The 922,746-nt window shown below is 34.8% G+C and carries 809 protein-coding genes, 11 tRNA genes, 3 rRNA genes, 2 other RNA genes, 23 pseudogenes, 2 CRISPR repeat arrays, 1 riboswitch and 1 other annotated feature (2 of these 852 cut by a window edge); of the genes and pseudogenes, 449 read left to right on the plus strand and 399 right to left on the minus strand.

What is annotated here, in order from left to right; translation table 11 throughout:
- The 3 genes from Dongsha4_RS13110 to Dongsha4_RS13120 form a co-directional block, all read left to right on the plus strand.
- A protein-coding gene (locus Dongsha4_RS13110) for a CatB-related O-acetyltransferase (protein ID WP_330202809.1) crosses the window boundary here: on the plus strand, nucleotides 1-291 show its 3' portion. It extends 342 nt beyond the left edge of the window; the window shows 291 of its 633 coding nt (coding positions 343-633); its start codon lies beyond the left edge, outside the window; it ends in the stop codon at nucleotides 289-291.
- Between the two features lie 294 nt (nucleotides 292-585).
- Nucleotides 586-4,725 carry a PAS domain S-box protein gene (locus tag Dongsha4_RS13115; RefSeq protein WP_330202810.1) on the plus strand — a complete coding sequence of 1,380 codons (4,140 nt, stop codon included), beginning with the start codon at nucleotides 586-588 and terminating at the stop codon, nucleotides 4,723-4,725.
- Between the two features lie 142 nt (nucleotides 4,726-4,867).
- On the plus strand, nucleotides 4,868-5,413 hold the full coding sequence (locus tag Dongsha4_RS13120; RefSeq protein ID WP_330202811.1) for a DUF2854 domain-containing protein: 546 nt from the start codon (nucleotides 4,868-4,870) through the stop codon (nucleotides 5,411-5,413).
- A gap of 304 nt (nucleotides 5,414-5,717) precedes the next feature.
- On the opposite strand, the gene surE is transcribed toward Dongsha4_RS13120, so the two are convergent.
- The 5 genes from surE to Dongsha4_RS13145 all read right to left on the minus strand — a co-directional run bounded on the left by surE (nucleotide 5,718) and on the right by Dongsha4_RS13145 (nucleotide 10,678).
- Nucleotides 5,718-6,425, minus strand: a complete 708-nt coding sequence (surE, locus tag Dongsha4_RS13125; RefSeq protein WP_330202812.1) for a 5'/3'-nucleotidase SurE — start codon at nucleotides 6,423-6,425, stop codon at nucleotides 5,718-5,720.
- Between the two features lie 189 nt (nucleotides 6,426-6,614).
- Nucleotides 6,615-7,727, minus strand: coding sequence for a geranylgeranyl reductase family protein (locus tag Dongsha4_RS13130; protein ID WP_330202813.1), 1,113 nt, complete (start codon nucleotides 7,725-7,727; stop codon nucleotides 6,615-6,617).
- Between the two features lie 248 nt (nucleotides 7,728-7,975).
- The gene (locus tag Dongsha4_RS13135; RefSeq protein ID WP_330202814.1) at nucleotides 7,976-9,301 is read right to left on the minus strand and encodes a dihydrolipoamide acetyltransferase family protein; all 1,326 of its coding nucleotides are present in this window, start codon (nucleotides 9,299-9,301) and stop codon (nucleotides 7,976-7,978) included.
- A gap of 55 nt (nucleotides 9,302-9,356) precedes the next feature.
- A complete protein-coding gene (locus Dongsha4_RS13140; RefSeq protein ID WP_330202815.1) occupies nucleotides 9,357-9,548 on the minus strand; it encodes a DUF2949 domain-containing protein in 192 nt (63 codons plus the stop codon).
- A 578-nt stretch (nucleotides 9,549-10,126) separates the two neighbouring features.
- On the minus strand, nucleotides 10,127-10,678 hold the full coding sequence (locus Dongsha4_RS13145) for a DUF192 domain-containing protein (RefSeq protein WP_330202816.1): 552 nt from the start codon (nucleotides 10,676-10,678) through the stop codon (nucleotides 10,127-10,129).
- Between the two features lie 159 nt (nucleotides 10,679-10,837).
- Here Dongsha4_RS13145 and Dongsha4_RS13150 point away from each other — a divergent pair, with 159 nt between their 5' ends.
- On the plus strand, nucleotides 10,838-11,122 hold the full coding sequence (locus Dongsha4_RS13150) for a hypothetical protein (protein WP_330202817.1): 285 nt from the start codon (nucleotides 10,838-10,840) through the stop codon (nucleotides 11,120-11,122).
- Nucleotides 11,123-11,329: 207 nt separating this feature from the next.
- Here Dongsha4_RS13150 and Dongsha4_RS13155 read toward each other — a convergent pair whose 3' ends face one another.
- Both Dongsha4_RS13155 and Dongsha4_RS13160 read right to left on the minus strand, forming a co-directional pair.
- The gene (locus Dongsha4_RS13155) at nucleotides 11,330-12,733 is read right to left on the minus strand and encodes a DUF1822 family protein (RefSeq protein WP_330202818.1); all 1,404 of its coding nucleotides are present in this window, start codon (nucleotides 12,731-12,733) and stop codon (nucleotides 11,330-11,332) included.
- A gap of 51 nt (nucleotides 12,734-12,784) precedes the next feature.
- Nucleotides 12,785-14,233 (minus strand): sigma-70 family RNA polymerase sigma factor, encoded by a 1,449-nt coding sequence (locus Dongsha4_RS13160; protein WP_330202819.1) that lies wholly within the window; start codon nucleotides 14,231-14,233, stop codon nucleotides 12,785-12,787.
- A gap of 360 nt (nucleotides 14,234-14,593) precedes the next feature.
- Between Dongsha4_RS13160 and Dongsha4_RS13165 the strand changes: the two genes are divergently transcribed.
- Nucleotides 14,594-15,427, plus strand: coding sequence for a DUF4326 domain-containing protein (locus Dongsha4_RS13165; protein WP_330202820.1), 834 nt, complete (start codon nucleotides 14,594-14,596; stop codon nucleotides 15,425-15,427).
- Nucleotides 15,428-15,947: 520 nt separating this feature from the next.
- On the opposite strand, the gene Dongsha4_RS13170 is transcribed toward Dongsha4_RS13165, so the two are convergent.
- The 7 genes from Dongsha4_RS13170 to Dongsha4_RS13200 form a co-directional block, all read right to left on the minus strand.
- Nucleotides 15,948-16,571 (minus strand): biotin transporter BioY, encoded by a 624-nt coding sequence (locus Dongsha4_RS13170; protein WP_330202821.1) that lies wholly within the window; start codon nucleotides 16,569-16,571, stop codon nucleotides 15,948-15,950.
- Between the two features lie 222 nt (nucleotides 16,572-16,793).
- Nucleotides 16,794-17,771, minus strand: a complete 978-nt coding sequence (gene bioB / locus Dongsha4_RS13175; protein WP_425590799.1) for a biotin synthase BioB — start codon at nucleotides 17,769-17,771, stop codon at nucleotides 16,794-16,796.
- A gap of 230 nt (nucleotides 17,772-18,001) precedes the next feature.
- Nucleotides 18,002-18,718 carry a prepilin-type N-terminal cleavage/methylation domain-containing protein gene (locus Dongsha4_RS13180; RefSeq protein WP_330202822.1) on the minus strand — a complete coding sequence of 239 codons (717 nt, stop codon included), beginning with the start codon at nucleotides 18,716-18,718 and terminating at the stop codon, nucleotides 18,002-18,004.
- A gap of 247 nt (nucleotides 18,719-18,965) precedes the next feature.
- Nucleotides 18,966-19,523, minus strand: coding sequence for a pilus assembly FimT family protein (locus Dongsha4_RS13185; RefSeq protein ID WP_330202823.1), 558 nt, complete (start codon nucleotides 19,521-19,523; stop codon nucleotides 18,966-18,968).
- Nucleotides 19,501-20,061 (minus strand): hypothetical protein, encoded by a 561-nt coding sequence (locus Dongsha4_RS13190; protein WP_330202824.1) that lies wholly within the window; start codon nucleotides 20,059-20,061, stop codon nucleotides 19,501-19,503. The genes Dongsha4_RS13185 and Dongsha4_RS13190 overlap by 23 nt, the downstream gene beginning before the upstream one ends.
- Before the next feature lie 3 nt (nucleotides 20,062-20,064).
- A complete protein-coding gene (locus tag Dongsha4_RS13195; protein ID WP_330202825.1) occupies nucleotides 20,065-21,606 on the minus strand; it encodes a hypothetical protein in 1,542 nt (513 codons plus the stop codon).
- 813 nt (nucleotides 21,607-22,419) lie between these two features.
- A complete protein-coding gene (locus Dongsha4_RS13200) occupies nucleotides 22,420-23,625 on the minus strand; it encodes an argininosuccinate synthase (RefSeq protein WP_330202826.1) in 1,206 nt (401 codons plus the stop codon).
- A 167-nt stretch (nucleotides 23,626-23,792) separates the two neighbouring features.
- Between Dongsha4_RS13200 and Dongsha4_RS13205 the strand changes: the two genes are divergently transcribed.
- A tRNA-Asp gene (locus Dongsha4_RS13205) sits at nucleotides 23,793-23,866 on the plus strand.
- Nucleotides 23,867-24,086: 220 nt separating this feature from the next.
- Here the strand turns inward: Dongsha4_RS13205 and Dongsha4_RS13210 are convergent.
- The 5 genes from Dongsha4_RS13210 to Dongsha4_RS13230 all read right to left on the minus strand — a co-directional run bounded on the left by Dongsha4_RS13210 (nucleotide 24,087) and on the right by Dongsha4_RS13230 (nucleotide 32,368).
- Nucleotides 24,087-25,535 (minus strand): hypothetical protein, encoded by a 1,449-nt coding sequence (locus tag Dongsha4_RS13210; protein ID WP_330202827.1) that lies wholly within the window; start codon nucleotides 25,533-25,535, stop codon nucleotides 24,087-24,089.
- A gap of 23 nt (nucleotides 25,536-25,558) precedes the next feature.
- Nucleotides 25,559-26,473 carry a hypothetical protein gene (locus Dongsha4_RS13215; RefSeq protein ID WP_330202828.1) on the minus strand — a complete coding sequence of 305 codons (915 nt, stop codon included), beginning with the start codon at nucleotides 26,471-26,473 and terminating at the stop codon, nucleotides 25,559-25,561.
- Nucleotides 26,474-26,714: 241 nt separating this feature from the next.
- Nucleotides 26,715-30,023, minus strand: coding sequence for a hypothetical protein (locus Dongsha4_RS13220; protein WP_330202829.1), 3,309 nt, complete (start codon nucleotides 30,021-30,023; stop codon nucleotides 26,715-26,717).
- 331 nt (nucleotides 30,024-30,354) lie between these two features.
- Nucleotides 30,355-31,857: a tubulin-like doman-containing protein gene (locus tag Dongsha4_RS13225; RefSeq protein WP_330202830.1), complete on the minus strand. Its 1,503-nt coding sequence runs from the start codon at nucleotides 31,855-31,857 to the stop codon at nucleotides 30,355-30,357.
- A 22-nt stretch (nucleotides 31,858-31,879) separates the two neighbouring features.
- A complete protein-coding gene (locus Dongsha4_RS13230; protein WP_330202831.1) occupies nucleotides 31,880-32,368 on the minus strand; it encodes a hypothetical protein in 489 nt (162 codons plus the stop codon).
- A 213-nt stretch (nucleotides 32,369-32,581) separates the two neighbouring features.
- Between Dongsha4_RS13230 and Dongsha4_RS13235 the strand changes: the two genes are divergently transcribed.
- From Dongsha4_RS13235 to Dongsha4_RS13255, 5 genes are all read left to right on the plus strand, one after another.
- Entirely contained in the window at nucleotides 32,582-34,153 is a 1,572-nt protein-coding gene (locus tag Dongsha4_RS13235; RefSeq protein WP_330202832.1) for a hypothetical protein, read from the plus strand.
- Nucleotides 34,154-34,216: 63 nt separating this feature from the next.
- Complete coding sequence (locus tag Dongsha4_RS13240; RefSeq protein ID WP_330202833.1) at nucleotides 34,217-35,299, plus strand: hypothetical protein; 1,083 nt, start codon at nucleotides 34,217-34,219, stop codon at nucleotides 35,297-35,299.
- Nucleotides 35,300-35,474: 175 nt separating this feature from the next.
- Nucleotides 35,475-35,708, plus strand: a complete 234-nt coding sequence (locus tag Dongsha4_RS13245; protein WP_330202834.1) for a hypothetical protein — start codon at nucleotides 35,475-35,477, stop codon at nucleotides 35,706-35,708.
- A gap of 190 nt (nucleotides 35,709-35,898) precedes the next feature.
- Nucleotides 35,899-36,141, plus strand: a complete 243-nt coding sequence (vapB, locus tag Dongsha4_RS13250; RefSeq protein ID WP_330202835.1) for a type II toxin-antitoxin system VapB family antitoxin — start codon at nucleotides 35,899-35,901, stop codon at nucleotides 36,139-36,141.
- On the plus strand, nucleotides 36,138-36,524 hold the full coding sequence (locus tag Dongsha4_RS13255) for a type II toxin-antitoxin system VapC family toxin (RefSeq protein WP_330202836.1): 387 nt from the start codon (nucleotides 36,138-36,140) through the stop codon (nucleotides 36,522-36,524). The genes vapB and Dongsha4_RS13255 overlap by 4 nt, the downstream gene beginning before the upstream one ends.
- A 214-nt stretch (nucleotides 36,525-36,738) precedes the next feature.
- On the opposite strand, the gene Dongsha4_RS13260 is transcribed toward Dongsha4_RS13255, so the two are convergent.
- The 4 genes from Dongsha4_RS13260 to fumC form a co-directional block, all read right to left on the minus strand.
- A complete protein-coding gene (locus Dongsha4_RS13260; RefSeq protein ID WP_330202837.1) occupies nucleotides 36,739-38,364 on the minus strand; it encodes a protein kinase domain-containing protein in 1,626 nt (541 codons plus the stop codon).
- 85 nt (nucleotides 38,365-38,449) lie between these two features.
- Nucleotides 38,450-39,109 carry a cobalt transporter CbiM gene (gene cbiM, locus Dongsha4_RS13265; protein ID WP_330202838.1) on the minus strand — a complete coding sequence of 220 codons (660 nt, stop codon included), beginning with the start codon at nucleotides 39,107-39,109 and terminating at the stop codon, nucleotides 38,450-38,452.
- Between the two features lie 91 nt (nucleotides 39,110-39,200).
- Nucleotides 39,201-39,740: a carboxypeptidase-like regulatory domain-containing protein gene (locus Dongsha4_RS13270; protein WP_330202839.1), complete on the minus strand. Its 540-nt coding sequence runs from the start codon at nucleotides 39,738-39,740 to the stop codon at nucleotides 39,201-39,203.
- A 226-nt stretch (nucleotides 39,741-39,966) separates the two neighbouring features.
- Nucleotides 39,967-41,358 carry a class II fumarate hydratase gene (gene fumC, locus Dongsha4_RS13275; protein WP_330202840.1) on the minus strand — a complete coding sequence of 464 codons (1,392 nt, stop codon included), beginning with the start codon at nucleotides 41,356-41,358 and terminating at the stop codon, nucleotides 39,967-39,969.
- 329 nt (nucleotides 41,359-41,687) lie between these two features.
- On the opposite strand from fumC, the gene Dongsha4_RS13280 reads away from it, so the two are divergent.
- Nucleotides 41,688-42,473 (plus strand): glycerophosphodiester phosphodiesterase, encoded by a 786-nt coding sequence (locus Dongsha4_RS13280; RefSeq protein WP_330202841.1) that lies wholly within the window; start codon nucleotides 41,688-41,690, stop codon nucleotides 42,471-42,473.
- 3 nt (nucleotides 42,474-42,476) lie between these two features.
- On the opposite strand, the gene purU is transcribed toward Dongsha4_RS13280, so the two are convergent.
- On the minus strand, nucleotides 42,477-43,331 hold the full coding sequence (gene purU, locus Dongsha4_RS13285) for a formyltetrahydrofolate deformylase (protein WP_330202842.1): 855 nt from the start codon (nucleotides 43,329-43,331) through the stop codon (nucleotides 42,477-42,479).
- A gap of 752 nt (nucleotides 43,332-44,083) precedes the next feature.
- Between purU and Dongsha4_RS13290 the strand changes: the two genes are divergently transcribed.
- The 5 genes from Dongsha4_RS13290 (at nucleotide 44,084) to Dongsha4_RS13310 (ending at nucleotide 47,695) form a co-directional block, all read left to right on the plus strand.
- On the plus strand, nucleotides 44,084-44,602 hold the full coding sequence (locus Dongsha4_RS13290) for a phycocyanin subunit beta (protein ID WP_015220925.1): 519 nt from the start codon (nucleotides 44,084-44,086) through the stop codon (nucleotides 44,600-44,602).
- Between the two features lie 67 nt (nucleotides 44,603-44,669).
- Nucleotides 44,670-45,158 (plus strand): phycocyanin subunit alpha, encoded by a 489-nt coding sequence (gene cpcA, locus Dongsha4_RS13295; RefSeq protein WP_330202843.1) that lies wholly within the window; start codon nucleotides 44,670-44,672, stop codon nucleotides 45,156-45,158.
- A gap of 239 nt (nucleotides 45,159-45,397) precedes the next feature.
- Nucleotides 45,398-45,964: a Uma2 family endonuclease gene (locus tag Dongsha4_RS13300; RefSeq protein WP_330202844.1), complete on the plus strand. Its 567-nt coding sequence runs from the start codon at nucleotides 45,398-45,400 to the stop codon at nucleotides 45,962-45,964.
- Between the two features lie 12 nt (nucleotides 45,965-45,976).
- Nucleotides 45,977-46,453 (plus strand): M67 family metallopeptidase, encoded by a 477-nt coding sequence (locus Dongsha4_RS13305; protein WP_330202845.1) that lies wholly within the window; start codon nucleotides 45,977-45,979, stop codon nucleotides 46,451-46,453.
- A gap of 363 nt (nucleotides 46,454-46,816) precedes the next feature.
- Nucleotides 46,817-47,695 (plus strand): IS982 family transposase, encoded by an 879-nt coding sequence (locus tag Dongsha4_RS13310; protein WP_217983190.1) that lies wholly within the window; start codon nucleotides 46,817-46,819, stop codon nucleotides 47,693-47,695.
- A 17-nt stretch (nucleotides 47,696-47,712) separates the two neighbouring features.
- Here the strand turns inward: Dongsha4_RS13310 and Dongsha4_RS13315 are convergent, their stop codons facing one another.
- The 4 genes from Dongsha4_RS13315 to Dongsha4_RS13330 all read right to left on the minus strand — a co-directional run bounded on the left by Dongsha4_RS13315 (nucleotide 47,713) and on the right by Dongsha4_RS13330 (nucleotide 54,785).
- On the minus strand, nucleotides 47,713-49,704 hold the full coding sequence (locus Dongsha4_RS13315) for a hypothetical protein (protein WP_330202846.1): 1,992 nt from the start codon (nucleotides 49,702-49,704) through the stop codon (nucleotides 47,713-47,715).
- A 260-nt stretch (nucleotides 49,705-49,964) separates the two neighbouring features.
- Nucleotides 49,965-52,493, minus strand: coding sequence for a plasma-membrane proton-efflux P-type ATPase (locus Dongsha4_RS13320; RefSeq protein ID WP_330202847.1), 2,529 nt, complete (start codon nucleotides 52,491-52,493; stop codon nucleotides 49,965-49,967).
- Nucleotides 52,494-52,893: 400 nt separating this feature from the next.
- Nucleotides 52,894-54,249: a tRNA (N6-isopentenyl adenosine(37)-C2)-methylthiotransferase MiaB gene (gene miaB, locus Dongsha4_RS13325; protein ID WP_330202848.1), complete on the minus strand. Its 1,356-nt coding sequence runs from the start codon at nucleotides 54,247-54,249 to the stop codon at nucleotides 52,894-52,896.
- Between the two features lie 125 nt (nucleotides 54,250-54,374).
- Nucleotides 54,375-54,785, minus strand: coding sequence for a hypothetical protein (locus Dongsha4_RS13330; RefSeq protein WP_330202849.1), 411 nt, complete (start codon nucleotides 54,783-54,785; stop codon nucleotides 54,375-54,377).
- 89 nt (nucleotides 54,786-54,874) lie between these two features.
- Here Dongsha4_RS13330 and Dongsha4_RS13335 point away from each other — a divergent pair, with 89 nt between their 5' ends.
- Nucleotides 54,875-55,303 carry a SufE family protein gene (locus tag Dongsha4_RS13335; protein WP_330202850.1) on the plus strand — a complete coding sequence of 143 codons (429 nt, stop codon included), beginning with the start codon at nucleotides 54,875-54,877 and terminating at the stop codon, nucleotides 55,301-55,303.
- Nucleotides 55,304-55,655: 352 nt separating this feature from the next.
- Here Dongsha4_RS13335 and lepB read toward each other — a convergent pair whose 3' ends face one another.
- A complete protein-coding gene (lepB, locus tag Dongsha4_RS13340) occupies nucleotides 55,656-56,264 on the minus strand; it encodes a signal peptidase I (RefSeq protein WP_330202851.1) in 609 nt (202 codons plus the stop codon).
- 156 nt (nucleotides 56,265-56,420) lie between these two features.
- Between lepB and Dongsha4_RS13345 the strand changes: the two genes are divergently transcribed.
- Nucleotides 56,421-58,217 carry a serine/threonine-protein kinase gene (locus Dongsha4_RS13345; protein ID WP_330202852.1) on the plus strand — a complete coding sequence of 599 codons (1,797 nt, stop codon included), beginning with the start codon at nucleotides 56,421-56,423 and terminating at the stop codon, nucleotides 58,215-58,217.
- Nucleotides 58,218-58,485: 268 nt separating this feature from the next.
- On the opposite strand, the gene Dongsha4_RS13350 is transcribed toward Dongsha4_RS13345, so the two are convergent.
- The 3 genes from Dongsha4_RS13350 to Dongsha4_RS13360 all read right to left on the minus strand — a co-directional run bounded on the left by Dongsha4_RS13350 (nucleotide 58,486) and on the right by Dongsha4_RS13360 (nucleotide 63,125).
- Nucleotides 58,486-59,210, minus strand: a protein-coding gene (locus Dongsha4_RS13350; protein ID WP_330202302.1) for an IS1 family transposase whose coding sequence is annotated in 2 segments (ribosomal slippage) — nucleotides 58,486-58,886 and nucleotides 58,886-59,210 — 726 coding nt in all. Because the reading frame shifts where the segments join, the coding sequence is not laid out codon by codon here.
- 229 nt (nucleotides 59,211-59,439) lie between these two features.
- Complete coding sequence (cphA, locus tag Dongsha4_RS13355) at nucleotides 59,440-62,052, minus strand: cyanophycin synthetase (RefSeq protein ID WP_330202853.1); 2,613 nt, start codon at nucleotides 62,050-62,052, stop codon at nucleotides 59,440-59,442.
- 251 nt (nucleotides 62,053-62,303) lie between these two features.
- Nucleotides 62,304-63,125: a cyanophycinase gene (locus Dongsha4_RS13360; protein WP_330202854.1), complete on the minus strand. Its 822-nt coding sequence runs from the start codon at nucleotides 63,123-63,125 to the stop codon at nucleotides 62,304-62,306.
- A 388-nt stretch (nucleotides 63,126-63,513) separates the two neighbouring features.
- Here Dongsha4_RS13360 and trmD point away from each other — a divergent pair, with 388 nt between their 5' ends.
- The gene (gene trmD, locus Dongsha4_RS13365; RefSeq protein ID WP_330202855.1) at nucleotides 63,514-64,227 is read left to right on the plus strand and encodes a tRNA (guanosine(37)-N1)-methyltransferase TrmD; all 714 of its coding nucleotides are present in this window, start codon (nucleotides 63,514-63,516) and stop codon (nucleotides 64,225-64,227) included.
- 22 nt (nucleotides 64,228-64,249) lie between these two features.
- Here trmD and Dongsha4_RS13370 read toward each other — a convergent pair whose 3' ends face one another.
- Both Dongsha4_RS13370 and Dongsha4_RS13375 read right to left on the minus strand, forming a co-directional pair.
- Nucleotides 64,250-65,245, minus strand: coding sequence for an NAD(P)/FAD-dependent oxidoreductase (locus tag Dongsha4_RS13370; RefSeq protein WP_330202856.1), 996 nt, complete (start codon nucleotides 65,243-65,245; stop codon nucleotides 64,250-64,252).
- A 205-nt stretch (nucleotides 65,246-65,450) separates the two neighbouring features.
- Nucleotides 65,451-66,020: a peroxiredoxin gene (locus Dongsha4_RS13375; protein WP_330202857.1), complete on the minus strand. Its 570-nt coding sequence runs from the start codon at nucleotides 66,018-66,020 to the stop codon at nucleotides 65,451-65,453.
- A gap of 181 nt (nucleotides 66,021-66,201) precedes the next feature.
- Between Dongsha4_RS13375 and Dongsha4_RS13380 the strand changes: the two genes are divergently transcribed.
- Nucleotides 66,202-66,627, plus strand: a complete 426-nt coding sequence (locus Dongsha4_RS13380; RefSeq protein WP_330202858.1) for a Fur family transcriptional regulator — start codon at nucleotides 66,202-66,204, stop codon at nucleotides 66,625-66,627.
- A gap of 40 nt (nucleotides 66,628-66,667) precedes the next feature.
- An RNA gene (gene rnpB / locus Dongsha4_RS13385) (RNase P RNA component class A) lies at nucleotides 66,668-67,052 on the plus strand.
- A gap of 13 nt (nucleotides 67,053-67,065) precedes the next feature.
- Here the strand turns inward: rnpB and Dongsha4_RS13390 are convergent.
- Nucleotides 67,066-67,461 carry a gamma-glutamylcyclotransferase family protein gene (locus tag Dongsha4_RS13390; protein WP_330202859.1) on the minus strand — a complete coding sequence of 132 codons (396 nt, stop codon included), beginning with the start codon at nucleotides 67,459-67,461 and terminating at the stop codon, nucleotides 67,066-67,068.
- 31 nt (nucleotides 67,462-67,492) lie between these two features.
- Here Dongsha4_RS13390 and Dongsha4_RS13395 point away from each other — a divergent pair, with 31 nt between their 5' ends.
- Nucleotides 67,493-68,470 carry an ABC transporter permease gene (locus Dongsha4_RS13395; RefSeq protein ID WP_330202860.1) on the plus strand — a complete coding sequence of 326 codons (978 nt, stop codon included), beginning with the start codon at nucleotides 67,493-67,495 and terminating at the stop codon, nucleotides 68,468-68,470.
- Nucleotides 68,471-68,600: 130 nt separating this feature from the next.
- Here the strand turns inward: Dongsha4_RS13395 and Dongsha4_RS13400 are convergent, their stop codons facing one another.
- Nucleotides 68,601-70,043, minus strand: coding sequence for a collagen-like protein (locus Dongsha4_RS13400; protein WP_330202861.1), 1,443 nt, complete (start codon nucleotides 70,041-70,043; stop codon nucleotides 68,601-68,603).
- A gap of 115 nt (nucleotides 70,044-70,158) precedes the next feature.
- Between Dongsha4_RS13400 and kaiC the strand changes: the two genes are divergently transcribed.
- From kaiC to Dongsha4_RS13415, 3 genes are all read left to right on the plus strand, one after another.
- Complete coding sequence (kaiC, locus tag Dongsha4_RS13405; protein WP_099436698.1) at nucleotides 70,159-71,679, plus strand: circadian clock protein KaiC; 1,521 nt, start codon at nucleotides 70,159-70,161, stop codon at nucleotides 71,677-71,679.
- A 237-nt stretch (nucleotides 71,680-71,916) separates the two neighbouring features.
- A complete protein-coding gene (locus tag Dongsha4_RS13410) occupies nucleotides 71,917-72,528 on the plus strand; it encodes an alpha/beta hydrolase (RefSeq protein ID WP_330202862.1) in 612 nt (203 codons plus the stop codon).
- A 138-nt stretch (nucleotides 72,529-72,666) separates the two neighbouring features.
- Nucleotides 72,667-73,398, plus strand: coding sequence for a heme oxygenase (biliverdin-producing) (locus Dongsha4_RS13415; RefSeq protein WP_330202863.1), 732 nt, complete (start codon nucleotides 72,667-72,669; stop codon nucleotides 73,396-73,398).
- Nucleotides 73,399-73,637: 239 nt separating this feature from the next.
- On the opposite strand, the gene Dongsha4_RS13420 is transcribed toward Dongsha4_RS13415, so the two are convergent.
- Nucleotides 73,638-73,937, minus strand: coding sequence for a hypothetical protein (locus Dongsha4_RS13420; protein WP_330202864.1), 300 nt, complete (start codon nucleotides 73,935-73,937; stop codon nucleotides 73,638-73,640).
- Nucleotides 73,938-74,195: 258 nt separating this feature from the next.
- Between Dongsha4_RS13420 and psb35 the strand changes: the two genes are divergently transcribed.
- The 3 genes from psb35 (at nucleotide 74,196) to crtB (ending at nucleotide 77,473) form a co-directional block, all read left to right on the plus strand.
- Nucleotides 74,196-74,669, plus strand: coding sequence for a photosystem II assembly protein Psb35 (psb35, locus tag Dongsha4_RS13425; protein WP_330202865.1), 474 nt, complete (start codon nucleotides 74,196-74,198; stop codon nucleotides 74,667-74,669).
- A gap of 155 nt (nucleotides 74,670-74,824) precedes the next feature.
- Nucleotides 74,825-76,240 carry a 15-cis-phytoene desaturase gene (gene pds / locus Dongsha4_RS13430; RefSeq protein WP_330202866.1) on the plus strand — a complete coding sequence of 472 codons (1,416 nt, stop codon included), beginning with the start codon at nucleotides 74,825-74,827 and terminating at the stop codon, nucleotides 76,238-76,240.
- A 303-nt stretch (nucleotides 76,241-76,543) separates the two neighbouring features.
- Nucleotides 76,544-77,473, plus strand: coding sequence for a 15-cis-phytoene synthase CrtB (gene crtB / locus Dongsha4_RS13435; RefSeq protein WP_330202867.1), 930 nt, complete (start codon nucleotides 76,544-76,546; stop codon nucleotides 77,471-77,473).
- Between the two features lie 176 nt (nucleotides 77,474-77,649).
- Here the strand turns inward: crtB and Dongsha4_RS13440 are convergent, their stop codons facing one another.
- The 7 genes from Dongsha4_RS13440 to gltB form a co-directional block, all read right to left on the minus strand.
- Nucleotides 77,650-78,003 carry a metal-sensitive transcriptional regulator gene (locus tag Dongsha4_RS13440; RefSeq protein WP_330202868.1) on the minus strand — a complete coding sequence of 118 codons (354 nt, stop codon included), beginning with the start codon at nucleotides 78,001-78,003 and terminating at the stop codon, nucleotides 77,650-77,652.
- Between the two features lie 241 nt (nucleotides 78,004-78,244).
- Nucleotides 78,245-78,562 (minus strand): transposase family protein, encoded by a 318-nt coding sequence (locus tag Dongsha4_RS13445; RefSeq protein WP_330202869.1) that lies wholly within the window; start codon nucleotides 78,560-78,562, stop codon nucleotides 78,245-78,247.
- On the minus strand, nucleotides 78,523-78,921 hold the full coding sequence (locus tag Dongsha4_RS13450; protein ID WP_330202870.1) for a type II toxin-antitoxin system VapC family toxin: 399 nt from the start codon (nucleotides 78,919-78,921) through the stop codon (nucleotides 78,523-78,525). The genes Dongsha4_RS13445 and Dongsha4_RS13450 overlap by 40 nt, the downstream gene beginning before the upstream one ends.
- Nucleotides 78,906-79,034, minus strand: coding sequence for a hypothetical protein (locus Dongsha4_RS13455; RefSeq protein ID WP_330202871.1), 129 nt, complete (start codon nucleotides 79,032-79,034; stop codon nucleotides 78,906-78,908). The genes Dongsha4_RS13450 and Dongsha4_RS13455 overlap by 16 nt, the downstream gene beginning before the upstream one ends.
- 118 nt (nucleotides 79,035-79,152) lie before the next feature.
- Nucleotides 79,153-79,284, minus strand: coding sequence for a hypothetical protein (locus Dongsha4_RS13460; RefSeq protein ID WP_330202872.1), 132 nt, complete (start codon nucleotides 79,282-79,284; stop codon nucleotides 79,153-79,155).
- Nucleotides 79,285-79,352: 68 nt separating this feature from the next.
- Nucleotides 79,353-79,775, minus strand: a complete 423-nt coding sequence (locus tag Dongsha4_RS13465; protein WP_330202873.1) for a hypothetical protein — start codon at nucleotides 79,773-79,775, stop codon at nucleotides 79,353-79,355.
- 65 nt (nucleotides 79,776-79,840) lie between these two features.
- Nucleotides 79,841-84,589, minus strand: a complete 4,749-nt coding sequence (gltB, locus tag Dongsha4_RS13470) for a glutamate synthase large subunit (protein WP_425590764.1) — start codon at nucleotides 84,587-84,589, stop codon at nucleotides 79,841-79,843.
- 902 nt (nucleotides 84,590-85,491) lie between these two features.
- On the opposite strand from gltB, the gene Dongsha4_RS13475 reads away from it, so the two are divergent.
- Nucleotides 85,492-85,719, plus strand: a complete 228-nt coding sequence (locus Dongsha4_RS13475; RefSeq protein WP_015218119.1) for a photosystem I reaction center subunit IV — start codon at nucleotides 85,492-85,494, stop codon at nucleotides 85,717-85,719.
- Nucleotides 85,720-85,759: 40 nt separating this feature from the next.
- Nucleotides 85,760-86,593 carry a DNA-formamidopyrimidine glycosylase gene (locus tag Dongsha4_RS13480; RefSeq protein WP_330202874.1) on the plus strand — a complete coding sequence of 278 codons (834 nt, stop codon included), beginning with the start codon at nucleotides 85,760-85,762 and terminating at the stop codon, nucleotides 86,591-86,593.
- A gap of 208 nt (nucleotides 86,594-86,801) precedes the next feature.
- Here the strand turns inward: Dongsha4_RS13480 and rpsD are convergent, their stop codons facing one another.
- Complete coding sequence (gene rpsD, locus Dongsha4_RS13485; protein ID WP_330202875.1) at nucleotides 86,802-87,410, minus strand: 30S ribosomal protein S4; 609 nt, start codon at nucleotides 87,408-87,410, stop codon at nucleotides 86,802-86,804.
- A 405-nt stretch (nucleotides 87,411-87,815) separates the two neighbouring features.
- Between rpsD and Dongsha4_RS13490 the strand changes: the two genes are divergently transcribed.
- Complete coding sequence (locus Dongsha4_RS13490; RefSeq protein ID WP_330202876.1) at nucleotides 87,816-88,679, plus strand: bacteriohemerythrin; 864 nt, start codon at nucleotides 87,816-87,818, stop codon at nucleotides 88,677-88,679.
- A gap of 150 nt (nucleotides 88,680-88,829) precedes the next feature.
- Here the strand turns inward: Dongsha4_RS13490 and Dongsha4_RS13495 are convergent, their stop codons facing one another.
- Nucleotides 88,830-89,885 (minus strand): pentapeptide repeat-containing protein, encoded by a 1,056-nt coding sequence (locus tag Dongsha4_RS13495; RefSeq protein ID WP_330202877.1) that lies wholly within the window; start codon nucleotides 89,883-89,885, stop codon nucleotides 88,830-88,832.
- Nucleotides 89,776-90,510, minus strand: coding sequence for a dienelactone hydrolase family protein (locus tag Dongsha4_RS13500; RefSeq protein WP_330202878.1), 735 nt, complete (start codon nucleotides 90,508-90,510; stop codon nucleotides 89,776-89,778). The genes Dongsha4_RS13495 and Dongsha4_RS13500 overlap by 110 nt, the downstream gene beginning before the upstream one ends.
- 356 nt (nucleotides 90,511-90,866) lie before the next feature.
- On the opposite strand from Dongsha4_RS13500, the gene Dongsha4_RS13505 reads away from it, so the two are divergent.
- The 5 genes and pseudogenes from Dongsha4_RS13505 to Dongsha4_RS13525 all read left to right on the plus strand — a co-directional run bounded on the left by Dongsha4_RS13505 (nucleotide 90,867) and on the right by Dongsha4_RS13525 (nucleotide 96,897).
- Nucleotides 90,867-91,997 carry a CO2 hydration protein gene (locus Dongsha4_RS13505; protein WP_330202879.1) on the plus strand — a complete coding sequence of 377 codons (1,131 nt, stop codon included), beginning with the start codon at nucleotides 90,867-90,869 and terminating at the stop codon, nucleotides 91,995-91,997.
- 165 nt (nucleotides 91,998-92,162) lie between these two features.
- Entirely contained in the window at nucleotides 92,163-93,584 is a 1,422-nt protein-coding gene (locus Dongsha4_RS13510; RefSeq protein WP_330202880.1) for a folate/biopterin family MFS transporter, read from the plus strand.
- Between the two features lie 310 nt (nucleotides 93,585-93,894).
- Nucleotides 93,895-94,400 (plus strand): annotated as a pseudogene (locus Dongsha4_RS13515) (IS1 family transposase); the annotation flags it as partial.
- A 408-nt stretch (nucleotides 94,401-94,808) separates the two neighbouring features.
- Nucleotides 94,809-95,036 (plus strand): annotated as a pseudogene (locus Dongsha4_RS13520) (IS1 family transposase); the annotation flags it as partial.
- A 133-nt stretch (nucleotides 95,037-95,169) separates the two neighbouring features.
- On the plus strand, nucleotides 95,170-96,897 hold the full coding sequence (locus Dongsha4_RS13525; protein WP_330202881.1) for an ABC transporter ATP-binding protein: 1,728 nt from the start codon (nucleotides 95,170-95,172) through the stop codon (nucleotides 96,895-96,897).
- Nucleotides 96,898-97,224: 327 nt separating this feature from the next.
- Here Dongsha4_RS13525 and Dongsha4_RS13530 read toward each other — a convergent pair.
- The 9 genes from Dongsha4_RS13530 to pgsA form a co-directional block, all read right to left on the minus strand.
- Nucleotides 97,225-97,311: transfer RNA gene (locus Dongsha4_RS13530), tRNA-Ser, on the minus strand.
- Nucleotides 97,312-97,532: 221 nt separating this feature from the next.
- On the minus strand, nucleotides 97,533-98,297 hold the full coding sequence (locus Dongsha4_RS13535; protein ID WP_330202882.1) for an MlaE family lipid ABC transporter permease subunit: 765 nt from the start codon (nucleotides 98,295-98,297) through the stop codon (nucleotides 97,533-97,535).
- An 87-nt stretch (nucleotides 98,298-98,384) separates the two neighbouring features.
- On the minus strand, nucleotides 98,385-101,141 hold the full coding sequence (locus tag Dongsha4_RS13540) for a methyl-accepting chemotaxis protein (protein WP_330202883.1): 2,757 nt from the start codon (nucleotides 101,139-101,141) through the stop codon (nucleotides 98,385-98,387).
- A gap of 65 nt (nucleotides 101,142-101,206) precedes the next feature.
- Nucleotides 101,207-101,743: a chemotaxis protein CheW gene (locus tag Dongsha4_RS13545; RefSeq protein ID WP_330202884.1), complete on the minus strand. Its 537-nt coding sequence runs from the start codon at nucleotides 101,741-101,743 to the stop codon at nucleotides 101,207-101,209.
- Nucleotides 101,744-101,989: 246 nt separating this feature from the next.
- Nucleotides 101,990-102,355, minus strand: a complete 366-nt coding sequence (locus tag Dongsha4_RS13550) for a response regulator transcription factor (RefSeq protein WP_330202885.1) — start codon at nucleotides 102,353-102,355, stop codon at nucleotides 101,990-101,992.
- Nucleotides 102,356-102,545: 190 nt separating this feature from the next.
- On the minus strand, nucleotides 102,546-103,559 hold the full coding sequence (hpnH, locus tag Dongsha4_RS13555; RefSeq protein WP_330202886.1) for an adenosyl-hopene transferase HpnH: 1,014 nt from the start codon (nucleotides 103,557-103,559) through the stop codon (nucleotides 102,546-102,548).
- An 85-nt stretch (nucleotides 103,560-103,644) separates the two neighbouring features.
- Entirely contained in the window at nucleotides 103,645-104,961 is a 1,317-nt protein-coding gene (gene murA, locus Dongsha4_RS13560; RefSeq protein ID WP_425590800.1) for a UDP-N-acetylglucosamine 1-carboxyvinyltransferase, read from the minus strand.
- A 700-nt stretch (nucleotides 104,962-105,661) separates the two neighbouring features.
- Nucleotides 105,662-106,093, minus strand: a complete 432-nt coding sequence (gene ruvX / locus Dongsha4_RS13565; RefSeq protein WP_330202887.1) for a Holliday junction resolvase RuvX — start codon at nucleotides 106,091-106,093, stop codon at nucleotides 105,662-105,664.
- Between the two features lie 37 nt (nucleotides 106,094-106,130).
- A complete protein-coding gene (gene pgsA, locus Dongsha4_RS13570) occupies nucleotides 106,131-106,673 on the minus strand; it encodes a CDP-diacylglycerol--glycerol-3-phosphate 3-phosphatidyltransferase (protein ID WP_330202888.1) in 543 nt (180 codons plus the stop codon).
- A 223-nt stretch (nucleotides 106,674-106,896) separates the two neighbouring features.
- Here pgsA and Dongsha4_RS13575 point away from each other — a divergent pair, with 223 nt between their 5' ends.
- From Dongsha4_RS13575 to pdxA, 4 genes are all read left to right on the plus strand, one after another.
- On the plus strand, nucleotides 106,897-107,805 hold the full coding sequence (locus Dongsha4_RS13575) for an alpha/beta fold hydrolase (RefSeq protein ID WP_330202889.1): 909 nt from the start codon (nucleotides 106,897-106,899) through the stop codon (nucleotides 107,803-107,805).
- Between the two features lie 152 nt (nucleotides 107,806-107,957).
- The gene (ilvD, locus tag Dongsha4_RS13580) at nucleotides 107,958-109,643 is read left to right on the plus strand and encodes a dihydroxy-acid dehydratase (protein ID WP_330205442.1); all 1,686 of its coding nucleotides are present in this window, start codon (nucleotides 107,958-107,960) and stop codon (nucleotides 109,641-109,643) included.
- Nucleotides 109,644-109,856: 213 nt separating this feature from the next.
- Nucleotides 109,857-111,218, plus strand: a complete 1,362-nt coding sequence (der, locus tag Dongsha4_RS13585) for a ribosome biogenesis GTPase Der (RefSeq protein ID WP_330202890.1) — start codon at nucleotides 109,857-109,859, stop codon at nucleotides 111,216-111,218.
- A 194-nt stretch (nucleotides 111,219-111,412) separates the two neighbouring features.
- Nucleotides 111,413-112,450: a 4-hydroxythreonine-4-phosphate dehydrogenase PdxA gene (gene pdxA / locus Dongsha4_RS13590; protein ID WP_330202891.1), complete on the plus strand. Its 1,038-nt coding sequence runs from the start codon at nucleotides 111,413-111,415 to the stop codon at nucleotides 112,448-112,450.
- Nucleotides 112,451-112,530: 80 nt separating this feature from the next.
- On the opposite strand, the gene Dongsha4_RS13595 is transcribed toward pdxA, so the two are convergent.
- Nucleotides 112,531-113,412, minus strand: coding sequence for a Tab2/Atab2 family RNA-binding protein (locus tag Dongsha4_RS13595; protein WP_330202892.1), 882 nt, complete (start codon nucleotides 113,410-113,412; stop codon nucleotides 112,531-112,533).
- 185 nt (nucleotides 113,413-113,597) lie between these two features.
- Nucleotides 113,598-114,242: a phosphate signaling complex protein PhoU gene (gene phoU, locus Dongsha4_RS13600; protein ID WP_425590801.1), complete on the minus strand. Its 645-nt coding sequence runs from the start codon at nucleotides 114,240-114,242 to the stop codon at nucleotides 113,598-113,600.
- Nucleotides 114,243-114,390: 148 nt separating this feature from the next.
- On the opposite strand from phoU, the gene Dongsha4_RS13605 reads away from it, so the two are divergent.
- A complete protein-coding gene (locus Dongsha4_RS13605) occupies nucleotides 114,391-115,179 on the plus strand; it encodes a creatininase family protein (RefSeq protein ID WP_330202894.1) in 789 nt (262 codons plus the stop codon).
- A 34-nt stretch (nucleotides 115,180-115,213) separates the two neighbouring features.
- Here Dongsha4_RS13605 and Dongsha4_RS13610 read toward each other — a convergent pair whose 3' ends face one another.
- The 3 genes from Dongsha4_RS13610 to Dongsha4_RS13620 form a co-directional block, all read right to left on the minus strand.
- A complete protein-coding gene (locus Dongsha4_RS13610) occupies nucleotides 115,214-116,923 on the minus strand; it encodes an ABC-ATPase domain-containing protein (RefSeq protein WP_330202895.1) in 1,710 nt (569 codons plus the stop codon).
- Nucleotides 116,924-117,014: 91 nt separating this feature from the next.
- Nucleotides 117,015-118,652, minus strand: a complete 1,638-nt coding sequence (locus Dongsha4_RS13615; RefSeq protein ID WP_330202896.1) for an ABC transporter ATP-binding protein — start codon at nucleotides 118,650-118,652, stop codon at nucleotides 117,015-117,017.
- A 38-nt stretch (nucleotides 118,653-118,690) separates the two neighbouring features.
- A complete protein-coding gene (locus Dongsha4_RS13620; protein ID WP_015219341.1) occupies nucleotides 118,691-119,128 on the minus strand; it encodes a cupin domain-containing protein in 438 nt (145 codons plus the stop codon).
- Nucleotides 119,129-119,348: 220 nt separating this feature from the next.
- On the opposite strand from Dongsha4_RS13620, the gene Dongsha4_RS13625 reads away from it, so the two are divergent.
- Both Dongsha4_RS13625 and Dongsha4_RS13630 read left to right on the plus strand, forming a co-directional pair.
- A complete protein-coding gene (locus Dongsha4_RS13625) occupies nucleotides 119,349-119,798 on the plus strand; it encodes a protein-lysine palmitoyltransferase (protein ID WP_330202897.1) in 450 nt (149 codons plus the stop codon).
- A gap of 66 nt (nucleotides 119,799-119,864) precedes the next feature.
- Nucleotides 119,865-123,887: a calcium-binding protein gene (locus Dongsha4_RS13630; RefSeq protein WP_330202898.1), complete on the plus strand. Its 4,023-nt coding sequence runs from the start codon at nucleotides 119,865-119,867 to the stop codon at nucleotides 123,885-123,887.
- 244 nt (nucleotides 123,888-124,131) lie between these two features.
- On the opposite strand, the gene Dongsha4_RS13635 is transcribed toward Dongsha4_RS13630, so the two are convergent.
- A complete protein-coding gene (locus Dongsha4_RS13635; RefSeq protein ID WP_330202899.1) occupies nucleotides 124,132-127,035 on the minus strand; it encodes an Ig-like domain-containing protein in 2,904 nt (967 codons plus the stop codon).
- A gap of 604 nt (nucleotides 127,036-127,639) precedes the next feature.
- Between Dongsha4_RS13635 and Dongsha4_RS13640 the strand changes: the two genes are divergently transcribed.
- The 8 genes and pseudogenes from Dongsha4_RS13640 (at nucleotide 127,640) to Dongsha4_RS13675 (ending at nucleotide 136,506) form a co-directional block, all read left to right on the plus strand.
- Nucleotides 127,640-128,977 (plus strand): oligosaccharide flippase family protein, encoded by a 1,338-nt coding sequence (locus Dongsha4_RS13640; RefSeq protein ID WP_330202900.1) that lies wholly within the window; start codon nucleotides 127,640-127,642, stop codon nucleotides 128,975-128,977.
- Nucleotides 128,978-129,044: 67 nt separating this feature from the next.
- The gene (locus tag Dongsha4_RS13645) at nucleotides 129,045-130,040 is read left to right on the plus strand and encodes a glycosyltransferase family 61 protein (RefSeq protein ID WP_330202901.1); all 996 of its coding nucleotides are present in this window, start codon (nucleotides 129,045-129,047) and stop codon (nucleotides 130,038-130,040) included.
- A gap of 173 nt (nucleotides 130,041-130,213) precedes the next feature.
- On the plus strand, nucleotides 130,214-131,611 hold the full coding sequence (locus tag Dongsha4_RS13650; RefSeq protein ID WP_330202902.1) for an O-antigen ligase domain-containing protein: 1,398 nt from the start codon (nucleotides 130,214-130,216) through the stop codon (nucleotides 131,609-131,611).
- 75 nt (nucleotides 131,612-131,686) lie between these two features.
- The gene (locus Dongsha4_RS13655) at nucleotides 131,687-131,815 is read left to right on the plus strand and encodes a hypothetical protein (protein ID WP_330202903.1); all 129 of its coding nucleotides are present in this window, start codon (nucleotides 131,687-131,689) and stop codon (nucleotides 131,813-131,815) included.
- A gap of 38 nt (nucleotides 131,816-131,853) precedes the next feature.
- Nucleotides 131,854-134,508: an AMP-binding protein gene (locus Dongsha4_RS13660; protein WP_330202904.1), complete on the plus strand. Its 2,655-nt coding sequence runs from the start codon at nucleotides 131,854-131,856 to the stop codon at nucleotides 134,506-134,508.
- A gap of 239 nt (nucleotides 134,509-134,747) precedes the next feature.
- A pseudogene (locus Dongsha4_RS13665) lies at nucleotides 134,748-135,005 on the plus strand (IS982 family transposase); the annotation flags it as partial.
- A 199-nt stretch (nucleotides 135,006-135,204) separates the two neighbouring features.
- Nucleotides 135,205-135,513: pseudogene (locus tag Dongsha4_RS13670) on the plus strand (transposase); the annotation flags it as partial.
- A 54-nt stretch (nucleotides 135,514-135,567) separates the two neighbouring features.
- Nucleotides 135,568-136,506 carry a sulfotransferase gene (locus tag Dongsha4_RS13675; protein ID WP_330202905.1) on the plus strand — a complete coding sequence of 313 codons (939 nt, stop codon included), beginning with the start codon at nucleotides 135,568-135,570 and terminating at the stop codon, nucleotides 136,504-136,506.
- A 118-nt stretch (nucleotides 136,507-136,624) separates the two neighbouring features.
- On the opposite strand, the gene Dongsha4_RS13680 is transcribed toward Dongsha4_RS13675, so the two are convergent.
- The gene (locus tag Dongsha4_RS13680; RefSeq protein ID WP_330202906.1) at nucleotides 136,625-138,769 is read right to left on the minus strand and encodes a Tex family protein; all 2,145 of its coding nucleotides are present in this window, start codon (nucleotides 138,767-138,769) and stop codon (nucleotides 136,625-136,627) included.
- Nucleotides 138,770-139,561: 792 nt separating this feature from the next.
- Between Dongsha4_RS13680 and Dongsha4_RS13685 the strand changes: the two genes are divergently transcribed.
- From Dongsha4_RS13685 to Dongsha4_RS13700, 4 genes are all read left to right on the plus strand, one after another.
- Entirely contained in the window at nucleotides 139,562-140,713 is a 1,152-nt protein-coding gene (locus Dongsha4_RS13685) for a hypothetical protein (protein ID WP_330202907.1), read from the plus strand.
- Nucleotides 140,714-141,267: 554 nt separating this feature from the next.
- Nucleotides 141,268-141,951: a response regulator transcription factor gene (locus Dongsha4_RS13690; protein ID WP_330202908.1), complete on the plus strand. Its 684-nt coding sequence runs from the start codon at nucleotides 141,268-141,270 to the stop codon at nucleotides 141,949-141,951.
- 25 nt (nucleotides 141,952-141,976) lie between these two features.
- Complete coding sequence (locus Dongsha4_RS13695) at nucleotides 141,977-143,287, plus strand: HAMP domain-containing sensor histidine kinase (RefSeq protein WP_330202909.1); 1,311 nt, start codon at nucleotides 141,977-141,979, stop codon at nucleotides 143,285-143,287.
- Nucleotides 143,288-143,347: 60 nt separating this feature from the next.
- The gene (locus tag Dongsha4_RS13700) at nucleotides 143,348-145,075 is read left to right on the plus strand and encodes a peptide ABC transporter substrate-binding protein (protein ID WP_330202910.1); all 1,728 of its coding nucleotides are present in this window, start codon (nucleotides 143,348-143,350) and stop codon (nucleotides 145,073-145,075) included.
- 165 nt (nucleotides 145,076-145,240) lie between these two features.
- Here Dongsha4_RS13700 and Dongsha4_RS13705 read toward each other — a convergent pair whose 3' ends face one another.
- The gene (locus Dongsha4_RS13705; RefSeq protein WP_330202911.1) at nucleotides 145,241-147,259 is read right to left on the minus strand and encodes an elongation factor G; all 2,019 of its coding nucleotides are present in this window, start codon (nucleotides 147,257-147,259) and stop codon (nucleotides 145,241-145,243) included.
- A 577-nt stretch (nucleotides 147,260-147,836) separates the two neighbouring features.
- Here Dongsha4_RS13705 and Dongsha4_RS13710 point away from each other — a divergent pair.
- The 3 genes from Dongsha4_RS13710 (at nucleotide 147,837) to Dongsha4_RS13720 (ending at nucleotide 149,350) form a co-directional block, all read left to right on the plus strand.
- Nucleotides 147,837-148,241 carry a hypothetical protein gene (locus tag Dongsha4_RS13710; RefSeq protein ID WP_330202912.1) on the plus strand — a complete coding sequence of 135 codons (405 nt, stop codon included), beginning with the start codon at nucleotides 147,837-147,839 and terminating at the stop codon, nucleotides 148,239-148,241.
- Nucleotides 148,242-148,345: 104 nt separating this feature from the next.
- Nucleotides 148,346-148,891, plus strand: a complete 546-nt coding sequence (locus Dongsha4_RS13715; protein ID WP_330202913.1) for a hypothetical protein — start codon at nucleotides 148,346-148,348, stop codon at nucleotides 148,889-148,891.
- Between the two features lie 42 nt (nucleotides 148,892-148,933).
- Nucleotides 148,934-149,350 carry a hypothetical protein gene (locus tag Dongsha4_RS13720; protein ID WP_330202914.1) on the plus strand — a complete coding sequence of 139 codons (417 nt, stop codon included), beginning with the start codon at nucleotides 148,934-148,936 and terminating at the stop codon, nucleotides 149,348-149,350.
- 145 nt (nucleotides 149,351-149,495) lie between these two features.
- On the opposite strand, the gene Dongsha4_RS13725 is transcribed toward Dongsha4_RS13720, so the two are convergent.
- From Dongsha4_RS13725 to Dongsha4_RS13735, 3 genes are all read right to left on the minus strand, one after another.
- The gene (locus Dongsha4_RS13725) at nucleotides 149,496-150,503 is read right to left on the minus strand and encodes a TIGR00341 family protein (protein WP_330202915.1); all 1,008 of its coding nucleotides are present in this window, start codon (nucleotides 150,501-150,503) and stop codon (nucleotides 149,496-149,498) included.
- A gap of 367 nt (nucleotides 150,504-150,870) precedes the next feature.
- Nucleotides 150,871-151,329 (minus strand): hypothetical protein, encoded by a 459-nt coding sequence (locus Dongsha4_RS13730; protein WP_330202916.1) that lies wholly within the window; start codon nucleotides 151,327-151,329, stop codon nucleotides 150,871-150,873.
- Between the two features lie 45 nt (nucleotides 151,330-151,374).
- Complete coding sequence (locus tag Dongsha4_RS13735; protein ID WP_330202917.1) at nucleotides 151,375-151,842, minus strand: hypothetical protein; 468 nt, start codon at nucleotides 151,840-151,842, stop codon at nucleotides 151,375-151,377.
- Nucleotides 151,843-152,015: 173 nt separating this feature from the next.
- Between Dongsha4_RS13735 and Dongsha4_RS13740 the strand changes: the two genes are divergently transcribed.
- On the plus strand, nucleotides 152,016-153,077 hold the full coding sequence (locus tag Dongsha4_RS13740; protein ID WP_330202918.1) for a DUF362 domain-containing protein: 1,062 nt from the start codon (nucleotides 152,016-152,018) through the stop codon (nucleotides 153,075-153,077).
- A gap of 140 nt (nucleotides 153,078-153,217) precedes the next feature.
- On the opposite strand, the gene ftsH2 is transcribed toward Dongsha4_RS13740, so the two are convergent.
- Entirely contained in the window at nucleotides 153,218-155,098 is a 1,881-nt protein-coding gene (ftsH2, locus tag Dongsha4_RS13745) for an ATP-dependent zinc metalloprotease FtsH2 (RefSeq protein ID WP_330202919.1), read from the minus strand.
- 367 nt (nucleotides 155,099-155,465) lie between these two features.
- Here ftsH2 and Dongsha4_RS13750 point away from each other — a divergent pair, with 367 nt between their 5' ends.
- The 3 genes from Dongsha4_RS13750 (at nucleotide 155,466) to Dongsha4_RS13760 (ending at nucleotide 161,478) form a co-directional block, all read left to right on the plus strand.
- Nucleotides 155,466-159,185, plus strand: coding sequence for a DUF7149 domain-containing protein (locus tag Dongsha4_RS13750; protein ID WP_330202920.1), 3,720 nt, complete (start codon nucleotides 155,466-155,468; stop codon nucleotides 159,183-159,185).
- A gap of 148 nt (nucleotides 159,186-159,333) precedes the next feature.
- Entirely contained in the window at nucleotides 159,334-160,107 is a 774-nt protein-coding gene (locus Dongsha4_RS13755; RefSeq protein ID WP_330202921.1) for an ABC transporter permease, read from the plus strand.
- 111 nt (nucleotides 160,108-160,218) lie between these two features.
- A complete protein-coding gene (locus Dongsha4_RS13760; RefSeq protein ID WP_330202922.1) occupies nucleotides 160,219-161,478 on the plus strand; it encodes a sensor histidine kinase in 1,260 nt (419 codons plus the stop codon).
- Between the two features lie 117 nt (nucleotides 161,479-161,595).
- Here Dongsha4_RS13760 and Dongsha4_RS13765 read toward each other — a convergent pair whose 3' ends face one another.
- Both Dongsha4_RS13765 and Dongsha4_RS13770 read right to left on the minus strand, forming a co-directional pair.
- Nucleotides 161,596-161,940 carry an ArsR/SmtB family transcription factor gene (locus Dongsha4_RS13765; RefSeq protein WP_015220246.1) on the minus strand — a complete coding sequence of 115 codons (345 nt, stop codon included), beginning with the start codon at nucleotides 161,938-161,940 and terminating at the stop codon, nucleotides 161,596-161,598.
- A 322-nt stretch (nucleotides 161,941-162,262) separates the two neighbouring features.
- Nucleotides 162,263-162,517: a DUF3134 domain-containing protein gene (locus Dongsha4_RS13770; RefSeq protein ID WP_330202923.1), complete on the minus strand. Its 255-nt coding sequence runs from the start codon at nucleotides 162,515-162,517 to the stop codon at nucleotides 162,263-162,265.
- A 65-nt stretch (nucleotides 162,518-162,582) separates the two neighbouring features.
- On the opposite strand from Dongsha4_RS13770, the gene Dongsha4_RS13775 reads away from it, so the two are divergent.
- Entirely contained in the window at nucleotides 162,583-163,206 is a 624-nt protein-coding gene (locus tag Dongsha4_RS13775) for a PAP/fibrillin family protein (RefSeq protein WP_425590802.1), read from the plus strand.
- A 128-nt stretch (nucleotides 163,207-163,334) separates the two neighbouring features.
- On the opposite strand, the gene Dongsha4_RS13780 is transcribed toward Dongsha4_RS13775, so the two are convergent.
- A complete protein-coding gene (locus tag Dongsha4_RS13780) occupies nucleotides 163,335-163,628 on the minus strand; it encodes a ferredoxin (RefSeq protein ID WP_330202925.1) in 294 nt (97 codons plus the stop codon).
- Between the two features lie 563 nt (nucleotides 163,629-164,191).
- On the opposite strand from Dongsha4_RS13780, the gene Dongsha4_RS13785 reads away from it, so the two are divergent.
- The 3 genes from Dongsha4_RS13785 to Dongsha4_RS13795 all read left to right on the plus strand — a co-directional run bounded on the left by Dongsha4_RS13785 (nucleotide 164,192) and on the right by Dongsha4_RS13795 (nucleotide 167,649).
- On the plus strand, nucleotides 164,192-164,617 hold the full coding sequence (locus tag Dongsha4_RS13785; protein ID WP_330202926.1) for a DUF2996 domain-containing protein: 426 nt from the start codon (nucleotides 164,192-164,194) through the stop codon (nucleotides 164,615-164,617).
- A gap of 686 nt (nucleotides 164,618-165,303) precedes the next feature.
- A complete protein-coding gene (hisD, locus tag Dongsha4_RS13790) occupies nucleotides 165,304-166,596 on the plus strand; it encodes a histidinol dehydrogenase (RefSeq protein ID WP_330202927.1) in 1,293 nt (430 codons plus the stop codon).
- A 303-nt stretch (nucleotides 166,597-166,899) separates the two neighbouring features.
- Entirely contained in the window at nucleotides 166,900-167,649 is a 750-nt protein-coding gene (locus Dongsha4_RS13795) for an SDR family NAD(P)-dependent oxidoreductase (RefSeq protein ID WP_330202928.1), read from the plus strand.
- Between the two features lie 129 nt (nucleotides 167,650-167,778).
- On the opposite strand, the gene Dongsha4_RS13800 is transcribed toward Dongsha4_RS13795, so the two are convergent.
- A complete protein-coding gene (locus Dongsha4_RS13800) occupies nucleotides 167,779-167,958 on the minus strand; it encodes a transposase family protein (RefSeq protein ID WP_330202929.1) in 180 nt (59 codons plus the stop codon).
- Between the two features lie 78 nt (nucleotides 167,959-168,036).
- Here Dongsha4_RS13800 and Dongsha4_RS13805 point away from each other — a divergent pair, with 78 nt between their 5' ends.
- Complete coding sequence (locus Dongsha4_RS13805) at nucleotides 168,037-168,228, plus strand: hypothetical protein (RefSeq protein ID WP_330202930.1); 192 nt, start codon at nucleotides 168,037-168,039, stop codon at nucleotides 168,226-168,228.
- Between the two features lie 50 nt (nucleotides 168,229-168,278).
- Here Dongsha4_RS13805 and Dongsha4_RS13810 read toward each other — a convergent pair whose 3' ends face one another.
- From Dongsha4_RS13810 to Dongsha4_RS13830, 5 genes are all read right to left on the minus strand, one after another.
- Complete coding sequence (locus Dongsha4_RS13810) at nucleotides 168,279-170,507, minus strand: PBP1A family penicillin-binding protein (RefSeq protein ID WP_330202931.1); 2,229 nt, start codon at nucleotides 170,505-170,507, stop codon at nucleotides 168,279-168,281.
- Nucleotides 170,508-170,697: 190 nt separating this feature from the next.
- On the minus strand, nucleotides 170,698-171,063 hold the full coding sequence (locus Dongsha4_RS13815; RefSeq protein ID WP_330202932.1) for a type II toxin-antitoxin system HicB family antitoxin: 366 nt from the start codon (nucleotides 171,061-171,063) through the stop codon (nucleotides 170,698-170,700).
- 4 nt (nucleotides 171,064-171,067) lie between these two features.
- Nucleotides 171,068-171,292, minus strand: a complete 225-nt coding sequence (locus tag Dongsha4_RS13820) for a hypothetical protein (RefSeq protein ID WP_330202933.1) — start codon at nucleotides 171,290-171,292, stop codon at nucleotides 171,068-171,070.
- A 191-nt stretch (nucleotides 171,293-171,483) separates the two neighbouring features.
- Nucleotides 171,484-172,449 (minus strand): adenosylcobinamide-phosphate synthase CbiB, encoded by a 966-nt coding sequence (gene cbiB, locus Dongsha4_RS13825; protein WP_330202934.1) that lies wholly within the window; start codon nucleotides 172,447-172,449, stop codon nucleotides 171,484-171,486.
- 122 nt (nucleotides 172,450-172,571) lie between these two features.
- Nucleotides 172,572-173,708 (minus strand): quinone-dependent dihydroorotate dehydrogenase, encoded by a 1,137-nt coding sequence (locus tag Dongsha4_RS13830; protein ID WP_330205443.1) that lies wholly within the window; start codon nucleotides 173,706-173,708, stop codon nucleotides 172,572-172,574.
- Nucleotides 173,709-173,923: 215 nt separating this feature from the next.
- Here Dongsha4_RS13830 and Dongsha4_RS13835 point away from each other — a divergent pair, with 215 nt between their 5' ends.
- Complete coding sequence (locus tag Dongsha4_RS13835; protein ID WP_330202935.1) at nucleotides 173,924-174,217, plus strand: hypothetical protein; 294 nt, start codon at nucleotides 173,924-173,926, stop codon at nucleotides 174,215-174,217.
- Nucleotides 174,218-174,439: 222 nt separating this feature from the next.
- Here the strand turns inward: Dongsha4_RS13835 and Dongsha4_RS13840 are convergent, their stop codons facing one another.
- The 3 genes from Dongsha4_RS13840 to menB all read right to left on the minus strand — a co-directional run bounded on the left by Dongsha4_RS13840 (nucleotide 174,440) and on the right by menB (nucleotide 176,313).
- Nucleotides 174,440-174,550: a hypothetical protein gene (locus Dongsha4_RS13840; protein ID WP_015219177.1), complete on the minus strand. Its 111-nt coding sequence runs from the start codon at nucleotides 174,548-174,550 to the stop codon at nucleotides 174,440-174,442.
- A gap of 69 nt (nucleotides 174,551-174,619) precedes the next feature.
- Nucleotides 174,620-175,344, minus strand: a protein-coding gene (locus Dongsha4_RS13845) for an IS1 family transposase (protein ID WP_330202302.1) whose coding sequence is annotated in 2 segments (ribosomal slippage) — nucleotides 174,620-175,020 and nucleotides 175,020-175,344 — 726 coding nt in all. Because the reading frame shifts where the segments join, the coding sequence is not laid out codon by codon here.
- A gap of 135 nt (nucleotides 175,345-175,479) precedes the next feature.
- Entirely contained in the window at nucleotides 175,480-176,313 is an 834-nt protein-coding gene (gene menB / locus Dongsha4_RS13850) for a 1,4-dihydroxy-2-naphthoyl-CoA synthase (protein ID WP_330202936.1), read from the minus strand.
- A 197-nt stretch (nucleotides 176,314-176,510) separates the two neighbouring features.
- Between menB and Dongsha4_RS13855 the strand changes: the two genes are divergently transcribed.
- Entirely contained in the window at nucleotides 176,511-177,194 is a 684-nt protein-coding gene (locus Dongsha4_RS13855; RefSeq protein ID WP_330202937.1) for a salt stress protein, Slr1339 family, read from the plus strand.
- Nucleotides 177,195-177,219: 25 nt separating this feature from the next.
- Complete coding sequence (locus Dongsha4_RS13860; protein WP_330202938.1) at nucleotides 177,220-178,599, plus strand: mechanosensitive ion channel domain-containing protein; 1,380 nt, start codon at nucleotides 177,220-177,222, stop codon at nucleotides 178,597-178,599.
- A 20-nt stretch (nucleotides 178,600-178,619) separates the two neighbouring features.
- Here the strand turns inward: Dongsha4_RS13860 and Dongsha4_RS13865 are convergent, their stop codons facing one another.
- From Dongsha4_RS13865 to Dongsha4_RS13880, 4 genes are all read right to left on the minus strand, one after another.
- Nucleotides 178,620-182,285, minus strand: coding sequence for a UvrD-helicase domain-containing protein (locus Dongsha4_RS13865; RefSeq protein ID WP_330202939.1), 3,666 nt, complete (start codon nucleotides 182,283-182,285; stop codon nucleotides 178,620-178,622).
- A gap of 204 nt (nucleotides 182,286-182,489) precedes the next feature.
- The gene (groL, locus tag Dongsha4_RS13870) at nucleotides 182,490-184,157 is read right to left on the minus strand and encodes a chaperonin GroEL (RefSeq protein WP_330202940.1); all 1,668 of its coding nucleotides are present in this window, start codon (nucleotides 184,155-184,157) and stop codon (nucleotides 182,490-182,492) included.
- Nucleotides 184,158-184,423: 266 nt separating this feature from the next.
- Nucleotides 184,424-185,935 (minus strand): NADH-quinone oxidoreductase subunit M, encoded by a 1,512-nt coding sequence (locus Dongsha4_RS13875; RefSeq protein ID WP_330202941.1) that lies wholly within the window; start codon nucleotides 185,933-185,935, stop codon nucleotides 184,424-184,426.
- A 150-nt stretch (nucleotides 185,936-186,085) separates the two neighbouring features.
- A complete protein-coding gene (locus tag Dongsha4_RS13880) occupies nucleotides 186,086-187,975 on the minus strand; it encodes an NAD(P)H-quinone oxidoreductase subunit F (protein WP_330202942.1) in 1,890 nt (629 codons plus the stop codon).
- A 305-nt stretch (nucleotides 187,976-188,280) separates the two neighbouring features.
- Between Dongsha4_RS13880 and Dongsha4_RS13885 the strand changes: the two genes are divergently transcribed.
- The 4 genes from Dongsha4_RS13885 to Dongsha4_RS13900 all read left to right on the plus strand — a co-directional run bounded on the left by Dongsha4_RS13885 (nucleotide 188,281) and on the right by Dongsha4_RS13900 (nucleotide 192,692).
- A complete protein-coding gene (locus Dongsha4_RS13885) occupies nucleotides 188,281-189,531 on the plus strand; it encodes a folylpolyglutamate synthase/dihydrofolate synthase family protein (RefSeq protein ID WP_330202943.1) in 1,251 nt (416 codons plus the stop codon).
- Between the two features lie 475 nt (nucleotides 189,532-190,006).
- The gene (locus Dongsha4_RS13890; RefSeq protein WP_330202944.1) at nucleotides 190,007-191,929 is read left to right on the plus strand and encodes a heavy metal translocating P-type ATPase; all 1,923 of its coding nucleotides are present in this window, start codon (nucleotides 190,007-190,009) and stop codon (nucleotides 191,927-191,929) included.
- 242 nt (nucleotides 191,930-192,171) lie between these two features.
- Nucleotides 192,172-192,459: a Mo-dependent nitrogenase C-terminal domain-containing protein gene (locus Dongsha4_RS13895; protein WP_330202945.1), complete on the plus strand. Its 288-nt coding sequence runs from the start codon at nucleotides 192,172-192,174 to the stop codon at nucleotides 192,457-192,459.
- 62 nt (nucleotides 192,460-192,521) lie between these two features.
- The gene (locus Dongsha4_RS13900; RefSeq protein ID WP_330202946.1) at nucleotides 192,522-192,692 is read left to right on the plus strand and encodes a hypothetical protein; all 171 of its coding nucleotides are present in this window, start codon (nucleotides 192,522-192,524) and stop codon (nucleotides 192,690-192,692) included.
- Here the strand turns inward: Dongsha4_RS13900 and Dongsha4_RS13905 are convergent.
- Together Dongsha4_RS13905 and Dongsha4_RS13910 are read right to left on the minus strand one after the other, a co-directional pair.
- Nucleotides 192,675-194,144 carry a multicopper oxidase family protein gene (locus Dongsha4_RS13905; protein ID WP_330202947.1) on the minus strand — a complete coding sequence of 490 codons (1,470 nt, stop codon included), beginning with the start codon at nucleotides 194,142-194,144 and terminating at the stop codon, nucleotides 192,675-192,677. The genes Dongsha4_RS13900 and Dongsha4_RS13905 overlap by 18 nt on opposite strands.
- Before the next feature lie 39 nt (nucleotides 194,145-194,183).
- Nucleotides 194,184-194,741, minus strand: coding sequence for a DUF411 domain-containing protein (locus tag Dongsha4_RS13910; protein ID WP_330202948.1), 558 nt, complete (start codon nucleotides 194,739-194,741; stop codon nucleotides 194,184-194,186).
- A 206-nt stretch (nucleotides 194,742-194,947) separates the two neighbouring features.
- Here Dongsha4_RS13910 and dmeF point away from each other — a divergent pair, with 206 nt between their 5' ends.
- Nucleotides 194,948-195,901, plus strand: a complete 954-nt coding sequence (gene dmeF, locus Dongsha4_RS13915; RefSeq protein WP_330202949.1) for a CDF family Co(II)/Ni(II) efflux transporter DmeF — start codon at nucleotides 194,948-194,950, stop codon at nucleotides 195,899-195,901.
- A gap of 961 nt (nucleotides 195,902-196,862) precedes the next feature.
- Nucleotides 196,863-197,345 (plus strand): crossover junction endodeoxyribonuclease RuvC, encoded by a 483-nt coding sequence (locus Dongsha4_RS13920; protein ID WP_330202950.1) that lies wholly within the window; start codon nucleotides 196,863-196,865, stop codon nucleotides 197,343-197,345.
- Between the two features lie 178 nt (nucleotides 197,346-197,523).
- On the opposite strand, the gene psb27 is transcribed toward Dongsha4_RS13920, so the two are convergent.
- Together psb27 and Dongsha4_RS13930 are read right to left on the minus strand one after the other, a co-directional pair.
- Nucleotides 197,524-197,931 (minus strand): photosystem II protein Psb27, encoded by a 408-nt coding sequence (psb27, locus tag Dongsha4_RS13925; RefSeq protein WP_330202951.1) that lies wholly within the window; start codon nucleotides 197,929-197,931, stop codon nucleotides 197,524-197,526.
- Nucleotides 197,932-198,162: 231 nt separating this feature from the next.
- A pseudogene (locus Dongsha4_RS13930) lies at nucleotides 198,163-198,345 on the minus strand (IS1/IS1595 family N-terminal zinc-binding domain-containing protein); the annotation flags it as partial.
- Nucleotides 198,346-198,472: 127 nt separating this feature from the next.
- On the opposite strand from Dongsha4_RS13930, the gene Dongsha4_RS13935 reads away from it, so the two are divergent.
- From Dongsha4_RS13935 to Dongsha4_RS13955, 5 genes are all read left to right on the plus strand, one after another.
- Nucleotides 198,473-198,625, plus strand: a complete 153-nt coding sequence (locus tag Dongsha4_RS13935) for a hypothetical protein (RefSeq protein WP_330202952.1) — start codon at nucleotides 198,473-198,475, stop codon at nucleotides 198,623-198,625.
- Between the two features lie 10 nt (nucleotides 198,626-198,635).
- A complete protein-coding gene (lhgO, locus tag Dongsha4_RS13940) occupies nucleotides 198,636-199,823 on the plus strand; it encodes an L-2-hydroxyglutarate oxidase (RefSeq protein WP_330202953.1) in 1,188 nt (395 codons plus the stop codon).
- Nucleotides 199,824-200,062: 239 nt separating this feature from the next.
- Nucleotides 200,063-200,905 carry a universal stress protein gene (locus Dongsha4_RS13945; protein ID WP_330202954.1) on the plus strand — a complete coding sequence of 281 codons (843 nt, stop codon included), beginning with the start codon at nucleotides 200,063-200,065 and terminating at the stop codon, nucleotides 200,903-200,905.
- Between the two features lie 108 nt (nucleotides 200,906-201,013).
- Nucleotides 201,014-201,613, plus strand: coding sequence for a DUF1517 domain-containing protein (locus Dongsha4_RS13950; RefSeq protein ID WP_330205444.1), 600 nt, complete (start codon nucleotides 201,014-201,016; stop codon nucleotides 201,611-201,613).
- Between the two features lie 28 nt (nucleotides 201,614-201,641).
- The gene (locus Dongsha4_RS13955; RefSeq protein ID WP_330202955.1) at nucleotides 201,642-202,523 is read left to right on the plus strand and encodes a hypothetical protein; all 882 of its coding nucleotides are present in this window, start codon (nucleotides 201,642-201,644) and stop codon (nucleotides 202,521-202,523) included.
- Nucleotides 202,524-202,626: 103 nt separating this feature from the next.
- Here Dongsha4_RS13955 and Dongsha4_RS13960 read toward each other — a convergent pair whose 3' ends face one another.
- Nucleotides 202,627-203,514 (minus strand): AEC family transporter, encoded by an 888-nt coding sequence (locus Dongsha4_RS13960; RefSeq protein WP_330202956.1) that lies wholly within the window; start codon nucleotides 203,512-203,514, stop codon nucleotides 202,627-202,629.
- 439 nt (nucleotides 203,515-203,953) lie between these two features.
- Between Dongsha4_RS13960 and Dongsha4_RS13965 the strand changes: the two genes are divergently transcribed.
- Nucleotides 203,954-204,439, plus strand: a complete 486-nt coding sequence (locus Dongsha4_RS13965; RefSeq protein ID WP_330202957.1) for a GNAT family N-acetyltransferase — start codon at nucleotides 203,954-203,956, stop codon at nucleotides 204,437-204,439.
- A gap of 144 nt (nucleotides 204,440-204,583) precedes the next feature.
- On the opposite strand, the gene Dongsha4_RS13970 is transcribed toward Dongsha4_RS13965, so the two are convergent.
- Nucleotides 204,584-205,183: a pseudouridine synthase gene (locus Dongsha4_RS13970; RefSeq protein ID WP_330202958.1), complete on the minus strand. Its 600-nt coding sequence runs from the start codon at nucleotides 205,181-205,183 to the stop codon at nucleotides 204,584-204,586.
- A 42-nt stretch (nucleotides 205,184-205,225) separates the two neighbouring features.
- Between Dongsha4_RS13970 and Dongsha4_RS13975 the strand changes: the two genes are divergently transcribed.
- The 3 genes from Dongsha4_RS13975 (at nucleotide 205,226) to pstS (Dongsha4_RS13985) (ending at nucleotide 209,153) form a co-directional block, all read left to right on the plus strand.
- Nucleotides 205,226-206,623: a DUF2079 domain-containing protein gene (locus Dongsha4_RS13975; RefSeq protein ID WP_330202959.1), complete on the plus strand. Its 1,398-nt coding sequence runs from the start codon at nucleotides 205,226-205,228 to the stop codon at nucleotides 206,621-206,623.
- Nucleotides 206,624-206,773: 150 nt separating this feature from the next.
- A complete protein-coding gene (gene speB, locus Dongsha4_RS13980) occupies nucleotides 206,774-207,661 on the plus strand; it encodes an agmatinase (protein ID WP_330202960.1) in 888 nt (295 codons plus the stop codon).
- 463 nt (nucleotides 207,662-208,124) lie between these two features.
- A complete protein-coding gene (pstS, locus tag Dongsha4_RS13985; protein WP_330202961.1) occupies nucleotides 208,125-209,153 on the plus strand; it encodes a phosphate ABC transporter substrate-binding protein PstS in 1,029 nt (342 codons plus the stop codon).
- Nucleotides 209,154-209,325: 172 nt separating this feature from the next.
- Here pstS (Dongsha4_RS13985) and Dongsha4_RS13990 read toward each other — a convergent pair.
- Nucleotides 209,326-210,218: pseudogene (locus tag Dongsha4_RS13990) on the minus strand (IS701 family transposase).
- A gap of 131 nt (nucleotides 210,219-210,349) precedes the next feature.
- On the opposite strand from Dongsha4_RS13990, the gene Dongsha4_RS13995 reads away from it, so the two are divergent.
- Nucleotides 210,350-210,829 (plus strand): aminotransferase class V-fold PLP-dependent enzyme, encoded by a 480-nt coding sequence (locus Dongsha4_RS13995; RefSeq protein ID WP_330205445.1) that lies wholly within the window; start codon nucleotides 210,350-210,352, stop codon nucleotides 210,827-210,829.
- 111 nt (nucleotides 210,830-210,940) lie between these two features.
- Here the strand turns inward: Dongsha4_RS13995 and aroA are convergent, their stop codons facing one another.
- The 4 genes from aroA to pyrH all read right to left on the minus strand — a co-directional run bounded on the left by aroA (nucleotide 210,941) and on the right by pyrH (nucleotide 214,084).
- Nucleotides 210,941-212,269, minus strand: coding sequence for a 3-phosphoshikimate 1-carboxyvinyltransferase (gene aroA / locus Dongsha4_RS14000; RefSeq protein ID WP_425590765.1), 1,329 nt, complete (start codon nucleotides 212,267-212,269; stop codon nucleotides 210,941-210,943).
- Between the two features lie 125 nt (nucleotides 212,270-212,394).
- Nucleotides 212,395-212,736, minus strand: a complete 342-nt coding sequence (locus tag Dongsha4_RS14005) for a hypothetical protein (RefSeq protein ID WP_330202962.1) — start codon at nucleotides 212,734-212,736, stop codon at nucleotides 212,395-212,397.
- An 87-nt stretch (nucleotides 212,737-212,823) separates the two neighbouring features.
- Nucleotides 212,824-213,345: a ribosome recycling factor gene (gene frr / locus Dongsha4_RS14010; protein WP_330205447.1), complete on the minus strand. Its 522-nt coding sequence runs from the start codon at nucleotides 213,343-213,345 to the stop codon at nucleotides 212,824-212,826.
- A gap of 16 nt (nucleotides 213,346-213,361) precedes the next feature.
- Nucleotides 213,362-214,084: a UMP kinase gene (gene pyrH, locus Dongsha4_RS14015; protein WP_330202963.1), complete on the minus strand. Its 723-nt coding sequence runs from the start codon at nucleotides 214,082-214,084 to the stop codon at nucleotides 213,362-213,364.
- 326 nt (nucleotides 214,085-214,410) lie between these two features.
- Between pyrH and cpcA (Dongsha4_RS14020) the strand changes: the two genes are divergently transcribed.
- The 3 genes from cpcA (Dongsha4_RS14020) to Dongsha4_RS14030 all read left to right on the plus strand — a co-directional run bounded on the left by cpcA (Dongsha4_RS14020) (nucleotide 214,411) and on the right by Dongsha4_RS14030 (nucleotide 216,131).
- Nucleotides 214,411-214,899, plus strand: coding sequence for a phycocyanin subunit alpha (gene cpcA, locus Dongsha4_RS14020; RefSeq protein WP_330202964.1), 489 nt, complete (start codon nucleotides 214,411-214,413; stop codon nucleotides 214,897-214,899).
- 72 nt (nucleotides 214,900-214,971) lie between these two features.
- Nucleotides 214,972-215,832, plus strand: coding sequence for a phycobilisome linker polypeptide (locus tag Dongsha4_RS14025; RefSeq protein WP_330202965.1), 861 nt, complete (start codon nucleotides 214,972-214,974; stop codon nucleotides 215,830-215,832).
- A 29-nt stretch (nucleotides 215,833-215,861) separates the two neighbouring features.
- The gene (locus tag Dongsha4_RS14030) at nucleotides 215,862-216,131 is read left to right on the plus strand and encodes a phycobilisome linker polypeptide (RefSeq protein ID WP_330202966.1); all 270 of its coding nucleotides are present in this window, start codon (nucleotides 215,862-215,864) and stop codon (nucleotides 216,129-216,131) included.
- Nucleotides 216,132-216,262: 131 nt separating this feature from the next.
- On the opposite strand, the gene cobN is transcribed toward Dongsha4_RS14030, so the two are convergent.
- Nucleotides 216,263-219,514, minus strand: a complete 3,252-nt coding sequence (gene cobN, locus Dongsha4_RS14035; RefSeq protein ID WP_330202967.1) for a cobaltochelatase subunit CobN — start codon at nucleotides 219,512-219,514, stop codon at nucleotides 216,263-216,265.
- Between the two features lie 114 nt (nucleotides 219,515-219,628).
- On the opposite strand from cobN, the gene Dongsha4_RS14040 reads away from it, so the two are divergent.
- From Dongsha4_RS14040 to Dongsha4_RS14060, 5 genes are all read left to right on the plus strand, one after another.
- The gene (locus Dongsha4_RS14040) at nucleotides 219,629-220,924 is read left to right on the plus strand and encodes a competence/damage-inducible protein A (protein WP_330202968.1); all 1,296 of its coding nucleotides are present in this window, start codon (nucleotides 219,629-219,631) and stop codon (nucleotides 220,922-220,924) included.
- Between the two features lie 518 nt (nucleotides 220,925-221,442).
- A complete protein-coding gene (locus Dongsha4_RS14045; RefSeq protein WP_330202969.1) occupies nucleotides 221,443-221,802 on the plus strand; it encodes a hypothetical protein in 360 nt (119 codons plus the stop codon).
- A 10-nt stretch (nucleotides 221,803-221,812) separates the two neighbouring features.
- Nucleotides 221,813-222,856, plus strand: coding sequence for a polysaccharide pyruvyl transferase CsaB (csaB, locus tag Dongsha4_RS14050; protein ID WP_330202970.1), 1,044 nt, complete (start codon nucleotides 221,813-221,815; stop codon nucleotides 222,854-222,856).
- A gap of 202 nt (nucleotides 222,857-223,058) precedes the next feature.
- On the plus strand, nucleotides 223,059-223,766 hold the full coding sequence (locus Dongsha4_RS14055; RefSeq protein WP_330202971.1) for a WecB/TagA/CpsF family glycosyltransferase: 708 nt from the start codon (nucleotides 223,059-223,061) through the stop codon (nucleotides 223,764-223,766).
- A gap of 79 nt (nucleotides 223,767-223,845) precedes the next feature.
- On the plus strand, nucleotides 223,846-224,670 hold the full coding sequence (locus Dongsha4_RS14060) for a 1-acyl-sn-glycerol-3-phosphate acyltransferase (RefSeq protein ID WP_330202972.1): 825 nt from the start codon (nucleotides 223,846-223,848) through the stop codon (nucleotides 224,668-224,670).
- 61 nt (nucleotides 224,671-224,731) lie between these two features.
- Here Dongsha4_RS14060 and Dongsha4_RS14065 read toward each other — a convergent pair whose 3' ends face one another.
- From Dongsha4_RS14065 to Dongsha4_RS14075, 3 genes are all read right to left on the minus strand, one after another.
- Nucleotides 224,732-226,333, minus strand: a complete 1,602-nt coding sequence (locus Dongsha4_RS14065; RefSeq protein WP_330202973.1) for a radical SAM protein — start codon at nucleotides 226,331-226,333, stop codon at nucleotides 224,732-224,734.
- Between the two features lie 281 nt (nucleotides 226,334-226,614).
- Nucleotides 226,615-226,866: a hypothetical protein gene (locus Dongsha4_RS14070; protein ID WP_330202974.1), complete on the minus strand. Its 252-nt coding sequence runs from the start codon at nucleotides 226,864-226,866 to the stop codon at nucleotides 226,615-226,617.
- A 154-nt stretch (nucleotides 226,867-227,020) separates the two neighbouring features.
- Nucleotides 227,021-228,640 (minus strand): B12-binding domain-containing radical SAM protein, encoded by a 1,620-nt coding sequence (locus Dongsha4_RS14075; protein ID WP_330202975.1) that lies wholly within the window; start codon nucleotides 228,638-228,640, stop codon nucleotides 227,021-227,023.
- Between the two features lie 166 nt (nucleotides 228,641-228,806).
- On the opposite strand from Dongsha4_RS14075, the gene Dongsha4_RS14080 reads away from it, so the two are divergent.
- The gene (locus tag Dongsha4_RS14080) at nucleotides 228,807-228,944 is read left to right on the plus strand and encodes a hypothetical protein (protein WP_015220000.1); all 138 of its coding nucleotides are present in this window, start codon (nucleotides 228,807-228,809) and stop codon (nucleotides 228,942-228,944) included.
- Between the two features lie 58 nt (nucleotides 228,945-229,002).
- Nucleotides 229,003-229,449: a type II 3-dehydroquinate dehydratase gene (aroQ, locus tag Dongsha4_RS14085; protein WP_330202976.1), complete on the plus strand. Its 447-nt coding sequence runs from the start codon at nucleotides 229,003-229,005 to the stop codon at nucleotides 229,447-229,449.
- A gap of 157 nt (nucleotides 229,450-229,606) precedes the next feature.
- Here the strand turns inward: aroQ and Dongsha4_RS14090 are convergent, their stop codons facing one another.
- The 6 genes from Dongsha4_RS14090 to Dongsha4_RS14115 all read right to left on the minus strand — a co-directional run bounded on the left by Dongsha4_RS14090 (nucleotide 229,607) and on the right by Dongsha4_RS14115 (nucleotide 236,426).
- On the minus strand, nucleotides 229,607-230,410 hold the full coding sequence (locus tag Dongsha4_RS14090; RefSeq protein WP_330202977.1) for a tetratricopeptide repeat protein: 804 nt from the start codon (nucleotides 230,408-230,410) through the stop codon (nucleotides 229,607-229,609).
- Nucleotides 230,411-230,461: 51 nt separating this feature from the next.
- Nucleotides 230,462-231,319 (minus strand): inositol monophosphatase family protein, encoded by an 858-nt coding sequence (locus tag Dongsha4_RS14095; RefSeq protein WP_330202978.1) that lies wholly within the window; start codon nucleotides 231,317-231,319, stop codon nucleotides 230,462-230,464.
- 52 nt (nucleotides 231,320-231,371) lie between these two features.
- A complete protein-coding gene (gene glcD / locus Dongsha4_RS14100; RefSeq protein ID WP_330202979.1) occupies nucleotides 231,372-232,838 on the minus strand; it encodes a glycolate oxidase subunit GlcD in 1,467 nt (488 codons plus the stop codon).
- Nucleotides 232,839-233,130: 292 nt separating this feature from the next.
- The gene (locus Dongsha4_RS14105; protein ID WP_330202980.1) at nucleotides 233,131-233,547 is read right to left on the minus strand and encodes a hypothetical protein; all 417 of its coding nucleotides are present in this window, start codon (nucleotides 233,545-233,547) and stop codon (nucleotides 233,131-233,133) included.
- A gap of 104 nt (nucleotides 233,548-233,651) precedes the next feature.
- Entirely contained in the window at nucleotides 233,652-233,855 is a 204-nt protein-coding gene (locus Dongsha4_RS14110) for a hypothetical protein (RefSeq protein ID WP_330202981.1), read from the minus strand.
- A gap of 900 nt (nucleotides 233,856-234,755) precedes the next feature.
- Nucleotides 234,756-236,426 (minus strand): DUF2779 domain-containing protein, encoded by a 1,671-nt coding sequence (locus Dongsha4_RS14115; RefSeq protein WP_330202982.1) that lies wholly within the window; start codon nucleotides 236,424-236,426, stop codon nucleotides 234,756-234,758.
- Between the two features lie 77 nt (nucleotides 236,427-236,503).
- Between Dongsha4_RS14115 and Dongsha4_RS14120 the strand changes: the two genes are divergently transcribed.
- Both Dongsha4_RS14120 and Dongsha4_RS14125 read left to right on the plus strand, forming a co-directional pair.
- Nucleotides 236,504-236,686: a BrnT family toxin gene (locus Dongsha4_RS14120; protein ID WP_330202983.1), complete on the plus strand. Its 183-nt coding sequence runs from the start codon at nucleotides 236,504-236,506 to the stop codon at nucleotides 236,684-236,686.
- 108 nt (nucleotides 236,687-236,794) lie between these two features.
- Nucleotides 236,795-237,001: a CopG family antitoxin gene (locus tag Dongsha4_RS14125; RefSeq protein WP_330202984.1), complete on the plus strand. Its 207-nt coding sequence runs from the start codon at nucleotides 236,795-236,797 to the stop codon at nucleotides 236,999-237,001.
- 27 nt (nucleotides 237,002-237,028) lie between these two features.
- Here the strand turns inward: Dongsha4_RS14125 and Dongsha4_RS14130 are convergent.
- The 4 genes and pseudogenes from Dongsha4_RS14130 to Dongsha4_RS14145 all read right to left on the minus strand — a co-directional run bounded on the left by Dongsha4_RS14130 (nucleotide 237,029) and on the right by Dongsha4_RS14145 (nucleotide 239,492).
- Nucleotides 237,029-237,742: pseudogene (locus Dongsha4_RS14130) on the minus strand (IS1 family transposase).
- A 44-nt stretch (nucleotides 237,743-237,786) separates the two neighbouring features.
- Nucleotides 237,787-238,017, minus strand: a complete 231-nt coding sequence (locus Dongsha4_RS14135) for a DUF4007 family protein (RefSeq protein ID WP_330202985.1) — start codon at nucleotides 238,015-238,017, stop codon at nucleotides 237,787-237,789.
- A 162-nt stretch (nucleotides 238,018-238,179) separates the two neighbouring features.
- The gene (locus Dongsha4_RS14140) at nucleotides 238,180-238,812 is read right to left on the minus strand and encodes a DedA family protein (RefSeq protein ID WP_330202986.1); all 633 of its coding nucleotides are present in this window, start codon (nucleotides 238,810-238,812) and stop codon (nucleotides 238,180-238,182) included.
- Nucleotides 238,813-238,916: 104 nt separating this feature from the next.
- Entirely contained in the window at nucleotides 238,917-239,492 is a 576-nt protein-coding gene (locus tag Dongsha4_RS14145) for a TerD family protein (protein ID WP_330202987.1), read from the minus strand.
- Nucleotides 239,493-239,503: 11 nt separating this feature from the next.
- On the opposite strand from Dongsha4_RS14145, the gene lpxD reads away from it, so the two are divergent.
- The gene (gene lpxD / locus Dongsha4_RS14150; RefSeq protein ID WP_330202988.1) at nucleotides 239,504-240,538 is read left to right on the plus strand and encodes a UDP-3-O-(3-hydroxymyristoyl)glucosamine N-acyltransferase; all 1,035 of its coding nucleotides are present in this window, start codon (nucleotides 239,504-239,506) and stop codon (nucleotides 240,536-240,538) included.
- Between the two features lie 175 nt (nucleotides 240,539-240,713).
- The gene (locus tag Dongsha4_RS14155; RefSeq protein WP_330205448.1) at nucleotides 240,714-242,171 is read left to right on the plus strand and encodes a DNA phosphorothioation system restriction enzyme; all 1,458 of its coding nucleotides are present in this window, start codon (nucleotides 240,714-240,716) and stop codon (nucleotides 242,169-242,171) included.
- A gap of 376 nt (nucleotides 242,172-242,547) precedes the next feature.
- Here the strand turns inward: Dongsha4_RS14155 and Dongsha4_RS14160 are convergent, their stop codons facing one another.
- The gene (locus Dongsha4_RS14160) at nucleotides 242,548-243,657 is read right to left on the minus strand and encodes an ABC transporter permease (protein ID WP_015221170.1); all 1,110 of its coding nucleotides are present in this window, start codon (nucleotides 243,655-243,657) and stop codon (nucleotides 242,548-242,550) included.
- 144 nt (nucleotides 243,658-243,801) lie between these two features.
- On the opposite strand from Dongsha4_RS14160, the gene Dongsha4_RS14165 reads away from it, so the two are divergent.
- From Dongsha4_RS14165 to gatC, 4 genes are all read left to right on the plus strand, one after another.
- Nucleotides 243,802-244,191 carry a hypothetical protein gene (locus tag Dongsha4_RS14165; RefSeq protein WP_330202989.1) on the plus strand — a complete coding sequence of 130 codons (390 nt, stop codon included), beginning with the start codon at nucleotides 243,802-243,804 and terminating at the stop codon, nucleotides 244,189-244,191.
- A 134-nt stretch (nucleotides 244,192-244,325) separates the two neighbouring features.
- A complete protein-coding gene (locus tag Dongsha4_RS14170) occupies nucleotides 244,326-245,441 on the plus strand; it encodes an iron-containing alcohol dehydrogenase family protein (RefSeq protein ID WP_330202990.1) in 1,116 nt (371 codons plus the stop codon).
- A 65-nt stretch (nucleotides 245,442-245,506) separates the two neighbouring features.
- Nucleotides 245,507-246,028, plus strand: coding sequence for a photosystem I assembly protein Ycf3 (locus Dongsha4_RS14175; RefSeq protein WP_015221167.1), 522 nt, complete (start codon nucleotides 245,507-245,509; stop codon nucleotides 246,026-246,028).
- A gap of 72 nt (nucleotides 246,029-246,100) precedes the next feature.
- A complete protein-coding gene (gatC, locus tag Dongsha4_RS14180) occupies nucleotides 246,101-246,388 on the plus strand; it encodes an Asp-tRNA(Asn)/Glu-tRNA(Gln) amidotransferase subunit GatC (protein WP_330202991.1) in 288 nt (95 codons plus the stop codon).
- A 227-nt stretch (nucleotides 246,389-246,615) separates the two neighbouring features.
- Here the strand turns inward: gatC and Dongsha4_RS14185 are convergent, their stop codons facing one another.
- Nucleotides 246,616-247,986: a (Fe-S)-binding protein gene (locus tag Dongsha4_RS14185; RefSeq protein ID WP_330202992.1), complete on the minus strand. Its 1,371-nt coding sequence runs from the start codon at nucleotides 247,984-247,986 to the stop codon at nucleotides 246,616-246,618.
- A gap of 342 nt (nucleotides 247,987-248,328) precedes the next feature.
- Between Dongsha4_RS14185 and nuoH the strand changes: the two genes are divergently transcribed.
- Together nuoH and Dongsha4_RS14195 are read left to right on the plus strand one after the other, a co-directional pair.
- Nucleotides 248,329-249,447, plus strand: coding sequence for an NADH-quinone oxidoreductase subunit NuoH (nuoH, locus tag Dongsha4_RS14190; protein WP_330202993.1), 1,119 nt, complete (start codon nucleotides 248,329-248,331; stop codon nucleotides 249,445-249,447).
- Between the two features lie 471 nt (nucleotides 249,448-249,918).
- The gene (locus Dongsha4_RS14195; protein ID WP_330202994.1) at nucleotides 249,919-250,425 is read left to right on the plus strand and encodes an NAD(P)H-dependent oxidoreductase; all 507 of its coding nucleotides are present in this window, start codon (nucleotides 249,919-249,921) and stop codon (nucleotides 250,423-250,425) included.
- Between the two features lie 144 nt (nucleotides 250,426-250,569).
- Here the strand turns inward: Dongsha4_RS14195 and hemW are convergent, their stop codons facing one another.
- Nucleotides 250,570-251,760, minus strand: coding sequence for a radical SAM family heme chaperone HemW (gene hemW / locus Dongsha4_RS14200; RefSeq protein WP_330202995.1), 1,191 nt, complete (start codon nucleotides 251,758-251,760; stop codon nucleotides 250,570-250,572).
- Between the two features lie 317 nt (nucleotides 251,761-252,077).
- On the opposite strand from hemW, the gene Dongsha4_RS14205 reads away from it, so the two are divergent.
- The 7 genes and pseudogenes from Dongsha4_RS14205 to Dongsha4_RS19005 all read left to right on the plus strand — a co-directional run.
- Nucleotides 252,078-254,492 (plus strand): glycosyltransferase, encoded by a 2,415-nt coding sequence (locus Dongsha4_RS14205; protein ID WP_330202996.1) that lies wholly within the window; start codon nucleotides 252,078-252,080, stop codon nucleotides 254,490-254,492.
- Nucleotides 254,493-254,532: 40 nt separating this feature from the next.
- Nucleotides 254,533-255,753 carry an FkbM family methyltransferase gene (locus Dongsha4_RS14210; protein ID WP_330202997.1) on the plus strand — a complete coding sequence of 407 codons (1,221 nt, stop codon included), beginning with the start codon at nucleotides 254,533-254,535 and terminating at the stop codon, nucleotides 255,751-255,753.
- 542 nt (nucleotides 255,754-256,295) lie between these two features.
- On the plus strand, nucleotides 256,296-257,726 hold the full coding sequence (gene hpnJ / locus Dongsha4_RS14215) for a hopanoid biosynthesis associated radical SAM protein HpnJ (protein WP_330202998.1): 1,431 nt from the start codon (nucleotides 256,296-256,298) through the stop codon (nucleotides 257,724-257,726).
- A 322-nt stretch (nucleotides 257,727-258,048) separates the two neighbouring features.
- Nucleotides 258,049-260,460 (plus strand): endonuclease MutS2, encoded by a 2,412-nt coding sequence (locus Dongsha4_RS14220; RefSeq protein ID WP_330202999.1) that lies wholly within the window; start codon nucleotides 258,049-258,051, stop codon nucleotides 260,458-260,460.
- 133 nt (nucleotides 260,461-260,593) lie between these two features.
- Nucleotides 260,594-262,018 (plus strand): annotated as a pseudogene (locus tag Dongsha4_RS18995) (type IIL restriction-modification enzyme MmeI); the annotation flags it as partial.
- Between the two features lie 126 nt (nucleotides 262,019-262,144).
- Nucleotides 262,145-262,444: pseudogene (locus Dongsha4_RS19000) on the plus strand (endonuclease domain-containing protein); the annotation flags it as partial.
- A 171-nt stretch (nucleotides 262,445-262,615) separates the two neighbouring features.
- Nucleotides 262,616-263,947 (plus strand): annotated as a pseudogene (locus tag Dongsha4_RS19005) (type IIL restriction-modification enzyme MmeI); the annotation flags it as partial.
- A gap of 258 nt (nucleotides 263,948-264,205) precedes the next feature.
- On the opposite strand, the gene tyrS reads toward Dongsha4_RS19005, so the two are convergent.
- On the minus strand, nucleotides 264,206-265,417 hold the full coding sequence (gene tyrS, locus Dongsha4_RS14230) for a tyrosine--tRNA ligase (RefSeq protein ID WP_330203001.1): 1,212 nt from the start codon (nucleotides 265,415-265,417) through the stop codon (nucleotides 264,206-264,208).
- A 293-nt stretch (nucleotides 265,418-265,710) separates the two neighbouring features.
- Entirely contained in the window at nucleotides 265,711-267,888 is a 2,178-nt protein-coding gene (gene dnaK, locus Dongsha4_RS14235) for a molecular chaperone DnaK (protein ID WP_330203002.1), read from the minus strand.
- Between the two features lie 321 nt (nucleotides 267,889-268,209).
- Between dnaK and proA the strand changes: the two genes are divergently transcribed.
- From proA to Dongsha4_RS14255, 4 genes are all read left to right on the plus strand, one after another.
- Nucleotides 268,210-269,496, plus strand: a complete 1,287-nt coding sequence (gene proA, locus Dongsha4_RS14240) for a glutamate-5-semialdehyde dehydrogenase (RefSeq protein ID WP_330203003.1) — start codon at nucleotides 268,210-268,212, stop codon at nucleotides 269,494-269,496.
- A gap of 740 nt (nucleotides 269,497-270,236) precedes the next feature.
- A complete protein-coding gene (gene ilvB / locus Dongsha4_RS14245) occupies nucleotides 270,237-272,105 on the plus strand; it encodes a biosynthetic-type acetolactate synthase large subunit (RefSeq protein ID WP_330203004.1) in 1,869 nt (622 codons plus the stop codon).
- A gap of 107 nt (nucleotides 272,106-272,212) precedes the next feature.
- Complete coding sequence (locus tag Dongsha4_RS14250; RefSeq protein WP_330203005.1) at nucleotides 272,213-272,917, plus strand: SIMPL domain-containing protein; 705 nt, start codon at nucleotides 272,213-272,215, stop codon at nucleotides 272,915-272,917.
- 228 nt (nucleotides 272,918-273,145) lie between these two features.
- On the plus strand, nucleotides 273,146-274,651 hold the full coding sequence (locus Dongsha4_RS14255) for a dicarboxylate/amino acid:cation symporter (protein ID WP_330203006.1): 1,506 nt from the start codon (nucleotides 273,146-273,148) through the stop codon (nucleotides 274,649-274,651).
- 80 nt (nucleotides 274,652-274,731) lie between these two features.
- On the opposite strand, the pseudogene Dongsha4_RS14260 reads toward Dongsha4_RS14255, so the two are convergent.
- The 7 genes and pseudogenes from Dongsha4_RS14260 to Dongsha4_RS14290 all read right to left on the minus strand — a co-directional run.
- Nucleotides 274,732-275,060, minus strand: a pseudogene (locus tag Dongsha4_RS14260) (transposase); the annotation flags it as partial.
- A gap of 33 nt (nucleotides 275,061-275,093) precedes the next feature.
- Nucleotides 275,094-275,167: transfer RNA gene (locus tag Dongsha4_RS14265), tRNA-Arg, on the minus strand.
- A 291-nt stretch (nucleotides 275,168-275,458) separates the two neighbouring features.
- Nucleotides 275,459-275,674, minus strand: a complete 216-nt coding sequence (gene rpsR, locus Dongsha4_RS14270; protein ID WP_330203007.1) for a 30S ribosomal protein S18 — start codon at nucleotides 275,672-275,674, stop codon at nucleotides 275,459-275,461.
- 52 nt (nucleotides 275,675-275,726) lie between these two features.
- Nucleotides 275,727-275,921, minus strand: a complete 195-nt coding sequence (rpmG, locus tag Dongsha4_RS14275; protein ID WP_330203008.1) for a 50S ribosomal protein L33 — start codon at nucleotides 275,919-275,921, stop codon at nucleotides 275,727-275,729.
- 190 nt (nucleotides 275,922-276,111) lie between these two features.
- A complete protein-coding gene (gene fmt / locus Dongsha4_RS14280; protein WP_330203009.1) occupies nucleotides 276,112-277,119 on the minus strand; it encodes a methionyl-tRNA formyltransferase in 1,008 nt (335 codons plus the stop codon).
- 26 nt (nucleotides 277,120-277,145) lie between these two features.
- Complete coding sequence (locus tag Dongsha4_RS14285) at nucleotides 277,146-277,517, minus strand: phosphomannose isomerase type II C-terminal cupin domain (RefSeq protein WP_015219767.1); 372 nt, start codon at nucleotides 277,515-277,517, stop codon at nucleotides 277,146-277,148.
- A gap of 187 nt (nucleotides 277,518-277,704) precedes the next feature.
- Nucleotides 277,705-278,580 carry a mechanosensitive ion channel family protein gene (locus Dongsha4_RS14290; RefSeq protein ID WP_330203010.1) on the minus strand — a complete coding sequence of 292 codons (876 nt, stop codon included), beginning with the start codon at nucleotides 278,578-278,580 and terminating at the stop codon, nucleotides 277,705-277,707.
- Between the two features lie 468 nt (nucleotides 278,581-279,048).
- On the opposite strand from Dongsha4_RS14290, the gene hpnI reads away from it, so the two are divergent.
- A complete protein-coding gene (hpnI, locus tag Dongsha4_RS14295; protein WP_330205449.1) occupies nucleotides 279,049-280,143 on the plus strand; it encodes a bacteriohopanetetrol glucosamine biosynthesis glycosyltransferase HpnI in 1,095 nt (364 codons plus the stop codon).
- A 76-nt stretch (nucleotides 280,144-280,219) separates the two neighbouring features.
- On the opposite strand, the gene Dongsha4_RS14300 is transcribed toward hpnI, so the two are convergent.
- On the minus strand, nucleotides 280,220-281,296 hold the full coding sequence (locus Dongsha4_RS14300; RefSeq protein ID WP_330203011.1) for a RuBisCO accumulation factor 1: 1,077 nt from the start codon (nucleotides 281,294-281,296) through the stop codon (nucleotides 280,220-280,222).
- A 180-nt stretch (nucleotides 281,297-281,476) separates the two neighbouring features.
- On the opposite strand from Dongsha4_RS14300, the gene Dongsha4_RS14305 reads away from it, so the two are divergent.
- The 4 genes from Dongsha4_RS14305 to Dongsha4_RS14320 all read left to right on the plus strand — a co-directional run bounded on the left by Dongsha4_RS14305 (nucleotide 281,477) and on the right by Dongsha4_RS14320 (nucleotide 284,824).
- On the plus strand, nucleotides 281,477-282,469 hold the full coding sequence (locus Dongsha4_RS14305) for a CsgG/HfaB family protein (RefSeq protein ID WP_330203012.1): 993 nt from the start codon (nucleotides 281,477-281,479) through the stop codon (nucleotides 282,467-282,469).
- Between the two features lie 628 nt (nucleotides 282,470-283,097).
- Nucleotides 283,098-283,463, plus strand: coding sequence for a hypothetical protein (locus Dongsha4_RS14310; RefSeq protein ID WP_330203013.1), 366 nt, complete (start codon nucleotides 283,098-283,100; stop codon nucleotides 283,461-283,463).
- Nucleotides 283,464-283,468: 5 nt separating this feature from the next.
- The gene (locus tag Dongsha4_RS14315) at nucleotides 283,469-284,242 is read left to right on the plus strand and encodes an ABC transporter permease (RefSeq protein ID WP_330203014.1); all 774 of its coding nucleotides are present in this window, start codon (nucleotides 283,469-283,471) and stop codon (nucleotides 284,240-284,242) included.
- A gap of 324 nt (nucleotides 284,243-284,566) precedes the next feature.
- Complete coding sequence (locus tag Dongsha4_RS14320; protein ID WP_015220838.1) at nucleotides 284,567-284,824, plus strand: hypothetical protein; 258 nt, start codon at nucleotides 284,567-284,569, stop codon at nucleotides 284,822-284,824.
- A gap of 56 nt (nucleotides 284,825-284,880) precedes the next feature.
- On the opposite strand, the gene rpmB is transcribed toward Dongsha4_RS14320, so the two are convergent.
- Entirely contained in the window at nucleotides 284,881-285,129 is a 249-nt protein-coding gene (gene rpmB / locus Dongsha4_RS14325) for a 50S ribosomal protein L28 (RefSeq protein WP_015220837.1), read from the minus strand.
- Between the two features lie 280 nt (nucleotides 285,130-285,409).
- On the opposite strand from rpmB, the gene rsmI reads away from it, so the two are divergent.
- The 3 genes from rsmI (at nucleotide 285,410) to hpnK (ending at nucleotide 287,247) form a co-directional block, all read left to right on the plus strand.
- Nucleotides 285,410-286,234 (plus strand): 16S rRNA (cytidine(1402)-2'-O)-methyltransferase, encoded by an 825-nt coding sequence (rsmI, locus tag Dongsha4_RS14330; protein ID WP_330203015.1) that lies wholly within the window; start codon nucleotides 285,410-285,412, stop codon nucleotides 286,232-286,234.
- 87 nt (nucleotides 286,235-286,321) lie between these two features.
- Nucleotides 286,322-286,393 (plus strand) — tRNA-Gln (locus Dongsha4_RS14335).
- 26 nt (nucleotides 286,394-286,419) lie between these two features.
- Nucleotides 286,420-287,247 carry a hopanoid biosynthesis-associated protein HpnK gene (gene hpnK, locus Dongsha4_RS14340; protein WP_330203016.1) on the plus strand — a complete coding sequence of 276 codons (828 nt, stop codon included), beginning with the start codon at nucleotides 286,420-286,422 and terminating at the stop codon, nucleotides 287,245-287,247.
- An 86-nt stretch (nucleotides 287,248-287,333) separates the two neighbouring features.
- On the opposite strand, the gene Dongsha4_RS14345 is transcribed toward hpnK, so the two are convergent.
- Nucleotides 287,334-288,530: an NAD(P)/FAD-dependent oxidoreductase gene (locus tag Dongsha4_RS14345; protein ID WP_330203017.1), complete on the minus strand. Its 1,197-nt coding sequence runs from the start codon at nucleotides 288,528-288,530 to the stop codon at nucleotides 287,334-287,336.
- Nucleotides 288,531-288,717: 187 nt separating this feature from the next.
- Here Dongsha4_RS14345 and Dongsha4_RS14350 point away from each other — a divergent pair, with 187 nt between their 5' ends.
- Nucleotides 288,718-289,104, plus strand: coding sequence for a c-type cytochrome (locus tag Dongsha4_RS14350; protein WP_015220833.1), 387 nt, complete (start codon nucleotides 288,718-288,720; stop codon nucleotides 289,102-289,104).
- A 34-nt stretch (nucleotides 289,105-289,138) separates the two neighbouring features.
- Here the strand turns inward: Dongsha4_RS14350 and rimI are convergent, their stop codons facing one another.
- The 9 genes from rimI to Dongsha4_RS14395 all read right to left on the minus strand — a co-directional run bounded on the left by rimI (nucleotide 289,139) and on the right by Dongsha4_RS14395 (nucleotide 296,769).
- Complete coding sequence (rimI, locus tag Dongsha4_RS14355; protein ID WP_330203018.1) at nucleotides 289,139-289,612, minus strand: ribosomal protein S18-alanine N-acetyltransferase; 474 nt, start codon at nucleotides 289,610-289,612, stop codon at nucleotides 289,139-289,141.
- A 112-nt stretch (nucleotides 289,613-289,724) separates the two neighbouring features.
- A non-coding RNA gene (gene ssrS, locus Dongsha4_RS14360) (6S RNA) lies at nucleotides 289,725-289,909 on the minus strand.
- A 218-nt stretch (nucleotides 289,910-290,127) separates the two neighbouring features.
- Complete coding sequence (locus Dongsha4_RS14365) at nucleotides 290,128-292,539, minus strand: exonuclease domain-containing protein (RefSeq protein WP_330203019.1); 2,412 nt, start codon at nucleotides 292,537-292,539, stop codon at nucleotides 290,128-290,130.
- A gap of 104 nt (nucleotides 292,540-292,643) precedes the next feature.
- On the minus strand, nucleotides 292,644-292,862 hold the full coding sequence (locus Dongsha4_RS14370) for a CopG family transcriptional regulator (protein ID WP_330203020.1): 219 nt from the start codon (nucleotides 292,860-292,862) through the stop codon (nucleotides 292,644-292,646).
- A 59-nt stretch (nucleotides 292,863-292,921) separates the two neighbouring features.
- Nucleotides 292,922-294,295, minus strand: a complete 1,374-nt coding sequence (locus Dongsha4_RS14375; protein WP_330203021.1) for a vWA domain-containing protein — start codon at nucleotides 294,293-294,295, stop codon at nucleotides 292,922-292,924.
- 18 nt (nucleotides 294,296-294,313) lie between these two features.
- Nucleotides 294,314-295,039, minus strand: coding sequence for an ATPase (locus Dongsha4_RS14380; RefSeq protein WP_330203022.1), 726 nt, complete (start codon nucleotides 295,037-295,039; stop codon nucleotides 294,314-294,316).
- A 407-nt stretch (nucleotides 295,040-295,446) separates the two neighbouring features.
- Entirely contained in the window at nucleotides 295,447-295,650 is a 204-nt protein-coding gene (locus Dongsha4_RS14385; protein ID WP_015220422.1) for a hypothetical protein, read from the minus strand.
- Between the two features lie 3 nt (nucleotides 295,651-295,653).
- On the minus strand, nucleotides 295,654-296,112 hold the full coding sequence (locus Dongsha4_RS14390) for a PIN domain-containing protein (protein ID WP_015220421.1): 459 nt from the start codon (nucleotides 296,110-296,112) through the stop codon (nucleotides 295,654-295,656).
- A 90-nt stretch (nucleotides 296,113-296,202) separates the two neighbouring features.
- Complete coding sequence (locus Dongsha4_RS14395) at nucleotides 296,203-296,769, minus strand: hypothetical protein (protein WP_330203023.1); 567 nt, start codon at nucleotides 296,767-296,769, stop codon at nucleotides 296,203-296,205.
- A 307-nt stretch (nucleotides 296,770-297,076) separates the two neighbouring features.
- Here Dongsha4_RS14395 and Dongsha4_RS14400 point away from each other — a divergent pair, with 307 nt between their 5' ends.
- Nucleotides 297,077-297,955, plus strand: a complete 879-nt coding sequence (locus Dongsha4_RS14400) for an IS982 family transposase (protein WP_330203024.1) — start codon at nucleotides 297,077-297,079, stop codon at nucleotides 297,953-297,955.
- Between the two features lie 347 nt (nucleotides 297,956-298,302).
- On the opposite strand, the gene Dongsha4_RS14405 is transcribed toward Dongsha4_RS14400, so the two are convergent.
- Together Dongsha4_RS14405 and Dongsha4_RS14410 are read right to left on the minus strand one after the other, a co-directional pair.
- Complete coding sequence (locus Dongsha4_RS14405) at nucleotides 298,303-298,779, minus strand: hypothetical protein (RefSeq protein WP_330203025.1); 477 nt, start codon at nucleotides 298,777-298,779, stop codon at nucleotides 298,303-298,305.
- A 123-nt stretch (nucleotides 298,780-298,902) separates the two neighbouring features.
- Complete coding sequence (locus Dongsha4_RS14410; protein ID WP_330203026.1) at nucleotides 298,903-301,032, minus strand: hypothetical protein; 2,130 nt, start codon at nucleotides 301,030-301,032, stop codon at nucleotides 298,903-298,905.
- Between the two features lie 216 nt (nucleotides 301,033-301,248).
- Between Dongsha4_RS14410 and Dongsha4_RS14415 the strand changes: the two genes are divergently transcribed.
- On the plus strand, nucleotides 301,249-302,280 hold the full coding sequence (locus Dongsha4_RS14415) for a rod shape-determining protein (protein ID WP_330203027.1): 1,032 nt from the start codon (nucleotides 301,249-301,251) through the stop codon (nucleotides 302,278-302,280).
- Between the two features lie 227 nt (nucleotides 302,281-302,507).
- Here Dongsha4_RS14415 and Dongsha4_RS14420 read toward each other — a convergent pair whose 3' ends face one another.
- Complete coding sequence (locus Dongsha4_RS14420; RefSeq protein ID WP_330203028.1) at nucleotides 302,508-303,764, minus strand: FIST signal transduction protein; 1,257 nt, start codon at nucleotides 303,762-303,764, stop codon at nucleotides 302,508-302,510.
- A 97-nt stretch (nucleotides 303,765-303,861) separates the two neighbouring features.
- Between Dongsha4_RS14420 and Dongsha4_RS14425 the strand changes: the two genes are divergently transcribed.
- The gene (locus Dongsha4_RS14425; protein ID WP_330203029.1) at nucleotides 303,862-304,536 is read left to right on the plus strand and encodes a YqiA/YcfP family alpha/beta fold hydrolase; all 675 of its coding nucleotides are present in this window, start codon (nucleotides 303,862-303,864) and stop codon (nucleotides 304,534-304,536) included.
- A gap of 95 nt (nucleotides 304,537-304,631) precedes the next feature.
- On the opposite strand, the gene Dongsha4_RS14430 is transcribed toward Dongsha4_RS14425, so the two are convergent.
- On the minus strand, nucleotides 304,632-304,811 hold the full coding sequence (locus tag Dongsha4_RS14430; protein ID WP_015221144.1) for a (2Fe-2S)-binding protein: 180 nt from the start codon (nucleotides 304,809-304,811) through the stop codon (nucleotides 304,632-304,634).
- Nucleotides 304,812-304,897: 86 nt separating this feature from the next.
- Between Dongsha4_RS14430 and Dongsha4_RS14435 the strand changes: the two are divergent.
- The 12 genes and pseudogenes from Dongsha4_RS14435 to Dongsha4_RS14490 all read left to right on the plus strand — a co-directional run bounded on the left by Dongsha4_RS14435 (nucleotide 304,898) and on the right by Dongsha4_RS14490 (nucleotide 314,051).
- Nucleotides 304,898-305,629, plus strand: a pseudogene (locus Dongsha4_RS14435) (IS1 family transposase).
- Between the two features lie 93 nt (nucleotides 305,630-305,722).
- Complete coding sequence (locus tag Dongsha4_RS14440) at nucleotides 305,723-305,935, plus strand: hypothetical protein (protein ID WP_330203030.1); 213 nt, start codon at nucleotides 305,723-305,725, stop codon at nucleotides 305,933-305,935.
- The gene (locus Dongsha4_RS14445) at nucleotides 305,936-306,271 is read left to right on the plus strand and encodes a type II toxin-antitoxin system PemK/MazF family toxin (RefSeq protein ID WP_330203031.1); all 336 of its coding nucleotides are present in this window, start codon (nucleotides 305,936-305,938) and stop codon (nucleotides 306,269-306,271) included.
- A gap of 77 nt (nucleotides 306,272-306,348) precedes the next feature.
- Nucleotides 306,349-309,900, plus strand: a complete 3,552-nt coding sequence (metH, locus tag Dongsha4_RS14450; RefSeq protein ID WP_330203032.1) for a methionine synthase — start codon at nucleotides 306,349-306,351, stop codon at nucleotides 309,898-309,900.
- Between the two features lie 87 nt (nucleotides 309,901-309,987).
- Nucleotides 309,988-310,221 carry a hypothetical protein gene (locus tag Dongsha4_RS14455; RefSeq protein ID WP_330203033.1) on the plus strand — a complete coding sequence of 78 codons (234 nt, stop codon included), beginning with the start codon at nucleotides 309,988-309,990 and terminating at the stop codon, nucleotides 310,219-310,221.
- Between the two features lie 171 nt (nucleotides 310,222-310,392).
- The gene (locus Dongsha4_RS14460; protein WP_330203034.1) at nucleotides 310,393-310,680 is read left to right on the plus strand and encodes a BrnT family toxin; all 288 of its coding nucleotides are present in this window, start codon (nucleotides 310,393-310,395) and stop codon (nucleotides 310,678-310,680) included.
- A 2-nt stretch (nucleotides 310,681-310,682) separates the two neighbouring features.
- The gene (locus Dongsha4_RS14465) at nucleotides 310,683-310,871 is read left to right on the plus strand and encodes a hypothetical protein (protein WP_330203035.1); all 189 of its coding nucleotides are present in this window, start codon (nucleotides 310,683-310,685) and stop codon (nucleotides 310,869-310,871) included.
- Nucleotides 310,872-311,003: 132 nt separating this feature from the next.
- A complete protein-coding gene (locus Dongsha4_RS14470; RefSeq protein ID WP_330203036.1) occupies nucleotides 311,004-311,786 on the plus strand; it encodes a hypothetical protein in 783 nt (260 codons plus the stop codon).
- Between the two features lie 36 nt (nucleotides 311,787-311,822).
- Nucleotides 311,823-312,056, plus strand: a complete 234-nt coding sequence (locus tag Dongsha4_RS14475) for a papain fold toxin domain-containing protein (protein WP_330203037.1) — start codon at nucleotides 311,823-311,825, stop codon at nucleotides 312,054-312,056.
- A 37-nt stretch (nucleotides 312,057-312,093) separates the two neighbouring features.
- Nucleotides 312,094-312,270 carry a hypothetical protein gene (locus Dongsha4_RS14480; RefSeq protein ID WP_330203038.1) on the plus strand — a complete coding sequence of 59 codons (177 nt, stop codon included), beginning with the start codon at nucleotides 312,094-312,096 and terminating at the stop codon, nucleotides 312,268-312,270.
- Between the two features lie 227 nt (nucleotides 312,271-312,497).
- Entirely contained in the window at nucleotides 312,498-312,674 is a 177-nt protein-coding gene (locus Dongsha4_RS14485) for a hypothetical protein (protein WP_330203039.1), read from the plus strand.
- Nucleotides 312,675-312,923: 249 nt separating this feature from the next.
- Nucleotides 312,924-314,051 carry a glycosyltransferase family 2 protein gene (locus tag Dongsha4_RS14490; protein ID WP_330203040.1) on the plus strand — a complete coding sequence of 376 codons (1,128 nt, stop codon included), beginning with the start codon at nucleotides 312,924-312,926 and terminating at the stop codon, nucleotides 314,049-314,051.
- A 160-nt stretch (nucleotides 314,052-314,211) separates the two neighbouring features.
- Here the strand turns inward: Dongsha4_RS14490 and Dongsha4_RS14495 are convergent, their stop codons facing one another.
- Nucleotides 314,212-314,964, minus strand: a complete 753-nt coding sequence (locus Dongsha4_RS14495; protein ID WP_330203041.1) for a hypothetical protein — start codon at nucleotides 314,962-314,964, stop codon at nucleotides 314,212-314,214.
- Nucleotides 314,965-315,423: 459 nt separating this feature from the next.
- Between Dongsha4_RS14495 and Dongsha4_RS14500 the strand changes: the two genes are divergently transcribed.
- Complete coding sequence (locus Dongsha4_RS14500; RefSeq protein WP_330203042.1) at nucleotides 315,424-317,673, plus strand: ribonuclease R family protein; 2,250 nt, start codon at nucleotides 315,424-315,426, stop codon at nucleotides 317,671-317,673.
- 158 nt (nucleotides 317,674-317,831) lie between these two features.
- Here Dongsha4_RS14500 and Dongsha4_RS14505 read toward each other — a convergent pair whose 3' ends face one another.
- The 14 genes from Dongsha4_RS14505 to rplJ form a co-directional block, all read right to left on the minus strand.
- The gene (locus tag Dongsha4_RS14505; RefSeq protein WP_330203043.1) at nucleotides 317,832-318,788 is read right to left on the minus strand and encodes an ABC transporter permease; all 957 of its coding nucleotides are present in this window, start codon (nucleotides 318,786-318,788) and stop codon (nucleotides 317,832-317,834) included.
- A gap of 186 nt (nucleotides 318,789-318,974) precedes the next feature.
- Complete coding sequence (locus tag Dongsha4_RS14510; RefSeq protein ID WP_330203044.1) at nucleotides 318,975-319,700, minus strand: hypothetical protein; 726 nt, start codon at nucleotides 319,698-319,700, stop codon at nucleotides 318,975-318,977.
- A gap of 150 nt (nucleotides 319,701-319,850) precedes the next feature.
- On the minus strand, nucleotides 319,851-321,089 hold the full coding sequence (locus tag Dongsha4_RS14515; RefSeq protein ID WP_330203045.1) for a caspase family protein: 1,239 nt from the start codon (nucleotides 321,087-321,089) through the stop codon (nucleotides 319,851-319,853).
- Between the two features lie 217 nt (nucleotides 321,090-321,306).
- The gene (locus Dongsha4_RS14520; protein WP_330203046.1) at nucleotides 321,307-321,945 is read right to left on the minus strand and encodes a COP23 domain-containing protein; all 639 of its coding nucleotides are present in this window, start codon (nucleotides 321,943-321,945) and stop codon (nucleotides 321,307-321,309) included.
- A gap of 57 nt (nucleotides 321,946-322,002) precedes the next feature.
- Nucleotides 322,003-323,799: a serine/threonine-protein kinase gene (locus Dongsha4_RS14525; protein ID WP_330203047.1), complete on the minus strand. Its 1,797-nt coding sequence runs from the start codon at nucleotides 323,797-323,799 to the stop codon at nucleotides 322,003-322,005.
- A 155-nt stretch (nucleotides 323,800-323,954) separates the two neighbouring features.
- Nucleotides 323,955-324,587 carry a COP23 domain-containing protein gene (locus Dongsha4_RS14530; RefSeq protein ID WP_330203048.1) on the minus strand — a complete coding sequence of 211 codons (633 nt, stop codon included), beginning with the start codon at nucleotides 324,585-324,587 and terminating at the stop codon, nucleotides 323,955-323,957.
- A gap of 28 nt (nucleotides 324,588-324,615) precedes the next feature.
- Nucleotides 324,616-325,257 carry a COP23 domain-containing protein gene (locus Dongsha4_RS14535; protein ID WP_330203049.1) on the minus strand — a complete coding sequence of 214 codons (642 nt, stop codon included), beginning with the start codon at nucleotides 325,255-325,257 and terminating at the stop codon, nucleotides 324,616-324,618.
- A 201-nt stretch (nucleotides 325,258-325,458) separates the two neighbouring features.
- On the minus strand, nucleotides 325,459-327,612 hold the full coding sequence (locus Dongsha4_RS14540) for a PhoX family protein (RefSeq protein ID WP_330203050.1): 2,154 nt from the start codon (nucleotides 327,610-327,612) through the stop codon (nucleotides 325,459-325,461).
- A gap of 270 nt (nucleotides 327,613-327,882) precedes the next feature.
- Nucleotides 327,883-328,473, minus strand: a complete 591-nt coding sequence (locus Dongsha4_RS14545) for a potassium channel family protein (protein ID WP_330203051.1) — start codon at nucleotides 328,471-328,473, stop codon at nucleotides 327,883-327,885.
- 319 nt (nucleotides 328,474-328,792) lie between these two features.
- Nucleotides 328,793-329,488, minus strand: a complete 696-nt coding sequence (gene rpe / locus Dongsha4_RS14550) for a ribulose-phosphate 3-epimerase (protein WP_330203052.1) — start codon at nucleotides 329,486-329,488, stop codon at nucleotides 328,793-328,795.
- A 68-nt stretch (nucleotides 329,489-329,556) separates the two neighbouring features.
- Nucleotides 329,557-330,444 (minus strand): alpha/beta hydrolase, encoded by an 888-nt coding sequence (locus Dongsha4_RS14555; RefSeq protein ID WP_330203053.1) that lies wholly within the window; start codon nucleotides 330,442-330,444, stop codon nucleotides 329,557-329,559.
- A 58-nt stretch (nucleotides 330,445-330,502) separates the two neighbouring features.
- Nucleotides 330,503-332,449 (minus strand): diguanylate cyclase domain-containing protein, encoded by a 1,947-nt coding sequence (locus tag Dongsha4_RS14560; RefSeq protein WP_330203054.1) that lies wholly within the window; start codon nucleotides 332,447-332,449, stop codon nucleotides 330,503-330,505.
- 492 nt (nucleotides 332,450-332,941) lie between these two features.
- Complete coding sequence (gene rplL, locus Dongsha4_RS14565; RefSeq protein WP_015218046.1) at nucleotides 332,942-333,328, minus strand: 50S ribosomal protein L7/L12; 387 nt, start codon at nucleotides 333,326-333,328, stop codon at nucleotides 332,942-332,944.
- Between the two features lie 60 nt (nucleotides 333,329-333,388).
- Complete coding sequence (rplJ, locus tag Dongsha4_RS14570) at nucleotides 333,389-333,928, minus strand: 50S ribosomal protein L10 (protein WP_330205450.1); 540 nt, start codon at nucleotides 333,926-333,928, stop codon at nucleotides 333,389-333,391.
- An 87-nt stretch (nucleotides 333,929-334,015) separates the two neighbouring features.
- Nucleotides 334,016-334,197: a sequence feature (ribosomal protein L10 leader region), on the minus strand.
- 194 nt (nucleotides 334,198-334,391) lie between these two features.
- Between rplJ and Dongsha4_RS14575 the strand changes: the two genes are divergently transcribed.
- Nucleotides 334,392-334,868, plus strand: a complete 477-nt coding sequence (locus Dongsha4_RS14575) for a hypothetical protein (RefSeq protein WP_330203055.1) — start codon at nucleotides 334,392-334,394, stop codon at nucleotides 334,866-334,868.
- Nucleotides 334,869-334,976: 108 nt separating this feature from the next.
- Here Dongsha4_RS14575 and glyA read toward each other — a convergent pair whose 3' ends face one another.
- Nucleotides 334,977-336,260 carry a serine hydroxymethyltransferase gene (glyA, locus tag Dongsha4_RS14580; RefSeq protein WP_330203056.1) on the minus strand — a complete coding sequence of 428 codons (1,284 nt, stop codon included), beginning with the start codon at nucleotides 336,258-336,260 and terminating at the stop codon, nucleotides 334,977-334,979.
- A 179-nt stretch (nucleotides 336,261-336,439) separates the two neighbouring features.
- On the opposite strand from glyA, the gene ybeY reads away from it, so the two are divergent.
- Entirely contained in the window at nucleotides 336,440-336,952 is a 513-nt protein-coding gene (gene ybeY, locus Dongsha4_RS14585) for an rRNA maturation RNase YbeY (RefSeq protein WP_330203057.1), read from the plus strand.
- A 176-nt stretch (nucleotides 336,953-337,128) separates the two neighbouring features.
- Here ybeY and ilvC read toward each other — a convergent pair whose 3' ends face one another.
- Nucleotides 337,129-338,121 carry a ketol-acid reductoisomerase gene (gene ilvC, locus Dongsha4_RS14590; protein WP_330203058.1) on the minus strand — a complete coding sequence of 331 codons (993 nt, stop codon included), beginning with the start codon at nucleotides 338,119-338,121 and terminating at the stop codon, nucleotides 337,129-337,131.
- A 220-nt stretch (nucleotides 338,122-338,341) separates the two neighbouring features.
- On the opposite strand from ilvC, the gene rlmB reads away from it, so the two are divergent.
- On the plus strand, nucleotides 338,342-339,172 hold the full coding sequence (rlmB, locus tag Dongsha4_RS14595; protein ID WP_330203059.1) for a 23S rRNA (guanosine(2251)-2'-O)-methyltransferase RlmB: 831 nt from the start codon (nucleotides 338,342-338,344) through the stop codon (nucleotides 339,170-339,172).
- A 101-nt stretch (nucleotides 339,173-339,273) separates the two neighbouring features.
- On the opposite strand, the gene Dongsha4_RS14600 is transcribed toward rlmB, so the two are convergent.
- Both Dongsha4_RS14600 and Dongsha4_RS14605 read right to left on the minus strand, forming a co-directional pair.
- Nucleotides 339,274-340,455, minus strand: coding sequence for a TRC40/GET3/ArsA family transport-energizing ATPase (locus Dongsha4_RS14600; RefSeq protein ID WP_330203060.1), 1,182 nt, complete (start codon nucleotides 340,453-340,455; stop codon nucleotides 339,274-339,276).
- A gap of 403 nt (nucleotides 340,456-340,858) precedes the next feature.
- The gene (locus tag Dongsha4_RS14605) at nucleotides 340,859-343,243 is read right to left on the minus strand and encodes an HD family phosphohydrolase (RefSeq protein ID WP_330203061.1); all 2,385 of its coding nucleotides are present in this window, start codon (nucleotides 343,241-343,243) and stop codon (nucleotides 340,859-340,861) included.
- A 145-nt stretch (nucleotides 343,244-343,388) separates the two neighbouring features.
- Between Dongsha4_RS14605 and Dongsha4_RS14610 the strand changes: the two genes are divergently transcribed.
- Together Dongsha4_RS14610 and Dongsha4_RS14615 are read left to right on the plus strand one after the other, a co-directional pair.
- Entirely contained in the window at nucleotides 343,389-346,361 is a 2,973-nt protein-coding gene (locus Dongsha4_RS14610; RefSeq protein WP_330203062.1) for a glycosyltransferase, read from the plus strand.
- Nucleotides 346,362-346,406: 45 nt separating this feature from the next.
- Nucleotides 346,407-346,793 (plus strand): hypothetical protein, encoded by a 387-nt coding sequence (locus Dongsha4_RS14615; RefSeq protein ID WP_330203063.1) that lies wholly within the window; start codon nucleotides 346,407-346,409, stop codon nucleotides 346,791-346,793.
- A 40-nt stretch (nucleotides 346,794-346,833) separates the two neighbouring features.
- On the opposite strand, the gene Dongsha4_RS14620 is transcribed toward Dongsha4_RS14615, so the two are convergent.
- Both Dongsha4_RS14620 and Dongsha4_RS14625 read right to left on the minus strand, forming a co-directional pair.
- Nucleotides 346,834-347,103, minus strand: coding sequence for a MoaD/ThiS family protein (locus Dongsha4_RS14620; protein WP_330203064.1), 270 nt, complete (start codon nucleotides 347,101-347,103; stop codon nucleotides 346,834-346,836).
- Nucleotides 347,104-347,199: 96 nt separating this feature from the next.
- Nucleotides 347,200-347,907 carry a C40 family peptidase gene (locus tag Dongsha4_RS14625; protein WP_330203065.1) on the minus strand — a complete coding sequence of 236 codons (708 nt, stop codon included), beginning with the start codon at nucleotides 347,905-347,907 and terminating at the stop codon, nucleotides 347,200-347,202.
- A gap of 436 nt (nucleotides 347,908-348,343) precedes the next feature.
- Here Dongsha4_RS14625 and Dongsha4_RS14630 point away from each other — a divergent pair, with 436 nt between their 5' ends.
- Together Dongsha4_RS14630 and Dongsha4_RS14635 are read left to right on the plus strand one after the other, a co-directional pair.
- Nucleotides 348,344-348,472 carry a hypothetical protein gene (locus tag Dongsha4_RS14630; RefSeq protein WP_330205475.1) on the plus strand — a complete coding sequence of 43 codons (129 nt, stop codon included), beginning with the start codon at nucleotides 348,344-348,346 and terminating at the stop codon, nucleotides 348,470-348,472.
- A 156-nt stretch (nucleotides 348,473-348,628) separates the two neighbouring features.
- Complete coding sequence (locus Dongsha4_RS14635) at nucleotides 348,629-349,282, plus strand: TetR/AcrR family transcriptional regulator (protein ID WP_330203066.1); 654 nt, start codon at nucleotides 348,629-348,631, stop codon at nucleotides 349,280-349,282.
- A 134-nt stretch (nucleotides 349,283-349,416) separates the two neighbouring features.
- On the opposite strand, the gene Dongsha4_RS14640 is transcribed toward Dongsha4_RS14635, so the two are convergent.
- The 3 genes from Dongsha4_RS14640 to cbiD all read right to left on the minus strand — a co-directional run bounded on the left by Dongsha4_RS14640 (nucleotide 349,417) and on the right by cbiD (nucleotide 354,073).
- Nucleotides 349,417-351,099, minus strand: a complete 1,683-nt coding sequence (locus tag Dongsha4_RS14640) for an NAD(P)H-hydrate dehydratase (protein ID WP_330203067.1) — start codon at nucleotides 351,097-351,099, stop codon at nucleotides 349,417-349,419.
- Nucleotides 351,100-351,265: 166 nt separating this feature from the next.
- Entirely contained in the window at nucleotides 351,266-352,750 is a 1,485-nt protein-coding gene (locus tag Dongsha4_RS14645) for a CPBP family intramembrane glutamic endopeptidase (protein WP_330203068.1), read from the minus strand.
- 231 nt (nucleotides 352,751-352,981) lie between these two features.
- The gene (cbiD, locus tag Dongsha4_RS14650; protein ID WP_330203069.1) at nucleotides 352,982-354,073 is read right to left on the minus strand and encodes a cobalt-precorrin-5B (C(1))-methyltransferase CbiD; all 1,092 of its coding nucleotides are present in this window, start codon (nucleotides 354,071-354,073) and stop codon (nucleotides 352,982-352,984) included.
- 132 nt (nucleotides 354,074-354,205) lie between these two features.
- Here cbiD and Dongsha4_RS14655 point away from each other — a divergent pair.
- Nucleotides 354,206-354,290 (plus strand) — tRNA-Ser (locus tag Dongsha4_RS14655).
- Nucleotides 354,291-354,356: 66 nt separating this feature from the next.
- Here the strand turns inward: Dongsha4_RS14655 and Dongsha4_RS14660 are convergent.
- Nucleotides 354,357-355,775: a GTP-binding protein gene (locus tag Dongsha4_RS14660; RefSeq protein WP_330203070.1), complete on the minus strand. Its 1,419-nt coding sequence runs from the start codon at nucleotides 355,773-355,775 to the stop codon at nucleotides 354,357-354,359.
- Between the two features lie 201 nt (nucleotides 355,776-355,976).
- Here Dongsha4_RS14660 and Dongsha4_RS14665 point away from each other — a divergent pair, with 201 nt between their 5' ends.
- On the plus strand, nucleotides 355,977-356,243 hold the full coding sequence (locus tag Dongsha4_RS14665) for a type II toxin-antitoxin system Phd/YefM family antitoxin (RefSeq protein ID WP_330203071.1): 267 nt from the start codon (nucleotides 355,977-355,979) through the stop codon (nucleotides 356,241-356,243).
- Entirely contained in the window at nucleotides 356,239-356,484 is a 246-nt protein-coding gene (locus Dongsha4_RS14670; RefSeq protein WP_330205451.1) for a Txe/YoeB family addiction module toxin, read from the plus strand. The genes Dongsha4_RS14665 and Dongsha4_RS14670 overlap by 5 nt, the downstream gene beginning before the upstream one ends.
- Before the next feature lie 3 nt (nucleotides 356,485-356,487).
- On the opposite strand, the gene Dongsha4_RS14675 is transcribed toward Dongsha4_RS14670, so the two are convergent.
- On the minus strand, nucleotides 356,488-357,177 hold the full coding sequence (locus Dongsha4_RS14675) for a glycoside hydrolase family 24 protein (protein ID WP_330203072.1): 690 nt from the start codon (nucleotides 357,175-357,177) through the stop codon (nucleotides 356,488-356,490).
- A gap of 68 nt (nucleotides 357,178-357,245) precedes the next feature.
- Complete coding sequence (locus Dongsha4_RS14680) at nucleotides 357,246-357,938, minus strand: sugar transferase (RefSeq protein WP_330203073.1); 693 nt, start codon at nucleotides 357,936-357,938, stop codon at nucleotides 357,246-357,248.
- 359 nt (nucleotides 357,939-358,297) lie between these two features.
- Between Dongsha4_RS14680 and Dongsha4_RS14685 the strand changes: the two genes are divergently transcribed.
- Both Dongsha4_RS14685 and Dongsha4_RS14690 read left to right on the plus strand, forming a co-directional pair.
- A complete protein-coding gene (locus Dongsha4_RS14685) occupies nucleotides 358,298-358,984 on the plus strand; it encodes a PEP-CTERM sorting domain-containing protein (protein WP_330203074.1) in 687 nt (228 codons plus the stop codon).
- An 831-nt stretch (nucleotides 358,985-359,815) separates the two neighbouring features.
- Nucleotides 359,816-360,421: a PEP-CTERM sorting domain-containing protein gene (locus tag Dongsha4_RS14690; protein ID WP_330203075.1), complete on the plus strand. Its 606-nt coding sequence runs from the start codon at nucleotides 359,816-359,818 to the stop codon at nucleotides 360,419-360,421.
- A gap of 251 nt (nucleotides 360,422-360,672) precedes the next feature.
- Here Dongsha4_RS14690 and Dongsha4_RS14695 read toward each other — a convergent pair whose 3' ends face one another.
- Together Dongsha4_RS14695 and petG are read right to left on the minus strand one after the other, a co-directional pair.
- Complete coding sequence (locus tag Dongsha4_RS14695; RefSeq protein ID WP_330203076.1) at nucleotides 360,673-362,094, minus strand: FAD-binding domain-containing protein; 1,422 nt, start codon at nucleotides 362,092-362,094, stop codon at nucleotides 360,673-360,675.
- 70 nt (nucleotides 362,095-362,164) lie between these two features.
- Entirely contained in the window at nucleotides 362,165-362,281 is a 117-nt protein-coding gene (gene petG / locus Dongsha4_RS14700) for a cytochrome b6-f complex subunit V (RefSeq protein ID WP_015220136.1), read from the minus strand.
- 172 nt (nucleotides 362,282-362,453) lie between these two features.
- Here petG and Dongsha4_RS14705 point away from each other — a divergent pair, with 172 nt between their 5' ends.
- The 5 genes from Dongsha4_RS14705 (at nucleotide 362,454) to Dongsha4_RS14725 (ending at nucleotide 367,771) form a co-directional block, all read left to right on the plus strand.
- On the plus strand, nucleotides 362,454-362,951 hold the full coding sequence (locus Dongsha4_RS14705) for an HNH endonuclease (protein WP_015220135.1): 498 nt from the start codon (nucleotides 362,454-362,456) through the stop codon (nucleotides 362,949-362,951).
- A gap of 196 nt (nucleotides 362,952-363,147) precedes the next feature.
- Nucleotides 363,148-363,849 (plus strand): response regulator transcription factor, encoded by a 702-nt coding sequence (locus Dongsha4_RS14710; RefSeq protein WP_330203077.1) that lies wholly within the window; start codon nucleotides 363,148-363,150, stop codon nucleotides 363,847-363,849.
- Nucleotides 363,850-363,917: 68 nt separating this feature from the next.
- Complete coding sequence (locus tag Dongsha4_RS14715; RefSeq protein WP_330203078.1) at nucleotides 363,918-365,624, plus strand: NFACT family protein; 1,707 nt, start codon at nucleotides 363,918-363,920, stop codon at nucleotides 365,622-365,624.
- Between the two features lie 174 nt (nucleotides 365,625-365,798).
- Nucleotides 365,799-367,076, plus strand: coding sequence for an adenosylhomocysteinase (gene ahcY, locus Dongsha4_RS14720; protein ID WP_330203079.1), 1,278 nt, complete (start codon nucleotides 365,799-365,801; stop codon nucleotides 367,074-367,076).
- 197 nt (nucleotides 367,077-367,273) lie between these two features.
- Entirely contained in the window at nucleotides 367,274-367,771 is a 498-nt protein-coding gene (locus Dongsha4_RS14725; protein ID WP_330203080.1) for a pentapeptide repeat-containing protein, read from the plus strand.
- Nucleotides 367,772-368,217: 446 nt separating this feature from the next.
- Here the strand turns inward: Dongsha4_RS14725 and Dongsha4_RS14730 are convergent, their stop codons facing one another.
- Nucleotides 368,218-368,514, minus strand: a complete 297-nt coding sequence (locus tag Dongsha4_RS14730) for a four helix bundle protein (RefSeq protein ID WP_330205452.1) — start codon at nucleotides 368,512-368,514, stop codon at nucleotides 368,218-368,220.
- Between the two features lie 342 nt (nucleotides 368,515-368,856).
- On the opposite strand from Dongsha4_RS14730, the gene Dongsha4_RS14735 reads away from it, so the two are divergent.
- Nucleotides 368,857-372,591 (plus strand): ATP-binding protein, encoded by a 3,735-nt coding sequence (locus Dongsha4_RS14735; RefSeq protein WP_330203081.1) that lies wholly within the window; start codon nucleotides 368,857-368,859, stop codon nucleotides 372,589-372,591.
- Here Dongsha4_RS14735 and Dongsha4_RS14740 read toward each other — a convergent pair.
- Complete coding sequence (locus Dongsha4_RS14740; RefSeq protein WP_330203082.1) at nucleotides 372,546-372,962, minus strand: DUF4332 domain-containing protein; 417 nt, start codon at nucleotides 372,960-372,962, stop codon at nucleotides 372,546-372,548. The two genes, Dongsha4_RS14735 and Dongsha4_RS14740, sit on opposite strands and share 46 nt — an antisense overlap.
- Nucleotides 372,963-373,327: 365 nt before the next feature.
- Between Dongsha4_RS14740 and psbB the strand changes: the two genes are divergently transcribed.
- The 7 genes from psbB to mutT all read left to right on the plus strand — a co-directional run bounded on the left by psbB (nucleotide 373,328) and on the right by mutT (nucleotide 381,020).
- The gene (gene psbB / locus Dongsha4_RS14745; RefSeq protein ID WP_330203083.1) at nucleotides 373,328-374,860 is read left to right on the plus strand and encodes a photosystem II chlorophyll-binding protein CP47; all 1,533 of its coding nucleotides are present in this window, start codon (nucleotides 373,328-373,330) and stop codon (nucleotides 374,858-374,860) included.
- Between the two features lie 126 nt (nucleotides 374,861-374,986).
- Nucleotides 374,987-375,082, plus strand: coding sequence for a photosystem II reaction center protein T (locus tag Dongsha4_RS14750; RefSeq protein ID WP_015220127.1), 96 nt, complete (start codon nucleotides 374,987-374,989; stop codon nucleotides 375,080-375,082).
- Nucleotides 375,083-375,743: 661 nt separating this feature from the next.
- Nucleotides 375,744-376,280, plus strand: coding sequence for a transcriptional regulator NrdR (gene nrdR, locus Dongsha4_RS14755; RefSeq protein ID WP_330203084.1), 537 nt, complete (start codon nucleotides 375,744-375,746; stop codon nucleotides 376,278-376,280).
- Nucleotides 376,281-376,710: 430 nt separating this feature from the next.
- A complete protein-coding gene (locus tag Dongsha4_RS14760; RefSeq protein WP_330203085.1) occupies nucleotides 376,711-377,751 on the plus strand; it encodes a 30S ribosomal protein S1 in 1,041 nt (346 codons plus the stop codon).
- A 203-nt stretch (nucleotides 377,752-377,954) separates the two neighbouring features.
- Nucleotides 377,955-378,314 (plus strand): hypothetical protein, encoded by a 360-nt coding sequence (locus tag Dongsha4_RS14765; RefSeq protein WP_330203086.1) that lies wholly within the window; start codon nucleotides 377,955-377,957, stop codon nucleotides 378,312-378,314.
- 698 nt (nucleotides 378,315-379,012) lie between these two features.
- On the plus strand, nucleotides 379,013-380,455 hold the full coding sequence (gene ffh / locus Dongsha4_RS14770; RefSeq protein ID WP_330203087.1) for a signal recognition particle protein: 1,443 nt from the start codon (nucleotides 379,013-379,015) through the stop codon (nucleotides 380,453-380,455).
- Nucleotides 380,456-380,618: 163 nt separating this feature from the next.
- Entirely contained in the window at nucleotides 380,619-381,020 is a 402-nt protein-coding gene (gene mutT, locus Dongsha4_RS14775) for an 8-oxo-dGTP diphosphatase MutT (RefSeq protein ID WP_330203088.1), read from the plus strand.
- Between the two features lie 34 nt (nucleotides 381,021-381,054).
- On the opposite strand, the gene Dongsha4_RS14780 is transcribed toward mutT, so the two are convergent.
- The 4 genes from Dongsha4_RS14780 to Dongsha4_RS14795 form a co-directional block, all read right to left on the minus strand.
- The gene (locus Dongsha4_RS14780) at nucleotides 381,055-381,306 is read right to left on the minus strand and encodes an HNH endonuclease (RefSeq protein ID WP_330203089.1); all 252 of its coding nucleotides are present in this window, start codon (nucleotides 381,304-381,306) and stop codon (nucleotides 381,055-381,057) included.
- 65 nt (nucleotides 381,307-381,371) lie between these two features.
- Nucleotides 381,372-381,656: a KGK domain-containing protein gene (locus Dongsha4_RS14785; RefSeq protein WP_330203090.1), complete on the minus strand. Its 285-nt coding sequence runs from the start codon at nucleotides 381,654-381,656 to the stop codon at nucleotides 381,372-381,374.
- A 64-nt stretch (nucleotides 381,657-381,720) separates the two neighbouring features.
- Nucleotides 381,721-384,108 (minus strand): dynamin family protein, encoded by a 2,388-nt coding sequence (locus Dongsha4_RS14790; protein ID WP_330203091.1) that lies wholly within the window; start codon nucleotides 384,106-384,108, stop codon nucleotides 381,721-381,723.
- Nucleotides 384,109-384,422: 314 nt separating this feature from the next.
- On the minus strand, nucleotides 384,423-384,947 hold the full coding sequence (locus tag Dongsha4_RS14795) for an AAA family ATPase (protein WP_330203092.1): 525 nt from the start codon (nucleotides 384,945-384,947) through the stop codon (nucleotides 384,423-384,425).
- A gap of 533 nt (nucleotides 384,948-385,480) precedes the next feature.
- Between Dongsha4_RS14795 and Dongsha4_RS14800 the strand changes: the two genes are divergently transcribed.
- Nucleotides 385,481-387,478 (plus strand): NAD-binding protein, encoded by a 1,998-nt coding sequence (locus Dongsha4_RS14800; protein WP_330203093.1) that lies wholly within the window; start codon nucleotides 385,481-385,483, stop codon nucleotides 387,476-387,478.
- A 298-nt stretch (nucleotides 387,479-387,776) separates the two neighbouring features.
- On the opposite strand, the gene accB is transcribed toward Dongsha4_RS14800, so the two are convergent.
- A complete protein-coding gene (gene accB, locus Dongsha4_RS14805; RefSeq protein ID WP_330203094.1) occupies nucleotides 387,777-388,283 on the minus strand; it encodes an acetyl-CoA carboxylase biotin carboxyl carrier protein in 507 nt (168 codons plus the stop codon).
- 205 nt (nucleotides 388,284-388,488) lie between these two features.
- On the minus strand, nucleotides 388,489-389,046 hold the full coding sequence (gene efp, locus Dongsha4_RS14810) for an elongation factor P (protein ID WP_330203095.1): 558 nt from the start codon (nucleotides 389,044-389,046) through the stop codon (nucleotides 388,489-388,491).
- 319 nt (nucleotides 389,047-389,365) lie between these two features.
- Between efp and Dongsha4_RS14815 the strand changes: the two genes are divergently transcribed.
- Together Dongsha4_RS14815 and Dongsha4_RS14820 are read left to right on the plus strand one after the other, a co-directional pair.
- Nucleotides 389,366-391,267: a cation:proton antiporter gene (locus Dongsha4_RS14815; protein ID WP_330203096.1), complete on the plus strand. Its 1,902-nt coding sequence runs from the start codon at nucleotides 389,366-389,368 to the stop codon at nucleotides 391,265-391,267.
- A 229-nt stretch (nucleotides 391,268-391,496) separates the two neighbouring features.
- On the plus strand, nucleotides 391,497-394,541 hold the full coding sequence (locus Dongsha4_RS14820) for a peptidase domain-containing ABC transporter (protein WP_330203097.1): 3,045 nt from the start codon (nucleotides 391,497-391,499) through the stop codon (nucleotides 394,539-394,541).
- A gap of 306 nt (nucleotides 394,542-394,847) precedes the next feature.
- Here Dongsha4_RS14820 and Dongsha4_RS14825 read toward each other — a convergent pair whose 3' ends face one another.
- Nucleotides 394,848-395,021 carry a hypothetical protein gene (locus Dongsha4_RS14825; RefSeq protein WP_330203098.1) on the minus strand — a complete coding sequence of 58 codons (174 nt, stop codon included), beginning with the start codon at nucleotides 395,019-395,021 and terminating at the stop codon, nucleotides 394,848-394,850.
- Nucleotides 395,022-395,356: 335 nt separating this feature from the next.
- Here Dongsha4_RS14825 and Dongsha4_RS14830 point away from each other — a divergent pair, with 335 nt between their 5' ends.
- Nucleotides 395,357-397,102, plus strand: a complete 1,746-nt coding sequence (locus tag Dongsha4_RS14830; protein WP_330203099.1) for a diflavin flavoprotein — start codon at nucleotides 395,357-395,359, stop codon at nucleotides 397,100-397,102.
- 111 nt (nucleotides 397,103-397,213) lie between these two features.
- Here Dongsha4_RS14830 and Dongsha4_RS14835 read toward each other — a convergent pair whose 3' ends face one another.
- On the minus strand, nucleotides 397,214-398,017 hold the full coding sequence (locus Dongsha4_RS14835) for a carbohydrate ABC transporter permease (RefSeq protein ID WP_330203100.1): 804 nt from the start codon (nucleotides 398,015-398,017) through the stop codon (nucleotides 397,214-397,216).
- A 178-nt stretch (nucleotides 398,018-398,195) separates the two neighbouring features.
- Entirely contained in the window at nucleotides 398,196-399,221 is a 1,026-nt protein-coding gene (locus tag Dongsha4_RS14840; RefSeq protein WP_330203101.1) for a long-chain acyl-[acyl-carrier-protein] reductase, read from the minus strand.
- Nucleotides 399,222-399,459: 238 nt separating this feature from the next.
- On the opposite strand from Dongsha4_RS14840, the gene Dongsha4_RS14845 reads away from it, so the two are divergent.
- Nucleotides 399,460-400,239, plus strand: coding sequence for a photosystem II S4 domain protein (locus tag Dongsha4_RS14845; RefSeq protein ID WP_330203102.1), 780 nt, complete (start codon nucleotides 399,460-399,462; stop codon nucleotides 400,237-400,239).
- Nucleotides 400,240-400,248: 9 nt separating this feature from the next.
- Complete coding sequence (locus Dongsha4_RS14850; RefSeq protein ID WP_330203103.1) at nucleotides 400,249-400,806, plus strand: manganese efflux pump MntP family protein; 558 nt, start codon at nucleotides 400,249-400,251, stop codon at nucleotides 400,804-400,806.
- 53 nt (nucleotides 400,807-400,859) lie between these two features.
- Here Dongsha4_RS14850 and Dongsha4_RS14855 read toward each other — a convergent pair whose 3' ends face one another.
- Both Dongsha4_RS14855 and Dongsha4_RS14860 read right to left on the minus strand, forming a co-directional pair.
- A complete protein-coding gene (locus tag Dongsha4_RS14855; protein WP_330203104.1) occupies nucleotides 400,860-401,750 on the minus strand; it encodes a DUF2887 domain-containing protein in 891 nt (296 codons plus the stop codon).
- A complete protein-coding gene (locus Dongsha4_RS14860; RefSeq protein ID WP_330203105.1) occupies nucleotides 401,737-402,696 on the minus strand; it encodes an SDR family oxidoreductase in 960 nt (319 codons plus the stop codon). The genes Dongsha4_RS14855 and Dongsha4_RS14860 overlap by 14 nt, the downstream gene beginning before the upstream one ends.
- A 309-nt stretch (nucleotides 402,697-403,005) precedes the next feature.
- Here Dongsha4_RS14860 and Dongsha4_RS14865 point away from each other — a divergent pair.
- The 3 genes and pseudogenes from Dongsha4_RS14865 to Dongsha4_RS14875 form a co-directional block, all read left to right on the plus strand.
- Nucleotides 403,006-403,668, plus strand: a pseudogene (locus Dongsha4_RS14865) (Photosystem Q(B) protein 1); the annotation flags it as partial.
- 64 nt (nucleotides 403,669-403,732) lie between these two features.
- Nucleotides 403,733-404,611, plus strand: a complete 879-nt coding sequence (locus tag Dongsha4_RS14870; RefSeq protein ID WP_217983190.1) for an IS982 family transposase — start codon at nucleotides 403,733-403,735, stop codon at nucleotides 404,609-404,611.
- A gap of 136 nt (nucleotides 404,612-404,747) precedes the next feature.
- Nucleotides 404,748-405,071, plus strand: coding sequence for a transposase (locus Dongsha4_RS14875; protein ID WP_330205453.1), 324 nt, complete (start codon nucleotides 404,748-404,750; stop codon nucleotides 405,069-405,071).
- Nucleotides 405,072-405,657: 586 nt separating this feature from the next.
- Here Dongsha4_RS14875 and Dongsha4_RS14880 read toward each other — a convergent pair.
- The 13 genes from Dongsha4_RS14880 to Dongsha4_RS14940 form a co-directional block, all read right to left on the minus strand.
- Nucleotides 405,658-406,827: a glycosyltransferase family 4 protein gene (locus tag Dongsha4_RS14880; protein ID WP_330203106.1), complete on the minus strand. Its 1,170-nt coding sequence runs from the start codon at nucleotides 406,825-406,827 to the stop codon at nucleotides 405,658-405,660.
- Nucleotides 406,820-407,668: a sulfotransferase domain-containing protein gene (locus Dongsha4_RS14885; RefSeq protein WP_330203107.1), complete on the minus strand. Its 849-nt coding sequence runs from the start codon at nucleotides 407,666-407,668 to the stop codon at nucleotides 406,820-406,822. The genes Dongsha4_RS14880 and Dongsha4_RS14885 overlap by 8 nt, the downstream gene beginning before the upstream one ends.
- 115 nt (nucleotides 407,669-407,783) lie before the next feature.
- A complete protein-coding gene (locus Dongsha4_RS14890) occupies nucleotides 407,784-408,980 on the minus strand; it encodes a glycosyltransferase (RefSeq protein WP_330203108.1) in 1,197 nt (398 codons plus the stop codon).
- A 154-nt stretch (nucleotides 408,981-409,134) separates the two neighbouring features.
- Nucleotides 409,135-410,253, minus strand: a complete 1,119-nt coding sequence (locus Dongsha4_RS14895; RefSeq protein ID WP_330203109.1) for a glycosyltransferase — start codon at nucleotides 410,251-410,253, stop codon at nucleotides 409,135-409,137.
- The gene (locus Dongsha4_RS14900) at nucleotides 410,237-411,784 is read right to left on the minus strand and encodes an O-antigen polymerase (protein WP_330203110.1); all 1,548 of its coding nucleotides are present in this window, start codon (nucleotides 411,782-411,784) and stop codon (nucleotides 410,237-410,239) included. The genes Dongsha4_RS14895 and Dongsha4_RS14900 overlap by 17 nt, the downstream gene beginning before the upstream one ends.
- A 28-nt stretch (nucleotides 411,785-411,812) precedes the next feature.
- Entirely contained in the window at nucleotides 411,813-412,745 is a 933-nt protein-coding gene (locus Dongsha4_RS14905; protein WP_330203111.1) for a hypothetical protein, read from the minus strand.
- Nucleotides 412,746-412,921: 176 nt separating this feature from the next.
- The gene (locus Dongsha4_RS14910; protein ID WP_330203112.1) at nucleotides 412,922-414,331 is read right to left on the minus strand and encodes an MBOAT family O-acyltransferase; all 1,410 of its coding nucleotides are present in this window, start codon (nucleotides 414,329-414,331) and stop codon (nucleotides 412,922-412,924) included.
- Between the two features lie 79 nt (nucleotides 414,332-414,410).
- Nucleotides 414,411-415,319 carry a sulfotransferase domain-containing protein gene (locus Dongsha4_RS14915; protein ID WP_330203113.1) on the minus strand — a complete coding sequence of 303 codons (909 nt, stop codon included), beginning with the start codon at nucleotides 415,317-415,319 and terminating at the stop codon, nucleotides 414,411-414,413.
- A gap of 15 nt (nucleotides 415,320-415,334) precedes the next feature.
- Entirely contained in the window at nucleotides 415,335-416,135 is an 801-nt protein-coding gene (locus tag Dongsha4_RS14920; RefSeq protein WP_330203114.1) for a class I SAM-dependent methyltransferase, read from the minus strand.
- A 108-nt stretch (nucleotides 416,136-416,243) separates the two neighbouring features.
- Entirely contained in the window at nucleotides 416,244-417,446 is a 1,203-nt protein-coding gene (locus Dongsha4_RS14925) for a glycosyltransferase (RefSeq protein WP_330203115.1), read from the minus strand.
- A 54-nt stretch (nucleotides 417,447-417,500) separates the two neighbouring features.
- Nucleotides 417,501-418,229 carry a class I SAM-dependent methyltransferase gene (locus Dongsha4_RS14930; RefSeq protein WP_330203116.1) on the minus strand — a complete coding sequence of 243 codons (729 nt, stop codon included), beginning with the start codon at nucleotides 418,227-418,229 and terminating at the stop codon, nucleotides 417,501-417,503.
- A gap of 118 nt (nucleotides 418,230-418,347) precedes the next feature.
- The gene (locus Dongsha4_RS14935; protein ID WP_330203117.1) at nucleotides 418,348-419,295 is read right to left on the minus strand and encodes a sulfotransferase; all 948 of its coding nucleotides are present in this window, start codon (nucleotides 419,293-419,295) and stop codon (nucleotides 418,348-418,350) included.
- A 197-nt stretch (nucleotides 419,296-419,492) separates the two neighbouring features.
- Nucleotides 419,493-421,319, minus strand: a complete 1,827-nt coding sequence (locus Dongsha4_RS14940) for an ABC transporter ATP-binding protein (RefSeq protein ID WP_330203118.1) — start codon at nucleotides 421,317-421,319, stop codon at nucleotides 419,493-419,495.
- Nucleotides 421,320-422,001: 682 nt separating this feature from the next.
- Between Dongsha4_RS14940 and Dongsha4_RS14945 the strand changes: the two genes are divergently transcribed.
- Both Dongsha4_RS14945 and Dongsha4_RS14950 read left to right on the plus strand, forming a co-directional pair.
- Nucleotides 422,002-423,630 carry a nucleoside-diphosphate sugar epimerase/dehydratase gene (locus tag Dongsha4_RS14945; RefSeq protein WP_330203119.1) on the plus strand — a complete coding sequence of 543 codons (1,629 nt, stop codon included), beginning with the start codon at nucleotides 422,002-422,004 and terminating at the stop codon, nucleotides 423,628-423,630.
- A gap of 224 nt (nucleotides 423,631-423,854) precedes the next feature.
- Nucleotides 423,855-426,122 (plus strand): GumC family protein, encoded by a 2,268-nt coding sequence (locus Dongsha4_RS14950; RefSeq protein WP_330203120.1) that lies wholly within the window; start codon nucleotides 423,855-423,857, stop codon nucleotides 426,120-426,122.
- A gap of 29 nt (nucleotides 426,123-426,151) precedes the next feature.
- Here Dongsha4_RS14950 and Dongsha4_RS14955 read toward each other — a convergent pair whose 3' ends face one another.
- The 3 genes from Dongsha4_RS14955 to Dongsha4_RS14965 form a co-directional block, all read right to left on the minus strand.
- Nucleotides 426,152-426,799, minus strand: a complete 648-nt coding sequence (locus Dongsha4_RS14955) for a hypothetical protein (protein ID WP_330203121.1) — start codon at nucleotides 426,797-426,799, stop codon at nucleotides 426,152-426,154.
- 194 nt (nucleotides 426,800-426,993) lie between these two features.
- Entirely contained in the window at nucleotides 426,994-428,274 is a 1,281-nt protein-coding gene (locus tag Dongsha4_RS14960; RefSeq protein ID WP_330203122.1) for a Glu/Leu/Phe/Val dehydrogenase, read from the minus strand.
- Nucleotides 428,275-428,432: 158 nt separating this feature from the next.
- On the minus strand, nucleotides 428,433-429,416 hold the full coding sequence (locus Dongsha4_RS14965) for a succinate dehydrogenase/fumarate reductase iron-sulfur subunit (RefSeq protein WP_425590803.1): 984 nt from the start codon (nucleotides 429,414-429,416) through the stop codon (nucleotides 428,433-428,435).
- 324 nt (nucleotides 429,417-429,740) lie between these two features.
- Here Dongsha4_RS14965 and Dongsha4_RS14970 point away from each other — a divergent pair, with 324 nt between their 5' ends.
- The 5 genes from Dongsha4_RS14970 (at nucleotide 429,741) to Dongsha4_RS14990 (ending at nucleotide 434,978) form a co-directional block, all read left to right on the plus strand.
- Complete coding sequence (locus tag Dongsha4_RS14970) at nucleotides 429,741-430,118, plus strand: AbrB family transcriptional regulator (RefSeq protein WP_015218626.1); 378 nt, start codon at nucleotides 429,741-429,743, stop codon at nucleotides 430,116-430,118.
- Nucleotides 430,119-430,217: 99 nt separating this feature from the next.
- A complete protein-coding gene (locus tag Dongsha4_RS14975; RefSeq protein WP_330203124.1) occupies nucleotides 430,218-431,048 on the plus strand; it encodes a type II CAAX endopeptidase family protein in 831 nt (276 codons plus the stop codon).
- Between the two features lie 319 nt (nucleotides 431,049-431,367).
- Nucleotides 431,368-433,245 (plus strand): hypothetical protein, encoded by a 1,878-nt coding sequence (locus Dongsha4_RS14980; RefSeq protein WP_330203125.1) that lies wholly within the window; start codon nucleotides 431,368-431,370, stop codon nucleotides 433,243-433,245.
- A gap of 300 nt (nucleotides 433,246-433,545) precedes the next feature.
- The gene (ylqF, locus tag Dongsha4_RS14985) at nucleotides 433,546-434,388 is read left to right on the plus strand and encodes a ribosome biogenesis GTPase YlqF (RefSeq protein ID WP_330203126.1); all 843 of its coding nucleotides are present in this window, start codon (nucleotides 433,546-433,548) and stop codon (nucleotides 434,386-434,388) included.
- Between the two features lie 5 nt (nucleotides 434,389-434,393).
- Nucleotides 434,394-434,978: a nicotinate-nucleotide adenylyltransferase gene (locus Dongsha4_RS14990; protein WP_330203127.1), complete on the plus strand. Its 585-nt coding sequence runs from the start codon at nucleotides 434,394-434,396 to the stop codon at nucleotides 434,976-434,978.
- Between the two features lie 71 nt (nucleotides 434,979-435,049).
- Here Dongsha4_RS14990 and Dongsha4_RS14995 read toward each other — a convergent pair whose 3' ends face one another.
- Both Dongsha4_RS14995 and Dongsha4_RS19010 read right to left on the minus strand, forming a co-directional pair.
- A complete protein-coding gene (locus tag Dongsha4_RS14995; protein WP_330203128.1) occupies nucleotides 435,050-437,089 on the minus strand; it encodes a hypothetical protein in 2,040 nt (679 codons plus the stop codon).
- A gap of 121 nt (nucleotides 437,090-437,210) precedes the next feature.
- Nucleotides 437,211-437,330: pseudogene (locus Dongsha4_RS19010) on the minus strand (hypothetical protein); the annotation flags it as partial.
- 831 nt (nucleotides 437,331-438,161) lie between these two features.
- On the opposite strand from Dongsha4_RS19010, the gene ltrA (Dongsha4_RS15000) reads away from it, so the two are divergent.
- On the plus strand, nucleotides 438,162-439,949 hold the full coding sequence (gene ltrA / locus Dongsha4_RS15000) for a group II intron reverse transcriptase/maturase (RefSeq protein ID WP_330203129.1): 1,788 nt from the start codon (nucleotides 438,162-438,164) through the stop codon (nucleotides 439,947-439,949).
- 133 nt (nucleotides 439,950-440,082) lie between these two features.
- Here ltrA (Dongsha4_RS15000) and Dongsha4_RS15005 read toward each other — a convergent pair whose 3' ends face one another.
- Together Dongsha4_RS15005 and Dongsha4_RS15010 are read right to left on the minus strand one after the other, a co-directional pair.
- A complete protein-coding gene (locus Dongsha4_RS15005; protein ID WP_330203130.1) occupies nucleotides 440,083-441,402 on the minus strand; it encodes a DUF1254 domain-containing protein in 1,320 nt (439 codons plus the stop codon).
- A 40-nt stretch (nucleotides 441,403-441,442) separates the two neighbouring features.
- A complete protein-coding gene (locus tag Dongsha4_RS15010; protein ID WP_330203131.1) occupies nucleotides 441,443-442,069 on the minus strand; it encodes a hypothetical protein in 627 nt (208 codons plus the stop codon).
- A 272-nt stretch (nucleotides 442,070-442,341) separates the two neighbouring features.
- Between Dongsha4_RS15010 and purD the strand changes: the two genes are divergently transcribed.
- On the plus strand, nucleotides 442,342-443,604 hold the full coding sequence (purD, locus tag Dongsha4_RS15015; protein WP_330205454.1) for a phosphoribosylamine--glycine ligase: 1,263 nt from the start codon (nucleotides 442,342-442,344) through the stop codon (nucleotides 443,602-443,604).
- A 156-nt stretch (nucleotides 443,605-443,760) separates the two neighbouring features.
- Here purD and queF read toward each other — a convergent pair whose 3' ends face one another.
- Both queF and tig read right to left on the minus strand, forming a co-directional pair.
- Nucleotides 443,761-444,150 (minus strand): preQ(1) synthase, encoded by a 390-nt coding sequence (gene queF, locus Dongsha4_RS15020; RefSeq protein WP_330203132.1) that lies wholly within the window; start codon nucleotides 444,148-444,150, stop codon nucleotides 443,761-443,763.
- A 100-nt stretch (nucleotides 444,151-444,250) separates the two neighbouring features.
- Nucleotides 444,251-445,612 (minus strand): trigger factor, encoded by a 1,362-nt coding sequence (tig, locus tag Dongsha4_RS15025; RefSeq protein WP_330203133.1) that lies wholly within the window; start codon nucleotides 445,610-445,612, stop codon nucleotides 444,251-444,253.
- 659 nt (nucleotides 445,613-446,271) lie between these two features.
- Here tig and bchB point away from each other — a divergent pair.
- A complete protein-coding gene (gene bchB / locus Dongsha4_RS15030) occupies nucleotides 446,272-447,804 on the plus strand; it encodes a ferredoxin:protochlorophyllide reductase (ATP-dependent) subunit B (RefSeq protein WP_330203134.1) in 1,533 nt (510 codons plus the stop codon).
- 170 nt (nucleotides 447,805-447,974) lie between these two features.
- Here the strand turns inward: bchB and Dongsha4_RS15035 are convergent, their stop codons facing one another.
- Entirely contained in the window at nucleotides 447,975-448,751 is a 777-nt protein-coding gene (locus Dongsha4_RS15035; protein ID WP_330203135.1) for an ABC transporter permease, read from the minus strand.
- A gap of 153 nt (nucleotides 448,752-448,904) precedes the next feature.
- Here Dongsha4_RS15035 and menD point away from each other — a divergent pair, with 153 nt between their 5' ends.
- Together menD and Dongsha4_RS15045 are read left to right on the plus strand one after the other, a co-directional pair.
- The gene (gene menD, locus Dongsha4_RS15040) at nucleotides 448,905-450,650 is read left to right on the plus strand and encodes a 2-succinyl-5-enolpyruvyl-6-hydroxy-3-cyclohexene-1-carboxylic-acid synthase (protein ID WP_330203136.1); all 1,746 of its coding nucleotides are present in this window, start codon (nucleotides 448,905-448,907) and stop codon (nucleotides 450,648-450,650) included.
- A gap of 328 nt (nucleotides 450,651-450,978) precedes the next feature.
- Complete coding sequence (locus tag Dongsha4_RS15045; RefSeq protein ID WP_330203137.1) at nucleotides 450,979-452,502, plus strand: peptide ligase PGM1-related protein; 1,524 nt, start codon at nucleotides 450,979-450,981, stop codon at nucleotides 452,500-452,502.
- Between the two features lie 88 nt (nucleotides 452,503-452,590).
- Here the strand turns inward: Dongsha4_RS15045 and Dongsha4_RS15050 are convergent, their stop codons facing one another.
- On the minus strand, nucleotides 452,591-453,469 hold the full coding sequence (locus tag Dongsha4_RS15050; RefSeq protein WP_217983190.1) for an IS982 family transposase: 879 nt from the start codon (nucleotides 453,467-453,469) through the stop codon (nucleotides 452,591-452,593).
- Between the two features lie 125 nt (nucleotides 453,470-453,594).
- Nucleotides 453,595-455,574: a DNA sulfur modification protein DndD gene (dndD, locus tag Dongsha4_RS15055; RefSeq protein ID WP_330203138.1), complete on the minus strand. Its 1,980-nt coding sequence runs from the start codon at nucleotides 455,572-455,574 to the stop codon at nucleotides 453,595-453,597.
- A gap of 959 nt (nucleotides 455,575-456,533) precedes the next feature.
- Here dndD and Dongsha4_RS15060 point away from each other — a divergent pair.
- Both Dongsha4_RS15060 and Dongsha4_RS15065 read left to right on the plus strand, forming a co-directional pair.
- A complete protein-coding gene (locus Dongsha4_RS15060) occupies nucleotides 456,534-456,857 on the plus strand; it encodes a thioredoxin family protein (RefSeq protein ID WP_015218279.1) in 324 nt (107 codons plus the stop codon).
- Nucleotides 456,858-456,922: 65 nt separating this feature from the next.
- Nucleotides 456,923-458,101 carry an LL-diaminopimelate aminotransferase gene (locus Dongsha4_RS15065; protein ID WP_330203139.1) on the plus strand — a complete coding sequence of 393 codons (1,179 nt, stop codon included), beginning with the start codon at nucleotides 456,923-456,925 and terminating at the stop codon, nucleotides 458,099-458,101.
- A gap of 90 nt (nucleotides 458,102-458,191) precedes the next feature.
- On the opposite strand, the gene Dongsha4_RS15070 is transcribed toward Dongsha4_RS15065, so the two are convergent.
- On the minus strand, nucleotides 458,192-458,458 hold the full coding sequence (locus Dongsha4_RS15070) for a DUF2283 domain-containing protein (protein ID WP_041922404.1): 267 nt from the start codon (nucleotides 458,456-458,458) through the stop codon (nucleotides 458,192-458,194).
- A complete protein-coding gene (locus tag Dongsha4_RS15075; RefSeq protein ID WP_330203140.1) occupies nucleotides 458,451-458,717 on the minus strand; it encodes a DUF4258 domain-containing protein in 267 nt (88 codons plus the stop codon). The genes Dongsha4_RS15070 and Dongsha4_RS15075 overlap by 8 nt, the downstream gene beginning before the upstream one ends.
- A 108-nt stretch (nucleotides 458,718-458,825) precedes the next feature.
- Here Dongsha4_RS15075 and nadC point away from each other — a divergent pair, with 108 nt between their 5' ends.
- Nucleotides 458,826-459,668 carry a carboxylating nicotinate-nucleotide diphosphorylase gene (gene nadC / locus Dongsha4_RS15080; protein WP_330203141.1) on the plus strand — a complete coding sequence of 281 codons (843 nt, stop codon included), beginning with the start codon at nucleotides 458,826-458,828 and terminating at the stop codon, nucleotides 459,666-459,668.
- Nucleotides 459,669-459,769: 101 nt separating this feature from the next.
- On the opposite strand, the gene lipA is transcribed toward nadC, so the two are convergent.
- On the minus strand, nucleotides 459,770-460,663 hold the full coding sequence (gene lipA / locus Dongsha4_RS15085; protein ID WP_330203142.1) for a lipoyl synthase: 894 nt from the start codon (nucleotides 460,661-460,663) through the stop codon (nucleotides 459,770-459,772).
- Nucleotides 460,664-460,762: 99 nt separating this feature from the next.
- On the opposite strand from lipA, the gene Dongsha4_RS15090 reads away from it, so the two are divergent.
- From Dongsha4_RS15090 to Dongsha4_RS15100, 3 genes are all read left to right on the plus strand, one after another.
- Complete coding sequence (locus Dongsha4_RS15090) at nucleotides 460,763-461,317, plus strand: response regulator (protein ID WP_330203143.1); 555 nt, start codon at nucleotides 460,763-460,765, stop codon at nucleotides 461,315-461,317.
- 3 nt (nucleotides 461,318-461,320) lie between these two features.
- A complete protein-coding gene (locus tag Dongsha4_RS15095; protein ID WP_330203144.1) occupies nucleotides 461,321-461,527 on the plus strand; it encodes a hypothetical protein in 207 nt (68 codons plus the stop codon).
- 270 nt (nucleotides 461,528-461,797) lie between these two features.
- Complete coding sequence (locus Dongsha4_RS15100; RefSeq protein ID WP_330203145.1) at nucleotides 461,798-462,826, plus strand: AI-2E family transporter; 1,029 nt, start codon at nucleotides 461,798-461,800, stop codon at nucleotides 462,824-462,826.
- Nucleotides 462,827-462,975: 149 nt separating this feature from the next.
- Here the strand turns inward: Dongsha4_RS15100 and Dongsha4_RS15105 are convergent, their stop codons facing one another.
- From Dongsha4_RS15105 to pgl, 4 genes are all read right to left on the minus strand, one after another.
- The gene (locus Dongsha4_RS15105) at nucleotides 462,976-464,976 is read right to left on the minus strand and encodes a mechanosensitive ion channel family protein (RefSeq protein WP_330203146.1); all 2,001 of its coding nucleotides are present in this window, start codon (nucleotides 464,974-464,976) and stop codon (nucleotides 462,976-462,978) included.
- Between the two features lie 72 nt (nucleotides 464,977-465,048).
- Nucleotides 465,049-466,305, minus strand: coding sequence for an MgtC/SapB family protein (locus Dongsha4_RS15110; RefSeq protein WP_330203147.1), 1,257 nt, complete (start codon nucleotides 466,303-466,305; stop codon nucleotides 465,049-465,051).
- Nucleotides 466,306-466,774: 469 nt separating this feature from the next.
- On the minus strand, nucleotides 466,775-467,296 hold the full coding sequence (locus Dongsha4_RS15115) for an FHA domain-containing protein (RefSeq protein ID WP_330203148.1): 522 nt from the start codon (nucleotides 467,294-467,296) through the stop codon (nucleotides 466,775-466,777).
- Nucleotides 467,297-467,329: 33 nt separating this feature from the next.
- Entirely contained in the window at nucleotides 467,330-468,043 is a 714-nt protein-coding gene (gene pgl, locus Dongsha4_RS15120; RefSeq protein ID WP_330203149.1) for a 6-phosphogluconolactonase, read from the minus strand.
- Between the two features lie 339 nt (nucleotides 468,044-468,382).
- Between pgl and Dongsha4_RS15125 the strand changes: the two genes are divergently transcribed.
- The 6 genes from Dongsha4_RS15125 to Dongsha4_RS15150 all read left to right on the plus strand — a co-directional run bounded on the left by Dongsha4_RS15125 (nucleotide 468,383) and on the right by Dongsha4_RS15150 (nucleotide 475,077).
- Nucleotides 468,383-469,885, plus strand: a complete 1,503-nt coding sequence (locus Dongsha4_RS15125) for a helicase C-terminal domain-containing protein (protein WP_330203150.1) — start codon at nucleotides 468,383-468,385, stop codon at nucleotides 469,883-469,885.
- Between the two features lie 77 nt (nucleotides 469,886-469,962).
- The gene (gene cbiE, locus Dongsha4_RS15130) at nucleotides 469,963-471,207 is read left to right on the plus strand and encodes a precorrin-6y C5,15-methyltransferase (decarboxylating) subunit CbiE (RefSeq protein ID WP_330203151.1); all 1,245 of its coding nucleotides are present in this window, start codon (nucleotides 469,963-469,965) and stop codon (nucleotides 471,205-471,207) included.
- A 132-nt stretch (nucleotides 471,208-471,339) separates the two neighbouring features.
- Nucleotides 471,340-471,885: an NUDIX hydrolase gene (locus Dongsha4_RS15135; protein ID WP_330203152.1), complete on the plus strand. Its 546-nt coding sequence runs from the start codon at nucleotides 471,340-471,342 to the stop codon at nucleotides 471,883-471,885.
- Between the two features lie 261 nt (nucleotides 471,886-472,146).
- Entirely contained in the window at nucleotides 472,147-472,314 is a 168-nt protein-coding gene (locus Dongsha4_RS15140; protein ID WP_015219317.1) for an NblA/ycf18 family protein, read from the plus strand.
- 101 nt (nucleotides 472,315-472,415) lie between these two features.
- Nucleotides 472,416-472,898, plus strand: a complete 483-nt coding sequence (locus Dongsha4_RS15145; protein WP_330203153.1) for a hypothetical protein — start codon at nucleotides 472,416-472,418, stop codon at nucleotides 472,896-472,898.
- Nucleotides 472,899-473,223: 325 nt separating this feature from the next.
- A complete protein-coding gene (locus Dongsha4_RS15150) occupies nucleotides 473,224-475,077 on the plus strand; it encodes a DNA polymerase III subunit gamma/tau (protein WP_330205455.1) in 1,854 nt (617 codons plus the stop codon).
- Nucleotides 475,078-475,458: 381 nt separating this feature from the next.
- On the opposite strand, the gene Dongsha4_RS15155 is transcribed toward Dongsha4_RS15150, so the two are convergent.
- Nucleotides 475,459-475,656 carry a hypothetical protein gene (locus tag Dongsha4_RS15155; RefSeq protein WP_330203154.1) on the minus strand — a complete coding sequence of 66 codons (198 nt, stop codon included), beginning with the start codon at nucleotides 475,654-475,656 and terminating at the stop codon, nucleotides 475,459-475,461.
- A gap of 89 nt (nucleotides 475,657-475,745) precedes the next feature.
- Here Dongsha4_RS15155 and Dongsha4_RS15160 point away from each other — a divergent pair, with 89 nt between their 5' ends.
- Complete coding sequence (locus Dongsha4_RS15160) at nucleotides 475,746-476,837, plus strand: hypothetical protein (protein ID WP_330203155.1); 1,092 nt, start codon at nucleotides 475,746-475,748, stop codon at nucleotides 476,835-476,837.
- 83 nt (nucleotides 476,838-476,920) lie between these two features.
- The gene (locus tag Dongsha4_RS15165; protein ID WP_041922431.1) at nucleotides 476,921-477,244 is read left to right on the plus strand and encodes a DUF3593 domain-containing protein; all 324 of its coding nucleotides are present in this window, start codon (nucleotides 476,921-476,923) and stop codon (nucleotides 477,242-477,244) included.
- A 278-nt stretch (nucleotides 477,245-477,522) separates the two neighbouring features.
- Here the strand turns inward: Dongsha4_RS15165 and Dongsha4_RS15170 are convergent, their stop codons facing one another.
- Nucleotides 477,523-478,350: an urease accessory protein UreD gene (locus tag Dongsha4_RS15170; protein ID WP_330203156.1), complete on the minus strand. Its 828-nt coding sequence runs from the start codon at nucleotides 478,348-478,350 to the stop codon at nucleotides 477,523-477,525.
- A 208-nt stretch (nucleotides 478,351-478,558) separates the two neighbouring features.
- Entirely contained in the window at nucleotides 478,559-479,023 is a 465-nt protein-coding gene (locus Dongsha4_RS15175; RefSeq protein WP_330203157.1) for a CYTH domain-containing protein, read from the minus strand.
- 53 nt (nucleotides 479,024-479,076) lie between these two features.
- Here Dongsha4_RS15175 and Dongsha4_RS15180 point away from each other — a divergent pair.
- From Dongsha4_RS15180 to rpmA, 5 genes are all read left to right on the plus strand, one after another.
- Nucleotides 479,077-479,148 (plus strand) — tRNA-Cys (locus Dongsha4_RS15180).
- Between the two features lie 150 nt (nucleotides 479,149-479,298).
- Nucleotides 479,299-480,411: a type IV pilus twitching motility protein PilT gene (locus Dongsha4_RS15185; protein ID WP_330203158.1), complete on the plus strand. Its 1,113-nt coding sequence runs from the start codon at nucleotides 479,299-479,301 to the stop codon at nucleotides 480,409-480,411.
- A 31-nt stretch (nucleotides 480,412-480,442) separates the two neighbouring features.
- Entirely contained in the window at nucleotides 480,443-481,657 is a 1,215-nt protein-coding gene (locus Dongsha4_RS15190) for a type II secretion system F family protein (protein ID WP_330203159.1), read from the plus strand.
- 190 nt (nucleotides 481,658-481,847) lie between these two features.
- Nucleotides 481,848-482,231: a 50S ribosomal protein L21 gene (gene rplU, locus Dongsha4_RS15195; protein WP_330203160.1), complete on the plus strand. Its 384-nt coding sequence runs from the start codon at nucleotides 481,848-481,850 to the stop codon at nucleotides 482,229-482,231.
- A 65-nt stretch (nucleotides 482,232-482,296) separates the two neighbouring features.
- Nucleotides 482,297-482,551 (plus strand): 50S ribosomal protein L27, encoded by a 255-nt coding sequence (gene rpmA / locus Dongsha4_RS15200; protein ID WP_099434755.1) that lies wholly within the window; start codon nucleotides 482,297-482,299, stop codon nucleotides 482,549-482,551.
- Nucleotides 482,552-482,708: 157 nt separating this feature from the next.
- Here rpmA and Dongsha4_RS15205 read toward each other — a convergent pair whose 3' ends face one another.
- Nucleotides 482,709-483,437: a Bax inhibitor-1 family protein gene (locus Dongsha4_RS15205; RefSeq protein WP_330203161.1), complete on the minus strand. Its 729-nt coding sequence runs from the start codon at nucleotides 483,435-483,437 to the stop codon at nucleotides 482,709-482,711.
- A gap of 30 nt (nucleotides 483,438-483,467) precedes the next feature.
- Nucleotides 483,468-484,376, minus strand: a complete 909-nt coding sequence (locus Dongsha4_RS15210; protein WP_330203162.1) for a PhzF family phenazine biosynthesis protein — start codon at nucleotides 484,374-484,376, stop codon at nucleotides 483,468-483,470.
- A gap of 211 nt (nucleotides 484,377-484,587) precedes the next feature.
- Here Dongsha4_RS15210 and Dongsha4_RS15215 point away from each other — a divergent pair, with 211 nt between their 5' ends.
- A complete protein-coding gene (locus Dongsha4_RS15215; protein WP_330203163.1) occupies nucleotides 484,588-485,163 on the plus strand; it encodes a Uma2 family endonuclease in 576 nt (191 codons plus the stop codon).
- A 178-nt stretch (nucleotides 485,164-485,341) separates the two neighbouring features.
- Here Dongsha4_RS15215 and clpB read toward each other — a convergent pair whose 3' ends face one another.
- Complete coding sequence (gene clpB / locus Dongsha4_RS15220) at nucleotides 485,342-487,963, minus strand: ATP-dependent chaperone ClpB (RefSeq protein WP_330203164.1); 2,622 nt, start codon at nucleotides 487,961-487,963, stop codon at nucleotides 485,342-485,344.
- Nucleotides 487,964-488,300: 337 nt separating this feature from the next.
- On the opposite strand from clpB, the pseudogene Dongsha4_RS15225 reads away from it, so the two are divergent.
- Nucleotides 488,301-488,810 (plus strand): annotated as a pseudogene (locus tag Dongsha4_RS15225) (Uma2 family endonuclease); the annotation flags it as partial.
- An 18-nt stretch (nucleotides 488,811-488,828) separates the two neighbouring features.
- A complete protein-coding gene (locus tag Dongsha4_RS15230) occupies nucleotides 488,829-489,197 on the plus strand; it encodes a hypothetical protein (protein ID WP_330203165.1) in 369 nt (122 codons plus the stop codon).
- Between the two features lie 14 nt (nucleotides 489,198-489,211).
- On the opposite strand, the gene pth is transcribed toward Dongsha4_RS15230, so the two are convergent.
- The 4 genes from pth to rpsB form a co-directional block, all read right to left on the minus strand.
- On the minus strand, nucleotides 489,212-489,814 hold the full coding sequence (gene pth / locus Dongsha4_RS15235) for an aminoacyl-tRNA hydrolase (protein WP_330203166.1): 603 nt from the start codon (nucleotides 489,812-489,814) through the stop codon (nucleotides 489,212-489,214).
- 102 nt (nucleotides 489,815-489,916) lie between these two features.
- Entirely contained in the window at nucleotides 489,917-490,825 is a 909-nt protein-coding gene (locus Dongsha4_RS15240) for a hypothetical protein (RefSeq protein ID WP_330203167.1), read from the minus strand.
- Between the two features lie 174 nt (nucleotides 490,826-490,999).
- Entirely contained in the window at nucleotides 491,000-491,659 is a 660-nt protein-coding gene (gene tsf, locus Dongsha4_RS15245; protein WP_330203168.1) for a translation elongation factor Ts, read from the minus strand.
- Nucleotides 491,660-491,853: 194 nt separating this feature from the next.
- Nucleotides 491,854-492,672, minus strand: a complete 819-nt coding sequence (gene rpsB, locus Dongsha4_RS15250; RefSeq protein ID WP_015218960.1) for a 30S ribosomal protein S2 — start codon at nucleotides 492,670-492,672, stop codon at nucleotides 491,854-491,856.
- 470 nt (nucleotides 492,673-493,142) lie between these two features.
- Between rpsB and Dongsha4_RS15255 the strand changes: the two genes are divergently transcribed.
- From Dongsha4_RS15255 to Dongsha4_RS15295, 9 genes are all read left to right on the plus strand, one after another.
- Nucleotides 493,143-493,430, plus strand: a complete 288-nt coding sequence (locus tag Dongsha4_RS15255; protein ID WP_330203169.1) for a hypothetical protein — start codon at nucleotides 493,143-493,145, stop codon at nucleotides 493,428-493,430.
- Nucleotides 493,431-493,452: 22 nt separating this feature from the next.
- Complete coding sequence (locus Dongsha4_RS15260; protein ID WP_330203170.1) at nucleotides 493,453-494,886, plus strand: hypothetical protein; 1,434 nt, start codon at nucleotides 493,453-493,455, stop codon at nucleotides 494,884-494,886.
- 2 nt (nucleotides 494,887-494,888) lie between these two features.
- Entirely contained in the window at nucleotides 494,889-496,274 is a 1,386-nt protein-coding gene (locus Dongsha4_RS15265) for a DUF1822 family protein (RefSeq protein ID WP_330203171.1), read from the plus strand.
- 155 nt (nucleotides 496,275-496,429) lie between these two features.
- Nucleotides 496,430-496,741: a co-chaperone GroES gene (gene groES / locus Dongsha4_RS15270; protein WP_015218964.1), complete on the plus strand. Its 312-nt coding sequence runs from the start codon at nucleotides 496,430-496,432 to the stop codon at nucleotides 496,739-496,741.
- A gap of 163 nt (nucleotides 496,742-496,904) precedes the next feature.
- Nucleotides 496,905-498,530, plus strand: a complete 1,626-nt coding sequence (groL, locus tag Dongsha4_RS15275) for a chaperonin GroEL (protein ID WP_330203172.1) — start codon at nucleotides 496,905-496,907, stop codon at nucleotides 498,528-498,530.
- Between the two features lie 65 nt (nucleotides 498,531-498,595).
- Complete coding sequence (locus Dongsha4_RS15280) at nucleotides 498,596-498,898, plus strand: hypothetical protein (RefSeq protein WP_330203173.1); 303 nt, start codon at nucleotides 498,596-498,598, stop codon at nucleotides 498,896-498,898.
- A complete protein-coding gene (locus tag Dongsha4_RS15285) occupies nucleotides 498,886-499,101 on the plus strand; it encodes a hypothetical protein (RefSeq protein ID WP_330203174.1) in 216 nt (71 codons plus the stop codon). Before Dongsha4_RS15280 ends, Dongsha4_RS15285 begins: the two co-directional genes overlap by 13 nt.
- A gap of 80 nt (nucleotides 499,102-499,181) precedes the next feature.
- A complete protein-coding gene (locus Dongsha4_RS15290; protein ID WP_330203175.1) occupies nucleotides 499,182-499,820 on the plus strand; it encodes a histidine phosphatase family protein in 639 nt (212 codons plus the stop codon).
- Between the two features lie 152 nt (nucleotides 499,821-499,972).
- Nucleotides 499,973-501,154 (plus strand): RtcB family protein, encoded by a 1,182-nt coding sequence (locus tag Dongsha4_RS15295; RefSeq protein ID WP_330203176.1) that lies wholly within the window; start codon nucleotides 499,973-499,975, stop codon nucleotides 501,152-501,154.
- Nucleotides 501,155-501,331: 177 nt separating this feature from the next.
- On the opposite strand, the gene recA is transcribed toward Dongsha4_RS15295, so the two are convergent.
- Both recA and Dongsha4_RS15305 read right to left on the minus strand, forming a co-directional pair.
- A complete protein-coding gene (gene recA / locus Dongsha4_RS15300; protein WP_330203177.1) occupies nucleotides 501,332-502,408 on the minus strand; it encodes a recombinase RecA in 1,077 nt (358 codons plus the stop codon).
- Nucleotides 502,409-502,816: 408 nt separating this feature from the next.
- The gene (locus Dongsha4_RS15305) at nucleotides 502,817-507,268 is read right to left on the minus strand and encodes a PAS domain S-box protein (RefSeq protein ID WP_330203178.1); all 4,452 of its coding nucleotides are present in this window, start codon (nucleotides 507,266-507,268) and stop codon (nucleotides 502,817-502,819) included.
- A gap of 427 nt (nucleotides 507,269-507,695) precedes the next feature.
- Here Dongsha4_RS15305 and petH point away from each other — a divergent pair, with 427 nt between their 5' ends.
- On the plus strand, nucleotides 507,696-508,904 hold the full coding sequence (petH, locus tag Dongsha4_RS15310; RefSeq protein ID WP_330203179.1) for a ferredoxin--NADP reductase: 1,209 nt from the start codon (nucleotides 507,696-507,698) through the stop codon (nucleotides 508,902-508,904).
- A 420-nt stretch (nucleotides 508,905-509,324) separates the two neighbouring features.
- Nucleotides 509,325-510,863, plus strand: coding sequence for a bifunctional phosphoribosylaminoimidazolecarboxamide formyltransferase/IMP cyclohydrolase (purH, locus tag Dongsha4_RS15315; protein ID WP_330203180.1), 1,539 nt, complete (start codon nucleotides 509,325-509,327; stop codon nucleotides 510,861-510,863).
- 260 nt (nucleotides 510,864-511,123) lie between these two features.
- On the opposite strand, the gene psbA is transcribed toward purH, so the two are convergent.
- The 4 genes from psbA to Dongsha4_RS15335 all read right to left on the minus strand — a co-directional run bounded on the left by psbA (nucleotide 511,124) and on the right by Dongsha4_RS15335 (nucleotide 513,875).
- A complete protein-coding gene (gene psbA, locus Dongsha4_RS15320) occupies nucleotides 511,124-512,191 on the minus strand; it encodes a photosystem II q(b) protein (protein ID WP_330203181.1) in 1,068 nt (355 codons plus the stop codon).
- A gap of 316 nt (nucleotides 512,192-512,507) precedes the next feature.
- Nucleotides 512,508-512,663: a hypothetical protein gene (locus Dongsha4_RS15325; RefSeq protein ID WP_330203182.1), complete on the minus strand. Its 156-nt coding sequence runs from the start codon at nucleotides 512,661-512,663 to the stop codon at nucleotides 512,508-512,510.
- A gap of 123 nt (nucleotides 512,664-512,786) precedes the next feature.
- Nucleotides 512,787-513,026, minus strand: a complete 240-nt coding sequence (locus Dongsha4_RS15330; RefSeq protein ID WP_330203183.1) for a hypothetical protein — start codon at nucleotides 513,024-513,026, stop codon at nucleotides 512,787-512,789.
- Nucleotides 513,027-513,095: 69 nt separating this feature from the next.
- Nucleotides 513,096-513,875 carry a segregation/condensation protein A gene (locus Dongsha4_RS15335; protein ID WP_330203184.1) on the minus strand — a complete coding sequence of 260 codons (780 nt, stop codon included), beginning with the start codon at nucleotides 513,873-513,875 and terminating at the stop codon, nucleotides 513,096-513,098.
- Nucleotides 513,876-514,012: 137 nt separating this feature from the next.
- Here Dongsha4_RS15335 and Dongsha4_RS15340 point away from each other — a divergent pair, with 137 nt between their 5' ends.
- Both Dongsha4_RS15340 and Dongsha4_RS15345 read left to right on the plus strand, forming a co-directional pair.
- On the plus strand, nucleotides 514,013-514,522 hold the full coding sequence (locus Dongsha4_RS15340) for an inorganic diphosphatase (protein WP_015220372.1): 510 nt from the start codon (nucleotides 514,013-514,015) through the stop codon (nucleotides 514,520-514,522).
- Nucleotides 514,523-515,034: 512 nt separating this feature from the next.
- Nucleotides 515,035-516,435 (plus strand): mechanosensitive ion channel domain-containing protein, encoded by a 1,401-nt coding sequence (locus tag Dongsha4_RS15345; RefSeq protein ID WP_330203185.1) that lies wholly within the window; start codon nucleotides 515,035-515,037, stop codon nucleotides 516,433-516,435.
- Between the two features lie 215 nt (nucleotides 516,436-516,650).
- On the opposite strand, the gene Dongsha4_RS15350 is transcribed toward Dongsha4_RS15345, so the two are convergent.
- Nucleotides 516,651-518,042 carry an NAD-dependent malic enzyme gene (locus Dongsha4_RS15350; RefSeq protein ID WP_330203186.1) on the minus strand — a complete coding sequence of 464 codons (1,392 nt, stop codon included), beginning with the start codon at nucleotides 518,040-518,042 and terminating at the stop codon, nucleotides 516,651-516,653.
- Between the two features lie 354 nt (nucleotides 518,043-518,396).
- Here Dongsha4_RS15350 and zwf point away from each other — a divergent pair, with 354 nt between their 5' ends.
- The 3 genes from zwf to Dongsha4_RS15365 all read left to right on the plus strand — a co-directional run bounded on the left by zwf (nucleotide 518,397) and on the right by Dongsha4_RS15365 (nucleotide 521,595).
- A complete protein-coding gene (zwf, locus tag Dongsha4_RS15355; RefSeq protein WP_330203187.1) occupies nucleotides 518,397-519,926 on the plus strand; it encodes a glucose-6-phosphate dehydrogenase in 1,530 nt (509 codons plus the stop codon).
- Nucleotides 519,927-520,070: 144 nt separating this feature from the next.
- Complete coding sequence (opcA, locus tag Dongsha4_RS15360) at nucleotides 520,071-521,420, plus strand: glucose-6-phosphate dehydrogenase assembly protein OpcA (protein ID WP_330203188.1); 1,350 nt, start codon at nucleotides 520,071-520,073, stop codon at nucleotides 521,418-521,420.
- Between the two features lie 101 nt (nucleotides 521,421-521,521).
- Nucleotides 521,522-521,595, plus strand: a tRNA-Met gene (locus Dongsha4_RS15365).
- Between the two features lie 238 nt (nucleotides 521,596-521,833).
- On the opposite strand, the pseudogene cas12k reads toward Dongsha4_RS15365, so the two are convergent.
- Nucleotides 521,834-522,385, minus strand: a pseudogene (cas12k, locus tag Dongsha4_RS15370) (type V CRISPR-associated protein Cas12k); the annotation flags it as partial.
- Nucleotides 522,386-522,402: 17 nt separating this feature from the next.
- On the opposite strand from cas12k, the gene Dongsha4_RS15375 reads away from it, so the two are divergent.
- The 4 genes from Dongsha4_RS15375 to Dongsha4_RS15390 all read left to right on the plus strand — a co-directional run bounded on the left by Dongsha4_RS15375 (nucleotide 522,403) and on the right by Dongsha4_RS15390 (nucleotide 525,437).
- Nucleotides 522,403-523,914: a type I restriction-modification enzyme R subunit C-terminal domain-containing protein gene (locus tag Dongsha4_RS15375; RefSeq protein WP_330205456.1), complete on the plus strand. Its 1,512-nt coding sequence runs from the start codon at nucleotides 522,403-522,405 to the stop codon at nucleotides 523,912-523,914.
- Between the two features lie 105 nt (nucleotides 523,915-524,019).
- Nucleotides 524,020-524,385, plus strand: coding sequence for a DUF433 domain-containing protein (locus tag Dongsha4_RS15380; RefSeq protein ID WP_330203189.1), 366 nt, complete (start codon nucleotides 524,020-524,022; stop codon nucleotides 524,383-524,385).
- A gap of 114 nt (nucleotides 524,386-524,499) precedes the next feature.
- Nucleotides 524,500-525,219 (plus strand): restriction endonuclease subunit S, encoded by a 720-nt coding sequence (locus Dongsha4_RS15385; RefSeq protein WP_330203190.1) that lies wholly within the window; start codon nucleotides 524,500-524,502, stop codon nucleotides 525,217-525,219.
- 17 nt (nucleotides 525,220-525,236) lie between these two features.
- Complete coding sequence (locus Dongsha4_RS15390) at nucleotides 525,237-525,437, plus strand: YgiT-type zinc finger protein (RefSeq protein WP_330203191.1); 201 nt, start codon at nucleotides 525,237-525,239, stop codon at nucleotides 525,435-525,437.
- A 33-nt stretch (nucleotides 525,438-525,470) separates the two neighbouring features.
- Here the strand turns inward: Dongsha4_RS15390 and Dongsha4_RS15395 are convergent, their stop codons facing one another.
- Together Dongsha4_RS15395 and Dongsha4_RS15400 are read right to left on the minus strand one after the other, a co-directional pair.
- Complete coding sequence (locus Dongsha4_RS15395; RefSeq protein ID WP_330203192.1) at nucleotides 525,471-525,842, minus strand: DUF5615 family PIN-like protein; 372 nt, start codon at nucleotides 525,840-525,842, stop codon at nucleotides 525,471-525,473.
- Nucleotides 525,820-526,062, minus strand: a complete 243-nt coding sequence (locus Dongsha4_RS15400) for a DUF433 domain-containing protein (RefSeq protein WP_330203193.1) — start codon at nucleotides 526,060-526,062, stop codon at nucleotides 525,820-525,822. Before Dongsha4_RS15400 ends, Dongsha4_RS15395 begins: the two co-directional genes overlap by 23 nt.
- 170 nt (nucleotides 526,063-526,232) lie before the next feature.
- On the opposite strand from Dongsha4_RS15400, the gene Dongsha4_RS15405 reads away from it, so the two are divergent.
- Together Dongsha4_RS15405 and Dongsha4_RS15410 are read left to right on the plus strand one after the other, a co-directional pair.
- A complete protein-coding gene (locus Dongsha4_RS15405; protein WP_330203194.1) occupies nucleotides 526,233-527,768 on the plus strand; it encodes an N-6 DNA methylase in 1,536 nt (511 codons plus the stop codon).
- Entirely contained in the window at nucleotides 527,768-528,139 is a 372-nt protein-coding gene (locus tag Dongsha4_RS15410; protein ID WP_330203195.1) for a winged helix-turn-helix domain-containing protein, read from the plus strand. Before Dongsha4_RS15405 ends, Dongsha4_RS15410 begins: the two co-directional genes overlap by 1 nt.
- Nucleotides 528,140-528,167: 28 nt before the next feature.
- On the opposite strand, the gene Dongsha4_RS15415 is transcribed toward Dongsha4_RS15410, so the two are convergent.
- On the minus strand, nucleotides 528,168-528,725 hold the full coding sequence (locus tag Dongsha4_RS15415) for a thioredoxin family protein (RefSeq protein ID WP_330203196.1): 558 nt from the start codon (nucleotides 528,723-528,725) through the stop codon (nucleotides 528,168-528,170).
- Between the two features lie 121 nt (nucleotides 528,726-528,846).
- Between Dongsha4_RS15415 and Dongsha4_RS15420 the strand changes: the two genes are divergently transcribed.
- From Dongsha4_RS15420 to Dongsha4_RS15430, 3 genes are all read left to right on the plus strand, one after another.
- Complete coding sequence (locus Dongsha4_RS15420; RefSeq protein ID WP_330203197.1) at nucleotides 528,847-529,956, plus strand: HAMP domain-containing sensor histidine kinase; 1,110 nt, start codon at nucleotides 528,847-528,849, stop codon at nucleotides 529,954-529,956.
- A gap of 83 nt (nucleotides 529,957-530,039) precedes the next feature.
- On the plus strand, nucleotides 530,040-530,444 hold the full coding sequence (locus Dongsha4_RS15425; RefSeq protein WP_330203198.1) for a DUF1824 family protein: 405 nt from the start codon (nucleotides 530,040-530,042) through the stop codon (nucleotides 530,442-530,444).
- 121 nt (nucleotides 530,445-530,565) lie between these two features.
- Nucleotides 530,566-530,916 carry a phenylpyruvate tautomerase MIF-related protein gene (locus Dongsha4_RS15430; protein ID WP_330203199.1) on the plus strand — a complete coding sequence of 117 codons (351 nt, stop codon included), beginning with the start codon at nucleotides 530,566-530,568 and terminating at the stop codon, nucleotides 530,914-530,916.
- On the opposite strand, the gene Dongsha4_RS15435 is transcribed toward Dongsha4_RS15430, so the two are convergent.
- The 3 genes from Dongsha4_RS15435 to Dongsha4_RS15445 all read right to left on the minus strand — a co-directional run bounded on the left by Dongsha4_RS15435 (nucleotide 530,913) and on the right by Dongsha4_RS15445 (nucleotide 533,458).
- Complete coding sequence (locus Dongsha4_RS15435; RefSeq protein ID WP_330203200.1) at nucleotides 530,913-531,992, minus strand: FAD-dependent oxidoreductase; 1,080 nt, start codon at nucleotides 531,990-531,992, stop codon at nucleotides 530,913-530,915. The two genes, Dongsha4_RS15430 and Dongsha4_RS15435, sit on opposite strands and share 4 nt — an antisense overlap.
- Before the next feature lie 255 nt (nucleotides 531,993-532,247).
- The gene (locus Dongsha4_RS15440) at nucleotides 532,248-532,640 is read right to left on the minus strand and encodes a hypothetical protein (RefSeq protein WP_330203201.1); all 393 of its coding nucleotides are present in this window, start codon (nucleotides 532,638-532,640) and stop codon (nucleotides 532,248-532,250) included.
- A 134-nt stretch (nucleotides 532,641-532,774) separates the two neighbouring features.
- Entirely contained in the window at nucleotides 532,775-533,458 is a 684-nt protein-coding gene (locus tag Dongsha4_RS15445; protein ID WP_425590804.1) for a M28 family peptidase, read from the minus strand.
- A gap of 332 nt (nucleotides 533,459-533,790) precedes the next feature.
- On the opposite strand from Dongsha4_RS15445, the gene Dongsha4_RS15450 reads away from it, so the two are divergent.
- The 4 genes from Dongsha4_RS15450 to Dongsha4_RS15465 all read left to right on the plus strand — a co-directional run bounded on the left by Dongsha4_RS15450 (nucleotide 533,791) and on the right by Dongsha4_RS15465 (nucleotide 536,721).
- Nucleotides 533,791-534,393: a hypothetical protein gene (locus tag Dongsha4_RS15450; protein WP_330203203.1), complete on the plus strand. Its 603-nt coding sequence runs from the start codon at nucleotides 533,791-533,793 to the stop codon at nucleotides 534,391-534,393.
- Between the two features lie 92 nt (nucleotides 534,394-534,485).
- Nucleotides 534,486-536,303 (plus strand): serine/threonine protein kinase, encoded by a 1,818-nt coding sequence (locus Dongsha4_RS15455; protein ID WP_330203204.1) that lies wholly within the window; start codon nucleotides 534,486-534,488, stop codon nucleotides 536,301-536,303.
- Nucleotides 536,304-536,374: 71 nt separating this feature from the next.
- Nucleotides 536,375-536,575, plus strand: a complete 201-nt coding sequence (locus tag Dongsha4_RS15460; RefSeq protein ID WP_330203205.1) for a hypothetical protein — start codon at nucleotides 536,375-536,377, stop codon at nucleotides 536,573-536,575.
- Nucleotides 536,575-536,721, plus strand: a complete 147-nt coding sequence (locus Dongsha4_RS15465) for a LuxR C-terminal-related transcriptional regulator (RefSeq protein WP_330203206.1) — start codon at nucleotides 536,575-536,577, stop codon at nucleotides 536,719-536,721. Before Dongsha4_RS15460 ends, Dongsha4_RS15465 begins: the two co-directional genes overlap by 1 nt.
- A gap of 65 nt (nucleotides 536,722-536,786) precedes the next feature.
- Here the strand turns inward: Dongsha4_RS15465 and Dongsha4_RS15470 are convergent, their stop codons facing one another.
- From Dongsha4_RS15470 to Dongsha4_RS15485, 4 genes are all read right to left on the minus strand, one after another.
- Entirely contained in the window at nucleotides 536,787-539,942 is a 3,156-nt protein-coding gene (locus Dongsha4_RS15470; protein WP_330203207.1) for an efflux RND transporter permease subunit, read from the minus strand.
- 93 nt (nucleotides 539,943-540,035) lie between these two features.
- Nucleotides 540,036-540,752, minus strand: coding sequence for a cobalt transporter (locus Dongsha4_RS15475; protein ID WP_330203208.1), 717 nt, complete (start codon nucleotides 540,750-540,752; stop codon nucleotides 540,036-540,038).
- 84 nt (nucleotides 540,753-540,836) lie between these two features.
- On the minus strand, nucleotides 540,837-541,253 hold the full coding sequence (locus Dongsha4_RS15480; protein ID WP_330203209.1) for a PIN domain-containing protein: 417 nt from the start codon (nucleotides 541,251-541,253) through the stop codon (nucleotides 540,837-540,839).
- A 2-nt stretch (nucleotides 541,254-541,255) separates the two neighbouring features.
- A complete protein-coding gene (locus Dongsha4_RS15485; RefSeq protein WP_330203210.1) occupies nucleotides 541,256-541,537 on the minus strand; it encodes a DUF2281 domain-containing protein in 282 nt (93 codons plus the stop codon).
- 187 nt (nucleotides 541,538-541,724) lie between these two features.
- Between Dongsha4_RS15485 and Dongsha4_RS15490 the strand changes: the two genes are divergently transcribed.
- The gene (locus Dongsha4_RS15490; protein ID WP_330203211.1) at nucleotides 541,725-542,027 is read left to right on the plus strand and encodes a hypothetical protein; all 303 of its coding nucleotides are present in this window, start codon (nucleotides 541,725-541,727) and stop codon (nucleotides 542,025-542,027) included.
- Nucleotides 542,028-542,049: 22 nt separating this feature from the next.
- On the opposite strand, the gene Dongsha4_RS15495 is transcribed toward Dongsha4_RS15490, so the two are convergent.
- The 3 genes from Dongsha4_RS15495 to Dongsha4_RS15505 form a co-directional block, all read right to left on the minus strand.
- A complete protein-coding gene (locus Dongsha4_RS15495) occupies nucleotides 542,050-542,739 on the minus strand; it encodes a glycoside hydrolase family 24 protein (RefSeq protein WP_330203212.1) in 690 nt (229 codons plus the stop codon).
- A gap of 82 nt (nucleotides 542,740-542,821) precedes the next feature.
- A complete protein-coding gene (locus tag Dongsha4_RS15500) occupies nucleotides 542,822-543,250 on the minus strand; it encodes an HNH endonuclease (protein ID WP_330203213.1) in 429 nt (142 codons plus the stop codon).
- Complete coding sequence (locus Dongsha4_RS15505; protein WP_330203214.1) at nucleotides 543,243-543,644, minus strand: STAS/SEC14 domain-containing protein; 402 nt, start codon at nucleotides 543,642-543,644, stop codon at nucleotides 543,243-543,245. Before Dongsha4_RS15505 ends, Dongsha4_RS15500 begins: the two co-directional genes overlap by 8 nt.
- 110 nt (nucleotides 543,645-543,754) lie before the next feature.
- Here Dongsha4_RS15505 and rppA point away from each other — a divergent pair, with 110 nt between their 5' ends.
- The 5 genes from rppA (at nucleotide 543,755) to Dongsha4_RS15530 (ending at nucleotide 547,934) form a co-directional block, all read left to right on the plus strand.
- Nucleotides 543,755-544,468, plus strand: coding sequence for a two-component system response regulator RppA (gene rppA / locus Dongsha4_RS15510; RefSeq protein WP_330203215.1), 714 nt, complete (start codon nucleotides 543,755-543,757; stop codon nucleotides 544,466-544,468).
- Nucleotides 544,469-544,554: 86 nt separating this feature from the next.
- Entirely contained in the window at nucleotides 544,555-544,785 is a 231-nt protein-coding gene (locus Dongsha4_RS15515) for a type II toxin-antitoxin system HicB family antitoxin (protein ID WP_330203216.1), read from the plus strand.
- Nucleotides 544,786-544,795: 10 nt separating this feature from the next.
- On the plus strand, nucleotides 544,796-546,160 hold the full coding sequence (rppB, locus tag Dongsha4_RS15520) for a two-component system sensor histidine kinase RppB (RefSeq protein WP_330203217.1): 1,365 nt from the start codon (nucleotides 544,796-544,798) through the stop codon (nucleotides 546,158-546,160).
- Nucleotides 546,161-546,203: 43 nt separating this feature from the next.
- Nucleotides 546,204-546,929 (plus strand): 16S rRNA (guanine(527)-N(7))-methyltransferase RsmG, encoded by a 726-nt coding sequence (rsmG, locus tag Dongsha4_RS15525; protein ID WP_330203218.1) that lies wholly within the window; start codon nucleotides 546,204-546,206, stop codon nucleotides 546,927-546,929.
- 132 nt (nucleotides 546,930-547,061) lie between these two features.
- On the plus strand, nucleotides 547,062-547,934 hold the full coding sequence (locus Dongsha4_RS15530; protein ID WP_330203219.1) for an S-methyl-5'-thioadenosine phosphorylase: 873 nt from the start codon (nucleotides 547,062-547,064) through the stop codon (nucleotides 547,932-547,934).
- 122 nt (nucleotides 547,935-548,056) lie between these two features.
- Here Dongsha4_RS15530 and Dongsha4_RS15535 read toward each other — a convergent pair whose 3' ends face one another.
- Nucleotides 548,057-548,437, minus strand: a complete 381-nt coding sequence (locus Dongsha4_RS15535) for a DUF7682 family zinc-binding protein (protein ID WP_015218197.1) — start codon at nucleotides 548,435-548,437, stop codon at nucleotides 548,057-548,059.
- A gap of 807 nt (nucleotides 548,438-549,244) precedes the next feature.
- Here Dongsha4_RS15535 and Dongsha4_RS15540 point away from each other — a divergent pair.
- Both Dongsha4_RS15540 and Dongsha4_RS15545 read left to right on the plus strand, forming a co-directional pair.
- On the plus strand, nucleotides 549,245-550,963 hold the full coding sequence (locus tag Dongsha4_RS15540; protein ID WP_330203220.1) for a choice-of-anchor Q domain-containing protein: 1,719 nt from the start codon (nucleotides 549,245-549,247) through the stop codon (nucleotides 550,961-550,963).
- Between the two features lie 57 nt (nucleotides 550,964-551,020).
- Entirely contained in the window at nucleotides 551,021-553,843 is a 2,823-nt protein-coding gene (locus Dongsha4_RS15545; RefSeq protein ID WP_330203221.1) for a choice-of-anchor Q domain-containing protein, read from the plus strand.
- A 335-nt stretch (nucleotides 553,844-554,178) separates the two neighbouring features.
- Here Dongsha4_RS15545 and Dongsha4_RS15550 read toward each other — a convergent pair.
- Nucleotides 554,179-554,250: transfer RNA gene (locus Dongsha4_RS15550), tRNA-Val, on the minus strand.
- Between the two features lie 45 nt (nucleotides 554,251-554,295).
- On the opposite strand from Dongsha4_RS15550, the gene Dongsha4_RS15555 reads away from it, so the two are divergent.
- Nucleotides 554,296-554,862, plus strand: a complete 567-nt coding sequence (locus Dongsha4_RS15555) for a metal-binding protein (protein WP_330203222.1) — start codon at nucleotides 554,296-554,298, stop codon at nucleotides 554,860-554,862.
- Between the two features lie 71 nt (nucleotides 554,863-554,933).
- On the plus strand, nucleotides 554,934-556,763 hold the full coding sequence (gene feoB / locus Dongsha4_RS15560) for a ferrous iron transport protein B (protein WP_330203223.1): 1,830 nt from the start codon (nucleotides 554,934-554,936) through the stop codon (nucleotides 556,761-556,763).
- Nucleotides 556,764-556,996: 233 nt separating this feature from the next.
- On the opposite strand, the gene rlmN is transcribed toward feoB, so the two are convergent.
- Nucleotides 556,997-558,025, minus strand: a complete 1,029-nt coding sequence (gene rlmN, locus Dongsha4_RS15565; protein WP_330203224.1) for a 23S rRNA (adenine(2503)-C(2))-methyltransferase RlmN — start codon at nucleotides 558,023-558,025, stop codon at nucleotides 556,997-556,999.
- Between the two features lie 247 nt (nucleotides 558,026-558,272).
- Here rlmN and Dongsha4_RS15570 point away from each other — a divergent pair, with 247 nt between their 5' ends.
- The 3 genes from Dongsha4_RS15570 (at nucleotide 558,273) to Dongsha4_RS15580 (ending at nucleotide 560,477) form a co-directional block, all read left to right on the plus strand.
- On the plus strand, nucleotides 558,273-559,253 hold the full coding sequence (locus tag Dongsha4_RS15570) for a DnaJ C-terminal domain-containing protein (protein WP_425590766.1): 981 nt from the start codon (nucleotides 558,273-558,275) through the stop codon (nucleotides 559,251-559,253).
- 270 nt (nucleotides 559,254-559,523) lie between these two features.
- The gene (locus tag Dongsha4_RS15575; RefSeq protein WP_330203226.1) at nucleotides 559,524-559,778 is read left to right on the plus strand and encodes a SemiSWEET transporter; all 255 of its coding nucleotides are present in this window, start codon (nucleotides 559,524-559,526) and stop codon (nucleotides 559,776-559,778) included.
- Nucleotides 559,779-560,111: 333 nt separating this feature from the next.
- Nucleotides 560,112-560,477 (plus strand): hypothetical protein, encoded by a 366-nt coding sequence (locus tag Dongsha4_RS15580; RefSeq protein ID WP_330203227.1) that lies wholly within the window; start codon nucleotides 560,112-560,114, stop codon nucleotides 560,475-560,477.
- Here Dongsha4_RS15580 and Dongsha4_RS15585 read toward each other — a convergent pair.
- Together Dongsha4_RS15585 and Dongsha4_RS15590 are read right to left on the minus strand one after the other, a co-directional pair.
- A complete protein-coding gene (locus Dongsha4_RS15585) occupies nucleotides 560,474-562,873 on the minus strand; it encodes a DHH family phosphoesterase (protein WP_330203228.1) in 2,400 nt (799 codons plus the stop codon). The two genes, Dongsha4_RS15580 and Dongsha4_RS15585, sit on opposite strands and share 4 nt — an antisense overlap.
- Nucleotides 562,874-562,944: 71 nt before the next feature.
- Nucleotides 562,945-564,870 (minus strand): sugar phosphorylase, encoded by a 1,926-nt coding sequence (locus tag Dongsha4_RS15590; protein ID WP_330203229.1) that lies wholly within the window; start codon nucleotides 564,868-564,870, stop codon nucleotides 562,945-562,947.
- 162 nt (nucleotides 564,871-565,032) lie between these two features.
- On the opposite strand from Dongsha4_RS15590, the gene Dongsha4_RS15595 reads away from it, so the two are divergent.
- Entirely contained in the window at nucleotides 565,033-565,887 is an 855-nt protein-coding gene (locus tag Dongsha4_RS15595; RefSeq protein WP_330203230.1) for a carbonic anhydrase, read from the plus strand.
- 53 nt (nucleotides 565,888-565,940) lie between these two features.
- Here Dongsha4_RS15595 and Dongsha4_RS15600 read toward each other — a convergent pair whose 3' ends face one another.
- Both Dongsha4_RS15600 and Dongsha4_RS15605 read right to left on the minus strand, forming a co-directional pair.
- Nucleotides 565,941-566,189: a Ycf34 family protein gene (locus tag Dongsha4_RS15600; protein WP_330203231.1), complete on the minus strand. Its 249-nt coding sequence runs from the start codon at nucleotides 566,187-566,189 to the stop codon at nucleotides 565,941-565,943.
- Nucleotides 566,190-566,286: 97 nt separating this feature from the next.
- Complete coding sequence (locus Dongsha4_RS15605) at nucleotides 566,287-566,505, minus strand: hypothetical protein (RefSeq protein ID WP_330203232.1); 219 nt, start codon at nucleotides 566,503-566,505, stop codon at nucleotides 566,287-566,289.
- A 123-nt stretch (nucleotides 566,506-566,628) separates the two neighbouring features.
- Between Dongsha4_RS15605 and Dongsha4_RS15610 the strand changes: the two genes are divergently transcribed.
- The 6 genes from Dongsha4_RS15610 (at nucleotide 566,629) to Dongsha4_RS15635 (ending at nucleotide 579,703) form a co-directional block, all read left to right on the plus strand.
- Nucleotides 566,629-567,969 (plus strand): DUF3370 domain-containing protein, encoded by a 1,341-nt coding sequence (locus tag Dongsha4_RS15610; RefSeq protein ID WP_330203233.1) that lies wholly within the window; start codon nucleotides 566,629-566,631, stop codon nucleotides 567,967-567,969.
- A gap of 205 nt (nucleotides 567,970-568,174) precedes the next feature.
- A riboswitch (cyclic di-AMP (ydaO/yuaA leader) is annotated at nucleotides 568,175-568,308 on the plus strand.
- A gap of 520 nt (nucleotides 568,309-568,828) precedes the next feature.
- Nucleotides 568,829-570,169, plus strand: a complete 1,341-nt coding sequence (locus Dongsha4_RS15615) for an ArsB/NhaD family transporter (RefSeq protein ID WP_330203234.1) — start codon at nucleotides 568,829-568,831, stop codon at nucleotides 570,167-570,169.
- Nucleotides 570,170-570,474: 305 nt separating this feature from the next.
- Nucleotides 570,475-571,215 carry a DUF3120 domain-containing protein gene (locus tag Dongsha4_RS15620; RefSeq protein ID WP_330203235.1) on the plus strand — a complete coding sequence of 247 codons (741 nt, stop codon included), beginning with the start codon at nucleotides 570,475-570,477 and terminating at the stop codon, nucleotides 571,213-571,215.
- Nucleotides 571,216-571,758: 543 nt separating this feature from the next.
- Nucleotides 571,759-575,118 carry a methyl-accepting chemotaxis protein gene (locus tag Dongsha4_RS15625; RefSeq protein ID WP_330203236.1) on the plus strand — a complete coding sequence of 1,120 codons (3,360 nt, stop codon included), beginning with the start codon at nucleotides 571,759-571,761 and terminating at the stop codon, nucleotides 575,116-575,118.
- Between the two features lie 301 nt (nucleotides 575,119-575,419).
- The gene (locus Dongsha4_RS15630) at nucleotides 575,420-578,791 is read left to right on the plus strand and encodes a methyl-accepting chemotaxis protein (protein ID WP_330203237.1); all 3,372 of its coding nucleotides are present in this window, start codon (nucleotides 575,420-575,422) and stop codon (nucleotides 578,789-578,791) included.
- Between the two features lie 144 nt (nucleotides 578,792-578,935).
- Nucleotides 578,936-579,703 carry a cobalt-precorrin-6A reductase gene (locus Dongsha4_RS15635; RefSeq protein WP_330203238.1) on the plus strand — a complete coding sequence of 256 codons (768 nt, stop codon included), beginning with the start codon at nucleotides 578,936-578,938 and terminating at the stop codon, nucleotides 579,701-579,703.
- Here Dongsha4_RS15635 and Dongsha4_RS15640 read toward each other — a convergent pair.
- A complete protein-coding gene (locus Dongsha4_RS15640; protein WP_330203239.1) occupies nucleotides 579,660-580,568 on the minus strand; it encodes a LysR family transcriptional regulator in 909 nt (302 codons plus the stop codon). The genes Dongsha4_RS15635 and Dongsha4_RS15640 overlap by 44 nt on opposite strands.
- Before the next feature lie 110 nt (nucleotides 580,569-580,678).
- Between Dongsha4_RS15640 and Dongsha4_RS15645 the strand changes: the two genes are divergently transcribed.
- Both Dongsha4_RS15645 and Dongsha4_RS15650 read left to right on the plus strand, forming a co-directional pair.
- Nucleotides 580,679-581,380, plus strand: a complete 702-nt coding sequence (locus tag Dongsha4_RS15645) for a pirin family protein (RefSeq protein ID WP_330203240.1) — start codon at nucleotides 580,679-580,681, stop codon at nucleotides 581,378-581,380.
- Between the two features lie 45 nt (nucleotides 581,381-581,425).
- On the plus strand, nucleotides 581,426-582,031 hold the full coding sequence (locus Dongsha4_RS15650) for a nitroreductase family protein (RefSeq protein ID WP_330203241.1): 606 nt from the start codon (nucleotides 581,426-581,428) through the stop codon (nucleotides 582,029-582,031).
- Between the two features lie 52 nt (nucleotides 582,032-582,083).
- Here the strand turns inward: Dongsha4_RS15650 and Dongsha4_RS15655 are convergent, their stop codons facing one another.
- The 4 genes from Dongsha4_RS15655 to kdpB form a co-directional block, all read right to left on the minus strand.
- Nucleotides 582,084-583,163: a universal stress protein gene (locus Dongsha4_RS15655; protein WP_330203242.1), complete on the minus strand. Its 1,080-nt coding sequence runs from the start codon at nucleotides 583,161-583,163 to the stop codon at nucleotides 582,084-582,086.
- A 36-nt stretch (nucleotides 583,164-583,199) separates the two neighbouring features.
- Nucleotides 583,200-583,778 (minus strand): K(+)-transporting ATPase subunit C, encoded by a 579-nt coding sequence (gene kdpC, locus Dongsha4_RS15660; protein WP_330203243.1) that lies wholly within the window; start codon nucleotides 583,776-583,778, stop codon nucleotides 583,200-583,202.
- 75 nt (nucleotides 583,779-583,853) lie between these two features.
- Nucleotides 583,854-584,060, minus strand: coding sequence for a K(+)-transporting ATPase subunit F (gene kdpF, locus Dongsha4_RS15665; RefSeq protein WP_330203244.1), 207 nt, complete (start codon nucleotides 584,058-584,060; stop codon nucleotides 583,854-583,856).
- 96 nt (nucleotides 584,061-584,156) lie between these two features.
- Nucleotides 584,157-586,220 (minus strand): potassium-transporting ATPase subunit KdpB, encoded by a 2,064-nt coding sequence (kdpB, locus tag Dongsha4_RS15670; protein WP_330203245.1) that lies wholly within the window; start codon nucleotides 586,218-586,220, stop codon nucleotides 584,157-584,159.
- Between the two features lie 37 nt (nucleotides 586,221-586,257).
- Here kdpB and Dongsha4_RS15675 point away from each other — a divergent pair, with 37 nt between their 5' ends.
- Complete coding sequence (locus Dongsha4_RS15675; RefSeq protein ID WP_330203246.1) at nucleotides 586,258-586,455, plus strand: type II toxin-antitoxin system HicB family antitoxin; 198 nt, start codon at nucleotides 586,258-586,260, stop codon at nucleotides 586,453-586,455.
- Nucleotides 586,452-586,655, plus strand: coding sequence for a type II toxin-antitoxin system HicA family toxin (locus Dongsha4_RS15680; protein WP_330203247.1), 204 nt, complete (start codon nucleotides 586,452-586,454; stop codon nucleotides 586,653-586,655). The genes Dongsha4_RS15675 and Dongsha4_RS15680 overlap by 4 nt, the downstream gene beginning before the upstream one ends.
- 9 nt (nucleotides 586,656-586,664) lie before the next feature.
- On the opposite strand, the gene kdpA is transcribed toward Dongsha4_RS15680, so the two are convergent.
- Nucleotides 586,665-588,347, minus strand: coding sequence for a potassium-transporting ATPase subunit KdpA (kdpA, locus tag Dongsha4_RS15685; protein ID WP_330203248.1), 1,683 nt, complete (start codon nucleotides 588,345-588,347; stop codon nucleotides 586,665-586,667).
- A 226-nt stretch (nucleotides 588,348-588,573) separates the two neighbouring features.
- Here kdpA and Dongsha4_RS15690 point away from each other — a divergent pair, with 226 nt between their 5' ends.
- Genes Dongsha4_RS15690 through Dongsha4_RS15700 form a run of 3 tightly spaced genes read left to right on the plus strand, consistent with a single transcriptional unit; the run spans nucleotide 588,574 to nucleotide 590,936 of the window.
- A complete protein-coding gene (locus Dongsha4_RS15690; protein WP_330203249.1) occupies nucleotides 588,574-589,173 on the plus strand; it encodes a DedA family protein in 600 nt (199 codons plus the stop codon).
- 22 nt (nucleotides 589,174-589,195) lie between these two features.
- Complete coding sequence (locus Dongsha4_RS15695; RefSeq protein ID WP_330203250.1) at nucleotides 589,196-590,266, plus strand: sensor histidine kinase; 1,071 nt, start codon at nucleotides 589,196-589,198, stop codon at nucleotides 590,264-590,266.
- Between the two features lie 49 nt (nucleotides 590,267-590,315).
- On the plus strand, nucleotides 590,316-590,936 hold the full coding sequence (locus tag Dongsha4_RS15700; RefSeq protein WP_330203251.1) for a response regulator transcription factor: 621 nt from the start codon (nucleotides 590,316-590,318) through the stop codon (nucleotides 590,934-590,936).
- 65 nt (nucleotides 590,937-591,001) lie between these two features.
- Here the strand turns inward: Dongsha4_RS15700 and Dongsha4_RS15705 are convergent, their stop codons facing one another.
- Nucleotides 591,002-591,274: an efflux RND transporter permease subunit gene (locus tag Dongsha4_RS15705; protein WP_425590767.1), complete on the minus strand. Its 273-nt coding sequence runs from the start codon at nucleotides 591,272-591,274 to the stop codon at nucleotides 591,002-591,004.
- Between the two features lie 321 nt (nucleotides 591,275-591,595).
- On the opposite strand from Dongsha4_RS15705, the gene rodA reads away from it, so the two are divergent.
- The 4 genes from rodA (at nucleotide 591,596) to Dongsha4_RS15725 (ending at nucleotide 597,301) form a co-directional block, all read left to right on the plus strand.
- A complete protein-coding gene (gene rodA, locus Dongsha4_RS15710) occupies nucleotides 591,596-592,819 on the plus strand; it encodes a rod shape-determining protein RodA (protein ID WP_330203252.1) in 1,224 nt (407 codons plus the stop codon).
- Between the two features lie 418 nt (nucleotides 592,820-593,237).
- A complete protein-coding gene (gene ppsA, locus Dongsha4_RS15715; RefSeq protein ID WP_330203253.1) occupies nucleotides 593,238-595,748 on the plus strand; it encodes a phosphoenolpyruvate synthase in 2,511 nt (836 codons plus the stop codon).
- A gap of 210 nt (nucleotides 595,749-595,958) precedes the next feature.
- The gene (locus Dongsha4_RS15720; protein WP_330203254.1) at nucleotides 595,959-596,795 is read left to right on the plus strand and encodes a hypothetical protein; all 837 of its coding nucleotides are present in this window, start codon (nucleotides 595,959-595,961) and stop codon (nucleotides 596,793-596,795) included.
- Nucleotides 596,796-596,842: 47 nt separating this feature from the next.
- Nucleotides 596,843-597,301: a nitrate reductase associated protein gene (locus Dongsha4_RS15725; protein WP_330203255.1), complete on the plus strand. Its 459-nt coding sequence runs from the start codon at nucleotides 596,843-596,845 to the stop codon at nucleotides 597,299-597,301.
- Nucleotides 597,302-597,465: 164 nt separating this feature from the next.
- On the opposite strand, the gene Dongsha4_RS15730 is transcribed toward Dongsha4_RS15725, so the two are convergent.
- The gene (locus tag Dongsha4_RS15730; RefSeq protein WP_330203256.1) at nucleotides 597,466-598,371 is read right to left on the minus strand and encodes a serine hydrolase; all 906 of its coding nucleotides are present in this window, start codon (nucleotides 598,369-598,371) and stop codon (nucleotides 597,466-597,468) included.
- Between the two features lie 124 nt (nucleotides 598,372-598,495).
- Here Dongsha4_RS15730 and Dongsha4_RS15735 point away from each other — a divergent pair, with 124 nt between their 5' ends.
- Both Dongsha4_RS15735 and prmC read left to right on the plus strand, forming a co-directional pair.
- On the plus strand, nucleotides 598,496-599,308 hold the full coding sequence (locus tag Dongsha4_RS15735; RefSeq protein ID WP_330203257.1) for a glutathione S-transferase family protein: 813 nt from the start codon (nucleotides 598,496-598,498) through the stop codon (nucleotides 599,306-599,308).
- 172 nt (nucleotides 599,309-599,480) lie between these two features.
- A complete protein-coding gene (gene prmC, locus Dongsha4_RS15740; protein WP_330203258.1) occupies nucleotides 599,481-600,389 on the plus strand; it encodes a peptide chain release factor N(5)-glutamine methyltransferase in 909 nt (302 codons plus the stop codon).
- A gap of 84 nt (nucleotides 600,390-600,473) precedes the next feature.
- On the opposite strand, the gene Dongsha4_RS15745 is transcribed toward prmC, so the two are convergent.
- On the minus strand, nucleotides 600,474-600,875 hold the full coding sequence (locus Dongsha4_RS15745; protein ID WP_330203259.1) for a DUF309 domain-containing protein: 402 nt from the start codon (nucleotides 600,873-600,875) through the stop codon (nucleotides 600,474-600,476).
- 92 nt (nucleotides 600,876-600,967) lie between these two features.
- Between Dongsha4_RS15745 and Dongsha4_RS15750 the strand changes: the two genes are divergently transcribed.
- On the plus strand, nucleotides 600,968-603,616 hold the full coding sequence (locus tag Dongsha4_RS15750) for a chloride channel protein (RefSeq protein WP_330203260.1): 2,649 nt from the start codon (nucleotides 600,968-600,970) through the stop codon (nucleotides 603,614-603,616).
- 98 nt (nucleotides 603,617-603,714) lie between these two features.
- Here Dongsha4_RS15750 and Dongsha4_RS15755 read toward each other — a convergent pair whose 3' ends face one another.
- Nucleotides 603,715-607,563, minus strand: coding sequence for a DUF4114 domain-containing protein (locus Dongsha4_RS15755; RefSeq protein ID WP_330203261.1), 3,849 nt, complete (start codon nucleotides 607,561-607,563; stop codon nucleotides 603,715-603,717).
- 164 nt (nucleotides 607,564-607,727) lie between these two features.
- Here Dongsha4_RS15755 and Dongsha4_RS15760 point away from each other — a divergent pair.
- Nucleotides 607,728-607,934 (plus strand): annotated as a pseudogene (locus Dongsha4_RS15760) (transposase); the annotation flags it as partial.
- A 26-nt stretch (nucleotides 607,935-607,960) separates the two neighbouring features.
- Nucleotides 607,961-608,685 (plus strand): IS1 family transposase gene (locus Dongsha4_RS15765; protein ID WP_330202302.1). Its coding sequence is split into 2 segments (ribosomal slippage): nucleotides 607,961-608,285 and nucleotides 608,285-608,685, totalling 726 coding nucleotides; the frame shifts between segments, so codons are not numbered across the junction.
- 94 nt (nucleotides 608,686-608,779) lie between these two features.
- Here the strand turns inward: Dongsha4_RS15765 and rrf are convergent.
- The 10 genes from rrf to Dongsha4_RS15815 all read right to left on the minus strand — a co-directional run bounded on the left by rrf (nucleotide 608,780) and on the right by Dongsha4_RS15815 (nucleotide 617,739).
- Nucleotides 608,780-608,896: ribosomal RNA gene (rrf, locus tag Dongsha4_RS15770) — 5S ribosomal RNA — on the minus strand.
- 51 nt (nucleotides 608,897-608,947) lie between these two features.
- Nucleotides 608,948-611,724 (minus strand): 23S ribosomal RNA (locus Dongsha4_RS15775).
- Nucleotides 611,725-611,818: 94 nt separating this feature from the next.
- A tRNA-Ala gene (locus tag Dongsha4_RS15780) sits at nucleotides 611,819-611,891 on the minus strand.
- 2 nt (nucleotides 611,892-611,893) lie between these two features.
- Nucleotides 611,894-611,967, minus strand: a tRNA-Ile gene (locus Dongsha4_RS15785).
- 69 nt (nucleotides 611,968-612,036) lie between these two features.
- Nucleotides 612,037-613,522: ribosomal RNA gene (locus Dongsha4_RS15790) — 16S ribosomal RNA — on the minus strand.
- Together the 16S, 23S and 5S rRNA genes with 2 tRNA genes alongside form the textbook arrangement of a ribosomal RNA operon.
- A gap of 489 nt (nucleotides 613,523-614,011) precedes the next feature.
- On the minus strand, nucleotides 614,012-615,436 hold the full coding sequence (locus Dongsha4_RS15795; RefSeq protein WP_330203262.1) for an efflux RND transporter periplasmic adaptor subunit: 1,425 nt from the start codon (nucleotides 615,434-615,436) through the stop codon (nucleotides 614,012-614,014).
- A gap of 156 nt (nucleotides 615,437-615,592) precedes the next feature.
- The gene (locus tag Dongsha4_RS15800; RefSeq protein WP_330203263.1) at nucleotides 615,593-615,730 is read right to left on the minus strand and encodes a hypothetical protein; all 138 of its coding nucleotides are present in this window, start codon (nucleotides 615,728-615,730) and stop codon (nucleotides 615,593-615,595) included.
- A gap of 3 nt (nucleotides 615,731-615,733) precedes the next feature.
- The gene (gene petN, locus Dongsha4_RS15805; RefSeq protein WP_330203264.1) at nucleotides 615,734-615,823 is read right to left on the minus strand and encodes a cytochrome b6-f complex subunit PetN; all 90 of its coding nucleotides are present in this window, start codon (nucleotides 615,821-615,823) and stop codon (nucleotides 615,734-615,736) included.
- A 203-nt stretch (nucleotides 615,824-616,026) separates the two neighbouring features.
- Complete coding sequence (locus Dongsha4_RS15810; protein WP_330203265.1) at nucleotides 616,027-617,298, minus strand: J domain-containing protein; 1,272 nt, start codon at nucleotides 617,296-617,298, stop codon at nucleotides 616,027-616,029.
- An 84-nt stretch (nucleotides 617,299-617,382) separates the two neighbouring features.
- Nucleotides 617,383-617,739: a Spx/MgsR family RNA polymerase-binding regulatory protein gene (locus Dongsha4_RS15815; protein ID WP_330203266.1), complete on the minus strand. Its 357-nt coding sequence runs from the start codon at nucleotides 617,737-617,739 to the stop codon at nucleotides 617,383-617,385.
- 198 nt (nucleotides 617,740-617,937) lie between these two features.
- On the opposite strand from Dongsha4_RS15815, the gene moaA reads away from it, so the two are divergent.
- On the plus strand, nucleotides 617,938-618,927 hold the full coding sequence (gene moaA / locus Dongsha4_RS15820) for a GTP 3',8-cyclase MoaA (protein WP_330203267.1): 990 nt from the start codon (nucleotides 617,938-617,940) through the stop codon (nucleotides 618,925-618,927).
- A gap of 490 nt (nucleotides 618,928-619,417) precedes the next feature.
- Here moaA and purB read toward each other — a convergent pair whose 3' ends face one another.
- Complete coding sequence (purB, locus tag Dongsha4_RS15825) at nucleotides 619,418-620,713, minus strand: adenylosuccinate lyase (RefSeq protein ID WP_041922812.1); 1,296 nt, start codon at nucleotides 620,711-620,713, stop codon at nucleotides 619,418-619,420.
- A gap of 211 nt (nucleotides 620,714-620,924) precedes the next feature.
- Here purB and Dongsha4_RS15830 point away from each other — a divergent pair, with 211 nt between their 5' ends.
- On the plus strand, nucleotides 620,925-622,727 hold the full coding sequence (locus Dongsha4_RS15830; protein WP_330205457.1) for an ABC transporter ATP-binding protein: 1,803 nt from the start codon (nucleotides 620,925-620,927) through the stop codon (nucleotides 622,725-622,727).
- A gap of 100 nt (nucleotides 622,728-622,827) precedes the next feature.
- Here the strand turns inward: Dongsha4_RS15830 and mrdA are convergent, their stop codons facing one another.
- The 3 genes from mrdA to Dongsha4_RS15845 form a co-directional block, all read right to left on the minus strand.
- On the minus strand, nucleotides 622,828-624,648 hold the full coding sequence (gene mrdA, locus Dongsha4_RS15835) for a penicillin-binding protein 2 (protein ID WP_330203268.1): 1,821 nt from the start codon (nucleotides 624,646-624,648) through the stop codon (nucleotides 622,828-622,830).
- Between the two features lie 213 nt (nucleotides 624,649-624,861).
- Nucleotides 624,862-625,587: a RadC family protein gene (gene radC / locus Dongsha4_RS15840; protein ID WP_330203269.1), complete on the minus strand. Its 726-nt coding sequence runs from the start codon at nucleotides 625,585-625,587 to the stop codon at nucleotides 624,862-624,864.
- A gap of 121 nt (nucleotides 625,588-625,708) precedes the next feature.
- Nucleotides 625,709-626,938, minus strand: coding sequence for a methionine gamma-lyase family protein (locus tag Dongsha4_RS15845; protein WP_330203270.1), 1,230 nt, complete (start codon nucleotides 626,936-626,938; stop codon nucleotides 625,709-625,711).
- A gap of 128 nt (nucleotides 626,939-627,066) precedes the next feature.
- Here Dongsha4_RS15845 and nadA point away from each other — a divergent pair, with 128 nt between their 5' ends.
- From nadA to Dongsha4_RS15865, 4 genes and pseudogenes are all read left to right on the plus strand, one after another.
- The gene (nadA, locus tag Dongsha4_RS15850) at nucleotides 627,067-628,023 is read left to right on the plus strand and encodes a quinolinate synthase NadA (protein ID WP_330203271.1); all 957 of its coding nucleotides are present in this window, start codon (nucleotides 627,067-627,069) and stop codon (nucleotides 628,021-628,023) included.
- A gap of 308 nt (nucleotides 628,024-628,331) precedes the next feature.
- The gene (locus tag Dongsha4_RS15855) at nucleotides 628,332-629,168 is read left to right on the plus strand and encodes an FkbM family methyltransferase (protein ID WP_330203272.1); all 837 of its coding nucleotides are present in this window, start codon (nucleotides 628,332-628,334) and stop codon (nucleotides 629,166-629,168) included.
- Nucleotides 629,169-629,278: 110 nt separating this feature from the next.
- Nucleotides 629,279-629,632: pseudogene (locus Dongsha4_RS15860) on the plus strand (quinolinate synthase NadA); the annotation flags it as partial.
- 158 nt (nucleotides 629,633-629,790) lie between these two features.
- Entirely contained in the window at nucleotides 629,791-631,368 is a 1,578-nt protein-coding gene (locus Dongsha4_RS15865; protein WP_330203273.1) for an NAD(P)H-quinone oxidoreductase subunit 4, read from the plus strand.
- Between the two features lie 126 nt (nucleotides 631,369-631,494).
- Here the strand turns inward: Dongsha4_RS15865 and Dongsha4_RS15870 are convergent, their stop codons facing one another.
- Nucleotides 631,495-632,976 carry a hypothetical protein gene (locus Dongsha4_RS15870; protein WP_330203274.1) on the minus strand — a complete coding sequence of 494 codons (1,482 nt, stop codon included), beginning with the start codon at nucleotides 632,974-632,976 and terminating at the stop codon, nucleotides 631,495-631,497.
- Between the two features lie 200 nt (nucleotides 632,977-633,176).
- On the opposite strand from Dongsha4_RS15870, the gene Dongsha4_RS15875 reads away from it, so the two are divergent.
- On the plus strand, nucleotides 633,177-633,947 hold the full coding sequence (locus Dongsha4_RS15875; protein WP_330203275.1) for a sensor histidine kinase: 771 nt from the start codon (nucleotides 633,177-633,179) through the stop codon (nucleotides 633,945-633,947).
- Here Dongsha4_RS15875 and Dongsha4_RS15880 read toward each other — a convergent pair.
- Entirely contained in the window at nucleotides 633,907-634,380 is a 474-nt protein-coding gene (locus Dongsha4_RS15880; protein WP_099434659.1) for a GNAT family N-acetyltransferase, read from the minus strand. The genes Dongsha4_RS15875 and Dongsha4_RS15880 overlap by 41 nt on opposite strands.
- 556 nt (nucleotides 634,381-634,936) lie before the next feature.
- Entirely contained in the window at nucleotides 634,937-635,644 is a 708-nt protein-coding gene (locus tag Dongsha4_RS15885) for a response regulator transcription factor (RefSeq protein WP_015218600.1), read from the minus strand.
- Nucleotides 635,645-636,007: 363 nt separating this feature from the next.
- Between Dongsha4_RS15885 and Dongsha4_RS15890 the strand changes: the two genes are divergently transcribed.
- Both Dongsha4_RS15890 and Dongsha4_RS15895 read left to right on the plus strand, forming a co-directional pair.
- Nucleotides 636,008-636,751: a peptidylprolyl isomerase gene (locus tag Dongsha4_RS15890; RefSeq protein WP_330203276.1), complete on the plus strand. Its 744-nt coding sequence runs from the start codon at nucleotides 636,008-636,010 to the stop codon at nucleotides 636,749-636,751.
- Between the two features lie 102 nt (nucleotides 636,752-636,853).
- The gene (locus Dongsha4_RS15895; protein WP_330203277.1) at nucleotides 636,854-639,430 is read left to right on the plus strand and encodes a M1 family metallopeptidase; all 2,577 of its coding nucleotides are present in this window, start codon (nucleotides 636,854-636,856) and stop codon (nucleotides 639,428-639,430) included.
- Nucleotides 639,431-639,667: 237 nt separating this feature from the next.
- On the opposite strand, the gene Dongsha4_RS15900 is transcribed toward Dongsha4_RS15895, so the two are convergent.
- From Dongsha4_RS15900 to rsfS, 6 genes are all read right to left on the minus strand, one after another.
- Nucleotides 639,668-639,901: a YgiT-type zinc finger protein gene (locus Dongsha4_RS15900; RefSeq protein WP_330203278.1), complete on the minus strand. Its 234-nt coding sequence runs from the start codon at nucleotides 639,899-639,901 to the stop codon at nucleotides 639,668-639,670.
- Between the two features lie 2 nt (nucleotides 639,902-639,903).
- Nucleotides 639,904-640,212, minus strand: coding sequence for a DUF4258 domain-containing protein (locus tag Dongsha4_RS15905; RefSeq protein ID WP_330203279.1), 309 nt, complete (start codon nucleotides 640,210-640,212; stop codon nucleotides 639,904-639,906).
- Between the two features lie 38 nt (nucleotides 640,213-640,250).
- A complete protein-coding gene (gene thiS, locus Dongsha4_RS15910; RefSeq protein ID WP_015218605.1) occupies nucleotides 640,251-640,466 on the minus strand; it encodes a sulfur carrier protein ThiS in 216 nt (71 codons plus the stop codon).
- Nucleotides 640,467-640,586: 120 nt separating this feature from the next.
- Complete coding sequence (locus Dongsha4_RS15915) at nucleotides 640,587-640,928, minus strand: ferredoxin-thioredoxin reductase catalytic domain-containing protein (protein ID WP_015218606.1); 342 nt, start codon at nucleotides 640,926-640,928, stop codon at nucleotides 640,587-640,589.
- Between the two features lie 226 nt (nucleotides 640,929-641,154).
- The gene (locus Dongsha4_RS15920) at nucleotides 641,155-641,667 is read right to left on the minus strand and encodes a CGLD27 family protein (protein WP_330203280.1); all 513 of its coding nucleotides are present in this window, start codon (nucleotides 641,665-641,667) and stop codon (nucleotides 641,155-641,157) included.
- A 30-nt stretch (nucleotides 641,668-641,697) separates the two neighbouring features.
- Nucleotides 641,698-642,141 carry a ribosome silencing factor gene (gene rsfS / locus Dongsha4_RS15925; RefSeq protein WP_330203281.1) on the minus strand — a complete coding sequence of 148 codons (444 nt, stop codon included), beginning with the start codon at nucleotides 642,139-642,141 and terminating at the stop codon, nucleotides 641,698-641,700.
- Between the two features lie 184 nt (nucleotides 642,142-642,325).
- Between rsfS and Dongsha4_RS15930 the strand changes: the two genes are divergently transcribed.
- Entirely contained in the window at nucleotides 642,326-643,669 is a 1,344-nt protein-coding gene (locus Dongsha4_RS15930; protein WP_330203282.1) for a TldD/PmbA family protein, read from the plus strand.
- A gap of 156 nt (nucleotides 643,670-643,825) precedes the next feature.
- On the opposite strand, the gene Dongsha4_RS15935 is transcribed toward Dongsha4_RS15930, so the two are convergent.
- Complete coding sequence (locus Dongsha4_RS15935; protein ID WP_330203283.1) at nucleotides 643,826-645,214, minus strand: CHAT domain-containing protein; 1,389 nt, start codon at nucleotides 645,212-645,214, stop codon at nucleotides 643,826-643,828.
- Nucleotides 645,215-645,666: 452 nt separating this feature from the next.
- Between Dongsha4_RS15935 and Dongsha4_RS15940 the strand changes: the two genes are divergently transcribed.
- Complete coding sequence (locus tag Dongsha4_RS15940; RefSeq protein ID WP_330203284.1) at nucleotides 645,667-646,437, plus strand: ABC transporter ATP-binding protein; 771 nt, start codon at nucleotides 645,667-645,669, stop codon at nucleotides 646,435-646,437.
- Between the two features lie 175 nt (nucleotides 646,438-646,612).
- Nucleotides 646,613-647,374 carry a uroporphyrinogen-III C-methyltransferase gene (cobA, locus tag Dongsha4_RS15945; RefSeq protein ID WP_330203285.1) on the plus strand — a complete coding sequence of 254 codons (762 nt, stop codon included), beginning with the start codon at nucleotides 646,613-646,615 and terminating at the stop codon, nucleotides 647,372-647,374.
- Between the two features lie 28 nt (nucleotides 647,375-647,402).
- Here cobA and Dongsha4_RS15950 read toward each other — a convergent pair whose 3' ends face one another.
- Together Dongsha4_RS15950 and Dongsha4_RS15955 are read right to left on the minus strand one after the other, a co-directional pair.
- Entirely contained in the window at nucleotides 647,403-647,903 is a 501-nt protein-coding gene (locus tag Dongsha4_RS15950) for a molybdenum cofactor biosynthesis protein B (protein WP_330203286.1), read from the minus strand.
- A gap of 99 nt (nucleotides 647,904-648,002) precedes the next feature.
- Nucleotides 648,003-648,851, minus strand: coding sequence for a GNAT family N-acetyltransferase (locus Dongsha4_RS15955; protein WP_330203287.1), 849 nt, complete (start codon nucleotides 648,849-648,851; stop codon nucleotides 648,003-648,005).
- A 172-nt stretch (nucleotides 648,852-649,023) separates the two neighbouring features.
- Here Dongsha4_RS15955 and Dongsha4_RS15960 point away from each other — a divergent pair, with 172 nt between their 5' ends.
- The 4 genes from Dongsha4_RS15960 to Dongsha4_RS15975 all read left to right on the plus strand — a co-directional run bounded on the left by Dongsha4_RS15960 (nucleotide 649,024) and on the right by Dongsha4_RS15975 (nucleotide 651,425).
- Entirely contained in the window at nucleotides 649,024-649,539 is a 516-nt protein-coding gene (locus tag Dongsha4_RS15960) for a hypothetical protein (protein ID WP_330203288.1), read from the plus strand.
- A 228-nt stretch (nucleotides 649,540-649,767) separates the two neighbouring features.
- Nucleotides 649,768-650,046 carry a hypothetical protein gene (locus Dongsha4_RS15965; protein ID WP_330203289.1) on the plus strand — a complete coding sequence of 93 codons (279 nt, stop codon included), beginning with the start codon at nucleotides 649,768-649,770 and terminating at the stop codon, nucleotides 650,044-650,046.
- Between the two features lie 328 nt (nucleotides 650,047-650,374).
- Complete coding sequence (locus tag Dongsha4_RS15970; protein WP_330203290.1) at nucleotides 650,375-650,824, plus strand: hypothetical protein; 450 nt, start codon at nucleotides 650,375-650,377, stop codon at nucleotides 650,822-650,824.
- Between the two features lie 37 nt (nucleotides 650,825-650,861).
- Nucleotides 650,862-651,425, plus strand: coding sequence for a hypothetical protein (locus Dongsha4_RS15975; protein WP_330203291.1), 564 nt, complete (start codon nucleotides 650,862-650,864; stop codon nucleotides 651,423-651,425).
- Here Dongsha4_RS15975 and Dongsha4_RS15980 read toward each other — a convergent pair.
- Nucleotides 651,420-651,980: a DUF2062 domain-containing protein gene (locus Dongsha4_RS15980; RefSeq protein ID WP_330203292.1), complete on the minus strand. Its 561-nt coding sequence runs from the start codon at nucleotides 651,978-651,980 to the stop codon at nucleotides 651,420-651,422. The two genes, Dongsha4_RS15975 and Dongsha4_RS15980, sit on opposite strands and share 6 nt — an antisense overlap.
- Before the next feature lie 439 nt (nucleotides 651,981-652,419).
- Here Dongsha4_RS15980 and Dongsha4_RS15985 point away from each other — a divergent pair, with 439 nt between their 5' ends.
- Nucleotides 652,420-653,919 carry an acyl-CoA synthetase gene (locus Dongsha4_RS15985; protein ID WP_330203293.1) on the plus strand — a complete coding sequence of 500 codons (1,500 nt, stop codon included), beginning with the start codon at nucleotides 652,420-652,422 and terminating at the stop codon, nucleotides 653,917-653,919.
- 414 nt (nucleotides 653,920-654,333) lie between these two features.
- Nucleotides 654,334-655,764: a TldD/PmbA family protein gene (locus Dongsha4_RS15990; protein ID WP_330203294.1), complete on the plus strand. Its 1,431-nt coding sequence runs from the start codon at nucleotides 654,334-654,336 to the stop codon at nucleotides 655,762-655,764.
- A 118-nt stretch (nucleotides 655,765-655,882) separates the two neighbouring features.
- Here Dongsha4_RS15990 and leuB read toward each other — a convergent pair whose 3' ends face one another.
- The 7 genes from leuB to Dongsha4_RS16025 form a co-directional block, all read right to left on the minus strand.
- Entirely contained in the window at nucleotides 655,883-656,962 is a 1,080-nt protein-coding gene (gene leuB / locus Dongsha4_RS15995; protein WP_330203295.1) for a 3-isopropylmalate dehydrogenase, read from the minus strand.
- 200 nt (nucleotides 656,963-657,162) lie between these two features.
- Nucleotides 657,163-657,441, minus strand: coding sequence for a YiaA/YiaB family inner membrane protein (locus Dongsha4_RS16000; protein WP_330203296.1), 279 nt, complete (start codon nucleotides 657,439-657,441; stop codon nucleotides 657,163-657,165).
- A 484-nt stretch (nucleotides 657,442-657,925) separates the two neighbouring features.
- Nucleotides 657,926-658,054, minus strand: coding sequence for a hypothetical protein (locus tag Dongsha4_RS16005; RefSeq protein WP_330203297.1), 129 nt, complete (start codon nucleotides 658,052-658,054; stop codon nucleotides 657,926-657,928).
- Nucleotides 658,041-658,250, minus strand: a complete 210-nt coding sequence (locus Dongsha4_RS16010; RefSeq protein ID WP_330203298.1) for a hypothetical protein — start codon at nucleotides 658,248-658,250, stop codon at nucleotides 658,041-658,043. The genes Dongsha4_RS16005 and Dongsha4_RS16010 overlap by 14 nt, the downstream gene beginning before the upstream one ends.
- A gap of 60 nt (nucleotides 658,251-658,310) precedes the next feature.
- Nucleotides 658,311-658,454 carry a hypothetical protein gene (locus Dongsha4_RS16015; RefSeq protein ID WP_330203299.1) on the minus strand — a complete coding sequence of 48 codons (144 nt, stop codon included), beginning with the start codon at nucleotides 658,452-658,454 and terminating at the stop codon, nucleotides 658,311-658,313.
- 149 nt (nucleotides 658,455-658,603) lie between these two features.
- Nucleotides 658,604-658,867: a Txe/YoeB family addiction module toxin gene (locus Dongsha4_RS16020; RefSeq protein WP_330203300.1), complete on the minus strand. Its 264-nt coding sequence runs from the start codon at nucleotides 658,865-658,867 to the stop codon at nucleotides 658,604-658,606.
- On the minus strand, nucleotides 658,860-659,114 hold the full coding sequence (locus Dongsha4_RS16025; protein WP_330203301.1) for a type II toxin-antitoxin system prevent-host-death family antitoxin: 255 nt from the start codon (nucleotides 659,112-659,114) through the stop codon (nucleotides 658,860-658,862). Before Dongsha4_RS16025 ends, Dongsha4_RS16020 begins: the two co-directional genes overlap by 8 nt.
- A gap of 227 nt (nucleotides 659,115-659,341) precedes the next feature.
- Between Dongsha4_RS16025 and Dongsha4_RS16030 the strand changes: the two genes are divergently transcribed.
- The 5 genes from Dongsha4_RS16030 to tatC all read left to right on the plus strand — a co-directional run bounded on the left by Dongsha4_RS16030 (nucleotide 659,342) and on the right by tatC (nucleotide 663,468).
- Nucleotides 659,342-659,548: a hypothetical protein gene (locus Dongsha4_RS16030; protein ID WP_330203302.1), complete on the plus strand. Its 207-nt coding sequence runs from the start codon at nucleotides 659,342-659,344 to the stop codon at nucleotides 659,546-659,548.
- The gene (locus Dongsha4_RS16035) at nucleotides 659,548-659,817 is read left to right on the plus strand and encodes a type II toxin-antitoxin system mRNA interferase toxin, RelE/StbE family (protein ID WP_330203303.1); all 270 of its coding nucleotides are present in this window, start codon (nucleotides 659,548-659,550) and stop codon (nucleotides 659,815-659,817) included. The genes Dongsha4_RS16030 and Dongsha4_RS16035 overlap by 1 nt, the downstream gene beginning before the upstream one ends.
- Nucleotides 659,818-660,078: 261 nt before the next feature.
- Complete coding sequence (proS, locus tag Dongsha4_RS16040; protein ID WP_330203304.1) at nucleotides 660,079-661,881, plus strand: proline--tRNA ligase; 1,803 nt, start codon at nucleotides 660,079-660,081, stop codon at nucleotides 661,879-661,881.
- Nucleotides 661,882-661,952: 71 nt separating this feature from the next.
- Complete coding sequence (locus Dongsha4_RS16045) at nucleotides 661,953-662,456, plus strand: late competence development ComFB family protein (protein WP_330203305.1); 504 nt, start codon at nucleotides 661,953-661,955, stop codon at nucleotides 662,454-662,456.
- A gap of 244 nt (nucleotides 662,457-662,700) precedes the next feature.
- The gene (tatC, locus tag Dongsha4_RS16050) at nucleotides 662,701-663,468 is read left to right on the plus strand and encodes a twin-arginine translocase subunit TatC (RefSeq protein ID WP_330203306.1); all 768 of its coding nucleotides are present in this window, start codon (nucleotides 662,701-662,703) and stop codon (nucleotides 663,466-663,468) included.
- 172 nt (nucleotides 663,469-663,640) lie between these two features.
- Here tatC and Dongsha4_RS16055 read toward each other — a convergent pair whose 3' ends face one another.
- The gene (locus tag Dongsha4_RS16055) at nucleotides 663,641-664,309 is read right to left on the minus strand and encodes a DUF4335 domain-containing protein (protein WP_330203307.1); all 669 of its coding nucleotides are present in this window, start codon (nucleotides 664,307-664,309) and stop codon (nucleotides 663,641-663,643) included.
- Nucleotides 664,310-664,321: 12 nt separating this feature from the next.
- Nucleotides 664,322-664,900, minus strand: a complete 579-nt coding sequence (locus tag Dongsha4_RS16060; protein ID WP_330203308.1) for a hypothetical protein — start codon at nucleotides 664,898-664,900, stop codon at nucleotides 664,322-664,324.
- A gap of 240 nt (nucleotides 664,901-665,140) precedes the next feature.
- Here Dongsha4_RS16060 and glgA point away from each other — a divergent pair, with 240 nt between their 5' ends.
- Both glgA and dapB read left to right on the plus strand, forming a co-directional pair.
- Nucleotides 665,141-666,640 carry a glycogen synthase GlgA gene (gene glgA, locus Dongsha4_RS16065; protein ID WP_330203309.1) on the plus strand — a complete coding sequence of 500 codons (1,500 nt, stop codon included), beginning with the start codon at nucleotides 665,141-665,143 and terminating at the stop codon, nucleotides 666,638-666,640.
- A gap of 151 nt (nucleotides 666,641-666,791) precedes the next feature.
- Nucleotides 666,792-667,619, plus strand: coding sequence for a 4-hydroxy-tetrahydrodipicolinate reductase (dapB, locus tag Dongsha4_RS16070; protein WP_330205458.1), 828 nt, complete (start codon nucleotides 666,792-666,794; stop codon nucleotides 667,617-667,619).
- Between the two features lie 58 nt (nucleotides 667,620-667,677).
- On the opposite strand, the gene Dongsha4_RS16075 is transcribed toward dapB, so the two are convergent.
- Nucleotides 667,678-668,661 (minus strand): aspartate carbamoyltransferase catalytic subunit, encoded by a 984-nt coding sequence (locus Dongsha4_RS16075; protein ID WP_330203310.1) that lies wholly within the window; start codon nucleotides 668,659-668,661, stop codon nucleotides 667,678-667,680.
- 132 nt (nucleotides 668,662-668,793) lie between these two features.
- Between Dongsha4_RS16075 and Dongsha4_RS16080 the strand changes: the two genes are divergently transcribed.
- Complete coding sequence (locus tag Dongsha4_RS16080; RefSeq protein WP_330203311.1) at nucleotides 668,794-669,795, plus strand: hypothetical protein; 1,002 nt, start codon at nucleotides 668,794-668,796, stop codon at nucleotides 669,793-669,795.
- 65 nt (nucleotides 669,796-669,860) lie between these two features.
- On the opposite strand, the gene Dongsha4_RS16085 is transcribed toward Dongsha4_RS16080, so the two are convergent.
- On the minus strand, nucleotides 669,861-670,235 hold the full coding sequence (locus tag Dongsha4_RS16085) for an AbrB family transcriptional regulator (RefSeq protein WP_015219908.1): 375 nt from the start codon (nucleotides 670,233-670,235) through the stop codon (nucleotides 669,861-669,863).
- Nucleotides 670,236-670,812: 577 nt separating this feature from the next.
- On the opposite strand from Dongsha4_RS16085, the gene Dongsha4_RS16090 reads away from it, so the two are divergent.
- Complete coding sequence (locus Dongsha4_RS16090) at nucleotides 670,813-671,751, plus strand: bifunctional riboflavin kinase/FAD synthetase (RefSeq protein ID WP_330205459.1); 939 nt, start codon at nucleotides 670,813-670,815, stop codon at nucleotides 671,749-671,751.
- Between the two features lie 51 nt (nucleotides 671,752-671,802).
- On the plus strand, nucleotides 671,803-673,359 hold the full coding sequence (locus Dongsha4_RS16095) for a GldG family protein (RefSeq protein ID WP_330203312.1): 1,557 nt from the start codon (nucleotides 671,803-671,805) through the stop codon (nucleotides 673,357-673,359).
- 40 nt (nucleotides 673,360-673,399) lie between these two features.
- Here the strand turns inward: Dongsha4_RS16095 and Dongsha4_RS16100 are convergent, their stop codons facing one another.
- The 3 genes from Dongsha4_RS16100 to Dongsha4_RS16110 all read right to left on the minus strand — a co-directional run bounded on the left by Dongsha4_RS16100 (nucleotide 673,400) and on the right by Dongsha4_RS16110 (nucleotide 675,629).
- Nucleotides 673,400-673,693 (minus strand): YggT family protein, encoded by a 294-nt coding sequence (locus Dongsha4_RS16100; RefSeq protein WP_015219903.1) that lies wholly within the window; start codon nucleotides 673,691-673,693, stop codon nucleotides 673,400-673,402.
- A 67-nt stretch (nucleotides 673,694-673,760) separates the two neighbouring features.
- Nucleotides 673,761-674,807 (minus strand): circadian clock protein LdpA, encoded by a 1,047-nt coding sequence (ldpA, locus tag Dongsha4_RS16105; RefSeq protein WP_330203313.1) that lies wholly within the window; start codon nucleotides 674,805-674,807, stop codon nucleotides 673,761-673,763.
- A gap of 246 nt (nucleotides 674,808-675,053) precedes the next feature.
- Entirely contained in the window at nucleotides 675,054-675,629 is a 576-nt protein-coding gene (locus tag Dongsha4_RS16110; RefSeq protein ID WP_330203314.1) for a glyoxalase-like domain protein, read from the minus strand.
- A gap of 273 nt (nucleotides 675,630-675,902) precedes the next feature.
- Between Dongsha4_RS16110 and Dongsha4_RS16115 the strand changes: the two genes are divergently transcribed.
- The 5 genes from Dongsha4_RS16115 (at nucleotide 675,903) to Dongsha4_RS16135 (ending at nucleotide 679,415) form a co-directional block, all read left to right on the plus strand.
- A complete protein-coding gene (locus tag Dongsha4_RS16115; protein WP_330203315.1) occupies nucleotides 675,903-676,520 on the plus strand; it encodes a hypothetical protein in 618 nt (205 codons plus the stop codon).
- Nucleotides 676,521-676,609: 89 nt separating this feature from the next.
- Nucleotides 676,610-676,861 (plus strand): NAD(P)H-quinone oxidoreductase subunit L, encoded by a 252-nt coding sequence (gene ndhL, locus Dongsha4_RS16120; RefSeq protein WP_330203316.1) that lies wholly within the window; start codon nucleotides 676,610-676,612, stop codon nucleotides 676,859-676,861.
- 18 nt (nucleotides 676,862-676,879) lie between these two features.
- The gene (locus tag Dongsha4_RS16125) at nucleotides 676,880-677,173 is read left to right on the plus strand and encodes a DUF3007 family protein (RefSeq protein WP_330203317.1); all 294 of its coding nucleotides are present in this window, start codon (nucleotides 676,880-676,882) and stop codon (nucleotides 677,171-677,173) included.
- Between the two features lie 200 nt (nucleotides 677,174-677,373).
- Nucleotides 677,374-678,168 (plus strand): tryptophan synthase subunit alpha, encoded by a 795-nt coding sequence (gene trpA, locus Dongsha4_RS16130; RefSeq protein WP_330203318.1) that lies wholly within the window; start codon nucleotides 677,374-677,376, stop codon nucleotides 678,166-678,168.
- Between the two features lie 122 nt (nucleotides 678,169-678,290).
- Nucleotides 678,291-679,415, plus strand: coding sequence for a peptidylprolyl isomerase (locus Dongsha4_RS16135; RefSeq protein WP_330203319.1), 1,125 nt, complete (start codon nucleotides 678,291-678,293; stop codon nucleotides 679,413-679,415).
- A 290-nt stretch (nucleotides 679,416-679,705) separates the two neighbouring features.
- Here the strand turns inward: Dongsha4_RS16135 and Dongsha4_RS16140 are convergent, their stop codons facing one another.
- On the minus strand, nucleotides 679,706-680,284 hold the full coding sequence (locus Dongsha4_RS16140) for an L-threonylcarbamoyladenylate synthase (protein WP_330203320.1): 579 nt from the start codon (nucleotides 680,282-680,284) through the stop codon (nucleotides 679,706-679,708).
- 136 nt (nucleotides 680,285-680,420) lie between these two features.
- Between Dongsha4_RS16140 and ndk the strand changes: the two genes are divergently transcribed.
- From ndk to Dongsha4_RS16155, 3 genes are all read left to right on the plus strand, one after another.
- Nucleotides 680,421-680,870: a nucleoside-diphosphate kinase gene (ndk, locus tag Dongsha4_RS16145; RefSeq protein ID WP_330203321.1), complete on the plus strand. Its 450-nt coding sequence runs from the start codon at nucleotides 680,421-680,423 to the stop codon at nucleotides 680,868-680,870.
- A 160-nt stretch (nucleotides 680,871-681,030) separates the two neighbouring features.
- Nucleotides 681,031-681,339, plus strand: coding sequence for a hypothetical protein (locus Dongsha4_RS16150; protein WP_330203322.1), 309 nt, complete (start codon nucleotides 681,031-681,033; stop codon nucleotides 681,337-681,339).
- A gap of 63 nt (nucleotides 681,340-681,402) precedes the next feature.
- Complete coding sequence (locus Dongsha4_RS16155) at nucleotides 681,403-682,332, plus strand: hypothetical protein (protein ID WP_330203323.1); 930 nt, start codon at nucleotides 681,403-681,405, stop codon at nucleotides 682,330-682,332.
- 127 nt (nucleotides 682,333-682,459) lie between these two features.
- Here Dongsha4_RS16155 and dndC read toward each other — a convergent pair whose 3' ends face one another.
- Both dndC and Dongsha4_RS16165 read right to left on the minus strand, forming a co-directional pair.
- A complete protein-coding gene (dndC, locus tag Dongsha4_RS16160) occupies nucleotides 682,460-684,001 on the minus strand; it encodes a DNA phosphorothioation system sulfurtransferase DndC (RefSeq protein ID WP_330203324.1) in 1,542 nt (513 codons plus the stop codon).
- A 160-nt stretch (nucleotides 684,002-684,161) separates the two neighbouring features.
- Nucleotides 684,162-684,413 (minus strand): acyl carrier protein, encoded by a 252-nt coding sequence (locus Dongsha4_RS16165; RefSeq protein ID WP_330203325.1) that lies wholly within the window; start codon nucleotides 684,411-684,413, stop codon nucleotides 684,162-684,164.
- Between the two features lie 132 nt (nucleotides 684,414-684,545).
- On the opposite strand from Dongsha4_RS16165, the gene Dongsha4_RS16170 reads away from it, so the two are divergent.
- The gene (locus tag Dongsha4_RS16170; RefSeq protein ID WP_330203326.1) at nucleotides 684,546-685,583 is read left to right on the plus strand and encodes a sulfotransferase; all 1,038 of its coding nucleotides are present in this window, start codon (nucleotides 684,546-684,548) and stop codon (nucleotides 685,581-685,583) included.
- A 513-nt stretch (nucleotides 685,584-686,096) separates the two neighbouring features.
- Here Dongsha4_RS16170 and Dongsha4_RS16175 read toward each other — a convergent pair.
- Nucleotides 686,097-686,228 carry a hypothetical protein gene (locus Dongsha4_RS16175; RefSeq protein ID WP_330203327.1) on the minus strand — a complete coding sequence of 44 codons (132 nt, stop codon included), beginning with the start codon at nucleotides 686,226-686,228 and terminating at the stop codon, nucleotides 686,097-686,099.
- On the opposite strand from Dongsha4_RS16175, the gene Dongsha4_RS16180 reads away from it, so the two are divergent.
- From Dongsha4_RS16180 to Dongsha4_RS16210, 7 genes are all read left to right on the plus strand, one after another.
- Nucleotides 686,227-687,000 carry a hypothetical protein gene (locus tag Dongsha4_RS16180; RefSeq protein WP_330203328.1) on the plus strand — a complete coding sequence of 258 codons (774 nt, stop codon included), beginning with the start codon at nucleotides 686,227-686,229 and terminating at the stop codon, nucleotides 686,998-687,000. The genes Dongsha4_RS16175 and Dongsha4_RS16180 overlap by 2 nt on opposite strands.
- A 34-nt stretch (nucleotides 687,001-687,034) precedes the next feature.
- The gene (locus Dongsha4_RS16185) at nucleotides 687,035-688,744 is read left to right on the plus strand and encodes a fatty acyl-AMP ligase (protein WP_330203329.1); all 1,710 of its coding nucleotides are present in this window, start codon (nucleotides 687,035-687,037) and stop codon (nucleotides 688,742-688,744) included.
- A gap of 11 nt (nucleotides 688,745-688,755) precedes the next feature.
- Nucleotides 688,756-689,022 carry an acyl carrier protein gene (locus tag Dongsha4_RS16190; protein ID WP_330203330.1) on the plus strand — a complete coding sequence of 89 codons (267 nt, stop codon included), beginning with the start codon at nucleotides 688,756-688,758 and terminating at the stop codon, nucleotides 689,020-689,022.
- Between the two features lie 7 nt (nucleotides 689,023-689,029).
- A complete protein-coding gene (locus Dongsha4_RS16195; protein ID WP_330203331.1) occupies nucleotides 689,030-690,307 on the plus strand; it encodes a cytochrome P450 in 1,278 nt (425 codons plus the stop codon).
- Nucleotides 690,308-690,326: 19 nt separating this feature from the next.
- A complete protein-coding gene (locus Dongsha4_RS16200; RefSeq protein WP_330203332.1) occupies nucleotides 690,327-692,084 on the plus strand; it encodes a fatty acyl-AMP ligase in 1,758 nt (585 codons plus the stop codon).
- Nucleotides 692,085-693,638 carry an MBOAT family O-acyltransferase gene (locus tag Dongsha4_RS16205; protein ID WP_330203333.1) on the plus strand — a complete coding sequence of 518 codons (1,554 nt, stop codon included), beginning with the start codon at nucleotides 692,085-692,087 and terminating at the stop codon, nucleotides 693,636-693,638.
- Nucleotides 693,639-693,933: 295 nt separating this feature from the next.
- Entirely contained in the window at nucleotides 693,934-694,569 is a 636-nt protein-coding gene (locus tag Dongsha4_RS16210; protein ID WP_330203334.1) for a hypothetical protein, read from the plus strand.
- Between the two features lie 165 nt (nucleotides 694,570-694,734).
- Here Dongsha4_RS16210 and Dongsha4_RS16215 read toward each other — a convergent pair whose 3' ends face one another.
- The 9 genes from Dongsha4_RS16215 to cysE all read right to left on the minus strand — a co-directional run bounded on the left by Dongsha4_RS16215 (nucleotide 694,735) and on the right by cysE (nucleotide 701,837).
- Nucleotides 694,735-696,342: a helix-turn-helix domain-containing protein gene (locus Dongsha4_RS16215; protein WP_330203335.1), complete on the minus strand. Its 1,608-nt coding sequence runs from the start codon at nucleotides 696,340-696,342 to the stop codon at nucleotides 694,735-694,737.
- Between the two features lie 289 nt (nucleotides 696,343-696,631).
- Nucleotides 696,632-697,216: a hypothetical protein gene (locus tag Dongsha4_RS16220; RefSeq protein ID WP_330203336.1), complete on the minus strand. Its 585-nt coding sequence runs from the start codon at nucleotides 697,214-697,216 to the stop codon at nucleotides 696,632-696,634.
- Nucleotides 697,217-697,364: 148 nt separating this feature from the next.
- Nucleotides 697,365-698,126, minus strand: coding sequence for a dinitrogenase iron-molybdenum cofactor biosynthesis protein (locus Dongsha4_RS16225; RefSeq protein WP_330203337.1), 762 nt, complete (start codon nucleotides 698,124-698,126; stop codon nucleotides 697,365-697,367).
- A 105-nt stretch (nucleotides 698,127-698,231) separates the two neighbouring features.
- The gene (locus Dongsha4_RS16230) at nucleotides 698,232-698,489 is read right to left on the minus strand and encodes a hypothetical protein (RefSeq protein WP_330203338.1); all 258 of its coding nucleotides are present in this window, start codon (nucleotides 698,487-698,489) and stop codon (nucleotides 698,232-698,234) included.
- A gap of 26 nt (nucleotides 698,490-698,515) precedes the next feature.
- Nucleotides 698,516-698,812 (minus strand): ferredoxin III, nif-specific, encoded by a 297-nt coding sequence (gene fdxB, locus Dongsha4_RS16235; RefSeq protein WP_330203339.1) that lies wholly within the window; start codon nucleotides 698,810-698,812, stop codon nucleotides 698,516-698,518.
- A 70-nt stretch (nucleotides 698,813-698,882) separates the two neighbouring features.
- Nucleotides 698,883-699,536, minus strand: coding sequence for a CBS domain-containing protein (locus Dongsha4_RS16240; protein ID WP_330203340.1), 654 nt, complete (start codon nucleotides 699,534-699,536; stop codon nucleotides 698,883-698,885).
- Nucleotides 699,537-699,628: 92 nt separating this feature from the next.
- Complete coding sequence (nifT, locus tag Dongsha4_RS16245) at nucleotides 699,629-699,829, minus strand: putative nitrogen fixation protein NifT (protein ID WP_330203341.1); 201 nt, start codon at nucleotides 699,827-699,829, stop codon at nucleotides 699,629-699,631.
- 142 nt (nucleotides 699,830-699,971) lie between these two features.
- Nucleotides 699,972-701,084: a homocitrate synthase gene (gene nifV, locus Dongsha4_RS16250; protein WP_330203342.1), complete on the minus strand. Its 1,113-nt coding sequence runs from the start codon at nucleotides 701,082-701,084 to the stop codon at nucleotides 699,972-699,974.
- Nucleotides 701,085-701,105: 21 nt separating this feature from the next.
- The gene (gene cysE / locus Dongsha4_RS16255; RefSeq protein WP_330203343.1) at nucleotides 701,106-701,837 is read right to left on the minus strand and encodes a serine O-acetyltransferase; all 732 of its coding nucleotides are present in this window, start codon (nucleotides 701,835-701,837) and stop codon (nucleotides 701,106-701,108) included.
- Nucleotides 701,838-703,380: 1,543 nt separating this feature from the next.
- Here cysE and nifB point away from each other — a divergent pair.
- From nifB to Dongsha4_RS16350, 19 genes are all read left to right on the plus strand, one after another.
- Entirely contained in the window at nucleotides 703,381-704,763 is a 1,383-nt protein-coding gene (gene nifB, locus Dongsha4_RS16260; protein WP_425590805.1) for a nitrogenase cofactor biosynthesis protein NifB, read from the plus strand.
- A gap of 19 nt (nucleotides 704,764-704,782) precedes the next feature.
- The gene (gene nifS, locus Dongsha4_RS16265; RefSeq protein ID WP_330203344.1) at nucleotides 704,783-705,985 is read left to right on the plus strand and encodes a cysteine desulfurase NifS; all 1,203 of its coding nucleotides are present in this window, start codon (nucleotides 704,783-704,785) and stop codon (nucleotides 705,983-705,985) included.
- Between the two features lie 90 nt (nucleotides 705,986-706,075).
- A complete protein-coding gene (gene nifU, locus Dongsha4_RS16270) occupies nucleotides 706,076-706,984 on the plus strand; it encodes a Fe-S cluster assembly protein NifU (RefSeq protein ID WP_330203345.1) in 909 nt (302 codons plus the stop codon).
- A gap of 327 nt (nucleotides 706,985-707,311) precedes the next feature.
- A complete protein-coding gene (gene nifH / locus Dongsha4_RS16275) occupies nucleotides 707,312-708,184 on the plus strand; it encodes a nitrogenase iron protein (protein WP_330203346.1) in 873 nt (290 codons plus the stop codon).
- Between the two features lie 161 nt (nucleotides 708,185-708,345).
- On the plus strand, nucleotides 708,346-709,794 hold the full coding sequence (gene nifD / locus Dongsha4_RS16280; RefSeq protein ID WP_330203347.1) for a nitrogenase molybdenum-iron protein alpha chain: 1,449 nt from the start codon (nucleotides 708,346-708,348) through the stop codon (nucleotides 709,792-709,794).
- A 294-nt stretch (nucleotides 709,795-710,088) separates the two neighbouring features.
- Nucleotides 710,089-711,657, plus strand: coding sequence for a nitrogenase molybdenum-iron protein subunit beta (gene nifK, locus Dongsha4_RS16285; RefSeq protein WP_330203348.1), 1,569 nt, complete (start codon nucleotides 710,089-710,091; stop codon nucleotides 711,655-711,657).
- A gap of 173 nt (nucleotides 711,658-711,830) precedes the next feature.
- Nucleotides 711,831-712,094, plus strand: coding sequence for a nitrogen fixation protein NifZ (locus Dongsha4_RS16290; protein ID WP_330203349.1), 264 nt, complete (start codon nucleotides 711,831-711,833; stop codon nucleotides 712,092-712,094).
- Between the two features lie 5 nt (nucleotides 712,095-712,099).
- On the plus strand, nucleotides 712,100-712,393 hold the full coding sequence (locus Dongsha4_RS16295) for a Mo-dependent nitrogenase C-terminal domain-containing protein (protein WP_330203350.1): 294 nt from the start codon (nucleotides 712,100-712,102) through the stop codon (nucleotides 712,391-712,393).
- Nucleotides 712,394-712,439: 46 nt separating this feature from the next.
- Entirely contained in the window at nucleotides 712,440-715,220 is a 2,781-nt protein-coding gene (locus Dongsha4_RS16300; protein WP_330203351.1) for a bifunctional nitrogenase iron-molybdenum cofactor biosynthesis protein NifEN, read from the plus strand.
- 64 nt (nucleotides 715,221-715,284) lie between these two features.
- Nucleotides 715,285-715,722, plus strand: a complete 438-nt coding sequence (locus Dongsha4_RS16305) for a DUF269 domain-containing protein (protein ID WP_330203352.1) — start codon at nucleotides 715,285-715,287, stop codon at nucleotides 715,720-715,722.
- Between the two features lie 43 nt (nucleotides 715,723-715,765).
- Entirely contained in the window at nucleotides 715,766-716,161 is a 396-nt protein-coding gene (gene nifX, locus Dongsha4_RS16310) for a nitrogen fixation protein NifX (RefSeq protein WP_330203353.1), read from the plus strand.
- Between the two features lie 67 nt (nucleotides 716,162-716,228).
- Nucleotides 716,229-716,705 carry a NifX-associated nitrogen fixation protein gene (locus Dongsha4_RS16315; RefSeq protein WP_330203354.1) on the plus strand — a complete coding sequence of 159 codons (477 nt, stop codon included), beginning with the start codon at nucleotides 716,229-716,231 and terminating at the stop codon, nucleotides 716,703-716,705.
- Between the two features lie 22 nt (nucleotides 716,706-716,727).
- Complete coding sequence (locus tag Dongsha4_RS16320; RefSeq protein ID WP_330205461.1) at nucleotides 716,728-716,967, plus strand: CCE_0567 family metalloprotein; 240 nt, start codon at nucleotides 716,728-716,730, stop codon at nucleotides 716,965-716,967.
- A gap of 6 nt (nucleotides 716,968-716,973) precedes the next feature.
- The gene (nifW, locus tag Dongsha4_RS16325) at nucleotides 716,974-717,324 is read left to right on the plus strand and encodes a nitrogenase-stabilizing/protective protein NifW (protein WP_330203355.1); all 351 of its coding nucleotides are present in this window, start codon (nucleotides 716,974-716,976) and stop codon (nucleotides 717,322-717,324) included.
- Between the two features lie 108 nt (nucleotides 717,325-717,432).
- On the plus strand, nucleotides 717,433-718,170 hold the full coding sequence (locus Dongsha4_RS16330) for a HesA/MoeB/ThiF family protein (protein ID WP_330203356.1): 738 nt from the start codon (nucleotides 717,433-717,435) through the stop codon (nucleotides 718,168-718,170).
- A 169-nt stretch (nucleotides 718,171-718,339) separates the two neighbouring features.
- A complete protein-coding gene (locus Dongsha4_RS16335) occupies nucleotides 718,340-718,702 on the plus strand; it encodes an iron-sulfur cluster assembly accessory protein (RefSeq protein ID WP_330203357.1) in 363 nt (120 codons plus the stop codon).
- A 105-nt stretch (nucleotides 718,703-718,807) separates the two neighbouring features.
- Nucleotides 718,808-719,122, plus strand: a complete 315-nt coding sequence (locus Dongsha4_RS16340) for a 2Fe-2S iron-sulfur cluster-binding protein (RefSeq protein ID WP_330203358.1) — start codon at nucleotides 718,808-718,810, stop codon at nucleotides 719,120-719,122.
- Between the two features lie 117 nt (nucleotides 719,123-719,239).
- The gene (locus tag Dongsha4_RS16345) at nucleotides 719,240-719,581 is read left to right on the plus strand and encodes a hypothetical protein (protein WP_330203359.1); all 342 of its coding nucleotides are present in this window, start codon (nucleotides 719,240-719,242) and stop codon (nucleotides 719,579-719,581) included.
- Nucleotides 719,582-719,600: 19 nt separating this feature from the next.
- Entirely contained in the window at nucleotides 719,601-719,816 is a 216-nt protein-coding gene (locus tag Dongsha4_RS16350; protein WP_330203360.1) for a hypothetical protein, read from the plus strand.
- A 151-nt stretch (nucleotides 719,817-719,967) separates the two neighbouring features.
- Here the strand turns inward: Dongsha4_RS16350 and Dongsha4_RS16355 are convergent, their stop codons facing one another.
- Complete coding sequence (locus Dongsha4_RS16355; protein ID WP_330203361.1) at nucleotides 719,968-720,177, minus strand: molybdopterin-binding protein; 210 nt, start codon at nucleotides 720,175-720,177, stop codon at nucleotides 719,968-719,970.
- Nucleotides 720,178-720,264: 87 nt separating this feature from the next.
- Here Dongsha4_RS16355 and modA point away from each other — a divergent pair, with 87 nt between their 5' ends.
- The 10 genes from modA (at nucleotide 720,265) to Dongsha4_RS16405 (ending at nucleotide 733,250) form a co-directional block, all read left to right on the plus strand.
- Nucleotides 720,265-721,080 carry a molybdate ABC transporter substrate-binding protein gene (modA, locus tag Dongsha4_RS16360; RefSeq protein ID WP_330203362.1) on the plus strand — a complete coding sequence of 272 codons (816 nt, stop codon included), beginning with the start codon at nucleotides 720,265-720,267 and terminating at the stop codon, nucleotides 721,078-721,080.
- 51 nt (nucleotides 721,081-721,131) lie between these two features.
- Complete coding sequence (locus Dongsha4_RS16365; protein WP_330203363.1) at nucleotides 721,132-721,740, plus strand: class I SAM-dependent methyltransferase; 609 nt, start codon at nucleotides 721,132-721,134, stop codon at nucleotides 721,738-721,740.
- 384 nt (nucleotides 721,741-722,124) lie between these two features.
- Nucleotides 722,125-723,960 (plus strand): molybdate ABC transporter permease subunit, encoded by a 1,836-nt coding sequence (gene modB, locus Dongsha4_RS16370; protein ID WP_330203364.1) that lies wholly within the window; start codon nucleotides 722,125-722,127, stop codon nucleotides 723,958-723,960.
- Nucleotides 723,961-724,191: 231 nt separating this feature from the next.
- Nucleotides 724,192-725,823, plus strand: coding sequence for a citramalate synthase (gene cimA, locus Dongsha4_RS16375; RefSeq protein ID WP_330205462.1), 1,632 nt, complete (start codon nucleotides 724,192-724,194; stop codon nucleotides 725,821-725,823).
- Between the two features lie 161 nt (nucleotides 725,824-725,984).
- Nucleotides 725,985-727,643: a DUF6930 domain-containing protein gene (locus tag Dongsha4_RS16380; RefSeq protein WP_330203365.1), complete on the plus strand. Its 1,659-nt coding sequence runs from the start codon at nucleotides 725,985-725,987 to the stop codon at nucleotides 727,641-727,643.
- A gap of 103 nt (nucleotides 727,644-727,746) precedes the next feature.
- Nucleotides 727,747-729,480 (plus strand): gamma-glutamyltransferase, encoded by a 1,734-nt coding sequence (gene ggt, locus Dongsha4_RS16385; protein WP_330203366.1) that lies wholly within the window; start codon nucleotides 727,747-727,749, stop codon nucleotides 729,478-729,480.
- A gap of 60 nt (nucleotides 729,481-729,540) precedes the next feature.
- Entirely contained in the window at nucleotides 729,541-730,683 is a 1,143-nt protein-coding gene (locus tag Dongsha4_RS16390; RefSeq protein WP_330203367.1) for an ATP-binding protein, read from the plus strand.
- Between the two features lie 4 nt (nucleotides 730,684-730,687).
- Nucleotides 730,688-731,461 carry a DUF3226 domain-containing protein gene (locus tag Dongsha4_RS16395; protein ID WP_330203368.1) on the plus strand — a complete coding sequence of 258 codons (774 nt, stop codon included), beginning with the start codon at nucleotides 730,688-730,690 and terminating at the stop codon, nucleotides 731,459-731,461.
- Nucleotides 731,462-731,624: 163 nt separating this feature from the next.
- Nucleotides 731,625-732,821 (plus strand): 4-hydroxy-3-methylbut-2-enyl diphosphate reductase, encoded by a 1,197-nt coding sequence (locus tag Dongsha4_RS16400; RefSeq protein ID WP_330203369.1) that lies wholly within the window; start codon nucleotides 731,625-731,627, stop codon nucleotides 732,819-732,821.
- A 144-nt stretch (nucleotides 732,822-732,965) separates the two neighbouring features.
- The gene (locus Dongsha4_RS16405) at nucleotides 732,966-733,250 is read left to right on the plus strand and encodes a metalloregulator ArsR/SmtB family transcription factor (RefSeq protein WP_330205463.1); all 285 of its coding nucleotides are present in this window, start codon (nucleotides 732,966-732,968) and stop codon (nucleotides 733,248-733,250) included.
- Nucleotides 733,251-733,264: 14 nt separating this feature from the next.
- On the opposite strand, the gene recN is transcribed toward Dongsha4_RS16405, so the two are convergent.
- The 3 genes from recN to Dongsha4_RS16420 form a co-directional block, all read right to left on the minus strand.
- Nucleotides 733,265-735,010: a DNA repair protein RecN gene (recN, locus tag Dongsha4_RS16410; protein ID WP_330203370.1), complete on the minus strand. Its 1,746-nt coding sequence runs from the start codon at nucleotides 735,008-735,010 to the stop codon at nucleotides 733,265-733,267.
- A 159-nt stretch (nucleotides 735,011-735,169) separates the two neighbouring features.
- Nucleotides 735,170-736,471 carry an MlaD family protein gene (locus Dongsha4_RS16415; protein WP_330203371.1) on the minus strand — a complete coding sequence of 434 codons (1,302 nt, stop codon included), beginning with the start codon at nucleotides 736,469-736,471 and terminating at the stop codon, nucleotides 735,170-735,172.
- Between the two features lie 14 nt (nucleotides 736,472-736,485).
- Nucleotides 736,486-737,280, minus strand: a complete 795-nt coding sequence (locus Dongsha4_RS16420; protein ID WP_330203372.1) for an ABC transporter ATP-binding protein — start codon at nucleotides 737,278-737,280, stop codon at nucleotides 736,486-736,488.
- A 222-nt stretch (nucleotides 737,281-737,502) separates the two neighbouring features.
- Between Dongsha4_RS16420 and Dongsha4_RS16425 the strand changes: the two genes are divergently transcribed.
- From Dongsha4_RS16425 to Dongsha4_RS16435, 3 genes are all read left to right on the plus strand, one after another.
- On the plus strand, nucleotides 737,503-738,054 hold the full coding sequence (locus Dongsha4_RS16425) for a DUF3172 domain-containing protein (RefSeq protein ID WP_330203373.1): 552 nt from the start codon (nucleotides 737,503-737,505) through the stop codon (nucleotides 738,052-738,054).
- 183 nt (nucleotides 738,055-738,237) lie between these two features.
- Nucleotides 738,238-740,115 carry a glutamine--fructose-6-phosphate transaminase (isomerizing) gene (glmS, locus tag Dongsha4_RS16430; protein WP_330203374.1) on the plus strand — a complete coding sequence of 626 codons (1,878 nt, stop codon included), beginning with the start codon at nucleotides 738,238-738,240 and terminating at the stop codon, nucleotides 740,113-740,115.
- 209 nt (nucleotides 740,116-740,324) lie between these two features.
- Nucleotides 740,325-741,239, plus strand: a complete 915-nt coding sequence (locus Dongsha4_RS16435) for an N-acetylmuramoyl-L-alanine amidase-like domain-containing protein (RefSeq protein WP_330203375.1) — start codon at nucleotides 740,325-740,327, stop codon at nucleotides 741,237-741,239.
- A gap of 132 nt (nucleotides 741,240-741,371) precedes the next feature.
- On the opposite strand, the gene Dongsha4_RS16440 is transcribed toward Dongsha4_RS16435, so the two are convergent.
- Complete coding sequence (locus Dongsha4_RS16440) at nucleotides 741,372-741,761, minus strand: hypothetical protein (protein WP_330203376.1); 390 nt, start codon at nucleotides 741,759-741,761, stop codon at nucleotides 741,372-741,374.
- Nucleotides 741,762-741,837: 76 nt separating this feature from the next.
- Nucleotides 741,838-742,206: a hypothetical protein gene (locus tag Dongsha4_RS16445; RefSeq protein ID WP_330203377.1), complete on the minus strand. Its 369-nt coding sequence runs from the start codon at nucleotides 742,204-742,206 to the stop codon at nucleotides 741,838-741,840.
- 169 nt (nucleotides 742,207-742,375) lie between these two features.
- Between Dongsha4_RS16445 and Dongsha4_RS16450 the strand changes: the two genes are divergently transcribed.
- On the plus strand, nucleotides 742,376-742,768 hold the full coding sequence (locus Dongsha4_RS16450) for a hypothetical protein (protein WP_330203378.1): 393 nt from the start codon (nucleotides 742,376-742,378) through the stop codon (nucleotides 742,766-742,768).
- A gap of 50 nt (nucleotides 742,769-742,818) precedes the next feature.
- Here Dongsha4_RS16450 and Dongsha4_RS16455 read toward each other — a convergent pair whose 3' ends face one another.
- On the minus strand, nucleotides 742,819-743,424 hold the full coding sequence (locus Dongsha4_RS16455; protein WP_330203379.1) for a hypothetical protein: 606 nt from the start codon (nucleotides 743,422-743,424) through the stop codon (nucleotides 742,819-742,821).
- Between the two features lie 108 nt (nucleotides 743,425-743,532).
- The gene (locus Dongsha4_RS16460) at nucleotides 743,533-744,261 is read right to left on the minus strand and encodes a hypothetical protein (protein ID WP_330203380.1); all 729 of its coding nucleotides are present in this window, start codon (nucleotides 744,259-744,261) and stop codon (nucleotides 743,533-743,535) included.
- Here Dongsha4_RS16460 and cas6 (Dongsha4_RS16465) point away from each other — a divergent pair.
- From cas6 (Dongsha4_RS16465) to Dongsha4_RS16475, 3 genes are all read left to right on the plus strand, one after another.
- Nucleotides 744,251-744,895 (plus strand): type I-MYXAN CRISPR-associated protein Cas6/Cmx6, encoded by a 645-nt coding sequence (gene cas6 / locus Dongsha4_RS16465; protein WP_330203381.1) that lies wholly within the window; start codon nucleotides 744,251-744,253, stop codon nucleotides 744,893-744,895. The genes Dongsha4_RS16460 and cas6 (Dongsha4_RS16465) overlap by 11 nt on opposite strands.
- Nucleotides 744,896-744,904: 9 nt before the next feature.
- Nucleotides 744,905-745,648, plus strand: coding sequence for a type I-MYXAN CRISPR-associated Cas8a1/Cmx1 (gene cas8a1, locus Dongsha4_RS16470; RefSeq protein WP_330203382.1), 744 nt, complete (start codon nucleotides 744,905-744,907; stop codon nucleotides 745,646-745,648).
- A gap of 73 nt (nucleotides 745,649-745,721) precedes the next feature.
- On the plus strand, nucleotides 745,722-746,558 hold the full coding sequence (locus Dongsha4_RS16475; protein ID WP_330203383.1) for a site-specific DNA-methyltransferase: 837 nt from the start codon (nucleotides 745,722-745,724) through the stop codon (nucleotides 746,556-746,558).
- On the opposite strand, the gene Dongsha4_RS16480 is transcribed toward Dongsha4_RS16475, so the two are convergent.
- Nucleotides 746,553-747,458 (minus strand): ScaI family restriction endonuclease, encoded by a 906-nt coding sequence (locus Dongsha4_RS16480; RefSeq protein WP_330203384.1) that lies wholly within the window; start codon nucleotides 747,456-747,458, stop codon nucleotides 746,553-746,555. The genes Dongsha4_RS16475 and Dongsha4_RS16480 overlap by 6 nt on opposite strands.
- The gene (locus tag Dongsha4_RS16485; protein WP_330203385.1) at nucleotides 747,455-747,676 is read right to left on the minus strand and encodes a helix-turn-helix transcriptional regulator; all 222 of its coding nucleotides are present in this window, start codon (nucleotides 747,674-747,676) and stop codon (nucleotides 747,455-747,457) included. The genes Dongsha4_RS16480 and Dongsha4_RS16485 overlap by 4 nt, the downstream gene beginning before the upstream one ends.
- A 19-nt stretch (nucleotides 747,677-747,695) precedes the next feature.
- Here Dongsha4_RS16485 and Dongsha4_RS16490 point away from each other — a divergent pair, with 19 nt between their 5' ends.
- Nucleotides 747,696-749,108, plus strand: coding sequence for a TnsD family Tn7-like transposition protein (locus tag Dongsha4_RS16490; protein WP_330203386.1), 1,413 nt, complete (start codon nucleotides 747,696-747,698; stop codon nucleotides 749,106-749,108).
- Here Dongsha4_RS16490 and Dongsha4_RS16495 read toward each other — a convergent pair.
- Nucleotides 749,099-749,221: a hypothetical protein gene (locus Dongsha4_RS16495; protein WP_330203387.1), complete on the minus strand. Its 123-nt coding sequence runs from the start codon at nucleotides 749,219-749,221 to the stop codon at nucleotides 749,099-749,101. The genes Dongsha4_RS16490 and Dongsha4_RS16495 overlap by 10 nt on opposite strands.
- A 73-nt stretch (nucleotides 749,222-749,294) precedes the next feature.
- Between Dongsha4_RS16495 and Dongsha4_RS16500 the strand changes: the two genes are divergently transcribed.
- The 3 genes from Dongsha4_RS16500 to Dongsha4_RS16510 are packed head-to-tail and all read left to right on the plus strand — an operon-like array spanning nucleotide 749,295 to nucleotide 751,529.
- Nucleotides 749,295-750,830 carry a class I SAM-dependent DNA methyltransferase gene (locus Dongsha4_RS16500; RefSeq protein ID WP_330203388.1) on the plus strand — a complete coding sequence of 512 codons (1,536 nt, stop codon included), beginning with the start codon at nucleotides 749,295-749,297 and terminating at the stop codon, nucleotides 750,828-750,830.
- Nucleotides 750,831-750,877: 47 nt separating this feature from the next.
- Nucleotides 750,878-751,108, plus strand: a complete 231-nt coding sequence (locus Dongsha4_RS16505) for a hypothetical protein (protein ID WP_330203389.1) — start codon at nucleotides 750,878-750,880, stop codon at nucleotides 751,106-751,108.
- The gene (locus Dongsha4_RS16510) at nucleotides 751,101-751,529 is read left to right on the plus strand and encodes a putative toxin-antitoxin system toxin component, PIN family (protein ID WP_330203390.1); all 429 of its coding nucleotides are present in this window, start codon (nucleotides 751,101-751,103) and stop codon (nucleotides 751,527-751,529) included. The genes Dongsha4_RS16505 and Dongsha4_RS16510 overlap by 8 nt, the downstream gene beginning before the upstream one ends.
- Nucleotides 751,530-751,580: 51 nt before the next feature.
- On the opposite strand, the gene Dongsha4_RS16515 is transcribed toward Dongsha4_RS16510, so the two are convergent.
- Both Dongsha4_RS16515 and Dongsha4_RS16520 read right to left on the minus strand, forming a co-directional pair.
- Nucleotides 751,581-751,898, minus strand: coding sequence for a Txe/YoeB family addiction module toxin (locus Dongsha4_RS16515; protein WP_330203391.1), 318 nt, complete (start codon nucleotides 751,896-751,898; stop codon nucleotides 751,581-751,583).
- Nucleotides 751,888-752,184, minus strand: a complete 297-nt coding sequence (locus Dongsha4_RS16520; protein ID WP_330203392.1) for a type II toxin-antitoxin system Phd/YefM family antitoxin — start codon at nucleotides 752,182-752,184, stop codon at nucleotides 751,888-751,890. The genes Dongsha4_RS16515 and Dongsha4_RS16520 overlap by 11 nt, the downstream gene beginning before the upstream one ends.
- A gap of 166 nt (nucleotides 752,185-752,350) precedes the next feature.
- Here Dongsha4_RS16520 and Dongsha4_RS16525 point away from each other — a divergent pair, with 166 nt between their 5' ends.
- From Dongsha4_RS16525 to Dongsha4_RS16600, 16 genes are all read left to right on the plus strand, one after another.
- A complete protein-coding gene (locus Dongsha4_RS16525; protein WP_330203393.1) occupies nucleotides 752,351-753,457 on the plus strand; it encodes a hypothetical protein in 1,107 nt (368 codons plus the stop codon).
- Nucleotides 753,450-754,778, plus strand: coding sequence for a restriction endonuclease subunit S (locus tag Dongsha4_RS16530; protein WP_330203394.1), 1,329 nt, complete (start codon nucleotides 753,450-753,452; stop codon nucleotides 754,776-754,778). The genes Dongsha4_RS16525 and Dongsha4_RS16530 overlap by 8 nt, the downstream gene beginning before the upstream one ends.
- 14 nt (nucleotides 754,779-754,792) lie before the next feature.
- Nucleotides 754,793-755,029, plus strand: a complete 237-nt coding sequence (locus Dongsha4_RS16535) for a hypothetical protein (protein ID WP_330203395.1) — start codon at nucleotides 754,793-754,795, stop codon at nucleotides 755,027-755,029.
- A gap of 3 nt (nucleotides 755,030-755,032) precedes the next feature.
- Complete coding sequence (locus Dongsha4_RS16540; RefSeq protein WP_330203396.1) at nucleotides 755,033-755,368, plus strand: type II toxin-antitoxin system RelE/ParE family toxin; 336 nt, start codon at nucleotides 755,033-755,035, stop codon at nucleotides 755,366-755,368.
- Nucleotides 755,369-755,469: 101 nt separating this feature from the next.
- Nucleotides 755,470-756,054 (plus strand): hypothetical protein, encoded by a 585-nt coding sequence (locus Dongsha4_RS16545; RefSeq protein WP_330203397.1) that lies wholly within the window; start codon nucleotides 755,470-755,472, stop codon nucleotides 756,052-756,054.
- A 22-nt stretch (nucleotides 756,055-756,076) separates the two neighbouring features.
- Nucleotides 756,077-756,709 carry a hypothetical protein gene (locus tag Dongsha4_RS16550; protein ID WP_330203398.1) on the plus strand — a complete coding sequence of 211 codons (633 nt, stop codon included), beginning with the start codon at nucleotides 756,077-756,079 and terminating at the stop codon, nucleotides 756,707-756,709.
- Nucleotides 756,690-757,694 (plus strand): DUF262 domain-containing protein, encoded by a 1,005-nt coding sequence (locus Dongsha4_RS16555; RefSeq protein ID WP_330203399.1) that lies wholly within the window; start codon nucleotides 756,690-756,692, stop codon nucleotides 757,692-757,694. The genes Dongsha4_RS16550 and Dongsha4_RS16555 overlap by 20 nt, the downstream gene beginning before the upstream one ends.
- A gap of 174 nt (nucleotides 757,695-757,868) precedes the next feature.
- Complete coding sequence (locus tag Dongsha4_RS16560; protein ID WP_330203400.1) at nucleotides 757,869-761,042, plus strand: HsdR family type I site-specific deoxyribonuclease; 3,174 nt, start codon at nucleotides 757,869-757,871, stop codon at nucleotides 761,040-761,042.
- A 41-nt stretch (nucleotides 761,043-761,083) separates the two neighbouring features.
- Nucleotides 761,084-761,782: a SprT family zinc-dependent metalloprotease gene (locus Dongsha4_RS16565; protein ID WP_330203401.1), complete on the plus strand. Its 699-nt coding sequence runs from the start codon at nucleotides 761,084-761,086 to the stop codon at nucleotides 761,780-761,782.
- Nucleotides 761,783-762,295: 513 nt separating this feature from the next.
- Nucleotides 762,296-763,600: a hypothetical protein gene (locus tag Dongsha4_RS16570; protein ID WP_330203402.1), complete on the plus strand. Its 1,305-nt coding sequence runs from the start codon at nucleotides 762,296-762,298 to the stop codon at nucleotides 763,598-763,600.
- A 42-nt stretch (nucleotides 763,601-763,642) separates the two neighbouring features.
- On the plus strand, nucleotides 763,643-763,945 hold the full coding sequence (locus Dongsha4_RS16575; protein WP_330203403.1) for a hypothetical protein: 303 nt from the start codon (nucleotides 763,643-763,645) through the stop codon (nucleotides 763,943-763,945).
- Between the two features lie 25 nt (nucleotides 763,946-763,970).
- Entirely contained in the window at nucleotides 763,971-765,854 is a 1,884-nt protein-coding gene (locus Dongsha4_RS16580) for a hypothetical protein (protein WP_330203404.1), read from the plus strand.
- A 125-nt stretch (nucleotides 765,855-765,979) separates the two neighbouring features.
- A complete protein-coding gene (locus Dongsha4_RS16585) occupies nucleotides 765,980-766,303 on the plus strand; it encodes a type I-MYXAN CRISPR-associated protein Cas6/Cmx6 (RefSeq protein WP_330205464.1) in 324 nt (107 codons plus the stop codon).
- Nucleotides 766,252-766,518 carry a type I-MYXAN CRISPR-associated protein Cas6/Cmx6 gene (locus Dongsha4_RS16590; RefSeq protein WP_330203405.1) on the plus strand — a complete coding sequence of 89 codons (267 nt, stop codon included), beginning with the start codon at nucleotides 766,252-766,254 and terminating at the stop codon, nucleotides 766,516-766,518. The genes Dongsha4_RS16585 and Dongsha4_RS16590 overlap by 52 nt, the downstream gene beginning before the upstream one ends.
- 9 nt (nucleotides 766,519-766,527) lie before the next feature.
- Complete coding sequence (gene cas8a1 / locus Dongsha4_RS16595) at nucleotides 766,528-767,367, plus strand: type I-MYXAN CRISPR-associated Cas8a1/Cmx1 (RefSeq protein WP_330203406.1); 840 nt, start codon at nucleotides 766,528-766,530, stop codon at nucleotides 767,365-767,367.
- 13 nt (nucleotides 767,368-767,380) lie between these two features.
- Nucleotides 767,381-768,490: a DNA cytosine methyltransferase gene (locus Dongsha4_RS16600; RefSeq protein ID WP_330203407.1), complete on the plus strand. Its 1,110-nt coding sequence runs from the start codon at nucleotides 767,381-767,383 to the stop codon at nucleotides 768,488-768,490.
- A gap of 2 nt (nucleotides 768,491-768,492) precedes the next feature.
- Here Dongsha4_RS16600 and Dongsha4_RS16605 read toward each other — a convergent pair whose 3' ends face one another.
- A complete protein-coding gene (locus tag Dongsha4_RS16605) occupies nucleotides 768,493-769,392 on the minus strand; it encodes a hypothetical protein (RefSeq protein WP_330203408.1) in 900 nt (299 codons plus the stop codon).
- Nucleotides 769,379-769,630, minus strand: coding sequence for a helix-turn-helix transcriptional regulator (locus Dongsha4_RS16610; RefSeq protein ID WP_330205465.1), 252 nt, complete (start codon nucleotides 769,628-769,630; stop codon nucleotides 769,379-769,381). Before Dongsha4_RS16610 ends, Dongsha4_RS16605 begins: the two co-directional genes overlap by 14 nt.
- A gap of 112 nt (nucleotides 769,631-769,742) precedes the next feature.
- Here Dongsha4_RS16610 and Dongsha4_RS16615 point away from each other — a divergent pair, with 112 nt between their 5' ends.
- The gene (locus tag Dongsha4_RS16615; RefSeq protein WP_330203409.1) at nucleotides 769,743-770,759 is read left to right on the plus strand and encodes a TnsD family Tn7-like transposition protein; all 1,017 of its coding nucleotides are present in this window, start codon (nucleotides 769,743-769,745) and stop codon (nucleotides 770,757-770,759) included.
- A 22-nt stretch (nucleotides 770,760-770,781) separates the two neighbouring features.
- Here the strand turns inward: Dongsha4_RS16615 and Dongsha4_RS16620 are convergent, their stop codons facing one another.
- The 3 genes from Dongsha4_RS16620 to Dongsha4_RS16630 form a co-directional block, all read right to left on the minus strand.
- Nucleotides 770,782-771,957: a hypothetical protein gene (locus tag Dongsha4_RS16620; protein WP_330203410.1), complete on the minus strand. Its 1,176-nt coding sequence runs from the start codon at nucleotides 771,955-771,957 to the stop codon at nucleotides 770,782-770,784.
- Between the two features lie 170 nt (nucleotides 771,958-772,127).
- A complete protein-coding gene (locus Dongsha4_RS16625) occupies nucleotides 772,128-772,508 on the minus strand; it encodes a DUF5615 family PIN-like protein (protein ID WP_330203411.1) in 381 nt (126 codons plus the stop codon).
- Nucleotides 772,492-773,040: a DUF433 domain-containing protein gene (locus Dongsha4_RS16630; protein ID WP_330203412.1), complete on the minus strand. Its 549-nt coding sequence runs from the start codon at nucleotides 773,038-773,040 to the stop codon at nucleotides 772,492-772,494. The genes Dongsha4_RS16625 and Dongsha4_RS16630 overlap by 17 nt, the downstream gene beginning before the upstream one ends.
- A 236-nt stretch (nucleotides 773,041-773,276) precedes the next feature.
- Between Dongsha4_RS16630 and Dongsha4_RS16635 the strand changes: the two genes are divergently transcribed.
- Nucleotides 773,277-773,516, plus strand: coding sequence for a ribbon-helix-helix domain-containing protein (locus tag Dongsha4_RS16635; protein ID WP_330203413.1), 240 nt, complete (start codon nucleotides 773,277-773,279; stop codon nucleotides 773,514-773,516).
- Entirely contained in the window at nucleotides 773,497-773,922 is a 426-nt protein-coding gene (locus Dongsha4_RS16640) for a putative toxin-antitoxin system toxin component, PIN family (RefSeq protein WP_330203414.1), read from the plus strand. Before Dongsha4_RS16635 ends, Dongsha4_RS16640 begins: the two co-directional genes overlap by 20 nt.
- 405 nt (nucleotides 773,923-774,327) lie before the next feature.
- Here the strand turns inward: Dongsha4_RS16640 and Dongsha4_RS16645 are convergent, their stop codons facing one another.
- Together Dongsha4_RS16645 and Dongsha4_RS16650 are read right to left on the minus strand one after the other, a co-directional pair.
- On the minus strand, nucleotides 774,328-775,854 hold the full coding sequence (locus tag Dongsha4_RS16645; protein ID WP_330203415.1) for a hypothetical protein: 1,527 nt from the start codon (nucleotides 775,852-775,854) through the stop codon (nucleotides 774,328-774,330).
- 85 nt (nucleotides 775,855-775,939) lie between these two features.
- Nucleotides 775,940-777,115 (minus strand): hypothetical protein, encoded by a 1,176-nt coding sequence (locus tag Dongsha4_RS16650; RefSeq protein WP_330203416.1) that lies wholly within the window; start codon nucleotides 777,113-777,115, stop codon nucleotides 775,940-775,942.
- Between the two features lie 742 nt (nucleotides 777,116-777,857).
- Between Dongsha4_RS16650 and Dongsha4_RS16655 the strand changes: the two genes are divergently transcribed.
- The 7 genes from Dongsha4_RS16655 (at nucleotide 777,858) to Dongsha4_RS16685 (ending at nucleotide 786,377) form a co-directional block, all read left to right on the plus strand.
- Nucleotides 777,858-778,166 carry a WYL domain-containing protein gene (locus tag Dongsha4_RS16655; protein ID WP_330203417.1) on the plus strand — a complete coding sequence of 103 codons (309 nt, stop codon included), beginning with the start codon at nucleotides 777,858-777,860 and terminating at the stop codon, nucleotides 778,164-778,166.
- 321 nt (nucleotides 778,167-778,487) lie between these two features.
- A complete protein-coding gene (cas6, locus tag Dongsha4_RS16660; protein WP_330203418.1) occupies nucleotides 778,488-779,156 on the plus strand; it encodes a type I-MYXAN CRISPR-associated protein Cas6/Cmx6 in 669 nt (222 codons plus the stop codon).
- Nucleotides 779,134-781,452 (plus strand): CRISPR-associated helicase Cas3', encoded by a 2,319-nt coding sequence (cas3, locus tag Dongsha4_RS16665; RefSeq protein WP_330203419.1) that lies wholly within the window; start codon nucleotides 779,134-779,136, stop codon nucleotides 781,450-781,452. Before cas6 (Dongsha4_RS16660) ends, cas3 begins: the two co-directional genes overlap by 23 nt.
- Complete coding sequence (gene cmx8, locus Dongsha4_RS16670; protein WP_330203420.1) at nucleotides 781,452-783,167, plus strand: type I-MYXAN CRISPR-associated protein Cmx8; 1,716 nt, start codon at nucleotides 781,452-781,454, stop codon at nucleotides 783,165-783,167. The genes cas3 and cmx8 overlap by 1 nt, the downstream gene beginning before the upstream one ends.
- A gap of 66 nt (nucleotides 783,168-783,233) precedes the next feature.
- Complete coding sequence (gene cas7i / locus Dongsha4_RS16675) at nucleotides 783,234-784,169, plus strand: type I-B CRISPR-associated protein Cas7/Cst2/DevR (protein WP_330203421.1); 936 nt, start codon at nucleotides 783,234-783,236, stop codon at nucleotides 784,167-784,169.
- A 63-nt stretch (nucleotides 784,170-784,232) separates the two neighbouring features.
- Nucleotides 784,233-784,913, plus strand: a complete 681-nt coding sequence (cas5, locus tag Dongsha4_RS16680; protein ID WP_330203422.1) for a CRISPR-associated protein Cas5 — start codon at nucleotides 784,233-784,235, stop codon at nucleotides 784,911-784,913.
- A gap of 261 nt (nucleotides 784,914-785,174) precedes the next feature.
- Nucleotides 785,175-785,937: direct repeats of the CRISPR family, unit length 36 nt; unit sequence CTGTTAAACCTTCGATCGCCATTAGGCGTTGATCAC.
- Between the two features lie 32 nt (nucleotides 785,938-785,969).
- Nucleotides 785,970-786,377, plus strand: coding sequence for a hypothetical protein (locus Dongsha4_RS16685; RefSeq protein ID WP_330203423.1), 408 nt, complete (start codon nucleotides 785,970-785,972; stop codon nucleotides 786,375-786,377).
- 186 nt (nucleotides 786,378-786,563) lie between these two features.
- On the opposite strand, the pseudogene Dongsha4_RS16690 reads toward Dongsha4_RS16685, so the two are convergent.
- A pseudogene (locus Dongsha4_RS16690) lies at nucleotides 786,564-787,667 on the minus strand (RNA-guided endonuclease InsQ/TnpB family protein); the annotation flags it as partial.
- A gap of 5 nt (nucleotides 787,668-787,672) precedes the next feature.
- Nucleotides 787,673-789,496, minus strand: a complete 1,824-nt coding sequence (ltrA, locus tag Dongsha4_RS16695; protein WP_330203424.1) for a group II intron reverse transcriptase/maturase — start codon at nucleotides 789,494-789,496, stop codon at nucleotides 787,673-787,675.
- 749 nt (nucleotides 789,497-790,245) lie between these two features.
- Here ltrA (Dongsha4_RS16695) and Dongsha4_RS16700 point away from each other — a divergent pair.
- The 3 genes from Dongsha4_RS16700 (at nucleotide 790,246) to Dongsha4_RS16710 (ending at nucleotide 791,900) form a co-directional block, all read left to right on the plus strand.
- The gene (locus tag Dongsha4_RS16700; RefSeq protein WP_330203425.1) at nucleotides 790,246-791,154 is read left to right on the plus strand and encodes a WYL domain-containing protein; all 909 of its coding nucleotides are present in this window, start codon (nucleotides 790,246-790,248) and stop codon (nucleotides 791,152-791,154) included.
- Nucleotides 791,155-791,227: 73 nt separating this feature from the next.
- On the plus strand, nucleotides 791,228-791,476 hold the full coding sequence (locus Dongsha4_RS16705) for a type II toxin-antitoxin system Phd/YefM family antitoxin (protein WP_099435509.1): 249 nt from the start codon (nucleotides 791,228-791,230) through the stop codon (nucleotides 791,474-791,476).
- Nucleotides 791,469-791,900 carry a putative toxin-antitoxin system toxin component, PIN family gene (locus tag Dongsha4_RS16710; protein ID WP_330203426.1) on the plus strand — a complete coding sequence of 144 codons (432 nt, stop codon included), beginning with the start codon at nucleotides 791,469-791,471 and terminating at the stop codon, nucleotides 791,898-791,900. The genes Dongsha4_RS16705 and Dongsha4_RS16710 overlap by 8 nt, the downstream gene beginning before the upstream one ends.
- Nucleotides 791,901-791,964: 64 nt before the next feature.
- Here the strand turns inward: Dongsha4_RS16710 and Dongsha4_RS16715 are convergent, their stop codons facing one another.
- The 11 genes from Dongsha4_RS16715 to cmr4 all read right to left on the minus strand — a co-directional run bounded on the left by Dongsha4_RS16715 (nucleotide 791,965) and on the right by cmr4 (nucleotide 799,813).
- On the minus strand, nucleotides 791,965-792,285 hold the full coding sequence (locus tag Dongsha4_RS16715; RefSeq protein WP_330203427.1) for a toxin-antitoxin system HicB family antitoxin: 321 nt from the start codon (nucleotides 792,283-792,285) through the stop codon (nucleotides 791,965-791,967).
- Nucleotides 792,286-792,307: 22 nt separating this feature from the next.
- Nucleotides 792,308-792,589: a hypothetical protein gene (locus Dongsha4_RS16720; protein ID WP_330203428.1), complete on the minus strand. Its 282-nt coding sequence runs from the start codon at nucleotides 792,587-792,589 to the stop codon at nucleotides 792,308-792,310.
- On the minus strand, nucleotides 792,582-792,863 hold the full coding sequence (locus Dongsha4_RS16725; protein ID WP_330203429.1) for a BrnT family toxin: 282 nt from the start codon (nucleotides 792,861-792,863) through the stop codon (nucleotides 792,582-792,584). Before Dongsha4_RS16725 ends, Dongsha4_RS16720 begins: the two co-directional genes overlap by 8 nt.
- Nucleotides 792,864-792,869: 6 nt before the next feature.
- A CRISPR array of direct repeats spans nucleotides 792,870-793,676; the repeat unit is 36 nt; unit sequence GTTTCCATTCAATTAGTTTCCCCCATTAAGGGAGAG.
- A 206-nt stretch (nucleotides 793,677-793,882) separates the two neighbouring features.
- Nucleotides 793,883-795,349, minus strand: a complete 1,467-nt coding sequence (locus tag Dongsha4_RS16730) for a hypothetical protein (protein ID WP_330203430.1) — start codon at nucleotides 795,347-795,349, stop codon at nucleotides 793,883-793,885.
- 15 nt (nucleotides 795,350-795,364) lie between these two features.
- A complete protein-coding gene (locus Dongsha4_RS16735) occupies nucleotides 795,365-795,700 on the minus strand; it encodes a DUF5615 family PIN-like protein (protein WP_330203431.1) in 336 nt (111 codons plus the stop codon).
- Nucleotides 795,684-795,908, minus strand: a complete 225-nt coding sequence (locus tag Dongsha4_RS16740) for a DUF433 domain-containing protein (protein ID WP_330203432.1) — start codon at nucleotides 795,906-795,908, stop codon at nucleotides 795,684-795,686. The genes Dongsha4_RS16735 and Dongsha4_RS16740 overlap by 17 nt, the downstream gene beginning before the upstream one ends.
- 33 nt (nucleotides 795,909-795,941) lie before the next feature.
- Entirely contained in the window at nucleotides 795,942-797,855 is a 1,914-nt protein-coding gene (locus tag Dongsha4_RS16745; RefSeq protein ID WP_330203433.1) for an RAMP superfamily CRISPR-associated protein, read from the minus strand.
- Between the two features lie 72 nt (nucleotides 797,856-797,927).
- Nucleotides 797,928-798,194 carry an AbrB/MazE/SpoVT family DNA-binding domain-containing protein gene (locus tag Dongsha4_RS16750; RefSeq protein ID WP_330203434.1) on the minus strand — a complete coding sequence of 89 codons (267 nt, stop codon included), beginning with the start codon at nucleotides 798,192-798,194 and terminating at the stop codon, nucleotides 797,928-797,930.
- A gap of 59 nt (nucleotides 798,195-798,253) precedes the next feature.
- On the minus strand, nucleotides 798,254-798,661 hold the full coding sequence (locus Dongsha4_RS16755; protein WP_330203435.1) for a hypothetical protein: 408 nt from the start codon (nucleotides 798,659-798,661) through the stop codon (nucleotides 798,254-798,256).
- A 75-nt stretch (nucleotides 798,662-798,736) separates the two neighbouring features.
- Complete coding sequence (locus Dongsha4_RS16760) at nucleotides 798,737-798,961, minus strand: type II toxin-antitoxin system HicB family antitoxin (protein ID WP_330203436.1); 225 nt, start codon at nucleotides 798,959-798,961, stop codon at nucleotides 798,737-798,739.
- A 51-nt stretch (nucleotides 798,962-799,012) separates the two neighbouring features.
- Nucleotides 799,013-799,813, minus strand: coding sequence for a type III-B CRISPR module RAMP protein Cmr4 (gene cmr4 / locus Dongsha4_RS16765; protein ID WP_330203437.1), 801 nt, complete (start codon nucleotides 799,811-799,813; stop codon nucleotides 799,013-799,015).
- Between the two features lie 50 nt (nucleotides 799,814-799,863).
- Between cmr4 and Dongsha4_RS16770 the strand changes: the two genes are divergently transcribed.
- Nucleotides 799,864-800,244 carry a clan AA aspartic protease gene (locus Dongsha4_RS16770; RefSeq protein ID WP_330203438.1) on the plus strand — a complete coding sequence of 127 codons (381 nt, stop codon included), beginning with the start codon at nucleotides 799,864-799,866 and terminating at the stop codon, nucleotides 800,242-800,244.
- A gap of 33 nt (nucleotides 800,245-800,277) precedes the next feature.
- On the opposite strand, the gene Dongsha4_RS16775 is transcribed toward Dongsha4_RS16770, so the two are convergent.
- From Dongsha4_RS16775 to Dongsha4_RS16800, 6 genes are all read right to left on the minus strand, one after another.
- Nucleotides 800,278-801,426 carry a type III-B CRISPR module-associated Cmr3 family protein gene (locus tag Dongsha4_RS16775; protein WP_330203439.1) on the minus strand — a complete coding sequence of 383 codons (1,149 nt, stop codon included), beginning with the start codon at nucleotides 801,424-801,426 and terminating at the stop codon, nucleotides 800,278-800,280.
- 29 nt (nucleotides 801,427-801,455) lie between these two features.
- A complete protein-coding gene (locus Dongsha4_RS16780; protein ID WP_330203440.1) occupies nucleotides 801,456-802,004 on the minus strand; it encodes a hypothetical protein in 549 nt (182 codons plus the stop codon).
- Nucleotides 802,005-802,252: 248 nt separating this feature from the next.
- Nucleotides 802,253-805,201, minus strand: coding sequence for a type III-B CRISPR-associated protein Cas10/Cmr2 (gene cas10, locus Dongsha4_RS16785; protein WP_330203441.1), 2,949 nt, complete (start codon nucleotides 805,199-805,201; stop codon nucleotides 802,253-802,255).
- A 352-nt stretch (nucleotides 805,202-805,553) separates the two neighbouring features.
- Nucleotides 805,554-806,711: a glycosyltransferase gene (locus tag Dongsha4_RS16790; protein ID WP_330203442.1), complete on the minus strand. Its 1,158-nt coding sequence runs from the start codon at nucleotides 806,709-806,711 to the stop codon at nucleotides 805,554-805,556.
- A 107-nt stretch (nucleotides 806,712-806,818) separates the two neighbouring features.
- Nucleotides 806,819-807,706, minus strand: a complete 888-nt coding sequence (locus tag Dongsha4_RS16795; RefSeq protein ID WP_330203443.1) for an NAD(P)-dependent oxidoreductase — start codon at nucleotides 807,704-807,706, stop codon at nucleotides 806,819-806,821.
- Between the two features lie 49 nt (nucleotides 807,707-807,755).
- Nucleotides 807,756-808,337 carry a hypothetical protein gene (locus Dongsha4_RS16800; RefSeq protein ID WP_330203444.1) on the minus strand — a complete coding sequence of 194 codons (582 nt, stop codon included), beginning with the start codon at nucleotides 808,335-808,337 and terminating at the stop codon, nucleotides 807,756-807,758.
- 83 nt (nucleotides 808,338-808,420) lie between these two features.
- Between Dongsha4_RS16800 and purE the strand changes: the two genes are divergently transcribed.
- From purE to Dongsha4_RS16815, 3 genes are all read left to right on the plus strand, one after another.
- Entirely contained in the window at nucleotides 808,421-808,969 is a 549-nt protein-coding gene (gene purE, locus Dongsha4_RS16805) for a 5-(carboxyamino)imidazole ribonucleotide mutase (protein WP_330203445.1), read from the plus strand.
- A gap of 230 nt (nucleotides 808,970-809,199) precedes the next feature.
- A complete protein-coding gene (locus Dongsha4_RS16810) occupies nucleotides 809,200-809,901 on the plus strand; it encodes a DUF1997 domain-containing protein (protein WP_330203446.1) in 702 nt (233 codons plus the stop codon).
- Nucleotides 809,902-809,969: 68 nt separating this feature from the next.
- The gene (locus tag Dongsha4_RS16815) at nucleotides 809,970-810,857 is read left to right on the plus strand and encodes a phosphorylase (protein ID WP_330203447.1); all 888 of its coding nucleotides are present in this window, start codon (nucleotides 809,970-809,972) and stop codon (nucleotides 810,855-810,857) included.
- Between the two features lie 325 nt (nucleotides 810,858-811,182).
- Here Dongsha4_RS16815 and Dongsha4_RS16820 read toward each other — a convergent pair whose 3' ends face one another.
- On the minus strand, nucleotides 811,183-812,859 hold the full coding sequence (locus tag Dongsha4_RS16820; protein WP_330203448.1) for an iron ABC transporter permease: 1,677 nt from the start codon (nucleotides 812,857-812,859) through the stop codon (nucleotides 811,183-811,185).
- A 217-nt stretch (nucleotides 812,860-813,076) separates the two neighbouring features.
- On the opposite strand from Dongsha4_RS16820, the gene Dongsha4_RS16825 reads away from it, so the two are divergent.
- On the plus strand, nucleotides 813,077-813,229 hold the full coding sequence (locus tag Dongsha4_RS16825; protein WP_330203449.1) for a hypothetical protein: 153 nt from the start codon (nucleotides 813,077-813,079) through the stop codon (nucleotides 813,227-813,229).
- A 183-nt stretch (nucleotides 813,230-813,412) separates the two neighbouring features.
- Here the strand turns inward: Dongsha4_RS16825 and Dongsha4_RS16830 are convergent, their stop codons facing one another.
- Nucleotides 813,413-813,922, minus strand: a complete 510-nt coding sequence (locus tag Dongsha4_RS16830; RefSeq protein ID WP_330203450.1) for a Tol biopolymer transporter periplasmic protein — start codon at nucleotides 813,920-813,922, stop codon at nucleotides 813,413-813,415.
- Between the two features lie 163 nt (nucleotides 813,923-814,085).
- Here Dongsha4_RS16830 and pstS (Dongsha4_RS16835) point away from each other — a divergent pair, with 163 nt between their 5' ends.
- The 6 genes from pstS (Dongsha4_RS16835) (at nucleotide 814,086) to Dongsha4_RS16860 (ending at nucleotide 823,292) form a co-directional block, all read left to right on the plus strand.
- On the plus strand, nucleotides 814,086-815,171 hold the full coding sequence (pstS, locus tag Dongsha4_RS16835; protein WP_330203451.1) for a phosphate ABC transporter substrate-binding protein PstS: 1,086 nt from the start codon (nucleotides 814,086-814,088) through the stop codon (nucleotides 815,169-815,171).
- Nucleotides 815,172-815,661: 490 nt separating this feature from the next.
- Nucleotides 815,662-816,786 carry a response regulator gene (locus Dongsha4_RS16840; protein ID WP_330203452.1) on the plus strand — a complete coding sequence of 375 codons (1,125 nt, stop codon included), beginning with the start codon at nucleotides 815,662-815,664 and terminating at the stop codon, nucleotides 816,784-816,786.
- 27 nt (nucleotides 816,787-816,813) lie between these two features.
- Nucleotides 816,814-817,176, plus strand: a complete 363-nt coding sequence (locus Dongsha4_RS16845; RefSeq protein WP_330203453.1) for a response regulator — start codon at nucleotides 816,814-816,816, stop codon at nucleotides 817,174-817,176.
- Nucleotides 817,177-817,301: 125 nt separating this feature from the next.
- Nucleotides 817,302-817,751 (plus strand): chemotaxis protein CheW, encoded by a 450-nt coding sequence (locus tag Dongsha4_RS16850; RefSeq protein ID WP_330203454.1) that lies wholly within the window; start codon nucleotides 817,302-817,304, stop codon nucleotides 817,749-817,751.
- Between the two features lie 66 nt (nucleotides 817,752-817,817).
- A complete protein-coding gene (locus Dongsha4_RS16855; RefSeq protein ID WP_330203455.1) occupies nucleotides 817,818-820,376 on the plus strand; it encodes a methyl-accepting chemotaxis protein in 2,559 nt (852 codons plus the stop codon).
- A 132-nt stretch (nucleotides 820,377-820,508) separates the two neighbouring features.
- Entirely contained in the window at nucleotides 820,509-823,292 is a 2,784-nt protein-coding gene (locus Dongsha4_RS16860) for a response regulator (protein WP_330203456.1), read from the plus strand.
- Between the two features lie 15 nt (nucleotides 823,293-823,307).
- Here the strand turns inward: Dongsha4_RS16860 and Dongsha4_RS16865 are convergent, their stop codons facing one another.
- The 11 genes from Dongsha4_RS16865 to Dongsha4_RS16915 form a co-directional block, all read right to left on the minus strand.
- Nucleotides 823,308-824,720 (minus strand): peptidylprolyl isomerase, encoded by a 1,413-nt coding sequence (locus Dongsha4_RS16865; RefSeq protein WP_330203457.1) that lies wholly within the window; start codon nucleotides 824,718-824,720, stop codon nucleotides 823,308-823,310.
- Nucleotides 824,721-824,787: 67 nt separating this feature from the next.
- Entirely contained in the window at nucleotides 824,788-826,152 is a 1,365-nt protein-coding gene (locus Dongsha4_RS16870) for a peptidylprolyl isomerase (RefSeq protein ID WP_330203458.1), read from the minus strand.
- Nucleotides 826,153-826,503: 351 nt separating this feature from the next.
- The gene (locus Dongsha4_RS16875) at nucleotides 826,504-827,283 is read right to left on the minus strand and encodes a hypothetical protein (RefSeq protein WP_330203459.1); all 780 of its coding nucleotides are present in this window, start codon (nucleotides 827,281-827,283) and stop codon (nucleotides 826,504-826,506) included.
- A gap of 118 nt (nucleotides 827,284-827,401) precedes the next feature.
- Nucleotides 827,402-827,854: a hypothetical protein gene (locus tag Dongsha4_RS16880; RefSeq protein WP_330203460.1), complete on the minus strand. Its 453-nt coding sequence runs from the start codon at nucleotides 827,852-827,854 to the stop codon at nucleotides 827,402-827,404.
- A 27-nt stretch (nucleotides 827,855-827,881) separates the two neighbouring features.
- The gene (locus Dongsha4_RS16885; RefSeq protein ID WP_330203461.1) at nucleotides 827,882-828,367 is read right to left on the minus strand and encodes a 2Fe-2S iron-sulfur cluster-binding protein; all 486 of its coding nucleotides are present in this window, start codon (nucleotides 828,365-828,367) and stop codon (nucleotides 827,882-827,884) included.
- Nucleotides 828,368-828,448: 81 nt separating this feature from the next.
- Complete coding sequence (locus Dongsha4_RS16890; RefSeq protein WP_330203462.1) at nucleotides 828,449-829,120, minus strand: V4R domain-containing protein; 672 nt, start codon at nucleotides 829,118-829,120, stop codon at nucleotides 828,449-828,451.
- Between the two features lie 114 nt (nucleotides 829,121-829,234).
- Complete coding sequence (locus Dongsha4_RS16895; protein ID WP_330203463.1) at nucleotides 829,235-829,705, minus strand: phycobilisome protein; 471 nt, start codon at nucleotides 829,703-829,705, stop codon at nucleotides 829,235-829,237.
- Between the two features lie 9 nt (nucleotides 829,706-829,714).
- Complete coding sequence (locus Dongsha4_RS16900) at nucleotides 829,715-830,143, minus strand: hypothetical protein (protein WP_330203464.1); 429 nt, start codon at nucleotides 830,141-830,143, stop codon at nucleotides 829,715-829,717.
- Complete coding sequence (locus Dongsha4_RS16905) at nucleotides 830,140-830,856, minus strand: V4R domain-containing protein (protein ID WP_330203465.1); 717 nt, start codon at nucleotides 830,854-830,856, stop codon at nucleotides 830,140-830,142. The genes Dongsha4_RS16900 and Dongsha4_RS16905 overlap by 4 nt, the downstream gene beginning before the upstream one ends.
- A gap of 284 nt (nucleotides 830,857-831,140) precedes the next feature.
- A complete protein-coding gene (locus Dongsha4_RS16910; protein ID WP_330203466.1) occupies nucleotides 831,141-831,977 on the minus strand; it encodes a pentapeptide repeat-containing protein in 837 nt (278 codons plus the stop codon).
- Nucleotides 831,978-832,231: 254 nt separating this feature from the next.
- A complete protein-coding gene (locus Dongsha4_RS16915) occupies nucleotides 832,232-833,848 on the minus strand; it encodes a mechanosensitive ion channel family protein (protein ID WP_330203467.1) in 1,617 nt (538 codons plus the stop codon).
- Between the two features lie 143 nt (nucleotides 833,849-833,991).
- Here Dongsha4_RS16915 and Dongsha4_RS16920 point away from each other — a divergent pair, with 143 nt between their 5' ends.
- The 12 genes from Dongsha4_RS16920 (at nucleotide 833,992) to Dongsha4_RS16975 (ending at nucleotide 850,760) form a co-directional block, all read left to right on the plus strand.
- On the plus strand, nucleotides 833,992-835,485 hold the full coding sequence (locus Dongsha4_RS16920) for an ammonium transporter (RefSeq protein WP_330203468.1): 1,494 nt from the start codon (nucleotides 833,992-833,994) through the stop codon (nucleotides 835,483-835,485).
- Between the two features lie 227 nt (nucleotides 835,486-835,712).
- Entirely contained in the window at nucleotides 835,713-836,204 is a 492-nt protein-coding gene (psbV, locus tag Dongsha4_RS16925; protein WP_330203469.1) for a cytochrome c-550, read from the plus strand.
- 149 nt (nucleotides 836,205-836,353) lie between these two features.
- Complete coding sequence (locus tag Dongsha4_RS16930; protein ID WP_330203470.1) at nucleotides 836,354-837,454, plus strand: sn-glycerol-3-phosphate ABC transporter ATP-binding protein UgpC; 1,101 nt, start codon at nucleotides 836,354-836,356, stop codon at nucleotides 837,452-837,454.
- 101 nt (nucleotides 837,455-837,555) lie between these two features.
- Nucleotides 837,556-838,071 carry a YqeG family HAD IIIA-type phosphatase gene (locus tag Dongsha4_RS16935; RefSeq protein ID WP_330203471.1) on the plus strand — a complete coding sequence of 172 codons (516 nt, stop codon included), beginning with the start codon at nucleotides 837,556-837,558 and terminating at the stop codon, nucleotides 838,069-838,071.
- Between the two features lie 1,375 nt (nucleotides 838,072-839,446).
- Complete coding sequence (gene sds, locus Dongsha4_RS16940) at nucleotides 839,447-840,418, plus strand: solanesyl diphosphate synthase (RefSeq protein ID WP_330203472.1); 972 nt, start codon at nucleotides 839,447-839,449, stop codon at nucleotides 840,416-840,418.
- Nucleotides 840,419-840,687: 269 nt separating this feature from the next.
- Nucleotides 840,688-841,518 carry a thermonuclease family protein gene (locus Dongsha4_RS16945; RefSeq protein ID WP_330203473.1) on the plus strand — a complete coding sequence of 277 codons (831 nt, stop codon included), beginning with the start codon at nucleotides 840,688-840,690 and terminating at the stop codon, nucleotides 841,516-841,518.
- Between the two features lie 1,039 nt (nucleotides 841,519-842,557).
- Entirely contained in the window at nucleotides 842,558-843,862 is a 1,305-nt protein-coding gene (locus tag Dongsha4_RS16950) for an ABC transporter substrate-binding protein (RefSeq protein WP_330203474.1), read from the plus strand.
- 383 nt (nucleotides 843,863-844,245) lie between these two features.
- Nucleotides 844,246-847,335, plus strand: a complete 3,090-nt coding sequence (locus Dongsha4_RS16955; RefSeq protein WP_330203475.1) for an alpha-mannosidase — start codon at nucleotides 844,246-844,248, stop codon at nucleotides 847,333-847,335.
- 243 nt (nucleotides 847,336-847,578) lie between these two features.
- On the plus strand, nucleotides 847,579-848,124 hold the full coding sequence (locus tag Dongsha4_RS16960; RefSeq protein WP_330203476.1) for a pentapeptide repeat-containing protein: 546 nt from the start codon (nucleotides 847,579-847,581) through the stop codon (nucleotides 848,122-848,124).
- Nucleotides 848,125-848,206: 82 nt separating this feature from the next.
- Nucleotides 848,207-848,554: a hypothetical protein gene (locus Dongsha4_RS16965; protein ID WP_330203477.1), complete on the plus strand. Its 348-nt coding sequence runs from the start codon at nucleotides 848,207-848,209 to the stop codon at nucleotides 848,552-848,554.
- A 604-nt stretch (nucleotides 848,555-849,158) separates the two neighbouring features.
- Nucleotides 849,159-849,536 (plus strand): cyclic nucleotide-binding domain-containing protein, encoded by a 378-nt coding sequence (locus Dongsha4_RS16970; protein WP_330203478.1) that lies wholly within the window; start codon nucleotides 849,159-849,161, stop codon nucleotides 849,534-849,536.
- A 3-nt stretch (nucleotides 849,537-849,539) separates the two neighbouring features.
- Entirely contained in the window at nucleotides 849,540-850,760 is a 1,221-nt protein-coding gene (locus Dongsha4_RS16975) for an acetate kinase (protein ID WP_330203479.1), read from the plus strand.
- A gap of 138 nt (nucleotides 850,761-850,898) precedes the next feature.
- Here the strand turns inward: Dongsha4_RS16975 and Dongsha4_RS16980 are convergent, their stop codons facing one another.
- Nucleotides 850,899-852,380: a DEAD/DEAH box helicase gene (locus Dongsha4_RS16980; RefSeq protein ID WP_330203480.1), complete on the minus strand. Its 1,482-nt coding sequence runs from the start codon at nucleotides 852,378-852,380 to the stop codon at nucleotides 850,899-850,901.
- 248 nt (nucleotides 852,381-852,628) lie between these two features.
- Between Dongsha4_RS16980 and Dongsha4_RS16985 the strand changes: the two are divergent.
- Both Dongsha4_RS16985 and Dongsha4_RS16990 read left to right on the plus strand, forming a co-directional pair.
- Nucleotides 852,629-853,081 (plus strand): annotated as a pseudogene (locus tag Dongsha4_RS16985) (DUF1810 domain-containing protein).
- 306 nt (nucleotides 853,082-853,387) lie between these two features.
- Nucleotides 853,388-854,707 carry an FAD-binding oxidoreductase gene (locus Dongsha4_RS16990; RefSeq protein ID WP_330203481.1) on the plus strand — a complete coding sequence of 440 codons (1,320 nt, stop codon included), beginning with the start codon at nucleotides 853,388-853,390 and terminating at the stop codon, nucleotides 854,705-854,707.
- A gap of 29 nt (nucleotides 854,708-854,736) precedes the next feature.
- Here the strand turns inward: Dongsha4_RS16990 and Dongsha4_RS16995 are convergent, their stop codons facing one another.
- From Dongsha4_RS16995 to Dongsha4_RS17010, 4 genes are all read right to left on the minus strand, one after another.
- The gene (locus Dongsha4_RS16995; RefSeq protein ID WP_330203482.1) at nucleotides 854,737-855,819 is read right to left on the minus strand and encodes a glycosyl transferase; all 1,083 of its coding nucleotides are present in this window, start codon (nucleotides 855,817-855,819) and stop codon (nucleotides 854,737-854,739) included.
- A gap of 247 nt (nucleotides 855,820-856,066) precedes the next feature.
- Nucleotides 856,067-857,434: an HD domain-containing phosphohydrolase gene (locus tag Dongsha4_RS17000; protein ID WP_330203483.1), complete on the minus strand. Its 1,368-nt coding sequence runs from the start codon at nucleotides 857,432-857,434 to the stop codon at nucleotides 856,067-856,069.
- 302 nt (nucleotides 857,435-857,736) lie between these two features.
- Nucleotides 857,737-858,855 carry a mechanosensitive ion channel family protein gene (locus Dongsha4_RS17005; protein WP_330203484.1) on the minus strand — a complete coding sequence of 373 codons (1,119 nt, stop codon included), beginning with the start codon at nucleotides 858,853-858,855 and terminating at the stop codon, nucleotides 857,737-857,739.
- A gap of 75 nt (nucleotides 858,856-858,930) precedes the next feature.
- Nucleotides 858,931-860,016, minus strand: coding sequence for a mechanosensitive ion channel family protein (locus tag Dongsha4_RS17010; RefSeq protein ID WP_330203485.1), 1,086 nt, complete (start codon nucleotides 860,014-860,016; stop codon nucleotides 858,931-858,933).
- A 253-nt stretch (nucleotides 860,017-860,269) separates the two neighbouring features.
- On the opposite strand from Dongsha4_RS17010, the gene msrB reads away from it, so the two are divergent.
- From msrB to Dongsha4_RS17035, 5 genes are all read left to right on the plus strand, one after another.
- A complete protein-coding gene (gene msrB / locus Dongsha4_RS17015; RefSeq protein ID WP_330203486.1) occupies nucleotides 860,270-860,776 on the plus strand; it encodes a peptide-methionine (R)-S-oxide reductase MsrB in 507 nt (168 codons plus the stop codon).
- 2 nt (nucleotides 860,777-860,778) lie between these two features.
- On the plus strand, nucleotides 860,779-861,366 hold the full coding sequence (gene msrA, locus Dongsha4_RS17020; RefSeq protein ID WP_330203487.1) for a peptide-methionine (S)-S-oxide reductase MsrA: 588 nt from the start codon (nucleotides 860,779-860,781) through the stop codon (nucleotides 861,364-861,366).
- A gap of 422 nt (nucleotides 861,367-861,788) precedes the next feature.
- Nucleotides 861,789-862,844, plus strand: a complete 1,056-nt coding sequence (gene psbD / locus Dongsha4_RS17025; RefSeq protein ID WP_015221015.1) for a photosystem II D2 protein (photosystem q(a) protein) — start codon at nucleotides 861,789-861,791, stop codon at nucleotides 862,842-862,844.
- Nucleotides 862,828-864,204, plus strand: a complete 1,377-nt coding sequence (psbC, locus tag Dongsha4_RS17030; RefSeq protein WP_330203488.1) for a photosystem II reaction center protein CP43 — start codon at nucleotides 862,828-862,830, stop codon at nucleotides 864,202-864,204. The genes psbD and psbC overlap by 17 nt, the downstream gene beginning before the upstream one ends.
- 80 nt (nucleotides 864,205-864,284) lie before the next feature.
- A complete protein-coding gene (locus Dongsha4_RS17035) occupies nucleotides 864,285-866,381 on the plus strand; it encodes a ComEC/Rec2 family competence protein (protein ID WP_330203489.1) in 2,097 nt (698 codons plus the stop codon).
- 130 nt (nucleotides 866,382-866,511) lie between these two features.
- Here the strand turns inward: Dongsha4_RS17035 and Dongsha4_RS17040 are convergent, their stop codons facing one another.
- Complete coding sequence (locus tag Dongsha4_RS17040) at nucleotides 866,512-867,597, minus strand: chemotaxis protein CheW (protein WP_330203490.1); 1,086 nt, start codon at nucleotides 867,595-867,597, stop codon at nucleotides 866,512-866,514.
- 324 nt (nucleotides 867,598-867,921) lie between these two features.
- Nucleotides 867,922-869,511 carry a CheR family methyltransferase gene (locus Dongsha4_RS17045; protein ID WP_330203491.1) on the minus strand — a complete coding sequence of 530 codons (1,590 nt, stop codon included), beginning with the start codon at nucleotides 869,509-869,511 and terminating at the stop codon, nucleotides 867,922-867,924.
- Nucleotides 869,512-869,583: 72 nt separating this feature from the next.
- On the opposite strand from Dongsha4_RS17045, the gene Dongsha4_RS17050 reads away from it, so the two are divergent.
- A complete protein-coding gene (locus Dongsha4_RS17050; RefSeq protein WP_330203492.1) occupies nucleotides 869,584-870,027 on the plus strand; it encodes a DUF29 domain-containing protein in 444 nt (147 codons plus the stop codon).
- Between the two features lie 84 nt (nucleotides 870,028-870,111).
- Here Dongsha4_RS17050 and cheB read toward each other — a convergent pair whose 3' ends face one another.
- The 6 genes and pseudogenes from cheB to Dongsha4_RS17080 form a co-directional block, all read right to left on the minus strand.
- The gene (gene cheB / locus Dongsha4_RS17055; RefSeq protein WP_330203493.1) at nucleotides 870,112-871,197 is read right to left on the minus strand and encodes a chemotaxis-specific protein-glutamate methyltransferase CheB; all 1,086 of its coding nucleotides are present in this window, start codon (nucleotides 871,195-871,197) and stop codon (nucleotides 870,112-870,114) included.
- A 237-nt stretch (nucleotides 871,198-871,434) separates the two neighbouring features.
- Complete coding sequence (locus tag Dongsha4_RS17060) at nucleotides 871,435-872,883, minus strand: methyl-accepting chemotaxis protein (protein WP_330203494.1); 1,449 nt, start codon at nucleotides 872,881-872,883, stop codon at nucleotides 871,435-871,437.
- A gap of 130 nt (nucleotides 872,884-873,013) precedes the next feature.
- Nucleotides 873,014-875,626, minus strand: a complete 2,613-nt coding sequence (locus tag Dongsha4_RS17065; RefSeq protein WP_330203495.1) for a hybrid sensor histidine kinase/response regulator — start codon at nucleotides 875,624-875,626, stop codon at nucleotides 873,014-873,016.
- A 482-nt stretch (nucleotides 875,627-876,108) separates the two neighbouring features.
- A complete protein-coding gene (locus tag Dongsha4_RS17070; RefSeq protein ID WP_330203496.1) occupies nucleotides 876,109-877,365 on the minus strand; it encodes a response regulator in 1,257 nt (418 codons plus the stop codon).
- Nucleotides 877,366-877,756: 391 nt separating this feature from the next.
- Nucleotides 877,757-877,978, minus strand: a pseudogene (locus Dongsha4_RS17075) (IS1 family transposase); the annotation flags it as partial.
- 54 nt (nucleotides 877,979-878,032) lie between these two features.
- Nucleotides 878,033-878,263: pseudogene (locus tag Dongsha4_RS17080) on the minus strand (transposase); the annotation flags it as partial.
- Between the two features lie 122 nt (nucleotides 878,264-878,385).
- Here Dongsha4_RS17080 and Dongsha4_RS17085 point away from each other — a divergent pair.
- Complete coding sequence (locus Dongsha4_RS17085) at nucleotides 878,386-879,438, plus strand: anthranilate phosphoribosyltransferase family protein (RefSeq protein ID WP_330203497.1); 1,053 nt, start codon at nucleotides 878,386-878,388, stop codon at nucleotides 879,436-879,438.
- An 84-nt stretch (nucleotides 879,439-879,522) separates the two neighbouring features.
- Nucleotides 879,523-880,260, plus strand: coding sequence for a hypothetical protein (locus tag Dongsha4_RS17090; RefSeq protein ID WP_330203498.1), 738 nt, complete (start codon nucleotides 879,523-879,525; stop codon nucleotides 880,258-880,260).
- Between the two features lie 107 nt (nucleotides 880,261-880,367).
- Here Dongsha4_RS17090 and glpX read toward each other — a convergent pair whose 3' ends face one another.
- Nucleotides 880,368-881,408 carry a class II fructose-bisphosphatase gene (gene glpX / locus Dongsha4_RS17095; RefSeq protein WP_330203499.1) on the minus strand — a complete coding sequence of 347 codons (1,041 nt, stop codon included), beginning with the start codon at nucleotides 881,406-881,408 and terminating at the stop codon, nucleotides 880,368-880,370.
- Nucleotides 881,409-881,684: 276 nt separating this feature from the next.
- Here glpX and Dongsha4_RS17100 point away from each other — a divergent pair, with 276 nt between their 5' ends.
- The 3 genes from Dongsha4_RS17100 to Dongsha4_RS17110 all read left to right on the plus strand — a co-directional run bounded on the left by Dongsha4_RS17100 (nucleotide 881,685) and on the right by Dongsha4_RS17110 (nucleotide 883,219).
- The gene (locus Dongsha4_RS17100) at nucleotides 881,685-882,053 is read left to right on the plus strand and encodes a 2Fe-2S iron-sulfur cluster-binding protein (protein ID WP_099434646.1); all 369 of its coding nucleotides are present in this window, start codon (nucleotides 881,685-881,687) and stop codon (nucleotides 882,051-882,053) included.
- Between the two features lie 549 nt (nucleotides 882,054-882,602).
- Entirely contained in the window at nucleotides 882,603-882,821 is a 219-nt protein-coding gene (locus Dongsha4_RS17105) for a CopG family transcriptional regulator (protein ID WP_190360301.1), read from the plus strand.
- On the plus strand, nucleotides 882,806-883,219 hold the full coding sequence (locus Dongsha4_RS17110) for a type II toxin-antitoxin system VapC family toxin (RefSeq protein ID WP_190360302.1): 414 nt from the start codon (nucleotides 882,806-882,808) through the stop codon (nucleotides 883,217-883,219). Before Dongsha4_RS17105 ends, Dongsha4_RS17110 begins: the two co-directional genes overlap by 16 nt.
- A gap of 152 nt (nucleotides 883,220-883,371) precedes the next feature.
- Here the strand turns inward: Dongsha4_RS17110 and bchH are convergent, their stop codons facing one another.
- Nucleotides 883,372-887,235 (minus strand): magnesium chelatase subunit H, encoded by a 3,864-nt coding sequence (gene bchH / locus Dongsha4_RS17115; RefSeq protein ID WP_330203500.1) that lies wholly within the window; start codon nucleotides 887,233-887,235, stop codon nucleotides 883,372-883,374.
- A gap of 132 nt (nucleotides 887,236-887,367) precedes the next feature.
- Here bchH and Dongsha4_RS17120 point away from each other — a divergent pair, with 132 nt between their 5' ends.
- Nucleotides 887,368-887,607: a type II toxin-antitoxin system VapB family antitoxin gene (locus tag Dongsha4_RS17120; RefSeq protein ID WP_330203501.1), complete on the plus strand. Its 240-nt coding sequence runs from the start codon at nucleotides 887,368-887,370 to the stop codon at nucleotides 887,605-887,607.
- Nucleotides 887,608-887,691: 84 nt separating this feature from the next.
- Complete coding sequence (locus tag Dongsha4_RS17125; protein WP_330203502.1) at nucleotides 887,692-889,077, plus strand: flavin monoamine oxidase family protein; 1,386 nt, start codon at nucleotides 887,692-887,694, stop codon at nucleotides 889,075-889,077.
- Nucleotides 889,078-889,110: 33 nt separating this feature from the next.
- Here the strand turns inward: Dongsha4_RS17125 and Dongsha4_RS17130 are convergent, their stop codons facing one another.
- From Dongsha4_RS17130 to fabZ, 9 genes are all read right to left on the minus strand, one after another.
- Nucleotides 889,111-889,506 carry a response regulator gene (locus tag Dongsha4_RS17130; RefSeq protein WP_330203503.1) on the minus strand — a complete coding sequence of 132 codons (396 nt, stop codon included), beginning with the start codon at nucleotides 889,504-889,506 and terminating at the stop codon, nucleotides 889,111-889,113.
- A complete protein-coding gene (locus Dongsha4_RS17135; RefSeq protein WP_330203504.1) occupies nucleotides 889,503-890,960 on the minus strand; it encodes a DASH family cryptochrome in 1,458 nt (485 codons plus the stop codon). The genes Dongsha4_RS17130 and Dongsha4_RS17135 overlap by 4 nt, the downstream gene beginning before the upstream one ends.
- Before the next feature lie 26 nt (nucleotides 890,961-890,986).
- Nucleotides 890,987-891,679 carry an orotidine-5'-phosphate decarboxylase gene (gene pyrF / locus Dongsha4_RS17140; RefSeq protein ID WP_330205466.1) on the minus strand — a complete coding sequence of 231 codons (693 nt, stop codon included), beginning with the start codon at nucleotides 891,677-891,679 and terminating at the stop codon, nucleotides 890,987-890,989.
- A gap of 9 nt (nucleotides 891,680-891,688) precedes the next feature.
- Complete coding sequence (locus Dongsha4_RS17145; protein ID WP_330203505.1) at nucleotides 891,689-892,102, minus strand: type II toxin-antitoxin system VapC family toxin; 414 nt, start codon at nucleotides 892,100-892,102, stop codon at nucleotides 891,689-891,691.
- A complete protein-coding gene (locus Dongsha4_RS17150) occupies nucleotides 892,092-892,322 on the minus strand; it encodes a hypothetical protein (RefSeq protein ID WP_330203506.1) in 231 nt (76 codons plus the stop codon). Before Dongsha4_RS17150 ends, Dongsha4_RS17145 begins: the two co-directional genes overlap by 11 nt.
- 8 nt (nucleotides 892,323-892,330) lie before the next feature.
- Entirely contained in the window at nucleotides 892,331-892,651 is a 321-nt protein-coding gene (locus tag Dongsha4_RS17155; RefSeq protein WP_330203507.1) for a HepT-like ribonuclease domain-containing protein, read from the minus strand.
- Between the two features lie 29 nt (nucleotides 892,652-892,680).
- Nucleotides 892,681-893,034 carry a nucleotidyltransferase family protein gene (locus Dongsha4_RS17160; RefSeq protein WP_330203508.1) on the minus strand — a complete coding sequence of 118 codons (354 nt, stop codon included), beginning with the start codon at nucleotides 893,032-893,034 and terminating at the stop codon, nucleotides 892,681-892,683.
- 64 nt (nucleotides 893,035-893,098) lie between these two features.
- Nucleotides 893,099-893,884, minus strand: coding sequence for an acyl-ACP--UDP-N-acetylglucosamine O-acyltransferase (gene lpxA / locus Dongsha4_RS17165; protein WP_015218595.1), 786 nt, complete (start codon nucleotides 893,882-893,884; stop codon nucleotides 893,099-893,101).
- 35 nt (nucleotides 893,885-893,919) lie between these two features.
- Nucleotides 893,920-894,396, minus strand: coding sequence for a 3-hydroxyacyl-ACP dehydratase FabZ (gene fabZ, locus Dongsha4_RS17170; RefSeq protein ID WP_330203509.1), 477 nt, complete (start codon nucleotides 894,394-894,396; stop codon nucleotides 893,920-893,922).
- Between the two features lie 421 nt (nucleotides 894,397-894,817).
- Here fabZ and Dongsha4_RS17175 point away from each other — a divergent pair, with 421 nt between their 5' ends.
- The 6 genes from Dongsha4_RS17175 (at nucleotide 894,818) to Dongsha4_RS17200 (ending at nucleotide 900,030) form a co-directional block, all read left to right on the plus strand.
- Nucleotides 894,818-896,305, plus strand: a complete 1,488-nt coding sequence (locus tag Dongsha4_RS17175) for a SulP family inorganic anion transporter (protein WP_330203510.1) — start codon at nucleotides 894,818-894,820, stop codon at nucleotides 896,303-896,305.
- 271 nt (nucleotides 896,306-896,576) lie between these two features.
- The gene (locus Dongsha4_RS17180) at nucleotides 896,577-897,422 is read left to right on the plus strand and encodes a peptidylprolyl isomerase (RefSeq protein WP_330203511.1); all 846 of its coding nucleotides are present in this window, start codon (nucleotides 896,577-896,579) and stop codon (nucleotides 897,420-897,422) included.
- A 149-nt stretch (nucleotides 897,423-897,571) separates the two neighbouring features.
- Nucleotides 897,572-898,699 carry a beta-ketoacyl-ACP synthase gene (locus tag Dongsha4_RS17185; RefSeq protein ID WP_330203512.1) on the plus strand — a complete coding sequence of 376 codons (1,128 nt, stop codon included), beginning with the start codon at nucleotides 897,572-897,574 and terminating at the stop codon, nucleotides 898,697-898,699.
- 128 nt (nucleotides 898,700-898,827) lie between these two features.
- Nucleotides 898,828-899,001: a twin-arginine translocase TatA/TatE family subunit gene (gene tatA, locus Dongsha4_RS17190; protein WP_330203513.1), complete on the plus strand. Its 174-nt coding sequence runs from the start codon at nucleotides 898,828-898,830 to the stop codon at nucleotides 898,999-899,001.
- Nucleotides 899,002-899,137: 136 nt separating this feature from the next.
- A complete protein-coding gene (locus tag Dongsha4_RS17195) occupies nucleotides 899,138-899,362 on the plus strand; it encodes a Calvin cycle protein CP12 (protein WP_330203514.1) in 225 nt (74 codons plus the stop codon).
- 74 nt (nucleotides 899,363-899,436) lie between these two features.
- Nucleotides 899,437-900,030, plus strand: a complete 594-nt coding sequence (locus Dongsha4_RS17200) for a DUF3177 family protein (protein ID WP_330203515.1) — start codon at nucleotides 899,437-899,439, stop codon at nucleotides 900,028-900,030.
- 146 nt (nucleotides 900,031-900,176) lie between these two features.
- Here the strand turns inward: Dongsha4_RS17200 and rfbD are convergent, their stop codons facing one another.
- On the minus strand, nucleotides 900,177-901,049 hold the full coding sequence (gene rfbD, locus Dongsha4_RS17205) for a dTDP-4-dehydrorhamnose reductase (protein WP_330203516.1): 873 nt from the start codon (nucleotides 901,047-901,049) through the stop codon (nucleotides 900,177-900,179).
- Nucleotides 901,050-901,098: 49 nt separating this feature from the next.
- Here rfbD and Dongsha4_RS17210 point away from each other — a divergent pair, with 49 nt between their 5' ends.
- The 4 genes from Dongsha4_RS17210 to Dongsha4_RS17225 all read left to right on the plus strand — a co-directional run bounded on the left by Dongsha4_RS17210 (nucleotide 901,099) and on the right by Dongsha4_RS17225 (nucleotide 905,112).
- Entirely contained in the window at nucleotides 901,099-902,010 is a 912-nt protein-coding gene (locus Dongsha4_RS17210) for an alpha/beta fold hydrolase (RefSeq protein ID WP_330203517.1), read from the plus strand.
- A 64-nt stretch (nucleotides 902,011-902,074) separates the two neighbouring features.
- On the plus strand, nucleotides 902,075-903,454 hold the full coding sequence (locus Dongsha4_RS17215) for an IctB family putative bicarbonate transporter (protein WP_330203518.1): 1,380 nt from the start codon (nucleotides 902,075-902,077) through the stop codon (nucleotides 903,452-903,454).
- Nucleotides 903,444-904,133, plus strand: a complete 690-nt coding sequence (locus tag Dongsha4_RS17220; RefSeq protein WP_330203519.1) for a diacylglycerol/polyprenol kinase family protein — start codon at nucleotides 903,444-903,446, stop codon at nucleotides 904,131-904,133. Before Dongsha4_RS17215 ends, Dongsha4_RS17220 begins: the two co-directional genes overlap by 11 nt.
- Before the next feature lie 115 nt (nucleotides 904,134-904,248).
- Nucleotides 904,249-905,112 (plus strand): aldose epimerase, encoded by an 864-nt coding sequence (locus Dongsha4_RS17225; protein ID WP_330203520.1) that lies wholly within the window; start codon nucleotides 904,249-904,251, stop codon nucleotides 905,110-905,112.
- Nucleotides 905,113-905,229: 117 nt separating this feature from the next.
- Here Dongsha4_RS17225 and Dongsha4_RS17230 read toward each other — a convergent pair whose 3' ends face one another.
- A complete protein-coding gene (locus Dongsha4_RS17230) occupies nucleotides 905,230-906,030 on the minus strand; it encodes a hypothetical protein (protein ID WP_330203521.1) in 801 nt (266 codons plus the stop codon).
- A 98-nt stretch (nucleotides 906,031-906,128) separates the two neighbouring features.
- On the opposite strand from Dongsha4_RS17230, the gene Dongsha4_RS17235 reads away from it, so the two are divergent.
- Nucleotides 906,129-907,058 (plus strand): hypothetical protein, encoded by a 930-nt coding sequence (locus Dongsha4_RS17235; RefSeq protein WP_330203522.1) that lies wholly within the window; start codon nucleotides 906,129-906,131, stop codon nucleotides 907,056-907,058.
- 123 nt (nucleotides 907,059-907,181) lie between these two features.
- Here Dongsha4_RS17235 and Dongsha4_RS17240 read toward each other — a convergent pair whose 3' ends face one another.
- The gene (locus tag Dongsha4_RS17240) at nucleotides 907,182-907,499 is read right to left on the minus strand and encodes a 2Fe-2S iron-sulfur cluster-binding protein (protein ID WP_330203523.1); all 318 of its coding nucleotides are present in this window, start codon (nucleotides 907,497-907,499) and stop codon (nucleotides 907,182-907,184) included.
- Nucleotides 907,500-907,789: 290 nt separating this feature from the next.
- Between Dongsha4_RS17240 and Dongsha4_RS17245 the strand changes: the two genes are divergently transcribed.
- The 3 genes from Dongsha4_RS17245 to Dongsha4_RS17255 all read left to right on the plus strand — a co-directional run bounded on the left by Dongsha4_RS17245 (nucleotide 907,790) and on the right by Dongsha4_RS17255 (nucleotide 909,373).
- Nucleotides 907,790-907,984 (plus strand): hypothetical protein, encoded by a 195-nt coding sequence (locus tag Dongsha4_RS17245; RefSeq protein WP_041922422.1) that lies wholly within the window; start codon nucleotides 907,790-907,792, stop codon nucleotides 907,982-907,984.
- A 130-nt stretch (nucleotides 907,985-908,114) separates the two neighbouring features.
- Nucleotides 908,115-908,444 carry a divalent-cation tolerance protein CutA gene (gene cutA / locus Dongsha4_RS17250; protein ID WP_425590768.1) on the plus strand — a complete coding sequence of 110 codons (330 nt, stop codon included), beginning with the start codon at nucleotides 908,115-908,117 and terminating at the stop codon, nucleotides 908,442-908,444.
- A gap of 20 nt (nucleotides 908,445-908,464) precedes the next feature.
- The gene (locus tag Dongsha4_RS17255; RefSeq protein WP_330203524.1) at nucleotides 908,465-909,373 is read left to right on the plus strand and encodes a ParA family protein; all 909 of its coding nucleotides are present in this window, start codon (nucleotides 908,465-908,467) and stop codon (nucleotides 909,371-909,373) included.
- 164 nt (nucleotides 909,374-909,537) lie between these two features.
- On the opposite strand, the gene Dongsha4_RS17260 is transcribed toward Dongsha4_RS17255, so the two are convergent.
- A complete protein-coding gene (locus tag Dongsha4_RS17260; protein WP_330203525.1) occupies nucleotides 909,538-909,915 on the minus strand; it encodes a hypothetical protein in 378 nt (125 codons plus the stop codon).
- 316 nt (nucleotides 909,916-910,231) lie between these two features.
- On the opposite strand from Dongsha4_RS17260, the gene Dongsha4_RS17265 reads away from it, so the two are divergent.
- The 5 genes from Dongsha4_RS17265 (at nucleotide 910,232) to rsmD (ending at nucleotide 914,474) form a co-directional block, all read left to right on the plus strand.
- Entirely contained in the window at nucleotides 910,232-911,497 is a 1,266-nt protein-coding gene (locus Dongsha4_RS17265) for a glycosyltransferase family 4 protein (protein ID WP_330203526.1), read from the plus strand.
- A 103-nt stretch (nucleotides 911,498-911,600) separates the two neighbouring features.
- Nucleotides 911,601-912,107 (plus strand): cupin domain-containing protein, encoded by a 507-nt coding sequence (locus tag Dongsha4_RS17270; RefSeq protein WP_330203527.1) that lies wholly within the window; start codon nucleotides 911,601-911,603, stop codon nucleotides 912,105-912,107.
- A gap of 404 nt (nucleotides 912,108-912,511) precedes the next feature.
- On the plus strand, nucleotides 912,512-913,288 hold the full coding sequence (locus Dongsha4_RS17275) for a DUF1868 domain-containing protein (protein WP_330203528.1): 777 nt from the start codon (nucleotides 912,512-912,514) through the stop codon (nucleotides 913,286-913,288).
- A gap of 7 nt (nucleotides 913,289-913,295) precedes the next feature.
- Complete coding sequence (locus Dongsha4_RS17280; protein WP_330203529.1) at nucleotides 913,296-913,922, plus strand: precorrin-8X methylmutase; 627 nt, start codon at nucleotides 913,296-913,298, stop codon at nucleotides 913,920-913,922.
- A gap of 3 nt (nucleotides 913,923-913,925) precedes the next feature.
- Nucleotides 913,926-914,474, plus strand: a complete 549-nt coding sequence (gene rsmD / locus Dongsha4_RS17285) for a 16S rRNA (guanine(966)-N(2))-methyltransferase RsmD (RefSeq protein ID WP_330203530.1) — start codon at nucleotides 913,926-913,928, stop codon at nucleotides 914,472-914,474.
- Nucleotides 914,475-914,513: 39 nt separating this feature from the next.
- Here the strand turns inward: rsmD and Dongsha4_RS17290 are convergent, their stop codons facing one another.
- From Dongsha4_RS17290 to Dongsha4_RS17300, 3 genes are all read right to left on the minus strand, one after another.
- Nucleotides 914,514-915,659, minus strand: coding sequence for a PP2C family protein-serine/threonine phosphatase (locus Dongsha4_RS17290; RefSeq protein WP_330203531.1), 1,146 nt, complete (start codon nucleotides 915,657-915,659; stop codon nucleotides 914,514-914,516).
- 296 nt (nucleotides 915,660-915,955) lie between these two features.
- A complete protein-coding gene (locus tag Dongsha4_RS17295; RefSeq protein ID WP_425590769.1) occupies nucleotides 915,956-917,992 on the minus strand; it encodes a GspE/PulE family protein in 2,037 nt (678 codons plus the stop codon).
- A gap of 195 nt (nucleotides 917,993-918,187) precedes the next feature.
- Nucleotides 918,188-918,260, minus strand: a tRNA-Ala gene (locus tag Dongsha4_RS17300).
- 200 nt (nucleotides 918,261-918,460) lie between these two features.
- Here Dongsha4_RS17300 and Dongsha4_RS17305 point away from each other — a divergent pair.
- Nucleotides 918,461-919,864 (plus strand): CAP domain-containing protein, encoded by a 1,404-nt coding sequence (locus tag Dongsha4_RS17305; protein ID WP_330203532.1) that lies wholly within the window; start codon nucleotides 918,461-918,463, stop codon nucleotides 919,862-919,864.
- Between the two features lie 14 nt (nucleotides 919,865-919,878).
- Nucleotides 919,879-920,307 (plus strand): VOC family protein, encoded by a 429-nt coding sequence (locus tag Dongsha4_RS17310; protein ID WP_330203533.1) that lies wholly within the window; start codon nucleotides 919,879-919,881, stop codon nucleotides 920,305-920,307.
- On the opposite strand, the gene Dongsha4_RS17315 is transcribed toward Dongsha4_RS17310, so the two are convergent.
- Both Dongsha4_RS17315 and Dongsha4_RS17320 read right to left on the minus strand, forming a co-directional pair.
- Complete coding sequence (locus tag Dongsha4_RS17315; RefSeq protein WP_330203534.1) at nucleotides 920,287-920,421, minus strand: hypothetical protein; 135 nt, start codon at nucleotides 920,419-920,421, stop codon at nucleotides 920,287-920,289. The two genes, Dongsha4_RS17310 and Dongsha4_RS17315, sit on opposite strands and share 21 nt — an antisense overlap.
- Nucleotides 920,422-920,597: 176 nt before the next feature.
- Nucleotides 920,598-921,284: a hypothetical protein gene (locus tag Dongsha4_RS17320; RefSeq protein ID WP_330203535.1), complete on the minus strand. Its 687-nt coding sequence runs from the start codon at nucleotides 921,282-921,284 to the stop codon at nucleotides 920,598-920,600.
- 404 nt (nucleotides 921,285-921,688) lie between these two features.
- On the opposite strand from Dongsha4_RS17320, the pseudogene Dongsha4_RS17325 reads away from it, so the two are divergent.
- Nucleotides 921,689-922,184: pseudogene (locus Dongsha4_RS17325) on the plus strand (hypothetical protein); the annotation flags it as partial.
- 115 nt (nucleotides 922,185-922,299) lie between these two features.
- Here the strand turns inward: Dongsha4_RS17325 and Dongsha4_RS17330 are convergent.
- Nucleotides 922,300-922,746, minus strand: partial view of a ribonuclease R family protein gene (locus Dongsha4_RS17330; RefSeq protein ID WP_330203536.1) — the final stretch only. 1,560 nt of this gene lie beyond the right edge of the window; 447 of the gene's 2,007 nt are visible here — the last part of the coding sequence; the start codon falls outside the window, past its right edge; the stop codon is at nucleotides 922,300-922,302.

Below are 922,746 nucleotides of genomic sequence, written 5' to 3' on the forward strand. Positions count from 1 at the left end.
ATCATTGGAAATGATGTGTGGCTAGGTTACAATGCAACAATTATGCCTGGTGTTAAAATCGGGGATGGTGCTATTGTGGCTACTAATTCTGTGGTGACAAGAGATATTCCTGCTTATCATATTGTTGGCGGTAATCCTGCTCAAATTATTAGAAAACGTTTTGATGATGACATAATTAGTTTTTTATTAAAGTTAAAATGGTGGGATTGGTCTTTGGAAAAACTTACAAAATATATCCCTGTATTGTGTAGCAATAATCTTCAAGAACTCAAAAAAATTGTTGAGGAATAATTTTCTGAAAAAGATATTATTTTTGTTAGATAATCATGATATTTCTTGCAGAAGTCAGAGAAAGAGGAAAAATGAGTAAAACTCCTTCTAAATTATTCAAGTTTTATATAATTTTAAATTTTGCATTCATGTATATTTTTATTGATTAATCCTAAATAGATTTATATATAATTTATTTGTTGACGAGTCATAACAAATTATTGAGAGGTGTTATGTACTTCCAAATAATCGTGTAAACTAGAAATATAAAAGCAGTGATAGATTCTCTTGATAAAAATCTTCATGCTTGTGCTTATGAATCATGAAACTCATATAAATAGTATCATTATTGATTATTGTCCTTTTCTCATTTCTCCTGAGACTTCTTTTGTTGATGTCTTAAAAAAGTTGTTAATGGGTCATGATTTTTTAATTGTTGCTAACAACTCATTTCCTCTCGGTTATATTTCTCCTCATATAATTATTAAAATTGTGGCAGAGAATATTAATCTTTATTCTCTGAGGGCTAAAAATTTTTGTCAATCTTTTCCTTATATTTCTATTGATAATCTTCCTGATATTTTTACTATTGCGAATAACCTTTACTTGAATAAATATCAACTTTATGGATGTTTAAATGAGCATGGTGTTTTAAAGGGAATTATTACTCCTAAGAGTATATGTCAATATTTTAATACCGAATATGTTTATCAAAAAATTTCTGTTAATGAAATTATAAAGCCCAATTTAACCACTGTTCATCCTCATCAATCATTAACTCATATAATCAAGATTTTAAATGAAGATTTATCTAACGATGGACTTATTATAGAGGGGGATTCAAGGTGTGATATTTTCAGTTATCGTACTATTTTACAAGCTATTTTAGAGCCTGATTGGAAAGTTAAAAAAGTTGAAGATTTAGAGCCAGAAGATTTATCTTGTTTTATTAGTACTGAAAAAATAAGCATTATTAGTAACTTAATTATCAATGATTCTCTCTTATTAGTAAGTAATAATTTCCAAGGAAAATCAAGTAATTATACTTGTGATTTAGTTGATAATTTATCATCAGAAGATGTTAAAAATTTTTCTTGTGGAGTTTGTAGTCGTCTTTTTTTAGTAACTTCTAAACAGTTATTAAAAGTGTTAACTCCTTCTTGGCAATTTCAATATTTAAAACGGAAACAACAGGAAATAGATACTGTCAAAACTGCTTTTAAAATAGAACAAAAACAGGTTGAGCAGGAAAAAATTCTTTCCCAACTTAGTTATCGTATTCGTAAATCTCTACAATTAGACACTATTTTACATAGTACTGTTAATGAGGTTAGACAATTTTTAGATTGCGATCGCGTCATAGTTTATCAACTTTATCCTGATGGGGATGGAGTAATTATTGCGGAGTCTGTGGTAGAAGGAGTAATGTCTATTTATGGAAGAGTAGTACAAGATCACTGTTTTGCTAAGGATTTTATTCAACCCTATATCAATGGTAGAATTCAGGCGGTTGATGATGTTTTTCAGGGAAATTTGTCTCCTTGTCACCTAGATTTGCTCTTAGGCATTCAAATACGGGCGAATTTAGTTGTACCAATTATCTATCATGATGGTTTATGGGGTTTATTAGCGGCTCAAAATTGTTGCCAACCTCGGCACTGGCTAGAAGAAGAAATTATTTTATTGCAAAAATTGGGTTCTCAAGTAGCTATTGCTATTCAACAGTCAGAATATGCCCAAAAAGCCCTAGAAATTGCTAAATATCAAACTGCGATCGCATCTTTGGGTAATACGGCTTTACTGAATAATGATATTCAAACCCTGATTGATGACACGGTAGAAATTGTGAGCGATACCTTGAAGGTGGAATATTGCGATATTTTGGAATTACAAGCTAATCAAGCCTCATTTTTAGTCAAAGCAGGAAAAGGATGGTCATCGGAATGGATTGGTAGCGCCCAAGTAGGTTCATCTCCCCGTTGGATGCCGGGCTATACTCTGAAGGTAATGCAACCAGTCGTTACAGATGATTTATTAGTGGAAACTCGTTTTAGTCCATCCCCATTTTTACACAATACAGGAATTTTAAGCGGTGCAACGGTGAATATTGGTGGAGAGGATAATTATTTTGGAGTGATGGGAGTTTATAGTAAGGTATCTCGTAAATTTACCAAGGTGGAAATCAATTTTTTACAAACTCTTGCTAATGTTTTAGCTACTGCTATTGATAAGAATAAGACTCAAATGCAGTTAGATTACTTTTTTAATCTTTCTTTAGATATGTTTTGTATTACGGGAGTTGATGGTTCTTTTAAACGGATTAATTCTAGTTTTTTAACCACATTAGGCTATGAAGAGAAAGAAATTATTAAAGGTAATATCCTATCTTTTATTCATCCTGATGATTTAGATATTACTAAAGCAGAATTAGAAAAATTAAGTAGGGGTTTTAAAAGTGTTAATTTTGAAAATCGTTGGTTAACTAAAGACGGGCAGTATCGTTGGTTAGCATGGAAAAGTTTACCCTATGAAGAAGGCTTAATTTATGCAGTAGCTAGAGATATAACCCTTGCAAAACAAGCAGAATCTCAACTTCGTAGTCTTAATGAAGAATTAGAAATTAGAGTTAGGGATCGCACGGAAGAATTAGAACAAACTACAACAAGATTAAGGACTTTTGTTCAAACTGCGGGGACAATTTTAGTGGTCTTAAATCAAGAATATCGTATTGTGGAATGGAATGAAGAAGCGGAAAAAATATTTGGATGGCAAAGAGACTCTGTTTTAGGGGAAGATTATTTATTACTTTTTGTAGCACCCAGTAATCGGGAAGACTTAAAAGATATATTCAATCAAACCCTAAATCAAGGGCAAGTGCAAAGAAATTTGGAAACTAAAATACTAACAGCCGATGGTAATGAAAGAACATTATTATGGAATATTAATCGTTTTACAGATAATCATGGGCAAGGTATTGGTATTATTGCCTGTGGGCAAGACATCGAAGAGGTAAGACTGGCACAACTGAGATGGAAATTAAGTGAGGAAAGATTCCGCAGTATTTTCAATCAGGCCGCCGTTGGTATTGTGCAGGTTAGTTTACCTGGTAAATTAGTCTTAGCTAATGATAAGTTTATCCAACTATTAGGATTCGATCGCAACGATTTAGTGGATGTGGATTTTCATTCTTTGATTCATCCCGATGATGTTTCTGCTACCCTCACAGATTTATCCCATCTTTTAAATGCTAATCAAGCCACCTTTGAAAGAGAAGTGCGTATTCGTTGCAACAGTAACAGTCATGATTGTTTTCTCTGGATTAACTTAAATATGTCAGTGGTGTGGGTTGCCGTTGAACCATCTTACTTTATTGCTGTAATCAATGATATTAGCGATCGCAAAAAAGCAGAGGAATCCCTACAGGAAAGCGAAGCCCGTTTAAACAGTGTGTTAAGTTCACTGCAAGATGTAGTTTGGTCAATGTCTTTACCAGACTTAAAACTGAGATATATTAACCCTGCTTGTCAGATACTATATGGGCATTCTCCTGCAGACATATTAGCAAATCGGGGGATTCTCTTAGAAATGGTTATACCCGAATATCGTCAGGAAGTAGAGTCAACATGGAAAAATATTATGGAAAACTATCATCTCGGAGTCTTACAAAATCAAAAAGAGATGAATTGGGAAATCGAGTATAAAATTCAATTATCAAATGGACTTCATCGTTGGATAAGAGAACGATCGCACATTGTGTATGACCAATATGGTAGAGCAGTAAGCATTGATGGTATTTCCACCGATGTCACAGAAAGACATGAGGCTGAAGAAAAACTGTTTAAATCCTTACAAGAAAAAGAAATTCTCCTCAAAGAAATTCACCATCGAGTTAAAAATAATCTTTACGTCATTTCAGGTTTATTAAACCTACAATCTAGCTATATAGAAGATGAACAAGTGCGAAGTTTATTCGATGATAGCCAAAACCGTATTCAAACTATGGCAGTTATCCATGAGCAATTATATCAATCTGATGACTTATCACAAATCAACTTTGCCGACTATATCAATCGTCTTGTTTCCAATCTTTTCCTTTCCTACAACCACTATCATACAGGTATTAAACCCGTCACCTATTTACAAGAATGTCGTCTAAATATTGAAACAGCTATCCCCGCAGGATTATTAATCAATGAGTTAGTAACCAATGCTTTTAAACACGCTTTTCCCAAAGGAGAAGGGGAAGTAACCATTAACTTAATTGCCAAAGAAAAAGACATTGAATTAGAAGTCAAAGATAATGGTATTGGTTTACCCGATAACCTAAATATAGAACAGACAAACTCATTAGGTTTACGCCTTGTCAGACTTTTAGCCCAACAATTAGATGCAGAAATAGTAGTTGAAAGCGAAAAAAATCAGGGTAGTTGTTTCCGTCTCTGCTTCAAACCCTAATCCCCCAATACCCCTAATCCCCTAAAACCTGAAACCCACCCTTACCCGATATTCTTGAATCGAATGGAGATTAAACTAAAGGGACGTATTTTGATACATTATCTATATCTACTCGAAATAATAGAAATTATTTTTATTGATCATGTTGCGAAAAATTCCCTTAGCATTAGTTGGTTTAACGGTTGGTTCAATTCTCACTGTCATGGGTTTTATTGCTTATGGCACGGGAAACTCTACCCTTAATTTAGCTGGTTTTTTCTATGGTATTCCCCTTTTGTTGGGAGGATTAGCATTAAAAGCCGCCGAATTAAAACCGATTCCCTTCCTGAAAGAGACTACCCCTGAAGTTTTAGCTTTAAGAAAAGAAAAAGCCACTGCCACTCAAAATCAGTTAAGATTAGATGTTACTCGTTATCGTTATGGACAAGAAGCCCATTTAGATGAAGCCTTACAACGTTTAGGTTTAAGTCCCACCGATGATGAAAGACCTATTTTAACAAAAATTCAAGAAGATAAAATCAATGATCATTATGCTTTGATTTTGTATTTTGATTCACCTTTAATTAAACTAGAAACTTGGCAAGAAAAACAGGAAAAAATCACGAAATTTTTTGGACCCGGAATTGATGCAAAAATTTCCTTAGCAGGAGAAAATGAAATTGAATTAGCCTTAATCACAAATTCATAGCTTATTGCTTAGTTTTTTTGTGTAAAGATGTCAGGTATTAAACTGAATTAGGAGTTAGGAGTTAAAATTAACAGATTCTCATAAGAAAAGTATAGTCATTTTAATTAAGATTGAGACAAATTTAAAAATTTTGTAGGGTAGGCAATGCTCACCATTAAAGGCTTTGGATTAATTATTTTTAATGCAAAACTGTATCATTGCTATTTTAAATAACTATAAGTAAATAAATTGATGTTCTTATTTTCAATTCTTTTCTCTACTAATTAATTTTCTGAAAATTCAACCTAAAACCTGACACCTTTTTTCAGGAATAATTTATCATATCCAAAGTAGGAGAGCCATTAATGCTGATTAAACTGACGGCGATATTACCTGAAAAACAAACATCTACATCTGTGTCTATAGCTCTTTTTCTTTGCCAATATTCTCCTCGATAAAAATATTGATTTCCTTCTTGTTTGAAGTTTAAAGGTAAGGGATCAACACTAGGACTACAAAATACTATATCTGGATTGGACACAGAATCAAGGGGGGGTAAATTTACATTCCAAAAGCAACCTTTAGGTAACTCTTTATTTAATAATTCCCTTAGCACTTTTTTGCTTAATTTTTTGGCAATATCCCAATTAATGGGTTGAGGATATTTAATAACATGGGAAATTGCGATCGCACTTAAACCATGAATAGCGGCTTCTCTGACGGCGGCGACAGTGCCAGAAATATGAATATCACTCCCTAAATTTCCTCCTGCATTGATTCCAGAAAGCACCCATGTGGCGGAGGGGAAAATCTTACTGATACCGAGCCTAACACAATCGGCAGGTGTACCACTAATAGCATATTCTTGAGGTTTTGTTTCTGTGACGGTAATTCCGTCTTTTGTCGTCACCTGATGTCCACAACCAGATAAAGCGCGATCGGGTGCTATAATTACCTTATCTTCAGTAATAATTTCTTTTAAAGCCTTAATTCCTTCAGCGTTAATGCCGTCATCGTTAGTGATAATAAACATGAAAATAATAGGTAATGAGTGAAAGTCAGATGTTAGGGTATTGAGGTGTTGAGGTATTAGGGGGAAGTAATGAGTAATAGGTAGAAGTGAGAAATCAGAAGTTTTTTATAGTTTATTATCAAATATTCTCTACTGACAATACCTTCGCCCAATGAGAAATAGCCTACCCTCGGCAACACCACTTTTTCATTAACCCCTAGTTAATAATTTAATCCCCCTTTGCGCCACCTGAGAATAAGTTTTTTCCCCTGCAAATATTTTCATCATAGTTTTTCCCCCAGAAGGATGTTTAACCCCTAATTGGTAACTAAGACGAGGAAAACGATAAAAAATAGAAGCCAATCTTTGCGCCCATAACATCTCTTTTCCCCATTCTTCAGCCATAATGTCACTATATTTTGCTAAAGCATTTACCTCTCCTGCTAAAGCATTAGCCACCGCTTCAGATGCCTTTAAACCGCTATAGATAGAAGGGCGGATTCCCTCGGCAGTGAAAGGATCAACTACACAAGCTGATTCCCCTGCTAAAACGGCATTTTCCGTATGTAATTTTTGTACTCCATTCCAAAGAGCAAGGGGGTGTCCATGTTCGCAACCATCTTTAGCATTAAGATTGAACAAACCTGTATAATTTTCGATAATTTTGTGAAAACTTTGAGCTTTTCTATTTTTAGCAAAACCTCCAGCACCAATAGAATAACCATCAGCTTTGGGAAAATTCCAAGCATAGCCATGTTGTACTAAGCCAAATTCTAAATAGGTTTCTTTATTCTCTACCTTCTGTGCAGGAATTTCTAACTCCAATGCACCCACTACAGATTTTTTCTGCTTTCCAAAGCCTAACCATTTAGCCATTGAGCCTTTTGCCCCATCTGCACCAATGAGATAACGTCCTTTAAATGACTCATTTTCGGTTTTCACTATCCAACCATTACTAGCAAATTCAACCCCTTTTACTTCCGTTGTATCTTTTAGGGTTGCTCCTTGTTTAACTGCTTGTGTTACCAAAAAATAGTCAAAAATATCTCTTCTTACCATCCAAATGGGGTTATTTCCTAAATCAACTGCGATCGCATCTTTATGCTCCCAAGTACAATAAACGGTATGACTTTTAAGAGAAATAGCAGGAGATAAATCAAAATCAAACCATGATTGAATCAAAGGAGAAACTCCCCCCCCACAAGGCTTATAACGAGGTAAACTAGCCTTTTCCAGAATCAATACGGAATATCCTTTTTTTGCTAAATGATAAGCAGAAGTAGCCCCTGCAGGACCAGCACCAACAACTATACAATCATACATAATTTAACTTAATAATAAAGGGCAATGGGCAATGGGTAATGGGCAATAGGCAATGAGCAAACCCCCCTTTATCCCCCCTCAAGAGGGGGGAGGGCAAAGGTAAATAGTTGATAATTAAGAATTAAAAACTCTGAACACTCATTAATCATTACTTGTTTCTCCCTCTCCCCTCATCCCCCCATCCCCTAAACACCCTGACACCTGAAACCTAACCCCGAACTCCGAACTCCTAACCCATTATTCATTACCTACAATGTCAAAGAATGGGGATCATTTTCAATTAAATTAGCTAAATCTTTGAGGAATGATGCCGCATCTGCACCATAGATGATACGGTGATCACAGGTGATAGTAACTGTCATTTGATTTTTAACCCCAAATAAACCGTCTTTACTAGCTACTACGGCAGGGCGAGTACCACCAATAGCTAATATTGAACCTTGTCCGGGAGGTAAAATAGCGGTAAAGCTACTTACACCAAACATCCCTAAATTAGAAAGGGTAAATGTACCTGTACTGTACTCATCAGGTTGTAGTTGTTTTGCTCTAGCACGATCTACTAAATCTTTCCAGCTACGGGCAAGGGAATAAATATCTATTTGAGCCGCATTTTTAATCACAGGGGTAATTAAACCGCCATCGGGCATAGCAACAGCAACAGCGATGTTGATAGAGTCGTTGTATTTAATGCCACCTTCTGTATAAGTAGCACTCATGACGGGATGTTTTTGTAGGGTAACTGCAACAGCTTTGGCTAATAATGCAGTCATAGTAACGCCTTTAGTTTTGATCTTACGATATAAACCATCTAAAGCATCAGTGGTAATATCATAGCTAACTTGGAAAGTCGGAACGTGTAAACTAGCCACCATATTACGAACAACTGCTTGTTGTAAGGTGTTAAAGGGTACGGTTTCCCCTACTAAGTTATTAATAGGAGCGGCATTACCGAGGGCAGGAGTGGGAGTAATTTGAGGAGGTGTAGAGGAGGTAATAGTAGGCAATGAAGGAGTAGATGCGGTTACGCTAGGTGCTTTTCCGACTGATTTTTCTACATCTTCGGCGGTAATTCTACCGTTGACACCGCTACCCTTAATAGTGGCTAAATCAACTTTAAATTCTTTGGCTAATTTTTTCGCTCTGGGGGAGGCGATAATTCTACCGTTACTTTCAGAGGTATTTGAGGGAGTGGTTTCTGTGTTAGCAGTTGTTGCCACAGGTTGAGGGGCAGTTGCTACCTCTTTTTTGACTTCAGGAGTAGTTGCAGGGGTTGAAGTGACATTATTTCCCCCTTGTGCTTTACTTGCTTTTTTCTTGGCTTCTTCGATTTCTGCTTCGGTTTCAGCAATATATGCGATCGCATCTCCTACGGGGGCTTGAGAACCAGCAGGGACAAGAATAGTAGCTAAATAACCAGAGTAGAAAGATTCTACATCCATATCAGCCTTGTCGGATTCAACGACAACAACAGTTTCTCCTTTTTCAACTTTATCGCCGGGTTGTTTTTCCCATGAAACTATCTTCCCTTCTGTCATCGTAGAACTGAGGGCTGGCATAAATATATCGTAAATCATTTAGTTTATAAACTTCTTATAGACTGTTCAAACCAACAATTATACCAGTTTTGTGTTAGGCGGTTTCTAACCATTCATAGATTTTATTGAGTTGATCTAAATCCACTAATCCATATTGCCATAGCACTACGGGCATAAGTCCCAAATTTTGATCTACTGTTTTTTGAGCCATAGCAATGGAATCTTGAGATAAATTTATTTCATCTTGCAAAAATTTAATAAAACGTGTGTAAGTAATAGTAGGCATAATATTTATTTCTTAAAAATTCAAAAAGATTAAAAAATTTAGACTAAAAATATATAGATAGAAGTGGTTAAAAACAAAAACTCATGGTTGGATTTGTTTAGAAATGGAAGAATCACTTTATATGCTGAAAAATTGCTGAATTTATTTATTATCACTCTCACAAAAAATTAAGCCATTTTGCTTAGATAGCTACCAATATTCCATCGATTATTCATCATTAACAGATTATATTGATATAAAAACATTCTTGATATTTTGCCAATTAAAATAGTCTAATAAAAAAATTTCCAGTTAGGCTGAAAAAGTTTGTGTAATTAATAATAATGAGTCTGCCCATAGCCATCATTCTGAATAGTGAGGTACATGGACTCTTTGTTGATAGAGGGCTTCAACTCTTCTGCTCGTACCTGACAAATGGAAAAATGGTATATGGACTAAATTAGAACTTTTCCCTTCAGATTATTTATTTTATTTTTCTTCTAAATAAATTCTCTTTATTGAGCTTAGTCTAAAAGGTTGAGTATGAGATTAACATTTGAGTAAATGATTATACACCATTAAAAAAAAATTTGCACTACTTATTTTTGAACAGAGTTTTCTGAAGATAAAAATTCCACTGAGATGCGATCGCCTTTTTGTATATTTAATTCTTTTGCTCTTCCTCCAGCTAACTCTATCACTTGATCAATTTCTACCTCAGAGTTATATAAAGGACAAGGCTCTTTCGTACAAGGGGGGACATTATGAGCGATATTTTGCACAACTCCATCTCGGATAAATAGCATATCTAAAGAGATAAAAACATTTTTCATCCAAAAATTGACAATCATTGGCGGCTCAAAAGGAAAAAGCATTCCCCTATCAGCAGGTAAGTCTGTGCGAAACATTAAGCCTAACTGTTGTTGTTCGGGAGTTTGTGCCACTTCCAACTCTATTTGTTGATCATTGATGGATAAAATGGCATTAACGGGAAGATTTTGGGATGAGGAAACATCGGCGATGGAAAGAGTTGATATATTTTCCTCATTTTGTGCTTGAGATAAAGAATTTTCTCCCGTATCACAACTAGAGATGAAAAAACAAAGAGAAATAGCTAAAGGATAAGATAAGACTTTAGGAAAATTAACCATGCTATACAAATAAAAAAGAGCGGTGAAAAGAGATGATAACCTAAAAAAGACTATTTTGATCAGTTATTTTTTTTGTAGTGTAAAATTAAGTTTACGGTGTATTTTCTTGAGTTAAAGATAATTACTGATTTTCTTAACAAAGGTATTTGATTATTTATTATGAGTAACAAAGATAATTTCGGTAGTGGATTTATTATCGGTACAATTGTCGGAGGATTAGTAGGCGGTGTTGTGGGTAGTTTAGTAGCAAGTAAAAGTCAACAAAGCAAGGATTCTGATAATTTAAACCAGAAAAAAACTTCTTATTCTAGCCTCGAAGATGAATTTGCTATGGAGAATGCAAGATTAAGTTTGGAAGAAAAAATTAATCAACTCAACCACGCTATTGATGAAGTCAAATTTGGTTTAATGACAAAGCAAGAAAAAGAGAAGGAAGAAAATTAAGTATTAAATGCAGTTCAAAGGGCAAAGGGCAAAGTTAAAAGGGCAAAGGTAAATAGTTGATAATTAATAACTTCTAACACAATACCCCTAACTCATTACTTGCTTCTCCTTCTCCCCTCATCCTCCCATCCCCCAACTTCTTGACACCTGCAACCTGATACCTGACACCTCTTTCCTAATACCCCAAACTATAAAAACCCCTAACGTTTAAATAATAAAGGCTTCACTAAGTTGGGTAGAGTGATAATTAATTTGTATCCAGAAAAACTCTCCCTTATTACCCCAGAATTTATATTGTAAGATGCGATCGTCTTCTCTGGAAGTTAATTGTTTAAACACCTTAGTCTCCTCATCCATAATTTGTACTTTCAAATTAGCAGGTAATAAATGATTATTAGTAGGATAAAGACGGAAAAAGATACTATTTTGACTGTTAGATTTTGGCAATACTCCTATCACTAAAGCCAAAGATAAATCCCCCATTTCCACACCCAAATTTAAACGTTTTCCACACCATAAACCCGCATTAGGGTTATTCGGTTCTAAACGCCAAATCCCTTCGGCGGCGTGCCATCTTGTTTCATCATCGTGGGAGCGACTCATAATATAATTCAGAGCCTGTAAAACTTGATTTTTATGCACACTATTAGTAGGTAAAACACTTAATTTTTGTGCCGCAACCTTCAACTGCTTCTCATCATTTATTTGATAGATATATTCTAAATTGACATTACCAGAACGCATTACAATCCCGTTACTACTAACAGAAGGAGGAGAAGTAATAAAATTTAAGCTATCCACCAAATCAGTCAAATTTTGCCATCCTTGACTATAAGCCTCATAAAAATTATGCTCTAACCAAGATCCCAAACTAATTGGTTGATATTTTTTATAAAGAGATAAACGACAAGATTTATCTGCAAATAAAGCCGCCCAGTGGACAAAATTCAAATGATGACGAACGCTTGAAGCATCAATATTATTCAATTGTTCCATAAACTGCCCTTTTTCCGCACTGGAAAATTGTGGTAGAGCTTGATATTCAGCGTGATTAAATAATTGATATTTCTCAAAAAGAAATAGTAAGTTAAGATCATCCTCTAAAAAATTTTCAGGCAAAATATAGTAAGAAAAATAACTATTGTAATAACTATATTTTTTTATATATTCATAGGTTGTAAAACCATAAAATCTTAACCAACCAGTCTCCAAATTAACTTGTACTGGCAAAAAATAATCCCCTCTAAATTGAGGAATATCTAACCATTCTTGAGGGATATTAAATTCGCTAAAATCTTCACATTCTTCAGGCAATATAATTAAACGACGAGATAAATTATTAATAATCAGAGGTGTTCCATTAACAAATTGCCAGATACTAAATAATTCTTTTTCCTCAAACTCGAAATTAACTTGACTGATCAAATCACCGTAGGTCATGTTTAACCATTTAATCAGACAATTACTAGCAAGAAAATTGATTAAAGCCTGATGTTGCTCCGCTAAAGATGCAAATTTTTTGGCTTTTTCCATGGCTATATCATATTCTTTATCAGAAAATTTCAGCCACAAATCTTCAGAATTAAAAGCAGTAAATAGGTCTAAAGACATGATATTTATTGAATTTATATTGGTAAAAATCATTGCAAAAGTAAAAAATAATTAGATAAAAGTAGAATAATTATTAATCAACCAATCTTCTACTATATGAATAAAGCAAAGGTTAATATGATTAGTTTCTGGGAAAAATAATTGGTAATCTTCCGTTAATTTTGTTTTCAATTTTTTCGCTAAAAGATGCAAATCATGGTTCAATGTATCACTATCAGTGAAATTTTTTTCTTGAAAATTATCCATAATTGTTGACTTTTCATCATCAGATAATAATTGATAAATTTCCGTAATTTTTTGAGATAAAACCTCTTTACAATATTCCTGTAGCCATTGATCTAAGGGATTTTTCAGCTCTTTAAATTTTTGCTTGGTTATAGTGGTTTGAGAATCTGGTAAAATTTCTCCGATCAATTTTTCCAATAATTCTTGTCGAGTAGAATTAATTTGACGGGTAACTTGATATTGTTCTCTAACAAACTCACCATAATTAACTCCCATAATTTCAGCTACTTCTGTTTGAGTTAACTGTAAACCTTTCCATAATTCAAATAGGATTTTCTGGCTTAAATCTAGTTCAGAAAAGGCATTAGTTAAGATGGTATCCACCTGATTATATTCTTCTTTTTGAAGTTCTTTTTCTTCTTGAACATTGACACCAACTTCATCAACTAAATTTTCTGTGTATTCTCCACTATTTAAAATTTTAGGATTACAATATTGCCGAGCAAACTCAACACAATTATTAATAATTAAATTACATTCTTCTTGATTAATATTGGGTAAATTAGCTCCTTTATTTTTTACAATAAAATTGTACTCTTGAGTTATTTTCAAAAAATGATTAGCAGAAGGAGGTGGCAGTTTTTGATTCTTTTTAAGAGTTGTCGATGAATAAACCACATTAAAACATTCCCACACCAATAGGTATTTTTCTAAATCATTATCTTTTAAACCTCCCATTATCTGTAAACATTTTTTCCGAGTCCCAGATTTTAATTGTCTTAACAGTCCCCAATCAGAAGCTCTTTCCCACCCCATATATTGATATGCTCTATCTATTAATTGGGATTCTATTTTGCTTCGTGCGTAGGTAGTTAACTTATACCGAAGACTTTGATTATATTTAGCTAATAATTTTGTGGGAGATGCCAACAGTAAATTAGCCCATTGGAAGTAATCCTGCCAAGTAAATATATTCCAACAATTTTTAAATCGTTGATAAACTTTTTTTGTGGCAAAGAAACAAGATTCTTGTAAATAAGCAATCAAATGCTTTTTCTTTAAATTATCTTGGTTATCTCGTAGCCACTCCAAGAATTCTTGGGCAATGAGGTCATCTTCCTCAGCTAAAATTTGTTGCTGATCTAATAATTGCCTCATATTTTGCTCTAATTCTGGGGTAATTTTCCAGTAGGTAATCAGAGAAGATGATTCTTCTTTCAAACAGAGAAAGGAAGAAAACTGCATCACAAGGTTAGTGCGTTTTTGCATTTTCATAAAAGTAGATTTCCAATGGTTTTTCACCATAAGGGTTTCCTTATCTACTTATCAGTATCTTTTTTCCGATTTATGCAATTTCAGCAAAATTTTTTTGACTAATTTGACTCTGTTGACAATTTTTTTTGGGAATGGCTATTTTAAGAGACTTTTACTGAGTTTCTACAACTCGCTCTTATCCGATATTTTTATACCCAACTGAGAAGTTGTTTGAAAAGTTTTAGCTCCCCATAAATCCCACTTATTAAGGCTGTTGGGAATAATTAAAACCCTTCATCTCAAAATTTACAGAAAAAATGGCTTGTGATAATTATGAATTTAGGTATTAATATTGTTATTAACTATTAAAGACTGAAATTTATGCCCTCAAAATTAGCTAGATATTCTGGACTTTTAGAGCCACATCAAGAGAAAATTCTCAAAAAGTTTCTCAATGATCATTCAATAAGTAAAGCAAGGGTTTTTGGGTTATTACTGGAAATGTGGGATAAACATAATAATCCTCTATTAGAAACAGAAGATAGATTAATTAAACTCAGTGAGTTAGAAACTTTTGTTGATAAATTAGTGGAGAACAAAATTAAGACATTAATGGAAGATAAGCCAGAAAAGCAGGGTAATAATAAAAACAACATTTATAGCTCGGTTAATCTTGGAGAGAATAGTAATATCGAAATAAATAAAGATAGTTTTTATGGAGATATATTAGCTAAAAATATGGGGTCAATGGTTATTGAAAGTGATATAGAAGAGAGAATATTAACAGAAGATGAGAGAATATCATTACTTAAACAGGGTAAGGCAGTAGTTTTTAATTGCACTGGCGGTATAGATGAAAAAATAAAAGAGTATATTCAATTTAATCCCGAGAAAAGTATTAGTAATGATAAGTGGGTTTATGTTAATAAAAAAACTGATTTTGAGTGGACAGAAAATAGCATTTACGGTGACTATACGGGTGAAAAGAATAATAAAGTAGCCTGTGAAAAGTTTGCTAAGGATTTTTTCAAGAGTAAGAAGTTACAGATAGAAGCCCTAAAAGAGTTGACAGGTAAGGCTTTAGGATGTTGGTGTTATCCTAATCCTTGTCATGGTCAAGTATTGGCAGATTTTGTTAACAGTGTTTATGCTTCTAATAGCGATAATAGATTTGTTGGGGAAATACGGACAAAAAGCAAGAGCGAAGAAAAATAAATCTTTAAGTTTCACTGAAGCACCAAGCAATAAAACCAATGATAATAAGTAATAAGGCAAAGGATAAATAGTGGGCAATGGAGAGAAAAAAGTTTGTAATCACCGAGATAAGTAAGAAATAGCCTATCTGATTAAGTAGAAATACAATCAAAACAAATAGAAATAGAATCATTGATATACCTGAGTTCGGAGTTCGGAGTTCGGAGTTCGGAGTTATAGTCGTTTCGATTAAGATTGAGACCATTCAATAAAATTTGTAGGGTGGGCATTGCCCACCAATAAGCATTTTGGGATAAACATTTAGATTATTAAACTGTTTCATTCTTATTCTAAATAACTATAAAAGTAATAATTATTGACAAAAAAGCTGAATAAATTGATTTTAAATGAGTTTTTCCTAAATTTAATAATTTTTTATTCCAAAATTGGCTCGATGATAACTCTCAACGCTTTATTTTTCGATACTTTTTTCATCGAACTCAAGTTTGATATAAGCCCGACACTATCAATAAAGTAAAAATCAATAAAGTAAAATTAAACGAATTATAAAGGCTATAACTGAAATCGCACAAATTAAGGCTAGTTGTGAAGGAAAGGGAGTGATGGTATATAAGTTAATGGCATCCCACAAGTAAGTAGGGGTTAATTGATTACCAAGAAAAGGTGTTAGATATGTATATAAGATTAAATAAAGAATGCCGAACAGATGAATAACTAATAAGCCTAAAAATGCACTTATGGTAAATAATTCAAGGCGACGCTTACCGGGCAAAACTAAAAAACCACATAACCATGCACCAGGAATAAAACCTAAAATATAACCAAAACTAGGATATTGGATATAGTCAAAACTTCCTCCTTGATAAAATATGGGTAGTTTGAATAATCCCATAATTACATAAGCAATTTGGGCATAGGCGGCGGCATTTCTCCCTCCTACCATTCCAGTTAAAAATACTCCAGCTAGTTGATAAGTGATTCCTAAAGATGTGGTGTCTATATTTTCTAGGTTTGTTGCGTTAGTAGGGATAACAAAAAAAACTTCGACAAAAGTACCAAAAATAGTGAGCATTAAGCCAATTAATGCCCAAAAAAACTCGTTGACTGGGGATATAGGTTGTGGAGGTAAGCCGTTATTATTCACAAATTAAATTAAGGAGGAATGTTTCATTTAATTAAGAATTGTTAGGATAAGGGGCTTAAGCCCCTCTGGAAACACAGAAAAATTGTCGAGCTTTGACTAAGTATTTGTCTTTTAGCTTATGACATAGCATTGGGCAAGTTATTTAAGACTTACTGAGATTTTTGACTATCGTTCAGAATTACAATGAAAGATGTAAAATGTCTTAATTTGCTATACTTTGGTTTATTTAACAGGAGTTTCTCCGCCTTCTAAGCCCAATTCTGCTAACATGGCGTGATCTTGTTCTGGGGATTGCCCTAAAGTGGTAAGATAATTTCCGATTAGCATGGCATTAATTCCAGATTTTAGACCTTGTTTTTGCCATTCTCCTAATACTGCCTCTCTACCCCCTGCATAACGAAGTATTTGGGTTGGTAGGATAAATCTAAAAATTGCGATCGCTTTTACTGCTTCAAGGGGAGTTAATTTAATTTGTTCTCCTAATGGTGTGCCTTCACGGGGATTAAGAAAGTTAATTGGTACGGATTCAACTTCTAATTCTCTTAAGGATAAAGCGAGGTCAATTCTATCTGTCCATGATTCGCCCATTCCCATAATACCACCTGTACAGGCCTGAATTCCTACTGCTTTAAGATTTTTGACGGTATCTACTCTATCTTGCCATGTGTGAGTAGTAACGATGCGATCGTAGAAATTAGCGGAAGATTCTAAATTATGATTGTAGCGAGTAACACCTGCTTCTTTCAATGCTTGAGCTTGTTCAAGGGTAATTTCACCTAATGCACAACAAGGTTTAACATTTGTTTCAGCGATAATTTGTTTAACAGTGGCTAAAATTTCTTCAAATTCGCTATTTTTCGGGCTATTATACTTAATACCTCTTCCTTGGGACACTAAACAAAATCTTTTTGCTCCTGCCTCATCGGCGGCTTTGGCATATTCTAAAATTTCTTCTCTGGTTTTTAAGCCATAAATGGGGGAGTCTTTTCCCTGATGATGAACAGATTGAGAACAAAAACTGCAATTTTCTGAACAGTTACCAGATTTAATATTAATAATACTACACAAATCGACTACGTTACCACAACATTCTTGACGGATGCGATCGGCTCTTTCACACAACAATAATATATTCTCTTCTCCTTCTATTTCCGTTAATTTGAGGGCTTCTTCTTTTGTAATACGATACCCTGCAACAATTTTATTGCTTAAATCCGTTAACCATTGCTCTAAACTTACGTTGGTTTTTGGTTTACTAACTGTATTTACCACCAATATTATCCCCTTGTTTTCAAGAACTCTATTCACGGCTCATTATATCTGATTGTCTCACCCTCAACAATGAAATTTTCTAAACCCTCAAAGTGATATATCCATCAAAACTCAATAAATTAAGGTTTACAAACAGAGATAATCAGGAAAATCTTAATTTACTCAGATCTAGCAAAAGTAATCACACTAATAGGAATATTGGTATTATTATCTATGTGACCATACAAAAAGATTTGTGCTAAACGATTATTCGGGGCAGTGGTGGGGTCTGTATCATCGGTGTCGAGACAAAATCTAAATCCTCCTTTACCATTGCTATCTGTACCATAAACTGTTGCGTTAAGTTCTGCATGACAATTCGTGGTAGGCTGATTAGTTTCATTTCCGCTTACCAAACCATCTGCAATAACTTGCCAGTTTCCACCACTGGTGCTATCACAAAAAACTTTTCTTTTTAAAAGACCTGGTTTTAACCACTGAGTAGCAGTGGAAGCCGAAATATCTTCATAACCGTATTCAATACGTGGATTTGTTATGGTACACGTCGTACCATCAATGGTTGAACCATCAGGATAGGTTAAAACTAAACAACTGGCAGAATCTGAACCTGCGCAACTGGTAGATGTTCTGGTAATCGCTCTCGCACTTTTCATCTCATCTTGTATAAAGGCTAAGGTTTTTTGTAGATTGGAACTCCTGACGGTTTTTGATTCTACATCTTGATTTGCTCTTAATATATTGACGAAACCACTTGCCGCCATTGCTAAGACGATACCACTAATAACAAGGGCAACAATTAATTCAATTAAAGAAATACCTTTCTCTTGAGATTTTTTAAGGCTTAAAAATAGTTTTAATAATTGATATTGATTCATAGTTTTTTATCATATTCAATAATATTTAATATCACTGGGTGCGATCGCAGGAAACCTTTTAAACTATCTGAAAGAAAAACTCCATAAATTCTTTTTGCTAATTGTTTTAATTCCTGAGAGCAAAATTAATGTTCTTAAACCAAATTTTTAGATAAATTTAGTAAAGCAAAGAGAGTTTCAAACAAATTAGTAAATAATTAAGAGAAAATAGAGTCCGTTTTCATTTTTTGAGATAAATTCCATAAATCTAAGGATTATTCAAGTCATATCGCTTATTTTCCACATTGTTACAGTTGCTAGAGGTCACAGTACTATCATAAATTCCAGTACGAATCATGCCTAACTGATTAGCAATCACTATACATTTACCAGTTTCATTTGCCCCATTTTTTCTTTTTATGTGTATGGTTTGCAAAAGTGTACCCGTTAAACTCCCGTCATACTCAAATGCAATAGTTTGTGGTAACGTTCCCGCAGTAGAGCGAACTTCAACAATATTATTATCATAAGTGATATTTTCTAAAACACATCCTGATGGAGAACCAGTAACACCTGTCTCTGAAATAGTTACTGTACAATTCTGGCTTTTACGATTAGCATTAATCTGTGCTTCTACTAATGCCCCCCTAATTTTACTAAAAGCCTCATTAACTCTTTGCTGTCTTTGTTCTTCTAAAAGATTCGGAACACTTATAGCCGCCATTATGCCTACAATGACAGTAACTACAACAACCTCAAATAAGCTAAACCCTTTATCTTTACTGTATTTATTAAACAATAAGTTAATTACAACTAAGTGCCGCATTGGGTAAAACCTCCGTTGATAAAGTTGTCACGACGTTATCCCCAGTACTCGTATATCGAGGGTGAGGTTGATTGTCATCATAGGAAACGCTATAGCTAATTTGCAATATATTTTCAGAAGGATTATAAGTGCGATCTATATCATAAGATCTGCCATTCACGCTAATGGTTTGCACTGCATCAGTATATCCTTTTCCCTCTAAATCAGCTTGGAGTGTTGTTCCATAACTTCCACAATTAGCTGGTGTTGAAGTCAGCATAAAAGCGTGATAGCGTATAAGCTCTAAATCCTCTTGTACTAAGTTTGTTGCTTCTTGTTTATCCTGTGCTTGAACTCTAAGTAAAGTTGCTAAGACAGTAGCTTGGAGAGAAGCTAAAATAAAACCAGTAATCACGAGAATGGTTACTAATACTTCAAGAATGGAAAAACCTTCTTCCCACTTCTCATTTTTGGGGCAAACAGTATAATCTTGAGATAATTTATGGGAATGGATATTTTTCAGATTTTTTATCAATGTAAAAATGAATGAACTTGACATTAATTAACCTCCTATTCTTTGCCATTGAGTGATTGAACCAATTTGTGGAGGTATATTTGTCGGAACTAATCCGATCGCATCCCAATCAGTAATATCTTGAACCACAACTACCTGACCAGTATTAGAGCCACAAGTGCTAGGAGGATTGAACATTCTTGCCCAAACTGCCCCAGTAAAACCATTACCGCCACCAGTACCAGCCGCTCCAACCGCATAATCGGGAGCAAAGACAAAACCAAATACCTCAGCACCTCCTGCTAGACAAATATGAGGTTCTTGGCTAGTTACCCCTCCTGTATTGACACCATATCCAAATATATTCAAGTTTTCCCGTCTAAAAATACTCGGATTACCAGAAGGATAAGTTACAACCTTAGTAGTCGTATTGCAAGTATATTTATTAGTAACGGAAGTGCAACTGTTGTCTATAACTTGACTACCTCCAATATCTATATTACCGTATAGATTCAACACTACTTTTCTGCCCGGAACTATAGTTATTTTCTCTCCTCCATTCAAATTGATATTATTGACTTTATATTTATATACCTGCACATCATAGGTAGTACCATTATCAGTAATTTGTTGAATCTCGATCGGTAAATCTGTGGTTCTTGGGAGAGTAATAGAGTTAGTAATATTTCCTAGATTGTAATATTTCGGATTTGTGTCGGCAGGTGGTGTTGGTAATGAGGGGAATCCCATAGTAGAGATAATAACATTATTACCCGGAGCAATATTTAAGTCCATATTGTCGCAATCAGGAACAAGGAGCGTTGCATCAATGATACTATTAGTAGGAGAACCTATTTGCTGATCACTAATCCAAACTCCGGGAAATGGAGTTGATACAGTTGCTCTTCTTAAGGGTATAGTTACTTGCACATTGCTTTGCGAACTATTTGTGCTTGTAAATAAATCACTAGCAGAATTAGCACTAGGGTTAATTTCACTTTCTATAGTTAAAATACCATGACCATAAATTTGTCCTACAGCCACAGAATTAGCATCAACACTAGATACAGGATTCAAACTAGCATCTGCTAATTGATAGTCAACGACTTTAAAAGCACCCTGACGAAAATCAGTGGCACTAGCGGGACTTTCGATAACAGTATCTCCATTAGTTTTAAATTTGCCAACAATCGTACTAACCGTTGTACCACCACCCCCAGCACCAGTCAAAGCAGAGCAAGTTGAATTAGTGCTAGAAGTATTAGTAAATGTTCCTTGTTGTTGTGTTGTCCCTGCTTGGGAATCCCAGTCCGCAAGGGGATATTCTGCTAATTTGGAATTTTTAGCTAAAAAATTATGCACCCTTGTAACACCTAATTCAGCAACCGCCATGGTTTTTTTGGAGAACTCACCTGCCTGAACATTTGTTTTATCTTTGGAAGAGTTAAATAAAGCTAGGCTAGTGGTAATAATCAGAACTAAACCGATGCCGATGGCAAGAATTAATGTATTTCCCTTTTCTTGGTTATTTTTATTTATTTTATTAACCCAAAGCCACAAATTTAATAATTCTTGTTTTGAGTTTTTCATTTTGATACTTCACCCCTTTTATTCATGTTTTGTATCAATTCTTAATGTATTTTTATATAGTTACAATAATAGTAAATCTATTTTTATAATAACTTTATTTTTTCTATTAAATCTTAGTATTTATACGGAACTTTATTAAAAATTTTTTTACTAATGCTTGAGGATGAAGAAATTGATACTCATTTTTTTAGAGTTTTATCTTTTAACATTGACCAATAGTCAATCAACTAAATTCAGATTAAGTAATAGAGCAATTAAAAAAAGGTAATTAATGGTTGCGTAAAAAATATTGACTTAAGAGAATTATATGAGGTGATGATTCTTTGTGGTTAGATGAAACTATTGTACTGCTCAAAAAATATGATTAGTTAGATTGAGAGAATTTGATTACAGAGTTAGAGGATTTAGGTAGAGAAGGAAAACATCAAATGGCGAGTGTTGGAGCAAATTATTCGCCATCTTTTTCTATTACAACCTGAGTTTGATCTAAAATTATCAATTAAGTTAGGCAACAGGTGAACCTCAGTTCGATTTAAAAATTACTGCTATGGTTAGGTTTCAGGGTGCAGGTTGCAGGTTTTAGGTTTAATTTTCTAATCAAATTGTTTAGTTAATCTAAAGATTGAAAATAATAAAATCAATAAAGATGTGTTTTTTGTCAATTCTTTAACCTGATACCTGATACCTTTCCAAAACCGAAAATTCTATATCGAACTCAGGTGAGGTGAAGGGCAATGGGTGAGAGTTTTACACATTTTGTGGAATTAATAAAAATTGAAATTAATGCGTCTTGGCTTATTTAACAACTCTAATTTAAAGTCTAGTTTTTTCCGCCCAAACACGGGAGGATAATCCCCAAATATAAATGAATCCCTCGGCGGCTTTATGGTCAAATTTGTCGTCACTGCCATAAGTTGACAAATCAGAACTATAAAGAGAGTTATGAGATTTTCTGCCCACAATGGTGGCATTACCCTTGAAAAATTTAATTCTGACAACGCCGCTTACTCTATCTTGAGTTTGATCAATAAAAGCATCTAAAGCCGATTTAAGAGGGTTATACCATAAACCTTCATAAACCAAACGGGTGTACATTAAATCAACTTGAGAACGTTTATAATGGGTAACATCGCTGGTTAAAGTGAGGCTTTCTAAATCTTCATGGGCTTTAATTAACACCAACAGTGCAGGGGCCTCATAAATTTCTCTCGACTTGATGCCTACAACTCTATTTTCAATCATATCTAATCTGCCAACCCCGTGATTACCAGCAATTTCATTTAATTTAGTAATCAGTGCCACAGGGGATAAGGCTTCTCCATCTACAGCAACAGGAGTACCTTTTTCAAAAGTAATTTCTACGTATTGAGGCTCATTGGGGGCATCCATAATGGATTTGGTTAAGGCATAGATTTCTTCTGGAGGTTCTGTCATCGGATCTTCTAAAGGTCCTGCTTCTATACTACGTCCTAATAAGTTGCGATCGATGCTATAGGGAGAAGATTTTTTAACAGGAGACTCAATGCCGAATTTTTCTCCATAGGCAATAGTTTCTTCTCTACTCATTCCCCACTCCCTAGCGGGGGCTAAAATTTTCAAATTAGGATTTAAAGCAGTAATTCCTAAGTCAAATCTAACTTGATCATTTCCTTTACCAGTACAACCATGAGCAACGGCATCTGCTCCATATTTTTCAGCCGCTTCAACTAATAATTTTGCAATTAAAGGACGAGCTAAAGCAGTAGATAGAGGATAACGGTTTTCATACAACGCATTAGCTTTAATAGCAGGGAAAGCATAATTAGTAACAAACTCTTCCGTTGCGTTTTCAACTAAAGATTCAACAGCACCACACTTAAGAGCTTTTTCTTGAATAGGAGCTAATTCTTCTCCTTGCCCTAAATCCGCCGCTAGGGTGATAACTTCTTTTACACCCCATTCATTTTTGAGGTAAGGAATACAAACGGAGGTGTCAACGCCCCCAGAATAAGCTAAAACTACTTTATTGGCACGACTCATATTTTTTATATATAACCCAACATAGGACTAAGTGCTTATTGTACCAATAAGAGCATCCCAACCCCAATTGCAAGTCAAGATTTGTCTATTTTTGTCTCAAAATTTTTTTGTTATTTAGCCTTGACTTTTTTTTTTTCTTTCGTTAACATTGAATATGTCAATCAAATGGGATTGTAGCTCAGTTGGTTAGAGTACCTGCCTGTCACGCAGGGTGTCGCGGGTTCGAGTCCCGTCAGTCCCGTTCTTTTTAAACGATTACTATATTGGCAACATTTGTCTTGAGGATAAAAAACTAATGTTGTCTAATTGATAACTAATGATATTTGTTTTTAATTCTCAAAGGGGATTTTTTCTTTTTCCTTGATAGAAAGTGATTTCCTAATCGCTATTGCGGTACATCAGCGACCTTAATTATATCCTCCTTTTATGTAACATCAAATTATGCCCCTGATGAGTATAGTTTAACCTATTTGAATTTCTCCTGATTCTACTAAGCGCCAATTGTTATTATTTCCTTGAACAACCGCAGGTTTAATAATATGAATTTCATTACCCTTAAAACCTTGAGACATATTTCCTTTACAAATAAATAATTGAGATTTATTAATATTCTGTAAAGTAGGTACATTAAACTTAGTATCTGGGTCTAAAAATAGATAAAATTGACCACTATTATTATTAACAATATAAAATTCCCCTTGACGATTATTTTCTTCTAATTCAACAATACCTTCCCATGTACCTGCTAAGATTTTGTTTAAGGTTTCCTTCGTCATGCTTACTCTAATGGCATTTTGAACTAAATTATGGGGATTTTCTTGATAAGATCGAGCTAATCGGACATATTCAGGTTCGGGCTTGGGTTTTTCTTCTATTTTAGGCTTTAATTCTTTATTTTCATCAGTAAAAATCTCATTGTGCGATCGAGTCTGATTACTGCTATACTGCTTTTCAAGAGGATTAACTTTTAATAAAATGTTATTTATTTGAGATGTTAAATTTTCTATTTCTTTTTGCAAAGAATCATTCTTATTTTTTAAATTTTTAATCTGAGCATCTTGCTTAGTAACTTGTTTACTTTGATTCTGATTTCTCTCAGATAATTCTTCTATTTTATTTTCTGCTTTTTCAATATGATTATATAATTTGTGATTTTCTTTTTCTATTTTTTTGTTTAGCAAGTAAATCCCAATAAACGCTCCAATTAATCCGAAAGTAAGAATAGAATTAATAATCCAAAAAATTAAAAATTTACTATTATCTTCTTGGGATGAATTATTTTGTCCTGAAGTTTCCCCTGAATCATTAATAAAACGAGGTAGCTTTTCTATGGTTTGTATTTGTTTATCAATCGCTTTTATTTGAGTATTAATAAATCCTGATAATTTGCCATAGGTTTCATCATTAAAATTGCCACAATTAGCCTCACTATTAGAAGAAAAAAGCCCTAGAGGTATTTGTATGCTTTCACAAATTTCTGTTTTATCTAATCTTCCATCTTCCAATAATTTGGTCAATGCTTCTACACTTAATCCCTTTTCTTCTTCTGTTTGTAGTAATGATAATAAATTGTCTAATTCTGTTTTTTCTTCTTCTGATAATTGATTTTTTAAATTGCTAACACTGGTGACTAATTTATCATAGTTTTCTTTGATTTTAGTATCTATTCCTTCAATATCTGTAGTAGGTGGGTCTTTTTTACTTTCTTCCTCCAATTTATTTAAGAGGGATTTATTACTATTTTTAAAATTATCATAACTATTTTTTATATCTATTAATAAGCCTTGAAAATTAGGAGATGATGGAGAATTGTTAGATTCACTTTGAGCAAAAATGGGGTAGCTAAAATTAGTGATAATAGTAGGAATAAGAGACGATAAAATTATTGATTTAAGGATTTGATTTTTCATGGTTCACCTCTTGATTATAATAATTAAAATTGTAAGACTCCTTTTTCTGTTAACTGCCATTGGTTGTTAATTTCCATTACTTTAGCAGTTTTTAATACTCGAAAATTTTTTGAGACATTATCCTGATAATTATTTAATTCAAAAATAGTTTTAATTGCTTTTAAGTTAGTGTTAATTTTAAGGTTTAAGTCTGGTAGCAAACAATATCCCCCATTTTTTAATTCCACTATCCAATAGTCACTTTGGTGAGACTCTTGAAAAACTATTTGATTAGCTTTGTTAAGATAAATGTCTTCTAAGGTTTTTTTCGTGGCATTTACTTTATAAGCATATTGTTCTAAAAATTCAGGATTATTATAATATTGTTCGAGAATATATTGTTCATATTGATTAATTTCTATACTGGGTATTTTTTCTAAATTAGGAGATTTTTCTGGGTAGTTTTCTTTATTTTCGATAAATTCTGTTTCAATAGTATAGGAAGAATTGTCAAATTGATTGTTTTGATTGCTGGTATTATTTATAGGTAATTTCTTCGATGATTCTTGGATAATTTCTCTAATCTCTGCTTTTACTTCGGAAATTATTTCTTGTTTTAATTCCTCTTTTATGTCTGTTGATAAAAATTGTTCTTGGGATAGATTTTCTAGTTTTCTTTCTATGTCTGAAAGTCTTAATTTTATCTCAAATAATTCTTGTGTAAAGTTGGGTGACTCTTCCATTTTTTTTCTTAACTCATTTCTCTCTTTACGGTATTTTTTAATTTTACTAAAAGCTATTCTTGACCATTGTTCTGCCGTTTTAATTAGTTTCTCTGGTGATTGTTTTTTATAGTTTAAGTAAACTCCTAAATCCCAATGACATATAGAACACTTTTCCTGATTTGTTTGATATTTTGTGCCACAGACGGGACATTTATTTTCGTGTTTGGAAAACATGGTTACATAGTGATTTTGATAATTTTGAACTAGGAAAATTTTGTTTGCCTTTGCCTCTAAACTTGTCTTTAATTTTTTATCTAAAATTTGTCTAAATCGGATATTTAGGTTTCACTTAATTTTTAAGTTTCTTTTCATAAGTTGATTTTTTCAATTCCTTTAATCTCTCTTTCCCTTGAATAAAGTATTTTGATCCCCCCTAACCCCCTTAATAAGGGGGGAATTTAATGATTTGAGGTGATTAGTCTCGGTATGCGTCTGCCCATCTTCTGCCCAAGACGTGGAGTAAGGATTTTAAGCCCATGATAAAGGGGGTTTTTTCCCGTATCATTTTGGCGTCTCCTTTGATGTCTAGGAGTTCGTTTTCTAGGTGATATTTGACTTCCTTCCAGAGTTGGGCGTTTTTGTCTTCGCTTTCTTCTGAGTTTTCTCCGTTGGAATAGTCGGGTTTTTGAGGCTTATAATCGGATTTGGGTAGGGGTTGGATGGTTTGAATTTTGAGAGACTGTAATCCTGCATTAAATTCATAGAGGAACTTTTCGAGGTGGGTTAATTCGGGGATGTCGAATTTGGTGATTGTACCTTCAAGGTGAAGTCTTGATTGCCAGTCTTTTTCTTCTTTGAATATTTGGTCGTCGTCTTGGTATTCAACGTAATATTTTTCCCCTGCGATCGGATCTATTTCGGTATTGTCTGTAAGCCCTGTTAATTCAGTACCATTGAGAACTAAACCACAGGCTACTTCATGTTTTGGTCTTTCACTCAGAACGGTTTTTTCTTGGGTGTCATTAAATTCAGAGGCTTTACTTAGGATATAACTTAAGAGTTTATTAAAGTCAGCATTTTTGTCGTATTTTCCTGTAGGGGATAACCAATGGAAGAAACGAGAGGCATTACCGCCAACATAAACGGGAGTAATTTGGGCTTGGCTGTATTTACCTTCTTGGTGAAGGGTTTTGAGAATTAAGCCAACATAGTAATAAAGTCCTGCAACACCGATCGCAGTTATGGTTATTAGCCTTTGGAAATAGGGATCTTCGTTTTTGTAAACTCGTTTATTATTAAGCCATTCTTGGGCTTTGTGACGAAGACAAACATCGATTTTTGTCATGATAGACATTTCGCTCGTGCTTCCCCAATTACCACTGATAAATTCCTGCATCAATTTTTCGGCATAGCGAGGATTTTGTGCTAAAACTTCGCTGAAAATGTTTCTTCCTGCTAATAAAACAGAACATTGATAAACAATGCGACGATTTTCCCAGATGGATATATCAGAAGTACCGCCACCAATATCAATACAAGTAGTGCGCACAAGGGGATGTTTTTCTTTGTCGTTGAAATATTGGGCTAAAGCGACACTTTCGGTGCAAAAACGTTGGTTATCGTCTATTTGGGGAGTGGAATAGTCAATGCCTGTTTTCGGTTGTAGCTCGGTGGCGATGTCTTGCCAGTTACGATGAAAGGTCATTTTATTGATGTAAGAAAAGGCACTGGGATAAGAAACACACCATTGAATTGCGTCCATCCCTTCAGAAGCTGCGATCGCGCTTATGTGTAGAGCAAGATGACGTAAAAATGCCTTAGAATCTTTGATATTAGACCATTTTAAATCTAAGCGAATCCATTGTTTATTGGGGTCAAATTCCGCAGGATCGGGAATGTATATACGTCCGTCTAAAATTGGTTGTAATTCATCAACGTTGCGATCGCTATTTTTGGTAGTTAATACCGTGCATAAGGGCAAAGGATCTTCTGATGGTAAAAATGTATCAGGGACAAAATTTTCGATGAGGGCAGGTAAACGAGTACCGAGAGGACTTTCAGTCACATTAAGCTGTAAATCCCTGTTGATGTCTAATAATGAATCTCCTGTATTATCGCCTCTGACATAAACATTGGTAAAGGAAGTACCAAAGTCAACCCCTACTCGCCATGTGCCTCTGGAATTTATTTCAGGTACAGTCGGCAGTAAAATTAAGCCCATATCATGGCCATAGGAATTTTTACAAATCACATGGGTGGGCATTTCCTCTAGGGTAGAGAGTTGGTAAGCCCCTGTACCGTTAGGATCTTTGAAACTGCGTGGTTGTTGGGTAGGATTGGGAAAATAGACTTGGAAAGTTTCGTCTCCATAGTCGCCATCGTAATAAAATGTATAATAATTTTTCCAGTTTTTCGCACGGAAATTAGGCCATACCGTTAATACTGGAACATATTTAATGGCATTTTCTTCCTTGAGGATATAATCTTTTTGCAGACGGAGACTGTTAAATTGCCTCTGATTACCCTCTCCGATGCCCGATAAGGGGATAGTTAGAGTTAAGCGAATCCCCTGCCCGTTAACATTCACAAATGGCTCTAATTCGATGTTTTTGAGTAAATCTTCAGGAGTAAAATATTCTAATAAAATTTCATTAAGAGGTAACAGAGGAGAGACTTTATTTCCGTTAAAAGTAATCGGTAACTGAGATTTAGGTGAGATCGCACCGGGGAAAGCCCCTTCTAAATCCACAAAGGCTAATTCCTCTAAAAATAAATCTTGAGATGCGATCCAGTTCACATCATCCCAAACCAAAGTACCATTTTTGAGATCATTGATATTGAGAGAAGCAAGGGTTTTGTCACGGTGTATCCAGATATTTTGTGGTGCAACCCCCCAATATTCAGAAATGTTTTGATCAATTATGATTAAAGGTTTTTGAGCAGTTTTAACGGCACTGGGAATCACTCTGACGTTAGAAGGTTTCGGAGGAATTTTTAGAGGTTGATTGAGTAAAATTAACGCTCCTCGGTTGATGGGTTCACCAAAATAAGTCGGATTACTGCTTAATTGTAAAGGGTTTAAGCCTTGTTCATCTAATTGTAAATCGTTGCGAAATTGAGTAATTAGACGAATCATGCTATTTAAAGCAGTGGGCGAACCTTGATAGTTAACTATTTGTGCCTGTAAATTCTCTAACCAACGCCACAATAACTCTTTTGATTCTTGGTTTAAATAAGGTTCAGGGCTAACTAACATCCCATTTTGATACCATCGTAATCCATTCCAGTTACCTTCTTCCGAAGGACAAACAAGAGTGCTAGGGCTGCTCATACCAACGGGTTTACCCTTCCACAAAAATACATAAATTTCTTCCCAAGGGTTTTTATTATCTCTGGTGTAGAGGGCGTTAACAGGTTCAGGCATCAGTTGATATAAGGCATCCCCAAAGGGTTGATAGCGATATTGAGATAAGTCTAAAAACTGGGCTTTTAAATCAAATCCCTCTACCTCCGCCAGTGCGATCGCAGCTATCATTCCCCGCCATTGATCCACCATTACCTTATGGATAGGGTGCTTAGTATCATAGAGAGCCATTTCTGTAATTAGAGGTCTAGCCCAGATAGTGGGAACGGAACTGACGCTTTTCATCGCCCCCGGTGCTTGATAATCAAGGCTATCAGCAACATCACGGAAAGCCACATCGCCTTTACTATCCCATTGTCCGGGTTGTCCTCTGGTGATGGTAGTATCTTCTTTTAGTTTGGATAAAAGTAAATCAGCCATAGTTGTTAGTTAATAATTTCTGAATAATTGGGTTAGGGGAGTTCGGAGTTCGGGGTTCGGGGTTCGGAAAGAGGTTTCAGGTTTCAGGTATTTAGGGAATAATCAGATGAGGGGGAGGTTAATTAAAAACTTTTGCCCTCCCCCCTCGAGAGGGGGGATAAAGGGGGGTTTCTTTTAAGGGGCGACACAGAGGGATTTCCCTCTTGCCTTGTCTTAATTACTTATTACCAATTACTAATTTATTAATTGCTCTTTTCGCTATCACTTATGGATGAAAATTTATCCCGAACTTAGGTTAATTCTTCATTCTTCACTTTGATTTTTAATTCATTCACACTTTGCAACAGACATAAACCGCTTTTGCTAATCCTGCCACTCCCTGATTCGGTTCGCCAAAATCACGGGTATCTAATTCCCCTATTTTATTTTTGAGAGTGATAGCGTTATCATCTTGCAATAGTTCTTTGGAGCGAGAATCATCCCACAATAAATCTGAGAATTTTTCCCCTTTCAAACTCTTGGGATTACCGAAATATTCTCTTGCCTTGAACAGTTGTACCCTTTCGTTATCGCAGTAGTGAATATCTCTTAACCATCGTAAAAAGTCCTCACACCAAGCGGTAACATTTTTAATGGCATCCTGTTGATCTGATTCGCTTAAATCGGGTAGGTGTTTTCTCGTTTTTACCCCAAACATTCCTACTCCCTGAAAGAATTTATCGAACCATGCTAAACCGTTTAATTCTTTAATACCAGCAGTTTTCGCTTTCTGTAATTGGTCTTCAAAATCTGCTAACCAGATAAAGGCGAAACGGGCGGCGTTGACTAGCTTGGCTTTCACTTCTTCTACTTGGGGTATATCATCCCACTGTAAAATCCCCGCTTCATTGCGACTCATAACATGGACACCTTCAGGGGGATTGTCACAAAAGAAATGACGGGCGGCTAAACCAGCGTAAAATTCCACAAAGTGAGGGCGATTGACTTGGGTGTCTTTGCCAACGCTAAAATCCCCTAGTTTTTCCATACTCTGATTGCCGATGAGATATTTGGTGTCAAATTGGTGGGCTTGTTCTTTGTAATATCTTAAAGCGGCTTCAGTATTTAGTAAAAAGAGATCGGAACTGGCGTAAACCTGTTCATTTGTATTACTATTTTTAGGAAAATTAAAGTAGGGTAAGCCAAAGATACAGCCGATTTTGACGCTATCTCTAACTCCGTCTTTTTCCAGTTTATTGGCAATTAACCTTCCAATGGTGGGTAAGCCTGATGCACCTGTACCGCCAAAAATTGACCCACAGAGTAAGACTTTCGTTTGAGAACCTCCCCCTGCATTGTTTTCGATTTCGTTGATTAAGCTACGCCAAGGCTCTTGTTCTAGGCTTTCGAGGTTAATTTGGGTCATAATACTAGATCCGATCGCAGGTCTGCCCCTAAAGCCCACTTCTAGGGAAACTTGTCTTTCATCTTCGGTGTAAAGTACATCGAATAAGTTACCCAATGGGGGAGAAGTCTGTTTTAAGGTTTCGTAGGAAAAAAATGACCCTAATTTGCGATCGGCGTTATTGTTAGTAAAAGGCGACCAAACTCCATAAGAATCAAGGTTTGTAGTCATCCATGCACATTCTTGATGTTTCCCTTTAAGTAGCTGAAAACATCTTTGATAGGTACTAACCGTACGTTGCGATCGCTGTAAATTACCGTTAGTTTCATCTGCATCTATATATAAAACTTTTAACATATTGGTAGGAATTAAACCCACAGAAGCCAAGTGCGCGATCGCCTCTATACATTTAGCCCCCGTGCCACCAATACCGATAACATAAAAACTCATAAAATTTTCCTCAATATCAATATCAATTCCGATTCATTAAATCATTTACAGGAATGGCAAAAGGTACTGTTTTACGCTTTAATAATCCGGGAGTACTCGTAACTGTGGGCAACCAATATAAAAGGAAAAGAGAGTCAAACAAGAATAAACCCGTCATAGAAACTACTGTTTCTTGGATTAACTCTCCATTCTCATCTTGATTATTAAAGTACATCGCCAAAAATACTACCACCGTCAAAATAAATAACCCAATATACCAAAGTAGCTTAAATGAACTAGCACTTCCTCCCTGATTTTTCAGTAAAATGACGTACCATAAAACTGTAAATAGGACAGAAAAACCAAACACAATCCAAGCGGCGACATAATATTGTTGAATCCAATCACGGATAGGGATACTTTTAATTACTCCAAAAAATCTCTGCTCATATAAGAAGGGTTGCAACCACATCATGATGATGAAACCCACTAAAGTAAATACAATAATCCTAATAATTTCTCCGACTTTCATCGATTAACAAACCATTAATTAAGTGAATGTAAATATCAAAACTCATTAGGTGTATTTTACACTCATTCAATATATAAGACTTATTAAGTTTTCTTTCATATCTAAGCAAAAATCTACGGTAATCCAAAAACTTGATCCTAATTTTTTCCAAATTCAAATCGGATTGGTATGGCTTATACTTAAAATTGACATCGACAATAGAACAAAGAATTCATGGGCAACCTGCGTGTAAAAACTATCAAATATCTTATCCCCCTGACTCTATCTCTATCTTTTCTCATTGGTTGTCAAAAAAAACCTGTAGAAGAAATCTCCTGTGCAATGCCAGAATGGGCGAGTGAAACTTCTAACTATGCGAGTAACTCCACACTAGACATAGCTGTCCATGTTGACGGTAGTGATTCTATGTTAGGTTATGTCACGATTCCCAATAGCAACTATACCAGAACCATTGAAGTTTTATCAAACAGTATTATCGGTACTAGCAATGTAAATGTAACATATCATCGCATCGGGGACGAAAAAAATATCACCAGAGATGATTTTCGTAAAATTGCGAAGTCAACCACTTTCTATGATAGCAATGACGGTACTTATAAACCCGTATCTAGTCCTATTCAATCCGCTATTACTCCCCCCCCACAGGGTAAAGAAAAATTAACGGTTATTGTTACAGATTTAGAAGGGGATGACGCTGGTAGAATCGCCGAAGCCTTAAGTAAGAACTATCTCAATGAAGGAAGAAAAAACTACACCATTGGAGTCTGGGCGGTAAAAAGTCAGTTTAATGGTACAGTCTTTAATCCCAATACGGGCAGTGCCAAATTTATTTATAATACTCAGGGTAAATCCTCCGAAGCCTATCGACCTTTTTATGTTTTGTTCATAGGAGAATATGATAAAATAACCGACTCTTTTAATGAGATAAAAAAGCTAGATTCTCAACTTCAAAGCTATAGTGAAATGTTTATTTTTCCTAGTCAAAATATTCTCAAGGAAGCAGTCAATTTAGGGAATTTTTCAACCATAGAACGCAATTCTGTTTTGCCAGAAACAGGCGATTTACAAAGAATTTATAGCCTTACTGATGATAATGTGGTAGTGATTCCTAAAGATCAAAATCAAGATACTTATGACTTAATTGAAGTGATTAACCCCACTGAAATGCAACCTAAAATTAATTACTCTGTTGCTTTTCCCCAGTTAGCTACGAATGATAATAATAACTATTCTTTATTTATTAATGAAAATAATTTGATCACTCAAACTAAAGTCTTTACCTATGGTAAAAACAATCAGAATATAGAAGAACCTGAATTAGAAGAAAAAGAAGAAGAAACCGACACAGAATCAACACAAGCTAAAGAAGAATCCCAAAAATCAACAGCTAATAATCAAGAAAATAATACTCCTTTAGAAAATACCCAAGAAAAACAAAACTTTATTGAAAACTCTAGTAATACTTTGCGTCAAGCTTTAATCATTGATAATCTGAAACTGGATGAACAAAAACAAAATTTAGAATTTGTTACTAATCTCAATCTTAATAATTTATCTAATCCACAAATTTATTTATTTGAAGTTGATTTAATATTAGATGATGTAACAAGTTTGGACTGGTGGAATGATTGGAGTGTAAATGCTGGAGAAGTCGGTGATGGTTCAAAAACTCAGAATTTATCTATTTTTATGAATAAGTTAAAAAGTTTGAGTCTGGAAACACTAGAAAATGAAAATGGTGATGCAGTAATTGGACGTTTTTGTATTGGAATTCAAAAAAATTAAAATTAGATTAGTTCGGAGTTCGGATTTTTTAAATTCTTCATTTTCACTGAAGTAAATAAGATTATGAGCAATTCAGAATCAGACATTCAACAAATAATTAAATATGTACAAAAATTAGAAAAAAGAGTAAAAAAACTTGAATCAAAAGATGCAATTATCTTAAAGTCTGTTCCCAAGGATATACAACCAAAACCGTTAAAAATTTCTCCTGAAAAATTAATTGATATTTATAATGATGTTCCTTCCATTTTAGAAGAATATGTGGCAGAAGTTTCTATCACCGCACAAAGTTGGCGATCGCACTCTGAGGATAAGACAAGAGTAGAAAAGAGTATTGGTGGTAATTATTGGGTAATTTTATTAGAAAATTTCAATGAGAAAAAATATTATTTGTTACCTAATCAGAGCAAAAAATTAAGAATAAGTAGATTAAGAAGTCTGCAAAATATGTTTAAAATACAAGGAGAAAAAGACACAAATAATGATAACTACATAATAACTAAACCAGCCCTATTAAATATGATTCCCAGTGGAAAAGAATGGGAAATAGTCGAAAAAGGAATACTTTATTTAGGCAAAACATCACCCACTCAAAAGTTAACGGAAGAATTAGAAAAGTTAACAGAAAATCAAGAAACAATGCCTTCAAGTCTTCAAGGCTTATTAAATGTGTTGGAAAAGCTAAATAAAAATAATAATGATTTAAAAATAAAACTAAATTCTTTAGAAAAACGTATTCAAAAATTAGAACCAGAAGAAATAAAATGGGTAGAATTATATCATCTTGAACCAGAAAAATTTGCTACTTTGGCTGGAGGAAATACTAAACTAAAACTCACTGAAACAACTGTTAATAAATTGCTACAAAGCTCTACTAAAGATATTTATTTAGAGGCTAATTCTCTCGGTCAATATTTATTAAAGCAAGGAGAAAAAGGATTATATTTATTTCCTGATCCTTTAGGAATATTTGATAAAAATAGTTTAATTTTAACCCGTTTAGCTAATCTATTTATAACTCATGGAGAAATTCCGATCGCATCTTTAGGGAAAGATTTAAAAGTAATAAAACCCGCAAAATTAACTAAAATTAATAATAATCAATGGAGTTTATTAGAGTCGGGAGAAATGAATTTTGAAAATTAAGTTAAATTGATTTAACGAGCCACAAAGCAGATCACAGCGCGATCGCACTAGAAGTAATGAAATTCATTACGCTAACAGTTTTCGTTCAATAAATTGAACTAATAAAATATGTAATAGTAATTAAATTTTATCTAACTTTATGTTGCAAACTGAAATTATTAAATCACTTCAAAAAATGACCAATAGTGAAAGATTAGAAGTGATCGAAATAGCATCTCAATTAATCAGAAAAGAAATAAATTCTCACGGTGATCATTTATCGCCTGAAGTAAAGGCATGGCAAAAAATAAACTCTAATACAGAAGATAATCAATGGATTGTTGTTGATAATTTAGATGAGGAAATAGATTTAGAAAAAATAAAAAACGAGTTTAATAAACGTGGGTATAAAAGCAAAATATCTACTTAAAAGACATCCTTTAGTAGAAGCAGAAAGCAATTCAACTATGTTTAAAAGATTTTCCCATGAGATTAATTAGTATTTTAGAACTAATACTATTACCTTATTTTCCTCAAACTCTCATGAAAGTAAAAATTCTGCAAAAACCGTCTTAAGTTTTTATAAAATAAATATGTTAACTATAAATAATCTTAAACCTATGACTACTCAAACGATTGATTTAACCGAGATGATTTTAACGAAAATAAAAGATTTACCCTTAGAGCAACAACAAGAAATTTTAGATTTTACTGAATTCATTACTCATAAATATACCAAAAATTCAGAGGAAAAAAATAAATCAAATGGAAAAAGAGTTGCAGGTTTATTTAAGGGTAAAGGTTGGATAAGTGATGATTTTAATGAGCCTTTATCACCTGAAATATTAGGGGATATTATATGAAAATATTGTTAGATACTCATGCTTTTATTTGGTGGAATTTAACTCCCGAAAAATTATCTTTAAATGGATTAAACTTAATAGAAGATAAAGAAAATATTATTTACTTGAGTATTGCTAGTGTGTGGGAAATGCAGATTAAAATATCTATCAATAAACTACATTTTGATAATCCATTGTCTCAAATAATTACTAAGCAACGAAATATTAATAATATTCAAATTTTGTCCATAGAATTAGAGCATATTTGGGAGTTAAAAAATTTGCCTTTACATCATAAAGATCCTTTTGACAGAATACTCATTGCTCAAGCTATCATAGAAAAAATCCCAATTCTCACCATCGATTCTATCTTCCATAATTATTCTATTAATACTATTTGGTAAATAATAATTAGCTCAATATAGGAGCTTTTTAAAACAAATTTTTTAGGGAAGATTAGGATTTTCATTCGTCATCTGTTTATAAACCATTGCTGACACTTCAGGATAAAAAGTTTTATCTTCATAAAAAGCAGGATCATCCCCTAAAATAACGAAAATATAACGAGCTTTTTCATCTGGACTAATGAAGATTTTACCAACTGATTATTGATATTATTTATCTTCCAATTTGCGCCCAAATAACTCTATGGTGAGAAATATTATAATCAACAAAAGTCTTTATATCAAGAATATAAAAATCTTGATTGGGAGCTAATGGGCTTAAAGAATTAGCTAATCTATATTCAGGAGGTTGGGGAAAAGATTCTCTTAAATTAACATTAGTAATAATAGTCACTTTATCTCCTATTTGTGGAACTTTTGTCGGTGCAATAGTAACAGGTTGTGTCGTTTTAATCATTGGTTGTCCTGTAAAAGCATCTCCGTCTCCTCTTATTGCACCAATTCTTATCCATCCAATAGGCTGAATATTAGTGTTGTTAGAATAGTCTATTGTTGCGTCAATTTCTCTTGTATTGTTACTTTCTGATTGGGCTTGTTCTTTTTCCCTTTGAGCCTGTTGATAAAGTCTTTCAGCTTCTAAGCGTTGTTGTTCAACTTCCTGTTTTAAAGCCTCTAATTCCTCTTTTTCTTGATTAGTATTACCTTCTGATAATTGTGATTTTATTTGCTCTTTTTCTTGCTCAATTTCAGCTATTTTCTGTTGAGTTTGATTGATATTTTGAATAATAAAAAATCCAACTATAGAACCTAATAAAGCCAATATGAAAACTAATAAAATAACCACAATATTTGAGGAAGATTGATCATTTTGCTTCGGAGAAATATTGGTAGAAGGATGAATTTCTGGCTGTGGATATGTTGGCGGATTTACAGGAGGTTGAACTACGGGAATAGGATCGGTATTTTTTTCAAAATTAATGCCAGAAGTTTTGATATTCTCGCCTTTCGGAGGAACAACTGCAACGGTTTGAAACTGACTTAAATATAAATCCTCTTGCATCGCTTCGGCGGTGAGATAACGATTAGAAATTTCCATTTTGATCGCTTTTTCCAATACTCTTGCGAGGGAAGGATGGAGATTCACCACTAAATTTTGCCATTCTAACTCCCCTGTTAAATTATTAGAAGGAAGCTCAATGGGGTATTTTCCCGTTAAACTGTATATCATGGTCAACCCTAGAGCAAATAAATCTGTACTAAATACACTTCTTCCCATACTTTGTTCAGGAGCGATAAATCCTCTCGTGCCAATGACTACCGAGGAAAGTTTTGAACCTGAAGAAGTGATAAAACTCCCCATTGTCTCTTTTACCGCACCAAAATCGATCAACACGGGAAGCCCGTCAGAGTCTCGGATAATGATGTTTTCAGGCTTTATGTCTCGATGAATGATGTTTTTGCTGTGAACATATTTGAGGGTTTCCAGAAGAGATGTTAGGATAGTTAAACAACGATCAGAAGATAGAATCCCTGATTGACTGAGGTTTTTTCCTTCTATGTATTCCTGTACTAAATAATATTTTTCGTCTTGACAGAAGTAGGCGTAAAGGGTGGGAATTTGCGGACAGTTTTGTCCTAATTCTTCTAATACTTGGGCTTCTTTGAGAAATAATTTTTCGATAATTTCTGAGCTAGTATTATGGTTAACGGATTTAAGGGCTTTTACTACTACTTTTCGTTGAGTTGGGCTGTGTAAATCCACTGCTAAAAAGGTTTCACCGAATCCCCCACTACCTAGAGGATTAAGTATTTGATAGCGATCGCACAAGATTTCATTCATAATGATGCAATCCCCTGATTAACTGTTAGGGATAAAAATTATGTTTATATGCTTATAATAGTGCATATTTATCCCATTAACTCTTTTAACTTCCCCCCTCCGAATTTTCAAGACCGATTAATTCTGGTTTGACCTTCTCCAAAAAACTAATTAACATTACAGTTAAAATTCCTTCAATTAAGGCTTGAACCCCATAACCAATTAGAGAAGTAAAAATAGCTGTTTTTTCTGCGTCAATATCCAAATCAGGAGAGATATTATTAATAGTAATAAAGACAAAAATTAGGGCAGAAAAGAAAAGACTTAACCCCCCTGCTAAGAAAGCTAAAATAGACTTCCTAAAGGAACTGTGAAAAAAAGATATAGTGCGAAAAGACCATATATAATGAGCAAATAAAGCAGGAACACCCATAATAATAGCGTTAATTCCGAGGGTAGATAACCCCCCATGTTGAAAAAACATAGCCTGAAAAAATAAGCCAATTAAAATTCCGGGGAAAGCATAATAACCCAAAACTAAACCCATCACTCCATTTAAAACCAGATGGATACTGAAAGGAGGAATGGGAATATGAATTAAAGAAGCAACAAAGAAAGCCGCCGTTAATAAAGATGCTTTGGGGATTTCTTCTTGATAGTTAGTCTGTTTATTAATTTGTCTTAAGGAAAACCAAGTTACCCCCCCTGTAATCGCATATCCGGAGATACTGACAGCAGGAGGTAATAATCCATCAGGTATGTGCATAAAATAACTGGAGAAAAATTAGAGATAAGAAATTTAAAGATGAGAGGGGCAATCATTGTTTTAACCATTAATAATTAATACTAAATTAATACTAATTACTAACTTCTGAGTCCTGCTTTTTGCGAGAAAAAAATAGGGCTGTACCTACAAAACCCCAACTACCTGTTATTGCCATTAAAATTTTTTGAGGGGTTGATAATTCTCCTGTCATGGAAGAACTAGCATGGGAGCTTTGTTCTAAATTAGTATTAGGATTTTCTGATATTTCTTCCTGAATTTGAGGATCATTTTCTGTCTGTAATGACTCGATGGGTATATTAATTACATTACCATGACCTGCCGATCGCACTTTAATCGTCCAATTACCGTTAACATTCGGTTCAGGGACAAAAGTAAATTTACCATCATTATCTGTAACTCCTGTTTGCCAAGCCTCAGTAGGATTATTAGGAGCATAAACCACGACTTGAGCATTGCTCATTGGTTTTCCACTATCATATTTAGCCTGAATTGCGATCGCTTCTGTAGCTTGATAGTCGATCGCCACCCCATGAGCAGAAGTTTTTGGCTGATGGATTACACTGGCTAATACCAACCCTAATCCTAAACTGGATAATGTTCTTAATTTCATTTCCTTTTTTCTCACGAAGTGCAGAATTCTTATTTCATAGTCGAACAACTTTTCTTTTTTTTCAATGCCCACTCAGGGTATTTTTTCATTAAGATTAGGGTGTTGGGGTATTAGGAGTTCGGAGTTCGGAGTTCGGAGTTAAGAGTTAGAAGTTATTAATTATCAACTATTTACCTTTGCCCTTTGACCTTTTTTCTTTGCCTTTTACCCCTTTCCCTTTTGAAATCTATTCGCCGTGAGGGTAAGCCATTTGGCGTAAGTCAATACAATCATCAAATTCTGTTGCGGTTAAATAACCTAATTCTAATGTTGCCTCTTTTAAGGTGATATTTTTTTCGTATGCTAAATGGGCAATTTTTGAGGCTTTGTCATAACCAATTTTGGGAGTTAATGCAGTGACTAACATCAAGGATTGATTAACTAATTCTTCGATACGTTGACGATTAGGCTTCATTTCCTTGACGGTAAAGTCAGTAAAATTATTACAACTATCACTAAGTATCTTGATTGATTGCAAAATGTTATAAATCATCATAGGCTTATAAACATTCATATCTAACATCCCACTCGCTCCAGCAAAACCAACGGCGGTATCATAACCCATAACTTGTACTGCAACCATGGCTAAAGCCTCACACTGAGTGGGATTGACTTTCCCCGGCATAATTGATGAACCCGGTTCATTGGCTGGTAATTCTAACTCATTTAATCCTGCACGAGGGCCACAGGCAAGAAAGCGAATATCGTTAGCAATTTTGTATAGTGAACAGGCTAGGGTTTTTAATGTACCGCTCAAAGATACGATCGCATCATGAGAACCCATGACAGTAAATTTGTTCGGAGCGCTAACAAAGGGTAAACCCGTGATATTGGCAATATGATGAGCGGATTTTGTTGCAAAACCGATGGGGGCGTTAATACCTGTACCTAAAGCAGTGCCTCCTAAAGCTAATTGATAGACATGGGGTAAGGCTTGGTTAATACGGGTAAGGTTATCATCCAACATCCCCACATAACCTGAAAATTCTTGTCCTAGGCTTAAGGGTACTGCATCTTGAAGATGAGTTCTACCAATTTTTATAATATCTTTCCATGCTTGTGCTTTTTCTGCTAATGCGTCTCTTAATTTTTTGACCTTGGGTATTAATCTTTCTTGAATTGCGATCGCACTGGCTACATTCATAGCGGTAGGAAAAGTATCATTAGATGATTGAGACATATTGACATCATCATTGGGATGAATAGGATTTTTACTGCCCAACTCACCTCCCACAATTTGAATGGCACGATTGGAAATGACCTCATTAACATTCATGTTAGTTTGTGTACCGCTTCCCGTCATCCATACATATAAGGGGAAATGTTCATCTAACTTGCCTTCCAAAATTTCATCGGCTACTTGAATAATTAATTTCGCTTTTTCTGAAGGTAATTTCCCTAATTCTTCATTAGCCATAGCCGAGGCTTTTTTGACAATGGCAAACGCCCGAATAACCTCTATGGGCATTATATCTTCGCCGATAGAAAAATGATGGAGAGAGCGTTGAGTTTGCGCACCCCAGAGGCGATCGCTTTTTACTTCTATTTCACCGATACTATCTTTTTCAATACGATTCATGGGTTTACTTATTAGTGTATATTTTATAATTTATAGAAAATTAGTCTATTTTTGGCATAAGTGCGATCCCGATCGCATCCCATTGATTAATTTAATCTGCTTCATTAAGTTAAATGTTAGAATCACAATGTGGAATTATTATCATAAGTAACAACAATACACAGACCAAAGACTTATAGATGCAATCACGAAGTGGTGTTGTGCGATCGCACAAATTCACGGAAAGGCGATGTTAGTAAAATTACGCTTAGTTAAGATAAAGAAATAGAGAACTAAACTAAGGCATCTTATAATTTAGTAACTGCCATTTTAGCTGATTTTGATTAATTATGAACAAAGATGATCCTCAAATCACTTCCCCAATGATAATAGCTCATCGAGGTTCATCAAAAGAAAGCCCAGAAAATACACTTTCTGCTTTTAAATTGGCTATATCTCAAGGGGCAGACGGTATAGAAGGGGATTTTCACTTAACCAAAGACAAGCAGGTTGTTTGTATTCACGATTCCAATACTGCTAGAGTTGCTAATACTAAGTTAATTATTAAAAATTCCACCCTAGCAGAATTAAAAAAACTTGATGTCGGATATTGGTTTAATTCAACTTTTAAAAACGAAAAAATTCCCACTCTTAATGAAGTTTTAGAAATATTACCTTCAGATAAAAAGTTATTCCTAGAAATAAAATCAGATTCTGATATTATACCTTACCTATTAAGCATATTAATTAATAGTAAAATAAATTTAAACCAGTTAGTAATTATTTCTTTTAATAGTAGAATTTTAAGAACTGTAAAACAGTATAAACCAGAGTTAAAAACATTACTCTTAGTTAGTCTCAAAACTTTTAATCGAATTAAATTATCAAATTTTTTAGTTAAGAAATTATTACATAAATTAGACGAGATTAGTGCAAACGGAATAAGTACTTCTCTCTCCAATTTTCTCAATGAAACTTATATTCATCAATTTATTTCAAAAGGATATGAATATCATTTATGGACTATAGATAATGAAAAAATAGCTGAACAATTTATAAAAATTGGGGTAAACTCTATCACAACAAATATCCCGAAAACAATTAAACAAATCAAATCTTTCCAAACCAAAAGTTAAGAATTATCCAAAAACTACGGTACGATTTCCATAAACTAAAACCCGATTTTGTAAATGTAATCTCACCCCCCTAGCTAAAACAATTTTTTCTAAATCTTTCCCTTTTCTAATTAAATCTTGTACTGTATCTCGATGACTAATTCTCACCACATCTTGCTCAATAATCGGCCCTGCATCTAAATCTTGAGTTACATAATGGGCAGTAGCACCAATAATTTTTACACCTCTTGAGTAGGCTTGGTGATAAGGTTTTGCTCCGATAAAAGCTGGTAAAAAAGAGTGATGAATATTAATTACTGTGGGAAATTCTTTGATAAAGTCTGAACTTAAAACCTGCATATATTTAGCTAATATAACTAAGTCTATTTCTGCATTTTTTAGTAGTTCTAATTGTTTAGATTCTTGCTCTTGTTTATTCTCTTTTGTAATAGGTAAATGATGATATTCAATATTAAATTGTTGAGCAATAGGGGCTAAATCTGGATGATTACTAATAATTAAACCTACTTCTGCTTTCAGTTCTTTACTTTTTATTCTCCATAACAAATCATATAGGCAATGATCTTGTTTGCTCACCCAAATAGCAACTTTAGGAACTGTATCAGAAAAATGTAATTTCCATTGAGCTTGTAGAGGAGACGCGATCGCACCAAAGGCTTCATTAATAAGATGTCGAGGTAAATTAAAACCTTGTAATTGCCACTCAATACGGGAAAGAAATAAACCAGCCTCTAAATCCGTGTGATGATCCGCATGAATAATATTACCCCCATTAGCATAAATAAAATTAGCAATTTTTGCCACTAGACCTTGTTGATCTGGACATGATACTAATAAAGTAGCGGTATCTACAGCCATAAATTAATTCCCAACAATACCCGAATAGATTGCACACACTGAATCTGGAATATCTTATCATTATTTTGAGCTATAGAGCCTTTAACCTTGAAAAATCCGTTTTATAGAGTGTTGGTGTATTAGAGGATTAGGGTGTTAAGTAGTCCCACTTAATTAAAGGTAAAATTAGGCTCAGTTAGTAGTGAGGGCTTCAGCCCTTATTTCAGGAACTTTTAAAACCCCTAAAGGGGTAACTACAAACTTTCTTTTATTTAATTGATTCTACTTAGCAAGAGGTGGTTAGGGATAATACCTAGCCCTTGTAAGGCGGATAAAGGGGAGTTTCTTAAAAGAAAAGACACAGAAGGGTTTGTCTCTCGCCTATTGTAACTTACCCCTTCCTTACCCATTTATACTCACAACATATAGATCTGTTAGATCTGTCATGAGAAAAAATGTAAACAAATATTAAAGAAAAGATCAGAAAAATTTAACAACACGTAATAAAAAAAGGTGTCACTACGGGTTATAAATTTACATGAAAGGTTAAAACACTTTTCTGAGACGATTTTTGTAAAAAAGTTGTCAAAAAATTAAGTTTCTTTACAAATGCTTAACAAAAACTTGGTTTTAAGCACAAAATAAGAGAGACTAATTTGCAGAAGTTTTACAAGGAAATCTTGAAGAAAAAGATCTAAGTAAAACTACTCTGTTTAACCAAAATTTAACAAATTTAACAAAACAAACTAAATCTATTAGGAGATTAACTAAAAATGTACGACGCATTCACAAGAGTTGTTTCTCAGGCTGACGCTCGTGGCGAATTCTTAAGCTCTGCTCAAATCGACGCTTTATCTCAAATGGTTAGCGATAGCAACAAACGTATGGATACTGTTAACCGTATCACCAGCAACGCTTCTGCTATTGTTACCAATGCTGCTCGTTCTTTATTTGCTGAACAGCCTCAATTAATCGCTCCTGGCGGAAATGCTTACACTAGCCGTCGTATGGCTGCTTGTCTTCGTGACATGGAAATCATCTTACGTTATATCACCTACGCAATCTTCTCTGGTGATGCTTCCGTATTAGAAGATCGTTGTTTAAATGGACTTCGTGAAACCTATTTAGCTTTAGGAACTCCCGGTGCTTCCGTTGCAGTTGGTGTTCAAAAAATGAAAGATGCAGCTTTAGCGATCGCTAATGATACCAACAACATTACTCTTGGTGATTGTAGTGCTTTAATGGCAGAAGTAGCTAGCTACTTTGACCGTGCCGCTGCAGCAGTAGCGTAATTTAAACCAAGATTAAAAAATCCATTTCATTAACGTAAACCAACACAATTAGGAGAAATTAATTACAATGAAAACCCCTTTAACTGAAGCAGTATCCGCAGCAGATTCTCAAGGTCGTTTCTTAAGCAGTACCGAAATTCAAACCGCTTTCGGTCGTTTTCGTCAAGCAACTGCTAGTTTACAAGCAGCTAAATCCTTAACCGAAAATGCTCAACGCTTAATTGATGGTGCAGCTAACGCTGTTTACAACAAATTCCCTTACACCACCACCACCCCCGGATCTCAGTATGCTTCTACTGCTGAAGGTAAAGCAAAATGTGCTCGTGACATCGGTTACTACCTCCGTATGGTTACTTACTGCTGTGTAGCTGGTGGTACCGGTCCTATGGATGAATATTTAATCGCTGGTATCGATGAAATTAACCGTAGCTTTGAGTTATCTCCTAGCTGGTACATCGAAGCCTTAAAATTCATCAAAGCTAATCATGGTTTAAGTGGTGATGCGGCTGTTGAAGCTAATTCCTACATCGATTACGCTATCAACGCTCTTAGCTAATCTTCTTTGTTGTTTCTACTTCAGAGTAATTGCCGTTTATTCGGTGTTCAATTTAAAAGAAAATCCTTGTTAGTTCAAGGTTGAAATAAATCAGTGTTATTGCCTGAGAGAATTAGCGAGTACGCTTTTATGGTTGTATTTGTTGATTTTTTCGGGCAATACTGTTTTTGGGGGTTTTAAATGATTGAAGTTGATAATTTGATTTAGAATGGTTGCAAACTTAGTAAATATGGGTTTTTATGGCAACATTAATCAATGTCGATTCTTTGACAAAATTAACCAGCGAGGCTTTTTATCGTCTATGTCTTGCTAATCCTGATGTATCAATGGAAAGAAGTCCTCAAGGAGAATTAATTATTATGTCCCCTGTAGGCGTTGAAAGTGGTAATCGAGAAGCAAATTTAATCACTTATTTGAATGTTTGGAATTTGAAGTACAATCTAGGTCTAGTTTTTAGTTCTTCTACGGTTTTTAAGTTACCCAAAGGAGGTGATCGTAGTCCTGATGTTGCTTGGGTATCACGGGAAAAATGGGATAGTTTAACTATAGAAGAAAAAAAGAAGTTTCCGCCTTTATGTCCAGATTTTGTAATTGAGTTACGTTCAGAAAGCGATCGCATCAAACCTTTACAAGAGAAAATGCAAGAATATTTAGATAGTGGTTTGCGTTTGGGGTGGTTAATTAATCCTCAAGATAGAGAAGTAGAAGTTTATCAACCTGAAAGAACAGTTGAGATTTATTCCATGCGTTGTTTATTATTAGGAAAAGATGTTTTACCTAATTTTGAATTGGAAATAAATTTTTAAACTTATTGGATAATGACGGTAATAATTAGTGAACGAAATTTAGATATTATTCGGCAACAAGGAATTGAAAATTATCCTAATGAGTGTTGTGGGTTATTATTAGGAGTTATTAATAATTCTGAAAAAAAGGCAATTAAAGTTATTCCTGTGAAGAATGATTGGGAAAATCAAAAGCATTTATTTACTAAAAAATATGATGGTTTAAAAAGAGATTTAAGAGATAGTTTTGCCATTAATCCTCTTACTTTATTGAAGATACAAAAAGAAGCGAGAAACGAAAATCTAAATATTGTTGGCATTTACCATTCTCACCCCGATCATTCTGCTATTCCTTCAGACTTCGATCGAGATATAGCTTATTCTGTATATTCTTATTTAATTTTATCAGTTCAGAAAAATAAGGTCACAGATATATTTAGTTGGCTTCTTGATGATAATGGCCAATTTGTTCGAGAGAAGTTAGTTGTTATTTATAGTTATTTAGAATAAGATAGCCTAAAATACAGTCAGGGTAAGGGATTTAGGTAAACACGATAAAAATGGCTGAAACTCCTACTATCAAAGGAAAAGTTATCAATCGATGTAAAATCTTTGATTCATAAGGATTTGAGACTCATAGTTTGATATTTTTAGTTTAAGTACCGTTATTAATAACTTCTAACTCTTAACTCCGTACCGCTTTGCGGAACGTGCTCAGGGAACTCTCGTTCCTTCCCAATCCCCCAAAACCTGACACCTACCCGATATTCTTAAACCGAATTGAGGTTACTCACTCACTTAACCTCAGTTTTGGATAAGAAAACAGGCAGATAGTAAGCTGAATATAACAAACCATCAACTAACTACTGCCCTATGTTTAATTTAGATTATTTATTTTGTCATGTCGATGATTTCTGCCAACAATTTGAGCCTCAATGGCAACAAAAACTTATCTCTCATGGTGCTGTCCAACGTGTTCGTACTAAAAGTCTCTGTTTAAGTGAAATTATGACTATTCTCATTGCTTTTCACCAAAATCATTACCGTAATTTCAAACATTTTTATCTTAATCACGTTCAACAATATTGGACTTCTGCTTTTCCCAAACTTCCCAGTTATCAACGTTTTGTCCAATGGATTCCATCAACGATTATTCCCTTGTGTGTTTACCTCAAGCACTGTTTTGGTAACTGTACCGGAATTAGTTTTATTGATTCTACTAAGATCCAAGTTTGTCATAATCGCCGTATTCGCCAACATAAAGTATTTAAAAATTTAGCTCAAAGAGGCAAAACCTCTGTGGATTGGTTTTTTGGTTTTAAACTCCATCTGGTAGTCAATGAACTGGGGGAAATTGTGAATATGAGTTTAACCCCAGGTAATGTCGATGACCGTAAACCTGTAGTCGATCTTTTAAAAGAGCTTTGGGGAAAAGTTTTTGGTGATAGAGGTTATGTCTCACAAAAATTAGCCACAAAGCTACTGAAAGATTTTGGTATTGAGTTTTTTGCTAAACCCAGACGCAATATGAAGAACAAATTAATGAGACTTCATGACAAACTTTTATCTCGGAAACGAGCGATTGTCGAAACAATCAATGATCAGCTCAAAAACATATCACAAATAGAACATTCTCGTCATCGTTCACCAATAAATTTCTGTGTCAATATATTATGTGGGTTAATCGCATATTGTCATCAACCAAAAAAGCCCCACCTTTCCTTAGAATGGATTTTACCTCAATCTGCTTAACCAAAACTCAGGTTCACTTAGGTTGATACCTCAAAAGCAATTCCTTCTTCTACAAAGGTGTGAGAATAGTTTTGGCGAATACTCGTCGCTTCTTCTGCTAAGGCAAATAGATAAGTACCTTCGATTTGGGTATTACGAAAACGGAAAACATCAACTCCTTGATTGGCACTTGCACCCAAAGCATAAAAAGCAATACCTTCCTCTTTGAATGTTTCTGAATAGTTTTGGCGAATACTAACACTTTCTTCTTCACTAGCGAATAGATAAGTCCCTGATATTATTTTATTTTGGAAACGGTTAAAGCGTGTTAAGCCTTCTTTGGGTGTATAGGAAATATTAAAAGCAAATCCTTCTTCTACGAAAGGAGGTGAGTAATCTTTACGAATACTAATACTTTCTTCCTCTCCTGCAAATAAATATGTACCAGAGCGATCGCTATTTTGGAAACGGAACAAAGGATCATCAAGTAAGTTACTGTTATTATTAATTAATTCTTCTGCTGAAACTGTTTGATCACTAAATTGTATTTCTTCTATACTAATTAGAGTGTCTGTATTTGAGCCTATTTTCAGCAAACCATTTTCTACCCTAATAGGATAACTGCTCATCTGACCATTATACAAAGCTCGATCGAATCCTTCCCCTCCATCAAAAATATTATTAAATCCAGATATGCCATTACCTATGAAGGTATCATTACCTCCTAAACCATTACCTCGGTTATCGCCTCCTTTCAAATCAAAGATATCATCTCCGTAACCTGTGGTAACTTCTTCATCGCTTTCTGTTCCAATTACAGTCAAGTTTTGAATGCGATCGCTAAAATTATACACTCCACCTCCACCGTCTAAATTAATTGTTTCAGAGATGGGAGCTTCTAAATTAGAAAACTCTGCTAAAAAGACTTGAGCAGTATCCATTTGATTGGCATTTGGATAAGTCCACCACACTACTTTATTACCTGAAATATGCGGATCAAAAGCAATAGATGTATCACTACTGGTAAATTGAGTTAACTGTCCTATACTACCGTTTTGATAGATATAAAGTCCATCAATAGGACTAGGATTATTAGGTATTCCTGAGTTAGCATGAATGAGAACTTTATCTTCTGAACCTTCTACCGTGAAAAAAACCAACTCATTGCTAGTAATAATTGGGGTAATCATATTACTGCTAGTATCGTAAAAATAAACACCTCTACCATAATCATGAAGAATAAAATCTTCGTCGATCATGTATTCAATATCAACCCCATTAATGTTTGATAACTGTTCATATCCCCGTGCATTTTTTACATCGATTAAGGTGCGATCGCTTCCATTGTAACGATAGAATTCTCTTTGAATTTCAACATCCCCCGGTCCATTATACTGGTAAAATTTTTCTGTCCAAACAATGGTATTGCCGAAAATGTGCGGATTCTCACTAATATGCCCAAAATTTTCAGTGATGTTGACGATACTTGAACCATTAAACCAAAATAAATCAGTAGGATCATCTGGAGTGGGGTCATTATCTCGATACATCTTAATCCAAACCGCATTATTTTCCAAAACACGCAAATCATAATCGGGATAATTATCATTAGTTAATTTGCGTACACTACCATCATAAATAACAATTTCGTGGCTATTAAAATCTCCTCCATCCCATTGAGTCCAGATAACATAATTGGGAGAAACTTGAGGTTTATTATCCTCTAAGTTATTATCCGTTAACTGGATAACACTATTTCCATTATAAAAATAAATCTCTTGAGTATCGCCATCAAATGCTTCCCATGCTATTCTGTTTTCATATATATCAGGAAAGTTACTTCCATAAGTATTAGTTGCGATTTCAATGGGTTCACCACTGCCTTTATAAAGATATAAACCAACGTCTAAACTGGCATAATCGTTAAATTGTTGCCATAAAACATTATTTCCTGAAATAACGGGATAAGATGCCCCTAAAGGAATATTTGAGTTGGTTAACTGACGAATTGTATAGTGAAAATCAGCCATAAAGCCCCCTCGGTTCACTGAATTACCACACAGTAAAACCTTATATATTTCTATTCTAAATCCCGAAAAAAGAAGATAGTTTGAGCTTAATACTTATTTAAGTTTTAATGATTGATAAATATACTGGCAAAGGTTACTATTTGATGTGAAAAAAATTGCTGCCAGATGTGAATTTGCCTACCCTCAACCAGATCGAATTATGCCCAACAATGAGTATAAATTAATAGGGAGGTGAATTTTTTACTTCCTCCCAACTCTTTTTACATTCTCATTTTCAATTTATCCCACTGTTTGAGATATTTATTACCTAATCCCTGATTATTTTTGTCGAATAAAGATTTAATTGTTATTTTAGTGCGATCGAGGATTAAAAACCAAATGAAGCAATAACCCCAATTGAATAAAGCCCAAGCAAAACCGATAGGTTTAATTAAATCGAAAAAGCCGAATATGGCTAACAGTGTGGAAATGGTGACAGAAATTCCCGTTGCCAATAAAAAGGGTTTAGCAGGAGATAAAGTCCAAAAAGCATCCCTTGTACGTACAGAATATAACGTCATCATTCCTAATAAAGCAATATTAAAGAAAACTAGGGTTTGTAATGGAGTTGCCGCCGTAGGATGCAATTTGTCGGTAACTTCAAAAAATGCCCAATATTTTTTCGCTAGGAAATAGATTAAAAAAGTCGCGGTGACGTTAATTGCCCCTAAAACACTGGCGGTAGTTAATACCTCGCTCATTTTCCACTGTTGCGGTTTTGGTGCTATCTTAGCGTTATCAAAGGCAATAGTCATAATTGCACCATCATTGAGCAAAGCGAGTAACACAATCATGATTGCTGTTAGGGGATAGCTGTCGAAAAATAAAATTGCGAGGGTAGTAAATACCAATATCTGCACCGTTGCGGTAATGCGATATAGGGTATAGTTAGTCATTCTGGCGAAAATTTGCCGACTCAGTTTAATGGCATCAACAATGACAGATAACCCCGGAGAGAGTAAGACAATATCCGCCGCCGCCCGTGCCGCATCCGTTGCTCCAGAAACCGCAATTCCCACATCAGCTTTTTTCAAGGCTGGTGCATCGTTAACTCCGTCTCCCGTCATCCCGACAATATTACCGTGTTTTTGAAAAGTATCGACAATGTGGTATTTGTCTTCAGGGAAAACTTGCCCAAATCCATCAGCTTGTAAGATTTCCTCGTCTAATTGAGCCATCATGGTAGCTGGAGTTTCCCGAAAGATTTTAGCATCTAATATGTCTGTACCTAGTCCTAGTTGACGGCTAGTTTCCTTTCCGATTAATACTTGATCCCCTGTCACCATTTTCACTGGTACGCCTAGTTTACCCGCTTCTTCTATGGTCATTTTAGAGTCTGGGCGGGGGGGATCAAACAAGGAAATAACCCCTAGTAAATGCCATTCTCCTTGCTCATTTGTCTTGGCTACCCCTAACGCACGATAACCTTTTTTAGCATAAGATTCGATCGCATTATTGACTTTCGCTTTTATTTTTCCTTTATCTATAGCTAAATCGAGAATAACTTGGGGCGCACCTTTACTAACAGCAAATTTTTTCCCTTCCTTAGTTTGCACAAGGGCTTCGGTTCGTTTACTGATAGGATCAAAAGGAGTAAAGTGAGTAACTTGATAGTTGTTTAATTGTTCAGTGTTAGTTAAATTAGAAGTGATAACGCTATCAATAGGATCAGGATCATCACTTTGAGAAGCAAGGGTTGCCATTAGAATTAAGTCTTCTTCGCTGACATTGGGCATTAAAAAGGGTTCACCGAGAGTTAATTGATTAAGGGTCAAAGTACCTGTTTTATCAGAACATAGTAGATTCATCCCTGCTAATTCTTCAATAGATGACAACCTTGTTACTACCGTATCTCTTTTTGCTAATTGTTGCGCCCCGGCGGACATACTAACAGATAATACTGTCGGCATGGCAACTGGTATGGAAGCGACGGTTAAGACTAAACAAAATTTCAGTAATCTTACTATTTCTAATTCACCACTCAGCAATCTTTCGATAACAATTACAGCGATTAAAACCATCGCAATGATAATTAAGAAATTACCGATTTTTAACACTGCTTTTTGAAAATGACTGCTGTTTTCTGTATCGGCAACTAATTTAGCGGTTTTTCCGAAAAAAGTATTTACTCCAGTGGCGGTAACAATAGCTTCCGCTTGTCCTTTTTTACATACTGAACCAGAATAGACCACTTCTCCTGTGCTACGATTGACGGGTAAAGATTCCCCTGTCAAAGCCGCTTGATCTATTTTCAGAGGGTCACATTCAAGTAACATACAATCAGCAGGTAAAACATCACCGATTTTGATGCGAATGACATCTCCCGGTACTAAGTTTTTTGCGGGTATGGAAGTCCATTTTTGATCTCGAAGTGCGATCGCATTTAGGGCTAATTGTGCTTTTAAGGCGGCAACGGCATCCCCTGCGGATTTTTCTTCAAAGAAGCCAATTAAACCATTACCCAATAGTAAAACAGAGATAATGATAAAATCTGCCCAATCTCCCACGGCGGCGGAAAAAATAACTGCGGCTTCAATCATCCATGAAATAGGATTCCAAAAATAAGAAAGAAATTGCAGAATGGGATTGACGGTTTTTGACGCTAATTCATTGTAGCCATATTGGCTAATGCGATTTTCTGCTTCTCCACTACTCAAACCTGTAGCAGAAGAATTTAAGGATTTAATCGCCTCCTCTAAGGATAAATTCGAGACATCAGGAATAATTGATGAAGTAGATATTTCAGACATTATCTTTATTCATTCATAACTTCACCTTACATTATCCATAATTAATCGAAAACGAAAGATTAATTTTTTGATATTAGTAAATGAGGAGATAATTATTAATTTTTACCCAAGTTCAATGCAATTGTATCGAATAACGACAGGTTTGACGGTTTGGCTAATTCAATAAGTAATGTTTTGGGAAATAGGGAGATGAGGTGATGAAAAGATGAGGGGGAAGTAGGGTTTTAGGGTATTGTGGTGTTAGGGAGAAACAAGTAATGAGTTAGGGGTATTGTGTTAAGAATTAGAAGTTATTAATTATCAACTATTTACCTTTGCCCTTTGCCCCTTGCCCCTTGCCCTTTTAACTTTTGCCCCTTGCCCTTTTAACTTTTGCCCCTTGCCTACCTTTGAATTTGGGTTAAACAGTAGCTAAAGATAAAGCATTACCTGTTAAACTAAAAGCTCGAACTTCTGTAATTTTCACCGATACAACTTTGCCTTTCAATTCTGCTAAATTTCCAGCAAAAAAGGTCAAACGATTACCTCTAGTTCTACCCATCACTTGAGTGGTATCTTTAGGGTTTATATCCTCTACCAATACTTCTTCAATGCGATCTTGGTATCTCAAGGATCTTTCCCCTGCTTTAATGGCTACTAAATGATTTAATCTTTGGAGGCGATCGCTTTTTTCTTGTTCATCAATCTGATTTTCCCATTCCGCCGCAGGAGTATTAGGGCGTGGAGAATAAGCCGCAGTGTTAAGTTGATCAAAACCAATATCTTCCACCAATTTTAAAGTATTTTGGAATTGTTCCTCTGTTTCACCCGGGAAACCAACGATCGCATCTGCACTAATTGCCGCATCAGGCATATATTCCCGAATTTTGGCGATAATATCCCGATAACGTTCATGGGTATAACCTCGTTTCATCGCCTTAAGAATTTCGTTATCTCCCGATTGAAAAGGAATATGGAAATGCTCACAGACTTTAGGCAATTCATAACAAGCCTTAATTAAACGTTCCGTAAAATAACGAGGATGAGAAGTTGCAAAACGAATACGCTCTATACCTTCTATGTCATGAATATAGTAAAGTAAATCTGTCAAAGTGTGTTTATGTCTGCCCGTTTCCGTTACTCCGGGTAAATCACGCCCATAAGCATCAATATTTTGACCTAAAAGAGTAATTTCCTTATAACCTTGCTTGGCTAACTCCTCAATCTCCGCTTTGATAGCTTCAGGAGTTCTCGATTGCTCTACACCCCTAACATTAGGAACGACACAGTAACTACATCTTTCATTACAACCATAAATAATATTTACCCACGCAGAAACTTCACTTTCTCGACGGGGTTTAGTAATATCCTCATAAATATGTATGGGTTCGGTGGCAACAATTTGGTTTCCTGCAAACACTTGTTCTAAGAGACTGTCTAAACGATTAGCGTGTTGAGGTCCCATAACTAAATCTAGTTCAGGTACACGTCTTAATAACTGCTCTCCTTCCTGTTGTGCCACACATCCAGCCACAACTAAAGTTAAATCAGGTTCTTGATGTTTTCTCTTTGCCTGTCTGCCTAAATAAGAATATACTTTTTGTTCCGCATTATCTCTAATGGTGCAAGTATTATAAACTACAACTTTTGCTTGATGGGGATCTTCTGTAAACTCAAAACCCATATTCTCCAGTATTCCTGCCATTCTTTCTGAATCAGCTTTGTTCATCTGACAACCAAAGGTTGTAATATTGTATAGACGTTTTTCTTGGTTCATAATTTTAAGATTTAATATAAGATAATCAGGGCGAGCCGTAAAGCGATAGCAAAACGTCACGCATCCACATATAGTAATAAACGAGAATAATCCCCTATTTTAATTGATTTATTAGGTCATCCGCATTAGCGTGAAATTTTCAAAGTAAAAGGATTTTGACTTCCCTGAGAGTCTCCCACATAGATTAAATATTTTCCCGCCGCCCATACCCCGCCCATTTGAGGTTTTTTTCCTGATTTTGTGTCTCCCAGAATACAGAAGCGATCGCTCTCTCCGGGTCCTAAAATTAATAAACTGGGTTTTTCTGCTTGAGTTTCTAAAATTACATTCAAAGAATAGGCTTGTTCATTTAATTGAAGAACATAATTAGGTTTCTCACTGACATAACCACAGTCACCACTATTCTTATTTCCCCCTGTCATCCCTTTTATTTCTTGATTTTGAGCCTGAACCTCTGCCATATTTCCACCATAGATAAAACAAACTATTGTGGCTAACCATAAGTAAGAGAAAGGATGAGAAAATTTAAGAATCATCGTCTTTAGTTCTTGGTAACTAGATATTTTTTACCATAGACTAGATATAGTGATCAAATGTTCAATAAATTATCCACTAAATTTTATTTATGTCATCGAATACTCATAGCCGACCCGAGAAATTAGATAAAATTGTACAAAAATTCAAACGCCGTGATAATCCTAAGCAAAAATATGAGCAATTATTATGGTATGCCCAAAAATTAGAACCCATGCCAGAAACGGAAAAAACCCCAGAAAATAAGGTATCTGGTTGCGTTTCTCAGGTATATATTACCTCTACTCTTGACGAGGGAAAAATATTTTATCAAGGAGATTCCGATGCACAATTAGTAAAAGGATTAGTGGCTTTTTTAATTGCTGGTTTGAATGGTTTAACCCCTCAAGAAATTATTACCCTCACCCCAGATTTTATCGAAGAAACAGGACTACAAGTTAGTCTCACCCCTTCTCGTGCTAATGGTTTTATTAACATCTTCAAAAAGATGCAACAACAAGCTATTTTTCTCAGCCATTAGATTATAAATTCAATTAGCAAAGGGCAAACCCCTCTGTGTCTCATCTTTTAAGAAACCCCCTTTTATCCCCAAGGCTGTTTCAAAGTAAGCTGTTTAAAATCTTGGGGTGTTAGGGTATTAGAGGATTAGGGGGATTTTTGACTTGCAGATTTTAAGTAATAATAAAAAATCTTGAAACAATCAATTACTCATTTTAAATTATCAAGACTCTTCACTTATTACTCGTTACTCATTACTCCCTCTTAAGCAAAAATTTGAAAATGAAACAGCCCTGCTTCTAAGGGGGGGACACAAAGAGGTTTGCCTTTTGTCTCTTGCCTAACCTAACCGACAATTTTATATCGAATTCAGATTAATTAGTTGTTTCAGCAAATACAGGATGTTCATCTATAGTACCTACTCTTTGAGGAGGCCAAAAGCGAACAAATGCTCTGCCGATAATTTTATCATCAGGTACAAATCCCCAGTAATGAGAATCATAGCTATTATTACGGTTATCTCCCAATACTAAATACTCGTTTTCCGGAACAGTAACCGGACCATAATTGTATTCTGGTTCTTCTTTAATATAAAATTCTCTTAAAACTTTGCCATTAACCATAACTTCTCCATTTCTCACCATGACGGTATCTCCGGGTAAACCAATAATACGTTTAATGAAAGCGTCATGAAAATTCTGTGCTTGTAGGGCTTCTGTGGCGTTAAATACTATGACATCTCCTCTTTCTGGCTTTCTGAAGCGATAGGTCATTTTTTCGATAATTAGACGGTCATTTATTTGTAGAGTGGGTTCCATAGAAGAGGATGGAATATAACGAGCTTCAGCAACAAAGGTACGAATTCCGAAAGATAATACTGCCGCCATGGCAAAGGTTTTAGCTATTTCTATCCAAGGATTTTCCTGATTTTGCTTAGGATTAATTTGATTTGGGGATTCTTGTTCTGAAAAGTTTTGCGTCATAATCTTTTAACTAAGATTAGGTTATGGTTATTTAGTGTAACTGAAAATTAAGTAAAGTAGGGGATGTATTTAGATTAAGTAAATCCACTTGAATAATTTTAGATTGAACTGAGGTTATGATAGATAAGTTCTATTTTGTAAAGAGTCCTAGGGGACATGAATAGTCAAACTCTATTAAACAATCGCTATCAAATTATCAAAAGTCTTGGCAGAGGGGGCTTTGGAGAAACTTTTTTGGGGGTGGATACTCATTTACCTTCCTCGAGAAAATGTGTTATCAAGCAGTTAAAGCCGATTATTCATGAACCAAATTTGCCTTCTTGGATGTGCGATCGCTTTTTACAGGAAGCCCGAATTTTAGAGTCTTTGGGGGAAAATCATCCTCAAATACCCCAACTATATGCTTATTTTCAGGAAAACAATAATTTTTTCTTAGTGCAAGAATGGATTGATGGCTTAACTTTAAAGGAAATGATTGAGCAGAAGGGGGTTTTATCTTCCCAAGCAGTAGAAAAGATTTTAATTCAGATTTTGCCTGTTTTACAATTCATCCACGAACGCAATATTATTCACCGAGATTTAAAGCCAGATAATATTATTTGTCGTTATGATAACCAATTACCCGTTTTAATTGACTTTGGAGCGGTTAAAGAAGCCATGACAGAGTTAGCCCATGATAAAAGTCATTATACCAGTTCGATCGCAATTGGTACTCCGGGTTATATGCCTTCAGAACAAGCGGCAGGGCGCCCCATTTATTCCAGTGATTTGTATAGCCTAGGTTTGACGGCTATTTATTTATTGACGGGGAAAAATCCTCAGTATTTACAAACTGATTCTCGTAGCGGTGAAATTCTCTGGCGACAGGAAATATCTTCTCTCCATTCTAATTTAGCGGGAGTTATTGATCGTGCCATTCGTTTTAATCCGAGGGAAAGATTTGCTAGTGCAGAAGAAATGTTGTCCGCTTTAAAACCGCCTGTTTATCCATCAGAAGCGAAAACCGTTGCTTTTGGTCGCAAATTAACGGCTAACTCTGTAGCTTCTCCTCAATATTCTAATACATCAACTCCTACTTCTTTAAAAACTAAGGCGGTTGTTCAAAATCGTAATTCATCTCACCTTTCTCGTAACTCAACCCAAAGAGTTATATCTAAATCCGAATCAACTTTTAGTCTTAATCCTTTTATACCTTTAATTTTTCTGTCTTTAGTTGCGATCGCATCTTTCTTTTTTGGTTATAAATTCTTCTGGTCAACTAATGATAATACTACATCTAATAACCTCAGATTAGAAAATCCAGTGGATGGAGATTTACCACGAGAAAAAGAAAATAATCCTTTAACTCAAGATAAACGTTCAACTTTCCCTTTTAATAAACCCAAAACCTCTGATAACCAAATTCCAGAAAGCACCGATAACAATAATCCTACTGATAAAACCATTGATAATGAACAACCTCAGACAAATCAAACAGAGGTAGAAAATAATCAAGGTAATATTACGGAGAAAAAACCCGACACCGTGTCTCCTAACTCAACTCCCGTCATAATAACGGCTTCTCCTCTCGCCATCTCCAGTATTGGGGCATCTACTAGTGAATTAAATCAAAGATGGGGACAACCTTTAAATAAAAACTTAACCGATTCAGGTAATACTGTCGTTAGTTACAATGGAGGCTCTTCTCAAATCCAAGAAATTAGCTATATCATCGATAATCAAACAGACAGAGTGATTCAAGTAGAGTTAATTATTTCCCCTCAAAGTAATATTGAAACAATTATAGCTACTGTTAATAAAGCTCTCAACGGTAATATTACCTCTGGAGTGCAAGATGCGATCGCACAAGTAATGAATAATGAAACAGATTTACGCTCATTCAATTTAAGTAATTATCAAGGTATGATTCAAAAACGGCAAAACCGATTAGAGATTAGACTCTGGAGCAAGTAATGTTGTGATAATTATTTCGGAGTTTGGAAAGTTTCGGATGTTAGCGGATTGGGGAGGAAGGGGCTTAGGGTTTTGGGGTATTAGGGAGAAACAAGTAACGACGAGTTAGGGGTATTGTGTTAAGAGTTAAGAATTAGAAGTTATTAATTAACCTGAGTTTTGGATAAGCTGAAAGCTGAAACCAACTCGTAGTCAGAAAATCTTATAGCTTCTTAGAAATAACTATAAAATTGCCTTAACCCGAACTAACGTTAAAAATATGAGAGCTTCAACTAAGTAATGTTAGTCTTTGATTTATTAACGAATCGATCGTTCCATTTACTCTAAATTTTGCAAATAGTCCCATTGTTAAATCCACCATTTCTATTGATTTTGATACTACTTTTGTTTTTCTATGAAAGCGAGCAAACCAATGACGATTATCGGAATTATTTCTTTCTATGGCTATAGTTTCGCTTTTTGTCATCACATGATACGCATCTGGATGTTTAGATAATAACTCTTGGTACGGTTTCCAATCATCAGTACAGTAGACTGTTACATCCCATTTTAGTAATCTAATTAAAAGTTTTTTGAGGGTTTCACTATCACGCTTTCCCAATTCCCAGTCGATAAGTCTGTTAGTATTACGGTCATAAGCTTTCCAGATCCATAACTTGTTTTTTTTGACTCTATAAAATGCCAAAGTTCATCTAGTTCCACAACCACCGCTTCGCAGGGTTCAGGCTTTTCATAATTTTCTAGTGCCAAAGCTCTAATCCAATTTAAAATAGTCTGAGCAGAAACATTGAGAAGCTTTGCGATCGAATTCATAGACATTCCACTGCAATACAGAATTGCTGTTTCTAGTTTCATCCACATAGGTTTACCTCGATCAATCTTATCAGTGGTGAACTGATAGTTACAGTGCTTACATTTAAACCTTTGTTGACCACGAGCAAAACCGTTTTTGATGATTTTAGTATTATGACATCGAGGGCATTGATGAGACATGGTTAATTAATGATGATAGGATCAGTCTATATCATAACATTACTTAATTGATACTCTCAAAAATATATTCAACACCTGCAACCTGCAACCTGAAACCTGACACCTAACCTTCTCGGATATTCTTAAACCGAACTGAGGTTAATTATCAACTATTTACCTTTGCCCCTTGCCCCTTGCCCTTTGACCTTTTTTATTTGCCTCTTACCCTTTCTCAATTCCCAATGGAAACCTATTGATACTTTTGCACTAACTCAATAGAACGACTAACACTTTCTGGGAAAATTACCACTAAACCATCTTTATCTACCTTTTTCAAAGCGGTTTCTATCGCTTCAATTTCGTCCAGAATGATTATATGTTCTTGATTGGGATTTTCTGAAAGCATACCTTTAAGGATTAAATCGGCAACTTCACCCTTTTCTCTACCCCTTCTATCATCATCTTCTTTAATAATGATATAGTTGAAAATCCGAGCGGCTATTTGCCCTAAAAGCATCAAATCCTCGTCCCGTCTATCTCCAGGACCACCAATAACACCGAGGCGATCGCCTTCCCAATTTTTGACAAATTCCCCTACTGCCTCATAACCAGCAGGATTGTGGGCATAGTCAATCAAAACAGAAAAATCTCTGAGATCAAATAAATTCATTCTGCCGGGGGTTTGGTTTGCGCCGGGGTTAAAAGTTCTTACTCCTTGGCGAATTAACTCTATATCAACCCCATTAACGAAAGCGGCTAAACAAGCGGCTAAAGCGTTGGCAATCATAAAAGGCGCCATTCCCTTCATGGTGACGGGCATATTAACTGCTTTTTCTACCCTGAGAGTCCATTCTCCTTCATAGATAGATACATAACCGTTCTCGTATATTGCCGCCATACCATCTCGTCTTAAATGATCAGCAATAATGGGATTGTCAGGATTCATGGAAAAATAAGCAACTTTACCCTTGACATTTTGAGCCATTTGTGATACCAGAGGATCATCGGCATTTAAAATTGCATAACCATCGGCACTGACGGCCTCGGCAATCACCCCTTTAACTTTTGCCATCTGCTCAATAGTGTCAATATCTCCTAATCCTAAGTGATCAGCCGCAACATTAAGCACAACACCCACATCACAGCGATCAAAAGCTAAACCTGAGCGTAAAATACCACCTCTAGCACACTCTAACACTGCAACTTCCACCGTAGGATCTTTCAAAATCACTCCTGCACTTAATGGGCCAGTATTATCTCCTTTTTCAACTAAATATTCTCCTAAGTAAATACCATCAGTTGAAGTGTAACCCACCACTTTTCCTGTTTGACGGTAGATGTGAGCTAAAAGTCTTGTGGTAGTGGTTTTACCATTTGTGCCTGTCACAGCTAAGATAGGAATACGACTAGACTTATCTTCAGGAAAAAGCATATCTAATACGGGAGCAGCCACATTACGAGGAAGTCCCACACTAGGAGCAACGTGCATTCTAAAACCGGGGGCGGCGTTTACTTCCACAATTACTCCATCCACTTCTCCCAACGGTTTGGTAATGTCGGGGGTAACTACGTCAATTCCTGCAATGTCTAAACCAATTATTTTTGCAACCCTTTCAGCTATCCAAACATTTTCAGGATGTATATCATCGGTGCGATCAATGGCTATACCGCCTGTGCTAAGATTTGCTGTTGCTCTCAAATAGGCTATTTCTCCTTCTTTGAGGCGAGTATCCATATCATAGCCTTGTTTTTTCAAAACCCCCAAAGAGGTGCGATCGACGCTTATTTTTGTTAAAACATTATCATGACCGTCTCCCCGATTAGGATCTTGATTTGTTTTTTCTATTAATTCCTCAATAGTAGAATAACCATCTCCCACAACATGAGCAGGTATTCTTTCGGCAACGGCTACCAGTTTGCCATTTACGACTAAAATACGATGATCATTACCCTTATAGTATTTCTCAACAATTATAGACCTGCTTTTGGAAGCGGCACTAGCTACATCGTAGGCTTCTTCTGCTTCTTTCGGTGTTTCTACATCAATGGTAATACCTCGACCATGATTACCGTCAAGGGGTTTAATTACCACTGGATAACCACCCACATCTGCGATCGCATCTTCTAATTCATCCAGATAGTGAATTACCGTACCCCTAGGAACAGGGATACCAGCTTCTGCAAGGGTTGTTTTTGTACCTTCCTTATCACAAGCCAACTCAACCCCCAAAATACTGGAATTACTGCTTAAGGTGGCTTGAATACGTTGCTGATTCACCCCATAACCCAACTGAACCATTGCCCTTGCACTCAATAAACACCAAGGAATATCTCTCGCTTCTGCTTCCTTGATAATAGTTTCTGTCGAAGGACCTAAAGCCGAATTTGCCCGTAAATCTCTTAAATCTGCTAAATCTTGAGCTAATTCTTCAGGGGCATAGACACCATTACTGATAATAGAGTTACACAGCCTTACAGCCGCCCTTCCTGCATATCTCCCTGCTTCCTCATACACATACTCAAAAACGACATTATAAACTCCTGCCGTAGAAGTTTCTCTGGTGCGTCCAAAACCGACGGGCATTCCTGCCAATTCTTGCAATTCTAGGGCAACGTGTTCCACAATATGCCCCATATAAGTTCCCTCTTGTACTCTTTCTAAAAACCCCCCCCGATGATCCCTTGAACAATAATGCTCGATTAAACTGGGCAAAATTTCCACCAAGCCTTCATAAAAGCCCGGAATGAGATTGGATGGTTTTTCGGCTACATCTTCCAAATCCAAACGCATTTGAATTAGTTTTTGTCTCCTAATGCTCCAGTAGTTAGGGCCACGTAGTGTTTGTGTTTTGAGGATTTTCATGATTTCTATAAGTTTCCCGACGGTTCAATCATATTTATCAGACGCAATTTTTAGTGTCTCGTTTTTATTCTCTTTTTAACTGTTCAACTTGAACATTTTATTATTTTTTTTCCTTGGGGCAATTTAGTTAATAGTAAATAGATTTCAAAAGGTTAAAGAGCAAAGATTATTAAATTAATTTTTCCCTAACACCCTAACACCCCATTACTCATTACTTAAACAAAACTCCGTTCTAACATCTTAAGCCATAATTATTCTGCCACTCCCGCAATGGGTTGATGATTTTTGATATTGTAGCGATCGCCATGACCGAGAATATGTAATCTTAAATTATGCAGAGCCAAAGGAGCTTCCGCCGTTACATCTCCTTGATTGGTATAACTCATGGCTTGAGCGTCCACAATTGTAACAGTTCCTCTACCCAATACTTCTATAAACTCGTTATGGTGATGGAAAACAGCACAAGTGTCTTCATCGATACCGATACCTAATCTTTCAGGATGACTGGAAATAGCACTTAATAATCTTGCCATACGATTACGATTATGAAAATGCTGATCTACTATTACTTCTGGAATAATACCTAACCCCATTGCCATGTCCACTAAAGCCCGATTCGGAGATTCTCCACTACTTCCCCCTGCTATCATATGATGACCCATCACCGCCGCTCCTGCGCTTGTTCCTGCAAGGGAGACTTCTCCTAGTTTAACTCTTTGACGGATTCTTTCCATGAGAGGAGTATCTGCCAATAATCCACACAGTCGCAGTTGATCTCCCCCAGTCATAAATATACCTGTACACTCTTCTACATATTCTTGATAAGCCTTATCTTCTCCATGAATGCGATCGCGCACATCAAGCACTCTTATATCTTTAGCACCCATATCTCGGAAAATATTGAAGTAGCGTTCCCCGATGATAGTAGGTTCTCTTGAAGCGGAAGGAATAATACCGATGATAGCAGATGTTCCCCCTGCACAATGCCAAAAACTCTGTAAAATTTCTTTTCCGTGTACCTTATCTTCTGCACCTCCTATAACTAGGATTGAGCTTCTTTGATATTGCTTCATGTTATTTTCTAACTTAACTTAAGATGATTCCCTGCTTAGACTAAAATTAAATTCTAAGAGATTTTTATACCATTAACAGTAAAAGCGAGTAAAACATCTGTCGGATTCAGATTTTTTTTTACTCACCTAAGATTAATATTTCCCATGATCAGATTATCATAATCTCTACCATTGAAGATTAATCAAGGTCAACAATTGCTCATAAATAGCAAATCATGAATAATAATGATATATCAAGCTCTTAAAATAATTAAATTGAACTTTAAACAAAAATTATCAATTTTTAATGGCTATCCCATATAATCATGAAAATTTGGGCTAAACTGTCATTTTTTTGACCATTATTACTTTTTCTCTGATTAAATTACCTTAAATATAATTCTTAGTTGTGCAAATAGACGTTATTACTTTATTTCCAGATTTTTTTTCCTCTTCTTTGAGTTGTGGCTTGTTAGGTAAGGCTTTAAATAAAGGCATTGCCTCCGTAAATTTAGTTAATCCCAGAGACTTTACCACCGATAAACACCATCAAGTTGATGATGAACCCTATGGGGGGGGTGTTGGTATGGTATTAAAACCAGAGCCTATTTTTGCGGCGGTGGAATCTTTACCGATTTTGGAATCGAGGGAGGTAATTTTACTTTCTCCTCAAGGGCAAACTATGGATCAACCTCTTTTACGAGAATTAGCCAATTTTAAGCAATTAGTCTTAATTTGCGGACATTACGAAGGCATTGACGAGAGAGTACATAATATTATCACCAGAGAAGTTTCTTTAGGGGATTTTGTTTTAACCTGTGGGGAAATACCTGCTTTAGCTTTAATAAATGGGGTTATTCGACTATTACCAGGTACTGTGGGTAAGGTAGAATCCCTTTATGCAGATAGCTTTGAGGATGGTTTATTGGATTATCCTCATTATACTCGCCCTGCCGTTTTTAGAGGATGGGAAGTTCCCTCTGTGCTACGTTCAGGAAATCACAAAAAAATTGCCCAATGGCGAAAGGAAAAGCAGTTGGAAGCAACAAAAAAGAAACGCCCAGACTTAATGGAAAAGTATTATTTAGAGTTGAAAAATAAGAGTGAAAAGTTACAAGGGTAAAGGACAAGGAGAAAAGGCAATGTTAAATTTTAACTAAATTCTCTTCCCATTTTCTTGCTGGTGATTGACGGCGAATGTTACGCCAAATTTGAGTGGCGGCTAAAGTTCCATCTGCTACGGCAACAGATACCTGATTTAAGCCTTTTTTCAAGTCTCCCAAAGCGAAGATGCGATCGTGGCTTGTTTGTGCCATATCATTGGTAACAAGGTTTTCTCCATCCCATTCTAAGCCTTCTATACCTTTGAGATAGTGATTATGATAAATTGAACCCATATTAATTAAACCTGTTGTTGCCTCAATAAAAGTTCCGTCAACTAATTCTACCCCTTGCATTTTATGGTCTTCTCCCACAAAACGTGCGATCGCACTTTCATATAAGGGATAACCATGTTCTGCCAATTTCTGTTTCATTTCGTCGCTAACAGTGCATAAACCATGAGTTAAAACAGTAATGTAAGGGGTAAACCAATTGAGTACAAATGCCGCATTTATCTGGGATTCTCTGCCAACAATTAAGACAGCCTTTTGATCCCACATATCAAAACCATCACAAATCATGCACACATGGAGCGTGTATCCAGCATAATCATAAACATTTTGCATATCATCTAATTGGGGTAAAACATCAATTACCCCTGAAGCGGCAATTAAATACTTACTGCGGAAAACTGGATAAATACTGTCTTTTTTGCCAACCTTAACCTTAACAGCAAAAGTTTCTCCCTCGTCTGTGACATCTTCTACGTAACCTCTTAAATGGTCTGCACCCCAGTCAACGGCTTGTTTCGTGCCATGATTAACAATATCTCTACCGGGGGTATCAGGATCAAGACCCACATAATTACGTAAATCCTGCATCCATATTGAGCGCCCTTTACCTTTTTCGATGACTAGACATTTCAAACCATACCTAGCTAAGTAGATAGCCGCCGATAAACCTCCCATGCCACCACCAACCACAATGACATCATAAACTGTATCCAAACGAGTATCTAAATTTTTGCTGGATAATCTCATGTGCTATCTCTCCTGTAACTAAATTACTTTATAACTACATAATAATCAAAATTTAATATTATCTAGCCTATTACAATATTTATTTTTTGTAGTGAATAATTATCGAGTTATGCCCTTCCAGAGTATGGTTTATCATGATAGGGAAAAGAAACGGCATAATAAAAACTATGCCGCCAAAACACTTGTATAGAAAAATCTATAGTTATTAACCTACGAATTCTTTACGAGGCTCAGAAACTCCTTGAGGTTGTTCTCCTTTGAGGTAAGCTAACATGGTGTCAGCGTCGGAAACCTCAAAAGGATCAGTAGGACAGTTATCAGAGAAATTAGGCTCAACGAAGATTTTTTCGATCTTACAGTCGTTAACAAGCATAGAATAACGCCAAGATCTTAAACCAAAACCGAGATTAGATTTATCAACTAACATCCCCATTTTACGGGTGAATTCACCATTACCATCGGGAAGTAAGAAAACATTTTTTGCTCCGATTTCTTTACCCCATTTGAACATAACAAAGGCATCATTGACAGAAACGCAAATAATTTCATCTACTCCTAAAGCCTTGAACTCATCGTATAATTCTTCGTAACGAGGAAGGTGATTGGAAGAACAAGTAGGAGTAAATGCACCGGGTAAAGAGAATACTACTACTTTTTTACCACCGAAAATATCTTGAGTGGTTTTGTCTTCCCAACGATAAGGATTAGGTTGAATAGATTCGTCACGGACACGGGTTTTAAATACTACGTCAGGAACTCTTTCAAGTACTGCCATGGGTTAATTTCTCCAATCTAAATGTTTTCAATATTTCGAGCTTTTTTACTGCTCTTATTTAAGAATAACTCTTATTTAAGAATATGTCAATGGCAATAATCATTTTATTTTTGTTACCTTAGAAGAAATAAAGAAAAATCATATAAGCAAATATAGTTTCGAGATTTCAACGCAATTAAAAATGGTTATAAGCAAAGATAATATTATCAAAACATTGAAATCAAAAGGATTGAGGGTAACACCCCAAAGATTTGCGGTTTACTCCAATTTACTTCATAGGTGTGATCATCCTACTGCTGAACAGATTCTTACGGACTTAAATCAAGAAGTGCCAACTCTTTCTCAGGCAACGGTATATCTTTCTTTACAGACTCTTCAAAATGTCGGTTTAGTTAAAGAGGTTTTATTAGAGGAGGGTGTTTGTCGTTATGATGCTAATGTTGCTCCTCATCATCATTTTCTCTGTGAGTGTTGTGGGGAAATAGAGGATATTCCTTGGGATAGTTTAACGGGTATCAATATCAATAACTTACGTCAGGGCTTGAAAGTTGATCGCTTTGAAGTAACGGTTTATGGTAGATGCGATCGCTGTTCTGATGGTAATTAAAATCACTCAAAGACAAAAAAGTCATTAAAATAATAGCAAGAAGAGTCATGGAGGTAGTTGCGAACTAAACTTTTCCTGTGAGGTTTAAGATTTAGTTTGAGGAAAGTCCGGACTCCCGAAAGACCAAACCTGCTGGGTAACGCCCAGTGCGCGTGAGCGTGAGGATAGTGCCACAGAAAAATACCGCCTCCGATTATTAGAGGTAAGGGTGCAAAGGTGAGGGTAAGAGCCCACCAGCAGTATCGAGAGGTACTGGCTCGGTAAACCCCAGTTGGGAGCAAGGTCGAAGGAATTATGGTTGGTCTTTTTCCGATTCCGTTTTTGGTGTACCGCTTGAGGTGATTAGTAATAGTCATCCCAGATAGATAACTACCCCTTTAATTTATTTAAAGGAACAGAATCCGGCTTATGAGTGACTCTTCTTTCTCTATACACTCATTAATTAAATTCCCACCATCCAGATGGTAAAAAAACACCATTTAAAGATGCGATCGCACTCTCTTTCATAAAGTAGCACCAAGCCTCATCTATGGGTTGATTATCATCGCTATAAACAATTATTTTTCGCCGTTCATATTCATTCAAAGGGGAATTATCAATTCCTGTATAACCCTCCAACTTATCAAGATTATTTAAGTGTTTAAAAGAAGCGAAAGATAGTAGATAGCCATAAACTTTTTCTTCTCCTTCAGCCATAGCAGGATAACCTACAGGTAAATCATACAATTTGCCTTTTGTCCAACACTTCACCTCATTAATGGTTTTTCCTTGACAATAAATTTTATAGTATTTTCCAGAGGGTTTTAATGTGCCATAAACAAAAACTTTTAACATAGATTTACCTAAATTATCAAATTCTTAAACAATGTTTTACATTATCAAAAGATTACTGCAAGGATTATTAACCTTATTGTTAGCATCTATACTAAGTTTTGCAATTATTCAACTAGCCCCCGGAGACTATTTAGATAATTTACGACAGAATCCAACCATATCTCAAGAAACCATTGAAGAATTAAAAATTCGTTTTGGATTAGATAAATCAGCGATTGAGCAGTATTGGTTATGGTTTAAACAAGTGATTACGCATTTTGACTTTGGAGAAAGTTTTGTTTATTCCCGTTCTGTTTCGAGTTTGATTTTAGAGCGTATCCCCGCCACTTTACTGTTGGCTTGTTCTTCTATCATTATTACTTGGGCGATCGCACTTCCCCTCGGAACTATTAGTGCAGTAAAACAAAATACATTTACTGATCGATTTTTGAGAGTTATCAGTTACTTTGGTCAAGGATTTCCTAGTTTTATCACCGCCTTATTATTACTAATTTTGGCTCAATATCTTTCCCCTTTATTTCCCGTAGGAGGTATGACAAGTATCAATCATGCCGAGTTATCAACAGGGGGTAAAATTCTTGACATAGCATGGCACATGATATTACCCACCATTGCCTTAAGTATAACCAGTTTTGCAGGATTACAAAGACTAACTAGAGGGCAACTCCTAGATGTTTTAAGACAAGACTACATTCAAACAGCCAGAGCCAAGGGTTTACCAGAAAATAAAGTTATTTACGTCCATGCGTTACGCAATGCTATCAATCCATTAATCACTTTATTAGGGTTTGAATTTGCCAGTTTATTAAGTGGTTCATTCATTGCCGAATACTTTTTTAATTGGCCTGGGTTAGGTCGCCTAATCTTACAAGCAGTACAAGCTCAAGACTTATACTTAGTCATGGCAAGTCTGATGATGGGGGCAACAATGCTGATCATTGGTAATCTTTTCGCTGATATATTATTAACTGTTGTTGATCCTCGTATTCGATTGGATAATCTTGATTAACAAGAGAGAGTTCGGGGAGTTCGCCTTTGGCTCTTACACTCCCTTCGGTCGTGAACGAGGTTTTTAATTCTTAATTTTTAATTATCAACTATTTACCTTTGCCCTTTTTACTTTGCCTCTTGCCTTTTTATTAATTAAATGGTCCTAAAATAGTTCTCTCCGTAAGAGTTTGAGTGGCGGAGTTATCTCCAAAGGTTCTAGTAACAGTTAAATCTAATTGTATCGCCCTGTCTGGCTCTAAATAACGAGGATCAATGGGAAGTTGTCCAATATCGAGAATAAAGCGATTATTGCTATAGCGTACCATTTGGGGTGGGATTTCTCCTTCAAAACGCAGAGTATAGTCACTAACAGGACGAAAACGAGCTTCTCCAGAATTGGAAACACTATATTTGAGATAAAAGCTACTAGAAATTAAATCCGAGCGTTGGGCTGTGTCTGTTAACTCCCATTGTACACTTAAGCCTGAACCAGAAATTCCTTCACTTTTTAACTTCGTGGCTTCATCCGCCCTAATGGCATTAAAAACAAATAATTCGGTTACATTTCTTTTGGGAATAGTGTTAGTTTGTAACCAAATATCTGACGGTACTTTTATATCAACACTGCGATCGTCTTTTAGTTCAAGGGTAAGGGTGCGATCGGCAAAAGAGTCAAAAGATTGAGGGGCATTCCAAATTAAAACCACTGAATTTTCAATTCTTTCTACTAACTCCAAATATTGGTCATCAATTACAGAATTGGGGGCAAATAATGAAGTTGCACCACTACGAACTTCCCATACATTTTTTGACAAACTAAAACCACGACTTTTTAATTCATTCATTTTGACAGAAGCACTGATGCGATCGGGGGGTAAGGGTTTATCGCTATTAATAAGAGTTAAAGTGCCTAGTTTACCATCTCTACCATCTCGACCCGATCGCCCATTTTTCCCATTTTCTCCATTTAAACATCTAAATTCTTTTGTGCCACAACTATAGTCAGGACTACCGGGGCGACCATTGCAAAATTCTACAGTCCAATAAGGCTGAGGACACTGACAACCTTGACCTCCATTTCCACCTCTTCCTGCTTCTCCTCCCTTACCCCCTCCAGCTTGAACATAAATCTGCTCTAGATAGTTTTTATCAGTACTATAAATAGTTAAAGAACCCCCTCCTCCTCCATCACCTCCATTTCCACCAGTGCCGCCATCACCGCCATCAGCACCGACTAAATTATAGTTAACGTTGACGGGTTGGTTTTCACAAATGGCATTTTCCCCCGCACTTCCATTTTCTCCTGTTAATCCATCTTGTCCAGATAAATTGAGATTGAGAGGAGAACCATCGGCAAAAATTGTTAGCGATTCGCTATCTTTGCCCGTATCTCCATTATTTCCGTCAATTCCATCCTTCCCATTCTGCCCAAAACCAACAATTTGATTAGCAGAAACTTTTAACCAACACATCGTTGCTTGAGGCTTAATGAGAGAAAAAGCATCGATCGCACTCAGGAAAAATGTCAACACTAAAACCTTGCTTAACCAACCCATGACAGTACCTAAATATTTATGATTACTAATAGTCAAACGATGAGATTATATCACTAATCAAAATCATCTCTGTTAGCAAACTAGACAAAAACTTGCATTGAACTAAATCAAAATAGATAATATATTATGGTACGTGTTAGAGAGAAAATGAATGAGTCAAGGTGCAGAATTAGAGACTGACTACATAGAAAAACTAGAAACAGGAATCCCCGGATTTGACTTCTTAGCTGAAGGTGGACTGCCAAAAGGCAGGGCGACTCTCATTTCAGGTACGGCAGGAAGTGCAAAAACGGTCTTTGCTTGTCAATTTTTAGTCGAGGGCATAAAAAAAGGAGAAAACGGAGTATTTATCACCTTTGAAGAATCACCCAAAGCAATTAGAAAAAATATGCGGGGATTTGGTTGGAATATCAAAGAGTGGGAAGAAAATAGACAATGGGCATTCGTTGACGCTTCTCCTCAACCCGGTGAAACACCTATGGTAAGCGGAAAATATGATTTGGGTGCTTTAATTGCTCGTATAGAATACGCTATTCGCAAATATTCTGCCCAAAGAGTTTCTCTTGATTCTTTAGGAGCTATTTTTAGTCATCTTGCCGATAGCGCCCAAGTGAGAAGTGATTTATTCCGTTTAGCATCCGCACTCAGAGAGTTAGAAGTAACCGCTATTATGACGGCTGAACGTACAGAAGAATATGGAGAAATTAGTCGTTTTGGCGTAGAGGAATTCGTTGCCGATAATGTGGTGATTTTACGCAATGTGTTGAATGATGAAAAACGTCGTCGTACGATCGAAATTCTTAAATATAGAGGTACAGATCACCAAAAAGGCGAATATCCTTTTACCATCATTAAAGGTAAAGGAGCGGTAATCATACCCTTATCCGCGATCGAACTTGAGCAACATTCTTCTAACATACGCATTACATCGGGTAGTAAAGAACTAGATAAAATGTGCGGTGGTGGATTTTTCCGTGACTCTATTATTCTCGTATCTGGGGCAACAGGTACAGGCAAAACCTTAATGGTGACGGAATTTATGGCAGGTGGAGTTGAAAATAATGAACGTTGTTTAGTATTTGCCTTTGAAGAAAGTAGAGAACAATTATTCAGAAATGCCACTGGTTGGGGAGTGGACTTTGAAAAAATGGAAAAAGAAGGCAAATTAAAAGTTGTCTGTCGCTACCCTGAAACCACTGGTTTAGAAAACCATCTCATCAATATGAAAGATACTATCCAAACCTTTAAACCTAATCGGGTTGCTGTGGATAGTCTCAGTGCTTTAGAAAGGGTATCTACCCTAAAAGGATTTAGAGAATTTATTATTGGTTTAACCTCTTTTATCAAACAACAAGAAATCGGCGGTTTATTCACTTCTACTACTCCCACACTTTTAGGTGGTTCATCCATTACAGAAGCCCATATTTCCACTATCACTGACTCTATAATTCTTTTGCGCTATGTGGAAATGTACGGGGAAATGCGTCGAGGCATCACTGTTTTAAAAATGCGTGGCTCAATGCACGATAAAGATATTAGAGAGTTTACCATTGATAATAGAGGAATGCACATAGGTCATCCTTTCCGTAATGTAACAGGTATTTTAGCAGGTACGCCTATGTACACCACTCAATCTGAAGTAGAACGTCTTACTAATCTATTTGACGAATAATTATGAAGCGTTGGTTAGTGATGAAGAAATCTCAGTTCAGTTTAAGAATATCGAATAAGGGTTCGGAGTTCGGAGTTCGGAGTTCGGAGTTCAGAGTTTTTAATTCTTAATTTTTAATTATCAACTATTCACCCCAACACTATTCACCTTTGCCCCTTGCCCCTTGCCCTTTTAACTTTGCCTGTTGCCTACCCTAACCAATAATTTAACATACTCATAGTAATAGAGCCTTTAAAAATGACTTTAGACGTAATTTCTCATAATCCTACTAATAATAAATCTCCAGAGTTTGTTTTTGTCTTACTCCATGGCTGGGGTGCTAATTATCACGATTTAATAGCCCTCATTCCAATGTTAAATTTACCATCTTGTTTATTTCTTTTTCCCAATGCTCCCTATCTTCATCCTCAAGTGCCGGGAGGAAGGGCTTGGTATGAATTAGACAACAATAATGAGGGTATTTCTGCTAGTTTAGATCAATTTTATCGATGGTTATTGTCTTTGGAAGATACAACTAATCTACCTTTAAGCAAAACCTTTGTAGGAGGCTTTTCCCAAGGAGGAGCGATGAGTTTAGATGTGGGCTTACAATTACCCGTAGCTGGAGTTATTAGTTTGAGTGGCTACCTACATTTTGAACCCACCAGCGACAGAAATCCTTTTCCTCCTACTTTCATGTCTCATGGTACACAAGATGCGGTTATTCCCATAGAATCTGCCCGTGTGGCACGGAAAAAACTAGAAAATGTGGGAGTTAATCTCACTTATCATGAGTTTGACATTGGTCACGAAATCATACCCGCTCAAGCCCATCTAATACATGATTTTATTCTTAAGGTCGTAGCTTAATTTTTCAGCAAGTATCTGATTGTAAAAATTCTTAATATAAACTGATCATGATTCGGTTTAAGGTTAAAAACTAGCAATAAAAAACCTTTTGTTAATTTTTATAAACATATTTTCAGAAATATTAGGGAATCAAATATCATGACAGTTAATCTAGCCACAATGTTAAAAGAAGGTACGAAAAAATCCCATTCTATGGCAGAAAATATGGGGTTTATTAAGTGCTTTCTTAAAGGGGTAGTTGAGAAAAATTCCTATCGTAAGTTAGCGGCAAATCTTTATTTCGTTTATGGGGCAATGGAAGAAGAAATGGAACGCTTAAAAGACCACCCCATTGTTGGTAAAATTTATTTTCCTGAGTTAAATCGTCAGCCTAGTTTAGCTAAAGATTTACAGTTCTATTATGGAGCTAACTGGAAAAACGAAATTCAAATTACTCCAGCAGGACAAGCATACGTCGATCGCATCCATGAAATTGCAAATAACCAACCTGAATTGTTTGCGGCACATTCTTACACTCGTTATTTAGGAGACCTTTCTGGGGGTCAAATATTGAAAAATATTGCCCAAAAAGCAATGAATTTGGATGGAGAAGGTACTGCTTTTTATGAGTTTGAAACCATCAGCGATGAAAAAGCCTTCAAAAATATGTATCGTCAAGCCTTAAATGATTTACCTGTGGATGAAGCAACTGCAGAGAAAATTGTGGATGAAGCTAATGATGCTTTTGCTATGAATATGAAAATGTTCCAAGAATTAGAAGGTAACTTAATCATGGCTATTGGTAAAATGTTGTTTAACACCCTCACATCTCGCCGTCGTCGTGGTAGCACTGAGTCAGATAATCAAGGAGAATTAGCGACTCAACGTTAAGCATTTAATTATAGGTTGTTTTTATTTTCAATTAAGAAATCTTTTAGGGTGGGCTATGCTCACCATTTATTGTTTTGTCATAAATTATTAGACTTCTTGTCTGAGTGAGGGGGCGATAAATAGCATGAAAATACCCCAGATTCTCCTCCTCTGGTTGAGATAATGTACGATAATGTACTTTGAGAAAGAAAATTTCTGGGGGGTAGGAAAAAAATCCTTAACAGAATTGACTTTTATTTTTATTGGAATTTAGACCATGCTTGATTGAAGGAATCATTTAATTCATTCCATGCTTTATCAAAACCTTTTTGAATTTCGCCCCATGCTTCTTCACTAGCGTCTTGAAGCTCTTTAAATTTGGATTGTACTGCATCTCTTTGAGCGTATAATTTTTCCAATTGATTATTATATTCGACTGCTACGTCTGCTTTTGCCTCTTTAGCTTTAGCACTCATTTGCTCAATTTGAGCGTTGATTTTATCAATTTGAGCTTTGACTTTCTCTTGATAAGCCTGTTTATTTTCTGTGATATTTGCCATAATATTCTTATCTATTGCTATTCTTTGATTTACTTAAATAATGGATTAATTTTTAGTTTGAAAATTTAACCCTTCACTTTAATCTTAGGAGAATTTTAGACTCATTGTCATCTACTAAAAGACATAAATAATATTTATTTGATAACTATTAATCTATTCCTTTAGGAAGAGGTAAATATACTTATATGGAGGGATGTAATTGAACTTATCTAAAGGCTAGGCTAGTAAGTGAAGTCAAGAAAGACGGAACAAATTTTTATGGAATTATTAATACAACTTACCGCCGAAACCAGCCATTTTCCCGTTACTGCCGTGAGTGTTTTAATTGTAGGTTTTATTGCCGCAGTGGGTATAGGCTCGATCGCATGGTATAATTCTAACCGTGTTGTGGGTTGGAAAGGTGAAGGAGAAAAACCTGAACAGAATTACAATAAAAGAGAAAAATCCGCAAACTACGATCGCAATATTACCTCCGCAGAAACTGCCGCACGTATTAGAAGAGAAGGAGAAAACTTTAAATCAATTCCTGAGTCTGATACTTCCACTGACACTACTGGTGGTTATACCGTTAGCAGAGAAGGTTTAGTGAATAATTATGCCGTAGAACCTGAAATGTATGTTAATCAACCCGGAGACTTAAGAGAAAAAGAAGAAGCGGAGAAAGTTGCAAGGGCAAAAGAATTGAAAGAGGTTAACAGTAGTGATGGAGACAAAGGGGTTGGAGTAGTATAAATCCTTTAACTAAATTTAGAAACTTAAATGCCTAGTTACCTACTGGGCTTTTTTTTTGTCCATCTTTTTGACTTTTTTTTAGAAAAATGTTACGAAATGTCAAGAAATGCTACTAAAATGATAAAGAGAAATCAAGTAGAAGAAAAGGAAAATAAATGCGAGTAGCCATAGCAGGTGCTGGATTAGCTGGACTTTCTTGCGCTAAATACTTAGCGGATGCAGGACACACCCCCATTGTACTCGAACGTAGAGACGTATTGGGAGGAAAAGTTGCGGCATGGAAAGACGAAGATGGAGATTGGTACGAAACTGGACTTCATATTTTTTTTGGGGCTTATCCCAATATGTTGCAATTATTTCACGAGTTAGGTATTGAAGATCGCCTTCAGTGGAAAGAGCATACAATGATTTTTAACCAACCAGAAAAACCGGGGACTTATTCAAGATTTGACTTTCCAGATATACCCGCTCCCTTAAATGGTTTAGTAGCAATTTTGCGTAACAACGATATGTTAACTTGGGGAGAAAAAATTAAGTTTGGTATGGGTTTATTACCTGCTATCATTCAGGGACAAGACTATGTAGAAGAAATGGATAAATACTCATGGTCTGAGTGGATGGCAAAACAAAATATCCCTTCCCGTATCGAAAAAGAAGTATTTATAGCCATGTCAAAGGCTTTAAACTTTATCAACCCTGATGAAATTTCCGCCACAATTCTCTTAACTGCCTTAAATCGCTTTTTACAAGAGAAAAACGGTTCAAAAATGGCGTTTTTAGACGGTTCACCTACAGAAAGACTTTGTCAGCCCATCGTTGACTATATTACAGAAAGAGGGGGAGAAGTACGTTTAAATGCTCCTTTGAAAGAGATTTTATTGAATGAAGATGGTAGTGTTAAAGGGTTTTTAATTAGAGGTTTAAACGGCGAGGCTGATGAGGTATTTGAAGCTGATTTATACGTTTCTGCCATGCCCGTTGATCCTCTCAAAGTTATTTTACCTTCTACTTGGAAAGAAATGTCCTTTTTCCAAAAATTAGACGGTTTAGAGGGTGTGCCTGTAATTAATTTACATCTGTGGTTCGATCGCAAATTAACCGATATAGATCATTTATTATTTTCTCGATCGCCCCTTTTGAGTGTTTATGCAGACATGAGCAACACCTGTAAAGAATACAGTAACCCCGATCGCTCCATGTTAGAATTAGTTTTAGCACCTGCCGCCGAATGGATTAGTAAGTCTGACGAAGAAATAATCGAAGCAACCATGCAGGAATTAAGACAACTATTTCCCCAACATTTCACAGGGGAAAATCAAGCAAAACTACTAAAATCTCATGTAGTCAAAACACCACGCTCTGTATATAAAGCGACACCAGGAAGACAAGCATATCGCCCAGATCAAAAAACTCCTATTTCTAACTTTTATTTAGCAGGGGATTTCACCATGCAAAAATATTTAGGAAGTATGGAGGGTGCAGTTTTATCAGGAAAACAAGCGGCACAAGTTATCAGTAAAGACTTTCCAGCCACTGTAGCGAAATCTAAATCTGAGCCTTCTTTAGTTTAGGCTATTGGGGTGTTGGATTGTTGGGGAAGCGTGGGAAGGAGGGGAAGCATGGGGAGATGGGGAAGTTTTTATTCCTAACCCCGAACTCGCAACCTCGAACCCCGAACTCCGAACTCCGAACTCCGAACTCTCAACCCCGAACTCCAAAAAAGTTGACAGTTGATAGTTGAAGGTTAATAATTGAACCTTAGTTATAGATTCTCAATAATTAAATAAAATTGCTCAGAAAATGAGACAATACTAGAGAATTGTCATTATTCTTATTTTTATATTAAATTTAGCTAATTATCACAGCAGGGATGAATGCTGCAACTGCCTAAAAAATTACAACCAAAACAACCTCTTGCCAGTTTGGAAGAATCTTATGAATATTGTCGTCAAGTTACGGCGAAATATTCTAAAACTTTTTATTTGGGTACATTGCTAATGCCTAAAGAAAAAAGAAGTGCTATTTGGGCTATTTATGTTTGGTGTCGCCGTACAGATGAACTGGTAGATGGACCTCAAGCCAAATTGACAACCCCCGAAACTCTTGATTTGTGGGAGCAACAACTAGAGTCGGTATTTGCGGGACAACCTATAGATGATCCAGATGTGGCCTTGGTGGATACCCTAAAGCGTTATCCGATGGATATTCAACCTTTTAAGGATATGATTGCGGGTCAAAGAATGGATCTTTATCGTAACCGTTATGAAACTTTTGAGGATTTATATCTCTACTGTTACCGAGTCGCTGGAACTGTAGGGCTCATGTCTTCTTCTGTACTAGGGGTTGATAACTCTTATAAAAATGCTCCTTGGTATGATAAAACCGTCTATATACCCGAAAAAGAAGCGATCGCACTTGGTATCGCCAATCAATTAACCAATATTCTCCGAGACGTTGGGGAAGATATTGGCAGGGGAAGAATTTATCTACCGTTGGAAGATTTAGATAGATTTAATTATACTCAAGAGGATTTATTCAACAAAGTCATCGATGAGCGTTGGTATAACTTAATGAAATTCCAAATCAACCGTGCTAAAGAGTATTATCAACAAGCAGAGAGTGGAATTAAATCCCTGAATCCTGATGGAAGATGGCCTGTTTGGTCTGCTTTAATGTTATATCAGGGAATTCTCGATGTTATTGCCAAAAATAATTACGATGTGTTTAACCGTCGAGCTTTTGTGCCTACTCCTAATAAGATAATATATCTTCCTGTTGCATGGTTAAGAGCTCAAGCACTTTGAATAAAGGTCAAGAACAAAAGGGCAAAGGGCGAGGGGCAAAGGTAAGTAATTAATTCGTTTCTCCCCAATATCCTAACCCCCTAACTCTTGACTTCTACTTATTTATTTCGCCAAATATGCCACCTGAAACTTGCCTCAATTAGATACTTTTATAATCAAACTGAGGTTAATTAACTTTAAGAAGGCAAAAAGCGATCGAGTGCTGACTTTAAAGCCGCTATTTCTTCTTCTATTCCTCCCTCTTCTGCCGCCCGAGTAATACATTCGCTTAAATGTTCATCCAAAATTAATCTTGCCACCCTATCTAATGCCCCACGAATTGCCGCAATTTGGATTAAAACTTCAGGGCAATCTCTACCCTCATTAATCATGGTTTTTATTCCTCTAACATGACCTTCGATGCGAGACAAACGATTGATTATTTTACGCTGAGATTCTTCGCTGTGAATATGACCGTGATGATGTTGTTTATTATTGTTGTGAGAATGTTTATGTTGTTGCGGATTATTATCTGGGAAAACTGTGGTCATGAATTTCTCTTGTTTTGATGATAACTTTGATAACTAAATATAATTCTAACCTAATCCAATAACTATCTAGACTTAATAGAGTTGTTGCAAAATAAAGAGATGAAGTTTTAATTCTAAATATTGAATAAAATTGATAATATCTTTCCCCTTCCTGATTTTATTTTATGCTGCTTCTAAGTAGAAATTCCATAATCCACACCCTGTCACCATTAATTTATCATCAAAATCCGCTTTTCTATTTCTATAAGTTGACGATACTGCATTGTATCGCTGAAACTCCTGAAAGGGCATTTTCACATCTGACTCTTTCCCTGGATAATTGCCGATTTTCTTCTTTTTGCTCTGCTGTTAACTCTCCTCCTCTGAGTTTTTTATGGGGTAAGGAGACATTTTCGTCAAATTTTTGTACTCCTTGAAATCCTGAATCCCCTTGTGCCTCTACCATATCTGGTATTCCCCCTATGATGTCAAACTGATCATGAATTTTTTTGTCATGTATCTTGCCGTTACAGGTCGGTGTTAACGGTAATATCTTTTTTTCTGGGTTGACCACCGCCACATTTTTACGAGTGTGTCTTTTCTTTTAAATAATTTAGCTAAAGCAATAATACTTGTATCCACTATTCCTAAATATATATCTTGATATTTTTGCATAATTATATAAGCTCTTTTCAAATCATCGATATTTACGGAAATATACTCAAAATAACCATTAAATAAATCTTCTATAAAGATAGCAAAAGCCGATTCTCCTAAATATTTTGTTGCTAAATAATCAACTTCAGGGATAATAGTTGAAGGGATTATAATATCATAATTTTCCACCACTTCAATAACTGATTGATGATGTTTATCACTGGCATTTAACAAAGCAATTATACCACTGGTATCAGCTAAAACTTTTAATCTTTTTGCCATAGTAATTCTTCGTCTTTTTCAGATAAATTACCTAATCCACTATTTCCAATTCCTGCACAACGAGGTAAGTGTTTTTTAGATGATATATTTGATTTATTTAAACCTTGTAGCAACTGATAAACTTGTTGTAATTATTTATAACTTAATTGCTCAATTTCTGCGTTTATTTGTTCTTTAATATTCATAATAAAAAACTCCATATTTAGTGATTATTTTCTTTTTCAAAACTCGTCAGGATTGATTTGTGCTTATTTCAAAATCAGACATACAACCGGGCAAATCAGGAAATTCAATTAAGTAATCGGGTCTATCTTCGAGAGATAATGCTTTTAATACATAAGGATATGATAAATTATGACTCATTATTTTAAGATCAAAAAAAGGTGAGTATTAAAACCACTTTAATTATAAATTACTTAATTGAGTAACTTCTAAAACCGATTGACATTTAATTCGAGATAACCAGAATTATCTCCATAATAACTATCAATTATACTAAAGTGAATTCTCGACAAAACTTTAGGATTCGCAATAGTAGTAAAGTTAATTTCTTTATTTTTATTATTTAGTACAAAATAGATCGATTTAACGTTACCTTGAGAAGGCCATTCTATTAAGTGTAAAGCACATCCATAGGATTTTGAATTTCCACCGACATTAACACCCGGGCTATTATTGGCAATTTTTACTTTGTATCTTGTATTGGGGGTTAAGTCAAGAAATTCTATTTCTCCAGTGGCTTTTAGAATTACTTTATCAACAGGAATTGCAACAGAACTATTGTGTTGAGAAATAATCAAAACAGATGCAAAAAAAAGAGATACTATAAAAAGTAAAAAAAATCTTTTAATCATTATTTCTACAAAATGTATTATCAATAAAAAGTAGGGTGGGCATTGCCCACCAAAATTAAATTAAATTACACCGTTGTTAACTCTTTTTGAGCCTTAACTTGAGGAGTTTCCGCTTCCGAAGGAGGAACAACTTGCCAGAATGTCGGGACATAATTCGCCCAATTATCTAAGATTAATTGACCTTTTTTACTACCTGTTTTTGCCACATGAATTGTGATTAATTCTTTTAATTGTGCCTCACCTTCGGGGGTGCAAATACGCTGAATTTTGACGATTTCAGGGTTAACTTTAGCCTCAAAATTGCCCTCTTCATCTAAGAAATAGCCTAAGCCCCCTGTCATACCAGCACCCACGTTACGCCCAACGCTTCCTAAGACAACGATTAAGCCTCCTGTCATGTATTCGCAACAGTGATCTCCAGCACCCTCGATTACGGCTGTTGCTTTAGAGTTACGCACCCCAAAACGCTCTCCAGCACGTCCATTGGCGTACAATTCACCACCCGTAGCACCGTATAAGCAGGTATTGCCTAAAATGACGTTATCAGAAGCATCAAAGGTACATTCAGAAGGTGGTACGATAACGATCGCACCTCCGTTCATACCTTTACCAACGTAGTCGTTTGCTTCCCCTTCGAGGCGAATATTCATGCCTTGAATGTTGAAAGCACCGAAACTTTGTCCTGCATAACCTTTAAAATTGAGGTTTAATTGACCCTTAAAGCCTAAATCCCCGTGTTTTTTGGCGATAAATCCCGCAATTCTTGCCCCTACGGAACGATCAGTGTTAATAATCTTAATTTCTTTGGTAATATTACCATGAGATTCGATCGCATCTATGATGTTAGAATCTGCTAAAATTTCATCATCTAAAACATGACCGTTAGTATGGGTATCGACCTGTTTCAACCAGTCACGGTTAGTTTTCGTGTCAGGAAGATTGGTTAAACAGTCGAGAATCAAGGCTTTTGTTTTAGTGAGTTTCGCATCATGACGATAGGTTAATAAGTCCGCACGTCCGATAATTTCATCTAAGTTACGATAACCCAATTTAGCGAGAATCGATCGAACCTCCTCCGCTACAAAGTAGAAGAAATTAACCACATCCCCCGGCACACCAGAGAAACGCTGACGTAAACGCTCTTGTTGAGTGGCAACCCCCACAGGGCATTGATTGGTGTGGCAAACACGAGCCATAATACAACCTTCCGCAATCATGGCAATGCTACCGAAACCGTATTCTTCAGCACCCATTAACGCCGCCATGACAATATCCCAACCTGTTTTTAAACCACCATCGGCACGGAGTAAGACTCGATCGCGCAATTGGTTCTCTAATAAAGTACGATGCACTTCAGTTACTCCCAATTCCCAAGGGCAACCTGCGTGTTTAATGGAACTTAAAGGAGATGCACCTGTACCACCATCATGACCAGAAATTTGGATTACATCTGCATTAGCTTTAGCTACACCTGCGGCGATCGTGCCGATACCGATTTCAGCTACTAATTTCACGGATACCTTAGCAGAAGGGTTAATCTGATGTAAATCGTGGATTAATTGGGCTAAATCCTCAATAGAATAAATGTCGTGGTGAGGAGGGGGAGAAATGAGGGTAACACCGGGTTTAGAACGACGTAGCATAGCAATATACTGGCTCACTTTCTTACCGGGTAATTGTCCCCCTTCACCGGGTTTAGCCCCTTGTGCCATCTTGATTTCCAGTTGTTCACCACTCATCAAATACTCAGGAGTGACACCAAAACGACCAGAAGCAATCTGTTTAATAGCAGAAGCAACTCGATCGCCCTTTTTCAAACCTTTGAGATGAGGGAATAACGCACTTTTACCGTTTTCGTCCACTTCATCAATGATATTATAACGGTTAGGATCTTCTCCACCTTCTCCAGAGTTGGATTTACCACCGATGCGATTCATGGCTATAGCGAGGGTTTCGTGAGCTTCTTGGCTTAATGCACCCAAAGACATACCCCCAGTACAAAAGCGTTTGACAATGTCCTCTACAGGCTCGACATCATCGATAGAGATAGAATTTTTATCAGACTTAAACTCTAATAAATCTCTTAACGCAGTAACGGGGCGCTCTTGCAAATATTTGCGATACCATTCATAATGATCATAACCCTCTTGAGTACCATAAGCCGATACAGCTTTATGTAAGGTTTTCGCCATTTCGGGGGAATTCATGTGATATTCGCCACCTTTTTTATAGTTCACATAGCCGTAATTTTCCAATTTTTTGGCTTGTAACTCAGGGAAGGCTTTTTGATGGAAAGAAATGATTTCGTTAGCCACTTCAGCGAGATTTAAACCACCGACACGGCTAGTTGTGCCTTTGAAAGCCAATTCCATCACATCCGCACCTAAACCGATACATTCAAAAATCTGCGCACCGTGATAGGAAGCTAAAAGAGAAATACCCATTTTTGACAATATTTTGAGTAATCCAGCCTCTACCGACTTACGATAGTTATTTAAGGCTTCTTCCTCAGAAATACGCTCAATTTTTTCATTATCCATCAATTTCTGAGTTTTCTCATCACGCCACCAAGCAGAAACTGTATTGAGGGTTAAATAGGGGCAAACGGCGGATGCACCAAAACCAATGAGACAAGCGTAATGGTGGGTACTCCAACACTGAGCCGTATCAGCAATGAGAGATGTTTTGAGTCTTAATCCTTCTTTAATCAAATGTTGATGCACTGCACCTATTGCCAATAGAGGAGGAATATAAGAATATTCAGTGGAAATTGATCCCCCTAAATCCCCCTTAGTAAGGGGGACTTCTTCTGTATTATTCCCCCCTTGTGAAGGGGGGCTAGGAGGGATCTGTGGGGGAGTGCGATCGCTCAAAATGATGATTTGATGCCCTTCATTAACTGCTTTGGTGGCTTCATTACATAATTTTTCTAAAGCTGATTTTAACCCCTCTGGTCCATCACTGATAGCGAATAGGGTAGATAATTCAACGGTAGCAAAGTCGGATTTTTTGATGAAATCTAAATCAGATTCTGACAACACAGGAGAATCAATTACCAAAGTATGGGCATTTTTCGGTTCGATATGTAATAGATTGCCTCTTTCTCCTAAGTGCATCTGTAATGACATTACCAAACTTTCCCGTAAAGGATCAATAGGGGGATTGGTAACTTGGGCGAAACGTTGTTTAAAGTAGTCGTACAATAAACGAGGCTTATCGGATAGCACCGCTAAAGGAATATCGTCACCCATACAGAATGTAGGCTCTTTTCCATCCCGTGCCATAGCGGTAATGATCATTTCTACATCTTCTAGGGTATAACCGAAGGCTGTCTGTTGTTGCACTAATTCAGTATCTGACAACCCCCCGACTACGTCTCCCCCCTTAACAAGGGGGGTTGGGGGGGTAGAATCACCCTTAGCAAGAGGGGTGAGAGATTCTCTGTCAAGGTGTAGGCGATATTCTTTCAACCACTGCCCGTATGGTTTTTGAGAGGCGATTTCTTGTTTAATTTCCCAGTTTTTGAGAATTTTATTATGCTCTAAATCCACCACAATCATCTGACCAGGTCCTAGTTTGCCTTTTTCGATGATTTCTGATTCATCTAAGTCAACAACTCCTGTTTCTGAACCTACTACCACATAGCCATCTTTTGTGATAGCATAACGAGCAGGACGTAAGCCATTGCGATCGAGACAAGCACCAACGGTTTTACCTTCACTAAATGCCAGTAAAGCAGGACCGTCCCAAGGTTCTTTGAGTCCGCTATAATAACGATAGAAGTCGAGAATCTGAGGATATTTTTCTAATTCTGGTTGGTTTTCGTAGGCTTCGGGTACAAGAATCATCAAGGATTCAGGAATACTGCGCCCTGTACGAACTAATAATTCTAATGAACTATCGAGGTTATAGGAGTCACTATTAGCCATGTTGACAATGGGAGTAACCCCGTCAAACTCTTCCTTTGTCCATCCGGGTAATTCTAAATTGGCTTCCCTTACCGTCATCCAGTTAATGTTACCGATGAGGGTATTAATTTCTCCGTTATGCCCTAAGATACGCATGGGTTGAGCGAAAGGCCATTTGGGCATAGTATTGGTACTAAAGCGGCGATGATATACCGCAAAACGACTTTCATATTCAAGATTAGTTAAGTCTTGATAAAATTGCCCTAATACTTCTCCTCTCACTAAGCCTTTATAAACAATGGTACGGCAGGAGAAAGAACAGATATAAAAATCATCACTCAATTTTTTGCCAACTCTGGAACGTGCTACATACAAGCGGCGATCGAGTTCATCCCCTTTATAATGTTTTTCACCAGAAGTAACGATAATTTGCTCAATACGGGGTTGATTTTCCCTTGCTTGTTGTCCTAATACATCAGGATTGATAGGAACTTCACGCCATCCGAGGGTTTTAAGGCTTTCTACTGCAACCATTTCCTCGACATATTTACGCCCTTCTTCCGCCTCTTTCTCATCTTGAGGTAAAAATACCATTCCTACCCCCCATTCTTCCACAGGAGGCATTACTATATCATTCTCTGCAAACCATTGTTGAAATATTTTATGAGGGATACCAGTCATAATCCCTGAACCATCACCAGTATCTCTGTCCGCACTACATCCCCCACGATGTTCCATGCAGTGTAAGGCATTTAAAGCCTGTTTTACTAATTTATGAGATTTTCGATCATCTTGATAGGCAATAAAACCCACACCACAAGCATCTCTTTCTTCTACTAACCAAGGTTGCCCTTGAAAAATAGTTAAGTTGTTATTATTCATATCATTAACATTATAGTTTGTCATTGTATCTTGACCTTGCATACTGAGATTCGTTATATTACCTCATGTTGGTTATCCCTCTTCACCAGAGGCAATCGGTAACAGTCAAGAGGCAACAGTTAAGATGTTTTAAATATCATCTTCTAAGTATTGCAACCACTGCTGAACCTTATTCCCTATTCCCTGTTGTTTTGAATAAAACTTCGTGACAACTGATACAGGGAGTTACTCTTTTAATAACCATTTATTTTGTTCTTTCCATTATAAAGAATTGTTAAGTCTTTTTTCCTATTGTCAATAATTATTTACCTTTTGTTTCATCCTAAGGAGCAGATTTAGCTAATTGGGAAAAGGGGAAGTGAGGAATATAGAGAATTTACACTCATTTTCAATATTTATCTTTTCCTTTTTATTGCCTAAGTTAACGGGCTTGTTTATAGAGTCTAATTATTGTGGATTACTTCTAAATCTAATCATAAATTTGTTATTCTTTTCAACTATTTTTTTACCCTATTCAACATAATAAAAGTACAAGTTTTTATTGCTATTTTGCTACGAAGATTCTTTATCAGATCATCTATATATTAATTTTTATCTATGGTATGATTTGCTTTTTTCAATAGTTTTATCCTTTTAGCAATACTTTTTACTTCTAACTCAGATATTGCAATTAGCAGAAAGTCTATATACAACTTTTGTGAAATTTGATTACATTTTTCTCGTTTTCTAGGAATTCTTTATCTATTTTCAATTTAAGTCACAAATTGCATAAACTTAAGCTCTCACTAGAGGCTAGAGGTTTATATTTCATTAATTCCTTATGGAATAGTCTTTTTCTTAACAAAACTTAAAGTAAAAATTGATGTCATCGGTACAAACAAGTAGTAACCTTTTATTTAATAGTAATTTTGAGAAAAAATATTTTTATGGCAATTCAACGTGGTTCAAAAGTAAGAATTTTACGCAAAGAGTCCTACTGGTACAAAGATGTAGGTACTGTTGCAAGTGTTGATAAAAGCGGTATTCTTTACCCTGTTATCGTTCGTTTTGATAAAGTTAACTATAACGGCTTTAGTGGTAGTGCTACTGGAGTTAACACCAATAATTTTGCCGAGCATGAACTAGAAGAAGTCGCCGCACCTGCGAAAAAGTAAGCTAGTTGCTTTCTTTCTTTTAATTACTAAGGCGCTTATCATGCCTGAATTACCTGAAGTAGAAACTGTGTGTCGGGGTCTCAATTATGTGACCTCGGGACTTGTTATTGTGGGGGCAGATGTTTTACTGTCTCGTAGTGTGGCTTTTCCTGATTCTGACTCTACATTTGTACGGGAAATTAAGTCACAAAAGATTTTGCAATGGCATCGACGAGGAAAGTATTTATTAGCCCAATTATCCGAGGGTTACTTAGGAGTCCATTTGAGGATGACGGGGCAGTTATTATGGGTAAAACAGGATTCTCCTTTGCAGAAACATACAAGGGTAAGATTCTTTTTTGCTGATAATCAAGAGTTGCGTTTTGTGGATACGAGGACTTTTGGCAAGGTGTGGTTAGTTAATCGAGATATTGCTCCTGATTCTGTTATCACTGGTTTGCAAAAGTTAGGTTATGAGCCTTTTGACGCACAATTTTCCGTTACTTATTTTCAGGATAAATTAAAACGGTGTCGTCGCCCGATTAAAACGGTGCTTTTAGATCAAGGTATTGTGGCAGGTATTGGTAATATTTATGCTGATGAGGCGTTATTTGTCAGTACGATTCATCCTCAAACCCTTGCCTGTGATTTATCTTTATCCCAAGTAGAAAGGTTACACTCTGCTATTTTGGAGGTGTTAGAAAGTGCGATCGCATCTGGGGGAACAACATTTAGTGATTTTCTCCACATTACTGGGGTTAACGGTAACTATGGCGGTAAAGCATGGGTTTATGGTCGTAAAGGGCAACCCTGCCGTATATGTTCTAGTATAATCGAAAAAATAAAATTGGGAGGGCGATCGAGTCATTTTTGCCCTCAATGTCAAAAGGGATAATAAATATGGAGAGTTAAAGAGAGGAAGAAATTAGATGAGAGGCTATTTAGCTTGAGTTAATAGTTTAACAACGCAAAAATTAAGACAGCTAATAATTTGGGCTTCTAGCCTGATGTTTTCTTAGAAATAGTATCTGTCTATTTGCCTTTCACCTAGTAGATTTAATTCATTCAATGTTGATGGGCTAAAACACCAACACCAAAACAAATTAAGCCTTACGAGAGTAGTACTCAATAACGAGTAGTTCATTAATATTTAAAGCCACCCATTCTCTTTCAATCACACCATTAACTTTACCAGTGAGATTATCTTTATCAAATTCTAAGTGACTGGGAAGATTCGCCAAACCGGGGTTAAGTAAATTGGTTTTAACAATGTTGGTGGACTTGTCTCTTTTTCTCACAGAAATTACATCACCGGAGCGACATTGATAACTAGCAATATCCACTACTTGACCATTAACCATGATATGTCCATGATTAACCAATTGACGAGCAGAGGGAATAGTTGGAGCCATACCGAGACGGAAAACAGTGTTGTCAAGACGCATTTCTAATAATTGCAACAACACTAAACCAGTAGAACCAGTTACACGACGAGCTTTTTTCACGTAACGAACTAACTGCTTCTCACTTACACCATAGTTATAGCGGAGTTTTTGCTTTTCTTCCAAACGAATGGCATATTCAGAGCGTTTACGGCGATTTTGTCCGTGTTGTCCGGGGGGATAAGAACGACGAGCATTTTTACGAGTTAAACCGGGTAAATCTCCCAAGCGACGTACTACCCTCAAACGAGGACCTGTATATCGAGCCATATTTACTAATTTCTCCTTATATATATTTTTATATTTAGACCCAAATATTCTATTTTACAGTAAAGTTTGTTTTTTTCCTAGCTCAATTCCTAATTTTGTGTTGAGAATGAAGAATAACTTTCAGAGAATTCCTATTTTAATGTCTGCTGAAAAAATGAGAAAGCAATAATCAATTCTAATGCTTAGTTATAATTATCTATGTGTTTTAATTTTTTTTGTAATTTTACTTAAGTGCTTTTATTTTTAGTTTTATTATTTAATTTGTACAAAAAGAGTTTTGTTTTTGATTTTAAAGTAAAATATAAATAAGAAAAAAATTATTCATTAAAAACATATTTTAATTAATTGAGTAATTGATATTGATGATTCCTAATTACATCGATCATAAAGTCAAAAGGAGGCAATATGAATATTACTATTGCAAAATGGAGATCAGAGTATAATACGGGAGATAGTATAGTTGATGAACAACATCAGAGTTTGTTTTGTATTATTAACTCTCTAAATAGTGCCATGTTAGAGGGGCAAGGAACAAAAATTTTAAGAGAAACGATTGAAAGCCTCAAAGAATATACCAATATTCATTTTGAGACAGAAGAAGAATATATGCTTCATCATCAGTATCCGGGTTATGAAGAACATAAAAAAATCCATGAATCTCTAAAACAAAAAGTTCTACAATTTGAACAAACTTTAAATCATGACTCTCATCGTCTGACAATTCCTTTATCCTACTTTCTCACGGAGTGGCTAACAAAACACATTAAGGGAGAGGATATGAAAATGATTCTCTATTGCCGTGAAAAATCTTATCAAAAAAAATCTTCAGACTTAATTGAAGTCGCCCATTGGCAACCTCGTTATGAAACAGGCTTTCATCTTATTGATGCACAACATCAAAGTTTATTTCATGCTATTAATGCTCTAAATAATGCCATGTTAGCTGGAAGAGGAGAGCAATTATTAGAAAACACCTTAAAAGCATTAAGTAATTATACGAGGATTCATTTTGAAACTGAAGAAGAATATATGCGTAAATTCAACTACGAAGATTATGAGAATCATCATCTTAAACATAATTTGCTAAGGAAAAAAGTCGATTCATTTTTGAGCCAAAAAGAAAGTGTGAATAAAACAAAATTAACTATTGATGTATCTCATTTTTTAACGGACTGGTTAATTAATCATATTAAAAAAGAAGACTTAAAAATGATTGCTTTTTTGAAAGAAAAAAAACAAGAATTATGCAAGATGAAAATAAATAATTAGGAGTTAATGAATAGTGTTTTGGGATAGGATTAAGAATTCATAATAAATACTTATAAATTAAAGTGTTTACTTTCATCTTTAGCTGAAAAATATTTTGAAGTGGTTAGCAAAAGGTAAAAGTTTTGTCTTTTTTGTTTAGAAGGTATTTAATCAGTTTATCTTCGTATTTTTTGTAATAGATTTTTTATTATTATCTGGGCTTAAATCATTAATATATGGGCAGTTTTTAAAAGAGTTTATCTGTTGCATATTGGCTTTTATTGGATCAAAATCAGGGTCAAATTTAGTAAAAACATCATAACAAGCATTAGTAAAATTGGTGTTATTAGCTTCTATATTGGTTAGGTTTGCACCTCTTAAGTCTGCATTGGTAAGGTTGGCATTGTTTAAATTAGCATCTTTTAAATTACTTTTATGAAAATTGATATGGCTTAAATTTGCTTTGCTCAGATTGCTACCAGAAAAGTTACTAGCGGTTAAATCTAATTTGCTTAAATTTGCTTCGGTTAAGTCTGCTTCTTTTAGCAATGAGGGAGGTTCTTGAGAAGGAGAATTTAGAAAAAAACTATCTTTTAAAAACATAATAATATATCGCTTTCTTTCCCCATCAATTTCTTTTAATACGGTTTGAGTTAAACTTCTTAATAAGTAAGGATTTTGCTGTAATTTCCAGAGGGGATAATCAAGGGTTAATTGGGTGGTGTGATTTAGATAATCGGTCAAAATAGTTTGTTGATAACGGGCTAATTCTAGGGTGTAATTGGCGTTATTATCCTGAATTTGCAGAGGGCGATATAAAAACTGTTCGCTGAAAATGTTAGATATGGTTACTAATCCTATAATTAATGTGGTAATAGCTGTTATTAAAGACCCAATGATAGGTCCGATCGCAATTTCAGGTATATGGACAGAGGAAGTAATTGACTCTGCGATCGCATTTATGAAAGAAGAGAGGGTTTTCTGAAAACGGCGGACTATCTTAGGTAGAAAAGGTTGAGACTCTTTTTTTTTGTCAGACATTATACTTATCTGAGTGTCAGCTAAACTTGAACTTTCGGAAGTGAGTGTTATATCAGGAATTGTGAAATTGATTATATTATAAGGTAGTTTTAAAAAGTTCCAATGCCTTTTCCCAAGCATCTTGTGCTGATTCTTGATGATAACTTGAGCGGCGATCGCACATAAAGCCATGTTCAGCTTCTCCATAGCGGAAAATTTGATGAGGTATTTGATATTTTTGTAATTCCGATTCAATTTGTGTTACTTGTTCAGGGGGGATACTAGCATCTTTTTCGCCAAAGAAACAGTATATTTTCCCCTTAATATCCTTAGTTCTGGCAATGGTCGGCACATTTGACCCCGCCGGACACCAATTAGTGATTCCCGCTCCATAAAACGATGCTGTAGCTTTAATTTCTGGAAGAATTGTGGTTAAATATGTAACATGACCCCCAAAACAAAAACCAATTGTCCCCACTCCTGTTTTTTTTACTCTGGGTAATTGATAGAGAAAATTAATGGTTGCCTGAATATCGCTTAGTAGTTCATCAGCTTTAGTTTGATTTTTGTATTCTCGACCGATTTTTACATCTTCAGGAGTATAACCTGCGGTGAAATTAGGGGCTTGACGTTGATAAATGGCAGGAGCAATGGCAATATATCCTTCACTTGCAATACGACGGGTAATGTCTTGAATGTGATCATTAACTCCAAAAATCTCTTGAACCACAATAACGGCAGGTAATTTTTCACTGGAATCGGGTTGGGCTAAATAAGCAGAAATCAGCAAGTCTTGGTTAAGAATTTGTACTGTATCAGTGTTAAGTTTCATTTGCTTTATAAAGATAAATTCAAGGACTGTCTTTATTTTCTCAATAATTTTCAATTTTGCAACAGGTCTAAAGTAAGCTAAAATAGACAAGCAAAAAAGGTCAATATTTGAGTTCAAAGTTCAGAGTTCGGGGTTAGGAGTTTTAGGGTGTTGGGGAGATAAGGGGGAGAGAGAGATAAGGTTTCAGGTTTCAGGTTTTAGAAGAAAGTAATGAGTAAGTAACGAGTAATTATCAACTACTCACTATTCACCCCAACACTATTTACCTTTGCCCCTTGCCCCTTGCCCTTTGCCCTTTTACTTTGCCCCTTGCCCTTTGCTCACCAGTCAACTTATATGCAAACCAACTTATAATTATGGTAACGACACCTCTTCAACCCTCTAAACATCCTTTGGCAAATTATATTCATCGTTTAGAAAGTGGTAAGGCTTTATTAAAAAATTCCCCCGATAATTTAATTGAAGTTGTAGGTATTCTCAAATCCTATGGAGTGGTTTTAGATCGTTATTCTGTTAATCTTAATTATATTGCAGAGAATCAATTTCTTGTCTTATTTCCTTTTTTTAAATACTTTGATGGTCAATTTTCGTGGAATAAACTTTTTCGTCATTGGTGGCACGATCGCATTAATTATGAATATGCAGAATATTGTATGCGGGGAATGTTATGGCATGGAGGGGGCAAGTTAGATGATTATTTAGATTCTCCTGAGTTTAACCGTTACTGTCAAGATGCGATCGCAGCTAAAATAAAAGGAAATCTATTAGTTTCGAGTCTTAATGGTCTTTTTCCCGAATTTTTGCCCGAACAAGTGAAAATGTTAGCCTATTACTCTGCTTTAGGGCAGTTTTGGCGAGTAATGAGTGATATGTTCCTATCTTTATCAGATCGTTATGATAATGGGGAGATAGAATCTATTGGTGATGTAGTCAAACATATTCTCGATGGGTTAGTAGAATCAGCAAATAAACCCATTACTTATGCAGTGGAAATCAAAGGGAAAACCTATCAATTAATTCCAGAATCCGCAGAATTAACATTTTTGATGGATACGGCAGTACCCTATGTGGAAGCAGTATTTTTCCGAGGTACACCATTTTTAGGCACAGTTTCTTATAATGCTCAAGCCAATCAAATCCCCTCAGATCAAGGTTCTTTTAATTATGGCGCACTTTATGCCGATCCTCTCCCTGTAGGTAGTGCAGGTATTCCCCCCACTCTTTTAATGCAAGATATGCGTCATTTTATCCCCGATTATCTCCATGAATTTTATCGTCAAACCCCTCGGCAAGAAGATGATTTATTAGTCAAAATCTGTATTAGCTTTCAAAAATCAATGTATTGCGTAACTACGGCGGCATTGCAGGGATTAGCACCTTATCCTTTAATCACAGAAAATCCCAAAGAAAAATTAGCTAATCGTCAATATCTTGAACAATGGATGAATCGTTTTACCACTTCTCGTATTCTTGATGTCAATAGCTAATAAGATTAGGGTATTAGGGAGAAATTTCTTTTTCATCTTAACACCGAACTCCGAACTCCGAACTCCGAACTCAAATTATTGCCTTTTTCTCCTAGTCCTTCAATTCTGCTGAATGATGAAAAAGTAGCCTATCATAGAAATGTCAAGATACTGTTATAATTCTTAATGTTCATCAACACATATTGGTTAAAAAATTTAAGAGAATTTATCGAGTCGAAGATATTATTTGGAAATAAGTTAACACCCGAATTATTTGCTATTCTAACGGTTTATTTTGTCCAAGGTATTTTGGGATTGGCACGATTAGCGGTTAGTTTTTTTCTCAAGGATGATTTATTGCTTTCTCCTGCTCAAGTGTCAGCTTTAATGGGAATAGCCGCTATTCCTTGGATAACAAAGCCTGTTATTGGTTTTTTAAGTGATGGTAAGCCTATTTTTGGTTATCGTCGTCGTAGTTATTTACTCCTTTCTGGAGTTTTAGGTGCGATCGCATGGTTAAGTTTAGCTACCATTGTGAATAACCTAACAGGAGCAATTATTGCAATTTTATGTACATCTTTGTCGGTGGCTATTAGTGATGTAATTGTTGATTCGGTAGTAGTGGAAAGGGCAAAATCTGAGTCTGTTGCTCAAGCAGGTTCACTACAATCAGTTACATGGGGTTTTTCTGCCATTGGGGGTTTAATCACTGCTTATTTTAGTGGATTATTGCTAGAGCATTTTAGTAATTCTCAGGTGTTTTTAATTACCGCTTGTTTTCCTCTTTTAGTAGTGGGGATTGCAGGATTAATTATTGAGCAACCTGTTGTGGAAAAAAAGGATATAAGAGATTTTAAAGAACAAATTAAGCAAATATGGCATACTTTCAAACAAAAAACCATTTTATATCCTGTTATCTTTGTCTTTCTCTGGCAAATGACTCCTAGTGCTGATTCTGCATTTTTCTTTTTCAGTACTAATGAGCTAGGATTTACCCCTGAGTTTTTGGGTAGAATCAGACTGATAACCAGTTTAGCCTCATTAATTGGAATATGGTGCTATCAACAATGGCTTAAACAAATTTCTTTTCGGGTGATACTTGGCTGGAGTGTGGTTTTATCTTCTCTTCTCGGCATGACTAGCCTAATTTTAGTAACTCATCTTAATCGCCAGTGGGGTATCGATGATCATTGGTTTAGTTTAGGAGATAGTCTTGTTTTAACGGTGATGGGGCAAATTGCCTTTATGCCCGTACTTGTTTTATCCGCAAGATTATGCCCTGAAGGAATTGAGGCGAGTTTCTTTGCTTTGTTAATGTCTATTTGGAATTTAGGGGGCTTACTTTCCCATGAATTAGGGGCATTATTAACCCAGTGGTTAGGGGTAACGGAAACTAATTTCGATCGTCTTTGGTTACTTTTACTAATAACAAATTTATCGACTTTACTACCCTTACCTTTAGTAAAATTATTACCTAATGAAGACCCCCAAGGTCATGTTTCTGGGGAAATTTTACCTGTTTCGGAAGTATATGAACATCATCTTTCAGGAGCAAGTATTAACACAGAAATGTTACCAGATGTGATGACTAATTTTTCCCAAAAATAGATCTAAAACTTTGGTTAATTAAGCTATAATTTCCATTTTAGATAGGGAATCAGGAGCGATTCACAGAGAATTATCCCTCTTTTGTCAGTTTCCGATTTTAACTATCCTCCTCATTCTCAAAAGAGCGATCGCACCTCCCCATTCCCAAAACTCGATCGCATCTCTCCATTCCTAAATACCTAAATTATTATAATAAGGTCAAGAAATAATCGGAGGTAGTCGTAATGGTAGTCCAATTACTTAAAAAGCAAATAGAGTATCAATTAAGTAATGTTATGATATAGACTGACCCTATCATCATTAATTAACCATGTCTCATCAATGCCCTCGATGTCATAATACTAAAATCATCAAAAACGATTTTGGTTTTGCTCGTGGTCAACAAAGGTTTAAATGTAAGCACTGTAACTATCAGTTCACTACTGATAAGATCGAGCGAGGTAAACCTATGTGGATGAAACTAGAAACAGTAATTCTGTATTGCAGTGGAATGTCTATGAATTTCGATCGCAAAGCTCCTCAATGTTTCTGCTCAGACTATTTTAAATTGGATTAGAGCTTTGGCACTAGAAAATTATGAAAAGCCTGAACCCTGCGAAGGGGTAGTTGTGGAACTAGATGAACTTTGGCATTTTATAGAGTCAAAAAAACAAGTTATGGATCTGGAAAGCTTATGACCGTAACACTAACAGACTTATCGACTGGGAATTGGGAAACCGTGATAGTGAAACCCTCAAAAAACTTTTAATTAGATTACGAAAATGGGATGTAACAGTCTACTGTACTGATAATTGGAAACCGTACCAAGAGTTATTATCGGTACTTAAACTAACCTCAGTTTGGTTTAAGAATATCCGATAAGGTTAGGTGTCACCTGAGTTCGGAGTTCGGAGTTCGGAGTTCGGAGTTAAAAGCAATAATTATTGACAAAAAAGCTGAATAAATTGATTTTACGTTAGTTCGGTTTAAGGCAATTTTATCGTTATTTCTAATAAGCTATATCTCTGACTACGAGACAATAATACTTTCAGCTTATCCAAAACTCAGGTTAAACTAAAAATATCAAAATATGAGTCTCAAATCCTTATGAATCAAAGATTTTACATCGATTGATAACTTTTCCTTTGATAGTAGGAGTTTCAGCCATTTTTATCGTGTTTACCTAAATCCCTTACGCTGACTGTATTTTAGGCTATTTTTGTACAAAAATTTCTCAAAGTACCGTTATCTCAACATCCAGATGCTGATCATGTGATGACAAAAAGGGAAACTGTAGCCATAGAAAGAAATAATTCGGATAATCGTCATTGGTTTGCTCGCTTTCATAGAAAAACAAAAGTAGTATCAAAATCAAAAGAAATGGTGGATTTAACAATGGGACTATTTGCAAAATTTAGAGTAAATGGAATGATCGATTCGTTAATAAATCAAAGATTAACATTACTTAGTTGAAGCTCTCCTTATTTTTAATTACCTTTGCCCCTTAACCTTTTCTTTCATTGTCTAACTGAGTAGATATTGGGATTGTTACCTTTTTCCGCTAAACTGCATAACAGTCAATATATTAATTTATCTATATCTAATCTTGTTTTCTCAATCTAGTTATAAATTACTTATTCCTTATATTCGTAAAGAAGGAAAAACCATTTCCATTGCTATGGGATGCACAATTTTTTTTACTATATTTTGGCCTATCTTAGCATGGTTAGCAGGGCGTATTGGCGGTTATGTGGGTAAAGGAGATTTAACTTCGATAATTTCTTTGGCGGGGGTTGCCGCAGTTGTTTTTTTATTGCGAGGTTTCGCCCAATATGGGCAAGATACTTTTATGGCAAAAGCGGCTCTAAAAATTACCCTTGATTTACGCAGATTAGTTTATAGTCATTTACAAACCCTAAGTTTAAACTATTTTCAAGTAGCAAAAACAGGGGATTTAGCCTATCGTTTAACAGAAGATGTCGATCGCATCGGAGAAGTTATTAATAAAATATTTCACCAATTTATACCAAGTATTCTACAATTAATTGTCGTTTTAGGCTATATGGTTTATGTTAATTGGCAGTTAACTATTGCTACTTTTATTGTTGCTCCATTGATGGCATTTTTAGTAACTTGGTTTGGGAATAAGCTATTAAATTTAACAAGAAAAAGCCAAAATAAAGTTTCTAATTTATCTGCATTGATTACTGAAGTTTTTTCAGGTATTAGATTAGTTCAAGCATTTACTGCGGAAGAATACGAAATTAATCGCTTTGTTTTAGAAGCAGAAAATAATAGGAGAGCAAGATTCGCCGCCGAAAAAACTAAAGCCTTACAGTTTGTGGTAGTTGGATTTTTAGAAGCAATGAGTATTATTTTTCTTCTATTTTTAGGAGGATGGCAAATTTATCTTAATAATCTTACTGGGGCGGATTTTATTAGTTATATTACTGCTGTTGCTTTACTAATTGATCCTATTTCTATTACTACGAATAATTATAATGAATTTAAGCAGGGAGAGGCTTCTGTTGAAAGAGTTTTTGAGTTGTTAAATATTCCTCCTTTAGTCACTGAAAAAAAAGATGCGATCGCGCTTAAGAATATTCAAGGATTAGTAGAATATAAAGATGTTTCTTTTACTTATAATGATGAACAAAAAGTATTAGAAAAAATCAATTTAATAGCGAAGAAAGGAGAAATAATTGCCCTTGTAGGGTCATCAGGAGCAGGAAAAAGCACTTTAGTTAATTTACTCCCCCGCTTTTACGACGTTACAGAAGGAGAAATTTTAATTGATAATATTAATATCAAAAATGTCACTTTAAAAAGTCTGAGAAAACAAATTGGGATTGTGCCTCAAGAAACAAATTTATTTTCAGGAACTATAGCAGAAAATATCGCTTTTGGAGAAAAAAATTTTGATATACAAGCAGTGGAAAAAGCCGCAAAAATAGCCAATGCTCATGAATTTATCTCTGATTTAAGTCAGGGTTACTATAGCTATGTAGGAGAAAGAGGTGTGAGCCTTTCAGGAGGGCAAAGACAGCGAATTGCGATCGCACGGGCTATTTATTGTGAACCAAAAATATTAATTCTCGATGAAGCGACATCCGCCCTAGATTCAGAATCAGAAGTTTTAGTACAACAGGCACTAGAAAGAATTATGACTGAGCGCACGGTTTTTGTTATTGCTCATCGTCTCGCTACTGTCAGACAAGCAACTCGTATCTTAGTTTTAGATAAAGGTAAAATAGTAGAATCAGGAACTCATGAAGAGTTAATCACCCTAAAAGGAAGATATGCAGATTTTCACAGCCAACAATTTTATAATTAAAAATAAAATTTACTGTGGATTTTTATAGCCATTTATTCAGTTCAATCAACGATAAATTTTCATCACAAATGTAACTAGAGTTTGAGAAAAAAATATTGAAAAATAAGGCGTTGAGAATCATAATCAATAAAATTTGACTGTCAAAAGTTAAAAAGTACTTTCAAACGTAGATAGGGGAGAAAAATCTATGGCAACTTCGCCCACTCGTACTCCCTTAACATAACATAAAATTAAAAATAACAAAAAAAATACTGGTGCAGATACAAAACCATGACCAGTAACAAAAATATAATTTAAGCAAAAAATATTTGCTTATTCCTTTTTGAACGGAGAGGGAGGGATTCGAACCCTCGTTGAAGTTACCCCCAAACAGCATTTCCAGTGCTGCGCCTTCAACCGCTCGGCCACCTCTCCAAGATGACACATCTATTAATTATAACACTTTTTTTTTAAATTGCCAACTCAAATAAGAGACTATTTTCTAATCTCAAGTAGTAGAATTTTGTATTGTATTCTCTCTTATTTACGCAAAACACTTGAGTTCGGAGTTACAATTAATAGATTTTGACAAAAACAGTAAATAGATTTAGTTCTGGATAAATTTTCTTAGTTATGGTAGCGGATTGGGAAAAAGTTTAATCGATAACAGCACTACCAGTTCCCTGAAACATTAGCCATGACAAAATAAAATTAGTAATAAAAATAGTGATTAAAGAAATTACCACCGCCGCAGTAGTTGATTGTCCAACGCCTTTTGCCCCTCCAGTGGTGGTTAAACCCCAATTACAGCCAATAACTGCAATAATAATGCCAAAAACTAAGGATTTAAGCATAGAAGCGATTAAGTCCCATGGTTTCAAAAAATTACGTATTGAATCCAAAAAAACTGTATTGGAAATATCGTAAAGAGAATCGGCGATAAGTAGCCCTCCCATCATGCCCATAAATAGAGAAATAATGGTTAAAATCGGTAACATTAGGCAACAAGCCATTACCCTAGGTGTTACCAAGTAGTCAACTGGATCAGTTTTAAGGATTTGCAGAGCGTCTATTTGTTCTGTTACTTTCATCGTGCCAATTTCTGCGGCAAAAGCACTTCCGACTCTCCCCGCTAAAACAACAGCAGTTAAAACCGGTGCTAATTCTCTTGTAAGTGCGATCGCAAGAACTCCTCCAACGGCGCTAGTTGCCCCAAAATAAATAAACTCCCTTGCCACTTGAATCGTAAAAACCATGCCCACAAAGACTGCCGTAATTAAAGCAATACTTAAAGAAGCAGGGCCTACAAATGCCATTTGTTCCATAGTATTATTGCGATAAATTTTGCCCTGCAAAATATGAACAATAATTTGCCCCATCAGAAATAAACCTGATAACAAACGGTCTAATAGTTTATTCATATATAAATTTCACTAAAATCTCTTGACCATTGAAATAATTATTTTTTCAACTTTACCTCACTTTTTCCTCAACCTCCAAATCATCATTTAATCATCAACTCTAAAACGTTCTACAGAAGAAATCAAATCTTTAGCAATGCCAACCAAATTTTGCAGAGAACCAGCCACCCTCTGAGATTCTTGAGAAGTTGCTTGAGCTGTTAATTCTACCGCCTGCATTACTTTTGCTACTCCTCTGGAATTTTCTCTCTGCTCATCAGTATCTGCTGTAATCGATCGCACCAAGGCATCAATACGATTAGATACTTGAATAATATCTTCCAATGCTCGTTTTGCCTGTTCTGACCTCTCGGTTACATCTCTTACCTGTTGAATACCTTCTTCCATCGCTGTCATAACTGAACCAGTTTCTGTTTGAATTTGTAATACAATTTGTTCAATTTCTTGCAATGATTTTGCAGACCTATCTGCTAACTGTCGTACTTCATCAGCAACGATCGCAAATCCTCTTCCTGCCTCTCCTGCCCTTGCCGCCTGAATCGAAGCATTTAAAGCTAATAGGTTAGTACGAGAAGAAATCTGTGAGATTACAGCAACAATCGTTGAAATTTGTTGAGATGCCTCCGCCAATCTTTTTACCTTACGGGTTGTTTCTGACACTGTTTCCCTAATCTGCAAAATACCGGCAACAGTTCTTTCTACCGCATCACCACCCTTTAAAGCCGTAACGCTAGAGGAACGAGCCACCTCTTCGGCTTCTCTTGCGTTTTCTGCCACCCTCTGAATTGAATCTGTCATCATCTGAACAGAATTTAAAGTAACCGCCAATTCTTCCGCCATTCGCAACGCATCACTCGATTGATTTCGAGCAAACACCTCACTATCAGTACTCGCTTTGTTCACTTGTACCGCCGCCTGTTGTACTTGTTTAACGATTTTCCGCAAGTTAGTAATAGTCACGTTGAAAGCATCTGCTACCGCCCCTAATACGTCTGCTGTTACCTCCGCTTGTACCGTTAAATCACCCCTAGAAGCTCCTTCCACATCATCAAGAAGACGAATAACCTGCCTTTGTAGATCTTCTCTTGCCCTTTCTGTCTCTTCAGCCCTCTTTCTCGCCTCCGTCGTAGTGGTATAAATCATTTTCGTCATCTGATTAAAACCTGCGGCCAAAGTACCAAATTCGTCTTGAGAATAAACCGTTGCTTTGACCTCATAATCACCCTGATAAATGGATTCAAAGTGATTTTGCAAGTCATTAGTATAGCGTTTAATATGGTTAGTCATCAAATAACCCATTGCTATGGTACAAGCTCCCCCACTAATACCAGCGATTAAACTTAACAACAATGTCCGAGAAAAAGGTAATGGTATTTTTTGAGTTTCCTTTGTTTCTTGAGTCTGTTGTGTTGTTTCACCACCCGATTCAGTAGTAGTTACAGTTGTATTGTCTATATTCCTAACTCCCCCCTGAAATAAACTAACCATCAAGACTATCACAAAAGTGATAACCCCTGTAACACCACCATGTACTAATTGTTTAGTGAATAGGGAAAAATTATAATATTTGGCAAGTTTTCCTTGGGGAACTTCTACTTCTGGATTAATGGCAATAGAGGAAGATATGCCAGAAATATCCCCTAAAGACGAAGAAACACTTATATCTTCTTCTAAATCTAAATTAATTTTATCTGTGTCAAAAGAAAAACTCCCCGTAATCTCATTATCAAAATCACTATCAAAAACATTCTCATCTGTTTCTATGATGTTGGGGAAAACCTGATCTGATTTATTATCCTTTGTGAAAATACTAGAAACAGGCAACTCATCAGCGTCGATGTCAGGAATATCATCTAACTCATCAGGAGCAAAAAACAAATCTTCTTCTCCTTCGGGTACAAGAGGCATATTCTCATCCTCCAAATTTAACCCCGTATTTGTCGAAGTTCTACCGGCAGTTAAAGGTTCTAACTGGGAACTGTAATCTCCTAAGTCATCATCTAAATCATTAAGGAAGCCTGTCTCCCCCGTCAACATTTGTTCTAAATCGCTCAATTCGGGTTCATCTTCACTAGACACCACAAAAGTGGGCGCCCCTGTATCTTGCATTTCATCTTGATTGAGGTCGTCATCATTAGAATCACTTTCAAATTGACTATAATCTATGTCCGCATTATCAAAATCAAAGCTCAACAAGTCATTGGATGCACTATCTAAATTTAGACCATCGTCAAAATCAGGCTCATCTAAAGAGGAGTCTATAAAATTAGCGGCGGTATCATCTTCATCTTGTTCATCATCTTCCCCTGATTTTTGCCCCGCACGTTTTTCGCTTTTACCCAATGTAGGGGAGGGATTACTGGAATTTTTAGAAAAACTTTGATCAAAGGGAGAATTTTGCTGTAGAGTGGGGTCTTCTATTTCTTCTTCTTCTAAATCATCTATATCCCAATCAATACTGTCAAATTGAATACTACTTGTCCAATTATCATCATCATCGTCACCGATTTCTTCCACTTCATCATCAAAATCTGGCTCTTCTACCTCTGGGGGATACAAAGATTGATCTTCGCTATCTTCTTCTATTTCTGCTAATCCTTGTTTAGCTAATGTCACCAAATCTTGATGATCTGTTAAGTCCAAGACTTTTTGATAATTAACTTGAGCTAAATCATATTCTTGTTGTCGTAGGTGAATATGACCTTTCAGTAGAAATGCACTAGGATCATCTGGATAATCATCCATAATACCATCAGTAATTAAGGACGCTTCTGCTAGATCTCCTTCTAAATAAGCGGTACGAGCTTGTTTAAATCTTTCTTGATAATCGGTTTCTGATACCATTTTGCCCTCTTTTTCTTCTGCTATTTCCTTGATTTGATGTTAAATGTTAAATCGATTATTCATTTCTATGCTACCCAACGAGCGGAACGTAAAATAGCAATTTGATCAAGTAATCTGATTCGTTTATTTTTATCATCAATCCATTCCCCTTGTATGTAAGGAGCAATATGATCTGGTAAATTTTGTGGCAGTTGCAACGTATCTACATCAATCCATTCCATTGCTCCCAATTTATCAACAGCTAATCCCAAAATAGTTTCCTGTTCTTCTACTGCAATTACGGGAATTTCCGTTCTGTCAGTATTCAAGATATTAGGATACCCCAAAAATTGACCTAAATCTGCAACCCAAATTATTTCACCTCGAAGATTAATTGTTCCTAAGAGTAAAGGAGAAGCATTAGGCACGGCAGTAATTCGCTCAGATTCTTGTTGCATTACTTCCCTAATTCCTACGGCGGAAAGGGCAAACTCGTCTCCAGAGGGCAGTACAAAGCGAAGATGTAGTTCACCTTCTGGGGCTTCTACCTGCTCAACTGTTTGTTCCGCCCCTAGAGGAACATTGTTATTTACTACTTCTGGATAGTATTGATTCTCTGCCATTTTTTTTGATGCTACTTTTGATTTTTAATAATCCCATTATCATCAAATAATAGAATATGAGCATTAGTTTTACGATAGTCATTATATAACTATTAAAACTAAGAAAATTTTTAGGAAAACAAACAATTATTAATTCTTATTTTTAGGCAAATATCAACGCTAAATTTTTTTTGAATTAGGCTGTAATTTTGCTTATGAGTAAAGAGAGCAATTGATCATACCTCGTCTTATACCCCCATTGTAACTTTATCTTTTTAAAAATTGTTTAATAGTAGCAATTAATTCTTTTTCTCTGAAAGGTTTGGCTATGTAAGCATCTGCTCCTTGTTTTATACCCCAATAGCGATCGAAATCTTCTCCTTTAGATGAGCAAATAATTACGGGAACATCTTTAGTTTGGGGATCTGATTTTATTTTACGACACACTTCATAACCGTTCATTTTAGGCATGATAATATCTAATATGACCAAATCAGGACGAAGATTAGGTAATACCTCTAAGGCTTGAATCCCGTCAGTAGCTACCTCTACGTTAAAACCTTGTTTGGTTAATATTTCGGCAATCATTTTTCTTGTCGGGATACTGTCTTCGACAAGTAACACTGTACTCATAAGAATAAAAATCTATTTAGTTAAAAGGGTGCTCGTTAAAAAAGTAAAGGGTAAGGGGCAAAGGACAAAGGGCAAGGGGCAAAGGTAACAAACAATTAGTAATTAGTAACGATGATGCACTTTAAGAATTAGTTTCTCTTTAAAACCCCTAAACCCCAATTCCCTAAACCCCTAATCCCCTAGAATTAATTTACCTAAATAGACTGGTAATTGCCCTACCAGTATTTTCCATATTGAGGGCATCCATAGCGGCGGTAGGCTCATAGCCACAATGTACCATACAATCAGCACATTTAGGATTGCCACTTTTATGTCCGTAGTTTTCCCAGTTAGTGTTATCTAATAATTCTTGGAAAGTTTGATAGTAGCCTTCATTCATTAAATAACATGGTTTTTGCCAACCTAATACACTATAACTAGGACTTCCCCACGGAGTGCAATCGTAGTCTTTTTCTCCCATGAGAAAATCGAGAAAGAGGGGATTATGGTTGAAGTTCCAACGTTTTTTACCGTTTTTCCAAGGACTAAGAATTTGTCTAAAAAGGGCTTTAGTTTGTTCTCTTTTTAAAAAGTGTTCTTGATCTGGTGCCCATTCGTAACTGTAACCCGGAGAAATCATCATGCCATCGGTGTTAAGACTTTCAAGAAAATCGAAAAACTCCTGCATTTGTTGGGGATCAGTACCTTCAAATACTGTCGTATTGGTTGATACTCTAAAACCTTGGGCTTTGGCTGTCTTAATGGCTTTGACTGCGGTGTCAAAAACTCCCTCTCTGTTAACACATTTATCATGGGTCTCTTTTAAGCCGTCAAGATGGACGCTAAAAGTTAAGTAGGGAGAAGGTTCAAATAAAGAAAGTTTTTCCTCTAGTAAGATTCCATTCGTACAAAGATAAACAAACTTGCGACGTTCGACTAAACCTTGGACAATTTCGGCTATTTGAGGATGTAATAAAGGTTCTCCTCCCGGAATGGAGACAATAGGAGCACCACATTCTTCGACTGCTCGAAAACAATCTTCTGGGCTTAAGTATTGTTTTAATATTTCTAGGGGATGTTGAATTTTGCCACAACCCGGACAAGCTAGATTACACCGAAATAAGGGTTCTAACATTAAGACAAGAGGAAAGCGTTTTTTCCCCTGTAGTTTTTGTCTTAGTATATACGTTCCGACCGCGATCGCCTGTTGTAATTGTACTGCCATATTTTGTCCTCACACAATGTAAAAGTTATTATTCAGGGAGTTAAGGGTGGGGATTGGGTAATAGAGATGATTTAATTGATCATCATTAACTTGTATAGGAGATTCTGCGAATAGAAGCACCCAAGTTTTGGAATTTCTGCTCTAAATTTTCGTAGCCTCGATCGAGGTGTTGTAAACCTTGTACGATGGTTTTACCATCGGCGGCTAAACCTGCTAAGACAAGGGCGGCGGACGCTCTGAGGTCTGTTGCCATTACTGGTGCACCCGAAAGACGAGACACACCACTAACTAGAGCCGAATTACCTTTTACTTTTATATTAGCCCCCATTCTCTGTAATTCTGCAACATGACGAAGACGATTTTCAAAAACGGTTTCTGTTACAAGACTATTGCCCTCACTAATGGTGAGTAGTGCCATAAATTGTGCCTGCATATCCGTAGGGAATCCGGGATGAGGTAAGGTTTCAATATCACTGGCTTTTAACTCTCCGGGGATAGTGCGTAAAACCGTTGCACTTTCTTGCTTAATCTGACAGCCAATTTCTTCTAATTTGGAAATGACGGGGATCAAATGTTCAGGATTAACGGAAGTTACGAGGATTTCAGAATGGGTGATTGCTCCTGCCACCAAGAATGTTCCTGCTTCGATGCGATCGGGTATGATATGATAGTCGGTTGTGTGGAGGCGATCGACTCCTTCAATGACGATAGAATCTGTTCCCGCTCCTCTGATTTTTGCCCCCATACTATTACAGAAATTAGCTAAATCCACTATTTCTGGTTCTTTCGCCGCATTTTCAATAATAGTTTCACCTTCAGCTAGGGTTGCCGCCATAATGATGGTTTCAGTCGCTCCAACACTGGGATAATCGAGGAAAATCTTTGTCCCTTTTAAGCGCCCTCCCTTAACAGACGCATTAACAACTCCATGTTCGATAGTGACATGAGCTCCCATGGCTTGTAAACCCCTAACATGAAGATCTACAGGACGAGAACCAATGGCACAACCTCCCGGTAAGGGTACTTGAGCAACCCCTAAGCGAGTTAAGATAGGTCCGATTACGAAAAAACTAGCCCTCAGTTGGGAAACTAAATCATAGGGTGCTTTTACCGCCTTTATATCACGACAGTCGAAATCCCATGTTGTACCTTTTTTCTCTATTTTGACTCCTAAAGATGACAATACTTGACCCATTGTATTAACATCTACTAAGCAAGGCATATTGTTTAAGCGACATTCATCCTCACAAAGTAATGTCCCAGCCATAATAGCAAGGGCAGAATTTTTAGCACCGCTAATTTTGACTTCTCCTTGCAAAGGTTTTCTGCCAGTTATTTCTAAGGCTATTTGCTCTGTTGTCTTGAGAGATTCATTGGTTAAATTGGAAGTGGAAGTATTTATGGCTTTGTCCTCCTTAAAACTAAAGTTTTGACGAAAATATAATTTTTTACTATTTTGAAATCTGACATTTTTCAGCTCAGAATTAAGTATATAAATTTACTTAAAAAAGTTTTAACAATCACTTAAGTATCATTAATGTCTCTTCTTTTCTAGGTTTATATTAATATTGCTACCTAAAACAAGTTGGAGTCAGATGATCTAAAATTAAAGATAAAAATAAGTAATTAGGCAAAAAAGATTGTTGATTTTAAAATTAATAAACATTCTCTCCATTCCCTATTGCCCATCCCTCTCACAACCTAAACATAAAATTAATTTCACTCATCCACTAAGTATCCAGTTGAGGAATTATCCAGTTGAAGAATTTTAGGTAAGAATGCAAGGTTAGTTAAACATCACAGACAAAACATCCATCTAAGAGGAGGTATAACATAAAATTTCCTGTCAATCATACTCAACTTGGTTAAACCTAATTTACTTTGATTAATTTTGTAAGTAATTAGATGAGCCTTACATTTATATTTTGGTTGTTTGATTAGTATATTTTAAATTGGTATTCAAGATCGAACCTGTTATATTTTGGTTTTGATTCTAACTTATCAATAATCATTTGTTCAATTTTTTTCGATTTATTTTCTGTAATTTTGTGGATTTTTAAGACAATTTAGTAAAAATACGGTAAAGTTTAAGCATAATCAATTTAATTACCTTGAGATCTGCGTATATCTAACCATTGTTGAAGAATAATCGCCGCCGCACGTTTATCAATTAAGCCTTTTTGACGGGAAGAATATTTTTTGCTACTTTTTAGTTGCTCTTCTGCTTCTAGGGAAGTGAGTCTTTCATCTACAAATTCTAATGGTAGCTCAAGAGCGTTACTTAATCTTTTAGCATATTTAATTACTTGCTTTGCCTGAAATCCAATTTCTCCTTTCATGGTGTAGGGAATACCAGCTACTAATAAATTGGCTTGTCTTTCTTCAATAATTCTCCGAAATGTTTCTACATCTTCTTTAAAACTACGACGATTAACAGTAGTTAATTCCGTGGCTATTAATCCTAAACCATCACAACCTGCCACTCCCACTCTTCTTAAACCTATATCTAATCCTATAACGGCAACTCTTTCCATTAATTTGTTTACAAGATAAATTAAAACATCAGAACTATTATTGACCCTTTATTTTCCCCGAACTAAAAGAAGGGAATCCTAAATAAATACTACCTGAAATAACTGTTAAAACTAAGGCTATCCAAAATAAGATTAAACCTATATTGGTTAATTGAGGAACAGGAATAATTAAAAGTGCGATCGCACCTATTTGAGTTACAGTTTTCAGTTTACCCCAAATATTTGCCCCTGAAATATCATTATTAGAACTAAGTTGAGGATTAACTCTCCATCCAGCAATAACAATTTCTCTAATGATAATAATAAAAACAGCCCATGCCCTCAATTGCTGACGCTCAATTAAAATCAATAAGGGAGCAATAATCAAAATTTTATCCGTAAGAGGATCTAAAAATTTTCCCAAGGCGGTGATTTGATTTAATTTCCGAGCTAAATAACCATCTAACCAATCCGTTAAAGCCGCCACGATAAAAACAGAAAAGGCTAACCACTGAAAACTTATAGATGGTTGATATAAAAAATAAATGAGGGGAAACACTAAAACAATACGTATAGCAGTAATGGTATTAGGTATATTCACGGAGATATTTTACTTGAGAGTTATAAACGAGTCTGGACTTTAGTTTACTGGGGAGTGTGAGCAAAAAGCAATTAGTCATTTAAGAATAAGTTTCTTCCTCTCATCCGCCCTTCTCTCAAATCCCTTAACACTCTAGCCCTTAATCCTTAAATCTGAAACTGAATTCAAGTTAGTTATATTTACAATTATTATATTGGTCAAATTTCGGATAAATTATCTTTCGATGAATAACTATCAACAATGGCAATGGCAGGGATTTAATATCGCTTATCAACAGTGTGGAGAAAAAGGGGCTTCTGTAGTTTTTATTCATGGCTTTGGAGCAAATAGTGGTCATTGGCGCCATAATCTTAAAGTTATAGGAGAAAATTATCGTTGTTATGCCATTGATTTATTGGGTTTTGGTGCTTCTGATAAACCTTTACCAAATCAACCCTTATCTTATACTTTTGAAACCTGGGCAAAACAGGTGGGAGATTTTTGTCGGGAGGTAGTAAAAACCCCTGTTATATTGGTAGGTAACTCCATTGGTTGTGTTGTCACTATGCAAACTGCCGTTGATTATCCTGATTTAGTAACAAAAATTGCGGCTTTTAATTGTTCTCTTCGATTGTTAAATGAACGTAAACGATTGACTCTTCCTTGGTATCGTAATTTAGGGGCAACAGTAATGCAAAAAATTTTAACCAATAGAGCGATCGCATCTTACTTTTATAATCAAATAGCAAAACCCAAAGTAATCAGAAAAATTCTCACCCAAGCCTATCAAAAACAAGAGGCTATTACCGATGAATTGATCGAAATTATCTACAAACCCTCTCAAGATAAAGGAGCAGTGGATGTATTTGTAGCATTTACAGGCTATTCATCAGGGCCGATTCCAGAAGACTTATTGCCGATTCTACCATGTCCTATTACTTTTTTTTGGGGTACTGAAGACCCTTGGGAATCTATCGAATTGGGCAGAAAGTTGGCAAATTATCCTTGTGTGGAAGATTTTGTCGAATTAGAAGGTTTAGGACATTGTCCCCAAGATGAAGCCCCAGAAATAGTTAATCCTCTAATATTAAACTGGTTAAAAGCATCATCGCTAGGAGTTCAGAGTTTTGAGGAGAAAATAAGTCATGAGTAGAAATCAGAAGTCAGGATTTAGGATGTCGGGGAACATGAAAAATGCTTAATTTGTAATTCTTAATTCTCAATTTCTCTGATACCCTAATTCGGATAACCATTGTGATCTACTTTCATGACAAAATAGAAAGTATGATTCAATTTGAAAACGAAATGAGCGAGAATTTAAAAAGTAAAGCAATTACTCAAGGAGTACAAAGAACCCCTAACCGTGCCATGTTAAGAGCGGTGGGTTTTGGAGATGATGATTTTAATAAGCCTATTGTCGGTATTGCCAATGGATTTAGTACCATCACCCCCTGTAATATGGGTTTAAATGACTTGGCATTAAAGGCAGAATCTAGTTTACGTCAAGCAGGGGCAATGCCTCAAATGTTTGGTACTATTACCATCAGTGACGGTATCTCTATGGGTACAGAAGGAATGAAATATTCTTTAGTCTCTAGGGATGTTATTGCTGATTCCATCGAAACTGCTTGTACTGGCGAAAGTATGGATGCGGTAATTGCCATTGGTGGTTGTGATAAAAATATGCCGGGAGCGATGATTGCGATCGCACGGATGAATATTCCCTCGATTTTCGTCTATGGTGGTACAATCAAACCGGGGCATCATAACGGTAAAGATTTAACGGTAGTCAGTGCCTTTGAAGCCGTTGGGGAATATAGTGCAGGAAAAATTGACGACGAGGAATTACTTGCCATTGAGAAAAAGGCTTGTCCGGGCGCAGGTTCTTGTGGGGGAATGTTTACAGCTAACACCATGTCTTCTGCCTTTGAAGCGATGGGCATTAGTTTACCCTATTCTTCCACTATGGCCGCCGAAGATCAAGAGAAAGTAGAAAGTACAGGCAAATCCGCAGAAGTTTTAGTGGAGGCAATCCGCAAACAAATTTTACCCCGTGATATTCTTACCCGTAAAGCCTTTGAAAATGCGATCGCAGTTATCATGGCGGTAGGTGGCTCTACCAACTCTGTTTTACACTTATTAGCTATTGCCAACACTATTGGTGTGCCTTTAACCCTCGATGACTTTGAAGCTATCCGTCAAAAAGTGCCTGTAATTTGTGACTTAAAACCATCAGGGCGTTATGTTACCGTTGACTTACACAAAGCCGGTGGTATTCCTCAAGTTATGAAAATATTATTAGTCAATGGCTTAATTCATGGGGATGCCCTCACTATCACAGGACAAACTATTGCTGAAGTATTAGCAGACATTCCCGACAATCCCCCCGAAAACCAAGACGTAATTCGTCAATGGGGCAATCCTTTATATCAAGAAGGACATTTAGCCATCTTAAAAGGTAACTTAGCCACAGAAGGAGCAGTCGCTAAAATTAGTGGTGTGAAAAACCCTGTAATCACTGGACCTGCAAGAGTATTTGAATCTGAAGAAGAATGCTTAGATGCGATTTTGGCAGGAAAAATTCAAGCGGGAGATGTGGTTATTGTACGCTATGAAGGACCTGTCGGCGGACCTGGTATGAGAGAAATGTTAGCACCAACCTCAGCAATTATTGGAGCTGGATTAGGAGATAAAGTCGGTTTAATTACAGACGGACGCTTTTCAGGCGGTACTTATGGTATGGTAGTGGGACACGTTGCCCCAGAAGCGGCAGTAGGTGGCAATATTGCCCTAGTGGAAGAAGGAGATAGCATTACTATTGATGCTCATAATAAGCTGTTGCAAATCAATATTTCTGAGGAGGAATTAAATAAACGCCGTCAAAACTGGACTCCTCGTCAACCTAACTATAGTAGAGGAGTATTAGGGAAGTACGCTAAGTTAGTTTCTTCTAGTAGTCTCGGTGCGGTGACGGACTTAAATCTCTTTTAGGGAAGAATTGATTGGGAATTGGGAATTAGTAATTAAAACAAGGCAATAGGCAATAGGCAATAGGCAATGGTGAATAGTGAATAGTTAATAATTACTCATTACTCCCCTAAACCTGCCACCTGACACCTCTTTCCGAACTCCGATTGATTGAAATGAAAAAGAATTTAGGGTATAATAGATGATTTGGTCTGTATAATCTTCATTCTCAAACTCATGCTACCCATCGTTGCTATAATTGGACGACCCAATGTCGGTAAATCTGCCCTAGTAAATCGTTTATGCGGTGAACAAGATGCGATCGTTTTTGATCAACCCGGTGTAACCCGCGATCGCACCTACCGTCGAGCATTCTGGCAAGATCGAGAATTTCAGGTGGTGGACACGGGAGGATTAGTTTTTGATGACGAGACAGAATTTTTGCCTTTGATTAGGGAACAAGCAGAAGCGGCTTTAAGTGAGTCTGTAGTGGCTATATTTGTGGTGGATGGAAAATTAGGATTGACCGCAGGAGATGAAGAAATTGCCTCTTGGTTACGCTCTCAACCTGTACCCGTTGTGTTGGCAGTTAATAAATGTGAGTCAGAAACTCAAGGGTTAACTCTAGCGGCAGAATTCTGGAATTTGGGCTTAGGTGAACCTTTCCCTATTTCGGCAATTCATGGTAATGGTACAGGAGATTTATTAGAAAAGGTAACAGAATATGTGCCTTCGATGGATGAGTGGGAGGAGGTAGAAGAAACAAAGGTTGCTATTGTTGGTCGTCCTAATGTCGGCAAATCAAGTCTTTTAAATGCCTTGACAGGAGAAAAAAGAGCGATCGTTAGTCCTATTTCTGGTACTACCAGAGATGCCATTGATATGGTAGTAGAACGAGATGGAAAAACCTATCGTTTAATTGATACTGCGGGTATCAGAAGGAAAAAAAATGTTGATTATGGTACGGAATTTTTTAGTATTAATCGGGCATTTAAAGCCATCAAAAGGGCTGATGTGGTGTTATTTGTAATCGATGTTTTGGATGGTGTTACTGAACAGGATTTGAAGTTAGCAGGAAGAATTATCGATGAGGGTAAAGCGGCTGTAATTGTCGTTAATAAATGGGATGCGGTGGAAAAAGATACCCATACTATTTATGAATATCAGAAAATTATAGGCGATCGCCTCTACTTTATGGAATGGGCAGATCGAGTTTTTATCTCGGCGATGACAGGCAAAAGAGTTGACAAAATTTTGGAATTAATTGACATCGCCGCCGAAGGACATCAAAAACGAGTCAGTACCTCTGTAATTAATGAAGTTATTGAAGATGCTGTGCGTTGGCACTCACCCCCTACCAGTCGTCAAGGTAAACAGGGTAAGATTTATTATGGTACTCAAGTTACATCCAAACCCCCAACTATTGCCTTATTTGTGAATGATCCAAAACGCTTTAATGATAGCTATCGTCGTTATATGGAAAAACAATTTAGACAACAATTAGGCTTTCACGGTACACCCTTAAAATTGCTCTGGCGTGGTAAGAGTTTAAGGGAAGGAGAAAAAATGGGCAGTAGCAATCGAGCAACAAAAGTTTAATCTGATTTAGCAATTAGTGGCGTTGGTGAATTAAGTTATGATTTTTAGTTTAAATCGGGAATAGGGAATAGGCAAAGGTAAATAGTTGATAGTTAATAACTCCGTTCACGACTGAAAGGAGTGTACGAGCGTAGCGAACTCTCCGAACCCCGAACCCCGAACTCCTAACCCTTTCATCATTAATACCAAAGACAATGATTAACCAATCTGGTTCAAAAGTTAACCTTGTGATTACTATGGGTGATCCTGCTAGTATAGGAGGGGAAATAATTTTAAAAGCCCTTAGCATCTCCTCTATACATGATCGTGCTAATATTACGATTGTTGGATCTCGATCGCATCTTGAAAAGACTTATCATCATTTACAACCTTTTACATCCCAAGAATTAATACATCCAGATAGTTTAAATATTATTGAAGTGGACACCCCAGAAAATATTATTTGGGGCAAGGGAAATCAAGAGACAGGTAAAGCTAGTTTTTTATACTTAGAAAATGCGATCGCACTTACTTTAAAAGGTCAGTTTGAAGGTATTGTCACCGCCCCCATTGCAAAATCTCTTTGGCAAAGTGCAGGATATGACTACCCCGGACAAACAGAGGTTTTAGCCCAAAAAAGCGGACGGGAAAAATTTGCCATGATGTTTCTTGGGTTATCTCCTTACACTAATTGGGTCTTACGTACTATTTTGGCAACTACCCATATCCCCTTAAAAACTGTTTCAGATAACCTTAATTCGTCCATTTTAGACTCTAAACTAGAATTGTTGATTGAAAACTTAAAACAAGACTTTAACCTTGAAAAAAGCACCATAGCAGTGGCAGGATTAAACCCCCATAGTGGTGAGGATGGAAAATTAGGTACAGAGGAGAAAGAATGGTTACAAGACTGGTTAATCAATGCTCAGAAAAAATACCCTCAAGTTAAATTAATCGGTTTGATTCCACCTGATATTATGTGGATTAAACCAACTCAGGCATGGTTTAGAAATGGTAATATAGATACTCCTGATGCGTTTCTTGCACTATATCATGATCAAGGTTTGATTCCCGTAAAAGCTATGGCATTTGATCAAGCGGTCAATACTACCGTAGGCTTACCTTTTGTTAGAACTTCCCCCGATCATGGTACTGCTTTTGATATTGCTGGTCAAGGGGTGGCTAATCCTTCAAGTATGCTTTCTGCTATTGAATGGGCGATCGCACTGTGCCATAATAGAAAACAAAGTTAGTTTTGGTTAGGAGTTTTGCGAGATAGAGATTTTGAAGGATTGGGGTGTTGGGGTTAAGTATATTCAACCCTTATAAGAAACTAATTGTTATTCGATTGTTCGAGGAGTAACCAGAAAGCCTCAAAGGATTGAGACTCAGGAGAAGATTGAATGGCTAAAAAATGAACTCCATTCGCTTGTTTTTTTGCGTTTTCAAAGCCTTCCGCCTCGGATAAAGTGTTTTTGTCTGTCAGGTTAACTAATACCCAACTATCACTCACCCCTGTTTCTAAGCAAATACTGGGGAATTTTCCTCTATCTAATCTTAAATAACCTAATTCTAATCCTGACATCCATCCTGCAAGAGGTAAAGCACGGGAGGAAAAGATGATTAAGCCCGGAATCTTGGTATCTTGTGAGATATTAGCTATTTCAAGGGGAAACGCTTCTCTAAAACCTATATCCCATTCGGGCATTTCTTCTAAATCTTTCCCATTCAAACTAACTAATGCCCATTTATCTTTTTTATCTCCTTTTAAAGCATCGGGAAGATTAACTGGGTTGGTTTGGGGATATTGAACAGAAGCGGCTATAGTGGCTTTTTTGTCATAGCCTTCTTGGAGGGGATAAAATGATGTCATTCTCTGTTCTAACCATTGATTAAGAGTATAAGTGTGACGGGAAGCAAGGGCTGGAATTCCTGCATCTTCACACCCTTTCAGAATCATGTTATTCATTTGACGACGAAAGAAGCGGATTTTACTGGGAGTTTCTCCTGCTTTTTCTATGGCAGTTGCGATCGCATTTTGAAGAGTAATGGAGTTAACTTCTGTATTAGTGCAAAATTGAGAATAGCGAAATAATTTACTTGTATCGGTGTCTATAGTGGTTGGACTTTCGCAGATGAGAATTTCCCAACGTTTTTTGTTGTTTTCATCAATAATTGGACGAGAATAAAAGTCTAACTCCCAAATTTTTCCCATAATTATCTATATTCCAAGGGGCGATCGAGGTTTTATGTCTAGGCTATATTATCATTTACGGGTCTTTGGGTCAAATAAACCTCAGTTGTTTAGCCCAAATGTTTAATTTAGCTGAATTCAATATAAATTTGTCGGTTAAGATAAGCAACAGACAATAGTTTTCTGTAAGTTATTATGACTTTTCCTTAATTTCTTTCTCCCGTGACAATATAAGATACTCTCTGAGCTATATTAGTAGCATGATCTGCCATTCTTTCTATGTGGCGAATTGCTAAAGCTAATAGGATAATGGGTTCTACCACTCCCTTAATGTCTTTTTGTTGTGCAAGAGTGTGATAGAGCCTCTCATAAGCATTATCGACAGTATCATCTAGGAGTTTAATTTTTTCTCCTGCCTGAGAATCTAACTCACTTAGGGCAACCATTGCTTTTGCTAACATAATTTGAGCGTGTTTCGACATAGTGGCTAATTCGGGCATACAGGAATGAGACGGATAGAGAGCCAGTTTTATGGCTATTTGTCCTAAATCTTTGGCATAGTCTCCAATTCTTTCTAAATCTCTGACTAATTGCATAAAAGCACTTAATATTCTTAAGTCTTGAGCAACTGGTGCTTGTAATGTGAGAATTGTTGCACACCTCATTTCTATATGTCGATAGTATCGGTCAATTTCTATGTCTTGGTTTGTGATTAACACAACTGCCTCTAAGTCTCCATCAAATAAGGCTTGATGACTGTAACGAAAAGACTCCTCGACTAAAGCTCCCATGCGTAGTACATCCTGAGCTACTTCGCTAGTGTGTCTTTGTAATCTACTACCCTCTCCGATAAGTTGGTTTGATAATGCCACTGTTTTTTTGTCCCGAAATTAATCCCTTTAATGATCCTTATTTAGGTTTTTATTCTATCTCGAAAAAAGTGATTCTGTGATGTTATCTTAATAACAAAGCTGAAAAATAAAATATTTTTTTTAGAAAATGATTCACGGTTTTATCCCCCCCCATCGCTTTTTTGCCTATTTAACGTGGCAAGAAATTGACATAATGTCAAATAAGGAAAACACTGTAATTATTCAACCTATAGGTGCGATCGAGCAACACGGTTATCATTTACCCTTAGTGGTAGATTCGGCAATTAGTGAGGGAGTTTTGGGGAAAGCGTTGACATTACTATCTAATCAAATTCCTGCTTTTGCTTTACCTACCCTTTATTATGGTAAATCTAACGAACATGAAGGATTTGCTGGAACTATTACTATTAGTTCTCAAACTCTTTACTCTCTAATCCTAGAAATGGCAGAAAGTATTTACAAGGCTGGATTTAGAAAATTAATCTTAATGAATTCTCACGGTGGACAACCCCAAGTTATGGAAATAGTTGCCCGTGATTTACATCAAAAATTTCCCGATTTAGATGTTTTTCCTTTTTTTACTTGGAGAGTTCCGAATATTACAAACGAACTGCTAACAGAAGAAGAACAAGAGTGGGGAATTCATGCGGGAGATGCCGAAACCAGTTTAATGTTGGCTTTACTGCCCCAACAAGTAAAAATGGATTTAGCGATAAAAGAATATCCCCGTAATCTTGCACCCAACAGTTTACTATCAATGGAGGGAAAATTACCCTTTGCTTGGTTAACAAAAGAGTTAAGCGATAGTGGTGTGATGGGGGATGCTACCTCCGCTACAAAGGAAAAAGGCGATCGCATCTTAGCTTCTTTAGCACAAGGTTGGGTAAGGGTTATTGAAGATGTTTATAATTTTTAGTAATTTAATTAAAGAAGGGGCAAAGGTGTTAATATCACTGCATAGTCTTCAAATTTCGCAAACGATTAATAGCACAAGCTAACTCGAAATGACGAAACATAGTTAAATCTCCTTGAGGAAAATCTGTTAATATATCTAATCCTTTAGTCTCTAAATCTTTCATCAATAAATTGATAGCTTCGGAAAGGGATTGTTTTTGTCTTAAATATTTTTTCTGCATATATAATATAGAAAATGCGATCGCTCTTAGTTGACCATTTTCCACTAACTGAGAAACAGAGGCTAAATCTATATTTTCTGTCCCAAATTGGATTGTATCTAAATCTCTAACTTGGATTTTGACATCTCGCTTACCTCTTTTTGCAGAAATACTTTCAGGATTAATAAAACGGGGAGTAATCTTACCGAATTTGATACTATCGCTCCTCTCCCTAAATTGAGGAAAATCGAGGGCAATTTGTTTCGCTTTATCTGTCACATTTAAAGGTTGAAAACTATCCATAGCAATGACAGTATTTGCTACTTCAAAATAATCCCCACTTCCCCCCATTACCAAAATAGTAGAGATACCATAATCCTCATACAATGCCTTAATTTTATCCACTAAAGGAGTAATTGGTTCTTTTTCTTTGGCAATTAACTTCTGCATCCTTCCATCTCGAATCATGAAATTAGTCGCTGAAGTATCCTCATCAATCAACAATAACTTACTGCCCACTTCCAAGGCTTCCATAATATTCGCACTTTGAGAAGTACTACCACTGGCATTTGGAGTATGAAAATTAACCGTTGACTTACCTTGAGGAAGATGATTAATAAAAGGAGAAATATCAACTCCCGTGATGCTACGGCCATCTTCAGCTCGAATTTTTACCCCTGTTGAATTTGTTATCACTAATTCCCTACCATCGTCAGGAATATGATTATATACCCCCAATTCGATGGCATGAAGTAAAGTTGACTTACCATGATAACCGCCCCCAACAATAAGAGTGATTCCTTTTTTAATACCCATTCCCTTTACTTTACCTCGATTTGGACAGATAAATTCTACTTCCAGAGAAGGAGGAGATTGAAATTTAATCGCTTCTTTTCCTTGTAAGGGCAAAGGAGAAATACCACTATCACGGGGTAGAATAGCATCGTTTGCCACAAATGCCACTAAATCTTGATTGTCTAATTCTTGACGAATATAATTAGCATCTTCAACGGTTTCTACATGGTATTTAATATCTTGATGATTAAGTCCATCATATAACAAGCATTGGTTAACTATTTCGGAGATATTTTCGCAAAGTAATTCTATGGCTTGAAATCCTAAGATTCTTCTCCCGTTAGCAGGTAGCCCCACCACTAAACGCACTTCTAACTCTTGTTTATTCAGTAAAACACTACTGCGTTGTATCACTTCTTGAGCAATATCAGCAATGGCAATCAAACCACTTTTGCCACTACCTCGCCTCTGACTAATTTGTTTAAGACTATTACTAATTTGACGATGAATATAATCTGTTAAGGCAATATTGCGAATAGAAGAATCAAATAAATTTTCAGGAAATTTAGCTATAGATTGATTTATTTTTATTCTAACTTTACTAGGAGAAGCAAAAGGATCTCCTTGAACATGATCTATTATTAAGTTAAATTTATCGAATTTATACTCACTTTTTATACTTTTATAAGCTGGATAACTTTTTCCATCTAAATTTTTTAATAATTCTTTTAATTGTAGATTACTTTTCATTGTTCTTAAAAATAACTCAAACGCTCCCCCATTATTGCCTATTCCCTGTCTTAGCCAGATAAATTGAATACAAAACTAGGTTAATTATTACTCAAAGGGTAGGGGCGGCGGCAAGTAGAGTTTTTGTATAAGGATGCTGAGGATTGTTAAATATTTTCTCGGTGACATCTAGTTCAACTATTTTACCACCATTCATGACGGCAATGCGATCGCACAGAAAACGAGCTACCGATAAGTCATGGGTGATGAATAGATAAGTTAGCTTAAATTCCTGTTTTAGTTCTAGCATCAATTCTAATACCTGCGCTTGTACCGTTGCATCTAACATACTGACAGGCTCATCACAAATCACTAATTTCGGTTGTGTAATTAAGGCACGGGCAATGGCAACTCTTTGTTGTTGACCTCCTGAAAGTTCTTTCGGGTAACGATTATAATATTCTTTGGGGTCTAATCCTACTCTTTGTAGCATATTTTCAACCCGTTGACGATTTTCTAATTTATTACCTAGTTGATGAATGATTAAAGGTTCAATAATAGATTCCCCTATAGTCATCATAGGATTTAAACAGGCGTGGGGGTCTTGAAAAATCATTTGAATTTCCCTTCTTAAACCCCGTAACTGTGACCTAGAAAGGGTTGTTAGGTCTTTTCCTTGCCATAATACCTGCCCATTGGTTGCCCGAATTAATTGCAAAATAGTGCGGGATAGGGTACTTTTCCCACAACCAGATTCTCCCACTAAACCAAGGATTTCCCCTTGCCAAATGTTTAAATTGAGATCATCAACGGCTTTAATAAACTGACTTTTTTTTCCTAATAATTGCTCGATAAAGTTAACGGAAATAGTATAATATTTTTGCAGATTTTTTAATTCTAATAAAGGCTTATTTTCTTCTTTTTTTTCTTCTCTATTATCATTTCCTGTGTGATGAAGATGAAAAGCGGCTTTTAACAATGACTGAGTATATTCATGTTTAGGGCTATATATAACATCTTTTACTGTTCCCATTTCCACCATTTTCCCGCCATACATAACACCGATGCGATCGCAATATTTTGCTACCATAGCTAAATCATGGGAAATCAATAATAATCCCATATCTCTTTCTCTACATAATGCAGTTAATTCACGCAGAATTTCTCCTGCAATAGTAACATCTAAACTGGTAGTGGGCTCATCAGCGATAATTACTTTAGGTTCTAATAATAATGCAAGTGCGATCGCAACTCTTTGTCTCATACCGCCACTAAACTCATGAGGATACTGATTAAATCTATCAGGGGATATTTTCACCGTAGCCAAAGCAGTGAGGGCTTTTTCTTTTGCTTGAGATGAAGATAAATGGGGTTGATGAGCCTTGAGAGTTTCTATACAATGATCTCCAATCGTCATTAAAGGATCAAGCCTTGTCATAGGGTCTTGAAAAACTAAAGCAACAACTTCCCCTCGAAATCTGCGTAAAGCAGAAGCAGTATAATCATAAATAGACTCTCCTTGAAACCTTGCCTCTCCCTCTACCCTTGTCTGATTAGGTAAAAGACGCATCATCGCTCTGCCCAAAGTTGATTTACCACAACCCGATTCCCCCACCAAAGCCATTATTTCCCCTGTATTCAGTTGAAAAGAAACACCATCTACTGCCCAAGGGGGGTTACTATCATCTGCTCCATGAATAGTAGAATAGGCAATACGTAAATTGTTAATGTCTAAAAGGCATTGACTCATAAAAGAAACAGGGGATTAACAAACTGGATAAGTGCTAGTCAATTATTAATTACTAACTGCTGATTAGTCAATTTTTTTACTAAATCTAAATTATAAGCAAAAGGTCTTTTTATCGGTTGATAATCTTTGACATGAGTTTCTCCATGACGTAATACAGCATTAACTAACAAACAAGAATCATTACTCAAATTGATTGCACCATGAGGAATACCCGGGGGAATTGTAATTACTTGGGGATTATTTTCTGTTAAATGTAAATATTGATATTGACGATTTTGTAAAACTACTAAAACAAAATTACCTTTTACAACTAATAATTGATCCGTTTGAAAATGATGGACAAATAAATCATCAATAGTGTGCGGTGGAATTTGCACTAACATGGTTTCATGGCTAGACTGGGGAGTATAAAATAAAGCCATTCCTCCCTGAATTGATTGCAATTTTTGTTGTGAAACACTCTTGATTTGTGCCATTTTGTTCACCTTTTCTTGCTCTTTAATTCTAAGATAATCAAGATCTTTGTTAAAAAATGTTAAGTTAGTTACATAAATATATTTTGAATATTATCAACAAAAGACAATTTTTTCTTAAACTATATTAGGAACAAATAGAGGAGAAAATAATAAGTATAATTAGATTTCTAATAAACATAAAAAATATTAATTTTACCAAAAATACAGTATAAAAATAGATATGAGTATATGTGATATAGCTATTAATGAAAATATTGCAAAAATATTAGGAGAAATAGTATTTTTAATGGGCAGTTGTGACAATTCAAAAAAATACCCCGTTAGTTTTATTATTAACTACCTTTTACCATCAATACATCTAAATCAATATAGAATTTATAGAACCGTAAAAGAAAATAAGCCTATTGGTTTTGTCTGTTGGGCTTTTGTTAATGATCAAGTAGAAGAACAACTAATTAAAAATGATATTAACTTGACTATTGAAGAAAGAAAATCAGGAGAAATTCTTTATATTCTTTACTTTATAGCCCCCTTTGGTCATGCTAAAAAAATTACTCAAGACCTAAAAAATAATATTTTTCCTCACAGAATTGTGAAGGGTTTAAGACTGACTAAAGATAGTAAAAAAATAGCCAAAATCGCCATTTATCATAACAGAAATAAAAGTTAAGCAAAATCTTTCATCAGGCTATAATCTAAGGGTCAATATCCTATGTGAAGGAAAAAATACTCCAAAATGGGCAAATTATATCAAGGCACGGAAAGCCACGATCGCATCGACATTAGAAATACTAACTTTAATGTAGTTTGGGCAAAATCTGGGGTTGATGTTGTACACGCCAGAGAAGATAATGACACCGTCTCAGGGGCAAATGATCAAGACATCATTCATGGTTATGGCGGAGATGACTTTCTCATGGGTGAGGGAGGACGAGATTATATATATGCAGGTCAAGGAAATGACACTATTCACGGGGGTTACGCCAATTGGGTTCCGGGTGGAAAAGATGACCTAGCCGACTACATCAGAGGTGACGAAGGAGATGATGCCCTAATTGGAGAAAGAGGTAATGATACCCTTTATGGTGGCTCAGGTAATGACTATCTTGATGGTGGGGATGATCTTGACACAATTTGGGGCGGTTCAGGTAACGACAGCATTTTTGGCAGAACAAGCCGTATTACTGCTTATACCAATTCTCCCTATAACTCTTTATATGGAGAAGATGGGGATGATTATATCAGAGGAGGAGTCGATCGAGATAAGATTGATGGAGGTAATGGTAATAACGAGATTTGGGGGGGTAACGGACAGGATATTATCAACGGTGGTATTGGAAATGACAAAATTCACGGAGATGAGTTCATTCAAGTAGATGTCAGACTGCCTGTAAGTCAATGGAAATATTATTTTATTAGGACAAAGGATGTAATTAATAGTGGGGCTGGAAATGACACCATTGAAGGAATGGGACACGATGATGTAATTGATGGTGGAGAAGGTAACGATATTATTTATGGAGATTATATAAAGCCTATAGGAACATATGTAGAGGATATATATGTATATGGAGATGATTATATTAACGGAGGTTTAGGAGACGATGTCCTTTATGGCAATTGGGGAAATGATACTCTTTTATCGGGAGAAGGTACAGATATTCTCTTTGGGGGAAAAAGAAACGATGTACTAAGGGTGACAGGAGATCCCACCCAACAAGGAATCAATATCTTATTTGGTGGTGAGGGAGATGATAGCATTATTGGAGGTGATCATTCTACTCCAGCAGAAAATCTCCTACTGCCCCCATTTCTGGAACAAGAGCTTAAAAACTTAAAAGACTTTATCAAAAGTTTAGAAAATGCCAACAATTTTGTACCTACTATCGGTGAAGTAATAGATGGTGGAAGAGGATTTGACACCATTGAGGCAGGAGAAGGAATGGATATTATTATGGCAGGATTACCTACGTCTGCCAACACTCAAGACAAAGTGCAGTTGATTTACGGTAACTCCAAAGAATCGAAAATACCAGAACCAGATGTATTTGTCATTACTACAGTAGAATTGTCTCGACAAGAGCAGATTAATCAAGCCATGATTGCGGATTCTCTAAACCTAGTTTTAAAAGGGTTGAAAATCCTAGTTACAATCGTCGATATTTCGCAACAGACAGTACCTATAGGAAAGATACCCGGATTAGTCCTTGATATGGGAGTTTATGGGGTAGAGCTATGGAAATTTATTGACAAATACACAGGAAAACGACCAGATGAACCGAGTATCCTCGATAAAATGACGGTAATCCCAGATTTTGATCCCGGTTTGGATGTCTTATATTTAGACAATGGCGGTGGAAAACTAAGATATACAATAGAATACAAAAGTCAGATTATAGGGAATAAAATTTATCAAGGTCTTGTATTCAGCGATGCTCAAGGAAAGATACCACAACCGAGAGTGCTTTTACAGGGTTTTACAAATCGTGACATGGAAAGAATTGTCAGAGATGAAAATCAGATTTTGCCCACTACTGGCGAGTTTGTCGGTATTTCTTTCTTACCAAATCTCAATAGCCCCGATAATTCTGAAACCTCAAGACAACCTTCAGAACCGTTGAACTTAGGAAGTTCTTTTACTCTGACAGAAGATCATGATTTTGTACAAATTGAAAATTCTAATCCCACTGAGATAATTACTTTAGCGGGGAATGACACAATTATAGTGGATACTCAACAAGGGGTTTTAGCAGGTGCAGGAAATGATGAAATTTATGCAGGTGTGGCCAGAGGAAGCAATACTTTATCCGGAGGAATGGGAGAAGACGCATTTTGGTTTTATGATGAGCATGGAGGAGAAGTAATCAATACTGTCAAAAATTTACTAGGAGATGTTGATCAAATTGATTGGGAGGTATGGCAAGAAAATGTTTACCAACAATATATCAACACTTTTGGCGAGGCAACATTAAATGTGGTTGTCGATTTTAATCTTGAAGAGGATTTAATTGGTTTTACTGATTTTCTCATTCCTGTGGGAATAAATAATGTTAGCTGGAGAAAACAGGGTAATGATTCGATTATTTCTTTATTTGAGAGAGATATTATTCTTTTACAAAATACCCCCACGGAAAATGTAACTTCTGAGCATTTTGTCTTTGATAATTCTTTGTTTGAAAAAATTTCTGACGGGGATAATATTCTCAATACTTTTAGTATTTTAGACGAAGAAGAAAACTTAACTGATACTGATAATAATGGTTTTGATGATGAGACTCTAAATATCAGACTAAGTAGTGAGGAGTTAATCAGCAAGAGAAAGTTAATTAAGATTCAAGAGGAAGAAGAATTTTTATCTTCCACAGATACGAATATTATTGTAGGGACTGATGATGATGATAGGATTATTGTCGATGGTAATCAACAGGTTTTTGCTCTTGGGAGAAATGATCAAATCTATGCCAGTATATCTTCTGGAGGTAATATCTTATCTGGTGGTACAGGTAATGATGAATTTTGGTTTTATGATGACAGTGATGGGGATTTAGTTTTAAATATCGTTGAAAATGTGGTTACTGGTGGTGGTAGTCTCAATTTTGATGTTATCGAAGAGTATGGTAAAAGTTTTCAGGATGGAATTGTTAATACAATCACTGATTTCAATCCAGAAGAAGATGCGATCGCATTTGTGGATTTTCCTTTTCCTGTGGGGTTAAATAGTTTTGAATTCAGACAAGAGGGAAATGATTTTATTATTTCTTTATTTGAACGAGATATTATTCTTTTGCAAAACATTAGAGAAGAAAACTTAACCACGGAGAATTTTATTTTTGACAATTCTTTGTTTGACCAAATTTTGACCAATAATCTTAACAATTACACCAATGAACAAGTAATAGTTGATGTTTCTTCTTCTGCTGACAACATTTTTCCAGAAGATGTTATTATCACTTCACCTCAGCCCGATACCTCAACAGTATTCATTGCAGGTAATCAAAATCATACCTTTGAGTCAGGTATTGCCCCAGACTTTTTCGATTTGATTTCAGGTGGTGCAAATATTATTCAGGGGATACTACCTCAATTAAATGAAGATATTATCGATGGATTCGGAGAAAATGATCAAATAACTATTCAAAATATTCTTTTAAGTGCTGAACAAATAAAACTATCTTTTGCTTTTGATTCTACTGTTTTAGACATTGATGCTGATGGTGATAACAATATAGATTCTAGTATGACCCTTGAAGGTGATTTTGGTGATACCCTATTTCTTGTCAATCAGGAAGAAAACAATACCGATATTACTTTTAAGGTGCTTGATACTCCTATCTATCGTTTTCAAAACAAGGATGTGTCGGGGGCTTATCTATTTGCAGGAGAAGAAGAAAGCCAAAGCATTCGAGAAAATCATACCAACTTCACAGAAGAAGGATTAGCTTTTAAAGTAACTCACCAAGGAGATAGTTTAATCAGAATCAATCGCTTTCAAAATAAGGATATACCGGGGGCTTATCTATTTGCTAGTGAGGAGGAAAGTAAGAGTATTCGAGAGAATCATACCAACTTTATAGAAGAAGGTATTGCTTTTTATGCCGCTTCTGTTGGAAGTAGTACAGGATCTGGAATATATCGCTTTCAAAGTTTAGTTAATCCTGGTGCTTATATTTTTGTGGGAGAGCAAGAAAGACAAAATATTATTCAGAGTTACTCGGACATTTTTGTAGAGGAAGGCATAGTGTTTGAAGTGGTGGCTTAAGAAGTCTTTAGTATGGGGATGGATGAGGAAAAAGAGTTTTTGAAAGGCTAAAATTCCTCAACATCCTAACTTAACTAACCTGAGTTTTGGTTAAGCAGATTGAGATAAAATCCATTCTAATTGAAGGCAGGGCTTCTTTGGTTCACTTGAATATTTTTAAGGACAAATAAAAAATAGAGAGATCTATAAAATAGACCTCTTAGGGAAAATATAATAAAATACTCAGATAATAAAAATAATTTTTTTAATTTGTAGGAGTATTAATTAAAGTCATAATTGCGTCATACTTGGGTGAACTTTGATTTAGACCTTCTGTTAATCCCCAATATCCAGATTTGCTATAAGTACCAACATCACTAAAGTTAACAAATTCGCCGCCGCCCATATTAAACCATGTTTGTAAGTATTCTTTATAGATTTCACCCATACGAGGGTCACGGTTAGCTTTAGCAAATAAGTCAACTATTTCAGGTGTTGCTGTTTTATCCACTAAATGTTGTCCTCCTTCATAAGCCACTAAGGAAAGTCCTTCTTCTTTTGCCAATTGAAGGTAACTGCTCATATTTTGATAGGATTGTGCTAATGCACCACCGCTAGGACTATTACTTAATAAACCACCATTTTTAATTTCATCAAATAGTTTATTTAAACCACCATCTGCTTCTTTTGTCCAAGATAATAACGTGTCTTTATTACCACTATCACCGATATAATTTCCAAAATAAGGTGCGATCGCAACTACGTCAATGCCATACTCTTGATGGGATAAAGGAGTATCTGTCCAATTGTAACTTAAGGCACGTTGACCAATCCAACTATTTCCTCCTTGAGCTCCCATAACACCAATAACTCTTTCTTTATCGTCTCCAAAAACCTCGTCCCAAATGCGAGTCATTTCCGTTGTGCGTTTGCTATACCAATCCATCCAATTATTTAAGCCTTCGGCTTTTGCCTGTTGATCAACCCACTTAGCTTGTTCAAATTGCCAATTCCAGACTTCATTACTATATTCAATGTAAATTTGTCTTTCGGGTTCAAGATTGTCTTTTACATATTGAGCAAAATTTCTAATATATTCATCTGTTGCTTGATGAGGCATTGTAAACCAAGGATCGGAGTCTAAACGGTTTGCTAAATCAACCATAATCTCTACAGGCGCGCCACCATCTTTTGCCCAAGTATTATCATTCAATTGGGGGCGATCGCTCCATTCACTTTGTTGAGAATTATTAGTTCTCATCCAATCCATAAAACGGAGAGTTTGAAAGTCATCAATATGGTTAAGAAAATCAGGATTAAAGATTTCTTGTTGATAGGTATTTTCGGCTTCTATCGGAACAACACTTATATTTCTGATATAGTTCCCTGTTTGATTAGGATCTGTTGTGGTTATTCCTACATATATACCAAGATTAGATGGAGTTACCTGAATAATGTCTCTACCTTGAGTTGAAGACACTAATTTAGCATCCAACCCATATTCAATCGTTCCCTCACCATCATAAGTAACAACATATTCTCCGCCTGGATATTGACCTTTAATACTTCTAAATAAAAGAGTACCAACTTTGGTAAAGTTTGTACCAGAAGTAGGAAGAGATTTCACCCAACCATTTTCATCTAAATCCAATAAATGACCTTCTTTTGTATCCCAAATTTTATTAGTTTGTGTTACCCAATTACGAGAAGAGTTAAAAGTATCAATAAAAGGTAATTGAGGAGACCAATCACTAATTCCATTCAAATTACTACCTATTTCAAAAAAGGGAGTTTTTACTGTGATATCAACTGTAGCGGTATCTTTCGCACCATGTTCATCAACTATTGTATAAGTAAAGCTATCTTGTCCCGTAAGATTATTTGCAGGTGTGTAAGTAAAACTTCCATCTTGATTTAAGGCGATACTTCCGTTAACTGGTTGAGTAAAACTGTCAATATTAAATACATCTCCTTCTGGATCGGAATCATTGCTTAAAACATCTATTTTGAGGGCATTATTTCTAGTGGTGAATGCTATATCGTTATTAGCTTCAGGAAAGTTATTATTTTCATTAACTGGAATAGCGGCTAAATGATTAGTGATGATAAAATTGTCGATCGCCATAAATTCATTCGTTTCAATACCATTGGTGGTAAATCTAACGGCAATGTATTCATAACCAAAACCGAAATCAACTTGATTAGTAAAGTTTGTCCAGTTAAACTCTTCTGTAGCAATATTATCTGTATCTAGTAATACTTGAACTGCGATCGGTTCAAGAGAATTACTAACAGGGTCAGTAGTCTTCCAATTAGAAAATGCGAAATCACCATTAACTCCATAAACCTGTAATCTTAAAGTATTGCCCACTCCGCGATTAATACCATCAAAACTAATAAATTGTAAACCTTGAGTTCCATAGTCATTTTTTAAAACTTGAGTTAAGCCTCCAGCACCAGTATTATCGGCATAAGCATATTTATTTACAGTATCTCTATTCCATTTATTTCCACCAGGAACAAACCAACCTTGATTGGCATTAGAAGCATAAGTTGTGCTGGTGTTTCTATTAAAATCATTGACGGATAAATCAAATTCTGAATCCATCACTGATGTAATATGAATCTCTTGCTTCTCAGTAATACTGACATTGTCGATCGCCATAAACTCATCACTTTCAACACCGTCAGTTAAAAAACGAATAACGACATACTCATAACCAGCACCAAAATCCACATCTTGGCTAAAAGTTTTCCAGTCAAATTCTTCGGTGGCAACATTATCAGTATCTAACAAAGTTTTATATTCAATAGAATCACTATTAACACTAACTGGATCTTTTGCACTCCAATTACTTAATTGAAATTGTCCGTTAATCCCATAGACTTGTAATCTTAGAGTATTTGTTGAACCCAAATTCGTGGCATCAAAGCTGATAGTTTGCAACCCAGTACTCACAAAATCATTTTTAATAACTTGAGTTAAACCACCACCACCACTATTATCAGCATAAGCATATTCTTTTGCACTGTCTTTGATCCATTTATGTTGATTAGGTCTTAACCAACCTTTATCCGCATCAGACCAATAAGTTGTACCCCAGTTTCTATTAAATGTATCTTGAGGAGAATTAAAAAGAGAATCTTGAACGATATTAGTAGATAACATGGTGGGAACTCCTGAATAAACTAAAGAAAATAAAAAAAGAATAAAAAGTAAAAAATAAACAATAAAATTGCGTTTCTGCATTGTCTAATAACAAGCAAAAGTTTTAATATAAAAAGAATAAGAGCTTAATGCTGATAAATTTTCAGAGTGTTTAGCAATTAAGTTTTTGTTTTTCGATACTTATATTCTTTATCATTTCTTTAAGAAAAACATCCGATAAATTCTCTAACTTTTCTACCTATTGAACCCAATAAATAGCAATTTTTATCTAGGTAAAAATCTCAGTATATCCTTTGAAACCATTGTGAGATAATATTTACACCTTTTTTCTCCTCAATGCCGAAGAGTCAAAAAATTATTACCTATAATATTTAATTATCATATTTCCACTGATAAAAACCTTTGTGATGCAAAGATTTGAGACAGTAACAGTCAATTAATTAACTAAGTACAATTTTGTCTTAAATAGCCATAACTTTTATTACTAATATTGGAAAAATTATTTCCCCTCGTATTTATACTTAACTTATGTGAAAATTTAATAATCCTTTTAAAACAAGAATAAGTAACGATATAAACAAAAAATCAAAATAAAAGAAATCGAATGTCATCCCTGAAAAAACTAGCTATTCGTGGAGCTCTTTGGACTTTTATCGGTTATGGCAGTAGTCAAATATTACGTTTAGGAAGCAATTTAATCTTGACTCGCCTACTTGTGCCTGAAGTATTTGGCTTAATGGCTTTAGTTAACACCTTTATTATAGGTTTAAACTTATTTTCCGATGTCGGTATAAATCCCAGTATTATTCAAAATCGAAAAGGAGAAGAACCAGAATTTTATAACACGGCATGGACATTACAAGTTATTAGAGGTTTTGGAATTTGGATTGCTTGTATTGCTATTGCCTATCCAGTTTCTATTTTTTATGAAAATCCTGAACTAAAATGGCTTATTCCTATTTTGGGGTTAAATTCTATCGTCAGTGGCTTTCAATCAACTTCTCTACCTTTACTTAGCAAAAGAGTTAAAGTCTCTATTAGCACTTCATTTGAGCTAGTAGTACAACTTATTTCTCTGACTATCATGGTACTCCTAGTTTGGTTTTATCGTAGTATTTGGTCTTTAGTTATTGCTTCGATTATTTCCCAAATAGTTAGAACTATTATTAGTCATAAATTAATACCCGAAGTCAAAAATAGATTCACTTGGGATCAAGAATCTTTAAAAGAGTTATTTTCTTTTGGCAAATGGATTTTTATTTCCACTGCTATTACTTTTTTTGCTATGCAGAGCGATCGCCTCATCTTAGGACGACTATTTCCCATAGAAATACTAGGTATTTATACTATCGCTTTTACTTTCGCAGATATTCCTATCGGAGTTATCAATAGAATCAACGGTTCTGTGGTATTTCCTGTGGTTTCTCAATTGAAGGATTTATCAAGACAAGAATTAAGACAAAAAATTATTGAGAAAAGAAAACTTATACTGATTCTAGGTATTACTTTGGTGGTGTTATTAACCTGTTCTGGAGATTTATTGGTTTTAAATTTGTATGATGAGCGATATAAAGACGCAGCTTGGATGCTACAAATTTTAGCAGTAGGTATTTGGCCCAATTTATTAGCCGTCACCATGAGAAGTGTGCAATTAGGAATCGGTAAACCAATGTATGGTGCTTATGGCTATTTATTAAAATTTATTTATATGGTGGTCATGTTACCCTTTGTTACGAATATTATGGGAATATTCGGTGCAATTTTAGTAATTGCCTTTAATGATATTCCTTTCTATATAGCTGTTCAATATGGCTTGTGGAAAGAAGAATTGTTAACAATTAAACAAGATTTTTGGGCAACGTTGTTTTTGATTTTCTTGATTAGTATAATTCTTTTTATCAGATATTATTTAGGTTTAAATTTAACTCTACCTAGTAATTGATTTTTCATTAACTAAAATTATATTTCTACTAGAAAAATAATAAATTAAAGGAAAGTTAAAAAAATCCATGGACAAACAAATCAAGATGGTTCCAGAAGGTGTTAATAAGATAGATAATCTTAAGATTTTTTCCTATCCCACGAGATTAGCCGCCGCTTGGAAAGCTGATATATTAGAAATCAATATACCGTCTTATGAAATTTATCGTCCTGCGATCGAAATTGTGACAGAAGAAGGCATTAGTAATACATCAAAAACAGGAAATATTCTAAAAAAAATTTATGCAAAAATATCCGCCCCCATAGAATTAGGTGATAAATATTTTCTTGATACTCGCTATGAGACTGATAAAAATATTGCTCATATACTCAAAAATATCGCTCCTGGTTTATTGGCTTCCAAACATTTTCCCCCAAAGATTCCAGAAATTACAGTGGTTTTAAAAGCTAATGCGTGTGAAATGGCAAAAACAGCTTATCAACTCCTTGGGTTTCCTGTTCTGTGTACAGACAAAAATGTTAAAGGTAAAGTTATTACCGCTCCCACAGGACGATTTGGACAATATGAGATATGGTATCCCGAACTTTTTGGGAAATTATCTTTTGAGGGATATATTGCGGATACTCCGAAAAGGGTTTTTATTTCTCGCAAGGGAAACAGAGGTTTAACCAATGAATCAGATATAGAAGATCTTTTACAAGATTATGGTTTTAAAAAATTTTACTACGAAGATATACCTATCCCTCTACAATGGTCAATTACTAGGAATGCGGAAATGATGGTTGCTATACATGGTGCGGCTTTAGGCAGTCTTGTCTTCAATCAAAAGAGATTAAAATTAATCGAACTGTTTCACCCTGGTTATGTGACTCATGCTTTTAGGCAAATGACTTATGCTGTGGGAGGAAGTTGGTGCGGAGTTACAGGGCAAATCACAGAAAATGTAATTAAAGAGTTAGACTTTAATCACAAAGCGAGGGCTTTTGCAATGTCCCCTACAACTATAGATATTAAATCCTTGACAATGGCACTAGATTACATGAAAGTTAACAAAGTAAACTAAGACGTATCTAGTTTGCAATCTCTCCCTTTTGAGGGATTTGATGCAACCAATATGGATATGGACAAAAAAGCGGAACAAATGAAGGTTTTAGAAAGATGGAATTATGACTAAAGTTTTACTCGATCGCACCTTTTTCAGAATTTTTCCATATACTGAATGTTTTTTTTAATATTATGAGTCCTCAAGCCCAATTAGCGATGATTCTATGGCTACCAATAGTTTTATATTTATTCAATAAGTTTCCTCCGAGAAAGGCTGTAATTGTGAGTTTTTTGGGAGGATTATTATTTTTGCCCCAAAAGGCAGGTTTTGCTTTACCTCTCATTCCAGACTATGAAGGCATGGTTGCTACTTGCTATGGTATCTTTATCGGTATCATGATTTATGATTCAGAAGTATTTAAACGATTTGAACTCAAATGGATTGACTATCCCATGATTTTATTCGGTATCGCTCCTTTATTTTCTTCTTTGACTAATAGTTTAGGTTTATATGATGGCATTAATTCATCCATCACTCAAACGGTACAATGGGGAATGCCTTATTTTTTGGGGCGATTATATCTGAATAATTTATCAGTGTTAAAAGAATTGGCAATCAGTATTGTTAAAGCCGGATTAGTGTATGCACCTTTATGTCTTTATGAGAGTCGCTTTAGTCCTCAATTACATAGTAAAGTTTATGGTTATTTTCCCCATTCTTTTGCTCAAACCATGAGATTCGGGGGGTGGAGACCTCAAGTTTTTATGCAACACGGTTTAATGGTAGGTTTATTCATGATGATGACCGCTCTTGTGGCAATTTGGTTATGGCAGGGTAGAGTTGTTACTAAAATTTGGCGTATCCCAATTCAGTGGGTAGTCGTTATTCTATTCGTAACTGTTATTCTGAATAAGTCAACCGGTGCTTATGTTTTAATGGCTATAGGGTTGATCATTTTATTTTCCGCTAAATGGTTTCGTCTTAGTTTACCTTTAATTTTTGTCTTGTTAGGAATTACGGCGTATTTACTTCTCGCATCCACTGGCAATTTACACACAGAAAATATTATCGATTTTTTACATCAATTTTTCCCTGAAGATAGAATTCAATCCTTAGAATTTCGTTTCGATAATGAAGAATTGTTGGGAGAAAAAGCAAGAGAAAGAATATTATTTGGTTGGGGAGGATGGGGCAGAAACCGTGTTTATGCAGAAAATTGGGCCGGAGAAATAGAGAATATATCGGTGACAGATAGCTTATGGATTATTGTTTTTGGTATTAATGGGTTATTTGGGCTAATTACCCTCACAATGTCATTATTGTTACCCGTTGTTTATTTGATTATTCGTTATCCTGTCAATACATGGTTAAGTCCAAAAGTTTCATCTGCTATAGTTTTGGGGGTATGTTTAACCTTATTTGTGTTCGACTGTTTGTTAAATGCTATGTTTAATCCCATTTTTCCACTGATTAGTGGCGGTTTATCGGGATTATTTATCTATTCCCCTCAATTATCGACACGAAAAAATCTACGTAAAATTAGGGTAAAAAGGGGAAAACAAATTATTCCCACTCCCATCGATAAATAAAATGATGACGAAAGAAAAATACGAGCAATACTAAATAGTAATATAATAAACATTCTGAATTCTGAATTTAAACTCTTGAAATCTATTGTTAATACGACATACCGTGCGAAAACTGGGTTATATTATTTAGGTAAAATGTTGACTGCTCACGGCGGAATTTTTTGTGTTGGAGACAGAAAAGTATTAGTGGGCATGACAGCCTAGAACGTAAATTTATTTTAAAATAAAGCATTGTAAATACTATGACGTTTTTCGAAAATAACCCAACAGAATATAGATCAACGTGGTCAGGCAACAGGAAAGTTACAGGGATCGTCTCCGTTAATTCTCTTGACTTTGTTAAGAATATTTTTCAGAGTTACCAAAATGATTACATCGTCGTTCTTCTCAACAGTAAAGAAGATGAAAAAAGAATAAATGATACAGGAGTATCGAAAATAATTAGTCCCAAAATAGAGTTTGGATGGAGTAAACTTAAACTCCACCCCCGTCATGATAATAATATTGCTCAAATTGCTTTTACTTCCGGAACCACAGGACAACCGAAAGGAGTTATACTTACCCATGAAGCACTTAACGATGTGGTTTCAAGACTTAATGAAATAATGAGTGTGGACTCTAGTATAAGAGAATATGTAGGCGTCCCAGTAAATTACTCTTTCGGTTTTGGAAGATGTCGTGCAGTAGCTACGGCTGGAGGGGAATTTTATCTCCCTGAGAACGGTTTTAATCCTTTGGAAATTAGAGATATGCTTTTAGACGGAGCAATTAATGCTATTTCAGCAGTGCCGAGCTTATGGCGTTCATTGTTTCAGTGTCAGGATATTTTTGGCCATGAGACGAAAAATGTTAAATGGATTGAGATTGGTAGTCAATACATGAGTCAGAAAGAAAAAGAAAAATTATGTCATCTTTTTCCTCAAGCAACGATTGTACAACATTATGGTTTAACAGAAGCCTCAAGAACTACTTTTTTAAGAATAGATCAAACAGAAGGAAAATATCTCGAATCCGTTGGCAACGTTTATGGACAAACAAAAATCAAAATCTCCGAAGAAGGTAAAATCATGATTAAAGGACCTCATGTTGCACAAACTCTTCTAGTTAATGGAGTGGAAATTAACAATACCGATGAGCAAGGATGGTTAACGACAGGGGATTTCGGTAAAATAGAGGATGACTACTTATATTATTTAGGTAGAGCTGATGATTTAATTAACTGTGGTGGGTTCAAAATACCTCCTGATGAGATTGAAAGATATATTCGAGAAAAACTCAAGATTCAATCGGGCATTGTCGTAACAAAGGTTGCTGATGTCATGAGAGGTGAAGCCATTTTAGTGGCGATACTTGAAGATTCTGGTTTAAATCGGGGGGATGTTAAAAATGCGGCAGTGGATGCGATCGCACAGTATAATATTCATAGTGCAGATGCGGTAAAAGTCATGGAGTTAGATAGTTTTCCTAGTACCGCAACAGGAAAAATCAAGAGAAAAGAAATTACGAAACTATTTGAGTCAAATATCGTAGAACATAGAACAGAATCTCAACAACAGGATAAAGAAAATAATTTAATTTCTGAGAGTGAAAAAGAAATTATTAAGGTGTGGAAGGAAGTTTTAGGAGTGGATAAAATTGACATAAATAGTAACTTTTTCCAAATGGGAGGAGATTCTTTAACCGCCATTTCTGTAATGGTAAAAATGGAACAATTGGGAATTTCAAGGGATATAGTCAAGGGAATGTTACAAGGTTTAACAGTCCGAGAATTAGCTATGCGCATCGAAGAATCTCAAAATACCGAAAATCTCAAAGTGTCTCATACCATTTCTAATGTTTATACGCAAACAGGAATGAATATTAATATAATTAGAGGCATTTTAGTTTTGTGTGTTATAATGGGACACTGGTCAGAGGGTTTTTTCAACAAACTACCCGAAGTAATAGGTTCAACTCTCGCTCCTTTTATTGCCAATCTTTTTGCGGCGGGAACTCCTGGATTTGCGGTTATTTACGGAGTTTCTACTGGTTATTCTTTGTTTTCTGTCTATCAAAATGATCGTCAACGCTTCCAGAAAGTAGTATCTACCACTTTAAATTTATTGATTGGCGGTGTTCTAATTTTAGCTATAACCGAAATTACTGCTAAATTTTTACAAGGAGAATTGAACACGTTTACAGATATAACCAATTCTTTTTATTCAGTAATAAGTTATTATTTATTGATAACTGCAACCATAAGTTTATGGTTTAAACTACTAAGCAAATTTAGGAACCCATCCGTGGTTGCTATTTGTCTAAGTGTTTTTCTCTACTGTTCTTACTATTACATATTTCAGCCGTTATCATCATATCGACAGGAAGGTTTGATAGAATTAGGTAAGATTTTAATTTCTGCAAAGTATAGCTATTTTAACTTAGTAGCTGGTACACTGGGTGGCATTGGCATTGGCATAAGAATTAGAGAAAACATGGAGAAAAATCCTATACCCCTTGATTTTCTATGGATTGGTCTTGCCTTGGTTGGTGCTGCTTTTGTGACATCATCTCATGGTGGAATGTTTGAAAGTTGGTGGATATGGCCTCGTCCGATCTGGATTTGGACTTGGTTATTTTATACAGGTCTAATTATGATCGGTTTAAGATTTATTCAACAAGTTTTAGCTAAGTATAATCAATTTCCTCCAAAATATAAATTTGTCTTCCAGTTTTTTTCCAGCATCGGTATTTTGGCTTTTCCTTTTTTCATCACCCAAGACTTAGTTTTGCCTTTGAAAGATACGTTGGACGTATTTGGAGTACCAAGCATTATTTCTTTAGCCGTTGTTATGTTGATGTTTTTTGGATCGTCGATTTTCTTGTTCAAAAAAGTTTATAGCGTTAATTACAGTTGGTGATTTCAATTAATGACAATTAGAAATTTAAAAATGTCCTAACTAATCTGGCTTTTGCTATCGTGTTCTAATTTTGTTCTGGGTAAATCAAGGGGATCTATATTTTTACAAGTTTATCCAATCCACATTAAGTGATTTTTGTCAATGGGAAACTGGTATTATTTATAAAAACCTCAGTTTTGGATAAGAAAACAGGCAGATAGTAAGCTGAGTATAGCAAACCATCAACTAACTATTGCCCTATGTTTAATTTAGATTATTTATTTTGTCATGTCGATGATTTCTGCCAACAATTTGAACCTCAATGGCAACAAAAACTTATCTCTCATGGTGCTGTCCAACGTGTTCGAACTAAAAGTCTGTGTTTAAGTGAAATTATGACTATTCTCATTGCTTTTCACCAAAATCATTACCGTAATTTCAAACATTTTTATCTTAATCACGTTCAACAATCTTGGACTTGGGCTTTTCCCAAACTTCCCATTTATCCCTCTTTTGTCAAACTCCGCAAACATTTGCAATTTCTGGATTCTGGAACTATGGTATATCAATTGATCGATAGAATCTTTAATACTATAAAATCAATCAAAACTTTAAATTAAGAAATTTAATCATGTAGTATATTTTTAGCCTTAGTTACCAAGCCACTTGAAAATATTTAATAATAGTTAAAATCGGAAACTGACAAAAGAGGGTTATAGAGGTTATGTCTCACAAAAATTAGCTACAAAGCTACTGAAAGATTTTGTTGGCATTGAGTTTTTTGCCAAACCCAGAGGTAATATGAAGAACAAATTAATGAGACTTCATGACAAACTTTTATCTCGGAAACGAGTGATTGTCGAAACAATAAATGATCAGCTCGAAAATATATCACAAATAGAACATTCTGGTCATCGTTCACCAATAAATTTTTGTGTCAATATATTACGTGGGTTAACCGCATATTGTCATCAACCAAAAAAGCCCCACTTTCCCTTAGAATGGATTTTACCTCAATCTGCTTAACCAAAACTCAGGTTAACTTAAACAATAGTAATAATCAAAATCAAAGATAAATTTATGATCAGAAAACCTTTTTTCTTAGTTGGTGCAGAAAGATCTGGTACAACCTTGCTGCGTTTGATGTTGAATCATCACCCTGAAATCTCGTGGGTGCAAGAGTTTGAATACTCAGTTGATTTGGTCACAGATAATGGTCAGTTTCCGTCTTTAAATGCTTATTATGATTGGTTGGAAACTCATCGTATTTTTCAATCTATGGAGTTTTCTATTGATAAAAATTTAGATTATTCCGAATTAGTTGATAGCTTTCTCTTACAAATATATAACCCCACTGAACATAAAATTATCGGTGCAACGGTACATCGTCACTTTGATCGCATCTTATCTATTTGGAATGACGCTTGTTTTATCCATTTAATTCGGGACCCCCGTGATGTAGCTCGTTCTTGTATTGGTATGGGCTGGAGTGGTAATGTATGGTATGGGTGCGATCGCTGGTTAGAAGCGGAAATACTTTGGGATAAATTAAAAAACAAGATTTCTCCTGATCGATATATTGAAATTCGCTATGAGGACTTAATTAAAGATCCTGTTAAGATTCTAACTTTTGTTTGCAATTTTATGGGGCTTGATTATCATGAACAAATGTTAAATTATGATGAAAATACCACTTATAGCACTCCTGATCCGAAATTAATACAACAATGGAAAAAGAAACTTTCTGATTTAGAAATTCAATTAGTTGAATCCAAAGTAGGCTTTTTATTAGTTGATAAGGGCTATGAATTAAGTAATTTACCTTCTATTAATCCAGATCAATTTCAGCGTCAACAATTAAAAATAGAAGATTGGTTATATAGAGTTAAATTTAGGCTTAATAGACTAGGATTATCGTTGTTTATAGCCGATTTTTTATCCCGTAAACTAGGTTTAAATTCATGGCAAAAACAAATCAAGTTGCAAATAAACGAAATCGAGAAAAAATACTTAAAGTAACGAGTCAATAATTAGATGTTTTGGTTACAAACTACTATTAATATTTAATAGAAATTAAAGTGTTTTATTTAGAAAAAAACTTTAGAATGATGGTTTTAATGTTTTCTGGTAATAATCATTAATTCTTCATAGATAAAGCGATGCGTTTCAGGTTTTCGTTAACCTCTAACACTCTTACTTTTACAACCTGCCCAACTTTTACAACCTCTGTAACATCACTCACGAAGCGATCGCACATTTGGGATATATGTACTAAACCATCTTGATGCACTCCTATATCCACAAAAGCACCAAAATTAACCACGTTAGTGACAACTCCCTCTAAAATCATACCTTCCTTTAAATCACTAATTTCCGTGACACCTTCCTTAAAAGTAGCATATTGAAATTCAGCACGTCGATCGCGCCCCGGTTTTTCTAATTCCTGAATAATATCTTCTAGGGTAGGGAAGCCAATTTCGTCAGTTATATACTGTTTTAAATCTAACTTTTTCAGATGTTGATTAAGTTGATTAATTTCCGTTAAAGGTACTTTTAAATCACTAGAAATTTTTTTGACAATGTGATAACTTTCTGGATGCACTGAGGTATTATCTAAAGGGTTATCTCCCTCTCGAATCCGTAAAAATCCTCCTGCTAATTCAAAGGTTTTCGCTCCTAATTTCTTGACTTTCAGTAATTCTTTTCTGTTTTTAAATGCCCCTTTTTCATTGCGATACTGTACGATATTATTCGCAATAGTGCCATTAATTCCAGAGACAAAAACTAACAATTCCTTAGAAGCAGTATTCAAATCAACTCCCACATAATTAACACAACTTTCGACGGTTTCTTCTAACTTTTGTTTCAACAATTTTTGATCTACATCGTGTTGATATTGCCCTACCCCAATGGATTTCGGATCAATTTTCACCAATTCAGCGAGAGGATCTTGTAACCTTCTACCAATACTAATCGCACCTCTGACGGTGACATCCAAATCAGGAAATTCACTAATCGCCACATCACTAGCGGAATAAATAGACGCACCCGACTCATTCACCATCACCTTAATAGGTTTCGTGTCAATCTCCTTTAACACCTCCGTGACAAACTCATCGGTTTCCCGTGAAGCAGTGCCGTTACCAATGGCAATTAAAGCGATATGATATTTTTGGATGAGTTTTTTTAAGGCATTTTTAGCAAGATTCCTTTTTTCTGCTCCATTATGGGGAAAAATTGCCTGATACTCTAAAAATTGCCCTGTTTCGGAAAGAATCGCTACTTTGCAACCTGTACGAAATCCGGGATCAATGCCCATTGTTGGTTTCATTCCCGCAGGAGGAGACAGTAACAATTCTCGCAAATTCGCCTCAAAGGTTTTAATTGACTCTCCATCAGCCCATATTTTCATTTCTGAACGCACATCACGCAGTAAAGCAGGTTTTAACAGACGATTAAAGCTATCTTTGATAGTTTCTTGGTAAAATTGCCTAATTTCAGGGTTTTTTGTCTTGATTATCTTTGACTCTATATAGTTAATTACCCTTTCTTCCTCAAAATCAACGTCTAAACTGAGGATTTTTTCCCCTTCCCCACGATATAAGGCAAGAATATTATGGGGTGCGATTTTGGTGAATTTACAGGTAAAACTGCGATACATCTCATATTTTGTGCTTCCTTCGGGGTAGTCTTTTTTTATCTGAGAGGTAAAACTACCATAATCAAGGATAAATTCTCTTAAATAGGCTCTTAATTCCGCTTTTTCGGCGATTTCTTCCGCTAGAATATCTTTTGCACTGTTTAAGGCTTCTTCACTACTTTTAACGTCATCGGAGATATATTTTTCTGCTTCTTTATTCAAAGATATTGCCTTACTTTGACCATTGTTAAGGCTTTTAATCCATTCTACAAGGGGAGTTAACCCTTTTTCTCTAGCAATAGTAGCACGGGTTCTCTTTTTGGGCTTGTAGGGGAGGTAAAGGTCTTCAAGTTCATTTTTTTGTAAACAGGCGGTAATTTGAGCCTTTAAAGCGTCACTGAGTTGATTTTGAGATGCGATCGCATCTAGGATAAATTGTTTTCTTTGCTCTAATTCTTGCAGATAATTAAAACGCTCTTGAATATCCCTTAATTGTATCTCATTGAGTGATCCAGTACGTTCCTTGCGGTAACGAGCGATAAAGGGAATGGTTGCACCTTCATTAAATAATTCTAAGGCACTGTCCACATTTTTGAGATTGAGGGATAATTCAGAAGCTATAACTTGAGAAATATTGAGCATGAGCTAACAAGACTATTTTGTTAGAATTTTACACCAAAATGAAAACCTGAGTTTGAGTTTTATTTTGTTTTAATTTTTCTGTCTTTATTTTTTCTTTTTTCCCATGTTTATTTCTGTATATCTTGTTTTTAATACACTATAGACTTTCTTCTTTTCTATCCTTTTGATCATTATTGACTTTTACTTCTAAATTATCTCAGGATTTAGTAATAATAGTATCTTCCATTTTTTCCCCACCAATCTATTGTCTCTTTTATGGATTCAAAATCTATGATTCTTAAAAAATTAATAATTATGCTTGTTATTAATGATATTTTATTTTGACTATTTTTACACTTTATTCTCCGCTTATATTCTTTTAAATCTCTTGATATGTAGAACAACCACAACAAAAACTAGAGAAAATAATAGTTAAAATAGTAGATAGGTTATATCTTTGTCCTTTCTTTGAGCAAAAATCTTTGATAAAGGAAAAAAACTGAAATAAGATGTTCATAGCTTATTTTAAATAAACAAAAAATCCATCTTTACTTCTAATTTTACCACTACTTTGAAAAAACCCTGCTCGAAAAGGGGGTTTCTTTATAAGGGGAGACACAGAGAGGTTTGCCCCTTACCCTGTGCTGATACAGCCCTTGACTTTTGTCTGTTGCCTACCTTAAACCTAACTAATAATTTACATACCCAAAATAATAAAGCCTTAATTCTTGATTTTTCTTCCCTAGATTTTCACTTTTATTTTTTAAACTTGGACTATTCAACCATAAAACATAAAGAGGTTAAATAAAATCCATGAGTGAAAATTATTCATCAATTTCTGAAATTACGGGAATAGTGGGGAGGATATTTGACAATGATGAGTTTATCTTGGAAACCTCACAGGGTAGAGTTAGGGTAGATGCAGACTTGCGAGATTCTCTTACCTTAGATTTAACAGTGGGGGAAACTGTGACAGTAACAGGAATTTATGATGATGATGATTTCGATGCCATGTCAATCATCCGTCAAGATGGTTCACCTGTATTAACTGGTAATTTTAGGGGGGAAGATTGGCAAGATGACAATATGGAAGATTTCGATCGCACCTTCGATTATAATCATAATAACTCCTATAGCGGTTCTGTGTCAGAAATTACGGGAATAGTAGGGGCGATGTTTGACAATGATGAATTTATCTTAGAAACCTCACAGGGTAGAGTTAGGGTAGATGCAGACTTGCGAGATTCTCTTACCTTAGATTTAACAGTGGAGGAAACTGTAACAGTAACGGGAATTTATGATAATGATGATTTCGATGCTATGTCAATCACCCGTCAAGATGGTTCACCTGTATTAACTAAAGAGCTTTTTAATAACTATAGCTATGATGATTCTAGCAATGATTTAGATGATAGCTATGATGATTATGGAAATGTTGATGATAATAGACAACAAGAAATACCAAACATTAATAATATAAACACAGAAAGTGAAAACAGTGACAATAACAGAGATTCACTTTTTAATACTCCAGTTTATCGCTTTCAGAACCGCAATATAAATGGTACATATCTTTTTGCTGGTGAAACAGAATCTCATGGTATCCGCAATAATTATGGAGAAACTTTTATAGAAGAGGGGTTTGCTTTTCGTGTTGCTAATAATCCAGCCAATAATTTAGAAGCGATTTATCGTATGGCAAATAAAGATATTCCAGGCACTTATTTATATGTTGGGGAAGAAGAAAAGCAAAATATCTCTCAAAATTATACTAACTTTAAAAATGAAGGAATAGCTTTTTATGTTCTCGGTGTGAATGCTAATCAAGGAGAAGATGTTTATCGTTTTCAAAGTATAAATAATCCTGGTACATATTTATTTGTTTTAGAACAAGAAAAAAATAATATTCTGGCTAACTATTCCTCTCAATTTACGTTAGAAGGTGTGGCTTTTGAGGTAGGTTAATTATCTCTATTTTTGGGTAGCTTATTATTCTTAATAAATGAAAAATTTAAAGTATAATTATACCCAAATTTATATTTCATAGTTTGCACTTAATTAATAAGTAATAAATAACGATGTTGCTTAATTATGCAGTAAAATATAGTTGAATTACTCGGTATGTCCAACACTAAAAATATTATTTCCATTGCAAGATTGCCTATTCCCCATTCCTGATCTAAACTAGAAATTATAGCTTAATTACCTGAGTTCGATGAAAAAAGTATCGAAAAATAAAGCGTTGAGAGTTATCATCGAGCCAATTTTGGAATAAAAAATTATTAAATTTAGGAAAAACTCATTTAAAATCAATTTATTCAGCTTTTTTGTCAATAATTATTACTTTTAACTCCGAACTCCGAACTCCGAACTCCGAACTCAGGTTAATTCACCAAAACCAAATAATAAGTAAATGTCAGGTTGCAAATTTAAGGTGATAATTGATTAATTTTTAATTGTTAATTGTTGCCAAAACTAACCAATAACTTATCAAAAAGAGAAGTCATAGAGCCAAATCTATGAAAATATTAATAGTAGAAGATGATTTTAGAATAGCTAATAATTTAGCACAATTTTTGAGAAGTAATAATCATGTTGTAGAAATAGCTTATGATGGAGAAACGGGTTATGATTTGGCAGAAATAGGAAATTATGATTTGATTATTCTTGATTTAAGCCTACCTAAAATGGATGGAATTACTGTTTGTCAAAAACTAAGAAAAAATCAATGTCAATCATTAATTCTTATGTTAACGGCAAGGGATACTAATTTAGATCAAGTGACGGGATTAGATGCAGGAGCAGACGATTATATTATCAAGCCTTTTGACCTACAATTATTATTAGCAAGAATAAGAGCTTTATTAAGAAGAAATAATAATCATTTAAACACTCTTTTTACTTGGGGTGATTTGGTTTTAGATCCTAATAAATATGAAGTAAAATATCAAAATAATCTAGTTAATTTAAGTCCAAAAGAATATCAATTATTAGAACTACTCTTCAGAAACTGCGATCGCACCTTAACTAAAGAAATAATTATAGATCAACTATGGTCAATGGAAGAAATACCTCAAGAAGAAACAGTCAAAGCCCATATTAAAGGGATTAGAAAAAAACTTAAATTAGCAGGATTAAAAACAAATATAATTGAAAATATTTACGGCGTTGGTTATCGTTTAAACTCCTATGATTGCCCATAAATTTCAACAAATTAAATCAAAATTGATGTTATCTTATCTAGCGGTAATGATAGCCATTTTAGCTTCCACAAGTGTAATTATTCATCAAATTATTTCTCGTAATTTATATAGACAATTTGAAAATAATGCTTTAAAAGGTGCAAAAAAAGCAGGTTTAATCCTAGATTTCATAAAACATGAACATGAAGAATATTTTAATTCAGAGGATTTAAACTTAACTTTACAAGACCTAATTCATCAAAGTGAAGACAATACAAATTTTACGCAAAAAAATATCAACATATATAAAAAAAATCCTTATTTCTTTGCCAATGAAGATATTGCAATACAATGGTTAAATGAAAAAAAACAAGTATTAGTTAGAGAAGGAGATTTAAAATTAAATATTAAGGAATTTGCCGACGATAAAATAACTAAATATTATGATGAAAAAAATCATTTATTTTCCTTAATCTTACCCATTAGAAATAACCAAAATAATCAAATTATCGGCTATATAAAAGTTATAGAATCAACAAGTTTACTTAATAATAATCTATTCTGGTTAAAAATAAGTTTAATTTTGGGAGGAGGATTTGCCCTTATTTTGACAACGGGAGGTGCATTTTTCCTAACAAAACAATCATTACAACCTATTGTTGCTAGTTTCCAAGAATTAAAACAATTTACTGCCGATGCTTCTCACGAATTGCGCACCCCATTAACAGTAATAAAAACATCTGCCGAATTAGTTTTAAATAACCAAGGGAAAATCAGTGAAGATAATTTGCATAAAATTCAAACCATAGTTTCAGCAACCGAAGAAATGAGAATTTTGGTAAATGACTTACTATTACTCGCCCGAATGGATAAAGAAACGACAGAAAAAGAAAAACTCTTTATTAAACTACCCCTTGATGAAATTTGCGAGGATTTATTAGACTTGCTATATATAGAAGCCGAGTCACGACAAATAAGTTTGAAATCTTACATAACTCCTAATATTTGGGTTATGGGTAACGCCTCGCATTTACAAAGACTTTTAACCAATATTCTCACAAATGCTTTGCAATATACTCCCCAAGGAGGAAAAGTAACTTTTAGTCTCAAACAAGAATTAAATTGGATAATTATAACCATACAAGATACGGGTATTGGAATAAATCCACAAGAGCTAAACAATATTTTTCAAAGATTTTGGCGAGGAGAAGAGGGAAGAATAAAGAGGAAAGAAGGCAGTGGATTAGGATTAGCCATTGCGGAAAAGATAGCCATTCACCACGGGGGGAAAATAACTGTAGAAAGCATTTTATCTCAAGGTAGTACGTTTAAAATCTATCTTCCCAGTATTGATTAAAGCAATAAAGTGGACAAAATCTGATTAAAATGGGGTAAAAATTTTGCTTAGTTATTGATTATGAAGAAATTGAAAAGACTTTCTAGTTATCTTACTATTTGTCTGGGCAGTTTAGCCCTCATTGCTTGTAATTCCAATTCTCAGTCTTCCAATATCAATAATTTAAAACAAGCAAAATTACTTTATTGGCAAGCCCCGACAATTCTAAATCCTCATCTCTCCACAGGATTTAAAGATTCAGAGGCTAGTCGTCTTACCCTTGAACCTTTAGCATCTTTTGACAAAGAAGGCAAACTTATACCCATACTAGCTCAAGAAATACCAACTCTGGACAATGGAGGTATTGCCGAAGATGGAAAATCTGTAGTCTGGAAATTAAAAAAAGATGTAAAATGGTCTGATAGTCAACCTTTCACTGCTAAAGATGTAGTTTTTACTTACGAATTCATTACTAATCCTCAAGTGGGCAGTGTTAATGCTGGAGATTATGCCATCGTTGATAAAGTAGAGGCATTAGATGACTACACCGTCAAAGTTTCATTTAAAGAAATTACCCCCGCCTGGTATTCAGTATTTGTGGGAGGTGCAGGTTTAATTTTACCTCAACATTTATATGCCCAATACAATGGTGCAAATGTGCGGGAAGCACCTTATAACCTTATGCCCGTAGGAACGGGGGCTTATAAGGTAGTACAATTTAAACCGGGGGATTCTGTTATTTATCAACCCAACTCCTACTACCGCCAACCAGAAAAATTGAGTTTTGAACAAATTGAAATTAAGGGCGGAGGAGATGCCACGTCTGCCGCTAGGGCTGTGTTACAAACAGGAGAGGCTGATTTTGCTCATAATTTACAGGTTGAGGCAAATATCCTCGAAAGTCTCCAAAAGAGTGGAAAAGGTCAATTAGTGGCTAATTTTGGGTCTTTGAGTGAAAGAATTATCTTTAATTTTACCGATCCAAATCGTAGTACAAATGAAGGAGAAAAATCCAGTTTACAATATCCCCATCCTTTCTTTTCTGACATAAGAGTTAGACAAGCCTTAGCAATGGCAGTGGATAAAGAAACTATTGCTAACCAGTTGTATGGTGTGACGGGAAAAGCAACGAATAATTATATTGTTGCACCAGAAGAATATGTATCTTCAGCAAATTCGATGAAGTATAATCCTGAAAAAGCGGCTCAACTGTTAGATGAAGCAGGATGGAAAGACACCAATGGAGATGGCATCAGAGATAAAAATGGCGTAGAAATGAAGATTGTTTTTCAAACCTCTGTTAATCCTTTACGGCAAAAAACTCAAGCTATTGTTAAACAAAACTGGCAATCTTTAGGGGTGGGAGTGGAATTAAAAAGTGTTGATGCTAGTGTACTATTTTCCAGTGATCCTAGTAATAGTGATACGCTGGAAAAATTTTCTGCCGATGTTCAAATGTTTACAACAGGCAACTTAAGCCCTGATCCGATCGCTTATTTAAAAAATCATACTTGTGATAATATTCCTCAAAAAAGCAATAATTGGTCTGGAGATAATTACTCTCGCTATTGTAATCCTGAATATGATCAACTTTGGCAGAAGGCAACAAAAGAATTGAATCCAGAGAAAAGGGCGGAAATATTCAAACAAATGAATGATTTATTGGTAGAAGAAGCGGCGGTAATTCCCCTCATTCATCGTGCGGATGTGGTGGGAGTTAGTAATAATTTATTTGGAGTAAATTTAACTCCTTGGGATTTTAAAACATGGAATATTGCAGATTGGGAAAAAAAAGCGGAGGGCAAATAGATTTTAAAAGGGCAATAATTTGAGTTCGGAGTTCGGAGTTCGGAGTTCAGAGTTCAGATAAAAAAAGATAAAAAAAGATAAAAAAGAAATTTTCCCCTAACATCCCAATCTCCTAAAACTCTAACACCTGAAACCTGACACCTGCAACCTGACACCTAACCGTTTTTAAGCCGCTAAGACTTGATGAGAAACCTTGTCAGGGACTATTTCTAAGTGGTCATATTGCCAGTTAAAAAAGCCTACTCCCAAAGAAAGCGATCGCAATTCAATAATAAAATCTTGCATTTCTCCTTGGGGAAGATAAGCATTGACTTGATCCCAGTTTTTCCAATCTCCCACACCGTCATAACCAAGAATTTGTCCCCGATGGGCAGAAACCAGTTGCAAAACTTTTGATGTAAATTCATTGGGAGTGAAAATGTCCACCAATAAAACAGGTTCAAGTAAAATAGGATCACATTGTACAATTCCCTCTGTCATGGCAATACGGGCGGCTTGTTTAAAAGCCTGTTCAGAACTATCTACAGAGTGATAAGAGCCATCGGTAAGGGTTACATCCACATCCACCACAGGATAACCTAAAGGACCTTGTTGTAAATATTCTCTAACTCCTGTTTCTACCCCCGGAATATACTGTTTAGGAACAACTCCTCCGACAATGGTTTCATGGAATTGAAAACCTTCGCCCCTTGCTAGAGGTTTGATGTCTAAGTAAACATCTCCAAATGCCCCATGACCTCCACTTTGATGCTTGTAACGTCCGTGAATTTGCGTGGATTTGCGGATAGTTTCCTTGTAGGGAATTTTGGGATTTTGTGCCACCATAGACAGGTTATATTTATTGCTTAATCGCTCTAGTGTTACCTGTAAATGAATTGCTCCTTGTCCCCAAAGTATTACTTCATGGGTGTTTTCGTCTTGTTCCCATTTGAGAGAGGGATCTTCTTCTAAGATTTTTGCGATCGCACCTGAAATTTTCACTTCATCCCGACGATGTTCTGCTGTCACTGCTTGGGCATATACAGGAGGAATTAAATTCGCTTTTGGTAAGGGCTTGATTTCTTTGTCAGAATCAGTGAGGGTATCCCCTGTTTTTATCCCTTCTAACCTTGCTAGAGCAACGATTTCTCCCACTTCTGCTATATTTTGAGATTTTTGTTGTCCTCCCATTAAACGGTAAATACCGCCCACTCTGACCCCATTAAGAGTCATACCATCTGTAATTTTTCCTTGCCACACCCGCACTAAAGATAACCTTCCTCCTTGGGTACTGTAATAAGTTTTTAACACCTGAGCAATAACAGGACTATGGGTAACAGTTTCTAATCCTCTCCTTTCGGCGGTTATACTGGGATCAGGGGCTTCTTTTATGAGACAATCTAGTAGTGGACGCACTCCATAATCTTCTTTTGCTATACCAAAGAAAACGGGCACAATCAAATCTGCACTTAAATCCTCTTTTAAATCCTTTAAAATTTCTTCTTTAGAAGGTTCAATATCGTCAATCAACTCCGCTAATAAATAATCATCAAAATCAGCGAGAGTTTCTAACATTTCCTGTCTGGCGTGTGCTTCAAATTCCCTTAAATCTTCAGGAAAAGCCACTATATCCGCTTCTGCTCCCTGATGGTAATGGTATGCTTGTTCTGTAATTAAATCAATATAGCCGATAATATCATGATCCTGTTTAACGGGATACTGTTGCGGTACAAGAGGACGACTAGATACATCTTTAATGGCATTTAAAACATCCATAAAATCATCTTGCGATCGATCCATCTTATTGATATAAACTAGATGGGGAATTTGCCAATCATCAAGGAATTTAAACAAAGGTGCAAGAGTCAAAACCTTACTAACAGAAGGTTCACAGACAATTACTGCCGTACCTGCTCCCACTAAAGCATTGTAAGTTTCCTGCATAAATTCCACTGAACCCGGACAATCGAGAAAGGTAAAATTTATATTTTCGTATTCTGTATAAGCTGAGCTGACTTCCACGCTCATTTGCCTGTTTTTTGCTTCGATGGAATTATCTCCCATGGTATTACCATCTTCGACACGTCCTTTTCGATTAATTGCCCCTGAAACGAATAATAAACTTTCTAACAAAGTGGTTTTTCCACTAGAATAAGGACCGACAATTGCCACATTTCTGGCAGGAGTTTCTACCCTATCATTCATACTTTATACTCCTTTTCTATTTTTCGATGAGAAATTAATGAGACAGTTTTTTCTCTGAGAATTTAATTATTATTTAGCTTTTTTATGGTTCTCATATTTTCACAGTAGCTTAGATTTTGATTAATATACCAGAATATTTTATTTATCTTAAACATTAAAAAAAATGTAAACTTTTCTATATTTATCTATTAAAAAATGTAAAGAAATAATAAGTTGATGACCCATTTTTTCCAAAGATTATTCAGGTGTGTCTATTTTGTTAGCAACAATATCGTTTATCTGAATGCTGAGTTATACCCATTATCCGTATTTGGAAATGAGGAATAGGCACTTTTGCAATGGCATAAAAAACTGCACTTCATAAATATGAAAATTGCTATATATTGTGCTATCAAATATGAATTTTAATTATCATAAATATTAAAGAAATATAAAATTTTATTTTTTTCAATTTACATTTTATATAATGATTGAAAAATAGGATAAACTCTTATTTATCAGTAATTATCAGGGGGAAATTATTATCATGAATAATAGTATTTATTTCTTTTTACTCAGCGCATTTATTGGATTATTTATGTCTTTTAAACCAGCAAATAATTTAAAAGCATTAACTATACAAAATCCTGATGTCAACATATCTGAAGAAAAGTTTACTCAAAACTTGATTGCTGATTTACCAAAAAATCCCTATAAAATTGGTGACTACTATAACGCTACTGCTTATTTTAAATGTTCTGTCGGTGATACAAATCATGGTCAGCAGTGTCCGGGAGGAATCGTACGTAGAGGCAATGGTAATGCTTCAGTTGTAGTTTTATATCCCAATGGTTACGAAGTTCAGTACGACTTTAAAAATGGAAATGTGACTTCTACCTATAACGGCGATTTGAATTGGGGTAAAAGTGATGATGAATGGTACATAGGCATTGATAACAAGTTATTTATTATAATTCCCGATGCGGCAGTTTATGGGGGATAACAAAAGTATTGAAGAAATAAGTAGTAATTAGTAATTAACGAAAATTTAATAAAAACGGGGAAGTTTCTCAATAAGTTTTTCGTCTCTTTTAAAATTGTTGGTTAATGTTAATTTTAGACATGATTAAAAAACATTTATGGGCTTTAGCTGGTTTAATTGCTTATTGTAATCCTGTTTCTGCTATTCCAGTTAACAATGCCTATATAAATATAGCTGGTGCTGGAGGTGATTTTACAGGACGCGCGGCTACTTTTCGGGTGGAAGATAAAACAACGGTAACTCCTGTCAAGGATGGTTTAAGACTTTATGAATTACATCTTGCTAAAATGATTGAGGTATCAGAACATTTTTGCCGAGATAGAGAACCTGAGTATAAATTTACTTGGAATTATGAGGCTGAAGGCGGTAAAGTTTATATGGGTGAATATTCTTGGACTTGTCAATTTGCTCGTGATACATTGAAAAAATTTGGCTCATCTGGTGAGGAAAATATTACTATTCACTATGTGGACAATCCTCAAAAAGAAACCATTTCTGCCCTAAATATTACTGGTAAAAATGCAGAAAATTTTATTCATTTAGTCAGAACTTTAAAGCCTGAATGTATTGATTATAATCCCCCCATTTGTCCGGGCGATCGCCTCGAATAGAATTTTCTCAGTATTAATTAAATATTTAAAGATAAAATCATCATGAAAAAAATTATTCCTCTTTTATTGCTTACTATAGCAACAACTTTTTCTACCGTAATTATAACTCCGAGTATTGCCAATGATATTCGTCAAGAAAGAGTACAATTCAAATCTGGTGCAACAAGTACCACTATCGAACATTCCATTAAAGGCTATGAAATTATTGATTATGTAGTTAATGCCAGAAAAGGACAATTAATGAATGTGAGTATGGCAACGGATAACGGGGCTAATTATTTTAATATCTTAGAACCGGGTCAAAATGAAGTGGCTATTTTCAATGGTTCAACCTCTGGAAATCAGTTTGAAAAAACCTTAGCACAAAGTGGTGACTATAAAATTCGAGTGTATATGATGCGTAGTGCGGCTCGGAGAAATGAAACTGCCAATTATCGTTTGGAAATTATTATATACTAACATCAACGGATCATCATACAAATAAAGCTCGTGTCAAAACACGGTTTATTGCCCGTTATCCCAAAGAATGCAATTTATCTTAGATGCGATCGCCTCTTAAAATAGAAATAGACCAAATAATTTCTATTGTCATGGCTTCAGAGAACTATTTATCTATGTACATTATTTGTGACTCAACAACTTTCACACGGATGGTACGACCAAAGAGAAGATTCTTGGCTTGTTCTTGAAACTTACTCAAAGGGGGAATTTCTCCTTCTCCCAAGAGGAGGAGATTTACTGTTCCATCTGCCGTTTCAGCATCAACCCTCAGAAGTTGATACCCCGAACCGTCTAGCCATTCTTGTGCCAGTGTATAGGCTCTAGCGGAAATTTTATTAGCAACGATCAGATTATAACTAGACAGAGAAAGAGGAATTACAATAATTATTAAAGCGATGAGGGCGATTGTTACCGCTCTACGTCTGGCACGTGGGTCAAAAGGAGAAGTTGCCACTTGCCGAAACCCCATCACCACAAAAACAAGAGAGCCTGTGAGCAGAATAGAAACGTAGTTAGTTACAAAAAGCAATAAGCTACCAGCCGCCAGTTTTGGTTCACCTAAAGCTAACAGAATTCCCACATTCGCCAACGGAGGTACTAAAGATACTGCAATAGCCACTCCGGGTAAGGTATCAGAAACATCTTTACGAGATAGTGCAAAAGCTCCAGCAAAGCCAGTGGCAAGGGCGGCCATTAGATCCAGTAAATGGGGTGATGTACGGATCATTATTTGTTGAATCGCCTCTGGATGGGTTACTTTAGCTATGGGTAATGTCAGAATGAATCCCACTGCGATCGCCATGGCAATCCCTGCAAAGCTGACAAGCATTGTACTGATAATTTTACGCTGATCTCCAATGCTTACACTGAAAGCTAAACCCATAATCGGTAACATCAAAGGAGCAACGATCATCGCACCAATGATAACTGCAACGGAGTCCCCCAAAAGCCCAAATGTAGCGATACTTGCGGCCAACACTAACAAACAGGCAAACTTAAAAAATTTTGCACCCCTCCAAACCCTCTCAAATATTAACGTCTCGGAGACTCGTTCCACTTCCTCTAAGTCAATAGGGCCTCCGTGCAACATTTCAGCGAATGATCTGTTCATATTTTGTCAATCTCAATATTAGTATTAAAATCAACTGGTTTATTCTAAAAACTGTTGTCTGAGCAAGAATTATTCATTCAAGTTTATCGGTGGTCGGCTACGCCGCACCTTCGGTGACCAGACACTTTTTGATGCGATCTGAAGGGTTGAGGCCACTGAATGAGAATGATTATAGAGTAATGGAGATCAAATTGCAATTGTTTTTATATTTACATTTTTATATTTATAGAGACTATCAATGAAAGTATTGATAAATAAACAATTCAGACTTCTTGAAAAAGAAACGAATACCTAACCTTCAGTTTTAAAGGCAATTTTCTGGTGGTTTTAAAGTATTACTATAACTTGAACTTAACTCTAAATCTAGTTATTGATTTTTTAATTTAGATACTTGTTGTTCTAACTGATTTTGCTTAGATTCGATCGCATCTAACTTATTTAAAATTAGTTGATAAAATTCTTCTTTAAGAGTATCTTGTTGATTATTTTTCAGCAATGATTTTCCTAAGATAAAAGGTGATTTAAAAACAGATAACCACAGTTGCACTAATAATGAAGGAATCATCTGAATTACTCCCCAAATAGTTAAAACTAAAGTTATTATGACAATAATAGAGATAAGGGGATGAGAAACAAAAAACCCAATGATAGGATGATTTTCCACCCAATTATTCCACAAAGATTCTAGGCTGGATTGAACATTTTTTGACATTGCATCGGTCAAATTATTGGAACTATTAATAGCTCTATCTCCTAACTCTTTAAGCATATTTTTACTTGTTTCTAAACTGTTATTTATGGTGTAATTAGTAATATTTGATAACATAATTTTTAGTTCAATATAATTGAATATATAAAAGAAAAAATAAATTTAATTTGGTAAAAGTTGTCGGAAAAAATCGTTAACTTCTTCCTCATGAATTGGGCTAAAAGCAGAGTCATCCCAAATAACAGAAGCCTTATAATGTTTGTTATTAACTATTTCCCAAGCTATTCTGGTAACATGATTGCGGGAATTTAAATTTCGATGCCAGTGTATATCAACTTCAAAAATAATCCCACCTCCATCTCTAGGAGCAACAAAAATGGGTCTAGTATAATCATAAGTACCCCAAGGATGTGATATTAATAAAGCTAATTGACCAATACTATCTCTGGTACTGTTGAGGCGGTTTTGAATCTCTTGAGAAAAATTTTGAGGATTTTTGCTGAAATTGGTTTGCTCTTGATTCCATTCCAGAGAAGAAAACAAAGATAAATTACCAGCATGGGCTTCTTGAACAGGTATAAAACAAAGCAATAAAATCAATAAGAAACAGACAATGTTTTTCTTTGACATAGATAATAAATTCTTTTAGCTCTTATTGATCTATCAGTCTCATTTTTCTGATTTATGCAGTAATTTAGAAATTTTCTCCCACGAATTTAATTAATTTGTGCTTTTGCTCGATAAACTTCCAAGATTTCAAATAATGTTCGTTATCCTAGAAAAAAGTTTCTAATTCTTCAATTATGCCTTCAGATAGACCTTTACAAAGAAGACAAGTCTTACGTTTAGCAACTTTAGCCACTGGTGCATCTTTATTTCCTTCGGCTTGTCGTGCTATTAATTCAACTGTTGCCGATAACAAGGTAACGGCTCAATCTGCCTCATCTTCCCCTTTAACTCCGCCTCAAATAAGTAAAGTGGTACTGGTTTATAATGAGGATCGTTCTGCAGGTACTCGTCAGGCATTGGATCTTTTACAACCCAGTGACTTAAAGGGTAAAACTGTTTTTCTTAAGCCTAACTATAATACTGGTGATCCCGCTCCTGCGGCTACTGATAGTCAACTTTTAGAAACCTTGATTCAAGAATTTCAAGGCGCTGAAGTAGGAGAAATGACCATCGGCGATCGCTCTGGAATGGCAGATACTCGCCAAGCGATGGAACAAAAAGGGGTTTTTCAGTTAGGAGAAAAATACGGTGTAAAAACCCTTGTTTTTGATGAAATGGAAGCCGAAAAATGGCAATATATATCTGCGGAAGGAACACACTGGCAGAAGGGCTTTGCCTTTGCTCGTCCTATCTTAGACTCAGAAGCAATTATCAACACCTGTTGCTTAAAAACTCACCAATATGGAGGACATTTTACCCTTTCCCTCAAAAATTCGGTGGGAATGGTCGCAAAATATGTACCGGGAGACTCCTTTAACTATATGGGAGACTTACATTCTTCTCCTCATCAACGGTTAATGATTGCAGAAATTAATCAAGCCTATAAGCCTTCTCTTGTTCTTTTAGACGGGGTGGAAGCCTTTGTTAACGGAGGACCTGCATCAGGGAAAAAAGTCCGCTCCAATGTCATTTTAGCAGGAGTCGATCGAGTTGCAATAGATGTAGTTGCGATCGCCTTACTTCGTTTATTAGGTACAACTCATCAGGTATCTAATGGATCAATATGGGAGTTAGAGCAAATCAAAAGAGCCGTTGACTTAGGATTGGGAATAGGTCAAAGTGAACAAATAGAGTTTATTACACCCGATGCAAAAAGTAGGGGTATCGTTGATCAAATTCGACCTTTAATTACTTAAGAAACCTCAGTTTGGTTTAAGTAAGAATATCCGATAAGGTTAGGTGTCAGGTTGCAGGTTGTAGGTTACAGATTAAGCACAAAAAAAGGGTCTTAGAAAAGCTAAAACCCCTAAATTTTATCGAGAGATAATGTAAATTTTTACAGTTGAGGAATAAACTGTTCTTTTTCGGGAACTTCGGTGTATTCTGCCACAATTTGGCGGAATTCTTCCCCATCAATGGTTTCTTTTTCGATCAATAAATCCACAAGGCGATCGATCACTTCACGGTTATCACGAATAATTTGCCTTGCCATTTTATGACCATGTTCGGCAATCATCTTAATTTGTCCATCGATACGAGCGGCACTTTCTTCGGAGTATTCGGCACGACTCATTAAGCCACCACCTAAGAATACTTCTCCCCCTTGCCCTTCCAGAGAAAGAGGTCCTAATTCACTCATCCCGAAACGAGTTACCATTTGACGAGCCATACCTGAAACCTGTTGTAAATCACCACCAGCACCAGTGGTTACTTCGTCATCGCCAAAGATTTCTTCCTCGGCGGCACGGCCTCCCATTGCCCCTGCAATTCTAGCCATTAATTGAGCTTTGGTGATTAGTCCTTGCTCTTCGTTAGGGGTAAACCATGTTAAACCTTGGGCTTGTCCACGAGGAATTAAGGTTACTTTCTGGACAGGATCATGATCTTTTAATAATGTACCTACGATCGCATGACCTACTTCATGATAAGCAATCAGACGTTTACTCTTACTATCCACTAAAGGAGTGCCTTCCATCCCTGCAATGACACGATCAACCGCATCATCGATTTCCGCCATAGTAATTTCAGGTTTACGACGACGGGCGGTTAAAATTGCCGCTTCATTGAGTAAGTTCGCTAAATCTGCACCACTGAATCCGGGGGTACGACGTGCGATCGCTTCTATGGAAATTTCGGGGGCGATTTTTTTGTTACGGGCATGAACTTCTAAAACGCCGACTCTACCTTTGAAATCGGGGGGATCAACCATGACTTGGCGATCGAATCTTCCGGGACGCATTAACGCACTATCTAACACATCAGAACGGTTAGTTGCCGCAATGACGATGATACCAGTATTGCCCTCAAAACCATCCATTTCTGTTAATAATTGGTTTAAGGTTTGCTCTCTTTCATCGTTACCGCCACCGATACCAGCACCTCTTTGTCTGCCCACAGCGTCAATCTCATCGATAAAGATTAAACAAGGAGCGTTTTCTTTTGCTTTTTTGAACAAATCACGGACACGGGATGCACCTACACCCACAAACATTTCTACAAATTCAGAGCCAGAAATGCTGAAGAAAGGAACACCTGCCTCTCCTGCGATCGCCTTTGCTAAGAGGGTTTTACCAGTTCCCGGAGGACCTACTAATAAGACACCTTTAGGGATTCTTGCACCAACAGCAGTAAATTTTTCAGGCTGTTTTAAGAAAGTAACAACTTCTTGTAATTCTTCTTTTGCTTCATCAATACCTGCCACATCATCAAACATGACACCGGTTTTTGCTTCCATCATGAAACGGGCTTTAGACTTACCGAAATTCATGGCTTGTCCAGGTCCACCCGGCATATTACTAGAACGACGGAAAAGGAAGAATAAAGAAGCAATCAACAATACAGGAAAGACTAAATTACCTAAAATACCCCAGATAGCCCCTTCATTACGCATGGGGTGAGAATCAAAGTTAACTCCTGCTTCTCTTAACTTGGTGACTAACTCAGGAGAAGTACCGGGTAAATCAACTCTTAATCTTTGTACTTGATGTAACTCAGGATCGATCGCTTCTACAATTGCAGTACGACCACCTTCATACAAATCAACACTGCTGACTCTACCCTTGTCTAAGTATTCTAAAAATCTACCATAGGTCATGCGAGTACTAGCAGTATTAGCTGTGTTACCCACATTAGTCGCAAAACTTCCTTGCCAAATGAAAAATCCTATTACTAAAAAAGGAATTGTCCATAATAGGACTGTACGCCACGATAATTTCATATTTTCTTATTTTGTTTATTTGCAAAAGGGTATAAGTTGTTAACTTATTTTATCTTTTCTGCTTTTTATATTTATTTATTGTAACAACTATTGCTTAACTAAACTTAACATAATTCTCATTTTGGTGACAATTCGGTATTTACACCAAGGGGATTGAATTTGGGTTCGGAGTTCGGAGAGTTCGCTTCGCTCATGCACTCCCTTCGGTCGTGAACGGAGTTCGAGGTTAAAATTAAATGAGGATTTTTGCACCGTATTTCGGGCATAAGACCCCGATTTCTGGAAATGGCTACGGTGTATTTGTGCAAGATGTGCATTATATATTACAATTAGATGAATAGTTAAAATCCTCACCCATGATTAATCAATGAAAACGATTCTTCATAGTCTAAATAAAGCCTTTTTAAAAGTCAAACCCTCACGACAAGAAATTAATCAATTTAAACAGAATTTACAAGAATTATACATTCAAATTAACACTAATTTAAGCGAAACAGAAGAATATCATAAAAACAATTTATCTAACTTTTTTAAACAGACTTATTACCATCCTAACTATTATATAAACACTAAAGAAAGCCATGATTTAGTTATTCATAATGGCAAAAATGCTCAATCATCTGTAGGGGTAATTATCGAAGCTAAAAGCCCCACCAACACCCAAGAAATGATTAATAAGCAAAAATTTAATAGTAAATCATTACAGCAACTTCTTTTTTACTATTTACAGGAAAGAGTTATTAATAAAAACCTAGAATTAAAGCATTTAATTATTACTAATTCTCTTGATTTTTATGTTTTTCCTGCCACTTTATTTGAAAAATTATTTTATCAAGAAAAAAAACTTATTAAATTATTTGATGATTTTAATAATAAATTATTATCTAGTAGTAATCGTAATTTTTTCTATCAAGAAATTGCTAAACCTGCGATTAATCAGGTAGAAAATGAGTTAAAAGATAACTGTATTCATTTTACTTTAAATAATTTCTATAAAAAAGAAGATGAAAAAGAGTTGATTGTTTTATATAAATTTTTCTCTCCTCAACACCTTTTAAAACAACCTTTTGCCAACGATAGTAACAGTTTAGATCAAGGTTTTTACAGCGAATTATTACACATTATTGGATTAGCAGAAGTTAAACAGGGAAGCAAGAAAATTATTCAAAGATTACCCGAAAATCAACGGCATTCCGCTTCATTGTTAGAAAATACTATTAATCAGTTAGATATTAGCGAAAAAGTCCATTATCTGCAAAATCCTGAAGAATACGGCGAAAATTATCAACAAAGACTCTTTAATATCGCTTTAGAATTAGTTATTACATGGGTTAACCGCATTTTATTTCTTAAACTTCTTGAGGCGCAACTAATTCGCTATAACTCTCCTGTCTCACTGGTAGAGGAGTTGGGGGCGAGGGTTGATTTTAATTTTCTCAATAGCAAAATAATTACTAATTTTAATGAGTTAGAATGTCTCTTTTTTCAGGTATTAGCAAAACAATATCACGAAAGAAAAGCAGATATTCAAGCTAAATTTAACCATATTCCTTATCTTAATAGTTCACTTTTTGAAGTAACGGTTATTGAAAGACAAACTATCGGTATTAGTAGCTTAAATTATCATACAGAATTAGATTTATATGCCCATACTGTTTTAAAAGATAGTCAAGGAAAACCTCTTACTCAACCGCAAAAAACCCTTGATTATTTATTTAACTTTCTTTCTGCCTATGATTTTAGTAGTGAGGGCAGTTTAGAAATTCAAGAAGATAATAAAACTCTCATTAATGCTTCGGTATTGGGGTTAATCTTTGAGAAAATTAATGGTTATCAAGATGGTTCTTATTTTACCCCCGGTTTCATTACTATGTATATGTGTCGGGAAACTATTCGCCGTGCTATTGTCGATAAGTTTAATCAAATTAAAGGATGGAATTGTCAAACTATTGATGATTTATATGACAAAATCGAGGATAAACAAGAAGCTAACCAGATTATTAATAGTATCAAAATATGTGATCCTGCGGTGGGTAGTGGACATTTTTTAGTTTCGGCTTTAAATGAAATTATCGCCCTGAAGAGTGAGTTAAATATTTTGCTTGATAGGCAAGGGAAAACTATCAAAAAAACTGATTATTTTGTCACGGTGGAAAATGATGAGTTAATAGTAACGGATGAAGATAATAAACCTTTTGCTTATAATCCTAACAATCGAGAATCAAGACGGATTCAAGAGGCTTTATTCCATGAAAAACAAGTGATTATTGAAAATTGCTTATTTGGGGTAGATATAAATATTAATTCGGTGAAAATATGTCGTTTGCGTCTCTGGATTGAATTGCTAAAAAATGCCTATTATATTATTCCTAATGTTATCTCTTCACAAGAAAATTTGATCCCCCCTAACCCCCCTTCAAAAGGGGGGGAAATACCTCTGCAAACTTTACCGAATATTGACATTAATATTAAGTGCGGTAATTCTTTAATTAGTCGTTTTGATTTAAAGGATAGTATTTCGTCACCGAAGGTAAAGCGTCAAATTGCTGAATATAAGGAGGCGGTGAAAGCCTATCGTAATCCTGAGAGTAAGCAAGAAAAGTTACGGGTTGAAAAGGTAATCAATGAAATTAAGGCAAGTCTTAGCAGTGAGATTACGGGAGTTGATGCTATTTCTACTCGTTTACGGCAGTTGGAAGGGGAGTTAAATGGTTTAGTTAATCAAACTTCTTTGTTTGCTGAAACGGCGAAGGAGAAAAAGGCTAGAGAGAAAAAGCAACAGCAGTTAGAAAAGGAGATTAATAAATTACGGTTGGAGAGAGAAGATAAAAGGGATAATCGTATTTATCAAAATGGTTTTGAGTGGCGTTTTGAGTTTCCTGAAATTCTCGATGACAATGGGGATTTTCTCGGTTTTGACATCATCATCGGTAATCCTCCTTATGGGGTTAAATTAAGTAAAGAAGAAAAGCAGTATTTACAAAATAAATTTACCAATCAAGATTATCAATTAGATACATATTTGCTATTTATGGAACAAGGTTTAATTCTTTTAAAAAATAATGGGGAGTTTTCTTATATTATTCCAAATACTTGGTTATTTAATCTTAAGTATAAGAAAATTAGAAAATTCTTGATTGAAAAAACTAAAATTAATACGATTGCCCATTATAAAAAGGCGGTTTTTCAAGATGCAACTGTTGATACTCAATCTCTGCTATTGTCAAAGCAAAATTTTGATAATCAAAATCAGAGGATTGAAATTAGAATATATAATAATCAAGAAGAATTTATCGTTAATGAGCAAAATCAGTTAGACTGGCATAAATTACAAGGAGATACAGTCAATATTTTTTTAAGTAAAGAATTACTTAATCTGAAAACTAAAATTTCTGAAAATTGTCTTAATTTAGGAGATTTATTTAATGTCGTTGTCGGTTTAAAACCTTACGAAAAAGGAAAGGGTAAACCTCCTCAGACAAAACTAGATGTTGAAAAAAGAATTTACGATGCAGATTATAAAATTGACTCAAGCTACAAGAAACTTTTAAGGGGTAGTGACATTAATAAATATTCTAATAATTGGCAAGGTGATAGATGGTTAAAATATGGAAATAATTTAGCTGCACCCAGATATTCTGCTAATTTTAATGCAGATGAAAAAATAATTGTTAGACAAACTGGTGACACATTAATTGCAACTATCGATACAGAAAAATTTATTTGTATGAATAATCTTCATGTTATTACCTATGATAAACAAAAAAATAATTTTAATTTAAGTTTCAAGTACATATTAGCCTTAATAAATTCTCAATTATTAGACTACTATCACTATATGATGAATCCAGAAAAAGGAGAAGCATTAGCAGAAGTAAAAAAAGAAAATTTAGAAAAATTACCTATTAAAATCATTTCAGAAGAAGAAGAAAAACCATTTATCGAAATAGTGGAAAAAATATTAGAGAAAAAAAGAGAAAATCCTGAAGCAGATACAAAGGAATTAGAGAGAAATATAGATGAAATGGTTTATAAATTGTATGAATTGACGGCGGAGGAAATCGCTATAGTTGAAGGTGATTTATAGGTTAAGGTTGTTTTTCGTCTTAACTTGACAATTTAAACTCCTAACTAGGGTTTTCTTTTAAGTATCTTGGGGTTAAAATTACTTTATGGTATTCCTTAAAGGATTGCTATTTAAAGTCTTTTATTGTTGATGAGAGAATGAACTAATCATGAATATAAGCCGTATTTTTGCGATCGCAACTAATGGTTTTCGTGAAGTAATTAGAGATCGTATTTTATATGTTATCGGTTTGTTTGTCCTCATTTTGGTGTTAGCGTCTCGCATTCTTCCCCCCATTGCGGTTGGTGCGGATGGAAAAATTTTTCTTGATTTAGGTATCGGTGGTATCAGTTTATTAGGCGCGATCGTGGCTATATTTGTAGGTACTGGGTTAATTAATAAGGAGATTGAGAAAAAAACTGTTTTAATTCTTGTGCCTAAGCCCATAACGAATACAGAATTTATTGTCGGAAAACACTTAGGTTTATCTACGGTGCTTTTGGTGTTAGTTGCTGTCATGACGATTACTTATTTTGCTCTTATGGCGATGTTGGGTATTGCTTTCCCTTTAGTTAGTCTTGTAGTTGCGATCGCATTTATTTTACTAGAATTAGCCCTATTAACCGCAGTGGCTATGACTTTCGGGGTTTTCACTAGCTCGATTTTAGCAACTCTCCTCAGTTTTGGGGTCTATATTATGGGACATTTGAGCCGAGATCTATTACAATTAGGTAGAATCACTGAGAATCCCAGCATCGAAAAAATTACAAAAGCATTATTTTTAATCTTACCAGATCTGGAGAGACTCAATTTAAAAAATGAAGCTGTTTATAATATCTTGCCTTCTACAGGAGAATTATTAAGTAGTGTTGTTTACGCAATTTTGTATATTGTTTTGCTGTTAACAATTAGTATTTTAATTTTTTCTCGGAGGCAATTTTAAACAGTTATCAAGGTTAAAACCTAGAAAAAATCTAGGGGTGTCGATGTATAAATTATATACTTCGTTTAACTATTCACCTTAGATGTTTAACTGAATAAATAATGAAAACTTATGTCCTACAATATTGTCATAGAAGATAATGATGTCATAGATAACAATCAAAATTTAGGTAAAAATAATTCTTTATTATTCTTGCTAGAAACAGCAGAAAATTTAGAAGACTTTTGCAACTCTTGCGTAAATACTATTTCTGAATTAATTGAAGTAAAAAATATTATTATTTGTCAACAGTTAACAGAAAATGAAGATGAGATAAAAATTATATATGATCAAATATCCCTAGGAGAAAGAGAAAACAAATTAGAAGTTATCAAAAAAAGAATTAAAGATGAGTTAATTTTCAATCAAAATTATAGTTGCTACACAAATTTTATTGAAGATGAAAAACAGAAAAATAATGAAAATATCTATATTATTCCCCTAATTTTTAAAAAGTATCATCTAGGTTATTTATATATAGAAACAGAATTCAATAAACAATATATAAAAAATAGAATTAAAGAAATTGATACCATTGCTAAATATATTACCTTATATCTGTATAATCAAACCCTTGAAGAAAAACAAGAAACCCTAAAAAAAGAAGAAGAAAAACTCAAAGAAAATCAGAGAAGTCAGAGCCAATATATCTCCCACATGAATCATGAATTAAGGACTCCCATTGCCGCAGTAATTGGATTTGCAAAAATGTTACAGCAAAGACTATACGGAGATTTAAACCCAAAACAGGCTCAATATATAGATGCAATTTACCAATCAGGAACATATCTCTTAGAATTAATTAGTGACTTATTAGACATCAGCAAAATACAAGCAGAAAAAGAAGAATTATTTATTGAAAAAATCCTTGTAAATGAGCTTTGTGAATCATCTTTAGCACTAATAAAAACAAAGGCAGATGAACAGAAATTAGACTTAAATTTAGAGATAAATCCAGACATAAGTTATTGTTTTGCAGATCAAAGACGCATTAAACAAATATTAGTTAATCTTCTTTCCAACGCAGTTAAATTTACAGAAAAAGGCTCTATAACTCTTAAAGTTACTCAAGTAAAAAATAATCTAATTTTTCAAGTTATTGATACAGGTATTGGCATAGATAAAGAATCTCAAAGTAAACTATTTAAACCTTTCTCTCAATTACAAACTCACCTGCAAAAAAAACATAGAGGTAGCGGTTTAGGATTAGTAATTTCTCGTGAATTAGCAAGGCTTCATGGGGGAGATATTACCCTAACATCAGAAACAAATAAGGGAAGTTGTTTCACTCTTTATTTACCGATAAATCTAAAGCCCTCAGTGATAAGCTAAGACTTATCTAAATCAGAAGATGATTGACAACAAGTACAGGGCAAAGATGAATAATTAATAACCTTTAACTCCTAACTCATCTTCCCTAATACCCAAACACCTCATCTCCCTAAAACCTTAATTTTTCTTCGCTATAGGTAGGTTACGAAACTTCAAAGCCTGTTTCTCAATTTTGTCGGCTAAGTGATTACAAACTAAATGGGATAAATCGAAAATCAAAGAATCTTCAATATAATAGTAAGCAGAAGTACCATCAGGACGACGATTGATAATACCTGCCTGAAACATTATTTTTAAATGTTTAGAAACATTTGCCTGACTGGTTTTTGTCGCTTCAACTAACTCTTGTACACATTTTTCTCCCTCCCCTAACAAATTGAGAATTTGTAAACGCATGGGATTACTGAGAATATTAAAATATTCTGCAACTTGTTCTAATACTTCTGGAGGTACGGGTTTCATGGATTAATCAAAAATAGAGAATAAATAATTAGGAGAGAGAGTTGGAAAGTGAATCTTAATCTTAATCTGCAATCTGGAATAAGTATTTCTACGCAAAATTGATCATAATTAATTAGGAAATTAGTTTTGGGCAAACTTTCTTAAAAAATTAGCAATCAATCAATAATTATTTCATTTTTTACTGTTTATCGTCAATTATTTACGATTTATTTTTTTCAACACTCCAATTTTTTATACTCTAACCTATCACTTATTAATTATTACTTACTACTAATTTAGTTTATTTTTTCGTTTTTCTTCTATTTTTTATATCTATGGGAATTTAGATAATATCAGCATCATCATCATCAAAATCATCTAATTCATCAGGATCGAATTCATCTTCTTCACCTTCAATTAAATCACTGATTTCCTCATCTTCAGTGACGGTGGTTTCAACTAATCTATCTTCTCTTTCTTCTCTATAGATAATGCGGTCATTTGCTTCTAACCAATCTAAAAGAGACCCATCTTGTTTTAGAGGTATAACTGGTGCAGGTTCATAGCGTTTCTCTTTACGCAAAGCCGGATTTTTCATAAACTATTTAATAGTTAAATGTTGAGCAATATATGATTATAGCATCTGTTAAAATATAAGTCATGATTAATTATAAAAAAGAATTGTTACAGGCGATCGCAGGTAAAAATCGAGGTTTATTAGCGACAGAAAAAGATAAAGTACAAATTCTTACTGCAGTAGAACGTTTAGAAGATCATAACCCAACGGCTGATCCTTTAGACAAACCAGACTTACTCAATGGTGATTGGAGACTTCTATACACTACCAGTAAAAGTATTTTGGGTTTGGATAACTTGCCTTTTGTCAAATTAGGAGAAATTTATCAGTGTATTCGCACAGAGGGAAGTAAAGTTTATAATATAGCTGAAATAATGGGATTACCTTTTTTGGAAGGACTTATCAGCGTAGCGGCGAAAATTGATACAGTGTCGAGTAAAAGAGTCAACGTCCGTTTTCAGCGTTCTATTATTGGCTTACAAAAAGTTTTGGGCTACATTTCCCCCAGAGATTTAATTAATAAAATTGAAATGGGCAAAGTCTTTCCTGCAGTGGACTTAAATTGGGGTAATTTTCCTTGGAGCGATCGCAATTTGTTATTTAGTAGCGACAAAAATGAAGGAGGATGGCTAGAAATTACCTACTTAGACGAAGATTTAAGAATTGGTAGAGGAAACCAAGGTAACGTATTTATCTTAGAAAAATGTTAACTAAGTTATGACCAAAAGCACCTTGCTGGGGATAGGAGTCAGGAGTCAGAAGTCAGGAGTCAGGATTAACATAATTCCCAACGCCTACAACCAAACACCTAACAACCTATAGGAGAAAAACGAGTAAATTAGTACAAGTCTTCTTCTTTATGGGTTTCAATTTTACAATCAGAAGTAGGATAAGCAACACAAGTTAAAACATATCCAGCTTCGATTTGATCATCATCTAAGAAAGACTGATCAGATTGGTCAACAGTACCCTCAACGATTTTACCAGCACAGGTAGAACAAGCACCAGCACGGCAGGAATAAGGTAAATCAATACCCTGTTCTTCAGCAACATCAAGGATATACTCATCATCGGGTACTTCGATAGTTTGTTCGCCGTCGGGAGTAATTAAAGTTACATTATAAGTTGCCATATTCTATTTCCTTTGATGAACAATTAACAAAAAATTTTCCGTACTTTTTAAAGTAGGTCTAATAAGAATAGTAAAGGATAAATGGTTAATATTCTATACACATTAAAAATGAAATTGTTTTCTCAGAATATAATAAGTTTTGTTAATTATATAAGATTAAGACGAAGTCAGTTATTTAAAAGATTTATATTTTTTATATGCTTTATTTAATAAGGCTTTTAAAGATATATACGTTAGAATGGACAGAGAAATAGCCCAACTATAGACTATTAAAAATACTTATCATTAATCTTATTTATCTTATCGGAGTTAAAAAAAATGAGGAGTTGCTCTTTGCTTTTTTCTCAACCCTCGTTCATGTGTGTTTATACTCACTGTTTCCACATAACTTAATCTAAGTGAGGGTAAGCAATAGGTAACAGTTTTCTTGTGGCAGAGCAATTATGACTTTGGATAGTATAATTCCGTTAGTGAGCATTCCTTACTGAATATAATTGCGAAGAATAAAGGTTAAGTTAAAAATATTAGTTAAAGTAAAATAAAATTATCACAGAATAAAGATAATGACAGAAGAAACAAAAACAGCACCAACTAAACCAGCGAAAAAAGCTAAACCCCCTGCTTTAGAGGACAAACCCTTTGAGGAGTTTATGTCAGAACATTTCACCCCCAGTTTAGAAAAAGCCCTAACTGAACAAGGATTATCAGAAGTGAAATTAGAGTTTAAAAAAGCAAAAATTCCCGTCACAGGCTATGAATCTAGTCCTGAGTGTTGGCAGATAATCGGGGAATTGGGCGATCGCACTTTTTATTTATACTTTTTAGAGGAAGATATTAGCGGACAAAAAGCATTTTCCTGTACCACCAAAGGGGAAAAACCTAGCACCTTAGAATCATTCATGATTGATGAGCGTAAAGTAACTCTTGACTTAATGGTTTTATTTACTTTAAAACGTCTCAACGGTCAAAAATGGTTAGCTAGAAATTAATTAACCTGATTTACAGCAAAGTTAAAAGGGCAAAGGCAATAAACAATTAGTAATTAGTAACTTCAGCACTTTAAGAATTAATTTCTCCCCAACTCCCCAATACCCCAATACTTATCGCCCCGATTTCCCCCCCCTCTATTCATCAGGGGTGTTTCAAAGTAGAAATACAAAAACGCTAAAACTATTGCCAGTAAAAGAATATAGGGTTTTAGAGCTTTGAGGATTAAGAAGTAGTTAAAAATGTTGAGATTATCAATTTATAACCATAAACCATTAAAAACTATTGCAAGAGTGCCTATTCCCTAACTGAGTTCGATGAAAAAAGTATCGAAAAATAAAGCGCCCTCGAGTTATCATCGAGCCAATTTTGGAATAAAAAATTATTAAATTTAGGAAAAACTCATTTAAAATCAATTTATTCAGCTTTTTTGTCAATAATTATTACTTTTAACTCCGTTCACGACCGAAGGGAGTGCATGAGAGCAGCGAACTCTCCGAACTCCGAACTCCGAACTCCGAACTCAGGTATTCCCTGCCTTAACCAAAAAATTTTAGAATGAAACAGCCCTGCCCTCTATTCATTACCTATTATCTATTACTCATTACCTGTTTTCCCCAAACAACCCCTCAACACTGCTATCATAAAACAAATAGTTTAAGGTTTATATTAGTTTGATAGAATCTAAATGTTGCGAATAATAACAGACCAAGGCGAAGCACGACAAGAATTGCAACGGATTAGTGAGCGGACTTATCATGAAAACATAGAAACACAATCGGCAACGGTGCGAGAAATCATCGCTACAGTCAAGAAAAATGGCGATCGCGCCCTTTTAGAATATACAGAAAAATTTGATGGACAAGTAATCCCACCCGAAAAACTTAAAGTAAGTGGCTCAGAAATTGATGCGGCTTATCAGCAGATTTCTCCAGATTTACTTCAGGCAATAAAATTGGCGGCAACAAAAATTGAGGCTTTTCACCAACAACGCACCCCCAAATCATGGGTACAATTTGCTGAGGATAACGTGGTATTAGGCAGACGTTATACCCCCGTTGATAGAGCAGGTTTATACGTACCGGGGGGCAGAGCTTCTTATCCTAGCACCGTGCTAATGAATGCCATACCTGCTAAAGTTGCCCAAGTGCCTCGTATTGTGATGGTAACACCCCCCTCTGAAGGCGGTAAAATCAACCCCGCAGTTTTAGTGGCCGCTAGTGAAGCAGGAGTAACAGAAATTTATCGAGTAGGTGGAGCTCAGGCGGTGGCCGCTTTGGCTTATGGTACGGAAACTATCCCTAGAGTGGATGTCATCACTGGTCCGGGAAATATATATGTAACTTTAGCAAAGAAAGAAGTATATGGTAGAGTTGGCATTGATTCTTTGGCAGGCCCCAGCGAAGTTTTAATTATTGCGGATAGTCAAGCGAATCCAGTTCATGTGGCTGTTGATTTATTAGCCCAAGCAGAACATGATCCTATGGCGGCGGCTATATTAGTTACAGATAGCGAGTTATTAGCTCAACAAGTCCAAGCCGAAGTTGCCCAACAGTTAGAAAACCATCCCCGTCGCACTCTCACGGAAAAAGCGATTGCCCATTATGGGGTAATTATTATTGCTGACAATCTAATCGAAGCCGCCGAACTATCAAACTTATTCGCTCCCGAACATTTAGAGTTAGAAGTAGAATCTCCTTGGGATTTAGTAGAGCATATTCGCCATGCAGGGGCTATTTTCTTGGGTAATTCTTCTCCTGAAGCGGTGGGAGATTATTTGGCAGGGCCTAATCATACTTTGCCAACTTCTGGGGCGGCTCGTTATGCTTCTGCTTTAGGGGTAGAAACTTTCATGAAATACTCAAGCATCATTGAATATAGTCCATCTGCTTTACAAAAAGTGTCTAAGGCAATTATTGATTTAACTATTGCAGAGGGTTTACCATCCCATGGCAATTCAGTGAAATATCGCACAAAATAACCAAACTATTTCCACTATATAAACTCTTTTATCTGTTGAGTTTTAAGAGTTATCAGGTATCAGGTTGTTGAGGGTTCGAGGTTCGGGGTTCGGAGTTAAGAATTATTAATTATCAACTATTTACCTTTGCCCTTTGCCCTTTGCCCCTTGCCCTTTTCGCTATTACTCATAGATGAAAAATTATCCTAAACTTAGGTTAGGTTAAGAAAAAGCAATCAATTTTAGGTTATTCAGAGAAAACTAAATTAAAACATCTTTAATGTTATAAATAGTTAATTTAATTCTTGACTTTATAAATTTTGAATGGGTAAAAATATTTTAGTTATTGGTGGAAATAGGGGCATTGGCGAAGGATTTGTTCATCAATTGATGTCTCGCTCTGATGTGGGAAGTCTTTTTGTTACTTACCGTTGTCGTGAAACTGCTCAAAATTTATTTAATCTTGTTGACTTATATCCCCAAAAAATTATTCCCCTTGAAGTTGATGTAACCCAAGAAGGTGCGATCGCATCTTCTTCAAAAACAATTCAATCTCATGTGGACAAACTTCATTTAGTCATTAACTGTGTTGGCATTTTACACGAGGAAAACTTATTTCCTGAAAAGAGTTTAAAACATATCAATTCTGATAATTTACTCCGCTACTTTCAAGTAAATACTATTCCCACTGCTTTATGGGCAAAACATCTCATACCCCTGTTTAAACACTCAGAAAAAACTATTTTTGCGATTATTTCTGCAAAGGTGGGTAGTATAGAAGATAATCGTCTCGGTGGCTGGTATGGCTATCGTACCTCGAAAGCGGCTTTAAATATGCTCATCAAAAATATTGCCATTGAATATAATCGGATAGTCAAAAACACCATAGTGGTAGCCTTACACCCCGGTACAACCGATACCAATTTATCTCAACCTTTTCAAGCAAATGTATCCCCAGAAAAATTATTTTCCGTTGAAAGATGCACTCAACAGTTACTATCCATAATCAATCATCTCACCCCAGAAAATAACGGTCAATTTGTAAATTGGGATGGTAATATTTTGCCTTGGTGACACTGTATCCCTTCAAACGGCTTTGTTGCATGAATTAATAAATAGGGAATTTTGTTTCAACAGGTGCGATGTCAGCGAAGCTGCGGCACTGCTCGATCACACAACCCTTGTATTTATTTGTTGAGAGCTTCAACTAAGTTGTTTACTTTTACCATATTCTTCAATTTCTACCCAAGAGTCGGCACCACAAATTACCGACAGAATTATTAATGCTACAATGTCAACTAATTTATGTTCAATTAAGTAACTGGTTCGTGGATCTTCAATATTTTCAAAATGTTTCCACAGGTATGATTTCTCAGAAATCACGGCTATTAATTCCCTCTATAATCTTTACTATATTACTTTCTCATAAATTTTTAGTATGCGTTTGCCCTGTATATTAATATGTGTTTTGCCATCATTAGCTTTGAAGATGTTACCGATGAAACCAAAGAAAATATCAGTAACTTTTTAGAGTGGTTTACTGTTCAGGGTTTTTATGCTGAAGCATTCACCTTTATTAAGGGTAGCTTCGATCGCACCGACAGTGAACATTTGCAGAATATTTGTTACTATGTTATCAACTTTAAAAATTAGTATTTTGTAGAGTCAAATCAAGTAGTACAATTAGAAAATACAAGTGTTAATTATAAGACTTTTTTCATATAATTACCCCATAATAAAGCCGCTTGAGAACTACTACTGTTTGTGGGAGAATTATCGTCATTACCTAGCCAAACTCCTGTCAAAATATTATTTTTTGGCACATAACCAATAAACCACAAATCAACTCCTTTATTCGTTGTGCCAGTTTTTCCTGCTTCCCGTTTCCCTAAATAAGCGATTCTACCAGTCCCTGAAATTGTGACCTGTTGTAACATTCTATTCATAGTTTCGGCTGTAGTTTTTTTTATCGCCTGTTTTTGCTCATCTCCATTTTCGTTAAAGCGATATACTTCCCGACAGGTAGTATGATTATCAAAATCTTCACAATCTCTACCATCCCGAATTACCTTGATAGCATGGGGTTTTGACCAAATTCCCTCATTGGCAAAAGCAGTATAAGCCCCCGTAATTTCTAAAACGTTAACTTCATTCTGTCCCAATATTAACCCCGGCACTGGATTTAAGGGAGATTCAACTCCTAACTTTTTTGCCATATTCACCACAGAAGATAAACCCACATCTTTGGCTACCCTCAAAGCCACAGAATTTTCGGATTGGGCTAGGGCTTGAGTCATGTTTGTCGCACCTCCTGTTCTTTCACAGGCTTTATATTGAAATCCTTGCCATAGCAATGGTGCACAAGAATAGGTTTTAGAGGCACTTATCCCGCTCTCTAGGGCGGCTGAATAGGCAAATACCTTAAAAGTTGACCCCGGTTGTCTTTGGGCTTGAGTAGCTCGATTAAACTGGCTTTCGTTGAAGTCTTTTCCTCCCACTAAGGCAATTATTTCTCCATTTTTACTATTTAAGGATGCGATCGCACCTTGGGAAAAGTTATGGGATTTACCGTTGCTATCAATATGATTTTTGAGGCTTTCTTCAGCAATAGTTTGAATTTTGGGATTTAAACTGGTTTCAATAATAAAATCTCCCTCTTGGGTGAGATCATCCCCTAATAATTCTCTCATTTCTTGGAAAACGTAACTATAATAATAAGGGGCAATTACTTGAGATAAAGTTTGTCTAGCTTTGGGACTAATTTCAATGCGCGATCGTCTTGCTTGGGATGCTTCTTCATTACTTATCATGCCCAAATTTTGCATTCTGGCAATGACACGGTTACGTAAATTAACGGCGGTATCATAGTCTTGCACGGGATTATAGGCATTAGGAGCAGGTAAAATTGCTACTAGAGTCGCTGACTCGTTGATGTCTAATTCTCTCGCTGACTTATCAAAATAAAATTGTGCCGCATCTTCAAAGCCATATAAATTGATACCCAAATACACCCGATTCATATAGGTTTTGAGAATCATATCTTTGCTGTAAACCGCTTCTAATTTCGTGGCTACAACCATTTCTCGCCATTTTCTTGCCAAATTATTTTCCCTACCCACCGCAGGATATAAACTTCTCGCTAACTGTTGAGTAATGGTACTTGCACCTTGCCTTCCTCCTTCTTGATTCACTAATACTGCTCGAATAATACCAAGAGGATCAACGCCAAAATGCCAATAATAACGACTATCCTCAGAAGCAAGTAAGGCTTGGGGTAAATAAGGAGAAAATTCTTTGAGACTTTCTAATTCCCGATGGGGGGATTCTATACGAGGAGAAAGTAAAGTTTTACCATCTTCTGCATAAACTACCGTTGAACCTCCTGTATGATCAGGAATAGGATGAACTTGGTATTGACTCCACTGCAAACTCATGAAACCTAATATCAACAATAAGCCCACACTGGTGCTAAGTAAACCATAACGAGCAAATAATACCCAGTTAGCAGGGGATTTATCGTAACGAATTTCGATCGCTTCTGCTAACTCTGGAGGTCCTAAAGTGATAAGATCATTATGGAAAAGATTAAGGGATTGATAACGTTTGCCACCACAATATACCCCATTAGTGGAATTTAAGTCCTTAATAATAAACTGCTGAGGGTTATTTTCATCTCTTTCAATCACGCAGTGAGTTTGACTAATAATCGGACTGCGGATAACAATATCACAATTTTTACTACTACGTCCTATGATATAGCGATCGCCCAATAGAGGATATACTTGAGGTCTTTTTTCTTGACCATTTTTAACATGAATAGAGGGTACTTTTGCATTTGCCTTAAGCACGGGAAAATGTACTTGTGCCTGAATTGTTTGCCAAATCCCCGTAAATGCTTGAGAAAAAGAATTGCTATTTGATTTGTTACCCATATATCTTTAATAAGGAATTATTAATTAGAAATTTGTAATTAGCTTTTATAAGTTAGTCACTATCGTTTTAAGAATACTTAATTAAATAGCTTAAGTAAGTAATGGCTTAAGTAAGTTCAAAAAATTTATGCCTCATTTTACCGAGACAATGACATTGGGACATGAATTATGAAGTTAACTATTCACAAAATTAAGAAGCAATCTTAGTTTCCTTTTTAGTCAAACTTTCTTCTAACAATGAATTAATTAAACTATTTATACTTATATTCTCTTTCTGTGCCAATGTTTCTAAACGTTGGTATAAATTTTCAGGTATTTTTTGAAAAAAATTATCATTATTTTTTCTACCACTAAAAGGTTTAGGAATAGGAAAACCAGTACTTTTTAAAGCATTAATTGTTTCTTGTAAAGCATCCAAACCGTTTTTCATTGCTTCCTCTGGAGTTTCACCGTCAGAAATACATTCATTAAAATCAGGGAAAGAGATTAAATAGCCACCACCTTCTTCTTCTGTTAATGGTTTTATTTCAAAGGGATATAACAATAAATTATTCATAACTCTAATTCTCTACAAAATTGATGAACTTTTTTATATAAATTGGCTTAATTGGACGATGTGCAGGTATTGGTAATGTTTTTCCATCACTTCTAATAAAAACCACATGAGAAGTGCCTTTTTGTCTCCATTCTATACCATAAGTTTGTGCTACAGTTTTCACATTTTCAAGCCACCAATTGTGAGGATTGAGTTTCATTTTTGCTAAAATTCTATCTACTTTACTCATTAATTAATATTTTGAGAATAGGTCGCTATCTTTGTTCAAGATACAATCAGTTTATCTATTTTTTCGTACATATCTCTCAATCTCAGATCTTGCATCTAGCTAAAAATGGAATGATGAAGATAGGGAAAAGTTAATAGGTAAAGGTTTGAGTTAGTTTTTAGAATTAATAAAAAAGGAAAGTTTAATGCGTTTTAGCTTAGAGATAAATATGTTATAGAAAATATTAAAACTCCTAATAATAACCATAATAAAAAACAAGAACGAGTTAAAAATAAAGCCTTTTTAATTACTTTTTCATCAATTTCTCTTTCAGGCTTTCCCAACAAAGGTTTAAACTTTTTCACCCCTTGATAACTATTTTCACCTCCCAATTGCACCTTCAAAATAACAGCATAAATACCTTCACTCCAACCAGAATTAGGGCTAGGGTCTTGTATGGCATATTTTCGACATTCTTTCATGTTATAAATAGGATTTAAAGAAATCAAGCCTAAAGTTAACACTGTTAAACGACAAGGCAACCATGTTATATAGTCTTCCAATTTCGCGCTAAACCAGCCTATATCTTGATATGGTTCTCTTTTATAACCTATCATTGAGTCTAAGGTGCTTAATGTTTTATATGCGATCGCACTTGGTACACAACCAACTATAGGAATAAAACTTCCCAACAAAGCATAAAATAAGGGTGCAGTAACTCCATCAGTAGCATTTTCCGACACGGTTTCTAAAACTGCCCGATAAATTTCCTCAGTGGATAAATTATCTGTATCCCTACCCACATAAAAACTGAGACGATGTCTAGCTTCGGATAAATTATTCTCTTTTAAAGCCGATAAAACATCTTCCGCCGCATCTGATAGGCTTCTACCTGCAAAACAACTAGCTAATAAGATAACTTGAAAGACAAACCCCAACCAAAAATTAACTCTTGATAGTAAATAGATAATTAACCAAGTAATTACCCCACTACCCAAAACCAAAACTAAGCCCAAAATAACTCCTGCTATTTTCCTAACAGTTTTATTCTCAGTTTGGTGAATGACAAAATTAACCGATTTTTGGATTATCCAACCTATCAACTGCACAGGATGAAACCAATTTTTCGGATCGCCGATAAGATAGTCTAAGATAGAAGCCAACCAAATAATGGTCATAAATTTAATTAGCAATGACGATAAAGCAACGAGTAAAGGTAATTAATTAGTTACCCCCCAATACCCCAATACCCTAAGCCCCTATTTCCTCCTCATCCCTTAAAACCTCAAACTCCTAACTCTTACCCTATGCCCACTGCTTGAGATAAATTATCTAAGCCCTTTTCTTTCAACTTTTGGCTTAATCCCTGTAAAATATCGGGTACAATCCAAGGACCTTGATAAACCCAACCACTATAGAATTGTAGTAAAGTAGCCCCGGCGGTGATTTTTTCCCAAGCGGATTCAGTGTCAAAAACCCCTCCCACCCCGATAATGGGTAATTTTCCCTCTGTTTCTCGATAAATAAAGCGAATTACTTCGGTTGAGCGTTGTCTTAAGGGTAAACCACTGATTCCCCCTGCTTCTTCGGTGATTGGCTTTCCTGTTTCATTTAATATTTTTGTTTGTAATCCTTCTTTTTTGATGGTTGTATTAGTTGCAATTAATCCTGAAAGTTGATATTGCTGAGATACCTTGATAATTGACTTAATTTGCTCATTTTCTAGGTCTGGGGCGATTTTAACTAAAATTGGTTTTTCTCCCTGATTATGGCTTTGCAAAGTGTCTAAGATTGGCTCTAATTGTTCTCCTCCCTGAAGCGATCGCAATCCTGGCGTATTAGGAGAACTTACATTAATTACAAAATAATCAGCATGGGCTTTTAAGACCTGAAAACTTTTTAAATAGTCTTCTTTTGCGTCATTTAACTCTGTTATTTTCGATTTACATAGGTTTATCCCGATAGGAATAGTTCTTTCTTGTTTTTGCCACGTTTCTTGTAACCTAAGTGCGATCGCCTCTGCTCCTTGATTATTTGCCCCCATACGATTTAATAAAGCCTTATCCGCAGGTAAACGAAACATCCGAGGCTTAGGATTACCCCCCTGACTATGGTAAGTAACAGCCCCCAACTCGGCAAAACTAAAACCAAAACTAGACCAAATTCCAGCCCCCTGCGCATTTTTATCAAATCCCGGCGCTAAACCTAAAGGATGAGCAAAATTAAAATTCCAGAGAGACTGAGAAAGATGAGGATAATTAACGCAAAAAGAATTTTCTAACTGTTGAATAGTCCATCTCCCCCAAGTTTTATCTCGTTGAGATTGAATCGTATGAAGAATATTAAGGGCTTGATTGTGAGCAGACTCTGGATTTCCCTTTAAACTAGCAAAAAAAAGTGGATAAAACGGTTTAAAAAGATTAAGCATAGTAATAATATTTTGAGGTTTTTTATTAAAGTTTATTTAACTTAATTAACCATTGAGAAAAAGTTGAGATATGTTAAGCAATAGTTAAATAAATCTAAAACGTAAACTGAATAAAAATACAAGTTGATCTTGAATATAACTGGTTTTTAGCTCAAAAAGCCTTGATCCCAAGTAAGTAATAATAAGGAAAGATAAAAACAACCGATAAATTTTACCTTAAAAAGATGACACATAATAACCAATGTACTTCAGCTTGTCGATACTGTCGATTTTATTCTCCAGAAGGGAGACGAGGGGGAATGTGTTCTCAGCTAGGAGTTTCCGTGAAAGCTCATTGGAAATCATGCCATTTTGCATCCCCTGTTTTCGACAATAATTGGCAACCTTTACCAGATATTGCTTTGCTAGAAAAATCATTTTCTTTAGGATGTGCAACTCCTCAAGTTAATTTTACTATTGAACCTAACAAGGTGACGGAAAGTCATGTTAATTCCACAGAAGAAATTGTTTCTAATTAGTTTGATTTTATTTACAGCAAGTTGAAATCTAACCAATAACCATATTGAGAAAAAAAGGGAGTAAAAAGAATTATTTTACAGTTATTTATCTGATAACAAAATGCTGTAAATTTCGGCGAAACTTTTGGCATTATCTTTCCAGTGTTTATTGTCAAAACTAGAGTATTTTAGTCTGCTGATTCGATGAAAAAGATAGTCAACTATTCTCATCAACTTATTTGATTATTTATTCATTGTATTAACCCCTTGAAACAACATCACTAAACCAGCAATAACAATTACAAGGGCAATAATTCCTAAAATTAAGTCTAATTGGCTATTATCTATCATCATCAATATAATATTTAAAATATTTAAAGGGTAAAAAGTTTTTTGCTTATTATTAAATAATTTTCGAGAGCTTCAACTAAGTAATGTTAGTCTTTGATTTATTAACGAATCGATCGTTCCATTTACTCTAAATTTTGCAAATAGTCCCATTGTTAAATCCACCATTTCTATTGATTTTGATACTACTTTTGTTTTTCTATGAAAGCGAGCAAACCAATGACGATTATCGGAATTATTTCTTTCTATGGCTATAGTTTCGCTTTTTGTCATCACATGATACGCATCTGGATGTTTAGATAATAACTCTTGGTACGGTTTCCAATCATCAGTACAGTAGACTGTTACATCCCATTTTAGTAATCTAATTAAAAGTTTTTTGAGGGTTTCACTATCACGCTTTCCCAATTCCCAGTCGATAAGTCTGTTAGTATTACGGTCATAAGCTTTCCAGATCCATAACTTGTTTTTTTTGACTCTATAAAATGCCAAAGTTCATCTAGTTCCACAACCACCGCTTCGCAGGGTTCAGGCTTTTCATAATTTTCTAGTGCCAAAGCTCTAATCCAATTTAAAATAGTCTGAGCAGAAACATTGAGAAGCTTTGCGATCGAATTCATAGACATTCCACTGCAATACAGAATTGCTGTTTCTAGTTTCATCCACATAGGTTTACCTCGATCAATCTTATCAGTGGTGAACTGATAGTTACAGTGCTTACATTTAAACCTTTGTTGACCACGAGCAAAACCGTTTTTGATGATTTTAGTATTATGACATCGAGGGCATTGATGAGACATGGTTAATTAATGATGATAGGATCAGTCTATATCATAACATTACTTAATTGATACTCTCTAATTTTCTTTTTCCTCTTCCCTCTTTCCTGCCTAAACCAATAATTTACATAATCACAATGAGAGAGTCATAATTAATTATGGAAGCCAAGGGTAATCACGAAAATTAGGAGGACGTTTTTCCAAGAAAGCCTGTTTACCTTCTGCACCTTCTTCTGTCATATAATAAAGTAAAGTGGCATTTCCTGCTAACTCCTGTAGTCCAGCTTGACCATCACAGTCTGCATTAAAAGCCGCTTTCAGGCAACGTATGGCGATGGGACTTTTTTCTAATATCTCCATTGCCCAGTTTATTCCTTCTGTTTCTAGTTCTTCCACAGGAACAACTGTATTTACTAAACCCATATCTAAAGCCTGTTGGGCGTTATATTGCCGACACAAAAACCAAATTTCACGGGCTTTTTTCTGTCCCACAATTCTCGCTAAATAACTCGCCCCAAAACCACCATCAAAACTACCAACTTTCGGCCCTGTTTGTCCAAAAATAGCATTATCTGCGGCAATGGTAAGGTCACAAATTAAGTGTAAAACATGACCTCCACCAATGGCATAACCAGCAACTAAAGCAATAACCACTTTCGGAATACTACGAATCAACTTCTGTAAGTCCAAAACATTCAATCGGGGTACTCCTGCATCGTCAACATATCCCCCTTTACCCCTAACAGACTGGTCCCCCCCAGCACAAAAAGCATATTTCCCGTCTGTATGGGGGCCTGCACCAGTTAGTAGTATGACACCGATTTTTTTATCTTCCCGTGCATCACAAAAAGCGTCGTATAGTTCAAATACTGTTTGTGGACGAAAAGCATTACGTTTATGAGGTCGATTAATTACTATTTTGGCGATGCCATCCCATTTAAAGTAAAGTATGTCTTCGTATTCTTTGACTGATTGCCAGTGGACATTCATTAGCTGTTAGTCTCTTGTTTTTTCTATGATTGACCGTGAATATTATACTATAACCTTTGCTCCTTGCCCTTTGCCCATTCCTGAATACTGATAATTGGTGTATCTCAGCATTTAGATAAACGCCATATCATAAATGATTTAGGATTGTTATATTGTAATAATAAGGAAAATTTGAGTCTAAAACTTTGGGGTTTAAAATGGCTGAAATCGATAATTTTTTACAGGATATAGAAAGTAAATATCAACAAAAAAATAAACAAGTATCAAAGGTCAATCATAATCAGTTAGATAGAGAGCAAAAAAAATCCAACAATTCTGATATTGATAGCTTTATTTCGGAAATAGAGTCACAAAAAAAGGTTTCAGAAAATCAAGATATAACGGAGGATATAGTCTCAGAGATTGAGGGAAAATTTCAGCGAAAAAAATCTAGTAATTCCCTTAACTCAAAATCGAATAAGAAAGATAATTTAATATCAGAAATAGAGTCTAAGTTTAATCAAAAACAGTCTCAATCAAAAATAGATTCTGATGATATTATATCTGATATAGAAAAACAATATAAACAAAAACAATCTGCTCATAAATCGCAAAAAAAATCTGGAATTGCAGAGAATTATATCAGTGAATTAGTTACTTCTTATCATCAAAAACAAAAAGAAATTAATCATAACAAAAAATCTGAAAATTTAGAAGAAATTAGACAACAAGAGTTAGAAAAACAAAGACAAGAAAAGTTAATCACCAGAAAAGCAGAGGTATGGTTAAAAAATTTAGATCCTTATTCCGATGAAGGGTTTTGGTTTGAACAATTCGCTCTTTCTTATTCTACTAAATTAGAAGCTGCGATCGAATATTTAAAAGCACTGTCAAGTAGTTAAAACTAATAATTATTCAGAAATATTTATGCTGACTGTGGGCGGAACATCCATTTCTTTAATTGCCTTACTGCAAATTGTAATTGCTTTAATTTTTGTTATTATCGTTGGCAAAATTTTTAAGAAAATATTTAAGGAAAATATCCTTAATAAATTAAATATAGATTCTGCTAATAGAGAAACATTTGCTAATATTATTAGTTACTTTTTTGGTGCAATATTATTTATTTTATTATTACAATATTTTGGAGTTAATTTATCCACATTAGCTGTTATTGGAGGAGGTTTAGGTTTAGGAATTGGCTTTGGGCTACAAGATATAACAAAAAATTTTATTAGTGGTTTAACTCTTTTATTTGAAAGGCCAATTAAACCGGGGGATTTTATTGAAATAGAAAATGTAAAAGGATATGTAACAGAAATTTCTACCCGTTCCACAGTAGTTGAAACTCAGGATGGTTCAGAAATATTCATCCCTAATAGTTTTTTCATCAATCATCGTTTTACTAACTGGAGTTATAATAGTTTTACTGCTAGAATAATTATCCCCATTGCAGTTGCCTATCAATCAGATTTAGTATTAGTGACAGAATTATTATTACAGTCAGCTTACCAAGAATCAAGGGTTGTGGCACAACCTTCCCCAGAAGTTTTATTTGTCGGTTTTGGAGATAGTAGCCTTAATTTAGAGTTAAGAGTATGGATAAATCCTATTGATCAAGAACCAGAAATAAGAAGTAATTTGAATTTTATTATTGAGTATCTTTTTCGTCAACATAACATTACTATTCCTTTTCCTCAAAGAGATGTTTGGCTGAAAAACTATCCTGATGTTTTAGGAGATAAAAATATAAATATTAGTCAGGAAAAGAATAACAAAAATCATAATAATAATTCAAAAAAATCAATTAAAGATATGTTGTGGGAGGTAGATTATTTTCAAGATTTTAATGAGATAGAAATAAGAAAATTAATTGAATCAGGATATAGAAAAAATTTAGAAAAAGAACAAATTTTATTCAAAGAAAATGAAATAGGAGATACTTTTTATATTATTCTTTCAGGCAAAGTTAAAGTATTTGTTGAAAAAATAAATAAGCATTTAAACTATTTAGAAGCAGGTAGTTTTTTTGGGGAGTTATCTTTGATGTTAGGGATGCCTAGAACTGCTACAGTTAAAGCAGTAGAGCCAACAATTCTTTTTTGTATTAATCAGGCTAATTTTAGAAAATTATTAATGAAAAATCCTGAACTTTATGACTTAATTGTTAATAAATTATCGGAAAGAAAAAATGAATTAGTAGAAAGACAAAATGAGTTGAGGATGATGGGATTAATTGATAAGGAAGAAGACGATAATAACCCATTAATCTGGGTAAGAAATAGATTAAAAAAATTAATTACTTAAAATACCTAATATTTATTTACTTACTTTAGATTATCTATAGATTTTTCTAAGCAATATAATGCCCTTTTATCATTGCCGATGTGTTTCCAACATTCTTTTGCATATTCCCATTGATGGCTTTTTTCGTAACATTCACCTGCTTTTTCATATTGAGGCATTTTTATCCATATCTTAGCGGCTTCTGTCCATTTTTCTTGCTTTTCACAAACATTTGCTACATTTTCCCATTCTTCTAGCTTTCTGTAACATTCTTCCATTTTGCTAAGATGATTAATCTTTTTATAGCAGATAAGTGCTTTTTGAATATCGTCAATTTTTAAGCATTCTTCTCCTGCTTCATACCATTTACCTTGCTTTCCTAAACAGTAGGCTAATTTTTTGGTGTTGTTTAATCCTCTCCAGCAATCTTCTGCTAATTGCCAACAGCTACCTTTTTCATAACATTCGGCGGCTTTTTCCCATTCATTGATTTTTTGCCATGCTTTCCCCGCCGATTCCCATTGTTGTAAACTTTGATAAATTTCGGCTATTTCTTGCCAATTTGTTGCTTGTTTATACAGACAAATTGCTATTTTTAATTTGTTATCGACTATACGCCAGTATTTTTCTGCTTCTTGCCAATTTTCAATTCTTTCGTAATATTGGGCTGTTTTTTTGATTTCTCTGACTCTCTCAATGGCTTTGCTTTCTAAATCTGTTTTGCGTAATTTTCTCCATATTTTTATTGCTTCTAGCCATTTATCTTGTTTTTCACACATCAAGGCAACCTGATACCAGTTACCCAACTCTCGCCAACATTTTTCTGCGTCTTCCCACTCCTCACATTTTTCATGACATAAGGCTTTTTGTTGAAGGGGGTTGACTTTTGCCCATATTTTTGCGGCTTCTGAGTATCTTTGTTCTAGTTCAAATGCGATCGCAACTTGGTGCCAAGATTCCAATTCCTGCCATAACTCTATTGCTTTATCTAAATCATTAGCCTGTTGATAGCAGTAAGCCGCTTTATTTTTATCTTCTATTTTAAGCCAATTTCTGGCACTCGATCGCCATTTTCCTTGATTTTGACAGCAGATAGCCACTTTTCCCCAGTTTTCTAACTTTTGCCAACATTCTTCAGCTTTTTCCCATGCCTTTACTTTTTCCCAACACATCGCCGATAACTCAAATTCTTCTGCTTTTTGCCAACATTCACCAGCTTTTTCCCATTTTTGCAAACTTTCCCAAAGAGGAGAGGCTTTTTTCCATTCTTCTAATTTTGTCCACATTTGTGCTGATTTATCTAATTGTTTATTTTCTTGATAATATTCGTTGGCTAATTCATAGTTATGAAAAGCATCTATTTCTCTCCCCATTTCCTTTAATTTATCTCCAGCTAATTCCCATTGATTTAACTTTTCTAAGCAATCAATTTCCTTTTCTTTATTATTACTTTGCTGATAGCAATAAATAGCCATGGCAAAATTATTTTCTCGATAGAAATAATCTCCTCTCAAATTCCATTCTTCTTCAGCCAAATATCCCCATTTTTTCTGCCATAAATTATTATTTACTTTTGCCCAGCAACGAAAAGCATTAACAAAATCATTAATTTTATCCCAGTATTGTCCTGCGTTTTCCCAATCTTCTTGCAACTCTGATAATAAGGCTTTCACTCTATTTATTTCTTTTTCATCTTTTATTCTTTCATAAATTTGAATAGCAATTTTATAACTTTTTTCGCTACCCTCATTAACGTATTCTTCCGCCGCCTCTCTCATCTTATCTAGGCTTTCATAAGACGCAAAAATAGTTTCTAACTCATCTAAATTACCTTGAGTAACTAAATTTTGAATTTCTGGTTTATTCCAAAAATCTGTAGTTTGTTGATCATAAAAATATAACTTATTTCTTGCCCTTGTTATACAAACGTATAAGCAGTTATATTTAAAATTATTTAACTCCCTAATGGCTTGATTATTGCGATTTTGCCAACTGTCAAAACCAGTAAAAAAGTTCCAAATTAAAACCTCATCAAATTCTAAGCCTTTTACTTCTTGAATCGTTAAAATTCTTTCACTATCTTGAGGAAAATATGAGGCTAATCTTTCTTTTTCATTTTCATCACTAACAATAATGGCATTTTTAAGACCAAAAGATGCTTTTTCTTGAAAAATTTGCTCAGGATTCTCTCTTAAAATAAAAGGTTTTATTTCTGATTCTAGCCATGTTTTTTGTTTAATTAATTCCGATTGATTATTACTATTTTCTCGGATTATATTAACAATACTTGAACCTAAATTGACGATACCGCTATAGGAACGAAAATTAATACTTAGGTGCTTAGGCTTAATTTGTTCGTTAATTTGATTGATTTGATAATAATTTTGATATGATTGATAAATATTATTTTTTATTTTATTCCAACTAAAACCACTAGGGTTAATTATTTGGGCTGGATCGCCTGTAAAAAATATTTTTGGTAAGCTATAACCATCATTATTTAAGACTAATAATTTTAGTAAAAATTTAACTTGAATTTGAGTCAAATCTTGAATTTCATCGCAATAAATTTCTTGATATTCCCCTTGATAATCTTCTGGTATTTGTTTTAATAGGTAGTGAGTATAATCTAATTCATCCCAATATTCATGAGATTCTAACCAGTGCTGATAGTTTATAACTAGCTGATAAACTTGTTGATAGTTTATATCTCTTCTTAAAGTACTATGATTAATTAATTCTTGATATTGTTCATAAGTAATGAGATTATTTTCTAAATTAATTGCTTCTAATGAGCCTTTTAATAAATGTCTAATTTCTTCCCATAAAGATATTGGACTAAGGTTATTTATTTTCTGAATTTGGTGTTGATAAAAATGATTAATAAAACGATACAAGTTAATTTTATTTTCAGGCTTAAATCTCTCAATATTTAATTTATGTTTTTCACTAAAAATTTGACATAAATTCTGATAATATATATTAATAAAATTATCTAATTTTTCAGGATAAATGCGCTTAATTATATTCTGTGCATAGTTAGTTAATGAGCGATTATAAGTGACATATAAAACTTGATAAGACGATTCATCATTTTTTTGAGTATGGGCATTATGAAGAGCTAAATAAAGTGCGATCGAAGTTTTTCCACTTCCGGCACTGCCTGTTAATAAAGTAGGTAAATTAGGCTTTTCTGTAATGATTTGATACTGTTGAGATGATAAAATTAAGTCTGGATCTGTTTGACTTTCAGGGTTAATTGTAAAAGAGAAAAAATCACTTTCTTGATGAGTGAAATAACTATAATTAATACTTAAACTATTATCACGCCAAAGATGTTCTTGTACAATATTTTCCTGTAATTCTTCACGGCTTAAATTTTCAATATCTTCTATGCTATATTCTCCAGCACCATCTATAGGAAACTTACCTCTATCCAAATCATCATGGGAGATAAAATCAACGATTTTAATAACAGAATTATCTTGATTATCTCTTAATAAAGTTGCAATAATTCGATAGTTTAAATTATATCTAATACGAAAAATTTTTAGATTACTATTAATATCTAATTCCCTAATTTGACGGTGGGGAATACTATTATGAGTAATTCTTCTTACTTTAAATAAAAAACGACTGCGCTCTTTGGGGCTTAAAAATCTAATCTTATTCCAAACTCGAACGGAAAATAAAATTGATATAGTCACGGGAAATCAGAATTAAAAATAATGAAGAATTAAGGGCTTATAGAATCTCTTAACTCTTAACTTACTTTTCAATAATGACATTCAGAAAATAAGTAAATTACAAAAAGTAATAAAATTTAACAAAAAAAAGGGTCAAACCAATGTTCAACCCCTACAATATAAAAGATGAAACAGGTATCTTACCTGTCAATAAGTTTTAAGGAATTACATCATTCCCATACCGGGCATTCCCATGCCACCCATGCCGGGCATTCCTCCGCCCATGCCACCCATATCGGGCATTGCAGGTTCGGGAGCAGGTTTTTCTACTACTAAGGCTTCGGTAGTTAATACTAATCCGGCAATAGATGCGGCGTTTTGTAAGGAGGTACGAACCACTTTCGCAGGATCGATAATACCAGAAGCGATTAAGTCTTCATATTTTCCTGTTAAGGCATTATAACCGATGTTGGCTTCGGATTCTTGAACTTTGGCAATAACAACCGCACCTTCTACTCCTGCATTGTTAGCAATTTGAGCTAGAGGAGCTTGAATGGCTCTGAGAACAATGTCTGCACCGATTTTTTCTTCTTCGATAGTAAGACTATCTTTTAATTCGGCTACTTTGGGAGATAAGTGAATTAAACTTGCACCACCTCCGGGTACAATTCCTTCATCTACTGCGGCTTTGGTAGCGTTGAGAGCGTCTTCGATGCGTAATTTTCTTTCTTTTAATTCGGTTTCAGTAGCCGCACCTACTTTAATCACTGCTACACCACCAGCTAATTTAGCGATACGCTCTTGTAATTTTTCGGTGTCGTACTCAGAATCAGTTTCTTCGAGTTGTTTACGGATTTGAGCAACTCTTTTTTCTACTTCTGCTTTATTTTCTCCATCCGCAACAATAATGGTGTTATCTTTCTCGATGGTGATTTTACGAGCTTTACCTAAATCATCTAAATTGGTAGTATCAAGGCTCAAGCCAATTTCTTCAGAAATCAAACGTCCGCCAGTTAAAATAGCAATATCCTGTAACATGGCTTTACGGCGATCGCCAAAACTGGGTGCTTTGATGGCGGCCACGTTTAAGACACCACGAGCTTTATTAACTACGAGGGTAGCAAGGGCTTCTCCTTCAATGTCTTCAGCAACGATGAAAAGGGGTTTACCTGCACGGGCAACATTTTCTAATACGGGAACTAAATCAGCAATAGAGCTAATTTTTTTATCGGTAACTAAGACGAGGGGATTTTCAAATTCAACTATTTGTTTTTCTTGATCGGTGACAAAATAAGGAGACATATAGCCTCTATCAATCTGCATTCCTTCCACTACTTCTAATTCGGTGGCTAAGGATTTAGATTCTTCTACGGTAATCACGCCATCTTTGGTAACTTTATCCATGGCGGTGGAAATCATTTGTCCGATTTCTTCATCATTTCCTGCGGATACGGTAGCAACTTGAGCGATCGCATCTCCTTCAACAGGTTTAGCCATAGCGGAAATTTCTTTCACTAAAAGTGCGATCGCCTTATCAATACCACGACGTAACGCCACAGGGTTAGCACCAGCAGTAACATTTTTCAAGCCTTCTTTAATAATTGCTTGAGCGATAACTGTAGCGGTGGTTGTACCATCTCCTGCAATGTCTTTGGTTTTAGAAGCAACTTCGCGCACTAAACGAGCGCCAGTATTTTCTAAGGGGCTTTCTAATTCGATTTCTTTGGCAACGCTAACACCGTCTTTAACGATTTCAGGTGCACCGAATTTTTTTTCTAATAATACATTTCTACCTTTAGGTCCTAAAGTCACTTTCACTGCATTAGCAAGGGCGTTAACTCCTTGTTCGAGGTGTCTTCTGGACTCTTCTTTAAAAGATACAATTTTAGCCATAGATATTTCTGCTGTAAGACTATATTTATTTTTTTCCCATAGATCAATTTAGCACTCTTAGGTCATGACTGCTAATACGGTTATCAGCACCTTTTCTCTGATTAATTAATGAGCAATTAGTATTAGAGTTTTAGGAGATTGGGATGTTAGGGGAAAATTTCTTTTTTATCTTTTTTTATCTGAACTCTGAACTCCGAACTCCGAACTCCGAACTCCGAACTCAAATTATTGCCCTTTGCCTTTTTTTAATCTAATCTATTCACTGGTTATAAATTATGACTAAAAGTGTGACGATTACTCATCACAAAAGAAGCATTTTCTTCTCCACCATAGAAAATGAGGGAGGCTTGGGTTTCACTCCAACGGCTAATAAAATGGGGTTGTAAACCAAAAAGAATGATTAAAACCGCTAAAATCAGAGCAGGAATTCTCTCAGTCCATAAAACTCTAGGTAAATTGCTTAATTCGGGGGTTAAGCGTCCAAAAAAGACTTTATTCACCATTAATAAGAAATAAACTGCCGTCAAACCTGTACCAATGAGACAGAGTAATGTAGGAATGGGGAAAATAGGGAAGCTACCTCTGAATACCAAAAATTCAGAAATAAAGCCAACCATGCCCGGAATACCGCAACTAGCCATGACTGCTAATATCATTAAACTACCAGTGACAGGTAAACCTCTTTCGGGATTGAGTAAGCCCCTTAAATAATCCACATCACGGCTACCTGTTTTTTTATAGACAATACCCACCAAAATAAATAACATGGCACTGATTAAACCATGACTCACCATTTGTAAAATAGATGCTTGTAAACTTAATCTAGTGGTGGCAGAAGCGGCAAGTAAAACATAAGCCATGTGGGCAATGGATGAGTAGGCTACTACTTTTTTCATATCCTTTTGCGCGATCGCACACATAGCACCATATAAAGCACTAATTCCCGCCAAGAAAGCTAAGTAAGGGGCAATCACCAACCAACCTTCAAGGAAGAAACCCACCCCGAAACGTAATAAGCCGTAAGTGCCTAGTTTTAATAACACCCCTGCTAATAAAACTGAGACAGGTGTACTAGCTTCAACGTGAGCATCAGGAAGCCAAGTATGAAAGGGAAAAATGGGGATTTTGATGAATAAGCCAATTAAGAGAGGAATTAAGAGTAAAATTTGAGTAGCCACAGGTAAACCATGAGATTTTAAAGGCTCAAAAGCAAAGGTTGGCTCTCCACTAAACCAAACTAAACCTAAAAAAGAAATTAAGACGAGGAATCCAGATAAAGCAGTATAAAGTAAAAACTTCATTGCCGCATAACCTCTTTTTGCTCCCCCCCAAACCGCAATGAGAAAATATAAAGGTACAATTTCTACTTCATAAAAGAGGAAAAATAACAATAAATTTTCTGCTAAAAATGCCCCGGCAACTCCTCCTGTTAAAAGTAAAATCATTCCATAATAGAAACGAGGTCTTTGAATATCTTTAGGAGAGATATAAATAGCAATTAAAGTTAATAAACTGTTGAGAGAAATAAGGGGTAAAGATAAACCATCAACTCCCAAATCATAGCCCAAACCGAGCCAATTTAGCCAAGAAATACTTTCAGTAAACTGACTATCAAATAAGTTAATGTCAAAATTAATCCCAATGATGATATTAATAATCAGAGTTGCGATCGCAATATTTAAAGCAATATTACGATAAATAAGAGTATTTTTAAAGCTAGGTAAAAAACAAATAATTATTGCCCCAAAAATAGGCAACCATATTAAGGAACTAAGCATATTAAATAATTAATAGTTGATGGTTAATAATTTTGAGAAAAACTTTTTAATTAAACATTTAGCAGATAATATCTATATGGTTTTGTAATGAGGACTTTAGCTCTTTTTTAAAGGAATGACTAAAGAAATTTATTATTGATCAATCTCTCATTAAAATGATCCCCAATAGTTAAGAATATTATTCCATTGTCCGCTTAGAATAGACCACATTAATAATACCACTCCTACAATGATGGTTAAGATATAGAACTGAGATTGACCAGAAGTATTATATTTAAGGGTATTGCCTCCGAAAATAGTTACTAAACTAATCAGGTTAACTACTCCATCAATAATGTAGCGATCGCACCATGTGGTAAACTTAGCTAAATTAGAGACAAAAGCCACAACTGTAAATTGATAAATCTTGTCTAAATAGAAATCATAGGCAAGTAAATCTTGAATGACTCGCACGGATTTTTCCACAGGGCGATAAAAACCTTTTCTGAGGGGAATTAAAAAGCCGATAACACAACCCAACAAACCAGAGGCGATAATTAAAGGTAAGGCATAACTAACCACCATAGCAGTATTGTTTAAAATAGGAGCATTAGGACTTAACCAGAGAGAATAATCAAAAGGTAGAATTGGAGCAAGTAAAGTAATAATGGTGAGAGAAACCATTGGAATTGCTAACTGCCAAGGAATTTCAGGAGCTCGACGGGTTTTAGGTTGAGTTTTGCCCAAGAAAACAGTCCGAAACACACGGGTAAAGTTAAGGGCATTAATCAAATTAACTAACAAAAGAATACCTAATAACCACCAAGAAACCTCTAAACTACCATTAAACCAGCGATGGAAAGTAATTAACATTCCTGAAGGTAATAAAGCAATAATTCCTGCACTGCCTGTCATATAAGCAAGGGTTGTACTGGGCATTTTAGACCAAATTCCCCCCATTTCCGTAATATTTTGGCAACTGGTAGTCAGAATAATTGAACCTGCACTCATGAATAATAAAGCCTTGGCAACCCCATGACAGAATAAAATCAAAAAGGCAATATCCACATGACCCAATCCCACCGCAATAAAGACTAAACCTAGATAAGCACTGGTAGAATGGGAAAAAGTCCTTTTAAGATCTATTTGTGCTAAAGCAATTAATGAACCTCCAATGGCAGAAATCGCCCCAATTACCACCAAAGTGTGAGAAGCCACAGGAGAAAGAGTGAATACTGGCTCTAATTTAATTAATACATAAGCTCCAGCCGAAACTACGATCGAATTTCTCATAATACTAGCTGGATTAGGACCTTCCATCCCCTCATCTAACCAGAGATTTAAAGGGAATTGAGCGCATTTGCCTGTGGGGCCTGCAATTAAGGCTAAACCAATTAAAGTCGCTGTCAAACCACTAACAGAGGGATTTTCGGCCCATTCTTTCAACTGAGAAAAACTTAATCCCGCTCCATCACTAGATAAAGCAACAATACCCATTAACAACAGAATATCCCCAACTCTTTTGGTAAGAAAGGCATCTCTAGCCGCCGTAACAACAAGGGGTTGTGCATACCAGAAACCCACTAATAGATAAGTAGAAAGGGTTAACAACTCTAACAAACCATAACTGAGTAAAAGGGAGTCACTGATGGCAATACCCCCTAAAGCCGCTTCAAAAAAGCCCATTAAACCAAAAAATCGAGCTAATGACCAATCTTTCTCCATATAGCCCATGGCAAATATTTGCGCCAGTAAACTAATAATGGTAACTAACTCTAATGCACCACTACTGACAGGAGAAATTTCGATGGCTAAAGACAAATCTAATTCAGCAATACTAAACCAAGGAAAAACAACACTTTGAGAGGGAAAATTACCAATATTAAAAAAGATGATACTGCCATGAAAAAATGATAGTAAGGTCATTAATATATTCAGATAGGCCGCCGGGCGAGGTCCTGTTTTGCGAATAAATCCTAATGCCCAAGGCAGACTAAAAATAGCCCCTAACAATCCATATAAGGGGATAAACCATATATGCTGAATCAGAAAATTAATCATGCTTATTGAATAGTATGTTTATGTATTAAAATAACTTTATCTACTTTTCTTGATGAATCGATTTTACAGCAATTTGTTAAGAATAAATAGACCTGAGTTCAGAGCGTGAAGTTTAGGTTATGAAGTAAATTTTGTCAGAAATGCGAATCAATTTTGTTATGTTTAAAATCAATTATTAACCCTAAATTATCAATTATAACCTAGTAATGTTTTGAATAAGTGCAACAAAGATAGGGGATGTTGCGTTTAACAATAATGATACAATTATTTATTAAGTTTTATTAACAAAAACAAATAACTGAAGTATGGGAAATCAAATTGAGGATTTGTTACAACCTTTTCAAAGATTTGGGATTAATTTGGGATTAAAAAGAATTAAAAATTTATTAGCTTTGCTAGATAATCCTCAAGAAAAAGTGCCTATAATTCATGTAGCTGGAACTAATGGCAAAGGCTCTGTTTGTGCTTATTTATCGTCAATTTTAACCGCTTCAGGATACAAAACAGGACGCTATACTTCTCCTCATTTAGTTAACTGGACGGAAAGAATTTGTCTTAATGAAAAACCCATAGAAGAAGACATTTTAATAACAATTTTAGAAAAAATAAGATCAGTTATTAATCCTAATGATCCTGAATGTCCCACTCAATTTGAAGTTATTACGGCGGCGGCTTGGCTTTTTTTTGCTAATTCAGAGGTTGATGTGGCAGTGATGGAAGTGGGTTTAGGAGGAAGACTTGATGCTACTAATGTATGCGATCGCTCTTTAGCTAGTATTATCACTTCTATCAGTCGAGAACATTGGCAAAGATTGGGGGATACCCTCAGTAAAATTGCCACTGAGAAAGCAGGAGTTATTAAGGAGAAATGCCCTGCAGTGGTGGGAAATCTCCCAGAAGAAGCCGTTGAGGTAGTCAAAAATCGAGCAGAAGAATTAAACGCTCCCACAATTTGGGTAAAATCAGCCCAAAAATTATCCCCTAATCAAGCTGAATATGAAGGGGTTAACTATCCTTTAGCTTTAGCGGGAGATATACAGTTACAAAACTCAGCAATTGCGATCGCAACTATCAAAATATTACAAGAAAAAGGTTGGCAAATCCCTACATCTGCCATAGAAGAAGGCATGAAAAACACCCGTTGGCGAGGAAGAATTGAATGGGTGAAGTGGCAACAACGAGATTTACTAATTGACGGAGCTCATAATGTAGCTTCTGCAAAGGTTTTAAGACAATATGTGGATACCTTGCATAAACCCACTACTTGGGTCATGGGAATGTTAAACACAAAAGACCACGAAGGTATTTTTAAGCAATTATTACGTCCTGAAGATCAACTTCATTTAGTACCCGTACCAGATCATAGCACCGCCGAACCCGAAGAATTAGCAATATTAGCAAAAACCATTCAACCCCAATTAAAACAGGTACAAACTTACGGAGATTTATACACTGCCCTAGATTCTGTTACCAACAATCAGGAAACTGCAACTACATCTATTGTCCTTTGTGGTTCTTTATATTTACTAGGATACTTTCTTGGTAAGTTAAGGTAAGGGAAAAGAGGCAAAGCACAAACCCCTCTTTATCTTCAGGGTTTTTTCAAAGTCAGGGCAAAATTATCTTGCCCTCACCCCCAACCCCTCTCCCACAGTAGAGGGGAGCGTTTTTTCTTAATAATTGATTAATTAATACTTAAAAACTCCTGTATCTGTTACTATTTGTTAGTTTCAAAAATAGACATTTTTGAGAATGAAAAAACCCTGCTTTATCTTCAGGGCTGTTTCATTTTAAAATTTTTGGTTAAGAGGGAGTAATGACTAACGAGTAATAAGTAATGATTTTTGATAATTTAAAATGATTAATTAATTGTTTCAAGATTTTCTTTTATTACTTAAAATCTGTAAGCCAAACATCCCCCTAATCCCCTAATACCCCAATACCCTAGGCCCAGATTTCCCCCTCATCATTCTCCAAAAAAAACTTTTTAAGATAAAATATGAATATTTGTTCATATATTAAGGTTTTATCATGGGAAAACATTGTTGCACACAAAACAATAGCAGTCATAATCATCACCATGAAAGAGAAGATGTAAATCTAAAAAAAGAGGTTATATCTGTCATCGTTGTCAGTGTTTTATTTATTTTGGGTTTTGGTTTTGAAAATCAATTACATAACACGATTTATTCTTTCGGAGAATATTTAGTTTTTATACCTGCTTATCTTCTTGCTGGTTGGAATGTTTTGATGAGTGCAGGGAAAAATATTGTTAAAGGTAAATTTTTTGATGAAAACTTTTTAATGACTGTTGCAACTTTAGGGGCGTTTGCTATTCATAAACTCCCTGAAGCAGTGGCAGTGATGCTATTTTTCAAAATTGGTGAATTATTCCAAGAATTGGCGGTAAATCGTTCCCGTAAATCCATTAAATCTTTATTAGAAATTCGTCCTGATTATGCTAATCTTCAAGATGAGGATGGTATAAAAAAAGTTAATCCTGAACAGGTCAACATAGGCGATTTCATTGTTGTTAAACCTGGAGAAAAAATACCTTTAGATGGAGAAATATTAGAAGGTGATTCTCAGGTAGATACGTCGGCTTTAACTGGAGAATCTGTACCCCGCATGGTGAGAAAAGGAGAAACAGTATTAGCAGGAATGATAAATCAAACAGGGGTGTTAACTCTTAAAGTAACTAAACTTTTTGCAGAATCTTCCATTACTCGAATTTTAGATTTAGTGGAAAATGCTAGTAGTAAAAAAGCTCCTACACAAAAATTTATGAGCAAATTCGCTCAATACTATACCCCAATAGTTGTTTTTACTTCTTTAGCTGTTGCTTTGATACCACCATTATTGATACCTAATGCTAGTCATGGTGAATGGGTTTACCGTGCTTTAGTATTATTAGTTATTTCTTGTCCTTGTGGATTAGTAATTAGTATTCCTTTGGGTTATTTTGGAGGGGTTGGCAGAGCGGCAAAAAAGGGAATTTTGGTAAAAGGAGCAACTTATCTCGATTCTTTGTTACAGGTGAAAACCATAGTTTTCGATAAAACTGGTACTTTGACAAAGGGGGTATTTCAGGTAACGAATATAGTTCCTTATAATGGTTTTACGAAAGAAGAATTATTAGCTTTTGCTGTAGGGGTAGAAACCTATTCTTCCCATCCCATTGCTGAATCTATTCGCCAAGCCTATGAGGGAGAAATTGACGATTCTATTATCGATAATTATCAGGAATTAGCAGGTTATGGTGTCTCTGCTATCATTGACGGAAAACGAGTCATTGCGGGGAATGATAAACTATTGCATCAAGAAAATATTTCTCATGATACTTGCAATGTTACAGGCACTGTTGTCCATTTAGCGGTAGATAATAATTATGCAGGTTACATTTTGATTGCTGATCAAATTAAAGAAGATGCTACGTTTGCCATTTCTCGGTTGAAAGAGTTAGGAATAGAAAAAACTGTGATGTTAACTGGAGATAATAAGGTTATTGCTTCAGAAATTGCCAAAAATTTAGGGTTAGATTCCTATCAAGCAGAATTGTTACCCGAAGACAAAGTTACAGCTTTAGAAAATCTCATTTATCAAAGTAAAGAAAAAGAAAAAGTTGCGGTGGTGGGAGATGGTATTAATGATGCCCCTATTATTGCAAGGGCAGATGTGGGTATGGCAATGGGGGGTTTAGGTTCTGATGCTGCGATCGAAACTGCTGATATAGTAATTATGACGGATGCTCCTTCTAAAGTACCAGAAGCGATCGAAGTTGCAAGAAAAACTCATAATATTGTTTGGCAAAATATTGTATTTGCTTTAGCTGTAAAGGGCTTATTCATTGTTTTAGGAACTTTTGGGGTTGCAAGTCTTTGGGAGGCTGTCTTTGCCGATGTAGGAGTTGCTTTGGTTGCTATTTTCAATGCGACTAGAATCATTAATAACTGACGTTATGTACTTATTTAACCTGAGTTTTGCTTTGAGAATATCGAATAAGGACAGGTTTCGGGTTTTCAGGTGTCAAATGAGATGCTTATAAATGACCTTAGTTTTGATTCTATCTTTGTCAAACAATAAATAAAACTTATCTAAACCTAAGCAAACTTCTATTTATATTATATTGCTATAAACAAAAAATATTATTAGACTAATAATAGTTAAGTAAAGCTAATTAATCAGGTAGAAAGATAATGTTTAACTTTAATTTGTTAGTTTTGATGAATTCCCCCTTTAATTTTATTAAGAAAAGATTAGAAAATTTAGAAATTAGCACTAAAGAAACTGCAGAAAAAATAGTTAATTTAATTCCTAATACTTGCCCTTTTGCTAGGGAAATTAGACTTTTTAACCGTTCCATCTTTAAAATTCCACCTTTGTGTAAATTAAATCCCTTTTATGAAGATTTAATGATGTTACGTTTTAGAGCATTATCTTTTTTGTGTGAAATGGGAGAAGATATAACTCCTTATTGTCAATAAAATATCTCTTTTTTCTCTAATCAATGTTTACTAATGAAATTATCAAAAGATAAGAAAAAATTATGCAAATATGTAAAACCTGTAAAGGTTCAGGGGTTAAGTTGGTCAAAACTTCCACACCTACTTATAAGGGTGTTGTTGAATATTATCCAGAAAAATGTCTGGATTGTAACGGTAAGGGGTACATTTTATCATCACCTTCATCAACCAAATGTTTAACCGTTAATCATTAAATTGCCCATCATACCTAAATCTTCATGGTCTAAAATATGGCAATGATAGACTGTTTTACCAACAAAGTCACGAAAAGCAATACGAATACGCACCGTTTCACCCGTTTTTACTAATACCGTATCTCGCCAAGCCAGTAAATCTTCTGGTTTTCCGTTACGACTGATAACTTGAAAAGCATTATTATGAATGTGAAGAGGATGATCCATTACTCCTGTATTGATGATTTCCCAATCTTCTACGGTATTGACTCTTACTTGTGTATGGATGCGATCGCTTCTATAAGCCAAACCATTAATTAGAAAAGCCATACCCACACTGGGATTCATCCCGTGATTGAGTTCAAAGGTTCTTACAGTTTGAGGTTCAGGTAAAGGAGAAACCGCCACTAATTCATTGGGGATAGAAGAAGATTGCCCAGAAGATTCATAATTAACCGTAGCTAATACCATCGGAGTGTTATCCCTACTATCTCCGTTTCTCATGCCCATACCGCCCATCATACCTACACCGCCCATCATGCCCATGCCGCCACGATTATAAGGTAAATTTAACAAACGATATTCCTTTGCAGGTTGATTACCCTTAATTAAAACTTCCGCACGTTGCCCCGGCGTTAATAGTAATTCCTTAACCTCTATGGGCTTATTTAAACCTCCACCATCAGTAGCAATTTGATAAAAAGAGTGATTTTCCAACGCTAAACGATAAAAACGAGAGGGAGAAGCATTGAGAATACGTAAACGTAATAATCCTGTTTCTGGAAAAGAAATACGGGGATTCACTTGCCCATTGACAGTAATAATATTACCCTCCCTTCCTGTCATTAAAGACATATGAGCAGAATTAGCAACTCTACCATTACTATCTACAGCAAAATCTTGTAATACCAAAAATTCTTCCTTAGCACTTTTGATTTCAGGAATTTCATCTAAATCCCCTCGTACAATAAATAAACCTGCTAAACCACCAAATAATTGTTCAGCCACAAAACCATGAAGATGAGGGTGATACCAAAAAGTTCCCGAAAGGTGATTATTAGGTATTTGAAATTGATAAGTTACTTTTTCTTTGGGCTTAATGTGAAGAAAAACATTGTCTGCATTACCCTGAATGGGAATATGTAAGCCATGATAGTGAATATTTGTTGGTTGAGAGAGACTGTTAGTAAAGTGAATACGAACTTTATCTCCGGGTTTTACTTCCAAGCGAGGTGCTGGAATTTTGCCATTATAAGTAAGTAAAGAAGCCTTGGTATTTCCTATGTTAACGAGATTCTCTTTGGCTTCTAAGTCTAACTCTAATAAACCATTAGAGCTTTTATAAACATCGAAAACATTAGAAGAAGGTAAGGGTTGACTGGAAATATTCTGATTAAATTTGTTAGTAAAGAAAATAGTACCGACACTAGCCGTACCAAATAAAATCAACTGACGACGATTTATTTTAACCATGACTTAATTATTCCGAAATTCTGATAATATAACTTTTGGTTAATAGGAATGATAGTTTTTAAATACCTGCACTTCTCCTTTTTTATTGAAAGCTAAGACTTGAAAAGGTTGTTTGATGTTTTGTGCTTCCATTCCGGGAGTTCCAATAGGCATGGCAGGTACAGCTAAACCAGAAAATTGAGACTTTGTGGATAGAAAACTTTTAATGTCATCGGCGGGAATATGTCCTTCCATTGCGTAACCGTCAATAATAGCTGTATGACAGGATGTTAATTCTGTAGGAATTTTATACTTTTGTTTGATCGATTCTAAGTCATTAGTTTTTATATCTTTAACGATAAAACCATGTTTTCTGGCGTGTTCTATCCAGCCACCGCAACAACCACAATTGGGACTCCGATAGACGGTCATTTTTCTAACTCCTGAGTAAGAAGGCTTTGTTTCTCTATCCCAAACGCTCTTTATTATTGAATTGTTGACAACTTCATCAGCATTAGCAATGTTAAGGGGAGTGACATAAAATAAACCTCCTAAAAGTAAAGAAAACATTGATAAAAGACTTGAAGCGAGAATAATTTTAGTAGAAAACTTAAGCATAATCAGTTCAATTCCAATTCACTAAAGGAAAAAATAGTTCTATTTATACGTTAAACCTTCTAGTAGGCTAGAGAGTCAATTACTTTTAAGCTAGTTTACAGGTTTACTGTTTAGGTTTGGGTAGAGGGTAATTAAGATTTAAGAATAGATTTGAGTTTGGGATAAAATAAATGGTTAAAAATTAAGTATTATTTGTTACGAAATTAATGCACGTACATAATTTAGAACAATGGCAACATTCTCATGATTTTCTGATAAATCAGGAAAAATCGGAGAAAAAAACCCAGATAGTGATGATTTTGACGGCAATAACCATGGTGGTGGAGATTATTACGGGTTTACTGTTCGGTTCGATCGCACTTTTGGCGGATGGTTGGCACATGGCGACTCATGTTGGTGCTTTTGCTATCACTTTATTTACTTATCGATATGCGAGAAAAAATGTTAATAATCCTAAATTTACTTTTGGTACAGGTAAGGTAAATGTACTAGGAGGGTTTGCTAGTGCCGTGGCGTTAGGGGTAATTGCTTTAGTTATGGCGTTAGAGTCGGGAATGCGTCTATTTGAACCACGTCCGATATATTTTAATCAGGCCATTGCAGTGGCAATTATTGGTTTGATCGTTAATTTAGTTAGTGCTTGGTTACTACAAGACGATCACCATCATCATGATCATCATACCCATGAACATCATCACCATCAAGATCATAATCTTCAAGCGGCTTATGTACACGTTTTGGCAGATGCTTTAACTTCTATCCTCGCAATTGTTGCTTTGTTTGGAGGCAAAATTTGGGGTTGGATTTGGCTTGATGCAATTATGGGTTTTGTCGGTGCAGGGGTGATTACAAAATGGGCTTATCATCTCATTAAAGATACTAGCTCAATTTTATTAGATGGAACTGCGGATCAAAAAACTCGCCTAGCGGTAATTAATGCTATTGAAGGGGATGCGGATAATCGGGTGGTTGACTTGCACCTATGGTATTTAAGTCAAAATAGTGTAGCTGTGATGATTTCTATTGTTACCCATGAGATGCGATCGCCCAACTATTATAAAAATCTCCTTAAACATATTCCTTCTTTGACTCATATTTCTGTGGAAGTTAATCCCTGCGAAGGAGAGCCTTGCATCAAGTATGACCTCAGTTTAGTCTAACATTCATAAAAATTCTCTTCAACCTCCATTGCCCATTGCCTATTCACAATTGACAATATTAAGTTCTATTATCAATCATTTTAAGAGTCCAAAAAACCACTAAGCCAATAATCATGTAACCTAAAACTATTAGAGAAGGAGTAAGTCTATCTAGGATTTTATCTGAATCTGAAAATGTGGCAATACCCACCAGAAAATATGCGAAAAAACTAATTATCAACCAAAATAACAATAATATGAAGGATAGCAAAAATGGAATGATTTGATGAGAAGAAAGTTTTAAACCTATAATGTACAGACCGAAGAATATGTTGCTCAAAAAGGCAAAAATTCCTCCAGATAAAGAAATTAAGTGTATCAGTCTAAACATATAAGAACCTTGAATAATTTAATTTTGACCTAATTTTAAGTATCGGTACTCTAACATTAATAGACATCGATCGAATTTAAGCTAAAAATCAATTCTTATTTAGAAAAAATAAATATTAACCCTGTTCTCTGCCGCCTGATTTAAAAGTTTGATATAAAGTCAAGGTAATCTTAACCTCAGTTTGGTTTAAGAATATCGGGTAAGTATCAGGTTGTTGGAAAATTAGGGAGAAACGAGTTCGGAGAGTTCGCACCTTTGGCTCTTACACTCCCCTCGGTAGTGAACGGGGTTTTGAATTCTTAATTATCAACTATTTACCTTTGCCCCTTGCCCTTTGCCCTTTTCCCTATCACTCATAGATAAAAATTTATCCCGAACTCAGGTTAATCTTAATTTCAACTTTCTACATATTTCTTTTTTGGTTGACAATCTTTATTAAAATAAAGCAATTGGTAACTAAAAGTTGACAATATAAATTGAGAGAGAATAAAATCAAAAGACTTCTTGCTTTGTCTAGGGAGAGGCAAAAGTTATAAAAATCGACTATTTTCCTGTAGAAATAGATCTAAAGACTATTTGAGATGAAAAAATATGATTTGGTTAGGAATTGATCCGGGATTAGCGATTATTGGTTGGGCGATTTTGTCAGGAGATGAAACTTGTTTACCAGAAATTATCGAGTATGGAATTATTGAAACCAGTAAAAATATAACAACAGGAGAGCGTTTAGCGGAAATAGAGACAGATTTTGTTAGTATTATTAATGAATTTCAACCAGAAGGGATTGCTATTGAAATGCCTTTTTTTAACCGTCAAATTAAGGCGGCAGGAGGAGTCTTACAGGCTTTAGGGGTTATTAATTTGGTTTGTTTTCGAGATGCTCATTTGACTCCTATTTTTCTTCATCAGTCTAGTTGGAAAGCTCATTTAGGTAATGGTAGAGCAAAAAAAGCAGAAATTGCTTCTACCTTACAACAGTTATTTGATTTACCTGATTTACCTATTGATGATAGTGTTGATGCGATCGCGATCGCATATAGTGCTTGTTGTGGTTTAAGGAATATGATTGATTAAGTATTGTCATTTTTTCTTCCCCCTTCTGAAATTCAAATTGAGAGTATCAATTAGGTAATGTTATGATATAGACTGATTTTGCTTTTCTAAAATGAAACAGCCCTGCCCTTGTAAGGGGGATAAAGGGGGGTTTGCCCCTTGCCCTTTAAACTTAAACTTTTCCTAATTTGTAATTGAATTAATAACCTTTTTTAATAGCAAATTCTACTTGTTTAAATTCTTGTAAAAGACGTTTTTTCAACTTTTCAGGCATCGGGCGATTTCCATAAGAAGTATAATAACCTGCTAAAGAATTGAGGGCGGTTTGCATAGTGGTAAAAGACTTTAAACCGCTATATTTATTATTTTTACGGTAGCGAGAAACGTAATCATTAATCTGTTTACGGGCAAGGGTTTGATTTTCTCTTTTTACTTCAATAGAAGCGTCTGCAGGTGTTTCAATAACCTGGGTTAAACTTTCAATAACGGTTAAAGTATCGTCAGTGTATTTACCTGTAAGTGCGATCGCACCTTGACTAAAACTAAATAAAGCAATAGTAACAATTAAAACTAAAGAGATTATTTTACGTAGATATGATTTAATCATGATTATGGGAAATTGTGTTTTATCCCTTAAAATTTTATCTCAATTATGACCATCTTCACGGTAATAGTTTTCCAAAAAAAAGCTAAAAGGCATTTACTTAAATTTTTACGAACAAGTCTAGCAAAGTGAGGAGAAAGGGAGATAAGAAGAGGAATTGGGGTGTTAGAGCATCTGTTAGAAGTTAGATAAATGAACAAAAAGTCAAAATAAAAGCAATAAAAGTTAATAAATAATAGACATTCCACTGCAATACAGAATTACTGTTTCTAGTTTCATCCACATAGGTTTACCTCGCTCGATCTTATCAGTAGTGAACTGATAGTTACAGTGCTTACATTTAAACCTTTGTTGACCACGAGCAAAACCGTTTTTGATGATTTTAGTATTATGACGTCGAGGGCATTGATGAGACATGGTTAATTAATGATGATAGGATCAGTTTATATCATAACATTACCTAATTGATACTCTCCAAGAGAATAAACATTTTAAAATACAGTCAACCTCAAAAAAAACTATCAAAGCAGATTTACAAGAATTAGTGAAATTGATCGCAGAAAAACAAGTTAATATTAATTTTCCCATCACCTTAACGAAAGCAATACAGGAAAAATTAGGCAATAATTTAAAGGAAATAGAGATTCAATCAGAAACCTCGCAATATTATTCTTTAAAAGAAAAATTACCAGAATAACAACTTAAACATGACTTACGATATAGCAATTATAGGGGGAGGCATAGTTGGTTTAGCCACTGCCATGAATTTACAACAAAAATATCCTCAGAAAAAAATTATCCTTGTAGAAAAAGAAAATCATTATGCAACCCATCAAACTGGCCACAATAGCGGAGTTATTCATTCGGGAGTTTACTATCAACCCGGTAGCTACAAAGCAAAGTTAACCACTCAAGGAAATCGAGCCTTAGTTGAATTTTGTCAAACCCACAATATCAAATATGATGTCTGTGGAAAATTAATCGTTGCCTGTAAAGAAAAAGAATTATCTCAATTAGAAAATCTCTATCAACGAGGATTACAAAACGGCATTGCCGTCACTAAAATTTCAAGGGAAGAAGCTAGAGAAATTGAACCTTATGTTAATTGTATTCAAGCCATAAAAGTACCTACTGCAGGGATTGTTGACTATAAGGAAGTAGCAAAAAAATACGCAGAAATATTCTGTGATAGTGGTGGGGAGATTCGCTTAAATACAAAAGTTGTTAATCTTAAATATCAAAATTCTCAACATATTATCATCACAAATCAAGGGGAAATAACCTCAAAATATCTAGTTAATTGTGCAGGGTTATACAGTGACAAAATCGCTATATTAGGTGGTGTCAATCCAGAAATGAAAATTATCCCTTTTAGGGGAGAATACTATGAGTTAAAGCCCGAAAAAAGGTATTTAGTTAAACATTTAATCTACCCTGTGCCTAATCCAGATTTTCCCTTTTTGGGAGTGCATTTCACCCGTTTAGTTGACGGCAATATTCACGCAGGCCCCAACGCCGTATTGTCATTAAAACGAGAAGGATACAAAAAAACAGATTTTGCTTTGGGAGAATTTTGGGAAACTATTACTTACTCAGGATTATGGAAATTAGCGAGTAAATACTATGAAGAAGGAATAGAGGAAATTATCCGCTCATTTAGTAAAACAGCTTTTGTTAGGAGTTTACAAACCCTAATTCCTGAAGTACAAGAAAATGATATTATTCCCTCTCCTGCAGGGGTAAGGGCGCAAGCATTAAATCAAGATGGTACTTTAGTACAAGATTTTGCTTTATTACCGACAGAAAATGCTCTTCATGTTTGTAATGCTCCCTCTCCTGCGGCTACGGCATCTTTAAAAATCGGAGAAGTCATTTCTCAGAATGTCGCTTTTTGATTCGATTAGCAATTAGTAATTAAGACAAGGCAATAGGGAATAGGAAATAGGCAATAGGCAATAGGCAAAAGCGTTTAATTAACCTCCCCCTCTCACCTCATCACCTGCCACCTGAAACCTGAAACCTGACACCTAACCCCAACACCCTCAACACCCTATTTACAAAATGTTAGATATTGCCGTACCTAATCGCTGTATTTTAGAGATAAAGAGTTTAATTTAAAATACTGTTGTAGAATATGTTAGATAAAATTTTATATGCCGATTCTGGCAATGGTCACACTCAGGAAATGCTGAAAATTTTACTCGATATACCAGCATTTAAAAACAGTGAAATAAATATTCTCCATGTTATTCCCCCTCAAGTTTCTGCGGATGCTTTAGCTGAAAAATGGGAAGAAGGTGGAAAAATACTTTCTGAAATCGTTAAAAATGTTAATCTTGATCCCTCTAAGGTTGCTACTATTTTAAAACAAGGCGATCCTAAAGATACGGTTTGTAAGACGGCACAAGAAATTAATGCAGACTTAATTTTAATGGGCTCTCGTGGTTTGAAACGTTTAGAGTCTTTTTTGGAAAACTCTGTTAGCCAGTATGTATTCCAATTGAGCGATCGCCCCATGTTACTTGTGAAAGATGATATATATGTAAGGAAAGTAAAAAGGGTAATGTTAGCCTTAGATAAATCCGAGTCTTCTTCCTACGCCCTTGAAATGGCGTTATATCTTCTCAGAGATTATCGTGAGGCAGAGTTGTATTTAGTCAGAGTGAATCCTGATATGAATGCCGATTTAGACTTATCGACGGCGGAAATGGAGCAAAATCCTGTTTTAGCTTCTGCTTTACAACAAGCGAAAAGAATGGGAATTTCTGCTAAATGTATTGTGAAAGGAGGAAAACCAGCACAACAAATTTGCAAATTAGCCGATGATAATAATATTGATTTACTCTTATTAGGATCTCCAGATCGTCGTCCTTCTATTGCTAAAAGTTTAGTTGATTTAGACCGTTTATTGGGTACTTCTTTATCTGATTATGTCAGGGTTAATGCAAATTGTCCTGTTTTATTAGTCAGAAAATAAATTAAAAATAAACTTACTTTTAATCAGAAATTAGCAATTAGTAATTAGCAATTATAAAATAATAATATATAAATTTAATAACTCGTAATTCCTTCCAAATTTAAAATTATCATGAGTATAGGCGATCGCATCAATGAATTCATGGGTAAAACCCGTTATGTGGTTTCCCGTATCTTTGTTCATCTTGAGGGAGAAGAAGTAGCCCCTTTTTTGGGTATTTTAAACCAAAATGCCCGTAGGGCAGTAGATGCCGATGGTGAAATGGACACTATGGGAGAATGTCTAGTCAACATTTGCGAAGGTCTATTGCAATACGAATTTTACTGGAAAAGTGCTTCTAATGAAGGGGATGTATTTTGGAATGAAGGAGATGCAGGAGATTATGTAACGGAGTTATTTACCGATTCTGCTCAACGGTATCTTAGTCAACCAGACTTAGAAGACGATGAAGAAGATGACGGTTTATCCCTCCCCGTAACCGATAATATTATTGTTATGATCACAGTAGCTTTTGAGGGAGAAGTGCCAGAAATTGAAACGGATTTAGCCCAGAGAGATAGTTTAAAAGATGGATTGAAAGCCCTAATTAGCTTACATTATAAACAAAGATATAGAGCGATCGCAATTCATTTCTCTCCTGCTAGACTGGGAGAACAACTTAACTCCGATCAAATCTTAATCAATTTTTCTGAATTAATCCCCCTGTGATCAAGAAAAAATAACACTATAAAAAACAATGTTTAAGCGAATTGTAGCCCTATTTTTAACAATCTTCCTTTCTTTTGGGACTTTTGCTTGTGGCGCTCCTAATAGTGAAGCCGTTAGCAACTCCAACAATTTTAATAACAATACCAATATTCCTAGTAATAACATTGCTAGTGGTAAATATCCCGTACAACAAGCAACATTTAATGATATAGACGGTGAATATACCCTCATGTTGTTAAATACTCCAGCCGGTAGCAGTCCTGTTTTTCGTACCACTAACCTACAAATGGCTCGTTTAACGGATGAAGAAATCAAAGAAGGACAAAGTACCTACGCTGAAATTAAGGGAAACGAAGCAATAATGCACCTCACAGAGGATTTTCGCATTGAATATGTCCACAACGAAACTCAAACTGTCACCAATCCAGATACAGGCAGACAGGAAACCGTTATTGTTAGACGAGAATCCAATTTTTGGACTCCTTTTGCAGGGGCGATGGCAGGACAAGCCCTAGGTAGTTTATTATTTACCCCTAGATATTATGTTCCTCCTGTCTATTCTGGTGGCAATTTATCAGGTATTGGTGGCTATGGAAGCACTTATAATCAGGCCGTGCAAAGCTATCGTAGTAACTATAATTCTGCCCCCACAGTGGAAAAAAATCGTCAATCTTTCCGCTCTACAGGCACTCTTAAAAATAGTTCTGGTAATACTATTAATCGGGTCAATAGTAATAATAACAAAGCTACTGGGTCAGGTTTTGGCTCAAGTGATTTGAAAAACAGTGGTAATTCTAGCAAATATAAACAGCCTAGCAAAAATAGCTTTGGCAGTAATAAATCAAGTGGTTATAGAAGAACTACTCCCGCTAGAAGAAGTGGGGGATTCGGTAGCCGTCGTCGTCGTTAAACTCTCTGAGTAGGGAATGAGTCGGGAAAGAGGTATCAGGTTGCAGGTTTCAGGTGGTAGGGGTTGAATATATTCAACCCTTACAGTATTAGGGGGTAGTTAATTAAATTATTAGAAAAATAACCATTGGTATAGTAATAAAACTCATTAGAGTGGAAAGAATTATTGTCCTAGATACCATTGTTATATCCCCTCCAAATTCTTGCATCATCACCGCCGTATTAATAGCCGTAGGCATGGCAGTTTGTAAAACCAATACTTGTAAATCTAAGCCCTCTAAACCCATTGTTTTCCCCACTCCATAAGCAATTAAAGGTGCGATCGCAAGTTTACCTAAACTAATTAAAAAGTGAATAAAATCAAACTGAAAACGAGTATTTGTTAACTGCATCCCCAAAATTAAAAGAGCGATAGGAATAGAAGACATCCCCAACCACTCAATGCTTTTCCCCAAATTAAACGGCAGAGTAATATGGGCTAAATGAAGAGAAACTCCTAATATCATTGCCCAAATCAAAGGAAGGCGAAAAGTCATTTTTATGCCCTTGATAATTGATTCCCCCTTCAAAACCGCAGGTAAAACGCCAAATAAGACAATACTTGAACCAATCATATAAATTACCGCTCTTTCTAATCCCCCTTCTCCTAAAGCAAATGCGGTAATTGAAAGCCCCATATTCCCATTATTAGGACATAACAAAATTGCGAACAAACTGCGACGATTTTCTGACGATAACTTAATAACTTTACCAATTAAGATTATTCCACCATACAAAATGACAGAAATAACACCATAGGCAAATAAAAAACGAAAAGTAACATCTCCCCCCACAGAATTGCGATAAAAGCTATCTGTCACTAAAGCCGGTGCGAGAATATAAACCGTTAATTGCGAAAGAGTAGAGCGCTCTAAACTCAATTTTTTTCCTGCAACATAACCAATGATAATAATAAAAGCAACAGGTAAAACAGATTGAAGAATTATATTCATAACAAAAGTTAAAGTAAATAAGGCAAAAATTTTTGATTTTTATGAGCCTTGAGTGCATCTAAGTTTACTGATGAGGTAAGCAAAAGGGAAATATAAACCTGAGTTGAGATTTCAGAGTTAAAGTTAATACAAAAACAGTTAATATTCAAAAAATCAAGCCGTCAAACCCGTCACCTGAAACCTATCCAAATGGGATATTCTAACATTGCTGAATAAAAACATGAAACACAGAAAAAACTAGGTAAAAATATAAAGCCAGAGTCTGTATAAAGGGTTGGTTTGCCTCTTGCCTTCAACTTACAACAAAAAATCATAGCTCCAATCACCAACGCCGATATTCTTAATATCGAACTGAAGTAATATAAGAGTTTGAATCAGTTTCAAAAATATGAGGTAAAAGTAAAATAAGAACATTTTTCGCCAAATTAAACCAATCTAAATGATAAAAGTTATTGACGCAGATTTGAACATACCCGCTCATCGAGAAGCCGTAGTGGAGTTGATGAATACCTATGCCCTTGATTATATGGGAGGAGGAGAAGAATTATCAGATTTTGTTAAAAACAATTTAGCTAATGAATTAGCACGAAGAAAATATATTTATACTGTTTTAGCTTTTGTGAATGATAATCCTGCAGGGTTAATTATTGCCATTGAGGGTTTTTCAACTTTTGCTTGTAAACCTTTATTGAATATTCATGATGTGGTGGTTGCTTCTGCTTATCGTCGTCGGGGTATTTGTAAGTTATTGTTACAAAGAATAGAAGATATTGCCCTAAAATTGGGATGCTGTAAACTTACCCTAGAAGTATTAGAAGGTAATCAAGTCGCTCAAGCGGTTTATAAGTCTTTTGGTTTTGACGGTTATCAGTTGAATCCTGATATGGGCAGGGCATTATTTTGGCAGAAAAAGTTAAATTCTTAAGTAACACTGCAAATTATAACTGTTATAAGCTAAAACCCATTAAACTTACTTAACTTCTTTCATTAATTCTTAAAAATGATTTAAACGCTTACCTGTCGCCCTTTGCCTACCTTCACTGATAATTTTATATCGAACTCAGGTTATTTATAGATTGTCTAATATTTTTATTTCTGAGGTAGTTAATTCTCTGTATTCTCCTATATTTAAACCCTGTAAAGTTAAAGATAGTTGTTGGGTAATGCCGATTTTTACTCTTATTAATCGTAAAGTAGGATAACCTATCGCCGCAGTCATTCTTCTTACTTGACGATTTCTACCTTCTGTTAAAGTTAATTCTAACCAAGCAGTGGGGATATTTTGACGGTAACGAATGGGGGGATTTCGAGGGGGCAATTCTGGCTCTGATTTTAACATTGATGCTGTTGCCTTTTTTGTTTTTTTCCCTTTGATAATAACTCCTTCTTCTAATTGTTTTAATGATTTTGCGGTAGGGATATTTTCCACTTGTGCCCAATAGGTGCGAGGATGGGCAAAACTAGGTTCACAAAGACGATGTTTTACTCTGGGATTATCTGTTAATAAAAGCAATCCTTCACTGTCTAAATCCAGTCTTCCCACTGAGTAAATATAGGGTATATTAATATAGTCTTTGAGAGTTTGTCTTTGGTTTTTATGAGGACTATCATCGGTAAATTGACATAGAACATTATAGGGTTTATAAAACAAAATATACTTATATTTCATGGCTTGATTCAATATCAATAAATATTTTTTACTGTTAATTTAATGAAGATTTTATTCGCAAAATATAACAATATAATAACATATATATTAGTTAGTTTTTTTCTTTTATTTATTGCTAGTAGCTTTCGTCATATTTTATTTAATTCCCATGCTTTTGATTTAGGCATTTTTGATAATGGAATTTATCTTATTTCCCAAGGAAAAAATCCCTATGTTTCTTTCAGAGAATTGCATATTTTAGGGGATCATGCCGCTTGGATTCTTTATTTTATCGCTCCTCTTTATTTTATTTTTCCTTCTGTTTATTGGCTCTTTTTTATTCAATCTCTAGCAAGTGCGATCGCACTTCTCCCTATTTGGAAACTGAGTAAATTAAATAATTTAAGTGATTCTAAAGCTAGGACTATCTGCTTAATTTATATTTTATATCCTTTAATATTCAATGTTAATCTATTTGATTTTCATCCAGAAGTTATTGCTTTACCTTTATTTTTTGTCGCTATTTTAGCAGTTAAATTAGATAAAGTTATTTGGTTTATTATCTCTATTTTACTTATTTTAGGATGTAAAGCAGTTTTAGCTTTAAATATAGTAATGATGGGGATATGGTTAATTCTTATTTATCATAAAAAAAACTATGGTGGGATCGCAATTTTTAGTGGTATTTTTTGGTTTATTATTGCCACTCAATTAATTATTCCTGCTTTTAGTGGAGAAGAAGCGGCCGCAGTCAGTCGTTATGCTTTTTTAGGAGATTCTGTTAGTGAAATAGCCCTGAATTTAATTCTTAAACCCCAAATTATTTTATCTCATCTTTTTACTTTAGCTAATGCAGAATATTTACTACTTTTATTCTTACCAGTAATTCCCGTTTTAGCTTGGCAAGAAATACCTAATTTAATTCCTGCTATTCCCACTCTTTTTCTCAATCTTCTTACTGAATATCAACCTCAAAAAGACTTAGTACATCAATATTCTTTGCCTATAATTCCTTTTTTAATCTTGACTATAATTGCTAGTTTAGCTCATCATAAAACATGGTTTTATCAAAGTATAAAAATTAGAATTTGGTCATTAATTTTATTTTTAGCCTTAGCTAAATATATTTATTTTTTACCTAATGGTTTATATTTAAAAAACTTACATACATGGAAAGCTAGTAATGAAGCTATTAGTCTGATAAATACCTCAAAAAGTGTTTTTACTGCTCCTCAATTTGCTCCTCATTTAACTCATCGTTTAACTTTAGATCTTGCGATCGATTCTATTGACTATAATCAAGTTAATAAATTTCATTATGTACTCTTAAACTTAGACAATCCTACTGGATATAGTTCTCAAGAAGATATTAAAAATCTAATTAATTTTTTAGAAAAAAATAGAAAATTTCAGTTGAAATATAATCAAGACAATATATTTTTATTTGAAAACACTAAATAGAAAAAAGAAGAAAATTTAACTAGACAAAAACACTTAAATCTTGTAAAATTTTAAAATGTTATAAGCAAAAAAACCGTAAGGGATCAAAAATTTATTAACCCTAAAAGTTTAATAAAATATTATTTTTTCTCACTCATCAAAATACAAGCAATGAAACAGTTTTTAGAATCAGAAATTATCTCTACCTATGAAGAAGCAAAAATAGTTATTTTACCAATCCCCTATGAAATTACTACTACCTATCGTAAGGGGTGTGAATATGGGCCTGATGCGGTATTAACTGCCTCTGATCAACTAGAATGTTATGACGAAGAATTAGGAATGGAAACTTGTTTTCATGCCCCCATTTTTACCCATGACTATATCGCCGATACCCGTATCAACAACAATCTAACAGCAGATGATATGTTGAAAGTCACAACAGAAACCGTGACAAAATTGATCGAAGATAATAAATTTGTTATTGCAGTGGGAGGAGAACACGCTATCACAACAGGAGTAGTTCAAGCCTATCAACAAAACCTTGATGAACCCTTTACAGTAATACAGATAGATGCTCATGGAGATATGAGACATGAATTTGAAGGCTCAATTCATAATCATGCTTGTGTGATGAGAAGAATATTAGAATTAGGCTTACCGACATTACCAGTGGGAATCAGAGCAATTTGTCAAGAGGAAGCGGATTTAATCAAAGAAAAAAATATACCCGTAATGTGGGCGAGAAACATTTATTTTAATCCCCATTGGATGGCAGAAGCTATCAGTAACATCAAAACTAAAAAAGTATTCATCACCATTGATTTAGATGGAATTGACCCTAGTTTAATACCCGGAGTTGGTACTCCTGAACCCGGTGGCATGGATTGGTATCAACTATTAGCTTTTATGAATTTAATTTTTTCGAGCTTTGATGTAATTGGTTGTGATGTTATGGAATTAGCACCAACAAAAGATTCTGTTGTTTCTGAATTTACTGCGGCTAAACTAATCTATAAATTAATCGGCTACTGGCAACACAATAACTCAAGAAGTTAGGATGATGGGGTGAGAGGTTTCAGGTGTTAGGGGTGATGGGGGAGAAAAGCAGAGAGGGGGAAATTTATTGAATACTGTTGCTTTGTCTTAATTGCTATATTTAATTTTTATCTAATTTTAAAATATATAAGGTTATTTTCTAGTGAGATGACACTTCATCAGTATATTAAATTATTTCCTTAGTTAGTGAAAGAGAAAATAGTTAATAGCTTTACTATTGTTCGGGATAAAAAATATTTTATACTCTAACCAAAACTTCTTAAACTATCGTTAACCTTGTTTTAAATTAACCTTAAACTAAATAAAATTTTAGTGTTATAGATAACATAAAAAAAAGAGAAATATCATAATTGTCATAGTAAAAAAAGATAAGAAAAAACAATTATTTAAAAATATTAAAAGTAGAGCAATTTGTTTTAGAATTTAAGCTGTAAATAGTTTTCTATGGTATAGCATTAATCTAATGACTGATTTTCAAATTAGAAGAAGAGATTTTTTATACGGTTTAGCAGGTTTATCTGGTAGCGTTATTGCTAGTCAGTTACCTTTCGAGTCTGCTTCTGCTCAAGCCATGAGATTAAATGGTGCTGGTGCGTCTTTTCCTGCTCCTTTATATCAACGTTGGTTCGTGGAATACAACAAGGTAAATAGAAATGTGCAAGTAAACTATCAATCTGTAGGTAGCGGTGCAGGTGTTAAACAATTCATGGGTGGCACTGTGGACTTTGGAGCTAGTGATGTAGCGATGAAAGATGATGAAATTTCCCAAGTCAAAAATGGTGTGGTACTTTTACCTGTGACTGCTGGTAGTGTTGTAGTTGCCTATAACAATAAAGATGTATCTAGTCTTAAACTTTCTCGTCAGCAATTAGTTGATGTTTTCTTAGGTAAAATTAAGGATTGGAAACAACTAGGAGCTTCTAAAAGTAAGCCTATAAAAGTTATTCATCGCTCTGACGGTAGTGGCACAACTGCTGTATTTACTTCTCATTTAAGTGCCATTAGCAGTGAATGGAAAAGTAAAGTTGGTGAGGGTAAAACTGTTCAATGGCCTGGTGGTATTGGTGCAAAAGGTAATGAGGGTGTTACTGCTACTATTATGCAAACTGATGGTGCGATCGGTTATATTGAATACGGTTTTGCCAAAAATAATAACTTGAAAACTGCCCAGTTACAAAATAAAGCGGGGAAATATGTTTCGGCTACTTTAGAAAATGCTAGTAAAACATTATCTCAAGTAACTTTACCTGCTAACTTAAGAGCATTTATTCCCGATCCTGCAGGAGATAGTTCTTATCCTATCGTCACTTATACTTGGATTTTAGCTTATAAAAAATATTCAGATGCGAAAAAGGCTGAGGCTTTGAAAAATGTCCTTAAGTGGTGTGTTAGCAAAACTGGTGGACAGAAATTTAGTTCTCAATTAGGTTATGTACCTTTACCTGATAATGTAATTCAAAAAGTAACTCAGGCAATTAACACTATTGGTTAATAGTTTTAAAAGGTTGGGATTGGGAGTTTTAGGGTTTCACCTTTGGCTCGTACACTCCCTTTGATTGTGAACGGAGTTCAGGGTTCGGATTTAGTATTCATTATATACACTGTTCTCTGTTCCCTTTTTTAGTTCCTTATTCTTAATTTTCATAACGGTACTTAGACAAAAATTAAGCCCAAATAAACCCTAAACTTGCTTTGTATAAGCTAAATACTCCCACGTTATCTTTTAACCATTGAAAAAAGCGAAAAGACACTGCTGTCCGAAACGCCTCTAAACCTTCTGCAAAAGTATTTAAGGGTTTATTCCCCCATTGTCTCCTTAGCCCTCCTGTCAAACGATGCCATTGAATAAAAGTATAAGCACAAAATACCAATATTAAATGTCTCATTACACTTCTTTGTATTTCTCACTTGGTATTCTGATAAACCTAACCATCTAATTTTTCCAATAAATTAGTATTGTTGCCATAACCACCATCCATTAAAATTATTTCAGGACAATAATTTCGGTTTAAACATTTTTCAATTAGATTAAAGGCAATTTCAGGTTTTTTTGAAATTGTGGGTCGTCTTTTCCTTCTGGGAAATTTTCCGCTTTTTCATATAATTCAACATCTAGGGGAAAACTCCTGACTCCATCATAAATATGAGTAGTGACGATGACATTGCCATTATCAGTTTTGCCAATTGGACCAATATATTGTCTTCCAACACAATCAGTAAAATTACCACTCTTACGATGACCTGAATCATCGATAATTAAAGAGAAATATCTACTTATTTTAGTTTGACGACAAGAAGCTATTATTTCTAATCTTTGATCATTGACCTCATCATAATTCCATGTGGACTCTGTTAGAAAATGATGTAATTTATGATAAGTAATATCAAGATTATTATTGGCAATTTGAGTGATATTTTTTCTTTGAGAATCTCCTAATAAACCGCGCAAATAATTTCTAAACTCTCGTTTTTGTGCCTTTGTTTTTAAGACAGGATCTATTTTTTGACACCAGCGATTAAAACATGGGGGCATTGATGAAGAGGTGATTTCTTTCATTTTGACCTAAAAACACTATCATATAATCATTATAAGTCAATTCTTAACATCTTTTTGTCTAAGCACCGTTAGTCATCAAAAAAGATTATCATTTACAACCCCTCATTTATGGCGGTGGACATCAAAACGGTATTAGATCAGGTACATTAAATGTATCAGGGATAGTGGGATTGGGAGAGGCTTGTTATTTACGACAGTTAGAAATGCAAGAAGACGAAAGCGCGATCGCATCTTTCCGAGATCACTTACAATCATTATTACAAGAGAAAATCCCGAATTTAGTGGTAAATGGAGACACAGAAAACCGACTAGCTGGAAATCTGCATATATCCATCCCTAATGTGCCAAATAGTGCTGTTATTGCTCGAATCAGGGATAAACTAGCCATTTCTACTGGTTCGGCTTGTAGTAGTGCCACCATTTCTCCTTCTCACGTTTTAAGAGCGATGAATTTATCTGATGATTTAATCGAAGGTGTGTTGAGAATCGGAATAGGAAAATTCACTAGCGATATGGAAATAGAAAAAAGCGCAGAGATTCTAACTAATGCCGTTGAAAAAATTTTCCAGTTAACAAACATCTATGATACGGATAAATTTACTCCCATTTAACAAAAATAGAAAGTGCCGAGAAATGTGGAGGATAAGTATTAGATTAGCCCTCAACGAATCGCACTATTGCCTATTGTCACCAATTAAGCTAAAACACTATTTCCGTAAACTCTAATTAAATATTTCTTTCAAAGTATCAACAAAAGTAGGATAAGAAATTGATATTGCTTCTGCACGATTAATGATTGTATTACCTTTTGCATTCAAAGCTGCGATCGCAAGACTCATGGCAATACGATGATCAGTATAACTGTCAACCTCCGCTCCTTGCAAAAAATTTCCCCCCGTAATTTCCAAACCGTCGGGTAATTCGGTGATTTTTGCCCCCATTTTACCTAATTCTAACGCCATTACTGCAAGGCGATCGCTCTCTTTTACCCTCAATTCTTCTGCATCTTTAATAGTGGTAGTGCCTTCCGCAAAACAAGCCGCCACCGCAAGAATAGGAATTTCATCGATTAAACGGGGAATAATCGCCCCTGAGAGGGTACAGGCTTTTAATTGGCTCGTTTTTATCCTTAAATCAGCTACAGGCTCTCCTGCAGTCTCTCTTTCGTTGATAATGGTAATATCTGCCCCCATCATCTCCAATGCTTCTAATATACCCGTACGAGTGGGATTAATGCCCACATTAGTAATGGTTAACTCCGAATCAGGCGTAATTGCCCCTGCTACTAACCAAAATGCCGCCGAACTAATATCCCCCGGTACTATAACTGTTTGTCCTCGTAAGGGTGTCCCCCCTTCAATGGTGACGCTATTTGTCTCCCTATCAATCTCTAATTTACCGCCAAAAGCGTGTAACATTCTTTCGCTATGATCTCTTGATAAAGCAGGTTCAGTAACAGTGGTTTTGCCTTCACTCATCAACCCTGCCAACAGAATACAGGATTTAACTTGAGCCGAAGCAATGGGGGAATGGTAGTGAATGGGTTTTAAATTTTGTCCAACTACTGCTAAAGGGGCGTTTTGATGGTTGTTTCTACCGTAGATAACTGCTCCCATTTCTTGCAAAGGCTTGATTACTCTTGACATGGGGCGAGTTTTGAGAGAATCATCCCCTGTCACACTAAAAAACTTTCCTGATTGGGCGGCTAATAATCCCAACATTAAACGCATAGTCGTGCCTGAATTTCCTGCGTCTAAAACATCGAAAGGCTCTTGTAATCCTTTTTCTCCTACTCCGATAACTCTTACTTCTTCGCTATTTAATTCTGATATTTTTGCCCCCATTGCTTGAAAACATTTCGCTGTACTACGGGGGTCTTCTCCTAATAACAATCCTTTAATTATAGTTTCTCCAGATGCGATCGCACCTAACATTAAAGCCCGATGAGAAATAGACTTATCTCCGGGGATAGTAATATTACCTTGTAGAAATTGAGCTTGATGAGAAATTACTAACTGACTTGAATTTTGGTTATGAGTAAGGTTAATCACAAGTTATAAGAGAAAATAGCCATTGAACAGGAAGTTATCTTATCACATTTCTACAACAAAAATTTCTAGGTGTTAGGTATCAAGTGGCAAGTTTGACGACTTAATTTTTCAAATATTTAATGAGATTAATCATTAGGGATATATTTAACTCGACATTGCAAAATTTTCTCTAAAACAGCGCCTTCAGAGGAAATATCACCACTATTTTGAGATAGATATTGATAAACAGCATCGGCACTACAACCACAATAAGCATTAGCATCACTAGCAGTTTTTCCCTGTGCCTGAAGATTTTGGCTACACTGTTGAATAAAGTCCTGTTTATTCTGAGGATTTGTAACATTTAAGGGAATATTTGAGTCTGATTCCGATGTATTTTGAGCATAAGAGGGGGTAACAAAAAAACCCATAAAAAGGGAATTAATAACTATTAACGGAAAAATTCGGCTACATCTTGTCTTGCTCATAATCTGATCAAAATATAATTAAAAATGCTCTCCCCACTCCCTACTCCCTACTCCCCTACTTTTAAAAACTCCGAACTCCGAACTCGTTTAAATATTAGTTAGCTCTTTCTCTTTAACTTTTAATATATCATCAATTTTTGCGGTATATTTGTCAGTAACTTTTTGAATTTCATCTTGTAAATCTCTCGATTCATCCTCAGAAATTTCACTAGCTTTTTCTTGTTTTCTGACTTTGTCGATCGCATCTCGGCGAATATTACGAATAGCCACTTTACCTTCTTCTGCGTACTTAGAAGCTATTTTTACAAACTCCTGACGACGCTCTGCGGTTAAAGGGGGAATATTCAAACGAATAACTTGCCCGTCATTATTGGGAGTTAAACCAATATCAGACATAGAAATAGCTTTTTCTAACAGAGAAATACTACCCTTATCAAAAGGTTGAATCATCAAAGTGGTAGCATCAGGGGTACTAATATTCGCCAATGATTTTAAGGGAGTTTCCGCCCCATAATAATCCACCATAATTTTATCTAATAAACTGGCATTAGCGCGACCAGTACGGATAGTATTTAAGTCTTGCTGTGTTTTTTCAACACTCTTGAGCATTAAATTTTGAATTTCATCAATTAACGTCACAGAAACCTCCTACAATAGTTCCTACTTTTTCTCCTTTTACTGCACGGATTATATTACCACGCTCGAAAAGATTAAAAACAACAATGGGAATATTATTTTCCTTACAAAGTGCGATCGCAGTTCCATCCATAACCCGTAAATCGTTGGTTAAAACATGATTATAGTTTAAACTTTCATAACGACGAGCATTAGGATTAGTTACAGGATCACTATCATAAACTCCATCAACTTTAGTAGCTTTGAAAATGACTTGAGCGTCAATTTCCGCCGCCCGAAGTGCCGCAGTGGTATCAGTGGTAAAAAAAGGATTACCCGAACCTGCACCGAAAATAACCACCCTACCCAATTCTAAATGACGAATGGCTCTTCTCCTAATGTAAGGTTCAGCAACCTCCTGCATTGCGATCGCAGTTTGCACCCTAGTAGGGACATCCATTCTTTCTAAAGCATCCTGCAAAGTCATAGCATTCATCACCGTAGCAATCATACCCACATAATCCGCAGTGGCGCGATCCATACCCTTAGCAGAAGCCTGAACTCCTCTAAAAATATTACCACCTCCAACTACGATCGCCACTTGGACATTTTGAGCCACCACTTGAGCAATATCCTCAGCGATTTCGGCAACAACTTTGGGATCGATGCCGTAGCCTAAGTTTCCCATTAAGGCTTCACCGCTTAATTTTAACAAAATCCGTTGGTAAGTCATTCCTCGGTTGCCTTCATATTCGATAAATTTTCTTCAGTTAAGATACCAGTTTTTGACTACCATAAATTAGTTTTTTTATTAACAACTTACGATATGGATAACCAATATCCTCTCCGAATAATTAATAGGTTTTAATTTTCATTGACAAAACGCAATAAAACTTTACTAAATTCTAGGGAAAACTGCACGGAGTTTGCACAAAGATTCTGTTTAAATAATCACCAACGTTGAACAAAGTAGAAACAACATTTAAAAATTCAGTAATTGCAACCACTGAAAAACCTTTTTAACAAATAAAACAAAATTCATTAATCACATCGTTAATTATGAAAACACCTTTAACCGAAGCAGTATCCAGTGCTGATTCTCAAGGACGCTTCTTAAGCAGTACCGAAATTCAAGTGGCTTTTGGACGTTTTCGTCAAGCTACAGCAAGTTTACAAGCCGCTAAGTCTTTAACTGAAAATAGCGGCAGATTAATTCAAGGAGCGGCTCAAGCTGTATATCAAAAATTCCCTTATACCACCCAAATGCAAGGAGCAAACTTTGCCGCAGACCAAAGAGGGAAAGATAAATGTGCAAGAGATATTGGCTACTATCTCCGTATGGTTACATACTGCCTCGTTGCCGGTGGTACTGGCCCTATGGATGAATATTTAATTTCTGGTATTGAGGAAATTAACCGCACTTTTGATTTATCTCCTAGTTGGTACGTTGAAGCCCTCAAATACATCAAGGCAAATCACGGCTTAAGTGGTGACCCTGCTGTAGAGGCTAATTCTTACATTGATTATGCTATTAACGCTTTAAGTTAAAGCTAATTCATGTCTTTTTAATTAATTTATTTAATCCCAAATACAACAAATACTTAAGGAGGAAAAAACATCATGGCTATTACTGCCGCCGCATCTCGTTTAGGTGTATCTGCATTTAACGACTTCAAACCCGTAGAATTGCGCCCTAACTGGACAAAAGAAGAAGCTCAAGTTGCCATTAATGCTGTTTATAAGCAAGTTCTTGGTAACGACTATATCATGAAATCCGAGCGCCTTTCCAATGCAGAATCTTTATTATGTAATGGTTCAATTACAGTTCGTGATTTTGTGCGTATGGTAGCGAAATCTGAACTTTACAAAAATAAATTCCTTTACAACAACTTCCAAACCAGAGTCATCGAACTCAATATTAAGCACTTACTCGGAAGAGCTCCTTATGATGAGTCTGAAGTGATTGAGCATTTAGACTTATATCAAAATGAAGGTTATGAGGCTGATATTGACTCTTATATTGACTCTGAAGAATATAGTCGCAGTTTCGGGGAAAATGTTGTTCCTTACTACAGAGGATTCAATACTCAACCTGACCAAAAAACTGTCGGTTTTACCCGTATGTTCCAATTATATCGTGGCTATGCCAACAGCGATCGCGCCCAAGTTGGTGGAAATAAATCCCGTTTAGCATCCGAATTAGGACGTAATAGCGTTTCTGCGGTAGTAAATCCCTCTGGAAGCGGTGAAGGTTGGGCATATCGTCCATCTACTAAAGGTGTTACTCCCAATCAAACCTTCAGAAATTCTACCCGTGAAGGACGTGTTTATCGTATTGAAGTAGCGGCGATGAATTTACCCCGTTATCCCAAAGTGCGTCGTATTAGCCGTGAGTGGTTAGTACCTTACGAAGACTTATCCACCACTTTACAGAAAATCCAAAAAATGGGCGGAAAAGTAGCTAGTATTACTTTAGCGTAATTATTCAACTATCATGGAGGTTAAAAAAAATGTTAAGTACATTAGTTAGTGGTAGTTCCTATTCTCCTGCTAAAAATCGTGTTTTCGTCTATGAAGTCACAGGCTTAAAGCAAAGTGGAGAAAACGACAAAAATAACTATGCTTTCCGTAAAAGTGGCAGTGTGTTTATTCAAGTGCCTTATGCTCGTATGAATGAAGAAATGCAACGCATTAATCGCATGGGAGGCAAAATTATCAATATTAGTCCCCTTGTTATCTCTGAAGGCGGAAACGATGATAACGGTAATTCCGAAGAATAAATAATTTATCTCGAATAAATTAACATTAGCATGGGCTTTTTGTCCGTGCTTTTTTTCTGTTCATCATCTATATTATTAAACAGTTTCATTCTTATTCTAAATAACGATACTTCAAGATATAATCAATTTATTTAACCTAAGTTCGGGTTCAGATCAAACCCTTCAATAATCCCCTCTGATTGATGAATAATATTTCTTAGTTCATCGAGTAAATTTGTATCTACATTCTTCCATAACTTTCTCTGATGTGCCTCTATCAATCTTTCTCCCATGTCTCTTAATGCCCAAGGATTTTTTTCTTGAATAAATTGCCTTACCTTCTCATCTAATAAATAACTTTGGGCAACCCCAGTAAACATAAAATCAGGTACAGACTTAGTTGTAGCGGAATAAGCAAATAAATAGTCCACTGTTGCACTCATTTCAAATGCCCCTTTATAACCATGTCTCATTACCCCTGCTATCCATTTAGGATTAATAACTCTACTGCGATATACTCTGGCAATCTCTTCTTGTAAATGTCTAACTTTAGGGTTATCTGGTTGGGAATTATCACCAAAATAAACCGTTGGGTTTTCCCCTTGTAAATGTCTGACGGCGGCGGTTAATCCTCCCTGAAATTGGTAATAATCATCGGAGTCTAATAAGTCATGTTCACGATTATCTTGATTATGCAAAACTATCTGTAATTGTTTCAGTCTTTGTTCAAAGGCTTCGGGTTGAGATATTCCTTTTGTGCCTGTGTAAGCATAGCTACTCCAGTTTAGATATGCCCTTGCTAAATCTTCATCACTATGCCAATTCTGGGCTTCTATAAGTCCTTGTAATCCAGCCCCATAAGCCCCCGGTTTTGAACCAAAGAGCCGATAGGTTGCTCTCTCTCTTGCCTGTTTTTCCTCTAATCCTTGTTTGATCCAATATTGGGTATCTTTTTCTACCTGTTGGGCAAGGGGATTATTTTCTTTTTCTTCTTTGAGGCTTGACAAATATTGATTAATTTTATAGAGTAATTCCATTATGTTGGGGAATCCGTCTCTAAAAAACCCAGAAACTCTCACAGTAACATCAATTCTAGGTCTGCCTAACACTTCGAGGGGAATTACTTCAAAATCCACAACTCTACGGCTTACCCCATCCCATACGGGTTTAACTCCCATTAATGCCATTATTTGAGCAATATCATCTCCCCCTGTGCGCATGGTGGATGTACCCCAAACGGAAATTGCTAGGGTGCGGGGATATTCTCCATTTTCTTGGGTATATCTTTCGATGAGAGTTTCGGCGGCTTTTCTGCCTACATCCCAAGCGGTTTCACTAGGAATCGCTCGAATATCAACGGAATAAAAGTTTCTGCCTGTGGGTAAAACATCGCTTCTACCTCTAGTGGGTGCGCCTGATGAGCCACTGGGGATATATTTCCCTTCTAAGCCTTTGATAAGGTTATCTATTTCTTGCTCTGTTTTTTTTAAGTTAGGTAGGAGTTTATTTTTGATCCAGTCAAGAGATTTTTCTGTATGTTTTCCTAGTTTTATTTTTTCGGTTTCTTGTCCTTTTATTATTCTTTCTATTAATTCATTGGCGATGTTTTCTAAGTAGTCTTGCTCCCCCCTAACCCCCCTTAATAAGGGGGGAATTTCAGGGTGATTTTCTTTTGTTAATAAGAGGGAAATTTTATTGGTTTCTAAATCGGTTTTGATAGCTTCTATTAATCCTAAGTTATTATAACTAGAAAAACGTGCGATCGCACTTATTAAATCTCTTAATTGTCTTCCCTCTGGACATTGTCCAAAAATATGTAACCCATCTCTAATTTGAGCTTCTTTTAACTCACATAAATAACCATCAGCAACCGTTAAAAATTCTGTTAAACTATCTCTATTTACTTCTTTTATACCTAAATCTTCATTTAGTTTGGTTTCTTTGATTAAATTTGAGATGCGATCGCAGATTATTTTTAGCCTACTAGGATTGAGACTTTGGGCTTGATAATATTCATCAATTAAAGCCTCCAATTCTAATAATTCTCCATACAATTCAGCACGGGTTAAAGGGGGAGTTAAATGATCTAAAATTACTGCATTTGCCCTTCTTTTTGCTTGTGATCCTTCCCCCGGATCATTAACAATAAAAGGATAAAAATGGGGAAGTGTGCCTAAAGCAATTTCGGGATAACAATTATTAGATAAAACTAAACTTTTTCCCGGTAGCCATTCTAAATTTCCGTGTTTGCCAACGTGAATAATTACATCTGCTTGAAAAACATTTTTTAACCAATAATAAAAGGCTAAATAATTATGAGTTGGCTCTAAATCTGGAGCGTGATAATTGAGACTAGGATCTAAATCATAACCCCTTGATGGTTGTACTCCGACAAATATTTTGCCTAATTGAATCCCAGAAACAGGAAAAAATTTTTCTCCGCTTATTGAGGAGGTTTGGGAAGAATCAAAATTTTTGATTAAAGAGGTAAGAGAGTCATCACAATCCCCCCATCGATTAGTAATTTGTTGTTGAATTTCTAGGGGTAAAGTATGAAAATATTTTTGATATTCTTCTAAAGTTAAATACTGATTAATTTTCTTTTGAGATGTCATTTCTAAATCATTTGTTGCCCCTTCAATTAACTGAAAAATTAGCTTATCTCCATTTTCGGGTATATCTTGAATATCATAATTATTTACTTTTAACGCCTGTAAAATATGAATACAACTAGCAGGAGTGTCTAACCCCACTCCGTTCGCAATTCTTCCATCTTTATTTGGATAATTTGCTAAGATTAAAGCTACTTTTTTATCTGCGTTTTTTTTCTTTTTTAGTTTTATCCAATTTTTAGCTAATTGAGCAATATAATTAACTCTGTTTTCTTGAGGTTGATAAATAACAATGTCAGTTTCTAATTGAGGGTGTTTAGTAGCCACTGACTTAAAAGAAATTGCCCTAGTGATTATTCTTCCATCCACTTCAGGTAAAGCAACATTCATGGCAACATCTCTGGGAGATAAGCCTTGAAAACTATTTTGCCAATATTCTTCTGTACTTCCACTTAATATTACTTGAAGGACTGGTATATCTAAGGTTTCCCATATTTTCGTGTTAGATTCTGCTCCTATTTTTGCGACTGAAAAGCTGGTAGTATTTAAAATTAAATCTACTTGATATTTTTGTAAAATTGTGATTAATTCACCTTGAATATCAGCTTCTCTAAGGGATGATAAATAAATAGCTATACTACTTAAATTTTGTTTTTTTAATGCAGAGGATAAAGAATCAATAGGTTTTGTGTTGCCTGACAAAAAATGAGCTCTGTAAAAAATAATTGCAACATCGATTTTTTGCTTATTTTCTTCTTTTTTATTGGTATTTATTGAATAAGATTGGTTCACTTTTTATTTTAAAAATTTTGAATAATTGCAATTAAAGTTTAAAATTATATTCTACCATTAAATTATTCTTAAACATAAAATTTATTCATAACCAATTACTACTTTTTTGTTATTATGAGTGCGGAAATTATTTGTATCGGGACAGAATTATTGTTAGGTGACATTCTGAATAGCAATTCTCAATTTTTAGCCCAAGAATTAGCTATTTTAGGTATTCCCCATTATTTTCAAACGGTTGTTGGAGATAACTTAGGCAGAATTCATGAGGTGATTAACATTGCGTCCCAACGTTCTTCTATTCTTATTTTTACGGGGGGTTTAGGTCCTACCCCCGATGATCTTACCACAGAAGCGATCGCATCTTTTTTTCAGGAAACTTTAGAAGAAAAATCAGAGATTATTGAAGATATTAAAGTAAAATTTGCCCAAAGAGGGCGAAAAATGACAGATAATAACCGTAAACAGGCTCTATTACCAAAAGGAGCTGACATATTACCTAATGTAACAGGAACAGCCCCCGGCATGATTTGGCAACCTTTTTCAGATAATGTCAACCATCCACAACAAAAATTAACGATTTTAACATTTCCCGGAGTGCCTTCAGAAATGAAACAGATGTGGCGGGATACTGCTGTTCCATTTTTACAGAGTCAGGGATGGGGGAAAGAAATTATTGTCAGTGAAATGATGCGGTTTCGGGGCATAGGAGAATCAGCATTGGCGGAAAAAGTTAATCATCTCTTTTCCTTGACGAATCCTACCGTTGCCCCTTATGCCTCTCATGGAGAAGTAAAATTAAGGGTTTCTACGAAGGCAAAAAATGAAGCTGAGGCGAGAAAAATAATTAATCCTATTGTAGAAGAAATAAAAGCGATCGCTCTTGAAGATTATTATGGCTCGGATGAAGATACCTTAGAAGGAGTTGTGGGTAAATTGTTAACTGTAAGAGGAGAAACCGTAAGCGTTGCGGAATCTTGTACTGGCGGTGGTTTAGGGGCTATGTTTACGGCTTGTGGGGGGAGTTCCGCTTATTTTTATGGGGGTATCATTGCTTATAGCAATCAAGTCAAAATTCGTCAATTGGGAGTATCAGAGGCGGATATAGAGCAGTTTGGAGCAGTTTCTGAAACGGTAGCACAACAGATGGCAAAAGGTGTTAAAAATCGATTACAAACCCATTGGGGTATTGGAATTACGGGCATAGCAGGCCCTGATGGTGGCACTGAGAGCAAACCTGTAGGATTAGTGTATGTTGCGATCGCGCAGCCCCACTCTGTGACTGCATCTCCTTCATCAGAGACAATTAGTTATGAATTAAAATGGGGCATTAATCGGGATAGAGAGACTATTCGCCATCTTACCTGTTGTTTTGCCCTTGATCAATTGAGACGAAAACTTTTAAGTAACTAAGGATTGTGAGGAAAGAGGTTTCAGGTATTAAGGTATTAGGGGAAACAAGTGATGAGTTCGGGGTTCGGAGTTCGGAGTTCAGAGAATTCGCTACGCTCGTAAACTTCTTTTAGTCGTGAACGGAGTGTTCGGAGTTTTTAATTATTCACCCCAACACTATTTACCTTTGCCCTCCCCCCTCAAGAGGGGGGATAAAGGGGGGTTTACCCTTTGCCTTTTTAACTTATTCACTAATTGAGACGGCTATCTTTGACAACTTGTCTATTGATTTAAACATTTATTTGAGATATATAAACAATACCCTTAAATGTAAATCTTGACTATTCATAAAAGATTCTACATTATCAACTATTTAACTCATTAATAATTCATTTAGATAGCCAATGAAAATTAGCCATAATAAATTTTTAAACTTTAATTCCATTATTTTTCTTAGTGTATTTGTTGGACTAAATACATTATTGAATAGCTCTCTAGTTTCAGTTAGAGCAGACTCTTCTCATCAACATGAAATGAAGATGTCAGCCGAAAATGGACATGATCATAAAACTCTTGATGTGTCTAACCTGAAGGACAATCCATCAATAGAAATAGAGATTTTTCCAGATAAAATTAAAGGATGGAATCTATACTTAAATACTAAGAATTTTGAATTTATCTCTCCTAATTTAGAAAATAATAACCCCAATCAAGGTCATGCTCATTTGTACATTAATGGAGTAAAAGTAAGTAGAATTTATGGTAATTGGTACTATATATCTGAACTTCCTGAAGCGGAAAATGAGATTGAAGTTACTCTTAATACCAATAATCATCACGATTTAATTTATAATGATGAGATTGTAGGCGATCGCATCTTAATTCATAATAAAAAATAACTTATAGTCAATGAGAAAAGCAATTATTTGTGGATATTATGGTCAGGGAAATGCAGGAGATGAAGCCTTATTACTGGCTATTTTATCCCGTTTAAATAATAATATTACTCCCATTATTTTGTCTGGTAATCCACAAAAAACAAGTCAAGATTATGGAGTAATTAGCTATTCTCGTCTTCAAATTATCAAAGAAATATTAAAACTAACAAAAAAAGATTTATTTATCTGGGGAGGAGGAAGTTTAATTCAAGATATTACCAGTGTTAAAAGTGCTATTTATTATTTAACCTTAATGGCATTAGCACAATTAAAAGGGGTTAAAACTATTGCCTATGCTCAAGGAATTGGACCGATTAAAACCCCCTTCATTCAATGGTTAACTAAAATTATCCTAAAAAGATGCGATCGCATCAGTGTCAGAGATCAAAAATCAGCTAAACTATTGGATCAATGGGGCATAAAATACTTAATTGCTCCTGATCCAGTATGGGCTTTACCTAGTAAAAAAACAAAAAAAATAGAACTTTTACCTGCTCCAAGAATTGCTGTTAATTTACGCTCTCATCCTAGTTTAACCATTGCCAAAATAGAAACTATATCCCAAGTTTTAAGAAAAATAAATGAGAAAACTAATGCGAGTATAATTTTACTTCCTTTTCAAATATCAAAAGATTTAGAAGTTTGTGAAAAAATAGCTCAACAATTAACAACTAACTACCAGATTTTAACATTAGAAAATGCTCAAGAATTAAAAGGATTATTTTCTCAGATAGATATGCTCATAGGAATGCGTCTTCATAGCTTAATCATGGCTGGAAGTGAAAAGTGTAAATGTTTTGCTCTTAGTTATGATCCCAAAGTAAACAATTTAATGAGCGAAATAAATATCAAAGGATACGATTTAGAAAAATTACCAACTAATATCGATGAAATTTTCCAAGAATTTTTAAACACCTATAACAATCCTAATCCGATTTCCTCTCAGCAAATTCAAAAATTAGCAGAAGATGCCCTCAAACATCAACAATTAATAGATTCAGTTATTAGCCATTAATATTCAAACTCCTTACTTTATTGAACAGGAAATAAAAGATAAATATGAAGAAAATAGACTCTTATAGGTAAAAATTGATATTAATTTTGGTTTTGCACAGAGTATCTAAAAAACAGTTTTTTCCATTCAATGATAAAATAGTGACTCAAAATCCTGTTAGTTCAAATCATTATTTATCCTAACTATTTAACATTGCTATTTTATGAAGACTTTTCCTGTTTTAGGTTTACCCATACATTTGAGTGAAAACTATCAAGATTTATTAATTAGTCGTATCGAAAATAATATCCCCACTCACGTTGTCACCATGAATTCAGAAATGGCGATGATGGCACAAAAAAACACAGAATTAGCCACTGCCATTAACAAAGCGGATTTAGTTGTGCCTGATGGTTCAGGAGTGATATTTTATTTAAAACGTAGAGGACAAAAACAACAAAGAATAGCAGGGATTGAATTAGCCGCTTCTCTCATTGAGGCAATTGGCAAAAAGGGTAAAGACTACCCCATCTGTTTCTATGGAGGAGCAAAAGGAGTAAGTGAAAGAGCCGCCCAGGCATGGAAGAAAAAAGTAACTTCCGCCCATATCATTTACAATCACGGTTATTTATCTGGACAAGAATTAGATAATTGGTGCGAAACCATCAAGAAAGTGCAACCTAAATTAATTTTAGTTGGCTTAGGTGTACCAAGACAAGAATTATGGATTATGAATCATCGTCACCTAGCCCCGAATGCTGTATGGATTGGAGTTGGAGGAAGTTTCGACATTTGGGGGGGAGTTAAAGAAAGAGCCCCAGAATTTTTCTGCAATAACAATTTAGAATGGTTATACCGCCTTTATCAAGAACCATCACGTTGGCGCAGAATGTTAGCCTTACCGAGATTTTTCATTAAAGCTATGATTTGACTCAATAAAACCTAATCAGTCATTGGGAGAAATTAAGAATTAAAATGGGAGATTGCTATTCAGTAATTATTCATTGTATATGTCAAATCAATATTCGGGCTGGTCATTAACAGCTAGAAACCCCGAGGTTATCGAAAAATTAATGCCTTTATGGGGTTTTTTATATAAATATTATTTTCAGGTAAAAACCAGTGGTTGGGAAAATGTACCAGAAGGGCAGGTGTTATTTGTTGGTTCTCATAATGGTGGTTTAGCCGCCCCTGACATGACAATGATGTTGTATGACTGGTTTCGTCGTTTTGGTACTCAACGTCTTGCTTATGGCTTAATGCACCGTAACGTGTGGAGTGCCTATAGTAGTCTTACTCGTTTAGCCGCCCAAACAGGAGCTATTCGCGCCCATCCCAAAATGGCGATCGCAGCTTTGGAGAAAAAAGCCAGTGTTTTAGTATATCCGGGGGGTGCAGATGATGTATTTCGCCCCTATACAGAAAGACAAAAAATAAAATTTGTTGGCAGAAAAGGATTTATTAAATTAGCCTTAAAATATCAAGTCCCCATTGTACCTCTTATTGCGAAAGGAGCACACGAAACTATTTTTGTGGTTGCTAATATCTATAAAGAAATCAAAAAATTAAATCAACAGGGTTTATTCCCATGGATGTTTGATATTGATCCTCAAGTGTTTCCTATATACTTCGGATTGCCTTGGGGATTAGCCGTTGGCCCCTTACCCAATATTCCCTTGCCTTTACAAATTACCACGAGGGTTTGTCCTCCTATCTATTTCCCTCGCTACGGAGAAGAAGCAAGTTGCGATCGCCTTTATGTTCAGGAATGTTATGATTTAGTCGTCAATACCATGCAAAAAGAATTAGATTTACTTTATCTAGGGATTGATTAAAAATGATGTCAGGGAAGTAGGCTATAGGTAATAGACAACGGTAAAATATCTAACTCTGAACTCATCTTATGCCCGTTGATTCAAGATGTTTGACTAAAGTCTCCTCCGTCAACGCCGTTTTTAAATGTTGCCAAGGTAAAACCTGCCCTACTTGCCAATTTTGGTGAACATAATAATCTAACGGCGGAATTTCTCCCTTTAACTCTTTAAATGCCCGTTTATAACTACCGAGAGTATCCCCATAATTACGAGTTAATTCTAACAATTTACTCAAGCGGCGATCGCCTCTGGAAATTAAACCTTGAATAATAGACCAATTATAACTTTCTGGACGAAAATCTACCCCAATTTTACCCAAATTTTTCTGTAAATATTGTAATCGCTTCTTACTATCTTGATTGACTCCAAACCACTGAAAAGGAGTATGAGATTTAGGCACAAAAGTACTGCATCCCAAAGTAATTTTCAATCGAGGAGCGACTTTTTTAACCGCCTTCATCATCTCAATAGTTGCATCTAAATCACCATAATCCTCATGGGGTAAACCCACCATCCCATAAAATTTAATCGCCCTTAATCCTCCTGCTTGGGCATTTATGGCCGCCTCAATAATTTCCTCATTTTCCAGCTTTTTATTAATAATATCCCGAATTTTAGCACTTCCACTTTCAATGGCAATAGTGATAGATTTTGTATCTCGTTTCTTCAGAAAATTTGCCAATTTTTCCGTCACAGTATTAGTTCTTACCGATGCAATACTAACCCTAACATCATCAAATTCAGATTTTCCTAAATAATCAATCAACCCTGAAAACTCAGGATGTTGCGTCACAGAAGCCCCCAATAAACCCAGACGATTAGTTACTTTCAAACCCCTTTCAATGGCAGGAATTAAAGACTTTTCCAAACTAGCCGTGCGAAAAGGCAAAGTTAGATAACTCGCTAAACAAAAACGACACATTTCTGGACAACTTCTCACCACCTCCACCATATAAATATTTTCCCAAGCGGCTTTTTCTGTCACCACTGTAGAAGCAGACAGAATATTTCCCCGATAAGTTTGCTTTTCCACAAAGGAAGGAATATCAGAATTAAGAGGTTTAATATTATCAATTTTTCCATCCTCTTGTTGATAATTAACCTCGAATAAATTAGGGATATAAATACCTTCTATTTTTGCCAAATAATGTAACTTAGAAAAACGACTTTCTTGTCTTATTTCTTGATAAGAATTAATAAAATTATCCAATAACAATTCTCCATCACCCAAAAGAATAACATCAAAAAAATCTGCAAAAGGTTCGGGATTAGCCGTAAAAACGGGACCCCCTCCAAAAATTAACGGATGATTCTCATTTCTATCTTTAGCATAAATAGGAATACCTAACAACTCTAATAAATTCAGAATATTAACATAGTCTAATTCCCAAGAAAAAGAAAAACCAACCAACTCAGGATTGCGGGGTAAACTCTCATTAATATCTGTAAATAAACGACTAACATCCACATCAGGACGAGAACAAAAATTTGCCCATACTAATTGATAACCTAAGCTAGTTATTCCTACAGTATATTCATTAGGAAAAGCAAAAATTAAAGGAATAGCATTAATATCTTTAGATGCAGGAGTAAATAATAATTTTTCTTGTGAAAAAATGCTCATATAACGATAATAAAAAATACAAAAATTTGTTCTATAACTATAATAAAATAATACGATAGCGTTTCCCATCTTTATGGGGTACATTCTTTATTTGTAAGTTTCCCTTATTAAGAGGGATGTAGGCGGATCGAGATGTACTTCATTTAACAAAAAATTGCTATCAATTATATTTAATAAATCAATTAATAATTGCAAACAGAAAATGAATAAAAAATAAAATCTAATCCTGAATAACAAATAATATTTTTAGTTTGAGAAGTAAATTATTGAGGATGAATCTATCACCAAAAATTTTTTAAAATTATAACCAAAATGAAATTTTGCAAAGCTATTATTAATAATAAACCTATAATAATTAATGCAAAATACCGAACAATAAGACTAATCAATGCTTTTTGAATGGCAGTATTTACCGTTTCTTCTAAACCCTCATTTGTCATTACTTTATAGACAATTTTTTCTACCTGAGCATCCAGTTTTTCCGACAAGTTTCGAGGTTTTCTCTTTCCTCTTCTTAAATTATCTTCATTCATTATACAAAAATATTATATCCATTATCAACTTCAAAAAAAAGATAATTTTTTATTAATTTAAACACAAAATATCAATAAAATATTTGACTTATCAGTAATTCCTCATTTCTCAATTTTAGCCCAAAAAACTTAAATTAACTTTAAACTATTTGAACTATTGACTAGCACTAGCAACTAATTCTTTTCTCTTTTGAGAGTAAAAAGAAGCTGATTCTTTACCTTGAGTACATTCTTTAGTAAATTCAATTAGGTGATGACCTACTAAGCCAATACGAATCATAGTCTCTATATCCAATTTTTTTAATGCAGGAATAGCCATATCCCAAAAAATTTGACGATAACTACTTTTTAAACCTACCTGCCAAACTAAATTGCCCATTATATGCAATCCTTTCTTAATATTTGCCCAAGAAACCCTTTCTGGACTATTCGGAACTTCGATACGATTAGGATAAGTATTTTCAGCATTATAAGCAAATCTTTGATATAAATATTTTGGCTCATAAGCAGTTGAAATACAACGTTTCCACATATTTAAAACCTCCTCATAGGGCATCAAAAAATCGATATTAGATTCTCTTGATTCGTCTTCAATAATTCGCCCTTCAGCTTTTAAACGATTCCATAGGGGAGTTTTTGGTAGCGCATAAAGTAGATTAATTGTCAAGATAGGAATTTGAGAAGCATTGATAAACTCAAGAATATTATCTGCTGTCTGTGGTGTATCTGTATCAAAACCGATAATAATACCAGAAACAACTTCTAAGCCATAGCTATTGAGGGTTTTTACCGCATCTAAAATGGGCATACTTAAATTATGTTGTTTAGAAATAGCTTTTAATGCCGATACTTCAGGAGTTTCTATGCCACAAAAAACGGTTGTGAAATAGGCTTCTCTCATCATTTCTAATAATTTTGGGCTTTGTGCAATATTGAGGGTAGCTTCACAGGTAAATTCTATGGGGTAGCCATTTTCTTTTTGCCATTTGATTAAATGAGGTAATAATTCCATTAAGGCACGGCGATTACCTACGAAATTATCATCTACAAAATAAATCGCCCCCGGATTTCCAGAAGCAAGAATAGCATCTAACTCCGTTATTATTTGCTGGGGGGTTTTTAAACGAGGAGAATTTCCGTATAATTCTGGAATATCGCAAAATTCACAGTTATAAGGGCAACCACTAGAAAATTGTATGTTAGCAATAAAATATAGTGATACATCAATTAAATTATAAGCAGGAATCGGAAATTGATCTAAAGGTAGTCTATGCTTCGTTTCAAAAATAATCTGTTTTTCAGGTCTTTTTTGATAATTATCAATATATTCAATAACCTTATCTGTTGCGTCTCCTAATTCTCCTAAATGAAGAATGTCAAAGTCAGGGTAATATTCTGGACATCCAGAGACAGAAGGGCCACCCAGAATGGTAATCTTATCAAATTTATGGGCTAGTTCATTGATTTTTTTGATTCGAGGTTTTTGAATGTGCATTCCACTGACAATGATTGCATCCGCCCATTGATAATCTGCCTCTGTTACTGATTTAATATTTTCATCAATTAATCTTACCTCCCATGTTTGCGGTAAATAAGAAGCAACCACCAGTATTCCTTGAGGAGGCATAAAGCCTTTTACCCCCGGCATCAGAGGATAAGCATGATGAAAAGTGCCAAATGAGCGACTATATTGAGGAAAAATACATAAAACTTTTTTTTTGTTTTTGGGAATGTATTGAGTTGTGTTGGTTTTTGGATGAGCAGTTGCAGTCATTTCAGCTATTAAATGTTGAGGATAAATAAATTTTTTTAATAATAACGAAAATTAGATGATTAAAAATAGTTTTGCTCAAATCAAAGTTTAAGAAAAGTTGCATTTCCCAAAATGAAGGGCTATGATGGTTATATTGAACAAATTAACATGGGAGTCTTCTTGATCAATGGAGCAAGTAGATAAAATCTTAGAAAAACTCAAAGAATGGACTCAAAAAGTTATAGAAGCCTTGTTCGGTCCAGAAAGTCAACCAGAGGCGGAATTAATCCCCATTCCAGTTAAAGATTATCCTCGACGATATTAATAGCAACTCTTACAAAGACTTAAATAGTTCACTAATATTGTTTAGATAGTTAGATAAATTGTCCAACCATAATATTTTAGTATTGCATGGTCCTAATCTTAATTTGCTCGGTCTTAGAGAGCCTAGCATATATGGCCATCAAACTCTGAAAGATATAAATGATATGTTGAGATTAGACGGTGAAAAAATGCAAGTAAGTGTTTCTTGTGTGCAGTCTAATCATGAAGGTGTTTTAGTTGACCAAATACATCAGGCTCTAAGTAAATATCAAGGAATCCTGATTAATGCTGGTGCATTTACTCACACCAGTGTGGCTATTCGAGATGCTCTAACAGGTGTAGCAATTCCTACGGTTGAAGTTCATTTGAGTAACATTTATCGTCGAGAGGAATTTCGTCATCACTCTTATATAGCCCCTGTGGCGATTGGCCAGATAAGTGGTTTTGGTGTCGATAGCTATCGCTTGGGCTTAAGGGCTTTGGCGGATTATCTTCAGAAGAGTTAATAATTGAGGTTGCGTAAAATATAAAATCAATTGTCAACTTTCATGACTCAGGTATTTTTAATCGCTAATCATAAATTGCTAATTGCCCCTTATATCTTTCCAAATCTACTGATTTATACAAGAAGTTTAATAAAATAACCGAGTTTGAGAATGGATGTTAGTTATCAAGGGTGAGGAAGTTTTCCAAGGCAATTACCATTTTAGGAGGCCAACGTCTAACTTCTTTAAGCCACTCTACATTTTTATAACGGCTATCCATACCTACTGTTGCCACCCAATTACTTTCGGCTTCTCCTTGTTTACCTTCTTCCCATAAAACAGCAGTTAAAGCGGCTCTCATGTCGGGAAACATTGGATATTTACGTACTATATTTCGCATTTTGGTTAAGGCTTCCTGTTTTCTGCCTAGCTGATATAGGGCAAGGGATTCATTGGCACTGGCAAAGGCAAAATTAGGGGCTAATTCGGTGGCTTTATGATAGTATTTTACAGCTTCATCCCAGTTTTCTAGTCCTGCATTGGCATTACCGAGGTTATTATATGCCATTGCATCCTCTGGATCTAATTCTAATACTTTTTGATAATCTGCGATCGCATCTTGATATTTTCCTAAACCTTCATAAGCAACTCCTCTATTTAAGTAGGGGTCTGGTGCATCGGGAGCTAATTTGATAGACTCGTTATAATCATCAATAGCTTCGGCAATTTTATTTTGACTAACTCTAGCATTGCCTCTATTACTCCAAACAGCAGGGTTAGAAGGGAATTGATTAATTAATTCAGTCCAAAATTTTTCTGCTTGAATAAAATCTCCTTTTTCTGTTGCCTCAATGGCTTGACGGGCGATTTCTTCTCCTGCTTGTAATTGTGCTTCTGTGGGCAGATTAATATTTTCTTCAGCAATTACAGGGGAAATAAATAGAGATAAGCAAATTAGTAAAGTAATAAAAAATCTGATCATAATTTCTATTGGTAATTTGATATTGATTGCAATTCTAAATCATTTGTAAGATCATTGGTTAATAATGCCTAATATTTGTTGATGAATTTCTTGATTAAAAGCTATTACTAAACCATCTATTTTCATATCATTAATATTTCTAAAAGGTTGAAAATCACTACCATCAAAATGAGATGCGATTGCACCTGCTTCCTTTGCCACAAAAGCTAAACTAGCACTATCAATTAAATTACCCTTATCAAGGACAAAACCAGCTAAATCTCCATTAATTAAGTCTAAATAATCAGGAATATTTTCAGGGGGATTATAGTTAGTGGCACTGCACCAAGTATCAAATATAGGGTTTAATTTAGTCTTTAAAGAGGTTAAAGCAAAACTTAAATAGATTTTATGGGAATTTAAAGATGTTAATTTTAAAGGCTTTGCAAACTCTAGATTATTATCAATAGTTCCCATAAAAGCACCTTTTCCTTTTAGGGCATAAAAGTAGTGTTTTCTTTTGGGTTGTAAAACAAATACTGCCTCATATTGTTTATTTTTGATAATGTTTAAAATAATAGAAAAACAAGATAAATTATCTAAATAAGCCCTAGTGCCATCAATAGGATCTAAAGTAATTAATAATTCCTCATCATCCCCTAAATTTGTTCCTCGGAAATATTTAGTATTGTAGGATTTGGCATATTCTTCGCCAAAAAATTTTAACTCAGGAAATTTTGCTAATAAAGCTAATTCAATGGCAGTTTGAATCGTTAAATCAGCATCCGTTAAAGCAGTGGCATAAAAATTCTCACCATAGTCTTTATCCGGTTGAGTTTGTATTTTTGACTGAATATTACACGCATATTGCCCTGCTAGTTTCAGGATGGGAAGTAAAGTTTTTATGATTTCTAGGGGTTCGATAATCATGAACTCAGAGTTACAATGCAACAACTAAATATTAACCAATTCATAGCAATTCTTAAAATGCGATCGCACCTTTGTATTCAGTTTTTTGAGCGTTAGCAGACTCACCGCAAGTGCGAGGAGTAGGAAAAATTTTAGTAGGGTTAGCCAAACCTTTAGGATTAAAACTACTTCTAACATATTGCATCGTTTCCAAATCCGTTTCCGTAAACATATCACTCATATAACATTTCTTATCGCTACCAATGCCATGTTCACCAGAAATACTACCACCAACACGGACACATAATTTAAGGATTTCTCCCCCCAACTCCTCTACTGTTTCAAAAGCACCCTCAATCGCCCCATTGTAAAGGATTAAAGGATGCAAATTACCATCACCTGCATGGAAAACATTAGCGATACGATAACCATATTTTTCGCTTAATTGATTGATCTCGGCTAACACTTGAGGTAACTTAGAACGAGGTACAACCCCATCCTGTACAAAATAATTAGGGCTAATTTTACCCATAGCCGCAAAAGCGGCTTTTCTACCTTTCCATAACTTTAAGCGAGTTTCTTGATCATTAGCAGAGGTTATACTATCTGCACCACACTGACGGCAAATTTCCGCAACTTTCTCTTTATAGTTTTTCACCTCCACCTCTAAACCATCTAACTCCACTAATAAAATAGCTTCGGCATTGCGAGGATAGCAGTCAGTCGCCACGACATCTTCCACCGCATTGATACTAAAATTATCCATCATCTCCATACCTGCGGGAATGATACCAGCTTGAATAATATCAGCAACAGCTTTTCCTGCATCTTCCACACTTTGAAAATCTGCTAAGACAACACAAATAGACTCAGGAGTTTTGAGAATTTTCAAGGTAATTTCTGTGGCAATGCCTAAAGTACCCTCTGAACCCACAAATAAGCCTGTTAAGTCAAAACCCGGCATTTCTGGAACTTTACCGCCGATTTTGAGAATTTCTCCTTCTGCAGTGACGATGGTTAAACCTAAAACATGATTAGTCGTTGTACCATATTTGAGACAATGAACCCCCCCAGAATTTTCCGCCACATTACCACCAATAGAGCATATAATCTGACTAGAAGGATCAGGAGCATAATAAAAACCTGCACCACTAACCGCTTGTGTTACCCAATTGTTGATGATACCGGGTTGCACAATAATGCGTTGATTATCATAATCAATATCTAAAATTTGACGCATTCTTGCAGTAACGATTAAAACGCAATCTTCCACAGGTAATGCTCCTCCCGATAAGCCTGTACCTGCCCCTCTAGCTATCCAAGGAGTTTCGTATTGATTACAGATTTTGACAATCTCTGCTACTTCTTCTGTGGTTTTAGGTAAGGTGACTAAAGCAGGGCGTTGACGATATTGAGGTAAACCATCGCATTCATAGGTAAGAAGTTCATCTTTTCGTTTGACAACTCCATTTTTACCTAAGACAGATTCTAGTTTTTTAATAATGGGTTGCCACTTATTGTCAATGGAAGATAAAAACATAGCTTATTTATAAAGTTGGGTGAGAGGTAAAAAATTTGAATACTTTTTAAGTTTCTATAATAACCTCAGTTTGGTTTAAGAATATAGGATAAGAGCTAGTTTAATTCATTAAAGAATTTAGCGGTACTTAAACTAAAAATATCAAAATATGAGTCTCAAATCCTTATGAATCAAAGATTTTACATCAATTGATAACTTTTCCTTTGATAGTAGGAGTTTCAGCCATTTTTATCGTGTTTACCTAAATCCTTTACCCTGACTGTATTTTAGGCTATTTTTGTACAAAAATTTCTCAAAGTACCGCTATTTTTTCCTGCCAGTAGTTAACTTCTTCTTCTTGGGGTAAATCACATAAGCCATAAGCCACCAGTTGACGAGTTGCTTTTGTTATCCCCGTAATCGTCACCAAGTTGAGGATACCAATGACTTTTAATACCCTTAAACTATCCTCATCCAAACTTTTACTATCGGCGATTAAGTCGTGAATTTCTATCCATCTTTGCAAATTGGGGCGCGATGTTAACCCCATTCCTGCTGATTCGATAAAATAATCATAGACTCGATCGAGTTTTAATGTCGGTAGGTTATCTTTATCTATAATCGTTTCCGTGAGAAAATTTTTTAAGGAAAAAGGCTCATCAGATGTGATAAAAGTAAATAAGGTGCGATCGTTTTGAGCATAACGCATACACAGAGTTGGTAAAACCAAAGCTGTCAGAGGATGCAAAGGGTAAATGTTTTCTAAGATTGACTTATCAATTTTTTCTACGGATAAAGTCTGATAAAGACTATCAAACCATTGTTGACTATAATCTACAATCCTATCGTAATTAAAAAGATGATAACTTGAGTGTTGAAAAAATCCCTCTTGCCTTTTGCCTCTTGTCTATCTCCATAGGCATCTTTTATTTCCTTACCAACATTAATCGCTTCCCCCATTAACCGCATCATTTGCGCTATCGATTCAGTAAAGGGAATATCCTCAAATCTACCTTGAATTTTTTTTTGCCCATTCATTGCGTTGTATTTTACCTAATCTTTGCCCATATTCGGTAAAGGCTTGATGAAGAATCCCTAAAATATAGACTCGATTGCCGTTAATTGACTCTAATTCTGCTAATTGTTGTAATAAATATACATCTTCTGCTCCTTGATTGTAAACGGCGTATTCTAAATTTTTTCCTAACTCGTCAATAATAAAAATTAAGTCAGTTTTAGCTTGACTAATTATGTCTTTTATTAAGGCAATAATTGCACTATTATTAACAGTTTTTCCTTGCTTTATTAACTCATTAAAAGCCTCTAATTGTTCTTGAAAAAGAGCTTTATTTTTAAGTTTAAAGTTATCTAATCCTATGGATAAAGCCCGAATAATAGTATTGGTAATAGATTCTCTTTGACTAACTGCGATCGCCCTTATAAAACCTTGTTTTGGTAAATTATTTATTAACTGTTTATAGTCTTTAATTAACTCATTTTCTTCCTGTAAAATTGATTCAATAGGAGAAAAAGTTGATTGATAAATGTGACTATTATTAGGGGATAATAAACAACTTAAATAATGACAAAAAGCAGATTTACCAGTACTATAAACTCCTGTTAAAGTCCAACAATTACTATTATTTTCCCTAGTTAAACCTCGTAAAACTCGCCCTAAAACATCAATGGCTTTATCGGTTAAAATATAGCCTTTTAATACTTCTTCATCGTCAACATCTCTTTATAAGTTAATTGATCTAGTGTAACGTCTTTCTAGGGTAAAATAATTAGCTAGTGTAAGATTATTCATAAAAACTGTAAATTAAAAAAAAGTAGGTTAGGTTTCGTACCTCAACCTAACAAATAAACTAGGTGATGTTTTCAATTATAGTAAATTTTGGGTTGCACTTCCTTTAAGCTAACTTGCATTACATATAGTTAATTAATAATTTCTAATAATTTTTCATGAATTTTAACCATTGCTAATGTGTCTAATTGACAGTATTCCTTTAAGTTTTTTATCATTTCACTTTTTTTATTTTTATTAGAACAAATAATCATTGAATCCCAAATAGCTTGGGCAACATCACCTCTTTGAATTTCCAATTTATCATAGCTTAAATCTCGAACTAAAACAGGAAGAACTTTTTTGATTGAAGTTGAACCATAGAATTTTGGATGTTGATAGTATTGTTTAAATATTTCTTCTAAATCCCAAAGTCTTTCCACCATACATAATAATTCTTGCTTATATTGAGGAAAATCTTGTGCTAATTTTTTTAGAATATTACTTTCAAAAGATTGATGATAAACAATAATTGTACCAGTAGGTTCAATATGATTAATTAAAGATTCTATTACAGATGGTCGGGGATCTGAATTATCTGTGTGTAAATATTCATAATGTTCTAAACTTTTGTCCTTGTGTAAAATATGACAACTATATTGGAAGATAAATTGCTCATAAGGTTTTAATCCTTCAAATCTGGGGATAGCGGGATTCTGAGTTTCTATGTCAAAGAAATGTAAAGGATATTGTAAGGTAGAGATAATATTTTGAATTTCGTCAAAATCTATATTTGGTTGATTGTTGCTAATTAAATCAACATATTTTTTTTGGTTAGGAGTAAGTTTTATTTGATTATTAATATCTTTAATAGCAAATATTTCTCTTTCTACTAATTGATTTAATTTTTCTGTAGATAAACGTGGAATAGTAAAAATTGAGCCTTCGGGGATATTTTGCCAACAATTACTTTGAAAAGAACAAGGCTGAGGATTAATACAATGTTTTCCAATAGCAATTAAGGGGTTTTTAAAACTATTTAGTATTTCTTTAAATTGATTTATTTTAGATTCAATATTCAGTTCTGATAATCTTTGATCGACCTTATCTGATACATCTTCTATGACAAAAAGATTTTCTAAATTAGGGAAAAAACAAGTTTTTGTATTAATGTGCATTACTTTTACTTTATTAATAGGTAATGAGCAATTAATTAATACATATTTTTGAATAGCAATATCATCAATATATTCATCTTTAATAGAGCCTGAAGATTTTATTTCAATTAAATCCCATGAGGCATTTTTTGTTTTTTGCAAAATATCACAGCGAACCAAAATATCATTAAATAGAAACGCTGCTTCAAATAAACAATCAATATTTGAATGAAGAAATTTTTGGGTTTTTTCAAGGGCTTCCGATGATTTTCCTTCTATTAAATAACCACTAGAAAATCTTTTTCGAGCATATTCTTGAACTTCAATTCCTTGTTGTATAATTCTCTGTTGTGCCAGTGGTAAAGATTCTATCATAGATGAATCATTTATTTCTAACCACATTTTTTTAGGACATCTTAACCCAGACATAAATAATGATTTCGTTAACAGTTGAGTCTGGGTTTTTTCCTTGAGAATATTTTGACTCGTCAAGTCAAGTAATGCAAGGGCAGGAATCCAAACACCCATTTCATTTTCTTGTTTTTGAAAACATACTTCTTGATGAGTTGAATAATTTGCGATCGCAAGTATTTTCCCTTTTGTTGTTTGATTATTAATAAGTGCGGAAGTGATTTTTCCTAATATATCTCTACTTAATTGTTCCATAAATTTACGACTCTTTGGTTAACAAATAGTTTATAACATTTTCATTTTTACCTAATGGTTTGTTGTAAAATATAAACATGAGTCAATTATTATTTCAGTGGAATAAAGAGAAGGATTTAATCAATCAAAAAAAGCATGGTATTTCATTTGAAGAAGCAAAATCAGTATTTTATGATGATAATGCAATTCAATTTTGGGATGAGGCACATTCTGAATTAGAAGATAGATTTTTATTACTTGGTATGAGTTCAAAAATGTGATTATTATTAATAGTGCATTGTTACCGAGAGGAAGAATCCGAAATAAGGATAATTTCAGCGCGTAAAGCAACGAAAAAAGAAAGTCAACAGTATAGGGGATAAAAAACCATGAAACCAGAATATGATTTAACTAAAATGAAAAGTTGCCCGAATCCTTATGCAAAAAAACTAAAGCAACAAGTAAATTTACCTTTAGAAATTGAAGTGATAGAATATTTTGAAAAAAAGGCACAAGAAAAAGGTATTTCTTATCAACAACTAATTAATTTATATCTTCAAGATTGTGTCAAAAGCAAACGTGAAATATCTTTTTAAAGCAAAATGATTAAAATTAGGAGAGCTTCAACTAAGTAATGTTAATCTTTGATTTATTAACGAATCGATCGTTCCATTTACTCTAAATTTTGCAAATAGTCCCATTGTTAAATCCACCATTTCTTTTGATTTTGATACTACTTTTGTTTTTCTATGAAAGATTATCGGAATTATTTCTTTCTATGGCTAAAGTTTCCCTTTTTGTCATCACATGATCAGCATCTGGATGTTGAGATAATAACTCTTGGTACGGTTTCTAATTATCAGTACAGTAGACTGTTACATCCCATTTTCGTAATCTAATTAAAAGTTTTTTGAGGGTTTCACTATCACGGTTTCCCAATTCCCAGTCGATAAGTCTGTTAGTGTTACGGTCATAAGCTTTCCAGATCCATAACTTGTTTTTTTTGACTCTATAAAATGCCAAAGTTCATCTAGTTCCACAACGAACGCTTCGCAGGGTTCAGGCTTTTCATAATTTTCTAGTGCCAAAGCTCTAATCCAATTTAGAATAGTCTGAGCAGAAACATTGAGGAGCTTTGCCATCGAATTCATAGACATTCCACTGCAATACAGAATTACTGTTTCTAGTGTCATCCACATAGGTTTACCTCGCTCGATCTTATCAGTAGTGAAATGATAGTTACAGTGCTTACATTTAAACCTTTGTTGACCACGAGCAAAACCAAAACCGTTTTTGATGATTTTAGTATTATGACATCGAGGGCATTGATGAGACATGGTTAATTAATGATGATTAGGATCAGTCTATATCATAACATTACTTAATTGATACTCTTCTTAAAAGTATAACACCAATAACGGAGCGATCGCACCATATTTTTCCCCACTCCTAATTTAACAGGTGCATCTTCCTCATTAAAAATTTTACCTTCAATCGAAGCCATATCAAAACCCTTCTTTAACCAACCCCAACGGGGATGAAAAGTCTCATGACGGGCAAAAGTAGGAGTTACGGGATTGTCTAAGAGATTTAACTCCAAATTAGTCTGCATAATTAAATATTATTTTGGTATGTTTTTATATTTCTATTAAAATAATATTATGCCTTTTCCCTTCAAGATTCAATTATGCAACGCCAAAATCTCAATCACTACCCTCTTGAAAATCATCCCGTAGCACAAAACTAAACAGAGACAGTTCTTTAATTTGATTTATCAATCCCCTAATCCTTTAACCCTTTTTTGTGCATTATAAGACTTAAACCACAAAGGAATAACTACCCAAGCAATTACAGCCAATAAAGCCACAATACCAAACTGTGCTAAATAGCTAACTAATTGATCAAGGGGAACAATTCTACCCACAAAATAAGCTAGAGTAACGATAATTGCCCCCCAAACTGTTGCCCCCATAAAGTTATAAAATAGGAACTTAGGATAGGGCATTTCCACAATACCAGCAATAGGTCCAGCAAAAATCCTGAGAAGAGTGATAAAACGTCCAAAAAAGACTGCTTTTGCGGCATTATCGACAAATTTACTTTTCGCTTTTTCTACCTCTGTTTCAGGCAAACGGAAAAAACGAGCCAATTTCAGTAAAAACGGCCATCCCCCTATTCTACCAATCCAATAACCACAATTATCCCCTGTAACCGCACCTGCGATCGCAGTTAATAATACTAACCAATAATTTAACTCTCCACTACCCGCTAAAAAACCGCCCACAATGGTAATAGTTTCACCCGGGATAGGAATACCAGTATTTTCGATCGCAATTCCTGCAAACACAGCCCAATAACCGTAAAGGTGGGCTAATTCTTTAATTTGTTCTAAGGATAAAAATTCCATTAGTGAATAGTAAATAGTGAATAGATTAAAAAAGGGCAATGGTAAATAGTTGATAGTAAATAATTAATAAATCCTAACTCCTAACCCCGAACCCTGAACTAAAATTAATTGTATCTGTCTAAAAGGGCTTGTAATCCCCCTTGAAAACCAGAGCCAACAGCATTAAGTCGCCATTCTCCGTCTTTTCTGTACAATTCTGCCATAATTACCGCAGTTTCCACTGAGAAGTCTTCTGTCAAATCGTAGCGCAAAACTTCTTCTTTCGTTTGTACATCCACTAGACGGATATAAGCATTAGTAACTTGACCAAAATTTTGTTTTCTCTTGTCAGCTTCGTAAATTGTCACCGTTACCACTATTTTAGATACATCTACAGGGACTTTACGCAAATCAACAATTAAACCTTCGTCGTCTCCCTCTCCTTCACCAGTGCGGTTATCTCCTAAAAGTTTAACAGATTGATCAGAATCGGGACTAACTAGGTTATTGTAAAAAATGAAGTGTTTATCGGAAACTAATTTGTCATTGTCTCCTAATAGAAAAACAGATACATCTAAATCAAAATCACCGCCAGTATCTGTAACATTGACATCCCAACCTAAACCGATAAATCCTGCAACTAGGCTAGGGGCAACTTTAGCTAAGGAAATTCTTTCGCCTTTTTTTAGTGAAATAGTCATACTTTAATTTTATGAAATTTAGTGATCTTATTCATCAATTATCCCCTCAACATCATAGTTTTGACTCTCATCCCCATCTTAATCCTGAGTTAACAAATATCGCTCCCATCGATCAAGCGGACGTAAATAGTCTCAGTTACATTGAAGGTGATAAGTTTGCGAATATGATAGCCATTACGAAGGCTTCTGCTCTTATTCTACCACTAGATTCTGCACTACAAACTCAAGCTACAGAAAAAGGAATTGCTTGGTTAGCGTCTCCTTATCCTCGTCTTACTTTTGCCCAAGGGATTGATATATTTTATAAACCTTATAAGCCTTCTGCTCAAATTCATTCTACGGCGGTAATTGCTGATGATGTGCAGTTAGGGAAAAATGTCTCTATTGGTGCCCATGTAGTCATCGAAAAAGGGTGTAAAATTGGTGATGATGTATGTATCTTTCCGAATGTAGTTGTTTATCCTGATGTTACTATAGGCGATCGCACCTTACTTCATGCTAATTGTACCATTGAAGAGAGAACCCACATCGGGAAAGACTGTGTTATCCATAGTGGTGCGGTAATTGGTGGAGAAGGATTTGGTTTTGTGCCTACTCAAGAAGGGTGGTACAAAATGCAACAATCTGGCTATGTCATCCTTGAAGATGGAGTGGAAATTGGTTGTAATAGTACAATAGATCGTCCTGCGGTAGGTGTTACGAAAATTGGTAAGAATACAAAATTAGATAATCTTGTCCACGTCGGACACAATGGGGATATAGGAGAAAATTGTGCTTTTGCCGCTCAAGTAGGTTTGGCAGGAGGCGTGAAAATTGGTAATCGGGTTATTTTGGCTGGCCAAGTTGGTGTTGCCAATCAAGTACAAATAGAAGACGGTGCGATCGCATCCGCTCAAACAGGAATACATCATAATGTTAAAGCAGGAGAAACAGTTTCAGGCTCACCAGCAGTAAGCAATAAATTATACTTAAAAGTTTCAGCTATTTATAAAAAATTGCCTGAAATTTATAAAAATGTCAAAGAATTGCAGAAAAAACTTAATTGACTTTTCTACAGTAGTTATGATAAATTTTCTTTGAAAAAAGGTATCAGGTGGCAGGTGTCAGGTAAAAAAAATTTAAAAGTTTATAAATTATTATTATAAATTATTATTAAATAACTCTCTTTTCCCTGTTCCCTACTCTAACTAAAAATTTACACAACGAGAAGTGAAAGAGCCAATGATAACAGGGCAAAATATTGATCAATGGGAAGTAATTAACTGGCAAAAATTAATTCAGATATTTTCAGCAAAACAGATACATAAAGTAGCTGAAAAAAGAAGTAAATATAGCGTTTATCCCCTTAATAAATATCCTCAATACCCTCCAGAATTAATTTTAAGAGATTATCAAAATCAAGCAGTTATTAACTGGATGAAAAATCAAGGGAGAGGTACATTAAAAATGGCAACAGGTAGCGGAAAAACTATTACAGCCTTAGCCATTGCTACAGAATTATATCAACATATAAACCTAGAAGTATTACTCGTTATTTGTCCTTATCGTCACCTAGTTTTACAGTGGGAAAAAGAAGCTAAGAAGTTTAATTTATCTCCTCTATTAGCCTTTCAAAGTGTTTATAATTGGCAAAGTGACTTATCGCAACAACTCTATCAAATTCACCAAAAAAAACAAAATTTCTTGACTATAATTACAACCAATTCAACCTTTATTAGTGAGAGATTTCAATCTCAATTACCTTTTTTTCCCTCAAAAACTCTTATAGTTGGTGATGAAGCCCATAATTTAGGTTCGCCTCGATTTGTTTCTTGTTTGCCTAAAAACATCAGTTTAAGACTTGCCCTATCCGCAACTCCAGAAAGACATTTTGATAACGATGGCACAGATTTATTAATTGATTATTTTGGAGCAGTTTTACAGCCTGAATTTACTTTAGCAAAAGCATTAAAAAAACAAGCATTAGTTAAATATAATTATTATCCTATTTTAGTAGAATTAAATCAGTATGAAGCGTTAAAATATGCCAAATTGACAAAAAGAATTGGTTGGATATTATCGGAGAATAATAATTTGGAAGATAATCCCCAATTAAAATCACTATTATTACAGAGATCCCGTTTAGTTGCTACTGCTGAAAATAAATTAGTTGCCCTCAAAGAATTAATGCAAAATCATCGAGATATGAAGGCAACTTTGTTTTATTGCGGAGACGGCAGTATGAATAATAATGAAAAGCAATTAGCTGCAGTGACACGTATTTTAGGAAAAGAATTAAATTATCGAGTTAATACTTATACCGCAGAAACACCGGTAGAGGAAAGAGAGATGATTAAACAACAACTGATTACAGGGGAATTGCAGGGAATTGTCGCTATTCGTTGTCTTGATGAGGGAATAGATATACCGATGATAAATAATGCGGTGATTTTAGCTAGTAGTAGTAATCCTCGACAATTCATTCAAAGAAGGGGAAGAATTTTACGTCCTTATAAGGGAAAACAAGAGGCTAATTTATTCGACATGATTGTCATTCCTCCTATTTTAGAAAGAGATATTTGGCAAGTAGAAAAAAGTTTGATGAAAAAAGAATTAGGGCGATTAATTGAGTTTGCAAAATTAGCAAAAAATGCTGATGAAGCTCATAAGGTTTTGAATCTTATTCAAGAAAAATTTTAGACATAATTTATAACAATATTTTATAATCAACATCTAATTAAAAATATAATAATTAGTTCTTCCACAGTGGTTATGATAAATTAAAGGCAAAAGGCAAAGTTAAAAAACCAAGAGGCAAAGGGCAAAACCCCCTTTATCCCACCTCTCGAGGGGGGAGAGCAAAGGTGAATAGTTGAGAATTAAGAATTAAGAATTAAAAACTCCGTTCACGACTGAAAGAAGTGTACGAGAGCAGCAAATTCTCGTCTTTCCTAACACCTGACAGCTAACCTTATGGGATATTCTTAAACTGAACTGAAGTTATTCAATAATTGCAAGAGTGCTTACTCTAACTAATAATTTATATACTCAAAGTAAAAGTAATAGTGTCTAATAATTATCTACTTTTTGGATCTAAACTATCTCTTAAACCATCCCCTAATAAATTAAAAGATAAGACCGTTAAAATAATTAATAAAGCAGGGGGAAAAATTAACCAAGGCTGTAAAACTAAAACAGAAGCATTTGTCGCTAAAGATAGTAAATTACCCCAACTAGGATCTGGTTGTTGAATACCTAAACCAATTAAACTTAATACTGATTCAGCAACGATAAAACTAGGTATAGAAAGGGTTGCAGAAATGATTATATAAGTAGCAGTTTGGGGCAGTATATGTTTAACAATTATATAGAATGAATTAGCACCGATCGCTCTTGCTGATTGTACGAATTCTTGTTCTTTAATGGCTAAAACTTGTCCTCTAATGACTCTAGCCAATCCAGACCAACCAATAAAAGAAGTAATCATAACTATTAATAAAAATCTTTGAGCACTGCTTAAACTGGGGGGTAAAATGGCGGCTAAAGCTACTAATAAATAAATCCCCGGAATGGTCATTAAAACTTCAACTAAACGCATTAAAATACTGTCAATTATTCCGCCAAAATAACCAGCTATTCCGCCTATAAACATCCCTAAAGGAAATGAAATAAGGATACCTATAATACCAATAAATAAACTAATTCTTCCCCCATATAAAATACGACTAAATTGATCTCTACCTTGTTCATCTGTGCCTAATAAATTTATTTTTCCTTCTCCTGTTGTGCCAAACAATTTACGGTTGATGGTAAATCCTGAAAAAATTTCTCTTTCTTCAAATTTAGGGGGCAATGGTAATTTAAGGGCAAAAAGTTGATAGGGTTCAGTTTTTGGGAATAACCGCAAGGGAGAAGGTTTGCTATAATCTATTTCTAAGATGCGATCGCCCGTTTGTAAATCTGTTGCACCTTGGATAGTAGGATAAACATGAGGCCCGATGAATTGTCTCTGTGAATTACGCCAATAAATAGTAGTTGGAGGTAATAATGAGCCGTTTTCCTGAACTGAATAGGGATTATAAGGGGCGATAAAGTCTGCTCCAATTACCATAAAATAGAACAATAGGAGAGTAACCGCCCCCAATTTAGCAAGGGGATTTTTTCTTAATCGGCGCCACCAATTCATGTAATAACCAAATAAATAATAATTAAAGTTTAAATATAACCAGTATTGTCAATGTTAGCGAAAAATAACTGACACATCGCTTATTTTAAGATTAAAATAAAAATTTTCTACTCATATTTATAATTCTGAAGAATCTAAGAATTTATGCAATTAACAAGTCAAGAAATTAGTTATTATCGAGATCAATTATCTGATTGCGAACCAGCGATGAAATCCCTCGATATAATAGAGGATGCGGAAGGAGACTTAGAGGATGCCGCCACTTCCATTGCTTTGGCTATTGGGCAAACTCCTGATAGGGTTGATTGGTTGGATGGTTGGGCAAAGCGTTGTCGAGTTGCTATTTGTGAAGTTAGTTTCCGCTCTGATTTAGAAGATAATTACATTGAAAATGCGGTTAAGTATCTGTTGGAAAAAAAAATTTGTCCCCCTTTATTAATAACTCCTTTACTAATTTATGTGGTCAAAAACGGAATTGAGCAATTTTGTGAGCCTCTTTCCTATAAGCTGGGCAACGATAACGAAACCCTGTAGCATTTTGTTTATATTGTCTGTAAGTTTGTAAATAATCACTAAAAATAGTGGTAATTCTCTCTCAGATAGTACTAGGTTTTTTTTAATTGCTACTATATAAAATAGTCTATTAATCAAGCAGTAACGGTTGAAGAATGTCGAAATCAAAATCAATTAGCATTGAAGTTGGTCAAATTTTTAGCTTACAGGTTGCACCGGGAAATATTATTAAAGGAGAAAATAGTCTCAGTAATAGTGGAAATGCGATCGCATCTTTTGGTCAAATGCCCTTAGTGGTGGGAGGAGAGAAAACTATAAAATTAATTGAAACTTATCTTGAACCTATTTGTAAGAAATTTAATTTAAAACCTCGTTACGCCAGTTATTTTCCCGATTGTAGTGAAACATCTTTAAAACGTCTCGAAAAGGCAGTCAAAACCCATGAAGCCGATTTCATTATCGGTGTGGGGGGTGGAAAATCCCTTGATAGTGCAAAATTATTAGCTCACAATTGCCATTTACCAGTAATTACTATTCCTACCTCTGGGGCTACTTGTGCCGCTTGGACTGCTTTAAGTAATATTTACTCAGAATCGGGAGCTTTTCAATATGATGTGAGTTTGCGTCATTGTCCTAATTTACTTATTCTCGATTACAATATTATTGCTTCTGCTCCTAAATATACTCTGATAGCGGGAATCGGAGATGCGATCGCAAAATGGTATGAAGCTTCCGTCAGTAGCGGAAACTCTACAGCAACCTTAACCATTGCCGCCGTACAACAAGCAAGAGTATTGAGAGATATTTTACTCCAGAAAGCCGAAACTGCTCTACAAAATCCCCTCAGTGAAACTTGGAAAGAAGTAGTTGACGCAACAGTATTACTTGCAGGAGTAAGCGGAGGTTTGGGAGGTGCAAATTGTCGAACCGTTGCCGCCCATGCCGTGCATAATGGTTTAACCCACTTAGAAGCAACTCACGGCAAATTACACGGTGCAAAAGTGGCTTATGGTATTCTCGTGCAATTGAGATTAGAAGAAACCATCGCTAATAATCAACTTGCCAAAACTGCCAGACAACAATTAATCAAGTTTTATCAGTCTATCGGTTTACCCACCACCTTAGAAGATTTAGGCTTAACAAATATTACCTTAAGTCAACTGCGTCAATGTGCTGAAATTACTTGTAAACCAGAATCAGATATTCACCGTTTACCTTTTAATGTGACTCCCGATATTTTACTCAGTGCAATGGTTTCAACAATGGCATAATGGACAAGAAAAGGTTTAATGTATAAATACCAATTTTAAATTTTTCTTAGTATAAATAACATAGTATGCCTAGATCTCAGAGAAACGATAACTTTATCGATAAAACTTTCACCGTCATGGCGGATATAATTCTTAAAGTCCTCCCCATTGACTCAAAAGCAAAAGAAGCCTTTGTTTATTATCGTGATGGTATGTCAGCCCAAGCAGAAGGGGAATATGCAGAGGCTTTAGAAAACTATGAAGAAGCCTTAAAACTAGAAGAAGATCCTAATGATCGCAGTGAGATACTATATAATATGGGTTTAATCCATGCTAGTAACGGAAAACTAGAAGAAGCATTAGGATACTATCACCAGTCTTTAGACTTAAATCCCCGCAAACCTTCGGCTTTGAATAATATTGCCGTGATTTATCATCATTTAGGCGAAAAATCAAAACAAGCGGGAAATGAAAACGAGGCAGAAAGTTTATTTGATAAAGCCGCAGAATATTGGAAACAGGCTATCCGTTTATCTCCTAATAGTTATTTAGAGGCTCAAAACTGGTTGAAAACCACTGGGCGCTCAGAAATTGATGTCTTTTTCTAGTATTCTCTATTAATGATTCAGCCTTCAGTAATTAGCTTTTTATTATTAATCATCATTGTTTAGAAATTAGTTATGAGTTTAAGTCAAGCAGAAGTTAAAAAAGTTGCTAATTTAGCCCGTTTACATTTAACAGAAGCGGAAGAAGAAGCATTTGCACCCCAATTAAGCGCGATTTTAGATTATTTTGAACAGCTAAAAGAATTAGATACGGAAAATGTAGAACCTACCACAAGAGCGATCGATGTTAATAATATTATCCGTGAAGATGTACAATCTACTTATGAAGATCGGGAAAGTTTACTCAATATCGCACCTGAAAGAGATGATGATTTCTTCCAAGTACCTAAAATTCTTGCTTAGTATCTGACATTAATTAACCTGAGTTGGGGATAAATTGTCATCTATGAGTGATGGGGAAAAGGGCAAAAGGCAAAGTTAAAAGGGCAAAGGGCAAAGGGCAAGGGGCAAAGGTAAATAGTTGATAATTAATAACTTCGTGCCTCCGAACTCCTAACTCGTTTCTCCCTAATCCCCCAAAAACCTGACACCTAACCTTATCTGATATTATTAAACCGAACTGAGGTTAGTTAGGTACTCTTGATTAACTCCCCTCTAATACTATGATCTAAAAGTTCCATCGGGTGCATTACTTTTATTTCTTTTCCCTGTAATTTGAGATGTTTTGTGATTTGCAAGGCACAACCGGGGTTTGGAGAAGCAATTATACTAGCCCCTGTATTAAGAAGATTTTGAACTTTTTGTTCTCCTAATTCGTTGGCAACGTCAGGTTGTAAAAGATTATATACTCCCGCACTACCACAACATAAAGCCGCATCTACAGGCTCTTTTAATTCTAGGTTAGGTATTTTTTGCAATAATTGACGAGGTTGTAGGCTAATTTTTTGTCCATGTAACAAGTGACAAGCATCTTGATAAACTACTTTTACAGTGTCATCGGTAACTGGTGATAAATTAACATTAAAGCCTGTTTCCATCAAAAATTCATTAATATCTCTGACTTTGCTGACAAATTCTTTTGCTTTTTCCTCATAGATGCGTGCTGCGTAGCAGTTCCCTTCGGGATCATCTTTTAAAATATGATGATATTCTTTAAGGGTATGACCACACCCTGCGGCATTAATAATAATATAATCAACTTCAGCATCTAAAAAACTATCAATCATTTGTTTAGCAAGAGTTTGGGCTTGTTTTTCTTGTCCCTGATGGGCAGGTAATGCACCGCAACATCCTTGAGATGGAGGAATCACAACTTCACAACCATTTGCTGTTAATACCCTTACAGTCGCTTCATTTACGGGGTCAAAAAATAACCGTTGTACACAGCCTAGAATCAATCCTACCCGATATTTTTTCTCTTTTTGAGGGGGGATAGTATAAGGATATTTTTTATTGATAGAAGCTAATTTAATGGACGGTAGGATAGACTCCATAGAAGCAATACGAGGAAAAAATTTGAATATGCCTGTTTTTCTCACTAAAGTCTGTAAGCCTGAAATTTGATAAAACCACAGTAAGGGTAAGAAAATGCTTAATCTTGCAGGATAAGGAAAAATATTAAAAATCAGAGTGCGAAGGATTTTTTCCCACCAATTGCGGGGTTGATTTCTTTCTACTTGAGGGCGCACAGAAGCTATTAACTGATCATATTGTACCCCAGATGGACAGGTAGTAACACAAGCTAAACATCCTAAACAACTATCAAAGTGAGGACTTGTACTTTCATCTAATTTTGCTTCTCCCTGATTAATAGCATTCATTAGATAAATTCTTCCTCTCGGAGAGTCCATTTCTTTGCCAATAACTCTATAACTAGGACAAGTTGATAAACAAAAACCACAATGTACACATTGATCAATTAAATTTTGTGAGGGAGGGTTATGGTCGTCAAATCCTTTTTCAGAGTTTATAGTATCGATAGGGGTATTAGTAATGTTCATTTAGGAATAAATATTTTAAGAACGATTCAGAAAAGTCAATTTATTTTTGTTTTATTATAGCTTTTAATAAATTAATAGGAGGAATTAATTATCTCAATTTGGAATTAGTGATTAGGGTATTAGGGTTAGTGTTAATTAAATACCCGACGTTACGCACTTATTCATGTGTTAAGTTAAGCGAGGTTTCAGGTTTCAGGTTTCGGGTTTCAGGAAATAATAAAAAGGAAAACGGAAGAATATCTTTTTTGCTATGTTGATTGTTCATTCCAAATGCAACAGCTAAGGTTAAAATAACAAAAGCTATAAGTTACGAACACTTTATATTGATAAAAGTAAATACAAATGAGTGCAGGAATTGATTTACAAGGAAGTTTTATTACTTCTCTGACGGATTTGGGATTACCCCCAGAATTAGCAAAAACGCTCTGGATTCCTTTACCTTTGGGTTTAATGATTATTGGTGCAACGGTGGGGGTATTAGTTAGTGTATGGTTAGAAAGAAAAATCTCTGCGGCTGCCCAACAAAGAATTGGTCCTGAATATGCAGGTCCTTTGGGGGTTTTACAACCTGTGGCTGACGGGATTAAATTAGTGTTTAAAGAAGATATTATCCCTTCTAAGGCTGATGGTTTACTCTTTACTCTTGGCCCCGCTATCGTTGTTATACCCGTATTCTTATCCTATTTAATCGTACCCTTTGGACAAAATTTAGTTATCACTGACCTCAATATGGGTATTTTTATTTGGATTTCTTTATCTAGTATTGCCCCTATTGGTTTACTGATGTCGGGTTATGCTTCCAATAATAAATACTCTCTACTTGGTGGTTTAAGGGCGGCGGCTCAATCTATTAGTTATGAAATACCTCTTGCTTTAGCTGTACTTGCGATCGCAATGATGTCTAATAGTTTAAGTACTATTGATATTGTGGAACAACAATCAGGCTATGGTATTTTAGGTTGGAATATTTGGCGTCAACCTGTGGGTTTTTTAATTTTTTGGATTGCCGCTTTAGCTGAATGTGAGCGTTTACCTTTCGATTTACCTGAAGCTGAGGAAGAGTTAGTCGCAGGTTATCAAACTGAATATGCAGGAATGAAATTTGGTTTATTCTATGTTGGTTCTTATGTCAACTTAGTTTTATCTGCTCTTGTGTTTGCTGTTTTATACCTCGGTGGTTGGGAATTTCCTATTCCTCTCAATAATCTAGCTAATTGGTTAGGTGTGAGTGAAAATACCCCTTGGTTACAGGTAATTACTGCTTCTTTAGGCATCACCATGATGGTGTTAAAGGCTTATTTCCTCGTATTTATCGCTATTTTACTACGTTGGACTGTACCTAGAGTAAGAATTGACCAGTTATTAGATTTAGGCTGGAAATTTTTGCTTCCTGTTGCTTTAGTTAATCTTTTACTGACTGCGGCTTTAAAGTTAGCTTTTCCCGTTGCTTTTGGTGGATAATTAAGCTAGGAGCGTATTTTAGTTGTCTGGTTAAGATAAAAAAAGGCAAAACCTCTCTGTATCTCCCCTTTTTTGGGGAGAAGGGCACTCATACAAACCCTCCTTTATCCCCAGCAGTAATTCAAAGTAGAAATACAAAAACGCTAAAATTATTGCCAGTAAAAGAATATAGGGTTTTAGAGCTTTGAGGATTAAGAAGTAGTTAAAAATGTTGAGATTATCAATTTATAACCATAAACCATTAAAAACTATTGCTCATTGCCTATTTCCCATTCCCTGCCTTAACCAGAAAATTTTAAAATGAAACAGCCCTGCCCTTTATCCCCTAATACCCCAACATCCTAACCCCTCAACACCCTGACACCTGACATCTGCAACCTGAAATCCCTTTGATAACTCCTAAGCCCGAATTCATTTCCCTAATTATTAGTACTTGAAAACTCAAGTCAAAAACTTACCCACATTTCGATTATGAAAATATCAATTATTGTTGCTAGTAATAATAAAAATTTAGAGTTAGCCCATCAACTTAATAAAATTGCCATAGAAATGGGTCAACAAACTCAAATCATTGATTTAATTGAAGAAGATTTGCCTTTATATACCCCTAAAATTCAGGCTCAATCGGGTATTCCAGATAAAATACAATCACTATCTCAAACTCTGATTAAGACTGAGGGAATGATTTTTGTCGCTCCTGAATATAATGGTGGTATCCCCCCCATTCTCACAAATGCGATCGCATGGTTGAGTGTTAGTGGTGATGATTGGCGTAGATGTTTTAACAGTAAACCTGCCATGATTGCTACCCATAGCGGTGGTGGTGGACAGTATGTATTATTGGCGATGCGATCGCAACTTTCCTATATTGGTATGAATGTGGTAGGAAGACAAATTATTACTAACTATCAAAAATCTTTGAATTTAGATTCTGCCCGAGAGGTTATTTCTCAGTTAGTTGCCATGAAAATAAATTAATTTGATTTGGTGTCGTGATGATTTAGTTAGTTGAGGAGTTGAGGGATAGATGGATTTAGGAGAAAGAGAAAATTACCGTTAATTCTTGAACTTTTAATTGTTAATTGTTAATTATCTTTGCTCCTTACCTTTTGCCCTTTATTATTACTCCTCATCATCATCAAATTGTCTAAACAAAGCAGTTAATACTTGATTTGAATATAAAAAACCATCAGGATCACTTAAACTTAAGTTTAGAGTGTGAGTATCAAAAATAACTAAATTTGTCTTAATATAATTCTTTAAACAATCAATAATTTTTGTTTCTATATAGTCTCCAAATAGACTTTTTAACTCAGATAAATTAACTCCTTTTTTTAATCTCAAACCTAACATTAAAGTTTCTAATATTTGCTCATTTTTAGAAGTAGTTATAGCCTCTATTTTTCCCTGATTTGCTTTTAATTGTTCTACCCATTTAAAATATTCCTGACGGGTGCGAGGGCGAGTAAAACGAATATTGTCAAAGTAACTAGCCGCTCCCATACCAAAACCATAATAGTATTGATTTAACCAATAAACTTGATTATGACGGCATTCATAGCCCTTTTGAGCATAGTTAGAAATTTCATAATGTTCATAAAAATGTAAGCCCAATTTTTCCGAAGCGAGGCAGTACATTTGTGCGGTTATTTCGTCCATTGGTAAAGGGTTATCTCCCTCTTGATATTTCTTTCCGAATACGGTTGTCGGTTCTAATACTAAATCATAACAAGAAATATGTTTTGGCGAAAGTGCGATCGCTTTTTCCAGAGAATCCTGCCAATCATTTAAAGTTTGATAGGGTAAACCAGAGATTAAATCCAAGCTCCAATTCTCAAAACCAGCGTCATTAATCCATTCTACCCCTTCATATATATCTTTAACTCGATGAGTTCTACCAGAAAACTCTAATAAATTATCTTGAAATGCTTGAATTCCCAAACTAATACGATTAACTCCTAATTTTTTATAACTTTTTAGTTTCTCTAAGTTAAAAGTTGCGGGGTCAATTTCTAAAGAAATTTCTGCTTTTTGATTGATTCCAAAACAGTTATTTAAAGTGTTTAAAATAGTTTCTAAACCTTCTAATGCTAATAGAGAAGGAGTTCCTCCTCCAAAAAAAACCGTATCTAAAGACTGATTATTACATTTTGAAGTGATAATAATTTCTTGACAAATAAAATCAACATATTCTTGTTGCCAATTAGAGTAACTATTTCCACCATTATCCCCTAAAACAGTAATGGGAAAATCACAGTAAAAGCACCTTCTTCGACAAAATGGAATATGTAAATAGGCAGAATTTATGCTCATATCTGAATGACTCAAAATTAAATCTTAATATAAATTTATCAAATAAAAAATATTTTTTATTATTTTAAACAATTAATTTATACCTTATAATAACTAAATATATTTGAATAAAAAAAGAATAATTAAATAAAATTATAATACTATTTATCGACAATATTTAGATTAAAGAAAATTATCAAATCATAAAAAATGAAATTACTATTCTCCATATATAAAAAAATTAATCCCATAAAAAATGATAAAATTTGCTCAAAATAAAGTAGAATGAGCCTTGAGCAATCTATTTTCATCATCAATTTATAGATCCATAATTCGCCATGAGCAATATTCAAAAGGTAGATAATATCTCGGTTAATGATAATTTAACTAATAAAAAAAGAGCAATCTTTACTATCTGCTCTAATAATTATTTACCATATGCTAGAATTTTGTTTCACTCATTACAAAAATATCATCCTTCAGACCAAATATATCTTTGTCTTGCGGATAAAAAAGACCCCTTATTTCCCCTAGAGATAGATAATATTAATATTATTGAAGGAGAAGAATTAAATATTCCCAATTTTTATGATTTTGCTTTTCGCTACGACATAATGGAGTTTAATACTGCTCTCAAACCATATATGATGCAGTTATTGATAGAAAAATATAATTTTGATCAGGTAGTTTATTTAGATCCAGATATAGAATTATACGCTCCTTTAGATTCTGTTTTTTCAGCTTTAGATAATGGCAGTGATTTTGTAATTACCCCCCATATAACTAAACCTTCAGAAGGAGAAGGCTATCCCGGAGATATTGGAGTCATGCAAGCAGGTATTTATAACTTGGGTTTTATTGCTGTCAGTAATAGTTGTCAAGTAATTGAATTTTTACACTGGTGGGGTAGAAAATTGCGTTTTCATTGTTTAAGTGAGCAAGAAAAAGGGATTTTTGTAGATCAAAAATTTGTTGATTTATTACCAGCTTTTCATGATAAAGTGACCATTCTTAAAGATACAAATGTTAATGTTGCTTATTGGAATTTAGAACAAAGAAAATTAGAGAAAAATAATAATAATTGGTTTGTTGATAATAACCCTTTAGTCTTTTTTCACTACAGTGGTATTGATGTGAAAAATAATAAAAGATTATCTAAATATACCCATACTTTTAATGGAAATCTTAGCCCAGAACTACAAGAATTAGTTGACAACTATATACTCAAATTAAAACACTATAGTTTTGCCAATAAATTTAAACCAAAATATTATTATAGCTATTTTAATAATGGTTCTTTTATCCCAAGTATTTTTAGAAAATTTTATAGAAAATTAAGTGATTTCTGGTGTGATAATCCTTTTGAAAATTTTGCTGAATACTTAAAAGATTTTAATAATCCTCTTAACAATAATCATCATATTTTTATAACCAATTTAATGTATTTTTTATGGGAATTTAGAGATGATCTTAAATTTGCATTTAATTTAAACACTGATCAAGGAAGGGTTAAATATATTCAATGGTTTATAGAAAATGCAGAAATTAATCTATTTGATGACTATTTTATTGAACCAATAATTAATATTTTGCACCAGCAACTTTCCCATTATAAATCAACTTCTCAAGAAATTATAAAAAGTAAATCACCTGTTAACATTATTGGTTATTTAAAGACAGAAACAGGGGTTGGACAAGCGGCAAGAATGGTAATTAAAAGTTTTGATGCTGTTACTTTTCCAGTGAGAGGTTTTCATGTTGATAATAACTATACTCGCCAACAAGATCAACAAGTTAGTCAATTTTTGGTAAATCAAATTAACTCTCCTATACATATCTACAAAGTTAACGCAGATCAGTTAGAAATTGTCAAAAATCAGGTAAAACAAAAAAGTAATAAACCTATTTTTACTATTAATATGCCAGCATGGGAATTAAGTAGATTTCCCACAGAATGGGTAAAAAATTATGACGATATTGACGAGGTTTGGGTAGAATCACAATTTGTTCAATTCTCTCTACAGTCTAAATTAAATATTCCTGTTATTTGTATGCCACCAGCCATCAACATAACTAAGTTTACAAGAGTAGATAGAAGTTTCTTTAACCTACCGAAAGATTCCTTCTTATTTCATTTTAACTTCGATTTTTCCTCTTTTTCTAGTCGAAAGAATCCTCAAGCAGTAATTGACGCTTATCGTCTTGCTTTTCGTAATAAAAAACTAGATATTCCTACTGCTTTAGTGATAAAAACTAGGGGTTATGATCCAGACAAAAAAAATTATCAAAAACTCTTAGAAATGATTGATGGGGAAGAAGATATTATTGTCATTAATGACTATTTAAGTCATAGTGATGTTATGGCATTGATGGATTGCTGTGATTGTTATGTTTCCTTACATTGTTCGGAGGGATTTGGTTATACAATGGCGGAGGCAATGTTGTTGAAAAAACCTGTTATTGCGACTAATTATTCGGGAAATTGTGATTTTATTAATAGCTCTACTGGTTTTCCTGTTGACTATCAATTAGTCTCTTTAAATGCTAATGATTATCCTTTTGCACAAGGACAAAAATGGGCTAAAGCAGATATATATCATGCTAGTTGGTTGATGCAAAAAGTAGTGGAAAATTTATCTGAAACTGAAAAAATTGCTAGGGCTGGACAATTAAAAATTCAAACGGATTATTCTCCCATAAGTGCAGGAAAAAGATATTTACATCGTTTACAAACTTTGGGTTTAATCAAATAGTAACATCACTTATCAAGTATATATAATTATCAATTTAATTATGGAAAATAAATTTATTTCTTACGCTCAAAATTTTGAAGATGTGTTGTTAAATCGTATTTTTAGAGAACAAAATACAGGATTTTATGTTGATATTGGTGCTAATCACCCTGTTTATGATTCTGTAACCAAGGCTTTTTATGAAAGGGGATGGAGAGGAATAAATATTGAACCAGTACCTCAATATTATAATCTGTTAGAGTGCGATCGCATCGAAGATATTAATTTAAACATAGGTATTAGTGATGAAGAAGGAGAATTAACATTTTATGATTTAGTAGATACAGGCTTATCTACATTTGATCAGGAAATGGCAGAAAAATTGTCAAAGGAAGACGGATTTAGTGTAGAAAAATACACGGTTAAAGTAAAAAAATTAGTCGATATTTGTCATAAATATATTCATCAACCTATCGATTTTTTGAAAGTGGACGTAGAAGGGTGGGAAGAAAAAGTAATTTATAGTGGAGACTGGCAAAATTTTCGCCCAAAAGTGATAGTGATAGAAGCTACTATTCCCAATTCTCCAGAAAGAAAAAATACTAATATTTCTAATTTTTTACATCAGTATAATTATCATCATATTTACTTTGATGGTTTAAATGATTTTTATGTAGCTGAAGAATTTAAACATTGGGAAAACTTATTTAAGACTCCTGTTAATGTTTTTGATAAATTTACCACTTATCCCGAACAAGAAAAACAAAAATCTATCACTCAATTACAAACAGCTATTAACTCCAAAGACGAATATATCAATTGTTTAATAATGGAAAAACAAACTACATCAGAACAAATGAGTAATTTAGAAAAAATGATTAAAACTAAAGATGAATATATAAATAACCTAGAAGAAATGATAAAATCCAAAGAAGAAGATAACCAAAATTTAAAAGATGATTTAATAAAATGTAAACAATTAATTAATGAACAAGAGAAGATAATTAAAAGACAATATACAATTCATGAGGCAGAAAAAAAAGACTTAAATCATTATATTCAACATTTGCAAAGCATTTTATCTCAACAACAAGAAACACTGAAAAAATATAATCAAGAACACACTGATATTAAAAAAGATCAATCTTTAGAAATATCTAATTTACGGAAATTAATTAATGATAAGAATGCGGAAATAGAGGGAATGAAAAGTAGTAAATTTTGGAAACTAAGGAAAAAATGGTTCAAAATCAAAAAGCTAATTAATGAAGATGCTCAATAAATAATCCCTCAAATAATTGTAGAAAAACTAAAAAAAGGAGGCAAAACCTCCTCTCGAATCAACTTAACTTACAAAATAATCAAACGGCAACCTGAAACTGTGACAGGAGTATCAATCTCACGGTAAAGAATACCAATCCACTCCTCCTTCTCTTTAGGAAAATCCTTCCATTTAACCACTAACACCCAATACTGCTCCAATTTCAACCCCTGACGAATAATATACTATTGTTTCTGCCCAGAATTCTTCGTGTTTATCAGTACGGAGGTACTTATGTGTTGTAAATTTGTTAGGTTATTAAATTAACAGTGCGATCGCACTGCGTCATGTCTTAGACAAGATCGCCTTTTATTTGCGACTCCTATAATGTAACAAACAAGAAAATATTTTGACAACCCCTTAAACTAAGAACTTAAATTGTCTTATCTAAGATTTTTCTCTTCGATTAAGGTATATTTTGATTAACAATTCTTGTAAATGTAATCAGACTTGGAAGAAATTGTATTCAATATTTTTGTTACAAAAATAAATACTTGTTGACTATGAAAAAAACTTTATTTTTAAATCCTCCCTCCTTTGATGGTTTTGATGGTGGTGCAGGTGCAAGGTATCAAGCAAAACGAGAAATAACATCTTTTTGGTATCCCACATGGTTGGCACAACCTGCCGCTTTAGTAACTGGTAGTAAATTAATTGATGCCCCTCCTCATAATCAAACAGTAGAAGATGTGTTGAAAATAGCCTCTGATTACGAATTGGTTATTATGCACACTAGCACCCCCTCTTTAGCTAATGATGTTAAATGTGCTGAAGCCATTAAGGCTCAAAATCCTGACACTGTTATTGGTTTTATTGGGGCTCATGTGGCAGTTTTACCCGAAAAAACTTTAGTTGATAATCCCGTATTAGACTTTGTATGTCGCAATGAATTTGATTATACTTGCAAAGAGATTGCGGAAGGTAAAGATTTTAGTGATATTAAAGGTTTAAGTTATCGAGATCAAAACGGTAGTATTATTCATAATCAAGAAAGAGAGTTAATTCATGATTGGGATGCAATGCCCAGTGTTTTGCCTATTTATGCACAAAATTTAGACATCAAAAAATATTTTATCGGTTATTTATTGCATCCTTATATTTCTTTTTATACTGGCAGAGGTTGCCCTGCTAAATGTAGTTTTTGCTTATGGCCTCAAACTATTGGTGGACATAATTATCGAGCCAAGTCACCAGAAGCAGTGGGTAAAGAAATGGAAATGGCAAAGAGTCTTTTCGGAGATTCTGTAAGGGAGTATATGTTTGATGATGATACTTTTACCATTGATAAGCAAAGAGCGATCGCAATTAGTGAGCATTTGAAAAAATTAAAGCTAACATGGAGTTGTAACGCCCGTGCTAATTTAGACTATGATACCCTCAAACAACTCAGAGATAATGGCTTAAGACTTTTGTTGGTAGGATTTGAATCAGGTAATCAGCAAATTCTTGACGGTATTCGCAAGGGTATTAAACTCGAAGTTGCCCGTAAATTTATGGAGAATTGTCGTAAATTGGGTATCAAAGTTCATGGTACATTTATTATCGGATTACCCAATGAGAATCGGGAAACCATCGAAGAAACCATCCGTTTTGCTTGTGACGTCAATCCCCATACTATTCAGGTATCCATTGCCGCCCCTTATCCCGGTACAGAATTATATCGTCAGGCATTAGAAAATAACTGGTTTAGTAAGGAAAACTTGATTTCTGAGTCTGGTATTCAAACATCAACATTAGCCTATCCTAATCTTTCTTCTGCCCAAATTGAGGATGCAGTTGAACAGATGTATAGAAAATTTTATTTTCGCCCTCAAGCTATTATTCCCATTGTTACAGAAATGTTAACGGATACGCAGATGTTAAGAAGAAGACTTAGAGAGGGTAAAGAGTTTTTTGCTTACCTCAAGGAAAGAAAAGAAAAAGCGACTGCGTAAGTAGGTAGGCAAAATTAATTGGATATTTAGGTGATAAAAGGGAATAGGGAATAGGCAATGGGCAATAGGGTTTTAGAGAATTTTTATTCATTTTAAAATCCACAATCTATTTTGCATCATTACTTACCTTCGTTGTTGAGCAAAAATATCGGGTGAAGGTAAGTTTGATTGTTTCAGGTGGTAGGTTTTACTTGAGTTTGATATAAAATCGTTGGTTAAGGTAGGCAAGAGGCAAAGGTAAATAGTTAATAACACAAACTCCTAACTCAGTTTAAGTTAGAATTGATTAAAACCTATTGGAAATATAGTAACCGATTGAGCCTTGATTGAAAAAGAGACTTTAAAACTACTAGAATGGCAAAGGTTATGTCAACATCTTGCCACTTTTGCCTCAACAAAATTAGGTGCGATCGCATCTCAAAATTTAACTATTCCCCCTACCCTTGCCCACACTAAGTTATTATTAGCACAGACTCAAGAAGTTGTTACATTAGAAACAGATATTAACTGTAATTGGTCTTTTCAGGGTATTCATGATGTGGGTGATGGTATTGAAAGGGCAAAAATGGGCGGTATGTTGTCAGGGGACGAGTTGCTGAATTTAGCCACAACTTTGGCAGGGGTACGCAAATTAAGAAGAATTATTGATGATAAAAACGATTTAATTACTCTCCAAGAATTAATAGCAAATATTAGAACTTTCCCCGAATTAGAGCAAGAAATTCACTTTTGCATAGATGATCGTGGGGAAATCACAGAAAGAGCTAGTCCTCAATTAGCAGAAATTAGACAAAAAATCAAGTCTTTACGCAGTAAAATTCAACAAACTTTACAAGGTATTATTCAACGTTATGGCAATGCCCTACAAGAATTAGTCATCACTCAAAGGGGCGATCGCTTCGTGTTGCCTGTGAAAGCGGATCATAGTGGCATAATTACGGGTATTGTCCATGATACCTCTAGTACAGGCTCGACTTTGTACGTTGAACCGAAATCAGTGGTTGAATTAGGGAATAAGCTACAAACTAGCCGTAATCAAGAGAAAAGAGAAGAAGAAAAGATATTAAGGGCATTATCGGAGAAAGTAGCGGAAAATTGGGAAGATTTAGAAAGAATTTTGGCAGTGGCAACCACTTTGGATTTAGCCACCGCAAGGGCAAGATATAGCCTCTGGTTAGAGGCTTATCCCCCCGAATTTGTGGATTTTGCCGACGGAGAAAGCATCACTTTAAGACAGGTTAGACATCCTCTATTAGTGTGGCAACAAAGGCAGGAAGAAGGCAATCCAGTCATTCCCATTGATGTGCGTATCTCCCCTGAAACGAGAGTTGTAGCCATTACAGGACCTAATACAGGGGGTAAAACCGTTACTTTGAAAACCATTGGCATGGTGGCGTTAATGGCAAAAGTAGGTTTATTTATTCCTGCGAAATCCCCAGCGAGAATACCCTGGTTTAATAATGTTTTAGCAGATATTGGTGATGAGCAGTCATTACAACAGAGTTTATCCACTTTTTCGGGGCATATTCGCCGTATTGTCCGCATTTTAGACGAAATTCAAGAAAATAACTCTTTAGTATTGTTAGATGAAGTTGGAGCAGGTACAGACCCCAATGAAGGAACTGCGATCGCAATTTCTATTTTGAAATATTTAGCTAGTAATAACCTGTTAACCATCGCTACTACCCACTATGGAGAGTTAAAAAGCCTCAAATATAGCGATTCCCGTTTTGAAAATGCTTCGGTGGAATTTGACGACGTGAGTTTACAGCCTACCTATCGTTTATTATGGGGCATTCCGGGGCGTTCTAATGCCATTACCATCGCCCAAAGATTGGGGTTAAATGATGATATTGTCACGGAGGCAAAAGAATTGGTAGGGGGATTCTCTGCGGATGTGAATGAGTTGATTTCTGCCCTAGAAAAACAGAGAAAAGAGCAAGAAGACAAGCATCAACAGGCACAGGATTTGTTAACCAAAACGGAGTTATTCTATCAACAGGTAGAGGCAAAAGCCATTTCTTTACAAGCAAGGGAGAGAGATTTAAAGAAAGAACAAGAGCAACAGGTGCAAAAGCTCTTATTAGACGCTAAAAGCCAAATTAACCAAGTTATTAAGGGATTAAAGCAAAAAGGTAGCCCGACAGCCCAAGATGCCCACCAAGCAACGGAAAATCTCGGTAAAATTGGCGATCGCTTCTTAACCCCTATTCAGAAAAGTAAGCCTAAATCTAGTTATAAACCAAAAGTGGGAGAAAGAGTCAGAATTTTGAGTATTGGGCAAGTAGCGGAAGTGTTGGGGGTAGATGACAGCAACGAGCAAATTAGCGCCCGTTTTGGCTTAATGAAAATGGTTATCCCCTTCTCTGATTTAGAATCCCTTGACGGTAAACGGTGGGAAAAACCAGAAACTCCCGTGAAGGAAAAACCCCCTGTTACCCCTGCCAAAAATCCCGTCAAAACCGAGACGAAAAGCCCCCCTACAGCCATACGCACCTCCCGTAATAGTGTCGATATTCGGGGTAAAAGGATACATTTAGCTTATCCCATCTTAGAGAGGGCGATCGCATCTGCAACGGATATGGGTACAGTGTGGATTGTACACGGTAAAGGCACAGGAAGCCTCAGAAAAGGGGTACATGAATTTTTAGATCGTCATCCCCAAGTGAGTCATTATGAATTAGCCGAGCAAAAAGAAGGAGGGGCAGGAGTTACCGTAGCCTATTTAACGTAGGGTTAATCTGAGTTCGGGGTTCGGAGTTCGGAGTTCGGAGTTAAGAATAAAATTTAATTATACACTGTTCCCTGTTCCCTGTTCCCTGTTCCCTACCTTCACCGACAATTTTATATCTAACTGAGGTGTTATCATGGTTTTAAGTTGGAATGAAATTAAAAATAGAGCCTTAAATTTTACCAAAGAATGGGAAAATGAAACCTCAGAAAATGCCGAAGCCAAATCATTTTGGGATGGTTTTTTCGATGTTTTTGGTGTGCCTAGAAGGCGTGTGGCTACCTTTGAAAAATCGGTTAAAAAATTAGATAATAAACAGGGATTTATTGACTTATTATGGAAAGGAGTTATTCTTGTTGAACATAAATCCAAAGGCAAAAATTTAGATAAAGCCTATCAACAAGCCATTGACTATTTCCCCGGATTAAAAGATCATGAATTGCCCAAATATATCCTTATTTCTGACTTTGCTAGGTTTAAATTATACGACTTAGAAAATGATATTAACCATGAATTTTTACTCAGTGAATTTGTTAATAATGTTCACCTATTTGACTTTATAGCAGGGTATAAAAAACGAGAATATAAAGATAGTGATCCTGTTAATATTAAAGCGGCTGAATTAATGGGACAGTTACATGATAGACTCAAAGAAATAGGTTATACTGGTCATGAATTAGAGGTTTATTTAGTACGTTTATTATTCTGTTTATTTGCTGACGATACAGGCATTTTTAATAAAAACATTTTCCAAGAATATATCGATTTACATACTAAAGAAGATGGTAGCGATTTAGCTATGCACCTTACTTCTATTTTCCATACTTTAAACCAACCAGAAGAGAAAAGACTCAAAAATTTAGATGAAAATTTAGCACAATTTCCCTACATTAACGGCAAGTTATTTGAAGAAAATTTGCCTCCAGCTTCCTTTGACTCAGAAATGAGGGAAATGTTATTAAAAGCCTGTGCTTTAGACTGGGGGAAAATTTCCCCTGCCATATTTGGTTCGATGTTTCAGGCGGTGATGAATCCTAATGAAAGACGTAATTTAGGCGCTCATTATACCTCAGAAAAAAATATTCAAAAAGTCATTAAACCTCTCTTTTTAGATGATTTATATACAGAGTTTGAAAAGGTAAAAACTAATCAAAATAAACTCAAGGAATTTCAGGAAAAAATTGCTAATTTGAAATTTTTAGATCCAGCCTGTGGATGTGGTAACTTTTTAATTGTCAGTTATCGGGAATTGAGAGATTTAGAAATTTTAGTTTTAAAAGAGTTAAATAAAAAAGGACAATTAGAATTAGATATTAGCAACATTATTAAAGTCGATGTGGATCAATTTTTTGGTATTGAATACGATGAGTTTGCGGTGAGAGTGGCAGAGGTTGCCATGTGGTTAATTGATCATCAAATGAATATTAAAGTAAGTAATGAATTTGGTCAATATTTTGTCCGTTTACCTCTCAAAAAATCCGCTAAAATTGTTCATGGTAATGCTTTACAAATTGACTGGCACTCGCTCTTAAATTCCCCTCCTTTGAAGGAGGGGTTAGGGGTGGTAGAATCTAAATCTTTGAAGGATGGATTCGGGGTGTTTGAATTAACATCTGGAAAAGAAACAACAGAAAATAATTATCCCGCTTATAAATCAATAAGCAACCTTAAAGATAAAAAAGAGTTAAGAAAATCCCTAAGAAATAATGCCACTTCAGCCGAAATATTACTTTGGAAAGCCTTACAAGGGAAACAATTAGATGGTTTTAAATTTCGTAGGCAACATTCTATTGGTAATTACATCTTAGACTTTTTTTGTCCTAGTGTTAGTCTAGCCATTGAATTAGATGGTGAATCTCATTATACTCCTGAAGCACAAGAATACGATCGCATCCGAGACAATTTTCTTACCAATGTGGGAATTAGAGTAATTCGTTATCACAATCACGATGTATTTGATAATTTAACGGGGGTTTTAGAGGATATTCGGCAATATCTTTATAATCCTGATGCTTCTTTTCAACGTAAATCTACCACCCCCAACCCCTCCTACATAGCAGAATCTACCACCCCCAACCCCTCCTACATAGGAGGGGAGAAAAATGTGTCTCAAAATTCCCCACCTTTTAAGGGGGGGCTAGGGGGGGTAAATAACTTTAATTTTATCTTTGGTAATCCCCCTTTTGTTGGTAAACAGTTACAAAATTCTCAGCAAAAAGCTGACATGAGTTTAGTTTTTAATGGAGTGAAAAATGCAGGAGTTTTAGATTATGTTTGTGCATGGTATTTAAAAGCGTCTGAGTTTATTCAAAATACTAAGATTCGTTGTGCTTTTGTTAGTACAAATTCTATTTCTCAGGGTGAACAAGTAGGCATTTTATGGCAGGAATTATACACTAAATATAAGATTAAAATTCATTTTGCCCATCGTACTTTTTCTTGGAGTAATGAAGCGAAAGGTAACGCTGCCGTACATTGTGTTATTATTGGTTTTGGTTTAGAAAATATCGATAATAAGCGACTTTTTTCCTACGAAAATATCAAAGGTGAAGCGACGGAAATTAAGGTTAAAAATATCAGTCCTTATTTAGTAGCTGGAAATGATTTAATTATTCAAAAAAGAAGTACTCAAATATCTAACTTACCTGAAATGTTAAAGGGAAGTCAACCAACTGATGGTGGAAATTTATTGATGACAGAAAAAGAAAAAATAGAGTATTTACAAAAGGAAAAATTAGGAGAAAAATTTATTAAACCCTTTATTTCTGCTGATGAATTTATTAATGGGAAAAATCGTTATTGTTTTTGGTTAATAGATATTCTACCTCAAGAATTAAAACAATTACCTTTGCTATTAAAAAGAGTAGAAGCCGTTAAGCAAATGCGTCTAGCTAGTACAAAAAAAGCAACCCAAAAATGGGCAGAATTTCCCACTATTTTTACAGAAAATAGACAACCTAAAACTGATTATATTTTAATACCTAGAGTTTCTTCAGAAAATCGAAAATATATTCCAATGGGATTTTTTAAAAAAGAAATTATTGCTAGTGATAGTTGTATAACTATTTCTAATGGTGATTTATTTTTATTTGGAATATTAACCTCAGAAATGCACATGACTTGGGTTAAATATGTCTGTGGAAGACTAAAAAGCGATTATCGTTACTCTAATTCTATTGTTTATAATAACTTTCCCTTCCCTGAAAATGTAACGGCAAAACAGAGGGAAAAAGTAGCAAATTTAGCTCAAAAAATCCTCGATATAAGAAACAAATATCCTGATAGTAGTTTAGCGGATTTATATAACCCTTTAACCATGCCTCCCGACTTATTAAAAGCCCATCAAACCCTTGACAAAGCCGTAGATTTATGCTATGCAAAACAGTCTTTTTCCAGTGAGTTAAACCGCATCGAATTTTTATTTAATTTATATGAACAAATCAGCACCCCTTTGTTAAAACCTGAGAAGAAAAAAACAAGGAAAAAATGATAATTGTAAATAAAATTCCCCCCTTATTAAGGGGGGTTAGGGGGGATCAAATTCTCCCTTATTAAACCTCACTCTTTACTCATTACTCTCTCTTAACCAAAAATTTGAGAATGAAACAGCCCCGGGGTGTTGGGGTATTAGGGAGAAACTCATTCCTAAACTGCATCATTACTAATTACGAACTGTTTATTACCTTTGCCCTTTTTCTTTGCCTCTTATCCTTTTCGCTATCACTCATATATGAAAATTTATCCGAACTCAAGTTAGGCGAATAAATTTCTTTTTACCCACCTGTAAAATTTTGCCTTTCAATTGAGTAGGGTCATCATAAGTTATATTAACATCAGAGATGCGATCGCCCTCTAAACGGACACTACCTCCTTGAATTTGTCTTCTACCTTCCCCGCTACTATTTACTAAACCACTAGCATTAAGAATATAAAATAATTTAGCTGGAAATTCAACACTTTCGAGAGAAAATTCGGGAACAGCTTGAGCATTAGCCATATTTTGACGACTAACTATTTCTAAAGCAGTTGTTTGAGCCCTTTTAGCCGCTTCTTGACCATGATATTGAGAAATAATCTCTACAGCTAATAATTTTTGTGCTTCTCTGGGATTTTCGGGAATTTCTGTTAAGGCAAAGTTGGTCAATAATTCATAGTAATTGGGTAGTAAAGCATCGGGAGTTTTTTCTAATTTAGAATACATAGATAAAGCATCTTCTTTTAACCCGACATAGTTATTAAGGGATTTCGACATTTTCTGTTCTCCATCCGTACCGATTAAAATGGGTAAAAGTACGCCAAATTGTGGTTTTTGTCCAAAATGTCTCTGTAAATCTCGCCCCACTGCAATATTAAATTTTTGGTCAGTGCCTCCCAATTCCACATCTGCGTTAACTGCTACCGAATCATAACCTTGCATTAAAGGATAGAGAAATTCATGAAGATAGATGGGAGTTTGTTGATTGTAGCGATTATTAAAACCCTCTTTTGCCAACATTTGTTGTACTGTCATGGTGGCTAGTAATTCCTGTATTTGAGCTAAATCTAACTTACTTAGCCATTCCGAATTGTAGCGAATCTCTAATCGTCCAGGAGTATCAAAATCTAAAATGGGTCGTAATTGTTGTAAATAAGTTTCTGCGTTTTGTTTTACTTCCTCTGCACTCAATTGTTTTCTAACCTTATCTTTCCCTGTAGGATCACCTATTTGAGCGGTAAAATCGCCAATAATAACTACCGCAGTGTGTCCTTGATCTTGAAATGCCCTTAATTTACGAAAGGGTATGCTATGCCCCAAGTGTAAATCCGTCCCTGTGGGATCAATTCCTAATTTGACCCTCAAAGGGCGATCGCATCTATTACATAATTGTTCTAAATTTTCACTCTCTTCTTGAGAATCTGTTTGGGAGGGAAAAACTTCGGTAACGCCTCTATATAACCACTCAAAATTGTCACTTGTCATCTATTTTTTGTTTCTTTATATGTACCAAAATTTCAGTCAACATCATATCATGGTTCGGGGTTCGGAGAGTTCGCTGCGCTCGTTCCGCAAAGCGGTACGGAGTTCGGAGTTATAGTCGTTTCGATTAATATTGAGACAATTCAATAAAATTTGTGGGGTGGGCATTGCCCACCAATAAGCATTTTGGGATAAACATTTAGATTATTAAACTGTTTCATTCTTATTCTAAATAACTATAGAAGTTATTAATTAGCAACTATTTACCTTTGCCCTTGTATTAATTGTTAATGGAATCAAAACCAATCGTCGTCATCATTCCAATCATTTTCATAAGGAATTTCTCTATCTTTGCCTACACGATAGCCTCTTTCTGGGGGATAATCAGGAGAGCGACGAGAAGGAGTACGAGGAGGTGGAGTTGGACGAGAAACACTGCTACCACTGTAAGGGGTATTACTCGCAGGAGGAGGAGAATAGGGATCTCGATAATCTCTGCGAGAATCACGACTGGGATTAACTCGACCACCATAAAGGGTTGTATCAGGGCTATTGCGGTAAACATTACGACGATCGCGCGGATTATAGTCAAAGTCGTCGTCATCATCACCGATAAAGGTTTTCTTAATGGACTCAAAAAAGCCTTCTTCCTCTTCGTTATATTGCAAACGGACTTCTCGATTCAATTCATATAAAACATCCTCTAAATCTGCCTGAGAACGATCTAAACGGCGATCGTCATCTTGTTCTAAACTATCCAATATCTCCCGACAAAGATTATCTATATCTCGACGGTAAGGATTAGTGAATTGACTACCAAAATCGAGGGTAACTTCCCTTAATCTTCTTTGTGCCTGATCCGTCAAAGCCTTAGCCCGATTACGCTTCTCGACTCGATCGCGTCTTTCCCTATCTTCTCTAGCAAAATCGTCAGCTTCTTGAATCATGCGATTAATTTCTGACTGAGAAAGAGTAGAAGCACCTTGGACAATAATACTTTGTTCCCTACCAGTGGTTTTATCTCTCGCAATCACCTGCAAAATACCGTTAGCATCAATATCGAAAGATACTTGCACTTGAGGTACACCCCTAGGTGCAGGAGGAATACCCGTTAATTTAAAACGCCCTAAAGATTTGTTATCTGAAGCCATTTCCCTCTCCCCTTGCACCACATGGATTTCCACCGAGGTTTGATTATTTTCTGAAGTGGAGAAAACATCTGATCTTCTTACGGGAATAGTGGTATTACGAGGCACAAGTTTTTTGGTCACTCCCCCAATGGTTTCCACACCGATAGATAAAGGAGTCACATCAAGGAGTAAGATGTCTTTGACTTCTCCAGCCAAAATTCCTGCTTGAACCGCCGCCCCCACCGCCACAACTTCATCAGGGTTAACATTTTGGTTAGGCTCTATGTCGATAAAACTGCGTACTAACTCCTGCACCATGGGGATACGGGTTGAACCACCCACTAATACTACCTCATCGATTTGCACAGGAGACAATCCAGCATCCTTTAAAGCCCGAATAATGGGACGACGGAGACGGGATACCAAATCTCCACATAACTCCTCAAATTTTGCCCTAGAGAGGGTGGTTTCGATATGTTTAGGTCCATCTTCCGTGGCAGTAATAAAGGGTAAATTAATCTCTGAGGTGCTGACCCCTGAAAGTTCAATTTTTGCTTTCTCAGCCGCTTCTGTTAACCTTTGTAAGGCTTGGCGATCGCGCCTTAAGTCCACCCCTTCAGTTTCCAAAAATTGTTCTGCTAAATAGTCAACAATCTTCTTATCAAAATCATTACCTCCTAACTGAGTATCGCCACTGGTTGCTCTTACCTCTAAAACTCCATCCCCCACCTCAAGGATAGATACATCAAAAGTGCCTCCCCCCAAATCAAAAACCAAAATCTTCTCACTGCTTTTCTTCTCCAAACCATAAGCCAAAGAAGCCGCCGTTGGTTCATTTACAATTCTTAACACTTCCAAACCAGCAATTTTACCCGCATCCTTTGTGGCTTGACGTTGGCTATCATTAAAATAAGCAGGTACAGTAATTACTGCCCCCGTTACTTCCTCCCCTAAATACCTTTCCGCTTCCTCTGCTAGTTTACGCAAAATCATCGCTGATACTTCTTCGGGGGCAAACTCTTTTTTGAGACGAGGACAACGAATTTTAATATTATCCATCTCATCACGGCGGATAGTGTAGGGAACACGCTTACTAGCTTCACTTAATTCACCGTATCTTCTCCCCATGAAGCGTTTAATACCATAATAAGTATTTTGAGGATTCAATACTCCTTGTCGTCTTGCCATTTGTCCAACCACTAACTCACCATCTTTGTTAAAACCTACCACAGAGGGAGTGGTGCGACTACCTTCGGCATTGGCAATTACCAGAGGCTTTCCCCCTTCCATAACAGCTACGACTGAGTTGGTTGTACCTAAGTCTATACCTACGACTCTTCCCATTGCTAGTTTTTTTCTCCAGTTTGTTGCACTACTGCGCCCCGTTGAGGCTTTTTTCTAATTTACTATGTAATCGTATCTATTTTACTTAGATCTTGCACTAACTTCAGAATATACAGTTGTGGTTTACTTAAAGGGCAAAGGGCGAAGGGCAAGGGGCAAAGGTAATAAACAAACAATTAGTAATTAGTAACTTCAGCACTTTAAGAATTAGTTTCTCCCTAACACCCCAATCCCCCAACACTGCAAACTTAAGATAACATGATATTGGGTTATACTTTTTCTTGTTGTTTTTTATCATTTCTTTGCCTCTCTCTGATTTCTATGGATTTATTGACTATTGCGACTCAAGCTAAAACATCCGCTCACCATCTTGCTACTTTATCGGAATCTGCTCGAAATATTGCTTTGAATGCGATCGCATCTGCATTGAGTGAACATCAAGAAGAAATAGTGAAAGCTAATGAAAAAGACTGTAGTTTAGCTGAAAATAATATATCTTCCGCATTATATGCCCGTCTCAAGTTAGGAGAATCAAAATTACAAAGTGCGATCGCTGGTGTTAGAGATGTGGCAAAATTAAGAGATCCTTTAGGCAGTATTTCCCTGAAACGAGAATTAGACCAAAATTTGGTTTTAGAGCGGGTATCTTGTCCTCTAGGGGTCTTAGGAGTAATTTTTGAGGCTCGTCCAGAAGCCTTAATTCAAATTGCTAGTTTAGCCATTAAATCTGGCAACGGGGTTATTCTCAAAGGAGGAAAAGAAGCTCTCCACACCTGCACTGTGTTAACAGAAATTATCCAAAAAGCCTTACAAGAAACAGAAGTTAATCCTTATACAGTGCAACTTTTGACCACTAGAGAAGAAATAAAAGCCCTTTTAGATTTAGATGAATATGTGGATTTAATTATTCCCCGTGGCTCTAACGAATTTGTCCGCTACGTGCAGGAAAATACCAAAATTCCCGTTTTAGGTCATGCTGATGGAATTTGTCATCTATTTATCGATGAATTTGCTGATTTACAAACTGCCGTTAAAATCACTATCGATGCAAAAACTCAATATCCTGCCGCTTGTAACGCCATCGAAACTCTACTAATCCATGAGAAAATCGCACCTCAATTCTTACCTGCCATTGCCCAAGCCTTAGAAGAAAAAGGAGTAAAATTGAAAGGAGATGAAGCCACCAGCAAAATTATTGACTGTGAAAAAGCAGTAGAAGATGATTGGCGGACAGAATATAGTGATTTAATTCTTGCTCTCAAGATTGTAGATAGTATAGAAGATGCGATCGCACATATAAATAAATACGGTTCAAAACACACTGATGGTATTGTAACAGCTAACTTAAATAATGCCGAGAAATTCTTAAATGAAGTGGATTCGGCTGGAGTGTATCATAACTGCTCAACTCGCTTTGCTGACGGTTTCCGCTATGGCTTTGGTGCAGAGGTAGGCATAAGTACCCAAAAAATGCCCCCCAGAGGACCTGTAGGTTTAGAAGGCTTAGTCACATATAAATATAAACTAAGAGGACAAGGACAAATCGCCGCCGATTATAGTGGTATTAATGCGAAACCTTTCACTCATAAGGATTTAGATTTCAATTAGTCATATAAGACAAGACAAAAGGCAAAAGGCAAGAGGTAAAAGGCAAAAGTGTTTAATTAACCTCCCCTAACACTCCCCGGGCAGTTTCAAAGTAGAAAGACAAAAACGCTAAAACTATTGCCAGTAAAAGAATATAGGGTTTTAGAGCTTTTAGGATTAAGAAGTAGTTAAAAATGTTGAGATTATCAATTTATAACCATAAACCATTAAAAACTATTGCAAGAGTGCCTATTCCCTACCTGAGTTCGATGAAAAAAGTATCGAAAAATAAAGTGCCCTCGAGTTATCATCGAGCCAATTTTGGAATAAAAATTTATTAAATTTAGGAAAAACTCATTTACAATCAATTTATTCAGCTTTTTTGTCAATAATTATTACTTTTAACTCCGAACTCCGAACTCCGAACTCAGGTATTCCCTGCCTTAACCAAAAAATTTTAGAATGAAACAGCCCTGCCTAACACTCCCTATACCCTAATACCCCAATACCTTGACATCTGTACCCGAACCCCGTTCACGACTGAAAGGAGTGTATGAGCGTAGCGAACTCCCCGAACTCTCTAAACCTTTTTGTCAGAAAAACTTGATTTATGAGAGCGTATCTTGCATAGTGTAAAGAATTTAACCTAGAATTAATGTTAAATATGTAATCTATGAACAAAAATTAATCTTCTAATCTGTGAGTGAATCTAAAATGAAAGTATAGATACAGTCGCAGATTCGTTGAGAGAAATAAGATATATGGTAATTTCTAACACTACTTCCCCTGTCAATTTGTCGTCTTCTGATGTAGTCCCTATAAAGTGTACAGGGGCTTATGCTTTGATGGATAGTCTTTGCCGTCATGGGGTAAAGCATATTTTTGGTTATCCGGGAGGAGCTATTCTTCCTATTTATGATGAATTATATCGCTTTGAAGCTAAAGGCGAACTGCAACATATCCTTGTTAGACATGAACAAGGGGCGGCCCATGCGGCGGATGGTTATGCTCGTGCCACTGGTAAAGTTGGGGTTTGTTTTGGAACTTCTGGACCTGGAGCAACCAATTTAGTGACTGGTATTGCCACCGCACATATGGACTCTATTCCCATGGTAATTATTACAGGGCAGGTGACAAGAGCCGCTATTGGTTCTGATGCTTTTCAGGAAACTGATATTTATGGTATCACTCTACCTATTGTCAAACATTCTTATGTTGCTCGTAATGCCGCAGATATTCCTTGGATTATTGCTGAGGCTTTCCATATTGCTAGTACAGGCAGACCAGGTCCTGTGTTGGTGGATATTCCCAAAGATGTTGGTTTAGAGGAGTTTTACTATCAACCTGTTAACCCCGGAGAGGTAAAATTACCGGGTTATCGTCCCACTGTCAAGGGAAATCCCCGCCAAATTAGTGCGGCTTTGGATTTGATTAGTGAAGCAAAACAACCCTTACTTTATGTTGGAGGCGGTGCAGTTTTATCTAATGCCCATGCTCAAATTAAGGAATTAGCTGAACTTTTCCAAATTCCTGTAACTACTACTCTAATGGGTTTAGGTGCATTTGATGAACACAATTCTCTTTCTGTGGGAATGTTAGGAATGCACGGCACTGCTTACGCCAATTTTGCGGTAAGTGAGTGTGATTTATTAATTGCCGTTGGTGCGAGATTTGATGATCGAGTAACGGGTAAATTAGATGAATTTGCTTCCCGTGCTAAAGTTATTCATATTGATATTGATCCTGCGGAAGTTGGTAAAAATCGTCGTCCTGATGTGCCTATTGTAGGGGATGTGCGTCAAGTTTTAGAGCAAATGTTGCAACGGGCAAGGGAGTTGGATTTGTCTAACACAGACGGCTTAACCCAAGATTGGTTAAAACGCATTGATAAATGGAAAGAAGATTATCCTTTAGTTGTACCCCATCCAGAAGATGCTCTTTCTCCTCAAGAGGTTATTGTGGAAGTTGGTCGTCAAGCACCTCATGCTTATTATACTACTGATGTGGGTCAACATCAAATGTGGTCAGCACAATTTTTGAAAACAGGTCCTCGCCGTTGGATTTCTAGTGCAGGTTTAGGCACTATGGGTTATGGTTTACCTGCGGCTATGGGGGCTCAAGTTGCTTTAGCAGATGAAGATGTTATCTGTATCAGTGGTGATGCTAGTTTTCAAATGAATTTGCAGGAATTAGCTACTTTAGCTCAATACAACATCAAAGCCAAAACCGTTATTATCAACAATGGTTGGCAGGGCATGGTTCGTCAATGGCAGGAAACTTTTTATGGAGAACGTTATTCTGCTTCTAATATGTCCACAGGAATGCCTAATTTTGAACTCTTAGCTCAGGCTTTTGGGGTTAAGGGTATTACTGTTCGTAATCGTGAGCAGTTAAAAGGTGCGATCGCATCTATGTTGGAACATGATGGTCCTGTGTTACTAGATGTTCATGTTAAGCGGGATGAAAATTGTTATCCAATGGTTGCCCCGGGTAAAAGTAATGCTCAAATGTTAGGTTTACCGAAAAAAGCACCAGAAAAACAACATTTAGAAGTACAAGTTTGTACTAATTGCGGTACTCACAATTCTGGAGAAAGTAATTTTTGCTCTGAATGTGGCACGAAGTTGTAGTTCGGAGTTCGGAGTTCGGAGAGTAGGGAGTGGGGAGAAGAATCTTCATTCACCTAACATCTGAAACCTGACTTCTCTCCTAATCAATTATTCATTATTAATTCTTTATGTTATTTAATCAATCAAAATTACTTCTTACTATTGGTTGTTTTGGTTTACTTTCAATGCAACCAGTTTTAGCACAAGAACAAATGTTAAAAACGATTACTGTTACAGGAGAGGGTATAGAAAGAATACCTACTACCATTGCTAATGTACAGTTGGGGGTTGAAATCCAAGGAGAAAATGCTTCTCAAGTTCAAGAGGAGGTAGCCCAAAAAAGTAATTCTTTAGTAAACCTACTAAAATCTCGTTCTGTACAAAGACTGCAAACTAGCGGTATTCAATTAAGTCCGAATTATAGTTATAACGATAATCAGAGAAAATTAATCGGTTATGTTGCCACCAATCTTGTTAGTTTTGAGTTACCTATCGACAAAGTGGGTGCTGTTTTAGATGAAAGTGTTAAAGTTGGTGCTACTCGTATTGATAATGTTACTCTTACCGCCGAAGAAGATGCGATCGCATCTGCTCAAGAAAAAGCTCTAGTTAAGGCAACAGAATCAGCACAAAAACAGGCTAATGTTATTTTACAGACTCTAAATTTAAACCCTCAAGAAATTATCACCATCAGTGTTAATGGGGCAAATAATCCCAATCCTGTGATAATGCCCAGAATGCGTAGTGCGATGGAAGCTAGTGTGGCAAATACTCCTGTTGTCGGTGGCGAACAAACGGTTTCTGCTTCTGTGACTCTGCAAATTCGTTATTAAGGGTAACAGATTTTCATTGGTGCTAGTGTACAATAAATGGATTTTAGAATAGATAAATTTCACCAAAGTATCAATTCTAAAAGCTCTAAACCTTGATCACATTCAGATCAATTTGAGGAAGCAACATTTTTGTTTTACAACTAAATTATTTTATCTTGAGAGGATGGGAGATGTTACTATATTTACCATAAAATGACTTGAGTCCATCATTCATGTAAAAAAGCCTCAATGAATCAAAAAACATCCATAAATCAATCCCCTTTAAGTTCATTAATCCCCATTCTTATCGGAATTTTTGTCGGCATTTTATTGGGGGGTTTTTTACCTATCTGGGGACAAGAAGTTAAATTTTTAGGAGAATTATTTATTAATGCCTTATTAATGTTGGTTGTGCCTTTGGTTATAACTTCCATGATAGCTAGTATCACTTCTTTAGGCGATATTAGTAAATTAAAAGGTATTGGCTTAAAAACAATTATTTTTTATTTTATAACCACTGGAATAGCTGTAATTTTAGGCTTAGTTTTAGTTAATATCACTCAACCCGGAGTTGCTCAAGATGATGCGGAAAGAGTCTTATTAAGAGGTGGAGAAATTTTAACTGAAGTAGAATATAAAGTTGAAGAAAATGAAGTTTTGCTCTCAGATACAAATTTAAGAAAATCTTTTGATGATCGTTATTTTGTTTCTTTAATTGATCAAGATATTCGGGGAAATATTCTCGAAAAAACTACTATTAATAGTCAAAAAATAATTGTTTCTCAGTGGGAAAATAGTCAAGGAGAAATCGTTTCTCCTCTCAGAAGAGGAAGAGGCATAAAAATAGATTTAACTATTGCTAAAAGAATAGAAGGTAAAGAAAAAAGTTCGATCAAAACAACCCTTGAGCAAGTAGTCACAGATTTACTTCCCCGTAATTTATTTCAATCAATGGTAGAAAATGACGTTTTACCTTTAATCATTTTTTCCCTCGTTTTTGGTGCGATTTTAACTACCTTAGAAGATGGACAAATAGTCATAGATTTTATCTCCGTTTTAAATAAAGCTATCCTAAAAATTGTCGATTTAATTCTTATTTTTGCTCCCATTGGTATTGGTGCATTAATCGCAGGGCGCTTAGGAGATGCAGGGGGATTTGAAGGGTTTGGCAGTGAATTTCTCTCTCTTTGGAAATATTCTAGTACAGTGATACTAGGTCTAGCTTTACACGGATTTTTCATTTTAACCTCTATACTTTACCTTATCACCTCTCGATCGCCCTTTGATTATTTAAGAAAAACATCCCCTGCCTTAATTACAGCTTTTTCCACCTCCTCTAGTTCTGCCACAATTCCTGTCACCCTTGAATGTGCCATCAAAAATAATAAAGTCGATAGTAAAATTGCTGATTTTGTTATACCTCTAGGAGCGACAATTAACATGGATGGTACAGCCCTTTATGAAGCAGTTGCCGCCGTTTTTATTGCCCAAATCTACGGTATAGAATTAAGTCTGGGGCAGTTAATTGTTATTTTCTTGACTGCAACCTTAGCGGCAGTAGGGGCGGCAGGTATTCCCGAAGCAGGACTCGTCACTATGGTAATAGTATTAAAAGCAGTTAATATACCAGTAGAGGGTATTTCCTTAATTCTTGTTATCGACTGGTTTTTAGATCGTTGTCGCACTACAATCAATGTTTGGGGAGATAGTGTTGGTGCGGCTGTTATTAATCACCTTAGTCAAGAGAATGAATGAATTTACTTTTAGCAATTAAAAATTAATTTCTCCCTAAGCCCCTAATCACTAATTCCAAACTAAGATAACCTGAGTTTTGGTTAAGCAGATTGAGGTGAAATCCATTCTAAGGGAAGGTGGGGCTTTTTTGGTTGATGACAATATGCGATTAACCCACATAATATATTGACACAAAAATTTATTAGTAAACGATGACCAGAATGTTATATTTTTGAGCTGATGATTGATTGTTTCGACAATCACTCGTTTTCGAGATAAAAGTTTGTTATGAAGTCTCATTAATTTATTCTTCATATTGCGTCTGGGTTTGGCAAAAAAACTCAATGCCAAAATCTTTCAGTAGCTTTGTGGCTAATTTTTGTGAGACATAGCCTCTATCACCAAAAACTTTTCCCCAAAAATCTTTTAATGTACACTTTTATATTAAAAGGTTTAAATAAGACGAGTACGGAGGGATTTGAACCCCCGACACCCAGAACCGGAATCTGGTGCTCTATCCAACTGAGCTACGCACCCAACTTTAGAAGTAATAATACTATCTAGTTTAGTATTTTAGTATAGCAGTTATCAATGGGTTGTGATATTTTTTATTGTATTTAAAAACATTGAAAAACTCAATCAATAACTCTCCAATAAAAACACTAAACCTCACATTTTTTAAAAGAAGCCTATCTCACAACTCCAATTTAATTGCTATATATCTCCCGTTAATAAAAAAAATAATAACCGTTTGGGAAAAGTTAACGGGAGTCTTTTTTACACGTTAAAGTGATTTAAAATATTAGCGATTAAACCTTCAAATTAAATTTAACCTTCTACGTTTAAGAAAGGTAATAAAGCCAATTGTCTAGCTCTTTTTACAGCATTGGTTAAATCTCTTTGCTGACGAGCGGTTAAGCCAGTGATACGACGAGGAAGCATTTTGCCTCTTTCTGTTACAAATTTATGGAGCAATTCTAAATCTTTATAGTCTATTTTTTGATCTAGAGGAATAGGAGATAATCTTTTACGAAAATAAGCCATAATTTACCTTTAATTTTTTACTTTAATTTTTTGAAAATTGTCCCGAATAAAACTATTTAATTTCTTTGTGAATAGTATGTTTATTGCAATGGGTACAGAATTTTTTAATTTCCATTCTACCAGTAGTATTTCTTCTATTTTTCATGGTAGTATAGCGAGAAACCCCTTTAGAACGTTTGTCAGGGTTGCTACGACACTCTGTACATTCAAGAGTGATGATAATACGGACACCTTTTTTACTTGCCATTTTTTTAGCTTAAGTTACTATGGGAGTAATTTTATACACAATCTACTATTATCTTATATTGACCCCTTTTTTGACAAGCCCCCGATTAAATAATCCAAGGCAAACCCACACTAAAAATCCTCAAAGAAAAATAACTCGGTGCAAAACGAAATTCTTTTATAACTTTCACGGCTCTAAAAATGTTATATCTCTAACTAGCTTCAGAAATTAAACTCTCTCCAACCTCTAACCTTGTCCCATTTATAAAATTCCATGCTGACTGTAACTTTTTCCCTGCTAACTGTACTTCCAATATCAGCAATAAACCGTTTCCAGTTTGCACCACAAAACCGAAATTTTTAATAGTTTTTACAATTTCCCCAACATTGCCAGAAATTTCATTGATACCTTGTAGGTAATTAGGAAGTTTTTGAAATTGAGGTGGTAATTCTAAATTTTCAATTTCTCCTAAAGGTAAACTTTGAGTTATCTTCAGATTTTGTTCTCGGAATGTTGTTAGGCAATTAGGATAAAATCCACGAATTTGATTATGAATTTCTAAAGCAGATTTAGACCAATCAATAATATAGTCTTCTTTGGTTATTAATCTAGCATAAGTTGCTTTTTTCTCATTCTGAGGAATAGGAGTAAGTTGTCTTAAGCTGATTTTCTCCAACGTTTCTAACAATAAATCAGCCCCTTGATTTGCTAGTTGAACAGAAAGATCATTTAAATTAGTAAATAAATTAATGGGGGTAGAAGATTTTAATAGCATATCTCCTGTATCCATACCCTCATTCATTAACATCGTGGTGATACCAGTTTCCTTCTTCCCATGAAAGAGACTCCATTGAATAGGTGCCGCACCTCTATATTCAGGCAAAATTGAACCATGAACATTGATACAACCGAATTTTGGTATTCTTAATATCTCCGAGGAAAGAATTTGTCCATAAGCAACAACTACAAAAACATCTGCATGACTATCTTTTAGTCGTTGTAAAGTTTCTTGGTCTTTTTTGATTCTTGATGGTTGCCATATTGGTAAATTATTTTTTAACGCCACTTGTTTCACAGGAGAGGGAATCATTTTACTTCCTCTACCCCTTTTTTTATCTGGTTGGGTTACAACGGCAATAATTTCGTGATTTTCTGTAGTAATTAATTTTTCTAAAGTAGTAACTGCAAATTCAGGTGTCCCAAAAAAAACAATACGCATTCTTTCTAAATATATAAATTATGTGATCATTCTTCATCAGGAAAACGAATTATATCATCATCCCCTAAATATTCCCCATTTTGAATTTCAATCATTACTAGAGGCACAACCCCGGGATTTTCAACTCTATGACGGGTATTCATGGGGACATAGGTTGATTGTTTGGGCAGTAAAAGTTGTTCTTTGCCATTAAAGGTTACTTTCGCTGTTCCTGCCACTACAACCCAATGTTCACTACGATGATAGTGAAGTTGAGTGCTGATATGATGTCCTGGTTTAACTGTAATTTTGTTAATACGGTAATTTTTACCTTGTTCTAAAACCGCAACCATTCCCCAAGGGGGAGTTCTAATATTTGCTGATGATGCAGATTCGGGAAAATTAGAATTAATACTCATGATTTATCTAACTTGGTTGAATATGACTCGTAGTCAAATCAAAAAGAAAAAGCCCCTGAGAGTCTTGCCATGTTTCGACCTCAAGGACTTTTACTTATTTCACTCCTCACCTACTGTTAATTATATCCTATTTTTTCTGAATAGTTGTAAAAAAAGTTACCTTTTTTAAAAAAACTCTGAATTCAAATTAACTTGACGGCTTAGTAATTGCACCATTTACCACATAATGATGTTCTGGTACGGGATAACCTGCTTCCCCGAAAGTTTCACGAATCACTTTATTTGTGTCAAAGTAAACTTGCCAATAATTATCATTGCTACAGTATGGGCGTACTGCTAACACTGGACCAGCAAAATTAAATTCTAAAATCTCGACATCTGGTTGAGGTTCTGTAATTACATTAGGAATTTGACTTAATTTATCTTTGAGAAGTGCGATCGCTTCTTGATGATTAACACTATGATTTAATTGGGCGACTAAATCAACTCGACGATAAGGATTAGCAGAATAATTTTGGATGTTATCGGAGAAAATTTTATTGTTACCTACCACTGTCTTTACATTATCGGGAGTGTTAATGGTTGTGACGAATAATCCGATTTCTTCTACTGTGCCTGTTACTCCTCCTGCTGAAATAAAATCACCTACAGCGAAGGGGGTAAAAATAATTAAAAATACCCCTGCGGCGAAATTAGCTAAAAGTCCCCCCCAAGCCGCACCGATGGCAATACCCGCCGCCGCCAACAAAGCGGCAAAAGAAGTGGTTTCGATACCAAAATATCCTAAAATAGCGACCACTAACACTATTTTTAGGGCAACGATGAGAAAATTCGTTAAATAACTGATGAGAGTTAAATCAATTTGTTGTCTTTTCAAGACTCTGGATAATAGTTTAACCCCTTTGTTGATTAACCATTGTCCAATAATCCAAAGTGCGATCGCACCTACTAACTTTATACCAAAGTTAGCCAGTTGTTCTTTAATAGTTTGTAGGAAAACATTAACCCTTTCGACTTGAATTTCATCGATGGGTAATTGAGAAAAAAAAAGCCCTAACAACATAATTTTGAGAGAAATGCTGATGATAATTATTTTAATGGGTTAATTATAATCTTAAAAATTCCATGAAGAGATTAAATAAAATTTAAGATTTATTAAATTACAGCAACACTTTGTGGATTAGGCTAAAACTGATTGAACTTAACATTGCAGGGCAATCGCATACTAATTTTTGGTCAACGAAGTCATAATACTTTGAACGATCACTAATGATAAAATGCTAGTAATTTTCTCAATAAAACCTGCTTTTTTGACTCTTATTGCGAAAATAATGGAGTATGCGTTCGCCCTGCTTAACATTGTGTTTTCATTGAAAATGGAGTCAATTGGCAGTACAATGGGGGGAATTAAATCCTCAAGAAAACATCAGTAAACTTCTTTAGAGTTAATTTTATCACTGTTGCCTTTTGCCCTTTTATAATTCTCTATCATGATTGTTAATGTTTTTTTTTACCTCTAATCTTAGGTGCGATCGCGTTTTATGTATATAGTATCTATGGGGTAAAAAGTTTTTTTGAGGAGGAAATAGATATAAATGAAAGTTTCTTCCCAGCCATTTCCATACTTAAGCCCTTATGTGGTTTAGAAGATAATTTAAAAGAAAATTTAACCTCTTTTATTCAACAAAATTACCCTCAATATCAGATTATTTTTTGTGTTAGAGATGTTAATGATCCCGTTATCATTTTAGTACAGGAATTAATCGCTTCTTTTCCAGAAAAAGATTTAAAATTAATAGTGTGCGATCGCATCTTTGGCTATAATTATAAAGCTAGTAATTTAGCCAACGGCTTACCCCATTGTGACTACGATTTTATTTTAATTGCAGATAGTGATATAGAAGTTAAACCAGACTATTTAAAAACCGTTATTCAACCTTTTCAAGAAAAAAAAATAGCCGTTGTTACCTGTCTCTATGAATCTATTGGTAATCACCTTGTTTCTATTTTAGAATCTTTAAATATGAGTGGTAATTTCATCCCCAGAGTTATAACCGCAAAAAAATTAGAAGGGGTGAAATTTGCTTTTGGCTCAACGATTATAATTAGAAAAAAAGTTTTAGAAGAAATTGGTAATTTTGATCAATTAATTAATAATATTGCCGATGATTTTTTATTGGGAAATCTCCCGACAAAATTAGGTTATCAAGTTAAATTAGTCAACTATATAGTTACGCACCATGTAGGAAAAGAAACATTTAGCAACTATTTAACAAGGCAAACGCGCTGGTTAAAGTGTATTCGAGTTCAGCGTTTTTGGGGTTATATAGGAATGATTTTCACTCAAGGAATTGCCACAAGCACTATATTTTTTTGTATAAGCAACTTTAAATTTTCCGCATTTTTACTATTAATAATAACTTATTTTTTGAGATTGAATTTAGCCTATCAAGTAGGAATAAAATATTTAAAAAATTCAACCTGTCATCAATATTTAGGGTTAACTATACTTGTTGATTTTATTAACTTATATATATGGATAAAAGCATTATTTGGTAATCAAATTAAATGGCGTGACAACGAATTTATTGTTAACAAAGATGGAGAATTAAGCGAACGATGCTAATTAATATTTAATCACCTTCTCGCCTTTTAAGGGGAGACATAGAGGGGTTTATCCCTTGCCCTTTAATTGCTAATTATTAATCATCCATTTGCCAAGGTTGAGTTAAATTACCTTCATCAAGAATTTTTTTCGGTCTTAATATAACTAATAACTGACCTAATATTTGTTGTTGAGGAGAAGAATTAAACCACTTAAAAATTAAATTATCATCCTCTTGTGTTAAAAAATAATGATTTGCATTCCATTCCGTCACAGCTAAATCAACCACTATTAATAATTCTTCTGACTTATTTTGAGTTTCTTTCGGTAAATCTTTGCCCTGACAAAAAATTACAACAGGTTTTTTCGCCTTCAGAATTACTTGCCAACTAGGAATTGTTACCACCGAAACACTATTTTGCACCTCCACAACTCCAAAAGGTTCGATCGCATCTAAAATAGGAACATGATCTAAATCTCTAACTCTCAAAGGAAATCTCCCCGCCACTGGTAAAATACAAGGTAACTCCTCATCACTTTCCAAACGATACATTGGTAATAACGGAGCATTTTGTTGAGGAGTCTGGGCAATATCCGTTAATAAACTCTCAATTTGTTGCCTAGCAGTAGCAGACTGAGCATATTTTAACCCTTCTGCAATCAAACGGGCTTTATCCGCCAAAGTTTTTTTCTGACGAGCATTTTTCCAATATTGATACGCCACCGCATCTCCCGGATTAAGAGTAAAACCACTAGGAGGTTGACTTAAGTGAGAAAACTCCTTCATTGCCTTCGCAATTTCTTTTGCCCCATCTACATCCAGACATTTTTCTCGGATTAACTTTGCCGCCGATAATCTCTCTTGATGATTCAAAATTCTTAACTCATATAATACATCAGAACGAGGACCTCGATAATACTCTAATAAATCCTCTCCTGCTTCTTGTTGTCTTAAACTCTCAAAAACTTTACTTGCAACAATAACTAAGTTTTGATGACTATTTTGTAATCCCGTTTGTTCAAATATTTCCTGATTACTAACCCCATTGTCATGTAATTTCTGACAGCCTTTACCCCAATCTACCCAACATCCCTCCTTATGTAGCAATGATCTTATTATTTCTTCCTTTTCTGCCGCAGTCAAATTTTGTTGAAGATTATTATTCTCTGTCATAGATTTTTTATTTAGACAATAAACAATTGAAAACCCTAATGATTATTAATTTGAGCAAGGTTTTTTTCAATGCTAACTAATTAATTTTATCCTGAATTAGACAAAAAATAAGCATATTAGTATAAAGATGTTGTATTTTGTTATCAGTTGTTTGAAAAAGTAATATATAAATAAGGAGCTATGAAAAAACATTTTTGCCCTAAAAACTTTTCCTTTCTGTTGATAGGCATATTATCTGCCTTTGCTATAGAAACTAACATTAACGTAGTTAAAGCAAACCCTTCCCCGTCAATTATTGCCCAAACCACTAATGATGAAAAAATTAGAATAGCAGTCTTGGACTTTGACTATAGTGCTGTTAGTAACCCTACTTGGTTAAGCTATTTTAATGGCGGAGCAAAAGGTGTTAGCGATATGATAGTTAACCAACTGGTAGAAACAGGAAAATATCGAGTTATCGAAAGAAGTCGCTTAGACGCAATTCTCGCAGAACAAAACTTAGGGGCAAGTGGTAGAGTAGATGCAAGTACTGCCGCCGAAATCGGACGCTTACTAGGAGTTGAAATGGTGGTAATAGGTTCAGTTACCCAATTTGATATTGAAAAAAGAGGTTCTAACTTTGGTTTATTTGGGGTAAGTGTGGGTAATGAAAGTTCTGAAGCCTATGTAACCCTTAATTCTCGTATTGTTAACACCAATACTGGGGAAATCTTAATGACTGCTGAAGGTAAAGGAGTTGCGAACCAATCCGATGATAATGTCAGAGTTTTCACTATTGGCGGAGGAACAAATACCAGCAATGAAACAAAGTTACTAACTGTTGCTACTCAAGAAGCAGTAAAAGGTATCGTTTCTAAAATGTCGGAAAACGAAGCTAAATTAGCGGCAGTGCCAAAAGTTTTACCAAATGTCGATGCGGTGGTTGCTGATGTGAGTGGGGGAACTGTTGTTTTAAATAAAGGCTCTCAAGATGGCTACCGCACAGGAATGAAAGTTTCTATAGAAAGAGTCGGTAAAGAAATTAAGGACCCAGAAACGGGGAAAGTTATTCGTCGCTTAACCACTGCTATAGGTGTTGTTGAATTATATGATGTTGATACTTCTTCTAGTTTAGGGAAAATTATTTCAGGGAATGGTTTTCAAGTGGGAGATGTTGCCACCCCAAAAGAATAAATAGCAAGGGGCAAACTCCTCTATGTCTCCTCTTAAAAGAAACCCCTCGTTATCCCTAGGGCTGTTTCAATGTAAGCTGTTTAAAATCTTGAGGTGTTAGGGTATTAGGGGATTAGGGGATTAGGGTGATTTTTAGTTTACAGATTTTAAGTAATAAGAAAAAATCTTGAAACAATCAATTAATCATTTTAAATTATCAAAACTCATTACTTATTACTCGTTACTCATTACTCCCTCTTAACCAAAAATTTTAGAATGAAACATCCCTACCTCGAAAGGGAGGGAGGGCAAAAGTGTTTAATTAACACAAAACCTAACACCTCAATCCCCCAACAACCCGACACCTACCCTTATCCGATATTCTTAAACCGAACTTGGGCTAATTAAGGTGTGCCTTCACTCCGAAGATATTATGAAGAATCATAAGCGATGCAGAAGTTATCATCTCTTGTTTAACTGCGTTAACTTTTTGTTATGTTCAATCCCTTATATCATAGTGTGTTTAGCTTTATTGTCCTGCCTCAGATTATCAAGTTTAATATTGTCTAGTCTTTCCCTTTTGTTTAATTTTTTAATTCACATCAGACGTATAATAAAAATTCTAATTAAAATTTAATTATTTGCTATTATGTGGTTTTTTCATTGGGAAATTAATATTGCTATTATTACTGGTAGTTTTTTATGGTGTTTAGCATTATATCTTGGATTTGCTCAATTAAGAGAAATGGTAATTGATGGTTTATATCGTTGGTTTAATTTTGCTGAACGTTTCCTCTATACTTCCGAGGCAGAATTTGAAAGGACTCGTAAAGGTAGGGAATCTCAAAATGCTTTTTTAGCTTCTTTGATGAGTGTTATTCCTTTTCTTATTTTGGGACTTTTATGTAATTGGTTAGTGGAGATAGGTTTAGGACAAAATTGGTCAATTAGTGTGGGAATTTTAGCAGTTATTTGTTGTGCTGTTTACGATTTAGGAAGACGGGATTCTAATTAGTTAATATGACATTATACGAGCAAACTATTGCTATTTTTCAAAGAATTTTACTAGAGTTGTTAAAGAGAAAACGAAATTTAATTTTTTGGTCAGTTTTTCCTTTAACTATTCTCATTTTAAACAGTTATATTATTGCTGAAAGGGCTAAGATTGATTTGAGTTTGGCAATGAAAATATCTGCTCCTCCGAGTTTAATGGGAGCGGCTTTATTTTTTAGTTGTTTGGGGGGAACTATTGCCACTATTGTGGGAGAAAGAGAACAAAAAACTCTCATTCGTCTATTTATTTCACCCCTGATGGGAATTGCTTATTTTTTAGGAATTTTATTAGCTCATAGTGCGATCGCATTTTGTCAAACTATTCTTATTTATGGATTACTTTTCTTTTTAGGAAAACCAATAGAAGGCTCTTTTTTGTTAGGTTTAATTATTGTTATTTTAAGTATAATTAGTTATGTAGGAGTAGGTTTTATTTTGGGTACTCAGTTAGCAAAAAGAACAGAAGATGTTAACTCAATTGTGGCAACCTTTGGAGTACCTTTACTAATTTTAGGAGGGACTTTTTTTCCTAGTTCTTTATTCCCTGAAAAAATGAAACAATTAGCTCAGTTTAATCCTATTTTTCATATGAATGAAGCTCTAATTCAAATATGGGGAAAAGGAGAATTATTTAGCGAAATTAAAACTCATTTTTTGTTTTTATTTATATTCTCTTTGATTGTCATTTTATTAGGGTGGTGGTGTTACGAAAAAATGCTTAAGTCAGAGACAATTTTGTAGTTTAAATATTCAATAGCCATTTCAATATTGCTAATTTATCTTGATTTATCTAAGACACCTTAAACCTAGCTTTTTATTAAATAATATTATTCAAATACTTATAGTAGTTTTTAATAAGTGAAGCGATTTAATAATAGTATTTTTATCTCAAAATGTTCATTGGTGGTTGTTTAGTGACCTACCCTGCAATTTTTAGGAAAAAGCAAGAGTTTAACAATTCTTTATCTGTCATTATCCTATAAAACCTAAAAATATGATTTTTTTTCCTAGTTTTATGAGAAAATGATCAAATTAGCTTGAGAATAAACGATTAGGAAACAGTTTATGCCCAGAAAACCAGACGAGTATATAGTGCATATATTAATCAGTAATGGTCATAGGGAAGAAGTTAGATTTCCCAGTATCCAAGAGTTTCAAAAATGGTACAGTGGAGAGTTAGTACCAAAGGCGGATTCTAAAGATTTTATTAATGTACCTATCAAAAACATTCAGGGAGAATACATGGTTGTTCGCCCTTCTTCTGTGGTGGGGTTAAGAGTTGAACCAGTATTTTTTGGCAGTGTGGACAGAAACGACATTTAGTCACCTGTTCCATTACTCACAATTAAGATAACTTTGTCAACTCTTAGGAAAATGGTTTAGTTTTCGCACTTGAATTGTCTTAAGTCTAAACCAGCCTCTCTTGCCATAGCATTAATACCTTTTTTATCAAGGGTTTTTAAGGCTTTAGTTGATAAGCGTAATCTAACGAAACAGTTACCTTCTGCCCACCAAATTTTTTTATCTTGTAAGTTAGCGTGTTGTAACTTTTTGGTACGGCGATGGGAGTGAGAGACGGCAAAACCATTATTCGCCCTTTTTCCTGTCAACTGGCAAACACGAGCCATAATAAATTATCTCCTAATGTTAATTTAATATTTAATTTAGTAAGCAAATTACCATTTTACTCTGATTTTGTCTTGATCTGCAAATTTATTGAGCTAGTTTTGCATTGAAATTGTTGGGTGATGGTGGGGAAAAGGGAAAAGGGAAAAGACAAACCCCTCTTTATTGCCCCTTTTCTTTTAAGGGGAGAAAGGCAAAAGTGTTTAATTAACCTTCTACCTGAAATCTTGTATATTTTTTTAGTAATCATTAATCACGACGGGAAGCAAAATAGCCAGATTTATGAGTGGATTTCTTTATTTAGTGGCAACACCTATCGGTAACTTGGAAGATATTACTTTTCGAGCTATTAAGGTTTTACAATCAGTGGATATTATCGCCGCCGAGGATACTAGACATACGGGCAAGTTGTTAAAATATTATCAAATTAATACTCCGACTATTAGTTATCATCAGCATAATCATCAAAGTCGTGTACAAGAGTTGCTAACTAAACTTGAAGATGGTTTAAGTATTGCTTTAGTTACTGATGCTGGTACTCCTGCTATTTCTGATCCGGGTTATCATTTAGTATCGGCTTGTATTGAGCATCAAATTAATATTATACCAATACCTGGTGCGATCGCAGCTATTAATGGTTTAATTGCTTCTGGTTTGAGTAGTGATAGGTTTTGTTTTGAAGGATTCTTGCCCCAGAAAAAGAAGGAAAAAGATAATTTACTTAAGGATTTACAAGGGGAAAAAAGGACGATTATTTTTTATGAAGCCCCCCATCGTCTTTTAAAAACTCTAAAGGATTTTTCTCAGTATTTTGGAGATAGTCGCCGTATCACCCTAGCCAGAGAATTAACTAAACTCCATGAAGATTTTTGGCGCGGTACGATTAAAGATGCGATCGCATTTTATCAAAATCAAAATCCAAAAGGAGAATTTACTATTATTTTAGAGGGAAATCAACATCAAGATACAGTAGAATTATCACCCATTCAGATAAAAGAAGAAATTGAACAACTAATGGCAAAAGGTATGACAAAAAGTGAAGCCTGTCAGGAGTTAGCAAAATATAGTAACTTGTCTCGTCGGGAAATATATAAGTTATCGGTTTAAGATTCTCAAAGCTGAAGAAAAAAATATTTTTACTCTTGACAAAATTGGTTAGGTTTCGCCATAATATTTAATGTGCGTTAAACGCAATGGGGTGTCGCCAAGCGGTAAGGCAGCGGGTTTTGGTCTCGCCATTCCTGGGTTCGAATCCTAGCACCCCAGTTTTTATCAGATAATTCGGTGAAGAAGTGAAAGTTGCTGATAAGTATGTGGTGGTCAATGCCGATGATTTTGGTTACTCTGATGAGGTAAACGAGGCAATCATCGAAGCTCATCAAAATGGTATTCTTTCTAGTACCAGTTTAATGGTGACAGCAGAAAAAGCGGAATCTGCTGTAAAGTTAGCTAAAGAGAATCCGAGTTTAGGGGTTGGTTTACATTTAGTTTTATGTTGCGGTAAATCTGCCCTGAATCCTGAGCAAATACCTAATTTAGTAAATAAAGAAGGATTCTTTCATGATAGCGCTGCGATCGCAGGTTTGAAATATCAATTTATCCCCTCTGCCAGACAAGAGTTAAAACGAGAAATTAAGGCACAATTAGATCTATTTAGGGAAACTGGCTTAAAATTATCCCATGTGGATGGACATCTGCACTTACATACCCATCCAATTGTCATTCAAATTCTTGCACAATTAGCTTCAGAATATCAAATCAAATTTATCCGCCTTCCCTATGAAGAATTAAATTTTACCCTAAAACTCGATCGTACCAATACTATCTTAAAAATTATTTATGCCAATATATTTCGTTGGTTAAGAAAATCAGCAGAAAAACCTTTATCAACATCTGGAGTTCAATTTTTAGATAGAATCTATGGATTACTCCAAACAGGTAATATGTCAGAATCTTACTTATTAGGCTTAATTCCTCAGATAAAAACTATTTATAATGAAATCTATTTTCACCCTCAATCCCTCACAGATAAAGAATTTCAAGCACTCTGTAGTCAAAAAGTTCAAGAAATAATATCAACAGAAGGTTTTAAAGTAGTTAATTACCTCCAACTAGGCTAAGCAAAGTTAGAAAGGCAAGAGGTAATGATAATTAATTAGTTTCTCCCTAATACCCTAATACCCTAACTTCTGACTCCTATTCATTACTACTCATTTGCACTGCCGATAAGCTGAGTTAGAGGAGAAGTAATCCAATTCATCGCAACCGCCATTTGATGCTCAAAAGTGGGTAAGCGGTAAAGGTAAATTAATCTTCTTGCTAAATAGCCCAAACCACCGCCAAGAGATAAACCTAAACCACTAATAGTTGCACTATCTTTGCCCAGTGCTAACATTTCCCCAAGAGGTTGATATTTAAAAGCTAAAAGGGGCTTATTTTCAATGGTTGCCCAAATATTCCAAGCACAGTAATCCGCTTGTTGAAAAGCAACTTGGGCAGTAGCTGGTAATTTCTTTCCTTGTTGATCATAACACTCAACTAAGTCACCCAAAGCCCAAACTACTGAATTATCTTTAACTTGTAGATAGGAGTTGATTTCTATTTTTCCTTGAGCATTAGTGGCAAAGGGAAATTTTTTCTCTAACATTACAGGTTTTGTTCCTACCGTCCATAATACTAAATCAACGGGAATGGTATCAATTTGATTTTTGTAAGATAAGCTGATGTCTTTTTCCGTAATATTAGTTACTTCGGTTTCTAAATCAGTCCAAATAGTGCGATCGCATAGGGCTTTTTCGGCTGTTTTTCGATTAAATTCAGGAGAATCTGATAAAATTTCTGAACCCCTATCAACTATCCTAATTTTACCCTTTTTTCCTAAACGATCAGCCACTTTTAAGGCTAATTCAACCCCACTATAACCTCCCCCCACGACGACAACTCTAATAGCTTCCAAATCAGAATTTTCTAAAACCCTCAATTTCTCCTTAACTCGGTAAGCATCTTCTAAAGTACGAAAAGGAATAGCAAAATCTGAAGCCCCTGATACTTGGTTAACAGGAGTTTTTCCTCCTAGTGCCATTACCAAATAATCATAAGATAAATTACCATTATTTTTTAAAGAAATCTGTCTTGCAGTGTCATCAATCTCTGTAACAGTATCTTGAAGAAAACGAATAGAAGTATTGCTCAATAACTCATAATAAGAAGGTGCGACTTCCCAACTCTGCATTTCATCCGTAATTAATTCATATAGTAACGGAGAAAATAAAAAACGATCATTTTTATCAATTAAAACAATTTCAGGATTTGACTCTTGCCACGGAAATTGAGCTAATTTAATGGCAGTATATAAACCACCAAAACCACCGCCAAGAATAACTATTTTATTCACCTTAACCACAACTCCTTGCTTAACTATTCTTAATATTTTAATCTATGACACTTCCTATGAGAAATTATTAATGAACCGAAAACCGATAACATTTATTAATCGATCATAAATCTTCATAAAATCTTAAATAGTGGCATGAATGAGACAAAATATTGCAAAATGTTAATTAAGTCAACTAAAAATTAACAATGAGCTAGTGAATAACCAGTTACTTGAAACACAACTTAATGATAATTCCACCCAGAATAAAACCACTGGGAATATATTGGCAATAGTTATTATTGTCCTCATATCTTTAACTATATGGTGGTTATTTCCTATTTCAGATCCTTACGTGCAAGAAGTTTTATCTCTGGAAGGCAACAAAACAAGAGGAGAAGCTATTTTTCAAGTAAACTGTGCAGGTTGTCATGGATTAAATGGTGCAGGTAATGTAGGCCCTAGCTTACTTAACGTGACTAAACACAAATCAGATTCACAAATTATTAAACAAGTTATTAGTGGAAAAACTCCTCCCATGCCTAAATTTCAAACTTCTACAGAAGATATGGCAGATTTACTCAACTACTTACACCAATTATGATTCTGGTCTTAATTTCTATTTTTTCACTCAAATTTTAAGTATTTTCTCTTATAGATTTCCAAAGAATTAAAGCGTCTTCTCCCGTTTTTTTATAGTATTTTTTTCTTCTTCCCGCTTCTTTAAAACCAAATTTTTGGTATAAATTAATAGCTTTCGTGTTATTCTCTCCTACTTCTAAAGTTGCCCTTTCCAATTTTCTATTAACAGCTTCTTTAAGCAAATTTTCTAGTAATAGACTACCTAAACCTTGCCCCTGAAAATCAGGATGAATAGCAAGAATTGTTATATGTGCTTCTTCTAAAATTGCCCAAAAACAACCAAAACCAATAACTCTTGTCTCCGACTTAGTATTTACTGTGATGATTAATAAATAACTATTAGGACTTTCTATTTCTCTTTTATAGCTGTCTAAACTCCATAAACCACCAAAACAAATTTTATCAAGTTCTAACACCTGTTCCAAATCTTTGTCTGTTAAAACCTGAAACTGTATTTCTGCTAAACTCATTTTCGATGATGGTGTGAGAGTGAGATAATGTATTTAATTAAAGGCTGAGATAGAAAAAAAACAAATCTTTGTTTATGCTTACTAACTGCGGATTTCCCTCTAAATTCTAAAATTATTGACCACTACGCCGTTTTACCTCAGTTTATGACCTGGTATGTCCAGGTGGAGACCAACGTTTCCGTTTCCGTTTCCGAGTACAAAAGCTCGGTTTACTACCACTGGAAATCTGTCGGTTTCCTCATAATTCAAGTATAGATCAAAAAACTTGATTGGCAGTCACCAACGCAGTAGCCTTGTTATTATCTATGATAATAATTTAATCCTCTTTGAGCAAGGATTTATCTAATTCTAACCTCAGTTTGGTTTAAGAATAACGGGTAAGGGTAGGTTTCAGGTGTTAGAGGATTGGGGTTTTAGGATTCGTGTTAATTAAACACTTTTGCCCTTTGCTGAGACAGCCCTTTTCGCCATCACTATATTTCATGCGATGATTAAGCAACGCCCAAATCTATTTACTACTTGCTAGTTATCATTATATCATTTGTGGGGAAAATTTCCCTGATTAACCAGTAATTTCCATACTTATTTAAAACCACTTTAATAGCATCAGTCATACTAACTTCTAAATCATTTTGATTAATTGCGACTATCATTTTATAAATTAATTCAAAGATAACTCTTGCTTCTTTATTTATTATTAAAAATGAGCCATTTTCAGTATAATTTAACTTATCAATTTCTTCTAATCCTACTTTTCCTGTAATGTAACCCTCTTTTTTATCCCTTAATAAATAAAATTTAATATTACGGTTAGATATAACCAATTGGTTAAAATTTTTAATTCTGGATGTAAAAGCTGAACCACCTATATTTAAAAAACCTACTGCTAATTTTAGCTTATTTCTCGTTATTAGTAAATTTTCTGGAATTACCTTTTTTCCTAAAGGTAAATGATCTATATTAATACTTGAATCATAGCTTTTAAATGCCTCCATAATTGTTACTAATTTTCCATACTCATCATCATCGGTAATAATGTTAGGGTTGTGATATTTATCAGCAATTAAACGTTCATTTTCTTCTAAGTATTTTAAAATAGGATCATTTGAAGTAATTATTGGTGGTTTTGGTGGGGGTGTTGGTCCTATTTTCCCCTCAATTTCTTTTACTAATGTTTCTAATTGCTGTAAAGCATTTTCTAATTTATCTAATCTTTCTTCTACAGAAATCTTCTTAGGAGGGGGGGGTAAAGGTATGCTTAAAATTCGATAATGATAGTAGTCTGAGGCTTTATTAATTACTTTTCTAATGGAAGATTGTCTCAAAATTATTTGTAAATCTTCGGGTTGAAATAACTCCTCTAAAGTTGTGCCAACTCTTTCGCATTTCATCCCTAACATTTTTCTTAATTCATCACTAGAGGGAGTTTGTAAAATTAGTTGATTAGTGGATAATCTGTCAATGGTAGAATTGTCAAAATATCCTTGAAAACTTTGCCAACGATCTGGAAAAAGATTAACTACAATTAAAGAGTTAGGAACATGGGTTATAATTTCCCTTAAAGCATTGCCAAAACTGGTAAGAATATCGAGTTTATGAATTAGATATTCCAGTTGGTCAAAGACAATAATTAATGGTTCATCTAAAGTCGATAATTGCCCAAATAAACGGATTCCTTCTAAGGCAAAATCTTCTCTGCTGAGATTATCTTCTTGCCAATTATTTAAGCCTATTTCTTCACAAATTTGACTGTCTAATTCGTTGCCTGTTAACCATCTTCTAACTTTATCTTTGATTTTCAGATCTTTATAGCTACAATATTTAATGATACCTTGAAGAATATTAGGGGCGTAACCACTAGCGGAATAATTATTTTCCCACCATTGAGTAATTTTAGTTTCTATATATTTCCAATTATCCCTATTTCTTTGAGTATTTTCTCCTCCTAAACGTTCATATAAACTTAGACTATCATTTTGTAAAAGTTTAATGATTTGTCCTAATTTTTGGCTTTGATATTCCTGCTGAATTGTTTTTAAAATATTGACAAAAACATGGGCTAAAAGTAAGTCTAATTGGGTGCGTTGACTGCCTTCGATGTCAACTTTTTGAGCAAAACTTTCTAGTATTCTTGAATAGATATGATGCATCACGGAGTTAGGATTGTTAGGTTGACGCACATATAAGAGGCGATTGGTTTTTAAGGTGGCTTTGGCTAACCGCATTATCAGGTGAGTTTTTCCGCTTCCTGCTTCCCCCAGTATTAACGCACCTCGACTTTGTTTGTTTTCCCTATCTTGTCTGATTTCTTCCACTAGGGATGTTAGATGATAAAATTGGCTTTTGTATATATGCTCAAAGTCTAAATGATTTTGGTAAGGATCATCCACACGACTGCTACTAAAGGGATTTTTAACAGAGGGTGTTGTCACAATTTTTTCTACTGTCATCGCTGGTTTATCTTCTATTCGGGAGTGAGAAGTTAAGTATAAATATAATTGTAAGGTAAATTGTGCATCATAACGAGCTCGATGGGCTTGAACTTTTCTAAAATAAAGATTATCCACTTGTAGGAAGAATCTACGGCTTAGGTTACCGAGTTGATAACTGTCGAGGTTGGGGTGTTTTTCTTGTGCTAATTCAAGGGTGCAGATAAATTGTACTTGGGGTAATTGTTGTCGGCATCGGCGGAAACTCTTATGAAGAATCGTGCGATCGTGTTGTGCATTATGACAGATAATGTTTTGGTTAGGTAGAATATTTTGTAAGTCTCTGACTATTTCTGTTAGGGGTTTGTGATTCAGTCTTTTTGTTGTACTGCCTCTTGTTCTGACAAAGGCTTCGTAAATTAATTTTCCGTCTTGGTTGATAATGGCTATTTCTCTGAGGGTGTCACTTCCTTCGGTGTCGATAACAATAAAATTCATTATAAAAACAAAATTACGAACTTTTATTAATTTTAGTCATGTAAAGAATTATCTTTTTTTGTGCTAATTTATCCAGTGTTTTTAATTCCTTCCCCGCCCGTGAATCAATGCGAATCTTCCAAGTCAAGACTTTTCTTCCATTCATCAAGGGTTATATAAAATTCGGGATTATCTAAGCGGTATTGTGCATCTCTGACATCTTCTAAATCTTCTAAATAAGAAATAATTGCTTCTTGTAATAAATCATCTTCTTTTTGCCCCGACTCCATTGCTAAAACTCTATAACGACTTTCGATATTCTGGCTTAAGTTGACAGTCATCATAAACTATAGTTTTTCTAACCTTTATAATCTTTATAAATTAATTATCCCATAAATATTCTCTAGTAAATCTTAACTACTTCTCCAAAGGGAAATTTATCCATATCTAATCCCCCCGGCACAACTACCCATAAAACGGGTAAACTTGGTTTATCTCTGGGAAAATCTCCATAACCGTCTGTTAAATAAACACAAACTCCTTGTAAACATAAGTCTCTGGTTTTTTCTACTTGTTCAAAAAAGGGAATAAATGATGTGCCACCACCGCCAATGGGTTTGGGAATGTCATCGTTAGCTTTTAGTTCATAACCTCCATAAATGTTAGCATCGGCATAGTATAATTGGCATTGGAGATGAGGATATGCTCCTAATATTCCCTGTAGTTCACTACAAAATAAATTCATCTGATGATCTGATATTGAACCGCTAGTATCAATGCAAACATATACTTGCACTGATTCCCCTGCTAAAGTATCTAAATATAAACCATGAGAGATAAAACGGCGATCGAACCCTTGAAAATCCGTCGGAGTTTGCACTAAATACCGCCAAAGATAAGTACGCCAATCGATTTGTGCTGATTGTAATTCTTTGAACTGCCTTTCCATCCCTGCTGGTAATTTACCTTGATTAGTGGTTCGAGCAACGATATTCGCTTGTTGCATGGCATTCTGCCAATAGGCTTTTAATTCCCCTTGTTTATGTTCTTGGATTGAACCTGTTAATTCTATCTCTAAATTAATATCATTATTTGCTGAAAATTTGTCTTTACTTCGAGTCTGATTACCATTTTTAGGAGATTCATCAATGATTTCTTGCTGATTATTATCCTTATTATCAGGAGATTTATCGATGGTTTCCTGCTGATTATTAGCAGATTTATTAATAGTTTTTTGAGGATTATTCTTCTTATTATTAGCAGATTTATTAGTAGTTTCTGGTTGATTATTCTCCTCGTCGTCAGAATCACAAAGAGGTTGATTAAGTAAATCTGGTATTAACAGACTAGGTTTAGATTCATCAGGCTGTTGTAAGAGTAATTCGTAAATCTCCTCAACGCTTTTAGTTTCCCATTCAGGTTTACGGATTCCATTGGGGGGTAATTCATAATTTTTATCCTCAGCGATTAAACCGTTAACCACTATATCACAAGCAATATTCCATAACTGACATTCTCGATGGTGTCGGCGAATAGTATGGAATAAAGCCATGTGCAAGATTTCATGTAAAATTAAACCATCTTGCTGTGCTGTCGGTAAAGAAATTAAATATTCGGGATGATAAAAAACTGTTTTACCATCTGTAGCGGCGGTATCAATGGCATAACTAGCTTTAAACTGGGCAAATAGGGCTAAAGTAGCAAAAAAGGGGGATTTTACCCTCATTCTTAATCTGCTATGACTAATTAATTGTTCACTTTGCTCGATCTCACTCATAATATATACAACTAAAAATTAGAGAATACCGATAATATTTTGAAAATCCTTGAAAAAAGTTTGTAATTGTTTTTCCGTTTTTATTAGCTTACTTAAAGCTCCTAATTGTCCTTTTTCCCTCATTATTCTCATTAAATCCACAGCAAATAACTGTATCCATTCATTACCTGCCTTATCAATCAACCAGCGAAAACCATTTAACGCTTCATCGGCATTTTTCCCCCTAATAGCAAGGGCGATGGCAGTAGCGTAACGGGTAGATGCTTCTGTGGGAAAGTCGATTTTTTCTCCTTTACCCTTTAAAATCCCGTCAATATCAGGTAAATTTTGATATAACGCCACAAAAGCATTAAACTCTGCACTTGCACCCTCTCCCACCGCAGGAGTAATATCTATTTGATTAGAGTGTAACTTACTCGCCATTTCCCATGTGCGAGGAGAAGCCCAAGCATGACTTTGAATATCTAGTTTATGTAATAATTCGCTACGGTAGCTGAGAAAAGCGATAATTTGTTCATGAAAGTTATTTGTCAGGGCGTAGGCTTTAAAACTATCAAAATCAACAGTTACCTCCAAATGTAGAAAACGATTAGCTAAAGGAGAGGGCATTTCAAATATACTCGCTCTATCTTCTTTACGATTACCTGCCGCCCAAATAAACCACCCTTCAGGCACTTCATAAGCCCCTACTTTCCGATCTAAAATTAACTGTTGTGCCACTCCCTGCATGGTAGGCGGTGCCATATTTAACTCATCTAAAAAGAGAATACCCTAACCCCCCTTAAACAAAGTCGGCGTAAAATTATATTTTATTAGTTCAATTCATTGAACGTTATCTATTAGCTTTGTCAATTTATTGCAAAGCGAGTTATGGGATGAAACCCTTACCCCGCAATGAAATCAATTTCATTGCTAATAGCTCTCGTTAAATAAATTTAACCCAATTTGGCTGAAAAATATTATTTTTTTTATAATTGATTAATTAATAGTTAAAAAGCTCTGTATATAGCAGTATTTATTAGTTTCAGAAATTAACATTTTTGAGAATGAAAACACCCTGTTTAAACAAAGGGGGAACTTATTTTAAGTTTCTCATGAATGATTTAGGATTTCTATAACTAATTGATCGCACTCTATTAATTTAATATAAATTATGTTGGTTTTTGTTCTTTTCTCATTTCTTCAATTTCACACCAAAATTCTGCTCTAGTAGTATTTTTTAATGTATCTTGACGCTCTTTTGTATAATCACCATTTCCCCAACCCATTTCTTGTAAAAAACGAATGGTGTCAACTTGTCCTAATTCTTTTACTAATACTTGATAACCTTTTTGTTTTAATTCAGTTGGAATCATTTTTTAATCTCCTTTTAATAAAATATTATTCATTAACCAAATAACTGGATTGTCCAATTTAACTTTTAATAAATCCTGGTATTTTAATGCTTTTTTGAGTAATCTATCATCGGTTGTTAATAGCACATCTACCATAGCATATTCAGCACTAGCAATATGAAAAGAATCATATAATCCAAAGCCTAGTTTTTCTAATTCTTGAGATCGAGCGTCAATTTCTTGATTTAAGATTATGGTATGGTCTGCTTTTTTTAGCAGGTTTTTTATTTGTTTTAATTTATCAAGGTTTTTCATTTTTCTAAGTTCAACTTCAACTACTTCACTACTAACTAATTTATATTGCTCAGAATTAAAAAGTTGAAGAATTGAAGTTACAGATTCTCCTTCTAAACGATTTCTTTCATAACTCCAATCATCAAAAGGACGATTTAGACAGCAGACATCAAGATAAATTTTAATCATGATTATAAAGTAAAAATTATTTTAAGATGCGCTCATCGAAGATGCCGCTTTGCGGTTCGCACTCCTTCAGAAAAAAAATATGATCGCACCCTAATTTGATAGATTAAATATTTTATGTGCTAACTCAATGGAGGTAATAAGAACATAACGTTTATCTTTATCATCCTTTCTTTTTCCCTCAACAAGATACCAACCTTGATCACTTCCTTCTATTGTAATAAGATACAATTCCTTATCTTGAGAAAATCCATATATTTGATTAGAGAAATTATCAGGGCATTTATCTGACTTAAATCCCAAGCAATAACCAAAAAGACTATTTTCTTCTAATGTATCTTGATTAATATATCCATAATGGATATTCTCGTCTTCAACTCTTTTTGTAATTCTTAAAGTTCCTTTATTAATTTTATCCTCATCTTTTTTATGCTGAAAAGAAATTTCATAACCAGAACAGTGTAGATTTTCTAATAAAATTTTTAATTGTTCTCTCTCAGATTTTATTTTATCAAGTAACTTTATTTGACTTTTACAAGGATTTTTATATAAATATTCCTGTACTTTGTGATAACCCCAATTATTCCAGACGGGATGACGGGGAATGCAAATAGCTTCTAATTCTTTCTCTAAGGTTGATAGACTAAAGTTGTAGGACATGACTTTCATTTAGTGTTGTCATTGTTTGTATCATAAAACAAAAAAATAAGACATTATATTGCAAATTGTTAAGACAAAAATATTTTTTTCCTACTACTGCATAATTTGACTAAATGGACTTGATCTCAGTACAGGACAAAAAAATAAAGAAAGGGGTTGCAATGTGGGAAGGTAGGAGGTTTGATAGAAGTTAACAAAAAATCACACAAATCCTCCTATGAATCAGGTTAACTTAACCTCAGTTTTGGATAAGAAAACAGGCAGATAGTAAGCTGAATATAACAAACCATCAACTAACTACTGCCCTATGTTTAATTTAGATTATTTATTTTGTCATGTCGATGATTTCTGCCAACAATTTGAGCCTCAATGGCAACAAAAACTTATCTCTCATGGTGCTGTCCAACGTGTTCGTACTAAAAGTCTGTGTTTAAGTGAAATTATGACTATTCTCATTGCTTTTCACCAAAATCATTACCGTAATTTCAAACATTTTTATCTTAATCACGTTCAACAATATTGGACTTCTGCTTTTCCCAAACTTCCCAGTTATCAACGTTTTGTCCAATGGATTCCATCAACGATTATTCCCTTGTGTGTTTACCTCAAGCACTGTTTTGGTAACTGTACCGGAATTAGTTTTATTGATTCTACTAAGATCCAAGTTTGTCATAATCGCCGTATTCGCCAACATAAAGTATTTAAAAATTTAGCTCAAAGAGGCAAAACCTCTGTGGATTGGTTTTTTGGTTTTAAACTCCATCTGGTAGTCAATGAACTGGGGGAAATTGTGAATATGAGTTTAACCCCAGGTAATGTCGATGACCGTAAACCTGTAGTCGATCTTTTAAAAGAGCTTTGGGGAAAAGTTTTTGGTGATAGAGGTTATGTCTCACAAAAATTAGCCACAAAGCTACTGAAAGATTTTGGTATTGAGTTTTTTGCCAAACCCAGACGCAATATGAAGAACAAATTAATGAGACTTCATGACAAACTTTTATCTCGGAAACGAGCGATTGTCGAAACAATCAATGATCAGCTCAAAAACATATCACAAATAGAACATTCTCGTCATCGTTCACCAATAAATTTCTGTGTCAATATATTATGTGGGTTAATCGCATATTGTCATCAACCAAAGAAGCCCCACCTTCCCTTAGAATGGATTTTACCTCAATCTGCTTAACCAAAACTCAGGTTAGAAACATTAATAACTAGAGGTTATGGAAAAACAGTTTTTGTCAATGTAGTTAAATGTTTGCACCCATTTTTATTCCTTTACAAGTTGCGTAATAGTCTTTTTCCCAAAACACTGTAAATTGTTTTTTTCCCATGTTGACAGAAAAAAGCCCCCCAAGGAAAACAGGGAGAAATCTTACACTGTTCTGCTTGAGAGGTAATAGTTTATATAAATAAAACTAATTATTTGTTATGATTTTATTTAACTTATCCGTAATTTAGGGTAATTTAAGTAAAAGTCTTATTCAAAAACACCTTCACCTAAAGAATAAAAACTTATAGATAGCTTACAATCTAGTTAGGAGGCAATACACCGCCACCAGTGAAAGCATCAATGACAGAACCAAAGGTGATTACACCACCACCAATAAGATCTCCGTTACTAGCAATTAAAGCTAAACCATCAATTTCATTTTCTTGGGCAGTATCTAAATCGCGATCGCCTCTGTCACCGGAAGATTCTATAAAGTTAATATCAATAGCATTAATTTCATCAATAGTAATAGGGCTACTAGAACCTAAAGCAGCCGCAGAACCGTTAAAAGTGCTACCATCAGTTTCAAAAAAGGCAGATGCGGCTGCATCGGTTTTACCAATACCAACAGCCGCCGCAACACCATTAACATTTTGGTTACTATCTACCGTAAATGAAACAGCCGCCGCTAAACCACCTTGTCCTGCTTGTGCAGAATTCTGATTCATCAATATAGGTAAACTTAGTGCCGTTACTCCAGCAACAGCCAATGAGCCATACTTAAGTAATTTTTTCATTATTTTTTAGTGAAATTTTCCTAGATTGTTTTAACTAGATTATACAAAAAAATTCAAAATGTTATTTAAAGTTTTTATAAAGTTTTTATAAAGTTTAACAATTACTTTTTGTGTCAGATTTACTTATCCTCCAAAACGAATTAATACTTGGAAAACATCATCTTTTTGAATTAAATCATCTCCTTGAGGAGTCGTACCAAAATCGTAACGGTATTGACTCCAATTAAAACTTAAAAATGGACTATTAAAGTTCTGCCCAAGGCGAAAATTAATTCCTGCACTAGCTTTTATACTTGATGAGTTTTCATCAATAGGGGCAAAATAACCAGACAAATTGACAAATGGACTAATATTTAACGTAGTTCCTATAAACAGTTGATTTTTTAAAGAATTAGGTAAAACACTACCAAAGTTATTTCCAATTCTCAAAGAAAACCAATCCCAATTATATTGACCTTCTAATATTAAAAAACTAGCTAAAGAAGGAAATATAGCCTCTGCAAAATTACTCGCTTGAACCGGTCGATCTATTGCATAATTAAAACGACCTACTAAAGTAAAATTCTGATTATCACTTAAGGGAAAATTCTTAGTTATACTCCCCCATGTTTGACTGTAATATTCTCGATTCGGATTAATATAACCGATCGCGCCTATATTCAAATCAAGATCATTGGAGAGATTCTGATTATAGTCAGCACCCAAGTAAGATCTAACATCATCACTAAAAATAGTTCCTAAGTAATAGCGAAAAACCCTATCTGTATAAGTCAAGTTTCCCGTAAAACTAATATGAGGAGCATAAATAGTATCCTCATCAACAATAGTCTGATTAATCGCATTTACCTCTGTGGTAAAAAAACGGGCATAAGCTTGAACATAAAATCGACTTAAATCATCAGGATTAATAATTTGGTTGCTAAAACTAACAATAGAATTGATATTACTAAAATCAGCTACACCTCCTTCCCCTCCTGCACTTTCAATTAGCCTTTCCGAACCAAGAATTTCTAGGTAAGAACGATTATGGAGAGAAATTCGTACATCAGGAGAAAAACCAAACCAAATGCTGTTATACATAGCAGAAGGTAACTGACTCAATTCTTCTACCTCTGACTTCGGGGTATCCGCTTCTCCCACTCCAATTTGATACACGACAAAACTGGCAGGAGGTAAACGAGCATTATTACTGGCTAAGAATAGATTACGATTGGCACGAGGATCAACAGGTTTATCACTACCTTCTAATTTTGGATCTATGGTTGGCAAAAGAAAACTCGCCCCTGATGAGAGAGTGTAAAGCCAAGGTTCTTCTCCTTCAGGAATAATAGGGATACCCCTAACAGTACGTCCTAAAACAGCTTTTTCATGGTTAACTTTAACAATTTGTTCAATAGTAGAAAAAGACCCTGCTGGTAATACGTCAATTTCTTCTTGCCGACGAATAGTTGTTTGACGACTGATAGAATTACCAAACACAGCCCCCGCATTGGGAATATATAAATCTATACCGATTTCTTGTCCCTCTATACCTCTTTGGAAGCCGGGTTGACGAATAAAGTTTAAATTTTCTTGAGAAATTACTGTTCCAACTCGACTTGTTTGGGAAATACTTTTAGGAAAAAGGGTTTCAGGATTTATGTTATCTTCTTTGTCAATAACAACACCGGGGGTTAAAGTACATTGATCTGTGGTGTTTGAACCAAGGTAAAATAAGTCACAATCTCCTGTAAAACTTAATTGTAGTTGAAACCCTAGTAACGTTTGAGGTATCTTTGTTGTAGTGGTAATGGTTTTTTTACTTCTAATGGTTCTAGCTTGAAGGTAAGAGCCAGTGTATTTACGCACAAAAATATTGTCGTTACTCAAACTCTCCTCTACTTGAGAAGATAAGGTAAAAATGCTGTTGAAAGAAGGTTGATAATTTATGTTATCTCCGAAAGTGCTACCACCGAGAATTTGCCACTCTGTCAGATGGCTTACGGCAATACCATTAAGAGAAAAAGAAGTGGTTTCTTGACTTACTTTCTCTTTTGGTACGATTCTTGGAGGAATACGATAATTAGGGTCAATATATAATTGTTTTTGTCCAGTCTCTACGGAGTTTTGAGAATCTTGTTTTTCTTTTTGAGAAGATGTTTCTGTTGTTGTTTGGCAATTTCCTTTCTCAGCAAGGGCAAAAACTACAGAAAATACTATCAGGATATAGGTGGAAGATAATAATAATTTATAAGTGGAGAATTTTTTGGTCATTCTCAAGGAAATAATTTAGTTTTTTTATATTCTCATTCATATTACTAGACTATTTAAAGAATAGTAAGTGGTCAATTTTTATGAAAAATTGTAAATCATGCTCTTGAATTGATAAAACATGATTAGTCATTTGTTTAGCTACCAAAAAGAAAAGAAGTGAATTAAGATAATGTGATTATGTAAAGTTTTTATAAAGAATCATTTGAGGTAGTATTAATGGGTTTATTTGAATTTTTTTCTGAGTCCCAAGATATGGGTATTGATTTAGGTACGGCTAATACCTTAATTTATATGCCGGGGAAAGATATTGTTTTGGATGAGCCATCAGTGATTGCTATTGATGAAGATAAAAAAGAAGCCATTGCCGTGGGGAAGGAAGCCCAAAGAATGTTAGGACGCACCCCTAAAAATGTCCGTACTATTCGTCCTCTGAAAGATGGTGTTATTACTGATGTGAAAGAAACAGAAATGATGTTACGAGAGTTTATCAAAAAAGTTAGAGGTAATACTAATCTGACTCGTTCCCGTATTATTATTGGTGTTCCTAGTGGAATTACAACTGTAGAGAGAAGGGCGATCGAAGAAGCAATGGAGGCATCAGGTGCGATCGATAATATAGAATTTATTGATGAACCCGTAGCGGCGGCCATTGGGGCGGGTTTACCTGTGGATGAACCTGTAGGAAGTATGATTGTTGATATTGGTGGCGGTACAACTGATGTTGCGGTGTTAAGTTTACAGGGAATTGTTTTAAGTGACTCGGTAAGGGTTGCAGGGGATGAAATAACTGAATCCATTAAACGTCATTTGAAAAGAAATTATAATGTTATTGTAGGAGAACGCAGTGCAGAACAAGTAAAAATAGAAATAGGTTCTGCTTATCCAATGGATGATGAGCCTCAAGGGATGGAAATTAGAGGTTTGAATGTGGTTTCAGGGCTTCCCAAAACTGTTAATGTAACGACAGAAGAAATCCGAGAATGTATTGCAGACACTGTTAGTTTAATTATTGATGCTATTAAGAAAACTTTAGAGCAAACACCACCTGAATTGGCAGGGGATATTATTGATAGAGGAATTATGTTAGCGGGAGGGGGAGCATTACTTAGAGGTTTAGATAGTTTAATTGCAAATGAAACGGGTATTATTACTCATGTTGCTCAAAATCCTCTCAAATGCGTTGTTTACGGCACTGGTAAAGTTTTAGAAGAATATGAGCGTTTGAACAGAAGTAGCAGAAAAAAATAAGAGTATTACCAATCTAAACTAACCTGAGTTTGGGATAAATTTTCATTTATGAGTGATGGCAAAAAAGCAATCATTTGAGTTCGGAGTTAGGAGTTAAAATGAAAAAGAAATTTCCCCCCAATACCCCAATACCTTATTTCTCTCTAACACCCTAAGCCCCTAATTCACTCCAATACTCTAATACCTTAAACCTACCTCAATTAAATATTCTTGTCATTATACTGAGGTTAATCAATTACAGTATCTTTGGAAGAGAAAATACCAAAAACGGAAGTATAACCATGTAAAAAAGTGTTACCTGCTACTGGGCCTATTTCTCCGTTACAAAAGAAACCTGCAATGGGAATATCAGTTACATAGTCAAGAAACAATTGAGAATCAAAATTAGGTTTGCCATATAACCCTTCTCCTCTACCTAAGCAGGAAAACATTAACGCACCAATGGTTTGATCTAAAGATTGTTTATTATTGTAATAAGTAGCTAGTAACGTTTCTAAATCGTCAGCAGAGGCTTTGGCATCTCTTAAATGAAATTTGATTCTTTGTCCTGTTCTAATTCTATCTCCAACTGCGATCGCACCATATTTAGGATCAACTCCAACCAAATTACGAATTAAAAAATCTCCAGCTCCCAACTCCAACTTAAACTCATCTCTTGCAATGCCCATAAATAAAGCATATTGAGCTAATTCTTGATCCTCTCCACTCAAACTATTAATCAATTCTCGCAGTAAATTTAACGGACTATCTATTTTTCCTTCTTTATCACTCATCTCTAAAATAACATTCCTTTGTCCTTTTGTTACCTGATAAGTTTCACCAATAGCACGGCAACCCTGAGCAACAATAGATTCTACTTGGATATTCCCCGTCAATGCAATACCTACTGTGCCTTCGGTGCGAAATAATTGATCAGAATTAGAGCCATCATAATAGAATAAACCACTTCCAACTCCCATAGTACTGGTACTGGCTAAACCACCAATTTTTACCGCCCCCGGATAAGCAAAATCCACTCCTTCCAATAATTCATTAATTTTCGCTGAAAAAGGGTCAGATAAAAGAATAAAATGAGGCTCTTTTTGCATTTCTACTCCGATCATACTCCACCAAGCCGAAGGAGGACTATCTAAATCTGGTAAATCATCAGGAATAATATGAAAAGGAGTAATTTCAACATCAGGCAAACTAGCAACCGTTAAACTTAAAGCGGGATTTCCTTCTATTTCTTGAGGTTGATAATCATTTTTCATGCCCACAATGCCCCCTCCCCCACAACCAATCACACAGGGCAAAGGTAGTTTATCTAACAGTATCGGCATTAAACGGGGATAATCACTAGCAAAAGCCGAGGAAATGAAAATTATACCTAAATCAGCATTACCATCAAATTTACTCTTAATCTTCTCTACTACTTCATCAATCGCCTTTTCTAAAGAAGGATTTATCGATAAAGCATTAATCCATTGCATTTTGTTTGCCATAATTCTTCTTTCCCCAACTAATACTTTCCATTTATATTTACTATTAACAATTCATTATTCCGTATTCCTTATCAATTATCAAAACTCTCTAATTTTTATGAGTAATTATCTACATTTATATTTACACGGTTTTGCATCTAGCCCTAATTCCACCAAAGCCCTTTATTTTCAACAAAGGTATCAACAAATCAATACTCCCCTCACAATTATGGATTTTAATCAACCTGATTTCACTAATTTATCTCTTTCTCGGCAAATTAATCAGGTAACAAAAGTAATTATAGATAAACAAGAATCTTTGGAAGGGCAAAGAATACATCCACAATTTATTTTAATTGGTTCTAGCTTTGGAGGTTTAACTGCCAGCTGGGTAGCCCACAACAATCCCGATAAAATTAAAGCCTTAATTCTTCTTGCACCAGCTTTTAACTTTGCCTTGCACTTAAAAAATCTACAAACACAAGAGGCTTTTCTTCAATGGCAAAAAGACGGTTTCTTTCCTATCTATCACTATGGCTATAAACAACAAATGTTTTTAAACTATAATTTCTGGACAGATTTACTATCCTACGACGAGTCGTTAATTAATCATTCCATCCCCACTCTTATTTTTCATGGTATAAACGATGAAACTATACCAATCCAATCTAGTCGAGATTATCTCAAAAAACATAATAACGCTACTTTAATCGAACTAAATAGCGATCACAGTTTGAATAATTGTCTGGATAACATTTGGCAAGAGTTACAATTATTTTGGAAAAATCTTTAATTATTCTCAATAAACTTGATAATTGCTGTTAAGTATATCTTGCTCTCCCTATATTATTTTTCACAGTTTGCTCTTTTTGTCTTACCTTAATTCTGCTATCTTACTTGACGTTGAGCCATTGCTTCTTCAATCACTTTACAAGCATATTCTGTACAACAGCCACAATGCTTAGTAACAGAGGTTTTTGCTGATAATTGGTCTAGTGAACAAATACCTCCTTCAACGGCTTTATGAATATCTTTTTCTGTTACACCATTACAAATACAAACGTACATAACGACTCCTACTAACTGACTTTTATTTTAATTCTAGTTATTGCAAAATTTTATCATTATTGTCTAAAAAAAACAACCCCGAAAAGATGAAATTTGATCAAGAGATAATTTTTTCTCGATATCATAATACTAAAATTGTCAAAAACGGTTTTGGTTTTGCTCGTGGTCAACAAAGGTTTAAATGTAAGCACTGTAACTATCAGTTCACTACTGATAAGATCGAGCGAGGTAAACCTATGTGGATGAAACTAGAAACAGTAATTCTGTATTGCAGTGGAATGTCTATGAATTTGATCGCAAAGCTCCTTAATGTTTCTGCTCAGACTATTCTAAATTGGATTAGAGCTTTGGCACTAGAAAATTATGAAAAGCCTGAACCCTGCGAAGGGGTAGTTGTGGAACTAGATGAACTTTGGCATTTTATAGAGTCAAAAAAAACAAGTTATGGATCTGGAAAGCTTATGACCGTAACACTAACAGACTTATCGACTGAGAATTGGAAAACCGTGATAGTGAAACCCTCAAAAAACCTTTAATTAGATTACTAAAATGGGATGTAACAGTCTACTGTACCGATAATTGGAAACCGTACCAAGAGTTATTATCTCAACATCCAGATGCTGATGCTGATCATGTGATTACAAAAAGGGAAACTGTAGCCATAGAAAGAAATAATTCCGATAATCTTTCATAGAAAAACAAAAGTAGTATCAAAATCAAAAGAAATGGTGGATTTAACAATGGGACTATTTGCAAAATTTAGAGTAAATGGAACGATCGATTCGTTAATAAATCAAAGATTAACATTACTTAGTTGAAGCTCTCGTAAATTATAGTAATATTTTTACTATTGCTACCCTGACTGCTTAAAATTAAGTTATCATTGGTCAAAGTTATAACCATTGGGCATTATGAGTAAAACAGTTCAAGAAATTTATAGCGAAGTTGTAGAGATATTACCCTTAGATGAAAGATTAAGACTAGCAACCATGATATTAAACGACTTAACAAATAAAAACATTAGCCTTGTAAATTATAGTGATATTTGGACGCAAGAAGATCAAATAGATATTGTGAACTATTCTTTACAAAATATTGATGATCAACGTGAGGAAATTTACTAAATGGAATTTAAAAGTGGAGATGTTATCACGGTTGACTTTCCGGGAGTAAAAGGGATTAAACGTCGCCCTGCTGTAATTGTATCTTCTTCTCTCTATCATGAAAATCGCCCCGATGTAATTATGGGATTGATTACCAGTCAGACAAAAAATGTAGGAGTTACAGATTATATTTTACAAGATTGGTCATGTGCGGGGTTAAAAGTACCATCGATATTTAGAAGTTTTTTAGTCACTATACCATCATCAAATAATTTAGTTTATATTGGTCATTTATCGGAACGGGATTGGAAAGGTATTTGTGATTGTTTAAAAATTGCATTAATGGGAATTAAATAATCAAATCATCGCCATTAAATAAGCTAAAGTAGTTAATTAACATAACTTTATAGAACTTCTCATAATCTTAATCATCTATGAAAAGCCGATTTTTAGAAAGACTACACAGCAGCGATCTCCCCGTGCTAGTATTTGATGGTGCGATGGGTACAAATCTGCAAGTGCAAAACCTGACAGCCGAAGACTTTGGCGGTGCAGAATACGAAGGATGTAACGAGTATTTAGTCCATACTAAACCCGAAGCAGTAGAAACTGTGCATCGAGGCTTCTTAGAAGCAGGTGCAGACGTTATCGAAACCGACACCTTTGGGGGCACTCCCTTAGTTTTAGCAGAATATGACCTAGCAGATCGCTCCTATTATCTCAACAAAACCGCCGCCCAACTTGCCAAAAGATTAGCCGATGAATACTCAACCCTTGAAAAACCCCGTTTCGTGGCAGGTAGTATGGGACCGGGTACAAAATTACCAACACTAGGACATATCGACTACGACACCCTCAAAAACGCCTATGTAACCCAAGTACAAGGGTTATACGATGGTGGTGTTGACTTATTATTAGTCGAAACCTGTCAGGATGTCTTACAAATCAAAGCCGCCCTCAACGCCATTGAAGAAGTATTTGCGGAAAAAGGAGAAAGACTCCCCCTCATGGTATCCGTGACGATGGAAACAATGGGTACAATGTTAGTGGGTACGGAAATTAACGCTGCCCTCGCCATTTTAGAGCGCTATCCTATCGATATTATGGGGCTAAATTGTGCCACAGGTCCAGATTTGATGAAACCCCACATTAAATATTTGAGCGAAAACTCTCCCTTTGTTGTCTCCTGTGTGCCGAATGCAGGATTACCTGAAAATGTCGGTGGACAAGCTCATTACCGCTTGACACCCATTGAGCTACGCATGGCGTTAATGCACTTCATCGAAGACTTAGGGGTTCAAATTATCGGCGGGTGTTGTGGAACCCGTTACGAGCATATTCGAGCCTTAGCAGAAATCGCTAGTACATTAAAACCCAAACAAAGACAATATCATTATGAGCCTTCGGCGGCATCCATTTACACCACTCAACCCTATCAACAGGATAACTCTTTCTTAATTGTGGGAGAAAGACTCAACGCCAGTGGCTCGAAAAAATGCCGTGATTTACTCAATGCCGAAGATTGGGATGGTTTAATTTCCCTCGCTAAAGCCCAAGTAAAAGAAGGGGCGCACATCCTCGATGTTAACGTGGATTATGTGGGGCGCGATGGGGTAAAAGATATGCACGAATTGGCTTCCCGTCTGGTGAATAACGTTACTCTCCCCTTGATGTTAGACTCCACCGAGTGGCAAAAAATGGAGGCAGGTTTAAAGGTTGCAGGGGGTAAATGTATCCTCAACTCTACCAACTACGAAGACGGAGAAGAACGATTTTTCAAGGTGTTGGAATTGGCGAAGGAATATGGTGCAGGGGTGGTTATTGGTACAATCGATGAGGATGGTATGGCGCGCACGGCGGATAAAAAGGTAGAAATTGCCCAACGTGCCTATAATGATGCTCTGAAATTCGGTATTCCCGCCCATGAAATCTTTTTTGATACCCTTGCTTTGCCCATTTCTACGGGGATTGAGGAAGACAGGGAAAACGGAAAAGCGACGATCGAATCTATCCAACGCATCCATGCAATGTTCCCTGAATGTCATTTTATGTTAGGGGTGTCGAATATCTCCTTCGGTTTGAACCCTGCGGCGAGACAGGTGTTAAACTCCGTGTTTCTTCATGAAGCCATGCAAGTTGGGATGGACGGTGCGATCGTATCTGCTAGTAAAATATTACCATTGGCAAAAATAGACGAAGAAGCCTTAAAAGTATGTCGTGATTTAATTTATGATTTAAGAGAATTTGACGGTGATATTTGTACTTATGATCCATTAGGAAAATTAACCACCTTATTTGAGGGTAAAACCACTAAAAGTAATAAGAAAAATGTAGCAGATTTACCCATCGAAGAAAGACTAAAACAACATATTATTGAAGGGGAAAGAATTGGCTTAGAAGATGCTTTAAATATTGCCTTAGAAAAGTATCCTCCCTTAGATATTATCAACGTCTTTTTATTAGATGGGATGAAAGTTGTAGGGGAATTATTTGGTAGTGGACAAATGCAATTACCCTTCGTTTTACAATCTGCTCAAACCATGAAAGCCGCCGTTGCTTTTCTTGAACCATTTATGGATAAAGCCGATACAAATGGCAGTGGAAAAGGTACATTTTTAATCGCTACGGTGAAAGGAGATGTTCATGATATTGGCAAAAATTTAGTCGATATTATTCTGTCTAATAACGGCTATAAAGTGGTTAATTTAGGTATTAAACAACCCGTAGAAAACATTATTCAAGCCTACCGTGAATCGAACGCAGATTGTATCGCCATGAGTGGTTTATTAGTAAAATCCACAGCTTTCATGAAAGACAATTTAGAGACATTCAATCAAGAGGGAATTACCGTGCCTGTTATCTTAGGGGGAGCTGCATTAACTCCAAAATTTGTCTATGAAGACTGTCAAAAAACCTATAAAGGAAAAGTGGTTTACGGTAAAGATGCCTTTGCAGATTTGCATTTTATGGATAAATTAATGCCTTCTAAACATAGCAATCAGTGGGATGATTTTGAGGGATTTTTAGGAGATTTTGCCGAAGAAAATAGTATTTTTAAAGGTCGTAATTTTGATGAATCTGGAGAAGTCGTAAAACAGGCTTCTAGCCTGTCCAAAAATCAAGAAATAACTGAAATTGATACCCGAAGAAGTGAAGCAGTTGATCCTAATATTGAACGCCCGACTCCTCCTTTTTGGGGTACAAAAATTATGTCTCCTGATGAGCTTAATTTAGATGAAATTCTCTGGTATTTAGACTTACAAGCACTGTTTGCAGGGCAATGGCAATTCCGTAAACCTCAAGGGCAACCAAGAGAGGAGTATGATGAGTTTTTGCAAGAAAAAGTTTACCCTATTTTAGAGGAATGGAAAGCCAAAATTAAAGCAGAAAATTTATTACATCCTACTCTAGTTTATGGTTATTTTCCTTGCCAATCGGAGGGCAATACTTTATATATTTATAACCCTGAAAATCCAGAAGCGAAAGAAGAAATTGCCAAGTTTGAATTTCCCCGTCAAAAGGCTGGTAAAAGGTTGTGTATTGCGGACTTTTTCGCCTCTAAAGACTCTGGCATAATTGATGTTTTCCCTCTCCAAGCGGTGACAGTGGGAGAAATTGCCACAGAATACGCCCAAAAACTCTTTGCCAATGATGAATATACCAACTATCTCTATTATCATGGTATGGCGGTACAAACCGCAGAGGCGATGGCGGAATGGTGTCATGCAAGGATTCGCCGTGAGTTGGGTTTTGGACATTTAGAGCCTGATAATATCAAAGAAATCTTTAAGCAACATTATCAAGGTTCACGGTATAGTTTTGGTTATCCAGCCTGTCCGAATATGCAAGATCAGTATGTACAATTAGATTTACTAGACGCTAAACGGATTGGTATGTACATGGATGAGTCAGAACAAATATACCCCGAACAGTCCACAAGTGCGATCGTCTGTTATCATCCTGTGGCTAAGTATTTTAGTGCTTAGGTGAGGTTTTGGTGGGCATTGCCCACCCTACAATAATTTATAATACATATTTTAAATATATAAACCAAAATTTTCAAAGCAATAATAATGATTGATACAATATATGATGAAATAGTTTTACTCTGTAAGAAAATGACTTATAGAGATAAGTTACGTTTAGCTCAATTATTAATACAATTAGCTAGAAAAGAGGAAGAAGAAATTGCTAATAATAAAGTTCAAAATCTTAATCAAGAAAATAAGACGAAGGAAACTCAAGTTGTTAAAAATAAAAAATCAGACGATAATGTAGATAAATTTCAATATATTATCGAACGTTAAAAAAAATCTAAACCAAAGAAACTAAACTCACTACAAAGTTTTATAACCAGTATGTTTCAATTTAAAGGAGGAATTTCTAATATTGAGAGAGATAAAATAGTTTCGGAATTGCAAAAAAATAAATTTATCAAGATAGATTCAAATAGTAAGGTTACTTATTTATAAACAAAAATGGATGAGTTAGAATTTACTTGGGATAAAGTGAAAGCTCAAACTAATATCAAAAAGCATGGTGTTTCTTTTGAAGAAGCAAAATCTGCTTTTTATGATGAAAGTGCGGTCGTTATTTATGATCCTGATCATTCACAACAAGAAGATAGATTTATTTTATTAGGAATAAGTGATTATTCTCGTCTTTTAATCGTCTGTCATTGCTATCGTGAAAATGATACAATTATTCGCATTATTTCTGCTAGAAAAGCCAATAAATTAGAAGAAAAACAATATAGGAGATATTAATTATGAGAGATAATTATGATTTTTCTCAAGGTGTTAAAAATCCTTACTTCGATCGATTAAAAACAAGATCAAAAAAACAATCTTTAACTCTTTTTCTTGATGATGAAATTGTGAATTGGTATAAAGAAAATGAGTTTTCCCATCAAATAGAAATTAATAATTTATTGAAAGAATATATAAAGAATCATTAATTCTTCTGTTATCATCCTGTTGCTAAGTATTTTAGTGCTTAATTAATCAAAATGGTGTGTTTTTTGCTCACCCCACAGATTGCCAAATACTACAACAATGAATATTGATAATAATATCTAAGGTCATAATTAATGAATGATAATACAAATTGGTATTCACAAGAACAAAGAAAGTTATTAAAAAAAGAACGTTATTTTACTGGTTCTCATCATTACTTTTTTGAAGTAAAAGAAGCTAAAAATGGTTCTAAATACATCATCATCGATCAGAGGAAAAAAATAGGGGATGAATTTATAGGCTCTAAAATTAGAGTTTTTGAAGATGAAATGTCAGAATTTTTAAGAATTTTTGATGATTTAGTTAGTTTTTCATTAAATGAAAAAAGAATAACAAATACACATATCATTGAAAATAAAATTGAAGATAATAATAAGAATTTAGATTTAAATCCTCCTTTTTTTAGGAAATTACTTACTACCCAAAATTGGCAAGAATTTGAAAAATATACTTATTCTTTATTAAAACTATTAGGAATCAATAAAATTTATAGTTTTTTTGGACAAATACAAGCTGGTAAAGCAGATGGTTTTTTTAAGATTGGAAACTTGGCAGTTTTGTATGATTGTACATTAAGAATAAGTAATATTGAAGAAAACAAATATGAACAAATAAATAATTATTGTAATCAGTTGCAGGCTGGTAGTATTTCTATTTCCACTCAAATCAAAGAAGAATTTATTAATTATAATAAACAAGTATGGATCATTACTCAAGGAAACAGTAAACAGATAAAAGTAATAAATAATATAAAAGTGAAGCAAGTATCAGTAAAAGATTTAATCAAAATCTATGAAGAATATTTAACAAATATTAATAATTATGATTCATTAGAAATAAGACTATATCATTTATGATTGTCGTTAATAATTTATTCAAAAAATATAAATATTATGACTTATACAATCGATGCGATTTTTAATGGTAAAGTTTTTGAACCATCATCACAAGTTAATTTAAAACCAAATACGAAAATCAAAATCACCATAGAAGAAGAAAATCGAGAAAATTTGGTGTTTGATAACATTCATCATCAAGGTATTCCCAAGGAAATTTGGCTCAATAACTTTTATTGTCCTATTAAAGACTTTGGAGGAGATTTTGAAGTGATAGAAATTGAATTTTAATCTTCTCATTAATCATTATTATACCTGTTAATTTTTTATGAGTAATCTTTATCAACTATTAGAAAAAATCAAACATATTGCGAGTAATATTGATTGGTCAAGAAAAGCCGAAATTTGGTCTAATACTGTTGTGAGAGAAGGTAAAATTAACACGGGACAAGCTCATGTAAAAGATGCCGTCAATCATGCACTTGGTAAATTAGCTTGGTTATAAATAACAGTAAGGTGGGTATTGAAATTTTTACCCCCTTCAACATTCAAAATTAATAGAAAATTGATTATGAAGTTCATATCCACATTTCAAAATGAGAAAACAAAAATTATTTTAGGAGATGCTATCACGGTATTAAACGAATATATTGAAGATGAATCGGTCGATCTCATATGTTAGGACTCTGGAGTACTCATGTTACATACACCATGACCCAAGCCGTTTTTCAGGTGTTTCGTCGTCGGCTTTCCACAAAAAATTCGTGCTGCGTAGCAGATCTCTTCGAGATCGCATTTGCAAATGTTCTACCTATTTGTCTTCGAGCCTTGTTTGTCAAGGATTGGGATATTAACGAGGAAAGAAAACCATGTGAAAACCGTGACGTGATGACAGAAGAAGCGAAATAATTACACAAAGACTACGCTTTTCCACAGACACCGCAATTCAAGACGTAGCTAAGGCATTACGAAGACACGTGGACGAAGAGGCATTCGATCAATTACTTAAAGAACTACCCAAGGGTGCAATTGAATTTTGGAAACCATAATCAAAACCTTACTTTCCCCAAATAATCAAAATCAAAACTTGACAGGTGACGGGTAATAGTTGATATTTGAAGGTTGTTAATTCCTACTCATCTTGACTCCTAAATATTTATGGAAACCCTTGAATTATCTATCATTATGCCTTGTTTGAATGAGGCGGAAACCCTTGCTACTTGTATTGAAAAAGCCCAATGGTATCTTCAAGAGTATCAAATTCAGGGGGAGGTGTTAATTGCGGACAATGGAAGCACGGACGGCTCTCAAGATATTGCAAAAAAGATGGGAGCGAGATTAGTTAATGTCACCGAGAAAGGTTATGGAAGTGCTTTGATGGGGGGAATAGTTGCGGCGAAGGGTGAGTTTCTTATTATGGCGGATGCTGATGATAGTTATGATTTTAGGAGTTTAAATCCTTTTGTAGAAAAGTTGAGAGAAGGTTATGATTTAGTTATGGGTAATCGTTTCAAGGGGGGAATCAAACCGAATGCGATGCCTTTTCTTCATAAATATTTAGGTAATCCTGTCTTAACTTGGCTAGGTAAGCTATTTTTTAAAAGTCCTTGTAATGATTTTCATTGTGGCTTGAGAGGATTTCGTAAACGGGCAATTATGAGCTTGAATTTACGCACCACAGGTATGGAATTTGCTTCAGAAATGGTTGTTAAAGCGACTCTTAACGGCTTAAAAATAACTGAAGTACCAACTACCTTATCACCTGATGGACGTTCTCGTAAACCCCATTTACGCACTTGGCGCGATGGTTGGCGCCACCTTCGTTTTTTGTTGTTATATAGTCCCCGTTGGCTATTTCTTTATCCGGGTTTTTTCCTGATGATTATGGGATTAATTAGCACTATTATTCTTTTAGCTAGTCCAAGAGTTCATAGTTTATTATATTCAGCCACAGCTATTATTATTGGTTTTCAGCTAGTTAATTTTGCAGTTTTCACTAAAATTTATGCTATTCAAGAAGGTTTATTACCTAATGATAAAAGAGTACTTAAATTTAAGGATTTATTTAGTTTAGAAATTGGTTTGATTATTGGTTCGATTTTATTTATTGCTGGTTTAATTACTTCTATTTTTGCCCTTTTTCAATGGGAAGCGGTGGGTTTTGGGGCATTAAACCCCGTCCAAACTATGCGTTTAGTTATCCCTTCTGTAACTGCGATCGCACTTGGATTACAAATTATTTTTGCCAGTTTTTTCCTTAGTGTTTTTCAGTTAAAAGTAAAATAGTTAACAGATTTTTATTAATAATTAGTAATTAAAGAAAAGGGCAAAGTTAAAAGGGCAAGGGGCAAAGGTAAATGGTTTATAGTTGATTATTGATAATAAATAATAAAAAACATCTGCAACCTGAAACCTGACACCTCTTTCTGAACCCCTAACTTGTTAATCATTGACTTTGTAGATATTGCAAAAACTCAATTAATTCTTGATCTGATAATAGATGGCGAGATTTTTTACCATAGGTTTCCAATAGATATTTTTTACCGTGATCTTGAGTCCATCCTAAACGCTTCATTTCAAAAGTAGTTTGATCTATAATTTGACTGAAATCCATAGTCTCATTTGTATCTAAAGATAAAGGAAGAGTAGTGCTTTCTTCAATGTCATTGGTTGGGGTAGAAAGTATTTCCTCTTTGCCATTTTGATTTTCTGGGATTTCTAATGGTAAAGTTTCATCGCTATGATTTATGGAAGGAGGGGTTATTTCCTCTGGTGGATTTTCATTTTGAAGGGGGGGAGGAGTTATTTCCGATGGTTTTATTTCCTTTTGTGGAGACATCGGGGGTTTAATCGGTGGTTTTTGAGGAGGGGCAGGAGGATGGGTAATATTTTCAGAAAGATTCGTCTTTGTGGAGGGGGAAGTTGTCGGAGATTTCGATTTTTCTTCCACAGGAGGAGGAGAAGTGACTTTATTGGCAGTGGAAACAGGAGTATTCTGCACATTATGTACGTTAATAGATTCATTGGCAAAGAGAATTGCTCTTTTTCTGGCATTGTCTTCCGCTTCTTCTACGGTATAACCTTCTGAGTGGGCAGTGCTAATAATTTGCTGATTTTGATGGACACAGACTTTGACAATATACTTACCATGCTTAATGTTTACTAATTCACTGGTCAAAATAAAGGGATAGTTAGCCATATAAAATATTATTTATTTAAAAAACTAATACAATTTTACTATATATAAGGAATAATTGGAAGAAAAGACAGAATAGGTTATATTTATAGATTAAGACTAAAATCTGTTGAGTCAAGATTAGTTAAACCAATTTTAAATACTTTTAGAGATAAGAATGAGTCCTTTTATAGATCATTTCTGTTCACAACTAATAATCTTTATTACACCTAGTTTTTTGTTCAATGGATACAAAGAAATAATAACCTTTGCAAGTTAAATTGGTGTAATCGAAGCACAGTTTTCTAAGGGTGAATAATGTTTTATCTCTATCAACTCCTGAAAATTGGTCAAAACTAACACAGGGGGAGGCATCTTCTCACTGACCTCAATTTTTAGATATAGGTTCATGCTATCTCTTTGTACTTGACTCAATGTTCATTGACATTACCATTTTAGATATAGAAAAGGATATTATAGTAAATGGATTTTTCAATCGCTACAATTCTTTCCCTTTTGAGTCCCGATAAATTAGTGGCGGGGAAAGTAATCGAAAAAAAATTAGGCTGTGAAGACGAACATGAAATCGAAAAGTTACAAATTGCCCTAGATATTCTTGAAAAAATAGGGGTTGTAACGAAGGAATTTGGCAAGTATCGCCGTGTCATTGAAGAAGATGTGGTGGAAGCCAAGTTGCGTTGCTCTAGTAAGGGTTTCTGTTTTGCTATCCAAGATGAGGAAGATGCCGACGATATTTACATTCGGGAAAGTCATCTTAGCAATGCTTGGAACAGCGATCGCGTCTTGGTTAAAATTATTAAAGAAGGTACGAGAAGAAGATCTCCTGAAGGAGAGGTAAAATTAATTTTAGAACGGGCAAACCCTTCTGTTTTAGCCAGAGTGGTAGAGGATGAGTCAGGGGATTATTTAGCTGTTCCCCTTGATGATCGCCTCTTGTTTGAGTTACAGTTAAGACAAAATGGGCAAACCCTTGATGATGCCATTAATCATCTTGTCCATGTTAATGTTTTAAGGTATCCCATCGGACAAAACCCCCCTGTGGGAAAAGTGGTCAGAGTTTTAGGAAGTGATGCGGAAGCCGCCGCCGATACTGACATTGTTTCTTCAAAACATGATTTACCCCAGGAGTTTCCCGACAGAGTTTTAAATCAAGCTCGTCAAATTAGTTCAGAAATTAGCCCCGAAGAAAGAGAAAAAAGAGTTGATCTAACAGACCTTCTCACGGTTACTCTTGAACAAGATATTATTCAGGAAAATAACCTTTTAAGAGAAACAGCGTTAAGTCTGGAAAAAACAGAAACTGAAAATTGGTTGTTGGGGGTTCATATTGCTGATGTTGCTCATTTTGTGCCAGAAGAAACTCATTTAGACCGTGAAGCGAGAAAAAGAGGCACTACGGTTCATTTAGGAGACAAAATTATTGATTTACTCCCCTCTAGTATCTATGAATGTTGTTCCCTAATTCCTAATAAGGAGCGTTTAGCAATTTCTATTTTTCTGACTCTTGATGATAAAGGGCAATTATTAGGCTACGAATTTAAACAAAGTATCATCAAAGTAGATCATCAACTTACCTACAAGGAAGTACAAATGATGATTGGTGCAGGAGCGACAAAACCTGAGTTAGAATCAACTCTGGAGATGTTAAATAATCTCGTTTTTAGTATTGCCCCTCTGATCAAAGCTAGACGTTTACAGTTAGGTGGTTTTGAGATTAATTTAGATGATATTACTTCTTATTTTAAAGATGAAGGAAGAATAGGTGCGATCGCATCTTATTCCACTTTGCCTGTACTATCTCTAATGACCGAGTTAATGACTCTAGTGGGCAAAGTAGTTGCAGAACACCTTAACGAATTGCAAGTCCCTGCTATTTATTGCACTCAGGGTAAACCCGATTGGGATGAATTGGAAGATTTACTTAAATTAGTTGCCAATCTCAAACTAGACTTTAAACTGCAATCAGAAGATGAAATTCAACCCTTAGACTACTATCATTTAATCCAAGAGTTTAGTAAATCAGATGATGAAAAAGTATTACATTACCTCTTACTTAATTCTCTAAAACCCAACAAATATACCCAACATCCAGCCCCCCATTTTGGTTTAGCCTATCCTATCTATACTCACTGTACTTCCCCCGGACAGAGATATATTGATTTGCAAATCCAAAGAATCATTAAAGCCGTATTTGAGCAAGGACGGGATAGACGTTCTAGTCGTGTTACAAAAGGAGTGGATTTATTTAGTAATAGCTGTCATGGACAAATTAACTGGAATGTTTTACCCCCTGCGGTACAATCCAACTTAGAGGCTGATTTACATTCTCTGATTACCCATTTAAATGAGAGAGAAAAAATTGCCCAAGATGCGGAAACAGACTTAGCAGGATTGAAAAAAGCAGAAAAAATGAAGGACTGTACAGGGCAAATCTTTAATGGTTTGATAACTGGAGTACAATCCTATGGTTTCTTTGTACAAATAGAAGATACTTTAGTAGAAGGCTTAGTTCATGTTAGTTCACTCAAAGATGATTGGTATGAATATCGACCCAAACATACTTGTTTAGTGGGCAGGAAAAACCGCACTGCTTATCGTCTTGGTGATAAAGTGGAAGTGGAAGTTAAAAGCGTTGACTACTATCGTCAGCAAATTGATTTAGTCACGGTGCGTGGTGGTAGTGCCGCCGTTGATGAGGATTTTGAAGACTAAGTAAACCTCAGTTCGGTTTAAGAATATCGAATAAGGGGAGGTGTCAGGTGTCAGGTGTCAGGTGTTGGGGTGTTAAGGAGAAATTTCTTTTTTATCTTAACTCCAAGCTCAGATAATTTTCTCTATTTTCCTTAATCTTCAATCTAGCCTAAGCAATTCTAATTAAAACGAACTCTGGGATCAAGCCAAGAATAAGTTAAATCAGCAATTAAGTTGAAAATGACAATCAAAATTCCATAAATCATCGTAATTGCCATAATCACAGGGGTATCACTGCGGTAAATAGATTCGATTAACAAAGCACCAATACCGGGGATACGAAAAATTTGTTCTGTTACCAATGCCCCTGTAAAAATACTCGGAATGTCTAAAGCTATTAAGGTAATGACGGGAATTAAGGCGTTACGCAACACATGATTGATAACTACTTGATAAGGATTTAAGCCTTTACTATAGGCGGTGCGTACATAGTCATGATTTAATTCTTCTCTAACGCTCGATCGCATGAATCGCATTAATACGGCGGTTTGATATAATGTTAAAACGATAATGGGCATAATTGATTGTTTAATTTGAGCGATGAAACTAGCCCAACTGTTAACTACCAAGTTACTGTCATAAATAAAGGGTAGCCATTGCAATTTAACACTAAAAATAATTATTAATAATAATCCCGTAAAAAAAGGTGGAATAGAATAACCGAAAAGTGCGATCGCATTACTTAATTTATCAAACAAAGAATGACGTTTCAAAGCAGAAATTACACCCAAAGGAATAGCGATTATAACGCTTAATAAATAAGCTAAACCAACAATGGATAAAGTATTGGGTAAACGTTGCCAAATTAAATCAGATACAGGGCTTCTACTGGTAAAAGAATAGCCCAAATTTCCTTGTAAAAATGCTATTAGCCATTTAATATAACGTATATAAATAGGTTGATCTAAGCCAAAGGATTTACGGATATTTTCCCTAACCTCTGCTGTGATATTTGGATTTGAAGCAAACTCACTTAAAGGATCTCCCGGTGCTAATGCGAGAATAATAAAAACAATAATACTAATGGCTAATAGAGTAGGTAAAGAAATCAATATTCTTTTGCCCAAATAAATCATATATAGTAATCCTAAATTATGAGTGATGGCAAAAAGAGCAAACCCCCCTTTATCCCCCCTCGAGAGGGGGGAGGGCGAAAGTGTTTAATTAATACTAATCCTAACACCTCAACACCCTGACACCTGCAACCTGCAACCTGCAACCTAAAACCGACCCTTATCTGATATTCTTAAGCTGAACTGAGGTTAATTACGTCCGCTAGACTGAGCAAGTCTAATCATTTCTGGATTATCCACATCAATTTCATACACATAACCCACACTTTGGGCAACACGGCGACGAAGACCATAAGCGGGATATAATTTTCTGGGTAGTAAACTGGTAGCCCTAACATTGGCAATATCTACTAATTCCAACATCACATCACGACTAATTTGATTACCAAAAACCTCCGTTACGTTTTGCAAACAAGAATTATTACCCACAGGATTTCTTCCTTCATAAAGTAGTAACAACGCATCTAAACAATTGTTATAGCCATAAATATCCACAAAATCAATTACTACATCAGCAATACGGGGATCTGTGTTACTAGGCATAGGACTGACATAATTCTCGATAACAACTTCTTCTATATTCTGATTTTCACTATTCTGAGTTGCACTACGAGTATTAATTTGATTAACGTTAGTGTCGGGACGAATTTGATTGGTTACTCTGTCATATACATAATTACCTGAGCTTATTTGTTGATTAGGTTTAATACAAGCTATTTCTTGGGTACTCAAATCCCTAATACTAACCACATTACCATCGCAATTGCTCATAGAGAAACCCCAATCCATAAGTTTTTGTTGGAGGGATGAATTATTATTTATGATGGTAGGAAAAGATGAGTTTTGAGCTTGTAAAGGACTAGAAAAGAGAGTAAATAGAGATATATTTGTTATTAGTAAATGTTTAATTTTCATGAATCTTGTTTATTTTTTAATAGCAGAAAAACTAATATTAATTACCAATCACTAATTACTAGATTTTTATTACTTTAAATAAGTTAATGGAATTGTGAGTTTGATATATATATAGCAATTCTCGTTATACTTTAATTGAGCAATCCCATTTTAATCAAGAGAAGGTATTTCCAAAGAAAAGTTCCCTGAAGGATGTTTACTATTACCCTCTGCACACATTACATATCGATTGCTTAATGTGATAGTAACTTGATGGCGATCGCTTCCGCAAGGTGCTTCCTTAAAATTGTATCCTGCAATAAAAGAACGCAGTAAAGAAATTTTACGAGGGGTTAGGTTTGCACCAGTTAAATCCTGAAAAGGACTATTAGAGCGGTTATTAATTGCTACATTATTGGGGGGCTGAGGTTTCTTTTCTTCCACCACGGGAGGGGTAATATTTTCTTCTTTCTTCGTGATATTTTGATTATTATTAGATGAAGGTTTTTTTTGACTACCAGAGAAAAAAAAGTCTCCAATTAAAGAAGAAGTAGTCCAAGGCACTTGAGCATTATCGGTTTTACTCGCCACATCAATTCTTACCTGTTTAAATATTTCTTCCACATTTTGATTCGGATTTTTCAGGTTTTTAAGCAAGGCTTCTGTAAAAGTTCCATTTCTACCTGTCCCATCTTGAGCTACATTGCCCGGACCTGTGGCATAAGCAATAAAAGTACCTGTAGCACTATTTTGGATAGCGGCTAATCCTTTATTATTAGAAGAACGAGTCCAGCTACGTCCGAAAGGATTATCACGACAAGCATCGAGAATGACGATATTGACATCATTATTCGTTTCTTCCATTGCCGCTAAAAGTTTTCCTAAAGGTAAGGTTTCATAGTTAACCTCGCTTTCTCTATCTAAACGAGCATCCACAGGAATTAAGTAATTTTCCCCATTGACTTGAATACCATGACCTGCATAATAAAATAAACCGACTGCTCCTTTCTCTAATTCTCGGTAAAATCTTTCTAAACTTTGATCCATTGATTTTAAGTTACCATTGGTGAGCAGAATAACCTCAAAATTTAAGTCTCTAAGGCTTTTCGCTACATCATTAGCATCATTAACCGCATTACGCAGTTTACTACCGTGTTGATAGTTAGAGTTACCAATCACTAAAGCAACTCTCTTTTCTGATGTTTGTCTCTGGCTGATTAAATATGCTTGTTGACTAAGAGGAAAAGATTCTCTTATTTTTTCATTCACAGAAATTTGATAGTCTTGAGAAGAGGCAGAATTACCCAAGCCTAATATTAACCCGAAAGATGCGATCGCAGAAGGTACAGCTACACCGAGTGCTGTTGGTATCATAATGCCGAAATTACCTATAAAATTAAATTTTTTCATGATCAATAAATCTTTAACCTACGAAATATTTAACTGACATTTTGCACTAACTTAAAAATAAGTGATAATTAGCTGATGAGGACTTAGGGTATTGGGTTGTTGGGGTGTTAGGGTTACTGTTAATTAAAAACTTTCGCCCTCTCCCCTTTCGAGGTGGGTTTCTTTTTAGGGGAGACACAGAGGGGGTTGCCTTTTGCTCATTGCCTTGTACAACCCATTAAGGACATAAAATTGGCGGACAAGAGGGATTATTATCTTTGGGTTTTTGATTAGTTTCAGGATGAGAAATAATGGTAGGAGGAGGAGAGTTATTATCAGATGTGGGCAAATTATCGTTATTATCACTAGGAATAGTTGAAGCAGTAGCCAAAAAAGAATCTAAATCTAAGACTCCTCCACGAGATAAACCTCCAGTGGAAGTACGAGCAGACATATTGAATAAATCAGTTAAAACTTTGCTAGGATTATCTTTGGGCTGAAGAGTTAAAAGTAAACCGTCTCCCCGACACTTAAAGCCTGATGATTTTTTTTCTGCCACACAAATAACAGGCTGTCGATTCATTGTACCAGTGGCGATATATCTTAAACTACCACTATCAGAAAATTTCTGAAATCTTTTTGTTACCTCATCACATCTTTTTTGAGGAGTCCAACCAGAATCACGAAAAAAGTCACTTTGCCAAACTATTAGTTGAATTCTTCCCCTTGCTGTATCTACGATTGTTGTGGGTTTACCATTTAACGGAATACACTTATAACTATTTTTATTTTGTGCTAAGGAATCTTGAGAAAAAAAGCCATTAGCGATAGTTAATAAACCATAAATAAAAGATTGAATAAATAATTGATTTTTCATAATATTTAGAAATGTTTATTTTCACGAAACTTTTAGCTTAAACCTAAGTCTAATTAATTACTCAGGACATAAAATCGGGGGGCAAATAATTACATTATCGGGCAGTTTTTGGTTATTTTGATTATCTTGATTATTACTAGAATTATCGGTGCTATTATTAGTATTAATATTACCCTCAATACCTTGATCCTGAAAACATTTTTCAGCCTGATCAACTATTTTTTTTCCTTCCAATAACCAATAATTTGAGCCTTCAATTTTACTCACAGTTTCGATCGCACTTTGACAGTTACCATATTCTAAGTCTTTTTGTGCCTGATTAATTAAATAACTATTAGTACGATATTCTTCTTGCCACTGACTAACAACAATTAAACCTGCTTGACGTACAGGATTATCAGGAATTGTATCAATTTCCTTTAAAGCATCTTCCAGCTTTCCCTCTTCCGTATATAAATGCTTTGCCTTATCAAAAATAGCCCTACTCCAATCCTCCATCATAATTTGAGCCTGATTATGATATTGATTCTGGGTTGGAATTTGTTTCGCCGTTGACAAAGCCTCCGCATAATTGAGAAATTGAGCTTTTTGTTTTGCTTCTTCTAAACGACATTTCCCGATATATTCCCCCAACTCTTGAGCAGAAATATGATTATTTCCATCTTGTAATCTTTCTTCTGCCTTTTCAAAACATTCCAAATAATTTTGATTATTATAAGCAGTATCTAAAGAGGTCAAAAAATCAGCTTTTTCTTTCTCAATTTGAGCTTTTTGTTGTTGATTCATCACATATACCCCCCCCGTTGCAATAACACCAATAGTTATAGCAGTAGTTAAAGTTGAACCAAAAGGAGATTTTAACCAATCACTGAAGGAAAATTTTTCTGAGGTGTCTTCTTGATTTTTCAATGATTGGTTTGTTGATGAAGAAATTGAATTTATCTTAGAGGTAGAGGCATTAGAATGGTTATCCTCTATGGAAGAAGGTTTATTTTTCTCCTCCAAAATTTGAGTCGGGGGGCAAGACTGTTGCTTTGCATAAATATAAGCGTGTAAATCTTTAATCACATCATCGGCTGACTGATAACGCAATTTATGTTGATAGCGAACCATTTTCGTGATAATTTCGCCTAATTTTTCATCAACAGTAACTAGATTACGCCAAAGAATTTCTCCTTCATCATCCTCCTCTAATTCAAGGGGATTTTTCCCCGTCAAAGCCTGAATAGCTATAACCCCTAAAGCATAAATATCACTATTTTTTCTAGGTTTTCCCCTCGCTTGTTCTGTGGGCATATAGCCACGAGTTCCCATTGCTATGGTAGGATCTAAAAGGCGACTTTGTTCTAAATTAAACTCTTTCACTGCCCCAAAATCAATCAAGACTAATTTTTGATCCCGTTGACGACGAATAAAGTTATCAGGCTTGATGTCTCTGTGAATAATGCCTAAATTGTGAATATCTTTGAGAATTCCTAACCCTTCTAATAATAATTTAATAGTAGCTACTTCCGTCCAACATTTTCCAGAAGGCAACTCATGACGTAAGGTTTTTCCCTCGATATATTCTTCGACTAAATAAAATTCTCCTTTATCTTCAAAATAATCAATTAATTTGGGAATTTGAGGATGACTTAGTTTTTTTAATATCTCTGCTTCTTGACGAAAAAGTCTTCTTGCCTGTTTGATGAAGTTGGGTTGCTCTGAAGAAGGGTGTAACTGCTTAATTACGCATTGTTGCTGATTTGTGGTGTTTATAACTAAATATACTTTGCCAAAACTGCCGTTACCCAACTTTTTGATTACTTGGTAAGGAAAAGGTATTAATGGAAGTTGAGTAGCAGGGTTATCCATAAGTCATTTAGGAGTTGATGAAAAAGTGAATTTATTAATTATTAATTATTAACTATAAACTATTCACTATTACCCATTTCAGATCTGAATTTGCCTACCTTCACTGACAATTTTATATCGAACTCAGGTAATATTTTTGCTGAAAAACTGGGGTATTAATCACATAAAATAGGGGGACACTCGATAGTTGTACCTGATTGGGAAGGTTTTTGGGGCGGTTTTTTTTCTTCCGGTATTAAGGGAGGTTTTTGAATGGGGGAAATAGCATCCATTAGTGGGGCAACAGCAAAATATTTGTCTAAGTCTAATACTGCTTGACTTCTTCTTATGGGCATTGCTCCGATTTTTACTGCATCTTCAAACAATTGTCTCATGACTTCTACTGGATTATCTTTTGGTTCGAGAGTCATTAATAAGTTTTGCTCCTGACAAACTATATCACTAGATTTAGGAGATACACAAATAACTTTATATTTATTGATTGTACCGTTGGCGATAAATCTCAGGGTGTCGTTGTCGGAAAATCTTTGAAATCTTTTACTTACTTCTTGACAGCGTTTTTCTGGAGTCCACCCAGAGGCTCTAAAATAGTCACTTTGCCACACTATTAATTGAATTCTTCCCCTTGTTGTATCAACCACCGTTATGGGTTTACCTTCATGCTCTATACAACTATAAACATTTTTTTTACTATCTGCTTGAGCAGAATTAATAAATATCAGAGATAGAATTTGTCCGAATATCAAACTTAATATAAAACTAAAAACTAGAGCAAATCGAGGTTTCATGGTTTTTACCTCATGGATAAATAAGGTTTTAATCACATAATAGGGGTGAGCATTCGACTAAAGGAGGTTCGCTTTTTACTGCTTTGGATTCGGGGGTAACTTCTGTTGTCACTTCTTTTTCCTCCAGTTTAATATCAGCAATGTCTGTTTCTGTCATAATTGGGGCATTCTCAATAAAATTAGACATGGGGAAAATATATTTTCCTGTAGGCTCTCTGGTAACGGGAGTACCTCCAACTTTAGCGGCGTTAGTAAAGAGGTTTTCTAAAACTTTATTAGGATTGTCATTTTTTTGTAGAGTTATAAGCAATCCATCTTTTTGGCATTGATAACCGCCCCCCGGCACTTGTGCGCCCACACAAATAACAGGATATGAATTTATCTGCCCAGTGGTTACATATTTAAGAACACCTTTGTCAGAAAATTCCTGAAATCTTTGTGTTACTTCTTGACATCTTTTGTTCGGAGTCCAACCAGAATTTTGGAAGTAATCGCTTTCCCAAACTATTAATTGAATTTTTCCTCTGGAAGTATCCACAACGGTGGTTGGTTTGCCTTTGTAGTTGATGCAACTGTAAGTATTTTTACTTTGAGCAAGGGTATCTGGGGATAGACAAAATGCGAGAGCAACTGAAGTAACTATACTAGAAAAAAAAGAGGACTTTTTCATTGTTTTCGGGGGAAAGCTACACTTCCATTATAACTTTTACTCAACCTGAGTTCGGGATAATTATCAATGGGTGATGGCAAAAAGGGCAAAGGGCAAAAGTAAATAGTTGATAATTAAGAATTAAAAACCCCGTTCACTATCTAAGGGAGTATAAGAGCCGGGGGGGCGAACTCTGAACTCGTTTCTCCTCCTAAAACTATTTTAATAAACCGCTACTAAAGAAGGCTTGGGCAAAGCATTTTTATCTAAACTAGGCCAGTTTGAACCCTTGGGAATAGTTCTAGTCTGGGTAAATTCCTCCCCATCAGTGGTAAGGATACTTATTTCTCTGGTTTCTTCTGCCATGTTACTTCTAGTTCCATTTTTCTCCCCCGGATGTTGAATTGCCAGAAAGAGAGTATTTTGTTCTTGGTTGAAGCATAAACCGCAAGTTTCCGTTTCCATCGGTGCAATACCAAATGGATAGGCTTTCCCCGCATTTTCTCCCGATAAGGGTATATACCAAATACTATTATTTCCTAATGCTCCTGTAATATAAGGATTATTTCCCTTACGCACTGGTTGATTGTGTAATCCTGTGGGCATATCTGTCACCATCCAAAGATTTCCCTGTTTGTCAAATTCAAGGTTATCGGGATTCGCAAAACCTAAACCTCCTGACGCTGGTTCACCACCAACTGCGATCGCATCCCATGTAAAATTAAGGGCTGAGGGGTCATTTTCATTTTCTCTAAGGCGGATTAAACAGCCATACTCGTATATATTTCCTTGTTTATCGCTAAAAACTCGTTTATCTGGGCTACCATCGTTTCCAGCCGCTCCAGAGGTAAAAGCAATCACTAAAGATTGATCCACAGGATGTAAAGCCACATCTTCAGGTCGAGCGGTACAAGTACCTCCAATGACATTACCAGCAAAATGAGCATCAATTAAAATCGCACCTTGAATTTCTTCGGCGGTATCTCCTATGTATAAATCTCCGAGGGTAGAATATTTTTCTCGAAATTGGTCTAATTCTTCTTGTTTCGTAACGGTGACAATACCTCCTTTGTCTCTATCTGGATTAGGAATGGTTAGCAATTCCCCTCGCAAATTGCTTAAGGCAGTGGGATTAATGGCAGTATCGGCTTTTAAGGGTATCCATTCGCCACTACCATCAGGATTCATTTTGGCTACATATAACATTCCCTCTTTTAATAATTTCGAGTTACTCTTATCTTGAGGATTAACAATTGTGCCTGTAGAGATAAACTTATACAAATGTCCACCAGTGCGATCGCATCCTGAGTAAACCGCTAAAGGTTGATTAGCTTCGGCTCGAATGGCAACAGCTTCATGACGAAAACGTCCTAACCATGTATGTTTTGTACCATAGTCATTTTTATTAGCAGGATCAACTTCTACCATCCAACCATACTTATTACCTGCCAAACCAAAGGGATTGCCTTGCCCACTAAAACCATTGATGGGTAAAGATTCTGGAGGAAAAGACGTGCCATCTGCCATTACCGCTTCTGGTACTTGAGTTTGGAAATTTTCTTCTGCACTAAATACTGTACCCCAAGGCGAAACACCTCCCGCACAATTAGCAAAAGTACCAATAATCATCTCCCCTCTATCGTCAATATAACCTAAGCCTTTATTTTTCAGAAAAACACTTTTAGCCGGTCCAGTTACCTGTAAATATCGATTATCTCTCCATCCTGATATACCTGTAATACGCCGATCTTGCTCCGAGTAAGTCCGCCCCCATTTACCATTACCATTGCGACGAATGGAAATAACCCCCAAACCTTGATCTGTCAACAATTCCCCGAAAAACTCTTGAAAAAGAATCTTAGCAGAATTATCATCAGGCAAAGCAAAAATATTTAATCCTTGTCGATTTTCCCTTGCCGAGTGTAAAGCAGATAAAACCTCTTGAGGCAAAGATTTTTGAAGCACCTGTTCATAACCTTGTAGCCAAGGAGTAGGACTAACATATTCAAAATTGACCACCAAATAACCCTCATTGGGATTAGTTTCCACAAAAGCAACATAGTCGTTGTTATAACCAAAACGGGAGTCACCCACTTTATCTCCCCAAGAAGCAATCACATCATAGCTAAATCCTTCAGGCAAAGTTAAATCGTCTTGTAATTGATAAGAATTAAATCGCTGTTTTTGTTCTTGTGAATTAAGGTTATTTATTTCTAAAGGAATAGGATATTGAACAGGTTTAAAATTAGCAAATTTAAAAATTTCTTGATTGGTATTTCCTTGAGCATGGGAATAGTTTTTAAAAACAGAACTACAGGCGGTAGAAGCAACACTGATTCCCAAAAATGTTAAAAAATCCCTACGTTTAAATTTCATATATTATCTTAACCCTTAACTAAATTTTTTAATTATTTTTATTTTATATTACTATTAATAAATGTGAATCTCCCACTTATATCTAAATAGTTAATATTAAGAATTGGTTAAGTTTTAATTATTCTTAGTCAAGAAATAAAAGATAATGATAAAGATGTATAAATTGACGGGGATAAACAAAACAATGAAATAATGAAATAATGAAAAATATGTCACTAATGATTGTTAATTGTTGATTCTTAAGTTTAAAATTTTAATCCTTCTTTGATTCTATTTACTTAAACTTAAACTAACTAATTTAGAAATAAAAATAGCAGGAAAAAGTTGTCCTAGTAAAGCCTCTATATTAGACAACATCATTCCCATACTATTAAGAGGACTTATATCCCCATATCCCAAAGTTGTGAGGGTGGTAAAACTAAAATAAAATAATTGATATTGTGGACTTGCATCTATAAATATACTTAATTCAAAAGAGTTAGCATTTATATTAACAAGAATTTTATAGAAAATACCCCAAAGAATGCCAATCATTAAATATATGCAAATTGATCCTTTAATTACATCTCCATTGATTTCTGTTTCCGAAAGAATCCGAAGAACAATTGCAACGATAGATAAAATCATAAATAAAGCACTTAATACATCTGAAAAAATTTCGATCGCATCTATATGATTAAGCATTTTAAGACGACTAAGAATAGAGCTTAAATACGCAAAAATGGCTATCCCACGAAAAACATAAATAAACTTTTTCGGAAAACCAAGGGTATTAATTGCTAAAATAATAGTAGAAAAAAAGATAATAGGAAACCAAATATTAAACCTATCAAAATATTGTAAAAAAGGTGTAAAAACCATGAAAATTAATAAATTGTAAAACAGGCGATTATATGTGGTTTTAGTAGAATAAAATTGACTCATAAAGATTTTTTTGTCTTCTAATATCTTAAAAAGTGTGATTGTCAAACAGTTTAAAATTGTTAAGCAAACTCTAATTAATTACAAAAAAAGGGGGCTTTAACCCCCATATTAAATTACTATTTTGTATTTATCTATTAATGTTCCTAAATCGTTGATGGAAAATCAATTATTAGAAAAAACATCGAGAATATAATCTTTTTTGCTTTTTTCTAAAAGATAATTAACACAATTCAAATAGGATTGCGATAGATACTTCTTAAGCAGTAGCCAATTCAGGCTCAGGGCGCTTACTATTACGGATACCTTCGATCGCATCTGCATAACTAGGAGCTTTAAAGACGGCAGAACCAGCTACAATGGCATTAGCACCAGCCTCTAAAACTTGCCAAGTATTATTAGGTTTCAAACCACCGTCAACCTCAATCCAAGGGTCTAAACCTCTCTCATCGCACATTTGACGTAAAGCCTTGATTTTAGGCACAACAGAAGGAATGAAACTTTGTCCACCAAAGCCGGGGTTAACGCTCATGATTAAGACTAAATCACAAACATCAATCACATAGTCAATTAACTCTAAAGGAGTAGAGGGATTTAAAACCACCCCAGACATTTTACCTAACTCACGAATTTGACAGAGAGTGCGGTGTAAATGGGGGGAAGCATTGTGTTCAGCGTGAACAGAAATAATGTCAGCACCTGCTTTTGCGAAGTCTTCTACATACTTCTCAGGTTCAACAATCATTAAATGTACATCTAAAGGCTTTTTGGTGTAAGGGCGAATAGCCTCTACAATTAAAGGACCAATAGTAATATTAGGTACAAAACGACCGTCCATGACATCCACATGAATCCAATCTGCACCAGCTTCGTCAACAGCTTTGATTTCTTCTCCTAAACGACTGAAATCCGCAGATAAAATGGAAGGAGAAATAACGACTTTTTTATCACTCATAATAATTATTAATAGATTAACTTTTGTTGTGTTAATTGTAACAAAATGTTTAATTTCTCTATAGTGTATCAGCTATTGACAAAATCGAGAATATGATGAGCTGTAATTTCTGATTTTTCTAAATGTGGCACATGACCGCAATCATCAATCCAAATTAATTTACTTTGGGGGATTAACTCTTGGAATTGACTAGCGGGTTTTATGCCTAAGATTTTGTCATTTTTTCCCCATAAAATCAGGGTTTCTGCTTTAATTTGCCCTAATTCTTCTGCAAATGAACCATAACCACCACTCTTGGTAAAAGAAATTAACGCTTTACTCCAATTCTCACATTGTAGATGTAAGGCCGCACATCTTAAGGCATCTTCACTGGCAAACTCTGGATTAAAATAAGCCGTTTTACTGATACTCTGTCTTACTTTCAAATTCCGTAAAAATTCTGTAGCTAAATAACCTAAAGGGGGAAATAAAAACTTCCCAATTATCGGTTGCTTTGTCAAACCGCCACTATCTAACAACACCAATTTCTCCACTGCTTGGGGATAACTTAGGCAAAAGTCAATAGCACTCGCTCCTCCCATAGATGCCCCCACTAAAATCATGGGTTTGTTAATCATGGTTGACCAAAAATGATAGAGATGAGTTCTAATACTATGGGGAGAATAGTTTAAATTAGCCTGTCTTTGGGTAAAACCGAATCCTAGCAAGTCTAAAGCCCAAACATCGTATTCTTCTCCTAAAAACGGTAATAAACGACGATATTCAAACAAGGAACTGTCAAAACCATGTAATAACAACACTGGTGTTTTTCCTTCTCCCTTTTTTACATAACTCGTGGCGATTTCCTCTGAACATAAGGGAGTGTTAATTTTTGTAAACTGGATTTGCTCAAAAAGTGCGATCGAATCTTTTTCTATAAGTTTTTTTGCTTCAGTGACAATTTCATTAGTTAACATGAGGAATTGAGAATTTAGAGAAATTTATTCAAGTTTATCGGTAAATTATGGCAGTTTATTATAGATTAATCTCGCTCCCCGTGTCTTTATCTCTATCAAACAAATCTTCATGATCATCTATTTCTGATGTGAGAAGATAATCTGATAATTTATCTTTTTTTTCTTGATTTGAATCGGATTGAATGAAATGGATACAATTTCTTCCTTTATTTTTGGCTAAATATAACGCTTGATCTGTTGTGTTAATAAAATCTTCTATGGTGTTATCATGTTTTGGAATCAGAGTAAAAACCCCTAGACTTAATGTAACATGGTCAGCAATTTCTGAGCGAGGATGATTAATTTTTAAAGATGCGATCGCATCTCGCATTTGTTCAGCAATAGTTATACCACCTTGAATATCAGTATTAACAAGGATTACAGCAAATTCTTCTCCCCCATAACGAGCAGTTAAATCACTCGAACGATTGGGAATAGACGCAATAGTTTGAGCCACTTTTTTCAAACATTCATCACCCTGCTGATGACCAAAATAGTCGTTATAGCGTTTAAAATAGTCAATATCTGTCAAAATTAGAGTTAAAGGTTGTTTTTCCCTTAAATGTCTTTGCCATTCCAAGTTTAAGTATTCATCAAAACGACGACGATTAGCAATTTGCGTTAAACCATCGAGATTAGCGATTAATTCTAGTTTTTCATTGGCAATTATTAGTTCTTCTGTTCTTTCCCTTACCTTATTCTCTAAAGTTTCAAAAGCATTTTCTAATTGATTTGCCATAAAATTGAAGGAGTTGGCAAGGTTTTGTAATTCCGTAATTTGCGTCACAATAGCTGTTGATGTCATTTTTCCCGATGCTATGTCATCACTAGCCCGATTTAAACGCTCGATGGGTTGACTAATATAATGGGCAATGACAATACCAACCACAATAGATAAAATGAAAGCTCCAACACACAGAAGCCAAGTGATTTTTCTATTCTCATCGATTTCTTTCATAAAATCAGAGCGAGGAATAATTGTCACTAACAACCAATGCAAACCATACTTATCTTTATAGGGTTCAACTTGGGCGAATAAGATATTATTTTTGACATCTACTCGTAAATTAATCCTTTCAGAAATACTGCCTAAATCCGAATATTTCTCCTCTAATTGAGATGCGATCGCACTTATGATTGGATTATCACTATTTTTAGCATTCAAAGGGGTTAAATAATCCCCCTGATTTTGATAGAGTGCATCTTGGGCGGAGGTAGCAACTAAATTACCATTTAATTCCATAATAAAAGTTTGTCCCGAAGGAGAAAACTTCAGTTGACTCAAAAAACTGCCAATACTTCTTAATCTAACTCCACTATGGAATACCCCTAATAAATTATTTGACTCATCATAAATGGGATATAAACTATTAATAACTAGAGTCGGTACAGTTTGATCTATAAAAATCGGCGACCAAGTTTGTTTTTTTTTCTCTCTAGCTTTTAAATACCAATCCGTTGTACGTATATCAAGGGGAACTGTTTTTGCTGATAAAAGTTGCTTTTTTTGACCTTGATTATCTAATCGATAAAATTTATTGCTGAAAATATCGGGTAAAGTAATCTCTCTAACAATGATATTATCTTCTTCTGGTAGAGACATATAAATAATATTTTCTCCCTTATTATTTGCAAATCCTGTCACAAAGGGAGGAGAAGCTAAAGTTGCCTGTTGCCAAAGATGCGATCGCACCTCATCCAAATTTGTTACATCCACACGACCTTCTTGAAACGCTTTGTAATTAACAGCTATGGTTTCTTGTTTAATTGGCAAATAATGATTAAGATGATCTCGAACAAGATTAGAAGTTTGAGCCATTAATTGATTCGCTAAATTTTCTACGGCACTTCGCCCAGTACGATAAGACAAGTACCCTACTAAGGTAACAGTACCAACAATTTGCACAATAAAAGGAATAATTAAGACTAACCTCAGAGGTAGTTTTTTACTTAAGAGAGTTTTCACAAGAGAATTAAGAGAATAAAGATAGATCAAATAATTCTCAATATATCAATAATAGAATAATTAAAATGAGATCCAATCTAACTTTTCCTCCGTCAAAAAAATATAGAAAAGATAGGATGAGAATAATACTTTGTGTTCTCTTGTTTTGACACAACTTACCTGAGTTCGATGAAAAAAGTATCGAAAAATAAAGCGTTGAGAGTTATCATCGAGCCAATTTTGGAATAAAAAATTATTAAATTTAGGAAAAACTCATTGAAAATCAATTTATTCAGCTTTTTTGTCAATAATTATTACTTTTAACTCCGTTCACGACCGAAGGGAGTGCATGAGAGCAACGAACTCTCCGAACTCCGAACTCCGAACTCAGGTACAACTTGTAGCGATTTTATGTCGGCTTAAAAGAGTATTAATTTTGTTTTACTGGATTTGTCCAAAAGATGGGAGGAATGAAGAATTAAATCTCCTCAATCCCCCAATAACCGAAAAATCTTACTTAACGGTTACTTTACCACCAGCTTCTTCTAACTGTTTCTTGATGTTTTCAGCTTCTTCTTTGTTGATACCTTCTTTGATAGCTTTAGGAGCAGACTCAACTAACTCTTTAGCTTCTTTCAAGCCTAAACCAGTGATAGCACGAACGACTTTGAGAACGCCCATTTTAGCATCACCGAAGCTATCGAGAATAACATCAAATTCGGTTTTCTCTTCAACTTCTTCTGCAGGAGCGGCCGCACCAGGTGCCATCATCATCATACCACCAGCAGGAGCAGCAGCACTTACACCAAATACTTCCTCGATTTGTTTAACTAACTCGGAAGCCTCTAATAAGGTTAAAGTCTTTAACTCTTCAACAATATTTGCAACTTTATCAGACATTAAATTTAATCTCCTATAAACTATGTAAACACTAAAAAATCGACACTGAAATTACGACTTTTAAGCCGCTTCTTCCTCTTGCTTGGCTCTGTAGGCTTCGATACCACGAGCAATAGAAGCAGGTACTTCCTTGACTCCGATCGCAATTTTCGCAGTAATAGAATTGATCGAACCTGCAATTTGAGCAATAAGTTGTTCTTTGGTGGGTAAATCTGCTAAAGCCTTAACCTCAGCTTCACTGAGGGCTTTACCTTCCATCACACCGCCTCTGAGGCTTGTTTTTTTGCTCTCTTTCGCAAAGGCTTGATAGGCTTTAACTGCACTACCGATGTTTTCTTCGTCCGCCAAAATAAACGCAGAAGAACCTTTTAAAAATTCGGTCATCGGTTGCCAATTTTCATCACCTTCGATGGCTTTACCCATTAAAGTATTTTTAGTTACTTTACAGATAGTTCCGCCTTCTCTTAAGCGATTACGCAAATTAGTGATGTCAGCAACAGTCAGCCCTTGATAGTCTATTACCACCGCCAAGCGAGATTTTTCTAGCAACTGTTTAATTTCAGTTACTTCTTGTTTTTTACTCTCTAATGACTTAGAAATGACTCTCACCTCCTCGGGTGTTTGATGTTCTTTTTTGCGCCATTGATTAACTCAAGGGAGTGATTAAACTTTTGATTTATTAACCAACAGACAATAAAAAAAGCCTTGCTAAAATTTGCTAGGCATTAGGTTGATGTATCGCAGTAGATTTTTACTATAGTTAGTTAATCTTAGGACAGATCGATTATTAAGATCTGTAATTTGCATCAACCTAGGCAGGATTATTAAGCTATTGCCCCTGCTGTCTTCGGCTGTCGCCAAATATAATTTAGAAATAAATTATAAGTTAGTTTAAAGACACTGACCAATTATATCTAATTTTCACCTGTTGGTCAACTAAAATGAATATCTTGGTACAATTAGCTTTCATCTCTACATCATTGACAATAAACAATCAGGGATAATATTCGTTATTTAAGTCTTAGGTGTTAAAATAAGGAAAAATTTAGATATATTAATCGTTATGATGCGAATAATTCCCCCTTTACTTTTACTATCTACCACTTGCTTAGTCTCTCTCGGTTTTTTTTCAAGCAATGTTAAAGCAGAAACTCCCTCTTGTGCGATCGCATCTGCTCAAGAATTAGAAGGGATTTGGGAATCAGATGTAACACAAGTTTTGAATAAACAAGGCTTATTGGAGGTTTCAGGAGTTTTAGAAATCAAAGCAAAAACGAATAATATTTTAGAAGGTCAATATACTTGGCAAACGAAGGAAGAAACAAAGATGGGAAATAATAGTGAGGGAGTAAAAGTTGTCGAAGATACAGAGACATTATATGGTGTTTTTAATCCCCGTAACTGTACCCTCAGAATGGTTGAAACGAAAGAGTCAGGGATTCACGAAATTACCATTCTCGATAAAAACACTGTAGAACAAATCTTTATGCAGTCTGGGGAGTATCCTGTCGTTTATATCAGAACTTTGGAAAGAAAATAAGAATTAAACATTAAGAAAAAAAGTTAGAGATGAGGAGTCAGAAGAATTAAGAAAAGTCTCTTCCTCACTCCCTATTCATTACCCATTACTTATTACCCATTACTCAAGTTAAGCTAAAGCAGGTACAGGAATCTGTAAATGAGGATAAAGAGGATAGCGATCGCACAACGCCTCTACTCTATTAATACAGTTAGCTTTCATATCTGCATCATCAGGATTGAGTAAACAATCAGCGATAATATTAGCTACTTCGGTGAAATCTTCTTCTTTTAAACCTCTAGTAGTTTCTGCTGGAGTTCCCAAACGAATACCACTGGTGACAAAAGGAGATTCAGGATCAAAAGGTACAGTATTTTTGTTGGCAGTAATGCTGATTTCTCCTAAAAGTTGATCCGCCACTTTTCCAGTCATACCGATAGAGCGTAAATCTACTAAATTGAGGTGATTATCACTACCGCCAGAAACTAACTTAAACCCTCTATTTACCAACTGATTACCCAATGCTTTAGAATTGGTGATAACTTGTCCGCAATAGGTTTTAAACTCAGGTTTTAAGGCTTCACCAAAAGCCACTGCTTTACCTGCAATTACGTGTTCTAAAGGACCGCCTTGAGTGCCGGGGAAAACAGATTTATTTAATTTTTTACCTAATTCCGCATCACGGGTCAAAATTAAGCCTCCACGAGGTCCTCTGAGGGTTTTATGGGTGGTGGTGGTAACTACATCACAATGAGGTACTGGGTTGGGATGATGTCCTGTAGCTACTAATCCTGCAATGTGAGCAATGTCTGCTAATAAATACGCTCCCACTTCATCCGCGATCGCACTAAATTTTTCAAAATCGATAATACGAGGATAAGCCGAATAACCGCAGATAATTAACTTAGGACGTTCTTTTAAAGCTAACTCACGAATTTGATCATAGTCAAGGCGTTCAGTTTCTTTACTTACACCGTATTGACACACCTCAAACCATTTACCAGAAACATTAACAGGAGAACCATGAGTTAAATGTCCACCGTGAGACAAATCCATGCCCATGATTTTATCGCCAGGGTTAAGCAGAGTTAAAAATACAGCAAAATTAGCCTGTGCGCCTGAATGGGGTTGCACGTTTGCCATTGCCGCACCAAATAACTGTTTTGCTCTTTCAATGGCTAAATCTTCCGCTTGATCAACGAATTTACAACCACCATAGTAGCGTTTACCCGGTAAACCTTCCGCATACTTATTGGTTAAAACAGAACCTTGTGCCGCCATTACCGCAGGAGAGGTAAAATTTTCACTAGCAATTAACTCTAAATGTCCTCTTTGTCTTTGTAATTCATTAGCAATAATTTCCGCTATAGCTGGATCTGTGTCGGCTAAAAATTCTAAGTTAGTTTTACTCACGTTAATTTATTACTTTAATCATAAACATACTTTATCTATAATAATTGATTTGCGATCTGCTCGACACTATCTCAATTTACCTGAGTTTAATTCACCAACCTCTAAATTGGATACAAGAAAGGTGATAAGATTAACGGAGGAATTAAGAGAAAATTACCAATACATCCTCTCGTTTTTATATGGCTTATAGTCTGGAACTTTATTTAGAAGATTTATTTTTCACCCCCCAAAATAAAATACCCTTCATCAAAGAAGAAAATTGGCAAATTTATTTGGAAAAATGGTTAAATTGTCTGGACTTGGATTTCGATTCCACAAAAATCTATGAAATGACTTTAAGACTAAGCAATGATGAGGATATAAAAAGTTTTAATACTCAATTTAGAGACAAAAATCAACCTACAGATGTTTTATCCTTTGCCGCCTTAGAAACTGACTTTCCTGATTTTGATATGGATTTAGTCACATTGGGGGATGTTATTATTTCAGTGGAAACAGCAGAAAAACAAGCCCAACTGCATCTTCATTCTTTAGAGATAGAATTATTATGGTTAGCTAGTCATGGCTTTTTACATTTATTAGGATGGGATCATCCTGACGATGAATCATTAAAAGAAATGCTAAATCTACAAAAATTTTTACTGCACACAATCGGGATTGAATCGGAATCTTTGAACGAATGGTGTGAATAAGTTACTTATGATTTGCTGAAAAATCTTCTGGTTTGGGTTGTTGGGGTGTTAGGGTGTTGAGGTATTGGGGAGAGAGGGGGGGAAATGAGTAATGAATAATGAAATAAGTTAAGAGCTTTTAATTCTTAATTATCAACTATTCACTATTCACTATTCACTAATAAAAGTGAGGCTAATTATTTTTTCAACCAGCTAAACATCGCTCTTAAGTCTTTACCAACTTCTTCGATGGTTTCTTCAGACTCACGACGACGCATGGCAGTAAATCCGGGTTTTCCTGCTTGATTTTCTAAGATAAATTCACGGGCAAATTGTCCAGATTGAATCTCAGTGAGGATTTTCTTCATTTCTGCACGGGTTTCATCGGTGATAACTCTAGGTCCTCTGGTATAATCACCATATTCAGCAGTATTAGAAATACTATTGCGCATTTCTGCTAAACCGCCTTCAACGATTAAGTCAACGATTAATTTAACTTCGTGGAGACATTCAAAGTAAGCCAATTCGGGTTGATAACCAGCAGAAACTAAGGTTTCAAAACCTGCTTTAATTAAAGCGGATAAACCACCACATAATACTGCTTGTTCACCAAATAAGTCGGTTTCGGTTTCTTCACGGAAAGAAGTTTCTAAAATACCAGCACGAGTGCCACCAATACCTTTAGCATAAGCCATAGCGCGATCGCGTGCTTCTCCAGAAGCATCTTGATAAACGGCAAATAAAGCAGGTACACCTTGCCCTTGTTCATAAGTACGTCTAACTAAATGACCCGGTCCTTTGGGGGCAATCATGATAACATCGACATCGGCAGGAGGTACAATTTGCCCAAAATGAATATTGAAACCATGAGCAAAAGATAATACTTTACCTTTAGTGAGGTAAGGTGCAATTTCTTGTTCATAAACAGTGCGCTGTACTTCGTCTGGTAATAAGACCATAATCCAGTCTGCTAAGGAAGCGGCTTCAGCTACGGAATGAACTTTTAAACCAGCAGATTCTGCAGATTTTTTAGACTTGCTACCTTCATAAAGTCCAACAATGACATTAACTCCACTTTCTTTGAGGTTTAAAGCGTGAGCGTGTCCTTGAGAGCCATAACCGATAATTGCTACTGTTTTACTAGAAATTAACTCTAATTTAGCATCATTATCATAGTACATTTGAGCCATGATTGTACCTCTAATATAAATATTTTAATGTAATTTAATAGACAAACTTTTATTGTATCATGACAGTTGAATAAGAGAGAATTAACAATTAAGGATTTAAAATGAAGAATCTCAAAAAGGTATTAGGTTTCAGGTAGCAGGTTAATGGTTTTCTTTTATTTCTGGCCGATACCCCAATCAATACACCACTCAATCATTACTCATCACTCAATTCTCAGTTATGTCGAATTTTAAACCAAAAAAGAAAAATCTGCCTTCAAAACCAAAATCTTCTGTTTCTCCTCGTTTAGAAAATATTAATACATTTGAAAATGAATTGAGTTCTGACTTGATTTATGGTTCGTATCCTGTTTTAGCCGCTTTAGAAAACGGACAACAATTAAATCGTCTTTACTTAAATTCTCGAATGCTTCATGATTCTCGCTTTGAATCTTTAATTCCTAAAGCTAAGGAAGCTGGTACTGTTATTGATGTAGTGGACAATAAAAGATTAGATCAATTAACCAACCGAGCAAATCACCAAGGAATTGTTGCCACTGTTGCCCCTTATGAGTATGTCGATTTATCGGAATTGATTGATAAAGCGAAAAGTGAAACAGAGAATCCAGTAATTATAATTGCTGACGGTATTAATGATCCTCATAATTTAGGGGCAATTATTCGCACAGCAGAAGCCTTTTCCATGCAGGGTTTAATTATCCCTCAAAGAAGGGCGGTAGGGGTTACTTCTACAGTTATGAAAGTGGCGGCTGGGGCATTAGCTTATTTTCCTGTGGCAAGGGTTGTTAATTTGAATAATGCGATCGCATCTTTACAAGAAGCAGGTTTTTGGATTTATGGCACGATGATGGAGGGTAATTCCTTACATAATACTAAATTTGAAGGTGCGATCGGTTTAGTTATAGGCTCAGAAGAAAAAGGATTAAGCCCTTCTACCGCTAAAGCCTGTGATTTTCTAGTATCAATCCCCATGACTGGAAAAACTCCCAGCTTAAACGCCTCGGTAGCTTCTGCTATTTGTCTCTATGAAATACGCCGTCAATTGATTTAGGTAGGTTTCAGGTATCAGGTGACAGGTTTCAAATTATCTTCCCCATCTCCCCATGCTTCTGAACTCCGAACCCCGAACCCTAAACCCCAAACCTTGAACTCCTAATTATTAGCAAACTTAATTTTTAAATAGTCCTCCTCCATTTTTGCACCCGAAGGATTCAAAGCCGCTAAGGCTTGAGGTAAAACTAAATTACGGCGATGATTACCAATTCTTACATTTAACTCATCCCCTGTTTTATTCAGTTTGATTTGTTGTTTAGGAATACCGGGTAAATACAATTCAAGACTATAGTTATTATTTTCTTGAACAACTCTGATAGTGTTTTCTTGATAATAAACTTTGCTAGGATCTTCGTCAGTATCATATAACGTATCTCTGAGCCTTTCTAATGCCTGCAAACCGCACATTTCTTCAGAATAGAGAGGAACTTCTTTCACAGGTAAAGGATGGAAGTTATCATAAATTTCTTTTTTGTAGATGTTTTGATTCGCCTTCCATTTTTGGAAAAAAGGATCTTCCACTTCTTCAGGAATAATACGATTAGCAATAACTAAATCCGTAGAAACATTATATAAACTCAAGTAAGCATGAGCCCTGAGAGACTCCTTAATTACCATCTTTTCAGGATTTGTAACTAATCGAACCGAAGTTTGCGTATTGTCCGTTAAAACCTTCTCCAAAGCCTCAATCTGTTGATAAAATTCATAGGGTGCATCCATTACTTCATTACTAGGTAAAGAAAATCCAGCAATAGGCTTAAAAATAGGCTCAAAAAGAGGACGTAATGCCGCAGACATACTTTGAAAAGGTTTGTAAAATCTTCTCATGTACCAACCACTAACTTCAGGAAGACTGAGTAGCCTTAAAGCAGTGCCTGTAGGGGCAGAATCGATGATTAAAACATCAAAATCTCCCTCATCATAATGTCTTTTCATACGCACCAAGCCAAAAATCTCATCCATGCCCGGAAGAATAGCTAATTCCTCAGCTTGGACACCATCTAAACCTCTAGCCTGTAAAACTTCTGTAATATAACGTTTAACTGCGCCCCAGTTGCCTTCCAATTCCATTAGTGCATCTAGTTCAGCACCCCAGAGATTTTCTCTAATTGCTTTAGGCTCATGTCCCAATTCCATATCGAAGCTATCTGCTAGAGAATGGGCAGGGTCTGTACTTAATACTAGAGTTTTATGACCCATTTGTGCACATTTTAGACCTGTAGCCGCCGCAACGGATGTTTTACCTACTCCGCCTTTTCCCGTCATTAAGATTACACGCATGATTTTTTTGATTATTGTTATGATTAATGATTGCTAGTTTCTTAAAATATAACGTTTTGTTACTATTACTATCTCAGTCCCAGATAAAATTGTTGATTTGTGGCAGGTAGTTAACAAGAAAAAAGACGTAAAAAAAAGAAAAATGTAAGCAAACCTTAATCAAATTTATTTTGAATCATTATCGATAAAATTTTATTAACTGGAGTTCGATATAAAATTTTTAGGTTAGGAAAGGGCAAAATTAAAAGGGCAAGGGGAAAAGGTAAAGAATGAAGAATTGAGAATTAAGAATTAAGAATTAAAAACTCCGAAGACTCACTACTTGTTTCCCTCTCTCACCCCCTCCCCTCATCTCCCTAACACCTGCAACCTGCAACCTGTAACCTGACACCTTTCACTAATATTAATTTCTGTCTAACGCTCCTTTTGGATAAGCGATTCTTTGATGATTAAACTGTTGCCAAACATTTACAAAGACTTCTGCAATAATTGGTAATTCCTCATATTTAATTCCACAGTCGTCTAATTGATGATCGCGCCAACGAGCTTTAAAAATCTTGTTAACCATTGCCATAGCTTGATCTGGAGTGGCATTTTTTAAAGAGCGCAAAGCCGCTTCACAACCATCGGCTAACATAACAATACCTGTTTCTCTTGATTGGGGAATCGGACCATCATAGCGAAAATCTGACTCGTTGATCATGATTTCTGGGTTATTTTCTTTCTGATTCTTGGCTTGAAAATAGAAATAAGAAATAAGTAAAGTACCTTGATGTTGAGGGATAAAATCTCTGATAGCTTGGGGCAGTCCACATTTTTTTGCCATAACAATTCCCTCGCTAACGTGTTTTTTGATAATATCAGCACTTTTCCAGGGATTATTTATCATGTCGTGCTTGTTTGGCCCTCCCATTTGATTTTCGATAAAACCGAGAGGATCGTGCATTTTGCCTATATCATGATACAAAGTACCTGCTCTGACTAATTCCACATTGCAATGCAAACGACGGGCGGCCGCCTCAGCTAAACTAGCTACAAACATGGTGTGTTGAAATGTGCCGGGGGCTTCTGTTGCCAATCTTTTTAATAAGGGGCGATTAGGGTTTGATAATTCTGCTAGACGAATAGGTGTAATTAAATCAAAAAATCTTTCTAAATAAGGGGAAATTCCCAAGGCTAAAACTGTATAAGTTAAGCCCACAGTGCCATGCCATAATGCACCGGGTAATAAAGCATACCATACAGTACCTGCGGCGGCACTACCCACCAAATGAACAATAAAATAAACACTACCCTGAGTAAATCCTACTCCTGCTCCTAATAGGGCTAATTCTTCCCTTGAATGAAGACGACTAGCCATTATACTAGCTAAAATTCCACCAGCAAAAGACGGAATTAGATATTGCCATCCCACTGTTTCAATCTGAAACATAGTTAAGCCTGTCATCAAGGTAACATGGGTTAAGGCTAAGGTTGGCCCATAAAAAGTGCTAGTTAAAAATCCCACCGCAGGTAAGGAATTGTAGCCCACATCAACAATACTAATGGCAGGAATTGAAATACTAAATAACCATATTAATACTTGATCTCTGCGCCTTAACTTTTTCTTAACACGATCTGCGATCGCCATAAAAGTAATTAAAGACACCGAAACTAAAGCACCAGAACCCAGAATCCCAGTCCAGTTAATAGTTCTACGACTCAACCCAAAATTGTCTAAAAGAATAAAATCACCTTGGGTAATTTTTTCTCCTGCATTAACAATTACTTCATTTTTTTGAATGGATACTACTACTGGTTCAATTTCTTGAGCGGCCTTTTCAGCCCTGGCGCTAGTTTTTTCTTGATCAATAATTAAATTGGGTTTTAAATTGGGCAATAATAATTTCACGCCAATATTAACCAAGTTAGGGGGTAAAGCATTTTCAAGATGAATTTGAACTGTTTGCTCCTTGATTTCTTCTGGTAATCCTGCTGAAATACCTTGAGTTAAAATGAGTTTTTGGGTTTTTAAAATTTGTTGCCGACTTTTTTGCCAAGTGTTTCTATTTAAACTAAATAAAACTTCTTTATCTGCCCTACTCAAGTTATCGAAAGAGATTTTTTGAATTTGTGATTCAATAGTCTGATATTGTTCTCTATATAGTTGTAACTGATTTAAAAGATTTTGGAATTTAACTTCATCAACTTGTTGCTTATAATTCCATAATTGTCTTACTGCGTTATTTTCTAAGTTAAGAGGTTGATTTGAATTGACATCGTTAATTATTTCTTGCCATTCATCCTGTGACAAATTAAATAAATATAATTGAACGGATGTAGAGATAATTCCTGTAGAAACTAAAGAAATATTCCGTTTTAAACTCCGTAAATTATCGATTTCTCGTAGCTGATTTTCTAAATTAGTTCTTAATCTATTAGATATATTAGTATCTTCTTGAAGTACGGGCAAAGAACCATTACGAATTTTTTTCCGTAATTCATCAGTGGTTTTTTGATCAACAAAACTACCATCACGGGGGGCAACAATTTTGGCAGGAGAGATAGTGCCAACTGCTAACTCTGGTTGATTATAGAAACGATAACTAATTAATCCCGTTAAACTGGTGACGGAAATAATAATCATTACAGGAGAATGAATCCGACAAATACAACGTAATAGAAAAGGTTGACTGTCTTCGGAGACATTATTACTACTAGACTCTGTATTAGAGGTAACAGTAGATTGATGATGAGATTTATTTTGCCAGTTTTTGATAGTTTTACCGATTAACTGTAAAGCATTCATATTAATTTAAAGTTGTATCACATCAAATGAAATTAATCTTTTAATTTTTTGATCACTCCTCTACTGAACCTTTCTTTATTATACTGAGATCTCGAATTGATAAAAATATATAAATCATTTAAGGCGGTTATACGAAATTTTTATTATGAAAATATTAATTGCAGATTTTGACTTATTCAAAAAAATAGGAGGCGGACAAACTTTTTACCGTCAAATCATCGAAAAAAATCCTCATCTTGAATTTTATTATTTAATTAACCAAGAAAATACTAACAATCCTCGACCAAAAAATGCAAATCCAATCCCTTATCAACCCATTTATGAAATTAATGATCTTAACTATTATCTTAACGTAAATCCTCCTCGTTGGACTTATCGCTCTTTTACTTTAGCTAGTAATATTGCTAACTCTGTAAAAGGTTATGAATTTGATGTTGTGGATGCACCTGATTATGAACAATATACTCTTTTCTTACGTCCAGCTTTAGAGTATCACGGGGTTAAATGTAAGAAAGTTATTCTTTCTCTACACGGAAAAATATCTACTACTTTACGGATGGATTGGTTTGGCTCTAATGAAGTAAATATTCCTCTTGATTTAGAGGAAAAAATGCAGTTTAAAACTGCTGATATTCGTTATGGAATTAGTAAAAGTTATTTACAAGAATGGGGAGAATTAGTTAATGTTAAAAGTCATTATTTTAACCCCTTACATTTTATTGATTTACCTAAAATTCAGCCTTTTAAAAATATAGATAAAAAGCCTAGTTTATATTTTATTGGTAGAACTGAAAAGAGAAAAGGAGCAGATATTTTTGTTAATTTAATTTGGTGGTTATCTCCTGATAATTATAGTGAAGCAACTATTATTGGACCTCATAGTTATAGTGAATCTGGACAATCTTCTCAAGATTTATTACAGGAGATGATTAATAAAAGATTAGTTAATATCGAAATTCAATCATCAAAACCAAGGGAAGAGTTAAAGCAAATTTTTGCTCAACCTGCTATTATTTTTCTTCCTTCTCGCTATGATACTCTTAATTTATTAGCGTTAGAATCTCTTTTTTCAGGATGTCCTACAGCTATCGGTAGTGGTGCTGGTGTTTGTCAATTTTTAGAAGAAAATTTCCCTCAATTACCTTGGATTAAAATTGATGTGGAAAATACTTATGAATGTTTACCGAAGTTAGCAGATGTTTTAGAAAATTATCAAGAATATAGAGAGAAATTAAATCAGGCGTTAATTGATATTGATACTTCTACTAATGATCCTAATTTAACAGAAATCTATCAAGCAGAAAGTAATGTTGAAAAGGATACTGCTTTGGAATTAAAACAATGGTATTTACAGTTAATTGATTATTGGCAACATCGCCCTGAAAATAACAATATTATCAAAAATACTGCTACTAAATTAATGCAAAAAATAGTTAGACCTAGTATTAGTAAATTAAAGAACAAAGCAACTAATTACGCAGAAAATAATAGAGCATCTCAGTTGATTAAATCACCTTTTATTGCCTCCCAATATCATAAAATATTTACTCTAAGTGAACAAACAGAATTAGAGATAGAAAAAAAATTGCAACAAGTTTGGAATTTTGTGGAAACTGTTGAACCAGAAGCGAAGGGAATTAAAGGAAAAATTCAGAGTGCTTTTAGAATTGATAGAGTGAGAGTTTGGCGAGAAATTGCTCGTTTAGAAAGAATGAGAAATAACGATTTAGTGGCGGCAACTTATTTGCTTAGAAGTATGCGAACTTTGGGTTATGATAAGTTTAATGAGTTACCTTATGTCTTAAAAATTTTAGAGGAAAAAGGCTTTAAATCAGAGGCAAAAGCGACAGAAGTGATGTTTAAGGACATTGATCAACAAACAGAAAATGCCTTAGATTTTCTTAATATAACTTATACTAATTTGCTAAAATATGACCGTGAAGAATATGAAATTATAGATGATAGGAGAGATAAAAATAGTTATAAAGTATCGGTAATCGTTTCTCTTTATAATGCCGCTCCTAAATTACCGTTATTTTTACGGGTTTTAGCACAACAAACTCTGGCAAAAACAGGAGAGATGGAAGTAATTTTAATGGATAGTGGTTCACCTGATGAAGAATATCAGGTATTTTTAGCCCTAGCGGATGAGTTAAAGTTACCTATCGTCTATTTTAGGTCACATAAACGGGAAACAATCCAAAAAGCATGGAATCGGGCAATTTTAGAGGTTCGATCACACTATATCACCTTTTTAGGAGTGGATGAGACGATTATTCCCGAATGTTTAGAAGTCCTTGCCGAAGAATTAGACAAAGATGAGGAAACCGATTGGGTAATTGCCCATAGTTTAGTTACCGAAGTAGATTTACAGGGTAATCATTTTCAAGATATTATGCTTTATAATCGGGCTAATTATGACCAAAATTTAGAATACTTAGAAACCTGCTACCTTTCCTTAGTAGGAGGCTTGTACAGAAAAAATATCCATGATAGATATGGTTATTATGATCCAACTTATCGGGGGGCTGGAGATACAGAATTTAAAAACCGAGTTTTGCCTCATATAAAAACAAAAATGGTCAATCGAGTTTTAGGGTTATTCTGGAATTATCCTGATGCCCGTACCACTCAAAGCCCTATGGCAGAAGTCGAGGATATTCGGGCTTGGTATCTTCATCGCAGTTTAGGGGGAGTTAAATATGCTTTTGCCAATAAAAATCCTGACGTAGTGGAAGAGTTTTTATATCGTGCGTTAGCTTATCGTAAGTCTTATTGTGGACATATTAGCAGTGATATTGAGTATGCTTACAATCTGTGTCAATTTTTGGCAGAAATTAAGCCTACATCGCCTCTATTACAATTTAAACCTAGCATTGAACAACTTTTAACCGCATATCGACAGTTAGACTGGTTAGAAAATACGGAAACTTTTACGGCGACTAAAACTCTTTGGAAAACCCGCCAATTAGCGAAAAATATAGAAGATTTACACCGAAAAATAGCCCTGAAATTAGGTAATAGTAACTTTAATCCTAACTATGATATTTTCCATGATAATCGTCATGAACAACACGCTAATCTCTGGAAAACTGAATTGAGTTTAATTAATCGCTAGAAAGTATGAAGCTATCAGCAATACTAATATATTTTTATCTAAATTATGAACAAAGCTGATCAAAATATGCCAGAAATTACAGAAGCACAAATAGAAAGGTTATATCAATTAAAGATATATGGTCGTTGGATTTTGGTTGTATGTGCTTGGATACTAATTTTACCATGGTCATTGTGGCAATTTAGAGAAACAATTTCTCTTTGTCAAGAAAGATGCACTTGGGCGGCGATTCGAGTCGGAATTGAGTTTACTCCTTTAGGCGCGTTGGGAATTGCTTTTTGTGTTGGTTTTACCACTTCTGTATTAATCTGGCAAAGTCTTCATATTCTTCGAGGGGGATTGTCGAATAAAGAAAAATATTATCTTCGTCGGGAGATAGTTAAAATTCTTCAGCAAGGGGAAAAACACTGGCTTTATCGTTATTTTCATTAAATATAATATAAGGGTGAAAACCCTTATTTAAAACTAATTTTTAGCCCCCGCTAACAGGTGGAATTAAGGCGATTTCATCTTGATCATTTAAGATAAAATTAGGTTCAACAAATTGTAAATTAACTGCAAATCTGGTGATATTTTCCCAAGGCTTTAATTCTGGTTTTTCTTTTAAAATAAAATCTTGTAATAATTGTTCAACTGTTATATTCTGTTCTAATTTAAAGGTAATTTCTCCTTTTTGATAAGTTTCTTGATAGATGGCAAATAGTTTGACTATTACTGTTATTTTATCTTTGCTTTCTTTCATTTGTTTCTGTTTCTTTATTGGATATTAACCAGAGTAAAAGATTGGCACAATAATCTCCAGATAAGGATGTTAAGAATTAATGGTAAAGCATAGACTCTAATTTCTATTTTCTGGAATAAAACTGCGATCGAGTCTTCCATAACTCCACAATTTGTGATAATAATTAAGACTAACTTGGTCTAAATCGTCTCTTAATTGGTTAATAGCAATACCATCATTACCGATTTCTTTACCTGAACTGTGAATATACTTGTCATCTCCTAAATACAAAGCCACGTGATTAACCCTTGCATCACCGAAAAAAATTAAATCTCCTATCTGTAACTCATCCCTCGATATTCTGGTGGTAAAATCTTCTTGTTGATAAGAGTCTCTGGGTAACCATACTCCTACACTAGCAAATGCACTTTGCATTAAACCAGAACAATCATAATTCGGTGCGACAGTGCCACCCCATAGATAATAATTGGGGATTTTCATGGCTTGGTAAGTAAATTCTATTACCTGAGAAATGAGGGTTTCTATTTTTTCTCTTGTGACGGAAACAGGTTGATATGGTTGAGGTGCGATTTCTAGTTCTGTTAAATTAGTTATATGTAAATAGGCACAGTATTTATCTTCTAAGGAGCAAACTTTTACTGTATTGTTGACTATATCATGGGAAAGGACTTTTAAATATCTGCCTTTTTTTAATTGGGTAGCTAATTCTTTACAGTCGGGTTGGGCATATAAATTTAAGTTAGTTAAACAGATATATTCTCCTGTAGGAGATGAGGGTAATAAATTGGATAATTTAGGATTCATAAAATTTAGATAGGTTTCAGGTTTCAGGAGTTGGTGTGTTAGGGTATTGGGGAGAAGTTAATTAAACACTTTTGCCTTTTGCCCTCCTCCCTCTCGAGCAGGGTTTTTTTATTTTCAAATTTTAACTATCTTTTTTTATCTCATTTTTTCTTTTTTCCCCTTAATCTTAGACTTAAGATTAAATTTTAACCTTTTTTATTTTGTTTTAATTTTTCTGTCTTTATTTTTCCTTTTTTCCCCATGTTTATCTCTGTCTATCTTGTTTTCAATACACTCTAGATTTTTTTCTTTTCTATTCTTTTGAGCATTACTGACTTTTACTGGGAGCATTCCGGTTATGCAGTAATCAGAAATACTGAGTTTAATTTCGCTATTAAGATAAGCACAGCGTAAATGAAGAATTTATGGAGAGAGAGAATTTATTGGTAAACAATGGTTGACGGTTGACATATCTGATGATGGACAGGTTTATGTTTCAACTCTACGTTTACAAGATGAAGAATTACTGATTGTGATTAGCAATGATTGCCCACAAACAGCTATTTTTGACTATGGAAAAAGATGAGCAATTGAGACTCTATTTGGAATGTTTAAGACAAGATGGATTTAGATTTAAACAATCATCAATTTATTGAATGTTTAAAATTTTTGTCCTGTACTTAGCCAAATTATATTAAAAATACTAGATATGATCATTATTTAAAACTTTTTATTTACCCATATGCCAACTCAAACTTTTTTTAATTTAACAGAAGCAAAGCAACAAATAATTATTCAAAAATCCCTCGAACAATTTGCAAGTCACAGTTATGAAGCGGTTTCTATATCGAGAATTGTGCAAGAAGCAAGAATTGCTAAAGGCAGTTTCTATCAATATTTTCAAGGAAAAGAAGACTTATATTTATACTTAGTGGATATTGGTATTGCTAGACAAAAATCTTTTATTGAAAATGCCGATTTACCCTCTATTGAAAATGGATTTTTTCCCTATTTAAGATCACTACTAAAAACAAGTCTTGATTTTCAAATAAGTCATCCCCATTTTACACAAATTTTGTTTAGATTACCCAATTACGGTGATATACCTTTCCGTGACGAAGTTTTTCACCGCACAAAAGCTGTTTCGATTGCCTTTATCAAAGAAAAAATCGAATATGCGATCGCACTTGGACAATTACCAAAGTATATTAACCCCGATATGGTAGCTTTTATGATTGTAACATTAGGTAACGAATTAAGACAATTTATCCCCAGACATTTAGGAATAAAAATTGGAACATTAGTTAAAGAAGATGCACCATTAGATATTAATGCTATTAATAAAACCCTTGACGATTTTGTCAATACCCTTGAAAAAGGTATCGGTAAAAATTGAGAAAGATAGTTTGTGTAGGTTAATAAAATAGTTGGTAAATTAGAGTGACTAAGAGTCTTATTACATGATTTCCCTCGGCAATATAGGTGTCAGGCATCAGGTGTTAAGAAAACTAACCAATTAAGAAATTTCCCCTAACACCCTAATATCTCAACAACCCCCTTATTAATATACTCACTCAAAGTAACACCATCAACCCCCATTTCCGTATGATTTTGGGCGGCTAAAATTCCCCCTTGTTGATGCAACCAACCACAAGTGGCAACTACGTTGGAAACGGGAAAAATGTTTAAATTAGTTTGGGCGATAATTGCCCCTAAAAAACCACTTAACACATCTCCACTTCCTCCCCGCGCTAAGGCTGGTGTGCCTAAATTGATAATCCAATTATTAATTCCCTTTTCGCTGACTAAAGTTTTTGCCCCTTTGAGTAAAATAGTTGTATTAGTCATTTTTGAAGCCGTTTTTAATACTTCTAATGAATTTTCTGATAAATTGAGTTGGGGAAATAATCTTCTAAATTCTCCTATATGAGGAGTAAGAATGGTTGGAGATTTTCTTTGTTTAATTGTCTGCCAATATCTCCCCTCTGCCAAAATGTTTAAACCATCTGCATCAATAATTAAAGGTATTTCACTATTCAAAATTGGTGCTAATATTTGCTCTTGATATGCACTAACTTCTCTTCCTATTCCCATACCAAATGCGATCGCATCATATTTGTTTAAATCCAGATTACCCAAAGAAGTAAACACACCGTTATCATTAGTAGGAAGTTCAATCACCAAAGCCCAAGGAAAATGCGATATAAGGGTTTTTTTAAGCCCATGAGGCACAGCAAAAGTAATCATGCCGCTCCCTCCACATTTTGCACCATAACCAGCTAATAAAGCCGCTCCTGAGTACTGATTTGAACCGCAAATTAAAAGTAAATTTCCCTGTTTATATTTATGGGTATTGACGTGACGGGGTAAGGGTAAACAATTTTTGACATCTTCTTTAGTAATGATATGGGGATTTGTCTCAGATACATATTGACAATGGAAACTATAATTAACATTTTCTGTCTGATTCTTTTCTCTTTTTCTCTCCTCACTATTTAGGAGGTATAAAGGGGGGTTTCTCTCTCCCCTTTCATCATCATCACCATCATCATTATTTTTGATTCTCTCACCCGTAAGCAAAGATTCAGGAATACCTATATCAATCAAATGCAAACTCCCTGTATATTCCACCGCCGAAGAAAGAAATAAACCAACTTTCCACAAACCTAAACAGAGAGTATATACTGCTTTTACTGCTATGCCTAAAACATTACCTGTATCGGTGTGAATGCCAGAAGGGATGTCTATACTAACTACTGGTATGGATTGTTGATTTAACCAGATAATATCTTCTCTTAATTTGCCCTCAATATTACGAGTTAAGCCAAAACCAAATAGACAATCCACAAGAAAATCACAAGCGGATAAATCCTCAATAAATTCGACAGAAGCAATACCCAAAAATTCAGCGTATTGTAAATGTTGTTTAGTCAAATCCTTTGATTTTTCTCTCAAGGGAATATATAGAGATACCTGAAACCCTTGTAAAAATAATTCCCTTGCAATAACTAAACCATCACCACCATTATGACCACAACCAATAATTAAGCCCACTTTTTGATAAAGATTAAGGGGATAAAGTTGGGTAATTTTTTGACTAGCAAACACTGCCGCTTTTTCCATTAAACTAGCCACAGGCATCCCCTCAGAGAATATTCTTCCCTCTATCTCCTGCATTTGTTTCGCTGTTACGGCAATAGATGTTTTTATCATCAACAATTAAATATTAGAAATAAATTAGGAATTAGTAAAGACAAGGCAATCAGTTAATAGTGAATAGTAAATAGTTGATAATTAATAACTCCTAACTCGTTTCTCCCTAACTCCCCTTCTTCATTACCTCATCTTCTTAACACCTGAAACCTGAAACCTCTAACCTCTAACTTAACTTACTACCCAATAGGAATAGACTAAACAATGTGCCACTATTCCACAGACTATGTACCATTATAGAAGCTAAAAGACTGCGAGAACGAGTATAAACAACTCCTAAAATAATCCCCAATACGGCTAGGGGTAAGGCTTCTGCTAAACTCAAATGTGCGATCGCAAATACAATACCTGAAACAACGATTGCACTACCCACTGACATATAACGAGTCAGAGAAGGAAGTAAAAACCCTCTAAACATTATCTCTTCAAAAATAGGTGCGGCAATAGAAGCAGTAATGAAAAATATAATTAAAGCAAATTTATCCTGAGACTCTAAGGCTAACATTAACAAAGGATTACTTCCCCCTTTCCCTTGCCATATCTGTTGATTTAGTAGAGAAACAAAGAATACGAGAGGGATTGCTGTTAAATATCCTCCGAAGCCCCACCAAAACCAATTTTTATTCGTTAATTTAAACCAATCTGTCGGTAGAGGGAAAAAAGATTTAACAGATAAATATAAAACAGATAACCCTCCTCCTGCCATTAATAGGTAAGTAACCAAAACATATAATGCTTTACCTTTTATGTCTAAACCAGTAGGATTAAAACCACTTACGCCAATGAGAATCGGTAATAAAATCTGAGAAAGAAAGAAAAACCCAACAATTAAAACTTGCCCTATTATTTCCCAATCCCAAGGAGAATCCCAAATTTTTCCTGCATTGGTTGCTAAAATTGACTCTTCTTTTTTCAAGGCTAATTGTACAATTAAGAAAATAATTAAACCAAAACCAATCAAGCCTCCGACAACAGGAATAATACTTAGCAATAATAATCTTGTGATGGCTTTTTCTGCTAATTCTTGGGTTTTATTATTAATTTCTTCTAATTTATTAAGATTATTTTCAATAGCATACAGCTTAGATAAAGTTATATTTTTAAACCATCCATCTAATTTTTTCTCGATGATTTCTTGTTTATTTATACTAATATCACTATTGTTTATCCAAATTGAATTTAATATTTCTGCTGTGCTTTTATCGCTAATTTCTTGCCAATAAGTGGTTGCTTGATCATCATTTTCTTGGTAAGCATAAATAATACCTAGCTTAATTTTTAAGTCTTCAATAAACGCCTGATTTTCTTGTATTTCTTGCTTTAATTTTTTCCTCGGAGTCTCCGAAGCAATTGCTTTATCTTCTTGATTGGAAATATTTTCACTTTCTTTTACCAACTCTGCTTCAGTTAAGGTGTTATTATACTGCTCCTGTGCGATTAAGTAAGGATTATTGCCGATAAGACTTTGGGTAAAACTTTTTTGATTATCTGAAGATGGTTGCCACTCCGAGGCGTTAAGAATCAGATTAGTTTGATATAACTCTAAGCGTGACTGAATTTGAGTCTCTGTTAAACTTTGAGTCAAGGCAAAAAAAACGCTGTATAGAGAAATAGCTGTTAATATGATAAGGAGCGATCGCTTCACATTCATCGATTTTAGAGGGGAAAAATAATAGTTATTTATAAATTCGGATATATATACAAAAAATCATAGGGACTCGAAAACGAAATCAAGCCCCTAGACGTTAATAGTTGATTGTTGATGGTTAATGGTTGATAGTTGGTAAATATTATAGTCAAGTTGGATCTTTTTGACAAGAACTTATATTTTCACCATATCAAGAAAAACAATCTCAAATAATAATTGATGATTAAGAATAAGTTAAGCTAGGGATTGTTTATATTTGGCAATAATTTGTCTTTGACGAGTAAATAAAATCACTTCTACTTTTACAGGAAAATCACTATGATTAAGAATATACTTTTCCGAATTTTTAGCTATTTTTTCAGCCATATAATTATATATTTTTTCAGTCCAATTACTATTATTATTTATATCAAATTCTTGCAAAATTTCTAATGCTGATTCAGTAGTTTTTGCTGTGAATAATAATTGACAAATATCCTGATTTAAGCCCAAAAAAGATGCGATCGCAGTTAAAATCTCTAATCTTCCATCGGCTAAATGATGATGAGTATGAAAAATATTACCAGCTAATTTGATTAACTTACCATGATAACCAAGAAGAATAATTGATTTAACTTTTGCATGAGAAGCCGTAACTAACATTGAACCTAACCAGTTAGCAGTCTTAACTAATTGAGAAGAATTAAAACCTAATTTAACCGCTAAATCTAAACCATTTTCTCCAATACAAAACACTAATTGATCATGATTTTTACTCTTATTAATTAGCTCCTCCTGATATAATTCTAACTGTTCCTTGCTGGTCAAAGGTTGAGAAATTCCACTTGTACCCAACAAAGACAACCCTTCTATTATCCCAAAAGCCGAATTAGAAGTTTTTTCTGCGAGTTTTTTTCCTTCAGGTAAAATAATTTTTACTTCAACTAAAAAATGATTTTTAAGATTATTTAAAATATTAAATTCTAGTAATTTATGAGCATAATTATAAATAGCAGATTTTCCACCTAAATCAATAATTTTTCCCACTCCTTCTCCTCCTTCAATGATAATTTTTGTTTCTTGACTAGGAGTTAGTGTAACTAAAGCCCAAATAGGAGTATTGCGAGTTATATCCAGATTTTTACCCGGTTCTGACCTCGTAATTGCTAATACTTGATTACTACTAATTTTAGAGATTTGCTCAATAAAAATAATGGCTTTTTCTGGTGGATTAATTAAATCAATTTCTACGGAATTATCTGTTAAACTATTATCTAAATATCTAATACCTGCCACTGCTGAAGCTGTAGCAAATACAGGTAATGTATAACCAAAACTACTGAGCATCTAATCAATCAATGTAAATCACAAAAAATATAAAACATATATTAACATCTAGCGTTTAGGCTTTAATGGGATATTCCAAGATTTTACCCTTATGTCTAATTATTATGTTATAATGTATAATGGCTATCTTTTGGAGAGGTGGCAGAGTGGTCGATCGCGCTCGACTTGAAATCGAGTGACTGGAAACAGTCCGTGGGTTCAAATCCCACCCTCTCCGTTCTCTACATTAGTATCAAAAACATTTTTATAATCATAAAGGCAGATAGAAAATTAATCATCGATTTTATCTAATAAGTTTTCTGCCTAGTTTTGCCTTCAATTCTCCTTTAATGCGGTTTAAAATTGAGGTTTCATCAAGGGAATTAATAATGTTTTCTACCACTGCATGAGGACCATTTTCTCCCCATGATGCCCCATTTGCTAAATAAACTTTACATATTTGTCCAATTGTATAAGTGGAAACTCCTGCAAATGCTCCTTGTGCGATCGCAACTGACATATAAGGCACAACGGTTAAACCTCCAGAAACAGGGGTTGTTAATCCTAAAATACCTTTAAGGGAACTTAAACCAAAGGTTACTAACACATCACTAGCGGTAACTCCTCCTAAACTGATGGCTATTTTTTGTAACAATTTCACCGCACTTTGTTGAGTCATGGCGATATTATAAAGTTGTGATAACCTTAAAATCATAACCACGTCGATGATTGCCCCTGTAAATAAATCTATAGCTGTGACAGGATTAAGCGCGATCGCACCTGCTTTAGTCATCATGGTTTGTTGTATAATCTTTTCTGCCTCTGCATCTCGATAAACAAGTTTTTGTTGAATTAAACGCTCATTAATTTGTCCCGTAGATAACATGGTATTTAAAGCAACCAAAGATTTACCCTCTTGATGGAGAATTTCTAATATTTTTAACTGTAAATCTCCTATTTGTGGCTTTCCCCGTTGACGTATTATTTTCACTTTTCCCTCTTTATCCTTTACCGCCACTGTTTCTAAAGGAGAAGCCGAAACCATGACAATTTCATCCGGTGATAATAATTCCCTTACCCTAACATCCCTAATAGTAGAATAAATTTCGATGCGATCGGACTGAGGATATTGATCAATTTTATTAAATACTAAAATCATTGGTTTGCCCACCTCTCGCAATTGGCATAAAGCCTGATACTCTACCCTCGTAATATCTCCCGCAATCACAAACAAAATTAAATCCACCCTAGAAGCAATATCATGGGCTAACTTTTCCCTCGTTTCCCCGTCAATTTCATCAATCCCCGGAGTATCTATCAACTGAATTTGGACATTTTCCGAACCCTTAATCAATCGTTGAATATTTTGCTCTCCATTACCAATACTCTCCTTACTTAAACGCCAATTAGTTTGCTCAATTTCTCTTGTCACTCCATGAAGTGGCCCAGTAATAAAAATTTCTTGACCAATTAAAGCATTCAAAACACTAGATTTTCCCTTTCCCACCATGCCAAAAGCGGCAATTTGAATCACTGAATCTTCTAATTTTTGTAACATTTGATTCAAGTGAGCAATTTCTGTCTCTAATCCCTGCTTCTCTTCCTCTTTCAAATCCAGATTTAATAATAAATTCCGTAAAGATTCCTGTGCCTTATGATAATTTATTTCTCCCTGCCAATGAGCAAAATCAATAATCGCATTTTCCCAATCTTCTTCCCACATAACATTATTAACTCAAGTTATAGCCTTAAAAGGATTATTCCTATATTTTAAAATGTTCTCGGTCATTACAATTCATTTCACCACAAGAATCATTGACAACCATGAGGGTTGAACAACTTTCAAATCCCATGCTGAGGTTAATTTTTAATCTCAAAGATGTTGTGCGATAAAATGTACAATTTCAAACTTTAGAAAAAAATAGTGATAAAAATAATTAATATAAGTACTGCAAGAAATAATTTATTCAGTCTAATAGAACAAGTAAATCAAGATCATCATCCTCGGATTATCAGTAGTAAAAAAGGGGATGTCGTAATCTTATCAAAAGAAGACTGGGACAGTTTACAAGAAACCTTGTATTTACAATCTATTCCTAACTTAGTCTCATCCATAAAAACAGCAGAAAAAGATAATGAATGGGTATCAGAGGAGGAATTTTTGGAAGTTTTAAATGACTTGAAAGATTGAATTTAGTCGAAATACTCTAAAGGATGCGAAAAAACTTAAATCTGCAAAATTAGATGGTAATCTCAAAGAATTACTCAACATCTTAAAATCAAACCCCTATGAGTCTCCTTACGAAAAATTATCAGGTAATCTAAAAGGTTACTATTCAAGGAGAATAAATATTAAGCATCGCTTAGTTTATCGTGTTGATGACAATAATCAAACCATCAAAATTCTTTCTGTCTGGTCTCATTATGAATAGATTTTATTTCTGACTGAGGGTTAATTCTTCTTGTAGTAATTTCTTATATACTTTAGGCAAAAATTTCGTCATATTATTATCTTCTATGCCATAACCCAAACTTGTCCAAGTAGGAGATAACATTCTTAACACATCATCTATTTTTTCTTCTCTCAATAACTCTGCTATATCTTTTTCCCATGCTGTAGTATCCGTTAACCAGTTGTAGAGAACTTTATCCTGATACTCAGGCTCAAAACTATAATCTTTCCACACCAAAAACTTAGAAGGATGAGGATGATATTTTGCCGCTTTTTCTGCCCAGGTGGTATTTAAAAATTGATAACGTCCAGAGGCCGTGCTACATTTACCTTTATTAGGTCCATTAATAATGGTCATGCAAATATTCGGATGTTCGCTTAAATCATCCACATATTCGCCACTATAAATTACATAATAGGGGTTTAAATAATTAGACTCACTAAAACTAATAGTACGCATTAACGCCCTAATATAAGGATCTCCCCCTTGCATAACTAATGGAGGACTACCATAAATACTCGAAATTAAATGTTGTCCTGCGGTTTTGATTTCTGCTTTTTTTTCCCGAAAAATAGCGTTGCCGATTCCAGTTAGTATGATTAGTAAGATAATCAGTTTAAAAAAGTTGACAATTTGTGTGCTAAAGGAGTGCGATCGATTAATATTGGTCATACTACCAGAAACAAATAACTAGATTAATTCAGTATTAGTTACTGTTCCTATCATATAGTAATCCGATTCTAGTGAGCACCTTTACGCAATAAAACCACTTTTACTGTGGCGATAATCAACGCTAAATCGTACCAAATAGACCATTTTCTCTGATACTGTAAATCTAAAGACACTATTTGCTCAAAATCATCCACCAAAGAGCGTCCATTAACTTGCCATTCTCCGGTAATACCGGGTTTAACTCTCAATCTCAACCAATGACGTGAACTATAGTGACTAACTTCACAAATTGTTGGGGGGCGAGTTCCCACTAGACTCATATCTCCCAATAAAACATTCCAAAATTGGGGAAATTCATCAAGGCTAGTTTTCCGTAAAAATGCTCCTACTCTAGTAATTCTAGGATCTTGATCGTTTTTGAATATATGACCTTTAGCTTTATTTTCCACTAAGTGCTTTTTTTGATCTGCATCGCTATACATAGAGCGAAATTTCCAAATGCGAAAAGGCTTACCATTCAAACCGCAACGAATTTGACTATATAAAACAGGCCCCTGACTATCCCACTTAATTGCGATCGCAATGGGAATAAATATCAAAGCAGTAATCACTAAGCCCACACAACCACCAAGAATATCAAAATATCTTTTAAAAGTGCTGTAAGCAGATACATGAATAGTAGTATTTACCCCTTGAGGGTAAGAAGTCAAATCAGAGGATGGTAAGAGATTATTTAAAAATCGGCTATCAGAGAAAAACATGATCTTTTCATTAGGATTAAACAACGTTATTAATCAACATTTCTACTTAAGTCAAATCTTAAGCTCAGAATCAACACTAAGTGATTACACTTAAGTAAAAACTTTTAGTAATTAACTATAGCATTTAATAGATAAGTCTATAATTTTTTTTTACAAACGTCACCATTTATTTCTTAAAGATTCTGTAAAGTTTTCAATAAAGAGGTTTTGTTAAGTTTGTTTAACAGGAAATAAAATTTTTTGTAAAGATTTCATGAAGTGTACAATACTTAGTTGATTTTTTTAAAAAAACTGTTATAGTTAATCTTAATCCAAAAATACGTAAGTGTTAGTATTTATTAAATAAAGAAAATATACTCATGAACAAACTTTTATCTTTTTCCCTTGTGCCTTTTGCCGCTACTACTACCGTTATTTCAGTAATAATGACTTCTGCTCCTGCGAAGGCTATTAGTTTCAATTTTGGTGGAACACAAGTAGATAAGTCTCTAGGGTATTGGACAACTAGTGTTTCTGGAACAACAGTTAACACTTTCGATAGTTCTCTTATCAGTGGCATTTATAATAATGGGGGAATCATCACTTCTGGCACAACACCCGGACAGTATGCAACTCCAGCAAATAATACATCAAACTACTTCTCTGTTGGTCCTTCCACTAGCACCCCCGCTACTATTAAACAGCGTAATGGTCGTCCCGCTTGGAATTATTTTGGACTTTACTGGGGTTCAATTGATGGTTACAATAGCATCGAATTTTATAACAATGGAAGACTTCTACAGAGTTTTACAGGTAGTGATATTATCGCCTCTGCGAATGGTAATCAGACCGCTTCTAATACCAATCGGTATGTTAATTTCTTTTCCGATAATTCCTTTGGTTTCAATGAAATTCGTTTGAGTTCGACATCAAACGCCTTTGAAAGTGATAACCATGCTTTTCGTGAAGTGCCTGAACCTTTAACTATTTTAGGAACTGGTTTAGCTTTAGGTTTAGGAGGTTTATTCAAGTCTAAGCAGTCTAAAAAACAATCTGTTGAGGCTTAATTTTTTTTGTATATTTGATTAAAAGCTACTTCAAATACTGGTCTATTTATTCTGGTTTTGTGTGGATAGTTTGTTTTCGCAATTTTACTGGTTTATAATTCCCTGTTTTCCTATTAAGTTGTATATGAATTCAGGGGTTTTGAATTTCGTCAAAAAGTAAAGTAGCTGAACTAGGGTATAGGGAATGAGTTAAACAAAATATTCTTCATGTTCGTCTGTATTAAAAAGCTAAAAATAATATAAGTTTTTATTGATTTTTGCCTGTTGCCTTATAAGTTTTTGTTATTTTTTGTCTCTTGATTAGATTTTATTTCTAAAACAACAAAATCAGTTCTGTTTTCTCTTTTTTGTATGTTTCTGTTTGTTATTTACATACTTAATTTACTTTTTTATACTCTTTTATACTCTTTTTTACTGAGTTTTGATTTAACAGGCTTATTTGTTGAAAAATCGGCTATCAGAGAAAAACATGATCTTTTCATTAGGACGAAACAAAGTTATTAATCAACATTTATACTTAAATTAAATTTTAAGCTCTGACTCAAAAAATGCGTAGTTACACTTAGGCAAGATATGCTCGTAGTTAAACACGCTATTTAAAATATTAAGTCTATTATTATTTTTACAAACATTATTATTTATGATCTCAAGATTCTGTGTGCTTCTATATATAAGGCTTTTATTAAATTTGTTGAACAAAAAATAAAAATTTTTGTAAAGATTTCAGAAAGTTCACAGTACTTAGTTGATTTTTTAGAAAAAACTGTTATAGTTAATCTTATCCAAGAAAATACGTAAGTATAAATAGTTATTAAAGAGGAACATATACTCATGAACAAAATTTTATCCTTGTCCCTTGTGCCTTTAGCCGCCACTGCTACTGTTGCAACTATCGCTTTGACCCCTGATTCTGCCCAAGCAGTTACTATTGGCAGTGTTCAAATTGCTGGACAAATAACTTATACGGAACATACAGTTAATGATTACTTAGATTTTCATTCCTTCAATGTTTCTTTTGGTGGTACAGGAATTCTTTCTGGTTTAAATGGGTTAATGGGACCCAATGCAGTTGCCGATATTTTTTTAGGTGCTGTTAATGGTGTAAATGGAACATACAACGGAACTACGTCCGATCCATTTATTACTTTTGCCAATGGAGTTAAATTTGCTGCCGATAATCCTATTTCAACTATATTAAATTTCTCTGGTGACGGTCAAATAGATATTCCTTCCTTTACTGGTACTTTTTACAATGGTACAACGGCTCTAGGACAGGGGGTTCTATCAGCCCAGAAACTTGCTAACGGTAGTTACTCAATGACTATTGAAGCGTCTCCAGTGCCTGAACCTTTAACTATTCTAGGTACAGGTTTAGCTTTAGGTTTAGGAGGTTTATTCAAGTCTAAGCAGTCTAAAAAACAATCTGTTGAGGCTTAACTGTTCGTATATTTAAGTGGGAATTATATCAAATAGTTGTCTATTTAATTATTTATTTTTGGTTTTGTGCGGATAGTTTGTTTTTATAAATTTACTGATTTATCATCCCCCGTTTTCCCATTGATTATGTGTGGGTTATGGGGGATTTTAATTTGTTCAAAAGGTTAGAACGATACCATATCAGAATTATGGCAAGGTTTTTGACTTATCAGTATTTAACCTGATACCCACTTCATGGCACTACTTTTTGATCAACCCTTAACTAATTGATAAAGCCTTTTAAATTCTCTTTGTTGTTGACTGTGATCTACTATGGGTAAGGGATAACCACAACTACTTGCTTCGAGGGGAGATATTTTTCCTGTCACCAAATCTTTAGTATCTAAATGTCTGATTTCTGGTAGCCATGTGCGGATATATTCAGCTTCTGGGTCAAATTTTTGGGCTTGAGAGGCAGGGTTAAAGATTCTTAAAGGTTTGGGATCCATTCCACTAGAAGCACTCCATTGCCAACCGCCATTGTTTGCGGCTAAATCACCATCATAGAGTTTTTGCATAAAATATTTTTCTCCCCAACGCCAATCAATTATTAAATCTTTGGTGAGGAAGCTGGCCACAATCATCCGACAACGGTTGTGCATCCATCCTGTTTCATTTAGCTGTCTCATTGCCGCATCAACTATGGGATAACCTGTTTTTCCTTCACACCATGCTTGAAATTTTTTTTCATCATTTTCCCAAGGGAATTGTTTAAATTGTTCTCTATATGCTCCTTCTGCTAATTGAGGGAAGAAGTATAAGCAATGTTGGTAAAATTCTCGCCATGCAATTTCTTTCTGCCATGCAATAATATTTTCTCTAGCTTCGTCACTATTACAATTTGTTAATTCTGCTTGACTTTTTTCCCAAATAGTTCTTACAGATACTGCACCAAATTTTAGGGCGGCACTTAGTTGAGATGTGCCATCAAGAAAGGGATAATTGCGATCGCACTCATAATTATAAATAAGAGATTGACAGAAATACTCTAGTCTTTCGAGGGCGGATTCTTCTCCGGGCGACAAAGGCAAATCTGCATCCCATGAAAAACCTAAATCATTGAGAGAAGGTATATTAATAGTACCTAATTCTTTGACAATGATTTTTTCTGAGTCATTTAAACCCGTGAGTTGTTGGGGTGAGTCAACGGGAGATGATTTAGGCTGCGCTTCCCAGTTGCGCCAGAAGGGAGTATAAACGGTATAAGGAGTTTGATTGCTTTTAGAGAGAATTTCTCCGGGAGAATGTAAAAGTTGATCCCAAAAAGTTTGAGTTTCGATGGATTTTTCTTTCAATGCTTGACTAACATTTTTATCTCTGTGGCGAGAAAAAGGTTCAACATCTAAATTCCAGTAAACCGCATCAGCTTTGAGTTTTTCTGCAAGGGAAGGAATAGTCTTTTCTGGGGTGTTATGGAAAATTAATAAATCACTACCGAGTTTTTGATATTTCGTTTTTAATGCTTCTAGGCATCCTAATAAGTATTTGACTCTGGCAGGTGCGATGTCATCTTTTTTTAATATATTAGGGTCTAGGCAAAATACACCGATAACTTTTTTATCTTTTGTGTAGGCTTTTGCTAAACCGATATTATCGTTAATTCTTAAGTCTCGACGATGCCAGAAAATAATCATAAATTAAGGATTTAGGGTTCGGGGTTAGGAGTTGGGAGTTAGGGGATAAGAGTTAAAAGATTATGAATGTTTATTCGAGTCCAATTTCACTGCTACGTCTGTATTGACGGTAAGCGGCGAAAAATAAACCAATTAAGGTTACAGGAATTAAACCTAAAACAATACCAAGTAATAAAGGCTCTACCATTTATTTTTTTCCTCAATAAAAATATTTCTTAAATTATCTATTAGAAAGTTTATCAAAAATATGACTGGAAAAATGGATTTTTTCTGAATCTATCGCTGAAAAAGTTGATTAATAGTCACTTTCAGAAAATTTGTGCTACCATCAGCAATAAAATATTTAAGAAAATACGTTTATGGGTAAGGTTTTAGTCTTGAATGCCTCCTATGAACCGCTTAATATTACTAACTGGAAAAGAGCGGTTATTTTATTACTCAAAGGAAAAGCCGAACAGTTAGAACATTATGAAAATTTTATTTATCCGACTTTTCCCTTTCCTTCCGTTATTAGGTTACGTCACTATGTCAAAGTACCTTATAAAGATATTCCTTTAACCAGAAGAAATATCCTAGAGCGCGATCGCCACTCTTGTCAATATTGTGGTTACAGAGGAGATCAATTAACCTTAGACCATATTCTACCTCGTTCTCGTGGAGGTGCAGACAGTTGGGAGAATCTTGTTACCGCTTGTGTTCGTTGTAATATAAAAAAAGGAAATAGAACTCCAAAAGAGGCTCATATGCCCTTGCATAAATCACCGAGAAAGCCTTATAGTAGTCTTCACTTTGAAATTGTTAAATGTACCAAAGATAATCTTAACCATGAATGGCGTAAGTATGTTATAGGTATCTAAAATAGGGCAAGGAGTAAAGTGAAAAGGGCAAGGGGCAAGGAGCAAAGGTGAAGAATGAAGAATGAAGAATTAAAAACTCATAATCCTGAACTCGTTTCTCCCCAATACCCCAATACTTGACATCTCACCTCCCTCTCGCCTCATCTCCCTGTCTTCACCTGTAAACAGAAGATATGCAGTAGCTTAACGAATAAATATGGACATTTTAATTGTTGAAGACGAAAGGGAAATCGCCCAATTGATTAATAGTTGTTTAAGTCGAGAGGGTTTTGCTTGTCATCATGCCTATGATGGAATCACTGCCCTTCAACAGGCTCAAACTATTCAACCAGACTTAATTATCCTCGATTTGATGTTACCCCAACTAGACGGGTTAGAAGTCTGTAGTCGCATCCGTAATCAGGGTATGACAAAAGATCCCTATATTCTCATGTTAACGGCAAAAGGAGAAGAGCTCGATCGCATCATTGGTTTATCTACAGGGGCAGATGATTACTTAGTCAAACCTTTTAGCCCCAGAGAATTAGTTGCCAGAGTTAGAGCATTACTACGCCGTAGTTTACGCCACGAAAAACAGTCACAAATATATGAAACCTCCCACTTTATACTCAATTTAGACGAACATATCGCCACCCGTAAACTAGAGAATCAACCCCAAGAAGAATTAGACTTAACAGCCCTTGAATTTAATTTACTTTCTGCCTTCATTAGTTATCCCGGAAAAGTTTGGAGTAGAGAGCAATTAATTGATAAACTATGGGGGGCAGATTTTTTCGGAGATGAAAGAGTCGTTGATACTCACATTCGCCGTTTACGCAAAAAAATTGAACCGAATCCTGCCCAACCTTCTTTTGTTAAAACTGTTGTCGGTGTAGGCTACAAATTTGAAGATAATTAATCATAATTAGCGTTAAGTGACAATATTTCTACTAACCAACTCTGAACCCCGAACCCCGAACTCAAATCATGCAACCTTTTGACTACACAACCCTGAAAGCCGTTTGTTACTCCCTCCAAGAAAATTATATTCCCTCTCGTTTAGAACAAGTTTACCAGTGCGATCGCACCTCTATTAGTCTTTGTTTGAGAAATATTGAGAAAAAATCATGGTTAACCATTTCATGGCATCCTCAAGCCGCCAGAATTTGTGTTGGTAATCCGCCCCCTCGTGGTAAAGACACTTTTACTTTTAGTGATCAACTTAGACACTTAATTAACGGTTATGCTTTGATAGGGATAGAAATAGTCAGCGATTGGGAAAGAGTCATTGATTTTCAGTTTGCACAACGCCCCAATGAATCGCCCTTAAATCATCTTTACGTGGAAATCATGGGTAAATATAGCAATGTCATTCTCACCAATGCCGACAATCAAATTATCACCGTTGCCAAACAAGTTACCGCCGACAAATCTACCTTACGCACCGTTGAAACCAGTCAAATTTATCAACTACCTCCACCACTAACAGGAAATATTCCTAAACTAGAAGAATCTCAAGAGACATGGCAAGAAAAAGTTAGTTTAATACCCGGAAGAATAGATAAACAACTAATAAAAAGTTATCGAGGAATTAGTCCTAATATTGCCAAGGAATTATTGCAAAAAAGCGATATAGATTTAAGTAAAACCAATCAAGAATTAACACAAAATGAGTGGCAAGAATTATATAAAAATTGGCAAACTTGGTTAACATCTATAGAAAAAAATCAATTTTATTCTCATCTAACATCCCAGGGATATACAGTTTTAGGAGAACCAAACCAAGCAGAAAATATTAATTTTGTTATTAATAAATACTATAATCAAAAAATATATCAAGAAAATTTTATTCAACTTAAGCAACAGCTACAACAAAAAATAAAAAATATATTAAAAAAATTAAAAACAAAAAAAAATAAATATTTAGAGAAAATAAAAGAATCTAATAACTGCGAAGTTTATAGTAACAAAGCTGATTTACTAATGGCTCACCTAAACCAATGGCAAGTGGGAATGAAAGAAATAACTCTTAACGATTTTACCACTGGAGAGCCAGTAAAAATTAACTTAGCTCCTGACAAAAATATGATTCAAAATGCCCAAATATTGTACAAGAAATACCAAAAATTGAAAAGGGCAAAACAAGCAGTTAAACCTTTGTTAGACGAAGTGAACGAGGAAGTAAATTATTTAGAACAAATAGCAATAAATTTGCAACAATTAGACTATCAAGAAAAAGACGATTTAACAACTCTTCAGGAGATTAAATCAGAATTAATCAATCAGAAATATATAGAAGATAAACAGTATCGAAATAATGACAACAGTGAAGAAGAATCTCAACCGAGAAGCTATAAAACACCATCAGGTTATGAAGTTTTAGTCGGGAGGAATAATCGTCAAAACGACATTCTAACCTTCAAAACTGCCACCGATTATGATTTATGGTTTCATGCACAAGAAATCTCAGGCTCTCATGTTTTATTGCGTTTAAACGCTGGAGATGCACCAGAAGAAAAAGATTTACAATTTACTGCAAACTTAGCCGCTTATTACAGTCAAGGTAGAGAAAGCGAACAAGTGCCTGTAATTTACACTAATCCTAACCATGTTTATAAGCCAAAAGGAGCAAAACCCGGAATGGTTATCTATAGCAGGGAAACCGTTATTTGGGGTAAACCATTATTCAACTAAGCACTTAGCAATTAAAAATTAGTTTCTCCCTAATTTGCCAACTTCTCAATCCCCCTAAAATAAACATTTTCTGGCAATCTAAAATTTTTTGCGTTTTAAAAATTGAACTCAGGTTAAAGCTGATCGACATGGGGTATGATGAAAAATGTAAACTTTTATTGAGCAAAATTGCTAATGGTTGCAACACCAACAAAAATTAATTACGACATTAAAGACATTAACTTGGCTGGTGTCGGTAAGCAGAGAATTGAATGGGCGGCAAGAGAAATGCCTGTTTTAGCTCAAATTACCGAGCGTTTTCGTCAAGAAAAGCCTTTTGCCGGTATCCGCTTAGTGGCTTGTTGTCACGTTACTACTGAAACCGCAAATTTAGCGATCGCACTTCAAGCAGGTGGTGCAGATGCTATTTTAATCGCTAGTAACCCTCTTTCTACTCAGGATGACGTTGCCGCTTGTTTAGTTAAAGACTACGGTATTCCTGTATTTGCTATCAAAGGGGAAGATAACGCCACTTATCATCGTCACGTACAAACCGCATTAGATCATAAACCCAATATTATCATTGATGATGGTTCTGACGTAGTGGCTACCCTTGTTAAAGAAAGACAACATCAACTAGCCGACTTAATTGGTACAACAGAAGAAACCACCACAGGTATTGTCCGTTTAGAGGCAATGTTTAAAGATGGTGTACTAACCTTCCCCGCCATGAATGTCAATGACGCAGAAACCAAACACTTCTTCGATAACCGTTATGGTACAGGTCAATCTACCCTTGATGGTATCATCCGTGCAACTAACGTTTTATTAGCAGGTAAAACCCTTGTGGTTGCTGGTTATGGCTGGTGCGGTAAAGGTGTCGCCATGCGCGGGCGTGGTTTGGGTGCCAATGTTATCGTAACTGAAATTAACCCCGTAAAAGCGATCGAAGCGGCAATGGATGGTTTCCGTGTAATGCCTATGGCTGAAGCCGCCACCATTGGTGATGTTTTTGTAACCGTAACAGGTAATAAACATATCATCAGAGAAGAACATTTCGCCGTCATGAAAGATGGTGCAATGGTTTGTAACTCTGGTCACTTTGACATTGAAATCGACCTAGAAGCCTTAAAAACTCTAAGCACAGAAATCAAAGAGGTTCGTAACTTTACTCAACAATATATCCTCAAAAGCGGTAAATCCGTAATTGTGATTGGCGAAGGACGTTTAGTCAACTTAGCCGCCGCAGAAGGACATCCCAGTGCGGTAATGGATATGAGTTTTGCTAACCAAGCCTTAGCTTGTGAATACTTAGTGAAAAATAAAGAGACTTTACAACCCGGTATTCATTCTATTCCTACCGAAGTGGATCAAGAAATTGCCGCTTTGAAATTGCAGGGAATGGGTATTAATATCGACTCCTTAACCCCTGAACAAATTGAGTATATGAACTCTTGGACAGTGGGAACTTAATTTGAGACGTTAGGTAGGGTGTTAGGGAAGTAGGGGCTTGGGGTTTTGGGGTATTCGGGGATTGGGGAGAAACTTATTCTTAAAGTGCTGAAGCTACTAATTACTAATTGTTTATTACCTTTGCCCCTTGCCCCTTGCCTTTTGCCCTTTACTCTTTTATTTTTTCGCACTTATTTATTTAGCTAGAAAAATTAATTATGAAAGCCTTTTCTTGTATTGTAGGATTTATTTTATCAATACTATTATTATTAACTCCTAATCATGCTCTCGCCGCAAGTTCATCGGCTGTTACTTCTACCATTGATAATAAAGATTTGAGTCAACAAGATTTTTCCTCTCAAAATTTGCAATCAATGGAGTTTAGTAACGTGAAATTAAACGGTGCTAATTTCAGTAATAGTGACTTAAGAGGTGCTGTTTTTAATGCCGCAAGATTAGAAGAAGCTAATTTTCACGGAGCAGATATTACTAACGGTTTTATTTATGTGACTAGCTTGAATAGAGCCGATTTAACTGATGCCATCTTACGAGAGGCGATTATGAAACGCACTACTTTAAAAGGTGCTAATGTTGATGGTGCTGATTTTACTTTTGCCGTTTTAGATAATGAGCAGGTAATCGAACTTTGTAAAAATGCTCAAGGTATTAATCCTGTAACTGGTGCTAGTACCCGTCAATCATTAGGTTGTCCTTAAATTCATCTCTTCATTTGGGCATAAGCATCTCAGATTTAGTTAGGTATCAGGTATCAGGTGACAGGTTTTAGGTTTTAATTTATTACGAATGACTAACTAGCATAATCTTTTCAACGCCGCAAATTTTATATCGAACTCAGATTAAATATCAAATTAAACTCTCTTCAAAACTTTTTAACTCTTAACTGATGTTACGCAAAAAGATAATTAACCTCAGTTCGGTTTAAGAACATCCAACAAGATTAGGTGTCAGGTTGCAGGTTGCAGGTGGTAGGGGTTGAATATATTTAACGTCAGTTCGGGTTAAGGCAATTTTATCGTTATTTCTAAGAAGAAGCTATAAGGTTTTCTGACTACGAGAAAATAATGCTTTCAGCTTATCCAAAACTCAGGTTAATTAGTTGTTGTTTTGAGGTGTCAGGTATCAGGTTTAAAGTCAAAAAAATTCACCCTTTTTTCTTTTGACTTAGTTTTTCGATTAAACTATGTAACATTCTGCCAATTTCTTCACATTTGTTTAAATTAACTTTTAATTCTTGCTCTTTAAGATAGCCTAATCGTCCTACAATCATCAAATGAGTTTTTAGTTCTTTGAGTGAGCCATTTGCAATAGAAAGATGACGGATATAATTACCCAAATGATTTCTCCCTTTTGCTTCTGCGATGTTGGCAGGAATTGAAACTGCGGCTGTTTGTATTTGACTACTTAAACCATAAATTTCTGTAGCTCTTAAATTAAAAATATTTCTTTGTTTATGGTTAAAAGATTATAAGTTGTTATATTTGTCAATTTTCGATATTGAAAAGCTATAATGTTTTCATTTCTAATTCTCCAGATTCAATGTGATTAACAAATAAACAATCTTTAACATAGACTCTAAGTAATAATAAAACATTGGTAATGTCTATATTTTATTTGGGAAATTAAAGTCTATAGATAATCTGTAATCACATATCACGATGTTCAAATTATTTGTTCTGAGTTATTGATTTTAAGGAAAAATCTAAAACATTATTTTAGGTAAATAAATATTCTTTCACAATAGTTTTTAAATAACCTAGTAGTTATATATATTTTGAATATAATGTCTATTAACAACGTCAATTCACAAGGTTTGACTCTATTGTTTAACTCTTATTTTCCCAGAAACAATCAAAATATTATCTCTGAAAATAAGCAAAAATCAGTGAATAACAATTTTCTAAATCAATATCAACTCTCCCTAATTGATAATTTTGTGGATGGGATTGCTTTGTTAGTAGATGAAAAATTCGTTTATTTGAATCAAGCCCATTTGAGCTTATTTGGCTATAATCAGGAAGAATTATTGGGGCGATCGTGGCTTTCTCTTTATAATTCATTAGAAGGTTTAAGGATACAAGAAGAAGTTTTCCCCATTTTAAGAGAAAAAGGTTTTTGGCGAGGAGAAGCAAAGGGTTTAAAGAAAGATAAAACAGAATTTTGGCAAGAAGTTTCCCTTCAGTTAATTGACAGTCAAACAGTAATTTGTAATTGTCGAGATATTAGCGAAAGAAAAATCATGGAACAAGATTTAAGTCGTAGCCATGATTTATTAACTATAATTGAAAATGCCCAATCTCAATTCATTGCTAACGGAGATAAAGGACTTTTATTCGATCATCTTTTAGAAAATCTTTTAACCCTGACTGGTAGCGAATACGGTTTTATCAGTGAACTAGATTACAACAAAGATGGAAAAATAGAGTTAGGTGATAGCTATATGAAAAATATTGGCAAACCTTTTCTTAAAGTTCACTCTATCAGTAATGTGGCTTGGAATGAAGAAACCATCCGTTTATATGAAGAAACTCAGGGTAGAGGCATGGAGTTTCATAACTTAAATACTCTGTTTGGAGCAGTGATTTATACTGGTAAAGCAGTTATTTCTAATTATCCTTCTAAAGATAAGCGTGGTAGTGGCACTCCTCAAGGACATCCTCCCTTAAATTCTTTTTTAGGTATTCCTTTCAAATCTCATGGGCAATTATTAGGTATGGTAGGTATAGCCAATAGGGAAGGTGGTTACAACTCCGAATTAGTGGAATATTTACAACCTTTTGTTTCTGTCTGTAGTAACCTGATTGATGCTTATAAAATAGAAAAACGTCGTCTCGAATCGGAAAGACAACTAAGAAAGAATCAAATTGCCCTTCAACAACAAGAAAGAGTCATTAAAAATTTATATCAGATTTGTTCTTCTCCTCAACTCAATTTTCAACAAAAGCTACAAGGCATTTTCACTCTGGGGCGTAAGGCTTTTAATTTGGATGTAGCCATGTTAACTAATATTGATAATAGCTATTGTCGTATTGTACAGTGGCAAAGCAGTCCTAAATATAGGGAAATTTTTAATCGAGAAATAACTTTAAATTTAGAAGATAGTTTTTGTTTTTTGGCTTATCAGGAAAAAGAGCCTTTTAGTATTGATCATGTGAGTAATTCTGATTACACCTGTCATCCTGCCCATATTAATTTGAATATAGAATCTTATTTAGGTACAAGAGTAGAAGTTTTTGGTAATAGTATTGGTACTTTATGCTTTTTTTCTCTCGATTCTCGTGGTGTGACAATAACTAGCATCATGAAAGAACAAATTAAGTTAATGGCGCAATGGATTGGTTATGAGCTGGAAAAAGAAAAATCAGAGGCATTGATTCAACACCAATTCAAGCAAGAAATTTTACTGAAAAAAATCACTCAGGAAATTAGGCAAACTCTCAACTTCGATCAATTATTTGACACTGCGGCTAAAACTATTCTCAATGCTTTTCAGGTAAATCGCTGTCATCTGTTTACCTATGATAAATCTCAGTCTTCTTGTTTAACCATGGTAGCAGAGGCAATAAAAGGAGATTTTCTGCCTATGTGGGGGGCAAATATAGACCTTTCTGAAGGTAATGATCATTTTAATCAAGTAATTATGAGCGATCGCGCTTTGGTTAGTAATAATGTTTATCAAGACCCCCTCCTTGAACCTATGACTCCTTTTTGTCAGGAAATTAATCTTAAATCAATGTTGTGTGTACGCACTTCCTATAAAGACGAAGCTAATGGTATTATTGGACTACATCAGTGCGATCGCTTCCGCCAATGGACATCAGAAGAAATAAATTTATTACAAAGTGTCGCCGAACAATTAGGTATTGCCATTAGTCAAGTGAGATTATTAGAGCAAGAAAAACAACAAAAACAACAACTAGAAAAACAAAATCAAGCCCTCTTAAAAGCAGAAAAACAAGCAAAAGAAGCCAGTGAGGCAAAAACAGAATTTTTAGCTTCCATGAGTCATGAAATTAGAACTCCCATGAATGGCATTATCGGCATGACAGAGTTGCTATTAGATACCAAATTAAATTCCGAACAGAAAAACTTTGTAGAAATTATTAACCATAGTAGTAATACTCTATTAACCATAATTAATGATATTTTAGACCTATCGAAAATTGAATCAAAAAAAATCGAGTTAGAATCAACCACCTTTAATATTCATGAATGCTTAGAATCTGTCATCAGTCTTATGGAATTACAGGCAGAAAAAAAAGGCATTAATTTAATTTACGTAGCCAATCCTCAAGATAATTATTGGTTTAAAGGCGATGTTACCCGCTTAAGGCAAGTTGTTTTAAACCTAGTTAGTAATGCAGTCAAATTTACTCATCAAGGGGAAGTTATCGTGCGTTTGAATGTAGCATCACAAGAACTTGACTCTTGCTATCTAAAAATTGTTGTGGAAGATACAGGTATAGGCATTCCCCAAGATAGGAGAGAATCAATTTTTCAGGCATTTTCCCAAGTAGATGCTTCTACAACCCGTCAGTATGGAGGAACAGGTTTAGGTTTAACCATTGCCCGAAAGTTAGTAGAATTGATGGGGGGAAGTTTAACAGTTAGTAGTATTGTTGGTAAGGGATCAAAGTTTAGTATTTCTTTACCAATGGAAAAAACCAATGATGAAAACGATAAATACCTTTCTCTAAAACAACAACATCACTTAAGAGGGAAAAAAGCCCTAATTATTTCCGATTCCACCGTCATGACGGAAATGCTTAGTTTACAAGCCCTCGCCCTTGGTTTAGAAAGTCAGATTTGTCATAGTGCTAATTTTTCCACAGATCAACTACATCAAGTTGCTGTTGTCATTGCCGATTATCCTCTACAACATCTCAATCGTTTTGACTTAGCAGAATCTCTTAAATTGTCTCATCCTAACTTAGCCCTCATTTGGCTAACTCCTCTTAGTCTTGTTACCAAAGAAAATTTAGCTCAAACCTGCCCCTTTGTAACAGTTATTACTAAGCCCGTTAAACAATTCCAATTATGCGACACGATTCAAAAACTATTAATAAAAAATGAAATAGTATCAAGCAATAGTATTTTTTCATCTCCAAAGCAACAAAATCTTATTTACAAAGACATTTCTATATTGCTAGTGGAAGATAACTTGGTCAATCAAAAAGTTGCTCGTTTGATGTTAAATAAATTAGGCTACAAATGGATTGAAATTGCTAACAACGGTTTAGAAGCCATTAAAATGATTCAAAATAAAACCTATCAATTAATTTTTATGGATATGCAAATGCCGTTACTAGATGGTGTTACCACAACCAAAGAAATTAGAAAGTTAGGAAATCAAATTCAACAACCTTGGATTATTGCCATGACTGCTTCTGCTTTATCTACCGATAGAGATAGCTGTTTAGAGATTGGCATGAATGATTATTTAAGTAAACCAGTAAAATCAGACAGTATTATTCAAGCCTTAAAACGATTTGAATCTTTATCTTGTTTAGCTTCTTGAATCCAACTTTGAATCAGGGAAAAAGAAGGACATAAATCCCGACGATGTAAGTTGGCAACCTGTAACTTTAAAATTTGTTTTTGTAATTGAGGAGCATTACACTGGCTTAATTGAGCAACGGAAATAATGCCAGAGTGTAAAATTAAACCGCAATACTCAACTCCAACACTAGGTAAATGAGCTAAGTCTGCTAAAGCAAACCATTTATGGACATAACGGGAACTAACACCTATTTTTTGTGCTAATAATTCTCTATCCTGTTTATTTTTGCCCATAACTAGCAACTGCTCTATATTGGTAATTCCCAGATTTTGCAATCTATCAATATCCGTTTTTTGCATACCGGGTAGGTCAGAAATTGCGATCGACATTTTTAATTCAAATATTATGGGTAACGACTCTTTTATCCTCTAAATTCAGAAACAAGAAGTCAATCAGGGGCAAAGGGCAAGAGGCAAGGGGCAAGGGGCAAAGGTAAATAGTTGATAATTAATAACTTTTAACTCGTTTCTCCCCAATACTCCAATACCCCAACATTTCTTTCAGAACCCCGAACTCCTAACTCCCAACTCTTGCCATTATCTCTAAGAAAAGATAGAATTTTTAACATAAAATTAATACTTTAGGGATATTCTATCAAAAAACCATAAAAGCGAAAACCCAAAAAGGTTATACTAAACTAGATCTATCCCCAAATTTAGAAAAAAAATTAAATCAAATAGGAGGAGCGTAGTCGATGGGACTACCCTGGTATCGAGTACACACAGTTGTAATTAACGATCCCGGTCGCCTGATTGCGGTACATTTAATGCACACCGCACTAGTCGCAGGTTGGGCGGGATCCATGGCGTTATATGAATTAGCCGTTTTTGATCCTAGTGATCCCGTGTTGAACCCCATGTGGAGACAAGGGATGTTTGTATTACCCTTCATGGCACGTTTAGGAGTCACTGGCTCTTGGGGTGGCTGGAGTGTAACTGGCGAAACTGGTGTTAATCCCGGTTTTTGGTCTTTTGAAGGAGTTGCGATCGCACATATCGTCCTCTCTGGATTACTTTTCTTAGCCGCCGTATGGCACTGGGTATTCTGGGATTTAGAATTATTTACCGATCCCCGTACAGGTGAACCCGCCTTAGATTTACCCAAAATGTTTGGGATTCATTTATTCTTGTCTGGCTTACTCTGTTTCGGTTTTGGAGCATTCCACCTTACTGGATTATGGGGACCTGGAATGTGGGTATCAGACCCCTATGGACTAACAGGACACGTTCAACCCGTAGCACCTGAATGGGGACCTGCAGGATTTAACCCCTTTAACCCCGGTGGTGTTGTTGCCCACCATATTGCCGCAGGAATCGTTGGTATCATTGCCGGATTATTCCACCTTAGTGTTCGTCCCCCCGAAAGACTTTATAAAGCATTACGGATGGGTAACATTGAGACCGTTCTTTCTAGTAGTATTGCCGCCGTATTTTTTGCCGCTTTCGTCGTAGCAGGTACAATGTGGTATGGAAACGCTACTACCCCTGTAGAATTATTCGGACCTACCCGCTATCAGTGGGACCAAGGATACTATCAACAGGAAATTCAACGTCGTGTACAAGCTAGTATTGCTGACGGAGCAACCGCCGAAGAAGCATGGGAGGCAATTCCTGAAAAATTAGCTTTCTACGATTACGTTGGAAACAGCCCCGCAAAAGGCGGTTTATTCCGTACTGGTGCTATGAACAAAGGTGACGGTATTGCTCAAGGTTGGTTAGGACACCCTGTCTTCCAAGATAAAGAAGGACGTGAGTTAACTGTACGTCGTCTTCCTAACTTCTTTGAAACCTTCCCTGTTGTATTAACTGATGCTGACGGTGTAATCCGTGCAGATATTCCTTTCCGTCGTGCAGAATCTGCTCTTAGTATTGAGCAAACTGGCGTAACAGTTAGCTTCTTAGGCGGCGAATTAGACGGTCAAACTTTCTCTGATCCTTTAGATGTAAAGCGTTATGCTCGTAAAGCACAATTAGGTGAACCCTTTGAGTTTGATACAGCAACCCTCAACTCTGACGGTGTTTTCCGTACCAGCACTCGTGGTTGGTTTGCTTTTGGTCATGCTTGTTTTGCCCTCTTATTCTTCTTCGGACATATCTGGCATGGCGCTCGTACCCTATTCCGTGACGTATTTGCTGGTATCGATCCTGATTTAGATCCTGAACAGGTAGAGTGGGGTATGTTCCAGAAAGTGGGTGACAAATCCACTCGTCGTGCAGAATCTGCATAATTTTTGGTTTTTATAGTAGGATGGATAGAGACAAGTTAATCTTAATTTTCTTTGTCATTTATCCTCCTAAATGTAAATCCAGTGCATTTTCATCTTGTCCAATTCAGATAGTATAGAGGAATAAAAATGGAAAGTGTAGCTTATATTTTAGTATTAGCGATGATGATCGCTGTCTTATTCTTTGCAGTAGCGTTCCGTGAACCTCCCAAGATTCAAAAATAAATCATCTGTGAAATGGGACGTTTTCACAAACTTATAATCGAACTTTTTAACTTTAGAGAAGTCTTTTTCATCTATTCTCCAGTATGAGATAGAAAGAGAAAGGCTTTTTTCATTAAATGTTGGAAAAATAAAACCTGCAACTCGAAACCCAACACCTGCCCTTATCCAATATTCTTTTAAGCCGAACTGAAGTTATTTAAGCTAAAATAGTTCATCTTTATCTTTTTAAAATTTAATTCATTATTTAAAAACAATTAAATAAACAATAATAATAAGTATTAACAATAAACATAGTTGTTACTAATATTCTAGTTTTATTATTTATTCTGATAAATTTATTCACATAAAAAAAATCGACAAGGGGTGTTGAAAACTCAAATTTCTTTTATCTAATAAAGTGACGGTAAAATAAATTATTTTGTCTGTGAGATAGAGGCAAAGATCCTGAAACCAATAGTTAAAACAATAATAAACAATATATTTTTTTACAAAAGCTAATAAACATTTTAGCTCAACTTTATATTTTTACTCATTAAAAATGATACATAAATTTTTTAATATTACTTTTTAATTATTATTTTTCTCTACTGGGAACGAGTTTGATACCCCCCTTGCTAATCATCAACAATTTTATTGCGATTTTGTCGTCTAATTAAAAATTATGCAATGTCCTTCATGTCATTTTAATCAAACCAAAGTAATAGAGTCACGAACTACGGAAAAGGCACAAAGCATCAGACGTAGAAGAGAATGCCTCCAATGTCATCACCGTTTTACAACCTATGAAAGAATAGAATTTGTAGCAATTACAGTGATCAAAAAAGATGGTAGTACGGAATCTTTCGATCGCTCTAAAGTTCTCAGAGGAATAGTAAGAGCTTGTGAAAAAACGGGTATTGAGTCAGAATTATTAGACTCTATTGTGGACAACCTAGAATCAGAAATCGAAAATCAATTTCCGAGAGAGATTACCAGTAAACAAATTGGGAACTTAGTATTAAAACAACTGAGCCAAATTTCCCAAGTAGCATATATTCGATTTGCATCAGTTTATGAAAACTTTACCAGTATTGAAGATTTTGTGGCAACCCTGAAAAAATTGCAAAATTCACCAGAAAATTCAGGAAATGACCCTGAGCCTCAATCTCCCATTTCAGATAGTGAAAACAAAAAGAATCAGACAACAAATCAAGAATGATTAACACTTGTCAAAATCTCAATTATAGTGTAGAGTAAAAATTCTGTATAATAATACTATTAATTAAAGATTTTTTATCTTTATACAAGTATTCGGTAGGGAACGACAAATCCCAAACCAATTCCGAGAGGAGTTAAAGGCTTAGGGAGAGAGGCTTTCAGGAAGTTAAAGCAAACGCCTTAGCTTTGATGAAAAAACTCGTACAACTAAGAATGTCCTAACTTTTTTAGTGGGGCTTTGTCTAAATTAACCCTCTAGTTTTTTACTAGAAGGCTTTAAACAAAACTTATTGAAAAACGATAGAGTAGTAAATTTTATATTTAATTCCTATATCTATCTAATCCTGTAAACTTGAAATTTTTTAAGTTTCTGAGGAGGGATCAGAATTATCGCAATAGTAATTGAAAATCAAAAAATAGAAGAAATGCCTATGGTCAATCAAACAGAAACCCTAAATAGTAATGTTAGCTTTACCCATGAGGAGTTTGCTGCCCTCTTAGATCAATATGACTATCATTTCAGTCCTGGGGATGTAGTTCCGGGGACTGTTTTCAGTATTGAGCCTAAAGGTGCTTTGATTGATATAGGTGCGAAAACTGCCGCTTACATTCCTGTACAGGAACTTTCCATCAATCGTGTGGATGATCCTAGTGAAGTCTTACAAGCTAACGAAACCAGAGAATTTTTTATTCTCACTGACGAAAATGAAGATGGACAATTAACTCTTTCTATCCGTCGTATAGAATATATGCGTGCGTGGCAAAGAGTTCGTCAGTTACAAGAAGAGGATGCTACCGTTTATTCTAACGTGTTTGCTACTAATCGTGGTGGTGCATTAGTGAGAGTGGAGGGTTTAAGAGGGTTTATCCCCGGATCTCACATCAGTGCTAAAGACACTAAAGAAGATTTAGTTGGTCAAGATTTGCCCCTGAAATTCTTAGAAGTGGATGAAGAGCGCAATCGTCTAGTTTTAAGTCATCGTCGTGCGTTAGTTGAGCGCAAGATGAATGGTTTAGAAGTCGGACAAGTGGTTATCGGTTCTGTACGTGGTATTAAACCTTACGGTGCGTTTATCGATATTGGTGGCGTTAGTGGTTTATTACACATTTCTGAAATTTCTCACGATCATATTGATACTCCTCATAGTGTCTTTAATGTCAATGATGAATTGAAAGTGATGATTATTGACTTAGACGCAGAAAGAGGTCGTATTTCTCTATCTACCAAGCAGTTAGAACCTGAACCGGGTGATATGCTCAAAAACCGTGAGTTAGTGTTTGAGAAAGCAGAGGAAATGGCTCAGAAGTATAAAGAAAAATTATTAGCTGGTGATGCTGAGGAAGCTAATGTTAATTCTGATTCTGTGCAAGAAGTAGCAGAAGGAGAAGAAGTTACAGCAACTGAGACAACTGAAACTTCAGATATTGAAAATCAATCTGAGGAAGAATTAACCACTACAGCAGTAGAGTAAATTACTTTCTAGTCAGTCAGTAGACTTTCAGTTCGTTAAATTTACCTGAGAGTGTAGCTGACTGTTATGAGTAAATTGGAGCATAAATTTAATGCTTTTTATCAATCATCAACTATTATTAAGCAAGGGGTTTACTTTTTTATCCCTTGTTTTTTATTGTCTGTAAAAAATGACAAAAATTTGATAAATTATGATGATGGTTTATGACTTCTTCAAAAATGTTAACGACTAAAAAAGAAACTGTTAAGATTGTTCCTCTGCCTGAACTAACTTCTGAAGAAAAACTGTTTCAAAAACAAAGAATGAGGGATGTTTATTTGTTGTTGGAAAATTTAACTTTAAAAGAAGAAGCAACCATTAAATTAATTATCGATTGTTTATATGATGTAGGTATCATCAATTTAATTAATAAAAAAATACAGAATCGCCCTTTAAATAAATTAGCGAAGATGATGGCAAATACCCCTAAACCAATTTTTAAAATTCTTGCTTGGCGGTGGGTGAGGAAAAATTTATCGAATAAAGTGACAAATTGGCTTAATAATAAAGTGAAATTTAAGTAAGAACCTGAGTTCAAGATAAAATTGTTGGTTATAGTCGGCAATAGGAAAACTTCTCTGTGTCTTCCCTTAAAAGGGCAGGGCTGATTCATTCTAAAATTTTCTGGTTAAGGCGGGGAATACCTGAGTTCGGAGTTCGGAGAGTTCGCTGCTCTCATGCACTCCCTTCGGTCGTGAACGGAGTTAAAAGTAATAATTATTGACAAAAAAGCTGAATAAATTGATTTTAAATGAGTTTTTCCTAAATTTAATAATTTTTTATTCCAAAATTGGCTCGATGATAACTCGAGGGCGCTTTATTTTTCGATACTTTTTTCATCGAACTCAGGTAGGGAATAGGCACTCTTGCAATGGGCAATAGTTTTTAATGGTTTATGGTTATAAATTGATAATCTCAACATTTTTAACTACTTCTTAATCCTCAAAGCTCTAAAACCCTATATTCTTTTACTGGCAATAGTTTGAGCGTTTTTGTATTTCTACTTTGAATCACTCCTGCCTTAAAAGGGGAGAAGGGCAACGATGCACCAAGGCAACAGTAATTAACACAGCAATTAACAATTAATTAAAAATACTTGACACCTGCCACCTGAAACCTATCCAAATCGGATATTCTTATATCGAACTAAGGTAAAATAAGGGTTTAGTACCATAATGGTTGCGTTAATAGAATTACTATATATATTTAGATTAAGATTATTATGTTTGATGCTTTAGCAGAACGTTTGGAAGATACATGGAAAAAACTAAGAGGACAAGGCAAGATTAGTCAATCTAATATACAAGAGGCCTTACAGGAAGTTAGAAAAGCCTTATTAGAAGCAGATGTTAATTTTCAAGTCGTCAAAAGTTTTGTTGCCGAGGTAGAGAAAAATGCTTTAGGTGCGGAAGTTATTTCTGGGGTTAATCCTCAACAGCAATTCATCAAGATTGTTTATGATGAGTTAGTGAAGGTGATGGGGGAGAGTAATGCCCCTCTTGCGGAGACTGATAAACCTCCGAGGGTGATTTTGATGGCTGGTTTACAGGGTGCTGGTAAAACTACGGCAACGGCAAAATTAGCTTTATATTTACAAAAACAAAAACGTAGTTGTTTGATGGTGGCAACGGACGTCTATCGCCCTGCGGCTATTCAACAGTTGATCACTTTGGGAACGCAAATTTCTGTTCCTGTGTTTGAATTAGGCACTGGGGCAAATCCTGTAGATATTGCCCGTCAAGGTTTGGAAGAGGCAAAAAATAAAGGTATTGACACTGTTATTATCGATACTGCAGGTCGGTTGCAAATTGATCAGGAAATGATGGCAGAATTAGCACGGGTGAAAAAAGCCGTTAATCCTGATGAAGTGTTATTGGTGGTTGACTCCATGACGGGGCAGGAAGCGGCAAATGTGACTCGCTCTTTTCATGAAGAAATCGGCATTACTGGGGCGATTCTAACTAAGATGGATGGGGATAGTCGTGGCGGTGCGGCGTTGTCTATTCGTACCATTTCTGGGCAACCAATTAAGTTTATTGGGGTTGGAGAGAAGGTTGAGGCTTTAGAGCCTTTTTATCCTGATAGGATGGCTTCTCGTATTCTCAATATGGGAGATATTGTCACATTGGTGGAAAAAGCTCAAGAGGAGTTGGATATTGCCGATGTGGAGAAGATGCAGAAGAAGATGATGGAGGCGAAGTTTGACTTTAATGACTTCCTCAAACAGATGCGTCTTTTGAAGAATATGGGATCTTTTGCAGGGGTAATGAAGTTGATTCCGGGGATGAATAAGTTAGGTGCAGGGGCATTAGAGCAGGGAGAAGTACAATTAAAGCGTACGGAAACAATGATTAATTCTATGACAAAGGAGGAAAGGGCTAATCCTCAATTGTTGGCTCAGTCTCCTAGTCGTCGTCGTCGTATTGCAAAAGGCTCAGGACATCAAGAAAAGGATGTTTCTCGTCTTGTTAGTGATTTTACCAAGATGCGATCGATGATGCAACAAATGAGTATGGGCGGTGGTTTACCTGGTATGGGAGGTATGCCTGGCATGGGCGGTTTAGGTGGCTTATTTGGTGGGGGAATGCCTCAACCGGGTTATCGTAATCAACCGAAGAAAAAAGCGAAAAAAGCCAAGAAGAAAAGGGGTTTTGCTGATTTATAAGTGATTGGGTATTGGGATGTTGGGGGGATGAGGTGTCAGGGAAGACGAGTTAGGAGTTAGGAGTTAGGGGTTTTTAATTCTTAATTCTCAACTATTCACTATCAACTATTCACCATTGCCCCTTTGCGGTTGCTCTTTTTCTGACAAAATTTATGGTTTAAAAATGAATAAATCTCATAAACATATAGGTGTGGCTATTATTATTAATGATAAAAAGGAAATTCTAATTGATCGTCGTTTACCTACGGGGGTTATGGCGAATTTATGGGAGTTTCCGGGGGGGAAGATAGAAGAGGGAGAAACGGCGGAAGATTGTATTATTCGAGAGATAAAAGAGGAGTTAGGAGTTGTGGTGAGATGCGATCGCATCTTTGCTGAGATTACTCATGATTATGAACAATTTACAGTAACTTTATATGTATATCTTTGTCATATTTGTCAGGGAAAACCTCAACCTTTAGAGTGTGCAGAAATATTATGGGTAAAACCTCATGAATTAAGCCAATTTGAATTTCCTTCGGCTAATCAAGAAATAATTAGTAAGTTGCAAAAAGAGTTTTCTTGATGTGATAATTTTGGGGGAAATAATGGGGTTAAATTTAAGTAAAATAACGACGAAAACGAGGATCAAAATTTGCTTTTTTCCTTTGATTACATTGATAGCAGAGAGTTTGTAAGTTACTTAAATCATTACTTCCCCCTTTTGCTAAAGGAATTATATGATCGATATTTAACTGAGTTTCGTTTTCTTTTTTACCACAACTTTGACACTGAAATTTATCTCTCTCATAAATATATTTTTTCACTGATAAAGGAATGTTTATTCTTTCTGTTTTTATATTATTTCTCATTTATTTCTTAGTAAAATATAGTCAGATATTATTTTTTATCTATTCATAACTTATAAATTGGTTTTTTATCTAAAATCATCTAGGGGTGATTCTATTTCCGATTCATCAGGAATAAACTCGATCGATAATCTTATTTTACCTTTTCTCCAAGGTTTTCTAGGTACTAAAACCTGTGCCTCCACACCATTCTTGCTCCATTCTTTTAATTCTTCTCCCGAAGTGTAACTATTAATTATCGTTGATATAAACTCATTTGCAGTAAAAGTCGTCTGTTTCATTACCCATCTAGTTTTATCATTTTTTATTTGAATTACGTCATTTTGCTCTAAATGTTCTATTTTTTGATTCATAGTTTTTTAGCTTTAATTTTTAATTAGAAATGGTGGGCAATGCCCACCCTACGGTTTTATATTGTTAGTCGAGAAGGTTGATTAAGGGTAGTTTATTCTCAAAAACTTTCATGGCTTCCAAGCAGTTATTAATTCCAGAAATAGCTTCATTATATACTAGAATATCCTGTTTAATTTCTGTCATTAATTGTTGATTATAAGCAATTTTTTCTTTGGCTTCTTGCTCTAATGTTTGCTGTAAATTATCTCTGGCAATGTCATATTGTTGCAGAATATTATCGGCTAATTGTTTTGCTAAAGGTAGCAAATTTGTCTTGATATTTTGATTTATTGTTTGTCGAAAAACTTGCCGAATAGTTGTGTTTACTTTTGGTTCAAAATCTAGTTTTAATAGTTGTCGAATTGCTGGTTCAGCTTCTACCATTGAAGAAGCATCATAGGCTTGTGATGTCTGTTTTAAGGTTTCTCGGAATTGATAAATGGAAAATGTACCTTCACTGTAAAACTGAGGTGTTTCTCTGACGTAGCGATCGCACTCTGAGGTAGCAACGGCTTTTAATGCTTGATATAGCTTGTTTTCGAGAGCTGATAACTCATCATAAATTCCTGCATCTCCATTTAATAAGCGAGTTAATTCGAGGTAAAATCCCTGTTTTCTCACTGCTGTAACCAAGTCATTGACGTAGTTAAAGACTAAATATTGCAATTCCTCAATTAAGACATCTTCGAGGGAATTGGAGATATAGTATAAAGCCTCTACTAAAACGGCAATTAGAGGGGCAGTTTGATTGCGAGGATGAGCTTTAACTGCTAGACTATAGGTTTCACTGACGGAAAAAGCGTCTAGCAATTCGTCAAGGTGATTAACAAAACGGCTTTGTAACTGTTGAAAATCTTGATTAAATTGTTTATTTTCTTGGTTAATTAGGCGGTTTACTTCTTCATCAAGATAGCTATAAAAATCATTGCCAATTTCCTGTAATTTATTATTTAAACGAGTTAATTCTTGTTGTTTCATCAACTCAATTTCTTGAGGTTGACTATACAATTCTCTTTGTTGTTTTTGATATTCTTTCTTCAAAGTTAAGCATAAAGGCTGTAAATCATCAGACAAATTTTTAAACAACTCAGGGCGTTTTTCTTCCGTTAAATAACGGGTGATTTCTTCTTTAAAAAAGATAATGCCACTATCTTGAATTAATTTATCTATTAAAGGCATTCCCCACTCTTTTAAAATTCTGACATAGTTTTGATTAGGGGTATCATAACCATTGACAGATACTCGAAAATTGGTAGCTGTTAACTTACCTGAATTAGCACAATAGTTGTTAAACTCACTGACAAATTGAGGGGTTTCTTCTTCTCCGCCAATACCTTTAATACTATCAGCAAAAATGCTATCTAAGCCAAAGCGATTTACTTCTGATGTGTTTTTAATTTGGCTTCCATAAAAGCCTAATAAACCACTGGTTTTATATACCCGATTGGTATGACTAAAATCAGAGTTAATCAAATTATCTAATCTTTGTCTTAATTGTCCAGAATACCAGGTTTCATCAATGCGATTAAAGACATAAAAAACTCTGTTTCTGATGGCAGGATTAGATTTAATTGTCTCTAGTAATTCTGTTTCTTTTTGGGTTAAATCCCCCGCAGAAGCAGGTTTCAAAACACAGATAACTAAAGACGTGTCAGGATTAGCAATTTTATCAAGGGAGAGTTTAGCATCTTTTTCGATGGGTGCGTCAATACCGGGTAAGTCAACTAAAACGTTACCATCTTCTAAAAGGGGATGATAGCAATAATAGTCAAGGCGTTTTAAGACGGCAGAATTTTTACCTCGTCTGGCATAACTGGCGGCCTCGGCGAGGTTATTAAAATTAAACTGCTCCATTGAGTAGGTGGCGTTATCATGGGGTTTAATCTTGTCTTTGTTGCTTTCAAAACCCTCCGCTAATAACATCAAGGCGTTTGCCTGTTTTGCCAATTCCGATTTATTTACTCCTCCTTCTTTGTCGATAATTTCCTGACACTTTTGCTTAATACCGTCAATGATATGGGAGTCGGTAATAGATACGTCTTGGAGGTTAATGTTTACCCTTTGAGAAATAGCAATAATTTGTTGCAAAATCTCCGTTTCACTTAAAAACGTCATCACAACCCTTTCTTTATCCAAAGGCGCATACTCGATATAACATTCAATGCCTGTGGCGTGACCTTCTGCACTATAAAGTAATTCACGCTCTAATAAAGCATTGATTAACATGGATTTTCCTGCACTAAATGCCCCTGCAAATACTATTTCAAAACGGGGTGAAATGGCTTTTCTCAGGGATGTTTCTACAGGGTAGATGTCAAAATGCGATCGCATCTCCTGATTTTTCTGTAATAATTCTAGTATCTGATTAACTTGAGAGGCAAGATTTTCGCAGTGAGGGTGAATTTTTGTCATAGTAACAAACATCTAATGCTTTAATATTACTATGATAGATTACTCTGTTAATCATTAATAATTAAAAATTTCTTAATTGCCATTGCTTTATAATTAATCTTTGTACAGGTGCGATGCCAAAGGGTTTTAAAACTTTTTCTATATCTTTACGAATTTCGTCTATTTCACTGTCAAATTTAATATCATTTCCAAAGATTTCTCTAATTAATTCAGGATTGGATTATGAGAGGTGGCCAAGATGGGGGTATTTAATTATAAGGCTAATAAGTATGAAATTATATTTTACTATGGGCGGTGCGATTGGTGCGATTGACTTATACTCGATTTAATTTTGATAGGTTATTATTAAATTCATTTACATCTAATTTATCATCTTTAAAAGGTATGTCATAAACCGCTAAAAAACCCTCCGCAGGAAGGGGAGGAAAATTTCTTAGGGATTGATATAAATTAGTTATAACATCATCTGGTACTTGGCGTTTTCGCTTTTGATTCCATTCTAAACAGACTTTTAAAGGGGTTTTTAAATACCAACCAATCCAGTTGACATTGTCATATTGTGTTAATTTTTCCAATAGAGTAATCCGCCACCATTTTTTAGCATTAGTAGCATCATAAATAATTGGTTTTCCTGCTTGAATATAACCGTCAATTTGTTTAAATATTTCTGCTTCAATTAACTGCCAATCTCCTTGTATATTTTCATCTTCAAAAAGTTGTTGTCTAATGTTATCTGTCGAGATAATTTGATAATTAAAATTTTGTTTAACCATATAATTAGCTAGAGTTGATTTTCCGCTACTAGGGCAACCAATTAAAATGTGTGAAATAATAGACATATTAAAAATATATTTTGTTTTGACAGTTATTTTTTAGATTATTTAGAAGCTGTTTGAAAAGTTTAGAAGTAGGTCAGAAATTTTGAGATTGACGTTCTAATCTTCTCACCATAATATGAATCATACTGGCAAAAATCATCATTTTACTCGTAGTGGGTAAAATTCATAATCTTTACTCAATGTTCGATAATGAAAAAATCTTGGTTTAAAAATAACTTAACTTTCACTTAATCTTAGTGGTTTAAGATCCCTTTAATTGGTTTATTATAACTGGATTTGTTTCTATCTTACAAAAAGAATCTGTTATACTAGAGTGCGATCGCCTCGAATCAAATAATGTTGATTGTCAGATTTATCTAAGTAATTTATTAGGAAAAAAACGACTAATTTTTCTCAATTAAAACAAGCATAAATAGAAACAAAAGAATATGATGATACAACAACTTATAGAATAAATTTACTAGATAGTAAGGGTAAAATTTCCTTCATTCGTAATGCTATACATAATTAATTTATAAATAAAGGCTGTTTTTATGGATTACTTTTTAGTTTGCGGTTTGGGATATTTAGGACAACATTGCGTAATTGCCTTGAAAAAATTTGGAGTGAAAGTAATTGCTATTGAAAAAAATCCTCCCTCTGATTGGGAAGTGAAAAATTTACATGAATCTTTAGATGAGTTAATTATTGGTGATTGTAGTCAACAGAATATTCTCTCACAAACTCCTATTAGTAAAATTCGAGCGGCTTTAATTGTCACAACTATTGAAAAAGTAAATATTGAAACTGCGATCGCACTTAGAACTTTAAATCCCCATACTCGTTTAATTGTAAGAAGCGATCGAGAAAATCTCAACTATTTATTAAGTAATCAATTAGGTAACTTTGTTGCTTACGAACCTAAACACCTACCTGCGAACGCTTATGCCTTATCTGCATTAGGAAAAGACACTATTGGCTTTTTAGACTTAGAAGGGGGCAAAATGAGAATTAATCGTTTGCAAATGCCTTCTCATCACCCTTGGTATAGTTACAAATCCCTTGAAGAATTAAATACCCGTCACCGTCGCATTATTACCCATTATCGTCACAATTTTCCTGACACAGAGATTAATTTCTATCAATGGAATCCTGAAGCTAAATTGCAACCCCAAGATACCATCGTCTATGTGGAAACCGAAAATAACGACTTAATGACAAAGGGTTATAATACCAATTCACCCCAAAGAAAATTATCCCAAAATATTATTCAATACATAACCCATATTCAACATCGATTTAATCGCTACTTGAAAGAATTTTGGCAATTGAATCGTAAACAACAAATTAGAAGAGTTGCTTTGGTATGTACATTAGTTGTCTTCTTATTATTAATTACTGGGACAATACTTTTTCATTTTTATTACTCCGCTATTAGTTTTGTTTCTGCCTTTTATGTCACGGCAATATTATTATTAGGAGGTTATGCAGATTTATTTTCTCCTCTTGAGCCTTTAACAGGTTTACCCGCATGGTTACAATTATTTAGTCTTCTTTTAACTCTAACTGGCACTGCTTTTGTGGGGGTTTTATATGCTTTGTTGACAGAGGCTTTATTGTCTTCTAAATTCCAGTTTAATAGTAAACGTCCTCCCATTCCAAGAGAGAATCATATTATCATAGTTGGTTTTGGCAGATTGGGACAAAAAGTAGCAGAAAAACTACAGGAGTTGAAAAAACCTGTATTAGCAATAACTCTCAATCCAATCACTGATATATCTACTGCTTTAACAATCCCTTTAATCTCTGGTCATAATTTAAACGATAGTCTTAAACTAGCCTATTTAGAAAAAGCTAAAAGTATGGTGATTGTCACGGATGATGACATTATCAATATTGAAATTGCCTTACTGAGTCAAAAAATTAATCCTAACTGTCAGTTAGTTATTCGTACTAATGGAGATACTTTAACGGAAAATTTGAGTCAACTGTTACCTCATGCTACCATAATTGACCCCTACATAGCGGCGGCGGAGGCTTTTACTGGGGCGGCTTTTGGAGAAAATATCCTCGGTTTATCTCGTTTACAACGACAAACGATTCTGGTTACTCAATATCACATTGAAGGGAATGACACTTTACAAGGTTTGCTGTTATCTGAAGTTGCCTATGGTTATGGGGTGATTCCTGTCATCTATCAAAATCATCTTGATGCTTCTAGGGTTACTTTACCTTCTGATGATATACGTTTAGCTGTAGGAGATTTATTAATTGTTTTAGCCACCATTGAAGGGTTAAAAGCCATAGAATTAGGCAAACCTCATTTAAGACAATGGCAGTTAGAAATTTTGTCCGCTCAGTCGAAGATGACTATTTTTGATGGTACAAGTGCGATCGCACGCATTTCAGGATGTTCTTTAAAAACAGCGAAGGAAGTCATGGATAATATTCCTTGTATTTTACCAGTAAGAATGTATCATCATCAGGCAGTAAGACTGAAAAAAATATTACACCAGAATCAAATTCAAAGCCATTTAGTAAGAGTTAGATAAACTTTCATATATCTAAACACTTTTTAAAACCTTCTAACTACTTCAGTTTGGAATTAAAATAAACAGATTTTGATAAAAATAGTGAATAAATTGATTTTCTTAGTTTTTGAAAATAGATTTAACGCTTACGAGAGTGTTTATTGTCTGTTGCCCATTTCCTACCTTAACCAGAGAACTTAAATGCAAACCAGTTTATAAGTAACTAATGAGCCAATATTCAAAAAAACCAAACTATCAAACCTGCCACCTGAAACCTGAAACCTGCCCTTACCCGATATTCTTGCTGAAAAACGGGAGTTTAATTGGGTGCAACCCACATCAAAGTTTGTCCATATTCCACAGGTTCGCCATTTTCTACCGCAATCTCCATTATTTGTCCAGAAACTTCCGCCTCAATTTCATTCATCAGCTTCATAGCTTCAATAATACAGACTACTTGACCATCAGAGATGCGATCGCCATTTTCCACAAAAGCAGGTTCACCGGGAGCAGGAGCTCGGTAGAATGTACCAACCATTGGGGAAGTAATAGCTAACCAATTATCTGTTTTTTTACTAGCAGAAGATTTTTCTGCAGGAGGAGTGGGGGGAGTATCTACCTCCACAGGGTGACTATTTTCCTGAACAGGGGTTATAGATTGGGGAGGGCTTACTGGGGTAGCAATAGAATAGACAGCATTGTTACTGTAAGGAGAATTTTTCTGCAATGTTAGCTCAAAATCACCCTCTTTGATCGCTAATTCCGAAATATCTGTTTTTGCGATCGCTTCTATAAATTCTCGTAGTTGATTAAAGTCGATTGGCACTGTTAAATAATAATATTATTAATAGTTGTATTTACAATTTATTACAAAAAAGACAGAAAAAATAAATTTATTTAATCTTATAGCAATCAGTCTTAACCTATCAAATATCAGTACCATTATTATAAATAGACCACTGATAAATCAATATTATGGAATTGATCTGACTGCTGTAGTTGAAAATTAAATATTTAATAAGGATTAAGAATTACTCTCTACCTAAATAACTATCATTTCTAGTATCTACTTTAACTTTTTCGCCGATAGAAATAAATAAGGGAACCATAATTTGCGCCCCAGTTTCCAAAATAGCAGGTTTTGAACCACCTGTTGCAGTATCACCCTTCACACCGGGATCTGTTTCAACAACTTCCAATACTACAGAGGTAGGTAATTCTACTTCTAAAACGGTATTATTCCAGAAAAGAACATTAACCTCCATTTCCTCTTTAATATATTTTGATTTATCTCCCACTTGCTCCTCTGAAAGTCTTGCTTCTTCAAAGGTTTCCATATCCATGAACACAAATTGATCTCCATCTTTATAGGTGTGTTGCATGGTACGTTTATCTAAATTTGCTTGAGGCACGGTTTCCCCTGCACGGAAAGTTTTTTCTACAACACTACCTGTCTGGGCATTTTTTAATTTTGTACGCACAAAAGCTGAACCCTTACCCGGCTTAACATGGAGAAACTCAACAACTCTCCAAACACCACCATCCAATTCAATACTTACACCGGGGCGAAAATCATTACTAGAAATCATAAAAATTAATACTCTTTATCCTTAAATATTTATCTATTTTTAATTCATACTGGCTATAAAAATACCAAAACTATATTCTCTCAAAATGGTACTAATGACAAGTAACAATTAGTAATTAAGACAAGGCAATGGGCAATAGGCAATAGTGAATAGTTGATAATTAATGACTCCGTTCACGACTGAAAGGAGCGTAAGAGCTCTCGCTCGTTCTCTCCTTCTTTTGGTCAAAGCAAATGCGAATAATAAGTTACTATGTATAGGAGTATTTTACTACTGAGCTTATAAAGCAAAAAAATATCGAACTATCAGGATTGCCATAATGGATGGATCATTTACTCTTACCCTACAAATAGTAATTACTGTTGTAGCGGGGATTAGCGCTCAAGTATTAGGGGAATTTTTTAAAATCCCTAGTATTGTTTTCCTGCTAATTTTCGGAATTGCGATCGGTCGAGATGGTTTAGAGTTACTACATCCAGAATTACTAGGCTCAGGATTAGAAGTGTTAGTTGCCCTTTCCGTTGCCATTATTTTATTTGAAGGGGGCTTAAATTTAGAGTTAAATAAAATCGGACAAGTATCAGGAAGTATCCGTAATTTAGTAACTATCGGCACTCTCATTACCTTTCTGGGAGGGGGGATGGCGGCTCATTGGTTTGCAGAATTTCCTTGGCAAATAGCCTTTTTATATGCCTCGTTGGTGGTGGTGACAGGTCCTACGGTAGTCGGTCCACTACTTAAGCAAGTTACAGTGGATAAAAGAGTTGCCACTTTATTGGAAGGAGAGGGGGTATTAATTGACCCTGTTGGTGCTATTTTAGCAGTGGTGGTATTGAATACGATTCTTAACCAATCGGCAAACTCCTTAGAAATTGTTTCTGGTTTGTTGTTACGTCTTAGTTTTGGGGCAATTTTGGGGGGAATTAGTGGTTGGTTATTAGGCACTTTTCAAAAAAAAGCGAATTTCCTTGGTGATGATTTAAAAAATCTCGTGGTTTTAGCGGGGGTTTGGGGTACTTTTGGACTTTCTCAAATGATTATTAGTGAGTCTGGATTAATGGCAACTGTTACCGCAGGTATCGTTTTAAGGGCGGCGGGGATTCCTGAAGAAAGATTGTTATTGAGATTTAAAGGGCAGTTAACAACTTTAGGAGTATCGGTTTTATTTATTCTTTTAGCGGCGGATTTATCTATTGCTAGTATTTTTGCCCTTGGTTGGGGTAGTGTTGTCACGGTTTTAATTTTAATGTTTGCAGTGCGCCCGTTAAGTATTTTGCTTTGTACTTGGGGTAATGGCATGAATTGGCGACAAAAGTTCTTTTTAGCTTGGGTTGCGCCCCGTGGTATTGTTTCTGCCTCTGTTGCTTCTTTATTTGCTATTTTACTTACTCAAAATGGGATTAATGGTGGAAGTTCCATTAAGGGTTTAGTATTCTTAACTATTATGATGACTGTTTTTTTACAGGGATTGACAGCAGGTGCGATCGCACGATTGTTAAAGATTACTTTAGATCAAGCCTCTGGAGCGATGATTGTCGGTTGTAATCCTTTAGGAAGATTAATTGCCAGTTTAATTCAGGGCGAGGGAGAATCAGTAGTTTTAATTGATACAGATAAAGAAGATTGTGAGAGGGCAAAACAAGATAATCTCTCAGTCTATGAAAGTAGTGCATTAGATCATGAATTATTAGAAAAAGCGGGGATAGATTCTTTTGGTACTTTTATCGCTTTAACTACGAATGCAGATGTTAATTTAATGATTACTCAAAGGGCATTGGAAGAATTTTCTCCACCTCGATTATTTGCAGTATTTCCCAATGATGAGGAAAACAAAATCAAAACGAATAAACAAAAAATTAATCAAGCATTCATTTCTAAATTATCCGTTAAAGATTGGAATCAGTATCTCAAAGAAGGACAATTTAAACTGGGTAAAACCATTATCAAACCTCAAGTTGAGTTACAAACAGTGCATTTGAATACCATGATTAATTCAGGGGAATTATTACCTCTGTTGTTGAAAAGAAAAGGCAAATTGCAAATTGTGAGTGCAGGGGAAGAATGGCAACCCAATGATGAGATTATTTATTTACTTCACGACTCTCGCCCTCAACTTTTAAAACAACTGTCGGGAAATACTGTTTCTTCTCGCTTTAGTCTTAGCCAGTTACCAGAAGTGGAGGAAATCCCCATTGCAACTTTGATGAAAGTAGTTAGTTAATTAACCTCTCCCTAACACCCCAATATCCAAAAACCCTAAGCCTCTACTTTCCCCTAATACCCCAACACCCTAACACTTCCTTCTTAAAGAACTCAAGTTGAATTTTATTAACCAAATCTTAATTATTCAAGAAGTTCTAATTTTGACGGTACAATTAACTCTACAGATATTTACTGAGATTAATTTACATATTAAATACGATTAATTATTAATTTTTTATCGATAAGTTATGGTTTATACAACAGGTTCAGTAGCAGAATTTATTTCTAGTGTTGAACCCTTTAATAATCTTTCTCGCAGTGAAATAGAGGTCATTTCTTCTCATTTTAAGCCCTTAAAATACGAAATGGGGCAAATTATGTTAGTTAAGGATAACATTCCTCCTTATGTGGCAATTATTTACGAAGGTCAAGCCCGTTGTATTGCTTATGATCCTCGCAATAATTTACCTGTAAGTGTTCAGTTACTCAGTTATGGTAATGTTATCGGTTGGGAAAGTTTAATGCGGGGTTTTCCCACAGAAACTGCGATCGCATCTACGGAGGTGGTTGCTTTAACTATTGATAGAGATAAGTTTTTAGATTTACTTAGACAACATTCGAGTTTAAAAAATTATTATCAGCAAAAAGCAGGTTTAATCGAAGTATTTGATTTATTAGGCTCTCAACTGGTCAAAAAAGCTATTGCTCACGGAGATATTAAAGCCCTCGCCAAAGATGCCGTTAATAAAGCTCAAGTTTGTCATTTAGTAGCTGGAAAATGCGATCGCCTCCCAAATCTTCCCGAAAATCAGGAATGGGTATTAAGTAGCGGTAAAATCAACGGTTTCGACATCGGAGATATAGTCACAATAAATGAAAGTTTAACCCTAGAAACTAACTGCCGTCTTATTTCCTTGAGCATTCCCCAATCTATTCCCCTTAAAAATGAAAATGGGCAGGTAATAGAAAAAGATGAGGAAGAAGATTTATGGGCAGAAGAAGATAGAAAAGAAAACAATTCTCCTTCTCAAACAGCCATTACTCCTGCTGTATTGATGGATAACGAGGAAATCCCTTTAGCTGACCCTCAAATTCTACAAAAACAACCTCGCACTCTTCAAGCAGAATCCCGTAAACCCCTCAAAGATTATCCTTTCTATAGCGGTAGAAGTGAAGCTGAAATCGGTATTGCTTGTATGCGAATGCTATCTAAATATTATCGAATTCCTTTTCGGGGAGATGTTTTAGAACGTATTGTTAAAGAGCAAGTACAAAGAAATGGGGCATTATCCCTTGATGTTTGTGGAGCTATTACAGAATTAATCGGCTTAAATGCACAACTAATAGGTGTTCCCGCCGGGGCATTTGGCAAACTCGAAGGAACTTTTTTAACCAAGTTATCCGACTCCCTGGTTATTGTCTATACAGCCAATGAAAAAACAGTCATCGTAGGTGATCCCACTTTAAGAGGAGTTAGAGAGTATAAAACCCTTGAATTTCTGGAAATGTGGGGTCAAGAAGGGAAAGTTTTATTGTTGAAAAAAACAAAAGAAACCCCTGAAGAAAAATTTGGTTTAAGCTGGTTTGTTCCTTCCATCATTAAATATAAATGGGTTTTACTAGAAGTATTTATAGCTTCTTTCTTTGTGCAACTATTCGCCTTAGCAAATCCTCTGATGATTCAAATTATCATTGATAAGGTGATTGTGCAAAATAGCCCCGACACTTTGCAAGTATTAGGTATATTTTTAGTTGTTTTAGCGGTTTTTGAGGCAATTTTAAGCACCCTGCGAACTTATTCCTTCGTTGATACTACGAACCGCATTGATATGACCTTGGGATCGGAGATTATCGATCACCTTTTACGGCTACCGCTCAGGTACTTTGAAAAGCGTCCTGTGGGGGAAATTTCCACCCGTATTAATGAGTTAGAGAATATTAGGTCATTTTTGACAGGAACTGCCCTAACAGTGGTGTTAGACGCTATTTTTTCGGTGATCTATATTGTGGTTATGTTTATCTATAGCCCTTTGTTAACCTTTGTGGCATTGGGTATCATTCCTATTTTTGTGGCATTAACTCTGATATTTTCTCCCCTCATTCGTCGTCAATTAAGGGCAAAAGCCGAACGCAATGCTTCGACTCAATCTCATTTAGTGGAAATTATGTCGGGGATTCAAACAGTAAAAGCCCAAAACATCGAGTTAAAATCTCGTTGGGAATGGCAGGAAAGATATGCTAGATATGTGGGTACAGGTTTTAAAACCGTCATTACTCAAACCCTTGCCGGTTCTGCTAGTAATTTCTTAAATAAATTATCTCAGTTATTAGTATTATGGGTGGGGGCGTATCTGGTTTTACAAGGGGATTTGACTTTAGGACAATTAATCGCTTTTCGTATCATTGCTGGTTATGTTACCCAACCGATTTTACGTCTTGCTCAATTATGGCAAAATTTCCAACAAACAGCCCTTTCCTTGGAACGTTTAGCAGATATTGTCGATCATCCTCAAGAAGCGGAGGAAGATAGAGATAATATACCTATGCCTTTGATTGATGGTCATTTACAATATGAAAATGTTTGTTTTCGTTTTAAGCCTCACGGTCCTTTACAATTAAACAACGTTAGTATCGACATTAACGCTGGTACTTTCGTGGGTATCGTGGGGGAAAGTGGTGCAGGTAAAAGTACCATGACAAAACTCGTTTCTCGCTTATATGAACCAGAATCTGGGCGTATTTTAATCGATGGTTATGATGTTAACCGAGTAGAATTGTACTCTCTCCGTCGTCAGGTGGGGGTTGTACCTCAAGAGAGTCTTTTATTCGATGGCACTATTTTCGAGAATATCGCTTTAACTAATCCTTCTGCTAGTTCTGATGAAGTGATTCGCGCGGCAGAAATCGCTTGCGCCCATGAGTTTATTATGAGTCTTGCTAATGGTTACAATACCAGAGTAGGAGAAAGGGGGGCTTCTCTTTCTGGAGGACAAAGACAAAGAATTGCGATCGCACGTTCTGTGTTACAAAATCCTCGGATGTTAGTCTTAGATGAGGCAACCAGTGCTTTAGACTACAACACAGAAGCTCAAGTTTGTCATAATCTAATTCATGCTTTCCACGATCGCACAGTTTTATTTATTACTCACCGTCTAGCAACTATTCGCAGTGCAGATTTAATTCTTGTGATGGATAGCGGAATTATTGCCGAAAAAGGAACTCACGATGAGTTAATGGCTTTGCAAGGGCGTTATTATCATCTTTATCAACAACAGCAAAAAGTTAAGAGTTAGAGTTAGGAGTTCGGGGTTAGGAGTTCGGGAAGCAGGGTTTTTTCATTCTCAAAAATGTCAATTTTTGAAACTAACAAATAGTAACAGATACAGGAGTTTTTAAGTATTAATTAATCAATTATTAAGAAAAAACGCTCCCCTCTACTGTGGGAGAGGGGTTGGGGGTGAGGGCAAGATAATTTTGCCCTGACTTTGAAAAAACCCTGTTCGGGAAGAGGTGTCAGATTTCAGGTTTTGGATTGTTGGGGGATTGGGGTGTTATGGTGTTAGGGTTATTGTTAATTAAACACTTTTGCTCATTACTAATTAAATTAGGTCTGCTTGATAAATAACCACTGCTAAAAGGGCAGAAAATATAGTAATTCCCGTTGCCACAAGGGGATGTTGTCCTTGACTGACTGCATAAGATGTAATAATTCCTGCACCAATAGCGGCTGTTAGACCTGCACCTACTAAATCTTTTCCTTGATTATCTCTCATTTATTTTAGTGTTTTATGTAAATGTTTATTTTTATATAAATCTCAAACTAACACCTTTTTTTTGAGGGAATAATCTTTTGTTAATAACATTAATAATTGTCCATATTTCTTAATAATTTTGTCTTTGTTGATAATGTTTCCAAGATCAACTCAAATACTATGTTATTTATGAATAAAAATTACGATGATAATCCTCAAAGAATTTTAACTACAATAGACTTTAATAAATAGAATTAATAAAAACAATTCAGATAAATAAATGAGAATTGCTTGATCCTAAACAAACCATATTAGATAATGGAAGGTAAAAGAAAATAATAGCGGGGACGTTGGTTATGGGATCTAAAGATGTACAAGTGTGTAATATTGCTTTGGATACGAGAATATTCCGTTCTCGGACTTGGGAACGCTTAAAGTTTGAGGTAGAATATGGCTTAAGTCGTGGTACAACGGCGAATAGTTTTTTGATCGAAGCAGACAAAACCGCTTTAATTGATCCTCCGGGGGAGTCTTTCACTGAAATATTTTTATCCGCTTTATCAGCAAGAATTGATTTAAAAAAGATCGATTATGTGATTTTAGGACATATCAACCCTAATCGTGCTTTTACTTTAAACAGACTAATTCAATTAGCTCCTCAAGTTACTTTTATTGTCTCTAATACGGGGGCAAAATCTTTACGAGAAATTTTTGAAAACTCCTATAGTGAAACAGTTAAAGATTATTCTTTAAATATTATTTCCATCAAAAATGACTATCAATTAAATTTAGGAAAAGAACATCAATTAGATTTTATTACTACTCCCAATCCCCGTTATCCTGATCAACTTTTAACTTTTGATAAAAAGACTGATATTTTTTACACAGATAAGTTGTTTGGTTCTCATGTTTGTGGGGATCAAATATTTGATGAAGGTTGGCAAGTTTATTTTGAAGATAGACGCTACTATTTCGACTGCGTCATTGCTCCTTACAGTAATCAGGTAAGTAAGGCACTAGAAAAAATTAAGCCTTTTTCTGCGCTGGTTTATGCCCCTAGTCATGGTCCTTTAGTGAAGTATGGTTTACATGAGTTAACGGGTTTATATTCTCAATGGTTATCAGATCAACAAAATCAAACTCTTAATGTTGCTTTGGTTTATGCTTCTGCTTATGGTAATACTGCCATTTTAGCTAATGCGATCGCACGAGGAATTACTAAAGCGGGGGTAAGGGTGGAATCTATCAATGCAGAGTTTGCCGATAGTGGAGAAATAAAAGAAGCGATCGCCTCTTGTGATGGCTTTATTTTCGGTTCGCCTACATTAGGAGGTCATGCTCCGACTCAAATTCAAAGTGCTTTAGGTGTTGCTTTAGCCACTGCGGATCGCAATAAGATAGTGGGGGTATTTGGTTCTTATGGATGGAGTGGAGAAGCCATAGACCTATTGGAATCAAAATTTAAGGATGGGGGTTATCGCTTTGGTTTTGACACCATCAGAGTTAAATTTAAGCCCACTGAAGCAATTTTAAAAACCTGTGAGGAAGCAGGAACAGATTTTGCTCAAGCCTTGAAAAAACGCAAAAAAGCTCTAAAATCGAAAGAATCCGCCGCTAGTAATACTTTAACTGCCCGTACAGAACAAGCCTTGGGACGCATTGTGGGTTCTCTTTCAATTGTGACTACTCAAAGGGAAGAATTAAAGGGAGCGATGGTTGCTTCTTGGGTATCTCAGGCAACTTTTAACCCCCCCGGTTTAACTATTGCAGTAGCTAAAGAAAGAGCGATCGAGTCTTTGTTACCTATTGGTAGTCATTTTGTCTTAAATATTCTTGAAGAAGGGAAACATATCGATTTAATGAAACATTTTCTCAAGCCCTTTGCCCCCGGAGAAGACCGTTTTGTGAATATCAATTTAGAAACAGCCGATAATGGTAGCCCTATCTTAAGTGATGCTTTAGCCTATCTGGAATGTGAAGTTAAAAATCGTTTAGAATGTGGTGATCATTGGGTCTTATATGCGATCGCAACTCAAGGTAAATTACTTTCAGAAATAGGAATAACCGCCATTCATCATCGTAAATCTGGAACGCATTACTAATGGAAATTACATTTTTTCTTCGTTCTTGAAAATAACTAAAACCCTTCTCTATTGACCCCAACTCTGTCTTAACCAGATAACTTACATAAGCTCCTAGCTTAAATACTTTTGTTAATTTTTAATTCCCGTATCACTTACCCCTTGAATAAACTGTTTTTGACCGAGAATAAATAAGATAATAACAGGAATAGTGGCAATTATTACCGCCGCCATAAGTAATGACCAATTACTGGTAAACTGTTCCTGAAAGGATGCTAAAGCTAATTGCACAGTGGTTAAATTAGGGGTATTAGTAAATACTAAAGGCTTAAATAAATCATTCCACTCCCCGATAAAGGTAAATAGGGAAAGAGTTATTACTGCAGGTTTAGCTAAGGGAAATAAAATTTGCCAGATAATTTGTAAGGAGTTTGCACCGTCTAGGGTTGCCGCTTCTTCTAATTCTACGGGAATAGAGATAAAATATTGACGCATCAAAAAAATACCAAAACCACTGGCGGCGGAAGGTAATATTAACGCCCAATAGGTGTTGATTAAATGTCCCCATTTCAAGATTAAAAAAATCGGAATTACTAATACTTGAAAAGGAATAATTAATGTAGATATAATAAGCAAAATAATAAAGTTTTTGCCTCGAAATTTTGGTCTCGCTAAAGCATAACCTGCCAGAGTAGAAGTTATTACTTGACAAAATACGGATGCGATCGCAACTAATCCAGAGTTAGCAAAAGCTAATAAAAAATTGCCCTTTTCCCATGCCAACTGATAATATTGTAAAGTAAATTTAGACTCAGTTCCTGTTGAGAAAAAAGAAGTATATAAAATAAAAATAAAGGGAGATAAAATAATAATTAATCCCCCTAATAATAAGATAAAACTAAAGATTTTAAATGTCGAATTAGTAAACTTATCCATAAAAATTGATTCTCATGAGGGATAAGGTGAAATGAGTTCGGAGTTAGGGGTATTGTGTTACTAATTGCTAGTTATTAATTGTTAACTACTAATTGTTAATTCTCTTTACCCCTGTAAAAAAATTAAACCCAAAACCAGTTACCTGAAACTCGAAACTTTCTAAAATCGAAAATTTCTGCTAAGAAAAAGTCAAAAGAGGTTTAAAGCCATGCTTAACAGAGGCTTCGCCAATTTGTTCCATTTTTTCGACACTAATTTGGTTTCTTCCCCAAGAAAAATTAGTATGCCATTTCTCAAACTCTAGTAACATAGCCTCAGCAAAACAAGCAAACATTTGTCTTCCGGGTATATCCATATTGACAATTTCCATAATTTTCCAGTCAATATCTAAAGAATGTTCTACAATACCGCCATTTAATACCTTAATATCAGGATGATTAAATTTAGTACCTAAGTTCTTCGGATAACCACCATCAATTAATAAACAAGGTTTTTTCAGGGTTTCATTGTTGATTTCTACCCCTCTGGGCATACTAGCAACCCACACCACTATATCAGCTAAGGGTAAGGCTTCTTCCAAACCCATAATTTTACCTCTACCTAAATCAGACTGTAAAAGCTCTAAACGCTCACGATTACGGGCAATTAATAGTAAATCGGCAACATCAGTTTTTTGATTTAACCAACGACAAACAGCACTGCCAATATCGCCCGTAGCACCGCATACAGCAACTGTTGCTTGACTCAAATCAATACCTAATTGAGCGCTGGCTTGTTCTACTTGACGACAAATAATATAAGCTGTATGAGTATTACCAGTGGTAAAGCGTTCAAACTCCAATTCAACGTTACGCACTTGCTTATTTTCTTTAAGGTTGAATTCCTCAAAAATAATGGAAGAGAAGCCTCCCAAAGCAGTAATGTTTATGTCGTTTTTCTGAGCTAATGCCATCGCATTTAAAATTTTTCTGATAGCAGTTTTGATGCGACGACTGTTTAACATTTCTGGGAGGAAACAAGATTCGATATAACAGCCTTCAATGGTTTCCCCTGTAACGCTCTTGACTTGAAACTCATCCACTAATATGGGAGGTGCAGAACACCAAAATTCAAATCCTTCATTGGCATATTCAGAGTAGCCCAGTTTGTGAGCTTCTTTTTGAGCGTGTTCTAAGTTGGTTAAGTGACCGATGAGACCAAACATTTAATAATATTTTACTTTAATATAATGTTTTTTTTGAAATACGGAAAGTCAATAAAAGCTAAGAATAAGTTAAGACTTTTTATCATATTACTAAAAAATGTAACAAAAAAAAGTGGTGAGTGCTGATTTCTGATAGTGACAGGGCAAAACTCAGTGAATGAATGCTTAATGGGAAATAACTGTCATCTCCTAGCAGGTTATAATTACTAATTGCTGATTACTAATTCCTAATTGAATTATGTTGCCTAGAGACGAATTGTTAAAGAGAGTTGAAAATAAAGAAGATATTGCCCGTGTGATTGATAAGGCTGAGAAGGCGATTAAGACTTGGGAGTTAGTGATGACAGATTTTCTTTCTCCCCCCGTATTGGCAGAGGTTAATGAAATTTTTGCTTCTTTGACAGAGGTAAAAATAGTTTGTTGGGGGGGCTATCCTCAAGCAGAAAGGCAACGGGTAGGTATTCATCGAGAAGAGGTTTATGGTGATGTAACAGAAATTCCTTTGATGGCTTTAGATGTTGCTGGTAATTTTCTTTTTGATACGGCTACTCATCGGGATTTTTTGGGAGCGATTTTAGGTACGGGTATTGTTAGAGATAAAATCGGTGATATTATCGTTTTGGGTGAAAGAGGAGCTCAGGTTATCGTTACTCCCGAAATAGGGGAGTTTTTGGAAACGGCTTTAACTCAAGTGCGTTCTGTACCTGTGAAAACCAGTAAGATAGATTTATCAGATTTGAAAATTCGCCCTCCGAAAAAGAAAGAAATGACAACGGTAGAGGCTTCTTTAAGGTTGGATGCGATCGCATCTTTTGGTTTTGGCATTTCCCGTAGTAAAATGGCGGATGCGATTAATAATGGAGATGTAAGGGTTAATTGGAAAGAAATTACGCAACCCAGTTATAATGTCAAAGATGGTGATTTAGTCTCTTTTCGTGGTAAGGGTAGATTAGAGATAGGTGCGATCGCACTTACTAAGAAAGAACGTTATCGCATCAATTTAACAAGGTTTGTTTAGGGGGATTTAATGAACTTTTTGACAATTTTTTTAACATCATTTGGACTAGCGATGGATGCTTTTGCGGTGTCTGTGGGTAGCGGTATTAGCCTCAAAAAAGTAACTCTTAAAGATGCCATCATTATAGGCACATTTTTTGGCGGATTTCAGTTTTTTATGCCCTTAGTTGGCTGGTTTGCTGGTTTAAGTTTTCGGGAATTTATTGTTAGTTTTGATCATTGGATTGCCTTTGGTTTATTAAGTATTATTGGTGGGAAAATGCTTTATGAGGCTTGGCAAGAAGACGATGAAGAAGAAGTAGGTACAGACTTTCGCAATTTATATGTTTTGTTAACCTTAGCCATTGCTACCAGCATAGATGCTTTAGCTGTAGGTTTGGGTTTTTCTGTGATTAAAACTCCCATTATTACTGCCGCCGTCATCATTGGTATTATTACCTTTTTGCTTTCTTTTTCAGGTGTATTTTTAGGAAGTAAATTCGGTCATTTATTTGAGAAACAAGCGGAAATAATCGGTGGTTTTGTACTAATAGGTATTGGTTTTAAAATCTTATTAGAACATCTTTAGAAATCTGTATTCATTTCAACATTTTTTGTTTTTTAAACAGACTAAAAATGTAGTTAACCCACTTTTTCCAACCATTTTTCAAAATCTGATATATTTTCAAAATCGAATAAATCCTCTGCTAAAGATTCTAATTGAGGAATAGAGAGCGATCGCACTGTCTGTTTTTGATTATCGGTTAAACTACCGAAACGGCGATTTAATTGACGAATCAGCAAATTGGCTTCTCCTTCCTCTAAGCCTTTTTGTATGCCTTCTTCCAAACCTTTTTGTATGCCTTCTTCTTTAGCCTTATCTTGCCAGTATTTGACTAAGGTTTCATAGGCATCTAATTTGGGCATAGTAGCAGTTTTTAAGTCAAACATAGTCAATATATCCTCTGTTTTTAATTGGGGTAATTTACTTTTTAGTATAGCTTCGATTAAAGTGAACTGTCTTTGGAAGTCTTCTTGGGTTTTAGCACTATTTAATACAAGATTTCCTAAGTGCTTAATTTCAGAATTTGGACTGACAATTAATCTGAGTAAAGCTAAATTAGGGCTTAATGTTTCTGTGTTTGATAATTCTTCTAGGTATAATCTAGTAATATTATTATTCAATAATATTTGATAAGGAACTTCTGAACCTAAATCATTATTTTTGTTTTTTAGTATTAATAAACCTTTCCACGGTCTTTTGATTTCATATTGACTTAAATAGAGAAATATCTCCGCAAAATATCGATGATAGAATTTGATGTCTTTTTGCATTTGTGCTTCTAAAAAGACTAATGGAATATTTGTATCATCAGATAAAGGAGTTAATAGTCCGTCTAAACGAAATTCTGTATCTTTAACAACTGGTGCTGTATATTCAAATTGACAGTTACTGGGAATTTCAGGTAATAATTCGGTAATTAAACTAGGTTGATTAATAAATATTTGGTAAAAAAGTTTATCGGTTTTCATTTTTCATCATTTCCTTAAACCAATCCGCCGTTATTTTTATTCCTTCATCTACGGTATAAGGAGGTTGCCAATTAAGGGTGTTTCTAATCTTACCACTATCCACCTGCAATGATCCTAAGAGGCGATCGCCTACTTCTTCTTTTCCTAGTAATTTTGTTCCTATTTTAATCAAGCTAGAAGGTATAGGTAATAATAAGGGGGTTTTATTCATGGCTTTCCCAATGCGTCTGATTAACTCAGGGGTTGACAAATCTTCTCCGTCACTGACAATAAAAGTCTGATTTTTAGCTTGGGGATGGTCAATGCAGGTTATAATGGCATCTACTAAATTACCCACATAAACGAGGCTACGGGAGTTATTAACGCCTCCTAGTGGAAGGGGTAAGCCTTTGGCAACTAATTTTAATAACCTCTCCATGTTACCCGGATTATTTGCACCATAAACAAGAGTGGGTCGTAGAATGGTATAAGTCATGGTACTGTTTTGACAAAGTTCTTCTAGGGCTTTTTCTGCTTTTAATTTGCTTTTACCGTAGGGAGTGTCAGGATTACAAGGAGAAGATTCCTTAATAATAGTATCGCTTAAAGTGATTACAGCACCGATCGAGCTTAGAAAGATGAAATGTTTTACCCCCATCTTAAGACATTGTTTCACCAGATTAATTGTACCTTCAGCGTTGATGCGATCGAACTCAGCTTCTGGATTAGTTACAGATTCTTGTAAAATGTGAGCCCTTGCCGCTAGATGGATAACAACATCAATGTTTTCTAAGGCATTTTTCCAAGAAGTGCGATTATCTATTTCTCCGATAACAATATTTTTATACTTAGAATAAGACTGAGTACGAAGTGCGATCTCTATTCTGTGGTTTTTTTGTTCTAATTTACAAAGAAGGTGATTGCCGATAAATCCTGTTGCACCAGTGATTAATATTGATTTAGACATATTTCTTTGTTTTTATATGAGATAAAAAATATTAACTCAAATCAAACAAAAAATGATTATTTCCCATTAACTAATTCGATTAAAGATTAATATTATGATTCTAATTCTAAACTAATTGTAACTACCTACATCAACTAAATTGATTAATCAATCAGATTAAGTAAATTTCATTTGTTACAGTACAAACGTTTCTTAAAAAAAATCCCCTCTTCACTTGACAACCATATCGCTATTTAGCAATATAAAAACATGGTGATAAATAAATCATCTAATTTGTACCTAGACAATCAAATAAGAAATCATAAACACATGACAACAACCATACAACGCCAACAATTATCTGTTTGGGAGCAGTTTTGTCTGTGGATCACATCTACCAACAATCGCTTATATATCGGTTGGTTTGGAGTTTTAATGATCCCTACTCTTTTGACTGCAACCACCTGTTTTATCATCGCTTTTATTGCCGCTCCTCTTGTGGATATTGATGGTATCCGTGAACCTGTTGCTGGTGCATTACTATATGGTAATAATATTATTACTGCTTCTGTTGTACCTAGTTCAAATGCGATCGGACTTCACTTTTATCCTATTTGGGAAGCCGCAACTCTTGATGAATGGTTATATAATGGTGGCCCTTACCAGTTGATTATTTTCCACTTCCTCATTGGAATTTATTGCTATATGGGCAGACAGTGGGAATTATCTTACCGTTTAGGAATGCGTCCTTGGATTTGTGTGGCATACTCCGCTCCCGTTTCTGCGGCTACTGCTGTATTGTTAGTTTACTCTATCGGACAAGGCTCTTTCTCTGATGGCTTACCTTTGGGTATCAGTGGCACATTTAATTTTATGTTTGTGCTTCAAGCTGAACATAATGTATTGATGCACCCCTTCCATATGTTGGGAGTTGCAGGGGTATTTGGAGGAGCGTTATTTTCTGCTATGCACGGAAGTTTAGTTAACCTCAGTTTTGGATAAGAAAACAGGCAGATAGTAAGCTGAATATAACAAACCATCAACTAACTACTGCCCTATGTTTAATTTAGATTATTTATTTTGTCATGTCGATGATTTCTGCCAACAATTTGAGCCTCAATGGCAACAAAAACTTATCTCTCATGGTGCTGTCCAACGTGTTCGTACTAAAAGTCTCTGTTTAAGTGAAATTATGACTATTCTCATTGCTTTTCACCAAAATCATTACCGTAATTTCAAACATTTTTATCTTAATCACGTTCAACAATATTGGACTTCTGCTTTTCCCAAACTTCCCAGTTATCAACGTTTTGTCCAATGGATTCCATCAACGATTATTCCCTTGTGTGTTTACCTCAAGCACTGTTTTGGTAACTGTACCGGAATTAGTTTTATTGATTCTACTAAGATCCAAGTTTGTCATAATCGCCGTATTCGCCAACATAAAGTATTTAAAAATTTAGCTCAAAGAGGCAAAACCTCTGTGGATTGGTTTTTTGGTTTTAAACTCCATCTGGTAGTCAATGAACTGGGGGAAATTGTGAATATGAGTTTAACCCCAGGTAATGTCGATGACCGTAAACCTGTAGTCGATCTTTTAAAAGAGCTTTGGGGAAAAGTTTTTGGTGATAGAGGTTATGTCTCACAAAAATTAGCCACAAAGCTACTGAAAGATTTTGGTATTGAGTTTTTTGCCAAACCCAGACGCAATATGAAGAACAAATTAATGAGACTTCATGACAAACTTTTATCTCGGAAACGAGCGATTGTCGAAACAATCAATGATCAGCTCAAAAACATATCACAAATAGAACATTCTCGTCATCGTTCACCAATAAATTTCTGTGTCAATATATTATGTGGGTTAATCGCATATTGTCATCAACCAAAAAAGCCCCACCTTTCCTTAGAATGGATTTTACCTCAATCTGCTTAACCAAAACTCAGGTTAGGGAAAATTACATTTAGCGGTAGATGAAAAAACAGGTGAAATTCTGGTAGCGGAGGTAACAACAAATGATTGTCATGATAGTGATGTACTAAAAAGTTGATTAGAAATAATTGAGGGTGAAATAGAACAAGTATCCACCGATGGTGCTTACGACAAAAGAAAATGCTATCAAGCAATAGAAGAAAGAGGGGCAAAAGCAATAATACCACCACAAAAAAAAGGCAAAAAATGGTCAGATATGGATGGCGACAGAAATAAAAACATTGACAGAATCGAAGAAATAGGAAGAAAAGAATGGAAACAAGAAAGTGGCTATCATCGACGTTCTATCTCAGAGACAACAATGTTTAGGTTAAAAACAATATTTGGAGGTAAAGTAAGTAGTAGAAATTTTGATAACCAGGCAGTAGAACTATTTGTTCAATGTCTGTTGTCTCATGAATGAGACAAATAGCTAAACCAGATAGCGATATAGTTAATAACAAATAAATACAAGGGTTGTGTGATCGAGCAGTGCTTCAGCTTCGCTGACATCGCACCTGTTGAAACAAAATTCCCTATTTATTAATTCATGCAACAAAGCCATTAATAACTCCTGACTCTTTACTTGTTTCTCTCTAATATCAAGTTCGGATGATCACTTATAATTAAAATAGTTGCATCTATATCAATAACAACGGCAAAAAAAGTAACTCTAGTCAATCATATTGACTTACCAGAACTCTACAAAAAGTATCGCTGTTCAAATAATCCTATTTCCCGTAGTCATTATCATATTATTTGGCTGATAGCACAAGGTCAAACAGTAAAGCACACTGCTGAAATTACTGGCTATAGCACTACTTGAATTTATCAATAGATATAACGATGAAGGAGTAAAGGCTTTGGGGATCAAAGAAAAAACCCTGCTGGAAAAGAAGCTTTACTCACAGATTTAGACCAAGTCAACTTGTGGCAAGTATTATCTAAACCTTCACCCTGTGGGGGATTATGGAATAGTCGAAAAGTAGCTGAATGGTTATGCCAATTAACTAAAATAATTCTTTAGTTTTTAATAATGTTTGATAAATGGCTTCAAATTGTTTTACCATTTCATTCGCATCAAATAAGCGGGAAATTTTGATTTGGGCATTTTTACCTAAACGATGTGCTTCATTAGGATTTTCGATTAGATACAACAAATATTCCGCTACTTGGTCAATATTTCCTGGCTCAAAAATTAATCCACACTCTTTATGGGTAATTACTTCGGGAATACCGCCTAATCTTGGTACGACTACTGGTAAACCAGTTATTGCCGCTTCGATCATTGATCTACCCATTGCCTCCCAAAGGGAAGTAAAACAGAAAATGTCAGAACTTTGTAGGATTTCAGGTACATTTTTGCAAGCTCCTAAAAATTTGACGTTGTTTTCTAGTTTTTCATTTTTGACTTGTGTTTCCAATTGCGATCGTAACTCTCCATCTCCCACTAATAAAAGTACGGCTTCAGGATGTTTTGCTACTACTTTCACAAAAGCGGAAATTAATAAATAAGGAGCTTTTTGAGGATCTAACCTCCCAACCATGACAATAACAGGGCATGATGGAGATAATCCTAAATTTTGACGTATTATATCTCTATCATATTTTTGAGTTAATTTGTCTAAATCAATGCCTGTATAAATAGTTTGGGAAGCATTCCAATCTAATAAACCATACTTTAGAGCTTCTTGACGATCTACGTCACTCAGTGTGGTGATGTAGTCACTACATGTTCTAACACTTTTTTCTAAAGAAATATACATTTGTTTTTGCCAACGAGGCATTTGATCATGAAAAGGAAAGCCGTGAATGGTATGGATAATAACGGAATCCCCTACATACTTAGCCGCCCAACGTCCTAGTAAACCGGCTTTAGTACTATGGGTATGAATAATATCAAACTTTTCTCTTTTTAATAGGGCAGTAATTTCCCAAAAGGCTGAAATATCATTGATAGGACTAATTTCTCGAACTAAGTGAGGAATAGGATGAAATTGATCACTCACCTCTTGTGCCCAATCTAACCATTCTCCATTTGGGTTTGACGCAACGTGAACATCAAATAAATCACGATCAAGTTTTTTGACAGTAATTAAAGTATTATCTTGGGCTCCACCCACTGCTAATCTAGTGATTAAGTGTAGAACTTTTATTTTTTTTGATTTTAAATTATTCATGATGATTTTTTTTCTGTCGCCAATGGGATAAATCTTTGGACATTAAATTTTCGACAAAGACTATATCAGACTCGTATAATTCTAAAAGATAATCGTATTCTTGATCGCTCAGAGGGATGATTCTTTCCTCTCCTCCTGTATATATTTTTTGTAATCCTAAATCTTTTAATTTTTCTACTAAATTGTGTAATTTATACTCTCGCATTTTGATTGCTACTTCCGAAGCTATTTTTGCTAACCAAGGATATTTAGACATCATCTGACTATTAATTTTTTCGGAAGCAATAATCGGTAAATCAATGATGGATATTTGTAAAAACTGACAAACCTCTTGCCATACTTGTTGAGGATTATCCTGAATATCATCGAGTAAAATTAATTTAACTTGTTTAGAGGTAAATTTATCTAACCATCGGGGTATATACTCAGCATAATGACCCGATGTGATGATACGAGGCATTTTTTCAATGGCTTCTTTAAATTGATTGCTAACTCGTCCTTTATTTAAATGATGACGATGTAAAGATATTGCTTTAGAAATAGGGTTTCTCAGGGAAATAATAATCTTACAGTCTGAATTAATAGCGTATATTCGCTCAATTGACTTTTCAAAATCAAAATAAGATGGTCCTATTTCTCCTATTATTTTATGACCATCTGTTGTTGAAAAATAATCACGATACCAATCTAATCCTTTGTTGTAGTACAAATCAAAAAACATGGTTTCTTTTGTACCTGAAGGCAAAGAAATAGAAGGATGACAGGCTAAAACTTTATTTAACCAAGTTGAACCTGTCTTTTGTGGTCCGATGCCGATAAAGTCCACTGAAAATTGTGTCATAAAAAATACCACTTCAGAATTCCTAATTAATGTCAATCGTAATTAAGTTTTAAGTAAAGTTTTATATCATCTTTATCTAAACAGTTACTATAAAATTAATGAATCTATCTTTCACTTATTTTGTGTAATCCCCGTTATTTATTGATTGAACAAAAGTTTGCCAAAATTCATTCCTACGTTGTTCTAATACATTGTGGCTATAATCACTTGCTCTTTGCCAATTTCTTTGTGCTTGTCGTTGTTGCCAATGACGATTATTTACCACTTTAACCAATAATTCTCCCAATTGATTAATATTCCCCGGAGTAATCAGGTTTTCTTGTTCTAATAATTCTGGAATACCAGCAACGTTAGAAGCAATACAAGGACAGCCTCTACTCATTGCTTCAATTAATGCCCTTGGTAAACCTTCCTTAAAACTAGGCTGAAGATAAATATCGATTTTATCCAACCATTGAAAAACAGATTCACCGCCAGGTAAAACACCATCAAAAAAAGTTACATCACCAATTCCCAATGATTTAGCTAGTTTTTCCCAATAATCAGCATCTCCCCCTCCTAAAACTCTAAACTCAAATATGGGCAATTCATCACGAACGTTTCTTAAAGCAGACAATACCGTTTGAATTCCTTTAAATTGCCCTCGGAGAGTACCAATTAATCCAAATATAACTTTTTTTTGTCCCGAAGAATTAATTCGATTAAGTCTTTCCCTTAAAACAGGAAGTGATGGCTGAGGAATTTGTACATTTGAGCAATTCGTGGTTTTTCCTTTATTACACGGGTAACGTTTTTGGAGAAATTGATCCGTTACGTATAAGACAAATTTAGATTTGGCAACTGCTTGTTTCATTCGCCAAGTTGAAATTGGGGCATACAATTTCCCCTGTAAACTGCCATAATTCCATAAGCCGTCCCAAGGACATCCCACCACTTCAACTGCCCAAGGTTTACCATAATGAAAGGCTCTATCAATAGCTAATAAACCTATTTCGCTAGGCAAACGAGCAATAACAGCATCGACATCTTGAAGAGATTTGTCCATTATATCGATGGTTTTTTTTCTCATCAATATTCGACTGGTAATATTGGAAATATTCGGCATTAATTGAAAACTAACCCTGTCGGCACTAGATTCAATTAAATCATGTATAGTCTTATTTTTCGGCTTTTTACCTAAACGACCAACAACAGTAACTCCATCAAATACTTTTAGATAACGACTCCAAAGAGAAGAATCAAATTGCGACTCAGAAAATACTTTTCTTTCATCTGGTATGAATCTATGATCATGTGCGAAAACAACTTTCATAAAAGAATTATTAATAAAATTGGAAACATAGTAGATAAATAAACAAGTGACCAATAATTAATATTGGTATCATCAACGAAATTAATTCAAGAATCTAAATTTCTTTTTGCCTCTCTATTTTTCGTTACTTCAAAAGTTTGATGTAACATCCAAATTATTTATTTATTAAATTCAGGAAAGCCGCTTCATAATGACTGACAATAACTTCTGGAGAAAAAGCTTTTGCTCTCGATATTCCCTGTTTTTGTAATTTTTCTTTTAACTGCTGATCTTGTAAAACTTTTAATAAGCAATTTGCTAAAGCATGAGGTTCTCTGACCGGTGCAACTAAACCATCAACATTATTAGTAATAATTTCTTGAGGTCCAAAAGGGCAATTCGTTGATACCACAGCAGTCTTGCAGGCCATAGCTTCCACTATAACATTACCAAATCCTTCATATAAAGAAGAAAGAGCAAAAACATCTGCTTTAGCGATATACTTATAAGGGTTATCTTTAAATCCTAAAAAATTAACAAAAGGTTTAAGATCTAAATTAATTATTTGTTGTTCTAATGAATTTTTCAGTTTTCCCTCCCCCAAAATCCAAAGTTCAGCAGGAATTTTCTTTCTAACTTCATAAAAAGCTTCTATAAGACAAGGATAGTCTTTTTGTTCAGTAAGTCTTCCACAAGAAACTATTATGGGATTTGAAGTCAATATGTTTGCCGGAAGGGGTTCTTGAGCTAGGCTTAATACTCTTTCATCAAAACCGATATTGTATATGACCTGTATTTTTTTTTCAATAGCAGGGACTATGTTTAACAAATCATCTAGTACTCCTTGAGATAGGGAAATAACTAAATCAGCTTTTGGATAAGTCATAGCAATAAACGGCAATAATGTTTTGTATTTGTATGACGGGGGATTTTGAACACAAAGCGACAATTTTGGTTTCGGATTTAATCCCAAACAAGTCAAAATTGCTATAACATTAGGCCTATCCATTACTGAACATACTATATCAGGTTGTTCTTTTTTTATTAATGCACGTAAAGGACCAATAGACTTTACTAAACGCAATGTATTGGAATTTAATTTTCCTGTGAGTAAATGATAAATTTTTATCTCAGGTTTGAGAAACTTTTCATAACTTCCTCCCGAGGAGGCTAAAGCTAATGAAACATGGAATTTTGTTTTGTCAATGTAGTTTAATAGACGAAGAAGATGCATTTCCGCACCGCCTTTACCTAAAGAAGAGGTGAAAAAAAGAATTTTATGAATTTTTGTCACGGATAATAGTAGTAGTTAAAAACTTGTTTTCAGTGTACATTAATATTTGACTTTGTTTACGTTTAAATTTTAACATCCCGAATAACCATAACAGGATAAGAGACGGGAAAAATTTGAGCATCCAGCCAATAATTGGACCACTACCAGGAGAAAAACTTGTCAAAGTCAATAAATATAAAAAAATTACTCCTGGTTTTCCTGCATGAAAGGTATAAGTTTTTACTAAATATCGATGAAATATACCAAATAGTATAAAAATAATTACAATTCCAAGGACCCCGAAGTTCCAGTAAGCCTCGCCAACGTTACCGGGTGGAATTCCCGCCGGAGAATTAAAGAATTCTTTTCCTGCAATTCCGCCAATAGCTCTAGGTTTATCTGGCCAAATACTACGAGGAATGAATGTTGTCGGGATAGCTAAGTATGAGTAGCCATATAAATAGTCAACCGTTTCTGGGACAAAAGCAAATAATGGATAAGTACTAGATTTTGTCCCTGCTCTTTTCACTAACTCTCCCTTGGATGACTCTGAGTCATCTTGACTCCCAAATGTTGACTCAATAGCTTCATTTATGTCTGTTAAAGCATTCCAATTAATGGTTTTATCACTACTAATACTACTACGAAAATTACCTAATAAACCAAGAGCAATTAAACCCAGAAAAAAATAGATTAGAATTTTACCCGCAATCATTTTTTGTTCTCTCAACATCCAAATACATAAAGCTGTACCGACAGGAATGATAATTCCTGAACGAGAGCCGTTAGTAAGGAAAGAAATGCTCATTGATAGACCGACACTAACCCAAAACCAGGGTTTGATTAATGCTAGTTTGTCGAGAGCAAACCATAATAAACAAGCGACTAACCCCAGTTGAATAAATGGTACAAATATAGCATCTCCTTGTGCGGTAATACTCTGAGTTCGTCCCCCTGCCCATGAGAGAAGATGTGCAATTAATCCCCCCCTTTTGTGAATAAACCAAATAAATAGGATAAAAGAAAAAGTGATAATAGCGAGAGCTTTAATTTCATATAATTTAGATTTTACCGTAAATAAATCCCGATGATAGCCTTTGACTTTGAACAGAAAAAAACCAGCATAGTAGGATACTAAAGCAAGAAATTCATAGAAAGAAATCTGCAATTGTAATTCTGACAATTCTTGAGAACTCCAACCTATGAGGGCTAAATTATATGGGAGAAAAAAACCAAATGCATCTACATCTCCCATCATTAATCCAGTTAGTTTATTTATCGTCTCTGGAATCTCGCGCATTGAAGAGAGAAGAAAGCCAAAAATTAATGGATGAAAAAGGCCATAACTCGGCTTTAATATCAGTGGCAAAGCGGAAAGCAAAAAATTAATTAAGATAATCAGGGAAGTAAAATCAAAACTAGAGTGAGGCGACAAAAATATATCAAGTAATTTGATTAAAAATAAAATTCCCAAAAATATTCTGATAATAAATAGCAGTCCTGGAGAGATTGAAACAAAAGGGTTATTTTTAAAGCTATTTGTTTTTTTCACTATCATTATATTAAAATAAGTTTAAAGTTTATTTGATCAGAAATTGATCTAAAAACCATTTTATTCTTTGACGATATTTATTTCGATATAAGTCTGGCTTATTGTTTTGTACTAATATGCCTATTTCGCTTGGCAAATTATTTTCCACAACCTGAATAACTTTAATATTAGCTTCAGGAGTATAATGTTGGCCATCATAAGTATTTGTCTTAGATGTGGTTAAAGATGATGGAATGGAGAAATCATACAATACATCAAAAAAACCACTTATTTCAATCATAGATGAAAGATATTTTTCTAATAAATTTTTGTTATAAAGCCTATTCACCACAGTCCAAGCAGATAGCGGTGGAGCATAACCAATAAAATATGCTTCGGGAAAAATCAATTTTAATTCTTGATACAGTTGAACAATTGAAGAATCATATTGTGCTTTTTCTTGTTGATTTGTTATTATTTTGGGATTAAATTTTCTCATTGGTTTTCTGATTTTAACTTCAAATGTTGAATCATAATAACGAGGTTGAGGTTTGATGGGATTAAAAAGAGTTTGAAAGGAAAAAATTGTGGTATCTATAGAGAAAAGAGTTTTATAGAAAGGAGTGGGTAACTTTTGAGAACGAATAAACTCCGGAGTTGTATTCTCTTGGGGATAAGTAAAATTAAATTCATCGACCCCGACATAGACAATTTTGGGATTAAAATTTAGAAATTTTATATATCTTGCATAGTCAATAAAATCTGTAATTTTTCCTGCACTGAAAGCAAAGTTAAAACAATTATGACCCGAAATTTGACTTGCTGGTAATAGTGTTGTTTTAGAACTTCCAAAAATTAGGCAATCATAGTCTGAAGTTCGATAATTATTCAAAAATAAGTTTACTTTGGATATGCGTTCATTAATAACACGATTAACCCCAGTAATTTGATTTCCTCGAAAATACCACAGTGGATCAATCATCCAATTGATACTCGTCAATATCAAAACAAATACGAATATTGTAATTAAGTAAGATTTCAGATAACTCCATAAAGATTTTTTTTTGGAGTTGAACAATATTTGTTCTTTAAAACGATTAAGAAGCATTTATGTATAAAAGATAAAAATATTAGCAATAAATATTAAAAATAATAATTCTAAAACTCAAAGTAAAGAAATGGACTTGTGCGACTCATACTAAAAATAGATAAAACAGTTATAACGCCCATGAAAAAAGCCCAAAACGAGTTAGGTTGCCATTGCCATATTTTTTGTTTTGTATTTTGGACGCCGAACAAGCTATATCTTCCAAGCCATTCTTGAACATTAGGAAAAAACCAAACAAACAAAAGCATTATTCCAATGATGAAAAGTGCAATTATTGTTTCAGAATAACCTAAAATATCGGATTTTATTCGCCAAGTATTGAACTCCAACATTGACGATAGTATTCTTAGACTTGATTCTATATCATTAGCCCGAAAGAAGACCCAAGCTATCGCCACACAAGTAAATGTAAGCAAAATGGATGTTAAATTGTACCAAGATCTTGTGACCCATAAACAATTTTTTGTCCATTGATGCCAGATACGATGAATAATAAGTAAACCCCCATGAATTCCTCCCCAGAAAATGAAAGTCCACCCTGCACCATGCCACATTCCTCCAAGCAACATCGTTATCATTAGGTTTTTATAACAATGTATTGCTCCTGAACGACTACCACCTAAGGGAATATAAAGATAATCTCGAAGAAAATTAGACAAGGTAATATGCCAACGACGCCAAAAATCTTGAATACTATTGGCTTTGTATGGAGAATTAAAATTAATTGGGAGATTAATTTGTAACATTGCACCCAATCCCAAAGCCATGTCACAATATCCAGAAAAATCAAAGTACAATTGAAGTGTGTATGCTAAAACGCCAATCCAACTATCTATAAAAGTAATATCTAAAGAATTTGATGCCCTATCGAATAATGGATTTGCGTATTCTGCTAGGCGATCAGCAATAAACAGTTTTTTAAAAAGTCCCACAAAAAAAATAGTAATTCCAATCATAAATTTTTTAATGTTAAATTTATGTATGACTGAATTAGCAAATTGAGAAGTAAGTTCTTGATAGTGAACAATGGGGCCAGCAATTAACTGAGGAAAAAAAGTTACAAATAGAGCATAATTTGGAAAATTAGAACATTTTTGTCCTCGAAAAATATCTACTAAAAAGGCTATTTGTTGAAAAGTAAAAAAAGATATTCCGAGAGGAAGAATTGTATTGCCTAGAGTAAAACTAGATTCGATAAAACTACCAGAAATAGATATGAAAAAGTTAGCATATTTGTAATAAAACAACAATCCTAGATTAAATACTAATCCTATTGTAAGAACTGATTTGCGAATACTTGTACTCCATTGTTTTTGTTGATATAACAAAATTCCTAATAGGTAGTTGATAACAACAGAGACTCCAATCAAGGATAAATATTTTGGATTCCACCACCCATAAAAAAATAAAGAAGCTATTAACAACCAATATACTGCCCATTTTCTTTGACCTGAATTCACGAATCTATAAAATCCGATTAAGACAATCGGAAGAAAAATAAAAATGAATTCATAGGAATTAAAAAGCATAGATGATTACTTACTCCCAAGATGATAGATTCAAATTAAAACACTTTGCCAATTCACGGTTAAACGGTTCAAAATATGAATCAAGCTCTGTCAAGGTTTGCTTATCTTCATCTTTCTGTTTAGAATTGGTTTGCGTAGTTTGGATGCTTATGTAAACATTGCGTGCAAGTTCCTTGAATGTACTTGGTACAAACCGAGATAAATTTTGCACTTGACGATGCAAACTTAAGTTTTTAACTCTATAAGTTTTATTTTTATGTTCGAATGAATAGGAATCATAAAAATCAGAATAGATACCTATTTTATGGCAAAGACTTTTCATGAACCGACGGGGATCTTGAATTAAATCCTCAAATAGTAATATATGTAGATTTTGAGACGGAAAAACATCTATCCATTTTTTTAAATAATTGACATAACAACTATAATTAATATCGTTATACAATACATAAGAACTCCCCATATGATTACAATACATTCTAAACTCTTCTAAGGTTTTGGTTTGAATTAATTTAACATATTCACTGAAAGTTAGATTTTCATTTAAACGAGCTCTATTATTACGAGTAAATTGATAAGAAGAATATACTCTTTGGGAGGGTTTTCTCAAAACAAAAATAACGTTAGGAATACTCGGCAATTCTGACAAAATTTTGACGGCCGTTTGTTGGTAAAGATAGTGAGTTGTGGCATCACAAATATAATTTTTACTAGCATTATGAAAATATTTTTCATAACCTTTCAGTCCACAATCGTGATAGTTATTATTAGGAATACAAAGGGGATGATCCTGATCCATTAGAAAAAATGTTTCTTTCGGGTTTGAACCACATACATCTGGATGATCAACAAGCCAATTAAAAATAGAGCTTGTCGCACATTTTGGGGCACCTCCGATAATCAAGTTAGGAAGTTTCATTTTTTATTTCCGGAATCAATAGTTAATTAATTGATGTTTACCTTGAAAAATTCGCAATTTTTTGAGAACTCGATAGATATTATAAGACAAAGGATAATTCGCTAATTGTGCTAATTTTCCCTTAAGAGCACCTTGGTTAGTTATACCTTGCGGTAATGGTTTATCTTTGATTGCCTGAATATCTAAAACGTAAGCTGGTTTATCCTTGAGAATCCAATAACCAGGATAAGGATAAAGACGAGGCAAAGGATTTGTTAACTTGCCCCATTCTACAATTTGAATCGTACTGCTGAAAGGTTCAAACGCATTTTTGATCGCTTCAATATCACCTAGCATAAACTCTTTAGTACCATGAAAGTGGATAGGAACATTCATCATAACCTTACCATTGGGTTTACAAACTCTAAAACATTGGTATAAACCCCATGGAATACTACAGGCATTTTCTCCCCAGTGTTCCATCGTTTGATTACCAATAACTATATCAAAATAATTGTCTTCATAAGAAAGTTCTGCGAGATTCTCAATTCTAGTAGCAACTGTTTGTTTACCAATATATTCTTTTTTAGGATCAATACCTTCATAAGTCGCTCCTATTTGTTGGCAATATTGTTTTATCTTATTCCACGAACCACATCCGACATCCAAAATTTTCATTCCGGGTTGAATTTGCTTTAAATACATATCCACTATTGGAATCATACAAGCTCCTAAAGGAGGAGGAGGAATTTGACGTCCAAGGGTTTGAAGGGCTATAGTATGAGCTGAACAGTTTAAACCTTGACGCATTGTACAGTCACTACAAGTAATTATCATTTTCTATATATAGATTTTTGAGTAAATTTTATATTAAATTTATCGTTTGATGTGTTTTCAGTATTAACTTAATCAAGTATGTCATTCATTACATTGACACCGATTATCTTAACTATTTATGGTTAGTTCTTGAAGATTCAAGTAAATCTCTTCGTATTGATTGACATTATACTCAGAAAATAAATTGCGAGCTACTGTAATACTTTGTTTTCTCATTTGATTTAATAAAGCTGGATTTTTAGATAATTTGGATACATTATCCGCTAATGATTTATAGTCATTTAATTCAACAACTTCCCCACACTTATTCTCTTGTAATATTTCCTTGGCGGAACAAACTGCAAAAGAAACGACTGGTGTTCCGCATGTTAAACTTTCAATCATACATCTAGCTAAACCTTCCCGAATGGATACTACAATTATTATGTCAAGAGCTTGATACCATTGCTCTACTGTGGAACAATATCCGACAAAATCAATATAATCCTGTAATTCCAATTTTGCTACAGTTTCTTCGCACTTTTTCGCATATGGATTCATTGCTGGTTGAAAATCGCCCACTAAATACAACTTGCTCTTGGGAATATTCGACTTTAAGAGTTTTGCTCCATTTCTAATCAGTTCTAATTGATTTTTTTTTGGATTGACTGAAGCTATATAGCCAATAGCGAAAGTGGCCTCGTCTATTCCCAAATTAGATCTTAACTCTTTTTTATTTTCTGGAGATATAGGATAAAATCTTTCTACGTTGACAGAACTATAAATATAATTTATTTTTTCTTGTTTCTTTATTTTCAGCGCATTTTGAATGTAGGTTTTCATCTCTTGTGATAAAACTAGGATTTGATCACTTAACTGAGTGACTAAATGCCATTTCCAGTTATAAGTTTCTGAAGGCTTTTTTGTATCACGAATGTTAAAAACTATTTTTGTCCCAGTTAATTTTGAAGGGATGATTCCTTGAAAGGCTCCTTGTATGTCATTGAAATGCACAATTTTCACTTGGGATTTTTTGATGAAACGATAAAGATATAAATTATTTTTTAACCAACGGATGATTTCTTGGAGAAAATAAGGAAGAAAAATATTCTTTTTGGGGGAAGGATCATGTAGAGACGGAAGTAAATAGACTTTTATTCCAAGATTTTCCCATCTCTTGTTCATTGGTAAATCTAAATTAGTCAATATAATGGGATTAAATTTCTTTAATCTCTCAATGACTAAGGTAATACTTTCTACTCCTCCGTTACCACGACCAGTTTGACAGACAACGAACAGTAACGAATTTTCTACTTTATTGACATTTATCATAATTCAATCTTAAATCCTGTGAAGAAGTTATGGTAGTTACCATAACACTCTTTCTTATTTTTTATTTCTCATTTTGTAAACAAAAGTAGAACATAGCCAAGACTCGAATATCGGGGCTACTCTAAACTTAGGAATTCTAGCCTTCCCCCAAGTTAATGCTTTTAGTAATCGATTGATACCAATCGCAGAACCCATAGAATTGCTTGACTCAAGAATAAAACCCGCATCTTCTAACAGTTTTAAAAATTTCTTGCGAGTAAAAAAACGATAGTGATACCCTTCTTCTCTAACGTCTTCACCAAATAGATAACTCAATCTATCCAAAATGTAACTAAAATTGGGAGTGCTAATAATCAAAATACCATCTGGTTTTAAGACTCTGTGAATTTCCCTTAATAAATTCTCCGCTGGAACAATATGCTCGATAACATCTAAACACACAGCTACATCACATTTGTTATCTGATATTTCTGTCAAACCCTGATTCAGATCTAATTGAGTAGCTTCATAACCCATAGTTATTTCTCTGTTTACATTGTTAATGTTTCCGTCAATGAGAATTGTTTTATACCCTTTCGATCTCGCAATACCCGTGAATTCGCCGGCTCCACCGCCGATATCAATAAATATTTGCCCTTTATTACTTTCATTTAAGTGAGGTAACAATGCACTAGCAAAAGAATATCTCAATCTGGAAGGATCATATTCTCTTATCTGATTTATGTCTTGGCGACTATGTTCAGTATTAACAATAATCATTTTTTCTTGTTTGTCATTTGCCATTAAATTTTCTCCTGATAATTGCTAGATACCCAATTCTAATTCCATGTTGTCAAAATATGTAACAATGTTAGTATATTTTTTATATTTTGTTCAAATTAATTCAATTGAGATGGAAGGACTATTCTAACCAATGGGAAAGATCTTTCTGTAGCAAACTTTGTAGTAATAGTATGTCTTCATGGTATATATCTACTAGTTTAGATTTTAACTGTGTGGAAATGGGATCAGGTTTTGTTAATAAGATATTGTCAAGTTGAGACCTTATAAGGTTAACAGAGAATTTTTTAATTTTTGACGGTATTAAATTCAAAAGTTTATTGTTTCTGAATAGAGAGTTGTTTTTTTGCCAGAAAATATGGTACACGCCTTTGTTTTTCGGTATTCCAGAACGGTTGTTTTTGCTGGTGATGGAACTGAAGTCAAAAGAGACATCAACTCCAATGAACGAAAGTAAGTCTTTCATTAGCAATGTTGGGTTATGGCAAAGATCATCGAACAGGTAAATTTTTATCTGATCAGGATCAAAGCGATTGAAGTAAGGCAGTAGATTTCGGTAGTAAAATCCAGGATCAAGGTAGCGATGAAAATACTGATCATGACCAAAGTAAATGTAGTTGGATTCCATCTTTCTGTCAACAATTGTATTTTGATCTGAGTTTTTCTCGATTCCTATCTGTTGAGCATAAACAAAGTGAGAATATGCCCGATCAACAGGATTCCTTAGAATTGCTATTAATTTCATTTTCGGACAATATTTACTGATGTTCTTAGAAGCAATTTCTGATGAAATAAGGTACCCTGGTGACACTTCTCCTATCGCTAAATGTTTAACAGGATTATATTGTTCAAAATATTTCCTATAATCTTCTATATTTAAAACAGGTTTAGTTATTGAGGAAAGGGAAGTAAGTTTTTTGAGGTTGACTACTTTTTCATTATCTGTACAAAAAAAATGAATTTCTTTTCGGGGACTCATAAAAACTTGGGGATGTTCATTCAAATACTTGTATAAACTTGTAGTGCCGGATTTAGCTGCACCAATAATCAAAAAGTTAGGTAAAGTCATGATTCTTAATTGTGATTAAAAAAATAAAATTAGGGTTTGTCATATATTCATATATTTTTATTACTGGTTACAGTAATTTTGCGAGTAAAGAGAATCAGTAGAGTAAGAAGACAAAAAAAATTCTCTCATACTAGCTATTTGGTCTTCAGTTTTACATGAAAAAGTTTGTATAAACTATGGATTTCATTTAAATACTCTTAAGCTATTTTTCTAAAAGTACTTGAGTTTTTAAGTAATTCTTTATATGTACCCTGAGCTATAACTTGTCCGTTACTTAATTCAAAGATTTGATCGCAGTTTTCTACAGTACTTAATCTATGAGCAATTAAAATAATTGTAAACTGATGACTTAAACTTTCAATTGCCTTCATTACTTCCTTTTCCGTTGCATTATCTAAAGCACTGGTAGCTTCATCAAAAACAATAACAGAAGCGTTACCATATAATGCTCTAGCAATACCAATACGCTGTCTTTGCCCTCCACTAAGACGAATTCCCCTTTCTCCAACATAAGTATTATATTGTGCGGGTAAACTTTCAATAAAATCTTTTATTTGGGCTAATTGAGCGGCTTTTTTGACCTGTTCTAAGTTAATTTCTTCATAAGGAACTCCAAAAGCTATATTTTCGGCAATTGTACCATCACTTAGAAAAATATACTGCGGTACGTGAGCAATATTTTTTTGCCACTGGTATAATTTTTCGCCCTCCAAGGGTAAACCATCTATTAAAATATTGCCTTTTTGAGGTTCTAACAATCCTAAAATTAAATCTGTGGTGGTGCTTTTTCCGCTACCTGTACTACCAACAAATGCTACTGTATTTTTACTTTTAATAGTTAAGTTTAAATTTTTTAAAACCCAATCTGTTTCTTCTCCATAACGAAACCAAACATGATCTAATGTTAAAGTTTTCTCTAAGGGCAAAGTTTGTAATGATTTAATTGCTGAAAGGGTTAATTTATCATCAATAGGTCTTCTTAACGCAATTAAAACTCTTGTAATAGATGCTTTTGAACCGATTATTTTCGCCATGGAATTGAATGCTTCTTGTAAAGTAGGTAATAATTTTTTTGCACCTAGGGCAAGGCTACCTAAAATCGGAACTACTTTGCTAAAATCTCCATTTTTTCCTAAATTTAATGCTAAAAGTGCGATCGCACACAAAGCAAGAGCTTCGATAAAAAATTTTGGAGATTGAGAAATTATATTGTTAGTAGCTTTTGCTGTTTTTAAATCGTACTCAGATTTTTGATACGCTTTTTCAAAAAATTCTTGATTATGACGTAAAAGAATATCTCTAATTCCACCTATTCCTTCCTGAACTACTTTAATTTTTTTTTCTCCCGCTTGAGTTATAACTTTACTGTTTCGTTCTAACAATTTGCGGCGAAAACGATATATTATTAAATAAGCACCCCCCAAAATAATTGCCGCACTAAAGGCTATTTTGCCGTCAACAAAAATAAAAGTGCAAATGAGTGCCGGTATGATTAATGAGTTATTGATTAAAGCTACGAGAGGGATTAATACACTCTGAGTAAGAGAATCAGTATCTAACGTTACTGTTTGAATTAAGTTACTAGAGTTTTGTGAAACGTGGAAGCTATAAGGTTGTTGCAAAGTTTTATTATAAATTTGATTACTAATATCAGCACCAATAGCAGAGGCAAAGCGAATTCGAAAATGAAGTGTTATTACTCGCACACCATTTGCTATTATCACGGCGAAAATAAATCCAATTGCTAATACTGTAATTAACTTAACTGGTGTTTCGATAGTAAAAAAATTAAAAATGAATTTCAAGTTGGGATTATTTAACATACTTTCAGGATTGCTAAATGCACTCAAGAAAGGGAAAATAGAACCAACGCTTATCATTTCACTAAGAGAAGACAATAACATTAATATGAGTAATAAAAACATTTGTCCTCTACGACGAGAAGGTAAATAGTTCCATAGCTCTATTAAGTCTCCAATCAAAGAACTATTTTTCTTATTTTGAGATTGTTTTGATTTAGACATAAATTTTTACTGCTGTTAAAATACACTGTATTTACCTATAAAATAAGAGGGTTTTTTCTCTTATAAGAATAGTATTAGAAAGGTTTTTCAATAATTATTGTTACTTCAAGAAAAGAAATTTGTTAAGGATTATACGTCAATTATGTACAAAATACCTAAAAATTAAAATAATTTCTCTCTAGCTTATCTATCGTTAATACCTATTAGACTACAAAATCATACATATTATTGAATTATGAATACTTCCAACTTGGTTATGATAATACAAGTTCAATATCTTTAGCTTTACTTTTTGGAAGAAACAAAATTTAAGTTAGTTAAAAGAAATTACGAAAAAATTTGAACATTCTGTTAGAATATCGGTCATTAACTTACGTTAACCTGTAATTGCCCATCTATATACAAAATGTTTCCAGAAGTACTAATCCGCTACACTCCAAAATATAATGAAATTTCGGGAAAACATCGAAGAACAATACTCTTTTGTCTTGATGGTATTCTCTCGATTATTTCTTTACTCTTCGCACTCAGTAATTTTTATGGTCTTCCCCATAATTTTGGCTTATTTTTTGATTTTTTTCCATTATTTGCCATTTATATTGGTCTAAAACTTTTAATTTTCCGCTCATTTCACTTATATCGTTCTGTAATTAGATATACGGATCTGAGTTTAGTGTTCACAGTGACGAAGTCAGTTATAGTAAGTACTGTATGTGGAATTTTCTTAGTTTCCATATTTGCTCCCGAAGAAATTGCCGAATCCGTTATTGTCATGGATGGGTTGACAGGGGTGGTTTTGGTTGTATTATTGAGAGTTATTCTTTTTTCTTTCATCAAATCAGTCAATCGCAAGAATAATACCACTATATCTGTACAAGAAAAATTAATTATATATGGGGCAGGTTCGGCTGGTTATCAATTGGCTAAAAGTATAGAACATGAACCTAATTATGAAATAATCGGTTTTACTGATGACAATCCAGAACTACAGGGGCGCATTCTTTGTGACTTCCCTATTTTTTGTCCAAGAGACTTGTCTTTGGTATATGAAGAGAAGCATTTTGATAGCATTATCTTTGCTATTCCTAATCTAACAACATTAAGGCGTAGAGAAATAGTTGAAGATTTACAATCATTACCTGTTCAATTTAAAAGTATCCCTAATCTTAATGATGTTATTTCGGGCAAAACTTCTATCAAACAATTAGGGAATATAAATATTAAATCTTTACTCGGTAGAGAGGAAATTAATCCGAAAAAAGATCTACTCAGATCAAACATAACCAATAAAACTGTTTTAGTTACAGGTGCTGGTGGTTCTATTGGTTCTGAATTGTGTCGTCAGATTATTCAACTACAACCAAAGTCAATTATTTTGTTTGAATTGAGTGAATTTGCTTTATACAGTATTGATTTAGAATTAAGGGCAAGAGACTTTGATGTAACTATATATACTTATTTAGGAAGTATAACTGATGAGTCTTATTTTCTGGATATTTTGCAAAAACATCAAGTAGATACTGTTTACCATGCGGCCGCTTATAAGCATGTTCCTCTAGTGGAAATAAATCCGTGTGTTGGGATATATAATAATGTTTTTGGTACTTTAGTCACAGCTCGAAGTGCGATCGCATCTGGGGTAAAAAATTATGTACTTATATCAACAGATAAAGCTGTTAGACCAACCAATGTAATGGGTGCAAGTAAAAGAATTGCGGAACTAATCATACAGGCTTTAGCCGCCAGAGAAAATACGAAAACAATTATGACTATGGTACGCTTCGGTAATGTGTTAGGCAGTAGTGGTTCTGTCGTTCCACGTTTTCGCCAACAGATTAGCGAAGGAAAGCCAATAACTTTAACCCATAAAGATATTACTCGTTATTTTATTTCTATACCAGAAGCAGTTAGTTTAGTTATTCAAGCCGGTGCTATGGCAAAAGGAGGTGAAATCTTTTTGTTAGAAATGGGCAAACCTGTCAGAATATATGATTTAGCTGTGAAAATGATAGAATTGAGCGGAATGATTCCCGAAAAGGACATTCCTATTAAAATTGTCGGATTGAGACCGGGGGAGAAACTTTACGAAGAATTGTTAATAGATACAAATAAAAGTAATCCCACTCAACACCCTCAAATATTTTCGGGAAATGAACCAATGATGGAATGGGAAACTTTGAATTATCATTTAGAGAAATTATTGACTTATGCTGAACAAAAAAACTGTCAAAAAGTTATTGATATAGTAGAAATTTTGGTTCCAGAATATCAACCATCAAAAAGAAAAGAAGAATCAAAGTTGTCAAATTAGAAAATAATACTTTATATTTATGGGGAAAGACTTTATAAAAGGCTAGTTCTTTTATTAATACTTAGGTAGATCTATTTAAACAAATTATCTTAATAATGAAAACTACTGAGATTATCAAAAATTTTTATTCTAGGAGAAACACTAAATAAAGACAATTTATCGTATGTTTTACCAAATATAAAAAATAAATATATATATATATAAATACCATATAGTTTGTTGCTATGTTTTTAAATAATCCCAATAATCCAGAAAAAGTTCCGGCTCAGATTGATACGCAGAGTAAATTACTTTATTTGAACTCTAATGATGTTGACACTGATGATGAAATAGATATTGGTGAGCTGATAAGGTTACTCAGAAGAAGGGGCTTGATTATTTTGGGAACGACAATTGCTCTTGCCTCTTCGTTATCGGCTTGGATACTCGCAAAACCAACAGTGTATGAAGGGACTGCCACATTATTAGTTGAACCCTTGAACAAAGATAATGCAGATTTAAGTTTTATAACTCCGATTAATCCTTTTAAATCCAATGAATTGGATTATCAAAGCCAGATAAATGTTTTAAAAAGTCCTTCGGTCATGAACACAATTGTTGAGCAAATTCAAGCTCGCTATCCGAAAGTCGTGTATAGAGCACCTGAGAATGAAGGGGAAGAAAATTTACAAACGAAACTTTCTGTTCAACAAGCTGAACAGACAAAAATAATAGAAGTTAGCTATAAAGATAAGTCTGAGGAAAAAATACTATTTATCCTCAATCAAATAGTTGATGGTTATTTAGAGTATCAAGCCAAGGAATATGTGAGTAATCTTTCTCAGGCTATTGATTTTACTGAGGAACAAATCAGTAGAGTTCGCCTTGAAGTAGCAAGTTTAGAATCTCAACTAGAGAATTTTCAACAAAATAATAACTTAATCGATCCAAATTCTCGCAATCAAGCCTTAACAACTCAAGCAACTTTTCTGGCAGAAGAAAGTGAAAAGGTTCAAATTGAACTTGATGGGATGAAAAAATTGGCTCAGGAGTTGGAACAAAAATTAAATTTAACACCCCAACAAGGGGTTATAGTGTCTCGTCTTAATACAGAACCGTACTACGCCAAGCTAATTGAGCAAATTAAGGAAACTGAAACCCAAATCGCTTTAGAAGGTTTACGTTTTGGCTTTGAACATCCCAGTGTAAAAACGTTAGTGGCAAAAAAAGATGAGTTAGTTGCTTTGTTAAATCAAGAAACTCGTAAAATTCTTGGCTCTGGAAATTATAATCTTTCACTCGATTTTTTAACTTCTGTTTCTAATAATGTAGAAACTACTCAACAGTTTTTTGATGTTAATAATCAAATACAAGTTTTAGAAGCAAAACAAAGAGGTTTAGATGAGGCTTGGGAAAGACTCAATTCTCAAATTAAAAATTTATCTACGACTAACAAAGAGTATTTTCAACTTCAAAGAGAATTAACTACGGCAAATGAGAGCTTGAATAGACTTTTAGCTCTTAATGAAAATTTACAAATAGAGGTTGCAAGGCAGTCTTCTCCTTGGAAATTAATTACACCCATAGATGAAACTATTATTAAAGATGTGTCTGGCACATCAAGAAAAATAGCTTTAATTTTGATTGCTAGTTTGTTTTCAGGAGCGGTGTTAGGCTTATTAGTTGATAAGTTAGATTCTTCTTTCCATACGGTAGAAGATGTTAAAAGTAGTGTTAAATTACCTTTGCTCGGAGTGATACCCCATAATAAATTTTTAACAGATATTACAAATAAGAAAAAGAAACGATCTGATAGCATTCCTAGTTTAAGCAGTAAAAGCGTCTTTGATGATGAGTCTATTACTTTTAGTTTAGATAGTTACTGCTCTTTATACACTAATATAAGTCTATTAAGTTCAGACACTTCTATTCGTTCGATTGTGGTGGGAGCGGCAGAGGCTAGTGAAGGAAAATCGACTACATCTTTGTTTTTGGCAAAGGCGGCGGCACTTTTAGGGCAAAGAGTTTTAATTGTGGATGCGGATATGCGAAAACCAAAAATTCATAATTATTTGGGGATCAAAAATAAAATTGGCTTGAGTAATTTAATTGCTGAAGATATACTCCCTGAAGATGTTATTCAGTCTTTTGATGATGGTCTTTCTGTGATTACTGCAGGTTCAAAACCTCCTAATCCTACCCGCCTAATCGCTTCTCGTAAGTGGCAAACTCTGATGCAGAAGTTTAAGCAGGATTTCGATTTAGTAATTTATGATACTCCTCCTTTGATGGGTTTCTCTGATGGTAAAATATTGACTCCTCTTACGGATGGTTTAGTTTTTGTGGTTAGAATTGGTAAAACTCGTCGTCCTAATGTACAACAGGTAATTAATGATTTACAGGTTTCTAAGTTGACAGTTTTGGGAATGGTGGCTAATGGTGTTAAAAATTATATGGGGGGTGCTTATTATGGTTATTACAATTACAAAAACTATTACAATGATGAGCGTTAGGGGTGTTTAAAAATTAAGGGTAGAAATTTTTAGTTTTCGAGCATTTGTGCGATCGCACCTAGTTTTTGTAAACTAATGAGGGCATTTTTAATTAATTTTACTGCCTTCCACGGTTCTTTTAAAAATGCGATCGCAACTTTCCCGTTATTTAATTTGCCATCAAGAGTAATAGCTGAATTCAAATCAGGTACATCATCATCATAATTATCGCTAACAACCCTAATCACCGAAACAGACTGAAAATAATTTAAAAGAGCAAAACTTTCCATATCCACGATAGACGCACTGGTTTCTTGAAACAGGCTCTTTTTTTGACTAGATTTGTTAATTAATGTATTAGTAGTTAACCCCTTTACTGAAGAACAATTTAACTTATTTTTCAGATATTTATTTAACTGTGAATCACAATTTTTAGTGACGACATTACCTTCATCTAAATAACAACAACTTTCATAAATAACCACATCTCCCACTGAATAATTAGGGCATAAACCTCCTCCCAAACCGATTAAAAGAATAGATTTGTCTTTGGGAATTTGACTATTTTTTAAGAGATTATTAACTGGGTTAATTCCGATGGGAATAGGAAAAATTTTACTCTTTAAATCAGATGAGAATAAACTTTTTTGAAGGGCTTTTAACTCTTCTCCATCGCACACAAAAATATAATCAATCATGGCTCTCTTACTGCTCGTCATGTAAATTATTGGTTAGGAAAAGGTGTCAGGTGGCAGGTTTAACGGTTAAATAATAAATATTAACTTATAACAATTAATTTTTATTAATTGATCATAGCTACTGTAGAAGAGCCTTATTTTATAATAAATTATCATAACTATTGCCAAAGAGTAAAAGACCTGATTTATTTTTCTCAACTCATATAGTAATCCCTTGTACCCTTAGCGGACATAGCCATATTTAAACGATTTAAACCATGAATATAAGCACAGGTGCGGAAAGAAACCCCTAATTCTTGATGAATTTTCCAAACTGCTTCTGCTTCCTCAATCATCTTTTCTTTTAATTTTTCTTGAACCTCTTTCAAAGTCCAATATAAGCCATTACGATTTTGCACCCACTCCAAATAACTAACTGTAACTCCCCCTGCATTAATCAAAATATCAGGGAAAACGTGAATACCTTTATCTTCTAGTATTTTATCCGCCTCAGAAGTAATTGGACCATTTGCTACTTCAAAAATAAATTTTGCCCTTACTTGAGGCGCATTTTCTACCGTTATTTGTTTTTCCAATGCCGCAGGAATCAACACATCCACATCAAGGGTTAAAAGTTGTTCGTTAGTAATGTTCTCATGCTCAACTATATTGCAAACGGTATTATGACAATAGACTCCTTTAATGGAAAGATGCTTTTTTTTATATTCTCTGATGCTGGAAATATCTAAACCGTGAGGAGAATAAATCCCCCCCTGAGAATCGCTAACCGCAACCACTTTATAACCAGATTTAGCCAATAAATGGGCAATTTCCGCTCCTGCATTACCAAATCCTTGGACGGCAACCGTTGTTGTTTCAGGTTTTTGATTAAATTGAGGTAAAACGCTATTGATGACGTAAAAAGCTCCTGTAGCAGTGGCTGTATCCCTTCCTTGCGAACCTCCCATAGTTAAAGGTTTTCCTGTCACCACTCCGGGGGAAAGACGACGACGAATAATGCTATATTGATCCATCATCCACCCCATAATCATCTCATTGGTGTAAACATCTGGAGCTAAAATATCCACATCTGGCCCAATAAAATCTGCGATCGCCTCTATGTAACCTCTGCTTAACCTTTCTAACTCAGCCTTAGATAACAATTTCGGATTAACAGTAATTCCCCCCTTAGCACCCCCAAAAGGCAAATTAAGCAAAGCACACTTAAACGTCATCCAAAAAGCCAGAGATTGCACTTCATCCAAACACACAGAAGGATGATAACGAACACCACCTTTTCCCGGACCCCTTGTGTCGTCATAACGAACCCGATAACCCTGAAAAATTTTTAAAGAACCATCATCCATTCTCACGGGAATAGAAACACTAAGACTAGCTTTAGGATACTTTAATCTTTCACTTGCGTCCTCGGAAATAATTACATATTGTAAGGCTTTTTCCAATCTGAGACTTGCATCGGCAAATAGAGAGGACATAAATTTAGACCTACCAAATTTAACATGGATAAATCTATCATAACCTCAGTTAGGGGTTCGTTTGTTAAGAGTTAGAAGTTATTAATTATCAACTATTTACCTTTGCCCGTTTGATCGCATTTTTGAACACAAATAATTTTGTAATCTGCTATGTCACTCTAATGCTCATAATTTTGGACTAACTCTATTAAAGCTCGGACTTCTTTCGTTCCTTCAGAAGACTTAAAAGTAAGAGGAAACTTACCTGAAGTTAACAATCTTAAACCAAGGGGTGCAATACTTAATAATCCTCTTAAATCACGAAAATAATTACCCACAACCATCAAACCAAACTTTCGCTCATCAATCCAGCCCCCATCTTTTACTAAACTAACTAAAACCTTGCGATGACGAATTGCACGACTGGAATTAATATCTTTTTCCTCTAAAATTATGCCTTTGATTTTACTAATTTGATCTAAAGGGGCAACTCCCATAGGGCAAACTTCATTACATAAATAACAACGAGTACAACCCCAAACACCCTCCTCAATATTATTATATTTTTCAATTCTATTTTCTCTATTTTCATCACGGGAATCATCCATAAGACGATAACTTTTTGCTAAGGCATGAGGTCCCACAAAAAGGGAATTAACCTCTTTCGCATTACATTCAGAATAACAAGCCCCACACATAATGCAATTGCCAGTTTCTTCTAATAATTTTCTTTCTTCTGGAGTTTGTAAAAACTCTTTTTCTGGAGTATTTCGAGAAGAAGTACAAACATAAGGTTCTATTTTTTCTAAGTCTTGCCAAAAATTGCTCATGTCCACAACTAAATCTTTCAAGACAGGTAAATTATTGAGAGGAGAAATAACAATTTCAGGAATATTTTGTGATTTACTAAGGGGGTTTTTCTCAATTTCCCCACCAACATTTTCCTTACAAGCTAAAGCGGATCTTCCATTTATTTTTATGGCACAACTACCGCAAATAGTATTACGACAATTCTTACGAAAAGTTAAGCTACCATCTAACTCCCACTTAATTTTATCCAAACATTCTAAAATGGTATTGCCCTTATTTACTTCTATGGTGTAGCTTTGAAATTGAGGGGAAAAATCAGGCTTTTGACGCAAAATTTTGAAGGTAACTTTCATCTCAAGTAATGCCATTATTTGTAAACTTATTTATATTGTGTTGTTTTCTTTTGTTAGTGACAAGGTTCTACTGCTTAATTTTTGTAAAACTGTTTTGTGAAGGTAATAATTTTATTTTTATGTTTTTCTTTATCTATGAATTGTCATGGACAAAGAATAGTTATTCCTTTGACTAATGAGCTATTTTCATAAATCTATAACTTTATCAGGTAAATTATTAATAATTTTAGAAAAAAGTTGTTTTCAACGATGATTTAATGAAAATTTTTTGTTATGATAAAATATCGAGATAAATAAAAATAAGAAAACAGGAAGAAAACAATTATGGGTGAATCAAATCCTACTCCTTTGGAGGGAAAAGAATTATTACAAAAAGTTAAAGAGTTATCGGATATTCCCCGTCGTCAAAGAGCAAAAGAATGTGGTTATTATACCATAGGAAAAAATGGTAAAGAAAGAGTAAATTTAACTGCTTTTTATGATGCTGTGTTAGCCGCAAAAGGTGTGCCTTTAGACCCAGAAAGAACTAAAGATGGTCGTGGTAGAGAAGCAACTTTCCGAGTTAGCGTTCATAAAAATGGTCAAATTGTTATCGGTTCAAGTTATACCGAGAAAATGGGTTTAAAACCGGGGGATGAATTTGAAATTAAGTTGGGTTACAAACATATCCACTTAAGACAGTTAGATGAAGATGAAGCCTAAAAGTAAAAGTTATTTCTGTTAATAATCAGTAAGTTATTGACACTTGAATTTAATCTAAAATTTATTCAATTAAATGATTAAATATTGCGAGTGGCTTTTATGACTGATTATTGGTCTAGTTTTAATTCTTTGGGCAAAATAATTATTTTCCTGACAATTTGGGCGGTTATCTGGTTTCCCATCGCATTACCTTTAATTAAGCTAATCAAATGGACAAATACCGCTCCAAACGAAAATACAAGCAAGAAACTAACTCTTATTTTCTCCCTTTATCTACTAATACCCTTTCTAATTCTAGGATTAACTAAGATAGAGGGTATTACTCTGGAACAAATAGGGATAATTTTCCAAGTTAGATTATTTAAGTCTATCTTATTCGGATATGGTTTGAGTATTTTTACTTTGTTCTTAATTTATTTTTGGGAATGGGGTTTAAATTGGATTACATGGAAAAGTATTATAAATCAACCTCAAAGCCCCAGTTTATTGACAACATTGCCTTTACTGGGGTTTGTTAGTATTTTTATTGCCAGTATCGAGGAATTAGTTTTTAGGGGTATATTTGTTAATTTCTTGAAGGAAGATTTTTCGTTGTGGTTAACAGCAATTATTTCTAGTTTGATTTTTGCTTTATTACATTTAATTTGGGAACAAAAAAATACCATTCCTCAATTGCCCGGTTTGTTTATTTTGGGTTTGGTGTTGTTTTATGCTCGGATTGTGGATAATAGCTTATTGGGTTTAGCTATTGGTTTACATGGTGGTTGGGTTTTATGTTTAGCTGCGATCGATTCTTTTAATTTGATAGATTATAATAGTTCACTACCTAGTTGGATTGTCGGAAATAAGAATCAGCCTTTGGGTAGTATTGCTGGTTTGTTACTTGTGTTATTTGCCTTGTTGTTAATATATTTGGTCAATGTTATCTAAATTTCTCTGTATAATTTTTATAATTTTATAGTTAAACTAAGGATATGAACTAAGGGGGAAGTAGCTCAATGGTAGAGCGGCGTTTTACTTTCCGCAGTATGCACAGAAAGTTCCTTAATTCTGGCTTCTAACCAATTTGTACTTTCCGCAGTATGCAAAGCAAGTTCCTTATTTCGGCTCATAACCCGTAGGTTGCAGGTTCGATTCCTGCCTTCCCCAGCAAAAGGGGGCAAAGGAAATTCCTTAATATGGCGTAAGCCATTAGTCTTAAGAACTAATATTATCTCTCGCCCTCTTTAAAATCAAAGGACATTGAAAAATGAATAAAGCAACGTTAAGATTATTTAGTGCGATCGAAGTTGATAATAAACAAAAAAAAGACTTACCTGAATCTTTATTGGTAAGAACAATTCAAAATGGTTATATTCTCGACTCTACCATTCAACCAACAGAAGAATTACTTAATACAATTGAAAGTATTGTCGGTATCTCAGGCATTAAAGCCAATTCTGCCTTTCATAAATCATGGCAAATCATTCAAGACTCTTCGATAGAATCCCTCGTTACGCAACAAATTATTCACTACATTACAACCTATGGCTTTGAAAGTCTTGGTATTTATCGGGAAGATGCAGTATATATTCCCAAAGAAATCTTAGAATTGCCTAATATCACTGATGATATTCCCCTTGTCGTGATAAAAGCCATGACAGCAGAGGAAATACTAAACAGTATTGTTAAGTTAGCTGACGGTATCGCCTTAGCCCAAGAAACCCTCGATGATATTATGGAGATTGTCAAAGGACATAATTATGAGAAAAGTTTTGTCGAAAAAATAGGTAACAGAGAACTAAAAGCCCTACTATTGGATTTTTATGGTATTGTACCATCTGAACCTGTAGAATTTTTGCGTCATCTTATCAGTAAATTAACAGATGAATCTTTACTAATCAAAAATAAATATCTCATCGATAAAATTAAGCAATCTAACGGCAAATTTTTAGATACTTTACTAAAAGACGCACCAGAGGATTTAGCCTCTATTTTCTTTCGCTTCAAGCCTTTATTCTTGGCAATGAAATCAATTTCTCATAATAAAACCTATTTCAATCAGTTAAGAAAAAAAGCAAAAAAACAACATAAGCCCTTACCTGAAGATTATCTTAATAGCATTACCAGCCAAATAAAATATGAAAAGTTAAATTTAGAAACCCTAGCCCAAAAACTGAAAAAAGCAACCATTTTTCGGAAAATCCGTCTTGCTTATGCCTTAAAATATCGCCTTGATATTAATGATTCTATTATTTATAGAGTGAGAAATGGGCGTGGTTGGGCTACAGAATTTGATTATGAATGGTGGTATGTAGTTAAAGATAAAACTCAACAAGCCTTAGAAATAGTAATCAACTCTATTGTGGAAGATGTTAAACGAAATGTTGAGGGTAAAACAATTTATATTCCCCGTAATATTCATTACGCTTTACCAGCAACAGAGAAACAATTTACAGGATATTTTCCTACAGGCACTTATGTTGTCACTCAAGAGGATATGATTGTCGGTATCCATTGGACTAATACGAAAAAAAATAGAGTAGATTTAGATTTATCCGTCATTGGTGAGTCGGGTAAAATCGGTTGGGATGCGGATTATTACTCAGAAGAAAAAGAGGTTTTATTTTCAGGTGATATGACAGATGCACGTGCACCTGATGGGGCTTCAGAGCTTTTTTATTTGAAACAAGCCTCTCAAGAGACAAGAATTTTAATGGTAAATTATTTTAATTTTGTTAAGGGGGATAAAGTTGAAGCTAAGATTTTAGTGGCACAGGAAAAACCAGATAATTTTAGGCTAAACTATATGGTAGATGTTAATAAAATTATTGCTTCTGCTAATATTACTATTACTAAGATACAAAATATTTTGGGCATTATAGTTAATATAAATAAAGAAAATAGAGTTTATTTCGCCAATATAAGTATTGGCAATTCTGTCACTTCTGGTAATTATCAACAGTCCCAACAAGCAAGAAATTATCTAGTTACAAAATTGGTTAATTCCCTAGAATTAAGAACAGTTTTAACTATGGCAGGAGCAAAAATTATTGATGAAATACCCGAAGACAAAGAGGAAGAATATATCAATCTTTCTCCAGAAGCATTGGATAAAACAACAATCATTAATTTAATTAGAGGTTGATGAGAAGGATAAAAAAGTATTGAAAAATAACAATTTTTGATAGGTTTAGCGGTTTGATTTTTTGAATATTAACTCTGCCGTCACTCATATTAAAAACAATAAAATCTATTTATTAAAGGTTTTTGTCAAAATTTATTAACTTTAACTCTGTTCTCGACCGAAGGGAGTGCATGAGAGCAGGGAACTCCCCGAACTTCGAACTTAGGTAGGTATAAGGTATAATGGTTAACGGCAAAATTGTAAAAATCCCTTCATCTCTCATAAATTCAGTAAAGTAAAGACAACTAGCAAATATCTCTCATGGCAATCATTCAATGGTATCCCGGACACATCAGCAAGGCAGAAAGACAACTTAAGGAACAATTAAAAAGAGTTGATGTGGTTTTAGAAGTGCGAGATGCTAGAATTCCTCTTGCTTCCCATCATCCTCAGTTGAAGCAGTGGATAGGGGATAAACCTCGTCTTTTAATTTTAAATCGAGAAGATATGATTTCTGACTCTTTAAGAAAAGAGTGGCAAGAATGGTTTGGCAGTCAAGGAGAAATTCCTTTTTTTACTAATGCTAAAGATGGTAAAGGAGTAAAAGCTGTTAAAAAGGCTTCCCAATCGATGGAAAAGCAAGTTAATGAACGTCGTCGCAGTCGTGGAATGTTACCTCGTCCTGTTCGAGCGGTGGTAATTGGCTTTCCTAATGTGGGTAAATCTGCTTTGATTAATCGTTTATTACAGAGAAAAATTGTGGCTAGTGCCAGAAAAGCTGGAGTTACTAAGCAGTTACAATGGGTTCGTATTTCTGATCAGTTAGAATTGTTGGATGCACCGGGGGTTATTCCGTGGAAGTTGGAAAATCAAGAGGATGCTTTAAAATTGGCTATTTGTGAAGATATTGGAGAGGCGGCTTATGATAATCAGTTAGTGGCGGCTGATTTTGTTGATTTGTTAGTTAAATTGGGTTCAGATGAGGTGCTAAAATCTCGTTATGGTTTAGATCCTTTGGAGATGACGGGGGAAGAGTTTATTTATGAATTAGCGGTTAAGAAGTACAAAAATGATAAAGAAAGAGTGGCGAGGCAATTATTGCAAGATTTTCGTAAGGGTTATTTAGGTTCGGTGGCTTTGGAATATCCTCCTGTTATGGAATAAAGACCATGGAAATAGCTATTTTTGGCACAAGTGCAGATCCTCCAACCATTTCTCATCAAAAAATTTTGGTTTATTTGGCTAGTCATTATGATTTAGTATCGGTTTATGCTTCTAATAATCCTTTTAAGAATCATGCTAGTAGTTTTTTCCATCGTCAAGAAATGTTAGATTTGTTGGTTAGGGATTTGCAAAGAGATTATCCCCATCTTCATCATACTCCAGAGGTGAGCGATCGCCGCTCTATTCATACTTTGGAAAAGGCAAAACAGAAATGGGGAGAGGAGAATAATTTTACCATTGTGATTGGTAGTGATTTAGTCGATCAAATTTTTCAATGGTATCAAGCTGAACAACTTTTGTCTCAGGTGAAAATTCTGGTTATTCCTAGGGAAGATTATCCCTTAACACAGGAAGATATAGAAAAAATTAATCGTAATAGTAACTCAGGTGCAGTCACTAAGTGGAATTTTGCGATCGCATCTTGTCATATTCCGCCCTATTCCTCAAGTGATTATCGAGAAAATCATCATGATTCAAGTGTAATTAAAAGTATCCAAGAATATATCGAAAACAATTTTTTATATTGCTAGTAATACCAACGATGACTAACAAAACTCAACATTAAGTAGTTCAAAAATGTTTTATTTGTCTTGCTATGCCCTCAAAAATGAAAGGTAGCAGATAAAAAAGGTCCATTGAAACTTTCTTTGAAACCAAATTTATTATTTCCGCTTCCCCAAGAATAATCGATTTCGTAAAAGCGATAACCTAATTGTAGAGAGGTATTGTAACCTACCCACCAATCCATACCCCCCAGAAGATTCCAACTCATATCTGTTTCCCCTGCTAACCCAAATCCCGAAGCATCACCTCTTAACCATAAAGCGATGCGATCGCTCAATTGTAGTCCCATCTTAGCACCTAACATTGGTTCAAACCAAGTGCGAGTTTGGCCATAGTTGTTTTGAAAACTACCGTTAAAGTTGACTAAACTGCTAGTAGCCACCACATTAATAGTTTGCTCAATATTAATGCTAATGTTATTTAATCTAACTCCTGCTATGGGTTGAAACCACATAAGAGGATAATTTCTTCCCGATGGTTTATCTGGTAAACGGTTATTAGGAATATCACCGAAGTGATAACTTAAGGCAAAATCATAAATACCTTGTTGAAAATTGAGATTCGTTTGACTGGTAACATCAAGATTTTGAGGAATGCGATTTTCTAAAAAGTCCTCTGTTTTCTGAATTTTTGCTAATTCTTCATCCACTAAGGTTTTAGCTGACTGGATTTCCCTTTCTAGTTGTTGTAATTCATCTGTATCTTTGATTTCTCTTTCCTGTTTAACTCGTTGTAAACCTTCCTCTAAAATGTTGCGGGTTTCGATTAATTCTTGTTTAATTTCTGGAATAGTGGAAAGAATACCAATATCAGATATTTTTTCATTTAATGCTTGTAAATCTTGAATTTCTGGAAAATCTCGTACATTTAAAGCTAATAATTCCCTAAAACCTTCTACCCTTAACTTTAAGTCTTGTAAATCTTGTAAGTTGATGTCACCAATACGAGAATCAGAGAATCTAGCTAAATCATTTTTGATGAGGGCAATTTTGGCATCAATATCTTTAATTCTTTGCAAATCTTCTGCTGTAGCAATCCTTAACTTATCTATTCCAAGGTTTAAGCGTTGGATAACTTCTTCTTCTTGCCTCACTTTTTGAATAGTATTGCCCAGAGTATCAATGGTTTTAGTTAAATCGACTTTGATACGGGAGATAGTAGATAAACCATTAACCTCTGTAATAGTTTGGCTTAATTGTTTTAAATTCACAATTTCGGGAGAGTCTTGAGGATTCAAGGCTAATAACTCATTCAAACTGTCTGTTAATGATTTGACTTTTTCCAAATTTTCTATGTTAAACTCTCCTGTACGAGAATTGCTAAAATCTGTCAATTCAATCTTAATTTCGCTTATTTTAGCGTCTATAGCCTCAATTCTATCTAAATCTTGAGTAAGGGTATTTTTTAAATCGTCAATTTGTTGATCCAACTGTTGCACTATTTCTGATTCTTTTAATTGTGCATCTTGTTTTGCCGTTTCAATTTTGCGATCGAGATTATTGGCTAATTCAGTTACTCTAGTATTAGTAGCCTGACTCATTAAGTAATTGACGGCATTTAAAGCAGAAGGAGTGCGAGTTGTTTGTTTTTGTAAATTGGCAACATCCCCCAAATTAACATAATAACCGTCAAAAATTACGCCAAATCTTCCCTTCCATGCCTCAAAACGGGCACTAGCAGTAAAATTTAAGGCATCTAACATTTCTCCTAAGCTAAGGTGATAATCAACGCTTCTACCCCTAGCAGTGGCTGTACCATAAGTATTAATAGGAACAGTTACATAGGGTTGAAATTGAAAACGCCATTTATTGAGGTCTGGTATTACATTAGAGTTTTCTTCAATTTTCTCTTGATTTTCAGAGGCAAAATAAGAAGTATTTTCTTTAATTTTATCATCAAAAAAGATATTAACTCTTGAATTTTTATTACTAACAAATAAATCATTATTTATGCTTAAATCTTCTGCACAATTACAGCTTGATTCATCATCAAAAATAGTATTTGCTGAAGCTAAAGAAGTAGAAAAGCTAGATAATAAAAAGATTATGTAAAATAATTGATGTTGGTATGATGACATTTTTTGATAGATATTTACTTTGTAATAAGAGTTTGCCCCTCCCCATAGTTTGCTTGTATGAAGAGGAACTTTTACAAGGATGAAAAACTAATTTATCCTTCTGTCTTTGGGTGAGGAAATATTAAGGAACTTGTTTGATAGCAGGAGGATTCCAAAAACCATTTAAAACTACAGGCTTAGGAGCATATAAACGCATCGTTACTCCTAACTTGCCTTGAGGTGGAGAAGGCAACCAGTTTGCTTCTGTGCGACCCGATTAGTGCGAAATTAGTCTCCAGTCGCAGGAGAATCGTTTAAACAACGATGCCTAGAGCCTCTTCTAAGCCTATATAAACACTAGCTAGGTATAAAATGACCTGAAAGAATTTTCAAGCCCCTTGTAGGCGATTCTCGAAGGACACTCACCAAAAGAGTACCTTGACAAGTTCATAATTTGAATATGAGTAAAATACTCATATAACAAGGGAAATTAGGATAACTGTTAAGGAATTGTTACAATTCCTAAAGCGGATTACCGAACCTCACAGGTAAGGATAACCGTAAAGCAACTATACCTAGTAACTCTATCTTCCTTGTAGGTGTAAATCCTACCCATCATACCGATGTGACAGCACTAGCCCAGAGTGATGTGAGGTGGTATCTTACACACTGAGTGCATGGGCAGAACAGGGGCAATGCTGATAGCCTAAATCGGCAACCCCTTAGCAGTAGCAACTATGATTACGCAAGGAACTTTCGTCTGAACCATCGATAGCTGGAACTGGCTAAATAAGGCTGATAAGCCAGACCAAAAGGTAATTTCTAATGTACCAGCAGGATAGATTCCCTGAACTGGAAGGTATTACATAGGACGGTGGAAAGAAAGAATCTAAGGTTGCAAAAGAAAGGAGATAGTAGAACGGGGAAACCCTCATAATCTCTCTTTAGAGGTCGAATACTAAAGAGTAGTAACCAGCGTAAGGTTATGAGGAGTAAGATTGTTCAAAAAGCCAAAGCCATTATGTAATGCAATGGATATGCTGACGTGAACACTGTAACAAACAATGTATAGTCTTTAGTAGTAATAGAAATTATGAACTCTCAGAAGTATAAAGAACATAACTGGAATCAAATCGAATGGAAAACAGTCGAAAAGCAGGTGTTTAAGTTACAAAAAAGAATATACAAAGCGAGTGCTAGTGGCAATGTCAAGCTGGTTCACAGTTTACAAAGATTACTAACAAAATCCTACTACGGCAAATTACTGGCAACCAGAAGGGTAACTCAAGATAATCAGGGCAAGAAAACAGCAGGAGTAGATGGAATAAAATCCTTGAATCCTAGTCAACGCAATGAATTGGTCAAAAACCTAAAACTCAAAGGGAAATGTAAACCTACTCGTAGGATAAACATACCAAAACCAAACGGGGAAACTAGACCACTAGGGATACCTTGTATGGAAGACAGAGCAAAACAAGCCTTAGTCAAATTGGCTTTAGAGCCAGAATGGGAAGCCAAATTCGAGCCTAACAGTTACGGATTTCGTCCAGCAAGGTCGGCTCATGATGCCATTGAAGCCATCTTCAGTGCCATCAAACAAAAATCCAAATATGTATTGGATGCCGACATTGCTAAATGTTTTGACCAAATAAATCATGATAAATTACTTGACAAACTCAACACCTATCCACAACTAAGACGTGAAATAAAGACTTGGTTAAAAAGTGGATACATGGACGGCAAAGAGCTATTCCCCACCAACGAAGGCACACCACAGGGAGGTGTTATTTCCCCATTACTCGCAAATATAGCCCTACACGGTATGGAAATAGAACTCAAAAAACTTGCCTGTACATGGAAAGGTAAAAAGAAAGAAAATATGTATAATCTCAGCATAATTCGATATGCAGATGACTTCGTGATATTCCACAAAGACATCAAGAGAATCATGGAATGCAAGGAATTTATCGAAAAATGGTTGAAAGAATTAGGACTCGAATTAAAACCAAGTAAAACCCGTATCACTCACACATTCAATGAATATAATGGTAATACAGGATTCGACTTTTTGGGATTTAATATCCGCCAATACAAGGTCGGTAAAACACATACAGGAAAATGTAGTGGAGTAACACTTGGTTTCAAAACCATTATAAAACCATCCAAAGAAAAAATAAAATTGCACATCAAGAAAATAGGAGACATCATTAGAAGACACAAGGCATCACCACAGATAGCATTAATCAGGAAACTCAATCCTGTTATTACAGGATGGGGGAACTACTATCGCTCAGTGTGTAGTAAGGAAACTTACTCAACCTGTGACCACCTAATGTTTGGACAACTAAAAAGATGGGCAATAAGAAGACATCCCACTAAATCTCACTCATGGGTTAAAAACAGATATTGGCACACCGTAATTGAGGAAGGTGAAAACGGCTTATCAATTAGAAATTGGGTCTTCAAAACTAAGGATGGTTACGAACTAAGAAGGCACGATAAAACTGAAATAAAACGCCATACCAAAGTTAAGGGCGAAGCATCGCCCTATAACGGAGATTGGATATATTGGTCAAGCCGTAGAGGAGAATATCCTGATGTAACTAAAAGAATGGCAACATTACTCAAGGTACAGAAAGGAAAATGCAAACACTGTGGACTCAGCTTCAAAGATGGAGATTTGTTAGAAATCGACCACATTATCCCCAAGTCTCAAGGCGGAAAGGATATATACAAAAATCTACAAGTATTACATAGACACTGTCATGATGAAAAAACTAATAACGACTACAAAAAGTTTCCCAACATGGGGAATAAAAAGAATACCAAGAGAACTCAAAGTACCTACAAAGATAGCCAAACAAGCGAAAGCCGTCAGTAGTTATCAAGCAACTTTGAAGAACATGGGTTATTAGACTCGTACCTATGTCAAAGGGTTTGTTAGAGAGAAGCCGTGTGAGTGCGAAAGTCTCATGCACGGTTTTGAAGACGAGTATGAGAGGTGACTCTCATGCTTAGTTTAATTTATCTTTACCAGGAGACTTCGATTGAATATAAATATCTAACGAACCATCAGCATTATATTGTAAGTTCGATCGATCTCCTAAAGCAAAACGGTTTAAAGGATTAGGTACTTGAAAACCCTCCTCATCATACATGGTGACAGACCAAAAAGCGTCCACTGGGGGGAGCTCGTTTTTATCAAAATGTAAGATATAGTTATTTTGCCCTTCTAAGGGTTTTCCATTGCTGTCGGCGACATTGAGAGGATAAATAGCATCTTCAGGTTGATTTGCCCCTAAACCCACCATTGCCACGATCGCTCTTTTAAGATAATAATTACCATAGACTCCCATAGTATTCGTATTCATTTGCCAACCGTTGATAATGGGGGCGAGAGTTGGGGTTTTCTTCTGCATAATTTTTAAGCCATCCACTACCGCTCTTTGTAACCCTTTTTGTACGGCAGGAGGGGCATTATTGAAGTCAAAATCTTCCCCCACCTTAATGCCAATACGCTCTAAACGAGCCAAAATTGACCAATCTGTGATGTGAGGAGGATGTAATTTCATCAACTGCGTACCATAGCTAAAATATTTTTCCGCCGACATGGTATTGACTTGGGCGAGAGGATCGGTTTTCATATCCACAGTAGGATCAATAATAGCTTTGACAGGTGTGACAGTTTTACCCCATTGAGAAAGAGGAGTTAACTTAAACTCATCCTGTAGCTTATTAACCGCAGGATAATCTTCCACTCCGTTAGTTTGAATACGTCCGACAATCCAAAAATAGGGAGTAGGAGACTCGATTTTTTCAATTCCTTGAGGTAATTCTCCTCGCCATCCTTGGGTTACTACTGCATAGTTTTGAGCCTCTGTGCCACTGGTACGTTTCCCCGGTACAGCAAATACATTTGTCCACATATCTAACATGGGTAAAAGATAATAACGCCCTTGAGTGTCGGGAGTAGAAACAATTATCGGTTCTTTGGTAATATCAACCCATGCGACGGTATAAAGAGTGTCAAAATTAGGACGCACTACTACCCGTAAATCGGCGGGAGGAAACTCTCGTAAACTGGTAAATTCATTCATAGGACCAAATCCGGGTTTTTCCCCTGATGGATAGTTGGTAAAGACTTTACGAGAAACATCCATTGTAATTAGAGAATAAAAGTATTGATAAGCCTCAATACCGATTTCATAGGCTTCTTGTTCACTGATATTATTCATAGATTGTGCTATTATCTTATTGTTTGTAGGAAGTGCGATCGCACTATAGCAAGGCTGTAGAATGAGTAAAAACAGCAATAAGTAAAGTTTTATTTTCATGATCATTTGTAGGGTGAATAAAGCCGACTATTTGAAGTGTTTAGTAAACTACTACTGGACGAGGTGCAACATATACTGGTGGTACATAAGTTGGTACAACGGGAGCAACTACAGCAGGATGATAGTAGTAACTACTACTCGCCGCCGCCCCTGCGGCCACCCCTGCACTATACATAGCCCATCGCCCTAAAATATCGATAAAAAGAGATGCTTCTTGGAATTGGGCGGGTAATTCTCCTTGTAAGACTTTTACTTGATAGGAAAGATTATTATTTTCTAACTGAGGATTTGTTAGTTCCACTACTACGCTGTTAACTCCTTTTTCTCCAAAAATAGATAGGGTGGCGTTGGGGGGATTTTCCGCAAAATTATCTGAACCTTTATCCCAGTGACTAATAAATTCACTATTCTGTACATGACCTGTAACACGTTCGGGGCGATCGCTGAAAAATAAAGTTGAACCGACATTATTAAGAGTCAGTCGTTTACCATCATAATTACCAGTGAGGGCGTTTTGTACAAATAGTAACTGCACTGTTTGAGATGTTTCATTCTTTTCTGTGGCGGGTTTAGCGGAGAGGGAAGGATGAATAATTAGATGACAGACAGAAATAGTAAAAGTTAGTAAACCGAGAGAAAATAAAGATGAAAGAAAGGTTTGTTTCATATTGATAATTTAAAATGTTGCATTATATTAAAGTCTTTGTATGTTGCTTATTTGTTTGTAAATCTCGAATTGAAAAAGGATTTTTTAATGATATAAATTCACGTCTAGTCATTTCTTGCCATTTCATGCCACGTAGTTTTTTCTCGTCTCAGTATTTTCTCTTACGCACTTAAACTATATATGTAGTTCTAGGGGAAAAGGATTGCTTATTGTCCGTTAAAGTCAGTAAAATTAAACACTGTATTGATATAGAAGAAAAATTTAAAAGTAAAGTGAAAGTTTTAGTTGTTGGGAATGGCGGGAGAGAACACGCTTTAGCATGGAAATTGTTACAATCTGACTCCGTTGAAAAAGTTTTCTGTACTCCGGGCAATGGTGGTACTGCCGTATTAGAAAGATGTGAAAATGTGGCGATCGCAGTTGATGATTTTGACAGTATCTTAAATTTAGTGCAAGAAAAAGGGATTGAGTTAGTGGTAGTAGGTCCAGAATTACCTTTATCTTTAGGTATTGCGGATTATTTACAACCCCATGGAGTGAAAGTATTTGGACCAAAACAAGATGGTGCTATTATCGAGGCAAGTAAATCCTGGGCAAAAGATTTAATGGTGGCTGGGGGAATACCCACTGCTAAGTCTGCAACCTTTACTTCTGCGTTTCCTGCTAAAGAATATATTAAGGAAGAAGGCGCACCCATTGTGGTAAAAGCCGACGGATTAGCCGCTGGAAAAGGGGTAATTGTGGCAATGACGGAAAAAGAAGCCTTAGATGCGATCGATGAACTTTTTGCTCAGGATTTTGCTAAGGTAGTGGTGGAAGAATTTTTAACAGGACAAGAAGTGTCCATTTTAGCTCTCACCGATGGTAACACGATCCGCCCTCTTATCTCTGCTCAAGACCATAAACAAATCGGAGAGGGAGACACGGGGGCAAATACTGGCGGAATGGGAGCTTATGCACCGACTCCCCTTTTAGATGATAACCTCAGTCAACGTATTACCAAAGAGGTTTTAGAACCCACATTAAAACAATTGCAAGAGAAAAATATTGACTATGTGGGGGTATTATATGCAGGATTAATGATTACTCCAGAGGGAGAGCCTAAAGTTTTGGAGTTTAATTGTCGTTTTGGCGATCCTGAAACTCAAGCGGTTTTATCAATGCTGAAAACCCCTTTGGTTGATATTTTACTCGCTTGTACTGAAAAACGACTGGCAGAATTACCACCTTTTGAATGGTATGAAGGTAGTGCCGTTTGTGTGGTTATGGCGGCAGGAGGATACCCCAGTAGTTATAACAAAGGAGATGTCATTTCTGGTATTCCCACCGCCCAAGAAGAAGGGGTAATGGTTTTCCATGCTGGAACGAAATTAAATAATGGACAAATCCTTACTGATGGCGGTAGAGTTTTGGGAGTTACTGGTAGAGGTTCTGATTTCAAAGATGCGATCGCATCTACTTATCGAGGAGTAGCCAAAATTCATTTCGATAATATGTATTATCGTCGAGATATTGGTCACAGAATCAGCAATTAAAGACGTTTCAGGTTTCAGGTGTCAGGTTGCAGGTTTCAGGTGTTTTTATTATTTATTATCAAATATAAACTATTCATTATTGCCTATTGCCTTTTGCCTTTTGCCTATTCCCTATTGCCTTATCTTAATTACTAATTACTAACTCCTCATTACTAATTACTTTTTATGACTAACTTCAACTACGGTATGCACATTACCACGAGGATTGAAATCTCCCTTAATCGTAATAGATAAAGGATCAGCCGCCGCTACAAAATCATCTAAAATTTGATTAATTGATTCTTCATGGGAAATATAGCGATCGCGGTAACTGTTAATATAGAGTTTAATCGCTTTTAATTCTACAACCTTCTCATCAGGGCAGTAATTGATATAAATAGTGGCAAAATCTGGATAACCAGAAAAAGGACACTTACAAGTGAATTCAGGTAGCGTAACACTAATATTATAAACTCTACCCGGGCGAGGATTAGGGAACGTAATTAGTTTACCCTCTTCGATCGCCCTTTCACCATATTTCACGTCTGTTGCTTGATTTTCCGTCATAGAATTGGGTTGGATGTTAAGATTTTGGAGTGAGAAGTGGGGAGTGGGGAGTAGGGAGTGGGGAGAAAACTTCTCCACCTGAAACCTGACACCTTTTTTATTAATTGTCTTGAGAATCTTCTTCAGTTTCTTCTTTATTTAAAGTACCTTGAGGCACTAATTCAATAGTATTTTTCTCTGTTAACCAATCAAGGGTTTTTTCCGCTACTAAATCGGATTTAACGTATTTAAGGAGTCTTTCCTCATCAACGTCTTTATCTTTTAGACTTTCCTTGATTTCATTAAATTTGTTATTGATTTCTTCCTCACTAACAGAGATATTCTCTTGCTCAGAAATTTTTTCAATAATCATAGTAGAGTGAAGATTTTTATTCGCTTCAGGTTTAGCGGTTTCTCTCATTCTGCCTACCATCTCTCTGGTGAAGAATTGATTAATATCCATGCCATAGCTTTGAATTTGATTAGCTGTTTGCATGAGAATATTTTGTACTTCTTCCTCAATTAGAGTTTCAGGTAAATCAATGGTGGTATGTTTTAATAATTCTTCAACAATTGCCCCTTGAATATTTTGCTTAGTTTCGTTACTAGCTTTTTCCTGATACTGCTTTTCTAAGGATTCTCTCAACTCTGTCATGGTTTGAAATTCACTTACCTCTTGGGCAAAGTCGTCATCCAACTCAGGTAATTCTTTCTCTTTGATTTCCTTTAGAGTAATAGTGAAGATAACATTTTCTCCAGCTAATTCTTTTTGAGGATAATCTTCGGGGAAAGTTAGAGGTAATTTTTTAGTTTCATCCAAATTCATCCCCACAATACCTTCAACGAAGCCAGGTATAAATCTTCCTTCTTTTAATTCTGTTTGATATTCACTTGCTTCTGTATTAGGGATAACCTCTCCTTCTTCCCCTTCATTTTCTCCCGGTTTACGTCCAACAAAATCAATTACCACTAAGTCATCCATTTGTGCAGAGCGATTTTCTACGGGAATTAAAGTAGCTTGTTTTTCTTGACGCTCTTTAATTAAATTATCCACATCTTCGGGATTATAAACTACTTCTTCGGCTTTGATAGTTAATCCTTGATATTGCCCCAAATTAACTTCAGGAGGCACATCAACGGCGGCTTGATAGGTGAAGACTTCTCCCACTTGGAATGATTCAACTAATTGCTCAAAATCAGAACGCAATTTATAATTACCAATCGCATTGATAGACTCTTGTTCAATAGCTTTCTTGAAAGTATCTTGTATTAACTCATCTAAAACAGCCGCTTTGATTCTATTTGCCCCTAATCTCTGTAGTAAAATCGGGCGAGGTACTTTTCCTTTGCGGAATCCGGGTATATTAGCAGTTTTTGCTATTTCTTTAATTACTTTTTCATAAGTGTTTTTAGCTGTCTCTGCAGGAATCTCGATTTCTAAACCGATTTGACTGGCAGGAAGTTTTTCCTGGGTGATTTTCATAAAAATTACTATTCTTTCCTTTTAATGAATCGCTTTCACAATAATAATTATATTTAACTCAGCAGTTTTTATTTGCTGAACTTTGCTAGTATATCATGAGTTTCTCTTTTTTTCATCCCCTCAAGACTTCTTTTTTCTTATTTACTCAAATCTTGTCTCTGGCCTGAGAAAGCAAAAAATCCAGTATTCCAGCATTCAAATATAAGTTTTTACCAGCAAAAAACCTAACAAGGAGAAAATAGAGGTTAAAATGCAGAAAGATAAAACTCCTCCTGACACAAATCCTAAAAAACCTAAACCTCTCAGCACATATAAAACAATACTTAAAGGCAAGGAAATTTTAAATATTAGCAATAATAAGTCTTGTATTTTACCTAGCTTTCTAAACATAATTATTAACACAGTTATTCAATAAATATTATTTGTTAAAATTTTATAAAACTTCACTATTGAGTAAAATCTAGTCAATTTACCTTATTTTTTGTCAATATATCTTAACTATTACCCCATTTGAATCTAATAACATAAATTCCTAACTCGTAACTTAGATTAGTTATTAATTTTATTTATTTTTTATAAATATTTGTAACTTAATATCTCTAATTTTAGAAGAAAGAAGGAAACTAGAAAAAGAGATCAACAAGTGGAGAAATTACCCTATGAAATTAGCTTACTGGATGTACGCAGGACCAGCACACATCGGTACTCTAAGAATCGCTAGTTCCTTTAAAAATGTCCATGCTATTATGCACGCCCCCCTCGGTGACGATTATTTTAACGTAATGCGATCGATGTTGGAAAGGGAAAGGGATTTTACTCCTGTTACAGCTAGTGTAGTTGATCGGAATGTATTGGCAAGGGGTTCGCAAGAAAAGGTTGTTGATAATATTGTTCGTAAAGATAAGGAAGAAAAACCAGATTTAATTGTCTTGACTCCTACCTGTACTTCAAGTATTTTACAGGAAGATTTAGAAAATTTTGTGCAACGGGCCCAGTTAAATTCTAATGGTGATGTCTTGTTGGCGGATGTTAACCATTATCGAGTTAATGAATTACAAGCAGGCGATCGCACTTTAGAGCAAATTATACAATTTTATTTGCAAAAAGCCCAGAAGAAAGGAGATGTAGTCACAGAAAAAACTCCTCACCCTTCAGTAAATATTATCGGCATTTCCACTTTAGGATTCCACAACAATCATGATTGTACGGAATTACAGAAATTAATGAAAGATTTGGGTATTGAAGTTAATTTAATTTTACCTGAGAGTGCATCGGTACATGACTTGAAAAAGATTCCTTCTGCTTGGTTTAACCTCGTGCCTTATCGGGAATTAGGGTTAATGAGCGCCCGTTATTTGGAAGAGGAATGGGGAATGCCCTATGTGGATATAACCCCCATGGGAGTGGTAGAAACTGCCCGTTGTGTGCGTAAAATTCAGCAAATTCTCAACGGTTTAGGGGCAAATGTGGATTATGAGGAATTTATTGAACATCAAACCCTCTATGTCTCTCAGGCGGCATGGTTTTCTCGCTCTATCGACTGTCAAAACTTAACGGGGAAAAAAGCTGTTGTTTTTGGGGATAATACCCACGCTGTGGCAATGACCAAAATTTTAGCTCGGGAAATGGGCATTCATGTGGTTTTAGCTGGTACTTATTGCAAGTATGATGGAGATTGGTTCACTCAACAGGTAAGCGAATATTGCGATCGAGTCTTAATTAGTGATGATAATGGAGAAATAGCCGATGCGATCGCCAAAATTGAACCGGCGGCGATTTTTGGAACACAAATGGAGCGTCACGTAGGCAAACGTTTAAATATTCCTTGCGGCGTCATTTCTGCCCCTATCCATATTCAAAACTTTCCCATTGGCTATAAACCTTTTATGGGTTATGAAGGTACAAACCAGATCGCTGATTTAGTGTATAATTCCTTTACTTTAGGTATGGAAGATCATTTACTAGAAATATTTGGTGGTCATGATACTAAAGAAGTAATCACTAAAGGAATCTCCGCCGACTCTGATTTAAACTGGGATACGGAAGCTCAAAAAGAGTTAAATAAAGTACCAGGGTTTGTACGAGGCAAAGTTAAACGTAATACAGAAAAGTTTGCCAGAGACAGAGGTTTTGAGAAAATTACCCTAGAAGTTTTATATGCGGCGAAGGAAGCGGTATCAAGTGTTGGTTAAGAATTCGTACGTAATTGGTAATGAATGGGCAAAAGGCAAACCCCCCTTTATCCCCCCTCTCGAGGAGGGAAGGCAAAGATGAATAGTTGATAATTAATAACTTCTAACTCCTGTACGGGCGAATGGCCATTCGCCCCTAACTAACCCCTAATCCCCTAATCCCTTAATTCCTAATCGATAACTAATTGCTGACGGGCATTGAAAAAATGTCGATATACTCCCTCAGTAATGATTAAAATGGTAATTAAATTAGCAAGGGCAATCATAAATAAAATCAAAATCTGATAGGATGCCGCCGATAAAGGGCTATTTCCTGCTAAAACTTGCCCAGTAAACATCCCCGGAAGACTTACCATCCCCACTACCATCATCGAATTTATAATCGGGATTAAACCCACTTTTATGGCATCTAAACGATAAGATGCGATCGCATTTCTACCCGTTGCACCTAAACACAAATGAGTTTCAATTTCTAAGCGGTTATTTTTGATCATATTGGCTAATCTTTCCCCTGCCAAAGACGCACCATTGAGGGTATTTCCCAAAATCATACCCACTAGGGGAATTAAATATTGAGGGTTATACCATCTTTCTGGTTGAATGATAAATACAATGCTATAGGCAACAACAAAAGAACTACTAAAGAATAAGCCTAACCATACTGTTTGCAGTAAACGGGGGATTTTTTTACTAATACGATTTCGGGCAACTATTGCCGCAATGGTAATCATGATTAAAATTATCGTAACTACCGCCACAGGATTATCAATGACAAAAATAAATTCCAGAATGTAACCTAAAAACATCAATTGTAGTAGAGATCGCCCCGCCGCTAATAAAAATTGACCTTCAAAGCCGAGTTTTTGCCAAATGGATAGACTAATAGCGATGAGAATAAGTCCCCAAGCCCATAGTAAATCAATAAAATCTAGCTCAATAATTTCCATGAATAGTTAATATTTAATTATCAAAAATTAATCGATTATTTTAGTTGATATATAGTCCATAATTATTATATAATAGCTTCTGTTTTGTGAAAAATATCATAAAAATTATTAGAGATAATAAAATCTTTATAATCATTAATTATTACTTATTAAATGTCTTTAGATTTTCGGAACAAAAATATCCTTTGGAGTAGCTTAATTGTTGAAACTTTTACTAAATTAGGGTTAGAATATGCCATCATTTCTCCCGGTTCAAGGTCAACCCCTCTAACAGTTGCTTTTGCTGAAAATAAATTAATTACAAGTATTCCTATTTTAGATGAAAGATCAGCTTCTTTTTTTGCTTTAGGTCTAGCTAAACAAACAAATAAACCAGTAGTTTTAATTTGCACTTCTGGTACGGCAGGGGCAAACTTTTATCCTGCAATTATTGAAGCTAAGTATAGTCATATACCCTTAATTATTCTCACGGCTGATCGACCTTTTCAACTAAGAAATTGTCATGCAGGACAAACTATTAATCAAGTTAATTTATATGGCCATTATCCTAATTGGCAAACAGAATTATCTTTACCTTCTACAGAATTAGAAGACTTATTTTATTTGAGACAAAATATTATCTATGGATGGGAAAAAGCACAGTTTCCTAGTAGGGGAGTAGTTCATTTTAATATACCATTTACTGAGCCATTAGTTCCCATTGAGCAATTGAATTTTAATCAAGAAAAACAAGATTTCATACAAAAACAATTATTTTCTAATTTTCATCTATCTATCTCTTCATTTACTTGTGTGAATCAGGACTTTATTAACTATTTAAAACATTGGCAAACTTTGACCAAAGGTATCATCATTGCAGGAGTTGACTCTCCTTCTCAACCTGAATTATACTGTGATGCGATCGCATCTTTAGCCCATATATTAGGGTTTCCTGTATTAGCAGAGGCTTTATCTCCCGTGAGAAATTATAGTTATTGTAATAGTCATTTAATAACTACTTATGACATGATTTTAAGAGATAAGGAATATAGAGAAAAACTTATTCCAGAAATCGTTATTTTAATAGGAGAATATCCCACCAGTAAAGAGTTAAGAAAATGGTTACATCAACATAAAATTACTACTTATATTATTACAGAATTTGATGATAATTTTGATGCTTTACATAGCAATTCTCAACATTTAAGACTAAGCTCTCAAAACTTGTTTAACCTTTTAAAAACTTACTCAAATAATCAACCCTATGATTTAAAATATCTGCATCAGTGGTTAGAAATAGACAATAAAACATCCCTTAAACTCAATCAAGAAATAGCGAATAACCATAGATTATTTGAGGGGAAAGTTGCTTGGTTACTATCTCAATATTTACCTGAAAAAACTGCAATCTTTATCGCCAATAGTATGTCTGTTAGATATGCTGAATTTTTCTGGCAAAAAAATAATCAAAAATATGATATTTATTTTAGCAGAGGTGCAAATGGTATTGACGGCACTTTATCCACTGCTTTAGGTGTAGCCTATAAACAAAAGATAACCATTCTTTTAACAGGAGATTTAGCCCTTTTACATGATACCAATGGTTTTTTAATTAATAATCATTTTCAAGGTTGTTTAATTATTATTTTAATTAATAACAACGGTGGTGGAATTTTTGAAATGCTACCTATTAGTAACTATGAAAATGTATTTGAAAATTACTTTGCTACTCCCCAAAATATAAATTTTCAACAACTGGCTAAAACTTATAATATTCAACATCAATTAATTCAAGATTGGCAAAATTTAGAGAAAAATTTAAGTAATTTACCTTCCCAAAATATTCATATATGGGAAATACAAACTAATCGAAAAGAGGATATAAGTTATTTAAAACAACTAAATTCAATTATAAGCTAAGACCCATTTAACTTACCCTATTTATTAAGTTTTAAAAACGACTAAAACCCTTAACTTTTCCCTCTTTTCTCTTCCTTATTCCCTGACTTCTTCAAGAAGTCTAATCAAAAATTGGCGTTGCTTAATCATGGTATGAAATGTACTGAAATTATGCCAAAAATTGTATTATCACTATCGCCTATTCCCTATTGCCCACCTAAATGGAAAATCATATCTAAAATTAGCAACGCCCAGAAATTAGTCAATATATGTTAACTATAACCCCAAATTCTGAACTCTGAACTCTGAACTCAGATATATTAGAAAAAAAGGCAAAAAGGGGGGAAACATGGCAATTACTCCGTCAGAAAAAGAAAGATTTAAAGAATTGCAAGATAAACTACGTCATTGTTGGCAAGATAGAGATATTTTAGATGAAGATGATACAGATATATTAGTAATTCCTTCTTTTAGTATTGATCAAAGAGTTGGTAGAAAAGTAGCGGGGTTTTTGCATTATGAAGAAAGGCTCTTATTCTCCCTGATTCGTTTAAGAAATCCCCATACTCGCCTCATTTACATTACAGCCCAACCTTTATCTCCCATTATTGTTGACTATTATTTACAACTTCTCCCGGGTATCCCTTTTTCCCATGCTAGAGAAAGACTATTATTATTAACAACCTATGACAGTTCTCTTAAACCTCTAACACAAAAAATACTAGAAAGACCACGTTTGGTAACAAAAATTAAAAATTCTTTACGTCCCAACAAGAGTTATATGGTTTGTTTTAACTCTACTCCTTTGGAAGAAGAATTGTCCATCAAATTAGATATTCCTTTACTAGCTTCTAGCCCAGAATTAAGCTATTGGGGTTCAAAAAGTGGCAGTAGAGAAATCTTTAGTCAATGTAATTTACTTCACCCAGAAGGAAGTCAGTTAGTGTTTACCGTTGATGATTTAATTAGAGAAACAGCACAATTATTGATTAAAAAATCCCATTTAAAAAAAGTAGTAATTAAACTTAATGAGGGTTTTTCTGGAGAGGGTAATGCCGTTTTAGATATTAGTGGTATATCTCCTCTTTTTTCTCTCGATATATCTTTAGTAAAAGCAGAAAATTTAATCGCTCAAATTATTCACGAGGCTAAGGTGCAAGGGGAAGGAGAAACATGGCAGTCATACTGCGATCGCATCCTAGAGTTAGGAGTAATTGTAGAGGAATTTATTGAAGGAGAAGAAAAATTTTCTCCTAGTGTACAGGGCTACATTACACCTAATGGAAAAGTAGAAATATTATCCACCCATGACCAAATTTTAGGGGGAGATGAGCAACAAATTTATTTAGGATGTTCTTTTCCTGCCCATAGTAGCTATCGCTTACAACTGCAAGAATTAGGAATAAAAGTAGGAGAAGAATTAGCAAAAAAAGGAGCAATGGAAAGATTTGGAGTTGATTTTTTAGCAGTTCAAGAAAATAATAAATGGCAACTATATGCTATAGAAATAAATTTAAGAAAAGGTGGTACAACTCACCCTTTTATGACCTTAAAATTCTTAACAAATGGCACTTATAATTATCAAGATGGATTGTTTTATAGTCCCGAAGAAAAAGTAAAATATTACCTAGCATCAGACAATTTACAAAAACCTAATTATCATGGTTTATTACCCAATGATTTAATGGATATTGTCACAAAACACCGACTACATTTTGACAGTAGCACTAAAACAGGTACGATTTTTCATCTTATGGGTGCATTATCAGAATTTGGCAAATTAGGATTAACAAGCATCGGCAATTCCCGTCAAGAAGCTATTAACATTTATAAAAATATTGAGACAGTTTTAGATCTTGAAACTGCCATGTAACTTTATTTATTCTCAATAAGCTAAAACCCATCTATACTCTGGAAAGGCATAAGTTGAGTTAGGAGAAGTTAGGTAACCTGAGTTTTGGTTAAGCAGATTGAGGTAAAATCCATTCTAAGGAAAGGTGGGGCTTTTTTGGTTGATGACAATATGCGATTAACCCACATAATATATTGACACAGAAATTTATTGGTGAACGATGACGAGAATGTTCTATTTGTGATATGTTTTTGAGCTGATCATTGATTGTTTCGACAATCGCTCGTTTCCGAGATAAAAGTTTGTCATGAAGTCTCATTAATTTGTTCTTCATATTGCGTCTGGGTTTAGCAAAAAACTCAATACCAAAATCTTTCAGTAGCTTTGTGGCTAATTTTTGTGAGACATAACCTCTATCACCAAAAACTTTTCCCCAAAGCTCTTTTAAAAGATCGACTACAGGTTTACGGTCATCGACATTACCTGGGGTTAAACTCATATTCACAATTTCCCCCAGTTCATTGACTACCAGATGGAGTTTAAAACCAAAAAACCAATCCACAGAGGTTTTGCCTCTTTGAGCTAAATTTTTAAATACTTTATGTTGGCGAATACGGCGATTATGACAAACTTGGATCTTAGTAGAATCAATAAAACTAATTCCGGTACAGTTACCAAAACAGTGCTTGAGGTAAACACACAAGGGAATAATCGTTGATGGAATCCATTGGACAAAACGTTGATAACTGGGAAGTTTGGGAAAAGCAGAAGTCCAATATTGTTGAACGTGATTAAGATAAAAATGTTTGAAATTACGGTAATGATTTTGGTGAAAAGCAATGAGAATAGTCATAATTTCACTTAAACAGAGACTTTTAGTACGAACACGTTGGACAGCACCATGAGAGATAAGTTTTTGTTGCCATTGAGGCTCAAATTGTTGGCAGAAATCATCGACATGACAAAATAAATAATCTAAATTAAACATAGGGCAGTAGTTAGTTGATGGTTTGTTATATTCAGCTTACTATCTGCCTGTTTTCTTATCCAAAACTGAGGTTAGGTAACGGGGTTTCTGTAGTATTAAAGAATAAATTAGCTAGTATAATTACCTTACCAAAAATATCCCTCTTTAATTCGTGTCTGATTTTTCTTATTATCATGTTCTAATAAATATTCTTTTGCAATAACCTGTTTTTCTCTCAAAAAATTGACCTCTTTTTCTCCTATTTCTGTGTCTGTTGATAGTAATATAACTTGATGAGAAGCTGTAGGAAAATAACGCTCGATAAGGTTATAACGATGAGATGAATCTAATCTTCCTAATGGGGTATCGATGGCAATGGGTAGATTTTTTTCGGAAACTCTTGCTAATCCCCATAGTAATGAAATCGCTAATATTTGCTTTTCTCCTGCTGATAGTCTATTTTTCTCGATTAAGTTTCCTTGTTCGTTATATAATGATAGTGCAAAAGTATCAGATGCGATCGCAACTTTGCTGATAAAGTTAGATTTATGGAGTAAATAACGAAAACAATTAGTAACTTCTGATTCAAGTTTATTTAATTTTCTTAGGGTTAATTTTTCTTGAAAAAGAGTGAGAGTTTGTTTGACTTTTGGTAACACATCTAAGATATGTTTAATTTGTTGATTTTTCAGCTTATCTTCTCCATAACTACCTAGTTTTTTTCTAGCTTCTATGATTTTTTGTGTGATATTATCAATGTCTTTTTTCAAGGTTTCACATTTACTTTTAAGAGAAATTAAGGTAGTTTCCTGTTTTTGACATTCTTTTTCTAGTTGTTTATATTGGGCAGGAGAATCCATTTGAGCTAAAAGTTGCTCTGTTAAAATTAATTCTTCTTCTTCTTGATTTAATTCTTTAATTATTTTTTGTGCTTCTTCTTGTTGAAGGGGTAATATTTGGTGAAATTTATGCTCAAAATTAGTTAAAGTATTGTCTTCTATGGGTAAATAAATTGTTTGAGAATTAAGTTGTTGACTGATAGTAAATTGTTCTTTATCTAAGTAATCTTTTATTTGTTGATAGATTTCATTATTAATATTTATTTTCTCTAAAAAATCTAATAGTTTATAATCTTTTTCCTGCCATAAAGTATGAGCAATGTACAAACTTTTCAATCGAGATTGTTCTTTTAATTGTATATCTAAATCATCCAACAATTTTTGTATTAAACCTAATGGTAATAGTTTAGCTGATAAACTTTTAAGATGCGATCGCAATGTTTCAATTTTATTTTCTAAAAGAGCCTTTTTCCCTTTTAATTGTTCTTTTTCAGTGGCTACTTTTATACCTATATCTCGTAAATTTTGTGAGACTTGCTGATAATTTTTCTGTAGTTTTCTTAATTGGGATTCTTCTTTTTTTAAATCTTGCAGTAAATCTCTTTTTTCCGCTTCTAATTTTGATAAATTATTTTCAAAATCTACCAATTCAGAACTACTAGAATACTTATCAATATCTTTTTGTTTACGATTGACTAAAACATCCAAATCAAGGGCTAGTTTATCAGCTAATTCTAATCCTAACAAAGATTTAATCGCATCTTTCACAGATGCAGTCGGCAATTCTTGTTCGGCTAACTCTTTAACTTGCTCCCCATCAAACAAAAATAAACTAGAAATACCCAAAGGTAAAAATTTTTCAATATAATCATCCCAATTTTCTGTTAAATTTAGCTCAGGATAATTATCCTCTAAAATACTTAAATTATCACTTCCATCACGACCATTTTTTTCCCAAAAACGAATTATTTTTAATTCTTTCCATTGGTTATTAACTATATGCTCAAACGTTAATTCTACGGTTGTTTTTTCTCCTAATTTAATATTTTTATTAATACACTGATTTAAAAAATCTCTATAACTTAAGTTTTCACGACTACTACATTCTGCTCTTCTACCATAAAGAGCCAATCTCATACTATCCATAAGAGTAGTTTTGCCGCCACCATTCATCCCTCCAAAAAGAATAATTGGAGCATCATCATTATTTTCTGGAGCTAAATTAATAATATTTCTTCCTTGATAAGGTCCAAAATTTTCTAAAATTAATTCTTTAAATATGAGCATTTAATAAGAGAGTAAATAATTGCTTTTATTAATAGATAATAAATATAATTATAGCGATTATAGTTCAATTATGATATGGAAAAAATAGATAATTCTTTTGGTTTGATCATGATTAATTATTTCTTAAAAAAGTTTGAGCTGTATTAGCGGAGAAAAACAGCATTGATAGAGCAGGGCTGTTTCATTCTAAAATTTTCTGGTTAAGGCAGGGAATACCTGAGTTCGGAGTTCGTGGTTCGGAGTTAAAAGTAATAATTATTGACAAAAAAGCTGAATAAATTGATTTTAAATGAGTTTTTCCTAAATTTAATAATTTTTTATTCCAAAATTGGCTCGATGATAACTCGAGAGCGCTTTATTTTTCGATACTTTTTTCATCGAACTCAGTTAGGGAATAGGCACTCTTGCAATAGTTTTTAATGGTTTATGGTTATAAATTGATAATCTCAACATTTTTAACTACTTCTTAATCCTCAAAGCTCTAAAACGCTATATTCTTTTACTGGCAATAGTTTTAGCGTTTTTGTATTTCCACTTTGAAACAGCCCTGCATTGATAGGGGTAAAGAGGAAAAGAAGTTTTAGAAATGCTCAAAATATGAGGTTGTTACGTTTATACTATACGAGAAATTTTGAGATAAAAACTAGATGAGTTTAGTTAGGGAAAGCATTAAAAATCTATGGGTGAGTTAATTTCCTCTTGGAGAAAATAATATCTGAAAAAATTTTTAGTTTTGATCTTGACTAATGTGGGGATTTATTGGTTATAATAATACTAACACCTAACACCTAATACCTAATACCTGTAGAGGCGTTCATCTGAACGTCTCTATTCGTTTTTGAAGGTTTTTCCCAATTAGAGTAAGATAATAAATATTCTCATTTACCATATCTAATCAGTTAGATAAGTATAAATTTGTTTTTATAAAGAAGAGATATTAAACTTAGGAAATAATAACAATGAGTAAAGTAATTGAAATTGAAGATTCCCAGTTCAAGAGTGCAGTTATAGAAGAAAATCAGCCTGTTTTGGCTTATTTTTGGGCTCAATGGTGTGGTCCTTGTCGTTTAGTTTCTCCTTCTATTAGTTGGATAGCAGAAACTTACAGCGATCGCCTCAAGGTGGTAAAATTGGAAGTAGATGCTAGTCCTGAAAGTGTATCTCAATGCAAAGTGGAGGGTGTTCCTGCGTTAAGATTATTTAAACAGGGTGAAGTGGTTAAAAGTCATGAAGGTGCTATTGGTAAAGATAAACTCAAAGAGTTTGTGGAAGCGGTAGTTTAATTCTATGGGGAATTAGGAATGAAGAATCAGGAGTTATTAGTTTTCAATAATTTTTCTCTACAAATATGCAGTTATCAGATAGACTAAAACCCCTAGAAAAAAATGTTTTTGCTGATATGGATAGGGCGAAAACAGAGGCGATAAATTTAGGAAAAAATATTATTGATTTGTCTTTAGGCTCGTCTGATTTGGGTACTTCTGAGCATATAATTAAAACCATAGAGGAATCTTTACATAATTCTGATAATCATGGTTATTTATTGCATGGTGGTACAGCTAATTTTCGGCAGATAGCCGCCAATTGGTATGAAAAAAGATTCGGAGTTGCTGTAGATTGGGAAACAGAAGTTTTGCCCTTAATTGGTTGTCAGGAAGGTACTGCCCATCTACCTTTAGCTATTATAAACCAAGGTGACTATGCTCTTTTATTAGATCCGGGTTATCCTTCCCATGCAGGGGGTATTTATATGGCGGGGGGGAATATTTATCCTATGCCTTTATTAGCTGAAAATAGTTTTTTACCTCAGTTTAATGAAATTCCTGCGGCGATACTTTCTAAAGCAAAAATGATGGTTTTGAGTTATCCCCATAACCCTACAACTGCGATCGCATCTTTAGATTTTTTTGACTCTGCATTTCATTTTTGTCAGGCAAATAATTTAGTTTTAGTCCATGATTTTCCCTATATGGATATAGTTTTCGATGAAAATAAAGCACCATCTATTTTACAAGCTGATAGAAAAAAAGAAATATCGATAGAATTTTTTACCTTTTCTAAATCTTATAATATGGGGGGTTTTAGAATAGGTTTTGCTATCGGTAATTCTCAATTAATTAAAGCATTAAAACAAATTAAATCGGTAGTTGATTTTAATCAGTATAAAGGTATATTAGAAGGGGCAATAACTGCTTTAACTTCTTCTCAAGAATGTGTTGCTGAGACGGTAAAAATTTACCGAGAAAGAAGAGATTTTTTGGTGAAAGAATTAAATAATATTGGTTGGCATACTCCTACCCCTTCGGCTACTCTTTATCTCTGGGCAAAATTACCAGAAAAATGGCGGAAAGATTCGATCGCATTTTGTGTAAACTTAGTAAAGGAAACAGGGGTGGCTTTATCTCCCGGTGCTGGTTTTGGTAGTTGTGGAGAAGGATATGTGAGATTTGCTTTAGTAAAACCTCCTGAAGTTTTAAAAGAAGCCGTTGACAAAATAGCCTCTTTTCTTGATAGCAATTCTATTTGAATCATGACACTCTGGTTAGTGGAAGTCTGGAGTTAGGAGTAAGTATTTTCAACAACCTGATAATTTCCGAGATTTTTTTATCTATCAATATTAAAAAACCATTAAGAAGATTTGGCTAAAAATATTAAACTCCTGTAACATAGCAATCTCATCTGATGATAGGAGAGATTTTAAAGATTGAAGTGATGAAATACTAATATTGCGTATTCCCAATAACTCAAAACCAATGACCTTATTATATTTATTATAATCAACAATTATACCTTTTTCTATTTCTTCAGAATCTAAAACATCATCTTCATGTAACTGTACATATATAGCATCAACTTCAGGGTCATATTCACTAATTCTAATCATGTTTGTAATTCCTATCAAAATAAACTGTAATAATTAATGGTGGATTTTTTCTGTGATTATAAACAACTTTCAAAGCCCTATTACTATATTCTTTAATACGTTTCCAGCAACAAGTTTCACAAATTGTAATGTCGAGGTTATCATAAACTTCTATATAGTCTGGATTCTTAATTACCTGTTCAATCCATTCTAACTTTATTTGTTTTCTACCATAACTTTTTAATTGCTGTTTAGCGTGATTAGAGAAAAGATATTGCAAAAGAAAATACCCCTTAAATGGGAAAGCATTAACAGTATATTAGTTTTCGATTGAGTAGGTGACGGGAATACTTTAGTATTAAAAATGTTTAATTCTTAATTGTTAAAAATGATTCCTAATCCATTAATTTTAGATACCTTAATTAAAGACTGGCTGTTAGAAGATATTGGTAGAGGCGATCGCACTACAGAAAGTATATTTGGAGATAACAAAATTGGCAAAGCCCATTGGATTATTAAAGAAACAGGGGTAATAGCAGGTTTACCTATGGCCGAAAAGGTATTTAAAATGTTAGATCCTATGTCAAAATGTGAAAGATTAGTTTTAGAGGGAGAAAAGCAGGAAAAAGGGACAAAAATCTTGACTATAGAAGGGAAAATTTCAGCATTACTAACAGGAGAAAGAGTGGCTTTAAATTTAGTCATGCGGTTAAGCGGTATTGCGACAGAAGCCCGAAAGTATGTGGAGGCAATCCAAGACTATCCCACCAAATTAGTTGATACTCGTAAAACCATCCCCGGATTAAGGATTTTGGAAAAATATGCTTCTGCAGTTGGTGGGGCAACCAATCACCGTATTGGCTTAGATGATGGAATTATGATCAAAGACAATCATATTCAAGGAGCAGGGGGAATAAAAGAAGCAGTGGATAAAGTAAGAAAAAATATGCCTTATCCTTTAAGTATTGAGGTAGAAACCAGTGATTTAACTCAAGTAGAAGATGCGATCGCATCTGGGGTTGAAATTATAATGTTAGATAACATGGCCATAGAAACCATGAAAGAAGCGGTTAAACTAATAAGAAAAAGTAACCCCTTAACTAAGATAGAAGCATCGGGTAACGTTACTTTAGATAATATTCAAGCAATTGCTGCCACGGGAGTTGACTACATTTCCACCAGCGCACCTATCACTCGCTCATCATGGTTGGATATTAGTATGAGAATGTGAGTAAAAGGCTAGGGGCAATGATTTGAGTTAGGAGTTAGGAGTTAAGATAAAAAAGAAATTTCCCCCCAATAACCTAAGCCCCTACTTCTCCAATACCCTAATCATGACTCGTGGGCATGGTAAGAACTACGCACTAAAGGCGCACTACGCACATGACTGAAGCCTAAAGAAGAAGCTATTTTCCCTAATTCTTCAAATTCATCGGGAGTCCAATACTTTTGTACGGGTAAATGGGCTAAAGATGGTCTGAGATACTGCCCCAAGGTGATGCGATCGCACTTTATTTTTCTTAAATCTTCCAAAGTAGCAATAATTTCCGCTAAGGTTTCTCCTAATCCTAACATTAACCCTGATTTAGTAGGAATATTAGGATTTATCTCTTTAACAATCTCCAATACTCGTAGAGAGCGATGGTATTTCCCTCCCTTACGCACAGGATTTTGTAATCTTGCCACCGTTTCCAGATTATGATTATAACAAGCAGGATTTGCTTTTACAATGGTTTTAACGCTCTCCCACTGCTGTTGTAAAGCATTTTTTCCCGTACCAAAATCGGGAGTTAGCACCTCTATTAAAGTATCAGGATTCATTTTTCTAATCGCTTCCATTACCCTTACAAACCAAAACGCACCCCCATCAGCCAAGTCATCCCTTGCCACGGAGGTTAAAACTACGTATTTTAATCCCAATAAATTAACGGCCTCTGCCACCTTTTGCGGCTCATTTTCATCTAATATCATGGGTGCTTTACCCTTTTCTACCTGACAAAAACCACAGTTACGAGTACATACATCCCCCATCAGCAAAAATGTTGCTGTACCCTGACTATAACACTCTCCCCGATTAGGGCAACGTCCTTCTTCGCAAATTGTATGAATTTTTCTTTGTTTGACAATTTTTTGAACCCTTGAAATCTCTGATGCTTTACCAATGGGAGCACGTAACCAAGAAGGCAAATTAATTAAATCGGAGGTAGGAGAGCTTGTTACGGTCATACTTAAAGATAAGAAAAATTAGATAAAATAATCATATTTGATCATAGTTTAATATACTTAATAAGATTAGGGTCTTTAATTTAGACAAGGAGTTTGATTGTGTCAAGTCACAAAGTATTAGTAATCGATGACAGTATGGTCATTAGAAGAACCGTCAAGGGTATGTTGCCCGATGATAAATTTGAGGTAGTTGAAGCCAAAGACGGCGCCCAAGGACTAGAATTAATTCATACTTGTAACCCTAACTTGATCATGTTAGATTTCTTTTTACCGAAAAAGAGTGGTTATGAAGTATTCCAAGAAATACAAAAAGATCCCCGTCTCAAAGCCATTCCCCTACTGTTAATGTCTGGGCGGAAAGATGAAGTAACTGATAAAATACCTGAACCCTTTGAATTCTTTTCATTTTTAGAAAAACCTTTTGATCAAAAACAGCTAATTCAGGGTATTCGGGAATCTATGGAGAAATCCAAGAAACTTGCCCATTTACAACCTGTAGCTAGTACCACTGCTCAGACTACTATGGATAGTGGTGTTGATAGTGAGCAATTACAGAAACTACAGGCTCAAGTTCAACATTTAGAGTCAGAAGTTGCACAAATGAAAAAACAAATTAATCAGTTAGTTTCTTTCATCAAGAAAAAATTACAGTAAATAATGTTGACAAACCAGTTTTTTTTCCTTAGTAAAGTTATTTTTTTATCCACTATCATTTCCTTTATAATTAAATACGGTTTAGATAATTGGATTTTAGAAATTAATGAAACTTTTTTAGCTATTTTTATTATTTCTTTTCCTGTTATAACCCTTGCAGTTATTTTATTCGTAAAACATCAGCGAGAACTTAGTAAATGGGAAAATTAGATATTCTATTGATAGTCCACACAAGACATCTTTGAATAGCTATAACAATCCTAAGTTGCTTCACTTTTATATGAAGATATAAAGTTATCATGGCTCTCCTACTCCTCGCCGTGTAAACTATTGCTTAAAGTAGGCTGATGGGCAACAGGCAACAGTATCTAATAAACTTCCTCCTAATACCCCAACATCCTAACCTTCCAATACCCTGATACCTACTTAAAATTTATTATTTTAGACAGTGAAAATAAACTAATATTAGCTTAATGAATTATGGATTTTGCCAAGTGGATCAGTTTTTGTAGTGTTATCATTCTTATCTATATCATTTGGCAAGTTAGAAAAATTTTGCTGTTGGTTTTTACGGCGGTTGTTTTAGCTATCACTCTTAACTTATTGGTAGAAAAACTATGTAAATTAGGTTTAAAAAGAGGTTATGGAGTCATTGTTGCTACCGTTACTTTTTTAGTTGCGATCGCACTTTTTTTTGTAATCATAGTACCATCTTTGGTTTTTCAGTTTCAGGAATTATTAACTCTTTTACCGCAAGGTATTGACAAAATCATATTTCAAATTGAAAATATCAAAAATAATTTATCACCTGAAATAAGTGATTCTTTTCCTGATTTAGAAGATATATTACCCCAAGTTCAGCCCATTATTAGTGATTTACTAACTAGAGGATTTAATTTTGTTTCTGGATTTTTAGGAGCTTTATTAAGTGGTGTTTTACTAATAGCATTAACCCTAATGTTTTTGGTTGAACCTACCCCTTATAAACAAGGATTTGTGCGTCTATTTCCTGCTTTTTATCGTCGGCGTATTGGTGGTATTCTTAACCGCACAGAAAAAGATTTAGAAGAATGGTTAACAGATACTTTTATCAAAATAATTGCCGTTAGTATTTTAACTTTTATTGTTCTTTTTATTCTCGGTATTCCCTTAATCGCTGTTCAAGCATTATTAGCAGGTATTTTGTCTTTTACCCCTTACATTGGACCTATTTTTAGTGTTATATTTCCAGTTGCGATCGCATTTATTTATTCTCCTTGGAAACCTTGGGCAATTTTAATAATTTATATCTTAATTTTTTGTGGTGTTGATAGAATTATTATCCCAAAATTAAGACCTCATCGAGTGAATTTAATACCAGCAAATATCATTATTGCTGAAGTTATTTTTGCCAGTTTTTTAGGATTATTAGGCTTATTTTTGGTTGTGCCATTAACTATTATCAGTCAAATATTATTAGAAGAAATTTTAATCAAAGATATTTTTGATCATTGGCAACGAAAAAATTAATAAAACCTCCGTTCGAGATAAGAATGGTCGATTTGTAGAGGTTTTAAGTGGCAGATGTTAAGGTTTTAGGGAGAAATAGGGAATTAGGGGAAATTTTTTGTTTATCTTAACTCCGAACTCCGAACCCCGAACTCCGAACTCAAATAAAGTTAGTGACTCCAAGGGTTTTTTCCGTTGGGAGATAGGTTAGGGGTATTATTTATTTCTTCATGACGATGGATAATTTCTGTTTGAGGAACACCTGTTCTAATTCCCGCTAAATCAAAAGCCTCTTTGATGCGCCAACGATATTCTCTACCAACATCCCATTGTTGTATTGGTCTTGTTTTGATTAAAAGACGAATCATAATTCCCTCATGGTTGATTTTATCGATACCTAAAATTTCGGCGGAAGATAACATTTTTTCGTGCCAGTAAGAATCTCGATACATTTGATCGGCGACATTTTGTAAAATATTGATGGTTTTTTTAATATCCGCATCCCAATTAATTTCTACAGTGAAGTTAACTCTTGACCAATCTTTTGTCATGTTGATGACAGTAAAAATTTTGCCGTTGGGAATTACTTTTAAGTTACCATCTAAGTCTCTTAAAGAAGTGGTATAAAGATTCATACTTTCGACGAAACCTCCCAGTCCATTGATTTCTACCACGTCACCCACTGCATAGCGGTCTGTAATTAGTATTAAAATACCATTGAGCATATCTTCTAAAAGATTACGAGAAAGAAAGGCAAATACTACCGCTACAGCCCCTGCACCTGCAAGGACGCTAGGACTAAGACCTACAACGGATAAGGACACAAAAACGGCGATCGAACCGAAAATAAAAGTTGTTGCTCCTCTGAGGGCGGGAGAATAGGTATTGACTCTCAAGTTAGCACGATTAGATTCTGGTTCAAGTTCTTGTTTTTCCCTCGCCCAACGATTTAAGGCATAGTCAATCCAAAAATCGACAAATTTATCGGTTAAAATCATTAAAATCCAAATCACTGGTAGTAATATCGCTTGGATTAAAAATAAATTGAACAGAAAACGAGTTTCTCGATAAGTAAATGCGATCGAGCTTATGGTGAATAGAATAATGGTAAATTGACTAAGAAATAAAAGACTAGAAATCAATTCACTGATATTAATTTGTTGACGAATAATTTTTTGTCTTTTGAGAACAACACTCGGTATTAATTTTGCCGATAGAGAAATGCCCTCGAAAAACATTTTTTTTCCGTTGTCAAAAATATTCTGAAAATGATTATTTTGTGCTTGACTATCTATCTTCTGTGACTCAGAAGAGTATTTTCTTTCTAAGGGTTTGGCTTCGGGATCAACTAAAAGACTATTTTGGATTTCTTTTAATTTATTGCGGAGACTACGACGCCATTTATAAGCTAGTTTTCCGAAAAATTTAATAATCAGAATGCAAATAAGTGCGATCGCAATAGTTGCTATGGAAATCTGTATCCTCAAAAAAGGTTGTTGGCGATCCATTTCCAATCCCCATAAAGCCTCACTTAATGAATTAATGACTATTTTTCGCCACCCATCCGCTAAATCATCAATGGTTTGATTGTTCGCCCTCGCATCAACTCTAGTGACAGTAATTAAGGTTTGTTGAGTAATATTTAACTCTGGTTTTGCCGCAATGAATATAACCTTTTGATTATTTTCAACTCCAATATCAACCACTGGGGTGAGAGGATGAAGGGGTTTTCTTTTTGTGGAAATCCAAAACTGTAATTTTTTTTGAGGTAATTTGCCTATTTCTCCAGAATCAGCCATAGACTCAAATATCTGAAAAAAGATATTTTGAATAGACCTCGCCCTTTGTTCTACTTCAAAAGCAACTTCTTGAATTGGTCTCTCAATACTTCGAGGAGAAGCCACTATAACCATATCTTTACGAAGAGCTGACAATAACCTTGTATTAACTCGAAGATTCCTATTGCCATAGAAAAAAACATCACTACATAATGACCTACCACAAGCTCTAGCCCGATTTAAGTCCCATGCTGGAGTTTCTGGTAACACTGTATTTGTTGTATTAAAGCTAGGTATAAAAGGTAATTGGCTAAGGGCTTGAGGGCTAAAACCCACACAAAAAATAAACGAGAGGATGATGATAAGAGAATATTTATAAATTTTTTTGATCATTTTCTTCTTGACATAAAGTTAATCACACCCCATTAATATAACAGTCTATTTTGGATTAATGACTTATTGCCTTTAGCCCACCACAAAGACAGTTATCCCACTGAAGGTAAGAGTAAGAAGAATAATCACAGCACACCAACGAGCCAACTCTTTGCCACCGATGAATCGAGTTAAGGCAATTTTAACCAGAGTATTCATAAATACAGCAATAAAAATACTTATTTTTGCCACAGATAAAGACATATTTTGATTGACGGCACGAGCAAGAGAGATACTTACTGCGTCCACATCCGCTAATCCTGATAAAGCAGAAACTAAATAAACTCCTGTTTCTCCAAACCATTGTTCTCCTGCTTTGATTAACAAAGATAAAACAATTAAAATGAGAGCATATTGAACGGCTAAACCTAGTTCTACTGGATTTGATAAAGTTATGGGTACTTCCTGATTTTTTTCCTTGATTCCTCGCCAAATAAAGATTAGAGCAATTAAAATCGGTGTCAAGCCTAAAATAATTAAAGGTATCGCCAATTGTTTTGCCAATGAGGAATTAATTACCGCTATCTGTAGCAATAAACGAGGCGCCATAGTACCCGTAGCGAGTGCGATCGCAGTTGCCAGAATTTTAGTTTGTCCCTGCCCCTGTTTTGCCATGCGAGATAAAGCGATGGTGGTGGCGGTGGAAGAAGCAAAACCGCCCAAAAACCCGATTAATAAAACTCCTGATTTATCTTTCCAAAGACGAATAATAAAATAACCTACATAAGAAATACTAACGATTAACAGCACTAGAAGCCCAATGGCTCTCGGATTAATAGCATTCCAAGGACCTAAATCCTGATTGGGGAGTAAAGGTAAGGTAACTAAAGCTAAAAGAAGAACTTTAAGAGTAGCAATTAATTCTTCTTGCTTAAGCCAAATCAACATTTGCCGAATTTCTGATTTCAGTTTTAGTAACCAACTGACAATTACCGCCACTGCAATAGATTCTAAGCTCAAATCTTTAACTACTAAAGCTCCTAACAGAAAAGTGATTAATAAAGCAAACTCGGTGGTTGTACCGTAATCTTGAGATTTTTGAGCCGTTAACACATAAGAGGTACTAACGAGAATGGCAAATCCTAAAAAAATTACTCCTAAAATACCCCACCCCCATTCTTCTGCGAGTAACGCAGTTATGCCCCCCAACAAACCCACTAAACCAAAGTTTCTCAGTCCATCACTACCTAATTCTTCAGGGCTTTCTCGGTTACTCCATCCCCTTTCTATACCAATAATTAAGCCTAAAGTTAAGGCAATTGTTAGACGACTAATAATTACTAAATCCATTCGCTGGGAGTTTTATGATAAGAGTCAATGGGCAAGGGGCAAAGGGCAAACCCTCCTTTATCAGCAAGGCTGATTCATTCTAAAATTTTCTGGTTAAGGCAGGGAATACCTGAGTTCGGAGTTCGGAGTTCGGAGTTCGGAGTTAAAAGTAATAATTATTGACAAAAAAGCTGAATAAATTGATTTTAAATGAGTTTTTCCTAAATTTAATAAATTTTTATTCCAAAATTGGCTCGATGATAACTCGAGGGCGCTTTATTTTTCGATACTTTTTTCATCGAACTCAGTTAGGGAATAGGCACTCTTGCAATGGGCAATAGTTTGAGCGTTTTTGTATTTCTACTTTGAATCACTCCTGCCCTTTATCAGCCATAAATAGGGAGGAGGGCAAAAGGCAAAGATGAATAGTGAATAATTAATAACTTCTGACTCGGTGATTTATCTTTATTACTTATTAATTCTCAAAACGTTACAAATTGGATTTTAATTGAAAAATGAAACTAACTTTATCCTCTTTGCCCAAGGCGATGCGATCGCCATTTTTTAAGCGGTGACGGTTGCCTGTGGGTAAGGGAGCATGGTTAATATAAGTACCATTAGCACTGCCAATATCTTCTATGTAAAAATCATCCCCTTCTTGAAAAATTTTGGCATGGGTGCGGGAGACAATTTGAGAATGAGGAAAGCCAGAAAGGTCAATATCTGGGGGAGTATGGTCATTCGGTTTACCTAAATGAACAACTGGTAAATGAATCGGTAATTCTAATTCTACTTCTGTTTGTACATGAGTTAGAGTAGCACTGAGAGTTTGTACTTGAGTTTTATCAGGGGTAATATTGGTGAAGGGAAGAGATTGAGAGGTGAGTATATTTTCAGTGGAGTCAAAGACATGATCTAAATTGCCCACCACATTGGTTACAACATCGGTAAAAATTCCTGATTCAACTTCTAACTGTTTTTCTTCTTGATGATTATTGTTATTTTCTACCATCGTTTTTTAGTTAATTCTAAAACAAAGTAATTCTTAATTCCTAATTGAATTTGCATCTTCGTCAATAAACCAGATTAACTCCCCTTGGGGTTGTATTTTCTTACTGGGATATTGGTTACTATCTGACTCTTGAGCGAAAACGGCTTTTAAGGCTTCTTGTTTATTTTTTCCCGATACTAAGAAAATAACGCATTGAGCGTGATTAATCAAGGGAACTGTAAAAGTTAGTCTTTGGTTATCTTCCTTATTTCCTACGGTAATGAGGCGATCGCACTCTTTTAATGCGTTAGTATGAGGAAATAGTGAGGCAGTGTGTCCATCATCTCCCATTCCCAATAAAATAATATCGAAGCTAGGAAAACTGTTTGCCACGCCGAAAAAATCTTTTAATTCCTGTTCATATTTAGACGCATCTGCTGTGGGATTATTCCCCAAAGTTGGCATGGGGTAAATGTTTTGTGCTGGTATATCCACTAGGTTTAACCATGCTTCTCGCGCCATTTTTTCGTTACTGTCTAGGTGGGTGGGTGGCACATATCTTTCATCCCCCCAAAAGACGTGAATTTTATCCCACGGTAAATCACTTTGAGCAATATTTTGATAAATTGGTTTAGGTGTACTACCTCCTGCAAGTGCGATCGAACAAATGTTTCTGTTTGCAATTGTCTCTTTAATTTTATTGATAATGAAATCAGAAGCAGAAGTAACTAGGGCATTTTTATCGGCTACAATTTTAATCTGGGTCATAAAATAAAAAATGTTTGATTTTGAAGTTTACAGAATAAAAGCCAGAATAGAGCTATAAATTATTCTTCCCTTATTTTAAACACTAATTAATAAAGGGAGAATTATTCATTAAATCTAAGTTCGATGTAAAATTTTTGATGATGTCAAGGTTATTTTAGTTAGCAATTAGGAATTAAAGATATTGATGAATCAGTATTTGAGAAATTTAACCCGAAACCTGCTACCTGATACCTAAAACCTGCCAAAATCAGAGATTTTTATACCGAGGGCAGTTAATTAATTATTAATTGACTAAAAATAATTATTTTTTGTTGTTTGTAAAAAATAGACGCATTATCAATGTTAGAAGCAAAAGTCCACAGTCAACTAAGAGATTTTTCCCGCTTTCATCGTGAACAAGAATGGATACATCAATTAACAATGGGGAGAATGATAGCCCGTGGATTAAGGCTCAAAAGTTCTACTATTATTCAAACTGGTGTCAATCATAAATATTATTATTTAAGTTATTTAATTCCTGCTCTATTATCTCCTTATGCTGTTGTTATAGTTATTGAAGAAAGTTCCCTTTTAAAATTTATCTTTGAAGAATGTATCTTTATTCAAAAATATATTGATTATCATAAAAAAATTCTTAATGACTATCCTAAAAATAAGGAATTAGAATTAGAAAAACCAACATTATATATTGTTGATACCCAAACTTGGTTAGAAAAAATTGTAAAAGATAAAGCTATAGATAATCTAACCACAATTATTGTTAAGGGGGAAAATTTAATAGAAATTATTTATCAATATTTAACATTAACAATTAGCTATTCTCAACTACTTTCTATGATTGAAAACCTAGATTTTTCCCTTCAAGATTTACTCAGAGAAAAACTAGCTAATTTACTACAACTTATTTATTCTCATCCTCCCAATCCCTACGATAGTTATTTATTGGAAAAGCAAGAAAAAAACCTCATTAAAGATATTTTGACTTATGGTAAAACTGATAATAAATTATTGACTGATTTTTTAAGCTCTTTATTCTCACAAGAAAAATATATTCACTACTTTATAATTAATCGCTCTCAAGGATCTTTTTCATTGAAAGCTACACCTTTAGAATTAAAATCAATTATGGAGGAGAAATGGCTAGAGCAAAACTTAATTATTATTGCTGATTATTTAGAACCAGAAAAAATCCCCCTTGATTATGGCAACTATTTAGGACTTAAATTAAAAGACTTTACTTGCCTAAAATTTTCTCCTAATCCTCAAGGAAAAATCCTTAAAATTTACTTTCCTGATAATTTTCCTTTCCCCAATAATCCTAATTTTGCTACAAAAGTTAATCAAGAAATTTTAGCTTTAATTAGTGGTATTAAAATAAATCATTGTCCTATTATCGTTATAATTGACGATGTACCTTTACAAGGACAAATTACTGCTAGTTTAGCGGCTAATTTTGGTTCAAGAGTCAAGTTAAAAACTACTGATTTAACCTTAAATAGTATTTTAGTTTGTGATACTGATTTTTTATTAACTTATCAAGATGCCTTACTTTCTCCTCAATTAGTAATTATGGCAACTTTACCTTTACCTTCTTTAGAAAACCCCATTATCTCTGCTAAGGTTAGCTATTTTAAAAGTCAAAAAAAAGATTGGTTTCGTCTATATTTATTACCTATTGCTATTAAAAATTTACAAAGAATTACGATTTCTCTTCGACAAAATCAGGGAGTATTGGCTTTGTTAGATAATCGGGTTAACTACCGTATTTATGGTGGTCAAATTTTACAGGCTTTAGAACCTTATGGTAAAATTAATTATCTTGATTTAGATTGGATTAATTAAGTATTAATAATATAGATAAATATTGGTTATAATAATAATTTCATTCATAGTTTTTCATAGGAAATTAATTAAAAGTTGTGACAATAAAAGTTGTTGGTATCGGTTTAGAAGGGAAAAAAAGTTTAAATGATCAGGTTTTAGAAATTGTTGATAGTGCCAATGTATTAATCGGAGGCGATCGCCACTTAAGTTATTTTCCAGAGTATCAAGGAGAAAAAATAAAAATAGGAGAATTAAATCAAGTAATTTGTGAAATTAAACAGAAAAAAAAAGAGGGAAAAAATATTGTTATTTTAGCAACTGGAGATCCATTATTTTTCGGAATTGGACGAATTTTATTAGTAAACTTTGCCCCGGAAGAATTGGAATTTTATCCTCATTTAAGTTGTGTGCAACTGGCTTTTAATAAATTGAAAACATCTTGGCAAGATTGTCAAGTAATTAGTTTACATGGCAGAGATATTGAACTTTTAATTAAAGAATTAAAAAAAGGTTCAGAAAAAATAGCATTGTTAACTGACAATAATAATAATCCTTTAGTGATTTGGCAATTATATCAACAGATAAAAATAGGACAAGATTATGATATTTGGTTATGTGAAAATTTAGGAGATAAAAGTCAAGAGAAATTAACAAAAATTAATCATGAAAAAGATATTAATTTAGATAATATTTCACCTTTAAACATTGTTATTTTTTTAAAGCAAAAAACTGAAGATAAAGCAATAAATATCAATCAATTACCCATCATAGGTATTCCTGATAACTATTTTAAAACCTTTCCAGATAGACCCTCTTTAATTACCAAAAAGGAGATAAGATTATTAATATTAGGAAAGTTAGCCTTGCAAGAAAAACAAGTTATTTGGGATGTAGGAGCAGGGACTGGTAGTGTTAGTATTGAAATGGCTAGAATTGCTAAAAATAGTCAGATTTATGCTATAGAAAAAAAAGCGATCGCAATTTCTTTAATTAGAGAAAATTGCCAAAAATTTATGGTTAATAATATTAATATTATTCATAATTATGCAGAAAAAGTAATGGCTACATTGCTCCCTCCAGATCGTGTTTTTATCGGTGGAAGTAGTGGTAACTTAAAATTATTATTAAATATAATACAAGATAAAATTAATCCTGAAGGAAAAATAGTAATTGCCTTAGCCACAATAGAAAATTTAGGTATCGCAGTAGAATGGTTTAGAGAAAATAAATGGGACTATGAAATTATAAATTCTCAAATAAATAAATCTTTATCTGTTGGTAAAATGACTCGTTTTAGTCCTTTAAATCCTGTAAATATTATCACAGCAATTAAAAATTAAAAATTATCTTTATTCCTATTACCTTGTATCAATTAATTGAAATAATATCATCTTATTTTTATTAATCAAATTTTGGGTAAATGCAAGATTTAAGATAAACTATTCACAAGAAAGTATTGATTATAAATTAAAATGTTTGGAATACCAGAGTTACCGCAGATTTTAGGCTCAAAACTATTTTTTCAAGGTAAAAAATTTCAATTTGAAGTAAATAAATTAAGATTACCTAACGGTGCTGAAGGAGAGTGGGAATGTATCCGTCACCCCGGAGGGGCTTTAGCTGTACCAATCACCAATGATGGTAAGTTGGTATTAGTTAGACAATATCGATTTGCGGTTAAAACTCGCTTATTAGAATTTCCTGCAGGTACGATAGAATCAGAAGAAGCACCAGAAACAACAATAAAAAGAGAGATAGAAGAAGAAACAGGTTATCGAGCCAAAAAATGGCGTAGTTTAGGCAAATTTCCCCTTGCTCCGGGTTATTCCGACGAGTTTATTTTTGCATTTCTAGCACAGGATTTGGAAAAGTTAGCCCAACCACCAAAGCAAGATGAAGATGAAGATATAGAAGTAGTTTTAATGACTCCTGCTGAATTTGAACATTTAGCCATGACAACTAATCAAATTGATGCCAAGACTATTTGTAGTTATTTTCTGGCACTCCCTTTTATATAACTCAAACATTGGCAGATATAGCGTTTATTAAAAAAATATGAGGTACAGTTTTTTATCCCATTTATCATTGCCCCCAACCCCATTCCCTGATAGCAATAGTTTTTGTACCTCACCATAACGATTATCTTTATCTTTTGAAATATAAAAATTTGTAAAAATATTGTTAAGAAAAGTAACAAAATAAACAGAAAGATTGACAAACTTGACGCTTTAATATCCATATGTTAGCTTTATAACAACGAAATTAACGGAGGAGTGAAAATGGATATATCAGCAAGTCTCACCCTAGAACAACAATTCAAATTAGAAGTATTGAAAGATCAAGTTAAAGCCCTGAGTAAGGAACAGGCACAGGATTACTTAATTGAAGTATTTAGACAAATGATGGTAAAAGATAACATGATCAAAAAAATCATGAAAAACGCATAATTATCAGGTTTCAGGTGTGAGGTGTTAACTAAATTGGGTGTGTCGCTCCATTCATAAGACTATGGTAAAATTGCTCCTAGCGTTACTATTTTCTTACAAAAATGACTAATACCAATCAAATAATTAAACTTCTTTCTCTTTCAACGGTTTTCTCTTTATTTTTTTCCCCTTTTGCGGGAGCAGAAATGATTATTAAACTCACAAACGGAAAGGAATACAGACTACCCGTTAATCGAAATGATGTGCAAAGTATTACCTATGGTGATTCGACGGAAGTAAATAATAATAGTTGGCAAGGAATGTGGAATACCAGCGAAGGGGTTATGACTTTAACACAAAATGGTTCTCAAGTTAAAGGAAGCTATAGCCAAGATAGTGGAGTAATATTAGGAGAAGTTACTGGAAATACTTTAAATGGTTATTGGATAGAAAATAACTCTGCACAAAAGTGTACTAGAAGCATTAATAACTCTTTTTACTGGGGGCGAATTAATTTTACTCTTAATTCTAACCGCAATAGCTTTCAAGGTTTATGGGGTTATTGTGATTCCCAACTCAATGGTAGTTGGACAGGAAATCGTTAAGTTTTGAATTTTGACTTAAAATATGAGAGTAATTCGAGAATCACTCATTAAGTGTTTTAGTGATTTCTAGTTTGTGGTGTTTGATTCTTCTGATCATATTTACATGGGTTTCAAACTCTGCCCTTTTCCCAATCATTCCCTATGAAAATTTACCCAGAAATCGGGTTAACTAAAGAAACGGTTTACAATGGTTTTGATTGTCAATATCTCTATTGTCAACTTTTAATTGTCAATCTAGCATAAAAAAACAAGATTGTTAACTTTTAGTGAACATAATTTTCATCGTCAATATATTAAACTAGATAAGTATCCGAAGACGCAACTCATGAACTACGAGCCTTTACATCATAAATATAGACCTCAAACTTTTTCCCAATTGACAGGACAAGAAGCGATCGCGCAAACTTTAATTAATGCGATCAAAAATGAGAAAATAGTACCAGCTTATTTATTTTGTGGTCCTCGTGGTACAGGTAAGACTTCTAGTGCCAGAATTTTAGCGAAATCTCTAAATTGTATTGAAAGCGATCGCCCTACAGCAGAACCTTGTGGTAAATGTGAAGTCTGCAAAAGCATTAGTAATGGCTCGGCTTTAGATGTGGTAGAAATTGATGCGGCGAGTAACACTGGGGTTGATAATATTCGAGAAATCATCGAAAAAGCTCAATATGCTCCCGTTAAATGTCGTTATAAGGTTTATGTGATCGATGAGTGTCATATGCTTAGTACGGCCGCTTTTAATGCCCTTTTAAAGACATTGGAAGAACCTTCTCCGAGGGTCATTTTCGTCCTTGCAACTACCGATCCTCAAAGAGTATTACCAACGATTATTTCCCGTTGCCAAAGGTTTGATTATCGCCGTATTCCTTTGACAGAAATGGTTAAACATTTACAAGATATTGCCATAAAAGAGAATATTGATATTACTCCCGAAGGTTTATCTTTAGTGGCACAATTAGCCAATGGGGGAATGCGTGACGCTCAAACTTTACTAGATCAACTTAGTCTGTTATCTGGTACTATTACCCCTGAAAGGGTGTGGGATTTAGTGGGTGCAGTCTCAGAACAAGATTTATTAGCTTTAATAGGTGCGATCGCATCTGATAATCCAGAAGAAGTAATCATTCAATGTCGTAAATTGCTCGATCGAGGTAGAGAACCATTAATCGTCTTACAAAACTTAGCCAACTTTTATCTTACTCTACTAATTGCGAAAACATCTCCCCAGAAAAAAGAATTAGTCGCCATAACCGATGACACATGGCAAAAATTAATTCAAGAAGCCCATCAATGGGATTTAAAAGTAATTCTGCAAGGACAAAAAAAACTAAAAGATAGTGAAGTGCAAATAAGAAACACTACTCAGCCTCGTCTCTGGCTAGAAATTACACTATTGAGTTTATTGCCTTCAGCAAATGCAGTTACTACCGTAATGGTAAATAATCCTAATCAAACAGCCACCACACCTTTAACTCAAGAAAAAAAAGAAAGCACAACCCCAAAAACACAAACATTACAGGCAATTACTACCCCTCCAGAAGATAACTCCGCACCTCAAACTCATCAACCCTCAACACCCGTCAATTTTGACTCATACATAGATGTAAAAGAAAAAGTAATTGAAGCGGTTATACCTACCGCAACTAAGTCATTTTTGCGTCAAAGTTGTCATATTCGTCAAATAGAAGGTCAAACCGTTACCCTAGAAGTGGCAAGTAGATTTTTATTGGATATAGGAAAAAGACAACAGCAAGACATAGAAGCGGGGTTTACTCATGTTTACCAAAAACCGATGAATGTTGTTTTCATCGAAAATCCAGCCCTGAAAAATCAAAAATTAGACAATAATGATAATTCTCCGCCCCAAACTACTTCACCCTCCACTAAACCCTTAGAAAATCAATCTCCCACGGAAATAAAATCTTCTATTCCTCAAACGCCAGTTAATAAACCCGTTGAGACAGCTAAAACTCAAACACCATCACAACCAGTAATGCCCTCGTCAGTAGAAATTAACCACGAAGAATTTAATACACAATTAGCCAGAAATGCCGCAGAAAACGTCGTCAAAAGTTTTAAGGGAGAAATTGTTTTCACAGAAGCAAAATTAGCCCTTCCAAAAATAGTTAATCGCCCTTCCATCGAAATTTCTGAGGATGATGACGATATACCCTTCTAATAAATAGGTGTTGCTGATTTTCGATATGGTTTCTCCTGAATGATAGGTTTGAAGGAATAGGCAAGGGGCAAAGATAAATAGTTTATAATTAACCTCAGTTTGGTTTAAGAATATCCGATAAGGTTAGATGTCACCTGAGTTCGGAGTTCGGAGTTCGGAGTTCGGAGTTAAAAGTAATAATTATTGACAAAAAAGCTGAATAAATTGATTTTACGTTAGTTCAGGTTAAGGCAATTTTATCGTTATTTCTAAGAAGCTATAAGGTTTTCTGACTGCGAGTTGGTTTCAGCTTTCAGCTTATCCAAAACTCAGGTTATGATTAATAACTTCTAACTCCTAACTTGTTTCTCCCTAATACCCCAACACCCTTCTCTGATATTATTAGACTGAACTGAGATTCTTTTCTATCCAAGTATAACCTTCTTTTTCCGCACTTTCAGCCGTTAGAAAATCAGCCATTTCTTTCACTATTTTCCCCTCTTGGGTAACAACTCTAAAAGACCATTTATCTTGAGTATTGTATCCCACAATTAACAAATTTTTGCCCACATGAATTACACCATAAATTTTTTCATACATAAATTTGAAATTTTAAAATGTAATAAATAATTAACTTTTCCACTACTGAAAATTTTGCTAACATATTGGTATGTTTTACCGACTATATTATGTCTAAACTAGGAATAAAGTTAAAAATAGCCTTATTTGGTCTTTTGACTCTAGCAGGAGGTGCAGGATTAGTCTGGATTGCGAATTTACCTTATCCGATGATTCGTCGCCCTATCGCTAAAGTTGCACCAATCATACTTCTACCTAGTTATATTAACATGGATCATAATTATCGAGAAGCAATAGCAAGTGTAGAACAAGCTGATCAATTAGTTAATAAAGCTACTAGCCGTGCAGATATAGAGTTAGGGCAAGAAAAAGTTAATTTAGCACAAGCTAATCTTGATCAATTACCTGTATGGTTTTTGGGCTATGAGCCTAAGTTTTATTGTAGCTTATTCGGCTGTGCATGGAAATTCACATTTGATGAGTTTGAAACAGCTAGAAAACAAATTGGACGCATGGATGCAGTTATTTTTCAGGAAGTAAACGCCCTAAATCAATTAAATATTGCCGAAAGTGCGATCGCATCTGCCAAGGAAAATTATCAAAAGACAGAAAACAAAAATCAAGCATTGCAAGATTGGCAAAATGCTCTTGATAAGTTAATGGAATTACCCGATAACACTTTAGCTAAAAAAATGACGGCCAACAAATTACCTGCCTATGAAAGAGATTTCCAACAAGTTTCAGGGATAGTGAAAGGGAGCGATCGCACTCTAACCAGAATCGCCGTAGCCAAAGAGTTTGCCACTTCCGCCATGGAATTGTGTAAAAATCCTCCTCATTTAACCATTACTTGGCAAGAATGTAGCAATTTATGGCAACAATCCCTTGATCATTTAAAATCTATTCCTTTAGAAGATACAGGCTATTTAGAAGCTCAAAAACTATTAGCTAACTATACAACTAATTTAGCAAAAATAAAAATCCAAGAGAAAAAAGAAACAGAATCTTTAGAATACTTAAATCAAGCAGAAAAAGGAGTAGAAACACTACTAAAAAGTAACAATAATCAGCCTAATTATATCGTTAGTCAACTACAAGCTATCATCAATGATTTGGATAAAGTTCAACCTGAAACAACTGCTTATCAAAAGTCCCAAGAATTACAAAAATTTGCGAAAGAAAAATTAAAACAATTTCAATAACTGATGTTACTGACGAAATACTGTAAACTAAAAATTTAGCATCAATTAAACCAATAAATTTATATATCAAAATTATTCCCAACATGGAAAGCATCATAAACAATCTTCTTAGTAAAGAAAACTTATTTGCTATATCCTTATTTCCCTATCTAGGCTTTTTATGGTTTCTCACTAAATCAGGAAAAGTACCCAAATTAGCTTTAATTGGTTTTTATCTTCTTCTCCTTTTTGTTGCTATTACTATTCCTGCTGGGCTGTATGCCGAAAATCATTATCATACCACCCTCGCTAATGTTGATTGGTTACACGGAGGGGCAGAATTTTTCTTAACTTTATCAAATATTTTCGTGGTTTTAGGATTCCGCAAAATGGTAATTACCGCAGAAAATCAAAATAATACTCAGTAAAATGGCGTTGGTGATTTGAGCTATGATTTTTTGTTGTAAGTCGAAGGCAGAAGGCAAAAGTAAACTATATTTAGACTCTAGCTTTATATTTTTACATAGTTTTTTCTGTGTTTCATATCTTTATTCAGCAATGTCAGTAAATTAGTAGCTCTCTTATTTTCTATTAAGTTATCATAACTACCGTAAAATATCTGAAAAATCCTGCTTATGAAGCTAAGAATAACTTATTGATTTACACTTTTTACTAACTCTTAAAAAAGACTATTAATATTATTTTATCATTGCCATATTCTGGATTTAAAAGTACCATCTAAACCCCTTTTGTCTCTTAAAAATTGCCAAATAAAAGTAAAGTATTCTTTAGCGGCACTGACAGAATCACCCATATAACGAAATAATAAACCCTGTTGTAAAGCAGTTATTCCTATTCCTATATTTTCGTCATATTTTTCCTTTATCAAATGGCGTAAACTAGAAATATATTGATGACTGTTTTCTGATGCTATATAAACTAAATTGCCTACCACTGGATTTCCTCCTAAACCATTAGAAGCATAAAATAAAGGACTATTTCCCATAAAATACTGTCTATCAATCCAAATTGGTTTATTTTTTCGCCAAATCTCTAAATAATTTAACCAATTACCCTCACTAAAAATTTCTCCCCTTGCACTTCTACCGAAACGAATTATTTCCCATCCTAACCAACAAGCATTATCATCTAAATCAACTCTCATTTTTTGCTTAAAATTAGCACTATTAAAAACAATAATCTCTTGTGGTAAATATTCTAAATAAGCATCTTTTTCTAGCTTAATTTTTACTTCTTGAATAGCTTTTTTTCCTTGAGAACCATATATTTTTGTTGCCGCAGGAGTGGTTATTAAGACCTTAGAATTATGGGCTAAATGGATATTTTGTGAGAGAATATCATCTCCAGCTATTCCTCCCGCAGTATGTAAAATAACACTGTGACAAATGGATTTTCCTTCGGGATAAAAAGAATTTTGAAACTTAAAAGGTGCTTGACTAAATACTGATTTTAGGCTTGTTTCCTGTTGCTTATATTCATAAGCTAGATTGATTATTCCTTGCCAGTGTTTCATTAATTAATATTTATTTGCTAAAGATTATTGATGGTTTTTTGTATTCATAAAAGTATTGTTTATTCTACTCCAATTATTTTATGTTTCTGGCTATTTCACCTTAATTAAAACTAATTATGGAAAAATGTGTTAGATCAAATAAAAACCATTCTCCCTCTCGCTTTTTCTGACAAGACAGTTTGCACAACCAAAATAGAGTTGCGATACATTACCATTGTGAAAAAGGATTTTTTGCTAAATAAGAGTTATAGTAACGTAAATCGTGGGTTACTTCCTCTCCTATCCACTCTGGGAAAATGATATTTTGATTTTCTTGTGTCAATTCCACTTCTGCCATCGTCAAACCTTTGTTATCCCCTAAAAATTCATCTACTTCCCAAATTAAATTCTCTATAGGTATTTTATAACGTATTTTTTCAATAAAGGGGCGATCGCACAAAATTTGTAATATCTCCTCCGCCTCTTCCGCAGGAATAGAATATTCAAATTCTGACCTCGTCTGACCTTTTGTTTTACCCTTAAGAGTAAGATAACCCTGCTTACCAACAATCCGAACCCTCACGGTATTACCATTGACAGTATAAATATATCCTTGTCGATAAACCAAACCACTATCAGGAGGAAACCACTTATTCAAGTTAACTAAAAATTTTCTCTCAATTTCAAGACCCATTTTCTTGCCAAGAAAAATAAATTAATGTTATACTAACAAAGTATCAAAATTATGGCGGCGTAGCCAAGTGGTAAGGCAGAGGTCTGCAAAACCTTTATCCCCCAGTTCGAATCTGGGCGTCGCCTCTTAAATGTCATTATTCTTATTATACGCACTCAGACTATCGTCTCTAAACTCTTGCTTTATTAATAGTTGTGTAGAAATGATAAGTAATCTAAGTTTGTTGGGTTATATTGAAAAATAAACTTGGACTTATTGTAAAGGAGAAGGCGATTATGGAGATAATGATTGAAGATTTGATGGAGCAGTTAGTAGAATTGGGGGGGTCAGATATGCACATTCAGGCAGGTGCCCCTGTCTATTTTCGTATTAGCGGTAAACTAACCCCCATCGGAGATGAACCCCTTAATGCTCAAGAGTGCCAAAAATTAATTTTTAGTATGCTCAATAATACTCAACGTAAAACCTTAGAGCAAGAATGGGAGTTAGACTGTTCTTATGGGGTAAAAGGCTTGGCTCGATTTCGTGTGAATGTTTATAAGGAGAGGGGTTGTTATGCCGCTTGTTTAAGGGCTTTATCTTCCAAAATTCCCAACTTTGATCAATTAGGTTTACCAGATATTGTCAAGGAGATGTCCGAACGCCCTAGAGGTATGATTTTAGTAACGGGGCAGACAGGTTCTGGAAAAACCACCACTTTGGCGGCAATGTTGGACTTAATTAACCGCACTCGTGCAGAGCATATCTTAACAGTAGAAGATCCGATCGAGTATGTTTTTCCTAATATTAACAGTCTATTTCACCAACGTCAAAAAGGAGAAGATACCAAGAGTTTTGCCAATGCCTTAAAAGCGGCATTGAGGGAAGACCCAGATATTATCCTGGTGGGTGAAATGCGTGACTTAGAAACCATTTCCTTGGCGATTACTGCGGCGGAAACTGGACACCTTGTCTTTGGTACTTTACATACTAGCTCTGCGGCAGGAACGATTGACCGTATTATTGATGTATTTCCTTCTGCGGAACAAGCTCAAATTAGAGCAATGTTATCTAACTCTTTATTGGCAGTATTCGCTCAAACTTTGGCTAAAAAGAAAAATCCCAAACCGGGAGAATTTGGCAGGGCAATGGCTCAAGAAATAATGATTGTGACACCTGCGATCGCAAACTTAATTAGAGAAGCAAAAGCCCCACAAATTTATTCTGCGATTCAAACAGGGGGTAAATTAGGAATGCAAACGATGGAACAGGCTTTAGCAAATTTAGTAAAAACAGGTACAATTGCAGTGGAAGAAGCCCTTGCGAAAAGCAGTAAACCAGATGAATTAAAACGCTTATTAGGTTCTTCTATGGATAGCGGGATGGTTACTCCTGGTAAACGTCGTTAATATTTGTTTGAATGAGAGGAAGGATTAAATCATGGCTACTTTTATAGTTCAAGTTAAAGATAAAACGGGGAATGTTTTAGAAGAAAGGGTTGTTGCTAATTCTCAAGATGAAGCCCGTCGTATTCTTCGCAAACGTTATGCGGCAGTGGGAAAAATTCGCAAAGCAGGAATGGACTTTGACTTAGCCTCCATTGAAGCGGCATTAAGTAAAGTTTCTGTCAAAGATAAAGCTATTTTTTCTCGTCAATTTGCCGTGTTGGTTAATGCGGGGGTTGCCATTGTTCGCTCTTTATCTGTATTGGCAGAGCAATCGGGAAATCCAAAGTTTAAGAAGGCTTTAACTACCATTGGGGATGATGTTCAGCAGGGTGTTAACTTGTCCGAAGCAATGGCCAAGCATCCCGACTGTTTTGATAAGCTGTATGTGAGTATGGTGGAGGCAGGAGAAACAGGGGGGGTTTTAGACGAAGTAATGAATCGTCTTGCTAAACTTCTGGAAGATGTCGCTCGTTTACAAAACCAGATTAAATCGGCAATGGCTTATCCTGTTACTGTTGGTATTTTTGCGGTAATAGCTTTCTTGGGTATGACCATTTTCTTAATTCCCGTATTTGCTGGTATTTTTGAACAATTAGGTGCTGAATTACCAGCTTTAACACAATTCATGCTCACCCTAAGTGCTTTTTTACGTAGTTGGAAAGTTATTATTCTGGTAGGTGCTATTATCGGCTCTGTTGTTGCCTTTCGTCAATATTACAAAACTCCCGCCGGACGTTTACAAATAGATACTCTTGCTCTTAAAGCTCCTATTTTTGGGGACTTAAATGAAAAAAGTGCTGTTGCCCGTTTTTGTCGTATCTTTGGTACTTTAACCCGTTCTGGTGTGCCTATCTTACAATGTTTAGAAATTTCCCAAGACACTATTCCTAACAAAGTGATTTCTAATGCCATTGGAGCTGCAAAAGATTCTATTTTAGAAGGGGGTATGTTAAGTGTTGCGATCGCAGAAAGAAAGGTTTTTCCCTCTATGGCAATTCAAATGATGATGATTGGGGAAGAAACTGGTGAATTAGATGCGATGATGATGAAAGTTGCGGATTTTTACGAGGATGAAGTGGAACAAGCCGTTAAGGCATTAACCAGCGTCATCGAGCCTTTAATGATGGTTTTAATTGCAGGTATGGTAGGTACTATTCTTTTATCGATGTATTTACCAATGTTCTCTATTTTCGATCAACTAGGATAACAACAATTAAGAGCTAGTAATTAGGAATTAGTAATTAGTAATTGTTAAAACTACCTACACACTCATTATCTTATTATGATATAATGGTAGTCTGTGTCTTGCAACCTGTTCGGATCAGGTAAGGGCATTCATAAAGCAGAACTAAATAACATCTCTGCTACCTGTACGGCAGTATATAAAGGAAATTAATATGACTTACGCAGTAATTGAAATCTGTGGAAAACAACTCAAAGTTGAACCAGGCAGATTTTACGATATAGACAGAATCAACCAACAATCAGAAACGGGAGTATCTATCGATAAGGTACTTTTAGTTAGTCATGACAATGATATTCATGTAGGCCAACCCTACGTAGAAAGTGCCACAGTAAGCGGTACAATTATTGACCATCGTCGGGGCAAAAAAGTTTTGGTTTACAAAATGAAGCCCAAAAAGAAAACTCGCAAAAAAAGAGGTCATAGACAAGAGTTAACTCGCTTGATGATCGATTCTATTAGTATCGGTGGTAATGTAATTGCGGAGAAAACCTCTGAATCTAAATCTGTAGAAGCAGAAGTTGCGATCGAGGCTTAAAATAAAGCACAATAAAACAATATTTAATCTTATTTAACCTTAAATTTTGCTCAGGAGTATTTAAAATGGCTCATAAGAAAGGTACTGGTAGTACTAGAAACGGAAGAGATTCTAATTCCAAACGCCTAGGTGTAAAACGTTATAGCGGAGAAACAGTAACCGCAGGAAGCATCTTAGTGCGTCAACGTGGTACTAAAGTTTATCCCGGTAATAATGTTGGTATCGGTAAAGATGATACTCTTTTTGCCTTAATTGAAGGGGTTGTTAAATTTGAAAATAAAACCACCAGTCGTAAGAAAGTAAGCGTATATCCTGCTTAGATTTATGATTGGGTGTGAACTAACTAAAACTTAGTTTCCACTAAGAATAAGTAAAGGGGCTTAAGCCCCTTATTTTTTTATATCTCTAACTGGTTTGTTTTATCTGCCACCAACCAGAAAACTTATTCCTAAGAATACGACAAATGAGAACAAAAAATTAATCTCTGCCGTTTATGGCAATTAATAAACGTAGAATAAAGATAAATAAGTTGATATAAGTGAGATACATAGAAAGGGCGGCGGATAAGTATTGTTCATCCCGATAAGCACGAGGGAGAATATAAAAATCAACTACAGATGCCCCTGCAAAAAGTAAAACTCCTAAACCAGAAATACCCACTTCTAACCAACTAGGAGTAAAAACACCAAAAAATCCCAATACAACTTGCAACAGAATTACAACGAATAATCCCATAATGCCAAGCTGTACAGTTTTTGTCAGGGCTAATCCATCCTCCTCGCCTAAGTTAGAACCAACATTTCGGGCAATCACAAAAGTTACACCACATCCCAAAGCGGCAATACCGACTCCTTGAAGTCCTACTCCTGCTGTGCCTAAAGCAACAAAAACAATACCACTGAGGGTATATCCTGAAAGAAGACTATAGACAGCTAAGAGAGGTAAAGCAGTGCCATTATCTGCCCTTTCTGCGATACCCCTAACCACGAAAAATAAAGCCAACTCCGCAATTATCGCCACGAAAAAGGTAGGCATAAAAATGCTGGGGTTAGAAGAAATTACCCCTAAACCGCCATAAACACCTACTGCGGTTAAAACTAAACCTCCACCTAGATAAGGTAAGGCTTTATTGATAACATTAGGTCCTACAAGGGCTTGACCTTGAGCCTTTTTGATTGCATTTCTAAAGTTACTGGTTGTTGCCATAAATTCTCTCTATTTAATAATTTGTTGATTTTATATTTTTTCTTTCAAATGGAGATAACCTTCTGTGATAATTACACACTCTCCTTTTACCTTTATATCTTTTATTATGCCCTTTTGTTTAGTAGCGATCGCCGTAATTTTACTATTTCTTCCAATTTCGATACCTTGTTCAATTAACCACTGCCAACTACCATCATTTTCCTGTTGGTATTGAGTTAAATAAGCCGCAAAAGCTGTTGCCGCAGAACCTGTGGCAGGGTCTTCTATTATATTCAAAGCAGGGGCAAACATCCTCACTTGCCAATGATTGTTACTGACAGGGTAGCAAGGATAAACGTGAGGGAAAAGAGTATTTTTTAAGGTTTTTTCCCAATAATATAAATTTATTTTTGCTTCCGATAATGCTTTTTGAGTATTTAAGGGAATAATCATAAAAGGTAAACCGCAGGAAACAGCTTGAGGACTAAAATAAGAATGTAAATCTATCTCAGATAATGATAAAACCTCTGCTAAGGCTTTTTTTGAAGGAATATCATGGAAAAATTCGGGAGGATTGGGAGCAGTTAATTCTGATGATGTCACGATACCATTGTTGGTATAAATATTAACGGGTACAAGACCAACTTTCTCCTCAAGAATAATTTGTGTTGTGGAGGATTTGAGAGTAACCATACCCAAATGAGCTAATAGAAAAGCTGTGCCAATGGTTGGATGTCCAGCAAAAGGTATTTCCCCACCGGGGGTAAAGATTCTTACTTGATAGTCTGCTTGAGAATTAGAGGCAGGAAAGACAAAAACTGTTTCTGAAAAATTAAACTCAACGGCTATTTTTTCCATTATGTCGGAAGATAAACCCTCGCTATGGGGGAAAACCGCCAATTGATTACCTGTAAAAGATTGATTGGTAAAAACGTCTAAGGTATAAAACTGATATTTCATTCAGAAATTTATGGTAATTAATAACAGGTCTGATTTTTAAATTTTTTATGGCTAAAGCCATTACTACAAACTATAGAACTCTGAAAGTCGGTGGGGCAATACTTATTATCTCAATTAGGATTTATTGATACTCATTCAACAACTTATTTATTTAGCATAGCTATATGATTGAATGAAAAGAAGTAAATTCATTCGAGGAGGATATATTTCCATGGTGACATTAATCACGAATAAAACTACCAATCAAACTATAAGTTTAGAGGAATTTCTACAACTTCCAGAAACAAAACCTGCCCAAGAATATTTTGATAATAAAATTACACAAAAACCCATGCCCCAAGCAAAACATAGCCGTATTCAAGGTAAATTAACTAAAGTTATTAACGATGTAGTAGAAGAATCCAAAATAGCTTTAGCTTTTCCTGAATTACGATGTACTTTTGATGATAAATCCATCGTGCCAGACATTGTGGTGTTAACTTATGATCATATCCCAAGAGACGAAAATGGCGAGCTTACTAACACGATTTCTATTCCTCCTGATTGGATGATCGAAATTATTTCTCCTGATCAAAGTCAAACACTTATCATAAAAAAAATTCTATGTTGTCTCGAATCTGGTTGTCAACTAGCATGGATAATTGATCCTGAAGAAAAAATTATCTTTGTCTATTCTCTACAAAAAGTGTCTTATTTTGAATTAGATAGTGATGCTTTACCTATGCCTGATTTCATGACTGATTTTAGTTTAACTTTAGGAGATATTTTTGGTTGGTTAAAGTTTTAAGTGTACTTTAGAAGATAATAAATTGATTTAAGTGAGAATCGGCAACAGTTTTTTTAACATCAAAATATAATCTTTACCATTATAATTGTTGATGATAAACGGGATGACCATGATACAGCTACGCTATTATAAACCCCGATGAAAAAGTAGGGTGAGTAAGTAACACCCACCCCATCAATTAAGATTTAATGAATAAGTCATCAGGCAAACGCTTTAAACTCAATCTTTCGTCTTCTACATCCACAAAAATGGTATCTCCGTCTTTAAATTCTCCCCTTAAAATAGACTTGGCGATCGCAGTTTCTAAGTATTTTTGTACTGCACGTTTTAAAGGTCTTGCACCATATACTGGATCATAGCCAATTTCTGCAAGGAAATCTAAGGCAGAATCAGACATTTTGAGGGATAATTTTTGCTCCTCTAAACGGCTTTCTAAACGGGCAACTTGGAGTTTAACGATATGCCGTAACTGGGATTTTTCCAGACTATGGAAGATGATAATTTCATCGATACGGTTAAGGAATTCTGGGCGGAAACTACCGCGCATCGCCTCCATTACCCGACTACGCATCTCCTCATATTTACTATCATCCCCCGCCACATCAAGGATAAATTGCGATCCAATATTAGAAGTCATGATAATAATGGTATTAGAAAAGTCCACAGTGCGTCCCTGAGAATCCGTCAGTCTGCCATCATCGAGAATTTGCAACATGACATTAAACACATCGGGATGGGCTTTTTCAATTTCATCAAATAATACCACCGAGTAAGGGCGACGGCGTATCGCTTCGGTTAATTGCCCACCTTCTTCATAGCCAACATATCCCGGAGGCGCACCCATTAAACGGGAAACGGTGTGTTTCTCCATATACTCAGACATATCGATGCGTACGATCGCCTCCTCTGTGTCAAAGAGAATACCAGCTAAAGCCTTAGCTAATTCCGTTTTACCGACACCTGTAGGACCTAAAAAGATAAAACTAGCGGTAGGGCGATTAGGATCGCTTAAACCAGCACGAGAACGTTGTATAGCTTCAGAAACGGCAATAACTGCCTCATTTTGCCCAATTACTCGCTCATGAAGTTGATCTTCAAGGTGCAATAATTTTTCTTTTTCCGATTCTACTAATTTACTGATGGGAATACCAGTCCATTTCGAGATGATTTCCGCAATGTCAGATTCTTCCACCTCTTCTCGTAAAAGGGATTTACCCGTAGTTTGTTTTTCCGCTAAAGCCGTTTCTTTGTCTTTAATTTGCTGTTGTAAATCGTTTAATTTACCGTAACGCAACTCGGCGGCTTTATTGTAATCATAATCCCTTTCCGCCTGTTGAATTTCTACGTTAATCCGTTCCATAGATTCCCGTAAATTGCGGATTTCGTCGATAATATCCTTTTCTGACTGCCATTGAGCGTTAAAAGCTGACTGTTGCTCTTTCAAATTCCCTAATTCTTGCTCTAGCTTCGCTAATCTCTCTTTTGACGCTGGATCATCTTCTTTTTTCAATGATAATCTTTCCATCTCTAATTGGAGAATTTTGCGATCGACTTCGTCCAATTCTTCGGGTTTAGAGGTGATTTCCATTTTCAACTTCGCCGCCGATTCATCCACTAAATCAATGGCTTTGTCTGGCAAAAAGCGATCCGTAATATAACGATTTGACAACATTGCCGCCGCTACGAGAGCATTGTCAGCAATTTTTACCCCGTGATGAACTTCATAACGTTCCTTCAATCCCCTTAAAATAGAGATAGTATCAATGACATTAGGTTCGCCTACATACACCGATTGAAAACGTCTTTCTAACGCTGCATCTTTTTCGATATACTTGCGGTATTCATCGAGGGTTGTCGCCCCAATACAACGCAATTCTCCCCTTGCTAACATGGGTTTTAAGAGGTTTCCTGCATCCATTGCCCCTTGAGTAGCCCCTGCACCGACAACGGTATGTATCTCATCGATGAAAAGGATGATATTACCTTCGGATTCGGTAACTTCTTTCAATACGGCTTTGAGTCTTTCTTCAAATTCCCCCCGATATTTCGCCCCTGCTATCAATGCACCCATGTCTAAGGCAATAAGAGTGCGATCGAGCAGTGATTCGGGTACATCTCGGTTTATAATACGTTGGGCTAATCCCTCTACAATAGCAGTTTTTCCTACCCCCGGCTCACCGATTAAAACGGGGTTGTTTTTCGTGCGACGAGACAGGATTTGAATAGTACGGCGGACTTCATCATCTCTACCGATAACAGGATCTAACTTTCCTTGTCTTGCCAATTCCGTCAAATCTCGACCATATTTAGTCAAAGATTCGTATTTTCCTTCAGGATTTTGATCAGTCACTTTCTGGCTTCCTCTAATTTCTTTAATGATTGTTTTTAGTTTATTTTCATCGAGATTAAACTCTTTTAATAAATTTTTACCGAAACGGTCATCTTGGGCATAACCTAAGATAATATGTTCAATGGAAATGAAATCATCTTCAAATTCTTTGCGGTATTTTTCTGCCCTATCCAAGAGAGTATCAAGGCTTTTTCCTAAATATACCGAGTCAGAAACGTTTTTAACCTTTGGTTGACGATTGATAAATTCATCGGTGCGATCGCGCAAACGAGTTAAACTAACATCGGCTTTATTAAAGATACTTGTAGCCAATCCCTGTTGTTCTAAAAGAGATTTTAACAGATGTTCCGACTCAATTTGTTGATGTTGATTTTGCTTTGCTATATCGGGAGTTTTGACTATTGCCTCCCATGCTTTTTCTGTAAATTGTTGTGGATTTGTTGGTTGCACTTTCTTCTATTTACTAATAACAATAATGACAAAATAATTTAATTTAATAACAGATAAATTTAAGATAATTACTTAATTTAACGATTCAAATATAATTATAAAAGACTGGGAAAATAAAGTTAGTTGGGAATACTCTACTAATTTGGTAGGGATTAAATCACCTATTGAGTAAGGATTTTTGAGGAAATAGACATCACAAGAAATAAAGCATAAGCAGAAAATTAATTTATAATGACGTAATAGCTATCAATAAGAAAAAATCATGATTGCTCAACTAGAAAAAAATTATTACTCGGTAGAAGAATATTTTGAATTATAAGAAACTGCCGAATATAAAAGCGAATATCATGATGGAGAGATTATCCCCATGACAGGAGATACAACTAATCAAAACAAAATAGCTCTTAATTTTTGTTACAATTTCAAGTTTATTACTAAGGGCAAAAATTACGAAATTTATATTAATGATGTGCGTCTTTCTATTCCTCTCCAGAGACGTTATACTTACCCTGATATTATGATTATTAAAGATCAACCAATCTATGAAGGGAATAAACAAACAACCATCACAAATCCCCTCATAATTATTGAAGTTTTATCAAATTCAACGAAAAATTATGATAAAGGAGAGAAATTTAAAAGCTATCGTTCTATTAAATCTTTTCAAGAATATATATTAATAGATCAATATAGTTTTTCTGTGGAACAATTTATCAAAGAATCTGAAGGAGAGTGGAAATTTAAGGAGTATTTAGGAGAAAATCAGGTATTGAAATTAGGTAAAATTGATTTTGAACTATCTTTTTCTGATATTTACGAAGAGGTTAATTTTGTTGAAAGTATTTAAAATTATCGATAGAAACTGATGAAAATTATCTATCAACTTTTGTTAAAACTTTCCCAATTTCAAGTAAGAGTAGTTGGAAATCATCATGGTAGTTTATTTATGGCATTGATGGAGATTTATCTCCCCATAAATCTTACTTTAATATCTTCTAAAGATAAGATAGAAATTCCTGCTATTATTACATTTTTAATGTTAGTTTCAGCAATCTTTTTTATTCTTTTTTCTATTGTAGTTTCTAGCCCACAGTTTTGGATTGCTTTATTACAAAATCCAAGCCAGGATTGGTTTAAAATTATGCTGATACAGTTATGGTTTGTGTGCTTATTATTTATTTGGATTACTGCTTTAAAATACACAATCCAAAGATTTTTCTTAAATTCTAATTAGTATTTTGCTTTTAGTTAAATAATTGATTTTTTATTATAAAGACTCATGGTTTTTTCAACACCATCTGTTAAACTAGATGCGATCGCATCATATACTAACAACATTAAACTATTCATTTCCCTTCTTTCTTCGGCGGAAAACTTTCCCAAAACATGACCAATAGTAGCATCTTTATGACCAGATTTCCCAATACCAATGCGAAAACGAGGAAAATCCTGACCTCCTACATGAGAAATAATCGATTTCATTCCATTATGCCCTCCTGCAGAGCCAGATAGACGCAATCTAATTCTACCAAACTCCAAATCCATATCATCATAAACCACTAAAATAGATTCTCTAGTCAACTTATACCAGTCTAAAACTGCCCTCACCGACTGCCCCGACTTATTCATATAAGTTAAAGGTTTAACTAACTTAATTTTCTGCCGATTAGGAGTAACAACTTCACAAAATAAAGCATTAAATTTCGTATTTTTTTGTAAACTTCCGCCCCACTTATCCGCTAAAAAATCTACTACTTCAAAGCCGATATTATGCCTAGTTTGTTCGTATTTTTTTTCAGGATTTCCTAAACCAATAATAACTTCAGGAATAACCAAATTTTTTTCATTCATGGTTTAAAATTGTGAACTATAATTTATGAATTATATGGATAATTTTTGTAAGCTAATCTACTTATTTTTTATCTTAAATTATTAATTATTTTATTTACCTATTTAATCATCAATCCAACTCGATCTCCAAGCAGATTCTGCTAAGGCAATTTGATACTGTTGGTATTTATTTTGATATTCATCATCAAGGTTATTTAAACTTTGAAAAATTCTGCTAATTTTTTGCCGATTCTGATTTAATAAAGGATCATTAAATTCAATTTCATTAATTCTTAAACATAATGCTACAACAGGAGTAATATTCATATCCTCTGATTTATCATCTTTTTCAATCAAAAGACTTAATAGATTTGGTGCTCCACTAATTAAAGATGTATTTTCTTCCGCTTGTAAGGCAACCTCTAAAATTTTAGAAGGAATGTTTTTAGGTAAAATTTCCATTTCCTGTAAATACCTATTTACCTGATGAGATAATGTTATCAAACATTCTTCGATCGCATCATCTATTTCTACCTGTAACTGAATAATATTTTCAGGACAAATTTCTAATAAATTATCATCTTTTGAGAGATTATCATTTTGATGATTTTCTTCTAAAATATTATCTTTCTCAATATTTTCTGTTTTGTCTGCCTTTGAATCAGTTAATAAACTAGCATCATTTTGATAAGGAATAGATGCCAATATACCACTTTTTAAATTATGAAAAAAAATATTATCTATTATTTCTGTCTCAGAAATTTTCTCATGTAAATCTTGAGGGAAAAATGAATGTAAATCTTTAATTTGTTTCTGTAAATTAACTTTATCCTGATAACTTAAAGCCAAAAAAGCAGAGGGATATTTTTGAGTGCAAACTTGATAAGTAGCCAAAATTAACTGACGTTTAACAACCGCAATCAACTGGGGAAAATAATTTTGATATAAACTTTGTAATTCTGTCGCTAAATCCTTGATTCTAACATTTAAAATGCCCAAATCATTTCTTAATTGTTTAATTGATCTAGTCATTATTTTATTTACAATCTATTTCAATTAGGAGTTACGAATTAAGAGAAAGCAATTAACAATTAGTAATTAGCAATTGAAGAATTAGTTTTCCCCTAACACCCTAATCCCCCAATTCCCTAACATCCTAAAACTCTAACTTCCATTCATTACTCATTACTTATTACTCATTAATCATTACTTCATACCAGCTTGGGCGGCAACTTCCTCAGCAAAATTAGTTTCTTCTTTCTCAATGCCCTCACCTAAGATAAAGCGTTGAAAACGACGCACTTGGATGTTTTCACCAATTTTTGCAATTTGTTGGGTGATTAACTCCTCTACGGTAATACCTTGATCTCTGATATAAGGTTGAGAAAGCAAACACATTTCACCTAAACGCTTGTTAATTCTACCGTCAACAATTTTTTCACGGATATTTTCAGGCTTACTTGCTAAGTCTTCCCTACCCATTTCAATTTCTTTTTCCTTAGTAACGACATCTTGAGGAATGTCACTAATTTTAATGTATTCAACATTAGGACAAGCCGCAATTTGCATCGCAATGTTTTTAGCTAAGGCTTGGAAATCTTCACGACGGGCAACGAAGTCGGTTTCACAGTTAACTTCTACCAAAACGCCTATTCTACCACCAGTGTGAATGTAGCTTTCTACAATACCTTCGGCGGCAACTCTACCAGATTTTTTCTCCGCAGAAGTAATACCTTTTTGGCGTAACCATTCCATGGCTTTAGCCATATCACCATCATTTTCTGCAAGGGCTTTTTTACAATCCATCATCCCTGCATTAGTCTTATCTCTTAATTCTTTTACCAGTTTTGCGCTTATTTCTGCCATAGTACTTTTTTGTATAAAAATTTAATAACTGACCATCAATAATAATGACATGATTTGCCCCAGATGAAAATTAGGAAAATCATTACTAGATGACTGGGTGGGCATTGCCCACCATTATTGGAGAAGATTGATAACTTTTCAGAAAAAAATAGTTGAGGATAATTTAGAAGTGTACTCAGACTATTATATTATAACTACTCTTCTTCGCCTTCAGAGTCGCTATCGTCTTCATAATCTTCATCGTCGTAATCTTCGTCATCATCGTAATCGTATTCAGCTTCCGCAGACACAGATTCCATAAACTCATCTAATTTACCTTCTGCGGCGGCTTTGCCGTAACGCCCTTCATAAATCGCATCAGCTAATTTCCCGATAATTAATTTGATGGAGCGAATAGCATCATCGTTAGCAGGAATAGGATAATCTACCAATTCGGGATTACAGTTTGTATCCAACATGGAGATAACGCTTAAACCTAATTTTTCGCACTCTTTAACGGCATTATGCTCTCTGCGAATGTCGATAATTACTACAATATCCGGCACTCGACGCATATCTTTAATACCGCCAAGGTATCTTTGTAACTTAGTTAATTCACGACGAAGAACAGAGGCTTCTTTTTTAGGGCGTAAATTAATTGCACCGCTTTCTTCTAATTCTTCTAATTCTTTTAAACGTCCAACACGGGATTTAATAGTTTCCCAGTTAGTTAGCATACCACCTAACCAACGCTGATTGATATAAAAAGCTCCACAACGGGCGGCTTCTTGAGCGATGATTCCTGCGGCTTGACGTTTTGTACCTACGAACAAAACTTTTTTACCGTTTTCAGCGGCTTTTTTGAGATAAGCGTAAGCCTCTTCTAATAATTGTGCGGTTTGCACTAAATCAATAATATGTACCCCATTTCTAGCAGTGTAGATGTAGGGTGACATTTTTGGATTCCAACGGCGGGTTTGATGCCCAAAGTGGACACCTGAGTCTAAAAGCTCTTTTAAGCTGACTACAGACATTATTTTCTCCTTTTTTCGGGTTAATCCTCCATCTAAGGTTGTTTAATTTCTTTAGCTAGAAACACCCGATGCCTTAGATGTGCGAATTTTGACAACTTTTCTAGTATATCATTGTCTTTTTTTTTTTTCCAGATTTACCCCTTGTTTTATTTTCTTGATGGAAGTTAAGATCTTTTTTAGGTCATCTCATTTAACGATTAGTTATGGGAAAAATTTACGATGTAATAACCAATTAGATTAATATAAGCATCGAAGATGCGACACTACTGTATTCTTTGCGAAATCCAAAACACCACCCTGTAATAGCAACATCCGTAACACTGTCAATCTTAAAATCAAGATCAATAGATAAATGTAGTTATTCTGTCCACAAAAAAATACCATAAATAAAAATTTGACTTGCATAATTGTCGTTTTTTAACTGGATGTATTAATTAAGAAACCTAATTTTTTTAGATTAAGAGCATATAATGAAGGATAATCGAAAGCAAATACACATAGGAGACGCTGTCAAAGTTAAAGGAAAACTTTATCTAGTCTGGGATATAAAAGGAAATCATATTTTTGGTCGTCAATTTACATTTACAAAAACGGGACGTTTCCAACATTATCAAGACCGTATCTTTTCCGTTAATATTTGTCAATTAGCCAATCAAAAAGAAAAGCAAATTATCAATGAACAAAGAAAACAAGCAAGTATCCAACAAAAATCCTATTCTCCGATTAGTGATAACTATACTCGTCATTTAATTCGTTGAAAAAATATGGATAACTTTAACTATGAAAATAACAAGAAATAGTATTGTTGATAAATTTTCTACCTTTGTCTTTTTTCCTGATGAGAATAATAATTTTTTTTGTTGGCAAACAGATTTATTATTAAAACGAAATATAGAAACAAGTATTACTGAGAAGCAAAAGCAATCTTGTGAGAAGATAGCCCGTTCTTTTTTATCTTCTATTTTAAATAAACATGATAAAATCAAACAAAATCACCTTTCTGCTTACCTACAAGAAACTTGTTTATGGAGTGCGAGAATAATTTACGAGCGTCTATGCCTAACATTAAAATTACTCACTTTAGAAGAGTGTTTTTCATCAGGGAATCTCGCATTAATTCAACCAGAAAAATTACTGAAAAATTATCAAGTTAAATATAGAACTAAAATCACAACTTATGCTCAAACAAGATTAAACACCATTATTAAAGATACTATTTATCGTAATCGCCAATGGAAATTATTAAGTGATTGGGGTTTATTGACAAAAATAGGAATCAAACGAGCAGAAAGTATATTAACAATTCAAGGAGGCTTAAAAGATAACAAATTGCAAGAATATCTTTTAGCTTGGCAATGTTATCTTGATAATTATCAAACTTGTGGCATAAGAAAACATAAAGTATTATCAGAGCCAAATTCGACACATTTACAGTTAATGGTTCAACAATACAATTTACAAATTAAACAACTTAATCAAACACCAATTACTCCCGATGAATTAAAACAAAAACTAAAATTTTGTATTGAAATGGCAAGATTAGCCACAAATCCAATTACTGTTATGTATGAAGAAAATGACCACTCTCTAATAGAAGAAAATTCTAATAATTATATTGATGATTTAGCAATAGAAAAAGAAAGTCAAGAAATTAAAAGTATAATCATTAATAGTTTTCAAAACCAAGACAGTGTTAATCAAGCAATTTTATATTTCATTTTTAGTTTAAATTTAACTCAAGGGGAAATTATTACAATAATCAATCAAACTCATCCTGATTTTATCAAACAACAATATCAGTTATCTCGTAAAATTAATAGTATAAAAAAATCAATTATTGATGAAATTATAAAAATAAAAAATCTTCCTCAAAATCAAACATCGGCTAAGGAAATTAAACCACTTATCTCTCTTTTAGATGTTTGTATTCAAGAGTATATAGAAGATGAAATTTTTATATTAATTGAAAAATGTTATCAAAATCTTAATTCGGAACAGCAAAAATATTTAAAACAAGAATACTTTAAAGAAATAAACAATAGTAGTAAAGAGAAAAACTCTTTTAAAGGTAACAATCAAAATTTGGTTGATAATATTAGAGAAAAACTAGCAAACAAGTTAAATATTTTTATTCCTCAAATCTCTATTATTAATAGTAGTATTAACATCCAAATTCAAAAATTTTATGAAAAATATTTTAATCAAATTAAATAAATATGAGTATGAATATGATAAATTTTGTTTCAGATTGCTACACTAATGAGCTAAAAATTACCTTAGATGAAAATATTAAACGTCAAACATGGCAGGAGGTTAAAAATTTAAGTGCCGAAATTAATCGTCATTGTGGTTATATTAATCTTCTTTGTCGTAAATATTTTATTCAATGGCTAAATTTAGTTTGCGGTATTAACATCACAGAGAGAAATGACATAGTTGATTATCTTAGTATTTGGGAATTTATCAATGGTAATGCTATTGATGTGAAGAATAGTCGCTTAGTTTTAATTCCCACAGAAACCCAAGATAAAGTTAGTATTTCTATTCCTCAAGAATGGCTAAAAATTCCTGAATGGGTTGGTAGTTATTGTGTCATAGTGGGAGTGAACTTAGAGGAAAATTATTTAGATTTTTGGGGTTATATTAACTACGATAATTTACAAAAAAATGGGGAAATAGATAATTTAAACCATACTGTTAATTTACCCTATGAATATTTGGAAAATGACTTAAATTCAATGGCTCTGGAATATGAATATGGTTGGGAAAATATCCCTCAAGTTTCTCCATTAAAATGTTTATCACCTCAAATGCAACAAAATTTAATTACAGAGTTGGAAAATAGTTTATTTCCACGTCTTAGTATTGATTTTAGTGATTGGTTGAGTTTAATTAGCATTGCCGATGCTCGTTATCAATTATATTCCCGTCGTCAAAGTGTAAATTTAGGTGATTTATTAAAAAATAAAACAGAGAATATTTTGAGAAAAAGATGGCAAAGTTTACAAGATTTTATCAAAGATAATTTTGAGACTGATTTCAATTTAAAAATGTCTCCTGCTTTTCGCTCTATTTCACCCCAAGAGGCTTTAAATATCTTAGTCAAAAATGATAATTATGGACAAATATTAGAAATTTTAAACACCATTCCTAATTGGCAAATTGCAGAAGATTTACAACGGGAATTTATCGAAATTTTAGTTCATCTAATGAATAATGATAATGACGGGGAAATTCTTTGGAGTAGTGCTTTTGCTTTAGAGTCTTTACAAGCAAATCATCCTTTATGCCCTAAAGGATACGGAAAGTTAATTGATTTCAATGAAGAAAAGAAAAATTATGGTTTATTAATCAATATTTTACCCAGAAATTATGGGCAAGTTAGTATTTTTGTGAGAGTTTCTGTTTTAAGTAATGAGGATAGTTTACCAGAAGGTTTATCACTGAAAATATTAGATGAAAATGAAGATCTTTTTCAAGCAATTATTAGCGAAAAGGGGGATAATGTTATTCAGTACAAATTTTGGGCAGATGAAGGAGAAACCTTTAAAATTCAAGTAAGTTTCAACGATGATTATGTAGAAGATACATTCAAGGTATAAGTGTCATTAAAAATACGTTCGGAAACCCGTACAAAACAACCTATTGCTATCTCTCATAAATTTCGGTTAAATTAGCACTCGTAAGGTGAGAGCGCTAAAAACTAAGCTCTGACCCTCAAAATAATTAATCTTTGAGAAATTGGAGTAAACAATCTATGGCAGCTATTTCCATCAATGTATCTACCGTCAAGCCTTTAGGCGATCGCGTTTTTGTTAAAGTAAGTGAAGCAGAAGAAAAAACTGCTGGTGGTATCTACTTACCCGACAACGCCAAAGAAAAACCCCAAGTAGGTGAAGTTGTTACCGTGGGTGAAGGTAAAGTAAATGATAAAGGTGAACGTACTCCTGTGGAAGTTAAAGTAGGCGATAAAGTACTTTACTCCAAATATGCAGGTACTGACATCAAACTCGGTGGCGATGACTATGTTTTACTCTCCGAAAAAGACATTCTCGCTGTAGTTTCATAGTAAAGATCAAAGGGCAGAGGGCAAGGGGCAAAGGACAACTTTCCCGTCAAAGTCTCATTTTGTCTAATGCTTAAATAGATTGGGTTAAGGTACGCAACCCACAAAACATTACAACGTACCAAAAATTATTACAAATTATACAGTAAATTAAACAGAATCAATTATGGCAAAATCTATCATTTACAACGAAGAAGCCCGTCGCGCTCTCGAAAAAGGCATTGACTTATTAGCTGAAGCTGTAGCTGTAACTCTTGGTCCTAAAGGACGTAACGTTGTTTTAGAGAAAAAATTTGGAGCTCCTCAAATCGTTAACGACGGTGTAACCATTGCTAAAGAAATCGAATTAGAAGATCACATCGAAAATACTGGTGTTTCTTTAATTCGTCAAGCCGCTTCTAAAACTAACGATGTTGCAGGTGACGGTACTACCACTGCGACTGTATTAGCTCATGCCATCGTTAAAGAAGGTTTACGTAACGTTGCCGCAGGTGCTAACCCCATCGCTTTAAAACGTGGTATCGACAAAGCTACTGAGCATTTAGTGGCTAAAATTGCTGAACACGCTCGTAAAGTAGAAGACAGCAAAGCTATTGCTCAAGTTGGTTCTATCTCCGCAGGTAACGACACCGAAGTTGGTGAAATGATTGCTAAAGCAATGGATAAAGTTGGACAAGAAGGAGTTATCTCCCTCGAGGAAGGCAAATCCATGGAAACCGAACTCGAAATCACCGAAGGTATGCGTTTTGACAAAGGTTACATCTCTCCTTACTTCGTAACCGATACCGAGCGGATGGAATGTGTATTAGATGATCCTTACATTTTAGTAACCGACAAAAAAATCACCTTAGTTCAAGACTTAGTACCCGTTTTAGAACAAGTTGCCCGTCAAGGCAAACCTTTAATGATTATTGCTGAAGACATCGAAAAAGAAGCCCTTGCAACCTTAGTTGTTAACCGTCTTCGTGGTGTCTTAAATGTATCTGCTGTTAAAGCTCCCGGATTTGGCGATCGCCGTAAACAAATGTTAGAAGATATTGCCATCTTAACTGGTGGACAATTAATCAGCGAAGATGCTGGATTAAAAATTGATACTACTACCATCGATCAATTAGGTAAAGCTCGTCGTATCAGCATCACCAAAGACAACACCACCATCGTCGCAGAAGGTAACGAAAAAGACGTTAAAGCTCGTTGTGAGCAAATCCGTCGTCAAATCGAAGAATCTGACTCTTCCTACGACAAAGAAAAATTACAAGAGCGTCTTGCTAAATTAAGCGGTGGTGTAGCAGTAATCAAAGTTGGTGCGGCTACCGAAACCGAAATGAAAGATCGTAAGTTACGTTTAGAAGATGCGATCAACGCTACCAAAGCGGCTGTTGAAGAAGGTATCGTTCCTGGTGGTGGCACAACCTTAGCACACTTAGCTCCTAGCCTCGAAGAATGGGCAAACGCTAACTTAACCGCAGAGCAATTAACTGGTGCTTTAATCGTAGCTCGTGCTTTAACTGCTCCTTTAAGAAGAATTGCTGAAAACGCAGGTCAAAATGGTGCTGTGGTAGCTGAAAGAGTTAAAGAAAAAGACTTTAACACTGGTTATGATGCCGCTAACAATGAGTATGTGGATATGTTCTCTGCTGGTATTGTTGACCCCGCAAAAGTAACTCGCTCTGCTATTCAAAACGCTGCATCTATTGCTGGTATGGTATTAACCACCGAGTGTATTGTAGTGGACAAACCTGAAAAAGATAAACCTGCTGTACCTGCTGGTGGCGGTGACTTCGACTACTAAAATCTAACTTAAATAAATAACTGTAGGGTGGGCATTGCCCACCTTTTTTATTATTCTGAAATAAGTTGATGTTTGAAATATTAACACCACTAGGCTTTACCGTCAGGACATCTGAAAGTTATTGGCAACGGCTAATTATTAAACATCCTGACATAGGAGATAAACTGGATTTAGTACAACTAGCTCTAATTAATCCAGATCAAATTCATCGTAGTAGCCATGATAAAACAGTATTCTTATTTTATGTCATGAGAAAAGAAAAACGTTGGGTTGAAGCGGTGGCTAAACGTTTAAATGGAGATGGATTCTTAATTACAGCTTATCAAACCGATGGGATTAAAGAAGGTGAGTTACTATGGCACAAGTAAAGATTTTTTATGAACCAGATACACAATTATTAACAGTATTTTGGCAGTCACCGAGAAAAGAACAAATTAGCACTGAATTGGGGGAAGGAGTTATTTTAATTAAAGACTCAAAAACTAATGAGCCTATTGGTGTGGAAATTTTGTCTTATCAACCCCAAGATAGTCATTTTAATGGGGTAAGTGTTGAATTAAGTAAAGTTTAGAAACTTTTATCGGGTGGGCATTGCTTACCTTTTTTTATGCTTAAAATGAAGTTAGATCATGATTAATTACTACCAGAGAGATGAGCTTAATTATTTATTTTTTGAGGCACGGAGAAACCACTGCCAGTACGAAAGGGGGTTATTGTGGTGTTTTGGATTTAGATTTAACTCCAGAAGGCTATCTTATGGCGGAAGACTTTGCTAAAGCCTATAAAAGCATTCGTTGGCAGGGTATTTTTTCCAGTCCCCTCACAAGGACGATCGCAACTGCTACTCCTTTGGCTAAAACTATCGGTATGGGAATTCAACAACGGGATGGATTAAGGGAAATTGCTTACGGTAATTGGGAGGGAAAAACCCCAGATGAGGTTAATCAACTTTACCATGATGAATACGTGCGTTGGTTAGCAGATCCGGGTTGGAATGCACCTACAGGCGGTGAAAAAGGAATTGATATTGCTCGTCGTAGTAATGAAGTCTTAGAAGAAATTGAACGTAATTACCCCACTGGTAATGTGTTAATTGTTTCTCATAAAGCTACTATTAGGATTATGTTATGCTCTCTTTTGGGAATTGATATTGGACGTTATCGCGATCGCATCTCGATGCCTGTAGCTTCTGTGACAACGGTGACTTTAACGGATCGAGGTCCTCGTTTAGATACTTTGTGCGATCGCACCCATTTACGTCCAGAATTACACGCTAGAAAAGGAACTTAATCAGAGTTGAGAGTTTGAGCTTAGGAGATTTAAGAAGATAGGTTTTTGACTATAGTACAGTTTATTAAACGAATGGAGTGAAGTGAACTGAATATCAAAAACTAAATCTAGCATTACAATAAAAGAAAAATAACTTTTATCATAGGTCGATTATGGCTTATAAACCTTTAACTTTATCAACTCCTAAACCTGTTTTGTCATGGGCAGGTCATGATTTAGCTAGTCAAGAAATGCAAATGGCGAAAAATGTGGCTTCTTTACCTTTTGTTTTCAAGCACGTTGCATTAATGCCTGATGTACATTTAGGAAAAGGGGCCTTAGTGGGTTCGGTTATTGCCACGAAAGATGCGATTATACCTGCGGCAGTGGGAGTTGATATTGGTTGTGGAATGTGTGCAATAAAAACACCTTTTCAGGCAAATCAACTGGAAGGAAAATTAAAAAAAATTCGTCAGGAAATAGAAGCGATTATTCCCGTAGGTTTTAATGAAAATAAGGAAGTAGAAACAAAAGTAACTAATTGGCAAGGATGGAGAAAATTTAGCGATTTACATTCAGGGGTGCAAAGATTAGAAACTAAAGCCCTTAAACAAATGGGCTCTTTAGGAGGGGGAAATCACTTTATTGAATTATGTTTAGATACCGATGAGCAAGTATGGTTAATGTTACATTCTGGTTCTCGTCATATTGGCAATAAACTAGCAGAATGTCATATTCATACAGGAAAAGAATTGGCTAAATTAGCTGGTTTAAAACTTCCTGATCCTGATTTAGCTTATTTTGTGGCGAATACTCCCGAATTTGACGCTTACTGGAGAGATTTACAATGGGCTCAAAATTATGCTCGTTTTAATCGGGATGTGATGATGAGTCGCTTTAAAGGTATTGTTGAAAAACACTTAGCAGGAGGTAAACCTTGTAAACCTTTACTAACAGTTAATTGTCATCACAACTATGCAGAAAAAGAAATTCATTTTGGTGAAGATGTTTATGTTACTCGTAAAGGTGCTGTAAGGGCTACTCAAGAAGATTACGGTATCATACCGGGTTCAATGGGGGCAAAATCTTTTATTGTCAGAGGTAAGGGTAATCATGACAGTTTTTGTAGTTGTAGTCATGGGGCAGGAAGAAAAATGTCTCGGGCGAAAGCAAAAAAAGAATTTGATGTTGCCGATTTAATTCAACAAACTGAGGGTATTGAGTGTCGTAAGGATAGTGGGGTTATTGATGAAATTCCTAGTGCTTACAAACCCATTGAAGAAGTAATGAATCAGCAAACTGATTTAGTGGAAATCGTGGCTACCTTAAAGCAAGTCGTTTGTGTTAAAGGATAACCAGAGTTCGAGGTTTGGGGTTAGTTAGGGGCTTAGGGTTTTGGGGTGGTAGGGGTTGAATATATTTAATGTCAGTTGCCCTTCTCCCCTTAAAAGGGGAGATACAGAGGGGTTTGCACTCCCCTCCTAAATAGGTGGGGTAAAGGGGGGTTTGCTCTTTACCCAGAGAGTTGTCAACTATTCATCCATGTCAAAATTATCATTGTCAGAATCAGAATCATCCCCTGAGCTCCCGAAACTGACATTATTAATCTCTAATTCAGCTTTGACTTTTTGTTCAATAGCTTCGGCAATTTCGAGATTTTCTTCTAAGTATTTGACGGCATTATCTCGACCTTGAGCAATGTTATCACCTTCGTAGCTGTACCAAGCCCCTTTACGGTTAACAATGCTAGTTTTTTCCGCTAAGTCTAACAAACAACCAACACGAGAAATACCAGAACCGAAAATAATGTCAAATTCAGCAATGCGAAAAGGTGGGGCAACTTTATTTTTCGCAACTTTTACTTTTGCCCGAATTCCGTATTCCCCTTCGCTACCTTTTTTCAAGGTTTGAATACGACGAATATCTAAACGGACAGAAGCATAAAATTTTAAAGCTGTACCTCCTGTGGTGACTTCTGGACTGCCATAGCTGATACCGATTTTTTGACGTAGTTGGTTTAAAAAGATTACTGTTGCTCCGGATTTACCAATATTTCCCGCAACTTTTCTTAATGCCTTACTCATCAAACGAGCTTGTAAGCCCACTTGTAAATCTCCCATTTCTCCTTCTATTTCTGCACGAGGTACAAGAGCGGCGACGGAATCAACTACGACAATATCTACGGCAGAACTACGTACTAATTGATCGACAATTTCTAAGGCAGATTCACCGTTGTCAGGTTGAGCTACAAGTAAATTGTCAATGTCCACTCCTAAAGCGGCAGAGTAAGTAGGATCTAATGCGTGTTCTGCATCTACAAAGGCGGCGATGCCACCAGCTTTTTGAACTTCTGCGATCGCATGAAGGGCGAGGGTTGTTTTACCTGAACTTTCAGGACCATAGATTTCAATAATACGACCTTTAGGGAAACCACCACCGAGGGCGAGATCCAAGGTTAAAGCACCGCTAGAGATAGTTTCTACCTTCATTTTTGCGGCATCTCCAAGACGCATTATTGAGCCTTTGCCAAAACTACGCTCAATCTGATTGAGGACGAGGTTTAATGCTTTTTCCTTATCGGGGTTTTGAGCCATTGTACTTGTAGCCATAGGTTTTTCTGCTGTCTAACTCTCTCAATGATAATGTAATTTTTTTCTCTATGTGACCTTTGTTTCAGTCTAAATATTTTTGAATTTTATTTTATTTGGTACATAGGTATTGTCTCTCTATCTTAGCTTATTTTTTCCCAAGCAAAAGATTTTTATAGTTCTTTTTTCGAGTTAGACAATTATATCATTTGAGTTATATGTCATAGTGTTGGGGTATTAGGGTGTTAGGGTATTAGGGAGAAACGAGTAACGGGTTAGGAATTAAGAGTTAGAAATTATAGTTATTTCAATTAACTATTAACTATATTAATTATCAACTATTTACCTTTGCCCCTTGCCCTTTGACCTTTTTTCCTTGCCCTTTGCCCACTCCCTCCGTTAACTAAAAAATTTTATGTCGAACAGAGGTTAAGTTAATAATTCCCGTATTTTGAGATTTAATTCTTTTAACCGAATAGGCTTACTCAAATATAAATCTGCCCCTGCTTCTAAACATTTTTGCTCATCTCCTTTCATGGCTAGGGCAGTTAAAACAACTATTTTACTTTGATGTAAAAGGGGATTTTGACGAATGATTTTAATTAATTCTATGCCCGAAATATTTGGCATTTGAATATCTGTAATGATTAAATCGGGATGGTGAGTGTTGAGGATATTTAAGGCTTCTTCTCCGCTATTGGCACAGAGAATAGAAAATCCGTTGGCTTCTAAATAACTGGAAGTGGTGAGCAGATTAGGGCAATTATCATCTACTAATAAAATTGATATTTGTTGATTCTTTTCTGCTTGAGGGTTTTTTGGGGGCAAATCTTTTGATTTTTGTGGGGACATATCTGTATTTTGTTGATCTAGCTCGTAGGGAAAATCTACCATAAAGCAACTACCAACCCCTAACTCACTTGTTAATTCTACTTTTCCGCCATGTAAGTCGAGAATCTGTTTTACTAAGACTAATCCTAAGCCTGTACCCTCAAATTGACGATTTAGTGAAGCGTCTAATTGTACAAAAGACTGAAATAGTTTGCTGATGTCTTCTTTTTTGATACCAATACCTGTATCCGTAATGGCAAAACGTAAATAGTTTTTCGTTATCTCCTGATTTTCTTCTGAAACTCGTGACACTTTAAGGCTAACTTTTCCCCCTTCTGGAGTGAATTTGACGGCGTTATTCAATAGATTAATTAAAACTTGCCCTGTACGTCTTTCATCTGCCATCAATTTATTTAGATTGTCAGGAATTTGGCTAGTAATTTTGATATTTTTTTTCAAGGCTTGTTGTCTTACGAAAGATAAACTGTAAGAGCATATTTCTTTGATACTGAGGGGTTTAATGTCTAGTTCTAGTCGATTGGATTCGATTTTAGCAAGATCGAGAATATCATTAATTAGAGAAAGCAAATGAGAACCTGCGGTTTCAATGGTTTTTAGTGCTTTGTTTTGTCGAGGGTTGATCTCACCATATACTTGATCTTGCAAAATTTCTGTCATGCCTAAAATAGCATTAAGAGGTGTTCGCAATTCGTGACTCATATTTGCGAGAAATTCACTTTTAGATCTATTGGCTATTTCTGCTTTTTCCATCGCTATTTGCAGTTGTTGGTTTTTTTGACATAATTCTTCTTGGGCTTTTTTCTCTTGTGTTATGTCGCTATTAATCCCTACTAGAGTAACGGGGTTTCCTTCACTATCTCTTTGTATTTGTGCGATCGCATTTATCCAACGAATTTCTCCATCAGGGCGAAGAATACGGAACTTAGCCACAAAATCCTGTTCTTCTTTCACCACTAAAGCAAATGTATCTTCTACAAAAGAAATATCTTCATGATAAACACAAGCAATAAAATCAGCATAAGTGAGGTAAGACTGTGCCTCATCCATGCCAAAAATTTCATACATTTGTTGATCCCATTGCAAACTTAAACTTTTAAGGTCTAACTCCCAAATGCCATACGCTCCAGCTTTTAGAGCCACACGAAGGCGATGGGTTAAATCTTTTAATTGATTTTCCGCTTTCAAACGAGCAGTAATATCTTGAGTAATACCTAAAATCCCTATTAATCGCCCTTCCAGATTTCGCAGGGGAACTTTACTGGTTTCCAAGCAAATATTGGTGTTGTTATCAAGAGAAACATTTTGTAATTTTAATAACAGACTATCTCCAGAGCCAATCACCTTTAAGTCTTCTTCTTGAATCTTTTGAACAGTAATTTCATCCCATGGTAAATCTGCATCTGTGTTACCAATTATAGTTTCAGGATTATCAATACCTAAAATTTTTGATGCCGTCGAATTCATTCCTCGATAAACTAACTGATTATCTTTCCAAAAAACCCCAATGGGTAAGGTTTTTAAGATGGTTTCTAACAAGTTTCTCGACTCTTGTAGAGCTTTTTCTGTCTTAATTCTATCTGTAATATCTGCGGACATTCCACAAATGCCGTAGATTTCTCCAGCTAAATTGCGAAGAACAAACTTATCCGATAAAAAATATCGTTTTTCACCGTTATATAAAATGGTTTCCTCAAATTGTTGAGCCTCACCAGATTCAATTAATTGTTGATCATTTAATGTAATTTCACGGGCAATATCTGGCTCGAAAATTTCTTCATTGGTTTTACCCGCAATATTTTCAGGATTCCAATTAAAAAGATCTAAAAAGGCTTGATTAGCTAAAGTATGCTTTCCTTGTAAATCTTTAACATAAATAACAGAGGGGGAAAAATTGAGGATTGCCTGTAGTTTTGCTTCACTTTCAAGGACTCTTTGTTCTATCAGTTTTCTTTTTGTAATGTCAGTAAAATGCCCAATTATTTCCAAAGGTTCACCCTTACTATCTTGGATAACAATTAATTCGTCTGCAATCCAAACATAGTGACCATCCCTATGGCGCAAACGATATTCATGGGTCATAAAATTGGCAATAAATAACTGTTCGATATTGGCAAAAACTCTCTGCTTATCTTCTGGATGGAGTAAATCTAGCCAAAGAGCGGGATGTCGAGCAAAATCAAGGGGAGTATATCCTAAAACTTGAGAGACTCTTTCACTGATAAAAGTACATTGATAATCATCGTGAGGTTGAGTGCTATAAATAACAGTAGGACAAGAGTTTAAAAGATAATCAAAACGTTTTTTCAAGGCAATAATTTTGTGTTCTGCTTGTTTGCGTTCACTAATATCAATAATTGTGCTACGACTGCGAAAATAATTACCATTATTATCAGTGATTATTCTAGTGTTAATTGAAACAGGCAAGATAGTACCATCTTTTGCAACCATTTCTAATTCTGAATCTTTGATATGTTTCAGCCATCCTTTTTGTAGCATTAGAGGAAACATACTTTCAAAAATACGGCGACTTTTTTCACTTAGAAAGGAGATAAAAGGTTTTCCTATTATTTCCTCTCGACTATAACCAAGCCATTTTAATTCTGTATCGTTAACTCGGATAAATTTTCCTTCTCGATCAAGGGAATGATAACCGCAGGGGGCATTATTATAAAGATCTTCAATCTCTGCATTGGTTCGGGCTTTTTCTGCTTCTTGTCTTTTTCTTTCTGATATATCGGTAAAATAGCCTACCACTTCCACAGGATTACCAAAATCATCCTTAATCAACACTAATTCATCTCTGACCCAAATATAATAACCATCTCGGTGACGTAGGCGATATTCTCGTTGGAGAAATCCATATTCAAATAAATCGGTAATTTCTGCAAAGACTCTTGAAGCATCTTGGGGATTAATATTTTCTTGCCAAAAATCTTTTTTTTCTAATAAATCTTCTGGAGAATAACCCAATAAATTTTCTACACCCTGACTAACATAAGTATATTGATAATTTTCTTGAATGTGTGAACTATAAATTGTGGCAGGAGTTTTGTTTAAGATAAAGTTGAGACGTTCTTTTAGTCTTTGATTTTCTAATTCTATTTGTTTTTTCTGGGTAATATCTTTTGATACTCCCAATAAGCCGATAATTTCACCCTGTGAATCTTTGACTACAGATAAGCGCAATTCCACATGAACAACGTTACCATTTTTGTGGCGACAGGGCAGTTCTAGCTGATAATTTCCTTTGTCTAGTAAAAGGGGAATTATATCTTTTGTTGGTGTTTCTGAGTCATAATAAATGATACCTACTGGTTGACCTATAGCTTCTTGTTTACTGTAGCCGTAAACTTCTTCAGCTCGATGATTCCAGTCGGTGATAATACCGTTGATATTTGTTGCAATTAAGATATTATCAGTATCTCGCAGAATATTCTCTTGATATTTTTGAGATATATCGTCACTAGGATCAAAGGGTTTTTTTAAGGATATTTCAGAGGAGTGCGATCGCCTCTTTTCCATAGTTCGCTTAATTTCTGTGGCTACTTGCTCAGGGGATTGGGAAGGATCAAAAATAATTCCTCCCGCACTTTTAAGGATTTGTAGTCCCCTTTTTCCGTCCTCAGCTTGGGATGATAGTTTGAGGGCAAAGGTGTTATTAGCTTGTTCTTGGGCGAAAGAATCGAGGAGAATATCATTAGGAAAATTAAAGGGAAGTGCGATCGTATCTTCTGCATTAAGTCTTTTTAAAACCCCCTCTTTAACTATCCATTTATCATTTTCTGGCAGTAAATAGATATGATTTGCTTCAATTGTATGATAGCCTTTTGGCTTGATTAATTTATAATTAGTGCATTCAAAGAAAGAATCTAAATCATTAATATTACTAGGTGAACATAAAAGAGAATGATGTGGCGTAACAATTATGCAAATATTTTGAGCCGAAGATAGACTAATCAATAACTCTCTGAAATATTTTTTGGTATCTAACGAAATATCGAGAATAGCAAAAAAAAATCGCTCCATCATTACCTTTCATCTCCATGATTTTTTTGATGGATTATTATTATCTTATTTTATAGTATGTTCTTGGTTAAGGGTGGAAAATTAAAGATTTATAAATAGAATTAGCAAAATTAAGAATAAAATAGTTGCCTTAATAATTTATTCAAGTTTTTCTCAGTTAATTTAACCATTAAAATAGTCAATATTCTTTAAACTTTGTCCTCTTTTCTCTTTCTTAGTACAACCCAAAAATTTTATCCTGAACAGAGTTTAAGATATACAGGCTTTAGTTCTGAGTCTTTTTCATGTAAGATTAACAATAAGTTGATAGTGACTATTGACTCAATTCTATCGAAATAAAAATGTTGATGTGTGGAAAAGTTGACATCATCATTGATTTAAGACAAACTTTACTTTAATTTCATAAAATCAGGAGTATATTAAGGATTAAATGAGAACCTTTAACAACATTAAAACCTTTGCTAGTTCTGTTAATGAGAATCGTCGCTTTCTCTTTGAAGTAGTGGGAGTTTCTCAACAGGAAAGCAATACATTAGACTATCCTATTCGTAAAAGTGGCAGTGTATTTATTGCTGTACCCTACGCTAGGATGAATCAGGAAATGAATCGGATTAACCGCCTTGGGGGTAAAATTATTAACATCACTCCCATTGATGGTTTAACTCCCGTTCAATCTCCGAGTCAAGGTTCTAGTACAACTACTGAAACACAACCCATGACTCAAAGCGAACCCAAAGCAAAAAAAGAAAAAAAAGAAGTAAAAGTACCCGTTAATATTTATCGTCCCAAAAATCCTTATGTCGGTAAATGTTTAGAAAATTATGAGTTAGTAGCCGAAGGCGGTAGTGGTACTGTGCGTCATTTAACCTTCGATCTTTCTGCTGGTGATTTACACTATTTGGAAGGTCAAAGTATTGGCATTATACCCCCCGGAGAAGATGATAATGGTAAACCCCATAAATTACGTCTTTATTCCATTGCTTCTACTCGTCACGGCGACAACAGAGATGATAAAACCGTTTCTTTGTGTGTACGTCAATTAGAATACAAAAATGACGAGGGAGAAACCGTATATGGTGTTTGTTCCACTTATCTCTGTAACTTAGAAGTTGGTTCAGATGTTGCTATCACTGGCCCTGTAGGGAAAGAAATGTTACTGCCCGATGATGAGGATGCAACTATCATTATGTTAGCAACTGGTACAGGTATCGCTCCCTTCCGCGCATTTTTATGGCGTATGTTCAAGGAGAGAGAATTAAACCCCGATTACCAATTTAAAGGTTTAGCTTGGTTAATTTTCGGTATTCCTTACACTGAAAACATCCTTTACAAAGATGATTTAGAGAAAATGGCGACGGATTATTCTGAAAACTTCCGTTTAACCTATGCTATCAGCCGTGAACAACAAACCGCAGACGGTGGCAAAATGTATGTTCAAAGCCGTGTAAGTGAATATGCTGACGAATTGTTTGAATTAATCCAAAAACCAAATACTCACGTTTATATGTGTGGTTTGAAGGGTATGGAGCCTCCCATTTCTGAAACCTTTACTGCTGAAGCGGAGAAAAGAGGTATGAATTGGGATGATTTACGCAAACAGATGAAGAAAGAAGAGCGTTGGCACGTTGAAGTTTACTAAATTGTAGCTCAGTCTTAATGGTTTAGATATTAGGGTATTGGGGTATTGGGGTGTTAGGTGTCAGGTTTCAGGTATTGGAGTTTTACCTGAGTTCGGAGTTCGGAGTTCGAAGTTCGGAGTTAAAAGTAATAATTATTGACAAAAAAGCTGAATAAATTGATTTTAAATGAGTTTTTCCTAAATTTAATAATTTTTTATTCCAAAATTGGCTCGATGATAACTCTCAACCCTTTATTTTTCGATACTTTTTTCATCGAACTCAGGTGAGTTTTAGGGGGAAATTTCTTTTTTATCTTAACTCCGAACACAAATTGATTGCCCTTTGCTCCTTGCCCTTTTGAAATCTATTGATTTGAAGCTGTAAGTACAAGATGCGAGTATAATATTGTTTGACAAGTTGTACAGTAAATATTATAGATAATGAAAGGTTTAGCCTTATTAAGTGTTTCTGATAAAAGTGGTATTGTTGAGTTAGGCAAAAAATTAGTAGAAGAGTTTGATTTTCAAATTGTCAGTAGTGGCGGGACAGCAAAAACTTTACAATCTGCTGGAATTCCTGTAACTAAGGTGAGTGACTATACTGGAGCTCCAGAAATTTTGGGAGGAAGAGTAAAAACTTTACATCCTCGTATTCACGGTGGTATTTTGGCTAATTTAGATTTGGAATCTCATCAGGAGGATTTAGAGGCTAATAATATTACTGCTTTTGATGTAGTGGTTGTTAATTTATATCCTTTTGAAAAAACTGTTGCTCAAGATAATTGTACTTTAGCAGATGCGATCGAACAAATCGATATAGGGGGTCCTGCTATGGTACGAGCCAGTGCAAAAAATTATCATCATGTTACTATTTTGAGTAATCCTGCTAGTTATGATGAATACTTGCAACAGTTAAGGGATAATAATGGTAAAACTACCCTTGAGTTTAGGCAAAAAAGAGCTATGGAAGCCTTTGCCATGACTGCGGCTTATGATCAGGCAATTTGTCGCTATTTTGCCCAAGTTAACCCAGAATCAGCAAATTATTATGGTATTGGTGGAAATAAAATTGCAACCCTTCGCTATGGAGAAAATCCTCATCAAAAAGCCAGTTGGTATCAAAGTGGAAATGAAGCAACAGGATGGGCTAGTGCGCAACAATTACAGGGTAAGGAATTAAGTTATAACAATCTTGTGGATTTAGAGGCGGCGAGGAGAATTGTTTGTGAGTTTCCTTCTGATACTCCTGCGGCAGTGGTGATTAAGCATACTAACCCTTGTGGTGTAGCAACGGGTGAGACTTTGGCGACTGCTTATAATAAAGCCTATAATGCTGACTCTGTTTCTGCTTTTGGGGGAATTGTGGCTTTAAATCAACCTATTGATGCTCCCACAGCAACGGCAATGAGTAAAATCTTTTTAGAATGTATTGTTGCTCCTGATTGCACTGATGAAGCTAAGGCGATTTTAGGGAAAAAATCTAATTTGCGAGTATTACTACTATCTGATTTAAACTCTGGTAGTCAGGATAACATAAAAGCGATCGCAGGGGGTTTTCTGATACAGGAGAATGATTTAAGTATTGAATTACCTGATTCATGGCAGGTGGTGACAGAAAAACAACCCACCCAAGAAGATTTAAAAGAACTATTATTTGCTTGGAAAGTGGTTAAACACGTTAAATCAAATGCGATCGCAATTACCAAAAATTGTACTACTCTAGGAATTGGAGCGGGGCAAATGAACCGTGTAGGGTCTGTCAAAATTGCCCTAGAACAGGCTCAGAATGAAGCACAAGGGGCTTATTTAGCTAGTGATGCCTTTTTTCCCTTTGATGACTCTGTTCGCACCTGTGGTGAAGCTGGAATTAAAGCCATTATTCAGCCCGGAGGTTCTATTCGAGATGAAGATTCCATTAAAGCGGCTAATGAATTAGGTTTAGTGATGGTATTTACAGGGGTACGCCACTTTTTACATTAAACACATTTTATTTGAGTTTGGAGTTAGGAAGGAGGTGTCAGGTTTCAGGTGGTAGAGGTTTAATATATTCAACCCTTACGGTGTTGGGGTATTAGGATGTTACAGAGAAACAAGTAAAGAGTTAGGAGTTATTAATTATCAACTATTTACCTTTGCCCTTTTTACTTTGCCCTTTAAGACTACATACAAAAAAAGTACCCCCTAAAAAATTAGAAGGTACTTGCAGAAATTATGGTATTAGAGAATCAAGTTAGATGAAGTTATCCATTGATAATGGGAGCAGAAATGGGTTCTGCACCAGCTAAATCTAAGGGGAAGTTGTGAACATTACGTTCGTGCATTACTTCGATGCCGATATTAGCGTAATTAATCACATCAGCCCAACTTTTAATTACATGACCATTGCTATCAAGGATAGAATGATTAAAATTGAAGCCATTAAGGTTAAAAGCAAAGCAACAAACGGCTAGGGCGGCAAACCAGATACCAATTACAGGCCAAGCACCGAGGAAAAAGTGTAAGGCTCGACTATTGTTAAAAGAAGCATATTGGAAAATCAATCTGCCAAAATAACCGTGAGCGGCAACAATATTGTAAGTTTCTTCTTCTTGACCAAATTTGTAACCACTATTTTGAGATTCAGTTTCGGTGGTTTCTCTGACTAAAGAGGAGGTAACTAAACTTCCGTGCATAGCAGAAAATAACGCTCCTCCAAATACCCCTGCAACTCCCAACATATGGAAGGGGTGCATCAATACATTGTGTTCAGCTTGAAGCACAAACATAAAATTAAATGTGCCACTGATACCCAAAGGTAAGCCATCAGAGAAAGAGCCTTGTCCGATAGAGTAAACTAACAATACAGCAGTAGCCGCAGAAACGGGAGCGGAGTATGCCACACAAATCCAAGGACGCATTCCTAAACGGTAAGATAATTCCCACTGTCTGCCCATATAGCAGTAAATTCCAATGAGGAAGTGGAAAATAATCAACTGGTAAGGGCCACCATTATATAACCATTCATCAAGAGTTGCGGCTTCCCAAATAGGATAAAAGTGAAGTCCGATCGCATTTGAACTAGGTACAACAGAAGCAGTAATAATATTATTACCATATAGTAATGCACCAGCAACAGGTTCACGGATACCATCAATATCCACAGGAGGAGCGGCAATAAAAGCGATGATAAAACAGGTGGTTGCAGTCAAAAGAGTAGGGATCATTAAAACTCCAAACCAACCGATATATAAGCGATTGTTGGTAGATGTGATCCACAGACAAAACTGCTCCCAAACAGATAATTGTTGGCGTTGTATGGTTGTTGTCATGTGCTTATGATTTCTTATTTGATTGTCTAGGTACAAATTAGATGATTTATTTATCACCATGTTTTTATATTACTAAATAGCGATATGGTTGTCAAGTGAAGAGGGGATTTTTTTAAGAAACGTTTGTACTGTAACAAATGAAATTTACTTAATCTGATTGATTAATCAATTTAGTTGATGTAGGTAGCTACAATTAGTTTAGAATTAGAATCATAATATTAATCTTTAATCGAATTAGTTAATGGGGAATAATTATTTTTTGTTTGATTTGAGTTAATATTTTTATCTAACTGATAATTCCAAAAACCCTGAAAAGCTATGCCATAGCTGAAATCCCCAGAAAATCGGGCTTAAAATGCTCTTTAATTACATTGGGTAAGTTAGTTGTTGATTCTATTTTTCTCATTATTTGCGTCAATGATAAACGACCTAAACTAGGCATAAACTGCATTGATAACAGTATTAAATACATTATTACTTTAATTAATAATCCTATATAAATTCCCTGTTTCCTTAATTTCATCTCCGCAATTTTTAGTACCGATTTTAAAGTTTTCCAAAACTTTTCAATAATATTGTGTGCAGACCATATCCGTCATATTTCTACTCTTCTCAACGATATACTACTTAAATCCATCAATAAATAACAACTACTATTACTTTTTTGAAAAAATAACAAATTTAACTCCCCAAAAGTCGGATTTGATAATTGTTTTCTCACACAAGGCACATCTATTACCCATTGATTTTCTTGATAATCCACTCTTTTTTTCCATTCACTTCCTTTTCCTTTAAAATCTTCTCCTTCAAATACATAACTACTTTTCCCTGCCATAATTAGAAAAACTTTATTTATGCCGAACTCAGGTTGATAGGATTTACTTTATCTAAATTTAAAAGATTGTTAAATAATATAAACATCAATATCTTGATAAAATTCTTGTTGATGTAATTCAACCTTTGATTGAGAGGAAAGCAATAATAACGCCCAAAAAACCCCGACTTTATCGGATTTTATTTCTTGTTTATGACTTTGCCAATGGCTGATCAGTTGTTCTAATTTGATTTTATTCTCATTAACAGTAATTAGATTATCTCGAAGGAAATTATTGATTTGTTCGGCTAATTCAGTCAAGTTTTCGTTATGAGCTAAATCAGTAATTGTTTTGAGGGCTTGTTTACGGGTATAGCCTCTTTTTGTTTTATTTAAAGGCAAATTATGGTCTATGGTCTTATTTTTCCCTTGTAATTCCTTTTCTATTGCCTGAAGTTGGGCTATGAATTCCCCCAGAGTCACTTTTCTTTTGGCAACAGGTAGAGCAGATGTTCTTCTTTTAATTTTTTTGTCTAGTTCATTAATTTGATAGCGTCTTGTTTCTAATGCTCGATTATCTTCTATTTCTGTTTCTGCAGATTCCTCGTCTTCTGGATTTAATTCACTTATTCTGGCAAGGGTTTCGGCTTTTAATAAGACTAATTTTGATGCCCATAGCATCACCTGCCCTGATTGAGATAAATCAGTTTCCTGCACCGATAGGTTGTCGCTATTATGGATTCCTAATTCGGCTAAAAAACGGTCAATAATTTCAATTACTTTGACATCCCAGGGATCAATTTCTCCTGTTTGGGCTAATTCTATCAATTGCTCTATTGCTTCACTGGCAGGACTTTTTGTTAATACCATCGGCTTTTTCTTGGAGTTAGATTTTAGCTATTTGGGTAGTGGGGAAATTTGTTGATTCTAAATTGTTAATTCTTAATTTCGTTTTATGGTTAAATATTAACCGTATTGATTAACTATAAATAAGGACAATATTGAAAATGGATTTATCTCGCATTCCTGCTCAACCTAAACAGGGTATTATCAATGTTTTAATCGAAATCCCCGGCGGTAGCAAAAATAAATATGAATTTGATAAGGATATGAATGCTTTTATCCTAGATAGAGTTTTATTCTCCTCGGTCAAATATCCCTATGATTATGGTTTTGTACCTAACACTTTAGCAGATGATGGTGATCCTCTTGATGGTATGGTAATGATGGATGAACCTACTTTCCCTGGTTGTGTTATTGCCGCTCGTCCTGTTTGTATGTTAGAAATGATTGATGGAGGCGATCGCGATGAGAAGATTTTATGTGTACCCGCCGAAGATCCTCGCTATGATCATGTTAAATCTTTAAAAGATATTGCCCCTCATCGTTTAGAGGAAATCGCTGAATTTTTCCGTAGCTACAAAAATTTAGAGAAAAAAGAAACTCAAATTCTTGGTTGGAAAGATATTGATCAAGTTGCACCTTTAGTGGAACAATGCGTTAAAGCATATAAATAAATATTAGACTTCTTGCTGAAGTTAAGAAATAAATAGGCAACAGTAAAAGAATCAACCACAACCCTATAGAAAAGGTATCAGGTATCAGGTGGCAGGTTTTAGGTTGAATTAAAACTGTTAATTTATAAGAATTGCATTGTTGGGTTGAGTAAATCAAACCCTTGTTAGTTAAAGTTTGTATTAATTATTTTATAAAAGTTTGTCATACTCATACTCTGAAGATCCATTTTTTTAGGGAAAATTCTGTTGAGAAGATACAAAAAATGATTAACCTAAGAGAAGGAGAAGACCCAAAACCCTAAAATTAATATCTTCATTTAATTGGTTCACTCAAGAATGTTTCATGATATGATGCCACTGCTACTCAAAATAAATTCATGCCCCAAGCCTCTCAATTTGTTTTGTAACTGGATTACCCCTAATGTAACTGGAAAAAGCTATTTTAAGGCTAAGTTAGGGCATTATTATCTCTATATTTCCCCTCTCCTTTTTGATTAAAAAATAATAAATATATGCTTGAAGGGCTAACGAATGTCTTTACAACCCCACTATTTTATGTAAGCACAAAAGGTATTTCTTTATGGTGGATTTTACAAGTTATATTATTACTATTAATTGTTAGTTTTATTGCTAAATTTAGTAAAAAAATACTCAAAAATAAGATACTTTTAACTCTAAAGATAAGTGACGGTAATAGAGAAGCCATTTCCACATTTATTGCTTTTGCAGTGGCAACTATGGGTTATATAATTGTTATTCAAGGAATGGGAATAAATTTAACCTCTTTAGCTGTAATAGTTGGTGGTTTAGGAGTTGGTATTGGTTTTGGTTTTCAAGATTTAACCCGTAATTTAATCAGTGGTTTTACACTATTAGGAGAAGGAAAATTAAAGGTAGGAGACTTAATCGAATTTCAAGGAAAATTAGGTTATATTCGAGAAATATCTATTCGTTGTACAGTTATTAATATGATAGATGGTTCAGAATTAATTGTACCGAATACAGAATTAACAAATAATACTGTTATTAACTGGAATTATGATAATTGTCACGGCAGAATTGAGGTTGAAATAGGAGTTGCCTATGGTAGTGATTTATTATTAGTAACTGATGTTTTATTGCAGTCAGCATTAACGGTAAAACAAATATTATCAAATCCTCCCCCTCAAGTTATTTTTCTTGGTTTTGGTGATAATTCTCTTAATTTTGTGCTGTGGATATGGGTAGAAAAAATTAACCTTAAACCTTTCATAAAAAGCTCATTACTCTATATCATTGAATATAATTTTAAACAAAATAAAATTGATATTCCTTTTCCTCAAAGGGATGTGTGGTTACATAATGTTAACTCAAAAGAAAATAGAAATATTAACTTTTCTCAAGCCTCACAGAAAGATAAATCACTGAGAGAATTATTAAAGCAAATCTCCCTATTTCATGATTTTAATGATTTACAATTAATTCACTTAATAGAAATGGGTTATCAGAAATATTTACAACCAGAAGAAATATTAATTAAGCAAGGAGAATACGGTGATTTTTTCGCTCTTGTTTTACTAGGAGAAGTTGAAGCAATTTTAGAGACAAATACAACAGAAAAAACTATATTTTATTTTCGGGAAGGACAATATTTTGGAGAATTACCTTTACTTTTAAATATTCCTTATCCCACCACTATGAAGGCTAATCAAAAAACAAGATTATTGCTGATTAAAAAAGATAATTTTGATCACTTTATCAAAGAATATCCCTTTTTAGGAGAGCAAATAATTCAAGAATTAACTCAACGTCAAGATATAATTAATAGTTGTCATCAACAATTAAAAGAGATGGGTTTACTAAAAAATAAAGATGATAAAAACCCTATACTTTCAATGATTAGACAATATTTTCAACAAGTTTTTATCGGCTAATTATACTTAAATGAAGAAAATAAAATAGTAGTAGGGGATGTGTGCGAAGATAAAATAAGTACCGATGCAAAATAGATTTCGATTTTAATATTCGCAAAAATTTTCTCAAACCCCCATTACCCACTGCAATTCTTGCCAATTCCTTTCTATTTTCAAATAACGAGATTTTAGCCCTAATTTTAATTCAGGGCTTTCATAACAAACTTTTCTATGTTCTAAATTCTTGCTACTCCTGCTTCCCTTGCGGCTTTCTTCACTGCCTCCGCAACCACTGTGGCAACTCTGGGATCAAATACAGAAGGTACTATGTGTTCTTTGTTTAATTCATCCGTAGATACCAAAGATGCGATCGCACCTGCGGCTTGAAGATACATTTCGGTGGTGAGGCTAGTAGCACGACAATCCAATGCACCTCGGAAGATACCGGGGAAAGCTAAAACATTATTGATTTGATTGGGGTAATCGCTTCTACCAGTAGCAACAACGGCGGCTATATCTTTGATTAATTCGGGTTGAATTTCGGGAATGGGATTCGCCATCGCAAAGACAATGGGATCTTTTGCCATAGTTTTCACCATATCAGGGGTTAAAATATTGGGGGCGCTAACTCCGATAAACACATCCGCATCAACTAACGCATCCCCTAAAGTGCCTCCCTTTTCCACCGCTAACAATTGCTTTTCTGCATTGAGATTTTCCCGATCTTTACTGATAATACCCTTCGAGTCACAAAGTGTAATATTATAACAATGGGCTTGATTTAACAAACGGGCGATCGCAACTCCTGCCGCCCCTGCACCGTTGATGACAACTCGAATTTTATCAATTTCTTTCCCGACTAATTTGAGGGCATTAATTAACGCCGCCATAGTTACTATAGCCGTACCATGTTGGTCATCGTGAAAAATAGGAACGTCTAATTCTTCCTGCAATCTTTTTTCGATTTCAAAACAACGAGGCGCAGCTATATCCTCTAAATTCACCCCCCCGAATACGGGAATAATATTTTTGACAATGGAGATAATTTCTTCCACATCCTGAGTAGCTAAACAGATGGGAAATGCGTCAATATCCGCAAAACCTTTAAATAACATCGCCTTACCTTCCATGACGGGTAAAGCCGCCTCCGCCCCTAAATTACCTAAACCTAAAACCGCACTACCATCGGTAACGATAGCGATGCTGTTACTTTTAATCGTCAAAGAAAAGACTTCTTCGGGTTTTTCCGCAATCGCCTTACAAATTCTACCAACCCCCGGAGTATAAGCCATCGCTAAATCAGAGGAGTTTTTAATCTCAATACGGTTTTCAATACGGATTTTACCCCCCTTATGCAGTTCAAAGGTGCGATCGCACACCGATAATATTGTCACTTCCTCTAAGGATTTAATCGCATTAAGGATTTTTTCAGCGTGGTCATTACTAGAAGCGTCAATCTGCAACTCTCTTTTTACCGTTTGTAAATTTCTCTCTATCAGGGTGATATTGCCTAAACTTCCCCCCACAGATGCGATCGCCTCTGTCACTCTTGCCAATGCACCAGCACGGTTTAATAATTCTAAATGTACCGCCAAACTAAAACTAGAACTAGGAGTTAAATTTGTCATGAATTATGCTTACTCTTTATAATTTAATGAATATTTTACAGTGCCAAATTAAATGACGTGATGACGAATTAGTGTCACTGGCTATAAATCTTTTCTGCTCTTCATTGTAGCCATTTAAGACTGATTTTGCATTACTAATTTTGGTGACAAATTAATCGTCATTTATCAGATTTATAATTAATAACTTCTAACTTCTAACTCTTAACTCCTAACACCTGAAACCTGAAACCTGAAACCTACCTTCCCAAAGTATAAGATTGATTAAATTTACAAAACTTTAACCATCAGAAGAAAATAAATCATATCTGATGAGAATAACTAGAATGAAAGTGGTTGTTCACAATTAGAAATGGAATGCTGACATTACAAGAAAATCCTTTAAGGGTGGGGTTAAAACAGGCAAAAACCCCAGAACCTTTAATATTAGTCATATTTGGAGCATCTGGGGATCTCACCCAACGGAAACTTGTTCCAGCCTTATATCAACTGAAAAAAGAGGGCAGACTACCAGCCGAAATGACCATAGTAGGGGTAGCAAGAAGGGAATGGAGTCACGACTATTTCCGTCAACAAATGCGCCAAGGTATAGAAGAATTTTCCGATGGCATAGGTAAAGAAGAATTATGGGAAGATTTTGCCCAAGGGCTTTACTACTGTGCGGGGAATATGGATGAGGGAGAAAGTTACCAAAAATTAAAAACTTTTCTTGGAGAATTAGACGGCAAAAGAGGTACAAGAGGAAACCGTGTTTTTTATTTAGCAGTGTCTCCCAAGTTTTTTCCTGCCGCTATCAAGCAATTAGGTGCGGCTAAAATGTTAAGTGAGCCTTTAAAGCATCGTTTAGTCATAGAAAAACCCTTTGGAAAAGATTTAAGCAGTGCTCAGGTACTTAATCGCATTGTCCAAAATGTTTGCAAGGAAGAGCAAGTATATCGTATTGACCATTATTTAGGAAAGGAAACGGTACAGAATTTATTAGTTTTCCGCTTTGCTAATGCTATTTTTGAACCTTTATGGAATCGTAACTATATTGACAATATTCAAATTACCGTAGCTGAAACAGTGGGGGTGGAAGAAAGGGCAGGATACTATGAAACTGCTGGGGCATTAAGAGATATGGTGCAAAATCATCTGTTACAGCTATTTTGTTTAACAGCAATGGAAGCACCTAGTGGCATTAGTGCTGATAGTATTAGGGGCGAAAAAGTAAAAGTATTACAAGGTACTCACTTAGCTGATATTAAAAACCTAGAAAAAAGTGCTATTAGGGGACAATATACAGCAGGATGGATGAAGGGAAAACCAGTACCGGGTTATAGGGAAGAAAAAGACGTTAATCCCTTATCAACAACCCCTACTTTTGTTGCTTTAAAATTAATGGTGGATAATTGGCGTTGGCAGGGTGTGCCATTTTATTTACGCACTGGTAAGAGATTACCGAAAAAGGTTTCTGAAATTGCGATTCAATTTAAAAATGTCCCTTTAACTATTTTCCAATCGGCCGCACAGCAAACAAACCCGAATATATTAGCTTTGAGAATTCAACCCAATGAGGGTATTTCTTTAAGGTTTGAGGCAAAAATGTTAGGGGCAGAGTTACGCACCCGCACGGTGGATATGGATTTTAGTTATGGTTCTTCTTTTGGTATGGCAACTGCTGATGCTTATCATCGTTTACTGCTTGATTGTATGTTGGGAGACCAAACTTTATTCACCCGTGCCGATGAAGTGGAGGAGGCATGGCGAGTGGTTACACCTGCTTTAACTGCTTGGGATGCTCCTGCTGATCCTAATTCTATACCTTTTTATGAGGCAGGTACATGGCAACCAGCAGAGGCAGAATTTTTACTAAACCGTGATGGTAGAAGGTGGCGAAGACTTTAAAGAATTGAGAATTAAGAATAAACCATTGAGAAGTATGTATCAGGCTTGAAGTGTTAGGTTATCTTTCCTATCATCCCCATGCTTCTGACTCCCTAATCGTTACTTTTCTTAACCTAATTAATCAATAATTATTACCTTAAAACTATGACTACTCCTTTAGTTTCTTTACAAGCACCGAAAGATGTTAGCTTAGACTACATCGATAATGAATTAAGACAAATTTGGCAAATGTATAGTGGTAGCGGTGATGGTTTAGCGGCTACTAGGGCTTCTACTTTTAGTATTTTGGTTTATGAACCTGATGCTATTCAACCATTACTTTCTGCTTTGGGATTTTATACCGGTCCTATTGATGGTATTGCAGGACCTCGCACTACTTCGGCAATTAAAGCGTCTCAAAAAGCCTATAATTTTGAGGTTACGGGGATTTCTTCTTCTGATCTCATGAATAGATTACAAGAGGAATTTAAGGCAAAGTCTGCGGAGGGAAAAGTTAATATCACTGAAGCTACTGCTGTTAAACAATATTCTCCTGATATGGAGGGGGCTGGTATTGCAGATGCGATCGCATCTACTAATCCTTGTCGTATCATTACTCTTATTCCCACAACGGGTGAAGATAAAGGAGTTAAAGCCCAAGTTTCCGCTTATTGCCCTGTAAACAAAAGATCAGAAAATAGTTTAATTTGTTGTGAATATATTACTATTACGGGGGTGTCTTCTGCCTTTGAACGTATTGGCGGTATGATTTCTGAATTAATGATTCCTGATTTACCAAAGTTTATCTGGTGGAAGGCTGGTATTGACGAAGAATACTCCCTATTTCAAAGATTAACTAAAGAGTGCGATCGCATCATAGTTGACTCCAGTATATTTGCTCAACCAGAAATTGAATTACTCAAAATAGGACAATTATTAGAAAGAGATATTCCTTTAAGTGATATTAATTGGGCAAGACTGGCATCATGGCAAGAGTTAACCGCAGAAGCATTTGATCCTCCTGAAAGACGTAGCTCTATATGGGAAGTAGATCAAGTTACGATTGATTATGAAAAAGGCAATCCCAATCAAGCCCTAATGTTTTTAGGTTGGTTAGCCAGTCGTTTAAATTGGCAACCAAAAAGTTGTGAAAGGGAAAAAGGAGATTATGACATTCATAAAGTTACTTTAACTAATCCTGAAGGAAAAATTATCAAAGCTGAATTGGCTGGTATTCCTGTCGGGGATTGGGGGGAAATTTTAGGGGATTTAATCAGTCTCAAATTGACTTCTACTAATCTTAATGCGGATTGTTGTACTGTTTTATGTTCTGAAACTACTGGATGTATGCGCATGGAGGCAGGAGGAGGGGCTCAATCTTGTCGTGTACAACAGGTAACATCTCTAGCAGATCAAGAAACAGAAAACCTTTTAAGTAAAGAATTACAACGTTGGGGAAAAGATGCTCTTTATAGAGAAAGTATGACTTTCACCAAGCAGATTTTGGAATTATAGAATTATAAAGGGGAGTTTGTTTTTGACACTCCCCAAAAAAACAGATTTAGATCTTGAAAAATCATAAAGAGGAAGTTATAATATATAAGCGTGAGTTTTAAGGCTTGGTAGCTCAGTTGGTTAGAGCAGGGGACTCATAAGCCCAAGGTCGGCGGTTCAAATCCGCCCCGAGCCATTCCGAAAATGTCGAGTAACAGCTTATCTGTCATCGTTAACAAATTGTTGTCATCTTAACGAATTAACTGTCGCCTTAACAAATTGCTGTCGCTGAATAATCGTTAACAAATTAAATGTCATAATTACGAATCAGTTGCTCCTTTCAATCCACTTAAACCCATTATATACAATCGCATCGAGAAGTAAACTCATCTGCAACTATCTGTTTATCGATAGCTTTAGCCTCCTCTACACTATTACTTTTGATCGCACCGAGAATTAAACTCATCTGCAACTAGGAACAAACCGCTAGAATGCCTATTCTTACCACTCTTCTTGATAGTTTGATCCTGAAGAAACTGTTGGAAATAATGTAACTGTCTGTTATCGCAATAAACCTTAAAAGTTAATTTACTTAGTCCATTAAACCGAACACAGATACGCCCTTGATTATCAAGACTCCAAACAAGATTCTCATTAGTTTCATAGCTAACAGGATAAGGTAAAGACTTACTATCGGTGAGAAGATACTTCTGCCATAACTTGGCTTCATTTTCATCTTTAGGTACATTTTGAGACGCAGTGATAAGAGTATTTAACCATTGTTGATCACTTAAATTTCTACCTTTAGGTAATCTGGCTTCAATCTGCTTTTCCAGTCTCTCTATTTGTATCTCCGTCTTGCGGTAAAGTTTGTCAAATTTATCCCTTTGTTCAGGTTGAGTAGGTATCTTTTGATTATGCTTAATCAAATAAGTGATAGCCGTTTTTTCTAAAATATCACTACTGTCACGATGCCTTTGAAATAAATACTTATGCTTTTCTTCTGTTTATTATAGATGAGTGTCATAGATCTGCGTGGGGTAAATGGTCATTAGTTTTAACTCGTAATCCTTCTGCGGTGCAAATTGGTTTAACTGCTACTCCTCGCAAGTTAGAGACTACCGAAGACACTCCCGAAGTGAGGGAAGATTTACAGATTACGGCGGATAATGTCCGTTATTTTGGTGAGCCTGTTTATGAGTATGATATTGGGCAAGGTATTGAGGATGGTTATTTAGCGGTTTGTTCTATTCACCCTCGTAATATCAATTTAGATCATACTGGGATTACTATTGAGGAGATTTTGGCACGAAATCCAGTGGATAGTATTACAGGGCAACCCGTCACTGAGGAGGAGATTCGAGAGCGTTATGAGTGTACTAGCTATGAGCGTCGCATAGAGCTTCCAGATCGAGTTTTAGTGATGTGCCAAGACTTATTCTCGGCTTTAGTACAAAGGGGCAAACCTGAGCAAAAAACTGTTATCTTCTGTGTCAGTGATAAACACGCTGATGAGGTGGCTATTACCATGAATAATATTTATGTGGATTGGTGTGGTCAAAATAACCGTCAGCCTTTGCCTGATTATGCTTTTAAATGCACTGCAAAAAGTTCTGGTAATGATTATTTACCTGATTTAAAGGAGTCTTCGAGAAGTCATTTTATCGCTACTACGGTTGATTTGTTGACGACTGGGGTGGATGTACCTCCGTTGGAAAATATCGTTTTCTTTCGTTATATGCGATCGCCCCTCACTTTTTATCAGATGATTGGTAGGGGTACAAGGTTACATCCGCCTTCGGGTAAGTTGATGTTTCGAGTTTATGACTATACCAATGCTACTCGTTTATTTGGGGTGGAGTTTTTGACTAAGTTATCACCCCGTAAGGATGATAAGACAGGCAATAAAGTTAAGGAGAAGGGCGGTAGTTATAATGTGGAATCTCAAAAAATTATTACTGTGGAAGGTTTTGATGTACGCATTAGTGCAGGGCAAAAGTCTATTTTAACGATGGTAAATGGTGAGACGATTCCGGTGAGTGTGGAGGAATACCGAGAAAGGTTAGGGAAACGGTTAATGGAGGAGGTGTCGAATATCGCTCTATTTCGAGAGATTTGGATTAAGCCTAATACCCGTAATCAGTTAATGAGTATTTTACCTGATGGGGGGCGATCGCCTCTAGTGTTAAGAGCAGTATCGGAGTTGGAAGACTATGATTTGTTTGATATTCTAGGGGAATTGGGTTATGGTATTCAGTTACGCACCCGAAAACAACGGGCAGAAGCCTTTGAGTATAAGCAAGAAAAATGGTTAGAAATGATGCCAGAAGCCACCGGAGCGACTATAAAAGCCATTACAGCTCAATTTGCTCAAAATGGTACGGAAGAGCTAGAAAACCCTAAATTATTTCAGTTACCAATGGTGAAAAAAGCAGGGGGAATCGGTGCTTTAAAAGAGTTTGGCGATCCTAAAGAGTTATTATTAGACACTAAAATGAGGTTATTTGCGGCATGATTTGATCCCCCCTAACCCCCCTTAATAAGGGAGGAATTTTGTCGGATGGGCGATCGTGCTACCATTAGAACAGATGTTTTATTAATAACATAAGAGGAAAAAATTATGACCAGTTTAATGTTAAAAAAAGTAATTGAAGAAGTTAATCAACTAGATTTTGATGACCAGTTAGATTTAATATTATATCTAAAAAATAAAACGGAAAAGTTTAATAAAAATACTATTATCAATAATGATTTTATTAGTCAAAATGATGATATTCTAGGGGGTGAACTTTGCATTAAAGGTACTAGAATATCTGTCGAATCAGTATTAGAAAATTTGGCTTCTGGACAAACTAAAGAACAATTAATTGCTTCTTATCCTAGTCTTTCTTTAGATGCTATTGAAGGTGCGATCGAGTTTGCTCAATCTTTAGATAATGATCATTATTTAAGAAAATTATTTGATTCTTTTATCCAAAAATATTAATAAATTAATGGAGAGTTAATTTGATGAATGATGTGATTTATAAAAATATTATTAATGAATTTAAACAATTAAATTTTAATGAACAATTAGACTTAATTACTGATTTAATTAAAAATGACTAGAAATAAGCACAATTTGCCTGATGGTTGGCAATGGGTTAAATTAGAATCGGCTTTAGCTTTACCCTCTGCTTATCTGCGATCGCACTTCCACAGTGAAGAGGCTAAATCTTGGAAGCAAGTTAAATTTAAAGATATATTAACATCTATTCAAAACGGAATTTATAAAACTGCGGATTTCTATGGTAGTGGTTATCCTTTTCTGAGAATGTATAACATTCAGAATAATTCATGGCATTTAACAATGTCTGAAATAGCAAAAATAACTTTAACGAAAGATGAATTGAATAAATATTGTTTACAAGAAGGAGATCTTCTTATTAGTCGAGTTAATAGCCATGAACTTGTTGGTAAGTGTGCATATATTCAATATGATTTAAGTAATTATGTTTATGAAAATATGTTGATACGTCTAAGATTATCTCAATCTGTTAATTCTCTTTTTATTGCACAACAGATCAATAGTTTCAATATTCGTAAACAAATTCAGTCAGTCGCAAAGAGAGCTATTGGACAATCTTCGATCAACTCTAAAGACATTGGTAACTTAATATTATTAATCCCATCATTAGAAAGACAGAGAGAGATTGCGATCGAGCTTAACGAAAAGATGAGAGAATGTGAGAAACTGAAACAGGCATTACAAGAGCAGTTAGAGACAGTTAATCAACTACCATCCGCCTTATTAAGACGTGCCTTTAGGGGGGAATCATAAAATTAGGAGAAATATCAATGAATAAACCTTATCCCCAAGAAACATTTACTAATGCCCTCGTTACCTATACCCTTGAACTAGAGGGAAAAATCTATATCTTTGAAAATGTCCCCGCTAGAATTTGCCAAGAAACAGGAGAGCGATTATTTAGCCCTGAAACTGTTGAGAAAATACAACAAATAATCTGGGATAATAAGCCACCGCAGAAATATATTTAAACACCCGTTTATGAATTTGCTACCCCTTAAATGTCACAAAAGGGGAAGTAAACGCAAACGAATACGGTTCGCGTCAACTGTAACCACTGCCCCTTTCAATAAATCATCCTGACATTGAGGCAAAATAGATAATAATAATTCACTCATCGCAACCGCCTTTAATCTTTCAATGCGAATACGAATTACTGAAGGAGAAGTAGCTTGACTAAGAGCTAATAAAGTATGAAAATCAGCATCGAGAGTGACAACAGTTCGTTTTTCTTGTTTTGCTCTTGCCAAAATTTCCTCATCTTCTGCGGTAGAATAGCCGATGTCTGCCACATGAATAGTATCAATTCCTCTCTGTGATAACATCTGAGCCGACGAACGGGGCAACCCTTGATCAAGCAATAACTTTATCTTCATTGCCTAACTCAATAACTCGATCTTCAAAATAACTGGAAGCGAAAATTAATGCCTGTTGGATGTCTTCTTCTTGCAATTCTGGAAATTCTTGAAACAACTCCGTGCGATCGGGATAAGTAGCTAATAACTCAATAACCCGTTTTACCGTTAAGCGTAAGTTACGGATGCAAGGTTGGCCATTCATCTGTTTAGGATTAAAAGTAACTCTATCTAGTCTCATCTCGTTCAGGTAAAATAACTGATGGCTGTATTCAGTTTAACTCACATTTTTAATAAAACATTCTTGAATTTTAGTTTTATTTCAAAAAAACAGCTTTTAGTGAAATAAGAAAGAAAAAATAAACTCTTATTTCAATTTTCTGCTATACATTACTGATAATATCTTGAACTATGACTAAAAATAACATCAAACAATTTAACACCCAACAAAGCCTCAACAGCTATATTAAAGGTATCTGTGACATTATGAGGCGATCGAACTGTACCAGTGCCTTACAATACGTTCCCGAATTAACATGGTTGTTATTTTTGCGTATCCTTGATGACATCGAACAACAAGAAGCCGAAGGCATGGAAGTATTAGGCTTAGACTTTCATTACTCCCTTAAATACCCTTATCGTTGGCAAGATTGGGCATCTCCTAACGGCACAAAACGGCTAGAGTTAACCATGAGTGGCAACTTAGGGGATTTTATGAACTTCGTTAACGGCGGTTACGACAATGACGGTAAACCCTTTGGTTTGTTACCCACCCTCAAAACCTTAAAAGATCAACCGAAAGCCACTCCTAGACAAAAAATTATCAGCGAAGTTCTCTCCGCTACCGATAAAGTAAGAATTGATAGTGAGCGTAACTTACTAGATGTTTTGGATAAAGTCCACGAAATCCGCAACGTTGACGATACCCACATCTTCCCCATATCCCAAGTATATGAAGGATTACTGTTGAAAATGGGGGAGAAAAATAATGATGGTGGGCAATTCTTCACTCCTAGAGAAGTCATAAGGGCGATTGTCACTACCATTGATCCCCAAATAGGAGAAACCGTCTATGATCCAGCCAGTGGTACAGGAGGCTTCCTTGCTCAAACCTACGAACATATTAGCAATCAATTAGGGGATGACATCACCGCCGAACAATTAGAGACGCTTAAACATCAAACCTTTTACGGTAGAGAAAAAGAAAACCTGATTTATCCCATCGCCTTAGCGAACCTTATGTTACACGGTATTGATCAACCGAACCTATGGCATGGTAACACCTTAACAGGTAGTGCCGTCTATGGCGACTTGTTTAAAAATGCCCCTCAATTATTTGATGTTATCCTCACTAATCCGCCCTTTGGTGGTAAAGAACATAAAGAAGTACAGGCAAAGTTTAGTTATAAAACCAGTGCCACTCAAGTTCTTTTTTTACAACACTTAATTGACAGTCTCAATCATAACGGTAGATGCGGAGTCGTGTTAGATGAAGGGGTATTATTCCGCACCAATGAAACCGCCTTTGTGCAAACCAAGAAGAAACTACTCAATGATTGTGATTTATGGTGTATTATCAGCCTTCCTGCGGGGACATTTGCGGCGGCTGGAGGGGGAGTTAAAGCCAATATTCTATTTTTCACCAAAGGTAAACCCACTGAGAAAATTTGGTATTATGACTTATCTGAGGTGAAAGTTACTAAACGTCAACCCCTAACCTCTAAACACTTTGAGGAATTTTTAGAGTTACTCCCTGATAGACAAGACAGTGAGAGAAGTTGGACTGTTACCCGTGAGGAAATAGAACAGAAAAACTATGATCTCAAAGCCGTCAATCCAAATATAAAAGTAGAGGAGGACGATCGAACCCCTGAAGAACTGATACAATTCATAGAAACTAAAAGTCAAGAAGTACAACTTGTACTAAATAATCTAAGAAAAGGATAATGTCAGAATCTTTACCTTCAATCCCCTCATATCAGTCTTTGATGTTGCCCATATTAACTATTGTTGCTGACGGAAGTGAATATAAATTATCAGAAGTCAGACAAACATTAGAAAATAAATTAGGGCTTAGTAACGAACAACTAGACTTAAAGTTACCTAGTGGCAGACAGTCTGTTTTTAGTAACAGAGTGGGTTGGGCAAAGACTTACCTTAAAAAAGCAAAGTTAGTTGACTATCCTAGGTATGGACATTTACAAATAACTGAAAGAGGACAAGAACTCTTAAAGTCTGATCCGATTTTCTATTTTTTCTCTCTGCCAATCAGCTTCTGTTGCAGATATATTCTGACTCATAAATATTCTCTAAGCTAAATTATTAATTTTTAATTTCTAATAGATTTTAGCTTTTCCATTTGATATTACAACCAAGACTCGGTTTTTGATCAGGATTAATGGGCTTACCTACTAATAAAGATGCGATCGCATCTCGTAAATCTTTTCCTGTTACAGGTATATCTAAACTAGGACGACTATCATCTAATTGTCCTCTATATACTAACTTAAAATCGTCATCAAATAAATAAAAATCAGGGGTACAAGCCGCTTGGTAGGCTTTTGCTACCTCTTGGGTTTCATCATAGCAAAAAGGAAAATTAAAGCCGAGTTTCTCTGCCATTTGCTTTAAATTTTCAGGGGAATCATCAGGGTAATTTTCTGCATCGTTACTACTAATTGCCACAATGCCTAAATTTTGATTACCATAGTCATGACCAATTTTGGCTAATTCTTGCTCAATGTGTTTCACAAATGGACAATGTTGACAAATAAACATCACCAACAACCCCTTGCATCCCTGAAAATCTCTCAGAGAAATTATTTTCCCTGATACCGTATCGAGTAAACTAAAATCAGGTGCGATCGTACCTAATGGTAACATAACTGATGGTGTTCGAGCCATAAAGCAATTAATAACTAACAATTAACAATGAGTCGGTTTCAGGTGTCAGGTGTCAGGAGAATGAAGAATTAATTTTCTCCCCACTCCTCACTCGCCACTCCCTACTCCCCAATATCCTATCATGAAGCTACCTAAACCAAAAATGAGTCTTAATACCCGATTGCTTCTGTCTCACTTAGCGGTGATGATGGTAGGGTTGAGTACATTTGTCTGTATCGCCAAAGTATCTTCCCCTCAATTTTTTATACTACGGCTAGAACAGTTGGAAAGAAGGGGTTTTATCACATTTAGATCCGCTAGAACCTATTTAATTGATGGTTTCCAAACTGCTTGGAATCGTAGCACATTTTGGTCTTTTATTGTGGGTGGTGGCAGTGCTGGATTTTTGAGTTACTGTCTCAGTCGTCGTATTATGAAGCCTTTACAGCAAATGAAGGAAATTACCCAACAGTTTGCGGCAGGGAATTTAAAGGAAAGAATGCCCGAAAGCGATATTTTAGAGTTAAATCAACTTAGTATCAGTTTTAATCGTATGGCCAGTTGCTTAGAAGATGTAGAAAGTCGGCGACGGGATTTAGTTAGTGATTTAACCCATGAGTTACGCACCCCTTTAACAGTGGTTAGAGGATATTTGGAGGAGTTAGCAGGAGGAGAAATAGAACCTTCTCTTCAATTATATGCTAATTTAGTGAAAGAAACTAAGCGATTAGAACGTTTAACCCACGATTTACAGGAATTATCAAAAGCAGAAGCTGGTTATCTGCCTATTAATTCAAAATCTGTCAATTTACTTCCTTTATTAAAAAATTTAATTTCTCGATTTTCTGACCAATTACTAGAAGAAGGGCCTACTTTAAGCCTTGATTCCCCTGAAAGTTTGCCTTTAGTTATAGCAGATCTCGATCGCACTGAACAAATTTTAGTTAACCTTATTGGTAATGCCATCAGACATACGGAAACAGGAGAGATAAAGATTAAGGTGGTAGAAAAAGTCTCTTATCTGTGGTTAGAAGTGATTGATACAGGTGTTGGTATTCCTCAAGAAGATTTACCCCATGTTTTTGAAAGATTTTGGAGAGGCGATCGCTCTCGTTCGAGTTATTCTGGAGGTAGTGGTATTGGTCTAGCTATTTCTAAGAAACTGGTAGAATTACAAGGAGGGAAAATAGAAGTAAAAAGTGAATTAAACAAAGGTACTATTTTCCGTTTTTCTCTACCCTTGAGTAAATAAACTCAATTCGATATAAAATTTATGGGTTAGAAATAATAATAAATTTACTCTTTAATCAATTAATAATATTCTTTAAATTAATAATGAATGACAAAACAAACCAAGCCCTAGCTTTACTAAAAAGTTATAGTTGCTTACAATTAAAAACCATTAAATCAGAACAAGAAAAACAAGAATTAGAATCAAGTATAAAACTAATTGTCAATCTTTCTGATGAGCAAAATTTTGGCATTTGTGCGTCTAATTCTCTCGAAGCCTTTAATACTCTAAAAAATTATTTGAAAGCCCTAGGCTATGAAGAAAATATAGACATAGAAAAAAGCACAGAAAATAAACCCGTTTATTTAAAGTTTAGTACCGAAAGAAAATCTTATCATATTAGCGATTATTCAGGAGATTATCGAGGAGTTTTGATTACTATTTTTGCCGATTTCAATGAAGAAATTATTGGTACTTATGGGCATTTTCCCCTTAATTTATTCAATTAATTAGGATTTGATGAAAAATCTGTGTCGCCGAGGGTAGGCGAGAGGTAATCATTAAATAAGTGCGTAAAGCCAGTTAATATATATTCTGATAAACCATTACTTATAATGATCAATAATAATTATGCCTTTAATCAAAGTTCAAACATCTATAGCCAATCCTGATCAAGAAAAAGTCAAAGATTTATTGAAGAATTTATCCAGTAAATTAGCCAAACATTTAGGTAAGCCAGAATCTTATGTAATGACAATATTTGAATCTGATTTACCCATGAGTTTCGCAGGTACTTTTGACCCTGTTTGCTATTTAGAAATTAAAAGTGTTGGTACAATGAGTTCTAGTCAAACTAAGACAATGAGCGAAGATTTTTGCAACATTATAAATAATAATTTAGGTGTGTCTAAAAATCGTATATATATCGAATTTGCCGACGCAAAAGGATATTTATGGGGCTGGAATGGATCGACTTTCTAAGTTATCATGTCCTTGATTATTGAAGCTGTGGCGGGAGCTAGTAAAACACCATTACGATAATGTCCCGTTGCTAGGATAATATTATTATAGGGTTCTAGTTTTTCAATTATAGGTGCAGATTTCCCCTCGGGACGTGGTCTTTTCCCTGTCCATGATAACATGATGGGAGCTTGAGCTAAACTGGGACAAAATGCGATCGCATCTGAGCGTAAATTCTTTAATAATTGGTCTTTTGCAATGACTTTCCCCTGACTATCGGGAAATTCAACGGTTGCCCCTAACCAAAACTCATGATTACCCATAGGGGCGATATGAATATCATTTCCTGTAATTACTGGATTAAAACCATCTTTACTTTGCCATTGGTCATATTTTACTAACAATGCTTGTCCTAATACTGGTTTAATTTCGATGGGTATATGCAGTGATTCTAATAGAGAAGAAGTACCTAAACCCGTTGCTATAATTACTATATCTGCAGATAAAGATTGATTTTCTAAAATAACTTCAGTATGATTTTCCGAACAGATATTCAAACCCTTAACTTTCTCTCCGAAAATACATTTAACTCCTTTCATCGATGCACCTTTAACAAGGGCTTTAGTTAAAAATGTCGGACTAACCTGCCAATCATCAGGGGAATACACAGCCCCAACTATCGAAGAAGTGTCAATTTCTGGACAATGAAATTTTAATAAAGATTGATCCCAAATATCCAATTTATAGCCCTGAGAAGCCCTAAATTGAGCTAATTTTCCATATCTTTGAAGTTCATCCTCTGTAAATAATAACTTGACAATACCCTGTGAATTATGGGGAATTGATAAACCTGTGAAATTTTCCAATTCAGAAATCAAAGTTTTATATCGCTTAAGACTTAATTCCCTTAACTTCCACGCTCTCCCTTTCGTTTTAAGACTAATAATTGCCATTAAGATTCCTAAAGCCGCCCCTGTTGCCCCCGTGCCGGGATTTTTTTCATCGATTAAGGTTATATCAAATTCAGAATTATTACTAAGCTCATATGCGATCGCACTTCCTACAATACCACTACCGACAATAATAATTTTTTTCATTACTTTGATAATCTCATACACAATAGGCACAACTTTAATAGAGTTGTTGCGAAATAAAGGGATGAAGTTTTAATTCCAAATATTGAATAAAATTGATAATATCTTTCCCCTTCCTGATTTTATTTTATGCTACTTCTAAGTAGAAATTCCATAATCCACACCCTGTCACCATTAATTTATCATCAAACTCCGCTTTTCTATTTCTATAAGTTGACGATACTGCATTGTATCGCTGAAACTCCTGAAAAGGCATTTTCACATCTGACTCTTTCCCTGGATAATTGCCGATTTTCTTCTTTGTGTTTCAATCCAATTTAATCCAGCTTCCTCTCCAGCACTAAAGATGAGCGTAGTGCCTTTTACTAAAATACCAATAGCCCCAGAAAGATCATCAACATTCTCTGCTTCTTGCTCAAAATTATGCTCTTCGGAAAGGTTCTTCGTGTTATTAAGAATCTCAATGTAGTTGCTATATACATCTTGTTCGGCATTCGCCTTCAACTTTTTGGCGGCACAACTGCAAACAGATTTACTATTACCTATTTCTGTACAATATTCTATCACTATTGGATCTCCGCCCACCAATCCACTACAGGCAACAAGCCCCGAATGAAGAATAATTGAAAAATAAAAGCTGAGTCGTCTCATATCTTATGTCCTGATTGCAATTTTATGGTTAAATTGGTGTGTTATTTTGGTTCTATTTATTTATCCAATTCAAACTGATCATTTATGCAACAATGAGCAAAAATAATTTCTCCCAATCCTTCCAAATCGATTAATTAACTGTGTGTTAAATGTTTTGTCACTAAAATCAATCCTTCCACCACTTTGGCAAAAAAGTCTAAATCCAGACTAGCAATAGTGTCGCTATGTTTATGATAGTTAGGGTTTCGCAAAAACGCAGTATCGGTCAACAATAAGCCGTCATAACCACATTCCCAGAAGGGAGAATGATCACTCAAAGTTATTTCAGGAAAACTAGCCCCCCTATCAGGCACACAGAGAAACCTTGTCGGTAAATGACGACTAAAAATTTTATTCATCTCCTGTACCAGTAAGTATATTTCCTGATTAGCAACGAGGGCTAAATAATCACCTTTACTACCAAATAAATGATACATCTCAGGTTGAGGATAATTTTGAACCTCACTGGTAAAACCTAACATTTCCAATGAAATCATTAACTTCAAAGGTTGTTTTTGCTGTTTTAACTGTCGTGCTAAAGCCTTACTTCCTCTCATGCCCCATTCTTCCTGATCAAATGCCACTAACCACAGAGAGTGATTTAAAGATTGTTGGGCAAATATTTCCGCCAGTTGAAGTAAAGCCACCACCGCCGTGCCGTTATCATCTGCTGCCGCAGTATCTGGTACACCGTCATAGTGGGCACCAATGAGAATCGGAGCTAATTGGGGACTATTGCCTTCGAGTTTAAGGATTAGGTTACAGCCTTCCATTTCCATACTAGGAAAAATATGCTTTTCAACTTTTCCACAGGCGTTTAATTTTGTTTCAATATATTCCTGTACTTTGTGATAACCCCAATTATTCCAGACGGGATGACGGGGAATGCAAATAGCTTCTAATTCCTTCTCTAAGGTTGATAGACTAAAGTTGTAGGACATGACTTTCATTTAGTGTTGTCATTATTTGTATCATAAAACAAAAAAATAGGACATTATATTGCAAATTGTTAAGACAAAAATATTTTTTTCCTACTACTGCATAATTTAACCAAAATAACTGGATAAATATATAGAAACGAAAAACATAAAATTTACTGGAGAAATTAACCATGACAGAACAAAATGTATCTCAAAAACCAATTATCAAACCTGCAATTACACGGAAAGGAAATCTCGATGTTGAGAAAATTAAAGTAGGGGAGCATTTAGCAGAAATTCAATACTATAAAGTAGTTAAAGTTAACCCTAAAACCATTAAAGTTGTTAGTGATAAGGGAGTAGAATCAAATATTGATAAAGATTTAGTTTTAGAAATGTATTCAGCTAGTCAATATCAAACAGAAAAATATATTAATCGCACAGAAATCAACAATATTTTAACGAATATAGGACAACAAATATTTACTGTTAACTTCAATAAACAAGTTAAACCAGCCGATATTAAAAATAAGCTATTAACTGCCATTAAAGACGAAGAGGGAAATCCCCTTAGTTATGAAGATATTGAGAAAAATTTGAAGACAATTAGTAAAGATTTAAACAAGGGAGAGGAAAGAACTTTAATTGGTTATTTATTAGAAATTAATAATGAAATGGGTAGAAGCAGTGCCATTGATTTGGAAATAGAAAGAGGTAAAAATCGCTTACGTCAAATAGATCACCGTACCATTAATTATTTAATCTTTAAAAATACAAAATATATTGTTAAATAACTTATAAGGATCTCAAATATCTGAAGTTTTATAACAGCGAGAAAAAATCCCTAAAAATACTAATTAAGTTAATAAAAAAACAATAGGTTAAAATGAATAACTTACCAGACTTTAATCCTTTTGGTTATAAACTAATTAAACAATTAAATCATAATCTTCAAGGGGGAAGAATTACTTACCAAGCTATTGATTTAAAAACTCAGCAATCCGTTGTGATTAAACAATTTCGCTTTGCTACCACAAACAATTGGGATAGCTATAAAGAAATTGAAAGAGAAATAGAAGTTTTAAGAGAGTTAAATCATTCTGGTATTCCTCGCTATATTAGCCAATTTGACTCCGAAGAAGGATTATGTTTAGTTCAGGAATATAAATCCGCTCAACCATTATCTAGTTTTACTACTTTAAGTTTAGAAGAAGTAACGAATATTGCTAAACAACTCCTCGACATTCTAGTTTATTTACAAGAAAGATTACCCCCTATTTTTCACCGTGATATAAAACCAGAAAATGTTTTAATGGATCAAAACAAAGAAATCTATTTAGTAGATTTTGGTTTAGCGAAAATTGGTCATCAAACAATGGCATTAAGTACGATGATGGGAGGTACTTTTGGATTTATGCCTCCTGAACAATTGCATAATCAACAATTAACCGAAGCCTCTGATTTATACAGTGTTGGTATGACTTTAATTTGTTTAATTACTAATACTAAATCAGGAGATGTAGGCAGTTTAATGGATCTTTCAAGTAATAGGGTGATGTTTGATAAAAAGATGCCTAATGTGGGTGTTCATTTTGTCAACTGGTTAGAAAGAATGGTTGAACCTAATCCAAGTTTGCGTTATCAAAATGCTAAAATGGCTTTGGACGCATTAGAAAAAAAATCAATTATTACTAGAGAAAATTTTAAAAAAGAAAGGTTGACTTTTACTTTTCTCTTTGTCAGTTCTATTATCATTATTACTACACAAACAGCGTTTGCTTTTATTTACACTTTTATTAGTATTTTTATAGTTATATCCTTGGTTTATATCAGGTTTATAAAATCAGTTAATTATACAGTAAAAAAACAACTTAATAGTAGAAAAAAAGAATTACAAAAAGAACGAATCAAGATAACAAAAGCTATAGAAGGTGAGAAAGATAATGTTAGTCAAAAATTAATAGAACAACAGCAAAAACAAAGACAATTATCAAATCAAGAAGAAGATGAAATTATCCGAGTAAATAAACCTTTAGAACAAAGAATTTCTAATATAGAAAGAGAATTGAGTCAGTTACAAAATAATAAAAATCAAGAAATTAGTCAAGAGTTGAAAAGAATACAAAATGATTTTATTAATCGTGAACTTAATCAACCTATTAATCCTGATTCGGTGGAGGGTATTGGTCAAAGATTCTTACAAAGATTGAATAATGCAGGTATTGTTCGAGTTTGTGATATTAGTTATTATCGTGCTAGAAATATTAACGGAATAGGGGAAGTAAGGGCTTCTAATTTGGTTAATTGGCGACAACAAGTGGAAGCAAACGCCAGAAATAATGTTCCTAGAATATTACCTTTCTATCTTCAAGAAAAAATCGATAAAAAGTATTTAGATTTGTCTAATCAATTAAGTGAAGAGAAGGTAAAATTAAGAGAAAATATTAGGATTAATCAAATTAATATTAATCGTAAATATAAACTAGAACAAGAAAGAATTTTAGATGTAATAGTAAGAATAAAAGAACAAGAAACACACTTAGAAAATAGTCTATCTATGCAAAAACAAGAAAATCAGTTGATGATGGTAAAACAAGAATTAGATCGTGTTGCTGAACAGTTGGAAGTTTATCGTCAGTGGACTTTTTCTCGTTATCTAATTAGTTTCCTTTTATTTCGTTCTGAAATTAATATCAAAAATTGATCTTTGACCATTTTTATTATCTTTATTTCCACTTTTAATATTCATAATTAAAGTTAGTATATTTACCTAAAATGAACAAATTTATTCTTAAACCAACAGACGAAAATTTAGAACGCCTTAAAAAAGTTAAAGGAACAACAGTTTATTGGCATACAGCCGATTTTTTCAGATATGATTCTGCGATTGAAGATGAATTATCTGTTATTTTTGATGCTTATAGCGATGTTTTTTGGGGATGGAACACTACTGACAAAACAGAATTCTCGAATTGATGGCACAAGGAAAATCGAATCAAGAAATTGCCAAAATGCTTTACATTACTTCTGGTACGGTTAGAGTACATACTCATTTTATGATTCAAAAATTAGGAGTATGCGATCGCACTCAAGCTATTCTTTTATTTCACAATTTTTCTTAATGAATGAACCAGATTGAAATTCATGAAAATTGATGGGCAATACCCATACCCATCCTATAAAATTTTTAATTAACAGCTATTCTGGCTTTTTTTTGAACAAAATCATTGATTTTCCCTTCATTTTCTCTTGATTTCGGCACTAACCACTTACCAAATTGGGCATAAAGGGCTGGTATCACCAATAAAGTTAAGGCTGTAGAAGTAAATAACCCCCCCAAAACGACGATCGCCAAAGGTTGTAGTATTTCATTACCTGCACCACTAGCCATGGCTAAAGGCAACATCCCCAAAGCCGAGGTTAAAGCCGTCATTAAAATAGCGTTTACCCTTTCTAAAGAGCCTTTATACACTACCACTTTCACAGGAATATCTTGGCTAAATTTTTGATTATAGTTATCCACCAATAGTAAGCCATTCCGTACCGCTACCCCAAAAAGGGTAATAAAACCGATTAGAGATGCGATCGAAATTACCCCTCCTGTTAACATAATGGAAACGATACCCCCCACTAAAGCTAAAGGTAGGTTTATCATAATGGCAATGGTAGCAGGTAAAGATTTCACAGAGAAAAACATGAGAATCATAATAACTACCGCCGCCAGAATACTATAAAGGAGTAAGTTATTAGTGGCATTTTGTTCCGCTTCAAATTGTCCACCATATTGGATAAAATAACCGTTAGGTAATTGGACTTTTTCTCGGATAGCCTTTTGAATATCACCGACAACACTACCTAAATCACGCTCGGCGACGTTGGTAGAAACCACAATTAAACGAGAGACATCTTCCCGGTTAACCACATTCGCACCCATGCCATATTCTACTTTCGCAACGGTTTGCAAGGGTATCATATCCCCTGTCGGGGTTTTAATGGGAATTGAGCCAATAGCGTCTAAGTTATTCCGAGCAGATTCGGGTAAACCTACCATAATATTAACTAATTGCTGATTTTCGGGGACTTGAGAGACAATTTGACCATTTAAAGCCGTTTCTACCACTTCCGAAATTGCCGACATGGTTAAACCATAATTAGCCGCCGCTATTCTGTCATAATTAATTTGGACTTGACGAATAGGTAATTGAGGTTCTAGTTGTAAATCCACTACTCCTTCGATGGGTGCGATCGCATCTCTGACTTGTTCACCAATTTTACGCAATTCTACCAAATCCGAGCCAAAAATTTTAACGGCGATCGCACTTCTGACTCCTGATAAGACTTCATCCATACGATGGGAGATAAAACCACCAATATTAGGGGCAACACCGGGCAACTTGAGAAATTCCTCCCGTAACTGTTGTACACTTGCTTCTCTATTTTTTAAGGCTAAATCGCTTAATTCTACGTCAACGTGAGCCATATTTACTCCCGCACCATCCGCATCCCCCGGTGCCCTTCCAGCCCTTACTTGTACCCACTCATATAATGGATTCCCTTCTAGTGATTTAGAAAGTGCCATTCCTGCTCGATTCGTCATGTCAAGGGAAACTCCGGGGAATAACACCATAGAGTTAACCATCGATTTTTCTTGAAATTCAGGTAAAAATACCCTTCCCAAAGAAGGTGCGATCGCAATAGTTGCCACCAAAGAAGCCAAAGCAACGCTCAAAATTAATTTAGGTGCTTGGAGGGCAATATTTAATAAAGGGCGATAAAGTCTTTCCGCTAAACGGGAGATAAAAGTACCCTCTTGAGGTAGCCTTTGGTTAGCTAATAAAATGGTACATAAAGCAGGAGAAAGAGTCATCGCCACCATCGTAGAAGCCACAATGGATAAGAGATAAGCAAAACCCATCGGGGCAAAAATACGCCCTTCTACCCCCGTTAAACTGAAAATAGGGGCAAATACCACGATAATAATTACCGTCGAAAAAATTACCGCCAATCGTACAGCAACAGAGGTATCATAAACCACTTGAAAAGGATGTTTCGGCGCACCGATAGCCTGATTTTTCCTTAACCCACGATAGCAATTTTCCATATCTACAATGGAATCATCTACCACAGATCCGATCGCAACTACCAAACCCCCTAAAGTCATGGTATTAATCCCTAAACCAAAGGCTTTCATCAACATTAAGCCAATCAAAAGAGATAAAGGAATCGCGCTGAGGGTAATAATTGCCGTGCGCCAATTCATCAAAAATAAAAGCATTACCACAGAAACAATAATAATCCCCTGAAGTAACGAACCACTAACATTACGAATAGCAGAATCAATGAAATTTGCTTGGCGAAAAGTTCTAGCTATCTGCACATCCGCAGGAAAAGTGCCTTGTAAAGACTCAATTACCCTTTCTACTCCCTTCGTCACAGTGGGGGTATCCACATCAGGTTGCTTGTTAATCATCAATACCACCGCAGGTTGCCCATTAAAACTAGCATCCCCCCGTTTTAAAGCCGAAGCAGTTTTCACCTCCGCCACATCTTTCAGCAAAATGGGCTTATCCCCTTGCACTTTCACTACTGACTGCTGTAAATCTTCAATAGATTTAATCTGCCCAATACCTCTAATTAACAATTCTTGCCCACCACCAATTAAAAAACCACCGGGGGCGTTAGAATTTGCTCCCCTTGTGGCTTGAGTCACCTCATTGAGGGAAACATTGAGAGATTTTAATTTATCAGGATTAACTAAAACTTGCTCTTGTCTTTCATCACCACCATAAATGGTAACTTGAGAAACTCCTGCTACAGATAAAATTTGATTGCTGAGGGTAGTTTCCACTAAACGGCGTAAATCCATTAATGATGTTTGCCCTTCACCATTAACCGTAAAAGCGTATTGTAAAATAGTCCCCAATGGAGACACTAAAGGCGAAATTTCTGGGGTATGAGTGCCTTCAGGTAATTGACTTGTTACCTGTTGCAATCTTTCCGTTACCGCTTGTCTCGCTTTATAAATATCCGCATCTTGGTCAAATACAACTTGTACCATCGATAATCCCACCTTAGAGGACGATCGCACCGTAGTAACACCGGGTAAACCATTTACCGCACTTTCAATGGGTACAGTAATTTGAGCTTCTACTTCTTCCGGTGCAAGTCCAACAGCTTCGGTTTGAATATCTACTTGAGGAGGGGCAAACTGGGGAAAAACATCTAAGGGCATTTGAGTTACACTAATCACCCCCCAGATAGTAACAAAAATGGCGGCGATAACGATAAACCATCTTTGGGCGATCGAATTTTTCAGTATTTGATTGAGTAATGAGTTGAGCATTGCTAAAAAATATTAATATAGGTTCGTAGTGAGGGCTTTAGCCCTTATTTTCATGGACGTATATAAGCCTTAAAAGGCTTACCACAAACCAATTTATTCTTCGGAAGTGTAATTATATTGACTATTAGATTTTTTTTTATTTCCATCACCTGTAAAAGCAGAAATGGTAAATAAACCGATTAATCCAGCTATACCTAAGCCACCAATGGCGATTAATGTTTTAAAAATGGGAAATCCTGCGGATTTTTCGCTATTTTCTCCAGAATTCACGAGATTTCCGTCTTTATCATGACTATGGGGTATTCCCTGTTGATCAGCTTGTGCGTGGGTAGTATTATCGGTAATTATTGGCTTACTGGTAGTTGTTTCCTCAGTATTAGAAGTTGTTTCGGTGCTATCTGCACTTTGAGTTTTACGGGATTCTGCATAAAGGGATAAACTACCCTGAGTGACTAATTTTTCCCCGATGGATAATTCTTTGGTTACTTGAATAAAATCCCCTTCTGTTACACCAGTGGTTACTTCTACTGGTTCATAAAAATTGTCATACTGCACAAAAACTAATTGTTTACCGTCTGCATCCACTAAAGCAGTAACGGGAATCATCACCCCTACACTATCGCCGGATGCTTGTTCAATGGGTGTGACTTCAATGCCTAATAAGCTATCGGTTTCGGGTTTTACTTCTACTTTCTCAATGCCTCCTGTTGCCTGAAAATCATCTCCATGTCCGACATGAGCATAAGATATACTTGGAGTGCTGAAAATTAAACTAAGGCTTAAAATACTTATTAGTGATAATGATTTCATGGTAACTCCTCACTTGAGTTCGATAAATTGTCTTCATAGTTTGTCACAAGTGAGATGAAATTTAGATGAAATGAGCTTTTATGATCAATTATTTCTTAAAAGAGCAATAAAACCAGCTTGTTCAAAATGTTTATCATAAGCTAGAGCCTCAGATATATCCATTTCTTTCATAATGATAAAAGAAACACAATCAGTTAAACTCCATTGTTTATCAGGACGTTGTTTATATAATTCCAAACCATCTTGAAACTGTTGATCATTTTGGGCAACTATTATAATATTAGATTTCTGAGCAAGTTGTTCAATAAATTGAGTTGTGATTTTACGGAAATTTTCACCTCTTTTAGAAAATTCATTTAATAACTCAGCTAATACCATTTTAGTGGTGACAATAGTAACAGATTTCAATGATTGAGATAGTTTTTTCACTTGATTATGTAAATCATCATAAGGATTGAGTAAAGCAATCCAATAACCAGTGTCAGCAAATACTTTTTTCATTCTTATATCTTGTCTGATCCAGATAAATAATGATCTAAATTCTTCGATAAATCAGTCGGTAATTTTTGCCATTCCTGATCAGGTATTTGTTGACTAATTTTTTCGGCAATTTCCCAAATTTCTAAAGATTCATGATTGATATTTTCATTCTCTTTATTCATTGTTGATTTTTTGTTCTTATACTCTAAAAATTCAGCAAAATTCAGTAATTCTTGCTGTTTTTCTGGAGATAGTTGACGAAATTTTTTCATGATTAATTCTTCGTTTATTATGGCTTGAGTCATCCTTTTGAGCCTCCTATTTAATCCTCTAAATTTTCCTGACTATTTCTTTATTTTATCGTTCAAAGAGCAAACTCAGAGAAATCTCACCGTACTCATCTAATCTTGAAATTTTGACACTTTGTCTTTTGACATGAAAATCATTCAATGTCTATATTTTTGCTATTCTGAATTATTTGGTCAATTTTAAATGAGATTAGCCTTAAAAGACAAAAAACTAATTCAAATCGGTATTGCACCCCATGACGGTATCTTTTGCATCGGTATTTCACCTCACGGCTTAATTTCCATCGGTGCGATTCCTCATGGTGTAGTTTCGATCGGTTTAGTGCCTATGGGTGTTTTTTCCATCGGTTTAGTTTCTATGGGAATCTTTGCTTTCGGACAGATTACTATGGGGTTAATTACTTATGGAAAACAAGATATGAGTTTGATGCGATTAAATGTTGAACAGCAGGAGTCTGCACCTCTGAATCATCATAATCACCATTAATTTTGTTTATTTCTCCCTCGTATTATCTTTTCTGGTTTTTCAATTCTTGGGCTAAAAAATAACGATAAAGTTGAGGTAAATAAGGTGTCATGGAATTATCCTCTATTCCTCCCCCTAAACTTGTCCATACCCCGGATAATTCTTTCAATACTTCTTCTACTCGATCTTGTTTCAGTAAAGTTAATATATCAATATTCCATTGATGATGATCTTTGAGCCATTTATAAACTACTGCATCTTGATATTCTGGCTCAAAACTATAGCTAATACCATGATTACTTTTTTGGGGTGCAGGATGATATTTAGACGCTTTTTCTTGCCAAGTAAAATTTAAAAATTGATAACGACCTGCTGCTGTGCTACATTTTCCCTGATTAACTCTTGTTTTAATAGGAATACATTGGTTGGGATGTTGTTCTAAATTATGAACATGATCTCCACCATACAAAAGAAAATAAGAATTTTTATGATTCGATTCACTGGCAGAAATGGTTAGCATTAAGGCTCTAATATAGGGATCACCTCCTGACATTGCCAGTTGTGGTAATTCCGATACCAAAGGGTAATTTATGTCTAATTTTCTCTCTTTTTGAATGATTTGAATAATCGAAATAAATGCGATTATAAAAAATAAAGTTGATGCTATTTTAAGGGTTTTTGTAAGTTTATTTTGTTTGAGATTGTGTTTAAAATTGTTATGGGAAATAAGCATTATTTTTAAAATGGAAATATAAAAATATGGTATTGTTTTCAACTTTAACATGACTAAGATGAAATTGAGATGAAATGAGCTTTTAGATATTAGGGGGATGTTTGCCGATAGGATACAAAATTCGACGTAAATTGACTAATCCGTCTCTATTTAAACGTAAAACTTTGACTGAAACTCTACCTTTTGCAGTGATGCCAATGATTAAATCATAATTATTATTCCATTGAAAATGAGCTTCCCAATTATCTTTTCTAGGGTTAAATAAAGTAACTATTTGACCACTTAATTCCTCATATTCATCTGTTTTATTATATTTATAATTATTGCAACCTTGACAAGCTAAAGCTAAATTTTCTAAAGTTGTTTTACCTCCTTTGCTAACAGGAAAAATATGTTCAATAGAAAATCTTTGAGTAGCAAACTGCTCTTGAGATAAACAATATTCGCAACAGTTTTTAGCCCTTAATCTAACTATATTTTTCAGATCTTCTGTTAATTTATAATTACTCATTGTCAGTAGGTTTGATTTCTAATTCATCCATTAACTTTTCTAAAGAACATCCTCGTAAATTAGATAATTCTACTAAATATTTTAGGCGTTGATTTTGGTGGTTTTCTATCAATTCTGTTAATGTTAATAACTCCTCATATTCATTGTTATTTAATTCTTCTTTTTGTCTTTTTGTTATTAGTAATTGATACTTGTCTTGTATGTCTTTACTTAAAACTTCATTAATATTTAATAGTAATTCGGTTTCTTTATTCGATAAATGATTGGTCAATTTTTTTGCTCTAAATGCTATTATGTTTAGCATAAATTCTTCCATTTCAGTATTAGTTAATTGTTCTACTGCTTGTAGTAAATCTTCTTTTGACAGTTGAGCTTCTAATTTTATTTTTGGCATTAATTTTTTCTCCAAACTTTATTTTGATTATCATTTTATCAAGAAATTTTTGTCTTTTGACAAAAAACAGTTTAATATCAAGATCATCATTAACTTAATTACCTGAAACTATGCGAATTTTATTAGTAGAAGATGAAGAAGATTTAGGATTAGCTATTAAACAAGTTTTAGTCAATGAAAAATATATTGTTGATTGGGTAACGGATGGTAAATCAGCTTGGGATTACATTCAAAATTCATGGGCAGATTATTCCGTAGCTATTTTTGATTGGCTTGTGCCTCATTTATCAGGGATTGAGTTATGCCAAAGACTTAGACGACAAAAAAATCCTTTACCTGTACTGATGTTAACTGCTTTAGGGGATGCCCAATCCCGTGTTACTGGCTTGGATAGTGGTGCAGATGATTATTTGGTTAAGCCTTTTATTATGGATGAATTGTTAGCAAGATTGAGAGCATTACAGAGGCGATCGCCCCTTTTTTCTCCTGCTAATTTAACTGTAGGCAATTTTACCCTCGATTATGGCAATAATTCCTTAATTTATACCGTTGTTGAACCTTCCCAAATCATTCCTTTAACCGTTAAAGAGTTTCAAATTTTCGCTTATTTAATGCAGAATTGCGATCGCATCATCTCAGGAAGTAAAATCAGAGATCAACTGTGGGATTTTGACTCAGAAGCCGTAAGCAACGTTGTAGCGGCTCAAATGCGTTTACTACGGCGTAAATTAGCTAATTATGGTTGTGATTGTCCCATTGAAACCATCAAAGGTCAAGGTTATCGCTTTAATAGTTCTTGTGTCAAAATGTCAAAATATAGATAAATGGTGGTTTAATGAAGTAGTCAAGATGAAAAAAGAGCAATGCAAAAAAAAATAAGAGAATTAAAAGACATAGAGGAGGGTAAATAATGACTTATAAATATAGTATGGTAATTCAATGGTCACAAGAAGATCAGCTTTTCTTAGTTCACTTACCTGAGTTTCCATGGCAAGAATTTCACACTCATGGAAAAACTTATGAGGAAGCAGCGAAAAATGGACAAGAAGTAATTGATAATTTAGTAGAAATGCTCATTGAGGAAAAACAACCCCTTCCTGAACCGAGAATACTTCCTGTAAAGCCTTTACAAGTGGCTTAATTAATATTAGATGAATACCCGTCAACTATTCCGTCATAGTCGTATTCGTTTAGCCTTTTGGTATGCTTCGGTGATGGCTTTTATTCTTAGTTTACTGAGTATAGGGGTTTATCGTTCCCTCGTCGAATCTAAATGGTGGGCAATTAAACAAGAAATGGAGTCGATCGCAGGTACGCTTCATGATAGTTTAGAACCGATGTTACCGACTTCTGGTAATCCTACTCAGGTTTTAAAGACAATTTTTCCCGAACTTTGTCTCGTAAATCAGCCCTGTAGCAATAATTCTTCCCTAATTCAACGTCACACTATTGGAATCAGCGATCGCACCACCTATTATCTACGTTTGTTTGATCATCATCAGAATTTATTGGCTTTTTCTCCCCATCAACCCTCCCAACTGTCTTCCCGTCTCGAATCTGATAGTTGGCAAATAGTCAATCTTCCTAATGGTACTCGTTATCTGCAATTTTCTATAATGTTGCATAGTGGTAACAGCCATAATCAACCAAATCATTCTCATCCCCCTGCATCTTGGGGTTATCTACAAATTGGCAGAAATTTAAGGGTTTTTGACGGAGAAATTAAACAAATACAATTAATTCTCTTAATGGGATTTCCTATAGCTTTAACCTTAGTGGCGATTTCCAGTTGGGGGCTTTCTGGATTAGCTATGCAACCAATTTATGAATCTTATCAACAACAACAACAGTTTACCGCTAATGTGTCCCATGAATTAAAAACTCCCCTTACCAGTCTTTTAGCTACCGTAGAAGCAGTCAACCGTTTGGAAAATAGCCAAGAAAATACCCAAACTTTACTCAACACCATTGAACGACAAGGGAGAAGACTAAGCAATTTAATTACTGACTTGCTTCTACTAACCAGTCTCGAACAAAATTCCTCTCAAAAACAGTTTCAACCCTGTTGCTTAAATGACTTAATTAACGATTTAACGGAAGAATTTTTGGAATTAGCCGTGAGTAAAAATATTGACTTAACTAGCGATGTTTGCGATCGAGAAATTTATACCCTCGGTAACGAGTCGGAACTTTATCGCCTAGTCGCTAACTTAATCGCCAATGCCCTTCAATATACTCCCAAGAGCGGAAAAGTTAATATTAGTTTAAATAATAACCAGAAAAAAGCTATTATCAAAGTTCAAGATACAGGAATAGGTATCTCGAATGATCAACAAACTCGTATTTTTGAACGTTTTTATCGTGTGGACAGCGATCGCAATCGTAAAACAGGAGGTACAGGATTAGGATTGGCGATCGCCTCTGCCATTGCCAAGAAACACCAAGCATCTTTAACCGTTGAAAGTTTTGTTGGAAAAGGAAGTATTTTTATTTTGAAAATTAATCTAATAAATTAGGCTTTAAAATAATTATGGCAATAACCTAACTTAATCATTAACAATGGAAGAAAAACAAATATTACCTCATCATTTAGAATTATGGCAAAAAACTCTTAATTGGACTCCTTCTCCTTCAATATTAGAAAAATGGCAAGAATTATATAATCACATTTTGATCAAGAATAAATACTTAAATTTAACCCGTATTACTACTGTGGAAGAATTTTGGGAAAAAAATTTATGGGACTCTTTAGCCCCAATTATTGATTATGATTTAAAGAATAAAAAAGTCGTTGATATTGGTACTGGTGGCGGTTTTCCTGGATTACCCTGTGCGATCGCATTTCCTGAGTCTGAATTTATCTTAATGGATTCGATCGCCAAAAAAGTTAATTTTATTGATGAAACAAAACAAATATTAAATATAGAAAATATTATTACTTTAATTAACAGAGCAGAAATAATTGGACGAGATATAAACCACAGAAACAAGTATGATTTTGCCCTAATTAGAGCTGTTGCAGAAATATCTGTTTGCTTAGAATATACTTTACCATTATTAAAACAAGGTGGAATTGCAATTTTATATAGAGGAAATATTGAACAACAAGAACAAGGAAAAATAGCAAAAGTTGCCTATAAATTAGGAGGAGAGTTAATCGAAATTATTAACAAAAATACTCCTATCAATAACTATACTCGTAATAATGTTTATATCAAAAAAATAACCAATACCCCGAAAAAATATCCTCGTGAAGTAGGAAAACCCACTAAAAACCCATTATGAATTAAATTTAAAGTGAAAATTGAGAATTGAGAAAGCCTTAAATGAAAACCTTAAATATTAATAACCTTCTGACAATCATTTCGTTAAACTGAATATTAAAGATACCTTACAAACAAATAAACAATCAAAAACATGGAAGCGATTAAAATAGGCATTATTGGGGGCAGTGGTTTATATAAGATGGAAGCCCTACAAAACATCGAAGAAATAACCATTGAAACTCCCTTTGGTAAAACTTCCGATAATCTCATTACAGGCGCACTAGATGGTGAGAAAGTGGCATTTTTACCCCGTCACGGTAGAAATCATCATCTTTTACCCTCAGAATTGCCTTTTCAAGCTAACATTTATGCCCTTAAACAGTTAGGGGTAGAGTATATCATTTCTGCTTCTGCGGTGGGTTCACTACAAAAAGAAATTAAACCCCTAGATTTAGTTATACCAGATCAATTTATCGATCGCACCAAAAACCGTCCTGCCACTTTTTTCGGAGAAGGAATTGTTGCTCATGTTGCTTTTGGACATCCCACCTGCTTGCAATTAGGAGAAATTTTAGCCAAAGCTATCACTAATCTGAACTTAGAAGATATTGAATTACATCAGGGAGGAACATACATTTGTATGGAAGGCCCTGCATTTTCTACCATTGCTGAATCTCACTTGTATCGTAGTTGGGGGGCAAGTATTATTGGCATGACAAATTTAACCGAAGCAAAATTAGCCAGAGAAGCCGAAATTGCTTATGCTACCCTCGCCCTTGTCACAGACTACGACTGCTGGAATCCTGAACATGATCATGTCACCGTTGAAACAGTTATTCAAAATCTGCATCAAAACGCTGTCAATGCCCAAAAAGTGATTAGGGAAACAGTGAAACTCATCGCAGAAAACCCCTTTGTTAGTAAAGCCCATTCAGCCTTAAAGGATGCTATTATTACTCCCTTAAACAATGCCCCAGAAGCTACCAAGGAAAAGCTATCTTTATTGTTGAAAAAATATCTTTAACCGAAGTTTTGTACTAATCAACCTGAGTAGGGAGTCGGGATAGGAATCTTAGTTCACCTGACACCTGCTACCTGACACCTGAAACCTCCTCATTCTTAAGCCAAAAAGAGGTTACTTATCAATCATCTCCCCGGTTTACAAACATTATAATCTTCATGGGAAACTACAGCCTCTGGAGCTACAAAACTACCATAATCCCTACAAATAAGGCGATAATTTCTTGTGACGGGAATACTGATAATGAAGCGATCGTGTCTCAGTCTTTTTCCCCTAAAATTTGTATAGCAAGTTTGATTTTGAATATGCTTTATTATCTGTCGAGCCTTTAACACTACATTTTTAGGCAACGAACTTAAATCGATAGGATCATTACAAAAAGTCTCCTGCCAAGCATTTTTTTCTCTTCTTTTCTGTTCCCTAAAAGAATGTTTTTGTTCACATCTATGACAAACTTTGCCGTAACCGCTATGACCACAGGCAAATTTTTTCTTTCTTCTCGACATGACCTTGACCTCCAATAATTTTCAGTATGATTAAATGTGCCGAGAATCCGTTAGTTGAGCAGTTAAACTAATTTTTTTCCTAATTATTTTTTATTTTTATCAGCAAATTGTTTTGATTTCAGATGACAAAAATTATCAAGGTAGTTGACTGATACCAATTATTTCTCTATACCGTTGATAATTAGTATTTGTTCTGCAAGATAAGTTATTTTTTATAAAGTAATTAATCATAATAAAATATACGGTATTAAATAAGATAATTAGTATTTTATGCCCTAATAATTCTGAAAATATAATCTTATTAATTTGCAAAGGAAAAAATTTTGATAAATAATTAGTCTAAAAGCCCTTATCTAACATTGATCCCCTCACAATACTAAGGATACTCGATGGTTCTTAGAATCAACAAACTTTATTTAATTTTATTAAGACTTTCTTTACAAAACTTAAAAATAGTCTCAATTAATGAGAAAAAAATCCCCTCAAACTAAATATTATTCCCCCAAAAAATTAACATAAATTAATGCAAATTAATATTGCTTAATATATAAGCAAACCTAGAAAATAAAATAAGTAATAATGCTTAGGATAAGTAACAAATTTTTTTTTGAAAGAGATATTAATCAAGAATAAAGGGCAAATAGAAAAGAAAATAAATCGAGAAAAAATTATTTAGAACCCCAATTTTTTTTGTTAAAATTCCCATAGCAGAGAGCAATAACATAAACTATATTGATATTACTTAAGTAATAGATTATATTTAATGGTGACTTTAGTAAAAATTAATTTAATTTAGGTGAGGAGAAGATGAATCCAGAAGATTTTTCCGCTCAGGTAACATTAAACGTAACCACCACTGAGGATCAAAATGATGGTAGTGCCGCCAATGGTTTGTCATTAAGAGATGCTATTATTCAGGCAAATGCAGATCCACGACGGGAATACATCATTAACGTCCCTAATGGTACTTATAATCTAACTATTACTGAAGATGGTTCTCTTGATATTAATAGTAGTATTTCTATTATCGGTGCTAGTGCAGGTAATACAATTATTTCTGCCAGTTTTTTAGGCGATCGCATCTTTAACGTTTCAGGTACAGGAAATCTAAATATTGCCAATTTCACCCTCCAAGATGCCAATGTAGCAACAAATAGTCAGTTAGATACCAATCTTGATAATTTAGGGGTTAATCTGGATGGTGGAGCTATCAATATTCAATCGTCAGGAAAGGCGACCCTAGAAAACGTAATTATTGCTAATAATAGAATTAATGGAAAAGGTGGGGGTATTGCCAACAGTGGTTTATTAGAAATAAATGATTCTGTCATCCTACTAAATTTTTCAGTGGGTAACGGCGGAGGCATTTATAATGGCGAAGGAGGAAGGGCGATTATTAACCGCAGTAGCATTACCTTTAACTCTACCAGTAATACCATTAACCAAGAAACCCTTTTAGGAGGAGGAGGAATTTTTAATGATGTTGGTGGGGAAATGACCATTATTAATGGTACCATTTCTAACAATACCAGTTTGATTGGTGGAGGTCTTTGGGCGCAAGGAGAAAGTACAACTATCATCAATAGTACGATCGCACGTAATAGCGGTTCTACGGGTGCTGGTATCTTTTCAGGTAATCCCCAAGATGGAACTGCCACAGTAAATACCATCCTTCGTAATAGTATTGTTGCGGAAAATACAAACAGTGAAGACATAAATGGTAATTTTAATCTTCAAAGTTCCTATAACTTAATTGGTACATCAGCACGAGGAACTCTGGTTAATGGTCAAAATAATAATCAGGTGGGAACAGTTACCCAACCTATAGACCCCCAATTAGGTGATTTACCAAGCGAATTTACCACCACAGACGGAGCATCGAAAATATTAGTTCACCCTCTCGAAGCAGGTAGCCCGGCTATTAATGCAGGAAATAACGCCGTTACTAGAATTAGAGATTTAAGTAACTATTTCGGTAACACAGACCAAAGAGGAGAACCTAGAATAAATGATGGTGTTGTGGATTTAGGTAGCTACGAATTTAACGAAGATTCTGGAATTAATAGCGAAACTATCACTCCAGGATTGACTAACCCCATTATTCGTTTTCAGAATACCCAAGTACAAGGAACTTATCTTTTTGTCGGAGAAGCCGAAGCTCAAAATGTGAGAACTAATCATCCTATCTTTCGAGAAGAAGGAGAGGCATTTCGGGTCGCATTTAACCCCGAAGACGACTTAATAACCATTTATCGTTTTCAGAATCAGAACCAACCCGGAACATATCTATATGTAGGGGAACAAGAAAGACAAAGTGTTTTACAAAACTACTCTAATACTTTTATAGAAGAAGGAATCGCATTTTATGTCTATGGTGCAGATGCCAATAAAGGAACAGATATTTTCCGCTTACAAAATTTAGATGTCCCCGGAACTTACATTTATGTAAAAGAACAAGAAAAGAATAATATACTTGCTAATTTTGATAATTTCCGTTTAGAAGGAGTTGCTTTTGAAGTAGCTTAAAAAATTTCATTAAACTTATAAATTCTAATTCACATCATTTAAAAAAGAGGTAAAATTATGACTACCACATTTAATTTAAGCAATAGAGAAGTTTTATTTGTAACAACTACCCAAGATGAAAACGACGGTAGTTTTAGCGGCTCTGGCTTATCTTTGAGAGATGCTATCTTGATAGCAAATAGAGACAATACCAAAGAATATACTATTTACATAGTTCCAGAATTACTCAATGATATTGAGCAATTTGCTGACTCCGAACCCATTACCTTTAATTTGGATGTCAAAAATACCATTCAACCTCCTACCACTGACGAAACAACTCTTGATTTAGATACTCTTAAAGAAAGTAGAAAAACAACTGGAGATTTAGACATAGCAGGAAGAGTAAGCATAATAGGTGCAAAAATTAATCCTGATCATCCACCGAGTAGCTTAAATCCAGATAATATCAATCCACAAAACTTATTGCCTGAAGACAGTAATCGGATTGTAATTAGTGCAGAAGGTTTAAAAAACACTTTTGAAGCCTTTTCTTCAGGAGGAGAAGATAATCCAAATCCAAATTTACCCAGTAACTTATTCACCGTGGGAGATCGCATTTTTGAAGTTGAATCTGGTGCTAATTTAACACTGGAAAATTTGACCATTCAAGATGGATTACTTATTAATCAAACATTAATTTCCGTAGAAGAAGGTATTATTAGTATTGGTAATATAGATACACTCCCCAATGGTGCAGGACTTTATGTCAATACTGGAGCAAGAGCAATCCTTAACAATGTCGTTGTGGCGAATAACAAAACCGAAGGGCAAGGGGGAGGAATTTATAATGACGGGATTATTGAAATTAATAACTCTTTAATTAAAACCAATAACTCTGAACCTGGTTTTCAAGAAATTGTTACAGAAAGATTAGATGAAAATGGAAATCCTATCCTAGATGATAACGGAGAACCTATTATCGATGTCGATATAATTGACACTGGTTCAGGGGGGGGACTTTATAATAACGGTACAATGACCGTCAAAAATAGTTCTATTATTCGCAATTTTATCACCTCTGGAACTCCCACCGATATAGCTGGTGCTGGTGCTGGTATTTATAATTTTACCAATGCAACTTTATTAGTTATTAATAGTACTATTGCTGAAAATGATGGTGGTTTCGATGCTGGAGGCGGAATTTATAATCAATCAAGAGCAACAGTTATCAACTCCACTATAGTTGATAATACAGGTCAAGTTGGTGGAGGTATTTTTTCTGATACAATCAACGCCAATACGACTTTAGTGAATAGTATTGTTTTAGCTAATAAGCCGAAAACTTTGATTGAAGAGGAAATAACAACTACATCTGTTTTTTTCAATCGCACGGCAAACTTTTTTGACCGTAATCGCAATCCTATTTTTAGTGATGAAAATGGAAATCCTATTAATACTAATTTACAATTTGATTTTTACAATGGAAAGGTCTTTTTTGAAAATCCAGATCCATTTGCTCAACAGAATCTACAAGATATTACAAACCAGATTAATTTAGATAATGTCGTTTTTGATGAGGAGGGTAATATTGTTTTCGTTTTTAATAACTATTTTGGCTTAGATGAAGATAACTTTTTCAATCAAAGATTTAATAGTGAAGATGATAACCTTGTTTTCAATGTCGATAATAATTTCACCTTTGCCTATCGGAAAAATTTTAACGAGAATATACCTTTAAATAGTCGTTTTGAAGAAATTACCAATGATCAAGGTGAAACAGAGAAAGTTTTAATTATCTCCGAAGATAGCATTGTTAGCTCTAATGTGACATTTGATCAGGACGTATTTTTGATTGACACTAGCGGAAGTTTTGAATTTTCCACTTTTGATAATCGTTTAAGAGTTGATGATGACAATAAAGAGCAAGTGTTTTTTGTTTATGGAAATAATACTGCCACGGATGTTTTAAATATTAATGAGGTAAGAACATTTCAGGAAGAAGTAATAGAGACAATTCTTGTACCAGTTACTAACCCGGGTAGCCCTAATGATTTAGATGGTTTTTTTGATCGCAGTACGAGATCTAATCTAATTGGCATTAATACTGCAAATGGAATTTTAAATAATGTTAATGATAATATATTTATTGGTTTTGTCAGCAATATTGATGAAAATGGAAATCTCTTGCAAAACGGTATTTTATTCGATAACAATGACAATCCAATCTTAGTACCTTTCCAACAAAATGAAGATACAATCGCTTATATTCCTGCTGATAATAGTCCTGCCATAAATGCAGGAAATAATAATATTATCGAATTACAACAGTTTTTCTCTCCTAATCCAATCGATCAATTAGGTAATCCTCGCATTAATAACGGTAGAGTTGATATAGGTAGTGTGGAATCTGGCTATATTGATACTCAGGGGGTGTTAACAGAAACAGACTCTTTGCTTAATACTCCTATTATTCGTTTTCAAAATCGGGATGTTGCAGGAACTTATCTTTATGCTCAAGAACAAGAAGCCCAACAGATTCGATCGCGCTATCCTAATTTTATAGAAGAAGGACAAGCATTTAAAGTTGCCACCTCTGCATCTGACGGGTTAGTTCGCATTAATCGTTTTCAAAATACAGACACCCCGGGTACTTATTTATTTGCTACCGAATCCGAAAGCGTATCCATTCGCCAAAATCATCAAAACTTCAAAGAAGAAGGAGTGGCTTTCTATGTTTACGGTGCAGATGCAGGTATCGGTGAGGATGTTTACCGTTTTCAAAGTTTGAAGCTACCTGGTACTTATTTATTTGCATTAGAAGCAGAGAAAGACAACATTTTAGCTAATTATCGTAGTGATTTTCGTTTGGAAGGAGTCGCTTTTGAGGTAGCCATTTAAAGTAGCTATTTAAAAACATTACATCTCAGTTCGACAGAAAAATTGTTGGGAGATTAAGGTGTTAGAGTGTTAGGGGATTAGGGTGAAACAAATTCTTAAAGTACGGAAGTCACTAATCAACTTCAGGTTTAAGAATATCGGGTAAGGTAAGGTTTCAGGTTTCAGGTGTTAGGAGATTGGGGTAGTTTACTTTTTCCTATAAGTTTGCCTTCTGCAACCCCTAACTACTTGCCTTGATGATGTCTATCTAAAAATATAGAAACTGACTACACTCTCAGTAATAAGGATTTACAAACAACCAAGTAAACGAGTATATTGGAATTTGACTAAAGATATGGGCGATACTGGATTTGAACCAGTGGCATCCTGCTTGTAAGGCAGGCGCTCTACCGCTGAGCTAATCGCCCTTAACTCACATTTATATATTATAGCTAGTCTTTAAAAAAAATGCAATGCCTTCGGGAAAAATTCACGATCAAATTACTTGGTTTTGTTTACCTCTTGTTATCATCCTCTTTTTTATTGTCACTAAATCCTTATTATTAACTACTTTGGGGGGTTTTGGGTTTGTCTTTAGTGGTTTGATGTTTGGTCCTGATTTGGATATTTATTCGATACAATTTCAACGTTGGCGTTTCTTTCGCTTTATTTGGCTACCCTATCAAAAAACTTTAAAGCATCGTTCTATTTTTTCTCATGGTTTCTTATTAGGTACTCTTATTCGATTAATTTATTTGAGTTTGATATTATTCATACTAGCAATTTTAGGAGTTGCGATCGCACAGTTAATATTTGGTTTTGGATGGCATTGGCAGAAATTCATATTTAACAGTTACAGAGTGTTGAAAAATAACTATTGGCAAGAAGTATTATCATTATTTATAGGTTTAGAGTTAGGGGCGATGAGTCATTACTTAGCCGATGATATTGGTAGTAAATGGAAATCTCGTCAAAGAAAAAAATCTGTTTCTCGCAAAAAAAGCAAAAGAGTTGTCAGAAAAAATACCCGTAGAAAATAAACCTTGAATTTATAGAGTAGAAGCTGTTACCCGAAGTTTTAAACCTATTTTCTTAATTCTTAATTTTACTTATGTCCTGTCATTCTGCTACCACGAAAGTTTTACCAAATTCTCAAAAACGCATTGCCGTCATTGGGCAACCAAATACTGGAAAATCAACTTTTTTTAATCGCTTAACGGGGAGTAATGCTTCTGTAGGCAATTGGTCTGGTATAACTGTGGATTTATTACAGGCAGAAATTCACCTTAATAATGAAGCAGTGGAAGTGGTAGATTTACCCGGTATTTATGATTTTAATGGCTTTTCTGATGATGAAAAGGTGGTGCAGAGGTTTTTGGAAACTTTTCCCCTCGATTTAGCTATTATTATTATCAACGCTACTCAAATCGATCGCACTTTAAGATTAATATTAGAGATGAAAAGGTTGGGATTACCTTGCGTCGTTATGTTAAATATGGCAGACGAAGCCAAACGCTATGGAGTAGAAATAAATCACCATCAACTGCAAGAGATTTTAGAGATACCTTGTTTTTTAATTAGTGCCAAATATGGTAAAGGTTTTACCCAAGCCATTAAAGGCATGGAAAAGGCACTATCTACCCAAGAAGATTCTTTCATTCTCAAAGATATTCATGATTTTCTTTCCTCCAATCCTGTAACAGAGACAGAAATTAACTCGATTTTGGAGAAAACCGTCAAAATACCCCCTGAAGAAATTAAAACGATTACTGATAAACTCGATCGCATTTTACTTCATCCTATTTTCGGAATACCACTTTTTTTTATCTCCATGTTAGGAATATTCTTTCTAATTTGGTATCTCGGTTTACCTTCTCAAGACGTTATGGGAAATATCACCGATTGGATTGGTGGGCAAATTATCGAGCCAACTATTCAACCACTGCCCGAAATAGTGCAAAATTTCCTCCTTAACGGGGTTTGGTTAGGTGTAGCAACTGTCGCTTCTTTTGTACCTTTAATCGTTATCTTTTTCTTTGTAATGGCGGCGGTAGAGGATAGTGGTTATTTAGCTCGATCGGCTTACCTGATGGATGCTTTAATGGAAAAAGTAGGGCTAGATGGCAGGGCTTTTGTCATGCAAATGATGGGATTTGGCTGTAATGTTCCTGCTTTAATGGGTACAAGAGTAATTCGATCGCAACCTATGCGTTGGTTATCTATGTTAATTATACCCTTTGCTCTTTGTTCTGCAAGACTAGCAGTATTTGTTTTTATTATTGCCGCTATTTTCCCTCCCAATTTAGGCCCGATTATTCTTTTTTCTCTCTATTTACTAAGTTTTATTGCTAGTTTTTTTGTCGCTTTTGTATTTAGTAAAACCAAAGAATTTCAAAGTCAAGAACCTTTTATTATTGAACTCCCACCCTATAGATTACCCACTGTAAAACAAGTGCTTTTAAGAGGATGGGGAGAAGTAAAAGAATTTCTGAGAAGAGCAACTAATTTTATTATCATCGGATGTGTGGCGGTATGGTTTTTAACTTATTTTCCTGAAAAAAGTACAGGATTAGAGACTTGGGGAGGGCAACTGGGAATTTTATTACAACCTATTATGCAACCAATTGGCATTGATCCTTATTTAACTTTATCTTTAATTTTTGGCTTTATTGCTAAAGAAATCGTTGTGGGTTCATTTGCTACAATTTATGCGTTAAGTTCATCGGCATTAACTCAACATATTGCCCTAACTATCACTCCTGCGGCGGCAGTTTCTTTTTGTGTCTTTTGCTTATTATATACTCCTTGTTTATCCACCGTTGCCACCATTAAAGCAGAGTCTAAATCGACAATTTTTACTTTATTTTCTTTGCTTTTTTCTCTGGTTTATGCTTGGATATGTGCTTTTATTTTCTACCATTTGACACAAACATTTTTCTAACCTCAGTTATTCCATCAAAATTTTGACTTTAGACAAATTACAGGGGTTGAACATTGTTCAACCTTCACAATAGCTAATTTTGGGTTTACTCCGCTTTTGTCAAATTCCAGAAATCTTTGCAAAGTCTCAATCCTAGGATGATTATATTATTTTTTTATCTATGTATCTATCAATCTTAGGGTATTCTTGGAAATGTTTTATTGATTCAGAGAAGCGATCGCATCTTAGCATTTTTATGTCATTTTACTTGCTCGTAATTGCCCACAAGCGGCATCGGCATCCAAACCACGAGAATAACGCACACTGACGGCGATTTTTTCCTGTTGTAATAACTTTTTGAACTGATTTACCCTTTCAGGAGAAGGACGTTGATAATCGGCTTCTGAGATAGGATTATAGGGAATGAGATTAACGTGAGTCTGAAAACCATGAAGATGTTGAGCTAATTCTTGGGCGTGTTGGGGTAAGTCATTAACTTCAGAAAGTAAAATATACTCAAAAGTTACCCTTCTACCCGTCATTTTGACATACTCTCGACAATCGGCTAAAAGTTGCTCTAGGGGGTAATGATTGGCACTGGGAATCAGTTTTTCTCTCACTACCTGATTAGAGGCGTGGAGGCTAACGGCAAAAGTAATTTGTAATTTGTGTTGGGCTAACTCAAGGATTTTATTCGGCAAACCTACTGTAGATATTGTAAGCGATCGCGCCCCGATTCCTACATCTTCATTGATAGATTTTATGGCTTTCACCACTTGGGGTAAATTAAGTAAAGGTTCACCCATACCCATAAATACCACATTAGAGACTCTTTCACCAAAATCATTTTGTACTGTCAAAATTTGATCAATAATTTCATGGGCGTAAAGATTGCGAGTAAAACCTCCTTTTCCTGTGGCACAAAAATCACAAGCCATGACGCACCCCACCTGAGAAGAAACACACACCGTTAATCTTTTGTCTGTGGGAATCCCTACGGTTTCAATAATTAAACCATCGGCTAATTTTAATAAATATTTACGAGTGCGATCACTTGCTGTGCTACAATAATGAATCTGTGAACGTCCGATGATATTTTCTGCCTGATTTTCTCGCCACTGTTTCGGAAAAACGGTTATATCCATTAAAGATGTTGCACCTTTTTCATATAGCCATTGATAAAGTTGTTTGCCACGATAGGCAGGTTGCCCCTGATTTTCCACCCATGCAGTTAATTCTGATAAAGATTTTCCTAATAAAACTTCTTTTTCTTTTATTGCCATTTTCTCGATTATGAATAAAATTGATAGATAGAAACTAAAATAGTGTTTTGATTTGTAGATAAAAACTTAGTGCTTTCTTGCAAATAGTTGTTTTTGATTTCGGACATCATCCCACTTAACTTTTTCAATCACTACATCTTTTCAACTATCCCCGAATTTTTTACAAGAAATAGTAACTTTATGTTATTTGTGATCAAAGTATAGAATATTATTTTAACCTGAGAAGAAAAAATCAAGTATGCAAGGAATGGAATTCAAAGATTATTATTCAGTGTTAGGAGTAGATAAAAAAGCCTCTGGAGAGGAGATAAAAAAAGCATTTCGTAAATTAGCCGTTAAATATCATCCTGACAGAAATCCTGATAACAAAGCGGCAGAGGAAAAATTTAAGGAAATTAGCGAGGCTTATGAGGTTTTAGGAGATACGGAAAAGCGGAAAAAATATGACCAATTTATCCGTTATGGCAGACCTATGGGGCAAAGAACTACAACTAGAAATACAGCGAATTGGGGCAATACCTATCAAACAAGAAGCTCTAATGACATGGATTTTGATTTTGGTAAGTATAATAGTTTTGATGAGTTTATTGCTGACTTATTAGGAAGACCTTTTGGTAATACACGCACTCAAACTACTGGTTTCGGAGATTTTGGCGGTTTTAATACTGGTGCAACTGCTAGTCAAGGGAGAGGAAATGATATTGAAAAAAGCATTAGTCTCACCTATTATCAAGCCTATCATGGAGTGCAAACAAAATTAGATTTAGGCTCAGAAATCGTTACTGTCAAAATTCCTGCGGGGGCAAAAAATGGCACAAAAGTCAGATTAAAAGGAAAAGGACAAATTAACCCTATTAGTAATCATAAAGGAGATTTATATTTAAAGGTTGAGTTAAAACCTCACGATTTTTTCTCTTTTGAGGATGATAAATTAGTGTGTGAAGTGCCAATTACTCCTTATGAGGCTGTTTTAGGAGGAGAGGTTAATGTGCCAACTCCTGAAGGGGAAGTTATGGTTAAAATTCCTGCAGGTATTCGTCACGGGCAGTCTTTACGTCTTAGAGGCAAGGGTTGGAGTAATCCTAAAGGTGGTAATGGTGATTTATTAGTGAAAATTGCGATCGCAACTCCTAAAAATATTTCTGATCAGGAAAAAGAATATTATGAAAAAATTCGCTCAATTAGTCAAGATGATCCTCGTTTGTCATTGAAAAATATCAAATTGTAATTAAAATTTACTGAATATGTATGTAGGTGAAGATAGGGCAAGGGGCAAAGTTAAAAGGGCAAAGGGCAAGGGGCAAAGGTAATAAACCATTAGTAATTAGTAACTTCCGCACTTTAAGAATTAGTTTCTTCTAATCTCTTAACTCTTAACTCGTTTCTCCCCCCGCAATAACCTCACACCTGCAACCTGAAACCTTTTTTGAGAAATATGTTGATCATAACTACTGTACAATAACTTCATTTATAAATAACTAATGTCTGATAAAAATATATGGAATGGATAACAATTATAGGTTTGACTGCTGGTAGTTTAACCACTATTTCTTTTCTGCCCCAAGCGATTAAAACTTGGAGAAGTAAATCCGCAAAAGATATATCTTTAGCAATGTTTCTTTGCTTTTGTTTAGGGGTTGTTTTATGGATTATTTATGGATTGTTTATCATGGATATTCCTGTGTTAGTTACGAATATTGTTACCTTAATTTTGTCAGGTACAATTTTATTTTTTAAACTTAAATATAAGTAGTTAATGTCTTTAATTTTTATACTATCTTTTAATATATTTATTTTTATAATTAATCTTTATTTATTATGGCAAATTATCAGAATAAAAAAATACTTAAATACTCTGAATACTAGGCTAGTTTATATCAATAAAAACTTACCTTTAATTATCAAAGAGGTTTCCTTATCTATTCTAACAACAGCTTTGGAAATCAAAAAAATTAAAGAAAAATATCGAAGATTGAAAAATAATATTAATAATGTTCAAAAAATACTAACCATAAGCAGAATTATTTATAAAATAGTTTATCAAACTAACTAATATATAAAAGTATTAAATATCAAAAAGAAATCCATGATTGAACCCAAATTTAAAAATGCTCAAGAATATGAATTAGCACAAGTATTAATGCAACCAATTTTTATTCGTCTCTTGGATAATATTCGTAAGGAGTCGGAATTATCTAATTATGATGTTAGTTATGAAGAAATCAATGAACCTTTTCCCAGTTATATTGTTGCCATTAAAAAAGAAAACAAAACGGAAAAAAAAAATGTTTGGGAACTATGTTTTCAAGTTTGTTTCAACAACTATTCAGAAAATATTACTCAACCTGTAACAACTGATAAAACTCTTTTTGAAGAGGATGGACAGTTAAACTGGCAAACTTTAGACGAAAAAACTAAAATATTAGTTAAATCTCTCTTTAGTCCTAATTAAATATGTTTCTGAAAATCTAAATATTCCTTTATTTTTTCTACTTTAACTTTGTAAAAATACTCTTTTTGTAAATATTCTTGACTAATTATATCTTGAAAATTTTGCTTTGCCTCTAAATAATTTTCAGGAGGAAAAGTTTCTTGCACTTTGCTGAATATAATTTCTTCTTGCTGAATCCGAAAATTGACACCAATTAAAGGCAAAATATGACAAATTTTATTTAAGGATAAATCACTGATACATAATGTCTCTAATAAAGACTCTTTCTTAACGCTTTTTTTCTCTTGTAGGGATAGTTTAATAATGTTCAGAAATTGATGCCATAATTCTTCTGATTCTTTTTCTGATGAATGATTATAAGCTAGAATTAAACTACCTTTAGAAAACTTAGGCGAAACTGTAAATTGTGCTTTCGACGTAACCGCACCTTTGGTGATTACATCCTGATAACTACGATTAATTTCTGACCATTTAATGGGGCATTTATCTATAATTTTCCCATTAATATTTGCTAATTCATTGGTTTTTTTTGCTTGTCTATAATCAAGAATAGAAATATAACTATTTTCTGCATAAAATATATTACTAAAATTACTTGGTTTTAAATCAATAATTCTTAAATAATAAATTTTCTCAGTGCTTTTGAAGCGATATTGATACTCAATAGTGCCGATAATATCATAAGTTTTATCTTCCTCAAGATTATCTTTTTTTGCTCCCCACCAGATAGCTTTAAACGGAATATCACAACTATCATCTTCTATCCAAAACTCTAAAGTTAAATCTCTAGTATAATTCTGACTTTTGCCTTTAAACTTATCATATTTTTTCTCAAATAAGCCGTTAACATTACAATTTTTAAGCATTATTTTCACAGGAGGATTATTTATTGAATAAGGCTCAATAATTCCTATTTGTTGAAATAAAATATTATTCAAATCAAATATAGTTAAAACTAGGTCTATATTAATCGTGTGTGAATTCTGATAAATATCATTATTAATCTTTTGGCTAATCAACTCGGTTAAAATTGTAATGTTTTCTTCTAATATAAAAAAACTTAAACCATCTGAAGATAATTTATAGTCGATAATCCAATCTTTTTGACTAAATACTTGCTCCCAATACTCAACAATAAAGCCATAAATAAAGCCATAAAACATATTATCTTGACCATAATTAGACAAAATTATAATAGGTAATTTATATAAATTATAAGTATTTTTTGCAACTAGATTGATAATATTTACATTCCATTGATTACCTTTAAAAATTAAATATTTGTGATTACTTAAATCCAGCGAATCAACTTGTTTATGTATATACTGTAAATATGTATAATTTAAGTCTTGATAACTGAAGTATGCTTTTTCAATTTTGTTTATATAGACTGAATTTTTATTTTGATCTTTATTAGTGATAACATTAATTATATCTTTAGGATTACTATACATTCCTATTAAAGTATTAAATTTTTCACTTATTCCTTGATAAGTATTTAAAGGATAATAACCATTTTTTTTGCATACTTCTATTAAAAGTTGTGTTCCCAAATTATGCTCTTTTTTTAACATCTTTATTCCTTTTAGAAGTAAATATCGATTATTTCCCCATAAATTATGTTTTCCTTGTAATAAGTCTAAAGCAATTAACAAGAACAAATTATCTAAGTTAATATTTTCAGACAAACGAGAGAATAACTTTTTAATAAGAAAAAATGCGATCACGGAATGTGCGGCTACGCCAAAAGCACCTTCAGATAAAGAATAATCAGGATGATTTTTTTGTAAAATATGAGGGTTAAGCCATGCACAAACAAGAGGTTTATCTACAGATAAAAAAGTATTTTCAACGATAATAATATCCATACCTAGACTATTAGCATACTCAATTTCTTGATAATTTTTACTTCCCATTCCAGCACAAATAATTAATTTATAACCATCATCTGCTAAGTTTTTAATCTCTGGACAATTTAATCCAAATTTAGGTAAATTTCTTGAAGGAAAATAGTAGGATAATTGATTATTTTCTTCTTTAAAAATATTCTTTAATCCTGTATATAGGATGGCAGTTGTAATGATACTATCGCAAGAATAATCACCCCAAATAGCAATTTTTTCTTGTTTCTCACTTCCTTCAATTAATCTAGTAACAGCAACGTCAATTTCTTGTGCAAAGATAGAATTATTATTGTAAATACATTGAGGATTAAAAAAATGTTCTAAATCTTGTTTAGTACAAATATTTCTTTTCCACAATAATAAAGCTAAAACTTTAAAATCTTTTAGTTGATTTTGTTGTTGATTATTAACAATATTATTTACTTGAATAAAAAAGTCATTAGGGATATTTTCATCAGAATTAAAATACCATAAATTATTACTTTTATACATGACTGATATTTCTAATTATTAACTATTTTTGTCAAAATATATGCCAAAATATATTAAGTTTAACTCCGAACTCACGAGATCTTAAAATTAGTAATCCAAAGACACTGATAAGGTTGTAAAGTATATTTATCATGGATATTGTCGATCGCACTATGACTAATTAAGTCGAACCATTTTTCCGTATCAATCAGGTTAAGTTGAGATAGAATTAGATTTTGTCGTTGTTTGCTGAGATTGTGAATACAGAAAATACTCTGAGAGCGATCGCTACTTTGTCTCCAGAATGTAAACAATGCCCGATTTAAGGGATGTAAAGTATATTGGGTTGCATTGGGGTGAAAGGCAGGTTGTTGACGACGAATCTTGATTAAACGAGATAATTTATTTAAAACAATACTTTGGTCAGATTGAGGATTTTCTAATTGGGCTTTTAACTCTTGATAATCCCACTTATGACGATTAATAGCTCGATTTTGCCCTGTTTTGACCACATTCTCCTCATTATTGCTTGTTGCTAACAAACTATGAATATAAAACGCTGGAATCCCTTCCAAAGCTAACATGATAGTCTGAGAACATAAAAACCTTTCTATCTGCCATTGATCTTCCCCTTCCATAGTACCTTTCATGGCAGAAAACCAAGAAATATTTATTTCATAGGGGGATTCACTGCCATCAGGTTGTTGACGATAGCTGATTTTTCCGCCAAATTCCTGCATTTTTGTCAATAAGGTTTGATATTCTTCCTCTCTTAATAACCCTTCTGCCGGGCGTAAACCAATGCCATCATGGGAAGCCGTAAAGTTGAAATACGCACATCCTTTAGGGGCAGGGGGCATTCTCATCATCCATGTTTTGAGATGGTCTGATCTTCCTTGTATTAAAGCATTTAATAATAGGGGAGGCAAACTAAAATTATAAATCATGTGGGCTTCATTGCCATTACCAAAATAGCTCAAATTTTCCCAGTTAGGAACATTTGTTTCTGTAATAATAGCAATAGTGGGATCTAGCATTTGACAAATTTCCCGAATCAGGCGAATTATGGTATGAGTTTCAGGAAGGTGAATGCAAGTTGTGCCAATTTTTTTCCAAAGAAATCCCACTGCATCAAGACGAATATATTTAATGCCGAGTTCAATATAAAAAATAATGATTTTGATATATTCAAGTAATACATCAGGATTGGCAAAATTAACATCTATTTGATCAGCACTAAAGGTACTCCAAACATATTTTTCTCCTGTCTTGGTTTCTACTTTAGTTAGCAATGGCGTACTACGAGGACGAACAACAGATGATAAGTCAGTATCAGGATCAACAGTTATAAAATAGTTACATTCAGGCTCTTTCCCTTCTTGAAAATTTTTAAACCATTGATGTTGGCTTGAAACGTGATTAATCACTAAATCGATCATTAAATTAAATTGAAGTGCGATCGCATTTATATCATCCCAATTTCCTAATTTTTCGTCCACTTGTAAATAGTCAATAACAGCAAAACCATCATCAGAACTATAGGGATTAAATGGTAAAATATGAACTCCTGTAATAGTATCTTGAAGATAATTCTCTAAAAAATTAGCCAGAGTAACTAAAGGTTTTTCCGAAGATTTACTATCTTTTATCGTATCCCCATAAGTGATTAACTGTACATTGTTTTCACTCCATTTATGCCAATTAATCGTCAAAGACTCAGCAAATTTATCCTCTATCAAACTGTAAATTATTTTCAGTAAACTCTCACTAATTTCAGGGGTATATAAAACATCTAATAAAGGTTTAATTTTTAGATTAAAATATTTTTGATTATCATTTTTTTTCTGATTAACATTTTCTAAATAATTTGCTTCTTTATCTTGAAAACTATCTTGATTTTTTAGTATTTTGAGTATATTTTGTAATTTTTTTCTATTTTCTGACTTTTTGTCTAATCTTTCTAAAAGAATTTTAATTTGTGTTAATAATTGCTGATCAAAATCTTTAAATTCAGTCATAATTATCTTTGCTATTAGTCTTACTTTTATTTCATCTAGGCTATCATGAGGTTTCGGATTATAGTGTTGTATTAGCAACGAAAATTTAATTTTTTTCTCCCTTGATTTGAGTACCTCCACTTAGTATAATTATCTGCTTAGACGAGACATCAAGCTATAGTTATGAAAAAACTTATCGAAGGATTACACCGATTCCAAGCAGGTTATTTTAAAAGTCATCAGGATTTATTTGAAAGTTTATCTCACGGACAAAAGCCCCGTATCTTATTTATAACTTGCTCTGATTCTCGTATTGACCCAAATTTAATCACTCAAGCCAATGTCGGGGAATTATTTGTTATTCGTAATGCAGGTAATATTATTCCCCCCTTTGGAGCTACAAATGGCGGAGAAGGAGCGGCCGTAGAATATGCGATCGCAGCTTTGGGAATAGAACAAGTGATCGTCTGTGGTCATTCCCACTGTGGAGCGATGAAAGGATTATTAAAAATGTCCAAATTAGCAGAAGATATGCCCTTAGTTTACGAGTGGTTAAAACAAGCAGAAGCCACCCGCCGCCTGATAAAAGAGAACTATACTCATGTTCCCGAAGAGAATTTATTAAGAATTACCGTTGCGGAAAACGTCTTAACTCAACTAGAAAATCTTAGCACTTATCCCATTGTTCGTAGCAGACTACACCAAGGCAAATTATCTCTTCATGGATGGGTTTATAACATTGAAAGAGGAGAAGTATTAACCTATGATCCTGTAGTTCATGATTTTGTCACCTTAGAACAAAGAAACAACTCACAAGAACCAGAATATATCTATAATTTACACCCTAGTTGTTCTGTCTCTCAAGCAGAAGGTTGTCGAACTTATGGTATCGAGGAAGATAATAATAATCACAGCATTACTAATCACCAAATAGCCAACACTATCACCCATACTCAAAACAATGAAACCCCCAACCTACCTCGCTCTAACCGCCTCAGTCAAGAACAAGCAGAAAGAATTTATCGGGGTTCAAGATAGCACATCATCACCTATTGGAGAGAAATAAGATAGTATTCTGTTTTTGATAAAACTTAAGTGGGAATAGCCTCTCCGGGGCGTAATCTTGCCCATCTGCCCATATCCTCAGTAAAACTTGCACATCCTACCACATCCCATTCCATCTCAATATAATCTTGTTGAGGACGAATATTAACGTTTATAGAAGGTTCAACGGGTTCAAAATCGGGACTTTCCGTCAAATGGGGTTGTTGATGTTGAGCTTCTACCGCATAATAAGTATTACAGCGATCGACATACAAACAATTAACACAAATACACATAACTTTTTCAGGGGCTAATGTATCCTAACTATCACCTTAGCTCAAGTTCTTCATTTTCAACTATATTTCAAAAATTATTATCTATTTTAAAAAAATATTACAGAGAACTGCCAAACACCTCATTCTCTCTGCCTATCCACCATTCCCCCAACTTCATTAAATCTTGATGAATGTCCATTAATTGATTGATATATTCCGTTTCCGAAAGAGATTCCTTACTTTCTTCCAATTTTTTGAGTCTTAACTGTATTAACAACCAAGGTTTTGATATTCCTTGACTTTGCTCTATATATCTAGCTAAATCTTTACTATTCATGATAATGATTGATAATAATTATTTAAAATTTTATGGTAACATCAACAGATTATTTAACTTGTTGAGAAACCTATCTTAGTTGAACGAGTCTATTCATAACAATTATTTATTAAGAATTAATTTATGTTAGAGCTAATATCATTCTTCTTCAATCAACCATCACCTTCTATTATTCTCGCTCAAAATAATACCCCTGCCATAGTCACTGAAGAAAATAACACAATTCGCCCCCTCACAGGGGAATTAAACCAAATACCCGTATTTAACAGTAATAGCCCCGAATTAATTGTAGGAGAGGGAATTCTACTTTCTACTTTTCCTCCCGACAATAAAAATACCCCTAAAGCCCATTTAAACTATCCCTTACAAGGAAGATTCGATATTTTTGCTCATCATGTTGCCAAGGCAGTTGACGAAAATGACACTAGAACTCTTTATTTAGGTATAATTCTTCAAAATCCCACCAACAAAACAGTTACCATCGATATTTTGCAGGGAGCGAGTTATTTAAGCCAACCGGATGCCCCTTTCATTAAACAACCTTCTCTGGTGGAAAGCAGCAACACTTACGCAGGGCCAGGTAGTAGAGTAATGGGGGAAATATTACAAGAAAAACGCCAAGATATTTTTCCTGCTCAAATTACCTTAAAAGCAGGGGAAAGCAAAATGTTGTTAAATGCCCCTATTCCAGTACAAACCCTTGAACCAAAAATTAACGGGCGTTCAACTTATATGAGATTATTAAGTGATGGAGAAGTCTATGTAGCTAGTTTAGCTATGTATCGAGATGAAGAAAATAATCCCCCTAGTTTATCTCAATGGCAAGATTTATTAAGTAACGGGGAATTATCCGCCCCCAGAGATTTAGCACCAACTCCTCCCGATGCGACTGGAAAAAGGATTTATGGCAGGGTAGCAGGAGTATCTATTGGTAATCAATGGAAAACAGATTTAGTTGACTCTGTTAATAGCACAATTTTGACTATTCCCGAATCAGGAAAGGCTTTTTCCTATGGCTTAAGCACTTTAGTAGGAGGAACTTTTGGACTTAATCAAGTACAAACTGCACCTTTAGCTGTGAGATACCCAGATACCGCCTATAGCGCCCATGGAAATTACGGTGTCGAGTATAGTTTGACTTTGCCTCTGTTTAATCCTAACAATGAAAGTAAGACTGTTAATATTGCTTTTTCTACTCCTCTTAAGCAAGAGACTCCAGAAATTAATTTTTTTGAAAACCCACCAAATCAAGTCTTTTTCCGAGGATTAGTACAAGTTAAATATAATGATGATCAAAATATACCCCGTTGGCGTTATTTTCATTTAGTGCAGAATCGTGGACAAAAAGGAGAAAATTTAGTAACAGTGACAATACCTCCTCAAGGACAAAAGTTAGTATCCATAGACTTTCTTTATCCCCCTGATGCTACTCCTCCGCAAATCCTGACGGTGGAAACCAATTAATAAACATCAGTTTGGCTTAGAAATATCAAATAAGTACAGGTTTTAGGTTTCGGGTTGTATTTGCTTATCTCAAATTCAGGTTAGTTAGAAAAACAGTGCAATTAGAGCAAAATTTTAGGAGAATTTTCTTTGAGCCAAATCAAAAATCTTAAGCTATAATCAGGGCTATAGCTAATTATAAGAGTTAGTCAGCCTAGTTCCTTAATACTAATTAATTCCCAATTATTATTAGGAAGCGGGGGAACCAATTTAGGGGCTTATTTTTGGAGTATTTCCAGAAAAGAACATCTCTCAGTTCTCGTCCGTCAGCTAACCTCGTAGGCATTGAGAGGAGACTAAAGAATAGGTATTTGTAAAAACCTCCAATTCATTTAGGTATTCCTAATTGACAAAACTCTTCATCTATAAAATAATCCTTTTTGAATTTGGAGCAATTCAGATTATGAGTGTGAAATATATTAAATAGAATTTGTGATTGATTCTGATTAGTTAAATGTGAAATAGTAAAGGGTTTGTTGTGACTTATCTTTAAAAAATTTGAAATCCCTCAAAGAGCAAATACAAACTTTTGCTTATTTAATTTGAGCTACTTAATAGTATCTCTTTTTGATGCTTTTTGCCCGTTTTAATAAGTTTTAATTTGTTAAAAAACACCTCTTTCATAAGATCAATATTAAATATTTTTTGAGTTTATCAAATTTTAATTAAGCTGAATAATTGATTTTCATTTTAAAAAATAAAGTTTCGATCGAGAAAAACCGAGCTTTTATTTACTGGTCATTATCTACTTATCTACTCTCAAACTGTATTTTATTTCTTCATCAAAACCTAATTCTCTGAATAAACATAAATATCAAACATGAGCGAACTTTCTAGTATTATTTCCGCCTCAGTTTTTGTTATTGTTATTATTCTGATTATGTCAGAAAAATTGCATTTGACGATCGCAGCTTTATTAGGAGCATTAATTCTGATTTTCACCCATACAATTACTCTTACAGAAGCCGTTGAATTTATCAGTAAAAGCCATGCAACATTAGTTTTATTTTTTGGTGTAATGGTATTAATTAGGTCATTTGAACCGACCAAAATTTTCGAATATATTGCCACTAAAATGGTAATTATTGCTAAAGGTAGAGGAAAAGTCCTCATACTAGGAATCATCGGCATAACTACCCCCATTTGTGCAGTGCTTCCAAACGCCACAACCGTTATGCTTTTAGCTCCTTTAATTCCTCCCCTAGCAGAAGAAATTGGTGTTAATTTTGTTCCTCTATTAATTCTTATGGTATTTGTAGCTAATAGTGCAGGTCTAATTACCTTAGTAGGAGATCCAGCTACTTTTATTGTGGGAGATGCTATAAATATGACATTTCTCGAATATCTACAAAAGTTAACCCTCGGAGGTATTATTGCTGTTGTCAGTGTGGCCATAGTTGCTCCCATCTTATTCCGCAAAATTTGGAATACAAAATTCACCCACCTAGAAGATTTACCCCACCCTCAAGTTAATCATCCCAGAATGTTAATCCTTGGGGCTTTAATCATGGTTTTTGTGCTCACATTCTTTGTTATCGGCGATTCTCTGGCTATACCCATTTCCCCCGCTTCTGTGGCACTACTAGGGGCAACTTTGGCGTTACTATTAGCCCATCACAGTAAAATTGACACAGTTCATAATATTCTCAGAGATGTAGATTGGAGTACCCTTATTTTCTTTATGTCCATTTTTGTTTTAATCGGTAGTTTAGAAAAAACAGGGGTGGTAAGTCATTTATCAGGAATATTAGCATTAGTTTTGGGAAAAAATATTTTTGTTGGTTCTATACTATTAGTTTTTGTGGTGGGCATACTATCGAGCGTTGTCCCCAATATTCCGTTAGTGGTTGCGATGGTACCTTTACTAAAAGAATATTTAGTTAATGTTAATTTAGTTGACTCATCAATTCTTGATCCTAATTATACAGGACAACTACCCCCTGAAGTTTTACCTTTATTTTATGCCATGATGTTTGGAGCAACTTTGGGAGGAAATGGCACTTTAGTTGGTGCTTCTTCTAATATTGTGGCGGCGGGAATTGCAGAACAACATGGAAAGATAATTTCTTTTCACACTTTCTTAAAATATGGATTACCAATAATGACAGTACAATTAATTATTTCCTCAATTTATATTGGATCATTTTGGCTCTTTAAATAGGAAAAGGGCAAAGTAAAAAGGGGCAAGGGGCAAAAGGCAAACCCCTCTGTGTCTCCCCTTAAAAGAATACAAGGGCAAAAGTCTTTAATTAACACTAACTCCAAACTCATAACCCTTTCCCCATACTGTGCCACTCAAATCAAAAGTTTTTTATTGACTTTCATATGAAATATTACTATGATAACAATATACCCATAGGGGGGATATGAAAATGTTAGGGATATTAGTTAAAAATCAAATTTGGATTTTTTTTCTGAAAATATTTTAAGATTAAGTAAAGATAAGTAAAGAAATTATAAGCAATTTTGTTAAATCATACCTTGTTATCTCAATTAAGCACCTTATTACCATCTGTAGGGGAAATTATCTTTGATTTTCTCGTGGGTTGGTGGTGGGACAAAGAAAAGCGCAAAAGGATTCTTCTTTTTTCTTCATCGGCTTTTCTCGTTTCTATTCCTGTGTTTTTCCAAGCTCCTTTAGTAAGGATTTTTCCTTGGTTGAGTTTATTGTTAACTTTTGTGTGGGTTGCTTTAAGTTTTCACTGGCGTAAACAACCTGAAACTTACATCTGGGGAGATTTACTCTGGGGTTTTAGTTGGAGTTGGTTCTGTGGTTCAATTTATTGGGGATGGTTAAGATATTATCCTTCTGTTCATATTCCTATTGAGGCAATCGGTTTACCTTTCGCTATATGGGGAATTCGTAAGGGGTGGGGATTAATAGGTAATTATTTTTACCTTGGTTCTTTAATTGGTACTGCTATTACTGATTTATATTTTTATATTGATGGGTTAATTCCCTACTGGAAAGAGTTGATGGTAACTGATCCTACCCTAGTTAAACCTCTTTTACAAGGTGCGATCGCGCAAGTTCAAACTGTTTGGGGTATCAGTTGGGCAATTTTATTAGCGAACACCCTTTTGGGCATTAGTTTATGGGGATTGGTCAAGAAAAAGACTCATCATATAGTTTTTGCCAGTGCCGTTTTGAGTACTATTTTTACTGACGCTTTATTTTTGGTCGCCGCTTATTTGGGTATTAGTTAACCTAGACAAACAAAGGGCTAAGGGACAAGGGGTAAGAGGCGAAGGTAAATAGTTGAAATTAATAACTTCTAACTCTTAACTTAACACCGAATACCGAACTCCACCTGAGTTCGATGAAAAAAGTATCGAAAAATAAAGCGCCCTCGAGTTATCATCGAGCCAATTTTGGAATAAAAAACTATTAAATTTAGGAAAAACTCATTTAAAATCAATTTATTCAGCTTTTTTGTGAATAATTATTACTTTTAACTCCGAACTCCGAACTCCGAACTCCGAACTCAGGTAACTCCGAACTCCGAACTCATTACTTGTTTCTCCCTAAGCCCCTAATACCCCAACACCCTAAACCCGATACCTGTTGTGGTTGTCTAATATTTATCCTTTGTGAAAGTATATATTGAGATCCACAACTATTGAGCTAAAATGAAAAGGAAATATGCAAACATCTAAAACCTATACGAATAGGTGCTTTATTGTCTTTATATCCATAAGTAATAACACTTAGAAATCACCACTATTAGTAAACTATCTGAGGAAAGTTCCATGACTCAAACTTCCCCCCAATCCGATCGTCAAGAGCAAAAAAAAGCTAATCAAAATCAAGAATTATCCCCCTCACCATCGATACAAAAACAACCACCAAACCGCCCGAAAAATAGTCAGTCTTCCCAAAGTTTAATTCAATGGTGGCAAAGCAAAAATCTTAGGTTTAAAACTTCCTCGATCGCGATCGCATTAGGTTTAACACCGATTATAGTCGTAGGTAGTATTATTGGGATAACCACAAGCCAATCTTTTCGTGCAGAAATAGAAAGCGTACAGGAAGAAGAAGCTCAAATAATTAGTAAGGATGTCAATTTAATCATTAGTGACCGTTTTGCCCAAGTTCAGGGTATGGCGCAAGTAATACCAGAATTGTCTTCCTATCAACAAAAAGATAAAGCCAGATTACAAAAACAGTTAAACGAATTTAAAAGATTATATAGATATTTTGATAGTATTGCAGTTTTTGACGCAAATGTTGACCCACTAGCAGAAAGCAATGGGCTTTTTATGCCCAATCATAGCCAGAGAACTTATATTCAACGAGCAAAACAGGCAAAAGGAACAGTTGTCAGTGAACCAATTATTTCTGAGTGGGATGGTAATTATGGAATTTATTTTGCCTCCGCCCTTTTAGACCTAAATACCAATGAAATCACAGGTTATCTAAGGGCGAGAATCCCTGTGCAAGAATTACAAAAATTGATTGCTAAAACTGAAACCTACGAAGATAGCGGAGAAAATATCTATCTTGTGGACGGCAATAATCAAATATTTGTATCTTCTGATACTATTTACTCAACTAACGTTTCCACAACGGGAAGAAACACTACAGAAAAAGAAAGTACCATCGATTCTGTGAAATCCGTAGATCAAGTATTTCCTAAATTAAGATGGCAAGATTCATCTAATCAAGGCAACACCGTCGAAGATCGAAATCAAATTACAAAAACCAATCAAGTAGTAACCTATACTCCTATCAATGTGGATTTAGAAGCTAATCCTTTGAATTGGGGGCTGATTTTAGCAGGAGATACGAGTGTTGTTCTTGCCCCGGTTAATCGGATTACAACCTTTATCTTTTTAGGGATTCTCGTTTCAGGGGGAGTAGTTGGTTATATTGCCTATACCGTAGCAGGATTGGTTGTTAATCCCATTGAAAAAACCTCAAAAACTATTAAACAGATTGCAGAGGGAGACTTAGACGCATCATTAGATATTAAAGGAAGTGACGAGATTGCCCAATTGGGTAATAGCGTTAATGATATGACCTATCAGTTGAAAAACCTACTCGTAGAACAACAACTTTTAGCCAGTCAGTCTAATCTACTCAAGAATATTACCCTAGAGATGACAAAGGCTTTTAATGTTAATGAAGTTTTTGACATTGCTGTTAGAGAGATTCGTCAAGCACTACAGAGCGATCGCGTCATTGTCTATAGTTTTGATGATAATTGGCAGGGAACAATTATTGCTGAGTCTGTTGACTCTAAATACCCTCAATCATTAGGGGCAAAAATTCATGATCCTTGTTTTGAAGATAAATACGTTGATAAATATTTACAAGGCAGAGTTCAAGCAACTCCAGATATTTACAAAGCAGGACTCACAGACTGCCACCTCCGACAGTTAGAACCTTTTGCAGTTAAAGCTAATTTAGTTGCCCCAATTATTGTTGATAATAAACTCCTTGGCTTGTTAATTGCTCATCAATGTTCAAGTCCCAGAAATTGGACATCTCAGGAAGTGGACTTCTTTGGACAAACAGCAACTCAGATGGGGCCTGCTTTACAACGGGTTATTTTATTAGAATCTCAGCAATTAGATAGTTTATTATCTCAGCAGTTAAAAGATATTACCTTCAAAGTAGCCGAAGCCTTAAATCAGGATAAGGTATTTGAAGTGGCAACAAATATGGGTCGAGAAGCCTTAAACGCCAGTCGAGTCATTATTTACACCTTTGATGAAGATTGGAAAGGTACAGTTATTGTTGAATCTGTTGATCCTAAATATCCCAAGGCGCTGGGAGCAAAAATAAAAGATCCTTGTTTCGCTGATAAATACGTTGAGAAATATCAACAAGGTAGAGTTCAAGCTACTAACAACATTTATACTGCGGGTTTAACCAGTTGCCATATTCAACAGCTAGAACCTTTTGAAGTAAAAGCCAATTTAGTTACCCCCATTATTGTGGACGGTGAACTGCTAGGCTTATTAATTGCCCATCAATGTGATGCACCTCGTCAATGGACTCCTTCTGAATGTAATTTCCTGTCTCAATTAGCCACCCAAATAGGTCCTGCGTTAGAAAGAATCAGGCTTTTATATAAACAACAAGAATCTGAGTTAGAACAAAGAAAAGCACGGGAAACCATGCAACAAAGAGCATTAGAATTATTAATGCAGGTTGATCCCGTTTCTCAGGGAGATTTAACCATTCGGGCAACGGTGACAGAGGATGAAATTGGTACTATTGCTGACTCTTATAATGCCACCATTGAGAGTTTAAGAAAAATTGTAACTCAGGTACAAGGGGGTACAAGAGCAGTTAATCAGGTTGTTACGGAGCAGAACAACTATGTAGAAAATCTGGCACAAGAGGTAATTCGTCAGGCGGATGATATTAATGTTGCTTTAGAAAAAATTCAGATTTTGGCTTTTTCAGCCCGTACAGTATTAGATAATGCGGAACAAGCAGAAGAAGCAGTTAAACAGGCTAACCGCAGTGTAGAAGAAGGGGAAGTTGCCATGAACCGAACAGTGGACGGTATTTTGGCGATTAGAGAAACCGTTGCAGAAACAGCGAAAAAAGTAAAAAGACTAGGGGAGTCAACCCAAAAAATTTCTAAGGTTGTTAACCTGATTAGTAGTTTTGCGGATCAAACCAACCTATTAGCGTTGAATGCTTCTATTGAGGCGGCACACGCAGGGGAAGAAGGACGAGGTTTTGCGGTGGTAGCCGAAGAGGTTCGTTCCCTTGCTCGTCAGTCTGCTGAAGCGACGGCGGAAATTGAAAAGGTGGTTGCGGAAATTCAAGAAGAAACCAACGAAGTAGTAAAAGCGATGGAAACTGGTACTGAGCAGGTAGTTGAAGGAACAAAACTGGTGGAAGAAACCCGTCAAAGTCTGAACGATATTACGGCGGCATCTGCTTTAATTAGTCAACTGGTAACTGCGATCGCAGCTTCGGCGGCAGAACAGTCTCAAACCTCTGAATCCATTACCGAAACTATGGCAGAAGTAGCAGGGATTTCCAATGACACCTCTAATGCAGTGACTCAAGTTGCTCGTAGTTTCAAAAAGTTACAAAAAGTTGCTGATAGTTTACAAGAGACTATTAGTAAGTTTAAAGTGAGTTAGGGGTTCGGGGTTAGGAGTTCGGAGTTCGGGGTTTTATAAAAGTAGGGGAGTGGGGAGTAGGGAGAATTAAAAATTCAGAAATTTTCTAACATCTAACACCTGAAACCTGAAACCTATTTTCTACATTACTTATTACTCTTGCTGAAACTAAAACTTATAGTTAGAAGCTGAAAGCGTCACTGTAAGGCTGTTTCTGAGCTTATTCTGCGAAGCTAGTATTACCCCTGTTGCCTGTTCCCTTTTGCCTGTTGCCTGTTCCCTGCCTCGTCAGAGGCTCATTACTCATTACTTATTACTTGCCATGACTCAAGCACCAGAAAAACCAAGTTTACAATCCACAACTCAGGAAAAAGAAAATACTCCTCCTGTTTATGTCACAAAAAATCCCAAAATTCCCCCTGTGAAACCTATCTCCCCTGTGGTGAAATGGTTTTATGATTTATCTATTCGTAAAAAGCAATTATTCGTGGTAGTAGGAGCTCAAGCTCTTTCTTTTGCTGTACTTTTAGGGGTGGGAGTATTAGAAATCATTTCAGGGGGTAGAGAGCAACTTATTAATCAATCCAATTCTGAGTTAGAAGCTACCAAGATTAACTATGATATTAAAATTAATCAGATGGGCTTCGGTTTTCGGGGACAATCAGATAACGTTGCAATTATCAATGCGGCCTTAACTCGTGCTAATGGTAATAGTTTGACTTCTGCTCAACAAAGTTTAGTTAAACAAATTCTTCAAAACGAAATTACTGCTCGTAATATTGAGTATGCTACATTGGTAGGTGTAGATAAAAAAATAATTGTTAATGCGAACAATAATCGAACAGGGGAAGTTTTTGATCCCAATGGCTTAGTTTCTCAGGTTCTTAATAATCCTCAACAGATTAAAACAACGGAAATAGTTTCTTGGGAGGATTTACGAAAAGAGAATCCCCCCTTATTACCCCGTCTCACTCCCAATCAAGACGCAGTTATTCGTTATACTTTTACTCCTGTTGTGAATCCGAATAATCCTAATCAGGTAATTGGGGTTTTGGTATCAGGAGACGTAGTTAATGGTAAATATTCCATCGTTTTTGACACCATTAATGAGTTTAAGGGCGGATATAGTGCTGTTTATCAAGTTAATTCTGAAGATAATATTTCTTTAGCTAGTTCAGCTACTACTGATGAACAAACAATAGATGAACAAATTGCAAGTCAAAAGTTATTGGAATTAGCATTAAAAACTCCCAATGAAGCAGTTTATTTAAGGGATCAAGTGGGGGGAGAAACTTATACTTTTAGCGCCCAAGCTATTCAAAATAAGGCGGGAGAAACTGTGGCTATTTTGGTGCGTGGTACTCCAGAAAAAGCACTTAACCAAATTATTGCGAGTAGTTTAAAAACTCAGGGACAAACGGCACTAATTGTATTAATTCTTAATTTTATTCTAATCATTATTTTAGGAAGAGCGATCGCAAATCGTTTGGAACAATTACAGAAAACTACCGCTCAATTTGCGGAGGGTAACTATCGGGTAAGGGCAAATATTATTGGGCAGGATGAAATTGGTAATTTAGCGGATACCTTTAATTTACTCGCAGAAAATATTGAAAGTAATGAGTCGTTATTATTACTAGATGCGGAAAAAGCTAGTTTATTCCAAGAAATTACAGGGGCGAGGGTAGTTGATGAAGATGATATTAATCAGGTGTTCGATCGCAGTTTACCAAAAGCTAAAGAAATTTTAGAAGTTGATCGTCTTGTTATCTATCGCTTTAAGCCTAATTGGAGTGGTTACATTAGCAATGAAGCGGGAGATCAAGATTTACCCAGTGCTTTAAGTGAGCAGTTAAATGATCCCTGTATTCCCCTATCCTTAAGAGAAGCCTATATTAATGGTAGAGTAGTGGCAACAGAAAATGTTTATACCGCAGGATTTGCCCCCGAACATGAAGCCTTAATGCACCGCTTACAAATCAAATCCAATTTAGTTATTCCTATCATCAGTCAAGGACAACTATTTGCTTTATTTATTGCCCATCATTGTCGTCAACATCATCAATGGCAAGAAAAAGAAATTTCTTTCCTCAGTCAAATTGCTTTACGATACGGGGTAATTTTAGACCGGGTTAATATCTTAAAAGCCCAAATGACCTCGGCAACCCGAGCAGAACAACTCAAAGAAATAACCCTTAATTTAGCGGAGGGTTTAAGTCCGCAGGAGGTTATGGATACAGCAGTTTTAGAGACTCGTAAGGTGTTAAGATGCGATCGCACTATTGTTTATGAATTTGATGAAAAATGGCAAGGTACAATTATTGCTGAATCTGTAGCAGAAGGTTATCCCCAAGCCCTCGGAGCAAAAATTCATGATCCCTGCTTTGAAGAAGAATATGTAGAAAAATACTTGCAGGGCAGGGTTCAAGCAACCCCAGATATTTATAATGCAGGATTAACTTTATGTCACCTCAAACAATTAGAACCTTTTGAGGTAAAAGCCAACTTAGTCGCCCCCATTATCGTTAACCGTAAATTAATTGGTTTATTAATTTGTCACCAATGCTCAAACATAAGAGAATGGGAACTATCAGAAATTGATTTTATGACTCAAGTTGCCACTCAAGTAGGACTAGCTTTAGAAAGGGTAAAATTAATTGATTTACAGCTACAAGCAGAACAAGAACAAAGACAAGCAAAAGAGCTATTACAACAAAGAGCGTTAGAACTATTAATGCAAGTTGATCCTGTTTCTAAAGGGGATTTAACTATTCGTGCTACTGTTACAGAAGATGAAATCGGTACGATTGCTGACTCTTATAACGCAACCATTGAAAGTTTAAGACAAATTGTATCTCAAGTACAAAATGCGGCTTTAGAAGTAGCCCAAACCACCAGTAACAATGAAAGTGACATTGAAATTCTACGCTTAGAAATTGCTGAACAGGTAGAAAATATTGCTCAAGCCTTACAAACAGTAAATGCCATGAGCCGTTCTAGTAAAATTGTGGCAGAAAGTGCAGAACAAGCAGAAGAAGCCCTAATCAAAGCTCAAGAAAGCGTTGCTGTAGGAGATTCCGCCATGAATAAAACGGTGCGTTCAATTATGGACATTCGTGTTACCGTACAACAAGCCGCAGAGCAGGTTAAAAAGCTAGGGGATACTACCGAAAATATTTCCAATTTCGTATCTCTGATTGGCAGATTTGCCGCTCAAACTCACCTTTTGGCTTTGAAAGCATCCATTGAAGCCGCACGGGCTGGAGAGCAAGGACAGGGCTTTGCGGTAATTGCTGATGAGGTTCGGGCTTTAGCAACTCAGTCTGCTCAGGCAACGGCTGACATTGAAAAGTTAGTGACGGATATTCTTTCAGAAACTAAAGTGGTGGTAACTTCCATGGAAGAGGGCAATGAATTAGTTGTCGAGGGTAGTAAATTAGTAGAGGAAACCCGCCAAAGTCTTAACCAAATTACCGCCGCTACTGTACAGATTAACGAATTAGTAGAAGCGATCGCCGCCGCCGCTTTTGAACAGTCTGAAAACTCGGAAGAAGTTAGTATTACAATGGGAGATGTGGCAAAAGTAGCCGAAAAAACTAATTCCTCGGTAACTCAATTATCCCAATCTTTCGTTCAATTACAGGCTGTTGCTCAGAAACTTGAGTCTGATGTGGCTAAGTTTAAGGTTAATTAGAAAAGGTAGAAAAGGGCAAAGTTAAAAGGGCAAAGGGCAAAGGTAATAAACCATTAGTAATTAGTAACTTCAGCACTTTAAGAATTAGTTTCTTCTAATCCCCTAACCCCTAACTCCTGCCTATTATTCATTCTCAGGTAATTAATGATTTGGTTAATTGGTGGCACATCTGAAAGTGCAATTATTGCTCGTTTATTGTCTGATTTAAAGCAGGATTTTGTGGTGACAGTCACGACTGATTCTGCTTGTAAGTTATATGAGAATATTAATGATATTCAAGTTGTTGTTACTAAGTTATCTGTGGCACAGATGAGGGATTTTATTTCTGTTTGGCAAGTCTTTGCTATTATCGATGCTTCTCATCCCTTTGCTCTTGAGGTTTCCCAAAATATAATCCACTTAGTCACATCTTCTCAGGGCTTATGTTTACCTTATCTTCGTTATGAAAGGGAAACGGTAACTACTAATAATCACAATAATATTTTTTATTATCCAGATTTACAGTCTTTATTATCAGATAATTTGATTTTAAAGCAAAAAAAAGTTCTCTTAACTATAGGAGCGAAATATCTACACTTATTTAATTCATATCATCATCAAGCTCAATTTTATGCCCGTATTCTTCCCTATCAATCTTCTTTGGCATTGGCTGAAAAAGCTGGTTTTGGATGCGATCGCATCATCGCTATTCGTCCTCCTCTGAGTTTAGAATTAGAAAAAGCCTTGTGGCAATTATGGGGTATTGAGATGGTAGTTACCAAAGCAGGAGGAAAAGCAGGAGGAGAAGATATAAAATACCAGTTAGCAGAAGAATTAAATATTCCTCTGGTAGTGATTAAGCGCCCTTCCCTTAATTATCCTTTAATGGCTAAATCTGTTGAAGATGTGAAGGAATTTTTAAAGAGTTTTTGAGAAAATCTGTTAGCAATCTAATTTTGTTCGATAGATGTCGATTGATAGGATAAAGTGCAAATAAACTTAGGGTTTTAGGAGAGTAATCGGGTAGGATTCTTCTTAATTTCCCTTCTTGAAGATAAGATTCGATAATAAATCTTGGCAATATTGTTATACCTAAATCTGCGATCGCACCTTTGGCGAGAATTTCCCCGTTATTAGAACATAATCGACTTTTAATTTTGATGATTTTTTCTTCATCTCCTTTTGTTAATCTCCATAGATGAGAGGAATTAAAATAACCATATTGTAAACAAAAATGATTCTCTAATTCTTCAGGGGAATTTGGTTCACCATAATTTTGGATATATCCTTCCGAAGCACATAAAATTAACTCAATCTCAGCTAATTGATGAACTATTAAGCTAGAGGACTCTATTTTATCGGTAATTCTAATTACCATATCATAACCTTCGGCAATGGGATCAACAAAACGATCATCTAAACTAAGTTCCACTTTTAAGAGAGGATATTCTGCCATAAAAGATGCGATCGTATCTCCTAAATTAATTGTGCCAAAAGTCATGGGAGCATTAATCCTCAATTTACCTTGGGGACGTTGCTGTAAATTAGTAACCGCAATTTCTGCTTCCTCTAAATCCGCTAAAATTCCCGTGCAACGTTCATAAAAAGCTAAACCCGTTTGAGTAGGAGTGACATTACGAGTATTGCGGTGTAATAACTGCACCCCTAAATAAGTCTCCAAATTAAAAACCAACTTATTCACTGCCGAACGAGATATACCCAAAATGCGAGAAGCCTGAGCAAAACTACCCGACTCCACCACTAACACAAAACCTCTAATCTGATTAAATTTATCCATTTGTCAACTTTTATTCAACAATCAGTTAAATATAATATACATTGTCAACCAAAAAATAGAGAAGTATCATAGAAGATAAGAAAACAAATGGGAAAAAAACGATTACAACCATGATTACTATTCGCCCAAGTGAAGAAAGAGGAAAAGCCTATTTAGGATGGCTTGACAGTAAACATACTTTTTCTTTTGGTAGTTACTATGATCCTAATTACATGGGTTTTGCCAGTTTACGAGTAATCAATGAAGACAAAATTTCACCCACTCAAGGCTTTAACACCCATAGTCATCAAAACATGGAAATAATTACCTATGTTTTAGAGGGAGAATTAGAACATAAAGACAGTATCGGTAATGGTTCAATTATTCGCCCCGGTGATGTGCAAAGAATGTCTGCAGGTAGAGGAATCGCCCATAGTGAATTTAATCCCTCATCTCAAGAAACAGTCCATCTACTGCAAATTTGGATTCAACCAAATCAAATAGGAGTTGACCCCAGTTATGAACAAAAATACTTTGCCCATGATGAAAAACAAGGAAAATTAAGACTAATTGCTTCTGAAGATGGTAGAGAAGGATCTGTCAAAATTCACCAAGATGCTAGTCTTTATGTGACGCTTTTGGGCAAAAATGAAGAAATTAAGCATAATATTCCTGAAAATCGCTCTTTATGGTTACAAATAGTTAGAGGTTCAGGAAAAATTAACGGTCATATCGTTAATGTTGGTGATGGTGTTGCTATCACTCAAGAAAAGAAATTAGACTTTATAGCTACTGAAGATAATACAGAAATTTTATTATTTGATCTAGCCTAGAATATTTCCATCCAATGACTTTCAAAAAGGAGAATTAAGAATCCAATGAATACATTAGAAGCAATCTATCAACGTCGCTCCGTTAAAGCCTTTGATCCTAATCACAAAATTACCCCAGAAGAAGAAAAACAACTGCTAGAGGCAACAATCCAAGCCCCAACCAGTTTTAATATTCAACATTGGCGTTTTGTAATTCTCCGAGATCCCCAATTAAGACAAAAAATTCGTCAAGAATATGGTAACAATCAAGCTCAAATGACTGATGCCTCTCTTTTGATTCTATTTACTGCCGACGTAAAAGCATGGCAAAAAAATCCTTCTCGCTATTGGCAAAATGCCCCTCAAGAGGTAGCGGATTTATTGGTTAACTGGATTGCACCTTTCCATGAAGGTAGAGAATGGTTACAGAGAGACGAAGCCCAACGCTCCATCGGTATGGCAATGCAAAATTTAATGTTAGCGGCAAAAGACATGGGTTATGATTCTTGTCCGATGATTGGCTTTGACATTGAGAAAGTGGCGGAGTTAGTCAATTTGCCAGAAGATTATGTTATTGGTCCTATGGTAGCAATTGGGAAAAAAATTAAAGAACCCTGGCCTAAACCCGGACAAATTCCCTTGGAGGATTTAATAGTAGAAAATTCTTTTTAAGGGAAATTACTTATTTTGTTGACGTAAAACTCCCATTTAATTAATTAAAACTTCAATGATTAGTGGCAATAATATGTAAATCAATTTGTTTTTTCCAGATTAATCTCATCAATTTTCGAGTAAAAGAGCCTCTAAGTAAACTTTTCCACACAGACTGTTGACTTTCACCAATGACGATTTGGGTAATTTTTTCCTTTTCAGCAATAAATGCGATCGCACTTGGCACGTTATAATCTTCTATACGCAAGAAAGTACCTTCAAAATCTCGGCAAAGTTGTTGACAAGTTTCGATGTGTAAGGCTTCTGTTTTAGAGAGAAAATGATCAGGATTTTTAACAAATAAAACAAAAAGAGGGGCATTCATATAATTAGCCAATCTAGCACCCCGTCGTAATAAGCGTAAGGAATTAGGATAAGTAGAAACGCAAACTAAAACTCTTTCTTGAATGGGGTATGATTCAGTTGCAGAAAAAGACTCTTGGGCTTCTTCCTCCACTGTGTCAGCCACTTCTCGCAATGCTAACTCTCTCAAGGCGATTAAATTTTTACGTTGGAAGAAATTTTGTAAAGATTGCTCAATTTTGTTACTAGCATAAATTTTACCGGTTAATAGGCGTTCTTCGAGAGTTTCTGGGGTAACATCAATAACGACTACTTGATCAGCTTCTTCTAAAATGCGATCTGGAATACGTTCTCGAACTACTACGCCCGTAATTTTAGCCACAAGATCATTGAGACTTTCTAAATGTTGAATATTGACTGTAGAATAGACATCAATTCCAGCTTTGAGAATTTCCTCCACATCTTGATAACGCTTTAGATAACGAGAGTTAGGAATATTAGTATGGGCTAATTCGTCAATTAAAACCAATTGGGGATTTCTATTTATAATCCCCTCGGTATCCATTTCCGTTAAAGTTTGACTACCTTGATTAATAGACTGACGGGGTATAACTTCCAAACCTTTAGCTTGTAATAAAGTCTCTTGACGGTTGTGGGTTTCTAAAAGTCCGATAACTACGTCAATACCTTGTTGTTTAAGACTTTTAGCTTCCTGTAACATTTTATAGGTTTTGCCAACTCCCGGAGCCATACCTATAAATATTTTATGCTTACCTAGCTTTTGGTTCATTTTTTTCTCGCAAAGACACAAAGTCACAAAGAAGTGTTAAAGGTTATCAAGAGCTAGATTAAGTTTTAGTACATTTACTCTAGGTTCGCCAAAAATACCTAAAAATCGTTCTTCCGTATGGCTTTTAACTAAGTCTTGTAGCTTATTGGGTTCAAGATTTCGTGCGATCGCAACTCTTTCAACTTGATTTAAAGCAGATTCAGGGGTAATATGGGGATCTAAACCAGAGCCTGAAGTGTAAACTAGATCAATAGTAGGATTAATCTTAGCTGAATTTAACACATCAACTTGGGCAGTAATAAATTCCATTAGTTCAGGATTACTAGGGGCTAAATTACTTGCACCAGATACCCCCGTATCACCAGCATCATCACCTGTACTGTAGTTAATAACACTAGGACGACTCCAGAAATACTGATCAGATTTGAAGGGTTGCCCAATTAAACTAGAACCAATAATATTATTTTGATTATCTTTAATTAAACTGCCATTAGCTTGAAAAGGGATAAATATTTGTCCAAAAAGTAAAATAAATAAAGGATACATAATTGCTGTGATTAACCATAAAATAAGAGTTGCACGAATGGCTTTAGTAAAATCGTTAATAGAAAGCATTGTAGTTATTCTCCGTTAAAAAAATGGTATATTTTGATCTTGCAAAAACACAAAGAAGAAAGAAACGAAACAAAATTAAAACTTTTCGGGTTGAAAAATAACGACAAAAAGGTAAATAAATAAACTAATTGTCACTAATCCTAATAGTCCTAAAGCATAGGATTGTCCCTTAGAAAAAACCTGATTTGTATTGGCATAAACTAGAGGTGAAATCAATATATTAACCACTAAAATCGAGAACAAATAAACAGATAACTTATCAGAAAAAAATCTACTTTTCATAATCTTAAAAACCGTAAGTAACAGAAATCAGAAATAGATAAAACAACCTTTGCACTCTTTTAGAGACTTTTCACCTTTGCTCATCGAGGCGTGAGATTAAGCCAAACCTACAGCACTAACCATCATGTCAATAACTTTAATGGCAATAAAAGGGGCAATTACACCACCTAAACCATAGATTAAGATATTTCGTTGCAATAATTGATCAGCAGTCAAAGCTCGAAATTTAACACCCTTGAGTGCAATGGGAATTAACGCAGGAATAATCAAAGCATTGTAAATTAAAGCCGATAAAATAGCGGATTGAGTACTACTTAAATCCATAATATTTAATGCCCCAATTCCCGTACTAGCAAAAATTGCGGGGATAATGGCAAAGTACTTGGCAACGTCATTGGCGATCGAAAATGTAGTTAAAGCACCACGAGTGATAAGTAACTGTTTACCGATGGTGACAATATCAATTAACTTAGTGGGATCGGAATCTAAATCCACCATGTTAGCGGCTTCTTTGGCGGCTTGTGTGCCAGAGTTCATAGCAACACCCACGTTAGCTTGAGCAAGGGCTGGAGCATCATTTGTACCATCTCCCGTCATAGCCACCAGTTTACCTTCTGCTTGTTCACGGCGGATTACTTCGATTTTGTCTTCGGGAGTAGCTTCAGCAATAAAGTCATCTACTCCTGCTTCTTGGGCAATGACAGATGCAGTAATTTGATTATCCCCTGTTAACATAATAGTACGAATACCCATGCGACGCATTTGGTCAAAACGTTCTCGGATACCGGGTTTAATAATATCTTTAAGATAAATTACGCCGAAAATATCACTACCCTGACAGACGGCCAGAGGAGTACCACCTAAACGGGATACTTTTTCGTAGGTGCGATCGAGATCATTGGAAACATTACCACCTCTGGAACGCACAAAACCTTTGATGGCATCCACTGCACCTTTACGAATTTCGATACCAGTGTCTAAATCTGTACCACTCATACGAGTACGAGCAGAAAATTCAATGCCTGTAGCCGTATTAATATCAAAATCAACTTGAGAGCCTAATTGTTGAGCTAAATCAACGATCGATCTTCCTTCGGGGGTCTCGTCAAAAAGACTGGAAATCAAAGCAATATTCGCTACTTCGGCCAAAGTATGACCATTGACAGGGATAAACTCCTCTGCTAAACGATTACCTAATGTAATAGTACCTGTTTTGTCTAATACTAGAGTATTAATATCCCCACAGGCTTCCACGGCTCTGCCGGAAGTAGCAATGACATTAAATTGAGAAACTCGATCCATTCCTGCAATGCCGATCGCACTCAGTAAACCACCGATAGTAGTGGGAATGAGAGCAACTAACAGAGAAATCAACACAGCAATACTAACAGGATTATTCACATAATTAGCGATGGGAGGCATAGTAGCGATAACGATTAAGAAAACCTGCGTCAAAACCGCTAAAAGTACCGTTAAAGCTATTTCATTGGGGGTTTTGCTTCTTTGCGCCCCTTCGACCAAATTGATCATGCGATCGATAAAACCCTTACCCGGATCAGCCGTAACCCTTATAACTAGCTCATCAGAAATAATACGAGTACCACCAGTCACCGAACTAGCAATATCCGTACCCGGTTGCTTTAAAACAGGAGCAGATTCCCCTGTAATAGCGGATTCATCCACCGAAGCCATGCCACCGATGACCTCACCATCGGTAGGAATTATATCCCCCGCAATGACCTTTATTTGGTCATCTCGTTTTAAACTGGTAGAATTAACCTCTTTAATTAAGCCATTAGGAAGAATGAGACGGGCGATCGTATCGCTTTTAGTAGCACGGAGAGCATCCGCTTGAGCTTTACCCCTACCTTCTGCCACCGCTTCTGCAAAATTAGCAAATAAGACAGTTGAGAATAAAATAAGAGTTATTAAACCGTTAAAAAGTCTTTGATTAGAGTCATTAAAATCACCAAAAAGACTAGGATTTATTGTTACTAAAAAGGTGATAATTGTGCCAATCCAGACAAGAAACATGACGGGATTTTTGATGGCAATTTTAGGATTTAATTTGACAAAAGATTGTTTAATTGCTCTGGTATAAAGCCCTTGATTTTTGGCTTTGGGTGTATGTTTTCGTTGCGATCGAGGTGGTTTATTCATGATAGGATGAAGAATATACAATTAAAATTCAGTAGTTATGAAAATTAAAGTTTTAGTGTGGCAAGAGGATGATGTTTGGTGTGCAAGTGTACCTTCTCTTAAAGGTTGTCATACTTGGGGAGAAAGTTATGAACATTTGTTAGAAATGGTGAAGGAGGCAATCGAACTTTATTTAGATGATTCTATTGAAGAAGAAATACCTGAAAATTATCAACTAATTGAGTTAGCCTTATGAAATCTATTTCAGGGAAAAAACTCGCTAAAATTTTAGAAAAGAAAGGCTGGATATTAGTTAAAACTAGAGGTAGCCATTTTAAATATGAAAAAGGACAAGATTCTCTTATAGTGCCTATTCATGGTAATAAAGATTTACCGATTGGAACTCTTAAAAGTATTATGAAAGATGCGAACTTAACAGAAAATGATTTAGTTTAATTTTACAATTCACGATAAGGTAAATCCTTCGGCGATCGCTCCTAAAGCTAATACAGGGAAAAAAGTTAATGCACCTAAGATTAAGATCACCCCTGCGGTTACACTGGTGAATAAAACTGTATCTGTCCGTAATGTACCAGAAGTTAAAGGTACAACTTGTTTTTTCGACATATTATCAGCTAACAACAACAAAGCAATTATCGGCACATATCTACCTAAAATTAAACTAAAGGTTGCACTTAAATTCCACCAGAGAGTATTATCACCTAATCCTTCAAAACCTGAACCATTGTTGGCGGCTGCCGATGAATATTCAAAGACGACTTGAGATATACCATGAAATCCGGGGTTACTTATTCCCGCTAAGGTTTCAGGAAAGGCTAAAGTAATGGCACTAGGGATTAAAATAGCGATGGGATGCACCAATAAAATGATACTGGCTAAGACTATTTCAGGTTTTTCGATTTTTCTCCCTAAAAATTCCGGTGTCCTTCCTACCATTAATCCTGTTAAAAATACGGTTAAAATCAGATAAATGAATAGGTAAGCCGTACCTGTACCTTGTCCTCCCCAGATTATTTGTAAGAACAGGTTAAATATGGTACTGAATCCCCCCGTAGGCATAAGCGAATCGTGCATTCCATTTACAGCACCGCACATAGTACCTGTTGTCATTACTGCCCATAAAGCGGTTTGACTCCAGCCAAATCTGACTTCTTTACCTTCTAAATTTGGTTGATTTTCCCCTAATAAGTTATTAACTAAGGGATTTCCATAATATTCTCCCACTGCGGTTACAGCTATTAAGACGGCAAAGATACTAAATACCATGCCATAGATTAACCATGCTTGACGTTTATTGTTGACAAATATCCCATAGGTATAAATTAGAGATGTGGGAATGCTCATCATCGCCAGAATGGTAAATAGATTGGAGAAAGCATTAGGATTTTCGTAAGGATGAGCGGAATTAATGCCAAAAAAACCGCCTCCATTTTCCCCCAATTCTTTGATAATTTCAAAATGGGCGACAGGTCCGATCGCAATTACTTGATTTGCTCCTTCTAAGGTTGTCGCTGTTACTGGTGGAGATAAGGTTTCGGGTACTCCTGAAATAATCAGTACGATCGCCCCTACAATAGAAATAGGTAATAAAATCCGAGTAATAGACAAAGTTAAATCCACATAAAAACTACCTAATCTTTGCCCTGTTAAACCTCGAATAAATGCGATCGCCACCGCTAACCCTGTACCTGCTGAAGTAAACATCAAAAACCCCAAAGCCAAAACCTGAGAAGCATAACTAAAAGTAGTTTCCCCGGAATAATGTTGTTGATTGGTATTAGTTAGAAAAGAGATAGCAGTATGTAATCCCAAATCCCAGCTAGGTGCTGATAAATTAGTGGGATTGAAAGGTAAGAATCCCTGAGTCATGAGAATTAAATAAACTAAAATACCCATAACCAAATTACTGACGATGACATCCTTAACATACTGATAACCAGTGCTGTTAGTGGCTTCGAGTATTCGGAGTCCAAATAAGGGATATAATCGACTTTCTATGGGTTTTAAAAATCTATCCAAAAAGGTAGGCTTTCCCAAAAACACACAAGCCATATAATTCCCTAATATGGGAGTGATAATCACCACCAACACAAGGGTTAAAATAATTTGCAAAAATCCTTGCCACATGAGTTGATAAAAATAAAATTCATTAATTAAATCTTAAAAAATTAAATTTTATAAATCCCTAAACAAACGTATAACTTTGCGTTTATATTTACTAAACACTTATCTAAACTTCGTAAAATTTTGATAGTTTTCCCGCAAAAAAAATGACTATTCCATGCCATAATATTAAACTCAATTCTAATTAACTTATTGATTAAATTAATAACAAAAGGTAGTGTTATTTTTTATGACTGAATGGATTATAAATACAATGAATTCTTTGGGATATGTGGGGATTGCCTTATTGATGTTTTCTGAAAACTTATTTCCTCCAATTCCTTCGGAATTAATCATGCCTTTGGCTGGTTTTTCTATTTCTCAAGGGCAAATGGAATTGATTCCTGCGATCGCATCTGGCACTATTGGAACAATTTTAGGAGCTTTTCCTTGGTATTATCTGGGCAGAATTATGGATGAGTCAAAATTAGAAAAATTAGCAAATAAATACGGAAAATGGATTTTTGTTTCTGGAGGCGATATTCAAAAAGCGAATAAATGGTTTAATAAATATGGACATATAGCAGTGTTAGTAGGAAGATTAGTACCGGGGGTAAGGACTTTAATTTCTCTTCCGGCGGGAATAAATAATATGAAGATAAATTCTTTTATAATTTATTCCACTGTTGGCACATTAATTTGGATTTCTTTACTCACAAGTGCTGGTTATATCTTAGGTGAAAATTATACTTTAATAGAAAAATATATAGCACCCATATCTAAAATAGCTTTACTAAGCATTGTATTTTTATTCGTAATTTGGGTCATCAAAAAACAAATGAAAAAATAAATTTTCTCTCCTATTTCAAGCCATGCAACCAACCTTAAAACCTTTTGAGACTCTACGCTTTTGGGAGAAAAAAAAACTTCTTATTCTCTCTGTATTTATTATCCTTATAACCCTTGAATTTAAAACTCCTCCAGCTTATGTATTTGGCTATCTTTACACCGGTGCAATCTTATTAGTTAATGTGTCCTATGGTGGTAAAGCAACTTTCATCGCTACAATTATTTCCGTATTCTTAACTCTTCTTAATTTATATGTACATATTGGTACTGTAATTGAACTACCAACTCTTGCCAATCGTTTAATTGCGACTCTCTCTTTAATCGTTACTGGTTGGTTAAGTAACAGTAACCGTATCTATCAACAAAAAATAGTCGAACAACAAACTAAATTAAAGTCTCAGGAAGAATTAGTGAGATTAAGACAAGATTTTGCTTCTACCCTCACCCACGACTTAAGAACACCTTTACTAGGTGCGATCGAAACTATAAAAGCCTTTCAAAATAAGCAATTTGGGGAAATTACACCTACTCAGATAAAGGTACTAGCCACGATGATTCGTTCTCATCAATCTAGCCTACAATTAGTCAATACTTTGTTAGACGTTTATCGCAACGACTTAGAAGGCTTACATTTGAAGTTATATCCCTTAGATTTAACGGTTTTAGTGGAAGAAGTAGCTAACAGTCTAACTTCCTTAGCTTTGTCAAATCAGGTTTATCTTACCTTCAACTATGGTGATTCAGATTTTCGTCAATCTTTATGGGTTAATGGGGATGCCTTTCAGTTAAAGCGAGTCTTAGCAAATTTGCTCATAAATGCTATTAATCATTCTCGTCGGGGCGATCGCATTGAGATTATTTTATCCTCAAACACTGTTAAAATATTGGACTATGGTTCAGGCATTAAACCAGATGATTTCCCCTTTTTATTTGATCGATTTTACCAGTCTAACAGCGATCGACAAGCAAAGGGTACTGGTTTAGGTTTATATCTCTGTCGTCAAATTATTGAAGCTCATGGTGGTAAAATTTGGGCAGAGAATCACTCTAAAGGTGCTATTTTTGGTTTTACTCTTCCTGTTTATCAGGGTTGATTTTTCCCTCGCAAAGGCGCAAAGAAAGAGACAAAGGAGTGTTGTGGTTATGTTAAAAATTCTCCTAGTAGAAGATGATGAATTATTCCGTTTAGGACTTTCAGTTAGATTACAACAAGAAACTGATTTGCACATTGTAGCGGAGGCAGAAGACGGAGAAACGGCCGTTAATCTTACTAATCGTCATCCTTTGGATTTAGTTCTACTTGACATCGGATTACCTCGTATGAGTGGCTTAGAAGCCTGTTACAAAATTAAGTCAAATCATCCTAAGTTGCCTATTCTTGCCCTTACATCTCACTCAGAACCTTCTTTAATTAATCGTTTGATCGAGGTTGGTATTCAAGGTTATTGTCTTAAGGGTATTCCTGCTGAAACTTTAATTTTAGCTATTCGTTCTGTGGTTGCTGGTGCTTCATGGTGGGATTCTAAGGCTACTCACGAAATTCAATCGGCTTTTACTTCTACGTCTAATTCTGTTTTAGATGCTTTGACTGAACGAGAACGAGAAATTCTCGAATTGATGGCACAAGGAAAATCGAATCAAGAAATTGCTAAAATGCTCTATATTACCTCTGGTACGGTTAGGGTTCATACTCATTCTATGATCCAAAAATTAGGAGTATGCGATCGCACTCAAGCTATTCTTTTATTTCACAATTTTTCCTAATGAATGAAGCAGATTGAAATTCATGGGAATTGATGGGCAATACCCATACCCACCCTATAAAATTTCTAATTAACAGCTATTCTGTCTTCTTTTTGCACAAAATCATTAATTTTTCTTTGATTTTCTCTTGATTTCGGCACTAAACACTTACCAAATTGGGCATAAAGGGCAGGTATAACCAATAAAGTTAAGGCTGTAGAAGTAAATAAACCTCCCAAAACTAGGATCGCCAACGGTTGTAATATTTCATTACCTGCACCACTAGCCATGACTAAAGGCAACATTCCCAAAGCCGAGGTTAAAGCCGTCATTAAAATAGCTTTTACCCTTTCACTCATAGCCTTTATATACTACTACTTTCACGGGAATATCTTGGCTAAATTTTTGGTTATATTGTTAGTTAAAATAACATTGAGACACTTAGTAAAATTATGTAGGGTAAGCATCGCTCACCAATCGAGAGTTTTAGGAGTTTTTAATATTATTAAACTGTTTTATTCTTATTTTGTATCTTACTGCCTTTCTTCCTGAAGTATTCTTTGAAGAATTTGACAACATCCCTGACTCTGTTTGGAAAAAGCTCATGAGTTAATAGGATTTTATAAGAAGTTTATTATATTTAGAATGCAAACTAGCAAAATTAGGACAGAAGCCATTTTATGAATAATACAAACAGAAGCCTTGATTGGTTTTTGATTACCCTTGTTGTAGGCATTAGCGGTTTTGGTAGCTTAATCATTTATACCACCCAATTATATAAACAGGGATCAGATTGGCAGCAACAATTAATTATGGTTGTGATTGGAAGTGCTATTTTATTAGGACTATCTTATTTTCCTTATGAATTATTGCTAAAGTTTCATTGGCTTACTTATGGAATCACAAACTTACTATTAGTGGCAGTGATTTTTTTTGGTACTACCATTAATGGGGCGCAAAGTTGGATTTATATTGGTAGCTTTAATTTTCAGCCCTCAGAATTTGCCAAAATTGGTTTAATAATTACCTTAGCGGCTCTATTACATTTTCGTGATGCTTCAAGAGTATCCCGTTTAATCCCCATTGCTTCAACTGTTGCTTTACCTTGGTTATTAATTATGGCACAACCAGATTTAGGTACAGGGTTAGTATTTGGGGCGATTACTTTCACGATGCTTTATTGGGCAAATGCTAATTTGGGTTGGATTCTGTTAATTCTCTCTCCTCTTGTATCTGCTTTCCTATTTAATTTATTCCTCCCAGCATGGTTAATTTTTGTGGTAGTTATGATTCTCATTGCTTGGTTTACTTTACCAAGAGGGGCTATTTGGGCATTAATTACCCTGAGTGCAAATTACATGGCAGGAGTTTTAGGACATATTTTATGGGACTTGCTCAAACCTTATCAGAAAGACCGTTTAACCTTGTTTTTAGACCCTGAAAAAGATCCTTTAGGGGGGGGCTACCATTTAATTCAATCTCGCATTGCTATTGGCTCTGGTGAGCTTTGGGGTAATGGTTTATTTGAAGGTACTCAAACTCATCTTAATTTTGTTCCCGAACAACATACAGACTTTATTTTTAGTGCCATTGGTGATCAATTGGGATTTATAGGTGCGATCGCAACTTTAGTAGTTTATTGGTTTATTTGTTTGCGATTAGTAGTCATTGCTAGTAGGGCAAGAGATGATTTTGGCTCTTTAATAGCCATTGGAGTTTTAGGGATGATTGCTTTTCAAACCATTGTGAATATCGGTATGACTATTGGATTAGCACCTATTACAGGAATTCCTTTACCCTTACTTAGTTATGGACGTTCATCCCTACTTAGTAATTTTATCGCTTTTGGTATCGTAGAAGCGATCGCTGCTAATATTCCCAAGAAAAATACATCTTCCCGTTAATCAACATTTTTCAGTATTCAATATTCACTATTTTAATCTTTGCAACAAATAATTAAGTTTTTTCTCAAAAATAAAAATATAGATATTATATCTGTTTTAATAAAATTAGATTTAGATAAAAAAAACTAAATTAAACAGTTTAATTAATTGTGAGGGAAATGTTTTAGATAGATTCAAAGTCCCATATAATTTCGCTTTAGCTTTATTGTGATATTTGGTTTATTCTATATTTTCCTAAAGTAAAGATTCAATTGTTAGGGGAACTTTTGTTAAAATTTGCTCGAAATTAATTAAGAAGATCATTAAGAAAATCTTAAAAAAATAATCTTTTAGATCAAAATTATTGAAGAAAAATTAACAGAGGTTCTTCCCAAAATTTTATTAAGTTACTCCATTGTAGTAAAGGAGAGATTTTATTATGGTACACTCTGCCCCAGAAAGAATTGCATCCCCCCAAAAACAAGATAAGTTCGTACTTTGGTTTGAAGAGGTAGGTATTGAAGATGTGCCTCTAGTGGGAGGAAAAAACGCTTCTTTAGGAGAAATGATCCAGCAATTGAGTGCAAAAGGTGTAAATGTCCCTACAGGCTTCGCTACTACTGCTTATGCTTATCGCTACTTTATCAAAAAAGCAGGTTTAGAAACCCAATTACGCCGTATTTTCGCCAATTTAGATGTGGAAGATTTGCCCAATTTACAGGCTGTTGGTCGTCAAGCTAGGGCATTAGTATTAAATACTCCTTTCCCTAAAGAGTTAGAGTTAGCCATTTCTGATGCTTACTTTAAACTATGTCAACGGTATGGTGCTGATCCTAGTCTTTGTACCACCGAAGATGAAGAGGAAATTATGCGCTTACGAAATTGTGTCTATGATACAGATGTAGCGGTCAGATCCTCGGCAACGGCGGAAGATTTACCCGATGCTAGTTTTGCAGGGCAACAGGAGACTTATTTAAACGTTCATGGAGTGAAAAATGTTTTAGAGTCCTGTCATAAGTGTTTTGCGTCTATTTTCACCGATCGCGCTATCTCTTATCGTACCGTGAAAAACTTTGATCACTTTGAGGTTGCGTTGTCTGTAGGTGTGCAAAAAATGGTGCGATCAGATCTTGCTTCTTCAGGGGTAATGTTCAGTATTGACACAGAAACAGGCTTTAAGGATGCGGCTTTCGTTACATCTGCCTATGGTTTGGGTGAAAACGTGGTACAAGGTGCGGTTAACCCTGATGAATTTTTCGTTTTCAAACCCACTCTAAAACAAGGCTTTAAACCGATTTTAAATAAACGTCTTGGCTCGAAAGAGATCAAAATGGTGTATGACTTGGGCGGTGGTAAACAGGTTAAAAACGTTCCCGTATCTGAATCAGAGCGTCTGCAATATTCTATCACCGATGAAGAAGCCTTAATCCTTGCTCGTTGGGCTTGTATTATTGAGGAGCATTATAGCGAAAAACGGGGTCAAAATAGCCCAATGGATATAGAATGGGCAAAAGATGGTCAAACTGGCGAGTTATTTATTGTCCAAGCCCGTCCTGAAACGGTACAATCACAAAAATCCGGTAGTGTACTCCGTGACTATAAACTCAAAGGCACAAGCAATATTCTTGTCGCAGGTCGTGCCGTAGGAGAAATGATCGGACAGGGTAAAGCCCGTGTTATCCTTGATGTCCATAAAATCGGTGAGTTTAAAGCTGGTGAAGTGCTTGTAACCAACAAAACCGATCCCGATTGGGAACCTATTATGAAAAAAGCAAGTGCGATCGTCACTAATCAAGGAGGAAGAACTTGTCACGCCGCAATTATTGCCCGTGAAATGGGTATTCCAGCCATCGTCGGTTGTGGTAATGCTACAGGTATCCTCAAAACAGGGCAAGAAATTACTGTGTCTTGTTCGGAAGGAGAAGAAGGACGGGTGTATGAAGGTTTAGTACCCTTTGATATTATCGAAACCCAACTGGACAATTTACCCAAAACTCGCACAAAAATCTTGATGAATGTGGGTAATCCTGAAGAAGCCTTCAAATTAGCCTCGATTCCTTGCGATGGCGTTGGTTTAGCCCGTTTAGAGTTCATTATCGCTAATCATATCAAAGCCCATCCTTTAGCGTTAATGAAATATGATGAATTAACCGATGAATCTGTTAAGAAAGAGATTGCGGAGTTAACTTTAGGCTATCAAAACAAAGCCGATTTCTTCGTGGATAAAGTTGCTCAGGGTGTAGGCACGATCGCAGCCGCTTTTTATCCTAATCCAGTGGTAGTAAGGATGTCTGACTTCAAATCCAATGAGTATGCTAACTTGTTAGGCGGTGCAGACTTTGAACCCAAAGAAGAAAACCCCATGATTGGGTGGCGTGGTGCGTCTCGTTACTACGATGAAAAATACCGTGAAGCCTATGGTTTAGAATGTAAAGCCTTAAAACGAGTTCGTGACGAAATGGGCTTAACTAACGTAATTCCGATGATTCCTTTCTGTCGCACTCCCTATGAAGGTCGCCGTGTGTTAGCAGAGATGGAAAAACATGGCTTAAAACGGGGTGAAAACGGCTTAGAAGTCTATGTAATGTGCGAAATTCCCAGTAACGTCATTTTAGCGGATCAATATAGCGAAATCTTTGATGGTTTCTCCATTGGTTCAAATGACCTAACACAGTTAACCTTAGGGCTCGATCGCGATTCCTCATTAGTAGCACATATCTTCGATGAACGCAACGACGCAGTTAAGGATATGGTACGCATGGTAATTGAAAAAGCGAAACGCAATAATCGTAAAATCGGTATTTGTGGACAAGCACCCAGTGATTACCCTGAATTTGCCCGTTTCTTAGTAGAATTAGGCATTGACTCCATCAGTTTAAATCCTGATTCTTTACTCAAAACCTTACTTGATATTGCTAAATTAGAGGAAAGATTAGACGCAAATCGATAATTAAACACTAAACAAACAATTATTAGTTCATTAAATTTATCCCTCTTTTTAGGGGGATTTTTTTGTAACCATAGTCATTATATTTGAGTTGTGTAAAAAAATAATAAATAATTTATATTGAAAATTTTGTTGCTATGCTAATCTAAAAAGAAAATAAGATAGAGTCTTTTTCTTCCTGAAACTTTTATTATCAAATCAACACTAATACCCATGACCAATTCTTCCTCATCATCCAAACCGCTAATCAATGATGTTAACTGGTATGCGATCGCATCTAAAATAAGAAACCAAAATGAAAAATTAAAAGCGAAAATTAGTGATTTAGAGAATCTTATAGAAGAACAAAAACAGCAAATAAAAATTCAAGTAATAAAAAATCAAGACTATTCTAATTTAGAAGAAAATCAACAAAAAGAGGTTGAAAATTTAAAGAAAGAAATGGTTAACAAAAATCAACAAATAGAAAAACAAAAAGAAACCATTGAAACTTTAACAGAACAACTAGAAAAAATTCAACAACAAACAGCCCGTTTAGAAAGAGAATGTTCCTTACTTCAAGATAATTATAACGACCAACAACATCAACTTAAACAAGTAGAAAAAGAAAATAAAGAATTAAAAATTAGATTACAAAGGCAACAAAGATATAATATTCAGTATAAAACAGCTTTAGATCAAGTAATTGGTGCTTCTTCCGCAGATAATAATAGTTTAAATATAAACCCTTTATCTAATAATAATTTATCCCCTTTAACAAATCATGTATCCTCTAATCAATCCGATAATAAAGGAGAAAATAAAAATTCCACACCCTCAACAATTGATGAAAAAAACCACCCCATAGAAAACATATTAAATACCCCTTCTTTCTCCGAAGATAATACAGAAGTTAAACAAAACGCATCCCTCAATTTACCATTAAAAAACCAAGATAGTAATAACAATCGAGAGAAAAAAGAAGGGAATAACGGACGTAATCAAGAAAAAAAACAGAAAAAAAGAGGGTTTATACAATTACCTCAATTTGGGAAAAAAAATAAAGACTAAAACTGAAATTTTCATATTTTGTCAAACATTGAAATTAGATTATTGAAATGACCATTTTTTTTGAATTTGAACAAGATTTTGTTAACTCCCTAAGATGTATTCCCATGATAGTTAGATATAAATTAGATACTTGCGGAGTCAAACTAAAACTTAATCACTGGCATGAATTTAATAAGGAAGAAAAAGATTCTTTAGTGCATAAACCCTGCAAAACTGCTCAAGAAATCAAGGAATATGCTGATTACTTGCAAGAATTAGTTAAAGAAAAAACAGGAGAGTATGCAAAAAATTTAGAAATAGAATCTAACCCTAAATGGTCAAATATAGAGGAAATACCAGAACAAGTTATTAAAAAAGCAGAAGAATTTAACTTTCAGTTAACATTATCACAATGGCAAAATTTAGATGATTTACAAAGGTTTGTCTTAATTAAATTGAGTAAATCTGGTCATGAAAATCGTAATTTTTTACCCGCTTTAAAGGAATTTAAACTTATCAACTATTGACCCATAAGGCACTCATATTTAAAGTAAGAAAATCAATTTAGTTACTGTTTTTGTCAAAATCCGTTAAATTTAGCTCATAACTCCGAACTCAGGTTGTTGCCCCTTGCCTTGCCTTAATTATTAATTGTTAATTGCCTTTGCCCACTAAACTAAAAATCATATCTTTAAGATTCAGAAACATCGATTTTTTGAATTTCCATTATAAATTGATGAGAGATAAAAGGAATTAGGTTTCGCTGACGACTCGCTTTTCCCTCAGTGAAGATGACGAATAAATAAGAGGTTGAGTTAGGTAGGGTAATATATGCACAATCATGACGTACTTGCGAAGTCCATCCAGCTTTAGACCAAATTTGAGCATTATTAGGTACGCTTTCACCAATAAAACCGTTAATTTGATTTTCTTCATCATTTATCCCCAATTTCTTTTTACTAGCATCTCTTTTGAGCAAATTTCGCATTTTTTCACAGGCTTTATCCGTTACTACTAAATTATTCATGATGCTATAAAGTAATCTAGCGACGGCATTGGTAGTTAACATATTTCGATTCTCATAGTTTTCCCCTAAAAATATTCTTTCTCTTCCATAAGCACCATCACACCAAGTTTTCTGATTAACGTTGATAGGGGCAAATTCTTCCCAGTTATAACTCTGGAAATAGTCATTTATCATATTCCTTTGTTTTTGCCATTGACGAAATTCTAATTCTGGTAACTCATATCCTGATGTAGTTTGAGTAAGAGTATCCATAACCAGACTGGTGGCATCATTACTCGATTCTATAATCATATCTCTCACAGCGCGATCAAACTCTGAGGAGGGTTGAATTTTTCCCTGATTTAACCATTCTTCCACCGCCACTAAATAGAATAATTTGACAATACTTGCAGGATAGATTTTTTCGTTTCCCCGATAGCTAAAACCCTGCAAAGGAGATTTCTCTTTATTCTCCATAATTACTGTCAAAGCAATGTGATTTTTTTTTAACGAAGGGAATTTTTGCCATGTCTTTTCTAAAATATTCTCTGTAGTTTGAGAAAGATGATGATTAGTGACAAAAAAAGTCATTGGAAATCTCCAAAAATTGATAACAAAATCAATGTAACCCAATTTTTCTCTTAACTAATCTCGATAATTGATTATTAGTTGTTAAAGTATAGATGTTAAGTTTTATAACAATTGAAATCTTACTATGTTAGAACTATATCAATTTGAACTTTCTCAATTTTCTGAAAAGGTTAGACTTATCCTTGACTACAAGGGTTTGGAATACAAAAAAGTAGAAGTTACCCCCGGTATTGGACAATTAGAAGTTTATAAAATTTCAGGACAAAGACAAGTTCCCGTGTTAAAAGATGGTGATACTATCATTGCCGATTCAACGGAAATTGCTTTATATTTAGATCGTAAATACCCAGAAAAGCCTTTAATTCCAACCGATGGAGTTGCTAGAGGTAAATGTTTATTGATGGAAGAATGGGCGGATGAATCTTTGGGTTTAAAAGGGCGTAAGGCTTTCTTTCATGCCTTAAATCATTACCCCAGTTTTCGCTCTTCTTTTCTGCCCGAAAATACCCCTGATATTCTCAAGACTTTTGTTAATGCTTTCCCTTCAGAAATTATGGATGTTTTCAGTTTGGGAGTAGGTTTCGGAAAAGATGTTTTAAAAGAAGCGGAAAAGGGTTTAAAGCAAGATTTAGAGGCTTTAACTTTGATTTTACATGACCAACCCTATTTAACAGGAGATAAACCCACTTTAGCCGATTTAACGGTGGCGGCGTTGACGACTATCATTAAGTTTCCTTCTGTGACTTATTATGATTTAGATATTAATTTAGAAGGTAAAGGTATTCCGGGTTTAGCTGATAATAGCGCTTATGAGCCTTTCTTTACATGGCGCGATCGCATCTATGCTGATTTTAGACAACCTGTAGATAAATCTAACCGTAATAATTCTAGTGGAAATAGTGGAGATAATAAACCAACCACCATTGAGATTGAGTAGTTTAGTCATTGTAATCGTTCGAGAGAAAGAGTTATAGAGGTTTGGGGTATAGGGATGTTAGGGTGTTAGCGAGAAGTTAATTAAACACTTTTGCCCTCCTCCCCTTTTAAGGGGAGATAAAGGGAGGTTTGCCCCTTGCCCTTTTAATTGTTAATTTTTAATTGTTAACTGGATGAAATTTGAAATTACTGGAAAAGATTTATTTAATTGGTATCAATCAGCGAAAAGAGATTGTTTAAATAACAAGATTAATATTAGTGAACTTAATTTATTTATTACAGAATTAACATTTTTAAATAAACTTGATTTACAGTTAAATAATTATCAAAATAAAGAATTAATAAGCAGTAAATTTTCCTTAGATAAATTAGAAACAATATGGGATTTGAGGATAACTAAACGTTGTCCTGTTCAATATTTAATTGGTGAGTGTCATTGGCGTAATTTCACTTTAAAAGTAACTCCTGATGTTTTGATTCCTCGTCCTGAAACAGAGTTAATTATAGACTTAGCCTCAGAAATTACATTTAATTATTCTCACTTAAAAACAGGTAACTTTCTTGATTTAGGAACAGGAAGCGGTGCGATCGCACTTGGATTAGCAGAAGCATTTCCCAATAGTCATATTTATGCAGTTGATAATAGTAAATCTGCGTTAAAAATTGCTGAAGAAAATGCTCTTAAATACGGTTTTGAATCGAGAGTTAAATTTTGTCATGGTTCTTGGTTTGACCCGATAAATGACCTCAAAAACAGCTTTAGCTTGATTGTTTCTAATCCCCCTTATATTCCATCAGAAATGGTATTAGAATTAGAGCCTGAAGTAGTAAATCACGAACCAAAAATTGCTTTAGATGGAGGAAAAGACGGTTTAAAAGACATTCGTCATTTAATTGAAAATGCCCCTAATTTTTTAGTAAAAGACGGGTTTTTAATCCTAGAAATTATGGCAGGACAAGGTAAAATAGTTGAAGATATTTTAAAAAAAAATGGTAATTATAAAAATATTAAAATTGAGTATGATTTAGCCAGTTTAGATAGATTTGCGATCGCACAGTGCCATTTCGAGATCTACGCTTGAGAAGAAATTTAATTAAATACCCTTGTCCGTTGCCTTGTCTTAATTGCTAATTACTTATTCCTAATTGCCCTTTTCCTTATCAAATCAAGTATTATTAATTATTTTAATTGTTGGAAAATAAAGATTATTCTCTAGCTGTTTATTAAGCAAATTTTGATAAAAAATACTGACAGAATCGGGAACAATTTGCTGTAAAGCTAACAATAAATCATAACTTTCCTCTACCAATTTATCCACATTAATATCTAAATATTCAGGCTCATATTCCCTTAATTTACGGATACCTTCCCCTAACAAAATTACTGCCCCTTTCCAATTAATATTAGTTAAATGGTAGCAACCTACTGCCACTTGTAAAATACCTTGATAAAATGTTTTATCGGGTTCAACGGATTCCATCCAGATCGCTTCTAGGGTATCATGACAATCATAAAATTTTTGTTGATTAAACTCAGCGATCGCTTTTTGTAACTCAATATTGTCCATATATTTTAACTTTTAGGTTTTGGGCAACAATTTATCATTCACAATTCTCTAATACCCTAACATTACTAATAGCTAATTAATAAATCTCTGTCGTGGACAGCTTACCATTTCTGAAAACAGTAGTTCAAGGGCTAAACTGGTTCAAATCTCAACATTTTGCCCGAAACGCAATTTCTACTCGCTATGCCCTAGCGGAAGCCTGTCTAATCGGTATTTTTTCTGCGTTAGCCGCTTTGCTGTTAAAAGAAGGCATTAATTTTTTAGGCACTTATCGCTTACATCTAGTTAGCCAATGGGGTGCAATATATGTATTACCTCTATTTGGTTTAATCTTAGGTGGGATGGCAGGTTTTTTTGTAGAATCTATTTCCCCTAGTGCCGCAGGTGGAGGAGTACCACAAATTAAAGCCGCTTTAGCTAGAGCAAAAGTGCCCTTATCTTTTCGAGTAGCATTAGCCAAAATTATTGGTACAATTTTAGTATTAGGAGCAGGATTAACCCTCGGAAGAAGAGCTCCAACAGTGCATATTGGTGCAGCCTTAGCAGGTGAATTAACTCGTTATGTGCCTACTTCTCCTGAGCATCGCCGTCAGATGATAGCGGCGGGGGCGGCGGCAGGTTTAGCGGCAGGTTTCAACACTCCTATTGCTGGTGTAATGTTTGTGGTTGAGGAGTTAATGAGGGATATATCTAATTTAACTCTTGAAACCGCTATTGTTGCTTCTTTTACGGGGGCTGTTGTTTCCTTAATTTTAGAGTCTTCAAATTTACAGTTACCAAATCGCATTCTTAATATAGATGGTTTGGTTTTTCTTCCTAGTGATATTCCCTTCTATATTGTTTTAGGAATGATTGCTGGAATTTTGGGAGCATTATTTAATCGCAGTGTCTTATTAAGTTTACGCTGGAATGAAACATTAAAAATACCTTTAGCTTTGAGAATTGGTTTAGCAGGATTAATTTCAGGGGTAATAATTGCACTATTGCCCTCTTTTTTTCAGAATAATGCTGGAATTAGAGAATTTTTGATTCGAGGAGAATTGACAACCCCACAAATTGCCCTCGTTTTTGTTTCCCATTATATTCTTACCATTATCGCCGCAGGTAGTGGGGCTCCGGGGGGATTATTTGCTCCGGCCTTAATTATGGGTTCGGCTTTGGGTTATTTAATTGGTGATTTTGAGGGTTATATTTCTGGCACTGTGGCAACTCCTACATTTTCTTTGGTAGGAATGGGAGCTTTATTTACAGGGGTTGTGAGAGTTCCAGTGACGGCGATTATCATTGTGTTTGAATTGAATGCTAATTTTAATTTAGTATTGCCTTTAATGATTAGTTGTGCTGTTGCTTATATCAGTGCCGAGACTCTTGAAAGTGGTTCTATTTATCGCTATTTACTCCGCAATATGGGCATGGAATTGGAAGAAACGGAAGATGACTATTCTTCGGAAAATAACTTTCTAGCTCATTTAACTGCCGAGGATGTGATGCAATCTCAGGTGGAAACGGTTGCTCCTGATTTGACGGTAGCGCAACTATTAGAGTTAATGAGTGTTTCTCATCATCGTGGCTTTCCTGTAGTTAAGGATGGTAAGTTAGTGGGTATTGTCACTCAATCTGATTTGGTGAAAATTAATGCGGGAAAAAATCAAATTTCCATCGGTGAAATTATGACTAAAAATCCTGTGGTAATTAATGCGGATGCTAATTTAACAGATGTTTTATATTTACTCAATCGCTATCAATTATCTCGTTTACCTGTTTTAGAAAATGCTCGTTTGGTGGGTATTATTACTCGCACGGATATTATTCGGGCGGAGGTTAATGAGTTAAAGCCTGAAGTAACGGGAAAACAAAATAAATTCTATACTATTTATCAAACTTCTTCTCCTGCCGTGGGTAAGGGTTGTATTTTAGTGCCTATCGCTCCTGATGATGATTTTCGGGCTTTATTTAAAATTGCTAGTGCGATCGCATCCCAACGTCATTATGAGTTAGAATTTGTACAGGTAATCAAAGTACCAAAATATCAAGACCCTCATACAATTAAAGTAGATGCTAGAAGCGCCCGTCATTTAATGCACACCCTCGAAAGAATGGGGCGAAAAAAGAAAATTCCTACCCATACTCGTATTGTTGTGGCTCATTATCGCAGTGGGGTGGTGTTAGATATTATTAAACATAAACATATCAACATTTTGCTAATGGGATGGAAACAAAATCATCATGGGCAGGAGTTTATTTTCTCTCGTATGATTGATAGCCTGATTAATAAAGCTGAATGTGAGTTAATTTTGGTGAAACTGGGCAAAAAACAACAGTATTATCCTTATGCTTCTCCTGATTCAGGGGGGTTTGTCTTACCTATGGGGGGAGGGCCTAATGTGCAAGAAGGGTTAAAATTAGTCCCTGCGTTAATGAATATTTATGACAGAAAAACCTTACCTACTGTCTGGTTAACAAAAGTTCACTCTCCTGAAAAAACGAATATCAATTTACGTTACCTACAAAGTGCGGCTAGGCAATTACAAAAATACATTAATACAGAAATTCATGTTTTACCCCTTGCTTCCACTTCTATTGTTTCGGCTATTATTCAAGTAGCAGAAGTGCATAATTCTCAACTGGTGATTTTAGGGGCTTCCCGAGATAGTCTTTTAAAACAAGCATATAAAGGCAATATACCAGAAGCGATCGCAAATAGGTTAGACACAACAGTAATTATTGTCAGACTACCATAGAATTTCAAAGTTAGTAAATATTTAATTATCAAGTAAAAAAGGGATAATCTATTTAGCTTTCCAAGTTCCACCATCATGAAATTTAGTCTAAAGTATAGTTAAAATTCAAGATTTATAATTAAATCGTTAAAATCTCGATCGCCCCCATTGGGCAAATCTTCAAAGCCAAAAGCATTATCAGCTAATAAACGAATATGGTCTAAATTGTCGCTGTTTGCCCTCAGAAAGGGAAAATATACCTCGGCTAAACCGTTTAAAGCATCTTCAAAACCACCATTACTAATGATAAATGGTGCAAATAATTTACCTCCCTCCAAAAAACCAGAAATAGTATTTGTTTGTTGATTTGCTACTTGTATTAAGTCCAGACTTTGCACCCGATTTTCTAGGGCTTTTTGCTTGTAATTAGCACTTTCAGGGGAAACTCCTTCTACACTACCTAATAAATCATCAATGGTATAAAAACCGACTAAATTATCAAAGACTGCTTCTCTATAAACGGAAACATCAACGGAAACAGAGCCTTCTAATTGTCTTAAATCAATTATTTCAGAAGATTCTTTTTCTTTGATCACTGATGTGTTAGAGGTATTATTATTTCCACTACTAACAGAAAATGTCATCTCGTCATAAATAGACTTATTTTCCTCGGTTTGCCATGCTAAGTTAAATCTATCATCCGTCAAAATAGTTATTTCTAAAGGATTGAAGTTTTGGTCGTTAAAAGTTAAACCCAAAAAGACTTGGCTACTGTCAGCATTTCCTTTGATGACATCTTGGGTTGTGGCATTTTTCACAAAGAAAAAGACGATGCGGTCACCGAAGGTGCGGCTACGCCGATCGCCTCCTTGTAAATTTCCTAATGTTCGAGTTAATTGAGTTTGTTGAAAACCGTTAGGTAAATTGTTTAAAGCGGAGAAAATTACTTGACTTTGAGACAATGCTTCTGGTAAATATTCTTCATCACTGGGGTTTAATTGTTTGCCTTGGGAATCCGTGATTGTACCTTGTTCATTTTCAACAATGAAAAAACCAACCTCATTTACATATTCAGAATTTGCACCAACCAATTGAAAATTCAGTTCACTAGCATTAGAGTTACTGAGGATGGAAAAAATATCATTATTAAGTCGTTGTAATTGTGTTTCTGGATTGACTACATCAACGGAAAAGAAATCGTGATTATTATTGATGTTTTCATCATAAGCGGGGTGAGTGACTCCCACACGGCTGGTGAAATTGCCAGAGGTAGTGGGCATTATTTCCATATCGATGATTTGCGTTTCATTTGCCCCTAAACTATCAATTTTAAATGTTAGTTCTTGTCCATTTTGTTTTACAACGGGTTCACTAGCAGATATAAATGTGGCATTTTCTCCCAAAGTATTAATAATGGTTAAATCCGTTGCACTGCGATCGCTCATGTTTGTCAATTCTAATTGATAACGGAAAGGTTGATTGATAACTGCTTTTTGAGAAGATAATATTTGTTCTAAAGAAACATCTATGCTTTCTGTAATGGTGATATGTTCAGAGGCATAAACTAAAACAGGCTCATTATATTCGTCCACTGCCCTTCCATAAATGAAATAGTTACCCGGAGCAATTCCTTTGGTATCCCAACTAAAAGAGTTTCCATCTTCAGGCAAACTATGACCAATCAGTAAACCGTCAAAACCTTGATTATCCCGATCAAGAAAGAAAGAAACCGTTGCATCCGAGTCCACATCTTCTAATTGATAGGGAATATTCACGGTAGAACTTTCCTCTAACATCATGGGAGATTCTATTATTAAAGTTGGTTTCTCCGTTTCTCCAAGCATAGCATGGTAAAAAACTTCCCCAATTTGAGGTAGGAAAGTCTCCTCTACTTTTATATCCCAAACTCCCGCCGTAGGATTATTAACCTTGACAACTTTTCCCTCGGCATAGGTAAGGGAGTCAACAATTTCAATGCCATTAGCCGCAAATTCTTCTTCGCTTAAAAAGTCACCATCAGGGGTTTCAATAACAATTTCCACATCATTAACCGCATTTTCCCAAGTGGCTTCTAAAAATAGAGATTCCGTACCTTCAAAAATAGTCCAACTACCAGTTTCCAAGGCAGGAGGATGTCCAATTGCCCTTATATCACCATCAAAAGATACTTCTATACCTGCAGTGCCAAATATGGGAATGTGACCCCAAAAAGCAACAAAATCATTGGAGTTATTACCGTCATTAATAAACTGGAAAGCATAATCGGCGGTAAGACTTTTCCCTCCCACAAAGGGAATTGTAAAATCACCAATTTTTTTAGGAATATTAATAGAAACATTACCATCGATTACAACATCGAAATTGGAGTTGAGAAGAAAGCTATCACTACTGGTAATTAATCCGCTAAAAATATCGAGATCAACATTAGCTGAGATAGTTTTACTACGAGCGTCTATGATTAAATCACCGTCTCCTTTAGCGATTTTGGGATCAAACAAGTCAATAGTTGCCGCTAAAGCCAAAACTTCCGATGTGTAAAGAATATCTCCTTGTATGGAAATAAAACTTTCTAAGTCAACACTATTATTCTCCACTCCTAAAAAACTCGGCACAGGAATACTACCTCCATCCGGAATATCAGCATCTATGTGTATATCTCCAATAAATACGGGTTGTGAGGTTTGTATTTTTCCATTTGCCTCTACTGCCTGAAAAATATAGTAACGTCTATCTGAAACCTGAACCTCACGCAATATTTCTTCTTCAGAACTTGTTACTAAACTATCGCTATATTTTTCCTGTAAGGATTGTAAAAGTTCTTCGGGATTTTGATTGTCCACTTTCACAATATCAATGGGAACAGGGATAGATTCTAATTTTTCGTAAACAATGAACTCTTGAATAGAACTCATGTCAGTAAATTTACTATCTTCTTGGATAATAGCCTCAGCAATTTTCGTTCCCTCACTTCCGAGAATTGTACTGGCTAAATCTACTTGGGCATTAGCTTGGGCAATGATATTTTCTACATCTCCCCCAAAACCATTGAGAGTTACACCTTCAAACAAGGGAATACCATTTTCGGCATCTAATTGAAATGCGATCGCATCTAATCTACCATCAACAAAAGAAATATCTCCGCCTAATTGAATTCCATCGGGAATATCTAAAATTGCCTTAGCAGAAAGAGTATCATTAACCGTGTCAATATCTAGAGAAAATTGCTTAATTTCTAAAACATCCTCAACAATGACTAAATCAGATACAGAAACATCACCATTAACGGATAAAACTGGATTCGCGTCTGGGTTAATCGTAATAAATCCGGGAGGGGCAAAATCAGCCGTAATACTGGTGTTGGTATCAGGAATAATACCAATTAAGGAAGCATCCCCCTGAAGAACAAAAAATTCTGGATTGTCTGAAATATCGAGGGAGAGATTATCTGTTTCTAGGGTAAGACTACCTAAGCTAGATTGTTTTTGTCCAAATAATGCTATCTCACCCCCATTTAAACTAAATCCTTGAGAATTAATGACGATAAAATTGTTTCCTTCAATAGCAATGCTTTCTCCTCCGAGAATGTCGGGTAAAGTGATACTTCCCTGTACTTGTAAACCTGCTGAAGTCAGGATAAGAGAACTTAAATCAACATTAAAACCACTAACATTTAGTTTAGAGGTGATATTATTCCAGATAGCTTGAAGTTGACTACCCTCAGAAAAACTGGCAGTGCCTGAAAAAAGTTCGATCGCATCTCCACTAATCTCGGTGGAAACATCTCCATTGACTGTAATGGTCTTGGTGTTTAAATTAAGAGTTACTTGTCCTTGAATTTTTAAAATTTCTTGATTATTAATGGCAATAGCAATCGTATCGTTAAGGGACGTTTGCAGTAAATTATCATCATTGTTAATAGCACTAAAGTTCCCTGTAACTTCAAACAATCCAAAATTTTCAGTAATCATAATGGCTCTTCTACATTGAGTAGAGTAAATTAATAATTAAAAACTCTTAGAGTCTTGATTGAGTATTTGATTAAGTCTAAAAAAATTGATTTTTTATAACAATTGCATTTTTAAGATCATCAAAGCCTTATAAATTTTGTATGAATATTATAACTACTGTAGAAAAGCCAGCAGGGCATCAGGTAATATTTTTGCCAACATATTCTCCCGACTTTAATGATATTGAACATGATTTTAGCGCATTAAAAAGGGCAAGAATGTATAGTAAAGAAGATGTTAGTCTGGCGGAGTTTGACAAAATAGGGATAACAAATGAACAATTAAGAGACATAAATAAAAGAGAGTATCAATTAAGTAATGTTATGATATAGACTGATCCTATCATCATTAATTAACCATGTCTCATCAATGCCCTCGATGTCATAATACTAAAATCATCAAAAACGGTTTTGCTCGTGGTCAACAAAGGTTTAAATGTAAGCACTGTAACTATCAGTTCACCACTGATAAGATTGATCGAGGTAAACCTATGTGGATGAAACTAGAAACAGCAATTCTGTATTGCAGTGGAATGTCTATGAATTCGATCGCAAAGCTTCTCAATGTTTCTGCTCAGACTATTTTAAATTGGATTAGAGCTTTGGCACTAGAAAATTATGAAAAGCCTGAACCCTGCGAAGCGGTGGTTGTGGAACTAGATGAACTTTGGCATTTTATAGAGTCAAAAAAAACAAGTTATGGATCTGGAAAGCTTATGACCGTAATACTAACAGACTTATCGACTGGGAATTGGGAAAGCGTGATAGTGAAACCCTCAAAAAACTTTTAATTAGATTACTAAAATGGGATGTAACAGTCTACTGTACTGATGATTGGAAACCGTACCAAGAGTTATTATCTAAACATCCAGATGCGTATCATGTGATGACAAAAAGCGAAACTATAGCCATAGAAAGAAATAATTCCGATAATCGTCATTGGTTTGCTCGCTTTCATAGAAAAACAAAAGTAGTATCAAAATCAATAGAAATGGTGGATTTAACAATGGGACTATTTGCAAAATTTAGAGTAAATGGAACGATCGATTCGTTAATAAATCAAAGACTAACATTACTTAGTTGAAGCTCTCGAATAAAAAAATCACCTACACAATGTGAGGTGATTCTTTGTCTTTGATGTTTCGATGAAAGATAGAATTGTAAAGAATGAATGTTGAAGCTGGCATGGAACTATTGTCCCACTCGGTCTCCCAAGCAGTATCGTCGCCGCTACTATGTTTCACCCACGAGTTCGGGATGGTTCGTAGTGGTTCCATAATGCTAATCACACCAGCTATACTCTCGAAGGAACAACCTTCAAGACTGCATAGAATTTTATAGTTCCTTAGGTCAAGATGACGGTCTATTAGTACACTTCGGCTTCATACATTACTGCACTTCCACCTTGTGCCTATTTACGGGTCTTCTTCCCGTGACCTTACACCAGAATACTCATCTTGAGGTGGGCTTCCCACTTAGATGCTTTCAGCGGTTATCCTCTCCGCACTTGGCTACCCTGCGTTTACCGTTGGCACGATAACAGGTACACCAGCGGTGCGTCCTTCCCGGTCCTCTCGTACTAAGGAAGGCTCCTCTCAATATTCTCACGCTTACACCGGATATGGACCGAACTGTCTCACGACGTTCTGAACCCAGCTCACGTACCGCTTTAATGGGCGAACAGCCCAACCCTTGGGACGTACTTCCGCCCCAGGTTGCGATGAGCCGACATCGAGGTGCCAAACCTCCCCGTCGATGTGAACTCTTGGGGGAGATCAGCCTGTTATCCCTAGAGTAACTTTTATCCGTTGAGCGACGGCCCTTCCACACAGCACCGTCGGATCACTAAGACCGTGTTTCCACCCTGCTCGACTTGTTGGTCTCGCAGTCAAGCTACCTTCTGCCTTTGCACTCTTCGACTGATTTCCAACCAGTCTGAGGTAACCTTTGTACGCCTCCGTTACCATTTTGGAGGCGACCGCCCCAGTCAAACTACCCACCTGAAACTGTCCTCAAATGAGTTAGAATTCTAGCTAGCAGAGAGTGGTATCTCACCGTTGGCTCTGTATCCCCCACAAGGAATACTTCTTCGCCTCCCACCTATCCTGCGCACTGCCAGCCCGAACACAATTCCAAGCTATAGTAAAGCTTCATAGGGTCTTTCTGTCCAAGTGTAAGTAGTCCGTATCTTCACAGACAATCCTATTTCGCCGAGCCTCTCTCCGAGACAGCTCCCAGATCGTTACGCCTTTCGTGCGGGTCGGAACTTACCCGACAAGGAATTTCGCTACCTTAGGACCGTTATAGTTACGGCCGCCGTTCACCGGGGCTTCAGTCGCTAGCTTCACTTTCGCTGACCAACTTCTTTAACCTTCCGGCACTGGGCAGGCGTCAGCCCCTATACCTCCTCTTTCGAGTTTGCAGAGACCTATGTTTTTGCTAAACAGTCGCCTGGGACTCTTCACTGCGACCACCTCTCGGTGGCACCCCTTCTCCCTAAGTTACGGGGTCATTTTGCCGAGTTCCTTGGAGAGAGTTACCTCGCTCCCCTTCGTATTCTCTACGTGCCCACCTGTGTCGGTTTCGGGTACCGGGACTTAATTCTCAACATTACTACAGCTTTTCTTGCCGCTATCTTTCCACACTCACGATTACTCGCTCCCAATCCACTCAGGGTGTGCTTAGTTTTCACGGGTCCCTGTAGCAACTCCAATTAAGCCACGCAGGAATATTTACCTGCTTGCCATCGACTACGCTTTTCGCTTCGCCTTAGGTCCGGGCTAACTCTCCACGGACGAACCTTCTGGAGAAACCCTTGGGCTTTCGGGGTTAGGGATTCTCACCCTAATTTTCGCTACTTAAGCCGACATTCTCACTTCTATCTCGTCCACATCTGCTTGCCGCTAATGCTTCACCCTTAATAGAACGCTCCCCTACCACTACAATGTAGTCCATAGCTTCGGTGACTAACTTAGCCCCGTTCATTTTCGGCGCAGGAGCGCTTGACCAGTGAGCTATTACGCACTCTTTCAAGGATTGCTGCTTCTAGGCAAACCTCCTGGTTGTCTAAGCACTCCCACCTCCTTTCTCACTTAGTTAGTACTTGGGGACCTTAGCTGATGGTCTGGGCTGTTTCCCTCTTGACGATGAAGCTTATCCCCCACCGTCTCACTAGTGCTACCATTCATCGGTATTCTGAGTTTGTCTCATCTTGGTACCAGTCTCCCAGCCCGCAACGAAACAGTGCTTTACCCCCGATGACCTTTCACACCGCTGCGCCTCAACACATTTCGGGGAGAACCAGCTAGCTCTTGGTTCGATTGGCATTTCACCCCTAACCACACCTCCTCCGCCAATTTTTCAACATTGGTCGGTTCGGACCTCCACTACCTGTTACGGTAGCTTCATCCTGGACATGGTTAGATCACCAAGGTTCGGGTCTACAAACCGTGACTAACGCCCTTTTCGGACTCGGTTTCCCTTTGGCTTCGACTTTTCATCTTAACCCGCCACGACCTGTAAGTCGCCGGCTCATTCTTCAACAGGCACACGGTCATCCCTTCTAATGAGACTCCCATTGCTTGTAAGCCGATGGTTTCATGTTCTTTTTCACTCCCCTCCCGGGGTTCTTTTCACCTTTCCCTCGCGGTACTTTTCTCTATCGGTCACACAGTAGTATTTAGCCTTACCACGTGGTCGTGGCTGATTCACCAGGGATTCCACTTATCCCTGACTACTCGGGATTCACCTATGCCTTGTCAGTTTTCAATTACAGGACTTTCACCTTCTTTGGTCTAGTTTTCAGCTAGTTCATTTAACTTTCTTGGTCACTTTTTGGTGTCCCACTACCCCATTCTCCTTAGACAATGGTTTAGGCTTTTCCCGCTTCGCTCGCCGCTACTAGGGGAATCACTTTTGTTTTCTCTTCCTCTGGCTACTAAGATGTTTCAGTTCACCAGGTTCGCTCATCACCTAAATCATAGGTGTGTTTTTAGGGTTGCCCCATTCGGACATCCTCGGCTCTACGTCTGCTTCCGACTCCCCGAGGCTTTTCGCAGGTTGCTACGTCCTTCTTCGCCTCTGTGTGCCTAGGTATCCACCATCGGCCCTTCTTTTCTTGACCTTTTTTTCCCTATTTTTCTATGCAGTTTTCAAGGTTCTCACTGAACACCATGTTCAGCAGTAGCGATTTCTCACCGTGCTAAACTTTGTTCTTCTGGAGGTAAGCGGACTCGAACCGCTGACATCCTGCTTGCAAAGCAGGCGCTCTACCAACTGAGCTATACCCCCAATGGGCCATCCTGGACTTGAACCAGGGACCTCACCCTTATCAGGGGTGCGCTCTAACCACCTGAGCTAATAGCCCCAACACCTCTTTCTTTATTTTCCTAGCCACCCCCATTTCCTTGCTGACTTCTTAATAGAAGTCTCCCTTAAAGGAGGTGATCCAGCCACACCTTCCGGTACGGCTACCTTGTTACGACTTCACCCCAGTCACTAGTCCCACCTTCGGCGTCTCCTTCCACTTGGGTTAGAATAACGACTTCGGGCGTGACCAACTTCCATGGTGTGACGGGCGGTGTGTACAAGACCCGGGAACGGATTCACCGCAGTATGCTGACCTGCGATTACTAGCGATTCCTCCTTCATGCAGGCGAGTTTCAGCCTGCAATCTGAACTGTGGCTGGGTTTGATGAGATTCGCTCCACCTCGCGGTTTCGCTCCCCTTTGTCCCAACCATTGTAGTACGTGTGTAGCCCAAGACGTAAGGGGCATGCTGACTTGACGTCATCCCCACCTTCCTCCGAGTTCTCCCCGGCGGTCTCCCTAGAGTCCCCAACTTAATGCTGGCAACTAAGGACGAGGGTTGCGCTCGTTGCGGGACTTAACCCAACATCTCACGACACGAGCTGACGACAGCCATGCACCACCTGTCTCTGCGTTCCCTTAGGCACTCTCAACTTTCATCAAGATTCGCAGGATGTCAAGCCTTGGTAAGGTTCTTCGCGTTGCATCGAATTAAACCACATACTCCACCGCTTGTGCGGGTCCCCGTCAATTCCTTTGAGTTTCACACTTGCGTGCGTACTCCCCAGGCGGGATACTTAACGCGTTAGCTTCGGCACAGTCCCTTTTACAGCACTACGCCTAGTATCCATCGTTTACCGCTAGGACTACAGGGGTATCTAATCCCTTTCGCTCCCCTAGCTTTCGTCCCTCAGTGTCAGTATATGCCCAGTAGAGCGCCTTCGCCACTGGTGTTCTTCCTAATCTCTACGCATTTCACCGCTACACTAGGAATTCCCTCTACCCCTACTATACTCTAGCTCTTCAGTTTCCACTCCCTTTCCGAAGTTGAGCTTCGGTCTTTGAAAGCAGACTTGAAGTGCCACCTACGGACTCTTTACGCCCAATGATTCCGGATAACGCTTGCATCCTCCGTATTACCGCGGCTGCTGGCACGGAGTTAGCCGATGCTTACATTAGGTACCGTCATTTTTTTCTTCCCTAAGTTTTGAGGTTTACAACCCAAGAGCCTTCCTCCCTCACGCGGTATTGCTCCGTCAGGCTTTCGCCCATTGCGGAAAATTCCCCACTGCTGCCTCCCGTAGGAGTCTGGGCCGTGTCTCAGTCCCAGTGTGGCTGCTCATCCTCTCAGACCAGCTACTGATCGTCGCCATGGTAAGCCTTTACCTCACCATCTAGCTAATCAGACGCGAGCCCCTCTCAAGGCGATAAATCTTTTACCTATTCGGCTCATCCGGTATTAGCAGTCGTTTCCAACTGTTGTCCCCGACCTTGAGGCAGGTTCTCACGCGTTCCTCACCCGTCCGCCACTAGCTCCGAAGAGCCCGTTCGACTTGCATGTGTTAGGCATACCGCCAGCGTTCATCCTGAGCCAGGATCAAACTCTCCATAGTGGTTATTACTCACAATTGCTTGTTTTCACAACCCGATTCCTGTTTTTTTGTTTTTCAATTAAATGAATTGAACAAGGATTATTATTTGGTTATGATGGCTAGAAAAATATTGAATTATCGAGGTTCGTGGTGTGTCAGAGTTGAGCGTGGTGGCTCAATCGCACAAATACTAATATAACTAACCTTTTTTAATTTGGCAACTTTTTCTACATACTTTTTTCTTTTTTCTTCCTCTTTATTCTCTGAAAGCTATATATATTAACTGTTTTAGCTATTAAAGATATTTCAGTTTTTTTTTGAATGAGGGGAAGGTAGCTGGGTGTCGGGAGATTCTTTGGTTATTTTCGTTTAATTTCTTTTTAACTCTGTACCCCGAACTTCAAACTCCAAACAGAGCCGATGGGGTGAATAATATTCAATTCCTGCAATAAATGGCATTCAACACATCGAGAATAAATCTTTTTGATGTTGTAGGTTTTGTCCTCTAGGCTATTCGCTTTTGGGTCGTTGATCGGGGGGAAGATCAATGAATACTTTTTCTCCTGCCATTAAACCGCTTAACACTTGAGTTTTGTCATCAACGGATGCTCCGATGGTTATAGGTTGAAATTCGGGTTCTTTATCTTGATTGGGTATCATTACTCCTGTTTGTCCTTTTTCTGTAACAATTGCCACTGTGGGGACAACTAAGACATTATCTAATTGTCTGCCAATAAAGTTAACTTCTACGTTCATTTTGGAAAGTAGTTTTTCTTTTCCTGTAAGAATATCTATTTTAACTTCAAAAGATGTGACGTTTTGTTCGATGATAGCTTCAGGCGCGATCGCTCTTACTACTCCTTGAAATGTTTGATTAGGATAAGCATCGGCGACAATTTCGACGGGTTGACCTATTTGAATTTGATTGAGGTCTATTTCTGGGATTTTGGCGACAATTTCTAATCCCCTAGCTAAAGCAACAATGGAAGTGGAGGTAGCAGAAGCTGTACTGGAAGCAGATGTTGTTGGAGTGACAAAAGCACCTTCGGTGGCAAATCTTTGAGTGATAATACCATCGAAAGGGGCAGTAATAAAGCTATCTTGATATTGAATTTTCGCAATTTCCAAATTAGCTTTTGCAGATTCCATATTTGCCTTAAGTTTTTCTATTTCTGCTTTGCCTCTGACTTGCCTTTCTTCAAGAGCTATTTTTACTTCATTGACGGCGGCTTCTAGGCGTTTTATTTCTGGATCTTCTGTGGCTTGTAATTCTTGCAATCTTTGTACAACTTCTTGAATATCGGCTTGGGCTACCAAATATTGATTGGCTAGTTGATCAAATTGGTCTTGACTAATTGCACCTTCTTTTAATAGATTTTCGTTTCTTTTGAGTTGGGTTTCCGCTAGTCTTAATCGTGATTCGGCTTCTTTAAGTTGCGATCGCACCTGATCTATTTGTTTAGGTATTCTTTGTTTTGATTCTTCCAGTCTTGCGACTGCTTGGACTAATTGAGCAGATAATGTTTGTATCTCGCCTTGTATTCGTATATCTGTTTCTTGCAAAGTGGATTGAGCTTCCTTCAGTCTGGCTTCTGCCTGAATTCCCTGAACGTATAGTTCCTCATTTTCCATGACCGCTATTGGTTGACCTTTTTTGACAATCACCCCTTGATCAACTAATAATTTTACAATGCGCCCGGGATTTTTGGGACTGATATTCACGCTCTGAATCGGTTCTACCGTACCACTAGCTTGAATTTCTAAATTAACGTTTTCTCTTTGAACAGTAACAGTATATTCATCAGCAATATTTGACGTTTTGGGACGATTTATCGAAGAATAAGCAATTCCCACTATTAATAAAATACCACCAACCATAATTCCAAAAATCCAAGGAAGAGGATTTTTTTGTTTTTCTGAGTTACTCACGGTCATAAATTGGGTTACACCGAAATCAATAGGTCATAATCTTTTTCTACAAAGTTAACAGATTTAAGTAAAGTTGTGATGTAGGGAATTAACTAAATACAATCAAGGGTTTGTAGTGTTGGGTTATTAAACCCAACGGAATTTAATAAAAGGAGGGATTGATTATAGACGTTTATCTCGGTCACGACGGCGGCGATCGCGCCATTCAAGGGTGGTAAGATATAAAATGCCACCACTAACAAAAACTAGCAAGGCTAGAGCAACGATAAATAAAACATTAAAAAAGGGACTAAATTCCACGATTTAAAAGCCTTTACGCCCCCATACTACCATTGCGACCGACCATGTGAAAAGAGACAAAATGCCAACCCATCCTAGTGTAAGAATATCCATATTGTTAATTTTTTTATACTTAATTTAGAGCTTTAACGGTCATATATCATATCATTTCCTTGTCTGATACATCAACTATCATGATTTGAGTTGAAGGTTCAAAGTTGAGAGCTAGAAGTGAAAATTAGGAAAGATTTATTAATGAAAAATTATTACAAATTTCTTTATATTAACCACTGACTCTGCATAGTGTTCTTATCTACTTACAATTTTGATAACATTTTATTAACTCTTAATCGTAGATAGGGGTTGCTCATCCAAAGATTATAAAAATAGACAAATAAAATGACTAAAAAACAAATAAAGCCTAAAGTATTATAAGTATTAATAATCTGTTCAATACCCCAATCATGTTGATTTCTTAAAATGTTTAAATCTCCGCCAGAATCGCCTCTGCCACTCCAGAAAGTTCCCCAAGGGATTTGACTTTTTCCTGCTTTTATTTTTTGCCATCTTGTCCAACTTCCCCAAAAAGTAATCATTCCCCAAACAAGGAAAATATATCTCCAAAATTCCCAATAAAAACGTTTAGGTAAGTTCCAATAAAAACCGACAATAAAAAGAGTGCTTAAATAAAATTCTCCTCCAATACCAGCAAAAGCTAATAACATTCCATAGGTGGAGCGGGATATAGTCCAAGTTAAAATAAACTGTAAAAAGATTAAAAATACAAGAAAAATTATGACATATTTTTTGTTTTCTTTCCAAGTACTATAAATAGTTAAAAGTAACAAAAATAAAATACCAAAATAAACAAATAAAGAATGCTCAAAAGAAACTATAGTTGCCGCAAATGTTACCATCGCTCTATAACCTGAAAACCATGCTAGGGTTGCGTGTCCTAATTCGTGAATCCAGACACTAATAAACCATACTAAAGGATCGATAAAATTAATAGCAAAAGCAATTAAAAATGCGATGGGTAAAGCATAGGTATTAGTTTTTATTTCTGCTTCTGCAAGGAAAACATCTTGATTATAATTAGCAATTTTATCAGGACTAATATTGGGTAATACTTTAAATTCTGTTTGCCAAATAATTTGATGATTTTTATGACTAAAGTTTATTACAACTATTCTGGTATCTTCTTTGATTAACTTGGTTAAATAATCATAAATTAATTTAACTATTTGGGATTTTTTTATTTTAGTTAAATTCCTGAGTTTTAAGAGAATATGATCAGGATATGATTCAACTTTTATTTTAACTCCTAAATACTGTAAATTTTTATTTAAAGTTTTAGTTAAGTCAATATCAAATTGTTTAGTTTGAGTTTTTTCTTTATTTTTCTGCTCTTTCTGCTTATATTCTGTTAATTGTAGGTATGCCTGACGAATATTTACTAATTCTTCCTTTTCCCCAGACTTTAACTTTTCCGCTACTAATGAATAATAATGTTTATCTATCTCAGGAAGAGTAGCATCATTATTGATGTTTAATATTTTATAGCATTGCTCAATGCTCAAATTATCCATATCAAGTTAAAGTTGAAGATAAATAGTGAGTTAATTGACCCATAAATTTATCTCCCTTATATTTTTAGTTTAAATGTGTGTTGATTAGGTACATAGTTTTTCTTTTTTGACAGCCTCATTTGCTCGAAAACCAACTAATACAGCCTGATTATCTTTCACAAATAAAGGTCTTTTCAATAGCATAGCATCTTTGGCAAATGCCTTAATCCAATCTGCTTCTGTCCAAGAGTTTTTTTCTTCGCCTAATGCCCGATAAGACATCCCCGAAGTGTTACGCATGGATTTTACACCCAAAGCATTTACCCATTCTTGAATCATTTTTTCTTGAGGAGGATTTTCTTTAGTATTAATAAACTGATAAGTAACATTGTTTTCCTCTAGCCACTGTATGGCTTTTTTACACGTTCCACAATTGGGAATACCATATACATAAAGGGTCATATTTATTGCTGAAAACTGTTGTTAATTGATAAACAATAGATATTTTACCTTTAATTTTCATTAGTAGTTTAAGATTTAGTTTCTGCATTTCAAATATTCTTTTACTGCTTATAAGTCAATTAAATTAATGCTATATTGATAGTATATTAATACTTTAATTAAGTTATATTTAGTTTATTAAATAATTACTATTAATCAGTGAATAAAGTCGATTATCTTCGTATTAGTCTCATCGATAGGTGTAACTTTCGTTGTCAGTATTGTATGCCTGAAGGAGAAGAATTAAATTATCTTTTATCTTCAGAGATTCTTTCATGTTCGGAATTATTAATCTTGTTAAAAGAGGTATTTATTCCCTTGGGTTTCACCAAATTTCGTTTGACTGGAGGAGAACCTTTATTACGTCCAGATTTACGAGAAATAATCGAAGAAATTAATCTTTTACCTGAGACACAGGATATTGCTTTAACTACTAATGGTTATTTATTAGCAGAACAAGCACAGATTTTGTATAATGTTGGTTTAAGGAGAATAAATATTAGTTTGGACTCTCTTAATCCGAAAACTTTTGATACTATTATTGGGAGGAAAAATCGTAATTTTTGGCACAAAACATGGTTAGGAATACAAAAGGCTTATGAAGTAGGATTTAATCCATTAAAGTTAAATGTGGTAATTATTCCTAATATTAATGATCATGAAATTTTAGATTTAGCTCAATTAACTATCGACAAAAATTGGCACGTTAGATTTATTGAATTTATGCCCATTGGCAATGAAAAATTATTCACTGAAAAAGCGTGGATTCCTTCAGAGGAAATTAGAGAAATTATTAAGAAAAAATGGGGTTTAGAAGAGGCAAATATTTTGGGGCATGGTCCGGCAGATGTATTTAAGATACCTAATAGCAAGGGAACTTTGGGATTTATTTCACAAATGTCAGAGTGTTTCTGCGATCGCTGTAATAGAATTAGGCTTTCTGCGGATGGTTGGTTAAGACCTTGTTTATTGAATGAAACTGGACAAATTAACTTAAAAAATGATTTGAGAAAAGGAATTACAACAGAAGAAATAAGAAAAAAAGTAGCTGATTTATTATTAATAAAGCCTGAAATAAATTTTAAAGAAAGAAATTCTGGTACTGATAATGGTATTTATAAACGTACGATGTCTCAAATAGGAGGTTAGTTTTATTTTGTCGAATAAGTGCGATCGAAGAAAAACAATAGAATGAGCGATTAATGAATAATGGTTTGTTTTTAAGATTAATAAATTTTTAAGAACCTTAATTAATAGCTAGTTAAAACTATTATCTATAATTTTTTCTATTGAGATAAAAAGCCAGTGAGTAGTAAGGGGATTAAAATTAACAGAAATATAATGAAAAAAGCATTTTCTGGAGCTAGGGGAATTTCATTTTTTTCTCTTTTCACCATAATAAAACCTCTTGATATTTTTGTTTAACATAAATTTCTAGCAGTAAAATAAAATTGTAATGATAAGAAAAAATTAATTATTCGTATTTTTTATTAACTTTTAACTTTTAATAAATTAAATGATACTGCTAGTGATGTTTTGATTATATCAATTACAAACTTTTATTTAGTGATTTGTAAAAAAACTCATCAAAGCCCGATGATTGCTGATAGCTGACAATGAGAAAATAATATTTGGATAATTAAATTCCTAATCTTTCATAAATAACATCAAGATTTGCTAAATGTTGATTGGGGTCAAAGCAAGTATTAATATCTTCTTGTGATAATAATTCTGTGACTTCATTGTTATTCTCAATTAGTTTGCGGAAATTGCCGTTTTCCGTATTCCATGCTTGATGAGCGCATCCTTGAACTACTCGATAAGCGTCTTCTCTACTCATGCCTTTGCTTACCAATGCCAAGAGGACTTTTTGCGAAAAAATAACCCCACCATAAACATTCATGTTTCTTGCCATATTCTCAGGATAAACTAAGAGATTTTGCACAAGATTAGTGGTTTCTTTGAGCATAAAATGAGTCAAAATACAAGTATCAGGAAGAATAACTCTTTCTACTGAACTATGAGAAATATCTCTTTCATGCCATAAAGCAACGTTTTCTAAAGCCGCAACCGCATTTCCTCTGATAATTCTTGCCATCCCTGTAATTCTTTCACTACGAATGGGATTACGTTTGTGGGGCATTGCCGATGAACCTTTTTGCCCTTTGGAAAAATATTCTTCTACTTCTAAAACATCAGTACGTTGTAGGTTACGAATTTCTACGGCAAAACGTTCTAAGGAAGCCGCTAATAGTGCTAATTGCTGTACAAATTCCCCATGGCGATCGCGCGATATAACTTGAGTGGAAGCGGTGTCAGGTTGTAATCCTAGTTTAGAACAGGCGATCGCTTCTATTTGAGGATCTATGTTTGCATAAGTTCCCACTGCTCCTGAAATTTGTCCTACAGCAACATCCTGACGTAATTTTACGAGGCGATCGCGGTGACGACGCATTTCCGCTAACCAACCAGCTAATTTAAAGCCAAATGTAATAGGTTCAGCATGAATACCATGAGAACGCCCCACCATGATAGTATAACGATGTTTTTGAGCTTGATAACGAATAGCTTGGATAGTTTCTTCCACACACTCCAAAATCAAGTTTAAACTTGCCACCATCTGTAATGCCAAAGCAGTATCTAGCATATCAGAACTGGTCATACCCAAATGAATATATCTTCCTGCATCTCCTACATATTCATTTACATTCGTCAAAAAAGCGATTACATCGTGGCGAACTTCCGCTTCAATTTCCAATACTCGCTTTACATCAAAGTTAGCTTTTGCTTTAATTTCTTCCACCGCCTCCGCAGGAATTTTACCTAATTCTGCTTGAGCTTCGCACACGGCAATCTCTACTTGTAACCAAGTTTTCAATCGATACTCGTCTGTCCAGATAGCCCCCATTTCGGGCAAAGTATAGCGTTCAATCACTGCAATAATTTCGCTTTTCTTGCAAATACAACTGTTATATTCTACCGAAAAAAGGACAAGGGGCAAAGATTTCAACTATTCGGTTTTTAAGTTTCATGGTGTATGTGGCAATCTTATTTAGGTTGTGAACATTAAATTATCTAATAACTTCATTGACAAAAAATCTCTGTATAATAATTTAACCGCTAAATCTAAAATTCTTGACAGTAGGATAAAGATGACCATTCTTGATGTTCGTGATCTACAAATAGCTTTTATAGACGATGAAAAGCAATCTCATATTGCCGTAGATAAAATTAATTTTAGCCTCAGAAAAGGTGAAATTTTGGGCATAGTGGGAGAATCGGGTTCTGGAAAATCCGTGACATCATTAGGAATTATGGGCTTGTTACCTCCAACGGGAAAAATTAGCGGAGGAGAAATATTGTTTTCTGATAGCCAGTCATCCACCGTAGTAGATTTAGTTACGTTATCTTCAAAACAAAAAAGAGACTATCGAGGCGGCAAAATTGGTATGATCTTTCAAGAGCCGATGAGTTCCCTTAATCCAGTCTATAATATTGGTTTTCAAATTATTGAGGCTATTCGTCTTCATCAAGATGTTTCTGAAGCTCAAGCAAGAAGAAAAGCTATTAGTTTACTTCAAGAAGTTAAATTATTACCTACAGATAAAGAATTAGAAATAGAATATAGGGAAAATAATCCTTTAAAGGAAGCCACAGACAAGGAAATTCAACAATATATTAATAAGCGGAAACAGGCGATTATTCGAAAATTTCCCCACGAAATGAGTGGCGGACAACTACAAAGGGTAATGATTGCGATCGCAATTTCTTGTCAACCAAGTATTTTAATTGCAGATGAACCCACCACTGCCCTAGATGTTACAGTACAAGCAACAATACTAGAATTGTTGAAAGAATTATGCCGTAGTCGGGAAATGGCATTAATTTTTATTACCCATGACTTAGCCGTTGTCGCCAATATAGCTGATAGTTTAGCGGTAATGTATCAAGGCAAAATAGTTGAATATGGCACAGTAACAGATATTCTTTTAAATCCTCAACAACCTTATACCAAAGGGTTATTAGCCTGTCGCCCTCGCTTAGACGAAACTAGAAGTTACTTACCCACCGTCACCGATTTCTTAGAAAATCAATTAGAAACTCAAGAAGAGAAATTCCCCGTTAAACTAAAAAAAATTCTTCTCACTCAACCTTTGCTTACCGTAACAAATCTCAAAGTTGGTTTTCGGAAAAAGACCACATTTCCTTGGCAAAAAGATTATTTTTGGGCGGTTAATGATGTTAGCTTTCAACTTTTTCCTGGTGAAACATTAGGCTTAGTGGGAGAATCAGGCTGTGGTAAATCCACCCTCGCTCGTACTATCTTAAGGCTAATTCCTAATCATGAAGGAAATATCGAGTTTTTAGGGCAAAATTTGACTCAATTACCTTTAAAAAGTAAAAGTTTAAGACTTTTAAGACGAGAAATGCAGATTGTCTTTCAAAATCCCTATAACTCCCTTAATCCTCGCCGAAATATTGGTCAAACTATCCTCGAACCAATGATAATTCATCGCACTGGGGGCAATCAACAAAAACGAAGGGAAAGGGTGAGATATTTATTAGAAAGAGTTGGTTTGAATCCTGATTGGTTTAATCGTTATCCTCATGAGTTATCTGGAGGGCAACGTCAGAGAGTTTGTATTGCAAGGGCATTAGCCTTAAATCCTCAGTTAATCATCTGTGATGAGTCTGTTTCGGCCTTAGATGTTTCTATTCAAGCACAGGTGCTAAATTTACTCAAAGAATTACAGGCAGAATTTGGCTTAACCTACATTTTCATCTCCCATGACTTAAGCGTAGTTAAATTTATTAGCGATCGCATCATCGTCATGAATCGGGGTAAAATAGAAGAAATGTCCACCACAGATCAAATTATTAATAATCCTCAACGGGAATATACCCGTCAACTTATAGCTTCTATTCCTAAATTCCCTACGGTGGCTTAAATTTTTCACAGATTTAATGATTTCGCACCAGTGGAAAAAGTCAACCTAAAACCAGAAACCTCTTTAAACCAAACATTCTGGGTTCAAAATGAAGTTGAAATTATTTTTTCTGAGCAAAATAAGCAGTTAAAACTTTCTGCACAATGGGGCCTGCTGTTGAACCGCCCCCGCCTCCTGAATGCTCAACAAAAGCAACCACAACTATTTCAGGGTTATCATAAGGTGCAAATGCCCCAAACCAAGCATGAGATTTTCCCGGAGGTGCTTCGGCTGTACCACTTTTTCCAGCTACTGCCACCCCATCTACTGCCGCTTTACCCCCTGTACCACTCGTAACAACGGCTCTTAAACCTTCTCTGACTGTTTTTAAGGTTTCAGGTTTTAAATCTAGGGATTTGCGTCTTTCAAGGTAAGAAGGATCTCGATGCAGATGAGGTACTACAACATTGCCCCCATTAGCAGGAACAGCAAACATAACCGCCACTTGTAAGGGTGTTGCGAGGGTAAAACCTTGCCCAATAGACATATTAACGGTGTCGCCTACAGTCCACTCCCAATTAAATCTTTCCTTTTTCCATTCGTTATCTGCAATCAAACCGGGGGTATCTTCTTCTAATTCAATACCTGTTTTACTGCCAAAGCCGTATTTTCTTGCCCACTCAATTAGGGTTTCCCCTCCCACTCCGTTACCAATTTGTCCGAAAAAAGTATTACTACTCCAAGCCATTGCTCGAACAAAACCCATGGGGCCAAATCCTGCTCGATTCCATTCCCCAAAAGCTGTGCCGCCAACTCTTAAATAAGCATAGGTAGGAAGAATTGTACTGGGTTTATATTTGCCTGATTCTAATCCCGCAGTGGCAGTTACAATTTTAAAAGTAGAAGCTGGGGGAAATCCTCGTAAACTACGATTAATAAAAGGATTACCTTTTCCTTGTACTTCTTTCCATAATTGAGGAGTAATTTTTCCAGAGAAAATATTGGGGTCAAAACCGGGATAGCTAACCATAGCTAAAACACCGCCATCACGGGGATCAAGGGCAACAACTGCACCTTTGCGATCGCCTAATGCTTGTTCTGCCACTTTTTGTAAATCTAAATCAAGAGTTAAAGTAACATCATTTCCTGCTTTTGCTTCTTTTATCCCCAATTTACCTAAAACTTTTCCTGTTCCATCTCTTTCTAAAAGTATTCCTCCCCATTCTCCCCTTAAATCAGACTCAAAGGCTGACTCTGCTCCCATTTTACCGATGACATCTCCTAAACGATAACCCTGCTGTTTTCTCTCGGCTAGTTCTTCTGCATTAATTTCTCTGGTATATCCTAATACATGAGAACCATTTTTTCCATGAGGATAATATCTGATGGTATCGGTATCTACTTCTACTTCTGAGAGTAAATTACGGTTTTCTTCAATAGCTGTAATTTGTTGAGGAGTGAGATTACGGGCGATACGAACCAAGGTGGGAGAGTCGTAGTTTTCTTGTTCGAGGGTTTTTTGCAACTCTGTTTCAGAAATATTGAGGATTTGTGCTAATACAGAGCGAATTTCCGCCCAATTTTCTTGTTTTTGCACAATAGGCCATAAATAAGCAGAGTGGGATAAACGGGTTGCCCCTAATATTCTGCCTTTACGGTCATATAAATTACCTCTGACGGGAGGTTTAGGAATGATTTTAGTACGATTGTTTTCCGCTTTTTCTTGATATGTATTCCCTTCTACTAATTGTAAATATGCTAACCGAGATGCGATCGCGCCAAAAAAGAAAAGGCTAATAAGCAACATGATAAATATGGGTTGATCCTTTTGCCCTACATTCAACCAAATTTTTTGCCGTTGATTACGAGTATCAGAGAAAGTAACTTTGCGACTTTTCAAGGAAGATTTTTTCGATTTTTTGATAATTTGGGTTAATTGCATATTATTTGAAATGGGGAAAAGTATTTAAAAGTTGCTGAAAAATTGGTGTCGTTGCGTTCTAGTTTATTCGGCGTTGGTGAATTAAGCTATGATTTTCAGTTTAGATCGGGAATGGGGAATAGACAATGATAATAGTATTTTGATTGTTAGATATTTGTAGCAATTTAACAATATTTCATGTCATCATTAAGCCACCCCGTTTATTCTTCATTTTCAGTTTTCTTCGTCTTCCCATAAGCAAGAATTTTGTCGGATACTTCGATAATCTCCATTACCGATAATAAGATGATCCAAAATGGGAATACCAATTATATTTGCCGATTCCAATAATCGCTTAGTTAAGTTCAAATCCTCGATGGAAGGCTCTAAATTTCCCGAAGGATGATTATGAGCGATAATCATATTGGTGGCAGACTGTCGAATTGCTTCCCTGAATAGCTCACGAGGGTGAATTAAAGTTTCTGTTGCAATACCAATAGTAATAACCTGAGTGCTAATTAAACTATTTTTTGTGTCTAATAATAACACAGCAAAACGCTCTTGAGATTGCCACATTAATTCATGACTAAAAGCCGCCGCCGCCGCATTTGGACTGTCGATAATAGCCCTAGCACAGGGGCGAAATTGAAATGCTCTTTTTCCTAATTCTACACCAGCAAGAATAGTTGTGGCTTTAGCAGGACCTATACCCTGAATCTCCATTAATTCTGTGGGAGAAATAGTACGTAACACATCCAAAGGATCTTGTTTATTTTGGCTAAGTTGATTCAAAATATATTGAGCCAATCCTACCGCCGATAATTTGCCCTTTCCCTGCCCTGTGCCTAATAAAATAGCGATTAACTCCGCCGAGCTTAAATTCCTTGCTCCTAATTCTAATAATCGTTCTCTAGGGCGTTCACTTAGAGGTAAATCTGCGATTCTCAGATTATAAACCATGTTATTGTTACAAAATGAAATCTTGATCTTTATTGTAACCTCGTTTGTCGATTTAAGATCTGGTTTCAGAGTTTTTAATTATTCACTATTCACCTCAACACCTTTGCCCTTTAATGACTTGTTAATTGCCACTGAATGCCTCTAAAGCTGACTTAAGTGCGATCGCAGTGTGAGTCCAATGAGTTCCGCCCTGACAAAAAACAATATAAGGTTCACGTAAAGGACCATCAGCAGAAAATTCAGAAGTACTACCATCTATAAAAGTACCTCCTGCCATAACCAAATTTGTATCATATCCTGGCATAGGTGCAGGTACAGGGTCTAAATATGAACCGATGGGGGAATTTTTTTGAATAGCACGGCAAAAAGCCACTAATTTATCAGGGCTACCGAGTTTAACTGCTTGAATAATATCTCGACGGGGAGTAAAAGGTAAAGGATTTACTTCATAGCCTAATTCAGAGAAAACATAGGCAATAAGGTGACTACTTTTCACTGCTTCGGCTACCATCTGAGGTGCGAGAAAAAACCCTTGAAATAAAAGGCGATTTTGCTCAAATGTTGCTCCTCCACTGCTACCAATACCGGGGGCTGTTAAACGACAACAGGCTTTTTCTACTAAGTCTTCTTTTCCTGCTACATATCCTCCTGCTGTAACGATTGTACCACCTGGATTTTTAATTAATGACCCTGCCATCAAATCAACTCCTACGGCGGTGGGTTCACTTTTTTCGATAAATTCTCCATAGCAATTATCTACAAAGCAGACAGTATCGGGATTTTGTTTTTTTACTAACTCCACAATTCTGGCAATATCGGCAATAGAAAGACTTTGTCGCCAAGAATAACCACAAGAGCGTTGAATTAAGACTAACTTGGTTTCTGGTTTGACGGCGGTGGCTAAACTTTCCCAATCAATGCCTCCCTCATCGCTTAAGGCTAATTCTCGATATTTTACCCCCCATTCTTGTAGTGTACCTTGTCCCTCGCCCCGTACTCCAATAACCTCCTCTAAGGTATCGTAAGGATGTCCTGCTACTGCTAACATTTCGTCATTAGAACGTAATACCCCATAGAGACAAGATGCGATCGCATGAGTTCCCGAAACAATTTGTACTCTAACGGCGGCTTTTTCAGCTTCAAAAACTTGAGCAAAAATTTGGTCTAATACATCTCTACCTAAATCATCGTGACCATAACCGGTTACACTGGAAAAATGATGTACTCCCACTCGGTGATCTCGAAATGCTGTTAATATTTTGTTTAAATGATGTTTTACCTGTTGATCAATTTCTGCAAAGGTAGGTAATAGTTTTTCTTGGGCTGAATCAATCAATAAATCAATATTCATACTGGATGTAAATGTTGTTTAATATTTGTCGTAGAATTCACGAATGGAAGCGTACCGCACCGATTGCACCTTATAATGAAGATAACTAAATATCTATAATTTATCAATTTAAGGGATAGGGATTCATCGTGTTTACAGCTACCACTTTACCGAACTCAAACTTGCCTCAAGACTTGTTTGGTGCGATCGCATCTTTGAAAAAAGAATTAAACGCCGTTATCCTTGCTCACTATTACCAAGAAGGAGATATTCAAGATATAGCGGACTACATAGGAGACTCTTTGGGGCTATCTCAACAAGCCGCCTCAACTTCTGCTGATGTTATTTTATTTGCAGGAGTCCACTTCATGGCAGAGACGGCAAAAATTCTTAACCCCGATAAATTAGTACTTTTACCAGACTTAGAAGCCGGTTGTTCTTTAGCTGACAGTTGCCCCCCCGATAAATTTGCTCAATTCAAAGCACAACATCCAGACCATATCGTTATATCTTATATAAACTGTACCGCCGAAATTAAAGCCTTAAGTGATATTATTTGCACCAGTTCCAATGCCGTTAAAATTGTACAACAAATCCCCCCAGAACAACCAATAATCTTTGCACCCGATCGCAATTTGGGTCGTTATGTGATGGAACAAACAGGGAGAGAAATGGTATTGTGGGATGGTAGTTGTATTGTTCATGAAACCTTTTCCGAGAAAAAAATTGTTCAACTAAAAATAGAACATCCCCAAGCAGAAATTCTTGCTCACCCTGAATGTGAAACTCCTGTTTTACGCCATGCAGACTATATAGGTTCAACAACGGCATTATTAAAATATGCCATGGAAAGTAATTCCTCCGAATTCATTATAGCCACCGAACCCGGAATTATTCATCAAATGCAAAAAGATGCACCCCATAAATCTTTTATTCCCGCCCCTCCAGAAAATAACTGTAATTGCAACGAATGCCCTTACATGAGATTAAATACCTTAGAAAAAGTTTATTTAGCTCTAAAAAATCGTACTCCTAGTATTGAAATTCCCCCTAGCATTCAGCAAAAAGCCTTACAACCTATTCAGAGAATGTTGGCTATGTCTTAATATTAAGTACTAAAGCAAAATAGATTGTATATTTTAAAATTAATGAAAATAACCCATAATCTTTGTTGCCTCTTGTATTTCATGAAGTAAATACATAATTAATTTTGCCTACCTACTTAAGAGTGCGATCGAGCTTCTATATGAATGTTGAATTGCAACTCGTAGTATAGAGGCGAAGAAATACATTTTATGTAGTTACGTATTTATACTGGGAATAAAAATTCGATTCTCTTTTCCCTAATTACTGCAAGATGTCTATTGTTAAATTTGTTATAATCCAAGGAAATTTTTGGTTTACTTATAAAATAATGATATATTCAGAAATACTAAAACAAAAATTATTAATCACTTTTTTAGGTGAAAAACTATTAAAAATAAGAAATTTTTACGAATTGTGGGAATGTTCTTGGAAAAACCCAGAAAATTTACCAACATTAGTTAATGATCAAATATCATCCAAAATTCTTACTAAACTTTGTGAAAAAGATAAAGTTTTTATCGATGTAGGTGCTCATATTGGTTCAATTATTTCCGCAGTTAAATCTTACAATTCTCAAATAGAAATAATAGGCATTGAAGCAATTCCCGAAAAAGTAATAAAATTAAGAAAAGCATTTCCCTCTGTGGAAATTTATGAATGTGCAGTAGGAGATCGTGAGGGAGAAGTTTGTTTTTATATTAATACCCTAAAATCTGGTTATAGTTCTTTAGGAAGAAAAAAAGATCCCAGAAATCAAGAAGAAATAAAAGAAATAAAAGTTCAGTTAAAAACTTTAGATAATTTAATTCCTTCAGATAAAAAAGTTGGAGTCATAAAAATAGATACTGAAGGAGCTGAATTGGGGGTGTTGAGGGGGGCGGTAAACTTAATATCAAGGAATAAACCTTTGATCATGTTTGAAAGTGGTCCCAATAAAAATGACCTTGGCTACACAAAAGAAGATATGTGGCTATTTTTTGAGAATATTAACTATCAGTTAATCATTCCTAATCGATTAGCTCATAATGGAGATTCTCTAACTTTAGAAGGATTTATTGAATCCCATTTATATCCTAGAAGAACTACTAACTATTTTGCCATACCCAGTGAAAAACGTGAGTTAGTTAAGAAATTAGCAAGAAATATTATGAATGTAAAAATTTAGTCACCTCAGTTCGATATGAAATTTTATCGTTTTGTTAAGTCAAACATCCTATAAAAATGGATTTACCCCCAAGACTTGTTTGGTGCGACGCATCTTTGAAAAAAGAATTAAACGCCGTTATCCTTGCTCACCCTGAATGTGAAACTCCTGTTTTACGCCATGCAGACTATATAGGTTCAACAACGGCATTATTAAAATATGCCATGGAAAGTAATTCCTCCGAATTTATTATAGCCACCGAACCCGGAATTATTCATCAAATGCAAAAAGATGCACCCCATAAATCTTTTATTCCCGCCCCTCCAGAAAATAACTGTAATTGCAACGAATGCCCTTACATGAGATTAAATACCTTAGAAAAAGTTTATTTAGCTCTAAAAAATCGTACTCCTAGTATTGAAATTCCCCCTAGCATTCAGCAAAAAGCCTTACAACCTATTCAGAAAATGTTGGAAATGTCATAAAAGAGAATGTTATTTGAATTAGTAATTAACAATGAAGAAAAGGGCAAAAGGCAAGAGACAGTAGGCAAAGGCAATTAATAAAAGAATATACTCCTTGTCATTCTTTACAAAACTTAATAGAATGGAAGTCATATCACTAAGTATAAATTCTTATTGTCATGTTTAGTGCAGAATTTCCTTGGCTAACAGCCATCATTGCCTTACCTCTTATTGGTGCTTTTGCAATTCCCTTCATTCCCGATAAGTATGGAAAAAATATTAGAAATTATAGTTTGACTATTGCCTTAACAAATTTTTGTTTAATCATTTACGGTTTTTGGCAAAATTATTCTATCTACGACACAAATTTTCAACTACAAGAATCCTATAGTTGGTTTCCGCAAATTGGTTTAACTTGGAGTTTAGGGGTTGATGGTTTATCCATGCCCCTAATTGTTTTATCTGGTTTAATCTCTACCCTTGCGATTCTGGCTTCTTGGCAAGTGGAAAAAAAATCGAAATTATATTTCTTCTTATTATTAGTTTTATATAGTGCGCAAATCGGTGTTTTTGCCGCTCAAGATTTATTATTATTCTTTATTATGTGGGAATTAGAGTTAGTTCCCGTTTATATTTTAATTTCTATATGGGGTGGGAAAAAACGTCTTTACGCCGCTACGAAATTCATTCTCTACACTGCCTTAGCTTCTATTTTTATCCTTGTGGCTGGTTTAGGAATGGCATTTTATGGAGATAATTTCACTCTCAATATGGCGGAATTGGGTATGAAAAATTATCCCATTACCTTAGAAGTATTAGCTTATGTGGGCTTTTTAATCGCCTTTGGTGTGAAGTTACCTATTTTTCCTTTTCATACATGGCTACCCGATGCGCATAGCGAAGCATCTGCTCCTGTTTCGATGATTTTGGCAGGGGTATTATTAAAAATGGGTGGTTATGGTTTAATTCGTTTCAATTTAGAAATGTTACCCGATGCCCATATCAAATTCGCTCCTTTATTAGTGATTTTAGGGGTAATTAACATTGTTTATGGTGCTTTTACCGCTTTTGCTCAAACTAATTTAAAACGTCGTCTTGCTTCTTCTTCTATCTCTCACATGGGTTTTGTGTTAGTAGGAATTGCCGCTTTTACCGATTTAGGCATGAATGGGGCGATGTTGCAAATGTTATCTCATGGTTTGATTGCGGCGGCGTTATTTTTCCTCTCTGGGGTGACTTATGAGCGCACTCACACTTTAATGATGGATGAAATGGGCGGTATGGCAAAATCCATGCCTAAGACTTTTGCTTTATTCACGGCCGCTTCTATGGCTTCTTTAGCTTTGCCCGGGATGAGTGGTTTTGTTAGTGAATTGAGTGTGTTTTTGGGTTTTGCCCAAAGTGATGCTTATAGCTCAATATTTAAAGTTGTGGTAACGATATTAGCAGGGGTTGGTTTAATTTTAACTCCTATTTATCTACTGTCCATGTTAAGGGTTGTTTTCTACGGCAAAAATGATACTGGTTTAAAGTTAGATGGTTTTCAACTTGATGCTAAACCCCGTGAAATTTTTATTACCGTTTGTTTAATTGTACCCATAATTGCGATCGGACTTTATCCTAAATTAGCAACAGAAAGTTATGATTTAAAAACCGTACAAGTAGCGAGTAAAACTAGAGCTTCTTTAGAGGTAATTGTCAATCATTCTGTTGAGAATATTCCTGCTAATTTTACCATTGCAGAGATTAATAATTAATTCAATAGACGATAATTTTTTAGTCTCTTAGTTTTCATAGGAATTAGGAATTTATGATTATTTTCTTGTATATACTGTCAAGGAGATATTTATTAGACAACTAAATAGTAAGTTGATTAAGTTAATTTACTGGCGAAATTTTTTGATAATTTTAATAACTATTTCTTCTATCCATAGAATTAGTTGATCTAGTTTTTCTAAAATTACTTCTAAAAAGTGTTTTTCATATTTAATTTCGATAACTTTTGCTTCAATTTCTACATTATTTTCTATATCGAGATTTGTTTGATAATTTGAACTGTTTTGATTAATTAAGTTACTTGTTTTTCCTTGGCTTGTGGCTGGTATTTTATCAACATCACTATCACTAATGTTAGTTAAAGATAGAAATTTGTCAGAATCTTTTTTGGCACTATCTTCTATTTTATTTTGTTGGTTTATCTCGAAAGATTCATGTTGATCAGGGATAAATTGTAAGTTATTTTCTATATATAAACTGTCATTATCTCCATACAAATCTTCCCAAGATAACCAAGGTTGAGACATTTCTTCTCTGATTATAATTACATCTGATCCAGCTAGAATGTTTAAGTTGTCATTTTTGTTATCACTGCTAATCCTCGGATTTGATATTTGTTTATCTTTAGAAAAGAAATATTCGATCGCAGCTAAGATAATTAATTTTATCTGAAATGGATCATTGTTTCTACTTGAATTAATATTGATACTATTACTAATACTTGTTAATTGATTAATTATAAGATTAATAATTTTGTTACTAATATCCTTAGCTTGAGGAATAATATTTATACTGGCTAAAGGAGCTTTTTTTTCTCCATTTAAAGATAGTAAGTTTGTGTCTTTTTTCCCCTTTAAAGATGATAAAGGTTTTTCTTGGTCATTAAGTGGAATTTGACTAACTTCAGCTTCAGTATTTCCATTTAAACTATTGTGAGCATTATTGTTTCCAAAAAAATAGTCTATTGCTGATTTAATAATATTAATTAGAGAAAGATTTTCTTGTTGATTCGTTATTTCTTCAGAAATATTATTTAATGTATTTTTATCCTCCTCATCTTGTTTTCTGACAATAACACTCTCAACTTGAGCAATGAATTTATCAATCCATATAATTAAAGTATTAGAATATTTTTTAAGCTCGTATTCTTGTACAATAATCTTAATCAAAGAAACTATTTCTTCTTGTTTTTGAATGGGAATAATATCGTTTGATTTATTATTCCCCACAATAGCAACTATTTTTCTGTTGTTGATTTGACTGGCTAAACCTTGAAATTCATGAGTTAGTAATAGAGGAAAGTCTTTTTCTACAGTCATTTTTTCCGTCACGGTGACAATTAACTCATCACAACGACTATAAGGTAAACTGGCGTTTGATTTTTTTTCTCCCGTAAAAACTTGGTTAATATTTGTTTTCCGCCACAACCAGACAAAAGGAAGTAAGATGTCTTGTAATCCCCCTTTTATGACATAACCCCATTCTCGAAATTTTGTATTAATTTGACTGTTAATCTTGATATAATTACGATTAACAAAGTTCAACAAACGGCTTTTATAGGGCTTAGGAGAAGTCGGGGGAAAAGACATATTTATATTTATTTGTCAAGAAAAATGTGAGTGAGATTTTCAATAGTTGAATGAAACTATCAAATAATAATTATTGTTAATGCTCAATTGTTAATTGTCAATTTTTACCTTAATGTCTAATTAGTCAAAGTGATAGGAAAAAGGATAAGTGCTTCTACAATAACTTAATGTGTTGAAAAATTTTTTATAAATATCTCATCATGAGTGACATCGATAATTTAAAAATAGAATTAAACAAAACAAAAATAGCTTATCAAGAAGCTCTACAAAATAGTCGTTTAAAAGCAGGATTTATGGGAAGAATTGCCCATGAGATTCGATCGCCTCTTAGTAGTTTAATGGGATTACACCAGTTAATTATTAATGATTTGTGTGAAAGTAGAGAAGAAGAAAGAGAATTTATAGTTGAAGCCTATCAATATGCAAAAAAATTAATGGCTATAATTGATCAATTTGTTGAAGTTTCAAAACTAGAAATAGGAAGAATAAATCCAGAAATAGAAATAGTTAATTTATCGGAATTGTTATCAGATATTCACTCTCTAATTTACTTAGAAGCGGCGAACAAAAATTTAAAAATAAAATTAGAAATGACGGAAAATAGTCAAGATTTAATTGTGAAAACGGATAGAGGAAAATTAATTAATATTATCTTTTTGCTATTAGAAATTATCATTGATTACAGCGAAATGGGAGAAATTTTACTAAGCGCTTCTAAAAATAATGAGGGTGTAAATATTAATATTAACTTCCCTTGTAAATCTTTTAACATGAGTGAGAATATTGATTTATTAAAATCCCCCATAGAAGAATTAAAACAACTTAATAAGTTACCTCAACTATCCAATGGCATGAAATTGATGTTAACAGAAAACGTTTTAAACATTCTTGGAGGATATTCAACCCTTAAACAAATTCAGGAAACAGAAACTACACAATGGCAGTTATTTCTTCCGACTGAGATTGTTTAACTAATTCATTAGGAGTTGGATAGCGATTATATAAAACCATTGTTGTTGTGGAATTCTCCTGAAAACCTATTTTTTGATAGAATTTCTGCTGGTGAGTAGTGGTTAAATAAACTCTTTCAACTCGGTTTAATAAAGGATGACTAATAATTGTTTCCACTAACTTTCTGCCTAAACCTAACCCTTGATAGTCAGGATGAATCACCACATCCCAAATCGTAGCGCGATAAATACCGTCAGAAGTCGCTCTTGCACTACCTATTAATCGTTGCCTATCCCAAACAGAAACCACTGGATTACTATGAGTAATTGCAATTTCAATGTCGCTAAGAGAGCGATTTTTTGCCCAAAATGCCGTCACCTTATATAAATCTTGTAATTGCACTAAATCTATTTTTGTTTTATCTGTACAAAATTCAATATGGCTACAATTCATTCAAATATACTCCTTTGTTTCAGTTTCGGGGATAAGACTTCTTTTGTGTATGGCAAATAAATATCTGAGTAATTAATCAATGTTAAACTATTCTTGATAACTATTTTCTTCTTCAGCATTAATTTTTAAATAAGAAACAAGAAATCCGAGACATATTTCATTAGCGAAATCAAATTTTTCTCGAAACTATTTTTAGTCAACAAAAACTATGATAAATTTCAAACAATCAGTAAAATATGATTCTGATTATTTAGTATTTAAGGATAATAATTATCGTGTTTCCAAGAATTAAATAAATAATAATTATTCAAAAGTATTCAGGTTAAAAAAACTGTAAGTTAATTTTGTATCAATGATAGCAAAAAATATTTTTTCATAGGTACGGAAACAATTAAAATATCTGGATAACTTGACACTATCATCAAATTTAGGACAGAGGTATCAAGAATTAAAAATGAGGGGTTAATTATTCTTCGTTTTTCCTCTGCCCCTTGCCTTTTGTCTTTTACACCTCGCCTATCTTTGATTTGATTGACAACTAATTAATGCTTTAACTTCAATTATCTGTATTCAATTCTAAGCAATAACCAGCACCATAAACAGTTTTAATATAACGAGGCTTACGAGGATCTGGTTCTAGTTTAGTGCGTAAATGACGAACGTGTACTCTGATAGTTTCTATATCGTCATCTGGATCGTAACCCCATACCTCTTTAAGAATATCACTGGGGGGAACTGTTTGCCCATGACGTTGTAGTAAGCAGTGTAATAACTCAAACTCTAAATGAGTTAGTTTAATTGTCTTCTCGAACCAAATAGCCTCAAATCTTTCTGGAACTAAGGTTAAAGGACCATAACTCAGAATTTCTGAGTGTTTAGCGACAGGAGAGGTTCTTTCACTTCTTCTCAGTAAGGCTTTTACCCGTGCCAACATTTCTTCTACTTCAAAAGGTTTCGTAAGGTAATCATCTGCACCAGCGTTAAAACCATCCACTTTATCTTGAGTTTGCCCTAAAGCAGTTAACATTAAAACAGGTATATTTGCTGTTCTTTCGTCTCGTCTTAATCTTTGACAGACTGTTAAACCGTCCACTTTTGGTAACATGAGGTCTAACATAATTAAATCTGGTTGCATTTGTAAGGCGAGAGCTTGTCCTTTTATGCCATCTTCAGCTTGGGCGGTTGTATAACCTGCCATTTCTAAGTTTATGGAGACTAATTCAGTGATCGCTGGATCATCGTCAATTACGAGTATTCGAGACATTATTCAGTTGCCTATGATGGTTTATTAATGGTTTGTTAAAAAAATTGCAGTTTTAAATAGGATTATTAAAATTTACTTACTGATTATAAGCAATATTATTAATTATGAATAATTTTTATTTACCTTTTGTAACTTAGAACTCTTTTGGGCATTGAGGATTAGTCTTTTTATAATTGGTGTTGAATTGTGGAGTAAATTTTGGTGGAGAGTTACTATTTCTGGATTAGAAGTTAAAGCTCTTATTATTTGAAGTTGGTGGTTTTTTCTTTTTCTTATAATGGTTTTACTCTTCAATTTTGCCCTTTGAGATAGTATCTTTATGGGAGAATACATCAAATTAAAAATAGTTAGATTATTAGATTTATGAGTGCTAGTGTTAAAATTGGCGATTTAGTAATTAATTCAGAGAATATTTTTCATCTATTGGCTGAGAAGCAGATGATTGCACCTTTAGCCAGAGAAATTATTATTGATAGCGCGATCGCATCTATTCCTTGTAGTGAAGAAGAAATCAAGGTTGCCGAGCAACAATTTTTTTGGCAAATGCAGATGAATCCTCAAGATACAGAAAAACTAAATATATGGTTAGAGAGAAATTATCTTACTAGAGAGCAATTGCAACAACGTATTTTAAGACCTATTAGACTGGAAAAATATAAAGAACAAACATGGGGAGAACAGTTAGAATCATATTATCTCAAAAGAAAGAATCAATTAGATAAAGTTCTTTATTCTTTGATTAGAACCAAAAATCCGGGAGAAGCTCAAGAATTGTATTTTCGTCTTTGTGAGGGAGAAAGCGATTTTGCCCAGTTAGCCAAACAATATTCCCAAGGCACAGAGTCACAAACAGGAGGTTTAGTGGGGCCAGTAGAATTAAACGTCCCCCATCCTGAAATAGCCCAGAAATTACTAACAGCACAACCAGGGCAAGTTTTACCCCCCACCAGAATAGGGGAATGGATAGTAATTTTGCGTTTAGAGAAATATATTAGTGCCCAATTAGATCAAAATTTACGCCGTCGATTATTAGATGAATTATTTGGGCAATGGATTAATGAGCAAATTAGAGATACTGTAAAAGTGGATTTAGAATTAGTCACTTAAGTTAATTAACCTCTATTCGAAGCCGAAATATCTGACTTAGACAGGTATCAGGTTTCAGGTAGTAGGTTTATAATTATTCTAGTAATTTCTACCCGTTACACTATGACAAAAAATAACTATTACTTTGATGCTGAGGAAAAAAAAAGTTTTGAGTTACCCGGCGCCAAACCCCATTATAATCCTGATCGTTATGGTCAAGTTCAACATATCTGCCTTGATTTGGATTTAGATATACCTAATCAAAGTTTTTCGGGAGTTTGTACCATTACTTTAACTCCTATCCGCAAAAATATCACCCAATTAACCCTTGATGCAGTGGATTTAACCATTGAGTCTGTCTTAATCGATAACATCAGTCAACCCTTTGACTACGATGGCGAAGTTTTAACCATCAACTGCTTACGTCAAACTACAGATGAAGATATAAAAGTAGAAATTTCATATAGTAAAGAAAAACCGCAACGAGGTTTATATTTTATCTCTCCTAATGAACATTATCCTAACAAACCCTCTCAAGTCTGGACTCAAGGAGAAGATGAAGATTCGAGATACTGGTTTCCTTGTTTCGACTATCCGGGGCAATTGGCAACTTCTGAAATAATTGTTAAAGTACCATCAGACTATATTGCTATATCCAACGGTGAGTTAGTTAAAACAGAAGAAAAAGACGATAAAAAAATCTATCATTGGTTACAACCTCAAGTTCACCCTACCTATTTAATGACTCTTGCAGTGGGTAAATTTGCGGAAATAGAAGATAAATGGCAAGACATCCCCGTTAATTATTATGTGGAAAAAGGGCAAGAAACCGAGGGAAAAATTAGCATGGGGAAAACTCCTCAAATGATTGAATTTTTCAGTCAAAAATATGGCTATCCTTACCCATACTCTAAATATGCCCAAGTGTGTGTGGATGATTTTATCTTCGGAGGGATGGAGAACACATCTACTACTTTGTTAACAGATCGTTGTTTATTAGACGAAAAAGCCTCTTTAGATAACCGCAATACCGAGAGTTTGGTTGCCCATGAATTGGCACATCAATGGTTTGGGGATTTAGTCGTAATCAAGCATTGGAGTCACGCTTGGATTAAAGAGGGGGCGGCTTCCTATGCAGAAGTATTATGGACTGAACACGAATATGGCAAGGAGGAGGGGAGTTATTACCTCTTAGGGGAAGCAAGAAACTATTTACAGGAAGATTCCTCCCGTTATCGCCGTCCTATTGTTACCAATGTTTACAGAGAAGCGATTGAATTGTACGATCGCCACTTATACGAAAAAGGTGCTTGTGTTTATCACATGATTAGGGGGATTTTAGGAGAAGAATTATTCGATAAATTTATCCATACTTTTGTCAATGATAATGCCCATAAAACCGTTGAAACTGTAGATTTATTGAGGGCGATTGAGAAAGCGACTGGTTATAATTTAAGCCCATTGTTTGATCAATATGTTTTTCGAGGAGGACATCCTGATTTTAAAATAAATTATAGTTGGGATAGTGATGCTAATTTAGCCTGTATAACCATTAAGCAAACTCAAGCTAAAGAAGAAGATGGTAAATTTAAAGACTTATTTACCTTAAAAATTCCTCTTGCTTTTGGTTATATTAAAGAAGGAGAAACACCAGAAATAGTTAACTTTTCTCTTAAACTCAATCAACCTGAACATAGCTTCTATTTTCCCTTAACAAAAAAACCAGATTTTATCACCTTTGATGTGGGTAACTATCACTTAAAAACCGTCAAATTAGACTATGGTTTCAGTGAATTAAAAGCCCAATTAAATCATGATCCTGATATTATATCCCGTATCTACGCTGCGATCGCCCTTGGGAAGAAAGGGAATTTAGAAGCAGTGAAAACCTTAAGGGAGGTGTTAGAAAAAGAAGTATTTTGGGGATTAAAGGTAGAAATTGCCAAACAATTAGGCAAAATCAAACTAAATCAAGCAGAATCCGCTTTAATTGCTAATCTTAACCAATCCCATCCCAAAGTCAGAAAAGCGATTATTGAGGCATTAACCCACCATAAAAGCGAAGCCAGTTATCAGGCGTTAAAAAATATCGTCATCAACGGCGATGAAAGCTACTATGTGGAATCTTCTGCCATTAGTGGCTTAAGCAAGTTAACCACTGGAAGCCTTGAGGAGAAACAGTCAGAAGTGATTAGTCTCCTTGAACAAATTTTAACGGAAAAAAGCGGTTGGAATGAGATTATTCGCTCCTCGGCAATCACTGGCTTATCCCATCTCAAAACCAATGAAAAAGCCGCCGACATTATCGCTCAATATACCGCATTAGGCATTCCTCAACCCTTACGCTTAACTGCTATTCGTTGCTTAGGTGCGATCGCATCTGGGCAAAAACCTGATAAACTAACAAGTATCTTTGAAAAATTCGAGGATTTAATGGCGGATACATTCTTTTTGACTCAAATATCATTAATCAGTGGTTTAGGGCAAATAGAAGACAGTAGAGCTATCAATCTATTAACAATTTTGGCGGATACCAGCCCTGATGGAAGGGTTAAAATGAGGGCTGAAGAAACCATTAATCAGGTACGAAGCAAATTGAGCAAAGATAAAACTTTAAAAGATTTGCAGAGAGAAATGGACAAACTTAAGGAGGAAAATAAAGACTTACAAAGTCGTCTAGCTAAATTAGAAGCTAAATAATTAAATTAGGAATTAGGAATTAGGAATATTAAAATCTCTATAATCTTAATATTGATAACTTTTGAATGCCCCTCAAATCAGTACATTAATCATTATAAACAAGATTATTACTTATCTCTACCTCCCCAATTACTTTCACTGGAATTAACACATGGAAGGTTGCATTCTCAGCAAAGCTAAGGCGCTGTGCGATCGCATCTGTTTGGCTTATAATTCTCTTAATATGATGTAAATAGCCTAAGCGGAAAAAGCAAAAACATCCACTTGTATTGATCTAGTTGGTTGGCTATTACTATGAACAATTAGACGAATATTTTCAGCAATTTCACTACTAAAAATGACTTCACCACAACGTTGACAAACTTGAGCGGGAATCCCCTCTACTATAACCAATTTACCGTCAATTTCAAAAGTCTCTTTGACTAATTCTTCCTTAATTTCGTTAGAGCCACAGATATGACATTTATTCATGATTATCTCCTTTGAGAGTAATTGATCCAATCTTGAGGATCTGGTTCATATAAAGTAATAATAGTAAGTATATCAGCATCTTTTCTCGATACTTGTAAATGTAAAAAACGTTGATTAATTGTTATACCTAAAACTAAACAACTTGGAGAATATTTATCATCAGGATAATCTTCAATAATGATAGCATTTTCTCCTGTTTCTATTATCTCAGATCTACTGATATTTCTCTCTACTAACCTTCTCAAACCATGACGAGTAAACTGAAATTGACCGGCACGAAGTTGTAAGCGAATTTCGTCGATTGACTTCATTAATTTTTCTCAATAATTAGAAATCATCCTACAAATTATTATCCTCCTCCAACAATGGTAACAACCTCAAGGCGATCGCCCTCTCGAATTATAGTATGATCCCAGTATTGACGATGGAGAATTTCCCCATTATACTCAAGAGCAATTAAACGTATATTAAAACCCAAAGATTGCAAGATACTGGGAATAGATTGATTTTCTAAGCAACGATGGGTATCACCATTAACAACAATATTGATTTCAGATAAACTCAAAATTTCTACTCCTGCTCATAAAATTAGAGATGATTAACAGGACAAAAAGGAAAGGGAAATGGGCAATGGGATATATTAAATTAAAAATCAACAAAATTAGCTGTTAATCCTATATTTTATTTAATAGGTAGCACTATTTAAGTCTTCCCAAGAAATTTCCTGTTGCTCTCCCGCAAACTCATTATCAGGAGTAATAAATAACATACAATGACACTCTTTTCTCTCCCTCATTGGTACACAAGGACAATTCCAAAAAGTATCTTTTACCTCTGCTTCTTTATCTTCGTAGTGACGACAAGGACATAGGGGAGAACCTAATTCTTCTTTATGACGGGCTAAACCTTGTATTACTACCGCAGTTACAGATGGTTCTGCACAAAAATAAGTTCCTGTACGTTTAGCATATTGTTCGGCAAAATTTTTCATTGCCTCTAAGGTTTTTTGATTCTTCGCTTCTGTCATTATTTTTTTATCGGCTACTATTTCCCTTTCTATTTTACAAGTTTTTGGTCAGCTAATTGACAATTAGGAGTGAAAGACTTAAAGCAAAGTTATAGGGGCAACGATTTACAGGGCAAAGGGCAAAGGTAATTAATTAGTTTCCCTCTAACGTAAGGATTAAATATATTCAGCCCCTACCACCCCGATCACTAATCTCTCTGTCACCATCGCAACTTTAGAACTTAGATTAAGTGAAATTTTGAATTAAAAGTAAAGAAACAAAACTAATACTCATCAAAGATGCTAGGGTAACTCCTGTTTTTTGTAAACGCTTAATCATCGGTTCTACTTGATGTTTAAAGATTAACTGATCTCGATAGTAAAACTCTACGGGTTTTTCCCACACTTGCCCATCATACCAACTAGATTCTTCATAAACTATCTTTGTCTTTTTGAGGCGATCGCCAATATAAGCCCACCCTAAGTATAAACGAATTAAAGTAAAAGCAACGAATAAAGAAGACCCTAAACCACTAGCAATTAAGAAAATAATAGTCATTTTTTGTGGGGGGAAACTAGCGGCGGCAATGGGTGCGCTAATCAATAAACACCAAAACCAAATCCAAAACAACTTACGGGCAAACTCCCACTTCGATAAAGTTACCCAGCTAAAAAACCATGACTCTTTTAATTCTTGATATTCATTGATTGGTTGTTGTTCAACGGGTACGGGACAAAAATTAGTGGGAGACTGACTCATAATATAATCTGAATAGGATATATTCTGACTTTAGTTTTGATTCTGAGATTGATATTCAGAATTATAAATTATTTTTTCTGCTCCTCCCCAAAAAGCCTCAAGATTATAAAATTCTCTTGCTTCAGGTAGGAAAATATGGGCAATCACATCGCCATAGTCGTGAAGTATCCAGTTTCCATCGGTTTTACCTTCAACTCTAACGGGAAGACGTTGGAATTTTTCCTCTATTTTATCTTCAATAGATGTAGAAATCGCCCTTAACTGTGGTTGAGAAAAACCTGTAACAATGACAAAATAGTCTGCTACATAGGATAATTTTTCTACGTTTAATAAAATGATGTTATCAGCTTTACGATCATCTGCCGCTTCAGCGATCATTAAAGCTAGTTGTTTACTGTCAACGGTTTGTAAATGTTCTAATGCTTCAGAATGCTGATTCGACCATTGTAAATTCTGTAAATTCAATTTAGTCATTCAAACTCTTAATTTCTTTTTCACCATTATAATCTTAATTTTATAGTTAAGTTTATTTTGTCTAAGAGAAACCGTTTTACTTTTGTAATTGATTCCTATGGTTATATTTTTCTAGGAAAGTCGAACATTCTCATAAATAATTTAATATTGCTATAGTTATTAATCTTGTTAAGAATCTACGGTAATGTCTAACTTTGAGAATAAAAATTGGGAATTATCTTTTAATAGTGTTAGTGAAAAGTTATTTAATAATTTAAAAGAAGGGGAATATTTAATTATTCAGTTAACAGGAGAAAAAAGTCATTTTATTCGCTTTAATCATGCTAAAGTTAGGCAAACAGGCATGGTAATAGATGCGGAGATTTCACTTAAATTAATTAGTAGTCAAAAAACTGCCTACGCTAATTTTCCCTTAACAGGAAATGAGGAAATAGATTTATCTTTAGCATTAGAAAACCTTGACTATTTACGTGCTGAAATTAAACTTTTACCTGAAGATCCCTATATTGTTTTACCTCAATATCATACTTCTTCTCATGAGGTTTATCATGGTAATTTATTAAATCCTGAAATTGCTATAGAATCTATATTAAAGCCTGTTCAAGGGTTAGATTTTACTGGTTATTATGCGGGGGGATTAATGATTAGGGCAAATTATAATTCTCTTGGACAAAAGCACTGGTTTGCCACTGATTCTTTTTTTATTGACTATTCTTTAATTAATCATAATCACAAGGCTATTAAAGGTACTTTTTCTGCTAGGGATTGGGATTTAAACCAATATAAACATCAAATTAATTGGAATAAACAACAGCTAGAAAAGTTAAATTTACCGATTCATGAAGTTAAACCAGGTAGTTACCGCACCTATCTAGCCCCAAGTGCGATCGCATCTTTGTTGGGAATGTTTTCATGGGGTGCTATTAGCGAGGCATCTTTACAACAAGGGGGAAGTGCTTTGGCAAAAATGAGACAAGAAGAAAATTTATCTCCCTTATTTAGCTTAAAAGAAAATTTTGAGAGCGGTAATGTACCTCGTTTTAATGATTTAGGAGAAGTTTCTCCCAATGAATTATCGTTGATTGAATCAGGAAAACTCTTAAATACCTTAATTAGTAGTCGTACTGCTTTAGAATATAATTTAACGGCTAATGGAGCTAATAGTAGTGAAAGTTTGCGTTCTCCCGAAATCAAAGCAGGTAGCCTGAAAGAAGAGGAAATTCTTAAGAATTTGGACACAGGATTATATCTTTCTAATTTACATTATCTCAATTGGAGCGATCGCCCTTCTGGCAGAATTACTGGAATGACCCGTTATGGCTGTTTTTGGGTAGAAAAAGGGGAAATAGTAGCAACTATTAAAGACTTACGCTTTGATGATTCTCTTTACTCTTTCTTTGGTCATAATTTAATAGCTTTAACTGGTTTTCGGGAATTTATCCCTGAAGTTAGTACGTATGAATCACGTTCATTAGGGGGTTGTTTAGTGCCGGGGGCGTTAGTTAATCAGTTTACTTTCACTCTTTAAGACTATTTCACCTCAGTTCCATATAAAATTGTAAGTTAAGGTAGGTAAGAGGCAATCATTTAAGCTAGGAATTAGGAGTTAGGATAAAAAAGAAATTTTCCGTAAGGGTTGAATATATTAAATCCCTACCACCCCAATACCTGAAACCTGCCTAAATCACTCATTAACTTTATCGCCTTTATAACAGACAGGAGTTGTACCGCCGGGGCGACTATAAGCGGATTTACTACCACATTCTCTCCCCATGGTGTCAATATCATAAGGACATTCGCACACACCAATTAAAGGCTTTCTTGCTGGTTGAAGAATGGGAGATTGTCTTCCCCCAAAAGTGTTGAAAATTAATAATCCTAACATCAAAAATGTGATCGCGCCTCCTGCCCATAGTAACATCGGACTAAAAATCATCTTCCACAGGCTTTTAAGAGAGAAATTAGGAACTTTGGAGGTATAACTGGTCAAATCAGACCAAAGAGGAGGATTAACTGCTAAATTTTGACAAATAACGGGCAACCAAGAAGAGCCGGGGGCTTTTTGTTCAAGATGATATAATTCCTGAATTTTCGCCTTTGCCTCTTTCACTGCTTGATACAAAGTTTCACCATTAGCATAGGCTTGAAGGAAAAATTTAAGAAATTCTTGGGCTACCTCATCGGGTACAGGTTCACGCATAATGATAGTTTGAGGTAGTTGTAAATCTGCAAGATTAAAGCCCAATCCTAAACCATCACAAGAGTTAAAAATTGCTAACTCCAAGCCATTATAAACAGCTTTAGCAAGGGTATTTTTCAACTTCTGAATATCGATAGTTTCATAGGGATTAATTTGTAACAAACCCGATTGGGTATTATTGTTACTACTACTATGACCTGCAAAAAAGAGAATTTGCCAAGATTGTTCCCATAAGGGGGTTAATTCCGCTAAATTGGGTTGATCTAAAAAAACTACTTCCGCATTCGGTAAACTATTTAAAATCCGTCTATCTCTATCTACATCTATACCACGGCGATCGCCCAAAATTGCTAAAATTCTAACCTTACCTTTAGTGTTTATATCACTACGGCGACTAGGTTTTTGACAATTAGGCTTACTCAAAGCAAATTCAGTATGAGGATAACGTTGCCACACATCCCACAGATACCAAGGTAATTGCCATAAACGTACATCTGCGGTTTGAATTACAAAACGAATTAAATCTTGTTGATCAAGATGAGGAAATAAATCAAATAATACCGACTGCACCAAAGAATCTTGTAACCATTGATTCAAATTAATTTCTAAGGCATTAATATAGCCCAAACATTCATCTATCGCCACATTTGTCACTTGAGCTTGATTTGCTCCTAAACGCAAACAATTAGCTAAATTACGATAACTACATTGCCAGTCAATATAACTTTTGTATAAATTAGGGGCAGGGGGTAATTTTCCCTCCGTTTCTACTAATAACTCTCTGGTTTCGTCATGGCTAAGTCTGAGACTAAAGGGAAATCCGATGTCAAAACTTCCCTCACCTATTTTGAAGATAATTACTTTTTTAGCCATGTAGATAATTAATCCGCCATTATTCTTCTCAATAATACTTTATCAGAAATTTTATATATTTACGCTAAGACACATCTAACTTTATATTCTTTAAGTACATGACAATGAAAAGATAAGCGTTTTAATCATGTTTAAGAATTAATAAAAATGGCTCTATCAGTTTGAGTATGTAAATTATTAGTTAGGGTAGGCAACAGGCAACAGGCAAGAGGCAATAGGGGATTATTAAATAATAATTTAGAAACTTTTAGTTTTTATTTTACTATAAACATTATTCAATAAAGGTTATAGAAGTCCTGTTTCTCTTAATTTATTATAACCACACTGTAGAAGAACCATAAAAATTGAATAAATTGCTTCTTCATTCTTTTGCAGATAATCTGTTATGATTACTGAGAAAAATTTTATCTCAACTATTGTCTTTCTTGTTTACCCTAGGATAATTTCAGGTTATGCCTCAATCTAATGATTCGATTCTTCAAGCGATTAACCTTTCTAAAAGTTTTGGTGGTTTAAAAGCAGTTCATCAAGCTAGTATAGATGTCAAAAATCATAGCATTACTGGTTTAATCGGTCCTAATGGTGCAGGAAAAAGTACTTTATTTAATCTTCTCTCCAATTTTTTAACTGCCGATGAAGGGCAAGTTTTATTTGAAGGAAATCCTGTACAAAATTTACCTCCTCATCAGATTGCAAGATTAGGCTTTTTGCGGACATTTCAGGTTGCAAGGGTGTTATCTCGTTTGACAGTTTTAGAGAATATGTTATTGGGTACACAAAATCAGATAGGAGAGCATTTATTTTCCGTATTGTTACAACCCCAAAAAATCAGGAAACAAGAAAGAGAAAGTAAAGAAAAAGCCATGAATATCTTGGAGTCGGTAGGGTTAGCAGAAAAAGCCTATGATTATGCTGGTGCGTTATCAGGCGGACAAAGAAAGTTATTAGAAATGGCTCGAACTTTAATGACTAATCCGAAGCTAATTTTACTGGATGAACCGGCGGCGGGGGTTAATCCCACTCTGATAAATCAAATTTGTGAGCATATTCTTCGTTGGAATCAACAGGGCATTTCTTTTCTAATTATTGAACATAATATGGATGTGATTATGTCTTTGTGTAGTCATGTTTGGGTGTTAGCAGAAGGTACTAATTTAGCAGATGGCACTCCAGAGGAAATACAAAATGATGAACAAGTTTTGTCAGCTTATTTGGGAGATTAATTAAGCAATAATTTCTTTTCTACGCAATAATATGTAAATTCGGGGAGGTTTCAGGTAGCAGCTTTTAGGTTTTAGGTTTAATCGGTTATAATTTTAATAAAATGTATTAATAAATACGAATTTTAATTGACAAATAACTAAAAATAGTATAAGGAATCTCCTCAGTAAGTTAAGCATGAATCAATCTCAGTGTATAGGGAAAGTATATTTAGTCGGTGCGGGTCCGGGAGATCCGGGGTTAATAACTGTTAAGGGCAAAGTGTTATTAGAAATGGCGGATGTAGTCGTTTATGATGCTCTTGTTAGCCCTGAAATTTTGGCAATGATTAATCCCCAAGCAGAAAAAATTGATGCAGGGAAGCGCAGAGGCAGACATTCTCTTTTACAATCTGATACCACTAAGTTACTGATTGAAAAGGCTTATCAACATCCTATCATTGTACGTTTAAAGGGAGGAGACCCTTTTGTGTTTGGTAGGGGAGGAGAAGAAATGGAAGATTTGGTAGCCGCAGGAGTTGCGGTGGAAGTTGTCCCTGGTATTACGTCTGGTATTGCCGCCCCTGCTTATGCTGGTATTCCTGTTACTCATCGTGATTATAGCTCTTCTGTTACTTTTATTACTGGTCATGAAGCCGCAGGAAAATATCGTCCTCAAGTTAATTGGGGCGCGATCGCACAAAGCTCTGAAACTATTGTGATTTATATGGGCATACATAATTTAGGGCAAATTATCCCTCAATTAAAGGAGGGAGGCTTAACTGGTGATACGGATATTGCTTTAATTCGTTGGGGTACAACTCCTCAGCAGGAAGAATTATATGGTACTCTCGATGATATTTTACACAAGGTAGATGCTCACAATTTTGAAGCACCTGCGATCGCAATTATTGGTCGAGTAGTTCAATTTAAAAATCAATTAGGAAATGAGAAACAATAAGTAATAATTGGTTTTATTTTTAATTTAGTTAATTGTTAATTTGCGTCCATAAATGGTTTAATTCTGGCAAAATTAGCTTCTCTAAACCTAACTTTACTGCTCCGGTAGAACCGGGTAAAGAAAATACCAATTTCCCCTGATAAACTCCTGCTAATGCCCTAGATGCGATCGCTCTTGAGCCAATTTCTTGATAGCTTAAAAAACGGAATATTTCCCCAAAACCAGATAACGTTTTATCCAGTAAATTTGCCAATACATCATAGGTGTGATCCCGACTAGAAATACCCGTGCCACCATTAAAAATCAAACAGTTTACATCATTATTTTCAGCTATATTTTTTAAATTTATTTCTATTAACTCTTTGTCATCTTTGATAATTATATAATTAACAATATTATGTCCCGATTCTATCAATAATTTTTTTATTATTTGTCCACTTTTATCATTAACAATCGTACGACTATCACTAACTGTTATAATAGCACAGTTGATGGAGATAAATTTCTTATCTGGATGGGGAATAGACACAATTTGAATTAACTATTCTAAACTAAAAACTTGATCACAAACAAAGTTATTGTACCATCAGAATTAACAAATGTTAGTGACATTTTATATTTAACTAAATTACCCTAACTCAAAGCTAGTAACGCCAAAAATTTTATCAACAGGTAAAGAAGGAATTTCTTTATTATACATTCTTGCTGTTTCAAAAACTAAATTCAAATCATATTTATCAACTAAAATATTAGCTTGATGATTAACTTCTGGAATATCTAAATAATAGGTTTTTCCTTCAGGAATCTTAGATTGTAAACCAACAAAAATTGATTCCGCAAAAGAAATATTGTCTGCAAATAAAGGAGCAATTTTATATCCAGAATCACAAACTCTAACCATTCCATAACCTCTTAATTTATCACCCTCAATAATCCCTAAAACTTTACTTTCAGGTTGGTTAATCCATGCCTTAAGAAAATTAGTTCTGTCATCAGGAAAAAATTGTTTATCATAATAATTAATTATTTCAAAGGGTATAGAAGATAAATCAATAACTGTTTTGTTTTTTTCTATACTATGATTACTAATTCCTTGATAGCGAATATTTCTATAAGCAAACTTAAAACCAGATTTTCGGTAATTATCTTGTTGACTAACAACTCCATCCAAACCAATATTTCTGCCCGATAAACTTCTTATTGCTTCCTGCCAAATTTTTAAACCATAACCCTGTTTTCGGTAGTCTGGTTTGACAATGTAAAAGCCAATAAAACCAAATTTTTCCCCATACTTCACAGCAGAAATAGTTGCAATTAGTTGATTATTGATAAACCCGCCTAAAAATCCCTCTGAATCAGCCTGATAAAAACAATCTTTATCATATAATCCCGGATTCCAACCCTCTTCTTTTGCCCACTCTATAGGACAATATATTTCTTCGTAAGTTAGTTTTCTAATGTGATAATCTTCATTCATATTGTTAATGTTTTTAAATTATGAAACAATGTTTTTTCTAAGTATAAATTCCTACAGTATTTAACAGATTAATCTGCTTAATTAAACTTAATCATTAATTGTAAAAATACTTAATAGAGAAAAGCCTATAAATAAGTTAATTTAAAGATAATAGAGAAAAGAGGTCAGAAAGATGTTTAACATAGCGTTTTCTCACGATCATAATAGACAAATAAATTGGTCTGCAATCATTTTATTTACTTTAGGATTTTGGCTTAGTGCTAGTTTTGTTTTGGATTTTGTCTTAATACCTGCCTTATCTGTAACAGGCATGATGACTGAAAGCGGATTTGCTAGTGCTGGTTTCGTTATTTTTGGTATTTTTAATCGGGTAGAATTAATTTGTGCTTCTCTGGTTTTAACCACTGCTTTGGTTTTTGGTTCACAACATTACTTTACTCAAAGAAAGCAAGTTTTATCAATTATTTTTTCTAGCTTATTATTACTTATTGCTTTAGCTTATACTTATGTTTTTACCCCTCACTTAACAGCATGGGGATTATGTTTAAACCAGTTTAGCATTAATCAAACAATGCCCATAAATATGATTTCATGGCATGAAGGTTACTGGTTTTTAGAGTTAGTTAAATACATCTTAGCTGGTACTTTATTGCGTTGGAGTTATCAGGGTTTATTAAGTCATAATTAAAGATGATTATTTCCTGCAAAGAAGGTGAAGTTTATTAAAATTTATTAAGGTGGGTTTTAACTCACCATTTAATGTTTTATTGTGGCTTTGAATGGCGTACCGTAACTGTAAATATTGACGTGAAAAGTTAATTATTAGATAACATAAGTATTTAACATATCATCTTTATTGGATTATACGATAAACACAATTAAAGTAACTCAAATAAAAATGTAGTAGTTATTGCCTATGATACCCTTCATAACTAATCTTTTAGAAAAATATAATCCCTATTTACAACCCTTTTATTTACTAATTGCATGGGGGTTGTTTTTCGTTTTGATTTGGACTTTAATAACGGCCATTATCGATATTAATAAACGCTCTCAAAAAATGCACCAAATTCCCTGTACAAACTGTCAATATTTTACCAGTAATTTTTACTTAAAATGTCCAGTAAATCCTAGCACTGCCAATACAGAATTAGCTATAAATTGTCGTGATTTTCAGAAAAAACAAGATTATTAAAGTGGCTCTTTAAAAGTAGTTATGACAAATTAAGATAAAACAATGTCTATTATCTTTAATCTATGACAATTAGTTATTTATGGAGATAATTATCTTGTCATAATAGGGAAAGAAGGTATAACAAAAAAGCAATGAAGAATGAAAAATATTTCGTCCCTAATTTTTGACTCCTAATTTTTAATTGCTGACAGTTGATACTAAAAACCTGACATTGTTTTCAGCAACAGTTAGTTATACAAAAAATTAAGAAAGCTATCCAAGTTATTTTTAGGGCTAGATGAGATTATAATTGTGATTGAAAAATAATTTTATTTTTAATTTTTCTAAGATGAATAACTGTCAAAAACCATCACAAAGTAATTTATCTCTACATCAATCTCTTTTTTTCTTGATATTTTCATCAAGTCTTCTTCTTTCAACGGTAACAGCTAAGACTATTTCTGCTAGGCCATTATGTTATCTTATTGACGCCAATGGAAACCAAATCAATTTATCAGATATTTGTGGTCAATCAAAAAAAACTGCGACTATTCAAGAAAAACAATCCTCCACTCTTCCTACTCCTTCTCAGAATAGCCCAAGCAATATAAATCCAAATCAAGCTAACACAATAACCCCAGAAAACTCTGCGAATACTGGAAACGCAACGCCAAATTCTCAAAATACAACGGATGCCCAAAAAGAAGAAGAAATTGATACCACTGAATTTCCTCCTGCACAGAGAAAAATTCCTCTCTTACAAAATCAAAGAAAAGAACAAATTATCGATGAACAATAAAATAAATTATATTAGAATTACTTGATTGATAATTATAATGATGAATAAATATTACTCTTTGGTGGTATTTGGCAATAATAAAAAAGTTAATTTGAAGAGGCTAAATAAGGAATTAGAATTGCAAAAAAAACAATGTTTAGAATTCTTTAAAAATCAGATAGAAATTAAGATTAATTTTTTCGATAATACAATTACTAGCTTTTCTGAAGTCAGTAAGGTATTAAGTGATTTTAAAGGAGATATATTTATCTTATTAAATAATAAATATTATCCAGAACATAATTGGTTGAAAAATATCATTCTTTCTTTTTATAACAGTCATCACCATATATTGATAGGGAAAGTAACTGAAAATAATTTAACTGAAAATAATTTATTGTTTAATTGGTTTAAGCAAGAAAAAAACAATCAAGAAGATATATTCAGTGAGATTAGAAAATTTGTCGGTAATTGTGCGTTAAAAAAATCTTTTATTCAGCCAATTTCGTGCCTATTATCAGTAGATAATGAAGATAAAAAAAGTTGCTTTAAGCGCATTTTTAGAGAAATAGAAACAGAAATACTCTATTCAGAAAATGTACGAGTAGTAAAAAAATTATAGTTTATTTTTTTTCCAGTGATATAATAAGCGTAAAATAAAATGATAAGCAATAGTAGCAGAAATAATTCCGACAATAACAGAGCCAAATAATAAGGTTATAGTTATTTCCGTTCCCATTTGTGCAAATTCACGCCATGATTGCCAGTTAAATTGTAAGTCTTGATTACTAACAAAAAAACCTAAAATAATTTTACCTACATGGAAATTAAATATAAATAAAGGTACATAGGTAAAGGGATTACTAACCCAAGTTCCCATTAAGGCGGTAAATTTATTTCCTCTGACGATAAAAGCCAATAAAAGACTTATTAAAAACTGTAAACCCATTAGGGGTAAACATCCAGAAAAAACTCCTACGGCGAATCCTCTGGCAATTTTATGGGGATGCTCTCTTAATCTTAACAGTTTCCATTTATAATATTTACCATATCTTTTCCAAGAAGAATCCTTTTTTCTACATTGCTTTTTATTCAATCTTTTTTTTTCAGAAGAATAACTATTTTTTGTCAAATTTTGTTCTACATTAGAGGTTTTATTTTTATGAATAAAATTCATTTTTGATTTAATAAAAGTCTATATTTATGGTAAGATTAATGGTAAAATAATTGAAAGTTTCTATGATCAAAGCATAAAGAATATTATTAGTATAACAATTAGATCAGTACAAGACAAAAAACGAAATGAGTTACAATATCTAACACTACTAGGGATTTATAGAATTGAACCATAATATTCCAATAAAACCACACATGAATCAGATTAACTTACTCTGTAACACTTTCAAATAAGATTTACCTTGGAATAGAACTCGTTGCCAAAACTGTTGTCTCATTAATAAACATATCTTAACCTTGGTTTTTTAGTATGTATAGAATACAGTAATATTTTAAATCTATTGGTTTTAATATTTTTTTTGCACATTATTCAGTTTACAAAGAATAAGAATAGAATTACCTTAGCTCCAACTGAAGTTAATATTAAAATTAAAAAAATTATGAATATCCCCTTAGTTAAGGAAGCCGAAAAATATTTAGATAGAATCGCTATCATTGATCAAGAAAAGGAATTTACTTATGGCGATTTATTATTTACTTCCCATCAAATAGCTAGTTTATTGTTAACGGAAAAACTGGATTTAAAAGAAGAGAGAATCGCTTATTTAATACCTTCTGAATTTAATCACGTGGCTATACAATGGGGAATTTGGAGAGCAGGAGGTATATCTGTTCCTTTATGTATTTCTCACCCTTTGCTAGAGTTGGAATATGTAATTCAAGATGCACAAGTTTCTATCATTATTGCTCATCCTAATTTTGAAGATATAGCAAAGTGTCTGGCAGAAAATAGTAATTGTCGTTTTATCTCTACAAAAGACATCACTTCTGTTGATACTCTGGTTACTTTACCCCAAATTGATATTAGCAGAAGGGCTTTAATTCTCTATACTAGCGGTACAACAGGAAAACCAAAAGGGGTGGTTATTACCCACAAAAATATACTTTCTCAAGTTCAAAGTCTTGTGGAGGCATGGAAATGGCGAGAATCTGATAGTATCTTACATACTTTACCATTACATCATATTCATGGAATTATTAATGTTTTAACTTGTGCTTTATATAGTGGAGCTAAATGTCACTTATTGCCTAAATTTGACCCCGAAAGCGTCTGGAATAAAATTCTTGAGGGTAAATTAACCGTTTATATGGCAGTACCAACCATTTATGTTAAATTAATTAATCATTGGCAACGATGCGATCGCATCTTACAAGAACAAATGTCCGCAAAATGTAGAAAGATGCGTTTAATGATTTCAGGCTCGGCGGCATTACCAGTTAAAGTATTACAAAAGTGGCAGGAACTAAGTGGTCATTTTTTACTAGAGCGCTATGGAATGACAGAAATAGGCATGGCTTTATCAAATTCTTTAGAGGGAAAACGTTTAGCAGGTTATGTAGGAAAACCTTTACCCGGAGTAACTGTAAGGCTAGTGGATGAGCAAGGAAATGTCGTTAAAGAAAACACGGCAGGAGAAATCCAAATAAAGGGAAACAACGTTTTTCTGGAATATTGGCAAAAACCAGAAGCAACGGAAAAAGCATTTAAAGATGGTTGGTTTTGCACTGGTGATTTAGCCATTATGGAAAATGAAAACTATCGTATTTTAGGCAGGTTGTCGGTAGATATTATTAAAACAGGAGGATACAAAGTATCTGCTTTAGAAATAGAGGAAGTATTACGCACCCACCCACAAATAAAAGATTGTGCGGTAGTAGGGGTAAAAGATGAGCATTGGGGAGAAAGGGTTTGTGTCGCTATTATTCCTATCCAAGAGGATAAGCTAACTTTAGACAATTTAAGACAATGGGCAAAAGAAAAATTGGCTGTATATAAGATTCCCTCTAAAATGTTGATGGTTGATAATTTTCCCCGTAATGCTATGGGCAAGGTAATGAAGCCTAAAGTCATAGATTTATTTCTTCAAGAGGAAAATTAATTAGAAGTTTAAGAAATAGGGAAATAGGCAATATATAACCTCAGTTTGGTTTAAGAATATCGGGTAAGGATAGGTTTCAGGTGTTGGGGATTGGGGAGAAACGAGAAACGAGAGAGGAGTTAGGAGTTATTAATTCTTAATTCTTAAACCATTGCCTATTGCCTATTCCCTATTGCCTATTGCCTATTTACCTTTGCCTCTTGCTCTTTTCACCATCACTCATAGATGAAAATTTACCCTAACTCAGGTTCGCTTACTGAGTATCTCTGAACTGTGTTAACTTTTGGTTGACATTACTTGTTTTTACTTATAGATTGTCAACTTTTTGTTGATATTCATACAGCATTTTATTTCTAACAAATCATTCCTGATTGCTATATATGATAGATAAAGTTTATTAATAATTGATTGTAAATGTTAGATCTTGAAAAAACCCTTGAGAATCTCGATATTAATGCAGACTGGATCGGATTAAGACAAGTTTGCGAAACTACAACTCATCGTATTTTCCGTGATGGCAAACCCCAAAGTAATGGCAGAAAAATAAATCATGGAGTAATGGTGGAAGTAATGGTTAATGGGCAAATAGGCTATTGTGCTACTAATCATTTGAATCAATCTGCAATTCAACGGGCGGCGGAAATTGCTCAACAACAAGCCGAAAAAGCGAGTAAATGGAGTATTTTTAAATTTAATACGGATATTAGACCTTCCGCAAAGGGAAGTTATCAATCCCCTATTACCGAGTCTGCTAATTTAGTCCATCCCCAAGAGTTAAATGATTTATTAGTCCAAATTTGTCATCGTCTTCGGGTGTCGGATAAGGTGGTTAAAGCTACAGCTATGGCTGGAATTAGTGATATTTCCTCTCATTTTGTTAGTAGTAATGGAGCGAATATTCAACAGCAATTTTCCCTTGTGGAAACTGATTATGCTGCGATCGCACAAGATGGTAATATTGTTCAAAAAAGAAGTGATAACGGAATGTTAGCTAGATGTTATCAAGCAGGAAAAGAAGTCTTTAACCCTGAAATTACCCTTAATCGTGTGCAACAAATAGGAGAAGAAGCGGTAGAGTTAGTTTTTGCCCAAGACTGTCCGAACATGACTACTACCCTTGTTTTAGCACCAGATCAAATGATGTTGCAAATTCATGAAAGTGTAGGTCATCCTTTGGAAATCGATCGCATCTTAGGAGACGAACGTAATTACGCAGGAAGTAGCTTTGTTAAATTATCAGATTTTGGTACACTTGCCTATGGTTCGCCCTTGATGAATATTACCTTTGATCCTACTGTTAAAGGGGAATTTGCCAGTTATGGTTACGATGATGCAGGGCTAAAAGCAGAAAAACAATACTTAATTAAGGATGGTATCTTACTTAGGGGATTAGGTAGTCTTGAAAGTCAACAGAGGTCAAATATTCAAGGAGTGGCCAATTTTCGCTCTTCCTCTTGGAATCGTCCTTCCATTGATCGCATGGCTAATTTAAACTTAGAATCAGGTAATAGTAGTTTCCATGAGATTATTAGCGCGATCGAATTTGGAGTTTATATGAAATCTAACCGCTCATGGTCTATTGATGACTACCGCAACAAATTTCAATTCGGTTGTGAATATGCCCAATTAATCGAAAACGGTAAAATTACTAAAACCCTGAGAAATCCTAACTATCGAGGAGTAACCCAACATTTCTGGCACAATCTCATTTATGTAGGCGATGAATCCACCAGAGAATTTTATGGAACTCCCTACTGTGGTAAAGGAGAACCAAATCAAGCCATTAGAGTTGGCCATGCCTCTCCCGTGTGTGCCTTTAAAGATATTCAAGTATTTGGTTGCTAGGATTTCAGAAAGAGGTGTCAGGTTTCAGGTTTTAGGGGGGAATTTTTTTTAATCTTAACTCCTAACTCCTAACTCCTAACTCAAATGGATTGCCCTTTGCCCTTTGTTTGTAAAAGAACTATAAAACCTTGAGTAAGGCTTCTCCCATACCTTGACAACCTACCGCCTGACAACCTTCAGACATAATATCTCCCGTGCGATAGCCTAAATCTAAAACTTTTAAGACAGCTTGTTCAATTTTATCCGCCGCCAATGGTTCATTTAAACCATAACGAAGCATCATAGCCGCACTTAAAACTTGTGCCAGAGGGTTAGCTTTATCTTGTCCTGCAATATCAGGGGCTGAACCGTGTACAGGCTCAAATAAACCGGGGCGATCGCTTCCTAAACTTGCTGATGGTAACATACCAATACTACCAGTTAACATGGCCGCCGCATCAGAGAGAATATCCCCAAATAAATTACCTGTAACAATAGTGTCAAATTGCTTAGGATTGCGAACTAACTGCATGGCCGCATTATCCACATACATATGTGTTAGTTCCACATCAGGATATTGATTGGCCATAGCATTGAGGCGATCGCGCCATAATTGAGAAACATCTAGTACATTAGCTTTATCTACAGAACACAATTTTCCTGTTCGTTTTTGGGCAGTTTCAAAAGCTACTTTAGCGATGCGATCGATTTCTGATACAGTATAAGCCATAGTATTTACCCCTCTTTTTTCTCCTGTTTCCGAGGTAAAAATACCCTTGGGTTGACCAAAGTAAATACCACCTGTCAACTCACGCACTACCATAATGTCAACCCCTTCCACTACCTCTTTTTTCAAACTAGAAGCATCAATTAGTTGAGGTAAGATAGTCGCAGGACGTAAATTAGCAAATAATCCTAAAGCCGCTCTGATACCTAAAAGTCCCGTTTCAGGACGCTTTTCCCTTGGTAAATTGTCCCATTTATAACCCCCAATAGCCGCTAATAAAACCGCATCACTCTGACGACATTTTTCAACAGTTTCAGCAGGTAAAGGAGTATCTGTTGCATCGATTGCCGCCCCACCAATTAAAGCCTCTTGAAATGAAAATTCTAAATCACATTGTTGAGCAATTACTTTTAAAACATCAACGGTGACTGCCATAATTTCAGGACCAATACCATCACCTGGTAATAGAGTAATAGAATATTTATTCGTCATTATCAATAAAAGTTTAGTATAGACCAACTTTCTATCATACTCTTAAGCTGTTATTTTCTAAAGTCTGAATGTTGACTCAAAACTTTTTCATTCATAGATAGGGGCTTAATCTTATTAACCCCTTACCTGATGAGTCAAATGCTTCTCTTTTCCTCTTTCCTATCCAACGGGTGTAAACTTTTTCAGAAAACTCCCTTAATTTATACTTGATGATGTTCTGCTAATATCTTCTCTAATTTAGCTTCTTCTAATTTACTAATTATTCTCTGAGATTCATGTATATCTCTTTGAGTTTTACTCAAACTAACTGTAGAACTAATAGAAAAAGCCAATCCCATACCTAAATAAGCCTTAATCCATAAATCCACTGGTAAAAAGAAAATTCCAAAGCCCATTCCTCCCACAGAAAGAAAAAAAGATAACCATGTTTGAGCAACCCAAGCATTGCTATGACTTTGATTTACATTATCTTTACTCATCGTTTTATCATCCTAATTAACAATTTATTTAGCACGATTATAAATAGAATAATTTGCTTTTTGTTGATAGTTTGTGACAGTTTTTATAGTGGCTATTTAATTTTTTTTAATAAATTATTGAAGATAAATTATTTGATTATAGTACCTAGAAATAATCTCTAATTTAATGTGTGCAAGTAAGCTATTATGCTAGAAATATCAAAAATCTATCTAAACACTTAGATTTCTTGTCAACTCAAGTATAAATGCTTCAGAAAATTAAACCCAAAATCTGCCCTTACCTTAAACTGCCTGATAGCTGAAACCTCGCTAAATCGAATATTTTTGGGTGATACAAAGGCTGAAAATATTATGTTTTTTCTGACGGATAGACAAAATCGTCAATTAGCTTTAGGGCTAACCCATGAAGAAGTAATAACAGCGATCGCGCAGCGCCACCGAAGGTGATCGCACCTCCCCCAACCCCAACAAGATGCGATCGCTGTTAAGGAAAAATTTGATAAATTTCTCTACGATGTGCAATCCTTTCACAGATAATAATTTTTTGTTTTTTATTAATTGTTAAGCCAATACGATAATCTCCAATTCTAATTTTATATTCAACTTTCCACATTATTTTTGATGACTTCTAAATATTTTAATGCTTCATCTTTTGATAGAGTTTGTTCATCTTCCACTTTTTCTATCAGTTTCCCTAGTCCATAATTTTCTAAAATTTCTTCTATTTGTTCAAATTCGGTAATTGGAATTTGCACGGCTATAGTTTTTTTGTCACTATCTAAAACATAGTTTTTATTAATTTGCAACATTGACGATATTCAAAATTACTAACTTTTTCGTTAAATTATAAACTATTGAATTTATAAATTTTATAACAAAAGCGATCGCGCAGCGCCACCGAAGGTGATCGCACCTCCCCAACAACACCTGAGTTCGATATAAGAAAAATCGTAAAAGTAAGGTGCGGAGGCACGAGAAGCGTGGGCATCTCGACTACGCTCGATAACCAGCATGGGAAGAAAGAGTTTAAAAATGAGTAAAAACAACCATTAAAATTAGTAGATAAGGTCAAAAAATCAATTTTAAATAGTTTTAATTCAATATTTGCTAAGTTTAGCTCCGAACTCCGAACTCCGAACTCCGAACTCAGGTAAAAGTCGATCTATTCTTGATAATGATACCTACAGGAGATAATGGTTAAATAATCGTCATCAATAACATAAACAAGACGATTTGTTTCATCGATACGACGAGACCAAAAACCTGACAAATTTTCTCTCAAAGGTTCGGGTTTACCTATTCCCTCAAAGGGATGAGATAAAGTATCTTGGATAAGTTTGTTAATTCTTTTTAAGGTTTTCTTATCCTGAGATTGCCAATAAAGATAGTCTTTCCATGCTTTACTACCCCAAGCTAATTTACGCATCGATTAAATCGTGTTCTTCTGTTTTACCCTGTTTATATTCTGCGATCGCCTCTTCTAAATGTCTAGCATTAGCTGGAGATTTTAAAAGATAAAATGTTTCCATGAGACTGTCATAATAACTTTTAGACATTAAAACTGCATCCTCTGCATCTCTTCGCACAATTACAGTACAATCTTGATCATTAGCAACAGTATCTAGTATTGATTTAAAGTTTTTTCTTGCTTCAGTAAAATTTACAATATTCATTGTCTTAGTTGTACATTGTTAGGTACATATCCTATTATAATCTGTTTTCTTGTTTGTGTGTGAGATTTTATATCCAATTAAGAACGATCGCGCAGCGCCACCGAAGGTGATCGCACCTCCCCCAATGCCAACAATTATTATTCAATCAAATATTCCGCTCTATTTTTTTATTTTGCTATTTTTGCTTTAGAATTATAAAATAAAGAGATTATAACAAATATAAATCTATGACTTTTAGTGAAGTAGTTGAATCTGTAAAAAAACTTTCTTTTCAAGAGAAAGAAGAATTAAAATCTCTGGTTGAAAAATATTTAGTTGAAGAAAAAAGAGAAGAAATTTATCAACATTACGTCATTAGTCAACAGAGACAAAAAGAAGGTAAATTAACCTTTTCCTCAGATATTGATGAATTAATGAGATCTTTAGAAAATTAATGTTAGAAATAAGTTTTGATGAATCTTTTAAACGAGCTTATAAAAAACAAATAAAAGGTAATATCAATTTAGAACAAAAATTTGAAAGTAAATTAAAATTATTTAGAGATAATCCTTTTGATGTGAGATTAAAAACTCACAAATTATCGGGAAAACTCAAGGATTTATGGAGTTTTAGTATTGAATATTATCAAAGGGTAATTTTGTATTTTGTAGATGAAAATAAAGCGGTTTTTATTGACATTGGTACTCACGATCAGGTTTATTAAAAATAGCTAAAAAGCGATCGCACCCCACACACACCACAAGATGCGATCGCCTTATCATCAGATTGAAAGAAAGTTCGGTTATGCTAGAGAGGTTAATTATTAAGGAATAAGATTAACTATCAGATAATATTAAACTGCTACCTCAAACACAACACATTCCCCATCAGCAATACTAGCATTAGTTGGACTAGAAAGATTAACCTTAATTAATCACATCTCCCGTATAATAAGAGCTTGTTTATAAGCTAAATTATTATAGTTATGCGTTTATCTTCCATGTTATTTGCCACTCTGCGTGAAGATCCTGCGGAGGCGGAAATTAAAAGTCATAAGTTATTATTGAGAGCAGGTTATATTCGTCGTATTGGTAGCGGTGTTTATAGTTATTTACCTTTGATGTGGCGAGTTTTGCAAAAGGTGAGTCAAATTGTGCGGGAAGAAATGAACGCTACAGGGGCACAAGAATGTTTATTACCCCAGATGCAACCTGCGGATTTATGGCAAGAATCAGGGCGTTGGGATACTTATACAAAAGCGGAAGGCATTATGTTTTCCCTTACAGATAGACAAAATCGTCAATTAGCTTTAGGACCTACCCACGAAGAAGTTATAACTGCGATCGCTCGTGATATGGTAAAATCCTATCGGCAATTACCTGTTCATTTATATCAAATTCAGACGAAATTTAGAGACGAAATTCGCCCCCGTTTCGGGTTGATGCGCGGTAGAGAGTTTATTATGAAAGATGGCTATTCTTTCCATACTTCCCCAGAATGCTTGAAAAAGACTTATAATGACATGGATCAAGCCTATAAAAACATCTTTACTCGTTGTGGCTTGAGTTTTCGCCCCGTAGAAGCGGATTCAGGTGCGATCGGCGGTTCTGGTTCTCAGGAATTCATGGTATTAGCCGAAGCTGGAGAGGATGAAATTCTCTACACCGAAGATGGTTTATACTCTGCCAACGTAGAAAAAGCCGTTTCTTTACCTGCGGATAAGGTAACATCCCCCTTTACTAGCTATGAGAAAAAAGCTACTCCTAATACTGAAACTATCGAAAAAGTTTGTAAATTGTTAGAATGTTCTGCAACGAATATTGTTAAAAATGTTCTCTATCAAGCCGTCTATGATTCAGGAAAAACGGTCTTAATTTTAGTCAATATTAGGGGAGATCAAGATGTCAATGAAGTTAAATTAACCAATGAATTAGTAAAATTAGCCCCTAATTATACTGCTAATACTGTACTTAGTTTAACCGTTCCCGATGAGAATGCTCAACAAAAATGGGCAGAAAAACCTTTACCTTTAGGCTATATCGCCCCAGATTTAAGTGATGATTATATTGCTCAAAATAAAGACGTTGCAGGGGAATTTTTACGATTAGCAGATCAAACGGTAGTGGATTTAGAAAACTTTGTTACTGGTGCTAATGAAACAGGGTATCACGTTGTGGGAGCTAATTGGGGGCAACAATTCACCCTACCTAAGTTAACCGTTGACATTCGTAAAGCAAAAGTGGGCGATCGCGCTTTACATAATCCCGAACAAACCTTACAAACCGCTAGAGGTATCGAAGTAGGGCATATTTTCCAACTAGGTACTAAATATTCTGAGGCAATGGGGGCAACCTACACCGCCGAAGACGGCACAGAAAAGCCTTTTGTCATGGGTTGTTATGGTATTGGGGTATCTCGTCTGGCACAGTCTGCCGTGGAACAATCCCACGATAAAGATGGTATAATCTGGCCAGTTGCGATCGCACCTTATCACGCTATAGTCGTTATTCCCAATATCACCGATGAACAACAGGTAAAAATTGCCGAGGAAATCTATCATAATCTGAATCAAGCAGGAGTAGAAACCCTCTTAGACGACAGAGACGAACGAGCAGGGGTAAAATTCAAAGATGCGGATTTGATTGGTATTCCCTATCGTATCGTAACAGGAAGATCTCTCAAAGATGGAAAAGTCGAGTTAGTGGAAAGAAGCACAAAAAACTCTCAAGATGTTCTTGTTGAGGAAATCGTCAAAATAATATCAGAAATGATCAAGAATAACTCATAATAAAAAAGGGGAAAAACCAAATCCCCTTCTCTATCCGTGTCAAATACTATTTGTCCTCAATCAGAAAAATCATGGTATCTGAACCGCAAACTTATAAAAACGTGATGGAAGCCTTTGTGCAAGAAGAGATTGAATTTCAACTGCAAAATAATAAGGCTTTGAGTAGAAGTGCAGACTATATCAATTTATTAGAGGTTGCTACTTTTGCCCTTAATCGACTCCCTTGCTATTATGCTTCATCCATAGAGGGGATAGAGAGACAAAGAAGAAGAATTAAAGAAAAAAGAGAGTTAAAACAGAAAATATCTTTTGTGGTATCTCAAGCCTTTGCGGCCGTAGAAAGAGACCCTCTTAGACGCTCGACTCCTATAGTTGAAGCAGATAAGAAGGATATTTTTGATGAAGCTAGAAGTGTCGTTTCTCAAGCCCAAGACACTCTCCCTGAAACTGAGTTATGTTGGATTATTTCTTTTATGGAGGCTTTTCTGACGAACGTTACTTATAACAGTGTATCAGCCGAAGAGGTCGTAAAACTTTATTATTTACTATATTATTACTGGCAGGAAAATCAATAATTTTCCATTATAAAAAGGCAAAAGGCAAACCCCCCTTTATCCTCCCTATTTAGGAGGGAAGGCAAGAGGCACTCATTAGTTTAATGAACTTTAACCCTAACATCCCAACACCCCAATCCCTCAACACCGCAAAACCTGAAATCTGACACTTCTTTCCGAACTCCGAACCCCTATCATCATGCTAATATGATAAAATCAAGTTTGCTTAATTTATCCTAGTTGATCAATATCTTTACCAATACTTATGACCACTCAGCAATTAGAAAATTCGGTTCAGGATAAAAATTCTCCTGAATATTGGGATGAAGTTCCTAATCCTGCGGAAATGTCTTTTTTTGATCATCTCGAAGAATTAAGACAAAGGATTTTTGTTAGTTTAATTGCTGTACTATTAAGTGCGATCGCCTGTTTTGCTTTTGTTAAAACTATCGTAGCTTGGTTAGAAGTTCCAGCCCAAGGAGTTAAATTTCTACAGTTAGCGCCGGGAGAGTTTTTCTTTGTATCTATTCAAGTAGCAGGTTATACAGGAATTATTCTCGCCGCCCCCATAATTCTCTATCAAATAGTTCAATTTGTTTTACCCGGATTAACTAGAAAAGAAAGAAGATTTTTAGCTCCAGTGGTATTCGGTTCAAGTATTCTCTTTTTTGCTGGTTTAGCCTTTGCTTATTATGTTTTAATTCCCGCCGCTCTGAAATTTTTTATTGGCTACGGTGGTGATGTGGTAGAACAATTATGGTCAATTGATAAGTATTTTAAGTTTATTTTACTGTTAATGTTTTCCACTGGTTTAGCTTTTCAAATACCAGTCATACAACTACTTTTGGGTATGCTAGGCATAGTATCCTCTCAACAAATGCTATCAGGTTGGAGAATTGTGATTTTAGCTTCGTTGATTTTGGGAGCAGTTATCACTCCCTCCACAGACCCTTTAACTCAATCTCTCCTTGGCGGTGCAGTTTTAATGTTATATTTTGGTGGTATTGGGATGGTTAAGTTGATTGGGAAATAATAAATAGGGGTTGAGGACAAGGTGATGTCATCAGGGTAGGGAACAGGGAATAGGCAACAGGCAACGGTGTTTAGTTAACTTTCCCCCCTCATCTCCTTTTCTTTCGAATCCCCGAATACCCCAAACACCCTAAACCATAAAAATCAGAACCCTCATGTCTCCAAATTATTTGTTATTCATTTTCGCTAGGTTTAGAAGGGGTTTCCACGGGAATTACTTGTTGATTTGTTTCTCTAGCAGGTTGAGGTTCTTGATTGGGGTCTTTTATATTATTAGGATTAGGAATGAAGAAAAGTGCGATCGCGGCTAAGGTAAAACCAACAAAGCCAAGGGTAGCGGGGGTAGATTGTTCCACAAAGGAAACCTCCGCCTGACGATGACGACGAGATAAGGGCTTTATTTCATTTTTTAACTGGGGTAAAGTTAAAGGGTCTTGATACAGTTGATCTAAAGCATCTAATAAATCGAAAAGCTGTACTGTGGTTAATTCCCATTCTAATTGTTCTTCTGCCTGATCTTTTTCTTTTTGCCAGACCAATAAATGACGCTTTTTGTCTTCAAGATTGGTTAAATAAATATAGTCGTTTTTATCTTTAGACTCAACGGGATGATTTAAACCACTTAATAAATCGTGAGTGTAACTACTAACTGCATGGAGTAAATGTTCTACAAAAGTTAATCCTCCTTGTAAAGTGGTTGAATTTCCTATAATTTGACATTTTGCCAGAGTTAGCACCGACATTACTGATATTGCTTCTTGATTATCACTCTCCTCACTAAAACCTTGTAAAGATAGAACACAATTAGGAGACATATATTGACGCTCGATCGAACTACTCATAATCTATTAATTTTAATGTTGACAATCTCTTAACCATAAATTCACAGCCTGTCCAATTATACCGTTAGTCGTATCACGGGGAGGAGAAACGGAAAAATCTCCTTCGGGTTGAGGGTAGCCAAATCTTGTCATTGCCTTAACTAATTGCCATCCTTGAGGGGTAAATGTAAAAATTAGCCAATGGAAATTTTGAGCTTCAATAATGCGATTATCACTAGAATATTGTCTTTCCAAAGTGGTAAAAAATAATTGTTTTGTCTCCTGATTTTCTGATATGTAAAAATCCTCACTAGCAAAATTATTTAAAGGTAAAGATTGAGTATCAGGAATACTAGCAGTCACAATATAGGTGGGCAAAAAATTATCTAAATTAGGATAAATTCTTGAGCTTTGAATAACCCTATTACCATAATCTGCAATATCTTTTGTTAAAGATTGTGTTAAATTTTCCCAATTACTATTACATTTTTCCAATATATTATGAGATTTTATTTCTTTATTTTCTAGGGCGAATATCTGGGGAGCATAAAACCATATTTCACCAATGAATATAAAGATGAATGGAAGAAGAAAATTATGTTTGAATTTCATTTATTTTATCAAGTCCTATCTTTCCTCAAAGTATAGTTTTTGGAGATTTGCTCACCTAATTATAAACATTAAATTTACTCATACATAACTCTTAAATAATATTTTTCTCCGAATAACGATTCATCTTTAATTAGTTAGCATTAATTCCTTGTCACGACTAATCTTTTAATTTACAAAGTTACGAAGTTCTGATATAACAAGAATCAATCTAAAGACAACGAAGAAGGGTAACAGCTTTCTATGTATATTGTTCAAATTGCTTCAGAATGCGCACCTGTAATTAAAGCAGGAGGGCTTGGTGATGTCGTTTATGGCTTGAGTCGAGATATTGAAAGGCGTAATCATACATTAGAGATTATTTTACCTATGTATGACTGCATGAAATATGATAAGATTTGGAATTTACACATTGCCTATGAACATTTGAATGTACCTTGGTATGGTGGTACTATCCATACTTCTGTTTATTGTGGCTGGGTTGATGGGTTGCAGTGTTTCTTTATTCAACCTCACTCTAATGACAATTTTTTCAATCGAGGTTGTTATTATGGCAATAATGATGATTATATGCGCTTTACCTTCTTCTCAAAAGCGGCTTTAGAGTTTTTGTTAGCCACTGGTAAACGTCCAGACATCATTCACTGTCACGATTGGCAAACGGGTTTAGTACCTGTAATGCTATTTGAACAATATAGCTGGTTAGGAATGGGCGATATAAGGATTTGCTTCACTATTCATAATTTCAAACATCAAGGGGTTGCAGGAAAGGATATTTTATGGGCAACTCGCCTTAATAATGAACCTCATTTCTTTAGTTACGATCGCCTCCGTGATAATTTTAACCCTTTTGGACTCAATTTGATGAAAGGGGGAATAGTTTATTCTAATCACGTCAATACGGTTTCTCCTCACCATGCTTGGGAAGCTAGATATACTGATGTAAGTTATGGTTTAGGTCATACATTAGATGTTCATCAGAGTAAATTTAATGGCATCCTTAACGGCATTGACTATAAAACATGGAATCCAGAAGAAGACACCCATATCCCCCATCATTTCAATGTTGATGACCTCAGTGGCAAGTTAAAAAATAAAAAAGCACTGCGCGATCGCCTCTTACTCAGAGATGAGAAAAAGCCTATAGTTGCCTTTATCGGGAGATTAGACCAACAAAAAGGAGTAGAATTAGTTCATCATTCCATTTACTACTGCTTACGTAATAATGCTCAGTTTGTTCTTCTTGGTTCACCTACTGGGCGAGAAATCAACGAACATTTTTGGCGAGAAAAACATAATCTTAATGATAGCCCTGACTGTCACCTAGAATTAGGTTTTGATGAAGATTTAGCCCATTTAATCTATGCTGGTGCTGATATGATTGTTGTTCCTAGTAGTTTTGAGCCTTGTGGCTTAACTCAAATGATTGGGCTAAGATATGGTACTGTGCCTGTGGTGCGTGGAGTGGGTGGTTTAGTAGATACTGTTTTTGATAAAGACTATGATCAATTTCATGAAGAAGAAGAAAGAAACGGTTATGTATTTTATCAAAATGATCCTCCTGCCTTAGAATCTGCCCTAGAAAGAGCGATCGGTTTGTGGCATCATTATCCCTTAGATTTCCAAAAACTGCAAAAGCAAGGGATGCAGTATGATTACTCTTGGAAACGCTCTGGCCAAGAATATATCGACCTCTATGACAAAATTCGCCATAAAGAAGAAATTGTGGAGGATGAAGATTAGTTAGAGGTTTGGGGTATTGGGGAGAAACGAGTTAGGAGTTAGGAGTTAGGAGTTCAGGGTTTTTAATTCTTAATTCTTAATTTTCAACTATTTACCTTTATTCCTTGCCCTTTGCCTTGTTTTTATTACTGATCACTTATTTTATTTCATGATGAATCAAGAAAATTTAATTCCTGTAGTCGTAAATGGTGCGGCAGGAAAAATGGGAAAAGAAGTTATCAAAGCCGTGAAGGATGCTCCTGATATGATGTTAGTAGGTGCAATCGATCGCAATCCTGCTGTTATTGGGGAAGATGTGGGAGAGGTAGCTGGTTGTGGTGCATTAGAAGTTCCTATCGTTGATGACTTGGAAAGTGTTTTAGTTTTAGCTACTCAACACAAAATTCAAGGAGTAATGGTGGATTTTACTCACCCCGATTGTATTTATGACAACATTAGAAGTGCGATCGCATATGGCATACGTCCTGTAGTGGGTACTACGGGCTTATCTCCTAAGCAAATTAAAGACTTAGCAGAATTTGCCGAAAAAGCATCCACAGGAGTTTTAGTCATTCCTAATTTTTCCATTGGTATCGTGTTGATGCAACAAGCCGCCATCCAAGCCGCCCAATATTTTGACCATGTAGAAATTATAGAACTGCATCATAACCAAAAAGCAGATGCTCCCAGTGGCACAGCCATAAAAACCGCAGAAATGTTATCTGATTTAGGTAAAACCTATAATCCTCAGTTAGTGGAAGAAACAGAAAACCTAAAAGGGGCTAGAGGTAGTATTTGCGGTGATAATATTCGCATCCATAGTGTGCGCCTACCCGGTTTAATTGCCCATCAAGAAATTATCTTTGGTGCTCAAGGACAAATTTATACTTTACGCCATGATACAAGCGATCGCTCCTGTTATATGCCGGGGGTTTTACTATCCATTCGCAAAATCACTGAGTTAAAAACCCTTGTTTATGGTTTAGAAAAAATCCTCTAAAATTTTTAGCAAATTAGGGTGTTAGGGTGAGTGTTAATTAAATACTTTTGCCCTTTCCCTAATTGCCAATCAAATATAACAAAGCCATTCTCACCGCTACCCCATTTGTCACCTGTTCCCCAATTAAACTATACTTAACATCATCCATTAATTCTGAACTTAATTCCACACCTCTGTTAACAGGTCCTGGGTGTAACACTTTCACCTCTGGATTACACCATTGTAAACGTTCATGGGTAATGCCAAATAATTGATGATATTCCCTTAAACTTGGCAATAAATAGTCCGTCATCCGCTCTTTTTGTAATCTTAAAGTCATAACAAAATCAGCATTTTCTAAAGCCGGTTTTAATTGCCAATGAACAAATAATCGCTCTTTTTGACTATTATTTATTGTCTCTAAAAACAAAGTAGGTAATAAAGTTGGAGGGGCGGCCAAATGAACTTCACATCCTCCTGCTAATAAACTATTAATATTAGAACGAGCTACCCGAGAATGAAGTATATCTCCCACTATTGCCACTTTTTTACCTTTTAATAAAGATAACTGAGGATTTTTTTCATCTAATAACGAACAAATAGTAAATAAATCTAATAACGCCTGAGAAGGATGTTGGTGTAACCCATCTCCCCCATTAAAAATGCTTACTCCAGAATTTAAGCGATCCATTTCCATTGCAACATTCAAGGGGACACCAGAGTTACTGTGACGAATAACCATAATATTAGCACCCATCGCCCAATAAGTTTTTGCAGTATCTAAAATTGTTTCCCCTTTAGTTAGAGAAGAAGTGCCGGGGGCAAAATTGAGAATATCCGCCGAAAGCCTTTTTGCGGCTAACTCGAAACTGCTACGAGTACGAGTAGAAGGCTCAAAAAACATATTTGCTACTACCTGCCCCTGTAATGCGGGTACTTTTTTGGTACGACTTTTGAGAACAGATTTGAAACTAGATGCTGTAGTTAAAACTGCATCATATTCATCTATCGTAAAATCTTCCAGAGAAATAATGTGTTTTCTAGTCCAAGGTGTAGCAGTCATTTTTATAATAATTAACCAAAAAAATTAGAGTTTTTTACGTTCAGAATAAAACTTAATAACTCTTGCCTTAAATATCATAACCTGAAATGATATATTAATTAACAAGGGTGACAATATCTAAATAAACTTTATATGATAGATTGGCATAACTTTTTTTTGGGGATTCTACTTTGGTTAGGGGGTAGCGGTTTTTTACTAACTTTAATGAGAGATAAATCTTCCTCAGAAATGTCATCAACGGAATCTTTATTAATCTCTCGCAATGAAAGAATTTTAGAGCTAGAAAAACAGCTTTTAGAAGCAAAAGAGGAGTTAAATTCCGCTAACCAGAGAATAGATACTCTTTGTGCTGAGTTAGAAAGAAATAGTCAAGAGCAAAATCAATTAATACAAGAATTAGAATTAGAAAAGCAAGAGTTACAATCACAGCTTAGGAGTCTTGAGAATCAGATAACAGAAAAAACCAGTGAATTAGATAATGCCTATGCAGAAATAGAATTATGGCATCAACAAGTAGAAAAAATAAACACTGATTTTCACCATAGAGAAGATGACAGTCAAACACAAATAGAAATATTAGAGAAACAATTAAAAGAACAATTAAATAACTTAGATGAAAGTAGAAATAATATTAAAGAAATTGAACAAGAATTAGCACAAACTAATGATGAATTAGAACAAACTCAAGACGAATTAACTCTTTCTCAAAGGGAATCTAAAGAATTAAAAAACAAAATTCAAGAATTAAATTCAAAATGTGAGCAATTAAATCAAAAACTGGAAAAACTCCCCTTAGAATTAGAAGCAAATTGGCAAGAACAATTATTTAATTCCTTACAATATCTTTTTGTAAATTATCCTATTGCCAAAATGATAGCAAAATTAAAACCAAATACCAACATAAAAAATTTTATTACCCTGCTCAAACCCATTGATGATTTGTTAAAACAATGGCAAATTGAACCCATTGGCAAACCATGGGAAAAAGTATCTTTTAATCCTGAAATTCACTACAATGAAGAAGAAAAATTAGTTACAGGAGAAGAAGTTTATATTCGTTTAGTGGGCTATAAACAAGGGGGAAAAGTTCTCACCAAAGCTAAAGTCAGTTGTCAATTGCCGGGGCAAAATTAGAATAAAAGTTTAAACATAACTAAGATTCTGTTTACCCCTAATAAATTTATTTGTTTGAGAAAACTTTAACCTTCAATTTGTTTGAGATGGATATTTTTTCTGCCGAGGATAACTTCAAACTCATCTCCCGGTTTTAACCCCATTTTTTCAGTGTAGGCTTTTCCGATGGAAAGATTACCATTTGATTGAACATTTATACGATAATTAGCACTTCTTCCTCTTTTTTTGCTTTCTGTGGGCAATTCATTATCAAGACTGATGCCTTCTGCTTCAATTAAAGCATTGAGAAACTTAACCATACTAACTCTTTTTTGTCCATTATCTGTGAGGGTATAGTAACCACATTCAATGGCTTTTTCTTCACGAGAAACGTTACCTAATTTTTTAACTTTTTTTAGTAAGTCTTTTCCTGTTAATGGTTGTACTTTTTTATTTCGCATTTACTTTTATTCTACTAAATTTTTAAACAGTCTATTTTGAGCAGATATACAAAACAGTTTATCAGTTTTTGTTCATCAACTATAATATACTAAAATAGCGAAATTTTATTTTTTTATAAAGATAATCTAAAAAAACTAGACAAAAAACAAATCATAAAAAGTCTCAGGAAATAGATTGTATTTTATATTTATGTTAAGAGAAATATTTTTGACCTAATAAGAATCATTATGCCCCTCTCTTTTGTCTTTTCGCTTCTGAGTTTTAATGATGAATAGTGGATGGATTTTCATTAGGAATTAACTATTTGGATAAGGGGAAAGTAAAAAGGGCAAAGGCGAAGAATGAATAATTGATAAAACGATAAAACAAGGAGGCAACAAAGGGTTTAAGCCCCTTACTTAATCAAAACTTATGACTTTTGACTCTCAGGAATGACTCATTGATTCTTTTCCTCACTACTTATTAAACTAAGGTTAATTTGAGGTGATAATCAATCTTTAAATAACTTATGGGCAAACTTTATGATAATGTATAGAAATATAAAGCCATCTGCTTAAATTATTCTCCGTGTTAAAGATTATCACTTATAATAGTCCTGTTGCTATAGAACAAAATTCTCTACAAAACATTCATCGGGCTATTGCCCTTGGTAACTTTGATGGTGTGCATCTGGGACATCAGGAAGTAATTAAGCCTATACTGAAAGGTAATATAGCAAAAAATCTTGTTCCTGCTCTGGTCACATTTATCCCCCATCCCCAAGAGTTTTTTAGCGGACAAACCAAAAAATTACTGACTCCCATCAAGGAAAAAGCCCAAATTTTAGATAAATTGGGTATTCAAGAGTTAATTTTACTGCCTTTCGATCGCGAATTAGCTAATTTAACTCCCTTGGAGTTTGTCAAAGAAGTTTTACTAGAAAAAATCAAGGCTAATTTTGTCAGTGTGGGAGAGGATTTCTGTTTTGGATATAAAAGACAGGGAAAAGCGAAAGATTTACAATCCCTTGCTAATCAATATCAAATTGAAGTTAATATTACTCCAGAACAACATTTTCTTGTCAATCAACAAAATATACGTATTAGTAGCTCTTATATTCGTCAATCCCTCAGTGAAGGAAAAGTCGAATTAGCTAAAGATATGTTAGGCAGAAATTATCAAATACAAGGAAAAGTAGTGGAGGGGCAAAAACTTGGTAGAGAGTTAGGTTTTCCTACGGCTAATTTAAAAATTCCTCCTGAAAAATATTTACCTAAGCAGGGAGTTTATGGTGTGAAAGTAGATATACCTCAACAACAGAAATATGATTTATCCGCCGTTATGAATGTGGGTAAACGCCCCACTGTAGGGGGAGAAAGTATAATTGTAGAGGTGCATTTATTAAATTGGCAAGGAGATTTATATGGGCAGGATTTAGTGATTAAATTAGTTAATTTTATTCGCCCAGAAAAAAAGTTTACCTCTTTAGATGAGTTGAAGAATCAAATAACTCTCGATTGTCAATTATGTCTTTAAGTTTATTTTCTTGGTAATCTAAATAACTATCAACTATACACTATTTCTGTAATGTCTATATTTTTCAAAAAGAAAAAATTTTGGTCTTTAAGAAGTGCGGAAGTGACAACTAATGCTTTAATTTCAACTTTCTCGGTAATTATAATATTAGTATTAGTTAATTTTTTAGGCATTAAATATTCTTGGAAATTCGACTTTACAGAGAACAAATTATATACTCTTTCTCCTCAAACTCAAGAAGTAATAAAAAATCTTCAAGAGCCTTTACAAGTCTATGTTTTTGATTCTCCACCAAATAATTTTGATCGCCAATTATTAAATAATTATGCTCGTTATAATGACCTATTTTCTTTTCAATTTGTCGATCCTCAAGTCAATCTTAATCTAACACAAAAATTCCAAGTTGATCGCATCGGTGATGTTTATTTAGAATGGCGCGATCGCACTCAATTAGTACAAACTGTCTCTCCTGAAAGTAGATTAACAGAAGAAAAATTAACCAAAGCCATAGTTAAAATACAAAAACAAACTCAGGCAGTAGTGTATATAATACAAGGTCACGGAGAAGCAAATATTGAAAATCAAGGACAAAGTAGCTTTTCTCAAGCAGTGAAGAATCTTCAGGATATGGGCTATATTGTCAATCCCCTTAACTTGGGAGAATCTCCTCTCATTCCCCCCGATGCCGATGTATTAATTGTTAGTAGTAGTGATAGAGAATTATTATCAGGAGAAATAAACACGATTAAACAATATTTAGAGCGGGGAGGTAACTTGATGGTAATGTATAATGCTCTAAGCCCTACCAGTTTAGAGAGTATATTGGAAGAATGGGGTATAAATTTTAATGATACTCTAGTGGTTGACTCATCAGGCACAGGAGAAATTCTAGGCTTAGGCCCCTCCATCACTATCATCACTGATTATGGGCAACATCCCATAACCCAAGATTTTAACAATGGTTTGACGATTTTTCCTTGGGCAAGACCCATTATTACAGAAAACAAAGATAATATTGAAACAATCCCCCTATTAATTACTAATAGTCAATCTTGGGGAGAAAGTAATTTAGAAGGAGAAACAGTGGAGTTTGATCCCACAAAAGACATACAAGGGCCTTTAAATATAGGTGTTGCCTTAAGCAAAAAAAATGATGTTATTGCCGATAACCCTAACAACATAACAGAAAATCTCACTCCCTCTCAAGAATCTGGCTTAAATCCAGAGGAAGAATTACCTAGGGTAGAAGGAGAAACAGATTTACCGATGCCACCTACCATGAAAACTCCCTCTCCTATTACCAATAATAATGATGCAAACCGCATAAATAAAACATCTGCCGAGACGAGACTATTAGTTATTGGCAATTCAAATTTTGCAACGGATGGTTGGATTTCTCAGCAACTTAACAGTGATTTCTTTCTTAATAGTGTTGCTTGGTTAGCTAATGAAGATGAAACTAATTTATCTATTCGCCCGAAAGAATCTGTTAATCGTCGTTTTAATCTTACCCCTTTACAAGCCAATTTGATTTCATGGTTAGCCATTTTTATTATACCTGCTCTCGGTTTCATAGCTGCGATCGCACAAAGGCAACTTCGTCAGTGATTGCAACTTGGTGGTTGAGAAATAAATAGGATTTTTAGAACTACATTCCCCTTAAGGCTAAAGTAATAATACCTTGTTGACCTAGTAAAATTTCTCGTAACAGAGTTATAATCCCCAACCAAATAACAGGGCTGATGTCAATACCTCCCAAAGGAGGCACTATTTTTCTGGTAAAAGCTAAAAAAGGCTCAGTAGGTATATAAGCTAAACTGTAAGGAAATTGAGTTAGATCAATGTTAGGATACCAAGTGAGAATTATACGGAAAATAAACAACACCGTCATAATTAGTAAAAGAATACCGAGAATCACACTGGCAATGATAGCAATATTCATCAGCTTTTATTGTCGATAGGTTCACTGTTTTAGCCTTTCCATCCTAGCATACTTGTGAACTCCAAACTTAACTTACAGAAGCTAATTTCAAGGGTGACACCAAACTACTAGCTATTTCAACCCCCTTCCACAGTAAATCGGGGTAATTTTCTATTTGATTAGTAGTAGAAATATTTTCCAGCTCTTGTAACACATCAGCAATAATTTTTCTTCCCTTACTGCCAAAAGCAATTCCCGCCACCCTAGAAGTTAAATTTAATTCAGACAATTTTTTGATAGTATATTCGTTTGTCCCTCCTGCTAACTGTATAAATCCTTTCAGATTGCTATTCATTAATTTCTGAGCATATTTAATGGTTAAATGGGTTGTGCCTTCTCCTATATCGCCACTCATAGGGCGCCCATCCGTCTGCCAAATTAAGGGAATTTTCAAAGGAGTAATAAAATCAGAAATCTTTTGTAAATAATCCATTATATTGGGTGTATAAGGACAACTAATGGCAATTACTTTTAATTTAGATAAATGGGGCTGTAATTTTTTCCAAACAGATACAAATTGAGAGAAATGTCCTTCCTGAGTATGAATTTCGATCGCATCTATAGGTAAAATATCTAACCATTCCACAATAGTATCAATAGTAATAAAAATAGATTCAGTTTGGATTAAATCAAGAGGGCAAATCGGTAAACAACGACCACAACCATAACATAAATCCGACTTTACCCCCCGATAAATAGAAGAAAATGTAATAGCATCCGCCGGGCAAATTGACTCACAAGGGCGAGGACAATCTGTAGGACAAAGGTTAGGATTAAAGTAGGCTTTGCGAAAATGAGGGTCTTCACCATCATTAATACTGACCATTATAAAGGGGGAAAAATGAGAATCATAGCCTTTTTTTCTTGCCTTTAAAAATAAATCTTGTGCTTTTTTTATTCCTTCCAATGCACTATGAATTACAGCCTTATCCGCCGCCATATCAATACAATCTGCTCCTGCAAGAGTATAAATTAGTGCTAAATTACGAATAGAAGGCAAATGTTGATAACTTGCACCACAAATCAACTTGAACCAATTACCTTCTTGTAAAGAATAAAACGGAGAATAAGACATTAATTATACTCGGTAGGAAAATATTAAAGATATATAGTCAGGGTAAGAAAACAAGAAAAATTTTTTAAAACACTCAAATTATGATCTAAAATTTTCTTTCAGTTATCATATTTTTTTCATAATCTGCAAAGATAAATTGAATCAAAATATAGGTATATTTAATAAACAAGACAACCAACTTATTTTCTATTTATATTTAATTTGAATAATCAAGAATTAATAGTATAAAAAACCTTCAAATATAACCTAATTATTCACCTCTGCCATTTCAATGACTCGATTATCCCAATCTTTTACTAAAAAATTAAGGGGTTTTTCACTACGAATTTTATATTTCAAACGACGGGCTTGTACTCTTAATAACAATGCTTCTAAACATTCACCATCGAAACATACATGACGCTGACAATTTTTATAACCTAAACTAGCACCGCCAATAATATGTAATTGACTATTTTTTTTCAATTGATACCATAAACCATCTTTAGGCTTAACCATCGTATCATTAAAACCAGAACCCATATAAATAGGATCAAAAGCACTTGCTCCTAAACTTTGCTCATAGTTATAGTAATAGTGTAAAGGAACATCTGCAACGGGTAAACCTAATAGATTTTCATAAAATTCCTGAGCAATCACCAAATCAGACACCATTACAGTATAAACTTTTGGAGCGCTAGTCAAAAACATCCACATCGCACCGCCATAAGCGATTAACAGCATTACCATAATGCCCTGAGTGGAGAAAAGAGTATCTGTTAATTCTGGGAAAAATGCCGCTAAAGAAATATTGGTTAAGGTCAAACTCCCCTCTATAATCATATCAGTCTAATTTTTTAGGTTTTTCTACCATTATAAAAGGCCTAAGTATTAACTACAAGCAAGATAGATAAAGAGTAATTATTATAATTCCTAGGAAAATAATGTTATAAAAATTAAAAATGTTGTATTTTAAATCATCAATGTATCATATCTTGTGCTTTTTATTTTAAAAATATTTCATATAATAAACTTAATTTAATACTAAAATATATAGCTATTTAAAAATATTTTTTATATCACAATAAATAAATATAATTGCATTTTGACACTATTATGAATAGTAATAATATCTTTTTTTCAGACCTCAATCATGAATTGTTAATTCCCTTACATAAAGAATCAGATATATTTTTGTGGGAAAAATGGCAAAGTAATCCTAGTAAAGCTAGATATTTAGTAGAAATTTTTATTCGTTATCATAAGCTAATTAATGACTGCCAAGAAAATTATATTGATAAAGTTAGCTTAGATAAATATTATAAACAAATATGGTTTTATATTATTGATAATTTACTCGAATATCCTATTAGTGAAGAGACAATTCTCAGAGATGTTATTTTTACTTTAAGCAAAAATTTTTTTCAGGAACATAATGTCATTTATAACTCTTTTTATATTAATCCTATTGATTATGATTTATTAAAAAAATATATTCCTCTGATTTATTTCTTAAATAAGAGCTTAAACAAATTAAATTCGCTGGAAAGATTAACCATAGTTGCCATAGACAAATTTGGGTGGCAGGAAGAAAAACTGATAGAATATTTGAGACAACACCAACAAAATTTAACCATTGCTGAATTAAAAAGTTATTACACAAAAGGTTATAGTAATTTAATTAATAATCTTCCTACAGACATAATTGCTATTTATCTTCAAAATGATGACTAAAGTTCACCCCATTTAAAAAAGTAGATGGTTTGAAAATATAGTAATCTAATAAGATAGAACAAAACCTTAACGATAAAACTATATAGATAATGGAAAACTTATTAAACTTAGAAAATATCGGCTTAGAAACCATCATTACCGCATCACTATACCTAACTTTAAGCGGCTTATATTTATTGATCATACCTGCAGGAGTTTACTTTTATCTTAATCAAAGATGGTATGTTGCTAGTTCTTTTGAAAGAGCTTTTATGTATTTTATGGTGTTCTTTTCTTTCCCCGGAATGCTTTTATTAAGTCCTTTTCTGAATTTCCGTCCTCGTCGTCGTGAATTAAGCTAACACAAAAATAATTAATTTATGAGAAGAATAGATGCTATTTTAATTGCCTTTGCCGTGTTTGTTGCGGGGGGCATTATTTATGTAATATTTCAATATCTTGGTTTTGATGCCTATGATGCGGGTATTTGGAGTCAAGTTTTATTAGTTTTAGGTTTGCTTGGCTGGGTAGTTACTTATTTATTTCGGGTTTTCACAAATAACATGACCTATCATAAGCAGGTTAAAGATTATGATGATGCTTTTTTTGCTAAACAGTTAGAAAAAATGTCTCCCGAAGAAATTGAAAAATTAATGGCGGAAAAAGATAGTTAAACACTGAAAATTAATGGTTTTTTTCCTGTAAGGGGCGATAGGCAAAGACAATAAAAAATTAGTTTCTCTCTGATACCATAAGGGTTGAATATATTCAACCCCAATATCCCAACACCCTAAGCCTCTACTTCCCCTCCGTCACCCCTTCTCCTCATCTTTTACTTATTACTTTTAGCTATATAAATTAAATATTTTTAACTATGTCTTCTATTTCTCAACGTTTTGCTGAACTAAAAAAACAAGATAAATGTGCTTTAATTCCTTTTATTACTGCAGGTGATCCAAATTTAGCAACCACCGAAAAAGCTATTCAGATTTTGGTAGAAAAAGGGGCAGATTTTATCGAATTGGGTGTTCCTTATTCTGATCCTTTGGCTGATGGTCCTGTAATTCAAGCGGCGGCTACTAGGGCTTTGAAAAAGGGTGTTTGTTTGGAAGATGTTTTAAATATTGTGAGAAATTTAAAGGGAAAAATTGAAATTCCTATTATTCTTTTTACTTACTATAACCCCATTTTTTATCGAGGAGCAGAAAATTTTTTGGGAATGATTGCAGAGGCTGGTGTTAAAGGTTTAGTTGTACCTGATTTGCCTTTGGAGGAAGCGGAAGGTTTTTTAAATACTGCACAGAAAAAAGGCATTGAGGTTATCCTTTTAGTTGCCCCTACAAGTCCGATGGAACGCATCAAACATATTGCTGAGAAATCTCAAGGGTTTATCTATTTAGTAAGTGTGACTGGGGTAACGGGAGTACGTTCTGAAGTACAGAGTAGAGTGAAGGATTTAATTGCTCAATTAAAAACAGTAACAGATAAACCTATTGGAGTTGGTTTTGGTATTTCTGAGCCTTCTCAGGCAACTCAAATTAAGGATTGGGGGGCAGATGGAGTTATTGTTGGTAGTGCTTTCGTGAAAAAGTTGAATAATGATAATGAGGAAGAAGGCTTGGGTGCGATCGCATCTTTATGTTCTGATTTGAAACAAGCCATCATTTAAGAATAGGTTTTAGGTGTTAGGCTCTGGGTTTTAGTGTACGACTATTAATTTATAATTAATTAACCTGCTTTTTGTGAAATAATTGAAGATGAAGAATTCATAACAAAATTAAACCAATAACCATGAAACTTAATTGGTGGAAACGTTTATTAAAAAATGCGATCACGAAGTTGCACCGCGCGATCGCTACACTTTTAATTGTGATAATTACTATTATTAATCCAGTGGGATTACATCCTGCCCAAGCAATTTTAGCTCAAGGAGATGCCATCACCGATCCAGAGGCAATACTTCGTTATGCTTTACCCATAGATAATGATATTATCAGACAAATTCAAGGAGACATTGAAAAAATATCCCGAAATTTGAGAGCAAAACGTTGGGCACCAGTAGAAAAAGAAGTTCGTAATGCGGCTTTCTTACTTAAACTTCATCAAGATGATTTAGTACAAGGTGTACCCGAAGAACTACAGCCCAAAGCCAGAGAATTAGTTACTGCTATCACTGAAGATGTGGCAAAACTACAAGAATTAGTAGAAAAACAAGATAAAGAGCAAGTATATCTGACCAGAGCCAGAATTCTTGATAATATAACCGAATTAGAAGAAGATATGGTGACAGGTTATCCTTTCACTGTACCCGAAGAATACGCCAATTTACCTCAACTTTTAGGAAGAGCGAAAGTAGAAGTTGAAACAACTCAAGGTAATTTAACCATTGTTGTCGATGGTTATAGTGCTCCTGTGACGGGGGGAAATTTTGTTGATTTGGTAGAGCGTAAATTCTATGATGGTTTACCCTTCATCCGTGCAGAGGATTACTATGTGTTGCAAACAGGAGATCCAGAAGGCAAAGAAGTTGGTTTTATAGACCCAGATACTAACAAATATAGAGCTATTCCCCTCGAAGTTTTAGTGAAAGGAGAATCAGAACCTATTTATGGTTTTACCACTGAAGATGTAGGAATGTACTTGGCTCAACCTGTGTTACCATTTAATGCTTATGGTGCGGTAGCTTTAGCTCGTCCTAGTACAGATCCTAATGGGGGTTCATCTCAATTTTTCTTCTTTAAATTTGATACAGAAGTAACACCGCCCGGGTATAACTTAATGGATGGACGTTTTGCTGTATTTGGTTATGTTACTGAAGGAGCAGACGTATTGGAGAAATTAACCGCCGAAGATAAAATTATTTCTGCCCATGTCATAGAAGGCAAAGAAAATCTAGTTGAACCTCAGCAAAGTTAAATTTACTCTAGTTCAACACAAAAGATTAGTACTACAAAAATATGGGATAGGGATGGGTTTCAAGTTTTTGGAGGATTGGGGGGAAATGAGTTAGGGGTTAGGGGTTTTATAAAAGTAGGGGAGTGGGGAGTAGGGAGTAGGGAGAATTAAAAATTCGGAAATTTTCTAACATCTAACACCTGAAACCTGAAACCTGAAACCTGTCACCTTTTAATTATCAACTATTTACCTTTGCCCTGTGCATCCTTGCTTATTTCTTACCATCTTGACACCACTGCTTTTTGCAACCCCTAATTATCAATACTGATTTGCCCTTGACGAAGAATTTGCCAATCTGAACCTATCCATTTAACTACTGTGGAAGCAATACCAGAAATTTTCAGGTTTTTCACCTCCAAGGCATAAACAGAAGGGAATTTATCTGCAATGTCAGACATATCCGTTAACGCTGATTCTCCTGAGAGATTGGCACTGGTGGTAGCTAATGCTCCCGTTTTTCTTAATATTTCTTGTGCGATCGCATCTTTGGGAACTCTAACACCAATACTATGAGGATTAAGAGGATTCATGGTGTGAGGAATCTTGTCTGATGCAGGTAACACCATAGTTAATGCACCGGGCAAGTGTTGTTGAGCCAAATTTTGCCAAATGTTTAATTCTTCAGGTGTGCCTTTTACATATTGCCAAATTTCTTCAATACTGCTTGTCATTAAGATTAGAGGCTTTTCTAAACTCCTTTGCTTTAATTCAAAAATTAATTCACTATGACTAGGTTTGACCGCTAAAGCTGGTAATGTATCGGTAGGAAAACTAACTACTTGAGAGGCGATCGCCTTTTCTATTAAAGTGTCAAGATTAACTAAAGGCATAATCAAGATTTGAGATTTAAAGTTTTAGGTAGTGAATAATAATTGAGAATTTTATTTTTAATTCTTCATTAATTTACCATCTTAGGTTAATCTTTTCTAGGGAAAGATAATTTATATATAAATTCAGGAGAATCTCGTGGAACGTACTTTTATTATGATAAAACCCGACGGCGTACAACGTAACTTAGTAGGGGAAATTATCAAACGTTTTGAACAAAAAGGCTTTACCCTTGCGGGATTAAAACTCATGCAAGTATCCCGTGAGTTAGCCGAAAAACATTATGATGTTCACAAAGAAAGACCCTTTTTCAATGGCTTAGTAGAGTTTATTGTTTCTTCTCCCGTAGTAGCAATGGTTTGGCAAGGAGAAGGGGTTGTGGCTTCCGCTCGTAAATTAATTGGTGCAACTGATCCTTTAGCCGCCGAACCAGGTACTATTAGAGGTGACTTCGGAATTGAGATTGGACGTAATATTATTCATGGTTCAGATGCCATTGAAACCGCCCAAAGAGAGATTAGCTTGTGGTTTAGTGAAGAAGAAATTTGCTCTTGGGAAAACTCGATGAAACCTTGGTTAAAAGAGTAGTTAATTGAGTAGTGAGTAATAGGTAATAAGAAAAAGGAAATGGGAGAAATGAGGAAATAATAGACCGTTTTAAATTCATAACTCATCATTCATAATTATTCATTATTTGGGCTAATTTTAAGATAAGCTAAGGGGAAGATTAAAAGGAGATAAATATTTTATGAGTAAAATCGAAGAAGTCAAAGCCCAAATTAGACAAGGAAATTTAGAAGAAGCAATGGCGATCGCTATTTCAGAAGCCATGAAAATAGAGATTATGACGGCTAATATCAACGGTGATGACTCCACAGCTTGTCATAGTTTAATTGATTTATTAGAAAATGAGATCGAGCATCAATTAGGAGACAAAAGTTTAGAAAATATCCATTTTGAAGAACTAGAAAATGCTCATAATCATATTTTGCAAAACGTGCAAAGTTTACAACAAATGTTTGTGATGTTAAAGCAAAATTATCAAGAATTATCTTAATTATTATTATTTATAGTTACTATTAAGTTTACAAATAAATCTTAGAAAAAAGGCGTATTTACTATGAACAATTATGAAGAGATGAAGGAATTAATCAAAGAAAATAAATTGCAAGAAGCTCTACTTTTAGCTTTTAGTAATAATTTAAAATTGAAAATCACTACAAAATCTAAGGGCAAGAAAGAAGATGTTATCGAAACTTTGATTAATCTTCTTGGAAGAATAAGTAATAAAGTTAGTGATCCAGACTTAATTAATAATTCTACTTTAGATAACTCGGATACAATTAATATTGTTGATTTCCATGAAAGACAAAGACAGTTAGCCTACGAAACTTGGCACAAAAATAGGGAAACTCTGATCGGAATTTTACAAATAATTTCTGGAAATTCTGCTACCATCAATAAGTTTAAAAAATCAGAAAATAACGTTATTTCCATTAAAGGAAAAACAGATCAAAAAGAAACAGATTTCCAAGATTTTGGTTTTGCACAAGAAGAATTAGACAACCATCAACCCCAAGAAGAAGAAGAAAACTGGGTAGATAACATTGTTGATAGCATTGTTGGAGGGGAAGAAGACGAAATTTCTCATACAGAAGACTTAGAACAAGACTGGGGTGATTTTATCTCAGAAGATGAGGAAAAAGAGTCCGCAGAAGTTATTATTAATTCCGAAGAAGAAAACTGGGATGAATTTATCGACAACGATTATTCTGAAGACTCTATTGCTAATACTAATGGTGCTAACATCGATAATTCTTCTGATGGAGGAGAGTGGCAAGAATGGTTAGAGGAGGATTCTATGTCTTCGGAGAATGAAGAAGTAATTAATAATGCTGTGACAGATAATTCATCAAACCTAGAAGTTGGAGAAGAATGGCAAGAATGGTTAGAAAATGAAGATAATTCAGATAATGAGATTATAGCTAATGACGAAATGGAGGAAATTGATTGGAATGATGAAGACTGGCAAGAGGAAAAAATTAATTGAAGAAGACAAAAGTGTTTAATTAACACGCTTCCCTAAAACCCCAACACTCTAATCCCCTAATCCCCCAATCCACAAATACCCTGACACCTAACCTTGTCCGATATTCTTAAACCGAACTGAGGTTGAGTTAAGATTTAGTAAATTTTAAACTACCCCATGTTAATTTTTGTTGCAAAGTCTTGACATCTCCTGATTTTGCCGCTTCTTTTACTTCTTGAATATACTTAGCATTTGCGATCGCATCTTCTTGAGAACGGGAACTGGTTTCAAAGCATTTTTCAAGGGATTGATAGATGCCAACACGACGAACTTTAGTAAAAAATTGTCTTTCAATATCAAGTAACTTGGTCATTAATTCCAAGTGCATGGCATCCCCCTCGCACAATTCCTCTAGTAATTGCCATTCTTCACTGCCCAAAAGATTATTTCCTGCCCCAAGACGAGGATCAAAAAATTCTTCCCCTGTCACTTCTTGATAAATGCGAGGTAAACTATCCTCAAATTCGTGCTTTTCCTCTAACCAAATACGGCGAATTTCGCTTAACTCCTCGATGGTAATTAACTCTAAATTCTGGAATTGAGGAGGGGCATTTTTTTGAACACTTACCTGTGCTTCCAATAATTTTCTTAACCAATATTCTCGCCACTTTTTGAGATAAGGTCCATGAATCGGTTGTATTGATTCATCCTGTCCATTATTACGGGTGAATAATTCTACTTTGCCATAAATACGCCGAAAATCTCTTTTATCCTTATCATCTCGAATATCCAACTCATTACGCAAATCTAGCAAAGGTTGCAACCAATCTTTATCTTCATCGTTTTGAATCATGGCTTCCATGGATTTATCTTTACTTACCATCGTGCATACCCAACAACCAAAGCGAGAATCGCCACAACTAGGAGTAGAAGTATCCACCACCAAGGGGCATTCATTATCGGCAGTAGCACCTCGATAGAGGGTAAATAAATCTTGATTATCTCCTCCCCAAGGATTTTGATACTTCAGTAAATACAACCAAACTTCATCGGTACGCCAATCTTCAATGGGTGTATAGATATAGGAATTGGGCAGACGAGAGTTGATATTTAAACGAGCTCTAAATCTTCCCTTTGCGTGTTTTTCCATGCTTCTCGCCCTAGTAATACTTTCGGCTTTACGAGTGCCTAAAACTAAAATTACCTCTCCATAAGAACGCACATTTTCTTTGATAAAATTTTCCGCAGGTTGGATTTTCATTCTTTCTGTACACCAACGAAAACCATTACGAGGGGCGGGGTAGCCTTTGCCAATTAGACAAACCCAAAAAGTATTTTTTACCGCAGGATATATTAAATGAGGCTCAAAAGGCATATTTTTTTCTTGTGCAGTTTTTTTGATCCTTTCGAGACAATCTTTCACCCAATGGGCAACCACTGGATTCTCTACCTGTGTATCTGTTGTAATTATATAGATTTTTTTGTGTCGTTTTTTTTCTGGTAAAGATGCGATCGCATTCCAAATTAGTTGTAAAATACAGGAACTATCTTTGCCCCCACTATAACCAATAATCCAAGGAAGAGAGTCTTGGCAGTACAACTCTTGAATTTCCGCCGTCAACATTTCAATATCATTTACCAATTCCTCTAAACTGCGAGGGGGGAAAAGTGGAATTTGTTGAGTATTCATGGCAAAAACTTAGAAAAAGGAACAAAGAATAATGACAATAGCCTTAAACAAAAGTTTAACGTAGATAGCAAAAGAAATCCCTGTTAACTCATAATATCGGGTGTTAAGTTCAATATTTATTTTAATTAAGAGCAAATAGACAGAATGTCTCTTCTAATGGCTATTTGGAACTGGTAATCATCGAATAAACTTTAGAAGCCACTTCTTTAGGGGTTTTACAATCAAACATTACTAAAGGTTCTATTTCTAGCTGATATTCATCCTCAATATAACCACATAGCATTATCGCCTTGAATGAATCGATTCCGAGATCAAGTAAAAAAGTATCTCCATTAATTTCATTAATGCTATACCCTGTTAATTCTGATGTTTTTTTAATTAGAAATTCAAGAATAATTTGTAAATCTATCATTGATAATAACTTTAAGATTAAGATAAAATTTGAAATTTGTTTTTCTCTGAGATTACTAATATAATATGGCAAAATAGACAAAACCCAAGTTACCTAAAATTTCCAAGTAAGTCTATCAGGCTAATTATAATTATGACTCAAAATTATCCTCATTTATATCAAGAACTTTTTTATAGAAACACGAAAGATAATTTAGCTAAAAAAGAAGATTTCACACAAACTATTTCTATTTATAAAAAAGCCTTAAAATTAAATCCAAATTCAGGCTGGTGTTATCAAAATTTGGCAGAAATTACCGCTCAAACACCTGAAAAAGGATCTAGGGCTAAAGCAATTGATTTATATGCTCAGGCTTGGCTCTCTAATGCGAAAGAAGTCAAGGCTTGGCATGATAAATATCAGCTAATAACCCCAAATAAATCTCAAAAAAACTTAACTAGGAAATCTGTTTTTGTGACAGGTTGGGCTCATAGTGGTACAACATTAATGCTGAAGCTATTAAATAATCATCCCTTACTTTATGCCATTAACTATGAAAGTGCTATTTTTACCAAGTCTGATTCAGAAATTGTAAGAATATTGCAAGTGTTTGATGAAATCTGTGATAAAAATGACACACGATATTGGGTAGAAAAAACTCCAGAACACATCTACACATTAGGAAAAATTTTTGCTCATCGCCCTCAAAGTAAAATTATTTGGATGTTGAGAGATGGTAGAGATGTTATCTGTTCACAAATGAAATCTCCTCTTTTCAAAAATTTAGAATATGAAACTTTAGTAGATTATTGGATTGCTTCTATTATTGCAGGAATGAATTTTTTAGATGATTCACGACTTAAGCTAGTTAAATATGAAGACCTAATTACTCAAACGGAGAAAACTCTACAACATATTTTTCTTTGTTTAGAAGAGGATTATACTTCAAAAATATTAGATGATCAGCAACAGCCATTCTACTATATGAACAATAAAAAAGTTACCAAACCAGAAAAATTGGAAGATATACGACACATTTTACAATTAAGAAACTGGCAAGTAAATCAGCCTATATTTGATGGCAGGGGACGCTGGAAAAAAGAAATGTCTGAAGAACAAAAAGAAATCTTTAAGCAAAAAGCACAAAAATATTTGGTCATGTTTAGTTATGCAACTGATGATAATTGGTGAGTAAAAAAAGCAAAAAAGAATTTACTTTATGGCTCTTTCACTTTGAGTCTGTAAATTTTTGGTTAGGGTAGGAAATAGGACACAGGGAACGGGGAACAGAAGATTATCTAATAATAATTTATAACTTTTTAAGTTTGGTTTAACCTGACACCTTTTTTAAGTAAAAATTTATCATAACTACTGTAAAAAAACCTACTTTATTTGGCTCTGTATCTTTTTTTCATAACAAGTCTTAAGAAATAGATTGACAACAATAGAAAATGATAGTAACTTACTAACTTAAATTTAACAGTAATTAACTCTACTATTCTTTCTGCACTTAATACCATTTCTTTGGGGTCAAAAAATATATATAATGACAAAATCAATCACACCCAAGTTACTTCAAATTCTTAAGGCGATCAGACTAATTAAAAGCACCACTTATGAGATTTCTTCTCGCTGTAATTTAACCTGTGAAGGCTGTCTTTTCTTCTCAGGTGAGCACGCCTACCAACACAATGAAAAAGAAGATTATGAATCTTGGCGATCATTTTTTAAAAAAGAAGCAGAACGTGGAATCACCTTTGCCTTTTTAGCTGGAGCAGAACCTGCCCTTGTACTTGACAGAATACGTGCCGCATGGGAGTTTATCCCTTCTGGCATGATTGTTACCAATGGAACAAAGCGTATCCCAGATGATATTGGGTTTAGGATTCATATATCTCTGTGGGGTGGTGAAGACACTTCAGCTTTAACACGGGGTGCTGATGTGACTCAAAAAGCCTTCCGTAATTATGCCCACGACCCCAGAGCAATGTTTGTTTATACAATAAACCCTCTTAATCTTGATGAAATTATCCCGATGGCTCACAAATGTTCTGAACACGGCGTACCGATGACCTTCAATTACTATTCACCTACTGTAGTTTATCAAAATTCTTTGGTGGGTACTATTGATGAAAAGGGATCGGATTATTTTCGATTTAGCAACGATGAAAGCAACTTAGTTATGAGTCGTAGTGACTATCAACAGGCACGTCAAATAATCCAACAAGCTAAGGCTAAATATCCAGATACAATTATTTATTCGATGGCTTACGATGATTGGGTAACTAGCGAACAAGTATATGAGCTAGACAATGAGGGAATTGCAACTAACTGCGCTTGTAGAACAAACAATGTACATCATACATATTTTGTAGATCAAACAAAAAGTAACTTAAAATGTGCTAATCCCACCTTCGACTGTCGGGAATGCAGAACCTATATTAACGGAATGTCGTCTCATATGCGCATCGAGAATAAACGTGAACTACACTCTGGCTCAAAGGCTCAGTGGTCAGATGCTTTAGAATGTTGGGATCGCATCTTCATGGGAAATCAATGGAGTCGTCTCAAAGAAAAGACTTTATCAAAACCAGCATTAACAAAGTAAGTAGATTTTAGGTTAATTAAACTATGAATAAAAAATGCAAATTGAGAATTTAGTAAGTCTGTTAGAAAGTCGAGCCACTCTCGCCCCTGATAAACCAGCTTATTTTTTTCTAGGTGATGGAACAAATATTAGTGATAGTCTAACTTATCAACAGTTAGCCGAAAAAGCAAAGGCAGTGGCGGGGTATTTACAATCAAAATTTAAAAGAAGTGAAAGAGCTATTTTACTGTACCCTTCAGGATTAGAATTTATCATTGCTTTTTTTGGTTGTCTTTATGCTGGAATCATTGCTGTACCTGCATATCCTCCTCGCCCCAATCGATCGCTTAACAGAATCAAATCCATCGTGAAGGATGCCCAACCACAAATATTGTTAACCAAACAATCGGTTTTGGCAAATTTAGAAGAAAGAGTTACAGAAATTGAACAATTAAAATCTCTACATTGGTGTGCAACAGATACTCTTAAAGATGATTTAAGTAATCAATGGCAAAAAATTCCCATTAATGGTGACAACATAGCTTTTTTACAATATACATCTGGAACTACTGGAAGTCCAAAAGGGGTCATAGTGAGTCATGAAAATTTGCTTCATAATCAAAAAATGATTCAAAGAGCTTCTGAACATGATAAAACAACTATTTTTCTGGGTTGGTTGCCTTTATACCATGATTTGGGTTTGATTGGTCAAATTTTACAACCCTTATATCTAGGAATCCCCTCTTATCTTATGTCTTCTATGACATTTCTACATCGTCCTTTAAAGTGGTTAGAAGCAATCTCTAAATATCGTGCTACCACCAGTGGAGCTCCTAATTTTGCTTATGATTTATGTGTCCAAAGAGTTAAACCCGAACAAAGAGATAATCTTGATTTAAGTAGCTGGGATATTGCCTTTACTGGTGCAGAATCAATTCGGATAGAAACATTCAAATTATTTTCTGATTATTTCCGCCCTTGTGGTTTTCGCCCAGAAGCATTTTATCCTTCCTATGGTTTAGCAGAAGCAACATTATTTGTTTCAGGAGGCAAAAAGACAGAAATACCAGTTATTGCCCATGTGGAAAGTTCTGCATTGCAAAAAAACCAAATTATTCCTAATTTTACGCAAAATAGCCAAGAAATAGTAAGTTGCGGTCAAACTTGGTTGGATGAAGAATTACTGATTGTAAACCCAGAAACTTTAACCAAATTATCTGATAATGAGGTGGGAGAAATTTGGCTCAAAAGTGATTCCGTAGCTCAAGGCTATTGGAATAATGAAGAACAAACAAAGCAAACTTTTCAAGCTAGTTTAAAACAAGATCCAGATAAGCTGTTTATGCGTACGGGGGATTTAGGATTTATTCAAAAGGGGCAACTGTTTGTTACTGGTCGTTTAAAAGAAATTATCATTATTGGTGGGAGAAACTATTATCCTCAAGATATAGAATTTACCGTTGCTCAAAGTCATGATAGTTTAAAAAATTCTTGGGGTGCAGTTTTTTCTGTGCCAGTTCAAGGAGAAGAAAAATTAGTAGTAATTCACGAGGTATCAAGAAATTATCAAAAACAAATAATCATAGAAGAAGTAGTAAAAGCTATTCGTCAGGCAGTAATTCAAGAACATGAGTTACAAATTTATAAGATAATTTTGGTCAAAACGGGAACTATTCCTAGAACATCTAGTGGGAAAATTCAACGTTATCTCTGTAAACAAAAATTTTTAGATGAAACTTTAAATAATTTAGTTAAACCAACTTAAGGATAAAAATAATGTCAGAAAATAGCATTCAAGCTCAAAAATCAAGTCAATTATTAGAAGTAGAATCGTGGTTAATTGCTTATATTGCTAAAGTGATGGAAATAGAATCGGAAAAAATAGAGATAACTATTCCTTTAGAACAATATGGGTTAGATTCGAGAACTGCGTTAGGCATGATTGCTGATTTAGAAGATAAATTTGGAGGTGAAATAGATCCTACTTTAATTTATCAAAATCCAACTATAGAATCTTTAGCAAAGCACTTATTAGCAAAATAAAATCATTATGGATATTGTTGAACGCATAAACCAAACAAATAATAGTCAGGAGTTGGATAGTAAATTACTGACAAAAGCCCAACTTTTTAACCCATTTTCTCCAGAATATAGAGAAAATCCCTATTCTATTTATGAGCGTCTTCGTACAGAAGAACCAATTCATAAAAGTTTTATGGGAGGATGGATTTTAACTCGTTATGATGATATTGTCAGAGCTTTACAGGATCAACGTTTTATCGTTCAAACTTCTTCTAATCTTTTATCTTCACAGACAAAAAAAAACAATTGCCCTTTTGCTGTTTTTAGTCAAGACTTGCTCCCATATTTAGACATAACCAACCATAACAAAGTTCGTCCAGTTACGAGCAAATTATTTAACCAGAGTACTTTTAATAATCTTAATGACAGGAGAAAACAAATTGCTCAAATAGTTGATGATTTATTGAGCGAAATAAAAACTCAGGGAAAAATGGATATTATCAAGGATTTAGCGAAACCTTTACCTACTAAAGTGATTTCTAAAATCTTAGGGATACCCTCTGCTGATGAGGAGCAAGTACAAATTTGGTCAAGACAATTAACTAATATGTTGGAACTGATTCCCACCAGTCGGATGCGTCAGGAATTAGACGAAGGGGTAGTGGGGTTTAAAGATTATATGATGGATTTAATTAGAGAAAAAAGAAATTCTCCTCAATCTGACTTAATTAGTTCTCTGATTCAATATCGAGAGCAAAATGATGACCTTACTGAAAATCAATTACTAGCAAATAGTATTTTTTTATTTATGGGTGGTCAAGAAACTACAAGTCTGCAAATTGGTAATGCAATTCTTGCTCTTTTGCGTTTTCCTGAAAAAATGCGAGAACTACAGGATAATCCTTCTTTAATTCCTAATGCAGTTGATGAATTAATTCGTTATGATTCCGCAACGCAAATGACTGGTAGATTTGCTTTGGAAAATGTAGAAATTGGTGGAAAAACTATTGGCAAACATCAATGGTTGTGTTTGAGTTTGGGATCGGCAAATCGAGATCCAGAACAATTCCCCTCCCCTAATGAACTAAATTTTACTCGAAAATCAAAACATCATTTAGCTTTTGGTACTGGTATTCATAATTGTTTAGGTTCAGCTTTGGCACGATTAGAATTGGAAATCGTTTTGCAAAAAGTGCTACAGGAAATGCCTGATATGAAACTAGCGACTCAAAATCTTGAATGGCTAGAATCTACTTTTTTCCGAGGCTTGAAATCTCTTCCTGTTACCTTTACTCCAGTTTCCTAAATTTACTGGGCTTTAGACAATGAAAAATCAACAAATTACTAATTTAATTCATTTACTGGAAGATAAAGCTCGAATTTATCCTGATAAAGTGGCTTATATTTTTTTAGCTGATGGTAAAAATATTAGTGATAGTTTAACTTATTTACAGTTAGCTGAAAAAGCCAAAACAGTGGCAGGGTATTTACAATCAAAAGTGAAAAGAAGTGAAAGAGTGATTTTACTGTACCCTTCAGGATTAGATTTTATAATAGCTTTTTTTGGTTGTATTTATGCAGGAATTATCGGGATTCCCTTACCTCCCCCTGATATGTTTAGGAAAGCGTCAAACCTAGCCAGAATTAGGACAGTCATTGAAGATGCGAAGGCAACTTTAGTCTTAACTCCTAGTAATTTATTATCTCAGTTGGGGGAAATTAGTTCTGAATTTAACAACATTCAATGGCTGAGTATAGAAAATATTGATGAGCAATCAATAAAAAAATGGAACAAACCATCACTATCTCCAGATAACATTGCTTATTTACAATATACCTCTGGTTCTACAGGTGAACCAAAAGGAGTAATTATTACTCACAATAACTTGCTCAATTTCTTTCCTAACATTTCATTGACTGTATATTTGCGATCGGACAGCAAAATGCTCAGTTGGCAACCTCATTTTCATGATGGCGGTTTAGTAGGTGCATTATTAATTTCTCTATATGTAGGCATTACTTGCTATATAATCTCTCCATTTACCTTTATTAAGAAGCCGTTGTGCTGGTTGCAATTAATTTCTAATTATAAAATTACCCATAGCAGTGCTCCCAATTTTGCCTATGATTACTGTGTTAGTGCCATAAATAATTTACAAAAAAATTTACAAAAAATCGAAAACCTCGATTTGAGTAGTTGGCAAACAGCAGGAAATGGATCTGAGCCAATTAATATAGAAACTTTAGAACGTTTTACTAAAACTTTTGCCCCCTATGGTTTTTCTGAAACTGCTTTTTCTCCGGGATATGGATTAGCAGAAAATACTTTAACTATTAGCCAGAAAAAAACATTGGAAAAACTTACTTTTCGTCAAGTGTTGCCAGAATTTTTAGCTGAGAATAAAGTAGTAGAAACAACAAAACCAGAAGGGAAAATAATCGTTAGTTGTGGTGTGCCAATTCCTAACACGAAAATAGTTATTGTAAATCCAGAAAACCTCACTCAATTATCGAGTAACGAAGTGGGAGAAATTTGGGTAAAAAGTCCATCAGTGGCTAGAGGTTATTGGAATAAACCAAAAGTAAGTAAACAAACATTTAAAGCCTATTTAGCGGATACAAAAGAGGGTTCATTTTTACGCACAGGAGATTTAGGATTTCTCAAAGAGGGGGAGTTATTTGTTACTGGAAGATTAAAAGATTTAATTATCATTCGGGGACAAAATTATTATCCTCAAGATTTTGAGCAAACGGTGAAAAAATGTCATCAACAATTGCAAAATAATTCTTCCGCCGCTTTTTGTGTAAAAGTTGAAAATGTTGAACAGTTAATTATTGTTGCGGAAATTGACAATAGTAAAAATATTAACTTTGATGAAGTTATTATGCAAATTCGTCAAACCATCGCACAGCAATATCAATTATCTGTTTATGCAGTTGTTTTAATTAAACAAGGAACAATTCCGAAAACATCTAGTGGAAAAATTCAACGAAAGGCTTGTGGCTTTCAATTCTTAAACAGTCAATTAAATGTTATTTATAGTTGGTGTTTAAAAAATCAAATATTTACAGATAAAATTTAGATGTCTATTTCTTTTGCTCAGTATTATTTAATTATTTGTCCCATTATTTTAATTCTATTTCTTCTTTCAGCTAAATTAAACAAAAGTTATCCATTAAAAGTTCTTATAATTTGTTCCATTGCTATTCTGGCTAGGTTCGATCGCATCTCCCTCATTATTTTATTTACCATTACTTCTATTAATTTTTTATTAATTCAATACTTATTATATAAACCTAAATACAGTAATTATGTAAGAAGAATTGGGATCATTATTAGTTTATCTCCTTTACTTTTTTACAAAATTTTTCTACCTTTTTTATCTTTTAAAAATTCTTCTCCTTTCAGTTTTGAATCCCTGCTAATACCTTTAGGGGTTTCCTTTTATTGTTTACAACAAGTTACCAGTTTGTGTGATTGCTCAAAACCAAATGTTTGTAAACTTAACTACATTCAATACTTATGTTATTCCATGTGTTTTATTTACTTACCAGCAGGACCTTTAATAAATTATCGTAATGCGGCACCTCAATTCAAGGTAATGGAAAATTTCCAGATAGATACTAATAAAATAGCACAAGGTGTTTCACTGTTTATATTGGGAATGTCGAAGAAGGTAATCATAGCAAATAATATTTCAGACAACATAGATAGTATTTATCAAGCCTTACAGAATGTTCCTGATATAGTTTTATCGGCAACAGAGCTTTTTTATCTGTTATGGAGCAGTGCCTTACAACTATATTTTGAAATTTCTGCTTACTCTGACATGGCAATAGGATTGGGTTTATGTTTTGGCTTAGTATTACCCATTAATTTTGATTCTCCTTTTAAGGCTAAATCTGTGTCTAATTTTATTAATTCTTGGCACATGAGTATTATGAGTTTTATGCGAGAATATGTTTTTCAACCTGTATTTATGAATCTGAAAAAGATAATCAATTTGCCTATGAAGTTACGTTATAGTGTTGCTTGGGCTATAGCGGTTTATCTAACTTATGTTGCCAATGGACTATGGCATATCTCTAGAGGTATCAATATATATTATTTTATATCAATCTCTTTTGGTGCATCTCTTTTGGTGATTACTGAGTTATTAAAAAATAATAGTAAAAAGACCATTTTTTTTGGATTATCATCTGTATCTCAAATGTTGGAACGCCTTGTTTTATTTATAGCTGTTATACTGAGCTTTAGTTACTTCATAACTCCTAATGCTCATATTTTGAGTGAAAGCATATTAAATTCATTTGGGAATTTTTATATAACTTTACCGAAGTTTTTATTGCGTTTAGGCCTGCCAGAAAACTTATTTGGTTTTATTCAAATTATTGGTACTTTCCCTAATATAAGAATGGGGGGTACTTTGCCAATGTTTTATTTACTTTTATTTACCTTAATAGTTTTTTTCTTACCAAATACGGGAGAAATTTTCTCTTTATATAAAAGCAGTAAATTTTCTTTATTTCATTATTATTGGAGTAAAAAAATATGGCAAGGAATAACTCTTGGGATACTCTTGTATGTGAATATTTTTCTTGTTTCTAACACAAAAGTTTATTTTTATGGTCAATAAAAATATCTCAGCTAAATTATATTTAACATTATTGTTATCAACCTTTCTGCTACCAATAGGTATTAACGCTTTATTTAATATATTGGTAGATCCTTTTTTATTCTTTCACAAAAAAATAATTGTTGGTTTTAATCATTCGCACAACCATAGTTTTTTTAATAACAAAGATGCCTATATTTTAAATTATTCCCGTTCAATAGCAAAACAAAATAAGAGTAAATATGTAATAATAGGAACATCGAGAATTTTATATGGAATGGATACCTGCAACAATTCTACAATACAAAAAATTGCCATGCACAGGATCAAACCCCCCGAAGTTTTAAAAATTACTGAAAACCTATTTGACAATAAAAGTATAAGCACACTTTTGATAGAAATAGCATGGATGAAGCCTGAAAAACACCAAAAAGAATTATCACTAGCTTCTCTTTTATTTGGTTTACAAACCACAAAAACATCTTTTGAGATTCTGATAAATAGTAGATCAGATAATAATACTTTTACTACTTTGAACTGTTTTCCTGTTGGTTATTCCCCCCTCTTATTTACGGAAATAACTCAAGAGGATAAAACTCGTTTCGATTCTAATAAACTATTATCGGTTGAACAACTTGAGTTCTATTCTCAATCAATCCGCAAAATAATAAACATCTGCGATGAGAAACGAAGTAAGATAAAGATCGTATTTTTTATGGCACCAAACTTACGGAAAACTGTGTCAGAGAAAAAAGTAAATCAGTTTATTGAGTTTTTAAGACAAGACTTGAAAAATTACAGCAACACTTCTTGTCAAGTTGCGATCGCACCTTATTTATATAATTCACCTGACGATTTTTCTAACTGGTTTGACGCAAATCATTTTAAGCCCAGTATTGGTAATGAATATCTTAAACAACTACTAAATTACAGCAATTCCCATGTTGAATGAAATACATAATAATGAACAGTTTTAATTAAAAATTCTAGTTCTTTCCATAAGATAATCTCTTTATTAATGCCCTTCGGGCGAGGTAAGAAGCAACAGCCCCTTGGCAACAGGAAAATTCTGGATAAAAAGAAAAGCCTTATTGCCTTCTTTAATTGGTCAATTATTTTATTGCTTTATATTTAATACTTGTATAATTTTCAATCTATCATGGTGTTTTGCGGAAAAACGACCTTTTTCCAAATCCCTAATCCAACTTTGACTCTTACCTAATTTTTCTGCTAATTTCCTTTGACTTATTCCTTGTAGTTTTCTAGCATTGGCAATTTGTTTGCCGTCTAAAATCGATAAATTATTAACTTTCTTTTTGGTATTGCTTCTACGCTGTTTTTTATTTTCCCAATTAGATAACTTTTCATTCCACTCAGAGGGTAATTGAAACTGAAGAATTCGAGATTTCATTAATAAATTCCACTTTCCGGGTGGAGGAGAATTTGTAATACTATCCTCATTATTGGCATCATTAATCCAAAAATCCAAAGATTCGTCCGCATCTTCGGGAATATCTGCCAGTCTTGCCCATAAGGGTTGAATCTTGAGAGGATAAGTAACAGGGTCAAAAACTGCCTTGATATTATAAGAAGCAAGTAATTCTAAATCACTTTCAAATCTACGAATTAATCTTTTTCTCTTTTCTCTCTCTGCGGAATCTTCCCGAACTTTTGCTTCTCCATAGGCAACATACATTAATTTCAAGACAGTGATACACTGTTGTCTGCCCATTTTACTTTTAAACAATAACCACAGCATAATTCTCACAGCCCCTTCGTGTTGATGCCACACCCCCATAACCGTACTTAATAAAAATTTAGGTAATGTACCATATTGATAATAAGCAAGATATTCTTTATAACCCTGTATATTGAAAAAATACTTTGACCAGATTCCCGCCCTAAGTTTGAAAGTCATGCTTACTAAGTGTTTATAACCTTGACTATCTTCCTGAAAGTGATTTTCGATCGCAACTAGATGCCAAATTCGATCTGGAGGAGTAGAAAAAGACTTTATTTTTCCTTGTTGAAACCAATTGATGTTAACAACAAGTTGACAGGGTTGCTGAACTAATGCTTTAATTAGAGTCAGCTTTGATGCCTTACTGAGATCTTTACGTTTGTCCAAACCTAAATAGGTTTCAATCTGTTGATTATTTAAAACAATTTCCTGTTCCCAAGGCTTTTCTAGGGCAGTAATAGAAGCGGCAAAAATTAAATGCAAACAAGTTGAGCGAATATCCATTGACTCAAGCAGTGACGACGCTTCTTTGTAACTCAACGTCTCAGGGTTTTCGGAAATCAAATCATCAGCGAGTCTAAACTCAATCTTACCTTTTCCTTGCTTGACTTGACGTTCATGATAAACCTTACCTCGCTCATCAACTTGCCAAGGGAAAATTTGACCTTTAGCTAATATATTACAAGCCTCCCAAATGACCATCGCCGATGACATAGGATTACTGTAACCGTCAGCAAAAAGATACTGAGTGGGCAAAGCCTGTAAATCAACTTTATAACGACCTTTTTTCTGGGGCAAAGGCACGGGTAAATTATCGGGACAATAACTCAAACAAGCGGGAGGAGAATTTTGTTCCTCACAGTTATTACATAATCCGGGTTCTACCCAATAATTATTATTTGCATCTAGTTGAATAGCATTAGTAGGACAAGCTGGAACACAAAGACCACATTGGACACATTCATTGGGGATAGTGTAAGCCATAAGTCGTCATCTCTGAGAAAGAAGTTTTTTCTAAAAGAATTTCTCCCACAACTCCCAATCATAAATATTGGAAAAGTTGATTGCATTTCTTGCATTTTTGCTTACGCTATGTTAATATTAGGTAGTTAGTCCAAAATTTAAGAACACGTAAAATCCTGTTAGTATAATCTCGCATCAAGGTTTGTGAACAGGAAATTTGCAGTTTGTGCAGTGGTGAGAGAGCCAGTCATGATAAAAACTGGTATAACGATCTATTTTTACCTTCTTCCCTTCAAATTAAAGTATGTATTTATACTAGAAGAAAACTTTTTGAACTGGTATAGTATTCATCCCAAGATGGAGGTCTAAAATCTAGGTTGTAATTGCGATCAACGTATTTTACTAACTGTGGCAGTTCGTGGATAGCCATTTGTCGATTAAGAAATAGTCTTAATATTGTTTCCCAATTTGAGGGATAATTTCTAATGATAGAATGTTTTATCACCAAAGATTGATATTCTTCTTCATTTGGATCAATTATGACATCAAGGCTAAAAATTGCCATAGGACGAATAAAAATTCCTGTAGCGGCGATCGCAAAATCACCATCAACTTTGCTTTGTTTCATCACTACCACAAAATGTCCCCCTTGAGGAATTTGGCGAGTAAAGGCGTTTTGCTCTTGAATAGGTTTAAATTCAATATTATAGCCCTCTGTAAGTCCTTGCTCTAGGGTAATGTCTTCGTATGTTTGGTGAGGTGATGGTAAATAGATTATATATTGATTGACACCTTTGTTTTCAAAGGTTTGAATAGAATCTTCCCCAGAGTTGTATTGTTGTCTTATCCTTTGATTTAGATAGCTTTCATGATCACAAATATGAATTAAAGACATACTCAGAATATATTGTTCAAATTTGTTAAATACTCCCAGAAATTGCACAATTTCCCCCTTTTCTATTGATTATTTTTTGTTTAATAAATTTTCTTCTTTTAATCTTCGTCTTTAATTCAACCTAAAACCTGCCACCTGATACCTTTTTTTAGAGATAATTGATCATATGCAAAATAGGAGAGCCATAATTTTTGAGACGTTTGTCGGCGGATATACCTAAAATCTTGGCTAACCAAGGAGGAGGAGAAGATGCGATCGCACTTTGTAAATTGGCTAAAATTTCCCGTGCCGAACCACCTTTTTCTATCTTCATCGGATAAATATTTGCTTGAATCACTTTCGCCGCCGCAGGCCCACCAATGGAAACAACATAAACTATCGCACAATCTTTCAATAAATCTACTCGAAAGATATTTTTTTCTTCTGCTAAATCGGCTTCTAATGCAGAACGAACATCAATCAGTTTTATTTGATCAGCAGATAGTTGATAAATTAAATAACGATGACAAGAACCAAAATGCCCGTCTAATCTTTCCCCAGTATTAGATGAAACCGCAACCCTAATGGAGTTAGGCATATCGCCCTCCCGATAAGATTCAACAGATAAAGACTCCTGCTCATTTGTGGTGGTTTCTCCCCATAAAATTCTAACGGCTTCCTTAAAGGCGGCGATGTCTTGGTTGTCAGCATCCTCCCCTTCCCATTCTCCTTCATCTCCTTCGTAAATATTGCCAAAAGCTCTTTTAAGTTGAGTCACTGTAATTTTATCAAGAGATTCACCGCTAATTTCTCCATCAAATTCCGTTTGTAAAGCCTCAATTAAATCTTTGACAGTAATATTCGGTATTGCTTTTGTGGCTAAGGCAATTCTGAGAGCAACATCATCAGAAATAGGTTGTGTAGTAGTCATTGATTTTTCTCCTAATTAAATATTTCTAGCGATTTTTATATTTATGAGGTGCAGTTTTTTGATACTATTCCCCATTCCTGAATTTAGAATTTTTACCATCGGTTATTAAGAAGTTGAGGTCAATAATTCTGGATATAAGTTCAGTTTTCTAGCAAGATTACGAGCAATAAAGATCAGAAATTTAGATCCCTCCTGATTATTTCCATGAGCCATAATTGTGGCAACCTGAACCACTGTACGGACAAAATTTTCGTCAATTAAATTTATACTAGCGTCCAAAATCTCCGGCTCTTTACCACTAGGACAACGTAAGAGGCGATCGATTAATTGATAATATTCTTCTTGGCGTTGAGAATTAGTCATTAGTTTTCCTAGGCAATTTCGTTAATTTAAACAGTCAAAGCACTATGAGTGTGACATTTTTTCGGACAAATACGAGAACAAGCCTCACAACCAATACATTTTTCAGAATGAACAATGGTCATAACTTGACGCTCTATATCATCTTCATCATCTTCATCAATAAATTCACCAAATTCGTTCATTGGTTGTAACATTAAAACGCCTCTACCGCAGACTTTATAGCATCTACCACAACCTAAACAAGTTTCTGCATTAATTCCTCTAATGAATTTAGGTTCCCAAGTCAATCCTCCTTGAGTCAAGCCAGTTAGTGTCGTAGTCATTAATATTCTCCTTTGTTAAGTTAGTAAAGTAGAAACATAAAAAAATGTCCCTACTTGTTGTTTTAAGCTCTTATACTAAAATCTGATCAACCTCAACCAACTCTGGTTCATGGTGTTGATGACGAATCTTCAGAATTTCGGGATGATCCAAACAGAATTGTTGAAAAGGAGTTGTGTCAGGTGATTGTACTCCTTCTTGGTAGGTTGCTTCTGCTTCTAAATCTTCCACCAATGCCCAAGCATCTATACATTCTTGAGATGTTGCCCCTTTCGTTTTTGCGATCGCGATCGCATCTTCAACGGCTTTTTCCAATTCTCGACGTAATAAAGGTACTTTAGGATTTTCCACAAAGTCTCCCTTATAGAGAATATCGGTTTCAGAAACAATGCCGAGTAAGTCTCCTTGAATCACTGGGGCTATACGAATTCCAGTTAAAGCAAATAACCGAGCCACGTATTCAACACCCAAATCAGGATTGACAACAATACAAGGTTTGGTCATAACTTCATAGACACGCATATTGGCGGGATCTTTACCATAAGCCACAACCTTATTGACAATATCTGTATGGGTAACAATTCCATAGGCATCTTTTCGACTACGTAAAGAAACAATTAAGGCTCTGAGGTTTTTAAATTTCATCAATTTAACGGCTTCCGCTACTGTTGCTGAACCACGAATAGTAGCTACTTCGTCAGTCATAATATCAGATGCTCTTAACATAATATTGTAATCTCCATGAATTATTACAATGGATAATTAGTTATTTTCAGCTAGTATTTACATCCCTAAGAGATTAGTAAATACACAATTGACTATAGTTTTTTGGCATTCAAAGTTTGTGGGAGTTTTATATCATCTGTAAAATTGTCGAAAGCTAATTTCCAGCCATTGGCAAGAGTCAGAATTTTGCCTTCATAGGTGATGGTTTCTTCCACAACTTCTTCTTCCAAGTCTTTCTTGGGAACATACACTGATAAGTGTCCGATTTCGTTTTTGTGCAACATTACTTTCATAAGATAAACTCCAAGGTATAGTAATTATTAATAACCATTAGCGATGCTCGAAAATAAGTTATAGTAGTCACCATGTTATTGATGATCTTTTGAGATTCTTTGATAGACTCAGACTGAGAAAATCTAGGTTTTTCAGCAAATCTTAATGATTTGGGATTAAATTCATCAATTCCTCTGGAGTTAAACTTCTTTTTAACTTGATAGATAATTCTCTTACCGCATCCACAAGAGAACTCATTTCTTCTAAACTGAGAGTAATGCCATACTGTTGCAAAAGGTTATTAACTAAATGTTTACCTGAATGCTTCCCGACAACTAAACAACGTTGTGTTCCAACTTCTTCAGGGTTAAATGGCTCATAGGTGGCAGGATTTTTGAGTACTCCATGACCATGAATCCCAGACTCGTGGGTAAAAGCATTTTTTCCAACAATAGCTTTCCAAGGGGGAACGTCACAACCAGAGGCTTGGGCGACAAATTCGGAAATCTCTTTAAATCTATTGGTACTAACACCAGTATTAATACCATAAATTTTTTTCAGAGCCATCACCACTTCTTCTAAGGCGGCATTTCCTGCTCTTTCTCCCAATCCATTGACAGTGGTGTTAACTGATTTTGCACCTGCTTGAATTCCTGCTAGGGCGTTAGCTGTTGCCATGCCAAAGTCGTTATGGGTGTGCATTTCCACGGGAATAGTTAGCTCATTAACCAGATGCTTAACTTTGTTATAGGTGGTAAGAGGATCGAGAATACCGACTGTGTCACAAAAGCGAAATCGACTAGCTCCCCAATCTTGGGCGGCTAAAGCCACATCGAGCAAAAAATTCATATCAGCTCGGGAAGAGTCTTCCCCACCTACTGATATATATAAGCCTCGATCGCACCCATAGTTGATGGTTTCCTTAAGTCGAGTTAGAACTAATTGATAGTTGCCTTGAAATTTGACTGCTATTTGGATTTCCGACACAGGTATGGATATATGTACCCGTTGTACACCACAAGCTAAAGAAGCATCAAGGTCAGAACGTAAAGCACGATTCCAACTGGTTAGCTTAGTTTTTAAGCCTAAATTAACAATTTCCCTGATAGCTTCGATTTCAGTGCCTCCCATAGCTGGAATACCAATTTCTAATTCTTGTACGCCGATGGCATCCATCAAAGTAGCGAAGGCAACCTTTTCCGCTAGGGTAAAAGCAACTCCCGCCGCCTGTTCCCCATCCCTTAAAGTGGTATCATTAATTTCAATTTTGCTCATAATTTATTCATGATTTTAAGGTTAACAGGAAGACAGTTTTTCGATGGTTTGTTCCAATTTTTCGATGCGATCGCGCAGTGCCAACTCCTGTTCGAGTAACGAACGAATGACCTTACCTTGAGGATCAGGTAGTTGACCATGTTCTAAAGGACAACCATGACCCATTTTCGAGACGATACGCCCCGGTATTCCGACAACAGTACAATCATTAGGGACATCTCGAAGTACGATCGAACCCGCACCAACCCGAACATTATTCCCCAGATAAATATTGCCTAAAATCTTTGCACCAGCACCAACCACAACATTTTTGCCAAGAGTGGGATGGCGTTTTCCCGTTTGTTTCCCAGTTCCACCCAACGTGACATTTTGGTAAATTAAACAATAATCTCCCACTATTGCCGTTTCGCCAATTACCACCCCCATACCATGATCGATGAAGACTCCTTGACCAATAGTCGCCCCCGGATGGATTTCAATACCCGTGAAGAATCTTGCCAAATGAGATAATAAACGGGGCAATAGAGGAAATTGATTTTGCCATAGCCAACTAGCTAATCGATGTAGTAGCAAAGCATGAAATCCGGGATAACAAATAACTACCTCTAGCCAATTATTAGCCGCAGGATCACGGTCAAAGATAATTTGAAAATCCTTCCAGATATTTATTAGCCAAGGAATATTAATGAACAAGCTATGGTGTTTGTCCTTCTTCTTTTTCAATGTTAGGTGAATGGTTGGCGGTTGTTGCATTGTTCTAGTAAGAGATTTGTTGCCAGTGATAAAACTTTAGGACATCTTTTATCAGGAATAGTGAGCAGTGATTTTTGGCAGTGAAACCCATTTGCTACCTTGAAAAAACCACCACATCTATAGGACTACCCTTTTGCATTAATACCAATTTCTTTTAATTCCCAAACAGTAATATAATTACAATGCTAAAACTAGCAATATCAATACTGTGGCAATATTTTGAACTCGGTATAAAAGTTATCAAAGAGAAACATTAAATGATAACCGTCTGTAAAGTTTATAACAGCACCTTTAATTTGACCTTTAAAAATCCATGAGGTTAAACTTATTAAACTTATCAAATATGTACTCAATAACTTGATTAGCTTGTCTAGTTATACTTTTGAAAATTCATAATTTTTTTTTGGGGGATACCTCCTAGTATTTTTCCTAATACCCGTTAGTATTTTTTAGTTTAGATATTAGTATTTTGTACTCATCATTTCTATCCTCAAACCCTTTTAAATTAATGATTTGGCTAAGATTTAAGCTCAAGAAAATTAAAACTTAAAAGAAAAAAAAGGAACTAATAACGAAGTAGTTATTTTATCTAGTTTGTAGCTTTTGTTACATTTATTTAAACTTACTTATGAGGGGTAATTGTACTCAAAAAAATATTTATGTTAAATTGGATACAGATTTATCGGATCGTAGATAAAAGAAATAGCTAGATCTCGAAGGAATTTGAAATTGAAATTTATATTTTGCTGGAGGAGTAAAACAGTCTTACTCCAGTGTTTCCCTAAACTAAATTTTTTTATGGGTGATTAAGCATCTCCACTTTTTTCTCAAAAGTACGAGAATTCTTCTACAAGCTCGAACTAATAAGATAAGTAACCTGAGTTCGGGATAAATTTTCATCTATGAGTGATAGCCAAAGGGGCAAAAGGCAAGAAGCAAAAGTGCAAAATACTTACAAATCCAAGACTCTGGCACAATGTTGAGTAAATCCGAGTACAGTAAATTGAGTGTAGAAAAATTGATAGACAAATGGATGAAATCCTTGTCAAAAGAGAAATTAGAGAGGTTTATACCCTAAAGAAAAAATACTAGAAGGTCAAGAATAAATACTAATCACCCATTACCAAAATACTTGCATCTATACCCCTTAATTTTTTTTATTTTAGTCGATCGCACCGCAGAATAAGAGTTTGAGCAATTGAGTATAGCCTTAATTAATCAGATAAAACTAACTGAGTGCAAGTTGAATAAGAGATAAAAATCCTAGTGTTATAAGTTTAATAACGAATCGAACAACTAAGTTTTTGTAGAAAAAATTATAAAAAAAAGATTAAATCAATCTCTAATAATTAAGCTACAAGGAATTTAGAGTTCAACCCATCAATTTCGGCTTAAGAACAACAAAAATAAATCACTATTTAATTAGGTTTATTCCATAAGTAATTAAGTTGACTTGATATTTTCAATTTCAATTTCTGTTCACATAATTTACTAGGATAAATCAATGTCACCTAGCACAACTTTGATACCAGAAGTTGCACCTATGGCAATGGCAAAAGCACCAACTAGCTGTGGCTGTACTTCTACAACTCCTCAAAAAGTAGATCCCAAAATTCAAGAGCGTATTGAAAAACATCCTTGTTATAGCGAAGAAGCTCATCATCATTATGCACGGATGCACGTAGCAGTAGCACCAGCTTGTAATATTCAATGTAATTTCTGTAATCGCAAGTATGACTGTGCCAACGAAAGTCGCCCCGGAGTTGTGAGTGAATTACTTACTCCTGAAGAAGCCGCCCATAAAGTTTTGGTAATTGCCGGGAAAATACCACAAATGACAGTTTTAGGTATTGCAGGGCCGGGTGATCCTTTGGCGAATCCTCAGCAGACTTTCCGCACTTTTGGATTGGTGGCGGAAAAAGCACCTGATATTAAGTTGTGCTTATCGACTAACGGGTTAATGTTACCTAATTATGTTGATCAGATTAAAGAATTAAATATTGATCACGTCACCATTACTATTAATATGGTTGATCCCAAAATAGGAACTAAAATTTATCCTTGGGTACGTTATCAACGGAAACGCTGGACAGGAGAAGAAGCATCGCAATTACTCCATGAGCGTCAAATGGAAGGTTTACAAGCCTTACAAGAAGCAGATATTCTCTGCAAAGTTAACTCGGTAATGATACCCGGTATCAATGATCAACATTTAGTGGAAGTTGATGAGGCTATTCGGGCTAGAGGTGCATTTTTACATAATATTATGCCCTTAATTTCTGCTCCTGAACATGGTACTTATTTTGGCTTAAATGGACAAAGAGGGCCTACTCCTAAAGAGTTAAAAGCTTTACAGGATAGTTGTTCAGGCAACATGAAAATGATGCGTCACTGTCGTCAATGTCGGGCTGATGCGGTGGGATTATTAGGAGAAGATCGATCGCAAGAGTTTACCAAAGATAAATTCTTAGAAATGACTCCTGAATATAACCTCGAAAAACGTCAAGAAGTTCATGCTCATATTAAAGAGGTTAAAGAGGCTCAACAATCAGCTAAAGCTGAGAGAATCGCTAAGAAAAAAGCTAGAGGGGAAAAAATCTTAATCGCTGTGGCAACTAAAGGCGGTGGTATCGTTAATCAACATTTTGGACACGCTAAAGAGTTTCAAATCTTTGAGGTTGACGGTGTTGAGGCTAAATTTGTCGGACATCGCAAGATTGATCAATATTGTCAAACGGGTTACGGTGAGTCGGCAACTTTAGAAGGGATTATTTCTGCCATTCAAGATTGTAAAGCGGTATTAGCTTCTAAGATTGGTGATTGCCCTGAAGAAATGCTACTTAAAGCGGGTATTCAACCTGTACAGGGTTACGACACGATCGACTCTTTAGCTTTGAACTTCTATCAACAATTCAAGCAAGTATAATCACGGGGGGATTAAAACCATGAATGATTGTATCTATCTCGATAATAATGCTACCACGAAAATAGATGAAGATGTGTTGGCGGTAATGCTACCTTATCTTACTACCTATTATGGCAATCCTTCTAGTATGCACACTTTCGGTGGACAAATCGGACGGGCGGTGCGATCGGCAAGAGGTAAAGTAGCGGAATTATTAAATGCTGAAGAATCAGAAATCATCTTTACCAGTTGTGGCACTGAAGGGGATAATGCGGCTATTTTAGCGGCTCTCAAGGCTCAACCAAATAAAAAACATATTGTTACTACTGAGGTTGAGCATCCTGCCATTTTAAATCTCTGTCGCAAATTGGAAAAGGAAGGTTATACCGTTACTTATCTTTCAGTTAACAATCAAGGGCAAATTGATTTTGATGAGTTGGAAGCATCGATGACAGGCAGTACAGCAGTAGTTTCGGTCATGTATGCAAACAATGAAACAGGAGTTATTTTCCCCATCGAAAGAATTGGACAGATTGCTAAAGAATACGGTGCTTTATTCCATGTGGATGCAGTCCAAGCTGTGGGTAAAATTCCCCTCGACATGAAAAACAGTGCGATCGATATGTTAACTCTATCTGGGCATAAAATCCATGCACCCAAGGGAATTGGAGCTTTATATGTGCGCAAGGGAGTAAGATTTCGTCCTTTATTAATCGGTGGACATCAAGAAAGAGGACGCAGAGGCGGTACTGAAAACGTTGTGGGTATTGTCGGCTTGGGTAAGGCCGCCGAGTTAGCTCAACAACATTTAGGCAATATTCAGGAAGAAAAACGCTTAAGAGACAAACTGGAACAAAGCATATTGGCAACGATTCCTAATACTGTGATTAATGGGGATTATATCAATCGTTTACCTAACACCACTAATATCGGTTTTAAATATATTGAAGGCGAAGCCATTTTACTTTCTTTAGATAAATATGGTATTTGTGCTTCTTCTGGTTCTGCTTGTAGTTCTGGCTCTCTTGAACCTTCTCATGTGCTTAGAGCATTAGGATTACCTTACAGCGTTTTACATGGCTCAATTCGTTTCAGTTTATCTCGTTTCACCACTGAAGCAGAAATTGATCGAGTCTTGGAAATTTTACCATCAATCATCGATCGCCTCCGAGAACTTTCTCCCTTCAACAGCGACGATGCTGATTGGCTCAAAGAGCAAGAACAAGCCTTATTAGCCAAATAACCAGAGTTTGGTTTTAAACAGGCAAGATGCCTGTTCTACGGAACTCATAACTATTAATTATTCATTATTCATTATTAACTATTAATTGCTATGTGGGACTATACAGATCAAGTAATGGAACACTTCTACAACCCTCGTAATCAAGGCAAGATTACCGACAAGGAGGCAGGAGAAGAAATTGTGACAGGGCAAGTGGGCAGTATTGCTTGTGGCGATGCTCTTAAGTTACATCTCAAAATCGACGAAGCCACCCAAACGATCAAAGATGCAAGATTTCAAACTTTTGGTTGTGCAAGTGCGATCGCATCTTCGTCGGCTTTAACGGAATTGTTGAAAGGCAAAAAAGTGAATGATGCTTTGCTAATCACAAATAAAGAAATTGCTCAATCTCTTGGGGGATTACCAGAGGAAAAAATGCACTGCTCCGTCATGGGGCAGGAGGCTTTAGAGGCCGCTATTTACAAATATAAAGGTATCACCATTGAGGAACACGAAGAAGATGAAGGAAAACTTATTTGCCGATGTTTCGGTACTACCGATAGCAAGATTAGGAGAATTATTAGAGAAAATAATCTCACTACTGCGGAACAAGTTACAAACTATGTTAAAGCTGGTGGAGGATGCAGTTCATGCTTACCAGATATTGACGATTTGCTCCTCGAACTTGCCACAGAAAAGGAAACCTTGGCGATGGCAACAGAAATTGGAAGAGACGATGATTTGTCACCACAATCACCAACAGCCACTCAAGCCACAAAACCTCTAACTAATCTGCAAAAAATTACTTTAATTCAACGAGTAATTGAAGACGAAATTAAACCGATTTTAGCTGAAGACGGCGGAGATATGGAGTTATTCGACTTAGAAGGCGATGTAGTTAAAGTTATTCTCAAAGGTGCTTGTCAAGGCTGTGCTTCTTCTCTTGCTACTCTCAAAATGGCCATCGAAGCTACTCTGCGCGATCGAGTTTTAGGTTCTCTCATCGTTGAAGCTGTTTAACTTATCTCCCCAACACCCTAACATCCCAAAACCCTACAAGTTAAGGACAGAAAATCATGGTATCAATGCACAACAAAAATAAAGGAGAGCGATCGCCACCCAGAGCGTAGTTCCCTTGAGGATTCTACCAGTAAACACAGGTTAAAGAGATTATAAGTTTACGCCAAAAATCAACTATTTAGAATTGAAGGACTATCAATCTTCTTTGAATCCAATTACTTTTTATCCTCAACCATTCCAGTTAACTGAATTTGCCCTCTAGTTTGATTAGAGTCAGCAAAATTGCTTCCTCGTTAGACATCCATTATACAAACACAAGAAATTATTATGAGACAAATTGCATTTTACGGAAAAGGCGGAATTGGTAAATCCACGACCTCTCAAAATACGATCGCAGCTCTCTCCGAAAAATTAAGAGTAATGATCGTTGGTTGTGACCCTAAAGCAGATTCTACCCGCTTAATGCTTCACTGTAAAGCTCAAACTACTATCCTACACTTAGCCGCCGAACGTGGTTCAGTAGAAGATCTTGAATTAGAAGAAGTGTTGCTCACTGGTTATAATAACGTTCGTTGCGTTGAATCTGGTGGTCCTGAACCCGGTGTTGGTTGTGCAGGACGTGGTATTATTACTGCCATTAACTTCCTCGAAGAAGAAGGCGCTTACGAAGACATCGATTTAGTTTCTTATGACGTATTAGGTGACGTTGTTTGCGGTGGTTTTGCGATGCCCATTCGGGAAGGTAAAGCCCAAGAAATTTACATCGTTACTTCTGGTGAAATGATGGCTATGTATGCCGCTAATAACATTGCTCGGGGTATTTTAAAATATGCTCAATCTGGTGGGGTTCGTCTTGGTGGTTTAATTTGTAATAGCCGTAAGGTCGATCGTGAAATTGAATTAATTGAAGCCTTAGCTGACAAACTCGGCACAAAAATGATTCATTATGTTCCCCGTGACAACGTAGTTCAACGTGCAGAATTACGCCGTATGACCGTTATTGAGTACGAACCTGATCACCCCCAAGCTGATGAATATCGTGTCTTAGCTGACAAAATAGCCAACAACAAAGACTTAGTCATTCCTACTCCTATCAGCATGGACGAATTAGAAGAATTATTGGTTGAATTCGGATTTATGGATTCTGATGCAGAATATCAAAGAGCATTAGAAGAAGATAAAGCAAAAGCAAAAGTTTAATTCTTTGATCCCCCCTCTTAATAATGAATCAATTCAATTATTAGAAAAAAGTCTCCCCTCGCCTGTGCGAGAGGGGTTGGGGGATGAGGGCGAAAAATTTTGGGCAAAGTGCGAAGAATCTCCCTCTCATCATTAATACTATCAACACATGGGAAAAAATTATGACCACTGTAGAAGAGAAAAAAGATCTAATAAAAGAGGTGCTGGAGGCTTATCCAGAAAAAGCCGCAAAAAGACGGGCAAAACATCTCAATGTTCAAGAAGAAAGTAAATCAGATTGTGGGGTACAATCCAATAAAAAATCTGTACCAGGTGTCATGACTACTCGTGGTTGTGCCTATGCAGGAGCGAAAGGTGTTGTCTGGGGACCTGTTAAAGATATGGTTCACCTCAGTCACGGGCCTGTCGGTTGTGGGTACTACTCTTGGTCTGGTCGCCGTAACTACTATATAGGAACGACGGGAGTTGACACCTTTGGTACAATGCAATTTACCTCCGATTTCCAAGAAAGAGATATTGTTTTCGGTGGTGACAAAAAATTAGCTAAGTTGATTGACGAGTTAGAAGTACTTTTCCCCCTCAGCAAAGGAACTACGATCGAATCTGAGTGTCCTATTGGCTTAATTGGGGATGATATTGAAGCAGTGGCTCGTAAAAAAGCAAAAGAAACAGGAAAGCCCGTTATTCCCGTTCGTTGTGAAGGATTTAGAGGAGTATCCCAATCTTTAGGACACCATATCGCTAATGATACTGTGAGAGATTGGGTTTTACCGAAAGCGGACGAGTATCGTCAATTACCCGAAGGATTTGAATCTAGTCCTTATGATGTCAATATTATTGGTGACTATAACATCGGTGGTGATGCTTGGCCTAGTCGTAGATTATTAGAGGCGATCGGACTTAGAGTAATTTGTCAATTTTCTGGAGATGGTACATTTAACGAAGTGGTAATGACTCCTCTCGCTAAATTAAACCTCATCCACTGCTATCGCTCCATGAACTACATTTGCCGTTACATGGAAGAAAAATACGAAATTCCTTGGTTAGAGTATAACTTCTTTGGACCTACTCAAATTGCTAAATCTCTGCGTAAAATTGCCGCTCAATTTGATGAAACTATCCAAGAAAAAGCGGAACAAGTAATTGCTGAACATGAAGCAGAAATGAAAGCTATTACTGACAAATATCGTCCTCGTCTCGAAGGTAAAAAAGTAATGATGATGGTTGGTGGTTTACGCCCCCGTCATGTTATCCCTGCTTTTGATGATTTAGGAATGGATGTTATTGGCACGGGCTATGAATTTGGTCACGGTGATGACTATAAACGTACAGCCGATTATACCAAAGACGGTACGATCATTTACGACGACATCAGTGGTTATGAATTTGAGGAATTTGCCAAACAATTAAAACCAGACTTAATTGCCGCAGGTATTAAAGAAAAATACGTTTTCCAGAAAATGGCATTACCTTTCCGTCAAATGCACTCTTGGGATTATTCTGGTCCTTATCATGGTTACGAAGGCTTTGCAGTATTCGCTCGTGATATGGATTTAGCCATTAACAACCCCACTTGGAGTTTAATCAACAATCCTTGGGAAACCAAATAACCGTAACCTGAGTTCGGAGTTCGGAGTTCGGAGTTCGGAGTTCGGAGTTAAACTTGGCAAATATTGAGTTGAAACTATTTAAAATTGATTTTTCGACCTTATTTACTAATTTTAATGGTTGTTTTACTCATTTTTAAACTCTGTCTTCCCATACTTATTCCATGCCTCCCCACCTTAACTTTTACCATTTTTCTTATATCGAACTCAGGTAACTGTAGGGTGGGCAATGCCCACCGCTCTCTCCATCAAACAAATAAAACCATTCCCATTCATCTCAAACAAAGGTAAAGTATCATGACTCAAGAAAATACTAACAATCTCAATACCTCCAATGTAGCAGAGGCAAAAGTTCAAGATCACTTTGATTTATTTCATACCGATACCTATCAAGAATTATTTGAATACAAACGTCAATTTGAAGGTGCGCATAGTCCCGAAGAAGTTGCAAGAATTGCTGAATGGACTAAAACTTGGGATTATCGTGAGAAAAACTTTGCCCGTGAAGCATTAACCATTAACCCTGCTAAAGCCTGTCAACCTTTAGGCTCTTTATTTGTTGCCGCAGGTTTTGAAGGCACGTTACCTTACTCTCATGGTTCACAAGGTTGCGTTGCTTATTTCCGTAGTCACTTAACCCGTAATTTCAAAGAGCCTTTCCAAGCAGTTTCTTCTTCCATGACTGAAGATGCGGCAGTATTTGGCGGTTTGAAAAACATGATTGATGGTTTAGCAAATTCCTATCAACTCTATAAACCCAAAATGATCGCCCTTTGTACTACTTGTATGGCTGAGGTAATTGGTGATGACTTAGGGGCATTTATTCAAACTTCTAAACAGGAAGGCTCTATTCCTGAAGATTTCCCAGTACCTTATGCTCATACTCCTAGCTTTGTGGGTTCTCACATCACAGGCTATGACAATATGCTTAAAGGGATTTTGGAATGTTTAAGCGAAGGTAAAAAACAGGAAACTACCAACGGGAAGTATAACTTTAACTTAGGTTTTGATCCTTATGTAGGCAATATTCGTGAGTTAAAACGCATCTTAAATTTATTTGATCTCGACTATACTATCCTTTCTGATAATTCCGATACTTTTGATGCTCCTAACACTGGTGAGTTTCAAATGTATAATGGTTTGACCACTTTAGAAGAAGCAGGAGATTCAATCAACGCTGAGGGTACTTTCTTCTTCCAAAAATACACCACTCCTAAAACTCAAGAATACATCGGTAAAGAGTGGGGGCAACAAACCTTTAATTTCCGTCCTTTTGGTATTCGTGGCACTGATGAGTTTATTACTAAGTTATCGGAAATCACTGGTAAACCTGTACCTCAAGAATTGATCGATGAAAGAGGAAGGGCGGTGGATGCTATGAATGATTCTCAAGCGTGGATTCATGGTAAACGGGTCGCTTTATATGGTGATCCTGATCATGTGTTTGGTTTAGTTAATTTCTTACTTGAATTAGGTGCTGAACCTGTACATATCGTAGTTACTAACTCTAATCCTGAATTTGAAAAAGAGTTACAAGCTGTTTTGTCTGCTAGTCCTTACGGTAAAGATGCAACTATTTGGGGCAAAAAAGACCTTTGGCACTTACGCAGTTTGATGTTTACTGAGCCTGTTGATCTTTTAATTGGTAACTCCTACGGTAAATATCTCTGGCGTGATACTAAAACTCCTTTAGTTCGCATTGGTTATCCTATTTTCGATCGCCATCATTTACACCGTTATGAAACTCTTGGTTATCGTGGCACTTTGAATCTACATAACTGGATTATCAATACTATCCTTGATGAGCTCGATCGCAATACTATTATCCCTGCGAAAACTGATATTTCCTTCGATTTAATCCGTTAATTTAACCCCCTAGCCTCTTTAATAAGGCATTCTGCTCCCCCCTAGCCCCCCTTAATAAGGGGGGAATGTATGGGAAAAATATGAGGGAAAGTCCCGCTTACGAAGGAGGATTTAGGGGGATCTCTTGAGGGATCTAAAATTTATCAAACAATCTCTAGGTTAAAGGGAGAATTATGAAACTAGGTGAAATAGAACTCGATCGAGAACCTGCTTTCGAGCTTGAATCAAAAGTTAGAGTTACCAAAAAAATCCGCAATGATGGCACTTTCCCCGGTAAGCAATTAGGCGAAGTTTTAGCCAAGAAAGGAGATGAAGGTTATGTTATTTCCATTGGTACATATCTGCAAACGGCTTATATCTATTCTGTTCATTTTTTAGAAGCTGGAACGGTTGTCGGTTGTTTAGGGAAAGAGCTTGAACTAATTACCGAAAATTAAAAATTATGTTTACCTATACTCAAAATCATCTAAATTCTAGCATTCGTCATTCTAAATTCCATTTAGATCTTCTTTTTCCTATTCGTCAATGGTTAGATGCGATCGAAGTTAAGGAAATCAAACTGGCTCGGTTTATCTGTCGATTAATTCCTGCTAGTTGTCCTTTTGAGCGTAGTGTCAAACTCTGGAAATTGACTTTACATATTCCCCCATTATGTAAACTTAATCCTCTTTATAACGAATTTGTGGGTTTAAGATTTCGCGCTTTGTCTTATTTGGGCGAAAACGAAAAACTGTAGGTTGGGTTAAACAAAGTAAAACTCTACATTAAAGGATGAAGAAGCAATGACTAAGCCAAATATAGCCGAGCTACTTAATGAACCCGGTTGCGAACATAATCACAAAAAAGGAAATGGCAAACATGGCACAAATAAAGTCTGTACCCAACAGGCTCAACCCGGTACTGCTCAAGGAGGCTGTGCTTTTGACGGAGCTTCGATCGCCCTTGTACCTATTACCGATGCAGCGCATTTAGTTCACGGACCCATCGCCTGTGCAGGTAATTCATGGGGTAGTAGAGGAAGTTTGTCTTCTGATGCGTTAACTTACAAAATCGGTTTTACTACCGATATTAGCGAAAATGACATTATCTTCGGTGGTGAAAAGAAATTATTTAAGGCGATCGCACAAATTATTGATCGTTATCAACCTCCAGCTATTTTCGTTTATTCCACCTGTGTAACTGCCTTAATTGGTGACGATTTAGACGCTGTTTGTAAAATCGCTTCGCAAAGATATTCAACTCCTGTTATTCCTGTACATTCCCCCGGTTTTGTCGGTAGCAAAAATTTAGGCAATCGACTAGCTGGAGAGTCTTTATTAGATTATGTCATCGGTACTGCTGAACCTGAATACACCACTCCTTACGATATTAACCTGATTGGAGAATACAATATCGCAGGGGAATTATGGGGCGTTTTACCCCTATTTGAAAAAGTTGGGATTAGAGTATTATCGAAAATTACGGGAGATGCGACTTATCAAGAAATTTGTTATGCCCATCGTGCCAAACTCAATGTCATGATTTGCTCCAAAGCATTGATTAACATGGGGCGAAAAATGGAGGAACGTTACGGGATACCTTATATTGAGGAGTCTTTTTACGGTGTTGCCGATATGAACCGTTGTTTACGCAATATTGCCCAAAAATTAGGGGATTCTGCCTTACAACAACGAGTCGAAGATTTAATCGCCGAAGAAACGGTAAAATTAGATCTTGCCCTTGCCCCTTATCGTCAAAGATTAAAAGGGAAAAGGATGGTTTTATATACGGGTGGTGTCAAAAGTTGGTCAATTATTTCTGCCGCCCAAGATTTAGGCATTGAAGTAACTGCCACTAGCACCAAGAAAAGCACGGAGGAAGATAAAGCCAAAATTAAGGAATTATTAGGCAAAGATGGCATTGCTATGGCAAAAGGCAACGCTCAAGAGTTATTACGGGTAATTGCTAAGACAAACGCTGATTTGCTCGTGGCTGGAGGTAGAAATCAATACACCGCACTGAAAGCCAAAATTCCTTTCCTTGATATTAACCAAGAGCGCCATAAACCATACTCAGGCTATGTTGGTTTAATTGAAATGGCAAAAGAGTTCGATCGAGTTTTGCATACTCCCATTTGGCAACAGGTAAGAGAATCACCCCCTTGGAAGGAGTATCAAATGCAAACACAAACTAAAAAAGGATTTGATATTGACGAATGTTTAAAAGTCAATCTTAATAACAATATCCTCAAAAATACCAATATTGTTAAGTCGAAAAAACCTGCCACTGTTAACCCTTTAAAACAAAGTGCGCCGTTAGGGGCTTCCCTCGCTTTTTTGGGTTTAAAAAACACTGTACCTTTATTTCACGGTTCGCAAGGTTGTACTGCTTTTGCAAAAGTCTTGTTAGTGAGACATTTTCGAGAAGCGATACCTGTGGCAACCACTGCCATGAACAATGTTAGCACCATTTTAGGAGGAGAGGATCACGTTGAACAAGCTATTCTCGCCTTAGTGGAAAAAGCAAAACCTGAGATGATTGGTTTATTTACCACTGGTTTAACGGAAACGAGAGGAGATGATATGCACGGTATCCTTAAGTCTATCCGTGATCGTCATTCTGAGTTGGATGATTTACCGATTATTTTCGCTTCTACCCCTGATTATAAGGGCGGTTTACAAGATGGTTTTGCCTTAGCAGTACAATCCATTGTCAGCACTGATTATAGTCAATTTTCATCATCTCCAATTCCAGAGGAAGAAAACTTCAATCAAGTCACGATTTTAGCCGGTTCTTTGCTCTCACCGGGTGATGTAGCGGAAATTAAGGAAATTGTCACGAATTTTGGCTTAAAACCCTTAGTTATTCCTGATTTATCTAATTCCCTCGATGGACATTTAGGGGATGATTACCAGACTACCAGTGCAGGAGGTACGACAAAAGCTAGTTTACAACAGTTGGCGCGATCGAACTTTACCATTGCCATTGGTGAGAGTATGGGAGAAAGTGCGAAAATTTTACAACAAAAATATGGCACAAATTACCAAGTCTTCCCCCGTCTAACAGGTTTAGGGGTGATGGATAAGTTTATAACTCTACTGGCTAAGTTGGTTAATGATCAAAATCAGGCTAATTCTCTGGAAATACCTGCTATATACGAACATCAACGCCGTCAATTACAGGATGCGATTCTTGACAGTCATTTCTATGTAAGTGGCAAAAAAGTTTGTATTGCCCTTGAGCCAGATTTACTCTATCAAACCAGTTGGTTACTCAAGGAAATGGGTGCAGAAATTCAGGCAGTGGTAACAACCACTAACGCACCTATCTTGAAAGAATTACCTATCAATGAAGTCATCATCGGTGACTTGGAAGATTTAGAGGATATAGCCAAAGGTGCAGATTTAATTATTACCAATTCCCAAGGAAAAGATCTCGCTCATCGCTTACATATTCCCCTTTATCGTCTAGGTTATCCTATTTACGATCGCCTCGGCAATGGTTCTCGTTGCTTAGTGGGTTATCGAGGTACGATGCAGTTTTTATTCGATGTTGCTAATATTTTCATCGATTTAGATCATTAAAGTTAGAACTCAGAACTAATAATCTAACCATAGTTCATTATTCATTATTCATTATTCATTGATTATGGCTACTCAAATTTTACCCCTCAATAAATCCACGAAATTAAAGCATCCTTTTTTACAGGAATTAATTAGACAAATTCGTCAATCAGATACTTGTAATAAATATAAAAATTATACCGATGATATGCTGATTAATCAATTAATTATCCCTTCAAATTGTTCTATTAATCAAATTTTTACTAGAGCTTTTTATCAAGCAACAGGAGTAATTATAGAAAGAAAAACAGGTTATCCAACGAATACTTTTGTCCATTTAAAGGATAAAAAACTAAGTTCTGCCGTGATTTGTTGTGGTGGAGTAATTGTTTTATCCTCTGTGATTCGGGAATATTTGAATTTTGCTTGTCTCTCTTTAACAAGTTTGATTGAATATGCCGAAACTATTATTGAGTATGCTTTAGCTAAAGCTAGTCAATATTTGGATATTTCCTGTGTTTAATTGCTTGATATTTAAACCTAATATTTTAGGAGATTTTTTCACTATGAAAGTTGCTTTTGCTACTCAAGATAACATTCATATAAATGCCCATTTTGGTTGGGCGAAAAAAGTTGCTATCTATGATGTTTATGCCGATGGATATTATTTTTTACATACGGTTGAATTTACTGGTGAACTTAAAGAAGATGGCAACGAAGATAAATTATTACCGAAAATCGATGCTGTTGCTGATTGTAAGTTAGTATATGTATCTGCGATCGGTAGTAGTGCGGCCTCTCGGTTACTAGAACATAATATCACCCCTTTGAAAGCCCCATCAGAGGAGGATGAAATTATCGATGTACTAAACGATTTGGTGAAAACATTGGGTAGTCCCCCTCCTTGGTTACGCAAAGCCTTGGGGATGAAAACTCCTGATTTAAGTTTTGCTGATGTCTAAAGGGTACAAACCTCAGAACTAATAATTTCATCATTGTTCATTATTTATTATTCACTATTCACTAATTATGACTACAACTATTACTCAACCTGAGTCAACCACCAATATTATCAAAGATAGTCTTTTTCTCACTGAATTAGTGCTTCAAGTACGGGCGCAAGATCATTATGGCGTTTATCGTAGTTGGAGTGATGAATTAGTTTTGGCTAATTTTGTCGTTAGCAAGGAGAAGAAAAGACAAATTTCGGTGGAGGGTGATGTTGATTCTACTACTCAGTTACGCATTCTCTGTTTTTATCGTGCGATCGCATCTTGTATTGAGAAAAAAACGGGCAAACTCTGTCAAGTGGTAATCGACTTATCCCATGAGGGTTTTGGCTGGGTGATCGTCTGGACTGGTCGCTTAATTGTGGTAACTCGTACTTTAAGAGATGCTCAAAGATTTGGCTATGCTTCCCTTGAAAAAATGGCAACGGAAGGAGAAAAATTAGTTGATTCAGGAGTAGGCGCGATCGCACAATTTCCCGAAACTGCCAACGCTTAACTCATAATTCATAATGACTAACATGACTCAAACTATTGCACCACCAACCGCTTCAGCGATCGCCAATTTAAAAATCACGATCAAACGCCTGAATAGTAAAGCAGGGCAGATGAAAATGGATTTACACGATCTTGCTGAAGGATTACCAACCGATTATGAAACATTAATCGACACAGCAACCGCAACTTACGAGATTTATCGAGAGTTAGCAGAGTTAAAAAAACAACTCAAAGAATGGGAAAAATTAGCTAAAGAGGAATAAATTACCATGAATACTAGGGCGCAAATCAAAAAAACCCTTGCAGACTTTAAAAATCTGACTACTGCGGAGGATTACTTAGAATTTTTTAAGATAGAGTTCGATCGCACTTTAGTCAATATTAATCGTTTGCATATTTTAAAACAATTTTCCTTACTAATTAAAGAAGTCGATCGAGTTTTTCCCGATATTACCGATGGCGAAAAATTAGTGAAATATCATCTTGCTTTGGAAGAAGCCTATCAGGTGTTTTTAACAAAAAGCCCCTTAGAAACCAAACTCTTTAAGGTATTCCAAACGAAGCCAAAAAACTTTGTTTCATTGGATGAATTAACCAAACAAGCGGAGGCAAATAATTAACCTGTCATTATTCAAAAAAGTCCCCTTTATTAAGGGGGATTTAGGGCGATCAAAATTCACTCCATAAAACCGACAATTGTTATAAATAACAAAAAATGTAGAAACACGATGTTAACACCAAAAGAACTAGAACGCTATAGCCGACAAATGCAATTACCGAAATTCGGGAAAGAAGGACAAGAAGCCTTAAAAAATACTACCATACTTATTTCTGGGGTAGGTGGTTTAGGTGGTACTGTTGCCTTATATTTAGCGGTTGCAGGTATCGGTAAATTAATTCTAGTGCGGGGAGGTGAATTACGTCTCGATGACATGAATCGACAAATCTTGATGACGGATGATTGGGTAGGAAAATCCAGAATTATCAAAGCCAAAGAAACCCTAACTCAAATCAATCCTGATGTAGAAATTGAAGCAGTGGCAGAATATATAACTGCCGAAAATGCCGATGATTTATTAAAAAAAGGCGATTTAGCCATCAGTTGCGCCCATAATTTCCCAGAAAGGGATTTACTCAATCTTGCTTGTGTTAAGCAAAAAAAACCCCTGATTGAGTCCGCCATGAATAGCATGGATGCTTACTTAACTGCGATCGTACCCCATGAGACTCCGTGCTTATCATGTATTTTCCCCGAAAAACCTGATTGGGATCGCCGTGCTTTTGGTGTAATTGGTGCGGTTTCTGGCACTCTAGCTTGTTTAACTGCCTTAGAAGCGATTAAGTTAATTACAGGATTCGCTAAACCCTTGAAAGGATACTTACTCAACATGGATTTAGCAAACTTGGAATTTAAAAAACTTCGCCTCTACAAAGATTCTAACTGCCCCGTGTGTGGCAAAAAATAAATATAACCTCCGTTATTAGCAAGAATAACTGATTTAGGAAGGTTTTAGGTTTCATTTTCCGAGCATTTATTCATCCACAGAGGTAAAAGGCAAAGGAATAATAAATTAGTTTCTCCCCAATACTCCAACCCCCAACAACTTAACTATTCACTCTCAACTATTAACTACCATGACTGTTTACTTAACCGAAAAAGCCGCCTTCAGACTCCGTACTTTTACTCGCACCAATGATGCCACCGCCGAAAGAGGTATTAGACTCGCCGCCGTTAACGGTGGTTGCAGTGGGTTTGAATACAAACTTGATATAGTCGATCGCCCCGAAACGGACGATGTAATCTATGAACAAGACAAAGTAAAAATCTATGTTGATCCTCAAAGCCTAACAGTTTTAGACGGAGTTGTCATCGACTTTGTCGAAAGTTTAACCCAAGCAGGATTCATCTTTGAAAATCCCAATGCTACTGCTGGTTGCGGATGCGGTAAATCATTTTCGGTGGAAAATTGCGAAAGCCAAGCCGTGCCTTGCACTTAAAAGCGTTAAATGATGCTTACCCTGCCACGAAAAAATCTCATTCCCAGAGTAACGAGGAATCTCAAAACCTAACATCAATCAATTATCAACCAAAGAGTAAAAACTATGACCACCACATACAAAGTTCGTTTAATTAAAGGCAAAAAAAACAAACCCCCTGAAATCGATGTAACCATTGAAGTACCTGAAGATCAATATATTCTCGATGCGGCGGAAGAATTTGATTTAGATTTACCCTCATCTTGTCGTGCAGGTGCTTGTTCTAGTTGTGTCGGTAAACTGATAGAGGGCGAAGTAGATCAAGAAGATCAAAGTTTCTTAGACGATGAACAAATTGCCAAAGGATTTGTATTACTTTGCGTTGCTTATCCTAAATCTGATTGTACCATCAAAACTCATCAAGAAGCCTATTTAGTCTAAACCAAATTCCCCCCTTATAAAGGGGGGTTAGGGGGGATCAAATCCCTTATTAAAGGTAAGGGTGATCTAAAAAACTAGGGGAGATTAAATCATTCTAAATTTTAAATTTATTTAACAATGCTTAATCGAGAAAAAATTGCTCAAGAATACCTCAATGTCGTTAGTAAATCTTATCCCGAAGCGGGAAAACTTTTGTCCCATTGTCTTATTAAAACCCTAAAACTCAATGGAGTTAAGAATAGATATTCTTATTATTTAGGTATTTTTTATCCTGAATCCATTGGAGATTATTTATTAGAACATCAACCTGTTATCAAGGAAGTTGCAGAATATATGGGGTTAATAGAAGTTGTTTTTTTCAATGCTAATGACTTAATGAGACGTCCAGATTCAAGAATCAAAGAACAGAATTTCCGTTTTTGGTTAGAACTATCTTGGATTATTAATGAATTTAATTAAATTTTTACGGAGAAAATCAATGCTATTAATTAGTTTAATTATTTTATTTCTAGGTGCAACAGCATTTGTGATTAATATTCAATATCAAGATGAAATTCATAAATTGATTGCTATTTTATCAGGATTAATAGCTTCATTTATTTTATTTTTCTTAAGTCCTATTATTGTTAAATTATTTTTAATATTTATAATTTTAATTATCATTAATAATATAGCTTTTGTTTATAAAAGTTAGTCTGCATTTAAAAAATCTATAGATTTTAGTATTTATTTTTACAATTATTTAAACCTTATTTAGATTAAAATAAATCAAAGCAGTTAAGATAATTTATTCACCCCTAATTATCGATCGCAAATTATAAATCAAAGATTAAGGGTAAATGACATTAATCAACGGCAACAGCTACATCAGTAGCTTTTATTATAGCATAGGCTTCTTTTCTTTCTGCTAAATCAAGTCTCTCTGCGGAGGATTTCGTAATCACAGAAACAACCTCAATATCAGGAGCAATTTCTATAGTTATTTCTGCATTTACCGCTCCGATTAGGATTTTTTTGATAGTACCTTTAAACGAATTACGGGAGCTAATTTTCATAAAAAGTTTCTTTTTTACTAACTTTAATTATCCTCATAATATCACACCCATCACTTAATTTTAGTTTAATTGTTAGGAGTTCATCACATGAGAAATCGTAAAAATAGATTATTCTTTTTTAGTTTAATAATTTGCTTTTTTACCTTAGTTGTCGGCTTTGATTTATTAGGTAATATTTCATCGAAAAATTTGACCTTAGCGAATGTAACTGGCAAATTAACCGTTTCAGCCGCCGCTAGTTTAAAAGATGTTATGGAGGAAATTAAGCCTCTTTATGAGCAGAAGTATTCTCAAACAAAACTTACCTATAATTTTGGTTCATCTGGTTCATTACAACAGCAAATTGAACAGGGTGCGCCTGTAGATATATTTATTTCAGCGGCCAATAAACAAATGGATGCGTTAGAAAAAAAGGGTTTATTACTAACAGGAACTCGCCGTAATTTAGTCTCTAATCAAATGGTTTTAATTGTTCCAGCAAACCAGAATCAAAATAAAGTACAAATCAAAAATTTTACTGATTTAACTAATAAAAATATAGGAAGAATTGCCTTGGGAGAACCTAAAAGTGTACCGGCAGGAAAATATGCTCAAGAAGTTTTAACTTACTATAAAATTGCCGAGCAAGTTAACGCTAAAGCGGTTTATGGTAAGGATGTTCGTCAAGTTCTTAATTATGTAGCGACAGGTAATGTTGACGCAGGAATTGTCTATCTTACAGATGCAAAAATTGAGAATAAAGTAAAAATAGTTGCTACAGCCCCTTCAAGTAGTCATTCCCCTGTGGTTTATCCGATCGCAGTCATCAAAGATAGTAAAAATCCTCAGGAGTCAAAACAATTAATTAACTTCTTGACTACTTCTGACATTCAAAAAATATTTAAGAAATATGGATTTAGTTAGGCAAATAGTAAATAGACTTCTTTGTACAATTTATTAAATGAATTTAAACGAATGAATACTCCTATTGTTGACACTAATAGAGATTGGTATAGTTATTATAATGCCGTTGCTAACCGTCCTCCGAGAAAGACCACTCTAACTGCTTTAGGGAGTTTTCCGCAATCAGGAATGGCGATCGACCTTGGTTGTGGTGATGGTAGAGACACAGTCCCCATTTTAAACCAGAATTGGCAAGTTTTAGCTATTGATCGAGAACGAGAAGCTATTAATCGGTTATTATCTCGCACTGATTGTGAAAAACAATTACTTACGACTAAAATCGCTAGTTTTGAAGACTTACAACTTCCCTCCGACATTGATTTAATTAACGCCAGTTTTTGTTTACCTTTTTGTTCTTCCCATGCTTTTCCCCAATTGTGGCAGAAAATTACTGCTTCCTTAAAAGTTGATGGTAGATTTGCAGGACATTTTTTTGGAGATCGAGATTCTTGGTGCGATCGAACTTATATGAACTGTTTGACAAAGCAACAGGTAAAAAATTTATTCACAAACTATGAAATCGAATTATGGGAAGAAGAAGAACATTTCGGCAAAACACCCTTAGAAGAAGATAGATATTGGCATATTTTTCACGTTGTAGCAAGGAAAAATAGATTTTGATAAAAATAGTTATTAAATTGATTTTACATCTTTTTTTCTAAGTTTAACCTGAGTTTTGGATAAGCTGAAAGCATCCCAAATCGTAGTCAGAAAACCTTATAACTTTTTCTTAGAAATAACGATAAAATTGCCTTAACCTGAACTAACGTTAAATATATTCAACCCCTACCACCTGCAACCTGACACCTGACACCTAACCTTGTTGGATATTCTTAAACCGAACTGAGGTTAAGTTTAATAGTTGTTATAGGTACAAAGAGAGTTAATGATCGCTCTTAATATCTTACTCCACAAGGTTTTTCTCATCTAACTCAGGCAAAGTAATATCAACCATCTTACCCTGAGCGAATTGTTGTAATTTATTCTTGAATTTACCATTGAAATATGATTGATTTAACTCCTGTTTGGATTTCCCTAAAAACTGCCATAACGGCGACTATCATCACTTTTTTTCTTGGTATTTTCAGCGCTTGGTGGATGTTAGGTTGCAAAAGCAAATTCAAGGCTGTAATTGAAAGTATTTTAACTGCACCTTTAGTTTTACCGCCCACCGTTGTCGGTTTTCTTTTATTGCTATTATTCGGTAAAAATGGCTTTATTGGGCAATTATTAGCTCATCTATTTGATTTTACTATTATTTTCTCATGGTATGCTACTGTTATTGCTTCTACAGTAGTCGCTTTTCCCTTAATGTATAAAACAGCATTAGGTGCGTTTAAACAAATTGATACTAATTTACTAGCTTGTGCCAGAACTTTAGGGGCAGGAGAATGGGTCATTTTTTGGCGAATTATGTTGCCCTTAGCTAAATATGGCTTAATGGCTGGAACTTTACTCTCCTTTGCTCGTGCTTTAGGGGAATTTGGGGCTACTTTAATGTTGGCGGGTTCGATTCCCAACAAAACAGAAACAATCCCCATCGCCATTTTCTTTGCTTCCGAAGGAGGTGACATGGATAAAGCCATGTTGCTAGTCATCATCATGTTAGCCATTTCTCTGGGAGTGATTAGCTTTGTTAATTACGCTACCGAAGGCAAAGGATTTGATAAATTGAAGCGTCATCATCAATCACGTGCTTATAACCTCCGATTCTGGGCAAAAAAACCTTTTTTAAGTTCTAAAAATCAGAATTATCCCTTACCTCAAGCCAAAATCGAGTTAGTGGTGCAGATTCAAAAACAATTATCAGAGTTTTGCCTAGATGTTAATTTTAAAACAGATCAAACTCCTTTGGGTTTATTAGGGGCATCGGGTGCAGGAAAAAGCATGATTTTAAGGTGTATTGCTGGACTAGAAACTCCCGATCGAGGTTTAATTATTTTAAATGGCAAAGTTTTATTTGATTCATCGCAAAAAATTAATTTACCCCCAAGAGAAAGGAATTGCGGTTTTTTATTTCAAAATTATGCCCTTTTTCCTCATTTAACTGTTGCAGAAAATATCGCCTTTGGGATGTCACCGAAACAATCCTATCGGGAAATGAAAACAGAAATTGAAAGACAACTAATTACTGTTGGATTGTCTGGGATGGGCAATTATTATCCAAAACAACTTTCAGGGGGACAACAACAAAGGGTTGCTCTAGCCCGTGCAAAGGCTAGTGAGCCTGAGATAATGTTATTAGATGAGCCTTTTTCTGCTTTAGATACTTATTTACGGGATAAACAAGAAAAATTGCTCAGAAATAGCTTAATTCATTATCAAGGAGTGACTCTTTTTATCACTCATAATTTAGAAGAAGCCTATCGAGTTTGTCCTCATCTTCTTATTATTGATCAAGGAAGTGCGATCGCATCTGGGAGAAAACAAGATATTTTTGAGCATCCTCCCAATTTTAGATCAGCACAACTAACGGGTTGTAAAAACTTTTCTTCTGTAGAAGTAATAGATCATAATAAAATTAAAGCACTAGATTGGAATTGCATATTAGAAGTAATCGAGCCAGTATCACCTTCCCTTCAACATATCGGGATTCGTGCTTATCATCTTGTCTTTCCTGATACCCATAATCAAATCAATACTTTTCCTTGTTGGTTAGCAACCATTAGTGAAACTCAACACCGTGTCACTTTATACCTCAAATTAAACCAACCTGCTAATCATCCCGAAGACTATCATCTACAAGCAGAAGTGTTTAAAGATAAGTGGATGCAGTTAAAAGATAGTTCCTTTCCTTGGACAATTCAATTGAATCCCTTAAAAATCATGTTATTTACCTAAGTTTGAGATAATTTTTTAAATTCTGTAAAGATACAACTAATAAACAGTTTTAGTAATGATGCCGTTTAAGAATTAGTTTCTCCCGAATACCCTAATCCCCTAATCTCCCCAACACCCGAATACCCCAACAACCCGATACATGATACCTGACATCTACCCTGATCCGATATTCTTATGCCGAACAGAGGTTATATAATAATTAGTGTGACTATCAAAGATAATCAAACGGCGATGAGAGAGAAAAAAATCTGGTTGTATGACACAACGTTAAGGGATGGAGCGCAAAGAGAAGGTATATCTTTATCATTAACAGACAAAATTAAAATTGTTCACAAACTTGATGAAATGGGTATTCCCTTTATTGAGGGAGGATGGCCTGGGGCTAATCCCAAAGATGTTCAGTTTTTCTGGCAGTTAAAAGAAACTCCCCTTAAACAAGCTCAGATAGTGGCTTTTTGCTCCACTCGTCGTCCTCATCAATCTTGTGATCATGATCCTATGCTCAAGGCTATTTTAGCGGCAAATACTCACTGGGTAACAATTTTTGGTAAATCTTGGGATTTACACGTTACCGAGGGCTTAAAAACCAGTCTTGAAGAAAATCTTGCCATGATTGAAGAAACTGTTGCTTTTCTTGTGTCTCAGGGAAGAAAAGTCATTTATGATGCTGAACATTGGTTCGACGGTTATCAAGCTAATCCAGATTATGCGATCGCAACTTTAAAATCTGCCATAAAAGGGGGTGCGAAATGGTTAGTTTTCTGCGATACAAATGGTGGCACTTTACCCCATGAAATTAGTCGTATTGTCTCAGAAGTGGTGAGTAAATTAAACCTGAACTTAGAGAAAGAAGAAGGAGTTAAATTAGGTATTCATACTCATAATGATAGCGGTACGGCGGTAGCAAATGCGATCGCATCTGTGTTGGAAGGAGTGACGATGGTACAGGGAACTATCAACGGTTATGGCGAAAGGTGTGGTAATGCCAACTTATGTACACTTATTCCCAATTTACAGCTAAAATTAGGCTACCAATGCCTTGAAAAAGACGCTTTAACCCAATTAGCCCCCAATAGCCGTTATATTAGCGAAATCGTTAACTTAGCACCAGATGATCATGCTCCCTTCGTTGGGAAGTCTGCCTTTGCCCATAAAGGAGGTATCCATGTTTCCGCCGTGGCTAAAAATCCTTTAACCTATGAACATATAGAACCTGAATTAGTGGGTAATGAACGAAAAATCGTCATTTCCGATCAAGCTGGTTTAAGTAACGTCATTTCTAAAGCAAAAAGTCTAGGTATCACCCTTGATAAAAATGATCCTACTTGTCGAGAAATCTTGCAAAAATTAAAAAATCTTGAACATCAAGGCTATCAATTTGAAGGGGCGGAGGCAAGTTTTGAATTACTGATTTTATCCGCATTAGAACAAAGAAAAAAACTATTTTCCATCAAAGGTTTTCAAGTTCACTGCGATATTTTAGCCTCAGAAAAAAATAATTGTAGTAATGCCCTAGCCACCATTAAGGTTTTAGTGGATGAGAAAGAATTATTAGAAGTTGCTGAGGGAAATGGCCCCGTATCCGCCTTGGATCACGCTTTGAGAAAGGCTTTAGTGCAGTTTTATCCCGAAATAGGTCAATTTCATCTAACAGACTACAAAGTGAGGATTCTTGATAGTACCGCAGGTACAGACGCAAAAACAAGGGTATTGGTAGAATCAAGTAACGGGGAAACCCGATGGACAACGGTAGGAGTATCCACGAATATTATCGATGCTTCTTATCAAGCTGTAGTGGAGGGGATAGAATATGGTATCTTACTGACTAAAGCAGAAATTAATCCTATTTCTGTCGGCAATTAGTAATTATTTTGCTATTAGCTATTAAGAGGCATTAAAATTGTTTTTCGGTTGCTTATTCTTAAAACTATCTATTTAACTCCTTGTTTTTTCCTCCATTACCAGTTTTTAATTGTTAATTTCTCTAATTTTTATTATTTTTATAACCAAACTTTTGATTATCCATGACATCATTACCAGAAAGCACATTAACCCGATTACAACGTATTCCTCAAGTCAAGAGTGTATGGGAGGGCGATCGGCTCCCCATTCTTGGTATGATGGACAATTTAGAACCAGAAATAGCAGAGAATAGCGATTGTATTATTTGGTTAGATGGTTCTGAAGGTTTTGTGCGTTCCATGGATATTGTTAGGGCAACCATTGGACCTGAAGCGGTGGTGAGGGCATTATTAAAAGCGATGGAGAATCCTCACAATCCTGCACAACCGGCAAGACCTGAGAAAATCATTGTGAAAGATCGGGAATTACAATTTTTTTTACGAGGTGTATTACAGGATTTAGATATAAAAGTTGACTATCAACCAGAGTTACCTTTATTAGACGAATTATGGGTTAATTTTCAGAATAATAAACCCCAATCAAATACCCATATTTCTCGGAGATTAATTTCTGCCTTAGAAGATGTGGCATTATCTTTAATTTGGAAACAGCAACCATGGCAATTTTTGTCAGAAGAAGAAATAATCAGAATCGATATTAATCAATGGAATATTGACAGTCTTTATGCTTGTGTAATGGGAATGTTAGGGCAGGAATTTGGTATTATTCTTTATCGTTCTCTTGATTCTTTAAAAAGTTTTCGTCAGAGGGTGATAGATTTAAGCGAATCAGAAGAGGAAGGAGAGTTAGAAAGCACTTTTTTACAACAGGATTGTTGGTTTCTTAACTTTAATGAGGAGGAAATAGAAACATCTTCTTTTCAGTGGCATAAAAGAGATAATGATGTTTCCGCTATTTTTGGTAGCATTCATCCCTATGAGGGTATTCGCTCGTTGAAAGAGGAAGAGGAAATTTATCCTATTTATGTGGCGTTGAAGTCTTTAGGTTTGTTTATTCAAGATAATGAGGAGTTTTTGATTCTCGATGAAGTTGACTTATTGAAGAATGAGTATATTATTGATTTTCCTTTCGATGATGATTCCATTAAAGTTTCTGTTTCCACTATGCCAGAGTTGACAGAGGAGTTAGAAAGTGCCTTTGATGATGAGGATGACGAAGATTATTTATATGACGATGATGAAGATGATGAGGGCGACTTCTCTATTTATGATGATTTAATTCCTGCAGGTACGTTAGTTTCTTTCTTAGAAATTGAGGGGGATTTTCTTCGTTTCTTTGATGATAAGTCTTTTAGCTGTATTCACAAAGACGCTGTGGTATCTATCCAAAAAAAAGTTTCTGATCAAGGTTTTCCTGCCATAATTTTACAAACAACCAGACCAAAAGCGAAAGAATTAATCAATAATCTTCAACAAGAAGAAGGTGTTTTGCAAATAACATTTGGACAAGGTTATGATCCTTATGAAGATGAAAGTTATGAACTAGGTATATTAGAAACAGGAGATAATAATCACTATATCTTTGCACAGTTTCCTCAATATAGCGGTCAAAAAGGAGAAAAAAACTGGTCTTCGATTATTGAAAATTGGATCAAAAAAGTAGCTAAATTTGACGGCTATTGCGGTATTCTAATTGCTATGGGTTCAACAGGTGCTTCTCGTGGCAATCCTCAAACAAAAGACTTATTACACTTATTTTATTGTCGTTTCACTTCCGCAGAATCCCTTGGTTTAAAAAGACTAATCATGTCTCTTGAATAAATTTTCATAGGAAATGAAGAATAGTTAACTGTTAATTCCTAATTACTAATTCCTAATTGAAATCACCTTATTTTCTGAATATATCAATATCCTTAACCTCACAATGATTGCCTCTTTGAAAAAATACATTTGGTTAGTTTGCCTTATTTTTGTCTTTGTTATCGGAGTAGAAAGCAATCTTGCTCAAACTCCCATCTATGACACAGAAAGTATTTTTCACCCCGTTACTGCCCGTAGTGGTATGGTGTCAAGTCAAGAAAAATTGGCTACTCAAGCAGGTTTAGAGGTATTGCAACAAGGAGGTAATGCCGTTGATGCGGCGGTAACAGTGGGATTCGCTTTAGCCGTAACCTTACCTCGTGCAGGAAATATTGGCGGTGGTGGTTTTATGATGATTCATCTTGCTGATGATAACCAAAATATTGCCCTAGACTATCGAGAAAAAGCTCCCCTAAAAGCAACAAAAAATATGTTTCTCAATGACAAAGGAGAAGTAGATAGTAATAAATCTCGCTTTAGTCATCTAGCTGTAGGAATACCGGGGACAGTTGCGGGACTTACTTTTGCTTTGGAAAAATATGGCACAATTAGTTTAAAAAGGGCTTTGCAACCGGCTATTGAATTGGCGGAAAAGGGTTTTCCTGTTACTCAAGATTTTTATGACTCTCTTTTGTTTTCTCGTCCGTATTTAGAGAGAAACCCTGCTAGTGAGGAAATATATTTTCCTAATGATAATCCTCCTCCTATTGGCTCAACATTCCAACAACCACAATTAGCTCAAACTTTAAAATTAATTGCTAAGGAAGGGAAAAAGGCTTTTTATGAAGGAGAAATTGCCAGAAATATAGTTCAAGAAATGAGTAATAATGGTGGCTTAATTACCTTAGAAGATTTAATGAGCTATGAACCTAAAATAAGACAACCAATCCAAGGAGAGTATTTAGGTTATCAAATTTACTCGATGCCTCCCCCAAGTTCAGGAGGTGTTCATTTAATACAAATGTTGAATATTTTAAAAGGTTTTGATTTAAAAAACTTAGGGCATAATACTGCTGATACCATTCATTTAATGGCAGAAACTATGAAATTAGCTTATGCCGATCGCAGTTTATATTTAGGAGATCCTGATTTTTTTGATGTCCCTATCAAGGGTTTAATATCTCAAGAATATGCAGATTTTTTAAGAGAAAAAATAGATAAAAATAAAGCAATTCCTAGTAATGAAATCAGACCAAATAATCCTTTTAATTTTCGAGAAAGTCATGAAACAACCCATTACTCTATTGTTGATCAGTATGGCAATGCAGTAGCAAATACTTATACTTTAAACTTTAGTTATGGTACGGGAATAACAGTGCCTAATAGTGGTTTTTTGCTTAATAATGAGATGGATGATTTTGTCGCTAAACCCAATACTCCCAATGCTTATGGCTTAACAGGAGGAGAATATAATGCGATCGCACCTGAGAAAAGAATGCTAAGTTCGATGACTCCCACTATTATTACTAAAGATGGAGAAGTATTTTTAGTAACTGGTAGCCCCGGAGGAAGTAGAATCATCACTACTGTTTTACAAATAATTATCAACGTTCTCGAATTTAACCTCAATATCGCCGAAGCAACTGTTTCCCCCCGTTTCCATCATCAATGGTTGCCTGATGAATTATTACTAGAAAAAGGCATCAATCAAGATACTCGACAAATATTAGCCGAAAAAGGACATAACTTAAAAGATAGTCGAGCAATGGGTAGCACTCAAAGTATAATGAAACAGGATAAATTTCTATATGGTTTTTCTGATCCTCGTAGGAGAGAAGCCCTAACCCTCGGATTATAATTACACTATATAAAATTGACTATTTCAAAAACTTTTTTCCTTATTATTTACCTGTTATAAATGAGTCAAATATTAGAAGATCTAACAATTTCTGGTTTTCGTGGTTTTCGAGAAATTAATTTATCCGATATGGGTAATATTAATATTATCGTTGGAAATAACAATTCAGGTAAAACAAGTATTCTTGAAGCTATAGCACTTTTTTGCAATCCACTTGATCCTGTTCGCTGGTTTGAAATTTCAAAACGCAGTTTTTATTCTGCTAGGGCTTTACGTTATCGACCTGATTTAGAATCAATTCAATGGATTTTTCAAAAACAGGAAACATCATCTAATCAAGAAGAATCTTATCAAAAATTAATCATTAAAGCTAATGGTAACACTTCTATTAAAGAATTAAACGCAAAAATTGAGAAAATTTCAGGAATAAAAGTTAGTGAAGTTCAAGATAATGAAATAGAAAATGATAGTGAAGATGCTGAAATAGAAGAAAATATAGCGGACATTGATGGAGACATAGAATCTCAAGGACTAGAATTAAACATTCAAACCAAATATCTTGAAGAAGATAATTTAATTAAAAATCAAGAAATTAAAGAAAAATTCCAGTTTTGGGAAAACGAACGTTTTATTTCTAAAAAAAGAAAACAAGAATTTATTAATACTAATATAGTCTCTCCCGCTTATTCTAATTCTGTTTCAATCGTCTTATCAAGACTCATTTTAGAAGATCAAAAAAATAAAGATGAGGTATTAAATTTAATCAGACTATTTGATGAGCAAATTATAGACATAATGATTCTTACCCCCAAACATTTTGGGAATCTCTATATTAAACACGAAAAATTAGGATTACCCCCTTTAGATATTTTTGGAGACGGCATAAAAAAAACCATTACTATGGCTTTAGCGTTGCAATCTGCTAAAAATGGCATACTATTAATTGATGAAATTGAAACTTCTATTCACGTATCCGCTTTAAATAAAATTTTTTCTTGGTTAGTAAAAAGTTGTTTACAACAAAATATACAATTGATTGTGACAACTCATAGTATCGAAGCTGTAGATGCAATGATTAGTTGCGATAATTCTGTAGATAATATTGTTGCATTTCAACTTAATAATACTGATAATTCTGTCAAAAGATTTTCAGGAGATTTATTAACAAGGTTACGTTTAAATAGAGGGTTAGATATTCGATAGAAAAATGAAATATTGTTACATTGTTGCTGAAGGAATACATGATATAGAATTTTTAACAAAAATAATTAAAGAATTATTTAACCTATCCAGAATCAAAAAACGTTCGCTAGTTAATCCGTTTTGGGATGAATTAATACCAAAAACATTTCCCATGAATGATGATTTATTAAAACGTATGCCTGTACCTTCATTCATTCAAAATGAGCAGTGTTCTATTGCTTTACATAATGCCACTGGAATTAATAATATTGTCAAGACATTAGAGGAAAGTTTAAGTGTGATTGAGACATCAAAATTGTTTAGTATTGGTTTAATTTTAGATGCTGATACAAAAGACAAACCGCAAAAAAGATTTAAAGATTTAATCCAAGAATTGTCAAAAAAAATAAAAATGATTAATTTTACATCTTTACAACTAGGGGAAGTTAATATGAGTAATCCTCGATTTGGTGTTTTTATTTTACCCGATAATCAAAATCAAGGTACTTTAGAATCTATTTTAATGGAATGTGCCAAAATTAATTATCCTGATTTACTAGAATCAGCAACAGAATATATTGAAGGATTTGATCAAACTAAATTAACGGTAAAAGAACTAAAAGAATTTAAGAAATTAGCAGGTAAAAATAAAGCAATTATATCCAGTATTAGTAGTATTTTAAAACCAGGAAAAGCAATACAAGTTTCCTTACAAGACAATAAATGGATAGATGAGAAAACCATTGAGTTAGATGATATTATTCTTCTCAAGAAATTCATCACGGATTTAATCTTTTAAACCTAACAATTCTAACTTAATTAACGAATCCTCATTAGATTGCGTTGCATAATCGGTAGTGAAAAATATTGAGATAAATATTTTATAGATGCAATAAGTTTGTTGATTAAGATATTCTAGGAAGTAGCCAAAATAAGACTATTGCTTAATTTCTATAATATCTATGGATACTAAAACATTTAAACGTACTCTACAACAATCCGATAATTACCATCGTAAGGGATTTGGACATCAAGAAGAAGTTACCTTAACTCTCAATCAAGAATATCAAAGTAATTTAATTCAAACTATCCGTCAAAATAATTATCAAATTACCCAAGGAAATGTAACTATTCGTTTAGCAGAAGCCTTTGGTTTTTGTTGGGGGGTAGAAAGAGCAGTAGCTATGGCGTATGAAACTCGTACTCATTTCCCTACAGAAAAAATCTGGATTACCAATGAAATTATCCATAACCCCTCAGTAAATAAACGTTTAAGGGAGATGAATGTAGATTTTATTCCTGTTGATAGTGGTGTTAAAGATTTCTCTGTTGTCAACCCCAAAGAAGTGGTTATTTTACCTGCTTTTGGTGCAAGTGTCAGTGAAATGCAACTATTAAATGATAAAGGATGTACCATTGTTGACACAACCTGCCCTTGGGTGTCTAAGGTTTGGAATTCGGTGGAAAAACACAAGAAAAAAGAATATACCTCAATTATTCACGGTAAATATAAACATGAGGAAACCGTTGCTACCAGTTCTTTTGCGGGTACTTATTTAGTGGTTTTAAATATGAAAGAAGCCCAATATGTTTGTAATTATATTCTTAATGGAGGGGATAAACTCGAATTCTTGAATAAGTTTAAAAATGCCTATTCTGAAGGATTTGATCCCGATGTGGATTTAGTTAGAGTTGGTATTGCTAATCAAACTACCATGTTAAAAAGTGAGACAGAAGCCATTGGTAAGTTGTTTGAACAAACAATGATTAAAAAATATAATCCTGCCGAATTAAATGAGCATTTCATGAGCTTTAATACCATTTGTGATGCCACTCAGGAAAGACAAGATGCAATGTTAGATTTGGTAGAAGAAAAACTCGATTTAATGGTGGTTATTGGTGGCTTCAATTCTTCTAATACTACTCATCTTCAAGAAATTGCCATAGAAAACCAGATTCCTTCTTATCATATCGATAGTTGCGATCGCATCTTAGAAGGTAATAAGATAGAACATAAACCCTTAGACAAAGACTTAGAGATTCAGGAAAACTGGCTACCAGAGGGAAAAATTATTGTGGGAATAACTTCTGGTGCGTCCACTCCTGATAAGGTGGTAGAAGATGTCATCGAGAAAATATTTGCTTTGAAATCCCATTAAACAAATTTTTGAATTTTGATTAGTTTGGTGGATTATTTCCACCCCATAAACAGTAACTAAAGTGTTAGGTGTAGCACTAATTATGATCGAATTAGGAGAAAACAACCATTGTCATCTGTAACAATTGAGTCACAAAAAGAAGTAATGTCGGGTTTCCGTGCTTTATCCGATACCATTAGAATTCAAGTGTTAGAATTATTACGCACTAGAGAGTTATGTGTGTGTGAAATTTCCGAAGTTTTGGATATTAGTCAATCTAAATTATCTTTTCACTTAAAAACTTTACGAGAAGCAAATTTAGTTAATAGCCGTCAACAGGGAAAATGGACTTACTATAGTCTTAACTTATCTCAGTTAGTGGCTTTAGAACAATATCTAGCTGAGTTTAGACGCAACACCGTTTTACTTCCCACCCGTCTTTGTGAATAGGGTTAGAGTCATTCTTAATTGCTTGGTGATAACAGTATTTGCTCTTTTCTGGTTTGTGCCATTTCTAGCAAAGAATCAGCAAATGCGATCGCATCTTCCGCCGAATGTCCTCCCGTTAACTCCGCCAATTCATCACGGCGATGGATTTCCTCTTCTAAATGTCGTACCTGTACAATAGTTCTTAAATCCTTACCCTCAGACGATTCTTGCAACTGTTTTTCCACTCGAAAATGATGATCCGCCATAGCCGCTACTAAGGGTTGATGGGTGACACATAACACCTGATGATGATGACTTAATTTATGCAACTTATCAGCTATAGCTTGTGCAACTTTCCCCGAAACCCCCGTATCAATTTCATCAAAAATTAGGGTTTTATCATCTCTTTGAGCCTCAGAAAAGCAAGATTTTAAAGCCAAGAGAAAACGACTCATTTCCCCTCCCGAAGCAGTCATAGCTAGGGGTTGTAAATCTTCCCCCGGATTAGGACTAAAATAGAATTCAACTTGATCAGCTCCCCAATAGTTAGGATTAATAGGTGTCACCCGACATTGAAACTGTACTTTTGCCATGCCTAGGGGCTTCAATTCTTGGGTTAATTGGGTTTCTAGGTTTTTTGAAGCCTTCGTCCTCAAATCGGTTAATTTGGCACATAAATCGAGCATTTTTTGCTCACTAGCAAGGTATTTTTGTTCTAACTCCTCAATGGACTGACTATTATCCGTTAATTCGGTCAACTCTTTTTGTAAATTATGGTAATAATCAATGACATCCCCCAAATTTGAGCCATATTTACGACAAATACGCTTTAAAAGCCTAATTCTTTCTTCTATCTCCTCTAATCGCTCTGGATCTGCCTCTAAACTCGATCCATAACTATAAATTTGTTGTCCTGCCTCCACCACCTGATTTAAGGCTTCTTGCACCATTTCCAGTATGCTTCCCAATTCTTTGTCATAATTCACCATATCTCCGATAATAGATTGAGCTTTACCCAAAATATCCGCTACAGCTTGATTTTCATCAGATTCACTTTGATATAGTAATTGATAGGCTTGATAACTTAATTGTTGCAGTTCTACTACATGAGTGAGGCGATCGCTCTCTATTTCCAACTGTTCCAACTCATCAGCCGATTCCAAATGTACGGCACTTAATTCTTTAATTTGATGTTGTATTAAATCAAGACGTTGAAGGCGTTGTTGCTCCCACTGACGACGAGTTTCAAGAGCTTCTAAGGCTTTTTGAGTTTTAGCAAAGGCTTGAGACACTAATTGCCTTTGTTTACCTAATTTTTCTCCTCCATAAGCATCTAATAAATCTCTCTGAGTCGTGACAGATAATAATTGCCCTGTTTCTCCTTGGGCTGTTACTTCCAGAAGTCGATCTCGTAATTGATTAATTACAGTTTTATTAATTACCACTCCATTTATCCGACAACGAGAGCGAAAATTATCTTTACTCATACTCAACTCTCGACTACAAATCACTGTACCATCATGGAAAGATTCTATTTCTTGAGCCTCCAACCAATCCTCTAATAACGGGGATGAATAAAATGTCGCTTCAACAATAGCTTTTTTTGCTCCAGTGCGAATCATCCTCTGATTAGCTTTTCCCCCCAAAACCACATCAATCGCATCGAGGATAATTGATTTCCCCGCACCAGTTTCCCCTGTTAAAACATTTAACCCCTTACCAAACTCTAATTCTATATGATCTACCAATGCAAAATGATCAATGCGAATAGTTATCAGCATTCATTTCCTAACTACACATCAAATATATGTCATGATATATTATTTCTGATGATTGTGGCTAAAGACATACTGCACAGCACGCATCTCATTTATTTAAAGAATTAAACTATGGGAAAATTTTTATTGCCTATGAAAAATGAAAAATAGTGAGACAACTGTTTATTTTGTCATTGTTTCTATGGTATTTGGGAGTTTCTGGGAGGTAATGCCCCATTTATCTTTACTGCTTTTGGCGGTTTCTTTGTCTAATTCTTCTAATAAAATGGCTAATTCCACTTGTTTTTCTAATAAATCTGTATAAGAAACCAAATTACTTAAACCATCTACTAAATTCTTTAAATTACGTCTAAATTGGGGATCTCCTGTAAATTGATCTATATCTGATGTAATTTTGGCGGTATTGGCAAAGGTAACTCTAGCAGAGTCAAGGGTTTGTTGTAGGGTAGCAAGATTTGTTGGGTTATTTAATTCATCAGCAATGGTTTTTAAATCACTACTAATTTGGGCAAGATTTTCACTGGTTGTGCCTAGGTTTTGAGTAATTTTTTGTACATCTTTTTCATCTATTTTTGCTACTAGGTTATTCGTTGTTTGAGCAACCTGACTAATATCGGCGGCAGTTTTGCTCAATGATGCGATCGCATCTTGGAAATCAGTTTTATTATCGGCAATAATTTCATTAAGATTAGAAGCTAAAAGATTAATTTGAATGGCTGTATTGGTATATTCAGAGCCTAATTTCTCAATTTGAGTGGTAGCAGTATTAGCAGTATTTGACAAAGTATTGGCAGTGTTGGATAAACTATCAGCAGTCCTTCCGATACTGGTAAAAGTATTGGAGATGGTATCCATTTCTTTTTGAATTCTGTTAGTAACCCCTGTAACTTCTTTAGTTAAAACAATAAACTGCTCTGTAGCCTTATTGGTATTATCAACAGCAGTATTCAGATTATCAAAAAAAGTTTGATCATCAAAACTATTAGCCAATCGAGCTAAACTTTCAATTAAATCAGGACTAGCTTGAGCAGGTATCTTCTCGTTATTACACAATATCAATTGTTTTTGATCACATTCTTTTCCTAAAGGATTAATATCTTCTCCTACGTTGCTTAAAACCCCTTGAGGAATTATATTAACACTCACCTCTCCCAATAAACCAGAACGAGTAGTAGAAACAGTTACATCTCTGGGAATGGGTAATTTATTATTAATTTCCGTCCACACTTCCACCCCATTACTTGTGGGTTGAATCGAAGCGACACGCCCCACCGCTACTCCCCGAAAAAAGACCCTTGCACCTTCCCTTAAGCCTCCAGCGTTCTCAAACATCAATTTTATTTGATAATTACTGCCCCGTAATTGATCCTTTTTCAAGAAAAAAACTATACCCCCAAAAACCAGTAAACCGAGCAATAAAAACAAGCCCACAGAACCTTCTCTCATTAACCTTGAACGAATCATTAATAACCCCCAATTTATTGACTAATAACTTTAATCGGTCCTTGTGTGTTAGCACTAAAAAACTGACGTACTAAAGGATTATCGGTAGTATCAATGTCCTTGACATTACCCTGCCATTGAATTTTACCATCATATAGGAAAGCGAGGCGATCGCCTGTTCTGCGAATTGTACTTTCTTGGTGAGAAACCATGACATAGGCACAAGATTCACAAACACTACTTTTAAGAGTACGCACAAGATCTTCTACCACCGTTGAAGCAATAGGATCTAATCCTGCGGTAGGTTCATCATACAAGATCACGTCAGGTCTTTCCAAGGGTTTTTCCGGATTGTAAATAACAGCCCTCGCAAAACTAACTCTTTTACGCATTCCCCCAGATAATTCTGCTGGAAAAAGATTTCCCGTAGAAGGAGGTAAACCCACCATTTCTAAGGCTCGATCGACCAATTGACTGATATAGTCATAATCAAGGTCAGAATGTTGATAAAGGGAAAAGCCGACATTTTCTCTTACACTTAAAGAGTCAAAAAGAGCGGCTTGTTGGAAAACCATACTTATATGAATAGGATAATCTCCGTCATCAATTAAACTGACTCTCTTTTCCCCTTTGACATAAATCTCCCCCGCATCGGGTTGCATAAAACCTGCAATTAATCTTAAGATGGTTGACTTGCCCGTGCCACTAGGTCCAATTACCACTAAAGCATCTCCCTCGTAAATTTTCAAATCGGCATCTTTGAGAATAACTTTATTCCCGAAAGCCTTGCTAACTCCTTTTAATTCTATTAGTGGTTCTTGTGCGGTCATTCCATTACTCTTAAATTTTTGACAACAACTAATTAATAATAAATAAAAAATACTTTTACAGTCTTTATTTTATACATCTTTTGAATTTTGTATCACTTTAGATTTTAATATTTATTTGTTTCGCAAACTCTAATGGCGAATAGTTTATAACTGGTAATGGTTTTAGAATCGAAAAGGAATAAGTTATCATGACTAGAAGTATAAAACTTGAACATACAAAGTATGAACCGCAGACCAAAATCTTCCTATTCCCGTTATTCTGAACCCCCAAGCCGTAAAAGTACAAAATCATCTCCTTTGGAAAATATTAACTATACTCTCGCCGCTATCTGTGCAGGTATCTTTATATTGGGAGTAGGAGTTGGTATTGCCTTAAGTTCTGGACAAACTATAAGCACTCAAAATGTAGCATCAAGGGAAGTGATCGATCGCAGCGCCCCGAATCCTGAAATTTGTGTACAATTTGGAGCAAGTGCCATTGTTTCTGATTTAAGGGTATTTGTCACTCTCAATCCCTTTAATGTGTATGTAACTCAACCTAATATGCGTCCGGGATGCGTTTTGAAAAGAAATAATTGGTCTATTTTAGAGCAAAGACGCTTAATCAGTGATAATGACGTGAGACAGTGTAAAAATAGAATGAATACTTTTGGTTTTACTGGTACATTAGAAAGTTCTCCCAAAATTGACTGTATTTATCAGAATGACAGTGCCGGGAATCTATTTTTGAATCCAGAAGGGGCCGTTAATCCTCAAGGAGTTCAAGATTTTTAAAAGAAGCTAGTTTGCACTTGACTAAAAATAGTGATGGCGGAAAAATAACGAAGAAAAGAAAGTGAGTTTGAGTCCTTGTCAACAATTAATCAAAATTAATAGAAAATGGAAATGTAAGTTCAATGCGTCTTAGCTTAATTATGCTTATAATGTATCAAAATTAAGATTATTGGGATTAAAGTTATGTGTGGAATTGTTGGTTATATAGGAACACAAGGCGCGATCGAGATTTTGGTGAGCGGTTTAGAAAAATTGGAATACAGAGGGTATGATTCTGCGGGAGTTGCAACAATTGTTGATGGGGAAATTCATTCTGTTAGGGCAAAAGGAAAACTATATAACCTCCGCACAAAACTAGAAAAAGAAACCAATATCTCTCAAATCGGTATCGGGCATACAAGATGGGCAACTCATGGTAAACCCGAGGAATATAACGCCCATCCCCACCGAGATAATAAAGGTAGATTCGCAGTGGTGCAAAATGGCATTGTAGAAAACTATCAAGAATTGAAGCAAGAATTAATTAGTAAGGGGCATGAGTTTGTTTCGGATACAGATACAGAAGTTATCCCTCATCTTATTGCTGAATATTATAACCCTGAAAGCAATGATCCTTTTATGGATGCGGTGAATAAAGCCGTTACTCGTTTAGATGGTGCTTTTGCCATTGGGGTGTTATGTGCAGATTATCCCGATGAGTTGATTGTTGCCCGTCAAAGTGCACCTTTAACCATTGGATTTGGGCAAGGGGAATTTTTCTGTGCCTCGGATGTTACCGCCCTTGTGCATCATACCAACACGGTTTTATCCTTAGATAATGGGGAAATTGCCCGTTTAACACCATTAGGAGTCGAAATTTACGATTTTACAGGGAAACGCTTACGGAAAAACCCTCGCACCCTCGATTGGAGTCCTGTAACCGTTGAGAAACAAGGTTATCGCCACTTTATGCTCAAGGAAATTCATGAGCAACCCTCTGTAGTGCGTACCTGCTTAGAAGCCTATATTAATCCCGACTGGCATTCCCAAAACAGTGACTCAGAAAACCCCATTAACCTCAATCTCAAGCCTGAAATTTATGAAGATTTAGAACATATCCAGATTGTGGCTTGTGGCACTTCTTGGCACGCAAGTTTAGTGGGTAAATATTTATTAGAACAAATCGCACAAATTCCTACTTTTGTCCAATATGCTTCAGAATATCGTTATGCCCCTTCTCCAATGATGCGTAATACAATTACAATCGGTGTTACCCAGTCAGGTGAAACGGCGGATACCATTGCGGCTCTTGAGATGGAGCGTCAAAGACGTTCTAGTTGCGATCGCACTTATCAAGCTCGTATTTTAGGTATTACAAATCGTCCTGAAAGTACGTTAGGGGGCATGGTTGATCAAGTAATCAATACTTATGCAGGTATCGAGATTGGAGTAGCGGCAACTAAAACTTTTGTGGCTCAAGTGATTGCGTTTTATATCCTTGCGTTAGATTTAGCATGGCGTAGAAAAACAGTTACACCGCAAAGAATGGAGGAAATATTAAAAGGTTTACTGCAATTACCCACCCAAATCGAGCAAATTATCCACTCAGAAGAGCCAAAAATCAGAGATTTAGCCCATCAGTTCCCTGATACCAAAGATTTTATCTTCCTCGGTAGAGGTATCAATTTCCCCATTGCCTTAGAAGGTGCGTTAAAACTCAAAGAAATTAGCTATATTCATGCTGAAGGCTATCCTGCTGGTGAAATGAAACATGGTCCGATCGCACTTTTAGATGCTCATGTACCCGTAGTTGCGATCGCCATGGGGGGAAGTGTATATGAGAAGGTGATTTCCAACGCCCAAGAAGCGAAAGCGAGAGATGCCCGTTTAATCGGTGTTTTACCCCAAAACCATCATGAGGATATGTTTCAAGATACTTTACTCGTGCCTGAAGTGGATGAAATCTTGTCTCCTATCTTGGCAGTCATACCCTTGCAATTATTATCTTATTACATTGCATCCATGCGCGGTTTAGACGTAGATCAACCTCGTAATTTGGCTAAATCCGTTACGGTAGAATAATCTTGGGGCGGTGCGATCGCCCTTTTGTGATAGGGGAATAAAGTTGTATATTTTAAAATTAAGTGGTATATCCCAATTATAAACGATTTGCGTAAAATTAGCTATCCCACTAAATATTTTTTAAAATTTCACAACTGATTTAATACAGCTATATATAAAATTTTAGCTTTAAAATATTTTAATTTTCGTTATGTACTTTCTGTTAAAATATGCCAAAAACTATTTGTATTTCTTTACTATGTTTTCTTTTTCTTATTGCTTATCCTTTTAAAAATAAAACGGAAAGTAGTCCCATAATTAATACTTTACCAGTTCAAACAGTCTCAGAAAAAAAGCCTATTGGTAATAATGAATACGAAGAAAAAAAGTTTCAGCAAATTATGAATTTATCACTAGCTAACAAACTGCAGGAACAATCTATAGAGATCATTCTCCAAACAGTTGCTAAAGAATTTATGGGGGCAAAATATCAAGCTGGTTTATTGGATCAAACTAACAAAGAAAGTTTATTTATTTCTTTAACTAAATTTGATTGTGTTTTATTTGTCGAGACTGTACTAGGTTTAGTGAAAGGAATTACTGTTCAAGACTATAATTATTCTACTTTTATTACAAATATTCAAAAGCAAAGATACCGTACCCAAAATGTTACTTATTGCGATCGCCTTCACTATTTTTCTGATTGGATAGCAGAAAATGAAAAGAAAGGATTTGTAAAGAATTTAACTCAATCATTAGGAGGAATACGACTGGATAAACAGCTTAATTTCATGACAGTGAATAGGTCTAAATATCCTCAATTAAATAATAATGAAATTAATTTTCAATGTATAAAAAAAGTTGAAGCAGATTTAAACAAATTAAACTTAAGTTATATTCCCACCAATAAAATAAAATCTATTTATCCTCAACTTAAATTAGGGGATATTATCGGTATCACTACGAAAATAAAAGGTTTAGATGTCACTCATACGGGGTTAATTTACCGACAAAATAATCAAACTGGTTTAATTCATGCTTCTCCAGCAGGGCAAGTTACTGTTGCTAAAGATTTACAAAGTTATGTACAAAATGTTCCACAGGCGATAGGAATTTTTGTTATTCGTCCACTTGATCCTCGTTAATGTATTATCCTGCTAGAAGGTTTCATAAAAGATAAAACACCAGTCAAGCAAATTTAATAAAAATAGTGCAATAAGTTAAATGGTATCTCTTTTCTTTGTAAATCCCTTCTGTATTTTTACTTTTTTTATAGATTAATCGCCAGAACAAGCTGAAGGAGTTTGACTACTTGGACGTTGGTTATTCACACAACTCATTGTACCATCGCTACCTAATAAATATTTATCTTCTATATAGCCTTCTACTGTTGTACCGTTAGATTCATAATATATTTCCCACCAAATATTTCCCTTAGAATCATAATACATTGTTGGATAATCACTTTGAAAGCTAGATAGTACAGTTTGATTGTTTTTTATTTTATATATTGTTACTCCACTATTATCAGGTATATGTTTTATCGGCACAGTAGCCAATCCTCTAGTATTTACCTTAAAACTGTGATGAGTAGCGGCTATACTCGGTAATATTTTTATTCCGAGAATAGCATAAAGTATTATTAATAAATTAATAGTTTTTCTCATAATAAAACAGAAAATTAATTCATAAAAAATATATGGAAATTTCTTTAGGCAGTTTTTATTAGTCTAGAAGGACAGCCTACCGCTCGATATTTCTGCAATAAAAGCTATTCGGATATTGTAAACACTCAGGTGGAATAGAACGTCTGCGTTCTGAGTTAGAAGAACCACCGAGATTGAAGTTATAAATTCTATCGCCAATGTAAATAGAAAGTAGTCCGTTAGATTCTTTCCAATAACCGTATATTTTTTTTCCAGACACGCTCCTGATAGCATCTCCAGAACGACCCACATAAAATGTACCCTCAGATGTATTTAAAACTCTACCATGTTTGTTATAAGTAATATTATAGAGCGTTTGGGCATTAACAGGACTCGAATCTAGCAATATTCCCACGCAACTGATATTTAACGCTATAGCTATGCAAAAAGAGCATAATTTACTCATAATATTAAACCTACTAGACTATAAAATAAAAGTGACGTTAGAATCTAAATGAATGATTAATAGATAAATATTTCTGTATTAATACTACCAGTGATTCTTTTATTTGTCTATTGTTATACTATAAAAATAGTAACAATGAATCATTTAAGTCATTCACTTAATTAATAATATGGGATATTCCAATTTTGTAAAATTCCGTCTTAGTAGTTTTATATTATTTTTTACGATGTTTCTAACTATTCCAAATAATTCTGCTTTTGCCGATAACAGAAGATGTAAATTGCCCGATGGAAAAACAACCACTTGCAATGTGCAAATTTATGAATCTCAATTAAATGGTTATTTGGGTTATTCGGTAACTTTAAGATTTAATAATCAATTATTTATCGAAGCTTTTTGTACTGATGAACAGAGCCAAAATTGTCTAGTTAGAAGAACAAAAAATGGTATAAGAAGTAAATGGCAAAAAGGATATATTGATGGTTCTTCTAGTTACTTTTTTCATATAAAAACATCTGGAGGATTACTTTTAGGGTCTTATAATCCACCAGAACATATATAATTTTTGTGATTCCACTTTCCCTACAAAAAAAGAGATCGCCCCTCGATTAATTAGCCTGAGACTAATTTAGCAATCTCATCCTTATAAATACATAAAAAATTCTCCGCATGGGTAGCCCCTAATTTTTGAATCTCTGGTGGAAAATCATTTAAAGATACTATCTCGCCTTTAATGTAAAGTTTTTTCGCCCCTTTTAGAGCCCCTCGGTGTAAATAAACCATTTTCGGTTGTACATCTAACCATGCTCCTAATCTTCGGGCAACATCATAGATAGTAAGAGAACCAATACCTTCAGTCTTTTTGGTGATGGATTCGATCCAACAATAAACATCATGAAAGTCATTAAAACTGTCAAATTTTCTTTGATTACTTTTACAAATTGTCAAACCTTCTTCTAGCTTCTTTTTGCCCACATTGCACTGATGACCGTGCATCTTACCATTTTCCATTATCGATCGCCATGCTCTTTCAATGGCTTCTGACCAAGAGATATTTTTGTCTCCCCACCATTTATCTTCCTCTTGATAGCAATTTTGACATTCTTCAAGATAGCAATTAACCAGAGTTGCTAAGGTATGATTTTTTAAATCTTTTTTTTTGCTTTTACAACTACAAATGGATTTTTTGCTCTGACATTTTTGAGATATTGATTTCATTTGTATTTTAAAGTTTCCTTACTGAATGAATAAAAAAGAAGGTTATTTAGTTCTATATATTTATCCAATTCATTTGAAAGATTTATGCAGTTTGAGGTAAAAACTTTATTAGAAATCTTGTGCAGAAGTTATTACAGTATATAATGTGTTTTCATAATGACCTGTATAAACATACATTCTTGTTTTTTTATTGAAAAAAGCTATACTAATTATGGCATTATTTCCATGAGCTTGACAAGGTTTAGTGTTATCACATAGAGGTCCGTTAGTTGTGGTTGCTGCTTCTTCCAGTTCAATAATTTTAAAACCACCTTTATATAACAAATCTTTAACCTCAAACATAGACATTCCAGGCTTTAAATAGCTAGGATTTATGTCTTGACAAATATAATGATATAAAGGACTTACTTGATGTCTCAAATAATAAGACCCGTCATCAGTATAAAAAGAAGATTGAAGATAACCATCTTTATAGCGTCTAAAAACTTTGAGATTTTTAAATTGAACACTATCCACATTAGCAGGATTTGATTCATTACTTCTATAATTACAATCAAAATAACCTTGTCCTATAGAAGATAAATAGTATTTATCCATTATGAAATTTCCTTGTTCATCATGGTCAGTATTTAATGTAGCAAAAGTTGCTGTTTTATATCTACCCTGTTGTTTAATGCTACCTTTTCTGATTTTGATGACTTCATAATCATTTCTAACGACTGTTATCCAGTCTTTTTCTTCTTCCCAAATCGGATTATTATTAGCAATAGTAGGATTTATTTTAAGAAAAAAACTTATAGTTACAAGTGATAAAGTAAATATATTTTTGATAATCATTGAGTATCTCCTCTCTCTGAGTAATGAAAAACCGATCATTTCCAACTATATCAATATCATTTTCCCCATTGTAGGCGATAAAATTCCCTTCGATCATGGTTATCTTTTATATTCTGCCATCTCACGCCAATTTCCTATTATTCACGATATAGATGATTTAAGTATTTTACCCATTATTGGAAAGCCCGAATTTCCCCAAAATCTTTATTTAACCCCCGAATCTCAATTATGTTTGCGTTTATCCACTGATAAAGTACCTTTGATTTATCGTTTAGCAGGAAAAACACTAAATCTCAATACCGATAAGATTCGTTTAGGCTTACCAGAATCTCACGAATTAGAAGGATGCGATCGCCTCTATGCACGATTGGTTATCATTAGAGGTTTTGATGAACCTAATGGCTTTATTAAAGCCGTAGAGCGTCAATTAGAAAGTCTGAATATCTCAGCAAAGGTCAATTTAACCACTAAATCAGGAAAACCCATCCGCCGCACCATGAAAATAAAAGGAAGAACATTGATTGGTTTCGGGGTAGAAATCAGTGAATTAAGTGAAGACAATTCGATTTTACTTCAAGAACAAGGTATTGGCGGAAAGCATAAAATGGGATGTGGAGTATTTGTACCAATGTAAAAATCATTAATGAATAAAGCAAAAATTAACCTTAGTATTCATGCCCCAGATACAACAATCATTCATAGGGCTGGAATATTAGGATTATGGATGACATTAAAACAACTAGAAGCGGAATTTCCCCAACCACACGATTGTTTAGGGGGAATATGGTGGAATTTGACAAATGATAGTATTAGCATTGATTGGCAAGGGGAAGACTTAGAGGTTTTAGATTGGCTATTGAAACAATCTTTTCGACTAGATGATCGAGGTATTATTCAATTAACAGGATTGCAAAGAAAATCCATACCTTTAGAAAATCAAATACATCTACATCAAACAATTTTGGCTACTCTGTTACAGTACAATGGTTCTGTTCAACCATTAAAAAAAAGTTATTTTGAATCGGTAGATGTTCAAGTGGGAAATCTCAAATTAAGCCTTAGTTATAAACCACTGACTTCTTATTTCTACCAAAACTTTGCTTCTGAATTATGTGAGAAGAAAACCCAACAACTTAAGCAAAATCGTTATATTCCTATTGTTAGTCGTTTATATCCAGGGGCTATTGTTCAGCATGATTTAATTCGAGCGAAAAATCAGTGTCGAGAAAAGCTGGAATATGCTTTTGCTTTACTTTTTGTGCCGATCGCATCTCAATTTCTAGTTTTGTCTGAGGAGATAAAAAAACAAATTAGCTCAGAAAAAAGTCATCCCACAGAATATTTAATGATTATTCCAGAAACTACCAATCTGGAAAATGATAATTGACAAGTATATGCTGTTTTCTCTATAATGAATACTATAAGTATCTACAATAGTAAAACCAAATAAATATTAAATTATGTTTGATAAGATAATTGATAGTTTAGGTGAGCCATACTTTCAGACTGAAAATTGTTTGATTTATAATGCAGATTGTGTCACCTCAATGATAAAACTTCCACCCGAAATGATTGATTTAACAGTTACTAGCCCTCCTTACAATATAGGGAAAGAGTATGAGAAAAAAATGGATTTATCTGATTACTTAGATTGGTGTAAAAGTTGGTTAAAAGAAATTTATCGGTTAACCACAAGTAATGGCTCTTTCTGGCTAAATTTAGGTTATCAAAGTGTAGAAAATATCGGTAAAGCTATTCCCATTTCATATTTTTTATGGGATAAAACTGCCTTTTTTTTAATTCAAGAAATTGTTTGGAATTATGGTGCTGGAGTAGCTTGTAAAAATTTTTTTTCTCCCAGGAACGAAAAATTCTTATGGTACGCCAAAGATCCTGAAAATTATATTTTTAATTTAGATGATGTTCGAGATCCTAATGTTAAGTATCCTAATCAAAAAAAGAATGGTAAATTGAAAGTTAATCCAAAGGGTAAAAATCCGACTGATGTATGGCAATTTCCCAAAGTAACATCTGGTAGAAATCGTTCATCTAACGAAAGAACACCACATCCTGCACAATTTCCCATAGCTGTTATTGATAGAATTATTAAAGCTAGTTCTAATCCCCAAGATGTTATTTTAGATCCTTTTTTAGGTTCAGGTACAACAGCGATCGCCTCTATTAATCTAAATCGTAAATTTATTGGTTTTGAAATTAATAAAACTTATTGTGATATAGCGGTAGCAAGAATTAAACAAAAATTATCTCAACCTGTTCAAACTTGTTTAAGTTTATAAAATAAACCAAGATACTTTGTTAATAAGTTTATTATTATTGTAATAATTGTCTTGGGAAATATATAGTTTATTTAATAAAAATAATATTTTTTCATCTGCAACAATTTTTTTACGTTGCTTAAGTTTTTCTAGTAACTCATAAAAATAAAAATTTAAAAGTCGGGAGTATTTGCTATTTAACTGTTCAGCAATCTCAACTAAACATACATCAATAACCCATAAGTCAGAGATTTTCAAAATTCCTTGTTCTTTCAATTCTTTTTCTTTTTTGTCTCCTATACCTTCTAAAATATACAAGGGGGATCTTAATAAATAACTGCCAGAAACTGCAAATAATTTAGTTTGATAGACTTCTTGTTTTAATTTTGACATTTGACCTGATTCAGATGATTGAGATTGCCAATCCTCAAAATCAATCCAACCAAAGCGAATTAATGTTAAAGTATCTTGATAAAAGTTAATTGTCAGATAATATCCTGATTTTTCTTTTTTGACCAAAACTTCATCCTGAGATTTTTTGCCATAACTACGATTTCCAAAAATATCAGTTTTTTTCTGACCTGAAGTTTTAATTTCTACAGAATAATAAGGATTTTCAATATAGACTAAATCTTTATCTTCTTTGTGTGAACCACCACACCATTTATCAGGATATTGTTCAGCAAGAATATAAGCAAATAATTTCTCAAAAAAATAACCTATGACGGTTGCAGGTAATTTTATATCTTTTAATGGAATCTTTGTTAATTCATCTCCTATTTTTGTTTGCCAGAGAATATTCCAAGCTCTTACTGCTATATCTTCAATTTCTCCCAATGATAGAGGATGATCCTCAATTAGTTCTTTTGTTTTATCTATCCAAGAATCTTTGTCTAAGTTTTGATAGGGAGAATTATTCATTCAATTGTTTCAATTAATTTATAAGGTGGAATTTCTAATACTTTTGCGATGCGAATAATATTTAATAAAGATACATTTCTTTCACCTCTCTCTATTCCTCCAATATAAGTTCTATGAAGTTGGGTTAATTCAGCTAACTTTTCTTGAGATAATCCTTTTTCTTTTCTATACTTTCTAATTTGGTCTCCGAACTTTTTTAAATTGATATTTTTTTCCATAAAAGACAGTATAAAGATAATGATACTCATAAGCCTACAGAATATAAGTATCTTTTCTTGTTTTTGTCGCCAATGTTTACAGGAGGATGAAGAAAAATACGGGGAATTTTATTGGCATCGCATTCATCAACTGTCTTGTGTGTTAGTTTGTCCAACCCATAATATTCCATTACAAAATAGCACCCTACTGTTTCAACAATTAAATCAACATCATTATCAAGTAGCGAGTCATCATAACTGTATTTCTAAAGGTTCGATCGCACCATACTCTCCACAAAATCAGAACATACTATTGAACTTAGCCCACGATGTTCAATGGCTGTTCAATCATCCTCAAATTTCCCGTCCCCTGGACTGGTATTATCAGCAATATATGAATTTGTTGATGTCGAGAAATATTGCCACAGCATCCAAAAGAGTTAATCAGATGAAATTGTTTGATGAATTTTTGTTTTACTATGGACAGGACATTCTCAGTTATTTAGACTCTGATATTAATCTCGATGACCAAAGTAATTGGTTATTCAGTATAGTTAGAAAACACCGTAAATCCTTTCATCCTATACGTCACATCTTGATGATGAGATTTCTTTGTGGTTCGGTGCGAGAATTTTTTGAACGAACATCATCGGAATATAAACCCTTTGGCAATCCTCCTTGGATTTGTTTTAATGGGGCTGTTGATCATTACTTACAAGCTGTAATTGAAGAAGTTGAGTTAAGTCACTGCTTAGAAAATAAGAAGCCGTTAGGAACATTTACTTGCAGTTGTGGAATGGTTTACAGTCGAACAGTATCGGAATCAGATCAATCTGAGGGTTATAAACCGAATCGAATCATCACCTATGGAGACAAGTGGCATAAAAAATTACAAGATTTAGTAGAGAATAAAAATTTGGGATTAAGGGCGGTTGCTAGAGAATTAAAGGTAAATACAAGAACCATTAATCGCTATGTGGATAAGTTGGGCTTAAATGCTTCATGGCAATCAGAAACAAATAAGTTTGCCCCAATCAATGATACTAAAGAGGTTGATGATAAGGCACAAAATAGACAAGACTGGTTAGAATTACTAAAACAGTATCCTGACGCAACAAAGACTGAACTGAGAAATTTATCTCCTGCGTTATATGCTAGATTGTATAGAGGCGATCGCATCTGGTTAAATAACAATTCACCGTCTTTGCAAAAACCACCTGTATCAGTGAATAAGAGAGTGGATTGGGGTAAAAGAGATCAGGAAGTAAAAATGCAGGTAGAAAAGGCAGTTCAAGAAATTTTACAAAAGGATAAACCAGAAAGAATTACCTTGAGAAAAGTGGGTGTTATGACGAGATTAAAAGCACTTTTAGAGCATAAATTGGATAAATTACCTCTAACAAAAACTTATCTACAAGAAACTATCGAGTCAGTGGAGATGTTTCAGGATTGAAGGATAAGATGGGCGATCGCAGTCTTAGAACGACAGGGAGAGGAAGTAAAATCATGGAAAATCATGCGAATAGCAGGATTGAGAAATAATTGTTTAGAAAGAGTAGAGAACATACTATATTAGGAATAATGGTTGTATCAGATTTTTTCTACTCCAATGTAATTAGTAATCAAGAAACAATTAAGAATGGCGAAATTAACTTTACCTCAACTAGAAAGACATTTATTTAGTGCGGCGGATATTTTACGGGGGAAAATGGACGCTTCGGAATTTAAAGAATATATTTTCGGGATGCTTTTCTTAAAGAGGGCTTCAGATATATTTGATCAAAGGTATGAAAATATTATTAAGGATAATATAGCGAAAGGAAGAAGTGAAGAAGAAGCACAAAAACGAGCAGAATCACCTAACAGTTACATAGAAACCTTTTTTATCCCTGAAAAGGCACGATGGCAATATATTCGAGATGAGTTACACAAAAATGTTGCCGATGGTTTAAACAAAGCACTGGGTGCATTAGAAGAAAATAATGAGGCTTTAAATGGTGTACTAGGACATATCGATTTTAATCGTCAGGTGGGCAGTAATCGAATGTCAGATAGTAAGTTAAGGGATTTAATTCAGCATTTTAGTAAGTATCGTTTACGCAATGATGATTTTGTCTTTCCTGATTTGTTGGGGGCGGCTTATGAATATTTAATCGCTGAATTTGCTGACTCCGCTGGAAAAAAAGGCGGTGAATTTTATACTCCCCGTGATGTGGTGCAGTTAATGGTGCGTTTAGTAAAACCCGAAGCAGGTATGTCAATATATGACCCCTGTATTGGTTCGGGAGGTATGTTGATTCAAGCCAAGCAATATGTAGAAGAATGCGGTGGAGATTCTCGTAATTTGGCTTTAGCAGGGCAGGATAATAATGGCGGTGTCTGGGCTATCTGTAAAATTAATATGCTCTTACATGGAATTAGGGATGCTAATATTCACAATGATGATACTCTAGCTAATCCTCTCCATTTAGATGGTAATGAATTAATGCGGTTCGATCGAGTTTTGAGTAATCCGCCTTTTTCTCAGAATTACACAAAAAAAGATATTAAATTTAAAGAGCGTTTTAGTCATGGTTGGTGTCCAGAAACGGGTAAGAAAGCCGATTTAATGTTCGCTCAACATATGTTATCGGTGTTAAAACCAAAGGGAATTATGGCGACTGTTATGCCCCATGGGGTATTATTTCGGGGAGGTGATGAGCAAAAAATTCGTAAAAGTTTGATTGAAAAGGATTGTTTAGAAGCGGTTATTGGTTTACCACCTAATTTATTTTATGGTACTGGTATCCCTGCCTGTATTTTAGTAATGCGTCATTCAGGGGCAAAATCCCCAGAGCGTCGGGGTAAGGTATTATTTATCAATGCTGATGGGGAATATTATGCTGGTAGAGCGCAAAATTATCTCAAACCTGAGCATATCGAGAAGATTATCTCAACTTTTACGGAGTTTAATTCTATTTCAGGTTATGCCACAGTAGTTAGTAAGGAGGAGTTGGCACAGAATGATTATAATTGCAATATTCGCCGTTATGCCGACAATGCACCGCCACCAGAACCTCATGATGTCACTGCCCATATTTTAGGCGGTATTCCTAAAAAAGAAGTAGATAGCCAATTATCTTTACTTCAAGCTCATGGTTTTAATGCGATCGAGATTTTAGTCCCTAGAAAGTGAAATAATAGTTAATAATAAATAATTAATGATTGTTAGAATAACTAATTATGCTCGTTAGCGAAGAAATTACTATTCAAGTTACCCCCCAAGTGGCTAAAGCCTACCAATTAGCTACCGAAAAAGAAAAACAACGCCTTAGCGCGATCGCATCTTTATTCTTTGATGAAGAAGCAAAAGAAGATATTGATTTTTTAGGTAGAATTATGGATGAAATCAGTGACAGAGCAGTCGCTAGAGGTTTGACACCTGAAATTTTAGCGGATATTCTCAATGACTGATTTACCTAAATATGTGCTTGATACTAATGTAATAATTAGTGCTTTGTTATTTAAAAATAGTCAACCTCGTCAAGCATTAGATAAAGCAAGACAGTCGGGAATAGTGTTAATGTCACAAGAAATTTGGACAGAAATTCAAGAGGTTTTAGCACGTCCTAAATTTGATAAATATATTACTTATGGAGAGAAAAAACTATTTTTAATTGAGTTAGTTAACACAGTAAATTTTATCGAAGTAAAAGAAAATATAACGACTTGTAGGGATGCTAAAGATAATAAATTTTTAGAGTTAGCTGTCAGTGGTTTAGCCTCCATAATTGTTAGTGGAGATAATGACTTATTGATATTAAATCCTTTTCAAAATATCCCTATTTTAACGGTAAAAGAGTTTTTGAAAAACGATCGCACTAAATCTTCTTAAGAAATGATTTCTCCTAATCCCATTTAATAAAACTTAATCAAAAGGGGAATTTTATTGTTTTTGATAATGGTAACGTGCTTGTAGAAAATCGATTCTTTCGGCAGTGACACGATAAACTAATCTATGTTCTAAATCAATTCTACGAGACCATGTATCAGAATCTAAAAATTTTAATGGTTCAGGTTTACCTATACCTTCTAAGGGAGATTTGATAATAGCTTCAATTAAATCCAGAATTTTATTAGCTTTGGTTTTATCTGTGCGATACCACCATGCTAAATCTTCCCTAAAACGAGGGTGAAATACGGGAAATCTTGAATTTGTACTTAAAGATTGATTTTTCTCGGTTTTTTTCTTTTTATCTTTCAATCTTTAACTCCTCACATAATTCATCAACACTGTTAGGTGATGGAGGTGTTTGAGTATCCCATTTTTTTGAATCTTCTAATGCTTCTAATAAACGTTGTGCATTGACAGGCGATCGCAATAAATATATAGTTTCTAAAATGCTAGATAATTCATCGGCACACAACAGAGCAATATCTTTATGCCCCCGTCGTTTAACTACGGCAATGGTATTGTCATTTTCTATGTCGTTTAAAAGATTGGCTAGATTTTCTCTGGCTTGAGTGTAAGTGGTTTCGATGGAAAACATATTATGATAATCTGTCCAGTTTTTCTGTACATTTATTGATTTTCCCAGTTTAGCTTAAAATGATATAAAAATGATCCTCTTTAATACCCTTAATTAATGAAATGATCCTCCCTAACCCCCCTTAATAAAGGGGGAATTGAACCTTTATCTATATCACTTAAACATCGTGGAATATTTTGACTTTATCCCTCATATCACCGAAAAAAACCAGATTAAGCCTTTTATTGAACAGGATAAGGGTGTTATTGCCAAAGAGCAAGAATTACATAAGGCTTTTAAGGGTTGGTGGGAGTTAAACGCCCCTAATTTGGCTAAATTGCCCGAAAATAAGGCAGTAATGCAGTTAAGAACCGATTTTATGGCTTCCTTTGTGGAATCTCTGCAACCTGTGGGTTTATTGGATAGGTTTAAGGTGGCGGGTGTTATCGCTAGTTGGTGGGATGAGGTGCGTTATGAATTGCGCACTTTATCGGAGTCGGGTTTTAATGGTTTGGTTGATAGTTGGGTGGATACTATTAAGGATGGTTTGGCGGATAATGATGACGGTAATAATAAAGCTAAGTTTGATCCCCTTAATCATAAGTTAGTTAAAGTGTTATTGGCGGATTATTTGGCAGAAATTGAAGCAGTAGAGGGCAAAATTGCGGAATTAGAGCAGGAAAAGGAGAGTTTTGAGCAAGGAGAAGGGGGAGAGGATACGGAAGAAGGGGAAGATGTGGTTAATGTGGCGAAGGAGTTGGAAAGTCAGGTTAAGGAGTTAAAGGCTAGTATTAAGGATGCGGAAAAAAGGATTAAGTTTTTAAACCGCAGTGCTAATGTGAAGGATAAGGGTTCTATTGCGGCTAAGAAGAAGCTAGGGGAAGATACAACGGCATTAGAGCAAGAATTGGCGGATTTAGAGGCTTTTGTTACTCCTATTACTTTGGAAATAACGGAAATTGAAGAACAGTTACAGCCTTACAATGAGTTAAAGGAAAGGCTAAAGGAGGCTAAAAATGAACTTAAAGGGTTAAAAAATAATTTAATTGAGCGTTTAGACGAGGCGAGAATGGCTTTAAGTGATGATGAATGTCAAAAGCTCGTGTTAGCTATCTTTTTGGAGGGTTTAGAGCAAGAGTTAGAGCGTTATGTAACTGCCCACCGTCAACAGGTTATCGCTGTGGTTGAGAATTGGTGGGATAAGTATCGGGTTACTTTTCGTTGTCTTGAGGAGGAAAGAAGTCAGGTTGTTAATGAGTTAAATTCTTTTTTTGAGGGGTTGGGTTATGTCTAAAAATATGGGTTTTAAAGATTCGCCACTAGGTTTAATTCCTGATGATTGGGATATAGTTAATTTAGGTGATGTAGCATCATCTTCTATATCAAATAGTTTTGTTGATGGACCTTTTGGTTCTAATTTAAAAACCAGTGAATATACAGAGAAAGGAGTTAGAATCATTCAACTTCAAAATATTGGTGATGGTTATTGGAATGACGATAATAAAAAATATATTTCAACTACTAAGTTTGAACAATTAAAGCGTCATGTAGCTTACCCTAATGATATAGCAATAGCAAAAATGGCAGAACCTTTAGCTCGTGCTTGTTTAATTCCTGATATTGACGATAAATATGTAGTTGTAGCTGATTGTATAAAATTAACACCAAATCTTGATGAATATAATCTTAATTATTTAGTTAATACAATAAATTATTCTTATTTTCGACAACAAGCCGAAAAAAAAGGAACTGGTACAACAAGACTTAGAATTAATTTATCTGTTTTAAAAACAATTTTAGTAATAAAACCTCCTCGAAAAGAACAGGAAAAGATAGCGGAGATATTGGATAAGGTGGACAGTGCGATCGCACTTACGGAGGCATTAATCAAGAAACTAAAACAAATCAAAGCAGGATTATTACAAGACTTATTAACCAGAGGTTTAGACGACAACGGGGAGTTAAGAAACCCAGACACTCACCCCGAACAATTTAAAGATTCTCCTTTAGGTAAAATTCCTATTAGTTGGGAAGTTGTGACAATAGAAAATATTATTCATAAAGTGGTAGGAGGAGGTACACCTTCTCGTTTTATAAACTCTTATTGGGATGGAAATATTCCATGGGCTTCAGTGAAAGATTTTACTGATGATAAAAAGTTTTTAGAAGATACAGAAGAACATATTTCTAGTGATGGACTTTTTAAAAGTACATCGAATCTTATTGAATCAAATACTCTTATTATTTGCACTAGAATGGCAGTAGGTAGAGTAGCTATAACAACTAAATCAATAGCAATTAATCAAGATTTAAAAGCATTATATTTACAAAGTAATATCCATGTCACGTTTTTATTCTATGCGTTAAAATTTATTAGATATAAAATAGAATCTGTCTCAATAGGCTCTACTGTTAAAGGAATTAATGTAGAACATCTTTTAAAAATTTATATGAATCTACCGCCTTTAAATGAACAAGAAAAAATAGCTAAAATTTTAGATACCCAAGAGAAGGCGATCGAAAAAGAAGAGCAATATTTAAAGAAATTAAAGCAGAAAAAACAAGGATTAATGCAAGATTTATTAACAGGTAAAGTAAGAGTAAATCATTTATAAAATTGAGGATAAATATGAATATAGACACACTAAAAAATCAAATTCGTTACCTAACCAACCAAGAAGGAAAACCCACCGATGTTTTAATTCCCTTAACCATTTGGGAGAGTATCATCGAAAAACTTAACCTCGAAATCACGGAAGAAAATGACAGTAAAGCCCAACTCATCGCCGACTTTAAACAAAGTTTAATAGATGCTAAAGAAGGGAAAACTTACCCCCTTGAAGAACTTTGGGAGGGAATAGATTGATAAATGAAAGAAATAAGATTTACTGCCCCTTTTAAACGACGACTTAAACAATTAGCTAAACGTTATCGCCGAATTTCTCAAGATATTCAACCACTTATAAATGATTTACAACAAGGAAACTTAATAGGTAATCAAATTACAGGAGTATCGCAAATAGTTTATAAAGCAAGAGCAAAAAATAGCGATATTCCCACAGGTAAAAGCGGAGGCTATCGGCTTATTTATCAAGTGGTTTCTAATCAAATAATATTACTACTGGTAATTTATGCCAAATCAGACCAAACTAATATTAGTACTGAAGAAATAGAAAGTATTATCAAACATACCTTAATAGAATAAAAATTGATTTGAATGTCATAATGGTTCGTAGTGAGGGCTTTAGCCCTTATAGCAAGAGCTTTTGAACCCCTAAAGGGGTAACTACAAACTTTTTAAAGAAAATGATCAAAGTAAAAACAGCTATACCTAACATGACTTTAGGACGTGCTTTATTAATTCATCTTTTAGAATTGTATGGTATCCCTGGTTATAAACTAACCAAATTAGAAATTCAGAAATTAGCCTACTTTTTACAAGTGGCAGGACAACCTCTAAGATTACGTTATGGTAAAAATAAATATGGTCCTTATGCGGATAATTTCAACCATGTCTTACAAGTATTAGAAGGGCATTTTATCAAAGGATATGGAGATCGTACTCAACAATCACAAATTTATGTTTTACCCGAAGGTAGAGAAAAAGCAAATCAATACTTACAACAACATTCCGAAGCTAAAGAAAGATTAAACAAAGTAGCAGAATTAATTATGGGCTTTGAAAATCCTTACGGGATGGAAATGTTAGCCACAATTCACTGGGTTGTTACCCAAGAAGATAACCAAGCTAGTAACGATGTTAACCAAGCTATTAAACTTGTCTATTCATGGAATGAAAGAAAAAGACAGTTATTTAAAGAAAATCATCTTAAAAAAGCATGGGAAAGACTAGCACAACAAAACTGGTTTAATTTAGCGGTAAATCAGTAAATTTTACTATAATTTCAATTTTATGGACGATTTAGAAGCCTTTTTAAACAGATTAATTGAGCTTGAAAATGAAGAAGAAATAACAGATTTTTGTCGCAAATATTTAATTCACGGCACACCCTATATATTTAATGATCGAGAAAATGAATATTATGAATTTAGAAAAAAAATCTCTAATCAATTTAACATTGCCTTTTATGAAATCTATATTACAGGTTCGGCTAAATTAGGATTTAGCCCTTTTAAACAAAAACTATTTGACTATGATTCTGATATAGATGTAGCCATTGTTTCACCCCAACTCTATGAAAAAATGTTAGAACCAATTTATGACTATCAGATGGAATTAAGAAAAGCGAGGAAAAGTATAACCGTGACGGAATTAAATCAATATCATTCCTTCCTTGAATATACTGCTATCGGTTGGATTCGTCCCGATAAACTACCCTTATCCTTTGGAGTTGATATATTAAAACAAGAATGGTTTGACTTTTTTAAATCAATTTCCTATGGTAAATCAGAGATAGGAAATTATAAAGTTTCAGCAGGAGTATTTAAAAGTTATTCTCACTTTGAAAAATATACAATAAGTTCATTAAAACAAATTATTAACACCCAAAAAATTAGTAATAAAAATGTTAGCACAACAAATTAAACCCTCAGTAACTAACCCTACTATTGCCGATATTTACCAAAATATAGAAAGTGGTAAATTAATTCTTAAACCTGATTTTCAACGTAAATTTGTTTGGACTCATGACCATCAAGAGGAATTTATTGATACTATCTTAAAAGGCTATCCTTTCCCTGAGATTTATGTTTGTCAAGGAGAAATTGATACTCATAAATTACGGACTATTGAATATGTAATAGATGGACAACAAAGATTAACAACTATCAAAAAATATATTGATGGGGAACATCAAAAACCTTTAAAAAAAATTCCTAAATATCAAGATTTAACAGAAGAACAAAAACGTAAATTTCTAGCTTATCAAATGGTAGTGAGAGATATAGGAGAAGTAGATGAGCAAGATATTAGGGAAGTATTTAGAAGAATTAACTTAACTAAATTTAAACTAGAAGATGTAGAAATTCATAACGCTATTTATAACGGCGAATTTATCCAAACTGCTAAAGATATTTTACATAATATTGATTTAAGTGAATTTTCGGTTTTTTATGAATCAGAATTTACACGCATGGCAGATTTACACTTTATTCTGTTAGTGATGTCAACCTTAGAAGAAGGGGGTTATTTTTCCCAAGATAAAGAAATCGAAACCTATATTGTGCAGTTTAATGATGAATATAAAAATAAAAATCATATAAAAGCTCTATTGATCAAAACCTTTGCTATTATTCAAGATTTAAAATTACCTAATGATTCAATTTGGTATCGCAAATCTAACTTTTTTACTTTGGTGATTGAAATAGCTAAACATCAAGGAAATATCCCAGAAAATTTAGCTCATAAATTAACAGAATTAGAAGAAAATATTATGAACAATAAACATCAAAATAATGAATTTGGCAATTATTACAAATATATGTATGGAGGAACTAATAATAGAACTGCTAGAGTAACAAGAGGAGAAATTTTTAATAAATATGTTTATTCATATACCAGTCATAAATGATTTGTGAGAAATTTAAGCTAAGTTCCCCCTTTATTTAAGGGGGGTTAGGGGGGATCGTATTCTCATGATTGATTCCTTATTGCTATAGCTGTAACCGAAAATTTAACTAAGATATTATAATCAAAAAGTAATCATAATCTGTATTTCTCGTTTCACCCTTGCCTTTTTTGAAAAATGCCCCAACAAACAGAATATTTACTTTCAGAATTGCCCACCATTGAACATTTAAAACTACTTCAATGGCAACACTTAGAGGGCGATCCTTTTGTTCCTGAAATAACCGATCGAGAGAGCTTTAAAGAGGTACTCTTGACAGATAGACTGAAAAAAGCCATAAAAAGGATTAATTTAGACGAAAATGGTCAACAATGGTTGGAAGATAGTCAAATCAATACCGCCGTTACAACCTTAGCAAGAGTTACAGGTAATAGCTTATTAGAAATTAATCAGCAAGTAAGCGAATTACTGTGGCAGGGTACAATTACCGAGGGAAAAGACGGCAAAAACACCATTATCCATTATATAGACTTTAAAAACCCCGAAAATAACGACTTTTTAGCCATAAATCAATTTCGAGTAGATCCCCCTTGGCTAACAGGAGATAAAGGCTTTATTGTGCCTGATATAGTGCTATTTATTAACGGGATTCCTTTAGTGGTAATGGAATGTAAAAGCCCAAAACTTAACAATCCCCTTGAACAAGCTATTACCGATTTACTAAAATATTCTAATCAACGTCATACTAGCACCCCAGAAGGAGCAGAAAAATTATTTTACTATAACTTGTTGATGATTGCAGTCTCCCAACATCAAGCAGTAGTGGAGGCAGTTGGTGGTAGCTATAGCGATTATACCCCTTGGAAAGACACTTATCCCACCTCAGAAAAAGAAATAGCGAATCAATTAGAAGTAACTGGGCTTAATAATCGTCAAAAGTTAATCGCAGGGATGTTAAAACCGTCTCATTTACTAGACATATTACATAATTTTACCCTGTTTACCAGAGAACAAACTAAAATAGTCAAAATTATCCCTTACTATCAACAATATCGAGCCGTACATAAAGCAATCGATCGACTAGAAAATAACCCCACCCGTAGCCAACACGGTGACACAGATCAAAGAGGAGGGATAATTTGGCATACCCAAGGGGCAGGAAAAAGCCTAACAATGGTTTATTTAGTCAAGAAAATTAGAACCACACCAGCCCTAAGAAGATTTAAAATAGTAGTAATCACCGATCGCACCGACTTAGAAAAACAACTAGCAGAATCGGCAGTATTAACAGGTGAGCCGATGCAAAAAGCCAAAAACGTGAGACAATTAGAGCAATTACTAGCTCAAAGCGGTTCGGGGTTAGTTTTCGGCATGATTCAGAAATTTAGAGGAGATACAGAAGAAGAAAATAGTAACAATAATCAAATCAGTATTAGTAACAATCTTAATCCTTCAGAAGATATTTTAGTATTCGTGGATGAAGCCCATCGCTCCCATACAAATACCCTACATCTTAACTTGGCTCAAGCCTTGCCCAACTGTGCTAAAATTGGCTTTACAGGCACACCTATTGTTAAAAGTGCCAAGAAGACTAGCGCTCAAATTTTTGGTAGTTACATTGATCAATACACCATTAAAGATTCCCAAGAAGATGGGGTGACATTACCGATTCTATATGAAGGTATTGAAGCAAGGGCAAAAGTAAAACAAGGGGATGATTTAGATCAGATATTTGACTTAATTTTTCAAGATAAAAGCGAAGCTGAAAAAGCCGCCATTAAACAAAAATATGCTAGTAAAAATCAAGTTTTAGAAGCCACAGAAATTATTGAAGCTAAAGCCAAAGATATGCTAGAGCATTATATTAGCCATATCTTACCCAATGGGTTTAAAGCTCAAATTGCTGTCAGTAGCCGTTCTGCTTCCATTAAATATTATGAGGCACTGAATAAAGCCCAACAACAATTAATAGAGGAACTAGAAAAACGAGCCACTATTCTCAAAGAGATAGATATATCAAGCATCGAAACTTTAGACGAAAGAACCCAATTTTTAACCCTTGCTTACCAACATCTTGACATCATTAGACGTTTAGAGTTTGCCCCAGTGATTTCAGGTAGTAAAAATGATCCTGACAGTTGGCAAAAATGGACAAATGAAAGTAATCAAGAGAACCATATTAAGCGTTTTAAAAAGTCCCTTGATCAAGATGGTTTAGCCTTCCTGATTGTTAAAAGTATGCTCTTAACAGGGTTTAATGCACCTTTAGAACAAGTTTTATATTTGGATCGCACCATCAAAGAACATGAATTGCTACAGGCGATCGCCCGTGTTAATCGCACCCATGCAAAAAAAGGTTATGGTTTAGTAGTTGACTATTATGGCGTTGATATAGCTTCAGCTTTAGCCATGTACGACATCAATGACTTAGAATCAGCATGGAAGGATATAAGAGACGAATTACCAAAGCTACAAGATAAACACCAACGGGTAATCAATTTATTTAAAGAGCATAATTGTGACTATAATAATCTGCAAGAAACTTTAAATTTATTTATCGATGAAGGGGAAAAGTTTAGAGTAATATTTACTGAATATTTAAAGGATTTTCTCAATAGCTTAGATGAAATTTTACCTCGTCCAGAAGCCAAACCTTACCTAAGAGATGCTAAACAGTTCGGCTTAATTCGTAAATCCGTAGCGGACTTATATCGAGATGAACAATTAAATTTAGTGGATGCTAAAGACAAAGTAACCGCTTTAATAGACCAATATATAACCATTCAAGGTATTAATCCTCATATACCCCCCATTGATATATTATCCCCAGAGTTCGATCGAAAAGTAGAAGAATATCAAAACCCGAAAACTCAAGCAGCCGCCATGGAACACGCCGCCCGTGCGTATATCAGCGATAATTATAATGATGATCCTAGTTACTATAAAAAACTCAGTGAAAAACTAAAGGAAATAGTAGAACAATTAAAAGAAAATTGGGAAAATCAAGTAATAGCGTTACAAGATTTAGTTCAAGATATAAAACAAGGTAGAAAAGAAGACAATACAGGTTTAAATCCTGTCACAGAAAGACCATTTTTAAGTTTAATTGAACAATATTCGATCGCAGAATTAGACATCCAAATTAAAGCCACGAAGGAAATAGTCAAATTAATTAAGGATGAAATAAGAATAGTTCATTTTTGGCGAAATCCTATTAAACAAAGAGATTTACGGCTAAGCCTGATAGAATATATTGACGATCGAGATTTAGTACCTTTTGAACAACAAGAAAAATTAGCCGATGAATTGGTGCAATTAGCTCGTCATAAGCATATCTATTTAACTAACTAAATATTATCAAATCAATTTGCCCCTTGCCTTTTTATCCTGAAATGAATACTATTAGATTCGGTGAATTAGAATTTGAACTACGTCAGAGTAAAAAACGTAAAACTATAGGAATTACTGTTGAAAGAGATGGAAGTTTAATTTTAGCAGTGCCTCCTGATGCTTCTCAAGATTCGATCGCTAAAACAGTAGAAAAACGTCGTTTATGGATTTATCGCCATTTAATCAGAAAAGAAAATTTAAACCAAAATCAACTGACAAAAGAATATGTGTCAGGGGAAGGGTTCTATTATTTAGGACGTAGCTATAGGCTGAAAATTATTGACCATGAGATCAATCATAATCCTCTAAATTTATATCAAGGACAATTTTACTTATTAAATAGTGCTTTACCTTCAGCTAGAGAACATTTTATTGCATGGTATCGAACTCATTTACTTACTTATTTAAACAATAAAATTAGCCTTTTTTATAACCGTATAGGTGTCGAACCTAAATCCATAAAAGTCAGGGAATTAGGCACAAGATGGGGATCATGTACGGACAATAAAAATCTTTGTTTTCATTGGCGAGTAGCAATGCTTCCCCCTGAAATAATCAAGTATTTATTAGTACATGAAATGATCCATTTATTAGAAGCATCCCACAATCAATTATTTTGGCAAAAGCTAGAACAAGTCATCCCAGATTATTTAGAGAAAAAACAATGGTTAGCTTACAACGGTGTAAAGTTCAATCTCTAAATCTATTTTCCTTTTCCGATAGTTAATATAGCTCACTATTGAAAAATAATTAATAGCGAATCTCAAACATCCTTGATTTTATCATCTATAATACATATAACAAATTTTACGGCACTGAGACACGATCGCATAATGCAACTAAAGAGAGCGATCGCCTCTGATATTTTCACCAAACCAATGGATTTATTTTGATGATAGAATTGTTATCAATACAATGTACATTACTACCGTCTTTCAATGCTTATTCTGTAAGGGATTTTAAAATTATACAACTTTATTTCCTTATTTTTAGAACAATGTAGTTTATAAAGTTAAACCAAAACTCTAAAAATATACAACTTTATTTTTTAAGGATGTAAAAAGTTAAATGAAAATACGAGATTAAAAGCAATGAAATTATACAACTTTATTACCCTATTACACCTTTTGTATAATTTTAAATAAAGTCTTAGATTTAAAAATAAAGTTGTACACTTCGATTATGTATTATAACAAGTTTAAATAAATCACAAGGTGAAGAAAATTACAGAGGTTACTAGAAGACAAATTGCTAATTTATTTTATAAAGAATTCAATTATTGGGGGGATTATGGAGATGATGATGAGGAAATTAAATTTTTAGAAAGACTGTATGATTTAGAAAAATTACCATCAACCGATGACAGATTCAAAGATGCTAAGGGCGATATTTGGCAACATCGAATCAATAACTGGGATTTGCCAAATAATAACTGGATTGTCAAAGATAAAGACGATCGATTTAATCTAAATGATGGTAATGATGACGAATATCTATTAAAATTTCTGTCTGAAACATTACATCCTGCTGTTAGAGAATCAGAAAATGTACAGGAATTACTTAAAAGATATAATAATATTTTGTCAGTGGATGGTTATAAAATTATAGAAATCAATAAATTATCGAATCGTCCAGTTTACGGATTTCGTGAAATCAATAATCAAATAAAGTTTTCAAGTAATATATTAATGAAACCAATTCAAAAAATTCTTTTTGGCAGTCCAGGTACTGGTAAAAGTTATCAAATTCGTGAAATTGCTCAACAACAATTAAATATTCAGATTGATGAATTTACCAAAACGTCTCTCAATATCGTAAAAGCTGTTTTTCATCCTGAATATAGTTATGCTGATTTTATGGGTAAATTATTACCTTTTACTCAGGGAAATTCAGTAATTTATAAATTTTATCCCGGACACTTTTTGAAGATATTAGGGAAGGCTTATAAATCTCTGATTGATGGTAAAAATGAGAATTATTTATTAGTGATTGATGAATTAAATAGAGGAAATAGCGCCGCTATTTTTGGAAATATTTTTCAATTATTAGACAGGGAAAGTGATGGATGGTCAAGCTATGAAATCGATATTTCTGAAATGGAATTAGTGGGTTTATTTCAAGCTATGAATATAAAAGTTGAGATTTCTACACATAATGAAATTAACGTACAATTTTCAGATATTGGAAAAGATAGTTATGATAAAGTATTAACTAAAGAATCAGAAAAGTTTAGGGAGCAAAATCATTATGAAGGATTTTTAATTTGTAATTTTTTACGACAATGTCAAATAAAATTACCTCCTAATTTATCAATTATTGGTACAATAAACACCTCTGATGAATCAATTTATTATCTGGATACTGCTTTTAAAAGACGTTGGGATTGGGGTTCAGTTAATGCACCAGTCGGAGAATTTCATGAAGATAATATTCCAAAAGAATTATTAGATGTAGAATTAATTATTAATGATCAAGATAAAAATTTTTGGTGTTTTTATATAATAGGAATTAATGAGTGAATAAAATCTAATTATCAAACTATTAGACGTATTGAAGATAAGATGATTGGATGGTGGTTTATTAAGCCTGAAAAAGATAAAATTGAACTTCAACAAGTGAAAGATAAGTTAATGTTTTATTTATGGGATAGTGTATTTGGTAGGGATAAAAAGCCTTTAGAGAGTTTTCTTAGTGATGATAAAGATTCTATAGTAAAACTTGCACTTTATTCAGACTTTTTAAACCTAACAGAAGTATTTTTAGATAAAGTATTACTGTTAGGAAAAACTCAATATAAAGGGGAATATTTTTATCAAAAAATTGAACTTGAACTAACGGAAAAACTAGATAAAATAGCTTTTTAAAATAAAAATTTTTAGTTTAATTCAAATGATTAACTTTAACTCTTTAAAATTAGTTGTCAATAATAAGTATTCTTTTGTCGGGATTGACAAACAAGAAGATAGTTTGCGTTTTTGTTTACCTAAAGGTTTTAATTTGCAAAAATCTAAATTAGATAACTTTAATATTAAAAGAGATTTATTTTTTCTCTTCTATAAAATTTTGATAACCTTTAAAAGTATTTGTTTAGAAAAAGGTTATTTAGATAATAATATTAAACAGTTAACAAACGATCGAGATGGAGTTATAAAAACTAAAATTGGTTCTAATATTGAAAATAATGGAGAAAATAACGAGAATATTTTTTATTCTAAAATTGATATTCTTGGTAAATTATTAGATGCTTATAATGAGCCAAAAATTTTAAGTTTAGCCTCTCGATTAGGTAATACAAATCAATTTAATTTATCAAAAATTCATAAATATTTACATCAAGGTGTTTATTTGCCTAATAATGCTATTTATGTAGATCAAATGCTTCTTCCAAAAAAAGTAGTTCAATTTGAATCTACTGATATAGTCACCATGTATTGCTACTTATTTTGTGAGATAAAACAGCAATTAAAAGAAACTATAAATCCAAAAATTATATCTTTAGGTGAAGATTTTAGAGAACGTTATTTAAACTCTCAAGATAGTCTTTTTGATGAAAATACTTACGAATCTGTTTTAAATTTACTCAAAGATGCTTTAGAAACGATCGACAATTATACAGCGATAAAAGATGCTGATTATTGGGAATATTATGATGCGCTCGAACTATTTTTATATGGTGACTTAAATCAAGCTGAAGAAGGAGCAATTTGGGGTATAAATAATTTTCATACGGTGTGGGAATCAATGTGTTTAACTTACTTAGCAGAAAATAATGATTTATCTTGTTTATTACATTGTGATACTCGGTATTTAAGTTCAAGAATTATAGATAAACTGAAGGCATCAGAAAAAGTTATTGACATAGGTAATGTTTTTAAAATAAATGGTGTTTGTTTAAACCCTGATGCTGTTTTATATAATTCAATAAATATTAATCTTAAAAAAGACAAAATTTATCAGCTCCTTATTGATAAATGGAATGATTATGGATATAGAACACAATTTAATTATAAATGGGATAAAGATAATTATTATAGTTATAAAAAGGGTGAATTTATTGAAATTAAAATTGCTTATAAAAATCAAGATCAAAAATATACAGGAGAAATATTATCGATAATTTACAATCAACAAGAACAATATACAAAAACAAAATATTTAGTTATTGATTACCCACTACCTAAAAATTTTTATTCGTTTTGGGACATTCCAGAAATAATAGATAATGAATGTTTTAATCTCATGTTTTATTTTAATCACTTTTTTTATTTAGCCTTTGAAAATAGAATATTTACTTGGGAAAAATTTTGTGAAAATATATTAAAACCATTAGATATTAGTTTTGATAGTTGTGGTAAGTTTAGTGAAGATAATGTGTTTACTACATCGCTTTTTAGGTATAAATCATCAGAAGAAAAAATTAGAAATCAATTTAATAAATTTATGACTCAAATATTTAATAGTCAAAATACTTCGGTAAAATTTATTGACATAAAATATCATCATTCTCGTTACTTCTTCAATACTAATAATAAGCAAGAAAATAAAGAAAAAAATGTGAGAAAGCAATTTGTTTATGAATATTTATTACAAAAGAGATTAAAACAAAATTTTGATAGTAACTATCTGCCGAATATTGAAAGTAGTTTTTGGATTCCTGATTATCGCCCCGATGATTCAAACTTAGTTAAGAAACATCAAATTTTTCTTGATGATTACATTGAATTAAATAAAGTTAATTTCTTATTACTTGCTGAAAATTATAGTGCTTATTAAGTAAGAATTGAAGATGTATTGATGAATAAGAATAACAGTAGGCTAATTATTTTATCTTTTTGTTTCGATAAGTTCTATTAGGTGATAAAATTCCTTTCGATCATGGTTATCTTTTATATTCTGCTATCTCACGCCTATTTCCTATTATTCATGATATAGATGATTTAAGTATTTTACCCATTATTGGAAAGCCCGAATTTCCCCAAAATCTTTATTTAACCCCCGAATCTCAATTATGTTTGCGTTTATTCACTGATAAAGTACCTTTGATTTATCGTTTAGCTGGAAAAACACTAAATCTTAATAACGATAAGATTCGTTTAGGCTTACCAGAATCTCAAGAATTAGAAGGATGCGGTCAGCGTGGCTGTGCCTTTGGCATCGCCTCTATGCACGATTGGTTATCATTAGAGGTTTTGATGAACCTAATGGCTTTATTAAAGCCGTAGAGCGTCAATTAGAAAGCCTGAATATCTTAGCAAAGGTCAATTTAACCACTAAATCAGGAAAACCCATCCGCCGCACCATGAAAATAAAAGGAAAAACATTGATTGGTTTCGGAGTAGAAATAACTGAATTAAGTGAAAATAATTCGATTTTACTTCAAGAACAAGGTATTGGGGGAAAGCATAAAATGGGATGTGGAGTATTTGTACCAATGTAAAAATCATTAATGAATAAGGCGAAAATAAATCTTAGTATTCATGCCCCAGATACAACAATCATTCATCGGGCGGGAATATTAGGATTATGGATGACATTAAAACAACTAGAAGTTGAATTTCCCCAACCAAAGGAGCGTTTAGGAGGAATATGGTGGACTTTGACAAATGATAGTATTAGCATTGATTGGCAAGGGGAAGACTTAGAGGTTTTAGATTGGCTGTTGAAACAATCTTTTCGGTTAGATGATCGAGGTATTATTCAATTAACAGGATTGCAAAGAAAATCCATACCTTTAGAAAATAAAATACACCTACATCAAACAATTTCGGCTACCCTGCTACAGTACAATGGTTCTGTCCAACCATTAAAAAAAGGCTATTTTGAATCAATGGATGTTCAAGTGGGAAATCTCAAATTAAGCCTTAGTTATAAACCACTGACTTCTTATTTTTACCAAAACTTTGCTTCTGAATTATGTGAGAAGAAAAGTAAACAACTTAAACAAAACCATTATATTCCTATTGTGAGTCGATTATATCCAGGGGCAATTGTTCAGCATGATTTAATTCGAGCGAAAAATCAGTGTCGAGAAAAGCTGGAATATGCTTTTGCTTTACTTTTTGTGCCGATCGCATCTCAATTTCTAGTTTTGTCTGAGGAGATAAAAAAACAAATTAGCTCAGAAAAAAGTCATCCCACAGAATATTTAATGATTATTCCAGAAACTACCAATCCAGAAACCGTCTCTCTATATTTTGGTTTTCTTAAAAATAAAAGCTATGATAAAATGATGACGATCAGTCTCATTGACAATAATACTCAAGTTAATATATTAATTTTTAATTAACTCAAAGATAATAATGAAACAACTATCCTTACTTCCTGAGCTAGAAATAAAAAAGAAGAAACAAGCAAAATTAGGAAGATATGAGCGTCTTCAACGAGAATTAGAAAATGTACAAGATGATTTTCACAAAATTTTTATAGATATTGAAGAAAAACCCGCACAATATAACTTTGTTGACGTTTTTAGTGGTGCTGGTGGAATGTCTCAAGGTTTATTCAAGGCAGGATTTAAGCCCATTGTTAGCGTAGAAATTAATGAAATTGCTTCTGCTAGTTATCAAAGAAATTTCCCTAATTGTTTTCATATTTGTGATGATATTCATAACTTTAATCCTTTGGACACTTTAAAAAAAATTAATGCTCCTGAAATTCATCTCGTAGTAGGTGGTCCACCTTGCCAAGGTTTTTCTGTTGCAGGAAAAAGAAAAGAAAATGATCCTAGAAATTTCCTGTTTCAAGAATTTATACGAGTAGTTGCTGAAGTTAATCCTTGGTATGTAGTCATGGAGAATGTACCAGGTATTTTAACAATGAAAAAAGGAGCAATTACAGATAAGATTTTTCAATCATTTGATGAAATTGGCTATAGGGTTTCCGTGGCAATTTTAGAAACTGCTGCATTTGGTGTTCCACAAATTCGCCCAAGGGCTATTTTTGTTGCTAATCGATTTGGACAAGAAAATCCATACCCAAAAGCTCAATTATTGCCCCACGAATATAAACCCATTGAGTCAGTCATTTCTGATTTACCCGAATACGAACCAATACCCGAAATTAATCATCAATGGACTCGTCATTCTGCCGAATATATGGAAAGATTGTCTAAAGTGGGATATGGAGAATCATTATATGATACTTATGCCGATGCTTTTAAACGTCAATACCCCGGAAAGCCTAGTATGACAATTAAAGAAAATCATGGTGGTACACATATTCATCCATATCTTAATAGAGTGATTTCTGCGAGGGAAATGGCAAGATTACAAAGTTTTCCTGATAGTTTTATTTTTGAAGGTACAATGAAAAAAGCTATGTGGCAGATTGGCAATGCAGTTCCACCAAGACTTGCAGAATGTATTGGATACGCTTTGATTCCTTATTTGAACAAAATTAAAAATGAATAAGTCTAATCCGAATTTAGTTTTTCATTCAAGGCTTTACGCCACTTTTCAAAATCATACCATCCACAACCAATACATCCTTTTTCAGCCTCTTTCCCTGTTGTGGGAATATTTTGATCCCATTGTCTATTTCCTTCATACCAAAATTCAATTCCAAAAGGTGTTCCTCTTTCTCCTGTTTGATAACATTTTCGGCAAACTTCTCTTTTTTGTAAATTTCGTTGATTTGTCATTAATTGAAAATCTCTTTTAATTTCCTCTTCTGTTAAATCTTCTAACGAATCTCTACGAGTAGATAAATTCCAGCGAATTTCAGGAAATTTATGATCTGCTAAAAGACTTTCTTTCTTGACTTGTTTATCTTCATACACATCGTGATTGTTTAAAACAGATATAATTTTATTTCTTAAATCTTGATTCCATGCTTCATAACCAGAAATGCTACCTCGTGGTAATGGTAATAAGAGAATAAATGTTCTTCTTTTTTGATTGCATTGGTCACAGTTACAGTTCAGTTTTGTGGCGATTGTGTATCCCATTTCTTTTAAATCTTGATTTCTTCTAGCCCAATTGGAATTATTATAATTACAGGTTATACAAGTCCACTGAAACGTTTTTTGTAAAATGTTAAATAGTTCCCAAGTTTCTTTTTTTTGTTTATCTTTCCAAAATATTGACTGTTCTCGTCTCCATTTTTCCCAGTTTTTAGGATTACACAAATCATAGACTTCTTTGATATAAGACTTTATTTCATCTTCCTGCTCTATATTGATTCCTGTACGACGATATTCTATTGGAACGGAGAGTTCCCATTGAAAATTATGCTCATAAAAAAAGGTTACATCTACATATCTTTCTGATGCTTTGGTATTCTGACTCTTTCCATTAATTTCAAATTTCTTCATTTTCTTTAATTTGCAAAAAATTCTCTAATCCATTCAACAGTTCAGATGTTGTTACATTTAAACCTTGTGCAATTTTGACAAGGGCTGTAAAAGACGGATTTCTGACACCCCTTTCTATTCCAGATATATAAGTTCTATCTAGTCCAGAACGAAATCCTAATTCTTCCTGAGAAATTCCTAAATGATTCCTTTTACTCTTGATTAAGCATCCAAATGCTAACAGAACTTTTTTTTTGATTTATCCATAACATTGAATAATAAGGTTAATGTTGACGATTAATCTACGGACGATGTGTCACATTTTTTTCATTCAAGAATCATTTGAATAAGTTTGACAAATCAAGGAATTAATGAAATCCAATTACGGAGGAAATATCCATACTCGTATCGGACTTTCGGCAAGTAATATCTCCCAACCTCAACATTTCCGTTTTTGTCGCCAATGTTTACAGGAGGATGAAGAAAAATACGAGGAATTTTATTGGCATCGCATTCATCAACTATCTTGCGTGTTAGTGTGTCCAACCCATAATATTCCATTACAAAATAGCACCCTACTTTTTCAACAGTTGAATCAACATCATTATCAGGTAGCGAATCATCATAACTATATTTCTGAAGGTTCGATCGCACCATACTCTCGGCAAAATCAGAACATATTATTCAACTTAGCCCATGATGTTCAATGGCTATTCGATCATCCTCAAATTTCCCGTCCTCTGGACTGGTATTATCAGCAATATATGAATTTGTTGATGTCGAGAAATATCGCCACGGCATCTAAAAGAGTTAATCAGAAGAAATTGTTTGATGAATTTTTGTTTTACTATGGACAGGACATTCTCCGTTATATAGACTCTGATATTAGTCTCGATGACCAAAGTAATTGGTTATTCAGTATAGTTAGAAAACACCGCAAATCGTTTCATCCTATACGTCACATCTTGATGATGAGATTTCTTTGTGGTTCGGTGCGAGAATTTTTTGAACGAACATCATCGGAATATAAACCCTTTGGCAATCCCCCTTGGATTTGTTTTAATGGTGCTGTTGATCATTACTTACAACCTGTCATTGAAGATGTTGAGTTAAGTCACTGCTTAGAAAATAAGAAGCCGTTAGGAACATTTACTTGCAGTTGTGGAATGGTTGACAGTCGAACGGTATCGCAATCAGATCAATCTGAGGATTATAAACCGAATCGAATCATCACCTATGGATACAAGTGGCATCAAAAATTACAAGATTTAGTAGAGAATAAAAATTTAGGATTAAGGGCGGTTGCTAGAGAATTAAAGGTAACTACCAGAACTATTAATCGCTATGTTAGTAAGTTAGGATTAGATGCTTCATGGCAATCAGACTGATAATTCCAAAAACCCTGAAAAGCTATGCCATAGCTGAAACTCCTAGAAAATCGTGCTGAAAATGCTCTTTGATTACATCAGGTAGCTTAGTTGTTGATTCTATTTTTCTCATTATTTGCGTCAATGATAAATGACCTAAACTAGGCATAAACTGCATTGATAACAGTATTAAATACATTATTACTTTAATTAATAATCCTATATAAATTCCCTGTTTCCTTAATTTCATCTCCGCAATTTTTAGTACCGATTTTAACATTTTCCAAAACTGTTCAATAATATTGTGTGCAGACCATATCCGCCATATTTCTACTCCTCTCAACGATATACTACTTAAATCCATCAATAAATAACAACTACTATTACTTTTTTGAAAAAATAACCAATTTAACTCCCCAAAAGTCGGATTTGATAATTTTTTTCTCACACAAGGCACATCTATTCCCCATTGATTTTCTTGATAATCCACTCTTTTTTTCCATTCACTTCCTTTTCCTTTAAAATCTTCTCCTTCAAATACATAACTACTTTTCCCAGCCATAATAATTTTGGTGAATCCTAGTTCATCTAATTGTTCTTTTAATTGTTTTGATACATACCAAGAATCGAGAGTAATAGGATATTTACTAATATTGATATTTTCTTTGAGACATTCTTCTTTAATTTCCTTTAACATCGCAATTAAAATACTTGGTTTATCCGTATTTTTTCTTCCCTGTTTGGAGCAATATTTTAATCCAATGGGTATTGCTTTTCCATTGATTGTTAATATGATTCCTAATATATTTTGTCCATTTACCACTTTTTTCCAACGTCCACTATACCAAGTAAATGTACAGCGTAACCTCTTTCCTACTCTGTCAATAACACTATCATCTACAGCAAATGTTATCTTTGCCCTTGACTGTGTAGAATTACTCTTTTTTTCAATAATTTGTAACTGTTCTACTGCCACATTGACCATCAATAATTTTAAAACTTTTTGGAGCTTGTATAATGTCCATGAAGAAATTTCTGCATATATTTTTTGATGATTAACTCCTAAGAAATCTGCCAATTGTTTAGGATTAAAACAGCCATAGGCATGACTGATTGCTAAAATCATAATAGCTTCAAATGCTTCAATTTTATGAGAGCGAAATAATCTATTAAATCTGACAAAGAAAATCTGAATTATGCTAGATAGATGAAATTTCATGATTTAGGAAAAATATTTTGGGCATTTTCATTTAAGCATACGGTTTGATTCTTAACACTTTCAGCTTTTCAGCCATTTTCAGAATTGTCAGTATCAGATTAATTCAAATTGTATTTATGGTTTTGTTGTTTGGAAAAGATGATTAATATTTAACTACCTTTACAGAAAAGTTAAGGGATATTTTTAAAAAATTTTGTCCCACTATGAGAAATATAAAGGACTCGATTAATCATGTCTTTTCCCTCTTTTAATTCAGCTTGGATTGTAGTGACTGCATTTTTTATTAGTTCCATTTGTTCATGACGTAATAAATCTCCTTCAAGAAAGAAAATCATTCCACAATGAACTTCTAATAAACTAGCAAATTTTTCAAAATCGACAATATTTGCCGTTACTAAAATTCGCTCCTCATTAAAGGCGTATTCCAAAACAAAACGATCGCTTTTTCCTAGTAATCCCCTATCTCTAACAGCTACTGCATCAATAAAAAACTGTTCACATAAATAACGGGCGATGGCAGGAGAAATATCCTCATCAATTAAAAACTTCATCTTTTTTTGGTCTTCCTTGAAGAGGATAAGCATTAACGAATAATTGAGCAAATTTTAGATCTTCTTGGGATAAAAAAGGATAGTCTTCTAAAATATTTTCTAATGTTTCTCCTCTGTTCAAAAGATTACCAATTCTTCTGACTGATAACCGAGATTGAGGAAAAACAGTTTCTCCCCCTAGAATATTAGTATCAGTAATTAATTCACTTTTCCAATTATTAAATTGTTTAATTAATCCAGATAATTCTTCATTAACTTGATCTAATTGTAAAACTAAAAATTTGGCAACTTCAAAAAAAGTCGCTTTTTCTTCCCACGCTTTAACTAAACGTTGATATAAAGAAACTCTAAAGGGAATAGAAAATTCAAAATTAATTTCTTTTAATAAGAATAAATAAATTAAGGCAGGGAAGGTGAGACGGGGTGCATAAGATGTCGAAGGAATTATTTGATATTCTAATTCTTTATAAACTCGTTTTGGTGGTAACTTCAGCAAAGCCGCCACCTCATTGGGGGTGAAGATCATTTCCATGATTTAAACATTCTCTTACGAGGGAATATTTATTAGTTTAACACATCCAGCACTTTTTACCCTTACCATACTCCTTTTAGCTTTTCCTTAGAAGCAGTAAACTTATTCATCTCTCATATTATTTGAGCTAAGTTTAACTATTCTGTGGGGGATGATAGTTACTTGTTAGGTTGATTGGGTGAAAAGGAGGTTATAATGTTTATATGTTTATGAGTTTATCATCATAGGAGTTAATTATGGCTCGTTGGTCATTAGTTATTTCTGAAAATACCGATCGCACTGTGAGATCTTATCTAGGTGCTATTGGTGCTAAAAAAGGAGGATTATCCAATTTAGTGGAAGAAGCAGTAAAGCGTTATATTTTTGAAAAAACCGTCAACAGTGTTAAGGAAAGAAATAGGGATTATTCAGAAGAAGAAATAATGAGTGTAATTGATGAAGCAATCAAGGAGACTCGTGTACAGAATCGTTCTTGATACAAATATTCTCATCTCGGCTTTAATCAGCAAAAAAGCAACTCCTCATATCCTTTATAAAACATGGTGGGAGTATAAACTTTATAGTTTGATTACTTCAACTTATCAGATCAAGGAATTTGAGAGGGTTGTTCAATACCCAAAACTTCAACGCTTTTTAAAACAAGATGAAGTGCAGACAATGATTAGTGGTTTGTACGATTTTGCCATCGTTGTAGAAGAAATCGCCCATGTTAATTATTCTTCCGATCCTGACGATAATTTAATTTTAGGTACAGCGATCGCTGGTGAAGCAAATATGCTTGTCACAGGTGATAAGAAAGATTTATTAAATCTGAGAAAAATTAATAACATCGCAATTCTTACAGCTAAAGATGCAGTAGAAATAATGAATATGAGATTTTAGTTATCAAAAAGTACCTCTCTCTCTCTGCATCCAAGAAAGTGCACTCACCGAAGGTGCTGCTTCGCAGATCGCATCTTGTATAGCAATACCTATTCTGTGGGGGATCATATAGCAATCCTAAATCATTTATAATAAATCAATTATTAGAAAAAAACATCGAAGATGCCATCCCTCTTGCCTTTTTAAAGCTGATGAACAACACAATTCATTTAGGATTGCTATAGTTAACCCAAGTTGCTAGTTATGGATAAATTTATAACCAAATCCTAAAATTCTCATATACATATTTATGAGAAGGAAAAATGATTGACGAAATTTTCGAGATTTATGTGATTGTTGATGACTTATTAAAGGCGATCGCTCACCGTGAAGACGCTTGTAGAATTATGAGTGACGCAGAAATTATCACTTCTTATCAATAGATACTTTTGTTTTGGATTCAAATTCTTTTAAAGCATCATCAACATAAGACGGTGTCTCATTTTTCAATTGTTCTTCAGTCTGAGGATTTTTTTGTTCATTATTTGTTTGGTTTTGTTGTTGTGTACTGCCAATGTTGTTGTTTTGTGATTCCGATGATGTGCTTGTTTGTTGTTGTGAAGTTTGATTTGATGACGTTGAATTATTTTGTTTTGTTTTTTCACTATCTTTAGTTAGTATTTTAATCGCTTCAACACTTAAATTATTAATCTTTTTAAAAGGCGTAAACTTTTCACCTAAACCAATTAACAATAATGATAATAATACGAATAACAAAATACGAACTTTTTGATTTGATTTTAATTCATCAACAATCAATTGAATTATTTGCTCTTGTTTAGAAATTTTCCTTCTTAAATTCAAATAATAACAATTAGCATGATTTCCGTCATTTTGATCAAAAATTTCTTTAAATTTATTTTTCGAGAAAGGAATACTTCCTTCACTAACTTGACTAAAATAAGCATATAAAATCCATTCTGAAATGATGTTTGATTTTTCTGCAAGGCAATTAAAAAAAATTGTCAAAGGTTGATAATCATTAATAATTTTTATATTTTTGGTTTTCTGTGAGCCTTTCCAAGATAATCTATGATATTTTTGTCTATCTTCAATTAATTTATTCCAAATTTTTTGACCGAAAGTTAAATTTTTATCATCTAAAACGTTAACACATTTACCAATTAAATCAAGATCTTTATGTATATTTTCTATTAAAGTACTTTTAGCAGATGTCCAAACACTAACTCGATCTGTTAATAATTGAGCAACATTATTAGCTTGTATTTCCTGATTTAATAAAGGAGGTATTAAATTATAAGCACCGGTAAGGAGATTATCGTTAACAATTCCTCTTGCTTCTGGTTTTAGATCTTGAGAATTATAGAAACTCTTAGAAAATTGTAAGCAATTATCCCAATTTTTCTCATTTTCTTCTATTTCTAACCATTTGATTAACTCTCCTAACGTATGAGGAATAATCATTGCCCTTAAAGTTAATAATCTGCCGATACGATCACTTTTTAGTCGTTCATTAACAGCCCGATTTGCTCTTTCAGTATTAAATATTTGATGCCAGTTATCTGGGGTGATTAAAGTATTAGAAATAGCATCACTAATAGTTTTCAAATGTCGAGGGGAGAATGAATTAGAAATTAACTCTTTCATCGCCGTTTTGACTGCACTTTCATCAAAACCATAGTTAAGAGGGGCGGGAACAGTTTTGGGGGTACTTAGGGCAGAATAAATACTGCCATGGGCGGAATTATCACTGGCAATAATTAAATTGAAACTGTGGGGTTGTTCTAAATAAGCTACATTATAAGCCCAAGCATAAGGCGGATAATTAGCAAGGGAAAAAGCAAGATAATTAATTTGTTGTAGAGTATATTGATTAGTAGTGCTTAGTTCAATTAAACCTTTATTAGTTTTAACATAGTTAATAACTGACAATTCTGAAAATGGCTGAAAAGCTGAAAGTGTTAAGAATCAAACCGTATGCTTAAATGAAACTGATAATTCCAAAAACCCTGAAAAGCTATGCCATAGCTGAAACCCCTAGAAAATCGTGCTGAAAATGCTCTTTGATTACATCAGGTAGCTTAGTTGTTGATTCTATTTTTCTCATTATTTGCGTCAATGATAAACGACCTAAACTAGGCATAAACTGCATTGATAACAGTATTAAATACATTATTACTTTAATTAATAATCCTATATAAATTCCCTGTTTCCTTAATTTCATCTCCGCAATTTTTAGTACCGATTTTAACATTTTCCAAAACTGTTCAATAATATTGTGTGCAGACCATATCCGCCATATTTCTACTCCTCTCAACGATATACTACTTAAATCCATCAATAAATAACAACTACTATTACTTTTTTGAAAAAATAACCAATTTAACTCCCCAAAAGTCGGATTTGATAATTTTTTTCTCACACAAGGCACATCTATTCCCCATTGATTTTCTTGATAATCCACTCTTTTTTTCCATTCACTTCCTTTTCCTTTAAAATCTTCTCCTTCAAATACATAACTACTTTTCCCAGCCATAATAATTTTGGTGAATCCTAGTTCATCTAATTGTTCTTTTAATTGTTTTGATACATACCAAGAATCGAGAGTAATAGGATATTTACTAATATTGATATTTTCTTTGAGACATTCTTCTTTAATTTCCTTTAACATCGCAATTAAAATACTTGGTTTATCCGTATTTTTTCTTCCCTGTTTGGAGCAATATTTTAATCCAATGGGTATTGCTTTTCCATTGATTGTTAATATGATTCCTAATATATTTTGTCCATTTACCACTTTTTTCCAACGTCCACTATACCAAGTAAATGTACAGCGTAACCTCTTTCCTACTCTGTCAATAACACTATCATCTACAGCAAATGTTATCTTTGCCCTTGACTGTGTAGAATTACTCTTTTTTTCAATAATTTGTAACTGTTCTACTGCCACATTGACCATCAATAATTTTAAAACTTTTTGGAGCTTGTATAATGTCCATGAAGAAATTTCTGCATATATTTTTTGATGATTAACTCCTAAGAAATCTGCCAATTGTTTAGGATTAAAACAGCCATAGGCATGACTGATTGCTAAAATCATAATAGCTTCAAATGCTTCAATTTTATGAGAGCGAAATAATCTATTAAATCTGACAAAGAAAATCTGAATTATGCTAGATAGATGAAATTTCATGATTTAGGAAAAATATTTTGGGCATTTTCATTTAAGCATACGGTTTGATTCTTAACACTTTCAGCTTTTCAGCCATTTTCAGAATTGTCAGATATTTAATAATAGTTAAAATCGGAAACTGACCAAAGAGGGATATTTGGAAACTGAACAATAAAGTTGGAAACTAGAGAATAAACTTGGAAACTCAATAACCCAACTTTCTCTAGTTTTTTCCTTTGGCAGTAAGCAAAAATAACTTTTACACTTTCAGTACTTAAATTTAGATAATTCAATGACTTTGAACATAAACTTTGTAAGACTTATTTTTTCTCGATGCCAAAATCTAAATTATTGTCGTCTTCAAAGACTGACGATACAAGGGATTGAAAAATTATACAACTTTATTTCCCTATTACACGACCGTACTGAACAAGATAATAAGGAAACTTAATTTCTGTGACAACAAAATTTGATATGGATAACTTTTTATGGTCTTTTTTTAGCGAAGGTATTGTCTCTAAAAAGCAATTTATAGTTAAATGTTTCTTAGCTTAGGGCTTTTAGTATTGTGATTCAAACAAGATAAAATACAAGTCTTACTTGAGAAGATGCGATCATAAAGTGGTGCAGTGCGATCGCCTCTCGTTTTTTTCAATAAGCAAGTTAGTTTATTAATTTACTAACTTTTTTATTACTTATAATTATATATTCTTTTCTCTCTAATTGAATTTCATCTAAATTTACCAACTTTATTTTTGGAGCGATGGAAATTTACAACGATGGAACTAGACTCTTGGTCACTCTAATTTACCAACTATTTTATTGGTACACAACAGTCAAAGTTAAATTTAATGCTCAAACCGCCCCTTTTATCAGGGAAAGAAAATGGCATCCTAGCCAAGAAATAGAAGAACATCAAGATGGTTCACTCACTTTAAGTTTAGAATCTTCGGGCTTAAATAATCTCAAACGTTGGATTCTCGGTTATGGCTCTGGTGCTGTGGCTCTTGAACCTCCTGAATTAGTGGAGTTAGTTAGAAACGAAATTAAAAAAATGACTAATTGTTATTAATTAAATGAGAAAACAAAATGAAACTAATTAAATCTTGTAAAATAAAGCAAGTAACCTCCGAATTTCCGTTATTTTTCGGGTTGGGCATAAGCTCGTCTAATTTACTCAAAATTAGAATATCCTTAACCTCTGATACCGTAAGGTGTTTCTCCCGTTTCTTCCTTATCTTAAGATGGTTTTCACAATGAAGCTAGTCTAGTTTAGAAATTTCGTGTTATATTGAAAAAAAACAACCCTCTCTCTGTCTTTTACCCATTAAGTTAAAGAAACAGAAAGAAGGGGTAATTAAAACGAATAAATTATCAACAATCATAAAGAAAAATGACAGATATTATCAATCTGGTTTTTCCCGTCATGGGAGAGACGTTGCCTGCGGATCATAATTATCGGTTGTACGCTACTTTATCTAAGCGTTTTCCTCAAGTTCATAATCTTCAAGATTTAAGTATCAATACTATTTCTGGTATTTCCGATCGTCAGGGTAAAATTACTCTTACGCCTCACTCTAAACTCTATTTAAGATTACCTGTAGAGGCGATCGCCCTTGTCTATTCATTAGCAGGGCAAACCTTAACTATTGGAGATTGCCAAATTAAGTTAGGAAATCCTGAGTTGCAAACCATTAAACCTTCTTATTCTCTGAAGGCAAGATTAGTAACGATTAAAGGTTATACCGAACCGATGGAATTTTTACAGGCGGCACAAAGACAACTAGAAAAATTAGAAATTCAGGCAAATATTGGAATTCCTGCCAATAATAAAGGAGAACCGAAACGGTTAACCATGAAGATAAATAAAACTAACCGTAGCTATACAATAGTTGGTTTTAGTGTCGTAGTCACTGACTTATTAGAGGAAGATTCGGTTAAATTACAAATACAAGGATTAGGGGGAAAAAGACGAATAGGATGCGGTGTATTTTATCCCAATATTCGGGTAAAAAAAGAATATCAAGGAGCGAATAAAAATGTCACCGAAACTATTAGCTAAGGGAAAATTTAAAGGAAAAGAAGAATTAACCCTAGAGCAACACCTACAAGATACAGAAACAGCTTGTTTAGCAATATTTAAAGGGCGTATTCTTGATAATTGGTGTCGCTTTTTTAAGATAAAAAATAAAGATCAATTTCTTTTACTTTTGAGGATTGCTTGTTTATTTCATGATATTGGTAAAGCTAACCCTGAGTTTATAAAATTAGTATTGGGAGCGAAACCATTTAAACAAACCTTCCGCCATGAATGGATTAGTGCCTTTATTCTTCATTACCCTACCGTAAAAGAGTGGTTAATAAAAAGTTCATTAGATTTAGACTTAGAAATTATAACTGCTTCTGTTGTGGGGCATCATTTACAAGCAACTCCCAAACAGAAAGATAAAATAGATGCTTTCGGTAAACCCCGAAGTCTAGCTAAAGAATTGCCACTATATTTTAATCATCCTCAAATTATTAATATTTTAGAAAGAATCTGTCAAATCACGAATGTTGAGGGCTTACCAAAACTGCCTGAAAAATGGATATATGGTGATTCTTTTTGGGACAGTATTTATAGTGACATTATAGACACAGCCGAAGAATTTGAGTATGAAATTGAGGAAGATTCAAACCGTAGAGCTTTATTATTGGCGGTAAAAGCAGGATTAATAGTTAGTGATTCGGTAGCTTCTGGTATTTATCGCACCCAAACATCGGAAGCGATCGAAGAGTGGGTTAATAAAACTTTGCATTCCAATCCGATTACTGCTGAGGAAATTGAGGAAAAAATACTGCAACCTCGTTATCGTCAGATAGAACAAAAAACAGGTAATCATTTCGAGCTTAAATCTTTCCAACAGGAAGCAATCAATCTTAGTTCCCGATTATTGTTATTAAGTGCGTGTGGTAGTGGTAAAACCTTATTTGCTTATAATTGGGCAAAAGGAGTTACTAAAAACTATAAAATAGGTAGAGTTATCTTTCTTTATCCTACAAGGGGAACTGCTACAGAGGGATTTAAGGATTATGTCTCATGGGCGCCAGAAACGGAAGCTAGTTTATTAACAGGTACAGCTAACTATGAGTTACGGGGAATGACTGAAAATCCCACTGAATCAACTCAGGATAAGGATTTTACTACGGAAGAAAGATTATATGCGTTAGGATTCTGGCATAAACGTTTTTTCTCTGCTACAGTTGACCAATTTCTATCATTTTTAACCCATAATTACAGTGCTATCTGTTTATTGCCAATACTAGCTGATTCTGTGGTTATTATTGACGAGATTCATAGTTTTTCTCGTTCTATGTTTGATAATCTGGTTAGTTTTTTACAACATTTTGAGATTCCTGTGTTGTGTATGACTGCAACCTTACCAACATCCCGTCAAGAAGAATTAACCCGAAGATTAGAGAAACAAGAATCGGGTTTAGGATTAGAAATTTATCCGACTTCTTCTAATCGCAGTCAACTCAAAGATTTAGAAGAGGCAGAAACTCGCCCTCGTTATCAGATTAATCACACTAATCAAGAAGAAGCAAAGCAAAAAGCGATCGCTTCTTATGAAGAAGGAAAAAGAATCTTATGGGTAGTAAATACAGTAGATAGATGCAGGGAAATTTCGGAAGAATTAGGAAACACTCTAAATACTGAGATATTAACTTATCATAGTCGTTTTCGCCTAAAAGATAGAAAAAAACGCCATCAGGAAACGGTTAACGCTTTCCAGCAGACAGAGAAATCCGTTATTGCTGTTACCACCCAAGTCTGTGAGATGTCCTTAGATTTAGATGCAGAAGTATTAATCACCGAGTTAGCTCCTATATCTGCATTAGTACAAAGGTTCGGACGTTCTAATCGTCATGGTAATTTTGATTTTTCTCAGATATGGGTTTATGAACCTCCTAAGACATCACCCTATACTAAAAATGAATTAGAAAGCAGTAGTAATTTTCTCTCTGATATAGTTTCCTCTAATCCAGTTAGTCAAAGATTATTGGCAGAGAAGTTACAGGAATACTCTTTAAGAGAAAGATTTAGTGATGGTAGCAGTCACTTTATTACAGGGGGTTATTGGGCAACAGCAGAGCCTTTCCGAGAATCTGATGATTATTCCGTTAGCGGCATTTTAGACGAGGATATTCAGGAATATATACAGTTAACTGCGAGTAAAAATCCTGATGTTGATGGGTTGATTTTACCTATTCCCCGTAAATTTATCATTGATTATCCTGATCGTCCTACAGATTTACCCAAATATTTAGCGATCGCTTCTAAAAACAACTATTGTGAAATAAGAGGTTTAGGTTAATGGCAGGCAAAGAAATTATTGAATTATCCTATCAATTAGCAGAGTTACCCTCAACTCAACATCGGGCAGGTTTAGCAGGTTTAGTTTTGATGGTGCAAGAAATTGAAAATCAGGAAACTTTACAGTATTATGAATCGGCTTTACTAGAATTAGATAACCTCGATGAGTTTGGGGTAAGTGTTAAATTTAATCTCGAAGGTTTAAAAGCATTATTTGATGTAACTTTCGGGGCTTTTAGTGAAGAAAGATGGAGTACCAAAAAGGATAAAAAGAAAGAATATACTGAAAATGAAATCCGTCAAGTAGAAAAAAAAGATAAAGGGGGAAAAATTAAAACAGTTACCGAATATTCTTACTCAGTAGTTATTCCTCACGGTGCTTTTTTACCTTATTTAGATGAATCAGGAGAGGATAAAAACGGCATCTGGATTAAATTATGGCGTGATATGTACTGGAGTATTATTAGAGGTAGAGATACACAGCGTACAAGTTTTAAAGAAAGATGTGATAAAAATCAAAATCTAGGAAAATATATCAAAGATGTAAAAGAACAATGGAATAATTTTTCTAGTTCAAATAAAGTTGCAAAACAATCAAGTACTTATTTTCTTGGGGCAGAAAGTTTTAATTCTGAAAATATCCCTATTAAGGATACTGTGTCATATCAATTTCTCTTAAATTTTGCCCCTTTTGTGTTCCAAGTTTATCGCCCTACTACTCTTGATAAAGACGGAAAAAGAGATTTTAGTAAAGATGCTTTAACTTATGCTTTAGCTATTCCTGATATAGCTGATTTAAAAAGATTTTGCTATTTTTTCCCTAAGTTATTAAAACAAAGAAGTAATGAAAAATTAGGTTACTCTCCTAAAGAATCTATTATTGATTTAGCCAACGAAAGTGCTTTAAATTTCTTTATTTTAGAAGACAGAATAGCGAGAGATATTGGTGAACAATCTACTAAAAAATCTATCCTCGGAGTTGAGGTTATTCATGTAAAGCCAGGGCAAAAACTTAATTTTTTCGGGTTTAATTACCTTGAACCTATTACTACTCAAACCGATCAATATAAGCAAATAAAAGATAGTTATTGGTGTCCTTGGTTTCGTAAACAACGGTTAACTAACCTATTAAATTCTATTGTTTATTCTGATAATCAAGAAGGTAAAGATGAGGAAATTCCGCCTTGGTTTGGCTTTGATGACTTACTAAGTAGAATCCCTCGTAAATGGCTAGAAACCAATAAAGATTATTTTAGCCATGATGCTCGTATTTTATTCAATCAAGAAATTTTAAATAAACAAGGAGTAACTGAAATGTCTAAAAACAATACAAAAATTCGCCAATATTCTGAAATTGTTTATCGAGTATGTCAATCTTATGTAAGGGGAAAATTAAAAGTAAAATATGGTTTAGAATGGGATAAAGTAAAAGGTAATCCTAAATTAGAAAAAGATTATAGTGAGAATAAAACTAAAATAGCTAATGAGGCATTTTTAGCCGTGCGTTCTCGTACAGAAAAACAGGCTTTTATCGATTATTTTGTTTCCACTCTTTATCCCTTTATTAAAAAAGAAGAATTTACTCAATTTGCCGAAGATTTATTCAACAAAACCGATGAAATTAGAGCTTTAACTTTACTTGCTCTTTCTAGTCAATTTTCTAGCACAAAAGAAGATAATAAAAGTAATAAAAATCCTGAATCAAATGTTGCTTAATTAATTGATTTCTTAACCTCAGATACCGTCAGGTGTGCAAAAAATAATTTATTTTTCAGTTTAATTATGTCTAAAAAATCACTAAATCTATTCGCTACGGTTTTAACCTATCCTGCCCCTGCTGGTAACTATCGAGGAGAATCAGAGGAAAATCGCACGGTTTTACAGAAAATAGTTAAGGATGGACAAAAATACGCTGTTATTAGTCCTGAATCGATGCGTAATGCTATCCGAGAAACCTTAATAAAATTAGAACAACCTCATAACCGTACTCGATTAAATGACTATTCTGATAATGAGGGAAAAAGTCAATTAGCAGTTGAGTTTAAAGAATATCCAAATGCTGATAAATACGCCGATGATTTCTTATTCGGTTACATGATTGCAAAAAAAGAAGATGTCAAGAAAATGAAACCTACTCCTCCTAAGCGTGATAGTATATTACGTTGCAATATGGCAGTGGCTTTAAGTCCTTATAAATATGATGCTATTTTCCATCAATCTCCCCTTCATGCTAAAACCAAGAATAACGAAAAAACGCATTGGAGTAATGCGGATGGTTCGGCTTTACTGCATCGAGAAGTAACTCATACTGCTTTTCAATATCCTTTTGCATTATGCCAGAGTGATTGTCTCGAAAAACCTGATTGGGTAAAGGCATTATTAGAAGCGATCGCCCAATTAAATAATGTTGCAGGTGGTCACGCTAGAGCATACTATGAATTTGCACCTCGTTCTATGGTCGTCCGTTTAACTCCGAAATTAGTGGCAGGGTATAATACCTATGGTTTTGATGAAGATGGTAACTGGATAGAATTAAATCGGTTAGGAAAGAAAGATAGCGATAATTGTGATTTACCAGCCGATGAGTTTTATATTGGAGGGGAAATTATCCGCAATATGGAAGAAACTCAATTACAGGAATTAAAAAATATGGGTGTCACATTGTTTAAAAATTGTGAACAACTTTTAGATTCAGTGGCTGACAGTTTTCTCAAGTAATCCTCTAATTTATAACCTTAGATACCTAATGGTGTTTTAATCACTATTATTTACAGTTATTATATGATTTTTCTTTCTTTTAAAGCTCCTTTTGCCAGTTTTCGCCCGTTTCAATCGGGTTCTTACCGTTCTACTACCCCTATTCCTTCTCCTTCTACGGTTTACGGTATCCTCCTAAATTTGGCAGGAATTGAATTACGAGACGATATTAATAAATCTATTTCTAATAATCGGAAAGATTTACCTTCATTAACTTTTGCGATCGCCCTTCCTTCTGGTAATTCAGAAAAAGCGGTTTTATCACAGCAACTTCATAATTATCCTGTGGGAAATTCAGGAAAAGAATTAGCGGAAAAAACCTACGGTAACAAATATTGGATTGCTCCAGTAAGAAGAGAAGTGTTAGTTAATCATCACTTCATCGTAGGCATTAAAAAAGAGAATGATTTATGTAGTCGTATTATTCAAGGATTAAATGGGGAATTAGAAGATACTCGTTATGGTTTACCGTTTGCAGGGGATAATAATTTTTTGTTTGATTCTATTGAAATCATTGAAAAACCTTTAGCACGTTGGTTTTATCCTCTTGAAGCAAAAACAAAACCAAATAGGGGAGTTTGTCGTTTAACGACATGGGTGGATAGGGAAGACAATACCAAAACTAGCTTACAAGTATTTTCTCCTACTGATTTTTGCCCTGAACCTCCTGATAAGGCATGGATTACTCTACCCATCAGTCAGTAATTTCGGTTTTTTTACAAGCACCTGTCTCTGTTTGGAAAAATGCTCTAAGAAAAGTCGTTGAATCCCTTATCCTACCAACCTTAGAAGAATTATTCCTTAATTAATCCTACTTGAAAAATACTCTAATTATTGTATAATAAGACTTATAACTAAAACAAAATTTAGTTGATTTTCAAAAAAATGATAGTTTCTCCTATTATTAATTCGTACCTTGAAAATTTGTCTAGGAACACTCTCTATTTAAGGCTCTCAGACTTCGCTCTGTTAAACCTTCGATCGCCATTAGGCGTTGATCACAATTGAGTTTGCATATCAGCCAACGTTTGTTGTAACTCTGTTAAACCTTCGATCGCCATTAGGCGTTGATCACATGGTACTGAGTGGTTTTGGAATGGTACTTACTGGTCTGTTAAACCTTCGATCGCCATTAGGCGTTGATCACTGGATTAAACCCTATAGCAAAGAAACAGGATTAACTGTTAAACCTTCGATCGCCATTAGGCGTTGATCACATTTAAAAGCCATAATATTCTCCTATTTTTTTCTGCTGTTAAACCTTCGATCGCCATTAGGCGTTGATCACTGGGAATGGCTATTAAATCTTTTAGTTTGCCAGTGCTGTTAAACCTTCGATCGCCATTAGGCGTTGATCACAGGGAAGAAAAAAGAGTCGAAGCTGTGGAGGTGGACTGTTAAACCTTCGATCGCCATTAGGCGTTGATCACCTAATTTGCCCAACCTTGTTAATATTGGAGGTTGGAATCTGTTAAACCTTCGATCGCCATTAGGCGTTGATCACATTGGCAATATCAAATGAGTGATACTATTCGTCGCTCTCATCTCTGTTAAACCTTCGATCGCCGTTAGGCGTTGATCACAATTGCTGTTGCTCTGTGGAAATCAAAAATGAAAAACCTGTTAAACCTTCGATCGCCATTAGGCGTTGATCACGATGCAGGAACTGTTAATGTTTTACTAGAATTAGACCCTGTTAAACCTTCGATCGCCTTTAGGCGTTGATCACAGTGTTTATTTGACGATAGAAATGCGATCGCAGTGGTGGATCTACCATCTTATCTCAGTGCTTTAATCGCAAATATGCCTCAAGATCATTGCTATACAATTGATAGACTGATTTATCAACATACTTTACTGCCATTTTATGCTCCTTTTTATCCTTCTGAGCGTATTGGAATGGTAGAAAAGATAATGTCTGATAATACTATCAGTTTGCGAGAAATTGCCCGAAGATTAGAAGTTGATCCTCGAACGGTAAAGTTTCATGTTACTAGGTTGCAATTACCAATGAAAAATATTAATCAATTTCCTGAAAAAAATGATCATCAACAGGGTAATCTAACTAATAACCTTATTTTTGATGAACAGACCGCAAAAAATCACTTCCAGTATCAAGGGTTGATTGAGATAAGCGCGATCGCCTCTTATTCGTATTTTGTTCATTGAAAGAATAGTGATTGCTCTGTACTATGCCTAGAGCGAGGCGTTAAGTCTTATTTATTTAATAAACCACAAAGTAAGTTTCCATTAATTCCACTACCTAAAAAGATAGCAATAGCTATGTTTTAACCCCTTATCCTGTCTGATGTCTAGCGATGGTTTATGAACCTCCGGTGAACTACCTACACTGACCTACGGTACAGTGTAGGCTTCCTGCCCAGAAACCAGCGTAGTAGTGGATTTCTTACGTCCTCCCTTACTTCGTCTTACAGTTTGGCGACAGGCTTTATCCCCCGTTCCAGAGGTCTTTAATATTCGTAGTCCTTCATCTCGGATGTTAATTGCCGCATTTATATCCCTGTCATGCTTTGCTTTACACTTTGGACATTCCCACTGTCTTATGTCCAAAGGCAAACTATCCACTCTATTAAGACATACATGACAAGTTTTAGAACTTGGGAAAAATCTATCTACTTCCATATATATTTTTCCTTCTTGTTCGGCTTTATATTTAAGCATGGTACAAAATTGCCCCCAACCTACCTGTTGAATAGCTTTGGCTAGGCAATGATTTTTTATCATACCTTTAACATTGAGGTCTTCTAGCACTATAACTTGGTTTTCGTTTACTATCCTACGAGATAGTTTGTGTAGAAAATCCTCACGGCAATTAGTAATTTTTTTATGTACTTTAGCAACTTTTAATCTTGCTTTATTTCGATTATTTGACCCTTTTTGTTTACAGGATAATTGTTGCTGTTTTCTCTTTAAGTTAACTTCATGTTTTTTAAGTATTTTTGGGTTATCAAACTTACTCCCATCACTGGTAATAGCAAAATGATTTAATCCCAAATCAATCCCTACAGCTTTACCTTCCGAGCTTACTTCTGGTTTATCTTTACCATCATCAATTAATACCGAGGCATAATATTGATTACAGCAATTCTTTGTAATAGTTACAGTTTTAATTTTTCCATTTATAGGGCGGTGAATTTTTGCATAAACCAAACCAATTTTAGGAACATTAAGACAGTCACCTTTAATACTGACATTGCTAGGATACTGTAAAGATTGCTTTCCATGTTTGCTTTTAAAATTAGGATACTTTGCTCTTTTTTCAAAGAAATTATTAAAGGCTACTCCAAGATTTAAACAAACCTGCTGTAAGCACTGAGAGTAAGTTTCAGACAACCAAGAAGTCTGTTCTTGTTTTTTTAGCTCAGGGATTAACTTCTTAACATCGTAACCTGACAAACCTTTACCCGTCTGTTTATAAGTTTCATTCATTAAATTCAGTTAAACTAAGCATAGGTGTCGCCACCTACACTCGTCTTCAGAACGGAACGTGAGACTTTCACCTCATTCCGCTCCTCTCTGATAAACCCCTTGTCATGGGTACAATTCAGACTCCCATCTATGGATGTCTTATCATCATGGCAATGTTTATGGAGGAGTTGTAGATTTTTATATATATCCTTACCACCTTTTGATTTTGGAATAATATGGTCAATCTCTAACATATCTCCATCTTTAAAGTTCAGTCCACAGTAGTTACATTTGCCTTTTTGTATTTTTAGCAATTTTGCTTTGCTTGTAGGCATTTCAGGATAGTTTCCTATGCGTGTACTCCAGTAGATTAAGTCTCCGTCAAATATACTTCTGCCTTTTTCTACCTTTGTATGGTATTTAATTTTTGTGTCAGCGTGTAATGCTAACTCCATTCCCATACCTTCCTCTTTAATCGTAGCAAAGACCCAATTTCTATTTTCTTTGGTGTGCCAATATTTGTTGACAACCCATTTTTTCGATTTAGTTGAGTGTCTTCTTTCTGCCCATCTTTTTAATTGTAGGTATAGAACGTGGTCACAGTATGAAAATATTTCAGAACTGTTTACCGCACTATAGTAGTTTGACCACCCTCTTATTATTGGATTTAGTTCTTTGATTAATGCTATTTGTGGACTACTTTTGTGCTTATTAACGATTTCTTTTACCTTTTGTATATGGGCTTTGATTTTTTCTTTGGTTGGTCTTATCAGGGTAGTGAATCCGAGTTTTTTGTTGTTTTTACTTCCTGTTTTTCCCCCTTGATTCTTTCCAACTTTATACTGTTGGATGTTAAAACCGAGAAAGTCAAACCCTTTGTGTCCATTATATTCATATAAGGTGTGAGAAATTCTAGTCTTACTAGGTTTTAGCTCTAACCCTATTTCCTTTAACCATCCTTCAATTACTTTTTTACATTCGAGAATTATGTCTAAGTTGTGATGTAATATTACAAAATCATCTGCATATCTAATTAGACTTATACTATTTCTCTTTTCTTGTTTACTTACCCTTCTTCCAAAAACTTTGAGACTATCCACACTTTCCATGAATTTCTTTATTTCTAGTTCCATTCCATGTAGTGCAATGTTGGCTAATAGTGGTGAGACTACTCCACCTTGAGGTGTTCCTTTCTCAGTAGCTGACCAGTTTTTATCAACTACTCCGCTCTTTAGCCATGCTTTTATTTGTTTCCTTAATGTTGGGTATGTTTCAAGTTTTGTAAGCAATCTATTATGGTCAATTTTGTCAAAGCATTTTGCTATATCAGCATCCAGAACATATTTAGGTTTTTGACTTATACTGTTGTATATTGCTTTTATAGCGTCATGACATGACATTGCTGGACGGAAGCCATAACTGTTTCCCTCGAATCTACTTTCCCATTGTGGTTCTAAGGCTAGTTTTAATAGAGCTTGTTTTGCTCTTTCTTCCATTGTGGGTATTCCAAGTGGTCTTTGCTCCCCGTTGGATTTGGGTATCCAAACTCTCCTTGTCGGTTTGCTTTTACCGTTTAATTTAAGGTTATTTGTAAGTTTAAACCTTTGATTGGGCGTTAAGGATTTGACTCCATCAACCCCTGCGGTTTTCTTTCCTTGATTGTCTTGTGTTACCCTTCTGGTTGCCCATAACCTACCAAAGTAAGAGTTAGTGAGTAAACGTTGTAGTCTGTGTACTGACTTTATATCACCACGTTGACTTGCTTTGTAAATCCTCTTTTGTAACTTGAACACTGCAATTTCGACTGTTTTCCAGTCTATTTCGTTCCAGTTGTTCCATTCATACTTCAACGAGTCCATGACTTATTAATTACTAATCGATTGTTTACATTGTTTATCAAAGTGAGTACGTCAGCATATCTCTTTCATTACAAAGGAGCTTTGGCTTCTTACTCAATCCTTTCCCATATTGACTTACGCTGGTTACTACTTGTGAGTTTCATCTTACAAGAGTCAGTGTGGGGTTACTTCGTTCCTATTTACCATTCTTTGTTATCTTTAGAATCCTACTTTTCACCGAGTCTATATAGATGTTCCTAGTTCAGCATTTTCAGGCTGCTAGTATCTTAGACCTTTGACTTTTTTGTCCCCAGTGTATCAACCTTATTTTCACTGGATTGGAATTACGATGATTCAGGCATAGGTTTGTTTCCTACTCATGGATAACTTCGCTAGACAGAGTTTGAATTAAGGTTATTCATTACTCCCATTTAACCGAGCTTCAGCGTTTAGTTTACCAAACACTAATTCACTGTCGGTTATGCCGTCACTCCAACATCGAGAGGGAAGGATTTACACCTTCATGGTAAATAAGTTGTCAAGGTACATTATATGTGAACCTTGCCTAGTTTACGTCTTGGCTATTTTGCCTTAACTTTGACTAGAACGAATCGCACGAAGAAGACTCCAACACCAACGTTATCCATCAACTGCAACAAAAAATCATCTCTACCGCTCAACAATATCATATTGACATTCCCACTCCAGCCATTGCCACTCTCAGAAAAGATTTAGAAACTCTCCGAGAATACAATATTTTAGAAAGAAGAATGTATCGTTGGGGTTACTATTTCGGTACTGGCGTTATGACTAAACCCGAATTTAAAACTGCTTTTGATGCTTTAGAGTCTATGGCAAACTATCAAGGAGATGCGATCGCTCAAAAACTGTATCAGGAATTAGAAAAAAGATTAAGGGGATTAAATTTAGAGAAAAAAGACGACTTTTTCTATCCTGTGAAAAGGAATTATAACCGTGCCATTAACTATACAAATCCCCAAGAAATGATTTTAAAGGGAAATAATCAAAAGACTTTATATCATCATATACCATCTTTAGAAAAAGCTATTATCAAAGGACAAGCCATCGAAATTATTCGTAAAAAAGACCCTTATAATCAAGGAAATATTGGTATAGAAATTATCATTCCTATTCAGTTAATTTATTATAATATTGCTTGGTATTTAGTATATGAAAACTGTGCTAATGGTCATTTTATTATAGGAAGATTAAATCGTTTTAGTGACTATTTTCGACTATTATCCCCCGCAGGTAGAAATATTCAAGCTCAAAAAGAATGTCTGAAAAATGTTGAACAGTTATTAACTAATGGTTGGGGTTTAAATCTGGGTAATTTAGATGAACAACAATTAGAATTGAAAGGAAAACTGACACTAGAAAAAATTAAAGTCAGGTTTTATCCTCCTATTTCTAATTTTATTTTGGAAGGAGATTTAAGACACTCTAAACAAAGAATAAAAGTTACTAAAGATAACTACAATAATCAAATTTTATTTCTCGATTATTTTATCAGTCTTCCTCCCCGTTCTCTTAATGAATTTTTATTTTGGTTACAGAGTTATGGTAGTTGTGTCGAAGTTATTTACCCTGAAGATTTACGAAAAAAACATAAAGAAGGTGCGATCGCACTCTCCCAACGTTATAACAATATTTCTTAAAAAATAATATTTTGTGGACAATTTGTCTATTTTGTCTATAATATGGTTAATACCCCTAAACAAAGGTGTGATTATGCAATTCGTTACCGCAACCGAAGCCAAACAAACCTTTGCCTCAGTTATTGATAAAGCTCAACGTGAACCTGTAGTTATTCGGAAACAAAACCGTGATGTTGCCGTTATTATGTCAATGGAAGACTATAACCGTATCACTCGCACTAATATTCAGGAATTTCAACAATTTAGGGCAAATATTGGACGTAAAGCCCAAGAAAATGGCTTAACCGAAGACATCTTGAATGAACTTTTAAAAGATGACTAATTCTTCCATACGCCTCGTTGTTGATACAAATGTTTTGGTTAGTGCTATTTTATCCCCTTATTCCATTCCTGCAAAAGTTTTAAACTGGGGAGAGGATAATGGAATTATTTTATATTCTACTGACACTTTAGCTGAACTTTTATCGGTTTTAGCTCGATCGAAATTTGCTCAATATATTCAACCTGATGACATTGAAGGATTATCTTTACGCATCAAGGCTACATGGTTTTATGTGCCAATATTGAAACGAGTTAATTTATGCCGAGATACAAAAGATGATAAATTTATTGAATTAGCTTTAAATGGTAACGCTTCACATCTGATTACTGGAGATACAGATTTACTGATTTTACATCCTATTCAAAATATTCCCGTTATTAATCCCCGTACTTTTTGGGATTTTATTAATCAAGAAATTTCCTAATTTCCTAAAGCGTGTGCAACGTAGCTGTGCCGAAGGCATTGCACTCTCACAACGTTATGGTTTATTATAATTTTCTTAATTTTGAGGCTAATTTTTCTGTAATTTCTCTAGGTAATTGATCTTCCGATTCGGTCATTTCTCTTTGATTTAAAATCATGGTAATTTCTTCATCTTCAAGACTACCTAATTCCTTGATTAAATCATTAAAATTAGATTCTTGTTTTTCTACTTCCTTTTCCGATAAAGAATTAATGGTATAACTATTATGTATTTGACAGCTTAAAGCATAGACAATATATTGATTTAATGAAACCCCCTCGCTTTTAGCTAGGTTAGCCAATTTATGATGCAATGTTTCTGGTAATCTTAAAGTTAAACGACTCATAATTTTTTAATTGCAGTTTAATTTAATGTTCTGTTTGATGGTGAATATAGTTTTCAAGAACATTATTTATTAATACTTCATAACTATTTTCTTGAGCATGACTTTTAAACCAGTTTATGAGATCTGATTTGATTCTAACGGTATCTGTCTTGGATTTGCGAGGATGTTCGATTCTTTTTGCTGTTTTGAAAAAATCTTCATTAATTTCAGGTATATCGCTAAAATCAATATCCTCGTCAGACATTTCCCAGACAATTTTTTGTCTTTCTTCTTTTGACATATCAGAAAAATTGTTCTTACTCATATAGTTTTCTTTCCTGTTTAGAGGCTTTTCTCGCTGAAATAATCCGAATTTTGTCTGCTCTTTCAGTATAAACTACAATCCCTAAAATATACTTATTGAGAGTTTCTAAATATATTTGACCTATGATGATAAATCGCAATTCACCATAGGCGAATCGATCGTCTTCAAAAATAATAGCGGATAAATCATCAAAAATTGACTGTGCTTCTTCAAAAGTAATCCCATGTTTTTGTTGGTTACTAATATTTTTATTTATATCCCATTCAAAATTCATATTTATGTTTCCATTCAATTAGTTTCCCCCATTAAGGGAGAGTTATCAACATCCCAAATTTGCTCGATCGCACTTAAAGAATATCTGAAGTTTCCATTCAATTAGTTTCCCCCATTAAGGGAGAGAGTAATAAGTTATTTTTTACTTTCCCTATTTATAGGGTTTCCATTCAATTAGTTTCCCCCATTAAGGGAGAGAGGTGTGTAATTCAACTGCCCAGTGACAAACTATCCAGTGTTTCCATTCAATTAGTTTCCCCCATTAAGGGAGAGCGTGCGATCCAAGACTCACAATTTAGGTCAAACTCAAAGGTTTCCATTCAATTAGTTTCCCCCATTAAGGGAGAGATATGGGATTATCATTAGAAGAATTGTTGCTGTACAAGTTTCCATTCAATTAGTTTCCCCCATTAAGGGAGAGAGTACCATTGCGAATAGACTCGATCGCATCTTTAGAGTTGACGATATTCCATTCAATTAGTTTCCCCCATTAAGGGAGAGAGTTAAGAACTTCTTCAGCTCTCGCTTTACAAGTTTCCTTTGTAATTCCATTCAATTAGTTTCCCCCATTAAGGGAGAGACAGTTAGAAAGAGTAACCCGCAAGTAATTTTAGACTGTTCAAATTCCATTCAATTAGTTTCCCCCATTAAGGGAGAGAGTGGACAAGATGTAACATCACAATACTATCTTTTCCCCAATTCCATTCAATTAGTTTCCCCCATTAAGGGAGAGACCAACACCAAAAACTTCATCAATGAGTAAAATATCAGGCTCCAAAATTCCATTCAATTAGTTTCCCCCATTAAGGGAGAGAGAGCCAGTTTTAAAACGCTTATCTGATAATAATTCCAGAGGCGGTTTGCGACCGATAGCAAAATTATAATCAATTTAACCCATTTTTGTCAAAGAAAAATCCCTGAAATCCTTATTTAGCAAGACATCGACCGATCCCACGCAAGAATAAATATTTGAGGTGATTTATCGGATTGATCGCAAAGTATTTTTGTATTTTGTTTTATTTACTTAGGTTGATACCGTTGAATCAAATCTTTAATTTCCTTGTGATACCCCGCCATGAAACTAGCCTTTTCTAAGCTAGGATAATCTTGTCCTGAAAGGGAGTTTAAATAGTATAAAACCGTCTTCTTCCATTGTTGAACATCTTGAACTTCCCAACAAACATTAAATAAATCACCTTTTTCTAAATGTTTTAAACGATGAAAAATACGATTACGCCACGGCTTAATATGAACAAAAAAACGCTTCCATTGATGTTCATTTTTGATATGAGGTAAAGCAATCTCCACTAGAGAATCCAAACCACCACCATAAAGATAAACTCTACCATCTTGATTAAATAAGCCTCGTTGTTTTTTAAACTCTGAAAATGGGCTATTTTTATCGCAAATACTGGATCTTAAATAGGGAGTTTCCCCTTTAGGAGAAATAACATAATCCGTATATTTAAAATTAATTAACTCACTCATTAAACCCTCGATCGCACGAAAAGCATGGAAAAAAGCCTCAATATTATTACCCTGTTTAAAACGCACAAAACCCAGATAAGCTGACTCATATCCTCGCCACCACCAATTATCTTTCGGGATTTGTTGTAATTTATCAATAAAAGTATCAAAATCTGTAATATTCCACTTAATCGCTTTACCTAAATAAAGTTTTAACTTGCGAATATACTCATTATTACTATCTTGATAATAAGGAGAAAGAATAGCATTTACTCCCTCATAATCATGTCTGTCTAATAAACTTAAAGCCTCTGCTTTTTTGCGACTCCAAAGATAATTAACTCCGATGAATGGTTTTGTATAAGGAGATGGTATTCCTGCTAAATTATCCTGAGTATTTTCTTCAAAGTCATAAAAAATTACCTTTTCTTCAAATCTGGTAATAGAGGTAATTCTTGCCGCTTCTGATGACTGATTAACTCCTCCTTTTAAACATAAAATTAAGTTCTGATTGTTTTTATTATTAGGTGCGATCGCATCCCAAAATTTTTCCCACCAAAGAAACATTTGTTCAAAATTAGCAGGATTATTATTAGGTTCATTTCCTTGAATAAAAACCTTAGTTTCAAAGTTATAATGCTTCTGTAGATATTTTTGGATTATATAACCAGAATACAAGGTATCATAGCGATAGTATTGACGATTAGCAGTGTTAATTTGATCAGTAACAATGAGATAAACAGTATCAATTTTATTTTGATAATCTTCAATTAATTTTCCGATAATAATAGGCTTAATTTTATCTTGATATTGTTCCCAATTGTCTGATAAATGTTTAGTAACATTACGAAAAGTATCAGAAATACCTAATTCATATTGAACCCTTACCGCTTGGCTATCTTCCCCGTCAACATTAGATTTAGAGGCATTACCGATATTAAGCCACTGTTGACTATACTCATCACAATATAAAGCTAAATCACGAGTGCCAATGGTAGCCACTAAAATAGTTTTAGTCATAATTAATTAAGTTTTTTAGAGTGTTTTATCATTAACATAAATTATTTCACCAGAGCGAATATTAGTAAGAATTTCTTTAATTTTGGGTACGAAAAATTTTAAGGTTTCTATTCTATTATTTGGTGCTGATAAAACAATAACGGCTAAATCAATATTAGTTAAATTTTGCTGTGCAGATAAATTATTATCAATGGTGATAAATACATCAAATTCTGTAGCCGCTAGTCTTAATAAATTACCATTTTTTGTACCCGCCCAACCTTGTTCAGGAACGGTGATAACACTATAATTATGATTAGCTATTTCTCTTTTTAGTTTTTTAGGTAAACACTCATCAAGCAACACTTTCATAATCACTAGCCAAATAATATTTTATGGAAATATTTAAAAACATTAATACATTTTCTTTTTTTACTGTGGGAAAATCATCTAAAAATTCTTCAATAGAGTCTCCAGCTTCCAGATAATCAAGTAAATTTTGAACAGGTACACGAGTTCCTTTAAATACGGGTATCCCTGAGAGAATTTCTGGATCTTTTACAATTAATTGATTATTCATTTTTTTATCTAGCTTTTTGATCATACTTTACAGTTAAAAAGGAAAAATTTGATAATATTCTTTGGCATTATCTTTTAAATTTTCTAAGAATTGTCGGCGAGGGTTTTGAGTCGCCCCAAATACTGTTACAACTTGATAATCATTTTCGTCAGTATTTGCCACCCATACAGGGGAAGGTTTAACGCCTCCTTGCACTTTTCCACATAAATCACCATCATAGTTACCGTTTCTTTTTAACGTTTGAGAATGTAAAGTTGCCAAAGCGTATGGTTTGTTAAAATCCTCATCTCCTGAACAAACTACAATTTTACAATTAGCGTCTATAGCTTCTTGCCAATCTCGATTACTAACTCGCCCATTATTATGCAAACTTTTAGGGTTAATATTTTGATTAATTAAACTACCTAAAGCGGAATAAAAAGCCTGTAATTTTTGCTTAAATTGTTGGGCAAATTGTCTAGGATTATCTGCTACATTCCAAATGTCTTCTTCACTATCAATAAAGAAAGTTGAACCACGCCACCAAGGAGCATATTGACGATTTTCACGAGAATAATTTGGTCTTCTTGCACCTTGTCCAATACCACCTAAATTTAGCATCATCCAAGTTAGATTATACATTAAATCTTTAACAACTTTTTGCTTATCTTGAGGAATTTCTGAGGAATAACTTAAGGTTAAAATCCCCGATTGTTCACCCGGATCATCATTTCTTCCTTGCTGATTAGGACGAGGTTCAGCTTGAATTAATTTACCCTCTAAAATATTGCATTGAATATAACCTCTTTTTTGAGGATTAATACTGCCGAATAATTGCCCTTCCCATTCTTGTACTTTATTAGCAGGTAATACCCCTAAACCAAAGCATCTAAACCAATATCTTAACATGGATTTAAAGGCAGTGCTTCTCACTTCGGCAATAGGTTTTCCCCTCATTTGCCAATTACCATGATGATTTTGAATCCATTGGGTAAATTTTTGATAACCGTGAATTAACTGTCCTTGTAAGCCTATTTCTACTCTCAAAAATTCGGAGTTTGATTCCTCCTTACCCCCCGTTTTAAGTTGTCCATAACCGCTATTAATTTGTGAACCAATACCTTCTAATAAACCGTTAATTAACCAGTTTTTGACTTTTTCTAAAATTCCCTTATTTTGACAATTACTAGCAAGTCTTAAACCAATAATAAAAGTAGCATTTTTAAGAGACAAAAAAGGATTAGGATTAGGGGAATATTTGAGGTTATTTCCGTCCCAATTCCAGATATTATTTGCCATATCCATCTCTAAACAACCTTCTTTAGGATATGCGTCAAAAAAGACAACTTTTCCTGCTTGATTAGCTTTATTATCGGTGTTAATTGAACCAAAATAAGGAGCAATTTTTTGCTCTGCTTTTTCCCATGATAAACCCTCATTTTTCATGATTTCTCGAATGGCATAGTTACGAGCAACACCTCTTAAGCTACTAGCAGGAATACAAGGCATTCCTAAAGCATCAAAGGCGGGTAAGAGGATGTTTTCCACTCCCCGATGCCCACCAACCCGAATCCGCCATGTTGACTTAGCTTCAAAGGATACCTCTGCCATTAATTTGGTGCGTTGATTCAGAGTAGCAAGACGACTGTTATAGTTTCTGCTATTGTCTTGGATTTTCTGCAAGATTTCGATTTTCGTACCGTCTTTATAGGGATTATCTGCTTCTCTCATCCACCGTAAATATTCGGGAAAACCTGCGGATTTGTCAATGGGTGGGTTTTCATTTAATAACCAAGAATTAGGCATAGGATTGTTACTTTCTCCGACTTTTTTTCCTTTAGAAATAGGAGGTTTTCCTCCTCCGACACTTCCACTATGTTTTTTAGTAGGGTTAGTGCTTGATTTTACTTCTTTTTTTGGAGGAGTAGGCGGTGATTTTAATATTGGTTTTGGGTTTAAATTGGTCATAATTTTATAGGTTAATATGGTTAAATACAAAATTTATTTAATAAACAATAGAAAAACTTAAAAATAAGCAATTTAAGTTACTAAAGTTTCTAATTTTGCTAATACTTCTTCTCCTACTGGTTCACCCCAGTCAACTTCATTGTGTTGCTTTTCTGGTGTCATACCTTCGAGTAATTCCTCTAAAGTGTATTTTTTCCGTTGATGAGTAGGTTTAATAATTATATTTTTTTCTACTACATCGATCGAAATTTCACTTCCTTCTGTTAATTGCAACTGAGATGCGATCGCCTTTGGGATTCTCACGGCTAAACTATTTCCCCATTTACTAATAACTGACATAAATTTTTTAGCATCAAATATCTACTTTTTTCTATTGTATATACTTGGAGTAATTAAAATTAAGTATCACCTGTCACATCGTGATAAATAGCATTCGCCCAAAAAGCAAATTCTTGAGCAATTTGTAAGCCTAATCCTGTTAAACCTAAGTAGTTATCAGCGGATAAATTTTTGATGGTTTCTAAACCGTTATTTCCTGCTAAATTTTGTTGAGATGAGATGTCTTCTAAACATTTAAAATATTTTTTGACAACTTCTAATTTTCCTTTTAATTTTTGTCCTTCTTTATCTAATGCTTTTTCTTCAGCTTTTAATCGCATTAATCCCCATGTTGCTAGGTAAGTATAAAGTTCGATCGCCTGATTTTTTTGCTCTTTTAATTTAGTCTGATCTTTTGTTGCTTCTCTTAAGTTTTTCAAAGCATCATACACGGGGCTACTAATAGTTCTAGGGTCAAAATTTACCATAATTTACTCCTTGATTAACATTAAAATTTTCGTTCTAAATTCCCCCCTTATTAAGGGGGGTTAGGGGGGATCAAATTAAGCTACAGATAAAGCGGAAAAAGTTTTAGGAATGGGTAATTCTTCTTGAGACTCTATAGCCGATTCGATCAAAAAATTTAGTAATTCTTGACCATTTTTCACTGCTTCTTCATAAGAATCACCATGAGTATGACAAAATTCGCTCCACTCTGGTAAATTAACCACAAAACAGTCATCTTCATTTGACCATTGAATTAACATGGTATATTTTTGATTTTTCATAATAATTAATCCCTATTATCTTTTACTTTTTGAATAGCATTAAAAACGTCATTAAGCGGGGTTAGGGGTATTATTCCACTGTTGACAAAAACCACGCCCTAAACTTTCTTGCCCTCCAAATTGAATGATTCTATTACTACTAATTAGACTATTTAATTCTTTCAAAGATTCCTCACCACTACCATTAGCTTTAGTGGTTAAACCATTGGTATAATACATTAGAGTATCTGGGGGAATAGCCTCCTCATAACGAAAACCTCCGTCAACGGTTTTATGTTCATCTAATTTGATTTTTACCTGTCGCCATAAACTCATTTCGATTAAAGTAGCACAATGTTGATCTGGTAAAATTAACACTTTATCTATGGGTTTAGTTATATCATTTTTAGGAATGAAATCTTGCCAATTTTCCCACTCTTTTAAATCACCTGATTTTAAGATCGCATCTTTTAAATAAACATTACTATTATTCTGTTTAAAACTGCAACTATAAATCTCAGGAATTGTCAGCGATTTTGTTTGATACCTTACCCAACGATGCAATAATAAAGGTGAAGTAATCCAGACAATGCCATGACTTAAAGAAGGTACGGGAAGGAATAAAATAGACGCATCTCCTATCCAAATATCACCCTGTTCTAATTGTGCATTATCATCTCCTAATTCGTTACCAAATAGTTGAAATTTATTTTTTTTATCGTAGATAATTGCTCTTAATTTTCCTCGAATGGTACTTGATGGAATGTAGGGTAAATTGGTATGAGATTCTCTGGCAATACCGACTAAATTGCCTTCTTGGGTTGTACCGCCTGTGTGTAATGGTGCTAATAAATAAAGGTAAGTTTGATTCATTTTTTTTGACATATAATGTAATTAATTAACAGTAAATAAAAGTGAAATTTATGGGTTTAGTCTTTAGTGAAATTCAATTAAGAAACCCCAGTAAAAGTGATTTAGAACCGATTAAGGTGGAGGCTTTAGCTGATTCTGGAGCGGTTCATTTATGTATTCCAGAACATATAAAAATACAGTTACAATTGGAGGAAGTAAGTAAAAAAGAGGTAACATTAGATGATGGTAGTACAAAGTTAATTAGTTATGTAGGTCCGATCGAACTTCGGTTTAAAAATAGAATTGGTTTTGTTGGTGCTTTAGTCATGGGAGATCAAGTATTATTAGGGGCAATTCCAAGGTCAGATATGGACTTAATTGTTATTCCTAGTAACCGTCAATTAATGGTTAATCCAAATAGTCCAAATATTGCGACTTCTATAGTTAAATAAACTAGCTAGAATTTAATTTTTTCAGCATTTTTCTTAATCCTCTTTGTAGGGTAGCCAAAATATTTCACCATAACCTAACCTCCGCCATTTTTTGACTTTTTCAGGGGCATTTTCTGTGTCTTGAAATAGCATTTCTGGTTCATTGAGATAAAACACTGTACCCGCAGGAGAAGCAAACACTTGAGGGGCTGGAATACTGTTATTATTACTTTGAAAACGATTACTAATAACTAAAGGTTTTTCCGTAGCTACACTCACTAAGTTCCCTGATTTTTGGTTTTTATTGACTGTGTATGCTAATTTCCATTCCCAAGGATAAGGGCGACATTTAGCGAGATTATTTTGGGTTCTTTCAAAAATAGCAGGAGTGGCTAAATAACCTAAACTTTTTCTTTTTTGTTGGTAGTTATTTTCCGATAATTGGACTAGATTATCCCACTGTTTATTTAATTGAGGACAAGGTTTTAAAATGGCTTGATGTCCTTCTCCTCCTAATTTAATAATTATACCTTTTTCTGGTATCTTTATTAAAGAATTTAAGTCTTGATTTTCTTGAGGATAATTATTGATTTCTATTTTGACAGCCAGTGACCAATTAGGAAGCATTCTTATGCAGTTTTCCACAAAATAACCATCACTATCTTTAACAGTTTTTGTGCCTGTTTCAATACTGTTATGGGGACGACTTTCTAATGTCCAGGGTTGATCTTCTCCTTTTATTTTTATTTGCCAATTTTCTTCTTTTATTTTACCTGTTTTGAGCCATTCTTCAATTACATTATAGGGTAAATATCGTCTTTTTTTATCGTCTTTTTCTCTTTCTTGATCCTCCGCATCTTTAAGGGTTTTGATAGTAGTTAATGGACAAGGTTTCGTTTTATCCCAGTAAATATGATTTAAGCAATGTTCAGGTTTCCACATTAATGGATAAAGCATTTTTGAGCCAACATAATTTAAAGGACTCGGTAAATAAAGGGTGATATTTTCTCTTTCATAATGGGCTAAAAATATCCCTTTTAAGTTGAGTAAATAGTCTTTTTGTAATAAACCTCTAATAGAACCAGCGATCGCATGATGACTAGGAGGGAAAAGGCTTCCTGCCCATGCCCTTTCACCGGGGGTAAAGGGTTTTGCATCTCGAAACATTAAGACATCAAGGGGTGTAATTGTAAACCAAGACATAATTAGTGAATAGTTAATATTGTTGTTAATTAATTAGTGATTATTTCTTTGATTAATTTATCGTCATAGTTTATTTTATTATTGGTAAAATTACAGCAATCAATGATAATTTCTTGTTCATTCTCTTGCCCTAAATTCTCCTCAATAAAACTATGAAAAATAGGTTGCATAATTTGCTCTTTTCTTTCCATTCTTAAAATTTCCCATTTATTGGGATTGACATTAATTAACGTTTCAATAATTATTTCATTATAAATAATCTGAAATTTACTTAAATCCATATCGATTCTTTCAATGATTTTGTTTTGTCTATTATTCCAAAATCTTTCGGTAATTTGTCGATATTCTTTATTTTTTAAATCCGTTAATAATATTTTAGTAAATAAAAGATCATCAATGATAAAATCTTTATTTTGTTTCAAATATTCTTCTCCATGACTATATTTAGGACAAGAATTAATATCAATAATTTCGTTTTCTTCTAAGTCAAAATATTCATGAGGATTTAGTTGATAAGATTGCAATTCTTGATTATTTTTCAGTAAATATTGAATTTCAATAGTTATATAATCTATCATTAATTTTTACCTCTTTTGCCTAAATCTCTATCTTCAAAAGCCTTCATGATTTGTCGGTACGTTTTACGGTTAATTTCTTCATTTTCTAACATTGTTTTTAACTGATTAGGAGTTTTTTGAGTAATTCATTAATGTCTATTCCTTTTTAATTTGGGTTTGTTCTTAAATTCCTTAATTGTCAAATTCCAGCTAGTTGATTTACAATAGGAATATCAGGTTCTATTTCCATCTAAAATTATCCCCTTAGTTTATATTTCCCGTTTACGAATCATAAAAGAGGCTAATTTTAACCAGTTTTGGACTTCGTTATTAATTTCATTTAAAGAGGTTGTATTCCATAAATTTTCTATAAAATTAGTTAAGCAATTTCTGATCTCATTTTGCTTATCTTCATCAACATTTCGATTCAAAGAAAAACTAATTACCCAATCCTTAATTGCTTGTTTTGTAGGTGCGGGATGAGATGACCATAAATTACTAGCTAATTCAAAAATACTAGCATCTAAGTTAGATTCAAGTAGTTGTTTCCATTGTTGAAAAGTATCAAATTTGGCGGTAGCTTTCAAAATATTTCCGTTACCATAAATAACCCTTACTTGCACCGCATCCTTAGCAATTTTTTCCCCCTCTTTCATGTAATAATGTTCTTTAGCTTCTTCTTCTGCTTCCCACATATTCTCAAGTGCGATCGCCATTGGTACAGAATGATGAGCTATAATGATACCAAAACTAATAGTAGCGTTTTTGCCCATAGTAAATAACGGGCGAGGAGAAACAGAATTAGGGATGGTGTCTGGATTTTGCCACTGCCAGTAATCCCCCTCATTATCAAATTCGTTGTGAGGATCAGCTTCACCTTTGAAACATTGACGTAAATCCCATAACCAATTATCCCACTCCCAAAGATTACCGTATGCTAAGACATCATCCCCACCACCATAAATAAGCCTTCCTGCATATCTTTCTTCGGTTAAATAAGGCACTAATTGATTAGAAAAGTCCAATAAGGCACGACTTAACGCACTATGGGTAGAAGGTCCCATTCTTTTGCGAAGTTTGATAAAATCTTTATATTCTTTAGCAATAGGATTATTTTTCATTTTTTCCGACAAACTAGGGGCAATATAGTCTTCATAGTTGCCTAATTTGCCTCCCTTTAACCATTCACTCATACCATCCCCATCCCCTGCGGCTAAAACATACCAGTCAGCAGGATTATTCTGAGGATAAAATTGATTGATTTCCCTCTGCAATTCCTGTCGGTAGCTAATATCTTCTTCTGTGTCAAACTCCTCTATTAACCAACCAGCATTGAGAAAACGAGGATGATATTTGTGGTAGTCACTCTCATCATGATTATCAATCCAAGGAATACCCCATGCTTGGGTTACAGTGTCGGGAATTTGTCGGTGATCAGCGATGATTTTTTGATTAAGATAAGAGCAAACTTGATGAAAATAGGTTAATTTTGCTTCTTTTTCCGCTTCTGTGCCTGTTTTTAAATATCCTGCAACTCCTGCGGTTAAATCTGGATAAGAGGCGTTAATTTGCTCCTCTGTCAAGTTTAACAAGTCTGGTAAAATTTTATGTAAACCTCTTTTTACCGTTTCTGTGGCATTCAGTTTTTCCCTACCATCAAACAATCCTGCGTGATGTTGCCAATATAACTTACTTTGCCCTTCGCTTAACCAATCATCTCCCGGATGTACTACTGAGCCTATACCTGATACAGTTGATCTGTCTCCAAAAGCAGTTGGTATTTCCCAACTACGGGCATTTTTTACCGATGCTAAAGCAAGGCGAGTTTGATCAAAGATACTAGCCCACCATGAACCAACATTAGCACTAGAAGGATATTTTTTCCAAGTTTCTAAGCGAATTTTTCCTGCTTTTTGCAAGAAGGCTAATTCTTTTTCTAAAAATAAAGCCTGTTTACCGAGTAAATCATAAGCCTGATTTTGAATATCAATCCATCTTTGATCTTCTTCTGGATTTTCGACTATTTGCTCATCTTGGAAGATTTCACTACTTTTTAATTCTACTCCTTCTTTACCAATGGATACACCGACATAATAAGTTTGCCATTGAGAATCTAACCAACCTTTCCAAGTGTTGCTTTGCGCTTTTAACTCCCTCATCCAATAGCGATTATTCTGCAAATCATCTAAGACTAAGGCGCTAACTTCTCGCCAACCGTTTAATAATTCATTTTTTGCGGTTTCCATAGCGGAAGCAACTTTTTCTTTGGGTAAGATTAAGATAATCACATTGGGAAAACCTGCTGTTAAGAGTTTTCTCCCATCGGGTTGTTTTATCCATTGACGAAAATGAGGATATTTTTCCAGTAACCAATGATCTATTAAGGGTTGTTGAAATAAACTGGGATAAAGTAGGGTATCTGCACCGTAAATTTGTGCTAATTTCCAACTCACTTTAGCACTAAGATAGTGTAAAATCCATGAACCAGCCCAAAAATCTCGCATTTTACGACTGGCTTTGATTAATTCTTGGATGGGAGAAAAGGTAAAGGCAGTTAGGTAAGGATGAGATAATTCTTTGTCTTTTTGCCAGTTGCCTTCCAATTCCTCCGTAGTTAAATTATATCCTGTTAATGCCCCTGCCATAGCAGAGGTTAAACTGCCGTGATTCCAAATACTGCTATCGGGTAAACGGGTTTCGGCAGGAGATAAGAGTAAACTATAGTCGTCAAGTTGTTGGCAAACTGCTTCGGGTAGGCAACGCCATAACCACCAGTATAATTCTTTGGTTTTTTCGATGTCGTCTTGATTTTCCCTTAAGTCTTGGGGTATTTGATTTAATAATTGATTTTCTTGATTGCTTAAATATTCTTGACGATTATTAATTAGTTGTTGATGTGATTTTATGTGTAGGTTTAATTTTTCCCCTGAAAGAAGATGTGAAACTTGTAAACCATTATCATTATAATCTATATGTGCAGTCACAGATGCGATCGCACCTCTATCACTAGCAGAAGTAAGAAAATCTGCTAATTTGATATGTTTCATGATTTTTTTTGAAGATTCTTCGGGATTTAAGCCATTTTCTACCCAATTATTCATCACTCCTAACTGTCGCCAAAAACTGTTTGAGCCTCTACCTGTGTTGTTGTGTAGTGCTTTCAATATGGGATCATGAAGTAATCCCCAAATCTTGGATTGCCAATATGGTTTAGCCACTATGGTTTTTTCCTTTTTTCCTTTGATATTTCTATAGTTTAGCTAACTGATTGGAGACTTATATATCTCTATCTAATATTTATAGATTTTACAGTTAGTCCTTTCAAAGGTTCATTATAAATACTCTCTTTTCCCATTATTTATTTATGTAATGAATATTATTTGTTTGTAACTTTTTTTTATATCCATGCCATACTATTATCTTTTGAATTGTTTTATTACGAATTATTGTCAATGTAGCTTTTTGATTACTAAGAGTTTAACAGTTTGATTATATCCTTGAGAGGACGGTGGAACAAGACTCTTAGCTACTCTAATTTACCAACTATTTTATTAGTACACACTTGGGTTACTAATTGCTACTATAAACCCTGCCTTTCCATTGCCCTCCTTTTCCTTGCCAATGCCTAAAAGCAGAATCAATAGTCATTAAAGTATATAAAAATGCGATCGCACTTAAGCAAAAGGAATAAAATATTGGTAGCTGGTAGAGTTTTACGGTGGGATAGTAGCTTAATGCCATCAACAATAAAGTAATTAAAGAGATAATCAGTAAAGGTATATTAAGGGTATATAGACTGTACAAAAATGCGATCGGACTTATTAAATAAGTGATAAACATTCCCAAAATAGTACCTATTAACAACAAAGTCGAGTAATTTAATTGAGTGAAAGCCGTCCGTGCTACCATATTCCATATGGGGTTTAAGGTGGGGTATTTTCTTAAACTAATAGTAGTATTACTTAAACCCAACCAAATACCATGATTAGGGGGTAAACTTTTTTTAACTAAACTAGCTAGAGTACAATCATCAATTAATGCTTGTTTTAGTGCTTCAATGCCACCAATACGAGTTAGGGCTTTTTCTCTAATCAGGATGCAACCTCCCGCTGCCCCAGATACTTTACTACGAGGATTATTAATCAGAGGAAAAGGATAGAGTTTTTGAAAGAAAAAAATAAAGGCAGGAATTAATAACTTTTCCCAGAAACTTTGACAATGTAATTTAACCATCAAAGAAACTAAATCAAGGTTATCTTTTTCTGCTTTTGCTAATAGCTGACTTAAGTTATCTACCGAGTGTTTTATATCTGCATCAGTAAATAAAAAATAATCTGTTTGTAAATTTTGCCTAGCCCATTCAACTCCCTGAGACATTGCCCATAATTTACCACTCCATCCTTGGGGTAATGGTTTACCATTAAGAATAGTTAGTTGATGAGTTTGATTTTTTTCTCTGGCTAAATTTTCTGCCCTAACTGCAGTATCATCTTTGCTTTGATCATTGACTAAAATAATTTTAAAATATCCTTTATAATCTTGATTCAAAAGAGATTCTAAGCAAATAGAGATACTTTCTGCTTCGTTTCTTGCAGGTATAATTACTGTTACATTTGGTTTTTCTTTCAATATTTGTGACTCTAAAAACTGATTACATAACCAAAAATTTCCCCTCGCTGTTATTAAGTAAATCCAAATAATTAGGGATAAGGTAGCAAGAATTATCATAAAGCAATTAGCACTTAGTTAATAGATTTCAAAAGGGCAAAGTTAAAAGGGCAAGGGGCAAAGGTAATTAATTAGTTTTTCTCCAACAACCTGAAACCTCTTTCCTCTTAATTATCAATAGCTTGGATAATGGCAGAATAGTCGCTGTCTGCTTCTCCATTTTCCACTGCTAGGGTAGTTATTTCTTTTATCCCTTCTAAAGTTGTTGTATTTAGATTAATAGTTTGTGCTGAGGCTAGAAATAAATTAATGTCTTTGAGTAAATGCTTGGTAGGAAAGTTAGGATTACTAAAATTATGATCGCACATTCTTTGTAGTTTTTTATCAAACGTGGGGGCATATAAAGCACTATTACGGAGAATATCCATAAAGGTTTCTACCTCAACACCTTGTTTTTGAATATAACTTAAACTCAGGGCAAAGGTGCTGGTTAACCCTGCTATCATCTGATTTAGTGCCAGTTTAAGAGCCGCCGCACTGCCTATTTCACCGATGTAAAGAGGTTTAGGGGAAAAATGGGTTAAAAGTTCTTCCACTGCCCTAAATAGGCTTTTATCACCACCTACCATTAATAAAAGTTTTCCGCTCTTAACTTCAGGGATACTACCTAAAACGGGGGCTTCGAGATAGTCTCCCCCTTTTTCTTGAATTGTTACATATAATCCTTTACTTTCTCCGGGGGCAATGGTGCCCATTTGAATGATAGTTTTTCCGTCTAAGTCAACTCCAGAATCGAAAATTACTTCTTGGATAGCGGCAATATCACTCAACATTAGAATAATAACATCTCCAAATGCGATCGCTTCATGAATATTGCTAGTAACGGGAATATTCTTTTCTTTAAGAGACTCTAGTTTAGCTTGAGTGCGATTATAGGCTATGACGGGAATTTGAGCTTGTGCTAACCTTAAAATCATCGGATACCCCATCAACCCCATGCCTAATACTGCTACCTTTGTCATACTATCTCCTTTACGTGAAATCTCAGCGAACATTATATCATCTCAGTTTGGGATAAAATTTACTGATTAGACAAGAGGTTTTTTAACTACATCTTTCAATATATTCCACTTCTGGTAATTTGCCTACTCTGTAACTGGTTACAACCTTTCCATCAGTTTCAAAAATCAGTCGGTAGTTTTTATCTTCTTTATCTTGAGGTATAAAAGTGAGATAATGTCCTTTGGGATTGTATGGATGGGCAGATACTTTGATTTTGTCCCCATAAATTGATTTAATTTTTGTTTCACTATCTCCAATTTTTGCTCCTGAAATAGTCGTGATTTTGGGGTTATTTATATCAATTCTGGCAATGGTATCACTGGTAATGTATTGTTGTTTACTTTTTTGTACATCTTTTGTTACCATGAATGAGACATTTTTTAATTCTCCTTCTGTTTGTAAGTAGTAACAACTATCACTTCCTGCATAGGCAAGATATAATTTTGTCTTTGTTGCCATTGCCGCTTCGGGTAGATTCATTCCTACTTTTATTGAGTCAATACTATTAATACTTACTTTCGACTCAGTGGTTAATTGTGACTGGGCTCGAACGATAAATGCAGTTAAAATTGATAGCAAAAAACTAAGAATACCAATAGATAAGATTTTGATTTTATTACTCATTTTTAATAATTTCAAGGCTATGTTTTAGTTCAAAATGATTTAAAATTACTATAGTTAAAACCCCTTTTATTCAACAAATACAAATGTCTGAAATTAATCCCGAAATTGGCATTATTATGGGTAGTGATTCTGATTTGCCTACCATGAAAAGTGCGATCGCAGTTTGTGAACAGTTTAACATTAAATATGAAGTTGCGATCGTTTCTGCCCATCGTACCCCAGAAAAAATGGTAAAGTATGCTCAAAATGCCCATAAAAGAGGAATAAAAGTAATTATCGCAGGGGCAGGAGGTGCGGCCCACCTTCCCGGAATGGTTGCCTCTCTTACGCCTTTACCAGTGGTAGGAGTGCCAGTAACCACGAGACAGTTACAAGGGATTGACTCTTTATATTCTATTGTACAAATGCCTAGAGGGATTCCTGTGGCTACCGTTGCCATCGGAAATGCGGAAAATGCTGGTTTATTAGCAATTAGGATTTTAGCTTCCCAACAACCCGATTTATTAGAGAAAGTGCTTAAATATAGTGATAATTTGCGACAAATGGTAGAAGATAAACAAACAGAATTAGATAAAATCGGTTATGAACAATATTTAGAATCGATGAAATCGGAGTTAGGAGTTAGGAGTTAGGGGTTCGGAGTTAAACCTTAGATGTATTGATAAAAATAATAGATAATTTGATTTTATATCTTTTTTTCTAAATTTAACGGTTTTAGTTTTTATCGGTACAAAGAGAGTTAAGGATAGCTCTCAATGCTTTATTCCACAAGGTTTTTCATTTTTCATTCTCCCCAAAATCTTAACACCCCCCAATCTCCCATTACCCATAAAAAATGATGAGGGAAAGATAAATTAACGCCATGCCAGAAGATAGAGAAAATCAAGATAAAGAAATTCGAGAAAATCAACCTATAACCTTTCAAACCCACTTTACGGGAATCATGGAAATGTATAGTGACTCAGAAACAGTTTGTAACTATCTTAATGATCATCGAGGGTGGTTTGTGCGTTGTGCTGAACCGATGAAAGCAATTCCCTACGGTGAAAATGGTTATACTCTAATTATCGGACACTATGGTGCATTTGGCTATAATGTTGAACCGCAAATGAGTGTTATTTTAGAGCCTCCCATGGAAAACCACTATACCATGTATTCTATATCTAATCCTGAATTTAATCATTCTGGTTATCAAGTTAATTATCGTTCAGAAATGACTATTAATCCCATTCCCATCACATCGGCGGCGAAAGGGATAGAAAAAGCCTATCATCGTCATAAAATTAGCCCTCCCGAAATAATTACCTGTATTAATTGGTGCTTAGATTTATTCGTAACTGTCTCCTTTCCCCCTTTTATTTACAAATTACCTATGTCAGTAGTTTATGATACAGGCGATCGCCTCTTGAGACAGATAGTTAAACAAGTATCACCAAGATTAAGTTATAAAGTGCAAAAAGACTTTCATAGTCGCTTTAATTTGCCAATTCCCCCTGCTAATGCAAGAACTTGTCAACCGTTACAAACACCAGATAAAGTAGAGAGAATAACTGATTTAGAATAAAAAATTGAGAATTTTTACTTATAATCTAATACCGACTAATTATTAACTCTTAGCTACTCACTATAAAAATGAAATCAATCAAGGATAATTGGTGGCAAAAAATAACCTTAGCAACAGAAAAAGCAATTCAATTAAAGGCTTTACATTCTATTCCTAATCATTACGAAATTTTTGAAGATAATAATATTCCTTTTATTATTAGAGTTGTTGATAACCTAAATCGTAAAGATAAAGCAAAAAGAGAGCAAAATAAAGTACAAAAAAAAGAGCCTAATTTTAATCCTTTTTTACCCTACGAAGAAAACTTATTTATAGGAGATATTAGTGATACTCATTTAGCAATTTTAAATAAATATAATGTTGTTGATCATCATTGCTTAATTATTACCCGTGATTTCGAGTCTCAAAATGACATTCTTAACTCCCGTGATTTTTATGCTCTTTGGACTCTTTTAAAACAAATTAAGGGACTAGGTTTTTATAATTGTGGTAAATTATCAGGTGCTTCTCAACCCCATAAACATTTACAATTAATTCCTAAATATTTTACTGATAATATAAGTAATATACCTATTAATCAAATACTTTTAAAACACAGAGAATTTAATAAAAAAGTTACCTTAGATACTTTTCCCTACGAACACAGAATTATGTATTTTTCATCTGAAGTTTTAACAAAAAGTGTAGAATATATTGCTGAACTAACAACAGAATATTATCGACAAATTCTCAGGGATTTAGGAATAGAAATAAAAAACAATCAACCGTCAAAAGATTATAATTTACTAATTACTCAAGATTGGATAAAAGTAGTTCCTAGAAGTCAGGAAAAATATGAATCAATTTCTGTTAACTCATTAGGTTTTGCTGGAGCATTATTAGTAAGAAATCAAGAACAATTAGAGATGATTAAACAAAATAAACCCTTAAATATATTAGCAAAAGTTGGATTTTAACAAATTATTAGTTGAGGTATAGGGATTAAGAAAAAGGTGTCAGGTTGCAAGTGGTGTTGGGGGAAGTCGGGGCTTAGGGTATTTGGGTATTGGGGAGAAGCTAATTTATCACCTTTGCCTATTCCTGATAAGAGCTAAAAATAATCACTTAATTCACCAATGCCTAATTTTATAGTTATTTAGAATGAGAATGAAATAGTTGAACAATATAAATGTTTATCCCAAAATGCTTATTGGTGGGCAATGCCCACCCTACAAATTTTATTGAATTGTCTCAATCTTAATCGAAACGACTAATAATATATGTTCATCGTGGGGGAGTCATCTAATTTTTATGGCGAGATTGGGCAATGCGATAACTAAGGGCAATAACTGGCAAAATACCCACTAAGATAATAGCTAAAGCTGGTGCAGAGGCTTCTATTAACCGCTCATCGGAAGCATATTGATAAACCCGAATAGCAAGGGTATCAAAGTTAAAGGGGCGCATTACAAGGGTTGCAGGTAATTCTTTCATTACATCCACAAACACTAACATTAATGCGGTTAACATTCCCCCTTTTATTAATGGTAGATGAACTTTAACTAAAGTTGCGATCGCACCATAACCTAAACTACGGGAGGCATCATCTAAATTAGGTTTTATTTTGGTTAAACTAGATTCAATAGTATTAAAAGAAACTGCTAAAAAACGAACTAAATAAGCATAAATTAAGCCTGTAATTGTACCGCTTAATAATAAACCAGTAGAAATATTAAAATTACTATTCATCCAACTATCGACTGCATTATCAAATCTCCCTAAAGGGATTAAAATACCTACAGCAATTACAGAACCCGGAATCGCATATCCTAAAGAGGCAATACCCACAGAAGTTTTAATGATTTTATGGGGAATAATTCTTTTTCCATAAGCCATAAATAAGCCAATAATAATGGCAATAATTGCACTGATAACCGCCAAGATTAAACTATTTTTTGCCAATGCCCAAAAACTCTCATTTAAGGTTTCTTCACGATTACGAATAGTTAAATTAAGTAGATAGATTAAAGGAATAAAAAACCCTAAAGTAACGGGAATTAAACAAGCAAAAAAAGCTAAAATACTACGCCACCAACTAAGATGAAAACGAGGTAATTTTTGTTGATTACTGCTGGTTTGATAGTAACGAGCATGGGAGCGAGAAAGTTTTTCTATGGCTAATAAAATAACAATAAAACCCATTAAAAAAGAAGCTAATTGGGCGGCGGCAACTCTTTCACCCATTCCCAACCATGTGCGATAAATACCTGTGGTAAAAGTGCTAACACCAAAATATTGTACTGTGCCAAAATCATTTAAAGTTTCCATCAAAGCAAGAGCTAAACCTGCAATAATAGAGGGACGAGCTAAGGGTAAAGCTACTTTTAAAAAACTTTTCCAAGGGTTGTATCCTAGAGAGCGACTGGCTTCCAATGTACATACTGATTGCTCTAAAAATGCTACTCTAGCTAATAAATAAACATAGGGGTACAGAACTAATACTAGCATTGCGATCGCACCCCAAATATTACGGATAGAAGGAAACCAATAGTCATCAATACTTTCCCAACCAAAAATAGTCCGTAGCCAAATTTGTACTGGACCGAAATACTCTAACATATTGGTATAACTATAAGCGAGAATATAGGCAGGAGCGGCGAGGGGCATTAACAATAACCATTCCCATAAACTCGCCCCCCAAAATTCGCACATAGTGACTAACCATGCACATCCCACACCAATAATCAAAACTCCTATTGTTACCCCTAGCATTAACACCAGAGAATTAACAATATAGTCTTTTAAGACAGTTTCTTGAAGATGTTGCCAAATTTCTTGATGATCTGCGAAAATACTGGTGACAACAGTTAATATTGGTACAGAAATTAAAAGTGCGATCGCACCTACAGAAATATACCAAAAATAGTTAGGTAATTGGGTAAGCCAGAGAGAAATATAATTTTCAGAACTTTTTTGCATTTTGTTATCAAGAGCAAAGTCAAATCAATATAAATAGGTACTTTAATAAGAAAAAATGATTAAGCGAGGACACATCTAAATCGTTAGGGGGCGTTAGGCAATAGGTGAGTATTTTACCCATAACAACGGGTTTAACCCTTTACCTAATTAATAAAAATTAAAATTAATGGGTCTTAGCTTATTGAAAATAATTTAGGTAATCAAAGAAAAATTCGCCATGAAAATCAAAAATAAATATATCATTGTTATTTTACTACTAATCATAACGGCAACTGTTATTCCTAATTATTGGCAGTTAGGTATGACTGGGATGGTAGGTTTCTTTTTAGCATATTTGACCAAAGGAATTCGAGTCAAAAAAATCAAGTAAAAAGCAAACCCCCCTTTATCTCGCTAGGGCTGATTCATTCTAAAATTTTCTGGTTAAGGCAGGGAATAGGGAATAGGCAATGGGCAATACCCCCCTTTATCCCCCCTCTCGAGGGGGGAGGGCAAAAGTGTTTAATTAATTTCTTTCTAATCCCCTAATACCCCAATACCTAAACTCCCAACTCTAGTTATCCAAAACATTACCCCGAATATCGGTAACAACAATATCCCATTGTCCATTTCTGGCAATCTCAAACGCAATTTTTTCTCCGTTGCTACTAATTGTGGGGTTTCTTATTTCTTGTTTGGTTTGAGGGATTAATAATCTTTTTTGTTGAGTGGTGCGATCGTACAAATATAGCCCAGACTTACCCTCCGCTAAAATGGAAAATACCAGATAACGTCCATCTTCAGAAATAGAAGGATTAGAAGCAACTTCATCAAAAGCATTTAAACCGGGTAAATCAATTAGACGACGATTTCTCGCATCGAATAAATATATATCCTGAGAGCCGTTACGATCAGAAACAAAAGTAATATACTCCCCTGAAATGGAGGGATTAAATTCGGCTGAACGAGTGTTAAAACTACGGTTATTATCGGAAAAAGGGAAGTTTAATAAGCGAGGATAATTACTGCAACTACTGAGACAAAAACTGCAAATAATTATTTTAAAAAAACGAGAAAACTTCACAAATTTTTCATTACAAAATGTCAGCTCTCTATTATACTCATATCTCTTCAAAAAAATAAGTTAAAAAAGTATTAACATTTACAATTCTTTACCTCGACTTAAACTAGCTGAGATATTCTTTGCTTGGAAATAACTAATTTAAGTTAAATATATTGGAATTGTTATGGGAAAAATTAAGAGTCTAATACCTTCTGCTTTAGGAGGTTTATTATTTTTGTCCGCAGGGTTAACCGCTTGTAGTGATAAACAAAGTTCTTCTGTAAGCGCTCCAAGTATTGACCCCAATCAGATTGTCATGTTAAAGGGTGCTGGGGCATCTTTTCCCGCTCCGTTATATCAAAAATGGATTCAGGAATATAGTTCTACAGACGATAAAAAAAATATTAGGATTAACTATGATTCTGTCGGTAGTGGCACTGGGGTAAAAAACTTTCTTGCCGAAGCGGTGGATTTTGGTGCTAGTGATGCACCGTTAAAGGATGAAGAAAAGCAGAAATTTCCTGAAAATAGGGGTAAGCCCATTCAAATTCCCATGACTGGAGGGTTATTGGTATTTGCCTATAACCTTGCTAATTACGAAGGATTAGACGATATTCGTTTATCTCGTAACACCTATTGCGGTATTGTGACGGGTAAAATTACGAAGTGGAATGATCCTGCGATCGCAGCCGATAATCCTGATGTAAGATTACCAGATATTCCCCTTATTTTCGTTCATCGCTCTGATGGTAGTGGCACAACTTTTATCTTCACTAGCCACATTGAAAAGGCTTGTAGTGATTGGAGTGCAGGTTCAGGAAAAGAAGTAGAATGGCCTAGCGGAGTTGGTGCAGATGGTAATGAAGGAGTTAGTACCCAAATTCAACAAACCGCAGGTGCGATCGGTTATATAGAATATTCTTACTCCAAAGACAAAAACTTACAAACAGCAGTCTTAGAAAACAAATCAGGTAACTTCATTAAACCTTCTCCAGAAAACGCTTCCAAAGCCTTTGTTGGACAAACTGTCCCCGATGATTTCGCTTTAGTTATTCCTGATACCGAAGCTCCTGATGCTTACCCCATCGTTGGTTTAACTTGGTTACTTCTATACACTAACTACGATGACCCTACTAAAGCAGAAGTAGTGAAAAACTTTGTACAGTGGAGTTTAGTTGAAGGTGATGAAAGTGCTTCTACTTTGGGTTATTTACCCATTCCTGATGATTTACAAGAGAAAGTAATTACCACTCTCAATCAAAGTCTATAGGCTAGTTTGTGTTAAAAGGGCTGTATCAGCACAGGGCAAGGGGCAAAGGTAAATAATTAAGAATTAAAAACCCCTAACTTCTCCCTGATCTGCCCAACACCCCAACCCCGAATTCTCCTGTCCTAAAATTATTAATTATTTCTTAAAATTAAGTATTTTTACTGAATTATTGTCTTTTCTTTTTTGCTAACTAAACCTACAATTTTGATTATTTTTTCAAAGATAACTTTTTGGTTAAAAAATATACTTTTTCTTCTTTTTCATGTGTTCTGGAATACATCTTTATCTCAAAAAAAACATCTTTTGTTATGCTTTTAGTAAGGAATCATCTATAACTTTATTCTCTCTTAGGTTAAGACAAAGTTAAGGGTAAATGGTAAAAATAAAAAGGTTTTTTTCTGAGTAAAAATCTTATTCAAAGTGGGAATAAAGACTGTATTAAAGATAGTAATTGTTAGTTGAATTAAACTGTAATATTATGATTGCGACCATGACCAGAAAGACTGTAACTTCCCCTAATGTTAAGGAAATAGTTGCCATTCCCTATAAAGCCTTACAGGGATTATTAGCAAAAAAAGTTTCGGGTAAATTAATGATTCAAGACCCCAATGACGAGTCGGTAAAGTGGCTGATTTATCTGGGTGAGGGAAAGATTCACTATGCCCATAGTGTCAATGGTAAAAGAGAAAGAGTTAGATACCTTTTATCTCGGTGTTATCCTGAGCATGGTTTTTATATACCCCAAGAATTGGAAGATGATTATGGTTTTATTTGTCAGCATTGGCGTGATGGTGATTTGGATATGCAGAAGGTTCGTACTATCCTCGCTTACATGACTCAAGAGGCGATCGCACTTTGTTTAGCTTTACCTCGTGCTACCATTTCCTTTGAAAAAATTGTTGGTTTAGACCCTTTAATTCTTAATCTTAGTTTAAAATCCCTGATTGAACCCGTAAAATCGAAAGTCAGAGGATGGGTTACTCTCAGAGAATATATTTCTTCCCCTTTTGTTCGTCCTCAAGTGAATAATTGGGATGTTTTAAGAACTCATTTTGGCAATAGAATAGCAGAATATCAGGAAGTTGAACAGTTAAAACCCTATTTAGACGATCATCGTACTTTATATGATATTGCCTCTTATTCCCGTCATTCTGTTTTAGATTTAGCCTTACTATTACATCCCCTAATCAAATCAGATATTATCACCGTCAGCCCTTTTCAAGAACCGATTGAAGCTGAAGATAAACCCCTTATTGCTTGTATTGATGACAGTCAGGCTATTCAAAGAATAGTCAAAATGACCTTAATTGCAGGGGGATTTGATGTAGTAAGCATCACTGAACCAGCTAAAGCCATGAGTAGTTTTGTTCGAAAAAAACCAGATTTAATTCTTATGGACATCAATATGCCTGATATTGACGGCTATAAATTAGCTTATATGTTACGTCAATCAGCTTTACTCAAAGATATTCCTATCCTAATGTTAACAGGTAGAGATGGAGTTTTAGACAGGGTAAAAGCAAAAATGGTTGGTGCTGTAGGATACATTTCTAAACCATTTAATCCCCAAGAATTAGTACAATCAATACAAGATAACATTCAAAAAGCTGTTTAATTAATTTTCAAAATAATTTTTAAAAGTATGAAAAAAGTGTTAGTAGTCGATGATTCTAAATCCCAACAACGTCTCGTTAATGGTTTATTACAAACTTTGGACGTGGAGGTAGAGTTAGCCGACAATGGAGAATCTGCCTTGCAATGGTTAACCCATAATGGACAACCAGATTTAATTCTGATGGATATTGTTATGCCCGATATGAGTGGTTTAGATGTTTGTCGTCATATTCGTAAGGAAATGAATTATAAAACCGTTCCTATTATTTTCGTGACTACCAAAGACGAAGATTTTGATAAATTTTGGGCATTGAGACAAGGGGGCACTGCTTATATTACAAAGCCTTATAGTCCTACTGATTTGTTAAATACTGTCAAGAATTATCTTTGATTAATTAAGGAGATTGGGGCTTAGGGTATTAGGGTATTAGGGGGCTGTGTGACGAAGCATCTTCGCTACCTTGTAAGCACAGTAAATTGCTAATTACTGATTGAAATATAATTTTTAATTCTCTCATGGATTATTTTATTGTCGAATTAACTAATCAAAAAAAAATCGCTATTCCCCTCGAAAAAATACAGGAGGTGATAACAGCTAATTATGCTGATATTTGCCCTATTCCGGGGGTTAAAAATAGTCTTTTAGGGTTAATTAGTCAAAGGGGTATTTTACTGTGGTTATTAGATTTATCTTTACTATTGCAAAATGTTCCTTCTTTTTCTAATCGTCTGAGTTCTAGCACTATTTTAGTTACTAAATTAGGTAAAAATAATGTAGGTTTAATTGTCAAAAAATTAGGAGAAATTAAAGATTTTTTACAGGATAACATTAGCCAAGATAATTTAGAAAAAAGTTCTTCTATTCCTCTTTTAAATGAATATTTAGATAGTTTTATTCATAATGAAAAAGAGTTATTACCAATTTTAAATTTGGCTAACATTCAAACTTACTTAAATACTAATTAGTTATTATTTTTATCTTTAAAGTTTTACGTAATCATCAATATTTTACTTTATAAGGAGTTATTAACTATGGCAAATTTACAGGAACAAAAAACCACAACTAAAGAATTTTCTGATCATATTCTTAATCTCCAAAAAAAGGTTCAGGAAAATCCCCAAGATTTAATCATAAAACTTAATCTTGCCACTGCTTTTCAACAAGAAAAATATTACAATGAAGCTGTAGCCATTTATGAACAAATTATCGAACAAGATAACGAAGAAGTATTTGCCGAAAGTGCTAAAGTTGCGATCGCAGAAATTCAAAAAGAAAAATTAACCAAAGAAGATGCAGTTATAGAGAAAGATAAAAAAGAGAAAAAAAGTAAGAAAAAGAAAGTTAATTTATGGCAAAGATTAGTTAATTTACCTATTGCTTACAAACAATTTATTGCTTTATTCATTTCTAGTTCTATTTCCGTTTTTGGGGTAGTGTTAGCAGGGCGATTAATTACCGTTGTTTTGGGAAGAAGTCAGCTAGAAAACCAGTCCATTGCAGAGTTAGCCGTATCAGTTATTAACTATAATTCTCGCATTAGTGAAATGGAGTCAGGATTTAGGGGACAAAGTGATAATATTGCTATTATAGAAGCCGCTAGAAATTACCAACAAAATAGGCAAATTCCCAGTAGTTTAAAGGATACCGTTAGGCAAATTTTACGCAACGAAACTAATGCTCGACAAATTGAATATGCTACTTTAATTGGCTTAGATAATCGGATTATTGTTAATGCTAATGATGATCGCACAGGAGAAGTTTTTGACCCTAAAAATCTTGTTTCTGAGGTGGTAAAATTCCCTCGAAGAATGCAAACTAATGCGGTTATTCCTTGGGCAGAAATTGAGAAAGAAAAACCACCTTTACCTAGTAGTATTTCTGAACAAGATGTATTAGTTAACTTTAGTTTTACCCCTGTTACTGATCCCCAATCTCAACAAGTTATTGCTATTTTAATGGCGGGGGAAATTGTTAATGGAAAAACTCTCTTTTTAAAACGCACTTTAGACGCAGTTGGGGGGGGATACGGGGCAATTTATATGTTTAATAATGGTAAATTCGAGTTAGTAACATCGGGTTTACAAGAAGCAGGAAGCGATGAGTTTCAAAATAATATTCCTTTACCCGATTTAAACTTAATTCAAACTGCAGAAACAGGGGTTGGGGGCAATATTCTCGATCGCATCTTAATTGAAAATCAATGGTTTACTGTGGCAGTAAAAGCCTTACCCAACTTCAGAGGAGAAGAAATTGCTTTTGTGGTACGTGGCACTCCTGAGATGCAATTACAAAGACTACTCAACCAGAGTTTAACTTACCAAATTTTAGCAGGGGTTGCTTCTTTAATCGTGGCAATTATTTTAGCGATTTTATTCGGACGTGCTTTAACCAAACCCATTCAAAGATTACAAAAATCTGCCCAAAGAATCGGAAAAGGCGATCGCAATGTCAGAGCGGAAATCACCTCAGAGGATGAAGTAGGGCAATTAGCAAAAACCTTTAATGAAATGGCAGAAAGAATTGAAGACTATACAGAAGCCATTGAAGACATCGCCCAACAACGGGAAAAAGAAGCCCAATTCCAGAAACAACAACGGGAAAACCTCCAGAAAAACGTAATTAACCTCCTCCTCGACATCGAAGAAGCCAGTAAGGGTAATTTAACTGTACAGGCGGAAGTAGTATCAGGAGAAGTAGGCTCTATTGCTGATGCCTTTAACTCCACCTTAAATAATCTTCAGCGATTGGTGCAACAAGTTGTCACCTCTGCCAATCAAGTCCATGAAACGGCTTTAGCCAATGGGCATTCAGTCACTCACCTAGCCCAAAACTCCAGTAAACAAGATATGTCCATTCAAGCCATTGGGGCTTCTATTGCGGAAATTGCCCAAGAAAGTGAGAAAATTAGCGAATCAACCCAAAACGCCGCTTCTATCTCCAGAGAATCTCGTCTTACTGCCCAAGAAGGGGAAAAAATCATCGATGAAACCGTAAATAGTATTTATCAAATTCGTCAAACCGTAGCCGATACCGCTAAAAAAGCCAAACGTTTAGCCGACTCATCCCAAGAAATTTCAAAAATTGTCAGTATCATTTCTAGTATTTCCGAAAAAACCAACCTTCTCGCCTTTAACGCATCCATTGAGGCCGCAAGGGCAGGAGAAAATGGACAAGGTTTCCGAGTAGTAGCGGACGAGGTACGCAGACTAGCTGAACAGGTGACATTTTCTACCCAAGAAATTGAGCAATTAGTAGTAACAATTCAGGAGGAAACTAGCGAAATGATGAGGATGATGGAGGAAAGCACCACCCAAGTAGTAACAGGGACAAAATTAGTCAAAAATACCAAAGAAACCCTGCAAAAACTGGCTCAAATCAGTAATGATATTGACAATCTGTTAGAGTCGATCTCCAATAGTATTACAGAGCAGAAAAACACCTCTCAGAAGGTAAACGAGAAAATGCGAGAAGTGGCAACGGTGACAACAGAAACCGCTCAAGAAGCTAATCAAGTATCAGAATCCTTACAAGAGTTGGTAAAAGTAGCGATGGAGATGCAACAATCCGCCTCCCGCTTCCAAGTCAGTTGAGTTCAGGGTTCGGAGTTCGGAGTTTGGAGTTATACAGAAATAAATTTACTCCCTATCTCCCCACGCCTCCCATGCCTCCCATGCCTCCCTACTCATTACTCATTACTTCTTACTCATTACTCAAATTAAGCCATGTTAGATGCCAACAGTTTAGCCGAAATAGCCCTAGAAGCTCGAAATTGTTTTTTAGAAGAAGATGCCCCCGAATTTTTACAAATTCTCACCGAAGGCATTACGAATTTAAAACAAATCCTAAATGAATCGAAAAACAATCAAGATTTACATGGAGTTTATAAAGAATTAGGACGTGCCGCTCACTCCATAAAAGGCGGTGCAGGAATGGCAGAAATGCCTTTAGTGAGTAAATTGGCTCACAAAATGGAGGATTTATTTGAAGCCTTACAACAGGATAGGGTAGAAGATTTAGACACTACTTTAGGCTTGTTAGTTTTAGGAGTGGAAGAATTAGATAATCTAGTGGAATTAGAAAAAAATTCTTGCTTATTAGATACCCATTCTGCCGATGAATTAATTATTGCATTAGATGATTTTTTACAGGCTTTAAACCCTAGTGATGAACTGGCAGAAATCGGGTTTGCTGATGATAGTTTTATCAAAACTGCCCTAGAGTCGGATTTATCTGATTGCATTCAAAGAGTTCAAGAAATTATTGAAAATAAGGAATTAGCTACTCCTAAAAATGTTAAAAATAGTATTGATACTCTATTAGAAGAATGTGAATTATTAGGTCAAGCTCTTAATTGTCATTGGTTGGTAGAAATTAGTCAATTAATTAAACAGTTAAAATCAGATTTTGAAGATGATATTATTAATTTTACCAAAGAAGCGATCGCACTTATAGAAAAGAATAAACAACAATATCTTGTCGAAACTAATCCTCAACTTCCTCAATATTCTGACTATTTTCAAAAATTATTATTAGGAGATACTCAAGAACAAATTGAACAACTAATTATAGAAGAAAAACCAGAAGAATTAAAACCAAAACAAACTGTAGAAACTCAATCCAAGTTTAATTTAGAAAAACCGCCCCTACCTAGTAATAATCGTAATTTGAGAATCCCCATTAATAAAGTTAATAAAATGGGTGACTTAACAGGACAATTATTAATTTTTTATGAACAATTAAGCCTTTATGAAAACCAAATTAAACAAGCTAGTTTTAGCCTCAAAAAAAGGACAAAATTATTAGCACCCTTAAAAGAGCAGTTAGAATATATTTATGATCAGTTTAGCGTTAAAGAAAAAGAAAATATTGAGCAAAATGGTCATAAATCGCAAATAGACATTGAACATCTTACAGAATTTGATGCTCTTGAATTTGATGAATATAGTCAAATCCACGATACCCTACAAAGTTTAACGGAATTAATTATCCAAATCCAAGAAGTTAGAGAAGATTTTGACTTAGTTAATCGGGAATTTCAAGAGACATTAATTGATATGAGAAAATGTCTTGATACCCTCGATCAAGAATTAAGAGAAGTACGCCTAGTTCCTTTTATTAACTTAGCAGGAAGTTTTGTTAAACCTCTCGAAAAAATGAACAAAGATTATCATAAATCTGTAAAATTAATCATCGAAGGAGAACAAGTTTTAATTGACCAAAATATTATCGAAACTCTAAGAACACCCTTTAATCATATTATCAGGAATGCTTTTGATCATGGTATAGAAATGCCAGATATAAGAGAAAAAGAAGGTAAACCGAACCCAGCACAAATTAAATTAAGTGCGAAATTAGAAGGAAATAATGTGATTTTAACTATTGCTGATGATGGACAAGGAATAGATATAAAAAAGGTATATGAAAAAGCAAAAATGTTAGGCTTATTTCCTCAAAATAAAGAATTTAATCAACTTCCCAGAGAGGAAATTTTAGGAACTATTTTTTCCCCTGGATTTTCCACTGCATCTCAAGTTAGTGACTTGTCAGGAAGGGGGATGGGCATGGATATTGTTAAAGCAGAAATTGAAAAATTAAGAGGTACTATTGAAGTAAAAACAGAAATAGGAAAAGGTACAATCTTTCAGCTAAAAATTCCTATGGCATTGAATATTATTTCCTTGCTATTGGTTAAAATTGCTTCTCAAACAGTGGCAATTCCTTCCGAAAATGTCTTGAGAGTAATTCGTCTTTCCGACTACGAAATTCAGGACAATCAAATATTATGGGAAGAGCAAAAAATTTCTTTTTATCATCTCTCACAAATATTACCCTACAATACCTCTAATTTATCCCTTGATATAGGACAACCCTATGCAGGTTTACTATTGCAAATTAGCGGAGAAAAAGTCGTTATGGCAGTGGATGCGGTAGTGGATGAAAAACCCTTAGTCAGTAAAAGTTTGGATGATACCGTAGCGATTCCCCCTTATTTGGGAGGTTGTACCATCTTAGGTAGTGGAACTGTTGTTCCTATTTTTGTTCCCGATTACTTTAAATCCTTACTCATTCAAAGAGAAAGCAAACGACAGTTAAAGAAAATAGAGAAAGAGACTCTAACGGTTAAGACTGATGAATTATCAATTATGATTATTGATGACTCTGTAGCTGTCAGACGAACTCTTAATCGTACTTTAACTCAAGTGGGTTATAACGTTACTCAATGTCGAGATGGTAAGGAAGCGTGGAATACCTTACAAAGTACATCAGAGCATTTTGATTTGGCTATTTGCGATTTAGAAATGCCCAGATTTGATGGTTACAAAGTATTACAGTTAATTCGAGCATCGGAGGCGTGGAAAAATTTACCTGTGATTATACTTACATCCCGTGACAATGATTTACACCGACAAAAAGCCATGGATTTAGGGGCAAATGCTTATTTAACAAAGCCCTTTAACCCCTTAAAAATTATTGAAAAAGTCAAAGATGTGACTTTAAGATTTTAGTAAGTTCACATAAGTTTAGACGGCGACTTCAAAAGCAACCCCTTCTAAAACAAATTGAGGATAGTTAGCGAGAATACTATTTTTCTCTTCTTCTCCTACAAATAAATATGTACCGGGTTGACTGGTGTTTTGAAAACGGTAAATATCTTGTCCTAAATTAGCATCTGCACCATAAGTATAAAAAGCGATACCTTCTTCGATAAAGTTAGTGTAGTTTTGACGAATACTGCGACTTTCTTCCTCTGACGCATAAAGGTAAGTACTGGGTATATCCCTATTTTGAAAACGATTGAAACGAATTAATTGATCTTGATTTTCATTTTCTGGTACATCTCCTGTCACACTGACATTAAAACTCTGTTGGGCTGATTCTCCCAATAGATTGGTGGCTTTGATGGTAATATCCGTTTCTCCTGTCTTAATGGTATCTCCATTGGCTTGACTAGCGCTTTTGAAGGCTAATCCCTCTTCCTTAAAATTGCGGAAATTACGGAGAATATTCTTTCTTTCTTCTTCTCCCACAAATAAATATGTGCCGGGTAAATCTTGGTTTTGGAAGCGATAGAGGGGAGTTTTTAAAGAGCTACCGTAATCTAAAATGAGGTTTCCTTGATTATCAAAACTAGGACTAACAACGTTAGGATTGGTATTACTTTCTACAGTAAAGGTGAATTCGAGTACATTGTCAATGGTAATATTTTCAAAGCGGACAAATTGATTATCTTCGGTGAATGGATAAGAGGAATAGGGAAAATTAAAATCGTTTGCATTACTATCATTTACAGGTAGATTACGGAAGGGTGTTGATAATACTGAATTACTATTATTACTGGAGGATCTTACTTGTAACTGAGTAACAATAGTGGGCAGGGATGCGATCGCATTTAAGGTATTCAAATCTTCTGGGGATAAAACCTGACCAAAAACAGTCAAACCACCATTAAACGTATCAAAATTAGTATTATCAGTAAGATTAAAAACCCATCGATTTCTGGCACTATTAGGGTCATTTGTTAGGTTATACATAGCAATCGTACCAGCTTTATTAGACCGTTGGGCACTAAATTCATTTTCAATAGGTGCTTTAGGGGTAATACGCTTCACCTCTAAATTCTCGACAGTATAAGCCCCCCCTAAAAGATATTTAGATTGAGGAGTAGAAAAGGAACGATCAATGATGGAATTGTTATAATCACCACCATCAACATAACTGGTAAAATTATTGACAGCAATGGGCGCCCCATCTCCTGTTTGGTCAAATAAAACAATATTAATTTCACCACTACCTAAAGAATTATCCCCTAAATTAAAATTAGCTACTTTTCCAGTGGTTAAAGGATCATCAAAATGATTCAATAAATTAATGGTAGTGCTACTGGTTTCAAGATTAAAAGATTGATTGCTAATAGGAGTAATGTTAATCGTCATTGGCGTCTTGTATGATAACTTGTGATAACATAAATTAACTACTTATCATCATACAATAATTTTGCGCCTAAACTGCTACTTCAAAAGCAACCCCTTCTAAAACAAATTGAGGATAGTTAGCAAGAATACTATTTTTCTCCTCTTCCCCTACAAATAAATATGTACCGGGTTGATTGGTATTTTGAAAACGGTAAATATCTTGTCCTAAATTAGCGTCTGCACCATAAGTATAAAAAGCGATACCTTCTTCGATAAAGTTAGTGTAGTTTTGACGAATACTGCGACTTTCTTCCTCTGCCGCATAAAGATAAGTACCGGGTATATCTCTATTTTGAAAACGATTGAAACGAATTAATTGATCTTGATTTTCATTTTCTGGTACATCTCCTGTCACATTGATATTAAATGTATCTCTGACGGATTCTCCCAATAAATTAGTAGCTTTAATAGTAATATTTGCTTCCCCTGTGGCAATGGTATCTCCATTGGCTTGACTGGCAGTTTTGAAAGCTAATCCTTCTTCCTTAAAATTACGGAAATTACGGAGAATATTTTGTCTTTCTTCTTCTCCCACAAATAAATATGTGCCGGGTAAATCCTGATTTTGGAAGCGATAGAGGGGAGTTTTTAAAAAGCTACCGTAGTCTAAGGAGAGGTTTCCCTGAGTGTCAATAGTGGCGGTAACAACTTCGGGGTTAGTATTTCTTTCTACGGTAAAGGTTAATTCAGCTACATCTTGAACCGTAATACTCTCAAAACGAATAAAGTCTTCATCTTGATTGAGGCTAGGATTATTCGCATCAACATTTTTTGGATTCACAGGTAATGTATTAAAAGCAGAATTTAGACTAGAAGCATTTACCACAGGCAAAGATGCGATCGCATCTACCGTATTCAAATCCCTTTGAGATAAAACCTGTCCAAAAACCGTAAACCCACCATTTTGATTATCTAAATTACCAGAATTATTCCCTAAATTAAAAAACCACTGACTTGTAGCACTATTCGCATTGCCATCTTGTTTCGCCATCGCAATTGTACCCCGAAGATTGGAACGCTCTTCACTAAATTCATTCTGAATGGGGGGGCTTGTTGGCACACGATTAAGAGTCAAGTTATTTACAGTAAAACCTCCTCCTTGAATGACAAAAGGAGTAGGAGTAACTACAGAGCGATGAATAATAGAATAATCATAGCGACCACTATTGACATAATTGATAAAATTATTGACAGTAATAGGTGCTCCTTCTCCCGTTTGGTCAAATAAAACAATATTGATTTCTCCATTACCAATAGAATTATCTGTCAAATTAAAATTGGCGACTTTTCCTGTAGTAAAAGGATCATCAAAATTATTAAACAAATTAACAACCGTTCTAATATTGCTAATGTCAACGGAAATATTATCAATAGGATCAATATTAATAGTCATAAATCAAAATAATAGCGATTTGTCACATTTAAGTTTAATTTACCATTGATTTTTATTTCTCCAGTTTTTATTTAACCTGAGTTCGGATAAATTTTTATCTATGAGTGATGGCGAAAAGGGGAAAAGGGAAAGTTAAAAGGGTAACGATGCACAGGTAAATAGTTGATAATTAAGAATTAAAAACCCCTAACTCCGAACTCTGTACCGTTTTGCGGAACGAGCGCAGCGAACTCTCGTTTCTCCCCAATCCCCCAACAACCTGACACCTATCCGATATTGTTCAACCCACAAGAACTTTTATTTCTCAACCCATTAGAGCTTTAGCCCTTATTTTGACAAATAAATGAAATTTTAAGAAAACAATTCTGAACCAACAACCATTTCTGTTGCTTTACCATTAGCTTCTACCTTCAAGTCGTGAATGTTACGACTCATTTCTCTGGCTTGATGATAGCTGTCTATATCTCCCTGTTCAAAATATAACAATGCCGCTTTGCGTAAATCATCCACTGCTTTTTGCTTCATATTACTATCGAGATATAAAACCCCTCTTTTATGGTAGGCTTTTGCCATATTTCCATCTCGTTTAATGGCTTCGGTGTAATCTTCGATCGCACCTGAAATATTACCTAATTTTTCATAACCCACACCCCGTTGATAGAAGAAATCAGCAGAGTCAGAATGAGAGCGTAATTCTTGAGATAAATTTTCTACCTCTTTCATATTAAGCACAACATTATTTAATTCTTGATGTTGTATATCCAAGCGTTTAACCTCTTGAGCAATTTCTTCTTTTTGGCTATTAAGAAGCTCTTGAATAGATTGCTGTAGCTTCTCCATACTCGTGCCTAAATCCGCCTTATAATCCATCAAAGTTTGATTTAATTCAGCGTGATTAGCTTCAATTTTTTGGGTTAATTCATTAATAGTTTCCTGTTGTTGATTGTAAGCATCAACTATAGACTCGTACTGTTGCTTACGACTAAATACATTACAACCCACCCCCACCGTTAAACCGGCAGAAGCCACAGCCACATTAGTTGGAGAGGGGATAATAAGAGATGCGATCGCACCCACTGCCGAAACACCTAAGCCTACATAGCCGAGAATATCTTGTTGTTTTTCCATCATAATGACAATTAATACTCCATTGAGATAGTGAAAAAATGTTTAGGCTTCTAGCCCGATAATAAATTAAACTTTTACCTCTTGCCCTGCCACCTTTAAAGAGGGATACAGGGAGGTTTACTTAAACTAAGACTGCACAATTAAGCTCAAATGCAGGAATCGCATATTTAGCCTCTTCGGGGGTGAGAAACTCAGGTACAACCTTTAATAACAAATCATAGGTTTCAATATTATCGTCGGTAAAATTATAGGCACGGGAAATAGTTTGAAACCACAACAACATATTTGTGCGTAATCTTTCCATGTCATCAAATAATAAGGCAGTGGCACTATAACGCAATAAATCCACCATATCTCTTAAACAAGTGGCATAATAGTCTTTCCAATTAGGATGAAGTTTTTGTTTTTCTTCCTTGACGCGATCGCAAATTTCCTGTGCATTATCTCTTATTTTAAGATAAGCACTCATTCTCAACTGATGAGAATCCAAATAATCTTCTAAAAACTGTAGCTCATAATCCTGAGCATAACGGCCATCAGCTTCCAAAGTTAAATCAGAAAATTGTCTTAACATAATCTAAAACTCCCTTATTTAAAGAAATTAAATAGCATCACTACTTTGAGCTAAATATTTAGATACTTCACCCTTCGTATCACTTAACTGAGTAATCATCGAGCGAGTAATTAACTTACCTTCCTCCACCAAAATCTTTCCAGAAATAGGATGAAGGATATTTTGCTGAGCTCTTCTACCAATCAAAGACTCAACATCATCAATCTGACTTAAATACATCCCTGAAGGAAGTTCCACCACAACTCCCTCTCCAATCACCCTTGCCTGACAAGCTAAACGGGAATTCATCTTACAAGTGGTAATAACTTCTAAAGTTCTTTTTTCCCGACGATTGAGAGGAGAAAGACTTTCCATTCCTTCCTTGATGTAAACATGACAAGTAGAACACATTCCCCTACCGCCACATTCTTGCATGACATTTAATTCATTTTTCAGTAAACCCGACAAAAGATTATCGTTAGTTTTAATTGCTGTTTCTTTACCAAGAGGGTCTAATCTAATCGTTTTTGCCATTATCCTTACCTTAAATAATCTACTACTACCTTCAGGTTAACTGATATATGAACTAGAAATAAACTTGATTTCCAATCACTTTTAAGCCTCTGATGAACCGCTACAAAGTAAATTGATTACCATTTCATGATCATGCCCTTCCTCTAACCATGCTTTTGCGGACTTCATTCTTTCACTTAAACCAATAATGAAATAGTTGGCAATTGCCCCCATAGACTCACAGGAAGTTTGCAAAGCCAATAAATCTTCTCCCGTTAATTGGCTAAAGAAAGAGGTTAAAATACCCGCTTCAGGTTGACAAGCTAAACCTTCATTCTGGGGGGCGGCTTGGGCAAAAGGAGAATTAACCGTATTAACCACGATAAAACCTTGAGAATAATAGTCAAAATTAAACTCAATTACTCCCCAACCGTGAGTTTTCCAACATTGTTTTAAACAACTCAAAAACTCAACCATTTCCATTTGTGCCAAAGGAGTTTCATAATATTCACTCACCTCTTGCAAAAAACGACGATAAAAACTTTTACCCCACCATTTTCCGCAATTGTAAAGCACTAAACCTCCTGCTTGTCCTAATTCTTCATTTAAACCCTCATAAACCCCCTGCAAAAAAACTTCTGGTAAAGCAATTAAACGAGAGCCTAGACGAGTTTCAAGCAACCCTAATTCAAAGTCTCCCTGCACATAGGCAGAAGGAGCGAAATAATTACCTTTCAAAGGTTTTTCTTGAACTAAATCTGCAACAGAAATCATTTATTTTATCCTCTTACTAAAGAATGTTATGGAAACACTGAACTTGAATTGTCTTGTAGTAAGGTTTTTAGCCTTATTTTAACTATTGCCTGTTCCCTATCTCAACCAATCAACTTAAACACACACCGATTTACTAATATGACTTTGAGCTTGATCTAAAAATGGTTGGATATATTTAATACCGTCATCTTCCAATACACTTTCTAAATTTTTAATTAGTAGAGAATATAAATTTTCTGAGATGACTTGATATTCATGGGCTTGAACAATATCCGTCAGCCACTCTAATAAACGATGCTCTAAAAATTCAGGATTATTTAATAACATCGCCATCGCACTATAACGAGTAACTAATAACCAATGACGCACACAAGTTTCTATTTTACGAGTCTTTTCTTGAGGGAGATTTTCCAGTAACTTATCCGCTACTGCTTGAAAAATACTAATTTCTTGATCTCTTAAAACTCGATAAACTGCTAATCTTTGTTTCAATGTCGAGACTTCTTGGGTTAATTTATCTAAGTCTGACTGTTGTAGATATTGATGTTCTGATTCGTGAATTAATGCTTGTAGTTCTGGATACATAATCTCTCCTTACAATAAATCGGATAAATCTTTGACGTTGATTTGTCTTTTTTCTGGTTCAGGTATCAGAGTTTGATCCATAGCCGGTATGGAAGCTATATTATTTAAGTGTCTCTTTTTACCTTGCCCCTGCCATACCATACGCTGAAAAAACTCAGCAACAGTCATTTTCAATGAATAAACAGGTTTATAAGTACCTTGTTCTGATTGTTCCAATTCTGTTTCTTCGGAGATAGACTTGGTAAAAACCTGTGTTTTGCCAGACCAATTATTGAGAGCAAAGAATCTTTCAACGGTAAAGTTTAATTCTGGTTTTAAAGATTCTTCTCCTGTAAAAACTTCCGAAGTAACTTCTTCCTCAAAGACTGAAATTTGTTTCAATCCCTGCCAATTTGCTCTTTGAAAGAAATCTTCAACGGTGGAAGTTGATAACATCATTTGAGATATTCTCCATTAACTAATTTTTTCTGAATATCTTTAGCCCCTGCCCCCTCGTTTTGCCAGAATGTTGCCGCATCTATACGATCTTGTTTTCCTAGCAAAAATTTACAATAGGTTTCACCCATAGAGTAGCACTGAATTTCAATGCAGTTAAGGGGTTTATTGATAAAGCGACTAAAAAAACCAGCCATAAGACCGGCATAGATGTGACAAACAGGTTTTCCGACATCTCCCAGGGTACGAGCAACGGCGGAATCAAAGATGTTAACAAACATGAAGCCGTTTTTTTGTTCACTTAAGTCCACATCCCAATTTCCCCATCCTTGGGTAGTGAAAGGCCACCACCATGCTTCTAAAACATAGAGTAAATTCATATCGTGGATATTTTTGGGATATTCATATTCTTCTTGAAACCATTTTTCAAAAAATTCTGCATCCCGAACACCCCATGCTTTACCAATGTTGTACATAACTACACTGGAAGCCGAGCCGACTTCTTCTTCTAATCCTTCTATTAAACCAACGATAAAATCTTCGGTTACAAGAACGTTTCTGGATTCATTCCAGTCGGTAATATCCCCTTTAGCAGTATCGAAATGAAAAAAGTCCTCTAAGGTGTAGTGATCATGTTTTTTTGGATATTTGCTTTTCCAGAGATTTTTGCTAATTTTCTCAACGATGCGATCGCTTTTTGTTGGTGTGAATGTCATGGGCTTTTATTTCCTCTAAGATAAAATTTAATTAAGAGACAATTAATTAACTAACTTTTAAAAGTCTGAGACTTAACTCGTCAAAATTCTAACCCTTTTCTTTTTATGTTATTAGTAATTTTGATTTTTAGCTCACTTTTTTTAACAATCTTTTGATTTCTTAAATATTATTCATAATTGAATGAATAAAGACAGAAAAAGTTGACTATCTTTTTGAAAATAATCAACCTTTAAATAAGAAAAAAAATTTGAAACTATAGTTTTTTGCTACTGGTATAAATTAATTAAGCAACACCTTTTTTAATTAAATAGTCCACAGTTAAATGTTTTTCTTCGATAATATTAGGCAAGTCTTGAATAATCATGGACGATTTTTTCACAAAAGCATTAGTCCATTTTTCAAACCATTTTAATTGTATTGTGGTAGCTTGATGAGATAGAGAACCATTAAAATTTACCTTACCATTTCTGTCCATAGAAAATTCTCTCAACCACTCCACATCAGGGCGAGTATCTTCAAAATTTTTACCTGTAATAGTTCCACCTAAATACTTACTGGTAATAGATGCAATGGTTTCAAAATTAGTGATGATTTCTCCAATGGTTACTTTTTTGCTAGTTGCAAGATTGAAAGAAGAAACTTTTTGCATTCCCAAAGATTCAGGGTCAAATCCTTTATCAAAACGGGTAGTATTATCATAGGATGCGTTTCTAAAAATACCTCCATTCAGATGAGCACCATTGAGAAACGCCCCTGATAAATCAGCTTTGAAAAAGTTTGCTCTAGTTAAAAAACTGCCTGTAAAATAAGCCTCTTTAACAATTGCTTTTTGGAAGTTAACTTTGGTGAGGTAGGCTTTAATTAGATATGCTCCTGTTAAGTTTGCCCCTGTGAGATTTGCTCCACTGAGATTCGCCTCATTGAGATAGCATTTACTTAAGTTAGCACCGCTTAAGTCAGCATCTCTCAAATCAGCATAGCTTAAATCAGAACCTTCGAGATTGACTCCTTTTAGTTGAGCATTTCTTAAATCAATTCTTCTCAACTGTAATTTGGGAAAATTTCTTTCCCCTGAGTTATATTGTCCTTGAATGTCACTTACTGCGGTGTTTACTAGCATTTATTTTCCTACCTTAATTTCAAATTTTTCCGAACAATTTTTCCCTTTAATTTATTTTTAGGAATTTTTGCTTATGTTAAATTTGTTAATATTTAGATATTTTTTGTTTTTTATATTTATTTTATATTAACAATATTCTGTGACAAAATAGTACGGTTTTTAACAAAACTTCAATAACTGCAATTTAACAAATTAACTAAAAATTAAAATCAGAATTTTTACTGAAAAAAGAAAAATAATAATTACTAGGTATTTTAAGCATTTCTTAAAGGAATATTTAAAGACGGCTTTACAATTCTGAGGATTTCTTGGTTAATCTGACTGGCGATGCGATCGCCTCTTTTACCATATTCTAATTTAATATCATCCACAAAAAAATTAATTTTAAATTCGTAATATAAAAACCCTTCATCATGATTTAAGGCAGTAATCCAAATTTGTGGATCTTGCCATTTTTTTCGCTCTTTAAAACGAGATTTAAACCAATCACTTAACTCCAAAACATAATCATCTAAGCGAGTTTCTTCTAATTGAGGATTAGTAATTTTTTGATAAAGTCGATAAGTTCTTTTCTTTAATAAAGTAATTTTTCTTTCCCATTCTTGAGGGATTAAATATAGGTCTTCTTCTTTTAAATTAGGGTCTTTAAGCCAAAAACGATACCATTCTCGCACTAATTCTATCAAACCATCTGGATCTTGAGATTCAGCAAAAGTTGTATTTAAAAGATTATCACTATTAATTTCAGAGTCAATATTTAGACCGATTAAAACTAATATTTCTTGATATTCTTGATAAATATTTTCTATTTCTTCTGATGTTAAACCTCCTTTTTCTGCAAACTGTAAAGTAATCACTAAAGCCTCTAAAAATTCTTCAATTTCCTGTAATTTAAAATTAACTTTTTGCTCTTCCAAAAGCCTATTTTTTCCGCTTATTTGTTGTTCGGTTAAAGTATTGCCAGTTTCTTCCTCACACAGATAAAAACGGTCAATCAAAGCTATTTTCCTTTCAATATCAGCTAGAGTATCAGGGTGTGCTAACACTACTTCTGTAATTAAACTTTTTAAATGATCAACTTCTAACTCAGCAGGTATTTCAATGGTTGTGGAATAATAATAATAGGACGTAGGGCGACTGAGATTAGTAATATTTTGATTTTGCAAAATACTATTAGGTATATAAATATCACAATGATGATTGAATAAATAAATTTGGGTGACTCTAACTCCTATACGACATAACATCCCGATAGAACCGTCTTCCAAACGCAATACATCACCAAATTGAAAAGGAGTATCAATCAACAAAACAATACCGCTAAAAAAGTTAGCTAATATGTCCTTCAAAGCAAAGCCAATAATAAAAGTTGCCCCTCCTAACGCAACCCAAATACCTGTCAAATCCACCCCAAAATTCTTTAAAACAAAAACACCCCCCAATAAAAAAACCATGACGGGTAAAACTGCTTCTACCAGTGGTAAAAGCACATCATCCCACATGACCTCACTTTGCTTTGTATATTGTTTGAGATAATAAATAATAACTTTTTTGATAATCGCCACTAGCCAATAACTAATGACGACAATTAGACAGGCATTTAAAATCTTTTGTAATATATCCTTGCCAACAAAATTTTCTAAATCATAAAGAGTAAATTTAAGATTAAAAAAAGTAAAAATACTGAGTAAAGGATAACCAGAAATATTTAAGGTAACTAAAGCGATGTCTCTTTCTAAACTGCGAAATAAAGGACGTAAAAGAAAGAACAAAAAACTATAAATTAATAAAAATCCACCTAAATAGACACCTAAGTGCTGAAGGATGAATATATATAGAGGATTGAGACTAAACCAAAATTCTTTCAGCATATTTAAGCAATTACAGGGCTTTATTGTATTGTTTGATACAGAAAAGAGCTAATAAAACATATGAATATTTAACAGTTAATTGATAGGTTAATCAATTATTTATTTATCAACGGTTATCTCACGAGTAAATTGAATTAATCATTATGGTGACGATCCCTAAAAAAAGAGGTCTGAGAAGATCTTTAAAAGAAAATCAAGATAGTATTATTCTTAATTTTATTTCTAAAATAACTAGCAGAATTTCCCCTTATTGGTTAGCTTGTATCCCATTGACAGCGATAATTGTTGCTGTGTGGGACAGTGCGGCTATGGCGCAGGGTTATGATGGCCCTGAAGACTTAGAACAAGTCAAAATCGTTTTAGATACGGTATTTTTACTGTTTTGTTCTGTTTTAGTTATCTTCATGAATGCTGGTTTCGCAATGTTAGAAACTGGTTTCTGCCGTCAGAAAAACGCTGTTAATATTTTAGCGAAAAACTTAATCGTATTTGCGATCGCAACTATTGCTTATTGGGCGATTGGTTTCGGATTAATGTACGGAGAAGGAAATGGTTTTATTGGTTTACAAGGCTTCTTTTTCAATGGTGATGGTACTCCCTACGGTGATGCTAACTATCCAGAAGGAGTTCCTGCGGCTATCTCTTTCTTATTCCAAGTAGCCTTCGCCGCCACCGCCGCTACCATCGTGTCTGGTGCAGTAGCTGAAAGAGTTAGATTTGATGCGTTTTTAATCTTCAGTGCATTGTTAGTCGGTGTTTCCTACGCTGTTACAGGGCATTGGGTTTGGGATGGTGGTTGGTTAAGTGAATTAGGCTTTTCCGACTTTGCAGGTTCAACAGTGGTTCACTCTGTTGGTGGATGGGCTGCTTTAGTGGGGGCTTCTGTATTAGGACCTCGTCAAGGGAAATATTCTTCTGATGGTAAGGTTAGTGCTATCCCCGGTCACAATATGAGTATTGCTACTCTCGGATGTTTAATTCTCTGGATTGGTTGGTTTGGTTTCAACCCCGGTTCTGAATTGGCTGCTACTGCTAACGTTCCTTATATCGCTGTTACTACTAACTTAGCGGCCGCCGCAGGTGGTATCACTGCAACCTTTACTTCTTGGTTAAAAGACGGTAAACCCGATCTTTCTATGATTATTAACGGTATCTTAGCTGGTTTAGTTGGTATTACCGCAGGATGTGCTAGTGTTGGTTATTTCAGTTCTATTATCATCGGTGCGATCGCAGGTGTAATCGTAGTTTACTCCGTTGCCATGTTTGACCAAATATTAAAAATCGATGACCCAGTAGGTGCAACCTCTGTTCACTTAGTTTGCGGTATTTGGGGAACTTTAGCAGTGGGTATCTTTGCCACTGAGGGCGGATTGTTAACAGGAGGCGGAATAGGTCTTTTAATCAATCAGATTATTGGTATCTTATCCATCGGTGGTTTTACCGTCGCCTTTAGCTTCATTGTCTGGTACGCTCTCCAAGCAACTGTCGGTATTCGAGTTTCTGCAGAAGAAGAAGTCAAAGGTTTGGATATTGGCGAACACGGTATGGAGGCTTACAGTGGCTTTGTTAAAGAAGCTGATATTCTTTCTGGAGGCTTTTCCTCTAACTATAGTGATGAAGTCGGCTCAGAAGTGTAGCTCAACTAAATAGATTTATTATTTAGCAGTAACTTTTAACTTATTTATTAAGTTTAGAAAAAATTAGGGTAGGACAGTCGTTCTATCCTTTTTTATTGCTTTTAAACAGAAGATTATTAACAAAACTTTACAATAATTGCTCAAAGATGAACCGATTTTGAGAGAAAATAATTAGGGTATAAATCAGAACCTCAAAAATACTAAGAAAAAATATTTGTTTCAGAATTATGTTGAAAAAATTTGTTTTAATTTTCATTGTCGGGGTTATTTTTGCATGGCAATCCTTTGTCGGTAGTGCTAACGCTTTAAGTTTAAGTGAAGAAATTCGCACTATTCCCCTTAATGAGTCTGGAGAAACCATTACTTTATCTAACCAAGAAGCATCCAAAGGTTCTCGTTTGTTTGTAAGTAATTGTGCTCAATGTCACATTCAAGGTAAAACCAAAACTAATCCTAACGTCAGTTTAAGTAAAGAGGCTTTAGCTAATGCTTTACCTGCAAGAGACAACTTATTAGGTTTAATGGACTATATCGAGCATCCCACTAGCTATGACGGAGAAGAAGATCTTACTTTATTACACCTAAATACAGAACGTCCAGACCTTTGGCCTGAAATCAGAAACTATAGTGAAGATGATGTTAAAGCCGTTGCTGGTCATATTTTAATTCAAGCATTTTCCGATCCCAAGTGGGGTAATTTATCTCTCATTGATAACTAAAAATGAGTTCGGGGTTCGGAGTTCAAAGTTCGGGGATGAGGTGTTGGGGTGTTAAACACAAAGGGAGATGAGGAGAGAACGAAAAAACAACTCTTAAACTCTTGATGCTTAATTTTTAATTCTTAATTCTTCATTTTTAATCCTTTATTATGGCAACGGTTACACTACAAAACATTGCCCGTTCATATAATCAAGTAAAAGTTATTAGCCATATAACCTTTGAAGTACCTGATGGAGAATTTTGGGTTTTAGTTGGTCCTTCGGGTTGTGGTAAGTCAACGATTTTGAGAAGTATTGCAGGATTAGAGTCTATTAGTGAGGGCAATCTCTATTTTGACGGTGTTTTAATGAATGAAATTCCTGCCAGAGAAAGAGATGTGGCGATGGTTTTTCAAAATTATGCTTTATACCCTCATTTAACTGTTGCTGATAATCTTGGTTTTGGCTTAAGGATGCGAGGGGAAAAAAAATCCCTGATAGATAATAAGATTAAACAAGTGGCAGAAATTCTCGATATTGGTCGTCTTTTAATGCGTAAACCGAAACAGCTATCGGGAGGACAACAACAAAGGGTTGCTTTAGGTAGAGCCATTATTAGACAACCAAAGGTATTTTTATTGGATGAGCCTTTATCTAATTTAGATGCAAAATTAAGGGATCAAACAAGGACGGAATTAAAAAAATTACATTCTCAAGTGGGTATTACTACGGTTTATGTTACCCATGATCAAGTTGAGGCTATGACATTGGGCGATCGCATCGTGGTTTTAAATCAGGGTAGAATACAGCAGATAGGCACACCCGCCGAAATCTATCAAAACCCAGTCAACCGCATGGTAGCCACTTTTTTAGGTACACCACCAATGAATATTATCCCTGTTACTTACCACCATGAAGCATTTTGGATTAATGAACAACAATCCCTACGATTACCTTCTTCTTTTCTCAATCAATACAATTTTCATAACGGACAAGGTTGGGATTTAGGTATTCGTCCAGAATATATTACTTTAGTAAAGGATAGAGAAGATGCTCTTGATAATTTTTTGGTGACAACGGTTGAAGTCATCGAACCATTAGGGAAAGAAGTTTTAGTTAATGTTAAGATAGTTAACTCCGAGATTAACATTAATTTACAATTACCCATTCACTGGCAGGGGAAAACAGGAGATAAACTCAAACTCCAACTAGATTTAGAGCAAATTTATCTTTTTGAACCTACTACTGGGGAAATAGCAATTAGTAATTAGTAATTAATTAAAACCGTTAAACCTAACACCTGATACCTAAAACCTGAAACCTGACACCTAACACCTCTCAATTGTTGATTCTTAGTTGTTAATTGAATTAAATGTCTAAAGCCAAAATTTTACAACCAGACCTTGTATTAGGAGATATAGTCATTCATATCACCCCAGATGTGATCAAAAGAAATAATTTGAAAGGCTTAATTCTCGATGTCGATGAAACCTTAGTTCCTTGGAATGAGCGGACTATTTCCCCTGAATTATTAGCATGGGTGGAAGAAATACGCCCTTATGTGGATTTGTGGCTTGTTAGTAACAATCTTAGTCAAAATCGTATTGCAACCATCGCAAAATACCTTAATTTGCCTTTCATTTATGGTGCAGGTAAGCCTTCCCGTCGCAAACTGAGAGAAGCCGTTAAAGCCATGAATCTACCCTTAGAACAAATTGCTATGGTGGGCGATCGCCTCTTTACTGATGTATTAGCAGGTAATAGACTAGGGGTTTTTACTATTTTAGTAGAGCCAATGATTTCTCCCCATGCCCCGAAAAAATTTTCTATCCGCAATTTTGAGGTTTGGATTTCCCAACAATTAGGGGTTTCTCTTCACAAAAATTAACACAAATTAATATTTATTTACAAAAGGCGATATAAATTTATAAAATCTAAAAAAAATATTAAGAAACTCCATATAAATTCAAAAACGTGTAAATATAATTCCTGAAGATAAAATGAGGTCAGCCTTAATAAAGACCTTAAACATAAATAAATCTATATAAAAAAACAGAGGCTTCTTCTTGAAAGGGAGGAAGCCTTTATATTAACTAAAACTAATTCCTAATTTTCTATTTGATTCCCCTAACGATAAAAACGGGAAAAAATCTTTTTCTGATTACCTTTTTTCTCCCAGTGGGAAATAGTAGTCAGCAAGAAATAAACTAAGACGATATATAACAAAGCAATTAATGGTATTAGCATAAATAAACCCCCATGGTAATGGTTCAAGTAAATGGTGAATATTAATCAAGAATCCTTCCATCTCTGATTCAATGAGTGAAAAAATAAGTGAAAAAGAATAAATTGATACCAAAACAACTAGGACTAAGTTTTATAACAATGGAAAACCGTCCTAAAATTAGCAAGATAAACCTTTGGGTAAAATCACAAAAACACACCCATTAAGGTCTATTTTGGGGGATAATTTTATTTGTCTGCTTAATAATTAGTATATTTTTACTTAGACTAAAGCCTGAATGATAATATTATTTTATCCAAGAATAATAAGTTATAAACTTAGCTTTTGTAAGACGAATAACTATGGTGTGTTAAGCTGTTCGCAAAAATCACCTTTATTCTCCACCCATTCAACTCTGCTCCTTGGATTGTTCTTGTAGTAAATAAAAAGTTTTAAAACCATTTATCAACCACTGAAAATATTGCTTATCTTCTTCAGAGCATTTTTCACTATACTTAATTATTTAATGACTACTAAGAGTGCGATCGCCCCGGATTAACTTAATTATTTCAGAAACAACTTACAGAGTTTCTTCCATCTTCTGGCCAACCTAAAAAATAATGCTAATAGTCAAAAAACTACATCTAACCATTAGAGAAGAATAAAAATAAAATAAAACGAGAATATCTTTAATCTTCTCCAAATTATTTTCTGACCGTAACAAGAAATTTTAAATCCTGCCCTTCTCAACCGATGGAGAATTCAGATTCTTTCTTCCACAGTAATCTAGGGAAATTGCAACTTTATAGACAAACCCCCCTCTATCTCATAGAATAGCATACATTAAAAAAAAATGGGGAGAAAGTAAAAAAAAATTATAAATCCTCAAAAGATTATTCTATAAGCATTTCCACCATAGTAGCACTAAAAAAAACAAGAAAAAATCTTGTTAACTAGATCTAACAGGGGAAACCATAGCTTAAAATAACAATAAGATATGTAAACTTTCGTAAACTATTTTTAGCTATTCTACTCATCAATGACAACTGCAACCTCGATATTCACCCCTGTAGAAAAAGACTTATCAATTCTGATTGATAACTTAACCAGCTTAGTCCAAGCCCAACACCCTATCTTAGGAGCGGCGGCAGAACACTTATTCACGGCTGGTGGAAAAAGAATTCGTCCCGCTATTGTGCTATTAGTATCACGAGCAACAATGAAAGGAGACGACTTAACTCCCCGTCATCGTCGTTTAGCAGAAATAACAGAAATGATTCACACTGCCAGTTTAGTTCATGATGATGTAGTAGATGAAGCAGAGTTAAGAAGACAAGTAGCAACCGTGAATAGTTTATTTGGTAATCGTATAGCGGTATTAGCTGGGGACTTTCTTTTTGCTCAGTCTTCATGGTATTTAGCTAATTTAGATAATCTACAGGTAGTAAAACTATTATCAGAGGTAATTAGGGATTTTGCAGAAGGAGAAATTCAACAAGGTTTAAGTTGTTTTGACACCAATGTTAGTTTAGAAAAATATTTACAGAAAAGTTATTTTAAAACAGCCTCTTTGATTGCTAATAGTGCAAAAGCCGCCGCTATATTAAGTGATGCAGGAGAAGGAATTGCAAATCAAGTTTACAGTTATGGACGTAATATCGGTTTAGCTTTTCAAATAGTAGATGATATTCTCGACTTTACCTCTCCTACCGAAGTATTAGGCAAACCCGCAGGTTCAGATTTAGCCAGTGGGAATTTAACCGCCCCAGTGTTGTTTGCCATGGAAGAAAAACCTTCCCTTGGTATTCTTATTGAAAGAGAATTTAGCGAAGAAGGAGATTTAGATCAGGCTTTAGCCTTAGTTTATGATAGTAACGGTATTGAAAAAGCGAGAGACTTAGCACATCAGCATAGTCAGTTAGCATTAAAAGAGTTGCAATATTTACCTTCTTGCCCTGCCACTGATTCTCTTAGAGAGTTAACAGATTACGTATTAAGTCGAATTAAGTAATTTATCTAAAAATTAGGTTGTCTGTTAATTATTTCATGAAGCATTCTTAATAAAAATAATAATCCTTTAAAATACTAAATATTGAATACTCTTACCCTTCCCTAGTCCACCTTTCTTTACTAAAACTAGAAATCATAGTTTAAATTAGCAACGTCCACAATTATTAACTATATTTATTTCCATTAAGTTTGAGACAAATTGTGTTCTGATTGACTTATCATAAATGATTTAGGATTGCTATATAAGTTCTGATTTTATAACGTAGGTAGATGGCTTTTATATTAATAAAAGGAAGGTTTCATGTAGTTGGTTATTCCCCAGATGGTGATTCTATTCGTTTTCAAGCATATAACTTGGAACATTGGTCAAAACTACAAGGTATTTCTCCTGAGTTGAATGAAGAGAATCATGTACAGATAAGACTAATAGGAATTGACAGCTTAGAAACTCATTTTCGTCAATGTCAACAAAGCGTGAAATGGGCTTTGAGTGCGGCACATTTTCTCCTAGAATCATTAGAAATAGATGAAGTGAAATGGAATGAAGAAAAAAATATTATAATCTCTGCTCAAGACAAAATAGAGGGTTTTATCTTAGTTAAAAAAACAGATCAACATGGTCGTCCTTTAGCATTTGTTTTTAAAGGAGAAATAGATCATCCTGATGGAGAAGAATTTTTTTTACCAATTAATTTATTTTTTGAATCAGTCAATTATCAAAGTCTTTTATCAGGGCAATCTTACCCTACATATTACAGAGGAATTGCACCAACATTAAGAAGAAAGATGACTTGGGCAGTTAATCAAGCAAGAAAAAACAAACAAGGTTTGTGGGAATTTGATCTAACTAATTATGGATTTAATGTTTGGGATCTTTTTGATGAGGAAAAAACAGTAATTATTCTTCCTAAGTTATTTAGACGTTTAGTTAGTTATTTAGAAACAAGTGATAATTTAGATTATTTTAAAAATTCAGTAGTAAAATCAGAAAAAGTATTAATATTACCAAATAAAAGAAAGAAACTTTTTCGAGATATTATTATTCAGGATGAGCATTTTTTTAAGTTATCAGAATTACCTGAAGATTTAGTTTATCTATAGCAACAAATTCTCCGTAATATTTTTCTATGTTAGGTTGTCGATTATTTTACATACATACACGTTTTTTTTCTTGACAATGAAATCGGAAACCGAAAAAAATAGGCATTGGTGATTTTAGCTAGGATTTTTTGTTGTAAGTCGAAGGCAAGAGGCAAAGCCCCTTTTATCCCTAGGGCTGTTTCAAAGTAATTTGTTTAAAATCTTGGGGTGTTAGGGCATTAGGGGATTAGGCAGGGCAGTTTCAAAGTAGAAATACAAAAACGCTAAAACTATTGCCCGTAAAAGAATATAGCGTTTTACTGAGATCTTGCACCTGATTAAAAATAGGTCAGTTTTTAGGTTTCGGGTTTCAGGTTTTAGGTTTTAGGTTAAGAAAAAGAACTTAAATTTAAGCTATTCCACCAAAACCATCTTAATTTTTGCTTTAAATATTAAATATAATCAAAAATCATCAAACCTGACACCTGCTACCTGCTACCTGTCACCTTTTACCTAGTTACTATGTATTAGGGCAAGATGTGAGTTTTAGGGCTTTGAGGATTAAGAAGTAGTTAAAAATGTTGAGATTATCAATTTATAACCATAAACCATTAAAAACTATTGCAAGAGTGCCTATTCCCTAACTGAGTTCGATGAAAAAAGTATCGAAAAATAAAGCGCCCTCGAGTTATCATCGAGCCAATTTTGGAATAAAAATTTATTAAATTTAGGAAAAACTCATTTACAATCAATTTATTCAGCTTTTTTGTCAATAATTATTACTTTTAACTCCGAACTCCGAACTCCGAACTCCGAACTCCGAACTCAGGTATTCCCTGCCTTAACCAAAAAATTTTAGAATGAAACAGCTATCCCCTTCCCTAAATAGGAGGGAGGGCAAAAGGCAAAAGTAAACCATATTTGGACTTTGGTTTTATATTTTTACATAGTTTTTTCTGTGTTTCATATCTTTATTCAGCAATGTCAAAAAATAAATTAGCAACGATAAATTGCATCTGATATGATCAAGGCTTAAACCTGACAAAAATAGATAAAAATTATGAAAAAGACCAATATTAAATTATTTTTAAGTTTATTTATTAGTCTTAACTGGGTGACAGTTGGTTGCGGTTTATTGGGAACAAACACCGAAGATTCTGGAAATAACACAAATGCTTCATCCAGTGCAGAGTCTTTAAAAATAGGGGCATTATTACCTATTACGGGAGATTTATCTTCCATCGGTCAAAATATGCCTACTGCCGTGCAATTAGCTGTGGATACTATTAATGCTTGTGGTGGGGTGAATGGTCAACCTGTAACTTTGGTGAAAGAAGACAGCCAAACTGATCCCGTTGCTGGTAGTGCGGCAATGACAAAATTAACGGAAGTTGACAAAGTTGCCGGAGTTGTGGGAGCTTTTGCTAGTAGTGTTTCTACAGCCGCTTTAGATGTGGCAGTCAGAAATAATGTCATGATGATTTCTCCCGGTAGTACTAGCCCTGTATTTACAGATAGAGCAAAAACAGGTGATTTTAACGGTTATTGGGCGAGAACTGCCCCTCCTGACACCTATCAAGCACAAGCCTTAGCGGCTTTAGCAAAAAAACAAGGATTTCAAAATGTTTCTACTGTTGTTATTAATAATGATTATGGGGTAGCATTCGAGCAGGAATTTGTTAATTCATTTCAAGACTTAGGAGGTACTATACTAAATAGTAGCAATCCTGTAAGGTATGATCCCAAGGCTGTAACCTTAGATAGTGAAGCTAGTGCCGCTTTTGCAAATAATCCTCAAGCAGTGGCAGGTGTTTTATATGCAGAAACAGGTAGTTTGTTGTTACAAGCGGCTTTTAAACAAGGTTTAACTAATGGGGTAACGGTACTACTTACAGATGGGGTGTATTCAGAAGATTTTACAAAACAAGTAGGAAAGACTGCAGATGGTAATTCTATTATTGCAGGGGCATTAGGCACAGTGCCGGGTGCAGATGGAAAGGCATTAGAAGATTTTAAAAATTTGTGGGCTGAAAAAACAAATAATACACCAATCACAGCTTTTGTTCCTCATACTTGGGATGCAACTATATTGTTGATGTTAGCGGCACAGGCGGCGGGAGAAAACTCTGGTGAGGCAATTAAGAGTAAAATTCGAGATGTGTCTAGTGGTGAGGGTACAGAGGTAACCGATCCTTGTCAGGCAATGGAGTTATTACGTAGTGGGGAACAAATCAATTATCAAGGGGCTAGTGGAAATGTTGATATTGATGAAAATGGTGACGTTGTGGGTGTTTATGATGTTTGGCAGGTGCAACCTGATGGAAGTATAGAGATTATTGATAAGGTTTCTCCGATTGTTCAATAGACTCTTTGACCATAATCGATATTTTAAAAGCTGAAGTCCTTGCTAAAAGCCAATAAAAAATAAATTCGATCGATTCCTAATAGATATATTGAACCTGAATTATGAAAAAATTTTTTTGGTTATGGTAGCGGATTTAGGAAAAAACCATTAACCTGCTACTATGAGGGTTGAACATTGTTCAGCCCCTCCAACGCTCTAGTGATAAGAGACTACAAAGATTTTTTTCTCAATTTGATCTTGATTTTAACCTCACTGATTATCATTAGTAATGATAAGAATTCTAGTGCGATCGCTGATTATGGTCATCGATGAATAACTATATATGAATACTCTCATTAATGATAGTGATAGAATCTTAATCTTTAAATTTAATTGAGATGAATATGATTAGTAAATTACAATTATTGACTGAATTAGATATAAAAAATAACTGGTATTTTAGCAATAAAAATTATGTACAATCGCCAATAATAATTGATCAAAATTGGCAAAAGGGAGTTATCAATGAGAAAGGATATTTAGTATGGGAAAAAGGTAATAAAGTTCGCTGGTTTGCACAAAAAATAATTATTCCCCATAGTTTAGATAGCAGTTACCCTCTCGAAGGTTTAGATTTAAGACTTTTTTTGACATGGTGGGCAGAATCTGCTCAAATTTTTGTTAATGGTGAGTTAAAAGTTGAGGGAGATTTATTTGATTCTTCTTGCCGTCTTTTAGTGACAGAAAATGTTAAACCTCACCAAGAATTTTTAATCACTATTCGCTTAATTAGTCCTAATCATGATATTGGTGGTTTGATGGTTTCTCGATGTGTTTATGAAGCAAAAAAAAGAGAAATTGATCCCAGTTTTGTAGCGAATGAATTAGCCGTATTAGGTCAATATATTGATAATTTTCACCCTAACAAAAAACCATTTTTAGATAAAGCAATTAAAGAATTTAACTGGGATTTAGTGGAGAATAAGCCTCTTTTTCATCAAGAATTAACTAGTCTAAGAGAGAAACTTTTACCCCTAAGTAACTATATCAAAGAAAGATGTTTTTATCCTCTAGGTCATGCCCATTTAGATATGGCTTGGCTATGGACTATTGAGGAAACTTATGAAGTTGCTCAACGCACTTTTAACTCTGTTTTAAATTTGCAACAAGAACATAAATACTTAATATTTGGTCACACTACAGCTTATCTATATAAATGGATTGAATCTCATAACTTACCACTATTTAATCAAATAAAAGAAGCGATCGCATCTTCTCAATGGGAAATATTGGGGGGTATGTGGGTTGAGCCTGAAGTTAATTTAATTAGTGGAGAATCTTTAGTTAGACAGTTATTATATGGACAAAAATATTTTAAAGAAAAGTTTGGGAAATATAATAAAGTTGCATGGCTTCCTGATACCTTTGGTTTTCCATGGCAGTTACCGCAAATTTTAAAACAAGCAGAAATAGAATACTTTGTCACGGGAAAATTACACTGGAATGATACCAATAAATTCCCTCATGGTTGCTTTTGGTGGCAGTCTCCCGATGGCAGTCAAATTTTTACCCTCATGTCTCCCCCCAATGTCACGGGAGTGATGGATACCAACCCTATCACCATGACTAACTATAGTCTTGATTGGGAAAAACAAACGGGATTAAAAGATATTTTCTGGTTGCCGGGGGTAGGAGATCATGGCGGTGGTCCTACTCGTGATATGCTAGAGGTTGCCCAACGTTATGATGATTCTCCTTTTTTCCCAAAAATTGAGTTTAGCACTGCTGAAGATTATTTGAACAAAATTAGTGGCATTTCTCCTCAAAATTATCCTGTGTGGAATAGTGAACTTTATTTAGAATTGCATCGGGGTTGTTATACCACTCACGGGGATCAAAAATATCAAAATCGCTACTGTGAAAAGTTGCTATATCAGGCAGAATTATTCTCTACTATTGCCACTATTTTACATAGTCAATTTATACCAAACTATCAATGTGATAATCATATACAAAGTCAAATAGAAGCTAATTGGCAAAAACTATTATTAAATCAATTCCATGATATTTTACCAGGCACTTCTATAACTCCTGTTTTCACAGAAGCTAATCAACTTTATCAAGAAATAATTACCTCTACTAATAGTATGTTATCTAACAGTTTAGATGCGATCGCATCTTATATTAAATCACCTAATTTTAATTTAGAGTATGATTATGAAGTCACGATTTTTAATAGCCTAAATTGGATAAGGTCAGAAATAGTTGAGTTAGAGATAGAGGGAGAAAAATATAAAATTTATGACGATGAAGGAAAAGAGTTATTAACACAAATAAGCCATGAAGGTAAGTTGTTATTCTTTGCGGAAAATATCCCTAGTATCGGCTATAAATCCTTTTATTTAACTAATAAAATTCCCTCCTTAATAAGGGGGGTTAGGGGGGATCAAAATAATATTATTTATATTTTAGACAATGATTATTTACAGGTAATTATTGATGAAAAAACAGGCAATATTAACAGTATTTTTGATAAAGTAAACCAACGAGAAATTATAAAAGGAGAGGGAAATGAGTTACAATTATTTGAAGATAAAGGGCAATACTGGGATGCTTGGAATATCGATCCAGATTATGACAATCATAGATTAGATAATCCCCAATTAGTGTCAATTAATTGGTTAGAAAATGGTTTATTAAGACAGAGAATTAGAGTTGTTAAAACTTACAATCAATCAGAGTTTATCCAAGATTATATTCTCGATTTCCAATCACCGATTTTAAAGATAAAAAACAAGGTTAATTGGCAAGAAGATTACACTCTTTTAAAAGTAAGTTTTCCTCTTAATTTAGAAAGCAATTGTGTTACTCATGAAATCGCCTGTGGTAACATTCAACGCACTACTAAACCCCAAACAGAAGAAGAAAAGGCACAATGGGAAGTCTATGGGCATTACTGGGCAGATTTGACAGATAATAATGGTGATTATGGAGTAAGTTTGCTCAATGATTGTAAATATGGTTATGATGGTAAACCTAGTCAATTACGTTTAAGTTTATTAAGAAGTCCAAAATGGCCAGATCCAAAATGCGATCGAGGTTTACATGAATTTAGCTATGGTATCTATGGACATAAACAGGGTTGGAAAGAAGGAAAAACAGTACAAAAAGGCTATGAATTTAATGTATCTTTATTAACTTTATTAACAGAAAAAAGAGATAAAAAAGGCTTTAGTTTAAATACTAATTATGAATTTATAAATATTGAGGAAAGTAACTTTGTTTTAATGGCATTTAAACAAGCCGAAAAAAACCCTTCTCAAATAATTATTCGTGGTTATGAATATGAAGGAAAGTCAAGTCAATTAACTTTTAAAAATAAATTTGATTTAAGGATAACAAAAAGAATTAATCTCTTAGAAAATGATGCACAAAATGTCGAAGATACTTTAATAAAACCCTATCAAATATTTAGCTTTTTAATTACCAATTAACTTACATAGCAATCTTCAATGAGTCGTAATAAATCAACTATTAGAAAAAAAAGTTGCAGACATTACCACTATTGTAGATTACTTATGGCCTATTACCTTTTTGATAGATGGTATTTTTCTACAAATGATTTAGTACTGCTATATGGTAATAATGAGAATAATAAATGAGAGTAAAAAAGTTACAATAGTTCCATAAGAAAATCCTACTAGATTTTATCTTAATTAAAAATAAAACAAATATATATGAAAAAAAGAGAATATTGGTTAGACTTATTACATCATGTACCAAAATGGAATCACTGGCGCGAATTAAATCCAGAAGAAACCATAGACTTATCTGGTATCAATTTGAATAGTTATGATTTAGAAGCAATAAACTTTAGTGGATGCAATCTAAGTCATGTCAATTTTATTGGCAGTAATTTACGATTTGCCAACCTCAGTAATGCAGATTTAAGTCATAGTAACTTAATTGGAGTTAATTTAAGACTCGCTAACATGAGACGAAGCGTATTATTTAAAGCACGTTTGCATCGTAGTAATTTAAGTGAAGCTAATATGGTGCAGAGTTTTATTTGTGAGTCAGACTTCAGCAAAGCAATTTTTTATGAGACGGAATTAGGAGAAAGTAAAATTTATCAGACTTCTTTTTCTTATGCCAAATTCGTAAATACTCATTTGGGAAAAGCAGACATTTTCATGTGTAATTTTGATCATGCTATCATGGAAAGTGTTGATCTTCGTTGGGCTAACGTGATAAAAACCCCAATCAATTTTAATCAGGTTTAAAATAATAATTGAGAAGGAAACTTGATTAACTTTTCACCGTCTAGCAGATATAAAAACAGATAAATATTAAACAGTATATTTTATGATGATTAACAAAAATAAAACTTTAGCTATTTCTTTTGCTTTCATTACATTAGCTATTTTTGCTACTCCTACTAACGCCCAAAGTAACAATATTAATGGAAAAAATGAACCTTTTCAAAGTAATGAGAGAAACCCTTTTTATGGTGACGGCATTAATCCTCTTGACATAATTCATAATGCTAATTTTTTCAATAGTCGTAGTGGCTCAGATTTTGCCGAAGATACAGAAAACAACATCAATTCAGAAGCAGAGAATTTCAAACAATTACAACAAAAGAGAATTTTAGAAATGCAACAGCAGAAACAAAATCCTTCTCAGGAAATAGAAACAAACATTCAAAATTAATTGGCTATCTTACTCTGAGTATGTAAATTATTGGTTAAAGTAGGTTGATGGGCAACCAGAGATTATTAAGATTATTAAGTAGTAAAAAAAATAGTGATTTTAATTTCAGTCTATTGCTTTTGTGATAATAATTTGAGGCTCTTATTTTCTATTAAATTATCCTAACTACTGTAAAAAATCCAATTAATTTAGCTTTTTTTACTTTGAGCAAGTCTTGAGGGTATTTTTATTTACCGATAATGGTAGAGAAAAAACTGAGAATAATTTTTGCTCACACTTACCTTTATTTATTTTCTTATTTTCAATCTTTTCCTAAACTCATCGGAATGAGAAAAATTAAACAATAAAAACTGTTACTTGATACCTAAAACTTATATAAATCCGATATTTTAACATCGAAATTAGATTAGTCATTTTATCTCAAGGATATTTAATTTATGAATGTTTTAAATACATTATTTCCTCTTCAAATAGTCAACTAAAATCTGAAAGTCTTTTCTAGTAAACTCAAAATGATTCTTAAATAATTCTTAACCTATAATGAGAGCAAATCCTGAGAAGATAGTAAAGTAATTATTAAATTTATTAGGATTAAATCATAAATATGCTAGAACCAAGTGAAGTAGTAGATCTTTTTTTTAATCATTTACCAGTCAAAACCTTTCAACCTGGAGAGATTATCTTTCGTCAGGAAGAAAAAGGGAATTGTATGTTTGCTTTAATGTCTGGGGAAGTAGAATTAAGAAAAGATGATCAAGTAGTGGAAATAATCCATCAGCGCGATGTTTTCGGAGAAGGTGCTTTGGTTCAACCTGAACATAACAGATGTACCACAGCGATCGCACTTACAGAATGCAAAATAGCGGAATTAAATAGAGAAAGATTTTTATTTTTGTTACAAGAAACCCCTTTATTTTCCTTAGAAATTGTTAGGAGTCTTTCCAGCCGTTTGCGCAAAGTAAAGCAGAAATTATTAAAATAAACCATGAAAGTCTTAGTTCTTAATGCTGGTTCTAGTTCGCAAAAAAGTTGTTTATATGACTTAGATAGTCGGCAAAAAAAGCCAAATTTTATCTCTCCCATCTGGGAGGCAACTATTGATTGGACAGTGAACTTAGGACATACTTTATTAAAGGTGAAAAGTAATGGTCAAGAATATTCTACCTATTTATCAAACCATAATCGCCTAGAAAGCATTAAGACTATGCTTAAAACGATGGTTGAGGGTGAAACTAAGGTTTTAGAGCATTTATCCAATATAGATGTAGTTGGACATAGAGTGGTTCATGGAGGGACAAAATATTCTCAGGCAACTCTTATCAATCCTGAAGTTAAAGCCACGATTAAAAAATTAATTCCCCTTGCCCCTAATCATAACCCCGCCCATTTAGAAGGGATTGAGAGTGTGGAAAATATTTTGGGAGACATACCCCAAGTAGCTGTATTTGATACTGCCTTTCATACAAATATTCCTCTTCACGCTAAAATTTATCCTCTTAATCATGAATTCTACAAGCGAGGTATTCAACGATATGGTTTTCATGGTATCTCCCATGAATATGTTTCTCAACGTACTTCTGAGATTTTACAGCAATCTTTAAGTAATTTGAACTTAGTTACCTGTCATTTAGGTAATGGTTGCTCAATTACAGCAGTAAAAAATGGGCAAAGTGTTAATACAACCATGGGTTTTACTCCTTTAGAAGGGGTGATGATGGGTACTCGATGTGGTTCTATTGATCCTGCAATCGTAATTCATCTTATGACCGAATATGGCTATGATGGGGAGAAAATTAACCATATTTTGAATAAAGAATCTGGCTTATGGGGAATGTCTGAGATTTCTTCTGATTTAAGAACTATTTTAAAGGCTACATCCGAAAAAAATCAAAAAGCGATTTTGGCAGTAGAAATATATATTTTTCGATTACAAGAAGCGATCGCATCTATGCTACCATCATTAGGTAGTTTAGACGCTTTAGTTTTTACCGCAGGAGTAGGGGAAAATTCTGCTTTTATTCGAGAGAAAGTTTGTCAAGGTTTAGGGTTTCTTGGTTTGAAATTAGATTTAGAGAAAAATAACCAATCCCTCCTCAACGAAAATATTGCCACTGCTGACTCTAACTCTAAGATACTCATTATACCAACAAAAGAAGACTGGGCGATCGCTTCTCAATGTTTTCAATTAATGGAATCGAAAAATTAAGAAAAGGGCAAAGGTAAATAGTTGATAATTAATAACTTTTAACTCTTAACTCTTAACTCCTAACTCGTTTCTCCCTAACACCCCAACACCCTAATACCCTAAGCCCCGATTTTTCCCTTTCTCCCCAATCCCCCAACTCTACTCTTCTTCCCCCCATATAGTTTTAGACTCTGCCACCTTGAAGCCGTGATTGATTTGAGGATAAAAAAGAATTTCCCCTTGTTTTTTGTCAGGTTTATTGACTGAGTAATTACTTTCTCCTTTTCTTCTTGCAGAAGTTTTTTCCTCACTGGTATCTTCCGCCACTATTTCATACAAAATTGCGAATTTTTCCCCTTGATTTGCCTTTCTTAAAATTCTTCCTAATCTTTGAATATATTCCCTTGTTGAACCAGTACCTGATAAAATTATTGCTATCTTAGCAGAAGGCACATCAACCCCTTCATTTAACACATGAGAAGCAACAATTATTTTATAATCTCCTTCTTTATATTTCTGGAGAATTTCATGTCTTTCTTTCACTGGAGTTTGATAGGTAATTGCAGGAATTAAATACTCTTGAGAAATTTTATATACAGTATTATTATCATTAGTAAAAATGAGAATTTTATCAGGATAATGCTTTTCTATTAATTCAGTTAATAGTCTTAATTTACCTTGAGTTCCCATAGAAATTTCTTTTGCTTCTCTATGGGCTAACATTGCTTTTCTACCTTGATTTGAGCGACAACTAGCCTGAACAAAAAGTTGCCATCCTTGCAAACTTGACAGGGAAATATTATTCTCTTTTAAGAAATTATTTCTTGTTTTTATTGCCTGTTCATAACGTTGTTTTTCTTCTTTTTTCAGTTTGACTTTTAAAGAAATAACTTGATGTTGAGCAAGAGTTTTTCCTGATAATTCTTCAGGGGTTTTACGGTAAATAACTGAGCCTATTAAACGGTTTAAATAATGGTGGCCGCCATCTTCTCTTTCTGGGGTTGCGGTTAAACCTAAGCGATAAGGTGCAATAGATTCTTCTGCTATAACTTGAAAAAAGTCTGTGGGCAAATGATGACACTCATCAAAAATTAGCAGTCCGTAATGATTCCCTAAAGTTTTGGCATGAATTGCGGCACTATGATAGGTTGCAATCAAGATGGGGGTGCGATCATGAGAACCTCCTCCTAATAATCCTACTTCTATATTACTAAAGGAAGCCTTTATTTCCGCATACCATTGGTGCATCAAATCTAATGTTGGTACTACAATTAAAGTTGTTCTAGGAGTAGATGCGATGGCCATTTGAGCCAAAAAAGTTTTTCCTGCCGCCGTTGGTAATACTACAACTCCTTGTCTCTGAGCTTGTTTCCATGCTTCTAAGGCTTCTTGCTGGTGGGGGTAAGGAGTTTTATGACCCTGTAATTTTATGTCTAAAGGATAAAATTCTTTTGCTGAGTCAATTAGGTCAATATCCTCACTCTGTAAGGTTTCTATTAAGTAACGATAGTCTAAAGCCTGAATGCGAAATTTTTCGATGCGATCGTCCCAAGTAGCGTAGTCAATCCATGCTTTACCTCTTGGCGGTGGATGTAGAATTAACGTTCCTCTATCATAGGTTAGTCTAGTTGTTCGACTCATAAAATAGTCATAAAGGTCAAAAAGTCAGAATTAGCCCATTGTCATCTATTAAAACTAAATCAAATCACTAAGTTAGTATTTTGTCAAGATATAGTTAATATGAGGTAAAGAAAGATCGAAGAGTTCAGAAAATTGAATATGTTTCCATATACATTTATGTTAATTTTAGTTTCATAAGAGGGTTGTTAAATAAAATAGATAAAAAATATAGCATTAAATATATTTCTTAATATTGAATAAATAAAATAATGAAAAATAACAATAACTGTCAGGATTTATATAATTTGCAAAGATTTATAGATACTCAGGAAAAAATATATAAAACTGTTACTAATGAATTAAAAAATGGAAAAAAAAGCTCCCATTGGATGTAGTTTATTTTTCCTCAAATTAATGGTTTAGGTAAAACCTCAATTTCTATTTTCTATAGTATTAGAAGTATTCAAGAAGCAAAAGAATATATCAATCATGATTTACTAGGGAAAAGATTAAAAGAGTGTGTAACAATACTGCTCACGATAGAAGAAACATCCTCCGAAACAATCTTTGGTTTTCCTGACTGTATGAAATTAAAATCTTCTCTGACTTTATTCTCTGAAATATCTGATGGAGATTCCATTTTTCATCAGGGGTTAAACAAATTTTTTCAAGGTAATAAAGATGATAAAACTTTGCAAATATTATCAATATTAGAACAATAATTAAAATAATAAAAGGTGAAACGAATTAATATTTTTTGTGATAAAAGACTGTGTGTCGGTTGATTTTTAATAGCAATTACTACAGCTAAACTATTTTACTTTTTTGAAAAAGTATTGTTAATATAATTATATAACTGTAACTACTATATTTGCATAATTACAAGAGTTTTGTAATTAAATAAAAGAGAAAATTATCACCTGAACAGATAATATTCTTTCTCTCGTCACCAAATTCTTAAAAAATATTTGCCACTACTATATAATAAAATTAATTCCAACTGATAAAACAAAATACAGTTTATTGACATGATTAATTATAAGTTAGTTCAAGAAGAATTAGGAAATATTAAGCAAATTACAGAAGAAGAAAAAATAAAAAAACTCTCTCAAGACTACTATTATTTTAGTCCAATATTGTCAGAAAAATTAGCTGATAAAACAGGAGATTTGGTCGTACAACCAACCAGCGAGGCTGAAGTTCTACACATTGCAAAAATTTGTGTAAAACATCAAATTCCAATTACGATTAGAGGAGCAGGTACTGGCAATTATGGTCAGTGTATCCCTCTCAATGGGGGAATTATACTAGACATGACAGAAATGAATAAAATTCAGTGGATAAAATCTGGTATTGCTCGAGTTGAAGCGGGAGTGAAAATGAGTGTTTTGGAAAGGGAGGCTAATAAGCAAGGATGGGAATTAAGAATGATTCCTTCTACTTATAAAATTGCTACTTTAGGAGGATTTATTGGCGGTGGTAGTGGTGGAATTGGCTCAATTAATTATGGTCAATTAAGAGATAGAGGAAATGTACATAAAGTTAAAGTTGTTACTTTAGAAAAAGAACCAAGAATTATTGAATTAATAGGAGATGAAACTCAACAAATTAATCATGCTTATGGCACAAATGGTATTGTTACGGAAATAGAAATTCCTCTTGCTCCTGCTTATAATTGGTCAGATTTTATCGTGGTTTTTGATGACTTTATGAATGCTGTAAAATTTGGTCAAGTCTTATCTGATAGTGATGGAATTATTAAAAAATTAGTTAGTATCCATGCTTATCCTATTCCTAACTATTTTTTAGCTCTTAAATCTTACTTGCCACAGGGAAAAAGTTGTGCTTTTTTAACTATTGCTGATAATTCTTTTTTACCTTTACAAGAATTAGTGAAAGAATTTAAGGGAGAAATAACTTATAATCCTCAAGATGAATCTGAAAAACCTTTAAAACTCATCGAATTTACTTGGAATCATACCACGTTTCATGCTAGAAACATTGACCCCAGTTTGACATATTTACAAACTTTTTTTTGGAATTTAGAGCAAGTAGAGAAAATGTATAAACACTTTGGGGATGAAGTTATGATTCATTTGGAATTTTTAAGGGTAGGAGGAAAAGCTATTCCTGCTGGATTACAGTTGGTTAAATTCACTTCAGAAAAACGACTTAATGAGATTATAAAATATCATGAGGATAATGGGGCGAATATTGCCAATCCACACACTTATATTTTAGAAGATGGAGGTAGAAAAAAAGTAGAACCTGAACAACTTAAATTTAAACACATGGTTGATCCTTTTGGGTTAATGAATCAAGGTAAAATGAGAGCATGGAATCAATAACTAAATTAACTAAATTTGTGAGTTAGTAACTATGATTTACCAAAAAAATTAACTATTTCTTGAGCAATAAATTCCGTCCCATTTTTGTCTAATTTATTATTAGTTAAAGGTGCGATCGCATCTTGTTTTAAGAAATCCCAGTTGCCCTCAAAAAAATCAGCATAATTAATAATGCGATGATAGCCATAGTTACGTAAACCATCAAGGAGAATTTGAGCCTCCGCAAAACCATCACGGGTAATACTAATTACAGGCACATCAAGACGTAAACTTTCTGCAAAAGTGCTATAACCCGGTTTAGAGGCAACTTTTCCGCATACGGGCATAAAATCCACTGGGCGTAAACTATGGCCATCAATTCTTAATAAATTAGGCAAATCAGGGGCATTTTTCGCAAAAGTAATAAATTGCCAATCAGAGAAACTAGCAAGATTTTCGTAGGGAATCGCTTCTAACCCTAATCCTCCAAAAGTTAGTAAAACTGTTTTCTCCTTTGGCTTAATCAATTCAAACTTATCCCTTAAAACTTCACAACTATAACGAGGATTACCCCCTGTTAAACCTACATCTTCGAGCAAGGGAAAACTAGACATATCCTCTGCTAAAGGTAAACGAAATAAACGCTCAACCTTTTCATAACGACTTCTGAGCCAATGTGTAACTTCTTGAAAATCATCTCCCCAAGCCTGATAGATAAAATCCCAACCGAAATTACTCATCATCCAACAAGGAATACCAGCTTTTTGGGCAATAGTAGAAGCCATCCCCGGAATATCAGCTAAAATTAGGCTAACCTTATTTAAACGAATAAAATCCACCTCTCCTGCTACAATCTCCCCTTCTTTTTGACAATACTCTTTCATTTTTTCCAGAGTTGCCCCCAAATCCATGGTTAAACTATCAGACTGAATAACCCCCACATCAAACGCCCGTAAACGATGAATAAAATCACCCTCTATATAAGACTCTAATAACCAACGGGGTGCAGTAGTGACGATTACCAATAAAATATCGGGATTGAGTTTCTGCACTTGTGAAGCTACCGTAGCCACACGCACTGCGTGACCAAAACCATGATTGGTTATAGCTAAGTATAGAACAGGTCGAGACATAATTAAGAATTAAGCTAAAAAATATTCTAATTGATTTAATACCGATTTATGTAATGATTTAATTCAAGTAGTGTGAGCAAAAAATTATCTAAAACTTAGATTATGATTCTATAACCAAAAAGTCTATCTTTATTTTTAATTCTGCCACTACTCTAAAAAAACCCTAGAGATAAAGGGGGAGGGCAAGAGACAAAAGTGTTGAATTAACACTAACCCTAACACCTAACCCTCTAATTTCCAAACACTTCTACTCCTCTAACCAAACCGGTGGTAGTTGGGTAGGACGATTCGGTAATTGCATTAAGCCTATTTCTGTAAGGCGAATAACGGTTTTTAAGGATTCCACTAAATCAGGATCGAAACGAGTACCACTGTAACCTTGACATTTTTCTAAAGCAGTAGAAGGACTATAGGCAGGGCGATCGCCTCTTGGTTGAGTTAATTCTTGAAAATAACTAACTAAGCCTAAAATTCGAGCTTCTAGGGGTATCTGTGTACCTTTTAAACCGTCAGGACTACCACTGCCATCCCAATATTCTAACTGATGTAATACAATTTCGTTAATTGGTTGTAATTCACTCATAGATGAGAGTAAACGGGAACTAAGAATGGGTCTATCCTTCCAAAATTGTGCTGTTTCAGGATTTTGACTTTTTCGGGCGAATACCTCTTGGGGAGCTTCTGCCAAGCCAATACGGAATAATAATCCTGCCAATCTTAACCTTCTCAATCGCAAAGTTGGTAAATCAAGAATTTGTCCAAGGGTTTCTGCAAGGGCTGATACCTGTAAACTGGCACAGGGGTTATAAGGGTCATTTTGATCAACTCTTTGTGCCATGCGTAAAAATGCCTGTAGTTTACTAGCTCCTAAATTGCGATTTAATTTGAGGGCTTGTCCTTCTAAATCCCTTAATTCTCTTGTTTGGCGATTAACGGTGTACAATTCTTCTTGACTCATTTGCAAGTATGAAACAATGCGATTTACTACCCCTGATAAATCCACTGCACCACTGGCAGGAATATTTTTGAGATGCGATCGCTCTTGATGCAATTTTTCCGTTAAACTGGGGTTATAATGGGAAGTGCTTTGAGTTAAGATGGTAAAAGCCTTTTCTACTAGGGTGCGATCAAAAGTCCATAAACCATAAAATTTTCTTTCCGTATCTATTTGAGGCTCACCACCTTGATAATATTCTTCGGGGGATAACTCCCGACAAAGCACCATCGCCGCATAATCAGGAGCTAAAATAACTAAATTCCACTCTTGTACTAAACAATCATCCTCTGCAAGATGAATTAAGTCCACGTTTGCCAATTGACTGGTAGGATGATCAGCAAAACCACTGTCTGCCACTGCCGCTATAGTAATATGACGGGAATGAATGGCTAAATCTCGATAGCGCTCTGCTTCTTGTAAGTACCATTTCCCTTTCTGGAAGGTTACAAACAATAATGGTTTATATTTTTCTTCCTCATAATGATGTTGTAGAATATGATCTTCTAAGGCATGACAAAGGGCAACTAAAGTATTTTTAAAATAAACACCATAGCTAGAGGGTAATTTGTCTTCTCCAAGAAGATTCTTTAACTGATTCAATGTAGAATCTACGTGCATGATTTTCTAATAATTGCTTTTTGTATATTCTTGTGAAACTCAATTTTTATGAAGGTTATATGCTAACACTGGAAATAAAGAATAAAAAGATTAAAGACTCAGAATTTTAGAAATAAGCAGTCTCAATAACTATTAATTATCCAATATACACCACTAAAACCATCTCTGTTCAACAGAAAAATTATTGCTGTATTTAGGTTTCAGGTTTTATCTTACTTTTTCTATTAATTATTAAAAATGATTCAAATGCTTACCTGTTGACTGTTGCTTACTACCTCCTGAAAATTCAGATGAGTCCTAGCTTATAAAGTAACAGGGGATTCTACATAAATAGTTGGCTCTTGCATAATAAAGTTAATACCATAGGTTAACAACTGCTCAGAAATATTTTCGTTAGCTAATTCTAAAAGTCTTTTTCTCAGTTTAATTGAGCTTTCATTTGAACCCAAAATAAAAAATGTTACCCTTGCTCTTGTTTGGGATTGCTTTTCGGGAATAAAAAGAGCTACTTTTGTACTATCAGGGTCAATACCGAATAAAGCGTTTGTGCATTTTTTGACAATATCTTCTACTAAGGCTTGTTCACTATCTTCGAGAATCCTCGCAAAATCAAGATAAAGTAACACCATGACTTTTTTGCCTCTAGTGATATTTTCAATCTCCACATTTGCCATCATCGAATTAGGCACAATCATTAATGTACCTTTTCCCGGTATTCTAATCTTCGTTGACCTTAATCCGATCGATTCTACCCTACCATACAAACCATTATTGAGACGAATATACTCACCCACAATAAAAGGTCTATCTAAATAAAGAACACAAGTACCTAATAATTGTTCAAGAGTTTTCTGAGCCGCAAATGCGATCGCAATTCCCCCCAACCCCAAACTGGCCAAAAGTCCCACCAAATTTATTTCTAACCTTTTGGCAAAGGCAACCGCCGCCACAAAGCCAATAATAACGTTAATAACAGTCTCTAAAACCAACAATAACTCATCAACTTCTTTCCCTAATTTTTGAATTAAATCAACACCATAAATTAAAACTATTTGTCGAAATAAGCGAGAAGCTAACCATGCCATACTCAAAATTAAACTAAGGTCAACAATAAAATTAAGAACTCGATAAAGACCTTGATAATTAATAATAAAATTGAGAGATAATGACCATAAAATTAGTGTTCCAGTTAACCTAAATATACCTTTTAAAGGTTGTATTATTTTCTCAGAAAATTCATTTAAAGGTTGTTTTGATAATCGAGAAATACCTAAAATACAAAGATTAGGAGTGTATCTTCCTGCAATAAAACTAACTACTATTAATAAGAAAAAAAAACCAAATTCCAAAGATAATTTCGTAATAATAGCTTGATTTTCTTGGGTTAGCCATGAGATGATTAAATCATTAATAACATTCATGATTATAATAAAATTGAGAATAAATAAATTATAAATAACAAGTCATAAACTGTTGAATTCACCATTTTAATAAAATTAAATTGTTATAGGTGAATCCACATTAATACTGTCATCTTCTAAAGTAAAATCTATACCGTACTCTTCTAACTTTTGACGAATATTTTGATTAGCAATATTTAATAACTGACGGCGTAAATCCATAGAAACTTGTTCCGAACCTAACAAGAAAAAACTAATTTGTGCCTGACTAAATTCTTTTCTCTCATTCTTATTTACTTGTTTAAATTTGACTTCCGTATTCTTCGGATCAATGCCAAAAATATCTTTAGTGCTATCTAAAATAATCTGTCTAATCAACGCCATTTCGTCTAGTTCTAAGGTACTATAAAAAGTTAAATAAACAAGAGAAATAACTTTTTTTGCTCCTGTAAAATTTTCAATATTTGTTTGAGTTAAAGAACTATTAGGAATTACCATTAATGTTCCTTTTCCTGACACTCTGATTTTTGTTGATCTCAAGCCGATAGATTCTACCCTGCCAAAAGTACCATCAGGCAAACCAATATAGTCATCAAGAACAAATGGACGGTCTAAATATATTACCACTCCTCCTAATAATTGTTCAAGGGTTTTTTGTGCCGCAAAAGCAACAGCTAATCCTCCAATTCCTAAACTAGCTAATAAGCCAAATAAATTAATGCTATGTACCTGAGCAAAAATGAATATAATTAGTAAGAATATAATTGCATTAGCCGAATATTTACCAACAATTAAAAATTCACTATTAATCTTTTTTTGACTTTGTAAAGCCGCATCAAGTAGGTAATTGTCAAATAAAGGCTTAAACCATTTTACTCCCAACCAAATAGTTAAAATTGAAATAACTAAACTTAAAATAATTTCACTCACTTTCACTGGTGGAGGAAAATTATTAATTAGTAAGGCAATGTCACCCAAAGATAAAAACCAAATCAATGTCAAAAAACCCAAATCAGGTTTAATAACTTCCGAATAAAATTTTCTGCTTTGATAAGGAATAAATTGCTCTGTTAAATATACAATTAGCTTCTTAAAATAATTGAAAATTATAATAATGCCTAAAATAATAGTTACAACTATTCCTAACTTAAAAAAAAGCTCATAATCCAGCGTGATACTCATTATAAAAAAACTCAAATAAACTTACTCTGATTACATCTTTGAATATGGATGATGACTCGATAAATAGTTTACGAGATGATTATATTTCAGGTTTGATTAAAAAATTGATAATTAATAATCAATAATGAATCCCATATATCAGAAATAGGAATAACTAGATCCTATAACATAAAATAATTAATTGATAAAATTATTCGTCATACTAATTTCAATTAGTTAATCAGTCAACGCAATACTAAATTTAATTAAACAAATGAAAAGAAGAACTTTACTAAGTGCAGGTTTAGGGGCTTTTTGTATAGCAATACCTTCAATTATTGCTTTTATCCTAGGAATGGAAGAAAGTAAAAGTGAAGAAAATACATCAATCAAGAAATTGAATCTAACCCAAGCCCAATGGAAAAAAAAATTAACTCCAGCCCAATACCATATCCTAAGAGAAGAAGGAACGGAGAAACCTTTTTCTAGTGCTTTGAATGATGAAAAAAGAAAAGGGATTTATATTTGTGCAGGGTGTGATTTGCCTCTTTTCAAATCAGAAATGAAGTATAACAGTGGAACAGGTTGGCCTAGTTTTTACGATACTATTACTCAAGCAGTGGAAACTAAGACTGATTTTAAATTATTGATTCCCCGCACTGAATATCATTGTGCTAGATGTGGAGGGCATCAAGGTCATGTATTTAATGATGGTCCAAAACCCACGGGAAAAAGGTATTGTAATAATGGTTTAGCCTTAAAATTTATACCCGAAACCTAAAAATGAGCAAAATACTGGCCATCATAATTTCTGTATTCCTAATTTTAACTCCTTCTGCTAATGCTCAAACAGAGAAGATACAAACTGCAACATTTGCTGGGGGATGTTTTTGGTGCATGGAACCTCCCTACGACAAAATAGAAGGAGTAATCTCTACCACCTCTGGTTACACTGGCGGTAATGTCAAAAACCCTACTTACAAACAAGTGAGTAAAGGGCAAACAGGTCATGCTGAAGCAGTTCAAGTTAAATATGATAGTAGCAAGGTTAACTACGCTACGCTCTTAGATATTTTCTGGAAAAATATTGACCCTACCGTGAAAAATCGCCAATTTTGTGATGTTGGAAATCAATATCGTAGTGCGATTTTTTACCACAGTGAAGAGCAAAAACAACTCGCTTTAGCTAGTCGAGACAAAGTTGAAAAGCAGTTAAATGAAAAAATTTATACCCAAATTACTCCAGTTAAAGACTTTTATCCTGCTGAAGAGTATCATCAAGACTATTACAAGAAAAATCCCTTATTGTATAAGTACTATCGTTTTCGCTGTGGTAGAGATCAGAGATTGGAGGAAATTTGGGGAAGTTAGTTAATAATTAAGCAAAGGGGAGATGAGTTGAGAAGTGGTGCATCAGGAGATTAGGGAATTAGGGAGAAACTAATTCTTAGATTGCTAATTGCCTTTCTATTGTTTTCTTTTTATTAAGAAATATTAAATACCAGTAAAAATGTCTTAGATAAAGGAATATCAAGAGTTTGCCATTTCTAACAGCGAGACTATTCTGAGAAAAATGTGACAATTTGTTAAAATATTTGCTAGAAATAGAAAAAGTAATTTGGCAAAGATACTTAAATCGTATCGAAAAACGGAGTTACATTAACTCTAACTCATGCTATATTAAGAAAAGTTAATTGCAGATCAGTATTATTGCTGAGTAGCAGTGCCGTCTCCAATAATATAAAGAGAGACAATATAAAAGTAAAACTTGACAAGTTAAAAAAAGAAAGATTATGACCATTGCAGTCGGACGTGTGCCGGAAAGAGGATGGTTTGATGTCCTTGATGACTGGCTCAAAAGAGACCGCTTTGTATTCGTTGGTTGGTCTGGTATCCTTCTTTTCCCTTGTGCTTATTTAGCTTTGGGTGGTTGGTTAACTGGTACTACCTTTGTTACTTCTTGGTACACTCATGGTTTAGCTAGTTCTTACTTAGAAGGTGCGAACTTCTTAACCGTTGCTGTGTCCTCTCCTGCGGATGTTTTTGGACATTCCTTATTATTCTTATGGGGTCCTGAAGCTCAAGGAGACTTCACCCGTTGGTGTCAAATCGGCGGTTTATGGCCTTTCGTGGCATTACACGGAGCTTTTGGTTTAATTGGCTTCATGTTACGTCAGTTTGAAATTGCTCGTCTTGTGGGTATTCGTCCTTACAATGCGATCGCATTTTCTGCTCCTATCGCTGTATTTGTAAGCGTATTCTTAATGTATCCTTTAGGACAATCTAGCTGGTTCTTTGCACCTAGCTTCGGTGTTGCGGGTATCTTCCGTTTCATCTTATTTTTCCAAGGATTCCACAACTGGACTCTTAATCCTTTCCACATGATGGGAGTTGCAGGGGTGTTAGGAGGAGCTTTACTTTGTGCTATTCACGGTGCAACAGTAGAAAACACTTTATTCCAAGACGGTGAACAAGCAAACACTTTCCGTGCTTTTGAACCTACTCAGGCAGAAGAAACCTATTCTATGGTGACTGCTAACCGTTTCTGGTCTCAAATCTTCGGGATTGCTTTCTCTAACAAACGTTGGTTACACTTCTTCATGTTATTCGTTCCTGTAACTGGATTATGGATGAGTGCGATCGGTGTTGTTGGTTTAGGCTTTAACCTTCGTGCTTATGACTTCGTATCTCAGGAGTTAAGAGCCGCAGAAGATCCCGAATTTGAAACTTTCTATACCAAAAATATTTTATTAAACGAAGGGTTGCGCGCATGGATGGCGCCCCAAGATCAACCCCACGAAAAATTTGTATTCCCAGAGGAGGTACTTCCACGTGGTAACGCTCTCTAATCCTATTGGCGGACGTGACCTAGAATCTACTGGTTTTGCATGGTGGTCTGGTAATGCTAGACTTATCAACTTATCTGGTAAATTATTAGGTGCTCACGTCGCTCACGCAGGTTTAATTGTCTTTTGGGCAGGGGCAATGACCTTATTTGAAACTGCTCACTTCATCCCTGAAAAACCCATGTACGAACAGGGATTAATCCTATTACCTCACATTGCTACTTTAGGCTGGGGTGTAGGTCCTGGTGGTGAAGTTGTGGATACTTTCCCCTTCTTCGTCGTTGGTGTACTTCACATCATTTCCTCCGCAGTTTTAGGCGTAGGTGGTTTATATCATGCTTTGCGTGGTCCTGAAACCTTAGAAGAATATTCTAGTTTCTTTGGCTACGACTGGAAAGATAAAAACCAAATGACCAATATCATCGGTTATCACTTAATCCTTTTGGGGGTTGGTGCATTATTGCTTGTATTTAAAGCCATGTTCTTCGGTGGTGTATATGATACTTGGGCACCTGGTGGTGGTGATGTTCGTATTATCACCAATCCTACCTTGAACCCTGCGATCATCTTTGGTTACTTAATCAAAGCTCCTTTCGGTGGTGAAGGTTGGTTTATCAGTGTTAACAACATGGAAGACATCATCGGTGGTCATATCTGGGTTGGCTTAATCTGTATCTCTGGTGGTATCTGGCACATCTTAACCAAGCCTTTTGGTTGGGTACGTCGTGCTTTCATCTGGTCTGGTGAAGCATATCTTTCCTACAGTTTAGGTGCTTTATCCTTAATGGGATTCATCGCTTCTACTATGGTTTGGTACAACAACACGGCTTATCCTAGTGAATTCTATGGTCCTACTGGTGCTGAGGCTTCTCAAGCTCAAGCGTTAACCTACTTAATCCGTGACCAAAGATTGGGTGCGAACGTCGGTTCTGCTCAAGGTCCTACTGGTTTAGGTAAATACTTAATGCGCTCTCCCACTGGTGAAATCATCTTCGGTGGTGAAACCATGCGTTTCTGGGACTTCAGAGGTCCTTGGTTAGAGCCTCTTCGTGGTCCTAACGGTTTAGACTTAGACAAAATCAGAAACGATATTCAACCTTGGCAAGTACGTCGTGCGGCTGAATACATGACTCACGCTCCTTTAGGTTCTTTAAACTCTGTAGGTGGCGTTATTACTGACGTTAACTCTTTCAACTATGTATCTCCCCGTGCGTGGTTAGCTACCTCTCACTTTGTGTTAGGTTTCTTCTTCTTAGTTGGCCACTTATGGCACGCTGGAAGAGCAAGAGCTGCGGCTGGTGGTTTTGAAAAAGGTATCGAAAGAGAAACCGAACCCGTATTAGCAATGCCCGATCTCGACTAATTCCAGTTTAATTGAGATTAATTAATAGCCTCTGCCTTCGTGGTGGGGGCTTAATTTTTATATGAAACTAAGATAGTCTTATGTTTTTTGATAATAAAACCTCTATTTACCTTTGTTTATTAGCTTTTATTTTCGGTTTATTATTAACAGGATATTTTAGTTTTTCACAAGGTTTTTATTTAGGTTTATTCTCTTTTATTTTTTTGTTTATTACTGGTGCTATCCTTAAGAATAAAAGATTTTTAATTATTGATTTACGTTATATTTTTATTATATTTTTGGTTTTTATCACAGGTTTTTACTATTATTATTTTCGGCTACCTTCTGTTAGTGATTTCGATATTAGTCATTATATTTCCCATTCTTTTTATAATCGGGTTGCAGTGGAAGGGGTAATTTTAACAACTCCAAGAGTTAATCAAAACCACAAATCAAGGTTTATTTTTCAGGCAAGAGAGTTAGTTAAGGAAAATAACGAAAGGGAAAAAGTCACGGGAAAAATTTATGTTACTTCTCCTTTGTTAGAGGTAAATGGTTTATTCCCTTCTACTGTGGTGATTTTAGAGGGAAATTTATATCAACCATCTCCGCCCTTGAATCCAGATGGTTTTAATTTTGCTGAGTATTTGCAGAGGCAAGGAGTTTTTTCAGGATTATCAGCAAATTCTGTCAATGTAGTTAAGGAGGGTAATCGCTGGAATGGGTTTTTATTTTGGATACGAAGGCGAATAATACAAACTCATGTTCGTTTTTTAAATATACCATCAGGTGGTTTAGTCAGTTCGATGGTGATGGGAAGTCGTGGTGTAGATTTAGATTGGCAGTTACAAGAGTCTTTTCGTTTGGCTGGTTTAGCTCATGTTTTAGCGGCATCTGGATTCCATGTTTCTTTGTTATTGGGGTTAATTTTAGCTGTTACTCAGTCTTTTTCCTCTCGCACTCGTTTTTTGATAGGGGGGCTAACTTTATTTATTTATGCTACTGTTACGGGTTTTTATCCCTCAATTCTTCGAGCTTGTTTGATGGGTTTTGGTGTTTTAGTAGCGATTGTTAATGAGAGAAAAGTGCGAGTTTCTGGTAGTCTTTTGTTAGTAGCCGTAATTTTGTTATTAATTAATCCTCTCTGGATTTTTGACTTAGGCTTTCAGCTCAGTTTTTTGGCTACTTTTGGATTAATTGTTAGTTTGCCTACTATTGTTCAAAAATTAGATTGGTTGCCTCCAACTTTTGCTAATCTTATTGCTGTGCCTTTGGCGGCAACTCTTTGGACTTTACCGCTTCAATTTTACTATTTTCACCGCTTCCCTCTCTATGGTATTTTGACTAATATTTTGTCAACTCCTCTGGTTATTATTATTACTTTAGGTGGAATTTTTACTGCTTTTATTGGTGTTTTTATCCCCATAGTCGGAAGTGCGATCGCATTTATTTTTTATCCTATAATTTGGCTCTTAATTAAATTAGTAGAAATTAGTAATCAACTACCTTTAAGCTCGATCGCAGTTGGGCAAATAAATATTTTCGTCTTAACTATTATTTATCTCATTTTCTTGGTAACTCTTTATATAAAACCGATCAATAAATATAAATATTTTTTGATTATTTTTACATTAATCTTGATAATTTTTCCCTTGATTTATCAAAAACTAACCTTGATACAAATAACAGTAATTGATAATCCATATCAACCGACAATAGTTATACAGAATAAAAGTAACACTGCTTTAATTAACTTAGGAGATAAAGATAATGTTTATTTTACAATACTACCTTTTTTAAGAAGTGAAGGTATTAATTCCTTAGAATTAGTTATTGATAATCGAAATCATGAATCATCAAATATTTTAACCAAATATTTATCCGTCAAAAATATTAATCAATTCCATCAAAACAAAATTAACTCTATTAAAATTATAGACATAAATCCCCATTATATTTATTTCACTCTCAAAAATAAGAGCTTTTTAGTTGTTCAAAAACAAATAGATAGTCTTAAACAATATAATAACTTTGATTATGTAATTGTAACAGCTAACAATGTTAGTTATGATTTCTTAGAAAATATTAATTTTCATTCAATAATCTCAAAAAATACAAAATTAAAAACAAATTTAGAAAATGTAAAAGTGTCACCTATAAATAATAATTTTATTCAATGGCAACTCAAAAACAAATGATAAAATTTTGATTCCCTGACTTCTCTTTGACTTTGTATCTTATAAGATAAGAAAAAAGTGAAATTACTTTTAGAAATTGATAACAATAATTAAGCTAAAATTTATCCTCATATTCTCATTCCCAATCGAATTAAACTGCCTCATCTACCAATAAATTGCCTCCTAAAATAACTTGATTTAGGTCGATAATGCCCAGCATTTTATCTTGATAAGGAATAACTCCCTGTAGATATTCTTGATTAACAGACTCATTGTCGGTGTTTTCTTCTAGTTTCAAATCATTGGGATTCATCATATAAATATCATTAACTGCATCAATGATAATCCCGACAACAACACCATCAACATTGACAATTACTGCCTGATTTTCTTCCTTTAAACCTGATGATTGTAAATTAAATTCTTCTCGAATATCAATCAAAGTGATAATTTCCCCTCTTAGGTTAAGATTGCCCAAAATAAATTTAGGTGTACAAGGAATGGGAGTATATTTTTTAAACTTAATAAATTCCTGTACTAAAGATAATTCGATACCAAAAAACTCTTGATTTAAGGTGAAAATAGAAATGGGTTTTAAGCCTGTAAAATCTTTTAATTTAGTTGATTCTCTGAGGTTATTTGCCCGTTTTTGTAATAATTTTCTCTCGTATTCACTAGCTTGAGGAAAAAATACGGTTTTTCTAATTACTTCTTTTTCTCCTTCAGTTAAAGTATCATTTTCAGGATTAGCGAGAGATTCTTCCTCAATTTCAAATAAGTCTAAATCAAGGGATAATTCCTGCGATTCTGTATATCTTAACAATTTTTGGGGATCTAATAATAGGATTAATTGATCCTCTTTTTGTACCACTCCTGAGATAAATTTTTCCTGTTTTAATTCCGTTAAAGTCACATCATAAGGCAATTCAGAAGTGATATTTCTTTCATCGATTAAACTAACTTCATGAACTTCATTAGCGATGATACCTAATTTTAATTTTTCATGGTTTAAAATCACTACATTATCATTGACATGATAGTCTATTTCTTCATAACCAAAACGCAAGTTTAAATCCATCACGGGGATAATTTCACCCCTCACATTTACCGCCCCAATTATGTCTTTTGGTGCTTCAGGAATCGATGCTAATTGAGGTAGGAAAAAAATCTCTTGGATGTTTTCCGCAGGTAAACCGTAGGTTAAGTTATTGTAGTTAAAAGTTAAATAGTAGCCCATAATTTTAGTTCTCCAAATATGTATTAAAAGAGTAAAAATTTAAACTTCAGTTCTCCCTTATTAAGGGTTAGATTGTTTGATTTTGTGAATTTGATTTAACTCAAAACCATAATTTTTAATCAATCTAGCCATTTTTTTGAGAAAATCCATTATGATCAAAAATTGTGATATTTTATGAATGTTGAGTTAAATTTATTTAACGTTCGCTGTTAGCAATGAAATTTATTTCATTGTGGGATAATTTTTGTGCAATAATTTTGGGGTTTTGGTGGGGATTGCTCACCCTACAAATTTTAATTTTTAATTCTTAATTTTAAAATAGGTTTACGCAGACGAAAGCCCTTGTAAATCTGAGATTAAATCCCCTACTTTTATATTATCTAATTCCTTAATTTCTTTATCTAATGGTAAGTTTTGTAAAATTTTTAATGCGGATTGTCTCATTTTTTCACTGCGTTTTAAATCGCCCTCCTGTTGATATAATGTGCTTAAGTTTAAGTAAGCCATAAAGGATGTTGGTTCGAGATAAATTACTTTTTTTAGGGCGTTTTTCGCTTCTTCTAAGTTACCGTTTTCCTCTTCTATTTGTGCTAATAATAAATAGGGTTTTGCTTGTAAATTATCTAGGCTAAAGGCTTTATGACACCATTGCTGGGCAGACTCATATTTCCCTAAATTTGCCTCTAATTCTGCCATTAAATAGGTGGCTTTAAAATGTTTAGGAAATTGTCTCAATACTTGTTCTAATTTTCTTTGAGCTAAATAATAAGACTTATGGCTTACTAATTGCTCAATTTCATGAAGAATCTCATTATCTTTATCTTTTTTTTCTGGTATTTTTTCTGTTTTTAACGGTTGTTGAATAGGATTATATTTTTTCTGGTTATTATTATTAAGGGATGGATTAAAAGTATAAGAATTGCTAGTATTATTATTGCTAAAAGAGTATTTTTGATTAATGGTAGTGGATAAATTTTGTTTGTCTTCGGTTTTGATGGTTGGTAATGGGGTTTGAGGTTTAAAGGATTGAGAAGGAGTGGTAGTGGCGGCGGCGTGAGAATATTGTCCGCTACGGCGTTGATATATGATAGACTCGGAAAATAATTTCGTTTGAAAGGCTTTTACTTGAGTATTGTTTAATTCGGCATGACCTGTGATTAAATATCCATTAGGCTTAAGGGTATTAAAGAATTTCTCTACAACTCGGTTAATGGCGTTTTCTGTGAAGTAGATAAAGACATTACGACAGATAATCAAATCCATGTCATTTAATTCTATTTCTAAATGGGGCATTTGATCCCTAACGAGGTTAACTTGTCTATATCTGACTAATTTGCGAATATCGTCATAAAGTTGGTAATATCCTGCACCGCTTTTGAAGTATTTTTCTTTGATGTCGTCTTCTACTTGGCGAAATGACCATGTATTGTATAATGCTTTTTTAGCCTGTGATAAAGACTCTCTATTAATATCTACCCCCAAAATTAAGATATTCCAATTTTCTATATCAGGGATTAATTCTTTGAGTAAAATGGCGATCGAATATGGTTCTTGCCCTGTAGAACATCCAGCACTACAAAAACGGAGGGATTTGATTCTTTGATTACGGCGAATTAAGTCGGGTAGGATGGTTTGTTTGAGGAGGGAAAATTGCCCTTTATCACGGAAAAAGTAACTTTCTCGGTTGGTAGTCAGACAGACGAATTTTTGCCATTCTTCTTCGGCTTCTGGGGTTTCGGAGATTAATAAGTCGTAGTAGCTTTGGGGAGTGAGAATTTTTAATTCTTTCATTCTACTGTAGATATTATCACCCATTGCCACATAATTTTGCGATCGAATCTCAATACCTGTTTGTTTTGCAATCAAAGTGATAAAGTCTTCTCTTAATCTCGGTGATAAGGTTTCTAATGTCATGGTTTTTTTCTCCGTGTTAAGAATCAATTGATTACAATAAAGGTTTAAGAATGCGTTGTTTGAGGCAGAAAAATGAGTTTAAGCAAAAACTTAGAGGATTTATATGAAATTGATGATAGTTTATGGTTAGAAAAAACTATTAATTTAATTAAGGAAAACCGTTGGCAAGATTTGGATAAATTACATTTAATTGAGGAATTAGAGGGCGTGGGTAAAAGAGATAAGTTAGCGGTTGCTAGTTTGTTAGAACAAGTGATTCGTCATCTTCTATTATTAGAATATTGGGATAATGAGTATGAAAGAAGTCATCGTCACTGGATGGCAGAAGTTAGGGCTTTTCGTCGTCAATTAAATAAGAATTTAACCACCAATTTACGCAATTTTTTGAGAGATAATTTGGATAGTATTTATCAAGATGCCCGTCAATATGTGCAAATAAAGTCGAATCTTGATGTTTTTCCTTTAGAATGTCCTTATTCTCTTGAGCAGTTGTTAGATGAGTCCGCCAACAATTAAAAGGTTTCAGGTTTCAGGTTTTAGAGAATTTCTTAATACTCATTACTCCTTTTAAGGAAGGGAGACGCTTCCCATCTTTCCACCTCAACCCATAACCAGTTTCAACAATCTAGGGGTTATTTCCGTTACTGGTAGTATGGTTTTAGCTCCACCCATCTTGATAGCCTCTTGGGGCATTCCAAAAACAACGCTAGTGGCTTCATCTTGGGCGATGGTGTATGCTCCTCTCTGTTTTAGGTCAAAAAGTCCTCTCGCTCCGTCTCGTCCCATACCTGTCATTAAAACCCCAATAGCAGACGATTTATAATAATCGGCAATGGTTTGGAATAATACAGTGGCGGAGGGGCAATGGCTATCGACGGGGATGTCATCACCGCAGTAGAATCGCCCTTGTTTATCGATTTTCAGATGGAGTCTGTCGGGGGGGAAGTAGATGTTGCCTACTTGAGGTCTTTCCCCTGTTTTGGCAATGACTATTTTCAGTTGACTATAGTTTTGTAACCAGTCTAAAAAGCCCTGTAAAAAGCCACTGCTGATATGTTGTACACAGAATATCGGTACTGGAAAATTACCTGGAATGCCCATTAATACTTGTTGAAAGGCTTGAGGTCCTCCTGTAGAAGCTGCGATCGCAACTGCTTGGATAGTTCGAGGAGAGGTGGCATTAGTCTCATTTTGATGTGGTGAAGGATTAAGATTAATGGGCTTAAAATTGGGATCTGTTAATCTTAAAGATGATCTAGCATTGTTATTACTACGCTTAGTGAATACCTTAACTCCGGCTAATATCCTTATTTTGGAAATTAATTTATCACGGATAGACTCATAATCCTCTAAAGTACCGCCCTTTGGTTTGGGGAAAACATCCACAGCACCTGCATTAAGGAGTTCAAAAACATTATTTTTATCTTCATCCTGCACACAGGCACTTATTACCAAAATGGGCTTAGGAGTGGTTTCCATCACCTTTTGAGTCAACTCTAAACCGTTCATTTTCGGCATCATCAAATCGGTACAGATAATATCTGGCTTGACTTTCGGGATTAACTCTAAAGCATCAACTCCGGTTCGTGCCGTACCTACCAAAGATAGATCATCAGCACTATCGATAATCCGCTTGAGGATAGTAACAGCAACGGGAGAATCTTCGACTAATAGCACTTTGATCATAATTTTTGGTAAGGTAATGTGAATCTGATTCTGCCAGTGAGAGTGGAGAGTGGGGAGTTTTTTTCAGTAGGGGAGTAGGGAGTGGGGAGAGAGAATCTAGTTATCTTTAGATGACACAACTGTTAATTGTCATTCCTCGTTACACTTGGAATCTCGGAGATATTTAGATTCTTCGCTGTCGCTCAGAATGACATTTTCAAAGAACCCCGAACCCCGAACTCCTAACCCCTAATTCAATTAAACCATCGCTTCCAATTCACGAGCAGTAACACTTAATTGAGAAGTACCAGCTTTGACTTGGGTTAAACCTGCGGCAGTTTCTTGCGCACCTTTGTTGATGCTATCCATTGCCTCTAATACTTGTTCAACGGCTTTACCTTGTTGACGAATATTGAGTACAATTTGTTGGTTGTTCATCGCAACGTTATTAATTGCCTCTAATACCCCTGCAAACGCATTGGCAGTGCTTTCAGTGATATTCATACCAGCGTTAACAGTTTTTGTGCCTTCGTCTGTTACCATAACGGTGGTGTTAATAGCGTTTTGAATGTCAGAAACGAGGTTGCTAATGTTAGCGGCGGATTGACGGCTTTGATCAGCTAATTTACGGATTTCTTCAGCAACTACGGCGAAGCCTTTACCATGTTCCCCTGCTCTGACTGCCTCAACGGAAGCATTAAGGGCTAACATATTGGTTTGTTGAGATAAATCGCTCACTAATGCCGAAATATTACCAATTTGGTTGGTTTGTTCCGATAAACGGACAATTTGATCTGCGATCGCAGCTACTTTATTTTTCAAGTCCACCATCGTAGCAACGGTTTCTTCAACGGATTGATTACCATTTTCAGCTAGTTGTAAAACTTCATTAGCCGCTTGAGAAGCTGATTTTGCTTGTTCTTCGGATTGGTGAGAAGAAGCTCTTAACTCATCCATTGTGGTGGTAGTCTCATTAACAGAAGCCGCTTGTAAACTGGCGGTGCGTTCTTGTTCTTCCATCGTAGTCGCAATTTCCGCAGAAGATGAGGTGATTTGAGTAACAGCTTTTTTGACTTGTTCAGCAATATCTTTGGAAATCATCGCACCAAGAACCAGAGTACCAATACTGCCACCAATTAAACCAACGAAAATGAGAATCCAAGACAAAGTAGTTGTAAAAGCATCTTTTTTGCGAATTTCGTCTAATATTTCTTCTTGACGGTTTTCTAATTCGCCAAAGGTTTCACTTAAAACACTCATTTCCATTTCACCGACTATTTGTTTTGCCTCTGCTATTTTTCCTGCTTGGGCTAGACTTAATACTTTTTCCCCTTCTGCTTGAAGTCTCTGTGCTTCATCTTTAAATGTTGCCCAGTGTTCCAGTTGTTTTTCATCTTTCATTTCTGCGTCAACTTCTTTTACTGCTGTCTCATAGACTTTAACGCCTTCTGCAAAAGATTCTTTATAGTGGGCTTCTGTGGGGAAAAGAACAGCACCTCTGGCGGTTCTCACCATTCGAGACACGCCTATATCAGCTCCATGTACGCCGATCATCACACGGTTAGCTCTGCCCCGATTTTCCGAAACATTTGCTTGTTGGAAAATACCCCAACCCATAAGAATGGCAAATAAGACCAAAACACCAAGGGGTGCAGAATAACCCAATAAAATGCGATCCTGTAATTTTTTTGCATTGAGAATACTCATAGTTTTGTCTCCGTTTTATGGTAAGTAATTAATTCATTAATTGTCATTTCGAGGGAGCGAATACAGGCAAGATGCCTATTCCACAGAATCTCAGATATACTTCGATGCTCTCGGCATGACATAGGTATTCTTAGACGAGGCGATCGAGGGTTTCGATTAACAACTCTTGGTTAAACTGTCCTTTGACGATGTAGGCGTTTGCCCCAGCTTGAGCTCCCTTGCGTTTGTCTTCTTCCGAAGCTAAGGAGGTGACGAGAATTAATGGAATTTCTCGATATTCTGCGTGTTGACGCACTTTAGCGGTAAACTCTAAACCGTTCATATTGGGCATTTCCACGTCAGAGATGATGGCATCCACATGGATTCCCGATCGCAGTTTGTTGTAACCTTCTGCACCGTCAACGGCGATGATTACCTCATAACCAGCTTTATCAAGGATGCGTTTTTCTTGGGTACGAACCGCAATGGAATCTTCCACCAGTAAGACAATGGGTTTTTGAACATTTTGTTCTTCCAACAGTTCATCTTCAAAGCTGACAAGGGTTTGAGTGGTTTTCTGTACCGATTTAATCAAGTCATGGGGATTAAGAATCATACACACATCCCCTGTACCGAGAATGGTTGCACCAATGACGTTACGCACCCGTTTGAGGAGTTTAGTTTGGGGTTTCATCACCACGTCTAACACTTCTTTGAGGGTTTCCACTTCAAAAGCGAGGGTTTGCCCATCGACATTGAGTAAAATGGCACTGATGTAACGTTGATTTTCCATCGCCCGTTGTCTTTGTTTTTGCACCGTTGTCGGGGATAAATCGGGTAATTCCAATAAATCCGCCATTTTCACGAGGGTAACGGGTTGATTATCCACTGTAATGGTGGGTTTACCTTCGAGGGTGTAAATTTCTTCGGGTTTAATTAATAGGGTTTTTTCAATGGCTTCTAGGGGTAAACCGTGAATCAATCCCTGCACTTCAAACAACATGACGTTTAGGGTTGCTACTGTGCTACGGAGTTGAACCCGAAAAACCGAGCCTTGATTAGGGGTAGAGTCAATGGAAATGTTACCTTTGAGTTTTTCCACATTGCTACGCACCACGTCTAAACCCACACCACGCCCAGAAATTTCTGTAACAAAGCTACGGGTTGAGAATCCGGGCAGGAAGATGAGCGATCGCACCTGTTGGGAGGACATTTGGGCTAACTCTTCCACCCGATAAAGTTTTTTCTTAATAGCGGTTTGTTTAATTTTTTCTACATCTAAACCTCTACCATCGTCGCCCACTTCAATGACGATATTACTACCACTGTTATAGGCTTTTAACCAGATTTTACCAACGGGATTTTTGCCTAATCTTTTTCTCTCATCAGGAAGTTCAAGGGCATGATCCACCGCATTGCGTAACAAGTGTAAGAGAGGATCTTTCATTTCCTCTAAAATTTGTTTGTCAACGGTAATCTCTCCCCCCTCCATCACAAATTCTACTTCTTTGTCCTGTTCCTGAGCCAAATCACGGACTAAACGAGGAAAAAGGAGAAAAATGGTAGAAAGAGGTAATAATCGCAGAGTACGGACTTTTTCGTCTAATTCCCGTGCAATTAAGTCTAAACGGGTGTTATTTTCCGCAATACTACTATCGAGATAAGGGATTAACTCGTCTAATTTTTCCGCAATATTACGACGGCGTAAGGTGTTAGTATTTTGGCTTTTCCAGTCTTGCCAGAGAAAGACGAGGTTTTTTAGTCTCTCATGGGTATGCGCTAAACGGGTTTTTGTTACCGTCAATTCCCCTGTGTGAGTCATCAAAGCATCAAGATAACGCATGGGTACTCGGATTGTATCCATGTCGCGATCGCTTTTTCTGCGTCCGAAATTCTTAACGGTTTTAACATCATCACTGGTTTCGCTTTTAACGTTAACTTCTTCTAACTCTTTGAGGGTTTGTTCGTAGTTAACTTCCGCCGATTCCCCAGTTAAGGCTTCATGGACTAACGCATCAATAACTTCGATACTGGTTTTTAAAGACTCTGCAACCTCTGGAAAACTAATTTTAGCCGCTTTTAAGGCTTCACAAACTTCTCGGAATTTATGGATTAAACTTTCTAGGGTTTCCTGCCCGACAAAACGGGAATCTAACTCAAAACTTTCCGATTCGCTTAATAATTCTTCCGTATAATTAGGATCTTGGGGATGTTCTTCTAATAAAGCAAGGCGCGATCGTAGTTTTTGTAAATGTTCTTGACTAGAAAGCTGATAAACCTCCCGCAAATCTTGGTCTTCAATAAACAGACGGAATTGCTTATGATAACTATGACCATTTCCATTACCGTTGCTATGACCATTTTGAGGGGGAGTTTGAGGCACATCAGGTAAAAACTCGTTTAACTGACTGATAATTTGGTCACTATTAACCCCACTAGGTTCATCGGTAACGGCTTCATGGACTAACTTACCCAATGCGCCAACGGTATTATACATCTTATCCCCTAACGCCTTCGACCATTGGAGATGATTGTTTTTCAGTCTGCCGAATAATTCTTCAAGACGATGGGAAATAGTTTCTACCGCTTTCACACCAATAACTCTCGAATCCCCTTTTAAACTGTGTGCCTCCCGTAAAAGAGTTGCTAATAACTCCGTATTTTGGGGATCATGTTCGAGGGTTAATAATCCTGTTTCAAGGTTGTCAACGTGTTCCTTCCCTGAAACCTGATAAATTTCTCTCAATTCTTGATCTTCGATCATGGCTTTTTTCTCATGATGAAATAATAACTAGGAATTTAAGAACTGCTCATGAGGATTTTACTTTCTCGTTTAAATCCCCCAACTTGGGTAGGGGATATTTTTTTGTCTTTGATGAACAAGTAAAATATAAAGACTCTTATGTGAGCTGTTCTGGCGATGTATTCAGAATAATAATTAACTAAAAAATTTCTTCTCTTACCCTATTAAATACTTACTTAAATATTTACAAATTTAGTTAAAATTTTTCCGAAAACAAACTAAATAAACTAAAAAATAAAATACTTTATCTCTCTTAATCTTTCTTAAAATCATGGAAATGAATTTATTAAGAAAAAATTAAAGTTTTAAATTTACTCCTATTTTTATGCTATGGAATCGATTATGTATAAAAGAAAAATCTCTATTTACACCTAACTTTATATTAGAACTTTTATTGATTTAGGATGTAAAAACTTAATGTTTTTTGACATTTTTCTTATGCTTTAAAATCCTGATGCACTCATTTGTACCTTATTTTTCTCGGCGGCACTTAGATGACGGTTAATCAAGTTAATTAGGGCTTGAGGTTCTGGAGGTTTATTAATGAAATCACTTGCCCCTACCAATTTAGCTTTAGCACGATCAATTGATCTATCTTGTGCGGTAAGAATAATAATGGGGGTTTTCTCAAACACGGGACTTTCTCTTAAGAATTTACACACACTATAACCATTAGCGTTAGGCATATTCAAATCCAAGAGAATTAAATCAGGTTTATGCTCTATTAATTGAGCAAATCCTGCCATTGGCTCATTAATACTTAATACCCCGAATCCTGCAGGTTGAAGAATTTTTTTGAGATTGAGAATAATAATTTGACTATCATCAATACAAGCTATTAAGTATTTATGGTTTTTGCTTGGATTTCCTTGTGGTGTTGTCTCTTCTGGCAAGGGTTGAGGTTTGACTTGTTCTTGATTTACACTAATTGGGGAAGGTATTTTTTCACTAACAAGATGTGTTGTTGCCTCTGCTTCCTCAATTTTGAGACTTAAATCTTTAAGGGATTGGAATTGAATAAGACCTTTATCTTCCCATGTTTTAAGAGATTTTGCGACGACTTCTGGGGATTGTTTTGATTTAAAGGCTATATCCCAGATCGTGAAATCACCGTTGAGATATTTTAGTTGTAAGGGATTTTTGATGGTATTTTTCCCTTTTTCCAAGAGGATTGGACTTAGTTGGGGTTTAATTGGTTTTAAATCATATTGAGACCATTTTTCTTTGATATGGTTAATTTGTGTGAGAATGGGGTGAATTTCTGGGGGTGCTAAACTCAGAAAATAAGAAAAAGTGGATTTTGCTTGTTCTTTTTCTTTCCATTGAAGATTAACTTTTGCTTCTAAGGCTAATTCGAGGAGACATTCTTTCGTCACAGTCGTGATTAAAGATTTTGCTTGATCTAATGAAATATGTCTTTTACTAACCCCCTGATAGAGAAAGTCACATTCCCAAGGTTGACTATTGAGTATTTTTTGGGGAAAATTCCATTCATGACATATTTGTGCGATCGCTCTTTTCCAATGTCTTGCTCTATGTTCTGAGTCAGTTATATACTGTACTCTTCCTGCTAATAGGAAGATCGTTTTTGTCCCTCCCTGAGAGGATAAAGTTAATTCTCCTGTTGCTTTTTGGTTATAAAGGCGATCGAGTTCTTGTTTCAGAGAAGGAACGAATGGTTCTGCTAAGATATTCGTCATGATAATTCATGCCTCAAATGATAGTTGATTTTCTGGGATAAATAAACCAAAAAAATCAAAAAATAGAGAATAACTGGTATTAAATTATGCTTAAGCTATTTATTTTTACGGAGATACTTACTCTTCATGTTGGTTCGAGTTAATTAGATTCAGATCTTAATTTTTAGACCAGAAATGAATTTTCCATAAAAAATTTTTTTCCACTTATACTCTCAATTTATAGTGTAGAATTTTTCTTGAAATCACATACATAAACTTAATCTTTCGTTTAATAATTTATTATTTCTTTATCTTCATTTTTCTTCATACTTTTATCTAAAAAATGAGCAAAAACCTAACATAAATTGATTAAAATATCAATCCTAAATGAGAGTTAATTAAAAAGAGAGCTTCAACTAAGTAATGTTAATCTTTGATTTATTAACGAATCGATCGTTCCATTTACTCTAAATTTTGCAAATAGTCCCATTGTTAAATCCACCATTTCTTTTGATTTTGATACTACTTTTGTTTTTCTATGAAAGCGAGCAAACCAATGACGATTATCCGAATTATTTCTTTCTATGGCTACAGTTTCCCTTTTTGTCATCACATGATCAGCATCTGGATGTTTACTTATTTTAGTTTGACGACAAGATGCTATTATTTCTAATCTTTGATCATTGACCTCATCATAATTCCATGTGGACTCTGTTAGAAAATGATGTAATTTATGATAAGTAATATCAAGATTATTATTGGCAATTTGAGTGATATTTTTTCTTTGAGAATCTCCTAATAAACCGCGCAAATAATTTCTAAACTCTCGTTTTTGTGCCTTTGTTTTTAAGACAGGATCTATTTTTTGACACCAGCGATTAAAACATGGGAGCATTGATGAAGAGGTGATTTCTTTCATTTTGACCTAAAAACACTATCATATAATAATTACAAGTCAATTCTTAACATCTTTTTGTCTAAGTACCGCTAATCCCCTAATCCCCAACTCCCAAATCTCCTAATAAATAAAAACAGACACCAATGAGTAGTGAATTTAGAGAATTATTAAAAAAAATCGGTAGTGGTACTCATACCCATAAAAATTTAACTCGTCAACAAGCAAGTTTAGCCTTAGAAATGATGTTGACAGGTAAAGCAACTCCTGCCCAAATTGGTGGTTTTATGATCGCCCACAGAATCAAACGCCCAACAGGAGAAGAATTAGCAGGAATGTTGGATGCTTACAGTCAGTTGGGGAATAAATTATCCGTCATTGATGAAAACAAAGAAGTAGTTGTCTTAGGTATTCCCTATGATGGTAGAACTCGCACTGCCCCTATTTCACCCATTACCAGTTTAATCTTATCTCTGATGGGAGTACCCGTATTAATGCACGGAGGAAAAAGAATGCCAACTAAATATGGGCTAACATTGGGAGAAATTTGGACTAATTTAGGCTTAAATATACAAAACACCAGTTTAGAACAAGTCCAAGCCTCATTAGCTCAAAAAAACTTTGGTTTCCTTTACTTACCTACTCACTTTCCCTTAGCAGATAACTTTGTTACTTACCGAGAAGAAATTGGGAAACGCCCCCCTATCGCTACCCTTGAATTAATTTGGCATCCCTACCAAGGAAAAAATCATATCATGGCGGGTTATGTGCATCCCCCCACAGAAAAAATGATTAGAGAGGCTTTAACTCTAACAGGAGTAAAAAAATTTACCCTAATTAAAGGTTTAGAGGGGAGTGGTGACTTAAAATTAGAACAAACAAATATTATTGCTATTGACGATCACGAATCAGAAGCAGGATTTAAGTATTTAAAATTGAATCCCTTACACTATGGCTTAAAAGGACATGATTATCCTCTCCATAGCGAACAGGAATACTTTGAACAATTAAGTAAAACCATCAAAGGAGAGATGACTCCCTTAACTCTAAGTAGTATTTGGAATGGGGGATTTTATCTATGGCGTTGCTCAGTGGTAGAAACTATAGAAATGGGATTAAGTAAGGCGGAAGAATTAATTATGAAGGGAGATTTACACAATCATTGTCATTCTCTTTCAGAAAACTTAAATTATGTTTAATTTAAGATACGGAGTAATTGATTAAAGAATTAATTTAAGCTAATGTTAGTTTGGTATTGATAGTAAAAAAATATTCATAAATTGATGGAAACTACCAGCAATATTCAAACTCAACCTCAAGGTACTCCTGTTTTACAAGATATTGAAGAATTAACAATTTCTTTAGTAATCAAAAACTTTAATCCTACTCTCTTAAGTTACGAATTTTTAACTATGAGTGGGATTGTACCTAACACATGGGAATTAGCCCGTCAGCCAGTTGTTAATCCAAGAGCATCTCAAATTAGTTTTAAAAATGGTGTTAATATTGTTGCTCAAGGTAATAGTTTAAGTTTTATCGAAGGTTTGGGTAACAAAGAAGTTTCTCAATTACAGTTTGCCAAAGTTGCTCAATTGTATGTGGAAAAGATGCCCAATGCTGAATATCAAGGTTTAAGCATTAGCCCTAAAGTTATTATTCCTTTCGGAGAAGGAGAAGAAGAAGGAAAAAACTTTATCAATGAGACTTTTTTGAATGCTGGCTCTTGGCGTAACTTTGGTAATACAACTCCTCAAGCATCTTTAAATCTTTTTTATCAGTTAGATAAATGTCGTTTGACTGTCAATATCAATCCTGCAAGATTACAACAACCGAATAATGTGGCTATTTCTGCGGTTTTGTTTGCAGGCAGTTTTAATTATCTTTTAGGAGAAAATCCCGTTGCGAGTCTTACATCACAAATTAATCAATGGGAAGCGGATTTAACAACTTTCCGAGAGCTAGTTTATCAACAAATTTTACAAAAAGCTCCTAAAACCAATGTTAGTTTATTCGATAATTAATTAACTTCAGTTAGATATAAATTTTTTGATGGTGTCAAGGTTTTAGGTCAGTTAAAATGAGACAAGGGGCTTAAGCCCCCTGTTAACCTTTATTTAGATAATTAAGATTATTTTAATTGAATAACTTTAGGTTTATCGAACATATGAACAGTATCAACAAAACGAGCAGTTTTAGACTGGGTAGAGATAACTAAACTTTGGGTTCTTGCACCACCATGGAAGAAACGAACACCTTCCATTAATGTACCGGGGGTAATACCACAAGCGGCGAATAAAACGGTTTCTCCAGAAGCTAACTCTTCGGTTTCATAAACTTTATCAGGGTTTTCGATGCCCATATCTCTTAAACGAGCAAGATTACTTTCTTTGCTTTCACCGATCAAGCCTGTTTTAACGATTTCAGGATCGTAGATTAATTGTCCTTGGAAGTGACCACCTAAACAACGCATCGCAGCAGCAGAAATAACGCCTTCAGGAGCGGCACCAATACCCATTAAGGCATGAATGTTAGTTCCAGAAAAAGCACAAGAGATAGCGGCAGAAACGTCTCCATCGCTAATTAGGCGAACTCTTGCACCAGTGTTACGGATTTCTTGAATTAAATCTTTGTGACGAGGACGATCCATTACAACTACAACTAATTCTTCGGTGTCACGATTTAAGCAATCGGAGAGAATTTTTAAGTTTTCGGTAGCAGATTTGTTGATGTCAACATGACCTTTTGCGGCTGGAGGTGCGGCTAATTTTTTCATGTAGAAATCAGGAGCGGCAAATAAACCACCTTTTTCGGAAATGGCTAATACTGCCATAGAACCGTTTTGACCATAAGCAACAAGGTTTGTACCTTCACAGGGGTCAACGGCGATGTCGATTTCAACTAATTCATTAAGGTTACAGTATTTTTCAGCATCGGGGCGAGTACAAACGCCGACTTCTTCACCGATGTAGAGCATGGGAGCATCGTCTCTTTCGCCTTCTCCGATAACAATTTTACCGCGCATATTGATTCTGTTCATTCTTTCGCGCATTGCTTCTACGGCAACTTGGTCGGCGGTATTTTTTTCTCCTTTACCCATCCATTTAGCAGATGCGATCGCAGCTTGTTCAACTACTTCAATAATTTCTAAACCTAAAGTTGTTTCTAACATTTAATTCCTCCAAGGAAATATATAAAAAATTATGATTATCTTTAATCAAGAAAAAGTCATCAAGAAAAAGTCTATCAGAGTCAGGGATCACATCCAAAACTTTTTTCATCTTTGTTTCAAGGATACAAGACCAACTAACAGTATTTAATTACTTTGATTTTGTTTTGTCGGACTCAGATAATCGAATCATTCCTGTTGCCAAGACAACTATAATTGAGGAAGAAAAGAACTAATTATTATTTAGTAAAATCCCCAAAAATAACTATTTGACAATCAATGACTAAAACCTATAAAGTAACAATTCATCATCGTCAGGAAAACCGAATACAAACTATAGAAGTACCCGAAGATCAATATATTTTGGCAACCGCAGAAAAACAAGCTGTTGAACCACCTTTTTCTTGTCGTAATGGTGCGTGTACTACCTGTGCTGTTAGAGTTTTAGAAGGAAAACTTTATCAACCTGAAGCCATGGGATTATCTCCCGAATTACAGAGAAAGGGTTATGCTTTATTATGTGTTTCTTACCCTCGTTCTGATTTAGTGGTGGAAACTCAAGATGAAGATGAGGTTTATGAGTTGCAATTTGGACGTTATTTTGGCAAAGGAAAAGTTCGTTTTGGTATTCCCATTGAGGATGACTAAATTTAATTAGGAATAGGGAATCAGGAATTAGGAATTATTGATGATCAATATATTTCAACTGAAATTTTAAATTTTAATAAACCTGATCATGATTTCCTATATCAATAAATACAATTTTATCAGGATCGATGAAATAAAAAACTACTCTTTGATTATATTCAATACTAAAACTTCATAAATCTTTGAGTTTTCCTGATAGTTTATGAGTTTTTAATCTTGAATCAAAGGGGTTATTTTTAAATATTTCTAGTTTATTTCTAAATTTTTGTTCTAAATTTATATTATCTTTAATCCTTTTTTAATAGACTCGTTTAAAGGATTCATCAAAACTTATTTCTAACATTAATTTTCCAAAGACTCCATTAACTCATCTATGTCTGAAGAAGAAGATTTTTTTCCTTAGCAGATTTATGGGAAAATAGAGAAATCTCGATCGAGCAATTTTACGATCGTCCTTGTGATAAAATCATAGCTACCGATAAGTTGGTATAACACATAGTAAAATGATTTTAATAGACTTATAGAAAAAGACTGAATTAATCAAAACTTATGCAACCGACAACTATTTATTTGCCTACAGAAACGCAAAACAAACTAGAAAAAATATGTCAGGAAAAAGGAAAAACTGTTGCTGAATTAATCCAAGAAATTGTTATTAATCAAATAGAAAGTCAGCCGAAAAAATTACCTAAATCTATGGGAATGGGGGCGAGTGGTAGAAGTGATTTATCTTCTAAAGTAGATGAATTATTGTGGATAGAAAAATAATAGCCGATACCAGTGGTATTATCGCTTTTTTAGATAGAGATGATCAATATCATTCTTCAGTAGTAAAAATTTTTCAGCAATATCAAATTTATGTACCTATAACTGTTTTACCTGAAGTTGACTATCTCGCAACTAAATATTTAGGAGAAAAAGTAGCGAGAAGTTTTATTGAAGATTTAGGAGAAGGATATTTTGAATATTTAGAAATTGATGTAGAAAGCATCTATAAAGTAACTAAATTAATGGCAAAATATAAAGACTTACCTTTAGGCTTTGTTGATGCCAGTATAGTTGTTTTAGCTGAATATAATAAAATCAAACAAATTTTAACTTTAGACAGGAGACACTTTAATTTAATTCAAACTGAAACTGTAAATTTTTTTCATATATTCCCATAAGTTAATATTAGCTAAAATTCCTTAATTTTTTAAATAAATTTTCTGACAGTATTTATCCCATAATGTAGGTTGGTGAGGCTAGGTGCATCGTTTTGGCTATTACCCTCGCAATAAATTGATGACACGGATTACCGATTATTGATGAAAACTCATTAAACAGTAACCCCCTCCAATTCATCCTCCGTCATCTCATAAAGACTTTTGATTTTCTCCAACTTCTCCTCATCCGCATCCCAAAAACCGCGCCCATTCGCCTCCAACATCCTCCCCACAATATTGCGGAAGGCTTCGGGATTGGCTTCCCTTAACTTATTCGCCATGTCTTGATCTAATACATAAGTATCAACAGCTTGATCATATACCCAATTATCGGTAAAATCCGTTGTGCCTCCCCAACCAATTAAAGCCGTCATCCGTTGTGATATTTCGTAAGCACCACCAGAACCTTGATCAGCCATAGCTTTCGCCCATTTAGGGTTAAGTAACTTCGTGCGATATTCCATCCTTAAAACCTGCTCTAATTTACGAGGAGTGGTATCTTTCGAGAAACTTTCCACAAAACTAGCGGATACCTTCTTACCGCTTTGTTTCTCCGCCGCCCGTTTCAAGCCTCCCGTGTTAGCATAATATTCCTGAATATCCGTCAAGCCATATTCCACCGAGTCGATTTCCTGCACAACGGTGGCGCTAGTTTGCAATAGTTTATCTAAAATTTCGGGGCGTGTCTCTCCCTTATCCTTTCTACCGTAGCTGAAAACATTGCGATTCTTCCATGTATCCGCTAATTCATCCCCAGAATCCCAGTTACCATCCACAACTTGATCATTTACTAATGAGCCAAAATCGCCGTTAGGATTAGAAAATAGTCGTGCAGAGGCGTTATCAATACCTTTTTCTTTTAATTCAAGATAATGTTTGCGAATGAAGTTATTTTCAGGAGATTCCTCGACAATAGAAGCACGGTAAAATAAATCGTCTAACAATTCGATGATATTCAAAAAAGTATCTCGGAAAATCCCCGATAAATTGCCTAAAACATCGATGCGCGGATGCCCTACTTTTTCCAATGGCATTAACTCATAACGTACAATTCTACCAGTGCCTTCTTTTACAGGTTCAGCACCTACTAATTCTAGTAAAATACCAATAGACTCGCCCTTAGTTTTAATCGCATCCAATCCCCATAACATGACGGCGACAGTCTCAGGATAACAACCATTTTCCGCTAAATTCTGCTCAATAATCTTCTTGCCAATCTCTCTACCTCTTAAATACGCACCCTGAGAAGGCATCCGATAGGGATCTAATGCGTGAATGTTACGACCTGTAGGCAATACTCCAGCACCATCCCTGAGTAAATCACCTCCGGGTGCAGGGGGGATATATTCACCGTTTAAGCCTCTTAATAGGTTAGTCAATTCCTCTTCTGTTTGCATTAACAAGTCAGTAATTATCTGTTGTTGTGCAAAACGTTGCTTTAATTCTTCCTCTTTTTCTGCCTTCTTCTCGACTCTGGCGAATAAGTCACTATTGCTTAACTCTTGGGCGAAGTTTTGTTGACTATAAGTATCATCGAAATAAGCCTCTAAATAAGATTGCAGTTGCTCTTGGGTGGGTTTTTCTCCTAAGATATGTAAACCAGAGGAGAATAATCTTTGTTCGACAATTTGCAAATAGTCGTATATTTGGACAAAATAAGCGTTTAATGCCTGTTTACTGAATAATTTAGCATTTTCGGCAGTAAATTCGATACCTAGTTTTTCGCCTTCCGCAAATTTACAATCTTTGTTTAAGCCACTATCGACAATTTTTTGGATAATATCTTCTTTTAATAAGGCGTTTTTCTCGGTATCTTCTCGATACTCGTTAATTAACTCTTTTAATGCCATTAACTCTTTATATAATCCTGCCCTGCCGTAAGGTGGTACATTATGAGAAATTAACACACCATAACCCCTTCTTTTTGCCAACATGGATTCACTGGGATTGTTAGCGGCGTAAATATAGAGGTTAGGAATATCGCCTAATAGTACATCTGACCAAGAATAACCAGTATTACCTAAAGGATTACCGGGCAACCATTCTACGGTGCCGTGCATTCCGAAGTGTATAATGGCATCGGCTTGAAAGTCGTTTTGCAACCATTTATAAAAGGCTGTGTATTGGGGATGGGGGGTTAAATCCTTCTCAAACATAAGCCTCATGGGATCTCCAGCTACACCGAGAGGTGGTTGTACTCCAATCCAGACGTTACCGAGTTGAATACCGCCGATTTGGAATTTGTCACCAGTCGTTTTAATACCTGTTTGAGTTAGACTACCCCATTGTTTTTGTATCTTATTTATAAGTATATACCCTAACCAGCGATCGAGGGTTTTTACATCTACGGTATATCCCCCCGACTGCTTCTCCTCCCTTAATAAGGGTAATCCCCCCGACTTCGTCTCCCCCCTTAATAAGGGGGGTTGGGGGGGATTGTTTTTCCCAGAATAGGATATAAAGTCATCGGCGGTTTTGACTTGATTAATGATTTCTTCACCGTCTTCGGGAATATTATCAACGGTATAACCTTCTTCTTTTAATGCTGTTAGTAATTTTTGCAGGGATTTAGGTACATTTAATAGTGCGGCTGTACCAGTTGCACCATATCCGGGAGGAAAACCATATAAAATAATGGCAACCTTGCGATCGCATCTTTGTTTTCTTCTTAACTTAATCCAGTTATTAACCCTACCGGTGAGACGCTTAACCCTTTCTGGAATAAGATATATATCTTCACCTACTAAACCACCCAATGGAATAGTGTCGATCGCACCATCTAATTCAGGTAAAGCGTATAATACCACACTTTGCAGACCACCGATACCCTTTCTTACCCATGAATGAATATCTTGGATTAACAGAGGTGCGGCAACGATGTAGGGAATATTTTTCGCCGTTAATATACGTTTTGCCACTTCTACCTTTCTTCCTGCCTCCATACTACCAGCAGGACCACCCACCAAAGGAAATCCGATGGTAGAGATTACCGCATCTACTTTAACCGCATCTTTTGATAAAGAAGGAGTTTCATTAATGCCTTGACTGCGTTTTTCTTGCTCATAATCCGTTGTCATCCAATCTCTTACAGCCACATGACCTTCCACCCCATTAATAAAAATAGGTAAGGGAATCAATCCTGCTTCTTCAAAATAACGAATTAACTGGGGAATATAGGGTTGTTTGCTAATAACGTGCTTACGATATAACAATATACCAACCACAGGAGTTAACCCTCCTCCTATTAAGTTTCTCGAATTTTTCTCCCCCCTTATTAAGGGGGGTTGGGGGGGATCATTCCGCAAATACCAGTTAATATAATCTTGAGGAGAAGTAAAATAACCCTCATAGTCTGGATGGAGTAAACCCATATTCGGAGTTTCGATAACTGGAGGAATTTCCGATACCTTTACCTTTAAGCCGAGATAATTTTCCGCTAAATACCAACACATAGAGGCAACATTCTCAACCCCTCCTGCATTCCAATAACCGTAAATAATCAACCAGTTGCGTAAATCTTGGACTTTTTTAACGGGAATGTATTTTAATAATTTAGGACCCGTTTTTAAAAAGCTAATATATCCTGCTAACTTATCTTCTTCTTTGCTATTGGTAAACTTACTCAAGATGAATTGTACAGGTTTAGGCATCCCTTTGGGCTTATCCCCGATCGCAAATTTGCCTATCTGAGTTAAACTCATTAATTCTAAAGCCGACTCGAAAACAAGACGAATGGGAATATGACTCACTTTTTCCCTTAACCACATTACTTGATCATAGTCGAAAAGCAGACTAGCAAAGAACACATCCGCAGTTTGTAACGCCGATTCCACATTTTCCCTTTGAGTATTAATATCTGCATCGGTGAAAACTATTACTTCTAAACCTTCACAGGGAGATGTAGCGAGAGTCGCTGATTGACGGTATAAGCCACTGTTAAAAGTTTCAAATCCTGTTATTAATACTATACGTTTCATCTACGTTGCCTCTCAGGTGATCACACTTTTTATTAAGTAATGTAAATTATTCTAACACTGTAATTAAAAAACCTTTAATTTCGGTTTTTACGGAATAATATGTTGTAATTTTTTATAAAAAGTGAGGTAAATATGAATTTAAACATTGATTTAGAAGATGAATTATTACATAATCTTATGGTGATTGCAAAAAAATCAGGTAAAACTCCAAATAGTCTTGTTAGAGAGGCAATTTATGAATATATAAATAAGCAGCATCGTTTACAGTGGAGCGAAAAAGTCCTTGATTTTAATGGTGTTGATGATGGTATTAAGTTTGAAAGTTATCGAGATGATTTATTGTCTTCTAATGATAAAAGAATATTTGCTTAATGTATTTACTAAATATTTGCCTTATTAGTGATTTTGTGAAAGGATCACTATATCATAGCGATCACAAATCATTTATAGTAATTTATGATTAATCGTCGTTTTTTTCTAATCGTATCTAGTGTCATATTAGCTCATATTGTTGCGTCAAAAAATCTTGCCAATAACTCATTAAAAACTACTAAGAAAAATAAAGAAAAAATTATTATTATCGGTGCAGGAATAGCAGGGTTAACAGCAGGTAAAACTCTGCAAAATAAAGGTTTTGAAGTAATCTTATTAGAAGCAAGAAATCGTATTGGTGGGCGTTTATGGACAAGTAAAAAATGGGATGATGCTTTTGTGGATATGGGGGCTTCTTGGATTCATGGAAAGGAGGGTAATCCCATTACACAATTAGCTAATTCTATCAATGCTCAAGTTTTTCCTACTAAGAGTGAAAAAGCGATTATATATGATATTAATGGTAAATTCATTACAGAAGAAAAAGAAGAAAAATTAGATACATTAAACAATAAACTACAGGAAATTATCAGCAAAATTCAGAATAAATATGATGAAGATATTTCTTTACAAAAAGCATTAGAAAAAGAATTAAAATGGCAAACATTATCAGATGTTAATAAACAATATTTTGAGTATTTATTAAATTCTAACATTGAGCAAGAATACGCCGCAGATATATCTCAACTTTCTGCTTTCTATTTTGATGAAACCAAAGAATTTGATGGAGATGATTTACTATTTGTTAAAGGTTATAATCTGATTAGTGATTATTTAGCCACGGGATTGAATATTAAACTTGATCATACCGTAGAATCTATTGCATCTAATAGTCAGGGTGTGAATGTTATTACTAACAAAGGCAATTTTCAAGCAGATAGAGTAATTGTCACTTTACCATTAGGAGTTTTACAAAAAAATATCGTTAAGTTTTCTCCTCCTTTACCAGAGAAAAAATTGGAGGCAATTAATCAATTAGGTATGGGAGTTTTAAACAAATTATACTTACTTTTTCCGAAAAGATTTTGGCAAAATAATTACGACTGGATAGAGAAGATTTCAGAGAAAAAAGGACAATGGAGTGAATGGGTTAATCTTGAATCGGCACTGAGAAAACCGATATTATTGGGATTTAATGCGGGGAAATTCGGGAGAGAAATAGAGTCATGGAGTGACGAGGAAATTGTCGCTGATGCCATGAAAAATTTACGGCAAATTTACGGCAATTCTATCCCTCAACCCATAGATTATCAGTTAACCCGATGGAATCAAGATCCTTTTACCTTTGGCTCTTACTCTTATTATGCCACTAATTCCACACCAAACCATCGTCAAGAATTAGCTAAACCTATTAATAAAAAGATTTTTTTCGCAGGGGAAGCAACTTCCATCGATTATCCTGCTACTGTACATGGTGCTTATTTTAGCGGATTGCGTGTAAGTCAAGAAATTATTACTTTGACGAATTAACAGTATTGAATTGTGGTGATTTCTTCAATCAGACTAATTGTTTATAACTGCCTTAATTCTATCCACAAAATCTTGATGATCAACTACTGGTTTAGAAATATACCCATCGGCACCACTTTCTGCTAAAAAACTTTCTTTATCTCCCTGCATAGCGTGAGCGGTAACTAAAATAACAGGAATATGCTTAGTATTACTATCCTGTTTTAAAATTTGAGTTATTTTTATTCCATCTACTGCTTTCCCTTGATAAAAACTATTGGCTAAAGAAACATCCATTAAAATTACATCAGGGATACCTTCTTTCGCCATCAAAATAACTTCATCCACATTTTCTGTTCCTTTTACCTCAAATCCCCCTCTTTTTACCAAAATTTTGCTAAAAACTTTCATATTAATGGGGTCATCTTCAACAATTAAGATTGTTCTCATGCGATCGCGCTTAAATAAACTTTTTCGTTATATTTGACAGACTTGAAAAAATCCACAATGGGTGCAGGATAATCTACTCCTAATTGTACTCTAAATTGTTGTTGTTCTCCCCGAGATAATTTCCATGGCTCATGAATTTTATCTCCTCTAATAGAAGCAATTTCAGGCAACCAATGGCGTAAATAATCTCCCCGATAATCATAGTCTTTGGACTGTTTTGGTATATTAAAATAACGGAAACCCCTCCCATCATTACCAATTCCTGCCGTATAATTCCAATTTCCCCAATTACTGCAAACATCATAATCAATCAAGAGAGATTCAAACCACTCAGCCCCCATTTGCCAATTTATCCCTAAATTTTTCGTTAAAAAACTCGCCACATTCTGCCTTCCCCGATTCGACATAAAACCAGTGGTTTTTAATTCCCTCATATTTGCATCAATTAATGGGTAGCCTGTTTGTCCCTCGCACCATGCTTCAAAAATTGACCAATTTTCCTGCCAAGGAATGTTAATATTTTGAATCCCCGACGGATAAAAGAGACGATTGCCATACTTAACCGCCGTAAAACGGAAAAAATCTCGCCATAATAACTCAAAAATTAGCCAGTAAGTAGAGTCATTTTTTACTCTTTCTTGCTCATACTTTTCTACTTCCTCATAGATATAACGAGGAGAAAGACACCCCAACGCTAACCAAGGAGAAAATTTAGAAGAATAATCTCCTCCTAACATTCCATTGCGAGTTTCTTTATAAACCTTGAGACAATCCTTTTCCCAGAAATAAGATTTTAGTCTTTTAATTGCTTCTGTTTCTCCTCCTTTGAAAGGTAAAACCGCTAATTGACTTGCTTCAAAATCATCTAATCCTAAATCTGATAAAATTGGAATATTGCCTGTGTCAATGGGGGGAATTGGCGGTAATTTTTTCGGGCTTTCAAAACATTCCTCGACTGTGCTTTTTTTTTCTATTTGTTTCCGAAAGTTAGTAAATAAATCAGGTAAGTTTTCTATGGAAAAAGGTAAATCATCTGGTTGATAAAGAGTCGATTGCCAACAGGATTTTACTTGAGTCCGCAATTGTTTTAAAGCCTTAATTAAACGATTTTCAACGGTTATTTCTTCCTCTGTAGCTTCCTGAGAAAAATAAACTTCTGTAACATTATATTGTTTAGCAAGATCAGGAATAATTTGTTCAGGAAAACCTTTTCTAACTATTAAGTTTGTACCTAATTTTTGTAGAGATTTTCTTAAATCAGCAACACTTTCTATTAAAAACTTTGCTCTATATTTACCTGTTTTGGCAAACCCAAAAAAAGTAGTTTTAAACTGTCTATCATCAAAACAATAAAAAGGAATTATTTGTTGATAATTACCCTCTGCAATTCTTGCTAAAATTGCATGATCATGTATTCTTAAATCATTACGAAACCAGATTAAAGCAGTATTCATAATCTCCATCTCACCTATTTAAAAAATCAAATTTCTGCAATTACTTTTTCCCACGCTAACACAGGGTTTTCTGCTTGAGTAATGGGGCGCCCAATCACTAAATAATCCGCACCTTCGGCAAAGGCTTTTTTCGGTGTCATTACCCTCTGTTGATCTCCTGTAACCGCCCATTTTGGACGCACTCCGGGGCATACTAGGATAAAATCTTGTCCGCATACTTCCTTCAATTTTCGGGCTTCTTGGGGGGAACAAACCGCTCCATCAATACCACATTCTTGAGCCATCAGGGCGTTATTTAAGGCGTATTCGGGCAGTTCTAGGGGAATTTTGAGGTCAAAGGCTAATTGTCGGCTATTAATGCTCGTTAAAACGCTAATGGCTAACAATTTCATGGGGGATGCAGACTCTTTTACGACTTCTTTGGCGGCGGTAAGGGCTTCTCTACCAGCAGTGGCATGGAGGGTTAATAAGTCCACATCATACTTTAATGCAGATTTGGTAGCACTTTTGACGGTGTTGGGGATGTCATGGAATTTGAGATCGAGAAAGATTTTTTTGTTTTCGTCTTTCAAGTATCTAAGTATATCGCTTCCTGTGCTGACAAATAGCTCTAAGCCTACTTTCCAAAAGCTGACTTCAGGTAATTTCTTAACAAGTGCGATCGCATCTTCTAAACTAGGGACATCGAGAGGAACGATTATGTTATCTTTATTCATTATATTTTCAATCTAATCTGAAATTAATAAAGCATTAAAACCCGCTTGGGTAAAGTGATGATCAGAAGTGAGTGCATCGGTTATGTTTTGTTTAGTCATTACAGAAAAGGAAATACAATCAATTAGTCCCCATTCTTTATCTTGACGGGATTCATAAAGATTTAAACCCTCTCTAAATACATCAGAACTAATATTAACTATTTTTATGTTTTCTGTAGTATAACACTGTTTGATAAAGTTAACTACTTTGATGCGATCAAATTTACTAAGAGCATTTCCTACTTCCATTAAAATTGCCTCTGTAGTCCATATTTCTTGAGCATTTTTCACCAAAGGTAATAGTTTTAATGCTGATTGATGATATTTATCTCGGCGATTTAATATAGCCTGAATGAATGCGGTATCGAGGAATAGTCTATTGGTCATGATTATTATTTTTCATAGTACCATAAAGATAGTGATCGTGTTCCTTTGACCAATCTTCGGGTGCGTCAATACTTCCAGCCATTTCTTCTAAAGTATCCCAAGCATTTAGTGATTCCTTTTTACTTTCTATGGTTGAAAGAATCATCTGTGCGATCGCCTCTTGTTCGGTTTGAGGCAATTCTGAAAGTTTAATGATAGCCTCTTCTAGTTGTTGGATCATAATAAGTATTAGTTTATTCGGTTATTAGAGTATTGAGGTTTCGATAAAATTAATTCTAAAATTTTTATTAATTCTGGAATTTGAATTTGGGATACACTCCAAACTAGAGCAATATTTATTCCATCATAATCATGAACTAACTTATTCCGCATTCCTATAATTTCTTTGTAAGGAATTTGAGGATTTTGTTCATAAAATTCTGTAGAAATCCTCTTCATTGCTTCTCCCAAAACAGAAATTTCATACATAACTGCTGCCTGAGTTTTTAAATCATTGGCAAAGTCTTCCTCTTCCATAATTTCTCGTGAAATCAATAATTCTTTTGGCAAAAATTAAAGCATCAAGAAGGGAGGCTAAATCACGATTCATAAATTACCTCAGCAGTGGTTAAAATTTCTTTTTTTCTGATCCAATTAGCACTTTTTTCCAAATTGTCTTTAAAAATTATATCAATTTTCCTATTAATCATTTTTTTTAATGTCTCTTCCATCAATTGAAAATAAATCCAATTCAATTTAGTATCAGAAGATAATGTGACCAAAAAATCAACATCACTATTAACAGAAAAATCGTCCCTTAATATTGAGCCAAATAAAGCTAATTCTTTGATTTTAAACTGTTGACAAAAGCTAATAATATTTTCCCAAGATACTCCTAAACGTTCTTGAATAATGGGATTAATATTCCTATTTTGATAGTAATTAATTTTCATGCTTTTTTGTACATAATATAACTCATTACTCATTACTCGACTTCTATCAAGTATCTATTATTAATTATTTAGCATTAATTAATCCTCTCCTACCTGAGTCATTGGCAGAAGCACGGATAAATTCCACAAGATGCTTAATCTGTTCATTATCGGTTAGGGGTTGTAATTCTTCTAGGGCTTGATTTACCGTCAATTTAGAACGATAAAGGATTTTATAGGCTTTTTTCAACAACGATACCTGCTCACTACTGAAATTATTGCGTTTCAATGCCACTAAGTTTAACGATCGCACATGGGAGGGATTACCTTCTACTAACATATAAGGAGGCACATCTCGATCGATTCTACTCATTCCCCCTAACATTGCCATTGTACCAATTTTCACGAATTGATGAATGCCCAACATTCCCCCAATCACAGCCTTTGATTCGATTTCTACATGACCTGCGATCGCCACGGAGTTAGCAATAACGATGCGATCGTGTAAAATGCAGTTATGGGCGACATGGACATAAGCCATTAAGAGATTATCATTACCTATAATGGTTGTTTCTCCCTCTCCCGTAGCTCTGTTCACTGTTACATATTCTCGAATTACATTGCGATCGCCTATTTTTACAAGACTTTTAGCCCCCTTATACTTTAAATCTTGAGGTGCTAAACCCAAAGCAGAACCCGGGAAAATCTGATTATCACAGCCAATTTCAATCGGTCCTTCAATTACGGTATGAGAGCCAACAGTGGTATTTGCTCCAATTTTTACATCAGCACCAATTACCGCATAGGGTGCAACCTGTACAGTAGAATCTAACTCTGCTTTAGGATCAATGATAGCAGTAGGATGTATCACGGTTTTATCATCACCTCAGTTATGTAATAATTAAATTAATCAAGGAGAGAAAAAAGCATTTGAGCTTCTACAGCCAGTTGATTGTCAACTAAGCCTCGCCCTTGCATTTTAGCAATACGGTTACGTTTAAAAGACAGTAATTCTACGGTCATGATTAATTGATCACCCGGTACTACAGGACGGCGAAAACGGGCATTATCAACCCCCGCATAAGCAAAAAATTTTCCTTTCATACCCGGTAATAGGGTTAAAATTACTCCCCCGACTTGTGCTAGAGCCTCTAACTGTAAAACCCCCGGCATCAAAGGATTACCCGGAATATGCCCCGGAAAAAAAGGCTCGTTGATGGTAACATTTTTTAAACCTACTGCTCTTTCCCCCGGTGTATAATCTAAGATGCGATCGACTAAAGCAAAGGGATAGCGATGGGGTAATAATTCTTGGATTTCTTGTACGGTAAAAGTCGTTTTTTCGATAGATGACTGTTTTTCTTGCTCTGCTATTTGTTCCATCGGGGATATTTCCTTAACTGCTATCAATAATGGTCATTAAGCCCTAAACAGAATATCATAGACCGTTCACCATGAGCAATAGTAAGTGGATAGGTAAAATTAATTGGATATTTATTTAGGTTATGAAACCGAATCAGGCAAGAATTGCAATGGGCAACGAAGATTTGAGAAAATTTTTAGGAATATTAAAATCCACAATTAAAATTTCTTGATTTTTCCCAGAATAAAAGCTATAAGTATTATTAACTTTTGTAAATATAACTCGATCGCATCTAAATAATGTATCCCCCTTAAACTAACTTTTATTCTAACCAACACATATTAAATCCCCATCCCTAAGTTGTTAGGCGATGCACCCCCCATCCTAAACTTTCTTAATTTTAACTTCACATATATTTTTAATTAACAATTATCGGAGGAAATGTTTATCAATTCAACAACCCTAAAAAGAGAATGGTTTTTCAATATTAAAGCGGATATTTTAGCAGGGGCAGTCGTCGGTTTAGCTCTTATTCCAGAGGCGATCGCATTTTCCATTATCGCAGGAGTTGATCCCAAAGTCGGTTTATACGCATCCTTTATCATTGCTGTAATCACCGCATTTTTAGGCGGTAGGGTAGGCTCTATATCTGCCGCTACAGGGGCTATGGCATTATTAATGGTAAACTTAGTGAAAGATCATGGCATTGAGTATCTATTTGCCGCCACTCTCTTAACAGGGATTTTACAGGTATTATTCGGGGTATTCAAACTTGGTAAACAGATGAAATATGTACCCCGTGCGGTGATGATGGGTTATATTAACGCCCTCGGAGTCTTGATATTTCTTGCCCAATTACCTCACTTAACCAACGTACCCTCAACAGTATATCTAATTGCGATCGCATCTTTACTAATTATTTATATCCTACCCCGTTTCACCCAAGCAGTACCTTCTCCTTTAGTTGCCTTAGCGGTGATGACAATAGCCACCATTACCCTAAAATTAGACGTGCCTACAGTGGGAGACATGGGAGAATTACCCACCACATTACCAATTTTTGCCTTGCCTAATGTACCCTTAAACCTCGAAACTCTGAATATCATTCTGCCTTACTCTCTAACAATGGCATTAGTGGGATTACTAGCCTCCTTCCTCACCGCCGCCCTAGTGGATGAATTAACTGACACCCCTAGCGACAAAAACCAAGAAGCAAAAGGGCAAGGTATCGCTAATATTGTTACATCCTTTTTTGGAGGAATGGCAGGATGTGGCATGATTGGACAATCGGTTATTAACGTACAATCAGGAGGTAGAGGCAGATTATCCACTTTTTGTGCGGGAATTTTTCTCTTATTTGCCATTTTAGTCTTACAAGACTGGGTAAAACAGATGCCTATGGCCGCATTAGTCGCCGTGATGTTTATGGTATCCATTGGTACGATACGTTGGTCATCTTTTAAGAATATCTCTCGCACTCCTTCTACGGAAACGGCGGTAATGTTAACTACTATGTTAATTACTATTGCTACCCGAAACTTTGCTTTAGGGGTAATTACTGGCATCATATTGAGTACAGTATTTTTCTCTCGCAAAATTGCAAAATTAGTCTTTGTGGATAAAGTCTTAAGTGAAGACGGCAACCATCGTACCTATAATGTATCTGGGCAAATCTTCTTTGTCTCTATTGAGGAATTTTTAGGGAAATTTGATTTTGACGAATTAGTCGATACTGTCACTATTAACCTAACCTATGCTCATTTATGGGATCAAGGTGCTGTTGCCGCAGTGGATAAAGTGGTATTCAAATTCCGCCGTAACGGTGTTGATGTCAAGTTGATTGGTTTAAATGAGGCAAGTGCGACGTTACTCGAAAAACTTACTACTCAGGAAAATCCCCCTATTGTTGAAGAATTAGTTACTAATTAGGGGTTAATGAAAAATAGGGTAAACATATCATTAATTTACCTCATCACCACGTGAGTTAGGAGTTAGGAGTTAAAAGTCATGATTATTGACAAAAAAGCTGAATAAATTAATTTCATGAGAGTTTTTCCTAAGTTTAATTATTGTTTCTGGTGAAATTTGCTTATTGATAACTCTCAACGTTATTTTTAAAGACTTTTTTCGTCGAACTCAGGTCTTATTCTAACTCTTAGCTCACCTTTTGATTTATAATAACTAAGAAAAATAAAGCTATATGAAAGTTTCATCTTTTAATAAAAATCTTAATTTAATCGTGGTTCTTTGTTTAATCACGGTCATAGGTTTATCAGGATGTCAACAGTTAAATGCTACTTCAGGGGTAGAGAAAAACACTCAAGAAACCACTACCTCTGCAGTAGATAATAGCAATTCAGAAGACAATCTTTCTTCAGGGGAAACTAATCCCAATGAGGAAGAAAGTAACAATCAAGATAACATTAGTCTAAATAACAACTCTATGAATTTACCTCGTTTAGAAGGAAACGCAACAGTAGTAATGAAAATTAACGGGCAATCCGTTACCATTGAACTTGACGGCAATAATGCTCCTATCACAGCTGGAAATTTTGTCGATTTAGTACAACAAGGGGTTTATAATGGGTCTATGTTTCACCGTGTTATCAAAGAACCTCAACCCTTTGTAGCACAGGGAGGAGATCCTCAAAGCAAAGATCCTAATGTTCCTGTAACTCGTTTGGGTACTGGCAGTTATGTTGACCCCACTACGAAAACTCCTCGCTATATTCCCCTTGAAATTCGTCCTGAATATGATGAAACTAAAGAAGGAGTTACTCCCCCTGAGATTGTTTATGGTCAAACTATTACTACTGCACCTGAGTTAAAGCATGACTATGGTGTTATTGCCATGGCTCGTTCTCAAATGCCTGATTCAGCTTCCGCTCAATTCTATTTTACTTTAGCTGAGTTGCCTTTCCTTGATGGTAATTATGCTGTTTTTGGTAGAGTAACAGAAGGTATGGATGTCGTTACAAGTATTGAGCAAGGCGATCGCATCGAGTCTGCCGAAGTAATTTCTGGAGCGGAAAATTTGAAAAAGTAGAAGTATGAGTTAGGAGTTAGGAGTTAGGAGTTAGGAGTTAAAAGTTATTAATTATTAACTGTTTACCTTTGCCCTTTGCCCTTTGCCCTTTGCCCTTTGCCCTTTGCCCTTTAAAAATCCATTTCCTTTTCTACATTTTTATCTCTGTTTTGAAAATAGTTGTTACGGGCATTAGCCTTTTTACCTGTTTAGGAAATACTCAAGATACTTGGCAGAAAATCCTAAATGGCGTTTCTGGAATAAAAATTCAACAACCTTTTTCTTTTCTCCCACCTCTACCGTTGGGGATGATTGAAAAACAACCAGTGTCTATCCATGATTTAACGAAAATTCTTATACAGCAATTATGTCAGGATGCAAGGTTAACTCTTCCTCAAGATAATATTGGGGTGATTGTGGGTTCGAGTCGGGGTTGTCAAAGTCAGTGGGAATATTTTTTATCTTCTTCTCCTCCCGATTTTTCTTCTTTGTCTTGGTTGCATACTTTACCCTCTCAACCTGCGTTAATTATTGCCCAATATCTGCAAACTCAAGGTTTTGTTTCTGCTCCTACTAATGCTTGTGCTACGGGCTTAGTTGCGATCGCACTTGGGTATGAATTAATTAAACAAAATAGATGCTCACAAGTTGTCGTCGGGGGAGTAGAAGCGGCCATTACTCCTTTAACTATCACGGGATTTAATCAGATGAAAGCCCTTTCTCAAGAGGGTTGTTTCCCTTTTGCCGTGAACAGAAGCGGTTTAGTTTTAGGAGAAGGAGGAGGATTATTATTATTAGAAACCGAAGAATCTGCCCATTTAAGAAATGCCAAAATTTACGGAGAAATTCTTGGTTGGAGTATGAATTGTGATGCTTTGGCGATGACTACTCCTGAGTCAGATGGTGATACTGCCATTGGCTGTGTTAAAGATTGTCTCTATAATTCTGGTTTATACCCTCAAGAAATCGATTATATTCATGCTCATGGTACAGGAACAATTTTAAATGATCAACGAGAAGCACTGATTATTAAAAAACTATTTCCCCACTCTCCCTATGTTAGTTCCACGAAAGGATTTACAGGTCACACATTAGGGGCAGGAGGTGCGATCGCATCTGCACTGAACTTTTTAGCCTTAGAGAAACAAACTCTCTTACCAAATACTACGAACCTAACTCTTGATTTTGGACTTAATTTTGTGAAAAAATCCCATCACCATTCTTTAAAAAATGTACTTTGTTTTAGCTTTGGTTTTGGAGGCCAAAATGTTGCGATCGCTATTCAGAATATTACATAGAGGTTGTTGAAAAATTAACTAAAGCCTGAAACCTGAAACCTAGTCGAATCTAAAATTACTATGTCAAATTAAGTTTAAATCTTGTTAAAATGAATCGGTATTTTATCCAAATTTGAGAGAATATAAATATGTTTGGTTTAGGTTGGGCAGAAGTAATTATTATTTTGCTCGTGACGGTTTTAATTTTTGGTCCAAAAAAAATACCAGAGTTAGGTAGTTCTTTAGGAAAAACCCTGAGAGGATTTAAGGACGAAGTGATAAGAGATAATGATGATAGTAACCATAAGGAATCAGACAATTAACAATTGCCTCATTAACATAGTCGAGTTAATATATAATTTTCTAAATAGCAATGGAACTTATCCCCATAACAAAGATTAAAATTCTGTTATAAGCTATAGAAAGATAATAAAATCAAAGTTAAAGGAATCAAAAACTATGAGCAATATTCAAGACCAAATTCAAGAAGAATTAAAACACGCTAGGGAAGTGTGTGATAACCCTGATAGTAACTCAGCAGAGTGTGCGGCGGCATGGGATGCAGTGGAAGAATTACAAGCTGAGGCTTCCCACCAAAAAACTAAAGAACCGAAGAAAAACTCTTTAGAACAATATTGTTCCGAAAATCCTGAAGCGGCTGAATGTCGTCTTTATGATGACTAATTATCCTAGTTTCAATAATTCATTTACTATAGGGTGGGTTTTCCCCACCTATTTTTGTTTATTGGTGTGATTTTATGGAAGAAATTTTATTAAAAGCTCTAGTTTGGACTAATTATAAGTTATTTTTATTGATTTGCTTAGTTTTACCTCTGATTCTCTCTGTTTGGAGTTTAAAAACTCAAATTCCCTCTATTCAACGCTTACTACTTATTTACTGGCGGGTGGCTAGTCTTTTAGCTATCGCAATTTATCTGTTTATTCCTGTATGGCAAGTTGGTTATTTAGCATGGTTTGCTGGACATATTTTAATTGTCATTTGTCTTTGGTTTTGGGCGGATATTAATGATGAAATACGAGATTTACCTAAAAGTAGTTTACGTTTGGCTCTTACCTCTTGGCGTTGGGCGGTAAGTTTATATGGCATAATAGGTGCGATCGCATTCACGCCTTTTTTACGTTGTGCATTTGTTCCTTCGGCAGATGCGGATACTATGTGTAGATTGTGGTTAGAAGCCCCTTGGCACTATAAATCATGGTTTCATCCTAACTCTACCACTGGATTTTTAGGCTTTTTGGGCATGACTGGATTAATTATTTATATCATTTATTTTGTTTATTTTCTCACTTTTCGTTTGATTAAACAGGGAAGAATTGCCCTTGAGCAATAATTAAGTAATAGGTAAAGTAGGCAGTGAGTGTTTGGGGTTTTGGGGGATTTGGGAGTTTGGGAGAATCAAAAACTATTAAACTTTTATCTCTTGCCTTGTATTTATTGTATTTGCCCTTTTGACTTTTCTTAATTTCCTAAAATTTATTATTGAAAATATCGCTCTAGGGATTCTAACCAATAGTCGCCATTAATATTATAATCATTCCTAATTTTACTGGTATTGAGAACAGAATAGGCAGGGCGTTGGGCAGGGGTAGGATATTCTGCGGTAGAAATGGGGATAATTTCTTTTACTTTTAAGGAATAATTCAAGTTTCGGGCTTGACGAAAAATATTAACGGCAAAATCATACCAGCTACAAACTCCTAAATTTGTGAAATGATATATGTCTTGACGGCATTTTTCTCCCTCATTTTGTTCGATTATTTTTTTGATTATTATGGCTATATCTTCAGCATAAGTGGGGCAACCAATTTGATCTATTACTACTTTTAAAATGTCTCTTTCTTCTCCTACTCTTAACATGGTTTTTAAAAAATTTCCCTTACCATATTTTCCGTACACCCACGCAGTTCTTAAAATTATATAGTTATCACTATTTTTTTTGATATTTTCTTCTCCTTGTAATTTGCTTTTGCCATAAACACCTAAAGGATTGGTATTATCAGATTCTAAATAAGGAGTATTTGATTTGCCGTCAAAAACATAATCTGTAGAAATATGAATAAATTGTGCGTTAATTTTATTACTTTCTTCTGCAATAATTTGAGGTGCGATCGCATTTATTTGTTGAGCTAATTGAGGTTCAGATTCTGCTTTATCAACGGCGGTATAAGCGGCGGCATTGACAATAAATTGGGGTTTACAACTTCTGATACAGTTTCTAATATCCTTTTCTGAGGTTAAATTAACAATATTTCGATTAATCAGGGTTAAATCTCCTATTTCGGATAAATGATTGCTTAATTCAGTGCCTACTTGTCCGTTACTGCCAAATAATAATATTTTTGTTGTCATTGTTATAAATAAGTTAAATTAAGGTTTTATGGTTTGATTTTAATCGCAAATGAAGCTAAAAGATAATTCTGATAATGCTCAAAAATATGGGAAACAAAGGGATTGGTTTTGGCATGGTTGGCGTATCCGTTATAGTTTTTATCCTGCCAATATGTCGAGAAACAATCAAATACCGATTCTCCTTTTACATGGTTTTGGGGCTTCTTTAAAGCATTGGCGATATAACATACCTGTTTTAAAGCAAAATCATTCAGTTTATGCCATTGATTTACTAGGTTTTGGCAATTCAGAAAAAGCCTATGCAGAGTATGGTATTCCTTTTTGGTCTGAATTAGTGAAGGATTTTTGGGACAATTTTATTAATCAACCTTGTATTATTATCGGTAATTCTATTGGTTCTTTAATTGCGTTGAATACGGTAGCTAATTACTCTGAGATGGCACGGGGATTAGTAATGATTAGTTTACCTGACATTTACGGGCGTAGAGAGGTTATTCCTCCTTTTTTATATCCCATTCTTCAAAAATTAGAGAATTTAGTGGCATTTCCTTTATTAATTCGTTTAATTTTTTATCTTGCTCGTCAAAGAGGTATTATTACTCGTAGTCTTAAATTAGCCTATATTGATCATAAAAATGTGAATGATGAATTAATTGATATTATTACCACTCCTCCCCAAGATAAAGGGGCGGTAAGGGCTTTAATTGCTTTAACTCGTTATGTCAATGATTTTAATGTGTCGGCAAAAACTCTTTTATCTCAGGTTAATATTCCTATATTACTACTTTGGGGAAAATGCGATCGCCTCATTCCTCCTATAATGGCAGAAAAATTAGCCCAGATTAATCCCCAAATCACTTTAAAATTATTAGATAATTTAGGTCATTGTCTTCATGATGAAAGCCCTGATTTATTCCATCAGTTGTTTTTTGAATGGGAGAAATTAATCATTAGTAGTTAATACAACGTTCATCATTTCCGATTGATTATTTTTTATTCTTAATTTTTTAATTAAATTCTTTCTCATGTCAACAGTTGAATATTCCCAAGCAGAAAAATCTCTCTGGTTAAATTGGCGTAAAAGCAGTTTAATTGGTAATTTAGTTGGTTTATTATCCTCGTGGCAGTCGAGTAGTTATCTTCTCGGTTATAGCGATTTAATTGCCACTATCTTAGTATGTTTAGTTCTTATTAGTGCCCCTTTTACTAGCAATACATTAATTGGGGTTATTTTACTCGCAGGAGGAGGATTTTGGACTTTATTAACGGTTTCAGAAATTCAAAAAAATCAAATTACCCCTATTCATCTTTGGGTTTTTGCTTATTGGTTAATTTCCGTCGTTGCAACAGCTTTTTCTCCTCTGAAAATGGCCGCTTTGTCGGGATTAGTTAAATTTACTCTCTATTTGCTATTTTTTGCTTTGGCTAGTCGAGTTTTTGCTAAAAAAAAGATGCGATCGCTGATTATGGGTGTATATTTATTAATATCCTTAATTGTAAGTGCCTATGGTGTAAGACAACAGTTTATAGGTGTTAAACCTTTAGCTACATGGACTGATCCCACTTCTCCTTTAGCTGACACTACAAGGGTTTATAGTTTTTTAGGTAATCCCAATTTACTCGCTAGTTACTTAATTCCAGCAGTTTCATTTTCCCTAGTGGCTTTAATTGTTTGGAAAACTAAACCGCAAAAAATATTGGCAGGATTTGCTTTAATCATTAATGTTGCCTGTGTTTATTTTACAGGTAGTAGGGGAGGATGGTTAGCTTTAATTGGTACAGGTGTTGCCTTTCTCCTTGGCTTTAAGTTTTGGTGGAATGAATATTTATCACCCTTTTGGCGTAAGTGGTTAATCCCGACGGTAATTGCCTCTTTCCTGCTTTTGGTTGGTGTTGGTATGATTTTTGTTGAACCTTTAAGAATCAGAATTTTTAGCCTTTTTTCTTGGCGAGGGGATAGTAGTAATAATTTTCGTATCAATGTTTGGATTGCGGCTTTACAAATGTTACAGGATCATCCTTTAATTGGTATAGGCCCAGGGAATGAAGTTTTTAATCAAATTTATCCCCTTTATATGCAAACTAAATTTACTGCTCTGAGTGCCTATTGCATTTTTCTCGAAATAGCCTTAGAAACTGGTTTGATTGGTTTATTCTCTTTTCTAGCGGTCATTGTGGCAACTTTTAAGAGGGGGATGGTATTAATAAAAAAAATGAAACCTAAGAACGATTTACAAGCCATGTGGATTCTAGGTGCGATCGCATCTATGGCAGGTTTAGCAACTCAGGGCTTATTTGATACAGTGTGGTATCGTCCTCAAATCAATACCTTATGGTGGCTATGTGTGGCAATGGTTGCGGCGGTTTATTCACTCAAATCGGAAACAGATAATCATGTTAGTTAACTTATCGAATCAAATTGGTTCAATATTACTGATTACTGTATATATAGGAGGTTTATTATTAATCGCAGAAATTCTCAATCGTCTTCACAAAACAGATAGCGAATTAACTCGCAAAATAGTTCATATCGGGACAGGTAATGTTATTCTTTTGGCATGGTGGTTAAATATTACCTCAGATGTCATTTTATTAGCCGTTATTACTGCTAGTATAGTTGCGATCGCATCTTACTATTTACCAATTCTTCCTAGTGTAAATAGTGTAGGCAGACATAGCCTTGGCACATTATTTTACGCTATTAGTATTGGCATTTTAACCGCCCTGTTTTGGCACGAAGGAGAAAAACAATTTACCGCCATTGGTATTCTTATCATGAGTTATGGAGACGGTATGGCCGCCCTAATTGGACAAAAATGGGGTAAACATAAATATCAACTATTGGGTAATAAAAAAAGTTGGGAAGGCTCATTAACCATGACATTAGTAAGTATCCTAGTAGTTATTTCAATCTTCGGAATAGTTGCTACAATACAGACAAAACTATTCATTATTGCCTTACTCATTGGAATCTTTGCTACAATTTTAGAAACTTTTTCCCCGTTTGGTATTGATAATTTAACTGTACCCGTTATTTGTGGAATTTTAGCTTACTATTTACACAATATTTTCACCATTAACTAATTAAATAATTTTTCAACTTATATCCCTTAACTACTGATTATTAGTCATCATTTAAAAACCTTTGACTTCTACTTTTTATTCTTAATTCTTAATTTTTAATTCCTAATTTCTAACCATGTTTAATATAGCCGTAAAACAAGAAGAATATTTAATCTATATTCTCAAAGATATAGAAAATGACTCTCGTTTAGAAATTGTGCCAGAAAGAGGAGGAATCGTCACCAATTGGAAAATACAAGGTCAAAATTTACTTTATTTAGACCAAGAAAGATTCAAAAATCCTAGTTTAAGTGTTAGGGGTGGTATTCCCGTTTTATTTCCTATCTGTGGTAATTTACCTGAAAATATCTTTTATTTTGAAGACAAAAAATATATCTTAAAACAACATGGTTTCGCTAGGGATTTACCTTGGAAAGTGATAGGACAATCTCATAGTAAATCAGCTAAGATTATTTTAAGTTTAAAAAGTAACCAAGAAACTTTAGAAGTTTATCCCTTTGAATTTGAATTAATATTTAGTTATGAATTGTTAGGAAAAAAACTTATTATCGAACAATCCTACGAAAATAAATCAAACAAAAAAATGCCCTTTTCTACAGGATTTCATCCTTATTTCTACTGCGGTAATAAAGACAAATTAAAATTGAATATTCCTGCTACTGAATACCAAAATAAAACAGGAGATAAAACATTTAGTTTTGATGGTAATTTAGACTACAATAGTCCAGAAATTGACATCGCTTTTACAAAACTTCAGGGAAATAAAGCCTCATTTACAGATGAAAAAAGAGATTTAACTGTTACAGTAAAATACGATGATTTCTTTTCAACTCTAGTATTTTGGACATTAGAAGGTAAAGAGTATATCTGCCTTGAGCCTTGGAGTTCACCACGCAACAGTATTAATACAAAAGAGCAACTAAAATATCTACAACCTCAAGAAATCTTCCACACTCAAATTGAAATAGAAGTGAAATAAAGACAAGATAGTTAAGGGGCTTAAGCCCATTGTTGCCCATTTTTTCAACTACTTACCCCAACACCAATTGTCCATTCCTGATCTAAACCAGTAATTATAACTCAATTCACCAAAGCCCTAAAAAGTTTCTCCCACTTGTAAATAAACTGACTGATTTTGTTTACTAACTACAGCCTGTTTCTCATTAACTGCCATTAAAACCCATCCCGTTGCACCAATTTCTTTTCCAAGAGAGACTTTTTCTGTTATGTTGTTCACTTTGAATAAAGCAACACTTTTACTGTCAGGTAATTGAACTAGCCCGATTAAAGTATAATTTCCTTGGGTTTTTTCTTCTGTGCTTTCTGGAACAGAATTTAAAGCTATTTGCTCAGGTATATTAGAGTTATCTTTAGAAAGAGAAGCAATTACAGGTACTTTATTCACCTTGGGAATGGATGGAGGAGGGGTAAGATTCGGTTTTGGATTATTATTCGATACGTTATTTGTGACGATTGATGAATTAACCACTGGTTGGGGCGGTTGAGGAATAGGAAGGGGTTGTAAATCGGGAGGGGGTAACGGAATATTACTTACCGTTGATTGGTTACTAGGTAGAGGTGGTATTTCTAATGTCGATGTAATTTTATTACCTGTGGATAATAGTTGATTTTCAATATTTTCTTGATTTGGAGAAATATTCTCGTTAGTGAGGGGATTTTCTTCGCTGTTTTGGTTATTGATAGTATTTGTTTCTATGAGGTTGGTTTCTGATATGATTTGCTTATTCGGGTTCACAGTTTGAGATTGAGAATTAACTGTTTGTTGCCGATGTTTTAACCATAAACCTAGTATGAAAATTAAATACAAACTAGCAAGGATAAAAAGGAGTTTATCAAGATTATTCTTCCATCCTATTTTTGTTTTTATCTTATCCATATTGATTAAAATACCTCTAATCACCGAAACTCACTTTTATAGTTTAGTTTAAAAAATAACTTTCATTTATTAATTCTTGTTTATTTTAATTGCCTGACATGACAAAATTACGTCAACTTATCCCTATTTTATTTGTTCTTATTCTACTCTCTATATCCATAGCTGCGATCGCATCTGAGCTAAAAAAATATAGTATTAATAGTGTCTGGCAATACCTACAAAATATTTCTCAACAAAGAAAAATGTTAGCCCTATTAGTAACAGGATTTGGTTACGCCTTAATGACGGGATATGACATTTTAGGATTTATTCATATAAAACAAAAACTATCCGTTTTGAAAATAGCCTTTACTGCTTTTGTCAGCTACGCAGTAGGTAATACTGTAGGTTTTACTGCTTTCTCAGGTACAGCAATTCGTTATCGCTATTACGGTTTATGGGGGGTAAGTAAAATCAAAATAGGAGAATTAATTGTTTTCACCCACCTAACATTTTGGTTAGGCTTACTAAGTATTAGTGGAGTTGTCTCCATTTTAGACCCATTAACCCTTCCCAGTGCCATTAAACTACCCTTTGCATCCATTCATCCCCTAGGATTTATATTCTTATCCTTAGTTCTAATCTATTTCATCATCAGTGTTACTATTAAACATTCCGTTACCATCGCCGGAGAAGAAATCACCTTTCCCAAACCTATTATTTCTCTAGGCACAATCATTGTTGCTGGTTTAGATTGGGGATTAGCCGCCTTAGTGCTTTACCTATTATTGCCTCCAAATCTTTCCATGACATATATCGGTTTTTTTGGTATTTATATTGTCGCTTTAACCGCAGGTTTAATTAGCACCGTGCCGGGAGGATTAGGAGTATTTGAAACAGTGATGCTATATTTAAGACCAGAATCCATAAGCGCACCTCAAATGTTGGGAGGCTTAATTGCTTACAGATTTGTTTACTATCTATTGCCTCTAATTTTTGCCGTAGTTTTAATTCTGCTCGAAGCATGGAAAAAAAGACACCCTAAATAAATGGAATAGGGGCTTAGGGTATTGGGGTGTTAGGGAGAAACAAGTTAGGAGTTAGGAGTTAGGAGTTAGGGGTTAGGAGTTATCAACTATTTACCTTTGCCCTTTGCCCAATGCCGCCCTTTTCTATCCTTGTCCAAATTGACGATCATAAACTTCGTCTTCTTTACCTGCTTCTAATTCTAAATCAGAACGGGGATAAGATACACATAATAAAGCATATCCTTCTTCTTGCAATTCAGGAGATAACCCCATTCCTTCTCCTTGCTCAACTTTTCCAGTAATTATCTTTGCCGCACAAGTGGTGCAAACCCCCGCACTACAAGAAAAGGGAAGTTCTATATTTTGCTGTTGTGCTACATCTAATATTTTTTGGTCTTCAGATACTTGTATTGTATAAGATTGACCTGCATTATGAATTTTTACAGTATAAATATTACTCATGAAATAAGTTTTAACTTTAAATTTTAATCACAAACTCAGATTATACCGTAATTAATATTTAAGGCGTTGCTTAATCATGGTATAAAATGTACTGGAATTATGCCAACAATTGAGACATCAAAATATTTATTATTACTATTGCCTAGTGCATCGTTTCCCTTAACCCTAACATTTAGGAGAAATCATATCGAAGCCACATTTAACATCGTTTAAATTGTTTATTTGTCCTTTCTTGTGTTAAAAACAGTTATGTATCTTATGCAATTAACTGGTAACTATTTTTTATGTATATGACTCCTAAAAGCGGTGTGCTTTTACTGCTTTCTTGTATAGCCGCGATCGCATCTGTTGGTTGTGTATTTGAGTTAAGTTCTGGTGTACCCCAATTAGGGACAACTAGCACTACTGTCATTTTGGCTGTAAGTATTCCCTTAACTTTGATTACTTTTATTTTGGCGGTGAAAGATGCAAGGGCAAATCTTTAATCTATTAAGAATTAATCATTAAATATTTGGGGATTAGGAATAGGAAATAATTAATAGTTAGGGATAAGATTGCCCCAAATTAACAATTCTAAGGGCGATATTACAATAGTTTACTCAAGATAAATATATTATGGAGCAACGGAAAAATTATATCGTCATACTTGTGACAACAGGTAATGAAACCGAAGCGAAGAAAATTGCCCGTATATTAGTGGAAGAAAAGTTAGCAGGATGTGTTAATTTTTATCCTGTGACTTCTGTTTATCGTTGGCAAAATGAAATTTGTGAAGATGCTGAATGGCAATTAGTAATCAAAACTGATGAGCAACTTTTTTCAACTTTGTCAGCCAGAATTCAAGATTTACATTCCTATGATGTGCCAGAAATTATTGCTTTACCGATAGTTAATTCTTCTATGGCATATATTCAATGGTTACAAGATAGTTTGCAAAAAGTTTAAGGTGATTATCATTCAAAATTATGGGATATATTATCAGTACAGTAAATATGAAAGGTGGGGTTGGTAAAACCACTCTCACCGTCAACTTAGCCACTTGTTTAGCACAAGGTTTTGGTAAGAAGGTATTAGTATTAGATTTAGATGCTCAAATTAGTGCCACACTCAGCTTATTACCTCCCCATGAGTTTGGTAAATTACGTAAAAAACGTAAAACTCTTAGTTATTTGATTGATTTAGTTGTACAACCGAATCCTTACGCTAAGTTGAGTATTCATGATATTATCACTCCTTCTATATGCGATTTACCCCAATTAAGTTTGTTGCCAGGAGATATTGAATTATATGATGAGTATTTAGTCTCGGAAATGTTGCATCAACAGGCAGTAAAAGAAAATAAACGTAATGATTTTGAGTGGGTATGGAATAATTTTGAACGTAACCTAATCCATAATATTCTTCAACCGGTCATAGATGACTATGATTTTATCATCATGGACTGCGCACCGGGGTATAATTTATTAACAAGAAGTGCGATCGCAGCTAGTGACTTTTATATTTTACCAGCAAGACCAGAACCATTATCATTAGTAGGGATACAACTATTAGAAAGAAGAATTAAAAGATTAAAAGAAAATCATCAAGAAGATAATCCCCTCAAATTACAACTATTAGGTGTTGTCTTTATCTTATCCGAATCAGGTTTATTTGGACGTTATGATAAATACTATGACCAAGTAAAAAGAAGAGTTAAACAAGACTTTACCATAGACAAAATCTTTGCATCGGATATTCCTATGGATGTCAACGTTGCGAAAGCTGTTGATTTATTTATTCCTGTTACTCTAGCTTCTCCCAATTGTAACGGTTCAAAGGCTTTTTATAAATTAACTCAGGAATTTTTGGGTAAAATCGAAGCAATTAATAACTAAAAGTTACGCAACATTATAAAATCAATTGTTAACTTGATGGTATCAGATTTCAAGTGTTAGGGTATTGGGCTATTGAGGGGAAGTTAATTAAACACTTTTGCCCTTTACCCCTTGCCCATTCATTGCCTTAACCCTTCTTCAGACTCTGACAAAATCTAATTAACTCAAACAACCTCTTTCTCGTTATGGTTAATTTTCGCCCCACGATATTGAGTTACACCCTTATTTTTGAAGCTAAATAACTTATCTAAAGTAGAATTTCGGCTATAATTAGAGCCTCTATAAATCATTGATTGAACAGTTTTTTCCTCCCCATTCTCAGAGGAGTTAAGCTCTACCTTTTCAATTCTATTTTTTTCCTTTTCTTCTGTAAAATTAACTGTAGGCTCAGTAAATTTATTAATCGATTTTTGGGTTAACATCATCCCCGCCACTAAAATAGCTAAGAGAATGGGGGTGGGCGCATTTATCAATCCCACTACACTAACAATTAAGGCAGTGAAAGCGGAAATGACAGCTAAAAAACAAATAATTAACTCCATAATAACAACCTCTAGTATGCTTGAACACTCAAATTAACTTCTCTGATCTCAAACGAACTTTCTTGTATCTATTACTACATTCTTTCTCCTTAAATTCATCATAGTAGAAAGACATATTTTGAGATTAAATATTTTTGATAAAAATTGCAAATATATAATATTTTAACAATTACAAGAGTTTTTACTTTAAGATAACTAATTTTTTAGTTATAAAATAGATTTTTATCTATTTAACTGTTTTTGTCATGAGTATTTGTACTCATATTTTCTTAAAAAACTTAAATTGTCAGATAAATTTACTCATAAAACGGAATAGATGTCAGAAATAAGAAAAACAATACTATTTATTCATCCTAATTTTCCCGCTCAATTTCGTCACTTGGGGCAACTTTTAGGCAAAAATCCTCTCTATGATGTTTTCTTTCTCACCAAGAAAAAGGAGGGGGCAATAGAAGGAGTCACAAAAATTATTTATCAACCTTCTAGGGAGGCAAAGCCAGAAACTCATCATTATGTGCGCCCCATTGAAAATGCTGTTTTACAAGGTCAAGCTGTTTATCGTGCTTTAATTAATTTAAAACAAAAAGGGTTTTACCCTGATATTATATATGGGCATTCTGGTTGGGGCTCAACTTTATTTGTGAAGGATATTTTTCCCCGTGCCTTATTTTTGGCTTATTTTGAATGGTTTTACCACGCCATTGGCACAGATGCTGATTTTGACCCCAATGAACCTTTAACTGCTGATGATCAAGCTAGAATTAGGGTAAAGAATACTCCTATTCTAATTGATTTATATAGCTGCGATCGAGGCTTATCTCCCACTCAATGGCAAAAACAACAATTTCCAACGGAATATCACGACAAAATAACCGTTTTACATGACGGTGTTGACACAGACTATTTTCAACCTAATGCCGACAATAAGTTAGTGATTCCTAGCCTTAACTTAGACTTGAGCAATAAAACGGAAATAGTGACTTATGTAGCCAGAGGAATGGAGCCTTATCGAGGATTTCCCCAATTAATAGAAACTATTTATATTTTACAAAAACGTCGTCCTCAGACTCATTTTGTTATTGTTGGGCAAAATAGGGTAGCCTACGGAAAACAACTACCAGAGGGGCAAAACTATCGAGATTTGATGTTAACAAAATTCCCTCTTGACTTAACCAAAGTCTCCTTTACTGGTTTACTTCCCTACAGTGAATATCTGAAGGTTTTACAAGCCTCCTCTGCCCATATTTATTTAACTCGTCCTTTTGTATTATCATGGTCAATGTTAGAGGCAATGGCAACCGGTTGCGTGGTAGTTGCTTCTGATACTCAACCTGTTAAAGAAATAATTGTAGATAATTATAATGGTTTATTAGTACCTTTTTTTGAACCTGACAAAATCGCCGATAAAGTGGAATATGCTTTATCTCATCAGGATTTAATGGCCAAAATTAGAGAGAAAGCTAGACAAACTATTGTTGAAAATTACAAACTGTCTGATTTAATTCAAAAACATATTCTCTGGATTGAAACAGGAAAATTAAGCCCATCAACTACTAAAAAGAAAAAAACAAGAGGTTTTTAATGAATTAGGAATTAATCATCAAAAATTGGTAATTATTTTATCCCTAACACTAAACTTTTAATTAATTAACTTGTTGTCAAATAATGATTTGAATTATTGTATTATGATCAAAAATGCTCAATATTGGATCGAAAAACTAGACCTTCAAAAACACCCAGAAGGAGGATACTATCGAGAAAATTACCGTTGTTTAGACATGGTTAATAATGATAACTTTTTAGCTAAATATAACGGTGCAAGAAATGCTAGTACCGCAATTTATTATCTTCTCCTTAATGACGAGTTTTCCGCTTTGCATCTTCTCAAGAGTGATGAGATTTTTCACTTTTATTCTGGCTCAAGTTTGGATGTTCATATTATTAACTCACAAGGAGATTATCAACTAATAAAACTGGGAAATAACCCCGAAGAAAATGAAGTTTTGCAATTAGTAATTCCTCAAAATAGTTGGTTTGCGGCGGCGGTGAGTCAACCTAATTCATATAGTTTAATTGGTTGTACTGTTGCTCCGGGTTTTGATTTTAATGATTTTACCCTTGGTAAAAAAGAAGACTTGCTAAAAATTTTTCCTCAACATCAAACAATTATTGAAAAGTTTACCTATGAATAACCTCAATTCGGCTTAAGAATATCGGATAAGATTAGGTGTGAGGTTTCAGCTTTCAGGTTGCAGGTATTAAGGGAGTGGGGGCTTATGGGGTTGGGGTGTTAGGGAGAAGTTAATTAAATACTTTTGCCTCTTGCCTTTAATTTATCATAACCATTGTAGAAGAACCAAAATAAATTATTAATTGTAAGTTTGAATTTATGTTTATTTAAAAGCTATAAGCTATCTTTTATTAATTTTTTAATAGTTGATTATTATTTTTATTAGTTATCTTTTTGAATAGTTCAAACTTAGTTGATATATCAATTTATTGACAGAAAAAACCAATTAATTTTATAATATAATTTATATAAAATATTTCAATAAAATAAGATTGTTAATTTTTCGATCAGAGAAATATAAAAATTATGGATGGCAATTATCAAGATTATATAAACAGAGTTGTGCAAATGACTCTCCCTAGCAACTACAAACAACAAGTTAAAAATATTCAATCATCGCCCAAGTTTGTGGAAGGTAAAGCCGTAGATTTTCCTGGTTTTAGCGTCATTACCCCTCCTGAGAAGGAAGAAGCTAATAACAAGAAATTTTATAGTTATTTACAAGAAATTCAAACTCAAATTACTCAGGAATTACCAGAGAATTTATTTTTACCAGTACCGCCACCAAGTTTTCATTTAACCATAGCAGATTTAATTTGGGATACTAGCTATACTAATGCAGTGAAAGAAAATCCAAATTTTGATCATTTACTAATATCAGAAATTGATAAAATTTTTCACGAATATGCCCAATTAAATCCCGAAATTAATACCTTAGAATTAGAAGTCTTAGGCTTATCTATATTTCCTCGTGCGATCGCAGTTTGTTTAGCACCAACAGAAGATAGTTATAATCCTATCATTAAACTAAGACAATTGATTTATCAAAACGAGCAAATTATTAAATTAGGAATTGAGCAACAATATGATTTTGTAGGACATATTACCCTCGGCTATTTTGACAAAGTAGAGGACAATATTGACCGAGAGCAAGTAGAATTAGTAATCACAAAAACAAATGATCAATTAGTATCAAAAAGCCTTCCTGCTTTTAAATTAAGCCAGTGGGAATTAAGAAAATTTACTGATATGACTAATTTTATTAGAGAACAAAATTGGGCTAGTATAAAAGTAAGTAACTAAGATTATTTTGACTGAATTAAGTAATCCTATTATCGAAAAAAGTTTTGCTATTATTGATAACATAATTGGCAATCATGACTTGTCTGCAAAGGAGTATAATATTGTCCGCCGCATTATTCATACTACAGCAGATTTTGACTACCTAAATTTATTTTACTGTAGTAACAACGCCATTAATACAGCCATACTCGCCTTACAAAATAAAACTCCCATTGTCACTGATGTGAGTATGGTAAAAGAAGGTATTAAGAATATGGTAAGGAAAACTCACCAAAATCAAATTATTGTAGCAGTAAAACAGGCTAAAACGCCCGAATCTGGTCAAACTCTCACAGAAACGGGTTTATTAAAATGTTGCCTTGATTACCCTAGTGCTGTTTATGTAATCGGAAATGCTCCAACTGCTTTAATAGCTTTATGTAAACAGATTGAGGAACAAAAAATTCAACCTGCTTTAGTTATTGGTGTGCCTGTGGGATTTGTAAATGTGTTGGAATCAAAAGAATATCTATCTCAATTAAGTATTCCTCAAATGCAAATCAAAGGTAATAAAGGAGGCTCTACGGTGGCCGCCGCCATCATTAACGCCTTACTGGTTATGAGTTATAAGGATTCAGGAATATTTGATAGGTAAAAGATGCGTATTTATGGTAACAGAGAAATTAAAACCTTGTCAGGAAGGGATACTCGCCCTACCACCGCAAAAGTGAGAGAAGCATTATTTAATATTTGGTGCGATCGCATCTTAGATGCAACTTGGCTGGATTTGTGTGCAGGAAATGGTACAATGGGGGCGGAAGCCCTATGTCGAGGAGTAAAAGAAGTTGTAGGAATCGAAAAATCTTCTTCTGCTTGTCAAATTATCCGAGAAAACTGGCGAAAAGTAGCTACTAATGACCAAAATTTTAGAGTTTTAAGAGGCGATGTTTTAAATAGACTAAAAAATTTACAGGGGAAAAAATTTGATTGTATTTACTTCGATCCTCCTTATGAATTAGACATATATAATAGTGTTTTAGACCTAATCTTAGAATACGAATTACTAGCAGAAAATGGACAAATAGCAGTAGAATATGACCCTAAAAAATCAGTTGTTAAGCAAAAACAAAACCTTGATTTATTACAAACAAAAATATATGGAAACACCGCTCTTAATTTTTATTCAAATCTGCTACCAGATGCTTGATACCTACCCTTATTCAATATTTTTAAGGTCAATTTAAGATTAATTAGATAAACCTTGTTGAGAATATTTCAAATGAATAATAGATAAATCATCCGAAAAATGAGATGAGTTGTGATAAGTTTTTAAAAAATTTAAAATGGGATTTAACTCATTATTAAATTGACACAACAATTCAACAAAATTGTCTAACCCTAATATATCTCTTTGCTCATTTTTTACTTCATAAATACCATCACTAAACAAGTACAAATTTGCCAAAGAACCAACATTAATTGAAGCATTTTGATAAGTAATATTAGGAAACATTCCGATGGGTAAACCAAGAGTTTTCAGACAAATTGGGTTCATTTTTTTTTGATTATTTTCTACTAACAAAACGCAAGGAGGATGACCTGCACTACAATAAGTTAGATTACCTGTTTTAACATTTAAAACACCATACCAAATAGTAAAATATTTATCATTTTTTTCCGTCATTTGAAAGTTATTATTGAGGTGATATAAAACTTCACAGGGAGAATAATAATTTAATATTCCTAAGCGACGAGAACGAAGTAAATTTAAAATAGAAATAGAAGGCAATGCCGCTTTTAATCCATGTCCAGAAATATCTAATAAATAAAAAACTAAATGTTGCTCATCTAAAAAAAAGTAATCAAAAATATCTCCTCCCAAATGCAAAGAAGGAATAAATATATAATTAATTAGGGTATTTTTAGTATCTAAAAAATCTGGTAATAAAGAAGAAACATATTCGGCGGCTTCATTCAATTCTGTTTCTAAAAGTTGTTTTTGAATTTCTAAATCTTTACTTAATTGATGTAATCTTAAACCAGCCCTTACCCTCGCTTTTAACTCTTGCAAATCAATAGGCTTACAAATAAAATCATCAGCTCCTACATCTAATCCTTGAACTCTATCTTCCACAGAAACACGAGAAGTCATCAAGACAAAAAATGTAGTATTTAATAGGGGATTTTTTTTGACAAATTGACATACTTCTAAACCTGATAATTTAGGCATTAGCCAATCACAAATAATTAAAGCTGGTTTAATTTTTTCTGCTAACTCAACTCCTTGTTGTCCATCTCCGGCTATTTGAACACTGTAACCACTAGAAGAAAAAGCTCTTTTTAACAAAATTTGTATCGTTGGATCATCATCAATAACTAAAATTTGAGGCATTTTTTCTAGGGAAAGATAAACATATTTTTACTGTAAATTTAAGAAAAATTAGACCATAAATTTAAACAGAAAAAGCCCGACTAATTCTTAAAGTTAACGAATTATAGCATGATTATTTAAAATCACCTCAGTTCGATATAAGAATATCTGGTTAAGACAGGGAATGAGTAATAGGTAAGAGGCAAGAGTGTTTAATTAATTTCCCTCTAATCCCCTAATACCCCAATATCCTAAGCCCCTACCTCCCCAATCTCCGAACTCTGAACTCCGAACTCCAATTATTGCTCTTTTAAAATCTACTCACTGAAGCGAGGAGTCATACAATAAGGGCAATCTAACCATTCCTGTTGTAATTCTGCTCCACAGCCACTACAGGTTAAAGATGATTTTCGTTTAGCTTTTAATTCCGCTTCCAAACCAGAATCAGTAAATGTTACCCTTTCAACTTCTTCTAGGGTAGTATGACCTTGACGAACTAAATTTAAACTATAGGCTAAAATCGTTACCATTCCTTCTTCAACAGCCTTTTCTTTAATCATATCAGTGGTTGCCCCTCGGTTAATTAGTTTTTGTAACTCTTCACTCATCACCATAAACTCATAAACACCCACACGCCCTTTATAGCCACCACCACCACATTTTTGGCACACCGTGCCATTAGCTTGGGCTTGTTGTAGGACTTCTCCTGACAAGGTATTGGCTTTATAAAAAGTCACAGATTCTTCCCCAGATACAGACAAACCAAAACGGGCTAATTCTTCTTTACTAGGTGTATAGGCAACTTTACACTCACTACAAACTCTTCGCATTAATCTTTGTGCTAAAACTCCTAACAATGCACCAGAAATCATAAAGGGTTCAACCCCCATTTCATCCAAACGTGCGATCGCACCTGCGGCATCATTAGTATGTAGAGTGGTTAAAACCAAGTGTCCAGTCAAAGCGGCTTCGATCGCAGTTTTTGCCGTTTCAGCGTCCCGTGTTTCCCCCACCAGAATAATATCAGGGTCTTGTCTGAGGAAAGCCCGAAGAATCGAAGCAAAATCCATACCTTTTTCTCGGATTACCTGCACCTGAGTGATTCCTTCCAAAGCATATTCAATGGGGTCTTCTGCAGTGCTGATGTTTACCCCCGGATCATTTCTTTCCGCCAAAACAGAATAGAGAGTTGTGGATTTACCCGAACCCGTAGGACCTGTAACCAGAATTAAACCAAAAGGACGACTAGCAATATCTCTAACTTTTGCCAATGTTTCCTCATCAGAGATTAAAAAGTCTAAACCTAATTGAGTAGCCGAATTATCTAAAATCCTTAAACAGACCTTTTCACCATAACGACTGGGCAAACAGTTGACCCGAAAATCCACATTTCTTCCCTGAAACACCCGACGAATCTTGCCATCTTGAGGTAAACGCCGTTCCGCAATATCCAACTCAGCCATAATTTTGAAACGAGCTACCACCGCAGTTGTAATATGTTTAGGCAGAGTAAAATATTCCCTTAAAACCCCGTCTTTGCGTAAACGCACCCTCATTCTGGTTTCTTGGGGTTCAACATGAATATCTGATGCTCCCTCTTGTAAAGCCTTGATGAGAATTTTATTAACTAACTTGATAATAGGAGCTTGATTAGCATCATTAGAAGTCAAATCACCATCTGGATTTTCGTCTTCAGCTTCATCTAAATCCTGATCCAAGTCATCGACAATATCGCTAACATCCCCTAACTGATCTAATTTTTGCCTTTCTTTTAACTCCTCTTCCCTTTTTTGTCTTTGCTTATCTTCTTCATAAAACTTATTAATTAACTTATCAAAATCTTCTTCGGTAATAACAATTCTTTGTAAGCCAAGACCTTTTGCTCGTAATATTTTTTTGACATCATCTAACGCCTGTAAATCATCAGGATTAACCATAGCAATCACAATTACAGGCGGTTCACCTTCAAGGCGACGCAAGGGTAAAAGTTTATGACGACGACAAACCTGAACTCCCATAATAGACTCGATTAAATCGGTCATTTGATCCGCCGCTATTTCTTCCGACTCTGGGTCAACACAATCAACCCCATAAAGGATTTTTAACTCAAAAAGTTGATGTTGTTTGTACTGTCGTACTAACTCAGGAGACAAAGCCTTATGGGTAATTTGTTCTAGGACTTTAACCAAAGGTTGTTTAGTATTTCTCACTTGTACCAACGCCCTTTTTAAATCTTCCTTATCAATGTAACCTGCTTGAATTAGCTTATTTCCGAAGGGATTGAAATAATCTGGACTTACTAAGGCTGTTTTGAGTTTTTCTTTAGAAGCAGAAGAAATAGGAGTTTGAGTCATGGTGATCAGGAGAATATTAAGTTATAGCTCTAAATTGTTAGCAATAATATCAATATTGTAAATGAAGTTTTTGTCTTCAGTGGATAAGATCAACGATTTTTAGCAAAAAATATAAAGATATTGAAACAAACTATACGGAATTGAACTAAGAACCACTTATACTATTCTATAACTTAATAAAGATTAAAAGAAATATGGAGCTAAGCGGATTCGAACCGCTGACTTTCACAATGCCATTGTGACACTCTACCAACTGAGTTATAGCCCCGTAATGGTTTTAATTACCCCTAACAGTATAATTAATATTCCAGAAAAAATCAACTTCTCTTAATAACTGATAAGGTAACAATCGAATTAATGATTAATTTCAAAATGTCAGGTATCGGCTCTTAGCTATGAGGTTTTTTCCTATGATTATGAAAATCGGCTTATCATAGAAATAAACATATAACTTCAGTTAGTACAAAAATGGAGAAAAGAGAACCCAGTGCCATTGACCAATTAATGTTAGAGTTAATCAATGTAGCAAGGGCAAATCCTCAACAAGAAGCCGATCGCCTTTTAAATGGACAGTTGAATGAGGGAGTGTCTCCGAATAGTCTAATTACTCTAACTCCTAAGCAACCCTTAGCGTTCAATTATTATCTTATCGACTCGGCTTATAATCATAGTAGTTGGATGTTAGCTAATGATATTTTTAGTCATACGGGTATAGATAACACTACTTCGCAACAACGTATGGCAAGGGCAGGATATGAATTTATTGCCCCTTGGGGGAGTGGAGAAAATATTGCATGGAAAGGTACAACGGGAGATTTAGATTTTAATGAGTTTGTAATTGATAACTATACCAACCTTTTTGTGGATGAAAATTATCCCAATCGAGGTCATCGTGTCAGTTTAATGAGAGATGAGTTTCAAGAAGTGGGGATTGCTTCTTTAGAAGGCATTTTTTCTCTTAATGGTAGAGATTATAATGCGGTGATGACTACTCAAAATTTTGCCTACAGTAAGAAGGATGGTGCTTTTTTAACGGGGGTAATTTACACCGAAGAGGTAATTGACGACAATTTTTATAGTCTTGGGGAGGGTATTGCTAATGTTCGTATTCTTGCAGAAAATATAGATACAGGCGATCGCATCGAGACTGTTAATTTTTCCACGGGAGGTTATTCTTTATTTTTACCTTCTGGCACTTATGACATCAGTTTTATTGGGAACTTAGATCAAGATCTGGCCGATGATATTGTTAAAAGTAAAGTAACCATTAGTGATGTAAATATTAAACTCGATTTAGCCACAGATGATCCCAATTTAGCCACAGGAATTCTTACTTCTCCCACCGAAAATAATGAAACGGAAAATCCCATAGAGGAAAACAACATCGGTAATGAAGGCGAAACGAATCAAACCACAGATGATTTATCTATATTAATGGATATACCTATATATCGTCTGCAAAACCTCGATCGCCCCGGAACTTACTTATATGCTGGAGAGGAAGAGGTAAGAAATATAGGGCGTAATTATCCTCAATTTCAATTAGAAGGGTTAGCTTTTAATGTAAGTGAAACCGCCGATGAAGACTTACTAACTATTTATCGCTTTCGTAATCAAAACATTGCAGGGACATATCTATTTGTAGGAGAGCAAGAGAAAAATAATATATTAGACAACTATCCTAATTTTATTCTCGAAGGCACTGCTTTTCATGTTATTCCCCCAAGCAGTAATCAAGGTAATTCCATTTATCGTTTTCAAAACTCCGAACTTTTAGGTACTTACTTATTTGTGGGTGAAACCGAGAAAAATGCCATATTGCAAGATTACCCTAATTTTATCCTAGAAGGAACAGCTTTTAATGTTATTTAAAACAATCAAAAAATATGAATAAATATCTTTTTCATCTAGCTATACCAATCAATGATATTAACACTGCCAAAAAATTTTATGGTGATATTTTAGGTTGTGATATTGGCAGAGAAAATCAACACGCTGTTATTTTCAATTTTTATGGACATCAATTAGTAGGACATACCACCAAAGAAACTTTAGTACCGCCCCCTAGTATTTATCCCCGTCACTTTGGTATTATTTTTATGGAAGAATCCCATTGGAATGATTTACTACATAGATGTCAAGAAAAAGATTTACAATTATATCAACAACCAAAACTCAGATTTAAAGGTGAAATTACAGAACATAAAACCTTTTTTTTACAAGATCCATTTTATAATATTTTGGAAATGAAATTTTATCGTCATTATGAGGCTATTTTTGGAGCAAATGATTTTCTAACGATAGGCGATCGATAATATATAGCAATTCTCATTTTTTGGAATAATACCACGTTTTCCCCTAATAATTTCATTGATTCTTTGCACTGGAATATTCAAATGACTGGCTAAAGCTACTTGAGTAATATTCATAGGTTCAAGAAATTCCTCTAACAAAATTAGACCTAGATGAGTGGGAATGCGATTAGATTAGTGGGCATCATAATTTATTGATAATTTTAATGAGTAATTAATCGTGATAGTCAATTATTTGGATTTGGCTAACATTACCATTCTGCGAATACATTATTTTTGATAAACATTTATTGTTATTTATATCTATTTAACTTTTGCATTTCCTCAGCAACATTTATAGATATTTGTATCGCTTGACTCAATGTTTTTCCATACTTATTATATTCTTCTTGTATATTAAATAATGATGTTTCAATGTTGTTAATTTCAAACTCATTAAAGCTAAAATTCGGATTCTCACGAAAGTTTCTTTCAATGTTTAAAGCTAAAATTAAATCTGCCCTGAGAGTTTTTAAAGTTGAGTAAACTTTATCTTTATCTTCCAATTTATTAGAACCTCCTGATTCTTCAGATATATTGATAACATTAATAGTGTCAACTAAAGTATTAAAATTTTGTACTTGAATATAGAGTTTATAAAAGTTTTGATATTTAGAGACTATCTTTGTAGTAGTTTTTAAATTATTCAAAAAACTTTTACTACCATAAATAAGTGGAAAAACAAACCATAATAAAATATAGCTGACGATAACAACAAGTGGATGTATCTGAAGACAAATAAACAATAAAGTTATCAACGATAATGGAAAAATAACTTTTATGATTAATTTTTTTTTTTCAAAATGTTTTACAGTTTTATTGGATATTACTTTGAGCGGAGATAATCTTTCTCTGATTAGATAAATATGTTCTGTTTCTATTCCAGATGAATCAGATAATTCCTCCGGAGAAATCCACAAATTATTTACTCTATACTTCATGTTAACATTCACTAAGTTTAAACTTGAAAAAATTAGTCATAACATAAATATAATGGCTCAAAGAAATCGATAAATTTTAAATATCAATAGTTTTTAGAAAATTGATATTATTTCTTAACCATTCATTGACTAATATTGAAAAAATATTCACATTCTTTTTATCTGCTAAATTAGTGATAAATTATTTCGCATTGGAATCTAAATAAATGGGCAAATTAAACTTACTATTAGGGTGATAAAACTTACCTTGCTCTGCATGGTAAAAATCGTATTCTTGTTTCATAAAATTCATTTTTGATATTTTTATATGCCCTGATTTATTGCCTTTTAATATTTAACTTATAAGAGCTTCTTTTCTTTCTTGTGGTTTATTTACCGCTAAATCATAATTAGTCTGTAAATTCATCCAAGTCACTACTCATATTTATGATGGAGTCAGGAGTTTTCCCCTAGATGTTGAATTATATGAAAAAGCGGAAAATTTCCCAGAAGGAAAAGACGACCCACAATTTCAAAAAAACCTGAAATTGCCTTTAATCTAATTGAAAAATGTTTAAACCGAGATTATTGTCCTGAAATAATTTTAATGGATGGTGGTTATGGCAACAATACTAATTTATTGGAAAAATTAGATGGTTAGGTTTATCAGAATACCAAGTGAGAAATAAAAGAAGTGTAATGAGACATTTGATATTGGTATTTTGTGCTTATACTTTTATTCAATGGCATCGTTTGACAGGAGGGTTAAGGAGACAATGGGGGAATAAACCCTTAAAGACTTTTGCAGAAGGTTTAGAGGCGTTTCGGACAGCAGTGTCTTTTCGCTTTTTTCAATGGTTAAAAGATAACGTGGAAGTATTTAGCTTATACAAAGCAAGTTTAGGGTTTATTTGGGCTTAATTTTTGTCTAAGTAACGTTAGGGTGTTGGGCTTCGGGGTTCGGAGTTCAGAGTTATTAATTATCAACTATTTACCTTTGCCTCTTGCCCTTCGCCTATCACTCTTTTAACTTTTCCTAATTGAAAACTGCTTCTCGAAAACGAATCTCATCTCGTTGAGGATCACAAAATGAGACCTCTAACTGTAGTTGTTCTCCTAATTTTACATTGCGATCGAATCTATGGGCAAATTCTAATCCTAATTCTTCTAACAAAATTAAGGCTAGTCCGTCATCTTCTCTTAACCAACGTAATACTAAGCCATGCCAGACTTCTCCACTATGTTGTAAAAAGTATTGTAAACTCCAATAGCGGTTAGTTTGTCTCTCCACAAAAGAAGCCTCAGAGGAAGTGGAAACCACCTCATAAATTATCTGTTGCATTTTATCTCTTTCAAAGGGTAATTCTTCTCCTCGCAAGTGAGCTTTGATTTGGAAATGGGAGAGCAAGTCGGTATATCGGCGGATGGGGGATGTTACTTGAGTATAGGTTTCTAAGCCTAAACTAGCATGACGAGAAGGGGT

The organism is Cyanobacterium sp. Dongsha4 (genome assembly GCF_036345015.1).
Taxonomy (GTDB): domain Bacteria; phylum Cyanobacteriota; class Cyanobacteriia; order Cyanobacteriales; family Cyanobacteriaceae; genus PCC-10605.

Excerpts from the sequence above, each read along its gene's own strand:
- Dongsha4_RS13115 (WP_330202810.1), top strand. The coding sequence starts at position 586 with ATGAATCATGAAACTCATATAAATAGTATCATTATTGATTATTGTCCT.
- Dongsha4_RS13120 (WP_330202811.1), top strand. The coding sequence starts at position 4,868 with ATGTTGCGAAAAATTCCCTTAGCATTAGTTGGTTTAACGGTTGGTTCA.
- surE (WP_330202812.1), bottom strand. The coding sequence starts at position 6,425 with ATGTTTATTATCACTAACGATGACGGCATTAACGCTGAAGGAATTAAG.
- Dongsha4_RS13130 (WP_330202813.1), bottom strand. The coding sequence starts at position 7,727 with ATGTATGATTGTATAGTTGTTGGTGCTGGTCCTGCAGGGGCTACTTCT.
- Dongsha4_RS13135 (WP_330202814.1), bottom strand. The coding sequence starts at position 9,301 with ATGATTTACGATATATTTATGCCAGCCCTCAGTTCTACGATGACAGAA.
- Dongsha4_RS13140 (WP_330202815.1), bottom strand. The coding sequence starts at position 9,548 with ATGCCTACTATTACTTACACACGTTTTATTAAATTTTTGCAAGATGAA.
- Dongsha4_RS13145 (WP_330202816.1), bottom strand. The coding sequence starts at position 10,678 with ATGGTTAATTTTCCTAAAGTCTTATCTTATCCTTTAGCTATTTCTCTT.
- Dongsha4_RS13150 (WP_330202817.1), top strand. The coding sequence starts at position 10,838 with ATGAGTAACAAAGATAATTTCGGTAGTGGATTTATTATCGGTACAATT.
- Dongsha4_RS13155 (WP_330202818.1), bottom strand. The coding sequence starts at position 12,733 with ATGTCTTTAGACCTATTTACTGCTTTTAATTCTGAAGATTTGTGGCTG.
- Dongsha4_RS13160 (WP_330202819.1), bottom strand. The coding sequence starts at position 14,233 with ATGAAAATGCAAAAACGCACTAACCTTGTGATGCAGTTTTCTTCCTTT.
- Dongsha4_RS13165 (WP_330202820.1), top strand. The coding sequence starts at position 14,594 with ATGCCCTCAAAATTAGCTAGATATTCTGGACTTTTAGAGCCACATCAA.
- Dongsha4_RS13180 (WP_330202822.1), bottom strand. The coding sequence starts at position 18,718 with ATGAATCAATATCAATTATTAAAACTATTTTTAAGCCTTAAAAAATCT.
- Dongsha4_RS13185 (WP_330202823.1), bottom strand. The coding sequence starts at position 19,523 with ATGCGGCACTTAGTTGTAATTAACTTATTGTTTAATAAATACAGTAAA.
- Dongsha4_RS13190 (WP_330202824.1), bottom strand. The coding sequence starts at position 20,061 with ATGTCAAGTTCATTCATTTTTACATTGATAAAAAATCTGAAAAATATC.
- Dongsha4_RS13195 (WP_330202825.1), bottom strand. The coding sequence starts at position 21,606 with ATGAAAAACTCAAAACAAGAATTATTAAATTTGTGGCTTTGGGTTAAT.
- Dongsha4_RS13200 (WP_330202826.1), bottom strand. The coding sequence starts at position 23,625 with ATGAGTCGTGCCAATAAAGTAGTTTTAGCTTATTCTGGGGGCGTTGAC.
- Dongsha4_RS13210 (WP_330202827.1), bottom strand. The coding sequence starts at position 25,535 with ATGAAAAATCAAATCCTTAAATCAATAATTTTATCGTCTCTTATTCCT.
- Dongsha4_RS13215 (WP_330202828.1), bottom strand. The coding sequence starts at position 26,473 with ATGTTTTCCAAACACGAAAATAAATGTCCCGTCTGTGGCACAAAATAT.
- Dongsha4_RS13220 (WP_330202829.1), bottom strand. The coding sequence starts at position 30,023 with ATGGCTGATTTACTTTTATCCAAACTAAAAGAAGATACTACCATCACC.
- Dongsha4_RS13225 (WP_330202830.1), bottom strand. The coding sequence starts at position 31,857 with ATGAGTTTTTATGTTATCGGTATTGGTGGCACGGGGGCTAAATGTATA.
- Dongsha4_RS13230 (WP_330202831.1), bottom strand. The coding sequence starts at position 32,368 with ATGAAAGTCGGAGAAATTATTAGGATTATTGTATTTACTTTAGTGGGT.
- Dongsha4_RS13235 (WP_330202832.1), top strand. The coding sequence starts at position 32,582 with ATGGGCAACCTGCGTGTAAAAACTATCAAATATCTTATCCCCCTGACT.
- Dongsha4_RS13240 (WP_330202833.1), top strand. The coding sequence starts at position 34,217 with ATGAGCAATTCAGAATCAGACATTCAACAAATAATTAAATATGTACAA.
- Dongsha4_RS13245 (WP_330202834.1), top strand. The coding sequence starts at position 35,475 with ATGACCAATAGTGAAAGATTAGAAGTGATCGAAATAGCATCTCAATTA.
- vapB (WP_330202835.1), top strand. The coding sequence starts at position 35,899 with ATGACTACTCAAACGATTGATTTAACCGAGATGATTTTAACGAAAATA.
- Dongsha4_RS13255 (WP_330202836.1), top strand. The coding sequence starts at position 36,138 with ATGAAAATATTGTTAGATACTCATGCTTTTATTTGGTGGAATTTAACT.
- Dongsha4_RS13260 (WP_330202837.1), bottom strand. The coding sequence starts at position 38,364 with ATGAATGAAATCTTGTGCGATCGCTATCAAATACTTAATCCTCTAGGT.
- cbiM (WP_330202838.1), bottom strand. The coding sequence starts at position 39,109 with ATGCACATACCTGATGGATTATTACCTCCTGCTGTCAGTATCTCCGGA.
- Dongsha4_RS13270 (WP_330202839.1), bottom strand. The coding sequence starts at position 39,740 with ATGAAATTAAGAACATTATCCAGTTTAGGATTAGGGTTGGTATTAGCC.
- fumC (WP_330202840.1), bottom strand. The coding sequence starts at position 41,358 with ATGAATCGTATTGAAAAAGATAGTATCGGTGAAATAGAAGTAAAAAGC.
- Dongsha4_RS13280 (WP_330202841.1), top strand. The coding sequence starts at position 41,688 with ATGAACAAAGATGATCCTCAAATCACTTCCCCAATGATAATAGCTCAT.
- purU (WP_330202842.1), bottom strand. The coding sequence starts at position 43,331 with ATGGCTGTAGATACCGCTACTTTATTAGTATCATGTCCAGATCAACAA.
- Dongsha4_RS13290 (WP_015220925.1), top strand. The coding sequence starts at position 44,084 with ATGTACGACGCATTCACAAGAGTTGTTTCTCAGGCTGACGCTCGTGGC.
- cpcA (WP_330202843.1), top strand. The coding sequence starts at position 44,670 with ATGAAAACCCCTTTAACTGAAGCAGTATCCGCAGCAGATTCTCAAGGT.
- Dongsha4_RS13300 (WP_330202844.1), top strand. The coding sequence starts at position 45,398 with ATGGCAACATTAATCAATGTCGATTCTTTGACAAAATTAACCAGCGAG.
- Dongsha4_RS13305 (WP_330202845.1), top strand. The coding sequence starts at position 45,977 with ATGACGGTAATAATTAGTGAACGAAATTTAGATATTATTCGGCAACAA.
- Dongsha4_RS13310 (WP_217983190.1), top strand. The coding sequence starts at position 46,817 with ATGTTTAATTTAGATTATTTATTTTGTCATGTCGATGATTTCTGCCAA.
- Dongsha4_RS13315 (WP_330202846.1), bottom strand. The coding sequence starts at position 49,704 with ATGGCTGATTTTCACTATACAATTCGTCAGTTAACCAACTCAAATATT.
- Dongsha4_RS13320 (WP_330202847.1), bottom strand. The coding sequence starts at position 52,493 with ATGTCTGAAATATCTACTTCATCAATTATTCCTGATGTCTCGAATTTA.
- miaB (WP_330202848.1), bottom strand. The coding sequence starts at position 54,249 with ATGAACCAAGAAAAACGTCTATACAATATTACAACCTTTGGTTGTCAG.
- Dongsha4_RS13330 (WP_330202849.1), bottom strand. The coding sequence starts at position 54,785 with ATGATTCTTAAATTTTCTCATCCTTTCTCTTACTTATGGTTAGCCACA.
- Dongsha4_RS13335 (WP_330202850.1), top strand. The coding sequence starts at position 54,875 with ATGTCATCGAATACTCATAGCCGACCCGAGAAATTAGATAAAATTGTA.
- lepB (WP_330202851.1), bottom strand. The coding sequence starts at position 56,264 with ATGACGCAAAACTTTTCAGAACAAGAATCCCCAAATCAAATTAATCCT.
- Dongsha4_RS13345 (WP_330202852.1), top strand. The coding sequence starts at position 56,421 with ATGAATAGTCAAACTCTATTAAACAATCGCTATCAAATTATCAAAAGT.
- cphA (WP_330202853.1), bottom strand. The coding sequence starts at position 62,052 with ATGAAAATCCTCAAAACACAAACACTACGTGGCCCTAACTACTGGAGC.
- Dongsha4_RS13360 (WP_330202854.1), bottom strand. The coding sequence starts at position 63,125 with ATGAAGCAATATCAAAGAAGCTCAATCCTAGTTATAGGAGGTGCAGAA.
- Dongsha4_RS13370 (WP_330202856.1), bottom strand. The coding sequence starts at position 65,245 with ATGAGATTATCCAGCAAAAATTTAGATACTCGTTTGGATACAGTTTAT.
- Dongsha4_RS13375 (WP_330202857.1), bottom strand. The coding sequence starts at position 66,020 with ATGGCAGTACTTGAAAGAGTTCCTGACGTAGTATTTAAAACCCGTGTC.
- Dongsha4_RS13380 (WP_330202858.1), top strand. The coding sequence starts at position 66,202 with ATGGTTATAAGCAAAGATAATATTATCAAAACATTGAAATCAAAAGGA.
- Dongsha4_RS13390 (WP_330202859.1), bottom strand. The coding sequence starts at position 67,461 with ATGTTAAAAGTTTTTGTTTATGGCACATTAAAACCCTCTGGAAAATAC.
- Dongsha4_RS13395 (WP_330202860.1), top strand. The coding sequence starts at position 67,493 with ATGTTTTACATTATCAAAAGATTACTGCAAGGATTATTAACCTTATTG.
- kaiC (WP_099436698.1), top strand. The coding sequence starts at position 70,159 with ATGAGTCAAGGTGCAGAATTAGAGACTGACTACATAGAAAAACTAGAA.
- Dongsha4_RS13410 (WP_330202862.1), top strand. The coding sequence starts at position 71,917 with ATGACTTTAGACGTAATTTCTCATAATCCTACTAATAATAAATCTCCA.
- Dongsha4_RS13415 (WP_330202863.1), top strand. The coding sequence starts at position 72,667 with ATGACAGTTAATCTAGCCACAATGTTAAAAGAAGGTACGAAAAAATCC.
- Dongsha4_RS13420 (WP_330202864.1), bottom strand. The coding sequence starts at position 73,937 with ATGGCAAATATCACAGAAAATAAACAGGCTTATCAAGAGAAAGTCAAA.
- psb35 (WP_330202865.1), top strand. The coding sequence starts at position 74,196 with ATGGAATTATTAATACAACTTACCGCCGAAACCAGCCATTTTCCCGTT.
- pds (WP_330202866.1), top strand. The coding sequence starts at position 74,825 with ATGCGAGTAGCCATAGCAGGTGCTGGATTAGCTGGACTTTCTTGCGCT.
- crtB (WP_330202867.1), top strand. The coding sequence starts at position 76,544 with ATGCTGCAACTGCCTAAAAAATTACAACCAAAACAACCTCTTGCCAGT.
- Dongsha4_RS13440 (WP_330202868.1), bottom strand. The coding sequence starts at position 78,003 with ATGACCACAGTTTTCCCAGATAATAATCCGCAACAACATAAACATTCT.
- Dongsha4_RS13450 (WP_330202870.1), bottom strand. The coding sequence starts at position 78,921 with ATGGCAAAAAGATTAAAAGTTTTAGCTGATACCAGTGGTATAATTGCT.
- Dongsha4_RS13460 (WP_330202872.1), bottom strand. The coding sequence starts at position 79,284 with ATGAGTCATAATTTATCATATCCTTATGTATTAAAAGCATTATCTCTC.
- Dongsha4_RS13465 (WP_330202873.1), bottom strand. The coding sequence starts at position 79,775 with ATGATTAAAAGATTTTTTTTACTTTTTATAGTATCTCTTTTTTTTGCA.
- gltB (WP_425590764.1), bottom strand. The coding sequence starts at position 84,589 with ATGACAAACTATAATGTTAATGATATGAATAATAACAACTTAACTATT.
- Dongsha4_RS13475 (WP_015218119.1), top strand. The coding sequence starts at position 85,492 with ATGGCAATTCAACGTGGTTCAAAAGTAAGAATTTTACGCAAAGAGTCC.
- Dongsha4_RS13480 (WP_330202874.1), top strand. The coding sequence starts at position 85,760 with ATGCCTGAATTACCTGAAGTAGAAACTGTGTGTCGGGGTCTCAATTAT.
- rpsD (WP_330202875.1), bottom strand. The coding sequence starts at position 87,410 with ATGGCTCGATATACAGGTCCTCGTTTGAGGGTAGTACGTCGCTTGGGA.
- Dongsha4_RS13490 (WP_330202876.1), top strand. The coding sequence starts at position 87,816 with ATGAATATTACTATTGCAAAATGGAGATCAGAGTATAATACGGGAGAT.
- Dongsha4_RS13495 (WP_330202877.1), bottom strand. The coding sequence starts at position 89,885 with ATGGAGAAGCTGAACATGGCTTTATGTGCGATCGCCGCTCAAGTTATC.
- Dongsha4_RS13500 (WP_330202878.1), bottom strand. The coding sequence starts at position 90,510 with ATGAAACTTAACACTGATACAGTACAAATTCTTAACCAAGACTTGCTG.
- Dongsha4_RS13505 (WP_330202879.1), top strand. The coding sequence starts at position 90,867 with ATGGTAACGACACCTCTTCAACCCTCTAAACATCCTTTGGCAAATTAT.
- Dongsha4_RS13510 (WP_330202880.1), top strand. The coding sequence starts at position 92,163 with ATGTTCATCAACACATATTGGTTAAAAAATTTAAGAGAATTTATCGAG.
- Dongsha4_RS13535 (WP_330202882.1), bottom strand. The coding sequence starts at position 98,297 with ATGAATAAACTATTAGACCGTTTGTTATCAGGTTTATTTCTGATGGGG.
- Dongsha4_RS13540 (WP_330202883.1), bottom strand. The coding sequence starts at position 101,141 with ATGGTATCAGAAACCGATTATCAAGAAAGATTTAAACAAGCTCGTACC.
- Dongsha4_RS13545 (WP_330202884.1), bottom strand. The coding sequence starts at position 101,743 with ATGGCAGAGAATCAATACTATCCAGAAGTAGTAAATAACAATGTTCCT.
- Dongsha4_RS13550 (WP_330202885.1), bottom strand. The coding sequence starts at position 102,355 with ATGAGTACAGTGTTACTTGTCGAAGACAGTATCCCGACAAGAAAAATG.
- hpnH (WP_330202886.1), bottom strand. The coding sequence starts at position 103,559 with ATGGCAGTACAATTACAACAGGCGATCGCGGTCGGAACGTATATACTA.
- ruvX (WP_330202887.1), bottom strand. The coding sequence starts at position 106,093 with ATGGAAAGAGTTGCCGTTATAGGATTAGATATAGGTTTAAGAAGAGTG.
- Dongsha4_RS13575 (WP_330202889.1), top strand. The coding sequence starts at position 106,897 with ATGAATAACTATCAACAATGGCAATGGCAGGGATTTAATATCGCTTAT.
- ilvD (WP_330205442.1), top strand. The coding sequence starts at position 107,958 with ATGAGCGAGAATTTAAAAAGTAAAGCAATTACTCAAGGAGTACAAAGA.
- der (WP_330202890.1), top strand. The coding sequence starts at position 109,857 with ATGCTACCCATCGTTGCTATAATTGGACGACCCAATGTCGGTAAATCT.
- pdxA (WP_330202891.1), top strand. The coding sequence starts at position 111,413 with ATGATTAACCAATCTGGTTCAAAAGTTAACCTTGTGATTACTATGGGT.
- Dongsha4_RS13595 (WP_330202892.1), bottom strand. The coding sequence starts at position 113,412 with ATGGGAAAAATTTGGGAGTTAGACTTTTATTCTCGTCCAATTATTGAT.
- Dongsha4_RS13605 (WP_330202894.1), top strand. The coding sequence starts at position 114,391 with ATGATTCACGGTTTTATCCCCCCCCATCGCTTTTTTGCCTATTTAACG.
- Dongsha4_RS13610 (WP_330202895.1), bottom strand. The coding sequence starts at position 116,923 with ATGAAAAGTAATCTACAATTAAAAGAATTATTAAAAAATTTAGATGGA.
- Dongsha4_RS13615 (WP_330202896.1), bottom strand. The coding sequence starts at position 118,652 with ATGAGTCAATGCCTTTTAGACATTAACAATTTACGTATTGCCTATTCT.
- Dongsha4_RS13620 (WP_015219341.1), bottom strand. The coding sequence starts at position 119,128 with ATGGCACAAATCAAGAGTGTTTCACAACAAAAATTGCAATCAATTCAG.
- Dongsha4_RS13625 (WP_330202897.1), top strand. The coding sequence starts at position 119,349 with ATGAGTATATGTGATATAGCTATTAATGAAAATATTGCAAAAATATTA.
- Dongsha4_RS13630 (WP_330202898.1), top strand. The coding sequence starts at position 119,865 with ATGGGCAAATTATATCAAGGCACGGAAAGCCACGATCGCATCGACATT.
- Dongsha4_RS13635 (WP_330202899.1), bottom strand. The coding sequence starts at position 127,035 with ATGTTATCTACTAATATCGTTCAAGATTCTCTTTTTAATTCTCCTCAA.
- Dongsha4_RS13640 (WP_330202900.1), top strand. The coding sequence starts at position 127,640 with ATGTCATCCCTGAAAAAACTAGCTATTCGTGGAGCTCTTTGGACTTTT.
- Dongsha4_RS13645 (WP_330202901.1), top strand. The coding sequence starts at position 129,045 with ATGGACAAACAAATCAAGATGGTTCCAGAAGGTGTTAATAAGATAGAT.
- Dongsha4_RS13650 (WP_330202902.1), top strand. The coding sequence starts at position 130,214 with ATGAGTCCTCAAGCCCAATTAGCGATGATTCTATGGCTACCAATAGTT.
- Dongsha4_RS13660 (WP_330202904.1), top strand. The coding sequence starts at position 131,854 with ATGACGTTTTTCGAAAATAACCCAACAGAATATAGATCAACGTGGTCA.
- Dongsha4_RS13675 (WP_330202905.1), top strand. The coding sequence starts at position 135,568 with ATGATCAGAAAACCTTTTTTCTTAGTTGGTGCAGAAAGATCTGGTACA.
- Dongsha4_RS13680 (WP_330202906.1), bottom strand. The coding sequence starts at position 138,769 with ATGCTCAATATTTCTCAAGTTATAGCTTCTGAATTATCCCTCAATCTC.
- Dongsha4_RS13685 (WP_330202907.1), top strand. The coding sequence starts at position 139,562 with ATGAGTGAAAATTATTCATCAATTTCTGAAATTACGGGAATAGTGGGG.
- Dongsha4_RS13690 (WP_330202908.1), top strand. The coding sequence starts at position 141,268 with ATGAAAATATTAATAGTAGAAGATGATTTTAGAATAGCTAATAATTTA.
- Dongsha4_RS13695 (WP_330202909.1), top strand. The coding sequence starts at position 141,977 with ATGTTATCTTATCTAGCGGTAATGATAGCCATTTTAGCTTCCACAAGT.
- Dongsha4_RS13700 (WP_330202910.1), top strand. The coding sequence starts at position 143,348 with ATGAAGAAATTGAAAAGACTTTCTAGTTATCTTACTATTTGTCTGGGC.
- Dongsha4_RS13705 (WP_330202911.1), bottom strand. The coding sequence starts at position 147,259 with ATGAATGATAGGGTAGAAACTCCTGCCAGAAATGTGGCAATTGTCGGT.
- Dongsha4_RS13710 (WP_330202912.1), top strand. The coding sequence starts at position 147,837 with ATGTCTTTTAAACCAGCAAATAATTTAAAAGCATTAACTATACAAAAT.
- Dongsha4_RS13715 (WP_330202913.1), top strand. The coding sequence starts at position 148,346 with ATGTTAATTTTAGACATGATTAAAAAACATTTATGGGCTTTAGCTGGT.
- Dongsha4_RS13720 (WP_330202914.1), top strand. The coding sequence starts at position 148,934 with ATGAAAAAAATTATTCCTCTTTTATTGCTTACTATAGCAACAACTTTT.
- Dongsha4_RS13725 (WP_330202915.1), bottom strand. The coding sequence starts at position 150,503 with ATGAACAGATCATTCGCTGAAATGTTGCACGGAGGCCCTATTGACTTA.
- Dongsha4_RS13730 (WP_330202916.1), bottom strand. The coding sequence starts at position 151,329 with ATGTTATCAAATATTACTAATTACACCATAAATAACAGTTTAGAAACA.
- Dongsha4_RS13735 (WP_330202917.1), bottom strand. The coding sequence starts at position 151,842 with ATGTCAAAGAAAAACATTGTCTGTTTCTTATTGATTTTATTGCTTTGT.
- Dongsha4_RS13740 (WP_330202918.1), top strand. The coding sequence starts at position 152,016 with ATGCCTTCAGATAGACCTTTACAAAGAAGACAAGTCTTACGTTTAGCA.
- ftsH2 (WP_330202919.1), bottom strand. The coding sequence starts at position 155,098 with ATGAAATTATCGTGGCGTACAGTCCTATTATGGACAATTCCTTTTTTA.
- Dongsha4_RS13750 (WP_330202920.1), top strand. The coding sequence starts at position 155,466 with ATGAAAACGATTCTTCATAGTCTAAATAAAGCCTTTTTAAAAGTCAAA.
- Dongsha4_RS13755 (WP_330202921.1), top strand. The coding sequence starts at position 159,334 with ATGAATATAAGCCGTATTTTTGCGATCGCAACTAATGGTTTTCGTGAA.
- Dongsha4_RS13760 (WP_330202922.1), top strand. The coding sequence starts at position 160,219 with ATGTCCTACAATATTGTCATAGAAGATAATGATGTCATAGATAACAAT.
- Dongsha4_RS13765 (WP_015220246.1), bottom strand. The coding sequence starts at position 161,940 with ATGAAACCCGTACCTCCAGAAGTATTAGAACAAGTTGCAGAATATTTT.
- Dongsha4_RS13770 (WP_330202923.1), bottom strand. The coding sequence starts at position 162,517 with ATGAAAAATCCGGCTTTGCGTAAAGAGAAACGCTATGAACCTGCACCA.
- Dongsha4_RS13780 (WP_330202925.1), bottom strand. The coding sequence starts at position 163,628 with ATGGCAACTTATAATGTAACTTTAATTACTCCCGACGGCGAACAAACT.
- Dongsha4_RS13785 (WP_330202926.1), top strand. The coding sequence starts at position 164,192 with ATGACAGAAGAAACAAAAACAGCACCAACTAAACCAGCGAAAAAAGCT.
- hisD (WP_330202927.1), top strand. The coding sequence starts at position 165,304 with ATGTTGCGAATAATAACAGACCAAGGCGAAGCACGACAAGAATTGCAA.
- Dongsha4_RS13795 (WP_330202928.1), top strand. The coding sequence starts at position 166,900 with ATGGGTAAAAATATTTTAGTTATTGGTGGAAATAGGGGCATTGGCGAA.
- Dongsha4_RS13805 (WP_330202930.1), top strand. The coding sequence starts at position 168,037 with ATGTGTTTTGCCATCATTAGCTTTGAAGATGTTACCGATGAAACCAAA.
- Dongsha4_RS13810 (WP_330202931.1), bottom strand. The coding sequence starts at position 170,507 with ATGGGTAACAAATCAAATAGCAATTCTTTTTCTCAAGCATTTACGGGG.
- Dongsha4_RS13815 (WP_330202932.1), bottom strand. The coding sequence starts at position 171,063 with ATGAATAATTTATTGTTATATCCCTTTGAAATAAAACCATTAACAGAA.
- Dongsha4_RS13820 (WP_330202933.1), bottom strand. The coding sequence starts at position 171,292 with ATGAGTAAAGTAGATAGAATTTTAGCAAAAATGAAACTCAATCCTCAC.
- cbiB (WP_330202934.1), bottom strand. The coding sequence starts at position 172,449 with ATGACCATTATTTGGTTGGCTTCTATCTTAGACTATCTTATCGGCGAT.
- Dongsha4_RS13835 (WP_330202935.1), top strand. The coding sequence starts at position 173,924 with ATGACACATAATAACCAATGTACTTCAGCTTGTCGATACTGTCGATTT.
- Dongsha4_RS13840 (WP_015219177.1), bottom strand. The coding sequence starts at position 174,550 with ATGATGATAGATAATAGCCAATTAGACTTAATTTTAGGAATTATTGCC.
- menB (WP_330202936.1), bottom strand. The coding sequence starts at position 176,313 with ATGAATGTCCACTGGCAATCAGTCAAAGAATACGAAGACATACTTTAC.
- Dongsha4_RS13855 (WP_330202937.1), top strand. The coding sequence starts at position 176,511 with ATGGCTGAAATCGATAATTTTTTACAGGATATAGAAAGTAAATATCAA.
- Dongsha4_RS13860 (WP_330202938.1), top strand. The coding sequence starts at position 177,220 with ATGCTGACTGTGGGCGGAACATCCATTTCTTTAATTGCCTTACTGCAA.
- groL (WP_330202940.1), bottom strand. The coding sequence starts at position 184,157 with ATGGCTAAAATTGTATCTTTTAAAGAAGAGTCCAGAAGACACCTCGAA.
- Dongsha4_RS13875 (WP_330202941.1), bottom strand. The coding sequence starts at position 185,935 with ATGCTTAGTTCCTTAATATGGTTGCCTATTTTTGGGGCAATAATTATT.
- Dongsha4_RS13880 (WP_330202942.1), bottom strand. The coding sequence starts at position 187,975 with ATGATTAATTTTCTGATTCAGCATATATGGTTTATCCCCTTATATGGA.
- Dongsha4_RS13885 (WP_330202943.1), top strand. The coding sequence starts at position 188,281 with ATGGGAAATCAAATTGAGGATTTGTTACAACCTTTTCAAAGATTTGGG.
- Dongsha4_RS13890 (WP_330202944.1), top strand. The coding sequence starts at position 190,007 with ATGGGAAAACATTGTTGCACACAAAACAATAGCAGTCATAATCATCAC.
- Dongsha4_RS13895 (WP_330202945.1), top strand. The coding sequence starts at position 192,172 with ATGTTTAACTTTAATTTGTTAGTTTTGATGAATTCCCCCTTTAATTTT.
- Dongsha4_RS13900 (WP_330202946.1), top strand. The coding sequence starts at position 192,522 with ATGCAAATATGTAAAACCTGTAAAGGTTCAGGGGTTAAGTTGGTCAAA.
- Dongsha4_RS13905 (WP_330202947.1), bottom strand. The coding sequence starts at position 194,144 with ATGGTTAAAATAAATCGTCGTCAGTTGATTTTATTTGGTACGGCTAGT.
- Dongsha4_RS13910 (WP_330202948.1), bottom strand. The coding sequence starts at position 194,741 with ATGCTTAAGTTTTCTACTAAAATTATTCTCGCTTCAAGTCTTTTATCA.
- dmeF (WP_330202949.1), top strand. The coding sequence starts at position 194,948 with ATGCACGTACATAATTTAGAACAATGGCAACATTCTCATGATTTTCTG.
- Dongsha4_RS13920 (WP_330202950.1), top strand. The coding sequence starts at position 196,863 with ATGATTTGGTTAGGAATTGATCCGGGATTAGCGATTATTGGTTGGGCG.
- psb27 (WP_330202951.1), bottom strand. The coding sequence starts at position 197,931 with ATGATTAAATCATATCTACGTAAAATAATCTCTTTAGTTTTAATTGTT.
- lhgO (WP_330202953.1), top strand. The coding sequence starts at position 198,636 with ATGACTTACGATATAGCAATTATAGGGGGAGGCATAGTTGGTTTAGCC.
- Dongsha4_RS13945 (WP_330202954.1), top strand. The coding sequence starts at position 200,063 with ATGTTAGATAAAATTTTATATGCCGATTCTGGCAATGGTCACACTCAG.
- Dongsha4_RS13955 (WP_330202955.1), top strand. The coding sequence starts at position 201,642 with ATGTTTAAGCGAATTGTAGCCCTATTTTTAACAATCTTCCTTTCTTTT.
- Dongsha4_RS13960 (WP_330202956.1), bottom strand. The coding sequence starts at position 203,514 with ATGAATATAATTCTTCAATCTGTTTTACCTGTTGCTTTTATTATTATC.
- Dongsha4_RS13965 (WP_330202957.1), top strand. The coding sequence starts at position 203,954 with ATGATAAAAGTTATTGACGCAGATTTGAACATACCCGCTCATCGAGAA.
- Dongsha4_RS13970 (WP_330202958.1), bottom strand. The coding sequence starts at position 205,183 with ATGAAATATAAGTATATTTTGTTTTATAAACCCTATAATGTTCTATGT.
- Dongsha4_RS13975 (WP_330202959.1), top strand. The coding sequence starts at position 205,226 with ATGAAGATTTTATTCGCAAAATATAACAATATAATAACATATATATTA.
- speB (WP_330202960.1), top strand. The coding sequence starts at position 206,774 with ATGAAACAGTTTTTAGAATCAGAAATTATCTCTACCTATGAAGAAGCA.
- pstS (WP_330202961.1), top strand. The coding sequence starts at position 208,125 with ATGACTGATTTTCAAATTAGAAGAAGAGATTTTTTATACGGTTTAGCA.
- Dongsha4_RS14005 (WP_330202962.1), bottom strand. The coding sequence starts at position 212,736 with ATGAGCAAGACAAGATGTAGCCGAATTTTTCCGTTAATAGTTATTAAT.
- frr (WP_330205447.1), bottom strand. The coding sequence starts at position 213,345 with ATGCTCAAGAGTGTTGAAAAAACACAGCAAGACTTAAATACTATCCGT.
- pyrH (WP_330202963.1), bottom strand. The coding sequence starts at position 214,084 with ATGACTTACCAACGGATTTTGTTAAAATTAAGCGGTGAAGCCTTAATG.
- cpcA (WP_330202964.1), top strand. The coding sequence starts at position 214,411 with ATGAAAACACCTTTAACCGAAGCAGTATCCAGTGCTGATTCTCAAGGA.
- Dongsha4_RS14025 (WP_330202965.1), top strand. The coding sequence starts at position 214,972 with ATGGCTATTACTGCCGCCGCATCTCGTTTAGGTGTATCTGCATTTAAC.
- Dongsha4_RS14030 (WP_330202966.1), top strand. The coding sequence starts at position 215,862 with ATGTTAAGTACATTAGTTAGTGGTAGTTCCTATTCTCCTGCTAAAAAT.
- Dongsha4_RS14040 (WP_330202968.1), top strand. The coding sequence starts at position 219,629 with ATGAGTGCGGAAATTATTTGTATCGGGACAGAATTATTGTTAGGTGAC.
- Dongsha4_RS14045 (WP_330202969.1), top strand. The coding sequence starts at position 221,443 with ATGTCAGCCGAAAATGGACATGATCATAAAACTCTTGATGTGTCTAAC.
- csaB (WP_330202970.1), top strand. The coding sequence starts at position 221,813 with ATGAGAAAAGCAATTATTTGTGGATATTATGGTCAGGGAAATGCAGGA.
- Dongsha4_RS14055 (WP_330202971.1), top strand. The coding sequence starts at position 223,059 with ATGAAGACTTTTCCTGTTTTAGGTTTACCCATACATTTGAGTGAAAAC.
- Dongsha4_RS14060 (WP_330202972.1), top strand. The coding sequence starts at position 223,846 with ATGTCAAATCAATATTCGGGCTGGTCATTAACAGCTAGAAACCCCGAG.
- Dongsha4_RS14065 (WP_330202973.1), bottom strand. The coding sequence starts at position 226,333 with ATGAGCATTTTTTCACAAGAAAAATTATTATTTACTCCTGCATCTAAA.
- Dongsha4_RS14070 (WP_330202974.1), bottom strand. The coding sequence starts at position 226,866 with ATGAATGAAGATAATTTAAGAAGAGGAAAGAGAAAACCTCGAAACTTG.
- Dongsha4_RS14075 (WP_330202975.1), bottom strand. The coding sequence starts at position 228,640 with ATGACTGCAACTGCTCATCCAAAAACCAACACAACTCAATACATTCCC.
- Dongsha4_RS14080 (WP_015220000.1), top strand. The coding sequence starts at position 228,807 with ATGGAGCAAGTAGATAAAATCTTAGAAAAACTCAAAGAATGGACTCAA.
- Dongsha4_RS14090 (WP_330202977.1), bottom strand. The coding sequence starts at position 230,410 with ATGATCAGATTTTTTATTACTTTACTAATTTGCTTATCTCTATTTATT.
- Dongsha4_RS14095 (WP_330202978.1), bottom strand. The coding sequence starts at position 231,319 with ATGATTATCGAACCCCTAGAAATCATAAAAACTTTACTTCCCATCCTG.
- glcD (WP_330202979.1), bottom strand. The coding sequence starts at position 232,838 with ATGTTTTTATCTTCCATTGACAATAAGTGGCAACCCATTATTAAAAAA.
- Dongsha4_RS14110 (WP_330202981.1), bottom strand. The coding sequence starts at position 233,855 with ATGAATGGGCAAAAAAAAATTCAAGGTAGATTTGAGGATATTCCCTTT.
- Dongsha4_RS14115 (WP_330202982.1), bottom strand. The coding sequence starts at position 236,426 with ATGGAACAATTAAGTAGAGATATATTAGGAAAAATCACTTCCGCACTT.
- Dongsha4_RS14120 (WP_330202983.1), top strand. The coding sequence starts at position 236,504 with ATGAGTCAATTATTATTTCAGTGGAATAAAGAGAAGGATTTAATCAAT.
- Dongsha4_RS14125 (WP_330202984.1), top strand. The coding sequence starts at position 236,795 with ATGAAACCAGAATATGATTTAACTAAAATGAAAAGTTGCCCGAATCCT.
- Dongsha4_RS14135 (WP_330202985.1), bottom strand. The coding sequence starts at position 238,017 with ATGCAGACTAATTTGGAGTTAAATCTCTTAGACAATCCCGTAACTCCT.
- Dongsha4_RS14140 (WP_330202986.1), bottom strand. The coding sequence starts at position 238,812 with ATGGAATTTTTATCCTTAGAACAAATTAAAGAATTAGCCCACCTTTAC.
- Dongsha4_RS14145 (WP_330202987.1), bottom strand. The coding sequence starts at position 239,492 with ATGACTATTTCACTAAAAAAAGGCGAAAGAATTTCCTTAGCTAAAGTT.
- lpxD (WP_330202988.1), top strand. The coding sequence starts at position 239,504 with ATGAAATTTAGTGATCTTATTCATCAATTATCCCCTCAACATCATAGT.
- Dongsha4_RS14155 (WP_330205448.1), top strand. The coding sequence starts at position 240,714 with ATGATAACAGGGCAAAATATTGATCAATGGGAAGTAATTAACTGGCAA.
- Dongsha4_RS14160 (WP_015221170.1), bottom strand. The coding sequence starts at position 243,657 with ATGAATTGGTGGCGCCGATTAAGAAAAAATCCCCTTGCTAAATTGGGG.
- Dongsha4_RS14165 (WP_330202989.1), top strand. The coding sequence starts at position 243,802 with ATGCAATTAACAAGTCAAGAAATTAGTTATTATCGAGATCAATTATCT.
- Dongsha4_RS14170 (WP_330202990.1), top strand. The coding sequence starts at position 244,326 with ATGTCGAAATCAAAATCAATTAGCATTGAAGTTGGTCAAATTTTTAGC.
- Dongsha4_RS14175 (WP_015221167.1), top strand. The coding sequence starts at position 245,507 with ATGCCTAGATCTCAGAGAAACGATAACTTTATCGATAAAACTTTCACC.
- gatC (WP_330202991.1), top strand. The coding sequence starts at position 246,101 with ATGAGTTTAAGTCAAGCAGAAGTTAAAAAAGTTGCTAATTTAGCCCGT.
- Dongsha4_RS14185 (WP_330202992.1), bottom strand. The coding sequence starts at position 247,986 with ATGAACATTACTAATACCCCTATCGATACTATAAACTCTGAAAAAGGA.
- nuoH (WP_330202993.1), top strand. The coding sequence starts at position 248,329 with ATGAGTGCAGGAATTGATTTACAAGGAAGTTTTATTACTTCTCTGACG.
- Dongsha4_RS14195 (WP_330202994.1), top strand. The coding sequence starts at position 249,919 with ATGAAAATATCAATTATTGTTGCTAGTAATAATAAAAATTTAGAGTTA.
- hemW (WP_330202995.1), bottom strand. The coding sequence starts at position 251,760 with ATGAGCATAAATTCTGCCTATTTACATATTCCATTTTGTCGAAGAAGG.
- Dongsha4_RS14205 (WP_330202996.1), top strand. The coding sequence starts at position 252,078 with ATGAGCAATATTCAAAAGGTAGATAATATCTCGGTTAATGATAATTTA.
- Dongsha4_RS14210 (WP_330202997.1), top strand. The coding sequence starts at position 254,533 with ATGGAAAATAAATTTATTTCTTACGCTCAAAATTTTGAAGATGTGTTG.
- hpnJ (WP_330202998.1), top strand. The coding sequence starts at position 256,296 with ATGAAAAAAACTTTATTTTTAAATCCTCCCTCCTTTGATGGTTTTGAT.
- tyrS (WP_330203001.1), bottom strand. The coding sequence starts at position 265,417 with ATGACAAGTGACAATTTTGAGTGGTTATATAGAGGCGTTACCGAAGTT.
- dnaK (WP_330203002.1), bottom strand. The coding sequence starts at position 267,888 with ATGGGAAGAGTCGTAGGTATAGACTTAGGTACAACCAACTCAGTCGTA.
- proA (WP_330203003.1), top strand. The coding sequence starts at position 268,210 with ATGGATTTATTGACTATTGCGACTCAAGCTAAAACATCCGCTCACCAT.
- ilvB (WP_330203004.1), top strand. The coding sequence starts at position 270,237 with ATGGTAATTTCTAACACTACTTCCCCTGTCAATTTGTCGTCTTCTGAT.
- Dongsha4_RS14250 (WP_330203005.1), top strand. The coding sequence starts at position 272,213 with ATGTTATTTAATCAATCAAAATTACTTCTTACTATTGGTTGTTTTGGT.
- Dongsha4_RS14255 (WP_330203006.1), top strand. The coding sequence starts at position 273,146 with ATGAATCAAAAAACATCCATAAATCAATCCCCTTTAAGTTCATTAATC.
- rpsR (WP_330203007.1), bottom strand. The coding sequence starts at position 275,674 with ATGGCTTATTTTCGTAAAAGATTATCTCCTATTCCTCTAGATCAAAAA.
- rpmG (WP_330203008.1), bottom strand. The coding sequence starts at position 275,921 with ATGGCAAGTAAAAAAGGTGTCCGTATTATCATCACTCTTGAATGTACA.
- fmt (WP_330203009.1), bottom strand. The coding sequence starts at position 277,119 with ATGCGTATTGTTTTTTTTGGGACACCTGAATTTGCAGTTACTACTTTA.
- Dongsha4_RS14285 (WP_015219767.1), bottom strand. The coding sequence starts at position 277,517 with ATGAGTATTAATTCTAATTTTCCCGAATCTGCATCATCAGCAAATATT.
- Dongsha4_RS14290 (WP_330203010.1), bottom strand. The coding sequence starts at position 278,580 with ATGTTGTTAGGGCTTTTTTTTTCTCAATTACCCATCGATGAAATTCAA.
- Dongsha4_RS14300 (WP_330203011.1), bottom strand. The coding sequence starts at position 281,296 with ATGACAGAGAATAATAATCTTCAACAAAATTTGACTGCGGCAGAAAAG.
- Dongsha4_RS14305 (WP_330203012.1), top strand. The coding sequence starts at position 281,477 with ATGAAAAAACATTTTTGCCCTAAAAACTTTTCCTTTCTGTTGATAGGC.
- Dongsha4_RS14310 (WP_330203013.1), top strand. The coding sequence starts at position 283,098 with ATGTGGTTTTTTCATTGGGAAATTAATATTGCTATTATTACTGGTAGT.
- Dongsha4_RS14315 (WP_330203014.1), top strand. The coding sequence starts at position 283,469 with ATGACATTATACGAGCAAACTATTGCTATTTTTCAAAGAATTTTACTA.
- Dongsha4_RS14320 (WP_015220838.1), top strand. The coding sequence starts at position 284,567 with ATGCCCAGAAAACCAGACGAGTATATAGTGCATATATTAATCAGTAAT.
- rpmB (WP_015220837.1), bottom strand. The coding sequence starts at position 285,129 with ATGGCTCGTGTTTGCCAGTTGACAGGAAAAAGGGCGAATAATGGTTTT.
- rsmI (WP_330203015.1), top strand. The coding sequence starts at position 285,410 with ATGAGTGGATTTCTTTATTTAGTGGCAACACCTATCGGTAACTTGGAA.
- rimI (WP_330203018.1), bottom strand. The coding sequence starts at position 289,612 with ATGAGTTTAGCAGAAATACAGTTTCAGGTTTTAACAGACAAAGATTTG.
- Dongsha4_RS14365 (WP_330203019.1), bottom strand. The coding sequence starts at position 292,539 with ATGAATTTTATTGTTATCGACACCGAAGGAAGTGACACCCTCAGAGAA.
- Dongsha4_RS14370 (WP_330203020.1), bottom strand. The coding sequence starts at position 292,862 with ATGATGACTGTCAACTTAAGCCAGAATATCGAAAGTCGTTATAGAGTT.
- Dongsha4_RS14375 (WP_330203021.1), bottom strand. The coding sequence starts at position 294,295 with ATGAGTGAGATCGAGCAAAGTGAACAATTAATTAGTCATAGCAGATTA.
- Dongsha4_RS14380 (WP_330203022.1), bottom strand. The coding sequence starts at position 295,039 with ATGGCACCGCCTACCATGCAGGGAGTGGCACAACAGTTAATTTTAGAT.
- Dongsha4_RS14385 (WP_015220422.1), bottom strand. The coding sequence starts at position 295,650 with ATGATTCCAACTGAATTAAAACAAAAAGGTTATCAAGTATTAGTAAAA.
- Dongsha4_RS14390 (WP_015220421.1), bottom strand. The coding sequence starts at position 296,112 with ATGATTAAAATTTATCTTGATGTCTGCTGTCTAAATCGTCCTTTTGAT.
- Dongsha4_RS14395 (WP_330203023.1), bottom strand. The coding sequence starts at position 296,769 with ATGTCCTACAACTTTAGTCTATCAACCTTAGAGAAAGAATTAGAAGCT.
- Dongsha4_RS14400 (WP_330203024.1), top strand. The coding sequence starts at position 297,077 with ATGTTTAATTTAGATTATTTATTTTGTCATGTCGATGATTTCTGCCAA.
- Dongsha4_RS14405 (WP_330203025.1), bottom strand. The coding sequence starts at position 298,779 with ATGAAAAAATTACTTAAGTATGGCTCATTGGCTGTTGCTGGAGTAACG.
- Dongsha4_RS14410 (WP_330203026.1), bottom strand. The coding sequence starts at position 301,032 with ATGACCAAAAAATTCTCCACTTATAAATTATTATTATCTTCCACCTAT.
- Dongsha4_RS14415 (WP_330203027.1), top strand. The coding sequence starts at position 301,249 with ATGGGTTTATTTGAATTTTTTTCTGAGTCCCAAGATATGGGTATTGAT.
- Dongsha4_RS14420 (WP_330203028.1), bottom strand. The coding sequence starts at position 303,764 with ATGGCAAACAAAATGCAATGGATTAATGCTTTATCGATAAATCCTTCT.
- Dongsha4_RS14425 (WP_330203029.1), top strand. The coding sequence starts at position 303,862 with ATGAGTAATTATCTACATTTATATTTACACGGTTTTGCATCTAGCCCT.
- Dongsha4_RS14430 (WP_015221144.1), bottom strand. The coding sequence starts at position 304,811 with ATGTACGTTTGTATTTGTAATGGTGTAACAGAAAAAGATATTCATAAA.
- Dongsha4_RS14440 (WP_330203030.1), top strand. The coding sequence starts at position 305,723 with ATGAGTAAAACAGTTCAAGAAATTTATAGCGAAGTTGTAGAGATATTA.
- Dongsha4_RS14445 (WP_330203031.1), top strand. The coding sequence starts at position 305,936 with ATGGAATTTAAAAGTGGAGATGTTATCACGGTTGACTTTCCGGGAGTA.
- metH (WP_330203032.1), top strand. The coding sequence starts at position 306,349 with ATGAAAAGCCGATTTTTAGAAAGACTACACAGCAGCGATCTCCCCGTG.
- Dongsha4_RS14455 (WP_330203033.1), top strand. The coding sequence starts at position 309,988 with ATGATTGATACAATATATGATGAAATAGTTTTACTCTGTAAGAAAATG.
- Dongsha4_RS14460 (WP_330203034.1), top strand. The coding sequence starts at position 310,393 with ATGGATGAGTTAGAATTTACTTGGGATAAAGTGAAAGCTCAAACTAAT.
- Dongsha4_RS14465 (WP_330203035.1), top strand. The coding sequence starts at position 310,683 with ATGAGAGATAATTATGATTTTTCTCAAGGTGTTAAAAATCCTTACTTC.
- Dongsha4_RS14470 (WP_330203036.1), top strand. The coding sequence starts at position 311,004 with ATGAATGATAATACAAATTGGTATTCACAAGAACAAAGAAAGTTATTA.
- Dongsha4_RS14475 (WP_330203037.1), top strand. The coding sequence starts at position 311,823 with ATGACTTATACAATCGATGCGATTTTTAATGGTAAAGTTTTTGAACCA.
- Dongsha4_RS14480 (WP_330203038.1), top strand. The coding sequence starts at position 312,094 with ATGAGTAATCTTTATCAACTATTAGAAAAAATCAAACATATTGCGAGT.
- Dongsha4_RS14490 (WP_330203040.1), top strand. The coding sequence starts at position 312,924 with ATGGAAACCCTTGAATTATCTATCATTATGCCTTGTTTGAATGAGGCG.
- Dongsha4_RS14495 (WP_330203041.1), bottom strand. The coding sequence starts at position 314,964 with ATGGCTAACTATCCCTTTATTTTGACCAGTGAATTAGTAAACATTAAG.
- Dongsha4_RS14500 (WP_330203042.1), top strand. The coding sequence starts at position 315,424 with ATGGATTTTTCAATCGCTACAATTCTTTCCCTTTTGAGTCCCGATAAA.
- Dongsha4_RS14505 (WP_330203043.1), bottom strand. The coding sequence starts at position 318,788 with ATGATTTATTTGGGCAAAAGAATATTGATTTCTTTACCTACTCTATTA.
- Dongsha4_RS14510 (WP_330203044.1), bottom strand. The coding sequence starts at position 319,700 with ATGAAAATTAAACATTTACTAATAACAAATATATCTCTATTTACTCTC.
- Dongsha4_RS14515 (WP_330203045.1), bottom strand. The coding sequence starts at position 321,089 with ATGAAAAAATTTAATTTTATAGGTAATTTCGGCATTATGATACCAACA.
- Dongsha4_RS14520 (WP_330203046.1), bottom strand. The coding sequence starts at position 321,945 with ATGAAAAATCAATTATTTATTCAATCTTTTATTTATGGTTTATTAACT.
- Dongsha4_RS14525 (WP_330203047.1), bottom strand. The coding sequence starts at position 323,799 with ATGGATAACCCTGCTACTCAACTTCCATTAATACCTTTTCCTTACCAA.
- Dongsha4_RS14530 (WP_330203048.1), bottom strand. The coding sequence starts at position 324,587 with ATGAAACCTCGATTTGCTCTAGTTTTTAGTTTTATATTAAGTTTGATA.
- Dongsha4_RS14535 (WP_330203049.1), bottom strand. The coding sequence starts at position 325,257 with ATGAAAAAGTCCTCTTTTTTTTCTAGTATAGTTACTTCAGTTGCTCTC.
- Dongsha4_RS14540 (WP_330203050.1), bottom strand. The coding sequence starts at position 327,612 with ATGAAATTTAAACGTAGGGATTTTTTAACATTTTTGGGAATCAGTGTT.
- Dongsha4_RS14545 (WP_330203051.1), bottom strand. The coding sequence starts at position 328,473 with ATGGTTTTTACACCTTTTTTACAATATTTTGATAGGTTTAATATTTGG.
- rpe (WP_330203052.1), bottom strand. The coding sequence starts at position 329,488 with ATGAGTGATAAAAAAGTCGTTATTTCTCCTTCCATTTTATCTGCGGAT.
- Dongsha4_RS14555 (WP_330203053.1), bottom strand. The coding sequence starts at position 330,444 with ATGTTAACTAATGAAATTGTCACTGAAGCAAAAAAACTTATAGAAAAA.
- rplL (WP_015218046.1), bottom strand. The coding sequence starts at position 333,328 with ATGTCTGATAAAGTTGCAAATATTGTTGAAGAGTTAAAGACTTTAACC.
- Dongsha4_RS14575 (WP_330203055.1), top strand. The coding sequence starts at position 334,392 with ATGATGCGAATAATTCCCCCTTTACTTTTACTATCTACCACTTGCTTA.
- ybeY (WP_330203057.1), top strand. The coding sequence starts at position 336,440 with ATGGCTTATAGTCTGGAACTTTATTTAGAAGATTTATTTTTCACCCCC.
- ilvC (WP_330203058.1), bottom strand. The coding sequence starts at position 338,121 with ATGGCTCAAATGTACTATGATAATGATGCTAAATTAGAGTTAATTTCT.
- rlmB (WP_330203059.1), top strand. The coding sequence starts at position 338,342 with ATGTCGAATTTTAAACCAAAAAAGAAAAATCTGCCTTCAAAACCAAAA.
- Dongsha4_RS14600 (WP_330203060.1), bottom strand. The coding sequence starts at position 340,455 with ATGCGTGTAATCTTAATGACGGGAAAAGGCGGAGTAGGTAAAACATCC.
- Dongsha4_RS14605 (WP_330203061.1), bottom strand. The coding sequence starts at position 343,243 with ATGAATGCTTTACAGTTAATCGGTAAAACTATCAAAAACTGGCAAAAT.
- Dongsha4_RS14610 (WP_330203062.1), top strand. The coding sequence starts at position 343,389 with ATGAAAATATTAATTGCAGATTTTGACTTATTCAAAAAAATAGGAGGC.
- Dongsha4_RS14615 (WP_330203063.1), top strand. The coding sequence starts at position 346,407 with ATGAACAAAGCTGATCAAAATATGCCAGAAATTACAGAAGCACAAATA.
- Dongsha4_RS14620 (WP_330203064.1), bottom strand. The coding sequence starts at position 347,103 with ATGAAAGAAAGCAAAGATAAAATAACAGTAATAGTCAAACTATTTGCC.
- Dongsha4_RS14625 (WP_330203065.1), bottom strand. The coding sequence starts at position 347,907 with ATGAATCCTAAATTATCCAATTTATTACCCTCATCTCCTACAGGAGAA.
- Dongsha4_RS14635 (WP_330203066.1), top strand. The coding sequence starts at position 348,629 with ATGCCAACTCAAACTTTTTTTAATTTAACAGAAGCAAAGCAACAAATA.
- Dongsha4_RS14640 (WP_330203067.1), bottom strand. The coding sequence starts at position 351,099 with ATGATAAAAACATCTATTGCCGTAACAGCGAAACAAATGCAGGAGATA.
- Dongsha4_RS14645 (WP_330203068.1), bottom strand. The coding sequence starts at position 352,750 with ATGAATGTGAAGCGATCGCTCCTTATCATATTAACAGCTATTTCTCTA.
- cbiD (WP_330203069.1), bottom strand. The coding sequence starts at position 354,073 with ATGCTCAGTAGTTTTGGTTATACATTACCTGTATTTGCTACAGCTTCA.
- Dongsha4_RS14660 (WP_330203070.1), bottom strand. The coding sequence starts at position 355,775 with ATGTGGGAAGAAGATTGGGAAAATGCGATTATTGATTTTGCTCATTGG.
- Dongsha4_RS14675 (WP_330203072.1), bottom strand. The coding sequence starts at position 357,177 with ATGACCAATATTAATCGATCGCACTCCTTTAGCACACAAATTGTCAAC.
- Dongsha4_RS14680 (WP_330203073.1), bottom strand. The coding sequence starts at position 357,938 with ATGTTTTTCTCTGATAGCCGATTTTTAAATAATCTCTTACCATCCTCT.
- Dongsha4_RS14685 (WP_330203074.1), top strand. The coding sequence starts at position 358,298 with ATGAACAAACTTTTATCTTTTTCCCTTGTGCCTTTTGCCGCTACTACT.
- Dongsha4_RS14690 (WP_330203075.1), top strand. The coding sequence starts at position 359,816 with ATGAACAAAATTTTATCCTTGTCCCTTGTGCCTTTAGCCGCCACTGCT.
- Dongsha4_RS14695 (WP_330203076.1), bottom strand. The coding sequence starts at position 362,094 with ATGATTATTTTCTGGCATCGTCGAGACTTAAGAATTAACGATAATATC.
- petG (WP_015220136.1), bottom strand. The coding sequence starts at position 362,281 with ATGGTAGAGCCTTTATTACTTGGTATTGTTTTAGGTTTAATTCCTGTA.
- Dongsha4_RS14705 (WP_015220135.1), top strand. The coding sequence starts at position 362,454 with ATGGGTAAGGTTTTAGTCTTGAATGCCTCCTATGAACCGCTTAATATT.
- Dongsha4_RS14710 (WP_330203077.1), top strand. The coding sequence starts at position 363,148 with ATGGACATTTTAATTGTTGAAGACGAAAGGGAAATCGCCCAATTGATT.
- Dongsha4_RS14715 (WP_330203078.1), top strand. The coding sequence starts at position 363,918 with ATGCAACCTTTTGACTACACAACCCTGAAAGCCGTTTGTTACTCCCTC.
- ahcY (WP_330203079.1), top strand. The coding sequence starts at position 365,799 with ATGGTTGCAACACCAACAAAAATTAATTACGACATTAAAGACATTAAC.
- Dongsha4_RS14725 (WP_330203080.1), top strand. The coding sequence starts at position 367,274 with ATGAAAGCCTTTTCTTGTATTGTAGGATTTATTTTATCAATACTATTA.
- Dongsha4_RS14735 (WP_330203081.1), top strand. The coding sequence starts at position 368,857 with ATGTCTATTAACAACGTCAATTCACAAGGTTTGACTCTATTGTTTAAC.
- Dongsha4_RS14740 (WP_330203082.1), bottom strand. The coding sequence starts at position 372,962 with ATGTCGATCGCAATTTCTGACCTACCCGGTATGCAAAAAACGGATATT.
- psbB (WP_330203083.1), top strand. The coding sequence starts at position 373,328 with ATGGGACTACCCTGGTATCGAGTACACACAGTTGTAATTAACGATCCC.
- Dongsha4_RS14750 (WP_015220127.1), top strand. The coding sequence starts at position 374,987 with ATGGAAAGTGTAGCTTATATTTTAGTATTAGCGATGATGATCGCTGTC.
- nrdR (WP_330203084.1), top strand. The coding sequence starts at position 375,744 with ATGCAATGTCCTTCATGTCATTTTAATCAAACCAAAGTAATAGAGTCA.
- Dongsha4_RS14760 (WP_330203085.1), top strand. The coding sequence starts at position 376,711 with ATGGTCAATCAAACAGAAACCCTAAATAGTAATGTTAGCTTTACCCAT.
- Dongsha4_RS14765 (WP_330203086.1), top strand. The coding sequence starts at position 377,955 with ATGACTTCTTCAAAAATGTTAACGACTAAAAAAGAAACTGTTAAGATT.
- ffh (WP_330203087.1), top strand. The coding sequence starts at position 379,013 with ATGTTTGATGCTTTAGCAGAACGTTTGGAAGATACATGGAAAAAACTA.
- mutT (WP_330203088.1), top strand. The coding sequence starts at position 380,619 with ATGAATAAATCTCATAAACATATAGGTGTGGCTATTATTATTAATGAT.
- Dongsha4_RS14780 (WP_330203089.1), bottom strand. The coding sequence starts at position 381,306 with ATGAGAAATAATATAAAAACAGAAAGAATAAACATTCCTTTATCAGTG.
- Dongsha4_RS14785 (WP_330203090.1), bottom strand. The coding sequence starts at position 381,656 with ATGAATCAAAAAATAGAACATTTAGAGCAAAATGACGTAATTCAAATA.
- Dongsha4_RS14790 (WP_330203091.1), bottom strand. The coding sequence starts at position 384,108 with ATGACAAAAATTCACCCTCACTGCGAAAATCTTGCCTCTCAAGTTAAT.
- Dongsha4_RS14795 (WP_330203092.1), bottom strand. The coding sequence starts at position 384,947 with ATGTCTATTATTTCACACATTTTAATTGGTTGCCCTAGTAGCGGAAAA.
- Dongsha4_RS14800 (WP_330203093.1), top strand. The coding sequence starts at position 385,481 with ATGGATTACTTTTTAGTTTGCGGTTTGGGATATTTAGGACAACATTGC.
- efp (WP_330203095.1), bottom strand. The coding sequence starts at position 389,046 with ATGATTTCTAGTAATGATTTTCGCCCCGGTGTAAGTATTGAATTGGAT.
- Dongsha4_RS14815 (WP_330203096.1), top strand. The coding sequence starts at position 389,366 with ATGGATGGATCATTTACTCTTACCCTACAAATAGTAATTACTGTTGTA.
- Dongsha4_RS14820 (WP_330203097.1), top strand. The coding sequence starts at position 391,497 with ATGGTTTATACAACAGGTTCAGTAGCAGAATTTATTTCTAGTGTTGAA.
- Dongsha4_RS14825 (WP_330203098.1), bottom strand. The coding sequence starts at position 395,021 with ATGAGAGATAATCAAGGAAAAGATTTAGTAGGTGCAGGTCTAACAGCC.
- Dongsha4_RS14830 (WP_330203099.1), top strand. The coding sequence starts at position 395,357 with ATGGGATCTAAAGATGTACAAGTGTGTAATATTGCTTTGGATACGAGA.
- Dongsha4_RS14835 (WP_330203100.1), bottom strand. The coding sequence starts at position 398,017 with ATGGATAAGTTTACTAATTCGACATTTAAAATCTTTAGTTTTATCTTA.
- Dongsha4_RS14840 (WP_330203101.1), bottom strand. The coding sequence starts at position 399,221 with ATGTTTGGTCTCATCGGTCACTTAACCAACTTAGAACACGCTCAAAAA.
- Dongsha4_RS14845 (WP_330203102.1), top strand. The coding sequence starts at position 399,460 with ATGTTGCCTAGAGACGAATTGTTAAAGAGAGTTGAAAATAAAGAAGAT.
- Dongsha4_RS14850 (WP_330203103.1), top strand. The coding sequence starts at position 400,249 with ATGAACTTTTTGACAATTTTTTTAACATCATTTGGACTAGCGATGGAT.
- Dongsha4_RS14855 (WP_330203104.1), bottom strand. The coding sequence starts at position 401,750 with ATGAAAACCGATAAACTTTTTTACCAAATATTTATTAATCAACCTAGT.
- Dongsha4_RS14860 (WP_330203105.1), bottom strand. The coding sequence starts at position 402,696 with ATGTCTAAATCAATATTAATCACTGGTGCAACAGGATTTATCGGCAAT.
- Dongsha4_RS14870 (WP_217983190.1), top strand. The coding sequence starts at position 403,733 with ATGTTTAATTTAGATTATTTATTTTGTCATGTCGATGATTTCTGCCAA.
- Dongsha4_RS14880 (WP_330203106.1), bottom strand. The coding sequence starts at position 406,827 with ATGAATAATTTAAAATCAAAAAAAATAAAAGTTCTACACTTAATCACT.
- Dongsha4_RS14885 (WP_330203107.1), bottom strand. The coding sequence starts at position 407,668 with ATGACACAATTTTCAGTGGACTTTATCGGCATCGGACCACAAAAGACA.
- Dongsha4_RS14890 (WP_330203108.1), bottom strand. The coding sequence starts at position 408,980 with ATGAAAGTTGTTTTCGCACATGATCATAGATTCATACCAGATGAAAGA.
- Dongsha4_RS14905 (WP_330203111.1), bottom strand. The coding sequence starts at position 412,745 with ATGATTGATCCACTGTGGTATTTTCGAGGAAATCAAATTACTGGGGTT.
- Dongsha4_RS14915 (WP_330203113.1), bottom strand. The coding sequence starts at position 415,319 with ATGAAACTTCCTAACTTGATTATCGGAGGTGCCCCAAAATGTGCGACA.
- Dongsha4_RS14920 (WP_330203114.1), bottom strand. The coding sequence starts at position 416,135 with ATGATAATTACTTGTAGTGACTGTACAATGCGTCAAGGTTTAAACTGT.
- Dongsha4_RS14925 (WP_330203115.1), bottom strand. The coding sequence starts at position 417,446 with ATGATAAATGTCAATAAAGTAGAAAATTCGTTACTGTTCGTTGTCTGT.
- Dongsha4_RS14930 (WP_330203116.1), bottom strand. The coding sequence starts at position 418,229 with ATGGCAAATGACAAACAAGAAAAAATGATTATTGTTAATACTGAACAT.
- Dongsha4_RS14935 (WP_330203117.1), bottom strand. The coding sequence starts at position 419,295 with ATGACTTTACCTAACTTTTTGATTATTGGTGCAGCTAAATCCGGCACT.
- Dongsha4_RS14940 (WP_330203118.1), bottom strand. The coding sequence starts at position 421,319 with ATGTCTAAATCAAAACAATCTCAAAATAAGAAAAATAGTTCTTTGATT.
- Dongsha4_RS14950 (WP_330203120.1), top strand. The coding sequence starts at position 423,855 with ATGTTTTTAAATAATCCCAATAATCCAGAAAAAGTTCCGGCTCAGATT.
- Dongsha4_RS14955 (WP_330203121.1), bottom strand. The coding sequence starts at position 426,799 with ATGATTGATTATATTTTTGTGTGCGATGGAGAAGAGTTAAAAGCCCTT.
- Dongsha4_RS14960 (WP_330203122.1), bottom strand. The coding sequence starts at position 428,274 with ATGTCCTCTCTATTTGCCGATGCAAGTCTCAGATTGGAAAAAGCCTTA.
- Dongsha4_RS14965 (WP_425590803.1), bottom strand. The coding sequence starts at position 429,416 with ATGAAAGTTACCTTCAAAATTTTGCGTCAAAAGCCTGATTTTTCCCCT.
- Dongsha4_RS14970 (WP_015218626.1), top strand. The coding sequence starts at position 429,741 with ATGGGTGAATCAAATCCTACTCCTTTGGAGGGAAAAGAATTATTACAA.
- Dongsha4_RS14975 (WP_330203124.1), top strand. The coding sequence starts at position 430,218 with ATGACTGATTATTGGTCTAGTTTTAATTCTTTGGGCAAAATAATTATT.
- Dongsha4_RS14980 (WP_330203125.1), top strand. The coding sequence starts at position 431,368 with ATGAATAAAGCAACGTTAAGATTATTTAGTGCGATCGAAGTTGATAAT.
- ylqF (WP_330203126.1), top strand. The coding sequence starts at position 433,546 with ATGGCAATCATTCAATGGTATCCCGGACACATCAGCAAGGCAGAAAGA.
- Dongsha4_RS14990 (WP_330203127.1), top strand. The coding sequence starts at position 434,394 with ATGGAAATAGCTATTTTTGGCACAAGTGCAGATCCTCCAACCATTTCT.
- Dongsha4_RS14995 (WP_330203128.1), bottom strand. The coding sequence starts at position 437,089 with ATGTCATCATACCAACATCAATTATTTTACATAATCTTTTTATTATCT.
- ltrA (WP_330203129.1), top strand. The coding sequence starts at position 438,162 with ATGAACTCTCAGAAGTATAAAGAACATAACTGGAATCAAATCGAATGG.
- Dongsha4_RS15005 (WP_330203130.1), bottom strand. The coding sequence starts at position 441,402 with ATGAAAATAAAACTTTACTTATTGCTGTTTTTACTCATTCTACAGCCT.
- Dongsha4_RS15010 (WP_330203131.1), bottom strand. The coding sequence starts at position 442,069 with ATGAAACAAACCTTTCTTTCATCTTTATTTTCTCTCGGTTTACTAACT.
- queF (WP_330203132.1), bottom strand. The coding sequence starts at position 444,150 with ATGACGGAAAATCAAGCAACAGACGTGAAATATGGTGAAAGGGCGATC.
- tig (WP_330203133.1), bottom strand. The coding sequence starts at position 445,612 with ATGAAAATCACCCAGGAAAAACTTCCTGCCAGTCAAATCGGTTTAGAA.
- bchB (WP_330203134.1), top strand. The coding sequence starts at position 446,272 with ATGAAATTAGCTTACTGGATGTACGCAGGACCAGCACACATCGGTACT.
- Dongsha4_RS15035 (WP_330203135.1), bottom strand. The coding sequence starts at position 448,751 with ATGGAAATTATTGAGCTAGATTTTATTGATTTACTATGGGCTTGGGGA.
- menD (WP_330203136.1), top strand. The coding sequence starts at position 448,905 with ATGTCTTTAGATTTTCGGAACAAAAATATCCTTTGGAGTAGCTTAATT.
- Dongsha4_RS15045 (WP_330203137.1), top strand. The coding sequence starts at position 450,979 with ATGGCAATTACTCCGTCAGAAAAAGAAAGATTTAAAGAATTGCAAGAT.
- Dongsha4_RS15050 (WP_217983190.1), bottom strand. The coding sequence starts at position 453,469 with ATGTTTAATTTAGATTATTTATTTTGTCATGTCGATGATTTCTGCCAA.
- dndD (WP_330203138.1), bottom strand. The coding sequence starts at position 455,574 with ATGCTCATATTTAAAGAATTAATTTTAGAAAATTTTGGACCTTATCAA.
- Dongsha4_RS15060 (WP_015218279.1), top strand. The coding sequence starts at position 456,534 with ATGAGTAAAGTAATTGAAATTGAAGATTCCCAGTTCAAGAGTGCAGTT.
- Dongsha4_RS15065 (WP_330203139.1), top strand. The coding sequence starts at position 456,923 with ATGCAGTTATCAGATAGACTAAAACCCCTAGAAAAAAATGTTTTTGCT.
- Dongsha4_RS15070 (WP_041922404.1), bottom strand. The coding sequence starts at position 458,458 with ATGATTAGAATTAGTGAATATGACCCTGAAGTTGATGCTATATATGTA.
- nadC (WP_330203141.1), top strand. The coding sequence starts at position 458,826 with ATGATTCCTAATCCATTAATTTTAGATACCTTAATTAAAGACTGGCTG.
- lipA (WP_330203142.1), bottom strand. The coding sequence starts at position 460,663 with ATGACCGTAACAAGCTCTCCTACCTCCGATTTAATTAATTTGCCTTCT.
- Dongsha4_RS15095 (WP_330203144.1), top strand. The coding sequence starts at position 461,321 with ATGTTGACAAACCAGTTTTTTTTCCTTAGTAAAGTTATTTTTTTATCC.
- Dongsha4_RS15100 (WP_330203145.1), top strand. The coding sequence starts at position 461,798 with ATGGATTTTGCCAAGTGGATCAGTTTTTGTAGTGTTATCATTCTTATC.
- Dongsha4_RS15105 (WP_330203146.1), bottom strand. The coding sequence starts at position 464,976 with ATGATCAAAAAAATTTATAAATATTCTCTTATCATCATCCTCTCGTTT.
- Dongsha4_RS15110 (WP_330203147.1), bottom strand. The coding sequence starts at position 466,305 with ATGGATTTAGTAATTATTAGTCGTCTAACAATTGCCTTAACTTTAGGC.
- Dongsha4_RS15115 (WP_330203148.1), bottom strand. The coding sequence starts at position 467,296 with ATGGTAGAAAATAACAATAATCATCAAGAAGAAAAACAGTTAGAAGTT.
- pgl (WP_330203149.1), bottom strand. The coding sequence starts at position 468,043 with ATGACCCAGATTAAAATTGTAGCCGATAAAAATGCCCTAGTTACTTCT.
- Dongsha4_RS15125 (WP_330203150.1), top strand. The coding sequence starts at position 468,383 with ATGTTAGAAGCAAAAGTCCACAGTCAACTAAGAGATTTTTCCCGCTTT.
- Dongsha4_RS15135 (WP_330203152.1), top strand. The coding sequence starts at position 471,340 with ATGTTTGGAATACCAGAGTTACCGCAGATTTTAGGCTCAAAACTATTT.
- Dongsha4_RS15140 (WP_015219317.1), top strand. The coding sequence starts at position 472,147 with ATGGATATATCAGCAAGTCTCACCCTAGAACAACAATTCAAATTAGAA.
- Dongsha4_RS15145 (WP_330203153.1), top strand. The coding sequence starts at position 472,416 with ATGACTAATACCAATCAAATAATTAAACTTCTTTCTCTTTCAACGGTT.
- Dongsha4_RS15150 (WP_330205455.1), top strand. The coding sequence starts at position 473,224 with ATGAACTACGAGCCTTTACATCATAAATATAGACCTCAAACTTTTTCC.
- Dongsha4_RS15155 (WP_330203154.1), bottom strand. The coding sequence starts at position 475,656 with ATGTATGAAAAAATTTATGGTGTAATTCATGTGGGCAAAAATTTGTTA.
- Dongsha4_RS15160 (WP_330203155.1), top strand. The coding sequence starts at position 475,746 with ATGTCTAAACTAGGAATAAAGTTAAAAATAGCCTTATTTGGTCTTTTG.
- Dongsha4_RS15165 (WP_041922431.1), top strand. The coding sequence starts at position 476,921 with ATGGAAAGCATCATAAACAATCTTCTTAGTAAAGAAAACTTATTTGCT.
- Dongsha4_RS15170 (WP_330203156.1), bottom strand. The coding sequence starts at position 478,350 with ATGAAACACTGGCAAGGAATAATCAATCTAGCTTATGAATATAAGCAA.
- Dongsha4_RS15175 (WP_330203157.1), bottom strand. The coding sequence starts at position 479,023 with ATGGGTCTTGAAATTGAGAGAAAATTTTTAGTTAACTTGAATAAGTGG.
- Dongsha4_RS15185 (WP_330203158.1), top strand. The coding sequence starts at position 479,299 with ATGGAGATAATGATTGAAGATTTGATGGAGCAGTTAGTAGAATTGGGG.
- Dongsha4_RS15190 (WP_330203159.1), top strand. The coding sequence starts at position 480,443 with ATGGCTACTTTTATAGTTCAAGTTAAAGATAAAACGGGGAATGTTTTA.
- rplU (WP_330203160.1), top strand. The coding sequence starts at position 481,848 with ATGACTTACGCAGTAATTGAAATCTGTGGAAAACAACTCAAAGTTGAA.
- rpmA (WP_099434755.1), top strand. The coding sequence starts at position 482,297 with ATGGCTCATAAGAAAGGTACTGGTAGTACTAGAAACGGAAGAGATTCT.
- Dongsha4_RS15205 (WP_330203161.1), bottom strand. The coding sequence starts at position 483,437 with ATGGCAACAACCAGTAACTTTAGAAATGCAATCAAAAAGGCTCAAGGT.
- Dongsha4_RS15210 (WP_330203162.1), bottom strand. The coding sequence starts at position 484,376 with ATGAAATATCAGTTTTATACCTTAGACGTTTTTACCAATCAATCTTTT.
- Dongsha4_RS15215 (WP_330203163.1), top strand. The coding sequence starts at position 484,588 with ATGGTGACATTAATCACGAATAAAACTACCAATCAAACTATAAGTTTA.
- Dongsha4_RS15230 (WP_330203165.1), top strand. The coding sequence starts at position 488,829 with ATGAAAATTATCTATCAACTTTTGTTAAAACTTTCCCAATTTCAAGTA.
- pth (WP_330203166.1), bottom strand. The coding sequence starts at position 489,814 with ATGAATGAAAAAAATTTGGTTATTCCTGAAGTTATTATTGGTTTAGGA.
- Dongsha4_RS15240 (WP_330203167.1), bottom strand. The coding sequence starts at position 490,825 with ATGACTAGATCAATTAAACAATTAAGAAATGATTTGGGCATTTTAAAT.
- tsf (WP_330203168.1), bottom strand. The coding sequence starts at position 491,659 with ATGGCAGAAATAAGCGCAAAACTGGTAAAAGAATTAAGAGATAAGACT.
- rpsB (WP_015218960.1), bottom strand. The coding sequence starts at position 492,672 with ATGTCTGTAGTCAGCTTAAAAGAGCTTTTAGACTCAGGTGTCCACTTT.
- Dongsha4_RS15255 (WP_330203169.1), top strand. The coding sequence starts at position 493,143 with ATGAAGGATAATCGAAAGCAAATACACATAGGAGACGCTGTCAAAGTT.
- Dongsha4_RS15260 (WP_330203170.1), top strand. The coding sequence starts at position 493,453 with ATGAAAATAACAAGAAATAGTATTGTTGATAAATTTTCTACCTTTGTC.
- Dongsha4_RS15265 (WP_330203171.1), top strand. The coding sequence starts at position 494,889 with ATGAGTATGAATATGATAAATTTTGTTTCAGATTGCTACACTAATGAG.
- groES (WP_015218964.1), top strand. The coding sequence starts at position 496,430 with ATGGCAGCTATTTCCATCAATGTATCTACCGTCAAGCCTTTAGGCGAT.
- groL (WP_330203172.1), top strand. The coding sequence starts at position 496,905 with ATGGCAAAATCTATCATTTACAACGAAGAAGCCCGTCGCGCTCTCGAA.
- Dongsha4_RS15285 (WP_330203174.1), top strand. The coding sequence starts at position 498,886 with ATGGCACAAGTAAAGATTTTTTATGAACCAGATACACAATTATTAACA.
- Dongsha4_RS15290 (WP_330203175.1), top strand. The coding sequence starts at position 499,182 with ATGAGCTTAATTATTTATTTTTTGAGGCACGGAGAAACCACTGCCAGT.
- Dongsha4_RS15295 (WP_330203176.1), top strand. The coding sequence starts at position 499,973 with ATGGCTTATAAACCTTTAACTTTATCAACTCCTAAACCTGTTTTGTCA.
- recA (WP_330203177.1), bottom strand. The coding sequence starts at position 502,408 with ATGGCTACAAGTACAATGGCTCAAAACCCCGATAAGGAAAAAGCATTA.
- Dongsha4_RS15305 (WP_330203178.1), bottom strand. The coding sequence starts at position 507,268 with ATGATGGAGCGATTTTTTTTTGCTATTCTCGATATTTCGTTAGATACC.
- petH (WP_330203179.1), top strand. The coding sequence starts at position 507,696 with ATGAGAACCTTTAACAACATTAAAACCTTTGCTAGTTCTGTTAATGAG.
- purH (WP_330203180.1), top strand. The coding sequence starts at position 509,325 with ATGAAAGGTTTAGCCTTATTAAGTGTTTCTGATAAAAGTGGTATTGTT.
- psbA (WP_330203181.1), bottom strand. The coding sequence starts at position 512,191 with ATGACAACAACCATACAACGCCAACAATTATCTGTTTGGGAGCAGTTT.
- Dongsha4_RS15325 (WP_330203182.1), bottom strand. The coding sequence starts at position 512,663 with ATGTATTTAATACTGTTATCAATGCAGTTTATGCCTAGTTTAGGTCGT.
- Dongsha4_RS15330 (WP_330203183.1), bottom strand. The coding sequence starts at position 513,026 with ATGGCAGGGAAAAGTAGTTATGTATTTGAAGGAGAAGATTTTAAAGGA.
- Dongsha4_RS15335 (WP_330203184.1), bottom strand. The coding sequence starts at position 513,875 with ATGGTATTAACAAAAAGTCCTGCCAGTGAAGCAATAGAGCAATTGATA.
- Dongsha4_RS15340 (WP_015220372.1), top strand. The coding sequence starts at position 514,013 with ATGGATTTATCTCGCATTCCTGCTCAACCTAAACAGGGTATTATCAAT.
- Dongsha4_RS15345 (WP_330203185.1), top strand. The coding sequence starts at position 515,035 with ATGCTTGAAGGGCTAACGAATGTCTTTACAACCCCACTATTTTATGTA.
- Dongsha4_RS15350 (WP_330203186.1), bottom strand. The coding sequence starts at position 518,042 with ATGACAAATTTAACTCCTAGTTCTAGTTTTAGTTTGGCGGTACATTTA.
- zwf (WP_330203187.1), top strand. The coding sequence starts at position 518,397 with ATGCTGACATTACAAGAAAATCCTTTAAGGGTGGGGTTAAAACAGGCA.
- opcA (WP_330203188.1), top strand. The coding sequence starts at position 520,071 with ATGACTACTCCTTTAGTTTCTTTACAAGCACCGAAAGATGTTAGCTTA.
- Dongsha4_RS15380 (WP_330203189.1), top strand. The coding sequence starts at position 524,020 with ATGACCAGTTTAATGTTAAAAAAAGTAATTGAAGAAGTTAATCAACTA.
- Dongsha4_RS15385 (WP_330203190.1), top strand. The coding sequence starts at position 524,500 with ATGACTAGAAATAAGCACAATTTGCCTGATGGTTGGCAATGGGTTAAA.
- Dongsha4_RS15390 (WP_330203191.1), top strand. The coding sequence starts at position 525,237 with ATGAATAAACCTTATCCCCAAGAAACATTTACTAATGCCCTCGTTACC.
- Dongsha4_RS15395 (WP_330203192.1), bottom strand. The coding sequence starts at position 525,842 with ATGAAGATAAAGTTATTGCTTGATCAAGGGTTGCCCCGTTCGTCGGCT.
- Dongsha4_RS15400 (WP_330203193.1), bottom strand. The coding sequence starts at position 526,062 with ATGAGACTAGATAGAGTTACTTTTAATCCTAAACAGATGAATGGCCAA.
- Dongsha4_RS15405 (WP_330203194.1), top strand. The coding sequence starts at position 526,233 with ATGACTAAAAATAACATCAAACAATTTAACACCCAACAAAGCCTCAAC.
- Dongsha4_RS15410 (WP_330203195.1), top strand. The coding sequence starts at position 527,768 with ATGTCAGAATCTTTACCTTCAATCCCCTCATATCAGTCTTTGATGTTG.
- Dongsha4_RS15415 (WP_330203196.1), bottom strand. The coding sequence starts at position 528,725 with ATGGCTCGAACACCATCAGTTATGTTACCATTAGGTACGATCGCACCT.
- Dongsha4_RS15420 (WP_330203197.1), top strand. The coding sequence starts at position 528,847 with ATGAAGCTACCTAAACCAAAAATGAGTCTTAATACCCGATTGCTTCTG.
- Dongsha4_RS15425 (WP_330203198.1), top strand. The coding sequence starts at position 530,040 with ATGAATGACAAAACAAACCAAGCCCTAGCTTTACTAAAAAGTTATAGT.
- Dongsha4_RS15430 (WP_330203199.1), top strand. The coding sequence starts at position 530,566 with ATGCCTTTAATCAAAGTTCAAACATCTATAGCCAATCCTGATCAAGAA.
- Dongsha4_RS15435 (WP_330203200.1), bottom strand. The coding sequence starts at position 531,992 with ATGAAAAAAATTATTATTGTCGGTAGTGGTATTGTAGGAAGTGCGATC.
- Dongsha4_RS15440 (WP_330203201.1), bottom strand. The coding sequence starts at position 532,640 with ATGAGACGACTCAGCTTTTATTTTTCAATTATTCTTCATTCGGGGCTT.
- Dongsha4_RS15445 (WP_425590804.1), bottom strand. The coding sequence starts at position 533,458 with ATGGAAATGGAAGGCTGTAACCTAATCCTTAAACTCGAAGGCAATAGT.
- Dongsha4_RS15450 (WP_330203203.1), top strand. The coding sequence starts at position 533,791 with ATGACAGAACAAAATGTATCTCAAAAACCAATTATCAAACCTGCAATT.
- Dongsha4_RS15455 (WP_330203204.1), top strand. The coding sequence starts at position 534,486 with ATGAATAACTTACCAGACTTTAATCCTTTTGGTTATAAACTAATTAAA.
- Dongsha4_RS15460 (WP_330203205.1), top strand. The coding sequence starts at position 536,375 with ATGAACAAATTTATTCTTAAACCAACAGACGAAAATTTAGAACGCCTT.
- Dongsha4_RS15465 (WP_330203206.1), top strand. The coding sequence starts at position 536,575 with ATGGCACAAGGAAAATCGAATCAAGAAATTGCCAAAATGCTTTACATT.
- Dongsha4_RS15470 (WP_330203207.1), bottom strand. The coding sequence starts at position 539,942 with ATGCTCAACTCATTACTCAATCAAATACTGAAAAATTCGATCGCCCAA.
- Dongsha4_RS15475 (WP_330203208.1), bottom strand. The coding sequence starts at position 540,752 with ATGAAATCATTATCACTAATAAGTATTTTAAGCCTTAGTTTAATTTTC.
- Dongsha4_RS15480 (WP_330203209.1), bottom strand. The coding sequence starts at position 541,253 with ATGAAAAAAGTATTTGCTGACACTGGTTATTGGATTGCTTTACTCAAT.
- Dongsha4_RS15485 (WP_330203210.1), bottom strand. The coding sequence starts at position 541,537 with ATGACTCAAGCCATAATAAACGAAGAATTAATCATGAAAAAATTTCGT.
- Dongsha4_RS15490 (WP_330203211.1), top strand. The coding sequence starts at position 541,725 with ATGAGATTAGCCTTAAAAGACAAAAAACTAATTCAAATCGGTATTGCA.
- Dongsha4_RS15495 (WP_330203212.1), bottom strand. The coding sequence starts at position 542,739 with ATGCTTATTTCCCATAACAATTTTAAACACAATCTCAAACAAAATAAA.
- Dongsha4_RS15500 (WP_330203213.1), bottom strand. The coding sequence starts at position 543,250 with ATGAGTAATTATAAATTAACAGAAGATCTGAAAAATATAGTTAGATTA.
- Dongsha4_RS15505 (WP_330203214.1), bottom strand. The coding sequence starts at position 543,644 with ATGCCAAAAATAAAATTAGAAGCTCAACTGTCAAAAGAAGATTTACTA.
- rppA (WP_330203215.1), top strand. The coding sequence starts at position 543,755 with ATGCGAATTTTATTAGTAGAAGATGAAGAAGATTTAGGATTAGCTATT.
- Dongsha4_RS15515 (WP_330203216.1), top strand. The coding sequence starts at position 544,555 with ATGACTTATAAATATAGTATGGTAATTCAATGGTCACAAGAAGATCAG.
- rppB (WP_330203217.1), top strand. The coding sequence starts at position 544,796 with ATGAATACCCGTCAACTATTCCGTCATAGTCGTATTCGTTTAGCCTTT.
- rsmG (WP_330203218.1), top strand. The coding sequence starts at position 546,204 with ATGGAAGAAAAACAAATATTACCTCATCATTTAGAATTATGGCAAAAA.
- Dongsha4_RS15530 (WP_330203219.1), top strand. The coding sequence starts at position 547,062 with ATGGAAGCGATTAAAATAGGCATTATTGGGGGCAGTGGTTTATATAAG.
- Dongsha4_RS15535 (WP_015218197.1), bottom strand. The coding sequence starts at position 548,437 with ATGTCGAGAAGAAAGAAAAAATTTGCCTGTGGTCATAGCGGTTACGGC.
- Dongsha4_RS15540 (WP_330203220.1), top strand. The coding sequence starts at position 549,245 with ATGAATCCAGAAGATTTTTCCGCTCAGGTAACATTAAACGTAACCACC.
- Dongsha4_RS15545 (WP_330203221.1), top strand. The coding sequence starts at position 551,021 with ATGACTACCACATTTAATTTAAGCAATAGAGAAGTTTTATTTGTAACA.
- Dongsha4_RS15555 (WP_330203222.1), top strand. The coding sequence starts at position 554,296 with ATGCCTTCGGGAAAAATTCACGATCAAATTACTTGGTTTTGTTTACCT.
- feoB (WP_330203223.1), top strand. The coding sequence starts at position 554,934 with ATGTCCTGTCATTCTGCTACCACGAAAGTTTTACCAAATTCTCAAAAA.
- rlmN (WP_330203224.1), bottom strand. The coding sequence starts at position 558,025 with ATGGCAATAAAAGAAAAAGAAGTTTTATTAGGAAAATCTTTATCAGAA.
- Dongsha4_RS15570 (WP_425590766.1), top strand. The coding sequence starts at position 558,273 with ATGGAATTCAAAGATTATTATTCAGTGTTAGGAGTAGATAAAAAAGCC.
- Dongsha4_RS15575 (WP_330203226.1), top strand. The coding sequence starts at position 559,524 with ATGGAATGGATAACAATTATAGGTTTGACTGCTGGTAGTTTAACCACT.
- Dongsha4_RS15580 (WP_330203227.1), top strand. The coding sequence starts at position 560,112 with ATGATTGAACCCAAATTTAAAAATGCTCAAGAATATGAATTAGCACAA.
- Dongsha4_RS15585 (WP_330203228.1), bottom strand. The coding sequence starts at position 562,873 with ATGTATAAAAGTAATAATTTATGGTATTTTAATTCTGATGAAAATATC.
- Dongsha4_RS15590 (WP_330203229.1), bottom strand. The coding sequence starts at position 564,870 with ATGACTGAATTTAAAGATTTTGATCAGCAATTATTAACACAAATTAAA.
- Dongsha4_RS15595 (WP_330203230.1), top strand. The coding sequence starts at position 565,033 with ATGAAAAAACTTATCGAAGGATTACACCGATTCCAAGCAGGTTATTTT.
- Dongsha4_RS15600 (WP_330203231.1), bottom strand. The coding sequence starts at position 566,189 with ATGTGTATTTGTGTTAATTGTTTGTATGTCGATCGCTGTAATACTTAT.
- Dongsha4_RS15605 (WP_330203232.1), bottom strand. The coding sequence starts at position 566,505 with ATGAATAGTAAAGATTTAGCTAGATATATAGAGCAAAGTCAAGGAATA.
- Dongsha4_RS15610 (WP_330203233.1), top strand. The coding sequence starts at position 566,629 with ATGTTAGAGCTAATATCATTCTTCTTCAATCAACCATCACCTTCTATT.
- Dongsha4_RS15615 (WP_330203234.1), top strand. The coding sequence starts at position 568,829 with ATGAGCGAACTTTCTAGTATTATTTCCGCCTCAGTTTTTGTTATTGTT.
- Dongsha4_RS15625 (WP_330203236.1), top strand. The coding sequence starts at position 571,759 with ATGACTCAAACTTCCCCCCAATCCGATCGTCAAGAGCAAAAAAAAGCT.
- Dongsha4_RS15630 (WP_330203237.1), top strand. The coding sequence starts at position 575,420 with ATGACTCAAGCACCAGAAAAACCAAGTTTACAATCCACAACTCAGGAA.
- Dongsha4_RS15635 (WP_330203238.1), top strand. The coding sequence starts at position 578,936 with ATGATTTGGTTAATTGGTGGCACATCTGAAAGTGCAATTATTGCTCGT.
- Dongsha4_RS15640 (WP_330203239.1), bottom strand. The coding sequence starts at position 580,568 with ATGGATAAATTTAATCAGATTAGAGGTTTTGTGTTAGTGGTGGAGTCG.
- Dongsha4_RS15645 (WP_330203240.1), top strand. The coding sequence starts at position 580,679 with ATGATTACTATTCGCCCAAGTGAAGAAAGAGGAAAAGCCTATTTAGGA.
- Dongsha4_RS15650 (WP_330203241.1), top strand. The coding sequence starts at position 581,426 with ATGAATACATTAGAAGCAATCTATCAACGTCGCTCCGTTAAAGCCTTT.
- Dongsha4_RS15655 (WP_330203242.1), bottom strand. The coding sequence starts at position 583,163 with ATGAACCAAAAGCTAGGTAAGCATAAAATATTTATAGGTATGGCTCCG.
- kdpC (WP_330203243.1), bottom strand. The coding sequence starts at position 583,778 with ATGCTTTCTATTAACGATTTTACTAAAGCCATTCGTGCAACTCTTATT.
- kdpF (WP_330203244.1), bottom strand. The coding sequence starts at position 584,060 with ATGAAAAGTAGATTTTTTTCTGATAAGTTATCTGTTTATTTGTTCTCG.
- kdpB (WP_330203245.1), bottom strand. The coding sequence starts at position 586,220 with ATGAATAAACCACCTCGATCGCAACGAAAACATACACCCAAAGCCAAA.
- Dongsha4_RS15675 (WP_330203246.1), top strand. The coding sequence starts at position 586,258 with ATGAAAATTAAAGTTTTAGTGTGGCAAGAGGATGATGTTTGGTGTGCA.
- Dongsha4_RS15680 (WP_330203247.1), top strand. The coding sequence starts at position 586,452 with ATGAAATCTATTTCAGGGAAAAAACTCGCTAAAATTTTAGAAAAGAAA.
- kdpA (WP_330203248.1), bottom strand. The coding sequence starts at position 588,347 with ATGTGGCAAGGATTTTTGCAAATTATTTTAACCCTTGTGTTGGTGGTG.
- Dongsha4_RS15690 (WP_330203249.1), top strand. The coding sequence starts at position 588,574 with ATGACTGAATGGATTATAAATACAATGAATTCTTTGGGATATGTGGGG.
- Dongsha4_RS15695 (WP_330203250.1), top strand. The coding sequence starts at position 589,196 with ATGCAACCAACCTTAAAACCTTTTGAGACTCTACGCTTTTGGGAGAAA.
- Dongsha4_RS15700 (WP_330203251.1), top strand. The coding sequence starts at position 590,316 with ATGTTAAAAATTCTCCTAGTAGAAGATGATGAATTATTCCGTTTAGGA.
- Dongsha4_RS15705 (WP_425590767.1), bottom strand. The coding sequence starts at position 591,274 with ATGAGTGAAAGGGTAAAAGCTATTTTAATGACGGCTTTAACCTCGGCT.
- rodA (WP_330203252.1), top strand. The coding sequence starts at position 591,596 with ATGAATAATACAAACAGAAGCCTTGATTGGTTTTTGATTACCCTTGTT.
- ppsA (WP_330203253.1), top strand. The coding sequence starts at position 593,238 with ATGGTACACTCTGCCCCAGAAAGAATTGCATCCCCCCAAAAACAAGAT.
- Dongsha4_RS15720 (WP_330203254.1), top strand. The coding sequence starts at position 595,959 with ATGACCAATTCTTCCTCATCATCCAAACCGCTAATCAATGATGTTAAC.
- Dongsha4_RS15725 (WP_330203255.1), top strand. The coding sequence starts at position 596,843 with ATGACCATTTTTTTTGAATTTGAACAAGATTTTGTTAACTCCCTAAGA.
- Dongsha4_RS15730 (WP_330203256.1), bottom strand. The coding sequence starts at position 598,371 with ATGACTTTTTTTGTCACTAATCATCATCTTTCTCAAACTACAGAGAAT.
- Dongsha4_RS15735 (WP_330203257.1), top strand. The coding sequence starts at position 598,496 with ATGTTAGAACTATATCAATTTGAACTTTCTCAATTTTCTGAAAAGGTT.
- prmC (WP_330203258.1), top strand. The coding sequence starts at position 599,481 with ATGAAATTTGAAATTACTGGAAAAGATTTATTTAATTGGTATCAATCA.
- Dongsha4_RS15745 (WP_330203259.1), bottom strand. The coding sequence starts at position 600,875 with ATGGACAATATTGAGTTACAAAAAGCGATCGCTGAGTTTAATCAACAA.
- Dongsha4_RS15755 (WP_330203261.1), bottom strand. The coding sequence starts at position 607,563 with ATGATTACTGAAAATTTTGGATTGTTTGAAGTTACAGGGAACTTTAGT.
- Dongsha4_RS15795 (WP_330203262.1), bottom strand. The coding sequence starts at position 615,436 with ATGACCGTGAGTAACTCAGAAAAACAAAAAAATCCTCTTCCTTGGATT.
- petN (WP_330203264.1), bottom strand. The coding sequence starts at position 615,823 with ATGGATATTCTTACACTAGGATGGGTTGGCATTTTGTCTCTTTTCACA.
- Dongsha4_RS15810 (WP_330203265.1), bottom strand. The coding sequence starts at position 617,298 with ATGGATAATTTGAGCATTGAGCAATGCTATAAAATATTAAACATCAAT.
- Dongsha4_RS15815 (WP_330203266.1), bottom strand. The coding sequence starts at position 617,739 with ATGACCCTTTATGTATATGGTATTCCCAATTGTGGAACGTGTAAAAAA.
- mrdA (WP_330203268.1), bottom strand. The coding sequence starts at position 624,648 with ATGCAATTAACCCAAATTATCAAAAAATCGAAAAAATCTTCCTTGAAA.
- radC (WP_330203269.1), bottom strand. The coding sequence starts at position 625,587 with ATGGTTTATAATCTGAGAATCGCAGATTTACCTCTAAGTGAACGCCCT.
- Dongsha4_RS15845 (WP_330203270.1), bottom strand. The coding sequence starts at position 626,938 with ATGAATATTGATTTATTGATTGATTCAGCCCAAGAAAAACTATTACCT.
- Dongsha4_RS15855 (WP_330203272.1), top strand. The coding sequence starts at position 628,332 with ATGATATATTCAGAAATACTAAAACAAAAATTATTAATCACTTTTTTA.
- Dongsha4_RS15865 (WP_330203273.1), top strand. The coding sequence starts at position 629,791 with ATGTTTAGTGCAGAATTTCCTTGGCTAACAGCCATCATTGCCTTACCT.
- Dongsha4_RS15870 (WP_330203274.1), bottom strand. The coding sequence starts at position 632,976 with ATGTCTTTTCCCCCGACTTCTCCTAAGCCCTATAAAAGCCGTTTGTTG.
- Dongsha4_RS15875 (WP_330203275.1), top strand. The coding sequence starts at position 633,177 with ATGAGTGACATCGATAATTTAAAAATAGAATTAAACAAAACAAAAATA.
- Dongsha4_RS15880 (WP_099434659.1), bottom strand. The coding sequence starts at position 634,380 with ATGAATTGTAGCCATATTGAATTTTGTACAGATAAAACAAAAATAGAT.
- Dongsha4_RS15885 (WP_015218600.1), bottom strand. The coding sequence starts at position 635,644 with ATGTCTCGAATACTCGTAATTGACGATGATCCAGCGATCACTGAATTA.
- Dongsha4_RS15890 (WP_330203276.1), top strand. The coding sequence starts at position 636,008 with ATGAGTGCTAGTGTTAAAATTGGCGATTTAGTAATTAATTCAGAGAAT.
- Dongsha4_RS15895 (WP_330203277.1), top strand. The coding sequence starts at position 636,854 with ATGACAAAAAATAACTATTACTTTGATGCTGAGGAAAAAAAAAGTTTT.
- Dongsha4_RS15900 (WP_330203278.1), bottom strand. The coding sequence starts at position 639,901 with ATGAATAAATGTCATATCTGTGGCTCTAACGAAATTAAGGAAGAATTA.
- Dongsha4_RS15905 (WP_330203279.1), bottom strand. The coding sequence starts at position 640,212 with ATGAAGTCAATCGACGAAATTCGCTTACAACTTCGTGCCGGTCAATTT.
- Dongsha4_RS15915 (WP_015218606.1), bottom strand. The coding sequence starts at position 640,928 with ATGACAGAAGCGAAGAATCAAAAAACCTTAGAGGCAATGAAAAATTTT.
- Dongsha4_RS15920 (WP_330203280.1), bottom strand. The coding sequence starts at position 641,667 with ATGAGTCAGTCTCCCACTAATTTTTGTCCCGTACCCGTTGAACAACAA.
- rsfS (WP_330203281.1), bottom strand. The coding sequence starts at position 642,141 with ATGACTAAATTGAATTTACAGAATTTACAATGGTCGAATCAGCATTCT.
- Dongsha4_RS15930 (WP_330203282.1), top strand. The coding sequence starts at position 642,326 with ATGTCTAACTTTGAGAATAAAAATTGGGAATTATCTTTTAATAGTGTT.
- Dongsha4_RS15935 (WP_330203283.1), bottom strand. The coding sequence starts at position 645,214 with ATGGCTAAAAAAGTAATTATCTTCAAAATAGGTGAGGGAAGTTTTGAC.
- Dongsha4_RS15940 (WP_330203284.1), top strand. The coding sequence starts at position 645,667 with ATGCCTCAATCTAATGATTCGATTCTTCAAGCGATTAACCTTTCTAAA.
- cobA (WP_330203285.1), top strand. The coding sequence starts at position 646,613 with ATGAATCAATCTCAGTGTATAGGGAAAGTATATTTAGTCGGTGCGGGT.
- Dongsha4_RS15955 (WP_330203287.1), bottom strand. The coding sequence starts at position 648,851 with ATGAATGAAGATTATCACATTAGAAAACTAACTTACGAAGAAATATAT.
- Dongsha4_RS15960 (WP_330203288.1), top strand. The coding sequence starts at position 649,024 with ATGTTTAACATAGCGTTTTCTCACGATCATAATAGACAAATAAATTGG.
- Dongsha4_RS15965 (WP_330203289.1), top strand. The coding sequence starts at position 649,768 with ATGATACCCTTCATAACTAATCTTTTAGAAAAATATAATCCCTATTTA.
- Dongsha4_RS15970 (WP_330203290.1), top strand. The coding sequence starts at position 650,375 with ATGAATAACTGTCAAAAACCATCACAAAGTAATTTATCTCTACATCAA.
- Dongsha4_RS15975 (WP_330203291.1), top strand. The coding sequence starts at position 650,862 with ATGATGAATAAATATTACTCTTTGGTGGTATTTGGCAATAATAAAAAA.
- Dongsha4_RS15980 (WP_330203292.1), bottom strand. The coding sequence starts at position 651,980 with ATGAATTTTATTCATAAAAATAAAACCTCTAATGTAGAACAAAATTTG.
- Dongsha4_RS15985 (WP_330203293.1), top strand. The coding sequence starts at position 652,420 with ATGAATATCCCCTTAGTTAAGGAAGCCGAAAAATATTTAGATAGAATC.
- Dongsha4_RS15990 (WP_330203294.1), top strand. The coding sequence starts at position 654,334 with ATGTTAGATCTTGAAAAAACCCTTGAGAATCTCGATATTAATGCAGAC.
- leuB (WP_330203295.1), bottom strand. The coding sequence starts at position 656,962 with ATGACGAATAAATATTCTATTACTCTATTACCAGGTGATGGTATTGGT.
- Dongsha4_RS16000 (WP_330203296.1), bottom strand. The coding sequence starts at position 657,441 with ATGAGTAAAGATAATGTAAATCAAAGTCATAGCAATGCTTGGGTTGCT.
- Dongsha4_RS16005 (WP_330203297.1), bottom strand. The coding sequence starts at position 658,054 with ATGTGGAAAGTTGAATATAAAATTAGAATTGGAGATTATCGTATTGGC.
- Dongsha4_RS16010 (WP_330203298.1), bottom strand. The coding sequence starts at position 658,250 with ATGTTGCAAATTAATAAAAACTATGTTTTAGATAGTGACAAAAAAACT.
- Dongsha4_RS16015 (WP_330203299.1), bottom strand. The coding sequence starts at position 658,454 with ATGCTGGTTATCGAGCGTAGTCGAGATGCCCACGCTTCTCGTGCCTCC.
- Dongsha4_RS16020 (WP_330203300.1), bottom strand. The coding sequence starts at position 658,867 with ATGCGTAAATTAGCTTGGGGTAGTAAAGCATGGAAAGACTATCTTTAT.
- Dongsha4_RS16025 (WP_330203301.1), bottom strand. The coding sequence starts at position 659,114 with ATGAATATTGTAAATTTTACTGAAGCAAGAAAAAACTTTAAATCAATA.
- Dongsha4_RS16030 (WP_330203302.1), top strand. The coding sequence starts at position 659,342 with ATGACTTTTAGTGAAGTAGTTGAATCTGTAAAAAAACTTTCTTTTCAA.
- Dongsha4_RS16035 (WP_330203303.1), top strand. The coding sequence starts at position 659,548 with ATGTTAGAAATAAGTTTTGATGAATCTTTTAAACGAGCTTATAAAAAA.
- proS (WP_330203304.1), top strand. The coding sequence starts at position 660,079 with ATGCGTTTATCTTCCATGTTATTTGCCACTCTGCGTGAAGATCCTGCG.
- Dongsha4_RS16045 (WP_330203305.1), top strand. The coding sequence starts at position 661,953 with ATGGTATCTGAACCGCAAACTTATAAAAACGTGATGGAAGCCTTTGTG.
- tatC (WP_330203306.1), top strand. The coding sequence starts at position 662,701 with ATGACCACTCAGCAATTAGAAAATTCGGTTCAGGATAAAAATTCTCCT.
- Dongsha4_RS16055 (WP_330203307.1), bottom strand. The coding sequence starts at position 664,309 with ATGAGTAGTTCGATCGAGCGTCAATATATGTCTCCTAATTGTGTTCTA.
- Dongsha4_RS16060 (WP_330203308.1), bottom strand. The coding sequence starts at position 664,900 with ATGAAATTCAAACATAATTTTCTTCTTCCATTCATCTTTATATTCATT.
- glgA (WP_330203309.1), top strand. The coding sequence starts at position 665,141 with ATGTATATTGTTCAAATTGCTTCAGAATGCGCACCTGTAATTAAAGCA.
- dapB (WP_330205458.1), top strand. The coding sequence starts at position 666,792 with ATGAATCAAGAAAATTTAATTCCTGTAGTCGTAAATGGTGCGGCAGGA.
- Dongsha4_RS16075 (WP_330203310.1), bottom strand. The coding sequence starts at position 668,661 with ATGACTGCTACACCTTGGACTAGAAAACACATTATTTCTCTGGAAGAT.
- Dongsha4_RS16080 (WP_330203311.1), top strand. The coding sequence starts at position 668,794 with ATGATAGATTGGCATAACTTTTTTTTGGGGATTCTACTTTGGTTAGGG.
- Dongsha4_RS16085 (WP_015219908.1), bottom strand. The coding sequence starts at position 670,235 with ATGCGAAATAAAAAAGTACAACCATTAACAGGAAAAGACTTACTAAAA.
- Dongsha4_RS16095 (WP_330203312.1), top strand. The coding sequence starts at position 671,803 with ATGTCTATATTTTTCAAAAAGAAAAAATTTTGGTCTTTAAGAAGTGCG.
- Dongsha4_RS16100 (WP_015219903.1), bottom strand. The coding sequence starts at position 673,693 with ATGAATATTGCTATCATTGCCAGTGTGATTCTCGGTATTCTTTTACTA.
- ldpA (WP_330203313.1), bottom strand. The coding sequence starts at position 674,807 with ATGTCTTATTCTCCGTTTTATTCTTTACAAGAAGGTAATTGGTTCAAG.
- Dongsha4_RS16110 (WP_330203314.1), bottom strand. The coding sequence starts at position 675,629 with ATGATTATAGAGGGGAGTTTGACCTTAACCAATATTTCTTTAGCGGCA.
- Dongsha4_RS16115 (WP_330203315.1), top strand. The coding sequence starts at position 675,903 with ATGAATAGTAATAATATCTTTTTTTCAGACCTCAATCATGAATTGTTA.
- ndhL (WP_330203316.1), top strand. The coding sequence starts at position 676,610 with ATGGAAAACTTATTAAACTTAGAAAATATCGGCTTAGAAACCATCATT.
- Dongsha4_RS16125 (WP_330203317.1), top strand. The coding sequence starts at position 676,880 with ATGAGAAGAATAGATGCTATTTTAATTGCCTTTGCCGTGTTTGTTGCG.
- trpA (WP_330203318.1), top strand. The coding sequence starts at position 677,374 with ATGTCTTCTATTTCTCAACGTTTTGCTGAACTAAAAAAACAAGATAAA.
- Dongsha4_RS16135 (WP_330203319.1), top strand. The coding sequence starts at position 678,291 with ATGAAACTTAATTGGTGGAAACGTTTATTAAAAAATGCGATCACGAAG.
- Dongsha4_RS16140 (WP_330203320.1), bottom strand. The coding sequence starts at position 680,284 with ATGCCTTTAGTTAATCTTGACACTTTAATAGAAAAGGCGATCGCCTCT.
- Dongsha4_RS16150 (WP_330203322.1), top strand. The coding sequence starts at position 681,031 with ATGAGTAAAATCGAAGAAGTCAAAGCCCAAATTAGACAAGGAAATTTA.
- Dongsha4_RS16155 (WP_330203323.1), top strand. The coding sequence starts at position 681,403 with ATGAACAATTATGAAGAGATGAAGGAATTAATCAAAGAAAATAAATTG.
- dndC (WP_330203324.1), bottom strand. The coding sequence starts at position 684,001 with ATGAATACTCAACAAATTCCACTTTTCCCCCCTCGCAGTTTAGAGGAA.
- Dongsha4_RS16165 (WP_330203325.1), bottom strand. The coding sequence starts at position 684,413 with ATGATAGATTTACAAATTATTCTTGAATTTCTAATTAAAAAAACATCA.
- Dongsha4_RS16170 (WP_330203326.1), top strand. The coding sequence starts at position 684,546 with ATGACTCAAAATTATCCTCATTTATATCAAGAACTTTTTTATAGAAAC.
- Dongsha4_RS16180 (WP_330203328.1), top strand. The coding sequence starts at position 686,227 with ATGATTGTTACCAATGGAACAAAGCGTATCCCAGATGATATTGGGTTT.
- Dongsha4_RS16175 (WP_330203327.1), bottom strand. The coding sequence starts at position 686,228 with ATGCCAGAAGGGATAAACTCCCATGCGGCACGTATTCTGTCAAGTACA.
- Dongsha4_RS16185 (WP_330203329.1), top strand. The coding sequence starts at position 687,035 with ATGCAAATTGAGAATTTAGTAAGTCTGTTAGAAAGTCGAGCCACTCTC.
- Dongsha4_RS16190 (WP_330203330.1), top strand. The coding sequence starts at position 688,756 with ATGTCAGAAAATAGCATTCAAGCTCAAAAATCAAGTCAATTATTAGAA.
- Dongsha4_RS16195 (WP_330203331.1), top strand. The coding sequence starts at position 689,030 with ATGGATATTGTTGAACGCATAAACCAAACAAATAATAGTCAGGAGTTG.
- Dongsha4_RS16200 (WP_330203332.1), top strand. The coding sequence starts at position 690,327 with ATGAAAAATCAACAAATTACTAATTTAATTCATTTACTGGAAGATAAA.
- Dongsha4_RS16205 (WP_330203333.1), top strand. The coding sequence starts at position 692,085 with ATGTCTATTTCTTTTGCTCAGTATTATTTAATTATTTGTCCCATTATT.
- Dongsha4_RS16210 (WP_330203334.1), top strand. The coding sequence starts at position 693,934 with ATGCACAGGATCAAACCCCCCGAAGTTTTAAAAATTACTGAAAACCTA.
- Dongsha4_RS16215 (WP_330203335.1), bottom strand. The coding sequence starts at position 696,342 with ATGGCTTACACTATCCCCAATGAATGTGTCCAATGTGGTCTTTGTGTT.
- Dongsha4_RS16220 (WP_330203336.1), bottom strand. The coding sequence starts at position 697,216 with ATGTCTTTAATTCATATTTGTGATCATGAAAGCTATCTAAATCAAAGG.
- Dongsha4_RS16225 (WP_330203337.1), bottom strand. The coding sequence starts at position 698,126 with ATGACTACTACACAACCTATTTCTGATGATGTTGCTCTCAGAATTGCC.
- Dongsha4_RS16230 (WP_330203338.1), bottom strand. The coding sequence starts at position 698,489 with ATGACTAATTCTCAACGCCAAGAAGAATATTATCAATTAATCGATCGC.
- fdxB (WP_330203339.1), bottom strand. The coding sequence starts at position 698,812 with ATGACTACGACACTAACTGGCTTGACTCAAGGAGGATTGACTTGGGAA.
- Dongsha4_RS16240 (WP_330203340.1), bottom strand. The coding sequence starts at position 699,536 with ATGTTAAGAGCATCTGATATTATGACTGACGAAGTAGCTACTATTCGT.
- nifT (WP_330203341.1), bottom strand. The coding sequence starts at position 699,829 with ATGAAAGTAATGTTGCACAAAAACGAAATCGGACACTTATCAGTGTAT.
- nifV (WP_330203342.1), bottom strand. The coding sequence starts at position 701,084 with ATGAGCAAAATTGAAATTAATGATACCACTTTAAGGGATGGGGAACAG.
- cysE (WP_330203343.1), bottom strand. The coding sequence starts at position 701,837 with ATGCAACAACCGCCAACCATTCACCTAACATTGAAAAAGAAGAAGGAC.
- nifB (WP_425590805.1), top strand. The coding sequence starts at position 703,381 with ATGGCAATGGCAAAAGCACCAACTAGCTGTGGCTGTACTTCTACAACT.
- nifS (WP_330203344.1), top strand. The coding sequence starts at position 704,783 with ATGAATGATTGTATCTATCTCGATAATAATGCTACCACGAAAATAGAT.
- nifU (WP_330203345.1), top strand. The coding sequence starts at position 706,076 with ATGTGGGACTATACAGATCAAGTAATGGAACACTTCTACAACCCTCGT.
- nifH (WP_330203346.1), top strand. The coding sequence starts at position 707,312 with ATGAGACAAATTGCATTTTACGGAAAAGGCGGAATTGGTAAATCCACG.
- nifD (WP_330203347.1), top strand. The coding sequence starts at position 708,346 with ATGACCACTGTAGAAGAGAAAAAAGATCTAATAAAAGAGGTGCTGGAG.
- nifK (WP_330203348.1), top strand. The coding sequence starts at position 710,089 with ATGACTCAAGAAAATACTAACAATCTCAATACCTCCAATGTAGCAGAG.
- Dongsha4_RS16290 (WP_330203349.1), top strand. The coding sequence starts at position 711,831 with ATGAAACTAGGTGAAATAGAACTCGATCGAGAACCTGCTTTCGAGCTT.
- Dongsha4_RS16295 (WP_330203350.1), top strand. The coding sequence starts at position 712,100 with ATGTTTACCTATACTCAAAATCATCTAAATTCTAGCATTCGTCATTCT.
- Dongsha4_RS16300 (WP_330203351.1), top strand. The coding sequence starts at position 712,440 with ATGACTAAGCCAAATATAGCCGAGCTACTTAATGAACCCGGTTGCGAA.
- Dongsha4_RS16305 (WP_330203352.1), top strand. The coding sequence starts at position 715,285 with ATGGCTACTCAAATTTTACCCCTCAATAAATCCACGAAATTAAAGCAT.
- nifX (WP_330203353.1), top strand. The coding sequence starts at position 715,766 with ATGAAAGTTGCTTTTGCTACTCAAGATAACATTCATATAAATGCCCAT.
- Dongsha4_RS16315 (WP_330203354.1), top strand. The coding sequence starts at position 716,229 with ATGACTACAACTATTACTCAACCTGAGTCAACCACCAATATTATCAAA.
- Dongsha4_RS16320 (WP_330205461.1), top strand. The coding sequence starts at position 716,728 with ATGACTCAAACTATTGCACCACCAACCGCTTCAGCGATCGCCAATTTA.
- nifW (WP_330203355.1), top strand. The coding sequence starts at position 716,974 with ATGAATACTAGGGCGCAAATCAAAAAAACCCTTGCAGACTTTAAAAAT.
- Dongsha4_RS16330 (WP_330203356.1), top strand. The coding sequence starts at position 717,433 with ATGTTAACACCAAAAGAACTAGAACGCTATAGCCGACAAATGCAATTA.
- Dongsha4_RS16335 (WP_330203357.1), top strand. The coding sequence starts at position 718,340 with ATGACTGTTTACTTAACCGAAAAAGCCGCCTTCAGACTCCGTACTTTT.
- Dongsha4_RS16340 (WP_330203358.1), top strand. The coding sequence starts at position 718,808 with ATGACCACCACATACAAAGTTCGTTTAATTAAAGGCAAAAAAAACAAA.
- Dongsha4_RS16345 (WP_330203359.1), top strand. The coding sequence starts at position 719,240 with ATGCTTAATCGAGAAAAAATTGCTCAAGAATACCTCAATGTCGTTAGT.
- Dongsha4_RS16350 (WP_330203360.1), top strand. The coding sequence starts at position 719,601 with ATGCTATTAATTAGTTTAATTATTTTATTTCTAGGTGCAACAGCATTT.
- Dongsha4_RS16355 (WP_330203361.1), bottom strand. The coding sequence starts at position 720,177 with ATGAAAATTAGCTCCCGTAATTCGTTTAAAGGTACTATCAAAAAAATC.
- modA (WP_330203362.1), top strand. The coding sequence starts at position 720,265 with ATGAGAAATCGTAAAAATAGATTATTCTTTTTTAGTTTAATAATTTGC.
- Dongsha4_RS16365 (WP_330203363.1), top strand. The coding sequence starts at position 721,132 with ATGAATACTCCTATTGTTGACACTAATAGAGATTGGTATAGTTATTAT.
- modB (WP_330203364.1), top strand. The coding sequence starts at position 722,125 with ATGATTGATTTAACTCCTGTTTGGATTTCCCTAAAAACTGCCATAACG.
- cimA (WP_330205462.1), top strand. The coding sequence starts at position 724,192 with ATGAGAGAGAAAAAAATCTGGTTGTATGACACAACGTTAAGGGATGGA.
- Dongsha4_RS16380 (WP_330203365.1), top strand. The coding sequence starts at position 725,985 with ATGACATCATTACCAGAAAGCACATTAACCCGATTACAACGTATTCCT.
- ggt (WP_330203366.1), top strand. The coding sequence starts at position 727,747 with ATGATTGCCTCTTTGAAAAAATACATTTGGTTAGTTTGCCTTATTTTT.
- Dongsha4_RS16390 (WP_330203367.1), top strand. The coding sequence starts at position 729,541 with ATGAGTCAAATATTAGAAGATCTAACAATTTCTGGTTTTCGTGGTTTT.
- Dongsha4_RS16395 (WP_330203368.1), top strand. The coding sequence starts at position 730,688 with ATGAAATATTGTTACATTGTTGCTGAAGGAATACATGATATAGAATTT.
- Dongsha4_RS16400 (WP_330203369.1), top strand. The coding sequence starts at position 731,625 with ATGGATACTAAAACATTTAAACGTACTCTACAACAATCCGATAATTAC.
- Dongsha4_RS16405 (WP_330205463.1), top strand. The coding sequence starts at position 732,966 with ATGTCGGGTTTCCGTGCTTTATCCGATACCATTAGAATTCAAGTGTTA.
- recN (WP_330203370.1), bottom strand. The coding sequence starts at position 735,010 with ATGCTGATAACTATTCGCATTGATCATTTTGCATTGGTAGATCATATA.
- Dongsha4_RS16415 (WP_330203371.1), bottom strand. The coding sequence starts at position 736,471 with ATGATTCGTTCAAGGTTAATGAGAGAAGGTTCTGTGGGCTTGTTTTTA.
- Dongsha4_RS16420 (WP_330203372.1), bottom strand. The coding sequence starts at position 737,280 with ATGACCGCACAAGAACCACTAATAGAATTAAAAGGAGTTAGCAAGGCT.
- Dongsha4_RS16425 (WP_330203373.1), top strand. The coding sequence starts at position 737,503 with ATGAACCGCAGACCAAAATCTTCCTATTCCCGTTATTCTGAACCCCCA.
- glmS (WP_330203374.1), top strand. The coding sequence starts at position 738,238 with ATGTGTGGAATTGTTGGTTATATAGGAACACAAGGCGCGATCGAGATT.
- Dongsha4_RS16435 (WP_330203375.1), top strand. The coding sequence starts at position 740,325 with ATGCCAAAAACTATTTGTATTTCTTTACTATGTTTTCTTTTTCTTATT.
- Dongsha4_RS16440 (WP_330203376.1), bottom strand. The coding sequence starts at position 741,761 with ATGAGAAAAACTATTAATTTATTAATAATACTTTATGCTATTCTCGGA.
- Dongsha4_RS16445 (WP_330203377.1), bottom strand. The coding sequence starts at position 742,206 with ATGAGTAAATTATGCTCTTTTTGCATAGCTATAGCGTTAAATATCAGT.
- Dongsha4_RS16450 (WP_330203378.1), top strand. The coding sequence starts at position 742,376 with ATGGGATATTCCAATTTTGTAAAATTCCGTCTTAGTAGTTTTATATTA.
- Dongsha4_RS16455 (WP_330203379.1), bottom strand. The coding sequence starts at position 743,424 with ATGAAATCAATATCTCAAAAATGTCAGAGCAAAAAATCCATTTGTAGT.
- Dongsha4_RS16460 (WP_330203380.1), bottom strand. The coding sequence starts at position 744,261 with ATGATTATCAAAAATATATTTACTTTATCACTTGTAACTATAAGTTTT.
- cas8a1 (WP_330203382.1), top strand. The coding sequence starts at position 744,905 with ATGAATAAAGCAAAAATTAACCTTAGTATTCATGCCCCAGATACAACA.
- Dongsha4_RS16475 (WP_330203383.1), top strand. The coding sequence starts at position 745,722 with ATGTTTGATAAGATAATTGATAGTTTAGGTGAGCCATACTTTCAGACT.
- Dongsha4_RS16480 (WP_330203384.1), bottom strand. The coding sequence starts at position 747,458 with ATGAATAATTCTCCCTATCAAAACTTAGACAAAGATTCTTGGATAGAT.
- Dongsha4_RS16485 (WP_330203385.1), bottom strand. The coding sequence starts at position 747,676 with ATGGAAAAAAATATCAATTTAAAAAAGTTCGGAGACCAAATTAGAAAG.
- Dongsha4_RS16490 (WP_330203386.1), top strand. The coding sequence starts at position 747,696 with ATGATACTCATAAGCCTACAGAATATAAGTATCTTTTCTTGTTTTTGT.
- Dongsha4_RS16495 (WP_330203387.1), bottom strand. The coding sequence starts at position 749,221 with ATGTTCTCTACTCTTTCTAAACAATTATTTCTCAATCCTGCTATTCGC.
- Dongsha4_RS16500 (WP_330203388.1), top strand. The coding sequence starts at position 749,295 with ATGGCGAAATTAACTTTACCTCAACTAGAAAGACATTTATTTAGTGCG.
- Dongsha4_RS16505 (WP_330203389.1), top strand. The coding sequence starts at position 750,878 with ATGCTCGTTAGCGAAGAAATTACTATTCAAGTTACCCCCCAAGTGGCT.
- Dongsha4_RS16510 (WP_330203390.1), top strand. The coding sequence starts at position 751,101 with ATGACTGATTTACCTAAATATGTGCTTGATACTAATGTAATAATTAGT.
- Dongsha4_RS16520 (WP_330203392.1), bottom strand. The coding sequence starts at position 752,184 with ATGTTTTCCATCGAAACCACTTACACTCAAGCCAGAGAAAATCTAGCC.
- Dongsha4_RS16530 (WP_330203394.1), top strand. The coding sequence starts at position 753,450 with ATGTCTAAAAATATGGGTTTTAAAGATTCGCCACTAGGTTTAATTCCT.
- Dongsha4_RS16535 (WP_330203395.1), top strand. The coding sequence starts at position 754,793 with ATGAATATAGACACACTAAAAAATCAAATTCGTTACCTAACCAACCAA.
- Dongsha4_RS16540 (WP_330203396.1), top strand. The coding sequence starts at position 755,033 with ATGAAAGAAATAAGATTTACTGCCCCTTTTAAACGACGACTTAAACAA.
- Dongsha4_RS16545 (WP_330203397.1), top strand. The coding sequence starts at position 755,470 with ATGATCAAAGTAAAAACAGCTATACCTAACATGACTTTAGGACGTGCT.
- Dongsha4_RS16550 (WP_330203398.1), top strand. The coding sequence starts at position 756,077 with ATGGACGATTTAGAAGCCTTTTTAAACAGATTAATTGAGCTTGAAAAT.
- Dongsha4_RS16555 (WP_330203399.1), top strand. The coding sequence starts at position 756,690 with ATGTTAGCACAACAAATTAAACCCTCAGTAACTAACCCTACTATTGCC.
- Dongsha4_RS16560 (WP_330203400.1), top strand. The coding sequence starts at position 757,869 with ATGCCCCAACAAACAGAATATTTACTTTCAGAATTGCCCACCATTGAA.
- Dongsha4_RS16565 (WP_330203401.1), top strand. The coding sequence starts at position 761,084 with ATGAATACTATTAGATTCGGTGAATTAGAATTTGAACTACGTCAGAGT.
- Dongsha4_RS16575 (WP_330203403.1), top strand. The coding sequence starts at position 763,643 with ATGATTGGATGGTGGTTTATTAAGCCTGAAAAAGATAAAATTGAACTT.
- Dongsha4_RS16580 (WP_330203404.1), top strand. The coding sequence starts at position 763,971 with ATGATTAACTTTAACTCTTTAAAATTAGTTGTCAATAATAAGTATTCT.
- cas8a1 (WP_330203406.1), top strand. The coding sequence starts at position 766,528 with ATGAATAAGGCGAAAATAAATCTTAGTATTCATGCCCCAGATACAACA.
- Dongsha4_RS16600 (WP_330203407.1), top strand. The coding sequence starts at position 767,381 with ATGAAACAACTATCCTTACTTCCTGAGCTAGAAATAAAAAAGAAGAAA.
- Dongsha4_RS16605 (WP_330203408.1), bottom strand. The coding sequence starts at position 769,392 with ATGAAGAAATTTGAAATTAATGGAAAGAGTCAGAATACCAAAGCATCA.
- Dongsha4_RS16615 (WP_330203409.1), top strand. The coding sequence starts at position 769,743 with ATGAAATCCAATTACGGAGGAAATATCCATACTCGTATCGGACTTTCG.
- Dongsha4_RS16620 (WP_330203410.1), bottom strand. The coding sequence starts at position 771,957 with ATGAAATTTCATCTATCTAGCATAATTCAGATTTTCTTTGTCAGATTT.
- Dongsha4_RS16625 (WP_330203411.1), bottom strand. The coding sequence starts at position 772,508 with ATGAAGTTTTTAATTGATGAGGATATTTCTCCTGCCATCGCCCGTTAT.
- Dongsha4_RS16630 (WP_330203412.1), bottom strand. The coding sequence starts at position 773,040 with ATGGAAATGATCTTCACCCCCAATGAGGTGGCGGCTTTGCTGAAGTTA.
- Dongsha4_RS16635 (WP_330203413.1), top strand. The coding sequence starts at position 773,277 with ATGGCTCGTTGGTCATTAGTTATTTCTGAAAATACCGATCGCACTGTG.
- Dongsha4_RS16650 (WP_330203416.1), bottom strand. The coding sequence starts at position 777,115 with ATGAAATTTCATCTATCTAGCATAATTCAGATTTTCTTTGTCAGATTT.
- Dongsha4_RS16655 (WP_330203417.1), top strand. The coding sequence starts at position 777,858 with ATGGAAATTTACAACGATGGAACTAGACTCTTGGTCACTCTAATTTAC.
- cas6 (WP_330203418.1), top strand. The coding sequence starts at position 778,488 with ATGACAGATATTATCAATCTGGTTTTTCCCGTCATGGGAGAGACGTTG.
- cas3 (WP_330203419.1), top strand. The coding sequence starts at position 779,134 with ATGTCACCGAAACTATTAGCTAAGGGAAAATTTAAAGGAAAAGAAGAA.
- cmx8 (WP_330203420.1), top strand. The coding sequence starts at position 781,452 with ATGGCAGGCAAAGAAATTATTGAATTATCCTATCAATTAGCAGAGTTA.
- cas7i (WP_330203421.1), top strand. The coding sequence starts at position 783,234 with ATGTCTAAAAAATCACTAAATCTATTCGCTACGGTTTTAACCTATCCT.
- cas5 (WP_330203422.1), top strand. The coding sequence starts at position 784,233 with ATGATTTTTCTTTCTTTTAAAGCTCCTTTTGCCAGTTTTCGCCCGTTT.
- ltrA (WP_330203424.1), bottom strand. The coding sequence starts at position 789,496 with ATGGACTCGTTGAAGTATGAATGGAACAACTGGAACGAAATAGACTGG.
- Dongsha4_RS16700 (WP_330203425.1), top strand. The coding sequence starts at position 790,246 with ATGTATCGTTGGGGTTACTATTTCGGTACTGGCGTTATGACTAAACCC.
- Dongsha4_RS16705 (WP_099435509.1), top strand. The coding sequence starts at position 791,228 with ATGCAATTCGTTACCGCAACCGAAGCCAAACAAACCTTTGCCTCAGTT.
- Dongsha4_RS16710 (WP_330203426.1), top strand. The coding sequence starts at position 791,469 with ATGACTAATTCTTCCATACGCCTCGTTGTTGATACAAATGTTTTGGTT.
- Dongsha4_RS16715 (WP_330203427.1), bottom strand. The coding sequence starts at position 792,285 with ATGAGTCGTTTAACTTTAAGATTACCAGAAACATTGCATCATAAATTG.
- Dongsha4_RS16720 (WP_330203428.1), bottom strand. The coding sequence starts at position 792,589 with ATGAGTAAGAACAATTTTTCTGATATGTCAAAAGAAGAAAGACAAAAA.
- Dongsha4_RS16725 (WP_330203429.1), bottom strand. The coding sequence starts at position 792,863 with ATGAATTTTGAATGGGATATAAATAAAAATATTAGTAACCAACAAAAA.
- Dongsha4_RS16730 (WP_330203430.1), bottom strand. The coding sequence starts at position 795,349 with ATGACTAAAACTATTTTAGTGGCTACCATTGGCACTCGTGATTTAGCT.
- Dongsha4_RS16735 (WP_330203431.1), bottom strand. The coding sequence starts at position 795,700 with ATGAAAGTGTTGCTTGATGAGTGTTTACCTAAAAAACTAAAAAGAGAA.
- Dongsha4_RS16740 (WP_330203432.1), bottom strand. The coding sequence starts at position 795,908 with ATGAATAATCAATTAATTGTAAAAGATCCAGAAATTCTCTCAGGGATA.
- Dongsha4_RS16745 (WP_330203433.1), bottom strand. The coding sequence starts at position 797,855 with ATGACCAATTTAAACCCAAAACCAATATTAAAATCACCGCCTACTCCT.
- Dongsha4_RS16750 (WP_330203434.1), bottom strand. The coding sequence starts at position 798,194 with ATGTCAGTTATTAGTAAATGGGGAAATAGTTTAGCCGTGAGAATCCCA.
- Dongsha4_RS16755 (WP_330203435.1), bottom strand. The coding sequence starts at position 798,661 with ATGGTAAATTTTGACCCTAGAACTATTAGTAGCCCCGTGTATGATGCT.
- Dongsha4_RS16760 (WP_330203436.1), bottom strand. The coding sequence starts at position 798,961 with ATGAAAAATCAAAAATATACCATGTTAATTCAATGGTCAAATGAAGAT.
- cmr4 (WP_330203437.1), bottom strand. The coding sequence starts at position 799,813 with ATGAATCAAACTTACCTTTATTTATTAGCACCATTACACACAGGCGGT.
- Dongsha4_RS16770 (WP_330203438.1), top strand. The coding sequence starts at position 799,864 with ATGGGTTTAGTCTTTAGTGAAATTCAATTAAGAAACCCCAGTAAAAGT.
- Dongsha4_RS16775 (WP_330203439.1), bottom strand. The coding sequence starts at position 801,426 with ATGTCTTGGTTTACAATTACACCCCTTGATGTCTTAATGTTTCGAGAT.
- Dongsha4_RS16780 (WP_330203440.1), bottom strand. The coding sequence starts at position 802,004 with ATGATAGATTATATAACTATTGAAATTCAATATTTACTGAAAAATAAT.
- Dongsha4_RS16790 (WP_330203442.1), bottom strand. The coding sequence starts at position 806,711 with ATGATAATTCTTGCTACCTTATCCCTAATTATTTGGATTTACTTAATA.
- Dongsha4_RS16795 (WP_330203443.1), bottom strand. The coding sequence starts at position 807,706 with ATGTTCGCTGAGATTTCACGTAAAGGAGATAGTATGACAAAGGTAGCA.
- Dongsha4_RS16800 (WP_330203444.1), bottom strand. The coding sequence starts at position 808,337 with ATGAGTAATAAAATCAAAATCTTATCTATTGGTATTCTTAGTTTTTTG.
- purE (WP_330203445.1), top strand. The coding sequence starts at position 808,421 with ATGTCTGAAATTAATCCCGAAATTGGCATTATTATGGGTAGTGATTCT.
- Dongsha4_RS16810 (WP_330203446.1), top strand. The coding sequence starts at position 809,200 with ATGCCAGAAGATAGAGAAAATCAAGATAAAGAAATTCGAGAAAATCAA.
- Dongsha4_RS16815 (WP_330203447.1), top strand. The coding sequence starts at position 809,970 with ATGAAATCAATCAAGGATAATTGGTGGCAAAAAATAACCTTAGCAACA.
- Dongsha4_RS16820 (WP_330203448.1), bottom strand. The coding sequence starts at position 812,859 with ATGCAAAAAAGTTCTGAAAATTATATTTCTCTCTGGCTTACCCAATTA.
- Dongsha4_RS16825 (WP_330203449.1), top strand. The coding sequence starts at position 813,077 with ATGAAAATCAAAAATAAATATATCATTGTTATTTTACTACTAATCATA.
- pstS (WP_330203451.1), top strand. The coding sequence starts at position 814,086 with ATGGGAAAAATTAAGAGTCTAATACCTTCTGCTTTAGGAGGTTTATTA.
- Dongsha4_RS16840 (WP_330203452.1), top strand. The coding sequence starts at position 815,662 with ATGACCAGAAAGACTGTAACTTCCCCTAATGTTAAGGAAATAGTTGCC.
- Dongsha4_RS16845 (WP_330203453.1), top strand. The coding sequence starts at position 816,814 with ATGAAAAAAGTGTTAGTAGTCGATGATTCTAAATCCCAACAACGTCTC.
- Dongsha4_RS16850 (WP_330203454.1), top strand. The coding sequence starts at position 817,302 with ATGGATTATTTTATTGTCGAATTAACTAATCAAAAAAAAATCGCTATT.
- Dongsha4_RS16855 (WP_330203455.1), top strand. The coding sequence starts at position 817,818 with ATGGCAAATTTACAGGAACAAAAAACCACAACTAAAGAATTTTCTGAT.
- Dongsha4_RS16860 (WP_330203456.1), top strand. The coding sequence starts at position 820,509 with ATGTTAGATGCCAACAGTTTAGCCGAAATAGCCCTAGAAGCTCGAAAT.
- Dongsha4_RS16865 (WP_330203457.1), bottom strand. The coding sequence starts at position 824,720 with ATGACGATTAACATTACTCCTATTAGCAATCAATCTTTTAATCTTGAA.
- Dongsha4_RS16870 (WP_330203458.1), bottom strand. The coding sequence starts at position 826,152 with ATGACTATTAATATTGATCCTATTGATAATATTTCCGTTGACATTAGC.
- Dongsha4_RS16875 (WP_330203459.1), bottom strand. The coding sequence starts at position 827,283 with ATGATGGAAAAACAACAAGATATTCTCGGCTATGTAGGCTTAGGTGTT.
- Dongsha4_RS16880 (WP_330203460.1), bottom strand. The coding sequence starts at position 827,854 with ATGTTAAGACAATTTTCTGATTTAACTTTGGAAGCTGATGGCCGTTAT.
- Dongsha4_RS16885 (WP_330203461.1), bottom strand. The coding sequence starts at position 828,367 with ATGGCAAAAACGATTAGATTAGACCCTCTTGGTAAAGAAACAGCAATT.
- Dongsha4_RS16890 (WP_330203462.1), bottom strand. The coding sequence starts at position 829,120 with ATGATTTCTGTTGCAGATTTAGTTCAAGAAAAACCTTTGAAAGGTAAT.
- Dongsha4_RS16895 (WP_330203463.1), bottom strand. The coding sequence starts at position 829,705 with ATGTATCCAGAACTACAAGCATTAATTCACGAATCAGAACATCAATAT.
- Dongsha4_RS16900 (WP_330203464.1), bottom strand. The coding sequence starts at position 830,143 with ATGATGTTATCAACTTCCACCGTTGAAGATTTCTTTCAAAGAGCAAAT.
- Dongsha4_RS16905 (WP_330203465.1), bottom strand. The coding sequence starts at position 830,856 with ATGACATTCACACCAACAAAAAGCGATCGCATCGTTGAGAAAATTAGC.
- Dongsha4_RS16910 (WP_330203466.1), bottom strand. The coding sequence starts at position 831,977 with ATGCTAGTAAACACCGCAGTAAGTGACATTCAAGGACAATATAACTCA.
- Dongsha4_RS16915 (WP_330203467.1), bottom strand. The coding sequence starts at position 833,848 with ATGCTGAAAGAATTTTGGTTTAGTCTCAATCCTCTATATATATTCATC.
- Dongsha4_RS16920 (WP_330203468.1), top strand. The coding sequence starts at position 833,992 with ATGGTGACGATCCCTAAAAAAAGAGGTCTGAGAAGATCTTTAAAAGAA.
- psbV (WP_330203469.1), top strand. The coding sequence starts at position 835,713 with ATGTTGAAAAAATTTGTTTTAATTTTCATTGTCGGGGTTATTTTTGCA.
- Dongsha4_RS16930 (WP_330203470.1), top strand. The coding sequence starts at position 836,354 with ATGGCAACGGTTACACTACAAAACATTGCCCGTTCATATAATCAAGTA.
- Dongsha4_RS16935 (WP_330203471.1), top strand. The coding sequence starts at position 837,556 with ATGTCTAAAGCCAAAATTTTACAACCAGACCTTGTATTAGGAGATATA.
- sds (WP_330203472.1), top strand. The coding sequence starts at position 839,447 with ATGACAACTGCAACCTCGATATTCACCCCTGTAGAAAAAGACTTATCA.
- Dongsha4_RS16945 (WP_330203473.1), top strand. The coding sequence starts at position 840,688 with ATGGCTTTTATATTAATAAAAGGAAGGTTTCATGTAGTTGGTTATTCC.
- Dongsha4_RS16950 (WP_330203474.1), top strand. The coding sequence starts at position 842,558 with ATGAAAAAGACCAATATTAAATTATTTTTAAGTTTATTTATTAGTCTT.
- Dongsha4_RS16955 (WP_330203475.1), top strand. The coding sequence starts at position 844,246 with ATGATTAGTAAATTACAATTATTGACTGAATTAGATATAAAAAATAAC.
- Dongsha4_RS16960 (WP_330203476.1), top strand. The coding sequence starts at position 847,579 with ATGAAAAAAAGAGAATATTGGTTAGACTTATTACATCATGTACCAAAA.
- Dongsha4_RS16965 (WP_330203477.1), top strand. The coding sequence starts at position 848,207 with ATGATGATTAACAAAAATAAAACTTTAGCTATTTCTTTTGCTTTCATT.
- Dongsha4_RS16970 (WP_330203478.1), top strand. The coding sequence starts at position 849,159 with ATGCTAGAACCAAGTGAAGTAGTAGATCTTTTTTTTAATCATTTACCA.
- Dongsha4_RS16975 (WP_330203479.1), top strand. The coding sequence starts at position 849,540 with ATGAAAGTCTTAGTTCTTAATGCTGGTTCTAGTTCGCAAAAAAGTTGT.
- Dongsha4_RS16980 (WP_330203480.1), bottom strand. The coding sequence starts at position 852,380 with ATGAGTCGAACAACTAGACTAACCTATGATAGAGGAACGTTAATTCTA.
- Dongsha4_RS16990 (WP_330203481.1), top strand. The coding sequence starts at position 853,388 with ATGATTAATTATAAGTTAGTTCAAGAAGAATTAGGAAATATTAAGCAA.
- Dongsha4_RS16995 (WP_330203482.1), bottom strand. The coding sequence starts at position 855,819 with ATGTCTCGACCTGTTCTATACTTAGCTATAACCAATCATGGTTTTGGT.
- Dongsha4_RS17000 (WP_330203483.1), bottom strand. The coding sequence starts at position 857,434 with ATGCACGTAGATTCTACATTGAATCAGTTAAAGAATCTTCTTGGAGAA.
- Dongsha4_RS17005 (WP_330203484.1), bottom strand. The coding sequence starts at position 858,855 with ATGAATGTTATTAATGATTTAATCATCTCATGGCTAACCCAAGAAAAT.
- Dongsha4_RS17010 (WP_330203485.1), bottom strand. The coding sequence starts at position 860,016 with ATGAGTATCACGCTGGATTATGAGCTTTTTTTTAAGTTAGGAATAGTT.
- msrB (WP_330203486.1), top strand. The coding sequence starts at position 860,270 with ATGAAAAGAAGAACTTTACTAAGTGCAGGTTTAGGGGCTTTTTGTATA.
- msrA (WP_330203487.1), top strand. The coding sequence starts at position 860,779 with ATGAGCAAAATACTGGCCATCATAATTTCTGTATTCCTAATTTTAACT.
- psbD (WP_015221015.1), top strand. The coding sequence starts at position 861,789 with ATGACCATTGCAGTCGGACGTGTGCCGGAAAGAGGATGGTTTGATGTC.
- Dongsha4_RS17035 (WP_330203489.1), top strand. The coding sequence starts at position 864,285 with ATGTTTTTTGATAATAAAACCTCTATTTACCTTTGTTTATTAGCTTTT.
- Dongsha4_RS17040 (WP_330203490.1), bottom strand. The coding sequence starts at position 867,597 with ATGGGCTACTATTTAACTTTTAACTACAATAACTTAACCTACGGTTTA.
- Dongsha4_RS17045 (WP_330203491.1), bottom strand. The coding sequence starts at position 869,511 with ATGACATTAGAAACCTTATCACCGAGATTAAGAGAAGACTTTATCACT.
- Dongsha4_RS17050 (WP_330203492.1), top strand. The coding sequence starts at position 869,584 with ATGAGTTTAAGCAAAAACTTAGAGGATTTATATGAAATTGATGATAGT.
- cheB (WP_330203493.1), bottom strand. The coding sequence starts at position 871,197 with ATGATCAAAGTGCTATTAGTCGAAGATTCTCCCGTTGCTGTTACTATC.
- Dongsha4_RS17060 (WP_330203494.1), bottom strand. The coding sequence starts at position 872,883 with ATGAGTATTCTCAATGCAAAAAAATTACAGGATCGCATTTTATTGGGT.
- Dongsha4_RS17065 (WP_330203495.1), bottom strand. The coding sequence starts at position 875,626 with ATGATCGAAGATCAAGAATTGAGAGAAATTTATCAGGTTTCAGGGAAG.
- Dongsha4_RS17070 (WP_330203496.1), bottom strand. The coding sequence starts at position 877,365 with ATGACGAATATCTTAGCAGAACCATTCGTTCCTTCTCTGAAACAAGAA.
- Dongsha4_RS17085 (WP_330203497.1), top strand. The coding sequence starts at position 878,386 with ATGAGTAGTGAATTTAGAGAATTATTAAAAAAAATCGGTAGTGGTACT.
- Dongsha4_RS17090 (WP_330203498.1), top strand. The coding sequence starts at position 879,523 with ATGGAAACTACCAGCAATATTCAAACTCAACCTCAAGGTACTCCTGTT.
- glpX (WP_330203499.1), bottom strand. The coding sequence starts at position 881,408 with ATGTTAGAAACAACTTTAGGTTTAGAAATTATTGAAGTAGTTGAACAA.
- Dongsha4_RS17100 (WP_099434646.1), top strand. The coding sequence starts at position 881,685 with ATGACTAAAACCTATAAAGTAACAATTCATCATCGTCAGGAAAACCGA.
- Dongsha4_RS17105 (WP_190360301.1), top strand. The coding sequence starts at position 882,603 with ATGCAACCGACAACTATTTATTTGCCTACAGAAACGCAAAACAAACTA.
- bchH (WP_330203500.1), bottom strand. The coding sequence starts at position 887,235 with ATGAAACGTATAGTATTAATAACAGGATTTGAAACTTTTAACAGTGGC.
- Dongsha4_RS17120 (WP_330203501.1), top strand. The coding sequence starts at position 887,368 with ATGAATTTAAACATTGATTTAGAAGATGAATTATTACATAATCTTATG.
- Dongsha4_RS17125 (WP_330203502.1), top strand. The coding sequence starts at position 887,692 with ATGATTAATCGTCGTTTTTTTCTAATCGTATCTAGTGTCATATTAGCT.
- Dongsha4_RS17130 (WP_330203503.1), bottom strand. The coding sequence starts at position 889,506 with ATGAGAACAATCTTAATTGTTGAAGATGACCCCATTAATATGAAAGTT.
- Dongsha4_RS17135 (WP_330203504.1), bottom strand. The coding sequence starts at position 890,960 with ATGAATACTGCTTTAATCTGGTTTCGTAATGATTTAAGAATACATGAT.
- Dongsha4_RS17145 (WP_330203505.1), bottom strand. The coding sequence starts at position 892,102 with ATGACCAATAGACTATTCCTCGATACCGCATTCATTCAGGCTATATTA.
- Dongsha4_RS17150 (WP_330203506.1), bottom strand. The coding sequence starts at position 892,322 with ATGATCCAACAACTAGAAGAGGCTATCATTAAACTTTCAGAATTGCCT.
- Dongsha4_RS17160 (WP_330203508.1), bottom strand. The coding sequence starts at position 893,034 with ATGAAAATTAATTACTATCAAAATAGGAATATTAATCCCATTATTCAA.
- fabZ (WP_330203509.1), bottom strand. The coding sequence starts at position 894,396 with ATGGAACAAATAGCAGAGCAAGAAAAACAGTCATCTATCGAAAAAACG.
- Dongsha4_RS17175 (WP_330203510.1), top strand. The coding sequence starts at position 894,818 with ATGTTTATCAATTCAACAACCCTAAAAAGAGAATGGTTTTTCAATATT.
- Dongsha4_RS17180 (WP_330203511.1), top strand. The coding sequence starts at position 896,577 with ATGAAAGTTTCATCTTTTAATAAAAATCTTAATTTAATCGTGGTTCTT.
- tatA (WP_330203513.1), top strand. The coding sequence starts at position 898,828 with ATGTTTGGTTTAGGTTGGGCAGAAGTAATTATTATTTTGCTCGTGACG.
- Dongsha4_RS17195 (WP_330203514.1), top strand. The coding sequence starts at position 899,138 with ATGAGCAATATTCAAGACCAAATTCAAGAAGAATTAAAACACGCTAGG.
- Dongsha4_RS17200 (WP_330203515.1), top strand. The coding sequence starts at position 899,437 with ATGGAAGAAATTTTATTAAAAGCTCTAGTTTGGACTAATTATAAGTTA.
- rfbD (WP_330203516.1), bottom strand. The coding sequence starts at position 901,049 with ATGACAACAAAAATATTATTATTTGGCAGTAACGGACAAGTAGGCACT.
- Dongsha4_RS17210 (WP_330203517.1), top strand. The coding sequence starts at position 901,099 with ATGAAGCTAAAAGATAATTCTGATAATGCTCAAAAATATGGGAAACAA.
- Dongsha4_RS17215 (WP_330203518.1), top strand. The coding sequence starts at position 902,075 with ATGTCAACAGTTGAATATTCCCAAGCAGAAAAATCTCTCTGGTTAAAT.
- Dongsha4_RS17220 (WP_330203519.1), top strand. The coding sequence starts at position 903,444 with ATGTTAGTTAACTTATCGAATCAAATTGGTTCAATATTACTGATTACT.
- Dongsha4_RS17225 (WP_330203520.1), top strand. The coding sequence starts at position 904,249 with ATGTTTAATATAGCCGTAAAACAAGAAGAATATTTAATCTATATTCTC.
- Dongsha4_RS17230 (WP_330203521.1), bottom strand. The coding sequence starts at position 906,030 with ATGGATAAGATAAAAACAAAAATAGGATGGAAGAATAATCTTGATAAA.
- Dongsha4_RS17235 (WP_330203522.1), top strand. The coding sequence starts at position 906,129 with ATGACAAAATTACGTCAACTTATCCCTATTTTATTTGTTCTTATTCTA.
- Dongsha4_RS17240 (WP_330203523.1), bottom strand. The coding sequence starts at position 907,499 with ATGAGTAATATTTATACTGTAAAAATTCATAATGCAGGTCAATCTTAT.
- Dongsha4_RS17245 (WP_041922422.1), top strand. The coding sequence starts at position 907,790 with ATGACTCCTAAAAGCGGTGTGCTTTTACTGCTTTCTTGTATAGCCGCG.
- cutA (WP_425590768.1), top strand. The coding sequence starts at position 908,115 with ATGGAGCAACGGAAAAATTATATCGTCATACTTGTGACAACAGGTAAT.
- Dongsha4_RS17255 (WP_330203524.1), top strand. The coding sequence starts at position 908,465 with ATGGGATATATTATCAGTACAGTAAATATGAAAGGTGGGGTTGGTAAA.
- Dongsha4_RS17260 (WP_330203525.1), bottom strand. The coding sequence starts at position 909,915 with ATGGAGTTAATTATTTGTTTTTTAGCTGTCATTTCCGCTTTCACTGCC.
- Dongsha4_RS17265 (WP_330203526.1), top strand. The coding sequence starts at position 910,232 with ATGTCAGAAATAAGAAAAACAATACTATTTATTCATCCTAATTTTCCC.
- Dongsha4_RS17270 (WP_330203527.1), top strand. The coding sequence starts at position 911,601 with ATGATCAAAAATGCTCAATATTGGATCGAAAAACTAGACCTTCAAAAA.
- Dongsha4_RS17275 (WP_330203528.1), top strand. The coding sequence starts at position 912,512 with ATGGATGGCAATTATCAAGATTATATAAACAGAGTTGTGCAAATGACT.
- rsmD (WP_330203530.1), top strand. The coding sequence starts at position 913,926 with ATGCGTATTTATGGTAACAGAGAAATTAAAACCTTGTCAGGAAGGGAT.
- Dongsha4_RS17290 (WP_330203531.1), bottom strand. The coding sequence starts at position 915,659 with ATGCCTCAAATTTTAGTTATTGATGATGATCCAACGATACAAATTTTG.
- Dongsha4_RS17295 (WP_425590769.1), bottom strand. The coding sequence starts at position 917,992 with ATGACTCAAACTCCTATTTCTTCTGCTTCTAAAGAAAAACTCAAAACA.
- Dongsha4_RS17305 (WP_330203532.1), top strand. The coding sequence starts at position 918,461 with ATGGAGAAAAGAGAACCCAGTGCCATTGACCAATTAATGTTAGAGTTA.
- Dongsha4_RS17310 (WP_330203533.1), top strand. The coding sequence starts at position 919,879 with ATGAATAAATATCTTTTTCATCTAGCTATACCAATCAATGATATTAAC.
- Dongsha4_RS17315 (WP_330203534.1), bottom strand. The coding sequence starts at position 920,421 with ATGAATATTACTCAAGTAGCTTTAGCCAGTCATTTGAATATTCCAGTG.
- Dongsha4_RS17320 (WP_330203535.1), bottom strand. The coding sequence starts at position 921,284 with ATGAAGTATAGAGTAAATAATTTGTGGATTTCTCCGGAGGAATTATCT.